General features: G+C 63.1%; 650 protein-coding genes, 12 tRNA genes, 6 rRNA genes, 7 pseudogenes and 5 riboswitches (1 of these 680 only partly in view). Of the genes and pseudogenes, 239 read left to right on the plus strand and 436 right to left on the minus strand.

Going from position 1 to position 743,127, the window contains the following annotated elements; genetic code table 11:
- Both L0U80_RS11985 and L0U80_RS11990 read right to left on the minus strand, forming a co-directional pair.
- Positions 1–292: the 5' portion of a DUF8737 domain-containing protein gene (locus tag L0U80_RS11985; protein ID WP_233864338.1), read on the minus strand. 212 nt of this gene lie to the left of the window's left edge; the window shows 292 of its 504 coding nt (coding positions 1–292); it begins with the start codon at positions 290–292; its stop codon lies off the left edge, out of view.
- A 50-nt stretch (positions 293–342) separates the two neighbouring features.
- Positions 343–1,269 (minus strand): DUF8737 domain-containing protein, encoded by a 927-nt coding sequence (locus tag L0U80_RS11990; protein WP_233864341.1) that lies wholly within the window; start codon positions 1,267–1,269, stop codon positions 343–345.
- An 83-nt stretch (positions 1,270–1,352) separates the two neighbouring features.
- On the opposite strand from L0U80_RS11990, the gene L0U80_RS11995 reads away from it, so the two are divergent.
- The 6 genes from L0U80_RS11995 (at position 1,353) to L0U80_RS12020 (ending at position 9,559) form a co-directional block, all read left to right on the plus strand.
- Positions 1,353–2,324 carry a LysR family transcriptional regulator gene (locus L0U80_RS11995; RefSeq protein WP_233864343.1) on the plus strand — a complete coding sequence of 324 codons (972 nt, stop codon included), beginning with the start codon at positions 1,353–1,355 and terminating at the stop codon, positions 2,322–2,324.
- A gap of 293 nt (positions 2,325–2,617) precedes the next feature.
- The gene (locus L0U80_RS12000; RefSeq protein ID WP_233864345.1) at positions 2,618–4,252 is read left to right on the plus strand and encodes an L-lactate permease; all 1,635 of its coding nucleotides are present in this window, start codon (positions 2,618–2,620) and stop codon (positions 4,250–4,252) included.
- Between the two features lie 10 nt (positions 4,253–4,262).
- Positions 4,263–4,481 (plus strand): EmrB/QacA subfamily drug resistance transporter, encoded by a 219-nt coding sequence (locus L0U80_RS12005; protein WP_233864347.1) that lies wholly within the window; start codon positions 4,263–4,265, stop codon positions 4,479–4,481.
- A 122-nt stretch (positions 4,482–4,603) separates the two neighbouring features.
- Positions 4,604–6,274 carry a gamma-glutamyltransferase gene (gene ggt, locus L0U80_RS12010; RefSeq protein ID WP_233864348.1) on the plus strand — a complete coding sequence of 557 codons (1,671 nt, stop codon included), beginning with the start codon at positions 4,604–4,606 and terminating at the stop codon, positions 6,272–6,274.
- A 135-nt stretch (positions 6,275–6,409) separates the two neighbouring features.
- Positions 6,410–8,218 carry an SLC13 family permease gene (locus tag L0U80_RS12015; RefSeq protein WP_233864350.1) on the plus strand — a complete coding sequence of 603 codons (1,809 nt, stop codon included), beginning with the start codon at positions 6,410–6,412 and terminating at the stop codon, positions 8,216–8,218.
- Between the two features lie 510 nt (positions 8,219–8,728).
- Positions 8,729–9,559: a hypothetical protein gene (locus L0U80_RS12020; RefSeq protein ID WP_233864352.1), complete on the plus strand. Its 831-nt coding sequence runs from the start codon at positions 8,729–8,731 to the stop codon at positions 9,557–9,559.
- 250 nt (positions 9,560–9,809) lie between these two features.
- On the opposite strand, the gene L0U80_RS12025 is transcribed toward L0U80_RS12020, so the two are convergent.
- Positions 9,810–10,718, minus strand: a complete 909-nt coding sequence (locus L0U80_RS12025; RefSeq protein ID WP_233864354.1) for a LysR family transcriptional regulator — start codon at positions 10,716–10,718, stop codon at positions 9,810–9,812.
- 129 nt (positions 10,719–10,847) lie between these two features.
- Between L0U80_RS12025 and metE the strand changes: the two genes are divergently transcribed.
- Positions 10,848–13,142, plus strand: a complete 2,295-nt coding sequence (gene metE / locus L0U80_RS12030; RefSeq protein ID WP_233864356.1) for a 5-methyltetrahydropteroyltriglutamate--homocysteine S-methyltransferase — start codon at positions 10,848–10,850, stop codon at positions 13,140–13,142.
- A gap of 739 nt (positions 13,143–13,881) precedes the next feature.
- On the opposite strand, the gene L0U80_RS12035 is transcribed toward metE, so the two are convergent.
- The 3 genes from L0U80_RS12035 to L0U80_RS12045 all read right to left on the minus strand — a co-directional run bounded on the left by L0U80_RS12035 (position 13,882) and on the right by L0U80_RS12045 (position 16,740).
- Positions 13,882–15,044, minus strand: a protein-coding gene (locus tag L0U80_RS12035; RefSeq protein WP_233862016.1) for an IS3 family transposase whose coding sequence is annotated in 2 segments (ribosomal slippage) — positions 13,882–14,789 and positions 14,789–15,044 — 1,164 coding nt in all. Because the reading frame shifts where the segments join, the coding sequence is not laid out codon by codon here.
- A 237-nt stretch (positions 15,045–15,281) separates the two neighbouring features.
- Positions 15,282–16,022 (minus strand): hypothetical protein, encoded by a 741-nt coding sequence (locus L0U80_RS12040; protein ID WP_233864359.1) that lies wholly within the window; start codon positions 16,020–16,022, stop codon positions 15,282–15,284.
- A gap of 289 nt (positions 16,023–16,311) precedes the next feature.
- Entirely contained in the window at positions 16,312–16,740 is a 429-nt protein-coding gene (locus L0U80_RS12045) for a ribonucleotide reductase subunit alpha (RefSeq protein ID WP_233865900.1), read from the minus strand.
- Between the two features lie 618 nt (positions 16,741–17,358).
- Here L0U80_RS12045 and L0U80_RS12050 point away from each other — a divergent pair.
- From L0U80_RS12050 to L0U80_RS12075, 6 genes are all read left to right on the plus strand, one after another.
- Positions 17,359–17,676, plus strand: coding sequence for a YnfA family protein (locus L0U80_RS12050; protein ID WP_233864362.1), 318 nt, complete (start codon positions 17,359–17,361; stop codon positions 17,674–17,676).
- 249 nt (positions 17,677–17,925) lie between these two features.
- Positions 17,926–18,306: a DUF2946 domain-containing protein gene (locus L0U80_RS12055; protein WP_233864363.1), complete on the plus strand. Its 381-nt coding sequence runs from the start codon at positions 17,926–17,928 to the stop codon at positions 18,304–18,306.
- Between the two features lie 105 nt (positions 18,307–18,411).
- Complete coding sequence (locus tag L0U80_RS12060; RefSeq protein ID WP_233864364.1) at positions 18,412–19,305, plus strand: hypothetical protein; 894 nt, start codon at positions 18,412–18,414, stop codon at positions 19,303–19,305.
- A 17-nt stretch (positions 19,306–19,322) separates the two neighbouring features.
- Entirely contained in the window at positions 19,323–19,688 is a 366-nt protein-coding gene (locus L0U80_RS12065; RefSeq protein ID WP_233864365.1) for a copper resistance CopC family protein, read from the plus strand.
- Between the two features lie 41 nt (positions 19,689–19,729).
- Entirely contained in the window at positions 19,730–20,596 is an 867-nt protein-coding gene (locus tag L0U80_RS12070; RefSeq protein ID WP_505879670.1) for a CopD family protein, read from the plus strand.
- Between the two features lie 123 nt (positions 20,597–20,719).
- Positions 20,720–21,166 (plus strand): copper chaperone PCu(A)C, encoded by a 447-nt coding sequence (locus L0U80_RS12075; RefSeq protein ID WP_233864367.1) that lies wholly within the window; start codon positions 20,720–20,722, stop codon positions 21,164–21,166.
- Between the two features lie 235 nt (positions 21,167–21,401).
- Here L0U80_RS12075 and L0U80_RS12080 read toward each other — a convergent pair whose 3' ends face one another.
- The 3 genes from L0U80_RS12080 to L0U80_RS12090 are packed head-to-tail and all read right to left on the minus strand — an operon-like array spanning position 21,402 to position 27,465.
- A complete protein-coding gene (locus L0U80_RS12080; protein WP_233864368.1) occupies positions 21,402–22,925 on the minus strand; it encodes an efflux transporter outer membrane subunit in 1,524 nt (507 codons plus the stop codon).
- Position 22,926: 1 nt separating this feature from the next.
- Positions 22,927–26,202, minus strand: a complete 3,276-nt coding sequence (locus L0U80_RS12085; protein ID WP_233864369.1) for an efflux RND transporter permease subunit — start codon at positions 26,200–26,202, stop codon at positions 22,927–22,929.
- Positions 26,203–26,217: 15 nt separating this feature from the next.
- Positions 26,218–27,465: an efflux RND transporter periplasmic adaptor subunit gene (locus L0U80_RS12090; protein WP_233864370.1), complete on the minus strand. Its 1,248-nt coding sequence runs from the start codon at positions 27,463–27,465 to the stop codon at positions 26,218–26,220.
- A gap of 430 nt (positions 27,466–27,895) precedes the next feature.
- Here L0U80_RS12090 and L0U80_RS12095 point away from each other — a divergent pair, with 430 nt between their 5' ends.
- A complete protein-coding gene (locus L0U80_RS12095; RefSeq protein WP_233864372.1) occupies positions 27,896–28,546 on the plus strand; it encodes a TetR family transcriptional regulator in 651 nt (216 codons plus the stop codon).
- A gap of 167 nt (positions 28,547–28,713) precedes the next feature.
- Here the strand turns inward: L0U80_RS12095 and L0U80_RS12100 are convergent, their stop codons facing one another.
- On the minus strand, positions 28,714–29,346 hold the full coding sequence (locus L0U80_RS12100) for a cysteine hydrolase family protein (RefSeq protein WP_233864375.1): 633 nt from the start codon (positions 29,344–29,346) through the stop codon (positions 28,714–28,716).
- 208 nt (positions 29,347–29,554) lie between these two features.
- Here L0U80_RS12100 and L0U80_RS12105 point away from each other — a divergent pair, with 208 nt between their 5' ends.
- On the plus strand, positions 29,555–30,553 hold the full coding sequence (locus L0U80_RS12105; protein WP_233864378.1) for a helix-turn-helix domain-containing protein: 999 nt from the start codon (positions 29,555–29,557) through the stop codon (positions 30,551–30,553).
- 189 nt (positions 30,554–30,742) lie between these two features.
- Here the strand turns inward: L0U80_RS12105 and L0U80_RS12110 are convergent, their stop codons facing one another.
- The 7 genes from L0U80_RS12110 to L0U80_RS12140 form a co-directional block, all read right to left on the minus strand.
- Positions 30,743–31,486 carry an SRPBCC family protein gene (locus tag L0U80_RS12110; RefSeq protein WP_233864381.1) on the minus strand — a complete coding sequence of 248 codons (744 nt, stop codon included), beginning with the start codon at positions 31,484–31,486 and terminating at the stop codon, positions 30,743–30,745.
- 36 nt (positions 31,487–31,522) lie between these two features.
- Positions 31,523–31,888, minus strand: coding sequence for a DUF427 domain-containing protein (locus L0U80_RS12115; protein ID WP_233864383.1), 366 nt, complete (start codon positions 31,886–31,888; stop codon positions 31,523–31,525).
- Positions 31,889–32,145: 257 nt separating this feature from the next.
- Positions 32,146–32,640 (minus strand): carboxypeptidase-like regulatory domain-containing protein, encoded by a 495-nt coding sequence (locus L0U80_RS12120; protein WP_233864385.1) that lies wholly within the window; start codon positions 32,638–32,640, stop codon positions 32,146–32,148.
- Between the two features lie 284 nt (positions 32,641–32,924).
- Positions 32,925–34,451, minus strand: coding sequence for a DegQ family serine endoprotease (locus L0U80_RS12125; RefSeq protein ID WP_233864387.1), 1,527 nt, complete (start codon positions 34,449–34,451; stop codon positions 32,925–32,927).
- Positions 34,452–34,561: 110 nt separating this feature from the next.
- Positions 34,562–35,863, minus strand: coding sequence for an ATP-binding protein (locus L0U80_RS12130; RefSeq protein WP_233864397.1), 1,302 nt, complete (start codon positions 35,861–35,863; stop codon positions 34,562–34,564).
- Between the two features lie 122 nt (positions 35,864–35,985).
- A complete protein-coding gene (locus tag L0U80_RS12135) occupies positions 35,986–36,648 on the minus strand; it encodes a response regulator (RefSeq protein WP_233864399.1) in 663 nt (220 codons plus the stop codon).
- A 347-nt stretch (positions 36,649–36,995) separates the two neighbouring features.
- Positions 36,996–37,205 carry a hypothetical protein gene (locus L0U80_RS12140; RefSeq protein ID WP_233864401.1) on the minus strand — a complete coding sequence of 70 codons (210 nt, stop codon included), beginning with the start codon at positions 37,203–37,205 and terminating at the stop codon, positions 36,996–36,998.
- On the opposite strand from L0U80_RS12140, the gene dacB reads away from it, so the two are divergent.
- Together dacB and L0U80_RS12150 are read left to right on the plus strand one after the other, a co-directional pair.
- Entirely contained in the window at positions 37,132–38,700 is a 1,569-nt protein-coding gene (dacB, locus tag L0U80_RS12145) for a D-alanyl-D-alanine carboxypeptidase/D-alanyl-D-alanine endopeptidase (protein WP_444544280.1), read from the plus strand. The genes L0U80_RS12140 and dacB overlap by 74 nt on opposite strands.
- Positions 38,701–38,919: 219 nt before the next feature.
- A complete protein-coding gene (locus L0U80_RS12150; RefSeq protein ID WP_233864405.1) occupies positions 38,920–39,834 on the plus strand; it encodes a sterol desaturase family protein in 915 nt (304 codons plus the stop codon).
- A gap of 182 nt (positions 39,835–40,016) precedes the next feature.
- Here L0U80_RS12150 and L0U80_RS12155 read toward each other — a convergent pair whose 3' ends face one another.
- The 7 genes from L0U80_RS12155 to L0U80_RS12185 all read right to left on the minus strand — a co-directional run bounded on the left by L0U80_RS12155 (position 40,017) and on the right by L0U80_RS12185 (position 48,605).
- On the minus strand, positions 40,017–41,051 hold the full coding sequence (locus tag L0U80_RS12155) for an L-threonylcarbamoyladenylate synthase (RefSeq protein WP_233865908.1): 1,035 nt from the start codon (positions 41,049–41,051) through the stop codon (positions 40,017–40,019).
- Between the two features lie 14 nt (positions 41,052–41,065).
- Positions 41,066–42,283: a 5-(carboxyamino)imidazole ribonucleotide synthase gene (locus L0U80_RS12160; RefSeq protein ID WP_233864406.1), complete on the minus strand. Its 1,218-nt coding sequence runs from the start codon at positions 42,281–42,283 to the stop codon at positions 41,066–41,068.
- A 101-nt stretch (positions 42,284–42,384) separates the two neighbouring features.
- Positions 42,385–42,903 carry a 5-(carboxyamino)imidazole ribonucleotide mutase gene (gene purE / locus L0U80_RS12165; protein ID WP_233864407.1) on the minus strand — a complete coding sequence of 173 codons (519 nt, stop codon included), beginning with the start codon at positions 42,901–42,903 and terminating at the stop codon, positions 42,385–42,387.
- A 105-nt stretch (positions 42,904–43,008) separates the two neighbouring features.
- Positions 43,009–43,899, minus strand: a complete 891-nt coding sequence (locus L0U80_RS12170; RefSeq protein ID WP_233864408.1) for a phosphoribosylaminoimidazolesuccinocarboxamide synthase — start codon at positions 43,897–43,899, stop codon at positions 43,009–43,011.
- Between the two features lie 208 nt (positions 43,900–44,107).
- The gene (gene fba, locus L0U80_RS12175) at positions 44,108–45,172 is read right to left on the minus strand and encodes a class II fructose-bisphosphate aldolase (RefSeq protein WP_233864410.1); all 1,065 of its coding nucleotides are present in this window, start codon (positions 45,170–45,172) and stop codon (positions 44,108–44,110) included.
- Positions 45,173–45,506: 334 nt separating this feature from the next.
- Complete coding sequence (pyk, locus tag L0U80_RS12180) at positions 45,507–46,943, minus strand: pyruvate kinase (RefSeq protein WP_233864413.1); 1,437 nt, start codon at positions 46,941–46,943, stop codon at positions 45,507–45,509.
- 462 nt (positions 46,944–47,405) lie between these two features.
- Positions 47,406–48,605 (minus strand): phosphoglycerate kinase, encoded by a 1,200-nt coding sequence (locus L0U80_RS12185; RefSeq protein ID WP_233864416.1) that lies wholly within the window; start codon positions 48,603–48,605, stop codon positions 47,406–47,408.
- Between the two features lie 576 nt (positions 48,606–49,181).
- Here L0U80_RS12185 and L0U80_RS12190 point away from each other — a divergent pair.
- The 5 genes from L0U80_RS12190 to L0U80_RS12210 all read left to right on the plus strand — a co-directional run bounded on the left by L0U80_RS12190 (position 49,182) and on the right by L0U80_RS12210 (position 53,171).
- Positions 49,182–49,376: a zinc-finger domain-containing protein gene (locus L0U80_RS12190; protein WP_124149412.1), complete on the plus strand. Its 195-nt coding sequence runs from the start codon at positions 49,182–49,184 to the stop codon at positions 49,374–49,376.
- A gap of 199 nt (positions 49,377–49,575) precedes the next feature.
- Positions 49,576–50,601 carry a lipopolysaccharide heptosyltransferase II gene (waaF, locus tag L0U80_RS12195; RefSeq protein ID WP_233864419.1) on the plus strand — a complete coding sequence of 342 codons (1,026 nt, stop codon included), beginning with the start codon at positions 49,576–49,578 and terminating at the stop codon, positions 50,599–50,601.
- 273 nt (positions 50,602–50,874) lie between these two features.
- Positions 50,875–51,321 (plus strand): nuclear transport factor 2 family protein, encoded by a 447-nt coding sequence (locus tag L0U80_RS12200; protein ID WP_233864421.1) that lies wholly within the window; start codon positions 50,875–50,877, stop codon positions 51,319–51,321.
- 178 nt (positions 51,322–51,499) lie between these two features.
- Positions 51,500–52,558 carry a YheT family hydrolase gene (locus tag L0U80_RS12205; protein ID WP_233864423.1) on the plus strand — a complete coding sequence of 353 codons (1,059 nt, stop codon included), beginning with the start codon at positions 51,500–51,502 and terminating at the stop codon, positions 52,556–52,558.
- The gene (locus L0U80_RS12210; protein WP_233864425.1) at positions 52,551–53,171 is read left to right on the plus strand and encodes a DUF2946 family protein; all 621 of its coding nucleotides are present in this window, start codon (positions 52,551–52,553) and stop codon (positions 53,169–53,171) included. The genes L0U80_RS12205 and L0U80_RS12210 overlap by 8 nt, the downstream gene beginning before the upstream one ends.
- Positions 53,172–53,180: 9 nt before the next feature.
- On the opposite strand, the gene L0U80_RS12215 is transcribed toward L0U80_RS12210, so the two are convergent.
- Positions 53,181–54,959, minus strand: coding sequence for a M48 family metalloprotease (locus tag L0U80_RS12215; RefSeq protein WP_233864427.1), 1,779 nt, complete (start codon positions 54,957–54,959; stop codon positions 53,181–53,183).
- Between the two features lie 160 nt (positions 54,960–55,119).
- On the opposite strand from L0U80_RS12215, the gene moaC reads away from it, so the two are divergent.
- Positions 55,120–55,608: a cyclic pyranopterin monophosphate synthase MoaC gene (moaC, locus tag L0U80_RS12220; RefSeq protein ID WP_233864429.1), complete on the plus strand. Its 489-nt coding sequence runs from the start codon at positions 55,120–55,122 to the stop codon at positions 55,606–55,608.
- Between the two features lie 168 nt (positions 55,609–55,776).
- Here moaC and L0U80_RS12225 read toward each other — a convergent pair whose 3' ends face one another.
- The 8 genes from L0U80_RS12225 to recA form a co-directional block, all read right to left on the minus strand.
- Positions 55,777–57,570, minus strand: a complete 1,794-nt coding sequence (locus tag L0U80_RS12225; protein ID WP_233864430.1) for a PglL family O-oligosaccharyltransferase — start codon at positions 57,568–57,570, stop codon at positions 55,777–55,779.
- 212 nt (positions 57,571–57,782) lie between these two features.
- Positions 57,783–58,427 carry a pilin gene (locus L0U80_RS12230; protein WP_308444855.1) on the minus strand — a complete coding sequence of 215 codons (645 nt, stop codon included), beginning with the start codon at positions 58,425–58,427 and terminating at the stop codon, positions 57,783–57,785.
- A 160-nt stretch (positions 58,428–58,587) separates the two neighbouring features.
- Positions 58,588–59,295 (minus strand): TerC family protein, encoded by a 708-nt coding sequence (locus L0U80_RS12235; protein ID WP_233864431.1) that lies wholly within the window; start codon positions 59,293–59,295, stop codon positions 58,588–58,590.
- A 283-nt stretch (positions 59,296–59,578) separates the two neighbouring features.
- The gene (sucD, locus tag L0U80_RS12240; RefSeq protein ID WP_233864443.1) at positions 59,579–60,460 is read right to left on the minus strand and encodes a succinate--CoA ligase subunit alpha; all 882 of its coding nucleotides are present in this window, start codon (positions 60,458–60,460) and stop codon (positions 59,579–59,581) included.
- Positions 60,461–60,591: 131 nt separating this feature from the next.
- On the minus strand, positions 60,592–61,758 hold the full coding sequence (gene sucC, locus L0U80_RS12245; RefSeq protein WP_233864445.1) for an ADP-forming succinate--CoA ligase subunit beta: 1,167 nt from the start codon (positions 61,756–61,758) through the stop codon (positions 60,592–60,594).
- 58 nt (positions 61,759–61,816) lie between these two features.
- Positions 61,817–62,512, minus strand: a complete 696-nt coding sequence (locus tag L0U80_RS12250) for a DUF2889 domain-containing protein (RefSeq protein ID WP_233864447.1) — start codon at positions 62,510–62,512, stop codon at positions 61,817–61,819.
- Positions 62,513–62,619: 107 nt separating this feature from the next.
- Complete coding sequence (recX, locus tag L0U80_RS31665) at positions 62,620–63,627, minus strand: recombination regulator RecX (RefSeq protein ID WP_233864451.1); 1,008 nt, start codon at positions 63,625–63,627, stop codon at positions 62,620–62,622.
- Between the two features lie 7 nt (positions 63,628–63,634).
- On the minus strand, positions 63,635–64,714 hold the full coding sequence (gene recA, locus L0U80_RS12260) for a recombinase RecA (RefSeq protein WP_233864453.1): 1,080 nt from the start codon (positions 64,712–64,714) through the stop codon (positions 63,635–63,637).
- A 266-nt stretch (positions 64,715–64,980) separates the two neighbouring features.
- Here recA and L0U80_RS12265 point away from each other — a divergent pair, with 266 nt between their 5' ends.
- The 4 genes from L0U80_RS12265 (at position 64,981) to L0U80_RS12280 (ending at position 69,502) form a co-directional block, all read left to right on the plus strand.
- Positions 64,981–65,745: a response regulator transcription factor gene (locus L0U80_RS12265; protein WP_233864455.1), complete on the plus strand. Its 765-nt coding sequence runs from the start codon at positions 64,981–64,983 to the stop codon at positions 65,743–65,745.
- A 12-nt stretch (positions 65,746–65,757) separates the two neighbouring features.
- On the plus strand, positions 65,758–67,368 hold the full coding sequence (locus tag L0U80_RS12270; RefSeq protein ID WP_233864457.1) for a sensor histidine kinase: 1,611 nt from the start codon (positions 65,758–65,760) through the stop codon (positions 67,366–67,368).
- A 283-nt stretch (positions 67,369–67,651) separates the two neighbouring features.
- Positions 67,652–69,310 carry an MFS transporter gene (locus tag L0U80_RS12275; protein WP_233864459.1) on the plus strand — a complete coding sequence of 553 codons (1,659 nt, stop codon included), beginning with the start codon at positions 67,652–67,654 and terminating at the stop codon, positions 69,308–69,310.
- 115 nt (positions 69,311–69,425) lie between these two features.
- Positions 69,426–69,502: transfer RNA gene (locus L0U80_RS12280), tRNA-Met, on the plus strand.
- Between the two features lie 259 nt (positions 69,503–69,761).
- On the opposite strand, the gene L0U80_RS12285 is transcribed toward L0U80_RS12280, so the two are convergent.
- The 3 genes from L0U80_RS12285 to L0U80_RS12295 all read right to left on the minus strand — a co-directional run bounded on the left by L0U80_RS12285 (position 69,762) and on the right by L0U80_RS12295 (position 72,182).
- The gene (locus L0U80_RS12285) at positions 69,762–70,433 is read right to left on the minus strand and encodes a SagB/ThcOx family dehydrogenase (RefSeq protein WP_233864469.1); all 672 of its coding nucleotides are present in this window, start codon (positions 70,431–70,433) and stop codon (positions 69,762–69,764) included.
- Between the two features lie 416 nt (positions 70,434–70,849).
- A complete protein-coding gene (locus tag L0U80_RS12290) occupies positions 70,850–71,146 on the minus strand; it encodes a cupredoxin domain-containing protein (RefSeq protein WP_233865912.1) in 297 nt (98 codons plus the stop codon).
- 91 nt (positions 71,147–71,237) lie between these two features.
- On the minus strand, positions 71,238–72,182 hold the full coding sequence (locus L0U80_RS12295; protein WP_233864471.1) for a metallophosphoesterase family protein: 945 nt from the start codon (positions 72,180–72,182) through the stop codon (positions 71,238–71,240).
- A gap of 672 nt (positions 72,183–72,854) precedes the next feature.
- Here L0U80_RS12295 and L0U80_RS12300 point away from each other — a divergent pair.
- On the plus strand, positions 72,855–73,154 hold the full coding sequence (locus L0U80_RS12300; RefSeq protein WP_233864473.1) for a hypothetical protein: 300 nt from the start codon (positions 72,855–72,857) through the stop codon (positions 73,152–73,154).
- Between the two features lie 33 nt (positions 73,155–73,187).
- Here the strand turns inward: L0U80_RS12300 and L0U80_RS12305 are convergent, their stop codons facing one another.
- Positions 73,188–74,114 carry a CopD family protein gene (locus tag L0U80_RS12305; protein WP_233864475.1) on the minus strand — a complete coding sequence of 309 codons (927 nt, stop codon included), beginning with the start codon at positions 74,112–74,114 and terminating at the stop codon, positions 73,188–73,190.
- A 554-nt stretch (positions 74,115–74,668) separates the two neighbouring features.
- Between L0U80_RS12305 and L0U80_RS12310 the strand changes: the two genes are divergently transcribed.
- From L0U80_RS12310 to L0U80_RS12325, 4 genes are all read left to right on the plus strand, one after another.
- Positions 74,669–75,349, plus strand: a complete 681-nt coding sequence (locus tag L0U80_RS12310) for a c-type cytochrome (protein ID WP_373322197.1) — start codon at positions 74,669–74,671, stop codon at positions 75,347–75,349.
- Positions 75,350–75,370: 21 nt separating this feature from the next.
- The gene (locus tag L0U80_RS12315) at positions 75,371–76,666 is read left to right on the plus strand and encodes a c-type cytochrome (protein ID WP_233864478.1); all 1,296 of its coding nucleotides are present in this window, start codon (positions 75,371–75,373) and stop codon (positions 76,664–76,666) included.
- Positions 76,667–76,944: 278 nt separating this feature from the next.
- Positions 76,945–77,565 carry a PAQR family membrane homeostasis protein TrhA gene (gene trhA / locus L0U80_RS12320; protein WP_233865916.1) on the plus strand — a complete coding sequence of 207 codons (621 nt, stop codon included), beginning with the start codon at positions 76,945–76,947 and terminating at the stop codon, positions 77,563–77,565.
- A 236-nt stretch (positions 77,566–77,801) separates the two neighbouring features.
- Complete coding sequence (locus L0U80_RS12325; protein WP_233864479.1) at positions 77,802–79,409, plus strand: DEAD/DEAH box helicase; 1,608 nt, start codon at positions 77,802–77,804, stop codon at positions 79,407–79,409.
- A 161-nt stretch (positions 79,410–79,570) separates the two neighbouring features.
- On the opposite strand, the gene L0U80_RS12330 is transcribed toward L0U80_RS12325, so the two are convergent.
- Both L0U80_RS12330 and L0U80_RS12335 read right to left on the minus strand, forming a co-directional pair.
- Positions 79,571–80,086 carry a hypothetical protein gene (locus tag L0U80_RS12330; protein WP_233864480.1) on the minus strand — a complete coding sequence of 172 codons (516 nt, stop codon included), beginning with the start codon at positions 80,084–80,086 and terminating at the stop codon, positions 79,571–79,573.
- Positions 80,087–80,179: 93 nt separating this feature from the next.
- On the minus strand, positions 80,180–81,013 hold the full coding sequence (locus L0U80_RS12335) for a ferritin-like domain-containing protein (RefSeq protein ID WP_233864481.1): 834 nt from the start codon (positions 81,011–81,013) through the stop codon (positions 80,180–80,182).
- Positions 81,014–81,792: 779 nt separating this feature from the next.
- Here L0U80_RS12335 and L0U80_RS12340 point away from each other — a divergent pair.
- Positions 81,793–81,990 (plus strand): hypothetical protein, encoded by a 198-nt coding sequence (locus L0U80_RS12340; RefSeq protein WP_124149436.1) that lies wholly within the window; start codon positions 81,793–81,795, stop codon positions 81,988–81,990.
- A gap of 267 nt (positions 81,991–82,257) precedes the next feature.
- Here the strand turns inward: L0U80_RS12340 and L0U80_RS12345 are convergent, their stop codons facing one another.
- A complete protein-coding gene (locus L0U80_RS12345; protein WP_233864482.1) occupies positions 82,258–82,635 on the minus strand; it encodes a hypothetical protein in 378 nt (125 codons plus the stop codon).
- 235 nt (positions 82,636–82,870) lie between these two features.
- Between L0U80_RS12345 and L0U80_RS12350 the strand changes: the two genes are divergently transcribed.
- Positions 82,871–83,557, plus strand: a complete 687-nt coding sequence (locus tag L0U80_RS12350) for an HAD family hydrolase (RefSeq protein ID WP_233864483.1) — start codon at positions 82,871–82,873, stop codon at positions 83,555–83,557.
- Between the two features lie 228 nt (positions 83,558–83,785).
- Here L0U80_RS12350 and ribB read toward each other — a convergent pair whose 3' ends face one another.
- Positions 83,786–84,535, minus strand: a complete 750-nt coding sequence (gene ribB, locus L0U80_RS12355; RefSeq protein ID WP_233864485.1) for a 3,4-dihydroxy-2-butanone-4-phosphate synthase — start codon at positions 84,533–84,535, stop codon at positions 83,786–83,788.
- A gap of 163 nt (positions 84,536–84,698) precedes the next feature.
- A riboswitch (FMN riboswitch) is annotated at positions 84,699–84,889 on the minus strand.
- A 443-nt stretch (positions 84,890–85,332) separates the two neighbouring features.
- Between ribB and miaB the strand changes: the two genes are divergently transcribed.
- The 11 genes from miaB to L0U80_RS12410 all read left to right on the plus strand — a co-directional run bounded on the left by miaB (position 85,333) and on the right by L0U80_RS12410 (position 98,004).
- Positions 85,333–86,682: a tRNA (N6-isopentenyl adenosine(37)-C2)-methylthiotransferase MiaB gene (gene miaB, locus L0U80_RS12360; protein WP_233864487.1), complete on the plus strand. Its 1,350-nt coding sequence runs from the start codon at positions 85,333–85,335 to the stop codon at positions 86,680–86,682.
- 39 nt (positions 86,683–86,721) lie between these two features.
- Positions 86,722–87,828, plus strand: a complete 1,107-nt coding sequence (locus L0U80_RS12365; protein ID WP_233864489.1) for a PhoH family protein — start codon at positions 86,722–86,724, stop codon at positions 87,826–87,828.
- Between the two features lie 25 nt (positions 87,829–87,853).
- A complete protein-coding gene (ybeY, locus tag L0U80_RS12370; protein ID WP_233864491.1) occupies positions 87,854–88,315 on the plus strand; it encodes an rRNA maturation RNase YbeY in 462 nt (153 codons plus the stop codon).
- 121 nt (positions 88,316–88,436) lie between these two features.
- Positions 88,437–89,063, plus strand: coding sequence for a gamma-glutamylcyclotransferase (locus L0U80_RS12375; RefSeq protein ID WP_233865918.1), 627 nt, complete (start codon positions 88,437–88,439; stop codon positions 89,061–89,063).
- 269 nt (positions 89,064–89,332) lie between these two features.
- On the plus strand, positions 89,333–90,226 hold the full coding sequence (locus L0U80_RS12380) for a CorC family transporter (RefSeq protein WP_233864493.1): 894 nt from the start codon (positions 89,333–89,335) through the stop codon (positions 90,224–90,226).
- A gap of 219 nt (positions 90,227–90,445) precedes the next feature.
- A complete protein-coding gene (gene lnt / locus L0U80_RS12385) occupies positions 90,446–92,173 on the plus strand; it encodes an apolipoprotein N-acyltransferase (RefSeq protein ID WP_233864495.1) in 1,728 nt (575 codons plus the stop codon).
- Positions 92,174–92,520: 347 nt separating this feature from the next.
- A complete protein-coding gene (gene glyQ / locus L0U80_RS12390; protein WP_233864497.1) occupies positions 92,521–93,528 on the plus strand; it encodes a glycine--tRNA ligase subunit alpha in 1,008 nt (335 codons plus the stop codon).
- Positions 93,529–93,545: 17 nt separating this feature from the next.
- Positions 93,546–95,645, plus strand: a complete 2,100-nt coding sequence (gene glyS / locus L0U80_RS12395; RefSeq protein ID WP_233864499.1) for a glycine--tRNA ligase subunit beta — start codon at positions 93,546–93,548, stop codon at positions 95,643–95,645.
- A gap of 28 nt (positions 95,646–95,673) precedes the next feature.
- Complete coding sequence (gene gmhB, locus L0U80_RS12400; RefSeq protein WP_233864501.1) at positions 95,674–96,237, plus strand: D-glycero-beta-D-manno-heptose 1,7-bisphosphate 7-phosphatase; 564 nt, start codon at positions 95,674–95,676, stop codon at positions 96,235–96,237.
- Positions 96,238–96,314: 77 nt separating this feature from the next.
- Positions 96,315–97,076: a lysophospholipid acyltransferase family protein gene (locus L0U80_RS12405; protein WP_233864503.1), complete on the plus strand. Its 762-nt coding sequence runs from the start codon at positions 96,315–96,317 to the stop codon at positions 97,074–97,076.
- A gap of 79 nt (positions 97,077–97,155) precedes the next feature.
- Complete coding sequence (locus L0U80_RS12410) at positions 97,156–98,004, plus strand: M48 family metallopeptidase (RefSeq protein WP_233864505.1); 849 nt, start codon at positions 97,156–97,158, stop codon at positions 98,002–98,004.
- An 87-nt stretch (positions 98,005–98,091) separates the two neighbouring features.
- Here L0U80_RS12410 and L0U80_RS12415 read toward each other — a convergent pair whose 3' ends face one another.
- The 13 genes from L0U80_RS12415 to gloA all read right to left on the minus strand — a co-directional run bounded on the left by L0U80_RS12415 (position 98,092) and on the right by gloA (position 113,526).
- Positions 98,092–98,841 carry a WecB/TagA/CpsF family glycosyltransferase gene (locus L0U80_RS12415; protein WP_233864507.1) on the minus strand — a complete coding sequence of 250 codons (750 nt, stop codon included), beginning with the start codon at positions 98,839–98,841 and terminating at the stop codon, positions 98,092–98,094.
- 248 nt (positions 98,842–99,089) lie between these two features.
- Complete coding sequence (locus L0U80_RS12420; protein WP_233864509.1) at positions 99,090–99,905, minus strand: heparin lyase I family protein; 816 nt, start codon at positions 99,903–99,905, stop codon at positions 99,090–99,092.
- A 131-nt stretch (positions 99,906–100,036) separates the two neighbouring features.
- A complete protein-coding gene (locus tag L0U80_RS12425; protein ID WP_233864511.1) occupies positions 100,037–101,131 on the minus strand; it encodes a glycosyltransferase family 4 protein in 1,095 nt (364 codons plus the stop codon).
- 19 nt (positions 101,132–101,150) lie between these two features.
- Positions 101,151–102,473 carry an O-antigen ligase family protein gene (locus L0U80_RS12430; RefSeq protein ID WP_233864513.1) on the minus strand — a complete coding sequence of 441 codons (1,323 nt, stop codon included), beginning with the start codon at positions 102,471–102,473 and terminating at the stop codon, positions 101,151–101,153.
- Entirely contained in the window at positions 102,466–103,293 is an 828-nt protein-coding gene (locus tag L0U80_RS12435; RefSeq protein ID WP_233864515.1) for a glycosyltransferase family 25 protein, read from the minus strand. The genes L0U80_RS12430 and L0U80_RS12435 overlap by 8 nt, the downstream gene beginning before the upstream one ends.
- Positions 103,294–104,601, minus strand: a complete 1,308-nt coding sequence (locus L0U80_RS12440; RefSeq protein WP_233864517.1) for a flippase — start codon at positions 104,599–104,601, stop codon at positions 103,294–103,296.
- Between the two features lie 38 nt (positions 104,602–104,639).
- Positions 104,640–105,878, minus strand: a complete 1,239-nt coding sequence (wecC, locus tag L0U80_RS12445) for a UDP-N-acetyl-D-mannosamine dehydrogenase (RefSeq protein ID WP_233864519.1) — start codon at positions 105,876–105,878, stop codon at positions 104,640–104,642.
- Between the two features lie 33 nt (positions 105,879–105,911).
- Positions 105,912–107,069 (minus strand): non-hydrolyzing UDP-N-acetylglucosamine 2-epimerase, encoded by a 1,158-nt coding sequence (gene wecB, locus L0U80_RS12450; RefSeq protein ID WP_233864521.1) that lies wholly within the window; start codon positions 107,067–107,069, stop codon positions 105,912–105,914.
- 5 nt (positions 107,070–107,074) lie between these two features.
- Positions 107,075–109,318: a polysaccharide biosynthesis tyrosine autokinase gene (locus tag L0U80_RS12455; RefSeq protein ID WP_233864523.1), complete on the minus strand. Its 2,244-nt coding sequence runs from the start codon at positions 109,316–109,318 to the stop codon at positions 107,075–107,077.
- Positions 109,319–109,321: 3 nt separating this feature from the next.
- On the minus strand, positions 109,322–109,762 hold the full coding sequence (locus L0U80_RS12460; RefSeq protein WP_233864525.1) for a low molecular weight protein-tyrosine-phosphatase: 441 nt from the start codon (positions 109,760–109,762) through the stop codon (positions 109,322–109,324).
- A complete protein-coding gene (locus L0U80_RS12465; RefSeq protein WP_233864533.1) occupies positions 109,759–111,030 on the minus strand; it encodes a polysaccharide biosynthesis/export family protein in 1,272 nt (423 codons plus the stop codon). Before L0U80_RS12465 ends, L0U80_RS12460 begins: the two co-directional genes overlap by 4 nt.
- A 17-nt stretch (positions 111,031–111,047) precedes the next feature.
- Positions 111,048–112,457 (minus strand): undecaprenyl-phosphate glucose phosphotransferase, encoded by a 1,410-nt coding sequence (locus L0U80_RS12470; RefSeq protein ID WP_233864535.1) that lies wholly within the window; start codon positions 112,455–112,457, stop codon positions 111,048–111,050.
- Between the two features lie 685 nt (positions 112,458–113,142).
- Complete coding sequence (gloA, locus tag L0U80_RS12475) at positions 113,143–113,526, minus strand: lactoylglutathione lyase (protein ID WP_233864537.1); 384 nt, start codon at positions 113,524–113,526, stop codon at positions 113,143–113,145.
- Positions 113,527–113,687: 161 nt separating this feature from the next.
- On the opposite strand from gloA, the gene panE reads away from it, so the two are divergent.
- Positions 113,688–114,641, plus strand: coding sequence for a 2-dehydropantoate 2-reductase (gene panE, locus L0U80_RS12480; protein ID WP_233864539.1), 954 nt, complete (start codon positions 113,688–113,690; stop codon positions 114,639–114,641).
- Positions 114,642–114,709: 68 nt separating this feature from the next.
- Entirely contained in the window at positions 114,710–115,648 is a 939-nt protein-coding gene (locus L0U80_RS12485; RefSeq protein ID WP_233864544.1) for a DMT family transporter, read from the plus strand.
- A 162-nt stretch (positions 115,649–115,810) separates the two neighbouring features.
- Here L0U80_RS12485 and rsmA read toward each other — a convergent pair whose 3' ends face one another.
- From rsmA to L0U80_RS12505, 4 genes are all read right to left on the minus strand, one after another.
- Positions 115,811–116,644 carry a 16S rRNA (adenine(1518)-N(6)/adenine(1519)-N(6))-dimethyltransferase RsmA gene (gene rsmA / locus L0U80_RS12490; protein WP_233864546.1) on the minus strand — a complete coding sequence of 278 codons (834 nt, stop codon included), beginning with the start codon at positions 116,642–116,644 and terminating at the stop codon, positions 115,811–115,813.
- Between the two features lie 11 nt (positions 116,645–116,655).
- Positions 116,656–117,702 carry a 4-hydroxythreonine-4-phosphate dehydrogenase PdxA gene (pdxA, locus tag L0U80_RS12495; RefSeq protein WP_233864548.1) on the minus strand — a complete coding sequence of 349 codons (1,047 nt, stop codon included), beginning with the start codon at positions 117,700–117,702 and terminating at the stop codon, positions 116,656–116,658.
- Positions 117,703–117,714: 12 nt separating this feature from the next.
- Positions 117,715–119,082, minus strand: coding sequence for a peptidylprolyl isomerase (locus L0U80_RS12500; protein WP_233864550.1), 1,368 nt, complete (start codon positions 119,080–119,082; stop codon positions 117,715–117,717).
- A 99-nt stretch (positions 119,083–119,181) separates the two neighbouring features.
- Positions 119,182–121,569 carry an LPS-assembly protein LptD gene (locus L0U80_RS12505; protein WP_233864552.1) on the minus strand — a complete coding sequence of 796 codons (2,388 nt, stop codon included), beginning with the start codon at positions 121,567–121,569 and terminating at the stop codon, positions 119,182–119,184.
- Between the two features lie 229 nt (positions 121,570–121,798).
- Between L0U80_RS12505 and L0U80_RS12510 the strand changes: the two genes are divergently transcribed.
- Both L0U80_RS12510 and murU read left to right on the plus strand, forming a co-directional pair.
- The gene (locus tag L0U80_RS12510) at positions 121,799–122,908 is read left to right on the plus strand and encodes an aminoglycoside phosphotransferase family protein (protein WP_505879432.1); all 1,110 of its coding nucleotides are present in this window, start codon (positions 121,799–121,801) and stop codon (positions 122,906–122,908) included.
- Between the two features lie 71 nt (positions 122,909–122,979).
- Positions 122,980–123,681 (plus strand): N-acetylmuramate alpha-1-phosphate uridylyltransferase MurU, encoded by a 702-nt coding sequence (gene murU, locus L0U80_RS12515; protein WP_373322199.1) that lies wholly within the window; start codon positions 122,980–122,982, stop codon positions 123,679–123,681.
- 108 nt (positions 123,682–123,789) lie between these two features.
- On the opposite strand, the gene L0U80_RS12520 is transcribed toward murU, so the two are convergent.
- Positions 123,790–125,673, minus strand: a complete 1,884-nt coding sequence (locus L0U80_RS12520) for an ABCB family ABC transporter ATP-binding protein/permease (RefSeq protein ID WP_233864556.1) — start codon at positions 125,671–125,673, stop codon at positions 123,790–123,792.
- Here L0U80_RS12520 and L0U80_RS12525 point away from each other — a divergent pair.
- Together L0U80_RS12525 and L0U80_RS12530 are read left to right on the plus strand one after the other, a co-directional pair.
- Entirely contained in the window at positions 125,672–125,893 is a 222-nt protein-coding gene (locus tag L0U80_RS12525; protein WP_233864558.1) for a hypothetical protein, read from the plus strand. The two genes, L0U80_RS12520 and L0U80_RS12525, sit on opposite strands and share 2 nt — an antisense overlap.
- Before the next feature lie 90 nt (positions 125,894–125,983).
- Positions 125,984–126,379 (plus strand): acyl-CoA thioesterase, encoded by a 396-nt coding sequence (locus L0U80_RS12530; protein ID WP_233864560.1) that lies wholly within the window; start codon positions 125,984–125,986, stop codon positions 126,377–126,379.
- A gap of 51 nt (positions 126,380–126,430) precedes the next feature.
- Here the strand turns inward: L0U80_RS12530 and L0U80_RS12535 are convergent, their stop codons facing one another.
- Entirely contained in the window at positions 126,431–129,712 is a 3,282-nt protein-coding gene (locus L0U80_RS12535) for a sensor domain-containing protein (protein ID WP_233864562.1), read from the minus strand.
- Positions 129,713–129,888: 176 nt separating this feature from the next.
- A complete protein-coding gene (locus tag L0U80_RS12540; protein ID WP_233864564.1) occupies positions 129,889–130,371 on the minus strand; it encodes a nitrate reductase associated protein in 483 nt (160 codons plus the stop codon).
- A gap of 110 nt (positions 130,372–130,481) precedes the next feature.
- On the opposite strand from L0U80_RS12540, the gene fdhD reads away from it, so the two are divergent.
- Positions 130,482–131,306, plus strand: a complete 825-nt coding sequence (gene fdhD / locus L0U80_RS12545; protein ID WP_233864566.1) for a formate dehydrogenase accessory sulfurtransferase FdhD — start codon at positions 130,482–130,484, stop codon at positions 131,304–131,306.
- A gap of 56 nt (positions 131,307–131,362) precedes the next feature.
- On the opposite strand, the pseudogene L0U80_RS12550 reads toward fdhD, so the two are convergent.
- The 18 genes and pseudogenes from L0U80_RS12550 to L0U80_RS12635 form a co-directional block, all read right to left on the minus strand.
- Positions 131,363–132,139 (minus strand): annotated as a pseudogene (locus L0U80_RS12550) (enoyl-CoA hydratase); the annotation flags it as partial.
- A gap of 96 nt (positions 132,140–132,235) precedes the next feature.
- On the minus strand, positions 132,236–133,435 hold the full coding sequence (locus L0U80_RS12555; RefSeq protein ID WP_233864568.1) for an acetyl-CoA C-acyltransferase: 1,200 nt from the start codon (positions 133,433–133,435) through the stop codon (positions 132,236–132,238).
- Positions 133,436–133,477: 42 nt separating this feature from the next.
- On the minus strand, positions 133,478–135,919 hold the full coding sequence (locus L0U80_RS12560) for a 3-hydroxyacyl-CoA dehydrogenase/enoyl-CoA hydratase family protein (protein WP_233864569.1): 2,442 nt from the start codon (positions 135,917–135,919) through the stop codon (positions 133,478–133,480).
- A 152-nt stretch (positions 135,920–136,071) separates the two neighbouring features.
- Positions 136,072–137,859, minus strand: coding sequence for an acyl-CoA dehydrogenase C-terminal domain-containing protein (locus L0U80_RS12565; RefSeq protein ID WP_233864570.1), 1,788 nt, complete (start codon positions 137,857–137,859; stop codon positions 136,072–136,074).
- An 81-nt stretch (positions 137,860–137,940) separates the two neighbouring features.
- Complete coding sequence (locus L0U80_RS12570) at positions 137,941–138,540, minus strand: TetR/AcrR family transcriptional regulator (protein ID WP_233864571.1); 600 nt, start codon at positions 138,538–138,540, stop codon at positions 137,941–137,943.
- Positions 138,541–138,746: 206 nt separating this feature from the next.
- Entirely contained in the window at positions 138,747–140,126 is a 1,380-nt protein-coding gene (gene clsB, locus L0U80_RS12575) for a cardiolipin synthase ClsB (RefSeq protein WP_233864572.1), read from the minus strand.
- Entirely contained in the window at positions 140,126–140,602 is a 477-nt protein-coding gene (gene nudB, locus L0U80_RS12580; protein ID WP_233864577.1) for a dihydroneopterin triphosphate diphosphatase, read from the minus strand. Before nudB ends, clsB begins: the two co-directional genes overlap by 1 nt.
- A 187-nt stretch (positions 140,603–140,789) precedes the next feature.
- Positions 140,790–142,595: an aspartate--tRNA ligase gene (gene aspS / locus L0U80_RS12585; protein ID WP_233864579.1), complete on the minus strand. Its 1,806-nt coding sequence runs from the start codon at positions 142,593–142,595 to the stop codon at positions 140,790–140,792.
- A 63-nt stretch (positions 142,596–142,658) separates the two neighbouring features.
- On the minus strand, positions 142,659–143,297 hold the full coding sequence (locus tag L0U80_RS12590) for a DUF502 domain-containing protein (RefSeq protein ID WP_233864581.1): 639 nt from the start codon (positions 143,295–143,297) through the stop codon (positions 142,659–142,661).
- 88 nt (positions 143,298–143,385) lie between these two features.
- A complete protein-coding gene (locus tag L0U80_RS12595) occupies positions 143,386–143,751 on the minus strand; it encodes an FmdB family zinc ribbon protein (protein WP_233864583.1) in 366 nt (121 codons plus the stop codon).
- A gap of 139 nt (positions 143,752–143,890) precedes the next feature.
- Positions 143,891–144,541, minus strand: a complete 651-nt coding sequence (locus L0U80_RS12600; protein ID WP_233864585.1) for a methyltransferase domain-containing protein — start codon at positions 144,539–144,541, stop codon at positions 143,891–143,893.
- A 36-nt stretch (positions 144,542–144,577) separates the two neighbouring features.
- Positions 144,578–146,155, minus strand: a complete 1,578-nt coding sequence (ubiB, locus tag L0U80_RS12605; RefSeq protein WP_233864586.1) for a ubiquinone biosynthesis regulatory protein kinase UbiB — start codon at positions 146,153–146,155, stop codon at positions 144,578–144,580.
- Positions 146,156–146,158: 3 nt separating this feature from the next.
- The gene (locus L0U80_RS12610; RefSeq protein ID WP_233864587.1) at positions 146,159–146,812 is read right to left on the minus strand and encodes a ubiquinone biosynthesis accessory factor UbiJ; all 654 of its coding nucleotides are present in this window, start codon (positions 146,810–146,812) and stop codon (positions 146,159–146,161) included.
- A 197-nt stretch (positions 146,813–147,009) separates the two neighbouring features.
- On the minus strand, positions 147,010–148,029 hold the full coding sequence (locus tag L0U80_RS12615; RefSeq protein ID WP_233864589.1) for a Tim44 domain-containing protein: 1,020 nt from the start codon (positions 148,027–148,029) through the stop codon (positions 147,010–147,012).
- Positions 148,030–148,065: 36 nt separating this feature from the next.
- A complete protein-coding gene (gene ubiE, locus L0U80_RS12620) occupies positions 148,066–148,797 on the minus strand; it encodes a bifunctional demethylmenaquinone methyltransferase/2-methoxy-6-polyprenyl-1,4-benzoquinol methylase UbiE (protein WP_233864590.1) in 732 nt (243 codons plus the stop codon).
- Between the two features lie 92 nt (positions 148,798–148,889).
- Positions 148,890–149,303 (minus strand): gamma-butyrobetaine hydroxylase family protein, encoded by a 414-nt coding sequence (locus L0U80_RS12625; RefSeq protein WP_233864591.1) that lies wholly within the window; start codon positions 149,301–149,303, stop codon positions 148,890–148,892.
- A gap of 75 nt (positions 149,304–149,378) precedes the next feature.
- A complete protein-coding gene (locus L0U80_RS12630; RefSeq protein WP_233864592.1) occupies positions 149,379–149,810 on the minus strand; it encodes an HIT family protein in 432 nt (143 codons plus the stop codon).
- 46 nt (positions 149,811–149,856) lie between these two features.
- Positions 149,857–153,903: a DUF3683 domain-containing protein gene (locus L0U80_RS12635; protein WP_233864593.1), complete on the minus strand. Its 4,047-nt coding sequence runs from the start codon at positions 153,901–153,903 to the stop codon at positions 149,857–149,859.
- 789 nt (positions 153,904–154,692) lie between these two features.
- On the opposite strand from L0U80_RS12635, the gene ilvA reads away from it, so the two are divergent.
- From ilvA to queF, 3 genes are read left to right on the plus strand one after another with little or no spacing between them, the layout of a single operon-like run.
- Positions 154,693–156,219, plus strand: coding sequence for a threonine ammonia-lyase, biosynthetic (gene ilvA, locus L0U80_RS12640; protein WP_233864595.1), 1,527 nt, complete (start codon positions 154,693–154,695; stop codon positions 156,217–156,219).
- A gap of 12 nt (positions 156,220–156,231) precedes the next feature.
- Positions 156,232–157,188 carry a 5'-nucleotidase gene (locus L0U80_RS12645; RefSeq protein ID WP_233864597.1) on the plus strand — a complete coding sequence of 319 codons (957 nt, stop codon included), beginning with the start codon at positions 156,232–156,234 and terminating at the stop codon, positions 157,186–157,188.
- Positions 157,185–158,009 (plus strand): NADPH-dependent 7-cyano-7-deazaguanine reductase QueF, encoded by an 825-nt coding sequence (gene queF / locus L0U80_RS12650; protein WP_233864599.1) that lies wholly within the window; start codon positions 157,185–157,187, stop codon positions 158,007–158,009. Before L0U80_RS12645 ends, queF begins: the two co-directional genes overlap by 4 nt.
- 59 nt (positions 158,010–158,068) lie before the next feature.
- Here the strand turns inward: queF and L0U80_RS12655 are convergent, their stop codons facing one another.
- From L0U80_RS12655 to mpl, 8 genes are all read right to left on the minus strand, one after another.
- Positions 158,069–159,289, minus strand: coding sequence for an ISL3 family transposase (locus tag L0U80_RS12655; protein ID WP_233865920.1), 1,221 nt, complete (start codon positions 159,287–159,289; stop codon positions 158,069–158,071).
- A gap of 243 nt (positions 159,290–159,532) precedes the next feature.
- Positions 159,533–160,729 (minus strand): MFS transporter, encoded by a 1,197-nt coding sequence (locus L0U80_RS12660; protein ID WP_233864601.1) that lies wholly within the window; start codon positions 160,727–160,729, stop codon positions 159,533–159,535.
- 123 nt (positions 160,730–160,852) lie between these two features.
- Positions 160,853–161,785 carry a LysR family transcriptional regulator gene (locus L0U80_RS12665; RefSeq protein ID WP_233864603.1) on the minus strand — a complete coding sequence of 311 codons (933 nt, stop codon included), beginning with the start codon at positions 161,783–161,785 and terminating at the stop codon, positions 160,853–160,855.
- Between the two features lie 165 nt (positions 161,786–161,950).
- Entirely contained in the window at positions 161,951–162,673 is a 723-nt protein-coding gene (gene mtgA / locus L0U80_RS12670) for a monofunctional biosynthetic peptidoglycan transglycosylase (protein WP_233864604.1), read from the minus strand.
- Between the two features lie 27 nt (positions 162,674–162,700).
- Complete coding sequence (gene aroE / locus L0U80_RS12675) at positions 162,701–163,570, minus strand: shikimate dehydrogenase (protein ID WP_233864605.1); 870 nt, start codon at positions 163,568–163,570, stop codon at positions 162,701–162,703.
- Entirely contained in the window at positions 163,567–165,699 is a 2,133-nt protein-coding gene (locus tag L0U80_RS12680; RefSeq protein ID WP_233864606.1) for a ribonuclease catalytic domain-containing protein, read from the minus strand. Before L0U80_RS12680 ends, aroE begins: the two co-directional genes overlap by 4 nt.
- Positions 165,700–165,817: 118 nt before the next feature.
- On the minus strand, positions 165,818–166,393 hold the full coding sequence (locus tag L0U80_RS12685; protein WP_233864608.1) for a YqiA/YcfP family alpha/beta fold hydrolase: 576 nt from the start codon (positions 166,391–166,393) through the stop codon (positions 165,818–165,820).
- The gene (gene mpl, locus L0U80_RS12690; protein ID WP_233864610.1) at positions 166,390–167,793 is read right to left on the minus strand and encodes a UDP-N-acetylmuramate:L-alanyl-gamma-D-glutamyl-meso-diaminopimelate ligase; all 1,404 of its coding nucleotides are present in this window, start codon (positions 167,791–167,793) and stop codon (positions 166,390–166,392) included. The genes L0U80_RS12685 and mpl overlap by 4 nt, the downstream gene beginning before the upstream one ends.
- 268 nt (positions 167,794–168,061) lie before the next feature.
- Between mpl and L0U80_RS12695 the strand changes: the two genes are divergently transcribed.
- From L0U80_RS12695 to L0U80_RS12740, 10 genes are all read left to right on the plus strand, one after another.
- A complete protein-coding gene (locus L0U80_RS12695; protein WP_233864612.1) occupies positions 168,062–168,745 on the plus strand; it encodes a UDP-N-acetylmuramate--alanine ligase in 684 nt (227 codons plus the stop codon).
- Between the two features lie 11 nt (positions 168,746–168,756).
- A complete protein-coding gene (locus L0U80_RS12700) occupies positions 168,757–169,305 on the plus strand; it encodes a TlpA family protein disulfide reductase (protein ID WP_233864614.1) in 549 nt (182 codons plus the stop codon).
- Positions 169,306–169,499: 194 nt separating this feature from the next.
- Positions 169,500–169,952, plus strand: a complete 453-nt coding sequence (aroQ, locus tag L0U80_RS12705; RefSeq protein WP_233864615.1) for a type II 3-dehydroquinate dehydratase — start codon at positions 169,500–169,502, stop codon at positions 169,950–169,952.
- A gap of 106 nt (positions 169,953–170,058) precedes the next feature.
- Positions 170,059–170,523 (plus strand): acetyl-CoA carboxylase biotin carboxyl carrier protein, encoded by a 465-nt coding sequence (accB, locus tag L0U80_RS12710; RefSeq protein WP_233864616.1) that lies wholly within the window; start codon positions 170,059–170,061, stop codon positions 170,521–170,523.
- Positions 170,524–170,694: 171 nt separating this feature from the next.
- Positions 170,695–172,062 (plus strand): acetyl-CoA carboxylase biotin carboxylase subunit, encoded by a 1,368-nt coding sequence (gene accC, locus L0U80_RS12715; protein WP_233864618.1) that lies wholly within the window; start codon positions 170,695–170,697, stop codon positions 172,060–172,062.
- Between the two features lie 3 nt (positions 172,063–172,065).
- Positions 172,066–172,962 carry a 50S ribosomal protein L11 methyltransferase gene (prmA, locus tag L0U80_RS12720; RefSeq protein WP_233864620.1) on the plus strand — a complete coding sequence of 299 codons (897 nt, stop codon included), beginning with the start codon at positions 172,066–172,068 and terminating at the stop codon, positions 172,960–172,962.
- 65 nt (positions 172,963–173,027) lie between these two features.
- Positions 173,028–174,188 (plus strand): zinc-ribbon and DUF3426 domain-containing protein, encoded by a 1,161-nt coding sequence (locus L0U80_RS12725; protein WP_233864621.1) that lies wholly within the window; start codon positions 173,028–173,030, stop codon positions 174,186–174,188.
- A 117-nt stretch (positions 174,189–174,305) separates the two neighbouring features.
- On the plus strand, positions 174,306–174,806 hold the full coding sequence (gene tpx, locus L0U80_RS12730; protein ID WP_233864622.1) for a thiol peroxidase: 501 nt from the start codon (positions 174,306–174,308) through the stop codon (positions 174,804–174,806).
- A gap of 79 nt (positions 174,807–174,885) precedes the next feature.
- Positions 174,886–175,827, plus strand: coding sequence for a carbohydrate kinase family protein (locus tag L0U80_RS12735; RefSeq protein ID WP_233864623.1), 942 nt, complete (start codon positions 174,886–174,888; stop codon positions 175,825–175,827).
- Between the two features lie 38 nt (positions 175,828–175,865).
- A complete protein-coding gene (locus L0U80_RS12740) occupies positions 175,866–176,342 on the plus strand; it encodes an outer membrane lipoprotein (protein WP_124153637.1) in 477 nt (158 codons plus the stop codon).
- Positions 176,343–176,599: 257 nt separating this feature from the next.
- Here L0U80_RS12740 and L0U80_RS12745 read toward each other — a convergent pair whose 3' ends face one another.
- The 7 genes from L0U80_RS12745 to L0U80_RS12775 all read right to left on the minus strand — a co-directional run bounded on the left by L0U80_RS12745 (position 176,600) and on the right by L0U80_RS12775 (position 184,895).
- Positions 176,600–177,193 (minus strand): histone H1-like DNA-binding protein, encoded by a 594-nt coding sequence (locus L0U80_RS12745; RefSeq protein WP_233864624.1) that lies wholly within the window; start codon positions 177,191–177,193, stop codon positions 176,600–176,602.
- A 28-nt stretch (positions 177,194–177,221) separates the two neighbouring features.
- Positions 177,222–177,539: a hypothetical protein gene (locus L0U80_RS12750; RefSeq protein WP_233864625.1), complete on the minus strand. Its 318-nt coding sequence runs from the start codon at positions 177,537–177,539 to the stop codon at positions 177,222–177,224.
- A gap of 90 nt (positions 177,540–177,629) precedes the next feature.
- On the minus strand, positions 177,630–178,853 hold the full coding sequence (locus L0U80_RS12755; protein ID WP_233864626.1) for a ribonucleotide-diphosphate reductase subunit beta: 1,224 nt from the start codon (positions 178,851–178,853) through the stop codon (positions 177,630–177,632).
- A 573-nt stretch (positions 178,854–179,426) separates the two neighbouring features.
- The gene (locus L0U80_RS12760; RefSeq protein ID WP_233864627.1) at positions 179,427–182,441 is read right to left on the minus strand and encodes a ribonucleoside-diphosphate reductase subunit alpha; all 3,015 of its coding nucleotides are present in this window, start codon (positions 182,439–182,441) and stop codon (positions 179,427–179,429) included.
- 505 nt (positions 182,442–182,946) lie between these two features.
- Positions 182,947–183,564, minus strand: a complete 618-nt coding sequence (gene ampD, locus L0U80_RS12765; protein ID WP_233864628.1) for a 1,6-anhydro-N-acetylmuramyl-L-alanine amidase AmpD — start codon at positions 183,562–183,564, stop codon at positions 182,947–182,949.
- Positions 183,561–183,932 (minus strand): PP0621 family protein, encoded by a 372-nt coding sequence (locus L0U80_RS12770; protein WP_233864630.1) that lies wholly within the window; start codon positions 183,930–183,932, stop codon positions 183,561–183,563. Before L0U80_RS12770 ends, ampD begins: the two co-directional genes overlap by 4 nt.
- A 24-nt stretch (positions 183,933–183,956) precedes the next feature.
- Positions 183,957–184,895: a cytochrome C assembly family protein gene (locus L0U80_RS12775; RefSeq protein WP_233864632.1), complete on the minus strand. Its 939-nt coding sequence runs from the start codon at positions 184,893–184,895 to the stop codon at positions 183,957–183,959.
- 83 nt (positions 184,896–184,978) lie between these two features.
- Here L0U80_RS12775 and ffh point away from each other — a divergent pair, with 83 nt between their 5' ends.
- Both ffh and L0U80_RS12785 read left to right on the plus strand, forming a co-directional pair.
- A complete protein-coding gene (gene ffh, locus L0U80_RS12780; RefSeq protein WP_233864634.1) occupies positions 184,979–186,346 on the plus strand; it encodes a signal recognition particle protein in 1,368 nt (455 codons plus the stop codon).
- Positions 186,347–186,503: 157 nt separating this feature from the next.
- On the plus strand, positions 186,504–187,055 hold the full coding sequence (locus tag L0U80_RS12785) for a hypoxanthine-guanine phosphoribosyltransferase (protein ID WP_233864636.1): 552 nt from the start codon (positions 186,504–186,506) through the stop codon (positions 187,053–187,055).
- Between the two features lie 86 nt (positions 187,056–187,141).
- On the opposite strand, the gene L0U80_RS12790 is transcribed toward L0U80_RS12785, so the two are convergent.
- Both L0U80_RS12790 and L0U80_RS12795 read right to left on the minus strand, forming a co-directional pair.
- Positions 187,142–187,741, minus strand: coding sequence for a MarC family protein (locus tag L0U80_RS12790; protein ID WP_233864638.1), 600 nt, complete (start codon positions 187,739–187,741; stop codon positions 187,142–187,144).
- 21 nt (positions 187,742–187,762) lie between these two features.
- Positions 187,763–189,502 (minus strand): proline--tRNA ligase, encoded by a 1,740-nt coding sequence (locus L0U80_RS12795; protein WP_233864639.1) that lies wholly within the window; start codon positions 189,500–189,502, stop codon positions 187,763–187,765.
- A 260-nt stretch (positions 189,503–189,762) separates the two neighbouring features.
- On the opposite strand from L0U80_RS12795, the gene L0U80_RS12800 reads away from it, so the two are divergent.
- A complete protein-coding gene (locus tag L0U80_RS12800; RefSeq protein ID WP_233864640.1) occupies positions 189,763–190,428 on the plus strand; it encodes an RNA pyrophosphohydrolase in 666 nt (221 codons plus the stop codon).
- 119 nt (positions 190,429–190,547) lie between these two features.
- Positions 190,548–191,111: a CNP1-like family protein gene (locus tag L0U80_RS12805; RefSeq protein ID WP_233864641.1), complete on the plus strand. Its 564-nt coding sequence runs from the start codon at positions 190,548–190,550 to the stop codon at positions 191,109–191,111.
- A 79-nt stretch (positions 191,112–191,190) separates the two neighbouring features.
- Here L0U80_RS12805 and proB read toward each other — a convergent pair whose 3' ends face one another.
- The 4 genes from proB to rplU form a co-directional block, all read right to left on the minus strand.
- The gene (gene proB, locus L0U80_RS12810; protein ID WP_233864642.1) at positions 191,191–192,309 is read right to left on the minus strand and encodes a glutamate 5-kinase; all 1,119 of its coding nucleotides are present in this window, start codon (positions 192,307–192,309) and stop codon (positions 191,191–191,193) included.
- Positions 192,310–192,384: 75 nt separating this feature from the next.
- Entirely contained in the window at positions 192,385–193,497 is a 1,113-nt protein-coding gene (gene cgtA, locus L0U80_RS12815) for an Obg family GTPase CgtA (RefSeq protein ID WP_233864643.1), read from the minus strand.
- A gap of 250 nt (positions 193,498–193,747) precedes the next feature.
- Positions 193,748–194,011, minus strand: a complete 264-nt coding sequence (rpmA, locus tag L0U80_RS12820; RefSeq protein ID WP_124153620.1) for a 50S ribosomal protein L27 — start codon at positions 194,009–194,011, stop codon at positions 193,748–193,750.
- A gap of 38 nt (positions 194,012–194,049) precedes the next feature.
- Positions 194,050–194,361, minus strand: coding sequence for a 50S ribosomal protein L21 (gene rplU, locus L0U80_RS12825; RefSeq protein WP_006025184.1), 312 nt, complete (start codon positions 194,359–194,361; stop codon positions 194,050–194,052).
- Positions 194,362–194,648: 287 nt separating this feature from the next.
- Here rplU and L0U80_RS12830 point away from each other — a divergent pair, with 287 nt between their 5' ends.
- The 13 genes and pseudogenes from L0U80_RS12830 (at position 194,649) to drmC (ending at position 216,836) form a co-directional block, all read left to right on the plus strand.
- Positions 194,649–195,641 (plus strand): polyprenyl synthetase family protein, encoded by a 993-nt coding sequence (locus L0U80_RS12830; RefSeq protein WP_233864644.1) that lies wholly within the window; start codon positions 194,649–194,651, stop codon positions 195,639–195,641.
- Positions 195,642–195,697: 56 nt separating this feature from the next.
- Positions 195,698–195,774, plus strand: a tRNA-Pro gene (locus tag L0U80_RS12835).
- Between the two features lie 175 nt (positions 195,775–195,949).
- Positions 195,950–197,542, plus strand: coding sequence for a site-specific integrase (locus L0U80_RS12840; protein ID WP_233864645.1), 1,593 nt, complete (start codon positions 195,950–195,952; stop codon positions 197,540–197,542).
- 324 nt (positions 197,543–197,866) lie between these two features.
- A protein-coding gene (locus L0U80_RS12845; RefSeq protein WP_233862016.1) for an IS3 family transposase occupies positions 197,867–199,029 on the plus strand; the annotation gives its coding sequence in 2 pieces (ribosomal slippage) (positions 197,867–198,122 and positions 198,122–199,029; 1,164 coding nt in all).
- A gap of 202 nt (positions 199,030–199,231) precedes the next feature.
- Positions 199,232–200,275 carry a DNA cytosine methyltransferase gene (locus tag L0U80_RS12850; protein WP_233864646.1) on the plus strand — a complete coding sequence of 348 codons (1,044 nt, stop codon included), beginning with the start codon at positions 199,232–199,234 and terminating at the stop codon, positions 200,273–200,275.
- Positions 200,276–200,341: 66 nt separating this feature from the next.
- On the plus strand, positions 200,342–200,764 hold the full coding sequence (locus L0U80_RS12855; protein ID WP_233865921.1) for a very short patch repair endonuclease: 423 nt from the start codon (positions 200,342–200,344) through the stop codon (positions 200,762–200,764).
- A gap of 7 nt (positions 200,765–200,771) precedes the next feature.
- A complete protein-coding gene (drmD, locus tag L0U80_RS12860; RefSeq protein ID WP_233864647.1) occupies positions 200,772–203,900 on the plus strand; it encodes a DISARM system SNF2-like helicase DrmD in 3,129 nt (1,042 codons plus the stop codon).
- Positions 203,897–207,304: pseudogene (locus L0U80_RS12865) on the plus strand (Eco57I restriction-modification methylase domain-containing protein); the annotation flags it as partial. The gene drmD and the pseudogene L0U80_RS12865, both read left to right, overlap by 4 nt.
- Positions 207,305–207,642: 338 nt before the next feature.
- Positions 207,643–208,233: pseudogene (locus L0U80_RS31920) on the plus strand (Eco57I restriction-modification methylase domain-containing protein); the annotation flags it as partial.
- The gene (locus L0U80_RS12875; RefSeq protein WP_233864650.1) at positions 208,230–210,197 is read left to right on the plus strand and encodes a BbrUII/HgiDII family restriction enzyme; all 1,968 of its coding nucleotides are present in this window, start codon (positions 208,230–208,232) and stop codon (positions 210,195–210,197) included. The pseudogene L0U80_RS31920 and the gene L0U80_RS12875, both read left to right, overlap by 4 nt.
- 12 nt (positions 210,198–210,209) lie before the next feature.
- Positions 210,210–214,175, plus strand: a complete 3,966-nt coding sequence (gene drmA, locus L0U80_RS12880; RefSeq protein WP_233864651.1) for a DISARM system helicase DrmA — start codon at positions 210,210–210,212, stop codon at positions 214,173–214,175.
- Between the two features lie 2 nt (positions 214,176–214,177).
- A complete protein-coding gene (drmB, locus tag L0U80_RS12885) occupies positions 214,178–216,049 on the plus strand; it encodes an MrfA Zn-binding domain-containing protein (protein ID WP_233864652.1) in 1,872 nt (623 codons plus the stop codon).
- 1 nt (position 216,050) lies between these two features.
- Entirely contained in the window at positions 216,051–216,836 is a 786-nt protein-coding gene (gene drmC, locus L0U80_RS12890; protein WP_233864654.1) for a DISARM system phospholipase D-like protein DrmC, read from the plus strand.
- A gap of 102 nt (positions 216,837–216,938) precedes the next feature.
- Here the strand turns inward: drmC and L0U80_RS12895 are convergent.
- A protein-coding gene (locus L0U80_RS12895) for an IS3 family transposase (protein ID WP_233864656.1) occupies positions 216,939–218,095 on the minus strand; the annotation gives its coding sequence in 2 pieces (ribosomal slippage) (positions 216,939–217,810 and positions 217,810–218,095; 1,158 coding nt in all).
- Positions 218,096–218,104: 9 nt separating this feature from the next.
- On the opposite strand from L0U80_RS12895, the gene L0U80_RS12900 reads away from it, so the two are divergent.
- A protein-coding gene (locus L0U80_RS12900) for an IS3 family transposase (protein ID WP_373322135.1) occupies positions 218,105–219,228 on the plus strand; the annotation gives its coding sequence in 2 pieces (ribosomal slippage) (positions 218,105–218,363 and positions 218,363–219,228; 1,125 coding nt in all).
- 268 nt (positions 219,229–219,496) lie between these two features.
- Here L0U80_RS12900 and L0U80_RS12905 read toward each other — a convergent pair.
- Together L0U80_RS12905 and L0U80_RS12910 are read right to left on the minus strand one after the other, a co-directional pair.
- Positions 219,497–220,357: a hypothetical protein gene (locus L0U80_RS12905; protein ID WP_233864659.1), complete on the minus strand. Its 861-nt coding sequence runs from the start codon at positions 220,355–220,357 to the stop codon at positions 219,497–219,499.
- Positions 220,358–220,537: 180 nt separating this feature from the next.
- Positions 220,538–222,208: a recombinase family protein gene (locus L0U80_RS12910; RefSeq protein ID WP_233864661.1), complete on the minus strand. Its 1,671-nt coding sequence runs from the start codon at positions 222,206–222,208 to the stop codon at positions 220,538–220,540.
- 202 nt (positions 222,209–222,410) lie between these two features.
- On the opposite strand from L0U80_RS12910, the gene L0U80_RS12915 reads away from it, so the two are divergent.
- From L0U80_RS12915 to L0U80_RS12925, 3 genes are all read left to right on the plus strand, one after another.
- Positions 222,411–223,019, plus strand: coding sequence for a hypothetical protein (locus tag L0U80_RS12915; protein ID WP_233864663.1), 609 nt, complete (start codon positions 222,411–222,413; stop codon positions 223,017–223,019).
- The gene (locus tag L0U80_RS12920; RefSeq protein ID WP_233864665.1) at positions 223,019–223,624 is read left to right on the plus strand and encodes a hypothetical protein; all 606 of its coding nucleotides are present in this window, start codon (positions 223,019–223,021) and stop codon (positions 223,622–223,624) included. Before L0U80_RS12915 ends, L0U80_RS12920 begins: the two co-directional genes overlap by 1 nt.
- Before the next feature lie 486 nt (positions 223,625–224,110).
- Positions 224,111–225,246 (plus strand): IS3 family transposase gene (locus tag L0U80_RS12925; RefSeq protein ID WP_373322092.1). Its coding sequence is split into 2 segments (ribosomal slippage): positions 224,111–224,366 and positions 224,366–225,246, totalling 1,137 coding nucleotides; the frame shifts between segments, so codons are not numbered across the junction.
- On the opposite strand, the gene L0U80_RS12930 is transcribed toward L0U80_RS12925, so the two are convergent.
- The 10 genes from L0U80_RS12930 to tnpA form a co-directional block, all read right to left on the minus strand.
- Positions 225,230–226,573: a hypothetical protein gene (locus tag L0U80_RS12930; RefSeq protein ID WP_233864667.1), complete on the minus strand. Its 1,344-nt coding sequence runs from the start codon at positions 226,571–226,573 to the stop codon at positions 225,230–225,232. The two genes, L0U80_RS12925 and L0U80_RS12930, sit on opposite strands and share 17 nt — an antisense overlap.
- Before the next feature lie 1,012 nt (positions 226,574–227,585).
- Positions 227,586–228,215, minus strand: coding sequence for a hypothetical protein (locus tag L0U80_RS12935; RefSeq protein WP_233864669.1), 630 nt, complete (start codon positions 228,213–228,215; stop codon positions 227,586–227,588).
- 331 nt (positions 228,216–228,546) lie between these two features.
- Positions 228,547–229,425: a plasmid replication initiator TrfA gene (gene trfA / locus L0U80_RS12940; protein WP_233864671.1), complete on the minus strand. Its 879-nt coding sequence runs from the start codon at positions 229,423–229,425 to the stop codon at positions 228,547–228,549.
- Positions 229,422–229,673 carry a hypothetical protein gene (locus L0U80_RS12945; protein ID WP_233864673.1) on the minus strand — a complete coding sequence of 84 codons (252 nt, stop codon included), beginning with the start codon at positions 229,671–229,673 and terminating at the stop codon, positions 229,422–229,424. The genes trfA and L0U80_RS12945 overlap by 4 nt, the downstream gene beginning before the upstream one ends.
- Positions 229,674–229,880: 207 nt before the next feature.
- Positions 229,881–230,522 carry a hypothetical protein gene (locus L0U80_RS12950; RefSeq protein ID WP_233864676.1) on the minus strand — a complete coding sequence of 214 codons (642 nt, stop codon included), beginning with the start codon at positions 230,520–230,522 and terminating at the stop codon, positions 229,881–229,883.
- Positions 230,523–230,602: 80 nt separating this feature from the next.
- Positions 230,603–231,472: a hypothetical protein gene (locus L0U80_RS12955; RefSeq protein WP_233864679.1), complete on the minus strand. Its 870-nt coding sequence runs from the start codon at positions 231,470–231,472 to the stop codon at positions 230,603–230,605.
- Between the two features lie 468 nt (positions 231,473–231,940).
- Positions 231,941–232,618 (minus strand): TonB family protein, encoded by a 678-nt coding sequence (locus L0U80_RS31805; RefSeq protein WP_373322154.1) that lies wholly within the window; start codon positions 232,616–232,618, stop codon positions 231,941–231,943.
- A 107-nt stretch (positions 232,619–232,725) separates the two neighbouring features.
- A complete protein-coding gene (gene tnpC, locus L0U80_RS12970) occupies positions 232,726–234,279 on the minus strand; it encodes an IS66 family transposase (protein ID WP_233864683.1) in 1,554 nt (517 codons plus the stop codon).
- 31 nt (positions 234,280–234,310) lie between these two features.
- Positions 234,311–234,661, minus strand: coding sequence for an IS66 family insertion sequence element accessory protein TnpB (gene tnpB, locus L0U80_RS12975; protein ID WP_233864686.1), 351 nt, complete (start codon positions 234,659–234,661; stop codon positions 234,311–234,313).
- Positions 234,648–235,139 carry an IS66-like element accessory protein TnpA gene (tnpA, locus tag L0U80_RS12980; RefSeq protein WP_233864689.1) on the minus strand — a complete coding sequence of 164 codons (492 nt, stop codon included), beginning with the start codon at positions 235,137–235,139 and terminating at the stop codon, positions 234,648–234,650. The genes tnpB and tnpA overlap by 14 nt, the downstream gene beginning before the upstream one ends.
- A 56-nt stretch (positions 235,140–235,195) precedes the next feature.
- On the opposite strand from tnpA, the gene L0U80_RS12985 reads away from it, so the two are divergent.
- Positions 235,196–236,562, plus strand: a protein-coding gene (locus L0U80_RS12985; RefSeq protein ID WP_373322155.1) for an IS3 family transposase whose coding sequence is annotated in 2 segments (ribosomal slippage) — positions 235,196–235,681 and positions 235,684–236,562 — 1,365 coding nt in all. Because the reading frame shifts where the segments join, the coding sequence is not laid out codon by codon here.
- Positions 236,563–236,670: 108 nt separating this feature from the next.
- On the opposite strand, the gene L0U80_RS12990 is transcribed toward L0U80_RS12985, so the two are convergent.
- The 5 genes from L0U80_RS12990 to L0U80_RS13010 form a co-directional block, all read right to left on the minus strand.
- Positions 236,671–237,525: a nucleotidyl transferase AbiEii/AbiGii toxin family protein gene (locus L0U80_RS12990; RefSeq protein WP_233864694.1), complete on the minus strand. Its 855-nt coding sequence runs from the start codon at positions 237,523–237,525 to the stop codon at positions 236,671–236,673.
- Positions 237,522–238,484 (minus strand): type IV toxin-antitoxin system AbiEi family antitoxin domain-containing protein, encoded by a 963-nt coding sequence (locus tag L0U80_RS12995; protein ID WP_233864696.1) that lies wholly within the window; start codon positions 238,482–238,484, stop codon positions 237,522–237,524. The genes L0U80_RS12990 and L0U80_RS12995 overlap by 4 nt, the downstream gene beginning before the upstream one ends.
- Positions 238,475–238,945, minus strand: a complete 471-nt coding sequence (locus L0U80_RS13000; protein WP_233864698.1) for a hypothetical protein — start codon at positions 238,943–238,945, stop codon at positions 238,475–238,477. The genes L0U80_RS12995 and L0U80_RS13000 overlap by 10 nt, the downstream gene beginning before the upstream one ends.
- Positions 238,946–238,989: 44 nt before the next feature.
- On the minus strand, positions 238,990–239,388 hold the full coding sequence (locus L0U80_RS13005; protein WP_233864700.1) for a helix-turn-helix transcriptional regulator: 399 nt from the start codon (positions 239,386–239,388) through the stop codon (positions 238,990–238,992).
- Between the two features lie 748 nt (positions 239,389–240,136).
- Positions 240,137–240,307, minus strand: coding sequence for a hypothetical protein (locus tag L0U80_RS13010; protein WP_233864702.1), 171 nt, complete (start codon positions 240,305–240,307; stop codon positions 240,137–240,139).
- A 177-nt stretch (positions 240,308–240,484) separates the two neighbouring features.
- On the opposite strand from L0U80_RS13010, the gene L0U80_RS13015 reads away from it, so the two are divergent.
- From L0U80_RS13015 to L0U80_RS13045, 7 genes are all read left to right on the plus strand, one after another.
- Complete coding sequence (locus L0U80_RS13015; protein ID WP_233864704.1) at positions 240,485–241,804, plus strand: HlyC/CorC family transporter; 1,320 nt, start codon at positions 240,485–240,487, stop codon at positions 241,802–241,804.
- A gap of 76 nt (positions 241,805–241,880) precedes the next feature.
- Positions 241,881–243,164 (plus strand): GspE/PulE family protein, encoded by a 1,284-nt coding sequence (locus L0U80_RS13020; RefSeq protein ID WP_267954693.1) that lies wholly within the window; start codon positions 241,881–241,883, stop codon positions 243,162–243,164.
- Positions 243,161–244,387: a type II secretion system F family protein gene (locus L0U80_RS13025; RefSeq protein WP_233864706.1), complete on the plus strand. Its 1,227-nt coding sequence runs from the start codon at positions 243,161–243,163 to the stop codon at positions 244,385–244,387. Before L0U80_RS13020 ends, L0U80_RS13025 begins: the two co-directional genes overlap by 4 nt.
- A 27-nt stretch (positions 244,388–244,414) precedes the next feature.
- The gene (locus L0U80_RS13030) at positions 244,415–245,320 is read left to right on the plus strand and encodes a prepilin peptidase (RefSeq protein WP_233864713.1); all 906 of its coding nucleotides are present in this window, start codon (positions 244,415–244,417) and stop codon (positions 245,318–245,320) included.
- 3 nt (positions 245,321–245,323) lie between these two features.
- On the plus strand, positions 245,324–245,947 hold the full coding sequence (coaE, locus tag L0U80_RS13035) for a dephospho-CoA kinase (protein ID WP_233864714.1): 624 nt from the start codon (positions 245,324–245,326) through the stop codon (positions 245,945–245,947).
- A gap of 200 nt (positions 245,948–246,147) precedes the next feature.
- On the plus strand, positions 246,148–246,903 hold the full coding sequence (gene zapD / locus L0U80_RS13040; protein WP_233864715.1) for a cell division protein ZapD: 756 nt from the start codon (positions 246,148–246,150) through the stop codon (positions 246,901–246,903).
- A gap of 55 nt (positions 246,904–246,958) precedes the next feature.
- Complete coding sequence (locus L0U80_RS13045; protein ID WP_233864716.1) at positions 246,959–247,153, plus strand: DNA gyrase inhibitor YacG; 195 nt, start codon at positions 246,959–246,961, stop codon at positions 247,151–247,153.
- 62 nt (positions 247,154–247,215) lie between these two features.
- Here L0U80_RS13045 and mutT read toward each other — a convergent pair whose 3' ends face one another.
- The 4 genes from mutT to secA all read right to left on the minus strand — a co-directional run bounded on the left by mutT (position 247,216) and on the right by secA (position 252,722).
- Positions 247,216–247,638: an 8-oxo-dGTP diphosphatase MutT gene (mutT, locus tag L0U80_RS13050; protein WP_233864717.1), complete on the minus strand. Its 423-nt coding sequence runs from the start codon at positions 247,636–247,638 to the stop codon at positions 247,216–247,218.
- Positions 247,635–248,507 (minus strand): ATP-binding protein, encoded by an 873-nt coding sequence (locus tag L0U80_RS13055; RefSeq protein WP_233864718.1) that lies wholly within the window; start codon positions 248,505–248,507, stop codon positions 247,635–247,637. Before L0U80_RS13055 ends, mutT begins: the two co-directional genes overlap by 4 nt.
- A 17-nt stretch (positions 248,508–248,524) precedes the next feature.
- Positions 248,525–249,754, minus strand: coding sequence for a bifunctional glutamate N-acetyltransferase/amino-acid acetyltransferase ArgJ (gene argJ, locus L0U80_RS13060; protein ID WP_233864719.1), 1,230 nt, complete (start codon positions 249,752–249,754; stop codon positions 248,525–248,527).
- A gap of 163 nt (positions 249,755–249,917) precedes the next feature.
- A complete protein-coding gene (secA, locus tag L0U80_RS13065) occupies positions 249,918–252,722 on the minus strand; it encodes a preprotein translocase subunit SecA (protein WP_233864720.1) in 2,805 nt (934 codons plus the stop codon).
- 370 nt (positions 252,723–253,092) lie between these two features.
- On the opposite strand from secA, the gene L0U80_RS13070 reads away from it, so the two are divergent.
- A complete protein-coding gene (locus L0U80_RS13070) occupies positions 253,093–253,566 on the plus strand; it encodes a DciA family protein (RefSeq protein ID WP_233865924.1) in 474 nt (157 codons plus the stop codon).
- Positions 253,567–253,675: 109 nt separating this feature from the next.
- On the opposite strand, the gene lpxC is transcribed toward L0U80_RS13070, so the two are convergent.
- From lpxC to coq7, 18 genes are all read right to left on the minus strand, one after another.
- Complete coding sequence (lpxC, locus tag L0U80_RS13075) at positions 253,676–254,593, minus strand: UDP-3-O-acyl-N-acetylglucosamine deacetylase (RefSeq protein ID WP_233864721.1); 918 nt, start codon at positions 254,591–254,593, stop codon at positions 253,676–253,678.
- Positions 254,594–254,850: 257 nt separating this feature from the next.
- Positions 254,851–255,360 (minus strand): peroxiredoxin, encoded by a 510-nt coding sequence (locus L0U80_RS13080; RefSeq protein ID WP_233864722.1) that lies wholly within the window; start codon positions 255,358–255,360, stop codon positions 254,851–254,853.
- A 326-nt stretch (positions 255,361–255,686) separates the two neighbouring features.
- Complete coding sequence (ftsZ, locus tag L0U80_RS13085; protein WP_233865933.1) at positions 255,687–256,886, minus strand: cell division protein FtsZ; 1,200 nt, start codon at positions 256,884–256,886, stop codon at positions 255,687–255,689.
- Between the two features lie 113 nt (positions 256,887–256,999).
- Positions 257,000–258,232 carry a cell division protein FtsA gene (gene ftsA, locus L0U80_RS13090; protein WP_124153602.1) on the minus strand — a complete coding sequence of 411 codons (1,233 nt, stop codon included), beginning with the start codon at positions 258,230–258,232 and terminating at the stop codon, positions 257,000–257,002.
- A gap of 27 nt (positions 258,233–258,259) precedes the next feature.
- Complete coding sequence (locus tag L0U80_RS13095) at positions 258,260–259,012, minus strand: cell division protein FtsQ/DivIB (RefSeq protein ID WP_233864723.1); 753 nt, start codon at positions 259,010–259,012, stop codon at positions 258,260–258,262.
- A 66-nt stretch (positions 259,013–259,078) separates the two neighbouring features.
- A complete protein-coding gene (locus L0U80_RS13100) occupies positions 259,079–260,023 on the minus strand; it encodes a D-alanine--D-alanine ligase (protein ID WP_233864724.1) in 945 nt (314 codons plus the stop codon).
- Between the two features lies 1 nt (position 260,024).
- The gene (gene murC / locus L0U80_RS13105; protein ID WP_233864725.1) at positions 260,025–261,419 is read right to left on the minus strand and encodes a UDP-N-acetylmuramate--L-alanine ligase; all 1,395 of its coding nucleotides are present in this window, start codon (positions 261,417–261,419) and stop codon (positions 260,025–260,027) included.
- Entirely contained in the window at positions 261,416–262,516 is a 1,101-nt protein-coding gene (gene murG / locus L0U80_RS13110) for an undecaprenyldiphospho-muramoylpentapeptide beta-N-acetylglucosaminyltransferase (RefSeq protein ID WP_233864726.1), read from the minus strand. Before murG ends, murC begins: the two co-directional genes overlap by 4 nt.
- Complete coding sequence (ftsW, locus tag L0U80_RS13115) at positions 262,513–263,775, minus strand: putative lipid II flippase FtsW (RefSeq protein ID WP_233864727.1); 1,263 nt, start codon at positions 263,773–263,775, stop codon at positions 262,513–262,515. Before ftsW ends, murG begins: the two co-directional genes overlap by 4 nt.
- Positions 263,772–265,286, minus strand: a complete 1,515-nt coding sequence (murD, locus tag L0U80_RS13120) for a UDP-N-acetylmuramoyl-L-alanine--D-glutamate ligase (RefSeq protein WP_233864729.1) — start codon at positions 265,284–265,286, stop codon at positions 263,772–263,774. The genes ftsW and murD overlap by 4 nt, the downstream gene beginning before the upstream one ends.
- A gap of 33 nt (positions 265,287–265,319) precedes the next feature.
- Positions 265,320–266,489 carry a phospho-N-acetylmuramoyl-pentapeptide-transferase gene (gene mraY, locus L0U80_RS13125; protein ID WP_233864731.1) on the minus strand — a complete coding sequence of 390 codons (1,170 nt, stop codon included), beginning with the start codon at positions 266,487–266,489 and terminating at the stop codon, positions 265,320–265,322.
- A gap of 20 nt (positions 266,490–266,509) precedes the next feature.
- Positions 266,510–267,922: a UDP-N-acetylmuramoyl-tripeptide--D-alanyl-D-alanine ligase gene (locus L0U80_RS13130; protein ID WP_233864733.1), complete on the minus strand. Its 1,413-nt coding sequence runs from the start codon at positions 267,920–267,922 to the stop codon at positions 266,510–266,512.
- Positions 267,919–269,478, minus strand: coding sequence for a UDP-N-acetylmuramoyl-L-alanyl-D-glutamate--2,6-diaminopimelate ligase (locus L0U80_RS13135; protein WP_233864735.1), 1,560 nt, complete (start codon positions 269,476–269,478; stop codon positions 267,919–267,921). The genes L0U80_RS13130 and L0U80_RS13135 overlap by 4 nt, the downstream gene beginning before the upstream one ends.
- On the minus strand, positions 269,475–271,367 hold the full coding sequence (locus tag L0U80_RS13140; RefSeq protein ID WP_233864737.1) for a peptidoglycan D,D-transpeptidase FtsI family protein: 1,893 nt from the start codon (positions 271,365–271,367) through the stop codon (positions 269,475–269,477). The genes L0U80_RS13135 and L0U80_RS13140 overlap by 4 nt, the downstream gene beginning before the upstream one ends.
- Positions 271,364–271,720 (minus strand): cell division protein FtsL, encoded by a 357-nt coding sequence (gene ftsL / locus L0U80_RS13145; protein ID WP_233864739.1) that lies wholly within the window; start codon positions 271,718–271,720, stop codon positions 271,364–271,366. Before ftsL ends, L0U80_RS13140 begins: the two co-directional genes overlap by 4 nt.
- On the minus strand, positions 271,717–272,670 hold the full coding sequence (gene rsmH / locus L0U80_RS13150) for a 16S rRNA (cytosine(1402)-N(4))-methyltransferase RsmH (RefSeq protein WP_233864741.1): 954 nt from the start codon (positions 272,668–272,670) through the stop codon (positions 271,717–271,719). The genes ftsL and rsmH overlap by 4 nt, the downstream gene beginning before the upstream one ends.
- 17 nt (positions 272,671–272,687) lie before the next feature.
- Positions 272,688–273,116: a division/cell wall cluster transcriptional repressor MraZ gene (gene mraZ / locus L0U80_RS13155; RefSeq protein WP_124153589.1), complete on the minus strand. Its 429-nt coding sequence runs from the start codon at positions 273,114–273,116 to the stop codon at positions 272,688–272,690.
- 389 nt (positions 273,117–273,505) lie between these two features.
- Positions 273,506–274,168 carry a 2-polyprenyl-3-methyl-6-methoxy-1,4-benzoquinone monooxygenase gene (gene coq7 / locus L0U80_RS13160; protein WP_233864743.1) on the minus strand — a complete coding sequence of 221 codons (663 nt, stop codon included), beginning with the start codon at positions 274,166–274,168 and terminating at the stop codon, positions 273,506–273,508.
- Between the two features lie 296 nt (positions 274,169–274,464).
- On the opposite strand from coq7, the gene L0U80_RS13165 reads away from it, so the two are divergent.
- The gene (locus L0U80_RS13165) at positions 274,465–275,652 is read left to right on the plus strand and encodes a porin (RefSeq protein WP_233864745.1); all 1,188 of its coding nucleotides are present in this window, start codon (positions 274,465–274,467) and stop codon (positions 275,650–275,652) included.
- Between the two features lie 231 nt (positions 275,653–275,883).
- On the opposite strand, the gene L0U80_RS13170 is transcribed toward L0U80_RS13165, so the two are convergent.
- Complete coding sequence (locus L0U80_RS13170; RefSeq protein WP_233864746.1) at positions 275,884–277,557, minus strand: long-chain fatty acid--CoA ligase; 1,674 nt, start codon at positions 277,555–277,557, stop codon at positions 275,884–275,886.
- A gap of 180 nt (positions 277,558–277,737) precedes the next feature.
- On the minus strand, positions 277,738–279,816 hold the full coding sequence (locus tag L0U80_RS13175; RefSeq protein ID WP_233864748.1) for a molybdopterin-containing oxidoreductase family protein: 2,079 nt from the start codon (positions 279,814–279,816) through the stop codon (positions 277,738–277,740).
- Positions 279,817–279,983: 167 nt separating this feature from the next.
- Here L0U80_RS13175 and L0U80_RS13180 point away from each other — a divergent pair, with 167 nt between their 5' ends.
- Positions 279,984–281,177: a M20 aminoacylase family protein gene (locus L0U80_RS13180; RefSeq protein ID WP_233864750.1), complete on the plus strand. Its 1,194-nt coding sequence runs from the start codon at positions 279,984–279,986 to the stop codon at positions 281,175–281,177.
- 235 nt (positions 281,178–281,412) lie between these two features.
- On the opposite strand, the gene rrf (L0U80_RS13185) is transcribed toward L0U80_RS13180, so the two are convergent.
- The 6 genes from rrf (L0U80_RS13185) to L0U80_RS13210 form a co-directional block, all read right to left on the minus strand.
- A 5S ribosomal RNA gene (rrf, locus tag L0U80_RS13185) occupies positions 281,413–281,526 on the minus strand.
- A 162-nt stretch (positions 281,527–281,688) separates the two neighbouring features.
- Positions 281,689–284,569, minus strand: a 23S ribosomal RNA gene (locus tag L0U80_RS13190).
- A gap of 302 nt (positions 284,570–284,871) precedes the next feature.
- Positions 284,872–284,947: transfer RNA gene (locus L0U80_RS13195), tRNA-Ala, on the minus strand.
- 46 nt (positions 284,948–284,993) lie between these two features.
- Positions 284,994–285,070: transfer RNA gene (locus tag L0U80_RS13200), tRNA-Ile, on the minus strand.
- Positions 285,071–285,136: 66 nt separating this feature from the next.
- Positions 285,137–286,667: ribosomal RNA gene (locus L0U80_RS13205) — 16S ribosomal RNA — on the minus strand.
- Together the 16S, 23S and 5S rRNA genes with 2 tRNA genes alongside form the textbook arrangement of a ribosomal RNA operon.
- A gap of 507 nt (positions 286,668–287,174) precedes the next feature.
- Positions 287,175–287,951: an enoyl-CoA hydratase gene (locus tag L0U80_RS13210; RefSeq protein ID WP_233865935.1), complete on the minus strand. Its 777-nt coding sequence runs from the start codon at positions 287,949–287,951 to the stop codon at positions 287,175–287,177.
- A gap of 143 nt (positions 287,952–288,094) precedes the next feature.
- Between L0U80_RS13210 and paaN the strand changes: the two genes are divergently transcribed.
- The 5 genes from paaN to paaK all read left to right on the plus strand — a co-directional run bounded on the left by paaN (position 288,095) and on the right by paaK (position 293,891).
- On the plus strand, positions 288,095–289,795 hold the full coding sequence (paaN, locus tag L0U80_RS13215; protein WP_233864752.1) for a phenylacetic acid degradation protein PaaN: 1,701 nt from the start codon (positions 288,095–288,097) through the stop codon (positions 289,793–289,795).
- 96 nt (positions 289,796–289,891) lie between these two features.
- On the plus strand, positions 289,892–291,094 hold the full coding sequence (gene pcaF, locus L0U80_RS13220; RefSeq protein WP_233864754.1) for a 3-oxoadipyl-CoA thiolase: 1,203 nt from the start codon (positions 289,892–289,894) through the stop codon (positions 291,092–291,094).
- Positions 291,095–291,263: 169 nt separating this feature from the next.
- Positions 291,264–292,055 carry a 2-(1,2-epoxy-1,2-dihydrophenyl)acetyl-CoA isomerase PaaG gene (paaG, locus tag L0U80_RS13225; RefSeq protein WP_233864756.1) on the plus strand — a complete coding sequence of 264 codons (792 nt, stop codon included), beginning with the start codon at positions 291,264–291,266 and terminating at the stop codon, positions 292,053–292,055.
- Position 292,056: 1 nt separating this feature from the next.
- Positions 292,057–292,530, plus strand: a complete 474-nt coding sequence (gene paaI, locus L0U80_RS13230; RefSeq protein WP_233864758.1) for a hydroxyphenylacetyl-CoA thioesterase PaaI — start codon at positions 292,057–292,059, stop codon at positions 292,528–292,530.
- A gap of 62 nt (positions 292,531–292,592) precedes the next feature.
- On the plus strand, positions 292,593–293,891 hold the full coding sequence (paaK, locus tag L0U80_RS13235) for a phenylacetate--CoA ligase PaaK (protein WP_233864760.1): 1,299 nt from the start codon (positions 292,593–292,595) through the stop codon (positions 293,889–293,891).
- 72 nt (positions 293,892–293,963) lie between these two features.
- Here the strand turns inward: paaK and mltA are convergent, their stop codons facing one another.
- Complete coding sequence (gene mltA / locus L0U80_RS13240) at positions 293,964–295,211, minus strand: murein transglycosylase A (RefSeq protein ID WP_505879479.1); 1,248 nt, start codon at positions 295,209–295,211, stop codon at positions 293,964–293,966.
- Between mltA and L0U80_RS31970 the strand changes: the two genes are divergently transcribed.
- On the plus strand, positions 295,177–295,317 hold the full coding sequence (locus tag L0U80_RS31970) for a hypothetical protein (protein ID WP_505879481.1): 141 nt from the start codon (positions 295,177–295,179) through the stop codon (positions 295,315–295,317). The genes mltA and L0U80_RS31970 overlap by 35 nt on opposite strands.
- Positions 295,318–295,341: 24 nt before the next feature.
- On the opposite strand, the gene apaG is transcribed toward L0U80_RS31970, so the two are convergent.
- Together apaG and L0U80_RS13250 are read right to left on the minus strand one after the other, a co-directional pair.
- A complete protein-coding gene (apaG, locus tag L0U80_RS13245) occupies positions 295,342–295,716 on the minus strand; it encodes a Co2+/Mg2+ efflux facilitator ApaG/CorD (RefSeq protein ID WP_233864765.1) in 375 nt (124 codons plus the stop codon).
- 102 nt (positions 295,717–295,818) lie between these two features.
- A complete protein-coding gene (locus L0U80_RS13250) occupies positions 295,819–296,010 on the minus strand; it encodes a hypothetical protein (protein ID WP_233864767.1) in 192 nt (63 codons plus the stop codon).
- Between L0U80_RS13250 and rpe the strand changes: the two genes are divergently transcribed.
- The 8 genes from rpe to L0U80_RS13290 all read left to right on the plus strand — a co-directional run bounded on the left by rpe (position 296,009) and on the right by L0U80_RS13290 (position 303,607).
- Positions 296,009–296,698, plus strand: a complete 690-nt coding sequence (gene rpe / locus L0U80_RS13255; RefSeq protein ID WP_233864769.1) for a ribulose-phosphate 3-epimerase — start codon at positions 296,009–296,011, stop codon at positions 296,696–296,698. The two genes, L0U80_RS13250 and rpe, sit on opposite strands and share 2 nt — an antisense overlap.
- Complete coding sequence (locus L0U80_RS13260; protein WP_233864771.1) at positions 296,695–297,402, plus strand: phosphoglycolate phosphatase; 708 nt, start codon at positions 296,695–296,697, stop codon at positions 297,400–297,402. Before rpe ends, L0U80_RS13260 begins: the two co-directional genes overlap by 4 nt.
- A 464-nt stretch (positions 297,403–297,866) precedes the next feature.
- Positions 297,867–299,360: an anthranilate synthase component I gene (gene trpE, locus L0U80_RS13265; protein ID WP_233864772.1), complete on the plus strand. Its 1,494-nt coding sequence runs from the start codon at positions 297,867–297,869 to the stop codon at positions 299,358–299,360.
- A 14-nt stretch (positions 299,361–299,374) separates the two neighbouring features.
- A complete protein-coding gene (locus L0U80_RS13270) occupies positions 299,375–299,968 on the plus strand; it encodes an aminodeoxychorismate/anthranilate synthase component II (protein WP_233864773.1) in 594 nt (197 codons plus the stop codon).
- 13 nt (positions 299,969–299,981) lie between these two features.
- Positions 299,982–301,013: an anthranilate phosphoribosyltransferase gene (trpD, locus tag L0U80_RS13275; protein ID WP_233865938.1), complete on the plus strand. Its 1,032-nt coding sequence runs from the start codon at positions 299,982–299,984 to the stop codon at positions 301,011–301,013.
- Between the two features lie 25 nt (positions 301,014–301,038).
- A complete protein-coding gene (trpC, locus tag L0U80_RS13280; protein WP_233864774.1) occupies positions 301,039–301,824 on the plus strand; it encodes an indole-3-glycerol phosphate synthase TrpC in 786 nt (261 codons plus the stop codon).
- 15 nt (positions 301,825–301,839) lie between these two features.
- Entirely contained in the window at positions 301,840–302,466 is a 627-nt protein-coding gene (locus tag L0U80_RS13285; RefSeq protein ID WP_233864775.1) for a CYTH domain-containing protein, read from the plus strand.
- Positions 302,467–302,857: 391 nt separating this feature from the next.
- Complete coding sequence (locus tag L0U80_RS13290) at positions 302,858–303,607, plus strand: uracil-DNA glycosylase (RefSeq protein WP_373322200.1); 750 nt, start codon at positions 302,858–302,860, stop codon at positions 303,605–303,607.
- Between the two features lie 137 nt (positions 303,608–303,744).
- On the opposite strand, the gene L0U80_RS13295 is transcribed toward L0U80_RS13290, so the two are convergent.
- The 4 genes from L0U80_RS13295 to L0U80_RS13310 all read right to left on the minus strand — a co-directional run bounded on the left by L0U80_RS13295 (position 303,745) and on the right by L0U80_RS13310 (position 308,695).
- The gene (locus L0U80_RS13295) at positions 303,745–304,341 is read right to left on the minus strand and encodes an FMN-dependent NADH-azoreductase (RefSeq protein ID WP_233864777.1); all 597 of its coding nucleotides are present in this window, start codon (positions 304,339–304,341) and stop codon (positions 303,745–303,747) included.
- Between the two features lie 195 nt (positions 304,342–304,536).
- Positions 304,537–306,327: a M61 family metallopeptidase gene (locus tag L0U80_RS13300; RefSeq protein ID WP_233864779.1), complete on the minus strand. Its 1,791-nt coding sequence runs from the start codon at positions 306,325–306,327 to the stop codon at positions 304,537–304,539.
- A gap of 231 nt (positions 306,328–306,558) precedes the next feature.
- Entirely contained in the window at positions 306,559–307,287 is a 729-nt protein-coding gene (locus L0U80_RS13305; RefSeq protein ID WP_233864781.1) for a DsbC family protein, read from the minus strand.
- Between the two features lie 235 nt (positions 307,288–307,522).
- Entirely contained in the window at positions 307,523–308,695 is a 1,173-nt protein-coding gene (locus L0U80_RS13310; protein WP_233864782.1) for a UbiH/UbiF family hydroxylase, read from the minus strand.
- Between the two features lie 196 nt (positions 308,696–308,891).
- On the opposite strand from L0U80_RS13310, the gene L0U80_RS13315 reads away from it, so the two are divergent.
- The 4 genes from L0U80_RS13315 (at position 308,892) to L0U80_RS13330 (ending at position 314,104) form a co-directional block, all read left to right on the plus strand.
- Positions 308,892–309,443 carry a hypothetical protein gene (locus L0U80_RS13315; protein WP_233864783.1) on the plus strand — a complete coding sequence of 184 codons (552 nt, stop codon included), beginning with the start codon at positions 308,892–308,894 and terminating at the stop codon, positions 309,441–309,443.
- 377 nt (positions 309,444–309,820) lie between these two features.
- A complete protein-coding gene (gene ychF / locus L0U80_RS13320) occupies positions 309,821–310,915 on the plus strand; it encodes a redox-regulated ATPase YchF (protein WP_233864784.1) in 1,095 nt (364 codons plus the stop codon).
- A 237-nt stretch (positions 310,916–311,152) separates the two neighbouring features.
- Entirely contained in the window at positions 311,153–312,817 is a 1,665-nt protein-coding gene (gene ettA, locus L0U80_RS13325; RefSeq protein ID WP_233864785.1) for an energy-dependent translational throttle protein EttA, read from the plus strand.
- 126 nt (positions 312,818–312,943) lie between these two features.
- The gene (locus tag L0U80_RS13330; RefSeq protein WP_233864786.1) at positions 312,944–314,104 is read left to right on the plus strand and encodes a DUF748 domain-containing protein; all 1,161 of its coding nucleotides are present in this window, start codon (positions 312,944–312,946) and stop codon (positions 314,102–314,104) included.
- A gap of 40 nt (positions 314,105–314,144) precedes the next feature.
- Here the strand turns inward: L0U80_RS13330 and L0U80_RS13335 are convergent, their stop codons facing one another.
- From L0U80_RS13335 to L0U80_RS13345, 3 genes are all read right to left on the minus strand, one after another.
- Positions 314,145–314,768, minus strand: coding sequence for an HAD family hydrolase (locus L0U80_RS13335; RefSeq protein WP_233864787.1), 624 nt, complete (start codon positions 314,766–314,768; stop codon positions 314,145–314,147).
- An 8-nt stretch (positions 314,769–314,776) separates the two neighbouring features.
- Positions 314,777–316,591 carry an aminopeptidase P family protein gene (locus tag L0U80_RS13340; RefSeq protein ID WP_233864790.1) on the minus strand — a complete coding sequence of 605 codons (1,815 nt, stop codon included), beginning with the start codon at positions 316,589–316,591 and terminating at the stop codon, positions 314,777–314,779.
- A gap of 67 nt (positions 316,592–316,658) precedes the next feature.
- A complete protein-coding gene (locus tag L0U80_RS13345) occupies positions 316,659–316,913 on the minus strand; it encodes a hypothetical protein (RefSeq protein WP_233864792.1) in 255 nt (84 codons plus the stop codon).
- A 190-nt stretch (positions 316,914–317,103) separates the two neighbouring features.
- Between L0U80_RS13345 and L0U80_RS13350 the strand changes: the two genes are divergently transcribed.
- The 7 genes and pseudogenes from L0U80_RS13350 (at position 317,104) to L0U80_RS13380 (ending at position 323,430) form a co-directional block, all read left to right on the plus strand.
- Positions 317,104–317,850: a response regulator transcription factor gene (locus L0U80_RS13350; protein ID WP_233864794.1), complete on the plus strand. Its 747-nt coding sequence runs from the start codon at positions 317,104–317,106 to the stop codon at positions 317,848–317,850.
- A 27-nt stretch (positions 317,851–317,877) separates the two neighbouring features.
- Positions 317,878–319,164 (plus strand): annotated as a pseudogene (gene hemA, locus L0U80_RS13355) (glutamyl-tRNA reductase); the annotation flags it as partial.
- 215 nt (positions 319,165–319,379) lie between these two features.
- Positions 319,380–320,462 carry a peptide chain release factor 1 gene (prfA, locus tag L0U80_RS13360; protein ID WP_233864796.1) on the plus strand — a complete coding sequence of 361 codons (1,083 nt, stop codon included), beginning with the start codon at positions 319,380–319,382 and terminating at the stop codon, positions 320,460–320,462.
- Positions 320,463–320,482: 20 nt separating this feature from the next.
- A complete protein-coding gene (gene prmC / locus L0U80_RS13365; RefSeq protein WP_233865940.1) occupies positions 320,483–321,325 on the plus strand; it encodes a peptide chain release factor N(5)-glutamine methyltransferase in 843 nt (280 codons plus the stop codon).
- A gap of 107 nt (positions 321,326–321,432) precedes the next feature.
- Complete coding sequence (gene grxD / locus L0U80_RS13370; RefSeq protein WP_124153073.1) at positions 321,433–321,744, plus strand: Grx4 family monothiol glutaredoxin; 312 nt, start codon at positions 321,433–321,435, stop codon at positions 321,742–321,744.
- Between the two features lie 98 nt (positions 321,745–321,842).
- On the plus strand, positions 321,843–322,445 hold the full coding sequence (locus L0U80_RS13375) for a UbiX family flavin prenyltransferase (RefSeq protein WP_233864798.1): 603 nt from the start codon (positions 321,843–321,845) through the stop codon (positions 322,443–322,445).
- A gap of 184 nt (positions 322,446–322,629) precedes the next feature.
- Entirely contained in the window at positions 322,630–323,430 is an 801-nt protein-coding gene (locus L0U80_RS13380; RefSeq protein WP_233864800.1) for a DODA-type extradiol aromatic ring-opening family dioxygenase, read from the plus strand.
- Positions 323,431–323,532: 102 nt separating this feature from the next.
- Here the strand turns inward: L0U80_RS13380 and L0U80_RS13385 are convergent, their stop codons facing one another.
- Positions 323,533–325,128, minus strand: a complete 1,596-nt coding sequence (locus tag L0U80_RS13385) for an APC family permease (protein WP_233864802.1) — start codon at positions 325,126–325,128, stop codon at positions 323,533–323,535.
- Positions 325,129–325,563: 435 nt separating this feature from the next.
- Between L0U80_RS13385 and L0U80_RS13390 the strand changes: the two genes are divergently transcribed.
- On the plus strand, positions 325,564–325,767 hold the full coding sequence (locus tag L0U80_RS13390) for a cold-shock protein (protein ID WP_124153069.1): 204 nt from the start codon (positions 325,564–325,566) through the stop codon (positions 325,765–325,767).
- A gap of 212 nt (positions 325,768–325,979) precedes the next feature.
- On the opposite strand, the gene L0U80_RS13395 is transcribed toward L0U80_RS13390, so the two are convergent.
- The 3 genes from L0U80_RS13395 to L0U80_RS13405 all read right to left on the minus strand — a co-directional run bounded on the left by L0U80_RS13395 (position 325,980) and on the right by L0U80_RS13405 (position 329,417).
- Complete coding sequence (locus L0U80_RS13395) at positions 325,980–327,242, minus strand: Hsp70 family protein (protein WP_233864804.1); 1,263 nt, start codon at positions 327,240–327,242, stop codon at positions 325,980–325,982.
- A gap of 184 nt (positions 327,243–327,426) precedes the next feature.
- The gene (locus L0U80_RS13400) at positions 327,427–328,029 is read right to left on the minus strand and encodes a nitroreductase family protein (protein ID WP_233864806.1); all 603 of its coding nucleotides are present in this window, start codon (positions 328,027–328,029) and stop codon (positions 327,427–327,429) included.
- A 104-nt stretch (positions 328,030–328,133) separates the two neighbouring features.
- Positions 328,134–329,417, minus strand: coding sequence for an MFS transporter (locus L0U80_RS13405; RefSeq protein ID WP_233864808.1), 1,284 nt, complete (start codon positions 329,415–329,417; stop codon positions 328,134–328,136).
- Between the two features lie 164 nt (positions 329,418–329,581).
- Between L0U80_RS13405 and L0U80_RS13410 the strand changes: the two genes are divergently transcribed.
- Both L0U80_RS13410 and L0U80_RS13415 read left to right on the plus strand, forming a co-directional pair.
- Positions 329,582–330,229 carry a TetR/AcrR family transcriptional regulator gene (locus L0U80_RS13410; protein ID WP_233864810.1) on the plus strand — a complete coding sequence of 216 codons (648 nt, stop codon included), beginning with the start codon at positions 329,582–329,584 and terminating at the stop codon, positions 330,227–330,229.
- A gap of 81 nt (positions 330,230–330,310) precedes the next feature.
- Positions 330,311–330,895, plus strand: coding sequence for a DUF1415 domain-containing protein (locus L0U80_RS13415; RefSeq protein WP_233864812.1), 585 nt, complete (start codon positions 330,311–330,313; stop codon positions 330,893–330,895).
- A 7-nt stretch (positions 330,896–330,902) separates the two neighbouring features.
- On the opposite strand, the gene L0U80_RS13420 is transcribed toward L0U80_RS13415, so the two are convergent.
- The gene (locus L0U80_RS13420; protein ID WP_233865942.1) at positions 330,903–331,769 is read right to left on the minus strand and encodes a class I SAM-dependent methyltransferase; all 867 of its coding nucleotides are present in this window, start codon (positions 331,767–331,769) and stop codon (positions 330,903–330,905) included.
- 380 nt (positions 331,770–332,149) lie between these two features.
- On the opposite strand from L0U80_RS13420, the gene L0U80_RS13425 reads away from it, so the two are divergent.
- Positions 332,150–332,470: a DNA-binding protein gene (locus L0U80_RS13425; protein WP_233864814.1), complete on the plus strand. Its 321-nt coding sequence runs from the start codon at positions 332,150–332,152 to the stop codon at positions 332,468–332,470.
- 157 nt (positions 332,471–332,627) lie between these two features.
- On the opposite strand, the gene L0U80_RS13430 is transcribed toward L0U80_RS13425, so the two are convergent.
- On the minus strand, positions 332,628–333,761 hold the full coding sequence (locus tag L0U80_RS13430) for a methyltransferase (protein WP_233864815.1): 1,134 nt from the start codon (positions 333,759–333,761) through the stop codon (positions 332,628–332,630).
- A gap of 227 nt (positions 333,762–333,988) precedes the next feature.
- Between L0U80_RS13430 and L0U80_RS13435 the strand changes: the two genes are divergently transcribed.
- Positions 333,989–336,769, plus strand: a complete 2,781-nt coding sequence (locus L0U80_RS13435; RefSeq protein ID WP_233864816.1) for a type IIG restriction enzyme/methyltransferase — start codon at positions 333,989–333,991, stop codon at positions 336,767–336,769.
- A gap of 257 nt (positions 336,770–337,026) precedes the next feature.
- Here the strand turns inward: L0U80_RS13435 and L0U80_RS13440 are convergent, their stop codons facing one another.
- Together L0U80_RS13440 and L0U80_RS13445 are read right to left on the minus strand one after the other, a co-directional pair.
- The gene (locus L0U80_RS13440; protein WP_233864817.1) at positions 337,027–337,293 is read right to left on the minus strand and encodes a hypothetical protein; all 267 of its coding nucleotides are present in this window, start codon (positions 337,291–337,293) and stop codon (positions 337,027–337,029) included.
- Positions 337,294–337,302: 9 nt separating this feature from the next.
- Positions 337,303–337,482, minus strand: coding sequence for a hypothetical protein (locus tag L0U80_RS13445; RefSeq protein WP_233864818.1), 180 nt, complete (start codon positions 337,480–337,482; stop codon positions 337,303–337,305).
- A 7-nt stretch (positions 337,483–337,489) separates the two neighbouring features.
- Between L0U80_RS13445 and L0U80_RS13450 the strand changes: the two genes are divergently transcribed.
- Positions 337,490–337,825 carry a hypothetical protein gene (locus L0U80_RS13450; protein WP_233864819.1) on the plus strand — a complete coding sequence of 112 codons (336 nt, stop codon included), beginning with the start codon at positions 337,490–337,492 and terminating at the stop codon, positions 337,823–337,825.
- A 136-nt stretch (positions 337,826–337,961) separates the two neighbouring features.
- Here L0U80_RS13450 and L0U80_RS13455 read toward each other — a convergent pair whose 3' ends face one another.
- The 9 genes from L0U80_RS13455 to L0U80_RS13495 all read right to left on the minus strand — a co-directional run bounded on the left by L0U80_RS13455 (position 337,962) and on the right by L0U80_RS13495 (position 345,493).
- A complete protein-coding gene (locus L0U80_RS13455) occupies positions 337,962–339,290 on the minus strand; it encodes an ATP-binding protein (protein WP_233864820.1) in 1,329 nt (442 codons plus the stop codon).
- Between the two features lie 49 nt (positions 339,291–339,339).
- On the minus strand, positions 339,340–340,077 hold the full coding sequence (locus L0U80_RS13460) for a response regulator (protein ID WP_233864826.1): 738 nt from the start codon (positions 340,075–340,077) through the stop codon (positions 339,340–339,342).
- A gap of 214 nt (positions 340,078–340,291) precedes the next feature.
- A tRNA-Thr gene (locus L0U80_RS13465) sits at positions 340,292–340,367 on the minus strand.
- 18 nt (positions 340,368–340,385) lie between these two features.
- On the minus strand, positions 340,386–340,877 hold the full coding sequence (locus tag L0U80_RS13470; RefSeq protein WP_233864828.1) for a ClpXP protease specificity-enhancing factor: 492 nt from the start codon (positions 340,875–340,877) through the stop codon (positions 340,386–340,388).
- Positions 340,878–340,971: 94 nt separating this feature from the next.
- On the minus strand, positions 340,972–341,583 hold the full coding sequence (locus L0U80_RS13475) for a glutathione S-transferase N-terminal domain-containing protein (RefSeq protein ID WP_027797364.1): 612 nt from the start codon (positions 341,581–341,583) through the stop codon (positions 340,972–340,974).
- Positions 341,584–341,679: 96 nt separating this feature from the next.
- Positions 341,680–342,465, minus strand: coding sequence for a cytochrome c1 (locus tag L0U80_RS13480; RefSeq protein ID WP_233864838.1), 786 nt, complete (start codon positions 342,463–342,465; stop codon positions 341,680–341,682).
- 25 nt (positions 342,466–342,490) lie between these two features.
- Positions 342,491–343,876: a cytochrome b gene (locus L0U80_RS13485; RefSeq protein WP_233864840.1), complete on the minus strand. Its 1,386-nt coding sequence runs from the start codon at positions 343,874–343,876 to the stop codon at positions 342,491–342,493.
- Entirely contained in the window at positions 343,876–344,496 is a 621-nt protein-coding gene (gene petA, locus L0U80_RS13490; RefSeq protein WP_233864842.1) for a ubiquinol-cytochrome c reductase iron-sulfur subunit, read from the minus strand. The genes L0U80_RS13485 and petA overlap by 1 nt, the downstream gene beginning before the upstream one ends.
- 250 nt (positions 344,497–344,746) lie before the next feature.
- On the minus strand, positions 344,747–345,493 hold the full coding sequence (locus L0U80_RS13495; protein WP_233864849.1) for a Nif3-like dinuclear metal center hexameric protein: 747 nt from the start codon (positions 345,491–345,493) through the stop codon (positions 344,747–344,749).
- 19 nt (positions 345,494–345,512) lie between these two features.
- On the opposite strand from L0U80_RS13495, the gene L0U80_RS13500 reads away from it, so the two are divergent.
- Entirely contained in the window at positions 345,513–346,733 is a 1,221-nt protein-coding gene (locus L0U80_RS13500; protein WP_233864851.1) for a Do family serine endopeptidase, read from the plus strand.
- A 164-nt stretch (positions 346,734–346,897) separates the two neighbouring features.
- Here L0U80_RS13500 and tatC read toward each other — a convergent pair whose 3' ends face one another.
- From tatC to L0U80_RS13640, 28 genes are all read right to left on the minus strand, one after another.
- Entirely contained in the window at positions 346,898–347,680 is a 783-nt protein-coding gene (tatC, locus tag L0U80_RS13505) for a twin-arginine translocase subunit TatC (RefSeq protein ID WP_233864853.1), read from the minus strand.
- A 42-nt stretch (positions 347,681–347,722) separates the two neighbouring features.
- Positions 347,723–348,286 (minus strand): Sec-independent protein translocase protein TatB, encoded by a 564-nt coding sequence (tatB, locus tag L0U80_RS13510; protein WP_233864855.1) that lies wholly within the window; start codon positions 348,284–348,286, stop codon positions 347,723–347,725.
- Between the two features lie 44 nt (positions 348,287–348,330).
- Positions 348,331–348,573 (minus strand): Sec-independent protein translocase subunit TatA, encoded by a 243-nt coding sequence (gene tatA, locus L0U80_RS13515; RefSeq protein WP_233864857.1) that lies wholly within the window; start codon positions 348,571–348,573, stop codon positions 348,331–348,333.
- Positions 348,574–348,718: 145 nt separating this feature from the next.
- Positions 348,719–349,087 (minus strand): histidine triad nucleotide-binding protein, encoded by a 369-nt coding sequence (locus L0U80_RS13520; protein ID WP_233864859.1) that lies wholly within the window; start codon positions 349,085–349,087, stop codon positions 348,719–348,721.
- Between the two features lie 101 nt (positions 349,088–349,188).
- Positions 349,189–349,581, minus strand: a complete 393-nt coding sequence (locus tag L0U80_RS13525; RefSeq protein WP_233864861.1) for a DUF4870 family protein — start codon at positions 349,579–349,581, stop codon at positions 349,189–349,191.
- A gap of 39 nt (positions 349,582–349,620) precedes the next feature.
- Complete coding sequence (locus L0U80_RS13530; RefSeq protein WP_124153045.1) at positions 349,621–349,989, minus strand: phosphoribosyl-ATP diphosphatase; 369 nt, start codon at positions 349,987–349,989, stop codon at positions 349,621–349,623.
- Positions 349,986–350,402 (minus strand): phosphoribosyl-AMP cyclohydrolase, encoded by a 417-nt coding sequence (hisI, locus tag L0U80_RS13535; protein ID WP_233864863.1) that lies wholly within the window; start codon positions 350,400–350,402, stop codon positions 349,986–349,988. The genes L0U80_RS13530 and hisI overlap by 4 nt, the downstream gene beginning before the upstream one ends.
- 2 nt (positions 350,403–350,404) lie before the next feature.
- Positions 350,405–351,178, minus strand: coding sequence for an imidazole glycerol phosphate synthase subunit HisF (gene hisF / locus L0U80_RS13540; protein ID WP_233864865.1), 774 nt, complete (start codon positions 351,176–351,178; stop codon positions 350,405–350,407).
- 353 nt (positions 351,179–351,531) lie between these two features.
- Positions 351,532–352,284, minus strand: a complete 753-nt coding sequence (gene hisA / locus L0U80_RS13545; RefSeq protein WP_233864867.1) for a 1-(5-phosphoribosyl)-5-[(5-phosphoribosylamino)methylideneamino]imidazole-4-carboxamide isomerase — start codon at positions 352,282–352,284, stop codon at positions 351,532–351,534.
- 181 nt (positions 352,285–352,465) lie between these two features.
- Positions 352,466–353,107, minus strand: coding sequence for an imidazole glycerol phosphate synthase subunit HisH (gene hisH / locus L0U80_RS13550; protein WP_233864868.1), 642 nt, complete (start codon positions 353,105–353,107; stop codon positions 352,466–352,468).
- 260 nt (positions 353,108–353,367) lie between these two features.
- On the minus strand, positions 353,368–353,955 hold the full coding sequence (gene hisB / locus L0U80_RS13555; protein WP_233864869.1) for an imidazoleglycerol-phosphate dehydratase HisB: 588 nt from the start codon (positions 353,953–353,955) through the stop codon (positions 353,368–353,370).
- A 57-nt stretch (positions 353,956–354,012) separates the two neighbouring features.
- Entirely contained in the window at positions 354,013–355,089 is a 1,077-nt protein-coding gene (hisC, locus tag L0U80_RS13560) for a histidinol-phosphate transaminase (RefSeq protein ID WP_233864870.1), read from the minus strand.
- A 195-nt stretch (positions 355,090–355,284) separates the two neighbouring features.
- Positions 355,285–356,598, minus strand: a complete 1,314-nt coding sequence (gene hisD / locus L0U80_RS13565; protein ID WP_233864872.1) for a histidinol dehydrogenase — start codon at positions 356,596–356,598, stop codon at positions 355,285–355,287.
- A gap of 121 nt (positions 356,599–356,719) precedes the next feature.
- Positions 356,720–357,406, minus strand: coding sequence for an ATP phosphoribosyltransferase (gene hisG, locus L0U80_RS13570; RefSeq protein WP_233864873.1), 687 nt, complete (start codon positions 357,404–357,406; stop codon positions 356,720–356,722).
- The gene (gene murA / locus L0U80_RS13575; protein ID WP_233864874.1) at positions 357,403–358,665 is read right to left on the minus strand and encodes a UDP-N-acetylglucosamine 1-carboxyvinyltransferase; all 1,263 of its coding nucleotides are present in this window, start codon (positions 358,663–358,665) and stop codon (positions 357,403–357,405) included. The genes hisG and murA overlap by 4 nt, the downstream gene beginning before the upstream one ends.
- Before the next feature lie 123 nt (positions 358,666–358,788).
- Positions 358,789–359,028 carry a BolA family protein gene (locus L0U80_RS13580; protein WP_124153036.1) on the minus strand — a complete coding sequence of 80 codons (240 nt, stop codon included), beginning with the start codon at positions 359,026–359,028 and terminating at the stop codon, positions 358,789–358,791.
- 26 nt (positions 359,029–359,054) lie between these two features.
- The gene (locus tag L0U80_RS13585; RefSeq protein WP_233864875.1) at positions 359,055–359,810 is read right to left on the minus strand and encodes an ABC transporter permease; all 756 of its coding nucleotides are present in this window, start codon (positions 359,808–359,810) and stop codon (positions 359,055–359,057) included.
- Positions 359,807–360,733 carry an ABC transporter ATP-binding protein gene (locus tag L0U80_RS13590; protein WP_233864876.1) on the minus strand — a complete coding sequence of 309 codons (927 nt, stop codon included), beginning with the start codon at positions 360,731–360,733 and terminating at the stop codon, positions 359,807–359,809. Before L0U80_RS13590 ends, L0U80_RS13585 begins: the two co-directional genes overlap by 4 nt.
- Positions 360,734–360,958: 225 nt before the next feature.
- Complete coding sequence (locus L0U80_RS13595; RefSeq protein ID WP_233864877.1) at positions 360,959–361,231, minus strand: STAS domain-containing protein; 273 nt, start codon at positions 361,229–361,231, stop codon at positions 360,959–360,961.
- A complete protein-coding gene (locus L0U80_RS13600) occupies positions 361,228–361,857 on the minus strand; it encodes an MlaC/ttg2D family ABC transporter substrate-binding protein (protein WP_233864878.1) in 630 nt (209 codons plus the stop codon). The genes L0U80_RS13595 and L0U80_RS13600 overlap by 4 nt, the downstream gene beginning before the upstream one ends.
- A 158-nt stretch (positions 361,858–362,015) precedes the next feature.
- The gene (locus tag L0U80_RS13605) at positions 362,016–363,041 is read right to left on the minus strand and encodes an MlaA family lipoprotein (RefSeq protein ID WP_233864879.1); all 1,026 of its coding nucleotides are present in this window, start codon (positions 363,039–363,041) and stop codon (positions 362,016–362,018) included.
- A gap of 11 nt (positions 363,042–363,052) precedes the next feature.
- Positions 363,053–363,598 (minus strand): outer membrane lipid asymmetry maintenance protein MlaD, encoded by a 546-nt coding sequence (gene mlaD, locus L0U80_RS13610; RefSeq protein ID WP_233864880.1) that lies wholly within the window; start codon positions 363,596–363,598, stop codon positions 363,053–363,055.
- A gap of 77 nt (positions 363,599–363,675) precedes the next feature.
- On the minus strand, positions 363,676–364,452 hold the full coding sequence (mlaE, locus tag L0U80_RS13615) for a lipid asymmetry maintenance ABC transporter permease subunit MlaE (protein ID WP_233864881.1): 777 nt from the start codon (positions 364,450–364,452) through the stop codon (positions 363,676–363,678).
- On the minus strand, positions 364,449–365,270 hold the full coding sequence (locus tag L0U80_RS13620) for an ABC transporter ATP-binding protein (protein WP_233864883.1): 822 nt from the start codon (positions 365,268–365,270) through the stop codon (positions 364,449–364,451). The genes mlaE and L0U80_RS13620 overlap by 4 nt, the downstream gene beginning before the upstream one ends.
- 172 nt (positions 365,271–365,442) lie before the next feature.
- Positions 365,443–366,555, minus strand: a complete 1,113-nt coding sequence (gene thiE, locus L0U80_RS13625) for a thiamine phosphate synthase (RefSeq protein WP_233864885.1) — start codon at positions 366,553–366,555, stop codon at positions 365,443–365,445.
- Complete coding sequence (locus tag L0U80_RS13630) at positions 366,555–367,367, minus strand: thiazole synthase (RefSeq protein WP_233864887.1); 813 nt, start codon at positions 367,365–367,367, stop codon at positions 366,555–366,557. The genes thiE and L0U80_RS13630 overlap by 1 nt, the downstream gene beginning before the upstream one ends.
- Positions 367,368–367,402: 35 nt before the next feature.
- Entirely contained in the window at positions 367,403–367,600 is a 198-nt protein-coding gene (gene thiS / locus L0U80_RS13635; RefSeq protein ID WP_233864889.1) for a sulfur carrier protein ThiS, read from the minus strand.
- Positions 367,601–367,637: 37 nt separating this feature from the next.
- Entirely contained in the window at positions 367,638–368,780 is a 1,143-nt protein-coding gene (locus L0U80_RS13640) for an FAD-dependent oxidoreductase (RefSeq protein ID WP_233864891.1), read from the minus strand.
- 235 nt (positions 368,781–369,015) lie between these two features.
- A riboswitch (TPP riboswitch) is annotated at positions 369,016–369,130 on the minus strand.
- Positions 369,131–369,374: 244 nt separating this feature from the next.
- Between L0U80_RS13640 and L0U80_RS13645 the strand changes: the two genes are divergently transcribed.
- Positions 369,375–371,126 carry an ABC transporter ATP-binding protein/permease gene (locus L0U80_RS13645; RefSeq protein WP_233864893.1) on the plus strand — a complete coding sequence of 584 codons (1,752 nt, stop codon included), beginning with the start codon at positions 369,375–369,377 and terminating at the stop codon, positions 371,124–371,126.
- Positions 371,127–371,572: 446 nt separating this feature from the next.
- Here L0U80_RS13645 and thpR read toward each other — a convergent pair whose 3' ends face one another.
- The 4 genes and pseudogenes from thpR to L0U80_RS13665 all read right to left on the minus strand — a co-directional run.
- The gene (thpR, locus tag L0U80_RS13650) at positions 371,573–372,127 is read right to left on the minus strand and encodes an RNA 2',3'-cyclic phosphodiesterase (RefSeq protein WP_233864895.1); all 555 of its coding nucleotides are present in this window, start codon (positions 372,125–372,127) and stop codon (positions 371,573–371,575) included.
- A gap of 227 nt (positions 372,128–372,354) precedes the next feature.
- On the minus strand, positions 372,355–373,821 hold the full coding sequence (locus L0U80_RS13655) for a glutamate synthase subunit beta (protein WP_233864897.1): 1,467 nt from the start codon (positions 373,819–373,821) through the stop codon (positions 372,355–372,357).
- A 118-nt stretch (positions 373,822–373,939) separates the two neighbouring features.
- The gene (locus L0U80_RS13660; RefSeq protein ID WP_233864899.1) at positions 373,940–378,640 is read right to left on the minus strand and encodes a glutamate synthase-related protein; all 4,701 of its coding nucleotides are present in this window, start codon (positions 378,638–378,640) and stop codon (positions 373,940–373,942) included.
- 577 nt (positions 378,641–379,217) lie between these two features.
- Positions 379,218–379,913 (minus strand): annotated as a pseudogene (locus L0U80_RS13665) (transposase); the annotation flags it as partial.
- A 183-nt stretch (positions 379,914–380,096) separates the two neighbouring features.
- Here L0U80_RS13665 and L0U80_RS13670 point away from each other — a divergent pair.
- Positions 380,097–380,885, plus strand: coding sequence for an OmpW/AlkL family protein (locus L0U80_RS13670; protein WP_233864901.1), 789 nt, complete (start codon positions 380,097–380,099; stop codon positions 380,883–380,885).
- 336 nt (positions 380,886–381,221) lie between these two features.
- Complete coding sequence (locus L0U80_RS13675; RefSeq protein WP_233864902.1) at positions 381,222–381,608, plus strand: ElaB/YgaM/YqjD family protein; 387 nt, start codon at positions 381,222–381,224, stop codon at positions 381,606–381,608.
- Positions 381,609–381,656: 48 nt separating this feature from the next.
- Here L0U80_RS13675 and ugpQ read toward each other — a convergent pair whose 3' ends face one another.
- The 8 genes from ugpQ to pilM all read right to left on the minus strand — a co-directional run bounded on the left by ugpQ (position 381,657) and on the right by pilM (position 389,543).
- Positions 381,657–382,403, minus strand: a complete 747-nt coding sequence (gene ugpQ, locus L0U80_RS13680) for a glycerophosphodiester phosphodiesterase (protein WP_233864904.1) — start codon at positions 382,401–382,403, stop codon at positions 381,657–381,659.
- 34 nt (positions 382,404–382,437) lie between these two features.
- Positions 382,438–383,598, minus strand: coding sequence for a deoxyguanosinetriphosphate triphosphohydrolase (locus tag L0U80_RS13685; RefSeq protein ID WP_233865944.1), 1,161 nt, complete (start codon positions 383,596–383,598; stop codon positions 382,438–382,440).
- Positions 383,599–383,669: 71 nt separating this feature from the next.
- Entirely contained in the window at positions 383,670–384,752 is a 1,083-nt protein-coding gene (gene aroB, locus L0U80_RS13690) for a 3-dehydroquinate synthase (protein ID WP_233865946.1), read from the minus strand.
- Positions 384,753–384,777: 25 nt separating this feature from the next.
- Positions 384,778–385,329 carry a shikimate kinase AroK gene (aroK, locus tag L0U80_RS13695; protein ID WP_233865959.1) on the minus strand — a complete coding sequence of 184 codons (552 nt, stop codon included), beginning with the start codon at positions 385,327–385,329 and terminating at the stop codon, positions 384,778–384,780.
- 77 nt (positions 385,330–385,406) lie between these two features.
- Entirely contained in the window at positions 385,407–386,987 is a 1,581-nt protein-coding gene (locus L0U80_RS13700; protein WP_233865960.1) for a type IV pilus secretin PilQ, read from the minus strand.
- 23 nt (positions 386,988–387,010) lie between these two features.
- Positions 387,011–387,874: a hypothetical protein gene (locus L0U80_RS13705; RefSeq protein ID WP_233864906.1), complete on the minus strand. Its 864-nt coding sequence runs from the start codon at positions 387,872–387,874 to the stop codon at positions 387,011–387,013.
- Entirely contained in the window at positions 387,871–388,521 is a 651-nt protein-coding gene (locus tag L0U80_RS13710) for a PilN family protein (RefSeq protein ID WP_233864908.1), read from the minus strand. The genes L0U80_RS13705 and L0U80_RS13710 overlap by 4 nt, the downstream gene beginning before the upstream one ends.
- A gap of 23 nt (positions 388,522–388,544) precedes the next feature.
- Entirely contained in the window at positions 388,545–389,543 is a 999-nt protein-coding gene (gene pilM, locus L0U80_RS13715) for a type IV pilus biogenesis protein PilM (RefSeq protein WP_233864919.1), read from the minus strand.
- A 247-nt stretch (positions 389,544–389,790) separates the two neighbouring features.
- Between pilM and L0U80_RS13720 the strand changes: the two genes are divergently transcribed.
- Complete coding sequence (locus L0U80_RS13720) at positions 389,791–392,235, plus strand: penicillin-binding protein 1A (RefSeq protein WP_233864921.1); 2,445 nt, start codon at positions 389,791–389,793, stop codon at positions 392,233–392,235.
- Between the two features lie 126 nt (positions 392,236–392,361).
- Here the strand turns inward: L0U80_RS13720 and cyaY are convergent, their stop codons facing one another.
- Positions 392,362–392,679: an iron donor protein CyaY gene (gene cyaY, locus L0U80_RS13725; protein WP_233864923.1), complete on the minus strand. Its 318-nt coding sequence runs from the start codon at positions 392,677–392,679 to the stop codon at positions 392,362–392,364.
- 53 nt (positions 392,680–392,732) lie between these two features.
- Here cyaY and lptM point away from each other — a divergent pair, with 53 nt between their 5' ends.
- Together lptM and lysA are read left to right on the plus strand one after the other, a co-directional pair.
- Positions 392,733–393,047, plus strand: a complete 315-nt coding sequence (gene lptM / locus L0U80_RS13730; protein WP_308444867.1) for an LPS translocon maturation chaperone LptM — start codon at positions 392,733–392,735, stop codon at positions 393,045–393,047.
- Positions 393,048–393,059: 12 nt separating this feature from the next.
- Complete coding sequence (gene lysA, locus L0U80_RS13735) at positions 393,060–394,328, plus strand: diaminopimelate decarboxylase (RefSeq protein WP_233864927.1); 1,269 nt, start codon at positions 393,060–393,062, stop codon at positions 394,326–394,328.
- A gap of 189 nt (positions 394,329–394,517) precedes the next feature.
- Here the strand turns inward: lysA and msrQ are convergent, their stop codons facing one another.
- The 5 genes from msrQ to L0U80_RS13760 all read right to left on the minus strand — a co-directional run bounded on the left by msrQ (position 394,518) and on the right by L0U80_RS13760 (position 400,748).
- A complete protein-coding gene (msrQ, locus tag L0U80_RS13740; RefSeq protein WP_233864929.1) occupies positions 394,518–395,243 on the minus strand; it encodes a protein-methionine-sulfoxide reductase heme-binding subunit MsrQ in 726 nt (241 codons plus the stop codon).
- A gap of 26 nt (positions 395,244–395,269) precedes the next feature.
- Positions 395,270–396,271 carry a protein-methionine-sulfoxide reductase catalytic subunit MsrP gene (gene msrP, locus L0U80_RS13745; RefSeq protein ID WP_233864931.1) on the minus strand — a complete coding sequence of 334 codons (1,002 nt, stop codon included), beginning with the start codon at positions 396,269–396,271 and terminating at the stop codon, positions 395,270–395,272.
- 207 nt (positions 396,272–396,478) lie between these two features.
- Positions 396,479–397,699, minus strand: coding sequence for a c-type cytochrome biogenesis protein CcsB (ccsB, locus tag L0U80_RS13750; RefSeq protein WP_233864933.1), 1,221 nt, complete (start codon positions 397,697–397,699; stop codon positions 396,479–396,481).
- Positions 397,700–397,703: 4 nt separating this feature from the next.
- Positions 397,704–399,953: a cytochrome c biogenesis protein ResB gene (locus tag L0U80_RS13755; protein ID WP_233864935.1), complete on the minus strand. Its 2,250-nt coding sequence runs from the start codon at positions 399,951–399,953 to the stop codon at positions 397,704–397,706.
- 144 nt (positions 399,954–400,097) lie between these two features.
- Positions 400,098–400,748, minus strand: a complete 651-nt coding sequence (locus tag L0U80_RS13760; protein ID WP_233864937.1) for a c-type cytochrome — start codon at positions 400,746–400,748, stop codon at positions 400,098–400,100.
- Between the two features lie 237 nt (positions 400,749–400,985).
- Between L0U80_RS13760 and yihA the strand changes: the two genes are divergently transcribed.
- On the plus strand, positions 400,986–401,657 hold the full coding sequence (gene yihA / locus L0U80_RS13765; protein WP_233864939.1) for a ribosome biogenesis GTP-binding protein YihA/YsxC: 672 nt from the start codon (positions 400,986–400,988) through the stop codon (positions 401,655–401,657).
- Positions 401,658–401,980: 323 nt separating this feature from the next.
- Positions 401,981–402,979, plus strand: coding sequence for a porphobilinogen synthase (gene hemB, locus L0U80_RS13770; protein ID WP_233864941.1), 999 nt, complete (start codon positions 401,981–401,983; stop codon positions 402,977–402,979).
- A gap of 92 nt (positions 402,980–403,071) precedes the next feature.
- Here hemB and dsbD read toward each other — a convergent pair whose 3' ends face one another.
- The 56 genes from dsbD to L0U80_RS14050 form a co-directional block, all read right to left on the minus strand.
- Positions 403,072–404,973, minus strand: coding sequence for a protein-disulfide reductase DsbD (dsbD, locus tag L0U80_RS13775; RefSeq protein ID WP_233864943.1), 1,902 nt, complete (start codon positions 404,971–404,973; stop codon positions 403,072–403,074).
- Positions 404,966–405,277, minus strand: coding sequence for a divalent-cation tolerance protein CutA (gene cutA, locus L0U80_RS13780; RefSeq protein ID WP_373322201.1), 312 nt, complete (start codon positions 405,275–405,277; stop codon positions 404,966–404,968). Before cutA ends, dsbD begins: the two co-directional genes overlap by 8 nt.
- Positions 405,278–405,492: 215 nt before the next feature.
- On the minus strand, positions 405,493–405,885 hold the full coding sequence (rplQ, locus tag L0U80_RS13785) for a 50S ribosomal protein L17 (protein ID WP_027797304.1): 393 nt from the start codon (positions 405,883–405,885) through the stop codon (positions 405,493–405,495).
- Positions 405,886–406,048: 163 nt separating this feature from the next.
- Positions 406,049–407,026: a DNA-directed RNA polymerase subunit alpha gene (locus tag L0U80_RS13790; RefSeq protein ID WP_233864947.1), complete on the minus strand. Its 978-nt coding sequence runs from the start codon at positions 407,024–407,026 to the stop codon at positions 406,049–406,051.
- A 125-nt stretch (positions 407,027–407,151) separates the two neighbouring features.
- A complete protein-coding gene (gene rpsD / locus L0U80_RS13795; protein WP_124152998.1) occupies positions 407,152–407,775 on the minus strand; it encodes a 30S ribosomal protein S4 in 624 nt (207 codons plus the stop codon).
- Positions 407,776–407,939: 164 nt separating this feature from the next.
- The gene (gene rpsK / locus L0U80_RS13800; RefSeq protein WP_017777173.1) at positions 407,940–408,344 is read right to left on the minus strand and encodes a 30S ribosomal protein S11; all 405 of its coding nucleotides are present in this window, start codon (positions 408,342–408,344) and stop codon (positions 407,940–407,942) included.
- 25 nt (positions 408,345–408,369) lie between these two features.
- On the minus strand, positions 408,370–408,735 hold the full coding sequence (gene rpsM / locus L0U80_RS13805) for a 30S ribosomal protein S13 (RefSeq protein ID WP_124152997.1): 366 nt from the start codon (positions 408,733–408,735) through the stop codon (positions 408,370–408,372).
- A gap of 35 nt (positions 408,736–408,770) precedes the next feature.
- Positions 408,771–408,887: a 50S ribosomal protein L36 gene (gene rpmJ, locus L0U80_RS13810; protein WP_027819338.1), complete on the minus strand. Its 117-nt coding sequence runs from the start codon at positions 408,885–408,887 to the stop codon at positions 408,771–408,773.
- A gap of 21 nt (positions 408,888–408,908) precedes the next feature.
- Positions 408,909–409,127, minus strand: coding sequence for a translation initiation factor IF-1 (infA, locus tag L0U80_RS13815; protein ID WP_004521905.1), 219 nt, complete (start codon positions 409,125–409,127; stop codon positions 408,909–408,911).
- Positions 409,128–409,135: 8 nt separating this feature from the next.
- Positions 409,136–410,482, minus strand: a complete 1,347-nt coding sequence (gene secY / locus L0U80_RS13820; RefSeq protein ID WP_233864949.1) for a preprotein translocase subunit SecY — start codon at positions 410,480–410,482, stop codon at positions 409,136–409,138.
- Between the two features lie 59 nt (positions 410,483–410,541).
- The gene (rplO, locus tag L0U80_RS13825; RefSeq protein WP_027797298.1) at positions 410,542–410,976 is read right to left on the minus strand and encodes a 50S ribosomal protein L15; all 435 of its coding nucleotides are present in this window, start codon (positions 410,974–410,976) and stop codon (positions 410,542–410,544) included.
- 30 nt (positions 410,977–411,006) lie between these two features.
- Positions 411,007–411,189: a 50S ribosomal protein L30 gene (gene rpmD, locus L0U80_RS13830; protein ID WP_006400644.1), complete on the minus strand. Its 183-nt coding sequence runs from the start codon at positions 411,187–411,189 to the stop codon at positions 411,007–411,009.
- 11 nt (positions 411,190–411,200) lie between these two features.
- The gene (gene rpsE / locus L0U80_RS13835) at positions 411,201–411,719 is read right to left on the minus strand and encodes a 30S ribosomal protein S5 (RefSeq protein WP_027797297.1); all 519 of its coding nucleotides are present in this window, start codon (positions 411,717–411,719) and stop codon (positions 411,201–411,203) included.
- A 15-nt stretch (positions 411,720–411,734) separates the two neighbouring features.
- A complete protein-coding gene (rplR, locus tag L0U80_RS13840) occupies positions 411,735–412,100 on the minus strand; it encodes a 50S ribosomal protein L18 (RefSeq protein ID WP_233864951.1) in 366 nt (121 codons plus the stop codon).
- A gap of 12 nt (positions 412,101–412,112) precedes the next feature.
- Positions 412,113–412,643: a 50S ribosomal protein L6 gene (rplF, locus tag L0U80_RS13845; protein ID WP_233864960.1), complete on the minus strand. Its 531-nt coding sequence runs from the start codon at positions 412,641–412,643 to the stop codon at positions 412,113–412,115.
- Between the two features lie 18 nt (positions 412,644–412,661).
- A complete protein-coding gene (gene rpsH, locus L0U80_RS13850; protein WP_111487243.1) occupies positions 412,662–413,057 on the minus strand; it encodes a 30S ribosomal protein S8 in 396 nt (131 codons plus the stop codon).
- 14 nt (positions 413,058–413,071) lie between these two features.
- Positions 413,072–413,377 carry a 30S ribosomal protein S14 gene (gene rpsN, locus L0U80_RS13855; protein WP_233864962.1) on the minus strand — a complete coding sequence of 102 codons (306 nt, stop codon included), beginning with the start codon at positions 413,375–413,377 and terminating at the stop codon, positions 413,072–413,074.
- A 7-nt stretch (positions 413,378–413,384) separates the two neighbouring features.
- A complete protein-coding gene (gene rplE / locus L0U80_RS13860) occupies positions 413,385–413,924 on the minus strand; it encodes a 50S ribosomal protein L5 (protein WP_028222621.1) in 540 nt (179 codons plus the stop codon).
- Between the two features lie 16 nt (positions 413,925–413,940).
- Positions 413,941–414,249: a 50S ribosomal protein L24 gene (gene rplX, locus L0U80_RS13865; protein ID WP_124152990.1), complete on the minus strand. Its 309-nt coding sequence runs from the start codon at positions 414,247–414,249 to the stop codon at positions 413,941–413,943.
- A gap of 9 nt (positions 414,250–414,258) precedes the next feature.
- Positions 414,259–414,627, minus strand: a complete 369-nt coding sequence (rplN, locus tag L0U80_RS13870; RefSeq protein ID WP_124152989.1) for a 50S ribosomal protein L14 — start codon at positions 414,625–414,627, stop codon at positions 414,259–414,261.
- A 422-nt stretch (positions 414,628–415,049) separates the two neighbouring features.
- A complete protein-coding gene (rpsQ, locus tag L0U80_RS13875; protein WP_027797289.1) occupies positions 415,050–415,322 on the minus strand; it encodes a 30S ribosomal protein S17 in 273 nt (90 codons plus the stop codon).
- The gene (gene rpmC / locus L0U80_RS13880; RefSeq protein ID WP_075159014.1) at positions 415,319–415,513 is read right to left on the minus strand and encodes a 50S ribosomal protein L29; all 195 of its coding nucleotides are present in this window, start codon (positions 415,511–415,513) and stop codon (positions 415,319–415,321) included. Before rpmC ends, rpsQ begins: the two co-directional genes overlap by 4 nt.
- 10 nt (positions 415,514–415,523) lie before the next feature.
- Positions 415,524–415,940 carry a 50S ribosomal protein L16 gene (gene rplP, locus L0U80_RS13885; protein ID WP_092002755.1) on the minus strand — a complete coding sequence of 139 codons (417 nt, stop codon included), beginning with the start codon at positions 415,938–415,940 and terminating at the stop codon, positions 415,524–415,526.
- 2 nt (positions 415,941–415,942) lie between these two features.
- The gene (rpsC, locus tag L0U80_RS13890; protein WP_028213348.1) at positions 415,943–416,737 is read right to left on the minus strand and encodes a 30S ribosomal protein S3; all 795 of its coding nucleotides are present in this window, start codon (positions 416,735–416,737) and stop codon (positions 415,943–415,945) included.
- Between the two features lie 11 nt (positions 416,738–416,748).
- On the minus strand, positions 416,749–417,078 hold the full coding sequence (gene rplV, locus L0U80_RS13895; protein WP_004199272.1) for a 50S ribosomal protein L22: 330 nt from the start codon (positions 417,076–417,078) through the stop codon (positions 416,749–416,751).
- Between the two features lie 12 nt (positions 417,079–417,090).
- A complete protein-coding gene (gene rpsS, locus L0U80_RS13900; RefSeq protein WP_027797286.1) occupies positions 417,091–417,366 on the minus strand; it encodes a 30S ribosomal protein S19 in 276 nt (91 codons plus the stop codon).
- 10 nt (positions 417,367–417,376) lie between these two features.
- A complete protein-coding gene (gene rplB, locus L0U80_RS13905) occupies positions 417,377–418,204 on the minus strand; it encodes a 50S ribosomal protein L2 (protein ID WP_233864964.1) in 828 nt (275 codons plus the stop codon).
- 2 nt (positions 418,205–418,206) lie between these two features.
- On the minus strand, positions 418,207–418,521 hold the full coding sequence (gene rplW / locus L0U80_RS13910) for a 50S ribosomal protein L23 (protein WP_124152986.1): 315 nt from the start codon (positions 418,519–418,521) through the stop codon (positions 418,207–418,209).
- A complete protein-coding gene (gene rplD / locus L0U80_RS13915; RefSeq protein ID WP_233864966.1) occupies positions 418,518–419,138 on the minus strand; it encodes a 50S ribosomal protein L4 in 621 nt (206 codons plus the stop codon). Before rplD ends, rplW begins: the two co-directional genes overlap by 4 nt.
- A complete protein-coding gene (gene rplC, locus L0U80_RS13920) occupies positions 419,138–419,797 on the minus strand; it encodes a 50S ribosomal protein L3 (RefSeq protein WP_233864968.1) in 660 nt (219 codons plus the stop codon). The genes rplD and rplC overlap by 1 nt, the downstream gene beginning before the upstream one ends.
- Before the next feature lie 233 nt (positions 419,798–420,030).
- Positions 420,031–420,342: a 30S ribosomal protein S10 gene (rpsJ, locus tag L0U80_RS13925; RefSeq protein ID WP_017777154.1), complete on the minus strand. Its 312-nt coding sequence runs from the start codon at positions 420,340–420,342 to the stop codon at positions 420,031–420,033.
- 134 nt (positions 420,343–420,476) lie between these two features.
- Positions 420,477–421,667, minus strand: coding sequence for an elongation factor Tu (gene tuf, locus L0U80_RS13930; RefSeq protein WP_028371383.1), 1,191 nt, complete (start codon positions 421,665–421,667; stop codon positions 420,477–420,479).
- Positions 421,668–421,751: 84 nt separating this feature from the next.
- The gene (gene fusA, locus L0U80_RS13935) at positions 421,752–423,854 is read right to left on the minus strand and encodes an elongation factor G (protein WP_233864971.1); all 2,103 of its coding nucleotides are present in this window, start codon (positions 423,852–423,854) and stop codon (positions 421,752–421,754) included.
- A 133-nt stretch (positions 423,855–423,987) separates the two neighbouring features.
- Positions 423,988–424,458, minus strand: a complete 471-nt coding sequence (gene rpsG / locus L0U80_RS13940; RefSeq protein WP_027797954.1) for a 30S ribosomal protein S7 — start codon at positions 424,456–424,458, stop codon at positions 423,988–423,990.
- Between the two features lie 207 nt (positions 424,459–424,665).
- Positions 424,666–425,046: a 30S ribosomal protein S12 gene (gene rpsL / locus L0U80_RS13945; protein WP_124154012.1), complete on the minus strand. Its 381-nt coding sequence runs from the start codon at positions 425,044–425,046 to the stop codon at positions 424,666–424,668.
- A 323-nt stretch (positions 425,047–425,369) separates the two neighbouring features.
- The gene (gene recQ / locus L0U80_RS13950; protein ID WP_233864973.1) at positions 425,370–427,217 is read right to left on the minus strand and encodes a DNA helicase RecQ; all 1,848 of its coding nucleotides are present in this window, start codon (positions 427,215–427,217) and stop codon (positions 425,370–425,372) included.
- A 144-nt stretch (positions 427,218–427,361) separates the two neighbouring features.
- Positions 427,362–427,646, minus strand: coding sequence for a hypothetical protein (locus L0U80_RS13955; RefSeq protein WP_233864975.1), 285 nt, complete (start codon positions 427,644–427,646; stop codon positions 427,362–427,364).
- A 233-nt stretch (positions 427,647–427,879) separates the two neighbouring features.
- Positions 427,880–432,133 (minus strand): DNA-directed RNA polymerase subunit beta', encoded by a 4,254-nt coding sequence (gene rpoC, locus L0U80_RS13960; RefSeq protein ID WP_233864977.1) that lies wholly within the window; start codon positions 432,131–432,133, stop codon positions 427,880–427,882.
- A 21-nt stretch (positions 432,134–432,154) separates the two neighbouring features.
- A complete protein-coding gene (rpoB, locus tag L0U80_RS13965; protein ID WP_233864979.1) occupies positions 432,155–436,261 on the minus strand; it encodes a DNA-directed RNA polymerase subunit beta in 4,107 nt (1,368 codons plus the stop codon).
- 352 nt (positions 436,262–436,613) lie between these two features.
- On the minus strand, positions 436,614–436,988 hold the full coding sequence (gene rplL / locus L0U80_RS13970) for a 50S ribosomal protein L7/L12 (protein WP_027821097.1): 375 nt from the start codon (positions 436,986–436,988) through the stop codon (positions 436,614–436,616).
- A gap of 84 nt (positions 436,989–437,072) precedes the next feature.
- Positions 437,073–437,570, minus strand: a complete 498-nt coding sequence (gene rplJ, locus L0U80_RS13975) for a 50S ribosomal protein L10 (RefSeq protein ID WP_124154018.1) — start codon at positions 437,568–437,570, stop codon at positions 437,073–437,075.
- Positions 437,571–437,880: 310 nt separating this feature from the next.
- Positions 437,881–438,576 carry a 50S ribosomal protein L1 gene (gene rplA, locus L0U80_RS13980; RefSeq protein WP_233864980.1) on the minus strand — a complete coding sequence of 232 codons (696 nt, stop codon included), beginning with the start codon at positions 438,574–438,576 and terminating at the stop codon, positions 437,881–437,883.
- On the minus strand, positions 438,577–439,008 hold the full coding sequence (gene rplK, locus L0U80_RS13985) for a 50S ribosomal protein L11 (RefSeq protein ID WP_233864981.1): 432 nt from the start codon (positions 439,006–439,008) through the stop codon (positions 438,577–438,579).
- A gap of 165 nt (positions 439,009–439,173) precedes the next feature.
- Positions 439,174–439,731 carry a transcription termination/antitermination protein NusG gene (gene nusG, locus L0U80_RS13990; RefSeq protein ID WP_028208939.1) on the minus strand — a complete coding sequence of 186 codons (558 nt, stop codon included), beginning with the start codon at positions 439,729–439,731 and terminating at the stop codon, positions 439,174–439,176.
- 1 nt (position 439,732) lies between these two features.
- Complete coding sequence (secE, locus tag L0U80_RS13995) at positions 439,733–440,113, minus strand: preprotein translocase subunit SecE (protein WP_233864982.1); 381 nt, start codon at positions 440,111–440,113, stop codon at positions 439,733–439,735.
- Between the two features lie 37 nt (positions 440,114–440,150).
- Positions 440,151–440,226 (minus strand) — tRNA-Trp (locus tag L0U80_RS14000).
- Positions 440,227–440,290: 64 nt separating this feature from the next.
- Positions 440,291–441,481, minus strand: a complete 1,191-nt coding sequence (gene tuf / locus L0U80_RS14005; protein WP_028371383.1) for an elongation factor Tu — start codon at positions 441,479–441,481, stop codon at positions 440,291–440,293.
- Between the two features lie 86 nt (positions 441,482–441,567).
- A tRNA-Thr gene (locus L0U80_RS14010) sits at positions 441,568–441,642 on the minus strand.
- A gap of 29 nt (positions 441,643–441,671) precedes the next feature.
- Positions 441,672–441,745, minus strand: a tRNA-Gly gene (locus L0U80_RS14015).
- A 50-nt stretch (positions 441,746–441,795) separates the two neighbouring features.
- Positions 441,796–441,881, minus strand: a tRNA-Tyr gene (locus L0U80_RS14020).
- Positions 441,882–442,023: 142 nt separating this feature from the next.
- Positions 442,024–442,137: ribosomal RNA gene (gene rrf / locus L0U80_RS14025) — 5S ribosomal RNA — on the minus strand.
- 162 nt (positions 442,138–442,299) lie between these two features.
- Positions 442,300–445,180: ribosomal RNA gene (locus tag L0U80_RS14030) — 23S ribosomal RNA — on the minus strand.
- Between the two features lie 302 nt (positions 445,181–445,482).
- Positions 445,483–445,558, minus strand: a tRNA-Ala gene (locus tag L0U80_RS14035).
- Between the two features lie 46 nt (positions 445,559–445,604).
- Positions 445,605–445,681: transfer RNA gene (locus tag L0U80_RS14040), tRNA-Ile, on the minus strand.
- A gap of 66 nt (positions 445,682–445,747) precedes the next feature.
- Positions 445,748–447,278 (minus strand): 16S ribosomal RNA (locus L0U80_RS14045).
- A 471-nt stretch (positions 447,279–447,749) separates the two neighbouring features.
- Positions 447,750–449,009, minus strand: coding sequence for an SGNH/GDSL hydrolase family protein (locus L0U80_RS14050; RefSeq protein ID WP_233864983.1), 1,260 nt, complete (start codon positions 449,007–449,009; stop codon positions 447,750–447,752).
- A 252-nt stretch (positions 449,010–449,261) separates the two neighbouring features.
- Between L0U80_RS14050 and paaA the strand changes: the two genes are divergently transcribed.
- From paaA to L0U80_RS14090, 8 genes are all read left to right on the plus strand, one after another.
- Positions 449,262–450,260, plus strand: a complete 999-nt coding sequence (paaA, locus tag L0U80_RS14055) for a 1,2-phenylacetyl-CoA epoxidase subunit PaaA (protein WP_233864985.1) — start codon at positions 449,262–449,264, stop codon at positions 450,258–450,260.
- A gap of 227 nt (positions 450,261–450,487) precedes the next feature.
- Complete coding sequence (paaB, locus tag L0U80_RS14060; RefSeq protein WP_027788585.1) at positions 450,488–450,772, plus strand: 1,2-phenylacetyl-CoA epoxidase subunit PaaB; 285 nt, start codon at positions 450,488–450,490, stop codon at positions 450,770–450,772.
- A 10-nt stretch (positions 450,773–450,782) separates the two neighbouring features.
- Positions 450,783–451,589, plus strand: a complete 807-nt coding sequence (paaC, locus tag L0U80_RS14065) for a 1,2-phenylacetyl-CoA epoxidase subunit PaaC (RefSeq protein WP_233864987.1) — start codon at positions 450,783–450,785, stop codon at positions 451,587–451,589.
- Positions 451,590–451,621: 32 nt separating this feature from the next.
- Positions 451,622–452,149 carry a 1,2-phenylacetyl-CoA epoxidase subunit PaaD gene (gene paaD, locus L0U80_RS14070; protein WP_233864990.1) on the plus strand — a complete coding sequence of 176 codons (528 nt, stop codon included), beginning with the start codon at positions 451,622–451,624 and terminating at the stop codon, positions 452,147–452,149.
- Position 452,150: 1 nt separating this feature from the next.
- The gene (gene paaE / locus L0U80_RS14075; protein WP_233864992.1) at positions 452,151–453,239 is read left to right on the plus strand and encodes a 1,2-phenylacetyl-CoA epoxidase subunit PaaE; all 1,089 of its coding nucleotides are present in this window, start codon (positions 452,151–452,153) and stop codon (positions 453,237–453,239) included.
- Between the two features lie 124 nt (positions 453,240–453,363).
- Positions 453,364–454,164: a DUF1835 domain-containing protein gene (locus L0U80_RS14080; RefSeq protein WP_233864994.1), complete on the plus strand. Its 801-nt coding sequence runs from the start codon at positions 453,364–453,366 to the stop codon at positions 454,162–454,164.
- A 4-nt stretch (positions 454,165–454,168) separates the two neighbouring features.
- Positions 454,169–454,771, plus strand: coding sequence for a TetR/AcrR family transcriptional regulator (locus tag L0U80_RS14085; RefSeq protein ID WP_233864996.1), 603 nt, complete (start codon positions 454,169–454,171; stop codon positions 454,769–454,771).
- Between the two features lie 261 nt (positions 454,772–455,032).
- Positions 455,033–455,680 carry a GNAT family N-acetyltransferase gene (locus L0U80_RS14090; protein WP_233864998.1) on the plus strand — a complete coding sequence of 216 codons (648 nt, stop codon included), beginning with the start codon at positions 455,033–455,035 and terminating at the stop codon, positions 455,678–455,680.
- Positions 455,681–455,751: 71 nt separating this feature from the next.
- On the opposite strand, the gene L0U80_RS14095 is transcribed toward L0U80_RS14090, so the two are convergent.
- The gene (locus L0U80_RS14095; protein WP_233865001.1) at positions 455,752–456,270 is read right to left on the minus strand and encodes an Lrp/AsnC family transcriptional regulator; all 519 of its coding nucleotides are present in this window, start codon (positions 456,268–456,270) and stop codon (positions 455,752–455,754) included.
- 298 nt (positions 456,271–456,568) lie between these two features.
- Here L0U80_RS14095 and hppD point away from each other — a divergent pair, with 298 nt between their 5' ends.
- Positions 456,569–457,666 (plus strand): 4-hydroxyphenylpyruvate dioxygenase, encoded by a 1,098-nt coding sequence (gene hppD, locus L0U80_RS14100; protein ID WP_233865003.1) that lies wholly within the window; start codon positions 456,569–456,571, stop codon positions 457,664–457,666.
- Between the two features lie 149 nt (positions 457,667–457,815).
- Here hppD and L0U80_RS14105 read toward each other — a convergent pair whose 3' ends face one another.
- A complete protein-coding gene (locus L0U80_RS14105) occupies positions 457,816–457,995 on the minus strand; it encodes a hypothetical protein (RefSeq protein ID WP_233865005.1) in 180 nt (59 codons plus the stop codon).
- 349 nt (positions 457,996–458,344) lie between these two features.
- Between L0U80_RS14105 and L0U80_RS14110 the strand changes: the two genes are divergently transcribed.
- Positions 458,345–461,947: an indolepyruvate ferredoxin oxidoreductase family protein gene (locus L0U80_RS14110; RefSeq protein WP_233865007.1), complete on the plus strand. Its 3,603-nt coding sequence runs from the start codon at positions 458,345–458,347 to the stop codon at positions 461,945–461,947.
- A 106-nt stretch (positions 461,948–462,053) separates the two neighbouring features.
- Here L0U80_RS14110 and L0U80_RS14115 read toward each other — a convergent pair whose 3' ends face one another.
- Entirely contained in the window at positions 462,054–464,339 is a 2,286-nt protein-coding gene (locus L0U80_RS14115; protein ID WP_233865009.1) for an NADP-dependent malic enzyme, read from the minus strand.
- A gap of 790 nt (positions 464,340–465,129) precedes the next feature.
- On the opposite strand from L0U80_RS14115, the gene L0U80_RS14120 reads away from it, so the two are divergent.
- Positions 465,130–465,816, plus strand: a complete 687-nt coding sequence (locus L0U80_RS14120) for an orotate phosphoribosyltransferase (RefSeq protein WP_233865011.1) — start codon at positions 465,130–465,132, stop codon at positions 465,814–465,816.
- Positions 465,817–465,915: 99 nt separating this feature from the next.
- Here the strand turns inward: L0U80_RS14120 and L0U80_RS14125 are convergent, their stop codons facing one another.
- Entirely contained in the window at positions 465,916–466,629 is a 714-nt protein-coding gene (locus L0U80_RS14125; RefSeq protein WP_233865013.1) for a response regulator, read from the minus strand.
- 274 nt (positions 466,630–466,903) lie between these two features.
- On the opposite strand from L0U80_RS14125, the gene L0U80_RS14130 reads away from it, so the two are divergent.
- Both L0U80_RS14130 and argC read left to right on the plus strand, forming a co-directional pair.
- Entirely contained in the window at positions 466,904–467,494 is a 591-nt protein-coding gene (locus L0U80_RS14130; protein WP_373322162.1) for a YbhB/YbcL family Raf kinase inhibitor-like protein, read from the plus strand.
- 298 nt (positions 467,495–467,792) lie between these two features.
- Positions 467,793–468,740: an N-acetyl-gamma-glutamyl-phosphate reductase gene (gene argC, locus L0U80_RS14135; RefSeq protein WP_233865015.1), complete on the plus strand. Its 948-nt coding sequence runs from the start codon at positions 467,793–467,795 to the stop codon at positions 468,738–468,740.
- A 263-nt stretch (positions 468,741–469,003) separates the two neighbouring features.
- On the opposite strand, the gene L0U80_RS14140 is transcribed toward argC, so the two are convergent.
- Together L0U80_RS14140 and L0U80_RS14145 are read right to left on the minus strand one after the other, a co-directional pair.
- Entirely contained in the window at positions 469,004–469,369 is a 366-nt protein-coding gene (locus tag L0U80_RS14140) for a response regulator (protein ID WP_233865017.1), read from the minus strand.
- A gap of 240 nt (positions 469,370–469,609) precedes the next feature.
- The gene (locus tag L0U80_RS14145; protein WP_308444868.1) at positions 469,610–470,518 is read right to left on the minus strand and encodes an NAD(P)-dependent oxidoreductase; all 909 of its coding nucleotides are present in this window, start codon (positions 470,516–470,518) and stop codon (positions 469,610–469,612) included.
- Between the two features lie 89 nt (positions 470,519–470,607).
- Between L0U80_RS14145 and L0U80_RS14150 the strand changes: the two genes are divergently transcribed.
- Both L0U80_RS14150 and L0U80_RS14155 read left to right on the plus strand, forming a co-directional pair.
- Positions 470,608–471,366 carry a Mut7-C RNAse domain-containing protein gene (locus L0U80_RS14150; protein ID WP_233865021.1) on the plus strand — a complete coding sequence of 253 codons (759 nt, stop codon included), beginning with the start codon at positions 470,608–470,610 and terminating at the stop codon, positions 471,364–471,366.
- Between the two features lie 90 nt (positions 471,367–471,456).
- Entirely contained in the window at positions 471,457–471,747 is a 291-nt protein-coding gene (locus L0U80_RS14155; RefSeq protein ID WP_233865023.1) for a hypothetical protein, read from the plus strand.
- A gap of 99 nt (positions 471,748–471,846) precedes the next feature.
- Here the strand turns inward: L0U80_RS14155 and L0U80_RS14160 are convergent, their stop codons facing one another.
- On the minus strand, positions 471,847–472,065 hold the full coding sequence (locus L0U80_RS14160; RefSeq protein ID WP_233865025.1) for a hypothetical protein: 219 nt from the start codon (positions 472,063–472,065) through the stop codon (positions 471,847–471,849).
- A 279-nt stretch (positions 472,066–472,344) separates the two neighbouring features.
- Here L0U80_RS14160 and L0U80_RS14165 point away from each other — a divergent pair, with 279 nt between their 5' ends.
- Positions 472,345–473,292: a DMT family transporter gene (locus L0U80_RS14165; RefSeq protein WP_233865027.1), complete on the plus strand. Its 948-nt coding sequence runs from the start codon at positions 472,345–472,347 to the stop codon at positions 473,290–473,292.
- A gap of 356 nt (positions 473,293–473,648) precedes the next feature.
- Here L0U80_RS14165 and L0U80_RS14170 read toward each other — a convergent pair whose 3' ends face one another.
- From L0U80_RS14170 to L0U80_RS14200, 7 genes are all read right to left on the minus strand, one after another.
- Positions 473,649–474,149, minus strand: a complete 501-nt coding sequence (locus L0U80_RS14170; protein WP_233865029.1) for a CinA family protein — start codon at positions 474,147–474,149, stop codon at positions 473,649–473,651.
- 12 nt (positions 474,150–474,161) lie between these two features.
- Positions 474,162–474,884: an SIR2 family NAD-dependent protein deacylase gene (locus L0U80_RS14175; protein ID WP_233865031.1), complete on the minus strand. Its 723-nt coding sequence runs from the start codon at positions 474,882–474,884 to the stop codon at positions 474,162–474,164.
- A gap of 310 nt (positions 474,885–475,194) precedes the next feature.
- A complete protein-coding gene (gene katG / locus L0U80_RS14180; protein ID WP_233865033.1) occupies positions 475,195–477,366 on the minus strand; it encodes a catalase/peroxidase HPI in 2,172 nt (723 codons plus the stop codon).
- A 369-nt stretch (positions 477,367–477,735) separates the two neighbouring features.
- Positions 477,736–479,520, minus strand: coding sequence for an anaerobic ribonucleoside-triphosphate reductase (gene nrdD / locus L0U80_RS14185; RefSeq protein WP_233865041.1), 1,785 nt, complete (start codon positions 479,518–479,520; stop codon positions 477,736–477,738).
- Positions 479,521–479,529: 9 nt separating this feature from the next.
- Complete coding sequence (locus tag L0U80_RS14190; protein ID WP_233865043.1) at positions 479,530–479,973, minus strand: 4Fe-4S cluster-binding domain-containing protein; 444 nt, start codon at positions 479,971–479,973, stop codon at positions 479,530–479,532.
- A 1,124-nt stretch (positions 479,974–481,097) separates the two neighbouring features.
- Positions 481,098–483,155, minus strand: coding sequence for a TonB-dependent copper receptor (locus tag L0U80_RS14195; RefSeq protein ID WP_233865045.1), 2,058 nt, complete (start codon positions 483,153–483,155; stop codon positions 481,098–481,100).
- Positions 483,156–483,247: 92 nt separating this feature from the next.
- Positions 483,248–483,637: a DUF2946 domain-containing protein gene (locus L0U80_RS14200; protein ID WP_233865047.1), complete on the minus strand. Its 390-nt coding sequence runs from the start codon at positions 483,635–483,637 to the stop codon at positions 483,248–483,250.
- A 1,193-nt stretch (positions 483,638–484,830) separates the two neighbouring features.
- On the opposite strand from L0U80_RS14200, the gene L0U80_RS14205 reads away from it, so the two are divergent.
- From L0U80_RS14205 to L0U80_RS14225, 5 genes are read left to right on the plus strand one after another with little or no spacing between them, the layout of a single operon-like run.
- The gene (locus L0U80_RS14205; protein ID WP_233865056.1) at positions 484,831–485,451 is read left to right on the plus strand and encodes a lipid-binding SYLF domain-containing protein; all 621 of its coding nucleotides are present in this window, start codon (positions 484,831–484,833) and stop codon (positions 485,449–485,451) included.
- An 11-nt stretch (positions 485,452–485,462) separates the two neighbouring features.
- Positions 485,463–485,795, plus strand: coding sequence for a hypothetical protein (locus L0U80_RS14210; protein ID WP_373322163.1), 333 nt, complete (start codon positions 485,463–485,465; stop codon positions 485,793–485,795).
- A complete protein-coding gene (locus tag L0U80_RS14215; RefSeq protein WP_233865058.1) occupies positions 485,792–487,051 on the plus strand; it encodes a paraquat-inducible protein A in 1,260 nt (419 codons plus the stop codon). The genes L0U80_RS14210 and L0U80_RS14215 overlap by 4 nt, the downstream gene beginning before the upstream one ends.
- A 4-nt stretch (positions 487,052–487,055) precedes the next feature.
- On the plus strand, positions 487,056–488,666 hold the full coding sequence (locus L0U80_RS14220; RefSeq protein WP_233865067.1) for a PqiB family protein: 1,611 nt from the start codon (positions 487,056–487,058) through the stop codon (positions 488,664–488,666).
- Complete coding sequence (locus L0U80_RS14225) at positions 488,663–489,253, plus strand: PqiC family protein (protein WP_233865069.1); 591 nt, start codon at positions 488,663–488,665, stop codon at positions 489,251–489,253. The genes L0U80_RS14220 and L0U80_RS14225 overlap by 4 nt, the downstream gene beginning before the upstream one ends.
- 417 nt (positions 489,254–489,670) lie before the next feature.
- Here L0U80_RS14225 and glmS read toward each other — a convergent pair whose 3' ends face one another.
- The 5 genes from glmS to L0U80_RS14250 form a co-directional block, all read right to left on the minus strand.
- Positions 489,671–491,488 (minus strand): glutamine--fructose-6-phosphate transaminase (isomerizing), encoded by a 1,818-nt coding sequence (glmS, locus tag L0U80_RS14230; protein ID WP_233865071.1) that lies wholly within the window; start codon positions 491,486–491,488, stop codon positions 489,671–489,673.
- Positions 491,489–491,550: 62 nt separating this feature from the next.
- Entirely contained in the window at positions 491,551–492,912 is a 1,362-nt protein-coding gene (glmU, locus tag L0U80_RS14235) for a bifunctional UDP-N-acetylglucosamine diphosphorylase/glucosamine-1-phosphate N-acetyltransferase GlmU (RefSeq protein ID WP_233865073.1), read from the minus strand.
- 155 nt (positions 492,913–493,067) lie between these two features.
- A complete protein-coding gene (gene ttcA, locus L0U80_RS14240; protein WP_233865075.1) occupies positions 493,068–494,051 on the minus strand; it encodes a tRNA 2-thiocytidine(32) synthetase TtcA in 984 nt (327 codons plus the stop codon).
- Between the two features lie 3 nt (positions 494,052–494,054).
- Positions 494,055–494,450, minus strand: a complete 396-nt coding sequence (locus L0U80_RS14245; RefSeq protein WP_233865077.1) for a dihydroneopterin aldolase — start codon at positions 494,448–494,450, stop codon at positions 494,055–494,057.
- A gap of 157 nt (positions 494,451–494,607) precedes the next feature.
- Positions 494,608–495,477, minus strand: a complete 870-nt coding sequence (locus L0U80_RS14250) for an SDR family oxidoreductase (RefSeq protein ID WP_233865079.1) — start codon at positions 495,475–495,477, stop codon at positions 494,608–494,610.
- Positions 495,478–495,490: 13 nt separating this feature from the next.
- Here L0U80_RS14250 and L0U80_RS14255 point away from each other — a divergent pair, with 13 nt between their 5' ends.
- Together L0U80_RS14255 and L0U80_RS14260 are read left to right on the plus strand one after the other, a co-directional pair.
- Positions 495,491–496,693, plus strand: a complete 1,203-nt coding sequence (locus L0U80_RS14255; protein ID WP_233865087.1) for a class I SAM-dependent methyltransferase — start codon at positions 495,491–495,493, stop codon at positions 496,691–496,693.
- Between the two features lie 5 nt (positions 496,694–496,698).
- Positions 496,699–496,893, plus strand: coding sequence for a DUF2905 domain-containing protein (locus tag L0U80_RS14260; protein ID WP_233865088.1), 195 nt, complete (start codon positions 496,699–496,701; stop codon positions 496,891–496,893).
- Positions 496,894–496,957: 64 nt separating this feature from the next.
- Here the strand turns inward: L0U80_RS14260 and L0U80_RS14265 are convergent, their stop codons facing one another.
- The 4 genes from L0U80_RS14265 to L0U80_RS14280 all read right to left on the minus strand — a co-directional run bounded on the left by L0U80_RS14265 (position 496,958) and on the right by L0U80_RS14280 (position 501,942).
- Positions 496,958–498,196, minus strand: a complete 1,239-nt coding sequence (locus tag L0U80_RS14265; protein ID WP_233865089.1) for a multifunctional CCA addition/repair protein — start codon at positions 498,194–498,196, stop codon at positions 496,958–496,960.
- Positions 498,193–498,840: a glutathione S-transferase family protein gene (locus L0U80_RS14270; RefSeq protein ID WP_233865090.1), complete on the minus strand. Its 648-nt coding sequence runs from the start codon at positions 498,838–498,840 to the stop codon at positions 498,193–498,195. Before L0U80_RS14270 ends, L0U80_RS14265 begins: the two co-directional genes overlap by 4 nt.
- Positions 498,841–498,872: 32 nt before the next feature.
- Positions 498,873–499,829 carry a complex I NDUFA9 subunit family protein gene (locus L0U80_RS14275; RefSeq protein WP_233865091.1) on the minus strand — a complete coding sequence of 319 codons (957 nt, stop codon included), beginning with the start codon at positions 499,827–499,829 and terminating at the stop codon, positions 498,873–498,875.
- A gap of 133 nt (positions 499,830–499,962) precedes the next feature.
- A complete protein-coding gene (locus tag L0U80_RS14280; RefSeq protein WP_233865962.1) occupies positions 499,963–501,942 on the minus strand; it encodes a lytic transglycosylase domain-containing protein in 1,980 nt (659 codons plus the stop codon).
- Positions 501,943–501,962: 20 nt separating this feature from the next.
- Between L0U80_RS14280 and L0U80_RS14285 the strand changes: the two genes are divergently transcribed.
- From L0U80_RS14285 to L0U80_RS14305, 5 genes are all read left to right on the plus strand, one after another.
- Positions 501,963–502,589 (plus strand): 5-formyltetrahydrofolate cyclo-ligase, encoded by a 627-nt coding sequence (locus L0U80_RS14285; protein ID WP_373322164.1) that lies wholly within the window; start codon positions 501,963–501,965, stop codon positions 502,587–502,589.
- 407 nt (positions 502,590–502,996) lie between these two features.
- A complete protein-coding gene (gene pxpB, locus L0U80_RS14290) occupies positions 502,997–503,656 on the plus strand; it encodes a 5-oxoprolinase subunit PxpB (RefSeq protein ID WP_233865092.1) in 660 nt (219 codons plus the stop codon).
- The gene (locus L0U80_RS14295; protein WP_233865100.1) at positions 503,653–504,714 is read left to right on the plus strand and encodes a 5-oxoprolinase subunit C family protein; all 1,062 of its coding nucleotides are present in this window, start codon (positions 503,653–503,655) and stop codon (positions 504,712–504,714) included. The genes pxpB and L0U80_RS14295 overlap by 4 nt, the downstream gene beginning before the upstream one ends.
- Before the next feature lie 40 nt (positions 504,715–504,754).
- Complete coding sequence (gene pxpA, locus L0U80_RS14300) at positions 504,755–505,510, plus strand: 5-oxoprolinase subunit PxpA (RefSeq protein WP_233865102.1); 756 nt, start codon at positions 504,755–504,757, stop codon at positions 505,508–505,510.
- 118 nt (positions 505,511–505,628) lie between these two features.
- Positions 505,629–507,686, plus strand: a complete 2,058-nt coding sequence (locus tag L0U80_RS14305) for a tetratricopeptide repeat protein (protein ID WP_233865104.1) — start codon at positions 505,629–505,631, stop codon at positions 507,684–507,686.
- On the opposite strand, the gene L0U80_RS14310 is transcribed toward L0U80_RS14305, so the two are convergent.
- From L0U80_RS14310 to L0U80_RS14365, 12 genes are all read right to left on the minus strand, one after another.
- Positions 507,667–508,941 (minus strand): TraB/GumN family protein, encoded by a 1,275-nt coding sequence (locus L0U80_RS14310; protein ID WP_233865106.1) that lies wholly within the window; start codon positions 508,939–508,941, stop codon positions 507,667–507,669. The genes L0U80_RS14305 and L0U80_RS14310 overlap by 20 nt on opposite strands.
- Positions 508,934–509,956 carry a peptide ABC transporter ATP-binding protein gene (locus L0U80_RS14315; protein ID WP_233865109.1) on the minus strand — a complete coding sequence of 341 codons (1,023 nt, stop codon included), beginning with the start codon at positions 509,954–509,956 and terminating at the stop codon, positions 508,934–508,936. Before L0U80_RS14315 ends, L0U80_RS14310 begins: the two co-directional genes overlap by 8 nt.
- Positions 509,953–511,014, minus strand: coding sequence for an ABC transporter ATP-binding protein (locus L0U80_RS14320; protein WP_233865111.1), 1,062 nt, complete (start codon positions 511,012–511,014; stop codon positions 509,953–509,955). Before L0U80_RS14320 ends, L0U80_RS14315 begins: the two co-directional genes overlap by 4 nt.
- 1 nt (position 511,015) lies before the next feature.
- The gene (locus L0U80_RS14325) at positions 511,016–511,933 is read right to left on the minus strand and encodes an ABC transporter permease subunit (protein ID WP_233865134.1); all 918 of its coding nucleotides are present in this window, start codon (positions 511,931–511,933) and stop codon (positions 511,016–511,018) included.
- 51 nt (positions 511,934–511,984) lie between these two features.
- Positions 511,985–512,998, minus strand: coding sequence for an ABC transporter permease subunit (locus tag L0U80_RS14330; protein WP_233865136.1), 1,014 nt, complete (start codon positions 512,996–512,998; stop codon positions 511,985–511,987).
- Positions 512,999–513,136: 138 nt separating this feature from the next.
- Complete coding sequence (locus tag L0U80_RS14335) at positions 513,137–514,771, minus strand: ABC transporter substrate-binding protein (RefSeq protein WP_233865138.1); 1,635 nt, start codon at positions 514,769–514,771, stop codon at positions 513,137–513,139.
- Between the two features lie 482 nt (positions 514,772–515,253).
- Positions 515,254–516,084 (minus strand): methylenetetrahydrofolate reductase [NAD(P)H], encoded by an 831-nt coding sequence (gene metF, locus L0U80_RS14340; protein WP_233865140.1) that lies wholly within the window; start codon positions 516,082–516,084, stop codon positions 515,254–515,256.
- A gap of 25 nt (positions 516,085–516,109) precedes the next feature.
- Positions 516,110–516,463: a phage holin family protein gene (locus tag L0U80_RS14345; protein WP_233865142.1), complete on the minus strand. Its 354-nt coding sequence runs from the start codon at positions 516,461–516,463 to the stop codon at positions 516,110–516,112.
- 267 nt (positions 516,464–516,730) lie between these two features.
- The gene (gene ahcY, locus L0U80_RS14350; RefSeq protein WP_233865144.1) at positions 516,731–518,149 is read right to left on the minus strand and encodes an adenosylhomocysteinase; all 1,419 of its coding nucleotides are present in this window, start codon (positions 518,147–518,149) and stop codon (positions 516,731–516,733) included.
- Between the two features lie 33 nt (positions 518,150–518,182).
- Positions 518,183–518,302, minus strand: a riboswitch (S-adenosyl-L-homocysteine riboswitch).
- Between the two features lie 138 nt (positions 518,303–518,440).
- Positions 518,441–519,295, minus strand: coding sequence for a glycosyltransferase family 2 protein (locus tag L0U80_RS14355; protein ID WP_233865147.1), 855 nt, complete (start codon positions 519,293–519,295; stop codon positions 518,441–518,443).
- Positions 519,296–519,492: 197 nt separating this feature from the next.
- Positions 519,493–520,215: an LrgB family protein gene (locus tag L0U80_RS14360; protein ID WP_233865149.1), complete on the minus strand. Its 723-nt coding sequence runs from the start codon at positions 520,213–520,215 to the stop codon at positions 519,493–519,495.
- Positions 520,216–520,275: 60 nt separating this feature from the next.
- Entirely contained in the window at positions 520,276–520,731 is a 456-nt protein-coding gene (locus L0U80_RS14365; RefSeq protein ID WP_233865151.1) for a CidA/LrgA family protein, read from the minus strand.
- Positions 520,732–520,842: 111 nt separating this feature from the next.
- On the opposite strand from L0U80_RS14365, the gene L0U80_RS14370 reads away from it, so the two are divergent.
- Positions 520,843–521,772, plus strand: coding sequence for a LysR family transcriptional regulator (locus L0U80_RS14370; RefSeq protein WP_233865153.1), 930 nt, complete (start codon positions 520,843–520,845; stop codon positions 521,770–521,772).
- A gap of 52 nt (positions 521,773–521,824) precedes the next feature.
- Here the strand turns inward: L0U80_RS14370 and L0U80_RS14375 are convergent, their stop codons facing one another.
- Complete coding sequence (locus L0U80_RS14375; RefSeq protein WP_233865154.1) at positions 521,825–523,453, minus strand: GMC family oxidoreductase; 1,629 nt, start codon at positions 523,451–523,453, stop codon at positions 521,825–521,827.
- Between the two features lie 361 nt (positions 523,454–523,814).
- Here L0U80_RS14375 and L0U80_RS14380 point away from each other — a divergent pair, with 361 nt between their 5' ends.
- Both L0U80_RS14380 and L0U80_RS14385 read left to right on the plus strand, forming a co-directional pair.
- A complete protein-coding gene (locus tag L0U80_RS14380) occupies positions 523,815–525,518 on the plus strand; it encodes an isovaleryl-CoA dehydrogenase (RefSeq protein ID WP_233865156.1) in 1,704 nt (567 codons plus the stop codon).
- 71 nt (positions 525,519–525,589) lie between these two features.
- On the plus strand, positions 525,590–527,011 hold the full coding sequence (locus L0U80_RS14385) for a coniferyl aldehyde dehydrogenase (protein ID WP_233865964.1): 1,422 nt from the start codon (positions 525,590–525,592) through the stop codon (positions 527,009–527,011).
- Here L0U80_RS14385 and L0U80_RS14390 read toward each other — a convergent pair.
- From L0U80_RS14390 to fliE, 5 genes are all read right to left on the minus strand, one after another.
- On the minus strand, positions 526,989–527,390 hold the full coding sequence (locus L0U80_RS14390; protein ID WP_233865158.1) for an EscU/YscU/HrcU family type III secretion system export apparatus switch protein: 402 nt from the start codon (positions 527,388–527,390) through the stop codon (positions 526,989–526,991). The genes L0U80_RS14385 and L0U80_RS14390 overlap by 23 nt on opposite strands.
- Positions 527,387–528,913 (minus strand): flagellar hook-length control protein FliK, encoded by a 1,527-nt coding sequence (gene fliK / locus L0U80_RS14395; protein ID WP_233865160.1) that lies wholly within the window; start codon positions 528,911–528,913, stop codon positions 527,387–527,389. The genes L0U80_RS14390 and fliK overlap by 4 nt, the downstream gene beginning before the upstream one ends.
- Before the next feature lie 70 nt (positions 528,914–528,983).
- Entirely contained in the window at positions 528,984–529,316 is a 333-nt protein-coding gene (locus L0U80_RS14400; RefSeq protein ID WP_233865162.1) for a flagellar protein FliT, read from the minus strand.
- Positions 529,313–529,759: a flagellar export chaperone FliS gene (fliS, locus tag L0U80_RS14405; protein WP_233865164.1), complete on the minus strand. Its 447-nt coding sequence runs from the start codon at positions 529,757–529,759 to the stop codon at positions 529,313–529,315. The genes L0U80_RS14400 and fliS overlap by 4 nt, the downstream gene beginning before the upstream one ends.
- Before the next feature lie 154 nt (positions 529,760–529,913).
- Entirely contained in the window at positions 529,914–530,249 is a 336-nt protein-coding gene (gene fliE / locus L0U80_RS14410) for a flagellar hook-basal body complex protein FliE (protein WP_233865166.1), read from the minus strand.
- A 344-nt stretch (positions 530,250–530,593) separates the two neighbouring features.
- Between fliE and fliF the strand changes: the two genes are divergently transcribed.
- From fliF to fliR, 13 genes are all read left to right on the plus strand, one after another.
- Positions 530,594–532,378 (plus strand): flagellar basal-body MS-ring/collar protein FliF, encoded by a 1,785-nt coding sequence (fliF, locus tag L0U80_RS14415; RefSeq protein WP_233865168.1) that lies wholly within the window; start codon positions 530,594–530,596, stop codon positions 532,376–532,378.
- Positions 532,368–533,363: a flagellar motor switch protein FliG gene (gene fliG / locus L0U80_RS14420; RefSeq protein ID WP_233865170.1), complete on the plus strand. Its 996-nt coding sequence runs from the start codon at positions 532,368–532,370 to the stop codon at positions 533,361–533,363. Before fliF ends, fliG begins: the two co-directional genes overlap by 11 nt.
- Positions 533,356–534,045, plus strand: a complete 690-nt coding sequence (gene fliH / locus L0U80_RS14425) for a flagellar assembly protein FliH (protein ID WP_233865172.1) — start codon at positions 533,356–533,358, stop codon at positions 534,043–534,045. The genes fliG and fliH overlap by 8 nt, the downstream gene beginning before the upstream one ends.
- A complete protein-coding gene (gene fliI, locus L0U80_RS14430; RefSeq protein ID WP_308444856.1) occupies positions 534,039–536,297 on the plus strand; it encodes a flagellar protein export ATPase FliI in 2,259 nt (752 codons plus the stop codon). Before fliH ends, fliI begins: the two co-directional genes overlap by 7 nt.
- Positions 536,298–536,315: 18 nt before the next feature.
- Positions 536,316–536,768: a flagellar export protein FliJ gene (gene fliJ, locus L0U80_RS14435; protein ID WP_233865174.1), complete on the plus strand. Its 453-nt coding sequence runs from the start codon at positions 536,316–536,318 to the stop codon at positions 536,766–536,768.
- Between the two features lie 32 nt (positions 536,769–536,800).
- On the plus strand, positions 536,801–538,363 hold the full coding sequence (locus tag L0U80_RS14440) for a flagellar hook-length control protein FliK (protein WP_233865177.1): 1,563 nt from the start codon (positions 536,801–536,803) through the stop codon (positions 538,361–538,363).
- 334 nt (positions 538,364–538,697) lie between these two features.
- The gene (fliL, locus tag L0U80_RS14445; protein ID WP_233865179.1) at positions 538,698–539,204 is read left to right on the plus strand and encodes a flagellar basal body-associated protein FliL; all 507 of its coding nucleotides are present in this window, start codon (positions 538,698–538,700) and stop codon (positions 539,202–539,204) included.
- Between the two features lie 97 nt (positions 539,205–539,301).
- On the plus strand, positions 539,302–540,300 hold the full coding sequence (gene fliM, locus L0U80_RS14450) for a flagellar motor switch protein FliM (RefSeq protein WP_233865966.1): 999 nt from the start codon (positions 539,302–539,304) through the stop codon (positions 540,298–540,300).
- The gene (gene fliN, locus L0U80_RS14455) at positions 540,293–540,772 is read left to right on the plus strand and encodes a flagellar motor switch protein FliN (RefSeq protein ID WP_233865181.1); all 480 of its coding nucleotides are present in this window, start codon (positions 540,293–540,295) and stop codon (positions 540,770–540,772) included. The genes fliM and fliN overlap by 8 nt, the downstream gene beginning before the upstream one ends.
- Complete coding sequence (gene fliO / locus L0U80_RS14460) at positions 540,769–541,398, plus strand: flagellar biosynthetic protein FliO (protein ID WP_373322165.1); 630 nt, start codon at positions 540,769–540,771, stop codon at positions 541,396–541,398. The genes fliN and fliO overlap by 4 nt, the downstream gene beginning before the upstream one ends.
- Positions 541,399–542,214 (plus strand): flagellar type III secretion system pore protein FliP, encoded by an 816-nt coding sequence (gene fliP, locus L0U80_RS14465; RefSeq protein WP_233865196.1) that lies wholly within the window; start codon positions 541,399–541,401, stop codon positions 542,212–542,214.
- A gap of 12 nt (positions 542,215–542,226) precedes the next feature.
- A complete protein-coding gene (gene fliQ, locus L0U80_RS14470; protein ID WP_124151397.1) occupies positions 542,227–542,496 on the plus strand; it encodes a flagellar biosynthesis protein FliQ in 270 nt (89 codons plus the stop codon).
- 40 nt (positions 542,497–542,536) lie between these two features.
- Positions 542,537–543,328: a flagellar biosynthetic protein FliR gene (gene fliR / locus L0U80_RS14475; RefSeq protein WP_233865198.1), complete on the plus strand. Its 792-nt coding sequence runs from the start codon at positions 542,537–542,539 to the stop codon at positions 543,326–543,328.
- Positions 543,329–543,454: 126 nt separating this feature from the next.
- Here fliR and flgL read toward each other — a convergent pair whose 3' ends face one another.
- From flgL to L0U80_RS14535, 12 genes are all read right to left on the minus strand, one after another.
- Entirely contained in the window at positions 543,455–544,960 is a 1,506-nt protein-coding gene (gene flgL, locus L0U80_RS14480) for a flagellar hook-associated protein FlgL (RefSeq protein WP_233865200.1), read from the minus strand.
- 11 nt (positions 544,961–544,971) lie between these two features.
- The gene (flgK, locus tag L0U80_RS14485; protein WP_233865202.1) at positions 544,972–546,990 is read right to left on the minus strand and encodes a flagellar hook-associated protein FlgK; all 2,019 of its coding nucleotides are present in this window, start codon (positions 546,988–546,990) and stop codon (positions 544,972–544,974) included.
- A 233-nt stretch (positions 546,991–547,223) separates the two neighbouring features.
- A complete protein-coding gene (locus L0U80_RS14490) occupies positions 547,224–547,979 on the minus strand; it encodes a flagellar brake protein (protein WP_233865204.1) in 756 nt (251 codons plus the stop codon).
- Positions 547,980–548,247: 268 nt separating this feature from the next.
- Entirely contained in the window at positions 548,248–549,246 is a 999-nt protein-coding gene (gene flgJ, locus L0U80_RS14495) for a flagellar assembly peptidoglycan hydrolase FlgJ (protein ID WP_233865208.1), read from the minus strand.
- 10 nt (positions 549,247–549,256) lie between these two features.
- On the minus strand, positions 549,257–550,456 hold the full coding sequence (locus tag L0U80_RS14500; protein ID WP_233865210.1) for a flagellar basal body P-ring protein FlgI: 1,200 nt from the start codon (positions 550,454–550,456) through the stop codon (positions 549,257–549,259).
- Positions 550,450–551,151, minus strand: coding sequence for a flagellar basal body L-ring protein FlgH (locus L0U80_RS14505; protein WP_373322166.1), 702 nt, complete (start codon positions 551,149–551,151; stop codon positions 550,450–550,452). The genes L0U80_RS14500 and L0U80_RS14505 overlap by 7 nt, the downstream gene beginning before the upstream one ends.
- Before the next feature lie 30 nt (positions 551,152–551,181).
- Positions 551,182–551,970 (minus strand): flagellar basal-body rod protein FlgG, encoded by a 789-nt coding sequence (gene flgG / locus L0U80_RS14510; RefSeq protein ID WP_124151405.1) that lies wholly within the window; start codon positions 551,968–551,970, stop codon positions 551,182–551,184.
- Positions 551,971–552,018: 48 nt separating this feature from the next.
- Complete coding sequence (gene flgF, locus L0U80_RS14515) at positions 552,019–552,777, minus strand: flagellar basal-body rod protein FlgF (protein ID WP_233865212.1); 759 nt, start codon at positions 552,775–552,777, stop codon at positions 552,019–552,021.
- A 35-nt stretch (positions 552,778–552,812) separates the two neighbouring features.
- Complete coding sequence (flgE, locus tag L0U80_RS14520; RefSeq protein ID WP_233865214.1) at positions 552,813–554,075, minus strand: flagellar hook protein FlgE; 1,263 nt, start codon at positions 554,073–554,075, stop codon at positions 552,813–552,815.
- Positions 554,076–554,108: 33 nt separating this feature from the next.
- Entirely contained in the window at positions 554,109–554,825 is a 717-nt protein-coding gene (locus tag L0U80_RS14525) for a flagellar hook assembly protein FlgD (RefSeq protein ID WP_233865216.1), read from the minus strand.
- Positions 554,826–554,922: 97 nt separating this feature from the next.
- Complete coding sequence (flgC, locus tag L0U80_RS14530; protein ID WP_233865218.1) at positions 554,923–555,348, minus strand: flagellar basal body rod protein FlgC; 426 nt, start codon at positions 555,346–555,348, stop codon at positions 554,923–554,925.
- A gap of 105 nt (positions 555,349–555,453) precedes the next feature.
- Positions 555,454–556,050 carry a flagellar basal body protein gene (locus tag L0U80_RS14535; RefSeq protein ID WP_233865220.1) on the minus strand — a complete coding sequence of 199 codons (597 nt, stop codon included), beginning with the start codon at positions 556,048–556,050 and terminating at the stop codon, positions 555,454–555,456.
- A gap of 203 nt (positions 556,051–556,253) precedes the next feature.
- Between L0U80_RS14535 and flgA the strand changes: the two genes are divergently transcribed.
- From flgA to L0U80_RS14550, 3 genes are all read left to right on the plus strand, one after another.
- A complete protein-coding gene (gene flgA / locus L0U80_RS14540) occupies positions 556,254–557,597 on the plus strand; it encodes a flagellar basal body P-ring formation chaperone FlgA (RefSeq protein ID WP_233865222.1) in 1,344 nt (447 codons plus the stop codon).
- Between the two features lie 104 nt (positions 557,598–557,701).
- Positions 557,702–558,046, plus strand: a complete 345-nt coding sequence (gene flgM, locus L0U80_RS14545) for a flagellar biosynthesis anti-sigma factor FlgM (RefSeq protein ID WP_233865230.1) — start codon at positions 557,702–557,704, stop codon at positions 558,044–558,046.
- A 34-nt stretch (positions 558,047–558,080) separates the two neighbouring features.
- Complete coding sequence (locus L0U80_RS14550; RefSeq protein ID WP_233865232.1) at positions 558,081–558,527, plus strand: flagella synthesis protein FlgN; 447 nt, start codon at positions 558,081–558,083, stop codon at positions 558,525–558,527.
- Positions 558,528–558,723: 196 nt separating this feature from the next.
- Here the strand turns inward: L0U80_RS14550 and L0U80_RS14555 are convergent, their stop codons facing one another.
- Positions 558,724–560,346, minus strand: a complete 1,623-nt coding sequence (locus tag L0U80_RS14555) for an NAD(P)/FAD-dependent oxidoreductase (protein WP_233865234.1) — start codon at positions 560,344–560,346, stop codon at positions 558,724–558,726.
- A 190-nt stretch (positions 560,347–560,536) separates the two neighbouring features.
- On the opposite strand from L0U80_RS14555, the gene L0U80_RS14560 reads away from it, so the two are divergent.
- Positions 560,537–560,932: a hypothetical protein gene (locus L0U80_RS14560; protein ID WP_233865237.1), complete on the plus strand. Its 396-nt coding sequence runs from the start codon at positions 560,537–560,539 to the stop codon at positions 560,930–560,932.
- A 200-nt stretch (positions 560,933–561,132) separates the two neighbouring features.
- Here the strand turns inward: L0U80_RS14560 and L0U80_RS14565 are convergent, their stop codons facing one another.
- The 5 genes and pseudogenes from L0U80_RS14565 to L0U80_RS14585 form a co-directional block, all read right to left on the minus strand.
- A complete protein-coding gene (locus L0U80_RS14565) occupies positions 561,133–561,759 on the minus strand; it encodes a hypothetical protein (protein ID WP_233865239.1) in 627 nt (208 codons plus the stop codon).
- 333 nt (positions 561,760–562,092) lie between these two features.
- Positions 562,093–562,557, minus strand: a pseudogene (locus tag L0U80_RS14570) (sigma-70 family RNA polymerase sigma factor); the annotation flags it as partial.
- 13 nt (positions 562,558–562,570) lie between these two features.
- On the minus strand, positions 562,571–563,044 hold the full coding sequence (locus L0U80_RS14575) for a hypothetical protein (RefSeq protein WP_233865241.1): 474 nt from the start codon (positions 563,042–563,044) through the stop codon (positions 562,571–562,573).
- Positions 563,045–563,047: 3 nt separating this feature from the next.
- Positions 563,048–563,434, minus strand: coding sequence for an aggregation-promoting factor C-terminal-like domain-containing protein (locus L0U80_RS14580; protein WP_233865243.1), 387 nt, complete (start codon positions 563,432–563,434; stop codon positions 563,048–563,050).
- 186 nt (positions 563,435–563,620) lie between these two features.
- Positions 563,621–564,047 (minus strand): annotated as a pseudogene (locus tag L0U80_RS14585) (sigma-70 family RNA polymerase sigma factor); the annotation flags it as partial.
- Positions 564,048–564,270: 223 nt separating this feature from the next.
- Here L0U80_RS14585 and L0U80_RS14590 point away from each other — a divergent pair.
- Positions 564,271–565,761 (plus strand): MltF family protein, encoded by a 1,491-nt coding sequence (locus tag L0U80_RS14590; RefSeq protein WP_233865245.1) that lies wholly within the window; start codon positions 564,271–564,273, stop codon positions 565,759–565,761.
- A gap of 180 nt (positions 565,762–565,941) precedes the next feature.
- On the opposite strand, the gene L0U80_RS14595 is transcribed toward L0U80_RS14590, so the two are convergent.
- The 20 genes from L0U80_RS14595 to flhD form a co-directional block, all read right to left on the minus strand.
- A complete protein-coding gene (locus L0U80_RS14595) occupies positions 565,942–566,679 on the minus strand; it encodes an RNA polymerase sigma factor FliA (RefSeq protein ID WP_233865971.1) in 738 nt (245 codons plus the stop codon).
- 45 nt (positions 566,680–566,724) lie between these two features.
- Positions 566,725–567,678, minus strand: coding sequence for a MinD/ParA family ATP-binding protein (locus L0U80_RS14600; protein WP_233865247.1), 954 nt, complete (start codon positions 567,676–567,678; stop codon positions 566,725–566,727).
- Positions 567,671–569,599, minus strand: a complete 1,929-nt coding sequence (flhF, locus tag L0U80_RS14605) for a flagellar biosynthesis GTPase FlhF (RefSeq protein ID WP_233865249.1) — start codon at positions 569,597–569,599, stop codon at positions 567,671–567,673. The genes L0U80_RS14600 and flhF overlap by 8 nt, the downstream gene beginning before the upstream one ends.
- A 376-nt stretch (positions 569,600–569,975) precedes the next feature.
- Complete coding sequence (gene flhA / locus L0U80_RS14610; protein WP_233865251.1) at positions 569,976–572,078, minus strand: flagellar biosynthesis protein FlhA; 2,103 nt, start codon at positions 572,076–572,078, stop codon at positions 569,976–569,978.
- Positions 572,075–573,418, minus strand: a complete 1,344-nt coding sequence (gene flhB, locus L0U80_RS14615; RefSeq protein ID WP_233865252.1) for a flagellar biosynthesis protein FlhB — start codon at positions 573,416–573,418, stop codon at positions 572,075–572,077. Before flhB ends, flhA begins: the two co-directional genes overlap by 4 nt.
- 351 nt (positions 573,419–573,769) lie before the next feature.
- Positions 573,770–575,062, minus strand: a complete 1,293-nt coding sequence (locus tag L0U80_RS14620) for a DUF3443 domain-containing protein (RefSeq protein ID WP_233865253.1) — start codon at positions 575,060–575,062, stop codon at positions 573,770–573,772.
- 17 nt (positions 575,063–575,079) lie between these two features.
- Positions 575,080–575,592: a DUF2844 domain-containing protein gene (locus tag L0U80_RS14625; RefSeq protein ID WP_233865973.1), complete on the minus strand. Its 513-nt coding sequence runs from the start codon at positions 575,590–575,592 to the stop codon at positions 575,080–575,082.
- A gap of 350 nt (positions 575,593–575,942) precedes the next feature.
- Positions 575,943–576,668 carry a protein phosphatase CheZ gene (gene cheZ / locus L0U80_RS14630; RefSeq protein ID WP_373322167.1) on the minus strand — a complete coding sequence of 242 codons (726 nt, stop codon included), beginning with the start codon at positions 576,666–576,668 and terminating at the stop codon, positions 575,943–575,945.
- Between the two features lies 1 nt (position 576,669).
- Complete coding sequence (gene cheY, locus L0U80_RS14635) at positions 576,670–577,065, minus strand: chemotaxis response regulator CheY (RefSeq protein WP_124151555.1); 396 nt, start codon at positions 577,063–577,065, stop codon at positions 576,670–576,672.
- A gap of 108 nt (positions 577,066–577,173) precedes the next feature.
- Positions 577,174–578,280: a protein-glutamate methylesterase/protein-glutamine glutaminase gene (locus L0U80_RS14640; protein ID WP_233865977.1), complete on the minus strand. Its 1,107-nt coding sequence runs from the start codon at positions 578,278–578,280 to the stop codon at positions 577,174–577,176.
- A gap of 5 nt (positions 578,281–578,285) precedes the next feature.
- Complete coding sequence (cheD, locus tag L0U80_RS14645) at positions 578,286–579,065, minus strand: chemoreceptor glutamine deamidase CheD (RefSeq protein WP_233865255.1); 780 nt, start codon at positions 579,063–579,065, stop codon at positions 578,286–578,288.
- Positions 579,062–580,060, minus strand: coding sequence for a CheR family methyltransferase (locus tag L0U80_RS14650; RefSeq protein WP_233865257.1), 999 nt, complete (start codon positions 580,058–580,060; stop codon positions 579,062–579,064). Before L0U80_RS14650 ends, cheD begins: the two co-directional genes overlap by 4 nt.
- 149 nt (positions 580,061–580,209) lie before the next feature.
- Positions 580,210–582,027, minus strand: coding sequence for a methyl-accepting chemotaxis protein (locus tag L0U80_RS14655; RefSeq protein WP_233865259.1), 1,818 nt, complete (start codon positions 582,025–582,027; stop codon positions 580,210–580,212).
- Between the two features lie 161 nt (positions 582,028–582,188).
- Entirely contained in the window at positions 582,189–582,722 is a 534-nt protein-coding gene (locus L0U80_RS14660; RefSeq protein WP_233865261.1) for a chemotaxis protein CheW, read from the minus strand.
- A 74-nt stretch (positions 582,723–582,796) separates the two neighbouring features.
- Positions 582,797–585,010: a chemotaxis protein CheA gene (gene cheA, locus L0U80_RS14665; protein ID WP_233865263.1), complete on the minus strand. Its 2,214-nt coding sequence runs from the start codon at positions 585,008–585,010 to the stop codon at positions 582,797–582,799.
- A 61-nt stretch (positions 585,011–585,071) separates the two neighbouring features.
- Positions 585,072–585,446, minus strand: a complete 375-nt coding sequence (locus tag L0U80_RS14670; RefSeq protein WP_233865265.1) for a response regulator — start codon at positions 585,444–585,446, stop codon at positions 585,072–585,074.
- A gap of 37 nt (positions 585,447–585,483) precedes the next feature.
- Positions 585,484–586,608 carry a flagellar motor protein MotB gene (gene motB, locus L0U80_RS14675; RefSeq protein WP_233865267.1) on the minus strand — a complete coding sequence of 375 codons (1,125 nt, stop codon included), beginning with the start codon at positions 586,606–586,608 and terminating at the stop codon, positions 585,484–585,486.
- Between the two features lie 33 nt (positions 586,609–586,641).
- Positions 586,642–587,502 carry a flagellar motor stator protein MotA gene (motA, locus tag L0U80_RS14680; RefSeq protein ID WP_233865275.1) on the minus strand — a complete coding sequence of 287 codons (861 nt, stop codon included), beginning with the start codon at positions 587,500–587,502 and terminating at the stop codon, positions 586,642–586,644.
- A gap of 179 nt (positions 587,503–587,681) precedes the next feature.
- Positions 587,682–588,224, minus strand: coding sequence for a flagellar transcriptional regulator FlhC (flhC, locus tag L0U80_RS14685; RefSeq protein WP_233865277.1), 543 nt, complete (start codon positions 588,222–588,224; stop codon positions 587,682–587,684).
- A gap of 107 nt (positions 588,225–588,331) precedes the next feature.
- Positions 588,332–588,649 (minus strand): flagellar transcriptional regulator FlhD, encoded by a 318-nt coding sequence (gene flhD, locus L0U80_RS14690; protein ID WP_233865279.1) that lies wholly within the window; start codon positions 588,647–588,649, stop codon positions 588,332–588,334.
- Between the two features lie 559 nt (positions 588,650–589,208).
- Between flhD and L0U80_RS14695 the strand changes: the two genes are divergently transcribed.
- Entirely contained in the window at positions 589,209–590,276 is a 1,068-nt protein-coding gene (locus L0U80_RS14695; RefSeq protein ID WP_233865281.1) for a glycosyltransferase family 4 protein, read from the plus strand.
- 186 nt (positions 590,277–590,462) lie between these two features.
- Here L0U80_RS14695 and L0U80_RS14700 read toward each other — a convergent pair whose 3' ends face one another.
- The gene (locus L0U80_RS14700) at positions 590,463–590,759 is read right to left on the minus strand and encodes an H-NS histone family protein (RefSeq protein WP_233865283.1); all 297 of its coding nucleotides are present in this window, start codon (positions 590,757–590,759) and stop codon (positions 590,463–590,465) included.
- 288 nt (positions 590,760–591,047) lie between these two features.
- Between L0U80_RS14700 and aqpZ the strand changes: the two genes are divergently transcribed.
- Positions 591,048–591,767 (plus strand): aquaporin Z, encoded by a 720-nt coding sequence (aqpZ, locus tag L0U80_RS14705; protein WP_233865285.1) that lies wholly within the window; start codon positions 591,048–591,050, stop codon positions 591,765–591,767.
- Between the two features lie 156 nt (positions 591,768–591,923).
- The gene (locus L0U80_RS14710) at positions 591,924–592,598 is read left to right on the plus strand and encodes a histidine phosphatase family protein (protein WP_233865287.1); all 675 of its coding nucleotides are present in this window, start codon (positions 591,924–591,926) and stop codon (positions 592,596–592,598) included.
- A 12-nt stretch (positions 592,599–592,610) separates the two neighbouring features.
- Here the strand turns inward: L0U80_RS14710 and L0U80_RS14715 are convergent, their stop codons facing one another.
- Together L0U80_RS14715 and L0U80_RS14720 are read right to left on the minus strand one after the other, a co-directional pair.
- The gene (locus tag L0U80_RS14715; RefSeq protein WP_233865289.1) at positions 592,611–593,435 is read right to left on the minus strand and encodes a Cof-type HAD-IIB family hydrolase; all 825 of its coding nucleotides are present in this window, start codon (positions 593,433–593,435) and stop codon (positions 592,611–592,613) included.
- 126 nt (positions 593,436–593,561) lie between these two features.
- On the minus strand, positions 593,562–594,446 hold the full coding sequence (locus tag L0U80_RS14720) for a glucosamine kinase nucleotide-binding domain-containing protein (RefSeq protein ID WP_233865291.1): 885 nt from the start codon (positions 594,444–594,446) through the stop codon (positions 593,562–593,564).
- A gap of 159 nt (positions 594,447–594,605) precedes the next feature.
- Between L0U80_RS14720 and L0U80_RS14725 the strand changes: the two genes are divergently transcribed.
- Positions 594,606–595,208: a DNA-3-methyladenine glycosylase I gene (locus L0U80_RS14725; protein ID WP_233865979.1), complete on the plus strand. Its 603-nt coding sequence runs from the start codon at positions 594,606–594,608 to the stop codon at positions 595,206–595,208.
- A 164-nt stretch (positions 595,209–595,372) separates the two neighbouring features.
- Here the strand turns inward: L0U80_RS14725 and rpsU are convergent, their stop codons facing one another.
- Positions 595,373–595,585: a 30S ribosomal protein S21 gene (gene rpsU / locus L0U80_RS14730; RefSeq protein ID WP_124151438.1), complete on the minus strand. Its 213-nt coding sequence runs from the start codon at positions 595,583–595,585 to the stop codon at positions 595,373–595,375.
- A gap of 409 nt (positions 595,586–595,994) precedes the next feature.
- A complete protein-coding gene (locus tag L0U80_RS14735; RefSeq protein ID WP_233865293.1) occupies positions 595,995–596,936 on the minus strand; it encodes an aldo/keto reductase in 942 nt (313 codons plus the stop codon).
- A 263-nt stretch (positions 596,937–597,199) separates the two neighbouring features.
- On the opposite strand from L0U80_RS14735, the gene L0U80_RS14740 reads away from it, so the two are divergent.
- The 6 genes from L0U80_RS14740 (at position 597,200) to L0U80_RS14765 (ending at position 607,747) form a co-directional block, all read left to right on the plus strand.
- Entirely contained in the window at positions 597,200–598,696 is a 1,497-nt protein-coding gene (locus L0U80_RS14740) for a flagellin N-terminal helical domain-containing protein (protein ID WP_233865295.1), read from the plus strand.
- A gap of 177 nt (positions 598,697–598,873) precedes the next feature.
- Entirely contained in the window at positions 598,874–600,766 is a 1,893-nt protein-coding gene (fliD, locus tag L0U80_RS14745) for a flagellar filament capping protein FliD (RefSeq protein WP_233865305.1), read from the plus strand.
- Positions 600,767–600,784: 18 nt separating this feature from the next.
- A complete protein-coding gene (locus tag L0U80_RS14750; RefSeq protein ID WP_233865307.1) occupies positions 600,785–601,084 on the plus strand; it encodes a flagellar protein FliT in 300 nt (99 codons plus the stop codon).
- A gap of 143 nt (positions 601,085–601,227) precedes the next feature.
- Entirely contained in the window at positions 601,228–603,813 is a 2,586-nt protein-coding gene (locus L0U80_RS14755; protein WP_233865309.1) for a tetratricopeptide repeat protein, read from the plus strand.
- Positions 603,810–606,893: an O-linked N-acetylglucosamine transferase family protein gene (locus L0U80_RS14760; protein ID WP_233865311.1), complete on the plus strand. Its 3,084-nt coding sequence runs from the start codon at positions 603,810–603,812 to the stop codon at positions 606,891–606,893. Before L0U80_RS14755 ends, L0U80_RS14760 begins: the two co-directional genes overlap by 4 nt.
- Entirely contained in the window at positions 606,890–607,747 is an 858-nt protein-coding gene (locus L0U80_RS14765; RefSeq protein WP_233865313.1) for a hypothetical protein, read from the plus strand. Before L0U80_RS14760 ends, L0U80_RS14765 begins: the two co-directional genes overlap by 4 nt.
- 108 nt (positions 607,748–607,855) lie before the next feature.
- Here the strand turns inward: L0U80_RS14765 and L0U80_RS14770 are convergent, their stop codons facing one another.
- The 10 genes from L0U80_RS14770 to L0U80_RS31510 form a co-directional block, all read right to left on the minus strand.
- Positions 607,856–608,782: a hypothetical protein gene (locus L0U80_RS14770; protein ID WP_233865315.1), complete on the minus strand. Its 927-nt coding sequence runs from the start codon at positions 608,780–608,782 to the stop codon at positions 607,856–607,858.
- A gap of 81 nt (positions 608,783–608,863) precedes the next feature.
- Positions 608,864–610,885 (minus strand): glycosyltransferase, encoded by a 2,022-nt coding sequence (locus L0U80_RS14775; RefSeq protein WP_233865317.1) that lies wholly within the window; start codon positions 610,883–610,885, stop codon positions 608,864–608,866.
- 1 nt (position 610,886) lies between these two features.
- On the minus strand, positions 610,887–611,813 hold the full coding sequence (locus L0U80_RS14780; protein WP_233865319.1) for an NAD-dependent epimerase/dehydratase family protein: 927 nt from the start codon (positions 611,811–611,813) through the stop codon (positions 610,887–610,889).
- Between the two features lie 6 nt (positions 611,814–611,819).
- A complete protein-coding gene (locus L0U80_RS14785) occupies positions 611,820–612,557 on the minus strand; it encodes a cephalosporin hydroxylase family protein (protein WP_233865321.1) in 738 nt (245 codons plus the stop codon).
- Positions 612,558–612,571: 14 nt separating this feature from the next.
- Entirely contained in the window at positions 612,572–613,135 is a 564-nt protein-coding gene (gene rfbC, locus L0U80_RS14790) for a dTDP-4-dehydrorhamnose 3,5-epimerase (protein WP_233865330.1), read from the minus strand.
- Positions 613,135–614,208: a CDP-glucose 4,6-dehydratase gene (gene rfbG, locus L0U80_RS14795; RefSeq protein WP_233865333.1), complete on the minus strand. Its 1,074-nt coding sequence runs from the start codon at positions 614,206–614,208 to the stop codon at positions 613,135–613,137. Before rfbG ends, rfbC begins: the two co-directional genes overlap by 1 nt.
- Positions 614,205–614,975, minus strand: coding sequence for a glucose-1-phosphate cytidylyltransferase (rfbF, locus tag L0U80_RS14800; protein WP_233865334.1), 771 nt, complete (start codon positions 614,973–614,975; stop codon positions 614,205–614,207). Before rfbF ends, rfbG begins: the two co-directional genes overlap by 4 nt.
- Positions 614,976–614,990: 15 nt before the next feature.
- Positions 614,991–615,224 carry a glycosyltransferase family protein gene (locus L0U80_RS14805; protein ID WP_233865335.1) on the minus strand — a complete coding sequence of 78 codons (234 nt, stop codon included), beginning with the start codon at positions 615,222–615,224 and terminating at the stop codon, positions 614,991–614,993.
- Between the two features lie 294 nt (positions 615,225–615,518).
- Positions 615,519–617,384, minus strand: coding sequence for a tetratricopeptide repeat protein (locus L0U80_RS14810; RefSeq protein WP_233865336.1), 1,866 nt, complete (start codon positions 617,382–617,384; stop codon positions 615,519–615,521).
- Positions 617,381–617,608: an adenylyl-sulfate kinase gene (locus L0U80_RS31510; protein WP_308444857.1), complete on the minus strand. Its 228-nt coding sequence runs from the start codon at positions 617,606–617,608 to the stop codon at positions 617,381–617,383. The genes L0U80_RS14810 and L0U80_RS31510 overlap by 4 nt, the downstream gene beginning before the upstream one ends.
- Positions 617,609–617,894: 286 nt before the next feature.
- Between L0U80_RS31510 and L0U80_RS14820 the strand changes: the two genes are divergently transcribed.
- Positions 617,895–618,818: a ketopantoate reductase family protein gene (locus L0U80_RS14820; RefSeq protein WP_233865337.1), complete on the plus strand. Its 924-nt coding sequence runs from the start codon at positions 617,895–617,897 to the stop codon at positions 618,816–618,818.
- 132 nt (positions 618,819–618,950) lie between these two features.
- Here the strand turns inward: L0U80_RS14820 and L0U80_RS14825 are convergent, their stop codons facing one another.
- Positions 618,951–620,513 carry a methyl-accepting chemotaxis protein gene (locus L0U80_RS14825; protein ID WP_233865338.1) on the minus strand — a complete coding sequence of 521 codons (1,563 nt, stop codon included), beginning with the start codon at positions 620,511–620,513 and terminating at the stop codon, positions 618,951–618,953.
- Between the two features lie 779 nt (positions 620,514–621,292).
- Between L0U80_RS14825 and L0U80_RS14830 the strand changes: the two genes are divergently transcribed.
- On the plus strand, positions 621,293–622,828 hold the full coding sequence (locus tag L0U80_RS14830) for a methyl-accepting chemotaxis protein (protein WP_233865981.1): 1,536 nt from the start codon (positions 621,293–621,295) through the stop codon (positions 622,826–622,828).
- 130 nt (positions 622,829–622,958) lie between these two features.
- Here the strand turns inward: L0U80_RS14830 and L0U80_RS14835 are convergent, their stop codons facing one another.
- The gene (locus L0U80_RS14835) at positions 622,959–623,882 is read right to left on the minus strand and encodes a LysR family transcriptional regulator (RefSeq protein ID WP_233865339.1); all 924 of its coding nucleotides are present in this window, start codon (positions 623,880–623,882) and stop codon (positions 622,959–622,961) included.
- 101 nt (positions 623,883–623,983) lie between these two features.
- Between L0U80_RS14835 and L0U80_RS14840 the strand changes: the two genes are divergently transcribed.
- Entirely contained in the window at positions 623,984–625,213 is a 1,230-nt protein-coding gene (locus tag L0U80_RS14840; RefSeq protein WP_233865340.1) for an MFS transporter, read from the plus strand.
- A gap of 33 nt (positions 625,214–625,246) precedes the next feature.
- Complete coding sequence (dkgB, locus tag L0U80_RS14845) at positions 625,247–626,053, plus strand: 2,5-didehydrogluconate reductase DkgB (RefSeq protein ID WP_233865341.1); 807 nt, start codon at positions 625,247–625,249, stop codon at positions 626,051–626,053.
- Positions 626,054–626,181: 128 nt separating this feature from the next.
- Here the strand turns inward: dkgB and L0U80_RS14850 are convergent, their stop codons facing one another.
- The 3 genes from L0U80_RS14850 to L0U80_RS14860 all read right to left on the minus strand — a co-directional run bounded on the left by L0U80_RS14850 (position 626,182) and on the right by L0U80_RS14860 (position 630,825).
- Positions 626,182–627,900, minus strand: a complete 1,719-nt coding sequence (locus tag L0U80_RS14850) for a methyl-accepting chemotaxis protein (RefSeq protein WP_233865343.1) — start codon at positions 627,898–627,900, stop codon at positions 626,182–626,184.
- Between the two features lie 530 nt (positions 627,901–628,430).
- Entirely contained in the window at positions 628,431–630,017 is a 1,587-nt protein-coding gene (locus L0U80_RS14855) for an isocitrate lyase (RefSeq protein ID WP_233865345.1), read from the minus strand.
- Positions 630,018–630,749: 732 nt separating this feature from the next.
- Positions 630,750–630,825, minus strand: a tRNA-Arg gene (locus L0U80_RS14860).
- 305 nt (positions 630,826–631,130) lie between these two features.
- On the opposite strand from L0U80_RS14860, the gene L0U80_RS14865 reads away from it, so the two are divergent.
- The 3 genes from L0U80_RS14865 to L0U80_RS14875 all read left to right on the plus strand — a co-directional run bounded on the left by L0U80_RS14865 (position 631,131) and on the right by L0U80_RS14875 (position 633,020).
- Positions 631,131–631,406, plus strand: a complete 276-nt coding sequence (locus L0U80_RS14865; RefSeq protein ID WP_233865347.1) for a glycosyltransferase family protein — start codon at positions 631,131–631,133, stop codon at positions 631,404–631,406.
- A 24-nt stretch (positions 631,407–631,430) separates the two neighbouring features.
- Positions 631,431–631,868, plus strand: a complete 438-nt coding sequence (locus L0U80_RS14870; protein ID WP_233865348.1) for a hypothetical protein — start codon at positions 631,431–631,433, stop codon at positions 631,866–631,868.
- A 243-nt stretch (positions 631,869–632,111) separates the two neighbouring features.
- The gene (locus L0U80_RS14875) at positions 632,112–633,020 is read left to right on the plus strand and encodes a c-type cytochrome (RefSeq protein WP_233865349.1); all 909 of its coding nucleotides are present in this window, start codon (positions 632,112–632,114) and stop codon (positions 633,018–633,020) included.
- Positions 633,021–633,138: 118 nt separating this feature from the next.
- Here the strand turns inward: L0U80_RS14875 and L0U80_RS14880 are convergent, their stop codons facing one another.
- Positions 633,139–635,229 carry a UvrD-helicase domain-containing protein gene (locus L0U80_RS14880; protein ID WP_233865350.1) on the minus strand — a complete coding sequence of 697 codons (2,091 nt, stop codon included), beginning with the start codon at positions 635,227–635,229 and terminating at the stop codon, positions 633,139–633,141.
- A gap of 414 nt (positions 635,230–635,643) precedes the next feature.
- Between L0U80_RS14880 and L0U80_RS14885 the strand changes: the two genes are divergently transcribed.
- The 8 genes from L0U80_RS14885 to L0U80_RS14920 all read left to right on the plus strand — a co-directional run bounded on the left by L0U80_RS14885 (position 635,644) and on the right by L0U80_RS14920 (position 647,158).
- Positions 635,644–636,708 carry an oxidoreductase gene (locus L0U80_RS14885; RefSeq protein WP_233865351.1) on the plus strand — a complete coding sequence of 355 codons (1,065 nt, stop codon included), beginning with the start codon at positions 635,644–635,646 and terminating at the stop codon, positions 636,706–636,708.
- Between the two features lie 248 nt (positions 636,709–636,956).
- The gene (locus L0U80_RS14890) at positions 636,957–637,328 is read left to right on the plus strand and encodes a hypothetical protein (protein ID WP_233865352.1); all 372 of its coding nucleotides are present in this window, start codon (positions 636,957–636,959) and stop codon (positions 637,326–637,328) included.
- Between the two features lie 193 nt (positions 637,329–637,521).
- A riboswitch (glycine riboswitch) is annotated at positions 637,522–637,632 on the plus strand.
- A gap of 55 nt (positions 637,633–637,687) precedes the next feature.
- Positions 637,688–637,827, plus strand: a riboswitch (glycine riboswitch).
- A gap of 78 nt (positions 637,828–637,905) precedes the next feature.
- On the plus strand, positions 637,906–639,024 hold the full coding sequence (gcvT, locus tag L0U80_RS14895; protein WP_233865353.1) for a glycine cleavage system aminomethyltransferase GcvT: 1,119 nt from the start codon (positions 637,906–637,908) through the stop codon (positions 639,022–639,024).
- Between the two features lie 87 nt (positions 639,025–639,111).
- Positions 639,112–639,492 (plus strand): glycine cleavage system protein GcvH, encoded by a 381-nt coding sequence (gene gcvH / locus L0U80_RS14900; protein WP_233865355.1) that lies wholly within the window; start codon positions 639,112–639,114, stop codon positions 639,490–639,492.
- A gap of 109 nt (positions 639,493–639,601) precedes the next feature.
- Positions 639,602–642,565, plus strand: a complete 2,964-nt coding sequence (gene gcvP / locus L0U80_RS14905) for an aminomethyl-transferring glycine dehydrogenase (RefSeq protein ID WP_233865357.1) — start codon at positions 639,602–639,604, stop codon at positions 642,563–642,565.
- A 348-nt stretch (positions 642,566–642,913) separates the two neighbouring features.
- Positions 642,914–643,915, plus strand: a complete 1,002-nt coding sequence (locus L0U80_RS14910; RefSeq protein ID WP_233865983.1) for an alginate lyase family protein — start codon at positions 642,914–642,916, stop codon at positions 643,913–643,915.
- A gap of 84 nt (positions 643,916–643,999) precedes the next feature.
- The gene (locus L0U80_RS14915) at positions 644,000–645,388 is read left to right on the plus strand and encodes an L-serine ammonia-lyase (protein WP_233865366.1); all 1,389 of its coding nucleotides are present in this window, start codon (positions 644,000–644,002) and stop codon (positions 645,386–645,388) included.
- 57 nt (positions 645,389–645,445) lie between these two features.
- Positions 645,446–647,158 (plus strand): thiamine pyrophosphate-binding protein, encoded by a 1,713-nt coding sequence (locus tag L0U80_RS14920; RefSeq protein ID WP_233865367.1) that lies wholly within the window; start codon positions 645,446–645,448, stop codon positions 647,156–647,158.
- A 170-nt stretch (positions 647,159–647,328) separates the two neighbouring features.
- Here the strand turns inward: L0U80_RS14920 and L0U80_RS14925 are convergent, their stop codons facing one another.
- Both L0U80_RS14925 and putA read right to left on the minus strand, forming a co-directional pair.
- Positions 647,329–648,477 carry a branched-chain amino acid ABC transporter substrate-binding protein gene (locus tag L0U80_RS14925; RefSeq protein WP_233865368.1) on the minus strand — a complete coding sequence of 383 codons (1,149 nt, stop codon included), beginning with the start codon at positions 648,475–648,477 and terminating at the stop codon, positions 647,329–647,331.
- 91 nt (positions 648,478–648,568) lie between these two features.
- Positions 648,569–652,534: a trifunctional transcriptional regulator/proline dehydrogenase/L-glutamate gamma-semialdehyde dehydrogenase gene (gene putA, locus L0U80_RS14930; protein WP_233865374.1), complete on the minus strand. Its 3,966-nt coding sequence runs from the start codon at positions 652,532–652,534 to the stop codon at positions 648,569–648,571.
- Positions 652,535–652,823: 289 nt separating this feature from the next.
- Between putA and L0U80_RS31515 the strand changes: the two genes are divergently transcribed.
- The gene (locus L0U80_RS31515) at positions 652,824–652,949 is read left to right on the plus strand and encodes a hypothetical protein (protein WP_267954701.1); all 126 of its coding nucleotides are present in this window, start codon (positions 652,824–652,826) and stop codon (positions 652,947–652,949) included.
- Positions 652,950–653,004: 55 nt separating this feature from the next.
- Here the strand turns inward: L0U80_RS31515 and L0U80_RS14935 are convergent, their stop codons facing one another.
- Both L0U80_RS14935 and hemE read right to left on the minus strand, forming a co-directional pair.
- Complete coding sequence (locus L0U80_RS14935; protein WP_233865376.1) at positions 653,005–655,257, minus strand: primosomal protein N'; 2,253 nt, start codon at positions 655,255–655,257, stop codon at positions 653,005–653,007.
- Positions 655,258–655,677: 420 nt separating this feature from the next.
- Complete coding sequence (gene hemE, locus L0U80_RS14940; protein ID WP_233865378.1) at positions 655,678–656,766, minus strand: uroporphyrinogen decarboxylase; 1,089 nt, start codon at positions 656,764–656,766, stop codon at positions 655,678–655,680.
- Positions 656,767–656,975: 209 nt separating this feature from the next.
- On the opposite strand from hemE, the gene L0U80_RS14945 reads away from it, so the two are divergent.
- Positions 656,976–657,773, plus strand: a complete 798-nt coding sequence (locus L0U80_RS14945; protein WP_233865380.1) for a transporter substrate-binding domain-containing protein — start codon at positions 656,976–656,978, stop codon at positions 657,771–657,773.
- A 699-nt stretch (positions 657,774–658,472) separates the two neighbouring features.
- On the opposite strand, the gene L0U80_RS14950 is transcribed toward L0U80_RS14945, so the two are convergent.
- The 27 genes from L0U80_RS14950 to L0U80_RS15080 all read right to left on the minus strand — a co-directional run bounded on the left by L0U80_RS14950 (position 658,473) and on the right by L0U80_RS15080 (position 690,110).
- Positions 658,473–660,215 carry an AMP-binding protein gene (locus L0U80_RS14950; RefSeq protein WP_233865382.1) on the minus strand — a complete coding sequence of 581 codons (1,743 nt, stop codon included), beginning with the start codon at positions 660,213–660,215 and terminating at the stop codon, positions 658,473–658,475.
- A 337-nt stretch (positions 660,216–660,552) separates the two neighbouring features.
- Complete coding sequence (locus L0U80_RS14955; protein WP_124151468.1) at positions 660,553–660,978, minus strand: F0F1 ATP synthase subunit epsilon; 426 nt, start codon at positions 660,976–660,978, stop codon at positions 660,553–660,555.
- A gap of 132 nt (positions 660,979–661,110) precedes the next feature.
- Positions 661,111–662,505, minus strand: a complete 1,395-nt coding sequence (atpD, locus tag L0U80_RS14960) for a F0F1 ATP synthase subunit beta (RefSeq protein ID WP_233865384.1) — start codon at positions 662,503–662,505, stop codon at positions 661,111–661,113.
- A gap of 80 nt (positions 662,506–662,585) precedes the next feature.
- Entirely contained in the window at positions 662,586–663,467 is an 882-nt protein-coding gene (gene atpG, locus L0U80_RS14965) for a F0F1 ATP synthase subunit gamma (RefSeq protein WP_233865386.1), read from the minus strand.
- A 123-nt stretch (positions 663,468–663,590) separates the two neighbouring features.
- On the minus strand, positions 663,591–665,132 hold the full coding sequence (atpA, locus tag L0U80_RS14970) for a F0F1 ATP synthase subunit alpha (RefSeq protein ID WP_233865388.1): 1,542 nt from the start codon (positions 665,130–665,132) through the stop codon (positions 663,591–663,593).
- A 57-nt stretch (positions 665,133–665,189) separates the two neighbouring features.
- Positions 665,190–665,729, minus strand: a complete 540-nt coding sequence (locus tag L0U80_RS14975; protein WP_233865389.1) for a F0F1 ATP synthase subunit delta — start codon at positions 665,727–665,729, stop codon at positions 665,190–665,192.
- A gap of 2 nt (positions 665,730–665,731) precedes the next feature.
- On the minus strand, positions 665,732–666,202 hold the full coding sequence (locus tag L0U80_RS14980; RefSeq protein ID WP_233865391.1) for a F0F1 ATP synthase subunit B: 471 nt from the start codon (positions 666,200–666,202) through the stop codon (positions 665,732–665,734).
- A gap of 140 nt (positions 666,203–666,342) precedes the next feature.
- Positions 666,343–666,612: a F0F1 ATP synthase subunit C gene (gene atpE, locus L0U80_RS14985; protein ID WP_028203308.1), complete on the minus strand. Its 270-nt coding sequence runs from the start codon at positions 666,610–666,612 to the stop codon at positions 666,343–666,345.
- 66 nt (positions 666,613–666,678) lie between these two features.
- A complete protein-coding gene (atpB, locus tag L0U80_RS14990; protein WP_233865393.1) occupies positions 666,679–667,530 on the minus strand; it encodes a F0F1 ATP synthase subunit A in 852 nt (283 codons plus the stop codon).
- 190 nt (positions 667,531–667,720) lie between these two features.
- The gene (locus L0U80_RS14995) at positions 667,721–668,296 is read right to left on the minus strand and encodes an ATP synthase subunit I (protein ID WP_233865395.1); all 576 of its coding nucleotides are present in this window, start codon (positions 668,294–668,296) and stop codon (positions 667,721–667,723) included.
- 284 nt (positions 668,297–668,580) lie between these two features.
- A complete protein-coding gene (locus tag L0U80_RS15000; RefSeq protein ID WP_233865985.1) occupies positions 668,581–669,711 on the minus strand; it encodes an SLC13 family permease in 1,131 nt (376 codons plus the stop codon).
- Between the two features lie 46 nt (positions 669,712–669,757).
- Positions 669,758–670,645, minus strand: coding sequence for a ParB/RepB/Spo0J family partition protein (locus L0U80_RS15005; RefSeq protein ID WP_233865397.1), 888 nt, complete (start codon positions 670,643–670,645; stop codon positions 669,758–669,760).
- Between the two features lie 33 nt (positions 670,646–670,678).
- Positions 670,679–671,449 (minus strand): ParA family protein, encoded by a 771-nt coding sequence (locus tag L0U80_RS15010; RefSeq protein WP_233865399.1) that lies wholly within the window; start codon positions 671,447–671,449, stop codon positions 670,679–670,681.
- 108 nt (positions 671,450–671,557) lie between these two features.
- Positions 671,558–672,253, minus strand: coding sequence for a 16S rRNA (guanine(527)-N(7))-methyltransferase RsmG (rsmG, locus tag L0U80_RS15015; RefSeq protein ID WP_233865407.1), 696 nt, complete (start codon positions 672,251–672,253; stop codon positions 671,558–671,560).
- The gene (gene mnmG, locus L0U80_RS15020; protein WP_233865409.1) at positions 672,250–674,208 is read right to left on the minus strand and encodes a tRNA uridine-5-carboxymethylaminomethyl(34) synthesis enzyme MnmG; all 1,959 of its coding nucleotides are present in this window, start codon (positions 674,206–674,208) and stop codon (positions 672,250–672,252) included. Before mnmG ends, rsmG begins: the two co-directional genes overlap by 4 nt.
- A 176-nt stretch (positions 674,209–674,384) precedes the next feature.
- Positions 674,385–675,140, minus strand: a complete 756-nt coding sequence (locus L0U80_RS15025; protein WP_373322202.1) for an ABC transporter ATP-binding protein — start codon at positions 675,138–675,140, stop codon at positions 674,385–674,387.
- The gene (locus L0U80_RS15030; RefSeq protein ID WP_233865413.1) at positions 675,140–676,927 is read right to left on the minus strand and encodes a branched-chain amino acid ABC transporter ATP-binding protein/permease; all 1,788 of its coding nucleotides are present in this window, start codon (positions 676,925–676,927) and stop codon (positions 675,140–675,142) included. Before L0U80_RS15030 ends, L0U80_RS15025 begins: the two co-directional genes overlap by 1 nt.
- Before the next feature lie 4 nt (positions 676,928–676,931).
- Complete coding sequence (locus L0U80_RS15035; protein ID WP_233865415.1) at positions 676,932–677,987, minus strand: branched-chain amino acid ABC transporter permease; 1,056 nt, start codon at positions 677,985–677,987, stop codon at positions 676,932–676,934.
- Positions 677,988–678,168: 181 nt separating this feature from the next.
- Positions 678,169–679,326, minus strand: coding sequence for an ABC transporter substrate-binding protein (locus tag L0U80_RS15040; protein WP_233865416.1), 1,158 nt, complete (start codon positions 679,324–679,326; stop codon positions 678,169–678,171).
- Positions 679,327–679,604: 278 nt separating this feature from the next.
- Positions 679,605–680,771 carry an ABC transporter substrate-binding protein gene (locus L0U80_RS15045; RefSeq protein WP_233865418.1) on the minus strand — a complete coding sequence of 389 codons (1,167 nt, stop codon included), beginning with the start codon at positions 680,769–680,771 and terminating at the stop codon, positions 679,605–679,607.
- A gap of 643 nt (positions 680,772–681,414) precedes the next feature.
- Entirely contained in the window at positions 681,415–682,386 is a 972-nt protein-coding gene (locus tag L0U80_RS15050) for a branched-chain amino acid ABC transporter permease (protein WP_233865420.1), read from the minus strand.
- Positions 682,386–683,270, minus strand: coding sequence for a branched-chain amino acid ABC transporter permease (locus L0U80_RS15055; RefSeq protein ID WP_233865987.1), 885 nt, complete (start codon positions 683,268–683,270; stop codon positions 682,386–682,388). Before L0U80_RS15055 ends, L0U80_RS15050 begins: the two co-directional genes overlap by 1 nt.
- Positions 683,271–683,364: 94 nt before the next feature.
- Complete coding sequence (locus tag L0U80_RS15060; RefSeq protein ID WP_233865422.1) at positions 683,365–684,579, minus strand: ABC transporter substrate-binding protein; 1,215 nt, start codon at positions 684,577–684,579, stop codon at positions 683,365–683,367.
- 114 nt (positions 684,580–684,693) lie between these two features.
- On the minus strand, positions 684,694–685,449 hold the full coding sequence (locus L0U80_RS15065) for an ABC transporter ATP-binding protein (protein WP_233865424.1): 756 nt from the start codon (positions 685,447–685,449) through the stop codon (positions 684,694–684,696).
- On the minus strand, positions 685,446–686,225 hold the full coding sequence (locus L0U80_RS15070; RefSeq protein ID WP_233865426.1) for an ABC transporter ATP-binding protein: 780 nt from the start codon (positions 686,223–686,225) through the stop codon (positions 685,446–685,448). Before L0U80_RS15070 ends, L0U80_RS15065 begins: the two co-directional genes overlap by 4 nt.
- A gap of 439 nt (positions 686,226–686,664) precedes the next feature.
- Positions 686,665–688,374: a GMC family oxidoreductase gene (locus L0U80_RS15075; RefSeq protein WP_233865428.1), complete on the minus strand. Its 1,710-nt coding sequence runs from the start codon at positions 688,372–688,374 to the stop codon at positions 686,665–686,667.
- A gap of 212 nt (positions 688,375–688,586) precedes the next feature.
- Positions 688,587–690,110, minus strand: a complete 1,524-nt coding sequence (locus L0U80_RS15080) for a CoA-acylating methylmalonate-semialdehyde dehydrogenase (RefSeq protein ID WP_233865430.1) — start codon at positions 690,108–690,110, stop codon at positions 688,587–688,589.
- 139 nt (positions 690,111–690,249) lie between these two features.
- Here L0U80_RS15080 and L0U80_RS15085 point away from each other — a divergent pair, with 139 nt between their 5' ends.
- On the plus strand, positions 690,250–691,137 hold the full coding sequence (locus L0U80_RS15085) for a LysR family transcriptional regulator (RefSeq protein WP_233865432.1): 888 nt from the start codon (positions 690,250–690,252) through the stop codon (positions 691,135–691,137).
- Between the two features lie 189 nt (positions 691,138–691,326).
- Positions 691,327–691,851, plus strand: coding sequence for a class IV adenylate cyclase (locus L0U80_RS15090; protein ID WP_233865434.1), 525 nt, complete (start codon positions 691,327–691,329; stop codon positions 691,849–691,851).
- Between the two features lie 20 nt (positions 691,852–691,871).
- Here the strand turns inward: L0U80_RS15090 and L0U80_RS15095 are convergent, their stop codons facing one another.
- Complete coding sequence (locus L0U80_RS15095; protein ID WP_233865436.1) at positions 691,872–692,363, minus strand: Lrp/AsnC family transcriptional regulator; 492 nt, start codon at positions 692,361–692,363, stop codon at positions 691,872–691,874.
- Positions 692,364–692,687: 324 nt separating this feature from the next.
- On the opposite strand from L0U80_RS15095, the gene L0U80_RS15100 reads away from it, so the two are divergent.
- Positions 692,688–692,993: a 4a-hydroxytetrahydrobiopterin dehydratase gene (locus L0U80_RS15100; protein WP_233865438.1), complete on the plus strand. Its 306-nt coding sequence runs from the start codon at positions 692,688–692,690 to the stop codon at positions 692,991–692,993.
- Between the two features lie 51 nt (positions 692,994–693,044).
- Here the strand turns inward: L0U80_RS15100 and L0U80_RS15105 are convergent, their stop codons facing one another.
- Complete coding sequence (locus tag L0U80_RS15105; RefSeq protein ID WP_233865440.1) at positions 693,045–693,275, minus strand: DUF3717 domain-containing protein; 231 nt, start codon at positions 693,273–693,275, stop codon at positions 693,045–693,047.
- A 127-nt stretch (positions 693,276–693,402) separates the two neighbouring features.
- Between L0U80_RS15105 and L0U80_RS15110 the strand changes: the two genes are divergently transcribed.
- Positions 693,403–694,089, plus strand: a complete 687-nt coding sequence (locus L0U80_RS15110) for a response regulator (RefSeq protein WP_091999860.1) — start codon at positions 693,403–693,405, stop codon at positions 694,087–694,089.
- Positions 694,090–694,373: 284 nt separating this feature from the next.
- Positions 694,374–695,879: a sensor histidine kinase gene (locus L0U80_RS15115; protein WP_233865442.1), complete on the plus strand. Its 1,506-nt coding sequence runs from the start codon at positions 694,374–694,376 to the stop codon at positions 695,877–695,879.
- A gap of 73 nt (positions 695,880–695,952) precedes the next feature.
- Here the strand turns inward: L0U80_RS15115 and L0U80_RS15120 are convergent, their stop codons facing one another.
- From L0U80_RS15120 to mnmC, 7 genes are all read right to left on the minus strand, one after another.
- On the minus strand, positions 695,953–696,471 hold the full coding sequence (locus tag L0U80_RS15120; RefSeq protein ID WP_233865452.1) for an SET domain-containing protein: 519 nt from the start codon (positions 696,469–696,471) through the stop codon (positions 695,953–695,955).
- 260 nt (positions 696,472–696,731) lie between these two features.
- Positions 696,732–697,844 carry an NADH:flavin oxidoreductase/NADH oxidase gene (locus L0U80_RS15125; RefSeq protein WP_233865454.1) on the minus strand — a complete coding sequence of 371 codons (1,113 nt, stop codon included), beginning with the start codon at positions 697,842–697,844 and terminating at the stop codon, positions 696,732–696,734.
- A 121-nt stretch (positions 697,845–697,965) separates the two neighbouring features.
- The gene (locus L0U80_RS15130) at positions 697,966–698,700 is read right to left on the minus strand and encodes a glutamine amidotransferase (protein ID WP_233865456.1); all 735 of its coding nucleotides are present in this window, start codon (positions 698,698–698,700) and stop codon (positions 697,966–697,968) included.
- Between the two features lie 106 nt (positions 698,701–698,806).
- Complete coding sequence (locus tag L0U80_RS15135; protein ID WP_233865458.1) at positions 698,807–699,445, minus strand: MarR family winged helix-turn-helix transcriptional regulator; 639 nt, start codon at positions 699,443–699,445, stop codon at positions 698,807–698,809.
- Positions 699,446–700,145: 700 nt separating this feature from the next.
- The gene (locus L0U80_RS15140) at positions 700,146–701,261 is read right to left on the minus strand and encodes a YbdK family carboxylate-amine ligase (RefSeq protein ID WP_233865460.1); all 1,116 of its coding nucleotides are present in this window, start codon (positions 701,259–701,261) and stop codon (positions 700,146–700,148) included.
- 101 nt (positions 701,262–701,362) lie between these two features.
- Positions 701,363–702,568, minus strand: coding sequence for a cation:proton antiporter (locus L0U80_RS15145; protein WP_233865462.1), 1,206 nt, complete (start codon positions 702,566–702,568; stop codon positions 701,363–701,365).
- Between the two features lie 813 nt (positions 702,569–703,381).
- Positions 703,382–705,343, minus strand: a complete 1,962-nt coding sequence (mnmC, locus tag L0U80_RS15150) for a bifunctional tRNA (5-methylaminomethyl-2-thiouridine)(34)-methyltransferase MnmC2/FAD-dependent 5-carboxymethylaminomethyl-2-thiouridine(34) oxidoreductase MnmC1 (RefSeq protein ID WP_233865464.1) — start codon at positions 705,341–705,343, stop codon at positions 703,382–703,384.
- 431 nt (positions 705,344–705,774) lie between these two features.
- On the opposite strand from mnmC, the gene L0U80_RS15155 reads away from it, so the two are divergent.
- Positions 705,775–706,068 (plus strand): HU family DNA-binding protein, encoded by a 294-nt coding sequence (locus L0U80_RS15155; protein WP_444544281.1) that lies wholly within the window; start codon positions 705,775–705,777, stop codon positions 706,066–706,068.
- Positions 706,069–706,211: 143 nt separating this feature from the next.
- Here the strand turns inward: L0U80_RS15155 and zigA are convergent, their stop codons facing one another.
- Positions 706,212–707,483 (minus strand): zinc metallochaperone GTPase ZigA, encoded by a 1,272-nt coding sequence (zigA, locus tag L0U80_RS15160; protein WP_233865474.1) that lies wholly within the window; start codon positions 707,481–707,483, stop codon positions 706,212–706,214.
- A gap of 161 nt (positions 707,484–707,644) precedes the next feature.
- The gene (locus tag L0U80_RS15165; protein ID WP_233865482.1) at positions 707,645–708,088 is read right to left on the minus strand and encodes a lytic transglycosylase domain-containing protein; all 444 of its coding nucleotides are present in this window, start codon (positions 708,086–708,088) and stop codon (positions 707,645–707,647) included.
- Positions 708,089–708,651: 563 nt separating this feature from the next.
- Between L0U80_RS15165 and gspD the strand changes: the two genes are divergently transcribed.
- Genes gspD through gspF form a run of 3 tightly spaced genes read left to right on the plus strand, consistent with a single transcriptional unit; the run spans position 708,652 to position 713,656 of the window.
- Positions 708,652–710,913 (plus strand): type II secretion system secretin GspD, encoded by a 2,262-nt coding sequence (gene gspD / locus L0U80_RS15170; RefSeq protein ID WP_233865490.1) that lies wholly within the window; start codon positions 708,652–708,654, stop codon positions 710,911–710,913.
- A complete protein-coding gene (gene gspE / locus L0U80_RS15175) occupies positions 710,910–712,406 on the plus strand; it encodes a type II secretion system ATPase GspE (protein ID WP_308444859.1) in 1,497 nt (498 codons plus the stop codon). Before gspD ends, gspE begins: the two co-directional genes overlap by 4 nt.
- A gap of 32 nt (positions 712,407–712,438) precedes the next feature.
- On the plus strand, positions 712,439–713,656 hold the full coding sequence (gene gspF, locus L0U80_RS15180; RefSeq protein ID WP_233865500.1) for a type II secretion system inner membrane protein GspF: 1,218 nt from the start codon (positions 712,439–712,441) through the stop codon (positions 713,654–713,656).
- A 27-nt stretch (positions 713,657–713,683) separates the two neighbouring features.
- Here the strand turns inward: gspF and L0U80_RS15185 are convergent, their stop codons facing one another.
- A complete protein-coding gene (locus tag L0U80_RS15185; protein WP_233865502.1) occupies positions 713,684–714,097 on the minus strand; it encodes a general secretion pathway protein GspC in 414 nt (137 codons plus the stop codon).
- 204 nt (positions 714,098–714,301) lie between these two features.
- On the opposite strand from L0U80_RS15185, the gene gspG reads away from it, so the two are divergent.
- From gspG to L0U80_RS15225, 8 genes are all read left to right on the plus strand, one after another.
- A complete protein-coding gene (gene gspG / locus L0U80_RS15190) occupies positions 714,302–714,775 on the plus strand; it encodes a type II secretion system major pseudopilin GspG (RefSeq protein ID WP_373322168.1) in 474 nt (157 codons plus the stop codon).
- 96 nt (positions 714,776–714,871) lie between these two features.
- Positions 714,872–715,411, plus strand: a complete 540-nt coding sequence (locus tag L0U80_RS15195; protein ID WP_233865504.1) for a GspH/FimT family pseudopilin — start codon at positions 714,872–714,874, stop codon at positions 715,409–715,411.
- A 2-nt stretch (positions 715,412–715,413) separates the two neighbouring features.
- Entirely contained in the window at positions 715,414–715,812 is a 399-nt protein-coding gene (gspI, locus tag L0U80_RS15200) for a type II secretion system minor pseudopilin GspI (RefSeq protein ID WP_233865506.1), read from the plus strand.
- On the plus strand, positions 715,790–716,512 hold the full coding sequence (locus L0U80_RS15205) for a PulJ/GspJ family protein (RefSeq protein ID WP_233865507.1): 723 nt from the start codon (positions 715,790–715,792) through the stop codon (positions 716,510–716,512). The genes gspI and L0U80_RS15205 overlap by 23 nt, the downstream gene beginning before the upstream one ends.
- Before the next feature lie 2 nt (positions 716,513–716,514).
- Entirely contained in the window at positions 716,515–717,723 is a 1,209-nt protein-coding gene (gene gspK / locus L0U80_RS15210; protein ID WP_233865508.1) for a type II secretion system minor pseudopilin GspK, read from the plus strand.
- 34 nt (positions 717,724–717,757) lie between these two features.
- Complete coding sequence (gspL, locus tag L0U80_RS15215) at positions 717,758–719,086, plus strand: type II secretion system protein GspL (protein ID WP_233865509.1); 1,329 nt, start codon at positions 717,758–717,760, stop codon at positions 719,084–719,086.
- Positions 719,062–719,589 carry a type II secretion system protein M gene (locus L0U80_RS15220; protein WP_233865511.1) on the plus strand — a complete coding sequence of 176 codons (528 nt, stop codon included), beginning with the start codon at positions 719,062–719,064 and terminating at the stop codon, positions 719,587–719,589. The genes gspL and L0U80_RS15220 overlap by 25 nt, the downstream gene beginning before the upstream one ends.
- Positions 719,590–719,626: 37 nt before the next feature.
- A complete protein-coding gene (locus L0U80_RS15225) occupies positions 719,627–720,406 on the plus strand; it encodes a type II secretion system protein N (RefSeq protein WP_233865513.1) in 780 nt (259 codons plus the stop codon).
- 60 nt (positions 720,407–720,466) lie between these two features.
- Here L0U80_RS15225 and L0U80_RS15230 read toward each other — a convergent pair whose 3' ends face one another.
- Positions 720,467–722,074: an efflux transporter outer membrane subunit gene (locus tag L0U80_RS15230; protein ID WP_233865993.1), complete on the minus strand. Its 1,608-nt coding sequence runs from the start codon at positions 722,072–722,074 to the stop codon at positions 720,467–720,469.
- Between the two features lie 213 nt (positions 722,075–722,287).
- Positions 722,288–722,644, minus strand: coding sequence for a hypothetical protein (locus L0U80_RS15235; RefSeq protein ID WP_233865514.1), 357 nt, complete (start codon positions 722,642–722,644; stop codon positions 722,288–722,290).
- 223 nt (positions 722,645–722,867) lie between these two features.
- On the opposite strand from L0U80_RS15235, the gene L0U80_RS15240 reads away from it, so the two are divergent.
- Together L0U80_RS15240 and L0U80_RS15245 are read left to right on the plus strand one after the other, a co-directional pair.
- A complete protein-coding gene (locus L0U80_RS15240; protein WP_233865515.1) occupies positions 722,868–723,392 on the plus strand; it encodes a MarR family winged helix-turn-helix transcriptional regulator in 525 nt (174 codons plus the stop codon).
- Between the two features lie 139 nt (positions 723,393–723,531).
- A complete protein-coding gene (locus L0U80_RS15245; protein ID WP_233865999.1) occupies positions 723,532–725,088 on the plus strand; it encodes a DHA2 family efflux MFS transporter permease subunit in 1,557 nt (518 codons plus the stop codon).
- 36 nt (positions 725,089–725,124) lie between these two features.
- Here L0U80_RS15245 and L0U80_RS15250 read toward each other — a convergent pair whose 3' ends face one another.
- The 5 genes from L0U80_RS15250 to ada all read right to left on the minus strand — a co-directional run bounded on the left by L0U80_RS15250 (position 725,125) and on the right by ada (position 730,677).
- Entirely contained in the window at positions 725,125–725,664 is a 540-nt protein-coding gene (locus L0U80_RS15250; protein ID WP_233865516.1) for an OmpA family protein, read from the minus strand.
- 342 nt (positions 725,665–726,006) lie between these two features.
- Entirely contained in the window at positions 726,007–726,462 is a 456-nt protein-coding gene (locus L0U80_RS15255; protein ID WP_233865517.1) for a hypothetical protein, read from the minus strand.
- A 168-nt stretch (positions 726,463–726,630) separates the two neighbouring features.
- Complete coding sequence (gene gshA, locus L0U80_RS15260; RefSeq protein ID WP_233865518.1) at positions 726,631–728,262, minus strand: glutamate--cysteine ligase; 1,632 nt, start codon at positions 728,260–728,262, stop codon at positions 726,631–726,633.
- A gap of 223 nt (positions 728,263–728,485) precedes the next feature.
- Positions 728,486–729,442: a DNA-3-methyladenine glycosylase family protein gene (locus L0U80_RS15265; RefSeq protein ID WP_233866000.1), complete on the minus strand. Its 957-nt coding sequence runs from the start codon at positions 729,440–729,442 to the stop codon at positions 728,486–728,488.
- Positions 729,443–729,516: 74 nt separating this feature from the next.
- Positions 729,517–730,677 (minus strand): bifunctional DNA-binding transcriptional regulator/O6-methylguanine-DNA methyltransferase Ada, encoded by a 1,161-nt coding sequence (ada, locus tag L0U80_RS15270; protein WP_233865519.1) that lies wholly within the window; start codon positions 730,675–730,677, stop codon positions 729,517–729,519.
- A 550-nt stretch (positions 730,678–731,227) separates the two neighbouring features.
- Between ada and L0U80_RS15275 the strand changes: the two genes are divergently transcribed.
- On the plus strand, positions 731,228–731,659 hold the full coding sequence (locus L0U80_RS15275) for a VOC family protein (protein ID WP_233865522.1): 432 nt from the start codon (positions 731,228–731,230) through the stop codon (positions 731,657–731,659).
- Positions 731,660–731,682: 23 nt separating this feature from the next.
- Here the strand turns inward: L0U80_RS15275 and L0U80_RS15280 are convergent, their stop codons facing one another.
- Both L0U80_RS15280 and sap1 read right to left on the minus strand, forming a co-directional pair.
- Entirely contained in the window at positions 731,683–732,237 is a 555-nt protein-coding gene (locus L0U80_RS15280) for a YaeQ family protein (protein WP_233865523.1), read from the minus strand.
- A gap of 264 nt (positions 732,238–732,501) precedes the next feature.
- Positions 732,502–732,843 carry a surface attachment protein Sap1 gene (gene sap1, locus L0U80_RS15285; protein ID WP_233865524.1) on the minus strand — a complete coding sequence of 114 codons (342 nt, stop codon included), beginning with the start codon at positions 732,841–732,843 and terminating at the stop codon, positions 732,502–732,504.
- Positions 732,844–733,485: 642 nt separating this feature from the next.
- Here sap1 and L0U80_RS15290 point away from each other — a divergent pair.
- The 3 genes from L0U80_RS15290 to L0U80_RS15300 all read left to right on the plus strand — a co-directional run bounded on the left by L0U80_RS15290 (position 733,486) and on the right by L0U80_RS15300 (position 734,323).
- Entirely contained in the window at positions 733,486–733,647 is a 162-nt protein-coding gene (locus tag L0U80_RS15290) for a hypothetical protein (RefSeq protein WP_233865526.1), read from the plus strand.
- A gap of 60 nt (positions 733,648–733,707) precedes the next feature.
- Positions 733,708–733,866, plus strand: coding sequence for a hypothetical protein (locus L0U80_RS15295; protein ID WP_233865527.1), 159 nt, complete (start codon positions 733,708–733,710; stop codon positions 733,864–733,866).
- Positions 733,867–733,966: 100 nt separating this feature from the next.
- Entirely contained in the window at positions 733,967–734,323 is a 357-nt protein-coding gene (locus L0U80_RS15300) for an ecotin precursor (protein WP_233865528.1), read from the plus strand.
- Between the two features lie 108 nt (positions 734,324–734,431).
- On the opposite strand, the gene L0U80_RS15305 is transcribed toward L0U80_RS15300, so the two are convergent.
- Positions 734,432–735,451: a S1C family serine protease gene (locus L0U80_RS15305; RefSeq protein ID WP_233865529.1), complete on the minus strand. Its 1,020-nt coding sequence runs from the start codon at positions 735,449–735,451 to the stop codon at positions 734,432–734,434.
- 380 nt (positions 735,452–735,831) lie between these two features.
- Entirely contained in the window at positions 735,832–736,044 is a 213-nt protein-coding gene (locus L0U80_RS15310) for a hypothetical protein (protein ID WP_233865530.1), read from the minus strand.
- 399 nt (positions 736,045–736,443) lie between these two features.
- Between L0U80_RS15310 and L0U80_RS15315 the strand changes: the two genes are divergently transcribed.
- On the plus strand, positions 736,444–736,644 hold the full coding sequence (locus L0U80_RS15315) for a DUF3562 domain-containing protein (RefSeq protein WP_233865531.1): 201 nt from the start codon (positions 736,444–736,446) through the stop codon (positions 736,642–736,644).
- Positions 736,645–736,911: 267 nt separating this feature from the next.
- Here L0U80_RS15315 and mnmE read toward each other — a convergent pair whose 3' ends face one another.
- On the minus strand, positions 736,912–738,312 hold the full coding sequence (gene mnmE, locus L0U80_RS15320) for a tRNA uridine-5-carboxymethylaminomethyl(34) synthesis GTPase MnmE (RefSeq protein WP_233865532.1): 1,401 nt from the start codon (positions 738,310–738,312) through the stop codon (positions 736,912–736,914).
- Positions 738,313–738,649: 337 nt separating this feature from the next.
- Between mnmE and L0U80_RS15325 the strand changes: the two genes are divergently transcribed.
- Positions 738,650–739,072 (plus strand): transcriptional regulator, encoded by a 423-nt coding sequence (locus L0U80_RS15325; RefSeq protein WP_233865534.1) that lies wholly within the window; start codon positions 738,650–738,652, stop codon positions 739,070–739,072.
- Positions 739,073–739,202: 130 nt separating this feature from the next.
- Here L0U80_RS15325 and yidC read toward each other — a convergent pair whose 3' ends face one another.
- From yidC to rpmH, 4 genes are all read right to left on the minus strand, one after another.
- Positions 739,203–740,885 carry a membrane protein insertase YidC gene (yidC, locus tag L0U80_RS15330; protein ID WP_233865536.1) on the minus strand — a complete coding sequence of 561 codons (1,683 nt, stop codon included), beginning with the start codon at positions 740,883–740,885 and terminating at the stop codon, positions 739,203–739,205.
- 30 nt (positions 740,886–740,915) lie between these two features.
- Positions 740,916–741,146 (minus strand): membrane protein insertion efficiency factor YidD, encoded by a 231-nt coding sequence (gene yidD / locus L0U80_RS15335; RefSeq protein ID WP_027793133.1) that lies wholly within the window; start codon positions 741,144–741,146, stop codon positions 740,916–740,918.
- Positions 741,147–741,235: 89 nt separating this feature from the next.
- Entirely contained in the window at positions 741,236–741,736 is a 501-nt protein-coding gene (gene rnpA / locus L0U80_RS15340; protein ID WP_233865537.1) for a ribonuclease P protein component, read from the minus strand.
- Between the two features lie 184 nt (positions 741,737–741,920).
- Positions 741,921–742,055 carry a 50S ribosomal protein L34 gene (gene rpmH / locus L0U80_RS15345; RefSeq protein ID WP_026120950.1) on the minus strand — a complete coding sequence of 45 codons (135 nt, stop codon included), beginning with the start codon at positions 742,053–742,055 and terminating at the stop codon, positions 741,921–741,923.
- Between the two features lie 433 nt (positions 742,056–742,488).
- Between rpmH and L0U80_RS15350 the strand changes: the two genes are divergently transcribed.
- Positions 742,489–743,127 (plus strand): DnaA N-terminal domain-containing protein (locus tag L0U80_RS15350; RefSeq protein WP_308444860.1); only part of this gene is annotated, 639 nt, incomplete at its 3' end.

Below are 743,127 nucleotides of genomic sequence, written 5' to 3' on the forward strand. Positions count from 1 at the left end.
AGAAGAGTGGGCGGATGCGCGCCGTGAGCAGCGCAAACATCGCCAGCACACCTGTAGCGAGGTCACCATACGCGGTGGGCACCGCGAAGCTGGCAGGCAGATGACTACCGACAACGCCCGGCAGGATGAACACGAGGCCAAAGAAGCGGAAGCTGTGCAAGGTCGCGATCACGCGTTGCGCTTCGAACTGGTCCATCGACTTGAGCCTGGGCCAGATGTATGTGCTAAAGCAGAGCAGCCAGGCGACATACCCCAAGGCGAGATGCAGCTGGAAAATGCGTTCCGGTGACATGGTGCCTCCTGGCAAGTAGTGTCCGGTGCAGCGACGAAAAGGAATGGCGATCAGCGAGCGCGTCGCCGCATCAACTGACGCAGCGACAACGCATGCAGCAGGATCGAACTTGGCACCACGAAAGCCGGAGTCAGCGCATACGGATAGGTGCCGGGGTTGATGCTCGGCATATCCGGCACGATCAACTGGAATCGGCCCGGCGCAGTCATCATTCCCAACGCAATCGCGATGGCGAAATCGACGAGGCCGAGGATGTTCCAGGCGATCGCCGCTCTGCGTCCTTGTGCGGTGCCGCTCGCCACGGCGATTGCCGCTGGTACGGCGAGCAGGCCCGTCAGCACATCGCCGAATCCGGCGGGCAACCCCACGACGCCCGCCAGTTCCCCATGCAGCCAGGCAGCGATAGCCCAACTGCCGAACACCCGGTAAAGCTGCAGCGCGATGAGCCACGCCGCAGGCATCGCATCGAGCACCTGTCCCACTCGCTTCGACCGCAGCAATATCGGCGCGCCGATGATCACCGGAAGGAAGATCGCCAACGGCAGAAACGGCGGCGCTAAAGGTGAAGCGTCGGTGCGAAAGATGCCACTGATCGCCGCGTTCCAGATGACCGCGAACCAGAGCGTGTCCGTGATGATGACCGCAAGCCAGGTCGCCAGACGTTGGCGCGGTGTCAGGTCCGTGCGTTCGAGGCCGAGCCACAAGCCGACCGCGATGAACGCACGAGCCGCAAGCTGGTGAGCCGTGGTCGAAAAACCGCTGGACGGAATAATCGGCTGCCAGTAGATCAATCCGATCCACAGGGCCGTCAACGGAGCGAGCCAGAACAGGCTGCGCCAGGCAGGTCGCGGCGCGACGAAAGCAGCGGGAACGTGAGCAGCGGTCATCGGCGGTTCTCCAGATGAATGCGTGGCTTCGTCATCGGTCAGGCGAGTCGCGCGATAGCGTTCACGCACGCCATTCCGTGCGTCAGTCATCGCGAAACGCCCCACTCCCGAGATGCACGTAAGGTGTACCATCGTTTCGCGCGAGCGACTATTCATCACAATGTTGACGGGCTATGAAGCAGAACTTCACAGTCAGGCAGGGTGCGCTCGATGGCGTGGAGACGTTCCTGAGCGTCGCCAGGCATCGCAGTTTTCGCAAGGCGGCCGCGGACCTCGGCGTAACGCCGTCGGCCGTCAGCCAGACGGTGCGCGTGCTCGAAGAGCGCGTTGGCGCCGCGCTCTTCGTACGCACCACGCGTAGCGTTGGCCTGACCGAGGCCGGCGAACGGTTTCTGTCGCGCGCAAAGCCTGCCTTCGAGGAACTCGTCGCCGCCAGCGAAGCTGCGCGCGGACTCGGCCAGCGACCGACCGGATTGTTGCGTCTTTCCGTACCGCGCGCGGTCGTCCCGATCATCCTCGAGCCACTGCTCGCCTCCTTCTGCGAGGCGTATCCCGAGATCGAGGTGGAGATCGCCGTCAGCAAGGAGCTGATCGATCTTGCAGCGGAAGGATTCGACGCCGGCATCCGGTTAGGCCAGTTCGTCGATGCCGATATGGTCGCCGTGCCTTTGACGCCACCGTTTCGTCTCGTCGTTGTCGGCAGCCCTGCCTATTTCGCAGCGCGCAGCCGGCCGAAACACACGGACGATCTGCGCCAGCACGCATGCTTGCGATGGCGGCAATCCAGCGGCGCGCTCGCGTTGTGGTCCTTCAACGACCACGGCCACGCGATCGAGATTGCCGTATCAGGCCCGCTCATCGCGAGCGACTTTCCCACCATGCTTGGCGCGGCGAAACAAGGCATAGGTCTTGCGCAACTGCCTGAGGTGATGGCCGCTGAAGGGTTGAAAACAGGAAAGCTCGTCCATGTGCTGGAGCCGTATGCGCCGATGGTGCCGGGGGTGTTTCTCTACTATCCTGGCCGCAGGCAGATGACGCCGAAGCTGCGCGCGTTTATCGATCATGTGAAGAACCATACGGCAGGTCGTGGCAAGACACGCGCACAGGATGACGCGATGCGCGCAGGAGCGCGCAAAAGGCGATGACTACCTGCGCCGCTTTCGTTATCCGCGTCGCGCACGCGTGCTTCGAAATGTGTCTGCGTCAATTCGAAACGTTACCGTCGTACGCCACGAATTCCACGTTAAATAACATCGAACCACTTCTGTGTAATACATCGAAACAGTCCGCATTAAATCGACCCAATCCCGAATCGCGCCCTTCAATTTCGAGGATTATTAACTTGCGGCTTAAAAAAAAGAGACTATTATCAGTTCGACTGATTTGCAAAACAGACCTCTCAGCATAAGACGCGATATCAACGGAACGAGGGAGCGTCATGGACGAGACAACCATTCCAGTCGACCTGCTTCACTGGATTCTGGCAACGCTTTCTATCGTTGCCCTGCTTGTCTTTCTCGTGCCGCTTCGCTGGCGAGCCCCCGAGGCGGGTCCTGGCGCGATGTTCGTTGCTGGCCTGCTCGCGTTTTTTGCATTCCGCACGCCGATCACGACCCTTGCGGTCGCAAGCGCAAAGGGCGTGTGGGACGCCATATTCATTCTGTATGTGATGTGGCCAGCGCTTCTGCTTTATCAAATCACCAAACAGGCCGGCGGATACGACGCCCTTCGACACGGAATTTCCCGTTTCAGTCGAAATGAATTATTCGTCATACTCGGGCTCGGCTGGGTGTTTTCATCGTTTCTTCAAGGCATTGCCGGTTTCGGTGCCCCGATCGCCGTCGTGGCCCCGCTCCTGCTCGCAATCGGCGTAAGGCCCGTCTACGCAGCCGCCATCTCGATCATTGCGCATGCATGGGCACGATTCTTCGGGACGCTCGGCGTCGGCTGGCTCGCGACGTTGCAGGTCGCCGATGTCCAGGATGTACCGCGGGCCGCGTTCGAATCTTCGCTATTGCTGCTCATTCCGACCTACTTCGGCGGCTTGCTAATCGTGTGGTTGTACGGGCGCTGGGCCGCGGTACGTCACGCGTGGCCGCTCGTGCTGATTCTCGGCACGATACTTGGATTCGGTCAGCTTGTGTTCGCGTTCCTGAGCCCGGAACTCTCGACGTTCCTCGCCGCTTGCATCGCGATGATCGCGCTGTATCCGCTCTCGCGCTGGCGTCGTTTCAGCGAGCCGGTTCCGCAGTCCGACGTACCGGATCGCCCCGCGATGGACGACACCGCAACGCACGCGCAAGCAGAATCGGATGAACCGGTGATGAGCATCGGCATGGCGTTTCTGCCCTATGCCGTGCTGACGGTCGTCACCCTGGGCGTTCAGCTTTTCGATCCACTGAATAATGCGCTGCGGCAATTCCGTATCGGCCTTCCGTTTCCGGAGGTGACCACGGGATTCGGCGTGACCAATGATGCCATCGAGCGTTACGCGCCGTTCTCGCCGCTGACCCACCCAGGAACGATGCTGATGATCGCTGCCATCGTCGTCTGGATCGTCTATCGCGCGAACGGCTACTACGCGGCATGGGGAGCGCGTCACGGCACGGAGAATCTCGGGCGCTCGCTGATCGTCGATGGCGTGCCTGCGTCGCTGCCGGTTATAGCATTCCTCGTGACGAGCCGCATCCTCGATCACAGTGGCCAGACCATCGTCCTCGCACACGGTATAGCGGATACAGCGCCTCCGCTGATCTACGCGGGCATTGCAAGCATGATCGGCGCTCTAGGTGCGTTCATGACGTCGAGCAGCACCGCATCGAATGTGCTGTTCGGCGGCCTGCAGAGCGACGTCGCGCAGTTGCATTCGCTGCCCGTGGAATCCATCGTCGCCGCGCAGGCAGCGGGCAGCGCCTACGGCAACGCAATCGGCCCCGCGAATATCGTGCTTGGAACCAGCATCAGCGGCATCAAGGGACAAGAAGGCGCGGTGATGAGGCTGGCCATTCCGTGGACGATCATCGTTGCCATCCTGACCGGGATAGGCACGATCGCCCTGGTCCTACTCGCGTGAGGCGAATCGCATGGACAAGCTCGTTTCGGAAACATTGGCGCTGATCCTGATGTTCGCGGCCTTTCCGCTCACCAGCAAGGGCGCGACCGACGACAACACGCTCTTGCTGAGCATCGGGTTTCTCTGCGTGATCGCCGGCGGCGTGTTGCCCATCATCACGCGGTTCATGGATCACTCCAATGACAAGGTGAGGGACGCGGGCGTCGAGTTCGACGATCGGGCTTCCTGATCGAGCCATCGCTTTCGCTCCTTTGGACCAGTCGTTTTTCCGCAGCACGTTCACCGCTTCCGGAATGCGGGAGAAACGAACGTGGTGGACCAACTAGCGGACCAACATCAGGAAAACGCATCATGAGTCATCCGAACGGACCTCGTACCGGCCGCCCACCTACCCGCGCGCCACATGGGATGGTGTCGACACCGCACTATCTCGCCAGCCAGGCCGGTGTCGAGATGCTTCAACGCGGTGGAACGGCAGTCGATGCCGCCATCGCGGCAAACGCCGTGCTGTGCGTCGCTTATCCGCACATGGCGGGGCTGGGCGGCGACGGATTCTGGCTGATCGCCGACGGCAAGAGCGATCAGGTCCACGCGATCAATGCGAGCGGGCCTGCGGCCGAAGGCGCGACGTTGGCGCGCTATCGGAGCGGCGGGAGCGGCGCGGCCAGCGACGAAATCGCGGCACGCGGCGCACAGGCCGCGCTAACGGTGCCGGGTGCCATCGATGGCTGGCGTCTCGCGCACGAGCGCTTTGGGCGCCTCGCGTGGGCAGAACTGTTCGCACCGGCGATCGGCTACGCACGCGACGGCGTGCCGGTCACCCGCTCGCTCGCGGACTGGACGGTGCACGATGTGCCGATCCTGACGCGGTATCCGGAAACGGCTGCGATCTTCATGCCGGGCGGTCGTGTGCCGGCGGACGGCGACCGTCTCGTGCAGGCAGCGTTGGCAAGGTCGCTGCAACATCTCGCCGATCACGGTGCGCGTGCAGGATTCTACGAAGGGGATCTCGCCGCGCGGATCTGCAGCGGAATCGGGCAAGCCGGATCGCCGCTGCAGCCGAGCGACTTTGCCGCGTATCAGGCCGAATGGGTGACGCCGATCAGTACGACGTACCGGGGCAATACGATTTACGAACTGCCGCCGAACACGCAAGGCTTCACGCCATTGCAGATCCTGAACCTGATCGAGGGTTACGACGTCGTCGCGTGGGGCGATGGCACGGCGGACTATTACCACCACATCGCCGAAGCGGTAAAGATCGCGTTCGCCGATCGCGAAGAGTGGTTGACGGACCCGCGCTTCGTCGCGATTCCGGTGGACGAACTGATCTCGAAGGCGTACTGCGACGAACGCCGCAAACTGCTGGACCCCAAACGCGCGATGGACATCGCGACGGTACCGGCTGGCATCGCGTATCAGTATCCGCACGACCGCCGCGCGCCCGACGGCGACACCTGCTACTTCTGCGCCGCGGACAAGAACGGGATGGTCGTGTCGCTGATCCAGTCGATTTATCACGACTTCGGCAGCGCGGTGATCGCGGGCGACACCGGCATCATCATGCAGAATCGCGGCGCGTTCTTCTCGCTGGACGAGCATCATCCCAACTGCCTGCAGCCGGGCAAGCGGACTTTCCATACGCTGATTCCGGCGCTGATGACACGCGATGGCAAACCGTGCCTCGCGTTCGGGTCGATGGGCGGCGAGGGGCAGCCGCAGACGCAAGCCGCGCTCGTGACGAGGATCGTGGACTTCGGCTACGACGTGCAGCAGGCCATCGAAGCGCCGCGCTGGCTGATGGGGCGCACGTGGGGCACCAAATCACGCAACATGTCGCTCGAGGGGCGGATATCCGACGAAGTCGTGCGCGAACTGAAGCGCCGGGGCCAGCCGGTTCAGATGGTCACCGACTGGAACGACAACATGGGCCACGCGCACGCGATCCGGATCGACGCGGAACAGGGCTTCTACGAAGGCGGCGCGGATCCGCGCGGGGATGGTGCCGCGCTCGGCTATTAGGTCCTGCAGGTCCTGTTAAGTCCTGCACGGGCCGGTTTGACGGAGGGCCACCGCGGTCGCGCGTGAGCACGGCATGAACGGCACGTGATCCGCCCGGCGGCGGCTCACGACAGCGCCATACGAAGGGTAGAACACATGAACCCCATGATCGTTACCTCGCTGATCCTCGCCGTAACGATGGTGCTGTTCATCTGGAACAAGTTGCCGGCAGCGGTCGTCGCCGTCATGTCGCTGCTCGCGCTGTACCTGACCGGCGTGCTGACGATGCGCGAAGCGTTGAGCGGATTCGGCGATCCGCTGATCGTGTTCATCGCCGCGCTGCTCGGCATCGGAATCGGCCTCGAAACGACGGGTGTCGGCACATGGGCGGGACAGTGGCTCATTCGCCATGCCGGCACGAGCCGCACGCGGCTGATCGCGTCGCTCCTGATCTTGTCCGCGATTTCCACGGCCCTGATCGGCATGAACGGCGCGGTGGTCGCCATGTTGCCGATCGCGGTCATCATCTGCGTGCGCACGCGGCTCGCGCCTTCCCAACTGATGATGCCGGTATCGATCGCATGCCTGACCGGCGCGAAACTCACACTGCTCGGCAGCCCTGTGAACGTGATTGCGTCGACGGCGGCCGACGCGGCAGGCGGACCGCCGATCCGCTTCTTCGAATGGTCGATCGTGGGCCTTCCGCTGTTCGGCGGTGCGCTCTTCATTATTCTGGTCCTGGGACCGCTGTTGTTGCCGAAGCGCAGTTCAGATTCGCTTCCAGCCGATTTCAGCCAGCACGCCCATACGCTCGTCGAGCAATACCGGATCGCGGACGGCGTGTACCGGCTACGTGTGCGTGCCGGGTCGCCGTTCATCGGCAAAGCGGCGAGCGGCATCGATCTGTCGCAATACCCGGGCGTCAGCGTGCTCGGTCTTTTTGATGATCAGGATGTCGAAGTATCCGGCGAGGGAGCGAAGGAAGGACACAACCTTCTGGTTCGTGGCGACGCAAAAGGCATCGCCCGGCTGGCGAACGACCAGCATCTGGCGATCCGCGAACCGCTCTCCGAATCGCAGGCGGTCACGAATGCCCTCTTCAACCGCTCGGCAGGTCTCGCCGAGGTCGTGATCCCGCCGCGTTCGGCGCTGATCGGTCAAACCGTTTTTCCGGGCATGGCGACGCACGAAGGCGATCTGATCGTGCTCGCCGTGCAGCGCGGCGGACAGGACGTCGCTGAGCCATCGACACAGTTGCTCGCCGGCGACCATCTGCTTTTCAGGGGAACATGGGAAGCGCTGGACAAGCATTTCTCCGACCCGCAGATCCTGATGGTCGATTCTCCGCAGATGGTCCGCCGTCAGACGGTCGCGCTCGGTCGCGGGGCTCGCGAGGCGCTCGTTATCCTCGCCTTGCTCGTTGTGCTGCTCTCGACCAATGTGGTGCCGGCCGCCGTCGCGACGCTGTTCTGCGTGACGCTGATGGTGCTCACACGCGTGATCAACCTGAACCAGCTGTACAGCATCGACTGGAACACCTGCATCCTGGTTGGAGGGCTCATACCGCTCGCTACTGCGATGTCGAATACGGGGCTCGCGTATCTACTCGGCGATTTCGTGATTCAGGCCGTTGGCGCGGGCGGCCCTCGCGCGGTGATGGCCGGGCTCTTTCTCGTGGCCGCTGCGCTGACCCAGGTGATCGCGAACAATTCGTCAGCACTCGTCATGGTGCCGATTGCGGTCGCCTCCGCGCAGGAGCTTGGCGTTTCCGCGACACCGTTCCTCATCGCCGTCGCACTGGGCGCGGGCGCGGCGCACATGACGCCGATGAGCACGCCAGTGAACCTCGTGACCTACGGGCCAGGCGCCTACGAGTTTCGCGACTACTGGAAGATCGGCTCGCTGATCGTGCTGTGGTCGTTGGCGGTTGTTGTGGTCATTGGTCCGTTGTACTGGCCGTTCTAGTGGTGGCGTGCGGATCGCTCGGGCACTGTCCGCGCGTTCGATGACAGGTCCACAGCGTAGCCTCGCCTTCGGGGGATGAAGCAGCGCGCCGTGCGTCGTATTCCGCATCAGCACCTCAGCGCCGAAACTCACGATCATCGTGAACGCAATGCACCCGCCGTGAGCTGCATGGCCTTTTTCATCTTTTAGCGGCACCACTCGCCTAGCTGCAGCGCGTTCGCAAAACGCCTATGCCGCTCAATCCGGTAACCGGCAATCGCCGCGACCCGCACCGTTTCACCCCTTCCAGAACCGACTGTCCAAACGCGAGCCAGCCTGGTCCGCCAAATCTCCATCCAGCCACGGATGCGAAATATCGACCATCCACTATACAAGTACGCCAACCTGACTCACTGATCGCAACACGAGCTAAAGAAATACGCCCGCGTGCCGATAAATTAAGGTTGAGCCGGGTTGTAGTTGGAGATCCTGCAGGTAAGAACTCTGGATACAAAGAAAAGGTAGCGGACAATGAAAAATCAGACGCGAAACACACTCACGCTTAAGTGCGCTCTCCTCGCGATCGCAGGGTCGCTTTCCGGATGCGTGCAATTTACGCCGGTAAAAGATATCGCAAAGGATAAACCCGCCTATCTCGCCGCGAACTTTACGATTGATTCTCTGCCCGCGTCGATCAAGGAGAAGCTGCCGGCTACCGGAACCCATCCCCTGCCCTTCAAAATCCTGACAATTTCGGGCGTCGTGTCCGGCCACGTCGGTGCGAACAACGTCGCGAGCGAATTCAAATCGACGCTGGTCAACGCAAAAGACACGGGACTCGTGCAGCAACTCCATGAGGTGTCGTCGAACGGGATACCCAGCGCGGCGACGTTCAGTCTTTCCTACCTCAATCTGTTTTACCTGAAGACCGAAACGACGTCCTATTTCCAGCCCGTCGCCCCGATGCCCATTGTGGCCCACTCCGTTGAGCAAAATCCGTTCGTCATGGGCAAACCGCAGGAAGACAGCACGTTCAGTACGACGTTCACGTCGGGCACTACGGCGCAACTCATCAACTTTCGCGTCATCGATTCGACGTGCCACGCAGCACACTATTACCCCGCATCGCGCGTGAGCGCGGGCCTTCAGGGGGACGCGATCGATCTGGATTGCGAGGACAGAAAAGACAGCATTCTCCTGACGACGAGTCGCCGAACGTACCTGACCGAGTATGGGATTTACGTGATGCGAACGTCCGCAACGGCAGCGGCAAAACTGGAGTGGAAATACAACGCGTTTGAAAAGGACGGTCAACATACGCAATCGGGGCCCAGCGGCGCCGGTCACGACAAACCGGCATGAGCGGGAGACGGGATGCGAGCGTCGTAAATGACCGCTCCCGTCCCGGTTGGCTGCATTTCCGGTGAGACGCGCGCACCGTTCGCGTAACTTGTGGAATCAAGCGGACGCTAAAAGAAGCCGCGCGTTTTTTTCAATGTCATTCCATGGCGGCACTGGCAAATCGAAGCGCCAGCCGATGTCTGGCACCACGCTGAACTATCACAACGCCGAGACCGGCGTCGCACCGAACATCACCCGCGATATACAGCGCTCAGCGCCTGACGCGCGCCCCTTTCCAGTTCGATTTACGCGCGAATTCGACGAACGATTGCAGATAGTCGAGCGACGCATCCGCCTCGCGCGTACCGAGAAAGATCTGCTTGGCGATCCCCGTCTTGCCGAGCTTCACGCTCACCACGGGCATACGATCCGCGTACTCCTCCGCTAGCCAGCGCGGCAGCGCCGCCACGCCACGCTTGCTCGCCACCATCTGCAGCATGATGTCGGTGGTCTCGATGGTTTTGTGGCGGCGCGGCGCGACGCCCGCAGGCCGCAGGAACTGGTTGTAGATATCGAGGCGATCGGTTTCGACCGGATAGGTAATCAAGGTCTCGTCGACAAGCTGTCCGGGCTCCACGTAGCGTGCCGTGGCCAGCCGATGGTCCTCCGCCACCACGAGCACCTGCTCGTAATCGAATACGGGATCGAAGCGCAGTCCGGGACGCTGAAGCGGGTCCGGTGTGACAAGCACGTCGACGTCATAGCCGAACAGCGCGCCAATGCCGCCGAACTGAAAGCGCTGCTTCACATCGACATCGACGTCGGGCCAGCGCGCGAGATAAGGCGACACCACCTTGAGCAGCCACTGATAGCAGGGATGGCATTCCATGCCGATGCGCAGCGTGCCGCGCTCGCCGTTCGCGTATTGCTTCATGCGCGCTTCGGCGTGCTCGAACTGCGGCAGCAGGCGTTCGGCGAGCGAGAGCAGATATTGACCCGCCTGGGTGAGCCGCAAGTTACGCCCGTCGCGTTCCCAAACCTGGGTGCCGAGTTGCGTCTCGAGCTTCTTGACCGTGTGACTCAGTGCCGACTGCGTCAGATGCAGCGCGCCTGCTGCCGCCGTAAGAGACCCCTGGCGATCGATTTCGCGGATCAGGGTGAGATGAAAGCGTTCGATCATGATGAGTCCGGCCCAGGATACGGCATGAAGAAAATTAATGGATGAATGAAATAATTCCATTTTTCTTCATGGATTGAAAACCCTATCATCGCTGCCAGTCCCTGTAAATTTCACCGGATGGCAGCTCCCATGGTCACGACACACAATCTCGGCTTCCCGCGCATCGGCGCAAAACGCGAACTCAAATTCGGCCTCGAACGCTACTGGAAAGGCGAATCGTCACGCGACGAACTGAAGGCGCTCGGCGCGCAACTACGCGAGCGTCACTGGAACGACCAGCGCGGCCTCGATCTCTCGCCCGTTGGCGATTTCGCGTTCTACGATCAGGTGCTCGACATGAGCTTCACGCTCGGCAACCTGCCGGCACGCGTGCATGGCTTTCACGGCGACGCGCTCGATAACTACTTCCGCGTCGCACGCGGCCGGTCCGCCTCCGGTGCAGAAGAACATGCGGCGTGCTGCGGCGGTGTTGCGGCGGGTGAAATGACGAAGTGGTTCGATACGAATTACCACTACATCGTCCCCGAGTTCACGGCCGACACGCAGTTCAACCTCGACACCTCGCGTCTCGTCGCACAATTGCGCGAGGCCCGGGCGCTCGGCGTACGAGCGAAGCCGGTGATCGTCGGTCCGGTCACCTATCTGTGGTTGGGCAAAACCAAGGACGATTCGGACAAGCTCACGCTGCTGCCGCGCATCATGGCCGCGTATCGTGCACTGCTCGACTATTTCAAGGTGATGGACGTCGAGTGGGTACAGATCGATGAACCCGTTCTCGTGACCGAACTCGACCCGGCGTGGCGCGAAGCGTTTGTGAGGGCCTATGAGGGCTTCGAAGTGCGCGGAGTCAAACTGCTGCTCACGACCTACTTTGGTCAGCTGCAGGAAAATCTCGACCTCGCGTGCGGTTTGCCCGTGGACGGTCTGCACATCGACGCCATCAACGCGCGTGATGAAATCGCGCTCGCGGCAGAGAAGCTGCCCGCGCAGAGTGTGCTTTCGGTCGGCGCGATCAACGGCCGCAACATCTGGAAGACGGACCTGAACGCCACGCTCGACTGCCTCGAACCCCTCGCGAAGCAACTGGGCGATCGCCTGTGGATCGCCCCGTCGTGCTCGCTGCTGCACGTGCCGGTCGATCTCGCAAGCGAAGAAAAGCTCGATGTGGAAATCCGTTCGTGGCTTGCGTTCGCGCTCCAGAAGCTCGACGAAGTGAAGCTGCTTGCCACGGCGCTCAACGAAGGCCGCAGCAAGGTCGCCGATGCACTCGCCACGAACGCCGCCGCGGTCACCGCGCACCGCAACTCGCCGCGCGTGAACAACCCGGCGGTGAAGGCCGCACTGGCGCGTATCGACGCGAAGCTCGGCAACCGTCAGCACGCTTACGCCGAGCGGGCAGCGAAGCAGGCCGCGATCCTCGAACTGCCCGCGTATCCGACCACGACGATCGGCTCATTCCCGCAGACCGCGGAAATCCGTTACGCGCGCAGCCAGTTCAAGAGCGGCTCGCTTGATCAGGCGGGCTACCAGGACGCGATGCGCAAGGAAATCGAGCGCAGCGTGCGCGAGCAGGAAGCGCTCGGGCTCGACGTGCTCGTACACGGCGAAGCCGAACGCAACGACATGGTCGAATACTTCGGCGAGCAACTGGACGGCTATGCATTCAGCCAGTTCGGCTGGGTGCAGTCGTACGGCTCGCGCTGCGTGAAGCCGCCTATCCTGTTCGGCGACATCAGCCGGCCCAAAGCGATGACTGTCGAATGGATTACCTACGCGCAGTCGCTCACGAACAAGCCGATGAAGGGCATGCTCACGGGCCCCGTGACGATCCTGAACTGGTCGTTCGTGCGCGACGACCAGCCGCGTTCGGTGTCGTGCTACCAGCTCGCGCTCGCGATCCGCGAAGAAGTGCTCGACCTGGAAAAGGCCGGGGTACGCGTGGTCCAGATCGACGAAGCGGCACTGCGCGAAGGGCTGCCGCTGCGCCGCGCGCAATGGGGCGAGTACCTGCGCTGGGCTGTGGAATCGTTCCGCATCACCGCAAACGGCGTTCGCGACGAGACGCAGATCCACACGCACATGTGCTACTCGGAGTTCAACGACATCATCGCGTCGATCGCCGATATGGACGCGGACGTCATCACGATCGAGACCTCGCGCTCCGATATGGAACTGCTCGACGCATTCGATAACTTCAGGTATCCGAATGAAATCGGACCGGGCGTCTATGACATTCACTCGCCGAACATTCCGACCGAGGAACACATTGTGCAGCTCATGCGGAAGGCGGCAGAACGTATTCCGGCGCGGCGTTTGTGGGTGAATCCGGACTGCGGGCTGAAGACGCGTCAGTGGGCCGAGGTCGTTCCGGCGCTCACGAACATGGTCGCGGCCGCGAAGACGCTGCGTAGCCAGCTTCAGTGAAGCCGGACGGTGCGGCCGTGTCGTGCAACGCGATACGGCCGCACGGGCATAAAAAAGGGGCTTCGCAGAATTCCGGGGAAGGGCTCTGTTCGACCCGCTAGCGACATTCGCCTCCTCAGGTTCGACGCCCGAATACGGTCATTGGCGCGGCCGTCTCGGATGACACGCATTGTAGAATTGGCCGCTGGGATGACGATGCACTTCGTCGACAGGAGAAGGCTCCAATGAGTCAAGCGGATCCTCAGTCAGGAACGTCAAGTCAGGCCGGATCTCAAGGCCACGCGGTCCGCAAATTAGAGCCGCGCCGCTTCGGTCAAATTCTTTGGGGCGCCGTGGTTGCCGTCATGTCGCTCTTCTGGCTTGTGATCTTCACCATTAGCCTGACGCACATGCCAGACGCTGGGGCTGTCGCCAAGGCGACAGAGATTGTCGTAACGGCAAGGTATCTGCCCAGCGGCAAGAGCCGGCTTGAGTTTGAAAAGCGGGACGGCGGCTTGCAGCGACAAAATTGCGATCCCGCCTCTCCACTATGCCTTTTCGTAATGCAGCACTCGCCAGTTGAGTTGACGGTGCGGCTAGCCGGCGCGGATTCCGGAATGTCAGATCAGGCTGTGCTATTCGCTCGCGCGGGCAATGAAGTTTTGGTTACCCCTGCCGAGGGAAACGCGAACCTTGCCTCCTTGAAAAGCACAATTCGTGGCGGACTCATCGCGTCCCTTGTGGGGTTGGTGTGTAGTGGTCAACTAATCCCGGACACTGCGTTAAGTTTTTCTTCCGCAACAGCCGGCGCCAGTCCGTCATTGAACTGATGCGGCCGTATCCAGTTGTAACGGTGCATCAGGTAGTGGCTGATATCCCGGTGTGCTTCCTGCGTCGACGTGTACCCCACTGACGGCAGCCATTCCGTCTTGAAGCTGCGGAACAGCCTTTCCATCGGGGAGTTGTCCCAGCAATTTCCACGACGGCTCATGCTCTGCTGAATCCGATAGCGCCACAGGCGCTGACGGAATTTCCGGCTTGCATACTGGCCGCCTTGATCCGAGTGGAACAGCAAGCCTTGCGGACGACCACGCTGCTCATAGGCCATCTCCAACGCCTGCACGACCAGATCGGCATCCGGGCGTGTCGAGAACGCCCAGCCAACAACCCGACGCGTGAACAGGTCGAGCACTACGGCCAGATAATGCCAACGGCCCTGCGCCCAGACATAGGTGATGTCACCACACCAGATCTGATTCGGCGTACCAACCTCGAATTCACGATTGAGATGATTCGGGATATCGATCCGCTCGACCGTGGCCTGCTTGTAGGCATGGCGACCCGGCTGCTTGCAGATAAGCCCGAGTTCTTCCATCAGGCGGCTGACCTTGAAGCGGCCAATCACCGTACCTTCTTCGCGCATCATGCCCATGATGCTGCGGCTGCCGGCAGAGCTTCGACTCTCGACGAACAGCTCGTGTACCCGGCTACGCAGTGCCATGCGCTCGGCGTCAACGCGCTGGGCGCGCTCCCGGTACGCATACAGGCAGGATCGCGATACGTCGAATACCGCGCAGATCAGTTCGACCGATTCGCTTGCGCCAATCTGATCAATTACTTCGTACGTTCGATGCCTTCCGACATCAAGAGCGCGGTAGCCTTTTTTAAAATGGCCTTCTCACGCTCGAGGCGTTCGATACGCGCCTCGAGTTCCTGAATACGCTGTTGATCCGGCGTGATTGCCTTGCCCTGCGGCGTGACGCCCTGGCGTTCCATCTGAAGTTGCTGCACCCAGCGACGCAGCACCGTCTCGCCGACACCGACCGAGCGGCTTGCCTCCATATGGCTATAGCCCTGGTCGAGCACCAGACAGGCGGCTTGCTGTTTGAACTCCGGGGAAAACGTACGTCGTTGCTTGCTCATCAGACACCTCTTCATGGCGACCATTCTCGCCTAAATCAGTGTCCGGATTCATTAGACCACTACAGTGCTCGGATGCATCGTGCTAAGTCGAATACGCACTTAGCCAACCCGAAAGCCGCCCCTTACGACTGTCTGCTCCTGGCCGACCTTCGACGGCCAGATAGAAAGGGAGCGACCGAGGTCGGCCAAACGCTGAGGTCGCCTGCATCCAGTGCATTGGTTCAACATTTGACCCCATTAGTCAGCCCGGCGCCACTGACCTGATTCGGGGCGTACGCCGACTCTTTCACCGTTCAGCCACACTTGCTCTTCATTGGTCATCATCGCGTTCGAAAGGTCACTGTCGAAGGTGACTTTGAGCGCCTGTCCGACAGCGGGGTCCTCGATAGGAAGCTCCCAGGTCAGAAATAGCTGGGTGCAATCTTGATCGGACGGGTAGTCGGCTACGTCAAAACCGTTGCTACCACGCTGGATCACCCCATGAGGCTGGCAGGTATCGAATATCAAGACCGTCCCCCGCTTCAGCGGGATTCGAAGATCAAGCGACGGAAAATGTACGTCTTGCCCCTTATCCTCGCTCAGGAAGAGATTGCAGAAGGCTGCACCGCCATACTGCTCTCCGTCATGGTGATACCTCGCGCCGCGGCAAGCCATGAGGGCCACGTCGCTCGAGGCAAGCACTCCAGGCAGTCCGCGCGAGCTCGTCCAATCGGACACCGCCCGCACGCAGCGCGAGTAGTCCGGCCAGCGGACGCGCGCTCGTGCCAGAGGCATGACCTCGACATCCCCCGGCTCCAGGATTATGCGGAACGCAATCTCCCTTGCCCAATCTGCGAGCAGCCGCGCAGGCGGCTCAGGCACGTCGACAGTGCCAGACAGCACTACGTCGCTCACGCGCCGGCTGCGAATGACGTCGCCACTCCAGAAGAAGGAGGTGAGGAGGTTCTGGGCGTGGGATTGTTGGGGGTTGTGGGTCATCTGTGGCAGTGCAATATGGCCGCCCTGGGTATTTTGCCATCGTGCAGCTAAAGGCTCTTGTCGACCCTGAACTGCCGTTCAAGCACGCCCCCAGCCAATGGCGGCTCCTGAAGACGCAACGGTCATTCGACTGACCGAGCGAAGCCATCCGCTGAATGTCTGGGCGACGCATCCGGTGAACGTCGCTGCATAGCCATGCTGCGTCTCCCTAAGCACGCAGCTGAATCAATCGTTTCGTTGCGTCCTGACCCGCTCTGTGGAGAACGCGTCATTGGCGAGACCATCACCGTCAATGAGAGATCTGTTCAGAGGAGGGACCAAATTGGACTGGATGACCGTGGGTATCGAACGGAATAAACATCCCGACAGAACCAGTCTTGATCGATTCCACCATCCTGTTCAACGGCGCTTCGGCATCCTCAGTTCGCGGCACACACCCGTTTTTACCCGAGAGTGCCGCGACGAAGACGATTGCCCAATCCTGGAGCACCTGTCGTGATTCCGCGAGCAGATCGCTAAACGTACCAAGTTCCTCAGGTGTTTTGTCCACGCACATCAGTGGTGTCAACGCGCCACCCTGACCCGCTTCGAAGCGGGTCAGCTGGTCTGGCGTGCAATCATCGGGCAACTCAACTGAGGTAAATACGAATAGCAGACGCTGTGGCTCCGGTTGTTGCCGTGCGACGCGAAGAAGTTCGTCAAAACTCGAAATACTTATCATCAATCGTCCGTGTGGTGTCGTGAAGGCAAGGCAGTACGTCGGCTGTGGAATCCGACACATAATCCGCTCGTCCTGCCTGGGGGAATTTAGCCGCCCACAAGTGGAGGAGTTTGAACTGCCCATCGGAGAACTTGGAGGAAAACTGGCCGGTCTCGTCAATGTGATGGGATTTGCTCTGGCGGCCTATATGTCCACTTTACCCTGAGAACTCTAACACCTCATGGCGCCACGACCAGTGGTGAACGGCCGCAAGGGAGGGAGTCGACTGTCCGCGTCGGGTTGCGGATTCAACCGGTGGATGCAATAGGTTTCTCGAATCGTTCGGCCGCTTCTTGGGGTGGAGCCGACGTCTCAATGTCCGGGCGTCGCCTCGGGCGAATGATACTTCCTGACCGCAAGCCGACTCGTGCAATTCGCATGATTCGAAACCCCCGTGTAACGCCGCGGCCGGCTGAGTACGACCCGTTTCTGTCATTCAGCGGAGCGATGCGCCAACGCCCGCATATGGTGGCATAGCGGTCGTTAGCACGGTTGCCGGTCAACTAGCTATGGCGTTCCGAGGTTCTCGGCTTTGTGGGGTAGCATTCTCCACGCCCCCGTCTCGTGACACCAAAAATGCGAACCATTTCTTTATATGTAGCTACGGCGATCGCGGAAATTGTTGGCTGCTATCTCCCTTACTTGTGGCTAAAGGAAGGCAAGAGCGCCGCACTATTGATTCCGGCTGCGCTGTCACTCGCGCTCTTTGCATGGCTTCTGACGTTGCATCCATCCGCTGCAGGGCGCGTCTATGCGGCCTACGGCGGTGTTTACATCTCCGTCGCGCTGATCTGGCTCTGGCTTGTCGACGGGATACAGCCCACAGCGTGGGACTGTGCGGGGGTGATAGCCTCGCTCGCCGGAATGGCGATTATCGCGTTTCAACCGCGCTGATCCAAAGGGACTTCCGCCGCCCGGGTGCCTGAACTACTGAGGCGACGAAGGTCACATCCTGGCCGATCAACGTCTGATGCCGTCAGCTGTAAATCCCTCTGAGTAAGCCGGGTCGGCGAGCGTCTCATCCTTGGGCGAATTGAGGTGTCGGATCGTGCGTCAAATTGCCGTGTGAGGGAACTGTCAACTACCCCGTGGCATAATTCTTCGCATTCTTCACCACCACTTTGATTTCGAAACGTCAGCCCGATGCTGAGCCGCTTCCGCCAGAAACTCGGTTGTTTTTTGGGATTGCTGGCAATCCTGATGGCGACGCTCGCGCCGACAGTCTCGCAGGCACTGCCGGGAACCCACGAGGCCGGGCTTCATCCTGGCTCGCACTGCTTTGCGCATTCGACGCCCGGCGTCACGCCGGACAATGGGGGCACTTCGCACGCCCTGGCTGGCCACTGGCAGGCTTGTGGCTACTGCAACCTGCTCGCGCACATGCCTGCACTGCCGAGTGTAGAACCCGCCTTTGCGGTCACGGTCTGGGCCATCCAGCATCGCGTTGCGACGCGGTTTGAAAGTGTGCGCCGCGTCGATCCACTCGCATCAGCCCAGCCACGCGCGCCTCCCGTTTCATTCTGAATTGAGCCCTGTTGGCGATGCCGTACACGAACGCATCGCCATGTGACGCCGCGCATCCTTGCAGACTCGCGGCGGCACGACGACGACCTCATTCGCTGGATGAACATGAATACCAAGACCTCTCGCCATGGCAAACCCTTCTTCGCCGCGGCGACCATCTCATTCGCTGCGACCGCGCTCCTGATTGCCTCATCGCCGGCCACTGCTCACGCCGTTGCAGGCGACCGCGTCTTTCCGTCAACGATGACTGTCGATGATCCAGGTGTCGGCGATGAAGCCAACTTCGAATACGGGCATCAGCGCGTTCCCGGCGACAACGGCGATCAAAGCATCAATACGTTCAGCTTCGAGTACGACAAGCTGATCACGTCGAGGCTTGCCCTGTCGGTCGATGGCGCTTACGTCATGCAGAACAATCCGACCGCTCGCGGGTTCGATAACTTTGGGGTCGGCCTGAAGTATCTGCTGTACGTGAATGCCCCGCACGAATTCATGACGTCAGTCGGGGTGCACGCTGAGCTTGGCGGAACCGGCAGCAAGGCGATTGCGAACAGCTTCTCGACCATCTCGCCGACAATCTTCGTCGGCAAGGGCATGGGCGATCTGCCTGACTCATTGGCTTATCTGCGCCCCGTTGCCATTACCGCCGAAGCCGGGCCTTCCTTGACGACCGGATCCGGTCAGCCCAACTCCTTCGATTATGGTTTCACGGTCCAGTACAGCCTGCCGTATCTGCAGCAGCAGGTGCACGATCTCGGACTGCCACAGCCGCTGTCGAATATTGTTCCTCTTGTCGAGTTTCCGCTGTCGAGAAGCCAGGGCCAAACCACCGGCACGATCAATCCCGGCTTCATCTGGATCAACCGCTATGGCCAGTTCGGTGTCGAAGCACAGATACCCATCAACAGCGCGAGCGGTTCGCACGTGGGCATCCTCGTACAGGCCCATCTTTTCTTCGATGATATTGCGCCGAAAACGCTCGGCAAACCGCTGTTCTGACTAGCGAGGACCGTCTCATGAAACTGCACACGACCGCGCGCGCCGCTGTGGCCGCGCTGATGATCGTCATTTGCCAGGTCGCGCTGGCGCACGCCCACCCGACCCACCAGGCGCCCGCGGCCGGAGCGACCGTCACGACCACGCAAACGGAAGTGGCGATCGACTTCGACGACGCGCTCGAACCCTCGTTCAGCTCGATCGCCGTTACCGACTCGAAAGGCAATACCGTTACGAGCGGCAAGGCTGTGGTTGATCCAGCGAACAAGAAGCACATGTCCGTGGGGCTCAATCCGCTGACACCAGGCCTTTATACGGTCGCGTGGATAGCCGTTGCTTCCGACGGGCACCGCACGCAGGGACACTACACGTTCACGGTGAAATAACGGTGGAGCCACTCGTCATCGCTCAGATCACACTGGCAGCGGTGCAAAACATATTGTTTGCCACAACAGCAGGCCTGGTTGCGTGCGGCGTAATGGGAGAGCGCAGCGGCGTGCTTGAGCAGGCTAGGCTGCGTCGCTGGCGTGCTGTCCTTACGACGGCGCTGTCCATCGCTGCATTCGCGTATCTCTGGCTCCAGGCGGCGGTGATGAGCGGTTCGGCACTCCCTGCCGCAGGTGCAGCATTGGGCGCCGTGCTGACAGAGTCTCACTTCGGCCTTGCATGGTCAGTCGGATTCTTCGGCGCACTGGTCGCGGCATTGAGTTGTTATTTCGGGCGGCGCGGCTTCCCGCTGTTCGTCATTGGCATGCTTGCCTATGCGGCGGGCAAGGCTGCGTTCAGCCATGCGGCGGACTCGGGCGATTTCTCGCTGAGAGAGGCCATCCACGTCGTGCACCTTGTCGCAACTGGCCTCTGGGCGGGCAGCGTGATCGTCGCGGCGATCCTGCTGTACCGGCTTTCACGCGAAGCGGGCAGTTCACCCGGCCCAAAGGCTGCCTTTTGCTCCGCGTTGTCTCATCTGGCGACGTTGGCACTTGTGGTTGTCCTCCTCACCGGTTTCTACAACGCAATGCAGGACACCGCACACGCGAGCGCGCCACTCTTCGGAACCGCCTGGGGCCGGTTGCTCGCCGCCAAGCTTGCATGCGTAGCCCTTGCAACCGCATTGGGTGGCTGGAACCGGATGGTGGTCCTGCCCGATCTGCACGCTCGCGCTGAACGACGCGATCCGGCTTATCCTGCTGCACAGCGCCGCTTCGACAGCCTCCTTGCTGTTGAAGCGCTTGCCATGCTGGCTATCCTCGTGCTGGCTGCAGTGTTGGGCCATACATCGCCGACAGGTGGCTAGCACGTGGATAATTCGGGTCGCGCGCGATATTGATGCGGCGAATGACCGTGACGCCTCGCACTGTCACATTCATCCCGCCAACGAATTGCATTTCCTGGTCAATACAGAATTGGAGAACACGTCATGCACCGTACCTTCCGCCACTTCGCTATCGCACTGCCGCTGGCGGCAGTCTCGTTTACCGCTTTTGCGGCTTCGTCCGATTCGATGATGGTCTCCGACTGCTGGATCCGCTCGATGCCGGGCGACACACCCTCGGGCGGCTACTTCAAACTCATGAACATGAGCGACAAGCCGATCAATCTCGAAAGTGTCGGCACGGATGCGTTCGGCATGTCCATGCTGCATCAGACGCAGATCAGCGGCAACACGTCGAAGATGGCCCCAATCGACAAAGCGACAGTCGCGGCCAACAGCACGCTTGCATTCGCTCCCGGTGGCTATCACGTGATGTTCGAGAAGGCGAAGAAGCCGCTTACGGTCGGCTCGACGATCCCGGTTACTTTCAACTTCAGCGACGGCGAGAAAATCGTAGCGCAATGCGCCGTGAAGAGCGCAGCAGGCAAGTAACGCCCGTGCACGGCTACATGGCCGTGTTGATACGCGACCCGCGCGGCCGCTTCCGGCTTCTCAAGGGACGGTCGAGCGTCATCGCCGGGGCTGACGCGAGCGTCCGCGCGTGGCCGACAACAGCCCGCCCGCAATCGATCTCCCCGAAAATCCACGAAGAACCATAAAAAAAACGCCACGGTCTCCCGTGGCGTTTTTCATTTGAAGCACCGCTAAACAGCGAACCGGCGCACCCTCACCCCGCCGTTGTCGCCGAAGCCGCCACCGGCGCACTGCCCGCACCGTAGTCGACAGGCGCATCGGCCGGCCGCGGCGTCTCGCCAGCGTGTTCGATCCAACCGCCGCCCAGCGCGCGATACAGATCGACGAGATTCGTCAGCCGTGCGAGGCGCGTCTGGATCAGCGTTTGCTGCGATGAATACAGATCGGTTTGTGCGAGCAGCACCGAAAGATAGCTGTCCACACCGTTCCTGTATCGCAGATCCGAAAGATCCAGACGACGCTGATTCGCGAACGTATTGCGCTCGAGCGCCGCGATCTGCTGATCGTAGGTACCGCGCGCGGCGAGCCCGTCCGCTACCTCGCGGAACGCCGACTGGATCGCTTTCTCGTAGTTCGCGATCTCGATGCGCTTCTCGACATTCGCGAGATTGAGATTCGCGACGTTCGCGCCGCCTTCGAAGATCGGCATCGTGACCTGCGGCACGAAGCTCCACGCCGCCGTGCCCGCTTTGAACAGGCCGCCGAGCGTCAGGCTCTCCGTTCCGAACGCTGCGGTCAGCGAGATCTTCGGGAAGAAGGCCGCACGCGCTGCACCGATGTTCGCGTTAGCCGCAAGCAACTGCTGCTCCGCTTCCATGATGTCCGGACGACGCGTGAGCAGATCGGACGGAAGGCCCTCGGGAATGTCGGTCAGCAGATTCTGCGCGTCGAGCGTCAGCCCCTGCGGCAAGTCCGTGGGCAGCGGTTCGCCAATCAGCAGCACCAGCGCGTTCTCGGACTGCGCCCGCGCGCGCGCCTGCGACTGCAGGTTCGCCTGCGCGGTCTCGACGACGGTCTGAGCCGAGCGCAGATCCAGTTCGCCGGCAGTGCCATTGTCGAACTGCACTTTCGTGATGTTGTACGAGTCCTGTGCGCTCTTCAGCGTGTTCTGCGTGACCTGGAGCAGATCCTCTTCGGCCAGCATCGTCAGGTACTGGTCCGCCACCTGCGAGACCAGCGAGATCTCCGCGGCCTTGCGCGCCTCGGCGGTCGCCAGATACTGCGCGAGCGCCTGGTCCTTCAGGCTGCGAATGCGCCCCCAGAAGTCGATTTCCCAAGACGCCTGCAATTCGACGTTATAGACGCTGAACGGATTGCTCGGCGACGTCACCAGCTTGGTCGGAACCCGCGTGCGCGATTCCGTGCCCACGGCACTGATCGACGGGAACAGTTCTGCGCGCGTGATCTGGTACTGCGCGCGCACGGCCTCGACATTCAGCACCGACACGCGCAGGTCGCGGTTGTTCTTCAGCGCGATCGCGACCAGCTCCTGCAGGCGCGCATCGACGAAGAAGTCGCGCCAGCCGATGTCGGTCGCCGCGGCGCCGTTGGCGCTGCGGCCGGTCACGGGGACGCCGGGCTGGCCCGGTTGCGTCGCGTAGACCCCGCCCTGCGGAAAGCTCTGCGAAACGGGGGCCTCGGGACGGTGATACCACGGCGCCATCGTGCAGCCGGCGAGCAGCGCAGCGGCCGCTGCAATTACGGATAGTTTAAGCATCTCAATGTCCTTCCTTGCCCGGGCCGCTCCCGCCATTTCCACCGCCACCACTGCCGCCACCGTTCGGGCCACCCTGCGGGCCGGCGTCGCCGCCGTGGTCCGCGTTGTCCTCATCGTTGTCGTGCGCGTGGTGCTCTTCGTAGTGCTGGAGCGCGACATCGGCGTCTTCCTTCTCGCCGGCGAACTTCGCGCGGATCACGACGAAGAACATCGGGATCATGAAGATCGCGAGGAACGTCGCCGTCAGCATCCCGCCGATCACGCCCGTGCCGATCGCGTGCTGGCTCGCCGAGCCCGCACCGTTACTGATCGCGAGCGGCAGCACGCCGAGGATGAACGCCAGCGACGTCATCAGGATCGGCCGCAACCGCAGACGTGACGCTTCGAGCGCCGCTTCGACCGGCCCCATCTTGCCGTCAGCCTGGAGGTCGCGAGCGAACTCCACGATCAGAATCGCGTTCTTCGCCGATAGACCGACGGTGGTCAACAGACCCACCTGGAAGAACACGTCGTTTTCCAGACCGCGCAGCGTGACCGCCAGCAGCGCGCCGAGCACGCCGAGCGGCACCACCATGATGACCGCGAACGGAATCGACCAGCTCTCGTACAGCGCCGCAAGACACAGGAACACGACGAGGATCGAGATGCCGTAAAGGATCGGCGCCTGCGAGCCCGACTGGCGCTCCTGGTACGAGAGGCCCGTCCATTCGTAGCCGATGCCCGCGGGCAGCTTCGCCGCGATCTGCTCCATGGCCGTCATCGCCTGGCCCGTCGACTTGCCCGGACCGGCCGCGCCCTGGATTTCCATCGCCGAGATGCCGTTGAAACGTTCGAGCTTCGGCGAGCCGTAAGTCCACGTGCCCGTGCCGAACGCGCTGAACGGCACCATCCCGCCCGCGCCGTTGCGCACGTACCAGATGTTCATGTCTTCCGGCGTCATACGGAACGGCGCGTCGGACATCACGTAGACCTTCTTGATCCGGCCGTCGGTGTCGAGGAAGTTGTTCACGAACTGCGACGCCCAGGCGATCGAGAACGTCTGGTCAATCGCCGAACTCGACACACCAAGAGCCTGTGCCTTCTCGCGATCGATGTTGACCTTGAACTGCGGGGTGTCGTTCAGGCCGTTCGGGCGCACCTGCGCGAGCGTCGGGTCCTTCGCCGCCATGCCGAGCAGCATGTTGCGCGCTTCCATCAGCTTGTCGTGGCCAACGCCACCGCGGTCCTGCAGCTCGAAGTCGAAGCCCGACGCCGTGCCGAGTTCAGGAATCGACGGCGGATTCACCGGAATCACCATCGCGTCCTTGTAGCCCTGGAAATGCCCGTACATGCGGCGCACGAGCGCCTGGACCTTCTGGTCGTCGCTCTGGCGCTGCTTGTAGTCCTTCATGCGGACAAACAGGAGACCCGAGTTCTGGCCACGGCCCGCAAAGCTGAAACCGTTCACCGAGAACACCGACTCGACGATCGACTTCTCGTCGTGGAGCAGGTAGTCCTCGACATTGGCGAGCGTGCGTGCGGTGGTTTCCTGCGTCGAACCCGACGGCGTCTGCACGAGCACGAACATCGTGCCCTGATCCTCATCCGGCAGGAACGACTTCGGCAGGCGCACGAACAGCATGCCGACCGCGACGATCACAGCGATATAGATGATGAGCCAGCGCGTCGAGCGCTTGATCACGTGGTACACGCCGCTGTGATACTTGTCGCGGCTCTTCTCGAAGGTCCGGTTGAACCAGCCGAAGAAGCCCTTCTTGGCTTCGTGGTGGCCCTTCGGGATCGGCTTGAGAATCGTCGCGCAGAGTGCGGGCGTGAGAATCAGCGCGACCAGCACCGAGAGCACCATCGCCGCCACGATCGTGAGCGAGAACTGCCGGTAAATCGCGCCGACCGAACCGCCCGAGAACGCCACCGGCACGAACACCGCGGAGAGCACGAGCGCCACGCCGACCAGTGCGCCGGTGATCTGGCCCATCGCCTTGCGGGTGGCTTCTTTGGGCGATAACCCCTCTTCGGCCATCACACGCTCGACGTTCTCCACGACCACGATTGCGTCGTCAACTAGCAGACCGATTGCCAGCACGAGGCCGAACATCGACAGCACGTTGATCGAGAAGCCCACCGCCGCCATGATCGCGAACGTGCCGAGCAGCACGACTGGCACCGCGATAGTCGGAATCAGCGTCGCGCGCAGGTTCTGCAGGAACAGATACATCACGAGGAACACAAGCACGATGCCTTCCAGCAGCGTCTTGATCACTTCCTCGATCGACAGGCGCACGAACGGCGTCGTGTCGTACGGATACTGCACGACGAGACCATGCGGGAAGTACGCCGAGAGCTGATCGATCTTCTGGCGCACGAGCCTTGCGGTCTGCAGCGCGTTCGCACCCGTTGCGAGCTGGATACCGAGACCTGCCGTCGGCGCGCCGTTGTACTTCGTGTCGAAGTTATACGTTTCGCCGCCGAGCGCGATGCGCGCCACGTCGCGCAAGCGCACCTGCGAGCCGTCCTGGTTCACCTTCAGCAGGATGTTGCCGAACTCTTCCGGCGTGCGCAGCAGCGTCGATTCGGTGATCGTCGCCTGGAACGCCTGGCCTGCCACCGCCGGCGTGCCGCCGAGCTGGCCGCCCGCGATCTGCACGTTCTGTGCGGTGATCGCGGTGGTGACGTCAACCGGCGTCAGGCCGAAGTTGGTCAGGCGGTTCGGGTCGAGCCAGATGCGCATCGCGTACTGCGAGCCGAACAGCGTGACCGTGCCCACGCCGTCGATCCGGCTGATCGGGTCCTGTACGTTCGACGCCACGTAGTTCGCGAGGTCGTACTTCGACATGCTGCCGTCCTGGGACACGAACGCGAGCACGAGCAGGAAGCTGCTGCTCGACTTCGTGACGCGGATACCGAGCTGCTGCACCACCTGCGGAAGGATCGGCGTGGCGAGCTGCAGCTTGTTCTGCACCTGCACCTGCGCGATGTCCGGGTTGGTGCCCGCGGCGAACGTCAGCGTGATCGTGGCCGTGCCCGAGTCATCACTCGTCGACGAGAGATACAGCAGGTGGTCGAGACCGCTCATCTGCTGCTCGATCACCTGCGTGACCGTGTTTTCCACCGTCTTCGCGGATGCGCCCGGGTAGGTCGCGCTGATCTGGATGGACGGCGGCGCGATGGTCGGATACTGCGCGACCGGCAGCGTGAACACCGACGCCACGCCCGCCAGCATCAGAATGATGGCGATCACCCACGCGAAAATCGGGCGATCGATAAAGAACTTTGCCATTAAGCAGGCTCCCGGTTAATGCGCGGCGGAGGCCGGTTTTGCGCTCGCAGCGGGGCTTGCGCCTGCCGGAGCCTGGGCGGGACCTGTCGTCATGTCAGCCGAAGGCGCTCCCGGCGCCGGCGGCGGCGGCAGTTCCGCCGCGACAGCCTTCACGCTCGCGCCCGGACGGACCTTCTCGGTGCCCTGCACGATCACGCGGTCGCCGGCATTCAGGCCGCTCTGGACGACCCAGTCCTGGCCCTGCGTGACCGAGGTCTGGATCGGCGTCAGCACGACCTTGTCGTCCTTGCCGACCACGAGCACCGTCGCCTGACCCTTCTGGTCGTGCTGGACACCCACCTGCGGCACGAGGAACGCGTGGTCATTCACGCCTTCTTCGATGCGCGCACGCACGAACATGCCCGGCAGCAACACGCGGTTCGGATTCGGGAAGACAGCGCGGACCGTCACTGAGCCGGTGGTCTGATCGACCGTCACGTCGGTGAACTTCAGCGTGCCCGTTTCCTTGTAGGCGCGGCCGTCTTCGAGCATGAGCGTCACCTTGGCGGCGTTCGGACCGCTCGTCCTGAGGCGCCCCTCCTGGATCTCCCGGCGCAGCCTGAGGCCTTCACTGCTCGACTGCGTGACGTCCACATACATCGGATCGAGTTGCTGCACGGTCGACAGCAGCGTGGCCTGGCTCGCCTGTACATAGGCGCCCGGCGTGACCTGCGAAATGCCGACCTGCCCAGAGATGGGCGACACGACGTCCGTATAGCCGAGGTTGATCTGCGCGGTATCGACGGCGGCCTTGCCTGCGTCGACATCGGCCTGCGCCTGGCCCTGGGCCGCGATGGCGTTGTCGTAGTCCTGCTTCGACACGGCATTCGCAGCGACCAGCACCTTGTAGCGCGCAGCAAGGGCGTTCTGCGTGGCGAGGTTGGCCTGCGCCTTCGCGAGCGCGGCCTTGGCATTGTTCAACGCGGCGTTGTACGGCGCCGGATCGATTTTGTAGAGCCGCTGGCCCGCTTTCACGTTGGTGCCTTCGGTGAACTCGCGCGTCAGCACAATGCCGTCAACACGGGAACGCACCTGCGCGACGAGGAAGGCACTGGTGCGGCCAGGCAATTCGGATACGACCGGCACAGCGGTTGGCTGGACCGTTACGACGCCCACCTGGGGCGTTTGCGGCGGCGGCGCCGACTGCTTTTGCCCGCACGCTGCGAGCACTACAGCAGCCGTCGCAAGACTAATTAGGCGGAATGGAACCCGTTCGACGCGCATGGAGCGACCTCTGTCTTTATCTGACAAAAAAGCATGCGGCGTCCCGCTTGAAACCAGGGGACGCATCGCACGCCAGCATCTGGTGTTACCTGACGGATGATGTTGACTTCTTTCTGGTACCAGTCCGGCCACCGCATCCGTACTCACGGGTCATCGGCCACGCGACTACGAGAGTATCGTGCGCTCGGGTTTCTACGGGCACCCGGGGCCAGTGACGGATATTAACCGGACATCACCACTTGAGGTACCTGAGTGGTGGGGTGCTATTATAGATACATTCGCGAATGCATGTAAAAGAACAAGCCATTGGGTTAGAAGGGTCTTTCAGGTGCAATCTGCGCGTTCCGCCGCCCCGGCGCGGCGGATGTGCGGCGCAAGCCGGCTAGCAGCCGCGCTTCGCCCTCTCGCAACCTATTACAAACGCTCAATCATGGTCCGACGCACAAAAGAGGAAGCGCTGGAGACGCGCAGCAAGATCCTCGATGCCGCCGAGCACGTCTTCTTCGAGCGAGGTGTCTCGCGCACGTCCCTTGCCCATATCGCCGAGGCCGCTGGTGTCACGCGCGGCGCGATCTACTGGCATTTCCAGAACAAAGGCGACCTGTTCACGGCGATGTTCGACCGCGTGGTGCTGCCGCTCGAAGAGATCAAGGCGGCGTCGGTCGCCCGCAGTGAGCCGGATCCGCTCGGACGCATTCGCGACCTGTGCGTGCTGTGTCTTCGCGACACGGCAACGGACGCACGGCGCCGCCGCGTGTTCGAAATCCTGTTCCTGAAGTGTGAGTTCGTGGAGGAAATGGGGCCGGTGATGGCGCGCCATCAGTCCGCGATGCGTGAGGGACTGGAGCGGATCGAGGAAGGTCTGCGCAATGCGATGTCCAAGGGGCAGTTGAGCGCCGACCTCGACGCCGCGTGCGCGGCGCGCGTGCTGCATTCGTTCATCACGGGCGCGCTGCGCGACATGGCTTCCCTGCCCGGTGTCTTCGATGTCGCAACAAACGCCGAGCGGCACGTCGAAGCGATGCTCGACACGCTGCGCTATAGCCCGGCATTGCGAATCGGGGCGGCGGCAAAGCCTTAGCCGGGCTGAGCGGCTTGCGCCGCGTTACAGCGGCGTACCGCGAAGGGGTCTTCAACCGCGCGCATGGGCGGCGACCTGCGTCTGCCATTTCACTAGCCGACGTGTGCCGCGCCCGAAAACGCCTTTAGGCGAGCACCCTTCCCCGCCTCACCGCTACGCGTTGCACGTTACGCAACGGCCTTCGCGCGCGCCCGCTGGTTCGACGCGTAGATGTTGTCGCGCGACAGCGGCATGCCGGCCTTCACGGCGGCGAGCCACGCATCGGTGGTCGCCACCGCGGCGAAGTTCGACTGCATCACGACGCTGAACACGTGATGAATGTCCTCGGCGCTCGCGAATCCCGCATCGTTCGCGTAGGGCAGCGAGCCCGTCGCATCTTGCAGAAACTCCACCTTAAGCCCCGCGTGCGTGGCTTCGAAAACCGTCGAGGCATCGCAGTTGTGGGTCATGTACCCGGCCACCGTGATCGTATCGATGTCGCGCGCCGCGAGCCATTGTGCGAGATCGGTACCCGCGAAAGCGCTCGCCATTGCTTTTTCGACGTAGTGATCGCGTTCGCGCGATGCGACCACCGAATGCAGCTCCGCGCCGACGCTGCCACGCGCGAAGATCGGCGCTCCAGCGGGCGCAAAGTGCTGCACGACGACGACCGGCACGCCGGCCGACCGCGCACCGTCGATCGCGCGGCCGATGTTTTCGAGCGACGTTTCGACGGGGGGAAATTCGATCGGCAGTTCGCCGGTGACGTACTCGTTCTGGACGTCGATCACGACAAGTGCGCGGCGCGGATTCGAAGACATGGCAGTGTTCCTTCTGGAAGCGTGGTTAGCGAGGTGGTCGGGTGCAGCATCGGATGGCCTTTCGACGGCATGGCTGCGATGGAGTCATTGTTGCGTTCAGCCCGAGCCCCTGACAGTGGCCCGAATGACAACTTTCGCTAAAATCGGGCCATTCGTCCAACGTTCAAACCGGAAGTCCGCCGTCCAGCCCAAATGCAGAAGGCTCGCCATGCCCGCCGTACCTCGCTCCACGGATAATCGCGCCGAAGCGCCCTCGCCGCACCGCATCGCAGTGATTGCGTTCGACCGCATGAGCCCATTCCACCTTTCGGTGCCGTGCGTCGTATTTGGCGAGGACGGGGCCGAATCGGACGTGCCAGCGTTCGAGCTGCGCGTCTGCGCATCAGAGCCTGGCCCGCTCACGACCACGGCAGGCTTTACGATCGGCACGACGCACGGACTCGATGCGCTATCCGACGCCGACGTGGTCATCGTCCCCAGCTGGCGCAACACCACGGAGCCGCCACCGGTCGCGCTAAGCGACGCGCTGCGCGAAGCCCATGCACGCGGCGCGATTCTCGTCGGGTTGTGCCTTGGCGCGTTCGTGCTTGCGGATACTGGCCTGCTCGACGGCCGCCCTGCGACGACGCACTGGCTTGCAGCCGATACGTTCGCGCAGCGCTTCCCGCACGTGCGCTTCGACCCGGATGTGCTCTATGTCGACGACGGTGACGTGCTGACCTCGGCGGGCACCGCAGCGGGACTCGACTGCTGCCTGCACCTGATGCGGCGGCTGTGCGGCACGGCCGCTGCGAACTACGTCGCGCGGCGGCTTGTTGTGCCGCCGCACCGGCAGGGCAACCAGGCTCAGTTCGTCCAGCAGCCGGTTGCACCGGAGGGGCGCCGCGACCGGCTCGCGGAACTGCTCGACTGGATCCGCGCGCATCTCGACGCGCCGCACACACTCGACTCGCTCGCGCAACGCGCGTTGATGAGCCGCCGGACGTTCACGCGTCAATTCCGGCTGACGACCGGCTCGACGGTGAGCGGCTGGCTGCTCGGCGAGCGGCTCGCACGCGCGCAGCAATTGCTGGAAACCACCGACCAGCCGATCGACGCCATCGCGCAGCGCGCGGGCTTCGGTTCTGCCGCGTCGCTGCGTCAGCATTTCGTGGAGGCGTTCAACACGACACCGTCATCGTGGCGGCGCGAATTCCGCGGCGCATGAGGCGAGGGAGTCAGGCTCAAAAGGAGGGATCGTCGCGGTCCGGATCGCTCGTGCGGTTCGCAGTGCTTGCGAGGTACGTTAGCGATATTCCGGACGCTGCGTGCTACCTGGCCGCCAACGGCGAACGTCGGCAGCACCAGAACCCCCGCCGCACTGCAGCACGCGAATAGTCCGCAAACAGTCCGCGCTTCAGCCGCCGGTGAAACGCCGCGCCACGTAGAACAACAGCGCGACGAAGAAAATCAACGCGGCCCACGCCCAGTTCGGCATGGCGTGCGGCGTGGTCTCGTGATGTAGCGTGCTCGCCGCGCGGCCGCTCAACGTGCCGCCGTAATGCTGCGGCAGCAGGTGCGCGCGCCGTGCCACGCCCGCGAGGCTGATCGGCCGCAGAAACACATGCGTGCGGCGCGGTTCCTTCCCCGACGCGCGGTTCGGCCCCTTGCCATGCTTCGCCTCGACGACGGCGCAGAACTCCGAGAAGAAGTCATCAGCGACTTCGTGCAGTGCATTTTCGAGCTGGCGCGGCGGCAGGTCGGCGAGCGGCCCCGTGAGCGTCGCCCAAACCGAGTAGTCGATACGCGTGCTCATGCAACTGCGGATGCCCGCCGGGCCGCCAGGGTGATCGTCGGCACGCAGCGCAACGTCGATCTGGCCGCGCAGCGATCCGATACCGTCGGCTCGCGCACGAAAGCTCAGCACGCGACGCGGCGCAAGCGGCACCACACCCGCATCGTTAGCGATGTGGGCGCGCACTTCATAGCGCGCGCGCAGTGGTCCGAGCGGTACGGTGAGCGTCAGCGCGTATTCGCCCGGCGCAAGACGACGGAACGACTCGCAATGTTCCACGCTCGCGCGCACCAGCGCGCTGTCCTGCAGCGCATCCCAGACAACGGACGGCGCAAGTGGAATGCGTAATGCGTCGTTCAGTTCCATGGCGGCTCCTCTGCCGGCGCGTTGCGCGACATCCGGTCAGGATGTCTGATCGATCCGGTCAACGCGCGAAGCGTAAAACGCCAGATAGCCCTTGATACTGCTCACACTGTCGAGCGGTGCCTCATACGTCCAGGCGACATCATCGACACGCCCATCTTCGGTGTGCAGATGGAAATACGACGCCTCGCCCTTGTACGGGCAGCGCGACGTGCGTGTCGAACGCTCGAGCCGCGCCATGTTCACGTCGCTGCGCGGAAAGTAGAAAACGTCGGAGTAACCGGTTTCGGAAAGCGTCAGCGCCGCGTGTGTGTCGGCAATGGTGATGCCCCCGTGAATCACGCGCACGCGATGACGGTTCGCGACAATATCGATTCGATGATCGGCGTCTGGATCGACCGCCATGTCCGGCTCCCTGACTGATCGTGGCAACGCCTCAAGGCGCCCCCGCCTGGGCCGGCTGGTCGTGCCACGCCCGGCCCGTGTTCGCGCCCCGCGCCTTGCGCACTGCGCTCCTCGTCGTGGGCATTCAGCGGCCCGCGCCGCAGTGTGCCCACGACTTCATTATCGACGAAACTTCGGCGGATTGCGCAAACTTCGGCGGCGCGCGTGGGCACCCGAACGAACCCACACACGCCGGCAGTTCCTCGGCCGCAGGGTTTTTACCAGGTGAATGCAGCGCGCGCGTTACCGCTCGCGGTCACCGTGACCGCGCTCGTCTTCGAAACGTCTGCATGGCTCACATGAACCGAATAGCGGCCCGGTGGCACCTTCACGAGCATGTAGGGCCCGCGCGATGTGGTGTCGAGGACGCTCGTGCCCTGGGCGTCGGTGATCGTGACGTGGACGTCGGCAAGAAACTCGCCGCCGGTTGCAGTGAAGCGCAGGGAAAGCGGCCAATCGCTCGCGGCACTGCGCAGCGCCTGTGACTCATCCAGGCCGACGCCGCCCGAGACGAACGACACACCGCCCTGTTGCTGGATCTGCGGCATGCCCGTGCCGTGGGTGTTGCCTGCGCTGGTGTTGTCGGTGGTCGAGCCGCCAACGACGCCGCTGGCGCTGTTTTGCTGCGCCGCCGCCGTGCCCGCCATCCCGAGCGCAGACGCCGCGGCGAGCAGCACCGTAGCGATGTGTCGCGAATTCAGGGATGTCTTCATCGTCATGCTCCTTTCGGATGTAACCAGACGACATAACTGCGCAAAACGCGTGCGCGACTCATCGGAATCGTGAACACGTTTCGGAGATCGAGGCTTCAAATGAGGGTCAGGCATGCGATGTCACGGCAAAAGCCTGTTCGCACTGCCAACAGGCCGAGGCCGTGGCAACAGCCGCCCAAAACGACACTGCCGCCGGGCCCAGGGCCAACGGCGGCAGCGTTTCGCTAGACGCGAAGAGCGGTCCGGCGCGTAGCCGGACCGTGGGGGACAGATAAGGGGCAGAATCAGCCGAGATCGACCGGTACGAAGATCTGCGCGTTATCGCGCTGGATCAGGAGTGCGATGCTGTTGCCGGCGTCCGCGATCATCTTCTTTAGCTGATCGGCGCTCGTCACCGGACGGCCGTTCACCGCGAGGATCACGTCGCCCTGCTGGATGCCGGCGTTCGCCGCCGCGCCGCCAGCCTGCTCGACGACGAGGCCGTGATCGACCGAGCCGCTGCTCTTCTCTTCCGGCGTGAGCGGACGCACCGCGACGCCGAGACGCCCTTGCGTCTGCGCTTCTGGCGTATCGGCCGAAGCGACCTTCTTGTCGCCGAGCGCGCCGATCGTCGCCGTCACATTCTTCGTCGACTTGTCGCGCCAGACCTGGAGGTCAGCCTTGGTGCCCGGCTTGATGCCCGCGATCACCGACGGCAGAACGGTCGAATCGTCGATCGCCTGGCCATTCACCGAAAGGATCACGTCACCCGGCTTCAGGCCGGCCTTCGCTGCCGGACCGTCCGCGTCGACCGAGCTGACGAGTGCGCCGTGCGGCTTGTCCATACCGAACGAATTGGCGAGCGTCTGGTTCATCGACTGCACCGCCACGCCGAGACGGCCACGGCTCACGTGTCCGGTCTTGACGAGGTCGTCCTTGACCTTGATCGCCTCGTCGATCGGGATCGCGAACGACAGGCCCTGGAAGCCGCCCGTACGCGAGTAGATCATCGAGTTGATGCCAATCACTTCGCCCTGCATATTGAAGAGCGGGCCACCCGAGTTGCCGGGGTTCACCGGCACGTCGGTCTGGATGAACGGCGTGTAGTTCTCGTCAGGCAGCGTGCGCGACTTCGCGCTGATGATGCCCGATGTCACGGTGTTGTCGAAGCCGTAAGGCGAGCCGATCGCCACGACCCACTGGCCGACCTTGCTCTGGCGCGGATCGCCGATCTTCACGGTCGGCAGATCCTTCGCGTCGATCTTGAGCACAGCGACATCCGACTGCTTGTCCGCGCCGACGACTTTCGCCTTGAATTCGCGCTTGTCGGTGAGCTTCACGGTCACGACGTTTGCGCCGTCCACGACGTGCGCATTCGTCAGGATGTAGCCATCGGCGCTGAGGACGAAGCCCGAGCCGAGGCTCGTGCTCGGCGTGTCGGCCTGGCCGCCGTCATCGCCACCGCCGTCGCCGCCATCACCGCCGTTGCCGCCGCCCTGGCCCGGCACGCCGCCGTAGAAACGCTTGAAGAACTGGTAGAACGGATCGGACGGATCGATCGGGAGTTGCCGCGCGCCGCTGTTGCGCATCGCGGTCCGCTTGACCTCGTGCTTGGCGCTGATGTTGACGACCGCGGGGCCGTAGGTTTCAACGAGGCCCGAGAAATCGGGAATGCCGGTCTTGGCGGCAGCTTCCGCGGGCATCATCGCTGCCTGCGCAGCCGTGATGACTTCAGGCGCGGGGACGTCGCGGTGTCCGGCCACGTAGCCCGCCGACAACGCGGCGGCAATGGCAATCGCCACGGCACTGCGAGTAAAGACTTTTGCGTTCATAGCAGGTTCCTTGAAGCGGGATACGGTGGATACGCCATGAAGACTACGTGGCATCACTTAAAGGAGACTTAAGCACGCGCCGTACCGCGCGAAGGCGTTTCCGGCCGGCATCAGAAACGCACGTCGACCTGCAGACCGCCCGCCGGCGAGTCGCCGAGCGTGATCGTCGCGTCGTGCTGATCCGCGATGCGGCGCACGATCGCGAGTCCAAGACCGGTTCCGGCGACGTCCGTACGCGCGCGCGACGCGCCCTCGCCGACGCGATAAAAACGATCGAACACCCGCGCGCGCTCCCCGACTGGAATGCCCGGACCGCTATCGGCGATGCGCACGAGCGGATGGCCGTCGTCCACGCGCAGGGCCACATCGACGCGGCCGCCGCCCGGCGTGTATTTCGTGGCGTTATCGAGCAGGTTGTTGAACATCACGCGCAGCGCGCCGGCGTCGCCGTGCACCGACGCCTGGGCGCTTTCTTCGATGCCCAGATCGACACCGCGCTGCTGCGCGACGCTCGCGTAAGCCGCGACGCAATCGCTGACGAGCGCATGCAGATCGACGTCCTGCATACGCCCGTGGCCATCGGGTTCGGAGCGCGCGAGCGCGAGCAGTTGTTCGGCGAGCCGCGTCGCGCGCATGATGCCCGCCTGCAAATCGGTGAGCGCTTCGCGGCGCGTTTCATCGTCCTTTGCGCGCGCAACCAGTTGCGCCTGGATCTGCACGGCGGCGAGCGGCGTGCGAAGTTCGTGTGCGGCATCCGCGACGAAAGCCTTTTGTGTATCGCGAGCCTTCGCGAGACGGTCGAGCAGCGCATTCAGCGCGTGCACGAGCGGGGTCACCTCGCGCGGCAGCCGTTGCTCCGGCAACGGATCGAGCGCTTCGGGATGGCGCGTGTCGAGCGCGCGTGCGACGCGCGAGAGCGGCGCGAGCCCGCGGCCCACCACGAGCCAGACGGCGAGTCCGAGAAACGGAAGCAGCACGATCAGCGGCCATAGCGTGCGCAGCGCGACGTTCGCCGCAAGACGGTTGCGCACCGAGATGGGCTGCGCGAGCTGCACGACATTGTCCCCGACGATCGCGCCATACACGCGCCAGTCGCCGCGGTCGGTGTGCTCGGTCGAGAAGCCGAGTTCCGCATGCGGCGCGAGCGGCGCCCGCGGATGCGAGTAGTACATCAGCACGCCATTGCGGTTCCAGATCTGCAGCACGATGCCTTCGTCGCCGGTGTCGTTCGAGCTGAGAATCGCGTTGAACGATCTGGAGGGCAGTGCCGCGGCGATCTCCTGCAGCTGGTAATCGAACAGTTCGTTGGCTTCTGCGAGCGCCTGGCGATAGATCAGCCAGCCCGCGAGCCCAACACCCGCGACCACGATCGCGAGCAGCCAGAACAGCAGTTGTCGTCGGATGGAACTCATCGGCGCGTGAATCTCCTGTCGATGGGACCTGGCGCTTTAGCGCCTGGTCCCATCCCATGCAAAGCTGTCGATCAGGGTTGGCGCTTCAGCGCTTGGTCCCATCCCATGCAGAGCGGCTCGCATCACGCGTCTTTCGCGATCATGTAGCCCAGTCCGCGCACATTGCGGATCAGGTCGGCGCCGAGCTTCTTGCGCAAGGCGTGGATATACACCTCGACGGTGTTGCTGCCGATCTCCTCGCCCCAGCCGTACATCTTCTCTTCGAGCTGGTTCTTCGAGAGCACCGCGCCCGGCCGTGCGAGCAGCGCTTCGAGCAGCGCGAACTCGCGCGCCGACAACGCAATAGGCACACCGTTCTGCGTCACCTGGTGGGACGCCGGATCTAGCGTGATGGAGCCGTAGCGAATCGTCGAGTCGCTGCGGCCCGACTGGCGGCGGATCAGCGCGCGCATGCGCGCGCCGAGTTCGTCGAGATCGAAGGGTTTGACGAGATAGTCGTCGGCGCCGGCATCGAGACCCTTCACGCGGTCGGCGATCGCGTCGCGTGCCGTGAGGATCAGTACCGGCAGCGAGAGGCCGCGCGCGCGCAGCATGCGCAGTACTTCGAGCCCATCCCGTTTGGGCAGGCCCAGATCGAGCAGCAGCAGATCGTAAGGCTCTCCGGTCACGGCGGAGAGCGCGGACTCGCCGTCCTGGACCCAGTCGACTGCGAATCCGTCGCCGCGCAGCGCCTTGCGCACGCCCTCGGCGATCATGCGGTCATCTTCGACTAGCAATATTCGCATCGTAATGAAATGGCAACGCGGTGCGCCGCCTCGCTCCGGAGTTCAGGCAATGCGTGCATTTTAGCGCGCGGGTCCCGCCACCGCGCCAACTGGCGTTCGCGGCGCCGGCTTTGTTGTCGCAATACGCGCGCGCGTCACGCCAGGTCTTTACAATGAGCCCTTTTGCGGCGCGCGGCGCGGCGCGGTGATGCGCGATAGCCTTGTGACATGCGTCTGGCGTCGCGCTGCGCGCCCGTTTTCGTGCACGCGCACGGCGGCGCCTCGCACCGTCGGTCGTGTCCCTGGGACGCCGCGCGCGAGCCAGGCGCCAGCCGCACCGCCCGCAACGCACCTATTCGTCAGACGCTCTACATGCTGCCCGCATCACTGTTCAGTTCACTGTCCGATTTGCTGCCGATCACGCGGCCCCTTTCGCTATCCCGACTTGGCGCTTTGCTCCGCCGCGCGACACCGAGCCACGAGCGCGCCACCGCGAGCGCTGCCGTGCCAGCCGCCACGCGCACCGCATTCGCGATCAGGATTGCCTGCGCGGCCGTCGCAACGGCCTGCGTCGCCATGCCCGCCGCGCAAGCGCAGCCCGCAGAAGCGCGCTTGCCTTCGGTCAACGTCAGCACCGTGCTGCCGCCCACGGTGATGGCAGGCCTCGAACGCGCCCATGTGCCGCTGTCGGCGGTGAGCGTGGTGATCGAAAAGATCGGCGACCGCCAGCCAAGCGTGGCCGTCAACGCGGGACAGCCGATGATGCCCGCCTCGACGATGAAGCTCGTCACGACCTGGACCGGCCTCGCGATGCTCGGGCCCGACTACCGCTGGAAAACGAGCGCGTTCACCGATGGCAGCGTGGATGCCGCCGGAACACTGCACGGCAATCTCTACATCAAGGGCACGGGCGATCCGAAGCTCGTGCCAGAAGAGCTGATCGATCTCGTACAGAAAATCCACGCGGCGGGCATCGCCCGTATCGACGGCACGCTCGTGCTCGACAAGAGCGAATTCGACGCTTCGACGCGCGATCTGCCACCCTTCGACGACGACGCCAGCGCCCCCTACAACGTCGGCCCCGACGCGTTGATGTATGCGTTCAAGGCGGTGTCGTTCACGTTCGCGCCGTCGAACGGAGGCGTCTCGATCGACGTCGTGCCGCCGGTTGCGCAATGGCAGATCGACAACCAGCTCCACGAACGCGGCGGCAAGTGCGGCGGCATGCTGCCGTCACCGCAGATCGCGCCAGGCGCGAACGGCCTCGTGACGGCGAGCTTCGGCGGCAGCTACGCGATGCGATGCGGCGAGCGCACGCTCAACATGGCTGCGCCCGTCGATCACAGTACGTTCTTCGCCGATGGTTTCCTCGCACTGTGGCAGCAGACGGGCGGCACCTTCAACGGCGCGGTCCACGACGGTGTCGTGCCACCGGGCGCACGCCTCATCGCGATTCATCAAAGCCCGCCACTCGCGGATGTCGTGCACGACATCAACAAGTTCAGCAACAACGTGATGGCGCGCAATCTGTTCCTCACGCTAGGTGCCGAGGCAGGCAAGCGACCCGCGACAACCGCGAAGGCCGCTGCTGCCGTCACGACGTTCCTGCGCAAGAGCGGCATCTCCGCGCCCGAACTCGTGCTCGACAACGGTTGTGGCCTTTCGCGCGACGAGCACATCAGCGCCCTCTCGCTTGCGAACCTGCTCCAGGCCGCGAACGCGAGCCCGGTCGCGCAGCCGTTCGTCGACTCGCTGCCGGTGGCAGGCGTCGACGGAACGATGCGCAATAGACTCACGAACGCGGACGTGCTCGGCAACGCGCACATCAAGACCGGTACGCTGCGCGACGTGCGCGCGATCGCGGGCTACGTTGCTTCTCAGACCGGCGAAACGTGGATCGTCGTGAGCATCATCAACGACCCGCGCGCGGAGGCCGCACGCGAGGCCCATGACGCGCTGCTCGAGTGGATCTATAAGGGCATGCCCGAAGAGTCTCCGGTGTACGTAGAGGCACATCCGAAGCGCGTCGCGAAGCACATCCGTAAAAACCCCCAGCGCCGCGGCGGCCATTGAAAGTGCGGATCGACTTCGTGCAGCAGACCGAAGTCTCCCTCTAGCAAAGCCCCGCCTCCGGCACGTATTAGACGTGTACCCTGATGGGCATCTTCCGGCGGCGCGCACGCGATGCGCCCCGGAACGCAAAAAGCGGCGCAGCCGCGCAACAACAGACAAGAGACAACAAGGGCGGTGCTTCACAGCACTGCCACCACCGGGACGAAGAGGAGGCCACACGTGCGGTTCGATGCCGAATTGCTGCTGCTTGCACTCGCCCCTGTCTTTCTCTCCTTCATCGCCTGGGAAGCCTGGTATCTCGCACGCACGCGACCCGGCGCCGCGCTCTATACCTGGGCAGACACGCTATGCAACGCTACGCTCGCCTTGATGCACCAGGGCGCCGACAAGCTCGCGTGGCTCGTGGCCATTCCCGTCTACGCTTACGTCTACCAGCACTGGCGCATCGTCTCGTGGCAGCCGGGGTGGGTCGCATGGCTCGTGCTGTTCGTCGCGCAGGACTTCCTCTACTACGTGTTTCATCGCGCGAGCCATCGCGTGCGCTGGCTCTGGGCCGCGCACGTCGTTCATCACTCGTCGGAGCGGCTCAACCTTTCCACGGCATTCCGGCAGAGCCTCATGTATCCCGTCGCGGGAATGTGGGTGTTCTGGATTCCGCTCGCCGTAATCGGCTTCACGCCGATGCAGATCGTCGCCATCGTGCTCGTCAATCTGGCGTTTCAGTTCTTTGTCCACACCGAAGTGGTCGGCAAGCTCGGCTGGCTCGAATACGTGCTCAACACACCGTCGATACATCGCGTGCACCACGCGCGTAACGACCGCTACATCGATCGGAATTACGCAGGAGTACTGGTGATATGGGACAGGCTATTCGGCAGCTACGTCGAAGAAGACGAGAACGACCCGCCTGAATACGGCATCGTCGAGCCGCTCCACAGTTACAACCCGCTGAAAGCGACGTTCCACGAATGGCTATCGATGGCGCACGACTTCGCGCAGATGCCCGACTGGCGCAGTCGCTTCGCCGCGTTGTTCGCGCCACCCGAATGGGCTGCGCGGTTGCATGCTGAACAACCCGCACCGGCCAGTTCGTGCGTAGACGCGAACGTGACCGAAAACAACATCAGGGGCTAACAGGAGCCAGGCAGCGCGCCGGGATTCCGGCGCATGCAGTCCGCGTCCGGCGCAACGCGCCGGGCGCGACTCAAATGCCCCGCTCGCCGTTCAGGCAGCGGGGCGTTTTCTTGTTTCAGCCAGAAAGATTGACGATGCCCGCCGCGTAATGCGACAGAAACGCGGCGGAACGCGGAATGCGATCAGTCCTGCTGCGCCTCAAACGCCGCGGCGGCGCGTCCGAGCCGGTCGTTCACGGCGATCCATTCGATCGTTTCGGGGAGCTTCTCGATCAGGATGCGCGCGACGTTTGCGCGATCGAGCGCGCGCAGCAAGCCATAAAGCTCGCGCGCATAGACTTGCGGATCCTCGGGCGCGGCGATGAAATGCACGTCCGGTGCACTCGCCCAGGCACCCGAACGCGAGGCGCGGGCCACGAGCGCCACCGACTCGCCGTTCGCACGCGCGGCAGTCAGCATGGGCTCCAGCGCCTCGAACGGCAGCAGCGCGAGCGGCGTGCGCGGCGCGTAGTGCGCCTTGAGCGTACCCGACGCGCGAGGCGCCGTGGCATCCGATCCGTCAGGCAGTCGCGGTGCTTCGCCGAGCACGCGCGCGATATCGTGCGGCGTGACATGCCCCGGCCGCAGGAGCGCCGGAAAACCACGCGAGAGATCGAGAATCGTCGATTCGATGCCGACGTCGCTCGCACCACCGTCCAGCACATACACGGACGAGCCGAACTCATCGCGAACGTGCTGCGCCGTGGTCGGGCTGACATGGCCGAAGCGGTTCGCCGAAGGCGCCGCGACGCCGCCGTGACCGCCGCGTCGTTGCGAAAACGCAGCGAGCAACTTCTGCGCGACCGGATGCGACGGGCAGCGCAGGCCGACCGAATCCTGACCGCCACTCACCGCGTCGGGGATGCGCGGATGGCGCTTGACGATCAGCGTGAGCGGGCCGGGCCAGAAGGCATCGACGAGCTTCTGTGCCGCTTCAGGCCACTCGGCGGCCCAGTACTGCGGATCGCCGCCCGGCGGCAGATGCACGATCACCGGATGATTCGCCGGCCGACCCTTGGCCGCGTAGATTCGCGCGACGGCGTCGGGGTTTGCCGCGTCGGCGCCGAGCCCGTACACGGTCTCCGTCGGGAACGCGACGAGTTCACCCGCATCGAGCAGCGCGGCGGCCTGTTCGATCACGGCATCGGTGACGTTGGTGGAATCGTGCTGCACGGTCATGGAGTCAGCCAACCTCAACTCGTGGCGATGTGCAGCAAACGTGCGCACTCGCGCGCGGCTGCGCGCGCTTCGTCGAGCGTCGGCGCCGTGAAATTCACGTGGCCCATCTTGCGGCCAACGCGCGCTTCTTCCTTGCCATACAGATGCAGACGTGCAGCCGGCATCGCGGCCACCTGGTCCCACGGCGGCGGAACGGGCGCGGCGCCTTTCTGCGGTTTCGCCTCACCGACAGCGCACGGGAACCACACGTCGCCGAGGATGTTCAGCATCACGGCCGGCGAGTGCTGGCGTGTGTCGCCGAGCGGCATGCCGGTCATCGCGCGCACCTGCTGCTCGAACTGGCCGGTCGCGCAGGCATCGACCGTGTAGTGACCCGAGTTGTGCGGACGCGGCGCCATTTCGTTGGCGACGAGCGAGCCGTCCTCGAGGATGAAGAATTCCACGCACAGCACGCCGACATAGCCGAGCTTCGCCGCGATCTGCATCGCCGCCTGCTGCGCCTGCTGGACGAGCGCGGGGCTCGCGTCGGGCGCGGGAACGATGGTGTGCGAAAGCACGCCGTTACGGTGCGTGTTCTGCGCGAGCGGATAGACGGCGCTCGCGCCGTTGATGCCGCGCGCGATCAGCGCCGACACCTCGAACTTCAGCGGCAGGCGCTTTTCCAGCACGCACGGCACGCCGCCGAGCGACGCATGCGCCTCGCGCACTTCGGCAGCGTTGCCGACGCGCACCTGGCCCTTGCCGTCATAGCCGAGCCGCGCGGTCTTGAGAATGCCCGGCAGCACGGCGGCGATCGCATCGTCGTCCATGGAGGCGAGCGCCTGCGACGACTCGATCACCACATGCGGTGCAACCGGCACGCCGGCGGCAACGATGAAGCGCTTCTCGGCGATGCGGTCCTGCGCCACGGCCACGCAGCGGCCCATGGGGCTCACGAAGGTCGATCGGGCGAGCGCGTCGAGGCTCGCGGCGGGCACGTTCTCGAACTCGGTCGAAACGGCCGCGCAAAGGCGCGAGAGTTCGGTCAGCGCGGCTTCGTCGTCGTAGGCGGCGCGCAGATGGCGGTCGGCCACGGTGCCAGCCGGGCTCGCCGGATCCGGATCGAGCACGGCGACGCGATAGCCCATCGCCTGGGCGGCAAAACAGAACATGCGGCCGAGCTGGCCGCCACCCACCATGCCAAGCCAGGCGCCGGGCAGGATCGGTGAAACCGGAGTGTTGTCAGGGGTCATTTCAGTGATCGGTCGCGGCTGCCAGGGCGCGAGAGAGCGCACGGGCGAGGCCGGGGTTTAACGTCGAAGCGGGGCGTCCTGCCCTGCCCCGACGATGGCGCTTACAGCGCCGGCAACACCATCGCGTGCGCGGCTTCGTTCTGGCGCACGCGGAAAGCAGCGAGCTTGTTCGCGTAGTCGCTGTCGGTCCCGCTCAGGATCGACACGGCGAAGAGCGCCGCATTGGCCGCGCCCGCCTCGCCGATGGCGAAAGTCGCGACCGGCACGCCCTTGGGCATCTGCACAATCGAATGGAGCGAATCGACGCCCTTCAGGTACTTGCTCGCGACAGGCACGCCCAGCACCGGCACGGTGGTCTTGGCGGCCAGCATGCCCGGCAGATGCGCCGCCCCGCCCGCGCCCGCGATGATCGCGCGCAGGCCGCGCTCGCGGGCCTTTTCGGCGTACTCGAACATCTCGTCGGGCATGCGGTGCGCCGAGACGACCTTCGCTTCATAAGCGACGCCGAACTCCTGCAGGATCGCGACCGCCTGCTTCATCGTTTCCCAGTCGGAGCTGGAACCCATCAGCACGCCGACGAGCGGCGCCGCGTGCTGGTGAGCCGTCTGTACTTCGCTCATTTCCTTCCTTTTCCCGCGATTGTCGCCGCGAATTTGCCGCGCTTTTTACTGCGCTTTTTGCAGTGATGCGCGGCAAGCGCGCATCGAACCCAGTCAAGCCAGAGATCAGACCAGCTTCTGGCCGGTGAGGCGCTCGAGCGCCTCCTGATACTTCGCGGACGTCTTCTCGATCACCTCGTCGGGCAGCTTCGGCGCGGGCGGCTCCTTCGCCCAGTTCTGGGTTTCGAGCCAGTCGCGCACGAACTGCTTGTCGAACGACGGCGGATTCGAGCCGACCTGATACTGGTCGGCGGGCCAGAAACGCGACGAGTCGGCGGTGAGCGCCTCGTCCATCAGATACAGCTGGCCGTGGTTGTCGAGACCGAATTCGAACTTCGTGTCGGCGATGATGATGCCGCGCGTGGCAGCGTAATCGGCCGCTTCCTTGTACAGCTTGATCGAGATTTCCTTGATCGTGCGCGAGAGTTCGGTGCCGATGCGGCGCTCCATCTCTTCGTACGTGATGTTCTCGTCGTGGTGGCCCATTTCGGCCTTCGCTGCCGGCGTGAAAATCGGCTCGGGCAGCTTCTGCGCGTTTTGCAGGCCCGGCGGCAGTTCGACGCCGCACACGGCGCCGGTCGCCTGGTAGTCCTTCCAGCCGCTGCCCGCCAGATAGCCGCGCACGACCGCCTCGACGAGGATCGGCTCGAGGCGCTTCACGACGACCGCGCGGCCCTTCACCTGTGCGACTTCATCGGCGGCGACGACCGTTTCCGGATCGACGCCCGTCAGATGGTTCGGCACGACGTGCTCGAGCTTTTCGAACCAGAAGTTCGCCATCTGGTTCAGCACCTGGCCCTTGCGCGGAATCGGCTCGCCCATGATGACGTCGAACGCCGACAGACGGTCGGTCGTGACGATCAGCAGCTTGTCGTTGCCAACGGCATAGTTGTCGCGGACCTTGCCGCGGCCGAGGAGCGGCAGCGAGCGAAGCGTGGATTCGTAAAGGGTAGACATCGTCGTGATTCGCTATAAAAACGTGGCGGGACCGGCGGAAATCCGGACCAAACGTGGACTGATAGGGTAAATCAAAAAGCCAGTCGCCGTTCCCCAGCCTGGCGGAGACGGCGACGATCCTGCAGCGCCTGATGCAAAACTTTGCACCCGCCGTGGCGCCCGTCCCGCCCTGCCGGACGGATGAGCAACACGGCGGTGGCGCGTCGCGTCAGCGAACGATCTGCGCGAGTTCGCCCGACTTGTACTTCTCGGCGATCTTGTCGAGCGAGACCGGCTTGATCTTGCCTGCCTGGCCTTCGCAGCCGAACGCCAGATAACGATCGACGCAGACCTTCTTCGCGGCTTCGCGGGCCGGCTTCAGGTAGTCGCGCGGGTCGAACTTCGACGGATTCTCGAACATGTAGCGACGGATCGCGCCCGTGATTGCGAGACGCAGGTCCGTGTCGATGTTGATTTTGCGCACGCCGTGACGGATGCCTTCCTGGATTTCCTCGACCGGCACGCCGTAGGTTTCCTTCATGTCGCCGCCGAATTCGCGGATTTCCGCGAGCAGTTCCTGCGGCACCGACGACGAACCGTGCATCACGAGGTGCGTGTTCGGAATGCGGGCGTGGATTTCCTTGATGCGCTGGATCGACAGGATGTCGCCCGTGGGCTTCTTCGAAAACTTGTACGCGCCGTGCGAGGTGCCGATCGCAATCGCCAGTGCATCGCACTGCGTGAGCTTCACGAAGTCGGCGGCCTGCTCCGGATCGGTCAGCAGTTGCTCGCGCGTCATCGTGCCGTCGGCGCCGTGACCGTCTTCCTTGTCGCCCTTCATCGTTTCCAGCGAACCGAGCACGCCCAGTTCCGCTTCGACCGTGATACCGATCGAGTGCGCCACTTCGATAACCTTCCTCGACACGTCCACGTTGTACTCATACGACGCCACGGTCTTGCCGTCTGCTTCGAGCGAGCCGTCCATCATCACGCTCGTGAAGCCGCTCTTGATCGCTGCCATGCAGACCGCCGGCGACTGGCCGTGGTCCTGGTGCATCACGACCGGAATATGCGGATACGACTCGACCGCCGCTTCGATCAGGTGGCGCAGGAACGCCTCGCCTGCATATTTGCGCGCGCCCGCCGACGCCTGCATGATCACCGGCGCGCCGACCTGGTCAGCCGCGGCCATGATGGCCTGGACCTGCTCCAGATTGTTCACGTTGAACGCCGGCAGACCGTAGCCGTTCTCGGCCGCGTGATCGAGCAGTTGTCGCATTGAAACGAGAGGCATTGTGCTACTCCTTTGATTTAAAACGAAATCCCGTGTGTCGCCGGCCATCTCGTGTAGCCGGTCGAGCGCGGCCTGGCGGCCGCTGCCCGCGTGGTCACCGCGGGCTCAATGGCGAGATTTTATCGCGAAGCCGCGCCCCTCCCTGGCCGAATCACGTAACCAGCATCAAATCGGCCTGTCCGCGCGTCATGGTGACCGGTCAACGTTGAAAGCGCGTTGACAGCAAGCTGACCGCCCGGTAGAGGGGCCGCACGGCCTCCCGATCATGCGAAATGCGGTGCGGACTGCGGCCCGGCTTGTTCCAGCGTTTGTGCCAGGAAGCCAGGCCGCACAGTTACAGCACGTCTCCGACACGCACGATCTTCAGCGTGTTCGTGCCGCCCGGCTGGCCCATCGGCTCGCCGACGGTCAGCACGACCACGTCACCACGCGACGCATAGCCCTTGCTCACCACCACCTCGATCGCCTGCTGGAGCGCCGTGTCGCGGTCGCTGCTGGTGTCGAGATGCAGCGGCGTGACGTTGCGGTAGAGCGCCATGGCGCGCTCGCTGCCCGTGCGCGGCGTGAGCGCGAAGATCGGCACATGGATCCAGTGACGCGACATCCACAGCGCGGTCGAACCCGAATCCGTGAGCGCCACGATCGCCTTCGCGCCGAGGTGGAACGCCGTGAACAGCGCGCCCATCGCGATCGACTGATCGATACGTCCAAAAGTCCGGTCAAGAAAGTCCTTGTCGAGCTCGGACTGCTCGGACTTCTCGGCTTCGAGACAGATCGCTGCCATCGCCTCGATGGTCTGCACCGGATACTTGCCCGCCGCCGACTCCGCCGAAAGCATCACGGCGTCGGTGCCGTCGAGCACCGCGTTTGCGACGTCCGACACCTCGGCGCGCGTCGGCACCGGTGCGTGGATCATCGACTCCATCATCTGCGTGGCGGTGATGACGAACTTGTTCGACTCGCGCGCCATGCGGATCATGCGCTTTTGCAGCGCGGGCACCGCGGCGTTGCCGACTTCGACCGCGAGATCGCCGCGCGCAACCATGATGCCGTCCGACGCATCGAGAATCTCCTGCAGCGCCGGAATGGCCTCGGCGCGCTCGATCTTCGCGATCATCTTCGGCTTGATGCCGTAGGGCGCGCCCGCGATGTTCGCGAGTTGGCGCGACATTTCCATGTCGGTGGCGTTCTTCGGGAACGACACGGCGACGTAGTCCGCACCGAGCGCGAGCGCCGTGCGGATGTCCTCCATGTCTTTCGCCGTCAGCGCTGGCGCCGTGAGGCCGCCGCCCTGCCGGTTGATGCCCTTGTTGTTCGACAGGTCGCCGCCGATTTTCACGACCGTATGGATCTCGCTGCCGATCACGCGCACGACGTCGAGCACGATGATGCCGTCATTGAGCAGCAGCACATCGCCGGGCCTCAGGTCGCGCGGCAGGTCCTTGTAGTCGAGGCCGACGCGATCGTCGTTACCGAGTTCGCAGTTGGCGTCGAGGATGAACGGCTTGCCGGGCTCGAGCGTGGTCTTGCCGTTCTCGAATTTACCGACACGAATCTTCGGGCCCTGCAGGTCGGCCATGATCCCGACCTCCCTACCGGCCTGACGGGCGCACTCCCGCACGGTTTCGGCACGCTGGCGGTGGTCGTCCGCTGTGCCGTGCGAGAAGTTGAGGCGCACCACGTCCAGTCCCGCGTGAATCATTTGCAGCAGGACGTCCGGCGTACTGGAAGCCGGACCGATGGTGGCGACAATCTTGGTGGCGCGATGCATGAGTCTCCTCGTCTGGAAAGGATCGCTGGAAGAAACGCCGCTGCGAGAAGGACAAGCCGGGTCAAGCGCACCTGCGCCATTGCCGGGACGCGCGCCGGTGAGATCCGGCGTCGCTTTGTGTGACGGCGCGAGAGACGCGGCGGCCGGATCGGACGATCTGGCCTCGCGCGCCTGCGCCATCTGTGCGGCGTGCTCGCGGTTTGTGCATGCGCTTTCTCGCGCTGCGTCCGCGGCCGCCGCCGGGAAACTTGCGTCCGCCAGCGCAGATGCCTGCGCTTCGGACGGCGCCGCATCAGCCGTGGCTGTCGCGGCGGTGGTAGATGTTGCAAGCGTGGCGGTCGACTCAGACGCGTTCAGCGCATGCACCGCCAGTGCCGAGGGTACTACGCGCCCCGCTGCTGCGGCCACCGTGCGCTGCTTGGCGCGCACTCGGGCCGGTTTCGCAGCGCGGCGCGGTGCCACTTAGCCAGCCGCCCGGGTTTCGAGCACCTCGACAGCCGGCAGCTTCTTGCCCTCGAGGAATTCGAGGAACGCGCCGCCACCGGTCGAAATATAGCTGACCTTGTCATGGATGCCGTACTTCGCAATGGCCGCAAGCGTGTCGCCGCCGCCAGCGATCGAGAACGCCGGCGACTTCGCGATGGCATCCGCAAGCGTCTTCGTGCCGTTGCCGAACTGGTCGAATTCGAACACGCCCACCGGACCGTTCCACACGATCGTGCCGGCCTGCGCCAGTTGCGAAGCGAGTGCCTTGGCGGTCTGCGGGCCGATGTCGAGGATCAGGTCGTCGTCGGCGACGTCGGCCACTGCCTTGATTTCGGCCTTGGCGGTCGGCGAGAACTCCTTCGCGGTCACGACGTCGCTCGGGATCGGTACGGACGCGCCGCGCGCACGCGCTGCGTCGATGATGGTCTTCGCTTCAGCGACCAGATCGGCTTCGGCGAGCGACTTGCCGATTTTCAGACCGGCCGCCAGCATGAACGTGTTGGCGATACCGCCGCCGACGATCAGCTGGTCCACCTTCTCCGCGAGCGACTTGAGGATGGTGAGCTTGGTCGAAACCTTCGAGCCCGCGACGATCGCCACGAGCGGACGCTTCGGCGCGCCGAGCGCCTTGCCGAGCGCGTCGAGTTCGGCGGCGAGCAGCGGGCCCGCGCAGGCGACGGGCGCGAACTTCGCGATGCCGTACGTGGTGGCTTCGGCGCGGTGCGCGGTGCCGAATGCGTCGTTCACGTAGACGTCGCAGAGCTTGGCCATTTTCTGCGAAAGCTCGTCGGAGTTCTTCTTCTCGCCCTTGTTGACGCGGCAGTTCTCGAGCAGAACGACATTGCCCGGCGCCACGTTGACGCCGTTCTCGACCCAGTTCGCGACGAGCGGCACGTCACGGCCGAGCAGTTCCGACAGACGCTTCGCGACCGGCGCGAGCGAGTCTTCCGGCTTGAATTCGCCTTCGGTCGGACGGCCGAGGTGCGACGTGACCATGACGGCGGCACCCGCGTCGAGCGCGGCCTTGATGGCCGGCACGGAGGCGCGCACGCGGGTGTCTTCGGTGATGTTGCCCTGATCGTCCTGCGGCACGTTCAGGTCGGCGCGGATGAACACACGCTTGGCCGTAAGCTTGCCTTCGGAGATCAGATCGGAGAGACGCAGAACCTTGTTCATGGGCTTGACTGTACGTGATGGTGGGAAGGCGGTGGCAACACGATGCGGATGGTGCGGATCGCCGCTGCGAAAAGCGGTTCGAACAGCGCAAGCGGCGCGACTGCACGGACGGCACGGTCACGGCGCGAGTATGGCGCGGGATCCGGATCTAACGCTACTCCGGGTCGCGGCTCGCTACCCAGCGACTGCCGGCAAACGCGAGCATCGTCATCGTAGTATTGCGAAGCCGGTATTTTAGCCGATTGCCAGGTCGATCTGAGACGTGCAACTGCGAATGTCCTGTATTTGGACGGCCACTGCGGCACCCGGACTTTTTTTAGCTTTTTTTCCTGCTTTTTTTCCTGCTTTTTTGCTGTTTATTGGCGCGCTGTTTTGCCAACTCGCTTCGCGTGCACGTCTCCCGCGCCTGCACGTCGCGTACGCGAGATACCCGACCGGCATATTGCGCCGCAACATAAACACCCGCGAATGCCCGTCCGGGCACCAAATAAGGCTAAAATAATCGTTTGCCCGCTGCGGACTCTGGAACTGCCGCAGCGTATGGGCTTAACAACGAGCATCACGAGAATTGTCCTCATGAGCGAAATCAAGGAAATGCCGCTGGTCGAACTGTCGGCCAAGGATCTGCCCGCGTATTGCCCGAATCCGTCGATGCCGCGCTGGAGCACGCATCCGCGCGTCTTCATCGACGTGACGCATGGCGAAGCGCGCTGCCCATACTGCGGCACACGTTACAAGCTGCGTGACGGCGAGGTCGTGCACGGCCATTGAGCCACACGGCGCTTGATGGGCGCGCCTGGCGCATGTCGGTTCGTTCGCTCTGCGCTGCCTTTGTGACGCCACAGGCGTCGCCCGCCGGCAATCAGCCGCGGGCGGCCCGACGACGCGCCCTGCGGCGCGTTCCCCACTAACCGCATTCCACGCGCCCAACGCGCGCGGAATCTTTGCCATTTCCGGACCCTGACACCCGATGCGTCGCGCGCTGGTAATCGCACCGAACTGGATCGGTGACGCACTGATGGCGCAGCCGCTCTTTGCGCGGCTCGTGAAACTGCACCCGCGCATCGTGATCGATGCTGTAGCGCCCACGTGGGTCGCGCCGGTGCTCGAACGCATGCCCGAAATTCGCGACGTCTACGCCACCGACCTCGCGCACGGCAAGCTGCAATGGCTGAGCCGCTGGCACCTCGCGGCCGACTTGCGCGATGTGCGCTATGACGCCGCCTACGTGCTGCCGAACTCGCTGAAGTCTGCGTTGATCCCGTGGCTTGCGAACGTGCCGCTGCGCATCGGCTATACGGGCGAGAGCCGCTACGGCCTCCTGAACGTGCGCCACGCGAATCCGCCGAAAGACGAGCGGCCGCCGATGGTCAAGCACTATGCCGCGCTCGCCTGGGCCCCCGGCGCAAACGTTCCCGACGACCTGCCGGCGCCGCGTCTCGAGTCGGATCCGAACGAGGCGTCGCGCGTCTCGGCGCGCTTTAACCTCGACACGCGCGTGCCGCTCCTCGTGCTCTGCCCCGGCGCCGAATATGGCCCCGCCAAGCGCTGGCCGCCCGAGCATTTCGCGGCACTCGCGCAGATGGTGAGCCAGTCGTTCCCGTACGCGCAGATCGTCGCGCTCGGCTCGCCGAAAGACGCACCGCTCGCGCAGGCCATCGCCGACCGCGCACCGAACGTGCGCAACCTGTGCGGCCAGACCGCGCTCGGCGAAGCGTGCGCGCTGATCTCGCGCGCAAACGCCGTGGTCACCAACGATTCAGGGTTGATGCACGTCGCCGCCGCGCTGCGCAGGCCGCTCGTCGCGCTATACGGGTCGACCGACCCGCGCCACACTCCGCCCTTGTCGGAACTCGCAAAGGTACAATGGCTGCACCTCGACTGCAGCCCGTGTTTCCAGCGCGAGTGCCCGCTGGGGCATCTGAACTGCCTGCGCGAACTGAGCCCTGAGCAGGTGTTCGGCGATCTTCGCGGCATGTTGCTCGGCCAGCGTTAGTCGCAAAGGGCTTTTGCACGAGGGCTGGAAATGGGCCAGGAAGCGGGCCCGGAAACCGGTTGAAAGCGCGGCGACGCGCTGGCGCATGCGGTGAGCGCCTGTCGGGCGGGAGATCGAGGCGCGCCGCGCAGGCATCCCGCGCTACCGCACACACCGGGACACGCGCGCGACGCCGAGCTTCACAGGCATGCCTCGCGATAGCGGCATGCGCGCAACAGCCGCATCAGGTGTCGATTCGCCAACCCGCGCCCCGGCGCACAAGACCAACGAGCCATGCCACGTTTTGCCCACATCTTCGAAGCCGCCGCGGACACCCTCAACGCGTATTACCAGGCCGTCGCGGAAGTCAATATCGACAGCTTGATGGGCCTGTGGATCGACGAGGAATTCGTGAGCTTCATCTGTGCGAACGGCGCCCATCTGCACGGTCTGTCGAACATCCGCGCGGGTCTCGCGACGCAGATCGAGGCGAACCCGGTTTCGATCGAGCCGCTCGACATCCGCGTCTACGACAGCCTCGGCACCGTGGTCTACGCAATCGTGGAAGCGCATCGCCCCGTGGATCCGGCCGCCGTGCCCGAGCTGGTCTTCACGACCTACGTGATGGTCCACGAGCGCGGCGAATGGCGCATCGCCCATATCCATGCGAGCCGCATGCCCGATGACGCGGCGGCCCAGTTTTCCGCGAAGCTGCGCCACGGCCAGGGCGCGTTGCACTGAACGCGCCGCTTTCCGGACGGGTTTTCGCGACCGTTCTCGCCACTGGTCTCGTAGCGTTTGCCGTACCGCTTTTCGGACAGCTTTTTGCTCCGGTTTTTGCCCGATCTGTCCTACCGTTACTCATACGGCCCTACACGCCGTTTTTCACACCGTTTTTGATCCAGCTTCACGCGCAGTCATGAGCACCACCGGGAACAGGCCAGCCACCAAGCGCTCCGCAATCACGGCGACCGGAACTTCGCCGGGAGCAGCGCAACGCGGCGCATACCTCGCGCCGTTCTGGCTGCCGGGCGCGCACGCGCAGACCATCGTGCCAGCCTTCTTCGCGCGCCTGCCGAACCCCGCCTACCGCCGCGAACGCTGGGACACGCCGGACGGCGATTTCATCGAACTCGACTGGGTCGAACCCGCGCCAGGTCAGCCGATCCCCGCGCCCGACGCCCCGCTCTTCGTGCTCTTTCACGGGCTCGAAGGGGGTTCCGGCTCACACTACGCCCGCACAATGTCGGCAGCCGCGGCCGCGCGCGGCTGGCATGCCGTGATCCCGCACTTTCGCAGCTGTAGCGGACCGATCAACCTGCTGCCGCGCTTTTATCATCTCGCCGACGCCAACGAAGTCGACTGGATGCTGCGCCGTTTCGCGACGCGTCATCGCGGGCCGGTCGTCGCCGCGGGTGTCTCGCTCGGCGCGAACGTGCTGCTTCACTGGCTTGCGGAGCGGCGCGAAGAAACGTCGATCGTGACCGCAGCCGCCGCGATCTCGGCGCCGCTCGACGTCCATGCGGGCGGTGAGATGCTTTCGCACGGGTTCGGCATGGTTTACACGCGCAATTTTCTGAGGTCGCTCAAGACGAAGGCGCTCCAGAAGCTCGAACAGTTTCCTGGCCTTTTCGAAGCGCAGGCCGTACTCGCGAGCCGCACGATGTACGAGTTCGACAATGTCGTCACCGCGCCGCTGCACGGCTTTCGCAACGCCCACGACTACTGGACCAAGGCGACGGTTCGCCCGAAGCTCAGCGAGATCGTCGTGCCGACGCTCGTGCTCAACGCACGCAACGATCCGTTCCTGCCGGACCGCGCGCTGCCCGCGCGCCACGAGGTGAGCGCGGCCGTTGAACTGGAGCAGCCCGCGCACGGTGGCCACGTAGGGTTCATGACAGGTCCGTTCCCCGGCCGCTCCGACTGGCTCGCGCAACGCGTGACCGGCTACCTCTCGCGCTTCGTTTCGCATGGATGAGATCGTCAGACAGGCGCTCGCGCGGTGGCCCGACGTACCGCATTGCACTGGCTGGCTGCTGCTCGACGCGCGCGGCCAGTGGCGTCTGCGCGACGAAGCCGACCAGGCCGCCGGCATAGCCGGCACGCCGGTCCGGCACGATGCCCTGATCGGCCTCATCAACCGGAATTACGGTTGCGACGAGCGCGGACAGTGGTACTTCCAGAACGGGCCGCAGCGAGTCTATGTCGAACTCGAATACACGCCGTTGATCGTACGGCTCGCGTGCGATGCGGCCGGCACGCTGACGCTCACGGACCAGACCGGTCAACCGTTCGTGCCGTCGGCGGCTTACGTGGATGACGCGGGCAGTGTGCTGTTCGCGAGTGCCGCCGAGGGTCGCGCGCCCGTGCGCGTCGCCCTGCTCCACGATCACGATCTCGATCTTTTCACCGACCACGCTTCGCTTGCAGAAGACGGACTGGACGGCACATTCGTGTGGCGCGCCGGGGTCTCGCTACCGCTTAAACCCGTACTTCGTGCACAGGTGCCCGCGCGTTTTGGATTCGTCGCGAGTCCGGCGCGCGAAGAAGCACTGGCGTTGGCAGGCGGCAAAGCAGTCCGCGCCGGCTGAGCACCCCGCTCAGCTGTTATCTCTTTCCTCTTTAAGCTCTTCCTTGTAGCGCGCCTCGAAGTCGTGCAGACGCGCGTTGATCGTCGAAAGATCGTAGTAGCCCACCGATTTCATGTCGCGCGCCTCCTTCAACTGACGGATCGCCGACGGCCACGCGCCGTCCAGCGCGAACTTTTCCGCGAGCGCGCGCCGCTGCTCCAGCCCATCGCCAATGCCCATGCTCGCCTGCGCGAGGTATTGCCACCACGCGGGCTGAAGTGGCTCGGACACCGTCTGCGCACGTGCAAGCGTCTGCGCTTCCTTGAAGCGCTTGGCGGCGATGAGCGCTCGCAACACGCTGTCGGTCGCGGCATGCGACGCCGGCCATGCCTTGCGCGCCGCCATCGCCAACTGCACGGCTTCGTCCCGGCGCCCCGCTCGCAGCGCTATTTCGGCCGCGAGCACGTCGAGACTCGGCGAGCTGCGTGTTTTGCTGCCATCGGCCGCCTCGACCGCGTCGAACGCCGCACGCGACTTCTCGAGCGACGCCGACGCGTCGTCGTAACGTTCAAGCAGCGTCTGCGCGAATGCAATGCCGTACCAGTTCGCCGCCACGTTCAACGCCGTGCGGTCTTCGATCTCCGAGCGCATCCGCGAAACCTCTTCCATCCAGTCGCCATGGGTGCGGTCCTGCAGCACACGCACGCGCGCGCGCACGAAGCCGTACTCGGACGCCTGGTGCGGCTGCCGATAGTCGGTTCGTCGCGCACGGTCCTGCATATCCGCGATGCGCTCCGTGTTGAGCGGGTGCGTGCGCGCGTAGGCCGGCACGCCCGCGTCGCCCATCGACGCGCGTTCGAGGCGCTCGAAGAACGCCACCATGCCGTAGGGGTCATAACCCGCGCCAGTGAGCAACCGGAAGCCGATGCGGTCCGCCTCGTGTTCGGCCGCGCGCGAGAAGCGCAACTGGGTGTCGACGGACCAGGCTCCGCTGCCCATCGCGATCGCACTGCCAAGGTCGCCGCTCCTCGCCAGCACGCCGGCGAGAATCCCGAACAGCACGCCCGCGAGCGTCACGATGCTCGTGCGCTCGTTCTGCGCAAGCATGCGCGCGATATGCCGCTGGAGGACGTGGCCCATCTCGTGGCCGAGCACGGACGCGAGCTCCGATTCGGTCTCCGTGGCGACGATCAGCCCGCTGTTCACGGCGATGAAACCGCCCGGCAACGAGAACGCGTTGATCTGGCCGTCGCGTATCGCAAAGAGGTCGAAGTCAGGCCGATAGCCGCCGATGAACTGCGCGCTCGCCGCGGCCGCGAGCCGCGCCGCGACGGAATTGAGGTAATCGCGAACGAGCCAGTCGCCGATGTAGTCGGGATCGCGTCGGATCTCGCGCATCACGCGTTCGCCGACCTTGCGCTCGGCCTGCGGCGTGAGGGCGCCGCCCGAACCGTCGCCGAGATCGGGCAGTTGCGGCATCCAGGTGCTCGAGAGCACACTCGTGTTGCTGCGCGCGCCGGATTTGCCGGAAAAGAGGCTTTGCGCGCCGCCATAGGTCCCGAACACGCCCTGGGCGACGGACGCGGGAATCGCCGGATCGGCATCGTCCTCGAGCGGGCCGGTGACAAGCGCGGGCGTATCAGGTGCGAGGGGCAGCGCGGCGCCGACATGCGCGCCGGCATGCGTATCGACGAGCGCGGAGGCGCCCGAAGCCGTCGCGCCAGAAACGGTGTTCGCCTGCGCATACGCCTGCGGGGGAACCGCGAGCGATACGCACAACCATGCAGCAAGCAGCTTTTTCAGATGCATTGTCGACGGGTTCAGGGGAGAAGGCGGAATTCCGGCGCGGCGACTCAAGCCGCCCCGATACCCACAAATTGTAGCCCGGCCCGCGCCCCCCAGCGACGCCATGCCGTCAACGCTTGCGCGCGGCGCTGCTATGATAGGCGCCCTCGATGGAGAGCCAGTCATGCCTGAACTCACACATTTCGACGCTGCCGGCGATGCCCATATGGTCGACGTCGGCGACAAGGCCGAAACGAAGCGCATCGCCGTGGCGCGCGGCACGATCCGCATGCTGCCCGCGACCTACGCGCTGATCCGCGACGGCGAGGCGAAAAAAGGCGACGTGATCGGCGTCGCGCGCATCGCCGCAATTCAGGGCGCAAAACACACTTCGGATCTGATTCCGCTCTGTCACCCGCTCGCGATCACGCGCGTCAAGGTGGATTTCGCGCTCGATGAAACGGTGCCTTGCGTGCATTGCACGGCGCAGGTGGAAACCTTCGGGCGCACGGGCGTCGAGATGGAAGCGCTAACGGCCGTGCAGGTCGGATTGCTGACCGTCTACGACATGTGTAAAGCCGTGGATCGCGGCATGACCATCACCGATGTGAAGGTGATGGAGAAGCATGGTGGGAAATCGGGGGATTGGGTCGCGGACGAAACCGTCCGCTGAGACACCGGGACGCTGACAGGTTCGCTGCGCGCTCGCGCAGCGGTGCATCCGTTCGCGCGGGTGACCTGCTTGATGATCGGGCGCACAGGCCCGCCATCATCGTCCCGGGGCGCGACGCGGCGCCTCGCTCGCGCCGCATGCCTCGGTTGTATCGCGCCGTTGCATCAATCAACTAGCAGAATCGTCGTCATCGTCTTCGATCTGCTTCGGCGGCACGCCGTACTTCTTCACCAGCGCCGCCCTGAACTCCTTGAGCGTCGGCTGGCCTTCGCTCAGACCGTAAATCGCCGCGAGTTGCGTCGGCCAGTCGTGCAGTTCCGTCGCGAAGATCTTGAGCCGCTGAACCGTATCGAGCGCACCCGCCATGTCGCCACTCAGCGCCTGCAGGACCGCATAACGCCGCAACACCGTCTCGCCCGGCAGCAGCGCAATCGCGCGCTCATGCGCCGCGAGCTTTGTCGAGAGATTCGCAGCATCGATCGGCATCAGCGTCGCCATGCCGTAGTCGCCCCACGCCTTGAACAGGAACGTCGGTGCCGCGGGGTACTCCTGTGCGGGATGTTCGCCGTAGTAGAGCACCTCGGCGCGGTTGTAGTCGCGCACCATCGGATAAAGCGAAGCAATCCCGCCCGCCACGATAAGCGTGAACACGCCGAGCGACACGCGCGACGGCACGAAGCGCAGCGGCCGCGTTTCAAGCAGTCCGAATACGAACATCGCAGGTAGCAGGAAGAACATGTACTGCTGCGGATATTCGACGAGCGCGTGCATGACGAGCACACCGATCAGCATGAAGCCGAACACGCGCTCGGGCGTATGCGGCACGCGCAATGCGCGCACGAACCACGCGACGAGGCCGAGCAGCGCGATACCGAGGCCTGCCACGCCGGTCTTGGCGAGCAGGTCGATGAAAATGTTGTGCGCGTTGTTCGCGATCTCGACGCCGCCGAGCGAGCGCACGAGCGCGTACTGGTGAATCGGGAAGTCGCCCCAGCCGACGCCGAGGAGCGGACTCGACTTGAACATCGTCCATCCGTAGCGCCAGAGTGCGAGGCGCGGCGCAATCTGTCCCGCGTCCTTGAAGCGGTCGGCAGCGGACACGTCGAGTTGCAGCTGATAGCGCACGTTGGCCCAGCGCACGAACGCATTCACGCCGATAAAGATCAGCAGCAGCACGACCGGCAGCAACCAGTTGCGCAGGCCCCCCTTCCGGACCGCCCGCACGCCGTCACGGGGCACACCCGCAAGCGCGATCCAGAAACCGGCGACGACAATTACCGCCATCTGCAGCCACGGCCCGCGCGACACGGTAAGCGCCAGGCCGCCCGCATAGATTACCGAAAGCACGGCCCAGAGCACGACGTGCAGTCTGCGGGTCTGCACGAGAAAGAGCGCCGCCGCCATCGCGAACGCAATATACGTTGCGAGGTGGTTGGCCTGCGCCATGTTGCCGAACGGACGACGATCGACCGTGATGTTGTACGCGACGACGAACGGCGTGAACTTCGCTTCGAGGTGGAACAACTGCACGATCTGCGTGAACACGGCGAACAGCCCACCGATCAGCAGTGCGGTGGCGGCCCAGACCATCGCGGTCTGTACCTGCCGCACGCGCGCGATGCCGTAACCCGCGTGGGTCGCCATGAACCCGGCGAGCAGATAACCGGCGCCCAGCCAGTTCATCGATGGCAGCGCAACGGGCAGCACGATGGTCTGGACGATCAGCAGCAGGCCGAACGCCAGCGGCACGAGCGCGACCGACGGCGAAGCAAACTCGACCATCGGCCGCGCCTCGTGCGCGAGCAGGACAACCGCGGCGCCAGCCAGCAACCAGAGCGTCAGCGATACGAATTCTGAATAGAAGGTCGGTATCGGGTAGGTGTGGAAGACGGTGGCATACGGTAACGTGAACGCTACAGCCAGCAAGAAGAACGTAAGAAAACGCGAAAAATTGGAAGACATGGGTAAGCGGGGGCGTCGGCAACCGGCGCACTATACAAAACTTTTCCCGCTCTGTGCGGACCGAGACTATCTCGGAAACGTAGAAGCGCGTTCCCGCGCCCTCATTGATTCAATCGTGCGCGGCCGTAGCCGGCAGCGCACGATTCGTTGCGCGCGCGCCTAACCGCACGCCCCTGACTGTCGCGTCACCTTCATCGCCGCGTCAGCGCTCATCAACTGCGGCACTCGGGCGGCGCGAGATTCGACGGCAGCGTCGCGGCCTCCACCGGCGTCGGTCCAGCGCCCGGTTCGCCCAGCGACGACGCGGTCTTGCCGACCGAGAAACACTCCCACGTAATGGTGCCGCCCTGCACACTGTCCTTCGTAAGCGCGACGCGGGCCGTGGGCTCGTCGGCGTTGTCCGGTACCGATGGGACGAGCACGAGCGTATTGCTTCCCGCAGGCGCGACCCGAGCGGTGAACGCAACGGTGATCTGTCCCGTCGCGTCGTCAATTTGCACCGATTGGACGTTACGCGTGGTCGGTGGCGCGGAGTAGCCGCCTGAAAACGCGTTGCCGCTCGCGGCGTTTTCCGCGACCGCAAGCCGTGCCGACGACGCGAGCGACAGCCCCTCGCCGACGCGGCTGCGCGCAAGATAGTCCTGATAGGCAGGTATGGCATAGGCGGCGATCACGCCGACGATGGCGAGAACGATCATCAGCTCGATCAGCGTGAAGCCGCTTGCGGCGACACGGTGCGCAGATCGCGCGAGCCGGGCCAGCCGTGCAAACGCGGCGGATATAAGCGACGAGTTCAGCCAATCCCGGCGCGGCGCAACACCGGGCGGGCTCGCAGAAAATACAGAGACGATCATCATCAGGGCTCCTGAAACAAGAAACGCCTGCTCACGGAAAGTGAGCAGGCGTCTTGATCGTATCGGCGGGGCCCACGGCGGGGCAGTCGGCCGAACGGCATAGGAGCCGCGAAGTTCGGAAAGCGGCGCGTTCAGCGCCGCTTCAACGCAAATTCATCTCGAATCAGCCGGCCGCGGCGCGCCGTGCGTTGCGGCGCTTCAGTGCGTGGCCGAGCGCCACGACAAACACCGCGCCCGCCACGCACATGCCGTACTCCGCGACCGGCGTATCGAGCAACGGCCAGCGATCGCCCGCCGGATCGTTAATGATGAGACCGCCCGCGATCCAGCCAAGCAGCCCAGCGCCCAGCGTGACGATGATCGGGTAACGGTCGAGCAGCCGCAGCACGATCTGGCTACCCCACACGATCAACGGAATGCTCACCATCAGGCCAAAGATCACGAGCGCGATGCGGTGCGACGGGTCAGCGGCTTCGGCGGCGCCTGCAATCGCCACGACATTGTCGAGACTCATCACCGCATCCGCGATGATGATCGTCTTGATCGCGCCGAGCAATTTCTCGGCGGGTTTCACGTCGGCATGCTCGAGATGCACCGGCGCGAGCAGCCGCACACCGATCCACAACAGCAGCAGGCCGCCCGCGAACTTCACGAAAGGCACGTTCAGCAACACGACAGCGAACGCGATCAGCACGACACGCAGTGCGATCGCCCCAGCCGTTCCCCACAGAATCCCGCGCAAACGCTGCTGTGACGGCAAATCGCGGCACGCCAGCGCAATCACGACGGCATTGTCGCCGCCGAGCAGGATGTCGATGACGATGATCTGAAAAACTGCGCCCCAATGGAGCGACGTGAAAAACTCGAGCATGAGCGCGGCGGCAGGGGCAAGGGGCGGTGAAGGTCAGCGCGAAAGCGCGGCAAGGCACACCAGAACACGACAACCCGCACGGCCAATAGCTCTGCATGGGGCCTGAGTAAGAGCTTTGCATGGGACCGGAGTAAGCGCTGAAGCGCTAACTCCTGCCGACAAAAAAAGCGAGGAGGCCATGACTGGCGTCCTCGCTTCTTGTGCGGGAACCTCGTGTAAGGCTTCCGCAAGCATACCAAAATCGCCGGCGTCCCGCGCAAGCGGGAGCCGGCAATCGGCAGTATTACAGCACCGCCTTCAACAGACGGCCCATTTCCGACGGGTTACGCGTCACCTTGATGCCGCAGCCGTCCATGATTTCCAGCTTCGCGTCGGCCGTATCCGCACCGCCCGAGATCAGCGCGCCGGCGTGGCCCATGCGCTTGCCCGGAGGCGCCGTGACGCCCGCGATGAAGCCGACGACCGGCTTCTTCATGTTGTCCTTGATCCAGTAAGCGGCGTTCGCTTCGTCCGGACCGCCGATCTCACCGATCATGATCACGGCGTCCGTATCCGGATCGTCGTTGAACATCTGCATGACGTCGATGTGCTTCAGACCGTTGATCGGGTCGCCGCCGATACCGACTGCCGACGACTGGCCGAGGCCGAGCGCGGTCAGCTGCGCAACAGCTTCATACGTCAGCGTGCCCGAACGCGACACGACGCCGATGCGGCCCTTGCGGTGGATGTGACCCGGCATGATGCCGATCTTCAGCTCGTCCGGCGTGATCGTGCCGGGGCAGTTCGGGCCGAGGAGCAGCGTCTTGCGGCCTTCACGGCGCATGCGGTCCTTCACTTCGATCATGTCGCGGACGGGGATGCCTTCCGTGATACAGATCGCGAGATCGAGATCGGCCTCGACGGCTTCCCAGATCGCAGCAGCAGCGCCTGCGGGCGGCACGTAGATCACCGACACGGTCGCGCCGGTCGCGTCCTTCGCTTCACGCACGTTCGCGTAGATGGGAATGCCCTCGAAGTCCTCGCCGGCCTTCTTCGGGTTCACGCCCGCGACGAATGCTTCGCGGCCGTTGGCGTATTCACGGCAGGCGCGCGTGTGGAACTGACCGGTCTTGCCGGTGATGCCCTGCGTGATGACCTTGGTGTCTTTGTTGATCAGAATCGACATGTATTGACCTCTTTTTGCCTGATGCTGCGCGTCGCGTCGGCCGCGTGAGTCCTGCTAACCTCGTTGCCGACATCACGCTGCTACTCGCGTCGCCTTCGCGCCGCCGCCGCACCATGCGTATCCGGTGAGAATTACTTGCCTTCGGCAGCCGCGACAACCTTCTGCGCAGCTTCTTCCATGCTGTCCGCCGAGATGATCGGCAGGCCCGAGTCGGCCAGCATCTTCTTGCCGAGGTCCTCGTTCGTGCCCTTCATGCGCACGACGAGCGGCACATTCAGGTTCACGGCCTTCGAACCAGCGATCACGCCTTCTGCGATCACGTCGCAGCGCATGATGCCGCCGAAGATGTTCACGAGGATCGCCTTCAGGCCCGGGTTCTTCAGCATCAGCTTGAACGCTTCCGTGACCTTCTCGGTCGTGGCGCCGCCGCCGACGTCGAGGAAGTTCGCCGGCTCGCCGCCGAACAGCTTGATGGTGTCCATCGTCGCCATTGCGAGGCCTGCGCCGTTCACGAGACAGCCGATGTTGCCGTCGAGCGAGATGTACGCGAGGTCGAACTTCGACGCTTCGATTTCAGCCGGATCTTCTTCATCCAGGTCGCGGTAAGCGACGATTTCCGGATGACGCGACAGCGCGTTCGAGTCGAAGTTGAACTTCGCGTCGAGCGCCGTGACCGTGCCATTGCTCGACACGTTCAGCGGGTTGATTTCGGCCAGCGATGCGTCGGTTTCCCAGAATGCCTTGTACAGGCCTTGCAGGATTGCGCGCGCTTGCGGAATCGAAGCAGCCGGCACGCCGATCTTCGCGGCGAGGTCGTCGGCCTGGGCGTCGGTCAGACCCGTCGACGGCTCGACGATGACCTTGTGGATCGCTTCGGGCGTCTTCGCGGCGACTTCTTCGATGTCCATGCCGCCTTCGCTCGATCCCATCAGGACGATCTTCTGCGTAACGCGGTCAACAACGAGGCTGACGTACAGTTCCTTGTTGATGTCAGCGCCTTCTTCGATCAGCAGGCGCTTGACCTTCTGGCCTTCCGGACCGGTCTGGTGCGTAACGAGCTGCATGCCGAGGATCTGGTTCGCGTATTCGCGAACTTGATCCAGCGACTTTGCAACCTTCACGCCGCCGCCCTTACCGCGGCCACCTGCGTGGATCTGAGCCTTGACGACCCAAACCGGGCCACCGAGCTCTTGAGCGGCCTTGACCGCGTCATCCACCGAAAACGCCGGAATGCCGCGCGGTACCGCGACACCGAATTTCCGCAGGATTTCCTTACCCTGGTACTCGTGAATCTTCATGCGTGATTCCCTTCAGTCGGAGAGTTGGATTGGACTTCTTGTTTTGTTAGCTGTGTTGTTATTCATGCGTGACGACGTCGACTCTGCCCTCTTGGCCCGTGTCAACGCCATCTCGCACGCCGGCCGCTTGCGCACCGCGCTCCATCGAGCGCGGCTCGCGACCGTACCAGCGTGGATAGAACTGCTTGACCGCCTCGCCGTCGAACCGCAGCGCATGGCAGCGGCCCAGCTGGAAGGGCGGTTCTTCGCCGTCGGCCTCAGGGCCGCCGGCGGTCTTGCCTGTTTCCGGTCCAAACGCATCGCCTGACGGCCCGCCCTCGATATCCCAGACCGCTCCGGCGAACGCCTGCACCGCGACGGTCGGCAGTATGCCCAGCATCTCGGTGAGATGCGTGCAGCCTGCCGTGCCGCCGAGACGGCGGCCCGCTTCGCGGCGGAAATTCTGGAGGAGATTGAGCCCAATGAGGGCCCGATAGGCGGGATTGGCACTCTGGCACGAACCGACGTAGGGCACCCAGTCGGACGACGCTTCGGCGTCGACGACGTTGAACCTGCGATCGAATGTGATGCGGAGCCAGAGTTCATGGATCGGCAGACCGTTTGGCCGCACGCCCGTGGCGAGCGACACGTCGCGCGGCTTGTGGTCCGTCAGGCACGCGTCGATGTCCCACAGGCCGTCTTCGCGCTCATAGGCTTCCGCCCGGATTGCACGCTGATGGCGCAACTGGCGTGATACGGGCGGGGAAAGCGGCATGCTAAGGCTAAGACCGGATTGGAAAACCGTTCAATTTTAGCATAGCGGATATTTCGGACTCTTCCGAACACGCAGGCACCGCGCGGAATTTGGGGACGTCGGCGGACCTAGTTTTCCGCCCAGTCGTCGTCGACGCCCTTGAGAATCTTGCCGATGATGGTCATCGAAAACCCGCGCGCGGCGAGAAAGCGGGCCTGACGCGCGCGTTCGGCCGGCGACGTGGGCAACTCGCCGTATTTTTTCCGCCAGACGGCGCGCGCGCGGGCAAGCTCGGTTTCGCGCAACTGCGCGTTGACCTCCTCGATGAGGGTGTCACCTACCGCGTGGCGCTTGAGTTCACTGACGATGCGGGTCGTACCGAGGCGCGCGGCACGGCGGTGGATCACGCTTTCGGCAAAGCGCGCGTCGGAGAGCCAGCCGTCGCGGACCAGCGCGTCGAGGAGGGCTTCGAGTGCGTCAGCGTCGTCGGTGAACGGTATCAGCTTGCGCGAAAGCTCCGCGCGGCTGTACTCGCGGCGCGAAAGGTAGGCAAGCGCGCGGCCCTTGAGCGAACGAGCGGGACGCTGCGATTCGGCGGCGGCAGTGGAACGCGCGCCTTCATCACGAAGCTCTGAACTGCGCTGGAAGCGGTCGGCGGATTCGCTTGTCGCGGGAACGCCGCGATTGGTGCGATCGGCACGATTGGCTCGATCGGTCCGGATTCCGGAACTGCGCTCGAAATGATCGTGGGCGCCGCGCTCGGTGCGCTCACCCGCGGAGCGAATGGCGCCAGGCGTGGAAGTGCGCTCGAAGCGGCCTGCGCGCTGGGCATCGGCGTTCGGCGTAGCGACGCCCGGCGCATCGGCGGAGGATTCGAACTCCCCGAACGAGGACTCGAATTCGTCGAACTGCTCGAAGGGTTCGAGCGGCCCTCCTTGAGGTGGACCAGGATCCCTGACACCCGAATCATGTTCGCGGTCATCGCGAGGATCGGAAGCATCGCGCCCCGAATGATCAAGGCCGCGATCGCCCTCGCGGACGTCGCGGCCGACCTGGTCACTTCGCGAACCTTCACGCGGGCGGCCCGTATTGTGCGGTGCCGTCGGCGCCGATGCGGACCTGCCCTTGCGAATCACGAGTGGATTACTCCTCTTCGTCCGCGATTTCCACTTCGCCGGAGTCGTTGGCATTCGCCGGCATCGCGCTCACGCCGAGCGATTCACGAATGCGGTTCTCGATCTCGCGTGCGATTTCCGGATTCTCGCGCAGGAATTCGCGCGCGTTGTCCTTGCCCTGACCGATGCGTTCGCTGTTATAGCTGTACCAGGCGCCGGCCTTGTCGACGATCTTGGCCTGCACGCCGAGGTCGATGATTTCGCCCTGACGCGAAATGCCCTCGCCGTACAGGATGTCGAACACGGCTTCACGAAACGGTGGCGCAACCTTGTTCTTCACGACCTTCACGCGCGTTTCGCTGCCGATCACTTCATCGTTCTTCTTGATCGAGCCGATACGGCGGATATCGAGACGTACCGAAGCGTAGAACTTCAGTGCGTTACCACCCGTGGTGGTTTCCGGGTTACCGAACATCACACCGATCTTCATGCGGATCTGGTTGATGAAGATAACCATGCAGTTCGTTTTCTTGATCGTGCCGGTGAGCTTGCGCAGCGCCTGCGACATCAGACGCGCCTGCAGACCCGGCAGCGAATCGCCCATTTCACCTTCGATTTCGGCCTTCGGCACGAGCGCCGCGACCGAGTCGATCACGATCATGTCGATCGAGCCCGAGCGCACCAGCGCGTCGGCGATTTCGAGCGCCTGTTCGCCCGTGTCTGGCTGCGAGATCAGCAGTTCGGGCACGTTCACGCCGAGCTTCGACGCGTATTGAACGTCGAGCGCGTGTTCTGCGTCGATGAACGCCGCCGTGCCGCCGATCTTCTGCATTTCGGCGATCACCTGCAGCGTGAGCGTGGTCTTGCCCGACGATTCCGGACCGTAGATTTCGACCACGCGGCCGCGCGGCAGACCGCCCACACCCAGTGCGACGTCGAGACCGAGCGAACCGGTGGAGACCACCTGGATGTCCTCGACCGCGTCACCGTCGCCGAGCCGCATGATCGACCCCTTGCCGAACTGCTTTTCGATCTGCGCGAGCGCAGCGGCAAGCGCCTTGCTCTTTTCCGCAGTCAGCCCAGCCGAGCCTTTCTTGCTATCTTCCATGAATCGTCCTTTGCTATGATGAACGGCGTCTCGTGACGGCGCGCGAGGTTGTTCGGCGAGTTTGTTCAACGAGTTGATCAAGCTAATACCGGAGTTCATGCGCGCGAACGCAGACACTGTATAAAAAAACAGTGGTTTTAGCAAGCCCCTCGGCTCACCAAAACCGCGAATTTTCGGGAGGCCACCCTGCGCCGCACGAGCCCAGGGCGGGTTTGGGGCTTCGGGCCTGGAGCCTGGAAACGCGGCATGTACGCACCGCACGCACCATGCGAATTCTCATTGCCGAAGATGACAGCATACTCGCGGACGGTCTCATCCGATCACTCCGCCAATCGGGCTATGCCGTTGATCACGTGAAGAGCGGCATCGACGCCGATACGGCGCTGTCGATGCAGACTTTCGACCTGCTGATCCTCGACCTGGGCCTGCCGAAAATGACGGGCCTCGAAGTGCTGCGCCGCCTGCGCGCGCGCAACTCCAATCTGCCGGTGCTGATCCTCACCGCCGCCGATAGCGTCGACGAGCGCGTGAAAGGCCTCGACCTCGGCGCGGACGACTACATGGCCAAGCCCTTCGCGCTCAACGAACTCGAAGCGCGCGTGCGCGCGCTCACGCGGCGCGGCGCGGGCGGCGGGCCGACCATGGTGCGCCATGGCGCGCTCTCGTTCGACCAGGTGGGGCGCGTGGCGAAGATCAACGACCACGTGCTCGATCTCTCGGCGCGCGAACTGGGCCTGCTCGAAGTGCTGCTGCAGCGTCTGGGACGCCTTGTCTCGAAGGAACAACTCGTCGATCACCTGTGCGAATGGGGCGAAGAGGTCAGCAACAACGCGATCGAGGTCTACGTCCACCGGCTGCGCAAGAAACTCGAAGCGGGCGGCGTGCGGATCGTGACCGTGCGCGGGCTCGGCTATTGCCTCGAAAAGGAGTCGGGGCCGGGCGCGAACACGGCGACTTCGTCCGTAACTACGGCAGAGAGCGCCGCCGACGCACCGCCCGCCATGCCGGCCAGTGACGATTACAACAAATAGCCAGGTCTGAAAATGCGCGAGCCCGCTCCCGCCGCGCGCGCAGCAAAGCCGCCCGCCTCCGCGCCCGACACGCTCGACGACGCAGCGCGCGACGCCCGCTACGCGAACCCGTTCGCCCCGCCCGACGAAACCGAGGCCGCCATGGAGGCGCGCCCGCGCTCGCTGTTCGGCGAGATTCTCGACTGGATGCTCGCGCCGCTCCTGCTGCTCTGGCCGATGAGCATCGCGGTGACGTACCTCGTCGCGAAGTCGATTGCCAACGGGCCATTCGATCGCGCGCTCGAAACCGACGCCTATGTGCTCGCGCGCCAGATCCATCCGGTGAACGGCGTGGCGGAACTGTCACTGCCCGGCTCCGCGCGCGACTTCCTGCGCGCCGACAACGTCGACAACGTGTTCTACCAGGTGCTCGGCAGCCGCGGCGAACTGCTCGGCGGCGATCGCGACATGCCGCTGCCGCATGAGGACGACCGTCCGCCCGCCGGCATCGTCGAGTTCCGCGACGACACGCTGCGCGGCATCGACATCCGCGTGGCTTATACGACCGTCGCGCCCGCCGACCTGCCGCAGACGGCCGGCGGGCAACCTGTGCTCGTCCAGGTGGCCGAGACGCTCGACAAACGCCGCCAGCTCGCCAACGACATCATCAAGGGCGTGATCCTGCCGCAGTTCGTGATCCTGCCGCTCGCGATCGTGCTCGTCTGGTTCGGACTCTCGCGCGGACTCGCACCGCTGCACGCGCTGCAGTGGAACCTCCGCATGCGGCGCCCGGATGACCTTTCGCCGCTCGAAGCCCGGCGCGCGCCGACCGAAATCGAGCCGCTCGTCACGTCGTTCAACGACCTGCTGACGCGTCTCGAACAGAACATGGAACTGCAGAAGCGCTTCATCGCCGACGCGGCGCACCAGATGAAGACCCCGCTCGCCGGACTTCGAACCCAGGCCGAACTCGCGATGCGCCAGGACGTGTCGCCCGAAGTGCAGCGCTCACTCGAACAGATCGCGACGAGTTCCGAACACGCGGCGCGGCTCGTCACGCAACTGCTCGCGCTCGCGCGTGCCGAAAACCGCATGTCGGGGCAGATTTTCACGCCGGTCGATGTCGGCGACGTCGCGCGCCACGCAGTGCGCGACTGGGTTCAGCCGGCGCTCGCGAAGCAGATGGACCTCGGCTATGAAGGACCGCCACCGCATGACGGTGATGGCGACGGTGACGGCGGTGACGACGGACACGCCGCACGTCTCGAAGTCGACGGCAATCCGGTGATGCTGCGCGAGATGCTCTCGAACCTGATCGACAACGCGATCCGCTATACCCCGGCCGGCGGGCGGATCACGGTGCGCGTGCGGCCGGAGCCGGCGGCAGGCGTCGTGCATCTGGAGGTCGAGGATACGGGAATGGGCATTCCGGCCGCCGAGCGCGGCCGCGTGATCGAACGCTTTTATCGCATTCTCGGACGCGAAGGCGACGGCAGCGGACTCGGCCTTGCGATCGTCCGCGAGATCGCGACGATGCATGGCGGCACGCTCGCTATCGAGGACAACGTCTATCAACAGTCGCCGCGGCTTGCGGGGACACTCGTACGCGTGACGCTGCGGCTGCGCGCCGCAGTGCACACATAACGGCAAACACGCGGCCCGAAGCTGACTTCGGCGCGTAAGGCGGAATGGGACTTACCCTTAGCCGCACCGCCATCAACGTCACCAGAAAAAGACGATAGGCGAATAAAGCTCACTGATTGGCAGAAATTATGCGAAATTGAGCGACGTTGAATGATGCAACCCCATTAACCAGCATATACCCGAAGTCGAACGAAACGTCAGAAACCCGTAAGTTTCCATTCCAATAATGCTCCAAGGACGCCGCTCTGGCGGACCCACACGCATATCAATATCGGAGACTTCTATGGCAACTGTAGGCGGACAAGTCGCACACGCGCCGATGACCAGTGACGAAAAACGCGTGATTTTCGCGTCGTCGCTCGGCACCGTGTTCGAGTGGTACGACTTCTACCTGGCCGGCTCGCTCGCGGCCTACATCAGCAAGAGCTTCTTCTCTGGCGTCAACCCGACTGCAGGCTTCATCTTCACGCTGCTCGGCTTCGCGGCGGGTTTCGCCGTGCGTCCGTTCGGTGCGATAGTGTTCGGCCGGCTTGGCGACCTCGTCGGCCGCAAGCACACGTTCCTCGTGACGATCGTGATCATGGGTCTCTCGACGTTCGTGGTCGGCTTCCTGCCTGGCTACGCGTCGATCGGCATTGCCTCACCCGTGATCTTCATCGCCATGCGGCTGTTGCAGGGCCTGGCCCTCGGCGGTGAGTACGGCGGCGCTGCGACCTACGTCGCGGAACACGCGCCTGCTGGACGACGCGGCTTCTACACGTCGTGGATCCAGACCACCGCGACGCTCGGCCTCTTCCTCTCGCTGCTCGTGATCCTCGGCGTCCGCACGTCGGTCGGCGAAGAACAGTTCGGCGCGTGGGCCTGGCGCATTCCGTTCGTCGCGTCGATCCTGCTGCTCGCCGTGTCCGTCTGGATCCGTCTGCAGCTCGACGAATCGCCGGCGTTCAAGCGCATCAAGGCAGAAGGCAAAGTGTCGAAGGCACCGCTCAAGGAAGCGTTCGGCCAGTGGAAGAACCTGAAGGTCGTGATCCTCGCGCTGTTCGGCCTGACGGCCGGCCAGGCTGTGGTGTGGTACACGGGCCAGTTCTACACGCTCTTCTTCCTCACGCAGACGCTCAAGGTGGACGGTGCTAGCGCGAACATCCTGATCGCGCTGGCCCTCCTGATCGGCACGCCGTTCTTCCTGTTCTTCGGCTCGCTGTCGGACAAGATCGGCCGCAAGCCGATCATCATGGCCGGCTGCCTGATCGCAGCGCTCACCTACTTCCCGCTGTTCAAGGCGCTCACGCACTACGCGAACCCGGCGCTGGAAGCCGCGACGCAACGTGCGCCGATCGTCGTGATCGCGAATCCGGACGAGTGCTCGTTCCAGTTCAACCCGGTCGGCACGGCGAAGTTCACGAGCTCGTGCGACATCGTGAAGAGCGCGCTGTCGAAGGCTGGCCTGAACTACTCGAACGTGGCAGCACCTGCTGGAACGATTGCGCAGATCAAGGTGGGCGACGTCGTGATCGACTCGTTCGACGGCAGGGCTGAAGGGGCCAAGGAGAAGGCAGCGGCGTTCGAGAAAACGCTCGCGGCAACGCTGAAGGCGGCAGGTTATCCGGCCAAGGCCGATCCGGCGCAACTGAACTGGCCGATGACCGTGGTGATCCTGACGATCCTCGTGATCTTCGTGACGATGGTCTACGGGCCGATCGCCGCCATGCTCGTTGAGATGTTCCCGACACGCATTCGCTATACGTCGATGTCGCTGCCGTATCACATCGGCAACGGCTGGTTCGGCGGGTTCCTGCCGGCCACCGCGTTCGCGATCGTGGCAGCGCGGGGTGATATCTACTCGGGCCTCTGGTATCCGATCGTCATCGCGCTCATGACGTTCGTGATCGGGACGCTGTTCGTCAAGGAAACCAAGGACTCGGATATTTACGCCAAGGATTGAGGTGGGTTCTGGTTTTATGCAGGGTTGTGCAGATTGCCGGGCCTGACGGCCCGGCGAAAAAATCAGTTGGGTGGGGTTGACAGCTCCCTCCCATGCCTGCATAATCTTCTTCTTCGGCGAATTAGCTCAGCCGGTTAGAGCGACGGAATCATAATCCGCAGGTCCGGGGTTCGAATCCCTGATTCGCCACCAAATGCGAAAGCCCGGTAGATCTTTGATCTACCGGGCTTTTTCAATTTGGGCTCTGCTGGTTATCCGCGAGCCCTTTTCTTTTACCGCGCCTCGCGCGGCGCAATTGTCGGAAGACGCGGGCTTACGCGCAACGCCGATGATTTGCGGCTCGCACCCGCCCTCCTCACCCGTGCGGGCGTGCTTCTCACCTTCGCGCTCCAGGAGCTGATCCCGCGCTCGCTCTGCTTCGAGCCATCACAGCCCGACCGCTCGCAGCCAATCAGGCCGGAAAACCCACGGGAATGAGATACACGACGGTCTGGCCGGGAGGCAAAGCGAGCGCCCGCGCCGCCCGAGGCCCGTCGACCGCACCAACAGTCACAGCGACAAGCCCGAGAACAACGGCCTGGAGCAGCATGTTCTCGGCGGCGTGCCCGACCTCATGGTCGGTATAGGCCTTGTCCCTTGCACCGTACCGCTGGGAGAGCCTACCGGGCTCGGCTGCCACCACGATCAGGGCCGGGGCCGCCCCGACAGACGCTTGCCCAACTGCTAGTTCTTTTAGTTGCGGGCGCAGATCGGGCGACACCCGCGTTTCGGCCCGGTGACCTTGAGGCAGGTAATGCATCACTTGCGTGGCGGTCACCACGTAGAGTTCAAGCGGGTACAAGGCACCGGCCGACGGAGCCGCGCGTTTGCCGTCCGGGCTGGTGACGCCCTGCCCGGCCCACAGCAGCTGGCCGATGGTGTCGACAGGCAGCGGGCCCGGTCCGAAGGTGCGTACGGACCTGCGCCGCTCGATGGCTTCCTCGAGGGAGACCGAACCGGCAACCTTAGGCTTCGGCAGCGCGATCTCATTGGTGTACCGCGCCTTGCCCTCCTGCGCCTCGCAGGCAGAACCCGCAACAATCGCACCTGCGGCCAGCCCAACCAGCAGTTCACGGCGTTTCATCGGGCGCCTCCTTGATCGAAGGCGCAGGCCAGTACGCGTAGCCCGCGGCCTGCGCGAGGCTCAGTATTTCACGTTTCCGGCCTTGTCTTCTCTGCGGACGCCCCGTCGTCGATGGGCCAGTGCCTGACCGTTTTGGGGTTTGCTTCGTGCGTCGTGAAAAGCGAAAACTTCGGCGCCTGGAAAGAAAAGCCTGCTCGCGGGCTGGCGCGATCTGGCCAACAACCAGATAACGCAGGCCAACGGGCAGGCTTCGTCATAGACGCCAGACACTCACGCGCGAAGGTGAGCGCGTTCAATCCGGATACATCCGGCCGTTCGATCAGCGCAGTTGTAGCCTCGCTCAATCCTCGTGAGCGAGGCTGCTCCGCTGCTTCGAAACACCCCGCACAACACCCTTCCAGCAGATGCCATTCCACCTACTGCACAGTGATGGTCGCCTTCATATACGGATGTATTGAGCAGAACACTTTGTACACCCCCGGCTTGTCGAACTTGAACTGGTACGTATCGTTCTGATCGAGCGCGGCGGAGCGGAACAAGCCCGCATCGTTGACGACCAGATGCGGCTCGCCATCCATATTCTTCCAGGTCACTGTAGTGCCAGCCTTGACGGTGAGAGCCATGGGCGAAAACATGAAATTCTTGATAACGACCTGATTGGCCTCCTGCGCCTGTGCGGCAGGCGACGCCGTAGCGAGTGCCGTCACGAGCATCCCGCTCGCGCAGCAGACAACGAACGCGCGACGAAAGTAAAAGTGAGTCGATTGCATGGTCTGGATCCTTGTTGAGCGAGCGCGACGTAGGTCAGGCAAGGGTTGTGTCGGAAAGCGTCGCCGCGAGGGGATGCCGCGAGATCTTGATACTCGTTACGCCAAGCATCTTCGGTAGCTGGTCGCTTGCCACCGTGAGCGGTCCGGGTCCTGGGCCATTGCCGGCTGTCGGCTGCGGATAGGCGGTCGAGCGTGCCGTGTGGAACGTGATATTCCCTTCCACCTTGGAAACGATCTGATGAATATGACCGTTCAGGACGGTGACCGAGCCGAACCGCTTCAGATACTCCATTGCCTGGCCCGCATCACCGGTGCCCCAACCCCATGGTTCGTAGATCGTCCACATTGGCATGTGCGTAAAGACGACGACCGGCGTGCTGGACGTTCGCCCCTTTAGATCCTTTTCCAGCCAGGCGAGCTGGTCTTCGCCCAAGTTTCCTAACCCGTTTGGCTTGAAATGCATCACATTGACGAGCCCGACAAAATGCACGCCAGCGTGGTCGAAGCTGTAGTAGCCCCTGTTGTCCGACTGCTGGCCGAAGCGTTTGAAATACTCGCCTTGCGGTCCGTCTATCACGTCGTGTTCGCCGGGCACGGTGTGCAAGTCAGTGATGGTCAGCGCGGACAATATCTGGGCTGCGTGATCGAACTCTTCCGGTTTGGACAGGTGAGTGATATCGCCGGTGTGAATTGCGAGGGCCGGCTTGACCGGCATGGCATTGACGTAATCAATCGTCTGTTTGAGCGTACCCGCGACATCGGGATTGGCTTCCTTGTTGAAGCCGATATGTGAATCGCTGATCTGCAGGAACAGCGGAACGCCCGAAGCCGCTGACTTGTCCTTGCTGCTCGCGGCAAGGGACAGCTCCACGGGCGTGAGTACGCCTCCGGCCAGAACGAACACGGTGCCTACGCCACCGAAGGCGAGACATTTCAAGGCGTTGCGGCGCGACGGCTGGGAAGGAAGATCCGACGACATAGTGTCCTCCGGCTGGATTCAGGAAGCAGACCGCCGGTTCGATCCGGGGAGGCCTCCGGGGTGGGTTTCACGTGGATTACCGCGAAGGAGTCCGGTTTATTCCCGGTCTTGAATCGCTCTGTCGGCAGTTGATGAGGCAGGCCGCTCAGGAATGTCGCGGCTACGTGCAAGCACACGCGGGCCCAGCACGTCGCTGTGCCTTCACGTGCATCTCGCGCTGGCTGGGGAGTCGCCGGTGCACGCCAGCGATATCGCAGGCGTGGATCACGGAATGGGTGATCGAACCTGGCATTGAAGTGAATGAGGAGAACGGACGCGAGATGGCAATGATCGGACATTTGCGGCGCGATCCGGTGTGACGTCACGCGAACGTCGGCATGGCCGCGAGCGGTGAGCCACCTCCTAAATCCGATCCGTCGCGCCCATCGCGCAACACCGTGCGCATCGCGTGTTTCAGCGCCGCAACGTTTGAGGCCGACTTGAACGACATTCGCCGCATGACGCCGCAAAGCGCTCGCGGCGAATGTCGTCATGCCCACATAAAAGGCTCGCGCGAAGTCGCGCCACATAAGCCCAGCGTCGCAAGACACGCGTCAAGGCCGCATCCGACGCCTCACTGGCCTGCTCCTTGCTGAATCTCCGCATGACCCATCACGCGCGGCAGGGATTCACATGGACGCAACGCTCCCCGACTATCTGATCCGCGAACAGGCCGCCGTCGGCGCGCTGGTCGTCTTCGGAATTCTGCGTGTGATCACTGCGGCAGTCGCCTGCGCGCGCGGGTGGCGCATTCTCGTCGTCGAGCAGGCCTTCATCGGCGTTGCGGTGCTGTGGTGCGCACCACAACTGTTTGAGTGGTTGTGGCATCCCACGTCGACGAACGCGTTAGCCGAGCTCGAAGGCAATGCAGTCGGTTGCGCCATCGCCCTGTTCTTCGCACCGATACTCAGTCACCGGCTCGGCTACGAGTAAGGCCGCGGCGCAGGAGCGCCACGATCCCGTGTATCAACCCTGCAACACAGAGCCCGGCGCGGTGTGTGCGAGCACGGCGGCCAGCGCCAGCACGCCGATCATCACGATCGCTTCCAGATGGATCACATTCACGAAGCGCCGCGCCGCCGCCGTCGAAGCCGCGCGGCGCAGCAGCGGCATGACCACAATCCGGTTATAGGCGCCCATTGCAAGCGCAATCACCACCAGTGCGGTCTTGATCAGCAGGACGTGGCCCCACGAGCTGCCCGTGAGCGCGGCGACGGAGCCACCCGTGCCGCGCACGGCGTTGAACACGCTGGTGGCAAGCACGAGACCCACCGCGAACATCGCCACGTTCGACACCTGCGTCGATGTGCGGATCAGGATGCCGCGCGCCGTCGATGCGCCGAGCGCAGGCAGCACCACCAGTCCGCCCGCAACGACGATGCCGCTCCATGCGCTCGAACTCAATATGTGCAGCGTATGCACACCGAGTGCGGCCGAGGCGAAGCCCGCATCGGCCGCATGGCCGAGCGCCGCGCGACCGAGTGCAGTCACGATAAGTGCGATCCAGAGCAAGCCATCGCGCACGGCGCCCTGCGCCGCGAACGCCAACGCGAGCAGCACGAGCGCGCCGCCGAAGGCCACGCTCCACGCGAGCCCGACGTGCGTCTGCGTGAGCACGGTCGACACGACATCGAACGCGGCTGGCAGCCGCTCGCCGCTGATGGACGCGCTCTCGTAGAGCAGCCACATCGCAAGCGCGATGACGAACACGATGGCCGCCGCGCGTAGCGAGCGTTGCGCGCGCAGCCATGCCGCGTAGGCGGGGGCGATGGGGGTGCGCCCGTCCTTTTCGAGCCATGCGCCGAAGAGAGCCGAGCCGAGAGCAAACGCATAGGCAACGTTGACGATGGTAGCCATCGCAACCTGCCCGAACCAGAGCCAGTCAGGTTTCATCGTGATGTCACCTCCCGACGGGCGCGGGACGACGGCACGTATGCCGGGCGGGTATGTCGTATCGGTAAGGAAAGTGCAATTGGAGTCATCGAGACCAGTGGCAAGGAAACAACATGAAAACACAACCGCCGGGGCGGACCGCGGAGTGCCTCGTACACCGAACCTGAGCAGCGCGGTTCGATGCGGGCAGAACGCGCAGGCACGCGCGGGAGCCAGACAGCGGCGGATCGAAGCTCGCACGGCGCCAGCCATACACGCGCCACGGCTCGACTCACGGGTGCAGAATGATAACGGCGATACGACGTCGTTTTGCCACTGGCGTGCAGATACCCCGCCGCACCGACATCATGCCGCATGCGTCAATTAGTCTCTATCCACCCGCGATGATAGAATCGCCCCGTCGCCGCGTCGCGCACGGTCTGCTGCTTTCATCGCGCGCAGCCTACAGCCGGGTCGCTCGAAGCCTGGTCAGGTCCACGATAAAGATGGAGTTACGCGTGTTCCCAAGACGTATCTTCCGACCGCTTATTCCGCTCGTCGCGCCGCTGGGGGCAATGCTGGTAGTTGGGGCGACCTGCGCTTTCAACGTCGCGCAGGCGGCTCAACCCGCGGCGCCCGACACGATCGAATCCCGCGTCCAGGGCTGCATCGCGTGCCACGGCACACACGGCCAGGGCAGCGACAACGACTACTTCCCGCGTCTCGCCGGCAAACCGGCCGAGTATCTGTTCAACCAGCTAATGAACTTCCGCGAGGGTCGCCGCAAGTACCCTCCGATGAATTATCTGGTCACCTATCTCTCCGACGAGTACCTGCACGAGATCGCGCTGTACTTCTCGCAGCAGCGACCGCCTTATCCGCCGCCCGCGAAGCCGACAGTCGGCAGCAGCACGCTCGCTCACGGCCAGGACCTCGTCCTGCACGGCGACGCAGCGAGAGAGATCCCCGCCTGCGTGGCCTGCCACGGCGCGAAGCTGACCGGCATGGAGCCGGCCATTCCGGGTCTCGTCGGGCTGCATCGGGACTACATCAGCGCACAGATCGGCGCATGGCGGTCGGGCTCGCGACGCGCGATCGCACCGGACTGCATGCATGAGATCGCCACGCGACTCACCGACGAAGACGTGAATGCGGTCGCTGTGTGGCTTTCCACGCAGCCTGCTCCGCCGAATCCCGTGCCGGCACCGGCGCGCTCGTTGAAGACGCCGCTCGCTTGCGGCAGCGAACCGCAATAAGGCGCCGGGGGAGACAGTCCTATGAACCGCAATTCGTTGTTGGGCCTCTGGGCAGTCATCATCGCCGCGACCGCGGCGCTCGTGCCAGTGCTGTGGGCCGCCACCGACTATCTGCACAACGGCACGGCCGTTGCGGCCACGCCGGCCGACCAGGCAGAGCTGATCAAGCGCGGCGAATACCTCGCCCGCGCCGGCGACTGCGTCGCCTGCCACACCGTGCGCGGCGGCAAGACCTTCGCGGGCGGCCTGCCGATGGCGACGCCGTTCGGCACGCTCTACACGCCGAACATCACGCCCGACGATCAGTACGGCATCGGCAAGTGGAGTGCCGACGACTTCTATCGCGCGATACACACGGGCCATTCGAAGGACGGCAGCCTGCTTTATCCGGCATTCCCGTTCGCGAGCTACTCGAGGGTCACGCGCGCCGACTCGGACGCGATCTTCGCGTTCCTGCGCTCGACGCCGCCCGTGAACGTGCCGAGCCGCCCGCACGAGTTGAAGTTCCCGTTCAACAACCGCAACCTGCTGATCGGCTGGCGCACGCTGTTCTTCCGTGAGGGCGAGTTCAAGCCCGATCCGACCAAGTCGGTCGAATGGAACCGCGGCGCGTATCTCGTCGAGGGCCTCGGCCACTGCAGCATGTGCCACACGTCGATCAACGTGGTGGGCGGCCCGGTCACGTCGGCGCAGTTCGCGGGCGGCCTGATCCCGCTGCAGAACTGGTACGCGCCATCGCTCACTGCGGCCGAAGGCGGCCTCGGCGACTGGGACGTCAACGACATCGCGAGCCTGCTCAAGACCGGCGTATCGCCGCGCGGCGCGGTGTTCGGCCCGATGGCCGACGTGGTCCACAACAGCCTGCAATACCTCTCGGACGAGGACATCCACGCGATCGCGACCTACCTGAAGACCATCCCGCAGAAGAAGGAAGCGCCCGAGACGATGCAGATGGAGACGTCGGAAGCCTACGGCGGCGAACTGCTGCAGCAAGGCCAGAAGATCTTCCACGACCAGTGCGCGAAATGCCACGCGGAAAACGGCCTCGGCATGCCGCCGAACTTCCCGCCGCTCGCGAACAACCAGTCGATCCAGATGCAATCGGCCGTGAACCCGATCCGCATGGTGCTCAACGGCGGCTATCCGCCGAGCACGGCCGGCAATCCGCGGCCTTACGGCATGCCGCCGTTCGCGCAGTCGCTGTCGAACCAGGAAGTCGCGGCGGTCGTGACGTACATCCGCAAGTCCTGGGGTAATAAGGGCACGGCCGTGTCACCGCAACAGGTGGCCAATCTGCGGTCCGCGCCGCTCGACTGAACCGGGCCCGCTCCGACCCCATAGCGCTTGCTGCTATAGTGGCGTCTGCCTGACAGGGCGCATCCTGCAAAACGTCGCAGGTTGCGCCCTTCGCTATTTCCATCCGGAATTTTGCGGTAGCCTTTTGGGTTTCACCTTTGTCGGCCTCGTGACGCGCCTTTCCGGCGCGCGGGCAGAGAAAGGCTGGCACCCGATTAATCCGTTCGCCGCCCGCGCAAACAATGCAAGCGAGGAAGCAAGCGCAAGGCGCCGCACAGGCAGAAGAAGAAGGAGTCGGTATGCACGTTGGCGAGCGCCTGAACAGCGTTACTCACCTCGTGGGCGCAATGTTGTCGTTAGTGGGTCTTGTTTCGCTCGTCGTGCTCGGCGCGCTCGATCACGACGCGTACAAGATCGTGGCCTTCAGCGTGTATGGCGCAATGCTTTGCGCCCTGTACACGATTTCGACGCTGTATCACGGTGTTCGCGGGCCACGTCTGAAAGCGATTCTTCAGAAGTGTGATCACGCTGCGATCTATCTGCTGATCGCGGGCAGCTATACTCCGTTCGCGCTCGTCAGTCTGCGTGGACCGTGGGGCTGGTCGCTGTTCGGCATAAGCTGGGGACTGGCCGTCCTCGGCATCGTGCAGGAACTGACCCTCGGCCGGCGCACGCGTGCGCTTTCGATGGTCCTGTATGTCGTAATGGGCTGGCTCGGCGTGGTCGCGCTCCGCCCGTTGTTCGAAGCGTTGTCGGCTGCCGGCACCGCGTGGCTAGTCGTCGGCGGCCTCATCTACAGCGCCGGCATTTACTTTTTCGTCAACGACGAACGCATCCGGCACGGACACGGTATCTGGCACCTGTTCGTACTCGCAGGAAGCGTCTGTCAATTCGTTAGCATCGCGCGCTACGTCGCGTGACGCGTCTTTGAGCGAAGCCATCGCGCGGCTGCCGCAGTGTCCGCAGCCCCGCGATGCAACTTAACGCCAGCCGGCGAGTCTTTTAGACCGTCGACCAAGCGGCGCGCGCACTGGCGCGCCGTCCTTTAACGCGAGAACACCGGAACCCGGGGTCCACCCTGCCTCCGCTGCCACGCTCCGCGCGCGCACGTGCGCCGCGCTTTGCCGCTCGCGCCACTGCAATACAACGAGTTTTTATGTCCTTTGATTCTCTCGGCTTGTCCGAACCGCTGGTCCGCGCTGTCAACGAACTAGGCTACACGACGCCCACTCCCATCCAGCTGCAAGCGATCCCCGCCGTGCTGAACGGCGGTGACCTGCTCGCCGGCGCCCAGACAGGCACCGGCAAGACGGCCGGCTTCACGCTGCCGATCCTCCAGCGCCTCACCAACATGCCGCCCGCAGCGGGCGGCAAACGCGTCGTACGCGCCCTCATTCTCACGCCGACGCGCGAACTCGCAGCGCAGGTGGAAGAAAGCGTGCGCGCTTACGGCAAATACCTGAAGCTCAAGTCGACGGTGATGTTCGGCGGTGTCGGCATCAATCCGCAGATCGACGCACTCAAGCGTGGCGTGGATATCGTCGTCGCGACGCCGGGCCGTCTGCTCGATCACATGCAGCAGAAGACCATCGACCTCTCGCAGCTCGAGATCCTCGTGCTCGATGAAGCGGACCGCATGCTCGACATGGGCTTCATCCACGACATCAAGCGTGTGCTCGCAAAGCTGCCGCCGAAGCGCCAGAACCTGCTGTTCTCGGCGACGTTCGCCGACGAAATCAAGGCACTCGCCGACAGCCTGCTCGATTCGCCGGCGCTCATCGAAGTCGCCCGCCGCAATACGACCGCCGAAACGGTTGCGCAGAAGATCCACCCCGTCGATCGCGACCGCAAGCGCGACTTGCTCACGCACCTGATCCGCCAGCACAACTGGTTCCAGGTGCTCGTGTTCACGCGCACGAAGCACGGCGCCAACCGGCTCGCCGAGCAACTGACGAAGGACGGCATCAGCGCGCTCGCGATTCACGGGAACAAGAGCCAGTCGGCGCGGACGCGCGCACTCTCCGAGTTCAAGGACGGCACGCTGCAGGTACTCTGTGCGACCGATATCGCCGCGCGCGGCATCGATATCGACCAGTTGCCGCACGTCGTCAACTTCGATCTGCCGAACGTGCCCGAGGACTACGTTCACCGGATCGGCCGCACTGGGCGTGCGGGCGCGACGGGTGAAGCGGTGTCGCTCGTCTGCGTCGACGAGCACCAACTGCTGAAGGACATCGAAAAGCTGATCAAGCGTGCGGTGCCGCAGGAAGTCATCGCCGGCTTCGAGCCGGACCCGAACGCGAAGCCCGAGCCGATCCTGCGACGCGGCCAGGGCGGCGGCGGCGCACGCGCGCCGCGTCAGGGCCAGGGGCAAGGGCAGGCGCGTGGCGCCGCTCCCCGCGGACAAGGTGGCAAGCCTGCTCAGACGCGCGACTCGCGCGGCGAATCGCGTACTGAGGCCCGTGGTGAATCGCGCAACGGCGGTGGACGCGGTGGCAATGGTGCCGGCAACGGCGCGCAACGAGCGGCCAAACCTGCTGCGGGTGGCGCTCGTCCGGTGAAGGCGCAAGGTCCGGGAGCAGGCGCCTCGCGCGCGGAGCACACACGGCGAGAAGGCAACGTCGATCGCGATCGCTCGCGTGGCGCAGCACACGACGGCGCAACCGGCCGCGCGCCGCGCAAGCCGCAGTCGAACCCTGGCGCACTGCTCGGCGGCCGTCCGGGCGGCGATGCGCGCCGCAACGGCGGCTCGCGCGACCGCTAATCAGGTTTGCGGGGGGACGGCATGAGCCGCCCCGCTCGCATTTCCTGACTGGAGCGAGTGCGGCTATTTCGATTGCCGCCTCTGGTTCTCGTTCCCGCCAGCGCTTCGTCTTTGCAAGGGCGCGGTCATACGACACCGCCCTCTCCACCGGCAGCGAGGCTTCACTCGCCCGCTGCTTTCAACCACACGATCTGCGCGCTCCATCGACGCAAAGTCGCCTCGCGCTCACGTTCGTCGAGCGTGAACACGATGCCCGCATCGAGCCTCGCGTACGGCACGCGCTGCAATTCAACCGACACGATCGTTGCTTCAAAGCAGGCAAACCCGTTCGCCTGCGCCTCGGCTGACCTGATCGGCGTCACACCGAGCTGGACCTGATAAAACGCGCCGTCGAACACGAATGTCAGCGCCGCACGCGCACCCGTTGCGAGCGCGCTCGCTGCCCTCGCTTGTGCCCACAGCACGAAGCGCAACGATCGCGGTCCGGACGCGTACAGCTCACCGATGCCAAGCAGCGACGTACCCAAACGGCCATCGTCGTGGTGAGTCACGAGCGACGCCGTGAACCCCGTCTTGTCCGCCAGTGAGCGGCCATCGAACCAGGACAACAATCCGCCCGGCCATACGTCGAACTGCAATCGGTCCGCGCGGTGGAGATCCGGTCCCGTATCGCTCATCTTCCTCGTCCTCTCGTCGTCGATGCGCAAAAAAAGGCGCGCAAAATAAAAGGCCCGCAACGTGACGGGCCTGTTGGCTATACGCGCGGTGCTTCAGCGCAAGAACACGTGCTGCGTGATCTTCGCGAGCGGATAGTGCACGCCAGGCTGAATCTTCGCCGGAATATCCAGCGGCTTGAGCAGCATCTTCACGAACATATCCGCCGAGAGATTGTGCCGCACGAGCCGGCTCACGCGCGAAGTCAGTTCGCGGTTCCAGACGGGATCGTTCACGCGGTCCGGATAGCGGATGGCGAACACATGGCGCAGTGCGATCTCCGAATCCTCGTTCTTGATCTCCATCACGCGACGAAGCAGTGCGCCGAGTACCGCCAGCCGGCCATGGCCTTCGACCTGGTTGTACTTCTTGAAGTAGTGGAAAAAGTGCTTGTAGTGGCGCACTTCGTCGGTGCGGATGTTTTCGGTGATCTCCTTGAGCACCGGCTCGTCCGAGGATTCACTGATCGCCCGGTAGAGCGTGGCTGTACCCGTCTCGACCACGCAACGCGCGACCATCTCGAGCGCACGCGTTTTTTCGAATTCCTCGTAGGAGCACGTCTTCGAATACTCCTCGAAGAAGTTGCGAAACGCCGTGTCCCAGTCGAATTCAGGCCACACGTAAAGAACGTAAGTCTTCAACGCACGACCATGCTGCAGTTCCTCAGGCTCCCACTCGGTATTGAGCCATTCGGAAACATCAGGGTCGCCGTTGAAGAACACACTCAGATTGCTGGTGTACAGGTCAGATCCGCTTTCGATGAACGAAGACGCGCACAACAGCAACAGCAGGTCTTCGTTCGCAGCGGCACGTTGACGATCTATTCGTGTGAGATCGATATCTTCGATTCGCCACGGCAGCGTACGGCCGGGCTCAATGACGTCACGCATTATTTTGTGCTCCGAATGCGGTATCGGTGCTCGCGCTGAGCGCGGCTTGCAGTTCAAGCCTGGCGCGCTTGCGTTGTGAGAGTTACCAGACATCGTTAATCAATCTTAGCTGTTGTTTCGCCAGGCTGCAGACAAAGAGCACAGACCGCTCCCGGCGCCCACAGTTCCGGAAATAGACGCCCTGAACAGGCCCCGCAGCAGAATCATGCGCCAGCCGTAATGCGGTCCACTGTTCACTGGACCGCACGCATATATGGCGAAAGTGGCGCCGCGAGTTGCGCTTCGGGTTGCGTAGGCAAACGAAAGAAATACGACGCGAACGGCCCCCGCGCTTGATCAGGCGACGTGCGTCGATGATCGGCAACCGCTGGTCGCGATACCTCGTCGAAAGGCCACCGCGCGCGTATTGCGCAGACGAACCATGCGTCGCGCATTGTCGCGCCGCAGCAGGCACCTGAAGTGAAATCAAGGATCTGGCCGCGGGCAGCACCCGCTGCCGGATCGCGCGGATGTCAAACGGAAAATTTTCCGTATGTGGTTTGTAGAACGCGGTGCTGTTGACTACACTCCAGTTCCCCGTCGCCGATCACGGGCCGGACAGCGTTTGGGCCTCTTTTGACGTCTTTGGGCCGTCAATCACGCCTGCCGGAACCGACCAGCATGTCCAGGGCGCGATCTGCACGGTTACAGGCTTTCGCTCACACCTACCGCATTTCTGTCGCCGGGCCGCCCTGTGGGCCGCTTACGGCGACCTCTGATGCGGCAACACGGAGAGAACGATGCTGAGTCCGCACGAATTCGCCACCCTGCTGCTAGTGAAGGACGCCCCCAACCAGATCGACATGGAACGGGAAGAACTGGACGCCCTCCTCGAACGACAGCTCGTCCAGCTGGAGCGGCTGGCTTCAGGCCTCCAGCAATGGCGACTCACCGAAATCGGGAACTCGGCGTTGCGAGCCATCAAACGGTGTTCATAGGCAGTCGAGGCTCTAGCCCCCTGCTTTCGTCAACTCTTTCGACGCGCGCGGACGCCGGGATACGTCCGCGCAATGGCTTCGTCGAGTCCATCCCCGATGCAGGCGCACGGCAGTAGACGTACGCGCCTGCAGTGCATGGTCACGCGGACCCGCGCGCTTCATGCCCGCGTGACCACTTTTTCGTCTGGGTGTTTGTCCGCGGCAGTTTCCTGCCCGCGCTGGCTTTTTGCCCTCGTTTGTTCCGGCTGACCGCGCCGCTTGCCTCGTTCAACCCGCCCGCAAGGTAGGGTCGGCCGCTGCGCGCCATGCGATAGCCTGCGCCCGCTGTACGTTGAGCCAGGTAACCCACTGGTTGCGCATCTGCGGGTCACTGCTCGTGCCGAACGTCTTGTAGTGCTGCGCAAGCGCGGCCTGGAACTCGCAGAACTGGTCCTGCGGCAGCCTCCCGCGACGATTCGCGACAAATGCATCGAATGTCGCGATATAAACGGGCTTTGCGTACGCACCGAAATCGACGGGCTGACGGCCGCACATCTGCTGCAAGGCGACGAACGACGGCGCCCGCCCACCGCCCTCGAGGTCCCCCGGCGTGCTCACACATCCAGCCAGCAGCGCTGCCGCGCCGATTATTGCCAGTCCACGCATGTTTGCCCCCGCCTTCACTTGAACGACTGATGACTGCCAGTTAGTGCAGCTATTCTCGCACTCCCCGTGGCGCGCAACATCCTGGCCATTCGGCCGGGTTTGCCTGGCGCGCCGTTGACATGCGAGCTTTCGGGAAGCGCGCGCAAAACACGTATCATGGCGGTTTCATCGTTGCTGCGCCCTGTAAAGGCGCTCCTCATCCGGCGCTTTGCCGCCCTGCCATTTCGTTTTACCCATGATCGACCACCTCATCTGCGACTGTGACGGCGTGCTCGTCGACAGCGAAGTCATCGCCGACCGCGTGCTGTTCGAGACGCTCACCCGGACCTTTCCCGATGTCGATTTCCGCGCCGTCGTGAAATCGGCGTTCGGTCAGCAGACGTCGCGTTTTCTCGACGACGTCGCGAAGCGCTTCAATCTCGCGATGCCCGACGACTTTCTCGAAACCATCGACCACAACGTCGACGCTGCGCTCGCGGCGTCGGTAAGCCCGATCAATGGTGTGCGCGACGCGCTGCGCCAGATCGCGCTGCCCGCAGCCGTTGTGTCGAACAGCCATTTCGCGCGTGTGAGCGCGTCGGTACGCCGTGCCGGGCTCGATACGATCTTCGGCGCGCGCGTATTCAGCGCCGAGCAGGTCGCGCGGCCCAAGCCTTATCCCGATGTCTATCTCTTCGCGGCGGAACAGCTCGGCGTGGAACCGTCACGCTGCATCGTCGTGGAGGACAGCGTCTCTGGCTTGAATGCCGCACGCGCGGCAGGCATGAAGACGATTGCGTTCGTCGGCGCGAGTCACATCCCTGGTGGCTACGCAGACGTGCTGCGTAACATGGGCATCAGCCGGATCATCGAACGGATGGAGCAGTTGCCCGCGCTCGTCGCAGCGGGTGTGCGCGGGGAATTCGGCGACGTGCAGTCGTAAGCGCGCAGCGCGACACGGGAGCGCATCGGCAGCCCATTGGCGGCCCTCACGGCGACTGCGGCCGCTCCAAAACGCGTCGCGCAGCGGCACGCCGCGCGGCGCACGCCCGCGGTACGCAGCACAGCGCATGCATACCGCGCGCCCCGATCACAACGGGCAACTCCAGCGCACGCAGCGCGCTTCGCCGCGTGTCGGCCCAGCGCCCCCGTGCCACCAAACTTAACCCGATCAGGCCGGTTCCGCGCAGCGCTCGCGCGCCGCTGCCAGCGCTTCACGGAACTCGACCAGTTCCGCGATCGTCAGCATCGGCAAGTCGTGCAGCTTCGCAAATCGATCGACCTGCTCACCGCGCGCCATCGTCCCATCCGGATTCATCAGCTCGCACAGCACGCCCGCTGGCGCGAGACCCGCGAGCACCGCCAGATCCACCGTGCCCTCCGTGTGGCCTCGGCGCGCCAGCACGCCGCCCTGCTGCGCGCGCAGCGGGAAAACATGGCCCGGGCGCACGATGTCGGCAGGCTTCGCGTTCGGCGCGATCGCCGCGCGAATCGTCGTCACACGATCGGCGGCCGAAACGCCCGTGCTCACGCCATCGCGCGCCTCGATCGAGACCGTGAATGCCGTGCGGTTGCGGCTTTCGTTGTGGGGCACCATCGGCGGCAGTTCGAGCGCGCGCACTTTCTCGTCGGAGAGGCACAGGCACACGATGCCGCTGCATTCGCGGATGAACAGCGCCATCGTCGCGGTCGTGAGGTGTTCGGCGGCGACGATCAGATCAGCCTCGTCCTCGCGGTCGTGGTCGTCCTGGAGCACGACCGGACGGCCTTCGCGCATGGCCTGCAGCGCGGCCGCAATGCGCGGCGGCACCGGTTCGGTGTCGAGCAGCGGAAGATCGTGAATGGCGTCGAGCGGCTGCCCGACTGAGGAAACGAGTGACGAAACGGCGGACGAAACAGCGGCGGTGCGGGTAAAGGACATGTGAAACGCTCCTCGCAAGAGTTGGGCGAAAAACGTTTCAGGGCATTGCAAACAGACAGGCCGCCCTGTCGCGCGCATTCAGGACGCACGCGCAACGCGCCAAAAAAAGGGCGCGTCCACACGTGGCCGCGAAGCCGCAACGGCTGGGCAGGCTAGACCATCTGCACATCTTCTTTCATCCGGACTCTGACCGTCGGCTCTGGCTTCGCACCAGATCTGCTGACCCCGCGCGCCGGTGGCTGACACCACAGGACTGAAACACTCGCGCGGGCGCTCGCGGGCTCGCTGGCCTTGCCTTGCGGCGCTGGCCGGCATACCGCCGGTGGGGAATTCCACCCCGCCCTGAAGACGTACTGATTGCCGGATCGACCGGCGGGCAAGAGGATACAACAGCCGCTGGCGTCGTGCATGCGTCTGGATGAATCACCCGACAAGCGTCGCGGGTTTTGTGCCCTCGTGGTGTGGTTGCGCCCGCAACGCCAGCGTTCATGGCGGCCGCCGCGTCGAAATGCGGCCATTCCAGGGCACGAGGGCGGGCGGCGCAAAAGGTATAATGCAACGTTGCGCTGAAGTCGGCGGGGATCGTCAAACAGGCGATCGAGATCGCGGTCAAAAAACGTGACGGAACCCCAGAATCCGTCGCAGAAAGCCGTGCGAAAAGCAGGCAACGTGCACGCGATGCGAACGGTCGTGGCCGCCCTACCACCCGGTTCAGCGAAGTTTTTATCACCGTAGTCCAGCGTTACAGAGCGACCGGACGACGCCCCCAGGTCAACCACTGCGAACGGCGAATCCCGATGAGCAAGAAAGTTTATGTAAAGACCTTTGGCTGCCAGATGAACGAGTACGACTCCGACAAAATGGTCGACGTACTCGGCGCCACTGAAGGCCTCGTGAAGACCGACACGCCCGAAGACGCGGACGTGATCCTGTTCAACACCTGCTCGGTGCGCGAAAAGGCCCAGGAAAAGGTCTTCTCCGACCTCGGCCGCGTGCGCGAGCTCAAGGAAGCGAACCCGAATCTGATTATCGGCGTGGGTGGCTGCGTGGCGAGCCAGGAAGGCGCGTCGATCGTCGCCCGCGCGCCGTATGTGGACCTCGTGTTCGGCCCGCAGACGCTGCACCGCCTGCCGCAGATGATCGATGCGCGCCGCGCGAGCGGTCGTCCGCAGGTCGACATCACGTTCCCCGAAATCGAGAAGTTCGACCACCTGCCGCCCGCGCGGGTCGAAGGCCCGAGCGCGTTCGTCTCGATCATGGAAGGCTGCAGCAAGTACTGCAGCTACTGCGTCGTGCCGTACACGCGCGGCGAGGAAGTGTCGCGTCCGCTCGACGACGTGCTGACCGAAGTCGCCGGACTCGCCGACCAGGGCGTGCGCGAAGTCACGCTGCTCGGCCAGAACGTGAACGCATACCGCGGCGCGTTGACGGCGGGCTCACACGACATCGCCGACTTCGCCACGCTGATCGAATACGTCGCCGACATTCCGGGCATCGAGCGCATCCGGTTCACGACTTCGCATCCGAAGGAGTTCACGCAGCGCCTGATCGACGCCTACGCGAAGGTGCCGAAGCTCGTGAGCCACCTGCACCTGCCGGTGCAGCACGGCTCCGACCGTGTGCTGATGGCGATGAAGCGCGGCTACACCGTGCTCGAATACAAGTCGGTGATCCGCAAGCTACGCGCGATCCGTCCGGACCTGTCGCTGTCCACCGACTTCATCATCGGCTTCCCGGGCGAAACCGAAGACGACTTCGAGAAGACGATGAAACTCGTCGAAGAGATGAGCTACGACACGAGCTTCTCGTTCATCTACAGCCAGCGTCCGGGGACGCCCGCCGCGAACCTCCACGACGACACGCCGCGCGAAGTGAAGCTGAAGCGCCTGCAACACCTGCAGGCGACCATCGAAGAGAACGTGCAGCGCATCAGCCAGTCGATGGTCGGGCGCGTCGAACGGATTCTCGTCGAAGGCCCGTCGCGCAAGGACCCGGGCGAGCTGTCCGGCCGCACCGAGAACAATCGTGTCGTCAACTTCCCGGCACCGCTCGCTTCGCACGCGCGCCTCATCGGCCAGATGATCGACGTGAAGATCAATCACGCGTATCCGCATTCGCTGCGCGGCGAGCTGATGCTCGCGCAATAACCGGCGCGCGCGAACCCTGAACCGGAGTTCATCGATACCTTGAAGAACCAACAGCAGCATCTGGAATTCAACGCGCCGCGCGACGACAATGCGCGGCTCGCGAATCTGTGTGGCCCGCTCGACGAGAACTTGCGGCAGATCGAACAAGCGCTCGACGTGACGCTGTCGCGTCGCGGCCACCGCATCGCGATCCGCGGACGCGGTGCGAAACTCGCGCTCGCCGCGCTCGAGAACTTCTACAACCAGGCGCGCGATCCGCTCTCCGTCGACGACATCCAGCTCGCGCTCGTCGAGGCCCGCCATCCCGCCAATTTCGGGCGCAATCAGGCAAGCGAATCGCGCAAGCCGGGAAATGGTGGAAGCAGTGGAAATGGCGAAGATCCGATCGACCCGCGTTTTCGCGGCGACCCCGATCATCCCTTCGACGAACCCGTGGACGAGAGCATCGACGCCGATGAGCTCGGCCCGAAGCTCTACACGCGACGCGCCGACCTGCGCGGCCGCACGCCTGCACAACGCGAGTACCTGAAGCAGATCATCTCGCACGACGTCACGTTCGGCGTCGGGCCTGCGGGCACCGGCAAGACCTATCTCGCGGTCGCGTGCGCCGTCGACGCGCTCGAACGCGATCAGGTCAAGCGCATCGTGCTCACGCGTCCGGCTGTCGAAGCGGGCGAGCGGCTCGGCTTCCTGCCGGGCGATCTCGCGCAGAAGGTCGATCCGTATCTGCGTCCGCTCTACGACGCGCTCTACGACCTGCTCGGCTTCGACAAGACCGCGAAGATGTTCGAGCGCCAGATGATCGAAATCGCGCCGCTCGCGTACATGCGCGGGCGCACGCTCAATCACGCGTTCATCATCCTCGACGAGGCGCAGAACACCACGCCCGAGCAGATGAAGATGTTCTTGACGCGCATCGGCTTCGGCTCGAAGGCGGTCGTGACGGGCGACACCACTCAGGTGGATCTGCCGCGCGGCCACAAGAGCGGCCTCATCGAAGCGCAGCAGGTACTCGCGAACGTGCGAGGCATCGCGCTCACGCGCTTCACGAGCGCGGACGTCGTGCGTCATCCGCTCGTTGCGCGTATCGTCGAGGCCTACGACGCCCACTCGAAGAAAGACGAAGGCAACGGCGACGCACGCTGAACGCCAGCTACACGTCGAGCGCTCTATGGCCCCCTCACCAAAACTCAAACTGACCGTGCAGTTCCCCGCCGCGAAGGCGTTTGCCCAACACAAGGCGATGTTGCCGCGCGCGACCGTCGCGGCGTGGGTCAAGGCCGCGCTGTTCGCGGACGCCGAGCTGACCGTGCGCTTCGTCGACGCCGACGAAGGCCGCACGCTCAACCGCACGTATCGCGGCAAGGACTACGCGACCAACGTGCTCACGTTCGCCTACGCCGAGAGCGAGGACGATCCGGTCACGGGCGACCTGATCCTGTGCTGCCCGGTCGTCGAGAAAGAGGCTGTGGAGCAGGGCAAGCCGCTCGCCGCGCACTACGCGCATCTGCTCGTGCACGGCGCGCTGCACGCGCAAGGGTACGATCACGAGAACGAGGCCGAAGCCGAGGAGATGGAGGGCATCGAAACGGAGATCCTCACGTCGCTCGGTTATCCGGATCCGTACAAGTAAGGCGACAACAAAGCGACCCTCGCACGCCCGACACGACATGAGCGCGAACGCATCCGACGAAATCCCCGTTCTGCAGCCCGATGGCGGGCAAAACCACGAACGAAGCGGTGAACAAGACGGCATGTCGGTTGCGCCCTGCGCCGGATATCCGCCGCTCCTCGGTGAATCGCGCCTTCTCAGCGAAGCCGAACTGCGCACGTCACTCGACTCCACGCTGGAAGACTGGGACCGCACGGGCGACCTGTGGCTCTTCGGTTATGGCTCGCTGATCTGGAACCCGGGGCTGCCGACCGTCGAGAACGTGCGCTCGCGCGTGTATGGCTACCACCGCGGACTCTACCTCTGGTCGCGTGTGAACCGCGGCACGCCCGAGCAGCCGGGTCTCGTGCTCGCGCTGGACCGTGGCGGCTCGTGCGCGGGCGTCGCGTTCAGGCTGGCAGCAGCGGGCGTGATGCCGCATCTCGAAGCGCTGTGGCGACGCGAAATGCCGATGGGGTCGTATCGTCCTGCGTGGGTGCCGTGCACGCTTGCGGACGGACGGCGCGTGGCCGCCCTCGCCTTCGTCATGCGCCGCGACGTGTCGGCCTACACCGGCAAGCTCTCCGATGAAACCGTGCGCACTGTGCTTGGCTGCGCATCGGGTCGGTACGGAACGACGCTGGACTATGTGCGCCGCACGGTGGATGCACTGCGTGAAAGCGGTATCCGCGATCGCGCGCTGGAGCAGTTGCTTTCACGGTGCGCGTGACGCCGGTTCCGATCGCTTGAATTGCTACCGTACTTCCGTTCCTCGAATAGGGATCACACAGCAGTGATCCGTCAAACCGGCCGACCAGGACGCCGTAAAGACTGCCCACTGCGAGCCGCCCCGCTCCATTCCCGTCGAGCGGGCAAGCAATATCTGCGTTAGCATGAACTGGCCGCCGCACCCCCGACACGGACGCGACACGCACATGATGTATCCTTAACTTTTAGCAACAACGCGCCTCGCCCGGGACGGGTTCAAGGCGCACCACCATGAACGACTCTTATCCCAGTCGACGACAAACCGACAAACCGCAGGAAAAGCGCTCCCTTCTCGAGCGGCTGACCGACTTGATCTCGCCCGAGCCCGACTCGCGCAGCGAGCTTCTAGAAATCCTCCAGGACGCGCACGAGCGCAATCTGATCGACGCCGATTCGCTGTCGATGATTGAAGGCGTGTTCCAGGTGTCCGAGCTGTGCGCGCGCGACATCATGGTTCCGCGAGCGCAGATGGACGCGATCAACATCGCCGATACTCCTGACGAATTCATTCCGTTTGTGCTGGAAAGGGCGCACTCGCGCTACCCCGTCTACGACGGCAATCGCGATAACGTGATCGGCGTGCTGCTCGCCAAGGACCTGCTGCGCTACTACGCCGAGGAAGAGTTCGACGTGCGCGGCATGCTGCGGCCGGCGGTGTTCATCCCCGAATCGAAGCGGCTGAACGTGCTGCTGCACGACTTCCGCATGAACCGCAACCACATTGCGATCGTCGTCGACGAGTACGGTGGCGTCGCGGGCCTCATTACGATCGAGGACGTGCTGGAGCAGATCGTCGGCGATATCGAGGACGAGTACGACTTCGACGAAGAAAGCGGCAACATCATCGCGTCGCCGGACGGACGCTTTCGCGTACGCGCGCTCACCGAGATCGCGCAGTTCAACGAGGTGTTCGGCACCCATTTCCCCGACGAGGAAGTCGATACCATCGGCGGTCTGGTCACGCATCACTTCGGGCGTGTGCCACATCGCGGCGAGAAGGTGCGCATGGGCGAGCTGATCTTCGAGGTGCAGCGCGCCGACGCCCGCCAGGTTCACATGCTGCTCGTGCGTCGCGACCCGATGGCCGGTCAGCGCGAGAGTGAACTGCAGCCGCAGGGGACCTGAGCGGCTCGCCGCAAACACGCAGGTCGTCCGCCGATCGCACGTTGCACGCTGGGGACCGCCGCGGCGCGGATCGAATGTCCGGGTGCCCGAATTCGGGCATCGAAATCCGACACATGAAAGTGCTATCTTTGCGCTCGCCAACCACGAGCGCGTCAGCCGCGCCGTTGGCGTCGCATCAGCATACGTCGAGTAACCGCGCGCAAAGCGCATCCCGATTCCATGGCCGAACCGATTGATTCCTCAGCGCGTGAAACCGCGCCCCGCAACGCCGCCAGCGGTGCGAGCGGCAGAAACGGCGCCGCGCGCCGCACACTGCCCGTCTGGCACTATCTCGGCGCCGCCGCGCTTGGCGCGCTGAATACGCTCTCGTTCGCACCGACGCCGCACGGCGGCTGGCTCGCCATCGCGATCTTCGCGGCCTTCTACCTGGCGCTCACACGCACGACCGGCTGGAAAAGCGCGCTCTTCACCGGCTGGGCATTCGGCTTCGGCAATTTCGTCACCGGCGTCTGGTGGCTTTACGTCAGCATGCACTTCTACGGCGGCATGCCCGCGCCGCTCGCCGGCGCGGCGCTCGTGTTGTTCTCGCTCTACCTCGGCCTGTATCCGGGGCTCGCGGCCAGCGTATGGTCGTTCTGCACAGGGCACGCGAGCAACAGCCGCACGGGCGATCGACCGTTCCCGCCCATCTGGCTCGGCACCTTCGCATTCGCGAGCGCGTGGGCGCTCGGCGAATGGGCACGCGGCTACGTGTTTACGGGCTTTCCGTGGCTCTCGATCGGTTACACGCAGGTGGACGGGCCGCTCGCCGGTTTCGCGCCCATTGCCGGTGTGTATGGGGTGGGCTGGGTGCTCGCTCTGGTCGCGGCGCTTGTCGTGGAGGCACTCGTGCGCGCGTGGGCGCTGAAGCGCCAGTCTTCCGGTCATCAACCCGACGCGACCGCACACCCGCGCACGCAACGTGTCGCGGTCGTCGCACCGGCAGTCGCGGCGCTCGCCTTGATCGCCGCCGGACTGCTGCTCGCCAACGTGTCTTGGACGCAACCCGCCAATGCGCCGCTCAACGTGCGGCTCCTGCAAGGCAACGTGAAGCAGGACATGAAGTTCTCGGAGGCCGGCATGTATGCCGCACTCGATGAGTTCCAGAAGCTGATCACCGAAAAGCCCGCCGATCTCGTCGTCACGCCGGAGACCGCCGTCCCGGTCCTGCTGCAGGAAATGCCCCAGCCGTTCGCGCGCGCCATCCGTCACTTCGCCGATTCGACGGGCACTGCAATCCTGTTCGGCGCGGTCGGCGGCACGGTGACACCGGATGGTCGCGTCGTCGATTTCACGAACAGCCTCTTTGGCATCACGCCAGGCCAGCCGGGCCTTTATCGCTACGACAAGCATCACCTCGTGCCCTTCGGCGAATTCATCCCGTTGGGCTTCCACTGGTTCGTTCAGCTCATGAACATCCCGCTCGGCGACTTCGCGCGCGGTGCGCCCGTGCAGCCGCCGTTTCTCGTCCACAACCAGCCGGTGGCCTTGAACATTTGCTATGAGGACATCTTCGGCGAGGAGGTCGCGCGCACGGTGCGCGAAAATCCGACCGCGCCGGGTGTGCTCATCAACTCGACGAACCTCGGATGGTTCGGCAACACCATCGCGCTCGACCAGCATCTGCAGATGGCCCGTATGCGCTCGCTCGAAACCGGCCGGCCGATGCTGCGCGCGACCAACACCGGCGTAACCGCCGCCATCGACGCCCGAGGCCGCGTGATCGCGCGCCTGCCCGTCTTCACGGTGGAGTCGCTCGATGTGCACATCGAAGGCACGACGGGCTTCACGCCCTTCATGAGAACCGGCAACAACTCGGTGATTGCGATTTCGCTGCTGACGCTTGCGTTCGGCTTCGCCTTCGGGCCAGGTCGGCTCGGGCGCGACAAGGCCGCGGACAAGCGCTAAGGCACGCGCGCCTGCGGCGCGGCGGTGTCTCGGCGTGCCCATGGCCGCCCTGCCACCGCCCGGCGCGCCAGCCAGAACAAGCGTTCACACGAACGGTGTTTGTGCCCCTTGCGGACCCGGAATACCGGTCCAGGTCTCAACGCCCCAGCAATCCGGTAAAATTCATCGTTTTAGCACCAGGCCGCCTCCCGGCCAGGGCCACCGGACAGCGCGGCGCGTAACCGCAGGCAACAGCGGCACGCAAGCGGAACGCGAAAGCGGCACGCAGCAGCACGCATCGTCCGTGCGCTGCCGGAGCCGCCCGCATCTGCACCCAAAGACTGCTCCAAAGACACTGCAGGCACTTCATGCTCACGTTTCAGCAAATCATCCTGACGCTCCAGTCTTACTGGGACAAGCAGGGCTGCGCGCTGCTCCAGCCGATCGACATGGAAGTCGGCGCCGGCACGTCGCACGTCCACACCTTCCTGCGCGCAATCGGCCCCGAGCCGTGGCGAGCCGCCTACGTGCAGCCGTCGCGCCGCCCGAAGGACGGCCGTTACGGCGAGAACCCGAACCGCCTGCAGCACTACTACCAGTACCAGGTCGTGCTCAAGCCCGCGCCGGAAAACATCCTCGACCTGTACCTCGGTTCGCTGGAAGCGCTCGGTTTCGACCTGAAGCAGAACGACGTGCGCTTCGTCGAAGACGACTGGGAGAACCCGACGCTCGGCGCCTGGGGTCTCGGCTGGGAAGTGTGGCTGAACGGCATGGAAGTCACGCAGTTCACGTACTTCCAGCAAGTGGGCGGTCTCGACTGCAAGCCGGTGCTCGGCGAAATCACCTACGGTCTCGAACGCCTCGCGATGTATCTGCAGAAGGTCGAAAACGTCTACGACCTCGTCTGGACCGAGTGGGAAGAGCAAGGCCCGAATGGCCCCGAACTGCGCCGCCTCACCTACGGCGACGTCTATCACCAGAACGAAGTCGAGCAATCGACCTATAACTTCGAGCACGCGAACGTCGACCTGCTGTTCACGTTCTTCAACGCGTACGAAGGCGAAGCGAAGCGGATGATGGAGCATCAGCTCGCCCTGCCCGCCTACGAACTCGTGCTCAAGGCCGCTCACACGTTCAACCTGCTCGACGCGCGCGGCGCGATCTCGGTCACGGAGCGCGCGGCGTATATCGGCCGCATCCGTGCGCTGTCGCGCAGCGTCGCGCAGGCGTACTTCGAATCGCGCGAAAAGCTCGGCTTCCCGATGCTCGGCAATCCGGTGCACGGCGTGCCTGGCCTCACCACCGACGAACAGGACGCCGCGATGCCCGCCTGGGTGCCGCCGCTGAAGGTCGAACGCAAGTTCGCCGAGGAATGACCGGATTTCGTACAACAATGACCCAAGCTCATCACGCCACTCTCCTCGTCGAACTGCTGACCGAGGAACTGCCGCCGAAAGCGCTCGCGCGCCTCGGTGACGCGTTCGCCGAAGGCATCGCGCAGCGCCTCGCCGCGCGCGACCTGATCGAAGGCGAACTCTCCTTCGAACGCTACGCCACGCCGCGCCGCCTCGCCGTGGCGATCAAGAACGTGCGCAGCGTCGCGCCGGAAAAGCAGGTGCGCGAAAAAGTGCTGCCGGTGTCGGTTGCGCTCGACGCCAACGGCCAGCCCACCGCGCCGCTCGCGAAGAAGCTCGCGGCACTCGGTTTCCCCGATTTCCCGGTGAGCGACCTCGAGCGTGCCTCCGATGGCAAGAACGAAGCGTTCTTCCTGCATTACGCGGCGCCGGGCGCGACGCTCGCCGACGGCCTGCAGGCCGTGCTCGACGAAGTGCTCACGAAGCTGCCGATTCCGAAGGTCATGACGTACCAGCGCCCGGACGGCAGCAACGTGCAGTTTGTGCGCCCGGTGCATCGCCTCACGGTGCTGCACGGCGATGCGGTCGTGCCCGTGACGGCGTTCGGCATCGACGCCGACGACACCACGCGCGGTCACCGCTTCCTCTCCGAAGGCCCGGTCGCCATCACGCGTGCCGACGACTACGCGCACACGCTGCAGCACAAAGGCTTCGTGATCGCGAGCTACGCGGACCGTCGCGAATCGATCCGCCTGCAACTGATCGCGCAGGCCGGCAGCGACAAGGTCGTGATGCCTGACGCGCTGCTCGACGAAGTGACGTCGCTCGTCGAATGGCCGGTGGTGTACGCATGCAAATTCGAGGACGAGTTCCTGCAGGTGCCGCAGGAATGCCTGATCCTCACGATGCAGACGAACCAGAAGTACTTCGCGCTCACCGACGCCGAAGGCCGCCTGCGCTCGCGCTTTCTGATCGTCTCGAACATCGCGACCGAAACGCCGGTTGAGATCGTCGAAGGCAATGAGCGCGTCGTTCGCCCGCGTCTCGCCGACGCCAAGTTCTTCTTCGAGCAGGACAAGAAGAAGCCGCTCGCCGCGCGTGTACCGCTGCTCGCGAACGTCGTCTATCACAACAAGCTCGGCTCGCAGTTGCAGCGCGTGGAGCGCCTCGAAGCACTCGCCGGTGAAATCGCACAGATGTGCGGCGCCGACGTCGCGCTCGCAAAGCGCGGCGCGCGCCTCGCGAAGGCCGACCTGCTGACCGACATGGTCGGCGAGTTCCCCGAGCTGCAAGGCACGATGGGCACCTACTATGCGCGTCACGACGGCGAAGCCGAAGATGTGGCGCTCGCGTGTTCGGAGCACTATCAGCCGCGCTTCTCCGGCGACGCACTGCCGACCACGCCCACGGGCACGATCGTCGCGCTCGCGGACAAGCTGGAGACGCTCGTCGGTATCTGGGGCATCGGCCTCGCGCCGACCGGCGAGAAGGACCCGTTCGCGCTGCGCCGCCACGCACTGGGCGTGCTGCGCATTCTCGTCGAAAAGCAGTTGCCGCTCGACCTCGTCACACTGCTGCGCGCCACTTACGCGCAATTCGCGAACATCGCGACGGTGACCGATTCGACCGACGCGATCTACGAGTTCTGCATGGACCGCCTGCGCGGTCTGCTGCGCGAACGCGGCCACGCACCCGCTGAAATCGACGCGGTGCTCGCGCTCAATCCCACGCACCTCGACGATGTCGTCGCACGCCTCGACGCCGTGCGCGAATTCGCGGCGCTCGCGGAAGCCGCGTCGCTTGCGGCGGCGAACAAGCGCATCTCGAACATCCTGAAGAAGTCCGAAGGTGTCGACGATGCGACCATCCAGATCGCGCTCTTCGTCGAAGCGGCCGAAAAGGCGCTGCACGCCCAGCTCGAACAAGTCGCGCCGCGTGTGCAAACGCAGCTCGCCGCACGAGAGTACACGGGCGCGCTCACCGCGCTTGCAGCACTGCGCGAAACCGTCGACACGTTCTTCAACGACGTGATGGTCAACGCCGAAGACCCGGCGCTGCGGGCCAACCGCCTCGCGCTGCTCAAGGCGCTGCATCGCCAGATGAACAGCGTCGCGGACATCTCGCGACTCGCCGCGTGATGCGGCACACACGTTACTGAGCGACGCCATGCCGACCAGTTCCAGCAGAAAGCTGGTGATCCTCGACCGCGACGGCGTGATCAACCTCGACTCCGACGCGTTCATCAAGTCGCCGGGCGAATGGGTCGCCATTCCCGGCAGCCTCGAAGCGATCGCTCGCCTGAACCAGGCGGGCTATCGCATCGCGGTGGCATCGAACCAGTCGGGCATCGGCCGCGGCCTCTTCGACACGGCCGCGCTCAACGCAATGCACGCGAAGATGCACCGCCAGCTCGCTGCCGTGGGTGGACGCATCGACGCGGTGTTCTTCTGCCCGCACACGGCGCTTGACCAGTGCGACTGCCGCAAGCCGAAGCCCGGCATGCTGAAGATGATCGCGGAACGCTTCGAAGTCGATCCTTCGGTTACGCCGGTCGTCGGCGACTCGCTGCGCGACCTGCAAGCCGGCGCCGCGCTCGGTTTTCCCGCGCACCTCGTGCGTACCGGCAAGGGCGAGAAGACGCTGGCCGGGGGCGACCTGCCCGAAGGCACGCAGATCCACGACGACCTGCGTGCGTTCGCTCTGGACCTCCTCGCGAAAGAGTCCGACTGACCCGACCCGACACTAACCCAACGGCCACGCGGCGCACCCAAACGACGCGCCGCACGCCCTACCTCCTGGCCCGATCGATGCGCTTTCTCCGATCCCTGCTGCTGTTCGTCTACTTCGTCGTGTACACGGTGCCATACGCCATGGCGTGCATCGTCGCATTCCCGTTCCTGAGCGCGAACCGCCGCTACTGGATGGCCGTGGGCTGGTGCCGCAGTACAGTCTTCGTGGCGCGCTGGCTCAACGGTATCCGCTATCGTGTCGAAGGCATGGAGAACCTGCCGGACGGCCCCGCGGTGGTCCTCTCGAAACACCAGTCGGCATGGGAGACGGTCGCACTCCCCGCACTGATGCCGCGGCCACTCTGCTACGTGTTCAAGCGCGAACTGCTCTATGTGCCGTTCTTCGGCTGGGCGCTCGGCCTGCTGAAGATGGTTCACATCAATCGCAAGGAAGGCAAGCAAGCGTTCAATTCGGTGACCCAGCAGGGCAAGCTTCGCATGGCCGAGGGCGCATGGGTCATCATGTTCCCGGAAGGCACGCGCACGCAGGTCGGCAAACAAGGGAAGTACAAGACCGGCGGAGCACGCTTTGCGGTGGAAACGGGCGCGCAGGTCATACCGGTCGCGCACAATGCGGGACACGTCTGGCCCCGCAACTCGTTCATCAAATATCCGGGTATAGTCACGGTGTCGATCGGCAAGCCGATCGACACGGCCGGACTCTCGCCCGATGAAGTGAATACGCGCGTCGAAAAATGGATCGAGACCGAAATGCGGCGCATCGATCCCGACGCGTATCGCGCAACGGCAAACGCGTCCGCTAACACGGCGCGGATCTGAAGCGCGCGGGCTGCCCGGCAACGTGCGCTTCATCGGCCTGTAAGCGCGTGCCACCCGCTCAAACGCACGAGACCTGACGATGCAGAAGTCCCCCACGCCGCGGCCCTCCGCGGCGCTCGACAACCGTCAACTCGATCTGCCGCTCTTCGCACAGCCGGCGTCCCCCGCTACACCCCTCACACCTCCCACTGCGCCGCTTGCACCGGACGGCACGAAGCTGCGCTCGGTCGTGCTGGGCGCGCGGACGCTGCACTATCGGCTCAAACGCTCGTCGCGGCGCTCGATCGGGTTTGCGATCGATGGCACTGGGCTCGCGATCACCGCGCCGCGCTGGGTCACGCTTGCGGATATCGAGAATGCCATCGCCGAGAAGCAACGCTGGATCTTCGCGAAGCTTGCCGAATGGCAGACACGCGTGGAGCAGCGCGCGCTGCCGCAGATCGAGTGGAGTGACGGCGCGGAAGTGCCCTATCTCGGCAAGCCGGTACGGGTGACGCTCGGCGCGCGGCATCTTGTCTTCGACGAAACGACGCGCGTGCTCGCGCTTCCGCTGCCGCCGCACGCTGATCCGCAACAGATCAAGGACCGCGTGCTCGGATGGTTGCAAGGGGAAGCCAGGCGGATTTTCGGCGAGCGGCTCGCAGTCTACGCCGAGCGGCTCGACGTGACGTTTCGCTCATATGCGCTTTCTTCGGCGGCGACGCGGTGGGGAAGCTGCTCAAGCGAAGGGCGGATCCGGCTGAACTGGCGACTCGTGCACTTTCCGCTGTCTATCGTCGATTATGTCGTCGCCCATGAGCTGGCTCATCTGCGGGAGATGAACCATAGCCCCAGGTTCTGGCAAACGGTCGAGTCTATTTTTCCTGAGTTTCGTGAGGCCAGGAAGGCGCTTAAGCAGCATCCGCCGGAGATGGTGCCGGGGGTTTGATGGACCGGAATCGACCGATCCGTCCTATGTGCGTCTATCGGGTGCGTGAGGCCGTGCAGGCCGGCCCGAAATGGTATTCGATTGCGGCTATCGCACCTGCTTTCGAGGCGCGCGAAGCATCGCCTTCAGCAACAGGAAGGCAAACTTTGTGTTGGTCGTCAGGTAACGCCGCCACATGCGACGCGGCTCCTGGATGACGCGGTACATCCACTCCAGACCCGCTCGCTGCATCCATACCGGAGCCCGCCGCACCTTGCCGGCAACAACGTCAAAGGTGCCGCCAACACCCATTACGAAATCGACACCAAGCTGCGCCTGCCAGCGGTTGATGAAGTTCTCCTTCTTCGGCGATGTAATCGCCACGAAAAGAAGCCGCGCCCCTGATCCATGGATCTTCTCGACGATCGCCCGCTCATCGTCCCAGAAGTAGCCGTGGTGATAGCCCGCGACGAGAAGCCCCGGATGCTTGCGCGCGACCACTTCCGCAGTGGTTCTGACCACCTCCTGCGTGGCGCCGAGCAGGAATATCGGGAATCCGCGCTGAGCTGCCATGGTCAGTAGCGCGTCGAACAGATCAACTCCCGCAACGCGTTCCGGGACATCAAAGCCCAGCATACGCGCGGCCCAGACAACACCCATGCCGTCAATGTTGACGATGTCACATGCACGAATCGACTCCGCCAGCGCGGGATCGCGCTGCATATGCACGATCTTGGCCACATTGACTACGACGTGCTGCGTGAATTCTCTCTCCTCGATTCGTTTGCTGATCAACTCGACCGTCTCACGCTCGCTCGCTATGTCCATTGGACACGAGAACAGTTCTATCCTTTTCATTCGACTCCTCGCTCCCGCCGAGTGACATCGGCGATGAAATAACGCAAAGCGCAAGACGCCCACGCCTGGGGCCAGCTCGTTTAGTCAATGTTGTATCGGGTGAGAAATCAATCGACAAAAACGCGTTGACATCGCTTGCGGTAACACCACGCCCGTCCACACCCCTAGGTGCAGACTGAGTCGCGCATTTTCACAGGCGCCGCTGTCGACTGAACACACCTGCCCCCTTGGACCGCGACTGGAGCACGCTATCGTTTGCGTATGGATACGGGTCCGTAGAGCATGGTTAAGGCATCTACATCCGATGGCTCTTTCGCCCAGGCAGATTTATACAATCCTATTTTCATGTAGGCATCCTGATCTCCCGGATACGCGTTGGGCGTATTTTCAGACCGGAATACCGATTTTCCGTCCTTCCAAAGTTGCGTTAGCGATCGCTTGCCGGAGTCATCCGGGACATAGCGGAGCGCCCAGCGAACCCACCTCCCCTTGTCGCTAACCGCACAGCATATTTTCGCTCCCGCAGACGTCTTCTGTACCTGCGTGCCACCGCGGGTCGAAATGTAATAGTTCGGCCCGAGCAGAGTCAGCGCGACGGTCGGCCCACCTGCCTTGAGCGACTGATGAATCTGCGAAATGATCACAAGTTGCTTGTTGTCGAATGCGAAATCGCGCGGAATGTAGGTACTCCAACTCACGAGATAGTCGGAGCGCTGATTGAACGTTGCGGGCTCGCGGAGTAGCACTTCGGCCCTGGGTGTGCCATTCACGACATTCGCAAAATTCTCGTGCCGCTCGATCTTCACCTTCAGCGCCCTCCTCGAAGCATCCTCCGGATCCGGCACGATAGCGATGTCGCCTGGGTTGGCCTGTACCGTCACCGCTTTCCCAAAACCGGCACCCCAATTCACGTTAGCCAGGCTAACCGAGGCTGAATCATCGGGTGGCCCAGACTGCGGCGCGCTACTCGCGAGTCCCGGCATGGTCAGAGCTGACAGGAGCAGCGCCACGCCCCGGGTACTCGAAAGCCATGATCGTGCTGAGTTTGCATGCGTGGTTTTCACTTCGTGATCCTCATCAAATCATTGTTGCATCTGAACCGCCCCGCGGCCGTTCCAACGACTAAGTTGCTCGCAACCGGCCATCATTCACCGTACAGCGAGCGGATGTTTTCGCGAAACAGGTTTCGGCGCAATCACGCGTACAGTTCGCGATAGCAACGAACGTAGTCGCTGCATACACTCTTGAACGAGTAATGTGCAAGAGCGTACTGACGCCCGGCCTCACCCATCTCCCAGGCAAGCCCCGGGTCGTCCATGACCTTTTCAATCGCGTCCGCGAGTTGTGCGGCGTCCCCCGGTGCGACCAGATATCCCGTCTCGCCCTCTTTGACGAGATCGAGAAATCCGCCTCGTCTCGTACCGACAACGGCCAGACCACAAAGCATCGCCTCCAGGGTCGCGATCCCAAACGGCTCCCTATGACTCGGCAGGCAGAACATCCGCGCGTTTCTGTAGAAGTCCATGAATTCGTCGCCACGTAGCCAGCCTGTGAAGGAAATGCAGTCCAGAATCTGGAGATCCTCAGCAAGCTTGACCCATCTGCCGGTATCGCCCGTCCCGGCGAGCTTCACGTGGACGTGCCGCCGCTTTTCCTTGAGGATCGCCACGGCGGCGAATAACTCAGCCATGCCTTTTTCGTCGACGAATCGACCCGAGAATGCAATGTAGGGTTCAAGTGCCCGCTGGTTGATGGCTTTTGCAGAACCGAGGGACGCAATACGCTCCGCGTTGAGCGCACAATTTCCGATCACGCGCACACCCGCCCCTTTCCTGAAAATCCGTATATCGGCCGCAATTTCCGTGGAAACGCCAATGGCATCATCGGCATTCGCGATGAAGTCCTCCAAACCTCGTTGGACTAGTCCCCTCGATTGCTCAACGCAATCGACGAGATTGTTCGAATGCCAATGGAAAATCACCTTCTTCCGCATAAACCGCGTGAGCCGGTAGAAAATCAACTTTCTAAACGCCGAACCACGCGGCGATACGTGGAAATGGATGATATCCACGCCGCTCAGCACGCGAAAAAAGAATCGTGGAAGATCAAGCGCGAAAAAGAGTAGTTTGTTCCCCGCCCCCTTGAATCCCCGCGTTTCGAAAAATTCAACCCGAATCGCGCTCTCCTCAAACAGCGACTTTGCAGTTTTCAGTTCGTTGAGGACCGATGCAACACCGCCTCGCTGGTTATAGCCCGGTCCGACGTGAAGTACGCGGATTTCTCTACTCATGACGTCGATACTCGCTTGCTCACTTCAGTTCTTTAGATCGTCTTCCGGCGATCGGCCGGCGTTCATCACCAGACCGCCGGCGAACGATTTCCGCGATCACGGCCAGATAGGGGGCTACGATTGCCGACGTCAAAACGTGACCGGCCGAACAAGCTATCAGCAGTAAAAGAAAGAAGAAATATCGTCCGTACTTTGCGACACTTCCATCACCGCGTCGAACATACAGCCTGAAAAGGCGCCGCAGATATAGCAGAAAAACCGGAATCCCCATGATCAATATGAGGTCGGGTCCATCCATTTCGATCGGGTAACGAACGGTCGGATAGCCACCTATGAGCAGTGGCAGAAAGTTTCGACTTGAAAGTTCGTTCCAGACGTTCGCGAACTTCACGTTGCGGCTGGACATCAGTACGGTCGCAATTTTGTTTCCATCGGCGCGATCGCTTTGATAACTGAAGTATTGAACGCTAAGATCAACCGCCTGCCGCACCGACGGAGAGACGAAATAAACTGTGACCGCCGCCACAAACACGAGGACGACAGCAGGTGCGAGTCGAACCGACGCTTTGAGTGCGCCGTACTTCGCGTAGGAATACACGGCGATGACACCCAACGCGGCGACGATTGCACCTTTCGTCCCAAGCAGGAACGCCGCTGCGATCAAGGTCGCAACGAAGATGACGCTTTTCGCTTTCCACCCCTCTCGAAGCACGCGCAAGTACGCCAACGCGAGACCCGTAAGCAGCAATGCGGACGCTTCGTTTTGCGCGTAAATAATGCCTTTGTAGCCGGCGCGAATCTGCGTATCGCCCCGGTAACTGCGGAACATATCGATGGAGAACACAGCCCCGGCGATAATCGCGAGCGCGTAGACCAGCAGCGCCATGCGCATTACCGCTTCTACTTTTTCCAGCTGGCGGTCCTTGAGTTGGACCATTGCGGCGATATAGACGAACAGTGAAAAGACCTTCGCGATTGCGATGAGCTCTTCGGCAAATTCCTGGCCGGTCATATCGTCGAAAGTGAGGGAAACGCACGACATGAACGCCGTAACCATCGCCAGACAACAGAGTCGCCAACTCGAAAGGCGCACGCGCCCTCCGAGCAGCATTGAAGCGATCAATGCGGCAACCGTGACGCTCCGGAGAAAAAGTGAATAACGAGCACCGACGTCGCCGCTTACCTGCCCTTTCAATGCGTAGACAGACAGAAAGTCGCTAAGTGGCGACAGTGCGATCCCACCGAGCAGAACTATCCATATCAACGTCCTCGTCGACTTGTCCCAGGCGCCGCTACCCGTGCCGGGACGTCCGACCGGCAGCCTTGCGCTCGTGTCAATCATGATTGACTGCCCGCCCATTGCCGACCGCCTCCGCAATGCGGATCCACGTCGCAACGATCCAACGCACAATCAACCGGCATACCCGCAAAGGCTTGAGATACCACTCGCGCCAAACAGCCCTGGCGGGTATGAGCCGGGCGCGGCCACCCTCCAGATCACTCGCCATCGATTCGAATGCCTCCCAAACGACGTAAGGGCGCAGCTCCTTGATCGTCATGCCGCCTTCATCGCGGTGCCACGGCCAATCGTCGAGCAACCCCCGCACCGGACCGCTTGTATGGGCTAGCGCGAGCGCGGCCCCACGCGGTGACATCCAGTAGCCCACAGCTCCCGAAGTCCATTGCTTGAACGGTGAACCAACCTTCATGCCATCGATGCGCTCGGCGCGTTTAAGCGGCTCGTACAGGTAAGCCAGTCGCGCCGATGACCTGCTCAATTTCGCGCGCCCCAGCAGCACCACATCGGCCATCCCGGCCAGCCTGTCCTCGGGCCACGACAGGACCTTCTCGAAAAATGCTAGGTCGAGTAAAGCATCGTCTTCGAGTACGACAACGCTGCGCCCGCGTTTCGCGATGTCTTCCCAAAGCCTGCGATGACTGAGAAAACAGGCGACCTCGCCACTGCTTAACGAGCGCCCGTAGCGCGAGCGCGCGGCCGTATCGTCGTACATGCGGTCCAACTCTTCGTTCCCAAGATTGCGCGCATCTACCGCGTCCACGAAGGTGAAGTCCACGCCGTACACAGACAGAGCGTCAGCGATCCGCTCCCGCCGCCCGGAACGAACGAGCGAGACGATTTTGACGGGAAATCTCGCAGCCATTCATACCCTCATGAGTTGCGTGAAGTGCCGCCGCATCGGCGAAGAACACGCGATAACCAAAACGAATGCGGCCAGAATCACCACCTCGGCGGCCAGGAACGCCCCCGCCGCACCACTCGCACCGAACCGCGGGATCAAGAAGAACGACAAGCCAATGTTCAGCAGGCCCGCGAGAAGCATGACGAACGATCTCAACTTGCCGTATGCGAACGGGACAAGCACCTGCAGTCCGAGCAGATAAGCAAGATTGCCAAAGACCGTGGCGAGACAGAGGGTCACCAGGACCGGCGCGGCGGCGCCGAACCCGCGGCCCAGGATCACGTTGGTCACGTAGCCGGAGAGCGTGGCGATGGCGACAACCCCTATGCCGGTGACAGCGAGCGTTGCAGCAGCTCCGAGCGCGGTGAGTCTCGCTGCGTCCTTCTGCTTGTTCAGCATTAGCGCGGATACGCGCGGATATAACACCGTATTGATCTGGGCTGGGACCATGTTTCCCACGGTCTTGATCCGGTCGGCGGCCGCATACAGACCGACCTGATACGGACCACTGAGCGCCGCGAGTATCACAGTATTGGTTGCACCGAAGAGGCTCACGGATATCGTCGATACGAACATGTCCGCGCCCTGTGCCAACCGTCGGATTGCGGAGCGCCAGGCGTTCCCGGGACACCCGAGAAGCCCAAGCTTGCGCACCATTAAAAGCGAAAAAAATCCCGTCAAACAAGGTGCCAAAGCCTGAATTGCCGCTGCTGCCGCGATATCGTCGGGGGTCTTCACGAAGACAAAAATCAGCGGAAGTGTCACAAACCGTCCCACCAGCGATACCGTTGCGAACAAAGAAAATCGCTCCAATCCCTGCAGCACCCAGTTCAAGGTGAACACGTTGCTGAATACAGCGATCCACGACATCAGCACGACCGGAATTGCGGCGTTGGTGAGCTTGCCGAAGTGCATGACGACACCGAGCGCAATCAGGGAAACAAGGCACAGAAGTGCCTTTGCCGAAATGACCGACCAGATCAACTCGTTGATGGCAGCCTTGTCACCGCGGCACTCGACAACGGCTCGCGGCCCGCTCAGGTTGAAGCCCCACTCAGTCCACAGCACACCATAAATAGCAATGGCGGACGCATATCCCAGGATGCCAAAATGGGCCGGCCCCAGTACCCGCGTCAGATAGGGAAATGTCGCGAGTGGAACGAGATAATTGCCGACCTGCCACGCGATCATCGCGAACAGGTTTCGACCAATACGGGGAACTTGAACCGTTCCTTCCGCGATCCGTTGCGGACGCGCTGACTTATCCACGTACAACTCTACTTATCGGGCAAGATTTCGATATCCGATCACGCGAGCACACCCCTGGTATCGATCACCACCTTTGCCTGCAGACGAATCGGATCGATGCTCTTGAACGGCGCGTGGTCGACCAGGATGACCACAATATCCGCCCGCGTCAAAGCGTCTTGAAGACGACCCAATTCCACGTGCCCTTGCAACTGCTCTGGCAAACAGTTGACATTCGGCTCCACCGCCACGACCTGCCCCGGAAACCGCTCCCCCAGCTCCCTCGCAATCTCCACCGCCGGACTTTCCCGCAGATCATCGATATTGGCCTTGAACGCAAGCCCCAGGCACGCGATCACTGGCGCCTTGAACCGCGTCGCTGCACGCTCGACCCGCTCGATCACCCAATGCGGCTTATCGTCGTTCACCGTTCGTGCCGTGCGAATCAAGCGTGCTTCGTCGGGCGCCGAGTCAACGATGAACCACGGATCGACGGCAATGCAGTGTCCGCCCACACCCGGCCCCGGTTGAAGAATGCTCACGCGCGGATGGCGGTTCGCGAGTCTGATCAATTCCCAGACGTTGATGTCGAGCCGGTCGCAGATCAACGAAAGCTCGTTCGCGAAAGCAATATTGACGTCGCGGAACGAGTTCTCAGTGAGCTTGCACATCTCCGCCGTCCGCTCGTCGGTCAAGATGCACTCGCCGCGCACGAACACCTTGTAGAGTTCGCTCGCCGCCTCGCTACACCGGCGCGTCATGCCGCCAATCACGCGATCGTTTTCCACCAGTTCGCGAATGACATGGCCCGGCAGCACGCGCTCCGGACAATGCGCGACACGCACATCCGACGACTCCCCCGCCTGCTGCGGAAAGGTAAGATCGGGGCGCAACTCCGCCATCCAGCCCGCCATCTTCGCCGTCGCGCCGACGGGCGAGGTCGACTCGAGCACGACCAGGTCCCCCTTCTTCAGCACCGGCGCGATCGCCCGGCTCGCTGCCTCGATGAACGTCAGATCCGGCCGGTGCCCATCCATGAACGGCGTCGGCACGGCAATCAGGAATGCGTCGGCGGGCTCCGGGATCGTCGTCGCCCGCAGATATCCTTGTGTCACCGCCGCCTGAACCAGCATGTCGAGTTCCGGCTCGACGATGTGAATGGCGCCACGATTAATCGTGTCGACAGCGTGCTGGTTGACGTCGACGCCAATCACCTTCTTGCGGCGAGCCGCAAATGCTGCAGCCGTCGGCAACCCGATATAGCCGAGGCCCATCACCGATATCGTTTCGAATTCCATTGTTTTCACGCTCTCGCTACTGTCTTTTTCAGGTCAGACCGGATGAATTTCGGCCGCTTCTGCGCGCCTTAGCGCCCGCGCGATGCGCTCGCACGCACGCCCGTCGCCATAGGGGTTTTCGCCGCGGCTCATCGACCGATACAGGTCGTCGTTTTCCAGCAGTTGCGTGACGCCCGATACGATCGCGTCGACATCCGTGCCGACGAGTCGCACCACGCCGGCATCGACAGCCTCCTGGCGCTCGGTCGTGTCGCGCATCACGAGCACCGGCTTGCCGAGCGACGGTGCCTCCTCCTGTACGCCACCCGAATCGGTGAGAATCAGGTACGCACGATCCATCAGGCTGACGAACGGCAGATAGTCGAGCGGCTCGATGAGGTGGACGTTCGCGATTCCCGTCAGAAGCCGGTTCACCGGTTCGCGCACGCTGGGATTCAGATGCACGGGATAAACGATGTCCACTTGCGGATACGCCTTCGCGAGCCGGGCGAGCGCGGTGCAGATGCGCTCGAAGCCTTCGCCGAAACTCTCCCTGCGATGGCCGGTCACGAGAATGAGCCGGCGCGCCGTGTCGAGCGCAGGCAACACGCGTTGTGCGTCGTACCTCAAGTCACCGTCCACGGCGAGGCGCTCACGCACGTGCAGCAGCGCATCGATTACCGTATTGCCAGTGACGACAATCTTTTCGTCCCGCACGCCCTCGGCGAGCAGGTTCTGCCGCGCCATGTCCGTCGGTGCGAAATGGAGCGACGCCAGGGCGCCTGTAAGCTTGCGGTTCGCCTCTTCTGGCCACGGAGAAAGCAGATTGCCCGTGCGCAATCCGGCCTCGACGTGTGCCACGGGAATGCGCCGATAGAACGATGCCAGTGTCGCGGCGAGCGTCGTAGTCGTGTCGCCGTGGACGAACACGATGTCGGGCTTGACGCGGTCGAGCACGTCGCGCATGCCGGACAATATGGTGGTCGTGATGTCGAACAGATCCTGACCGCGTTTCATCACGTTCAGGTCGTAGTCCGGTCGGATGTCGAACAGTTTCAGCACCTGGTCGAGCATCTCGCGGTGTTGTCCCGTCACGCAGACGAGGCACTCGACACCTGCGTCGCCCTGAAACCGCTTCACGAGCGGCGCCATCTTGATCGCCTCGGGCCGCGTGCCAAACGTCAGCAATACTTTTGTTTTGGGCCTTTCCATTTCGCTCAACGCGGATTCTTGTCGGTTTTCTTGCTGTAGTTGGAATACGCACCGTAGCTGGCACCCCGCTGCGGGACGTCGCTCAGCAACACGCCATTGACCGTCACGCCGCCGCTCGAAAGCTGACGTGCGGTCTCCCGGAGTTCGGCGCCCGAATGGCGTCCGTGGCGGACCACCATCAGCGTCGCACCGGCATGCTTGCCAATGAGAACCGGGTCGGTCACGGCGAGAACCGGTGGCGAATCTACGATCACCATGTCGTAGAGGGCGCCGAACTGCTTGAGCAATTGCCCGACGCGTTCTCCGAGTAGTAGTTCGGACGGACGCTCGGGGACCGAGCCCGCCATCAACACGTCGAGATTCGGAAGTAGCTGGCGATGAATAACGCCGTTGGGGTCGGTACCGGCGATCACATCCGATAAACCCGGGCTTCGCTGCAGCGAGAAGTACGAGTGAACATCGCCGCGGCGCATGTCCGCGTCGATCAGGAGGATCTTCTTGCCTGTCGCTGCGAGCAAGGTTGCGAGATTCACGGAGACGAACGATTTGCCCACGCCCGGGCGCGGGCCCGTCACCATGACGACGTTGTTGTTCTCTGGATCGAGTACGCCATTTGGCTTGAGCACGCCAAACTGCAGCGCAGTGCGCAGGCTGCGCAGGCCTTCGACAGCGATGTCGTCGGGGAACGCCGCCGCGAGCACTGCCGGCCGCGACGGATCGTGGCGTGCGGACTCCGTCAACACATGCTGCTTATCGCTGTGCGAGATGATCGCGTAGACCGGGACATCCACCGCCTGTTCGATTTCCGCCGGACTTTCAAGCCCGCGGTTGAACATGCGGCGGCCAAGCGCAACAACGCATCCGAGCAGCAACCCAATCGCCGCAGCAAGCGGAATCACGAGAATCTTCGTCGGCCGAACCGGCTTCTCGGGCACGACCGCGTAGTCGACCGTCCGCACATTGCCCTGTTGCCCCGCTTTGAGCACGCGCAGCTGCTGGGTGCTATCGAGCAGCTTCATATAGAGGTCGGCGTTGACCTTCATGTCGCGCATCAGGCGCAGCGCCTGCTGCTGCGTGCCGGGCAAGCCACTCACCTGCTGCTCGTACTCGCGCTGCTGGCTTTCGATTTCAGCGATGCGCGCATCCATGGCCACGACGGAAGGGTGCGATGCGGTGAAACGTTGCACGAGATCGGCGCGCTGCTGCTGCAGTTCGATCAGACGCGTCTTCGCTTCGACTACGGACTGCAGCAGCAGCTTGCCCTGTGAATCGAGATCGATCACGCCGGCCTTCACGCGAAAAGCGTTATAGCGCGCCTCCGATTTGTCCAGTTCCGCGCGCAGTTGCGGAAGCTGCTCGCCGAGAAACTGGAGCATCTGCTGCGCCTGCGCCGACTTGCGGTCGACGTTGTGCTGAACGTAGAGGCTCGCGATCGTGTTGATCGTTGCCGTGATGATGTCCGGGTCTGGACCGTCAAGCTTGACGCGAATGATCCCCGAGTTTTTCGTCTTTTCGGCGATGTCGAGCGCCTTCTGCAGGTCCGCGACGGTCTGCTGCGTCGACATTCGCTTGAGATCGAAACGCGTGCCGTCGCGCGCGAGCAGCGACGCGACGTTCAACTGCACCGGCCCTGCTGCCGTGTTTGCACTCGCCTGTTCGCCCACGCGTGCGCGCAGCACGGTGTTGCCGTCCGGGTCCTGCAACTCGTAGCGCTGTCCGTCCAGGTTGATCAGCGTGAACGTCTTGTCGATCAGACGCGGCGGAACATCGAACTGCGACACACCGATGCGCTCGCCGCCCCACGCATAGCTGGACAGACCGAGCACGGCATCGGCAACGCCATGGTCCGGCGCAAGGTAACGCGCGATCGCCGCGCCGATCAACGGGAAATGGTGAGGCTGCGCGTCGACGTCCAGATGCAGCCGCCGCACGGTCTCACCCACGACCGCACGCGAGCCGATCAGTTCGATTTCCGCGTCGGAAGTCGCCTGCGTCTGGAACAGCGACGCCAGATCGCCGAGCTTGTCGTTGATCGAGCCGAGGCCCGCGTCACTGTCCACCTGGATCATCGCGTCACCGCGATAGACAGGTGTGCCAAAGAATGCGTAGATCGTGCCGAGTGCGAGCACGACCGCTGCGACGATCGCAATAAGGGAAAGATTTTCGCGAAGTACGGCGACGACTTCCGACAGGTTGATTTCGTCCTCGGACGACGTGTCGTCCGAATGGCCTTGCTTGAGAAGATTCATGATTTAGTGAGTCAGTCCTGCCAGAACGCCGCGCCAGTGCGCCACGCCGTGTTCGATCTGGGCGAATGCCAGCTCGAATGCCGCCCGATGCCGACGGTATGGATCGACGACATCGACGCCCTCATGCTCGGTGAGGCGATACACCTTGCCGCGCGCAAACGGCCATGCCGTTTCGATCTGCTCGCGCTGCGCCTTCGTCATGGTGAGAATCAGATCGGCGTCGCGCACGCGCTCACCGGTGACCTGCGACGCAGTGTGCGCGGCGAGATCGACGCCGCGCGCGCTGGCTATCTCCGCGATGAGCGGATCAGCACCTTCACCCGTGCGCGCATGTGTGCCCGCCGAGGTGAACGCGATATCGGGCAACTCGCGCGTGAGCAGCGCACACGCGAGCGGACTGCGACAAATATTGCCTTCGCAAACCACCAGCACCCTGCTGATCATTTCGCCACCACTCCCGCTGTCAGGCCCGAGTTGATCGCCGGCAGCAGCAACGTGAGCACGCGGTTGAAGCGAACGAGGCCATTGCCGTCGACGTAAACGACATCCTTCGGCTGGAGATCGAACTCCTTGGCGACGAGCATCGCTACCGGCGAGCGTCCATCCAGATGGAACACCTCCGGCGTGCCGTTTAGCGCGCCGCGAATCACGAACATCTGCGAGGCGTCGGCCGTTGTTGCGTTGACGCTGCCGGCCTGCGAAAGCGCATCCGCGAGCGTGATGCGGCCTGTGCGGCGCGGAATGGCCGACAACGGCTTGTTCACTTCGCCCATGACGTAGACGTCGTTTTCGTCGCGGGCGACGACACGCAGGAGGTCGCCCGACATCAGAAAGAGGCGCGACGGGTTCAGCCCGCTCGCCACCATTTGCGTGAAATTCACCCGATGGGTAACGCCATCGCGCACGAGTACGACATCGCTCTGGTCGGCGGTATCGCTAAATCCTCCGGCACGCGCAACCGCTTCGTAGATCGACATGGGCACGTCGTTCACTGCGATGGCGCCCGGGTTGTGCACTTCGCCGTCGACGTAGACATCGTGTGCGCGATAGGAGGCCATGCGCACGGTAACCTGCGGCTTGACGAAGTACTGGGCGAGCTGTGCGCTGAGGCGCTTTTGCACCTCGTCAGTACGCAGACCCGCAACGTGCAGCGTGCCCGCATAGGGGAAGGTGAGATCGCCGGACTGATCGACCACAAAACCCGATGGCGGATCGCCAGGGCGCGAGGACTGCTGTGATTGCGAAGTGCCCTGGGCCTGCGCGAGTTCCGGGTGGTCCCACACCACGATCTGGAGCACGTCACCCGGGCCCATTGTGTAGGGTCGCGGGGTGGCCGAGAGCAGCTTCGCCAACTGCGTCTGCGCGCTCCGCCGCTCTTCCTGCAACTGCTTTACCAGCGCAATGTCGAGTTCCGTGATGGGCACTTCGGGTGTCGCCGCTGTGGCATCGGCTTTCGCTGGCGCACGCGAGGCCCCTCGCGCGGTCACAGGTACGAGTTCCGTACCGTCGTCACGAACACCGCCGGCGACCGCCGGTGTGGCATTGCCCAACACGACCCGGTCTGACGCGCTTGATACCGTCATGCGCATGCCTGGCGCCATCGCGCACGCGCCGAGCATGACGCACGCGCCAGATACAGCGGCCGCTCGCAAGCGGCTCGATACACTCTCCGGACCCGTCGCGCGCGACAGGTTCAATAATCTAATGAGCACGTCCAGATTCCAGCCGTTCAGTATGCGTTGCGATGAACCAGTCCCTTCACGAACGTCATAAGGACGATCCGCATGTCGAGTGCGAAGGACCAGTTGCTCAGGTAATACAAATCGTGTTCGACGCGCCCCTGCATCTTCTCGATAGAGTCGGTTTCGCCGCGAAAGCCGTTCACCTGTGCCCAGCCGGTGATGCCGGGCTTGATGCGATAGCGGTGGATATAGCCGTCGACGATGTTCTGATAGAGCGCGTCGTGTTCGATGGCGTGGGGTCTCGGTCCCACCACGGACATCTCGCCGCGCAGCACGTTGAAGAACTGCGGCAGTTCGTCGAGGCTCGTTCGCCTCAGGAATGCGCCGACACGCGTCACACGCGGGTCGCTGCGGGTCGCCTGACGGACCACGCCTTCGGTCTCGGCATGCACGCGCATGCTGCGAAACTTGTAGATGGAGAAAACCTTGCCGTTGGCTCCTTTGCGCCGCTGCTTGAAGAACACAGGCCCAGACGAAGACAGCTTGACAGCGCACGCGATGGCGAGCAGAACCGGCGACAGTGCCAATACGGCGGCGAAGGCAAACGCCCGATCGAAGATGTCCTTCTTCGCAAGCGCCTGCGACGACAACGGCGAGCCGACGAGATTGATTGCCGACGTACCGTCGAGATCGACCATCTCGCCTTCGAAAAGCGCCAGGCCGCTGACGTCGGGAATGAACCGGATGTCGATCAGATCGTTATGCAAAAGCTCGGTGAATTCGAGGATCGTCCGTTCCTGCGAAAGCGGCAGCGCGAGCCAGACCTCCGCAATCTGGTGACGGCGAAGGTAGTCCACGAATCGACTGCGGTCGCGGAACGCGGGTGGCCCGCCGAGGCTTGCCACACACGCAGCGCCGGTAGCGAATGTCACCGCTACGCGGTAGGGCGAGTCGTCCGCTTGATCGACCTTGCTGATCAGGTGACGGCAATGGTCGCCACTGCCGACGATGGCCACGGCGCGCGTGCGGGCGCCCCGCCTCGCACGGCGCAGGGCAATGCCACGACCTGCGAGCCGGCACGCGACGATCCCGAGCGACGAGACGAGCGCCCAGCGTCCAACCCATGCCGGCGCGGGGCGATACGTCGGATTGAGCGCAGCAACAAGAAGCACCGACGCCGCGTACACGAGGAGCCATGCCACGATGGGCAGGCATACGCAACGCAATAGCAGGTGCCGCCGCCCGACGCGGTACATGCCGAAGACCGGAAAGCAGATGAGCGCGAACAACAGCGCGAACGCGAGCACGGCGCTATCAAAGCCGTTCTGACTGTTGGTGCCCGCGAAACGCGTCGCCAGCAACGCGCCCGCGACGATAACGACCGCGTCGAATACACGAACCGGCATACCGAGCCGACGCAGGCTGGGACCTGAATCCGCATGAGCAGGCGAATGCATGGCGCGTGCTACGGATGAATGCCGGCCGGCGACGCGGTAGTCGCGTAGTCTTGCTGTACCTGCGGCCGCTGGGCCGGACAGGATGGGCGGCTCACTCCCGGAAAATTCTGATGCACCATGCATTGTCAGATAAGGCAAAGACCGGAATGGATACGAGAAATAAATCTCATGGAGCGGGTCCCCTGGAAATTCAGAGCACTTGCGCGCGCAACGTCCAGACATTGGCCGCATCGGATGGCACCGTGCGAACCGCGCAAACGTTCTCGCGGGATGGGTTTGGCGGCTAATGTCTGAGCCGCTGAGTTTCGTTTAGTCCGACTACCCCGCATATAGGATTCGTCCGAAATATCCTCAGAGCTTTTTAGGCATCAAAGGACAGGCACAGATGTCGGAACGAACGCACATGCCAGTATCAAACTGACGGATTGTTAAATTTCAGCCATTTAATTCGCAGTACAAATTGAAGCAAAAATAGATTCGCTAAGAGAAATCAATGGCGCTAACCGGGGAAAACGCGGGGTATGTATGCACCATGCGATGGACGCATGGCTGATCGACGACAGTGCTGCGCAGGCGCGAGAAACAGCGTCAGATGGCGAAGCGGCGATTTACTTTCTACCGACAGATCACCACCCGCGAGAGGGTACGGGCGCCGGTATGGTCCGGCGCCGCGCGAGAAACTTGCTTACTTTTTCTGAATAAATTCGATCTTGTACCCATCCGGATCGGTCACGAACGCGATCACGGTGGTGCCGTGTTTCATCGGCCCGGCCTCGCGCACGACGGTGCCACCTTGCGCCTTGATCTTCTCGCAGGCGGCGTAGGCGTCGTCCACTTCCACTGCCAGATGCCCGAAACCCGTTCCCAGGTCGTAGGACGGCGTATCCCAGTTGTGGGTCAGTTCGATCACGGCCCCGTCGCGCTCGTCGGTGTAGCCGACGAATGCCAGCGTGAATTTGCCCTCGGGGAAGTCGTCGCGGCGCAGCAGTTTCATGCCGAGCAGTTCGGTGTAGAACTTGATCGAGCGATCGAGGTCGCCGACCCGGATCATCGTGTGAAGCAGGCGCATCGTAAGCTCCGTTTTGCGGTCATCAAAAACCGGACTGTATCAAAATCTTGCCCGCCCTGCCGGCGTCGGCAAGCTCCGTCGATTTGCTCTAGCATGAACGCCATCCCGGAATTGCCGTTGGCGGCACGTCAAAATACCGCCGATCGATACAAGGAGCAGACATGCGGATTCTCGTTGTGGGCGCAGGCGCGACGGGCGGTTATTTCGGCGGACGCCTCGCGGCCGCCGGGCGCGATGTGACATTTCTCGTGCGGCCCGCGCGCGCCGCGCAATTGCGTGAAGACGGGCTCGTTATCCGCAGCCGCTTCGGCGACCTCACGCTGCGCGATGTCAGAACTGTCACGCAGGACGCACTGCAGGCGACTAGCGCGCAGCCATTCGATGTCGTGCTGCTCAGCTGCAAGTCCTACGATCTCGACAGTGCGATCGAGTCGTTCGCCGCGGGCGTCGGCGCCTCGACGGTGATCCTGCCGCTCCTGAACGGCATGCGCCATCTCGACGTGCTGCAAGCGCGGTTCGGCACGCAAGCCGTGCTGGGCGGCGTATGCCTGATCGCGTCGACGCTCAATGCGCAGCGGGAAATCGTGCATCTGAATGACCTCCACGCGATTGGCTTAGGCGAACTGGGCGGTGGGGTCTCGGCGCGCGCACAAGCCATCGCCGATACATTCTCCAACGCGGGTTTCAACGTCACGGCGAGCGACCGCATCCTCCAGGAGATGTGGGAAAAGTGGGTGTTCCTCGCGTCGCTCGCGGGCTCGACGTGTCTCTTTCGCGCGCCCATCGGCGCCATTCTCGCCACGCCCGATGGTGAAGCGATCGTCGAACGTCTGTTCGCAGAGTGTCGTGCGATCGCAGCCGGGAATGGCCACGCGGCGCGCGACAAGTTTGTCGAACGCTCGCGCGCGATGCTCTTCACGCCCGGTTCGCCGCTCACGGCATCGATGTTGCGCGACGTGCAGAACGGCTCGCGAATCGAAGCGGATCACGTGCTCGGTGACCTGATCCGGCGCGACAGCACAGCGCCGGCGGGCGGCGCGGTCTCGGTGCTGCGCATCGTCTATAGCCAGTTGAAGGCCTACGAGGCACTGCGCGCAGCGCCCTCAGCGCCATAGGGTGATCGTCGATTATTGCAGGTGGAGTTTGATATCGTAGTGCTCTTCCTACAGCCATCCACTCACAGATGAGCACGATCGCCGTACACGCACGCCGCGCCCCGGACAGCCAGGCTGTCATCCTGATGATCATGCTCTGCGCGATCTGGGGCCTTCAGCAAGTCGCCATCAAAAGCACCAACGTGGCGCTGCCGCCGGTCTTTCAGGCGGGGCTGCGCTCGGCGATCGCCGCTGTGCTCGTGTGGGGCTGGGCAAGCGCCCGCGGCACGCCGCTCTTTCGCAACGACGGCACGCTTGCCGCCGGCCTCCTCGCGGGCGTGCTGTTCGCCGGCGAGTTCGTCTGCATCTTCCTCGGCCTCTCGATGACGAGCGCTTCTCGGATGGCCGTGTTTCTCTACACCGCTCCGTGCTTCACCGCGCTCGGACTGCATTGGTTCACGCCCGGCGAGCACATGCGGCGCACGCAGTGGATCGGCGTGATGGTGGCGTTCGCGGGGATGGCGCTTGCGTTCGCCGATGGTTTCGCGCGCAACGGCACCGCCGATACGCACGCGATGCTCACCGGCCTTGCGGGTGACGCGCTCGGCGTGCTGGGTGGCGCGTTGTGGGCCGCTACGACGGTGGTCGTGCGCACGAGCACACTCGCGCGCGTGAGTGCCAGCAAGACGCTCTTCTACCAGTTGTCGGTCTCTGGCATCGTGCTGCTCGCGCTCGCGGCGGGCATCGGCCAGATCGAGGTCCGCACGGTCACGCCGCTTGCGCTCATGGCGCTCGGCTATCAGGCCGTGGTGGTTGCGTTCGCGAGCTATCTCGCGTGGTTCTGGCTGCTAACGCGCTATATGGCGTCACGGCTTTCCGTGTTCTCGTTCCTCACGCCGCTCTTCGGCGTGACGTTTGGCGTGCTGCTGCTCGGCGAGTCGTTCAGCTACCGCTTTCTCGCGGCTGCGCTGCTCGTGCTGAGCGGGATCGTGCTCGTCAACGCGCCGGCGAAGGCTAAGCAAAACTGAAACGCCGCGGGCGAGCGAGAGCGACGCAAGCACGTAAGGTCGACCCAACGTCGGATGGCTTTGGCGGCCTTGGAGCATCCCGAAACGACTGCGGGCGCTTTCGCGCCCGCATCGTCTGTCCGGCTTGTGGGTCATTAGCCCCGCGTTAGCCTCGCGCTACGCTCAAGCGCGCTCCGGCGACGCACCGTTCAACGCCTGAGCAATCCGCACGTACTCCTCCACCGGCACATCCTCTGCGCGGCGCGCGAGGTCGAAGCCGAGCCCCTCGAAATCCACCCGGTCGCGATAGTCGGACAGCGTGTTGCGCAGCATCTTTCGCCGCTGCGAGAACGCGGCCGTCACGAGCTCGCCGAGGATCGCCGCATCCACCACAGGCAGTTCATGCGGCGCGTACGGAATCATGCGGACGATCGCCGAATCGACCTTCGGCGGCGGCTGGAACGATTCGGGCGGCACGTCGATGAGTTTGTCGATGACGTAACGATACTGGAGCATGACCGTGAGCCGGCCGAACGCCTTGCTACCCGGCTCGGCGACCATACGCTCGACGACTTCGTTCTGCAGCATGAAGTGCTGGTCGATCACGCAATGCGCGAAGTTCGCGAGGTGAAAGAGCAACGGGCTCGAAATGTTGTACGGCAGGTTGCCGACGATGCGCAGCGACGGCTTTTCACCGGGCGCCGCGAGCGAGCCGAAGTCGAACGCGAGCGCGTCACCCGCGTGCAGCTCGAGCAGCGGGCCGAATTTCTTGGTGAGCCGCGCAATCAGGTCGCGATCGAGTTCGACCGCATGCAGCGGCGATTCGGGTGTGGCGAGCCGCTCGATCAGCGGCTCGGTGAGCGCGCCGAGCCCCGGCCCGATCTCGACCATACGTTCGCCGCGCTGTGGGCGAATCGTGTCGACGATCGAGTCGATCACGCCCGTATCGACGAGAAAATTTTGCCCGAAGCGCTTGCGCGCGAAGTGGCCTTGATGCTGTCTGCTGCTGTTGGACATCGTATGGAAAATCAATCAGAGGACGCGGCAACGGCGTGACGATAGCGCGCCATCGAAACGGCGGTATCGACGGCGGCGATCAGGCTGCCCGCGTCGGCGCGGCCCGTGCCCGCGAGATCGAGCGCGGTGCCGTGATCCACCGACGTGCGGATGATCGGCAGGCCGAGCGTCACGTTGATGCCCTCGCCGAACGTCGCGTATTTCAGGACCGGCAGGCCCTGATCATGAAACATCGCCAGCACGCAGTCGGCTTCGCTCAGGTAGCGCGGCTGAAACAGCGTGTCGGCAGGATATGGGCCGCGTGCGTCGATACCCTCAGCCTCGACGGCCTTGAGCGCCGGCGAGATCGTGTCGATCTCCTCGTGGCCCAGGTAGCCGTTCTCGCCCGCGTGCGGATTGAGCCCCGTCACGAGAATGCGCGGCTGCGGTACACCGAAATGCCGGCGCAAATCGTGGTCGATGATGCGCAGGGTCTCAACGAGGCCGTCTATCGTGAGCGCGGCTGAAACGTCCTTGAGCGGCAGATGCGTCGTGGCCAGCGCGACGCGCAGCGGCCGCGCGCCGGTGCCCGCGAGCATCATCACCACGCGCGGCGTATGCGTGCGCTCCGCGAGATATTCGGTGTGGCCGGTGAATGGAACGCCCGCATCGTTGATCGTGCTCTTCTGCAGCGGCGCGGTGACGATAGCGTCGAATTCGTGCGCCATGGCGCCGTCGATCGCACGGTCGAGCAGCGCGAGCACGTAACGTCCGTTGGCGGCGTTCAGCTTGCCCGCCTGCGCCGGTGCCGCGAGCGGCACGTGCTCGACGCGCACGCGCGGGTGTGCAGTGATGGCGGACCAGTCGACGCTGACGGCAGCGGCACGCGCCGCGAGCAGATCGCGGTCGCCGAGCACGACGAACTCCGCGTCAGGCCAGTGCGCCGCCGAACCGGCGAGCACGGCCGCGGTCAGCTCGGGGCCGACGCCCGCGGGTTCGCCGGCGGTGATGGCGATGCGGACCGGCCGCGGCCCCCGCGGAGCCGACGGAACCGACGACTGGGTTGCGGGGACGTTCACGGCACGATTCCTTTAGTTTTGCGGCGGAGCGATGCCGCTGATCTTGTAGTTCACGTAGGCGCTGTCACGCAGTTCGCGCAGCCAGTCGGCGTACGCCTGCTCGGCCTTGCGCTGGCCGATGGCCTGACGCGCGAGGTCCATCTGCTGCGCGACCGAGCCTTCCGCGTCGCGGCGGCCGAGCACCTGGATCAGGTGGTAACCGTATTCGGTACGGACCGGATCGCTGATCTGGCCATCCTGCAGCGTGTTCATCGCACGCTCGAATTCGGGCACGGTTTCGCCCGGGCTGATCCAGTTGAGGTCGCCGCCCTGCGACGCCGAGCCGTCCTGCGAGTACGTGCGCGCGAACTTGGCGAAGTCGCCGCCCGCCTGCACTTCACGCTTGATTTCGAGCAGCTTCTGACGCGCTTCCGGCTCCGACATGCCTTCGCCGACGCGCAGCAGGATGTGGCGCACGTGCGTCTGCACGAGCTTCGGCGCATCGCCGGCGGTGCCCTGACCCGGGCGGCGCTCGACCAGACGGATGATTTCGAAACCGTCATTCGTGCGGACGACCGACGGGTTCACCTGGCCCGGACGCAGCGTCGAGGCCGCGGTCACGAATTCCGCAGGGAGCTTCGACGGCGACAGGAAGCCCATATCGCCGCCCTTTTTCGCGTCAGGCGCCTGCGAGCTCGACTTGGCGAGACTCGAGAACTTGTCGCCCGCCAATGCCTGCTTGAGCAGCGCGTTGGCTTGTGCCTGCGCGGCTTCGATGTCCGTCTGCGATGCGTTGAGCGGCGCCTTGATCAGAATGCGCTCGAAATGCAGGTCGTTCTGCTGCCCGGCGTTCGGCCCGCGCTGGCTCGCGATGTAGTTCGCGACTTCCGCGTCCGACACCGAGATCTTGCTGTCCACTTCCTTCTCGCGCAGCTTCGAGAGCGTGAGTTCGGTGCGCGCGTCCTTCGTGAAGGTGGTCCAGGGCACGCCGGCCGCCTCGATGCGCGCGCGGTAGGTAGCAAGGTCAAGGCCGTTGGCCTGCGCGAGACGTTCGAGCGTGCGCTGCACCGTGGCGTCGTCGACGACGATGCCGTCTTCCTTCGCCCTCTGGAGCTGGATGCGTTCGAGCACCATCTGGTTGAGCACCTGCGCGCGCAACTGGTCGGCCGGGGGCAAGGGCGCGTTCTGCTGGTTCAGACGCCGCGTGATGAGCTCGGCCCGTTCGTCGAGTTCGCGCTGCGTGATCACGCCGTCGTTCACGACGGCGGCGATCGTGTCGGCCACCTGGCCGGATCTGGAGGACAGTCCTTGTGCTTGTGCCGACAGGGCCGGCATGAGGCCTGCGGCGGCGAAGAGCGTTGCAGTGAACGTTGCGAGGCGAAGCTTTTTCATGATTCCCACAGATACTCCAATGTTTGCGGGCAGCTTCGCCCGGCTCTTTGCAACCGACCCCGCATTGCCCCGCGCGTCCCGGTCAGGGAAAACGCGACGGATCACGCGTTATTGATAATCCGTGAAACGCGACGGCAACGGCGCCTGGCCCGGCGGCACCGTGTAGCCCGGCACGGCCGCGCGGAACGCGGCCACCAGCCCGTTATCGACGTTCGACAGCCCCTTGAGCGTCAACTGCGCGAGGAACCGCGTGGACGAGTTACTGCCGCCAGAGGTATTGACCCCGTTTGCGTAGCGCTGGAGGCCAATGCCGAGTGCCCAGCAGTCGGCGTCATACTGCATGCCGATCAGACCGTCGACGATCCGGTGACTGCCCAGATCGTAGTTGAAGCGACCGACGGCGTACACCCGGTGCGAAAACGGCCACTGTGACGAGATCAGAATCTGGTTGATTGGCTGGTTGTCGAGCGTCGTGTTGGCACGCGTATAGCGGTACGCGACGTTCAGCACGCGATTTGGCCCCGGGCTATAGCCGAAGCCAACGCTCGCCTTCACAAGCTGGTCGTTGTCGGCATTATATTGGAACGCCGTTTCCGAGGCGAAACCACCCCCGAGCTTCAGCGACGCACCTGCAATCAGGTCGGAGTGCGTCGATTGCGCCGGCGTCTGGCCGGGCTGCAGCGGCTGCAGGGTGACCCGCTGATCCTGGAAATAGTACTGCTGCGCCAGCACGAAGCGCGCACGCTCGTCGCCCGAAGCCGGGTCGATGAAGCGCGTGGTGATCGCGGCCGTGATGCGGTTGGCGTCGGCGATGCGGTCGTTACCGACGAACGTGTTCGGCGTGAAGATTTCCGCGAGCCCGAAGTCGGACTCGGCGGTGTCGAAGAGCGGCGCGAACTGCTGGTTGTGGAACGGCGTGTACACGTAGTACAGGCGCGGCTCCAGCGTCTGGATGTAGTCCTGGCCGAACAGGTGCACGTTGCGCTCGAACACGAGCCCCGTGTCGAAGCTGAAGGTCGGAATCGACTCAGTGAAATTCTTCGGCTGGCCCGCCGGCGAACCCGTGCCGATGTTGCTGAGGTCGTACGCCGCAAAGTGCCACTGCACCTTCGGCGTGACGAAGTAGCCTGGCCCCACCACCGAGTACGACAGGTACGGATTGAAGACGACGCGGTCGCCTTCGGTCGTGTCGGAACTCGTGATGCGAAAGCGCGAGTAGTCGGCTTCCGCGCCATAGTCGAAGCCGCCGACGTTGTACTTCGCGTACTTGACGTTGAGCTGAGGTTCGCGACCGTACGGCGGCGTGGAAGGCTCAAGCGTCTGCCAGTGCTGTACGCGCGCGAGCACCGACCACGGCCCGTTGTTGTACGTGAGGCCCGCTTCCTGCTGGTACAGCAGCTGCGTGCCGTTCAGGAACTGATTGGCCGCCGACGACAGGTCTTCCGGATAGGTGTTGTCCGAGACCTTGTTGAAGTAGACGTAGCCCGCGAACCCGTCGCCGAAATTCTGGTTGTGCTGAATGAACAGCGCGTAGCGATTCGTCTTCGTCAGCGCGTCGTCTGGCAGAAACGTACCGGTGATCGTGCCGCTGTAGTTCGTCGACAGATACCGGAAGTCGCCCCGCATGAACACGCCGCGCTTCGAGATCACCTCGGGCGTGAACGTGAAATCGCGGTTCGGCGCGATGTTGAAGTAATACGGCAGCGAGATCTCATAGCCGTTCGTCGAACTGATCGAGAACGTCGGCGGCAACAGGCCGCTGCGGCGGTCGCTCGAGAGCGGGAACGTGAGCCACGGGCTTGCCATGATCGGCACGTTCTGGAAGAACAGCACGCCGTTGTGCGCGACGCCTTCGTCCGCGCCGGTGTCAAACTGGAACTCGCTGCCCTTGATGTACCACGCCGGATTCGTCGAACACTGACACGCCGTATACGTGCCATTCGTCAGCACCGAACGTTCGCTGTCTAGCAGGTCCGCGCGCTCGGCGCTGCCCGAGCCGCCCGTCGCCGCAAAGTGATACGTGGGCGAGGGCATGAAGCCTTCGTTGGCCTCGACCCGCAGGTGCGCCTCAGGACCCGAGAACGTGGTGCCGGCCTGCGAGATCACGACCCGCCCGAACGCGGTGGCGGTGTCGGTGTCCTGGTCGTAATGAAGCGCGTCGCCCTTCACCACGTTGACGCCCTGGCGCAGTTCGGCTGCGCCCCGCAAGGCGATGTCGGTATTGACCGTGCCCGTGACCGAGTCGCCGAGCACGAAGGTCCCCGGACGCTGCCCAGGCACGAGCGGATGGTCTTCGAGTTGCGGTGCGAGGCGCAGGCTCAACGGGCCGTCCAGCGGCTCGGCCTGCGCGGTGGCGCCCGACAGCTGGGCATGCGCGAGCGCTGGCATCAAGCCCGGCGCGGCCACGAGTGCCGCGAGTGCCACGATGGGCCGCCGCTTGCCCGGCACGCCTTCGTCACTGCTGGAGATCGTCTGGAAATACTGTCTGGGCGGCATTATGGTTTTGGCGAATCGGCCCGGCCGCCTGCCCGGTCCATGACGGCCGTCCGCCTCCCGCGCGAAAGCGCGATGCAAGGCGAGGCCTGGGCGCACATCGGGCTAGCCTTCACCGAACGATGAAGGTGGCAAGCGAACCGTCATGCGGGCTTTGGCGCGAGTCGCGTCAAAAAAGTCGTGGGGTATTATATGGCAAGACGTTGTTCCATTGATTTTGCCTCAGGTTTTCATGACCTCAACCGCCGCACCCAATTCCGCCGACAGCGCTGCCAACGGCGCCCCCCACGTCGCGGCCAAAAGCGCCACCACCAGCACCCCCGATGCCCGGTATGACCTGCTTGCCGCCTGGCTCGCCAGGCACGCCGACCGTTACGCACTCAATCTCGCCACGCTCGCCCCGGCTTCGGCCGACGCGAGCTTCCGGCGCTACTTCCGCGTCGCGAGCGCGGGCGCGCACGGTGCGTCGCTGATTGCTGTGGACGCTCCGCCGCCCGAAAAGTCCCGCGAGTTCGCGCAGGTCGCCGAACTGCTCACCGCAGCGGGCGTGCATGTGCCGCGCGTGCTCGAAGTGGACTTCGACGCGGGCCTCATGCTCGTGACCGATCTCGGCACCGCGCCTTATCTGAAGGCGTTACAGGACGCCGGGCCCGGCCCGCGCTCGCGCGACCTCATGCGCGATGCGCTCGACGCGCTGATCCGCTGGCAGCTTTCGTCGCGCGAAGGCGTACTACCGTCGTTCGACGAAGCGTTCCTGCGCCGGGAAATGGATCTGATGCCGGAGTGGTATCTGCAGCGCCATCTGGGCCGCGAAATCGACGACGCCACGCGTGGCGTGCTCGATCGCACGTTCGCGCTGCTCGTCGCGAATGCGCGCACGCAGCCCCAGGTGTTCATGCTGCGCGATTTCATGCCGCGCAACCTGATGATCGCGACGCCGAATCCGGGCATGCTCGACTTCCAGGACGCCGTCTATGGCCCGATCACGTATGACGTCGTTTCGCTGCTGCGCGACGCGTTCATCACCTGGGACGAGGACTTCGAACTCGACTGCTTCGCCCACTACTGGGAGCGCGCGAAGAAGGCGGGCCTGCCCGTCGACGCCGATTTCGGCGAGTTCTACCGCCAGCTCGAATGGATGGGGCTGCAGCGCCATATCAAGGTGCTCGGCCTCTTTTGCCGCATCAACTATCGCGACGGCAAGCCTCACTACATGGCCGACCTGCCGCGCTTCCTCGGTTACGCAAGCAAGGTCGCACACCGCTACCGTCCGCTCGCGCCGTTCGCCCGGCTCATCGACGAGCTGCAGGGCACGAGCGTCGAAACCGGTTACACGTTTTGAACACGCCGACTCATGACGAAACAGAACCGATGGATTGCGCCATGAGCCGCGCCCATTTCGAGCGCACGGCAATGATCTTCGCCGCCGGGCGCGGCGAGCGCATGCGCCCGCTGACCGACACCTGTCCGAAACCGCTCTTGCCGGTGGGCGGCAAACCGCTGGTCGTCTGGCAGATCGAGCGGCTCGCTGCGGCCGGCTACACGAAAATCGTGATCAATCACGCGTGGCTTGGCGCGCAGATCGAAGCGGTACTCGGTGATGGCGCGCGCTTCGGCGTCACGCTGCATTACTCACCCGAACATGACGCGCTGGAGACGGCGGGCGGCATCGCCCAGGCGCTGCCGCTCCTCGAAACCGGCGGCGAGCCCGCGGTGTTTCTCGCAGTCGCTGGCGACGTCTACAGCGAATTCGACTTCGCGCATCTCGACGCTCGCGCCGAGGCACTCGCCTCGCAGACCGAGCCCGGCATGCACCTCGTGATGGTGCCGAATCCGACCTTCCATCCGGGCGGCGACTTCGCACTTGGCGCCGATGGCGTGCTCACCCTGGACGGTGCACCGCGCGACACATTCGGCAGCATCGGGCTCTACGACACGCGCATGTTCCGCGATCTGCCACGCGGTACGCGGCGCGCGCTCACGCCGTACTATCGCGAGACCATCGGGCAGCGGCGCGCAAGCGGCGAGCTTTACGAAGGAATTTGGGAAAACGTCGGCACAGCCGCACAACTAGCGGCACTCGACGAAGCATTGCGGGCGCAGCAACGCGGTTGAGCGCCGCAACCGCGGACCACGCCTGTGGCCCGCGCCGGGCGGCATGCCACGCCGCCGAACCAGCACACCTCAACAATCGCACGCCGGACGCCGCAAGCGCAGTTCACCTCACTGCTCGCCGGCCGATTCCTCCATCTGCCCAGCCTGCTCGCTCGACCTCTGCTGCTGAAGCGCCCACATCTGCGCGTAGTGGCCGCCTTCGCGCAGCAATTGCGCATGCGTGCCGCGCTCGACGATGCGCCCATGGTCCATCACGATGATCTGCTCGGCGTGCACCACCGTGGAGAGCCGGTGCGCGATCACGAGCGTCGTGCGATCGCGCGCGATCAGATCGAGTTCCTGCTGGATCGCGCGCTCCGAGCGCGAATCGAGCGCCGAGGTCGCCTCGTCGAACAGCAGGATCGGCGGATTCTTCAATAGCGTGCGAGCGATGGCGACACGCTGCTTCTCCCCGCCCGATAGCTTGAGCCCCCGCTCGCCGACCGGCGTGTCATAGCCCTTCGGCAGACTCTCGATGAACGCGTGAATGTGCGCTGCGCGTGCCGCCGCGATCACCTCGTCGCGGCTCGCGGTGGGCCGGCCGTAGGCGATGTTGTAGTAGATCGAATCGTTGAACAGCACCGTATCCTGCGGCACGATGCCAATCGACGCGCGCAGCGACTCCTGCGTGACATCGCGGATGTCCTGGCCATCGATCCTGATGTCGCCGCCCGTCGGCCGATCGAGATCGTAGAAGCGGAACAGCAGGCGCGCGAGCGTCGACTTGCCGGAACCGCTGTGGCCCACCACGGCGGTCGTCGTGCCCGCGGCAATGGTGAAGCTCACGTCGTGCAGGATCTGTCGCGACGGCTCATACGCGAAGCTCACATGCGAAAAACGCACCTCGCCGCCGCGCACATCAAGCGGCGGCGCGCCCGGCACATCGGCCACTTCGCGCGAGACCGTGAGCAGCGTGAACATGCGGTCCATGTCGGTGAGGCTCTGCTTGAGCTCGCGATACACCACGCCGAGAAAATTCAGCGGTATGTAGAGCTGAAGCATGAATGTGTTGATGAGCACGAGGTCGCCGAGCGTGAGCTTGCCCGCCATCACGCCCTGCGTCGCGCGCCAGAGAATGAACACGAGCCCCGTGCCGATGATCGCCTGCTGCCCGAAGTTCAGCGCCGAAAGCGAATGCTGCGACTTGATCGCGGCCGCGCGATAGCGGTGCAGGTTTTCGTCATAGCGCCGCGTCTCCCACTCTTCGTTGCCGAAGTACTTCACGGTCTCGTAGTTGAGCAGCGAGTCGATGGCGCGCGAGTTCGCGCGCGAATCGAGTTCGTTCATCGTGCGGCGAAAATGCGTGCGCCACTCGGTCACCTTCACCGTGAACACGATGTACGCGACGAGCGCCACAAGCGTGACGATCGCGTAATACGCCTCGTACTTCACGACGAAGAAACCGAGCACGAGCCCCACTTCGACGAGCGTCGGCAGGATGCTGTAGAGCGAGTACGAAATCAGTTGCGTGATGCCGCGCGTGCCGCGTTCGATGTCGCGCGTCATGCCGCCGGTCTGCCGGTCCAGATGAAATCGCAGCGACAGCCCGTGCAAATGGCGAAACACCTTGAGCGCGAGCTGGCGCACGGCGCTCTCGGTCACCTTCGAGAAAAGAATCTCGCGCAGTTCGGTGAAAAGCGACGTCGAGAGCCGCACGACCGCGTAAGCGACCACGAGCAGCCCGATCCCGCCGACGAGCACGATACCGGGCGCGTGCTCCGCGCGCCCGAGCGCTTCGAGATGGCGCACCGAGGCGAGGTTGTCGACGATGTGCTTCATCACGATCGGCACGCCGAGGTTCGCCACTTTCGCGCCGATCAGGCACGTGAGCGCGAACGCCACACGCCACTTGTACGCGGTGAGATACGGCAGCAGCGAGACGATGGTCTGCCAGTCGTTGCGCGGCCCGATGTTGGGCAGCGCGGGTTCGTTGGACGAAGAATGACTACGCATGAGCGAAAGCGGTGAGCGCGAGGGCGCGCGTTCTGAAAATCCGGTGATTCGGCGGGTCGTCAATTTGCAGACGACGGGTTTGGCGGATCGCACGGCGCACAGCGGGGCGTACAGCAGGGCTTACAACACGGCGCAGTGGCATGCGGCGGTGCGGCTCGCACCGCGCTGCCAGGCACCCGGGCCGGTCGGCCCGAAGCCCGCTTTCCCGTACAATTCCTGATCGCTGTATTGTCGCAGAAGGCTGCTTGCGCCGCTGGGGCTCGCCCCGCAATGGCGCACCGGCCTTTCCACCTTATTCATGGAACATCCGATGAACGACGCTCCCGCGCTCCCCCAACAACCGCCCACGTTGCGTGTCATGCCGCAACCGTCGGACTCGAACGTCCACGGCGATGTCTTCGGCGGCTGGATCATGTCGCAGGTCGACATCGCCGGCTCGATTCCCGCAAGCCGGCGCGCGAATGGCCGCGTCGCGACCATCGCGGTGAACTCCTTTCTGTTCAAGGAACCGGTGTTCGTGGGCGACCTGCTGAGCTTCTATGCCGAGGTCGTCAAGACGGGCAGGACGTCGGTGACCGTCGACGTCGCGGTGTACGCCCAGCGCATGTGTCACGCCGACAAGGTCGTCAAAGTCACCGAAGCGACCCTCACGTATGTCGCGACCGGCGACGATCGCCGTCCGCGTCCGCTTCCACCGCTCGCCTGAGCACGCGCCGGCCGGTCGCACTGATCCGGCCCGTCTGGCCTGGCGTGGCCGTTACGCCGTCCAGGCCACGCTGGTCCCTTCGCCATACTCGGCACTCGTACCGAGCAACGCCGCGATATCGTCTCCCGGCAACGGCGGCGAAAAGTAGTAACCCTGAAGTTCGTCGCAATCGCGTTCGCGCAGGAAGGCGAACTGTGACGACGTCTCGACGCCCTCCGCAATCACCTGCAACTGCAATTCGTGCGCCAGCGCGATGATCGCGGCCGTGATCGTCTCGTTGTCGTCGCTCGTGCCGATATCCGCCACGAACGACCGGTCGATCTTGAGCCGGTCCACGGGCAGCCGCTTCAGGTAGCTCAGGCTCGAATAGCCGGTACCGAAGTCGTCGACCGCAATGCCGATCCCAAGCTCATGCAGCTCGTTCAGCATGGAGACGGCCTCCTCCGTGTTGCGCATGAGCGTGCTCTCGGTGACTTCGAGCTCGAGGTAACAGGCGTCGAGACCGGTTTCGGCCAGCACTTCCGTGACCAGCTCGGCGATATTGCGCTGATGAAACACGCGCGCCGACAGGTTCACCGACACGCGCACCGGCGGCAGCCCGGCGCTCTGCCACTCGCGATTCTGCCGGCAGGCCTCGCGCAGCACCCAGTCCGAAAGCGGGCCGATCAGACCGCTCTCCTCCGCCACCGGAATGAACTGCGCGGGCGACACGAGCCCCGAGTCAGGGTCGTGCCAGCGCACGAGCGCCTCCATACCGACGATCCGCCCCGTCGCCAGCTCGACCTGGGGCTGGTAATGCAGCAGGAACTCGCCGTCGCGCAGGGCGCGGCGTAAGCGCCGCTCGAGGTTCATGCGCGCGCCGACGCTCGCGTTCATCTCCGGCTGGAAGAACTGGTACGTGTTGCGGCCCATGTCCTTGGCGCGGTACATGGCGACGTCGGCCTTCTTGAGCAGCGTTTCGGCATCGTCGCCGTCCTGGGGGAACACGCTCGCGCCCATGCTGCAACCCACGTACAGCTCCATGCCCTCGAGCCACACCGGCTCCGAGATCATCGCGCGGGCGCGCTCCATCCACGCGATCAGCGACTTTTCATCCGTGATGCCGGCCAGCACGACCACGAATTCGTCGCCGCCGTGACGCGCGACGGTGTCGTTCGTGCGCGCGCAGCGCGCGAGCCGCTCGGCGACCACACGCAGCAACTGGTCGCCGACACTGTGGCCGAGGCTGTCGTTGACGTTCTTGAAGCCGTCGAGGTCGAGGAACACCACGGTGACGCCACGCCCCTGCCGCCGCGCGGTCGTGAGCGCCTGCTGCAGACGCTCGCGCAACAGGTTGCGGTTGGGCAGCAGCGTGAGGCTGTCGTAGTTCGCCTGGAATTCGAGCTGTTCCTGATAGCGGATCAGCTCGGTGACGTCGTTGATGATGCCGATGTGATGCGTCGTGCGACCTTCGGGATCGGGCACCGGCGCGATCAGCAACTGGTTCCAGAAGAGCACGCCGTCCTTGCGGTAATTGCGCAGCACGGCGCTCACCTCGTGCCCCGCGACGAGTGCGTCGCGGATCTCGACCAGACCCTCCTGTTCGCGATCGTCGCGTTGCAGGAAGCGGCTGTCGAGTCCGATCACTTCCGCCGGATCGTAGCCCGTGATGCGCCCGAACGCCGGGTTCGCATACTCGATAAGGTTGCTGCCGCCCGGCCCCGGCGCCGTGATGAGAATCGCGTTCACGCAGGCGTCGAGCGCGCGGCTTTGCAGTCGCAGCGCGAGATCGGCGCGTTTGCGCGCGGTGGTGTCGGAGTACGAACCGAGCACGCCGATCACGCGACCCTCGCCGTCGAGCATCGGCAGCTTGCTCATGAGCGACGTCGTGTGCAGGCCGCCGATAATCAACTCGAGTTCGAAATTGATGTTTGGCAGGCCCGATTCAATCACTTCGCGATCCGTCGCACGAACGCGGTCAGCATAGGCTCGCCACGGCAGGTCGTCGTCGGTCTTGCCGACGATCAGCTCGGGATACGCGAGCCCCGCATCGCGCGCGAAGGCCATGTTGCAGCCGAGATAGCGCGAGTCGGCGTCCTTCCAGAAGATGCGCTGCGGGATGTTGTCGATCACCGATTCGAGCATCTGGTTCGAGCGCTGGGCTTCCGCTTCGGCCTTGATCTGGTCGGTAACGTCGTCGGCGAGCACGAAGACCGCTTCGCGGCCGAGGAAGTGCAGCGAATGGTGCGAGATGTCCGCGCTGATGACCGAGCCGTCCCGCCGCCTGTGATGCCAGATACCGGCCATCGTGCGCACGTTCGGCGTGAGCGTGTCCGAACGCGTGAGATGCTGTTCGAGCCGCCAGATGTCCTCGGGCGCGCGGATGTCTCGGATCGACATCGCCAGGAATTCTTCCTCACTGTAGCCGTACTGCTGGATGGCCGCCGCGTTGACGGCAAGAAAGCGCAGCGTCTCGCGGTCGAAGACGTACATCGGCACGGGATGCGCGTCGAAGAGGCCCTGGAAACGCTCGCCGCGCGAGCGCAGCCCGCGCATTACCTCACGGGAGGCGTTTTCGCGCGCACCGAACGTGTAGAGGAGCAGCGTCGCGCCTGCGAGCATCGTGACGATCAGGAGCACCGTCGCGTGGCTCGCCGATCGCGCCGATTCGCCGAGCGAAGCAGCCAGCGCAAGATCCTCCGCGCCGTGCAGCGCCGAAATCTCCGCGTCGATCTCGTCGATGCGCCTGTCGAGCGCGACGTACGCCCTCGCCGCCTGACCGATGGCGCTCGGCCTTTGCGGTCCGGACGGGTCGGTCAAAGGTGCGGGGCTGGCGCCGCTCATCTGGCTCATCTGGCCCGGATTGGGGGCAGCAGGGCCTCGCCCGTCGTGTGCCTCGCCCGCGTCCGCGCGGCCCGCGTCAGCCGCGCCTGCCGCCTGCGCCTCTTCGTCAGCGACACGTTGCTGAGCGAGCGAGAGCGTCTCGTCGATGTCGCGCGCCAGCGCGCGCGCGTTGCGAGCCAAAGCATCGAACCGGGCGGCAAGCTCCGGATCGTCCGCGAGTTCCGCGCGCGTGAAACGTGCGGTCTCGTCCAGGACCGCGGCGCGCCGGGTGCGCGCCTCATGCGTGTCGATCGCGCCCGAAGCGACGAAGCGGCCAAGCGCGCCCAGACCGGAATCCAGCGCCTCGCGGAAGCGGTCGAGATCGTGTCTCACGGACGAGGCCCGCTCGGCTCGCGAATCGATCTCGCGCTGCGCGCCGATCTGCGACCATGCGACAAACGCGTTGGCCCCGATGGCCGCGACGACGACCGCCAGATTGATGAGCTGGCGCCTTGGAAAAAGAGAGTTCATTGTGTGCCGAACGTCGTTCGTCCGCCGGGAAGTGTTCGCGGGACGAAGGAAAGCGACCTGAATGCGAAAGGCTGGCGTTTGTTGCGCCTAATCAGATAACGGCACGCTTTGTGAAGGCTTGAGAGAAAATGGGGGAGAAATCGGCGGTTTCTGGCGGATCACGCCGGGAACGGCGCTCAGACGGGCGCCGCAAGGCCGAATTCGCGCATCGCGGGCACGAAGTCGTGGTTGCTTTCCGGCTTGCGCGCGAGCTTGGCGAGCACGTAGCGCTGAAACGGCGCGAGCTGTGCCCACGCGTCGACGTCCGGGGTAGCCAGACTCGCCATCGCCGCCTGGTGCGCGATACCGCCCGGCACGACGCTGACGTCACGCCAGGCCGGTGCTTCGTCAGGTGCGAACCACTCCGGCTCGACGTTGGCATGCGTCCGCAACATCTCGAAGAGTGCGTGATCGAAGTTGGTCTCGGTCGAGACGTCCTCATCGACGGGGAAACGCGCCAGCAGCCGCCGGTCTTCCAGCGGCAATAGCTGCCACTGCGAGAGCGAAATGCGCAGCCCGAAACGGTCCAGATTGAAGCGCACGCACATCGGAATGTAGGTGAGATTCTCCGACGACTCGACCTCGAACCGGAACAGGAGCGGAGCTTCGTTCAATGCCATGGCAGTATCCTCGCGAAGCGGACGCGAGCGGGAGGCGTCCGCTTGAGGTATTTTAGAACCTTCCGCGTGGCGCGCGACCGCGCCTCGCCAGGCTTGATGGAGTAATACGCTTGAATCCACTTGAAACCGCCGGTCAGCCCGGAGTCATCGAACTGCGCGTGCACCGCCACGGGAGCGGCACGATCGATACACGCGCCGATCACGTCGGCCAGGAGTGGCCCGTCGCGCTCGTGTTCAACGGCATCTCGCACGCGGTGATGATGTGCACGCCGCGCGACCTCGAGGCGTTTGCCGTCGGCTTCGCGATTTCGGAAGGCATCGTCGGGCGCAACGCGGACATTCAGGACATCGAGGTCGTTTTCCGTGAGGACACGGACCTGCCCCACGCCGAAGTCCATCTCACGGTTGTCCAGCAGGCCTTTGCCGGACTCAAGGACAAGCGCCGCGCGCTGGCCGGACGCACCGGCTGCGGCGTGTGCGGAATCGAGAGCATCGATCTGCTCGATCTGCAGCCCGAGCGCGTACCCGACACGGGCTTCGTCCAGCGCCTCGCGCCCGACGCCATTGCGCGCGCCGCGCGAGAACTGCCGCAGCATCAGGCGCTCACGCAGCTCACAGGCGGCCTGCACGCGGCCGCGTGGTGCGACGCGCAGGGCGCGATCGTCTACGCGTTCGAAGACGTCGGCCGCCACAACGCGCTCGACAAGCTGATTGGCCAACTGGTGCTCGCGCGCGCCGACACGCAGCAAGGCTTCGTATTCCTGTCGAGCCGCGCGAGCTACGAACTGGTGCGCAAGGCGGCGCGTGTCGGCATCCCGATGCTGGCGACGATCTCCGCGCCCTCCTCGCTCGCCATCGCCATCGCCCAACGCGCCGGACTGCGGCTCGTGAGCTTCTGCCGCGAATCGGGCTACGTTGATTACGAAACGGCCTGAACGTCCGAAGGCCTGGACGCGTTCCCGATCACCCGTTCCGCACCATCCGGCGTGCCGTCGAATTGCCTGAAATCCGGTTTGCGCTTTTGCAGGAACGCCGTGAACGCTTCCTTCGCCTCGGGCATGCGCAACATCTCGCCAAACTGCACGGCCTCTGCGCTGATGCGCGCCTTGATCTCGTGCTGGCTCGCGCGTTTCATGAACGCTTTCGTCACGTGCAGCGACGAAGCAGGCAGCGCAACGAGCTTCGCCAGTTGCGCGGCGACGAACGCGTCGAGTTCGGCGGCTGGCAGTACGCGATTCACGAATCCCATGCGGTGCGCCTCGGCAGCATCGAACATCTCGCCTAACAGCAGCTTTTCCGCCGCGAGCTGATGGCCGGCGATACGCGGCAGCAGCAGCGACGACGCCGCTTCCGGGCACAGTCCGAGCTGCGCGAACGGCATGGCGAAGCTTGCCGAATCGGCGGCATAGACGATGTCGCAGTGCAACAGCAGCGTCGTGCCCACGCCGACCGCCGCACCCGCCACCGACGCGACGAGCGGTTTTTCGAAGCTCGAGATGGCGTCGAGAAAGCGCATCACGGGTGAATCGCCGCCTGTGGGCGGTGTCTTCAGGAAGTCTTCGATGTCGTTGCCGGCCGTGAAGATCCCGGCCTGGCCGCGCAGCAACGCGACGCGCACCGACGCGTCTTCGTGCGCCGACGCGAGGGCTTCAATCATCGCCTCATACATCGCCGGCGTGAGCGCGTTCTTGCGCTCCGGCCGGTTAATGGTGATCGTCAGCACGCCGTTTTCGCGCGTGATCCCGATTGCATGGGTCGGCTGAGTCATCCGGTTGTCTCCTGTCATGCTCCATCACCCAGATACGAAAAACGGTTCGCAAACCGTGAAGCCTGCGAACCGTGTCGACAATGTTGCCCGATACGTTTAGAGACGCTCGATGATGCCCGCCGCGCCCATGCCGGTGCCGACGCACATCGTCACCATGCCGTACTTCAGGTTGCGGCGACGCAGGCCGTGCACGACGGTCGCGGCACGGATCGCCCCGGTCGCGCCGAGCGGGTGACCCAGCGCAATCGCACCGCCGAGCGGGTTGATCTTCGACGGATCGAGACCGAGGTCCTGGATCACCGCCAGCGATTGCGCGGCGAATGCCTCGTTGAGTTCGATCCAGTCGATGTCGTCCTGCTTCAACCCTGCGGCCTTCAGCGCTGCCGGAATCGCTTCCTTCGGGCCGATGCCCATGATCTCCGGCGGCACGCCACGCACCGCGAAACTCACGAAGCGTGCGAGCGGCGTCAGGTTGAACTGCTTGAGCATCTTCTCAGAAACGACGATCAGCGCGCCCGCGCCATCCGACGTCTGCGAGCTGTTGCCCGCCGTCACCGAACCCTTGTTGGCGAACACGGCGCGCAGCTTCGCGAGCCCTTCCATCGACGTGTCCGCGCGCGGACCTTCGTCGAGCGCCATCACGCGCTCCTTCACCTTCACTTCGCCGGACGCGAGATCCGGGTAGCGTTCGGCGATCGTGTACGGCGCGATCTCGTCGTTGAACTCGCCGGCCTGCTGCGCGGCGAGCGCGCGGCGGTGCGACTCCACGGAGAACGCGTCCTGCGCCTCGCGGCTAACCTTCCAGCGCTCCGCGACCTTCTCGGCGGTCAGGCCCATACCGTAGGCGATGCCGATGTTCTCGTTCGAATCGAAGATGTGCGGCGACATCGACGGCTTGTTGCCCATCATCGGCACCATGCTCATCGATTCGCAGCCGCCCGCGATCATCGCATCGGCTTCACCGACGCGAATGCGATCAGCCGCCATCGCCAGCGCGGTGAGGCCCGACGCGCAAAACCGGTTGACGGTCACGCCGCCCACCGTGTTCGGCAGGCCCGCCAGCAGCGCGCCGATGCGCGCCACGTTGAGGCCTTGCTCGGCTTCGGGAATCGCGCAGCCGACGATCGCGTCTTCGATCACCTTCGTGTCGAGACCGGGCACCTGCGCCACGGCCGACTTGATCGCGTGGACGAGCAGCTCGTCCGGGCGGGTGTTCCTCAGCGCGCCGCGCGGCGCACGGCCGATGGGTGTGCGGCTCGCGGCGACGATGTATGCGTCCTGCAACTGTTTGCTCATCTGATACTCCAGTCCGTATCCAGTTCGTAGGGTGCGTGCCGCTTAGTTGCGTACCGGCTTGCCGGTCTGCAACATGCCCATGATGCGTTCCTGCGTCTTCTGCGTGCCGAGCAGCTCGACGAAAGCGCGGCGCTCAAGCATGAGCAACCATTCTTCATCGACGGTGCTGCCCGCTTCGACATCGCCACCGCACACGGCTTCGGCGATGCGGCTCGCGATCAGGAAGTCGTGGTCGCTGATGAAGCGGCCGTCGCGCATGCCGACCAGCGATGCCTTGATCGTCGCGATGACCGAGCGGCCGCCGACCGGAATCTGCGTCGCACGCAGCGGCGGACGGTAGCCCGCCTGGCTCATCGCGCGCGCTTCCTTCTTCGCCGCGTCGAGCAGCTCGAACACGTTGAAGACGATCGTGTCGGACGGCTTCAGATAGCCCATCGCACGCGCTTCGATCGCCGAGCCGGACACCTTCGCCATCGCGGCGTTTTCGAACGACTTCTGCAGGAATCGCAGCATGTCGCTCGGTGCGGCGCCGATTGCCTGCGCGGCATCCGCCGCACGCAGCGCGGCTTCCTTCAGGCCACCGCCCGAAGGCACGAGACCCACGCCGACTTCGACGAGACCGACATAAGTCTCGACGTGCGCCACGCGCTTCGCGCTATGGAGCATCAGCTCGCAACCGCCGCCGAGCGCGATGCCCGACACGGCTGCCACGACCGGCACGTTGGCGTACTTCACGCGCATCATGCTGTCCTGGAACTTCTTCACGAAAGGCTCGATGCCTTTCGCGCCGCCCATCATGAAGGCGGGCATGGCTTCTTCGAGGTTCGCCCCGGCCGAGAACGGTCCGCCCGGCGTGCCGAGCTTCAGCGACGTGGGCTGCCACACGACAACACCCTTGTAGCCGCCTTCCGCGATTTCGATCGCCTTCGTGAGGCCATCGAGCACGCCCGGGCCAATCGTGTTCATCTTCGACTTGAACGAGACGATGACGACATCGTCCTCGCCAGCGCGGTCATCGGTCCAGGCGCGCACATGCTCGTTTTCGAAGAGCGTCTTGCCGAACGTCTTCGGATCGCGTGCACCGGTTTCACCGAGAAGCGCTGCACGGAACACCTGGCGCTCGTACACCGGCAGATTCGAGCGCGGCACGAAGCGCGCTTCAGCCGGCGACCAGGAGCCCTCGGCGCCATGCACGCCGCCGTTCGTGGCGACCGGACCTTCGAAGACCCACGCGGGCAGCGGCACATTCGAGAGCGCCTTGCCGGCTTCGATATCTTCCTTCACCCACTGCGCAACCTGCGTCCAGCCGGCGGCCTGCCAGCCTTCGAACGGGCCTTCGTTCCAGCCGAAACCCCAGCGGATCGCGAGATCGACATCGCGCGCGTTTTCGGCGATCGACTGCAGATGCACGCCGATGTAATGGAACACGTCGCGGAAAATCGACCACAGGAACTGGGCCTGCGGGTGCTCCGACTCGCGCAGCAGCTTCAGGCGCTCTGCGGGCGGACGCTTGAGGATGCGACCCACGAGTTCGTCGGCCTTACCGCCGCCGTCGACGTACTCGCCCGTATTCGGGTCGAGCACCTTGATCGCCTTGCCTTCCTTGCGATAGAAACCGCCGCCCGTCTTCTGGCCGAGCGCGCCCTTCGCGACGAGACCCGCCAGCACGGCCGGCGTCTCGTAGACCGGATGGAACGGATCGTCCTTCAGGTTGTCCTGCATCGTCTTGATGACGTGCGCGAGCGTATCGAGGCCCACGACGTCGGCCGTGCGGAACGTCGCCGACTTCGCGCGGCCGAGGCGGCTACCCGTGAGATCGTCGACTTCATCGAATCGCAGACCGAACTTCTTCGCCTCAGCGACCACGGCCAGGATCGAGAACACACCGACGCGGTTCGCGATGAAGTTCGGCGTATCCTTCGCACGCACGACGCCCTTGCCGACCACGCTCGTCAGGAACGATTCGAGCTGGTCGAGAATTTCGGGCTTCGTCTGCGCGGTCGGGATCAGCTCGACCAGATGCATGTAGCGCGGCGGATTGAAGAAGTGCACGCCGCAAAAGCGTGCCTTCAGTTCAGCGTCGAAACCATGCGAGAGTTCGGTGATCGACAGGCCCGATGTATTCGTCGCGAAGATCGCATTCGGACCGATGTGCGGCGCGACCTTCTTGTAGAGGTCGTGCTTCCAGTCCATGCGTTCGGCGATCGCCTCGATCACCACGTCGCATTCCGCGAGCTTCGCGATGTCGTCTTCGTAGTTCGCGGGCGTGAGGTACTGCGCGTCGTCCTTCACGCCGAACGGCGCGGGCGAGAGCTTCTTGAGATTCTCGATCGCCTTGAGCGCGATGCCGTTCTTCGGACCTTCCTTCGCGGGCAGATCGAACAGCAGCACGGGCACGCGCGCGTTGATCAGGTGCGCCGCGATCTGCGCGCCCATCACGCCGGCGCCGAGCACAGCCACCTTGCGAATATTGAGATTGCTCACGTTGTTTCCTCCAGCGGATATGCAATGTCGAGCGGATTGGGAGTGTGCGCGGCGCTCTGTGTGCGTGACGCTTTACACGTCACTGCGGCGCCGCGTCTGGACATCGTGCGAGCGTGACGCGGTGAGAAACCGCGCCACACTTGCCAGGGCTTTTAGAACAGCGCTTCGTCGACTTCCATGAGGGTCTTCGAGCCCGCGCGCGCCTGGCGAATCGCGGTGGCCGTTTCCGGCAGCAGCTTCGCGAAGTAGAAGCGCGCCGTGGCGAGCTTCGACTTGTAGAACGGATCACCCGACGCTTCCTTGTCGAGCGCGATACGCGCCATGCGTGCCCAGAAATACGCGAACACGAGGTGACCCACCGTGCGCAGGTACGGCACCGCTGCCGCGCCCACTTCGTCCGGGTTCTGCATGGCCTTCATGCCGATTTCCATCGTGAGCTTCGTCACCTTGTCGCCGATGTCGGCGAGCGGGTTCACGAACTCCTGCATTTCGGGCTTGATGCCTTCGGCTTCGATGAACTCGGTCACGATCTTGCCGAACTTCTTGAGCTTCGCGCCCATATCGCCGAGCACCTTGCGGCCCAGCAGGTCGAGCGACTGGATCGTGTTCGTGCCTTCGTAGATCTGGTTGATGCGCGCATCCCGCACGTGCTGCTCCATGCCCCACTCGGAGATGAAGCCGTGGCCGCCGAACACCTGCATGCCGAGGTTGGTGCTCTCGAATGCGTTGTCGGTGAGGAATGCCTTGATGATCGGCGTGAGCAAGGCGACGAGGTCGGCGGCTTCCTTGCGTTCGGATTCGTCGCTGTGCGACAGCTCGCGGTCGATCTGCAACGCCGACCAGTACGTGAACGCGCGACCGCCTTCGGCCCAGGCCTTCTGCGTGAGCAGCATGCGGCGCACGTCCGGATGCACGATGATCGGATCGGCGGCCTTCTCCGGCGCCTTCGGGCCGGTCAGCGCGCGCATCTGCAGACGGTCCTTCGCATACGCGAGCGAGTTCTGGTAAGCGATTTCGGTGAGGCCCAGACCCTGCATGCCGACGCCAAGGCGCGCAGCATTCATCATCACGAACATGGCGTTCAAGCCCTTGTTCGGTTCGCCGACCAGCCAGCCCTTCGCACCGTCGAGATTCATCACGCAGGTTGCGTTGCCGTGGATGCCCATCTTGTGCTCGATCGAGCCGCACTTGATGCCATTGCGCGCACCCGGCTCGCCCGCTTCATTCGGCACGAACTTCGGCACGACGAAGAGCGAGATGCCCTTGGTTCCCGGCGGTGCGTCCGGCAGACGTGCGAGCACGAGGTGGACGATGTTGGCCGACATGTCATGCTCGCCGGCCGAGATGAAGATCTTCGTGCCGGAGATGGCATACGAGCCGTCCGCGTTCGGTTCGGCCTTCGTGCGCAGGAGGCCGAGGTCGGTGCCGCAGTGTGGTTCGGTCAGACACATCGTGCCGGTCCATTCGCCCGAGACGATTTTCGGCAGATAGATTTTCTGGAGTTCGGGTGTGCCGTGCGCGTGCAGGCACTCGTAGGCGCCGTGCGAGAGGCCCGGGTACATGCCCCATGCCTGGTTCGCCGAATTCAGCATCTCGTAGAGTGCGTTGTTCATGAACAACGGCAAGCCCTGACCGCCGAAGTCGGGATCGCAGGCGAGCGCGGGCCAGCCCGCCTCGATGAACTGCGCGTACGCCTCCTTGAAGCCGGTCGGCGTGGTAACGACGCCGTCACCGGCATACGTGCAGCCTTCGCGGTCGCCCACCTGGTTCAGCGGAAACAGCACCTCAGAGCAGAACTTGCCCGCTTCCTCGAGCACCTGGTTGATCGTGTCGGCGTCGATATCGGCGTGCTTCGGCATCTGCTTCACTTCGCCTTCCACGTTCAGCAGTTCGTGCAGCACGAACTGCATGTCGCGCAGCGGCGCGGTGTACTGTCCCATGTCCTATCTCCAAAGTTCGAATGTTGCCAGTCCGGTACTTCTAAAACGCACTTCGCGCCGCTCGCTGCAAGCCTGTAGCCGTTAGCGGCTTTCGGTCTGATACGAACGAATCAGTTTTTCCAGCGCGGCCCACGCATGATCGGCGGCGTCCGGCAGATGCAGGAAGCGGCCGTCGTGATGCAGACCGAGCGTCACGCTATACAGTTCGAAAAGCATCAGCGCGGGATCGGTGTCACGGCGCAGATGCCCTTCTTCGATCGCCTGCGAAATCGCCCGAAGCAGCGCGGTACGCCAGGTCGTGACGCTCGACACGAGCTGCTCGCGCACCTGGCTGTCCGCGCGATCGTCGTACTCGACCGCACCACTGATGTAGATGCAGCCCGTCGTGACTTCGTGAACGCGCTTCTCAAACCAGCGCGACAGCATCGCACGCAAGCGGGGCAAACCACGCGGCTCGTGCAGGCTCGGAAAGAAGACCTCTTCCTCGAATCGACGGTGATACTCGCGCACCACCTCGGTCTGCAGGTCGTCGCGCGATCCGAAATGCGCGAAGACGCCGCTCTTGCTCATCTGCATGCGCTCCGCAAGCAAACCGATCGTCAACCCTTCAAGTCCATCACGACTAGCCAGGTCGAGTGCTGCATCCAGAATCGCGGCTCGTGTCTGTTCGCCTTTTCGCATAGCTCTATTTACCGTAACGAGGTGGCCGGTTCTTAGGCCGGAATAAAAGCGAACGGCCGTACTATTATTATGGGCAGCCGTCCGCGCAACAAGGACTTTATTAGAAACCGGTTTCTAACCGGCCTGACAATTTTGTCGTGTTGGGCGCCAGGCACAAGCGGACCAACTCTCGATTGCACCCTTTATGTTTCTTATGGCAGGCGCGCCTAGTCGTAGCCGCCGATAGTTATCAGCTTCATGACCGCACGATAGGTCGTATAGGCAAGCCAGCTCACCGTCCGCTCGCGCATCGGGCGGGCATCGTAGTGAGCCCGGTCGATCTGCGTGGCATCGTCGAACGCAGCCAGGATCGCATCGCGCAGTTCCTGGATCTGCGGGTGCAGCACCATCAGCACGTTCGCCTCGTTGTTGAGCACGAGGCTCAGCGCGTCGAGGTTCGACGAGCCCACGGTCCCCCATTTCGAATCGACGACGGCCACCTTTCCGTGCAGCAAGGTCTTTTCGTATTCGGCGATCTGCACACCCGCGCAAAGGAGCGCGCGATAGAGGAACCGCACGCCGTAATCGAGGAGCTTGAACTCCTTTCGTCCGATCAATAAGCGCACCGTCACGCCCCGCCCCGCCGCTTCGATGAGCGCGCGCCGCAGCCGCCGCCCCGGCATGAAGTAGGGATTGGCGAGCAGCACTTCGTGGCGTGCCTGGCCGATTGCGTCGAGATAAACGCGCTCGATTGCGCGCCGGTTTACGACGTTGTCCCGCGCGACAAACGCCACACATGGCACGCGCGCGGTGCGTGGATCGCGAACGCTCGCGCGCAGGCGCGCACGCAGCCGCTCGACGATGCGCTCCGCACGGCTGAGCGGCTCGGCGGGCGCCAGTTCGCGCAGCGCGTCATCCGCGGTTGGCACGGTGCGGCCCGTGCCTTGCCCGGTGGGATGCGGCGCCATGAAGCTCACGTTCGCGGGCACGCCGGGAAATCGCGGCTGCGCCGACGGAGCCGGCAACGGCGGCCGGAAGCCGAGCCGGATGCGGCGCCACTGTAGTTCGATCGCCTCGCGCACGTCTACGACCACAGGGCCGCTCAGTTCAACGGCAAAATCCCATCGCGGGAACGGCAACGCCTTGTCGTCGTGCACGAGGTCATCGACCACGTTGATACCGCCGCAATAGGCGTATTGACTGTCGATCACCGCGAGCTTGCGGTGCGTCCGCGAAAAGCCAAAGCGGCCAAAGATATGCGGGTTGTAGACGCGATGCTCGACGCCTGCGGCCACCCAGTCGTCGAAGAGCGCGATGCGCGGGCTGCCGATGCCGTCGGTAATCACGCGCACTCGCACGCCGCGCGCAGCGGCGCGCAGGAGCGCCGCCGATACCGCGCGGCCGAGATCGTCGTCGTAGAAGATGTAGGTTTCGAGCGCGACGTCGCGCGTGGCCGCGTCGATCCGCTGGATCATCGCGTCGAAGAGTTGCGCCCCCGAGCGGAACAGGCGCACATCATTGCCGCTTGTGTAGCGGTAGCGCGACCGGTAGCGTCGACCCAGCAGCAAGTCCTGCAACCGGACGGCGCGCCGCGGATCGATATCCATCACGCACGCGCCTCGCGAAGACGACCGGGCAGTTGCAGGATGGCTTCGCGATTCGACGACGAAAAGCACTTCGCGGCCGCCTCTTCGTAGGGCAACCAGAGATACGCAACGTGCTCGCGCGGAGCGAGCGTAACCGGCGTGCCATGCGGCACTTCGAGGCTGAACCAGTGTTCCGTGTTGCGCGTTATGCCGGGCGCATAGCGATGCCGCCAGACCGGATAGATTTCGTACTCGATCTCGTGCCGCCAGTCGACAAGCGATGCGTCCGCCACACCGCCCGGCCCGACGACGATGCCGGTTTCCTCGGCCACCTCGCGCACGGCGGTATCGAGAAACGGCTCTTCCAGGTGGTCTTTGGAGCCTGTCACGGACTGCCAGAATCCGGGTCGGTCGGCGCGTTCGATGATCAGCACATCCAGCTGTGGTGTGTGAATGACGACGAGTACGGATTCCGGAATCTTCGGCGGCTTCGGCATGGCTACGGTGCGTGGGTGGATTCTCGCGGCACGCGTTGGCGCTCACACGGGCCGCTAACGAAAATGTATCGCAAAAAGCAAAAAAGGCGCTCGATGCGCCTTTTTTGTTTTCGCGTAGTTCTGTGCGGCGGCCCGCCTGGGAGCTCGCCGCCTGACGCGCTTATTACACGACTTACTGCGGCACGCCTTACTGCGCGACCTTCTGCTCGGGCTGACGCAGACGGATATGCAGTTCGCGCAGTTGCTTCTCGTCGACCGGGCTCGGCGCCTGCGTGAGCAGACACTGGGCGCGTTGCGTCTTCGGGAACGCGATCACGTCGCGGATCGAGTCGGCGCCGGCCATCATCGTGACGATGCGGTCGAGGCCGAATGCGATACCACCGTGCGGCGGCGCGCCGTACTGCAGCGCGTCGAGCAGGAAGCCGAACTTCGCGCGTGCTTCTTCCGCGTTGATCTTCAGCGCGCGGAACACCTTGCTCTGCACGTCCTCTTGATAGATACGCACCGAACCACCGCCGATTTCCCAGCCGTTCAGCACCATGTCGTAGGCCTTCGCGAGGCAGCGGCCCGGATCCGTTTCGAGGTATTCCAGGTGCTCGTCCTTCGGGCTCGTGAACGGGTGGTGCGCGGCCACGTAGCGATTCTCTTCCTCGTCGTACTCGAACATCGGGAAGTCGATGACCCACAGCGGGCGCCAGCCGGTCTCGACGAGGCCGTTAGCCTTGCCGAACTCCGAGTGACCGATCTTCAGACGCAGGGCGCCGAGGCTGTCGTTCACGATCTTCGCGCGGTCGGCCGCGAAGAAGATGATGTCGCCGTCCTGCGCGCCCGTGCGCTCGAGGATCGCGGCGATTGCGGCGTCGTGCAGGTTCTTGACGATCGGGCTTTGCAGACCGTCACGACCCTTCGCGACTTCGTTGACCTTGATCCACGCGAGACCCTTCGCGCCGTAGATGCGCACGAATTCCGTGTAGCCGTCGATGTCGCCGCGCGAGAGTTCGCCGCCCTTCGGCACGCGCAGCGCCGCGACGCGGCCATCCTTCGAGTTGGCCGGCGCGCTGAACACCTTGAAGTCGACGTCCTTCACGGCATCGGTCAGTTCGGTGAACTCAAGCTTCACGCGCAGGTCCGGCTTGTCCGAACCGAAGCGGCTCATGGCTTCCGAGTACGGCATCACCGGGAACTTCGCGTCGAGCTCGACGCCGATGGTTTCCTTGAACACGTGACGCGCCATGTCCTCGAACAGGTCGCGGATTTCCTGCTCGCCGAGGAACGACGTTTCGCAGTCGATCTGCGTGAATTCCGGTTGACGGTCGGCACGCAGGTCTTCGTCGCGGAAGCACTTGACGATCTGGTAGTAGCGATCGAAGTTCGCCACCATCAAGAGCTGCTTGAAGAGCTGCGGCGACTGCGGCAGCGCGAAAAACTGGCCCGCGTTCACACGCGACGGCACGAGGTAGTCACGCGCGCCTTCGGGCGTGCTCTTCGTGAGCATCGGCGTTTCGATGTCGATGAAGCCGAGCCCGTCGAGGTACTTGCGCACTTCCATCGCCACGCGATAGCGCAGACGCAGGTTGTGCTGCATCTGCGGACGGCGCAGGTCCAGCACGCGATGCGTGAGGCGCGTAGTTTCCGAGAGGTTGTCGTCGTCGAGCTGGAACGGCGGCGTCACCGACGCGTTCAGCACCACGAGCTCGTGGCACAGCACTTCGATCTTGCCGCTCGTGAGGTTCGCGTTGACCGTGCCTTCCGGACGGCCGCGCACGAGGCCCTTCACCTGAACGCAGAATTCGTTGCGCACGCCTTCGGCGACCTTGAACATTTCGGCACGATCCGGATCGCAGACGATCTGGACGAGGCCTTCGCGATCGCGCAGGTCGATGAAGATAACGCCGCCGTGGTCACGGCGACGCTGCACCCATCCGCACAGCGAAACGGTTTGGCCCAGAAGCTGTTCGGTCACCAGACCGCAGTATTCAGATCTCATCGACATGATGTTCGTCTTTCGTTATGCATGAATTGAACGAGCGGACCGCGCGCAGCGCGACGCCCGGTGTTACAGCGGAGGATCGATGGGGCGGCGCGAAGGCGCGGCCGGGGCGACGACGCCCATCGAAACAATATACTTGAGCGCGACGTCGACACTCATATCGAGCTCGATCACCTCGCTTTTCGGCACTATCAGGAAGAAACCCGACGTGGGATTCGGCGTAGTCGGCACATAAACGCTAACGTGCTCTCCCTGAAGATGGTTCACCACATCACCACCCGGGACACCAGTCAGGAACGCAATCGTCCACGAGCCGCGGCGCGGGTATTCGATCAGGAGCGCCTTGCGGAACGCGTTGCCGTTGCTCGAAAGCAGTGTATCGGATACCTGCTGGACGCTACTGTACAGCGGTCCCACGACCGGAATGCGCCGCACGAGTGCATTCCACCAGCTAACGAGCTTCTGACCGATGAAGTTCTGCGTGAACAGACCGACCACGAAGATGAACGCGAGCGTGAGCAGCGCGCCAAGACCCGGCAGACGCATGCCGAAATGTCGCGGCTGCCACGATTCGGGCAACAGAAGCAGCGTCTCATCCATCGTGCCGATGATGAGGTTCAACACCCACAGCGTAATGCCGAGCGGAACCAGCACCAGCAGGCCGGTCAGGAATACAGCTTTGAGGGTCGCTTTCTTCGTCGTCATCTCAACCGCCATGCGGGCCGCGCTGGGTCAGCGCAGCGTGCGTGCGGTCCGGCGTGCAACACGTGTGCAACAACCGGGCCGCGGGTTCTCAGGTAGCGCCTGCCGTGCTGGGCGTCGTGCTCGCGCCTGCTGAGGTGCTCGAAGCGGCGCTGTCGCCAGCCGGCTTGCTGGCTTCGGGCGATGACGCCGACGCCGAATCGCCTGCCGCCTTCGCGCCGGTCGCAGCCGCGCTCGTGCCGGCGCCGTTGCCACCACTGCCACCACCGCTATTGCCACCGCGGAAATCGGTCACATACCAACCCGACCCCTTCAACTGAAAACCAGCGGCGGTCACCTGCTTGCGGAAGGCGTCCGCGCCGCAACTCGGGCACTGCGTCAGGTGCGCATCGCTGATCTTTTGCAGCACGTCCTTCTCGAAGCCGCACGACTCGCAGCGATAAGCGTAGATCGGCATGATCTCTGTCCTGGTGAAAATCGGGTAAAAGCTTGCAAAGCCTTGAATTATAGCCGCAAACGATCCGTCGCCCTGGCATTTGCCGGGCGAGAACGGGTTGCGGCCGATTTTCCAGAGATTGGGGCGACCCGGCAGCCGATCAAGTGGCCGGCGTTGCCGCGTCGTTGCGACACCAGACCATCCAGCGCTCGCGGCCCTCGAACACCGGCAGCGAACCGATCCCGGGTTCCTCGACGAGCAAGGTGAAGTACGGTGTGAGCAGCGCGTCGAGTTCGTCGCGGGGCATCGGGAACGGCGGGCCCTTCTGCGGCTCGTCGATGAAAAAGTATCCGGCGAGCAGCGCACCGGGCTTCAACAGCGCCGCCATGCGTTGGGCGTAGCGTACGCGTTGCGCCGGAGGCAGCGCGCACAGGAACGCGCGCTCGAACACCCAGCCCGGCGCGAAAGGCGGCGCGTACGCAAAGAAGTCGGCCTGCTCGACCACTGCCGCGTGCTCGCCGAGCGCTGCACGCGCGCTCGCTACCGCCGCAGGCGAGAAATCGATCGCACGCACGGTGCGGTTGTGCCCGGCGAGCCAGCCCGCCTCCCACGCGTTACCGCAACCTGGAATCAGCACGGCGAGATCGGGGTGTGCGGTGGCGAACGCCTCGAACTGCGGCTGGACACCCGCCTGGTCCCACGGCGTAAAGCCCCGGGTAAAGCGCTCGTCCCAGAACGACGCCTCGGCCGGGTCGCGGGTTTCGAATTCGGGGACACCCGGCGGCTGCGTGGGACGCGTCGGTTCACTCATCTCTGTCTCCTCCTGTTCAGCCGCGGCGCTGAATACTCAACCGCCCGCCGCAAACGCGATCCACACCCGCGCCGCCATCATGCCGACGCCCACCGCGATGCCAAACACCAGCACACCTTGCAACAGGCGGTTCGTGCGCCGTTGTTCGGCGAGGATGGCGCGGATCGCCTCGTCATTGGCGAGATGTCCGCCGTCCTGCCGATGCATCAGCACCTGATGCACAAGGCGCGGCAGTTGCGGCAGCGTCTTGCTCCATTGGGGCGCTTCGATCTTGAAGCGCTCGTACCAGCCGCGCAGGCCGATCTGTTCGGTCATCCAGCGTTCGAGATACGGCTTTGCCGTTTTCCAGAGATCGAGTTCCGGATCGAGCGACCGGCCAAGCCCCTCGACGTTCAGCATCGTCTTCTGCAGGAGCACGAGTTGCGGCTGGATTTCGACGTTGAAGCGGCGCGAAGTCTGGAAAAGGCGCAGCAGCACCTGGCCAAGCGAGATGTCCTTGAGCGCGCGGTCGAAATACGGCTCGCAGACGGCGCGGATCGCGCTCTCAAGCTCTTCGACGCGCGTATTCGGCGGCACCCAGCCCGACTCGATGTGCAGCGTCGCGACGCGGTGATAGTCGCGCTTGAAAAACGCGAGGAAGTTCTGCGCGAGGTAGTTCTTGTCGAAGTCGGAGAGTGCCCCGACGATGCCGAAGTCGAGCGCGATATAGCGCCCGAAGTGCGCCGGATCCAGACTCACCTGGATATTGCCGGGATGCATGTCGGCGTGGAAAAAGCCGTCGCGGAACACCTGCGTGAAGAAAATCTCGACGCCCTCGCGCGCGAGCTTCGGGATATCGACGCCCGCCGCGCGCAGTTTGTCCACGCGGCTAATCGGGACGCCGACCATGCGCTCCATCACGAGCACATTGGACGTGCTGAACTCCCAATACATCTCCGGCACGAGCAACAGGTCGAGGCCCGCGAAGTTACGCCGCAACTGACTCGCATTCGCGGCCTCGCGCATGAGGTCGAGTTCGTCGTGCAGGTACTTGTCGAATTCGGCGACCACTTCGCGCGGCTTGAGGCGCTTGCCGTCCGCCCAGAGGCGCTCGGCCCACACGGCGAGGTCGCGCAGCAACGCGAGGTCGGAATCGATCACAGGACGCATGTTCGGCCGCAGCACCTTCACTGCGACCGGCTTGCCGACGTGCTGTCCCGACTTCACCTTGGCGAAGTGCACCTGGGCAATCGACGCGCTCGCCACAGGCACACGCTCGAAGTCGTCGAAAAGCGTATCCACGGGCGCACCTAGCGCCTTTTCGATGATGGCGATCGCCACACTCGATTCGAACGGCGGCACCTGGTCCTGCAATCGGGCGAGTTCGCTCGCAATGTCGGGCGGCAACAGATCGCTGCGCGTGGAGAGCACCTGGCCGAACTTCACGAAGATCGGACCGAGGCTTTCCAGCGCGAGGCGCAGCCGCACGCCGGGCGGCTGATCGAAGCGGCGGCCGATCGTGGTGATGCGCAAGAGCAACCGCACGCGCCGGTCATTGATCCGGCTCAGCATCATTTCGTCGAGGCCGAACCGGATAACCGTAAAGAAAATCTTCAGAAACCGCAGGATGCGCATGTTTTAGAGGCCTGTTGTCGGGCGCGGGCCACGCAGCGGCGTGACGGGCGTAACCCGGCTGCCGGAGGCCGTTTTTTGTTCGAGGCGCTCAATGCGCTTTTCCACACGCGCAAGCGCATCGCGCGCGCGGGAAAGTTCAGTGTTGAAGCCGTCCAGCTCGGCGTGCCGCACGAGTTGCGGATTCTCGTCGAGCAGATATTCGGTCACCGATCCGAGAAGGTTGCGGCCGGTGCGCCACGCGTGCTCATGCGCGGTGCGAGCGAGCGACGCGATGCGCGACGCGCCTGCGTCGCCGATCAGCTTCGCGAGGTCCTCCTCCGGCTCCCAGCGCAGATGCTCGGCGAGCTTGCCGATGATCTGCGCGAACTCCGCGTCACCCTCGATCTTGACGTGCTTCATCACCCCGGCCTGGCCGCCCTGCACGAACGACGAGAGCGCGCCCATGGGCAGCGAAAGCGCAACGTCCGCGTGCTGCGCGTCATGTTCGTCCACCGCGGTGAGATAGCCGTCGGGCTGGACGAGCAGTGTGAGCACCACGGGCGGGCTCGAAAGACGCGCAGTCTTGCCCGCATAAGGAGCGAGGCGTTCACGAGCCCACGATTCGCGGGCGAGCAGGTGGTTGACGGCGGCAGCGAAGGGCTTGGCGGCGAGAGTCATCGGGCATGGAATAAGAAAACCCGCGCGGGCAGAAGCGCGCGCGGGCTCCTATTGTAGCGTTCGCAAGGCCCGATCGCGGCACCAGCCGGCCTGGCCGAACGGCTAATAAAGCGACCGTCACTGTGATGGCCCCGTGTCATGACGCAGATCAACAGGGCCCCGGGTGCAATCCAGACCCGGTGCCGGACTCAGTGAACTCAGTGAGACTCGACCTGCTGGATACCCGCGAGCAACCAGCCCTCGCCAGTAAGGCGAGACTTCGAGAGATTCCAGATCTCCGCAAACGGCTCCGCTGCGGCGCCCGACGTCTCACGGATCAGGCCGTTGAAGCGCACGCTCGCGAGGTAGTCGTTGCCACGGTCAGCCACGTCGAGCAGATCGGCGTTGAGCTGCACGACATCGGTCTGGTTCGGTTCGGCGCCGCGGTCCGCGAGATCCATGCGAATTTCCGCGAACATTTCGGGCGTCGTGAATTCGCGGATATCGTCCATGTTGCCCGCGTCCCATGCGGCCTGCAGGCGCACGAAGTAGACCTTCGCGTTGCGCAGAAACGCTTCCGTGTCGAAGCCCGCGGGGATCGACGGTGCCGCGCCGATCAGCGGTGTGGAGAGCGGATTGGCTTCAGGCGCGAGGTACTGGCCGGTCGGCGGCGCGGTGAAGCGAGGCTCTTCCGGAAACCCGCCGACCTGGCGCAAGCCGCCCGACGGCGGCAGTCCACCGCCCGTCTGGTACACGGGCTCGACTGCACGCCGGCGGTTAGTAAACTTGCGGATGAGCCAGATGACGACGAACGCGATCAGCGCGATGACGATGACGTTCGCCAACATGCCTGCGAACGCTTCGCCAAGACCGAAGTGAGAAAGCAGCGCCGCGATGCCGAGACCGGCCGCGAGACCCGCGATCGGCGCGAGCCAGCGGTTGCGGTTGGGCGCGGCGGTCGCCGGCGTAGGCGTAGCAGGCCGGGCGGTCTGGGCCGGGGCTGCCTGCTGGGTGGAGTTCGGGGTGGCGTTCGGCTGCGCGGGCGGCGGGGTCGTGCTGCGCTGCGTGGCTGTCGACGACTGCCTGCCGATGCTGCGGCTACCGCCAAGGCGCCGGGCTTCTGCGTCGAGCGACATGAAGCTGCCAACGACCAGCGCACCGATCACTGCCAGCGTCCCAACTCGTCTGGCCCACTGCGTTGAAAGCTTTTTGCAAGTATTGACGCGGGGCTCAGACATGGGCGAATTTCCTTTAAAGACAGCCTGTTAGGCGCACTAATACTTTGTGCCGACATGCAAGGCTACCACGCCAGCTGACAAATTGTAATATTTGACAGCATCGAGGCCAACTTGCTCCATCATCGTCTTCAGGGTTTCCTGGTCCGGGTGCATCCGGATCGATTCGGCCAGATAGCGGTAGCTTTCGGCGTCGTCGGCAAAGCGCGCGCCGAGCCACGGCAGCACTTTGAACGAATAAACATCGTAGGCTTTTTTCAGGGGCTCCCACACCTTCGAGAACTCCAGCACCATCACGCGCCCGCCAGGCTTGACCACGCGCCGCATCTCGGCGAGCGCGGCGTCCTTGTGGGTCATGTTGCGCAACCCGAATGCCACGGTCACCACGTCGAAGTAGTTGTCCGGAAAGGGAATTTTCTCGGCGTCGCAGAGCAGCGCGGGGGTGATGACGCCGTGGTCGAGCAGCCGGTCGCGGCCCACGCGCAGCATCGACTCGTTGATGTCGGTGTGCCAGACCTCGCCCTTGGGCCCCGCCTTCTTCGCGAACGCCATGGAAAGGTCGCCGGTCCCACCCGCGATGTCGAGCACCTTCGCGCCCGGCCGCACGTTCGCCTGCGCGATCGTGAAAGCCTTCCAGGCGCGGTGCATCCCGCCTGACATCAGATCGTTCATCAGGTCGTAGTTGGAGGCAACCGAGTGGAACACGCCGGCCACCTTCTTCGCCTTGTCCTGTTCGTCAACTGTCTGATAGCCGAAGTGGGTTTTGCTCATCGCGCTGGTCCTTTCGCGGGGGGTCTTGTCTTGAGGATACTCGCCGCGGCGTTTTACGCGCTGGCGACGGGGCAGGATCGTAACAGGAAGCCTTAGTGGCAGTGGCCGTGCGCAGCAGGCGGCGGCGTCATAGGCGCATCGCGATCAACACCTGCTGCCTTCAATTGCTCGAAATACGCGGCCCACAGCTCATCCTGGCGCGTAGCGAGTTCGTAAAGCTGGTCCCAGGAGTAGATGCCGCTGTTGTGGCCGTCCGAGAAGGTCGGCTGCAACGCATAGTGGCCGACGCCCTCGAGCGCCGTGATGGTGACGTCGCGCTTGCCGGTCTGCAGGGTTTCCTGCCCGGGCCCGTGGCCGCGCACCTCCGCCGACGGCGAATACACGCGCATCAGCTCGAACGGGATGCGGTAGCTCTCGCCGTTCGCGTATTGCAGTTCCAGGACGCGCGAAAGCGCGTGCACCACGACGCCAGTCGGCACCGGGGTATCGGGTTTCAATCCAGTCATGATCGTCCTCGGGCTAGTGCGCCCGGTTGGCGAGCCGCGCGAGCCCCGCTTCGGGCGCCAGCCGGCTTGTTTCGCTCAGGCGAGAGCCTGCTCTATTTCGTGACGCACTGCGTCGCGCAGCAGCGTGGCCTGGGCGCGGCGCTGGCCTAGCATCGCCTCGGAGACCGTCCGCTGGCGCGGCGCCCACACGGGAAGCGGGAAGTGCGCGTCGTTCGTGAAGCGCGGAATGACATGCCAGTGCACGTGCGGCACCTGGTTGCCGAGGCTCGCCAGGTTCACCTTTGACGGCTGCATCACGCGTCGCACAGCGCGCTCGACCGCATAGACCGCCAGCATCAGGTGTTCCCGGTCGGAATCGGCCAGATCGGAGAACTCCGCGACGTGCGCATTCCAGATCACCCGGCAGAAGCCCGGATAATCGGCCTCCGACGGCGCCAGCACGACGCGCATGCGCGCGTCCTGCCACAGCACGTCGCCGCCATCCTCACCGCAGAATACGCATGCCATCGTCGTTCCCCCGAACTGGTATCACGAAAATCGTGTTGCGCCGCCATTAGACCAGCACACGCTCGATTCCGCCATTGTTCGCGTTCTGAACGTAGTCCGCCATCCAGTTTTCGCCAAGAATGTGGCGGGCCATTTCGATGACGATGTAGTCGGCGTCGATATTGGCGTCTTCGTTGTAGCGCTTCAGCCCCTGGAGACACGACGGGCAGCTCGTCAGGATCTTGACCTCCTGATCGGTGCCGACACCGCCCGCCTCTTCCCGCGTCGCGGGCTGCACGCCGTTCGCGCCATTGCCGACGAGCGGAATGCCGCGCAACTTCGCCGCACCCTTGCGGATTTCTTCTTCCTTACGGAAGCGCACCTGCGTCGAGATGTCCGGGCGCGTCACGGCCAGCGTGCCGGATTCGCCACAGCATCGATCGTTCTTCTCGATCCTGTAGCCGTCCTTTTCCGCGCCCATCAGTTCGTTGACGAGCTTCATCGAGTCCATCGTCTTGATCGGCGTGTGGCACGGGTCGTGGTACATGTAGCGCGTGCCCTTCACGCCGTCGAGCTTGATGCCCTTCTCCAGCAGGAACTCGTGGATGTCGATGATGCGGCACCCCGGGAAGATCTTGTCGAATTCGTAACCGGCGAGCTGGTCGTAGCACGTGCCGCACGACACCACCACGGTCTTGATGTCCAGGTAGTTCAGCGTGTTCGCGACACGGTGGAACAGCACACGGTTGTCCGTGACCATCTTCTCGGCCTTGTCGTACTGACCCGAGCCGCGCTGCGGATAACCGCAGCACAGGTAGCCCGGTGGCAGCACGGTCTGCACGCCCGCCTCCCACAGCATCGCCTGCGTCGCGAGGCCGACCTGCGAGAACAGGCGTTCGGAGCCGCAGCCGGGGAAGTAGAACACCGCTTCCGAATCGACGTTCGTCGTCTTCGGATTGCGGATGATCGGCACGATCTTGTTGTCTTCGATGTCGAGCAGCGCGCGCGCCGTCTTGTTCGGCAGGTTGCCCGGCATCTTCTTGTTGACGAAGTGGATCACCTGCTCGACCACGGGCGGCTTGCCCGTCGACGCGGGCGGACGCACCGTCTGCTTCTTCGCGACCTTCTTCAGCAGGTCGTTGCCGAGGCGCTGCGCCTTGTAGCCCACGCCCATCATCGCCGTGCGCACGAGATTGATGGTCTGCGGATTCGTCGCATTGAGGAAGAACATGCCCGCCGCGTTGCCCGGGTTGAACTTCTTCTTGCCCATCTTGCGCAGCAGATTGCGCATGTTCATCGTCACGTCGCCGAAGTCGATCTTGACCGGGCACGGCGTCACGCACTTGTGGCAGACCGTGCAGTGGTCGGCGACGTCGTTGAACTCGTCCCAGTGCTTGATCGACACGCCGCGGCGCGTCTGCTCTTCGTACAGGAACGCCTCGACGAGCAGCGAAGTCGCGAGGATCTTGTTGCGCGGGCTGTAGAGCAGGTTCGCTCGCGGCACGTGCGTCGCGCACACGGGCTTGCACTTGCCGCAGCGCAGGCAGTCCTTCACCGATTCAGCGATCGCGCCGATATCGGACTGCTGCATGATCAGCGATTCGTAGCCCATCAAACCGAACGACGGCGTGTAGGCGTTGCGCAGATCGGCGCCTTCGAGCAGCTTGCCCGCGTTGAAACGGCCCTGCGGATCGACGCGCTGCTTGTAGGCGCGGAAATCGGCCATCTCTTCTTCCGTGAGGAATTCGAGCTTCGTAATGCCGATGCCGTGCTCGCCCGAGATCACGCCGTCGAGCGAACGCGCGAGCTTCATGATGCGCGCGACCGCCGCGTGGGCGTCCTGCAGCATCTCGTAGTTGTCCGAGTTGACCGGGATGTTCGTGTGAACGTTGCCGTCGCCCGCGTGCATGTGGAGCGCGACGAACACGCGTCCGCGCAGCACTTTCTTGTGGATCGCCTGGGCTTCGTCGAGGATCGGCTTGAACTCGCCGCCATTGAAGATCTGGCGCAGTTCGGCGCGGATCTCCTGCTTCCACGACACGCGCACCGTGCGGTCCTGCGTGACATGGAATACGTTCGCGCCGGGTTGCGCGTCGGCACGGTCGGCGAATTTTTCCGCGAGCGCTTCGTAGCCGAGTTGCACGAGATAGTGCTGTGCCTCGCGCAACGGCAAGTCGAGCTTGTCGCGCAGGAACTCCCAACGCGCGCGCACGCGCTTGAGCAGTTCGAGCGCTTGCTGCACGCGGTCTTCGAGCAGTTCGGCGCTCGGAATTTCGCTGGCGTCATCGCTCTTGCCGAGCGGCAGATTCCCGCCCTTGAAGAACGCTTCGAGCGCGTCGACGAGTTGCAGCTTGTTCTTGATCGACAGCTCGATGTTAATGCGCTCAATGCCGTCCGTGTACTCGCCCATGCGGTTGAGCGGGATCACGACGTCTTCGTTGATCTTGAACGCGTTGGTGTGCTTCGCGATCGCGGCGGTGCGGCTGCGGTCGAGCCAGAAACGCTTGCGCGCCTCGGCGGAGATCGCGACGAAGCCTTCGCCGCTCTTGCCGTTGGCCATGCGGATCACTTCCGAGGTGGCCGCGGCCACAGCATCGGCATCGTCACCAACGATGTCGCCGATCAGCACCATCTTCGGGAACGAGTTGCGCTTGCTCTTGGTCGCATAGCCAACCGCGCGCAGATAGCGTTCGTCGAGATGTTCGAGGCCCGCGAGAATCGCGCCGCCCTTCTTCGACGTTTCGAACAGATAGTCCTTGATTTCGACGATGCTCGGAATCGCCTCGCGCGCCTGGCCGAAGAATTCGAGGCAGACGGTGCGCGTATTCGCGGGCATCTTGTGCAGCACCCAGCGCGCGGACGTGATGAGACCGTCGCAGCCTTCCTTCTGCACGCCGGGAAGGCCCGCGAGGAATTTGTCGGTGACGTCCTTGCCAAGGCCTTCCTTACGGAAACGCTTGCCCTCGATGTCGAGGTGTTCGGTGCGCAAGAGCTTTTCGCCCGGCGCATGCTCGCCGTCGAACCATTTCAGTTCGAAGCGCGCCACCGGAATGTCGTGGATCTTGCCGAGGTTATGGTCGAGGCGCGTGACTTCGAGCCAGTTGCCCTCCGGATCGACCATGCGCCACCAGGCGAGGTTGTCGAGCGCCGTGCCCCAGAGCACCGCCTTCTTGCCGCCCGCATTCATCGCGACGTTACCGCCGATGCACGACGCGTCGAGCGACGTGGGATCGACGGCGAACACGAAGCCCGCGGCTTCGGCAGCTTCGGTCACGCGGCGCGTGACGACGCCTGCGCCCGAGAAGATCGTCGGAACCTTGCGATCGACGCCCGGCAGGTCGGTCATCTCGACTGCGCCAAGCTGTTCGAGCTTTTCCGTGTTGATGACAGCCGAGAACGGTGTGAGCGGCACCGCGCCGCCCGTGTAGCCAGTGCCGCCCCCACGCGGGATCACCGTGAGACCGAGTTCGAAACAGGCCTTCACGAGGCCCGCGATCTCGGCTTCGGTGTCGGGCGTGAGCACGACGAACGGATACTCGACGCGCCAGTCGGTGGCGTCGGTGACGTGCGAGACGCGCGCGAGGCCGTCAAAGCGGATGTTGTCCTTCTGCGTGCGGCGGCCGAGCACCTTCGTCGCGCGGCGGCGCAGGTCGGCCATTTTCTCGAACTCGCCCGCGAACGCGTCGATCGCACGGCGCGCGGCAGCGACCAGCGTTTCGACGCGAGCAGCGCGATCCACGCCCGCATCGTCGCCGTGCGCGCTGAGGTCGGCGCGGCGACGCTTCTCGATTTCGGCGAGCCGGTGATTCAGTGCTTCGATCAGGAGCGCGCGGCGCTTCGGATTGTCGAGCAGGTCGTCTTGCAGGTACGGGTTGCGGCGCACGACCCAGATGTCGCCGAGCACTTCGTAGAGCATACGCGCCGAGCGGCCGGTCCGGCGCTCCGCCCGCAGTTCGGCGAGTGCCGTCCAGGCATCCTCGCCCAGCAGGCGGATGACAATTTCCCGATCCGAAAAGGACGTGTAGTTATAGGGAATCTCGCGCAGACGCGGTTCGATGTCGGCGGCCACGGCGGCGGCAGCGCCATTAGGATCGAAAACTTGAGGTGCGTTCATGGTTGGACGACTCTTTGGGTCAGTACCGCGCAGACGGCTGGGAGGCCGTCCGGCCGATGCCGACGGGGCGCGTGGGGCGCTATTCTGAAATCTTGTCCGCCTGCGACTGGTTGCGGACTCTGGGGATGGGGACAAGCGGCGGTAAGGCGGCAACACTTACGCCAACTCACGCCGACGGTTCCCCGGTACTCAGACTCCGCGACACGATCGTGCGTGGCGGGCGTGCCGCTGCGCCGCGGGGCGGGTCTCGCGCCGCACGGGCATCAAATGGGCTGTCCGAGGTTGCCAGAGCATCTTCCGATCCTGGTTATCAAAACCGGATTTTAACGCATGATCCGCCCGTGCGCTGGCGCTGCGCAGAGCGCGTAGGGTCATACGGAGGTCACTTTCGTGCAATGGTGAGGGCGCTGACGCGGGACTTCGACGTCGGGCGCAAAATCCGGACGCCTCCCCGTCGTCCCTGGGCGTTGCCAGGAGAACGCCGGGCGCCCGGCGCCTTGATTCGCCGTCCGAATGGTCGGGGAATTCGTACCGGCGGCGCAGCCTCGCGGATCGTGGTCGTCGCCTCCTGTCCCGGTATCAGCAGTCTTCTCGACGGGGCAGCCCTTTGCACCGCGCCCCGCTTCGTCGCCCACACTCGCCGCCCACACGCTTCGTTTTCGCGTCGCCCCGCCTCGCGCACAGCCCGCCAGCGCCAGCGTCCGTCCGGCCCTTACCCACGCCAGTGCCCGAGTCATTGGCGCTATGATTGACGTTTTCCCGTCACCAATTGCGCAAGCGCCTTCCCGCATGGCCTCCCACGACGATTACCTGAAGAAAATCCTCACCGCCCGCGTCTACGACGTCGCCCGCGAGACCGAGCTGGAGCGCGCGCCGAACCTCTCGGCGCGCCTTGGCAACGCCGTCTACCTGAAGCGCGAGGACAACCAGCCGGTGTTCTCCTTCAAGCTGCGCGGCGCCTACAACAAGATGGCGCACCTCACGCCCGCGCAGCTCGAGCGCGGCGTGATCACCGCCTCGGCGGGCAATCACGCCCAGGGCGTGGCGCTGTCGGCGGCGAAACTCGGCGTGCGCGCCGTGATCTGCGTGCCCGTGACGACGCCCCAGGTCAAGGTCGACGCCGTGCGCGCCCATGGCGGCCCGACCGTCGAGGTCGTGCAGGCGGGCGAATCCTACAGCGACGCCTACGCCCACGCCGTGCGCCTGCAGGAGGAGCGGGGCCTGACCTTCGTGCACCCGTTCGATGACCCCGAGGTGATCGCCGGCCAGGGCACGGTCGCGATGGAGATCCTGAGCCAGCATCAGGCCCCGATTCATGCGATCTTCGTGCCGATCGGCGGCGGCGGGCTGGCCGCGGGTATCGCTGCCTACGTGAAGGCGGTGCGCCCGGAGATCCGCGTGATCGGCGTGCAGACCGACGATTCGTGCGCGATGGCGCAGTCGATCGCGGCCGGGCGGCGCGTCGAACTGTCGGAGGTGGGCCTGTTCTCGGACGGCACGGCGGTCAAGCTCGTGGGCGAGGAGACGTTCCGGCTGTGCCACGCGTATCTGGACGAGGTCATCACGGTCGACACCGACGCGCTGTGCGCGGCGATCAAGGATGTGTTCCAGGACACGCGCAGCGTGCTGGAGCCGGCGGGGGCGCTGGCCGTGGCGGCGGCCAAGCGCTATGTGGAGCGCGAGGGCATCGCGAACCAGACGCTGGTGGCGGTGACCTCGGGCGCGAACATGAACTTCGACCGCATGCGCTTCGTGGCCGAGCGCGCGGAGGTGGGCGAGGCGCGCGAGGCGGTGTTCGCGGTGACGATCCCCGAGGAGCGCGGCAGCTTCAAGCGTTTCTGCGAACTGGTGGGCACGCGCAGCGTGACGGAGTTCAACTACCGCATCGCGGATGCCGAGCGCGCACACATTTTCGTGGGCGTGCAGATCCGCCACCGGGGCGAGTCGCAGCAGATCGCGCAGACGTTCGTCGAGCACGGCTTCCCGAGCGTGGACCTCACCGCCGATGAACTCTCGAAGCAGCACGTGCGCTACATGGTGGGCGGCCGCTCGCCGCTGGCGCATGACGAGCGGCTGTTCCGCTTCGAGTTTCCGGAGCGGCCGGGCGCGCTGATGCGGTTCCTGTCGTCGATGGCGCCGGACTGGAACATCAGCCTGTTCCACTACCGTAACCAGGGCGCGGACTATAGCTCGATCCTCGTGGGCATCCAGGTGCCCACCGCCGACGATGCCGAATTCCGCCGCTTTCTCGCCACGCTCGGCTATCCACACTGGGAAGAGACGCACAATCCGGCGTACCGGTTGTTTCTCTCATAAGAGGCCGCAATCGTGGGCGTTTCGCTCTCCGACAAACTCGTCGTCGCGATCTCGTCGCGCGCCCTCTTCGATTTCGAGGAGGAAAACCGCGTCTTCGAGACCGGCGACCTCGCAGCCTACCAGGCCCTGCAGCGCGAGCGCCTGAACGTGCCCGCGCAGCCCGGCGTCGCGTTCGCGCTGATCCGCAAGCTGCTCGCGCTCAACGACGCCGCGCATCACGTCGAAGTCGTGATCCTCTCGCGCAGCGATCCGATCAGTGGCCTGCGTGCGTTCAGTTCGTCCCGCGAGCATGCGCTGGATATCCAGCGCGGCGTGTTCACGCGAGGGGGTGAGCCGTGGCGATATTTGAAGCCGCTCAATGCGTCACTCTTTCTCTCTGCGAATCCCGATGACGTGCGCGGCGCGCTCGACGCGGGCTTTCCCGCCGCACGCGTCTTCCCACGCGTCGACGCAAATTCGGCGACAATGGCGGGACGCAATGCGGGCGAGATTCGCATCGCGTTCGACGGCGATGCGGTGCTGTTTTCCGACGAAGCCGAACAGATCTTCCAGAGTAAGGGCCTCGGCGCCTTCGTGAGCCACGAGCGCGACAACCGCGAGTTGCCGCTTGCGCAAGGCCCGCTCAAGCCGCTGCTCGAAGCGTTGCATCGCCTGCAGAAGCTCGCGGACGCCAACGCGCAGATGCGCATCCGCACCGCACTCGTCACCGCGCGCTCGGCGCCGGCGCACGAGCGCGCGATCCGCACGTTGATGGCATGGAACATCGAAATCGACGAAGCGATGTTCCTCGGCGGACTCGACAAAGGCCCGTTCCTGCGCGAGTTCGAACCCGACTTTTTCTTCGACGACCAGATCCGCCACTGCGAATCGGCCCGCTCGGTCACGGCGACCGGACACGTGGCCAGCGGCGTGGCGAATGCAAAAACACCGGCTAACGCCGCAGCAGCAACAGTAACCATCGCATCATGACTCCCGAACAATCTCCGCTCGGCAAGCCCGCCGCCTACACCGAACAGTACGACGCCTCGCTGCTGTTCCCGATCCCGCGCGCGGGGGCACGCGAAGCGATCGGCATCGGCGCGCAACTGCCTTTCTTCGGCACCGATATCTGGAACGCCTACGAGCTTTCGTGGCTGAACGCGCGCGGCAAGCCGCAGATCGCGATCGCGACGTTTTTCATCCCCGCCGACTCACCGAACATCGTCGAATCGAAATCGTTCAAGCTCTATCTGGGCTCGTTCGCGCAGACGAAGCTCGATTCCGCCGAAGTCGTCCGCGACACGCTCAAGCGCGATATCACGGCGGCCTGCGGTGCGCCGGTATCGGTGCGGCTCGAGCAGCCGGGCGGATTCGGCAAGATCCAGTTCGAGGAATTCGATGGCCTCTCGCTCGACCGTCTCGAACTGGAGGCCGAGGTCTATCATCCGGATCCGTCGCTGCTCACGGCTGCCTTCGACGAAGCGCCCGTCGAAGAAACGCTGTACTCGAATCTGCTGAAGTCGAACTGCCCGGTGACCGGCCAGCCCGACTGGGGCAGCGTGCAGATTCATTACGTGGGGCCGCAGATCGACCAGGCCGGGCTTCTGCGCTACATCATCTCGTATCGCAACCACACGGGCTTTCACGAGCAATGTGCGGAGCGCATGTTCGTGGACATCCTGAACGCGTGCAAACCGGACCGGCTCGCGATCTACGCGCGGTACACGCGCCGCGGCGGGCTCGATATCAATCCGTTCCGCACGAACTTCAACATGCCGATGCCGGATAACGCGCGGCTTGCGCGGCAGTAAGTCGACGCGACAAGCGCTGACCATGAAAAAAAGCGCCGTTGATGGCGCTTTTTTTTGGTTCATCGACGATTTCCGGGGAAGGCGGCGCGGATCTTCAGGAAGAAGTATTCCTCGTCGCGGTACCCGTAAGCTCGACGCTTGATGACCTTGATGGTGTTGTTGATGCCCTCGACCACACTGGTGTTCAGCGGGTGGCGACAGCGCGCCAGGATGCCGTGCCAGTAGCCCTGCAGCCGCTGGGCGAACAGCTGCAGGGCAGGGATTCCGCTTTGATTTGCCTGCTCGATCCACTGCTCCCAGGCCTTTTGGGCCCAGGCGGGTTTGCGGTAGAACCAGAGTCGTTTCAGTTCGTCGCGCAGCACGTACACGCATAACAACGGCTGATTGGCGGCCAGCAGTTCCTTCAGGTGCACCGACTGCTCAGGTTTCAGGTTATGGCGGTTGCGCGGCAGCAGCCAGCGGCTGGACTTCAGGACCTTGCGGGCGGGCCGGTCGTGGCGAAGCTGGTTGGCCTGATCGACGCGCACCCGATCGATGACCTCGCGCCCGTACTTGGCGACGACGTGAAACAGGTCGTAGACGATCTCGGCCTGCGGGCAATGCGCGTTGATCTCCAGCTCATAGGCTGTCGTCATGTCGATGGCGACCGCCTCAATGCGCCCGGCCACACCCGCTGGAAGCTGTTCGAAGAACGCCCGGGCTGTTTTGCGCGAGCGCCCCGGCCCGATCCAGAGCACCTGCCGGCCGATCGGATCGACCACCACTGTGGCGTAGCGATGGCCTTTGTGGAGCGCGAACTCGTCCATCGCCAGATAGCGGATCGTCGACCAGTCTGGTTCGGCCACGCGTGCGCGCAGGCGCATCTTGTCGATCGATTTGACCGTATGCCAACCCAGATCGTAGAAGGCGGCCACCGCCTGCACGCTGGCCGCCTGCAGCAGCTTCTCGCAGGCCTTGGCAAATCGCTCGGTCACCCGCTGGTAACGGCCCAGCCAGTCCAGCTTCTCCAGTCGCGGACCACCGCACTGTTCGCACCAGACCCGCCGGCGCGGCACGTGCAGCACGACCCGGTACTCGAACAACGGCAGATCACGTACGCGTCGAACCGACGTCTCATGAATCTGCGTGCAACGCGCCCCGCACTGCTCGCAGTACATGACCTTGCTCGCCGGCTTCAGATACAGCGAGAGCGTATGGCTGTCGCCTTGCGGCCATTCCACACGTTCGAGCCGATAACCCGTCCAGCAACCCAGCGCCTGAAGTGCCTTGCGATCGAGCAACTCCACCTCCTGACCTCCATAAAGTCAGGTCAGGGTACGCAATCGCTCCCTAAAGCTCCACGGTTTTCCTCGATGAACCTTTTTTTTGGGGGCTGTCCGCGGCTTGGCGGGCGATGCAGCTTCCCTACCAGAAGCTGCCCGGTGACTCACGCTCACGCACATCCAGTGGCCGTTTTGACCGGTAGAACGCCCGTGGGGTATCGAGGCGATTTCCGTGTCCCGCGAGCCTGAAACGATCATCGCTCACCCACGCTTGCGTTGATGCACGAGGAATGCCGCGACCGTAGCCAGAACCAGGCCACTACCGCCCAGCACAATGCCCGCCCAGCCCATCGCGCTATAGAGCGTGCTAGCCACCGCCGATCCCATGGCACCGCCAACAAAGATACTTGTCATGTACAGCGCATTCAGGCGGCCGCGGCTCGTAGCGTCGAGGGCATAAACGGCGCGCTGACCCAGCACCATGTTCATCTGAACCGCGAAATCCAGAGCGATGCCGGTCACACCCAACCACACAACACCGTGTGCGCCGCCAATCAGACCCGGGAGGAGACTTACCGCCGCGACGATCATGGCGAAAAGAGACGCTCCCCGCGTATAACCAGCATCGGCAAGCCGACCCGCAACGGGTGCTGCGGCCGCGCCCAACGCGCCCACCAGGGCGAACAGACCAACTTGCTCTTGCGTCAGGCCATAGTGCCGGGTCAGCTCAAGCGGTACGCTCGTCCAGAACAGGCTGAACGTGCCGAACAGCAGACCTTGGTACAGAGCGCGCTCGCGCAACACGGCAAATCGAGTAAAGAGATGCCACAGCGAGCCGAGGAGTTGACCGTAGCTGGACGTATGCTCAGGTACTCGACGAGGCAAAGTCGTTGCAATAACACCGACAGTACCCAGCGTCATGGCCGCCGCAAACATGAACACGGCACGCCAGCCGAAGTGCTGCGCCAGGAAACTCGACAAGGGGCGCGCCAGCAGAATGCCGAGCAACAACCCGCTCATGATGTTACCCACCACGCGTCCACGCGATTCCTCCGGTGCGAGATGGGCTGCGAGTGGAATCAGAATCTGTACCGTGACGGAACTCAGCCCGACGAGCAGGGACGTGAGAAGGAAGATTCCCGGTGTAGCGGAGAAAGCTGCGGCCAGCAGGCTCGCCGTAGCGGTCAGCGCCGTTACGATCAACAGTCGACGGTTTTCAAGCAGATCGGCCAAGGGAACCAGGAAGAACAAGCCAAGTGCATAGCCGATCTGCGTCAGCGAAACGATCAGGCTCGCGCCCTGCGACGACAGTCGAACTGCCGGCGCGATAAGTTCGATGATCGGTTGGGCGTAGTAGATGTTTGCGACGATCGCACCGGCGCTGACTGAAAACAGTCCCACCAACGTCGGTGACATCTCGGGACGGGCGCTTTGTGCGCTGGATGACACGGTGTTCATGGCTAAGTCCTCAGGGTTGAATGCATCTGGAAGAGATGCCCTGAAGCTTAGCCAGCCATTCAACCGTACAGAATAGGGTCGCACCGCAACACGGCTTTGCGGCCAACGCAAAGCCACGGCAGATCAGCCGGGCAAGCCGACCTGCGCCACCTGATGCGTCGGCCCGGGAATCTGGGCGAGAAAATCGAGGAATGCCGAGACTCGGCGAGACCCTCGTTGACTGGGCAAGTACAACGCGGTGACGGCCGAAGTCGCGCGATTGGGGTTGACCGTCCAATGGTCGAACAGCACGTTCAGCCGCCCCGCGTGAATATCCGCATCGACCAGCCAGTCCGGTAGCAAACCGATGCCGCTGCCTGACATGACGAGTTCGTACAGCATCTCCATGTTGTTGGCGCGCAGCCGCCCAGATACCGGCACCTGCAGTTCTTCCTCGCCGCGTTTGAACGTCCAGACCTGAGCGTTACTGCCAAAACTGAAACGCAGGCAAGCGTGCGCCGTCAGTTCCATCGGAGACTCAAGGTAGCCATGCTGCTGCAGGTAAGTCGGGCTCGCCACGACATACCGGCGAAACGTACCAATCTGCCGCGCGATCACATCGTCATAGGAGGCCGCGCTCCCCAGCCGGATAGAAACGTCGATTCGCTCGCCGAGGAGGTCGACGATCTCGTCCGTCATCGTGACGTCCAACTCGAGCTTGGGATGCATCGTCAGCAGACGACTGAGGTATGGCGCAATGCAGCGACTGCCGAATGCCACCGGCAGCGAAACACGCAATTGGCCGACCGGTGTATCGCCACGATCCGCGATCATGGCGTCGGCTTCGGAAACCGCATCAAGGATCTTGCGCGCACGTTGGTAATACGCCGCGCCTGCTTCCGATACCGTCACCTGACGAGTCGATCGATTTAGCAGAACCGCCCCGAGTTCCGTCTCCAGACCGTCGATCGTGCGCGTGACGGACGAGGTTGCCAGATCGAGTCGGCGTGCCGCGGCAGAAAACCCTTTGGCATCGACGGTTTCGACAAACGTTCTAAGTGCCAGCAGTTTGTCCATGCGCACGGTCTCCTGGGGGCTCGAAGTGGGTGATTGTCGTACAGCGCGTTTACTGTGGGAATCCGATGGAGCCCGCACAGCGGCAGATTCCCTGAGCGTTGACGCTCGACAAAACCGGGCCGCCCTGGTAATCCGCGACGGGCCTTTTCTTGCAGGAAGACAAACTCAATGCGGCAGTTCGGCTGCCCCCATGCGCCGCGCGATCACCGACGCGCGCTGCGCCAGATAAGCCGAATCGCGATGCTCATCGAAATACCTCGGACGCGGCAGCATCACCGCAAGCCGCGCCGCTTGCCAGGCCGTGAGCTTCGACGCGCTCGTGCGGAAGTAGTATTGCGCCGCCGCCTCGGCGCCATAGACGCCATTGCCCCACTCCACCGAATTCAGATAGATCTCGAAGATGCGCTCCTTGTCGAGCAGCGTCTCCAGCATCCACGTGATGATGAGTTCCTGGCCCTTGCGGATGTAGCTTTTCTCGCGCGAAAGGAACAGGTTGCGCGCGAGCTGCTGCGTGATCGTCGAACCGCCAGCCGCAATGTGGCCACGCCGCCGGTTCTTTTCCCACGCCTGCAGGATCGCGTCGGTTTCGTAGCCCTTGTTGTTGACGAAGTTCGCGTCCTCGGACGCGATGATCGCGCGCTTGAGGTTGCGCGATATCTGGTCGTAGGGCACCCAGCGATGCTGGATCGAGACACCGGGACGGTCTGCGCCAAGGCGCGCTTCGTCGGTGCGCATGAATGCCGTCGATTGCGGATCGACGAAATTCCAGGCCGCGATCTGCGCGAAGTAATAGGCCTGCAGCCCTACCCAGGCGATCACGAACACCGCGACCACATAGGCCAGCCAGCGCAAGGCGCCCGGACGTTTCACGCCTGAGTGCTTCGGCATCAGGGCCCCTGTGTGCGTGCGGCGCGCTTAAGCGTGCGCCGCCAGTTGCGCGCGCAGCGCGGCCAGTACCGGCGCGCTGTCGGGGCGCACGCCGCGCCAGACGTAGAACGATTCTGCTGCCTGCTCGACCAGCATGCCGAGCCCGTCCGCCGCGCGTGCACCGAGCGACTGCGCGTGGCGCATAAAGACCGTCGGCTGCGCGGCGTACATCATGTCGTAGGCCAGCGTGTGCGTGCCGAACGCGCGCTCGTCGCATTCGGGCAGTGCAGCGTCGAGGCTGCCTGCCGTCGCGTTGACGATCACGTCGTAGGGCGCCGGATCGACCGCGTGCGGCCCGCCGCCGTTGATGAGGCAGCCGGCCTCGGCCGCCGCGCCCGCGAACTGGCCAATCAGATCGTGTGCCTTCGCGGCCGTGCGGTTAACGATGGTGATCTCGCGCGGACCGCGTTCGAGCATCGGCAGCACGACGCCGCGCGCTGCCCCGCCCGCGCCGAGCAACAGCACGCGCGCTCCCTTGAGGGCGACGCCGAGATTCGCTTCGATGTCGCGCACGAGACCGAAGCCGTCGGTGTTGTCGCCGAAGATGCCGTCTGCGTCGAAGCGCAGCGTGTTCACCGCACCCGCCGCTGCCGCACGCGGCGAGAGCCGGTGCGCGAGCGCATGCGCTTCGAGCTTGAACGGGACGGTCACGTTCAGGCCGCGGCCGCCGGCCGCTTTGAATGCGTTCACTTCGGCGACGAAACCATCGAGCGGTGCGAACAGGCGTGTGTATTCGATGTGCTCGCCGGTTTGCTCGGCGAACCGCGCGTGAATGAACGGCGACTTGCTGTGCGCGACCGGGTTGCCGATCACGGCGTAGCGGTCAACGTGCAAGTCGCCTGTGCCGGCTGCGCTCATTCGCGTGTCTCCGCTGCATGCTGTGCTTGCTGCGCGTTCGATTCGGGGGCGTTTTCAGCGGCGTTTTCGTCCGCGTTTTCGTCCGCATTTTCGTCTGTAGTGCCTTCACTCGCATCCGACTCGGCGAGCGCTTCAGCCTCGCTTTGCGCCGATTCGTCCGCGGCTTCGATCAGTTCGTCGTCTTCGCCCGCTTCTTCAGCCTCCGCACCGCTCGTCACGACCGGCGCGTCGAGCACACGCAGCATGCGCACCGATGCCTCGATGGTCAGCTCGTCGATCGACATCACTTCGAGCAGCACGCGCGTACCGCGCGCATGCACGCCGAGCGCGGGCACGTGCATGATCAGAGGCACTTCCTCGAAGCGCACGAGATCGTCCTTGATGACGGTCGCGGCGAATTCGCGGCGGTTTTCCTGCTTGAGCCAGCGCAGACACCAGAAGTACTCCATGCGGCGCTGATAATCGGCGTAAGCGGTATAGGTCTCGTCGAAGCCCTGCACGACCGCGAAAAGATCGGCATCCTTCGGCTTGAACGGCGCAACGAGCTTCGCAGCAACACCGTGCTCGACGCACGCGAGAAGCTGCCACTGGTTCACGAGGTCAACGTAACGACGCAGCGGCGAGGTGCTCCACGCGTACTGCGCGACACCGAGGCCTTCGTGCGGCGCCGCCGAGGTCTGCATGCGCGTGCGCTTCGGACCGCTCGGCGCGCCAAACGCGCGTTGCGAGCGATAGATGCCCGGCACGCCGTGATCGTGCAGGAACGCACCCCACGTCGAATTCGCGAGAATTGCGAGCTCCGCGACGATCAGGTCGAGCGGCGAGCCACGGCGGCGCGGCGTGATCGTGACGTGTTCACCATCGACGTAGAAGTTGAAGTCGGTGTTGCGCTGGACTTCGCGGCGCAGGCCGTAGCCCGCACGCGCCTCCTGGCGCTTCTCGAAGAGCGATTGCGCGAACGGCCACAGCACCGCGATATCGTCCTTGTGCGGATAGTCGCCGGTGCCGGCCGCGAGCGTCTCTTCGGTGACGATTTCGTCGAGCGTGTTGTGGCGCAGGTTGTTCTTCACGAACACGCGCTCGGCGCGCGTTTCGGTCGCGACGATGTCTTGCGTTTCGCGGTTCACGATGCAGTAGAGCGACAGCGCCGGACGCAGCCCGCCTTCCTTGAGCGTGAACGCATCGACGAAATCGTCGGGCAGCATCGTGATCTTGTCGCCGGGCATGTAGACCGTCGAAAGACGCGTGCGCGCGATCGTGTCCGCCATGTCACCGCGCTGAATGCCGAGCGCAGGCGCCGCGATGTGGATGCCGATGCGCACGCGGCCATCGGCGAGCGGTTCGATCGAGAAGGCGTCGTCGATTTCGGTGGTCGTCACGTCGTCGATGGAGAACGCCTGGACGTGCGGCCCCGCCTCGGGCAGATCCTCGGGCAATGCGCCGACGTCCACGGTCGGGAAGCCCGTGCCGTGCGGGAAGAACTCCGCGAGGAAACGCGCCTCGTGCAACGCGCGCGGCGACGCGATGCCGCCGCATTCGAGCATCAGGCGCGGCATCGAGATGCCACGGTGAGCCGCGGCCGCTTCGAGCGCCTTGTACTCGATGGAATTCTTGTCGGGTTTCGTCAGGAGGCCCAGGGCCTTGCCGCGGAACGCTTCGGGCAGCTTGCCGGCCTTCAGGTCATCTTCATAACCAGCCTGCACGAGTGCCTGCTGACGCTTGCGCTCGAGCCCGGCAAGCGCCATCTTCAACTGCTCTTCGGGCGCGCGCTGGTACTGGCCGCGTCCCTTGCGGCGGAAATACACGGGCGAACCATGCAGGCACAGCACGAGCGCCGCGCGCTCGATCGCGCCATAGGTTTCGCCGAAGTACTCGGCGGCGAGCGTCGTGAACGCGAATTCTTCGGCGGGCGCGCATTCCCAAAGGAAGTCGAGATCGATCTCCTTCGCGGCGGCTTCCGCCTGCTCCATCAACTCAGCGGCGGCCGGCTTTTCGAACTCGATCAGCACATCCTTCGCGCGCACCTTCGCGCGGCGTCCGCCCGGCAACTCGACCTGAAATGCGTCGCCCTGGCGCGACAGCACACTGCCCGCCTTGAAACTGCCCGATTCCTCAAAGAAAACGTTCACTCAATACTCTCGTTCAGACTTGCTTAGACCGCCCGCGCGATGCGGCGAGGCGGTGCTGTATACATACAGATTGGCGTTCGCGACTGTGTCCCGCGCGACGCCTTCTATTGGCGATACGTCAGGGGGCGTCGCACCAGGCAATCACGTCGTCGACGTAATCGGCGAATTCGCTGATGCCGTGGTCGCTGCCCTCAATCAGCTTCATGTGCACGCCCGGATAGTGCGCGAGCATTTCCCGATAGTCGAGCACCTCGTCGCCGGTCGCGGCGATCAGATAGTAACGCTCGGGCTGCGTCACCGATTCGACCGCCTGCGCGCGCAATTCGTCCAGATGGCGCTGCTCGACGACGATACTGCCGCCACCGTGCCAGAGCGGCTGCTCGCCAAGGTACTTCGACAGATCGCGGTCCGGCACCACCGCCGGATTGAGCAGCACAGCACGCCAGCCGTGCTTTTCGGCGAGATGCGTCGCGAAATAACCGCCGAGCGAACTGCCGATGAGCGTCACGCGCTCGCCCGGCTTCACGCGCTCACCGATTTCCTGCTCCGCGAGCGCGATGGCATCGACGGGCGACACAGGCAGCGTCGGGCAGAGCCATTCGTCGGCGCGGCCCAGTTCAGCCAGGCGAGCGGCGAGGAGCTTCGCCTTGAACGACTGCGGCGACGACCGGAACCCATGCAGATAAACGATCACGACGTACCCCGTGCAGAAAGCGCATCGAGCAGCTTCTGATGCACGCCGCCGAAGCCGCCGTTGCTCATCACGAGGACCTGGTCGCCCGGGCGCGCGGCCGCGACCACCGCCTTCACGAGCGCGTCGAGGTCGTGGAATGCCTGCGCCTTGCTGCCGAGAGGAGCCAGCGCGCCAGCCAGATCCCAGCCGAGCGCGTCCTTGCCGCCTGGTGCGCCGTAGCCGAACACGAGGTCCGCGTCGGCGAGACTCACGGGCAGTTGCGCCTTCATCACCCCGAGCTTCATGGTGTTCGAGCGCGGTTCCAGAACAGCCAGAATGCGCGTGCGCTTACCATCGTCGCCGCTACCCACGCGCGTGCGCAGTCCGGCGATGGTCGTCTCGATCGCGGTGGGATGGTGCGCGAAGTCGTCGTAGACCGTCACGCCGTCCACGCTGCCGCGCACTTCCATGCGGCGCTTCACGTTACGGAACGTCGCGAGCGATTGGGCGGCCTGCGCGGGCGGCACGCCGACGCTGCGCGCCGCTGCAATCGCCGCGAGCGCGTTCAGCCGGTTGTGTTCGCCCTGGATTTGCCACTCGACGACACCCACGCGCTCACTGTTGTGATAAACGGCGAAGCGTTCATCGACGGGCATATCGCTCGCGGCGGGCAGCGCCTGCCAGCCACCGTCGACACCAAAGCGCTCCACGTCGCTCCACACGCCACGCGTGAGCACACGCTCGAGCGCATCCGAGCGGCCGTTCGTGACAACGCGGCCCACACCGGGAATCGTGCGCACGAGATGGTGAAACTGCGTCTCGATAGCGGCGAGGTCGGGGAAGATGTCGGCATGATCGTATTCGAGGTTGTTCAGCACCGCCGTGCGCGGACGGTAATGGACGAACTTTGAGCGCTTGTCGAAGAACGCGGTGTCGTACTCATCGGCTTCGATGACGAAGAAACTCGAATCGGTGAGCCGCGCGGACACGCCGAAATTGAGCGGCACCCCGCCGATCAGGAAGCCGGGATTCAGGCCCGCGTCCTCGAGCAGCCACGTGAGCATCGAGCTCGTCGTGGTCTTGCCGTGCGTGCCCGCGACGGCGAGCACCCACTTGTCGCGCAGCACATGGTCGCCGAGCCACTGCGGCCCCGACGTGTACGGCAAGCCGCGGTTCAGGATCTCCTCCATCAGCGGATTGCCGCGCGACACCACATTGCCGATCACGTAGAGGTCGGGCTTCAGATCGACCTGGCTTGCGTCGTAACCCTCGATCAGGCGGATGCCCTGCGCTTCGAGCTGCGTGCTCATCGGCGGATAGACCCCTGCGTCACAGCCGGTCACCGTGTGGCCCGCGCTGCGCGCGAGCACGGCGAGACCGCCCATGAACGTGCCGCAAATGCCGAGGATATGGATGTGCATAAGCCTGTCACGCCGCGCGGGCGTCGGGAAACGGGTTGTTGGGATGGGGTACGCGAAGACGGCGGCGTGCGCCGCCACAACGAAGGACGCTATTGTACCCGACGCTTCCCCGGCGGCGCGGGCCACGGAGCGCCTCCGCCGCGGGGCGCGGAACCGCTGTCAGGCGGGTTGCCGTGGACACCGGACGGGGACGACCCGGGGGACACCGTTGGGTGCGACCCGGGCACCAGTCGGGCGCCCAGGCATTCTCCAGTATCATTGAGGGATCATGATTCGCAGAGCACATTTCGATCCGCAACGCGTACGCGAGGAAATCGCGATCGCGGCAGCACGGATGATTGCCGAAGACGGCCTCGACTACGCGAGCGCCAAGCGCAAGGCGGCGCGGCAGGTCGTGGGGGACGCGCGCATCGAAGGCGCCTGGCTGCCCGACAACGACCTGATAGAAGAGGAAATCCGCGAATATCAGGCCCTGTTTCAGGGCGAGAGCCAGCCCGTGGTGCTGCGGCGGCTGCGCGAGATCGCGCTCGACTGGATGCGGCGACTCGATGCCTTCAACCCGTTTGTGACGGGTGCGGTGCTCAACGGCACGGCGGGCGAGCATTCGGATATCCATCTGCAGATCTTCTGCGACAACCCGAAGGACGTCGCCATCTGGCTCCTGAACGCGAATGTGCAATATGACGTATCGGAGACGCCCCACTTTGCTGCGCGCGCCTACGTGGAGACGCTGAGCTTCCTGTACCGGCCATCGCGCAACGAGGAGCCCGTGGGCATACACGTTGCGCTCTATGACACCGACGACCTGCGCGGCGCCGTGCGCGCCGACGCTCGCGGACGCCTGCCGCGCGCGAACGCCGAGGCGCTCAAGGCGCTGATCGACGAAAGCGGCGCGACATCCCCCGGCGTCCTGACGTCAACCTCACTCAATCAACACGATCAAACGGACTGAAAAGCGCACCGATGAACACGAAGCGGATTCTGGTCACCGTCGCGGTGGCGGCTCTGGCTGCCGGCGGCGGCATTCTGGCGGGACACTGGGCAAAGGGCGGCAACGCGGGCAAGGCTGACGCCGCCTCGGTCACGGACAAAAACGCGGTCGGCCAACTGTGGGCCGCCGCCGTCACGACACCGGACGGCAAACCGCAGTCGCTCGCCCCCTACAAGGGTCGCCCGATCGTCGTGAATTTCTGGGCCTCGTGGTGCGGTCCGTGCGTCGAAGAAATGCCGGAGCTGTCCGCGCTGCAGCGCGAGTACGCGAAGAAAGGCATCCAGTTCATCGGGGTCGGGGTCGACTCCACCGCGAACATCAAGGCTTTCCTCCAGAAAGTGCAGGTCGACTACCCCATCTATGTCGCCGGATTCGGCGGCGCCGATGTCGCTCGCGCGTTCGGCAATACGGCAGGCGGCTTGCCGTACACCGTCGTTATCGACGCGAACGGCAACGTACGCGCGACAAAATTAGGCCAAATCAAACCGGACGAACTTCGTCATACGCTGGACGCACTTTGACGCAGCGGAAGAATTGACCGGACCTTAGCCACCGTACGGCACTTTTTGCTCTGGAATTTACGCTTTTTGACAGAAGATCGTTGATTCTGACGGACGCCGGACGAACTAAGGGCCGCATCAGCCTTTCGGAAAACTAGACAAAATTCTCTAATCGGCGCTAAAGTTCGCGCAACTCCACGGAATAACAAGCGACCATGACGCGACTGCTGGTTCTGCACGGCCCCAACCTCAATCTTCTCGGCACACGAGAACCTGAGGTCTATGGGCGTGTGACGCTCCCGCAGATCGATCAGGCGCTCTTTGACCGTGCCGCAGACGCAGGCGTGACGCTCGCGACGTTCCAGAGCAATCACGAAGGGGCGCTTGTCGATCGCATTCAGGCGGCGCGCGTCGAAGAAACCGATTTCATCCTGATCAATCCGGCCGCCTACACGCACACGAGCGTGGCGATCCGGGACGCGCTGGCAGGCGTCGGCATTCCGTTCGTCGAGATTCACCTGTCGAACGTGCATCGCCGCGAGGCCTTCCGGCATCACTCGTATTTTTCCGACCAGGCCGAAGGCGTCATCTGCGGCCTCGGCTGGAAGGGTTACCTGTACGCGCTCGAATACGCGCTTGACCGGCTTGCCGCCGCCAAGAGCGCGTGATTCGCGGGTCGCGCTGTCCGCATTAGCCGACTCACTCTGACAGACAACACCAATCCTGTGCCGGCGCGCGTGCCCCGGCACCTCACGCATTCAAAGGGGCTGCACCATGGATCTACGTAAGCTGAAGACTCTGATCGACCTCGTTTCCGAGTCGGGCATCTCGGAACTCGAAGTCACCGAGGGTGAAGGCAAGGTGCGTATCGTCAAGAACGCTCCGCCGGTCTACGTCCAGCCGACGGCCGCCCAGTTCGCGGCACCCATGGCCGCGCCGCTCGCAGCGCCCGCCCACGCCGCCGAAGGCGCTGCCAGCGCCCCTGCCGCGCCGGCTCTGCCGCAAGGCCACGTCGTGACGTCGCCGATGGTCGGTACGTTCTACCGCGCGCCGTCGCCGGGCGCCGATCCGTTCGTCCAGGTCGGCGACACGGTCAAGGAAGGCCAGACGCTGTGCATCATCGAAGCAATGAAGCTGCTCAACGAAATCGAATCGGACGTGGCCGGCGTGGTCAAGGAAGTCCTCGTCGAGAACGGTCAGGCTGTGGAATACGGCCAGCCCCTCTTCGTAGTCGCGTAAAGCCGTTGGCGCGCTCGCGCTGCGGCGGTGCCGCGCGCGAGACGCATGAGTTGCCTGTGCTGCGTGCTGCCCGCCGAAACGAAGAGCGCTTGGCGACGCACGCGCGACCGATCCTCTCAGGTGTCCCGCCTGTACCTTGCGCGGCGCCCATTGAAGAGTCGAATACCCACCATGTTTGAAAAAATCCTCATTGCCAATCGTGGCGAAATCGCGCTCCGTATCCAGCGCGCGTGCCGCGAACTCGGCGTCAAGACCGTCGTTGTCTACTCGGAAGCCGATAAGGAAGCCAAGTACGTGAAGCTCGCCGACGAGGCGGTCTGCATCGGCCCGGCTCCGTCGAACCTCAGCTATCTGAACATGCCCGCGCTCATCAGCGCGGCGGAAGTCACCGACGCCGAAGCGATCCACCCCGGCTATGGCTTCCTTTCCGAGAACGCGGATTTCGCCGAGCGCGTCGAGCAATCGGGCTTCACGTTCATCGGCCCGCGTCCGGACACGATCCGCATGATGGGCGACAAGGTCACCGCGAAGCAGACGATGATCAAGACCGGCGTGCCGTGCGTGCCGGGCTCGGAAGGCGCATTGCCGGACGATCCGAAGGAGATCGTCAAGATCGCGCGCGCGATCGGCTATCCCGTCATCATCAAGGCGGCAGGCGGCGGCGGCGGACGCGGCATGCGCGTCGTGCACACGGAAGCTGCACTCGTCAACGCGGTCAACATGACGCGTGAAGAAGCGGGCCGTGCGTTCGGCAATCCGCAGGTCTACATGGAGAAGTTCCTCGAGAACCCGCGCCACATTGAAATCCAGGTGCTCGCGGACTCGTTCAAGAACGCCGTGTGGCTCGGCGAGCGCGACTGCTCGATGCAGCGCCGTCACCAGAAGGTGATCGAAGAAGCGCCGGCGCCGGGCATCGCGCGTCGTCTGCTCGATCGCATCGGCGACCGCTGCGCCGACGCCTGCAAGAAGATGGGCTATCTCGGCGCGGGCACGTTCGAATTCCTGTACGAAAACGGCGAGTTCTACTTCATCGAAATGAACACGCGCGTGCAGGTCGAGCACCCGGTCACCGAGTTGATCACCGGTGTCGACATCGTGCAGGAACAGATCCGCATCGCCGCCGGCGAGAAGCTCACGTTCCGCCAGCGCGACATCCAGCTCAAGGGCCACGCGATCGAGTGCCGTATCAACGCCGAAGATCCGTTCAAGTTCACGCCGTCGCCGGGACGTCTCACGTCGTGGCACATGCCGGGCGGCCCGGGCGTGCGCGTCGATTCGCACGCCTACAATGGCTACTTCGTTCCGCCGAACTATGATTCGATGATCGGCAAGCTGATCACCTATGGCGCGACGCGCGAGCAGGCGATCCAGCGCATGCGCATCGCGTTGTCGGAGATGGTGGTCGAAGGCATCCAGACGAACATCCCGCTGCACCGCGAGCTGATGCTCGATGCGAAGTTCGTCGAAGGCGGCACGAGCATTCACTACCTCGAAAACCGTCTGGCCGCGCGCCAGCAGGTCCAGAAGGAAGAAGCGTAATTCATGAGCTATCGGGAACTGATCGTCGAGCTGGATCGTGAACGCGCCGAGGAACTCTCCGACGCGCTGATCGAACTCGGCGCACTGTCGGTGTCGGTCGAAGACGCCGACGCCGACACGCCCGACGAGCAACCGCTCTTCGGCGAGCCCGGGCTCACGCCTGATCGCACCGCGTGGCAGCACTCGCGCGTAATCGCGCTGATCGGCGACGATCAGGATCCGGCCGTGTTGCTCGCGGCCGCGGCGAACGAACTCGGGCTTGCGGTACAGCCTGCGTTTAAGCTGCGTGAAGTCGAGGAGCAGGACTGGGTGCGGCTCACGCAATCGCAGTTCGAGCCGATCCAGATCGGCCAGCGCATCTGGGTCGTGCCGTCGTGGCACGACGCGCCCGACCCCGACGCGCTCGTCCTCGAACTCGATCCAGGCCTCGCGTTCGGCACCGGCAGCCATCCCACCACGCGCCTTTGCATGGAGTGGCTCGAACAGCACGTCAAGCCGGGCGACTCGCTTCTCGACTACGGCTGCGGCTCCGGCATCCTCGCGATTCTCGCGAAGAAGTGCGGCGCGAATCCTGTCATCGGCATCGACATCGACCCGCAAGCAGTCGAATCGGCGCGCCACAACAGCGCGCGCAATCACGCCGACGTCACCTACGGCCTCCCCGACGATTGCCCGCCGGGCGAGTTCGACATCGTCGTCGCCAACATCCTGTCGAATCCGCTGAAGCTCATGGCTTCGATGCTCTCGTCGCGCGTGAAACCCGGCGGACGCCTCGCGCTATCGGGCATCCTCGCGCGTCAGGCCGAGGAAGTGGCTCGCGTGTACGAACAGTGGATCGACATCGCCGTCTGGCGCGAACACGAAGGCTGGGTTTGCCTCGCAGGCACGCGGCGCGGCTAGCAACGGAATGCCAGTAGAATGGCGGGTATCGCTAACCCACCGGTCTACCCAGATCAACGGCCCACATGCTCCTGGCAACGCGCTGTCCCTTCTGCGAAACCGTCTTCCGTATCGTGCCCGCGCAGCTTGCCGTGCGTCGCGGCCTCGTGCGTTGCGGCCACTGTCAGGAAGCGTTTGACGCGTCGGGTAGCCTGTTCGAGGTGCCGGACGACGGCGAGTTCGCAAATGCCGTTCCCGTTGCCGCCGATGTTGCAGCGACCCTGACCGCACCGGCCACGACGCATCTCGTGGAAGGCAAGCGCGAGGCAGTCACCGCAGCCGGCGCACCCGATTTCGCGAATCCCGCGTGGGACCCGTGGGCACCGCCCGCTGACAGCCAGATCGACAACCAGCTGCGCTACACCGCCGAACACCTGCCGCAGCCCACGATCGCGCCGAGCGTCACACCGAAGTTCACGCCCCCGCCCGGCGAGCCGTCACTCACGCCCGAACCGGCGACACACGCAAGCGCTGCAGCGACGGCAGCACACTCGACCGCGTCGCACTGGCAGCACGTCGAACCGGGCCTCAACGAGCCCACACTGTCGGCGGACACATCAACGTCCGCCCGCACCGACGATCCCGAACCCGTACTGCCAGGCGCAGCAGCAGCAGCGACTGCGGCGTCTGCCTTCAGCACCCTGTCTCCAGATGCTGGTCCTGAACCGTTCGCCGTTACACGCGAAGCGCCTGCGCGCGCACCGCGCCGCACGGGCTTGCGCATCATCGGCTCGTTGTTCGCGCTTGTGCTGCTCGCGCTGCTCGCGGCCCAGCTCGCGTGGTGGCTGCGCGAGACGGTGATGGTCTACTGGCCCGCCTCGAAGCCGCTCTACGAGCAGGCATGCCAGCAGCTCGGCTGCCGCGTGCTGCCGCCGCGCGATATCGACGGCCTGCAGGTCCAGCCGTCCGATCTGCGCCAGGTCGACGATCCGCATCACCTCGAACTGAAGGTGCCGCTGCGCAATCACTTCAACGTGGCGCTCGCGTTTCCAGCCATCGAACTGACACTGCTCGACCACCAAAATAACGTGGTCGTGCGTCGCGTGCTTTGGCCGAAGGACTATGTGACGCCCGGCACGCCCATCGACGCCGGCTTGCCGGCACGCACCACGCAGACGATGATCGTGCGGCTCGACACCGGTAACGTCGTCGCTTCGAACTTCCGCATCGAGATCTTCTATCCCTGATGCACGCGTAGTTGTCAGTTTCGCCTGCGGGACCGCTTTCATGTGGCCCGCACATTCCCTGCGCCCGGTACGACCGGCGCGCTTTTCATCGGTACATGAACTCCCGGAGAGCACATCATGAGTCAAGTTACGCTGGGTGGTAACCCGATCGACGTCGCTGGCACGTTCCCGTCGGCCGGCCAGAATGCGCCGGCATTTTCGCTCGTCGGCCGCGATCTGAAGCCTGTCTCGCTCGCCGATTTCGGCGGCAAGCGCAAGGTGCTCAACATCGTCCCGAGCCTCGACACGCCCGTCTGCGCCACGTCGACGCGCAAGTTCAACGAAGCCGTGGGCAAGCTCGACAACACGGTCGTCGTCGTGATCTCGGGCGACCTGCCGTTCGCGGCGGGACGCTTTTGCACGACCGAAGGCATCGAGAACGTCGTGACGGCCTCGACCTTCCGCGGCCATGACTTCGCACAGGCCTACGGCGTCGATGTGACGAGCGGCCCGCTCGCCGGCCTGACGGCGCGCGCGGTCGTCGTGATCGACGCCAACGACAAGGTCATTTACTCGGAACGCGTCAGCGAAATCAAGAACGAACCGAACTACGACGCAGCGCTCGCAGCGCTAAAGTAATCCGGCATCTGTGCGCCGCAGCGCCTCGCGCGCAGCGCACGCCCGGATTCACCCTCCACGCCCTACAGGAACTCCAGCCTTGTCTACGTTGATTTGCGGCTCGCTCGCCTACGACAACATCATGACCTTCGAAGGTCGCTTTCGTGAGCACATCCTGCCCGAGCAGGTGCACATCCTTAACGTGAGCTTCCTCGTGCCGACGATGCGTCGCGAATTCGGCGGCTGCGCAGGCAACATCGCCTACTCGCTGCATCTGCTCGGCGGCGATGCGCGCATCATGGCGACGCTCGGCGGCGCCGACGCACAACCGTACCTCGATCGCCTCAACACGCTCGGCCTCTCGCAAGCGCATGTGCGCGTGCTGGCCGACACGTGGTCGGCGCAGGCGATGATCACGACCGATCTCGAAAATAACCAGATCACCGCGTTCCACCCGGGCGCGATGATGCAGTCGCACCTGAACCGCGCCGACGAAGCACCTGGCATCAAGCTCGGCATCGTCGCGCCGGACGGCTTCGACGGCATGGTCCAGCACGTCGAGCAATTCGCGAAAGCTGGCGTGCCGTTCATCTTCGATCCGGGTCAAGGATTGCCGCTCTTCGACGGACCGTCGCTGCAACGCGCGATTGAACTTGCGACGTATGTTGCGGTCAACGATTACGAAGCCAACCTTGTCAGCCACCGCACCGGCTGGTCGCTCGAAGAGATCGCCAGCAAGGTCGATGCGCTGATCGTCACGCGCGGGGAGCACGGGTCGCAGATCTACCACGACGGCGGCATCGAGGAGATTCCTCCGGTGCAGGCGGAACGTGTGCTGGATCCGACCGGTTGCGGCGACGCGTTCCGCGGCGGTCTGCTCTACGGCATCGAGAACGGCCTCGGCTGGGCAACAACCGGGCGTCTCGCGAGCCTCATGGGCGCGCTCAAGATCGAACATCAAGGTCCGCAGAACTATGCACCCACACGGGCGCAGATCAATGAACGGTTCAAGAAGGCGTTCGGATACGAACTGCCGAACTGAACGCAGGCCTCGCGCGGGGGCCTTCTGGAGTTATACGAATGAGAACAACAAGTTGTTTGCTGGTTGCTGTGCTGGTGGCGGGTTCGTTTGCGGTTTCGGGGTGTGCATATAACAGCAGTTCCGCCGACGTCTATACGGCGTCGCAGGCGCAGCGCGAGGCCATGGTCCGCATGGCCACGATCGAGAGCGTTCGTGCCGTGAAGATCAGCTCCAATGACGGACAGCCCACCGGTCTCGGCGCCATTGGCGGCGGTGCGCTCGGTGCGGTAGCAGGCAGCGCGATCGGCGGCGGGCGCGGCTCGATCGTGACGGGCATCATCGGCGGCATCGCGGGCGCTGTGGCCGGCAATGCGGTGGAGAACGGCGCTGCGTTGCGCGACGGCCTCGAGCTTACGGTGCGACTCGACAGTGGCGACCTGCGTGCCATCACGCAGACCTCCACCGGTGAAGTCTTCAATGCGGGTGACCGCGTGCGCCTGCTCTCGAGCGGCGGCGTGACCCGCGTCACCCACTAACAGCGGTTTCCCCTGTACCGCGGCGGCGCCCTTGCGCCTTACGCGGAACCTCAGGCGCATGCGCTCCCCTGTGCATGCGCCTTTTTTCATGCGTGCTCGCCGGCTCGCGATCGCACATGCAAGCGCGCGTGTACCACGGAACCGACAGGCGAAAAAAATCCCGTCGCGAGCAACGCTGGCGACGGGATCTTGATCGGGCCTTGAAGCCGCCCGAACCGCGAGACACACAAGATGCGTGTCTCGCCTGGTACTGCGTATTACGGACGGCTGCCGGTCGGGAACGGCCATGCAGCGGCCGGGTTCAGCGCGGTCTTCACCGCTGCTGCTGGCGCGGCCGGTTGCGCAGCAGGGGCAGCAGGCGCGGCAGCGGCAGCCTTCTTCGCAGGCGCCTTCTTGGCAGCCTTCTTCGCAGGCGCAGCCTTCTTCGCAGCAGCCTTCTTCGCAGGCGCAGCCTTCTTCGCAGCGGCCTTCTTCGCAGGCGCGGCCTTCTTCGCTGCAGCCTTCTTCGCCGGTGCTGCCTTCTTCGCAGCGGCCTTCTTCGCCGGTGCTGCCTTCTTCGCAGCAACCTTCTTCACTGCGGCCTTCTTTGCCGGTGCGGCCTTCTTCGCAGCGACCTTCTTCACGGCGACTTTCTTCGCTGCGACCTTCTTTGCAGCAGCCTTCTTCGCCGGTGCTGCCTTCTTCGCAGCAACCTTCTTCACGGCGACTTTCTTCGCTGCGACTTTCTTTGCTGCGACTTTCTTTGCTGCGACCTTCTTCGCAGCAGCCTTCTTCGCCGGAGCAGCCTTCTTCGCTGCAACCTTCTTCACTGCGGCCTTCTTTGCCGCCGGTTTCTTCTTGGCAGTTGCCATTTTCTTCTCCTTCAGGTTCAGATGAGAGTCAGTTCAAACATCGCCCTTCGTCAAAACCCGCTTCCCGCGAACGCTTATCAGGGCGCACGCTGCGAAGCGGGCTATTCATCGGCGTACGCTGATCCCGCGCGCTTACGCTAATGAATGCGGTAAGGCGCGCAGTGCCATCGGGCACTGCGCGCCATGTCAACCCGGCGTCGGATACCGACACCGGCCAACGTTCGTTGAAGACGCCAGCCATAGGGCTAACGCCGTTTTCCGGGGGGAAGTTTGCCCATCCCTCTGAAGGGTTCGCAAAGTGCCAGTCATATCGGTCAGCCACCAGGGCCCCGGGCACGCTTTGCATCAGGCGTTCCTGCTCCTAATCATCTCGCCGGCATGGCGCTCGCGTAGCGCCGCCGGCACCCCAAAGACTTGTTCAGCAGTGCGCCCCAGGTCACTCCCAAGACAATGCACCGCCCGTCTGATATTCGATCACGCGCGTCTCGAAGAAGTTGCGTTCCTTCTTCAGGTCGATCATCTCGCTCATCCACGGGAACGGGTTCTCTTCGTTCGGGAACAGCGGATCGAGACCGATCTGCTGGCAACGGCGGTTGGAGATGAAGCGCAGATAGCTCTTGAACATCGACGCGTTCAGACCGAGGACGCCACGCGGCATCGTGTCTTCCGCGTAGCGGTATTCGAGGTCGACCGCCTGCTTGAACAGATCAGCGATCTCTGCACGGAACGCGGGGGTCCACAGGTGCGGGTTCTCGAGCTTGATCTGATTGATGAGGTCGATGCCGAAGTTGCAGTGCATCGACTCGTCACGCAGGATGTACTGATATTGCTCCGCCGCGCCGGTCATCTTGTTCTGGCGGCCGAGCGCGAGGATCTGGGTGAAGCCGACATAGAAGAACAGGCCTTCCATGATGCAGGCGAACACGATCAGCGACCGGAGCAGTTTCTGGTCAGCTTCGAGCGTGCCCGTCTTGAACGACGGATCCGTGAGCGTATGGATGAACGGGATCAGGAACTCGTCCTTGTCGCGGATCGACTTGACCTCGTGGTACGCGTTGAAGATCTCACCTTCGTCCAGACCGAGCGATTCGACGATGTACTGATAGGCGTGCGTGTGGATCGCCTCTTCGAACGCCTGGCGCAGCAGGAACTGGCGGCATTCGGGCGCCGTGATGTGGCGGTAGGTGCCCAGCACGATGTTGTTCGCGGCGAGGGAGTCGGCGGTCACGAAGAAGCCGAGGTTGCGCTTGACGATCCGGCGCTCGTCCTCGGTCAGACCGTTCGGGTCCTTCCAGAGGGCGATGTCGCGGGACATGTTGATTTCCTGCGGCATCCAATGGTTCGCGCAGCCGGCCAGATACTTTTCCCAGGCCCACTTGTACTTGAACGGGACCAACTGGTTTACGTCGGTCTGACCGTTGATGATGCGCTTGTCGGCGACATTCACGCGCGCTTCGGACGACACCGCTGCCTCACGCGGCGGGGCGACTGCGAAGTCGCTGGCGAAAATGTTATCCGCCTTGGAAGCCTGAGGAGTGGAACGCAGACCGAACTGCACATCGGCAGCCGGGACAGCTTCACTCGCGAGGTTGCGCATCGCATTTTGTTGCGCACCGCTCGACGGAGTTACAGCCGTTTTCTCGTCATCCCAGTTGAGCATAAATGTCACCATCAATTTAGATCGGTTTGTACCATCTTTTCGTGAGCGGTAAAAGGGTTCGTGCACGAAAAGTCCAGTTTTCGTTTCGCGTTGCGACCTGCATACAACACTTTGTCATTGCATCGTGTCGATCAACATGCGAAGTGCGCTGCGATAACGATGTGTTCGAATGCCTTCGCGTGTTTCAAATGAGCCTTGAAACTCGCAAGTGTTCGCGACGCGCGAGTGCTCTTGATTGCAGTCGATCACTCTCGAATGCCTACGCTTGCGTCGGATTGCACGATGCACAGCGCGTCGTCACTGCCACGCGTGCAGACTTCGCCGCCTCGTCGCTGCCGGTCTTACAGCGTGTCCCGGGCGCATCGGTGAAAACTCCAGGGATTCCTGATGCCTTCGCTCGCCGACTTCTTTCGTGAGTCGCGGCATTCGTGCCGTGCGTGTCGGGAATGAGCCGCAAGCAGATGACGCGAGCGGCGAAAGCTTCGTCTTGCCAGGCGGCGCGCATCGCACGCGCCGCCCTTCTCTACTAGTTACTACTTTAGTGCTGCTTCAGTCACGAGGCGTTGCGCCGCGTCACTGGCAGGCCTCGCACTCTTCGAAGCCCGGGTCGCCCGGACGCATCATGCACACGGGGCCGTCGGCTTCGGGCGCTTCCGCGATCGGTTCGGCCTCGGCGACGCTCGCCGATTGCAGCACCGTCGAATCCACTCCGCCACCCGTCACGCCGAAACCAGCGCCACCGCCGAACGCGCCACCGGCACCGCTGGCACCACCTGCACCGCCGTCGCCGTGCGTCGGCACTGCGTTCAGCGCGCCGTGCGCGACCGTCGACTTCTCGACGTGCGTCGCCGCCATCGTACGCAGGTAGTAGGTCGTCTTGAGACCGCGCAACCACGCGAGCTTGTAGACCTCATCGAGCTTCTTGCCCGACGCACCTGCCATATAGATGTTCAGCGATTGCGCCTGGTCGATCCACTTCTGGCGGCGCGATGCTGCCTCGACGAGCCAGCTCGGATCGACTTCGAACGCCGTCGCGTAGATCGCGCGCAGGTCGGCCGGAACGCGGTCAATGCGCGAGAGCGTGCCGTCGAAGTACTTCAGGTCCGCGACCATCACCTCGTCCCACAGGCCGCGCTCCTTCAGATCGCGCACCAGGTAGTCGTTGACCACCGTGAACTCGCCCGAGAGGTTCGACTTCACATAGAGGTTCTGGAAGGTCGGCTCGATACACGCCGAGACGCCGATGATGTTCGAAATCGTTGCGGTCGGTGCGATGGCGACGCAGTTCGAGTTACGCATGCCGTGCGTCGCAATGCGCGAGCGCAGCGATTCCCAGTCCATCGTCTCGCTCGTGTCGACTTCGACGTAGCCGCCGCGTGCTTCGGTGAGCAGCTTCAGCGTGTCCTGCGGGAGGATGCCGCGATCCCACAGCGAGCCACGGTACGTCGAGTAGCGGCCGCGCTCCTGCGCCAGCTCGGTCGAAGCCCAGTAGGCGTAGTAGCAGACCGATTCCATCGAACGGTCGGCGAACTCGACGGCCTCCTGCGATGCGTACGGCGTGCGCAGCAGATGCAGGCAGTCCTGGAAGCCCATGATGCCCATGCCGACCGGACGGTGCTTCAGGTTCGAGTTACGCGCCTTCGAGACCGCGTAGTAGTTGATGTCGATGACGTTGTCGAGCATGCGCATCGCGACGCTGATCGTGCGCTTGAGCTTGTCCTGGTCGAGCGCGTAGCTGCCGTCGTCCTGCTTGACCATGTGCGCGACGAGGTTCACCGAGCCGAGGTTGCAAACAGCGATTTCGGCATCGCTCGTGTTCAGCGTGATTTCCGTGCACAGGTTAGACGAGTGGACGACGCCGACGTGCTGCTGCGGCGAGCGCACGTTGCAGGGATCCTTGAACGTGATCCACGGGTGGCCCGTCTCGAACAGCATGCCGAGCATCTTGCGCCACAGCTGGGCGGCCGGCATTTTCTTGAACAGCTTGATCTCGCCGCGCGCGGCCTTCTCTTCGTAAGCCGTGTAAGCCTGTTCGAACTCCGCGCCGAACTTGTCGTGCAGGTCCGGGCAGGTCGACGGCGAGAACAGCGTCCAGTCACCACCTTCCATCACGCGCTTCATGAACAGGTCGGGAATCCAGTTCGCCGTGTTCATGTCGTGCGTGCGGCGGCGATCGTCGCCGGTGTTCTTGCGCAGTTCCAGGAATTCTTCGATGTCGAGGTGCCACGACTCCAGGTACGCGCACACCGCGCCCTTGCGCTTGCCGCCCTGGTTCACGGCGACAGCCGTGTCGTTGACGACCTTCAGGAACGGCACGACGCCCTGCGACTTGCCGTTGGTACCCTTGATGTGCGAGCCGAGCGCACGCACGCGCGTCCAGTCGTTGCCGAGGCCGCCCGCGAATTTCGAGAGCAGCGCGTTGTCCTTGAGCGCTTCGTAGATGCCGTCGAGGTCGTCGGCAACCGTCGTCAGGTAGCACGACGACAACTGCGAGCGGTGCGTGCCCGAGTTGAACAGCGTCGGCGTGGACGACATGAAGTCGAACGTCGAGAGCACGTTGTAGAACTCGATCGCGCGCGCTTCACGGTCGATCTCGTTCAGCGACAGACCCATCGCGACGCGCATGAAGAACGCCTGCGGCATCTCGATGCGCGTGCCGTCGACGTGCAGGAAGTAGCGGTCGTACAACGTTTGCAGGCCGAGGTAGCCGAACTGCAGGTCGCGGTTCGCGTCGAGCGCCGATGCGAGGCGCTTCAGGTCGAACTGCTGCAGCTTGTCGTCGAGCAGGCCGGCTTCGACGCCGCGCTTCACGAACTGCGGGAAGTAGTCGGCATAGCGCTCGGCCATCTCCGCTTGCGTCACTTCCTCTTCGAGAATTTCGCGACGGATCGTGTGCAGCAGGATACGCGAAGTCACCTGGCTATATGCCGGATCCTTTTCGATCATCGTGCGCGCGGCGAGGATGGCCGAGTCATAGACTTGCGACATCGGCACGCCGTCGTAGAGGTTCTTCACCGTTTCCGCGACGATCGGATCGGCGTTCACGGCATCGCCCAGCCCCGCGCATGCCGACTCGATCAGCGCACGCAGCGCGTTCATGTCGAGCGGGCGCGTGACGCCGTTGTCGGTAACGTTCAGGCTCGCAGCGGCCGGTGCCTCTTCTTCCTGCGCGTGGCTGCGCTCCTGGTTGCGCTTCTCGCGATAGAGCACGTAAGCGCGCGCGACGTTGTGCTCGCCGCCGCGCATCAGCGCGAGTTCAACCTGGTCCTGGATGTCTTCGATATGGAACGTGCCGCCGTTCGGACGGCTGCGCACGAGCGCGCGCACGACGTTCTGCGTGAGCTGCTCGACGAGTTCGCGCACGCGTGCCGACGCCGCGCCCTGACCGCCATTGACTGCCAGATAGGCCTTCGTCATCGCGATTGCGATCTTCGACGGCTCGAACACCACCACGCTGCCGTTGCGGCGGATCACCTTGTGGTCGGCGAACTGTGACGCATTCGTCTGGCCGTCCTGCGGCTCACCACCCAGCGTGTGCGCAGCGTGTGCGCCTTCAAACCGGGTCGAGACGTTATCGGTCGTTTGCATGTGCAAAGCTCCTGGTCCTGGAAGTGTGCGAAGAGTTTTCGCGGATTAATACGAGCGCCGCGCCCCCGTGTGCGCGGTCGATTAGGCGGAGAAAAAAAGCCAGCCTGGCGTGGATGCCGGATGCGACAAAGCAGATGGGACAAACGAAATGCCGGTCTTCATCGTGTATGTCGCGATCATTGGCTGCACCCCTTTTCTCGATTACTGCCGGTGCGCCGGCTGTTCTGCCGATTTTTTACTTACTGCGCACCGCACATCGTTCTTTTTCCTATGTCGCTAAAGCGAGCGGCGCCGTGCTCGTGGAGCGAGGCGCCGCGGCGCAACACAACATATGGTGTGAAGCAGTGTTTCGGGAACAAAGTATAGTGGAGAATAAAAACCGGTCAAACGTTTTATTTGGGCCAGAAAGCTTGACATTTGTGAAGCCCCGGCGCGTCGGGGCCTCCACGCAAAGCAAGCCTCAATGCGACTTTTTCGTGACAGAGATCGAAGGCACGGCGGTGGTTCAAAGCGTCGCGTCTTGCGTGCCTTGCCCGCGGAAATAGGGGAAGTACCGATCGGCGAGTTGCGCGTCGCGCTGCAGACGCGCCCAGTCGAAATGCGGGCCGGGATCGGTCTTGCGACCCGGCGCGATATCAGAGTGACCGGCGAGCGCGTCGACCGGATAACGCGTAACGAGCGCCTTCACGAGCGTCGCCAGCGTCGCGTATTGCGCGGACTCGAACGTCGTCGTATCGCTGCCCTCGAGTTCGATGCCGATCGAAAAGTCGTTGCAACGCTCGCGGCCGAAGAAGCTCGACACGCCCGCGTGCCACGCGCGTTCGTCGCAGGAGACGAACTGTTCGAGCGCGCCGTCACGATGGATCACGAAATGGGCCGACACGCGCACGCCGCGCAGATGTTGATCGAAGTACGGATGTGCGTCGCAGTCGAGGCGATTGAGGAAAAGATTTGCGATCGAGGGCCCGCCGAAGGTGTCCGGCGGCAGGCTGATATTGTGCACGACGATGAGTGTCGGCAGCGCGTGCGCGGGACGCGCCTCGAAGTTCGGTGAGGGCAGGCGGCGCGCGGCGTCAACCCAGCCCTGCGCGTCCACCTCGAACGGATGCGATGCTGCGCTCATCGCGTGGCGCGGTCTTTGTCCGCTGCGCGTGCGACGTAGGCACGCGCATGCTCGGCGCTGCAGAACGAATGCGCGCCGGCGGTCACCGACTCGCTGCGCGGCGCGTGCACGCCGCACTCGGCGCAGCGGACCATCGGCTCCGGCAGCGCGCCCTGTCCATTCGAACGGCCAGCAGCACCCGCGCCGTTCGACGCGCGCCATGCGCCCTGTGCGCCGCGGCCGCCTTGCGTGTTTTGCCCTTGCTGCGCCTGCTGTCCTTGTTGCGCTTGCTGCCCTTGCGAACCCGAACGCATCTGCGCACGGCGCAGCGCCTTGACGAACCACTGGCCGAGGACGATCAGCAGGAACAGGAGAAAAATCTGTCTCATGGCATTGATGCGCTTCACGCGCACTCAGACGATGGGCCGGTGCAGCAGCACCTCGAAGACGAACCGGCTGCCGACATACGCGAGCAGCAACGCGACGAACGACGCGATCACCCAGCGCAGCGCGGCGCGGCCGCGCCAGCCCGAAATCTTGCGAGCCGTGAGGAGCGTTCCGAACATGGCCCACGAGAGGATCGCGAACACCGTCTTGTGATCGAGTGAAAGTGGCCGGTCAGTCAACTGTTCGTTGAACACGATGCCCGACGCGAGCGTGAGCGTGAGCAGCACAAAACCAGCGCCGATCAGGCGAAACAGCAGTTTCTCCATCGTGAGGAGCGGCGGCAGCGTGTCGATCCAGTTCGAAAGCCAGCCGCCGTTCGCGGGACCGTTGCGCTGGAAGCCGCCGCCGCGCAGCGAGTGCAGGCGGCGCTCGACGGCAAGCATCAGGATCGCGTGCAAGGCGGCGATGGCGAAGAGCCCGTAGGCAATATTCGCGATGACGAAGTGCGCCTTGAACATCGGTGCTGCGGCATACGGCAGCACACGCACGCCGCCGAACACGAGCGGCAAAAGCGCGGCCAGCGCGGCAAGCGGCAGTAACAACAGGCGCAGCCCGTCGAGCTGAAAGAAAAAGCTCTCGATCCAGTAGATGACCACGCCGAGCCAGAACATCGCCGACAACGCGAAGGCGAAGCCGAAGAACATCTCGTGGACGGGGAAGATCGTCATGTGCAGCAGTACGCCGTGCGCCGCGAGCGCAACGAGCAGCAGCGTGCGCGAGAGCGGTCCGAAGCTGCGCGTGCGCGCCGGGCCGCCGACGCCGGCAACGCTCACCGGTGCCGTCACGGACGCCGGAAGCACGCTGCCGGGAAGCGTCTCTACGCCGGCATGACGCAGCGCCCGCCAGTCGGCGGCGCATAGACCGGCGTAAAGGAGCGCGGTGAGGGCATACAGTACAATATCCATATTCGAAGTTTACTATAGGCCCCATGCCGGGAGGGACAGCATCCCTTTCGCGCGCGCCCGGGCCGCACTGCTCACCGCTCCCCATGCTCGACAATCTCACTCAACGGATGGCGCGCGTCGTCAAGACGCTGCGCGGCGAAGCCCGGCTGACCGAGGCCAATACGCAGGAAATGCTGCGCGAAGTGCGTCTCGCGCTGCTCGAGGCGGACGTCGCGCTGCCGGTCGTGCGCGAATTCATCGCCAAGGTGAAGGAGAAGGCGCTCGGCGAAGAAGTGATCAGCAGTCTGTCGCCGGGGCAGGCGCTCGTCGGCGTGGTGCAGCGCGAGCTGACCGCCGTGATCGGTGGCGATTACGAAGGTAAGGCCGCCGAACTCGATCTCGCGGTCACGCCCCCCGCCGTCATCCTCATGGCCGGTCTGCAAGGCGCGGGTAAAACGACCACCACCGGCAAGCTCGCCAAGCTCCTGCGCGAGAAGTACAAGAAGAAGGTGCTCACCGTTTCATGCGACGTCTATCGTCCGGCCGCTATCGCGCAGCTGAAGACGGTGACCGAACAGGTCGGCGCCGACTTCTTCCCGTCGCAGCCCGACCAGAAGCCGGTCGATATCGCCAACGCCGCCGTCGACTGGGCCAAGCGCCACTATCACGACGTGCTGCTCGTCGACACGGCCGGCCGCCTCGGTATCGACGAGGCGATGATGAACGAGATCACCGCACTGCATGCAGCGCTCAAGCCCGCTGAAACGCTTTTCGTCGTCGATGCGATGCTCGGCCAGGACGCCGTCAACACCGCGAAGGCGTTCAACGACGCCCTGCCGCTCACCGGTGTCGTCCTCACCAAGCTCGACGGCGATTCGCGTGGCGGCGCCGCGCTCTCCGTGCGCCACATCACGGGTAAGCCGATCAAGTTCGTCGGCGTCGCCGAAAAGCTCGATGGCCTCGAAGTTTTCTACCCGGACCGCATGGCGAACCGGATCCTCGGCATGGGCGACATTCTCGCGCTCGTCGAGGAAGCACAGCGCGGCGTGGACGTGCAAGCGGCGCAAAAGCTCGCCGACAAGGTCAAGAAAGGCGGCGACTTCGACCTCAACGACTTCAAGGCCCAGCTTTCGCAGATGAAGAAGATGGGCGGCCTCTCGACGCTCATGGACAAGCTGCCCGCGCAGTTCCAGCAGGCCGCCGCGGGTGCCGACATGGGCGTTGCCGAAAAGCAGATGCGCCGCATGGAGGGCATCATCAATTCGATGACGCCCGCCGAGCGCGCCAAGCCCGAACTCATCAAGGCCACGCGCAAGCGGCGCATCGCGGCAGGTGCGGGCGTGCAGGTCCAGGAAGTGAACCGCATGCTGAACCAGTATGACCAGATGCGCACCATGATGAAGAAGCTCAAGGGCGGCAACCTGCAGAAGATGATGCGCGGCATGAAGGGCATGATGCCCGGCATGCGCTGAAATTGCGGGCGACACGCGCGGCGGCCGGTTGCGTTCGGGCGTCGCGGGCCGTCGCCTGTCACGCGGCGCGCGAGCTCGACAGCACGGGTTTATGCTGTAGCGCGCACCAGCGTTATTTTCCACACTGAATTACTACCGCCACGACCCCGCCAGAGTCATGAATCGCGAAGAAGCCCTTCACATTTTCCGCCACTCCGAAGAGATCGTTTCGGAGGGCGAGGTCAATGCGTCGATCGGCCGGATGGCCGAAGCGATCCGCGCCGAAATCAGCGAAGACTTCCCGCTCGTGCTGTCGGTGATGGGCGGCGCTGCCGTGTTCACCGGCATGCTCCTGCCGCACCTCGACTTCCCGCTCGAATTCGACTACATCCACCTCACCCGCTATCGCAACGCGATCCAGGGTAGCGCCGAAATGCAGTGGCGCGTGGCGCCGCGCGAGTCGGTGAAGGACCGCGTGGTGCTGGTTCTCGACGATATCCTCGACGAAGGCGAGACCATGGCCGCCATCCGCGACCGCATCCTCGCGATGGGTGCGAAGCGGTTCATGTCGGCGGTGTTGTGCGAGAAGACCATCCCGAAGGCGAAGCCGCTGCATCCGGACTACTGCGGTTTCGCGGTCCCGGATCGCTACGTGTTCGGCTGCGGCATGGACGCGAAGGGTTACTGGCGCAACCTGCCGACCATCCGTGCGCTGACCGAAGGCGCCTGAGCAGGCAAGCTCACACGCACCATGAAAAAAAGCGGCCCGTGGGCCGCTTTTTTGTTGTGTGCGCGTGTCGCTGCGATGCTGCGTTTTCACAGGTGATGCACGAAGGTGCTGATCCCCGCGAGAATCATCTCGACCGAGATCGCGACCAGCACGAGTCCCATCAGCCGCTCGAACGCGGTCACCACGCGTTCGCCGAGCCACTGCTGGATGCGCTCCGCCAGCACGAGCACCGCGGCACAAACTACCATCGTCACCGTGAGCGCCGCGATCCACTCGTACAGCTTGCCAGGCGCCTGCGACGTGAGCAGCATCACCGTGGCAAGCGCCGAAGGCCCCGCCAGCGCGGGAATCGCGAGCGGCACGATGAGCGGCTCGCCGCCCTTGTCGCTGCCGCCGAACGGCCCGCCCGGATGCGGGAAGATCATGCGCAGCGCAATCAGGAACAACACGATGCCGCCACCGATGCGCAGCGACGTATCGGTGAGCCCCATCATCCGTAGGAATCCGTTGCCGGCCACCATGAAGATGAGCAGGATCACAAACGCGATTGCCACTTCCCGCAGAATCACGATCGCCCGGCGCCGCGGCGCCACATGGTGCAAACACCCGATGAAGAGCGGAATGTTGCCGAGCGGATCGGTGATGAGAAGCAGCAGGACCGTCGCGGACAGGAAGCTGTACTGCACGTTCGCGGCGCTCCCTGACGTTTAGCGCGCGAGCGCCGCGCGAATCTTCTGCGCGACGATCTGGGCGGCTTCGTCGGCTGCCAGCAGCGTCGCTTCGGTGTCGCGACGGCCCTGGTACTCGATCTTGCCTTCCTTGAGACCGCGCTCGCCGATCACGAGGCGATGCGGCACGCCGATCAGCTCCCAGTCCGCGAACATGACGCCCGGACGCTCGCCACGATCGTCGAGGATCACGTCGATGCCTGCCTTGACGAGTTCGTCGTAGACGCGCTCGGCGTGCTCGCGCACGAGTTCGCTGCGATCGAGGCCCATCGGGCACACGACCACTTCGAACGGCGCGATCGATTCCGGCCAGATGATCCCCTTCTCGTCGAAGTTCTGTTCGATCGCGGCACCGAGGATACGCGTGACGCCGATGCCGTAGCAGCCCATCTGCATCGGTTGCGGCTTGCCGTTTTCGCCGAGGAAGCTGGCGTTCATCGCTTCGGAATACTTGGTGCCGAGCTGGAACACGTGGCCCACTTCAATGCCGCGGCAGATGTCGAGCACGCCCTTGCCGTCCGGCGACGGATCGCCCTTCTTCACATTGCGAATGTCGGCGACGACCGGCTCCCGCAGATCGCGGCCCCAGTTCACGCCGGTCGTGTGGAAGTCCACTTCGTTGGCCCCGACGACGAAGTCGCTCATGTTCGCGACTGTCGAATCGGCGATCACCTTCACCGGCTTCTTCGTGCCGATCGGGCCGAGGTAGCCCGGCGGCGTGCCGAACCATTCGACGATCTCGGCCTCGGTCGCGAAGCGGAAATTGCCGAGGCCCTCGAGCTTGCCCGCCTTGATCTCATTCAGATCGTGGTCGCCGCGCAGAAGCAGCAGCCAGATCGTCGGTTCGGCGCCTTCACCGTTTTCGGTTGCGAGCACGATCGACTTCACCGTGCGCTCAAGCGGGATCCCGAGCAGCTCAGCGACCTGCTCGCACTTCGCCGCGCCCGGCGTGGCGGTCTTCGCGAGCGGCTCGGTGGCCGCGCCGCGTTGTGCGATGAGCGGCAGCGCATCGGCGGCCTCGACGTTCGCAGCGAAATCCGACGTCGGGCAGTAGGCGATGTCGTCCTCGCCGGTCTCGGCGATCACGTGGAATTCGTGCGAGCCGCTGCCGCCGATCGAGCCGTTGTCGGCCGCGACGGCACGGAACTCGAGACCGAGACGCGTGAAGATGCGCGTATAGGCGTCGAACATCTTCTGGTACGAGACCTTCAGGCCATCGACGTCCTTATCGAACGAGTACGCGTCCTTCATGATGAACTCGCGGCCACGCATCACGCCGAACCGGGGACGGATTTCGTCGCGGAACTTCGTCTGCACCTGGTAGAAGTTCACCGGCAACTGACGATAGCTCTTGATCTGGTTGCGCGCGATATCGGTGATGACTTCCTCGTGCGTCGGCCCCATCACGAAATCGCTCTGCTTGCGGTCCTTGAAGCGCAGCAGTTCCGGCCCGTATTGTTCCCAGCGCCCCGATTCCTGCCACAGCTCGGCCGGCTGCACCGATGGCATCAGCAGTTCGATCGCGCCCGCGCGGTTCATTTCCTCGCGCACGATCTGCTCGACCTTGCGGATCGAACGCAGCCCGATCGGCAAATAGTTATAGATGCCGCCCGCGACGCGACGGATCATGCCCGCGCGGACCATCAATTTGTGGCTGACGATCTCGGCGTCAGCCGGCGCTTCCTTCAGGGTGCCGATAAAGAAACGGGTGGCTTTCATTCAGATTTTCCAAAAGCGGCGGCCCGTGCAGACCGCCCGAAGAAGGTGAAACGGTGGGAACTCGCACAGCTCGCGTGGTATCGAGATGCCGGCGCACTACCCATGACACCGGCCAGCCGGCCAGGCGCCCCCCGCGAGGCATCGATTGCGCGCCCTGCCCGTACTCGCGGCAATTCGCTCCAATCTTCCGGCGCTCGGGTGCGTGAGGACCGTTATCTGTTTATAATCAAAGCAATTTTAAAGGATTCGAAGGTGGTTGTATGCTGGATCGTGAAGGCTTTCGCCCGAACGTCGGCATCATCCTCTTGAACGCGCACAACGAAGTGTTTTGGGGCAAACGGGTTCGTGAACATTCCTGGCAGTTTCCGCAAGGGGGCATCAAGTATGGTGAGACCCCCATGCAGGCAATGTATCGGGAGTTGCAAGAAGAAACCGGGCTGCTTCCTGAGCACGTCAAGATTGTCGGTCGCACGCGCGACTGGTTGCGTTATGAGGTGCCGGACAAGTTCATCAAGCGCGAAGTGCGCGGCCATTATCGCGGCCAGAAGCAGATATGGTTTCTGCTGCGCATGGTCGGGCGCGACTGCGATATCTGTCTGAGGGCGACAGAACATCCCGAGTTCGATGCGTGGCGCTGGAACGAATACTGGGTGCCGCTCGAAGCGGTCATCGAGTTCAAACGCGACGTCTATCAACTCGCGTTGACCGAGTTGTCGCGCTTTCTGCGGCGACCCGCCGCGCCGCGCCCGGAAAGGGGCGCCATGCACGGGCACGAAGTGCGCTACCCGCGCATCGTCACGTCGGCACACGCCAACGCCGTGCAGGCCTCGCCTTTTATGGCTGACGTGCCCGACGGCACGCCTGTCGAAAGCGACTGCGGACCGGGCGAGAGTATGATCGTGCCTGCGCCGGAGGAGCACGAGTAACCAACTACGGCGCACTGAGCGCCAGAACCGGCGACGCGAACCACGTTCGCATCGCCGCTCCTCTACGCGCTGCGCCGCCTTTGGCGCGCGACGCGCCGTTGCTTCGAAGGGAAACCAATTTGAAACGTATTGCTCTTGCTGCGGTGTGCACCGCGGCCGCAAATAGCGTCCTGCTGACCGGCTGCGGTAGCTCCGGCCCCACCAACAAGGATGACAGCGCGTTCGTCTATCTGCTGGACCGCAAATCCAACTGGCAGGAAAACAAGCTCGAAGGATTGCCGCCGCTGCCGCAGACCGGTGCGACGCTGCTGCCGTTCGACGTCTCGAACAACACTCCGCTCAAGTTCTCGATCGATCCCGCCTCATTGACGGTGGGCACCGACGGCGTCGTGCGCTATACGATCGTCATCACCAGCCCGACGGGTGCACGCAACGTGAACTACGAAGGGATTCGCTGCGATACGTACGAGTGGCGTCTCTACGCGAGCCTCGACGCCGATCACAACGGCTGGGATCAAACCGTGGCGAACGACTGGTCGCGCATCGAGAGCGGTACGCTGAATGCCTATCACTCGGCGCTCTACCAGGACTACTTCTGCGCGAACAAGTTGCCGGTGGCGAAAGCACCGGTCATCGTCCAGAACCTGCGCTACGGTCGCGTGCAGTCGTCACTCGTTCGCTGACGTCGCGGCCCCTGTATAAAAAAACCGCGCCGGCCTTGGGCCGTCGCGGTTTTTTCGTTGCATGACCGCCTGGCTGGAGTCAGACGAGGACGAGATTGTCGCGGTGGATCAGTTCGGGTTCGAGCATGTAGCCGAGGATGCCCTCGATCTCGCCGCTCGAATGACGCTGGATCAGCTTCGTTTCCGCGCTGCTGTAGTTGGTGAGCCCGCGTGCCACCTCGGTGCCGGCGCCATTCAGGCACGCAATCACTTCACCGCGCGCGAACGCGCCCTGTACCCCAGTCACGCCGATCGGCAGCAGACTCTTTCCCGCAGCGGTGACTTTCTGCACTGCGCCGTCGTCGATCACAACGTGACCGCGCACCTGCAGGTGGTCGGCCATCCACTGCTTACGTGCGGCCATGCGTGCGGTGCGTGCGATCAACTGCGTGCCGATCGCCTCGCCCGATGCGAGACGCACGAGAACCTCGGGCTCCCTGCCACTCGCAATGACGGTGTTTGCGCCGCTGTGCGCCGCGCGTTTCGCTGCGAGGATCTTGGTGAGCATGCCGCCGCGGCCGATGCTCGATCCGGCGCCGCCCGCCATCGCCTCCAGCTCCGGCGTGCCGGCGTCCGATTGCTGCACGAGTGTCGCCGACGGATCCTTGCGCGGATCCGCCGTGTAGAGACCACTCTGGTCGGTCAGGATGATGAGCGCATCGCCCTCGATCAGATTCGCGACGAGCGCGCCCAGCGTGTCGTTGTCGCCGAACTTGATTTCGTCTGTGACGACCGTGTCGTTCTCGTTGATGATCGGCACGACGCCCAGACGCAGCAGCGTGAGTAGCGTCGAGCGCGCGTTCAGATAGCGCTCGCGATCGGCAAGATCGGCATGCGTAAGGAGGATCTGCGCGGTGCGAACGTCGTGCTCGGCAAAACGACTCTCGTACACCTGCGCGAGCCCCATCTGGCCGACGGCCGCGGCCGCCTGCAGTTCGTCGATTTCGCGCGGTCGCTTCGACCATCCGAGCCGCTGCATGCCCTCGGCAATCGCACCCGAACTAACCAGCACCACTTCCTTTCCCTGCGCACGGAGCGCCGCGATCTGCGCGGCCCAACGACCGATGGCCTCGTGATCGAGTCCCCGCCCATCGTTCGTGACGAGGCTCGAACCGACTTTCACTACCAGACGCCGGGAATCGGCAATGACGGAACGCATACTGCGCGGTCTCCCCAAATGACTGATGACGCGTAAAGCCCCGGCGCTAACCGCGCGGCGGCACTGACGAGATGCTTACTCTTGCGGCTCTGGGGTGCTATCGCCGTCGGGACGCGGCGCGTCGCGAAAACGCACGTCCGATGCGAGGTCTTCCGCCTCTTCCGCGCGACGCGCGTCCGAATGAGCGGAAACGTAGTCGAACACCGCGTAGCACAGGTTTTCGCAGCCCTGACCGGTGAGCGCCGAAATCTCGAACACGGGACCGTCCCAGCCGAAGCGCTTCACGAAGTCGGCGATGCGTGCGGCGCGCTCATCTTCGGGCACCATGTCGAGCTTGTTCAGCACGAGCCAGCGCGGCTTCTCATGAAGCGTCTCGTCGTACTTGCGCAGCTCGCCGACGATGGCCTTCGCCTCCGCTACCGGATCGACCGATTCGTCGAACGGCGCAAGGTCGACGATATGCAGCAGCAGCCCCGTGCGCTGCAGGTGGCGCAGGAACTGGTGACCAAGGCCCGCGCCTTCGGCGGCACCTTCGATCAGACCCGGAATATCTGCGATCACGAAGCTCTTGCTCGGACCCACGCGCACCACGCCCAGATTCGGCGCAAGCGTCGTGAACGGGTAGTCGGCAACCTTCGGTCTGGCGTTCGACACCGCCGAAATGAACGTGGACTTGCCCGCGTTCGGCATGCCGAGCAGACCGACGTCCGCCAGCACCTTCAGTTCGAGCTTGAGCATGCGGCGCTCGCCGGGCTTGCCGTCGGTCTTCTGGCGCGGCGCACGATTCGTGGACGACTTGAAGTGCAGGTTGCCGAGGCCACCCGCGCCGCCGTTCGCCACTATCACGCGCTGGTCGTGCTCGGTGAGGTCGGCGATCAGCTCGCCCGTTTCGAGGTCGGTGATGACCGTGCCCACCGGCATGCGCAACGTGATATCGTCGCCGCCCTTACCGTAGCAGTCCGAGCCACGGCCGTTCTCGCCGTTGCGCGCCTGGTGCTTCTTCGTATAGCGGTAGTCAATCAGCGTGTTGATATTGCGGTCCGCGACCGCGTTGACGCTGCCGCCACGCCCGCCGTCGCCGCCGTCCGGTCCGCCGAACGGGACGAACTTCTCGCGCCGCATCGACGCGCTGCCATCGCCCCCATCGCCGGCGATGACTTCGATCTTCGCTTCGTCAATGAACTTCATGCGTTACTCCGTCCCGTGGATGTCGTTATTTTGCCGCGCAAGGACCTGCCTGACCAACATGGCCGAACAGCCAATGTCCAGGCGGGCAGTTTCACCGGCCTCGCGAAGCGTTCACGCCCCGCAAACACGGCCAGCGGCTTCGCACTGGGCCCGGTCAGGCGAGTGCGGCCGATCAGATTGCGGCCATAAACAAGAAGGCCCCGCAAACTTCGCGGGGCCTTCTTTGCGTCGATTGCGAACGGTCTGGAACTCAGACCGCTGCCGGGACGACGTTGACCGTGTGCTTGTTCGCTGCGCCCTTGGTCGTGAATGCGACGTGGCCATCGACCAGCGCGTACAGCGTGTGGTCCTTGCCGATGCCGACATTCAGGCCCGGGTGCATGCGCGTGCCACGCTGGCGAACGATGATGCCGCCTGCGAGGATCGCCTGGCCACCGAACACCTTCACGCCAAGTCGTTTCGACTCTGAGTCACGGCCGTTCCGCGAGGAACCGCCAGCCTTTTTGTGTGCCATTTGTTTGCTCCTTTACCTTCGTGCGCTGTGGCGTCGACTTACGCGTTGATCGCGTCGATGCGCAGTTCGGTGTAGTTCTGGCGGTGGCCGCCGTGCTTCTGGTAGTGCTTCCGGCGACGCATCTTGAAGATGGTCACTTTGGCGTGACGACCGTGGGAGACGACGGTAGCCTTGACGGAAGCCCCACTGACCAGCGGCGTACCGAACTTAATCGATTCGCCTTCGCCCACTGCGAGAACCTGGTCGAGCGTGATTTCTGCGTCAATGTCTGCCGGTATCTGTTCTACTTTAAGTTTTTCGCCAACGGCAACTTTGTACTGCTTGCCGCCGGTTTTTATGACCGCGTACATTGAGAACCTCACTCTGAGAATACTTTCCAGCTTGTTGACAAACTTACTCTAGGCGCTGGAAACCCTCGATTATACATAGAGTTAGCTGCGCAGTCAAAACTGATTGACGGGAGCGCCCGGGGGCCGCACGCAAGCCCGGAGGCAAGTCACGTGCGCGCGTCAAAGCGCCGCGCAGCGGGCGTTCCCCGCCGGCAGGCCCTGGCCGGATCGCAAGCCAGGCGACATGGCAGCGCTCGGGAGTCGCCGGATTCGCCTTATAATCCGCGGCACTATCCTTAAATGTCATCATGCCGTCCACCGTCACCCCCACCCCCAGCGCAGCTGCCCTGCTCGCCCCGATCGCCGCTGACATGGAGCAGGTCAACCGAGTCATCCGGAAAAGCCTGGCGTCCGAGGTGATGCTGATCAACCAGATCTCCGAGTACATCATCGGCGCGGGAGGCAAACGGCTGCGTCCGGCGCTCCTGCTGCTCGTGGCCGGCGCGCTCGGCGACCGTGGCACGCACCGGCACGAACTCGCTGCCGTCGTGGAATTCATCCACACGGCGACGCTGCTTCACGACGATGTGGTCGACGAATCCGACCTGCGGCGCGGCCGCCAGACGGCCAACGCCCTCTTCGGCAACGCGGCGAGCGTGCTGGTCGGCGACTACCTGTACTCGCGCTCGTTCGAAATGATGGTCGGCGTGGGCAAGATGCGCGTGATGGAGATCCTGTCGCAGGCGACGACGATCATTTCCGAAGGCGAGGTGCTTCAGCTCCTGAACATGCACGACGCCGACGTGGACGTGTCTCGCTACATGCAGGTGATCCGCTACAAGACGGCGAAGCTCTTCGAAGCGGCAGCTCAACTGGGCGCGGTGCTTTCGGGGTCGGATGCGCGGACCGAAGAAGCGGCTGCGGAGTTCGGCCGGCGTATCGGCACCGCGTTCCAGATCATGGACGACTGGCTCGATTACGCAGGCACCGCCGATGCGATGGGCAAGAATGCCGGCGACGACCTGCGCGAAGGCAAGCCCACGCTGCCGCTCATCTGGTTGATCGAGCACGGCACGCCGGAGCAAGCCGCTCTCGCGCGCGAAGCCATCGAGCAGGGTGGCACGACGCGCTTCGACGAAATCTTCGCGGCGATCACGCGCTCGGGTGCGCTTGATCACACGCTCGAGTGCGCGAAGGCCGAGGCACAAGCCGCAGCTGATGCGATTTCGTGGTTCCCCCCTTCCATTTACAAAGAGAGCCTGCTAGAATTATGTTCTTACTCGACGACGCGCCAGTCTTGAACAAGACGCAGCGAGCTGTTGAGTCTAGCTGGAGTCCAGTACTCAGTTAGTCAATTCGGGGTGTAGCTTAGCCTGGTAGAGCGCTACGTTCGGGACGTAGAGGCCGGAGGTTCGAATCCTCTCACCCCGACCAGAATTTTCCTTGTAAATCAAGGCCAAAACCGTCCACTTGCTGGACGGTTTTTTGTTTTCCGGGGTTGTTTTTGCTGTTCTGTCGCAAATCTGTCGCGCGGAACACAACTTTCGTCCCCTCTACGCGAAAGCTAAAACCGATTCCTAGACGGAACTCCCTTATTGGAGTTCTGACAATGGCATCGATCACTAATCGCAGTCGCTACACCGTTTCGGTCAAAAACAACAACTCGCTCTACCGCGAGTTCGCCTACGGCAATCGCCAAGCCGCCGTCGGCTACTCTGTGACGCTCGAGAAGGACGGCTATAAGCCGTCCCTCACCCAGCTTCAAGACACCTTCCTGGTTGTGATTCGCCAGAAGGGCGTCAAGACCTTCAATCACACCGCCGCCTCACTCGAAGAAGCCGAAAACATCGTCAAGAAAATCGAGGAAGAGCGCTCACGCGGACTGTTTATCGACTACACCAAGGCCCACCAGATCACATTCCTCGATTTGCTCATTCGCTATCGGGATGAAGAAGGCCCGAAACACAAGGGATGGGAGAAGGTCGAGAAGTACAAGATCAACGGCTGGCTGGAGGATGCAGAAGGCCTGCTCGTCAAACGCCATAAGCAGCGCGAAGCTGAGATCACGGCAACCGGCAAGGCCACCACACTACTCAACGCCATGCGCGCACCCGCACGCGGGCTTGACTGGATGAAGAAATCGTTCGCCCAAATCACGACCGAGGATATCGAGGGCTATATCCGTGATCGCCTGGAAGTGGTCGCCCCCAGCACGGTAGACCGCGAACTCGATACGCTCTCGGCCATCTTCACGGTGGCGATTTCGGTCTGGAAGTACCGCGTCGACGAAAACCCCATGGATGGGGTTCGTCGCCCGAAATACTTCAACGAGCGCGACCGCCGCCTGAAACCGAGTGAAGAAGCACGCCTGCTGGCGGCAGCTCGCGCTGAAGACCGGGAGCGTTGCATCACCCCTGCTGCCGAAGCCTTGATGGGTGAGGCACGCGCCCACGCAGCCACATTGCCGACGAAGTATCAACAGAAAGCCTATATCAAGCAGGCGCTCATCCACGCAAGACAGGCGGCTGAACCGGACTATGTCCACGTTCCGCTGTATGAGACATTCGTTCAGTTCCAGTTGATGACGGCAGCTCGCCGAGGAGAGACCTTGAACGTGCGGTGGGAGCACGTTGACCTGGAAGACCGGTCGATTTTTCTCCCGGAAACCAAGAATGGGCGTCCTCGTAAGCTGCCGCTGCGCCGCGACCTGATGGAGATGCTCGAAACCCTACCGCGCAATGACCCGTACGTGTTCCCGATCTCGACTGTTGTCCTAGGCGATGCCTGGAAGCGCATTCTCGCGCGCGCAGGTATCGAAGATCTGCATATTCACGACCTGCGCCATGAAGCAATTTCCCGGGCGGCCGAAACCGCTAAGTTCACACTGATTGACCTTCAACATTTCTCGGGCCACCGCGACGTACGCATGTTGCTTCGCTACTCTCACCTCTGCACGCGGAAGCTGGCCGAACGTCTGGATGAGGCCTTTGGGAGTGAAACGGCACAATCGGTCATGACGACGTCTCACCACGGGCGTGTCCGCCTGAAGAGCAGCGCAGGGATGTCGGTCGCGCAGATTCAGGCCGATTCGGAAGCGCATGTCCTGGACAGCATGCCGGTTTCCGCGCAGAAACTGCCAGCGGCCAGCCCGGCGTTGGCAGCTAACGTGATTGCGTTTCGCCGCCCGAGCGCTGCGGCGTAAGACAGGCGCATTAGCGGCCATCATCTGAGCCCCCGTAGGAGAGTCCGTCGGAAAACCTCAAAAACAAGTTGGCCGTCTAAATCTTGATTCTGAGATTTAGACGGCCAATCCTTTTAAATCAATAAGTTAATCCACCCATGGGCCAGCCCTCGGCCCCGTCCATCTCTTGAATCGAGGCAAGCCGCCCCTGCTCCCGCTTTCTTCCAGCCCTCCACTCTTCCACTTGTGATCGCGTTCGTCCGTAATGCCGCACCGATCACTGTAGTGGTCTAATGAATCCGGACACTGATTTAGGCGAGAATGGTCGCCATGAAGAGGTGTCTGATGAGCAAGCAACGACGTACGTTTTCCCCGGAGTTCAAACAGCAAGCCGCCTGTCTGGTGCTCGACCAGGGCTATAGCCATATGGAGGCAAGCCGCTCGGTCGGTGTCGGCGAGACGGTGCTGCGTCGCTGGGTGCAGCAACTTCAGATGGAACGCCAGGGCGTCACGCCGCAGGGCAAGGCAATCACGCCGGATCAACAGCGTATTCAGGAACTCGAGGCGCGTATCGAACGCCTCGAGCGTGAGAAGGCCATTTTAAAAAAGGCTACCGCGCTCTTGATGTCGGAAGGCATCGAACGTACGAAGTAATTGATCAGATTGGCGCAAGCGAATCGGTCGAACTGATCTGCGCGGTATTCGACGTATCGCGATCCTGCCTGTATGCGTACCGGGAGCGCGCCCAGCGCGTTGACGCCGAGCGCATGGCACTGCGTAGCCGGGTACACGAGCTGTTCGTCGAGAGTCGAAGCTCTGCCGGCAGCCGCAGCATCATGGGCATGATGCGCGAAGAAGGTACGGTGATTGGCCGCTTCAAGGTCAGCCGCCTGATGGAAGAACTCGGGCTTATCTGCAAGCAGCCGGGTCGCCATGCCTACAAGCAGGCCACGGTCGAGCGGATCGATATCCCGAATCATCTCAATCGTGAATTCGAGGTTGGTACGCCGAATCAGATCTGGTGTGGTGACATCACCTATGTCTGGGCGCAGGGCCGTTGGCATTATCTGGCCGTAGTGCTCGACCTGTTCACGCGTCGGGTTGTTGGCTGGGCGTTCTCGACACGCCCGGATGCCGATCTGGTCGTGCAGGCGTTGGAGATGGCCTATGAGCAGCGTGGTCGTCCGCAAGGCTTGCTGTTCCACTCGGATCAAGGCGGCCAGTATGCAAGCCGGAAATTCCGTCAGCGCCTGTGGCGCTATCGGATTCAGCAGAGCATGAGCCGTCGTGGAAATTGCTGGGACAACTCCCCGATGGAAAGGCTGTTCCGCAGCTTCAAGACGGAATGGCTGCCGTCAGTGGGGTACACGTCGACGCAGGAAGCACACCGGGATATCAGCCACTACCTGATGCACCGTTACAACTGGATACGGCCGCATCAGTTCAATGACGGACTGGCGCCGGCTGTTGCGGAAGAAAAACTTAACGCAGTGTCCGGGATTAGTTGACCACTACACACCGATGCCACATGGGACATGGCGAAGATGCCCCCAACCCTTCCTAGGTGCACGCATCCATGCGATCATCCCCAGAATCAGGGGTTCTGCAACTTCATGCTGTGTGAGCAGCAGTTATCGGCTACAGAAAATGCCGACGGCTTCGGCTGATTTTCGTCTCTGACAAGAGCCCAACCGGAAAAGAGGATTTGACGTGACAAAAATTGCTTGTGTCGATTTATTCTGCGGCGCGGGCGGACTGACGCATGGCTTCATTCTCGAAGGGATGCCTGTCGTCGCCGGTATTGATCTTGATCCGGCCTGCCGTTTCCCATACGAAACGAACAATGCTCAAGCCAAATTTATCGAGCGTGACATTAGCAAGGTTACAACGGACGAACTCAAAGGCCTGTTCGGCGATGCTGAGCTGACGATTCTCGCTGGTTGCGCACCTTGCCAGCCGTTCTCGACCTACGCTCAGCGCTATGAGCTGGACGGCAAAGATGGCAAGTGGGGACTGCTTTATCAGTTTGCCCGCCTTGCAGAGGGCTCAATGCCCGATGTCATCACGATGGAGAACGTGCCCTCCGTTGCCAAGCATGAGGTGTTTCGCGATTTCGTGCATACGCTGGAGCAACTCGGCTATGACGTATGGTTCGATGTTGTCGACAGCTCTCAATATGGCGTTCCACAGATGCGTCGGCGTATGGTTTTACTAGCCTCGAAGCACGGGCGCATCGAGATGATTGCCCCGACCCATTCGAAACCCAAAACCGTAAAGCAGGCCATCGGGCATTTGCGCCCTCTTTCAGCCGGTGAATCCGCACCTAGAGATAAGTTGCATGTCACGGCCACACTGTCCGAAAAAAATCTCAAGCGGATCAAGGCATCCAAGCCTGGCGGTACTTGGCGCGATTGGCCCAAACACCTGATTGCAAAATGCCACCGTGCCGAAAGTGGTCGTACCTATGCAGGGGTCTACGGCCGCATGGAGTGGGGCAAGCCCGCGCCCACAATGACGACTCAGTGCTATGGGTTCGGCAACGGCCGCTTTGGTCACCCTGAACAGGATCGAGCCATCTCTCTTCGGGAAGCGGCAATTCTGCAAAGCTTCCCTCTCGACTACGCCTTCATTCCACAGGATGGCGAAGTGAGTTTCACGGCCCTCGGCCGCCTCATTGGAAACGCAGTTCCCGTCGACCTCGGGCGCGCTATTGCACGCAGTATCAACCAGCACATCAAGTCAGTGGTCGCGTAATACTGGTTTGACGCGATTCGTGTCATGTCTCGACTCTTGCCTTCATCACCAGATACCAGTAGTCGTATGGCGAAGGTGCGGCAGAAGGGAACGGACGCCGAGGTGGCATTGCGGCGGGAGATGTATCGAATCGGCTTACGCTACCGGGTTGATTACGAGGTTCTGAAGAAACCTCGCCGCGTCGCCGATATTGTATTTCCCGGTCGCAAAATCGCGGTCTTCGTGGACGGCTGTTTTTGGCACGGCTGTCCAGAGCATGCTACATGGCCGAAGCGAAACGCTGAGTTCTGGCGTCAAAAAATTGAAGCTAACCGAACACGAGATGCGGACACGAATGATCGACTGCGTGCCCTGGGCTGGACGGTACTGAGGTTCTGGTCGCACGAATCCCCAGTCGAATCGGCTGAGATCATCGCTCGGGCGGTTGCAATTACAGACGAACGCAGGACCGGCCCACCCGATATGGGTCCCAGAATTAAAGGAAGATAGTCATCAGATGGGCGTCCAGAACGAACCGCAAACCCAGACGTATCGTGCTCGTCCCGAGCCTGGCCAACTCGTCGAGGTGCGCCGTCGGCAGTGGGTTGTCGCAGACGTCGATGCCGCCCAACTAGATACGGGAGTCCGGCAACATTGTGTGACTCTGTCGTCGATTGACGAGGACGGGCTTGGCGAGGAGCTGGAAGTCATCTGGGAGATCGAACCGGGTGCACAAGTCATAGAGCGCGCAGGCCTGCCTTCGATCACCGGACAGGATGATTCGCACACGCTCAACGCCTTTCTCGATGCTGTGCAGTGGGGCGCCGCCACCAATGCTGACAGGGGGTTTCTCCAAGCGCCATTCCGCAGCGGCGTCAGCATCGAGGATTTCCAGCTTGATCCCTTGGTACGCGCCATCGACATGGCTCGCGTCAATCTGCTCATTGCCGACGACGTCGGCCTTGGCAAGACCATCGAAGCCGGTCTGATAATTCAGGAGCTGCTGCTGCGGCATCGTGCCCGTACCATCCTGATCGTCTGCCCTGCGTCGCTTCAGGAAAAGTGGCGTGTCGAGATGCTGGAGAAGTTCGGCCTCGACTTCCGCGTGGTCGATACCGACTACATCAAACAGTTGCGGCGAGAGCGCGGAATTCACGCCAATCCGTGGACGTCACATCCGCGCCTCATAACGTCGATGGATTGGGCCAAGGGTGGAGAAGGTTTACGCGCCATGCGCGACGTGATTCCTTCTCACGTTGGCCATCCCCGCAAGTTCGACCTGCTGGTCGTGGACGAAGCACATAATGTCGCACCAGCAGCAGGTGCGCACTATGCGCTGGAAAGCCAGCGCACACGCTTCATCCGAACTATCGGCCCACATTTCCAACATCGTCTGTTCCTGACTGCGACGCCGCACAACGGTTACACCGAATCGTTCACCTCGCTGCTCGAACTGCTCGATGATCAGCGTTTCGCACGCAACATCCTGCCGGATGAAAAGCGTCTGAGCCAGGTGATGATCCGCCGCCTGAAGAGCGATCTAGTCGATGCAAACGGCAATCTGTTATATGCCCGACGCACCTTGCAGGCGCTCGAAGTCCCATACACGGCGGAAGAGCGCGAGGCTCATAGCAAGCTGGACGACTTCTGCGCCAGCCGCGAAAAAGATGCCAACAAGGCGGGCAATGCATTTGGCACGGCCTTCATCAGCCGTCTCCTCAAAAAGCGCCTGCTCTCATCGCCCGCCGCCTTCGCATCCACGCTCGAAAAACACGTCGCGTCGTTATCCGACGCGCGCCCCGTGAAACCAGATGCGATGGCCGAGCGTATCCTGCACAAAGCCATCCTGAAAGCGGACGAGGACTACGCCAACGACCGTGAATTCGAGAACGCCCAAGAGGAAGCCATTGAGGAAGCGACGCGACGCGCATCACCGTTGACTCCGGAGCAGCGGTCCGCACTCGACGAATTGCGGACGTGGGCGCAGAGCGCCCAGCATCAGGCCGACTCCAAGGCCCGGGCCATTCTCAACTGGCTCACAGTGAACCTCAAGCCCGATGGCCAGTGGAGCGATCATCGGGTGATTCTGTTTACCGAGTACCGTACGACGCATCAGTGGATGCATCAAATCCTTGCCAGCCACGGTTTCGGCGGTGAGCGTCTCGGTCTGCTTCACGGTGGTCTATCCCAAGAGGAGCGCGAACCGATCAAGGCGGCGTTCCAGGCATCTCCGAAGGATTCGCCTGTACGCATCCTGCTTGCCACCGACGCGGCGTCCGAGGGTATCGACTTGCAGAACCACTGCAATCGACTCATCCACTTGGAAATTCCCTACAACCCCAACGTGATGGAGCAGCGCAACGGGCGTATCGACCGGCACGGGCAGCGCGAGAAAGAAGTACTGATCTGGCATCCGGTCGATGGGGGTGATGCAAGCGGAGCATCGGTCGGAGGCCACGGCGAGGATATCCTGCGCGCTCTGCGGAAACTGGACTCAATGCGCGCTGACATGGGTAGCGTCAATCCGGTGATCGCACCACAGATGTCAGGCCTCATCGAGGGCTCTCTGAAGGATCTGGACACTCGTCTCGCGGAAGCCCGGATCGCTCGCGCCAAGAATTTCGTTCGCGCCGAGCGCGAGTTGAAGGAGCGCGTCGCCAAACTGCACGAACGTCTGCTCGCTACCCAACAGGATTTCCATCTCACGCCCGATCACGTTCTGATGGCGGTAAAGACCGGCCTCGCATTGGCGGGTCGCCCACCGCTGGAATCTGTAGAACTGGCGGGCGCGCCCTCAGGCAGCGTATTCCGGATGCCAGAGCTATCCGGCTCGTGGGCGCGCTGTCGGGAAGGGTTACGGCATCCGCACACCCAAAAGATGCGGCCCGTCACGTTCGACCACGCGGTCGCCAGTGGCCGTGACGACGTCGTGCTCGTCCACCTGAATCATCGCTTGGTGCAGATGTGTCTGCGCTTGCTGCGTGCCGAGGTCTGGGCGCAGGACGACGTGAAGAAGCTGCACCGCGTCACCGTCCGTACCGTACCAGACGCGCTTATCGATGGCCCGGTTGTAGTCATCGTCTCGCGGCTGGTCGTCACCGGCGGCAACCACCATCGGCTGCATGAAGAGCTAACAGTATCGGGCGGCTATCTGCGCGACCAATCCTTCCGCCGCGAGGAAGGGGTCACCCGTGTCCAGCAATGGCTGGACGATGCGCAGCCAATTCCAGCAGCCCCATCCCTGTTCGACGTGCTCCGCGTCCGTTTCGACCGCCAGCGAGAAGCCATCCTGAAAGCGGTGGACGCTCGCTCCAAGGAGCGCCTCCGCTTCCTGACCAACACGCTCCAGACCCGCAAGCAACAGGAGATTGACGATATCGGCACGGTGCTCGACGAACTGGGAAAGGCAATCCGGTCCGAATTGAACAAAGGGCAGCAGCCCGAACAGCTTTCGCTCTTCACTGAGGATGAGCACCTACAACTCAGACGCGACATTGCCGCACTGGAAGCTCGCCTCGCACGAATTCCCGATGAGCGCCAGATGGAGATCCACGCCATCGAATCACGCTACGCCGAACTTGACGACCGCACTTTCCCGGTAGCAGTGATCTTCGTTGTGCCCGAATCCGCCGGAGGCTCTGTATGAGCGCGCATCACGAATGGCTCTCGCTCGTCGAGATTTCCGGTCCGTTCCTCGCCGTTCCCGTTCTGAAGGAAACCTTCCCGCAAGGGCTGGAGGAACTTGATACGACCAAGCGCAAGCGACTGCGCCAAGCCTACGAAGAATGGTGCGATGCACTGGAAACCGGCGATCTCCGCTTCGTCGAACTACACGCAGCATGGATTGACGAGGTCTTGTCTCGCGGACTGGAACTCGATGAGGATGGTCGCGGTGATGTGCTCAGACGCAAGGGCTGGTGCGCTGCGCACCTGGCCGCCGCGCTGCCCGAACATGGCGTAAGTCTGTCACCAGACTTCGCCGTCGTCGGCAATGGTGATCAGCCACTGATGCTCGTCCACGCCTACGGGCAGGACGTTGATCTCGATGCCACCCAGAAGCTGGATGGCTGGGACAGTAGCCCGGTGGAACGCATGGTGACACTCTGCCGAGCGACGGGCTGCCGCCTCGGGCTGGTGACCAATGGCGAACGCTGGATGTTCGTCGATGCGCCGGTGGGTGCTGTCACTACCTTCGCCAGTTGGTATGCACGCATCTGGTCACAGGAACCTGTCACCCTGCAGGCCTTCGTTCACCTCCTAGGCATCCAGCGCTTCTTCGTCGATGAATCAGAACGGCTGCCCGCGCTGCTTGACCGTTCGCTGAAGTTTCAGGATGAGGTGACGGACGCATTGGGCGAGCAGGTACGGCGTGCAGTCGAAGTTCTGATCCAGTCGCTCGACAAATCCGACCAGGATCGGGACCGGGAATTACTGCGCGGCGTGAAGGAAGCCGAACTCTACGAAGCCGCTCTGACGGTGATGATGCGACTGGTCTTTCTGCTTTCTGCCGAGGAGCGCGACCTGCTGCTCTTGGGCGATGAGCGCTATGAAGCCAATTACGCGATCTCGACGCTGCGCATGCAATTGCGCGCCGAGCCTGACGAGATCCTTGAGCGCCGCTGGGATGCCTGGTCGCGCCTGCTTGCAGTCTTCCGCGCCGTGTACGGCGGCATCGAACACGAAAATCTGCGGCTGCCCGCGCTGGGCGGCTCACTATTCGATCCGGATCGATTTCCCTTCCTCGAAGGACGCACCCGTGGCTCGGATTGGCGTACCGACATTGCCAAGCCGCTACCAATCGACAACCGCACAGTCCTGCTACTGCTTGAAGCGATCCAGCAATTCCAGGGACGCACGCTGTCATATCGGTCGCTGGACGTCGAGCAGATCGGCTATGTCTACGAAGGCTTGCTGGAGCGTACAGTCAAGCGCACCGCCGAGGTTACGCTGGAACTCGACGCCACCAAGAGTGCTCAGTCGCCGTGGGTCACGATGGCTGAACTCGAATCGTCTCGGTTAGACGGTGCTGCGCGCTTGGCTGATCTGCTCCAGCAGCGCACCGGTAGTTCTGCCAGCCGCGTGCGCAACGATCTGGCACGTCCCGTGGACGATGCGCTTGCTGATCGCTTGTTGACCGCTTGCCACGGCAATACAGCGCTGCGCGACCGCATCAAGCCCTTCGGCCACCTGGTGCGTACCGATCCTTGGGGCTATCCGTTGGTCTATCCTGCAGGAGCATTCGTCGTCACCACCGGCTCCGACCGCCGCGAGACCGGCACCCACTACACGCCGAAGTCCCTCACCGAAGCCATCGTCGCAGAGACGCTCACGCCCATCGCCTACGTTGGCCCGGCACAAGGAGCACAGCGCGAGGGTTGGACGCTGAAATCGCCCGCCGAACTGCTTGAACTGAAGATCTGCGACCCCGCGATGGGTTCGGGCGCGTTCCTCGTGCAAGCCTGCCGATGGCTGGCCGACCGGCTGGTGGAGGCATGGGCGCAGGCCGAGGCACAGGGGTACGCGGTGGGCATTGATGGAGAGGTGGGGGATGCCGACGCCAACATCGAGACGCTGCCACGCGACACCGATGCGCGCGCCATCGTCGCCCGTCGCCTCATCGCCGAACGCTGCCTCTACGGCGTCGATCTGAACCCGCTGGCGGTCGAACTGGCCAAGCTCTCCATCTGGCTGGTAACGCTGGCCAAAGGGCGGCCCTTCGGTTTCCTTGATCACAACCTGCGCTGCGGCGACAGCCTGCTCGGCATCCATCGGCTGGATCAGCTCACCCAGCTATCGATGAACCCCACTGGGCAAGGGCAGTTGCGCCTGTTCGGACAAAACGTCGAGCAAGCCGTGCGCGACGCCATCGGACTGCGACAGCAGTTGCGCGAAGTGCCCATCCGCGACATCCGCGACGTGGAGGCGATGGCGCATCTGGACGCCGACGCGCGCCGCAGGCTCGAAGTTCCGGAATGCATCGCCGATGCGTTAATCGGGGAGGTGTTCGCATCGGGTGGAAGTGGTGTGACGTTGGAGAACGCACTGGTGTCGCTAACCGTCCACGCTGGAAAGGCCATCGACGGCGACCGTGACGTGCTCGCCTCGATGCTCCGGAGATCGGTCGCTGCGCTCTCGACCGATCTGCCCACCGACAAGCCCGCACGTCGGCCGTTTCATTGGCCGCTGGAGTTTCCGGAGGTGTTCGCGTCCGAGCGAGGCGGTTTCGACGGTATGGTCGGCAATCCGCCGTTTCTGGGAGGTCAACGCATCACGGGTGTCGCGGGCACTGCCTTCCGCGATTGGTTGGTCGCGCACATTGCCGAGGGGCGGCGCGGCTCGGCTGATTTGGTTGCCTATTTCTTCCTCCGAGCATGGGCCCTGCTGCGCGAGGGGGCGGCTTCGGGTTGCTCGCGGTCAACACCATCGCGGAAGGCGATACGCGACAAGTTGGTCTGGAAGCGATGCTCGGTGCAGGTGCCGTCATCCATGCTGCTTACCCAAACGAACCTTGGCCCGGCAAGGCTGCAGTTGTTACCAGCCGTGTCCATGTCCACAAGGGAAAATGGCTAGGAGATTGCCTACTCCTCGGGCAGTCAACTCGCTTCATATCGGCCTTCCTGTCCAATCGTGAGGAATGGAGTCCGAAGCGTTTGAAAGCCTCAGAGAATGCAACCTTCATAGGAACATACGTTCTTGGGTTGGGCTTTGCTCTTTGCCCGGATGAGGCAAAGCGGATGCTGGTCGCTGACCCCAAAAATGCCGAAGTCATTTTCCCCTACCTTGACGGTGACGATCTCAAATCTGTCCCGGAGCAGCTACCAACTCGATGGGTCATCAATTTCTGGGACTGGCCTGAGGATCGGGCTCGCGAATATACACTTCCGTATGCGTGGTTAGAAAATCATGTGAAAGCGGAACGGCTCGCCAAAAATGATAGGGGCGCGCGAGAAAAATGGTGGCTGCCTCTACGCGCCAGACCTGAGCTTTACCACGCCATTGGTCGAGGGCAATATTTTGAGCAGCATCCAGAAGGGTGGGACGCTCAGACTCGGTCTCTCGAATATGTCCTCGTGGCTGGTCGGGTTGGTAAGTATTTCAACCCATCCGTAGTGACGAATGATTCTATCTTCCATGAGAAGTGCGTTGTCTTCGCATTGGAAGACGTCTACGCCTATGCAGCTCTCTTCAATTCATCCCCGGTCGACGCATGGGTATGGAAGCATTCGTCGCGGATGAAGCTCGACCTGAACTTCTCACCTTCCGACGCGATTGAGACGTTCCCGTTTCTGAAGTCCTCCGATATCAATTGCTTAGACAAACTCGGACGCGAGTACCTACAAGCGCGGCGCGAGGTGATGATGGACTCTACCAACCCAATCGGTCTCACGAAGCTCTACAACCGTTTCCACAATGTGGGCGACGGCGACTCGCGCATCCATCGACTGCGTGAACTGCATCGAGAAATCGATGCGGCGGTCATGCGTGTTTACGGATGGAATGACCTGGACCTCGGACATGGTTACCATGAGCAGCAGCACCTCGCTGCAAACGACCGTGTGCGGTTTACCATTTCCGAATCCGCCCGCGTCGAAGTGCTACGTCGCTTTGCGGAGCTGAACCGCCACCGGTACGAGGAAGAAGTCGCCCAAGGCCTGCATGCTGACGCCATGCCCCGTGCTACCAAGCGTACGAACAGCGTCGCAACGGTTCAGCCATCGTTCGATTTTGAGACAGTGATCGCATCCGGCGTCAGCGGTTCTGCCCCAATCAGTTCGATCCTCGGTTTTCTTGGCACTCACGACGGCTGGCATGCCAAGGCTGATATCCTTGCCGCCACCGGCATCACGAACGGTCAGTGGAATGCCGTAATCACCGCCCTGATCAGCGACGGCAGGATCGAACGCCAGGGTGAGAGGCGCGGGGCGCGTTACCGCATCCAACCCAGTTACCGGGACGAACATCACAAGAGAGTGTCATGACTCGAACCCAAGCCACACCGACGTTCGAAATGACCGTCGATCTCAATGTCCTCGAGCATCTCGGCATCAATCTCTACAGCAACATCGCAGCCGTATTGACTGAAGCGGTGGCCAACGCATGGGACGCGGATGCGTCGAGCGTACAAATTCGAGTCGATCCGAATAGCGAATGGATCGAAATCGAGGATGACGGCATCGGTATGGCGGTCGATGACCTGAACGGCAAATATTTGCGTGTGGGGTACCGTCGCCGCGACGAGGACAGGGAGCACGGCTGCAAAACAGCAAAAGGCCGCCCTGTCATGGGCCGCAAGGGGCTGGGCAAGCTATCGTTGTTCTCCATTGCCAACGTAATCGAGGTTCAGTCCGCCAAGGACGGTCAAACGCACGGATTCCGCATGAGCGTTCCGGGCATCCATCAGGCCGTGCTGGAAAAGCGGACTTACCACCCTGAGCCGCTGGCGAGCGACGCACTTACGGTGACGCGGGGCACGAAGCTCGTATTGCGTGAGATCAAACGGCAGCGTCTCGGCAAGGGGGTAACCGCGTTGCGCAAGCGTCTGGCCCGTCGCTTCTCGATTATTGGTCAGGCCAACGGTTTCGAGATCAAGATTGATGGCCAACCCATCAACGCAGCGGATCGCGGCGATTTACCCAGAGTCCAGTTCCTCTGGACGTTTGAGGGTTATGACCCGGAGGCTAGCACTATCTCGCACGTCAAGGAGCGCGAGTCACTGCCCGCACGATTCGAGGTTTGGGATTCGGCGTGGCGCGTGAGCGGTTGGCTCGGCACTGCGCGCAAACCCAAAGACTTGGACGACGACGAGGCGGGCAATTTGAATGGCATTGTGGTCTTCGCCCGAGGCCGCCTGTTCCATGAAAATGTCCTTGATCGCTTGAACGATGGGCGACTTTATACCAAGTACCTGACCGGGCAGATCGAGGCGGACTTCCTTGATGCAGACGATCAGCCGGACATTGCCACCAGCGACCGCCAGCGGGTACAAGAGGATGACGAGCGTTACATTCAGTTGATCGCGTTCCTTGGATCACAGCTCAACAAGCTTGAAAGACGCTGGAACGAATGGCGCAGGAAGCACGAAGTAGAGAAGGCCAAGGAAGCGTCGCCAGCCCTCGCCGAATGGCTAGAGACACTTCCCGAAGGTTACCGGAAGAGCGCGGAGACGCTGATCGCCAAATTGAGTGCGTTGCCTGTCGACGACGAAGACGACCGCAAGCTCATGTACCGGCACGGCATCCTAGCTTTCGAGCGTATGAAATTACGCGGCTCGACAGAGGAGTTCGTGACAAACGTAGAAAGTGCAGACCGGCTACTGGCCGTGCTCGCCGACCGGGATTCATTGGAAGCATCTCTCTACCGCGACATAGTGAAGTCGCGTCTGGACGCGATCCGCGACTTTCAAACGATCATCGACGAAGACGCGAAGGAACGGGTGCTTCAAAAATATCTGTTCGACCATCTCTGGCTGCTTGATCCAGCTTGGGAACGTGCCACGGGCAGCCAGATCATGGAGTCACGCCTCACGACAGAGGGCGTGCTGGTCGAGGACTTGACCGACAAGGAACGCCTGGGTCGTGTGGACATCGCCTACCGCACTCAAGCAGGTAAGCATGTCATCGTCGAACTCAAGAAAGTCGGTCGCAAGATGAGTTTGCTCGAACTGGTAGAGCAAGGCCAGACCTACGTGGACAAGCTGAGAAAAATACTGCGCGAGCAGAACGTAACAGCACCAGACATTGAAGTGGTTTTCGTTCTCGGCAAGGCTGTCGATGAAGAGTCGACGAACCCGAGTCGGCTCAAATCATCGATGGAATCGATCTCGCCAGGTAGCCGCATTGTCCATTACGACACTCTCATCCGGGGAGCGCAAGAAGCCTATTCGGGCTATATCGATCAAACCAAGACTCTCGACAAGCTCGAAAACATCGTCAACAGGATTTAAGGCAAGCGAGATATGACAAAGACGCCTAACGCATGGATCGCCGTTGACCGCGAACTCGGTGCAGGTCGCGAGTTCGCATCCTATACCTTGGTTTTAAAAGGTGAGCGCACCCTGTATCAGGACATCGGCGAAGACAATTGGGTACTTGTGTTAAATCTTGCCGGGGAAATCGTCCGTGTCGGGCGCGTGCTGCGAGTTCGCTCCGATCTCGAAACCACCACTTTGTTCTTCGACCGAGTATCGGTCACCGATGCTCCGGTGCCGGTTGCCAGTGTCTTGATGGCCCCCCCATCATCCGGAAATGTCGGCCGCATTCAGTGGGAACAATTTGTCGCAACCTTGTCTGCGGCACTACATCAGACGGTGAACGGGGTGCCCCCGGTCAAGGATCAGACCTATATTCGTGAATTACTGCAGTTGGCAGTGGTGGACGACCTACTCGGCCCGGCGAGCGGTCCGCGTGAGCGCATCGTAGACATGGGTGTGCGTGATCGCTATTTGGTGGGAAAACTGGCACCACGCAAGGACCCACATCAAGATGCTCAAGGTGGCATCGAAGGGCTGGAGGGTCCGTTAGCAGAGGACGAGGTTGATGAGCCAACTGACTCAACGGTTCCCGGTCGGCACGAACCCGGTGCGGAGTTTGGAACGGCAACCGGGCAGGTAGAACCCGAATCAGACGTATCGGATGAGATCGATGCGGCCAGTAATCAGTCTCTGGTACCGAGCAGTTTCGGCATGACCTTCTGTGTCGATGGCGACGCAGAAGGTATTGAGATTGAGGCACGATGGGGCAGTTACGAGCGCGTACCCAACGATGAACACGAAGAGTTACGACCAAATGGCCAGAAGGCTAAGGTCTGGCAACGTGTCCCCTGTGGCGGAAAGCTGGACTTACCGCTTACTGAAGGCGTGATTTCCCATCGGGCACCAGACGCAAACCATCCTGCCGTCCGTATCCAGGGCGCCATTCGCTCAAAGAACGACAACGGCGACCGCTTGGTGACGCTATTCCTCATCAATACGCAAAAGGAGCTCGACAGTAATCGAGACGCGGCATGGCTGTTCCAGCCAGAACTGATCGTGCGCGCCAAATGCGATGCTCCCAATCGTGCCATCTTCCGCCGCCGCCCTGTACTGAATACTGATGGAAATGATCCGGAGCGCGAATCGCTAGAGATGCTCTACCGCAACCGTGTGGAATTCGCAGTCGGTCACGGTGTCGCCATACACGCCGAAACGGCAGACGACGTGACACTGGCCACCGAGGTGCGTACCACTGTGCTGCCTCAGTATGAAGTGCAGGTCACAGAGACGCCCGGGCGCGATCCCTCTGATCGCCCCGCGATGAAGGAGATGATGGCAAGCGGCCTCCTCGACATGCAGCGACTCGCTACACTGGACGTCACCGAGTTGGTCGATGCCCTGAATGTGTTGACGAAAGACTACGCGGCATGGATAGCGGAACAACGCCTGCGTATCGGCAATGACGTGATTGGCTATGACACACAGGCCATACAAGCGCTGGATCGGTGTCAGGAAATCCAGTCGCGTTTGCAGCAAGGCATCGACACACTGAAAAACGACGAAAAGGCACTGATGGCGTTCCGATTCGCCAACAAGGCGATGGCGATTCAGCGTGTTCGCAGCCAATATGCGCTGGAAGTGCGACGTGGTAGGGACGTCACGGTCGATCAGTTCAATCTGCGGGAAAACCAAAGCTGGCGCCCTTTCCAGCTGGCGTTCCTGCTGCTATCAATTCCCGCTCTGGCTGATCCCACTCATCCGGATCGCGTGCAACCGTTGGAAGCTCACGCCGATTTGCTGTGGTTCCCCACTGGCGGCGGCAAAACGGAAGCCTATCTTGGTGTCGCGGCATTCACTATGGCAATCCGCCGCCTGCAAGGCAAGCTTGGCGGCTATGACGGCTCGCGCGGTTTAGCCGTGATCATGCGCTACACGCTGCGCCTACTAACTTTGCAGCAGTTCCAGCGCGCCACCGCGCTGATCTGCGCGATGGAAGTGCTGAGGCACGGCGATCCCACATTGGGCCACGAACCGTTCACCATCGGACTCTGGGTGGGCAACAAGGTAACGCCTGGCACGACCGAGGACAGCCATCGTGCGATAGAAGATATTCGTAACCCCGGGAAATACCATGCTGGGGCAGCATCGCCTGTGCAACTTACCAGTTGCCCGTGGTGTGGCTCCGACATCGCGCCGGGGCGCGACGTTGAGGTCGACAAGAACCACGGTCGCACGCTTGTCTATTGCGGAGACAAAAAGGGACGTTGCGAGTTTTCTCGCGGCAAGTCTAGCAAGTCGCCGCACCCGGGTATTCCAGTGCTGACGGTGGACGAAGAAATCTACCATCGCCCGCCAACGATGATGATCGCTACTGTAGACAAGTTCGCCATGATGGCGTGGCGCGGTCAAGTGCGTACGTTGTTCGGTCGTGTGAACCAAGAATGCGAGCGTCACGGTCTGCTTTGGCCTGGCTGTGAATGCAACACGGGACACCGCGCGGCAAAGGGATTGCCTGCGGCATCTGTAAAGCCCGTCGGTGCGATTCGACCGCCCGATCTGATCATCCAAGATGAATTCCACCTGATCAGCGGCCCGCTGGGAACAATGGTGGGCTTGTACGAATCCGCTGTCGATGAACTGTGTGGGTGGACGCTTGGGGGCAACACGGTTAAGCCCAAGATCGTCGCATCCACGGCAACTGTGCGCAAAGCCAAGGAGCAGGTGAGCAATGTGTTCATGCGGCAGGTGTCAGTGTTCCCGCCGCACGGCCTGGACGTAGAAGACAACTATTTCTCGGTGCAGCGCCCAATCGAAGAGCGGCCTGGACGGCGTTATCTCGGCGTATGCTCGCCCGGCAGCTCGCGCCCAGCGATGCTGATCCGTGTCTATACGGCCTTCCTCACTGCGGCCCAAACCCTGTTCGACCGATTCGGCGAACCTGCCGACCCATACATGACGATGGTCGGCTATTTCAATTCACTGCGCGAATTAGGCGGGATGCGACGCTTAGCCGAGGACGACGTCCAGACTCGCTCCTACCGCGTGCAAATGAGCTTGGTCGACCGGCCTGCGCTTGCACAGCGCAGCGTCAAAAACATTAGCGAGCTGACGTCGCGCGTCTCCAGTCAAGACATTCCGAAGTACCTCGACGATCTGGAGGTCAAATTCAAGGCTGCCTTCGACCCCGCCACAGGGAAGTATGTGACGAAATGGAATGATGGGGATACTCGTGCGATTGATGTCGTCCTCGCAACCAACATGCTTTCGGTTGGCGTGGACGTGAATCGCCTGGGCCTAATGGCGGTCAACGGCCAGCCCAAGGGCACAGCGGAATACATTCAAGCCACTAGTCGAGTGGGCCGTTCCTTCCCCGGATTGGTTTGCACCGTGCTTACATGGGCACGTCCGCGCGATCTCTCGCACTACGAGACCTTCGAGCATTACCACGCGACCTTCTACAAGCATGTGGAAGCCCAGTCGGTGACCCCCTTCTCGCCACGGGCGATGGATCGCGGCCTGACCGGCACCCTCCTCTCTTTGATGCGTTTGGAAAACGACTCCTTCAGTCCGAACGTGGGTGCGGGCGAACTGGACAAGCCCAACAAACCGGAGATCCTTGATGCCATCGACGTGCTCGTGAAGCGGGCATGGAACGTCAGTGAGACGCCGACCATCAAGAATCTGGCCGAGCGCGAATTGAAAGAGCGTGCGGATGAATGGGCCAAGAAAGTCAGTGTTCCCGGACGCACATTGGCCTACGAAAAGCGCGGCGCGCAGGCTGCAACGATGGTGGGACTGATTAACTCACCAAGTATCCATGCGTGGGATAACTGGACGGTTCCGATGTCGATGCGAGAAGTAGAGCCGGGCGTGCGCCTGATCATGAACACGGGACATATCTCGGACGACCATGAGTGGAAGGTACGTCCGATGTCGAATGACGAAGACTGACCATGACAACCAATCGAACACCCGTAGGGGAAGTCCGCCCCAGTCAACTACTATGGACATACGGGCCTGGCGCGCTTATCGATTTGCCAAGCCTTTCGGTGGTGACGCTGGGCATCGATCAATGGGAGAAAGACAGATGTCAACCCGTGACCGAGCCGCGCCTGCTTACCGCTGTCCGTAAGGTTCTCGGACAGCAGGTGGATAGCCTACGCATGCCGCCGTTCCAGAAAAGCGAACATGTCGATCAATGGTCGGCTGAGGCGAACATAGGCGTCCCCGTTCGACCTTTTCCTCGCTGGATGCGATGTGTGAAATGTGGCCTGCTTTCACCGTTTGATACCGGTTTATTCGAAATCAAGGAGAACCGCTTCCGACCGGAGCGAACTCGCTTCGTCCATAAGGAATGTCGTGGCTCCAAGAATGACCAGCCCGCGAAGGATGCCGATGCCGTCCCTGCCCGTTTTCTCCTAGCCTGCCGTAACGGCCATCTCGACGACTTCCCCTGGCGCTATTTCGTCCATGGCGGGAATAGTTCGTGCAAAGGAAAGCTGCGTTTTTTCGAAAGCGGAGCGTCGCTGCAAACCGAAAATCTCTGGGTAAGATGCGACGGCGACAACGTACATTGCCGTGGTGTTTCACGCAGCCTCGCACAAGCCTTTGGCAAGGCCGGGAAAGAAAATCTTCCGGGCTGCCGAGGTCGGCATCCTCACCTTGATCATTTCGACGAGGAATGCGATGAGGAAGCTCGAGCCGTTCTGCTAGGCTCAACGAACAGTTGGTTCCCAATCACCCTTTCCGCGCTTGCGATCCCCCAAGCCAAAGATCCACTGGGCCAACTAGTTCAGGATGGTTGGGAGTTTTTCGACGATCTGGATTCGGAGACTGCCGTCGCGGTGACGGTAAAGGCGTTGAGAAAAACCGGAGCCTTGCCGGGCATCGATAAGTATTCTGCATCGGACATCTGGACGGCCATCGAATCACACCGGAATGGCGGCGGACAGGATGCCATCGGAGAGGCCGACATCAAGGGGCCAGAATGGGACGTGCTAACGGCAACCAATCCGCCGAGCGACTACCCACACTTCATGAGCAAGACGGTTACTACTCCGCCAGGCTTCGAAAAACACATCGGCCGAGTACTACTCCTGGAAAGGCTTCGCGAGGTGAACGCCTTGCTCGGTTTCACTCGAGTGGAAGCCCCCGAGGTAACGAGTGATCCGAGTGAGCGGCCACAGATGGCGAGTCTTGCACGACGCAAACCCGATTGGGTTCCCGCCAATCAGGTCCACGGCGAAGGTATCTTCGTTCAGTTTAATGAAGACGCAGTACAGGCGTGGGAAGCATATCAGGGTGTCAAGCACGTTGATCAAATGCTCAACAAAGGGCACCGTGGATGGAGAAATCGACGCAGCCTTGCCCCCGATGAGGGCTACCCCGGTATTCGGTATGCCATGTTACACACGCTCTCGCACCTATTGATTCGTGAGCTGGCACTGGAATGCGGATACAACGCGGCAAGCATCCGCGAACGGATCTATGCCAACACATCGGGGGAAAGCCATCAGGCTGGCATCCTCATCTACACGGCGGCGGCTGATTCCGATGGAACGCTGGGTGGCCTCGTCGATCTTGGCAAACCCGAGAACCTTGGCAGACTGCTTCGCCAAGCGCTGAACCGATCAAAGATTTGCTCATCCGATCCGCTCTGCTCAGAGCATGATCCCGGAGAAGACGGCTCGCTACATGCGGCAGCTTGCCATGCGTGTAGCTTGGTAGCAGAGACTTCCTGTGAGCAGGGCAACCGCTACCTTGATCGATCACTGTTGGTACAGACCCTCGACCGGGGGGATGCCGCATTTTTCGTAGGGTTGTGACATGGAAATCTTGCTGGATGCCGTCACAACGATAGCCCGCCTGATTTCCCCAGAGAAAGTGCGATTTCTGGCAGGTAGGGTTCGAAGGACGGAAAGCGGAAAGGCGAACATCGCACTATTGGGTGTCGTGGACAAACCAGAAGCCAAAGATGCCGTCGATAAACTCGTCGATGCTTGGCGAGCCACGTCAGTCAGTGCCCCTGAGCTGGCATCAATGTTGATTGCCGCGAGCCATGCGGTGGCGAGCGCGTCAAACATTCAGACGACTGAACTCGTATGGACGGGGCCTACGACGCCATTTGTCTCTACTCGTCGAACGGAGCAGGCGCTGTTACAGGTTATTGCTGCCGCTAGACAAAGCCTGTTCATCACCAGCTTTGTTGCCTACGATGTCTCGACCATTGTGAAGGCGTTGAACGACGCAAGTAAGCGCGGGGTACGCATTTCAATGCTGCTCGAATCATCCCAAAATCATGGCGGCAGCATTTCATTCGACGCAATCGGTAAGATGAAGACGCTGATGCCGTCCGCGCGACTCTTCTCTTGGCACGAAAGAACGGCCTCATTTTCTGATGGGCGCGTCCATGCCAAGGTCGCAGTAGCCGACGGTAGTATGTGCTTCGTTACGAGCGCCAATCTGACCGGCCATGCAATGGAGCAGAACATGGAAGCCGGGGTGCTAATTTCCGGCGGTGATATCCCCAAATTGTTGCACGAACATTTGGATGCGTTGGTCAATACGAAAATTGTGTCGTTGATCGAGGACTCGGCAAGTAGTGGCCCATGACGGATATAGGTTGGGCCGCGATTCGACAGTCACAGCCAGACAGAGGTGGCCTCACTCGTTCGGACAGTCATCTGAGATTTTTAAGTGGAACGTCCGAGGCAATCATGCTGCCGATTTGATCGCAGGCAGCGTCGCGAAGTATGCCTCATCCGGGGTCTGATCCGCCAGGCTCGAATGGGGCCGTTTCCGGTTGTACAGCTCGACGTATTCGCCGATGGAGCGCCGGGCATGGCTGACCGACTCGTACGCTTTCAGGTAGACCTCTTCGTACTTGATGCTGCGCCACACCCGTTCGACGAACACGTTGTCGCGCCAGGCCCCTTTGCCGTCCATCGACAGCCGCACGCCCCGGCTCAGCACCGCCTCGGTGAACGCGCCCGCCGTGAACTGGCTACCCTGATCGGTGTTCACGATGTCGGGCAGTCCGTAGCGGGCGAACGCCTCTTCCAGCGCCTCGACGGCGTGCGTGGCTTCCAGCGTGATGGCGACCCGGTACGCGAGAATCTTGCGGCTCGCCCAGTCCACCACTGCCGTCAGGTACACGAAGCCGCGCGCCATCGGAATGTACGTCGTGTCGAGGGCGAACACCTGATTGGCACGCTCGATCTTCATGCCGCGCAGCAGGTACGGCCAGATCTTGTGCTGCGCGTTGCGGCGGCTCGTGTTCGGCTTGCAGTACAGCGCCTCGACGCCCATGCGCTTCATCAGCGTGCGTACGCGACGGCGACCCACCTCATGGCCTTCCCGGCGCAACAGGCGCGCCAGCATCCGCGCCCCTGCAAATGGGAACTCCATGTGCAGTTCGTCGATTCGCCGCATCAGCAACTGATCGACCTCGCTGACCGGCTGCGCCCGGTAATATGCGCTCGATCTCGCGATGCCAACCAGTCGCGTCTGTCGCGAAACCGGCAGCGCATGCGTACAGTCAATCATCGCTTTGCGCTCAGCAGTCCGGCTTTGCCGAGCGCTCCTGACAAAAAATCGTTCTCCAGCGTCAACTGCCCGATCTTCGCGTGCAGCGTTTTCACGTCCACCGGCGGATCGCTCGACGGTGCACCTGTCGCACCAAACACGTCTGCCGCACGCTCCTGCAACTGCCGCTTCCATTCCGTGATCTGGTTCGGATGTACATCAAACTGCTGTGCCAGTTCGGCCAGCGTGCGCTCACCTTTGACCGCTGCCAGTGCCACTTTCGCTTTGAACGCCGTGACCTGCCCCCCGAGATTAGTACGCTGACGGTGTAGAGTCCGTTCCGACAAGGAGCGGTCATGAAGAAGCGATTCACCGAAGAACAGATTATTGGCGTGCTGAAGGAAGGCGAGGCGGGCCTGAAGCCAGCAGAGCTGTGCCGCAAGCACGGCATCTCGGAAGCGACCTACTACAACTGGAAGGCGAAATTCGGCGGCATGACGGTTTCCGATGCGCAGCGCCTGAAGGAGCTGGAGCAGGAGAACAGCAAGCTCAAGCGTCTGCTGGCCGAGTCGATGCTCGACAATTCTGCGTTGAAGGACCTTCTGTCGCGAAAATAGCAAGCCCGCAGGCCAAACGCGAAGCGGTCCAGATATTGATGACCGAACGCGCCATGGGTGTCACCCGGGCCTGCGGGCTGGTAGGGATTTCGCGCTCGCTGTTTCAGTATGAGTCGCGCCGCCGGGTCGACGACGAAGTGCTGACTGGCCGGATGATGGCCATCGCCGCGCAAAAGCGTCGCTACGGCTATCGCCGGATTCATGTTCTGTTGCAGCGCGAGGGCTGGCTGGCAAACCATAAACGCATCTGGCGGCTGTATAGCAAGGCTGGACTGAGCGTGCGCAAGCGGCGACGCAAGCGCATAGCCGCTGTCGAGCGCAAACCGCTGCCGGTGCCAACGGGGCCGAACCAGAGCTGGTCGATGGACTTCGTCAGCGACGGGCTGGCTTATGGTCGGCGCTTTCGCTGCCTGAACGTGGTCGACGATTACACGCGTGAGTGCCTGGCTATCGAGGTCGATACCTCATTGCCGGGTCAACGGGTCAAGCAGGTGCTTGAACGGTTAAGCGAGATGCGCGGCTTGCCCGGGTCCATCACGGTGGACAACGGCCCGGAGTTCGCTGGTAAGGTGCTGGATGCATGGGCTTACGAAGTGGGCGTAACGCTGTCGTTCATCCGGCCCGGCAGGCCGGTGGAAAACGCCTACATCGAGAGCTTCAACGGGCGATTCCGGGACGAATGCCTGAACGAGCACTGGTTCGTTTCCATGCGTCACGCCAGGCGGTTGATTGAAGATTGGCGTATCGAGTACAACACCGAGCGCCCTCACAGTTCGCTCGGGTATCTGGCGCCAGCGCAGTTCGCGCAGGCGCACGAAACGAAGGAATTATTAACCTCGGACTCTAACGGCGCTTCGTACTAATACCGGGGGCAGGTCAGCCGCTGAGTGCGTCCGTCGGGTTCTCTTCGTCATTTCCTCGGTTCCTTTGCCAGCATTATCGCTGGCTCAGGCCCCGGCCAAACCACTTATCCGACTGTCCGAATTTGCGCGGCCACCTCTGACTTCGTAGGACCTGGCTTTACCATTTTTTAGGTCATGAGCAACATCGGCCAGTTGCGAACTCTCACATCGCCGAGCGGTCACTCGACGCTTGACCCCATCAGTCGTTGACGATGAGACGCAACGAAGCTCACGCGTCGCTCGGGTACTCGACATCATGGAAGTGTTTGTTTGCAGAAGCCAGTGCTTCGGTGAGCCCCTCGTACCTAGTGTCAATATCGCTCAGTACCTTCGTGGGCGCACTACACGCACGAAGCAATGAGAACAGGCGTAGCTTGGCATAAGCGCACGTGTCCGAGACTACACGTGCTGAATGCCCAAGGCTGACAGCAGTCCGGCGAGCCTCATCCCTTCTTGAACGCTCCCAGATCATTCCAATGCTATCCGCATCTTTATGGATCAAGTGGCTGCTCATTGAGTAGCCGTGCGCAAGATATTGCCTTATAAATCGAAACACGGGATCTTCGGTTCGGGCAAAGAACCTGCACATTCCAGAAAATGACCATCTCTCTTCAATTTCCTGCCGAGCACGTTTGGAGTAACTTGCCCGGATTGAGCTAACCTCCTCGGGTTCGACGAGCAAATCTTTGAATGACTGCCACTCGGGTGCATTCGCATCCGGTACGGCGTCGAGAAATTGCCTCGCGTTTTCGCCGCGCCGGATGGCAAAAAAAAGCGGTAACACTTGCCAATACTCCTCAACTTTCAACTCAATCTCTGATATTGACCCGTACAACATGTACGCGAGCTTGACGGAGCCCTCCATGACGGAGCGGGAAATCAGATCGGCATCCCACTCTTTGCCCGATTGAATCAGGATAAGAGCGCTTTCACTGGAAAGGTGACAGTCGATGAATAGCTGCGCAGCAACGAATCGGACAAGAGGTGGCAGGCCTTTATATGCTTGGTCCAAGTACGGCTTAGCACAGTCGAAGCAGTCGGCAATCAAATGGCTTGCTCCGGATGCCCAGACGGCTGGTGATGCAGACATGATCGGCTCCTTGAAACCTAGCGTACTGTAGGTCGGTCGTACGCGAATGTTGTAATTTATCCGGGAATGCCATCGCGACACCTCGTTGGTATCAATAGGCTCCCCTAATGCGACGAAACGAGTGTCGGTAAAATGGTTACCCGGAGCACGAATAAAGCGGGGCATGACGCCCCGCGTGAATCATTCGCCGCCCTCTGGACTGGCCTCTTTCACCGTAACATGCCACGGTGCCGGTCGTGCCGCACTGGTCTCAACACAAACGATGTACTTAGTTTCACTCGCAATCACTTGCGACGTGCCGGACAGGCTCGACATCACGGCCCCTTCACAAACCTCCACATTCCAGACAGACACGAACCGCCGTGGCCGCGCGCTGAGCATAATCGTCGGAAAAACTCTGGATAGCACGGCTCTCGCCTGCTCAACACCGGTGCCCGGCCGGAACAGCGCCGGGATAATTTCTAGCGGATTAACGGCTAACTGTTTTTCGAGGCTTACTCTATCGAGCGATCCGGCGTATGCCTCAAGTTGAGCCAGTTCCTCAACGAGCCTTCGTTTTTCGTTACGTTGATCACGATAAGCCTGATCGAGAAAATCGTCGCCATCTGCCTCAAGCCGACGCATACGTTGAGCCAGGTTTTCCAGTTGCCGGTCGGCACGTGCCACCTCAAGACGAAGTTCGATGATTCGCTCTTCGTGACCACCCGTCAGCCGGGCGCGTAACTTGTCACGAAACACCTGCAACCGGGAGTTATCGAACATGGCGTTCAACAAATGTGTCAGCGCGTGCTCGAGTGATCGTACCGAAACATAATCAACCCGTTCCGGGCTGTCCGAACTAGCCACTCGACGCCGCTGGGCGCATGCCGCGCAGTACAACCCCGGCGAGCTCCCACCACCCGCGATACTCATCCGACTCCGGCACACTCCGCACGTCACGAGCCCGGTAAACAACCTCACCGCACCGCCACGAAACGCCTTCGATCCCGAACTGGTATTGCACGCGTACCAGATGCTGTCGTCGACAATCCGCAGTTCTGGTCGCGCGTACTCGATGGACTCGACTTCCTTCTTCTCTCGCTTGGCTTTGGCCTTCGTGAACGCACTACCTCTGTACACGAACACGCCCCGGTAAATCGTATTTCCAATGACTTGCCTGACCGTAGCCGGTCGCCAGTATCCAGCTCCGTCTTTCGGCGGCCGTGGGCACGGCACGCCTGCCCGGTTCAAATTCTCGGCAATGCCATTGAATGACGCTCCGGCATACCGCATCGCGAACATTTGCCTCACCCACTGCGCCGCGTCCTCGTCGACCTCCCAAATGGTACCGCCCTCGTTGTCGCGATCACCGACCCTTGCCGCCCGATATCCATAGGCCGCTTTCGCGATCATGAATCCCCGAATCAATTGGCCCTGCATTCCACGCTGCACCCGATGACTCGTCTCGCGCACGAAATGACTCGCGATCAGACCAGACATACCGAAGTGCAACTCCCAGCTAGGTAGTGACGTATCAATCCCATCGCAACTGACGAGCCGAACACGGGTACGTTCGATTCGCTGCTGCAGGTATGCGAATTCCATTGTGGATCGTGCGAGACGCGAAATCTCGTCGATCACGATGGCGTCAAATACGCCCTCTTCCCACGCGGCGATGAACCGCTCGTACCCGACACGTTTTTTCAGCCCCTTGTCCTGCCCGGTGATCGCGGCGTCAACGAATACGTGTTCGTCGTCGACGGTAAATCCGGATTGTTCGGCTTTCTGCCTTGCCCTGCGAATTTGATCATCGATTGAAGTGGCCCGCTGCTCGTCGTCCGAGTAACGCGCGTAGATAGCTGCTCGCTGCATACATCTCCCTGTTGAATGTGCGCTGCGGCGAGTTCGACCAGGAGGTCGATCAGCTCTGAAACTGGTCCTGTCATTTCCATCAATATGTCCTCGTTTTTGCCTCAGCAATGTGTATAGCAAGTGGGCGAATCACGGGGGAACGCACGGGTTGCTATACGTATTGAGCGAATCCGCTCACGGCCATATTTCTAAGGACACTACAATGGAAACGACGAACAGAGAAAAAACTGGACGCAGGCAAAAACATTGCCTCGATGCTGAGCAACTGCAATTACCAGGATCACGATTAATAGCAGCGCTCATTCAACGAGCCAACGCCAGTGGACATACGCTCAGCCAAATGGCCAGCGAGCTCGGATGTACGTTTGGTTATGTCTCTCAGCTGAGAACCGGTCTGCGGAAAACGAACAGGATTTCTCAGCAGTTTGCCGAAGCGAGCGCTCGGTATCTCGGGGTCATGCCCGTGATCGTCAAGATCCTGGCAGAACAGGTTCAGGCAACGGATTTCGTGCTGCCTAACGAGGCACTCGATCATCGCCTCAATCAAGCAATGGTGTTCATTCGAGATGATGGAAATTTCGGAGCATCGGTGCCGAACGATATTCTCACCGCCAGTCGAGAGATGAAACTATTCGTGATCGAATGCTACCGCGAAGCAACTGGGCTTGATCTGACGCCAGGGGCATTACCGACCAGAAGGTTCAGTGACATGATGCAGGCGACACTGGCGTTCGATGAGGAAGTCCGGCAGCCTCCACGATTGCCAAGGGACGAGGTGTCCGATTACCCGGCCTTGATGGTGGAGGCTTGATGAACGAACATCTGATACGCGGAGCTGGATTTCACCCCGGCGTCGTTATCCCGTCTGCTGTCTGGCGACACATCGAAGAGGGTTGTACGGAACATCCCTCGCCAGGCGGAGCGTTGATAGCTGAGGTACCTGACAAGATGCGGAAGGCCATCGAAGCACAAGGGTACGGATATTCCAAGGCAAATGTTCTCTATACCGCGAACGGACTGGCCTATCTGAATCTCACGCTTCGGATAGGGGCCGCAGCACTGTTGATTATCGCGAATCTGGCTGAACCCTGCGTCCGACAATTTCTGCAAGATGCGCGTACACATGGGTCCATGACCATCGTGCTACATCCCCAGAACGACAGTTGGGGAAAAACACTGCTGTTCACCGTCGACAACTCAAAATACGGGATACTGCTTGACTCAACCGTGGAGGCGCGTCTCCCGCTACCAGTCGAATTATTCCAGCACAAGATAGCGGTCTGCCTTGAGCTGGGAAACGATATACCAAGACAGTCTAACGGCGTTGCACCTGAGCACGTGGCCATTGTGCTAGTCGAGAATACGACCGCACTACAGGATCTCGACAGAACTCTCGGACAGGAAAATATCTGGTAATTCACGCGCGGGCCATGCCCGCGCTTTTTTTGTCTGGTCAGATGTATTGGCTGATACTTGAACTGGCCAATGACGTGAGAGCGTATGCCCCGACTCGTCCACAAAAGGACGCTCGCGAACATCATTGGACATCCATGAGACCGCTTCGCTCCGGCAACGGCCAATTCGACGGAACCTGACGACGAGCAGGTGCTCTGGATACCAACGAAATCTTGATCGTTACGACTAAGATGACTCACGTCGTATGCCGCTTGCCGTCAGGGTGGTCAATCTAATGGATTGTCTGAGTTGGATTCAGCAGCCGACTCTCGCGTTTGCTGTCTGTCAGCGCGACGTAGACCTTCCAATTCCTCCGTTGCGGCAGCCAAGGCCTGAAAATGGTCGTTCTTTGCGGTTTCCAGAGGTGGCCGCGCAAATTCGGACAGTCGGATAAGTGGTTTGGCCGGGGCCTGAGCCAGCGATAATGCTGGCAAAGGAACCGAGGAAATGACGAAGAGAACCCGACGGACGCACTCAGCGGCGTTCAAAGCGAAAGTGGCACTGGCAGCGGTCAAAGGTGAGCGCACGCTGGCCGAACTGGCACAGCAGTTTGATGTACATCCGAACCAGATCACGGAATGGAAGCGGCAGTTGCAGGAGCGTGCGGCAGACGTGTTTGGTGCGACAGGTGCACCGTCGAGCGATCCGCCGGTGGACGTGAAAACGCTGCACGCGAAGATCGGGCAGTTGACGCTGGAGAACGATTTTTTGTCAGGAGCGCTCGGCAAAGCCGGACTGCTGAGCGCAAAGCGATGATTGACTGTACGCATGCGCTGCCGGTTTCGCGACAGACGCGACTGGTTGGCATCGCGAGATCGAGCGCATATTACCGGGCGCAGCCGGTCAGCGAGGTCGATCAGTTGCTGATGCGGCGAATCGACGAACTGCACATGGAGTTCCCATTTGCAGGGGCGCGGATGCTGGCGCGCCTGTTGCGCCGGGAAGGCCATGAGGTGGGTCGCCGTCGCGTACGCACGCTGATGAAGCGCATGGGCGTCGAGGCGCTGTACTGCAAGCCGAACACGAGCCGCCGCAACGCGCAGCACAAGATCTGGCCGTACCTGCTGCGCGGCATGAAGATCGAGCGTGCCAATCAGGTGTTCGCCCTCGACACGACGTACATTCCGATGGCGCGCGGCTTCGTGTACCTGACGGCAGTGGTGGACTGGGCGAGCCGCAAGATTCTCGCGTACCGGGTCGCCATCACGCTGGAAGCCACGCACGCCGTCGAGGCGCTGGAAGAGGCGTTCGCCCGCTACGGACTGCCCGACATCGTGAACACCGATCAGGGTAGCCAGTTCACGGCGGGCGCGTTCACCGAGGCGGTGCTGAGCCGGGGCGTGCGGCTGTCGATGGACGGCAAAGGGGCCTGGCGCGACAACGTGTTCGTCGAACGGGTGTGGCGCAGCATCAAGTACGAAGAGGTCTACCTGAAAGCGTACGAGTCGGTCAGCCATGCCCGGCGCTCCATCGGCGAATACGTCGAGCTGTACAACCGGAAACGGCCCCATTCGAGCCTGGCGGATCAGACCCCGGATGAGGCATACTTCGCGACGCTGCCTGCGATCAAATCGGCAGCATGATTGCCTCGGACGTTCCACTTAAAAATCTCAGATGACTGTCCGAACGAGTGAGGCCACCTCTTTCCCGACAGCTTTGCCGCCATTGCTGAAAGCTGGTTTTCAGCGATACGACGTCCTTCTCAAGTGCATCAAGAAAACAGGGTATTTCGCGATTTGGCCAGTTCGGCTGTCTACCCAGCAACTGAGCTTCCAGCATAGCAAGGGGAGAATCCGGCGGAGACAACACCGCCGACGTATCAATGTCTTCGGACAGTACTTCGTTTGGTGTGGCTATCAGCGTGGTTCCAATAAAGGTCGACGCAAGTAGCTGTGGCGTCAGAGATTCGAACCGCTTTCGAGAGCGCAACCGATATGGCCAGTCCCCTGAGGGGCCATCCGGTACTTTGATCGATCCTCCGTCGTCTATCATGAATCCAATGTCACCGATCCCTCCCTTCGTGAACGTCTCACCCGAGACATGAAGGTCGAAGAGCGGGCTACGATTCTTGAGATCAATCGATTGCACCGCCAATCCCGGTAGAAACTCGAGGTAGCCGACAATCCACCCCGACGCATGCCAGCCAAGCGTGAGGAATACCTGTTCGACAGCGTGTACCTGGCCCCCTACTTCCACATTAGTATTGTGGACAGTGAGGCGGGCCGACGCACTTGAACGAATGATTGTGCATAGATAGACCGTCGGCCAGTATGAAGTGGAAACACCGATTGAGTCCTGCTCCCAGGTGTTGGGCTTAAAGATGTCCTCCCCGTAGACTGCGGAGACCGTGTAAGCATCCTGGAAGAACTGTTTCAACCGATAACGTTCAGCGATCACCGCAAGTTTCGCCTTTAGCAGCCGCCATACAGCTTGCGCAGGTGAGAAAAACTCTTCATCAATCGCGTCCTGAGCGCTGAAAGCATTTGACCCTTCTGTAAGCCGGATGATCGCGTCGTGAGGTGCCATCTCCATCAAATCGGCAGCCGCCAGCGCCAAGCGCAGGTACGGTAGCGGATGGGCACACAAGCGCGGCTCCTTCGTTCTCCTACTTTTTGATTTTGGCAAAAGACAGTACTCGCCCAGAGCGTTGACGGGGGCATCGGGATTGTGTCGAAGCCCAGACTTCACAACGACGTCACTTTTCCGGACACCTTGCTCTTTGGCCTGAACCAACAACTCGCCCAAATTCTGGGCGAGCGTTCTCTTCTCATACAGCGGCATCACGCCGCTGTACTCTTCGATCTTCTTTTCCGCAACTGCCGCGAGATACGCACTGTTTCGCATCAGCGATTCGGCAGAAGTCGACACGATTCCTTCCCGACCAAAAATTTCAACCTCGATAGGGCTCATGGGCACGGATATAACGCGCGCGGCTAGCACGTGCCCGAGAAACCTTGCCGCTCAACGGCGTCTGGACATGAAGCCACACTTCACCACTTCCGTCCCGCTCGAAACCGATGATTTTCCATACACACCCGAAATCGGTGCCTTTCAAATGAACCTTCATCCCAACTGTCATCGCGGGCAGTGGAATCGGAACACCTTCGTTTAGTCGCCTGCGCCACATCTGCTCCTCCTTAAGAAAAAATTGCGCTGCAGGAGGAAGTATGAGGAGAGGGCCGCAACTAATCTCTACGCAAGCACGAGATTTTTCATCAAATTATACGTAGATTCTATGTGAAAAATTACATAGATCGATCAAAGTCGTCGTTCACCCTGCTAGTTGCTCGGTACGAGTTAGGAAACTTCCACTTTTACGGCCCGCAACATCGGCCTGCACCTCATTTACGTATGGGCGGAATCTGTCGGCCATTGAGATCGGGAACATTGCATGCAGGAAAGATGCCCCTATCCGAGGCGGTGCGTAGCAGTGTGCTGACGCACTCCGTAAGACAGTCGCGACCGTGCCAAGCGTCTGAACGGCGCCTGTGGCCGGATTGCGGCCTGTCGCGCCGAGCGACACAGCGACTTATGGCCTGACATGACGCTGAACAGCGAATAAAGCCTCGACTTATTCAGGCAATACTGATAAAAACGGCTCCCCGAAGGAAGCCGCGAATCATGTGTCTGGATCTTCAATGCCTTGAACTGACCTGACACGCCGCCAACTCAGCTATCGCTGCCGACTGCATGGCCAGATAGTACGCCCGACCAAACGCAGGTGCCCCGGTTGGTATTGAGGACTCGGTATACAGATGGATCGTTACGTCGTCCGGCGCATCAACCATGTACCTCACCGCCTCAAAAAAGGCCACTGCTTCGTCCTGATCCTGAGCCTCCAGAAGCGCAACCGTAATCCCGCTTGGCTCATGTCTTACCGCGTAGAACCTACATTGTGCCGAGACAGGGGTTGGATACCTCGTCATAGTTGTACGTGCTTCACGTCAGCCAACTGGTGCGTGGCACAGTATTCGACAGGCATCACGATGCCAACGTGTACCGAGTGGACCTCAATGTCGTTGATCGGTGGTACGGCTGCCCGCTCACTCGTCGCATGCGCGGCCAGCGCAAGTTCGACCAATACGTCATCAGCCGAATGCTGGGAACCGAGCTGGCACAACGAATACATCGGCACGACCCCGCTCCACGGCAGGCGATCCGCCAGGGTAAACTGCTTTTCTGTTCCGCACACGCCCAGCACGCACACCAGCGAGTCATGTCTGAGCGAGCCGAACAGCCGTTGAATCGGTGGTTCGTACATCGGCAGCAGGAATCTGTGCTGATGCGTGCCTAGCTGATATGTGACGATACCGAAGTGGTTACCTAACGGCCCCACAAACGCCGTCAGGCGCAGGCCGACGGGCAAGCGTTGGTCGACCAGCGCATCAGATGCCTGCGTGCCTGTTTCGCCGAACAATCCCCATCTCTCGCGTGCATTGTGGTTCCACCCTACTACGTCATTGCCCTGCATCAAGTTGCTCAGTTCTCCCTGTGCCAGGATGCGTGCTTCAGAGATCACGGTACCGTTCAGCTCATATGTTGCGAAGGTCATTGCTGTTGTTGTCCTTTAAATGTGGCACACCGAGACTGGTGCACTTCGTATAGCAACGCCGTCAACTACGAACGGTCGAAGTGACGTAGCCGTCGTCATCGCGCAGTTGTCCCACCGGGGTAACTGTGGAACGCCTTCCGCAGAAACAGCGGGCGAAGCCCACTGGCCAACAAGGCGGAACCTCTGACGGAGGCTGCAACAGAAAAGCGCCCGCCTAGTTAATCGGTTATGTGGTTATTTGGTTACGTGCCAACGGCAACCCGGAAAACCGCACCAGGCGGGATTTCAGCTTTGGGAGCGGTGGGCCAACTGCGCGAATTCCGTGGGTCAATTACGCGATGGCGGCGGGACAATTGCGCGATCCAGGTGGGCTGACTGCGCGCCGACACTGCACTAACCCGTCGCAAATCATGAATGTGCTAAGAAAGCCGACCTTGACCAGTTGAGCGAGTGCCTGATCTAGCTTGCGCCGGAACTCCTTGCGTGGCGTTCCATCGCCGCACAGACTTTGCAGTCGGTCGAGCGGAAAATCGATGGGCTCACGATGTGACGAATAAAACCCGAGCATCCACGACGCAAGCGATGAGCCCCGCGTAAGTTGGTCTTCGTATTGCTTCAGAATGCGCGTGTACTGCCGGTCGCGAAATAATTCGGCAATCTCCCGGTCGAAATAGACCCTGATAGCTTTCGAACCGGGTACGAATTCCCATTTCGCAATGAGCGATACAGCTGCACCCTGCCGCGAGATACGCGGCACGAACATTTGCAGACTTGTAGCTTTGAGCCGGGTCAGCGTATCGATCAGTTTTTTGTACGCGGCATTCGATGTGCCCCATCCGATTTCGTCACAAAAACGGCGCGGGCGAAACGTCGCCGAGCCCGGCGTATCGCCCTCGAGATGCAGCGCATACATGAACACCCGCCGGTCATCCTGGCGAAGTTCCTCCCCGGTGTACTCGATATATCCGTTGCGTGCGGCCTGCACCATTAGCCGGTGGCGAAAAAACTGCCGTCGCAGAGAAGCCGGATCGGCAACGCGGAACAGAGCGCACCTCACAAACTCATTCGGAATGACCGGCGCATTATCTGGGCGTGCAGGCACAAGCAGGTGCGATTCCTGCCATAGCTGTGGCGTTGGTACAGAAGGTCGTGGCTGGACGCCCTCCTCGCGCTGCTGCTCGGCGACAAGCGCGTCGAGTATGTCGTTCATCGGATCAACTCGGACAGGACACAATCATCCAGTTGCTCCAGCGCCAGATCGAGACCGCGTTCAAGCGCTCGATCCAGAAATTCAACCCCTTCGAATCCCCCGACGCGCCACGCCTGCGTGATGTCATATGTCCAAGGTGAGCCATCTCGGTCACGCCGCTCTAGCAGGTAGCGCCTATGGAGCGTGGTGTTGGCATCGACGATGACATATATTTTCCGGTAGCCGGGCTTGCCGTAGCTTCTCTTCATGATGGTCCGTGGTCAAATTGAAACCACAAGTCCAGCGATCAGTTTTAGCCGTGGCGGCAAGACCGCCCCCCAAGCAAGCATGCATCCGACAAAAAAGGGCGGCCCGCTTACGCAGGCCACCCCGATCACAGCCTAAATCATCTGCTTCCGGCCACCCTCCACGCATGGCAGGAGTGCAGCCGGAGTGCGTATTGCCTTTCCCTTGGGTTAGTGCACCATCTCATCCACCTGTCTGTCCGAGGTCATCAATACCCGGTTGAATGCCTCCATCGGCATCATGACGGAAACGCTCAAATCGTCGACGCTACGGCCATCAACTAGGGATGGAAGCATGCTCAGATTACATACCTCGCCGACAACGTCCTTCCACGAGCTCAGCGTATCTCGGTCATCAATATCGACTCCCGATTGCAAAAGGTTCGCGACGGGCGCGTGCAATTTCTGCGGGAACGTGACTGATGTAATGGCCGCGTTATCACCACCGGCGTCACCCAGCGACAACTGAAGCGGCCCCTCCCGCAGCGACCGGATGAATTCGGCGACGGGTTGTTCGAACAGCGGCAGCAAAAATCGATGCTGGTACGAATCGAGTTGTATGGCCATGACCGCATAGTTACCAGCCAGGCCGCCCGTCATCATGCAGCACGTGAATCCCAACCGGGGTGTCCCGGCAAGTAGTCGCGAGAACATGGGCAGAGACACGTCTCCACACAGGAACCAACCACCTAGACCTGCTGACCTATCCTGCCTGTCCCCCACAACTGCCATCACTTCGTCCGGTGCCATTAATCTGGCAGGGTAAACAGTTGCGTCACCGTGTCGTCCCAGCACTCCCATTCCGTCAATCATCGTCGTGTCCTATATGAAGCGCCACATAGCGCAATTCGTATAGCAAACGTCGGACAGCACTAGCCATAGTATCGTCAGATTCAGCACAGGCCGTAGTTGTTGCGCCTGAAAACCTCGCGTGCTCCGAATGCATTGCCATATGTCGCCAGCGTTTTCAGCTCCTCATAATCCTCTTTGCTGATCTCTACGCTGTCTCGACCGATATAAAGTTTGTGGCCGTTAAATTTGATCTCATGCCCACCAAGTGCCACAGAAAAATAGATGTAGCGGCGCGACGGGGTTTTGTATTTTTCCAGAATTTCCCTTGCGTTCTCGACGCTCTCCGCTGCATAGCCCGACTCCCAGTTGTCCACTTGTTTTCCGTCGATCTCCAGCCACGACGAACCACAGCCGACATTCCCCCAACTTCTCTCCATCTCTGCTGCATGCTCGGCAAGCGTACGGGCCGCCACGCGGAGATTGCGCGGACCTGCAGAAAACTCATAATGAACCACGGGAACACCGGCGCCGAATGACTGCATTACGCCACGGTGGAGTTTGGTTACGACAGTAATTTTTGACATCTCTACGACTCCAATTAGTTGGGATTCTCTCATCGCCACATTGACTCGTATGGCTAACGATTTGTTCGTGGAAGAGCCAGCCCAAGACTGGATCTCTGCTCGCCGAGCGGAAACGCTTTTTGCTCTTTCCGGCGCATCTGTTACTCGTGAAGCCACGAGTTTTATCTCAGGATCAAAGCCTGCCTCCCGACTCACGCTGGACTTCGGAATGAGTTTTTCGGGAATAGCAGACGGCGCACGCGCAGCGGACAGATGTACAGAAAGACGCAGGCGAGAACTCATCCGCGCAAAGGTCAATGAGCCGGAAGCGGAAAAGCCGGAACGCACGCTGGCCTGCGCAGCAGGCGCATGAATAAAGCAGCACTGAGGAATGTATGGACGAGCCATAACGAACCCTTCTGAAGGATAAAAAACTCAGAAAGATCCGTTCGGCCTGTGGCGCTACACGGAGTTCGAATTTCCGGAAGCTGGGGGAACGAATGTCTTACATCTGCACCGGTCGCTACATCTCAATACAACGACAGTTACTTGGCCGTACCCTGGCGGGCTCGAACGGCGGGGGAACTGGAATTACGCCCATGATCGACCGGTGAAGATGCTTAAAAAATTAGCAGAACCTGTCCCTATTGTCAATGAATCCCTGCGGTTGGAGCGGCTTGCGCGGGCAGTCTCAACGGCCGCCCTTCAATGATCGGCTCATCATCAAGCGCAAGATCATACTGGCGCCTTTCAGGCAGGAAATCACGGCAGCACCCAATTGCGCGTCGCGATGCAATGTATGCGGTCCTTTAACGACGCCCCTCTGCGTTGACACGTCGCGGATTGGTTTCAGGGAGCCGGTAGACGCGTTCGCAGCTATCTCCTCTGATAGTACGTGATCGTGAAATGTGCTGGAGTTTTCCCATTTTCATCGGCCGGCATCGGGTCAGAATCCTGCACCGCTCTTAGCGCAGCATCGTCCCACGCAGAATTACCACTTGAATGAACGATAGTTGCCGAAAGGAGCTTGCCATCGGGTGAGCAATTCACCGCGACTACTGCCGGTAAAGTGACGTCTTCGCCATGCCACCTGAGGTTGGCACGGACCAGTCGCTGAATCTTCCGGGCGTACGGCTGTACGGCCGAGCCGGAAGCGACGGTTTTAGCTGGCGTCGCTACGAACCAGAAGGTGGTCTCGACAGGAATGCTCTTGCCGAAGAGCCCCAAAACGGGTTTGCAGGTAGCCAGTCTCGACTGACGTAGCGCAAGATTATCAAAGGCAGCGTCACCGGACGACCGCCAGAGTTCGGCGTCCTTGACCTGCCCCTGCTCGTCCAGAGACACGTGAACTGCAGCAGGCCCATTCGGCGTCGTCTTGCGTGGAGTGCCAGCCGCCAAGCCGTATTGGCAGGGTATTTGGTCGTCCGGGACAAACCGCGTGGTAGCCGGAGCAGCCTCAGACGCGGTGGTCAGCTTCGGGTCGGATTGCACGTCTGATTGGGCAAACGCGGTAGCCGTGCAAAGAGAAAGCAGTAATACGGCGAATCGCTTCATGGGTCGATATCCCTCGCTTGAATGGCGCGAATGGTTGCGCGGCCATCGTACAGCGCGAGGTCGACTTCGCGCATCACAAAACACGATATGGATCAATCGTGCGGAAGTCAGCGGACGTCTGCTGGCACGCCCCACGGGAGCAGTGCCGCGTAGTCGTCGGCGGTCTGCGCATGCGGCAGTCGCTGGAACAACCAGTGAAGGTAGCGGTATGGATCAATGCCACTGGCCTTGCACGTCTCGACGAGCGAGTACAGGTTGGCGCTGGCCTGCGCGCCGGCGACGGTGTCGGAGAACAGCCAGCCCTTGCGGCCGATGACGAACGGCCGGATTGCGTTTTCACACAGGTTGTTCGAGATTGGCCATATGCCGTTGTCGACGTAGCGGATCAGCTTGGGCCACTGGCCGTACAGGTACCGCAGCGCGCGGCCGAGCTGGCTCGACGGCACAACTGTGGGCAGATGTTCAACCAGCATCCGCTCAAGGATTGCGAGCACCCGCCCGCTGTACCGGGCACGCAATCGTTGTCGCCGCTGCGGCTCCCATCGCGCACCACGTGCTTCGGCTGCGAACAGCTTGCCGATCAGCATAACGAAGCGAGTCGCCAGCATGTCCGGCGAACGGGCGGCCTTCGGCACGGACTCTTCGGCCTTGATGAAGCCCCGGCGCACGTGCGCCCAGCATCCGAGATGGACGAGCTGGTGATCATGGGCGATGCCGTTATAGAGTTCGTACCCGTCCGTCATCAACGCCGTGCCGGGTAGCACGCCGGCATAGAGCCGCTGCGCGTGCTGCGCACCGCGTCCCGGTGAATACGAGAACATCCGCACGGGCGGCCCCGACCCGTTGACCTGTGCCCACAGATAACTCTTCGCCTGCGGTTTTCGTCCTGGCTCCTTGAGCACCTGGAAGGTCGTCTCATCGCCGTAAATCAGGTCCGAGTCGAGCAGCGCATCGCGCATCAGGTTGATCACCGGCTGCGTGGCCAGTCCTACGCGCACGACACTCGCTGCCAGCGTATTCGACGAGATGTCGCCGCCGAAGCGGCGCAGCAGAGTGGCCTGGCGATACAGCGGCATGCCGTACTGATACTTGCCGGTGATGATCCACGCGAGCGCCGACTCTGTGAGCAGCCCGCGCGCGATGATGCGCGCCGGCGCCGGCGTCACCTTGATGCCGAGATCGCAGCAGGGGCACGCGTACTTGACCCGCTGATGCTGGATGACGCGCACCTGCTCGGGAATCACGTCGAGCTGTTCGCTCGTCTCGACACCGATCTCCACGAGCACATGACCGTCGTTTGCACAGAACCGTTCGGACTCGGGCAGTTCGTGCCGCACGACCTCGCGTGGCAGGTTGGGATCGAGTGGCTTGCGCCCGCGCTTGCTGCGCAGGTGGGAGGCGACCGGCGTGCCAGGCACGTCTTCACGCGCGGGCGCGTCGGCGGACTGGGCCAGCGCTTCTGCCTCGTTGAACAGGCCGAGCTGGTCAGCATGGCGCGCCTCGCTCGATGCGCCGAACAGTTCGTGCCTGTAGGCGCGCAGCTTCTCTTCCGCAAGGTTCCGTTGGGCCGTCACGAGCCGGAGCTCACTGCGCAGGGCGTCGCATTCGGCGAGCAGTGCCTGGTATTCCTCAGCACTCGGCATGACGGGGTTGTTCGGCATGGCCAGTTAGACCGTGCCGTGTATCCGGTGTTCAGCTTATCCGCGCGTAATATCGCTGGGGATGCTTCTGGATCACGGCCAGGTCGATGCCGTCGAGCAGCCAGTGCAGTTGTTCGACGCTCAGCGTGAGCGTTTCGCGACCACCCGGCCAGACGAAGCGGTCGGCTTCGAGTCGCTTGAGCAGCAGCCAGAAGCCGTTGCCGCCCCAGCCGAGTATCTTGATGCGATCACGGCGGCGGTTGCCGAACACGAACAGCGCCGGGGTCATCGGGTTCAGGCGCATCGCCTGTTCGACCAGGATCGACAGCCCGTTAATGCCCATGCGGAAGTCGACCGGATCGCGATGCAGGTAGACCTTCAGCCCTTCGTCAAACCGGAACACGGCAGCTCCCGAGCATCTGGATCACTGCCGTCAGTTCTTCGAGGCTCGCTTCGCCGAGGTTGAATTCGATCCCGTTGGGCAGGCACACGTGCAGCGCGGCGGCAGGCGCGGGAACACTGCGCAGCGGCTCGCGTGCCAACACCGGCGGCTGCGATGGCACGGTCACAACGGGTACAAACGCCGGCGCAGGTGCGTTCGCAGGCTCGCGCACCGGCATGTCGATCGATACCCCATCGATCATCTCGACCGCGCGAGACTCCTGCGAGCCGGCCACCGCCGCCTCGCGTTGCATCAGGTACTTCGTGATCCATTTGCGCAGCAGGTTCGCGTTGATCCCATGCTCCTGCGCCAGTCGTGCAACCGACACGCCTGGGCGCAGTGCCATTTCGATCAGCGCGCGCTTGGCACCCTCGTCGTACCGGCGACGACCGTCCCGCGTCAGCCGGACTACTCCTAACTCTGCGTGTTTGTCAGTCATTGGTGTCCACCTATTTGAACTGAACCCCGAAGGTTGGACATCAACCCGAGGGGTTTATGGGAAAATATACGGAGCAAGCCAAGCTGGCTGCGGTGAGAGACTACCGTTCAGGCGAGGGCGGGCTGAAGGCTATCGCTCAGCGGCACAACGTCGACGTTTCATCGCTACGCCAATGGATCGCTGGTTATCGCACGCACGGTGAAGCCGGTGTTGTCGAGAAGAAGCGGGAGTTCTATGGCGTCGAATTGAAGCTTTCGGTATTGAAGCGAGTGCGTGAGGAGGGGCTGTCGCATCGACAGGCCGCCGCATTGTTCAATATCCGACGTTTCAACATCATTGGCCGCTGGGAGCAGCAATATAACGAAGGTGGACCGGAAGCCCTGTCGTGGGGTTCCAGGGGGCGTCGCAGGAAGATGACGAAGAACGCTGCGTTACAAAACAAAGCGCAACAAGCCGGTGATGCGAGAAGCCACCAGGAATTGCTGGACGAACTGCACCGTCTCCGTATGGAGAATGCATATCTAAAAAAGCTGAAGGCCTTGGTTCAAGCGAGCGAGCGGTCAGCGCGAGAGAGCGAACGAAAATCGTGCTTGAGCTAAGGCAACAATATCCGCTTGCAGGCCTTCTGAAGGTAGCGGGACTTGCGCGCAGCACTTTCTACTACCAGCAGAAGGCATTGCAGATGGTCGACAAGTATGCTGATCTAAAAGTGAAGATTCGCATGTTGTTCGATCAACACAAGGGACGGTATGGCTATCGGCGGATCACGGCCGTCATCCGGCGAGACGGGCACTTGGTCAATCATAAGACCGTCCGACGATTGATGGTTCAGCTGCAGTTGAAGTCCTGTGTTCGGGCGAAGAAGTATCGCGCCTACAGAGGGCAGCTCGGCCACGTAGCGCCGAATGTACTCGAGCGCAGGTTCGAGGCGAGACGTCCGAACGAAAAGTGGGTGACTGACGTCACGGAGTTCAACGTGGGCGGTCAGAAGCTGTATCTGTCGCCAATCATGGATCTCTACAACGGCGAAATCGTGTCGTATGAGATTGCCAGACGTCCCTTGTTCAATATGGTGAGCGCAATGCTAGGGAAGGCGTTCAACCGGCTGCAATCCGGTGATAAGCCAGTCCTGCATTCCGACCAAGGCTGGCAGTATCGGATGCCAGAATATCGACGTCGCCTCGAAGAGCGTGCAATTACCCAGAGCATGTCTCGCAGAGGAAACTGCCTCGACAACGCTGCCATAGAGAGCTTCTTCGGTACGCTAAAGTCGGAGTTCTACTATCTCAATGAGTTCCGAGACGTCGAGGAGTTACGAACTGGCATTGAGAGCTACATCAAGTACTACAATCACGACCGAATCAAGATCAAATTGCAGGGGTTCAGCCCGGTCGAGTACCGAGCTCAATTTGCGAAGGCATAGTCGTTCACAGTCCAACTTCTTGGGTTCAGTTCAATTTAGGTGGACACCTTTCTCTCACACTCCATCTGTCGGTGGCAGGGCGTGGTTTATTGATCGCTTACGATGCAATCACCGCAAATGCCGAAAGTAAGCTTCGCGCACCGTGGTGGCCGCGTCGTCAATACTGAAACTGGCGGCTCCCGGTCTCAGCAGCGTATCCATGTCATGCCGGAATGCCGATTTCCGCAGTCGGGCGTCGAGTTGTGCATTGGCCTCGTCAGCGTTGAAATGCGTTCCCTCCTTCTCCAGGTACCAAGTGAAGGCATCCATTGCCCGGATACCATCGACCACGTACGGCGTCGCACCCGCCGTGCTGCATCGCCAGGCGTGAAACAGGTCAAACAGGTCGCGCCCCTGCTCACGCTGCATGAGCGCCCGCGTCTTGGTACCCAGCATTTCGTTGATATCGTAGGAACGCGCGGTGGCGCGGACCACTTCCCCCTCCTCGTCAAGCGTATCCAGCCCGACATCTACCAGGGGGTAAAGCGAGGCGCTTTCATTCAGATTCACCTCGACCTTGATCGTCTCTTCACGTTGAAGGCCGAGCGGCACGAACTTGTACGACGTACGTAGGATTTTGGACGGTTTGAGCACGTTGCGGATGGCAAGCCACGCATCCGCAATCGCTGAATCACTGGGACGACCCAACACCGGCGTCAATACGCGGCGCAGGTGATTATCCAGGACATCGGTATCCATGGGTTTGACCAGCACCAGATCGATATCTTCCGAGTATCTCGCCGCCGGGGCGAGATGCCCTTTATGCAATACCGTGCCACCGCGCATAGCCACGCACTCGCGCAGCACGTCATCGTCGAAGATCGCAGCCACGCCACGGGACAGACGTAAGTCCTGCTCAACCTGGCTGCGTTTGGGCCATGGCGCATTGGCCTGCCATGCCGTCAAATGGAATTGTTGCATCATGTATTAGCTCCGGCGCGGTTGGCCAGCATTCGCACCTTGAAATCCGTGTTGATCGAGAAAGGCGCGTGCTCATCTGGATCGATGTCGCTTTCCAGTGATACAAGCCGCAAGGGTTTGCCGTGCAGCCAGTGTTGGACAGATGCGGTCAGCTCGGGCTGATTGTCCATGGCAAGGCATGCCCCCAGTCGTTGCGCAAGTGGTAAGGTTTGCACCGCATCCAGGGCCTGCGCAAATCCAGCAGGCGTGCAATGCACCCATAGCGCCCGCAATACCTGCTGAACACGGTCGATGCCCCCCACGATGACTTCACGCTGGATGAGATCGAGGGCAGTCAGCTCAGGCGTGCTGACACGAAATCGCCCATCAGCCGATTCATGCCAGCGGGTCGGCATCTGCTCAAGCCCTGCCCGGGTATGAAACACCACCTCATGGCGCCCAACGGTAATCGGGCGACGCTTATGCGGGACCATCACCTGGGTCACCATAACCGCATAGGGCGATGCCCCGTAGGTTTCGGCCGCGCTCAGTAGCCCAACGTAGTAGGGGGTTTCCAGCGTCTTGCGCAAGTAGTGATCCAGCCACGCCTCCAAAGGTGGCGCGCCCGCGATTGCATGCTGAAGCGGGACGATTAACCAATGCTCGGCACCACGGGAGAGCCGCACGATACGTCCGCGAGTCTGCTGGCGATAGAGTGCCTTGCGCAGCCCTTCAGGGCTGACACCGGGCATTGCGCCCCGGATCTCATCAGCCCGGACGTTGAGCTTGCCCGAACGCTCGAATGCATCCAGGACGCTGGCGAGGTGTGGGATCATCGGTGAGATCTCTGCGGTACATTCGCGCAATGTACCATTTAATGTCCCATAACGCGAACAAACAAGCACCATCGGGCAAATTATCGAGCCACCCAGCTTCTTTATCCAATCGGCGAAAACACCGCCGTCTGGTTCGATCAGTGGCAAGTTCGCGAGCAGTTCAGGAATGGCTGTCCGTCAATGGTCGCCTCGTCGTCGAGTGCAAGGTCGTACCAGCACCAAGCGAGTTCGCCGTAAGTTTCAGTGGCCCGCACGTCCACAAACGGGAGTAAGGCGGCACGGTACTTTTCCGGTATGGGTGTCGCAGAGAATTCTTCGATCAGCATTGTGCAAAAAAACAGGCACTGGGACTGACTCGCGAACAGCTGATACACGTAATTTTCGGCATCGAACTGGCCCCTGGATGCTGCCGCAACGAAACTGTCCATGACAAGCTCGCGCAGCTCAAGCCCCAGTTCATCGAATGCATTTTCTGCATGGATGCGGGTCAGGTTGCCCGCGTTAGGGTTCCATCCACCATGCCGCGACATCGCGTTCATCAACTGAGGATTGCCGACGTTCCAGTAGTAGGTCGGGACGATAATTTGGGACTTGTGGTTCATGATCACGTTTAAGGCTCCAGGTGGATTGTGATAACTGGTTTGCTCAATGCTCACTGGGCAGCGAATGCGGAGGACTGATGTTGTGCGCGGTGTGCGGCCAGATCCTTCGCAAGAAGGCCCGCCATGCGAACGTCTAGCGTTGATTGCCGTCGAGATTTTTCGTTACGCGTCTGGCGCTGGCTCTGCTTACCTGGCGAAGAGGCCCGAGCCCCGGGAAACTCTGACGTGCAGCATGTGACACCCTCATCGGGTGCAACACAGCCGCCGCCACGAAGGGCCTGATCCAGCCACGTATAGAAGATGTCTGGATGCCAAAAGGCGCGGGTACCAATATGGGCGGGCGCGGGCATTGACCCAGCCGCAACGTAGTTATCTATCGTGCGAATGCTGACGCCGAGAATCTCGGCGACATCTTCCTTGCCGAGTGGTCGAAAAGCTTCAACGGTCATGTTCTGTACTGTGGTCGAGTTGCAACCACGAGTGAAGCGAGCCGTTTTATCCCAACCGGGGTGTCTTTCCTGAACCTTTGTTACAAATGTTTACGGATCGCCCAGATCGCCCATTCGGCAGCCCCATCGTCGCCGAATTTTTAGCCGATGCAAGCTACGTTCGCTCGGCGCGACCTCTCAAACTTCTGTCGCATTTCTGTCGCACTTGGGGCGTTTTCCGCCACAACTTCGGCTGCGAGAAACCACACGCAACTACGCGCAACCGCGCGTAAGTTGTTGATAATTAAAGAGTGTGGTATGCTCCGCAACGTTCCGTTTAGGGACGTTTTTGGCGTTCGGGACGTAGAGGCCGGAGGTTCGAATCCTCTCACCCCGACCAGAATTCTTCCTTGTGAACCAAGGACATCAAGCCCAGCCGATGCTGGGCTTTTTTGTTTTTGCGCTCCGCTTTGCGGCAAGATCGCCGTACCTGTCCCACTAATTCCTGATCGGCGCATTTCCCCAGAGCGCGCAACGCGCAATCACCGGGGAGCCAACCCGCAGCCCGCGCAGTCTATCGCGCCATATCCGTCCACGACCTTGCACCTTCCGGGGTAACTGCTAAACCGATTGCTCGCACATGGCGTTAACCGCATGTCAGTCGCCATTGGTCGTGGCGTCCTCGCCGGACCAGGAACCCAAGTTCAATGTTTCCCTCTCTGGGGTAACCGGGTGATCCGACAGGAAAGCTGGCAGGCCGTTGTCGGCTTCACGTTCCAGATGCGACGCAGAGAAAAAGCCGCCACCCGTCGCTGCGCAGGCCGCTTGCCTCCAGATACTTCGCTCCGCGCAGGTCGGTAACGCGCTCCATATCACGACCGTAGGACAGCGATACGAGTTGCCCCGCCAGCGACGACACATTACCCAGTCCCAGGTCCATGCCAAATATCCTGGCGATGGTCGTTGATACCGAGATTGCGCACAAGCTGCTTGAGTGGGTCGTGGCCCGCCATGTCCGCGTTTTCGTGCGCCATCTCACCCGCAGCGAGGCCGCTGCGGTAGCGCGACACCCCTCTGCTATAGTCTCCTCATCCCCTTTTTCTGACTTTCGCGACGCGTGGACCAAATCCCGTTATGGGCGCAGATTAGCGCCGTTTTCGTCCTCCTGGTCTGCTCCAGCTTCTTCTCGATCTCCGAAACGGCGATGATGGCACTCAACCGCCATCGACTGAAACACCTCGCCAACCAGGGGGCACTCGGCGCGAAGACGACGCAAAAGCTCCTCGGACGAACCGATCTGCTGCTCACCGTCATCCTGATCGGCAACAACCTGTTCAACACGATCATCCCGGTCCTCACCACCTCGATCGCGCTGCACACGTTCGGCCATGACAATCTCGTGCTCTCGATCGCGACCGGTCTTGTCGCATTCCTGATCATCGTGTTCGCGGAGATCACGCCGAAGATCGTCGGCGCAACGTTTCCGGAAAAAATCGCCCTGCCCGCGAGCCTCCTGATCGCGCCGCTCATGCGCGTGACGAAGCCCGTCGTGTGGTTCGTGAACCAGTTCGCGAACGGCCTCCTGCGCCTGTTGCATATCAACACGAGCAAAGGGCGCGACCTGCGCCTCTCGACCGACGAACTGCGCACCATCGTGCTCGAATCGGGCAGCTTCATGCCGACCAAGCACCGCAGCATCCTGATGAACCTGTTCGACCTCGAGAACATCACCGTCGACGACGTCATGATCCCGCGCCGCCGCATCGAGGCGCTCGACTTCGAGGCACCGCTCGAAGATATCCTGCATCAGCTGGAAACCTGCTATCACAACAAGTTAATCGTCTATCAAGGCGACATCGACCGCGTGCTTGGCGTCCTGCACGTGCGCAAGACACTGTCCGCCCTGCACAACCAGGAACTGGAGCGCGAGACGCTGCGTGAACTGCTCGCCGAGCCGTACTTCGTGCCGACCGGCACGCCCGTGTTCCAGCAACTTCAGTACTTCCAGGAAAGCCGCCATCGCATCGCGCTCGTCGTGAACGAATACGGCGAGATGGAAGGTCTCGTCACGCCGGAAGACATCATCGAGGAACTGATCGGCGAATTCACGACGACGATGCCGCGCAGCGGTGCCGGCCGCGGCGGCTGGAACGAGGACGGCGAATGCATCGTGGCCGGCAGTATGCCGTTGCGAGAACTGAATCGCTGGTTGCACCTGACGCTCCCCACCGACGGGCCGAAGACACTCAACGGCCTGATCCTCGAAGTGCTCGAGGAGATTCCGGAAGGCGACGTGTGCCTGCAGATCGGCGACGTGAAGCTCGAAGTGCTGCGCAGCGACGATCAGGGCGTGCGCACCGTGAAACTTTTCAAGCCCGGCGCGAAGCCGCGCGCGAGCACGCTGAAAAAAGCCAGGAACCGCCTGCCGGGCCGTTAGCCATCCGGCCGAATAGCGCGCGAATCGCGTGTCGTTCGATGATGGAACCGTTTCTTCTTCGAGGCGGCTCCATCCGATGATTCCCCTTCCTTATCGCACGGCGTCGCGCCACCCGTGTGCCGCCGCACAAGCAGCGGCGAGTGGTGGTGGCGTGCCACGTCCCGCGTCGTTCGCAAAGCCCACCGCTGCGCCCGCCGACGACGCCCCCGCCGTGCGCCTGCTCACCGAAACGCTTGGCGAAGCAGCGCGCCGCAATGCGTCCGATCTCCACATCGAGCCACTCGAGCACGGCTGGCGCATCCGGCTACGGATCGATGGCGTGCTGCACGAGATGATGCGGCCGCCCGCCCATCTACGCGATGCGTTCATCACGCGCGTCAAGGTGCTCGCGCGCATGGATATCGCGGAGCGGCGCATTCCGCTCGACGGTCGCCTGCGGCTCGCACCGCCTCACCTCGGCCAGCCCGCCGAAGACTATCGCGTGAACTCGCTGCCTACGCTGTTTGGTGAAAAGCTCGTGCTGCGGCGGCTCGAAACACTGCCCGAAGACCTCACGCTCGCGGCGCTCGGACTCGACGAGGCGCAGCGGCAGACCGTCGCCGACGCGATTCGCGCGCCGCACGGTCTCGTCCTCGTGACAGGCCCGACGGGCAGCGGCAAGACGCTTTCGCTCTACTGCTTCCTGCAGATGCTCAACGAAGACTCGCGCAATCTTTGCTCGGTGGAAGATCCCGCCGAGATCCAGCTCGCGGGCATCAACCAGGTCAACGTGCGTGAGAAGGCCGGACTCACGTTCGCCGTCGCGCTGCGCGCACTGCTGCGTCAGGATCCGGACGTCATCATGATCGGGGAGATCCGCGACGAGGAAACCGCCAGCGTCGCGGTGCAAGCGGCGCAGACGGGACACCTCGTACTCTCGACTCTGCACACCAACGACGCACCTTCGGCGGCGGCGCGTCTGATCGACATTGGCGTTGAGCCTTATAACCTCGCGGGCGCGCTGCGGCTCGTCACCGCACAGCGACTCGTGCGCCGGCTGTGCCCGCTGTGTCGCGTGCCAGCCCGAGAACCCGCCGCGACGTTGCGCGCAGCTGGGCTCGACGGCAATCAGGAGACCTACGCTGCGGGTGGCTGCGAAGCATGTCACGGCATCGGGTATCGCGGGCGGGTCGGTATCCACGAGATCATGCCGGTGTCGGAGGCGATACGCGAACGGATCGTCGCCAAGCAAGGCGCACACGCCATCGCGCAGCAAGCGCGCGCGGACGGTGCAGCGACGCTGCGCGAAGCGGCGCTCGAGCGAGTTCGCGACGGCACGACGAGTCTTGCCGAAGCACTCTCGGCCACGGATTCGGCATGACACCCGCGGCCGTCAAACTGGATCGAGCGCCCCCCGAATGGCGCTTCGCCTGGCGAGGCGTCGACGCAACGGGCGCGCAAAAGCGCGGCACGCTGATCGCGATAGACGCCGCGTCCGCCCGGCAGGCGCTCAAGCGCGAACGCATCACCCTCACGACCCTCACACGGCAACGAGCGGCACCGGACCCGCGCGCCAGCCCCACCGATATCACCCGCTTCACGCGTCAACTATCGAGCCTCTTGCGCGCCGGCCTGCCGCTTGCACCCGCGCTCGACCTGCTCGCGCAGTCTCCCGGGCCGCAAGGCATGCCACGCATTGTGGGCATGCTCGCACGCGATATCACCGCGGGCATGCGGTTTTCCGATTCGCTCGCTCGTCACCCAGAACGCTTCGGCGCACTCTATTGCCAACTAGTCGCAGTCGGCGAGGCATCGGGCGCGCTGGCTGCCGTCCTCGCCCGCATCGCCGACGACCGCGAGCGCGCCGCCGCGCAGCGCTCCAAAGTTCGCGCCGCGCTCACCTATCCGGTCGCCGTACTGCTGCTTGCCGTCGCGATCACGGCGGCGTTACTGATCTGGGTCGTCCCGACGTTCAAGCAGATATTCGACGGATTCGGCGCCGCTCTGCCGGCACCCACGCAGTTCGTGCTGATGCTGTCCGCCGGAGCCGCACGCTGGAGCATGCCGGCGGCCGCCTGCTGCGCAATGGTCGTGTTCGCGACGCGCAGCGTGCTGCGCCATTTCGCACGCGCCCGCATCGCCTTTGGCCGCCTTCTGCTGAAATTGCCGCTCGCCGGCTCGCTGCTCACCGCGTTGTGCGCCGCGCGCTGGAGCCGGGCCCTTGGTACGCTGCTCACCGCGGGCACCCCACTCGCCGACGCGTTCGTTTCGCTCACCCACGCCAGCGGCAATGCATTTTTCGACCATGCGAGCGCGGGCATCAGCGCACGCCTGCGGCACGGCGAACGTCTCGCTGCCGCCATGCGCGCGGCCGGCTGCTTTCCCGCCGATGTGATCCAGCCGGTTGCCGTCGCTGAAGAATCCGGCGCGCTCGACACAATGCTGCTCGACGTCGCCTCGCTCGCCGACCGTCAGGTTGACGAAAAGATCGGGTTGCTTTCGAGTTTGTGCGAGCCGCTAGTAATTGTGGTGCTCGGCGCACTGGTTGGTGGGCTCGTCGTCGCGATGTATCTTCCCATCATTCAACTCGGCAACGTGGTGTAGCATCGCTGCCAGATTCCTATACTGCTTATGCCCGTTCATATTCCATCCACTGCGAGTCTCGCAACGCCCGACGCGCTCGGCATGCTGCCGCCCGCCCTGACGATGGGCTTTGCGATCGTCCTTGGGCTCATCGTCGGCAGTTTCCTGAACGTCGTGGTACATCGCCTGCCGCTCATGCTCGAGCGCGCGTGGCGCGCCGACGCCGCCGAGGCGAACGGCCAGCTCTTCACCGACGACGGCCTACCCGAGCGCTACAACCTGTGGCTCCCCCGCAGCGCCTGCCCGCACTGCGGCCACGTACTCAGGGCTTGGGAAAACATTCCTGTAATCAGCTGGCTCGCGTTGCGCGGGCGCTGTTCCCACTGCCACGCACGCGTGAGCGTGCGCTATCCGCTCATCGAACTCGCGGGCGCGATCTGTGCGGTAATCGCGCTGATCGTGTTCGGCCCTTCGGGCAAGGCGCTAGCCGCGTTCATACTGTGCGCGGCGCTCATTGCGGCCAGTGCGATCGATCTCGAACACCAGATGCTTTACGACGAAATCACGCAGCCGCTCCTCTGGGGTGGATTGATCGTGAATCTGTCCGGCACATTCGTCAGTCTGCACGAGGCCGTGATCGGTGCCGTCGCGGGTTATCTCGCGCTCTGGTGCGTCTACTGGCTGTTCCGGCTGTTGCGTGGCATCGAGGGCATGGGCCAGGGCGATTTCAAATTGCTCGCGGCGCTTGGCGCATGGCTCGGCTGGGGCGCGCTGCCGCAGATCGTCGTGATCGCCGCCGTCGCGGGCGCAGTGATCGGGCTCACGGCGACGCTGACCGGGCGCATGCGTTTCGAAGAGCCGCTGCCGTTCGGACCATATCTTGCCGCGGGCGCGCTCGTCACGCTCTTCGTCGGCACACCTTTCTCGCCGTCCTATGTAGCGTGGGGGAACTGATCGATGTTCCTGGTCGGACTCACAGGAGGCATAGGCAGCGGCAAGTCGACCGTGGCAGATCTGTTCGCCGCACGCGGCGTGCCTGTCGTCGATACCGACGTAATTGCCCATCAGATCACGGCGCCCCAAGGCGTTGCGATGCCAGAGATCCGCGAAAAATTCGGCTCCGAATTCGTCGCACCCGATGGCTCGATGGACCGCACCCGCATGCGCGCTCTGGTCTTCAGCGACGAATCCGCGCGCAAACGGCTGGAAGCGATCACGCACCCGCTGATACGGTCGGAAACCGAGCGGGCTTCGCGCGCCGCCCGCGGCCCCTACGTAATCGTCGTAGTGCCGCTTCTCGTGGAATCGGGTACGTGGAAGGCACGCGTCGACCGTGTGCTCGGTGTCGACTGCAGCGTCGAAACGCAGATCGCCCGCGTAATGAAACGCAACGGCTTCACGCGCGAGCAGGTGCTGGCCATCATCGCTCGCCAGGCCACGCGTGAAGCGCGTCTTGCCGCGGCCGACGACGTCGTCGTCAACGACGGCGCGTCTCTCGAATCACTCTCAAGCGATGTAGACACGCTGCATGCGCAGTACGTTGCTCTCGCGAAGGCGCAAGAGACAAACCCGCCCGGCTGAACACCGGCAAGCGCGACAGATAAGGTAGAACAGACAGGCAAAAGGCTCTCTTTTCGGACGACAGCGCTACGCAACAGGTACTACGTACGGTGTCGGCGCAAAATCCGACCGCTCTCACAAGCCCCTGCGATTGCGACTGTAGTCCCACAGCATTAGAATGTCCTGCAATCTTTCACCGACCACGCCAGAGGCGAGCGCGCTTGATTCTTTACGAGTATCCCTTCAACGAGCGAATCCGAACGCTGCTGCGCCTCGAAGATCTCTTCGAGCGCTTCACGTTTTTCCTGACGCAGGAGGATCCGAGGGAACATCATGTCGCGCTCACGACGCTTTTCGAAATTGCGGAAGTCGCGGGCCGCGCCGACCTCAAGTCGGACCTGATGAAGGAACTCGAAAGGCAGCGTCAGACGCTCGCACCGTTCCGGGGCAATCCTGGCATCGAACAAACTGCGCTCGAAGCCGTGCTAGGCGAGATCGAGCAGACGCTCGCGGGCCTCACGCAGATGCAGGGAAAGACCGGCCAGCATCTCGCCGAAAATGAGTGGCTTGCCAGTATCCGCAGCCGCGCGATCATTCCGGGCGGCACCTGCAAGTTCGACCTGCCGTCGTACTACGCGTGGCAACAATTGCATGCCGACCAGCGCCGCCAGGACATCGCGAAGTGGGTGATGCCGCTCCTGCCGCTGCGCGACGCTGCCGCGATCGTGTTGCGCCTCGCGCGCGAATCAGGTCAGGCGTCGAAAGTAATGGCGATGCAGGGCAGCTACCAGCAGATGCTTGCGGGTCGCGCCTGGCAGTTGATGCAGGTACGCGTGGCACCGGAATTGCGCGTGATTCCAGAAGCCAGCGCCAACAAGTACATGTTGTGGGTGCGCTTCACCGTGCAGGATGGCGATCTGCGGCCACGCGCGGTAGATGTCGATGTGCCGTTCCACTTGACGCTATGCAGCCTGTGACGCCTCGCGGGCTGATTTTCACCAACGCGTCGCGAACCGAATACCGTTCGATCGAATGATTACTGCTGTCAAATGTCCGACTTGTGGCAAAGAAGTCCGCTGGGTGCCTGAAAACCGGTTCCGGCCGTTCTGTTCCGAACGTTGCAAGCAGATGGACCTCGGCGCCTGGGCCGCCGAAAAGTACCGCATCGGCGGTAACGACGAAGAGACGCCGCCCGAGGACGCACCGCCCACGGATACGCGTCAGTAAGCGAAAAAACGAACGAGCAATAAAAAAACCGCTGCGCGATTCACGCAGCGGTTTTTTTCGCCTCACCCGGCGGCCAGCCACTCCAGGACCGGAATGGTGGCCGGCAGAAGCGGTTCGACGCTCGCCGGCAGCGACTGCCAGACGAACGCCTGTCCCTCGCGTCCGTGCGGTTCGCCGCTCCACTCAGTCACCTTGCAGAAGTAAAGGCGCACATAGGCATGCGGATAGTCGTGTTCGAGCGTGTGCCACAGGTGGCACGCCTTCACGTCGATGCCGAGTTCCTCGTGCAGTTCGCGCGCGAGCGCCGCCTCGATCGACTCGCCCACCTCCAGCTTGCCGCCCGGAAACTCCCAGTACCCGGCGTAGGGTTTGCCTTCCGGGCGTTGCGCCAGCAGATAGCGGCCGTCCGGCTGCACGATCACGCCGACCGCCACCTCGGTGACGGGCCGCATCTGCGCCGATCCAGCCTCGGAAGCCCCGCTCATGCGCTTTGCACCTTCTTGCCCGACCAGTCGCGCGCGAACTGCCACGCGACGCGGCCCGAGCGCGAACCGCGTTCCAGCGCCCAGACGAGCGCATCGCCGCGCGCGGCTTCGACTTCGGCGTCACCGCACCCGAAGTGGCGCAGCCAATGGCCGACGATCGTCAGATAGTCGTCCTGCTTGAACGGATAGAAGCTCACCCACAGGCCAAAGCGCTCGGACAGGGAGATCTTCTCCTCGACCACCTCGCCTGGATGGATTTCGCCGTCGGGCATGTGCCTGTACGACTCGTTGTCGCTCATGTACTCGGGCAGCAGATGACGGCGGTTCGACGTCGCATAGATCAGCACGTTGTCGCCCTGCGCGGCCACCGAGCCGTCCAGCGCCACCTTGAGCGCCTTGTAGCCCGATTCGCCCTCCTCGAACGAGAGGTCGTCGCAGAACACGATGAAGCGCTCGGGGCGGTCAGCGATCAGATCGACGATATCGCCGAGATCGTGCAGATCGTCCTTGTCGACTTCGATCAGACGCAGGCCATCCTTCGCGTAGGCATTCAGGCAAGCCTTGATCAGCGACGACTTGCCCGTGCCGCGCGCGCCCGTGAGCAGCACGTTGTTCGCAGGCTTCTTCTGCACGAACTGGCGCGTGTTGCGTTCGATGAGGTCTTTCTGGCGGTCGATGTTCTGCAGGTCGTCGAGCGAGATAGACGAAACCGCCGGCACCGGCTGCAGATAGCCACGGCCCTGGCGCTTGCGCCAGCGGAAGGCCACGGCCGCGTTCCAGTCGACGGTGGGTGCGGCCGGCGGCAGCACTGCTTCAAGGCGGCCGAGGAGCGCTTCGGCGCGCGTCAGAAACTGTTCGAGCTTATCCATGGGAATCGTGGCTTAAATCAGGAGCGGTAGTCGGCGTTGATGCTCACGTAGTCGTGCGAGAGGTCGCAGGTCCAGACTGTGGCCTGCGCGTTGCCGCGGCCGAGCAGCACGCGAATCAGGATCTCGCTCTTCTTCATCACGCGCTGGCCGTCCTCCTCGCGGTACGCCGGGTTGCGACCGCCGGCCTTCGCGACGAGCACGTCGTCGAGATAGAGATCGACCTTGTCGACATCGAGGTCGGTTACGCCCGCGTAGCCGATCGCGGCCAGGATGCGGCCCAGGTTGGGGTCCGACGCGTAGAAGGCCGTCTTGACGAGCGGCGAGTGGCCAATCGCGTAGGCGATCTGGCGGCACTCGGCAACGTCCTTGCCACCCTCGACCTGCACGGTCATGAACTTCGTCGCGCCTTCGCCGTCGCGCACGATCAGTTGCGAAAGCGTCTGCGCCACTTCGGTCACGGCATCGCGCAGCGCCGCGTACGCGGGCGAGTCCGTCGACGTGACGGCCGGCAGGCTCGACTTGCCCGACGCGATCAGGATGAACGAGTCGTTCGTCGAGGTATCGCCGTCGATGGTGATGCAGTTGAACGAGCGGTCTGCGACGTACTTCACGAGTTCGTCGAGCACGGGCTGCGCGACGTACGCATCGAACGCGAGGAAGCCCAGCATCGTCGCCATGTTCGGCTTGATCATGCCCGCGCCCTTGCTGATGCCCGTGAGCGTGACCGTATGCCCGTCGATCGCGACCTGGCGCGACGCGGCCTTCGGCAGTGTGTCGGTCGTCATGATCGCCTGCGCGGCGTCATACCAGTTCGCGGCCTGGCGGTTGGCGAGTGCGGCGGGCAGGCCGGCCTTGAGGCGATCGAGCGGCAGCGGCTCCAGAATCACCCCCGTCGAGAACGGCAGCACCTGCGAAGACTCGATACCCGCGAGTCGCGCAAGCTCGTCGCAGGTTGCGCGCGCGATCGCGAGGCCCGGCTCGCCCGTCCCGGCGTTCGCGTTACCCGTGTTGACGACGAGCGCACGAATCCCCTTACCGTTCGCGAGATGCTCGCGGCACACCGTCACCGGCGCGGCGCAAAAGCGGTTCAGCGTGAACACGCCCGCGACGCTCGCGCCTTCGTCGACGGAAATCACGAGCACGTCCTTGCGGTTCGGCTTGCGGATATTGGCCTCGGCCCAGCCGAGCGTCACACCGGCGACCGGGTGGAGTTGTGCGGGATCGATCGAGGGGAAATTGACAGCCATGGTAGCGACCTGTCTAAAAGGCAATGCCGGCCAAGGCGCGTAAGGCCTCACCGGCATTGGGAATCACGAAGGCCGTGCCCGGAAGCGAGGTCCGGGTCACGGAATCAACGGCAGAGCCGCGCGAAGCGAGTGGCGACGCGGTTCACGCGCACGCCGTCCGGCATCACGCAATCTTGCCGTGGCACTGCTTGTACTTCTTGCCGCTGCCGCACGGGCACGGATCATTGCGGCCAACCTTCGGCACACCCTGCCCGTCCGTCGCGTGCGCGTGGCCCATGGCCGCGCCGACCATCGCCGTAGCCGCATCGGCCGCGACCGGCGCCGCTGCCGGACCGGGCGCCGCCTCGGCTTCGGCGAATTCGGCGTGACGGAATTCGACATTCTCCAGATGGCTGCTGTGCTCTTCCATCTGCTCAGCGGCCTGTTCGAGTTGCTCCGGCGACTGGATCTGCACGTTCATCACGATGCGCGTGACTTCGAGCTTCACCGCTTCGAGCATCGCCGCGAACAGTTCGAACGCTTCGCGCTTGTATTCCTGCTTCGGATTCTTCTGCGCATAGCCGCGCAGATGGATGCCCTGACGCAGATGGTCAAGCGCGGCAAGGTGTTCGCGCCAGCTGCGGTCGAGCGTCTGCAGCATGACCGAACGCTCGAATGCGCTGAACGATTCGCGGCCGACGAGCGCGACCTTCTGCTCGTAGGCCTCGTCGGCGGCGGCGACCACGGCTTCGAGAATCTCGTCGGCGTCGATCGACGACGACTCGTTGATCATCTCCTGAATCGCAAGGTCGAGCTGCCATTCGTTGCGCAGCACTTCCTCCAGCTCGGGGACGGCCCACTGCTCCTCGATGCTGGCGTGCGGCACGAACTCGCGCACGATCTCCGTGATGACGCCATGACGCATCGCGCCGATCGTCTCGGTGATGTCGTGCGCTTCGAGCAGCTCGTTACGCTGCTGATAGATCACCTTGCGCTGATCGTTCGACACGTCGTCGTATTCGAGCAGCTGCTTGCGGATATCGAAGTTGCGCGCCTCGACCTTGCGCTGCGCCGACTCGATCGACCGGGTGACGATGCCCGCCTCGATCGCCTCGCCTTCGGGCATCTTCAGGCGGTCCATGATCGCGCGCACGCGGTCGCCGGCGAAGATGCGCAGGAGCGGGTCTTCGAGCGACAGATAGAAGCGCGACGAGCCCGGGTCGCCCTGACGGCCCGCACGGCCGCGCAGCTGGTTGTCGATACGGCGCGATTCGTGGCGCTCGGTGCCGATGATGTGCAGGCCGCCCGCGGCCTTCACCTGATCGTGCAGCGTCTGCCATTCGTCGTTGAGCTGCTGGATGCGGCGCGCTTTTTCGTCGGCGGGAATGGCTTCGTCGGCTTCGATGAACGACGCCTGCTTCTCGGCGTTGCCGCCGAGCACGATGTCGGTACCGCGGCCCGCCATGTTCGTGGCGATGGTGATGCGCTTCGGACGACCCGCTTCGGCGACGATCGCCGCTTCACGCGCGTGCTGCTTCGCGTTGAGGACTTCGTGCGGCAACCCTGCCTTCACGAGAAGATCCGCGAGCAGTTCCGAGTTCTCGATCGACGTCGTACCCACCAGCACCGGCTGGCCACGCTCGTAACAATCGCGGATGTCGCGAATCACGGCGTCGTAACGCTCGCGTGCGGTCTTGTAGATCTGGTCCTGCTTGTCGATGCGCTTCGGCGGCCGGTTCGTCGGGATCACGACGGTTTCGAGGCCGTAGATCTCGTTGAATTCGTACGCTTCGGTGTCGGCCGTGCCGGTCATGCCCGACAGCTTCGCGTACATGCGGAAGTAGTTCTGGAACGTGATCGATGCGAGCGTCTGGTTCTCGCTCTGGATCTTCACGTGCTCCTTCGCTTCGACAGCCTGGTGCAGGCCGTCCGACCAGCGGCGGCCAGCCATCAGACGGCCGGTAAACTCGTCGACGATGATGACTTCGCCGTTCTGCACCACGTAGTGCTGGTCCTTGAAGAACAGCGTGTGCGCGCGCAGGGCGGCATAAACGTGGTGCATCAGCGTGATGTTCTGCGGCGCGTAAAGGCTCTCGCCCTCGCCGATCAGGCCCCACTCGGCGAGCATGCGCTCGGCCTTCTCGTGACCCGATTCCGTGAGGAACACCTGACGCCCTTTCTCGTCGAGCGTGTAATCGCCCGGCTTTTCGACGCCCGTGCCGTCGGCCTTCTCTTCGCCGATCTGGCGTTCGAGCAGCGGCGGCAGCGCGTTCATGCGCACGTAGAGTTCGGTGTGGTCTTCGGCCTGACCCGAGATGATGAGCGGCGTGCGAGCCTCGTCGATCAGGATTGAGTCCACTTCGTCGACGACCGCGAAGTTCAGCGCCCGCTGCACACGCGCCTCGGTCTCGTAGACCATGTTGTCGCGCAGGTAGTCGAAGCCGAACTCGTTGTTCGTGCCGTACGTGATGTCCGCGCCATAAGCTTCCTGCTTCATGGCGTGGTCCATCTGCGACAGGTTGATGCCGACGGTCAGACCAAGGAAGTTGTAGAGGCGTGCCATCCACTCGGCATCGCGCTGCGCGAGGTAGTCGTTCACCGTCACGACGTGCACACCGCGGCCGGCGAGTGCATTCAGATACACGGGAAGCGTCGCGACGAGCGTCTTGCCTTCACCGGTGCGCATTTCAGCAATCTTGCCGTAATGCAGCACCATGCCGCCGATCAGCTGGACGTCGAAGTGGCGCATCTTGAGCACGCGCTTGCTGGCTTCGCGGCAAACCGCAAACGCCTCGGGCAACAGCTCGTCGAGCGAGGTGCCGTTCGCGACGCGCTCGCGGAATTCATCGGTCTTCGCGCGCAGTTGCTGGTCGGTGTATTGCTCGATCTGCGGTTCGAGCGCATTGATCGCCGCGACCGTCTTCTGATATTGCTTGACCAGGCGCTGATTGCGGCTGCCAAAGATTTTCTGTAAGAAACCGGTGCTCATCGGATCGGTGTCGGCGTCGGGGCTTCGACCAGGATTCCTCGCAGGTTTTCGGCGGGGTTTTTGCGCGCGCTCTCTGCGCTTACCCTGCTCAGCCTGCGGACGCACCCGGTTCGGAAAGACCTCGGCGACTTAAGCCCAAATTAGTGGATTTGAATCGCGCATTTTAGCACGCGCCCTCGTGGCCGCCTGTGTCAGTGGCAAGACGCCCTGAGCGCGTGAAATGCCCGCGCGGAAAGCCTCCCGGCCGCTCGCCCCCCATTTGCGGACAAGTCCTGGCCGAACGACTGGAAGGCGCGTGGGCGCTTGCCGCGCAAGCTACAATGACGACATCTGCATGCGGCGTCGCGTACGCGCCCTTCCTCCTCCTGACATGAGCCGTTTTTCGCCATTTTCAAGGCCGCCAGCGCCAGGCTTCGCCCGGCCGGTCGCCGAACTGTTGAGCCGCACCGAGGCGCTCGCGCCGCTGCGCGCGGGCGTCGAGCAGATGACGGCCATGCGGCGCGACCTGGAGGCGCTGCTGCCCGACTATCTCGCGACAAGTGTCGAGCCGGGCTTCATCAAGGACGGCAAGCTCGCGCTCTTCACGGCGCATAACGCGCTCGCGGCGAGGTTACGGCAACTGGAACCGCGCCTCGTTGCCGACTTGCAGGCGCGCGGCTGGCCGCTCGATTCAGTGCGCATTCGCGTGCGCCCACAATCGGTGAAGGAAGCGAAGCCGCCCAAAGAGGCACGCATGTCGCCCGCGGGTGCGGAGGCGCTGAGGGCGCTCAGCGAGGAGCTGCCACCTTCGCCGCTCCAGGCGGCACTCGCGAAGATGGCGGCGCGCCATTCGAACAAGCGTTAATTCACTTGTCGCGTCTCAAGGTGCCATACGCTGAATAGGCTGGATGCGCTGGAAATGAAAAAGGGCGGCATCAAGCCACCCTTTTTGCTGACACTGCCGAGCGCTCTGCTCAGGCGAATGCGGTTTGCGCTTCGTAGCCGAAGCCGAGCGGCGCCTTTTGCTTGTCGTCGAAGGTCACCAGTTCCCAGGCGTCTTCGTGCTTGAGCAATTCGCGCAGCAGCGCGTTGTTCAGGCCATGGCCCGACTTGTACGCCGTGTACGACGCGAGCAGCGGATGCCCCACCACATACAGGTCGCCGATCGCGTCGAGCATCTTGTGCTTCACGAACTCGTCGTCGTAGCGAAGGCCGTCGTTATTCAGGATGCGGTATTCGTCGAGCACGATCGCGTTGTCCATGCTGCCGCCGCGTGCGAGGCCCAACTCGCGCATCATTTCGACTTCGTGCGCGAAGCCGAACGTGCGGGCACGCGCGATCTCACGCACGTACGACGTATTCGCGAAATCGACTTCAAGCGCCTGGCCCGTCTTGTCGACGGCCGGATGGCGAAAATCGATCGTGAACTTCAACTTGAAGCCGAAATACGGATCGAGGCGTGCAAATTTGTCGCCCTCGCGGATTTCGACCGGTTTCTTGACCTTGATGAACTTCTTCGCCGCGTTCTGCTCTTCGATACCCGCCGACTGGATCAGGAACACGAACGAGGCCGCGCTGCCGTCCATGATGGGAATTTCTTCCGCAGTTACATCGACGTAGAGGTTGTCGATACCGAGGCCCGCGCACGCCGACATCAGATGCTCGACCGTCGAGACACGCGCGCCATCCTTCTGCAGCACCGAGGCGAGACGCGTGTCGCCGATCGACATCGCCGACGCGGGGATATCCACCGGGGTCGCCAAATCCACGCGCGAAAACACGATGCCCGTGTCCGGGGCCGCCGGACGGAGCGTCAGGTCGACCTTACGGCCCGAGTGCAGGCCGATGCCGACTGTCTTCACGATTGATTTGATGGTTCGCTGCTTCAACATGGTGTTCTGGTCATTGAAAATCCCAATCGGGATTTTTTAATTCATAGCCCCAATTATACTCCAGATACGCGGCGTTCGTTGTTCTCCGCAGCGCGATACTCTGTTTCCCGCTGTTACGCCAACGCAATCAAGCAGCACGGCCGATGCCCGAAACGGAGGCGTTTCCGGTCATCGGCCTGCCTTGTGCCACGTAATGGCCCGTCACAATTGCGCCGTCGGCTCGTTGCGCTGCGGCAACGTGTCGCCGGTCGGCGCCCTCAGGCGGGACCCAATGTGGCGAGGATGCTCGCCGCATCGCTGACTTCGAACTTGCCGGGTGCTTCGACGTGCAGCGTCTTGACCACACCCTCGTCGACCACCATCGCATAGCGCTGGGAACGAAGCCCCATGCCACGCGCCGACAAATCCTGCTCCAGACCAAGCGCCTGGGTGAATGCCGCGCTGCCGTCGCCCATCATGCGTACCTTGCCCGCGGTACGCAGTTCGCGCCCCCACGCACCCATCACGAACGCGTCGTTGACCGACACGCACCAGACCTCGTCGATGCCGGCCCCGGCAAGCGCCTCAGCCTTCTCGATGTAACCCGGAACGTGCTTCGCCGAACACGTGGGCGTAAACGCGCCTGGCAATCCGAAGATCACCACACGCTTACCCGCCGTCTGTTCGCGCACGTTGAAGCTGTTCGGCCCCAACGTGCAGCCTGCGCGGTCATCCTCGACATACTCGTAGAGGGTCGCGTCGGGCAGCAATTCACCCTGTTTGATCATGGCTCGTCCTTCGCGTCGATGCGCCAGCAAGTTACACGCGGTATCTCGCCGCGGTACTTCGCTGCAGTAGTTCGCCGCGGTTGTTCGCAATTATCGGTCATCAGTCTTTCAGGATCGTCAGGCGGCACGCCACCTTGCCGCTCCGCCCATGGCGCAGCCGGCAACCGTCCCTGCCGCACATCCTCGCGGACGCAGCCCTGCTGACCATCATTGCGACGCTTCGCGTGTGTCGACCGGAGTTGGCGCTTTAGCGCTTACTCAAGTCCCAGGTCCGTCCGCGGGCGAGCGCAAAAACTGCGCCGCGCCGCAGCCAGACATCCACACGCTCAGTCCGCCTGCTTGCGCAAGAACGCCGGGATGTCGTACGTGTCGACGCCCTTTTCCTGCAGCGCCTGAACGTGCGAAGCCGCGGTGTCGCGCGACGTGCGCCAGACGGCCGGCGTATCGAGCGCGCCGTAGTCGGCCGTCGAGCCCGCCTGCGTGTGCGTCGTGTACGTCTGCATCGTCGGGATTGGATGGTTGTCCGTGCCTGTGCGCAGCAGCGTCATCGGCGCAGCCGACTGCTGCTTCTTCGCCACGCGGCCAAGGCCCGTCGCGACCACCGTCACGCGCAGTGCGTCGCCCATCGCGTCGTCGTACACCGCACCGAAGATCACCGTGGCGTCTTCCGCCGCGTAGCTCTTGATGGTGTTCATCACTTCGCGGGTTTCCGACAGACGCAGCGAACGGCTCGACGTGATGTTGACCAGCACGCCACGCGCACCCGACAGATCGACACCTTCGAGCAGCGGGCTCGCCACGGCCTGTTCCGCCGCGAGGCGCGCGCGATCGACGCCGGCGACCGTCGCCGTGCCCATCATCGCCTTGCCCTGCTCGCCCATCACCGTCTTCACGTCTTCGAAGTCGACGTTCACGAGACCGTCAACGTTGATGATTTCGGCGATGCCTGCAACCGCGTTGTTCAGAACGTCGTCAGCGCACTGGAAGCACTTGTCCATTTCGGCGTCATCGCCCATCACGTCGAACAGCTTGTCGTTCAGGACGACAATCAGCGAGTCGACGTGATCCTCCAGTTGCTGCGCACCCGTTTCTGCCACGCGCATGCGCTTGCCGCCTTCGAATTCGAACGGCTTGCTCACGACGCCAACGGTCAGAATGCCCATTTCCTTGGCGATCTGTGCCACGACCGGTGCCGCGCCCGTGCCCGTGCCGCCACCCATGCCTGCGGTGATGAACACCATGTGCGCGCCACGCAGTCCGTCGGCGATACGCTCGCGTGCTTCTTCAGCCGCTGCGCGCCCCATCTCCGGCTTCGCACCTGCGCCCAGACCCGTGTTACCGAGCTGGATCACAGCCGACGCACGCGAACGCGAAAGCGCCTGCGCGTCCGTGTTCATGACGATGAAATCGACGCCTTGCACGCCGCGGTTGATCATGTGCTGAACGGCATTGCCGCCAGCGCCACCCACGCCCACCACCTTGATGATGGTGCCGTTGGTTTCGGTTTCCAGCATCTGGAATTCCATGTTGCCTCCGTCAAGAAAGAGATACCGCTCCTCGGCCGTTATCCGGTGGAAGATCGGGCAACCTTCCTCCGCGCGCCAGCCGCCGGCACCAGCGCGTATTCCCATCCAGTTCGTCAGAAGTTGCCGAGGAACCAGTCCTTCATCCGCGTGAAGACCTGCCCCATCGACCCCGACTGCACTGCAACCTTGCGACCGCGCATACGCTGCGAGCGGCCTTCCACGAGCAGGCCCATCGCCGTCGAGTAGCGCGGATTGCGCACCACGTCGGCCAGACCGCCCGCATACTCCGGCACGCCAATGCGCACCGGCTTGAGGAAAATGTCTTCGCCGAGTTCAACCATGCCCGGCATCATCGCGGCACCGCCCGTCAGCACGACACCTGAACTCAGCAACTCTTCGTAACCCGACTCGCGCACCACCTGCTGCACGAGCGAGAACAGCTCTTCGACGCGCGGCTCGATCACAGCCGCCAGCGCCTGGCGCGACAGCGTCCGCGGACCGCGTTCGCCAAGACCCGGCACTTCGATCATTTCGTCCGGGTCGGCGAGTGCCTGCTTCGCGATGCCGTAGCTGACCTTGATGTCTTCCGCGTCGGGCGTCGGCGTGCGAAGCGCCATCGCGATGTCGCTCGTCACCTGGTCGCCCGCGATCGGAATCACCGCGGTATGGCGAATCGCGCCTTCGCTGAAAATCGCAATGTCGGTCGTGCCACCGCCCACATCAACGAGCACGACGCCCAGTTCCTTCTCGTCCTCGGTCAGCACCGCCAGCGACGAAGCAAGCGGCTGCAGGATCAGGTCGTTCACTTCGAGGCCGCAGCGGCGCACGCACTTCACGATGTTCTGCGCCGCGCTGACCGCGCCCGTCACGATATGCACCTTCACTTCCAGACGGATGCCGCTCATGCCGATCGGTTCGCGCACATCCTCCTGACCGTCGATGATGAATTCCTGCGTGAGGATATGCAGCACCTGCTGGTCGGTCGGGATGTTGATCGCCTTCGCGGTCTCGATCACGCGCGCGACGTCGGCCTGCGTAACCTCTTTCTCCTTGATGGCGACCATCCCGCTCGAATTGAAACTGCGGATGTGACTGCCCGCGATACCGGTGAACACGTTGGTGATCTTGCAGTCGGCCATCAGCTCCGCTTCTTCCAGCGCACGCTGGATAGACTGCACTGTGGCCTCAATGTTCACCACGACGCCCTTTTTGAGCCCTTTCGATTCGCTCTGGCCGAGACCGATCACCTCGTAGTGGCCTTCGCCCTTCAACTCGGCGACGACAGCCACCACCTTCGACGTCCCGATGTCGAGGGCGACCAGCAGATCTTTATAGTCTTTACTCATAGCGTGCTCGTTGCGTGTGATGTGCTGTTACTTCTTGCCTGAGGCCGTGTCAGTGATAAAGCGCATGCCGGCCGCTCGAATCGCAAAACCATTCGGATAGCGCAAGTCCGCATATTCGATGTCCTTCCCCCAACGCTGCGTGACCGCTGTCCATGCCGCGATGAGTCGATGCGCGCGCTCCCCGAGTGTGTCCGCGTTGCGCTCGCGGCCAAGCTCCACCTGCGTGCCATTCGAAAGCTTCACGGTCCACGCGTAGCGCGGCGAAAGCGTCACTTCGTCCGGCGTGAGGCCGAGCGGCCCAAACCACTTCTCGAAGTCGTGGTAACGCGCAACCACTTCCTTCGCGCTGCCGTCCGGTCCTTCGAACGCGGGCAGGTCCGTGTCCAGCTCGCCCTGGTTCGCGGTGAAAAGCTCACCGTCCGTACTCACCAACTGATCGCTGCCCCACGTGCCGAGCGGCTTGTACTCCTCGAGGCTCACCGCGAGCGCGTTCGGCCAGACGCGGCGCACGCTCGCGCGGCGCACCCATGGCATCTGCTCGAATGCCTGGCGCGCGGCGTCGAGATCGACCGTGAAGAAGTTGCCTTTCAATCGGCCAACCACGCTTGCACGGACCGTCGGCGCGTTGATGTGGTCGGTGTCACCCCCGATGCGGATCTCGCGCAGCGCGAAATTCGGCCGCTGCACCAGCCAAAGACCGCCGGCCGCCAGCAATGCAAGCGCGAGCAGCGCATGCAACGCATTGGCGAGGAGGTTGAGCTGGCGTACGTTATTCCACATGTCGAGAACGAGATTGTTGCGTGAACTGGGTTAAATCAATTCGTCAGTAAAGGTCCGTTAGTGGCGTCATTCCGTCAGAGTAAGTGCCAGAACCTTCACGACCAGGTCCTGATACGCAATGCCGACCGCGCGCGCCGCCTTCGGCGGCAGCGAGTGATCGGTCATGCCGGGCGCCGTGTTCACTTCCAGGAAATACGGGTTGCCGTGACCGTCGATCATGAAATCCGCGCGGCCCCAATCGGTGCAGCCGAGCACGTCGAACGCGCGGCGCGCGAGCTTCTTCAAGCGCGTCTCTTCCTCCGGTGCGACACCACACGGAATCAGGTATTGCGTGGAGTCGAGGATGTACTTCGCGTCGTAGTCGTAGAACTCGCCGGCGGGCACGATCTTGATGAGCGGCAGGTCGAGGTCGCCCGCGATGCATGACGTGTACTCGCCGCCGCCCTCGATGCTCTTCTCCACCAGCACGATCTTGTCGAACTTCGCGGCCTCTTCGATTGCCGGCACGAGATCGGCTGCGGCCTTCACCTTGATGACCGCAACGCTCGAGCCTTCGCTCGCCGGCTTCACGAAGAGCGGCAAGCCGAGCTTCGCGACGATGGCCGGCGCCTTCGCGGCGTAGTCGTCGCCGCGCAGCACGGCTTCGAACGGCGGCGTGGGAATGCCCAGTTGCTGCCACACGAGCTTGCTGCGGAATTTGTCGAGGCCGAGCGCCGAGCCGAGCACGCCCGTGCCCGTATAGCGGATGCCGTAGAAGTCGAGCGCGCCCTGGATCTGGCCGTTTTCACCGTAGCCGCCATGCAGCGCATTGAACGCGCGCACGAAGCCTTCGTCCTTGAGCGCCGAAAGCGGTCGTTCAGACGGGTCGAAAAGATGCGCGTCGATGCCCGCGCTCCGCAGCGCTTCGCATACGAGCTGGCCGGACTTGAGCGAGACCGCGCGTTCGGCGGACACACCGCCGAACAGCACCGCGACCTTGCCGAATTGTTTGGGATCGATACTGCTCGTCATCTCACACCTTCTGTTCCTGAGCTGCGATCCGACCCGGCACGCCGCCGATCGAACCCGCGCCCATCGTAATCACCACGTCGCCGTCGCGCACCACTGCAGCGAGCGCGTCCGGCATCTCGTCCACCGTCTCGACGAACACCGGCTCGACCTTGCCGGCCACACGAAGCGCGCGCGAGATCGCGCGGCCATCGGCGGCGACGATCGGCGCTTCGCCGGCGGCGTAGACCTCAGTCAGCACGAGTGCGTCGACAGTCGACAGCACTCTCACGAAATCTTCGAAGCAGTCACGCGTGCGCGTATAGCGGTGCGGCTGAAACGCCAGCACAAGGCGGCGCTCGGGAAACGCGCCGCGCGCCGCCGCGATCGTCGCGGCCATCTCCACCGGGTGATGGCCATAGTCGTCGATCAACGTGTAAGTGCCGCCGCCGTTGACCGGGATTTCGCCGTAGCGCTGGAAGCGACGACCCACGCCGTTGAATTCGGCGAGCGCGCGCTGGATATCCGCGTCCTTCACTTCGAGTTCGGTCGCAATCGCAATCGCGGCCAGTGCGTTCTGGACATTGTGCGTACCCGGAAGGTTCAACACGATGTCGAGCGACGGCGCATCTTCGCGCATCGCTGTGAAGTACATCTTGCCGTCGCGCGCAACGACGTTCACCGCGCGCACCTGCGCATCGGACGCGAACCCGTATCGGATGATCGGCTTCGACACGAACGGCAGGATCTCCTTCACGTTCGGATCGTCGACGCACAGCACCGCGATGCCATAGAACGGCAGCCGGTGCGTGAATTCGATGAACGCCTGCTTCAGGCGCGCGAAGTCGTGCCCGTAGGTGTCCATGTGATCGGCGTCGATGTTCGTGATGACTTCGATCACCGGGAAGAGATTCAGGAACGAGGCGTCCGACTCATCGGCTTCCGCGACGATGAAGTCGCCCGTGCCAAGGCGTGCATTCGCGCCCGCGCTGATGAGACGCCCGCCGATCACGAAGGTCGGATCGAGTCCGCCCGCCGCCAGCACGCTCGCGACGAGCGAGGTCGTCGTGGTCTTGCCGTGCGTGCCCGCAATCGCGATGCCCTGTTTCAGGCGCATGAGTTCCGCGAGCATCACCGCGCGCGGCACGATCGGAATGCGACGATGGCGCGCCGCGAGCACTTCAGGGTTGTCGCTGCGCACCGCGGTCGAAACGACCACGGCGTTCGCGCCTTCGATGTTCTCAGCGTGGTGGCCGATCGAGATGCGCGCGCCGAGCGCGGCGAGCCGGTCGGTGACGGCGTTCTTCGTGAGGTCCGAGCCGCTCACCTGATAGCCGAGGTTGACGAGCACTTCGGCGATACCGCTCATGCCCGCCCCGCCGATGCCGACGAAATGGATCTGTTTAACGATGTGTTTCATTGCTTTCCTCCCGGACTTGCGCCCGCTACGGCCGCGCAAATGCTTGCGACCTGATCGGCGGCGTCGGGTTTTGCGAGCGCGCGTGCGCGCCCTGCCATTTCTGCCAGCGATTCTCTGGTTTGTTGCTGCAACCAGTCGGCGAGCGATTCCGCCGTCAGGTCGCGTTGTTGCACCACGCGCGCCGCGCCTTTGTCGGCGAGGAACGCAGCGTTGGTGGTCTGATGGTCATCCACGGCGAACGGGAACGGCACGAAGCACGCCGCCACACCGACCGCCGCAATCTCGGCCACGGTCATCGCACCCGAGCGGCAGATCACGAGATCTGCGTCGTGATAAGCGCGCGCCATGTCGTCGATGAACGGCACGAGCTGCGCGTTTTCGCCCGGCTCGATGCCGGCGTCGATGTAATTCGCCTTCAATGCGTCGATGTGCTTCGCGCCCGCCTGATGCACGACGAACGGACGATCACCCGGCGCGATAAGCGCAAGCGCACGCGGCACGACTTCGTTGAGCGCCGCCGCACCGAGGCTGCCGCCCACCACGAGCAGTCGCAACGGGCCGCTTCGCGACGCGTAGCGCGCATGAGGTTCGTCGACGTGTTCGAGTTCCTCGCGAATCGGGTTGCCGGTCCACTCGGCGTGCGGCAGCGCGCCCGGAAAGGCGACGAGCACGCGCTTCGCGAGCTTCGCGAGCACCTTGTTCGCGAGACCCGCAATCGAGTTCTGCTCGTGCAGCACGAGCGGTGCGCCCGAAACCGCACTCATCACGCCCGCCGGGAACGTAATGTAGCCGCCCATGCCAAGCACGACATCGGGCTTCACGCGAGCCAGCGCCGCGCGGCTCTGCGTGAACGCGCGCAGCAGGTTGAGCGGCAGCATGAGCTTCGTCTTGATGCCCTTGCCGCGCACGCCGCCGAAACGCACGAATTCCATTGGGATGCCGTGCTTCGCCACGAGCGTCGCTTCCATGCCCGCAGGATTGCCGAGCCACACCACACGCCAGCCCCACGACTGCATGCGATGCGCGACCGCGAGCCCCGGGAATACATGCCCGCCGGTGCCGCCGGCCATCACCATGAGTGTGCGCGGCGTGGTCATACCTTGCCTCCGCGCATCAACACCCGGTTTTCATAATCCACACGCAGCAGCAACGCCACCGCGACGCAGTTGAGCAAAATGCCCGAACCGCCGTAGCTCACGAGCGGCAGCGTGAGACCCTTGGTCGGCAGCAGACCGAGATTCACACCCATATTGATGAACGCCTGCGCGCCGAACCACACGCCAATACCCTTCGCGACGAGCCCCGCGAACGTGCGATCGAGCGCGAGCGCCTGGCGGCCGATCTCGAACGAACGACGCACGATCCAGTAGAACAGCAGGATCACGACCAGCACGCCCACAAAGCCGAGTTCCTCGCCGATCACGGCGAGGATGAAGTCGGTGTGCGCTTCGGGCAGATAACTGAGCTTTTCGACACTGCCACCGAGTCCCACGCCGAACCACTCGCCACGTCCGAACGCGATCAGCGAGTGCGTGAGCTGATAGGCCTTGCCCTGGGCGTAACGGTCATCCCACGGATCGAGATACGCGAAGATCCGTTCACGACGCCACGGCGATGCCCACACGAGCACCGTGAAGGTGCCGACCGCCGTCGCAACGAGCCCGCCAAACAGCTTGCCGTTCACGCCGCCGAGGAACAGCACGCCCATCGCGATCGCGGCGATCACCATGAACGCACCCATATCGGGTTCGAGCAGCAGAAGCGCACCCACGACGCCGACCGCGAACCCCATCGGCAGAAATCCCTTGGCGAAGCTGTGCATGTATTCCTGCTTGCGCACCGTGTAGTTCGCCGCGTAAATCGTCACGGCGAGCTTCATGATTTCCGACGGCTGCATGTTCGTGATGCCGAGCGGAATCCAGCGACGCGCACCATTCACGCCCTTGCCGATATGCGGAATCAGCACGATGACAAGCATCACGAGCGAGATGATGAACAGCTTCGGCGCATAGCGTTCCCACGTCGAAACGGGGATGCGGAATGCAATCAGGGCGGCAATCGCGGCAACCACGAGCGAAACGATGTGACGCGCGAGGAACGCGTAGTCGTGATACGAGGCGTACTTCGGCGAATCGGGCATGGCGATCGACGCCGAATACACCATCACGACACCCAGTCCGAGCAACGCAATCACAGCCCACAGGAGCGAGTGATCGTAGTCCAGCATGCGCGAGCGCGCGGGCCGCACGCCGTTGACGACGCTTGCGAGCCCGCCTGCGCGCGTCGAACCCTTCGACGAGGCGCCGCCTGCACCTTGCCCCGAAAGACGCGAACCGAACCGCTCGGACCAGCTCATATCATCGTCCCCCGCTCTGCGGCGATTTCCTCTACCGTGTCGCGAAACACGGCCGCGCGATGGGCGTAGCCCTTGAACATGTCGAAGCTTGCGCACGCCGGCGAGAGCAGCACGACGTCACCCGGCTGCGCGAGCGCCGTCGCGGCGCGCGTGGCGGCTTCGAGCGTCGGGTGATCGTCGATGACGATTCCGGTCGATTCGAGTGCGGTACGGATCTGCGGCGCGTCGCGGCCGATCAGCATCACCGCGCGGCACCAGCGCGCGACGGGCTCGGCGAGTGGTTCGAAGTCCTGACCCTTGCCGTCGCCGCCCGCGATCAGCACCGCGCGCTGCGCGAGGCCGTCGAGCGCTGCGACCGTCGCGCCGACGTTCGTGCCCTTGCTGTCGTCCACATAGTCGATGCCTTCGATCGACGCGATCAATTCCACGCGATGCGGCTCGCCACGGTACTCGCGCAGTCCGTGCAGCAGCGGCGCGGCAGGCAGGTCGATCGCGCGCGCGAGTGCGAAGGCCGCGAGCGCGTTCGCCGCATTGTGCAGGCCGCGGATACGCAGCGCGTCGGCGGGCATCAAGCGCTTGAGGCCGATGTTCACCGGCGCTGCGTCCTGCTGCTTGCGCCGGCGCGGCGAAACGGGTTCGTCAGAGGCGTCGCGGTCGTGCGCTTCCACGAGCCACAGCATGCCGCTTTCGCGCAAGAGGCCATAGTCGCCATCGCGCTGCGGTTCATCGAGACCGAACGTCACCGCGCGAGCAGCGCTATCGGCTGCGGGAGCGAGCTTCATCACGCGCTTGTCGTCGCGGTTGAGCACGCGCGTCGTCTGCGGCCCGAAGATGCGCCCTTTCGCGGCGGCATACGCATCGAGGCCGCCGTGCCAGTCCAGATGGTCCTGCGTGATGTTGAGGATCGCAGCCGCATCGGGTGCGAATGTTTGCGATGTCTCAAGCTGGAAACTCGACAGTTCGAGCACCCAGATATCAGGCAGAGCGGTGTTATCGATCGCCTCGGCGAGCTTGTCGAGCATCGCGGGGCTGATGTTGCCCGCGACGGCGACGCGCTTACCCGCACGCTCGCAGAGCATGCCGGTGAGACTCGTGGTCGTGGTCTTGCCGTTCGTGCCAGTGATCGCAAGCACCTTCGGCGCGTAGCCGTTTTCGCCGAGATGGCGCAGCGCCTGCGCGAAGAGTTCGAGTTCGCCCCAGACTTCGATGCCCCGCTCGCGCGCGGCTGCAATCAGCGGCACGAGGTCGGCGGCGAGCGGCGAGAGGCCCGGGCTGATCGCGACGAGTTCGACGCCGTCGAGCAGTGCGGTCGAAAACGGGCCGCCGATGAAATCGGCGTCGACGCCACGCGCCGCGAGCTCGGGCAAGTTCGGCGGCGCCTCGCGCGTGTCGGCGACGCGCAGGCGGCAACCATGCCGCGCGCACCAACGCGCCATCGCGAGGCCCGATTCACCGAGCCCCAGCACGAGCACCATCGGCTTTTGCCGATCCCGAAACTTCTCGCCAAACATCGCTTGTTTCCCTTTCTTACTCGATGGGACTGCTCAACGCAGCTTGAGAGTGGACAAACCAAACAGACACAGCATCAACGTGATGATCCAGAACCGCACGACCACCTGCGTTTCTTTCCAGCCGGACAACTCGAAATGGTGATGGAGCGGCGCCATCTTGAAGATGCGCCGGCCCTCGCCGTAACGCTTCTTCGTGTATTTGAACCATGTGACCTGCAGCATCACGGAGAGCGTCTCCGCGACGAAGATGCCGCCCATGATGAAGAGCACGATCTCCTGGCGCACGATCACGGCGATGGTGCCAAGGGCGCCGCCGAGCGCCAGCGCACCCACGTCGCCCATGAACACCTGCGCGGGATGCGTGTTGAACCAGAGGAACGCGAGCCCTGCCCCACCCATCGCCGCGCAGAAGATGAGCAATTCACCCGCACCGGGAATGTGCGGGAACAGCAGATATTTCGAATAAACCGAGCTGCCCATCACGTAGGCGAACACGCCGAGCGACCCACCCACGAGCACGACCGGCATGATGACGAGACCATCGAGACCGTCCGTGAGATTGACGGCATTGCTCGCGCCGACGATCACGAAATACGTGAGCGCGATGAAGCCCCACACGCCAAGCGGATACGTCATCGACTTGAGGAACGGCAGCAAGAGGTCAGCACGTGCGGGCAGGCCCATCGAGAAGCCACTGCGCAGCCACGCCATGAAGAGATCGAACACGCGCACGTTGTTCGCCTCGGATACGCTGAACGCGAGATACACCGCCGCGAAGAGACCGATCACCGATTGCCAGAAGTACTTCTCGCGCGACGACATACCGCGCGGGTCCTTGTAGACCACTTTGCGATAATCGTCGACCCAGCCGATCATGCCGAAGCCGAACGTCACCAGCATGACGATCCAGATGAAGCGGTTCGTGAGATCGCCCCAAAGCAGCGTCGAAACTGCGATGCCCATCAGGATCAGCACGCCGCCCATGGTCGGCGTGCCCGACTTCACGAGGTGCGTTTGCGGGCCGTCCGTGCGAACGGCCTGGCCGACCTTCATCGCGGTCAGCTTGCGAATGACCCACGGGCCGCAGAAGAGGCCGATCGCCATCGCGGTGATGGTCGCCATCACCGCACGGAACGTCAGATAACTGAACACGCGCAAGAAGCTTGCGTCATTCTGCAGCCATTGCGCCAGCGCCAGTAGCATGCCTTGTATTCCTTTGTATTTCAGTGCGCGCCGGACGCAGCGTCCGACGCAGGGTTATGCGGATTCGTGAGCGCCGCCACCACACGCTCCATCTGCATGAAGCGCGAGCCTTTCACGAGGATCGTTGCGTGGCTGCCGTAACCGGCTCCGGCCAGCGCGTTCACCAGTTCGCCGACATTGGCGGCATGCATCGCGTTCGCGCCGAATGCGGCCGACGTGTCGCGCGCTGCGTCGCCGAGCGTGTAGAGCGCGTCAATGCCACGCTCCTTCGCGTACGCGCCCACTTCCTGGTGAAACACAGGACCGTTGTCGCCAACTTCGCCCATGTCGCCGAGCACGAGCACACGCGGCGCGGCCTTCGCGGCAAGCACATCGATCGCCGCGCGCACGGAGTCCGGGTTTGCGTTGTAGGTGTCATCGATTACCGTGGCGCCCGCAAGTTCCCCGAGCGCCGCCTGTTTCACCTGCAGACGGCCCTTCACCGGCGAAAACGCCTCTAGCCCGCGGCGAATCGCATCGAGTGAAACGCCCGATGCCAGCGCAGCAGCAGCAGCAGCGAGCGCGTTGTGTGCGTTATGCGCGCCGAGCACCTGCAATTCGACTTCGAGATGACCGTCAGGCGTCGCGATCGCGAGGCGGTTGCCCGTGAGCTTGCCGGTCACCGCAGCCTCCACCGCGCGCTCTTCAGTATGGAGCGCGAAATCGAGCACCTTCGAGCCCGTCGCGGCGACGCGCCAGATACCCGCGTAGGCATCGTCGGCGGGAAACACCGCGACGCCTTCGGGCTTCAGCGCGTGGATCACGCTTGCGTGCTCGAGCGCGACGGCTTCCACCGTTGCCATGAATTCCTGGTGCTCGCGCTGCGCGTTGTTGACCACCGCGACGGTCGGCTCGGCGTACTGCGCGAGCACGCTCGTTTCGCCCGGATGATTCATTCCGAGTTCGACGACCGCGAGGCGATGCGCGCTCGACAAACGCAGCAGCGTGAGCGGCACGCCGATGTCGTTATTGAGGTTCCCGGCGGTCGCGAGCCGTTGTTCAACACCCACGGCCGCCGCGAAGATCGACGCGATCATTTCCTTGACCGTCGTCTTTCCGTTGCTGCCCGTCACCGCCACAAGCGGTAGCGCGAAACGCCGCCGCCAGCCGAGCGCGAGCGCACCGAGCGCCGTGCGCGTGTCGTCCACGCGCAGCGCCGGAATGCGCCAGTCCCCTGGACTGCGCGATACCAGCACCGCACTCACGTGCCGGTTCGCCACTTCGGGCAGGAAATCGTGCGCGTCGAAACGGTCGCCCTTGAGCGCCACGAAGAGATCGCCCGGACCGGTCGTGCGGCTGTCGGTTGAAATACGCTCGAACGTCGCGTTCTCATCGCCGAGCACACTCGCGCCCGGAATCAACGCCGCTGCATCGAGCAGGGAAAGCATCGTCATTCACCACCTCCGCGCCCGTGCGCGACACGGGCTGCGAGAGCAAGCCGTGCGTGGTCCTGATCGGAAAACGCCCGCTTCTTGCCCATGATTTCCTGAGTCGACTCGTGGCCCTTGCCGGCCAGCACGACGACGTCTTCACGCGACGCGCCTCGCACCGCCTGCAGGATCGCGCTCGCGCGGTCCTCGATACGGCGGATCTTCGCGCTCTCGTGCATACCTGCGGCGATCTGGTCGATGATCGCGGCGGGCGATTCGCTGCGCGGGTTGTCGCTCGTCACGACCACCTGATCGGCGAGCCGTTCCGCAATCGCGCCCATCAGCGGACGCTTGGTCGCGTCGCGATCGCCGCCGCAGCCGAACATGCAGACGAGCTGGCCGCCACGCGCCGCCGCGATCGGGCGCAGCGCCTCCAGCGTTTTTTCGAGCGCGTCGGGTGTGTGCGCGTAATCGATGACGACGAGCGGCTCGTCATGTTCGACTCGGCCACCCAGTCGCTCCATGCGGCCGTTCACCGGCTGCAGCTTCGCAAGTTCGCCGAGCGCTGCCACGAACGGCACATTCGCCGCGAGCAGCGCGCCGAGCACGCCGAGCAGATTGCTCACGTTGAAGAGGCCGAGCGTTTCTACCTCGACGTCGGCATCGCCCCAGTCCGACGTCGCGAGATGAAACGCCGTGCCCGTGGCCGTCGCGCGCACGTTCGTTGCGCGCAGCCAGGCATCCGCGTACACGCTATCGACCGGCGCATCGTCAGCGGGCGACTGGACACCGTAAGCGATCGTGCGCGCATGACCGCGCGTCGAGGCGATCAGGCGCTGGCCCGCTGCATCGTCGGCGTTGATCACTGCTGCACGTAGCCCCGGCCACGCGAAGAGCCGCGACTTCGCGGCCTCGTAAGCGTCGAAGGTGCGGTGATAGTCGAGGTGATCCTGCGTGAGATTCGTGAAGATCGCGATATCGAACAACGTGCCATTCACGCGCCCTTGATGCAGCGCGTGCGACGACACTTCCATCGCCACGGCCTGCGCACCGGATTCACGCAGATGTGCAAGGCTGCGCTGCAACTGCGACGCGTCGGGTGTCGTGAAGCCCGTATGAACGAGCTGCCCCGGAAAACCGCTACCGAGCGTACCGACGATGGCGCACTTCTGGCCGATCGACGTAAGCGCCGACGCGACCCACTGGCTGCACGACGTCTTGCCGTTGGTACCAGTCACACCGACCACAAGCATCGCGTCGCTCGGATCGCTGTACCAGCCGCTCGCGATCTCTCCCGCCAGCACGTCGAGCTGCGGCACGGCGAGCGAAATCGACGCGTCAACCCGCCCCGCGAAACCTTCCGGCTGATAGAGAACGGCGCTTGCGCCACGCTCGATGGCTTTGTCGATATGCCCGCGATTGTCCGCCCCCTCGACCGCATACGCGACGAACACGTCGCCCGCTTTGAGCGAACGCGTGTCGGCATGCAGGTCGGCCTGCGGCGAGACGCGCGCGCGCAGCCACGCGAGGGCGTCTGCGATCTGCCGGTGCGCGGGATGCTGGGTGCGCGTGGCGCTCATCGGACGACTCCGGGACGGTTTTTCACGTTATCGGCAACAGCCAGTTGACGGGTTGCCGCAGCGACCTTGGCCGTGGCGGCAGCGCGCTTGACCGGCGACGCGGCGGCGCCTGATGCGGGCGTGTTCGGCGGCGTCGCCTGTGCGCTGTCGTCGGAGACGACGAGCTGCTTGACAGGCATATCGGGCGGCACGTTCAGCGAGCGCAGCGTATCGCCGACGATGCTCGAGAACACCGGACCCGACACCTGACCGCCGAAGTGGCTGCCGGCGGTCGGCTCGTCGACCGATATGGCAACGACGATACGCGGATTCGGCATCGGCGCCATGCCGACGAACGACGCGCGGTACTTCGACTTGTCGTAACCGCGACCCACATGCTTGTACGCCGTACCTGATTTGCCGCCGACCCGGTAACCCGGCACCGCTGCATCCGGCGAGGTCCCCTGCGTCGACACCACGGACTCGAGCATCGTGCGCACTTCGCGCGCGGTGGTCGGCGCGAAGACCTGCGTGCCCGCGACCTGCTGGTCGTCGCCCGGATGCCGGAAGATCGTTACGGGAAGAATCTGGCCATCGTGCGCGATCGCGGTATAGGCGCGCGCAAGCTGGAACAACGACACCGAAAGGCCATAGCCGTATGACATCGTCGCCTGCTCGATACGACGCCAGCTTTTCCAGGGACGCAGACGTCCCGCCACCGCGCCGGGGAACCCGACCTTCGGCGCCTGGCCCAGTCCGATGCTCGTATACATGTTCCACATTTCTTCGGGCTTGAGCGTCATGGCGATCTTCGTCGCGCCGATGTTGCTCGACTTCTGGATCACGCCGCCCACAGTCAGGACGCCGAACGCACTGTCGTCGGTGATCTGCGCGCCGTCCAGCATGAAGCGGCCCGGGCCCGTATCCACCAGTGTAGTGGGCGAAACCCTGTGCAGATCGAGCGCGAGCGAGACCGTGAACGGCTTCATGATCGAGCCCGGCTCGAACACGTCGGTCAGGGCGCGGTTGCGCAGCTGCTCGCCGGTGAGGTGCGAGCGATCGTTCGGGTTGTAGGTCGGATAGTTAACGAGCGCGAGCACTTCGCCCGTTCGCACGTCCACCACCATGGCCGCGCCGGCCTTCGCCTTGAACTTCTCCACGGCGGCCTTCAGGTTCGAATAGGCGATGTACTGGATCTTGCTGTCAATCGACAGGCGCACGTCCTGTCCATCGTGCGGCACGACCTGCTCGTCGAGATCCTCGACCACGTGGCCCATGCGGTCCTTGATGACGTGACGGATGCCCGACACGCCTTCGAGAATCTTTTCGTTGCTGAGCTCGACGCCCTCCTGACCCTCGTCCTCGACATTCGTGAAGCCGATCAGGTGAGCCGTGACCTCGCCCTCGGGATAGAAGCGCTTGTATTCGTTACGCTGATAGATGCCCGGAATGTCGAGCGCCGCCACTTTGGCGGCGACGTCGAGCGGCACCTGGCGCTTCACGTAGACGAAGCTTTTGCCCTCGGATAGCTTCTTGCGCAGGTCGGTCGTCGGCACGCTGAGCAACTGGCCGAGCTGGGTCAGTTTGTCGGCGCCGAGATCGTCGGGCACGTCTTCAGGGATCGCCCAGATGGCGCGCACGGGCAGGCTAGTCGCGAGAACGAGCCCGTTGCGGTCGAGGATTTTGCCTCGCGTGGCGGGCAATTCGACCGTGCGCTGATAGCGGCTTTCGCCCTGCTTTTGATAGAACGCGTTGCCCGGGCCCTGGATCCAGAACGCGCGCGCGGCAAGCGCAGCAAACGCCATGAAAAGCAGAAACACGACGAGCTTCGAGCGCCACATCGGCAAGCGCACGGACAGGATCGGATTCGACGAAAAGGCGACGCTCTTGCGGCTATTGCCCTTTTTCATCGCGTGCCTCCGCGACGGCTGGAGGTAGCGGCCGGGGAGGAGGCCGGTGCCGGCACGGGCACCGGTGCGTCAGAGGCCGTGGCCGCCCCGGGCGCGAGGGTCAGATATTGCGTGCGTCCGGTCGCGACGGGCTGCATCTTGAGCGAGTCGGTGGCGAGTTGTTCGATGCGCGCCGACCTCGACAATGCGCTCTGCTGATACTGGAGCTGTGCGTAGTTCTGCTGCAGTTGACGCTCCTGCGACTGCGCGCGCTGCAACTGGATGAAGAACTGACGCTGCTGATTGGTGGCATTGACGACCGACAACGCACAACCCATCACGACGATCAGCAGGAAGATGTTCAGGCGGCTCATGGCGTAACGCGCTCCGCGATACGCATCACGGCCGAACGGGCGCGCGGGTTCGCCGCGACTTCGGCGTCGCTCGCGAACACACGGCCAAGCAGCTTGAGCGGCGGGCTCGGCAGATCGACGGCACGAATCGGCAGGCGGCGATCGACAGCAGGCGCACTCGCGTGCGCCTGCATGAACCGCTTGACGATGCGGTCTTCGAGCGAATGAAAGCTGATGACCACCAGCCGCCCCCCCCGCTCCAGCGACGTCAACGCCGCTTCTAGAACTACCTGCAACTCCGCAAGCTCTTGATTGACGTGAATCCGTATAGCCTGAAAGGTGCGGGTTGCCGGGTCCTTACCCTTCTCACGGGTTTTGACGACGTTAGCCACGATTTGGGCAAGCTCGCTCGTGCTGTCGAGAGGCCCGAGACGGTCGGATTCTGCCCGGCGAGCAACAAGCGCCTTTGCAATCTGAAAAGCAAACCGTTCTTCCCCATAATCCCGTATCACCTCCGTCAGTTCCTGCACCGTGGCCCGCGCGAGCCAGTCAGCGGCAGACTCGCCGCGCGTCGGGTCCATCCGCATGTCGAGCGGGCCGTCCGCGCGGAAACTGAAGCCGCGCTGCGGGTCGTCGAATTGGGGCGACGACACGCCAAGATCCAGCAGCACTCCCGACACACGCCCTACCCCACGCGACGCCAGAGCATCGCCCAGAGAAGCAAAGCTTTCGTGCACGATCGAGAAACGCGAGTCCTCGATCGTCGCGGCCGTTGCAATCGCCTGCGGGTCCTTGTCGAACGCAATCAGGCGCCCGGCTTCGGACAGCCTCGCGAGAACCGCGCGGCTGTGCCCGCCACGCCCGAACGTGCCGTCCACATAGACGCCGTCCGCACGCGTGACGAGTGCATCGACCGCTTCGTCGAGCAGCACCGTGCGATGCTGCAATCCTTGTCCCATCGCAGATGCCATAGCTCTTTAAACCGCGATCAGAACGTGAAATTTTTCAGGGCGTCGGGCATGCCCTGCGCCATCGCGGCCTGTTCCTTGGCCGCGTACGTCTGCGCATCCCACAACTCAAAATGACTACCCATGCCAAGCAGCATGACTTCCTTTTCCATTCCCGCTGCGAGACGCAATTCAGGTGAAACGAGTACGCGACCCGCACCGTCGAGGTCGACATCGGACGCATTGCCGAGAAAAATGCGGCGCCACCAGTGCGCATCCATTGGCAACCCGGCAACCTTCGCGCGGAATACTTCCCATTCGGGGCGAGGAAAGAGCAACAGGCAGCCGTCCGGGTGCTTGGTAATCGTCACCCGCCCTTCTGCCTGTTGTTGCAGCGCGTCCCGATAGCGCGACGGAATCGACATCCGTCCTTTCGCATCGAGTGTTAGCGCTGACGCCCCCTGGAACAATTTGCTCCCCCTCACCCGGGACCGCTCGTCGCCTGTCCCAATTTAAAAAAATTTACCCGAACTGACACTCGAAATCACACGAAAATACACTTTCTCACACTGTCTCCCACTTTAGAGTAACGCCCCACGAGGGTCAAGGGACGCGGGGTGTTTTTTAACGAGATTTGCCCTTTAGAACAAAGACTTAGCGGCACTTCTGAAAGTCGAATGAAAAAACAAAAACTGTTATTAATTAATGCACTAACGCAGGTTGTGAAGGTGATACGTGAAAAGCGGAGGGAAAACCGCGAGCAGAGTGGGATTCGGCGGGGACAAAAGCGCGGGACAAGCCAAACGGACTAGTGTGCTGAAAACCGGGGCGGCGCAGTGCGCCACCCCAATTGAATGCATTAAATGTAATACGCAGTACGGGTCATCACCTTCGATGCTGCACGCATCAGCGAACGCACCGGCAGCGGCAGCTCGGTGCCGCCTGCGTCCGTTGCCGCCTTCGCGTGAGCGATTTCGTCGACGCGCATCTGCTCGACGATCGCACGCGACTCGACGTCGGCGGCCGGCAGGCTTTCGAGGTGGCCGTCGAGATGATGCTCGACCTGCCGCTCGGTCTCAGCCATGAAACCGAGACTGACCTTGTCGCCGAAACGGCCGGCAGCGAGACCGATTGCGAGCGCCCCCGCATACCAGAGCGGATTGAGCAAACTGGGACGCGACTCGAGCGCCTGGAGGCGGCGTGCTGTCCACGCGAGGTGATCCTCCTCATCCAGCGCGGCCTGTCCAAAAGACGCCTTGAGCGTGGGCGAACGCGTGGCCAGCTTCTGCGCCTGATAGAGGGCCTGAGCGCAAACCTCGCCAACGTGATTCACGCGCATCAACCCGGCGGCATGCGCACGCTCAGCCTGCGTGAGTTCCGTGGCGGCCTGCGGGGCGCCTTCGGCGGATTCGCTCGCCGCCGGCAACGCGGACGGCATCGGCATAGGCCGCGTCATGCGGGAAACGCCAGTGATGGAGCGCAGGCCCCGGTCAAATTCGGTAATCAACTCATCAAGCGTCATCCAACCTCCCTTTCGATGCACAAGCGTCGGGCGAATAACAGGCTGTCTTTCGCCGATACAAGAACTTCCACAGCGCCGTCAATCAGGGGCAGCGCTGATATTAACCGCATATTTTAGACCATGTTGTGTAAACGAAACATGTACTTAGAAGCGGCCGGATTTCCCCTTTGTCCCAGTTAAGCGGTTTGTTACATTAGGGTGAACTTCTCGCGAAGTTAATTTACTTGCAGGGCCCCATATCCAACAAAAATCGGCCCTGATTAAAAAGATACGCAAATACTGGAGACACCTTCACAATGAAGAAGTCGCTTCTCGCACTCGCCGCACTGGGCACGTTCGCCGGTGTCGTTCACGCACAAAGCAGCGTCACCCTGTACGGCATCATCGACCAGGGCGTCAACCTCGTTACGAACGTCAAAACCGCTACTGGCAGCGCTCACCTGTACAACATGTCGAGCGGCGTCATGCAAGGCAGCCGCTGGGGCCTGCGCGGCGCCGAAGATCTCGGTGGTGGCCTGAAGGCAGTCTTCGTGCTCGAAAACGGCTTCGATCTGGGCACCGGCGCAATCGGCCTGGGCGGCCTGCTCTTCGGCCGCCAGGCGTATGTCGGCCTGAGCAGCTCGCAGTTCGGCTCGGTCACGCTGGGTCGTCAGTACGACTCCGTCGTCGACTACATCGGACCGCTGATCGCAGCTGACCAATGGAGCGGTTACATCGGCGCCAAGCCGGGTGACCTCGACAACTTCAACAACGCTTTCCGTACCAACAACGCCATCAAGTTCACGAGCGTGAACTACTCTGGTCTGCAGTTCGGTGGCATGTACAGCCTGGGTGGCCAGGCGGGCAACTTCACGCAGAACCAGACCTGGTCGTTGGGCGGCAGCTATAACAACGGTCCGCTGTCTCTTGCCGCTGCCTACCTGAATGCACGCACGCCGTCGAATGCCGGCGGCCTGATGGGTAACAACACCTCGACGTCGACGCCTGGCGCGATCAAGTCGCCGGTGTATTCGGGTTTCATCAACGCGAACACGTACCAGGTGATCGGCGTAGCCGGCAACTACACGTTCGGTGCTGCGACGTTTGGCCTGAACTACTCGAACGTCAGCTTCCGCAACCTCGGCGCGAACGGAACGACGAACTTTGAACGCGGCACGAACGCTACGTTCAACAACGCCGAAGTCAACTTCAAGTACCAGTTCACGCCGGCTCTGCTGGGCGGCCTCGCGTTCGACTACGTGGACCGCGGCAGCGTCGCGAACGCGAACGGAACGAGCACGGGCAGCGCGAAGTACTTCCAGTACCAGATCGGCACGGACTACTTCCTGTCGAAGCGCACGGACGTCTACGTCATCGGCATTTATCAGCACGCTACGGGCACGGACTCGACCGGAAACGCTGCGGTCGCTGCGATCAACAACCTGACGGCATCGAGCGGCCCGAACCAGTTCACGGCGCGTGTCGGCATCCGCCACAAGTTCTAACAAGAAGAGTCGTTTCACTCTCAAAGGCGCCTCCGGGCGCCTTTTTTCTTTGCCTTGGCGGCGCGCGGTGCCGGGCCTTCCGGATCGCACGCACTGACGAAACGTGGACGGGCAGCCTATGAGCGAAACGGCCCGATCGGCTTGCGCTGATCGGGCCGTTTCTGCGATGGCTGGAAATACGATGGTGGCCGGTCGCCGGCACCTCAAAAGGCGCGGCGCCGGGCGTGGCGCTCAAGCGTGGCTGTCGCGCAGTTGCCGACGCAGGATCTTGCCGACGTTACTCTTCGGCAACTCGCTACGGAACTCGACGATCTTCGGTCGCTTGTAACCCGTGAGCTCCTTCTTGCAGAAGTCGAGGACGTCCTTGTCGGTGAGCGCCGGGTCCTTCTTGACGACGAAAAGCTTCACCGCCTCACCCGAGTGCGCGTCGGGCACGCCCACCGCGGCCACCTCGAACACACCGGGCAGCTTCGCGACGACATCCTCGACTTCATTCGGATAGACGTTGAAGCCCGAGACGAGAATCATGTCCTTCTTGCGGTCGACGAGTTTCACGTAGCCGCGCGCGTCCACCACCCCAACGTCACCCGACTTGAAGAAGCCATCCGGCGTCATGACCTTTGCCGTTTCGTCCGGCCGCTGCCAGTAGCCCGCCATCACCTGCGGCCCGCAAATACAGATCTCGCCCGCTTCGCCGATCGGCAGTTCGTTGCCTGCATCGTCGCGGATGGAGATTTCGGTCGAGGGCATCGGCAAGCCGATCGTGCCGGTGTATTCGGTCACCGTCGCCGGATTGCACGCCACAATGGGTGACGTTTCAGAGAGACCGTATCCCTCGACGATCGGCGTATGGGTCTTCTCATACCAGCGCTTCGCAACGGCCTCCTGCACCGCCATGCCGCCGCCAATCGCGACCCGCAGCTTCGACAAGTCGAGCTTGCCGAAGTCCGGATGATCGAGCATCGCGTTGTAGAGCGTGTTGACCGCGGGGAACGTCGTAATCGCGTAGCGGTGCAGCTCCTTGATCATGCCCGCGATGTCGCGCGGGTTCGGAATCAAGATGGTGAGGGCGCCCGTGTGCATCGACAACAGGCCGCACACGGTCAGCGCAAACACGTGATAGAGCGGGAGCGCCGCCACCGTCACCATCTGTGCGCCGGCCGGCAGGTCCACCATGCCGGGTTCGGTCCACACAGCCGATTGCAGCACGTTCGCGATCAGATTGCGATGCAGCAGCGTCGCGCCCTTCGAGACGCCGGTCGTGCCGCCCGTGTATTGCAGAAACGCGACGTCGTCTCCCGTCTGATCGACAGGCTTGAATGCCGACGGGGCATTGGCAGCGATCGCATCCCTGAAGCGCACGTGGCCCGGCAGGGTCCACGCGGGCACCATCTTCTTGACGCGACGTACGACGAAATTGACGAGACAGCCCTTCGCACCGAGCAGATCGCCCATCGAGGCGACCACGATATGCTTGACGCTGGTGTTGGCGACGACCGCATCGAGCGTCGATGCAAAATTTTCGAGGATGACGATCGCCTCAGCGCCGCTGTCCTTCAGTTGATGTTCGAGCTCACGCGGTGTGTAGAGCGGATTCACGTTCACGACGACATAGCCCGCGCGCAAGATCGCAGCCAACGCGATCGGGTACTGCAGGACATTCGGCATCATGATCGCGATACGCGCGCCACGCGCGAGTCCTCGCGACTGGAACCAGGCCGCAAGCCGACGTGAAATGTCGTCAAGCTGGCCGTAAGTAATCTCCTTGCCCATGCACGCAAAGGCGGGCTTCGTCCTGTAAGTGCTGAAACTCTCCTCGAGCAGCGCCGTAATCGACGCATAGCGGCCCGGATCGATTTCCGATGGAACGCCGGGGGGATACGATTTCAGCCAGACTTTTTGCATGCCGGGTCGCCTCCAAAATTTTCGAATGGTCGTGCTAAAAAGTCGATCGTAGCACGGAAGCGTCCGGTTTTAGCCCGCAAATCAGCAAGTTAGAAACTCGGCTCGAACGGACGCCGCACGCGAAAAAAGGCGTACGGGTGCTGGCGCCGGGTTCGGCGTGTGTACTGGCCTCGGTCCGGATCAGACGCGTTCGACTTCGACAAGACAGTCGTAGAACGTCGCCGAGCCACCCAGGTCGGTCAACGCCTGGCTGGTGACCTCGTTGGCGTTGCGGCCGTCCGCGGACAACTTCTTCCACCAGATCGACAAGCCGACTACGAGGCCCTCGCGTGCGCGGTCGCTCACGCGTGCGCGCGCGCGCATCGAGCCGCGATCGTTGAAGACGCGTACTTCGTCGCCATCCGCGATGCCGCGGCTGACCGCGTCGGCGGGATTGAGGTCGACATGCGGCTCGCCTTCGGTCGCACGCAGGCTTTCGATATTCACGAACGTGCTGTTGAGGAAATTGCGCGCGGGCGGCGAGATCATCGCGAGCGGATAGCGGGCCGCGAGTTCGGGCGCGCCGTCCGCCGACTCATACGGCGGGATGTAATCAGGCAGTGGGTCAAGACCCATTTTCGCGAGCGCGTCGCTGTAAAACTCGCACTTGCCCGACGGCGTGCGAAAACCGCCATTGGCGAACGGGGCATCGGCAACGTTGAGCTTCGCCCAGCCATTCGCCTTCAGCGACGTCCAGTCGATGCCCTCGAACACCGGATCGTCCCAGTGGAACGCTTGCGCTGCCACGTCTTCGTCTGCCTCGAAGAGCGCAGGCTCGGTCAAACCCATCTTGCGCGCGATCGTCCGGAAGATTTCCGTGTTTGGGCGCGCCTCGCCCACCGGGGCGAGCGCGGGCAGATTCGCCATGACGTACGTATGGCCGTATGACTTGTGTACATCGAGGTGTTCGAGTTGCGTCGTCGCGGGCAGCAACAGATCGGCGTAGTCAGCCGTGTCGGTCTGAAACTGCTCGAGCACAACCGTAAAGAGATCCTCACGCGCGAAGCCCGCCGCAACCGTACGTGAATCAGGCGCGACCGCCACCGGATTCGAGTTGTAGACCACCATTGCCTCGATCTTCGGGCCGAACGCGGCATCGCCCGCATGCGTGAGCGCATTGCCAATCTGGTTCATGTTGATCACGCGCGGCAAGCGCTTCGGCCAGCCGGGGATCAGATCGGGACGCTGGAGTGCGTTTGCGTCGATGTTCGCCCATCCCGAGGACGAGAGCAGCACGCCCCCCGCGCGCTCGCGCCATGCACCGGTGAGCGCGGGCAAGCAGGCAATGGCGCGCACGGCGTTGCCGCCGCCGCGCACGCGCTGCAATCCGTAGTTCATGCGGATAGCCGCTTTGCGTGTGGAGCCATAGAGACGGGCAAGATCAACGACGACCTGCTCGTCAATACCGCAGATTTCGGCCACACGCGACGGCGTATAGGTGAGCGCACGCGCCTTGAGCGCCTCGTAGCCGTGCGTATGCGCAGCAAGGTAATCGTGATCGAGCCGGTTCTCGGTAATCAGCACATACATCATGCCGAGCGCGAGCGCACCATCCGTGCCGGGCTTTAACGCGATGTGCTGGTGACACTTCTCCGCAGTCAGCGAGCGGTACGGATCGATAGCGATCAGCTTTGCGCCGTTACGCTTTGCATCCTGAGCTCGCGTCCAGAAGTGCAGATTCGACGCAATCGGGTTACCCCCCCAAATCAGGATTACTTCGCTTTCGGCGAAATGCTCCATGTGCATGCCGACGCTGGATCCATACGTATAGCGCAGGCCGGCAGCCCCCGCTGCGGCGCAAATCGTGCGATCTAGCCGTGACGCGCCGAGCTTGTGGAAGAACCGCTGGGCAATACTGTCGCCCTGCACGAGCCCCATGGTGCCCGCGTAGCTGTACGGCAAAATCGCCTCGGACGCGCGTGCCGCGATTTCGCCGAGCCGCGACGCCGCGATTTCGGTCGCCTCTTCCCAGCTAATCGGCTCGAAACGCCCTTCTCCCTTGCGGCCTACGCGCTTCATCGGCTGGGTCAAACGCATTGGATGATGTACGCGCTCGGCATAGCGGCTCACCTTCGTGCAGAGCACGCCCTGCGTCGGCGGGTGATCGGGGTCACCCATAACCTTGATCGCGCGGCCGTCTTCGACGGTCACGCGCATCGCGCACGTATCGGGACAATCGTGAGGGCAAACCGCGCGTGCGAAATCGGCTGATGCGTTCATGGGGACTAGTTCAAATCAAAGAGGTGTTTCGGTGTTGCGATTTTAGTATGGTCGGGGCAGCGCTCTCGCGCGCCCATGCGGTCTCGCAAAAAAAAGGCGTGGGCGTAGAATGATTAGTCCCGACCCGGTTCGATCCCGGATGCTCAACTGCTAACGCACCGTCCGCCATGAAACTGATCCCGGAAATCCAGTCCGCCCACGGCGAAATCCAGACACTCCGACGAACGATTCACGCGCACCCCGAACTGCGTTATGAAGAGACCGGCACGTCCGAGCTCGTCGCGTCGAAGCTGACCGAATGGGGGATCGAGGTGCATCGCGGGATGGGTAAAACCGGCGTGGTCGGTGTACTCAAAAGGGGCAATGGCACGCGATCGGTTGGTCTGCGCGCCGACATGGATGCGCTGCCGATCCACGAACAGAATTCGTTTGAACATCGCTCGCAGAACGAGGGAAAGATGCATGCATGCGGGCACGATGGCCATATGGCGATGCTGCTCGGCGCCGCGAAGTATCTCGCGAAGCACGGTCAGTTCGATGGGACGGTGGTGTTTATCTTCCAGCCCGCAGAAGAGGGTGGCGCGGGCGCGAAAGCCATGATCGAAGATGGGCTCTTTGAGCGTTTTCCGGTCGGTGCCGTCTTCGGTATCCATAATTGGCCGGGAATGCCGGCTGGGCACTTCGGAGTGACCGAAGGCCCGATCATGGCGTCGAGCAACGAATTCCGGATTGTGATCAATGGCGTCGGATCGCATGCTGCGCTGCCGCATTATGGACGCGATCCTGTGTTCACTGCGGTTCAGATCGCCAATGGACTACAAAGCATCATCACGCGCAACAAGAAGCCGCTCGACACTGCGGTGCTGTCAATTACGCAGATTCACGCCGGCGATGCGATGAACGTCGTGCCGAATGAAGCGTGGTTAGCCGGAACGGTCCGCACCTTTACGACACAGACGCTGGATCTGATCGAATCGCGGTTGCGCAAAATCGCTGAAAGCACAGCCGAGGCCTATGAGTGCTCAGTCGAAGTGACCTTCCACCGCAACTATCCACCGACGGTGAACAGCAGCAAGGAAACGCAGTTTGCAGCGGAGGTGATGCGAGAGGTAGTTGGCGAGCAGCGCGTTAACGCCAACGTCGAACCGACTATGGGCTCCGAGGATTTCTCGTTCATGCTGCTCGAGAAGCCGGGTTGCTACGCGTTTCTGGGTAACGGGGACGGCGGTCATCGCGATGCGGGCCACGGCGCGGGGCCATGCATGTTGCACAACGCGAGTTACGACTTCAACGACCAACTGTTGCCGGTTGGCTCGTCATATTGGGTGCAACTGGCGACGAAATTTCTTGCACAGGGATAGTGTGTCCTGATTCCAGGAGCGAAAGCCGTCCTTCGGGACGGCTTTTTATTGCGGCTTCCGTTTCCGGTTTCACGGCGCGACCGGCAGGCCCAGCGTCCCGGGCTTGCGCCGCGGTACGTCCGCTACGGTCTTGCGCTTCAGCGTATCGCTCCGGAGTGGCTTCACCGGCGCATAAACGCCGAAACCCCGGCGCTCTTTCGGAGACACCGGGGTTTCGAACTTTACAGCATAAGGAGCCTGACGATTACCTACTTTCACACGGGCAATCCGCACTATCATCGGCGTGGAGTTGTTTCACGGTCCTGTTCGGGATGGGAAGGGGTGGGACCAACTCGCTATGGTCATCAGGCATGACGGGTTGCTGCGTCGCATTTATGGTGCGCCACAGCCAATCGGGAAGAAGCGTAAAGAGTGTGTGTTGCTGAATTGGGGTTGTGTTGTTTCAGGCACAACACGTGATCTCAACCTGTACGCGCTTCTCTCCATCGGGGGAGGGAGGCATACCTGTTATAGGATCAAGCCTTACGGGCAATTAGTATCAGTTAGCTTAACGCATTACTGCGCTTCCACACCTGACCTATCAACGTCCTGGTCTCGAACGACCCTTCAAGGGGATCAAGTCCCCGGGGAAGTCTCATCTTGAGGCGAGTTTCCCGCTTAGATGCTTTCAGCGGTTATCTCTTCCGAACATAGCTACCCGGCGATGCGACTGGCGTCACAACCGGTACACCAGAGGTTCGTCCACTCCGGTCCTCTCGTACTAGGAGCAGGCCCCCTCAAACTTCCAGCGCCCACGGCAGATAGGGACCAAACTGTCTCACGACGTTTTAAACCCAGCTCACGTACCTCTTTAAATGGCGAACAGCCATACCCTTGGGACCGGCTACAGCCCCAGGATGAGATGAGCCGACATCGAGGTGCCAAACACCGCCGTCGATATGAACTCTTGGGCGGTATCAGCCTGTTATCCCCAGAGTACCTTTTATCCGTTGAGCGATGGCCCTTCCATACAGAACCACCGGATCACTATGACCTGCTTTCGCACCTGCTCGACTTGTCAGTCTCGCAGTCAAGCACGCTTATGCCATTGCACTATCAGCACGATTTCCGACCGTACCTAGCGTACCTTCGTACTCCTCCGTTACCCTTTGGGAGGAGACCGCCCCAGTCAAACTGCCTACCATGCACTGTCCCCGATCCGGATCACGGACCAAGGTTAGAACCTCAAACAGATCAGGGTGGTATTTCAAGGACGGCTCCACGGAAACTAGCGTTCCCGCTTCACAGCCTCCCACCTATCCTACACAAACCGGTTCAAAGTCCAATGCAAAGCTACAGTAAAGGTTCATGGGGTCTTTCCGTCTAGCCGCGGGGAGATTGCATCATCACAAACACTTCAACTTCGCTGAGTCTCGGGAGGAGACAGTGTGGCCATCGTTACGCCATTCGTGCAGGTCGGAACTTACCCGACAAGGAATTTCGCTACCTTAGGACCGTTATAGTTACGGCCGCCGTTTACCGGGACTTCAATCAAGAGCTTGCACCCCATCATTTAATCTTCCGGCACCGGGCAGGCGTCACACCCTATACGTCCACTTTCGTGTTTGCAGAGTGCTGTGTTTTTATTAAACAGTCGCAGCCACCAGTTTATTGCAACCCCTTCACCCTTCTGGCGCAGGCCAGTCAAGCTACAGGGGCGTACCTTATCCCGAAGTTACGGTACCAATTTGCCGAGTTCCTTCTCCCGAGTTCTCTCAAGCGCCTTAGAATACTCATCTCGCCCACCTGTGTCGGTTTGCGGTACGGTCACTGTTGAACTGAAGCTTAGAGGCTTTTCTTGGAACCACTTCCAGTTGCTTCTCCACCTAAGTGGATGGCCTCACACCCTTGAATTCCGCGCCCGGATTTGCCAAAGCGCCTTCTCCAATGCAAGGACCGGGACTTCCAACACCCGGACAACCTTCCGCGATCCGTCCCCCCATCGCATTCAACAATGGTGCAGGAATATTGACCTGCTTCCCATCAGCTACGCATTTCTGCCTCGCCTTAGGGGCCGACTCACCCTACGCCGATGAACGTTGCGTAGGAAACCTTGGGCTTACGGCGAGGGGGCCTTTCACCCCCTTTATCGCTACTCATGTCAGCATTCGCACTTCCGATACCTCCAGCACACCTTACAGTGCACCTTCGCAGGCTTACGGAACGCTCTCCTACCATGCGAGACTAGCTCGCATCCGCAGCTTCGGTATATTGCTTAGCCCCGTTACATCTTCCGCGCAGGACGACTCGATCAGTGAGCTATTACGCTTTCTTTAAAGGGTGGCTGCTTCTAAGCCAACCTCCTGACTGTTTTAGCCTTCCCACTTCGTTTCCCACTTAGCAATATTTAGGGACCTTAGCTGGCGGTCTGGGTTGTTTCCCTCTTGACACCGGACGTTAGCACCCGATGTCTGTCTCCCGTGATTGCACTCTTCGGTATTCGGAGTTTGCTATGGCGAAGTAATCCGCAATGGACCCTTCAACCATGACAGTGCTCTACCCCCGAAGGTGATACACGAGGCACTACCTAAATAGTTTTCGGAGAGAACCAGCTATTTCCAGGTTTGTTTAGCCTTTCACCCCTATCCACAGCTCATCCCCTAACTTTTCAACGTTAGTGGGTTCGGTCCTCCAGCACGTGTTACCGTGCCTTCAACCTGGCCATGGATAGATCACCTGGTTTCGGGTCTACACCCAGCGACTGGACGCCCTGTTCGGACTCGCTTTCGCTACGCCTGCCCTATTCGGTTAAGCTCGCCACTGAATGTAAGTCGCTGACCCATTATACAAAAGGTACGCCGTCACCCCTTGCGAGGCTCCGACTGTTTGTATGCATGCGGTTTCAGGATCTATTTCACTCCCCTCCCGGGGTTCTTTTCGCCTTTCCCTCACGGTACTGGTTCACTATCGGTCGATCACGAGTATTTAGCCTTGGAGGATGGTCCCCCCATCTTCAGACAGGATTTCACGTGTCCCGCCCTACTTGTCGTACACCTAGTTCTTCCAATCTGTTTTCGCCTACGGGGCTATCACCCGCTATGGCCGCACTTTCCAGAGCGTTCGGCTAACAGTTCAGATAAAGAGTACAGGCTCTTCCCATTTCGCTCGCCACTACTTTGGGAATCTCGGTTGATTTCTTTTCCTGCGGTTACTTAGATGTTTCAGTTCACCGCGTTCGCTTCACGTAGCCTATGTATTCAGCTACGGATACTCCATAAGGAGTGGGTTTCCCCATTCGGACATCTCCGGATCAAAGCTTGTTTGCCAGCTCCCCGGAGCTTTTCGCAGGCTACCGCGTCCTTCATCGCCTGTGATCGCCAAGGCATCCACCACATGCACTTGTTCGCTTGACCCTATAACGGGTATGTCTCTTCGCAGTTTCCCGCGTTGATCACACTCGCTACAGGTTGAGTTTTAGCGTTGTGCCGTATTCCAAAGCCCTCTTTCGAGGAACTTAAAAATACATCGATACAATCACAACCCTGATTCACCTACTCCACACCCATCTCTAAGTGTGTTTTGGATGAATCTCTTTACTACTTCTTCCTGATTGTTAAAGAACGACAGCCGATATGGTTTTTACTCACATCGCCCTGACTGGCTCAATCGCCAATGCTAAATATCCGGTGTGTACCGGACACTGAGCATTGAGGATTGGTGGAGGATGACGGGATCGAACCGACGACCCCCTGCTTGCAAAGCAGGTGCTCTCCCAGCTGAGCTAATCCCCCAGTCATACATACTCGAGGGATCCGCTTTCGCCTTATGCAGACAAAGTGGTGGGTCTGGATGGATTCGAACCATCGACCCCCGCCTTATCAAGACGGTGCTCTAACCGACTGAGCTACAGACCCCTGAGTCTGTCTTCTTTACAGCCGACAAGTGTGAGCGCTTCAACGCGCTGAAGCGATGAGCTCTGGAAAGGAGGTGATCCAGCCGCACCTTCCGATACGGCTACCTTGTTACGACTTCACCCCAGTCATGAATCCTGCCGTGGTGACCGTCCTCCTTGCGGTTAGACTAGCCACTTCTGGCAAAACCCACTCCCATGGTGTGACGGGCGGTGTGTACAAGACCCGGGAACGTATTCACCGCGGCATGCTGATCCGCGATTACTAGCGATTCCAGCTTCACGCAGTCGAGTTGCAGACTGCGATCCGGACTACGATCGGTTTTCTGGGATTGGCTCCACCTCGCGGCTTGGCAACCCTCTGTTCCGACCATTGTATGACGTGTGAAGCCCTACCCATAAGGGCCATGAGGACTTGACGTCATCCCCACCTTCCTCCGGTTTGTCACCGGCAGTCTCCCTGGAGTGCTCTTGCGTAGCAACTAGGGACAAGGGTTGCGCTCGTTGCGGGACTTAACCCAACATCTCACGACACGAGCTGACGACAGCCATGCAGCACCTGTGTTACGGCTCCCTTTCGGGCACTCCCGCCTCTCAGCAGGATTCCGTACATGTCAAGGGTAGGTAAGGTTTTTCGCGTTGCATCGAATTAATCCACATCATCCACCGCTTGTGCGGGTCCCCGTCAATTCCTTTGAGTTTTAATCTTGCGACCGTACTCCCCAGGCGGTCAACTTCACGCGTTAGCTACGTTACCAAGCCAATGAAGGCCCGACAACCAGTTGACATCGTTTAGGGCGTGGACTACCAGGGTATCTAATCCTGTTTGCTCCCCACGCTTTCGTGCATGAGCGTCAGTATTGACCCAGGGGGCTGCCTTCGCCATCGGTATTCCTCCACATCTCTACGCATTTCACTGCTACACGTGGAATTCTACCCCCCTCTGCCATACTCGAGCGATGCAGTCACCAATGCAGTTCCCAGGTTAAGCCCGGGGATTTCACATCGGTCTTACATCACCGCCTGCGCACGCTTTACGCCCAGTAATTCCGATTAACGCTTGCACCCTACGTATTACCGCGGCTGCTGGCACGTAGTTAGCCGGTGCTTATTCTTCCGGTACCGTCATCCCCCCGAGGTATTAGCTCAGGGGATTTCTTCCCGGACAAAAGTGCTTTACAACCCGAAGGCCTTCTTCACACACGCGGCATTGCTGGATCAGGGTTGCCCCCATTGTCCAAAATTCCCCACTGCTGCCTCCCGTAGGAGTCTGGGCCGTGTCTCAGTCCCAGTGTGGCTGGTCGTCCTCTCAGACCAGCTACGGATCGTCGCCTTGGTAGGCCTTTACCCCACCAACTAGCTAATCCGCCATCGGCCACCCCAATAGCGCGAGGTCTTGCGATCCCCCGCTTTCATCCATAGATCGTATGCGGTATTAATCCGGCTTTCGCCGGGCTATCCCCCACTACTGGACATGTTCCGATGTATTACTCACCCGTTCGCCACTCGCCACCAGACCGAAGTCCGTGCTGCCGTTCGACTTGCATGTGTAAGGCATGCCGCCAGCGTTCAATCTGAGCCAGGATCAAACTCTTCAGTTCAATACCTGTTACTTGTTTCTGTCCCTCTCGGGACAGGTCGCTCACTCAAAGCTGACAGGTTCTGAATAAATTCAAAAACCTGACTTACTTTAGTGTGAGACTCTTGATACTTTCGCTACTCCCACCCCGCTCCGAAGAACCGGATGAGCCGCGTCAGCACATCAAGCGCCCACACTTATCGGCTGTAAATTTTTAAAGATCGTTCGCGAAAGCGCCGTTAAACCACTCACTACCCGGCGTTTCCTGCGTCGCTGCGTCAGCAGCAGAGAAACGAGATTATGAAGAATCTTTTTCGCTTCGTCAACAGTTTTTTTCGCGCTACCGCTGCTTCACCGTCGACTCCCGCGCCCGCCGGTTTCCGCGGCGGACCCCGCTGCCAGCACGCCTGAACCACTGCGGCTGAACTGCGAAGGGGGCGAATCTTACCGCCCCCACCCGCCACCGCGCAAGGGGGGGCAGAGAAAAATTTTCTGTCGGCCTCACCTGGCGGCGGCACTGCCTGCGGGCCTATTTATTCTTGAACGCCGGCTTGCGCTTCTCGACGAACGCCGCCATCCCTTCCTTCTGGTCTTCCGTCGCAAACAGCGAGTGGAACATGCGGCGCTCGAAATGCACTCCCTCGGCAAGCGTCGTCTCGTACGCGCGATTCACCGACTCCTTAGCCATCATCACGGCCGGAAGCGAATACTCGGAAATGGTCGTAGCCGCGGCGATGGCCTCATTCAGCAGATCGGCGGTCGGGATCACTCGTGACACCAGACCGGCGCGTTCGGCCTCGGCCGAATCCATCATGCGCGCTGTCAGGCACAGATCCATCGCCTTCGCCTTCGATACAGCACGCGGCAAACGCTGCGTCCCACCCGCGCCCGGAATCACACCAAGCTTGATTTCCGGCTGACCGAACTTTGCCGTGCCGGCCGCAAAAATCATGTCGCACATCATCGCCAGTTCACAACCACCGCCCAGTGCGAAGCCCGCGACTGCAGCGATGATCGGCTTGCGAATCGAACGAATCGTCTCCCAGTTGCGCGTGATGTACTCACCTTTATAGACATCCATGAAGGTGTAAGTCGCCATCATGCCGATGTCCGCACCAGCCGCGAACGCCTTCTCACTACCCGTGATAACAATTGCGCCGATCCCCTCGTCGGCGTCGAACGCTTTCAGCGCCGCGCCCAGTTCGTCCATCAGCGCGTCGTTGAGCGCATTCAGCGCCTTCGGCCGATTGAGCGTGATCAAACCGACCTTGCCGCGTGTCTCCACTAGAATGTTTTCGTATCCCATATGCCCTCCGTCTCTGTAAGAAAAGTCCCTAAAAAAATTTTCACACCAAACTTTGACTAATGCTAACATTAGCCAACCAACCGGTCGGTTAATTAATCGGTACGGGTTCCATCCAATTCTCTTCGTTGCATCTACGTTGCGCCATGACAAATCCGTTGTTCGCCAAGCACGAAGCCGTGCTGCAAAAGGCGGTTTCCGCCATTGAGACCCGCGGCTACTGGAGCCCGTTTTCCGAAATGCCGAGCCCAAAAGTGTACGGGGAAACGGCAAGTGCCGACGGTGAAGCAGCGTTCAATGCGCACCTGAACCGCACGTTCGAACTCGATCAGCCGACTACCGGCGAAACCGTCGGTAGCGAAGTGTCGCCGTTCGGCATTGCGCTCGACGTCCGCTATCCGAAGTCGACGCCGGACCAACTGATTGACGCGGCGAACAAGGCGCAACGCGCCTGGCGCGCAGCGGGTCCGCAAGCGTGGGTGGGCGTCAGCCTCGAAATCCTCGAGCGCCTGAACCGCGCGAGCTTCGAAATCGCCTACAGCGTGATGCACACCACTGGCCAGGCGTACATGATGGCGTTCCAGGCCGGTGGCCCGCACGCCCAGGATCGCGCGCTGGAAGCCGTCACCTACGCATGGGACCAGTTACGCCGCATCCCGGCCGACGCACATTGGGAAAAGCCGCAAGGAAAGAACCCGCCGCTCGCCATGCACAAGCGCTTCATGGTCGTGCCGCGTGGAACCGGTCTCGTGCTCGGCTGCTGCACGTTCCCGACCTGGAACGGCTACCCGGGCATCTTTGCCGATCTCGCGACCGGCAACACTGTCATCGTCAAGCCGCACCCTGGCGCAATCCTGCCGCTCGCGATCACCGTGCGCATCGCGCGCGATGTGCTGCGCGAAGCAGGCTTCGATCCGAACGTGGTCACGCTGCTCGCCACCGATCCAAATGACGGAGCGCTGGTCCAGGCGCTTGCCCAGCGTCCCGAAATCAAGCTGATCGACTTCACGGGAAGCACGCAGAACGGCAACTGGCTCGAACAGCACGCGCATCAAGCGCAGGTGTACACGGAGAAAGCGGGCGTCAACCAGATCGTCATCGACTCCGTGGACGACCTGAAGGCCGCCGCGCGCAACATCGCATTCTCGCTCTCGCTCTACTCGGGCCAGATGTGTACCGCGCCGCAGAACATTTACGTGCCGCGCGACGGCATTCGCACGGCTGAAGGCCACGTGAGCTTCGAGACGGTCGCGCAGGCCATTGCGGGCGCGGTCCAGAAGTTCGTGTCCGATCCGGCCCGCGCCGTTGAGGTGCTGGGTGCAATCCAGAACGCAAGCGTCACCACGCGCATCGACGAGGCGCGCAAACTGGGTCCCGTGCTGGCCGACAGCCAAACGCTCGGACATCCCCAGTTCGCCGGGGCTCGCGTGCGCACGCCGCTCGTGTTGTCACTCGACGCCGCTCGCGACGCTGCCTCGTTCACAAGCGAATGGTTCGGTCCGATCTCGTTTGTTATTGCCACCGATTCGACCGCGCAGTCGCTCGATCTCGCCGGCTCGATCGCCCGTGACCACGGCGCACTGACGCTCTCCGTGTACAGCACTGACGACGCCATCGTTGAAGCTGCCCACGAAGCCGCGATCACCGGCGGCGTGGCACTCTCGATCAACCTGACGGGTGGTGTGTTCGTCAACCAGTCTGCGGCGTTCTCCGACTTCCACGGCACCGGAGCGAACCCCGCCGCAAACGCAGCGCTGGCCGATGCCGCATTCGTGGCGAACCGCTTCCGTGTGGTTCAAAGCCGCGTTCATGTTGAACCGAAAGCGGCGCCGGTAGCAGCTGGCTGAACGGTGTATGCCGTTTAGCCGAATGGCGCCCGACTCCCCGTCCCCCTAGCATGAACGGCATGAGTGCGATTACGCGCTCATGCCCAGGAATTTGCCATGACCGAAGCCTATATCTGCGACGCGATTCGCACCCCGTTCGGCCGCTACGGCGGCGCACTGAAAGACGTCCGCGCGGACGACCTCGGCGCCGTGCCGATCCGCGCACTCATCGAGCGCAACCCGGGCGTGGACTGGCGAGCGCTTGACGACATCATTTATGGCTGCGCCAACCAGGCCGGCGAGGACAATCGCAACGTCGCACGCATGTCTGCACTGCTCGCAGGCCTGCCAACCGACGTACCTGGCGGCACGATCAACCGCCTGTGCGGCTCGGGCCTCGACGCAGTCGGCAGCGCCGCGCGCGCAATCAAGGCCGGCGAGGCACACCTCATGATCGCGGGTGGCGTGGAGAGCATGACGCGCGCGCCTTTCGTCATGGGCAAGGCTGCGTCCGCGTTCTCGCGCGACGCCAGCATCTACGACACGACCATCGGCTGGCGCTTCGTGAATCCGCTGATGAAGCGCGAGTACGGCATCGACTCGATGCCGGAAACGGCTGAGAACGTCGCGGACGAATTCGGCATCAACCGTGCCGATCAAGACGCATTCGCGCTGCGAAGCCAGCAGAAAGCGGCACGCGCGCAGAAGGACGGCACGCTTGCGCAGGAAATCGTGGCGGTGGAAATCGCCCAGAAGAAGGGCGATCCGATCCGCGTCACGCTCGACGAACACCCGCGCGAGACTTCGCTCGAAGCGCTCGGCAAGCTCAAGGGCGTTGTGCGTCCGGACGGTACGGTGACCGCGGGCAACGCGTCGGGCGTCAACGACGGCGCTTGCGCGCTCCTCATCGCGAGCGATGCGGCCGCCAGCCAGTACGGGCTGCGCCGTCGCGCCCGTGTGCTCGGCATGGCAACGGCCGGCGTTGCGCCGCGCATCATGGGCATCGGCCCTGCGCCCGCAACACAGAAGCTGCTCAAGCAACTTGGCATGACCCTCGACCAGTTCGACGTGATCGAACTGAACGAGGCATTCGCGTCGCAAGGGCTGGCAGTGTTGCGTCAACTCGGCCTCAAGGACGACGACGCTCGCGTCAACCCGAACGGCGGCGCAATTGCGCTGGGTCACCCGCTGGGCGCATCGGGCGCGCGGCTCGTGACGACGGCGCTCCACCAGCTTGAGCGCACCCAGGGACGTTACGCGCTGTGCACGATGTGTATCGGCGTTGGCCAGGGTATCGCCCTCGCCATCGAGCGCCTCTGACCCGGACGCGCCGTACGGACTAGCCGCCGGGCGTAGTGCTCGGCGGTAGCTGGAGACAGCGTTGCATGGCGTCCGGGGAAGCACAAAAACGCTAACCCGGACCGACCGCCGTGCATGGGATGGGACGAGGCGCAAAAGCGCCAGTCCCATCGACAAAAGGAGACAATCAATGCCCTACGATGCGATCCGAGTCGAGACCGACGCAGTCACGCGCGTCGCAACGATCACGCTGAACCGCCCGGACAAGCTCAACAGCTTCACGCGCGCCATGCACCGCGAACTTGCAGCGGCGCTCGACGAAGTCGTCGCCTCCGGTGCGCGTGCACTGGTGTTGACCGGTGCCGGCCGCGCCTTCTGCGCTGGTCAGGATCTTGCCGACCTCGACTTCACGCCCGGCGCGATGAGCGACCTCGGCGCGCTAATCGAAGAGCATTTCAATCCGTTGGTCAAGCGCCTGCAGGCGCTGCCCATGCCTGTCATCGCCGCAGTCAATGGCACCGCTGCCGGGGCAGGAGCCAATCTCGCATTTGCATGCGATATTGTGCTCGCCGCCCGCTCGGCCAGTTTCATTCAGGCGTTCGTGAAGATCGGCCTCGTGCCGGATTCGGGCGGAACGTGGTTCCTGCCCAAGCGTGTCGGCATGGCGCGTGCACTCGGACTCGCAATGACGGGCGAGCGCCTCCCGGCCGAGAAAGCGGAAAGCTGGGGCCTCGTCTGGCAAGTGACCGACGACGCCGAACTCGCGCAAACCGCCGCCGCACTCGCAGCCCAACTCGCGAAGCAACCTACGCGTGCCATCGTCGCCACGCGCGAGGCCATGCGCGCCTCGGTCACGCAAACGCTCGACCAGCAACTCGATCTCGAACGCGATTTGCAGCGCGAACTCGGCAACTCGTACGACTACGCCGAAGGGGTCCAGGCATTCATGGAAAAGCGCGCGCCGCGCTTCGAGGGCCGCTGATATGACCGCGCAACAGTCCGCTCAACGCATGCAGCCCGCCACGATGACACCAGACGAACTCGCCCGGGCAACCGCGCAAACGATGTACGAAGCAGATGCCTGCGCACGTGCGCTCGGCATCGAAGTGCTCGAAGTCCGCGCCGGCTACGCACGCCTTTCCATGGCCGTGCGGCCCGAGTTCCTTAACGGTCACCAGATCTGTCACGGCGGCCTGATTTTCACGCTCGCCGATACGGCGTTCGCGTACGCCTGCAATTCGTACAACGTGAACACGGTCGCGGCCGGCTGCTCAATCGAGTTCCTGCGCCCAGTCCAGCCCGACGAAGCACTGACGGCCACTGCCGTCGAGCAGATCCTTTCAGGACGCAACGGCGTCTACGACATTACCGTCACGAACCGCGCGGGCGAGACCGTCGCGCTGTTCAGAGGCAAGTCCGCACAGATTCGCGGAAACATCATTCCGCTTGCTGAGTGACCGGGTACCCCTCGAACACTCAAGCACAACCAATTCAGGCATCCAGGATCCAGGAGACATCGATGACCACCACGCTGCCCCTCGAGGCAATCGAAAAGGCGAGCCGCGACGAACTCGCGGCACTTCAGCTCGAGCGCCTGAAATGGTCGCTGAATCACGCATACGAGAATTCGCCGGTCTATCGCCGCAAGTTCGACGAGGCGGGCGTGCATCCGTCGCAGGTGCAGTCGCTCTCCGATCTCGCGCGCTTCCCGTTCACGACCAAGAAGGATCTGCGTGACAACTATCCGTTCGGGATGTTCGCCGTTCCGATGGAGCAGATCTCGCGCATTCACGCGTCGTCGGGCACGACCGGCAAACCGACCGTCGTGGCCTACACCGCACGCGACATCGACACGTGGGCCAACCTCGTCGCGCGCTCGGTGCGCGCATCGGGCGCCCGCCGCGGCGACAAGGTCCACGTGAGCTACGGCTACGGCCTGTTCACGGGCGGCCTCGGCGCGCACTACGGCGCCGAGCGCGCCGGTCTCACCGTGATCCCGTTCGGCGGCGGCCAGACCGAGAAGCAGGTTCAACTGATCCAGGACTTCCGTCCCGACATCATCATGGTGACGCCGAGCTACATGCTCTCGATCGCCGACGAAATGGAGCGTCAGGGCATGGATCCGGCCTCGAGCTCGCTGCGCATCGGTATCTTCGGCGCCGAGCCGTGGACGAACGACATGCGTGCGGCCATCGAGCAGCGTATGGGTATCACGGCCGTCGACATCTACGGCTTGTCGGAAGTCATGGGTCCGGGCGTCGCGTCAGAGTGCGCCGAAACCAAGGATGGCCCGACGATCTGGGAAGATCACTTCTACCCCGAGATCATCAACCCGGAGACCGGCGAAGTCCTGCCCGACGGCGAATTCGGTGAACTGGTGTTCACGTCGCTCACGAAGGAAGCACTGCCGATCATCCGTTACCGCACGCGTGACCTCACGCGTCTGTTGCCCGGCACCGCACGCACCATGCGTCGCATGGAGAAGATCACGGGCCGCTCGGACGACATGATGATCATTCGCGGCGTGAACGTGTTCCCGACGCAAATCGAGGAACTGCTGCTCAAGCAGCCCGTGCTCTCGCCGCACTACCAGATCATCCTGACGAAGGAAGGCCCTCTGGACGTGATGACGCTCAATCTCGAGCCGTCGCCCGAGAGCGCGACCGACGGCCACGCGCTCGAACTGGCGCGCAAGGCGCTTGCGTACGACATTAAGGCGCTGATCGGTGTGACGGCAATCGTCAACGTGCTGGATCTCAACAGCATCGAGCGATCGGTGGGCAAGGCGCGCCGCGTTATCGACAAGCGCAACAAATAAGCGCTACCGCGCAGCACACGTAATAAAAAAGCCGGCATTCGCCGGCTTTTTTATTGATCGAACTTCCGGCACTCAGGAATTCGGGAACAGCAGCCACATGCGGCCGCCCTGTTTCATCTTGCCGGCGAGATCGCCGGCATCGTCGCCGAGGCCCCAGAAGTAGTCCGCGCGCACACCACCCTTGATCGCCGAACCCGTGTCCTGCGCGAACACGAGGCGGTTAAGCGGTGTGTTCGTAAGCGGCCGCGTGGTCTGCAGGAAAACGGGCGTACCGAGCGGAATCGACGATGGGTCCACCGCAATCGATCGCTCCGCCGTAAGCGGCACACCAAGTGCGCCGACCGGACCATCTGCACCACCCTTCGGCGTCCCCTCGGACCCCGGCATTTCGCGGAAAAAGACGAAGCGCGGGTTCGTGTCTAGCAGTGCGTCCACGCGAGTCGGATTCGCGCGCGCCCAGGCCTTGATGCCCTGCATCGTTGCCTGCGCGGGTGTGAGTTCGCCACGATCGAGCAGCCATTTTCCGATCGACCGGTACGGCTGATTGTTGGTCCCGCCGAAGCCAACACGCATCACGCTGCCGTCTTCCTTCACGATGCGCCCGGAACCCTGCACCTGCAGGAAGAACGCTTCGATCGGATCGTCGACCCAGACGAGTTCATTGCCATTCAGCACACCCGAGCGCTCGAGTTGCGCGCGCGGCGGCAACGCAGCGCCCGCGCGCGATCCGGCAGGCCAGCGATAAAGCGCCGTCTGATAGATACCGTGGCGCGCGCGCGCGCCGCGCAGCAGCGGCTCGTAGTAGCCGGTCACGAGGCCGTCGAGCGTGCCATCGTTATTGGCGAACTGATACGGGGTGAAATAGGTCTCGAAGAAAGTGCGGGCGCTCGTGGCGTCGAGATCGTCGAGTTGCGAGGCCGCGGTGCATGCGCGCTGCCAGCGTGTGTCGCTGGCAAGTCGCGCGCAGTTTGCTCGCAGTGCACTGGTCACACCGATCAGCGAATCGTCCTGCCAGCCCGGCACCTGTTTCCAGGCGACCAGTGTGAGGCGTTGCGCGGCGATCTGCGACGGAATGGACGGCGCGCCGGTCGGTGGGGCATTGCGCACGTAGTTCGTGCCGCCACATGCGGCAAGCAATGCCGCCAGCGAAACGGCGCCGATCCATCCACCGACGCGGCCCCAACCCTGACCACGCAGCCACCCGGTGCACGGCCCCAGCGCATCGGGAGCACTGATAACATCCCCCGAAACGCGCCTACACTGTGTGCTCTCGATGGATGCCACCATGTCTGATCTGCTCGACGAATATCCGATGCTCATGTTTGGTCTGGAAGCGTTGCTCGCACTATTCCTGTTGGTTTTCATCGTTGTGTGGACCGCATCCGGCAGAAAGAAGCGCTCCACGCACGACCGGCGTCAGGACTAGCAGACTGCATCAGCGCGCTACGGTTCAATGCAGTGTGCGCGGCATGCGCAAGACGAACTCCGGAACAGGCGCCTCGAAGCGCTCGCCATCCTCCGCAACGCAGAAGTACTCGCCGCGCATCGTGCCGACGGGCGTCGCGATCACCGCCCAGCTCGTGTACTCGAACTGCTCGCCGGGCTTGAGCAACGGCTGATGCCCGACCACGCCAAGCCCCTTCACTTCCTGCACGTGGCTCTCGCTATCGGTGATGACCCAATGGCGCGCGATCAGTTGTGCGCTGACTTGTCCGGTATTGCGGATGGTCAGTGTGTAGGCAAACGCGTACTGCCGGCGGTCCGGCTCGGATTCTTCAGGCAGATAACGCACCTGCGACGTCACGCTGAACTGGTACTGGCTCATCCTGTTTCCGGTCGATAAAGCGGGAGGCTGCGCGCGCCGTGAAGTCCGCCGAGCCCCGCGCATCAAGGCCGTGCCGGCGTCGACGCGCATCGCAGCATATGGTTACGCATTCTGCTTGATGCGGCGGGTACCCGCAACCCGGCCAGCGAGGACCGTCAGGCAACGCCAGCCCGGCGGCAGGTCAGCTGCGGCCACCGCGTAGGAATGCGCTGGACCGGCATCGCACGGCGGCGCGGGGTTCGCACGCAGGTAACGGTAAAATAACGCTTTTCCGCCCGTTTCCGATTTCACCATGTCGCAATTCCGCATCGCTCCCAGCATCCTGTCCGCCGATTTCTCGCGCCTTGGCGAGGAAGTCCGCAACGTCGTCGCGGCGGGTGCCGACTGGATTCACTTCGACGTGATGGACAACCATTACGTGCCGAATCTCACCATTGGCCCGCTGGTGTGCGAGGCGATCCGCCCGCACGTCGACGTGCCGATCGACGTCCACCTGATGGTGCGCCCCGTCGACCGCATCGTGCCCGACTTCGCGAAGGCCGGCGCGAACGTGATCACCTTCCACCCGGAAGGCTCGGATCACGTCGACCGCACGCTCTCGCTGATCCGCGATCACGGCTGCAAGTCCGGCCTCGTGTTCAACCCGGCCACGCCGCTCAACTACCTCGATCACGTGATGGACAAGATCGACGTTGTGCTGCTCATGTCGGTGAACCCGGGCTTCGGCGGCCAGTCGTTCATTCCCGAGGCGCTCAACAAGCTGCGCGAAGCGCGCGCGAAGCTTGACGCCTACACGGCGCGGACCGGCCGGGAAATTCTTCTGGAGGTCGACGGCGGCGTGAAGGTCGACAACATCGCGGAAATCGCGGCAGCGGGTGCGGACACTTTCGTCGCCGGCTCGGCGATCTTTGGCAAGCCGGACTACAAGGCCGTGATCGACCAGATGCGCGCCCAACTCGCCACGGTAAGCGCCGCTAAATGAGCACGCCGATCGCGTTCACCTCGCCGCGTATCGACGCGGCGCTGATCGACCTGGACGGCACGATGGTCGACACCGCCGACGATTTCGCGGCAGGTCTGAACGGCATGCTCGCCCAGTTCGACGCCGAGGAAACGACGCGCGAGGAAGTGATGGGCTACGTGGGCAAAGGCTCGGAGCATCTGATCCGCAGCGTGCTCGCGCCGCGCTTTCCCGCCGACGACGCCCAGTCGCGCTTCGAGGAAGCCCTCGCGATCTACCAGGACGAGTACGCGAAGATCAACGGCCAGCACACGCGACTGTATCCGGACGTCGAAGCGGGCCTCGTGGCACTTCGCGACGCGGGCGTGAAGCTCGCGTGCGTGACGAACAAGCCGCACCGCTTCGCGGTCGAGTTGCTCGATCAGTACGGGCTCGCGCAGTACTTCGAGGTGGTGCTCGGCGGCGACAGCACACCCCGCAAGAAACCCGACCCGCTACCGATGCTCACGGCCTGCGCGCAACTCGGCGTGGCGCCGAATGCCGCAGTCGCGATCGGCGATTCGGAGAACGACGCGATCGCGGGCCGCGCGGCAGGCATGGCGACGCTCACCGTCCCCTATGGCTACAACCACGGCCAGCCTGTACAAAAAATTCAATCGGATGGTATAGTTGCCACGCTGCTCGACGCCGCCAAGGCAGTCGCAGCGCACAATCTACTGACTTAAGTTATTAACTGAACGTCACCTATCCTCATGTTTCTGAATAAAAAACGGAGTCTGAGCACCATCGACCGGGGAGCCTGGCCCTGGCGTCGCTCGTCGCGCTAACCTCTCTCGAGGTTCGCTGAAGCTGAGTTGCATTTCATCTTCAGCCCCGTTTTTTACTTCGTTGCGCACTCGCGCGTGTCTCGTTTCTAAACTGTTGCGGTAACTCACCGGTTGGCTCGCAGGCCGCTGGCGTTGCTTGTCCGTGCGTGCTGCTTCGTCTTACCCGGCGATGCTGGCAGTGCAAGGCTGGAACGTCGTGTCCGCTCTCACGGTCGAGTAACATCCGCACATCGGCGCCTTCGCGTTTGGGCGCCGGGAACGAGCGAGCGCATAGCAACGAGGCACCCCAAATAAGTCGCCACTGCTCACCGGCCGCGCCCTTCTGAACGGCGCCGGGCCGCACGTACAGGAAGGATCGGACCATGACCGAACTCGAATTCCAGTCCCTCGCCAACGAGGGTTACAACCGCATCCCGCTGATCGCCGAAGCGCTCGCCGATCTCGAAACGCCGCTCTCCCTCTACCTGAAGCTCGCACAGCCAGAACGCGGCGGCGCGAACTCGTTCCTGCTCGAATCGGTAGTGGGCGGCGAGCGCTTCGGGCGCTATTCGTTCATCGGCCTGCCCGCGCGCTCGCTGATCCGCGCGCGCAATGGCCTCTCCGAAGTCGTGCGCGACGGTCAGGTGACGGAAACGCACGAGGGCGATCCGCTCGAATTCATCGCGCAGTTCCAGGCGCGCTTCAAAGTGGCACAGCGACCGGGTCTACCGCGCTTCTGCGGCGGCCTCGCGGGCTACTTCGGCTACGACGCGGTGCGCTACATCGAGAAAAAGCTCGCCGATACGGCTCCCACCGACGACCTCGGCCTGCCCGACATCCAGTTGCTGCTCACCGAGGAAGTCGCCGTCATCGACAACCTGGCGGGCAAGCTCTACCTGATCGTCTACGCCGATCCGCAGACGTCCGAGGCCTACACGAAGGCGAAGCAGCGCCTGCGTGAGCTGAAACAGCGACTGCGCACGACGGTGCAGCCGCCGGTCACGTCCGCAAGCGTTCGCACCGAGACCTTCCGCGAATTCAAGAAGGACGATTACCTCGCCGCCGTGCGCAAAGCGAAGGAATACATCGCAGCGGGCGAACTGATGCAGGTGCAGGTCGGTCAGCGCATCTCTAAGCCGTATCGCGACAACCCGCTTTCGCTCTATCGCGCACTGCGTTCGCTGAATCCGTCGCCGTACATGTACTACTACAACTTCGGCGATTTCCACGTCGTGGGCGCATCGCCGGAAATTCTTGTGCGCCAGGAAAAGCGCGGCGAGGACCGTATCGTGACGATCCGTCCGCTCGCGGGCACGCGGCCGCGTGGCAACACGCCCGAGCGCGACGCCGAACTCGCGACCGAACTGCTCAACGATCCTAAAGAAATCGCAGAGCACGTCATGCTGATCGACCTCGCGCGCAACGATGTGGGCCGCATCGCGCAGATCGGCTCGGTCACCGTGACCGACAAGATGGTCATCGAAAAGTACTCACACGTTCAGCACATCGTCAGTTCAGTCGAGGGCAAGCTCAAGCCCGGCATGAACAACTTCGATGTGCTGCGCGCGACGTTCCCGGCCGGCACGCTCTCGGGCGCGCCGAAGGTACGCGCGATGGAAATCATCGACGAACTCGAACCCGTGAAGCGCGGCCTCTACGGCGGTGCAGTCGGCTATCTCTCGTTCAACGGCGAGATGGACCTCGCGATTGCGATCCGCACGGGCCTCATTCACAACGGCAATCTGTATGTGCAGGCCGCGGCGGGCATCGTCGCGGATTCGGTGCCCGAGTCCGAATGGCTGGAGACCGAGAACAAGGCGCGCGCCGTGCTGCGCGCCGCCGAGCAGGTGCAGGACGGCCTCGACAGCGACTTCTGAGCGGAGAGAAGACCATGTTGCTCATGATCGACAACTACGATTCGTTTACCTACAACATCGTCCAGTACTTCGGTGAACTCGGCGAAGACGTCCATACGTACCGCAACGACGAAATCACCATCGACGAGATCGCAAAGCTGAACCCCGAGCGCATCTGCCTCTCGCCGGGCCCGAGCAATCCGCAGCACGCGGGCATCACGCTCGACGTGCTGCGCGAATTCTCTGGCCACATTCCGATTCTCGGCGTGTGCCTCGGCCATCAGGCGATCGGTGAGGCGTTTGGTGGACGTGTCGTGCGCGCGAAGACCATCATGCACGGCAAGGTGAGCCAGATCGAAACCGACTGCAAAGGCGTGTTCGCGGATCTGCCGAAGCACTTCGACGTGACGCGCTATCACTCGCTCGCCATCGAGCGCGAATCGCTGCCCGATTGCCTCGAAATATCGGCGTGGACCGAGGACGGAGAGATCATGGGCGTGCGCCATCGCGAACTCGCTGTCGAGGGCGTGCAGTTCCATCCGGAATCGATTCTCTCCGAGCACGGTCACGCGCTCCTCGAGAACTTCCTGAAGCAATCGAGGCGCGCCGCCACGGCTCGCAGCGCATAAGAACGGAGCCGACATCATGATTACCCCGCAGGAAGCGCTGCAACGCACGATCGAGCACCGCGAGATCTTCCACGACGAGATGCTGCACCTCATGCGTCTCATCATGCGCGGCGAGCTTTCGCCCGTGCTTTCGGCCGCCATCATCACGGGCTTGCGCGTGAAGAAGGAAACCATCGGCGAGATCGCCGCCGCTGCGACGGTGATGCGCGAATTCGCGAATCACGTCGAGGTGAAGGACAACTCGAATTTCATCGACATCGTCGGCACCGGCGGCGACGGCTCGCATACGTTCAACATCTCCACGGCGTCGATGTTCGTCGTCGCCGGGGCGGGCGGCAAGGTCGCGAAGCATGGCAACCGCGGTGTGTCGAGCAAGTCGGGCAGCGCGGACGTGCTCGAAGCACTCGGCGTGAACATCGACCTGCAACCCGACCAGGTTGCCGCGTCGATCGCCGAAACGGGCATGGGCTTCATGTTCGCGCCGAACCATCATCCGGCGATGAAGAACATCGCGGCCGTGCGCCGCGAGCTCGGCGTGCGCACGATCTTCAACATCCTCGGACCGCTCACGAATCCGGCTGGCGCACCGAATCAGCTGATGGGCGTGTTCCACCCCGATCTCGTCGGCATCCAGGTGCGCGTCATGGAGCGCCTCGGCGCGAGGCACGTGCTCGTTGTGTACGGCAAGGACGGGATGGATGAGGTATCGCTCGGCGCGGCAACGCTCGTCGGCGAACTGAAGGATGGCATCGTGCGCGAGTACGAAATCCATCCCGAAGACTTCGGCCTGCAAATGGTGTCGAACCGGTCGCTCAAGGTCGAAAACGCCGAGGAATCGAAGACGATGCTGCTCGGCGCGCTGTCGAACCAGCCGGGCGTCGCGCGCGAGATCGTCGCGCTGAACGCGGGCACGGCGCTCTATTCGGCGAACGTGACGGCGTCGATCGCAGACGGTATCCAACTCGCACGCGAGACCCTCGCGAGCGGCCGCGCACGCGCCAAAGTCGATGAACTGGTACGCTTCACGCAACAGTTCAAGCGCTGATACAGACACGAATCACGGAAATACCATGAGCGACATCCTCGAAAAGATTATCGCGGTCAAGCGTGAAGAAGTACGCGCTGCCGAGCAAAGCGCACCGCTCGAAGCACTGCGCCTTGAAGCGTCGTCGCGCGATCTGCGCGACTTCGTCGGCGCGCTGCGCGCAAAGCATGCGAACGGTGAAGCTGCCGTGATCGCCGAAGTGAAAAAGGCCAGCCCGTCGAAGGGCGTGCTGCGCGAGCACTTCGACCCCGCCGCTATTGCCCGCTCGTACGCGCAGCACGGCGCGGCGTGCCTCTCCGTGCTCACCGACGTGCAGTTCTTCCAGGGCAGCGCCGCGTACCTCGAAGCCGCGCGCGCCGCGTGCACGCTGCCGGTGCTGCGCAAGGACTTCATCGTCGACGCGTACCAGATCCTCGAAGCACGCGCGATGGGCGCCGACGCAATCCTGCTGATCGCCGCGGCGCTCGAACCGGGCCAGATGCGTGACCTCGAAGCGTATGCGCATTCGCTCGGCCTCGCCGTGCTCGTCGAAGTGCACGACCGCGATGAACTCACGCACGCACTCACGTTGAAGACGCCGCTCATCGGCATCAACAACCGCAATCTGCGCACGTTCGAAACGACGCTGCAGACGACGATCGACATGCTCGACGATGTGCCGGAAGACCGCATCGTCGTGACCGAGTCGGGCATTCTTTCGCGCGCCGATGTCGAGAAGATGCGCGCGCTGGACGTTCATACGTTCCTGGTCGGCGAAGCGTTCATGCGCGCGGAGCACCCGGGCGCCGAACTCGCCCGCATGTTTTTCTGAGCGCAGGGCGTAGTCATGGCCATCGAGAGGGAAATCAAGCTCGCGCTGCCGCGTGACCAGGTGGACGCGGCGCAGCGGATCCTCGCGGCGCGGGCTGGCGCGCAAGGCCGCGCTGTGCGGCTGGAGAACATCTACTTCGACACGCCGTCGCTCAAGCTGGCGCGCGCAAAAAGCGCGCTGCGGCTGCGGCGCACGCCCGATGGCTGGCTGCAGACGTTCAAGACGGTCGGCGTTGCGCAAAACGGCCTGCACGCGCGACACGAGTGGGAAATGCCGGTGGCGGGCGAAGCGCTCGAAACCGCGCGGCTACTGCACGAGTGCGACGAAGCGGGCGTCGCGACGGCGCTGTCCGACGCGGCGCCGAATCTGATCGCCCTCTTTCGCACCGATTTCACGCGCACGCTGTGGATGCTCGAAGTCGACGGTTCGGAAATCGAGGCGGCCATCGATCAGGGCGAGATCACCGCGGAAGTGAATGGCGAGACGCGCCGCGCGCCGATCTGCGAGATCGAACTGGAACTGAAAGCTGGCGACGATGCGGCGTTGCATACGCTCGCAGCGCTTCTCGCAGCCGAACTGCCAGGGCTCGCGCCAGACGACATCAGCAAGGCGCAACGCGGATATCGGTTGCGCGAAGGTTGAACGTGGTGCCGCGGTTCGGCGGGAAGACTGTACCGCAGCCTCGTCGATAAAACGGCGCACACTGAAAATGCGGCTAATCGCGCGAACTCAACTACCCCGGTTTCGCAAGCCAATCTGCATCGCGACCGAAGCAAACGCCACCTCACATTTGGTGCCACATTGAATCGCCGCGCGTTTGCTGCGACACTTCCTGCCCATGACTTCCACGAAACGCTCCCGCGCGGTGGCGCCTGTGCAGATTTCGCTCTTCGACGAGCCGGTTCCCGAAACGGAGCAAGCCACGCTCGACGACTCGCAGGCACCCGAGGTTGATCCGCGCCAGATCTCGCTGTTCTCTCTCTTCGACGACGAGCCGCCCCCCGTCCCCTCCAGGGCGACCACGACGCAAGCCATGCCCGATATCCCCGCAGCGCCCGCGCCCGCTGAGCGCCTTGAAGATCAGTTCGACGCCCTGCCCACTGCGTGGCGCGATCTGCTGCAGCCGTTCCTCGCGAGCGACGCCTGCGCGCCGCTTTGTCGTTTCGTGGATGAAGAACGCGCCGCAGGCAAGACGGTCTACCCGGCCGATGTATTCCGCGCGCTGCGCCTCACCTCACCCGACGACGTGAAAGTCGTGATCCTCGGTCAGGATCCCTACCACGGTGAAGATCGCGGCACACCGCAAGCACACGGACTCGCGTTTTCGGTGCCGCCCGGTGTCCGGCCGCCGCCGTCGCTGCGCAATATCTTCAAGGAGATCGCAGCGAGCCTCGGCATCGAGGCGCCGGAGCACGGCTGTCTCGATGCGTGGGCGCGCCAGGGTGTTTTGCTGCTCAACACGGTGCTGACCGTCGAACGAGGGAACGCCGCGAGCCACGCAAAGCGCGGCTGGGAGCGCTGCACCGATACGCTGATCCGCGAACTCGCCGCCCGCAACGAGCATCTCGTGTTCATGCTTTGGGGCGCGCATGCGCAAGCCAAGCGCGTACTAGTCGAAGGCCGGACGCATTGTGTGCTGGAGGCGCCGCATCCGTCGCCGTTGTCGGCGCATCGCGGATTTCTCGGCTGCGGGCATTTCACGCAGGCCAACGTCTTTCTCGAATCGCACGGCCGCACGCCGATCGACTGGCGTCTGCCGGAGAAAGGTGAAGTGCTCGCCTGAGTCCGACGCAATACGGCACCACCGCCGCGTAGTGCCGAGAGCACAAACAAAAGCGCCACGAAACCAGTTTCGTGGCGCTTTTGCTTTCGAGGAGCGGGCGCGTGGACCGCGCACCGGATCGAGCGTGCGGGCGGAACTTACACCGCCGCGATTGCCTCGCGAGCACCTGCAAGCGCGGCGTTCGCGGCGTCCGGGCCCATGTTCAGGCCTTCGGCGTAGATGAAGTTCACGTCGGTCATGCCGAGGAAGCCGAGGAACGACTTCAGGTACGGCGTCTGGCTGTCGTGCGCGGTGCCTTGATACTTGCCGCCGCGCGCCGTAACCACGTACAACTTCTTGCCGTGCACGAGACCTTCCGGACCATTCGCGGTGTAGCGGAAGGTGACACCGGCGCGGGCAATCCAGTCGAAGTAGGTCTTGAGCTGCGACGAGATGCCGAAGTTGTACATCGGCGCACCGATCACGATGATGTCCGCTGCCTGCAGTTCCGCGATCAGCGCGTCGCTGCGCGCGGCAATGGCCTGCTGCTCGGGCGTGCGCTGCTCGGCCGGCGTGAAGAACGCACCGAGGACCGCGTCGTCGAGGTGCGGCAGCGGGTCGGCTTGCAGGTTGCGCGAGACGACGGTCGAACCGGCGTTCGATTGTTGCAGGCGGGCCGTCAATTCGGCAGCGAGCAGCGTCGACTGGGCGCCTTGCGAACGGGCGGCGGAATTGATTTGCAGGATCGTGGTCATGGTGGCTCCTTCGGGTCTCAGTTGCGCAAAGTTGCGCGAGTGAAGGCATTGTGGTTATTTGTCGCGACGCGAAAAAGTAGCCCGCCGATGACGGATTGTTGCAACAGTGGAACGATCGCAGGCACAAAAAAAAAGCGGCGTCGCACGCCGCTTTTGTCTGATTTTTAACCGGCGGACGCCGGTAAGCCCTCGGATTCAGCCTTTCAGCCAGTGCTCGCGCAATGAACGCGGCGCGACTCGCTTGTCCGAAATGGCGAGCTTGTGGCGAGCGACTTCCGGTGCATCGAGCGTGAGCCGCGTGACGCGCAGTTCGTCGCGGCGGAACGCATGAACCTCGACCTTCGCCCCTGGCTGATAGCGTCCGAGCAAGGCATCGAGATTCGCGCCCGTCACACGCAGGCCGTCGAGCGCCATCAGCACGTCACCCGCCGACAGGGCCGCCTTCTGCGCCGCGCCGCCCTCATAGACGACGGCCAGCGTCGCGTCCGCGCCGCCGCGCAAGCGCGCGCCGAGCGACGGCTTCGCGCCCTTCTCCGGCTCACCGTCGAGCGTCACGCCAAACGGTTCGAAGAGCGTCGCGAGCGGCAGGTCGCGCGTGCCGCTTACTGCATCGGTGAAGAGGCTGCCGAGCGTCACACCGGTCGCCTCGGCAATCAACGCCGCGACGTCGTCCTCACCGACACCCACAGGCTTGCCGCGATAGAAGTCGCGGCCATAGCGCTGCCACAGAAGACGCATCACATCGTCGAGCGACTTGCGGCCGTTCGTCTGCGCACGGATCGCGAGATCGAACGCGAGCGCAACGAGCGAGCCCTTCGTGTAGTAGCTGACGATCGCGTTCGACGCGTTTTCGTCCTGACGGTAGTACTTGACCCACGCGTCGAACGAGCTTTCCGCGACGCTCTGCTTCAAGCGCCCGGACCCGCGCAGCACACCGCCGATCGTCTTGCCAAGGAGACCGAAATAATCGTCAGTGGATATGAGACCGCTGCGCACGAGCATCAGGTCGTCATAGTACGAGGTGAAGCCCTCGAAAAGCCACAGGAGCGACGTGTAGTCCTCGCGCGTGAAGTTGTACGGCACGAACGCCGCCGGCTTGATGCGCTTCACGTTCCAGGTGTGGAAATACTCGTGGCTGCACAGGCCCAGATACGTGCGGTAGTTTTCGCTCATCTCCGGCTTTCCCTTCACGGGAAAGTCGGTACGGTTGCAGATGAGCGCGGTCGAGGCGCGGTGTTCGAGTCCGCCGTAGCCGTCGCTCACGGCCTGCGTCATGAACACATAGCGGTCCATCGGTGCGCGTTTCGTCCGCGGCTCGAAGAACGCGATCTGCGCTTCGCAGATCTTCCGCAGGTCCGTGGCGAGGCGCTCGATATCGAGCCCGGTCACGCGCCCCGCGATCACGATGTCGTGCGGCACGCCGTGTGCCTTGAAGCTCGCGAGCGTGAATTCGCCGAGCGTCACCGGATGGTCGACCAACTCGTCGTAGTCTGAAGCGACGTACTCGCCGAACCCGTAGCGCTTGGTGCCACGCGCCTCCGCCATCGCGGTCGCAACGCGCCAGTGGCGGTACGCGTGGCCATCGGGACGCTGAATATCGACGATGCACCGCGCGTCCTCATGCCCGACCACCGCAAGAAACACGCTCGTGCCGTTGAAGAACCCGACGGTGTCATCGAGATGCGCGGCGCGCACCGAGAGGTCCCATGCGTACACGTCGTAGCGCAGCGTCAGCGCGCCCTTCACGGGCGCGACCTGCCACGAATGCTTGTCGATCTTGCTCACGCGCACCTTGCGACCGGCGTCGTTGAACGCGCGCAGCGCGACGATGTTGCGCGCGAACTCGCGGACCATGTAGCTGCCCGGAATCCACACGGGCAGCATGAAGCGCTGGCCGTCCGGCGCGGGATCGTCGACAGTGAGCGTCACTTCGAACAGATGCGCGGCGGGGTCCTTCGGAACGATGGTGTATCGGATCGGCTTCATCGGCGGGATCGGTGACTCGGGTTCAGGGTGCGCTCGCCGCTTGTGCTGATGGTGCCGCCAGCGTAAGGCGCGGCTCAAGCAGCACAAGAAGCACAAGCGGCGAGCACATCAGGGACTGCGATGACCGCATGCGTTGCGCAGGTGGAGAAACCTGCAGACAAAATGCGGTTGATCGAATGACTGGGCAAAAAAAGCACCGGCCGCAGAAGCGGCCGGCGTATCGGACGAACTTCAGTGCGCTTCGTTCAACGCACGTTCGAGCCGGCTTGCGTCCACAGCGCCCGGCAGGCGGCGACCGTCGGCGAGGATCACAGTCGGCGTGCCGGTCACATTCATCTTCGCACCGAGCTCCAGGTTGCTGTCGAGCGCGGCGGTATTGCAGTTGGCGGCCGCCGAGGGCGCCTGGCGCTCGAGCATCCACGACTGCCACGCCTTCGCGCGATCCGGCGAGCACCAGATCTGCTTCGCCTTCGCCGTCGAATCAGGCGAGAGGACCGGGTAGAGGAACGTGTAAACCGTGACGTTATCGATCGACTTGAGCGTACTTTCGAGCTGATGGCAGTACGGGCAGTTCGGGTCCGAGAACACCGCGATCTTGCGGCTGCCGTTGCCCTTGACCACCTTCACAGCATTCGCGAACGGCAGGCTCGCGAAGTCGACGCGATTGAGATCCGAAAGGCGCGCTTCGGTGAGATTGTGGCGCGTCTTCGTATCGACGAGATCGCCGAGCAGAACGTAATCGCCGTTCGCATCGCTATAGATGATCTGCTGGCCGAGATTCACCTCGTAGAGGCCCTCGACCGGCGATTTCGTGATGCCCTTGATATTGGCGTCCGAGCCGAGGCGCGCTTGCAGCGTGGCCTTCAGCTTGTCGGTGGTCTGGTCGGCCTGCGCCTGGCAGCCGAGCACGCTGGCCGCCGCAGCCAAAACCAGCGTGGCGATCCGGATTCGCTTATTCATGACTTGCTTCCTGATTCGGTCGCGCGCGGGTTGCGCGACGGGGTCCTGTTTGAGTGTGTGGGGCGGCAGAGCGCGGTGTGGGGCCGGATGGCCGTTGCGTCTGCATCGTGCCGCTGCCCCTGGCGGCTTCAGGCATTCTGAAGCCAGCCGGGCAGCGGGGCAACCACTATTCCCGCCGCAGCGTCAGGCGGGAAGTGCGCGGGCGCCCAACCGTGCCGCGCTGCGCCGGCCACGTCTAGCCGAGCGCCGAAGCGACGAGCCAGCGCTTGATAAGCGGCTGCGCGCCAACGAACGCCATGCCCGTGTTACGCATTGCACGCGCAATCGTACCGGGAAACGAGAACAGGCGTTGGAGTCCATCGGTGGCTGCGACGAGTTTGCTGATGTCCTCACGGCGGCCCCGCTCGTAGCGGCGCAGGAGCACGGTGTCGCCGAGGTCGCGAAACGATTCTTTCCGCGCGATGACGTCCACGAGCGTCGCAACGTCGCGCAGGCCGAGATTCACGCCCTGGCCCGCGAGCGGGTGAACCAGGTGCGCCGCGTCGCCGACGAGCGCAACGCGCGGCGCGATCAGCCGGTCGACGGTTTGCAGGGCGAGCGGGAAGCCGCGCGCGGGCGTCACGCATTCGAGCGCGCCGACCTGCTGCTGCGTCACGCGCTCGACTTCGGCGGCGAGCTGCTCCGGATCGAGCTTGACCAGCGCCTCGGCGTGCGCGGTTTCCGCGGACCACACGAGGGACACATGCTGATCCGGCAGCGGAAGGAGCGCGATGATCTCGCCCTCACGGAACCATTGAAAAGCGGTCTCGCCGTGCGGTTTCGCCGCACGGAAATTCGCGACGACACCCGTCTGGCGATACTCGCGTCGCTCGACGCTCGAGCCGATCTGCGCGCGCACCCACGAATGCGCTCCATCGGCGCCCACTGCGAGATCGGCTTCGATGGTGCGGCCGTTGGCGAGGCCGATCACGGCGGCGTGCGGCTCTACATCGAATGTCTGCGCGCGCGAATCGATCCACGTGAGATTGGGCTGGAAGCGCAGCGCGGCGTCGAGTGCGCGCTCCACGACGGACGATTCCGCGATCCAGGCGAGTTGTGCCACGGACGCCTGGTACGCCGAGAAGTGCAGCTCGGCGGCCGCGTCGCCAAACACGCGCATGTCATAGACGGGCGTGAGCCGCGCGGGGTCGATGGCCTGCCAGACCCGCAGCCGCTCGAACAGCGACTGTGAACTGCGCGAGAACGCGTACACGCGCGCGTCGAAAACGGCGCCGGGCGGAAGTGGCGCACACGGCTGAGCGAGCAGCGCGACGCGCAGGCCGCCCTGGGTCAGCGCAAGCGCCGCCGACTTGCCGACGAGCCCGCCGCCGACAACGGCGACGTCGAAGGTCTGGTTGGTTGCTGTCATGCGCGCATTATAGCCGCGGGGCATAACGCAAAAGGGTCAGGCGGGCGGGGATTGAGCTACGGCAAGCCGCCAACCTAAAGACCGGGGCATCGCGGGCCGTTAAAAAAAGTACCTCTTGGGTCAGAGGCCATTTGCCTCGACAACGTCCTGGCAAGTATTTCCGGAAATCCTGTTAATAAGAAACCGACGATATCCCATGAAAAAAATGATTTCGGCAGTAGCAGTAAGCTCGGTGGCGCTGCTCCTTTCTGCGTGCGAGACAACCAATTCGGCCGTTCCGTACGAAGCCTCCACGGACAACGTAATCGCGATCCAGCAAGGGCTTAAGACGAAGAAGGTCAACGTGGCACCCGTCGCGCTCGGCACCGATGTCAGCGAGCACCTGATGTGCCGCCTGAACGGCGACGTGACTGTGGGGTCGGGCAAGACGCTGTCGCAATTCGTCAAGGAAGCGCTCCAGAAAGAACTGTTCACCGCCCAAACGTATGACCCGCACGGCCCGACCATTCGCGCGCGCATCGACAAGCTGACTTTCAGTTCGGTGTCGCCCGCCAACTGGCAGATTGCGCTGCACGTTGAATCGGACAATTCGCCTGGCTACACCGTCGAGGAAAAATATGAGTTCTCGACCAGCTGGACGGCCGCCGGTGCATGCAAAAACGTCGCCGACGCCTACTCGCCGGCTGTGCAGGACCTGATCAGCAAGGTTGTGAACAATCCCCGATTCGCGGAACTGGCGGGCAAGTAATTCCCATCCTCGGGGGGCGATCTACTCGCTTCCCGGCATTCCGGTCGTGGCCAGGTTCCCCCTGGCTCACGCGCCGGACTTCGGCGGCAAGTGCGGCTTGCCGCCATTCAGTTTCAACGCAGTCTCAACGCCCCTCAATGGCAGAACCCGTCCGGCGGGATATTCCCGAAGGACTGGTCACCGCCCTCCACCCCGAACCGGGTAAAATCCTGTCTTTCGCGGACAAACTGTGGGCAAAGCGGTCAAGCCAATGGCCCGATTCGCACCGGTTTCCCGCCACCCCAACAGTTGCGGCTCACGCCTGAATGGCGCGGGTCCGGCACTTCGACCACGCCGACATTCTGGCGGGTAGTGCACTGATTCCAAAGGATTTATTCATGAGCCTCCAATGCGGCATCGTCGGCTTGCCTAACGTCGGCAAGTCCACCCTGTTCAACGCCCTCACGAAGGCGGGCATCGCCGCCGAGAACTACCCGTTCTGCACGATCGAGCCGAATGTCGGCGTGGTCGAAGTGCCGGATCCGCGTCTGAGCCAGCTCGCCGAAATCGTCAAGCCCGAGCGCGTCCTGCCGGCCGTGGTCGAATTCGTGGACATCGCAGGCCTCGTCGCGGGCGCGAGCAAGGGTGAAGGGCTCGGCAACCAGTTCCTCGCCAACATCCGCGAAACGGATGCCATTACGCACGTCGTGCGCTGCTTCGAGGACGAGAACGTGATCCACGTCGCGGGCAAGATCGACCCGCTCAGCGACATCGAAGTCATCAACACCGAACTCGCGCTCGCCGACCTCGGCACCGTCGAGAAGTCGCTCACGCGCTACTCGAAGGCCGCGAAGTCGGGCAACGACAAGGAAGCGGCGAAGCTCGTCGCCGTGCTCGAGAAGGTGCGCGCGCAACTGGACCAGGCAAAGCCGGTCCGTGGGCTCGGCCTGAGCGACGACGAGCAGGCGCTTCTTAAGCCGTTCTGCCTCATCACCGCAAAGCCGACGATGTATGTGGCCAACGTGAAGGAAGACGGCTTCGAAAACAACCCGCACCTCGACGCCGTGCGCAAGTACGCCGAAGCCGAGAAGGCGCCGGTCGTCGCCGTGTGTGCGGCAATCGAAGCCGAAATCGCAGATCTCGAAGATGCGGACAAGGCCGAGTTCCTCGCCGACATGGGCATGAACGAACCGGGCCTCGACCGCGTGATCCGCGCAGGCTTCAAGCTGCTCGGCCTGCAGACGTACTTCACGGCGGGCGTGAAGGAAGTGCGCGCGTGGACCATCCATATCGGCGACACAGCGCCGCAAGCCGCCGGCGTGATCCACACCGATTTCGAGCGGGGCTTCATCCGCGCGCAGACGATCGCGTTCGACGACTACATCACGTACAAGGGTGAGCAAGGCGCGAAGGAAGCCGGCAAGATGCGCGCCGAAGGCAAGGAGTATGTGGTGCATGACGGCGACGTGCTGAACTTCCTGTTCAACGTCTGACGCTTTCGCCCAACGCCTCCCCGTGCGGCGTTCGTGCATGTCGCAAAGCCCGCACATCTGCGGGCTTTTTCATGCCCAGCCGGTTCAGCGGCCCTGGCCGGAAGACATAAGCCGGCACCTGCGTCATCCGCGCCACGTACAATAGCGCCTTGCGCAATGCCCCAATTCGCGGTCAAGACGCAGCGCGGCACCTCGCGCCTCGTCCCGCCCCATTTCCCCGTTTCCAAAGAACCCCTCATGGCCCAATACGTCTTCACCATGAACCGGGTCGGCAAAATTGTGCCGCCCAAGCGCCAGATCCTGAAAGACATCTCGCTGTCGTTCTTCCCCGGCGCGAAGATCGGCCTGCTCGGCCTGAACGGCTCGGGCAAATCCACGCTCATCAAGATCATGGCCGGCGTCGACAAGGACATCGAAGGCGAAGCCACGCCGATGCCCAACCTCAACATCGGTTATCTGCCGCAGGAACCGCAGCTCGACCCTGCAAAGACTGTGCGCGAAGCGGTCGAAGAGGGCTTGGGCGACGTGTTCAATGCGCAGAAGAAGCTCGACGAGATCTACGCCGCGTACGCCGAACCCGACGCGGACTTCGACGCGCTCGCCGCCGAACAGGCGAAGTACGAGGCGATTCTCGCCACGACGGATGGCAGCGCGGAACAGCAGATCGAAATCGCCGCCGACGCCCTGCGCCTGCCGGCATGGGACGCGAAGATCGGCAACCTCTCGGGCGGCGAGAAGCGCCGCGTCGCGCTGTGCAAGCTGCTGCTCGAAAAGCCCGACATGCTGCTGCTCGACGAGCCGACCAACCACCTCGACGCCGAATCCGTCGAATGGCTCGAGCAGTTCCTCACGCGCTTCCCGGGCACGGTCGTCGCCGTGACCCACGACCGCTACTTCCTCGACAACGCCGCCGAGTGGATTCTCGAACTCGACCGCGGCTACGGCATCCCCTGGAAGGGCAACTATTCGAGCTGGCTCGACCAGAAGGAAGAGCGCCTGAAACAGGAAGAATCGTCGGAATCGGCGCGCCAGAAGGCAATCAAGAAGGAACTGGAGTGGGTGCGCCAGAACCCGAAGGGTCGCCAGGCGAAGTCGAAGGCGCGTATCGCGCGCTTCGAGGAACTGTCGAGCCAGGAATACCAGAAGCGCAACGAAACGCAGGAGATCTTCATTCCGGCAGGCGAGCGTCTCGGTAACGAAGTCATCGAATTCAAGAATGTCAGCAAGTCGTACGGCGACCGCCTGCTCATCGATAACCTGAGTTTCAAGATCCCGGCGGGCGCGATCGTCGGCATCATCGGGCCGAACGGCGCCGGCAAATCGACGCTGTTCCGCATGCTTACGGGCAAGGAGCAGCCGGATTCGGGCGAGATCGTGCAAGGCCCGACCGTCAAGCTCGCGTACGTCGATCAGAGCCGCGACGCACTGGCTGCGGACAAGACCGTGTTCGAGGAAATCTCGGGCGGCGCGGACGTGCTCACGGTCGGCAAGTATGAAACGCCGTCACGTGCCTATATCGGCCGCTTCAACTTCAAGGGCGGCGATCAGCAGAAGATCGTCGGCAACCTGTCGGGCGGTGAGCGCGGCCGTCTGCACCTCGCGAAAACGCTGATCTCGGGCGGCAACGTGCTGCTGCTCGACGAACCGTCGAACGACCTCGACGTCGAAACGCTGCGTGCGCTCGAAGACGCGCTGCTCGAATTCGCGGGCTCGGTGATGGTGATCTCGCACGATCGCTGGTTCCTCGACCGTATCGCGACGCACATCCTCGCGTTCGAAGGCGACTCGCAAGTCACGTTCTTCGACGGCAACTACCAGGAATACGAGGCCGACAAGATCAAGCGCCTCGGCGAGGAAGCTGCGCGTCCGAAGCGTCTGCGTTACAAGCCGATCAGCCGCTGAGGCTGAATGCGTCCGCCGCCGCGCAGACGGCGGACGCCCGGCTTTGCGCGCGGCATGGCGGTTACTGACGAGCCGCCGTGACGCGCGTCCTGCGCGCCGCCGTTCCTCAATGATCAGGAACCCTGCATGGCGATGCCGATCCGCTCCCGCATAGGCCTCATCGTGGCAATCGTCGCCGCGGTGCTCGTGCTCGGCGCGCTCGGCGGTCTCTATGCAATCCAGGGCGAGATAAAGCAACGCGTGACCGAGGCGCTCGCGCCCATCGGAAGCGCCAGCCACATCGACATTTCGTTCTGGCTCACCTCAGTCGAACTCCGCGACGTCCACGTCAAAGCACCGCACGGTTGGCCCGCCGCCGATTCGTTGCGTTCCGACCGCATCACCTTCACCACCGATCCGCGCGCGTTTCTCCAGCATCGCATCTATATCCGCGACGTGACCGTTCACGACTTCGCGATGATCGTTCTGCGCAGTGCTGACGGCTCGATTCAGATCCTGCCGAATCTGCGCGACGCAATAGCGAGTGCGGCACCTGCGCCTGCGGCCGATACGTCATCGCGCCCGGAGGCGCCTCGCGAAAACGTCATCGACCGTGTCGCCTTCGAAAACGGCTCGTTCGAGTTCTACGACCGTTCTGTGAGCGATCCGCCCCACCGTGTGATATTGAGCGATGCGAACGCGACGGTCGGCCCGATCCATCTGCCCGCGCTCGCCGATCGGACGCAGGTCGCGGTAACCGGCGCGATCAAGGGGCCGCAGCACACGGGCGAGGTTTCGTTCGCCGGCTGGGTGAAGATCGCGAGCAAGGACTCGCAGACCACCACGACACTACGCGGCGTCGACGTCGTGACGCTTGCGCCTTACCTCATCAGGAAGCCCGGCTCAAGAACGCAGATCGCGGGCGGCACGCTCGATCTGGACCTCACCGCCACGGTGAGCGCCTCGCACGTGCATGCGCCGGGCACGATCACGCTGCGCCAGTTGCAGCTTGCGCGTCCAGCGCAGGGACACGAGGCGCTCGACACGTTCCTCGCAATCCCGACGCACATCGCCATCGACGCGCTCAAGGCCCACAACGGCGACATTACGCTGCATTTCGTACTGGACGGAGATTTGCACGATCCGAAGTTCAAGCTCGACGAAAGCCTCATGACCGAAGTGCGTGCGGGTTTTGCTAAGGCGCTCGGCGTGAGCGCGGAAGACGTGGTAAAGGGCGCGGGCGAGACCGCGAAGGGCATCGGCGAGGCCCTTCGCAGGCTGCTCGGCGGCGGTCAGCCGTCGCAATGAGCGCCAGGCTGTAACGCCGTAAACGCCCGAACGACCCGTATCAAACAGGCAGGCCCAGTTCGCGCAGGCGAGCATCAGTGGTGGCGTTGCTCGTGTGATGCACGCCGTGCCAGCCAAGCGCCGTGGCAGCCTCGGCGTTGTGGCGATTGTCGTCGATGAAAACGAGTTCTTCGGGCGCAACGCCCGGCAGTTGCACGTCGATGCGGCGGAACATTTCCTGGAAGATCGCCGGATCGGGCTTCACGAGCTTCACACGCCCCGACACCACGATATCGCGGCAGCGCCGCAGCACGTCAAAACGCTCCCACGCCCACGGAAACGTCTCCGCCGACCAGTTCGTGAGACCGAAGAGCGGCACGCCGGCCGCCTCCAGCCGGTCGAACGTCGCAATACCGCCTTCGAGCAACCCGCGGACCATCTCGGGCCATCGTTCGTAGAACGCGCGGATCAGCCCCTCGTGCTCCGGAAACTTCGCGACGAGTTCCGCCGTGCCCTCGGCGATCGGCTGGCCGCCGTCCTGGCGCAGCACCCAGTCCATCGTGCAGACGTGGGTGTAGAACCAGCGGCGCGCGTCGTCGTCCGGAATCAGCTTGCGATACAGGTACTCGGGGCTCCAGTCCACCAGCACACCGCCGAAATCGAACACCACCGCCTTGATCGCCATCGTGTGCCTCAGATGGGCTGCGTGCGTGCTTCGAGCCACGCAAGCGCAGCACCCGAAACGTGCGGCGATACACGCTGCCGGACGGTCCGGTGGTAGTCGTTGAGCCACGCGCGCTCGTCGTCGCGCAGCAGCGCGAGGTCGATGCAGCGCGTGTCGATCGGGCACAGCGTGAGGGTCTCGAACGAGAGGAAGTCGCCGAGTTCGGTCTTCTGCGCGCTCTGGTTCAGCACGAGATTCTCGATACGCACGCCCCATTTGCCCGGACGGTAGATGCCCGGTTCGATCGAGGTAATCATGCCCTCCTCCATCGCGGTCCACGGCTCGGGGCTCGCGTAGTGAGAGATCACCTGCGGGCCCTCGTGAACGTTCAGGAAATAGCCGACGCCGTGTCCGGTGCCGTGGCCGTAGTCGGCGCCCGCTTCCCAGATCGGCGCACGTGCGATGGCGTCGAGCATCGGCGAGCGGATGCCGCGCGGAAAGTGCGCACGCGAGAGCGCCATCGTGCCCTTGAGGACGATCGTGAAGTCGCGCTTTTGCTCGTCGCTCGGCGTGCCGATCGGAACGACGCGCGTGATGTCGGTCGTGCCGTCGAGATACTGCCCGCCCGAGTCGATCAGCAAGAGGCCGTTGCCTTCGATCACGCTGTGCGATTCAGGCGTAGCGCGATAGTGCGGCATCGCGCCGTTCGCGTTGAAGCCCGCGATCGTCGCGAACGACGGCGAAACGTAGCCCGGCCGACGTGCACGCGCGGCGGTCAGCTTTTCGTCGATCGTGAGTTCGGTAATGGTCTCGCGGCCGAGCGCAGCTTCGAACCACGCGAAGAATTCGGCGAGCGCCGCGCCGTCCTGCTCCATCGTCGCGCGGACATTCGCCGCTTCCGCGGCGCTCTTGCGCGATTTGAAGAAGGTACTCGGATTGACCGACTCGACGAGCTTCACCGCCGATGGCACCGCTTGCAGCAAACCGAACGTCACGCGCCGTGGATCGACGAGGAGCGTGGCGCCTGCGGGCAACGCGGCGAGCGCCTTCGCAGCCTGCGCGTAGGGCGCGATGGACACGTTATCGCGTGCGAGCGATTGCGCGAGCGCCTCGGGCACCTTGCCGTCGGCGACGAACACCGTCGCCTGATCCGGGCCGACCAGCGCGTGCGCAACGAACACCGGGTTGTAGCTCACGTCGGCACCGCGCAGGTTGAAGAGCCACGCGAGGTCGTCGAGCGTCGAGATGAAGTGCCACTGCGCGCCCTTCTCCTGCATCGCGCGGCGCACCTGGTCGAGCTTGGCGGCTCGGCCCGCGTCGGCATGCGGCGCCGTGTGCTCATAGACCGGTTCGAGCGGCAGGTCCGGACGCGCGGGCCAGACCACTTCGAGCAGGTCGAGGTCGGTCCGCAGCTTCACGCCGCGCGCGGCCAATGCCTCGGAAAGCGCACGCGCCGAGGCGACGCCGAGCACCGCGCCGTCCACCGTCAGCGTGCCGCCGGCGGGCACGTTCTGCGCGAGCCAGTCGATGTGAGGTGAAGTCTGCTGACCGCCGGTCATTTTCATCAACGCGATGCCGGTGCCCGTCAGCTGATGCTCGGCCTGCACCCAGTAGCGGCTGTCGACCCAGACGCCCGCAAAATCCTTCGTCACGACCAGTGTGCCCACAGAACCCGTGAAACCGGACAGCCACTGACGCCCCTGCCAGCGCGGCGGCAGATACTCGGAGAGATGCGGATCGGCGGACGGAACGAGAACGGCATCCACGCTCGCGCGCGTCATGGCGGCGCGCAGTGCGGCGATCCGTTCGGGGATCGAGGAGGTTTCGGGAAGTCGTGCGTTCATGAATACACCTGCGAGAAATGTTCGTGCGGGACAGCGGCCGGATACCGCGAGCGGGAGGTCGAGGCGTTCAGCGGCGTGCGCGCAGCGTGATGGCCGTGGCGACAAAGGCAAGCGCGAGCGCCGTGCACACAGGCCATTCGAGCAGTTCGCCGTCGTGGAAGAGCCCTGTGACGCGCCCAACGAGGCGCGCGAGCACGGCGCCAGACACGCCCGCGAGGGCCGCCAGCACGAGGCCGCCACGCGCGCGTGTGCGCATCGGGTGGAGCCACCGTCCCGCGACGCCGACCACGATACCGAGCACGACAATGCCAAACCAGCCCATCAGAGACTCGTCCTATGGCATTTCAGACTCATCCGATAGAACTGCCACACCGCTCGGACTAGCATTTTCGTCTCAATAACTGATTCTCACTGATAAACGGTCGACTCGGCACTTCCCGCGTAGCGCTTGAGTGTAGGGGGCAGGGTGTCGCAAGGCAAGCGCATCCGGCCCGCCGCGGCTGAAATCCGCTATGCGAATTGCACTTGTCGAACCGGACGCGCGCCAGGCTGAAGTCCTCCAGCACCTGCTGATTTCAGGGGCGCACGCGTGCCAGCCGTTTCGCGACGGCGCATCGCTGCTCGAAACGCTCGGGGATGATGCGTTCGATCTCATGATCACCGCCTGGTGGTGCGGCGACATCAGCGCGGACGAACTGATCCCGCGCGCGCGCCGTTTGCTGCCGGGTCTTCCGGTGATCGTGCTACTGGTGTCGCCGCACGTAAGCGAAATCGTGGCAGCGCTTCACGGGGGCGCCGACGACTGCATGACGAAGCCGGTAAGCGGCCCCGAGATGCTCGCACGCATCGACGCCCTGTTGCGTCGCGCAGGCGTGCGCCGGCCGCGTAACCGGGCGCACCACGGCTTCGGGGAGTACCTGTTCGATTCAGCACGCCATGGCGTTTCCTTCAGGGGCCAGACCGTCACGCTCACGCCCAAGGAATTCCGCTTCGCACTGCTGCTGTTCACAAACGCATCGCGCCCCGTTTCCCGGGCGCGCATTCTCGAAACGGTCTGGCAGCTGAGGCGCGACGTTCAGTCGCGGACGCTCGACACGCACGCCTCCCGGCTGCGTAACAAACTCCAGTTGTGGCCCGAACACGGCTGGCGCCTGACCACGTTGTACGGCGTCGGCTACCAGCTCGAGAGACTCTCAACGCCTGGCACGGAACCCCCGGCCACCGCTGACGGACATATAGGAAGCGAAGAAAAGTTATAATATTTGTCTAAATTTCGCCTCCACGGTATGCAGCTTCTAACGATCGGAATCAATCACCACACCGCGCCTGTCGCCTTGCGCGAGCGCGTGGCGTTTCCGCTCGAACAGATCAAGCCTGCGCTCGCCCTGTTCAAGGAGGCGTGGTCGGGCCGTCGTGCACTCAGCGCACCGGAAGCCGCCATCCTGTCCACCTGCAACCGCACCGAACTCTACTGCGCCACCGACGATCTCGCCTCGCGCGACGCCGCTGTCCACTGGCTCTCGCAGTACCACGGTATCCGTGAAGAGGAGCTCGCGCCGCACGTCTACGCGCTGCCGCAGTCCGAAGCGGTGCGCCACGCGTTCCGGGTGGCGTCGGGGCTCGACTCGATGGTGCTCGGCGAAACGCAGATCGTCGGCCAGATGAAAACCGCTGTGCGCACCGCCACCGAGGCCGGTGCGCTCGGCACCTATCTGAACCAGCTGTTCCAGCGCACCTTTGCCGTTGCGAAGGAAGTTCGCAGCACTACTGAAATCGGGGCTCAATCCGTTTCGATGGCCGCTGCCGCCGTGCGGCTCGCGCAGCGCATCTTCGAGAACATTTCCACCCAGCGCGTGCTGTTCATCGGCGCGGGCGAGATGATCGAACTGTGCGCCGCGCACTTCGCTGCGCACGTGCCGCGCGAGCTTGTCGTCGCGAACCGCACCGCCGAGCGCGGCCGCGAGGTCGCCGAGCGCTTCGGCGGCCATGCGATGCCACTGTCCGACCTGCCTGGGCGCATGCATGAATTCGACATCATCGTGTCGTGCACTGCGTCCACGCTGCCGATCATCGGACTTGGCGCCGTCGAGCGCGCCGTCAAGGCGCGCCGTCACCGCCCGATCTTCATGGTCGACCTCGCGGTGCCGCGCGACATCGAACCCGAAGTCGGCCAGCTCGAAGACGTGTTCCTCTATACCGTCGACGACCTCGGCACGATCGTGCGTGAAGGCAATGCCTCGCGCCAGGCCGCCGTCGCGCAGGCCGAGACGATCATCGAGACGCGCGTCGCGAATTTCATGCAGTGGCTCGACGCACGCAGCATCGTGCCGGTGATCCGCCACATGCACACCCAGGCCGATGCGCTGCGCCGCGCCGAACTCGAGCGCGCACGCAAGATGCTCTTGCGTGGCGACGATCCGGCGCTGGTGCTCGAAGCGCTCTCGCAATCGCTCACGAACAAGCTGATCCACGGTCCGACGCACGCGCTCAACAGCGCAAGCAGCGAGAACCGCGACTCGCTCATCGAAGTCATGAGCGGTTTCTACCGGCACGGCCAGTCGAGCCGCGAGTCGCGTGATACGCGTGACGCCCGCGATGAGCAGGCCGCGCCTGCCGCCTCGTCCGCGGCGGATACTCCTTCCGAATCGTCCGGTTCCTCGGACCGTTAGCGGCACGGACCGCTGATCGGCGCGTCCTTTTTTACGCTTACGCGCCCAACGACTGGGCACACCGCCCGCCCTCCTTCTCTCTCGCAGTCCTTTCCGGAAAGCCCGCTTCGAACCGCCCGATGAAAACGAGCATGCAATCGAAGCTCGACCAGCTGACTACACGCCTGGCCGAGCTGAACGACCTGTTGAGCCGTCCCGATGTGACGTCCAACCGCGACCAGTACCGCAAGCTCACGCGCGAGCACTCGGAACTGGAGCCCGTGGTCGAGCACTACGCGCAGTGGCGCCAGGCGAAAGAGGACGAATCGGCGGCGAAGGACCTGCTTTCGGACGCCTCGATGCGCGAGTTCGCCGAAGACGAGGTTAAAAGCGCACGCGATCGCATGGCGCAACTGCAGAACGACCTGCAGAAAATGCTGCTGCCGAAGGACCCCAACGACGAGCGCAACGTGTTCCTCGAAATCCGCGCGGGCACGGGCGGCGACGAATCGGCGCTGTTCGCGGGCGACCTCCTGCGCATGTACCTGCGCTATGCCGAACGCAATCGCTGGCAGATCGAAATGATGTCGGCGAGCGAATCGGACCTCGGCGGCTACAAGGAAGTCATCGTGCGAATCGCGGGCGAAGCCGCGTACTCGAAGCTCAAGTTCGAGTCGGGCGGCCATCGAGTGCAGCGCGTGCCGGCCACGGAAACGCAGGGCCGCATCCACACGTCGGCGTGCACGGTCGCGGTGATGCCCGAAGCCGACGAAATCGGCGAAGTCGCGATCAATCCCGCCGATCTGCGCATCGACACGTTTCGCGCCTCGGGCGCGGGCGGCCAGCACATCAACAAGACCGATTCGGCCGTGCGCGTGACGCACCTTCCGACCGGAATCGTCGTCGAGTGCCAGGACGATCGCTCGCAGCACAAGAACAAGGACCGCGCGCTCAAGGTGCTCGCGGCGCGCATCATGGACAAGCAACGCTCGGAGCAGCACGCGAAGGAAGCGGCGACGCGCAAGAGTCTCGTCGGCTCGGGCGACCGCTCGGAGCGCATCCGCACGTACAACTTCCCGCAAGGGCGACTCACCGATCACCGCATCAACCTCACACTCTATCGGCTCGAATCGATCATGGACGGTGAACTCGACGAACTGATCGGCGCGCTCCTCTCCGAGCATCAGGCCGAGCAGCTCGCCTCGCTCGGCGACGCGGACTGAGAGCCACCCCGCCCGTGAGTGTGAATCCCGTCACCGCCGACACCCTGCTGCGCGCCTCGCCGTTGCCGGCCCTGGAGGCTCGCGTGCTGCTCATGCACGTGCTCGGCTGGCGCCGCACCCAACTCATTACGCGCGGCGACGAAGCGCTCGACGCGGCGCAAATCGACGCCTGGCGCGCGCTCGAGGCTCGCCGTGTGGAAGGCGTTCCGGTCGCGCAACTCGTGGGTGCGCGCGAGTTCTACGGCCTCGATTTCGAAGTCACGTCCGATGTGCTGATTCCGCGGCCCGAAACCGAACTGCTCGTCGAAACGGCGCTCGCCGCCATCGAGGGCCACACCGCGCCGCGCGTGCTCGATCTCGGCACGGGCAGCGGTGCGATTGCGGTGGCGATCGCCTCGGCGCGGCCGGACGCGCGCGTGTGGGCTGTCGACCGCTCGGCGGCCGCGCTTGCGCTCGCCGCGCGCAACGCTACCCGCCTTCTCGACGCGAAACGCCCAGGCGGCGCGCTCACCTTCGTCGCGGGCAGCTGGTACGACGCACTCGATCCGTCGCTGCGCTTCGAGGTGATCGTGAGCAATCCGCCGTACATCGCGAGCGGCGACCCGCATCTCGACCAGGGCGACCTGCGCTTTGAGCCGCGCGGCGCGCTCACGGACGAAGCCGACGGCCTCACGGCCCTGCGGGCCATTGTCGCGGGTGCGCTCGGGCACCTCGCTCCGGCAGGCGTGCTGTGGATGGAACACGGCTACGACCAGGCGGCGGCCGTGCGCGCGCTGCTCGCCGCGGAAGGCTTCGCCGACGTGCACTCGCAGCAGGATCTCGCCGGTATCGAGCGCATCAGCGGGGGGCGGTCGCCGCGCTGAAACGCAGCGCGAATGTCCCCTCCGCCAACCATGTCGCACCCCGCCTCGCCAGGCGAAATCCGCTATCATTTCATTCTGTTCCGCATCAATACTTTGCAAGGTCACTCATGGAAACCCAACAACGCATCAAGCAGATCGTCGATGAAAACGCAGTCGTCCTGTTCATGAAGGGCAACGCGCAATTTCCGATGTGCGGTTTCTCGGGTCGCGCGGTGCAGATCCTCAAGGCATGCGGCGTCGATCAGTTCAAGACCGTCAACGTCCTCGAAGACGACGCGATCCGCCAGGGCATCAAGGAATTCTCGAACTGGCCGACCATCCCGCAGCTTTACGTGAAGGGCGAATTCATCGGCGGCTCGGACATCATGATGGAGATGTACGAGAACGGCGAACTGCAGCAGCTGTTCGCACAGGCGTAAGCGCCTCGCCGGGAGGTGGCCCGAACCTCGCCACCTCCCGGCCGTCCCGCCTGGGCAGCCGTTCGATCTCCCGCACGCCCTACGCGCCCCTTCCGTTCGTGAACGCTCCCCATATCGCTCCTCCGCGCAGGCTGATCGTTGCCATTACCGGCGCGACTGGCGCGATCTACGGTGTGCGCATCCTCGATATGCTGCGCCGCGTCGGCGGTGTCGAGAGCCATCTGCTGGTCTCTTCAGCCGGCTGGCTCAACATCCAGCACGAACTGCAACTCACCAAAGACGACGTCCACGCACGCGCTGACGTCGTGCATTCGGTGCGGGATGTGGGCGCGAGCATCGCGTCGGGTTCGTTTGCGACGGACGGCATGATCATCGCGCCATGCTCGATGAAGACGCTCGCGAGCGTCGCACACGGCCTCTCCGACAACCTCATCACCCGCGCCGCCGACGTCACGCTCAAGGAGCGCCGCCGCCTCGTGCTGCTCGTGCGGGAGACGCCGCTCAATCTCGCCCACCTGCGCAACATGACGTCAGTGACCGAAATGGGCGGCGTCATCTTTCCGCCCCTGCCCGCGTTCTACAACCAGCCTGCCTCGATCGACGAAATGGTCGATCACACGGTCGCGCGCGTGCTCGACCTGTTCGCGCTCGGGCCCGCGCTTTCGCCAGCGTGGCAAGGTCTGCGCGAAAGTGCGGACTAAAGCTTAAAGCGCCCCAGGCACTTTACGCTCGTCATCTGGCCCTGTGAGCCGCCGCAGCGGCGGGCTGAGATTATCAACACACGCGACACAATCAATTCTCTCGCAGGCCGTTTAATTCCCATCGGTAGGCATCTATATTCGTCACAACCGAACCTTCAGCGCCGCCTCGCCGCGGCCCGTGATCATGACGACAACCACCCGCATGCCGGCCGTGTTCCTTTCGCACGGCGCACCCACACTGCCGATCGACCCGTCTCTGCCCTCCGGCGCCTTCGCGACGCTATCCTCCGAGCTGCCGCGCCCGCAGTCCGTGCTGATGCTGTCCGCTCACTGGTGCACAGTGCAGCCCGTAGTCAGCACAGCGGCGCAGCCCGAAACGATCCACGACTTCTACGGCTTCCCGCGTGCGCTCTATGAAATCGAGTACCCCGCCCCGGGCGCGCCCGAGACCGCGCAGCGCGCCGCCGCGCTGCTGCGCGAGCGAGGTGTGCCGGTCGGCGAGGAAGCGCACGGCATCGACCACGGCGCCTGGGTGCCGATGCTGCTGATGTTCCCGCACGCCGACGTGCCTGTCGCCCAGCTCTCGATTCAGCCACGCGCCGACGCCGCGCATCACTTCGCGATTGGCCGCGCGCTGCGCGCGTTGCGCGACGAAGGCGTGATGGTGATCGGCTCCGGCCAGATCACACACAACCTGCGCGCGGCGGATTTTTCGGCGCGTCCGGAGGATGCGGACCCGCGCGTCGCCGAATTTACGGACTGGTTTGAAGACCGTCTTGCCGCGCGGGACATCGACACCTTGCTCGACTATCGTCACCGCGCGCCCCACGCACAGCTCATGCATCCGACGGATGAACATTTGTTGCCGGTCTTCGCGGCACTCGGCGCCGCCGACGATGACTACACGCTCGGTATCCAGTCGCTCGGTACGTACCAGCGCGCGCTCGCGATGACGAACTACGTCTTCGGCTCGGCGCAGCACTGACCACGATTCAGCCCCCGAAAACGAAAAAGCCCGCCTGAATTACTTCAGGCGGGCTTTTTCGCTACATCGATCGCAGCGTGTGCCGCGATCGACGTCCGGCGCTCAGTGCGCGCCGATGCCTTCGAGCACCTCGTCGTGCTCCGCACGCTCGCTGAGGTACGGCGTGCGGTAGCCAGAGTTGATGCCCCAGTAGTAGAAGACGAGCGCAACCAGTGCAACGACCAGCATGTCCCAGCCGTAGGGAAGCACGTTGGCACCGCCGAACTGCTTACTGCCGATCAGCGAGAGAAGCGCCATAACCGGAAGGTACCCGCACAGCCACCAGGCGGCCTTCAGGTCCGCGCCCCAGCCATCGAAGCCTTGCTTGGCCTGGAAGTAGAAGTAAACCGGCAGCGCGACGACCATCAGCAGGATGATTTCGCCAGTCAGCGGCCATTTCGCCCAGTACAGGATCAGCGATGCGCAGACGAACGCGAATGGTGCGATCACGTTCATGAACGGCACCGAGAGCGGCCGCTTGAGATCCGTTGCGGAGCGCTTGAGCGCCATCAGACTGATCGGGCCGGTGAGGTACGAGATGACCGTCGCCACCGAGATCACCGCCGCGAGCGCGCTCCAGCCGCGGAAGAAGAACATGAAGATGAACGAGATCAGCAGGTTGAACCACATCGCATTGCGCGGCACGCCGTAGAACGGGTGTACGCTGCCGAACATCTTCGGCATCGTGTTGTTGCGCTCCATCGCGTAGATCATGCGCGAGGTCGTCGCCATGTAGGTCGTACCGGTGCCGCTCGGGCTCACGAATGCGTCGACGTAAAGCAGGATCGCGAGCCAGTTCAGGTTCAGCGCGATTGCGAGTTCGGCGAACGGCGACTTGAAGTCGAACGTGTTCCAGCCGCCAGCGACGTGAGCGGGGTCCACCGCGCCGATGTAGGCGACCTGCAGCAGCACATAGATCACGAGTGCCAGCAGGATCGAGCCGATCACCGCAAACGGCACACTCTTCGCCGGGTTGCGCGCTTCACCCGCGAGGTTGATCGGGCTCTGGAAGCCGTTGAACGCAAACACGACGCCGCTCGTCGCGACTGCCGTGAACACCGCCGACCAGCCGTACGGCGCGAAGGTGGTCGTCGTGCCGAAGTTTTCGTGGTGGAAAGCGCCGGCCATCAATCCGATGATCGTCAGACCCGGAATGATGAACTTGAACAGCGTGATGGCGGTGTTGGCCCGCGCGAAGATCTTCACGCCCCAATAGTTGAGCATGAAGTACACGATCACGAGCAGCGCCGAGAGCACAAGCCCCGAATGTGTCAGCGATCCATCGACAAAGAGCGCGTGGGCCCAGGGATAGGGCCAGGTGCTCATGTACTGGATCGAAGCTTCGGCTTCGATCGGAATCACCGAAACGATGGCGATCCAGTTTGCCCATGCACTGATGAAGCCCACCAGCGCACCGTGCGAGTAGCGGGCATAACGCACCATGCCGCCCGACTCCGGGAACATCGCGCCGAGTTCGGCGTAAGTGAGTGCAATGGCCAGAATCACCACTGCGCCGATGATCCAGGCGCAGATGGCCGCCGGACCCGCAATCTTCGCAGCCTTCCACGCGCCGAACAGCCAGCCCGAACCGATGATCGAACCGAGACCCGTAAACATCAGCGCGAAGGGGCCGATGCTCCGTTGAATAGAACTTTTCACGTCTTCTCCTGTATCAAGAGCGGTTTGATGCCGAGGGTCCCGTCTGTTTTGCGGACAGGTATCCGGGCGGTCGCACCTCTCGCGCATTGAATTGGTTGCGCCCCTTGGGAGCAACCATTGCGCGGCGCGTAGTTTAACGGTTGCACCCCGAATTGGCTTTGAAAGTCCCCTGCTGGCTACAAAAAAATTTGCGCTCCCGACAAGGCTTGTGCGCTTTTGTTTCGACCCTGGCGTAAAAATCCTCGAGTTTTCCCTGGTCCCAGTTGACCTTACAGCGATTTCGCCGTATAAAGACCACGCAGGATTTCAAGCGGCGAGTGTGAATTGGTCTTTCGTAGTTCGCCCATCAACGGTACTCCGGCTGGTCCCATACCCCTTCCTTGATTTTCGTGCACCTCTCGGGCTTCGGCCTCAATTCATTTTTAGGAAAGTAATATGGAAACCGGTACCGTCAAGTGGTTCAATGACGCAAAGGGCTTTGGCTTCATCACGCCGGACGGCGGCGGCGAAGATCTGTTCGCGCACTTCTCGGAAATCAAGGTCGACGGCTTCAAGACCCTGCAAGAAAACCAGAAAGTGCAATTCGAAATTCGCACTGGCCCGAAGGGCAAGCAAGCTGCGAACATCAAGCCGGTCTAAGACTGCGTCTTGAGGTAATGTCCGCCAGGGTGCCTGCTACGGTGTCCTGCCCGACAAGCTTACCGAAAAACCCCACGCTTCCTCCGGAAGGTGGGGTTTTTTCTTGCCTGCTCCCGGCGAGGCGGCGCCAGGCGGGGCTGTAGCTTCGTTTTTCGCGATGGGAATGACGGTTTGCGGACGCCGCGTGTTGTGTCCCCGCGGCCTCTCCGGCTTCAGCCGAACAGGCGCTGCGCGTGAATGCCAAGGCCTGTTGCCACGCTCGCCAGCCGGTCGCCGAACACCGGCCGTGCCTGCGGGAATGCCTCCGAGAGCGCCTCGGTGAGGAACCGCAAGCCCGTCGAGCCGCCCGTGAAATACAGCGCGTCCACGTTGGCAGGCGCAACGCCGGCCGCCTGCACCGTATCGCGCGCGGCCTGTACGATGCGGCGCGTTTCCTCGCGGCCGGCTTCGACCAGTTGCGCGTCGCCGAAAGCGAGACGCAGATCCGCCTCAACCGTTTCCAGATCGATCATCGTCTCGCCACCCGCCGATACGCCGATCTTCGCCTCCTCGCCGCGCGCCGCCAGCGCGTGTCCCAGGCGCTGCTCGACCACGCGCATGAGCCGGTCGTGGTGGCGCGTCTCGCGATACAAGTGGCGCATCAGCTTCAGCTCGGTCGTGCGCTTCGGCGTGTAGACGGTGTTGATCAGGTGCCACGTCGCGAGATCGAAGTAGACGCGGTTCGGAATCTCCCGGCCTTCCGGATCGAGCGTCTGGTAGCCGAGTTCGCACAGGATCGTCGATAGCGAGACGCGACGGTCGTAGTCCGTGCCCGCGACGTGCACGCCGTGGTGCGCCAGCACGTCATCCTTGCGTTCGAGTCGCTGCATGCGCTGCGGGCCCACGCGCACGAGCGAAAAGTCCGATGTACCGCCGCCGATGTCGGCCACGAGCACGAGACCCTCTTGCGTCAGGCGCGATTCGTAGTCGAATGCGGCAGCAATGGGCTCGTACTGGAAATGGATCTCGCGAAACCCGACGGCACGCGCCGCGGCTTCGAGCTGATCCTGCGCGAGCTGGTCGGCGCGCGGATCGTCGTCGACGAAAAAGATCGGGCGGCCCAGCACCGCACGTTCGATCGGCGCATGCGCGCACGCTTCGGCACTGCGCTTCAGATGATCGACGAAGATCGCGATGATTTCCGTGTAGGGGATCGCGCTGCCGTCACCGAGATCCGTCGTGCTCTGGGCGAGCGGCGAGCCGAGGATGCTCTTCATCGACCGCATGAGGCGGCCGTCGAAGCCGTCGATGTACGACGTCAACGCCGCGCGGCCGAACTCGCGCGTGTGCTCATCGGCGTTGAAAAATACGGCGGTCGGCAACGTGACGTGGTCGCCCTCCACGGGCGCAAGCCGCATGGTGCCGCCGGACGCAGCATCGGGCAGCGCCACGGCCGAATTGGAGGTTCCGAAGTCGATCGCGCAGAACGTGGTCATGGCAGGAAGCGCGCCGCACGGGGCATGCACGCGTGAAAGGAAGGGCTGGGAGGGACGGGCTTTTTATCACGAAAGCCTGGCGCGCCGCAACCGCAACGCCATGATGCGTCCCCGCAAAGAAAAACGCGCGGTCAGGCCGCGCGTTTTTTCGTGTTGATCGTGTTAATCAAGCGTCGATCGTTCGTCAGCCCTTGAACGGCTGCTTCCACGCGTTCGCATACGCGATCTCACCCATCGCCGCGCGCGTGCGCTCCGCCTTTTCCCGATCGCGCAGGACCGGATCGAGCTTCTCGGCTTCGCCGTAGTGGCCAATCGAGATGATCGCGAGCGGTTCCACGCCGTTCGGCAGCGCGAACTCCTTGCGGAATGCGTTGACGTCGAAGCCGCTCATCTGGTGCGCCGCGAGGCCTAGCGCATGCGCCTGCAGCACCAGCGACATCGCTGCCGCGCCCGCGTCGTACTGCGCCGTGCGGTTCACTTCGCCCTTCGTGTTGAGCGTCTGGGCGGTCACCGCGATCAGCACCGGGGCCGGTGCGTTCCACTGCTGGTTGAACGGCACGAGCGTCGAAAACGCGCGCTTGAACGCGACTTCGTCAGCCGTGCGGTCGAAGACGATGAAACGCCACGGCTGCAGGTTGAAGCTCGACGGCGCCCAACGCGCCGCTTCGATCACCGCATGCAGCGCCTCGCGGCTCACCGGCTCGTTCGAATAGGCGCGCGGACTCCAGCGGCCGGCAATCAGTTCGTGGATGGGCACGGCTGTCGGTGCAGGTTTTTGCTTCGTCATGCCTTGTCTGTCCTTTACGTGAGGGCGGCTCGCCCCAGGGGACACTAGCATACCCGCGCCTTGTGAATCGCGCTGCAGCAATTCCGGGAGGGTAAACGCCCGCTTTATGCTGTTTGCACGGCCACTTCACGCGGACCCCGATTGATCCACAGTACGAGGAACGACGCAACGAGACACAGCCCGCCGGAAATCATCGACGCCACCGTGTAAGTGCCGAGGCTCGAGCGCAAAAGTCCCGCGCCGTAGGCCGCGAACGCCGCACCGAGTTGGTGTCCCGCCACCACCCAGCCGAAGACGATCGGCGCGCGCTCCTTGCCGTAAACGTCGGTGGTGAGACGCACCGTCGGCGGCACGGTCGCGATCCAGTCGAGTCCGTAGAACACGGCGAAGATCGGGAGCCCGAAGAACTCGATGCCGAACGCGTGCGGGAGATAGATCAGCGAAAGACCGCGCAGGCCGTAGTACCAGAAGAGCAACACGCGGCTGTTGAAGCGGTCCGAAAGCCAGCCCGACAGCGTCGTGCCGAAGAGGTCGAAGATGCCCATCGCCGCGAGCAGCGACGCGCCCTGAACCTCCGACAAGCCGTAGTCGCCGCACATCGCGATGAGGTGGGTGCCGACGTAGCCGTTCGTGCTCGCGCCGCAGATGAAAAAACTGAAGAAGAGCAGCCAGAAGTCACGCGTGCGGCTTGCCGATGTGAGCGCGCCGAACGCGATCTTCAGCGGATTGCCCTGCGGCTGTGGCGGCGCGGGCGGCATGTCGTGCCCTTCGCCATAAGGGCGCAGCTTCATGTCGGCGGGCCGCTCCGGCAACAGCAACGCGACGAGCGGAATCACCACCGCCGACGCCGCCGCGACCACCAGCACAACCGGCTGCCAGCCGTACTTCTGCGCGATTGCCGCGAGGAACGGCAGGAACACGAGCTGACCGGTGGCCGAGCTTGCGGTGAGGATGCCCATCGCCAGACCGCGATGCGTGGTGAACCAGCGCGTCACCACGGTTGCCGACAGCGACAGCGCCGCGACGCCCGTCGCACCGCCGACCATCACGCCCCAGATCAGCACCATCTGCCACGGGTGCGTCATCAGCGACGACAGCGCCACGCCACCGCCCATCGTGCCGAGCGCTGCGAGCAATGTCGGACGCACGCCAAAACGCTGCATCGCCGCCGCCGCGAACGGCCCCATGAGGCCGTAGAGCGCAATGTTCACGGAAATCGCGAGCGAAATCGTCGCTCGGCTCCAGCCGAACTGATGCTCGAGCGGAATCATCATCACGCTCGGTGTCGCCCGCGTGCCGGCGGCCGCCAGCAAGACGAGAAACACCACCGCCACGACGAACCATCCGTAGTGGAAACGCCCGCCGATCCATCTAGCTGCCCAGTTCATCCGTGCTCCTGTCGCCCTCGAGGAGCGGTCTCCTGCCTGATTTGGCCCGATTCGAAAACCGTGAACACATCGGCAACGGTTTGTTACCGATCGGTCACAAGTGTGTTGCGATCGTAGTGACCGCTCGGTAACATGTCAAGCGTATCCCTACCGGCGAGATTGCCATGACCGACCACCCACCCACCGCCACGGACCGTCGCGCAGGCAAACCGCGTCCGCACACGACGGGCGCTCGTGCGCACGAGCATCTGCTCAACGCGGCGGGCGAACTGTTCTACCGGGATGGCGTGCGCGCCGTGGGCATCGAAGCCGTGGTCGAGCGTGCGGGCGTGAACAAGATGAGCCTGTACCGGCAGTTCTCGTCGAAGGACGATCTGGTGGTCGCCTATCTGAAACGATGCGACGAACGATTCTTCGAACGCTTCGACGCGAGCCTCGCGAAACATCCGGGCGAGCCGGCCAGGCAGTTGCTCCAGTATTTCGACGACCTCGCGCGGCGCGCGTCAGTGCCCGGCTACCGCGGCTGTCCGTTCGTCAACGTTGCGGCGGAATTCCCGGATGCGTCGCATCCGGCGCGACGCGCGGTCGCCGACAACAAATCGAAACTGATCGCGCGGCTCACCGCGCTGGCGAAAGACGCGCGCGCAGCGGACCCCGAAGCGCTCGCCGACGCGCTCGCACTTCTGGTCGAGGGGGTCTACGCGGCGAGTCAGACATACGGAGCGGGTTGCGGCCCGATCCTTGCGGCACCGCGCATCGCAAAACTGCTGATCAATTCGGCGTGCCCGGCAGCGCCTGACGCGGCGGCTTGACCCGGTCAGGTGCCGATGCGCGACAGCGGCTGAGACGCCGCACCGCGCAAGACCCAAGCCACCGGCCGGTAAAATGACGGCATGACCGATAACGCCCCCCCGCCCACCGACGCCAATCCGGCCCACGCCGAGATCATCGCCGCGACCCGCCACTGGCTCACGCGCGCCGTGATCGGACTGAACCTGTGCCCGTTCGCGAAGAGCGTGCACGTGAAGAACCAGGTCCGCTATGCGATCAGCGAGGCGACCGATCTAGAGGGCGTTCTGGCCGATCTCGAGGCCGAGTTGAAGACGCTCGACGCGGCCGATCCCGAGCAGATCGACACGACGCTGCTGATCCTGCCCCATGCACTTACGGATTTCCTCGATTTCAATGACGCGACCTGGTTCGCGGATCGCCTGCTGAAACAGTTGGGGCTCGAAGGCACGCTGCAGGTCGCGAGCTTCCATCCGCAGTTCCAGTTCGAGGGCACCGAGCCCGACGACATAGAGAACTACACGAATCGCACGCCCTACCCCACGCTGCATTTGATACGCGAGGCGAGCATCGCCCGCGCGGTCGAGGCATTCCCCGACGCCTCCGACATCTATGAACGCAACATGGAAGTGCTGCGCCGCCTCGGCCATCAAGGCTGGCGCGACTGGATGAGCGAGTCCGGCGAATAACGCCCGCTCAGGCTTCCGTTGCCGCCACACCCGCCGCTTCTTCGCCTTCGTCGATGAAGAAGCGCTCCTTCAGTTCGGCAAGGCCAAACGTATCGAGGATTTCGGCGAGCCGCGCCGCGGGCTTGCGTCGCGGCAGATTCTTGTACTGGGCGATGATCAGCTCGTTTTTCATCGAGTGTTCCCAGCCGACCAGTTCCGTCACGCTCACCTGATAGCCGTGTGCCTCAAGCTGGAGGCAGCGCAGCACGTTCGTGATCTGGCTGCCGAACTCGCGAGTGTGCAGCGGGTGACGCCAGATCTCGGCGAGCGCCTGGCCGAGTGACTTGCCCTTGTTGCGTCGCAGCACCCCCGCCACCTCTGCCTGACAGCACGGCACGACGACGATGTAGCGCGCCTTTTTCTTCAGTGCGAAGCGCAGCGCATCATCGGTGGCGGTATCGCAGGCATGCAATCCCGTCACGATATCGACGGTGGTCGGCAGCTGGGTCGATGTAATGGAATCCGCAACCGACAGATTCAGAAACGACATGCCCCCAAAGCCCAGCCGCTCTGCCAGTTCGCGCGAGTGCTGCACGAGTTCGTCGCGCGTTTCGATGCCGAAAATGCGCGACTTGTCATGCAGTTCCTTGAAAAACAGGTCGTAGAGAATAAAACCGAGGTATGACTTGCCCGCGCCGTGGTCGACGAGCGTGATGTCCCGGCCATCCTGCTTCAGGTCCTTGAGAAGGGGCTCGATGAACTGGAACAGGTGATAGACCTGCTTGAGCTTGCGGCGGCTATCCTGGTTCATCTTGCCGTCGCGGGTCAGGATGTGAAGCTCTTTGAGGAGTTCGATCGACTGGTTCGGGCGGATTTCGTAGGTCTTGCTGGACATCGGAGCGGGCACAGAAGAAACGCCATTTGGCGGGAAACGTGCGACAGGTTACGGAAGGAATACGACTGACCTGCCATTTTACGGAAAAAGTGCAATGAGGCCGTCAATTCGCCTTCAGCGCCGGGAACGTTCACGCGCGACCGGATGCCAGAGATAGATTGGGTTGATCACAAGAGACACCGAGGGTATGTGTCCCCGATGTCCACAAATGAGCAGTCGGGAGTCGGGAGCGCGACTGGGCGGCAATAGTCTGGACAGCGGACTGGTCAGCGCGTTCGGGAGGTGGCGCCGGCACTGCCGGTACCGACAGAACAGGCACGTTGCGGCTCGCCGATGCGCACAGAGCGCTCGACCCTGGACGTCCTTGCATGGGGCATGTGATGAACACGATTCCAGACGGAAACGCCGAGCAGAAATTCCAGGAACTGCTCACCAAACTGCTCGCCGTTCCTGAGTGGACGGAAAAGCAGCAACTGGAACTCGAGATGGCGCGCGACATCTCGATGGAAATGCTGAGGATAGCTGAGGAAATGCGTGACGGCACCGCAGATCTCGAAACCTGCCTGATCCTGCTGAAATACGCGAAGGTGCTCGACTTCGTGATGTCGGCGCTCGCCGCGCGCCGCGATATCAAGCCGCAGACGCTGCGCGTGATTTTCAAGCTTGCGGGCCTGAAGGTCGACGAGGCGTATCCGGGCTGACGCGACTCTGAGCAGCGATCACCGAGCGGCCGAAGCGGGTGCCTGGCGCCAGCGCATCGGCCGCACCGCTCGTTGCGCCGCAGTCACACGTGCGACGTCGCGCGTTACCGCGTGCAGCCCTACTCCCGCAGTGCACCAGGGTATGCACGCCCGTGCGTCAAGCGCCCCGAACCTTCAATCGCCAGAGTGAAGTCACTTCCTTCGCGCGCGCTTCGTGGAGTGGATCGGTGCGGTCGGCGGCCTTCGGGTGACGCGCCCGGATATCCTCGCGGCCAATTACCTGGAGACCCGCGTTCGCAATCATCTCCACGAGTGCTTCGCGCGAGCGCAAGCCCAGATGTTCTGCGAAGTCCGAGAGGATCAGCCAACCTTCTCCACCTGGCTCCAGGTGGTCTTTCAGCCCGTCGAGGTAGCCGCGCAGCATGCGGCTGTCGGGATCGAACACCGCATACTCGACAGGCGACGCGGGCCGAGCCGGCACCCACGGCGGATTGCAGACGATGAGCGGCGCACGCCCGGCCGGAAACAGGTCCGCTTCCACCACCTGGACGCGCCCACCGTAACCGAGCCGCGCGAGGTTCTCGCGTGCGCAGGCCAGCGCGCGCGGGTCCTGATCGGTGGCGACGACCTGTTTCACGCCGCGCGCCGCCAGCACCGCCGAGAGCACACCGGTACCCGTGCCGATGTCAAAGGCCAGGTCGGTCGAGGGCAACGGCGTGCGCGCGACGAGATCGACATACTCGCCGCGCACCGGTGAAAAGACGCCGTAGTACGGATGAATGCGGGCGTTATCGAGCGCCGGGATTTCGACGCCCTTCTTGCGCCATTCGTGCGCGCCGATCAGCCCGAGGAGTTCGCGCAGCGACACCGCCGACGCATCGTCCGTCGCCGGTCCCCACGCCTCCTCGCAGGCGAGCCGCACGTCGGGTGCACGGCGCAGCGGGATTGTGTAGTCGCCTTCCAGCGGAATCAGCACCATCCCCAAAGTCCGCGCGCGTTGGGATTGAGCCTGCCGGTGCAGGTTGAACGCGTCGAGCAGCGAAGCCGGCGCCTTGCGTGGTTTGCGGTCGGTGCGGCGCGCCATGGCCTGCAGCAATTGGCGAGCATTCTGGTAGTCGCCGCGCCACAGGAGCGCCGTGCCTTCGCAAGCGAGCCGGTAAGCGGCGTCGGCCGTGGTGCGATCGTCCGCGAGGACAACGCGTTTCGGCGCCGGCACGCCGGCCTCCGAACGCCAGCGGACGGTGCGGGGGCCGTCCGTATCGGGCCAGCTGAGGGTGGGAAAATCGTTCATAGGTTACGTGTGCAAAACGGCACTGCCGGAGCGGCGCCATCATATAGCAGAGCGGGACAGAAAGCTTCGCCGACGAGGCTTGCCATGATCATCGCCCACCTGTCCGCGGGCGTCGACCCGTCCGAACGTCATAGGCGCCATGGCGGTGCGATTAAAATGGGCGGCGACCATCGACGCGGACCGACGCCAACCCACGCCCATCGACGCGCATCGACACCAGGCGAGCCATGCCCGAGACCAAACCGAAGAAACGCGCACGTTCGCGCCGCGCCGCGCTCGACGAAGCCTTCTACGCGGAGTTGCTGCACATCGCCGGCCTGTGCGAGACCGTCGCGAACGGGAAACCGGCCATCGTCCGCCAAAGCGTGCACGAACGGTTGCGCGGATCGCTGATCGAGAACGCGCTCGCGCGCATGGAGGCGCACACGATCGAACAGTTTGCGGACGCGGCGCCGTCGAGCCGCGAGGCGCAACGATTCGGCATCGCACTTCGGTTTTGCATCGCGTGGATCTGCCAGCTTGTGTTTCTGAAGCTGCTCGAAGCGCGGCTCCTCACGCTCCACGACAACGATCCCGCCTACGCGTTCCTGCGTTCAGACCGTATTCGCTCGTTCGCGGAACTCGACGCACGGTGCCGCGAAGTACTCGGCGGCGATGACACCGCGACGCGCGTGCGGCTTGAGCGGATCCCGCGCTTGCCCGGCGCCTTCTTCGATCCCCGCGATTCAGGAACCGCGCCGACGACGCTCGGCGCGCTCGACGACGATCCGCCGCTCCCGCTGTTCGCCCGCTCCGTGCTCATACAGGCCGATGGTGCGCCGCGAACCGGCGCGCGCGCTCCCGTCACGTATCTGCTCGATTTCCTCGACGCCTTCGATTTCAGCTCCAGGGCGCCGCACCACGACACCCCGCGCAAACGACGCATCGACGCAGCCACCCCGGGTCTGATCTTCGAAAAGCTCAACGGCTACCGCGACGGCGCCTGGTTCACGCCAGGCCGTGTCGCGACGCTTATGTGCCGCTCGGCGATCGAGTCGGCGGTGCTGCGACGCTTCAATCGCACCAAGGGCTGGCACTGCGAGACCATTGATAAGTTATGCGAATCTATCGACGACCTGGACGAGGCACGCAGTATCGTCGATTCGTTGTGCGTTTGTGATCCAGCCGTTGGATCGGGGCATCTGCTCGTTTCGGCGCTCAATGAGTGCGTAGCGCTCAAATCACGTCTGCGATTGCTGACCGGTCTCGACGGAAAACCCCTCACCGGTTACGACATCGAGGTCGTTGCGGACCGCCTGATCGTGAAGCGTGCCACCGGTGAGGCGCTCAACTCACGCGAAGAGACGCGACGCCTCGACGAAGTGCTGTTCCGCGAAAAATGCGCCATCGTCGAGAACGGGCTGTACGGCGTGGATCTCAACGCCGACGCTGTGCAAATGACACGGTTGCGCCTTTGGGCCGAACTGCTCGAACACGCTGGCTATGACGAGCACGGCTGCTTCTTCCGACTGCCCGACCTCACCGCGAACATCAAGTGCGGCAACGCGACGATCAGCCGGTTCGATATGGACGCGATATTGCGCGGCGCGCCCGTCGAGAAACGGCAGCCGATTACGTGCGATCGACAACCCGTGTCGCAACCACATAGGGCGTATGCCGCAAACCACATCGCTCAAGCACCCGACGCATTCAACGAGCGCCTGCGTCCACGTGCATCGGAAACGCGCGACCACGACGAGCGTGTTTTCGAAAACGCATTCGAATGGCGCATCGAATTTCCCGCGATGCTCGACAACGACGGCTCCTTCCGCGGCTTCGACGCCGTAATCGCCAACCCGCCCTATATCGACTCGGAGCGCATGGTCAACGAGGGCCAGCAAGACGTGCGCGCGTACCTCGCACAACGATGGCCAGCGGCGAAAGGAAACTGGGACCTGTACGTCGTATTCATGGAACTCGGCCTCTCGCTGCTCGCGCGCGACGGCGCAATGGCCTGTCTCACACCGGACAAGTGGCTCTCGAAACCGTTCGGCGACGCATTCCGCGCTCTGCACCTCAGCAGGATCGAACGCATCGTGACACTGGGCCGCGACGTGTTCGACGAAGCACTGGTCGATTCGATTGTGACCATCTACGCGAATTCGGGCACAGAAACCATTTCGACCGCACGGCTCGACGGCGACACGCTCACGCCGCTCGCGTCGGTACGCCAAGCGTCACTGTCTGCGCCGTGGCGGCTCGATGCGCTGCTCTCGCCGCATTACGCGTTCGCGCGGCGGATCGAGGCGTCACACCCGCGGCTCGGCTCGCTGCTTGCGTGCGAGAACGCCTGCGCGACATCGGACGCGTATCGGCTCAAGCCGCTTATCGAAGAAGCGAAAGGACGTTTCTCTCCGCGACGGCACTATCGCGTGGTCAACACCGGCACGCTCGACCGGTTCGTTTCACGCTGGGCCGCCAAGCCAATGACCTACCTCGGCGATCGCTACCACGAGCCGGTGGTGGAACGCACGCGCTTCGCCGCCGAATTCGCCAACGGCTACCGCGCGAAGGCCGACGCGAAGAAGGTCATCGTCAAGGGGCTCACGCGGCTGGATGCGACACTCGATCTGACCGGCGACGTGATTCCGGGCAAGACGACGCTGATGCTGCGTTCCGACGATGAGGACTTGCTGAAATTCGTCGCGGCGGTGATCAACAGTCCGTTGGCAGCGTTTTATTTGCGCGCGTGCTACCCGTCGTCGAGCTATAACGGCGGCATCGCATTCACGAAGGCGATGATCGATTCAGTGCCGGTGCCTGGGAGTGCTACGTTACGAACGAACGTGGTGCGGTTGGTTGATCGGTTAATCGAGCTAAGTGAGGTCGAACGCCATGCGGATCACGCAGCGATATCAGAAGCAATTGCACAGGAACTCGACGACGAACTGTACAAGGCGTTCGGTTTGTCGCTAGCAGAAATTGCGTGTGTTGAAGGCACGCTCGTAGCACGCAAGCTAACGCGGTGATCTGAATCCGCGTCAAAAACGCGCATCTGTGCGCACCGTCCCGGCGACGGTCGTGCTTGAGATCGAACTGGCCGCAACGCCAATTCTTACCTGAACCCTTTCCTCCAATTACAAACGCGCCACCCGGTGCAAGAGTCCGCATACGATTGCGCCGACGGAGGGACATGTCCAACCGTCACCGTCGGAAATCGACCATATCGCACATTCACCGAGGGGTTACACATGTCGATAAGCGCATTATCAAACTCTAATTCACTCTATACAGCCTGGATGACTTCCCTGGCGAACGGGCAAAACACCAGCAGCGACTCGACGTCCACAGACACGTCCATCGCTTCAAACGGTTCGTCCGGTTCGAACAGCGTCAACCCGCTTGCTGCGGCCATCGCTTCAGCGCTCGAGTCGCTGGGGTTGACGACGAGTAGCACTTCCAGCACATCCACGAGCACCGCCAGCACGGATTCGGCATCGAGCTCCACCGATTCGACGTCGAGCACGTCGTCCTCGTCGACCGACGCACTCACCGCCGCGCTTCAGCAGTTCCTCGGCGCACTGTTCCAGTCGGTGGCGCAGCAAACCGGTTTCGCCTCGACGGGCACGAGCGACGGCAGCACGGTCTCGTCGACAAGCTCGACGAATGCAGCCACCACGGCAGCAAGCTCCACCAATAGCGCTTCCTCCACGTCGAGCGACACGAGCAACACAAGCAGCACCTCGGCGATGATGCCCCCGCCGCCCCCGCCGCCTTCGTCCGGTGGTTACGGCAACGATCTGGCATCGGCGATCGAGAACCTCGCACAGTCGCTCTCGTCGACTTCGAGCAGCACGTCCTCCGATTCGAGCACGGCAAGCAGTTCGTCCAGCAGCGGGACCAGCTCGACGAACGAACTGACCTCGGACTTCCAGAATCTGTTGACGGCCATGGGTGCTTCGTCGAGCAGTTCGTCGAGCAACACGACGTCCGAACTCCAGCAGTTCCTCACGACGCTCGCCAGCAACCTGCAACAGCAGGGGGCCGGCGGTGCAAGCGGGCTGTTCGTGAGCACGTCCGCCTGAGCGATAGTCGCCGGCGGCGGCTGCGTTAAAGCACTGTCCCCTTTACGCGCCGGGCTGTGATGGCCCGGCGTGTTTTTTTCGCGGCTGTGTATCGGGCTGTGTATCGGGTGTATTGGGCTGTGAATCAGACCGTGTATCAGCGACGCGTTACCGGAAAGACCAGTTGCACGAGCAGGCCGCCATCGGGATGGTTCTCGACAATGCATTCGCCGCCGTTATCGCGCGCAAGCCGCGCCACGATGGAGAGCCCAAGGCCGCAGTGGCCTACGCCGCCCCGCGCCGGATTTAGCCGCACGAACGGCCGCATGGCGGCAGCGATCCGGTCCGGCTCGATACCCTCGCCGTGATCGCGTACGCGTATCACGCACGATCCGTTGTCGACTGACGTCGTGATCTCGACCGGCGGAGCGCCGTATTCGAGCGCATTTTCAACGAGGTTCGTCACGAGCCGGTCCAGCACCACTTGCGGCAACTTGAACTGCGAGCCAGCGCGCAGATCGAGCACGAACAGCGGGCCGGTTCCGCCTTCAACTTCGTCCGGGTTGCCGAAATGGCTTTGCAAAAAGCTATCGACTTCGGTCTGCTTGCCCGCATCGGGCACCTGTTGCGCGTACTCCAGAAACTGCTGAATGATGTGCGCGAGCGAATCGATATCGCCCAGCATGTCCTTACGTTCGCCCTCTTCGGCCATCAGGCTCGCACGCAGCTTGAGCCGCGTAAGCGGCGTTTTCAGATCGTGCGCGATGCCGCTCAGCATCATTACGCGGTCGTCTTCGGCCTCGTTCACACAACGCATCATGTCGTTGAACGACGCGCTCACCTCGCGTAGTTCGCGCGGCCCCTTGCCCATGAGCGGCGCGATGCGCTCGCCGGTGCCGAACCGGCGCGCCGCCTGCGCGAGGCTCGCGAGCGGCTTCTGAATCTGCCATGCCGCGAGGAACGAGAGCGTGAGCGCCACCATCAGCATCGAAACCGCTTCGGTGACGAAGTGCGGGGGCGGAGGAATATCGACCGGCACGACGACCCACGACGCGCTGCCTGGATAGAGGACCCATAGCTGCGGCGGGTGGGCGTCGTCGACGGCGAACTGGGTACCGGCCGGTGACTGTGTACGCAAATGGTGGATCAGCTCGACGAGCGGCCGGCGCGTCGGCTCATGCAGGTGAATGTCGCGCGGCATGTTCCACGTCGGCACACGGTGCACGCGCAACATGCCGCTCAGCTCACCGGCCTTCGCGGGGTCGAGCGACTCGCCGAGGCGCACGGCTGGGGGCACGCCCGCCTCATTGGCGTTTTCTTCGCTGGCAACGCGCAGCGCGAGAAGAACGCCGCGCGCGAAACCGTCCACATCATGGTGTGGAGCCTGCCTGGCGAGCAACAAAAACCAGCCGAGCTGCATCGCCAGCAAGACGGCCGCCGAGAGCAACGCCATGCGCCCGAACAGTGTGTTCAGCGGCCCCCGCATATCGCCCCTGCAAACGCCAGCGTGAGGGATAGTGCCCCGACGCCGGTCATCACTGAACAGGCGCGCCGTGCGCGCTTGCGTACGATGCCGGATCGGGCACGAAGACGTACCCCTTGCCGCGCACCGTCTGGATGTGGCGCGGATTCGACGGATCGGCTTCGATCACGCGGCGCAGCCGCCAGATCGGCACGTCGAGGCTGCGCTCGTGAAATTCGCGTTCGTCGCGATGCACGATGTCGTGGATCAGCGTGCGCGACATCACCTTGTAGGGGTGGGTGGCGAACACCTTCAAGAGCGCGAACTCACTTTCCCTCAATGCGATTTGCGTGTTCTGGCACGAAAGCGTGCGCATCGTGAAATCGAGTTCGAATTCGCCGAACCGGTAGCGTCCGAGCGCAACGGGCGCGCTCGCCGTGGATGGACCGCGCCGCCGCAGGATGTTCTGGATTCGCACGAGCAGTTCGTACGGATCGAACGGCTTGGGCAAATAATCGTCCGCGCCCAGCGAGAGCCCGCGTATGCGATCACTCACCCCGCCGCGCGCCGTGACGAAGATCACCGGAATGTCGTCGCCGGCCGCGCGCAATGCGGCGATGGCCTCTAGACCGTCGGTGTCGGGCATCATGATGTCCAGCACGACAATGGAAGGGCGTTCGCGTTCGAGCCGGCGCTGGAGGTGGGCGCCGCCGTGCAGCACGGCCGTATCGAAGTTATGGGAGCGCAGGAAGCGGCTCAGCAGATCGCGCACGACGGGATCGTCGTCGACGATGAGGACGCTAGGGTTCATGCGCGCATTTTAAAGCAGCGCGGAGGTTGGGAAGCCTTGCCAACTCTTACCGTTCCTTTCCTGGCCGCGTGCGGAGAACGGACGGAATCGCTGCGTGGTACCCGGTCGGCATGGAGGGCCGTTCGGTTGAACGTCGAGCGCATCGAACAGGCCTTTCCCAGCACCCAGAAAGCACAAGGGGTTACGTGAACTTCACGTAACCCCTTGATTTATTTGGTGCCGGCTGCAGGACTCGAACCCGCCACCTGATGATTACAAATCAACTGCTCTACCAGATGAGCTAAGCCGGCGTAGCCCGCAATTCTACTTCATTTCACGATCTTGAGGTGGCCCTTGCCGCCCTTCGCGCCATCGTCCGTGCTCTTTTCCGGCGCGGACACTGACGACTCGCCACTCGCTTCATCGGAGGACGAAGCCTCGGACGCAGCAGCAGGCTCTACATGCTCATCTTGCGCCGACGGCAGCACTTCGTCGGCGTCGCCAGCCGGCGTCTCGACCGGGAACGCCATCCCCTGCCCGTTCTCGCGCGCATAGATCGCGAGTACATTCGCCACCGGCACCTCGATCTTGTGGGACTTGCCGGAAAAACGAGCGTGAAACTCGATCATCTCGTTGCCCATCTGCAACGAGCTCGTCGCCTCGAAGCTGATGTTCAGGACGATCTCGCCATCGCGCACGAACTGGCGCGGCACGCGCGTCCGGTTATCGACCCGCACCGCGATATGCGGCGTGAAGCCGTTGTCGGTGCACCACTCGTACAGTGCGCGAAGCAGGTACGGCTTCGTGGAAATCTCTTGCATCAACGATCCTTTACCGGAACAGCGTGCGGCGCCCGCCCAACCCACTGCGCACTACGCGCCGCACGTCGTCCCTGATTGCCTTGCCCGCAGGCACTTAGCGGCGCATCACCTTTTCCGACGGCGTCAGCGCTTCGATATAGGCCGGGCGGCTGAAAATGCGCTCGGCGTACTTCATCAGCGGCGCGGCGTTCTTCGACAGTTCGATGCCGTAGTGGTCGAGGCGCCACAGGAGCGGCGCGATCGCGACGTCGAGCATCGAGAACTCTTCGCCCAGCATGTACTTGTTCTTCAGGAAGATCGGCGCGAGCTGCGTGAGGCGGTCGCGGATCGCGAGACGCGCCTTCTCGTGGTTCTTCTCGGCAGCCTTGCCCTTCTCGTTTTCGAGCGTGCTCACGTGCACGAACAGTTCCTTCTCGAAGTTGAGCAGGAACAGGCGCGCGCGGGCGCGCTGCACCGGGTCAGCCGGCATCAGCTGCGGGTGCGGGAAACGCTCGTCGATGTATTCGTTGATGATGTTCGATTCGTACAGAATCAGGTCGCGTTCGACCAGAATCGGCACCTGACCGTACGGATTCATCACGGCAATGTCTTCCGGCTTGTTGAACAGGTCGACGTCGCGGATTTCGAAGTCCATGCCCTTTTCGAACAACACCAGCCGGCAGCGCTGGGAGAACGGGCAGGTAGTGCCGGAGTACAGAACCATCATGATTTACATTTCCTCAATATACCCAAAAGGCCAGCGGGCGATTTAGCCGTTATGCGGTTTACTCGCGGCGCCAGCCCCACGTCGGTCAGGACGTGCCTATTTGATATCTTTCCAGTAGGCGGCGTTCAGTCGCCACGCAAAAAAGCTCAGGATGCCAAGAAACAGCATCACCCACACGCCAAGCTGCCTGCGGGTTTTCTGCTCCGGTTCGGACATCCAGCCAAGGTACGCCACCAGATCGGCCACGGCAGAATCATAATCCACCGGCGACAGCGTCCCCGGCGTGACCTGCTGGAACCCGGTAAAGCGGTGGACCTTTTGCCCGGTTTCCTCGTCCACTGCGTCTTCGAACTTCGCCGTGCGGATACCCTGCAACTGCCACAACACGTGCGGCATGCTCACGTTGTCGAACACCCGGTTGTTCCAGCCGGTCGGGCGTGTGTCGTCCCGGTAAAAGCTGCGCAGATACGTGTACAGCCAGTCGCGCCCGCGCGAGCGCGCTTCCACGGACAGGTCCGGCGGCGTCACGCCGAACCATGCCTTCGCATCATCCGGCCGCATTGCGATCGACATCGTGTTGCCGACCTTGTCGGTCGTGAACAGGAGATTCTGCTCGATCTGCTTTGGCGAAATACCTAGATCCTGCAACCGGCTGAAGCGCATCAGATTCGCACTGTGGCAGTTCAGACAATAGTTTACAAACAATTGCGCGCCGTGTTGCAGTGAAGCAAGATTTTCGCCGTTATCGGGTGCGCGGTCGAGCGGAATGTTCTCCTGGGCCTGCGCGGGCGCAACCACCAGTGCGCAGACGAGCGCCAGCGCGGCCACACCGAACCGGGCGCCCACGCGGCTGAGCGTCCCAAAGAGGGATTTTGTTGTCATGTTTTCCTCGTGCACGGGTCGGGGGTTAATGGGGCTTGAACCGCACACGCTCGGGCGGCTTCTTGAAGGTCCCAAGCGGCGTCCAGACCGGCATGCCGAGGAAAAACGCAAAGTAGATGAGCGCACAGATCTGCGCGATCAGCGTCCCCGCCGGTGAAGGTGGTTTCGTCCCCAAAAACGCCAGCGTCAGGAACGCTGCGACGAAAATCCCGAGGAAGACTTTGTGGAACAGCGGTCGGTAGCGGATCGACTTCACCGGCGCGCGGTCGAGCCACGGCAGGAAAAAGAGCGAAATCACCGCCGATCCCATCACCACGACGCCCCAGAACTTCGACTGGGTGAAATACATCGCGAGGACCACGAGGGCCGCCAGCACCGGCAGCCCCACTCGCCACTTGCCGCGCGCACGCACGAGCGCAATCACGCCGAGCACCGCGATCACGATCATCAGGACGATCTTGAACGGGTCGGTGGTGGCACGGAGCATCGCGTAGAAGGCCGTGAAATACCAGACCGGCGCGATTTCGGGTGGCGTCTGCAGCGGATTGGCGGGGATGAAGTTATTCGCTTCGAGGAAGTAACCGCCCATCTCCGGCGCGAAGAACACGATCGCCGCGAAGATCATCAGGAAAATGCACACGCCCATGAAGTCGTGCACCGAGTAATACGGGTGGAACGGAATGCCATCGAGCGGCTTGCCGTCCGCGTCCTTCTTTTCCTTGATCTCGATGCCGTCGGGGTTGCCCGAACCCACCTCGTGCAGCGCGACGATGTGCGCGAACACCAGCCCCAGCAGCACGAGCGGAATCGCGATCACATGCAGCGCGAAGAAGCGGTTCAGCGTGACATCGGAGACGACGTAATCGCCACGAATCCAGAGCGACAGATCGGGCCCGATGAACGGAATCGCCGAAAACAGGTTCACGATCACCTGGGCGCCCCAGAACGACATCTGGCCCCACGGAAGCAGATAGCCGAAGAACGCCTCGGCCATCAGGCACAGGAAAATCGCGCAGCCGAAGATCCACACGAGTTCGCGCGGCTTGCGGTAAGAGCCGTACATCAGCCCGCGGAACATGTGCAGATAGACGACCACGAAGAACATCGAGGCGCCCGTCGAGTGCATGTAGCGGATCAGCCAGCCCCACGGCACCTCGCGCATGATGTACTCGACCGACGCGAACGCGAGCGTCGAGTCGGGCTTGTAGTTCATGGTGAGGAAAATGCCGGTGACGATCTGGTTCACCAGCACGAGCAGCGCGAGCGAGCCGAAGAAGTACCAGAAGTTGAAGTTCTTCGGTGCGTAGTATTCGGAGAGATGTGCTTTCCACGTTGCCGTCAACGGGAAGCGTCTGTCGATCCAGCCGACGAGTCCCGTCGTCTCAACCTTGTGTTCGGTTCCCGTCGCCATCACGCTTCTCCTTGTTCGTCCCGGCCGATCACGATCTGCGTCGGGGACGCGAACATGAAGCGGGGGATGTCGAGATTCTGCGGCGCGGGCTTGTTCTTGAACACGCGCCCGGCGAGATCGTAGGTGGAGCCGTGGCACGGGCACAGGAAGCCGCCGGGCCAGTCGTTGGGAAGATTCGGTTGCGGGCCTGACTGGAATCGCGCCGTCGGCGTGCAGCCCAGATGCGTGCACACAGCGACCGCCACGAGGATGTTCTTGTGTTCGGCGCGCGAGCGGTACGGGTTGTTACAGTACTCCGGCAAGGGCATCGAGAACGGATCCTTCGAATCGGGATCTGCCAACCCGGGCGTGGCTTTGACGACATCGGCCATCATGGCGTCGGTGCGGTTCAGGATCCAGACGGGCTTGCCGCGCCAGGCGACGGTCGTCATGCTGCCCGGCTCGAGATTGCTGATGTCGACTTCGACGGGCGCCCCCGCCGCGCGGGCCTTCTCGGAAGGCGCAAACGACGCCACGAAGGGTACGACAGCGGCAGCGCCTCCGATGCCGCCGGCGACGGACGTCGCGATCAGCCAGGTACGTCGGCTGCCATCGACGTTGTCATTTTCTTTGTCTCGCATCACATCGCCCCACTTCTGAGTTGGATTTATCTGTCGCTCTGTGCTCACCCGCAGCACCGCCGACCGCTAGTTTGCTCGAACGGAGTTGGCATTTACAAGGGGCGACTTTTAAAAAGCGGGCGAAGTCATTGATATCCCTGGGTTTTCCAGCACGAAAAATTGCAAAATCGCCTTCGTCTTTTAAGCGTTTATAGAATAAAGGCCGCGCATTGAGCGCGACGCGAGGCGACCGGCAATCCACCCGGGCCAATCAGACCGGATTGTGGATATCGATGAAAAGATGCTCGACGTCGAAAACTTCCGAGAGATGCGCGCCAAGCGCCTGCACGCCGAAACGCTCGGTCGCGTGATGGCCCGCCGCAAGAAACGCCACGCCGCTCTCGGCCGCCGTGTGGGTCGTCTGCTCGGAGATCTCGCCGGTCAGGAAGACATCGGCGCCGGCGTCGATTGCGGCGTCGAAGAAACTTTGCGCCGCGCCCGTGCACCAGGCCACGCGACGCAGTTGCCAGTCGGGGTCGCCGAGCACGAGTGGCGCGCGTCCGAGCGTGTGCTCGACCTGCGCCGAGAAGTGCGCTAGCGTGATGGGCATGGGCAGCGTGGCCATCCAGCCGAGGTCCTGGTCGCCGAAACGCTGCTCGCCGATCCAGCCGAGCTTCGCGCCTAGTTGCGCGTTGTTGCCGAATTCGGGATGGCTGTCGAGCGGCAGATGATAGGCGAACAGGTTCAGGTCATTCGCGAGCAGCGTTCTCAGGCGCCGGTATTTGCGGCCCGTGATCTGCGGCGATTCGTTCTTCCAGAAGTAACCGTGGTGGACGAGCACGGCATCGGCGCCCCACTCCACCGCGGCCTCCAGAAACGCGAGCGACGCACTGACGCCCGTCGCGATTTTCTCCACGCGGCGGCGCCCTTCAACCTGCAGACCGTTGGGGCAATAGTCCTTGAAGCGCGCGGCCTCGAGAAGATTGTTCAGATACAATTCCAGTTCGATCCGATCCATATAATCCTCGACTCTTCAGATGCTTAGACGCTTTTGGCTGTTCTTCGCCCAGGCGGTGACGGTCCTGCTTGCGCTGATGTTCATCATCTCGACGCTCAAGCCGCAGTGGTTGCAGCATCAGGGGCAGTTCGGCAGGCAGCTCGCCGAACCGATCGTTGCCCTGCGAGAGGTCGCGCCCGGCATTGGCGGCGGCCATCACGCGGAGGATTCCTATGCGGACGCCGCCCAGAAGGCGATGCCCGCTGTGGTCAACGTGTTCTCGAGCAAAGACGGATCGCTCCCGCCGGACCCGCGCCAGAACGACCCGCTATTTCGCTACTTCTTCGGCGATCGCAACAAGAATGGCAAACAGCACCAGCAGCCTGCGGCGAACCTTGGTTCGGGCGTCATTGTCAGTCCGGACGGTTACATTCTAACGAACCAGCACGTGATCGACGGCGCGGATCAGATCGAAATCGCGCTCTCCGATGGCCGCACCACGAACGCGAAGGTAATCGGCGTCGACCCGGAAACCGATCTCGCGGTGCTCAAGATCAACATGCCGAACCTGCCCACCATCACGCTCGGGCGCATGGATCAGACGCGCGTGGGCGATGTCGTGCTCGCCATCGGCAACCCGTTCGGCGTGGGCCAGACGGTGACGATGGGCATCATCAGCGCGCTCGGGCGCAATCACCTCGGCATCAACACGTTTGAGAACTTCATCCAGACTGACGCGCCGATCAACCCCGGCAACTCCGGTGGCGCACTCGTCGACGTGAACGGCAACCTGCTCGGCATCAACACCGCCATCTACTCGCGATCGGGCGGCTCGCTTGGCATCGGGTTCGCCATTCCCGTATCCACGGCGCGCAGTGTGCTGGAAAGCATCATCACGACGGGCACGGTCACGCGCGGCTGGATCGGCGTGGAGCCACAGGATGTGACGCCCGAGATCGCCGACTCGTTCGGTCTGAAGCAGAAGTCCGGGGCGATCGTCGCGGGCGTGCTGCAGGGCGGGCCCGCCGATAAGGCCGGCATCAAGCCGGGCGACATTCTGCTTTCCGTGAACGGTGAGGAAATCACCGATACGACACGTCTTCTCAACGTGATCGCACAGATCAGGCCCGGCACCGACGCCAAGGTCCACCTCGAGCGCAAGAACAAGGACCTGGACCTCGACGTGCTGATCGGCAAGCGCCCTCCGCCGCCGAAGCAGCCGGAACAGGAAGACGGCGAAGGCGACGACAACGGCGGTTGAGCCGTTTGCCCTGCCGGTCACCGGAATGAAAAAAAGGCCGTGAACTCACCGTTCACGGCCTTTTTTCTGATGCGCCAGCTGTACGAAGCGGCGGTGGCCAGACTGCGGATTCGATGTCTCGGTCCGCGTGTTCGCGCGGCGTCGGCGGCCTGGCCGCTTGCCGCCTAGTTGCTCGCCGCCTCGCTCTCTTCGGCAGGCTTCTCGCCCGTGCCGATAAAGATCCGCGCGGCAATGATCCCGGCTTCGTAGAGCACGATCAGCGGCAACGCGAGAATTAGCTGCGAGAACACGTCCGGCGGGGTGACGACGGCCGCGACGATAAACGCGCCGACGATCACATAAGGCCGGATCTCCTTGAGCTTCTTGATCGTGACGAGGTTCATGCGAACGAGCAGCACGACCACGATCGGCACTTCGAACGTCACACCGAACGCGATGAACATGGTGAGCACGAAGCTCAGGTAGTTATCGATGTCGGTGTTCATCTCCGCGCCGAGCGGCGCGTTGTAGTGCGCCATCACACGGAAGATGGTCGGAAACACGACGAAGTACGCGAACGCCATACCGCACAGGAACAGCGTGTAGCTGCTCGCGACGAGCGGCGCGACGAGCTTCTTTTCGTGCTGATAGAGTCCCGGCGCGATGAACGCCCAGATCTGGTAGAGCACGAACGGCAGCGCAATCACGAACGCGACGACCATCGTCACCTTCATCGGCACGAAGAATGATCCGGTGACATCGGTGACGATCATCTTGCCGTCGCGCGGCAAGTTCTGCATGAGCGGACGCGCAAGCAGGTGGAAGATGTCCGGCGCCCAATAGACAAGCGCGACGAACACGACAATGACCGCGATGCCCGCGCGAATAATGCGGTCGCGCAGTTCTACGAGATGCGAGATGAAGGTCTCTTCGGTGCCTTCATCCGGTTTGTTTTGGGGGTCGCTCACACCGGCCCTTGCTTGATGATGTTCACGCCCGATAGGGGCATATCAGAAGAAACGCCGCTGACGGCGCAGGCTTTCTGGGGTGTGTTGCGCGACGCGCGCTGCACCCGACTGCACGCGCGTGCGTCGCAGCGAGACGCGCTTGTACCAGACAGGCGTCGCGGTCTGCTTCAGGCGCCAGTTCTTGCGTCGGACCTGCGGGGCGCCTGCGTTGCCGCTGCGCCACGACGACGCCAGATCGGCGCCTGCGCTGCTGTCCGCAATCGCGGCTGGATCCCCAACACCCGACTCCAGTCCGCCCGCCACGCTCGGCGATACCGAGGTACCCGAATTCCACGCGTCGTTCAGTTCGGCTTCGTGCTTGCGCAGGTGATCCTGGACGGTCTGCTCGACACTCTTCGCAGAGTTCTCGAATTCCGTCTTCATGCGGCGCAACTCGTCGAGTTCGATCTCGCGCGTGACTTCCGACTTGACGTCGTTGATGTAGCGCTGTGCACGGCCGAACAACGCCCCAGCGGTGCGCGCGACGCGCGGCAACCGCTCCGGCCCGAGCACCACGAGCGCGACGACGCCGATCAGCGCCATCTTGGTGAGACCCAGATCGAGCATGGATGGAAATTCCGGTCAGCCTGAGACGGGACGAATCCGCCGTTTTAGCGGAAGTCGTTCGAACGCGCGGTCTTGTCCTTGGCTTCGACATCGATCGTGTCGCCGCTCGCCGGCAATTCGCGCTTCTGCTGGTCGGCGGCACCCGCTTCGCCCTCGCGCATGCCATCCTTGAAACCCTTCACCGCACCGCCGAGGTCGCTGCCGATGTTACGCAGTTTCTTCGTCCCGAAGACGAGTGCCACGATCAGCAAAACGATCAGCCAATGCCAAATGCTCAACGAACCCATGATCCCTTCTCTCCTTAACCCCGTCGTCGCGGCTTGTGCCGCGAGTCCGTCAGTGCGCAATGATCGCGCCTGTTATTTGCGCCCCCAAACACGGAGCAGCGCGAACCGATAATAGTGCTGATGCAACGCCGCGTCGATGTGACGTTCAGCCCATGCGAAGCCAGGGCCGCGGCCCGGCGAGCAGATGCGCGTGCAGGTGATACACCTCCTGCCCACCGCCCGGCCCCGTATTCACGACCGTGCGAAACCCGCTCTCGCCGCCCGTGTACGCGACACCGAGCTCTTTCGCGAGGCGTGCGACCAATACGAACATTCTACCAAGCAGAGGAGCGTCGTTTTCGCCGCAATCTGACAGTGTGGAAATATGCCGCCGGGGGATGACGAGCACGTGTGTCTGCGCAGCAGGGCGAATGTCCCGGAAGGCAACAAATTCATCGTCCTCGTAGACGCGGGAACTCGGAATTTCGCCATCTGCGATCTTGCAGAAAAGACAGGTGCTGCGGTCGTGACTCATGGTGCTCCTGGTGAGCATGGCCTGCAATCGGTGAACAACGGCGGCGTGCAGCCCCGGTGTGCAGCCCGAAGGCCCTACCGGAAAACCTGCTCAGTCGGCCTTCAGACCCACCCGCGCGGGTTGGCTAGCGGCTTGTTGTCATACAAATACAACCAGCCTTTAATGATACGGTACAACGTCCAGATGGCGACAGCCCACAAAATAGGGATGCCGATAAGGACGAGGAAAAGCGCTATCCCGATCAGGTGCCCCGCGAGCCCCAGCCAGAACGTGCGAATCTGCCACGTGAAGTGCTGCTCGTAAGGCGTGCCGAGCGCCTCGTCGCGCTTGAGGTAATTCAGGATGATCGCAACCAGCACCGACACGCCGCCCGTGAGCCAGTAGACGGCGTAAAGCGCGTAGAGGACGTGCGTAATCGTGCGCAGGCTGCGCAGACGGTCCGCGTCGAGCGGATCTTGAATCGTTGGGGGCGGAAAGCCGCCTGGCATGGACATGCTGGTTGTCTCCGGGTCGATGGCGCCCCGACTCAGGGCTCAGTCGCCGTTCTGCTCGCGCTCGCGGCTCTTGCGCAGCGCCTTTTCCTCGAGCCCCGAAAGCCCTTCACGGCGTTCCAGTTCCGCCAGCACGTCAGCCGGACTCAGGTCGAAATGCGAAAGCGCGACGAGGCAGTGAAACCAAAGGTCGGCCACTTCGCCGACCAGCGCCGTCGGGGCGCCGCCCTGGCGCACGTCCTTTGCCGCGAGCACCACTTCGGTGGCCTCTTCGCCGATCTTCTTGAGCACCGCATCGTCGCCCTTGTGGAAGAGGCGCGCGACGTAGGAAGCGTCCGGGTCGCCGCCCTTGCGGCTGTCGATCACCGCCGCGAGGCGCAGCAGCGTGTCGTTCGTAGTGAGTTGCGTCATTTGTAGATGTGTTCGGGGTCTTTCAGCACGGGATCGACGGCGACCCACTGGCCATCGTCGACGGTGCCATCGAATTGCTGGAAAAAGCACGAGTGGCGGCCGGTGTGGCACGCGATGCCCGAGACCTGCGCGACCTTGAGCAACACGACGTCCTCGTCGCAGTCGAGGCGGATGTCGCGCACATGCTGCACGTGGCCCGACTCCTCGCCCTTGAACCACAGACGCTGACGCGAGCGCGAGAAGTACACGGCGCGGCCCGTTTCGACGGTCTTCGCCAGCGCCTCGCGATTCATCCACGCGAACATCAGCACGTCGCCGCTCGTCGCGTCCTGCGCGATCACGGGCACGAGGCCGTTGGCGTCCCAGTTGACCTTGTCGAGCCAGGCCGCGCCCGGCGTTGCATTTGTCGTCACGATCACAACCTCACCGAAATGCCCTGGTCGGCCATGAAGCGCTTGGCCTCGCCGACCGTGTGCTCGCCGTAGTGAAAAATGCTCGCCGCGAGCACGGCATCGGCGTGGCCCTTCACGATGCCATCCGCGAGATCCTGCAGGCCGCCCACGCCGCCCGAGGCGATCACGGGAATCGACACCGCGTCGGAGACCGCGCGCGTCAGGTCGAGGTCGAAGCCGCTCTTCGTGCCGTCACGGTCCATGCTCGTCAGCAGGATTTCACCCGCGCCGAGTTCGCCCATCTTGCGCGCCCATTCGACCGCGTCGATGCCCGTCGCCTTTCGGCCGCCATGCGTGAACACTTCCCAGCGCGCCGGTTCGCCCGGCGCCGACGCGCGCTTGGCGTCGATCGCAACGACGATGCACTGCGAGCCGTACTTGTCGGCGGAATCGCGCACGAGCTGCGGATTCGCCACCGCCGACGAGTTCATGCTGATCTTGTCCGCCCCCGCGTTCAACAGGCGGCGAACATCCGCCACGGCCCGCACGCCGCCGCCGACGGTCAGCGGAATGAAGACCTGCGAGGCCACCGCTTCGATGATCGGCAGAATCAGGTCGCGCTGGTCCGAAGTCGCTGTGATGTCGAGGAAGGTGAGTTCGTCTGCGCCCTGCTCGTCATAGCGGCGCGCGATTTCTACGGGATCGCCCGCGTCGCGCAGCTCGACGAAGTTGACGCCCTTGACGACCCGCCCGGCGGTCACGTCGAGACAGGGGATGATGCGTTTGGGTAGAGCCATGATCTTGCCGAAGTAGCCAGTCGATTGAACCAGTGGGAGGGCCTGCTCGCGGGTGGTCTGCCCCCGGATACGGCGTAGCGGCGCATCCGGGCGCGCCCCGCCTGCGCTTTCGCGCTCGCGCTTGTGCCATATTGCGCCGGACAGCGTCGGGTCATTGTCGCGCGCTTTGCTGCTCGTGGCGACCCGCGCGTACCGTCCGCCTCACGCTGCCGCTCTGTCGCGAAAATATCGCGCGCCTGGGTATGCGGTGAAGCCGCATCTCAGTCCACTCCACGCGGACAGGGCTGAAACCAGGGAAGCCTGCGCAGCACGCGTAGGCCCCTTCGCGAAACGCCAGCGGCGCCTAACGTGCCTTACGCGTCGTCCGATTCGCGCAGGCTGTCTGCGCGCGTCTGCGCGGCGGCAAAATCGAGATCGCCCGAGTAGATCGCGCGGCCACAGATCACGCCTTCGATGCCTTCGCCCTCGACCTCGCACAGCGCGTCGATGTCGGCGAGATTCGACAGACCGCCGCTCGCGATGACCGGAATCTTCACCGCGCGCGCAAGGCGCACTGTCGCGTCGATGTTGATGCCCTGAAGCATGCCGTCGCGCCCGATGTCGGTGTAGATGATCGATTCGACGCCGTAGTCCTCGAACTTGCGTGCGAGATCCACAACTTCGTGGCCCGTCAGCTTGCTCCAGCCGTCGGTGGCGACCTTGCCGTCCTTGGCGTCGAGACCGACGATGATGTGCCCCCCGAACGCGGTGCACGCTTCGTGCAGGAAGCCCGGGTTCTTCACCGCCGCCGTGCCGATGATGACGTACGAAAGGCCGTCGTTTAGATAGCGCTCGATGGTGTCGAGGTCGCGGATGCCGCCGCCCAACTGCACGGGGATCTCGTCGCCGACTTCCGCGATGATCTCGCGGATCGCGTCTTCGTTCTTCGGCTTGCCTGCGAACGCGCCGTTCAGATCGACGAGGTGCAGGCGGCGCGCGCCGCGCTCGACCCAATGTCGGGCCATTGCCGCCGGTTCCTCTGAGAAAATCGTCGCCTGGTCCATATCGCCTTGTTTAAGGCGCACGCAGTGACCGTCTTTGAGATCGATGGCCGGAATCAGCAGCATAGCTTCGGGTGATGTCTGGGAATGAGGTTGAATTAAACCGGCGCCGGTGGAAAAAAAGGCCCGATCCGGAGCCGTTTCGCTAGTTTAGTACAAGTCTTTCGGGGGTCTTGCTGATGTAAATCGGGTTGGCGGACGCTGTAGCGAGACCGCCGCAACCTGAACCTTCAGTACGCGCGCGAAATTACGGGTTCCAGTGGACGAAGTTGCGATAGACGCGCAAACCCGCCGCAGCGCTTTTTTCCGGGTGGAATTGAGTGGCGAAGATGTTATCCCGCGCCACCGCCGAGGTAAAGGCGGCACCGTACGGCGTTTCGCCCACAGTGTGCGCCGCGTTGTCAGGCACTACGTAATAACTGTGAACGAAGTAAAAATAGCTGTTGTCGGGCACGCCGTCCCACAGCGCGTGGGCGTGTGCCTGACGCACGACGTTCCAGCCCATCTGCGGAACCTTGAAGCGCGAACCGTCATCCTGAAGCTGGCCTTTCAGTTCGAAGCGCACGACCTTGCCGGGCAGCAGACCCAAACCCTTCGTGTCGCCCTCGGCGCTCCAGTCGAAGAGCATCTGCTCGCCGACGCACACGCCCATCAGCGGCTTCGTGCGCGCGGCTTCCAGCACGGCGTCCTGCAGGCCGGACTCGGCGAGACTGCGCATGCAGTCGGGCATCGCGCCCTGGCCGGGCAGCACGACGCGGTCGGCTGCGCGAATCGCCTCGGGACGCTCGACGATCGCCACGTCGGCTTCCGGCGCGGCCGTTCTCAGCGCCTGGGCAACCGAACGCAGGTTGCCCATCCCATAATCCACAATCGCAATTGAAGTTTTCATCTCGAATCAGGCCGTTCGGGCCTTGCCCTTGGCTTTACGTGGCGTTGGCAACGCGTACGCGTTCCGAAGCGCCGTCCAGACCCATTCCTTCCGAGCATCGCGATTCGCTTGCCGCGCGCCAGCGCTCACGCGGTAGCGTCGGCGGAGCACGCCGCGCGCCCGGTGCGACTTGCAGCCCGGTAACCGCAAAAGTGCGGCGCGGGGTGCACGTCCCGGTGCGCGTGTCCGTTCGCCCGGATCGGTTGATCGTACGTTAAACGTTAGAGGCTACCCTTCGTCGACGGGATCCTGCCCGCCGCGCGCTCGTCCAGTTCGGCGGCCTGACGCAACGCGCGGCCGAACGCCTTGAACACGGTTTCCATCTGATGGTGGGCATTCAGCCCGCGCAGGTTGTCGATGTGAAGCGTCACGCCCGCGTGGTTCACGAAGCCGCGAAAAAACTCGATCGACAGATCGACGTCGAACGTGCCGATGCGCGCGCGCGTGAACGGCACGTGAAATTCGAGGCCCGGACGGCCCGAGAAGTCGATGACGACGCGCGAGAGCGCTTCGTCAAGCGGCACGTAGGCATGGCCGTAGCGGCGGATGCCCTTCTTGTCGCCGATGGCCTGCGCCACCGCCTGCCCGAGCGTGATGCCGACGTCTTCCACCGTATGGTGGTCGTCGATATGCGTGTCGCCCTGCGCCTCGACCTCGAGATCGATCAAGCCGTGTCGTGCGATCTGGTCGAGCATGTGGTCGAGAAACGGCACACCGGTCGCGAGCTTCTGCTCGCCGGTGCCGTCCAGATTGATCTTGACGCGGATTTGCGTTTCGCTGGTGTTGCGAACGACTTGCGCGACGCGCATGGCAATTTCCTTCAATCAGCCCGTAACAGGAGGTTTAGAGGGGTTACAGAACGAAGCTCATTTAAGCACGAGCTTCAGGGCGGCGAGCAATTGTGCGTTTTCGTCGGGCGTCCCGACGGTCAAACGGACGCAATTCGCCAGCAATGGGTGCATTTTACCCACGTTTTTGATCAAAACCCTCGCGCCGAGAAGTGTATCGAACACCGCGTCGGCATCAGGCACGCGCACGAGCAGAAAATTGCCCGCGCTTTCGAAGACCTCGGCGCCCGGCAGTTTCGCTACAGCGGCGGCCAATTCCGCGCGTTCGGCGCGCAATTGCGCGGCCTGCGCGTCGAGCACGTCGATGTGGTCGAGCAGGAAACTCGCGGTTGCCTGCGTGAGCACGTTCACGTTGTACGGCGGGCGCACCTTGTCGAACTCATTGAGCCACGACGCCCGTCCCGCGAGATACCCGAGCCGGATTCCGGCGAGCCCGAGCTTCGACATCGTGCGCATCACAACCACGTTGTCGAATTCGCCCGCGCGCGGCATCCAGCTTTTCTGCGCGAACGGCTGATACGCTTCGTCGATGACGACGAGACCGTGCGCCGCCAACGCGACCGCGATGATGCGTTCGATTGCGGCGTCATCGAAAAGCGTGCCGGTCGGATTGTTCGGGTACGCCAGCCAGATCACGGACGGACGGTGTTCGGCGATCGCCGCGAGCATCGCTTCGGTGTCGAGCATGAAGTCGGCGGTGAGCGGCACGCCGACGAAATCGACGTGTGCGAACTTCGCCGAAATCGCGTACATGACGAAGCCCGGCACCGGCGCGAGCACCTTCGCGCCCGGCTTCGCGCACGCCATCGTGATCATGCTGATGATCTCGTCCGAACCGTTGCCGAGCAGTACTTCGCACTCTTCGGGAACGTGCATCGCGACCTTGAGCTTCGCGATGAGCGCCTCGGGGCGCGGCGCGGGATAGCGGTTCAGCGCAACGGCCGCCAGATGCTCGCCCAGCTTCGCTGCGAGCGCGGCGGGCAGCCCGAACGGGTTCTCCATGGCGTCGAGCTTCACGAAGCCGGTAGCGTCGGGCACGGGATAGCTCGTCATCGCGAGCACGTCGCGACGGATGATGTCTTGTGGCGTTGTCATATCGGACTGGCCCGGTCGGGCGGACTCGCCCTCGCGAGCGGGGCAAGCTTCTCACGAGCGGCTTCGAGACCGCTCAGGTTGTCGTAGGGCTTCTCGCTTACCAGACGTCTACTGGCAGGACTTCCAGGTTCGCACTTCGGGCGGGCGCTTACACAGTGCATCAGCGGCCGTGCGCACCTGCCCGAAGGCCCGGACTCACTTCATCCGGTATTCGGCGCTGCGCGCGTGAGCCTGCAGGCCCTCGCCGTAGGCCAGCTCCGCGGCGATCTCGCCGAGCGTCTGCGCGCCTTCCGCGCTGACCTCGATGAGACTCGACCGCTTGATGAAATCATAGACGCCGAGCGGCGACGAGAAACGTGCGGTACGCGACGTAGGCAGCACATGATTCGGCCCGGCGCAGTAGTCACCGAGGCTCTCGCTCGTGTAGCGGCCGAGGAAGATCGCGCCCGCGTGGCGGATTTCGGCACCCCACTTCTGCGGCTCGAGCGCCGAGATTTCGAGGTGCTCCGGTGCGATCTCGTTGGCGATCGCGCAGGCTTCCGCCATATCGCGCACCTTCACGAGCGCGCCGCGATTCGTGAGCGACGTGGCGATCACGTCGGCGCGCGGCATCGTCGGCAATAGTTCGTCGATCGCGTCTTCCACGCGCTTGATGAACGCCGCGTCCGGGCACAGCAGGATCGACTGGGCGAGTTCGTCGTGCTCGGCCTGCGAGAACAGGTCCATTGCCACCCAGCGCGGATCGGTCGTGCCGTCGCAGATCACGAGGATTTCCGACGGGCCGGCGATCATGTCGATACCGACCGTGCCGAACACGCGGCGCTTGGCCGACGCGACATAGGCGTTGCCGGGGCCGCAGATCTTGTCGACGGCGGGAACCGTGTCGGTGCCATACGCGAGCGCGGCGACAGCCTGCGCGCCGCCGATCGTGAACACGCGATCGACGCCGCCGATCAGCGCCGCCGCCAGCACGAGCGGGTTCTTCACGCCATCGGGCGTAGGTACGACCATGACGATCTCGCGCACGCCCGCGACGCGCGCCGGAATCGCGTTCATCAGCACCGACGAAGGATACGCAGCCTTGCCGCCAGGAACGTAGAGGCCCACGCGGTCGAGCGGCGTAACCTTCTGGCCGAGCACCGTGCCATCGGCTTCGGTGTACTGCCAGCTATGCGAGCCGCATTCGATGCGCTGCTTCTCGTGGTAGCCGCGCACGCGCGCCGCCGCCGCTTCGAGCGCGGCACGCCGCTTCGGTTCGAGGCTCTCCAGCGCCGCTTCGAGTTCGGCAAACGGCAGTTCGAGCGCCGCGACGCTGGTCGCGTTCAGGCGGTCGAAGCGGTTCGTGTACTCGAGCACGGCGGCATCGCCACGTGCTTTCACGTCAGCGAGGATCTGCGCCACCGAGCGCTCGATCGCCTCGTCCTCGCTCGCCTCGAACGCGAGCACCGCGTGCAGTGCCTTCTTGAAGCCGTCGGCGCTGGAATCGAGTTTGCGAATCGTGATAGCCATGCTGATATCCATCCGTATCGGTTAGTCGCCCGTCACGTTTGAACGCGTGACGAGCGGGCGGCGCTTGCGCTTTGTGCTGCCTTAAGCAACCACATGCAGCCTTAAGCAGCTTTAAGCACCCTCAAGCGCCGCGGTTCGAAGCGCGTTCGAACGCGTCGATGATCGGCCGCAGTGCAGCGCGCTTGAGCTTGAGCGCCGCCTGGTTCACAACGAGGCGCGACGAGATCGGCATGATCTCTTCGACCTCAACCAGGTTGTTCGCGCGCAGCGTGCCGCCTGAGCTGACCAGGTCGACGATCGCATCGGCGAGGCCGACGAGCGGTGCCAGTTCCATCGACCCGTACAGCTTGATGAGGTCGACGTGCACGCCCTTCGCCGCGAAGTGCTGCCGCGCGGTTTCCGTGTATTTCGTCGCGACGCGCAGACGCGCACCCTGGCGCACCGCACTCGCGTAATCAAAGCCCGCCGCGACGGCCACCGACATGCGGCAACGCGCGATGTCGAGGTCGACCGGCTGATATAGTCCGCTGCCGCCGTGTTCGAGCAGCACGTCCTTGCCCGCGACGCCAAAGTCCGCAGCGCCGTACTCCACGTACGTGGGCACGTCGCTCGCGCGCACGATGATGACGCGCAGGTTCGGATCGGTCGTCGGCAGGATCAGCTTGCGCGACGTCTCCGGATCTTCGGCCACCTGCACGCCTGCTGCGGCAAGGAGCGGCATCGTTTCTTCGAAGATGCGGCCCTTCGAGAGCGCAAGCGTAAGCGGCGCGCCTGCGGCGGCGGCGGGCGTCCGGGCAAGCGTGCTCATGCTGCACTCCCCTTGATCCGCTTAACGTTCGCGCCAACCGCGTTGAGCTTCACTTCCATGCGGTCGTAGCCGCGGTCGAGGTGGTAGATGCGGTCGATCAGCGTTTCGCCTTCGGCGCACAGGCCCGCGATCACGAGACTTGCCGAAGCGCGCAGGTCGGTCGCCATCACCTTGGCGCCCGAGAGCTTTTCGACGCCGGCCACCAGCGCGGTGTTGCCGTCGATCGTGATGCTCGCGCCGAGCCGGTTCAGCTCCTGCACGTGCATGAAGCGGTTCTCGAAGATCGTTTCGACGACCTGTGACGTACCGTCCGCAATCGCGTTGAGCGCCATGAACTGCGCCTGCATATCGGTCGGGAACGCGGGGTATTCGGAGGTGCGCAGGTTCACGGCGCGCGCGCGCGTGTTCATTCGTACACGCATCCAGTCGTCGCCTTCCTCGATCGACACGCCCGCTTCGCGCAGCTTGTCGGTGACGGCGTCGAGAATGCGCGGGCGAATGTTGCGCAGCGTGAGCTCGCCGCCAGCAGCCGCGACCGCGCACAGGAACGTGCCTGCTTCGATGCGGTCAGGAATGACCGTGTGCTTCGCACCGTGCAGCTTGTCGACGCCCTGAATCACGAGACGATCCGTGCCGATGCCGTCGATCTTCGCGCCCATCGCGACGAGCAGATGCGCGAGATCGCCCACCTCGGGTTCGCGCGCCGCGTTTTCGATCACCGTCTCGCCATCGGCTAGCACGGCGGCCATCAGCAGGTTTTCCGTGCCGGTGACCGTGATCATGTCGGTGACGATACGCGCGCCCTTCAGGCGCTTCGCGCGCGCCTCGATGAAGCCGTGCTCGATGGTGATCTCGGCGCCCATCGCCTGCAGGCCCTTGATGTGCTGATCGACGGGGCGCGCACCGATTGCGCAGCCGCCCGGCAGCGACACCTTCGCCTCGCCAAAGCGCGCGACGAGCGGCCCGAGCACGAGGATCGACGCGCGCATGGTCTTGACGAGCTCATACGGCGCCACGAGGTTGCTCACGTTTCCGGCATCGAGCTGCACGCGATGACCCGACTGCTCGGTGCGCACGCCCATCTGGCCAAGCAGCTTGAGCGTGGTGCGCACGTCCTGCAGGTCGGGCACGTTGTCCAGATGGACCGGTTCCGCGCTCAGGAGACCCGCGCAGAGAATCGGCAACGCCGCGTTCTTCGCGCCCGAAACGGTCACTTCCCCCGCGAGTTTCTGCCCGCCGACGATGACGAGTTTGTCCATGCCCGAAGTTTCCTGATTGGTTTGCTGACTACTGCGGCCAGCCTGCTGTGCCGCGTCATTCGCTTGAGCGGCGCCGCTGGCGACGCCTTCTTTATCCTGGGTGATTCGCACTGATATTCCGGATTATGCGTTCTGCCATTCTGCGGGCGTGAGCGTCTTCATGCTGAGCGCGTGGATTTCCTCGCGCATGCGCTCCCCGAGCGCCGCATAAACGATCTGATGGCGCTGGATCAGGCGCTTGCCTTCGAAGGCCGGCGAGACGATGGTCGCGAAGAAGTGCTGGCCGTCGCCTTCGACTTCGAGATGCTCGCACGCGAGCCCTGCCGCGATGTACTGCTTGATCTGTTCCGGAGTCGGCAACATGGTGAGAGATTCCTGGTCGTTGATGCTCAGTGGCGCAGCTTGTAGCCGCTCGCGATGAGACGCATCGCAAGCGCGGCGAGCGCCACGAAGAAGACGAAAACGATCGAGAGGCTGATGAACGGATTCACGTCGGACAAGCCGAAGAAACCGTAGCGAAAGCCGTCGATCATGTAGAAAAACGGATTGAGCCGCGACACTTCGCGCCACACCGGCGGCAGCGAATGCGTCGAGTAGAACACGCCCGAAAGGAACGTGAGCGGCATGATCAGAAAGTTCTGGAACGCGGCGAGCTGGTCGAATTTTTCGGCCCAGATGCCCGCAACGAGTCCCAGTGTGCCGAGAATCCCCGAACCGAGCACCGCGAACGCCAGAATATAGAACGGCGCGGCGAAGGTCATCGGAATGAACCAGATTGTCACGATGAACACGCCTGCGCCGACCACGAGCCCGCGCACGATCGACGCGAGGACGTAAGCGCCGAACATCTCCCATGCGGCGAGCGGCGGCAAGAGGACGAAGACGAGATTGCCGGTGATCTTGGACTGGATCAACGACGACGAGCTGTTCGCGAATGCGTTCTGCAGCACGCTCATCATCACGAGGCCGGGAATCAGGAAGGCCGTGTACTCGACGCCCGGATACACCTCTACATGGCCGCTCAGCGCGTGACCGAAGATCGTCAGATACAGCAGCGCGGTGATGACCGGCGCGAGCACGGTCTGGAAGGCGACCTTCCAGAAACGCAGCACTTCCTTGTAAAACAGCGTACGGAACCCGCTCATGCCAGCCCCTCGATGACTTCCGAACCGCTCATCACCTGCACGAAGACATCCTCCAGATCGGCCTTGCGGATTTCCATTTCTTCGAGCGTGCAACCGTTCGCGCGGCACAGCGCCAGAATACGCTCGACTTCAGCGTAGTCAGCAAGCCGCAGCAGATGGTGGCGCGCATTGACATTCGACGGATCGACTTCGAGTGCGCGCAGTTCGGCTGGCAGCACACCGTCCGAAAAACGCAGGTAGAGCTGCGTGCCGGCAAAGCGCTGCAAGAGCGCACTCGTGCGCTCGAGTGCGACGACCTCACCGCGGCGGAGCATCGCGATGCGGTCGCACAGTTCCTGAGCCTCTTCCAGATAGTGCGTAGTCAGCACGATCGTGTGACCTTCGCGGTTCAGGCGCGAGATGAATTTCCAGAGCGTCTGGCGCAGTTCGACGTCGACGCCGGCCGTCGGCTCGTCGAGCACGATCACAGGCGGACGGTGCACCAGCGCCTGCGCAACGAGCACGCGTCGCTTCATGCCGCCCGAGAGCGCACGCATGTTGACGTCGGCCTTTTCGGTGAGATCGAGATTCGCCATGATCTCGTCGATCCACGCGTCGTTATTGCGCAGACCAAAGTAGCCGGACTGGAGGCGCAGCGTCTCGCGGACGGTGAAGAAGGGGTCGAATACGAGTTCCTGCGGTACGACGCCGAGATTACGGCGCGCGTTGCGATAATCGTGGACCACGTCGTGACCGCGCACGGCAATCGAGCCTTCGTCCGCGCGAGCGAGGCCCGCGAGGATGCTGATGAGCGTCGTCTTGCCCGCGCCGTTCGGGCCAAGCAGCCCGAAGAACTCGCCCTCTTCGACCGTGAAGCTGACGCCTTTGAGCGCCTGGAGCGCCTTGAAGCGCTTCTTGACGTTACGAATTTCGATGGCTGGCATGACTCGAGCGCCGCCCGTCTGAACGCGGTGCGGCCGAAAAGTGCATCTATGCTGCGGGGAAGTCCGGAATTGGGGGCAGCTCGTGTCGCTGTCCGCGCCACCGGAAATCCGGCGGCAAAGCCCAAAAAACGGTTGATTATAGGGCAAAGTCGTGAGGCTCGACCTGGCCTGAGGGGGGATGAGCGGCGGCGGGCCCGTGCAAACCGTGGGGAAGGCCGCCGCGCGTCAATGTCGCTCGAAGAGGAGCGGATCGACGCCGTAAGCGTGCGCGAGACTCGCGAGCTTGGGAGGCAGATTGAGGACGTCGAGCTGGCCACCGCGTTCGCGGGCGGCGCGCTGCCAGGCGATCAGCACAGCAAGCGCCGACGAATCGAATTGCGCGAGCGGCGCGCAATCGACGGCAGTGGCGCCGGCCGCGATCCGCGCGAGACCCGCCGAGAGCACGCCATTCGCGCTCTCGTGAGTCAGTGTGGTTCCGGTGTCGAAGCTCGCGCTCACGAGGTCTTGCCCGACGCGAGTTGCTGGTTGCGTTGCGTGAGGAACTGGATCAGGCCATCCACGCCGCCCTGCTGGATCTTTTCCTGGAACTGCTGCTGGTACGCCTGGATCAGCCACGCGCCGAGCACGTTGATGTCATACACGCGCCAGCCTTGCGGCGTCTTGTACAGACGGTAGTCGAGTTCGATCGGCTGGCCGTTGTTCATCACGACCGAACGCACGACGACGTCGGTGTCGTCCGGGTTCGCGCGGAACGGCTTGTAGTCGATCTGCTGGTTGCGCACCTGGGCGAGCGCGCCCGAGTACGTGCGGATCAGAAGCGTCTTGAACTGCTCGATGACCTGCGTCTGCTGTTCGGGCGTCGCTGCGCGCCAGTTGCGACCCATCGCGAGTTGCGTCGTGCGGCGGAAGTCCGTGTACGGCAGGATCTTTTCATTCACGAGTTGCGTGATCCTGCTGATGTCGCCCGTCTGGATCGTCTTGTCGTTGCGAATCTGGTCCATCACCTGCTGCGTGACGGCCTTGATCAGCGCGTCCGGATTGCTCGTGTCCACCGACTGGGCCGACGCGACACCGGTCAGCGCAAAAAACATGGCGAAAAGCGGAAACAGAAAGAATTTTTTCATATCAAGTCCTGCAAGCTGGGAAGGAAGCACCCCGTTGGACGCCAACGATATCACGCGAGTTCAATCGGGCTCCACCCTTAAACTGCGACGATTCCGAGACAAGCGTTTCTGCTTGTTACTGCCAATACTTCGTCTGACAAATACGTCCGGTCATTGCCTCAGCGCAGACGCAGCGCCGGGTAGCCGAAACGCGCGGGCGGGACCATCTGGTCCGCCGGGACAGTCGTCGAGCCAGGGCCCGAGGCGCCCTGCGGCGCAGCGGCACCCGTCGCTCCGGTCGCACCAGCCGGACCGACGAGCGGTGCCGGCTCGCCTCCCGGATACGCAGGCGCCATGCCAGCCGCGCCCTGCGCAGCCGAGGCCGCGGCAGGGGCAGTGGCTGGAGCCGTGGCGGCCGCACCCGACGCAGCCGGTGCCGCGGCCGTGCCCTGCTCCACGTCTTCGTAGTTCGGCGGCGGCGCGCCTTCGCCGTAGTCCGGCAGATTCGACGTCGCACCGCTCCGCCCATCGGACAGCAGATAGCGGCGGCGCTGCAGATAGGCGTTGCGCACGAACGAATACTTGTCGATTGCGGCGCCTTCGAGCAGGTCGGTCGCACCGAGCAGGTTCGCGCGTGTGCTCGTCAGGTTCAGGCCGTACAGACCCCAACTGGCCGCTGCTGGATTCACGTAAGTGAGCGGATTGATGAAATAGTTGCCGCCCGTACCGATAGCGTCGCGCACCGTGCTCGGCCCGAAGAGCGGCAGCACGAGGAATGGACCGGCCGGCACACCGTAGTGACCGAGCGTCAGGCCCAGATCCTGATTGTGCTTCGGGAGATTCGCGAGCGTCGCCACGTCGAACAGGCCGCCGACACCGAAGACCGTGTTGATGACGATCCGCATGATGTCCTGCACGCCATCGGCGATCTTCAACTGCAGCAGGTTGTTCGCGACGTTGTAAACGTCGCCGATGTTCGAGAAGAAGTTCGTGATGCTGTCACGCACGGGCTGCGGCGTCACCTTCACATAGCCCTGCGCGACCGGCTTGATCGCGTATTGGTCGACCGTGTCGTTGAACTTGAAAACCGTGCGGTTGAAGCCTTCCCACGGATCTTCCTTCGACGGCGTCTGCACCGTCGCGCACCCCGCCATCGCAAACGCCGCGACCCCAATCGCGGCAGCGCGCATGCGCATTGTGGTCATCGTCGTTCTCCTTATTTGCCGGCCGCGCCCGAGGCTGCCGCCGGGCTCGCCGGCTCAGGCGCGGCGCCCTGGCCGTTCGCCGGTTTGGCCGCACCCGAATCGGCCGCCTTGCTATAGAGGAACTGGCCGATCAGGTTCTCGAGCACGATCGCCGACTGCGTCATCGCAATGGTGTCGCCCGCCTTGAGCACCTCGGTGTCGCCGCCGGGCTCGAGACCGATGTACTGCTCGCCGAGCAGCCCCGAGGTCAGGATCTTCGCCGAGGTGTCCTTCGGAAACTGGTATTGCTGGTCGATATTGATCGTCACCAGCGCCTGGAAGGTGTTGGTGTCGAAGCCGATCGACGCCACACGGCCCACCGTCACGCCCGCGCTCTTGACGGCCGCGCGCGGCTTGAGGCCACCGACGTTGTCGAACTTGAGCTTCACCGGATAGGTCGACTGGAACGACAGCGAGCTCATGTTGCCGGCCTTCAGCGCGAGAAACAGCAGCGCGATGAAGCCCAACACCACGAACAGGCCGACCCAGAAGTCGAGAGCAGTCTTTTTCATCGTCATCCCAATCAGAATTCTTCGCGGCGGCCATGCCACCGATAACGCCGGCCATGCGGCCGGACCTGGCGAAACGCCGGGCCCTAGCTAAACATCAGTGCGGTAAGCAGGAAGTCGAGGCCGAGCACCGCGAGCGACGCGTACACGACCGTCTTCGTCGTCGCGCGCGAGACCCCTTCCGGTGTCGGCTTGGCCTCGTAGCCCTGGTAGAGCGCGGTGAACGTCACGGCGAAACCGAACACGATGCTCTTGATCACACCGTTGCCCACGTCGGCCCAGACGTCCACGCCGCCTTGCATCTGCGACCAGAATGCGCCGGCATCGACACCGATCAGCAGCACGCCCACGACGTAGCCGCCGAGAATACCAACCGCGCTGAAGATAGCCGCGAGGATCGGCATGGCGATCACGCCGGCCCACATGCGCGGCGCGACCACGACGCGCACCGGATCGACGGCCATCATTTCCATCGCGGTGAGTTGCTCGCCAGCCTTCATGAGACCGATTTCGGCGGTGAGCGACGTGCCCGCGCGGCCCGCGAACAGGAGCGCGGTCACGACCGGCCCGAGTTCGCGCACGAGTGAAAGTGCGACGAGCAAACCGAGCGCCTGCTCGGAGCCGTAGCGGTTCAGCGTGTAATAGCCCTGCAGGCCGAGCACGAAACCGACGAAAAGCCCCGATACGGCAATGATCAGCAACGAATAATTACCGACGAAGTGGATCTGCTTCGTGACAAGCCGCGGGCGGCGCAGGAGCGGAAAAAATTCCAGCACGAGGCGCATGAAGAAACGTGCCGCGTGACCAGCGCGCGTGACCTGCTCGATCACGGCGCGCCCGAGCGAACTGATTGCGCCGATCATGAACGGCCTCCGCCCACGCCGAAGTCCGCGGCGAGCGGCACATTCGTCGGGTAGTGAAAGTGGAACGGACCGTCGGGCGCGCCGTCGATGAACTGGCGCACCGTCGGGTCCGTCGAGGCGCGCAGTTCGTCAGGCGTGCCCTGCGCGTGCACCTTCCCGTTAGCGAGGAAGTAGACGTAATCAGCGATCGCGAACGATTCGGGCACGTCGTGCGTAACGAGGATCGACGTTGCACCCAGCGCGTCGTTGAGCGTGCGAATGAGGTTCGCCGTGATGCCGAGCGAAATGGGATCGAGGCCTGCGAACGGCTCGTCGTACATCATGAGTTCGGGGTCGAGCGCGATGGCACGCGCGAGCGCGACGCGACGCGCCATGCCGCCCGAGACTTCCGACGGCGCGAGATCACGTGCACCGCGCAGCCCGACCGCATTGAGCTTCATGAGCACGAGGTCGCGGATCAGTTCTTCGGGGAGATCGGTGTGCTCGCGCAGCGCGAAAGCGACGTTCTCGAACACCGACATGTCGGTAAAGAGCGCGCCGAACTGGAACAGCATCCCCATCTTCCGGCGCAGCGCGTAGAGCCCCTCGCGCGTCTGTGCGCCGACATCCTTGCCCTGAAACAGCACCTCGCCGCGACGCGCACGCACGAGACCGCCGATCAGGCGCAGCACGGTCGTCTTGCCGCAGCCCGAACCGCCCATGACCGCCACCACCTGACCACGCGCAAAGCGCATGTTCAGGCCGGACAGGACGAGCCTGTCGCCGTAGCCGAAATCGACATCGCGCAGTTCCAGCAGGGTATCGGTGGATGATGGCACGTGATCTGACAGTCTATTTACACGAAGGCCGGATTATAGGGCCATCGTGAAAAAGCCGCCGTGATGCGCCCCGTCCCAATATGCTAGACGGCGGCATAGCGCCTGATGTAGCGCAAGCGGCCCCTCGACAGGACGGTTGCGCACGCGGTGCAACCGTCCGGCCTTGGGCCGATTATTGCGTAAACGCCTGCTGCAACGCAGCGACTGCTGCAGCCGGGTCGGCGGCCTCGGTGACCGCGCGCACCACCGCCGCGCAGCCCACCCCAGTCGCGAGCACCTGCGGCAAGACCGCCATGTCGATACCGCCGATCGCCACCATCGGCGCGACGCCGTCAAACAGCTTCACGTAGCGTGCGAGGCGCGCCAGACCTTGCGGCGCGGTCGGCATGGCCTTGGTCGTCGTCGGGAACACCGCGCCGAGCGCGACGTAGCTCGGACGGAAGTGCAGCGCCGTGAGCATTTCGAAGTAGCCGTGCGACGAAAGACCGAGTCGCATGCCCGCGGCCGCCAGCGCGTCGAGATCCGCCTCGCGCAGGTCCTCCTGGCCGAGATGCACGCCATAAGCGCCCGCCGCGAGCGCCTCGCGCCAGTGATCGTTGATGAACACGCGCGAGTCGGCATGCTGGCGTCCTGCCGCAACACAACGTTCTATTTCGCGCACCAGTGCGGGCGACTTCGGCTGCTTGCTGCGCAACTGCACCGTCTTCGCGCCGTAGTCGAGCACGCGTTCGACCCAGTCCGCCGTGGGCAACACCGGGTACAGGCCGAGCTTCGCGGGACACGGCGCGAACGGCTGCGCGGGCGCATCCGGCAAGCCGAGCACGCGCGGGAAGCGCGAGATGTCGACAGGCCAGGCGTCTTCGCGCGCTTCGTCACCATCGCGCCAGGCGAGCGCCAACACGAGTGCGTCGTGCGGGTCGAATCCGCAGTCGAGGAACGCCGCCAGCGCGGGGATCCAGTCTTCCGCCAGTTCGCCCTCGAGCGCGTAGCGCACGCCGCCGAGATGCAGCGTCGCGCGACCGTGCCCCGCGTCCATTGCCGCTTCGATCACGCCCGCGCCGTCGAGCATCCAGCGCGCGATGTTCGCGAGGTGCGGTGCGGCGTCGGTCACGATGATCAGGTCGCCGCCGTTCGGCGCATCGGGCGGCGTCAGGCAGATGCGCCACGGTGCGTGCGTCGGCGGCCAGTCGCCGAGGCGCGCGCGGATGCGTTCAGCCGCAGCGACGAGTTCATCGGCAGGCGGCCAGAAGAGTTCGCGGTCCTGCAATCGCAAGGTTTCGGTCATCAGCTGCCTCCGTCTTGATGCCAGAAGGGCATGCCCACGACCGGCGTGCTTGCCACCGCCGCATCGCGCTCGGTCATCGGCCCCGCGAGATACGCGGCCCGGCCCGCCTCGACGCCAAGCGCGAACGCGCGCGCCATCGCGTCAGGGTGTGTGGCCTGCGACACCGCTGTGTTGATCAGCACGCCGTCGAAGCCCCACTCCATCACCTGCGCCGCATGCGACGGCAAGCCGAGCCCCGCATCGACGATGAGCGGCACGTCGGGCAGACGCTCGCGCAGCACGCGCAGGCCGTACGGATTGATCACGCCCTTGCCGGTGCCGATGGGCGCGCCCCACGGCATCAACACCTCGCAGCCGGCGTCGAGCAGGCGACGGCCGATCACGAGGTCCTCAGTGCAATACGGCAGCACCTTGAAACCATCGCGCACGAGGCGCCCGGCGGCTTCGATCAGGCCAACCGGATCGGGTTGCAGCGTGTAGTCGTCGCCGATCAGTTCGAGCTTGATCCAGTCGGTTTCGAAGACCTCGCGTGCCATGTGCGCCGTGGTCACTGCTTCGTTGACGGTGAGGCAACCTGCTGTGTTCGGCAAGAGCGGCACGCCGTGGCGCTTGAGCAGTTCGAAGAAGCCCGCGGCGGCCGTGCCGTCGTTCATCTGGCGGCGTAGCGCGACGGTAATCATGCCGGGGCCCGCCGCTGCGATCGAGTCGGAAAGCGACTGCAGCGACGGGTAACGCGACGTGCCCAGCAGCACGCGGCTGGCGAAGGTTTCGCCGTAGAGCGTGAGCGCGTCGGCGGTCGAAGGAATAGTCATGGTAGTTAGATCCCTGGCAGGTGTGGGGCGACTGGTCAACCGCCCGCCACCGGACTCACGATATCGATGCGGTCGCCCGCCTGGAGTGCGCGCGCGCCTTGCTGGGCGCGCGCGACGAAATTGCCGTTCAACGCAACGGCGAAAGGCGGTCGCGCACCGTACGCGGTGAGCGCGTCGGCGACCGTTGCGCCATCGGGCAGCGTGAGCAGCTTCTGGTTGACGTGTATGTCCATGTCGATACTTGTTACGTGTGGCTGGTTACTCGCGCTTTCAGGCGTGCTCGCGCGTGCCCTGCAAATGAAGCATGTCGCTCCAGCGCGAATCGCGGCGTAGCGTCTCGAAGGCATCCGCATCGGTGACGCGGCCATCGAAGAGTGCCTGAGCGCAGCGCACCGCCTCATCGGCCACTTCGGGCGCAATCATGAAGCCGTGACGGTAGAGGCCGTTCAGGCGCAACGTCTGCGCGCCATCCCAGATCAGCGCGGGGCGATGATCGGGCAGCGTCGGACGGCAATTCGTCGCCAGTTCGAGGACGCGCGCCTCGCCGAACGCCGGATGCACCGCGAACAAGGCACTCATCAATTCGAGCGCGGAGCGCACGCTCACCGGCGACCTGTCCTCGCCTTCGATCTCGGTCGCGCCGATCACGAAGACATCGTCCTGTTTCGGCGCGACATAGAGCGGATACCTCGGATGCAGAATGCGCACGGGCCGCGTGATCCCGATACCGGGTGCATGCACGCGGGCGACCTCGCCGCGAATGCCACGCAGCGTGGGCAGCGCGGATTTCGCACCGAGTCCGCGGCAGTCGATCGTCACGCGTGCGCGCGGCAGATCGGCATCGTCGACGGTCGTATTCCAGTGCGTTTCGACGCCCCGCTGTGCGAGTCCGGCCGCCAGCGCGCGCAGTGCCTGACGGTTGTCGAGCTGGCCGTCGCCTTGCAGCAGCCAGCCGCGAGAGAAACGTCCTGCGAGCGCCGGCTCCGCTGCGTCGAGTTGCGCGCCCGCGAGCGGCACGAAGCCGTCGTCGGCGAGCCAGTGCGGTGCGTTCGCGCGCACGCGGCGCTCGAAAAGCGGCGCCTCCGTGCGGTCGGCCTGATGCCAGACCACGAGCGTGCCGTTGCGCTGGAAGTAGACCGGCTCGGGCAGCTCCGCGAGAATGCGCGGCCAGCTGTCGAGCGACGCGACGCCGAGTTCGGTGATGAGCAATTCGGCGACGGCAGCCTCGGCGAGCGGCGCGAGCATCGCGGCCGCGACCCAGGCCGCGGAGTTGGCTCCATCGGGTCCTCCGCTCTCGTAGAGCGCGACGCGATGGCCCGCGCCCGCGAGCCGCCAGGCGACGAGGCGCCCGCTCAAGCCCCCACCGAGGACGGCGAAATCGGGCGTTGTGGAGGTAGCGCGTGCGCCAGTCATGACGAGACTCCGACGCGAGCAGACGCAAGGACGCACGACGCGGTAAAGCACGCGCCGGACACTGGACGAACTGAATGAACTGAAGAATAGGCGGTCATCGTATCCTTTCCGTACGGTAGTTGCAGACGTACCTAAGGACGAAACCGGCCGGCATGGCCGGCTGGACAGTGCAATAAAGACAAACGGGACAGCGGTCCCATACACTTGCCCAGCGGGAAACTGAAGATAACTCCAGTAATGCTTTCCTGAAACTTCCCGCGCCGGTATTACCCGGATCGGGTGCAAAGGGTCTCTCTCAGCCTCGCCGCAACATGCACCGCATGTCGGGCGTAGCACCCCTGTTTCGTCAGCGGACATTAGACCACAAAAGCCGCTGGCGCCGCAAACCTCGGCGGGCGCTCACGCACGGTGTGCGGCGCGCGCCCCTGGCAAAATTCCTGGCAACGGCACCATGCATCGCGCCCCGCGCCAGTGAGACAATGGGCCGCGCGATTAAGCTGCACTTAAGCAGCCCGCGACAGAATCGGAGCGCCAGCGCTCCGCGCAGCACGCTCGCACCATCGGCCGATGGCCGGACCACACATCGGAACACACATGACGAACCTTTCTTCCCGCTCCACGCCGGACCAGCAGGAACGGATCTCGGCCTGGAGCCTGATCAAGCCCTATTGGGTTTCCGAAGAACGCTGGGTCGCCCTGGCGCTGCTCATCGCAATCGTTGCGATCAATCTGCTCATCGTGTGGATTAACGTGCGGCTCAACTTCTGGAACCGCGATTTTTTTAACGCGCTCCAGGGTAAGCAAGCGGCACAGTTCCAGCACTTGTTGCTGATCTTCACGGGCTACGCGTTCGCCTACATCTTCCTTGCGGTCTATGGGCGTTATCTGCGCCAGATGCTCGCATTCCGTTGGCGTCAGTGGCTCACCACACGCTTCCTCGGTGAGTGGCTGCGCGACGGCGCCTTTTATCGCATCGAGCGAGACCGTCTCGCCGACAACCCAGACCAGCGGATCAGCGACGACCTGCAATCGTTCGCAAACAGCACGCTCACGCTCACGCTTGATCTTTTGTCCACGGTCGTCACGCTGTTCTCGTTCATCACCATCCTGTGGACCGTCTCCGGCGCTCTGTCGTTTACATTGGCCGGGCACGCGATCAGCATTCCCGGCTACATGGTCTGGGTCGCCGCGCTGTACGCCATCTTCGGGTCATTCATCATTCACAAAGTGAATCACCCGCTTGTGTCGATCAACTATCAGCAACAGCGCGTCGAAGCCGATTTCCGCTTCGGCCTCATTCGCCTGCGCGAAAACGCAGAGCAAATCGCGCTTTACGACGGCATGGAAACCGAGCAAGCCAACGCGCGAGGTCTGTTCCAGCACATCCGCGATAACTGGACGCGCGTGATGAAGTACACACGGCGGCTCACCTTCGTGCAGAACTTCTACGGTCAGGTCGCCATCATCTTTCCGCTCGTGGTCGCAGCGCCGCGCTATTTCGCCGGTGCATTTACGTTCGGCGTGGTTACGCAGATCGCGGACGCATTCGGCACCGTCAGCGCTTCGTTCTCGTGGTTCATCGACAATTACGCGACGCTGGTCGAATGGCGCGCCACGGTCAACCGTCTGCGTGAATTCGAGCGCGTGGTCCACGCGCCGCGCCTGAAGGAAAGCGTCTCGCGCGCGACCGAACACGGCGGCATCAACCTGCATTTCGTCGATGCCAACGCGCTCTCGACCGAGCACCTGGTGCTCTCGCTGCCCAACGGCGAACCGCTCTCCGAAGTACGCGACATCGCCATCAAACCGGGTTCGCGCTGGCTCGTGCGCGGTCCCTCGGGCGCGGGCAAGAGCACGCTGATGCGTGCACTCGCGGGCCTGTGGCCTTTCGGCGAAGGTTCGATCGATGCGCCCGTCGATGCACGCATGATGTTCATCCCGCAGCAGAGCTATCTGCCGATCGGCACGCTCAAGGCGGCGCTCACGTATCCGTCCGCACCGGGCGAATACAGCGACGATGAGTGCCGTGAGGCGCTGCGCGCGTGCCGCCTCGAAGAGTACGCGGACCGGTTGGGCGAGTCGGCGCACTGGACGCGCGTACTCTCGCCGGGCGAGCAGCAGCGGCTTGCGGGCGCGCGCGTGCTGCTTCACAAGCCCGACTATCTGTTCCTCGACGAAGCGACTAGCGCCCTTGATCCTGACAATGAAAACCGGCTGTACAAGCTCTTCGACGACCGGCTGCCGAAGGCGGCGATCGTGAGCGTGGCGCATCGCGAGTCGCTTGCGGCTTTCCATGATGAGACGCTCGATATCGAGCGGATGCCGGAAGAGCGGATCGCGGCTTGAGCGCGGACGGCGGTCGTGTGTCGATCAGAGTTAGTGCTTGAGCTGTCGGCTGGAGTTGGCGCTTTAGCGCTTACTCCAGCCCCATGCAGAGCACTTACTCTGATCCCATGCAAAGCTGTCGATCAGAGTTAGCGCTTTAGCTGTCGGCTGGAGTTGGCGCTTTAGCGCTTACTCCAGCCCCATGCAGAGCACTTACTCTGGTCCCATGCAGAGTTGTCGATCAGAGTTAGTGCTTTAGCTTGTTGGCCGGAGTTGGCGTTTTAGCACTTACTCCGGCCGAATGCAGCGCGCTTACTCTGGTCCTATGCAAAGCTGTCGATAAGAGTTGGCGCTTTGGCGCTTACTCCGGCCCAATGCAGCGCACTTACTCTGGCTCCATGCAAAGCCGTCGATCGGAGTCGGTCTTCTAGCGCTGACGCTAGTCCCACGCAGCGTGCATTAACGATTCACGCTCCGTCCAGCGCCACACTCGCTAGCGCGTCGTAGCGCGCTCCCTGGCGAGCAAGCGTACTCGAATACAGCACGAGCGACGTAAAGCGCAGCGGCGGCAGCGTGTGCGGGTCACAGACAAGCGTCGCCGACGTCGCGTCGCGTGCGAATCGCGCAAGCGTGACGTGCGGACGAAACGCGCGTGCATCGAGCGGCAAACCCGCCTCAAACATCAGCGAACGCACTCGCCAATCAAGCGCGACGAAAGCGTCGGACATCTCCAGAGCAGCCACCATCAAGCGCGGATGCGCGCGGCCCGGCCAGCACTCGATCTTCGTGACCGGTGCAGGCGGGATCTGCACGGCGTGGTCCCGCAGGCGGCGCGCAAGCATTTCGCCGGCGTCGCCAGGCAGCACGCCAATGAACGCAACCGTCAGATGCAACTGTTCATACGGCACCCGCCGCGCGTTGGGCGGGATGTCGAGCGCTGCGAGCGCGTCGCGCGACGCCGCGTCGGGCGCTAGCGCGATGAAGCAGCGCTTCCACGAATCGAGATTCGGGGCTTCGGACATGATCGGAGCGGGATCGGTCGAACAGTTCGTGCCATGGTAACGCCTAAGGCGACAACTGCCCGCGAACCACGCAGCGACCCCGCGAAGCCGGACGAAAAAAACGGGCCACCCAAGGGTGACCCGTTTTTCTCTCGCAAACCGCAGTCTGCGGTGTGTCGGCTGGAGTTAGCGCTTTAGCTGTCGGCCGGAGTTAGAGCTTCCGCCCTTACTCCGGCGCTACCGCTAACTCAACGCGGCAGCTCCGAACTCCCCATCAGATACGCATCGACCGAACGCGCGCACTGACGCCCTTCGCGAATCGCCCAGACAACGAGCGACTGACCACGGCGCATGTCACCGGCGGTGAAGACCTTGTCGACGGACGTGTAGTAAGCCTTCTCGCCTTCAGTCGAAGCGCGCACGTTGCCGCGCGCATCCTTGTCGACGCCGAACGCTTCGAGCACCGGTGACACCGGCTGCGTGAAACCCATAGCGAGCAGCACGAGGTCGGCCTTCATTTCGAACTCCGAACCCGGCACTTCGACCATCTTGCCGTCCTTCCACTCGACGCGCGCGGCGATGAGCTTTTCGACCTTGCCGTTCTTGCCCTCAAAGCGCTTCGTCGCGACCGACCAGTCGCGCTCGCAGCCTTCTTCGTGCGACGACGAAGTGCGCAGCTTGATCGGCCAGTACGGCCACACGAGCGGCTTGTTCTCTTCCTCGGGCGGCTGCGGCAGCAGTTCGAACTGCGTGACGCTCTTCGCGCCGTGACGGTTCGAGGTGCCGACGCAGTCGGAACCCGTATCACCGCCGCCGATCACGATGACCTGCTTGCCCTTCGCGACGAGCTGGTCGGCAACCTTGTCACCCGCGTTGACCTTGTTTTGCTGCGGCAGGAAATCCATCGCGTAGTGGATGCCCTGCAGCTCGCGACCCGGCACCGGCAGATCGCGCGGCGTTTCCGAACCGCCTGCGATCACCACGGCGTCGAACTGTTCCTTCAGTTCTTCCGGCGTGACGGTTTCCTTGGCGGTGTTGCCGATGTACTCCGGCAGTTCGCCCTTGCCGACGAACACGTTGGCGCGGAACGTCACGCCCTCGGCTTCCATCTGGCGCATGCGGCGATCGATCAGCCACTTCTCCAGCTTGAAGTCGGGAATGCCGTAGCGCAGCAGGCCACCAATGCGGTCGTTCTTTTCGAACACCGTCACGTCGTGGCCGGCGCGCGCGAGTTGCTGCGCGGCAGCGAGGCCCGCGGGGCCCGAGCCCACGACGGCAACTTTCTTGCCCGTCTTCTGCTTCGCAACCTGCGGCGCGACCCAGCCTTCGGACCAGGCCTTGTCGATGATCGCGTGCTCGATCGACTTGATGCCGACCGGGTCGTTGTTGATGCCGAGCGTGCACGCCGCTTCGCACGGCGCCGGGCAGATGCGGCCCGTGAACTCGGGGAAGTTGTTCGTCGAGTGCAGCACCTCGATCGCCGACTTCCAGTCCTGGCGGAACACCAGATCGTTGAAGTCAGGAATGATGTTGTTGACCGGGCAGCCGTTGTTGCAGAACGGAATACCGCAGTCCATGCAACGCGCGCCCTGGAGCTTCGCGTCCGCGTCGGACAGCGCCGCCACGAACTCCTTGTAGTGCTTCACCCGCGTAAGCGGTGCTTCGTACGCCTCATGCTGGCGCTCGTACTCGAGAAAACCGGTTGCCTTACCCATATGGTTCCCGTCTATCCATTGACTCGTTCGGTGAGGGGATCGGCGGTCCGCCCTCGCGCTTCATGCGTCGCGCGGCGGACACGCCTTCGTCTATTCGTCTTCGCGGAAATCCGTCGAATCAGGCGGCCAGCACTTCCTGGCTTGCCTTCTTCGCGCCGATTTCGGTCAGTGCGCGCTTGTACTCCGTCGGGAATACCTTCACGAACTGGCGGCGCGACGCGTCCCAGTTTTCGAGCAGCGCCTTCGCACGCGTCGAGCCGGTGAACTGGAAGTGACGCTCGATGATGCCCTTGAGGAGCGCCTCGTCAGTCTCACCCGCGTGCCACAGCGCGCGGTCCACCGTGCGTTCCTGCTCGGCTTGCTGCAGCACCGGCTCCAGCGTGACCATCGAGCGGTTGCACTTGCCCGCGAACGTGCCGTCCGGGTCGTAGACGAACGCGATGCCGCCCGACATGCCGGCCGCGAAGTTACGGCCCGTCTCGCCGAGCACGACAACCGTGCCGCCCGTCATGTATTCGCAGCCGTGGTCGCCGGTACCTTCGACAACCGCCGTCGCGCCCGAGTTACGCACGCAGAAGCGCTCGCCCGCGACACCGCGCAGATAGGCTTCACCTTCGATCGCGCCGTACATCACCGTGTTTCCGCAGATGATGTTTTCTTCGGACTTACCGCGGAAGTCGTTCGTCGGACGGATGATGATGCGGCCGCCCGAGAGGCCCTTGCCAACGTAGTCGTTGCCGTCGCCGACGAGGTCCAGCGTGATGCCCTTCGCGAGGAACGCGCCGAAGCTCTGGCCCGCCGTGCCCTTCAACTGGATGTGGATCGCGTCGTCGTCGAGACCGTCGTGGCCGTACTTCTTCGCGACCACGCCCGACAGCATCGCGCCGACCGTGCGGTTCACATTGCGCACCGGCTGGATGAACGAGACGTGCTCACCGCTTTCGATTGCGGCCTTCGCCTTCTCGATCAGCGTGTGGTCGAGCGCGCGCTCGAGGCCGTGGTCCTGCGACTCGACGTGCAGACGCGCGACTTCGGCGCCCACTTCCGGCTGGTAGAACACCTTCGAGAAGTCGAGGCCCTTCGCCTTCCAGTGCTCGATGCCACGACGCGTGTCGAGCAGATCCGCGCGGCCGACGAGATCGTCGAACTTGCGGATGCCGAGTTGCGCCATGATTTCGCGCACTTCTTCAGCGACGAAGAAGAAGTAGTTGACGACGTGCTCGGGCTGGCCCGTGAACTTCGCACGCAGCACCGGATCTTGCGTCGCGACGCCGACCGGGCAGGTGTTCAGGTGGCACTTGCGCATCATGATGCAGCCTTCGACGACGAGCGGTGCCGTCGCGAAGCCGAACTCATCGGCGCCAAGCAACGCGCCGATCACGACGTCGCGGCCCGTCTTCATCTGGCCGTCGGCCTGCACGCGGATGCGGCCGCGCAGGCGGTTCAGCACGAGCGTCTGCTGCGTTTCGGCGAGGCCGAGTTCCCACGGCGTGCCAGCATGCTTGAGCGACGAGAGCGGCGACGCGCCCGTACCGCCGTCATGGCCGGCGATCACGACGTGATCGGCCTTCGCCTTCGCGACACCTGCTGCAACCGTACCGACGCCCGCTTCCGACACCAGCTTCACCGAAACCGACGACGACGGGTTCACGTTCTTCAGATCGTGAATCAGTTGTGCGAGGTCTTCGATCGAGTAGATGTCGTGGTGCGGCGGCGGCGAGATCAGGCCGACACCCGGCACCGAGCAACGCAGCTTGCCGATGTACTCGGACACCTTGTGACCCGGCAGCTGACCGCCTTCACCCGGCTTCGCGCCCTGCGCCATCTTGATCTGAATCTGGTCCGCCGACGCGAGGTACTCGGCCGTCACGCCAAAGCGGCCCGACGCGACCTGCTTGATCTTCGAGCGCAGCGAATCGCCATCCTTCAGCGGGATGTCCGTCACGACTTCACTGCCGATCACCGAGCGCAGCGTCTCGCCGTTCTTGATCGGAATGCCGCGCAGTTCGTTGCGGTAGCGCTTGTCGTCTTCGCCGCCTTCGCCCGTGTTCGACTTGCCGCCGATGCGGTTCATCGCGATGGCGAGCGTGGCGTGTGCCTCGGTCGAGATCGAGCCGAGCGACATCGCACCGGTCGCGAAACGCTTGACGATGTCCTTGGCCGGCTCGACGTCGTCGATCGAGATCGCGCGCGTCGGGTGGAGGCGGAACTCGAACAGGCCGCGGAACGTCATGTGACGCTTCGTCTGATCGTTGATCAGATGCGCGTATTCCTTGTACGTCTGGTACGAGTTGCTGCGAGTCGAGTGCTGGAGCTTGGCGATCGCATCCGGCGTCCACATGTGCTCTTCGCCGCGCACGCGCCAGGCGTACTCACCACCCGCGTCGAGCGCGTTCGCGAGAACCGGGTTGTCGCCGAACGCATCGCGGTGCAGACGGATCGCTTCTTCCGCGACCTCGAACAGACCGATGCCGCCGACCTTCGAACCGGTGCCCTTGAAGTACTTCTCGACGAGGTCTTCCCCGAGGCCGACCGCTTCGAAAATCTGCGCGCCCGTGTACGACATGTACGTCGAAATGCCCATCTTCGACATGACCTTCTGCAGGCCCTTGCCGACCGCCTTCGTGAAGTTGTAGACGGCCTTCTCAGCGGAGAGGTCGCCCTTCAGGCCGCTTGCCATCTGCGCGAGCGTTTCCATCGCGATGTACGGGTGAACGGCTTCGGCGCCGTAGCCCGCGAGCAGCGCGAAATGATGCGTCTCACGCGCCGAGCCCGTTTCCACGACGAGACCCGTGCTCGTGCGCAGGCCTTGCGACACGAGGTGCGAGTGAATCGCCGACGTGGCGAGCAGCGCCGGAATCGCGACGTTGTCTCGGTCCGCGCGGCGGTCCGAGACGATCAGGATGTTGTAGCCCGACTTGACCGCATCAACAGCTTCCGCGCACAGCGACGCGAGACGCGCCTCGATGCCTTCCTTGCCCCAGGCCACCGGATAGCAGATGTTCAGCTCGTAGGAGCTGAACTTGCCACCCGTGTACTGCTCGATCGCGCGGATCTTCGCGATGTCCTTGAAGTCGAGCACCGGCTGCGACACTTCGAGACGCATCGGCGGGTTGATGTTGTTGGTGTCGAGCAGGTTCGGCTTCGGGCCGATGAACGACACGAGCGACATCACCATGTTCTCGCGGATCGGGTCGATCGGCGGGTTCGTGACCTGCGCGAACAGCTGCTTGAAGTAGTTGTAGAGCGTCTTGTTCTTGTTGGACATGACCGCCAGCGGCGAGTCGTTGCCCATCGAACCGACGGCTTCTTCACCCGCCATCGCCATCGGCGCCATCAGGAACTTGAGGTCTTCCTGCGTATAGCCGAACGCCTGCTGACGGTCGAGCAGCGCTGCGGCTTCGGCGCGCGCGGCCGCGACGTCTTCCGCCTTCGGCTCGATTTCGTCGAGCTTGATGCGAACGGCGTCGATCCAGCTCTTGTACGGCTTGGCGTTGGCGAGGTTGTCCTTCAGTTCCTTGTCGTCGATGATGCGGCCGTGTTCCATGTCGATCAGGAACATCTTGCCCGGCTGCAGACGCCACTTCTTGACGATCTTGGACTCGGGGATCGGCAGCGTGCCCGCTTCCGACGCCATGATGACGAGGTCGTCGTCGGTGACGATGTAGCGCGCCGGACGCAGACCGTTACGGTCGAGCGTCGCGCCGATCTGGCGGCCGTCCGTGAACGCGATGGCCGCGGGACCGTCCCACGGCTCCATCATCGCCGCGTGATATTCGTAGAACGCCTTGCGGTTCTCGTCCATCAGCGTGTGCTGTTCCCACGCTTCCGGAATCATCATCATCACCGCGTGGACGAGCGGATAGCCCGCCATCACGAGCAGTTCGAGGCAGTTGTCGAACGAAGCCGTATCCGACTGGCCCGGATAGATCAGCGGCCAGAGCTTCGGCAGGTCGTCGCCGAGGACGTGCGAGGCGATAGCGCCGGTACGGGCGTTCAGCCAGTTCACGTTGCCCTTCACGGTGTTGATTTCACCGTTGTGGGCGATCATGCGGTACGGGTGAGCCAGTTCCCACGCCGGGAACGTGTTCGTCGAGAAACGCTGGTGCACGAGCGCCAGCGCGGAGACGACGCGCTCGTCTTGCAGGTCGCGGTAGTACACGCCGACCTGACCGGCCAGCAGCAGGCCCTTGTAGACGACCGTGCGCGCCGAGCACGACGGCACGAAGTATTCCTTGCCGTGCTTGAGCTTGAGCGCCTGGATGCGGTGGCTCGCGGTCTTGCGGATCACGTAAAGCTTGCGCTCGAGCGCGTCCGTCACCATCACGTCCTTGCCGCGACCGATGAAGATCTGGCGGATCAGCGGCTCGCTCTTCTTGACCGTGGGCGAGATCGGCATGGCGTGGTCGACCGGCACATCGCGCCAGCCGAGCACGACCTGGCCCTCGGCGCGCACCGTGCGCTCGAGTTCCTGTTCGCAGGCGAGACGCGAAGCGTGTTCCTTCGGCAGGAAGATCATGCCGACGCCGTATTCGCCGTTCGGCGGCAGCGTCACGCCTTGCTTGGCCATCTCTTCGCGATAGAACGCGTCCGGAATCTGGATCAGGATGCCCGCACCGTCGCCCATGAGCGGATCGGCGCCGACGGCGCCCCGGTGGTCGAGGTTCTCCAGAATCTTCAGGCCTTGCTGAATGATTTCGTGGCTCTTCTTACCCTTGATGTGGGCGACGAAGCCGACGCCACAGGCGTCGTGTTCGTTTTGCGGGTCATAGAGACCTTGCGCGGCGGGCACCGCGGCGCGCTGCTGGTGATCGTTCATGGGGACACCGTCCAAGAATGGCCAATGGGTGGCCGTTGATTCCGTCTTTTACTTTCCGCCGCTTGTGTGACCGCTGTACGGCGTTGTGCAGGCGATGCGAGCTTCCCGCGTCATGCGCCGAGGAGAGCCGAAAGGCGAATATACGCGACGAATCAAAGGCATGCAAATAAAACCGCATGATTGAACCCCATTTATCACGATGCTGCATTCGCATATATTTTTATTGGGGCCATATCAATTGCAGACTTAAAAAAGCGACATCCGGGGATGCCGCTTTTTCACCTAACCCATTGATGTTAAAAACCAATCAATGTGTGCCGGTGCCGGGTTTACGATCCTCGTGAGCCGGCGGCGAACCCGCTGCTGGACTGCTGTCGGGTCTTGTCGCTCCCGCAGTTGAACTGCCCGAACCGTCCGGATGTGCGCCTGAATGTCCTCCCGGATGCCCCCCTGCCTGACCTGCGGCATGTCCACCGGGTGCACTCGCACCAGAACCTGGCGAATCGGCCGGTTGATGAGACCCCATTTCATGACCGGACGCTGATGCTGCAGTGCCTGGCGTTGCACCGGCTGCCGCCGGCGCCTCGCGCACCTTGCGCGGCCGACCACGCGGCAGCGGCGACACACGCCGGTTCGCCGAGCGCGACGCCCAGTCCCGCCAGGTATCGCTGCCGAGCACCCAGCCCTTGAGGGTCGCCTGCATCAGTTGCGTGGTTTCGCGTTCGTCGAGCGGCTGCTCGCACAGTTCGCGATAGACGCGCTGACGCTCGAACGGCGTATTCCCAAGCGCCCAGTAAAGCTGGTGGTCCGTGATGAGACTGTCGACGGTGAGCCCGATGTGATGCCGGTAGCTCGACCAGCGATAGTCCTCGGGCGCCGCGACGAGATGGTTACGCACCGGCGCCATTTCGACGACGCGGCTCGCCAGCAGGAAAAAGCGCTCACCCTCGATGACCGTGGCGCGGTAGCGGCCCTCCCACAACGTGCCGCGCCTGGCGTACCGCCGGTTGAAGTGGGCCACGTAGCGCCGGCCGACCGCCTGCATTGCCTTGGGCAGGCTCGACTCGTCGGACGGAGTGGCGAGCAGTTGCACCGCGCCGGGCATCAATACCCACGCATGAACCGCCAGATGATGATCGCGCGCCGCAGCCTTCAGGCAATCGATGAAAAGCTCGTAATCCTGGTCATCGACGAACGCGGGCTGCTGGTCGAGCCCACGAAGGATCACGTGCTGCGGCTGATCAGGAACATAAAGACGTGCAAGCCGTGCCATGCTCGATTTTCCATTAGTCCGTTGGTGAATACCCGCAGACCCGCCAGGCCGCATCGGCGCTCAAGAAGCAGGGATGCGGCTCCGGCGGAAACCCGGCGGGGCTTAGGGAGAAGCCTCTAACCGTCCCATATAGTCTGATGGAAACGTTTTGTTCATAATGAGCGGGCCCTTAATGGAGGAGATATGAAACTAAAACAAGCGCTGGCAGGTATTGCCGCGCTGGCGAGTCTTTCGGCAGCACACGCACAATCAGCCAACACGTTCTACGTAACAACCGGGTGGTTCCACTTCGCACCGCAGGACTCCAGTGACCCGCTCAAGATTGACAGCGTAGCCGGCAGCCCGGTCGGCTTCCCCTTGGCGGGCACCGGCGCCGGCATTAGCACCGCCGACACGCTCGGATTGAGCCTCGGTTACTTCATCACCGACAACATCGCCGCGGAAGCCGAACTCGGCATTCCGCCGAAATTCGACCTCTCCAGCGCAGGCTCCGCGCTCGCCGGAGCTGGCGTAACCGGCAAGATTGGTGAAGCGCGCCTCTGGGCCCCTGCACTGTTGCTTAAGTACTACTTCAACAAGCCCGATTCGACGTTCCGACCATATGTCGGCATCGGCGCCACCTACGTCTGGTTCTCGGACGCCAAGATCACGAACCCCGCTCTAACCGGCGCGATCGGGAACATCGGTGGAACCATCGCAGGCGTCCCCTCCCCGGGCCTCGTAGGAACTCAAACTAGCGTTTCGACAACTAGTTCCTGGGCACCGGTGTTTAACGTAGGCTTCAACTACAACTTCACGAAGCATTGGTTTGCGGGGTTCTCGCTGTCGTACGTTCCGGTCAGCGTAACCGCCAAGCTCAGCACCTCCACCGTGAGCCTGGCTTCTGGTACCGCTGGCCCCAACGTCAAATCCGAGGCCAAGATCCACCTGAACCCGCTCGTGACCTACCTCAAGGCCGGTTACGCGTTCTAAGCACTGCTTCGGCAGCTGCTTGCTCCGCCAGCCCTTCGCCTCCGCTCTCGCGGCACCAGGCGGAGGGCGGCGTCTCCTACCTCCCGCTGGTTTTTCCTCGCAATCGCGCAGGCATTTACTGATTCTATGCCTCTGAGAAAAACCGTGCTGTCCCCGTAATCACTTCGTCACGCAAAACCCCGGAAAGCCCCGTCCTACAGGCACTGGCGGCGATGTGCCGTGAGCACGCAGGCGCGTTCGGTACCGGAATTGCGCAATACTGCGAATCCGGCCGTCCGTTTTTAGCCACGGACGACGCAAGCCTTTGACCTGGCGTTTTCAACGACGGAGAGAGTCATGAGCGCATTCCCTAATACGCGAGACGCTGTCGAAAAGTCATGGGGCACGACGGGCCGTCGCGCACGCCGCATCGCACGCCGCAGCCGCAATGCGGCGGCTGACATCGCCGACGAACTGCGCGACCTGATCGCCGAACTCCAGACAACCCTTGGCGACGGCACGCAGGCCGACGCCGACGCGTTACGCGAGGATATGCGCAAGCGCCTCGACGAGGCACGCGAGCGGCTGGATGCGGCACGCGCCGCAGCCTGCGGACGCGCGGACGAAGCCTTGGCGAGCGCCGACGACTACGTGCGTGAGAATCCGTGGCAGGCAATCGCCATCGTCGGTGGCTTGGCGTTGATCGCGGGCGCGCTGATAGCGCGCTACCGCCAGGGCGACTAGCGGCACGTCGCCATCGAGTGTCCAGCTGCCTCCCGGCCGCCCCACGATTTATACGTCGAGCGCGTCTGGCCCGATCAGGTCGATACGGTCGGTGCAGATCGTATCGACACCCCAGCGCACGAGACATCGCGCGCGTTCGAGGTCGTTCACCGTATACGCAAGGATGTGCAGACCCGCGGCCTTGATGCGCGCGACGAGCCCTTCGTCCAGATAACGATGGCTTGCGTGCAGAGAGACGCAACCGAGATCCGCGGTTTGTTCGCGCCAATCGCGAGGCACGCGCTCGAACAGCAGGCCGCGCGGCAGGTCGGGCGCAGCATCGTGCGCGGCCGCGAGTGCCTCGAAGGAAAACGACGACAAAAGCGGCAGCGGTGTCGCGTCCGACCACAGCCGTGCCGTCTCGCGCGCGACGAGGTGCCCCGTCTCAACGTCACGGTGCGGGCACGGCTTGATCTCCACATTCGCCGCCAGTCCAGCCTCGCGACAGCAGGCGGCCACCTGGGCCAGCGTCGGCATCTGCTCGCCGGCAAAGACAGCGTCGCGCCAGCCCCCGGCGTCAAGCGACGACATCTCGTCGTAGCGCAGGCGCGCCGCCGCGCCGTGCCCGTTCGACGTGCGATCAACCGTATCGTCGTGCAGGAGGAACGCAATGTTGTCCGCAGACAGCTTCGCGTCGAACTCGACCATCTTGTGCCCGAGGCGCGCCCCGGTACGCATCGCTGCAAGCGTGTTCTCCGGCGCGAGCGTGCCGCCACCACGGTGCGCGCAGACGCGCGGATACGGCCAGGACTTCATCGAATGGGCTCCAGGGCTCTCGAGTCGAACAGCGTCAGACCTCGTCTGCGACGACGAAGAGACGCCGATACTCTTTCAGTGCGTACCGGTCGGTCATACCGGCGATGTAATGCGCGATCAGGCGCGGCTGCGATTCGGCGTCGGGCGACTGGTAGTCGGGCGGCAGGAGGCGCGGGTCGTCTGAGAACGCGTCGAAGAGGCCTTTCACCACACGCTGTGCCTTGTTCGCCATTCGCATCACGCGATAGTGCCGGTACAGATTGGCGTACAGGAAGCGCTTGAGCGCCACCGCCTGCGCCGCAACGGGCTCGCTGTGCGCGACGATCTGCGGCGCGGCTCGTACCTCGTCGAGAGAGCGCGGCGCGTATCTGGCCAGGTTTCGGCTCGTCTCTTCGATGAGATCGACGATCAGCGTGTTGATGATGCGCCGCACGGTTTCGTGGATCAGGCGGCGCCCCTCGATCTGCGGAAATTCACCGCGCGCAGCGTCGTAGTGCGTCTTCCAGATTTCGACTTCCGCGAGTTGCTCGATCGTGAGCAGGCCCGAGCGCAGACCGTCGTCGACATCGTGATTGTTGTAGGCGATTTCATCGGCGATGTTGGCGATTTGCGCCTCGATCGACGGCTGGCGTCCCAGCAGGAAGCGCTCGCCGAGATCGCCCAGCCGCCGCGCGTTTTCGCGTGAACAGTGCTTGAGGATGCCCTCGCGCGTCTCGAAGCACAGGTTCAGCCCGTTGAACGCGCCGTAGTGCTCCTCCAGCTCGTCGACCACCGCGAGGCTTTGCAGGTTGTGCTCGAAACCGCCGTGGCCGCGCATGCATTCGTTTAGCGCGTCCTGTCCCGCATGGCCGAATGGGGTATGTCCGAGGTCGTGTGCGAGTGAAATCGCCTCGACGAGATCCTCGTTCACGCGCAGGTTGCGCGCGACCGAACGTGCGATCTGTGCGACTTCGATGCTGTGGGTGAGCCGCGTGCGAAACAGGTCGCCCTCGTGGTTCACGAACACCTGAGTTTTGTATTCGAGCCGACGAAACGCCGTGGAATGAACGATGCGATCGCGGTCGCGCTGGAACTCACTGCGCGCCGCGGGTGGCTGTTCGGGGTAGCGCCGCCCGCGCGAAAGCGACGCGTGCGCCGCATAGGGCGCGAGGCCCGCCTCCAGCATGGCGGTCCGCGACGCGCTCGCGTCGCCCATCGTGCCGGTTGAAGTGTCGTTGCGAGTGTCGCTCACCGGTGTCTCCGCGATGGTGTGTGGGTCGGCGGCGCTCAGCCCTTCGTCGTGGCGGCGAGTGTGGCAGCAACGGCCTCGTCCGGCGCACGGGTGATGAGCGTTTCACCGAACCGTTTCAGCAGGATGAACTTGATTGCACCACCCTCGGCCTTCTTGTCGACCTGCATCAATTCGACATAGCGTTCGGAACCAAGAGCGGGCCCGCAAACAGGCAGCTTCGCCGCTTCGATCACGCGCACGAGGCGCCCGCGCGATGCCTCGTCCAGATGACCGAGCCGCACCGACAGATCCGCCGCCATCACCATGCCGCAGCCGACGCCTTCACCATGCAGCCACTCGCCGTAGCCGAGGCCTGCCTCGATCGCGTGGCCGAACGTATGACCGAAATTGAGAATCGCGCGCAGACCGCCTTCGCGCTCGTCAGCAGCGACCACCGAGGCCTTGATCTCGCACGAGCGCTTGACCGCGTGGATGAGTGCCTGTGAATCGCAGTTGTTCAACGCGTCGATGTTGGCTTCGATCCAGTCGAAGAATTCCGCATCGGCGATTGCGCCAGTCTTGATCACTTCGGCAATGCCGGCCGCCAGCTCGCGCGCCGGAAGCGTGCGGAGTGTGGCGATATCGGCGATAACGGCTTGCGGCTGGTAAAACGCGCCGATCATGTTCTTGCCGAGCGGGTGATTGATCCCCGTCTTGCCGCCCACAGACGAATCCACCTGCGAAAGCAGCGTGGTCGGCACCTGGATGAATGGCACGCCGCGCATGTAGCAGGCGGCGGCGAACCCGGTCATGTCGCCTGTCACACCGCCGCCGAGGGCGATCAGCGTGGTCTTGCGGTCGGCACGGGAAGTAAGAAGCCCGTCGAAGATCTGGTTCAGCGTTTCCCAGTTCTTGTACACCTCGCCGTCCGGCAACACGACGGTGTGGACATCCTTGCCGAGCGGGGCGAGCGCGGTGCGCAGCGTGTCGCCGTAGAGCGGATCGACAACGGTATTCGTGACGATCGTCACCGACTTGCCGGCGATATGCGGCGCGTAAAGCACCGTCTGGCCGATCAGGCCGGCACCGATGTGGATGGGGTAGGCACGGTCGCCCAGTTCGACGTTGACGGTAATCATGCTAGCCATTATGTCTGACGCGCCTTCAGCGCGCGGGGGTTCGGACGACGCCGGCGACGTCGAGCTGCATCAGCACCATGTTGACGAGCCCGTTGACCGACGGACGGCCCGTCTCGACCACGAAGTCGGCAATCTCGCGATAGAGCGGATCGCGGATCTCGTAGAGCGATTCGAGACGCGCCTTCGGGTCTTCGGTCTGCAACAGTGGGCGATTCTTGTCGCGCCGCGTGCGCAGCCACAGATCATGCGGATTGGCGCGCAGGTAAACGACGAAACCGCGTTCCTTGAGCGCCGCACGGTTTTCGGGCCGCAGCACGGCGCCACCACCTGTCGCAAGAACGATACCCTCGCGGGTGGTCAGTTCGTCGATCACCTGGACTTCGCGCTCGCGGAAGCCCGATTCGCCTTCCAGTTCGAAAATCACGGGGATGCGTGCGCCCGTGCGCGCCTCGATCTCGTGATCAGAGTCGAAAAACGGACGCTCCAGCCGGCGCGCGACCGCCCGGCCCACGGTCGTCTTGCCGGCGCCCATGAGCCCTACGAAAAAAACATTGGCGTTAGCGTCCCGCACTTGCAGCGTTTCCTCGGTTTGGTTGGCGTAGCAGCTTACTGGCAAAGCGGTAGCGTTGTCGAGCCTGCCGCCGGTTATTGGGGTCAATTCGCACCAACGACACGCGGTGTAATGAACACCACCAGTTCGCTGCGATTGTCGCGACGCGCACGATGCGAAAAGAGCGCACCCAGGATCGGTATTTTGCCAAGGAGCGGCACACGCGTCACATCATCCCGGTCATCGGTGGCGTCGATACCACCGATCGACACCGTGCCGCCGTCCTCGATCTCGACCCGCGTCTGGACGTGTTTCGTGTTGATCGCCGGTCCACCGGCCGTCTGCTCGCCGACGCTGTCCTTGGCGACGTCGAGGTCGAGGATGACACGGCCGTCGGGCGTAATCTGCGGTTCGACTTCCAGTTTCAGGGTCGCGCGGCGGAACTGCACGCCCGAGACGCCCTGCTCGACCTTGGCCTGATAAGGCAGTTCAGTCCCCTGCTCGACCACGGCACGCGTGCGGTCGGCGGTCACGACACGCGGACTCGACACGATGCGTCCGCGCCCCTCCGCTTCAAGCGCACTCAACTGGATATCGAGCATGCGTGTGGCACGTGCTGCCAGCAGTGACAGGCCCATCTGCGCCGCGTCAAAACCCGAAAGCGCACCGGCGGAGAGGTCATAGATCGTACCCTCCTTTCCACCCTGTACGCCGCGTGCGGTGCCGTCCGTGTTGGTCGGCGTCACGCCGAGGCGCACTCCCAGTTCGCGCGACAAACCCTCATCGCCCTCGACAATGCGTGCTTCGATCAGCACCTGACGCGCCGGCGCGTCCAGCATCACGATCAGATCGGCGATCTGGTCCAGACGCGCGGGCAGGTCGGTGACGAACAGCAGGTTCGTGCGGGAGTCGGCGACCGCCGCGCCGCGCTTCGACAACGCCCGTTGCGTACCGGAACCGGTCAAGAGACGCCGGATATCTTCGGCGTGCGCGTAGTGCAGTTCGAACGCGCGGCTCGCCAGCGGCTCGAGTTCTGCGGCCCGGGCGTGAGCTTCGTAGCGCTGTCGATCTCGCGCGGCAAGCTCAGCGGCGGGCGCAACCCAGATCACCCTACCGGCACGCTCCATCGCGAGGCCGTTCACCTGCAGCAGCAGATCGAACGCCGTACGCCATGGCACGCGGTCGAGCCGCAACGTCACCTGACCGCGCACGCGCTCGCTCGCGACGATGTTCAGCTTCGTGAATGCCGCGAACGTGTGCAACACAGCGGAAAGCTCCGCGTGCTGGAAGTTAAGCGAGATTGGGCGGTCGGGCGGAAGCCCGTCAGTGTTCGACCTCGAATCGCTCAGCCGCTGCGGCGCGGGGAGTGGCACAGGCGGGCCCTCCAGCGGCTCTGCCGCGGAACCGGCGACGACGCCCGCATTCTGCGCCGTCGCGCGTGGTGTTTCTGGCGTTACTCCCGGCGCCTCACGTGTCTCGTCCGTCTGGGTGGCGGAGCGGTCGACGCCGCCGCCTTCCTGCGAAAACGGATTCGCCGTCCATCCGCCAGGAACGTCTGAATCGGTCGCCCCAGGCAACGGCGGGACCTCGTGGCGTGCGATCAATTGCGCATCCAGTCCCAGTGTCGGAAGCGGCGGTGGAACGGCGGACATCGCGTTGCCAGCGAAGCAAGCACCGTGGAGCATCAGTACGATCGTGCAAACAGTCTTCACTTCGTCTCCTCGGCCCAGGTCAAGATCTGACTTTTTCCACCCTCGGTGAAAACCACACGCGATGGCAGAACTTGCTCGACGCGCACGCCCCCGAACAACTGCCCGGCCCGCACCGCTTGAGTACCGGACGCCGATTCGACAAGCGCGACGATGCCCTTACTGTCGTGCAGCACACCGCTTAGCCGCAGCGCACCGTTGCCTGAGCCGTCGGCAGCGCTGCTTGTGAAGGGATCGGTCGCAACGCCATTCCGGTCACCGCTAGTGGCGTCGAGTTGTATCGGCGGCAGACCATCGAATACCTGCACGGTCGCCGCGATCGAAAGACCTCCACCATCACGCTTGATCGCGAGTTCGGCCGGCAGGACGAGTACTGGCTGCGTGGCAAATCCGGCGAGAAACGCGCGCAATTGCGCAAAGTTTCCTTGAGCGGCGAAGTTCATCGACCGGTAGGTTTCCGCTCCAGCGCCCCCCGGTGCCGAAGGCTCCAGCGTCACCAGGGCCAGCCCGGCAGCCGAAGTTAGTTCGGACACGAGCCGCACGTCATCGGCCGCCGTGCTTTCGCGCGAGCCTTGCGGCACTTCCGACGCCGCCAGCCTGAGCTCCGGCAAGCGGGCAACGACACGTTGCGCGTCGGCGAGCTTGTGTTCGGCGTCGTCCAGTTCTGTTCGTGCCGCCCGCACACCCAGAGGGTCCGTCTCAACCAAAACAGCGCCTGCGCTCAAAGCGGCGATCACAGCGATCGCCGCAGCGACACCCGAACGGCGCCGCACGCTCCACGCGTGCAAACTCATCCAGTCGCGCAGCGACCCGTTGCCCTGGCGTGCCGTCAAACCCTCGTGCATCATCAGCGCGTCGCTCATTCTGGATTCCTCACTTCCTCTTGCGACCCGCCATTTGCCGACGTCGCAGCAACCGGCGTGGCCTGCCAGACGAGTCGGGCGATCACACGGATAGGCTCGCTGACGCTGGCGCGATCCTTCGAATTCCCGCCCCGCACCGCACGCTTCAACTCACGTACGCTCACTGTCTCCACATCCGGCACCGCGCGCAGTCGTCCGAGCCATTCGGCCGTCGCCGTCTCATTGGCCACAGCGGCCTGCAGCTCGGTTTCGTTGCCGTGTTGCACGATCTGCTGCAACGCCACGCCTGAAGTTTTCGCGCTCGCCAGCCTGTCGAGCAGCGCAAGCGTGCGTGTCAGGGGCTTTCCGCGCTCCTGGGCCAGTTGTGCAGCACTGCGCTGCGCGGAATCTGCGGCAATCAGCCGTTGTGCTTCGGCGTACGGCATCCGCAACTGCGCCGCCGACGCCTCCACGGCGCGACGCTGCGCATCCACACGACCGCGCTCCCACGCCTCCCAGCCCGCCAGCGGCATTGCACAGACGCATCCCACCAGCGCAGCGGCGCCCCACTCGATCACGCGACGACGACGCTGCCGCTGCATCTCCCGAGGCCGCCACGGCAGCAGATTGAAGCCGTCCACCTTGTGCTGCCGCCGGTCTCGCTTCATCGCCCGCGCCGTTGTCTCGAGCCTCATTCGCTCACCCCACGCAACGCAAGGCCAAATGCCACCGCGCATGAAGGGTCGTGCGACAAAAGCAGCGGAAGCGGCCGGTCGGGGTCGGCAAGCGTGGCGCATTCGAACGGCAAGCCGGGGCAGCCGAGCGCGTCGCCGACGTCGGCAAGTGTGAAATGCACGCCGCGCAACATGCTGATGTCGCCAGCCACAAGTGCGCTGCCCGGCTGCTCGCCATGCACGAGATCACGCAGCGCTTCCACGAGGTCTGAATATTCCAGCGCTGGAAAGCGCATCTCACGCGCGATCGCGTCGTCGGACAAGGTCCACCCGCGGATGCCCTCCGCGCCGATCCAGAGAGCCACATACGGCTCGTGAGGTGACAATTCGAACGCAGCGGCATGGCGCATCGCCCGCAACGCTGCGTGTGCTTCGTCGTCCACGGCGCACAAGGTAATCCCCGCCATCGCCGCGCATTCGACGCGCGCTTCGAGATGCGCGCGCGCCGTGGCGGCGATCGTCACCTGCGTCGTGCCCTCGATCTGGCGGGGCGAAACGCAGCGCGGCGGCGTCACGCACCAGTCGACGGCAAGCTCTTGCCGCTCGATGCCCGCTACGCGCTCGGCTTCCGCCAGGACGAGGGGCTCGAGTTCGGCGTAAATCCGCGATTCGTCGATGCCGCACGCTGCCGGCGCGAGTCGCGCGAGCGGCAGCGTCGCCACGAGCGTCGCGCTCGTCGGCAGCGCCATCGCGCAGCGCATCGCCGCGGCTGCGCAGTCGCGCGGCAGCTCGCCGAACAGGCCGCGCAGCGACTCCACGACCGCCGCGCGGTCGATGATCTCCACGCCGGACACCGCCTCCCGTGGCATTGGCGCGCTCGCCAGCCACTCCACGCGCACGGGTGCAGCGCCGAACAGACGCCGGCTCAACACCGCCAGCGTGATTCCGCGCGCAGCCACATCGATACCAGCAGCAAAACGGCGCGCCCCCAACAACATCGGCTTCACGAGGCCCATTGGACTCCCTCTCTTGCATCGCGCGCCACGAACCATTCGGACGCCTGCGGTGAGAGGAATTGTGCAAATCCGCGGCTTGGGCGAATACTCGGCCAAATGGCTAATCTTCGAGTTGCCCGCTGTTCACGCGCGAAGGCGGCGACTAAAGTGCAGATAAGCGCCCACCGCGCCCCACCCGGCCACAGTAAGCATCTCGAAAGAAAACTAGCGAGATCGCTATAATGCGGGATCGTTTTCCGGTGTTCGTATGCAAGATAGCCCGTCTCCGTCGTCCGTTCCGCCCCCCGCCCCGCAAGCGCCCCAAAAGCGCCGGCGCCCGTGGTGGGCGCGGCTCATCATCGGCTTCACCGGCCTGCTCGTCGGAGGCGCAGTCTGTGGGGCGCTAGTGCTCGGCTACGCGCTGATTGTTGCGACACCTAATTTGCCGTCGCTTGAAGCGCTCACCGAATATCGGCCCAAGGTTCCGCTGCGCATCTACACGCGCGACCACGTCCTGATCGGTGAATTCGGCGAAGAGCGACGCAACGTCGTCCATCTCAAAGACATGCCGGACAACCTCAAGAACGCCGTGCTGGCGATCGAGGACGCACGTTTTTACGACCACGGCGGCGTGGACCTTGCCGGCATCGCGCGCGCGAGCCTCGTGGCGCTCACGAACGGCCACGCCACGCAGGGCGCGAGCACGATCACGATGCAGGTCGCGCGCAATTTCTTTCTGTCGAGCGAGAAGACCTACACACGCAAGGTCTACGAAATGCTGCTCGCCTACAAGATCGAGTCGAAGCTCTCGAAGGACCAGATCCTCGAGGTCTACATGAATCAGATCTACCTCGGGCAGCGCGCGTACGGCTTCGCGAGCGCGGCACGCGTCTATTTCGGCAAGGACGTGAAAGACCTCACGCTCGCCGAATGCGCAATGCTCGCCGGACTGCCCAAGGCACCGTCTGCGTATAACCCGGTGGTCAATCCGAAACGGGCGAAGGTGCGTCAGGAGTACATCCTCGAGCGCATGCGCGACCTCGGCTTCATTACGCAGTCACAGTACGACGCGGCCGTGAAGCAGCCGATCGTCGTGAAGGGCGTGGGCAAGGAATTCAGCGTCCACGCGGAATATGTCGCTGAAATCGTCCGGCAGATGATGTATGCGCAGTATCACGAAGAGGCCTACACGCGCGGGCTGAACGTCGTGACGACCATCGATTCGGCCGATCAGGACGTCGCATATCGTGCGCTGCGCAAAGGTCTGATGGATTACGAGCGGCGTCACGGCTATCGCGGTCCCGAAGCGTTCATCGAACTGCCCCCCGACGCCGACGAGCGCGAACAGGCCATCGACGACGCCCTGCTCGAACACCCCGACAACGGTGAACTCGTCGCGGCCGTCGTCACGTCCGCGAATCCGAAAGAGGTACAAGCTACGTTCATCGACGGCAACGTCGCAACCATTCGCGGCGACGGCCTGCGCTTCGCACAGTTTGCACTCGGAACGCGCGCTCAGCCGAACCAGCGTATCCGGCCAGGCGCGATCATCCGGCTAACGCGCGGCAATTCGGACGACTGGTCGATCACGCAGTTGCCGCAGATCGAAGGCGCGTTCGTTTCGGTCGTGCCGCAGGACGGGGCGATACGTGCGCTCGTGGGCGGCTTTGACTTCAACAAGAACAAGTTCAACCATGTCACGCAGGCGTGGCGTCAGCCGGGGTCGAGCTTCAAGCCGTTCATCTACTCGGCATCGCTCGACAAGGGACTCGGACCCGCCACTGTCATCAATGACGCACCGCTCTTCTTCAGCGCGGCCGAAACCGGTGGGCAGGCCTGGGAGCCGAAAAACTACGGCGGCGGATTCGACGGCCCGATGACCATGCGCACCGCGCTGCAAAAGTCAAAGAACCTCGTGTCGATCCGCATCCTGAACCACATCGGTACGAAGTACGCGCAGCAATACATCACGCGTTTCGGCTTCGACGCCGAGCGCCATCCGGCCTATCTGCCGATGGCGCTCGGCGCGGGGCAGGTCACGCCCCTGCAGATGGCGGCAGGCTATTCGGTCTTTGCCAACGGTGGCTATCGCATCAATCCGTATCTGATCGCCGAAGTCACCGACCAGCGCGGCGTCGTAGTCGCACAAGTGCAACCGCTGGTCGCGCAGCAGAATGCGCCGCGCGCAATTGATCCACGCAACGCGTACATCATGAACAGTCTCCTGCAGAGCGTCGCGCAGCACGGCACGGGCGCCAAGTCGAACGTCCTCAAGCGTACCGACCTCTCAGGCAAGACCGGCACGACCAACGATTCGCGTGACGCATGGTTCGCGGGCTACCAGCACACGCTCGTGGCAATCGCATGGATCGGCTATGACAATCCGCGCAGCCTCGGCGACAAGGAAACAGGCGGAGGGCTCGCGCTGCCGGTCTGGATCGACTACATGGCCCGCGCGCTCAACGGCGTGCCGGCATACCGGACGCCGGTGCCTGATGGCGTCACCACGCTCGGCGACGAGTTGTACTACGCCGATCTCACGCCGGGGCACGGGTTCGTGTCGACGGTGGGAATCAGTCAGGCTGCGATCGAGGCGGAGGCAAGCGGTGCGCAGGGTGAGGCCGGTGCCGACGACGCCACTGGGACGCCCGCGCCCGAGCACGTCAACGCGAAGGAGAAGGAAGACATCATGAACCTGTTCCGTGGACACTGAACAGGTTAAGGGCAGACGGGACGTGCGCGGCTCGCTCAGGGCTTAAGCGCGTCATCGGTGATGTATAGCCATCACCGATGACGCGCGCCGCAGCCCGAGCGTAAATCAGGGCTGATAAAGGGCCGATCAGGGCGCGAAGCGAACCGGCTCGCCCGCCTGCTCAGTCGCGTAGGCCGACAGCGCCGAAAAAAACTCCGTACCCGTTCGCGTATCGAGCCACTCGCCGCCCTTGAAACGGTAATGAAAACCGCCCGCCTTTGCCGCGATCCAGATCTCGCGCATCGGCGGCTGCAGGTTCACGATGATCTTCGTTCGGTTCTCGAATTCGAGTGTCAGAACATTGCCGCTACGTTCGAGTTCGATATCGGCGTCGGCCTCGTCTACGGCGCGCTCCACCGCGGCCAGCACGGCTTCCGCCCGGCTCAGGTAGTCACTGTCGGTCATGCTAAACTCCACCGGTTATTCATTCAGGGACAATTATGCGTGTCATTTTCAGGATGCGCGCAGCGGCGCCCGGCGCAATTCTAGCCGCTTCGGCGATGTTTGCTGCGGTAGCCCTTGCCGGCTGTGGGCAGCGTGGCCCGCTCTACATACCGACCGTGCCACCGCTCCCGGCCAAACCCAGTTTCGAAACGCAGGACACCGGAACATCCGCGCAAGCAGCGGCAAAGGGTGCATCCAGCGTGGAGGCGGGGTCGGTTCCCGACACGTCCGGCACACCGCTTTCGCTGTCTCCTGACACTGAACTCAGCACGACACCGACGGCGCCAGCGAGTCCACAACCGGCCTCCGGCGCCAAGCCAACCCCATAAGACGTTCGCCGTATGACTCAACCCGCCCAACCCGCTTTCCATCGCATCGACGGCACGCTGTACGCCGAAGACGTCAGTGCCGCCGATCTCGCCGCACAGTTCGGCACGCCGCTCTACGTGTATTCGCGTGCGGCGCTCACCGCTGCCTGGCACGCCTACGCTGACGCATGCGTCGGCCACCGCGCGTCGGTTCACGTCGCGGTCAAGGCGAACAGCAACCTCGCCGTGCTGAACCTGTTCGCACGCCTCGGCGCAGGGTTCGACATCGTGTCGGGTGGCGAACTCGCCCGCGTGCTCGCCGCGGGCGGTAAAGCGGAGGACGTCGTCTTCTCGGGCGTCGGCAAGACCGCCGACGAAATGCGCGTTGCGCTCGAAGCCGGCGTGAAGTGCTTCAACGTCGAGTCGATTCCTGAACTCGACCGCCTGAACGCCGTGGCGGGCGCGCTCGGCAAGAAGGCGCCGGTTTCGCTTCGCGTGAACCCCGATGTCGACGCAAAGACGCACCCGTACATCTCCACGGGCCTGAAGGCGAACAAGTTCGGCGTCGCATTCGACGACGCGCGCGCCACTTATCGCACTGCTGCGTCCATGCCGCATCTCGCGGTGGTCGGCATCGACTGCCATATCGGCTCGCAGATCACCGAAGTCGCGCCGTACCTCGACGCCATCGACAAACTGCTCGAACTCGTCGACCAGATCGAGTCGGACGGCGTGAAGATCCATCAGGTCGACGTCGGCGGCGGTCTTGGCATTCGTTACGACGACGAGACACCGCCCGAGATTGGCGCGTTCGTGCGCACGGTGCTCGACCGCATCGAGGCGCACGGCGGTCAGCGCGAAGTGTTTTTCGAACCGGGTCGCTCGCTCGTGGGCAATGCGGGCATGCTGCTCACGCAAGTCGAGTTCCTGAAGCCGGGTGCGGAAAAGAACTTCGCGATCGTCGACGCCGCGATGAACGACCTCGCGCGCCCCGCGATGTACGAGGCGTATCACGCGATCGAACCGGTGATTGAACGCACCACGCCTGCGCAGACTTACGATGTGGTCGGTCCGGTGTGCGAGAGCGGCGACTGGCTGGGCCGCGGTCGTGAACTCGCGATCGAGCCGGGCGACGTGCTGGCGATCCGCTCGGCAGGTGCGTATGGCTTCGTGATGAGCTCGAACTACAACACGCGTACGCGCGCGGCCGAGGTCATGGTCGATGGCACGCGCGTCCACGTCGCGCGCGCACGCGAGACCATCGCGCAGTTGCTGGCAGGCGAGCAAGTGCTGCCGGACTGAAGCGAGCATGCTTTGCATTGGGCCGGTGTAGGCGCCAAAGCGCTAACTCTGGTCGACCGCTTTGCATGGGACCGGAGTAAGCGCTAAAGCGCCAACTCCGGTCGACACACGACACAACAAAAAAGCGACACGTCGAAAGAAGTGTCGCTTTTTTCATTGCGTAACCGACCGTCGCGGAAAGAACGCGATCTACGTCGTGCGCGCCCCCGCACGCGCCTCGTACCGCGCAAGCAGCCACGTACCAACCCGCCAGCCCAGCAGCACGATCATGATCGCGGCGTAGAGCTTCGGCTGCGCGAGGTCGTGCTTACCGGCCCTCATCCACCAGAAGTGCACGATCGCGAGCACACCGATCGCATAAACGAGGCGATGCAGCGTCTGCCAACGGCGCCCGAGGCGGCGCGCCATCGCGCGCGTCGAGGTCACGGCGAGCGGGATCAACAACACGAACGCCGTAAATCCGATTGTGATGAACGGCCGCTTGCCGACATCTTTGAACATCGCCATGACGTCGAACCACTTGTCGAACCAGATGTAAGTGGTGAAGTGAAGCGTCGCGTAGAAGAACGCGTAAAGCCCGAGCATGCGGCGAAAGCGGATCAACGTGTTCCATCCGGTGAGCTTGCGCAGCGGCGTGACCGCGAGCGTGATGCACAGGAACACGAGCGTCCAGAGTCCGGTCGAGCGCGTGATGAATTCGATCGGATTCGCGCCAAGCTGCCCGGTCACGCCAAAAAGGATGAGGCGCCCGAGCGGATACAACGCCGCGACGAACACAGCGCCCTTCGCCCACGGCAGCCAGCGCGGCCCGGCCACCACCGCCTTCGCTGCGCCGCGGCTCTTCGCAGCACGTGCCGCACGCGCACCTGAACTCGCGGGGCGCGGCGTCGCGCCGGGTGTCGTGGTCGTTTCCATCGGTTGCTCCATCGCAGCCTCGCGCGCTAATAGTTTTTGCGCAGATCCATGCCCTGATACATCGACGCGACCAGTTCACCGTAGCCGTTGAACATCAGCGTCTTGCGCTTCGGCGTAAAAAAGCCGTCCTCGCCGATGCGCCGCTCCGTCGCCTGGCTCCAGCGCGGGTGATCGACGGTCGGGTTCACGTTCGAGTAAAACCCATATTCGTTCGACGCGTAGGTGTTCCAGCTCGTCGGCGGCTGCTTCTCGACGAAGCGGATCTTCACGATCGACTTCGCGCTCTTGAAGCCGTACTTCCAGGGCACGATCACGCGCACGGGCGCGCCGTTCTGGTTCGGCAACACCTGACCGTAGAGGCCCACCGTGAGCAGCGTCAGCGGATTCATCGCCTCGTCCATGCGCAGGCCTTCTGAGTACGGCCAGTCGAGGATCGGCTGCGCGAGACCCGGCATCTGCGATGGGTCGGCGAGCGTGATGAACTGCACGTAGCGCGCGTTGCCGGTGGGCTGCGCGCGGCGGATCAGTTCCGAGAGCGGAATGCCGATCCACGGCATCACCATAGACCACCCCTCCACGCAGCGGTGCCGGTAGACACGCTCTTCGAGCGGCGCGAGCTTGAGGATATCGTCGATATCGTAGACCTTCGGGTTCTTCACCTCGCCCTCGACACTCACCCGCCACGGACGAGGCCGCAGCGTATGCGCGTTCTCGGCGGGATCGCCCTTGTCGGTGCCGAATTCGTAGAAGTTGTTGTACGTGGTGATGTCCTTGAACGACGTCACCTTGTCGAGCGCGACGAACTTCGCGTCGGTTTTCGCACTGAGCCGCTGTGCCTTCGGATCCGGCGACGAATATTCCGCCAGCGCGCGCGTCGCGCCGAGCGTGCCGCCAATGCCGCCGAGCGCCAGCGCCCCCGCCGCCTGCAGCACGCGTCGGCGCTGCTCGAAGATACGCTGGGGCGTGATCTCGCTCGCGGGAATATCGTCACCGTTGATGAGAATCCGGCTGCTGCGTTTCGTCCACATGATGCTGCTCCGTTCCTGACCGATTCAACGCCGTTGATCGGAATACGAATTGGACCTGCTTCGGCTGCGCCGCGTTCGGGCGGCTTCCACGGTGACCCGGGGCCTTACCGGAACAAACACACTTGGCGCGGGAATCTTCCCTCGGAACGAAAAAAAACCGCCGGTGCGAAGCATCCGACGGTTAGTTCGTCCTGCGGGCCGAGAAAGTTACAGCTTTCCGTAACTATGCAGACCCGAAAGGAACATGTTCACGCCAAGGAAGGCGAAGGTCGTGACGAGCAGACCCGTGAGCGCCCACCACGCGGCGACGTTGCCGCGCAGCCCCTTCATGAGCCGCATGTGCAGCCAGGCTGCGTAGTTGAGCCAGACGATCAGCGCCCAGGTTTCCTTCGGGTCCCAGCTCCAGTAGCCGCCCCACGCCTGCGCGGCCCACAGCGCGCCGAGAATCGTCGCGATCGTGAAGAACGCGAAGCCGACGGCGATCGACTTGTACATGAGGTCGTCGAGCACATCGAGTGCAGGGAGGCGATCCGCCAGCATGCCGCGCTCTTTCATGATGTACGCGACGCCGACCATCGCCGACAGCGCAAAGCTGCCGTAGCCGATGAAGTTCGCCGGGACGTGGATCTTCATCCACCAGCTCTGCAGCGCGGGCACGAGCGGCTGGATCTGCTGGGCGTCGCGCGCAATCGAGTACCACATGAGGAAGCCGACCGCCGCGCTGATCACGAGCAGCACGAACGCACCGAGCTGACGCGTGTTGTAGTGCTTTTCGTAATACAGATAGAAGAGCGCGGTAATGAGGCTGAACAGCACGAACACTTCGTAAAGGTTCGAGATGGGAATGTGGCCAACATCCACGCCGATCAGATACGACTCATACCAGCGCACCATCAGGCCGACGAAGCCCATCAGCACCGCTGCCCACGTGAGCCGCGTGCCGATCATGCCGCCCGTCGCCGAACGCGAGAGCAGGCCGATCCAGTAGAAGAGCGTCGCGAGCACGAAGAGCGCGCTCATCCAGAGAATCGCGGACTGGCTCGACAGCAGGAACTTGAGGAAGAAAGCCGAATCAGCGCGCGCGAGGTCGCCCTGGTAGATCTGGATCGCGCCGACCGAAAACACCGCGATCGCGGCCATCAGGAGGCGCGCCGGCTTCCAGCGCCAGCCGAGCACGACGAGCGCCGGCACCGTGCCGCCCAGCACCAGCTTGTCGTAGTAGTTCATGTGCGCGTGATAGCGCGAGAACGCGAAGCCGGCACCCGCCACAAGCGCTAGCGCAAACAGCCAATCGACCAGCGTCAGGCGCCGCAGAAACGGCCGCTCATCGAAGAACGCGTCTGGATGAAGATCGTGTGCGCCGCTCGCATTTGCCGCGCTGCCCGTACGCCGGGCGTTCGCGGAAGAAGAGGCCTGAGTCAAGTCCATGAGCTTACTGGTGTTGATCGTGAGGTTCCGTGGAGCGCGGCGCGTGGTCCGACCCGCTTTCGTCGCTCGTGCGTCCGTCACCGCTGTGTTCTGCGGGGCGGGGTGCCACGCCTAGCGCGCGGCCTGCCGCGTCGCGGGTGCGGGCGAACTCCTTTTCGAAGTCGAGGGTCCGGCGCGCTGTCGACATCGCCATGATCACGTCCACGCCGTGACCATTCCTGTCCTTGATCCAGAACCACAGCCGCCGCTCGCGAACGTAGAACATCGAGAAGATGCCAAGCACGAGCAGCAGGCTGCCAAGATACACGACTTTCTTGCCCGGTGCGCGCGTCACCTGAAACACCGAGGCTTGCACCTGCTTGAACGAATCGAGTTGCAGATAGACAGGTGCGCCGTACAGGAAGCTGTCCGAAACAGCGTTGATCGAATCCTGCACGAAGCGCGCCGATGCGGCATCGGGGGGCAAATCCGGCTCACCCGCATGCTCGCGCGCGAGTTGCCAGAGATCCCACGTCGCACCTTCCAGCATGCGCAGAAGGAGGCCCCCGGCCTTCTCCTGCTGATCCTTCGGCACCGACTGGTCGATGAACGCCGCCACGGCCTGGAAGCCACCCGCGTCCTGCGCACCTGGGGCCTTCGTACCCTGGCGAATGTCGCCCGCAAAAAGCGTCATCACGCGCAGCGCGCTCTCTTCCAGATGCTGCTGCAGCTCCTTGTTCGACGCCGGAACCGAGCGCACCGCAAAGCGGCGCGCCGCCTCGGCGCGCAGCGCGGGGTCTGCGTAAGCCGCGCGCAGCATCATCCACTCTTTCATCGTGCCGCCGCTGTCGGCCGGAATGCGCACGTAGCGGAACGGCGCGCCGGGATCCTCGCGCATGCCTGCCAGGAACACCCGCGCACCGCCCACGTCGACCGGCAACATGTAGTTGTTGTACTCGCGCGCCTGGCCGTCCTTGTCGCGCACCTTGTACTGCACCGACGGCCCGACGTTATGCAGATCGAGCGGCTTCGAGCTCTTCGCCCCCGAGCCAAGGCGCTCGTCGAGCGCCTCCTTCAGCGAGTTATGCGCGACGCCACGCACGTCATTCGCGCCGCCGCCGTTCGAGATGTTCTCGACGTTGATTGCGCGGAAATCGGCGAATTCGATGGTCTGCCCATCGACGCCCGGCACCGACAGACCCACGGGAACCGCAAGCGGCGTGGCGTTACCGATCGTGCCACCGAACGGGAAGCTTTTCGCGCTCGCGCCGGCCATGGGCCAGGCGGTCATCTGCATCTGCGAGCCGCCGTCCTGGAAGCTCGACTGGTAGATCGACACGCCGTCGTACTCGAACGGCTCATTCACCTCGATGCGCGCCGGAATCCGCTGCCCCGTCTTGTGGTCGATCACGACGATGTCGCTCGCGAAGAGCTTGGGCATGCCGGTCGAGTAGTAATCGACGATGAACTTGTTCAGCTGGATCGAGAACGGCAGATCCTGGATCAGCGAGCCGTCTGGCTGATTCAGGATGGCCGTCGAGACAAATTGTCCCTCGGGCACCCACGCGTAGCCGCGGAACGTCGGATTCGACGTGGACAGGCGATGCCCAGGTCCAATGTCGTTAATGACGGCGTTGGTGCGGACCGGCGTCTTGTCGAAGAGCCACATCTGGAATTTGATCGGCAGATTGCTGTCGAGCAGCCCGCCGATGCAGATCACCACGATCGCCAGGTGCGCGAAGATGTAGCCGATCTTCGTGAGCGCGCCACGCTTCGCGGCGATCAGCGTCGCGCCATCGGACTCGCGCGTGACGAACCGGTAGCCGAGACGCCCGGCCAGTTTTCCGAGCGTCGCGACGGTGTCTGCCCGCGTGGCGCCATCAAGTGCGAATTCGCCCTTGTGGTGGAACGCGCGAAGGCTGCCTTCGCGGACCTTGTCCTTCCAGCTGCGCATGTCGGCGATCATCTTCGGCGCGTTCCGGATCACGCATAGCGAGATCGACACGACGAGAAAACCGAGGATCGTGATGAACCACCAGGCGCTGTAGACCGTATAGAGGCTCAGCGACCGGAAGATGTCGGCCCAGAACGGACCGAACTGGTTGACGTAGTTGGGATACGGGTCATCCTGCGTGAGCACGGTGCCGATGACGCTCGCGATCGCAAGCACGACGAGGAGCGCAATGGCAAAACGCATCGAACTGATCAGTTCGACGGCGCTCCTGACCGCCTTGCGGCGTACGCTCAAGTCCAGACCGGACGTGGTGACACTCATTCCAACTCCACTTCTAACTGCGATTCAATCTTCACCGGGCAGCAAAAAAGGGTGCCAGGCCACCGCTCACGCGCGGCGCCCTCACCCTTTTTGTGTTTTCGACCAGCGGCCAGCGCGCGAGTCGCGCGCCGAAACGTCAGTGCGTCAGTGCAAGCCAGCGGCGTAGTCGGCGACGGCTTTGATCTCGTCGTCCGCCATCCGGTGCGCGATCTGGCGCATCGGGTCGCTGTTGTTGCGTGTCCCCTGCTGGAAAGCGTTGAGCTGTGCAACGACGTATTCCGACCACTGGCCCGACAAACGCGGATACTGGATTGGAATGCCCTGACCGGCCGGCCCGTGGCACGCCGCGCAGGCCGGAACGCCCTTGTCGGCGATACCCCCGCGCCAGATGGTCTGGCCGAGCGCAACAGTCTTAACGTCGTGGGCAAAACCTGGCTTGGGTGTTTGCGAGGAGAACCACGCCGTGACGTTGATCATATCCTGGTCAGAAAGCACAGCGGCAAAGCCCGCCATAATGGGATTATTACGAAGTGGCGGCTTCCCACCCTGCGGTTTAAAGTCCCGGAGCTGTTTCACAAGATACTCGGCGTGCTGGCCGGCGAGCTTCGGATAGGCGCCCGCAGCGCTGTTGCCGTCCGCGCCGTGACACGCAGCGCACACCTGCGACGCAATGGCCTGCCCGCGGGCGAGGTCCGGTTTGGCCGGTTCCGCCGACGCCGCCATCGAAAGAGTTGCTGCAAGACCCGCCGCGACCGCAAATTCGAATACCTTCAACGACTTACACAGTCGATTCATTCGCGCACCTAGTTTTATCTTGTGGGTATCAGGTTCTGCAAAGTGACGACAGCAACCGATCTATCTCCAATGACCCGCGCTGGCCCTACAGGTATTCAGTAAACCGTCGCATTGTACAATAGCGCGGTGCGCGCGACCGCGCCTATCGGGCCTCGCCCCGATGTCTTCGAATTCCTCCCGGCCGCCTCCGGGTCTGCGGCGACGCCGCCAAGTTTGTCTCACATTGTGGTTTCCCAGATGGCATTGCTGCTGCATCAAGCCCGCTTTTTCACGACCGTCAACCACCTGCGCGATCTGCCCGCGACGGCACGCCCGGAAATTGCGTTCGCCGGCCGTTCGAACGCGGGCAAGTCAACTGCCATCAACCTGTTGTGCAACCAGAAGCGGCTCGCCTTCGCATCGAAGACGCCGGGGCGCACCCAGCACATCAACTATTTCTCGGTGGGCAAAGCCGACGACCCCGCCGGTTATCTGGTCGACCTGCCCGGTTACGGTTACGCCGAAGTGCCTGAGGCGTCGAAGCTGCACTGGGAAGTGCTCCTGTCGCAGTATCTGGCAACGCGTGCGCAACTGCGTGGCCTGATCCTGATGATGGATGCACGCCGTCCACTGACTGAACTCGATCGCCGCATGATCGAGTGGTTTGCGCCGACGGGCAAACCGATCCACGCGCTGCTGACGAAATGCGACAAATTGACGCGCCAAGAGTGCGTCCTCTCGCTGCGTACGGCCAAGAAGGGCTTTGACGAATACAAACAGCAGGGTTTCGAGGGCGAACTGAGTGCGCAGCTGTTCTCGGCGCTCAAGCGCGTGGGACTAGACGAAGCGCATGCGCGGATCGAGAGCTGGATCGTGCCGCCCACCGACGCCAGCGCCTCGGACGAAGCAGCCGAACGCCCCGCTCGATAACTGCGAACCTGGTGCTCGCAAACATGCGGCACCGCTATACCCCCCACCTTTACGACGCTGCGGCGACGATCTGATCCGCGTGCTAGATGACTCGCGACGCGCCATATTGGCGCACCGCGCTGAACATTTTCGCCGCGCATAAAAAAACCCGCCGTCAATGCCGGCGGGCTAAACAGCCTTATCGAAAAACGACAGGCACCCGCTCAGGGAGGAGAAGCGGGGAGTCTGGCGCAGGGCGCCTCGCTCGACCGTATGATATACCATTGTCCTGAAATGTCGCCGGGGCCCCCGGCGACGCAGTTCGATTCACGATATCCGCCGACATGAGCTTCTATCCGCATCATCGTCCGCGCCGCATGCGCCGTGACGATTTCTCGCGCCGCCTGATGCGCGAAAACCTCCTGACCACCAACGATCTGATCTACCCCGTGTTCGTCGTCGCGGGCAACAACGTGCGCGAATCCGTACCGTCGATGCCGGGTGTCGATCGCGTTTCGATCGACCTGCTGATGGGCGTCGCCGAGCAGTGCGTGGAACTCGGTGTGCCGGTGCTGTCGCTCTTCCCCGCGGTCGATCCGTCGCTGAAGACGCCCGATGGCATCGAAGCCACTAATCCCGACGGCACGATCCCGCGCGCCGTGCGCGAACTCAAGAAGCGCTTTCCGGAACTGGGCGTGCTCTGCGACGTCGCACTCGACCCGTACACGAGCCACGGTCAGGACGGCGTGCTCGACGAAAACGGCTACGTCATCAATGACGAGACCGTCGAGATTCTCGTTGCGCAGGCCCGCACGCAGGCCGAAGCGGGTGTCGATATCGTGGCGCCTTCGGACATGATGGACGGGCGCATCGGCGCGATCCGCGAGATGCTGGAAAGCGAGAGCCACATCCACACGAAGATCATGGCCTACTCGGCCAAATATGCTTCGGCGTTTTACGGACCATTCCGCGACGCAGTCGGTTCTGCTTCGAATCTGGGCAAGGGCAACAAGATGACCTACCAGATGGACCCGGCCAACAGCGACGAAGCGCTACGCGAAGTGCGCCTCGACATCGAGGAAGGTGCCGACATGGTGATGGTCAAGCCCGGCATGCCGTACCTCGATATCCTGCGCCGTGTGAAGGACGAATTCCGTTTCCCGACCTACGTGTACCAGGTGAGCGGTGAATACGCGATGCTCAAAGCAGCCGCGCAGAACGGCTGGCTCGATCACGACAAGGCGATGATGGAATCGCTGCTCGCGTTCAAGCGGGCGGGCGCGGACGGCATTCTCACGTACTTCGCGCTAGACGCCGCGCGTATCCTGCGCGCGCAGAAGTAACGCACGACGCGCTCCGAACGCCCAAGCGTCTTCGCCAACAAAAAGGCACGTCGAATCGACGTGCCTTTTTGTTTATTGCGTACGCTGAGTGTCTACGACTGCGGTGCGGGCGGCGTCGCCGGAGCGGCCAGCCGATCGAGACGCGCGAGGAAGCGATCCGCGTTCTCATATCCCACGACGCGCAGCACTTCGTGGCCCCTGTCGTCGAAGAAAATGATACCCGGCGGTCCAAACAGGCCAAAGCGCTTGAGCAGCGCCTGATCGTCCGTGTTGTTCGCGGTGACGTCCGCGCGCATCAGGTGAAGCTGCCTCAAACGCGCCTGCACGCGAGGGTCGCTAAACGTGAACTTCTCCATCTCCTTGCAGCTCACGCACCAGTCCGCGTAGAAGTCGAGCATCGACGGCTTGCCCGCCGTGCCTAGCACCGCATCGAGCTGCGCGGGCGAAGCCACCCGGGTGAAGGTCAGATCGCTCGCAACGGGGGTGTTTGCGGCCACCGTTGCGGTAGCGCTCGTGCTACCAACGCGCGCTGCGAGGACGCCGAGCGGGCGCAGCGGATCGGTCGAGCCCGCAGCAAGCCCGACGAGCAGCGTCGCCGCCCAGATCGCGAAAGCGGCGCCGACGCCACGTCCCAAGCGGCGCCAGACGTTCGGTGCGCCCGCGTTCGGCGTGAATAGCCCGAGCGCCGCGGCAGCGAGCAGCAGCCACAGTGCGGCAAGCAGCATCTGCGGAATGGCGCCAAGCACGGGCCACACGATCCACAGCGCAGCGGCGAGCAGCACGACGCCAAAGAACACTTTTACGCCGTCCATCCAGACACCGGCGCGCGGCAACAACGTACCGGCACCGAGTCCGATGATCATGAGCGGCACGCCAAGGCCAATACCCATGGCAAATAGCGCGGCACCGCCGAGCGCGGCGTTACCCGTATGGGCGATGAACGCGAGCACGGCGAAGAGCGGCGCGGTCATGCATGCTCCAACGACCAGGGCCGAGAGCGCGCCCATCACGGCGACAGCGGCGAACTTGCCGCCCGAACGCCCCTGCGAAGCCCGCGAGGCGCCATCCTGCCAGCGCTGCGGCAGGGCGATGTCGTAACCGGCAATCAGCGCAAGCGCGAACACCGTCAGCAGCAGTGCGAACACGCCGAGCACCCAAGGGTTCTGCAGCCACCCGCCGAGACTCTGTCCGACGAGCGCCGCCGCGACCCCCAGCACGGTGTAGACCAGTGCCATCCCGATCACGTAGGTGAACGAGAGCGCGAAGCCGCGCGCGCGGGTGACCCGCGCGCCTTCACCGATGATGATCGCCGAGAGGATCGGGATCATCGGATACGAGCACGGAAGCAGGCTCAGGACCACTCCCGCGACAAAGAACAGCCCCACCACGGCAAAGAAACCACCGCCCTGCAGCAGCGACTGTGCATAGTCGGCGCTGGTCGCACGCTCGTACCACGGTTCGCTATCGGCCGGCGCGGCTGGCACCGGCGAAAAGGCGGCAGTCTGAGCTGCACCCGCTACCGCGCCCTGCGTCGCTGATTGCAGCGCCGCACCACTCACGTGAAAGACATGCGTGGCCGGCGGATAGCAGATGCCCGCGTCGGCACAACCTTGTGATGTCACCGCGAGATCGAATGGACCGCTCGCGCTCTTCACGGGCACGCGGATCGTCACCTGACCGCGATACGTCTCGACGTTCTTCTGGAACGTCTGGTCGAACTTGACGTGGCCCGCAGGAATATCAGGCGTGCCGAGCGTGGCTGAACCATTGCGCGTCGCAAACGCGAAGCGCTCCCGGTACATGTAGTAGCCGTCGGCGATCTTGAAGTGAACGTCGATTGCGCCGGGCTGCTCGGAGGCACTGAACGTGAACGCCTGGTCGGGCGGCAGGAAATCGTCGTCGGCGTGCGCGATCGGTGCAAACGCGACAAGCGAAAGCACCGCAATCAGGAAGGAAAACGCGACGCGCAAGCGCCGTTCGAAACGATTAAACATGAATGGGTCGCTGGGTTTCGGCGTTGACCCACTGCCCGTAAGCGTTCGACGCCGTGACTTGCCACGAGAGGATCTCGGGCGTGTCGTAGGGGTGCTGGGTCTGGATGAACTGTTCGAGATCGTCTGCGCGGGCTACGCTCGTCTTGAAGATCAACTGGATTTCGTCGGCAGATTCGACTATGCCTTGCCAGTGATACTGCGAATGAACAGCGCCCATTCGTGTGACGCACGCGGCGAAACGCTGGGCGAGCGCATCCGCCGTCAGCCGATCGGCCGTTGCGGCGTCGGGCACCGTGGTCAACATCAGGGTCACATTGAGAGTCAAGGCGAACTCCGGCACGAGGCATCAAGCAGGACGTAATCGTACCACCGGCGGCGATCGCCTTCTGGCGCCGGCCCGAGCGACAAAGCGCCCCTACAGAGGGCTAACGCCCCCAGTGCGCGAATATTTCGCGTCCAAAACAAAAAAGCCAGGCTAGGCCTGGCTTTTTCTTATACGGCTGGAGCGCCGCAGGAAGCTTATTCAGCTTCTTGCACGTTCTCTTCCGCGACTTCCGGACGGTCGAGCAGTTCGACGAGCGCCATCGGTGCGTTATCGCCGACGCGGAAGCCGAACTTCAGGATGCGCAGGTAGCCGCCCGGACGGTTCGCGAAACGCGGACCGAGCACGTCGAACAGCTTCGTGACCGAGTCACGATCGCGCAGGCGGTTGAACGCCAGACGGCGGTTCGCGAGCGACGGCTTCTTGCCGAGCGTGATGAGGGGCTCGACAACCTTACGGAGTTCCTTCGCCTTCGGCAGCGTGGTCTTGATGACTTCGTGCTCGATCAGCGAGTTGGACATGTTACGGAGCATTGCCAGACGGTGGCTGCTCGTGCGGTTCAGTTTCCGCAGACCATGACGGTGACGCATTTCAATTTCCTTGAAACAGAGTTTTAGTCCAGCTCTTCTATCGCTTCGCGGGTCTTACAACCCAACCGAAGCACGGGCCGGTACGTGAAATAGGCAAGACGCGGATTCTACAGGAAAAATTCGGGAAAATCCGCGTCCGTGCCAGACTAGCTTACTTGTCGACTTATTTGTCCAACCCGGCCGGCGGCCAGTTTTCGAGCTTCATGCCGAGCGTGAGACCGCGCGAAGCGAGCACTTCCTTGATCTCGTTGAGCGACTTGCGACCCAGATTCGGGGTCTTGAGCAGCTCGTTCTCGGTGCGCTGGATCAGGTCGCCGATGTAGTAGATGTTCTCGGCCTTCAGGCAGTTCGCCGAGCGAACCGTGAGTTCGAGATCATCGACCGGACGCAGCAGGATCGGGTCGATCTGCGGTGCGCGCGACGGGGCTTCCGCCGCCGTTTCCGTGCCTTCCAGAGCAGCGAACACCGACAGCTGATCCACGAGGATGCGCGCCGATTGACGGATCGCTTCCTCCGGCGAGATCACGCCGTTGGTTTCGATGTTCATCACGAGCTTGTCGAGGTCGGTACGCTGTTCGACACGCGCGCTTTCCACGGCATAGCTCACGCGGCGAACCGGCGAGAACGACGCGTCCAGCACGATACGGCCGATGATCTTGGCCGAGTCGTCGCCGTAACGGCGCACGTTGCCCGGAACATAGCCGCGGCCCTTTTCAACCTTGATCTGAACGTCGAGCTTGCCGCCCTTCGTCAGATGCGCGATCACGTGATCGGGATTGATGACTTCGCAATCGTGCGACAGTTCGATGTCGCCCGCCGTCACGACGCCTTCGGCTTCCTTGCGCAGCGTAACCGTCACTTCGTCACGGTTATGCAGCTTGAAAACCACACCCTTCAGGTTCAGCAGCAGGTTGACCACGTCCTCTTGCACACCGTCGAGCGTCGAATACTCGTGCACGACGCCTGCGATCGTCACTTCGGTCGGCGCGTAGCCCACCATCGACGACAGCAGTACGCGCCGAAGCGCGTTACCCAAGGTGTGGCCATAACCGCGTTCGAACGGCTCCATAACCACTTTCGCGTGGTTGTCGCCGAGCGATTCCACAGCGATGATCTTGGGTTTCAGCAAACTGGTTTGCATAGGGTTTCCTTTTCAATACCCTCGGCTCGTTACACCGATAAGGCTGAGATGGCAACAACCTGAAAACGAACAGCCGAGGACGCCTCTTGCGCGAAGCACAGAGGCGCACTCGGCCGTCGATCCCATTAACGCGAATACAATTCGACGATCAGGCTTTCGTTGATGTCGCCAGCGATGTCGCTGCGTTCCGGCATGCCCTTGAACGTACCTTCGAACTTCTTCGCATCGACCGAAACCCACTGCGGCATGCCGCCTTGTTCAGCCAGCGACAGTGCTTCGACGATACGAGCCTGCTTCTTCGCCTTTTCGCGGATGGCGACGATGTCGCCCGCCTTCACTTGCATCGACGGCACGTTTGCGACGACGCCGTTCAGCGTGAGCGCCTTGTGGCTCACGAGCTGACGCGCTTCAGCGCGCGTCGAGGCGAAGCCCATGCGGTACACGACGTTGTCGAGACGCGACTCGAGCAGTTGCAGCAGGTTTTCACCGGTGTTGCCCTTGCGGCGGTCCGCTTCCGCGAAGTAGCGGCGGAACTGACGCTCGAGCACGCCGTAGATGCGCTTCACTTTTTGCTTTTCGCGCAGCTGCGTGCCGTAGTCCGACGTACGGGCACCCGAGGTGCGGCCGTGCTGACCCGGCTTGCTGTCCAGCTTGCACTTGTCAGCGAGCGAACGGCGGGCGCTCTTCAGGAAGAGGTCGGTGCCTTCACGGCGGGACAGCTTGGCCTTCGGGCCGATATAACGTGCCACGTTACTTTCCTTCGATAATTGATCACGCGAGGGCTAAGTCGGAAAACCCTGCCTTCGCGCTAGTCCGGCTCTTTGAACCGAACGGTGGGCTTAGTCAATTCATTAACGCCAAGCGCCCGCACACACCGTTTCCGGTGGCACAGGCACAAGGCAAAAGCGACGCCTTAGATACGACGGCGCTTCGGCGGACGGCAGCCGTTGTGCGGAACCGGCGTCACGTCGGAGATCGCGGTGATCTTGATGCCAAGACCATGCAGCGCGCGCACCGCCGATTCGCGGCCAGGACCGGGGCCCTTGATACGCACTTCGAGGTTCTTCACGCCGTATTCCATCGCCACGCGGCCAGCCGACTCGGCTGCGACCTGAGCTGCGAAGGGGGTCGACTTGCGCGAACCCTTGAAGCCCTGACCGCCCGAGGTTGCCCAGGCAAGCGCGTTGCCTTGACGGTCGGTGATCGTGATGATGGTGTTGTTGAACGACGCGTGAACGTGAACCACGCCCTCGGCGACGTTCTTCTTAACCTTCTTGCGAACGCGTTGCGCCGCGGTGTTGTTCGAAGCCTTAGCCATTACGTTTTCCTGTAACTAGTTCCGCTTACTTCTTCAGCGATTGCGCTGCGCGGCGCGGACCCTTGCGCGTGCGCGCATTGGTACGCGTACGCTGGCCGCGCAGGGGCAGGCCCTTGCGATGGCGCACGCCGCGGTAGCAGCCGAGGTCCATCAGGCGCTTGATGTTCATCGTCACTTCACGGCGCAGATCGCCTTCGACGACAAACTTGCCCACTTCCTCACGCAGCTTTTCAAGATCCGCGTCGTTCAGGTCCTTGACCTTCTTGTCAAACGGGACGCCAGCGGTCACGCAGATGTTGCGCGAACGCGTGCGGCCGATACCGAAAATTGCCGTCAGGCCGATTTCGGTGTGCTGGTGGTTCGGGATGTTAACCCCTGCGATACGAGCCATTGTTTTTCCTCAAACAAAAAGCGCAAGCGCGCTAATCAGCCTTGACGCTGCTTGTGGCGCGGGTCCGAGCTGCAGATCACGCGAACGACGCCGTTGCGCTTGATAATTTTGCAGTTGCGGCAAATGCGCTTTACCGATGCCATCACTTTCATGATATTACCCTTTTTCCTAAATCACTTCGCCCGGAACACGATCCGCGCACGCGACAGATCGTAAGGCGTCAATTCAACCGTCACCTTGTCGCCCGGGAGAATGCGAATGTAGTGCATCCGCATCTTTCCGGAAATATGTCCCAGAACGACATGGCCGTTTTCCAGCTTCACCCGGAAGGTCGCATTGGGGAGGTTTTCGATAACCTCGCCTTGCATCTGGATTACATCGTCTTTGGCCATAGGTCCTTTTAACGCATCGGGACGCCGCCGCCCTTGAAGTTAGCCTTCTTGAGCAGCGATTCATATTGTTGCGACATCACGTACGACTGCACCTGCGCCATGAAGTCCATTGTGACGACGACAATGATCAGCAGCGACGTTCCACCAAAATAAAACGGCACATTCCAGCGCAGCACCAGAAATTCCGGCAGCAGGCAAACGAACACGATATAGATCGCACCGGCCAGCGTCAGACGCGTGAGGATGCGGTCGATATAACGGGCCGTTTGATCGCCAGGGCGGATGCCAGGTACGAACGCGCCACTCTTTTTCAGGTTGTCGGCCGTTTCCCTGCTGTTGAACACCAGCGCGGTGTAGAAGAAGCAGAAGAAGACGATCGCCAACGCGTACAGCAACACGTACACGGGCTGGCCAGGCTTGAGGGCCTCGGCCACGTTGTGCAGCGTGTTCGCGAACCAGCTGGTTTGCGACCCTGAACTGAACCAGTTCAGGATGGTTGCCGGGAACAGGATGATCGACGATGCAAAGATCGGCGGAATCACGCCCGACATGTTCAACTTCAGCGGCAGGTGCGACGACTGCCCACCGTAAATCTTGTTACCGACCTGACGCTTCGCATAGTTCACGAGGATCTTGCGCTGGCCGCGTTCGATGAACACCACCAGATACGTCACAGCTGCGATCAACACGACCACGATGATTGCCGAGAACGGGCCCATCGAGCCAGTCTGCACCAGCGTGAACAACCCGCTGATCGCATTCGGGAAGCCCGCCGCGATACCGCCGAAGATGATGATCGAGATACCGTTGCCGAGGCCACGTTCCGTGATCTGCTCACCCAGCCACATCAGGAACATCGTACCCGTCACGAGCGTCACGACCGTCGTCAGGCGGAACACCATGCCCGGATCGATCACGAGCCCAGGTTGATTTTCCAGCGCGACGGCAATGCCGAACGCCTGAAACGTCGCCAGAACCACCGTGAAGATCCGCGTGTACTGCGTGATCTTGCGTTGTCCTGCCTGCCCTTCTTTCTTCAGCGCCTCCAGCTGGGGCGAAACAATCGCCATCAGCTGCAGGATGATCGACGCCGAGATATACGGCATCACACCCAGCGCGAAGATCGTGAACCGCGACAGCGCACCACCCGAGAACATGTTGAACATGCCAAGGATGCCGCCCGACTGGCTCTGGAAGAGCTTCGCGAGCTGGTCCGGGTCGATGCCCGGAACCGGGATGTGCGCGCCGACGCGATAAACGACGAGCGCCAGCAACAGGAACACTGCACGCCGACGCAGATCGCCGAACTTCGGTGCGCTGCGACCGGTTTTTGCGAGACTCGGGCTGTTAGCCAACTAGCTTCTCCGATGCAGATGTTAGTGACGGCGGGCAAGCCCGCACGCACCACTCACAATCACTCGGCAAAAGAACCGCCTGCTGCTTCGATCGCAGCACGCGCATTCTTCGTCGCACCCAGACCCTTCACGACGACCTTGCGCTTGATTTCGCCGGTGGCGATGATCTTTGCGCTCTTGGTCAGTTCGCCAACGAGGCCTGCCTGCTTGAGAGCCAGCAGATCGATTTCGTCGACCGGCAGCTTCTCAATGTCAGCGAGGCGCACTTCACCGACGAATTCCTTCGTCAGCGAGGTGAAGCCACGCTTCGGCAGACGACGCTGCAGCGGCATTTGACCGCCTTCGAAGCCGACCTTGTGGAAGCCGCCCGAACGCGATTTCTGACCCTTGTGACCACGGCCAGCGGTCTTGCCGAGGCCGGAGCCGATGCCGCGACCGACGCGACGCTTTGCGTGCTTCGCGCCTTCTGCCGGCTTCAGGTTATTCAATTCCATTTTCAACTCCTGGAGTCTTCTGGTGACCGCTTAGGCGATGACCTTAACGAGGTACGAGACCTTGTTGATCATGCCGCGCACAGCCGGCGTGTCCTGCAGCTCGGAGACCGAGTTCAGGCGACGCAGGCCGAGGCCGCGCACCGTGGCGCGGTGCGATTCGCGGGTCCCAATCAGGCTCTTGACGAGCTGAACCTTGACAGTTTTTTCAGACATGGTGCCCACCCTTAGCCCAGAATGTCTTCGACGGACTTGCCGCGCTTCGCCGCGATGTCAGCCGGCGTCGACTGCTTGCGCAGACCGTCCAGCGTGGCACGAACGAGGTTGTACGGGTTCGTCGAACCGTGGCTCTTGGCCACGACGTTCTGCACGCCCATCACGTCGAACACTGCGCGCATCGGGCCGCCGGCGATCACGCCGGTACCAGCCTTCGCCGGAGCGAGGAGGACCACCGATGCGCCGTGCTTGCCGTGCACTTCGTGTTGCAGGGTGCCGTTCTTCAGGGGCACCTTGAACATGTTGCGGCGAGCTTGTTCCATCGCCTTCTGGACAGCGACCGGCACTTCCTTTGCCTTGCCCTTGCCCATACCGACGCGGCCATCACCGTCGCCAACCACGGTCAGTGCGGCGAAGCCGAGAATACGGCCACCCTTCACGACCTTGGTCACGCGGTTGACCGAAATCATTTTTTCACGAAGGCCGTCGTCGCGTTCGTCAGCCTGAACTTTCGCTTGCATCTTTGCCATGACGAATTCCTTCCCTTAGAACTTGAGCCCGGCTTCACGCGCGGCCTCAGCCAGCGCCTTGACGCGGCCGTGGTAGCGGAAACCCGAGCGGTCAAAGGCGACGGATTCGATGCCGGCAGCCTTGGCCTTTTCTGCGATACGCTTGCCGATCAGCGTGGCAGCGGCGACGTTGCCGCCCTTGCCCGTCTGGTCTGCGAGTTGCGCACGCACTTCGGCTTCGAGCGTCGACGCGCTGGCGAGCACCTTGGTGCCGCAGGGCGAGAACACTTGTGCATAGATGTGCGTGTTCGTGCGATGCACGGCCAGGCGCGCGACTTGCAGCTCAGCGATCTTGAGACGCGTCTGACGAGCGCGGCGCAGGCGAGATTGAGTCTTATCCATGATTGCGCACCCTTACTTCTTCTTCGTTTCTTTGAGGATCACAACCTCGTCGGCGTAACGCACACCCTTGCCCTTATAGGGCTCAGGCGGGCGATAACCGCGCACTTCGGCTGCGGTTTGGCCGACTTTCTGCTTGTCGATCCCCTTGATCACGATTTCCGTTTGCGACGGGGTTTCAGCCTTGACGCCTTCCGGCATCATGTGCACCACGGGGTGCGAGAAACCCAGCGACAGGTTCAGCTTGTCGCCTTGCGCTTGAGCACGGTAACCGACGCCAACCAGCGTCAGCTTGCGCTCAAAACCCTTCGTCACGCCTTGCACCATGTTCGCGACGATCGCGCGCATCGTGCCCGACATCGCATTGGCTTCGCGGCTGTCGTCGGTCGGCTCGAATTTGAGCGTACCGTTGTCATTCACCACCTTCACGAGGCGGTTCGCTGCCTGCGAAATCGTACCCAGCGGGCCCTTGACGGTAATCTTCGCGTCGCTGAGCGTCGCCTCTGCGCCTTGCAGCGCGATCGGGCTCTTACCTACTCGAGACATGTTTCTTCTCCTTCGGCGTTAAGCGACGTAGCAGATGACTTCGCCGCCCACGCCAGTGGCGCGAGCCTTGCGGTCCGTCATCACACCCTTGGGCGTCGACACGATCGCAACGCCGAGGCCATTCATGACCTGCGGGATGTCGTTACGGCCGCGGTACACGCGCAGACCCGGCTTCGAGACGCGTTCGAGGCGCTCGATAACGGGACGGCCAGCGTAGTACTTCAACGCGATGTTCAATTCCGACTTCGCACCTTCGGTCTTCACCGCGAAGTCGTCGATATAACCTTCGTCCTTCAGGACCTGCGCGATCGCAATCTTGACTTTCGACGAGGGCATAGCAACCGAAACTTTCTCGACCATCTGCGCATTGCGGATGCGAGTCAGCATATCGGCGATAGGATCACTCATGCTCATTTATGTTTCTCCTATTACCAGCTCGCCTTGGTGACGCCAGGGATCTCACCACGGAACGCGATTTCACGAATCTTGTTACGTGCGAGACCAAATTTGCGGAACGTGCCACGCGGACGACCCGTGATCGCGCAGCGGTTACGCTTGCGGGTCGGGTTCGAGTTGCGCGGAAGTTGTTGCAGTTCCAGACGAGCTGCGTAGCGCTCTTCTTCCGACTTGCTTTGGTCGTCGATGATCGCCTTCAGCGCTTCGCGCTTCGGTGCGAACTTCGCTGCCAGACGGGCGCGCTTCTTTTCACGTTCGATCAGTGCCAGTTTAGCCACGGTAACCTCAGTTTCTGAACGGGAACTTGAAGCCGGCGAGCAGTGCCTTTGCTTCTTCGTCGGTCTTCGCAGTCGTCGTGATACTGATGTTCAGACCACGCAGCGTGTCGACCTTGTCGTAATCGATTTCGGGGAAAATGATCTGCTCTTTCACACCGATGTTGTAGTTACCACGGCCGTCGAACGCCTTGCCCGACACGCCACGGAAGTCGCGCACGCGGGGGAGCGCAACCGTCACGAAACGGTCCAGGAATTCGTACATAGCCTGGCCACGCAGCGTGACCATCGTGCCGATCGGGTAACCTTCGCGGATCTTGAAGCCAGCAATTGCCTTGCGCGACTTCGTGATCACCGGCTTCTGGCCAGCGATCTTCGTCAGATCGCCAACAGCGTGCTCGAGGACCTTCTTGTCAGCGACGGCTTCACCAACACCCATGTTCAGGGTGATCTTGGTGAGGCGCGGCACTTCCATGATCGACTTGTAACCGAACTTCTCGATCAGGCCCGGAACGACCTTCTCTTTATAAAATTCTTGCAAACGTGCCATTTTTTACTCCGCAGCGTCAGGCGCTCAGGACAGCACCGGTCGTCTTCAGGAAACGAACCTTCTTGTCCCCTTCGACCTTGATGCCGACACGCGAAGCCTTGCCATTCGCGTCGACGAGCGCGACGTTCGAAATGTGCAGCGGCATCGCCTTGGCTTCCACGCCACCAGTCGTGCCCTTCATCGGATTCGGCTTTACATGCTTCTTCACGATGTTGAGACCTTCGACGGTCACGCGCTCTTCACCAACGGCCAGCACGACACCGCGCTTGCCCTTGTCCTTGCCGGTCGTGACGATGACTTCGTCACCCTTGCGAATCTTGTTCATCGCGACTCCTTACAGCACTTCCGGCGCCAGCGAAACGATCTTCATGAATCGTTCGCTACGCAGCTCACGCGTCACCGGCCCGAAAATACGGGTGCCGATCGGCTCAAGCTTGGTATTCAAAAGCACGGCGGCGTTGCCATCGAACTTGATCAGCGAGCCGTCTTGACGGCGCACGCCCTTCGCGGTGCGAACTACAACAGCGTTGTAGATTTCGCCCTTCTTCACGCGCCCGCGCGGCGTTGCTTCCTTGACGGTCACCTTGATGATGTCGCCAATGCTGGCATAACGACGCTTCGAGCCGCCGAGCACCTTGATGCACATGACTTCACGCGCACCCGTGTTGTCGGCTACTTCAAGCCGAGATTCGGTCTGGATCATGGTTTATCTTTCCCAACTTAATCCGGTTGCACCACCATGGCACACCCGGTCAGTCTTGGTCCCGTCAGCCGCGCCGCCACTAGAACGACCGCTCAGCTGCTTGGGTAAGAACAGCAGCGACGGCAAACGAAACCGGCCATCGCATTCCGGTGAATCTTGCGAACCCGGGCTGGCGCCCAACTTCGCAACTTACAGTCTTTGCAGACTCCCCACCTACTTACGCCCACCGCTTTGCCAACAGCGAGCCCATAAAGAGGGAAGACCAAGATTGTAACTAGACAATCCTGGTCTTGCAAGCGAAATCTTTAGCGATTTCAACTACTTCTACTACTGCGCATCACGCCGGGGCTGACGAACGGACTAAGCCTAGGACTAAGCCCAAGCCAGGCCCCGGTGTGAGACGTCTTCCAGGGATGACTCCCTTAGATGACGCGGGCCGCTTCGATCAGCTTCGACACAGTCCAGGCCTTCGTCTTCGAAATCGGACGGGTTTCCTGGATTTCAACGAGGTCACCCTCGTTGTACGTGTTCGATTCGTCGTGAGCGTGGTACTTCTTCGACTGCACGACGTACTTACCGTAGATCGGGTGCTTGACGCGGCGCTCGACCAGGACGGTGACCGTCTTGTCCATCTTGTTGCTGACGACCTTGCCGACCAGCGTCCGCTTAAGCGAGGTTTTCACGCTTTCGTTCATTTCTGGTTCGCCTTCTCAGTCAGGACGGTCCGCACACGTGCGATGTCGCGACGAACCTTCTTCAGCTGGCTCGTGTTCGTGAGCTGCTGGGTCGCGAGTTGCATGCGCAGGCCGAATTGCGCCTTCAAGAGGTCCGACAGCTCTTTGTTGAGCGCGGCCTTGTCTTTCTGGTGAAGTTCGGATGCCTTCATCATTTACTCCTTAGGCGCCGAGCTGGCGAACCATGAAGACCGTCTTCAGCGGCAGCTTAGCTGCAGCCAGACGGAACGCTTCACGGGCCAGTTCTTCGGTCACACCGTCCATTTCATAGAGCATCTTGCCCGGCTGAATCTCGGCGACGTAGTACTCCGGGTTACCCTTACCGTTACCCATACGTACTTCAGCCGGCTTTTGCGAGATCGGCTTGTCCGGGAAAATGCGAATCCAGATGCGGCCACCGCGCTTGATGTGACGCGTCATTGCACGACGCGCCGCTTCAATTTGACGTGCGGTCAGGCGGCCGCGACCGATAGCCTTCAGACCGTATTCACCGAACGAAACTGCGTTGCCGCGGGTTGCGACGCCGGTGTTACGACCCTTCTGCTCTTTGCGATACTTCCTGCGTTTCGGTTGCAGCATCGTTATTCTCCACTCTTGCCGTCACCGCCGGCGGCGCCGCGGCGCGGTGCGCCACGACGGGCACCCGGTGCGCCTTCGCCATCACGACGCGGACGACGATCGCCCGGACGCGCGTTGCGGCGCGGACGCTTTTCTTCGGCGACTTCTTCCACCACCGGTGCGTCGTTGCGGCCGAGCGTGTCGCCCTTGTAGACCCAAACCTTCACGCCGATGATGCCGTACGTCGTCTTCGCTTCCGAGGTCGCGTAGTCGATGTCAGCACGCAGCGTGTGAAGCGGCACTCGACCTTCGCGGTACCACTCGGTACGCGCGATTTCGATACCGTTCAGACGGCCGGCGCTCATGATCTTGATGCCCTGGGCACCCAGACGCATCGCGTTCTGCATCGCGCGCTTCATCGCGCGGCGGAACATGATCCGGCGCTCGAGCTGCTGCGTGATCGAATCGGCGATCAGTTGAGCATCGGTTTCCGGCTTGCGGATTTCTTCGATGTTCACGTGAACCGGAACGCCCATGCGCTTCTGGAGTTCGGCCTTGAGGAGTTCGATGTCCTCGCCCTTCTTGCCGATCACCACACCCGGACGCGAGCTGTAAATCGTGATGCGAGCGTTCTTTGCCGGACGCTCGATCACAACACGGCCCACCGAAGCGTTCTTCAGCTTCTTCTTCAGGTATTCACGAACACCGATGTCTTCCTTCAACATCGCCGCGAAATTGTTGTTGTTCGCGTACCAGCGCGACGCCCAATTGCGGCTGACGGCCAAACGGAAGCCAGTCGGATGAATTTTCTGTCCCATCGTATGGCTCCTTAATTCCCGACCGTCACAGTGATGTGACAGGATTGCTTCTCGATGCGGTTACCGCGACCCTTTGCGCGTGCGGTGAAACGCTTCAGCGAAGCAGCCTTGTCGACGTAGATGCTCTTGATCTTGAGCTCGTCGATGTCGGCGCCTTCGTTGTGTTCAGCGTTTGCGATCGCCGAGAGCACAACCTTTTTCACGATGCCGGCCGCTTTCTTCGGCGAGAACGTCAGAACGTTCAGTGCCTTGTCAACCGGCAGACCGCGGATCTGGTCAGCCACAAGGCGCGTTTTCTGCGCCGAGATGCGGGCACCGCGATGAATTGCCTTCACTTCCATCTTGATTGCCCCTTATTTCTTGGCCTTCTTGTCGGCCGCGTGACCCTTGAACGTACGGGTCAGTGCGAACTCGCCAAGCTTGTGGCCGACCATGTTTTCCGTGACATACACGGGAACGTGTTGACGGCCGTTATGAACGGCGATCGTCAGGCCGATGAAGTCCGGCAGAATCGTCGAACGACGCGACCAGGTCTTGATCGGTTTCTTGTCACGCGTAGCTGCAGCCGCCTCAACCTTCTTCAGCAAATGGGCGTCGCAGAACGGACCTTTCTTAATAGAACGTGCCATTGCCTACTCCTTAGCGCTTGTGACGGCGCTGGACGATCATGCTCGTCGTGCGCTTGTTGCTGCGGGTGCGGTAGCCCTTCGTCGGCGTGCCCCACGGGCTCACCGGATCGCGACCTGCAGCCGTGCGGCCTTCACCACCACCGTGCGGGTGATCAACCGGGTTCATTGCAACGCCACGCACCGTCGGGCGGATACCGCGCCAGCGGTTCGCGCCAGCCTTACCGATTTGACGGAGGCTGTGCTCTTCGTTGCCAACTTCACCGATCGTTGCACGGCACTCGATATGCACGCGGCGGATTTCGCCCGAACGCAGACGAACCTGCGCGTAGACGCCTTCACGTGCCAGCAGCATCGCCGACGTACCAGCCGAACGCGCCATTTGCGCGCCCTTGCCCGGCAGCATTTCGATGCAGTGGATCGTCGTACCGACCGGAATGTTACGGATCGGCAGGGTGTTACCCGAGCGGATCGGCGCTTCCGAACCGGACATCAGTTGCTGACCCACCGTCGCGCCCTTCGGAGCGATGATGTAACGGCGCTCGCCGTCTGCGTACAGAACCAGCGCGATGTTCGCGCTACGGTTCGGGTCGTACTCGAGACGTTCGATCTTTGCCGGGATGCCGTCCTTGTTGCGACGGAAGTCGACAACACGATAGTGCTGCTTGTGACCGCCACCCTGGTGACGCGTCGTCACGCGACCATTGTTGTTACGACCAGCCTTCGAGGATTGCTTTTCGAGCAGCGGCGCGTGCGGCGCACCCTTATGCAGATCCTTGTTGACGATCTTAACCATCGCGCGGCGACCCGGCGAAGTCGGCTTAACTTTCACGATTGCCATGATTACTTGGCCTCCGCTTCAAAGTTGATTTCCTGGCCGGGCTTCAGGCAGACGTAGGCTTTCTTCACGTCCTTGCGCTTGCCGTTAAAGCGGCCAAAGCGCTTTTGCTTGCCCTTCTGGACCAGCACGTTGACGGAATCGACTTCCACCTTGAACATCAGCTCGACGGCAGCCTTGACTTCCTGCTTGGTCGCGTCCGGCGCGACTTCGAAGACGACTTGTTCGTTCTTCTCCGCCACCAGCGTCGCCTTTTCGGAGACTACCGGCGCGAGCAGGACCTGCATCAAACGATGATCGTTCTTGCGAATCTCGCTCATGACAGCAACTCCTCGATCTGGGCGACCGCAGCCTTCGTGATCAGAATCTTCTTGAAGAAGATCAGCGAGAGCGGGTCGGCGAAACGCGGCTCAACGACTGCCACGTGGGGCAGGTTGCGCGACGCGAGATACAGGTTCTCGTCGACCGTGTCGGTGATGACCAGCACGGAATCGAGACCCATGGCCTTGAACTTGTCGGCCAGCAGCTTCGTCTTCGGCGCTTCGAGGGAGAGATCCTCGACGACCGAGATGCGGCCTTCGCGGGCCAGCTGCGAGAAGATCGAGCAGAGGCCTGCGCGATGCATCTTCTTGTTGACCTTGTGCGAGAAGTTTTCTTCCGGCGAATTCGGGAAGATGCGACCACCGCCACGCCACAACGGGCTCGACGACATACCGGCACGAGCACGGCCCGTACCTTTCTGGCGCCACGGCTTCTTGGTGGTGTGCTTGACCTGCTCGCGATCCTTCTGCGCGCGGTTGCCGCTACGTGCGTTCGCCTGGTAGGCGACGACGATCTGGTGGATCAGTGCTTCGTTGTAGTCACGGCCGAACACGACGTCCGACGCGTTGACTGCAGCACCTTCCTGGCCATTAGCGTTCAGGAGCTTCAGTTCCATTATTCCGCTCCTTTCTTCACGCGAGCCTTAACCGCCGGCGTCACGAAAACCTTACCGCCCTTCGCGCCCGGAACAGCACCCTTGACGAGCAGCAGCTTGCGCTCTGCGTCGATACGTGCGATTTCGAGGTTCTGCACCGTCACGGTCTCATCACCCATGTGACCGGTCATGCGCTTACCCGGAAACACGCGACCCGGATCCTGCGCCATACCGATCGAGCCCGGCACGTTGTGCGAGCGCGAGTTACCGTGCGAAGCACGGCCGGATGCGAAGTTGTAACGCTTGATGGTACCGGCGTAGCCCTTACCGATCGAGGTGCCTTGCACGTCGACCAGCTGGCCTTCCGCGAAGAGATCCACATCGATCACAGCGCCAGCGGACAGCTCGGCAGCCTTGGCGGCGTCGATCTGGAATTCCTTGAGGATTTCACCGGCTTGAACGCCAGCTTTGGCGAGATGACCTGCGATCGGTTTCGTCACGCGCGATGCACGGCGCGTACCAAACGCAACCTGAACGGCCGTGTAGCCGTCGGTTTCAACAGTCTTGATCTGCGTCACGCGGTTGTCGGACACGTCCAGCACGGTGACGGGAATCGAGTCCCCATCAGCCGTGAAGATACGGGTCATGCCAACCTTGCGACCTACGAGTCCAAGGCTCATCGTTTTCTCCATTCCCGACTGCGATTGGTCGGGGCTAATTTACAAAGTGCCGGTGCTTTTTCGCCCCGTTTCACGCGCTTTTTCACGCTTTTTTCAGCAAAAAAGCTTGAAAGGGACACACCAGCTTTTTGCGCAAATGCGCGAAAAGACGTCAAGTATAACGTCCCTTCTCGTTTTCCGCAAGCAATCAAAGACTTAGCGCCACCGGGACATCCTGACAGCGCTTGAGAGCCTTACTGCAGCTTGATTTCGACGTCCACACCAGCCGGCAGGTCCAGCTTCATCAGTGCGTCGACGGTCTTGTCCGTCGGGTCGACGATGTCCATCAGACGCAGGTGGGTACGGATTTCCAGCTGGTCGCGCGACGTCTTGTTGACGTGCGGCGAACGCAGGATGTCGAAACGCTGGATGCGCGTCGGCAGCGGCACCGGGCCGCGGACGATTGCACCGGTCCGCTTCGCCGTGTCGACGATTTCAGCAGCCGACTGGTCGATCAGGCGATAGTCGAAAGCCTTCAGGCGAATACGGATTTTCTGGTTCTGCATGACGATTCCTTGAAAAGAGCGAGGCGGACTTGCGCCGCCAGACTTGGTAAAGAGCGCAGGACTGGCCTGCGGCGGAGAGCCGCCGACCAGTCCCAGATACATCAACTTCTACTGCTTACAGCAAACCAGCGATTTTACTCGATGATCTTGGCAACGACACCGGCGCCGACGGTACGGCCACCTTCGCGGATTGCGAAGCGCAGACCTTCTTCCATCGCGATCGGAGCGATCAGCTTCACCGTGATCGACACGTTGTCGCCCGGCATGACCATTTCCTTGTCCTTCGGCAGCTCGATCGAGCCCGTCACGTCCGTCGTACGGAAGTAGAACTGCGGACGGTAGTTGTTGAAGAACGGCGTGTGACGGCCGCCTTCGTCCTTGCTCAGCACGTACACTTCAGCCGTGAAGTGCGTGTGCGGCGTGATCGAACCCGGCTTGGCCAGAACCTGGCCACGCTCCACGTCTTCACGCTTCGTGCCGCGCAGCAGGATACCAACGTTGTCGCCTGCCTGACCCTGGTCGAGCAGCTTGCGGAACATTTCCACGCCCGTGCAGGTCGTCTTCACCGTCGGCTTGATACCGACGATTTCGATTTCCTCGCCGACCTTGACGATGCCACGCTCAACGCGCCCCGTCACCACCGTGCCACGACCCGAGATCGAGAACACGTCTTCCACCGGCATCAGGAACGCGCCGTCAACTGCACGCTCCGGCGTCGGGATGTACGTGTCGAGTGCGTCGGCCAGGTTCATGATCGCCACTTCGCCCAGCTCGCCCTTGTCGCCTTCGAGCGCCAGCTTGGCCGAACCCTTGATGATCGGGGTGTCGTCGCCCGGGAAGTCGTACTTCGACAGAAGTTCGCGCACTTCCATTTCGACGAGCTCGAGCAGCTCGGCGTCGTCCACCATGTCGCACTTGTTCAGGAACACGATGATGTACGGCACGCCAACCTGACGGGCCAGCAGGATGTGCTCACGCGTCTGCGGCATCGGGCCGTCAGCGGCCGAGCACACCAGGATTGCGCCGTCCATCTGTGCCGCGCCCGTGATCATGTTCTTCACGTAGTCAGCGTGGCCCGGGCAGTCGACGTGTGCGTAGTGGCGGTTAGCCGTTTCGTACTCGACGTGCGCGGTGTTGATGGTAATGCCACGTGCCTTTTCTTCCGGCGCTGCGTCGATCTGGTCGTACGCCTTCGCCTCGCCGCCGAACTTGGCGGTCAGAACCGTCGTGATCGCTGCCGTCAGCGTGGTCTTGCCGTGGTCAACGTGACCGATCGTGCCCACGTTCACGTGCGGCTTGGTCCGTTCGAATTTACCTTTTGCCATGTTTCTCTTCTTTCAAAAAAGTGGTGAACCGGTGTCTGTTCGTTGCGAACCGGGCTCCGATGCCCGGTTCGCTCCGGCCGATACTTACTTCGCCTTCGCGCTGATGATCGCGTCGGCCACGTTACGCGGTGCTTCTGCGTAGTGCTTGAATTCCATCGTGTACGTTGCACGACCTTGCGTCAGCGAGCGCAGCGACGTCGAGTAGCCGAACATTTCCGACAGCGGCACTTCAGCGCGAACGATCTTGCCGCCGCCAACCATGTCTTCCATGCCCTGGACGATACCGCGACGGCCCGACAGGTCGCCCATCACGTTGCCCATGTAGTCTTCCGGCGTTTCGACTTCGACAGCCATCATCGGTTCAAGGATGACCGGCTGCGCCTTGCGCATTGCTTCCTTGAACGCCATCGAACCGGCCATGCGGAACGCGTTTTCGTTCGAGTCAACGTCGTGGTACGAACCGAACGTCAGGTGAACCTTCACGTCGACGACCGGGAAGCCCGCCAGCACGCCAGCCTTCAGCGTTTCCTGGATACCCTTGTCCACCGCCGGGATGTATTCGCGCGGAATCACGCCGCCCTTGATTTCGTCCAGGAACTCGTAGCCCTTGCCCTGCTCATTCGGCTCAAGCGTGATGACCGCGTGACCGAACTGGCCGCGACCGCCCGACTGCTTGACGAACTTGCCTTCGACGTCCTTCGCCGTGGCGCGGATCGTTTCGCGGTACGCAACCTGCGGCTTGCCGACGGTTGCTTCCACGTTGAATTCGCGCTTCATGCGGTCGACCAGAATTTCGAGGTGGAGCTCGCCCATACCCGAAATGATGGTCTGGCCCGATTCCTCGTCCGTTTGAACGCGGAACGACGGGTCTTCCTGTGCCAGGCGGTTCAGGGCGAGGCCCATCTTTTCCTGGTCAGCCTTGGTCTTCGGCTCGACGGCCTGCGAAATCACCGGCTCCGGGAACACCATGCGCTCGAGAACGATCGGGTGTGCCGGGTCGCACAGCGTGTCGCCCGTGGTCGCATCCTTCAGGCCGACGGCAGCAGCGATGTCGCCTGCGCGAACTTCCTTGATTTCTTCGCGGTTGTTCGCGTGCATCTGCAGAATACGGCCGAGGCGTTCCTTCTTGCCCTTGGTCGAGTTCAGCACCGTATCGCCCGAGTTGACGACGCCCGAGTACGCACGGAAGAAGATCAGCTGGCCGACGAACGGGTCGGTCATGATCTTGAACGCGAGCGACGAGAACTTCTCGTCGTCCGCCGCACGACGCTCAGCCTTTTCACCGTTTTCGAGTTCGCCCGTGACCGGGGGAATGTCCACCGGCGACGGCAGGAAATCGATCACGGCGTCGAGCATGCGCTGCACGCCCTTGTTCTTGAACGCGGTACCGCACAGCATCGGCTGGATTTCGCACGCAATCGTACGATCACGCAGCGCCTTGACGACTTCCGCTTCGGACAGCTCTTCGCCGCCGAGGTACTTTTCCATCAGCTCTTCGCTGGCTTCAGCAGCCGACTCGATCATCTTTTCGCGCCACTCGTTGCACGTGTCAACGAGCTCAGCCGGGATATCGACGTAGTCGAACTTCGTGCCTTGCGAGGCCTCGTCCCAAATGATCGCTTTCATCTTCAGGAGGTCGACGACACCCTTGAAGTTTTCTTCCGCGCCGATCGGCACGACGACCGGAACCGGGTTCGCCTTCAGGCGGGTCTTCAGCTGGTCATAGACCTTGAAGAAGTTCGCGCCGGTACGGTCCATCTTGTTGATGAACGCGAGACGGGGAACCTTGTACTTGTTCGCCTGGCGCCACACCGTTTCCGACTGCGGCTGCACGCCGCCCACGGCGCAGTAGACCATGCACGCACCGTCGAGCACGCGCATCGAGCGCTCGACTTCAATCGTGAAGTCAACGTGGCCCGGGGTGTCGATGATGTTGATGCGGTGTTCCGGATAATTGCCGGCCATGCCTTTCCAGAAGGCGGTCGTAGCAGCGGAGGTAATCGTGATGCCACGCTCCTGTTCCTGCTCCATCCAGTCCATGGTGGCAGCGCCGTCGTGAACTTCACCAATCTTGTGGTTCACGCCGGTGTAGAACAGAATGCGCTCGGTCGTCGTCGTTTTGCCGGCGTCGATGTGAGCGCTAATACCGATGTTGCGGTAGCGCTCGATAGGAGTCTTGCGAGCCACTTTGATCCTCTATCAGGAGGGGCGCACCGGGATCAATCCCGACGCGCCTGAACACAAACGGGCGAGGCGCTGGATAAGCGCACCCGCCCGGATTTTTTTCCGCTTTAGAACAAACCCGGAGTAGGGTTTTCTCTTAGAAACGGAAGTGCGAGAACGCCTTGTTGGCTTCTGCCATCCGGTGAACTTCGTCGCGCTTCTTCATTGCGCCACCACGGCCTTCAGCCGCTTCGGTGAGTTCACCTGCCAGACGCAGAGCCATCGACTTCTCGCTGCGCTTCTTCGCGGCTTCACGCAGCCAACGCATCGCCAATGCCATACGACGCGACGGACGCACTTCGACCGGAACCTGATAGTTCGCACCACCAACGCGACGGCTCTTCACTTCGACGACCGGCTTAACGTTGTTGAGTGCAACAGTGAACACTTCCAGCGGGTCCTTGCCACCCTTGGTCTGGATCTGTTCGAAAGCGCCGTACACAATGCGCTCGGCAACCGACTTCTTGCCCGAGAGCATGAGCACGTTCATGAACTTGGCTACATCAACGTTGCCGAACTTCGGATCCGGCAACACTTCCCGCTTGGGAACTTCGCGACGACGCGGCATGTTTCTTCCTTTAACTTTTCAGTTGGAGTCGGGTTTTATCCCGGGTTTTACCCCTTACGACTCCGCGGCCACCAACTAACCCGATTCATCGATTACGACTTACCAGCCTGGTCGGGTGACCACTTACTCGACAGCACCGGCCAATCCGGCACCACCGCCTGTATCGCCTTGCGCCAATGAGAACCGGCACAGACGACGTTTTGACTCTTACTTCGCAGCCTTAGCGCGCTTTGCGCCGTACTTCGAACGAGCCTGCTTACGATCCTTGACGCCCTGGGTATCCAGCGAGCCACGAACCATGTGGTAACGCACACCCGGCAAGTCCTTCACACGGCCGCCGCGGATCAGCACAACCGAGTGTTCCTGCAGGTTGTGGCCTTCACCGCCGATGTACGAAATCACTTCGAAGCCGTTCGTCAGGCGAACCTTGGCGACCTTACGGAGTGCCGAGTTCGGCTTCTTCGGCGTCGTCGTGTACACGCGGGTGCACACGCCGCGACGCTGCGGGCAGTCCTGCAGGGCCGGGCTCTTGCTCTTCGAAGCTTCCGAAGCGCGGCCTTTGCGAACCAGTTGATTGATGGTTGGCATTGTTTATTCCTGAAATTGAACAAAATCGACGCATTTATTCCCGGGCAAAGCGGAAAACCATGCGTCTTGAACTCCGGAACGAGTAAAAGACGTGAGTCCAGACGTTTGCATTCACTCCACCGTTACCTCACGAGGCGCGAGCGCAAACATCCCAAGAACCGGAACCCAGCATGATATTCCGAAAATACCAAGCGAGTCAACGGCTTGCGAGCTTTTGGACTGCACGGGAAATGACAGCAACGTGACACTGCGTCCGTTCGCGGCGTCTCATTGAAGATGGATGAGAAAACTCACGGGCCCGCGGTGACGCGATACAGCCCGATTTACTCGTCTCCGACAACCTCGAGCAGTTCATCACCAAAGCGTTCGAGCTTGCGCACACCCATACCCGGAATATCACGCAGTTCGTCGATCGATTCGGGACCGTTGCGGGCGATTTCCGCCAGCGTCGCATCGTGGAAGATCACATAGGCGGGTACGCCGTCGCTCTTTGCGGTTTCGGTGCGCCACAGGCGCAGACGCTCCCAACGGGACCGCTGGCGTGGACTCATGCCGAGCGTCGGATCCGCACGCTCGTTCGTGCGGCCTGACGACTGGCGCGTGCGCTGCGGCTTTACGTAGCGCCGCATCGTCACCTTCAGGTCGCCCTTGAGGACAGGCTTGCTTTCCTCGGTGAGCACGAGCGATCCGAAACCGTCGTGATCGACAGTCAGATAGCCGAACGCGACCAGTTGCCGGAAGATCGCGCGCCATTCCGCTTCGGAAAGCGACGCGCCGATACCGAACGTGGAAATCTTCTCGTGTCCGCGCTGCAGGATTTTCTCGGTGCGGTTGCCGCGCAGAATGTCGATCAGATGGCCGGCGCCGAAGTTGAAACCACTCGCCCGCTGCGCGCGGAATACGCACGACAGCGCCATCTGCGCCTCACGTGTGGCGTCCCACGTGGCAGGCGGCTCGAGACACGTGTCGCAGTTGCCGCACGGCTTGCTCTCTTCGCCGAAATACGCGAGGAGGCGCACACGGCGGCACGATGCGGTCTCACACAGGCCGAGCAGCGCATCGAGCTTGCCGGTCTGCACACGCTTGTGGGCTTCGTCGGCTTCCGATTCGTCGATCATCTTGCGCTGCTGGACGACGTCGCCGAGCCCGTAGGCCATCCACGCGTTCGCCGCCAGCCCGTCGCGACCCGCGCGGCCCGTTTCCTGGTAGTAGCCTTCGACGCTCTTGGGCAGGTCCAGATGCGCGACGAAGCGCACGTCCGGCTTGTCGATGCCCATGCCGAACGCAATCGTCGCGCACATCACGACACCTTCCTCACGCTGGAAGATTTCCTGATGCTGCTGGCGCACCTCGAATTCCATGCCCGCGTGATAGGGCAGCGCGCGCACGCCCTGCCCCTTCAGCCATTCGGCGGTCTCTTCCACCTTCCGGCGCGAGAGGCAGTAGACAACGCCAGCGTCGGTCGTGCCGTCCGCGCGAGTGTGCTCCGCGCGAATGAAATCGAGCAGTTGCGTGCGCGCGTTGTCCTTTTCGACGATGCGATAGCGGATATTCGGCCGATCGAAGCTCGACACGAAAACGCGCGCGTCGTCGAGCGCGAGCCGGTGCACGATCTCGTCGCGCGTGATGGCGTCGGCGGTTGCGGTGAGCGCGATGCGCGGCACGTCCGGAAACCGCTCGTGCAGCACCGAGAGCTGGATGTACTCGGGCCGGAAATCATGCCCCCATTGCGACACGCAATGCGCCTCATCAATCGCGAAGAGGCCGATGCGCGCACGTTCGAGCAGATCGAGAAAACGCGGCGTCATGAGACGCTCGGGCGCGACGTAAAGCAGGTCGATGTCGCCCTCGCGCAGCGCGCGTTCGGTGGCGGCCGCCTCGGCGCCGGTGAGCGTCGAGTTGAGGTATGCGGCGCGTACGCCGACTTCGGTGAGCGCCGCCACCTGGTCCTGCATCAATGCGATCAGCGGCGACACGACGATGCCGGCGCCTCGTCCGGCTTCATTACGTACAAGCGCGGGAATCTGATAGCAAAGCGATTTGCCACCGCCGGTGGGCATGAGCACCAGCGAATCGCCACCCGCGGCAACATGCTCGACGATCTCGGCTTGCTGTCCCCTGAAAGCGGGATAACCGAAGACTTCGTTGAGGATTTCGAGCGAGCGGGACATGAAGAGGCGGATCGAGGCTAAGGCAGTGCACCGGATTCTACCAACCCGGGACGCCTCTGCCCGCCGCTACCACCAATGTTGGCCATTCGGCCGATGAAATGCGCGCTGTGTGATGCGCGCACGATGCCGCGGGAATCGTGAAGATCAGCGCACGACGTTGTCGCCGCGACGCGCGAACAGAATGCTGCCGATGATCGCAACAAGCCCCAACGGAATGAACACGAGCGAGCCGATGGTGATCAACACGGCGCCGCCCTTGCGCTTGCCGGCGATCTGCATGATGAAGCCGATGATGATGAACGACCAGACGACGAGAAAGGTCGCGAAGAACCACGCGGCTTCCTGCACTCCGACGTGATGAAGCAAGTACGAAAAGATGCCGACCGACGCCAGCAGATTCAGGAACAACCCGAGTCCAACGACCTTCATGGTTACCGCCTCCAGATTCAGATAGACGCCGTCTGCCGCGTGCGGTGCAGCACTTGGATGGCGTGGCGCGCGTACGTTAGCACGGTCATTGTGCCGTGCGCGCCGATGTCCTGCGACGCGACGCCGCACATCCGCCAGCACGCCGTGCTTAGCCAATAAAAAAGGCCGTCCGGTCGAAACCGGACGGCCTTGTGACTATTTCAGCACCGGGCGGCTCACACCGCCCCCAATGCTTACTCGTCAGTCGTATGCGACTGCTGCGGCTGCTCTTCGGCGGCCGGGGTTTCCGGCGTACCGAAGTCGAACGCTTCTTCCGCTGCGATCTGGTCGAAACGCTCGCGATCCGACGATTCCTTCGCCTTGCGTGCCTTGTGGAACGCGAGACCCGTACCGGCCGGAATCAGACGGCCGACGATCACGTTTTCCTTCAGGCCACGCAGATCGTCGCGCTTGCCCATGATCGCCGCTTCGGTCAGCACGCGCGTCGTTTCCTGGAACGATGCCGCCGAGATGAACGAGTCGGTCGAGAGCGATGCCTTCGTGATACCGAGCAGCACGTTCTCGTACGTCGCCGGACGCTTGTCGTCCGCGTTCATCTTGTCGTTTTCGTCCAGCATGTCCGAACGCTCGACCTGCTCGCCCGGAATGAAGCGCGTATCACCGTTGTCGGTGATCTGCACACGGCGCAGCATCTGACGCACGATCACTTCGATGTGCTTGTCGTTGATCTTCACGCCTTGCAGACGGTACACGTCCTGCACTTCGTCCACGATGTAGCGCGACAGCGCCTCGATACCCTGCAGACGCAGGATGTCGTGCGGATCGGCCGGGCCGTCCACGATCATTTCGCCCTTGTTGACGACCTGACCGTCGTGGACCAGCACCTGCTTTTCCTTCGCGATCAGGAACTCGTGCTGATTGCCTTCGAGGTCCGTGATAACGAGACGCTGCTTGCCCTTCGTGTCCTTACCGAACGACACCGTACCCGTGACTTCCGCCAGGATACCTGCGTCCTTCGGCGAACGTGCTTCGAACAGTTCCGCCACACGCGGCAGACCACCGGTAATGTCACGCGTCTTCTGCGATTCGGTCGGGATACGTGCGAGCACTTCACCGACCTGCACTTGCTGACCGTCCTTCACGGTGATCAGTGCGCCGACCTGGAAGCCGATCTGCACCGAGTGCTCCGTGCCCGGGATCTTCACTTCGTCGCCGTTCGCGTCGAGCAGCTTCACCTGCGGACGCACGCTCTTCGCCGCTTGCGAACCACGGCGCTTCACGTCGATCACGACGAGGGTCGACAGACCCGTGACGTCGTCGATCTGCTTGGCCACGGTCACGCCTTCTTCGACGTTCTCGAACTTCACCGTGCCACCGTACTCGGTGATGATCGGACGCGTAAGCGGATCCCACGTCGCGAGCTGCGTGCCAGCCTTGATCTGCGCACCGTCGAGCTGCAGCAGCGTCGCGCCGTACGGCACCTTGTGACGCTCGCGCTCACGGCCGTGATCATCGGCGATGATCGCTTCGCCCGAACGCGTGATGACGATCTGCTCGCCCTTCGCGTTCGTGACGTAACGCATCGTTGCCGTGAAGCGCACGGTACCGTTCGACTTGGCTTCCACCGACGAAGCAACTGCCGCACGCGATGCCGCACCACCGATGTGGAACGTACGCATCGTGAGCTGCGTGCCCGGTTCGCCGATCGACTGCGCCGCGATCACGCCGACTGCTTCGCCGACGTTCACGCGCGAACCGCGGCCGAGGTCGCGGCCGTAGCACGAAGCGCACAGGCCATAACGCGTTTCGCAAGTAAGCGGCGTACGCACGCGGACTTCGTCGATGCCAAGGCTCTCGATTTCTTCCACTGCCGTTTCGTCGAGCAGCGAGCCCGCTTCGTACAGCGTTTCCTGCGATTCCGGATTGACGACGTCCGCCACCGCGACGCGGCCGAGAATACGGTCGCGCAGCGCTTCGACAACTTCACCGCCTTCGACGAGTGCCTTCATCGCCACGCCATTCGACGTGCCGCAATCTTCTTCGACGACCACGAGATCCTGCGTCACGTCGACGAGACGACGCGTCAGGTAACCCGAGTTCGCGGTCTTCAGTGCCGTATCAGCCAGACCCTTACGTGCACCGTGGGTCGAGATGAAGTACTGCAACACGTTCAGACCTTCGCGGAAGTTCGCGGTAATCGGCGTTTCGATAATCGAGCCGTCCGGCTTCGCCATCAGGCCGCGCATACCCGCCAGCTGACGGATCTGGACTGCGGAACCCCGCGCGCCCGAGTCGGCCATCATGTAGATCGAGTTGAACGATTCCTGACGCGTCTGGTTACCGTCGCGATCGACCACCGGCTCCGTCGAGAGCTGCTCCATCATCGCCTTGCCGACCGCTTCCGACGTCGCCGACCAGATGTCGACCACGTTGTTGTAGCGCTCTTGCGCGGTGACGAGACCCGACATGTACTGGCGGTCGTATTCCTTCACCTTCTTCGCGGCGTCGCCGACGATCGTTTCCTTCTGCGGCGGCACGAGCATGTCGTCCACGCAGATCGAAATACCGGCGCGCGTTGCGAGGCGGAAGCCCGACTGCATCAGCTGGTCAGCAAACACGACCGTCGCACGCAGACCGCACTTGCGGAACGCGGTGTTGATCAGACGCGAGATTTCCTTCTTCTTCAGCGGCTTGTTCAGCACCGAGAACGGCAGGCCCGGCGGCAGAATTTCCGAAAGAATCGAACGGCCAACGGTGGTCGCGTACAGCGTGATCTTCGGCACGAATGCCGGTGCGCCTTCCGACTTGTCCTCGTTGTGGACCATTTCGGTGATACGCACGTTCACGCGCGAGGCCAGCTCGACTTCCTTGTTCTCGTACGCGCGGATCGCTTCCGACACGCCCGTGAACGTCATGCCTTCGCCCTTGCCGTTGATCGCTTCACGCGTGGCGTAGTACAGGCCCAGCACGATATCCTGCGACGGCACGATCGACGGATCGCCGTTCGCCGGGAACAGGACGTTGTTCGACGCGAGCATGAGCGTGCGCGCTTCCATCTGCGCTTCGAGCGACAGCGGAACGTGGACAGCCATCTGGTCGCCGTCGAAGTCGGCGTTGAACGCCGCGCAAACGAGCGGGTGCAGCTGGATTGCCTTACCTTCGATCAGCACCGGCTCGAACGCCTGGATACCGAGACGGTGCAGCGTCGGCGCACGGTTCAGCATGACCGGATGCTCGCGGATCACCTCTTCGAGGATGTCCCACACCACCGGCGTCTGGTTCTCGACTTCCTTCTTCGCGGCCTTGATCGTGGTCGCGACGCCCATCGTCTCCAGCTTGTTGAAGATGAACGGCTTGAAGAGTTCGAGCGCCATCAGCTTCGGCAGACCGCACTGGTGCAGCTTCAGCGTCGGGCCCACCACGATGACCGAACGGCCCGAATAGTCCACACGCTTACCGAGCAGGTTCTGACGGAAACGACCGCCCTTACCCTTGATCATGTCGGCGAGCGACTTCAGCGGACGCTTGTTCGCGCCCGTCATCGCCTTACCGCGACGACCGTTGTCGAGCAGCGAGTCGACGGCTTCCTGGAGCATCCGCTTTTCGTTGCGGACGATGATCTCCGGTGCCTTCAGTTCGAGCAGGCGCTTCAGACGGTTGTTACGGTTGATGACGCGGCGATACAGGTCGTTCAGGTCCGACGTCGCGAAACGGCCGCCGTCGAGCGGCACGAGCGGACGCAGTTCCGGCGGCAGCACCGGCAGCACTTCGAGCACCATCCATTCGGGCTTGATGCCCGAACGCTGGAACGCTTCGAGGACCTTCAGGCGCTTCGCGTACTTCTTGATCTTCGCTTCGGAGCCGGTGTTCTTCAGCTCCGTGCGGAGCGTCTCGACCTGCTCGTCGATGTTGATCGCGCGCAGCAGCTCGCGCACGCCTTCCGCGCCCATCTCGGCGCGGAATTCGTCACCGTATTCCTCGACCTTATTGTAGTAATCCTCTTCGGTCATGATCTGACGCGCCTTCAGCGGCGTCATGCCCGGATCGATCACCACATATGCTTCGAAGTACAGCACGCGCTCGATGTCGCGCAGCGTCATGTCGAGCACCATGCCCAGACGCGACGGCAGCGACTTCAGGAACCAGATGTGCGCGACAGGCGAGGCCAGCTCGATGTGGCCCATGCGTTCGCGACGCACCTTGGCGAGCGTGACTTCAACGCCGCACTTCTCGCAGATCACGCCACGGTGCTTCAGGCGCTTGTACTTGCCGCACAGGCACTCGTAGTCCTTGATCGGCCCGAAGATCTTCGCGCAGAACAGACCATCCCGCTCCGGCTTGAACGTGCGGTAGTTGATCGTCTCCGGCTTCTTCACTTCACCGAACGACCACGAGCGGATCTTGTCCGGCGAGGCCAGACCGATCTTGATCGCGTCAAAAACTTCTTCTTGTTGGACTTGCTTGAATAGATCGAGCAGAGCTTTCATTGCTTTCTCTCCGTAGTCCGATTAGTTGCGGTCGAGGTCGATGTCGATGCCGAGCGAGCGGATTTCCTTCACCAGCACATTGAAGGATTCCGGCATGCCTGCGTCGATAACGTGGTCGCCCTTGACGAGGTTCTCGTACACCTTCGTCCGGCCCGTCACATCGTCCGACTTCACCGTCAACATTTCCTGCAGCACATACGAAGCGCCATACGCTTCGAGCGCCCACACTTCCATTTCACCGAAGCGCTGGCCACCGAACTGCGCCTTACCACCCAGCGGCTGCTGCGTGACGAGCGAGTACGGACCCGTCGAACGCGCGTGCATCTTGTCGTCGACCAGGTGGTGCAGCTTCAGGTAGTGCATGTAGCCCACGGTGACCGTGCGTTCGAACATCTCGCCCGTGCGGCCGTCGAAGAGACGCACCTGGTTCTTCGAAGGCGTCATGCCGAGGTTCTGCGCGATGTCGTCCGGATAGGCGAGATCGAGCATCTTCGACATTTCTTCTTCGGTCGCACCGTCAAACACCGGCGTTGCGAACGGCACACCTTCACGCAGATTCTTCGCGAGTTCGAAGATTTCGTCGTCCGAGAAGCTGTCCAGATCTTCCGGGTGACCCGACTCGTTGTAGATCTTCGTGAGGAACGCGCGCAGTTCAGCAGCCTTCGTCTGACGCTGCAGCATTTCGCCGATACGCCAGCCGAGGCCCTTCGCGGCCCAGCCGAGGTGCACTTCGAGAACCTGACCCACGTTCATCCGTGACGGCACGCCGAGCGGGTTCAGCACGACGTCGGCCGGACGGCCGTCGGCCATGTACGGCATGTCTTCGATCGGAACGATCTTCGACACGACACCCTTGTTACCGTGACGGCCTGCCATCTTGTCGCCAGGCTGGAGACGGCGCTTCACCGCGAGGTACACCTTGACCATCTTCAGCACGCCCGGCGGCAGTTCGTCGCCTTGCGTGAGCTTCTTGCGCTTTTCTTCGAACGCGAGGTCGAACTGGTGACGCTTCTCTTCGATCGAGTTCTTGATCGCTTCGAGCTGGGCCGCTGCTTCTTCGTCCGCGAGGCGGATGTCGAACCAGTGGTAGTGGTCGAGGTCGGCCAGGTAAGCCTGTTCGATCTTCGTGCCCTTCACGAGCTTCTTCGGACCGCCGTTCGCAACCTTGCCTTCGAGCATACGTGCGAGACGCTGGAACGCGTCGCCTTCCACGATGCGCAGCTGGTCGTTCAGGTCGAGGCGATAACGCTTCAGTTCATCGTCGATGATCTGTTGCGCACGCTTGTCACGCGTGATGCCTTCGCGCGTGAACACTTGCACGTCGATGACCGTGCCGCTCATGCCCGACGGCACGCGCAGCGACGTGTCCTTCACGTCCGAAGCCTTCTCACCGAAGATCGCGCGCAGCAGCTTCTCTTCCGGCGTGAGCTGGGTTTCGCCCTTCGGCGTGACCTTGCCCACGAGCACGTCGCCCGCTTCGACTTCCGCGCCGATGTACACGATGCCCGACTCGTCGAGACGGCCAAGCTGCACTTCCGCGAGGTTCGAAATGTCGCGCGTGATTTCTTCCGGTCCGAGCTTCGTGTCGCGAGCAACAACGTTCAACTCTTCGATGTGGATCGACGTGTAACGATCGTCGGCCACGACTTTTTCCGAGATCAGGATCGAGTCTTCGAAGTTGTAGCCGTTCCACGGCATGAACGCGATCAGCATGTTCTGGCCGAGCGCGAGCTCGCCCAGATCGGTCGATGCGCCGTCAGCCAGCACGTCGCCACGCGCAACCTTGTCGCCCATCTTCACGATCGGACGCTGGTTGATGTTCGTGTTCTGGTTCGAACGCGTGTACTTGATCAGGTTGTAGATGTCGACACCGACTTCACCTGCGACCGCTTCGTCGTCGTTCACACGAATCACGATACGGCCCGCGTCGACGTAGTCCACCACGCCGCCACGCAGCGCCTGAACCGTCGTACCCGAGTCGACCGCCACCGTGCGCTCGATACCCGTACCGACGACCGGCTTTTCCGGACGCAGACACGGCACAGCCTGACGCTGCATGTTCGAGCCCATCAATGCGCGGTTTGCGTCGTCGTGCTCAAGGAACGGAATCAGCGAAGCTGCAACCGACACGATCTGCGACGGCGCCACGTCCATGTACTGGATGCGGTCCGGCGTGACCATCAGCGTTTCACCCGCTTCACGCGACGACACGAGTTCGTCGGTCAGCGTGCCGTCTTCGGCCACTGCCGCGTTCGCCTGAGCGATCACGTAACGGCCTTCTTCGATCGCCGACAGGTAGTCGATCTGGTCGGTCACCTTGCCGTCCGCAACCTTGCGGTACGGCGTTTCGAGGAAGCCGTACTCGTTCAGGTGCGCATACAGCGCGAGCGAGTTGATCAGACCAATGTTCGGACCTTCCGGCGTCTCAATCGGGCACACGCGACCGTAGTGGGTCGGGTGCACGTCGCGGACTTCGAAGCCTGCGCGCTCACGCGTCAGACCGCCCGGGCCCAGTGCGGAAACACGACGCTTGTGCGTGATTTCCGAGAGCGGGTTGGTCTGGTCCATGAACTGCGACAGCTGCGACGAACCGAAGAACTCGCGAATAGCCGACGAAATCGGCTTCGAGTTGATCAGGTCGTGCGGCATCAGGTTTTCGCTTTCGGCCTGGCCGAGGCGTTCCTTCACCGCGCGCTCGACACGCACGAGGCCTGCGCGGAACTGGTTTTCAGCCAGTTCACCCACGCAACGCACACGACGGTTGCCGAGGTGGTCGATGTCGTCCACTTCGCCCTTGCCGTTACGCAGCTCGACGAGGATCTTGATGGTCGCGAGGATGTCGTCGTCCTGCAGCGTCATCGGGCCGACGATTTCATCACGGCCGACGCGGCGATTGAACTTCATACGACCCACCTTCGAGAGGTCGTACGCTTCTTCGCTGTAGAAGAGACGATTGAACAGCGCCTCGACCGCTTCTTCGGTCGGCGGCTCGCCCGGACGCATCATGCGGTAGATCGCGATGCGTGCGGCCATCTTGTCGGCGGTTTCGTCGATACGCAGCGTCGAGGAGATGTACGGACCCTGGTCCAGATCGTTCGTGTAGAGCGTCTGGATATCCTTGATCTTCGACTCGCGCAGCTTTTCGAGCACCGTTTCGGTGATTTCGTCGTTCGCGTTCGCGATGACTTCACCGGTGTCGCCGTCGACAACGTTCTTCGCAAGCACGCGGCCGAGCAGATAATCTTCGGGAACCGAAATAAACGTCGTCTTCGCGGTTTCGAGATCGCGGATGTGCTTTGCGTTGATCCGCTTGTCCTTCTGGACGATCACCTTGCCATCGCGGTCCGAAATGTCGAAGCGCGCGACTTCACCACGCAGACGCTCCGGCACGAACTCCATCTGCGCGCCTTCCGGCATCAGCGAGAAGTTGTCGAACACGAAGAAATTCGCGAGGATCTGTTCCGGCGTGAGGCCGATTGCCTTCAGCAGAATCGTGACCGGCATCTTGCGGCGACGGTCGACGCGGAAATACAGCACGTCCTTCGGGTCGAATTCGAAGTCGAGCCACGAGCCGCGGTAAGGAATGATACGAGCCGAGAAGAGCAGCTTGCCCGAGCTGTGCGTCTTGCCCTTGTCGTGTTCGAAGAACACGCCAGGCGAGCGGTGCAGCTGCGAGACGATGACACGCTCCGTGCCGTTGATGACGAACGAGCCGGTCGGCGTCATGAGCGGAATTTCGCCCATGTACACTTCCTGCTCCTTCACTTCCTTGACGACCGGCTTGCTCGGCGACTCCTTGTCGAGCAGGACAAGACGCACCTTGGCGCGCAGCGCCGAGCAGTACGTCAGGCCGCGCTGCTGGCATTCCTTGATGTTGAATGCCGGCGACGACAGCATGTAGCTGACGAACTCGAGACGAGCAAAGCCGTTATGGGAAACAATGGGAAAAACCGACGTAAACGCAGCCTGCAGACCTTCCGGTTTGCGTTGCGCCGTCGCCGTTTCTGCTTGCAGAAACGTGCTGAATGATTCAAGCTGGGTAGCCAGCAGGAAAGGAACTTGGTGAACGATGGGGCGTTTCGCGAAACTCTTGCGAATACGCTTCTTCTCGGTGAAGGAATATTGCATACGATCTCCGAATCACGGCGGGTAGGACGACCCGAGTGTTCACCGACTGAGACCCGATGGCTTCGCGAGCCTTGGAAGCTTGGTGGTTGGCCTCTACCAACCGCTGGCTGACGGCAGCGGATTTGGGCTTGTCATAACTTGCCCGCTGCCCGACCAAACTTGCCTTCTGCAGTCGCATCAGAAGACAAAGAGAATCGCCGTTCGACAGTTGCGAAAGACGGTTTTCTTTGGCTTCTGGGTTCTGCATTCACGCCTCCGATCCTGAAAAATCGAGCATACAAACGCAGTTCCCACAAAGCACAAAAAGGCCGGCGGTGTAAAAACCGCCAGCCTTCGCACAGCGCGCTGAAACTTACTTGATTTCAGCCTTCGCGCCGGCTTCTTCCAGCTTCTTCTTGGCTTCTTCAGCAGCAGCCTTGGGCACAGCTTCCTTAACAGGCTTCGGTGCACCGTCGACCAGGTCCTTCGCTTCCTTCAGGCCGAGACCCGTCAGTTCGCGAACGGCCTTAATGACCGACACCTTGTTTGCGCCTGCTTCGAGCAGGTTGACCGTGAATTCGGTCTGCTCTTCAGCAGCAGCAGCAGCGCCGCCGCCTGCCGGGCCAGCGACTGCAACAGCAGCTGCCGACACGCCAAACTTCTCTTCGAACGCCTTGACCAGTTCGTTCAGTTCAAGAACCGACATCGAGCCAACGGCTTCGAGGATGTCTTCTTTTGCGATTGCCATTTGAAATTACTCCAGATTTGAATTCGGAAACAGCTAGCGATTCTTCCCGCTTGCCCGTTCGTCTGTCTGCGGCTTAGGCTGCGATTAAGCAGCTTCGGCTTGCTTCTTTTCCGCCAGCGCGGCCAGAGCGCGCGCCATACCGGAAACAGGAGCTTGCATAACGAACAGCAGCTTCGAGAGCAGTTCTTCGCGGCTCGGGATGCTGGCCAGCGCTTGCACGCCTGCCTTGTCCATCACCTTGCCTTCGTAGGAACCGGCCTTAATGACCAACTTGTCATTGCCCTTGGCGAAGTCATTGACGACCTTCGCGGCAGCAATGGCATCTTCCGAGATGCCGTAGATCAGGGGACCAGTCATCTGCTCTGCCAGCGAAGCAAACGGCGTACCTTCGACGGCGCGACGCGCCAGCGTGTTCTTCAACACGCGCAGATACACCTGTTGCTCCCGCGCTTTCGCGCGCAGCTTGGTCAGATCGCCAACCGCGATTCCACGATACTCGGCCAGCACCATGGTCTGAGCCGTCGCGACTTGCGCGGAGACTTCAGCCACGACGGCCTGCTTACCTTCTTTGTTCAGTGGCACGGTTAACCTCCAGATTCGACACCCAACGCTTTCACGCCAGATGCCGCGTTCAACAACGGCGACCGACCAGTCCGGAGTAACTCAGCTTGCGTTCGAGGACGTTGCCGCCCACTCCCGCTCACTACAGCACTTCAAAACCTTTTCGGGTTCGCCATCTGCGTTGGCTTTACATTAAGGAAGCACCCAACTGCTGCACTCCCGCCAACGGTCTTTGACAACCGGTCATGCAATGCAGACTGCCACCGCACGACCGCCCAAAGCCCTTTAAATCCGCGCTGCCACTGTTTCCAGTCTCAGCGCGGCAAAACTATTACGCTGCGAGCGACGTCTGGTCGACGCGTACGCCAACACCCATCGTGCTCGACACAGCGACCTTGCGCAGGTACACGCCCTTGCTCGTCGCCGGCTTCGCCTTCTGCAGCGCGTCGAGGAGCGCGTCGAGGTTGGAGCGCAGCGCGGTCGCCTCAAACGATGCACGGCCGATGGTCGCGTGGATGATACCAGCCTTGTCGACACGGAACTGCACCTGACCAGCCTTCGCGTTTTTGACCGCGGTGGCGACGTCCGGCGTCACGGTGCCGACCTTCGGGTTCGGCATCAGGCCGCGCGGGCCAAGAATCTGACCGAGCGTACCGACGACACGCATCGTGTCCGGCGAAGCGATCACGATGTCGAAATTCAGGTTGCCACCCTTGATCTGCTCGGCGAGGTCTTCCATGCCGACGATCTCAGCGCCAGCTGCCTTAGCCTGCTCAGCCTTTTCACCTTGCGCGAACACGGCAACGCGAACCGACTTGCCGGTACCTGCGGGCAGCACGACCGAACCACGAACGACCTGGTCCGACTTCTTCGCATCGATGCCGAGTTGGACAGCGACGTCGATCGACTCGTCGAACTTCGCCGTTGCGCATTCCTTCACGAGCGACAGTGCGTCGGCGATCGGGTACAGCTTCTGGCTGTCGACCTTGGCGGCCAGTGCCTTTTGACGCTTGGAAACCTTAGCCATTTACACGCCCTCCACGATGATGCCCATCGAACGGGCGCTACCAGCGATCGTGCGGACCGCTGCGTCCATATCCGCTGCCGTAAGGTCCGGCATCTTGGTCTTGGCGATTTCTTCAGCCTGAGCGCGCGTGATCGTGGCGACCTTGTCCGTGTGCGGCGTGGCCGAACCCTTGTCGACCTTCGCTGCCTTCTTGATCAGGACCGTAGCCGGCGGCGTCTTCAGGATGAACGTGAAGCTCTTGTCCGCGAATGCCGTAATGACCACCGGCACCGGCAGACCCGGTTCCATGGCTTGAGTCTGCGCGTTGAACGCCTTGCAGAACTCCATGATGTTCAGGCCGCGCTGGCCCAGTGCCGGACCGACCGGCGGCGACGGGTTGGCTTTACCTGCAGGAATCTGCAGCTTGATAAAGCCGATGATTTTCTTTGCCATGTTGAAAACCTCATTGGAACGCGTGAGCGTTCAGGTGAGTGGTAACGCGCGCTCGCCCGGCGTACTGCAGCTGCTGGACTACTGGCGCTCCTCTACGGCCATAACGCGGACCGTAAGCGCGAAAGAACGAACCGCGCCCGAGAGCGCGATTCGTTGGAATTCGATTTACAGCTTCTCGACCTGGCCGAATTCGAGTTCGACCGGGGTAGCACGACCGAAAATAGTGACGGAAACCCGGACGCGCGATTTTTCGTAGTTCACTTCTTCGACGCTGCCATTGAAGTCTGTAAACGGACCTTCCTTCACACGAACCATCTCGCCGACTTCGAACAGGGTCTTGGGACGCGGCTTCTCAACGCCTTCCTGCATCTGCGACATGATCTTTTCGACTTCGCGCGGCGAAATCGGGCTCGGCCGATTACGCGCACCGCCGACGAAACCGGTCACCTTCGCCGTGTTCTTCACGAGGTGCCACGTTTCGTCCGTCATTTCCATCTCAACCAGGACGTAGCCCGGGAAGAAACGACGTTCAGTCACTGATTTGTGACCACCCTTCACCTCGACGACTTCTTCAGTCGGGACGAGGATCTGGCCAAACTTATCCTGCATGCCAGCACGCTCGATGCGCTCCTGAAGCGCACGTTGCACGCTCTTCTCCATACCGGAGTAGGCGTGCACCACATACCAACGTTTTCCGCTCGGGGATGCCGGTGTATCGCTCATATCATTTCCAACCCAGAATCGCCGAGAAAATCACCCACTCAACGGATTTGTCGCAAACCCAGAGGAAGATGGCCATTACCAGCACAAAACCGAAGACCACCAGCGTCGTCTGCGTGGCCTCTTTACGAGTCGGCCAAACGACCTTGCGAACTTCCTTGTACGAGTCTTTGGCAAACGCGATGAAGCTCTTGCCGGGCGCCGAGAGAAGACCGACTACCACCCCCGCGATGACACCGACTGCAAGTGCCGCACCGCGGATATACCACTCCTGGCTACCGAGCCAGTAGAACCCTACGAAGCCGGCCACCACCAACAATACGCCACCCACAAGCATGAGCTTGTCGCTGGAAGTATTAACCGTTTCGACGGAAGGATTCGCCATAACACCTTAAAGAACAACGCGACTTAGCGCGATGAGTTGGCAGGGGCAGAGGGAATCGAACCCCCAACCTTCGGTTTTGGAGACCGACGCTCTGCCAGTTGAGCTATACCCCTAAACCATTTGGGGTTGGCGGCATCGCCAACCCCGAAAACTACAGATCAACGAGAACTAGCTGGCTTACTCGATGATCTTGGCAACGACACCGGCGCCGACGGTACGGCCACCTTCGCGGATTGCGAAGCGCAGACCTTCTTCCATCGCGATCGGAGCGATCAGCTTCACCGTGATCGACACGTTGTCGCCCGGCATGACCATTTCCTTGTCCTTCGGCAGCTCGATCGAGCCCGTCACGTCCGTCGTACGGAAGTAGAACTGCGGACGGTAGTTGTTGAAGAACGGCGTGTGACGGCCGCCTTCGTCCTTGCTCAGCACGTACACTTCAGCCGTGAAGTGCGTGTGCGGCGTGATCGAACCCGGCTTGGCCAGAACCTGGCCACGCTCCACGTCTTCACGCTTCGTGCCGCGCAGCAGGATACCAACGTTGTCGCCTGCCTGACCCTGGTCGAGCAGCTTGCGGAACATTTCCACGCCCGTGCAGGTCGTCTTCACCGTCGGCTTGATACCGACGATTTCGATTTCCTCGCCGACCTTGACGATGCCACGCTCAACGCGCCCCGTCACCACCGTGCCACGACCCGAGATCGAGAACACGTCTTCCACCGGCATCAGGAACGCGCCGTCAACTGCACGCTCCGGCGTCGGGATGTACGTGTCGAGTGCGTCGGCCAGGTTCATGATCGCCACTTCGCCCAGCTCGCCCTTGTCGCCTTCGAGCGCCAGCTTGGCCGAACCCTTGATGATCGGGGTGTCGTCGCCCGGGAAGTCGTACTTCGACAGAAGTTCGCGCACTTCCATTTCGACGAGCTCGAGCAGCTCGGCGTCGTCCACCATGTCGCACTTGTTCAGGAACACGATGATGTACGGCACGCCAACCTGACGGGCCAGCAGGATGTGCTCACGCGTCTGCGGCATCGGGCCGTCAGCGGCCGAGCACACCAGGATTGCGCCGTCCATCTGCGCCGCGCCCGTGATCATGTTCTTCACATAGTCAGCGTGGCCCGGGCAGTCGACGTGTGCGTAGTGGCGGTTAGCCGTTTCGTACTCGACGTGCGCGGTGTTGATGGTAATGCCACGTGCCTTTTCTTCCGGCGCTGCGTCGATCTGGTCGTACGCCTTCGCCTCGCCGCCGAACTTGGCGGTCAGAACCGTCGTGATCGCTGCCGTCAGCGTGGTCTTGCCGTGGTCAACGTGACCGATCGTGCCCACGTTCACGTGCGGCTTGGTCCGCTCAAACTTACCCTTGGCCATTTTCGACTCCTAAGAGGATTTATCCGTACGTTGCGCGGGGCGCGCAAACAATCACTGGTCTTGCTGGTACAGCTTCTGATACCAACTGGTGCCCATGGGCAGGATCGAACTGCCGACCTCTCCCTTACCAAGGGAGTGCTCTACCACTGAGCCACATGGGCATTTACTTCCGCACTTGCGTCTGCTTCGCTGGAGCGGGTGAAGGGAATCGAACCCTCGTCGTAAGCTTGGAAGGCTTCTGCTCTACCATTGAGCTACACCCGCAACGATTGCCGATTCCCAACAATTTCCGACGCTCAACTTCAGCTGAATTCTGGTGGAGGAGGTTGGATTCGAACCAACGTAGGCGTAAGCCAACAGATTTACAGTCTGCCCCCTTTAGCCACTCGGGCACCCCTCCGCAGAGAACTGATGATTATGGTAGAACATCCGGAAAGTGTCAAGCACTTTGCACGGAGCCGACCTTACAGCCCTCTCACTTATAGTGAAGCGGAAAAGCAAAAACCCCGGCTTTTTAGGGCCGGGGTTCTGCTTTGTAAGGAGCCTGACGATTACCTACTTTCACACGGGTAATCCGCACTATCATCGGCGTGGAGTTGTTTCACGGTCCTGTTCGGGATGGGAAGGGGTGGGACCAACTCGCTATGGTCATCAGGCATGACGGGTTGCTGCGTCGCATTTAGGGTGCGCCACAGCCAATCGGGAAGAAGCGTAAAGAGTGTGTGTTGCTGAATTGGGGTTGTGTTGTTTCAGGCACAACACGTGATCTCAACCTGTACGCGCTTCTCTCCATCGGGGGAGGGAGGCATACCTGTTATAGGATCAAGCCTTACGGGCAATTAGTATCAGTTAGCTTAACGCATTACTGCGCTTCCACACCTGACCTATCAACGTCCTGGTCTCGAACGACCCTTCAAGGGGATCAAGTCCCCGGGGAAGTCTCATCTTGAGGCGAGTTTCCCGCTTAGATGCTTTCAGCGGTTATCTCTTCCGAACATAGCTACCCGGCGATGCGACTGGCGTCACAACCGGTACACCAGAGGTTCGTCCACTCCGGTCCTCTCGTACTAGGAGCAGGCCCCCTCAAACTTCCAGCGCCCACGGCAGATAGGGACCAAACTGTCTCACGACGTTTTAAACCCAGCTCACGTACCTCTTTAAATGGCGAACAGCCATACCCTTGGGACCGGCTACAGCCCCAGGATGAGATGAGCCGACATCGAGGTGCCAAACACCGCCGTCGATATGAACTCTTGGGCGGTATCAGCCTGTTATCCCCAGAGTACCTTTTATCCGTTGAGCGATGGCCCTTCCATACAGAACCACCGGATCACTATGACCTGCTTTCGCACCTGCTCGACTTGTCAGTCTCGCAGTCAAGCACGCTTATGCCATTGCACTATCAGCACGATTTCCGACCGTACCTAGCGTACCTTCGTACTCCTCCGTTACCCTTTGGGAGGAGACCGCCCCAGTCAAACTGCCTACCATGCACTGTCCCCGATCCGGATCACGGACCAAGGTTAGAACCTCAAACAGATCAGGGTGGTATTTCAAGGACGGCTCCACGGAAACTAGCGTTCCCGCTTCACAGCCTCCCACCTATCCTACACAAACCGGTTCAAAGTCCAATGCAAAGCTACAGTAAAGGTTCATGGGGTCTTTCCGTCTAGCCGCGGGGAGATTGCATCATCACAAACACTTCAACTTCGCTGAGTCTCGGGAGGAGACAGTGTGGCCATCGTTACGCCATTCGTGCAGGTCGGAACTTACCCGACAAGGAATTTCGCTACCTTAGGACCGTTATAGTTACGGCCGCCGTTTACCGGGACTTCAATCAAGAGCTTGCACCCCATCATTTAATCTTCCGGCACCGGGCAGGCGTCACACCCTATACGTCCACTTTCGTGTTTGCAGAGTGCTGTGTTTTTATTAAACAGTCGCAGCCACCAGTTTATTGCAACCCCTTCACCCTTCTGGCGCAGGCCAGTCAAGCTACAGGGGCGTACCTTATCCCGAAGTTACGGTACCAATTTGCCGAGTTCCTTCTCCCGAGTTCTCTCAAGCGCCTTAGAATACTCATCTCGCCCACCTGTGTCGGTTTGCGGTACGGTCACTGTTGAACTGAAGCTTAGAGGCTTTTCTTGGAACCACTTCCAGTTGCTTCTCCACCTAAGTGGATGGCCTCACACCCTTGAATTCCGCGCCCGGATTTGCCAAAGCGCCTTCTCCAATGCAAGGACCGGGACTTCCAACACCCGGACAACCTTCCGCGATCCGTCCCCCCATCGCATTCAACAATGGTGCAGGAATATTGACCTGCTTCCCATCAGCTACGCATTTCTGCCTCGCCTTAGGGGCCGACTCACCCTACGCCGATGAACGTTGCGTAGGAAACCTTGGGCTTACGGCGAGGGGGCCTTTCACCCCCTTTATCGCTACTCATGTCAGCATTCGCACTTCCGATACCTCCAGCACACCTTACAGTGCACCTTCGCAGGCTTACGGAACGCTCTCCTACCATGCGAGACTAGCTCGCATCCGCAGCTTCGGTATATTGCTTAGCCCCGTTACATCTTCCGCGCAGGACGACTCGATCAGTGAGCTATTACGCTTTCTTTAAAGGGTGGCTGCTTCTAAGCCAACCTCCTGACTGTTTTAGCCTTCCCACTTCGTTTCCCACTTAGCAATATTTAGGGACCTTAGCTGGCGGTCTGGGTTGTTTCCCTCTTGACACCGGACGTTAGCACCCGATGTCTGTCTCCCGTGATTGCACTCTTCGGTATTCGGAGTTTGCTATGGCGAAGTAATCCGCAATGGACCCTTCAACCATGACAGTGCTCTACCCCCGAAGGTGATACACGAGGCACTACCTAAATAGTTTTCGGAGAGAACCAGCTATTTCCAGGTTTGTTTAGCCTTTCACCCCTATCCACAGCTCATCCCCTAACTTTTCAACGTTAGTGGGTTCGGTCCTCCAGCACGTGTTACCGTGCCTTCAACCTGGCCATGGATAGATCACCTGGTTTCGGGTCTACACCCAGCGACTGGACGCCCTGTTCGGACTCGCTTTCGCTACGCCTGCCCTATTCGGTTAAGCTCGCCACTGAATGTAAGTCGCTGACCCATTATACAAAAGGTACGCCGTCACCCCTTGCGAGGCTCCGACTGTTTGTATGCATGCGGTTTCAGGATCTATTTCACTCCCCTCCCGGGGTTCTTTTCGCCTTTCCCTCACGGTACTGGTTCACTATCGGTCGATCACGAGTATTTAGCCTTGGAGGATGGTCCCCCCATCTTCAGACAGGATTTCACGTGTCCCGCCCTACTTGTCGTACACCTAGTTCTTCCAATCTGTTTTCGCCTACGGGGCTATCACCCGCTATGGCCGCACTTTCCAGAGCGTTCGGCTAACAGTTCAGATAAAGAGTACAGGCTCTTCCCATTTCGCTCGCCACTACTTTGGGAATCTCGGTTGATTTCTTTTCCTGCGGTTACTTAGATGTTTCAGTTCACCGCGTTCGCTTCACGTAGCCTATGTATTCAGCTACGGATACTCCATAAGGAGTGGGTTTCCCCATTCGGACATCTCCGGATCAAAGCTTGTTTGCCAGCTCCCCGGAGCTTTTCGCAGGCTACCGCGTCCTTCATCGCCTGTGATCGCCAAGGCATCCACCACATGCACTTGTTCGCTTGACCCTATAACGGGTATGTCTCTTCGCAGTTTCCCGCGTTGATCACACTCGCTACAGGTTGAGTTTTAGCGTTGTGCCGTATTCCAAAGCCCTCTTTCGAGGAACTTAAAAATACATCGATACAATCACAACCCTGATTCACCTACTCCACACCCATCTCTAAGTGTGTTTTGGATGAATCTCTTTACTACTTCTTCCTGATTGTTAAAGAACGACAGCCGATATGGTTTTTACTCACATCGCCCTGACTGGCTCAATCGCCAATGCTAAATATCCGGTGTGTACCGGACACTGAGCATTGAGGATTGGTGGAGGATGACGGGATCGAACCGACGACCCCCTGCTTGCAAAGCAGGTGCTCTCCCAGCTGAGCTAATCCCCCAGTCATACATACTCGAGGGATCCGCTTTCGCCTTATGCAGACAAAGTGGTGGGTCTGGATGGATTCGAACCATCGACCCCCGCCTTATCAAGACGGTGCTCTAACCGACTGAGCTACAGACCCCTGAGTCTGTCTTCTTTACAGCCGACAAGTGTGAGCGCTTCAACGCGCTGAAGCGATGAGCTCTGGAAAGGAGGTGATCCAGCCGCACCTTCCGATACGGCTACCTTGTTACGACTTCACCCCAGTCATGAATCCTGCCGTGGTGACCGTCCTCCTTGCGGTTAGACTAGCCACTTCTGGCAAAACCCACTCCCATGGTGTGACGGGCGGTGTGTACAAGACCCGGGAACGTATTCACCGCGGCATGCTGATCCGCGATTACTAGCGATTCCAGCTTCACGCAGTCGAGTTGCAGACTGCGATCCGGACTACGATCGGTTTTCTGGGATTGGCTCCACCTCGCGGCTTGGCAACCCTCTGTTCCGACCATTGTATGACGTGTGAAGCCCTACCCATAAGGGCCATGAGGACTTGACGTCATCCCCACCTTCCTCCGGTTTGTCACCGGCAGTCTCCCTGGAGTGCTCTTGCGTAGCAACTAGGGACAAGGGTTGCGCTCGTTGCGGGACTTAACCCAACATCTCACGACACGAGCTGACGACAGCCATGCAGCACCTGTGTTACGGCTCCCTTTCGGGCACTCCCGCCTCTCAGCAGGATTCCGTACATGTCAAGGGTAGGTAAGGTTTTTCGCGTTGCATCGAATTAATCCACATCATCCACCGCTTGTGCGGGTCCCCGTCAATTCCTTTGAGTTTTAATCTTGCGACCGTACTCCCCAGGCGGTCAACTTCACGCGTTAGCTACGTTACCAAGCCAATGAAGGCCCGACAACCAGTTGACATCGTTTAGGGCGTGGACTACCAGGGTATCTAATCCTGTTTGCTCCCCACGCTTTCGTGCATGAGCGTCAGTATTGACCCAGGGGGCTGCCTTCGCCATCGGTATTCCTCCACATCTCTACGCATTTCACTGCTACACGTGGAATTCTACCCCCCTCTGCCATACTCGAGCGATGCAGTCACCAATGCAGTTCCCAGGTTAAGCCCGGGGATTTCACATCGGTCTTACATCACCGCCTGCGCACGCTTTACGCCCAGTAATTCCGATTAACGCTTGCACCCTACGTATTACCGCGGCTGCTGGCACGTAGTTAGCCGGTGCTTATTCTTCCGGTACCGTCATCCCCCCGAGGTATTAGCTCAGGGGATTTCTTCCCGGACAAAAGTGCTTTACAACCCGAAGGCCTTCTTCACACACGCGGCATTGCTGGATCAGGGTTGCCCCCATTGTCCAAAATTCCCCACTGCTGCCTCCCGTAGGAGTCTGGGCCGTGTCTCAGTCCCAGTGTGGCTGGTCGTCCTCTCAGACCAGCTACGGATCGTCGCCTTGGTAGGCCTTTACCCCACCAACTAGCTAATCCGCCATCGGCCACCCCAATAGCGCGAGGTCTTGCGATCCCCCGCTTTCATCCATAGATCGTATGCGGTATTAATCCGGCTTTCGCCGGGCTATCCCCCACTACTGGACATGTTCCGATGTATTACTCACCCGTTCGCCACTCGCCACCAGACCGAAGTCCGTGCTGCCGTTCGACTTGCATGTGTAAGGCATGCCGCCAGCGTTCAATCTGAGCCAGGATCAAACTCTTCAGTTCAATACCTGTTACTTGTTTCTGTCCCTCTCGGGACAGGTCGCTCACTCAAAGCTGACAGGTTCTGAATAAATTCAAAAACCTGACTTACTTTAGTGTGAGACTCTTGATACTTTCGCTACTCCCATCCCGCTCCGAAGAACCGGATGAGCCGCGTCAGCACATCAAGCGCCCACACTTATCGGCTGTAAATTTTTAAAGATCGTTCGCGAAAGCGCCGTTAAACCACTCACTACCCGGCGTTTCCTGCGTCGCTGCGTCAGCAGCAGAGAAACGAGATTATGAAGAATCTTTTTCGCTTCGTCAACAGTTTTTTTCGCGCTACCGCTGCGTCACCGTCGACTCCCGCGCCCGCCGGTTTCCGCGGCGGACCCCGCTGCCAGCACGCCTGAACCACTGCGGCTGAACTGCGAAGGGGGCGAATCTTACCGCCCCTACCCGCCACCGCGCAAGGGGGGTGCAGAGAAAAATTTTCTATTTACTTCCCGTAAGCGCCGACAGTGGCACAGCCTCCGCCATCGCCGCATACCCAGCATCGCTCGGATGGATGTGATCGCCGCTGTCGTACTCGCGGCGCAATCGCACCGGATCGGCGGAATCGCGCAGTGCCGCGTCGAAATCAGCGACATCGTCGAATGCCCGACTGGTCCGAATCCATTTATTGACCGCCTCACGGATTGCCTCGCGGTCCAGAGGCAACGACGCAGGAGTCAGCGTCGCCCCAACAATACGCACGCCGTCCGCATGCGCCAGCGCAATCACCCGCCGGTATCCCGCAATGAGGTCTTCGGCATCCACGCGCGTATGCGGCATGTCGCAGTCGAGTCCCGCTCGCGCCGGCATCGCCTGGAAATTGATGTCATTGATGCCGATCAGCAGCACAACGGTCTTCACGCCCGGGTGACGCAACGCGTCGCGCTCGAAGCGCCGCTCGAGCGCCGTACCGTAGCAGGGAGAGTCGCTCAGCAAGCGGTTGCCGCTAATTCCCAGATCGATCACCGCCAAGTCCTGCCGCTGCTCGCGCGCAAGGCGCCGCGCCAACGCATCCGGCCAGCGGCGGTTCTGATTGAGCGACGAACGCATTCCGTCAGTGATCGAATCGCCGATCGCAGCCACGGTCGATGCGTTCGAGGCATCGACCGCGAGTCCCGTCACCCAGGCATATTGCGTGAAACGCTGCGAAAAGGCCGTGGGTGAGGGATCGGCGACATGGTCGCCCGGTTGCGACACGAAATTGATCTGGCTCGCCACTCGATGCCAAACCGCCATCCTCTGTTCGCGCCCTATATAAGAACTGATCGAGTACGGCACACCGGCGCGCAGTTCGATCTCCACCGGATCGCTGTCCAGTTCCCCACCCGGCGGCACCGATACACCCGGTCTGCCACCGAACGTCACGCGCGCCACCGCAGCGCTCGTCGCAGCGCCGCCCGCTGACGGCGCGATCCCCATCGACTCGATGACAAGTGGCTCACGCCCGTATTCGTTGCTGACGCGAATCCTCACAATCCGCCCACCCAGCGTGGGATAGACAATCTGACGGACAGTCCGGCCCGCAATCTCGGGCGCACGGTAGAGCGGTGGCGGGTCGGCAAGTTGGGGAATGGATTGCAGCGCCGTCGCCCAACTCGTCACCCACGAATTCGGCCGCTGATCGGCATGGGCCGGTAAGCCAGCGCCGAGCGAAACCAGAAGCGCGGTGCCAGCCACAACGCTGGAAGGGGAGATTTTCATCCGGTAGGAGGTGCGGGAGCAAAGTACCCATTGTGCCCGATGCCAGTGCCCCTCCCGCCCGACGGCAGCACGTCAGAGCGCCGCCTCGAAGCCTCAGCCCTATACCACTGGCGATTTACTCACGATTAGCTAAAACTCAAAAAAACACTCGATCGCCTGCATCATTTTTTTGCGCAAGCGCAAAAATTCATTGACCGACCGGTCGGTTGATTTATACTCCGCACACACCCAACATCGACGAGAGCGTCCGCTATGTACACGCAATCCCTCGACATCCCCGGCAACGTCGCCCCGCTCGACGCCGATGCGGCATCGCCTGAGCAGGCGCAGTTCGACGCCGTTATGGCCGCCGACGGCAAGATCGAGCCGCAAGACTGGATGCCCGAAGCCTATCGCAAGACGCTCGTGCGTCAGATCTCGCAGCACGCGCATTCGGAAGTAGTCGGCATGCTGCCCGAAGGCAACTGGATCTCGCGCGCGCCCAGCCTCAAGCGCAAGGCGATCCTGCTCGCCAAAGTGCAGGACGAAGCCGGTCACGGCCTCTATCTCTATAGCGCAGTGGAAACGCTCGGCGTTTCGCGCGACCAGCTGATCGACGCCCTCCATGCCGGCAAGGCCAAGTATTCGAGCATCTTCAATTACCCGACGCCCACCTGGGCGGACGTCGGCGTGATCGGCTGGCTGGTCGACGGCGCGGCGATCATGAACCAGATCCCGCTGTGCCGCTGCACTTATGGTCCGTACGCGCGCGCCATGGTCCGCATCTGCAAGGAAGAGTCGTTCCACCAGCGCCAGGGCTTCGACGCTCTGCTCGCGATGATGCAAGGTACCGACGCCCAGCGCGAACTCGTACAGCAATCCGTGGACCGCTGGTGGTGGCCGGTGCTGATGATGTTCGGCCCGAGCGATGCCGATTCGGTCCACAGCAACCAGTCCGCCAAATGGGGGATCAAGCGCATCTCGAACGACGACCTGCGCCAGAAGTTCGTCGACGCAACCGTCGAACAGGCGAAGGTGCTGGGCGTCACGCTGCCCGATCCGGACCTGAAGTGGAATGAGGCTCGCGGTCACTACGATTACGGCACGATCGACTGGGAAGAATTCTGGCGCGTCGTGAACGGCGACGGCCCGTGCAACCGCGAGCGCCTTGGCACGCGCGTGAAGGCGCACAACGAAGGTGCCTGGGTGCGTGATGCCGCGCTCGCCCACGCGGAAAAGCAGCGTCAGCGTGCGCAGAAACACGCCGCGTAATTCAACAGCAACCCACTCGCGAGGGTCCGTGGCAAGGGCGATGTAACGCCGACCACGGTCGACAGCGGTGGATGTGGCCGGAGTACGCGCTAAAGCGCCAACGCCGGTCGACCGCGATGCATGGGACCGGACTAAGCGCTAAAGCGCCAACTCCGGTCGACCGCGATGCATGGGACCGGAGTAAGCGCTAAAGCGCCAACTCCGGTCGACACACGAAGGAGATATCGATGAACAAAGAATGGCCGATCTGGGAAGTGTTCGTGCGCAGCAAGCAGGGCCTCGACCACAAGCATTGCGGCAGCCTGCACGCCGCCGACGCATCGATGGCGCTGCGCATGGCGCGCGACGTCTACACGCGCCGCCAGGAAGGCGTGAGCATCTGGGTGGTGCCGTCGTCGGCGATCACGGCGTCGGATCCGAGCGAGAAGGCTGAGCTCTTCGAGCCGGCCGGCGACAAAATCTATCGCCATCCGACGTTCTACACGCTGCCCGACGAAGTCAACCACATGTAAGAGCACCAAGATGACGACGCCCACGCCCGAACATCTCGCGTACGTGCTGCGCCTCGCCGATACGGCGCTGATCCTTGGTCAGCGCAACTCGGAATGGTGCGGTCACGGTCCGGTCCTCGAAGAGGACATCGCCCTCGCCAACATGAGCCTCGATCTCATCGGCCAGGCGCGCCTCCTCTACACGCACGCCGCGGCGCTCGAAAAGGCGCTCAACGGCCGCGAGCGCACCGAAGACGACTACGCCTATTTCCGCGCCGAGCGCGAGTTCGCGAACTACACGCTCGCCGAACTGCCGCACTTTGGCCCGTTCGCCGGCACGACGCATTCGTCGATGGACTATGCCGTGACGATCGTGCGCAACTTCCTCTATGCGTCGCTGATGGCGCATCTGTGGACGGCCCTGCTGCGTTCCAGCGATCCGCAACTCGCTGCGATCGCCGAACGCTCGATCAAGGAAACGCGCTATCACGTGCATCACGCGCGTGAATGGCTGATCCGCTTCGGCGACGGTACGGACGAATCGCACCGCCGCGCGCAGGACGCACTCGACTGGCTGATGCCGTACACCCGCGAGTTCTTCAGCACCGATGCCGTGGAAACGAGCGTCGCAGAAGCAGGCATCGCGCCGCTCGTCGCGCAACTCGAAGCCGCGTGGCGCGCCGACGTGGAAGAAGCGCTCGGTGAAGCGACGCTGACGCTGCCGGCCCCGGTCAAGCACGTCACGACCGGCAAGCTCGGTGAGCATTCGGAACACATGGGCTTCGTGCTCGCCGAAATGCAGAGCCTCGCACGCCAGCATCCGGGCGCGCACTGGTAAGTCCGCGAGTCATGCTTCAAGAGGAAGTCACGATGCAAGCGATGGTAGACGAGGCGCTCGAGCGCGCCTGGGCGGTGCTGGAATCGGTGCCCGATCCGGAAATTCCGGTCGTGTCGATCCGCGAGCTCGGCATCCTGCGCGACGTGCGTCGCGCAGCCGACGGCCAGATCGAAGTGGTCATCACGCCCACGTATTCCGGCTGCCCGGCGATGTCGCAGATCGCGGAGGACGTCGCGCATGCGCTCGACGTCGCCCAACTCGCACCGTACCGCATCGCGACGACCCTCACGCCCGCCTGGACGACTGACTGGATCACCGACGAAGCGCGCGAAAAACTGCGCGCCTACGGCATCGCGCCGCCCACAGGCAACTGTGGCAGCGGCACGCATGCCGCGGTTCAGCCGGTCAACTTCATGCCAAAGCCGCTGCCCGCGCCTGCCTGCCCGCATTGCGGCTCGCAGCACACCGAACGCCTCGCGCAGTTCGGCTCGACCGCGTGCAAGGCGCTTTACCGCTGCATCGACTGCCGCGAACCCTTCGACTACTTCAAACCGTACTGATATGGCCACTCCGCAATTCCATTCGCTGCGCATCCGCGAAGTGCGGCCCGAAACCGTGGACTCGGTCTCCGTCGCGTTCGAGGTCCCGCCCGAGCTGCGCGACGCGTATCGCTTCACGCAGGGGCAATTCGTCACGCTCAAGACTCACATCGACGGCGAAGAAACGCGCCGTTCGTACTCGATCTGCGTCGGCGTGACCGACTACGACCGTGACGGCGAACTGCGCATCGGCATCAAGCGCGTGCGCGGCGGGCGCTTCTCGAACTTCGCATTCGAGCAGCTCGCGCCGGGGCACGAGATCGACGTGATGACGCCCGATGGCCGCTTCTTCACGCACCTGAACGCCGACCACGGAAAGCATTACGTCGCGTTCTCGGGCGGCTCGGGCATCACGCCGGTGCTCGCGATCATCAAGACGACGCTCGACACGGAGCCGCGCAGCGCGTTTTCGCTGGTCTACGGCAATCGCAGCGTCGATCAGATCATGTTCGCCGAAGAGCTCGAAGACCTGAAGAACCGGTACATGAACCGCTTCATGCTCTACCACGTGCTTTCGGACGACCTGCAGGACGTCGAGCTCTTCAACGGCGTACTCGATCAGGCGAAATGCGCAGCGTTCCTCGATACACTGCTGCCGCCCGACGAGATCGACGAAGCGTTCATCTGCGGCCCCGCGCCGATGATGGACGCCGCCGAAGCGGCGCTGAAGGCTGCGGGCGTACCGCAGGCGAAAGTGCATGTCGAGCGCTTCGGCTCGCCGCTGCCGCAGGCGGGCGCACCGGCCGTCGAAATCACCGAAAACACGCCAGCCGCTGAACTCGAAATCGTGCTCGACGGCAAGAAGCGCAAGCTGCGCCTGCCTTACGAGGGCGTGAGCCTGCTCGACGTGGGCCTGCACGCCGGCCTCGCGCTGCCCTACGCCTGCAAGGGCGGTGTGTGCTGCACGTGCCGCGCGAAGGTGCTCGAGGGCGAGGTGAAGATGGACAAGAACTACACGCTCGAAGAGCAGGAAGTCAGAGATGGTTTCGTGCTCACCTGTCAATGCCATCCTGTGAGTGACAAGGTCGTCGTAAGTTTCGACGAGCGCTAGAGCAACGGTTCGCTTTCGGCGCTCAAGCGATCCGCTTACACTAGGGGCCGCCCGCAACCGGAGCACCTCCGGCAAGCAGGCGGCCCTTTTTGTTTTGGCATTCCTGGAATGCAATGAGCTGTCGATGACCACGATCCATCTCACCCACGACGAGCCGGTTGCGGCGGCATTGCGCCTCGCGCTCGAGTCGGTCGGCCGCACCGACCGAGTGATCGCACTGCCCGACGACCTGACGGTCGGCCCGCTGCGCGATATCGATGCGCCCGGTAACCCTGCCGCTGCACAGCGAACCGCATTCTGGCTGCGCCTTGGCGGCGTGCCCGAGGTGCTGACGGCCCGCGACTGCGTGACGCTTGAATCGATCGAGGCTGACGACACCAACGTGGTGATCTGGCACACAAACGCCGCCGCCGATCAGTTGACGCTGCGACGCATCTGCTATCGCCTGCGCGACGTGCCGCAACGTCTGAACGAAGTGCGCCTCACCGCCGATGAAATCGCGGGAGTTGGAGCCGCGGCACACCTCGCGACGCGTCTGCCCGACGCAGCGCCGATATCGGTGCTGCGCATCACGCGCCTTGCGCTGGAATGGCAGGAAGCGAAGTTCGCGAATGGCGAGTCGCGCCGCTGGCGCGACAACACCTTCACGAGCGGTACGTGGGCGGACCTCGATCTGCTGATTCTCGAGATCGTGAGCGCGTCAGACACGCCGTGGCTCGCCCCAAATGCGATCGTGGCCGCGCTGCCGGGCTCCTGCGCCGGCGCGCCGTCGTACGAGCCGGTCGTGCTGTGGCGTCTGCGCGAGCTGGCCGCCGCCGGCGAACTTCGCCTGCGCGATGACATGTACGTTGCGCGCGCATCGATCGATCCCGCCCTGCTTCCGGCCGCGCAACTCGCGGCGACGCATTCTTCCCTCCACCGCTGACACTATGGCCCGTACCCGAGCGCCCGACCACGAGACGCAACGCGACCAGATTCTCGAACTCGCCGCCGCGAAGTTCGCGCAGACGAGCTACCCCAGCACGTCGATGTCCGATCTCGCAGCCGCAAGCGGGACCTCCAAGGCCCGCCTCTACCACTATTACGAAAGCAAGGAGGCGATCCTCTTCGATCTGCTCGACCGCTATACGAAGCGGCTGATGCTGATCATCGCGGAGGTGGAAGGCACAAGCCAGCGGCAAAGCCTGAACGAGCGCGAGGCGTTCGCCGAGCTGATCCGCGCGTTCCTCGCCGAATACGAAACGTCGCATAGCCGCCACGTCGCGCTGCTCAACGACGTGAAGTATCTCGTGGACGCCCAGCGCGAGATCATCCTGAACCGCCAGCGCGACGTAGTCGCTGCGTTTACGCGGCAACTGGCGCGTGCCTATCCCGGGCGCGTCACGGCAGAAAATCAGACGGCACTGACGATGATGGTGTTCGGCATGATCAACTGGACGTTCACGTGGCTGAAGCCAGGCGGACGAATGGGCTACCGCGACTTCGCCGAGCAGGTGATCAGCATGGTCGATCAGGGGCTGCAGACCGCTTGAACGCGACGCCGGGTGCTGGTTTCAGCGAGGCGAATTGTCGCGACGCAACATGATGCGTACTAACAACGCCGCACCCCGGAATCTCACCCTTAAAAATTAGTCATACAAAATCAATGATTTATCGAATGTTCGCTATAAATTAGGCATAACATTCAGATCCGTAATCCGGGTTTTCCCTATACCCATACCAGGGTTTCCGCTAGAATTCGTTTTGCAGCGCATCACGCTGCGGGCATCACGAACTCCAAGGAGAACCCACCCATGCATACGATTTCGACCCAAGCCGACGAGCCGTTGGTGTCGCCCGGTCATTCGCCTGTCATGGTGCGCGTCCTTACCTCGGCCGACCGTGAGCGCCTGCTCGGCCACTTCCTCTCACTTGAGAACGACGACCGCCTGTTGCGCTTCGGTCAGGCCGCACCGGACCATGTGATCGAAAACTACGTCCGCTCGCTGAACTTCGCGCGCGACACCGTGTTCGGCGTGTTCGACCACCAGCTGCAACTGGTCGGCGTCGGTCATCTTGCCTACCTGCCGGCTGACGGCAACGGTCGTACCGCCGAGTTCGGCGTCTCCGTGCTCGAAAGCGCACGCGGCCAGGGCATCGGGTCGAAGCTGTTCGAGCGCGCGGCAATCCGCAGCCGCAACACGCACGTTACGACGCTGTACATGCACTGCCTGTCGCGCAACGCGACGATGATGCACATCGCCAGAAAGTCGGGGATGAAGATCGAATACGCCTACGGTGAAGCCGACGCGTACCTGTCGCTCGAACCGGCCGACCAGAGCAGCATCATCACGGAAATGCTCGCTGAGCAAGCCGCCGCATTCGACTACGCACTCAAGCGCCAGGCGCGTCAGGCCACGAAGCTGATCGAGTCGATCCTGCCGCACTCCGTCGCGGTCTGAAAGCACCGGCAGCACCTCTATTAGCGAAAAAAGCGGCTTCGGCCGCTTTTTTGTTTCTGCGCCCTCTATCTCTAGCGAATCGGCAGCGCCGTCGTTTCCTTGAACGTGTCGAGCGAAAAGCTCGATTTCACGTCGATCACCGACGGATGGTGCAGCAACTGGTCCTGCACGAACCGCGAGAAATGCGCCATGTCTTCCACTTGCACGCGCAACAGAAAGTCCATGTCGCCGGTCATCGCGTGGCACGCCACGACCTCGGGCCAGGTCTGCACCGCGGCGCGAAACAGCTCGGCATGCGTCGCACCGGCGCGACCCGCGGGCCCTTCGCGCGCCGCGCTCACGGCGAGGCCGCCGCGCTTTTCCAGTCTCACGCTCACGTAGGCCAACAGGTCGAGCCCGAGCTTCTGCGCATCGAGCAGCGCCACATAGCCGCGAATCACCCCGCTCTCCTCCAGCCGCCGGATGCGGCGCAAGCAGGGGCTCGGCGACAGGTTCACGCGCTCCGCAATTTCCTGATTCGACAGCCGCCCGTTCTCCTGAAGAATCGCCAGGATCCGGCGGTCGATTGCGTCCAGCTCGATGCTCGCCATGTTCTGCCATCCGATATATTGATTCTGGAATTTTATAGCGCAGGCTCTCCGAATGACGCTTTATTTCGCATATTTTCGCCCTCGCCCGACGACTACACTGCCCACACGAGATTGATCGAGCGCAAGTATTTCGTGCGATCGCAGTGACGGCGTTCGGTCGCCTTTTAAGGCATGGGATTGGAGCAAGGCTAGAGCCCTTACTTCGGTCGTCACGCCCATTGGGCGTGGTGCCGGAGTGAATACCGAAGCGATAACCCGCGCCGACACGCCAACTCTCGCCGACACACAGGAGACAACCATGCAGGTCCCCATCTGGGATAACCCCGTCGGCACCGACGGTTTTGAGTTCATCGAGTACACCGCGCCAGACCCCAAGGCGCTCGGCAAGCTGTTCGAGCGGATGGGCTTCACCGCCATCGCGCGCCACCGCCACAAGAACGTGACGCTGTATCGCCAGGGCACGATCAACTTCATCGTCAATGCCGAACCCGATTCGTTCGCCCAGCGCTTCGCGCGTCTGCACGGTCCGTCGATCTGCGCAATCGCGTTTCGCGTGCAGGATGCGGCGAAAGCGTACAAACACGCGCTCGACCGCGGCGCCTGGGGCTTCGACAACAAGACTGGCCCGATGGAGCTGAACATCCCGGCGATCAAGGGGATCGGTGACTCGCTGATCTATTTCGTCGACCGCTGGCGCGGCAAGAATGGCGCGACGCCCGGCAGCATCGGCGATATCAGCATCTACGACGTCGATTTCGAACCGATCCCCGGCGCGGATCAGAATCCGGCAGGCAACGGCCTCACCTACATCGACCACCTCACGCACAACGTCCACCGCGGCCGCATGAACGAGTGGGCCGAATTCTATGAACGCCTCTTCAACTTCCGCGAAATCCGCTACTTCGACATCGAAGGCAAGGTGACTGGCGTGAAGTCGAAGGCGATGACGTCGCCATGCGGCAAGATCCGCATTCCGATCAACGAGGAAGGGTCGGAAACGGCTGGTCAGATTCAGGAGTATCTCGACGCGTATCACGGCGAAGGCATCCAGCACATCGCGCTCGGCACCAACGACATCTACCGGACCGTCGATGGCCTGCGCGCCTCGAACATCGCGCTGCTCGACACGATCGACACGTACTACGAGCTCGTGGATCGCCGAATTCCGGATCACGGCGAGCCGCTCGCCGAACTGAAGAAGCGCAAGATCCTGATCGACGGCGCGCCCGACGACCTGCTGCTGCAGATCTTCACCGAAAACCAGATCGGCCCGATCTTCTTCGAGATCATCCAGCGCAAGGGCAATCAGGGTTTCGGCGAGGGGAATTTCAAGGCGCTTTTCGAATCGATCGAACTCGACCAGATTCGTCGCGGCGTGGTGCAGGACAAGTCGTAACCGCCGTCAAACTACAAACAAAAAGGGCGAAAACCTCGCGATTTTCGCCCTTCTCGTCATTTGCGTCTTTTCGAAACCCGCTGCCGCACCCGGCCGCGGGATCTGGTACGTGGAATGTCGCGCGGATCAGCGCGGCATCGTGGAAATCATCAGGATTGCTGGCCGGCTTTTGACGCCGTCGTGGCGCCGACGTCGGCTCTCACGCACTGCGCGACACGGGCCGTTGGACCCGTTACGCCCTGGCTGCCCGCGTGCGCTTGCAGCGGGGCGTTCATCGCGAAGAATGCGGCCGAAACCGTCAGGAACGCCTGGATATTTCGATGGTTCATGCTGACTCCTTTTTCAAACTGCCTGTTGCGGTAGTACCCCATTTACCGCCTGGGGCGCTGCGCGAAACGCACAGGTGAGGTGATTAGACAGGAATATCAAGTCCAGTTCCCCGATAGGGCAGGATTTACACGCTGTTACGCGAAGTCGCATTCCGATACGCTATTTGTTACAAACGTCTGGCGGAATCCGAGTCCGAAGCGGCGATTTCTGACGCGAAGCGGCGGGTTTGCCCCAGTGCTACCATCGGTAAAAACACGCCAATATGGCGCCCCGGGCCGGAGCATTCACAAGATGCCGAGGTACGAAGATCTGTGGTGATCCCAAGACTATGGTGGAGGAGTACACATAATGAATGCCCCGCTCGACGCTGGTCAGCGTGCTTCGCTCGAAGCCGCGCTAGCTTCCGTCACGCTCGACGACAAATACACGCTCGATCGCGGCCGCGCGTACATGAGCGGCATCCAGGCGCTGGTCCGCCTGCCGATGCTGCAACGAGAACGCGACAGAGCCGCCAGTCTCAACACGGCGGGATTCATCTCCGGTTATCGCGGCTCTCCGCTCGGCAGTCTGGACCAGTCGCTCTGGAAGGCCAAACAGCATCTCGCCGACCACCAGATCGTCTTTCAACCCGGCATCAACGAAGACCTCGCCGCCACCGCCGTCTGGGGGTCGCAGCAGGTGAACCTGTACCCATCGGCGAAATACGACGGCGTTTTCTCGATGTGGTACGGCAAGGGCCCCGGCGTCGATCGCAGCGGCGACGTTCTCAAGCACGGCAACTCGGCTGGCTCGTCGCGTCACGGCGGCGTCCTCGTGCTCGCCGGCGACGACCACGCCGCCAAGTCCTCGACGCTCGCGCACCAGTCGGAGCACATCTTCAAGGCCTGCGGCCTGCCGGTGCTGTTCCCGTCGAACGTTCAGGAATACCTCGACTTCGGCCTGCACGGCTGGGCCATGAGCCGCTACTCCGGCCTCTGGGTCGCCATGAAGTGCGTGACCGATGTGGTTGAGTCGTCGGCTTCGGTCGAAATCGATCCGCATCGCACCAACATCATTCTGCCGACCGATTTCGTCTTGCCCGAAGGCGGTCTGAATATCCGCTGGCCCGATCCGCCGCTCGTGCAGGAAGCACGTCTGCTCGACTACAAGTGGTACGCGGGCCTCGCTTACGTCCGGGCCAACAAGCTCGACCGTGTCGAAATCGATTCGCCGCACGCGCGCTTCGGCATCATGACCGGCGGCAAGGCGTATCTGGATGTGCGCCAGGCGCTCACCGACCTCGGTCTCGACGACGAAACCTGCTCGCGCATCGGCGTGCGGCTCTATAAGGTCGGCTGCGTGTGGCCGCTCGAAGCGCAGGGCGCACAGGCGTTCGCGCGCGGGCTCGAAGAGATTCTCGTCGTCGAGGAAAAGCGCCAGATCCTCGAATACGCGATCAAGGAAGAGCTGTACAACTGGCCCGACGCGCAGCGTCCGCGCGTGTACGGCAAGTTCGACGAGAAGGACGGCGCCGGCGGCGAATGGTCAGTGCCGATGGGCAACTGGCTCCTGCCCGCGCACTACGAACTCTCGCCCGCGATCATCGCGAAGGCGATCGCCACGCGACTCGAAAAGTTCGAGCTTCCCTCCGACGTGCGCGCGCGCATCGCATCGCGCATCGCCGTGATCGAGGCCAAGGAGAAGGCGCTTGCGAAGCCGCGCGTGCAGGTCGAACGCAAGCCGTGGTTCTGCTCGGGCTGTCCGCACAATACGTCGACGAACGTGCCCGAAGGCTCGCGTGCGATGGCGGGCATCGGCTGCCACTACATGACCGTCTGGATGGACCGCAGCACCAGCACCTTCAGCCAGATGGGCGGCGAAGGCGTGGCGTGGGTCGGTCAGGCGCCGTTCACGAACGACAAGCACGTGTTCGCCAACCTCGGCGACGGCACCTATTTCCACTCCGGTCTGCTCGCGATTCGCGCGGCGATCGCGTCGAAGGCGAACATCACCTACAAGATTCTCTACAACGACGCCGTTGCCATGACGGGCGGCCAGCCCGTCGACGGCGTGCTCACGGTGCCGCAGATCACGCATCAACTCGCCGCGGAAGGCGCCGCGAAGATCGTGATCGTCACGGACGAACCGGAAAAGTACGACGGCGTGACGTCGCTCGCGCCGGGTGTCACGATCCATCACCGGGACCAGCTCGATGCGATTCAGCGCGAACTGCGCGAGGTCTCCGGCACGTCGATCCTGATCTACGACCAGACCTGCGCCACCGAGAAGCGCCGCCGCCGCAAGCGCGGCACGTATCCGGACCCGGCGAAGCGTGTCGTGATCAACGAAGCCGTCTGCGAAGGATGCGGCGACTGTTCGGTCCAGTCGAACTGCCTGTCGGTCGAGCCACTCGAAACTGAGTACGGCACGAAGCGCCAGATCAACCAGTCGACCTGCAACAAGGACTTCTCGTGCGTGAAGGGCTTCTGCCCGAGCTTCGTCACGGTCGAGGGTGGACAGTTGCGCAAGCCGAACGCGAGCAGCGCCGCGAAGGAGACGATGCCGTCCGTGCCGACGCCCGATATTCCCGCGCTCGCGCAACCGTATGGCGTGCTCGTGACGGGCGTGGGCGGCACCGGCGTCGTGACGATCGGCGCGCTGCTCGGCATGGCCGCGCACATCGAAAACAAGGGCGTGACCGTACTCGACGTGACCGGCCTCGCGCAGAAGGGCGGCGCGGTGATGAGCCACGTACAGATCGCAAGTCGGCCCGACGACATCCACGCGACGCGCATCGCCATGGGTGAGGCGAAGCTCGTGATTGGCTGCGATGCCATCGTGACCGCCAGCGACGAATGTGTCTCGCGCATGCAGGAAGGCCAGACGCGGGTCGTGCTCAACAGCGCGCCCACGCCGACCGCCGAGTTCATCAAGAATCCAAACTGGCAATTCCCCGGCTCGAACACCGAAGCCGATGTGCGCGCCGCGGCAGGTTCGGACTGCGTCGCAGCCGTTGATGCGAACCACTACGCGTTCACACTGCTCGGCGATGCGATCTACACGAACCCGTTCGTGCTCGGTTACGCGTGGCAACGCGGTTGGCTGCCGCTCACGCACGAGTCGCTCACGCGTGCGATCGAACTGAACGCTGTGCAGGTGGAGAAGAACCTCGCCGCGTTCGAATGGGGTCGCCGCGTGGCGCACGATCGAGCCGCCGTCGATGCGCTAGTGAAGAAGCCGTCGACGAAGCAGAACGCCCAGGCGATGGAGAGCGGCGCGAAGATCGTCTCGCTGCATACACCGAAGGCGCTCGACGCGCTGATCGACAAGCGCGTGCAATACCTAACGGCGTACCAGAACGACGCGTACGCATCGCGTTATCGCGCGCTGGTCGCGGACGTGCGCGCGGCGGAAAGCAAGCTCGAGCGCACGGATGGCCAGTTCGCGCTAACCGAAGCCGTCGCGAAGAACCTGCACAAGCTGATGGCGTACAAGGACGAATACGAAGTTGCGCGTCTGTATGCCGATCCGGCGTTCATCGAGAAGTTGAAAGCGAGCTTCGAAGGCGACTGGAAGCTCAATTTCCACCTCGCGCCGCCGACGTTCGCGAAGCACGACGACAAGGGCCATCTGCTGAAGAAGCAGTACGGCCCGCGCATGCTCACCGCGATGCGCGTGCTTGCGAAGCTGAAGTTCCTGCGCGGCACGGCGCTCGATCCGTTCGGCCGCACGGCGGAGCGGCGTCATGAACGCGCGCTGATTGTCGAGTATGAAGCGCTGGTCCGCGAACTGACGAGCGGGCTGAACGCAGGGAATATCGCGCTCGCGGTCGAACTGGCGAGCCTGCCCGACGGGATTCGCGGCTACGGCCACGTGAAGGAGAACAACCTCACGGCTGTGCGCGCGAAGTGGGCCGCACTCCTCGATAAGTGGCGCTCGCCGCAGGGTGGTGCCGCGCGTAACGCTGCCTGACGACGCATCAGCGGTACAGCAAAAACAAAGGGCGCTCCTGAAAACGGAGCGCCCTTTTCATTGAACGCCAGGATCAGACGCAGTCATTTGCGCCGACCCTCACGTATCACGATGCCGCCGACTTCCTCACCGCAGCGTTCGCCGACGCGACAGCCGTCATGTTGATGACGCGTCGCACGGTCGCCGCCGGCGTGAGGATGTGCACCGGCCTCGACGCGCCAAGCAGGAACGGCCCCACCGTCACGCCTTCACCGCCGATCACCTTCAGCAGGTTGTACGCGATGTTCGCCGCTTCCACGTTCGGCATGATGAGCAGGTTCGCTTCGCCCGTGAGCGTCGTGCCCGGGAACGACTGCTTGCGGATCAGTTCCGAAAGCGCCGCATCGCCGTGCATTTCGCCGTCCACTTCGAGCTGCGGTGCGCGCTGTGCGATCAGCTCGCGCGCCGCCTGCATGCGCTGCGACGTCGACGAACGCACGCTGCCGAAGTTCGAGCTGGAAACGAGCGCGACCTTCGGCGTGATGCCGAACTTCTCGATTTCACGCGCGGCGAGGATCGTCATGTCGGCGAGTTGCTCGGCACTCGGCACTTCGTTCACATACGTGTCGGAGATGAACAGATTGCGACCCGGCAGCATCAGCAGGTTCATGGCCGCGTAGTTCGCGGCGTCGACGGCCTTGCCCAGCACTTGCTCGATGAACTTCAAGTGGAAGTCGAAGCTGTTCACGAGACCGCAGATCATGCCGTCCGCGTCGCCGAGATGCACGAGCATCGCGCCGATCAGCGTATTGAACTTGCGCATCGCGGCCTTCGCCACCTCGGGCGTGACGCCCTGGCGCGCACCCAGGTGCTGATACGCCTGCCAGCTCTTCTGGAAGCGCGGATCGTCTTCCGGATCGACGATTTCGAAATCAGTGCCAGGACGCAGCCTCGAGCCCATCTTCTTCAGGCGCATTTCCACCACGGACGGACGGCCCACGAGGATCGGCTTCGCGATCTTTTCGTGGAGCACGAACTGGGCGGCGCGCAGCACGCGCTCGTCCTCGCCCTCGGCAAACACGATGCGTGCCTGGCTCGCTTTCGCAGCGGCGAACACCGGACGCATCACCATGCCCGAGCGATAGACGGTCGCGCCAAGTTGCTCGCGGTAAGCGTCCATGTCGGCGATCGGACGCGTCGCGACGCCCGAATCCATCGCGGCCTGCGCAACCGCCGGCGCGATCTTGATGATGAGACGTGGATCGAAGGGCTTCGGAATCAGGTACTCAGGACCGAATTCGAGCGTATGACCTTCATAGGCCTTCGCCACTTCGTCGCCCTGGTCGGCTTCTTCCGCGAGTTCGGCGATCGCGCGCACGCACGCGAGCTTCATCTCTTCGGTGATGGTCGTCGCGCCCACGTCGAGCGCGCCGCGGAAGATGAACGGGAAGCACAGCACGTTGTTGACCTGGTTCGGATAGTCCGAACGGCCTGTCGCGATGATCGCATCCGGGCGCACCTTCTTCGCCTCTTCCGGGCGGATTTCCGGCTCCGGATTCGCAAGCGCAAGGATCAGCGGCTTGTTGGCCATGTCCTTGACCATCTCGGGCTTGAGCACACCCGCGCCCGAACATCCGAGGAACACGTCGGCGGCCTTCGTGGCGTCACCGAGCGTGCGCGCCTCGGTGTTGGCCGCATAGCGCGCCTTCGACGGATCGAGATTGCCACGCCCTTCGTAGATCACGCCCTTCGAGTCGGCAACGAGGATGTTCTCTTTCTTCAGGCCGAGCTTCACAAGCAGGTCCAGACACGCGATCGCTGCCGCACCGGCGCCCGAACAGACGAGCTTCACATCGCCGAGATTCTTGCCCACGACCTTCAGGCCGTTGAGGATCGCCGCGGAGGCGATGATCGCCGTGCCGTGCTGGTCGTCGTGGAAGACGGGGATCTTCATGCGCTCGCGCAGCTTCTGCTCGATGTAGAAGCACTCGGGCGCCTTGATGTCTTCGAGATTGATGCCGCCGAGCGTCGGCTCGAGCATCGCGATGGCTTCGACGAGCTTGTCCGGGTCCGACTCGCTGAGTTCGATGTCGAAGACATCGATGCCCGCGAACTTCTTGAAGAGACAGCCCTTACCTTCCATCACCGGCTTCGCCGCGAGTGGACCGATGTTGCCGAGGCCGAGCACGGCCGTGCCATTCGTGATGACGCCGACGAGGTTGCCGCGCGACGTGTACTTTTGCGCGTCGAGCGGATCGGCGTGAATCGCTTCGCAGGCTGCGGCGACGCCCGGCGAATACGCGAGCGAAAGATCGAGCTGGTTCGAGAGCGGCTTCGTCGGCGTCACCGAAATCTTGCCGGGCTTGGGATTCTGGTGATAAGCGAGCGCGCTTTGTTTCAGTTGTTCATCCATTTTCAGGCCTGCCTGGACGTGAGAGACATGAATCGTCTAATACTCGTAGACCCGCCGCTTCGCTGGCTGTTCTCAAGGATTCGCCCGCACTGGCCCGCGCGCCGGACGTGTGCCGACGAGCAACCCTGGAACAGACCGCGATACGACGAGGGTGAATTGGCGGGGGCGATTAGTGTACACCCCGCGAAGGGGTAGGAACGTGGGTCTGGCACCCTTGCGCGGTATGGCGCCTCGACGCTTTTACCGACGCGCGCGGCAAGCGAATCGGCAGGGTCATCAAGCCCGGAAATGCGTGCTGGCGTGGCCGCGCTGACGGGTGGCAGACGCTGCAGGAGACGCGGCGGATGGAAAAACGCCATTCGCGAGTGCATCGCGTGGACGACCGGACGCTGGCCCCAAAAAACCGGCGTGAGTGTTATGACGAGCATGTGCGGTCACAACAGCGAGAGAAAAAACGTGCCACAACACGGGCTACACCGTCACGCGATGATTGCCCCCCAAAATACGACTGCCTTCCACTTCAACCACCGCCGCACGGTGCGCCCGACTCGTCGCTGCACGTCAAGTCAGGTAAAATGCTGGGCTACGCGCGCAAGAGAAGCCGCCCGGACCGAACGGATGAACCAACGCAACGGGCCGCCCCAGACGAAAGTCGGGCGACCAATGCCATCCGGGCCGCGCACCGCGGGTCCCGATGCCAGACATCCGGATTCACCGTGCCAGCGCCACCTGACGTAATGGGCCGCACAGCGCCCGCCCTGCCCTCGCTCTCATATCCAAGGATTCGCCCATGACAGGCTACGATCGCCAGACGATCTCGGACACGACCGCCAAAATGCTGCTCGAAGTGAAGGCCGTGCACTTCAACGCCGAAAAGCCCTTCATCTTCACCTCCGGCTGGGCGAGCCCGGTCTACATCGACTGCCGCAAGCTGATCTCGTATCCGCGCGTGCGCCGCGGCCTGATGGAAATGGCCGAAGCCACGATCCTGCGCGACGTCGGTTACGAGCAGATCGACGCCGTTGCCGGCGGCGAAACCGCAGGCATTCCGTTCGCCGCCTGGCTGTCGGACCGCCTGATGGTGCCGATGCAGTACGTGCGCAAGAAGCCGAAGGGCTTTGGCCGCAACGCGCAAATCGAGGGTCTCGTCACCGAAGGCCAGCGCGTGCTGCTCGTCGAAGACCTGACCACCGACAGCCGCAGCAAGATCAACTTCATCAATGCGCTGCGCACGGCCGGCGCGACGGTGAACCACTGCTTCGTGCTGTTCCACTACAACATCTTCAAGGAAAGCGTTTCGGTCCTGAAGGACATCGACGTCGACCTGCACGCACTCGCCACCTGGTGGGACGTGCTGCGCGTCGCGAAGGAATCGGGCTACTTCGAAACGAAGACGCTCGACGAAGTCGAGAAATTCCTGCATGCGCCTGCCGAATGGTCGGCAGCGCACGGCGGCGCGACTGCAGCACCGCAGTAACGCCACCGCTCGGCGCGCGACGACAAGCCGGCGCGCCATGCAAAACAAAAGCCCTCTGTCCTGCGACAGAGGGCTTTTTTTATGCGCAACAAATCGCGCTCAGTCGTCCATTGGGTCGGCGCCCAGCTCCGCCGTGCCCGATTCATCGACGACGTGCGAAGAAAGATTCAGGAGCCCGTTGCTTTGCGCGTACTGGAACAGTTCGGAATCGCGATCGAGCCCCAACTTGCGCAGCGCAGTGTTTTTCTGCGTGCTGATCGTCTTGATGCTGCGGTTCAGCTTCTCCGAAATCTCCTTGATGGTCAGGCCCGAAACGAAGAGCCGCACCACCTCGAGTTCGCGTTTGGAGAGAATCACTTCGTCGTTCTTGCCACCGCTGTTCAGGCGCAATGACTCCAGGGCCACTTTGACCTGCGGACTCAAATATTCGAGCTTGCGGCTCACATGCTGAATCGCGAGCCCGATGTGACTCAGGTCGTCCGATTTGTGTACAACGCCGATAGCACCCAGTTCGCGCAACCGCTTGAGCAGTGCAGGATTTTCGAGCATCGTCAGGACGACGATGGGGATGCCAGGAAAATTGCGGCGCAGATAGCCGACAAGCGGCAAGCCGTCGCCGTACTGCCCACCCGGCATGGCAAGGTCGGTGACGAGCACGTCGCACTGAGTCGTTTGCAGCACCTTGACCAGCTCGGTGGACTGGCGCGCACGCTCGACGACCTGAATACCCGGAAACTTGAGTAGCGCACTTTCCGCACCGAACAAGATGACCGGATGGTCGTCGGCAACCACGACCCTGATTTGCTGCTGCATTACCCCTCCGTGAAGGCTATCCGTCTCTCTTCCGATAAAGTCACCCTCGCACATTGAGCACGTGAAAGCCTGGCACAACAAGCTATCCAGATTGGCAACCAGGGGAGCACGCGACGATAGCGGAGTTCCGTCAGCGCGACATGATCAGTGAAACGAAACGTTTTTTCGAAATACCGCTATATTGGATCAACTCCGATCTGGAACACAATTCGAAATGCCCCGTCAGATGATCGTGTGCAGCGTTTGACGTCTATCCATGCAGGAGGGCTGATCAATGGTTCGTGTCCACACCAGCCAGCCGCGTTCACGCTGCCTTCAGCTCGTCTCGCGTTGTGCGGCGATGACGCTCATCGCTCATGCATATGGCATCGCTTACGCAGGCGAAATGTTTTCGCTTTCTAGCACGGCATTCCACGACGGCGGGCGTGTCAACACAGCGCAGGTCTTCAACGAGGCAGGTTGTGACGGAGGCAACCGCTCGCCGCAACTGACGTGGCGAAACGCGCCGGCGGGCACGCGCAGTTTCGCCGTCACGATGTTCGATCCCGACGCGCCCGGCCACGGCTGGTGGCACTGGGCGGTCGCAGACATTCCGGCGGGCGTGACGACACTGCCCGAGAACGCGAGTGCATCGGGCGCGGTGAAGTCGGTCGGTGCCGTCGAGGCGCGTAACGACTTCAGTACCGACGGCTACGGCGGCCCATGTCCGCCTGCCGGCAAGCCCCATCGCTACGTGGTCACCGTGTACGCACTCCGCATCGACCGGCTCGGACTCCCGCCAGGCCGCCCGGCCGCAATGTTCGACCACGAGATAACGGGGTCAGCACTCGGCAGCGCGCAAATCACGGTCACTTATGGACGCTGAACGGCTTCTTGCCTGCGAGCATTCGCGATTGCGTCACCGGTAGTCAGTCAATCGCCCGGTCCGATGCGCGTAGGAGCGGGCGCAGTAGAAACGGTCAGGATCGGCGACGCCGCGCGTTGCGTCGTCTGCGACCACGCTCGAATCAGCGCGCCAGCGCCCTTCCGTCCGGGAAACTCCCAATTTTTTCCGACACGGTCCGCACGTTCAAGCGTATCCAGTTTTAAAATACCGTTCCGGCGCCGGACGGGTCACCCCGTTGCGCCAGCGTCCCGTAATCCCCGCGTTCAGAGAGATTGAGATGAGCACGAAAGTTTTTGTCGACGGACAGGAAGGCACGACCGGCCTGAAGATTTTCGAATACCTGTCAGCGCGCGCCGACGTCGAGATCCTGCGTATCGACGATGCAAAGCGCAAGGACGTCGAGGAACGCCGTCGCCTCATCAACGCCTCGGACGTTACGTTCCTCTGCCTGCCCGATGTCGCATCGCGCGAATCGGCGTCGCTGGTCGATAACGATCGCACCGTGCTGATCGATGCAAGCACCGCGTTTCGCACGAGCGCCGACTGGGCCTACGGCCTGCCCGAACTCACCCGCGCGCAGCGTGAGCGCGTGCGCAATGCGAAGCGGATTGCCGTGCCGGGCTGCCACGCTTCGGCGTTCGTCCTCGCCATGCGCCCGCTCGTCGAGGCCGGTCTCGTCGCGCCCGATTTCGCCGCGCACGCCTACTCGCTGACCGGCTACAGCGGCGGCGGCAAGAAAATGATTGCGGAGTACGAAGCAGGCGACAACGCGAAGCTGATGAGCCCGCGCCCCTACGCGCTCGGACTCACGCACAAGCACCTGCCGGAGATGGCCGCGCACGGCGGTCTTTCGTCCGCGCCGGTGTTCACGCCGATCGTCGGTCCGTTCTACAAGGGCCTCGTGGTCACGACCTATTTCTCGCCGAAGCAGCTCACGCGGCGTGCGAAACCGCAGGACGTGCAGGCGCTCTTCGCTGAATACTATGCGGGCGAGCAGTTCGTGCGCGTGGCGCCATTCAACGCCGATGAAAATCTCGACAACGGTGCCTTCGACGTCCAGGCGAACAACGACACAAACCGCGTCGACCTGTTCGTGTTCGGCAACGATGAGCAATTCGTGACGCTCGCTCGCCTCGACAATCTGGGCAAGGGCGCTTCGGGCGCAGCGATCCAGTGCATGAACCTCGCCATCGGCGCGCCGGAAGAAACTGGCCTGAAGCGCTGATCGGCATTGCGTTTGGGGGTTTGCTCCAGGCGGTGCAAAGCAAAACCGGCTCTAAGAAGAGCCGGTTTTTTTATGCGCGCTGCCTTTAGGCGACGAAACGCGCGCGCAAAACCTACGGACGAAAAAAAGCCCGCCAAGTTGGCGGGCTGAATCCATATCAGAGGAGACATGGAGGAGACAGGAACAAGTATATCGACAAACGTGGTGCAACGCAACATGTAAAGTAGTACGGACCCGCATGTTGCTCTTTTGCAACACCGGCCCTACCGGCCGCTCATCGAGAGAATGAACGTGAGCTGATCGAGCCCCACGGGGCGGACCAGATGGACATCGAAGCCCGCCGCCAGCGCCTCGTCGCGGCTACGGATTTCGCCCCAGCCCGTCAGCGCAATGAGCAGCGGCAAGTGCGCACCGCAAGCGTCGCGCAGGCGGTGCACGATCGTTGCGGGGTCGTCCTCCAGCAACGACAGCGCGACGATCGCCACATCCGGTACGAAGCGCGCGGCAGCCAGCGCCGCGTCGTCGAGTGTTCGCGCCACGGCGATGGGGTAATCGAGGTCGGTGAGCAGCGTGCCGAGCCCCGTTAGTGATTGTTCGTCGTTGTCGGCGATCAGGATGCGCGTATCCACCCGCCCTCTCCTGCGATTGTGGTTGTCATTCGACCCATGCCCTGTTCCGTTCGCCCCGGCGAGCCGCAAGGCCGGATCCCTCCCGCCTCACGATGTCATCCAGCGAGATGTTTGGCATTGTGCCGCTCCACGACAGCCCACATAGTGCGACACCGAGCACTCCACTCATATGAGGATTGCGGTGCCGCCGAAGCATGTGTCAACAGTACGTCCGGCCAGACGATCCCAATTACCTCGCGCCTATGCGTCGCCCACCGTTTGCCCTGCGCGCCGTGCCGCAACCCGCCCGAGCACCGCGAAATCGCGGTCCCCGTCGCCGTGTGCGACCGCCTCGATCAGGCTGTCGCGCACGACGCTCGCCACGGGCATCGGCGCTGACACCTCGTCCGCCGCCGCGAGCGCGAGCCGCACGTCCTTGAGCCCGAGCCGCGCCTTGAAAAGCGCCGGTTCGTAGCGCCGTTCAGCGATCATCGCGCCGTAGCCCAAGTACACCGGCCCCGGGAAAGGCCCGCCCGTCACGACGTCGAGAAAATCGCGCATGCCAACGCCATGGCCCGCGAGCAGCGCCGCTGCCTCGCCGAGCGTCTCCACCGCCGACGCCAGCATGAAATTCGCCGCCAGCTTCATCACGTTTGCCTGCTGCGGCAGCGCGCCGATGCGCCAGGTCTTCTGCCCGACGACATCGAGGAGCGGCTGCACACGGTCGACAGCAACCGCCGCGCCCGCTGCGACGATCGTGAGTTTCGCGGCCCGCGCGGCGTCCGGGCGGCCAAGCACGGGTGCCGCCACATAGTGCAGGCCGCGTTCGGCATGCTCGCGCGTGAGCTGGGCCGCGAGCGCGACGGAGATCGTCGCCATGTTCACGTGAACGATGTCGCGCGGCGCCGCGTCGAGCAGGGCGGCATCGATGACGTCGCGCACCGCCGCGTCATCGGCCAGCATCGACAGGACAGCGTCGCCCGCGAACGCTTCGGCGGGCGTGGCGACCCACTGTGCACCGGCTGCGACGAGCGGCTGCGCGCGTTCTGGCGTCCGGTTCCAGACCCGCACCCGATGTCCCGCCTTCAGCAGATTCGCGGCAATCTCACTGCCCATATCGCCGAGGCCGATAAATCCGATATCCATCCCATGCTCCTTCGTGCTTCGTATTTCGTGTCGAGAACCGGAAGTAGATCACACGCTACGGCGGACTGCAGTGATCCGGCGCACCGCCGTCCCGTCAGTGCGATACTGGCCGCATGGTTACCGCCACTTTCCGCTTCTACGAGGAGCTGAACGACTTCCTTGCGCGGCCGCTGCGCCGTCGCGAATTCAGTTGCGCGTGCGCGCGCAATGCCACCGCGAAGCACATGATCGAAGCACTCGGCGTGCCGCACACCGAAGTGGAGCTGATTCTCGTGAACGGTGTGTCGGTGGGCTTCGATCATCTGCTCGCCGACGGGGACCGCGTCGCCGTCTATCCCACGTTCGAGGCGCTCGATATCCGGTCGCTGCTACGCGTGCGCGCAGCACCGCTGCGCGAGCTGCGCTTCGTCGCCGACGCCCATCTGGGCGGCCTCGCGCAGTTGCTGCGTCTCGCGGGTTTCGACACGCTCTACGACAACAACTACCCCGACGACGAAATCGAAGCGCTGGCGGCAGCGGAACATCGCATCGTGCTCACGCGCGATCGTGAACTGCTCAAACGTCGCACCATTACCCATGGCTGCTACGTGCGCGCGCTCAAACCACGCGCGCAACTGCACGAGATCTTCGAACGGCTCGATCTGGCTGCGAGCGCGCGGCCCTTCCGGCTCTGCCTTTCGTGCAACGCGCCACTGCGGTCGATCGAACGCTGCGAGGTGCGCGCACGTGTCCCGGAGGGCGTCTTCGAGCGTCAGACGCGCTTCGTCACCTGCGACGTCTGCCGACGCGTGTTCTGGGAGGGCTCCCACTGGCAGCGCATGCGCGCGCTGATGGACGTCCTCACGCAGGCCGCCCCGGCCGCTGGAACATGAAACGAAACCCACAGCAAAACGCGAGTGCGATGGACGCGCCCGGTCGAATGCGTACAATGCGCGCCAATGCCTAACACCGGAGCCGACAGCATGGCCATGAAGAAATTCGACCTTGAGAAAAACAAGGCGCTGAAACTGATGCAATCGACGAACCAGTCCGGGCCTGATCGCTTCGGCAAAGGCTCGGGGGCAACGCCCGCAGCGGTGGACCGCCGCGAGCGCCGCAAGCTCGATCAGGCGCAGGGGCTCGTGCCGTTCGCCTGCAAGCTCAACGCCGATCTGGTCGCTCAGTTGAAGTCGCGTGCCGAGAGCCATCCCGGCGGCCTGAATGGCCTCGTGACCGAGTTGATCGAAGCGGGCCTCGCGCGCGACGCGTCGTAACGCTCGCCGCGATAAAAAAAGCCAGAGCATCCGCTCTGGCTTTTTTCCGGATCCGCGGCGCCCGGCGTTGCGGCCACGCGCGGCGCGATCTCACGCGATTTAGTTCGGCTCACCCTTGTCAGCCGTGCCCGCCGCCGACGCGGCTTCCTCCACGGCAGCGCGCTTGCCGTGGTGCTTGAGTTGTTTGTGCGCCTTCCTGGCCTTCTCCGGAGTCGCAGCAGCCGGTGAGGCCGGTGCAGCTTCCGTCGCTTGAGCGAAGGCCTGAACCGAAATCAGCGCAACCGAAGCGGTAACGAGCGCCGCAATAATCTTCTTCATTCAATAATCCCCAAGACTGACAAATCGAGTCGGCGTGTGGTGAATCAAGACCGCGCGAAACGCCCGCTCGCCGACTCCCGCAGGCGTTCACGCGAGAAAAGTATTGCGTAGCGATGGGGCGTTTGTCATCCGCAAAAGGGGACGGTGTATTTACCGGAAGACACGCTGCTTTCAATTCGGATACGATCGAGATCCGTGTGCACCACGTCAGCGCCCAGGCGCTGACACCGTTGTCCAGAAATGGGTGCCGCGTCTGTCCTCGAAGAAAGAGAAATCCGCTTGAAATCCGCCTCCCGCCAACACCTGCGCGCCAATCTGCTCATGCTGGCCGCCGCCATGATCTGGGGCTCGGCCTTCGTCGCTCAACGACTGAGCCTCGATGCCATCGGTCCGTTCCTGTTCACCGGCCTGCGCTTCCTGCTCGGCGCAGCGGTCGTCTCCACGCTCGTGTTCGTGCGACGCCAGTCCGCGCGCTGCACCCAGAACGTCCCGCAACCGCCGCTCTTCGATGCCGCGCTCGTGCGCTCCGGCGTCCTGCTCGGCCTGCTGCTCGCTGTGGCGATTTCGCTGCAGCAGATCGGCCTCCGCTATACGAAGATCGCCAATGCGGGCTTCATCAGCTCGCTCTACGTGATTCTCGTGCCGCTGATCGGCGTGGTGCTGCGCCACCGTACCGGTCCCGGTACGTGGCTAGGCGCCGTGCTGGCCGTGATCGGGCTCTATCTGCTGAGCATCAACGAGCATTTCTCGATCATGTACGGCGACTGGTATCAGCTCGGCTGCGCGCTCGTGATCTCGGTCCAGGTGATGCTCGTGGGTCACTACGCGCCGCGCCATGATCCGCTCGTGCTATCCGTCATGCAGTTCGTCACGTGCGGAGTCGTCTGTCTCGCCATCGGCCTTGCGTGCGAGCCCGTGCAGCTTGCGAGCCTCCTGCGCGCCGCACCGACGATCCTCTATGGCGGCGCGCTTTCAGTGGGTGTCGGCTACACGATCCAGGTGGTCGCCCAGCGCGATGCGGCGCCCGCGCACGCGGCCGTGATCTTTAGCATGGAAGGGGTGTTCGCTGCGCTCGCGGGCTGGGCTGTGCTCGGCGAAACGCTCACGCCGCGCGCGCTCGTTGGCTGTGCGCTAATGCTGGCCGGCCTGCTCGCGTGCCAGTTGCTTCCCGCTGGGCTATTTCGCACCGAACGCGAAACACACCCGCAACCGGCCGAACCGGCCTGACGACATCTTTCTGGGTGGCCCGCTTCCGAAAACGGGCCGCGAGGATCGGCTACTGCCGCGCTCGACGTTGTCCACACGCACTTCTGGACAAGCTGGGGATGACTTGGCGAACGTGCTGTGGACCCTTTCTTGATAACTGGTCCACTTGCGCTGACGCGTCAAAAGTTATCCCCGAAGTCCGCCGTGGATTCAGGGTTTTCCCGCACGGCTATCCGTTTCGCATCGACCTGATCTGACAGGCATTTTCGGCGTTGTCCACAGCGAACGGTCACCCTTGTTAACTTCTACTACATATATATAGGTTGAATCTTATATAGAGATAAGGCGAGACCGTTCAGCAAACGTGAACGAATGTGTCAGTCCGCGCGAGACAACGTCGCATCGACGAAACGCGGAACGCCCAGCAACGCGCGTCGCGCGATAGAACGCAGGATCTCGCCTCGACGGCCGCACAAGCGCACCGTCTCTCCCGCCGAGTAAGTTTGTCCGCGATGCACACACGCCCACGCGAGGCACTGCACGACAGGCACAGACGCATCGTCCGGCGGCGCGGGTAAGCCAAGACTAACCACGACAACACCTGCATGCCCCGCTCGCTGCGCGAGCACGCCTTCGGCCAGTTCGCGCGCAACCGCCTCGCTGATGAGCCCACATTGTTCGGCGGTTGAGGCGCGCACGCCGGGCAGGTCCGCAGTCGCGCAAGGCGAATGCACAATGAGCCCGAAATCAAGACAATCCGTGGCGCCCGGCACGTCGGCAAGCATCGCGGCAATCCGCCCGGCCGTGCAGGTCTCCACGCTCGCCAGCACGAGCCCGCGCGACTTCAGATAGCCGACGATCTGCTTCGCGATATTCATGTCCGACGCAGACTAGGCGCCCGACATCAACAGGTCGACCGTGGAGGCGAGATTGCGCAAGCCGACCGTCGCCAGATTGGCCTCCACCACACCGAAGCACTCGATCCGGCGCGGCACCGGATCGACGATGAAATTGCGATTGTGCCGCCCGATGCGTTCGCGCGGCAGCAGCCGTTCGGGCGGTATCACCTCGAACGCGGTGCCGATGGCGATGAACAAATCGTCCGGCGTCATCGCCGATTGAATGCGCCACAGCGTCTCGTATTCAGGCGCGGCCTCGTTGAAAAACACCACGCCGGGCTTCACGCCATCCGCGTGCCCGCACGAGGGGCACGTCGCCTGCGGATCGAGTTTCTCGCCGCTCATCGGAAAACGGTGGTCGCAATCGGTACACAGAAGGGTGACCATGTCGCCGTGCAGATGCGTGACCTGACGCGCGCCCGCCTGCTCGAGCAAGTCGTCGATATTCTGCGTGACGAGATGCACGCGTTCCGTACCCCATGTCTCCTGCCATTCGGCCAGCAACCGGTGCGCGTCGTTGGGGCGAGCGTCCCCGTACTCGGCAAGACGCTCGTTGTAGAAGCGGAACACCGCCGGGCGGTTGCGGCGCCAGGTCAGGTAGTTGCATACCTCGTCGATGCTGTCGCGAGACCAGATGCCATCGCCCGTGCGGAACGTCGAAATTCCGCTCTCCGCCGAGAGGCCTGCCCCCGAAAACACGTACATACGGGGCATACGCCGTTGTTGCTGTTCGGCCAATTTCGTCTCCTTGTTTGCTCGGCGACATTATGACGCTGCATCACGCGTCGGGCAGCGAGGCGGACACCACGTTTGTCCTTGAGCATCGCGCCGGGAAATTTCTATTGGGGTGCGAATCGATTCGCGATGCTACGGCCTCTTACGCAACTAGAGGACGTCAGTCGATTCGATGAAAAGGTTGTGCCGAGCCGCTGCGATGCGTGGAGGCGAGGCGCGTCCGGCAGATGCAAAAAAAAGCCGGAGGCGCAAACCTCCGGCTTTTCCTGGCGAGTGCTGTAACGACGCGTCAGGCCAGATCGAAGCGGTCGAGGTTCATCACCTTGACCCACGCTGCCACGAAGTCACTGACGAAGCGCTCCTTGCCGTCTGCACTGGCGTACACCTCGGCCAGCGCGCGCAGGACCGAGTTCGAACCGAATACGAGGTCCGCACGGGTGCCGGTCCACCTGGCCTTGCCCGTCTGGCGGTCGTGGCCTTCGTAGACATCGCCGGCCGGCTTCCACTCCGTGCCCATGTCGAGCAGATTGACGAAGAAGTCGTTGGTCAGCGCGCCCGGGGTGTTCGTGAACACACCATGCTTGCTGCCATCGACATTGATGTTGATGGCGCGCAGGCCGCCAATCAGCACGGTCATCTCCGGAGCGGTCAGTGTCAGCTGTTGAGCCTTGTCGATCAGCTGGGCTTCGGCGGGAACCGGTTGCTGGCCCTTCTCGAAGTTGCGGAAGCCATCGGCGACCGGCTCGAGCACGGCCATTGCAACAGGGTCGGTCTGCTCGGCGGTGGCATCGACGCGGCCCGCCGCAAACGGCACCGTGACGGTGACGCCAGCGGCCTTCGCGGCCATCTCGACACCGACGCTGCCCGCCAGCACGATCACATCGGCGAGCGAGGCCTTGCCCGACGCCTTCTGGATTGCTTCCAGCTTCGCCAGCGTGCCCCGGACCGGCTGGTTGACTGCCCAGTCGTTCTGCGGCGCGAGGCGGATGCGCGCGCCGTTGGCGCCGCCGCGCTTGTCGGAACCGCGGAACGTCGACGCCGACGCCCAGGCTACGGCAACCAGCTCCGCAGCCGACAGGCCCGACGCGGCGATCTTCGCCTTCAGATCGGCGATATCTGCGTCACTTGGCTTGTGCGTCGCAGCGGGCAGCGGGTCCTGCCACAGCAGATCTTCACGCGGCACTTCGGGGCCCATGTAACGTGCCTTCGGGCCCATGTCGCGGTGGGTCAGCTTGTACCACGCGCGTGCAAACGCGTCGGCGAACGCCTGCGGATTGTTCAGGAAGCGGCGCGAGATCTTCTCGTAGGCCGGGTCGATGCGCAGCGACAGGTCGGTCGTGAGCACGGTCGGCTTGCGCTTGGGCGCATCGGGCGTCGGCCCCGGGACGACTGCCTCGGCGTCCTTGGCGACCCACTGGATTGCGCCGGCGGGGCTCTTCTCCTGCACCCATTCGTACTTGAACAGGTTTTCGAAGAAGTGGTTGCTCCACTGTGCGGGCGTCTGCGTCCACGTGACTTCGATGCCGCTGGTGATTGCGTCGATCCCCTTGCCCGAGCCGAAGGTGCTGGCCCAGCCGAGGCCCTGCGCTTCAAGCGGCGCGGCTTCGACAGCCTCTCCCACATTGCTTGCGGGACCGGCGCCGTGCGTTTTGCCGAACGTGTGACCGCCGGCGATCAGCGCAACCGTTTCTTCGTCGTCCATCGCCATGCGCGCGAAGGTCTCGCGGATGTCGACCGCCGCCGAGACCGGGTCGCCATTGCCGTCCGGACCTTCCGGATTCACGTAGATCAGGCCCATCTGCACGGCGGCGAGCGGGTTGTCGAGATCGCGCTCGCCCGAGTAGCGGCTGTCGGGATTGTTGGTCGGCGCGAGCCAGGTCTTCTCGGCGCCCCAGTAGACGTCCTGATCCGGTTCCCAGGTATCTTCGCGGCCGGCGCCGAAACCGAAGGTGCGGAACCCCATCGTTTCGAGCGCGACGTTGCCGGTCAGGATCATCAGGTCGCCCCACGAAATCTTCTGGCCGTACTTCTGCTTGATCGGCCACAGCAGGCGGCGCGCCTTGTCGAGGCTGACGTTGTCAGGCCAGGAGTTCAGCGGCGCGAAACGCTGCTGGCCCCGGCCGGCGCCGCCACGGCCGTCGCCCGTGCGGTAGGTGCCGGCAGCGTGCCAGGCCATGCGGATGAATAGCGGGCCGTAGTGGCCGAAATCAGCCGGCCACCATTCCTGCGAGTCGGTCATGAGCTTGCGCAGGTCGGCCTTGAGGGCTTCGTAGTCGAGCTTCTTGAATTCTTCGCGGTAGTTGAACTTGCGTCCCAGCGGGTCCGATTTTTCGGAGTGCTGGTTCAGCAGGTCAACGCGCAGTTGATTGGGCCACCAATGCTGGCTGGTCGTACCACTACCGGCGGCCTGACTGGCCGGCGAGGCGTGGCCGGTAAAAGGGCATTTGGATTCGGCTGACATCGTTTCCTCACTTCGTGGATGGTCACGGTGCCGCGCCAGCTAGATGCGACGCGTGCGGGCACGGGCAGTCAACAAAGAATAGCGGAACGCTGTCGTATGTATATTTGAAATGCGCTATGGCACTGATTGCCCCCCTTTGCCTCGCAGGCGCTGTCAGATGCCGATTGAACCGGTCGCCAGCGACAAGGTGCACGGCGCATGCCCAGTCGCCCCCGCATATCGGACTGCGCTCCGCGGTGGAGTGCCCGCTGGGTCCGAATGCAAATCAGAGGGAGCACACGACAGAAATCAGAAAGCCCCTTCCGCGCTATGGCGAAAGGGGCCTTCCTGATTGTGCAAAGCAGCGTGTTGTCGTGTGGAGCGAAGCCGTTACGCAGCTTTACGGTGGTAGTGCCGCAGCTTCTCTTCGAAGCGGCGCGGCTGGCTAAAACTGGACACCCGCTTCAGATAGCCGATGATGCGCGTCGCAAAGTCGACATTTCGGCTACCGCAGCACTCGCACTCGTGGCGTGTCTTCTTGTCGATATGACCGCAATCGTTGCAGATCGTGGTCTTGACGTTGACACACCAGTAGTTGCAGCCCGTACGAGCGGCGACGCCGAACAGTTTCAAATACCCCGCTTCGGTCAGTCGTTCATCCAGATTCAGGTGCAGCGCCGAACCGCCATCGAGGTACTGGATGACCTCCTTGCCATGCAACTGGAACTTGTCGAGCGCGTTGGTCTCAAGATCCTCGACCACATAGAAGTACGAGTTGTAGCAGTCTCGGGTCACCTTGTAGCCCGCCGCCCTATCCCATTTCGCGTTCTTCGGACCCAGATTTTCAGCCGGAACGAACTCGGTGTTGAAGCGGTGGCCAAACTCGGCATGCGCTGCGCGGTTCAGGTCGTAAATCACCTTGAGCTGTTTTTGCACAAAGCCGATGTACGCCTCATTGGGGCCGATTTCCAGACCGAGCGACTCAGCAGCTTCCACCATGCCATTGATGCCGATGGTCAGATACTGCTTGTCCATCGAAATGAAGCCGGCGTCGTAGACGGGCAGCATGCCCGCCGCCTGATACTTCTCCATCAGCTTGCGATGAGCCAGCTGATAACGCTGGATCTTGCGAATTTCGGTCGCGAGGTCGCGCTTGTCCTGCACCAGCCGGTTCATGTTCAGCGTGATGACGTTGAGCGACCCGGTGGAGACACCACCGGCACCCAGCGTGTAGCTGAATTCCGTATCCGTGAATTCGTTGCGCAGCCGGCAGCAACTGGCCAGGCTATCCGCCGATTCGCTCATGTAGACGAAGAAGCTATTGCCCTCGCTCATCGAACGCGCGCAGTCTCGTGCAAACGTTTGATCCACCGGTTGACCGTCTTTCACCAGCATGGCCGCTGTGACGACCGGGAACGTGAGCACAGCTTTCGTGCGTTCCTGATTGAACCAGTCCATGAAAAACCGTTGCAGGCCGCTGATGCTTTCCCATTGCGGCGCGCTCATGTCAGGGAAAACAAAGGTGCCGAACATGCTCTCGAAGTACGGCTGGTCGTACAGCGAGATGTTCCAGAACACACTCTGGTAACCGCGAGCGGCAGCCGGCTGGTTCAGCGCATAGACGACGTGCTGTAAGTGGTTTTCGACCCGCGAGCGATGCGTGTTCAGGTAGTCGTCGCCATAGTCCCTGCGGCAGAAGTAGTCGAAATAAAGGAGAAATTCGACGGTTGCGACTGCGCCCGCAAACTGCGCGCTCACCGCGAACACGAAATTGATGAAGGTGCCGCAGAACGATTCGATGTGTTTCGGCGCCTTCGACTCGCCACCCAGCTTGGTCAGACCATCGAGCAGCAGCGGATACATGCTCACGGACACGCAATACGGACGCAGCGATGTCTCGTCATGCACATATATTTCGTGGTCCGTAATTTGCCGGATGTACTCTTCGGCCAGCTCCTCGCCAAACATGGACGAGATCTCCTGGCTGATTAGGCGCCGGTTGATCTGGATATTGAAATCCTTGTGCAACTCGGCTTCCAGTGTCGCGATGTTCTTGTCCTGCACGTTGGCGTTGGCGTCCAGTGCTGCGCCATCGGCGGCCGTGGCCGCTTCCGCATAGTGCCGCAGGAAAGCCAGTTTTTGGTCCACCTGGGTGCTGGTCAGTTGTGTAAACATCGAGGCTCCTTAATCCCAAAACAAGGGGGTGAGGTCCGTGCCTGTCGGCACGTGTGTTAGTCGTTGATTCGTGGTTTTCTGGTTCAGACCGCCAAGCCTGGCAACATAAGGACCGGTCTTCAGATAGTCGAGCATCTGCTCGAGCGCAGGTGCCAGCCGCTCTTCGCCGGTGTACAACGCAACCTTGTAGCCGAGGCGCTTTGCCAGTGCGAGATACTCCGGCAACGCCGCCTCCCATTCGCCTCCCATGAACAGCACGCACGAAGCCAGGCCCTTATAGCGCTGGAGCCATGCGTCGAAAGCATCCAGGCTCAACGGGTCTCCAGCCGCGGCGTCCTGCAATACCTGGGAGTGGCACCCCGCGCATGCGAGCGGGCAACCCGTCATGAAAAATCCCAGGCAGATTTCGTCGGGTATCTCCTGAAACAGTACGTCGATAGCGACTTGGCGCATGGTTACGATCTTTATCGAGATGCCGAATCGTATACTAGATATAGTTGTTTTATTGATAGGCGGCACAACATATTGTGCAAAAATGACATAAGTCAAATCCACGGAAAAGCCCGTAATTTTTTTCGTCAGCCACCTGAAGTGCAGTCGAACACCACGCGTCATGGGTGAGGATGCAGCGATCCAATCCGGGTGCGACGGGGGCTCGTGGACGTCTCGGCCTCAGTTACAAGGTGACGAAGGCGGGAGCGTGTGGGCGAAGATTTGGGCTGCGGAGGTATTCCCTGCGACTAGTGCGGGATCGGCGGTGGGACCGCGACGGTCGGAAGCGTTGCATGAGTTGGCAGCACGTAGCAACAGCCGCAGGCGATCATCCCGACGCCATGATCATCCTGCGTATCGGCGGACGACGCGGTCATGTCGGTGGATGACATGCCGGCCATCGTTCACAGTGCGTCGACAGGTTCTTTGGCCGCGGCGACCCACTGAATGACGGCAGGCGCCAGCATGATGAGCTATGTGGCGATCATGCCTGGTAGCGCAGTTAGTTGACGGTGAGCGTGCAGATTTATTTATTTTTCAAAAACTGGCGCCGCAGCCTCGCATCCAACATCGTTTTTTACACGCGGCACGGAGCGTATCGATGCAGAGCGCACTTGCACAGAACCGCCCGCCGGGCCGTGGCCCGACGTTTGTGCGGAACCGCTGGTGCGACATCTCTGTTACCACCTGGGGTTACGGCGGACATTTCCGGTTTTTGAACAGGCCTCGCCGATCTACCGCTACCGAACTGCAATCGAAAAAACAAGTAGAGATTTAGAAAAATCGAAGTTCGGGGTGGATGCTCAGGCTCGCATGATGTCTGCCCTCGCGTCGAACAAGGTGCAGCGAGTCGACATCCAATTACTCCATAAACATACGCACTGCAAACAATAAGCGAGAACGCCCTATCCGTGCTGCGTTCGCCTGATGTTGATAACGCGGCGCGATAGCCGTTAGTTGGGCGCTGGCCTGAATCCTTGTCGCCAACAAACCTGGTTTCCGTTCTATATCAAGCGCAACGGCGAACCGCATCCGCTACAAGAAACGCGTCGCCGCGCGAGACGCGCCGACGCGTTCCTGCACCCTTACATCCTGAAGCTCAACCTGGCCCATGCCGTGCGCCCGGGCTCCATCACCGGCGTATTGGCGGGGAATCCAAACCCGGCGTTACCCGCGAGGTTCAGGTGCTCGCTGTATGCCTTGTTGAGCAGGTTGTCGACGCCGACTGTCAACTGCGTTCGTTTGTTGATGTCGTACTGCGCGTGCAGCGACACCACACCGAATCCTCCGCTTGGCCCGAAATCATATCCAACGACGTTACCCTGATTCAGCGCGTAGCGATGCTGCGACGACACCACACGCCACAGCGCGCCGGCCGACCACGCACCTAGCGTGTAATCGACCGTGAAGCGCGTGACGAGCGGTGGAATCTGCGGCAACGGTGCGCCCGAATCGGCGTTACGTCCCCATGCGTACGCAGATGAGACGCCGACTCGCCAGTGCCCGTCCGGCTTCCACGTTGCGCCGAATTCGCCGCCGAAGATCTCCGCGTTGACGTTGGTTGCCTGCGACGTGGCCTTGCCCATCGACGTGTTGTACGTGAACAGGATGAAATCATTGACGTAGCCGGCATAGGCCGACACCCATGCATCGACCGCTCCGCCGCGGTAATGTGCACCGATGTCGAGCTGGGTCGTCTTCTCCGGCTGGATGCCTGCAAACGCGTTGACGGAACCCGCCGGACCGCTGTTCGGTGAGAACAGCTCCCAGTAGTCCGGAAACCGTTCCGTGTGGCCGATGCCCGCATACCACGTCAGCGGCAACGCGCGCAGGTTCTGCTCGTAGCGGACGAACCCACTCGGCAACACACGCGTGCGTTGCTCATCAAACGTGGGATTCGGCATAGAGCTCATCATCCCGCTGATGCTTTGCCGGTCATCGGTCGCGGCCGCACGGTCGAAACGCAAACCCGCAATCACCTGCTGCACGTCACTTGCGAACCAGGTGAGTTCGCTGAACACGCCGTAGTTGGAGAGCGTCGCGCTCGGCGTCCATGGCATGTCCGACAGATTCTGTATGCCCATCACCGAGCGCGAAGCGAGCCAGTTCACCTGCCAGTCCGCGCCGGCGACCCACTCCACACGCTCAGACAGGTCGAACGTGGCGGCGATACGTCCGCCGACCGTGCGCCGACGGACGTCCGCCGCCATCGGCATGGAACCCGGTGGGGTTTCGCGCAGCGTGTAGTTGTCCATCCGGTGATCGGCCTCGTTATAAAAGACGCGAGCGTCGATGTCGCGCAGCACCTTCCCGATGTTCTGCTTTTCGAAGTGCAGGCCCACGCTGTCGCGCCGAAAGCGGACGCCGTCCATCCCGCGGCCGGCATAGCGTGCGTTGCCGTCCCCCGTGCCGGCGGTCAGTTCGAGCTTCGTGTCGGCATCGGGCGTCACGCCCAGCGCTACGTCGGTGTTCCACTTGTTCCAGGCAGACGGCACCGTGTTTCCATTGCCGTCACGATAGTCACCCTCGTGTGCCTTGTTCGCGGTCACCCGCGCATAGACATCTGGCGTACCGGCGGCAATATCAACGTTCTGGTCGTTGCGGCCGAACTGTCCGCCGACGAGACTGCCGCTGGCACGTACGCCAGCCTCGGTGAAGCGCGGCGTGTTTCGCTCGAACAGCACGGTGCCAGCCGACGCACCGGGGCCGTACAGCACCGTCTCCGGGCCCTTGACCACGACGACCTTGTCGTAGCTCTCCGGTGCGATATACGACGACGGCGCGTCCATGCGCGCCGGACATGCACCTTCAATCGGCGCACCGTTTGCGACGAGGCTCAGCCGGGAACCGGACATGCCACGCAACACCGGGTCTCCGTTAGTGCCGCCGCTGCGGATCGCAGCAAAACCGGGGACGGTCTTCAGGTAGTCCGCACCGTCGCTGGCCGGCAGCGGCTGGCGTGGTGCTTTCGGATCGGTAATGGAAAAGAGCGGGGTCGACGGCGGACTTGCGACGACCTCGACGGACGGCAACAGGAATTCCACTGCCGGTGCCGGTTGAGTCTGCGTTTCAGGGTTGTCTGCGAAAGCGAGTTGGGCAGTAAAGAACAACGCCGTCGCCGTGGCGATCTGGGTGAGTTTCATGCTTCCTGATTTTTCGAGTCGTGTTTAATCGCGCCGCGTAGATGCGCGGCGACGCCGCGACGCGCCGATTGGGCGTCGCCAGGTTCAAGGGCTTACGACAGCGAAAAGAGAGGCGGCGCTCGGGGTCTTCCGGATGGAAAGACGCCCAATGGCGTAAAACGGGTGGACAGGGCAGGCACAGGGGCACTCGTCACAAGCATGACGAGAACCGGCAGCGGGGCCGCAACGGTCGGAAGCGTTGCATGAGTTGCCAGCAGGTCGCAATAACCGCAGGCGATCATCCCGCTCCCATGAGCATCCTGTGTGTCGGCGGACGACGCGGTCATGTCGGTGAACGACATGCCGGCCATCGTGCACGTTGCTTTGACAGGTTCTCTGGCAGCAACGACCGACTGACTGACGGCAGGCACCAGCATGATCAGCCATATGGCGATCATGCCTAGCCAGGCAGTCAGTCGACGGTGGGTGCGCGGATTCATCATTGTTCAAGATACCGCGCAGGAATCTAGCACCCAGCGGCGCTTTTTAACATGCGACATGGAGTTCATCGATGCGACGCGCCGTTGCATGAAAATGGCCGCCAGGCTTTGGCCCGACGTTTGCATGCAACAGGTGGTGCAGCGTCTTCGTCACCAACCGTAGTTGCTGCGGGAATTCCCGGTTTCTGACCGGACTTCGCTGATCCGCCCGTGACCCGGGAAGTAGACAGCATGACAGGTTGGTATGCCGTCGCGCACACACGTTGCTAGCGCAACTATCGATCGGCCGCAGCGACAACCTTGGCCACGCCTGCATCTCAGAGACCTGGAGCCAGCATGTGATCCAGTGCGACATCGACATACTAATCAAAGTCATCGCGCGTCCATCACGGATCTGATGCCGCAAAATGCGGTTATACATGACATCGCATTCCAAAGATCGACGTCCGGCAACTTCCGCGGCAACTCGTCTGAGATTTCTGATGTGCCCGTGCCTGATGAGCGGGCCAGTCAAGTCCGCCATGTATCCCTTATCCGTGGCGGACCTGAATGCATCGGTCCCTTGCGTCGCTGGGGACAACAGTCGGTCAATGTCGAAAGGAATCCGCAGTTCTTCTGAATAGCCGACTGAAAACACATTGACCAGGCAGCAGCGGATCAGGCAGGGCCGGTATATGTTGTACGTTAGCAGGAAGCGGCGTCTTCAGGTCGTGCAAGGCCAGGTCCAACTGGACAAGATAAAGAAATCAGGCGGGTCAAGGTCATGCTGAAGCGATTGTAAGCAACCGCCCTTGCGATCCTGTTTGCCCGTCTCCCACGTGGGTGCCTGGTGCTGATTTCTACGGCAGAAAGGCACTGATTTGCGCGGCGATCGACGCACTTTTGCGATATCGGCGAAGTCTGCTACCAGACGATTCCGCCCACCCCGGGGGCCCGGATTTCGCACGCGTCAACGTCGCGAATGAGAGATGAAAGCCATTCCTCAGGATTCCCGCATAACCAAATAGCAACGCGTAGTTTCTTAACGAATCCACCAGCGCGGGCATAGTCACGCTGCGCGTCACCACTGGGTGATTAAGTCGAAGCGAAGAAGACAACCGATCGAATTTAAAACCGAACTAGACTATCTAATGGAGGAAAAGAGTTGCTGTGGAGTCGGTGTATTTGTGAGTTGTTAATTAAAATTGGAGTACATCATGTCAAGTAATGTTTTAGCGTTGACCGCGATTTCTGCATTAACGATTCTCGCGGCATGCACGACTGATGGTTCCATGAGCAACAGCGCCGCGCCGCCATCAACTGCGGCTCAATCGTCGGGAGCAGCGCCCCAGATGCAGGGCACAAGCGCGAAACATGTGCTTGAGGCGGACTCCCAGGCGGCAATGGCTAGCCTTGCATCAACCCATCCACAGATGGCCGACCTGGCACACAAGGCGAAGGCAATCCTGATATTTCCAAATGTGGTGCGGGCAGGCTTTCTCGCCGGCGTTTCGCATGGAAGCGGTGAATTAATCGAGAGCGGCAATGTCACGGGCTATTACGCCACGACGTCGGTGTCTTACGGCTTCCAGGCAGGCGCACAGCAATACGCATATGTGATGCTTTTTATGACTGATGCCGCGTTGAATAGCCTGAAGACAAGCAGCGACTTCGAGATCGGTGTTGGACCAACGGTAGTAGTAGTCGATGAGGGAACCGCAAAAAATCTAAATACCGAGACGGCGCGGTCGGACGTCTACGCATTGATTTTCAATCAACAGGGCTTGATGGCCGGATCAGCGCTACGAGGAACAGAGATCTCTCGTATCGGTACTTGACGAACGTGCGGGTGAAGAGGTCATCACGGCCGTTGGCGTCGCGTCAACGGAAGCGCAATTCGGCTGGTGAGGACCACGGAAAGGCACCTGAACTTACCCTTGAGTATGAAGGGGGCTATACGAGCTATCTGGAAGTGCTAGACGCCGCGCGAAACCTGTTCAGTGCCGAGCTTCATGACACGCAGACGCAGGCCGCGATGCTCACGAGCCTCATCAGCCTGTATCTGGCGATGGGAGGCGGCTGGTTTGTTCAGGCGAAGCAGATGACTGCGCCGGCGCCGACGAACGCACAGTCGCAACTACAGACCGCGGCTTCACAGCCGATTTTGCTGGTGCCGCAATGACGCGCGGGAAACTCATGGCCTGCCACGAATGCGATCTCCTGCAGCGTGAGGTGGCCGTGCCGGAGGGGGGCGCCTTGCGCTGCGCGCGCTGCCGGGCCCAGCTATACCGCGAGGTACCCAACAGCCTCGACCGCGCACTCGCGTTTTCTCTTGCCGCAGTTGTACTTTTCGCGGTGTCGAATGTGTACCCGATAGTCGGTCTGTCGGTGAACGGGACCGTCGTCGAGACGACGCTGCTGGGCTCGGTGAACGTGCTGTACCACGACGGAAAATGGCCGATTGCGGGGCTGGTGTTTGCGACCACGGTCCTGATGCCGATCTTGCAGACAGTGACCATGCTGTGGCTACTGATACCGTTGAAGTTTGACCGCGCACCGTGGGGCGGCCCAGCCATATTCCGGCTGTGCCACCTTTGCCAGCCGTGGGGAATGACCGAAGTGCTGATCCTCGGCTTGCTGGTCGCACTCGTGAAGTTGTCTGCGATCGCCGGCGTGGTATTGGGCCCAGCGCTGTGGTCGTTCGGAGCCCTGATGTTCGTACTGGCGGCGGCTGGTTCAGCTTTCGATACGCGCAGCCTGTGGTCGCGCGTATCCGTCGTCGAGCACGTGAACGCGGAGCCAGACCTGGACGAAGCGTCGCTGCAAGGGGCGGTTACTGCGGCACGATGTGGGCTCGCGCTCTGTCACGATTGCGGACTGCTCGCAAGCGTTCGGGCCGACGCTCACGCGCTCCATTGTCCGCGCTGTGGCGCTCTGATGCACCTGCGCAAGCCCGCAAGCCTGTCGCGCACATGGGCCTACCTGATCGCGGCGATGGTGATGTATATCCCGGCGAACGTACTGCCCGTGATGTACACGAATTCGCTCTTCGGGACCGAGAACGACACGATCCTCTCCGGTGTCGTCTACCTTTGGACATCGGGGTCGTGGCCGCTTGCTGTTGTCGTGTTCGTCGCGAGCATCGCCGTGCCGATGCTCAAGATCCTTGCGCTTGGCTACCTGACGATCTCCACGCAGCTGCACTCGCGCTGGTACGCCGCCGAGCGCACACGGATCTATCGGATGGTCGAGTTCGTGGGGCGCTGGTCGATGCTCGACATCTACGTAATCACAATGCTGGTCGCGCTCGTGCAGTTCCAGGCGCTTGCGACGATTCAGGCCGGAAACGCGGCGATCGCATTCGGTGCTGTCGTGGTGCTCACGATGTTTGCGGCGATGGCGTTCGATCCACGTCTGATCTGGGACGAAGTGGAGTGAGATCATGCCCGGGCCCGAGAAAAAACCTGATTTTCCCAATGCGGATTCGGTGCCGCGGTCCCGCTGGCGCCTGCAGGTCGTATGGCTCGTACCGATACTCGCGGTCCTGATTGGCGGCTGGCTTGCCGTCAAGGCGGTGATCGAAAAGGGCCCCACGATCACGATCAGCTTTATGACCGCCGATGGTCTCGAAGCGGGCAAAACGAAAATCAAGTTCAAGAACGTCGACATTGGGCTCATCAAAACCATTACGCTCACGCCAGACAACGAGCGCATCGTCGCGACCGCCGACATCAACAAGAATGCGACCAAGATGCTCGTCGACAGTACGCGCTTCTGGGTCGTGCGCCCTCGCATATCCGGCGGAACGGTGTCCGGAATCGGTACGCTCCTGTCCGGCTCTTACGTTGAAATGGACGTCGGGAAGTCGAAAAAAGAGCGTCGCGACTTCGTCGGTCTCGAGGTGCCACCGGTGATCTCAAGCGACGTGCCGGGGCGCGAATTCATTCTGAAAAGCACGAATATGGGCTCACTCGACGTCGGTACGCCGGTATTTTTCCGGCGGCTGCAGGTCGGACAGATATCCGCCTTCAAGCTCGACCCCGACGGACACGGTGTGACGCTTCGGGTCTTCATCAACGCGCCGTACGACAAGTTTGTTCTTGCGGACACGCGCTTCTGGCACGCGAGCGGTGTCGACGTGGCAGTCAGTTCGACCGGCATCCAGGTCAATGCGCAGTCGCTCGTGTCGATCATGATCGGCGGCGTGGCATTCGAGTCGCCGCCGAGCGCGCTAGAGGGGAGCGTCGCCGCTAGCGAATCGACCTTCACGCTGTTCACGGATCGGGTTGATGCGATGAAGGCGCACCATCATATCGTCGTCAAGTACGCTGCCGACTTCACTGAGTCGGTCAGGGGACTGACCGTGGGGGCGCCGGTAGACTTCCGCGGCATTGTGGTGGGTGAAGTGACAGCGATCTATACACGTTTTGATCCCAAGACCGCGAAAGCCACCATACCGGTGGAACTGGATCTCTATCCGGAACTGTTCACGTCCCGCTATGAGACGAACGGTGGGGGCCGCCTGAGCAACGATCCCCAGGCAATGGCGGATCGGCTCGTTGCGAAGGGAATGCGTCTTCAGCTTAGAACGGGCAATCTGCTGACCGGGCAGCTGTACCTGGCCATCGACTTCTTCCCGGACGCGCCAAAAGCCATCGTCGACTGGACGTCATCGCCACCGGCACTTCCGACGATCCCCGGTAACCTGCAGAGGTTGCAGGACAACATCACACAACTCCTGGCAAAGCTCAACACGATTCCGTTTGACGCAATTGGCAAGAATACGCGAGAGACGCTGGCGAGCGCGAAGACGCTGCTCAACGATCTCGACACCCAGATCGTCCCGCAGGCGCAGGGCACGCTCACGGCGGCACACACCGCGCTCGACTCGGCCAACAACGCATTGCAGCCGGACTCCGCCCTTCAGCAGAACGCGACCGACATGATTCAGCAGCTTTCGCGCACGGCTTCGGCCTTCCGCACGCTCGCCGATTATCTGGAGCGGCATCCGGAGGCGTTTATTCGCGGCAAGCAGCAGGAGCACCTGCCGTGACACGCGCACCGGCATCCCTTGTTGTCGCCCTGTTGGCCGTCTCGCTGGCCGGCTGCAGCAGTTCGCCGGCATCCAGCTTTTACCGTTTGAAGCCGGACGCGACACTCACCACCTTGGGCACTGCGGTGCCCCTTCATGTTGTGGTCAACCCGGTCACGATTCCGGCGCTGGTTGACCGCCCGCAGATCGTCGTCAGTCTGGCCGATAACCAGGTGTGGCCTGAAGAGTTTCAGCGCTGGGCGGAGCCGCTAAAAGGCGATATCCAGCGGACGATCGCTGCAGACCTCGCGGTGCTGCTTGGCTCTGAGCATGTGAGCACGTATGCGCTGGACGCGAGTGGCTTGCCTACGTGGCGAGTGCGTGTCGACATCATGCAGTTCGATTCGGTGCTTTCGAGCATGGCAACGGTCGACGCTCAGTGGACAATCTGGCCGCCTGGTAACGCGACACCGATCATCGGGCACACGCTTGCGCACGAGCCTGTGCAAGGGCAGGCTTACGACGCGCTTGTCGCTGCCCATGATCGTGCGTTGGGCTCAGTGAGCCGGGACGTTGCAGCGGCAATCCTGAAGAACCTGCCGCGATAACTGGCGCGAACGCGCCGCGCGCAGACACTACGCGCGCTGTCGTTCGGGAAAGGGATCATGTCCGCTTAAGGTACTGCCGGTGCCCTCAGTTTTTATGACACTCGTCCGCTTAGGGCGACGCTCGAGTAACTGGTTGATTTGATCTGAGCAACCTGACGGTGTCCGCGTGTCCTGAGTTACTGGGGTAACTCCAGGGGAGAAGAAGCGTTCAGTGACGGCTCCCCCTGCAATTGCTCTCAAAACCGGAGATCGCCAGAGTGCGTATTTTTTAAATACACGCGGCAAAATAAAAGCGTTCCGCGCGTCGGCCAGGAAGGCCTTGAGGGAATTTTGTCTCCCTCCGCGGAACGCTTCTACGAGTGGATGGGGAACGCGTTCATTTGCCGCGAACAAGCGACATCGCGAACCGCCCCACCCTCACTCCACCGTCACCGACTTCGCAAGATTACGGGGCTTATCCACATCCGTACCACGCGCACAAGCCGTGTGATACGCGAGCAATTGCAGCGGTACGACGTGCAGGATCGGCGAAAGCAGCCCATAGTGCTCAGGCATCCGGATGACGTGAATGCCGTCCTCGCTCGTGATGTGCGTATCGGCATCCGCGAAGACATACAGCTCTCCGCCGCGCGCGCGCACTTCCTGCATGTTCGACTTCAGCTTCTCGAGCAGCGCGTCATTCGGCGCAACCGTCACGACAGGCATCGCCTCAGTCACGAGCGCGAGCGGGCCGTGCTTGAGTTCGCCGGCCGGATAGGCCTCGGCGTGGATGTACGAGATTTCCTTGAGCTTGAGCGCGCCTTCCAGCGCGATCGGGTAGTGCAGCCCGCGGCCGAGGAAAAGCGCGTTCTCCTTGCGCGCGAACTCGTCCGCCCACGCGATGATCTGCGGCTCCAGCGCGAGCACGCCGTTGAGCGCGGCGGGCAAGTGGCGCAGCAGTTTCAGGTATTGCGCTTCCTGTTCCGCACTCACGTGACCGCGCAACTTCCCGAGCGTGACTGCGAGGATGAAGAGGCCAACGAGTTGCGTCGTGAACGCCTTCGTGGATGCCACACCAATCTCACGGCCCGCATGGGTGAGGAAATTGAACTCGGTGAGCCGGACCATTGCGCTCGTCGCAACGTTGCAGACCGCGAGCGTGTGCTCCATGCCAAGCGATTGCGCGTGCTTGAGCGCCGCGAGCGTGTCGGCGGTTTCGCCCGACTGCGAGATCGTGACGACGAGCGCGCGCGGATTCGGCACCGACTCGCGATAACGGTATTCGCTCGCGATCTCGACTTCAGTGCGGATCTTCGCCACCGTTTCGAGCCAGTACTTCGCGGTGAGACCCGCGTAGTAGCTCGTGCCGCACGCGAGAATCAGAATGCTGTCGATGCCCTTGAACACCTCGCGCGCATTCGCGCCGAACCGTTCGGGCTCGAACGTGTCCGCGGCGGGGATCGTGTCGCTGATCGCACGGGGCTGCTCGAAGATTTCCTTCTGCATGTAGTGACGATACGGACCGAGATCGACCGTGCCGCCGTAAGCCTGCACTTCGCGCGCTTCACGCTGGACTTCGCGGCCACTGCGCTCGGCAATGCGCACGCCTTCGAGCGTCAGTTCGCAGACGTCGCCCTCTTCCAGATAGACCACGTGGCTCGCACTGCCCGCGATGGCAAGCGCATCCGATGCAAGAAAATTCTCGCCGCTGCCGAGGCCGACCACGAGCGGCGAGCCGGCACGCGCGCCCACGACGGTGTGCGGCTGATCCTTGTGCACTACACCGATCGCATAGGCGCCCGAGAGCTGCTTCACGGCTTCGCGCACGGCGGAGAACAGATCGCCCTTATAGAGGCTGTGAATCAGGTGCGCGATGACTTCCGTGTCGGTCTGCGAAACGAACTCGTAGCCCTTCGCGCGCAGTGCCTCGCGCAGCGACTCGTAGTTTTCGATGATGCCGTTGTGGACGATCGCGAGCGCATTGCGCGAGAAGATCGGATGCGCGTTGTTCACCGTCGGTGCGCCGTGCGTGGCCCAGCGCGTGTGCGCGATGCCGGTGACGCCTTCGAAGTGCGTCTCGCGCGCCTGTTCGTCGAGCTCAGCCACGCGCGACACGCTACGCACGCGCGCGGGGCCTTCGTTCGTGACGACGGCGACGCCGCACGAATCGTAGCCGCGATATTCGAGGCGCCGAAGTCCTTCGATCAGAACGGGCACGATGTTACGTTGAGCTACTGCGCCGACGATGCCGCACATGGGTTTCTATCCTTTTCAGCAGGAAAATGAATGGCCGCGCACGAGGGCGACCGGTTGCTGCGTTATTTCTTCTTCTTGACCGGCCGCGCGTAGCCGGCCTTCGAGACCTGCGATTTTTCGTTGAGCACGAGCATGTCGTCGGCGACGTCCTTCCACACGGTCGTACCGGCCGCGATCGTCACGCCGCGGCCCACACGCACCGGCGCGACCAGTTGCGTATCCGAGCCGACGAACACGTTGTCCTCGATCACCGTGCGGTGCTTGTTCGCGCCATCGTAGTTGCAGGTGATGGTGCCCGCGCCGATGTTCACACCCGCGCCGACATCGGCGTCGCCGACGTAGCTCAGGTGATTCGCTTTCGACCCGTGACCGATATTCGCGTTCTTGACCTCGACGAAGTTGCCGACGTGCACTTCGTCAGCAAGCTTCGCGCCCGGGCGCAGACGCGCATAGGGTCCGAGCACGGCCTGCGCGCCGACGCTCGCGTCTTCGATGTGCGTGTAGGCGTCGATGCGCGTGCCCGCGCCGATCGCCGCATTCCGGATCACGCAGTTCGGGCCGACTGTGACGTTGTCCGCGAGCGTCACGTCGCCCTCGAACACGCAATTCACGTCGATGAACACATCGCGTCCGCACGTAAGCTTGCCGCGGACGTCGATGCGCGCCGGGTCCGCGAGCGTCACGCCCGCGACGAGGAGCGCCTGAGCGACGTTACGCTGGTACACACGCTCGAGTTCGGCGAGCTGCTGCTTGCTGTTGACGCCGAGCGTTTCCGCTTCATCGTCGGGCTGCGCCGTCACGACGGGATGGCCCGCGGCTTTCGCCTGCTCGACGACATCGGTGAGATAGAACTCGCCCTGCGCGTTGTCGTTCTTCAGCGCGGCGAGCCAGCCCGCCAGCGGCGCGGTGGGCGTCACGATGATGCCGGTATTGATCTCGGCGATCTCGCGCTCGGCAGCGCTTGCGTCTTTCTGCTCGACGATGCGCACGACGTTGCCCGCCGCGTCGCGCACGATGCGGCCGTAGCCAGTGGGATCGTCGAGCGTGACGGTCAGGATGCCGTAGCCATTGTGCCCAGCGGCGTCGGTCAGGCGCTTGAGCGTCGACGCACGCGTGAGCGGCACGTCGCCGTAGAGCACGAGCGTCGGCACATTCGGATCGATGAGCGGCAGTGCCTGCGCGAGCGCATGGCCGGTGCCGAGTTGCTGCTCCTGCACGGCGAACTGCACGTCGGGCGCGGCAACCGCTTCACGCACGGCGTCGGCGCCATGGCCGATCACCACGACGAGCCGAGTGGGATCGAGCGTGCGGGCGGTATCGAGAACGTGCGAGAGAAGCGGCCGGCCGGCCAGCGGATGGAGCACTTTCGGCAGCGCGGAATGCATGCGCTTGCCCATGCCCGCGGCAAGAATCACGATGTTCATTGCATCGGTGAATTGGGGAATTTGAAGGTGCCGATTTTAACATGCAGCCCACCTGCAGACGCCGTCCCCACGCGCTTTAAGCCCTGTCCTATAAGGTTTCCCGGGCTTACCTTGTAAGCCGGTGCCGGAATTCCGGCACCGGCCTTCAGCGACCCTCAAAGATCGTCGAATTTCGCGAACGAAATCGGGGTACCTTCGGCGGACGGCGACAGCGTGTCCGTCGAGCACGGATCCTCATCGAAGGCGATGTCGCCCTGCGGGTCCGGCTCGCCCGTTGCGCGCAGGCCCTTGAAGCCGAACAGCGATGCATCCATCAGATGCGACGGCACGACATTGCCGAGCGCGTTGAACATGTTCTCCACGCGGCCCGGGAAGCGCTTGTCCCACTCGCGGATCAACGCCTTCATCTCGGCGCGCTTGAGGTTCGGCTGGCTGCCACAGAGGTTGCACGGAATGATCGGGAATTCGCGCAGTTCCGCGTATTTCTCCAGATCCGTCTCCTTCACATATGCAAGGGGTCGGATGACGACATTCTTGCCGTCGTCGGACTGGAGCTTCGGCGGCATGCCCTTCAACTTGCCGCCGTAGAACAGGTTCAGGAGCAGCGTCTGGAGGATGTCGTCGCGATGGTGGCCGAGCGCGATCTTGGTCGCGCCCAGTTCGCCGGCCACGCGGTAAAGAATGCCGCGACGCAGACGCGAACACAGCGAGCACGTGGTCTTGCCCTCGGGCACGATGCGCTTGACGATGCTGTACGTGTCCTGATTCTCGATATGGAACGGCACGCCGATTTTCGTCAGATACTCGGGCAGCACGTGCTCCGGAAAGCCCGGCTGCTTCTGATCGAGGTTCACCGCGACGATATCGAAGTGGATCGGCGCGCGCTCGCGCAGGCGCAGGAGGACGTCGAGCAGCGCGTAGCTGTCCTTGCCGCCCGACAGGCAGACCATCACCTTGTCGCCGTCCTCGATCATGTTGTAGTCGCCGATCGCCTGACCGACCTGGCGCGCGAGCCGCTTGAACAGCTTGTTGTTCTCGTACGCTTCCTTCTGCTCGCGGCGCGTGAGCGCGCGGCGCCCGGACGACTCGGCTTCCTCGGTCACGTCCTGCTCGACGGGGAGGTTTTCGGGGGCGTTCATGAATCAGTCCTCTTTGATGCGAAAGACTTCGACGCCCACCGCGTCGCAGTCCGGATAAACGTCGGGCTTCTCGGTCGAGAGACGCACCGCGCGCACGAGCGGGTGCGCGAGCAGGGCCGTCGCGAGATCGTCGCAGAGCGTTTCCTGCAGATGGATATGGCCCTGGCTGACGCGCGCGGCTACGGTCGCACGCATGAAGTCGTAATCGACCACTTCGCGCAGTTTGTCCTCGTGCGGCGTCGTCTTGTCGAGCGGCACGAAAAGGTCGACGTTGATCACAACGCGCTGTTCGCCGCGTTTTTCGAAGTCATGCACGCCGATGTTGATGTTGACTTCGTAGTCGCGCAAAAAAAGCCGGCGGCAATCGGCGAGCCGGGGGTGCAACAAGACGGCGGACATAGTGGTTCCAGTCGATATAAAAGGTGCCTTAGCGGCACACGCGCGGGACGCCTCGCGTCCGGCGGGTCATACGGTATTCCATCGCTCGTGCGAGCCGCGGCGGCATTTTGGCGCTCATACGCACACGCGTTCTGACGCGCTTTTCCGGCGTCGCCGTTCAGCCGCCCGTCAAAAACATCACATCGCGCGGCAGCGGCACGAGGTGCTGGCCACCGTCGACGACCAGCGTCGTACCGGTCACACCCGATGCCCCCGCCAGATACAGCGCGGCCTCGACGAGATCGGCGGGCCGCGACGCACGGCCAAGCGGCGTCATCTTGTGCGCAGCCGCAAAGCCTTCCGGCGTCTGGTCGCCCGATTGCATCGTGAGGCCCGGCGCAAGTCCGACCACACGCACCTTCGGCGCGAGCGCCTGGGCGAGCGATACGGTCGCGTTCGCGAGCGCGGCCTTCGTCAGCGTGTACGAGACGTAGTCCGGATTCATGTTGTACAGCTTCTGGTCCAGCACGTTGATCACACAGGTGCGCAGCGATTCGTCGGTCACGGCGGCGTCGGGCGTCGCTTCGTACAGCGTGCGCGCCAGCACGAGCGGCGCGCCAACGTTGATCGCCGTGAGGCGCAGCAGCGTCTCGTAGCCGACATCCTGCGCCGTGTCTTCCTCGAACCGCGACGCGTTGTTCAGCACGCACGCGGGCCGGCCGAGCGCCGCCGTGCATGCGCTCACGAGCCGTGCGACATCCGCTTCGCTCGCGAGGTCGGCATGCAACGCCACCGCGCGCCGGCCCAGCGCCGCGATCCGCGCGACGACTTCGTCGGCCTCTTCACGCGAGTCGCCATAATGCACTGCCACGTCCCAGCCCCGCGCCGCAAAACCGAGCGACAACTCGCGCCCGATCCGGCGCGCGCCGCCCGTGACCAGCACCACGCGCGCCGATGCGACGGCCACCGAATCGGGGCCGGATGCGTCGGAGGCCCGGGTTGAACCGGCTGAACCGGAAGCCGGGCGGGTGCCGGGATTTGCGCTCATTTACAATGCCGGGATGAATCCGAAAGCTCACGAACCTGATAGTTTACCTGTTCCCGAGCCGATCGCGCTCGCGCAGTCCGATGCGCTCGCGGCGACGATCCGCGCCGAGATCGCAGCAGCAGACGGCTGGCTGCCGTTCGAGCGTTATATGGAGCGCGCGCTCTACGCGCCCGGACTCGGCTACTACACCGGCGGTGCGCGCAAGTTCGGCATTCTCGCCGACGACGGCAGCGACTTCGTCACCGCGCCCGAAATGTCGCCCCTCTTCGCTTCGACGCTCGCCCGCGCAGTCGCCGAAGCGCTCGCGGCAAGCAGCACGCGCGCGCTGATGGAGTTCGGCGCGGGCACGGGCAAACTCGCGGCAGGCATCCTGCTCGCGCTCGACGCACTCGGCGTGGAGGTCGATTCATACGCGATCGTCGATTTGTCGGGTGAATTGCGTGTGCGCCAGCGCGTGACGATCGAATCGCTCGCGCCGCATCTCGCGAGCCGCGTGACGTGGCTCGACGCGTTGCCCGAGCAGTTCGAGGGCGTGGTGATCGGCAACGAAGTGCTCGACGCAATGCCTGTGGGTCTCTTCGCGCGCAAGGACGCGGTGTGGCATGAACGCGGCGTGGCGGTGAACGCGGACGGCGCATTCGTCTTCTCCGACCGTCCGGCGATGAGCGGTCGCGACGCGAACTGGCCCGACGGCGTGCTCGCAGGCATAGAAGGCAGCGAGGACTACGTGGCCGAGACGCACGAGGCGGCGCTCGCGTTCACGCGCACCGTCTGCACGATGCTCGTGCGCGGTGCGGCGTTTTTCATCGACTACGGTTTTCCGCGTCACGAGTTCTATCACCCGCAACGTGTGCAGGGCACGCTGATGTGCCACTACCGCCATCGCGCGCACGATGACCCGTTCCTCTACCCCGGCCTGCAGGACATCACGGCGCACGTCGAATTCACGGGCATCGCGCAGGCAGGCGTCGAGGCGGGCGCGGACCTGCTCGGCTACACCTCGCAGGCGCGCTTCCTGATGAACGCGGGTATCACCGAAGTGCTTTCGGAACTCGATCCAGGCGACGTCGTGCGTTTCCTGCCCGCCGCGAATGCGGTGCAGAAACTCGTATCGGAATCGGAAATGGGCGAACTCTTCAAGGTGATCGCATTTTCGCGCGGCATCGACGGAACGCTGACCGCGTTCGCGCGCGGCGACCGCAGCCACACGCTCTGAACGCCATGATCCGCTGGTTCCTCACCACGTTCATCGCCGTCGCGATTCTCTCGGGCGCGCAGCCGTGGATGCGCAAGCTCGGCATCGGCAGGCTGCCCGGGGATGTCACTTTGCGCCTGTTCGGCCGCGAATATCCGCTGCCGTTCATGTCGACGCTCGTGCTTTCGATGGTGCTTTCGCTGATCGTGCGTTCGCTTTGAGCGAGGTGCGCGGCGCCGGATGAGGCCGCGTCGCGGCGTGTTCCGGCGCACGCGAATAGCGCACTTAGCGTGCCGCCAGCGCGTCCTCCACCGCCGTCACCCGCGCGCGGTGCACCGCTTCCTTGATCTGCTCGGCGCCGCCGCTGCAATCACGTGCAATCGCGCCCGCATCGACGCCACGAGCGGCCACCAGCGCCACACGCAGCCGCTCGGCCTGCGGATGCGGCGCTGTCTCAAAGCCCAGACGCCCGCGCAAATCCGCTTCGCAGGCCTGCAGCGCTTCAGCGAAACGCGCAGGTTTGCGCAGCGCGTCGCAGCGTTCGAGCATACGCACGACCGCTGCCGCGCCCATCTCGGTCACGCGATGCATGTTGCTGTGCTCGCGAGCGACCAGCACGGCCAGATCGCGGCAGTCGTTGGGCACACGCAAGCGCTCGCACAGCGGCCTGAGCAGATCGACACTCCGCCCTTCGTGGCCGATGTGGCGCGGCAGGACGTCCTCAGGCGTGTTCCCCTTGCCGAGATCGTGCGTGAGCGCCGCGAAGCGTACCGGCAACGCGTAGCCCTGCGCCGCCGCGTGGTCGATCACCATCATCACGTGCACGCCGGTGTCGACTTCAGGGTGATAGTCCGCGCGCTGCGGCACACCGAAGAGGCCATCCACTTCCGGCAGCACGCGCGCGAGCGCGCCGCATTCGCGCAGCACTTCGAACATACGCGACGGCTTGTTCTCCATGAGCCCACGCGCCACCTCTTGCCACACGCGTTCGGGCACGAGCGCATCGGCTTCGCCCGCTTCCACCATGCGCCGCATCAGCGCCATCGTTTCGGGCGCAACGGTGAAGTCGGAAAAGCGCGCGGCGAAACGCGCCACGCGCAGGATGCGCACGGGGTCTTCAAGAAACGCCTCGCCGACGTGGCGAAATACGCGCGCTTCGAGATCGGCCGCGCCATCGAACGGATCCACGACCGTCGCGCTCATCACGTCGCCCGGCAGCACTTCGCGCGCCATCGCGTTGATCGTGAGATCGCGGCGCGCCAGGTCCTCTTCGAGCGTCACGTCGGGCGCGTAGAAAAACTGGAAGCCGTGATAGCCGGCGGCCGTCTTGCGCTCGGTACGCGCAAGCGCGTACTCCTCCTGCGTCTGCGGATGCAGGAACACCGGAAAGTCCTTGCCCACCGGACGATACCCTTGGGCCGCCATCTGCTCGGGCGTGGCGCCGACCACGACATAGTCGCGGTCGCGCACGGGCAGCCCGAGCATCTCATCGCGGATCGCTCCGCCTACAACGTAGATTTTCATTCGTCGAGTTCGTCGTCGGCCACGATATGCGTTTCGCGGCGCGCCGCTTCGATCCAGGCGGCAACGGCCGGAAGCGCCGTAACGCGCTGCACGTACGCGGCGGCTTGTGCCGAGAGCTTCGGTTGATAGCTGTTAAAGCGCATCGCGACCGGCGCGTACATCGCGTCGGCGATGCTGAATTCGCCAAACAGGAACGGCCCGCCGCTCGCGGCAAGGCACTCGCACCAGATCGCGTCGATGCGAGCGATGTCGGAAAGCACGTCCGGCGTCGAGCCGACGCCGGGACGCGTGAAGCGGATGTTCATCGGCATTGCGCCGCGCATCGCGACGAAACCCGAATGCATTTCGGCGCTGACGCTGCGCGCGCGGGCGCGTGCGTTCGCGTCGCGCGGCCAGAGCGCGTGCTGCGGGAAGCGCTCGGCCAGCGTCTCCGCGATGGCGAGCGAATCCCACACGGCAAAGCCGTCATCGGCTACGAGACATGGCACCTTGCCCGATGCCGAGAACTTCAGGATCGCGGATTTCGTGCCGGGCTCGTCGAGTTCGATCAGTTCTTCGTCGAACGCAATGCCGAAATGCGTGAGCAGCACCCACGGGCGCATCGACCACGACGAGTAATTCTTGTCACCAATAGCGAGTTTCATCACGTCCCTGAAGTCAAGCGTTGAGAAAGCGGTCAGCGTCCCGCACTCGCGCGGAACTGGTTGAGCCGCGAGCGCTGCGACGCGTCGCCCAGATAGAGCGGTGCGATCGTTTCGATGCTGGACGGCTCGATGCCGAGTTCCGCCGCGAGCGGCCCGGAGAGCACACTGTCGACCTTCATCGAATCGAGATTGTCGCGCGTGAGCATCGGCTCGCCTGGCGTCATTTCGAACGAGAAGGCCTGAAGCCGCCCGAACGTGTTGGGCAGCCGCACGATGCGCGCATGACGGCCCAACACTTCGCCGCTATACGCGAGCAGTTGTTCGAGCGTATAGACGGTCGGCCCGCCGAGTTCGTAAGTGTGCCCGGTTGCGGCGTCGAGATCGAGCACATTGACGATCGCCTTTGACACGTCGCCCACATAGACGGGCTGGAATTTCGCGTCGGGCATCGCGAGCGGAATCACGGGGAAGAGTTTCTCAAGGATCGCGAAACGATTGAGGAAGGTGTCGCCGGGGCCGAACACCACCGATGGCCGGAAAATCGTCGAAGCAAGCGACGTCGACGCATGCACGGCTTTCTCACCATCGCCTTTCGAACGCAGATACATGCTCGGCGCGCGCGGATCGGCACCGATAGCGCTGATGTGGATGAGCCGGTGCACGCCCTTGCCTTCGCAGGCGGCGACGATCTTCGTCGGCAGTTCGACGTGCACCTTCGCGAAGCCTGGGCCATAGGGATCGCCGCGGCCGCCGTTGAGGGTACCGACGAGGTTGATGACGGCATCGGCGCCTTCGACAAAGCTCGCGAGCGCGACTGGATCGAACACGTCGGCTTCGACGACGTCGACGGGAAGCATCGTGAGATGGCGCGCGTTGTAGCGTCGACGTGTGGCGACGCGCACGTCCTTGCCCGCTTCGACGAGCGCGTTGACGAGATGGCTGCCGATGAACCCCGAACCGCCGACAACTGCGATGGCTTGATGTCGCATCTCCGACCTCCCTAGGTGGACAGGCGGCGCGCGCAGCCGGGAACCGGACTCGCCCGGCTGAGGCGCGCGAAGGCTGGGTGTTGCGCGCGCCGTCGTAACCGCCGGCGCCTTTAGAGGCGCGGCGGCCAGGCGCTCAGGGCGCGATGTAACCGAGACGCGCCTTCAGCGATTGCGGGCGACCCTCGAATAGCGCCGCATAGTAGACCGTGTTCGACAACACATTTTTCACGTAATCGCGGGTTTCCGCGAACGGAATGGTTTCCGCGAAGATGGCGCCCTCGACGGGCTGCTGCAACGTCTGCCGCCACGCGCGCGGGCGGCCCGGGCCGGCGTTATAGCCCGCGGTGGCGAGCACGGCCGATCCATCGAATTGATTGTAGATCATCGACAGATAGTTGGTGCCGAGCAGGATATTGGTGTTGAGGTCGTCGAGTTGGGCGCGCGAGAGCGGGCCGATACCGATCTTCTTCGCAACCATCTGCGCCGTGGCAGGCATGATCTGCATGAGACCGCTCGCGCCCACGCCTGAACGCGCGTTCAGGATGAAGCGCGACTCCTGACGAATCAGGCCGTAGGCCCATTCGACGTCGAGGCCGTTCGACTGCGCGTCACGCTCCACGACATCACGGAACGGCGCGATGAAGCGCAGCGAAAAGTCATGGTCGGTCTGGGTGCGATCCGCCGTGTTGACGGTGCGGTCGAGCAGCTGAATGCGCTTCGCGTATTCAGCGACGGCGAGCAACTGCCGGTCCGTCATGCCACGCAGCGGCCAGTTCCACTCGCGATTGCCTTCGAGTCGCAGATTCAGCGCGTAGAAACGCTGCGCAAGCGGGAAGCCCGGCGTCTGGCCGGCCTTGACGATCTCGGCTTCGGTGACGGTGGTCTTCGGCGGGAGCGTGATTTTCTGGCCAAGTTCTTCTAGCGCCAGTTGCCCGTAGAAGTTATAGCGCTGCGAGATCTGCGTGAACTCCTGGTTCGCTTGCGCGTTGTCACCGCCTTGCTTCAGTGCACGCGCGTGCCAGTAGATCCACGTGGGTTGCGTGCGCAGCGCGGCGGGCATCTGCTCGATCGACCAGCGCACCATGTTCCAGTCGCCGCCGAGGAGCGCGGCGCGCGTGCGCCATTCATAGGCGGGATTCGAGAGCGGCGCATTCGCCGAAAGCCGGTACCAGTCGACCGCGGCCGGCAGGCGCTTTTGCGCAGCCTGATAGCCGATCGTGCCCCAGCCGGCCGCGCGCTCGGGCGACGACAGCGACGGCGCAACAGCGGCGAAGGTCGCGGCGGCCGAAGCCGGATCGTTGCGCGCCATCACCGTGATGGCGAGCAACGCGAGCTGATGCGATTGCGGATCGGACGTCACACCGCTCGCGAGCGTGCGCGTCGGCGTGTTCGTGGCCTGGGCGAAGGCGGCCGCGTCGGGCTGCTGCACGAGCGCGCCGAGCAGCCGGTAGCCGGTGGTGGTCTGGTTCTGCTCGTAGGCGATGCGGATCTGCTGCCACACGTCGTCGCTCGTGAACTGGCCTTTCATCGCCAGCGCTGTCACGAGGTCGACGCAACCATCGCCGTAATAGCGCGGGTCGGTGAGCAGTGCGCGTGCGTCGTTCGCGACGTTCTCGCCGCGCGACGCGCGCGATTGGAGCGCGTAGCACTTCACCTGCGTGTCGTCGTCGAGCACGAAGCGCTGATATTGCTGATCGAAATTCGTCCAGTCGTGGCGCGCGCCGAGCACGAGGAGCCAGTCGTTGCGCAGACGGTCACCGATTGCCTCGCCGTCATGGCGTTGCAGAAATGAAAGCACGGGCGCGTCCGGCGCGTCGACGCGCGCGTGACCCTGCGCGTCGAACAACTGCGGCTTGAGCTGGAAATACTCCAGATACGACGGGGCCGGATAGTCCGGAATCATCGCAGCCAGTTGCGCTGCGCGCGCGGCATCGTTGTTGCGCGCGGCTTCGCGAAGCTGGATGAAGGTCTGATCGTCGGGAGAAAGCTGGGCACCTGGAGCCGGTGCGGTTACGGCGGGCCGCACGGCGGACGCCGTGCTACACGCGACGAGTGCCGCAGCGGCCAGCGCGAAGCCGACCGCGCGATATACTCGAAAAAGGCGATTGCACATCATTATTTCTGGAACTCAAGGTGGAGCCAAGGATAGCACGCATCCCTCGCGCTCAATCCAAAAAGGACTGGCGTTCGCGACTGTTAGCAACACGTCTTGAAGCCGCGTCAGATGTGGTACGCAGCGGTGCGCTCGAAGCGCGTCTTGCGGCGCTGGTCGAAGGGCTCGCGCCGCGTTCGATCGGATTTTACTGGCCCTTGCGCGGTGAGTTCGATGCGCGTGGCTGGATCGCGTCCTGGCTTGCCGCGGACACGTCGCGGCGCGCCGCGCTGCCTGTGATCGCCGAACGTCATACGCCGCTCACGTTCCACCTCTGGACACCCGATGCGCCGATGCGCGAAGGGCACCATGGCATCCCCGAACCCGCGTCGCAGGAACGCGTGACGCCTGATCTGCTGCTCGTGCCCTGTGTGGGTTTCGATGCCGACTGCTACCGGCTTGGCTACGGCGGTGGCTATTACGACCGCACGCTCGCCGCCTGGCCCGGCGACGCCCTGCCCGTCACGGTCGGGATCGCCTACGAGGCGTGCCGCATCGACGATGGCGTCCTCGAACGCGAGGCGCATGATCTGCCACTCGACGCCGTCGTAACCGACGCCGCCACGCACGTCACCGCCCGCTTCCCCATTAGCGACGAAACGCGCTGACGTCGGGCGTCGGGGCAACCACGCCGCGTCAATCAGGCGCAGCGTTCACAGCGAAGCCGCCTCGTGGGCAGCCGTGTCGTTCAGCCCCCACGTGTTGTGCATCCAATCGCGTCGCACCGCCGATCTGCGCGTTCGTGAAACCGCTTTCTTCCAACGTCGCGATGAAGCTGCTTTTCTCCTTTCACATTCGCTCTTGGAACGACCCTTTTCAGCGCGTGGGTCGCGACGCGGATGTCGTCGATGTCAGGCACGAAGCAAAAATCCCGAGCCACGCGGTAACGACCTCCCCCGAATTGCACCGCTAAAGCCGCGACAGCGCCCGGTGCCGTACCTTTGGCCGCCCCTTTTGCGCCCCCTTTTGCGCACGGCAAGGCACAATCCCGGTACGAACCGCCCCTGCAACAGCAATGCCACACCCAACTCCCCGCATTTTTCCGCTTGGTGACGAAGCGCTCGTCTGCGAAGCGCCTCCGCCTGCGACGCTAGACGTCCAGCGTCGCGTCTGGGCTGTCGCCGCGCTCGCGCGCGAGTGGACTGCCGTGTGCGAAGTCGTGCCCGGCATGAACAATCTCACGATCACTTTTGATCCGCTCGTTACTAGCGCCGCATCGCTGGCAGGCGCACTCGAAGCCGCCTGGCACGACGCCGACGCCGCACCGCACGCGGGCCGCGACATCGAAATCCCGGTGACCTACGGCGGCGACGACGGCCCGGACCTCGAAGTCGTCGCGCACCACACGAGACTCGCCCCGGCCGACGTCGCCGCGCGCCATGCCGCGGCTGTCTATACCGTGTTCTTCCTCGGCTTCCAGCCGGGGTTCGCCTATCTCGGTGGCCTCGACGCCGCGCTCCGCACACCGCGCCGCCGCGAGCCGCGCATCGCGGTGCCGGCCGGGTCGGTGGGCATCGGCGGCGAGCAGACGGGTATCTACCCCTCGCGGTCTCCGGGCGGGTGGCAACTGATCGGCCGCACCGCCCTCACGCTCTTTGACCCCGCGCGCAATCCGCCCACGCTGCTTCTGCCCGGCGACCGCGTGCGCTTCACCGTAGCGGAGCTGTGCATATGATCGAAGTCGTCCGCGCGGGCCCGCTTAGCACCGTGCAGGATCGTGGCCGGCCCGGCTACCGGCATCTCGGCATCGCGACGGGCGGCGCGCTCGATTCCCTCGCGCTGGAGGTCGGCAACCGGCTCGTCGGCAACCGGCCCGACGCCGCTGGCATCGAAGTGACACTCGGCCCCGTCGTACTGAGCTTCGCGCGTGCGACGCGCATCGCCATCACCGGCACCGACTACGGCGCGACGCTCGGCGGCCGCCCTGTGTGGTCATGGTGGAGCCTGCCCGTCGAGGCGGGCGAAGAACTCGTGCTGAACGGCCCGAAACGCGGCATGCGCGCCTATGTGTGCGTGGCAGGCGGCATCGACGTCTTGCCGATGCTCGGCTCGCGCAGCACCGATCTCGCGGGAGGCTTCGGCGGACTCGCGGGCCGCGCGCTCAGGGACGGCGACCACCTCGCCACTGGCGCGAGCGCCGCGCCCGGACGCGAGCGCGCGTCGCTCGCCCCCGATGCGCCGCCGTTCGGCGTGAAATCGCCCTCGCTGTGCGACTTCGCGAACGTCGACGAACCGCATCGGCGCGGACGTCACCCGGACGCTCTCGCGTGGGCAATGCCCATACGCGTGCTTCGCGGCCCCGAATACGACAGCTTCGCGCCCGACGCGCAGCGGGCGTTCTGGTCCGACGAATGGGTCGTCACGCCGAACAGCAACCGCATGGGCTATCGCCTCTCGGGTACGGCGCTCGAGCGCGATAGCGGCATGGACCTGCTCTCGCACGCCGTGCTGCCGGGCACGATCCAGGTACCGCCCAACGGTCAGCCGATCGTGCTGATGCGCGATGCGCAGACCACCGGCGGCTACCCGAAGATCGGCTCAGTGATCCGCGGCGATCTGTGGCGGCTCGCCCAGATGCGCCTGAACGGCGGCGTGCGCTTCGTGGAAACCACACCCGCGATTGCGCGCAGGGTGCTCGAAGAGGAACAGGCGTATCTGCGGCAGATCGATACCGCGATCGCCATGCACGACGAAGGCTACGCTAGCCGCCGCCAGGCGGCGCGGCGCGCATAGCGCGCAGTGGCACCCAACAGACTGCTTGCAGAGAAACATCATGACGACCATCGATCTGAACGCCGATCTCGGCGAAGGCTGCGGCTCCGACGAGGCCCTGCTCGACCTCGTCAGTTCCGCGAACATCGCGTGCGGCTGGCACGCGGGCGGTGCCAGCGCAATGCACGAGTGCGTGCGCTGGGCCGTTGAGAAAGGCGTGTCGATCGGCGCGCATCCCAGCTTCAACGACCCCGAAAACTTCGGTCGCAAGGAGATGGCCCTCCCCGCTGCGGAGATCTACGCGGGCGTGCTGTATCAACTGGGCGCACTTTCCGCGATCGCGCAGGCCGAAGGCGGGCGCATCGCGCACGTGAAACCGCACGGCGCGCTCTACAACCAGGCGGCGCGCGATGCGCAGATCGCGGACGCGATCGTCTCCGCCGTGCATGACTTCGATCCGTCGGTGGCCGTGTTCGCGCTCGCGGGAAGTGTTCTCGTGACGACCGCGCGCGACGCTGGACTGTTTGCTGTGGAAGAAGTGTTCGCCGACCGCGGCTATCGCGCGGACGGCTCGCTCGTGCCGCGCAGCGAGCCGGGCGCGTTGATCGACGACGAAGAGGCCGTGCTCGCGCGCACGCTCGCGATGATTCGTGAGCAGCGCGTGCAGGCCATCGACGGGACGTGGGTATCGCTCAACGCGCAAACCATCTGCCTGCACGGCGACGGGCCGCACGCTCTGGCGTTCGCGCGGCGCATCCGGGCGGCGCTCGATAGTGCGGGGATCGGGGTGCGGGCGGCGACGGTGGACGAACGGTAACAGTCATTTTGGGAACAGTCCCATCGCGCCACAGGAAAGAGCCCCGTACCATCGGTGATTTCGCCCAAGCGCTGGCCGTGTGCGTCCTCCGCCCACCGCCAGCCGCCTCACGATCTCCATGGTCTCGACCCCCAACAGCCCCCCCGCCCCCGCGACGCTAGCGGAACAGTTCACCACCGCGCTCGACGCCCACCGCGCAGGACGTCTCGACGAAGCGCAAGCCCTCTATCGCGACCTGCTCGCGCGCGACCCGGCCCACGCAGACGCGCTGCACTACTACGGCGTGGCGCTCCATCAACTCGGCGACCACGAAGGCGCACTTGCGCTGATGGACATCGCCCTGCAACTCGCCGCCGACAATGCAATCCTGTGGAGCAATCGCGGCCTCGCCATGCGCGCACTTGGCCACACCGACGAAGCGATCCGGAGCCTGCGCGAAGCACTGCGCCTCGACCCCGCCTTTGCCGACGCACACAACAATCTTGGCATCACGCTGCAGGACGCGGGCGCCGACGAAGAGGCGCTCGACCACTACCGCATGGCGCTCGCACTCGATCCCGCGTTTGTGAATGCGCGCGTGAACGCGGGCATCGCGCTGGTCAAGCTCGGCCGCCCCGACGAGGCGCTCCTGCACTACGGCGAAGCGCTCGCGCAGGCCCCCCACGACACCGACATCCAGTTCAACCTCGGGAACGCGTACCTCGCGCGCGGCGACTTCGACCTGGCCATCAAGCGCCTTCGCATCGTAGTCGGGCAGCGTCCCTCGCATGCGGATGCGTGGGCAAATCTCGGCACCGCGCTCGGCCGGACGGGCGACTTCCGGGGTGCGGAGGCGTATTTCCGCGAGGCGGTGGCGCTCAAGCCAAACGCGGCGAACCTCGTGTCGCTTGGCGCGTCGCTCGGTGCTCAGGGACGCAACGATGAGGAAGAACAGTACTACCAGCGCGCGCTCGAACTCGACCCTGAGCAGGCGGATGCCCGCCAGAACCTCGTCTGGCTCATGCTCAAGCGCGGCGAGTACCGCGAGGGCTGGGCGGAGTATGCGAAACGCTGGCGCGCGTGCGACTACTCGTCGTTCGACATCGAGGGCATCCGCGAGTGGCGCGGCGAATCGCTCGATGACAAGCGTGTACTGCTCATACACGAGCAGGGTTTCGGCGACCAGATCCAGTTCGTCCGCTATGCAACGATGCTGCATGCACGCGGCGCCACCGTGGACGTGTGCAGTACACCTCCCCTGCTGCGGCTGGCGCAGAGTGTGCGCGGCGTGCGGCGCGCGTGGTCGGGCAAGCCCGAAGGCGACTACGACTTCTGGGTCTACATGATGAGCATGCCGTCGTGCGCAGGCACCGAACTCGACACGATTCCCGCCGAGGTGCCCTACCTCTTCGCGCGCCCCGCAGACATCGAGGCGTGGCGGCCGCGCGTGCAGGCCGCGATGGCCGACGGGTTGGCGCGTGCCGCGGCATCCGTATCGTCCCACGCGGCGGAAACGGCGCGAGAGACATTGCCCACGCGCCAAGGCACGAAGCCGCGTAAGCCGACCGGCCACCGCAATGTGGGCCTCGTCTGGGCGGGCAATCCCGGCTTCTACAACGACCGTAACCGCTCGGTGGCGCTCGCGGACTTGCGTCCGATCCTCGAAGGCAAGCAGATCACGTGGTTCTCGCTGCAGAAGGGCGAGGCGGCGCGCGCGCAGATCGCGTCCCTCGGCGGCGAAATCGTCATCCACGACTTCAGCGCCGATCTGCACGACTTCGCGGATACCGCCGCGCTCATCATGAATCTCGATCTCGTGATTTCGGTCGATACGGCGGTCGCGCATCTGGCGGGTGCGCTCGGCAAGCCGGTGTGGATCCTCGTGCCCGTGAATGGCGAATGGCGCTGGCTTGAAAAGCGCGCGGACTCGCCGTGGTATCCGACGGCGCGACTCTTCCGTCAGCAGGCGCTCGGCGACTGGCGCGGCGCGATCGATTCGCTACGCGACGCGCTCGCCGAAAAGCCGAAGCGTGCGCCGAAAACCACTGGTGCGACGCGGACGTCGCGAACCAAAACGAAGGTGGAAAACAGCGCGACCGACGGTGCGCCGGGCACCGCTGCCAAACCAGCCACAGCCAGAAAACGCGCAGCCAAAACCACCACCTCGAAACCGCCTCTCACGCCGGATCGACAGTGAATCCACGCTGGCGCAGCAGCGCCAGCACGCCTTTCGGCCCGCCCAGGTGCAGCGAGCCGATCGCGACAAATAACGGCTTGTTCGGTGCGGCGATCGACAGCATACGCGTAACGAACCGGCGGTTTCGTTCATAGACGATGCGGTTATCGACCGAATCCGATACCCGCTTGTCCCGCGCGAGTTTTTCCGAACGCGCGCTCTCCCACGCGGCGATCGCATCGGCATCGCCCACGCGCCACAGATGCTGCAGCGTCTTCACGTCCGCAACGTTCTGGGCCTCGGGCTGCGCGAGATCCTGCGCCAGCATTTCGCGCTGCTGAGCAAGCGTGAGACTCGTGAACGCGCGCATCTGTTCGCCGAGCGTCTCCAGCCCGACTATGTGCCGCCCCTTGAGCCGCAGAAACACGTTCTGCAATTGCGCCTCGGTGCCGTATTCGGTCTGCAGCCCCGCGCTTAGCGAATCGTAGGTCTCGACGAGCAGCGAAGCGAGCCACGGACGCATCCGGCGGATTTCGGCGAGCGCATCGGGATTGCCGCGCATGCGCGCCTCGAGCTTCTGCCACAGGGAATCGGACAATAGTTGCGGCAAGCATGGCCGCGCACACACTCCGTACTTCGAAACGTCGTCCTGCGAGACGAGCAGGTCGTCGGGCGAGAGTTCGAGCGCGAGCGTCGGCGACGCGTTGAGCGCCGCCAGTACCGACGGGCGAAACGGCTGGTTAGGCGGATAGTCGACGGGGTCGCCCACGTGCAAAGTGCCGAGCAGGTAGATCGTGGTCGTGCCGTGCGTGGCGACGTAAAACGGCATGCGCGCCGGTTGCATGCGCACCGGACCGCCCGCGGTCGTGCCCGAGGCATAGCTCGGCGCGGCGGGTGGCGCGTGGAAGCCGGGCAGGCCGGCACCTGTTGGCGGACCGCCCGGCACCGGGACGGCCGGCCGGGCGCCCGGCGTGTTGGCAGCGGCGCCCGCCGCGAGCGCGGCGGATATGAAGGTACGCGATTGCGGCAACACGCCGCCGATGAAACGTAACGTTGGGAACGTCGAAGCGATGGCCGGCGAGGCGTTTCTGTCAGACGCAGGGCGCGCGGTGAGCGCGAGCCGCAGCGGCCGGTCGAGCGATGGCCCGAGAGCGACCGCCAGCGCGAGCAACGCGCCCACGGCTCCCCGCACCACGACACGCAAGTTCGAAACGGCGCGACGGCCGCCTTCACTCAGGCGGCGCGTAAAACGACGCGCCGCCGTCGCTTCAGGCATCCTGTTCCCCTACCTCCTCTGCACGATGGCAGGATACCTGACGGCCATCCACTTCGCGTAGTACCGGGACCTCTTTGCGGCACCGTTCGATCGCATACGGGCAGCGCTGATGGAACGTGCAACCAGACGGCGGATTGAGCGGCGAAGGCAGTTCGCCTTCGAGCTTGATCTTCACGCGGCGGTCCGACTCGAAGATCGCGGGCGTCGCCGACAGGAGCGACCGCGTGTACGGGTGGCGCGGCCGTTCGATCACCGTCTTCTTGTCACCGAGTTCAGCGACACCGCCGAGGTACATGACCATCACGTCGTCGGCGACGTGCTCGACCACCGCGAGGTTGTGCGAGATGAACACGTAGCTCGTGCGGAACTCGTCCTGCAGGTCCATGAAGAGATTCAGGATCTGCGCCTGGATCGACACGTCGAGCGCGGAAACCGGCTCGTCGGCGACGACGATCTGCGGATCGAGGATCATCGCGCGCGCAATCGCCACGCGCTGGCGCTGCCCGCCCGAGAACATGTGCGGATAGCGTTTCGCGTGCTCCGGCCGCAGGCCGACGATGCGCATCATGTGCGCGATGCGGTCCGCGCGCTCGGTGGCCGAGAGCTGCGTATTGATCGCGAGCGGTTCGCCGAGCGTCTGCTCCACCGTCTTGCGCGGATTGAGCGACGCGAACGGGTTCTGGAACACCATCTGCACGCGGCGGCGCAGTGCGGCGATCTTCTCCTTGCTCGCGTGCGCAACATCCTCGCCGTCGATGACGAGACGGCCCGCAGTGGGCGGCTCGATCATCGTGAGCTGGCGCGCGAGCGTGGACTTGCCGCAGCCCGATTCACCGACCACGGCCAGCGTGCGCCCGCGCGTGAGCGCGAACGACACGCCGTTGAGCGCCTTCACGGTGCCCGTGCCGAACATACCGCGCTTGACGGTGTAATGCTTCTTCAGATCCTCGGCGACGAGGACGCGATCTTCGTCGTGGCCTGCACTTTGAGGCGCGTGTTGCGGGACAGCGTTCATTGCGCGCCTCCATGTGTCGGGTTGGCCGCGCGATTTTGCGCATCGTGCGCACCGTGCCCATCGTGCGGATTGCGCACGTCGTGCAGATTGAGCGGCTTGATGCAGCGGACCTGCGTAACGACGTCGTAGCCCGGCACCTTGTCGAGCGCGGGACGTGCCTTCATGCAGTCGTCCGCCACATACTTGCAGCGCGGCGCGAAGAGACAGCCGCGCGGACGGTCGTCGCGCCCCGGCACCATGCCCGGCAGCGCGGCGAGCCGTACGGCGCCCCGGTTGTGCTCGGGGATGGCGGCAAGCAGCGCCTCGGTGTACGGGTGATGCGGCTTCGCGAAAATATCGGGCACGCGGTTCGTCTCGATGATTTCGCCCGCGTACATGACGGCCACGCGTTGCGCGACCTCGGACACCACAGCGAGATCGTGCGAGATCAGCACGAGCGCCATGCCGCGCTCCTTCTGCAGGCGCACGAGCAGTTCCATGATCTGCGCCTGGATCGTGACGTCGAGCGCCGTGGTGGGCTCGTCGGCGATCAGCAGCTTCGGGTTGCACGCCACGGCCATCGCGATCATGACGCGCTGGTTCATGCCGCCCGACATCTGGTGCGGGAAGTTGCCGATGCGGTTCTTCGCGTCGGGGATGCCCACTTGATCGAGCAGTTCGAGCGCGCGTCGCTCGAGTGCCGCGCCGCGCAGACCTTCATGCAGCTTCAGCACTTCCTTGATCTGATAGCCCACGGTGTAGCTCGGATTCAGGCTCGTGAGCGCATCCTGGAACACCATCGCGATCTCGTTGCCCACGATCTTGCGTCGCTCCCTGCCGCTCGCGTTGAGCAGGTCGCGGCCATCGAACGTGATCGAGTCAGCTGTCACCTTGCCGGGCGCGTCGATGAGGCCCATCAGCGCCATCATCGTCACGCTCTTGCCCGAGCCCGATTCGCCAACGATGCCGAGCACCTCGCCCGGCGCCACCGAGAGATTCACGCGGTCCACGGCGGGCAGGCCGCCGAAGTTGACCGACAGGTTGCGGATGGTCAGCAAGTCTTTTGTCTGATTGTTCATGTCAGGCCATCCTCTTCAGCTTGGGATCGAGCGCGTCGCGCAGCCCGTCGCCGAGCAGGTTGATCGCGAGCACCGAAATGAGGATGGACAGGCCAGGCATCGTGACGATCCACCAGGCGCTGTCGATGTAGTCGCGCGCCGAGGCGAGCATCGCGCCCCACTCGGCGCGGGGCGGCTGCACGCCGAGGCCGAGGAAGCCGAGCGCGGCAGCATCGAGAATCGCCGACGAGAAACCGAGCGTCGCCTGCACGATGAGCGGCGCCGTGCAGTTGGGCAGCACCTGCGAGAACATCAGACGCAGCGTGCCCGCACCGGCCACGCGTGACGCTGTTACGTACTCCTTGTGCAATTCGCCGATTGCCGAGCCGCGCGTGAGACGCACGTAGCCGGGCAGCGCGACGATGGCGATCGCGAGCATCGTATTGGTGAGACCGGGGCCGATGATCGCGACCACGGCCACCGCGAGCAACAGCGACGGCAGTGCGAGCAGCACGTCCATGAGACGCATGATCGGCGTGTCGGCCCATTTGTCGAAGAACGCGGCGACGAGGCCGAGCACGATGCCCGGAATCAGCGCGAGCACGACCGAGACGCAGCCGATCCACAATGACAGCCGCGCGCCGTACATCAGGCGCGAGAGGATATCGCGGCCCGCTTCGTCGGTACCGAGAATGAATTGCCAGTTGCCGCCGTCGAGCCAGGCGGGCGGGATTTTCACGTTGTCGCGATACTGCTCGATGGGGCTGTGCGGCGCGATCAAAGGCGCGAAGATCGCGACGAAGACCAGCGCGAGCACGATGGCGCCAGCGGCGACAGCGCCTTTGTTGCGCGAGAAGTTCGCCCAGAATTCGCGCAGCATGAGCGCACGGCCCGAGGGCGGCGTCACGGCCTGGGGCGCGGTGTTCTGAATGTCAGCCATCACGCCTCCGAATGTCGTGGGTTGTATTGTGAAAAGCGTTTCATGACGTGCTTACCTCGTGTGACGGATGCGTGGGTTAAGTACGCCATAGAGCAAATCGACGACCAGGTTCACGACGATCACGAGTGTCGCGATCATGAGAATGCCGCCCTGCACGACCGGATAATCGCGGCGGCTGATCGCATCGATCAGCCACTTGCCGACGCCGGGCCACGAGAACAGCGTTTCGGTGAGCACCGCGCCCGCGAGCAGCGTGCCGACCTGCAGGCCGATCACGGTGACGACGGGAATCAGCGCGTTGCGCAGCGCGTGCACGACGATCACTCGCACGGGCGAGAGGCCCTTCGCGCGCGCAGTGCGAATGTAGTCTTCGCGCAGCACTTCGAGCATCGACGAGCGCGTCATGCGCGCGATCACGGCGAGCGGAATCGTGCCGAGCACGATGGCGGGCAGGATCAGGTGGCTCAAAGCGGACCGGAACGAACCTTCGTCGGTGCCGGGCAACAGCGAGTCGATCAGCAGGAGGCCGGTCACGTGCGGAATGTCGTACTCGACGGCGATGCGCCCCGACACGGGCGTCCAGCCGAGCTTCGCCGAGAACACCATGATGAGGATGAGGCCCCACCAGAAGATCGGCATCGAGTAGCCGGTGAGCGCGGTGCCCATCACGCCGTGATCGACGATGGTGCCGCGCCTGAGCGCCGCGAACACGCCCGCGGGCAGCCCGATCACGAGCGCGAAGATCAGCGCGCAGATCGAGAGTTCGACGGTGGCGGGAAAGCGCGCGAGAAACTCGCCCATCACGCTCGTGTTGGTGATGATCGAGGTGCCGAGATTGCCGCGCAGCGCGTGGCTGACGTAATGGAGATATTGCATCGGCAGCGGTTCGTCGAGTCCGAGGCGATGCATCGCTTCAGCGTGCATCTGCGGGTCGACACCGCGCTCGCCCATCATCACTTCGATGGGGTCGCCAGGAATCAGGTGAATAAGCGCGAACGCAAGGACGGTGATGCCGATGAACGTCGGTATCACCATGCCGATGCGGCGCAATACGAAGCGGAACATGGTTTGTTCCCCGAAAGCATGAGAATGAAATGCAACCGGCGACGGGGGCTCGTGACCCCGGTCGCCGGACCTGATTCGGCCAGTCTTCTAGAATACGTCTAACTGAGCGAATGAACCGTACAGGTTACCCGATCAACATTACTGCATCCCAACGCCGTCGAAGCGCGCGTAGCCGAGCGGCTCGATACGCATGTCGGTCACCTTCTTGCTGACCGGCTGATAGACGGTCGAGTGGGCGATCGGCGAGAACGGCAGTTGCTGCGCGAAGATCTGCTGCGCTTGCACATAGAGCTTCGTGCGCTGCGCCGTATCGGACGTCGTGCGGCCCTTCTGGATCAGGTCGTCGAACGGCTTGTAGCACCACTTGCCGAAGTTGTTGCCGTTGATGGCCTCGCAACCAAGCAGCGTGCCGAGCCAGTTGTCGGGGTCGCCGTTGTCGCCCGTCCAGCCGATCAGCATCGCGTCGTCTTCACCCGCGTGGGCGCGCTTGATGTACTCGCCCCACTCATACGTCGTGATCTTCGCCTTCACACCGATCTTCGCCCAGTCGGCCTGAATCATCTCGGCCATCAGACGTGCATTCGGGTTGTACGGACGCTGCACGGGCATCGCCCAGAGCGTGATCTCGAAGCCGTTGGCCTGACCGGCCTTCGCGAGCAGCGCCTTAGCCTTTTCCGGATCGTAGGCGTTCGACTTCAGGTTCTTGTCGAAAGACCATTGCGTCGGCGGCATCGGGTTCGTCGCGAGCTGGCCTGCGCCCTGATACACCGAGTCGATGATCGCCTTCTTGTTGATCGCCATGTCGAGCGCGTGGCGCACATCGGCGTTATCGAGCGGCTTGTGCTGGACGTTGTACGACAGGTAGCCGAGGTTGAAGCCCGGCTGCGACGGCATCGCGATGTTCGGCTCAGCCTTCAGCGGGGCGATGTCCGCAGGGCGCGGATAGCTCATCACCTGGCACTCGTCGCGCTTGATCTTCTGCACGCGCACGCTTGCGTCCGGCGTGATCGAGAAAATCAGCTTCGAGAGCTTCACGACGCCCGGCTTCCAGTATTCGGGGTTGCCGTCGAAGCGGATCGTTGCGTCCTTCGTGTAGCTGCGGAAGATGAACGGACCCGTGCCGACCGGGAACTGATTGATGTCGGCGGGCTTGCCGGCCTTCAGCAGTTGATCCGCGTATTCAGCCGAGAGGATCGACGCGAATTCCATCGCCATGTTCTGGATGAACGGCGCGTTCGGCTCGTTCAGCGTGAACTTGACCGTGTACGCATCGACCTTCTCGACCTTCGCGAGCAGCTTGTCGAGGCCCATGTCGGTGAAGTACGGGAACGACACCGGATACGCCTTGCGGAACGGCTGGTTCGGATCCAGCATGCGCTGGAACGAGAAGATGACGTCGTCGGCGTTGAATTCGCGCGTCGGCTTGAAGAACGCCGTGGTCTGGAACTTCACGCCATGACGCAGGTGGAACGTGTAGGTCTTGCCGTCGGCGGAAACGTCCCACGACTGCGCGAGGCCCGGTTCGACCTTCGTGCCGCCGCGCTCGAATTCGACGAGGCGGTTATAGACGGTGAACGTGTTGGCGGTAAAGTCGGTGCCGGTCGTGTACTGCGACGGGTCGAAACCGGCGGGGCTGCCTTCCGAGCAATAGACGAGCGTCTTGTTCGGGATGCTGCTGGCCGCGTTTGCGAGGGAGGCTCCAACAAGCGTCGTTGCTGCGATGGCGGCGAGCGAGGTCAGCCGCGCTGCACGCAACATTTTGTTTTCTTTCATGTTCTCTCCAGTTCGGTGCCGGCCGGAGCCAGCGTAGCGCGATCTTACAAGAGCTAGGGGCGCCGTCACAAGCAAGCGGCGGGCGGCTGTCGCTCGTGGAAAACGCCTGGTTGACAGGTCCTCGGCGAGCCCCGTGGCCTCCCCCGGCGGGGTTTCCACGGATGCCTGATGCACTCCGGACCTACCTCCGAGTCCGGGCGCGGCACAAACTTAACGCGCCAAAACGTTTCGTGCAGCCCGGCGGGCTGGGTCGTGAGTCGATTTAGAGTCGCCGCGGCTCAACGCCGCACGCCCACTCAGAACGCGTTCAGGCTCGTGGTGCGGCGGTTATCGATGCAGGAGAACGCATCGGGCGCGATATCGACCTGCCGATACGTTTGAAGATAGTCGAGGCGCGGCGGGAATCCAGCGAAACGCGCACACGAAAGGAGGGAAAAGCCGGACGCGCTTCGCTGGAATCCAGCCGCGCCCGGCAGCGGGCGTCAGAAGCCCAGACGTTCGCAGATCGCCTTGGTCGCCGCACCGCCGTTGAGCGTGTAGAAGTGCAGGCCGGGCACGCCCGCATCGACGAGGCGGCGGCACAGGTCCGTCACCACGTCGAGGCCGAACGCGCGGATCGCCTCGCGGTCGTCGCCGAAGCTCTCGAGGCGCTTCGCGATCCAGCGAGGCACTTCCGCACCGCACATGTCGGAAAAGCGCATCAGCTGCGAGTAGTTCGTGATCGGCATGATGCCGGGCACGATCGGCACGTCCACGCCGAGCTTGCGGACGTCGTCAACGAAGCGGAAGTACGCGTCCGCGTTGAAGAAGTACTGCGTGATGGCCGAGTTGGCGCCGGCCTTCACCTTCTGCGCGAAGGCTTCGAGGTCGTGACGCGGCGAGCGCGCCTGCGGGTGGTACTCGGGATAGGCCGCCACTTCGATGTGGAACGCGTCGCCGGTTTCCTGGCGGATGAACGCGACCAGCTCCGACGCATAGCGCAGCTCGCCCACAGCCCCCATGCCGGAGGGCAGGTCGCCGCGCAGCGCGACGATGTGGCGAATGCCGTGCGACCGGTACTGCCCGAGGATGTCGCGCAGGCTCTCTTTCGACGAGCCGATGCACGAGAGGTGCGGCGCCGCGTCGATGCCTTCCTTCGCGATGTCGACGACGGTGTCGAGCGTGCCCTGTTGCGTCGAGCCGCCCGCGCCGAACGTGACCGAGACGAACTTCGGCTTGAGCGTCGCGAGCTGGGCGCGGGTGGCGCGCAGCTTGTCGACGCCGTCCTGCGTCTTCGGCGGGAAAAATTCGAATGAAAGTTCGATGGGTCTCATGATGGGATGGTCCTGGCGTCGCGCATCAGACGATGCTGCGGTTGCCAAAGATCAAGGCGGACAGGAGCCACGACACAATGCTGTACAGGATCGAGCCGAAGAACGCCGACCAGAACCCCGACACCTCGAAGCCTTTGAGCAGCGACGACGCGAGCCAGAAGCACAGCGCATTCACGACGAGGATGAAAAGGCCAAGCGTGAGGATCGTGACGGGCAGCGTGAGCAGGATCAGCAGCGGCCGCAGCACGGCGTTGATGAGCCCGAGCACGATGGCGACCATCAGGGCGGTGCCGAAGCTACGGATGTGAATCGACGGAACGAGCCAGGTGATGATCAGGAGGGCAAGCGCGTTGATCAGCCAGGTCAGCAGCACAGGCATGGTAGCTCCTTGTTTTTAGTGAGTGGGGCCGGAGGAAGCGCTGGAGCGCTGACTCCGGCCGACAACCCTGCATGGGGCCGGAGTAAAGGCTAAAGCTCTGACTCAGGCCGACAGCTCTGCATGGGGCCTGAGTAAGGGCTAAAGCGCTGACTCAGGCCGACAGCTCTGCATGGGGCCCGAGTAAGGGCTAAAGCTCTGACTCTGGCCGACAGCTTTGCATGGGGCCGGAGTAAGGGCTAAAGCCCTAACTCCGACCAACACACCTTTTTAGTAGCGGTAGTGATTCGGCTTGAACGGACCGTTCTTCTCGACGCCGATGTACGAAGCCTGCGCGTCGGACAGCACGGTCAGGTTCGCGCCGATGCGAGCCAGATGCAGGCGCGCGACCTTCTCGTCGAGATGCTTCGGCAGCACGTACACCTTGTTCTCGTAGTTCGCACCACGCGTGAACAGTTCGATCTGCGCGAGCGTCTGGTTCGTGAACGAGTTCGACATCACGAACGACGGGTGGCCCGTCGCGCAGCCGAGGTTCACGAGGCGGCCTTCAGCCAGCAGGATCACGCGCTTGCCGTCCGGGAAAATGATGTGGTCGACTTGCGGCTTGATGTTGTCCCACTGGTACTGACGGGTCGAAGCAACGTCGATTTCCGAATCGAAGTGACCGATGTTGCAGACGATCGCGTTGTGGCGCATCGCCTTCATGTGGTCGTGGCCGATCACGTGGTAGTTGCCGGTGGCCGTCACGAAGATGTCGGCCTTGTCGGCGGCGTATTCCATCGTCACGACGCGGTAGCCTTCCATCGCCGCCTGCAGCGCGCAGATCGGATCGATTTCGGTGACCCACACCGTCGCGCCGAGGCCGCGCAGCGACTGCGCGCAACCCTTGCCCACATCGCCGTAACCGGCGACGACCGCGATCTTGCCCGCGATCATCACGTCGGTGGCGCGCTTGATGCCGTCGACGAGCGACTCGCGGCAGCCGTACAGGTTGTCGAACTTCGACTTCGTGACCGAGTCGTTCACGTTGATTGCCGGGAACGGCAGACGGCCTTCCTTCTCCATCTGGTACAGGCGGTGCACGCCGGTCGTCGTTTCTTCGGTCACGCCCTTGATGTGCGAGAGGCGCTTCGAGTACCACGTCGGGTCGATGTCGAGGTGCGCTGCGATCGACTTGTACAGCGCGACTTCTTCTTCGTTCGTCGGCTTGGCGATGACCGAGCGGTCCTTTTCAGCCTTCGAGCCGAGGATCAGCAACAGCGTTGCGTCGCCGCCGTCGTCGAGGATCATGTTGGCGAACTCGCCGTTCGGCCATTCGAAGATGCGGTGGGAGAACTCCCAGTATTCGTCGAGCGATTCGCCCTTGAACGCGAACACCGGCGTGCCGCCCTGCGCGATTGCGGCAGCGGCGTGGTCCTGCGTCGAGAAGATGTTGCACGAGGCCCAGCGGACATCGGCGCCGAGCGCCTTCAGGGTCTCGATCAGCACGCCAGTCTGGATCGTCATGTGCAGCGAGCCGGCAACGCGCGCGCCCTTGAGCGGCTGCTGCGCCTTGTACTCGTCACGGATCTGCACGAGACCGGGCATTTCGGTTTCGGCGATGTCGAGTTCCTTGCGGCCCCAGCCGGCAAGCGCCATATCGGCGACGACGAAATCCTTGGCTTGATCTTGCGGAATTGCGGCGTTCATCACGCCCTCCTTTCTAAAAGTGACTAGAAATTAAAGACGTGAGCGCCGTTTTCGATGCGGTTGAGTCCGTGCGGATCAACCGTATTGAGCGGCTCCGAGCCTGGCGGGCTGTGTTCGCATTGTGCGAAGCCCGTCGCAACGCTCCTCGGAGACGAGGCGTGATTGTAGCAAATCGGGATGGCGGCGGCGGGAGAACCACCGCGCGCCGTGACGCCCCGCGTATCGATGAAGATTGATCGCGATTGGTCGCGATCGATCGAGCGTGCGAGGCATCAGGCGCGCATCGGGCACTCAGCCTGCGTCGTCGCTTATGGCGGGAATTACGATGTCCGTGACTGGCTCATACGCGGATTCACCCGCGGATAGACGCCCGGCCTGATCGAGGGCCGCGCCCACGTTGAGACCGCGTAGTTGCTTCACAACGCCAATCGCCTGATCGAGAAACTGGCGCGAGAACTGGATGACCGCTGCGTTGTCGCCCGGATCGGGCGTGTCGAGCCCCGTCTGGATACGGAAAAAGCGCTCGGCGTGAATGCCGGTGTGATAGTGCATGCGCACGCGCTTTGCATCGTCGAGCCGGTGCTGGCCGAACGTTTCGTGCAGCGCCCACGCGAGCGCGCCGTCCTCGCCGCCGTACTGGCGGAAGAAGTCGTCCATCGGAAAGCCGCCCAGCGCGAGAAACGCGCAACGGCGGATCACGAGCGAACTCGGCACCGTGTTGCTGAGCGCCGCCGCTTTCTGGGCGAAGTCGGGATGCGCGAGCACCGATTCAGGAAAGCCGAAGAACTCCACGTCGAGCCGGACCACTGCGTCGTGCGGGGATTTTTCGAGCCAGGCACTGGCGGCCGTAAGCGCGCCGGGGAGGTATTCGTCGTCGGCGTCGAGGAAGGCGACCACCGGCGCGGTTGCATGCAGCGCGCCCCAGTTGCGCGCGCTCGCGGCACCGCTGTTCGACGCCATCTGCAACAGATGCACACGTGCGTCGAGGCGGGCGTAACGGAACACGATTTCGGCCGTTTTGTCGGTCGAGCCGTCATCGACGACGAGGATCTGCGCCGCCTCGCGCTGTGCGATCGCGCTGTCGAGGGCACGCGGGAGCGTCGGCGCGCTGTTGTAGCAGGGGATGATGATCGAAATGGGCAGCATGGGCAGCTCGTGATCAGGCCGCGACGCAGGCGGCAACGGTGTCCATCATAGCCCGGCAGGCATCGCGTGCATGCCGGAATTGACGCGGCACGCAGCCGCTGGCCGGACCGCGCCGCGTGAGAATCCCGACGACTGTCGGCGTGCGCCCTGCACAGCGATAAGAAGCTCCCGCCTGGGCAAGCAGCAGTGCGTCGGAGTCAGATCGGCAGAACGCCCAGCGCCGGAGCGAGCAACACCATCACGACGCCCGCGATCATCATCGTGAGACTCGCAACGACGCCTTCCTCGCGGCCCAGTTCACGCGCCTTCGCGGTGCCCACGCCGTGCGCCGCGGCGCCGAACAACGCACCGCGCGCGAGCCGCGTGCGCAGCGGCACGAACGCGAGCACCAGCTCGCCGAAGAGCATCCCGCATACGCCCGTCGCGATCACGAAGAGTGCGGTGAGGTCGCGCGGCGCGTGGATCTTGTCGGAGACGGCAAGCGCGAACGGCGTCGATACCGAGCGCGTCATCAGGCTGCGCTGCAGGTCCGGCGAGAGATGCAGCAGCTTCGCGAGCGCAAGCGACCCGCCCACCGCAACGACGATACCCACCGTCACGCCCACCGTCAGCGAAATCCAGTGACGCTTGAGCAGATCGCGATACTCGTAGATCGGGACCGCGAACGCGACGGTCGCCGGACCGAGCAGCCACATGAGCCAGCGCGTGTCCTCGAAGTAGACGGGATACGGAATGTGCAGCAGCAGCACGATGGCGCCGAGCACGGCTGGCACGGCGACGAGCGGCGTGAGCCACGGCGAACGCAGGCGCGCATAAAGCGCCTTCGATGCGAAATAAAGTGCGACGGTGAGGATGAAGCAGCCCGCAGCGATCAGCCGGGAGGCATCGTCGGCGAACAGGGGCGCAAAAATCGTGTTCATGACGGGATCATCCTGAAAGTGGGTCGCTCAACCGGAGCGGTCGCTTACTGGCGCAGCCGGTCAGGCGCGCACGTGGTGGCGTGCGTACTGCACGCGACGCAGTGCGAGGCGGCGTTCGAGGCGCGCGGCCTGTTCGACCGCGAACGCCACCGAGACCATCACCATCAGCGTGCCGCCGACCACGACCAGCGCGAGGCGCCAGCCATCGGCACGGAAGAGGCCTCCGTACTGCACGGCCGCCACGGCAGCCGGGATGAAGAACAGCAGCATGTCCGAGAGCAGCCAGTCGGCGCCTGCCTTGACCCAGCGCGGCACCACGCCGCCGCTGAACAGCAGCGCGAGCAGCGCCGCGAGTCCGATCACGCCGCCCGGCACAGGCAGATGCGTCGCACGCGCGAGCGCATCGGCAACGAACCAGAGCCCGGCCAGCAGCGCCGCCTGCACCGCGATCCGGCCGGTGCGCGTCACGGAGCCCGCCAGTTGCGGGGCCTTCGTCGTAAAGAGGCGGGAGATCATGGGAAACCCTAAGTGACATCTGAATGAAGCTCAGTATAAGTTGCGCCACAGCATAAATATAATGACTTAAACTTATCCACTTCATTCCATATTGGAATCTGGAGTCACAACGTGGAACTGCGCGCGCTTCGCTATTTCATCGAGGTGGTGCGGCAGCAGAGCTTCACCGCCGCCGCCGACAAGATGCACGTCACGCAACCGACCATCAGCAAGATGGTGAAGTCGCTCGAAGATGAAGTCGGCACCCAGCTGCTCGTGCGCGACGCTCGCCAGATGGTGCTCACCGACGCGGGCCGCGTGCTCTGGCAGCGCGGTCAGGACGTGCTCGCGGCGCAGGCGCAATTGCAGGCCGAACTCGACGACCTCGCGACGCTCGGGCGCGGCGAACTCACGATCGGCGTTCCACCGATGGGCGGCTCGCTCTTCACGCCGGCCATCGCGACGTTCCGCCAGCGCTACCCGAAGATCGAGCTGAAGCTCTTCGAGCAGGGATCGCGCGCGATCGAGGCTGCGCTGATTTCGGGCGAGCTGGAACTGGGCGGCGTGCTGCAGCCCGTCGATCCGGCGACGATCGACGTGTTGCCGATCTCGCACGAACTGATGTGGCTCGTCGCGCCGAAGGGCTCACGGTGGGACGGCGAAGAGAGCGTGCCGCTGGTGGACCTCGCCGCCGAACCGTTCGTGTTTTACGGCGAGAGCCTGGCGCTGAACGACGTCGTGTCGTATGCGTGCCGCACGGCGGGCTTCGTGCCGCAGATCGTGGGACGCAGCGCGCATTGGGATGTGATGGCCGCGCTGGTGCTCGCGGGCGTCGGCATCGCGTTGCTGCCCGCGCCGTACTGTCGAAGGCTCGACGCCGCGCGCTTCACGTGCATGCCGGTCAGCGAACCGGCGATCAGGTGGGATATGGCGATCGGATGGAAACGCAACGGATACCTGTCGCACGCGGCGCGCGCGTGGCTCGAAGTTGCGAAGGAGGAGTTCGGGAAGCCGTCGTCGTTTCTCGATGACTTCGTGCGGCCGCCGGGCCTGGCTGGGTGATATCGCGTGATGCGCTATCCGCCCCGACTGCCGGGGCGGATGCCGTTGCGCTTCAGACTGCGACGCTCTCGGCGGCCAACTCGCCCACGCGGCGCGTTTGCGCGATGAAGTCGGCGGCACGCTCGCCGATCATCACCGTCGGCGCGTTCGTGTTGCCGCCGATCAGCGTCGGCATCACCGAAGCATCGGCGATGCGCAACCCGCTCACGCCGCGCACGCGCAATTGCGTGTCCACCACCGATCGGGTGTCGCCAGCCATGCGGCAGGTCGAGACCGGGTGGTAGATCGTGTCGGCGTGCGCGGCGATCGTCGCGCACAGTTCGGCTTCGGTCTGCCCCGCATGCGTGTAGAGTTCGCGCCCGCCCAGTTCGGCGAGCGGCGACGCGTCGAGGATGCGCCGCGCCAGACGCGCGCCCTCCACGAGCAGATCCCTGTCGCGCTCGTCCGAAAGAAAGCGCGGATCGATCAGGGGCGCGACACGCGCGTCGGCGCTCGCGAGTATCACCGTGCCGCGGCTCGCCGGACGCAACACGCAGACGTGCAGTGCGTAACCATGGCCCCAGTGCATGCGGCGGCTGTGATCGTCGACGAGGCCCGTGCAGAAGTGCAGTTGCAGATCGGGCCGGTCCAGATCGGGGCGGCTCTTGATGAAGCCGCCCGCCTCCGCCGCGTTGCTCGTGAACATCCCGGTCCGCGAACCGAAGTAGCGCGCGAGCCCCGGAACCATCTTCGCGAAACTGCGCACCGAATAGCCGATGGTTTCGCTCGAGCGTACACGCATGTTGTACGTGAAGTCGATATGGTCGGTCAGATTGCGGCCCACCTCGGGTGCATCGTGAAGCACGGGCACGCCGTGCGCGCGCAACTGATCCGCGGGACCAATGCCCGAGCACATCAGTAGTTGGGGGGTATTGAACGTGCCCGCGGCGAGAATCACTTCGCCGCGCGCGACGAGGGTTTCGACTTTGCCGCCGCGCGCCACCTGAACGCCGCTCGCGCGCGTGCCATCGAAGGTCACGCGCAGCACCGTCGCGTCGGCGATCAGGTGCAGGTTCGCGCGCTCGTGACCATATAGATACGCACGCGCAACCGTCCAGCGCTCGCCGCCGCGCTGCGTCACCTGGTAGAAGCCGACGCCTTCCTGATCGGGGCCGTTGAAGTCGTCGTTGGCCCGAAAACCCGCTTCGACCGCCGCGCGCACGAAGCGCCCGGCTACGGGATTGGGGTCGCGCAGGTCCGAGACGGAAAGCGGCCCGCCCGCGCCGTGCCAGTCGTTCGCGCCACGCGCGTTGTCCTCGGCGCGCAGGAAATACGGCAGCACGTCCTGCCACGCCCAGCCCGTGCAACCCAGCTGCGCCCATTCGTCGTAATCGAGCGGATGGCCGCGCGTGTAGATCATCGCGTTGATGGCACTCGAGCCGCCGAAACCGCGTCCGCGCGGCTGGTAACCGTACCGGCCCGCCAGCTCCGGCTGCGGCTCGGTTTCGTAGCCGTAGTTGTACTTCGTGCGCAGCGGCACGAGCGCGGCGATGCCGAGCGGCATGTTGACGAGCAGGCTGCGCGCCGTGTGCGGCCCGGCCTCGATAAGCGCGATCGTCGCGTCGGGACAGTTCGAAGCGAGCCGCCCGGCGAGCGATGCGCCGCCCGACCCGCCACCGACGATGATGTAGTCGTATTCCATCCGTCTCCTCTCTCGCCATCGGCGTTGCACCTGGGTCGCGCCAGGCGCACGATCGTTCGATAATGCGTTTTTGCGAATTGTAGGGAGCGAGTTGAGCGGACGGCGACTCTTATCTCAGAGCGATCCCTCTAATCGGCAAATGCGGCACGCGACTATGATGAAAAACGGTCCGGCCATCGACGTCAAGCGGTTCCGGCAGGCAGGATGCTGCGGGGGCATCCGGGGGCGACGAAGGCCTGGTCCGGCGTGAGGCGTGCCCGATGCCCTCTTGCGGCGACCCCGCACTCGCGAACGTCGCACGAAGCCGCGCCGATGCGCGCCCAAGGTCCAAAGAGATCCAAAGTCCAAAGGAGACAGGCAGATGGAAGCCGCGCATCGCCCCGGAACGACCCACGAGGTGACCAACCAGGCACCGCCGCTTGCGGACTACAACCTGTTCACCGCCGATGCCGCGCTTTCCGAAGCGCTCGAACGCGCGGGCGCCGGCTGGCATCGCGACTCGCTCGAACGCGACGGCGCGCAGCTCGGCACGGCCGAGGTGATCGCGCTGGCCGAACTCGCCAACCGCCACGAACCGGAACTCTTCACGCACAGCCCACGCGGCGAGCGGATCGACGCGCTCGAGTTCCATCCGGCGTGGCACCGTCTGCTCACGCTGCTGCGCGCCGAGGGCCTGCACGCACTGCCGTTCTCGGACCCACAGCCCGGCGCGATGGCCGCGCGCTGCGCCGGCTACTACCTGCACGCACAGCTCGAATCGGGCTCGCTCTGCCCGACGACGATGACCTTCGCAAGCATCCCCGTGCTGCGGCGCGAGCCCGCGCTCTTCGAAACGCTGCGTGAGCGGCTTTACTCACGCGAGCACGATCCGCGCGACCTGCCGTTGCCGCAAAAGACGTCGATGATGATCGGCATGGGCATGACGGAGAAGCAAGGCGGCTCCGATGTGCGCAGCAACCTCACCGAGGCGCATCCGCTGGGCGCGGCGACCGGACGCGGCGCGCAGTACCGGCTGACCGGCCACAAGTGGTTCTTCTCCGCGCCGCAGTGCGACGCGCATCTGGTCCTCGCGCGCACCGACGCCCACGAGAACCTTTCGTGCTTCTTCGTGCCGCGCTTCGCACCCGATGGCACGAAGAACGCCGTGAACGTACAACGACTGAAGGGCAAAGTCGGTAACCGCTCGAACGCGAGCAGCGAAGTCGAGTTATTCGACGCCTGCGGCGTGATGATCGGCGACGAAGGACGCGGCGTGCCGACCATCATCGAAATGGCGAACTACACGCGGCTCGACTGTGTGATCGGTAGCGCGGCGCTCATGCGCGCGGCGCTCGTCCAGGCGATCCATCATGCGCGCCACCGCAGCGCGTTCGGGCGCCTGCTCGCCGAACAGCCGCTCATGCAGAACGTGCTCGCGGATCTCGCGCTCGAATCCGAGGCCGCGACGGTGCTGTTCATGCATCTCGCGCACGCGTTCGAGGAGAGCGCTGATGCGTCCGGAACAAATGCTTACGAAGCGCCCGAAGCACGCGCATGGCGCCGCATCGTCACGCCTGCCGCCAAGTTCTGGATCTGCAAGCGCGCGCTCGCGTTCACGGGCGAAGCGATGGAGGTCTGGGGCGGCAACGGCTACGTCGAGGAAAGCCCTATGGCGCGTTTCTATCGCGAGGCTCCGGTCAACTCGATCTGGGAAGGCGCGGGCAACGTGATGTGCCTCGACGTGCTCCGCGCGCTGGAGCGCGAAGCCGACGCCGCGCAGGCACTCTTTCTCGCGTGGCGACGCGAAGCGCAAGCGCATCCGGTGCTCACGGCGGCGCTCGACCATCTATCCGCGCTGCTCAACGGCGCGCCCGGCACGCGCGAAGCGAACGCGCGCCGCATCGCCCAGCAGATCGTGTTGATCGCGCAGGCGATGCTGCTGCGCGCGGGACCGCAGGAAGTCGCCGATGCATTCATTGCCACGCGGCTCGACGAACACGACGCCGATTGCTCTCGCGTGTTCGGCACGCTGCCCTCACGCTTCGACCACGCGGCGCTCATCGCGCGCGCATTTCCGGCGACCTGAGGCACGGAGCTTGCGCTTCCGTCATGCCAGTCATAATCGATCAAAAGCTCAACCCCGAGGATCCACCGACCATGAAGCAGGACCTGCCCGAAGCCGTCTCGCGCGACTCACTCGATGCCCTGCTCGCCGCGCAGCGCGACGCTTTCCTGCGCGAGCCGTTCCCCACGTGGGAGACGCGTGCGCGTCATCTGAAGGCCTTGCGCGCGATGCTGCTCGACAACCGCGACGCCCTGGCCGAAGCGATGAACGCCGACTTCGGCCAGCGCTCGAAAGCCGAGGTCATGCTTGCCGAATTCGTCGTGCTTAAGCAGGAAATCGATGGCGCCCTCAAGCACGGCGCGCGCTGGATGAAGCCGCAGCGCCGCAGCGTCGGCAAATGGCTGATGCCGGGGCGCGCGAAAGTGGTGCCGCAGCCGCTCGGCGTGGCGGGCATCGTCGTGCCCTGGAACTATCCGCTGTTCCTCGGCGCGGGGCCGCTCGTCTGTGCGCTCGCCGCCGGCAACCGCGCGATGATCAAGATGTCGGAGCTGACGCCGCGCACTTCGGCGCTGTTCGAAACGCTGATCAGCAAGACCTTCGAGCGCGACCACGTCGCCGTGGTCAACGGCGACGCCTCGGTGGGCGCCGCGTTCACGGCGCTGCCGTTCGATCACCTGCTCTTCACGGGCTCGACGCGCGTCGGCCATGAGGTCATGCGTGCGGCGTCGGCCAATCTCACGCCCGTGACGCTGGAACTGGGCGGCAAGTCGCCAGCGTTGATCGGCGAAAACGCCCGCTTCGACTACGCCGTCGACAGCCTCCTGCTCGGCAAGACGCTCAACGCGGGGCAAACCTGCATCGCGCCCGATTACGTGCTGCTGCCGCGCGGCACGGAGGCGAGGTTCATCGAGCGCGCACGCACGCGCTTTTCACAACTCTATCCCGGCTTCACGAGCAACGGCGACTACACGTCGATCATCACGGCCCGCCATTTCGACCGGCTCGTGCGGCTCTCTGACGAAGCACAGGAATGCGGCGCGCAACTGCACCCACTCGGCGACCACGACGCGGCGGCGCGGCGCTTCGCGCCCGTCATCGTGACGAATGCCCCGGCGGATAGCGCGTTGATGCAGGAGGAAATCTTCGGGCCGCTGTTGCCGCTCGTGCCCTACGACACGCTCGACGAAGCGCTGCGCTACGTGAATTCGCGTGCACGCCCGCTCGCGCTCTACCTCTACGCCGACGACGCCCGCACGATCGAACGCGTGACGCACGAAACGGTGGCGGGCGGCATGTCGGTGAACGAGACGCTGATGCATATCGCCGCCGAGGGTCTGCCGTTTGGCGGCGTCGGTGCAAGCGGCATGGGTGCGTATCACGGCCACGACGGCTTCGTGACCTTCTCGAAGATGAAGCCCGTTTTCACGCAGTCGCGATTCAACGGACGCGGCTTGATCGCGCCGCCCTACGGCCGGTTATTCGACTTCCTGATCAATCTGATGATGAAGTTCTGAACGGCGGCGGCGGGAGCGCTCCGACGCGCCGCGCAATGCGCGGCACAGCGGCGCTTGGGGAGGTGTCGGTGGCCGGCGCGGGCTCGGCTGGCTGCGCGGCATCGGCCTTGTCGGCGGCTTCGAGCCCATGCAGCCACGCGAGCAGTTCCGCCACGGCCTGATACAGCTGCGGCGGAATCTTCGAATCGAGATCCACCTGCATCAGAAGCCTCACCATCTCCGGCGACTGGTGCACGTAGAGGCCTGCCTCCTTCGCGCGCTGGATGATCGTGTCCGCGACAATCCCGTAGCCCTTCGCGACGACGCGCGGCGCGCCATCCGTGGCCGCTGGCGTGTCGTACGCGAGTACGGCGGCGGTCTTGCGATGCATTCGGCTCATCGGGGGTCCCAGTCGAGATCGTCGGTGACCGGCGCGGTGGTGCTCGCGTGCGTCTCCGTTTTGCTGGCCTGCGCCTCCTGCGCGGCGGTGCGCGCATAGGCGTTCGCGGCTTTTGCGGCATCGGCGGGGCCGGCAGCGCCACCGCCAACCTCGCGGATCGAGAGTCCCGTGAGCGCAAGGCCAAGCGCTTCGAGGCGGCTTCTCAGCGCCGCGCCGCCCGCGGTGAGCCGCGCCGCGCTGTCCGTATTCGCCTGAACGCGCACGGCGAGTGCCGTGCCTGCGAGCGTCAGTTCGGCATCGACGGTGCCGAGCGACGGCAGCGCGAGCGTGAGTCGCGTGCGCCATGGCGCGTCGGCGGGATCGGCGCCGAACGCGCCGCGACGTGGATCGCGTGAATCAACGTGGTCCTGCTGAATGCTCCAGTCGAGCCGCACGCCATTCCAGGCCTCGCCGGTCCAGCGGAATTCACCGGTGGCGAGCAGATCGAGTTGTTGCCGCACGAGCGGAATCAAGGCGGAGTGCATGGCTGCGCCCGCTGCCTGCGGGTCCCGCGAAGCGGGCAGCAGCAGCGCCTCGGCGAGTTCGCTGTTCGTGTGCATGAGCCCCGCGTTCGACGCGAGCGTGCCCGCGCCGTTCGGTGTACCCGCGAAGCGCCCCGGCAGCGCGTTCGTGCCGCCCGCCTGCGGGTCGCGCGAACCCGACGTGAGCGTTTCGGCCCAGAGAACGTCGTCCGCTTCGTCCGAGGCGCGGCTCCAGTCGAGCGGTAGCTGCGCGCTGTTCTCGACGAGCCGGTTCTGCGGCTCTTCCGCGAGCCCTGCAAGCGTGCGCTGACCGACCAGCCATTGCGCCAGATGCGATTCGTAGAACAGGCCGCTGTCCGACACGGTCTGCGCAAGCGCCGCCGCGAGCGCGGCAACCGGGCCAGCTTGTGCGGATTGCGCGACTTGTGCAGCTTGTGCGGTTTGGGATGCGTTGGCAGCCTGGCCCGCGTTGGCGGTTTGCGCGGCTGAACTCGTGGATTGAGCGGCTGCACCGGAAGTGGCGGCGTCTGCCTGCGCGCCGGCTGTCGCGGCATTTGCACTACCTGCCGCGCCGGAACCTGTGAGATTGGCGGTGATGTCCGCCTGAGTCTGAGCCAGCGCGGCGGCGTCGCCGGCCAGCAGTTCTTCAACCACCGCAGCGGCGCCGGGCACGCCAGGTAGCTGCGGCGAGGACGCGCCAGCTTGCGTTGCGGCCTCGGGATTGCTCCAGACCGGCGCATCGCCGACCACGGCCGGCGTGGCATCCCCTCCAGAACGAATGATGGCGTCGAGCGCGAGCGCCACGGCGGAGAGCACCGTTTCCGTCGACGCCTGCTGCGGTGTGACGGTCAGCGGCGCGTCGGGCAGCGCGTCCGTCGTGCCCGTGACGAGCGCGGACACGCCCGCTTCAGCGGCGCCGGCACTGCCTCGCGAGCCAACCGGATCCAGCGAGCTCAAGCGATTCGCCAGCAGCGAAGCGGTTCCCGCATCGATTCCGTTCATGCACCACTCCCCGAAGCCGGCGGGGCGTCGAGAGCCGCCCTCGTATCAATATCGATGGTGCCCGGCGCGTCTAGCGCGCGCCGTACAGTTCCTGCAAGACCCGCGCGGGCCGCGCCGTGCCGACAAACAGCGCCGAAAGCCGCGCCATGCACGGGCTCGCCAGATCGCGGATCGCCGCATCGTCGGCGAGGATCTGGCGGATCAATTCGAACTTGCGTGCGCGTTCATCGGCCGTGAGTCGCACGCCGACGTCCGCGGCCTTGAGCGCATCGACGAGGAGGCGATATTCCCCCTCGAGATCGATCAGATCGCTCCAATGCGCATCACGCGCGGCCGAGAGCATGCGCTCCGACACGGCCGCGATCGCTTCATAGCGTGCAAAGTAATCTGCTTTCGGACTCATCTCGTCATTGGGCCGCCCCCCGGCCCGCCTTGAGCTCTGGTCAGCCGGTCCGCCTCCTCGGCGATCCCTGACCAGGCTTCTTCGAGCGTTGCAAGCAGACGGTCGACCTCGACCAGCTTGGCCTCGCTCTGTTCCATATTCGCTTCCAGCAACCGGCGCGTGATGTAACCGTACAGCGCGTTCAGGCGCTGCGCGATTTCCCCGCCCACCTCAAGATTCAACGACAGCTGGAGCCCGCTTTCGACAATATTGATCGCCTTGCCGATCGCTTCACAGCGCGGCGCGACATTGCCCATCTGCAGGTGCATGCGAGCCTGCGCCACCGCCTTTCGCGCGCCTTCGTACAGCATCGCGATGAGCTTGTGCGGACTCGCGGCCATGACCCCCGTGGCGACTCCCACGCTGGCGTACGCGTTGGCTCCGGATTGTGCTGGGGAAAACATGGGCGCTTCTCCTCGATACGTGCGGCTTCAAATACAGTACATCCGGCACGCTGCGCACCAAGGGCGCCGCGCCGGCCTTAGCCGGGTTATCGGAACGATGCTGGAGAAGCTTTAGGTGCAGATGCTGACCGGGTATGCCGGGCTGTGCCTGCGATCAAACCTGGATCTGCATGAGGTCCTGGTACGCGGCAACCAGTTTGTTGCGTACCTGCAGACCAAACTGGAAGCCGACGTTGGCCTTCTGCATGTCGACCATCACGTCGTTCAGCGACACATTGTTCGCGCCCAGTTCGAACGCCTGCGATTCGCCCACGGCTTTCTGCTGTTCATCGCTGATCTTGTCGAGCGATGCCTTCAGCGCCGACGCGAATCCGCCTGCCGTCGCCGCGCCCGAGGCGGTCTCGGCCGCGCTCGTGCCGCCGGCCGCCTGCGTCGCCATCGATTGCATCTGCGCGAGTGCGGACGTGAGCGGAGATACTGGCACAGTCATGATTGCTCCACGATAAAAAGGTGACGCGGGGGGCGGCGCGAAGCTTGTCTGCGCCGCCCCACCGCACGCGGCGCGCTGACAGAGCGCCGAGTCTGGTGGGAAGCATATCAGCGGGGCATCGCCGGGAGCGCCGAAACTAGGGGGGAAACCCGGCTCTATTCGCGCAATAGGCTTGCGCGCGGCCCCGCATAATCCTTAGACGTGAAAGTGTCTGCTGCCTCGCGCGCTGCGCCGGGCCGGAACCGTTCCGAAAGCGCATGGGCGCGAGGGCGGCGATGGTCAAACCGCCGCGCGAGCGGCGCCGGCGCCAGGACACTGAAAGGCCTCCCGGAGAAACCCGACGCATGGATTCGTCTGCCAACTCTTTGATCAACCCCGACGCCCGCGTGGGCCTCGCCACCGGCGGCGCCGCAGCGGGCGCCGCGGGCGCAGCCCAGCCGGGTGCCGCGGATGACCTCGGCGGCGGCGGCTTCGCGCAGCGCTTTAGCTCGCTGTCGTCGCTGCGCAGCGTGCGCGGCAACCCGCGCGCACCGCTGATCGTCGCGGCCGCCGTGCTGGTGGCCGTGGTGGCGGCGCTCGTGCTGTGGTCGCGCGCGCCCGACTATAAGGTGCTGTACAGCAACCTGTCGGACCGCGACGGCGGTGCGATCGTCACTGCCCTGCAAGCCGCAAACGTTCCCTACAAGCTCTCCGACAACGGCGGCGCGATTCTCGTGCCCTCCGACCAGGTCAACGAAATGCGCCTTCGGCTGGCCTCGCAGGGCCTGCCGAAGAACGGCTCGGTCGGCTTCGAGCTGATGGACAACCAGAAGTTCGGCATCAGCCAGTTCGCCGAGCAGGTGAACTATCAGCGCGCACTGGAAGGCGAGCTCGAGCAAACGATTGAATCGGTCGCGAGCGTCAAGTCGGCGCGCGTGCACCTGGCGATTCCGAAGCCGTCCGTCTTCGTGCGCGAACACGAGGCGCCCACGGCGTCGGTGCTCGTGAACCTCTACCCGGGCCGCATGCTCGACGAAGGCCAGGTTGTCGCGATTACGCACATGGTCGCCTCGGCCGTGCCCAATCTGACCGCGCACAACGTCACCGTGGCCGACCAGGACGGCAACCTGCTCACGCAGAACACGTCCAGCGCCGGTCTCGACGCCACCCAGCTCAAGTACGTGCGTCAGGTGGAACACGACACGCAGTCGCGCATCGACGCGATCCTCGCGCCGCTCTTCGGTTCCGGTAACGCGCGATCGCAGGTGAGCGCCGACGTCGACTTCTCCAAGCTCGAACAGACCTCGGAAGCCTACGGTCCGAACGGCAATCCGGCGAGCGCCGCCGTCCGCAGCCAGCAGCAGAGCATCGCGCAGGAATTGACGCAAGGCGGCGCCTCGGGCGTGCCGGGCGCGCTCTCGAACCAGCCGCCGCAGCCTGCCTCGGCGCCGGTCAACGCACCCGTCGCACAGAACGGACAGAGCACGACGACGCCGGTCTCGGATCACCGCGATACGACGACCAACTACGAAGTCGACAAGACCGTACGCCACTACCAGCAGGCGCCGGGCGACATCAAGCGCCTGTCGGTGGCGGTGATCGTCAACTATCAGCCGAAGGTCGATGCGAAGGGTCACGCGTCGATGCAGCCGCTCGACGCGAAGATGCAGGCGCAGGTCGAGCAGCTCGTGAAGGACGCGATGGGCTATGACCAGAAGCGCGGCGACTCGGTGAACGTTGTGAACGCCGCCTTCCAAAGCGACATCGACCCGAACGCCAACCTGCCGTGGTGGCGCCAGCCGGACATCGTCGCGCTCGCCAAGCAGATCGCGATGTGGCTCGGCATCGCCGCGGTGGCCGCAGCCCTGTACTTCATGATGGTGAAGCCGGCGCTGCGCCGCGCCTTCCCGCCGCCGGAGCCCGCCGCGCCGTTGCTCGCGGGCATCGACGACAGCGAGCCGCTGTTGCTGGACGGCATTCCGGTGGTCAGCGAGCTGAGCGAAGAGGAAGAAAGCGAAGCCGCGCTGCAAGCCTTCGAAACCAACAAACACAAATTCGACCGGAACCTGGACTACGCGCGCACGATCGCACGCCAGGAACCGAAGATTGTCGCAACAATCGTCAAGAGCTGGGTGAACGATGAGCGCTGAAGGGGCCGTCAAGAGTGCAATCCTGCTGATGTCGCTCGGTGAGGAGGAGGCCGCGGAGGTCTTCAAGTTCCTCGGACCGCGCGAAGTGCAGAAAATCGGCGCCGCCATGGCGGCGCTGAAGAACGTCAAACGCGAAGACATCGAAGAGGTGTTGCAGGAGTTCCTGAAGGAGGCCGAGCAGCACACGGCGCTTTCGCTCGACTCCAACGATTACATCCGCAACGTGCTGAACAAGGCGCTCGGCGAGGAAAAAGCCGGCGCGATCATCGACCGGATTCTCCAGGGCGGCGATACGAGCGGTATCGAAGGGCTCAAGTGGATGGACTCGAGCTCGGTGGCGGAACTCATCAAGAACGAGCACCCGCAGATCATCGCGACGATCCTCGTCCACCTCGACCGCGACCAGGCCGCCGAAATCGTGGCGTGCTTCACCGAGCGCCTTCGCAACGACGTGCTGCTGCGTATCGCGACGCTCGACGGCATCCAGCCGGCGGCGCTGCGCGAACTCGACGACGTGTTGTCTGCGCTGCTCTCGGGCAGCGACAACCTCAAGCGCAGCCCGATGGGCGGTATCCGTACGGCGGCCGAAATCCTCAACTTCGTTCCGAGCCAGTTCGAGGAAGGCGTGCTCGAGAACGTGCGCCAGTACGACGCCGAACTCGCGCAGAAGATCATCGACCAGATGTTCGTGTTCGAGAACCTGCTCGACCTCGAAGATCGCGCGATCCAGCTGCTGCTCAAGGAAATCGAGTCGGAATCGCTCATCATTTCGCTCAAGGGCGCACCGCCCGCGCTGCGCCAGAAGTTCCTCTCGAACATGTCGCAGCGCGCGGCCGAACTGCTCGCCGAAGACCTCGACGCACGCGGTCCGGTGCGCGTCTCGGAAGTCGAGTCGCAGCAGCGGCGCATCCTGCAGGTTGTGCGTACGCTGGCCGAGAGCGGCCAGATTGTGATCGGCGGCAAGGCGGAAGACGCGTATGTCTGACCAGCAGTCGACCCGGCGCCCAACCTCGGCGTACCAACGCTGGGAGATGGCGTCGTTCGACCCGCCACCTCCCCCGCCGCCGCCTCCGACACCCGACGAGCGGGCCGCGCTGGCCGCCGAACTGCAGCGGCTGCGCGAACACGCGCACTCGCAGGGTCACGCGCAGGGCCACGCGCTCGGTCACGTCGCGGGCCAGGCGCTCGGCTACCAGGCCGGTTACGAGCAAGGTCACAAGCAGGGTTTCGAACAGGGTCTCGTCGATGCGCACGCGCAGGCAAAGCAGCTCGCGGCCATCGCGCAGCGCTTCGGCGACGCGCTGACGACCGTGGAGGCCGGTGTGGCCGAGACGCTCGTCGAGCTCGCACTCGATATCGCGCATCAGGTCGTGCGTCAGCACGTCCAGCACGATCCGGAGGCACTCCTCGCCGCTGCGCGCGAGGTGCTGGCTGCCGAGCCTGCGCTCGTCGGTTCGCCGCAGCTCGTGGTGAGCCCGGCCGATCTGCCGGTGGTCGAAGCCTATCTCCAGGCTGAACTTGAGGCGCGCGGCTGGACCGTGCGCACCGATCCGGCGATCGAGCGCGGCGGTTGCCGCGCACAGGCCGCGACGGGCGAAGTGGACGCGACCGTGCCCACGCGTTGGGAACGCGTGGCGGCGGCGCTCGGCAGGATACGGAAATGGTGAGTTCCGGCGCGCACTACGCCGCCCAAGGTGGTTCTGGGCTCGTGTGGGATGACGAACCGGTGGAGCCGGTGGCGTCAGGCGTGCAGGCGCCGGAGCAGGAAGTGGTGGTTGCCGGTTCGAACGGGGACGCTTTCGATGATGAGGCGGTGATCGCTTCGGTCGTGGGCGCTTTCGACGATGAAGCGCAGGTTGCTTCGATCGGCGAATCTTCCGGCGATGAAGCGCTGATCGGTTCGACCGCAGACGCTTCCGGCGATGAAGCGCCGATCGCTTCGACTGGTGACGCTTTCGACGACGAAGCGCCGCTCACTTCGAACGCGGACGCTTCCGGTGATGAAGCTCCGATCGCGTCAACCGCGGACGCTTGCGGCGATGAAGCACAGTTCGCTTCAACCGCAGACTCTTTCGACGATGTAGCGCCGATCGCTTCGACCGCAGACGCTTCCGGCGATGAAGCACAGTTCGCTTCAACCGCAGACTCTTTCGACGATGTAGCGCCGATCGCTTCAACCGCGGACGCTTCCGGCGATGAAGCGCAGGTCGCTTCAACCGCAGCCGCTCCCGACGATGAACCCCTGATCGCTTCAACCGCCGACTTTTCGGACGAAGAAGCTGAAGCGCCGATCGCTTCGACCGCGCACTCACACGAACATGAAGCGCTGGCCACGCTGGCCGAGCAGTTCTCCGAGTACGAAGCACAGGTCGCCTCGGCCGACCACGAAGCACTGGCCGTCGATCCTGCCGCGCATGAAGCACCGCCCGCTTCTGCCAACCAGCCGGCCTCCCAAGACGACGCCGAACCCACGTCCTCCAGCACCACCGAACCCTCACCCTTCCCGCCCTACACCGCTCCGTCACACTACGACCCAGCGAACCCCCACCTGCAAAGCTGGAACCAGTTCCTGAAAGGCGTGCGCGAACAAAACGAACTCGCACTGCCGTTGCGCAAGTGCGGCCGTCTCACGCGCGCGGCGGGTCTCGTGCTTGAAGCAGTAGGCCTACGTCTTTCGGTGGGCGCCGAAGTGATGATCGAATTACCGCCGGGCAGCCACATTCCGATGGCCGAAGCCGAGGTCGTGGGCTTCGGCGGCGACAAGATGTTCCTGATGCCGACAACCGAAGTCGCCGGCCTGTTGTCCGGCGCGCGCGTATGGCCGCTCGAATCGGCGCCGATCGCCGATCCGATGGCCGGTGCGAAGCGCCTGCCCGTGGGCTGGGGCATGCTCGGCCGCGTGGTCGACGCATCGGGCAAGCCGCTCGACGGTCGCGGCGCACTCGCGACCGATATCGACGCGCCCCTCACCGCAGCCTCGGTCAACCCGCTGCATCGCGAGCCGATCAGCCATGTGCTCGACGTCGGCGTGCGGGCGATCAACTCGCTGCTCACGGTCGGACGCGGCCAGCGCATGGGCCTCTTCGCGGGCTCGGGCGTCGGCAAGTCGGTACTGCTCGGCACGATGGCGCGCGCGACGAGCGCCGAGGTCATCGTGATCGGCCTGATCGGTGAGCGGGGCCGCGAAGTGAAGGAATTCATCGAGCAGATCCTGGGCGAAGACGGCCTCGCGCGCTCGGTCGTGGTGGCCGCCCCCGCCGACGTCTCGCCGGTGCTACGCATGCAGGGCGCCGCCTACGCGACGACGCTCGCCGAATACTTCCGCGACCAGGGCAAGCACGTCCTCCTGCTGATGGACTCGCTCACGCGTTACGCGATGGCACAGCGCGAGATCGCGCTCGCGATTGGTGAGCCGCCCGCGACCAAGGGCTATCCGCCATCGGTGTTTGCGAAGCTGCCCGCGCTCGTCGAGCGCACCGGCAACGGCCCCGAAGGCGGCGGCTCGATCACGGCGTTCTACACCGTGCTCACCGAAGGCGACGACCAGCAGGACCCGATCGCCGACTCGGCACGCGCGATTCTCGACGGCCACATCGTGCTCTCGCGCGCGCTGGCCGAAGCGGGCCACTATCCGGCCATCGATATCGAAGCCTCGATCAGCCGCGCGATGACGGCGCTGATCGACGACCGCCACCTGAATCTCACGCGACAGCTCAAGCAGATGCTCTCGCGCTACCAGCGCAACCGCGACCTCATCAACGTCGGCGCTTATGTGACCGGGCGCGACGCGCTGCTCGACCGCGCGATCACGCTGTATCCGCGCATCGAGGCGTTCCTGCAGCAAGGTTTCCGCGAGACAGCGAACTACAAGGCGAGCCTCGACGCACTCGGCGTTCTGATTGGTCAGCCTGCAAGGTAATAGCCAAGGAGCCAGGAAATGACGCATCCCTCTCCGCTGCAAACCCTGATCGGCCTCGCGCAGGACGACGTCGACGCCGCCGCGCAGCGGCTCGGTCGCGTGCAGCGCGAGCGCAGCGAAGTCGAAACGCAGCTGGACGCGCTCATCACGTATCGCGACGAGTACCACACGCGCTTCACCGAATCGGCACGCCAGGGCATGGCCGCCGGCAGCGTGCGTAACTTCCAGGCGTTCATCGACACGCTGGATTCGGCGATCGAACAACAACGGCGCATGCTCGAACAGGCCACCGCGCGAGTCGAAGCCGCGAAGCCCGAGTGGCAGCGCTGCAAGCAGAAGCTCGGCTCGTTTGAAGTACTGCAGTCGCGCCAGGACGAAGTGGCCGCCCGCAAAGAGGCGCGCCGCGAACAACGCGACGCCGACGAGCACGCAGCGCGCATCCTGCGCATGCGCGCACCGCAACACCTATAAGACCAAACCGCACAGAATCCGGGACTGACAGCATGTCGTTACTTTCATCACTCAGTTCGTTGCTCGACGCCATCGGGGACACCTCGTCTGGTGCATCGACGTCGGCGACCTCCACGAGCCAGGGCAACACGTCCGGCGTGAACTTTGCGCAGACGCTGCAGCAGAACATCGACGCGCAGACGTCCACACCCCAGCCCGCGCAGACGAGCCAGCAAACGCAGACGTCGCAGGCGTCTCAATCGACGCAATCGTCGCAGTCGGCAACGTCCGCGCAGTCGAGCGCCTCGGCTCACACCAGCGCCAACGCAGCCGCGAGCACGAACGCGACCCAGCAGACGGCTAGCGCTTCGAGTGGAACGACGAAGTCGTCGGGATCGGCGTCCGGCTCGCAAGGCGCGCAGCACGCATCGACCAGCGGCCACCAGCAGAACAGCACGTCGAGCACCGATCAGAACCAGATCGACGCCGCCGGCGCACAGGCTGCTGCCGCGGCCCTTCAGGCACAAGTTCAGGCGCAGATGCAGGCCCAGAGCCAGGCCGCAACGACCACGACCGACGCGACCTCCAGCGCCCAGTCGAGCGCCGATGCCGCGCTGGCGAGCCTCGCAGCAACTGCCTCCGCCGCAGCGACGAATGCGACTGCCGCGGCCGGTTCGTCCAGCGGAAACGCAACGGACGGCAGCACATCGAGCGACCCGAAATCGGCAGCCGAGGCGCTGAAGGCAGCGCTTGCCGCGGCACGCGGGAGCGCGTCCGCCTTGCCCGCACAAGTGGCGTCTGAAGGCCAGACGGGGACCACGTCCAACGCCGCGACGGCACGCGCCGCTTCCGAATCGGGCAAGGTGAGCAGCTTCGCCGCGCAGTTCGCCACCCACACCACGGGCAAGGGCGCTGCCGACGCCAGCGACAAGACGGCAGCGGTGAACACCACCGCAAGCAGCAGCACAACCTCGGGCACAGGCGACAGCGCTGCAGCTGCAGCCGCAGCCGCCGCGCAACAGGCGGCGGCACAGACGGCCGCGGGCAGCGCAAGCCAGAACACGGTGGACGCACTTGCGGCGACGCAAGCCGCATCCGCTGCGGCCGCACAGGCTCAGGCAGTGGCACAGGCGCCGGCCGCAGCAGCATCGGCGGGAGCGAACGCAACGGCGATTTCGCAGCAGATCGGCACGTCCGACTGGGAAGACGCACTGAGCCAGAAGGTCGTGTTCCTCTCGAACGCGCATCAGTCGACGGCCGAACTCACGCTGAACCCGAAAGACCTCGGCCCGCTCCAGGTCGTGCTCCAGGTCGCCGAGAACCACGCGCACGCCCTCTTCGTCTCGCAGCACCAGCAGGTGCGCGAGGCCGTCGAGGCGGCGCTGCCGAAGCTGCGCGAAGCGATGGAGCAGAACGGCATCGGACTCGGCAGCGCCAGCGTGAGCGACGGCTTCGCGCGGCAGATGAACCAGCAGGCGCAGCAGGAAGCGCGCAACAGCGGTTCGGGCACGACGAGCGGCGACACGAATGGCGATGTGGCGGGCGATACCGCCGTCGTCGCCACCACCTCTGGCGCAACCCAACGCAGCGTCGGTCTGATCGACACGTTCGCCTGAGCGGCAAACCGCGCGAAACACGACGCACAAGGCGCGCAAATACGGCGCACGAAACACGATGCACGAAGCGGCCCGCCACGCGCACCGCTTCGTGCATAAGCGCCGCCGCGCGGCCTCGCGCACGCCCACGCACCCCGGAACGAAAGGCCGGAGCGCTGCGCGCACCAGCGAAGCCGCACTTCGCCTTACTCAAAGCTTTCGCGTGCTGCACCACAAAAGCACGAGATAGCCGGAAATCCCCCTTCTATTCCTCACATCGCTGCAAGGCAAAAGCCAGAACAATGCAAGCTACCGGCATTAACGGCCCCTATGCACGCACAGGCTAACAACCGACATGGCGACCACGACTGCAAATCAGCAACCCAATAGCGACAAATCCGGCCAGACGAAGCGGCTCCTTGTGATCGTCGCGATCGCAATCCTGGCCGCGGGCGCTGCCGCCGGCGGCATGTGGTTCTTCATGCAAGGCCGCGCCGCCAGCGCGCCCGCCGGCGCCGCTGCCGCGATGGCCGCACCCGCGCCTGCGCCCGTCTATTTCGCGCTCGAGCCGATGACGGTGAACCTGCAGGCCGACGACGGCGAAACGCACTACCTGCGTATCGGCCTCACGCTGAAGCTCCCGAACCAGGCGACGCAGGACTTGCTGCAGGAACACACGCCTGAGATCCGCAGCCGCGTGCTGCTCGCGCTCTCGAACAAGCATCCGGCCGATCTCTCGACGCTCGACGGCAAGCGCGCGCTCGCCACGGAACTCGAAGTGCTGATTGGCCAGCCGACCGAACCGCGCGGCATGCCCTTGCGCGTCGACGACGTGCTGTTCACCGAATTCGTCGTGCAGTGAGCATCAACCCGATGACCCAGCGCGCCTGTAAGTCACTCACGCCGCGGAAAACGCGCGCGTACCGCGTCCACTGCGGGGAGAGCCACGCATCATGAGCATGGGCCACAGCGAGTTCATGTCCCAGGAGGAGGTCGATGCCCTCCTCAAGGGCGTGACCGGTGAAGTCGACAGCGACTCGAACCAGGGCGACAGCAAGGGCGTCAGGCCCTACAACATAGCGACGCAGGAACGTATCGTTCGCGGCCGGATGCCCGGCCTCGAAATCATCAACGAACGTTTTGCGCGCCTGATGCGCGTCGGCATTTTCAATTTCATGCGCCGCACCGCCGAAATTTCGGTCGGGCCCGTGCGCGTGCAGAAGTACAGCGAGTTCACGCGCAACCTGCCGATCCCGACGAACCTGAACCTCGTTCAGGTCAAGCCGCTGCGCGGCACGTCGCTATTCGTGTTCGATCCGAACCTCGTGTTCTTCGTGGTCGACAACCTGTTCGGCGGCGACGGGCGCTTCCATACGCGCGTCGAAGGGCGTGACTTCACGCAGACCGAACAGCGCATCATCGGCAAGCTGCTCAATCTCGTGTTCGAGCACTACACGACCGCATGGAAGAGCGTGCGGCCGCTGAATTTCGAATACGTGCGCTCCGAAATGCACACGCAATTCGCAAACGTTGCCACGCCTAACGAAATTGTGATCGTCACGCAGTTCTCGATCGAGTTCGGCCCGACGGGCGGCACGCTGCATATCTGCATGCCGTACTCGATGATCGAACCGATGCGCGACGTGCTCGCCTCGCCGATCCAGGGCGACGTGCTCGACGTGGACCGCCGCTGGGTGCGCGTGCTCTCGCAGCAGGTGCAGGCCGCGGAGGTCGAACTCGTCGCCGATCTCGCGCACGTCCCGATCACGTTCGAGCAGATCCTCGACATGAGAAAGGGCGACGTGCTGCCGCTCAACATTCCCGAGCACATCGTCGCCAAGGTGGACGGCGTGCCGGTGATGGAATGCGGCTACGGAATTTTCAATGGTCAATACGCGTTGCGGGTCCAGCAGATGATCAGCGCAGCCGACACGATGAAGGAAACTGGAGATGAGTGACGTGAACGGTACGCCCGGCGACGAGCCGGTGCTGGAAGGCGCCGAAGCTGCCGCACAGGCAGCCGAAGCTGCACAACCCGGAGAGGAAGAGTCGCTCGACGACTGGGCTGCTGCGCTCGCCGAGCAGAACGGCAACGAATTGACGGCAGAGCCGGCCACGACTGCGGGCGTGTTCCAGCCGCTTTCGAAGGTGACGCCGACCACCACGCGCAACGACATCGACATGATCCTGGACATTCCTGTCCAGATGACCGTCGAACTCGGCCGCACCAAGATCGCGATCCGCAACCTGCTGCAGCTCGCACAGGGCTCGGTGGTGGAACTCGACGGCATGGCGGGTGAGCCGATGGACGTGCTCGTGAACGGCTGCCTCATCGCCCAGGGCGAAGTCGTGGTGGTCAACGACAAGTTCGGTATTCGTCTCACCGACATCATTACGCCAGCCGAGCGGATCCGGAAGCTCAACCGATGAATCTGCAGGAAGATCGCGGCGCGGCTCGCAGGCTTGCGCCGGTGATGCAATCGACGAAGGCATTCGCGTCGTCGGCCGCGATCGTTTCGATCGTTTCGATCGTCTCGTTTGTCGCGATCCTCGCCGCGACGCCGCTCGCCGCTCACGCAGCCGACCTCAACGCGATTAACCAGGCCGCCCTCGCGGCTTCCGGCGCGTCCGCCAGCGCGGTTGCGCTCGGCGCGGGCAGTGCCGTGCCGGCGCTCGGCTTCGGCGCTGTCATGCAAACCGTGTTCGGCCTCGCGATCGTGATCGGGCTGGTATTCGGCTGCGCGTGGCTCGCGCGCCGGCTCGGCTTGCAAGGCGGGCCGCGCAATGCGCTCGTGAAGACGATCGGCGGCGCGTCGCTCGGCGGCAAGGAGCGCGTGGCCGTGGTCGAGATCGGCGATACCTGGCTCGTACTCGGCGCGGCACCCGGCAACGTGCGGCTTCTGCACACCATGCCCGCGGGCACCGTGCCCGATGCGGCCCAGACCAGTGGCACCCCCGGCCCCGCCCTGCAGGGCAGCTTCGGACGACGCTTCCGTGACGCGCTGAAAGACGAAGCCGGTAAACGTTTCAGGCGTCACGACGGCGGAGCGCAGTAAATGCAGAGCAGTTCCCGCAGTACCTCCTCGGCAGAGCGCACCCGCCTCCCGTCACTGGCGAAATCGGCCCTGCCCCTTGCCCTGACCTTCGGCGCCGCCGCGTTCGCGCTCGCGGTGCCGCATCTCGCGCACGCGCAGTCCGCGGGCCTGCCCGCCTTCACAGCAAGCCCCGGCGCGGGCGGCAGCACGACCTACACGCTCAGCGTGCAGACGATGCTGCTGCTCACGATGCTGTCGTTCTTGCCGGCGATGATCCTGATGATGACGAGCTTCACGCGCATCATCATCGTGTTGTCGCTGCTGCGCCAGGCCATCGGCGCGACGACTTCGCCGCCGAACCAGGTGCTCGTGGGCCTCGCACTCTTTCTCACGCTGTTCGTGATGTCGCCGACGCTCGACAAGGCGTACAACGACGGCTACAAGCCCTTCGCCGCCGGCACGATGCCGATGGAAGAAGCGGTCTCGCGCGGCGTCGCGCCGTTCAAGACGTTCATGCTGCGCCAGACGCGCGAGTCGGATCTCGCACTCTTTGCGCGCATCTCGCACGCCGCGCCGATGCAAGGCCCGGAGGACGTGCCGCTCCCGCTGCTCGTGCCGTCGTTCATCACGAGCGAGCTGAAAACCGGCTTCCAGATCGGCTTCACGATCTTCATTCCGTTCGTCATCATCGACATGGTCGTCGCGAGCGTGCTGATGTCGATGGGTATGATGATGGTGTCGCCCATGACGATCTCGTTGCCGTTCAAGCTGATGCTGTTCGTGCTCGTCGACGGCTGGCAGCTCTTGCTCGGCTCGCTCGCGCAGAGCTTTGTCTAAGGAGAGACGCTGGTGACGCCCGAATCGGTCATGACGCTCGCCCACGAGGCGATGGTCGTCGCGCTGTTGCTCGCGGCACCGCTTCTGCTCGTGTCGCTCACCGTCGGTCTTGCGGTCAGCCTCTTCCAGGCGGCCACGCAGATCAACGAATCCACACTTTCGTTCATCCCGAAGCTCATCGCGATCGCCGTTACGCTCGTGATCGCCGGCCCGTGGATGCTCACGACGTTGCTCGACTACATGCACCGCATGTTCACGAGCATTCCGCAGATTGCGGGCTAGGCGGCGCACGCCGCCGCCCGCCTCCGCGTTTCCCACTGCGATGTTCACGGTCACCTACGCCCAGCTGAACGGCTGGCTCACCGCATTCCTGTGGCCATTCACGCGCATTCTCGCGCTCATCGCGGCCGCGCCCGTGCTCGGCCACCGCTCGCTGCCGACGCGCGTGAAGATCGGCCTCGCGGGGTTCACCACGCTGATCGTCGCGCCCACGCTCGGCGCCATGCCGCAGGTCACGGTGTTTTCCGCCGAGGGCGTCTGGATCCTCGCGAACCAGTTTCTGATCGGCATCGCGCTCGGTTTCGTCATGCAGGTGGTGTTCGCGATCGTGTCCACCGCGGGCGAGTTCATGGGGCTCGGCATGGGCCTCGGCTTCGCCACCTTCTTCGATCCGATGGCCGCGAGCAACCAGTCGGCGGTCTCGACCGTGATCAACATGTTCGCGATGCTCGCGTTCCTCGTCTTCGACGGCCATCTGCAGATGATCGCGGCGCTCGTCGCGTCGTTCCAGTCGGTGCCCGTTTCCGCCAATGTTCTCGCGGCGCCCGGCTGGCGCATGCTGGCCGGGTGGGGATCGGTGATCTTCGCTTCGGGCTTGCTGCTGGCGCTGCCGGTGGTGGTTGCGATGCTCATCACCAACCTCTCGCTCGGCATCCTGAATCGCGCGGCACCGCAGATTGGTATTTTCCAGGTCGGCTTCGCGGTCACGCTGCTCGCCGGTCTGCTGCTCACCATGCTGATGGTGCCAAACATGATTCCGTATTTCGCGCGGCTGTTCGACAGCGGGATCGAGGAAATGGGCCGCGTGGCGGACGCGCTAAGGCCACCGGGGTAAGCCGGGTCGAGAGCGGGGACGGGAAATAAGGCAGGAAATCAGGCGAGAAGCGTGCGCGGGAATCTGAAATGCCCGCGCACAGCAGACAGCGCAGCGCGCATGTCGCGCGCCACGCCCGGGTGAAGATCAGGGATTGAAGTACTGGAACAGCGACAGCGACTGGGTCTGCGCGAACACCTTCTGCGAGGCCGAAAGCGAGCTCTGAACCTGCGTGTACTGGCTGATCGCCTTCGTCATGTCGACGCTCGTGAGCGTCTGGAGGTTCGTCGTCACCTGCAGTGCATTCGTCGACGTCACGGTCTGCACCGCCTGCAGTTCCTGCTCGCGTCCGCCTACCGACGCATGGATCGTGACCACGTTGTCCAGCGAGTTGGTCATCTGGGCGAGTCCCGTCGACAGCGCGTTCTGCATCGTCGCCGTGGCCGTGGCGTTGTCCTGCGCCGGGTTGTTCAGCGCCGCAATCATCGTGTCGAGCGTGGCAAACACGTCGGTGTTCCCCGAGTTCGACGCCGGCGTTACCGTGAACGAATCGCCGGTCGCGGGCGTACCCGAAATCGTCGTGTTCATGCCGCTGCCGAGCGCGATCGTCCCGCCGTCGGTATAGAGATTGGTCACAGGCGCCACAGCCGGGTTCGACGTATCCGTGACGGTTGTGTACATGGAGCCGCCGGCCTGCGACGCGCTGAACGAATCCCCGGCGTTGGGCGCGCCCGTGATCGTCGTGGTCAGACCGGAACCGAGCGCAATCGCCGCGCCAGCGGTATAGGGGGTGGTCACCGGCGCCACGGACGAGTTCGAAGTGTCCGTGACGGTGTAGCTCAAGACACCAGCGACATTCGAGAACGAAACCTGGTAATTGTCGTTGTTCGTGGTCGCCGTCGAGTTCGTCACCGATATCGCGCCCAGCGTGCCGGTACCGGTGTTGGCAGGACTGGCAGGACCCGCCGTGAGCGCAATCGAGTAACTGTCGTTGTTCGTAGCCGCCGACTGGTTCGTGATCGTGACGCTGCCGATCACGCCATTGCCGGTGTTGGTCGATTTACCAGCCGGAACGGGCTGCGAGCCGAGCGACTGCACGCTCATGAACACCGACGCGCCCGTGTCGCTGACCGGAATATTGCGCGTGCCGGTCACCTGGACCGTGCGCTGGCCAGCGTCGCCGTTGTACGTGACGCCGCCGCCGGGGTTGTTCGTGAACACCTGAGTGGTGTTCTGGAAGCCCGAGAAAATCGAGTTGCCTTCGCCGTCGGTCGTGTTGGCGAGCGACATCAGCTCGTTGCGGTAGCCTGCCAGCTGCTTGGACAGGGCTGCGCGGTCGGTGTCGTTCAGCGTCCCGCCCATCGCTTCCTGAATCAGCGAGTTGATGCTCTGCATCGTGGTCGTGACGCTCGTGAGCGTGGTGTCCTCGGTCTGGAGCGACGAGAGGGCTGCGGTCTGGTTCGTCGAGTACTGCGTGAGCGTCGCGCTCGTGGCGGACAGCGTGACAGCCTGCGCCGCGCCGAGGGGGTCGTCGGCGGGATTGGAAATCGCCACGCCCGACGACACCTGCTGTTCGAGCTGGAGCATCTGGGACTGCTGGTTCTCCATCGTCGCGACGCTGGAGGAATAAAGCTCGGAAGTTGCGATACGCATGGGTCAGCGCCTCACTGGAAAATGCCGATCAGGGTCTGGAACAGCGAGGCCGCCGTCTGGATCACCTTGCTGTTTGCCTGATAGAGCTGCTGGTACTGCATCAGCTTCGCTGCTTCTTCGTCCAGGTTCACGCCCTGGACCGATTGCTGCTGCGAAGTGAGCTGCGTGACGAGCGACTGCTGCGACGTGCTCGATGCCTGAAGCAGCGTCGCCGTGTTGCCGATCGAGTTCACGTAGTTCGCGTAGGCGTTCGTCAACGTGGTCGTGCCGTTGAGCACGGTGCTCGACGTGAGGTTCGAGATTGCGAGCGCATTGCGGCCGTCCTGCGTGCCGCTGGTGTTCGCCGCGATCGTGAACGTGTCGTTGTTCGCCGGCGCGCCGCTCATCGTGAAGCTGACGTTGTTCAGGCCGGTGGTGCCGGTCGGATCGGCGATGCTAATGGTCCCGCCGGTGCTCGAATCGTAGTTCACGCTGGTCACCGGCGGACCGGCCGCGATCGTCGTCGAGGTCGCCGGCTGGCCCGGCACGGTGACCGTGACGACGGTGCCGACCGGGAAGCCCGAGAGCGTACCGATGGTGCCCGCAGCAGGCGCGGTATAGGTGAGCTTGAGCGGCGTGGTCGGGACCGCATAGCCGGCCGTGACCGTGCCCTGCGTGACGGTTCCCGTGCCCGCGTTCGCCGTGCCGGCCGACACGAGCACCGGCGAGGCCGCTGCGATGTCCGCCGGGTTGGTCGTTGCGACCGAGAAGCCGTTGAGCGCGCCCATCGTCGGTTCGATCGAGTACGCGTCGCCGTTGTTCATCGTGCCCGACGTCGTCGTGATCGAGAGGCCGCCCGCCACGAACGGCGTGGCCGCGCTCGGCGCAGTCGTGGTCGTGCCGGCAACCGTGTTCGTCGTAACGTCGGTCAGCGTGTATGTGCCGGCGTTATACGAGAGCGAGTAGTTGTCCGTGGTCGGCGTCGTCGGGTTGGTCAGCGTCGCCGTCACCACAGCGTTGCCGGTGTTGTTCGCGTAGCCCGAGACCAGCGCCGAATTCACGTTGAAGAGCGCAGTGCCGCTTGCGCCCGCGAGGTTGATGCCCAGTGCGTTCTGGCCGTTGACCTGTGCCGCGAAGCTCGTCGCGATCGCACCGAGCTGCGCTTCGGCCGGATCGAGCGTCTGCGTCAGGAACGAGGTGAGACCGCCGAGCGTACCGCCCTGAATCGCGGCCGAGCCAAGCTGCTGGGGCGCTGCCGTCGAACCGGGTTGGCCGGCCCACTCGACCTGCAGGTCGGCGGGATTGGTGTTCGACGGACCGGTCGTGAGGTTGTAGTTCTGCGTGCTGACCACGAGCGGTTGACCGTTGCCGAGGAACACGCTGTAGCCGCCGCTGTTCTGCACCACCTGCACACCGACCAGTTGCGCGAGGTTCGCCACGGCCTGGTCGCGCTGGTCTTCCAGCTGGAGCGGCTGCTGGCCCGACGAACTGGCGGCCGTGATCTGCGCGTTCAGTTGCGCGATCTGCTTCGAGTAGGTGTTGACCTGCGTGACCGCTTCGGTGATCTGCGTGTTCACGCTCGTACGCATTGCATCGTACTGCTGGCCGGCGGAATTGAGCTGGTCGGCGAGCGTCTGTGCATCGGAGAGCGCGGTCTGGCGCACTGCCGTATCGGCCGGCGCATTCGCGACATTCTGCAGTCCCGAGAAGAACCCCGAGATCGACGTGGCGATACCCGAAGTCGGGCTGCCGACGAGATTCGCGAGCTGCTGCGCGAGGGTTTGCGAAGCCGTCAGCGAGCTGTTCGTGGACGTCGCGTTGTTGAGCTGCGTCGTCAGATACTGGCTATAGGCACGCTGGATCGTCGTCGTGCTGACGCCGTTGCCGAGATAGCCCGAACCCATGTTCTGGCCGTTCGCCTCGGCGTAAACGGGCGATTCAACGGTATAGCCGGCAGTGGTCGAGTTGCTGATGTTCTCGCTCGACGTTGCGATGCCGAGATTCGCTGCCTGCAAACCGCTCAAACCGATCGAGAAAATATTCGTGGTCATGCGTGATCCTCGTAAACGTCCCTCCGCCCATGGCGGCCGCGTGGGTGCACTCTCCCGTATAACGGCAGAACGTCGCGAAAATTGAGTATCTGGTTAAGTGGAAAACGTTTGGCAGGGAGGGGGTGCGCTGCGCCGCCCGCACGGGGCAGCGCGAAGCAGAGCTCAAAGCAGAGTTCGATGCAGAGCGCGACACATCGCCCCGCCCTGCGGCACGGCGCAGGGGCGTGGCGGTGTCAGGCGCGCGCGAGCGCGCGACGCTTCATTTCGACCTGCGTGATATAGCGCTGCAGGCTGTTTTCGGTCGAGCCGGGCAACGATACGAAGCGCATGCCGAGGTGATAGCGACGCTCACCGTTGGGCAGATCGATGAAGCGCACGGCGGCCAGCGCGAGATCGACGCGCAGTTTGCCGTAAGTACGCAGATCGACTTCGACGTCATCCAGCACCGTACCTGCGGGGAGCGCTCCCGCACGCGGGTCAGTCGTGCGCAAGCCGAGGCCGCCGAGCGACACGTCGTGCACGTCGAACGCGAACGCCGAGCCGTCGGGCAGCGTACCGTGGGCGCGGCACGGATCGACCACGGGCGTGTCGACGCGAAAATACTCGCGGCGCTGGATGTAATAGAGCACCTCGGGGAACGACGCGACAAACGCGGGCCGCCCTTCGAAGTCGGTGCGGCGCGGCGTGCTCGTGCTGAACTCCACGCGCACGCCGTCCGGCGACGCGAGGAAGTGGCATTCCGGGCTTTCGAGCACGCGCTCGTTCTGCTCGGGGAGCGCGCCCCAGTCGAACACGAACGTATGCTCGCGCGTATTCACGGCGAGGATGCGGGTGACGATTTGTCCGCCGCGGTGCTGGAGCGTCAGGAAGTCGCCGCGGTTGACGAGGTTGCGCAGCTGCACGCCCACCTCGAGCGGATTGCGTCGGGCGTACTCGGGGGTATCTTCCCCTTCCGCCTGCTCCTGTTGATTCGTCTGAACGGTATTCATCGGCCTGCCGGTATTTCGTGGACGTGCCAGCGCGCGTGAGACGGACATAACGCGCGCCGTCCGGGCGGCACACGCCGCCCCTAGTACTTATCCATCTCGTCTGCATTAGCGGCAGAGCAGCGGGAAAGTTTAGGGGTTTGTCTTAAAAATATTCCGGGCGAGCGCCGGCCGCCGCTGCTGTGCGGCCGATGACATGGATGCTGTGGATTGTGCGGATGCTGCGGATTTCGCGGTTCAGTCGCGAACGGCGGTGTTGCGCGTGCCAGTCTCAGGTCATGCGCTGCATGATCGTCATGAGCTTCTTCGCGTAGTGCGGATCGGTGGCGTAGCCCGCCCGCTGCATGCCCTGCGCGAAACCTTCGGCGCTGTGCGAGCCGTTGATAACCGAGGCGTAACGCGGGTTGCTCTTGAGCAGGTTCGCGTAGTCGGTCATCGCGTCCTCGTACGAATCGTAGGCGCGGAACTTCTCCACCACGTGACGCGGCTCGCCGTTCACGTATTCGGTCGTGACAGTCGATACGGTCTTGCCCGTCCAGTCCTTCGATGCCTTGATGCCGAAGACGTTGTGGCTGGACGTGCCGTCCGCCTTGCGGATCTCGCGCTTGCCCCAGCCCGATTCGAGCGCGGCCTGACCGATGATGAAGCGCGCGGGGATGCCCGTGCTCGCGCTCGTCTGTTGCGCGGAGTTCGCGAGTTTATCGACGAACGCCTGCGCGTCGGCGTCGCCGTTGTTGCGCAGTGCGGGCATGAGCGCGCCGTTGGCGCCGTAGCCCTTGCCGTTCGTCAGCGAGCCGTTCGCGGATGCATTGCCGTACGCGCGGCCGAGCGCGCTCAGCATCGCCTGGTTGCCGGCGTTGCCGCTCGCGCCGGAGCCCGCAAGGCCCGATAGCGTGTTGGCGATGCCACCCGTGCCCTGGGCGCCGTCCGCGCCTTGTGCTGCATCGCCGCCCATGCTGCGCGTGAGCTGCTTGAGCATCGCGTTCGCGAGGCCGATGCCCTTGTTCGACATCTGCTGCGAAAGCTGCTGGTCGAGCATCGACTGGAACTGGTCGCCGTCGTGCGAGTCGAGCGGGCCGTCGTTGGGCGTCGCGTCGCGCATGCTCTTGAGCATCATCTGCGTGAACACCGCGTCGAACTGCTTGGCCGCCATCTTTACGCCCTGCTGCGGCGATGCATTTGCAGCAGCACGCATCGCGTCGAAACCCTGGACGTCGAGCGCAAAGCGGTTAGTGATGTCGAGGCTGTTGCCGATCTTCGAGTTGTCCATCGTGCGGTCCTTAGATGATTTCGAGGTCGGCGCGCAATGCGCCCGCCGCCTTCATCGCCTGCAGGATCGACATGAGATCTGCCGGCGTCGCGCCAAGCGCGTTAAGCGCCTTCACGACTTCGGCGAGATTGGCGCCCGCCGTCACGAGTTTCAGCGATCCGTTGTCCTGCTTCATCTGGATCTGCGACTGGCGCGCCGTCACAGTGTTGCCATTCGAGAACGCGCCCGGCTGGCTCACCACCGTCTGCGTGTTCACGACGACGGAGAGGTTGCCGTGCGCCACCGCGCAGCTTTGCAACGTCACCATCTGGTTCATCACGATCGAGCCCGTGCGCGCGTTGAGGATCACCTTCGCCGCCGCCTGTGCCGGGCGCACATCGAGGTTCTGGATCTGCGCGATGAAGCTGACCTGCGCCCCTGGATCGGAAGGGCCGTGGACCTGGATCGTACGGCCGTCGAGCGGTGTCGCCGTGCCGGGGCCGAACATGTTGTTGACCGCCGCCACGATGCGCTGCGTCGTGTCGTAGTCCATGTCATTGACTTCCATCTGCAGCATGCCGCTTTGCTGCGTTACCGTCGTCGGCACCGAGCGTTCGATGATCGCGCCGCCCGAGATACGCCCCGCGGCTAGCTGGTTCACCTGCACGCGGCTGCCGTTGGCCGACGCACCCGCGCCGCCCACCGCCACGTTGCCCTGCGCGAGCGCGTACACCTGGCCGTCCGCGCCCTTGAGCGGCGTGAGCAGCAGGGTGCCGCCGCGAATGCTCTTCGCGTTCGCGAGCGACGACACGGTGATATCGATCGCCTCGCCCGGCCGCGCGAACGGCGGCAGCGTCGCCGTCACCATCACGGCGGCGACGTTCTTGAGCTGCATGTTCGTGAGCGGCGACGTGGTGCTGTTCGCGCTCGACGTGTTGTTGATCGAGATGCCGAGGTTCGCGAGCATATTCGCGAGCGTCTGCGTCGTGAACGGCGCCTGGGTCGTCTGGTCGCCGGTGCCGTCGAGGCCCACGACGAGGCCGTAGCCGATGAGCGGGTTGTCGCGCACGCCCTGGAACGCGACGAGATCCTTCACGCGTTCGGCGCGCGCCGGGCTCGCGAACGTGAGCAGCGCTGCGCCCGCGAACAGGCAGCCGAGCACCACACCGAGCGCGGTGAGCACATCTTTCAGGCGCGTGCGGCGCGACTGCTTAAAGCGGATTTTCACCATGGCGCGATGTTCAGGAAAAAGCGTTGCAGCCAGCCCATGGTCTCGGCTTCGTTGATGACGCCCTTGGCCGAGTATTCGATACGCGCGTCGGCGACATCGGTGGACAGCACGGAGTTGTCTCCGGCAACGGTGTTCGGATTGACGACGCCCGAGAAACGCACGTACTCGTTACCCTGATTGATGAGCATCTGCTTCTCGCCGGACACGAGGAGATTGCCGTTGGGCAGCACGTTCGTCACGGTCACGGTGATCACGCCGTTGAACGTGTTCGAGGCGTTGGCGCCGCCCGTGGCGTCAAACTGGTTCGCGCCGTTCGCGGACAGATTCATGCGCGAAAAAAGGCCCGGCGCGAAGCTCGCAATCGGCACGGCAAAACTCGTGCTGCCGCCGCGCTTGGTGTTCGCGCCGGAGGACTTCTGCGCGTTGATGTTTTCGGCGATCACGATCGTCAGGATGTCGCCGGTGTTGCGCGGACGCTGGTCTTCGAACAGCGGGCGTCCTGCGTAGCCGGGATTGAAGATCGAGCCAGGCGAGCTGTTGATGGGCGGTGGCGGCGGCACAGCCGTCATCGGCTGCTGCGTAATCGGCTTATGTTCGGGGAAATACGCGCAGCCGCCGAGCGCGAGCATGCCGGCGAGCGCCGTCATGGCCACAAGGGCCACTGCGCGCGTGCGATGTTTGATTCGTCCGGCCATGCTGGTCACCGCCTCAATTCCGTGCCTGACTTAAACCTGCATCTGCGTGAGCGTCTGCAGCATCTGATCCGACGTATTGACGGCCTTGCTGTTGATTTCGTACGCGCGCTGGGTCTGGATCATGTTGACGAGCTCTTGCACGACGTTCACGTTCGACGCTTCGATGTAGCCCTGGTTGAGCGTGCCCGAGCCGTTCAGGCCCGGCGTCGTGATCGTGGGCGCACCCGACGAAGCCGTTTCCGACACCAGGTTCTCACCGTTCGACTGCAGGCCGGCCGGGTTGATGAACATCGCGAGCTGCAGCGAACCGATCGTCGTGGTGGCGCTCGATCCAGCCGTCGTGACCGTGACCACGCCGTCGCTGCCAACGGTCAGCGAGGTGGCGTTCGCGGGCACCGTGATCTGCGGGATCACCGGATAACCGCTCGCCGTCACAAGCTGGCCCTGAGCGTTGGTCTGGAACGAGCCGTCACGCGTGTACTGGGTCGTGCCGTCCGGCATCTGAACCTGGAAGAAGCCCGCGCCGTTGATGGCGAGGTCCTTCGAGTTGCCGGTCTGCTGCAGGTTGCCCTGCGTGTAGAGGCGTTCGGTCGCGATCTGCTGCACGCCGGTACCGATCTGGCTGCCCGAGGGCAGTTCGGTTTGCTGCGTGGAGTTCGCGCCCGGCTGACGCAGCGTCTGGTACATCAGGTCCTCGAACACGGCGCGCGAGCCCTTGAAGCCGGTGGTGCTCACGTTCGCGAGGTTGTTCGAGATCACGTCCATCTGCGCCTGCTGTGCGTTCATGCCGGTAGCGGCGATGTAGAGCGATCGGTTCATGGTGTTTCTCTCCCCGTTGGCCCGGCGCGTGGCGCGAGCCGTCTATTCTTAGGTGAACTGGAGCAGCTGGTTGGCGGTCTGGTCGTTCTGGTCAGCGGTCTGCAGAAGCTTCGTCTGCATCTGGAACTGACGCGCGTTCGTGATCATCGAGACCATCGCCGCGACCGGATTCACGTTGCTGCCTTCAATTGCTTCCGTGGCGATCTGAACGGTCGGGTCCGCATCGGCGGGGTTGCCGTCGGCGGTGCGGAACAGGCCGTCGTCGCTGCGCGTCAACGTGCCCGCGGGCGGATTGACGAACTTGATCTGGTCGATCATCGCGATCGCGTTCGGCTGGCTGCCCGGCGCGATAGCCGACACCGCGCCGTCCGAGCCGATCGTCACCGCCGAGCCAGGCGGCACCGCGATCGGACCGCCGCCGCCGATCACCTGGAGGTTGTTAGCCGTGACGAGTTGGCCGTTTTCATCGACGTGCAGGTTGCCCGCGCGCGTGTACGCCTCGTTGCCATCGGTACCCTGCACGGCGATGAAGCCCTGGCCTTGAATGGCGATGTCGAGCGGGTTACCGGTCTTCGAGATTGCGCCGGGCGTCATGTCCGAGCCGGGCGTCGCCGACAGTACAAACGTGCGCGTCGTGAGATCGTTAACCGTCGAGCCATCGCCGAACGACATCGGGACGTCGCGAAAGTTGGCGAGCTGTGCGCGAAAGCCCGTGGTCGAGACGTTCGCGAGATTGTTCGCGACGACGGCCTGCTGTTCGAGCGACTGCGTCGCGCCCGACATTGCGGTGTAGATCAAACGGTCCATGATTCGCCCGGAGTCTCAAGTGCCTGTTAGTTGGCTTACATCTGGAGCAGCGACTGGTCGACGGTCTGCTGCGTCTTGATCGTCTGCGCGTTTGCCTGGTAGTTGCGCTGCGCGGTGATCAGATCGACGAGCTGGTTCGTGAGGTCGACGTTCGACTGTTCCAGCGAACCGCCCTGCAGCGTGCCGTGGTTCGTGCTGCCCGGCGCGGAGATCTGCGCGACGCCCGACTGGATCGTCTGCTCGAACTGGTTGCCGCCGAGGTTCACGAGACCGTTCGGATTGTTGAACGTCGCGAGCACGATCTGGCCGAGCGCCATGGTCTGGCCGTTCGAGTAGTTGCCGGTGATCGTGCCGTCCGTACCGATCGAGAAGTTCGAGAGCGTGCCGCTCGCGTAACCGTTCTGCGCGAGGTTGTTCACGCCGCTCGCGCCGCCGTACTGGGTCGTGCCGCTGAAGTCGATGGTGACGACCTGATTGGTGGCGGCACCATCGGTCGGGTTCAACACCAGCTGGAAGCTGCCAACACCCGGCGCCGCGGCGCCTGCGGCGGTCGCCGCGGCGTTCGCCGCTGCGCTCTGGGTCGTGCCCGAGATCTGCCCAGACGAGCTGAACTGGATCTGGCCAAGGTCCGTCGTTGTGCCGTTCGCCGTGGCGTAGGCTTCGGTCTGCCCGACGGCATTCTGCACGAAGTACATGTTGACCTGCTGCGTGCCGCCGAGCGAATCGTAGGCCGTGATCGCGGTCGAGTAGTTGTAGCTGGTCGGATCAGCCGCGTTGAAGACCGGGTTGGTCGGCGCCGTGGCCTGCGCATTCAGGTTCAGCTGCGCGGTGACGCTTGACGTTTGCTGCGGCGCGATGTTGGTGGTCGGCACCTTCAGCGCCACCGTCTGCGCCGTGTTGATGATACCGCTCGCGCCCGCCGCGTAACCCATCAGCTCGTTACCGGCGGCATCGACGATGTAGCCATTCTTGTCGAGGTTGAACACGCCGTTACGCGTGTACGTGATCGTGCCGTTGTTCGACATCTGGTAGAAGCCGTTGCCGTTGATCGCCACGTCGAGCGCCTGGCCCGTCGTGTTGATCGTCCCCTGGGAGAAGTTCTGCTGAACCTCCGACAACGACGCACCGAGGCCGATCTGCATGTTGACCGCGGTCGCGACCGAGTTCGCATAAACGTCCGCGAACTGCGCCGTGCTCTCCTTGAAGCCCACGGTGTTCGCGTTCGCGATGTTGTTACCGATCACGTCGAGGTCGTTCGACGCTGCGGCGAGGCCGCTCAAACCTTGCTGGTAGCCCATGTCTGTCTGCTCCGCGAAATGTCTATGTCTTGATCAGAGAATGCCGGCCACGCTCGAAAGCGGGACGGTGTTGCCGTTCGCGAGCGAGAGACCCGCGCTGCCATTCGACTGCTGGATCACGGCCTGTACCTTGCTCGCGACGAGCGCCGTGCCCGTGCCGGCCTGGCCGTTGACCGTGGCCGAAACGCTGACCGAATAGGTGCCGTCGGGAAGCGCATTGCCCGACGAATCGACCGGACTCCAGGTGACCGGCACCGTGCCAGCCGACTGCGGGCCGAGGTCCATCGAACCGACGATCTTGCCCGACGAGTTGGTGATCTGAACCTTCACGTCCGAGGCCGCCGCGGCCATCTGCACGCCGAGTTGCGGCGCCGAACCGCTCGACACCGTCACGCTGTTGCCCGGGGCAAGCACGGTCGAACCGATCAGGAGCGCGGCCTGCGCGTTCTGTCCTGCGGAGAGCTGCGTCGAAAGCGACGTCAGCGACGTGTTGAGCTGGCTGATGCCCGACACCGTGTTGATCTGCGCCAGCTGCGAGGTCATCTGCGAGCTGTCCATCGGATTGGTCGGATCCTGGTTCTGCAACTGCGCGACGAGCAGCTGCAGGAACGTGGTCTGCAGGTCGGCCGCGCTCGTGCCGCTCGAACTGCTCGACGAACTGGACGAGCTGGAGCTCGTGCCGTTCATCGTGTCGAGCAGTTTCTGCGACATGGTGGCGGAGCTGCCGCCGATGGTGGTGTTCGTAGTCAACGCGTTCTCCTCGGATGCGTTTCTTGTGCCGCTGCGTCGTGTGGCGTGGCGTAACGTTTGCCTGGCCGCGCGGCCTTAAAGGCGCTCAGTGACCGGCTCAGGTGCCGATCGTCAGTGTCTTGAGCATCAGCGTCTTGGCGGTGTTCAGCGTCTCGACGTTGGCCTGGTACGAGCGCGACGCCGAGATCATGTTCACCATCTCCTGCACCGGATCGACGTTCGGCATCGTCACGTAGCCATCGGAGTTCGCCGCCGGGTTGGTCGGGTCGTAGGTCATCTTCATCGGCGTCGGGTCGTCGACGACGCCCGTCACCTTCACGCCGCCCACCTGCTGACCCGAGCTCGTGTGCGAGCCGCCGAGCGGATCGACCGCGAACACGACCTGCTTTGCCTTGTAGGGCTGGCCGTCCGGGCCCGTGGTCGAATCCGCGTTGGCGAGATTGGACGCCGTCACGTTCAGACGCTGCGACTCGGCCGTCATGGCGGAGCCCGCAACTCTGAAAATGTTCATCAGGTTTGGCATGGTTTCATTGACCTCACGGAATGCGAACTCGTCTTTCTGCCCGCTGCTTACTTCTGCTTGCTGCTGTCTGGTTACTGACTGCTTGCTCGTGTCGTGGTGCGGGTCTTAGGTCGAACCCGACGTGATCGCCGAGAGCATCGTCTTGATCTGTTGCGAAAGCACCGTCATGCCCGACTCGAAGTGCAGCGAGTTGTCGGCGAACTGCACACGCTCGGTGTCGAGATCGACCGTGTTGCCGTCCAGCGCGGGCTGCGTCGGGTTGCGATACATCAACGGGCTCTGGTACTGCTCGGTCGGGCCGCCCGTCGGCGTCAGCTTCGCGTTGCCCATCATGTGGCCGGATTCCGTGGCCGCCATCGTCATGCCGCTCGTCACGCCTGCCGGTGCCGACATCGCGAGCGGCACGCCGTTGCTGCCGCCCATCGACGCGGAACCGCCCGTGCCGGAACCGCCACCCGTGCCGCCTGCGGCTGCCATGCCGATCGTCGCCGATGAGCCGGTCACGCCGGAGACGCCCGCCGCGGTCGTCGCGCCGGCATGCCGAAGCGCGCCAGCCAGCGACGCCGAGAAGTCCACGTCGCGTGCCTTATAGCCCGGCGTATCGGCGTTCGCGATGTTCGCGGACAGCAGCGCCTGGCGAGTGGCGCGCACGTCGAGCGCTTCGCGGCCGAACGCGAATTCGGCGTCGAGTTTGTCCAGCATCGTGCGTTCTCCGTTACACGAAATGAGGTGCCCAGGGTGCGCAAAATATGCGCAGACCTTTTCGCATGGAGGGGAATATTAGGGGCGGCTGACAAGTTCCAATCGAACGAATAGCCGGGAAAGCGCCCCTCTATTCGACGTTACCGACCGGGGTCCGCCGCCTAGAATTCGATGCGTGTCAATGCATTAGATGGAGAACGACGATGCCGCAGACTGCCACTTCCCGCACGCCCGACAACGGCGCGGGTCGGCGCTCGCGCGGCGTTTTGTCCGGCCTCGCCGCCTCGCCCGTGAACGGTGACGCGAGCGCCTCGCGCAGCACGCGCTTCGCGGTGTGGCTCGGCGCTCCCTTGCTTGCGTTGTGCTGCGGCCTTGCAGGCAGCGGCGCGCTCGCGCAGACGCCGGGCAACCAGATCTATATTGCAGGCCCGGGCAGCCAGAACGGTGCCGAAGCGGCGCAGATGGGCTCGATGCTCGATGCCAAAGGCCACAACGCCGCAGTAGCCCCTGCCATTGCGGGCGCGACGCCGATTGCGCCGACACCCGCACCCGCGCGCGGCGACGATGAACAAAGCGGCATGATCACCATTCCCGGCCCGGGCGAACGCACGGCGGGTGCATCGCAAGCCGGCGCGCCCAACATCGTCACGATTCCCGCGCCCGGCACCCCGGCCACGCCTGCCGCCCTCGCCCGCAACGGCGCGCCCACGCTGCCGCACGTAAATGCCCGCACGAACGCGAGCCGCGTCGTGCCGGTTGTCGCTGGCTCGTCGCCCGCCGCCACGCCCAACACAGCCGCCGATAACGCCGCGCTCAGCGCCGCCAATGCGCGCGCGAATGTCATCCAGCGCTACGCCGCCGCAGCGGCAGCCAACGCGAAGGCGAACGCAATGCAGAACGGCGCTGCCGCGCAAGCACCGCAGGGCCAGCAGGACGGCGAGTCGGTCCATGCGGCCGCGCTCGCCTTCCTGCAGCAGCAGTCGGCCGGCCTGCCGGGCCACGTCACGGTCACCGTCTCGCCGGTATTCCCGCGCGGCCTCGCCGCCTGCACCCAGCTGGAAACGTTCATGCCGCCCGGCGCGCAGACGTGGGGCCGCACGACCGTCGGCGTGCGCTGTGTCGGCGCGAAGCCGTGGACGCTCTACGTCGCCGCGCGCGTCGCCGTCGAGATCACCTACTACACCGCCGCGCGCCAGATCGAACCCGGCCAGATGCTCTCCGCCGCCGATCTCGTGCCGCGCCAGGGCGACCTCGCGACCCTGCCGCGCACGGTCATCACCGATACGTCACAGGCCGCCGGCGGGCTCGCGCTGCTGCGCATCTCGGCGGGCCTGCCGCTGCGCACCGACATGCTGCGCAGCGCGTCGTCCGTGGTTTCGGGACAGACGGTCAAGGTGGTCGCCGAGGGCACCAACTTCACGATCTCCGCGGAAGGCAGCGCGCTCAACACCGCCGCGCCGGGACAGCAAGTACGCGTGCGCACGGAGGGGGGGCAGATCATCACGGGCATCGTGAAGGATGCGGGGACGGTGCAGGTGCAGATATAAGTGTGGGGCTGCGCACGTAACAGCATGTAACGTTTGAACTTTCGCGCTAAAGTTCGGGCCGGCATTTGCCGATATCACGATCAAATCGATCAGGAAGCCCCATCGTGAAAGTTGACTCCACCAGCCGCAACAGCTCGCGCTCGCTTCAGGCGGACGTGACGCGCACACAGCAAGGCGATTCCGCCGGCGCCGCGAGTGCCGGTGGCACGACTTCTTCAGCCGCATCCGCCTCGGGCAGCGCCGGCAGCGACGCCAACGTGAGCCTGTCTGCGCTCTCGTCGACGCTGCGCTCGCTCGCAGCCAGCGGCTCCGCCGACATCGACGTGGCCCACGTCGAGTCGATCAAGGACGCGATCCGCAACGGCACGCTGCAGATCGACACCGGCAAGATCGCGGACGGCGTGCTGGAAACGGCGCGCGGCCTGCTCAAAGCGCCCTCGGGGAACTGAAGGCGCGCCAGACACTGACTTTTTTCGCTGAACCATGAAAGACACCTTGCTAGCCACGCTGATCGACGAGCACGCTGCGGTTGAGGCGTTCGCCTCGCTGCTCGCCGTCGAACAGAAGGCGCTCACGAGCCTGGACGGCATGAACACCCTGCCGCAGATCGTCGAGCAGAAGTCGGTGCTCACGCAGCGTCTCGCGGGCCTGGAAAAAGCACGTGACGCGCAGCTCGCCGGGCTTGGCCTGCCGTCAGGTCGCAAGGGTATCGAGATGGCGTGCGAAAACGACGCGCGTCTCGCGGGCCAGTGGGAACTGCTCAAGGGTTCGACCGAACGCGCACGCCGCGCGAACATCACGGTCGGCATGATGATCCGCACGCGCATGGACCATAACCGCCGCTCGCTGTCGATACTGCGTGGCGACACTGGAAATGGCGGCCCGGCACTCTACGGACCGGATGGGCGGTTGCCAGCGTTCGGGCTTTAAAGCCGCGCTGTGCAAACAAAAAAGCCGAAGCGTTTTGCGCTTCGGCTTTTTTTGTTTTTCGCGGAATTCCGGGGAGACCGCTTGCGGACGGCGGTAGTCGGCTAACTGCGGTCGTACGATCCTGCGCCCCAACGGCCATTCGAAAGTCGGCTTCGCTCAGCTAACGGACGTTCGCGCGCCGATCCTGTCCGGCATATCAGGACGCGTGCGCCGACGTCAGATTGAGTGCTAACGCTTGCGCGACTTCGATGCCATCGATCGCTGCGGAGTAAATACCACCCGCATACCCCGCGCCTTCGCCGGCCGGATACAGACCTTCGACGTTCATGCTCTGGTAATTGTCCTTGCGTCGAACCCGGATGGGTGAAGAAGTGCGCGTCTCCACGCCGGTGAGCACGGCATCGTGCATCGCGAAGCCGGCGATCTTCCTGTCGATCTGGGGGAGCGCTTCACGGATTGCTTCGATCACGTAGTCGGGGAGCGCGGTGCTGAGATCGGTCGGGCGCACGCCCGGCTTGTACGACGGCACCACGGAGCCAAGCGACGTCGACGGGCGGCCGGCGATGAAATCACCGACCAGTTGACCCGGTGCATGGTAATCACCGCCGCCGAGTTCGAACGCGCGCTCTTCCCATTTGCGCTGGAACGCGATGCCCGCCAGCGGACCGCCGGGAAAGTCCTCCGGCGTGATGCCCACGACGATGCCTGCATTCGCGTTGCGCTCGGCTCGCGAATACTGGCTCATGCCATTGGTGACCACGCGCCCCGGCTCGGAGGTCGCCGCGACCACCGTGCCTCCGGGGCACATGCAAAAGCTGTAGACGGCCCGTCCATTGCTGGTGTGATGGACCACCTTGTAGTCGGCCGCGCCGAGTTGCTTATGGCCCGCGAACTTGCCGAAGCGCGCGCGATCGATCAGCCCCTGCGGATGTTCGATGCGAAAACCCAGCGAAAACGGCTTGGCTTCGATATAGACACCGCGATCGTGCAGCATCTGGAAGGTGTCGCGCGCGCTGTGGCCCACGGCCAGCACCACGTGGTCGCACCGCAGCGTTTCGCCGTTCGAGAGCTTGAGCGAGCGGACCTTGCCCTGATCGATTTCGATATCGTCGACCCGGGTTTCGAAGCGCACTTCGCCCCCCAGTTCCTCGATGCTGGCGCGCATTTTTTCCACCATGCTGACGAGGCGGAAAGTGCCGATGTGCGGCCGGCTCAGGTAGAGAATGTCTTCCGGAGCACCCGCCTTGACGAATTCGTCCAGCACCTTGCGGCCATAGTGGTTCGGATCCTTGATCTGGCTGTACAGCTTGCCGTCGGAAAACGTTCCAGCCCCGCCTTCGCCAAACTGCACGTTGGATTCAGGATTGAGTACGCTCTTTCGCCACAGACCGAAGGTGTCCTTGGTGCGCTCACGCACGGCTTTGCCACGTTCGAGGATGATCGGGCGGAATCCCATCTGCGCGAGGATAAGTCCCGCGAACAGGCCGCACGGCCCCATGCCGATGACGACCGGGCGCACGAAACTCGTATGCTCCGGGGCCTTCGCGACAAAGCGGTATTCCATGTCCGGCGTCACCCCGCAATGCGGGGTGCCAGCGAGCCGCTTGCGCGCGGCCGCTTCGTCCTTGACTTCGACATCGACGATATAGGTCAGCTTGATGTCTGAGCGCTTGCGTGCATCGTGCGCACGGCGGAACACCGTGTAATGGACGAGCCCGTCTGCCGGCACGCCGAGATCCGCGAGGCGCGCGCGTATCGCGGCGTCGAGATCGCTTTCGGCATGGTCGAGGGGGAGTTTGATTTCGCTAAGACGTAACATGAGTGCTGGGATGCGGTCACCGCGCAATCGTGGTGGTGTTGAAACAGGTGGAGGCTGACATGCCGGCGGCGACGTTGTTCGCTACGCGGGCATCCCGGATCCAGACCTTCCATCGGCGGAAAAAACTGCACGCGGGGCTGCAAACCGACCAGGTCGGGCAACTCACGCTACTTCAGGGTAAGAACAAGAAGTGAGCCTTGCGCGGGGAAGGCTCTTCCGCCCCGAAGCCGTCATCAAGCAAGCCCGCGAGCGCATCGTGCGGATTGAGCGAATCGGAAGACGCTCAATGCATCGAGCGGTCTCGCCCGAGCAAACCGCCGTCTGGCGCAGTGCCACTGCCAACCAGCGAACGGTGAAGAAGCCGATGCAAGCCTGGGAGGACGAAATCGAGGGCCTGAACGACGTAGCCGCCGTGAACGTCGAACTTTACCATCATCAGCGCACCACCATAAGCACCTCGATACAACCGCCCCGCACAAATGCAGCCGCCAGAGGGAAAAGAATCGTAGCGACGTTCTACGCGCGCAGTATCGCTTTCCGTGGTGCCCGCCGTACGTCGGCGCTTACCAGGGCGCAGCGATTGTGAAACTGCGTTGCCTGCGCTGCCGACCTGTATCGGCCCGATCCGCAACACAGGACTTCGACGGCAAGTGGCACTGGCGGCGGCTCCCAAATGCCGGCTCTCAGACAAGAACAACGGCCTGATGAATGACCGTCGACACTCGCCCTCTGCGCACCGTCGAGGATCAGGACGACATCGGCGGTCGGGGTTCGGCCATCAGGCCTCTACGGGGAGATGGTCACCGTCGTCTCGGATTCGTACGCGAGCCGCACGTGGCTATAGCGCTTTAGCGACCGCATAACCGTAACGAGATCCGGACGATTTACCCGAATGGAATGGGCAGTACCCGACTTGTACTCGAAGGTCAGGAGATTTAGCTTGAGGTTGATACCGGTTACTACCACGACGCCGCTGAAGGTTCGGAGTGCCTGAAAGCCCTCCTGATTTGCGCCAGGCGAATGCTGGGTCACCTTTGCCGTGCGATCAAGGAGTGTGAGCGCAGCGCCCTGAGCGGGCGTCAATTCGGTGACGTATGGCTCCAGGAAACTCGCCGTGAGCTTGTCGCCGACCTTGACTGCGTTGAGCACGTCGGGAAAATCTTTCGCACTGTAGCTCCGATCTTCGTGGCCTGGCACGGTCACGACGATGAGTGCGTTCTTTGTGTCGATCAGGCTGATGGTGCCGCTTTCAGTGTCGACCGACGCGCCGCGTGGCACGGCTTGCGCAGGCGCCGAGGCCGCCATGTCGTCCGCACGGCACTCGGGCGCCCAGCTTGTGGACAAGGCAATGAAGGCGACGAAGAGCGCGCTGCGACGCGCAACGGAAATGCATGCGTTCAATCGGAAGAGCATGGAAGCCCCCTCGGTGCAATCAGGCGTCACGCTCGCTGTGCCCGTCCGGAACCGAAGCGAGTTCTTTCGCAGCCTAGCACCACAAGACGTGCATACCATCGGACCTTGGTCTTACCTGGTCGCGATCGCGGGCGAAGCCGATTGCTTTTTCGTGAGTGGCCATACTGGGCGGCCGCGCGACTCCGATACCAGCCGCTGCAAGCAGGATGGCGCGACCGGCGGCAATGGGTCGAACGGAGTTCTTTCCCGGAAACCTGCAAAGAACCTTTTTCGGGCCTCGTTCGGGCCCGCAACAGTCTCAACGCGAGCCATCACCGGCTCACCACCACACCCTCAAGCCTGATTCTCCGTACTCGCCCACGCCATCTCACGCAACCGCGTACGCAGCCGCGCAACAGCCTGGCTGTGCAACTGGCACACGCGCGACTCGCTAACCTCCATCACCGCGCCGATCTCGCGCAGGTTCATACCGCGCTCGTAATAGAGCGACATTAGCAGCTTCTCACGCTCAGGCAGACGATCGATCGATTCGATCAGCGCGCCGCGCAGACTATCGTCGAGCAGCGCCGAAAGCGGGTCCGTGTGATCGACGCAATAACGGTCGAGGAACGGTTCATCCTCAGCGGAGCGGTCAAAGTCTTCGTAGTAGATGAGCTGGCTGCCGTGCAGGTCCTGCAGCATCGACTGATATTCGTCGAGCGGCATGTTCAGGTGACCCGCGACCTCAGTCTCACTCGCCGCACGCCCAAGTCGCTGCTCAACCTGATGCACGGCCATCTCCACTTCGCGCGCTGCTCGTTTCGCAACTGACTTAACGGCCCGATTCCGGGACCGCTGAGCGTAAGTGGAATGCCTTGCCGTTGAAGACGTACCAGTAGGTACCGTGCTCTTTGCTCTCGTTGCGGCTTCCCTGCACAGTCAACATGCAGCTATTCGCGCGGTACGCCAGCGGCTCCGTCACATCGAGCGGCCAGTCGGAAACGGTAAACGGCAACGAGGTTACGCGGCCGGTTTTCACATCGATTGCTGCCGCCATGACGCAACCGGCACCGCAGCCCCATTGCGCGAGTCGGTAGTGCCCTGCGAAGTTGACCGGCCCGCGCGAGACGTCCGCCACAGCACTGCGAAACGCGCGCGAGCCCGCATCGAATACGAGGCGCGGAGGTACGCGTCCTGCCTGAACCGTTGCCGGGCAATCCTCGAACGAGGCTGGCTGCTGCGCATGGGCGACGCCGGACACCGTAGCTAGAGCGGTCAGCACAACGAGTAGGGGCAATTTGCACATGGCTCAATACCAGTGGTGGCTTTTCCAGAATTCCCGGGCCCGAAATGACGAATGATAGCGCCCGTAAATGTAGCGGATGCCGCCCTGGCATTCTTCAACTGCGTTGCCAAAGGATGCTTCGCCGCGTGGGTTCAATCCGTACTGTGCGCGCAAGAGCTGGAACAGACCTCGCGCCGTTGAGGAGCCGTTCCGCGCATTCACAACGCCCGTCGACTCCTGAGCCAGTATCCATAACAGATCGTGAAAATCCGCTGACGACTTGCCTTCCTTCCGCATGGCATCGCGCAGAGCAAGTTGCACATTCAGCGGCACAACGCTAACGGGCTTTTCCTGCCATCCGCCTTTCGTTGCTCTTAAATGGTGGTGTGTGCGTGGATGCGTAGCTGCCATTGATTTGGCTCCCTGGTTTGAAGGAGCGGCCACGCTAGCACGAAAGAACGGCGAGCAATCTCGATTAGATGCACAGGCGGTCTGCCGGCCCGAACAAGGCCACGCGGTCCAGGAGAGGGTCCTGGATGGTCGCTGACAGCCCCTTAACGGCCCCCAACGGCCGGGCTGCATTTCACCACTCCACCGTCACGACTGATTCTCCGTACTCGCCCACGCCATCTCACGCAACCGCGTGCGCAACCTCGCAACGGCCTGACTGTGCAACTGGCACACGCGCGACTCGCTAACCTCCATCACCGCGCCGATCTCGCGCAGGTTCATCCCGCGCTCGTAATAGAGCGACATCAACAGCTTCTCGCGCTCGGGCAGACGGTCGATCGATTCGATCAGCGCGCCGCGCAGGCTATCGTCGAGCAGCGCCGAAAGCGGGTCCGTGTGATCAACGCAGTAACGATCGAGGAACGGCTCGTCCTCGGCGGAACGGTCGAAGTCTTCCTAGTAGATAAGCTGGCTGCCATGCAGGTCCTGCAGCATCGACTGATCCAAGTCGCTGCTCAACCTGATGCACGGCCATCTCCACTTTGCGCGACGTGCGGCGCAGGTTGCGCTGCAATGCGGTGCGTACTGAAAGGGTGATCGCGAACGTGCCATCCATGGTTGCTCGGCAGGTGACACACCCCCTGATCCAGATCAAGCCCATGGTCGCCGCACAGAGTTCTGCTGCTGTTAGCCGTACGTCGGCGCTTAGCCAGAAACGCGCGCATCATGGGAGATGTTCGTGGCTGCGCGCAGACATCTGGACGGTCGAGAGTGGCTGCGGGGCATAGGAGGACATCATGTCTTTCGCACCTATGTTCAGGCTCGTCGTCAGCCTTGCATACACAATCGCCCTGCTTGGAGAGGGATCGGCTGGAGCGCTGCAGCACCCCGCCCCGGCATCAGCGCTCCGGCCCGCGCCTGTGCATCGGCTCAGCGTGCCCACCACCCCGTCGCAGGGCGACTTCAATTCGATGCTCGAGCGGCGCCAGCTTCGCGTGCTCGTGCCCTACAGCCGCACGCTCTATTTCATCGACAAGGGGCACGAGCGCGGGCTGACCGCAGAGCTCATGCGTGACTTCGAACGCTATATCAACAAGACCTACGCGAACTGCCTCGGCAAGCGTCCACTCACGGTGTTCCTGATTCCGACGACGCGCGACCGGCTTCTGCCTAACCTGAACGCCGGGTTGGGCGATATCGCCGCGGGCAATCTCACGGTTACTGACGAACGGTTGAAACTGGCCGACTTTTTTGTGCCACCAAGCCGCAAACCGGTGCACGAACTGGTCGTGACGGGACCGCGGTCGCCCACGCTTGCAGCGCTGGACGACCTTGCCGGAAAGACAGTGCAGGTGCGGCGCTCGTCAAGCTACTATGAGAGCCTCACCACACTCGACAGGCAACTGCGCGCGAGCGGCAAGCCTCCCTTAAAGATCGTTCTTTTGCCTGATGCGCTCGAAGATGAAGACGCGCTTGAAATGCTCAATGCCGGTCTGCTGAATATTCTGGTCGTTGACGAATGGAAAGCCAGGCTGTGGGGTCAGGTATTACCGAACATCAAGGTTCACAACGATCTCGCTGTTCGAACTGAAGGCTATACAGGCTGGGCAATGCGCAAGAACAGTCCGCAGCTCCGCGACGCGATGGCGGATTTCTTTCTCAAGCATGTAAAGAAGCAGAGCATCGAAGAGTATCGCCTCGAGAGGTACATGCGGCACTTCAAGCAAATTCGTAACAACGATGAGGCTGATGAGCTTCAGCGCTTCGAGCAGACGATCGCGATTTTCCAGACGTACGGCCGGCAATATGGCTTCGATCCATTGATGCTTGCGGCTCAGGGCTTTCAGGAATCGCAGCTCAACCAGAGCGCCCGCAGCCGCGCTGGGGCAGTCGGCATCATGCAGATCACGCCTGCTACTGGCAGGCAGATGAATGTGGGCAACATCATGGTAACGGAGCCCAACATTCACGCTGGTGCGAAATATATGGATCAATTGATGACCCGCTATTTTCCGGACGCGCACTTTAGCGAGAATGACCGGTCGCTTTTTGCCTTCGCGAGTTACAACGCCGGTCCGTCAAGGATCGCCAGAATGCGCGACGAAGCACTGAAACTCCGGCTCGATCCGGACAGCTGGTTCAACAATGTCGAGATCGTCGTCGCCGGGAAGATCGGCATGGAGACTCCCACATACGTGCGCAACGTCTATAAGTATTACGTGTCTTATCGCTTGATTACCGAGGCCCAAGCCGTGCGCACCCAGGCGGTCGGGACTGTACGCAAGTAAGCAGGGCAGCGTCGATGACCGCTAGTGCCAGGTAACTGCCATCGAAGCACCGGGGGGGCGAGCGGCGACTGTGGGTCGAACAGAGCCGTTCCCCGGAAACCTGCGACGAACCTCTTTTCAGCCTTAGCTCAGCCCCAATACGCGCCCGATGCGACCAAGCCTCGGCTCACCACCACACCCTCAAGCCTGATTCTCCGTACTCGCCCACGCCATCTCACGCAACCGCGTGCGCAACCGCGCAACGGCCTGACTGTGCAACTGGCACACGCGCGACTCGCTAACCTCCATCACCGCGCCGATCTCGCGCAGGTTCATACCGCGCTCGTAATAGAGCGACATCAACAGCTTCTCACGCTCGGGCAAACGATCGATCGATTCGATCAGCGCGCCGCGCAAGCTATCGTCGAGGAGCGCCGAAAGCGGGTCCGTGTGATCGACGCAATAACGGTCGAGGAACGGCTCGTCCTCGGCGGAACGGTCGAAGTCTTCGTAGTAAATGAGCTGGCTACCGTGCAGGTCCTGCAGCATCGACTGATATTCATCGAGCGGCATGTTCAGGTGACCCGCGACCTCAGTCTCACTCGCAGCACGCCCAAGCCGCTGCTCAACCTGATGCACGGCCATCTCCACTTCGCGCGACGTGCGACGCAGGCTGCGCGGCAGCCAGTCGTTGCTGCGAAGCTCGTCGAGCATCGCCCCGCGAATCCGCTGGCTCGCGTAGGTTTCGAATTGCGCGCCCTGGTCTTCCTTGTAGCGGTTGGCCGCGTCGAGCAGGCCGATCATGCCGGCCTGGATCAAATCGTCGAGGTCGACGCTGGCAGGCATCTTGGCGACGAGCTGCAGTCCCAGACGCCGCACTAGCGGCGCGTATCTCGCCAGCACGTCGGCCTGCGAGATTTTTCCTTGAGCGTTGTACATCATGCTCTCCTGCTTCTCGTGTCCCCTGTGACCCCGATGCGCCGCTTACGCGTGCTGTGTCGAGGGCCGCTCTACGGGTAAGTCAGCCCGCCAGCCCGTATGGGCCGGCGCGCTTGCGGATTGGTCGCCTGTAACGGAGGAAACAAATGCGTTTGCGCGGTCCGCGTCGGTTTCGCCGGACACGCGTGAGACGCCCGGCAGTCGCGACGACAGCGACGGGCGCATCGGCCAGTGCGGCAGATCTGCGGCGAGGCGGCGGTAGTCGCGTGCCGAGGGCGCCGACGGAAACGCATCGACGACACAGCGCCCAAGCGTCTGCGCGCGCGCCGTGTGCGGTTCGGCGGCGATGCAGCCGGCCGATTCCAGCGAAACGTTCAGATAGCGACTCGCCACGCCGACGAGGTTCTCAAGCGCGGCCTCGGCATCGGCGGCGCTCGCCACATGGTTCGCGAGCACGCGGAACTGCCCGATCGCATGCGCGAAATGCAGGCGCTTCAGGCACGCATAGGTGTCGGTGATCGACTGCGCGGCGACGCGCATCACGACCAGCACGTCGTGCGCGTGCACGGCGAGCGATGACAGGGCGCCGTCGGCGTCGAGCTGAGTATCGATCAACACGACGTCGGCGGGCCCCGCCAGCAATTTCTGCAATTGCTCATCGGAGTACTGCGCACGGGTTTCGGCGGTGACGACAAGCACGCCGAAACCGAGTGCGTGCTGCCCTGCCGCGTCGGCAAGCTCCATCTCGCCGCGCATGAGGGCCGCGAAGTTGGCGGCGCCGCGCGCCGTACCGAGCATCGCGCACACCGACTGCGTGCCGGTACATTCGTCGATCACGAGCACGTCCTTGCCCTGTGCCGTGAGCGCGGCGGCAAGATTGACGACGGTGGTGGTGCGGCCTGGCGACCCTGGGCCGCCCGTCACGGCGACCACGCGCGAGCCTTCGCGCGCGAGCAGCCGCCGCAGTCCTTCGGCCTGGTCGATGACGAATTTATCCAAACCGGACCTCGGGGGCCTGCGACCCTGTGCGAGTCGACAGCGCCGAGAGCAGAGCCGGAATGTCGTCCTCGTGCGGCACGAACGGCGAATCTTCGCGCGGCACGCAGAACGCGCTGCGAACCAGGAAGCGGCGCTGGGCGACGTACAGGTTCTCGGGCACTTTCTGGCCCGTCGAAACGTAGTACACCGGCAGCTTGTAGCGCAGCACGGTGTCGAGCGCGCCGCCGAGGTTCGTCGCCTCGTCGAGCTTGGTGAGGACGCAACCGGCGAGCGGCGCCTTGTCCGGTGCGCTCTGGTAGGCCTGCACGACTTCGTTGAGCGTGTCGCCGTGGTTCGTCGCCGAGAGCACGAGCAGACGCTGCACCGGACGGCCCGCGCCGCACAGCATGGCGATCTGGTCGGTCACGGCGCGGTCGCGCTGGCTCATGCCGATCGTGTCGATCAGCACGATGTGCTTGTTCTTGAGTTCGTTCAACGCGAGCTGCAGGTCCGCGCCATCGCGCACCGCGTGCACCGAAACGCCGAGGATCTTGCCGAAGATGCGCAGTTGCTCGTGGCCGCCGATACGGTAGCTGTCGGTGGTGAGGAGCGCCACGCGGCTCGCGCCGAAACGCATCACGCAGCGCGCGGCGAGCTTCGCGGTGGTGGTCGTCTTGCCGACGCCCGTCGGCCCCATCAGCGCGAACACGCCGCCGCGCTCCATGAGGGCTTCTTCGTCGTCGAGGACCGGCACATTCGATTCGAGCACCGACTGGATCCACTCCATGCCGGCCTCTTCGGTTTCGACCGCTGGCAGCCGGTTGATCACCATCTTCACGAGCTGCGCCGAGAAACCGGCCGCGAACATCTGCTTCGTGAGCGAACCCTGGATCGGACTGCGGCGCTGGCGCTCGCCCCAGACGAGGCCCGCGAACTGCTCTTCCATCATCCCGCGTATCGATGCGAGTTCGTTCATCACCGTTTCGTTGACCACCTGCTCGACGCGAGCACGGATCGCTTCGCTCATGGTCTGCGGCGCGTCACCCGACACCGCGGCATCGGCGGAGAGACCGAGACGCTGCGCGGCGCGGCGGGCGGCCACGTCGGCGGCTTCGCGCGCCCATTCGGGCGTACTGGCTTCGACGTCGGGCGACAGCACGGGATCGGCGGGCTTGCCGAAACCCCTCGCCATGGCCGCCGACGGCGTGAGGCCCGCAAAGCGCGAGGCTTCCTGTTCACCGACGATGCGGCGCGCGTGATCGATCAGCCAGGGATTCGATTCGGCCATCGTGCGCGGCGACTGCGCGCCGGACGGCTCGGTGTACGACGGCCGTGCCGCCTGTTCGAGCATCGCAGCGGCTTCGCGCGGCGACATCGGATTCGGCACGTCACGCGACGACAGCGGCGCGAGCGGAGCCAGCGGCGGTTTCATCATCGACGGCTGCGCTGCGCCGTTCATTGCGTTGTTCATCGCACCGTTCGCGGCGCTGCCTGACGAAGTCGACGCGCTGCGCGGTGCGGCCGGCGGGGCCGAAGCGAGGGAGACCGAGACATCGGCGTCGTCGTTATCGCCGAAATCGCTGGCGATTCCCGGTGCATCCGCATAGGCGGACGGAGCGCCCGGTGTACCGCCCACCTCAGGGCTCGCGCCGAACACCGACGAGAACAGATCCGGCATGCCGCTCGCGTAAGGGTTTGCAGCGGAGCCAGCGCCGGCAGCCTTCGGGCGTGCGCGCGTCTGCGCTTCCGCGGGAAGGCCTGCGGAAGCGGCGGCCTCGGCGGGTGTGATCGCAGCGAGGTCGCGGTCAGCGAGCGCAACGATTTCGACGCTGCCGTCATCAAGCGTGCGATTCGACAGCACGACCGCGTCTGCACCCAATGCTTCGCGCACAAGGCGCAGCGCGTCGCGGCTGTTGCCGCCGATGAATTTCCGAATGTTCAAGCTGACCCTCCCGATGAGGTAAGCGGCATGCGCGCCGTCGTCTTTGTGCTGCTGGCCGTGCGATCCGGGCGGTGCGCCAAGGTTGTCGCGGCACCGCGCTGGGTTTTTCCGATGCTTGAATTATTTCGAACGCGACGGTGTCACGATCGGTGGATCAGGGAGGGGAAATGCGGGCTATTCGCCCAATGGCGAGCGTCTGTCAGAGCGGGTTGGGGACCGCGTGGGACCCGCCGGTTCGATGGTCCGCGATGGCTCCGTCATCCGTTGCGCATGGGGAAGCGCCATGCGCCAAGGTCGCGTTTTTTGACCGGAACCAAGGCAAAAGCCCGCCTTCGGCGGGCTTTTTTCGTCTTCGCGGCGTCAGCGCGTCGCGCCGTCAGCCCGCCCCGACCACGTTCGACACCTTCACGTTGCGCGTATCCGGCACCTCCGCATAGGAGAGCACCTTCAACTGCGGCAGGCTGCGGCGCAGGAAGCGCGAGAGCATCGGCCGCAGCGCATGCTGCACGAGCAGCACCGGCGCCAGGCCAAAACTCTGCTGACGCGCCATCGCCTGCTCGGTCTGCGTGAGCAGCGTGTGCGCGAGGCCCGGCTCGAGCCCGGGGTTCGGGCCGGCGGTGAGCGTCTGCGAGAGCACGCGTTCGAGGTTCGCGTCGAGCCCCATCACCTGCATGTCGCCGCTGCCCGGGAACCATTGCTGCGTGATCGCGCGGCCAAGCGAGATGCGGACCGCGGCCGTGAGGTCGTGCGCGTCGGTGTTGCGCGACGCGTGCTCCGCAAGCGACTCCAGGATCGTGCGCATGTCGCGGATCGGCACGCCCTCGTCGAGCAGGTTCTGCAGCACCTTCTGCAGCGTCGTGACGGGCAGCACCTTCGGCACCAGATCCTCGACGAGCGACGGCGTGTCCTTCTGCACGCGTTCGATGAGCGCCTGCACCTCTTTGCGGCCAAGCAGTTCCGACGCATGCATCACGACGAGGTGGTTCAGGTGCGTCGCGACCACCGTGCTCGAATCGACGACCGTGTAGCCGAACACCTGCGCCTGTTCGCGCATGTTCGTGTCGATCCAGACGGCGGGCAGGCCGAACGCCGGATCGGTCGTCGGCGTGCCAGGCAGCGCGGCGCTGACCTGACCCGGGTTGATCGCGAGCCACTGGCCCGGGTAGGCCTCGCCCGCGCCCACCTCGACGCCCTTGAGCGTGATGCGATAGGCGTTCGGGCGCAGCTCCAGGTTGTCGCGGATATGGATGACCGGCGGCAGGAAGCCGATTTCCTGCGCGAACTTCTTGCGGATGCTCTTGATGCGCTTGAGCAGATCGCCGTCGGTGTTCTTGTCGACGAGCGGAATCAGGCGGTAGCCCACTTCGAGGCCCAGCGTGTCGATGAGCGCGACGTCGTCCCAGCTCGCCTCGGCGGTCTCGGCCGGCGCGAGCGTGGTGGGCGCAGAAGAATCGACCAGCACGGCGCTCGCCTTCTTCGCCTCGGCGCTCTTCTTCAGTGTGCGGCCGAGCTGGATCGCGCCGCCGCCGAGCACGAGAAACGCGAAGTGCGGCATGCCCGGGATCAGGCCCATGATGCCGATGATCGAGCCGGTGATCATCAGCACGCGCGGGTTCGTGAAGAGCTGGCTCGTGAGCTGGGTGCCGATGTCTTCGTTGGTCGCGACGCGCGAGACGATCACGCCCGCTGCGGTCGAAATCACGAGCGACGGAATCTGCGCGACGAGGCCGTCACCGATGGTGAGCAGCGTGTAGGTCTCGCCCGCCGACGCGAAGTCCATGCCGTGCTGCACGACACCGACAATCAGCCCGCCCACGATATTGATGACCATGATCAACAGGCCCGCGATCGCGTCGCCGCGCACGAACTTGCTCGCACCGTCCATCGAACCGTAGAACTCGGCTTCCTGGGCGACTTCGCCGCGGCGCTTGCGCGCGGCTTCCTCGTTGATGAGACCGGCGTTCAGGTCGGCGTCGATGGCCATCTGCTTGCCGGGCATCGCGTCGAGGGTGAAGCGCGCGGCCACTTCGGCGATACGGCCCGCGCCCTTCGTGATCACCATGAAGTTGATGACCATGAGGATGACGAACACGACGATACCGACCGCGAAATTACCGCCGACGAGGAAGTGGCCGAACGATTCGATCACCCGTCCCGCCGCAGCCGGACCCGTGTGGCCTTCGAGCAGCACGATCCGCGTAGACGCGACGTTCAGCGAGAGCCGCAAGAGCGTCGAGAACAGCAGCACGCTCGGGAACGCGGCGAAGTCGAGCGGCTTCATCGTGTACATCGCGACGAGCAGCACCATCACGGACAGCGCGATGTTGAACGTGAACAGCAGATCGAGCAGGAACGCCGGCAACGGCAGGATCATCATGCCGAGGATCATGACGATCAGGATCGGTCCCGCCAGCGCGCGCAGGTTCGTGCCTTGCAGCACGTCCGGGCGGCGCGCGAAAAATCCGGTGCGGGCGTTCATTCAGATACTCCTTCGTTGTCGCTGCGCGGCGTGTCTCGCCTGTCGGCGTCGCCACTCGTTGCGGGGCCGGCGGGGTCTGCTGCAGCGCCTGCCGCGGGGTCAGCCCGTCCACCGGCCTGTCTTGCGTTTCGTCCGCCCGCCGCACTGGCTGCGGGCCTTGTCTTGCCGAGGGCGTCGTCGGCCTCTTCGTCGGCCTCGTCGTCCTGCACCGCGCCCTTGTCGAGTTCGGGCGGCACTTCGAGATCGGTCGGCTCCATCGGCACGTCGCCACCGTGCTCGCGGAAGCGCTTGAGCTGATACACCCACGCGAGCACCTGTGCGACCGCGTTATAAAGCGGACCGGGAATTTCGCGGTTCAGATCGACGTTGTGATAAAGCGCACGGGCGAGCGGCGGCGCTTCGAGAAGCGGCACGTTGTTCTCGGCGGCGATTTCGCGGATCCGCGCCGCCACGAGATTCACGCCCTTCGCGATCACCTTCGGCGCGCGCATCTCGCCGTCCGTGTACTGCAGCGCGACGGCGAAGTGCGTCGGGTTGGTCACGACCACGTCGGCTTTCGGCACCTGCGACATCATCCGGCGGCGCGCCATCGCGCGCTGCTGCTGGCGAATGCGGCCTTTGACGTGCGGATCGCCTTCGTTTTCGCGGCTCTCGCGCTTGACCTCTTCCTTCGTCATGCGCAGCTTGCGGTAGAACGACCAGAGCTGGTACGGCACGTCGAGCGCAGCGATCAGGAACATCCCCGCGACCGTCGTGCCGCAGCAGACGGCGACGAGGTGAAACGCATCGGCGAATGCGCGCTGCGGGGGCTGCATGACGAGGCCCAGAATTTCATCGCGCCGGTGCCACACCGCCATGCCGCCGATCAGGCCGACCAGGAGCGTCTTCGCGAGCGACATGCCGAGCTGGATTGGCCCGTTCCACGAAAAGATTCGCCCCAGGCCCTCCATGGGATTGAGGCGGCTGAACTTCATTTCGAGCGACTTCGTGCTGAAGAGCCAGCCGCCGAGCGCCATCGGCGCGAGCAGGGCCGCGACACCCGTCATCGCGAGCACGGGCAGGACCGCGTACAGGCCTTCGCGCGCGGCGACACCGGCGCCGCTCAGCATGCGGTTGGTATCGAAGACCACCGCGTGGTTGAACGTGAACGCGCCACGCAGCATGGTTTCCAGATGTTCGCCGATGGTGCCCGAGAGCATCCACACGCCGAAAAATCCCGCCGACAGCAACGCGAATGTCGAAAGCTCCCGCGAACGCGCAACCTGCCCCTCCTCCCGCGCCTTTTGTATGCGCCGGGGGGTGGCAGATTCGGTTTTTTCGAGGTCGCTGTCCTCAGCCACGGATGCTCCGGTCGGTGGCGCGTGGGTTGTTGCGGCCGCACACGCCCTTTTTCAGTGACAGCAATTATTGCCGCGGCGCACCAGCCCCGATTGGCGGAGTAAGCCGGAGAAACGGGGGTATTTCGGGGAATGGGGCGGGCCGGCGGGGCGGTGGGTGTGGGGTTGGCGGGGTTGGCGGGGTTGGTGGAGTTCGCTCGGTCGCGCGACGCGCGACGGTCGCCCGAGTCACAGGCCGGCGGCACATCGGCGACAGTGCAACTGCCCCGGCCGGGCGACTCGCCGGCGCGAGCGGATGAACCGCGAAGGTGGCGCGGCGGCCGATCCACCTCCGCCGCACCGTGCCCGACATTCTCAGAACGCGACGAAAGGCGGCTTTGTACCGCCGGTCGCAGTCATGTCTTGGCCGACATAAACATACCGGCCATAGAAGAATGGCAAACCCAGATCGAGAGTCGAGGCCGAACCAAATTGCCCGGCGAGATCGTTGAAGGCGAAATTGCCGTTGTTGCCGTTCGCGCCGAACAGCGCCGCGGCGCTGACCACGCTGAAGGTCGCGCTGCCGCTCGATCCGTCCACGCCCGTTAGCGCCGCGGTGAACGACTGCGGGGACAACGGGCAGTAGAACGTACCGAGCGAGCCGCCGCACTGGGGCAACGTATTTAAAGTGAAAAACAGCGCGTTCGACCCCGAATCGAGGAACGTGCCGACCAGGCGATTATTAAACGTGGCGCTGAAGTCGCCGACCGAGGTGGTCTGGAAGCGCTGCGCAGCGTTCAGCGCGTTGTTCGACTGTGTGTTGATGCCGAATACGAGCGTGCCTGTGGCCGACGACGCGCCGTTGTACGAAAGCGGCTGCATCTGCAGGATGACGCCGTTGTTATCGACAGGAAAGTGCGGCACCGGATTGGCCACCTGCTGGCCAGTCCCGACGGCCGTGTTGATGCAGTTCGTGCCGCCCGGGCACGAGTAGTAGTTGCTCGACGCGGCGCTGTTCACGCAGGTCGCGCCGCAGTCCCACGGCGCGACGCCGATGCCGAGGATGCCGTTCGCCCCGAGGTCGCTAGCCGTGCTCTGCGCGGGGCCTTTGTTCGAGCAGTTCGCCGGCACGGTGGAGGCGGAAAGGTCGCCGATCACCTGGATCGGAATGGCGCTTGCGGTCTCACCGCTGATCTTCACGTCGACGTTGCGCACGGTGCCCCAGGTGAAGCCGTCCGCAAACGCAGCGCATTCGGCGAGCGCGCCGCCATCCGTAGCGGCGTTCACGGGCAGCCCGCTCAGGATCGACGACAGCGCCGACGAAACGATGCGAATCCCGAACGATGCCGTATCGACCTGCATGTTATTGACCACCGTACAGGGACCGTTGTTGGGAACGCACACGGTCACGCTGACGGTCGGGATATTGGGCACGTTTGCGACGCCCGCCCCCACCGAGACCGCCACGGTGTTCGCTGCCCCGGGCGCGATCGGTTGCTGGCTCGGTGCGGGCGGCAGCGAGGACGTGTCGCCGGCACTGCTGTTATTGCTGCTGCTGCCCCCGCCACCGCCGCAGGCCGCGACGCTAACGGCAAGCGCAGCCACCAGCAGGAATGCGCCGCGACGCAGGCAGTGCAGGAAGCTCGTGTGGATTCGTTGTGTGAACACGCGTGCCTCCCGTGCGGTTATTGGATATCCGCGGGGCTTACGCCCGTTGGCAGATCCTGCGGCAGCCACGCCTGGCCCGTGAACGCACCCATGTGGCCACCCGAATGGACGATGAGCCCTGGCTGCTCGACGATGCCGGACCCACGCACGACACCCGCCGCATGGCTCGCCTTCACGCCGGCGACGTACTGCGGAAAGTAGCTGCCGAGCAGCGCCGAAAGATCGGGGGGCTGCGGGCCGGTCCAGCCGACGCCGAACACGGTGCCCGCCTGCGAGACGTATTCTCGTACGACGGTGCCTCCCTCGAGCGTGGTCTGGCGAACCGTGTAGGCCGCTGTAGCTGAGGGAGATGACGCGGCGCTGGCCTGGGCGGCCTGCTGGGTGGCCGCGCTGGCCGCCGCGACAGCGTGCATCTGGGCGGCGCTGAGTGTGCTGACGGTCGCGCCATTGGGCGTCGCCATGGGCGCGCCGCCGAGCGCGGCGCGAGCCGGTTGCGCGCACACCATCGCGACAGCGAGCACGAGCGCCATCGGTACGAAGTGCCCGGCAAGGCGCGCGGCAATGTCTGACGAAACACGCGACGACGGACGTGACGAAGCCCGCCCAATCAGTGCGTTCCGACAGTCGATGGATGGAATATTCGGATGAAAGACGGCCATACCCCTCCCAAAAAGGGTAGAGCGCTCCGCGAGAGCGGCTGCCGGATATGGCGCACTGAGGTGGCGCACTTCGGCAACGCGGGGAGCGGCTCAACGCGTCGCAAGACCGCGACGGGAGCCGCGGCCTTTTCAGCGACGCATTGGCACTAGTATGCCTGTCTCAGCGTACAGGGTGCATCCTGGCCGAGCGACATGTCGCCGGGCCTCCCGTACGTGTGGGTCTAGAAGCCGAGGCTCGCGAGCAGGTCGTCGACCTGCCCCTGGTCCTGCACGATGTCGGTCTTGCCGTCGGGATTGATCTGCGGGCCGTTCAGCAGGGATTCGGGGCTGCCCGTCGGCGAGATGACGAGTTGAGCCGCCGTCGCCGCGAACTGCTCGCGCCGCTCCGGCGCGATGTTCTCGACCAGCACGCCGAGCAGTTGCTGCTCGATCAGATACACCACGTCCATGATCTTCTTGATCACCTGGCCCGTGAGGTCCTGGAAATCCTGCGCGAGCATGATCTCCAGCAGTTGCTGGTTCGTCGCGGTCGTGGTCTTCGGCACACCGTCGAGAAACGCGCGCGTTTCGTCCATCAGAACGCGCACTTCTTCGCGGCCGATCGGTGCGTCGTACCAGGACGCCCAGCGCTCGGAGAGCGCGCGCGCATCGCGTTCGAGCTGCTCCTGCATCGGCTTGGTGTACTCGATGGCCGCGAGCACGCGCTCAGCAGCCTGCTCGGTCATGGTTGCGACATAGCGCAACCGGTCGCGTGCGTCCGGCACGGCTTCGACCGCACGCTCGACATGCTTGTCGAGGCCAAGCTCGCGCATCGAGTCGCGCAGCGTACGCGTCACGTGACCGATGCGCGCGAGGATGCGGTCGCTCGCGAATTCGGCCGGATCTGCCTGCGCGCCCCCTGCCTCGTCCTGCAGGCCGTTGGCCTGCGCGCTGCTGGGCTCGTTCACATCAGCTCCCGGTTTTTGCCATCTTCTCGAGAATCTTGTTCAGCTTCTCGTCGAGCGTTGCCGCCGTGAACGGCTTCACCACGTAACCGCTCGCACCGGCTTGCGCCGCCGCGATGATGTTTTCCTTCTTCGACTCAGCCGTCACCATCAGCACCGGCAGATGCTTGAGGGCGGCGTCCGCGCGAATTTCCTTGAGCATCGCGAGGCCGTCGAGGTTCGGCATGTTCCAGTCGGAGATCACGAACTCATAGGCGCCGCTGCGCAGACGTGCCAGGCCGGCCGCGCCGTCTTCAGCTTCGTCGACGTTCGAGTAGCCGAGTTCCTTGAGCAGGTTGCGGACAATCCGGCGCATCGTCGGAAAATCGTCCACGACCAGAAATTTCATTCCCTTATCAATCACAGTTCCATTCCTCCAGGCTGAACCTGGGCAATTATCCAGATTCGCGTGACACGAGGCCACTCAAATTAATCGTTCGTCGTACCGCTAATACATTGCGCTAGCGCATCATACGCGCTGAACGCGGTCACCCATCAGTGCGAGACGTGCCATCACGCGGCGGCTCATGTCGGAGAGCGGCGCGACATCGTCCGCGGCACCCATCGCAATCGCCTCGCGCGGCATGCCGAACACGATGCAGCTCGCCTCGTCCTGCGCGAACGTGTACGCACCCGCGCGACGCATGTCGAGCAGTCCCGCTGCGCCATCGCGGCCCATGCCCGTGAGAATCACGCCGATCGCGTTCTTGCCCGCGTGCTGCGCCGCCGAGCGGAACAGCACGTCGACCGACGGACGATGCCGGTTCACCGGCGGGTCGTCGGAAAGATTAGCAATGTAGTTCGCACCGCTTCGCGCGAGCAAGAGGTGCGCGTGGCCCGGTGCGATGTACGCGTGGCCAGGCAGCACGCGCTCGCCGTGCTCCGCTTCCTTCACGGTGATACGGCACAGGGTGTTCAGGCGCTGCGCGAATGACTTCGTGAAACCGGGCGGCATGTGCTGCGCGATCATCACGGCAGGCGCGTCAGGCGGCAACGGCGTGAGCACTTCGCGAATCGCTTCGGTGCCGCCCGTCGATGCGCCGACAATGATCAGCTTCTCGGTACTGAGCAGCGGGTTGTTGAGCATCGGCGCGGGAGCCGCGGCCGGGTGCACGCCGTGCGCGGCAGCCGGCGCACCGGCCGCTGCCGCCGGCGCGGCATGGCGTGCCTGCACGCGCGCACGCGCGGCGGCGCGAATCTTGTCGGCGAGCTTTTCGGCGTATTCGAGCATGCCGTCGCGGATGCCGACCTTCGGCTTCGTCACGAAATCGACGGCACCCAGTTCGAGCGCGCGCAGCGTGATTTCGTTGCCGCGCTCGGTCAGCGACGACACCATCACGACCGGCATCGGCCGCAGACGCATCAGCTTCTCGAGGAAGTCGAGGCCGTCCATGCGCGGCATTTCCACGTCGAGCGTCAGGACGTCCGGGTTGTGCTGCTTGATCAGCTCGCGCGCGACGAGCGGATCCGGCGCCGTGGCGACGACTGTCATGTCCGGCTGATCGTTGATGATCTCCGTCATCAGGCTGCGGATGAGCGCCGAATCATCGACGCAGAGAACCTTGATTTTTTGCACAGCGTTCACGCCTCCTCTACTGTCCTGGCGTTATTGTCTTGACTGGGGAGCCGCGGCGACGTGGATGCGCTCGCGCCGAACAATTCGACGCGGGCACGCCCAGGCTGCGGCTGTAATGAAGCGGGCAACTGCACGGACGGACCTGCGCGCGATCCTGCGAGTCCGAACAGCTCGACGCGCTGACGCGCTCTTGCGAGCCGTTCGGCGCGTGCCGCCGGAGTTTGATGCGCGAGCGCCTCTTCGCGTGCGGCGACATCCGGATCCTGCGCGATACGAAGCTTTTTCACCATCACCCGGCCCGAGCGCGGCTGGAACGCCACCTTGCGCGGATGCTTGCCCTGCAGATCTTCAGCCGCGATGCGAATGCCTTCGGTCGCGAGATAGCGGCGCACGAACTCCGCGTTGCGGTCGCCGATGTTCATCGTCGTCATGCCCGCGAGCACCGCCGCGCCGCCGAACACCTTCGCCTCGAACCGCTCGCGCCGTCCGCCCATCTTGATGAGTTCGTTGACGAGCACTTCCATCGCGTAGGCGCCATAGCGCATCGAATCAGAGGCTGCCGTCTGCATGGTGTCCACACCGTCGTCGGGCAGCATGAAATGGTTCATGCCGCCGATGCCTGCCGCCGGGTCGCGAATGCACGCGGCCACGCACGAGCCGAGCACCGTCACGAGCACCATGTCTTCGGCGGTCGTGTAGAACTCGTTCGGCAGCAGTTTCACGCCGGGAAGGTGGAACTGGGTGTCGAAGTAGTGATTGGTCGCGATCGGTAACGAAGCACTCATGCGGTAGTTCCGATCGTATCAACGGTGCGGCGCGCGCCCGTTACAGTACTTGAAGCACTTGCAGCGCGGGCGGCCTCTGGGCGCGCGAGTTCGTACACCGTCTGGCCGCGCAGCCGGAACGCATGCGTGACGTATGTGAAGTTCTCCGAATGACCTGCGAAAAGCAGGCCGTCCGTTTTCATCAGCGGTTCGAAGCGCGACAGCACCTGGGCCTGCGTCGGCTTGTCGAAGTAGATCATCACGTTGCGGCAGAAGATTGCGTCGAAGGTCTGGCGCAAGCCGTAGTCCGCGTCGGTGAGGTTGAGCTGCTCGAAGCGGATCATCTGGCGCAGTTCCGGGCGCACCTTCACTTGTCCCGCGTGCGCGCCGGTGCCCTTCAGGAAAAATCGCTTGAGCCGCTCGGGGCTCAGGTGCTTCACCTGATCGTAGGCGTAGACGCCCGCATCGGCCTTCGCGAGCACCTGGGTGTCGAGGTCGGTGGCGAGCACTTTCGCTTCGCGCGCTGCGCGGTCGCCAAGAGCCTCGATCAGCGTCATGGCGATTGAATACGGCTCTTCACCCGTCGATGCCGCCGAACACCACACGGAAACCGGTTGCGCCCGCCGCTTCACGAACTCCGCGAGAATCGGAAAGTGATGCGCTTCGCGGAAGAACGCGGTGAGGTTCGTGGTCAGCGCGTTGGTGAACGCCTCCCACTCGACGGCGTCGTTACCTGATTCGAGCTGGTCGAGATAGTCGCGGAAACTGTCCATGCCGAGCGCACGCAGACGCCGCGCGAGACGGCTGTACGCCATGTCGCGCTTGTGGTCCGAAAGCGAAATGCCCGCGCGGCGGTGGATCAGCGCACGGATGCGCTCGAAATCCGCCGAGGTGAAATCGAAGTCGCGGTTGCTCTCGACGGACGGGACGATCAAGCCGCCAGCGCCAGCCGTTGCACCCGCAGCGCCCGACGTGCGCCCGGCGCGGTCTTCGCGCGAAAAACCCGGACCCTTCATCGTCGTACGCTCCCGTATCGCCCGGCCGTGCGCATGCCGGTTTGCAATGCGTGCAGGGCGTCATGCGCGGCGGCCGTTTCGTGGACGGCGGCGCGGTACGACTCACTCTGGCCGTGGACGCTCATATGCATTGCGATGACTCGTTAGAACTAGAACGTTTCCCAGTCGCCGTCGCCCGATGCGGCCGGCGCGGCATGCGCGACTGGTTCGCTGCGAACGGCAGCCCTCGGCGCCGGTTTCGCGGCGGCGGGCTCGGTGGCTGCGGCGACAGGCTTTGGCGACACAGCGGGTGCGGACGCAGCGCGTTTCGCAGCCGGCGCTGCTGGCACACTCTGCGCAACTGACGACGCGACGGACCTCGCAGCAGGCGACGGCGTTGCCACACGCGCAGGCGCGGAAGTCGTCCGCATGGCGGCACCGCCGACACGCCAGCCGCCGAGCACCGATTGCAGTTGGCGCGTCTGCTCTTCGAGCGACGCAGCAGCCGCCGCAGCCTGTTCGACGAGCGCCGCGTTCTGTTGCGTGACCGTATCCATCTGCGTGACGGCGCGGTTCACCTGCTCGATGCCGCTCGATTGTTCCTCGGACGCGGCGCTGATCTCGCCCATGATGTCGGTGACGCGGCGCACGGCCTGGAGGATCTCTTCCATCGTCGTGCCCGCGCGGCCCACGAGCTGCGAGCCGCTTTGCACCTTCGTCGCGGAATCGTTGATCAGCTCCTTGATTTCCTTCGCCGCGCTCGCGCTGCGCTGCGCGAGGCTGCGCACTTCGCCCGCCACCACCGCGAAGCCGCGGCCCTGCTCGCCCGCACGCGCGGCTTCGACCGCGGCGTTCAGCGCCAGGATGTTGGTCTGGAACGCGATGCCTTCGATCACGCTGATGATGTCGACGACCTTCGTCGAGCTCGCCGCGATGTCCTGCATCGTGTGAACCACTTCGCCGACGACTTCACCGCCGCGCGTCGCGATATCCGACGCGTTGACGGCGAGCTGGCTCGCCTGGCGCGCGTTCTCGGCGTTCTGCTTCACCGTGCCGGTGAGCTGCTCCATGCTCGACGCGGTTTCTTGCAACGACGCTGCTTGCTGTTCGGTGCGCTGCGAAAGATCGGTGTTGCCCATCGCAATCTCGCGCGCGCCGACGTCGATCGAACCCGCGCCCGAGCTAATCGCGCTCACGAGCGTGACGAGACTGTCCTGCATGCGCTTGACGACTACGAAGAGGCGGCCGATTTCGTTGTCGCTCGTGGCGTGGATGGGCTGCGAGAGATCGCCCTTCGCCATGCGCTCGAAGCAATCGACGAGCGCCTTGAGCGGCTCGACGATGAGCCCGCGCAACGAGAAGCGGATCACCACCACGACGACAAGCGCGACAGCGGTCGCCGCGATGATCAGCGTGCGCATGAGCGAGATCTGCTCGCTCGTGCTTACCACGCGCGCCTGCGCACCGTCCTGCATCGCCTGGGAGAGCTGCCCTGCAGCGTTGTCGTAGTCGACGAATGCCGGGCCAATCTTCGTATCCGCCACCGCGTGATACGCCACTTGATCGTTTGCGCGCTGAGCCGCGAATTCGGCCTGTACGCCGTCTTGCACCGCTGCGTGTTTTTGCGCCAGCGCGTCTAGCGCGGCGGCGTCGAGTCCGTTCTTCGGCGCGGCCTGGAAGGCCTTCCACGCATCGTTACTCCTGGCGAGGATGGTGTCGGCGAAGTCGAGCGTCTTCTTCAACTCGTCGGCCTGCCCGCTCGACGAGAGGGCGCTAGCGCGCTGGAGCAGGATATGCGACCGGATCAGCAACGCCGATGCATCGTTGAGCGAACGCATCGCGACGACGTCGCCGCGCGCAATCTTGTCGAGCGAGTCGCCCGCATTTCCGAGCGCGACGAGCCCAAGCGCGCCGACGACGAAAGTCAGCAGGATCTGAATGACCCCGACGCCCGTAAGCGTTGCGCGGATCGACCACTTTTGCAGCATCTCTATTGCTCCTTTGCCCGGCGATTAGCCCGGTGACCGTTGTGCAACACGCTTTCGTCAGCGCGGGAATATCGGCGGTTTGCCGCTCTTGATGGCGGCTTCCGCTCTCCTCGCGCCGGCCCACAACGACGTGGGCACCCCCCGATAACCGTGTGCGGCGCTTACTGGCTGAGCGCCTCGATCAGAGCCATTTCGCGGCTCGTCATCAGCTTTTCGATGTCCATCAGGATCAGCATGCGGCCGTCCACCGTGCCGAGACCCGTGAGGAACTCGGTGGTGAGCGTCGCGCCGAATTCCGGTGCGGGCATGATCTGGTCGGTCTGCAGCGTGAGCACGTCGGACACGCCGTCCACCACCATGCCCACCACGCGATGCGCGACGTTCAGGATGATCACGACCGTCTGGTGGTCATATTCGACGCGGCCCAGATGGAACTTGATGCGCATGTCCACGATCGGGACGATGATGCCGCGCAGGTTGATGACGCCCTTGATGAAATCGGGTGCGTTGGCGATGCGCGTCACGCTGTCGTAGCCGCGGATTTCCTGCACCTTGAGGATGTCGATGCCGTACTCTTCCGCGCCGAGCGTGAAGACGAGGAATTCCTGACCGCCTGCTTCCGCTTGCTCTGCATCGCGACGGTGCGCGAGGGCGCCGCCTGCGCCGTTGCCTTGATTGGTTTGGACTTCTGCCACGTTAGCCCCTGAGCGTTTTTAAATGATTGGGAAAGTGCCGTTCGCGTTTAAACGTAAATGCGGCGTTCATGCGGTCATGCAAATTCGGCGAACGCACCGGCAGACTGGCTCACGCCGTGGGTCGCCCGCGTTTCGCGGTTCAGTGCGGCCACGTCGACGATCAGCGCGACGCTGCCGTCGCCGAGAATGGTTGCCGCCGAAATGCCGTGCACCTTGCGATAGTTCGTTTCGAGGTTCTTCACCACCACCTGCTGCTGACCGACGAGTTCGTCGATCAGCATGGCGAAACGACGTCCTTCGGTTTCCATGATGGTGACGATGCCCTGCGTCGGCTCCGTGCGCGCGCCTTCGACGTTGAACACCTCGTGAAGCGCGACGAGCGGCAGATATTCGCCGCGCACGCGCACGACGCGGTCACCGTTCGTCACCGTGTAAATGTCTTCGTTGCGCGGCTGCAGCGACTCCATCACGAAGTTCAGCGGCAGGATGAAAATCTCGTTGCCGACCTTCACCGACATGCCGTCGAGAATCGCCAGCGTGAGCGGCAGAATGATGCGCGTCGTGGTGCCCTTGCCCGCGTGCGAGCTGATTTCAACGTGGCCGCCCATCGACTGGATGTTTCGCTTGACCACGTCCATGCCCACGCCGCGGCCCGAGACGTCGGTGACCTGCTCGGCCGTCGAGAAGCCCGGCGCGAAGATGAGGTTCCAGACTTCTTCGTCGGGCATCGTTTCGCTGGCCGACATGCCCTGCTTGATCGCCTTGGCGAGAATCTTGTCGCGGCGCAGGCCCGCGCCGTCGTCGCTCACCTCGATCACGATGTTGCCGCCATGGTGCGCGGCGGACAGCACGAGCTGGCCGGTGCCATCCTTGCCGGCGGCGCGGCGCGCTTCCACCGTTTCGATGCCGTGGTCGAGCGAATTGCGCACGAGGTGCGTGAGCGGATCGATGATGCGCTCGATCAGGCTCTTGTCGAGTTCGGTCGCCTGACCGAACGTCACGAGCTCAACGTCCTTGCCGAGCTTGGCCGCGAGGTCGCGCACGAGACGCGGGAAGCGGCTGAACACGTAGTCCATCGGCATCATGCGGATCGACATCACCGCTTCTTGCAGGTCGCGCGCGTTGCGCTCGAGCTGCGCCATGCCGTTGAAGAGGCGGTCGTGCAGTGCCGGGTCGAACGCGGTCGACGTTTCGGCGAGCATTGCCTGGGTGATCACCAGTTCGCCGACGAGGTTGATCAGCTGGTCGACCTTCTCCACACCGACGCGGATCGAGCTGCCCTCGGCGCCCGCTGCCGCTGCGGCCGGGCGGTGCTTGCGTTCGGCGTCCGCGCCATGCGCTGCGGCTTGCGGGCGTGCGGCTTCGTGTTCGGGTTGAGGTGCAGCGGCGGGTGCCGGTGCCGGAGCTGCTGCCGCGGGCGCGGCGGCGGGTGCAGCCGCCGGTGCCGCGACCGGCGTGGGCTCATGCTCGATCTCCGCCTCAGCGGCTGCGGGCGCAGCGTCCCCTTGCGGGGCCGCGCCACGTCCGATCGAAATCTGGCTTTCGTCGATCACGAAGCAGCACACGGCAACGATGTCGTCGGAAGTCACTTCGGTTTCGAGCCACAGCGTGATGTCATCGCCGGTCTTCACCTGGGCGACGATGCGGCCGAGGTTACCGAGTTCTTCGGCGAGCAGCTCCTGGTCCTTCGCGTCAACCTTGCGCAAGGTGATGCGCAGATGCGGGCCTTCGGCAGCACCGCCAGCCGGCGCCGTTGCCGCCGTCGCTTCGTCGACGACATGGTCGGGCGCGCCGTTCGCGGCACCTGCGCTTGCACTTGCTGCGACCGGTGCAGCCACCGGTGCGGCAGCAGGCTGCGCAGCGGGCGCAGGTGCAGCAGCAGGCGCCGGAACGCCACGGCTTTCCGCATAGAGGCGTTCAAGCTTCGCGCGCACGGCAGCAGCCGCTGCCGGGTCCGGCTCGGCGCTTGCACGGTAGTCCTGCAGTTGCCCCGAAAGCACGTCCTTCGTTTCGAGGAACGTGTCGATCATGTCCTTGCGCAGCACGAGTTCGTTATTGCGCGCGCGGTCGAGCAGCGATTCGAGAATGTGCGTCGTTTCGGTGAGCGCAGTGAAGCCGAATGTCGCCGCGCCGCCCTTGATCGAGTGCGCCGCGCGAAAGATCGCCGCGAGGTCCTCGGGGTCGGGCTGGCCGATGTCCAGGTTCAGCAACAGCTGCTCCATCTGTGCAAGCAGCTCGTCGGCCTCGTCGAAGAACGTCTGATAAAACTGAGTGATGTCGAGTGTCATGCCACTTTCACCGCAATAAGTGCCTGTGTGGGAGTCGGTGCTGCTATTTGGCGCGCGGCGTTCATCTGCACGTCTCGCCAAGCGCGCTCGCCAGATCGACGAGCACCTCCGGGTCCACCGGTTTTTCCATCCAGCCCGTCGCGCCAGCGTCGCGCAGGGCCACCTTGAACGATTCGTCCGACTCCGTCGTCAGCACGAGAATCGGCGTTTCGAGATACGAAGGATTCGCGCGCAACTGGCGGATCAGTTCGAGTCCACTCATGCGCGGCATGTGCAGATCCGTGAGCACGAGGTCGAAGTGCTGCGCGAGCGCGTGCTCCAGCCCTTCGTCGCCGTCTGTCGCCAGCGTTATGTCGTAACCCGCCTGGCTCAGCGCCGACTGCAGGATCTCCCGCATGGACGCCGAATCGTCGATCGCCAGAATGTTTCTGATCATCGGTTTCTCGCTCGCGCTGGTTCGCTGTCCGTATGCGTCACTGCGCCGCGCCTGCGGCGGCCGCTGGCGCAGGCGCAGTCTCCGCGTTCCCCGCGTTCGGCGTCGCCGGCGCGACCCGCACGGGCGCGGGAGCAACGGCGGGCGCGACTGCGGGTGCAACTGCAGGCGCTACGGGTGCAGCCTTCGCGCGCGCCGCACCGGGCGTGAACAAGGACAGGGGCGGCTTGCCGGTGCCGGCGGCATCGTCGGACAGCGTCGTCGTGGTTGCGTCGTCGCGCATCAGCGCGTCTTCCGACTTCTTGTTCAACACGATGATGCTGATGCGGCGGTTCTCCGGATCGAGCGGATCAGCCTTGTTCAGGTTCTGCGACGAAGCGAGGCCGATCACACGCAGCACCTTCCCGTCGTCCATCCCGCCCGCGACCAGTTCGCGGCGCGATGCGTTGGCGCGGTCCGCCGAAAGCTCCCAGTTGCTATAGCCCTTCTCGCCGCCCGCGTAGGGGACGGCGTCCGTATGGCCTTGCACGATGATGCGGTTCGGCACGTCGTTGAGCGTCTTGCCGATCGCCTGCAGGATGTCGCGCATGTACGGTTCGACGACGTCGCGAGCGGTCGCGAACATCGGCCGCTTCTGCGAATCGACGATCTCGATGCGCAGGCCCGTCAGTGTCGAGTCGATGCGAATCTGCTGTTTGTACTGGCGCAGCGTCGGGTTCGCCTCGATCGCCGCCATCAGCTTGACCTGCAGGTCGTGCAGGCGCACCTGCTCGCGACGTTCCAGCGAACCTTGCTGTTGCTTCGTGGCTTCGTCGTCGTTGGCATGTGTCTGGCTGCGCTCAGCCTGGGCCATCGAGCCGTCGCTGCGGCGCGTGACGCCCTGGCGGTCGGTCGAAACGTCCTTGCCGCCGCCCTTCAGGATGCTCGAATCTTCCGCGCTGCGATCGCCGCCCCAGAGCGCGACCTTGAGCGGCTGCTGGAAGTATTCGGCGATGCCGCGCAACTGCACCGTGGTCGCCGAACTCAGCAGCCACATCAGCAGGAAGAACGCCATCATCGCGGTCATGAAGTCCGCATAGGCGAGCTTCCAGGCGCCGCCGTGATGCGGGTTGTGCGCCTTCGCGGCACGCTTCACGACGATCGTGTGGCCTTTGTCCTTGCTCATCGGGCGCTCCCTTGCTTCTCCATCACGTCCGCCTTACTTTGCCTTCACGCGGCGCACGTGCTCTTCGAGCTCCGAGAACGACGGACGCTCGGTCGAGAACAAGACCTTGCGACCGAACTCCACGGCGATGGCGGGTGCGTAGCCGTTCAGGCTCGCGAGGATCGTCACCTTGATGCACTGGAACATCTTGGTCGATTCGGTCACGCGCTGCTCAGCGAGGCTGGCAAGCGGCCCGATCAGACCATACGAAAGCAGAATGCCGAGGAAGGTGCCGACGAGCGCTTGCGCGATCATCTCGCCGAGCACTGCGGGCGGCCGGTCGGCGGACGCCATCGTGTGCACGACGCCCATCACCGCGGCGACGATACCGAACGCGGGCATCGCGTCACCGACCTTGGCGAGCGCGTTAGCGGGCGCGGCGCCTTCGGCGTGGTGCGTTTCGATTTCCTCGTCCATGAGGCTTTCGATTTCGAAAGCGTTCATGTTGCCGCCCACCATCAGGCGCAGGTAGTCGGTGAGGAATTCGACGATGCGCGGGTCGGCAACGATCCTCGGATACTGCGTGAAGATCGGGCTCTTCATCGGTTCGTCGATATCGGCTTCAAGCGTCAGCGTGCCTTCCTTGCGGGCCTTGGCGAGCAGGACGTAGAGCAGCGCGAGCAGCTCCATGTAGACGTCCTTGTTGTACTTCGAGCCCTTGAAAAGCGCCGGAATGACGCGAATCGTCGACTTGATCGTCTTGACCCCATTACCCAGGATGAACGCGCCGACTCCCGCTCCAGCGATCATCAGCACTTCAACGGGCTGGAGTAGCGCCGCCAGGTGGCCGCCCGCCAGCGCATAGCCGCCGAAGACGGACAAGATCGTCACGAGTGTTCCCACGAAAATCAGCACAGCCGGGTCCTCACTTGAGAATGTGCCGCGAACCGCCATCGGCCCACGTCCTTAGCTGGTTTACGGCATCGTTGGGAAAAACTTTGGGATTGGTCGACGGGCTTTTGCGGCACGCCGGAATAGATATGGGGCCAGATTGCAGAAGCAGGCGCGCAAACGTTGCGGCGCGCTGCCGACGATCAGGTTATGGCGGGTGCCGGCTGACTCGCGCGGCGCGTGCGGCCCGCCCGCGAGGGCGGCTGACACAGGCCGCAGACGTAGCCGCGCTGCGGATCGTGCGCGTGCGCGACGAAATGCCCGCCGCAACGGCTGCACTGGGTCGTCTGCAGGAGCCCCGAAGCGAAGTAGCGCACGAGCGTCCACGCGCGTGTGAGGCTGAGCGCCGGCTCTTCGCCGAGGAGCCGCGTGTGTTCGAGATAGAGCCGGTAGCTTTTCACGATCGCGTGGATCGGCTCACAGCGCGCCTCGCGGCTCATGAACTGGAACGTGCTGTAGAACAGCGACGAATGGACGTTGGGTTGCCACGTCATGAACCAGTCGGTCGAAAACGGCAGCATGCCCTTGGGTGGTGACTCACCCTTCACCTCTTTATAGAGGCGGATAAGCCGGTCGCGCGAAAGCGAAGTTTCCGCTTCGAGCAACTGCAGCCGCGCGCCGAGTTCGATCAGTTCAATCGCCAGGGCGACTTCCTTGACCTCGAGTACCACGCTCCTGGTCGCCATAGATCCCCGACGATTTCCGGAAATGAAGCAGCACCCGGCGGCGGGCCGGATGCAACGAAGCGCCGCGCCGCGCCTTTCGCGGGCGGCGCTGCAGGACTGCGGCAGAATCAGGCGAGCTGTGCCACGGGCTGGCTGGCCATCAGGATGGCCGCGTGGGTCTGTACGGACTTGCCCTTGTCGGCGAGCGAACTGAGGATGGCGTGATCGTCGAACCGGAAGCGGCAAAGCACCTGGTTCGAGGCGGCGAGCCGAACCGCTTGCGCCAGTGTGAGATTGACGAGGACATCAGCGAGCTGCTCCGAGATCCCCATGCGAAACATGCCGGTCGGCCTGTCTTCGCGCAACAGGCGTTGCGCCAGCAACAGATACGACAGGTTGACTTCCCTGATCTCGCTGAGCATGTCGCTCTGCGTCGTCGCGCTCATTGATTCCCCCGAATTTGAATCTTGGCAGCTGGTCAAGCTGGTTGCGAAAACGTTTGCTCGTTCGCGCCTAGTAAAACCCTGGCGAGCGGCCCGCTTTTGGTCGTCCATGCATTGTGGTGACACCGGACCCAATTGGAAATTGGGGGGACACCGCGACGATTTGCGAGAAATTGCTGCGCTGTCGCGTAAGAATTTTTCTGACAAAAACTGTTAAATGGGGGCGAGACAGGCACGCGCTCATGCGAGGTACATAAGCGGCATCGGGGGCGCGGATTATAGAGCTTTTTCGTTATCCCGTAACACGAGTGTGGTCATGAGTCGGCACGCGGCTTGCTGCATGCGCCGGCCCTTCCACGGCACAAGCGCCGCGAAATGCCCTTAACGCGCCTGTTTCCCGCTGTAACAACTTTAAGCGATTGAAAAAGGACTCGTCTCGATGACGCAACTGCCCATAATCGTGCTCAGGGATAACCCGATAGCGCAGCGTACTCGATGCTCGCACGCGGGGCAGTGACCAGAAGAGACACTCCCCCGGCCCGTCAACAAGGAGAACATGCCCATGCGAATCGCACAGATTGCGCCGCTCTACGAAGCCGTTCCGCCGAAGCTTTACGGCGGCACCGAGCGCGTCGTGTCCTACCTGACTGAAGCGCTCGTCGATCTCGGCCATGACGTGACGTTGTTCGCCAGCGGCGATTCGGTCACATCGGCGAAACTCGAAGCGGCGTGGCCGCGTGCGCTGCGACTCGACCCGACGATCCGCGACGCGATCGCGCCGCACATGGTGCTGCTCGAACGCGTGCACCGCGTCGCCCACGAGTTCGACGTGCTGCACTTCCACCTCGATTACCTGCCGTTCCCGCTCTTCTCCACGCTCGATACACCGTTCGTCACCACTCTGCACGGCCGTCTCGATCTGCCCGAGCTGCAGCCGGTGTTCGACACGTTCACAGACGCACCGGTGATATCGATTTCAGATTCGCAGCGCCAGCCGCTGCTTCAGGCCAACTGGCAAAGCACGATCTACCATGGCCTGCCCGGCGGCCTGCTCACACCGCAGACGGACCGCGAACCGGAGTACCTGGCCTTTCTCGGCCGCATCTGCCCGGAAAAGCGGGTGGACACGGCCATCCGGATCGCGGCGCAAAGCGGCCTGCCGCTGAAGATCGCGGCGAAAGTCGACAAGGTGGACCGCGATTACTTCAAGGCCGAGATCGAACCGCTGCTGTCGCTGGCGCACGTCGAGTTCGTCGGCGAGATCGACGAAACGCAAAAGCCCGCGTTCCTGTCCGGCGCGAAAGCCCTGCTGTTCCCGATCGACTGGTCCGAGCCATTCGGCCTCGTCATGATCGAAGCGATGGCCTGCGGCACCCCCGTTATCGCATTCAATCGCGGCTCGGTGCCTGAAGTGATCGATCCGGGCGTGACGGGTTTTATCGTCGAGGATGTGCAAGGCGCGGTCGCCGCAGTCCAGAATCTCCATTCGCTTTCGCGCATTGCGATTCGCGAGCAGTTCGAACGCCGTTTCACGTCACATACCATGGCCCGCAATTATGTCGACACTTATAGCGCGCTCATCGAAGCCGAACGCCGGCCAATGCTGCGCCGTGTCGCCGCTGGGGGATGAATGGCGCGCCGCACGTAACGTTGAGATAACCCCGACGAATACGCCACTTGAATCGTTTGCGTACAACTTTATTCGCGTAATTACGGTGTTTGCGTAAAAGAAAAAGCCGCATGTCACCATGCGGCTTTTTTATCGCATAAGTCCTGCTGCACGCACTGCCGGCGCACAGAAGGAATGTCTGCGCGTTTAACCGATCAGATAGCGTTCACGATTCTTGCCCGCAATCCATTTTGGCGGTTTGCCACGCCCGCTCCAGGTCGCCCCGGTCTTCGGATCCTGATAGCGCGGCGGCAGCGGCGCCTTTTTGGGCGGCCGCCCGCGCCGGGCCGCCGCGGCGAACCCCAGATCCTGGGCGCTCAGTCCGTATTCGGCGATTTTTTCGCGGATCATCGTGATCACATCCGCAATTTCGGTACGCCGCGCCTCTTCGGCCTGCGCCTGGAGCCTGGCGATCTGGGCTTTGAGTTCTGAATATTGCGACATTCCACTCCCCCTTTTTCATTAAGAAGCTAGCCGACTCGAACGGAGATTAGTCGTAAATACGGGAATTCGCAATCACGATTAATACGGTTTTATCAGCCTGTTTCCCGATTTAACGATTGATCGCCCGAAGTGAAATCCGGCAACCGTCTAACGCAAATATGCGATCAATAGGTTCGGAATTGACAATGCTTGACACCCGTCGATCAGTTGACTGCCTAGAATCGGTCACTGGCTTGAGCCGGGCTTTTTTACCGGCCTTTTCAATTCGACTTTTTGAGGTGTCACACGATGCACTTATCCAAACGACTCGCAGCCGAAATGTTCGGCACTTTCTGGCTCGTACTCGGCGGCTGCGGTAGCGCCGTGCTCGCCGCCAGCTTCGCTGGCCCCGTTCATGGCCTCGGAATCGGATTCGTGGGCGTCGCGCTGGCGTTCGGGCTTACCGTGATGACCATGGCGTTCGCCATCGGCCACATTTCCGGTTGCCACCTGAATCCGGCGGTAAGCGTCGGCCTCATGGTCGCCGGCCGGTTCCCCGCGCGCGACCTCGTGCCGTACATCGTCGCGCAGGTGATCGGCGCGGTGATTGGCGCGGCCGTCCTCGCGTGCATCGCCTCCGGCAAGCCCGGCTTCGACCTCGTGGCGAGCGGCTTCGCGACGAACGGCTATGGCGAGCACTCGCCGGGCGGCTATTCGCTGATGGCCGCGTTCCTGTGCGAAGTCGTCATGACGGCCTTCTTCCTGTTCGTGATCCTCGGTGCCACCGACAAACGCGCGCCCGCCGGCTTCGCGCCCATCGCGATCGGCCTGTGCCTCACGCTGATCCACCTGATCTCGATCCCCGTCACGAACACGTCGGTGAACCCGGCGCGCTCGATCGGTCCGGCGCTGTTCGTCGGCGGCGAGGCGATCTCGCAACTCTGGCTCTTCGTGATTGCGCCGGTCGTCGGCGCGGTGATCGCGGGTGTGATCTATCCGGCGATTGCAGGCCGCCGCGAGGCAGTCTGACCGGTTCGCAGCGGGCAGCCCTGCCGAGCGGGGCCGCCCTCTCAAGCAAACGGGCGCGATGTGAACCATCGCGCCCGTTTTCGTATCCGCGGCAGTGCCTACGGACGCGCTGCTAGAATCGGGCGACTCACCGGCTTCCCCCTCACGGCCCGCACCATGGCGCACTCCCCCGCATCGCTTCTCCGCATCGTCCTGGCCCTCGTTGTGACGGCGAGCGCTTGCGCACATGCGGCAGACGCCCCCCAAGCCCCCGACACACCCGGCGCGACGGGAAACATCGAAACACTCGTGTTCGTGCGCCACGCCGAAAAACCACCCGCGGGCCTTGGCCAGTTGAGTTGCAAGGGGCTGAACCGCTCGCTGGCGCTCCCGGCCGTGATCGCCGCGAAATACGGCAAGCCCGACGCGATCTACGCGCCGGATCCGGGCGAGCGCAAAGACGACAGCGGCCAGCCGTACTACTACGTGCGCCCGCTCGCGACAATCGAACCGACTGCGATCCAGTTCGGTCTGCCCGTGCAGACGCCGTACGGTTTTTCTCAGACAGCGGCGCTTAATGACGCGCTCGTGAATCCGAAGTGGCGCAACCGGACCGTGCTAGTGGCCTGGGAGCATCGCGAAATCGAAAATCTGGTGCGACAGATCGTGGGCGCGCACGGCGGCGAGTCGCACGATGTGCCCGAATGGAAGAGCGCCGATTTCGACAGCATCTACGTCGTGCGGATCGACTGGAGCAGCGGCACGCCGCGCGCGCGTTTCTCGCACGAGCGCGAAGACCTCGATGGCCGCGCCGACGACTGCCCCTGCGCCGCCCTGTCCCCCGCGCAGTAGCGCTCCGTCCCGTTACAACGACGCGCGTTCGTCACCGAGCGCGAAAAGCTTGCGCAGATGACGGGCGACGCCCGCCTCGAAGTTGTTGCCGATGCGCGGAACCATGGGCAGGCGCGCGATGAGATCGGGATTCGCGTTGTTCATCATGAACGGATGCCCGGCTGTTTCGAGCAGGTCGATGTCGTTCATGTTGTCGCCGAACGCGATGCAACGGGCGGCCGCAATGCCGATCCGATCGAGCACGACGCGCAGCGCGCGCCCCTTCGAGACCCCCTGGGTCATCACTTCGAGGCAGTCCGGCAGCGAGTAGGTGACGTAAAGCGATTCGCCGAACTCGTGCGCGAGCCGTTGCTCGATCTGCGCGAGATCGGCCGGGTCCCCGACATAGAGCGCCTTGCCGATGCCCACGCCATCGTGCGCGCGCAAGTCCGTCACATGCCAGGCGAAGCCCGATTCCTGGTGGAAAGTGAGCATTTCGGGCGCCTCGCGGTTGATGAGCCAGGCGTCGTCGGAAAAGAGGCTCACGATTACGCGGTCGTGCGTGCCGGCCACGTCCGGCGCTACGAGGCGCCGAATCGTCGATTCAGGCAGGTTCGCGGCGTGGATCAGCGTGTCGTCCGGCGCATGGACGCGCGCACCATTCGATGTGATCAGATACGGCCGGATGCCCAGCCGGTCGCGGATACCGGCGACGTCGCAGTAGTGGCGCCCCGTGGCGATGATGAACTGCAGACCTTGTTCGTCGAGCGTCTTGAGGGTGGCAACCGTAAATGAATCGAGCTGGTGATCGGAATTGAGCAGCGTTCCGTCGAGATCGGTTGCAATGACCTTGTACATGGGAGTTGGGCAGCAGGCGTGAAGCATTTGATCCTAACATCGGCGGGCTAATGTTGCGCCGCGGGCACCGGCCCGCCTTCCCGATGCCACGCTCCCCGATGGCGCCCTTCCCGCCCGCTTTGTCCCCTAAGCCCCAGCCAGCCGCGCAGCTTCGCGTTGCGCAAGCCTGAGTGCGCCGCTGGTGGAATCGGCGAGGGGCGGGCGCAGCCGGTCACGCACCACCTGCGGCACCCATTCGCGCAACGGCTGGCCAAGCCCGCCAGACAACGCGGCAGGCAACGCGGCCGTGGGATCGAGCGCGCCGATCAGTTGCGCAATGGCTTCGCCCGCCTCGGCCAGCAGCTTAGCGACGAACGGGTGCTCGCGGTGCGCGAGAACCACGGGTGCAAGGCTCGCATAGGCGGTCTGGTTAGCCGCGCACAACCACACGATGAGGCTGTCGCGGTCGGACGAACGGGTATGGGCGAGCAAGGCCTGCGCGAAGGCGTCTAGCGGTGCGCGGCCGTCGAGTGCCTGTTGCGCCCAGACTATCGCGCGCAGCCCGAACCAGGCTCCGCTCGCCTCGTCGCCCGCGGGAAAGCCGAAGCCGCCCGCGATGCGGCACGCGCCCGCGGCGTCGAGCGCTGCCGCGATGCTGCCGGTGCCGAGCGCCACCACTACACCCGGTTCGCCGCCGTGAGCGCCGAGCAAGGTCGTGTACGCGTCGCTTTCAACGGCGAGGCCCGCGACGGGCGGTGCCTGATCGCGAAACGCGGCCTGCCAGTCCGGATTGTTCACGCCCGCGAGACCGCAGCCGAGCACGCAGCGCGACCAGTCCAGCGTGAGCCCCGCGTTGGCAAACGCGGCGCGGCAACCCGCCTCGATGGATTCCCACGCGCGTGCGATGCCGAGCCCGAGGCCCGATGGCCCGGCGGCAGCGCGCGCCAGTTCCACACCGTTTGCGTCGCCGAGCGCGACGCGCGTGCCGGTGCCGCCGCCGTCCACGCCGATCAGCCAGGTATAGGTCTGCATGACAATGAGTACCGTGTCCGTTGCGTTATGAGTCGTGCCGCAGAGACTAACGGCTCTGCGACTTTCACACAATCGGCCGGATGGCCAGGGTGGTGAGGCGATCGCGATCCGCTATGCTGGCGTGGCCAGAACGAACCGTAGCAAGGAGAAATCGACGTGATTGACGTAACACAGCGCTGCAACTGGGCGACGACTGAAGCGCTCGCGCACTATCACGATACCGAATGGGGCGTGCCGTCGCGCGACGACCAGCACCTGTACGAAATGCTCGTGCTGGAGGGCGCGCAGGCAGGTCTCTCGTGGTCCACGATCCTGAACAAGCGCGAAGGATACCGCCGCGCGTTCGCGGGCTTCGACATAGAGAAGGTTGCGCGCTTCACGCCGAAACACGTCGAAACGCTCATGCAGGATGCCTCCATCGTGCGCAACCGCGCCAAGATCGAGGCAACCATCCTCAACGCGCGTGCGGTCCAGCAGATCCAGGCCGAGCATGGCTCGCTCGCGAAATTTATCTGGTCGTTCGTGAACGACACGCCGATACAGAACGACTGGCGCTCGTACCGAGACGCGCCGGCATCCACCGAAATATCGGATGCACTCAGCAAGGCGCTCAAGAAATACGGCTGCAAATTCGTCGGCACGACGATCTGCTATGCGTTCATGCAGGCAGTGGGCATGGTGAACGACCATCAGCACGACTGCATCTGCCGCACGAGCTGCGCGGCACAAGGCAAGAAACGCCGCGCGGCGGGGAAAACCTGATCGGTGGGCACAATGCGCGTCGCAAGCAACGGCGCGTGTGAATCGGAACGTAAGGCCGGAACCAAGGGCCGGCCCCAAACCGCCGCTCCAAAAGCAAACGGCGGCGCAGCTTCGAACGAAGCATGCGCCGCCGTCTGGCGGAACGCTAGAAAGCGCGAAAAAGCTTAGTGGAGCTTCTTCGGCAGCTGTTGGCTGCGCAGGCGCTTGTGCAGGCGCTTAACAGCCGCTGCCTTCTTGCGCTTGCGAACGGCCGTCGGCTTTTCGTACGACTGGCGCTCGCGCAGTTCGGCGATCAGGCCGTTCTTTTCGATTGCACGGCGGAAGCGGCGGATCGCAACTTCGAACGGCTCGTTTTCTTTCAGAAGAATCGTCGTCATGTTTGGCTACTAGCTAAATAAGTTAAATGGGCACACTCCATACCGGAGCGGCTACCGGGAACACCTCCGGCGCAGCATCGGCGTGCGCGCCCGGATGATATTTCCCTGTTTTCTACTTTCCCTGCCTGAGGTACCCGCACTAACTGCCTGTGGTACCTGTGGTTCACCGCGGCAAGAATCACCCCCTAGGACCGCGCCGAACCAGAAAATTGGTTGAATCCGCGACTATACCAGAAAATCTTCGAGCCAAAAAGAATTTTCTCAATCCTGCCAAAGACTTACTCGTGCGGAGCCTCCATGGCCACCTGGTTTGGGCTTGCCAGCCGTGTACCACCAGCGGGCCAACCTCGTACCAAACTACCAAACCACGAAACTACCAAAGCGACCGCACCCCCGCCCCACGCACGCCTCAGGCGCTTGCGTCATTGAGCGCCTGGATATCGGCGGGAGCGAGCCTCAGGCTCACCGCGGCCACCAGACTCTGGAGCTGGTCGAGTGAAGTCGCGCTCGCGATCGGCGCCGTGATGCTCGGCCGCGCAATCATCCACGCCAGCGCCACAGCGGCCAGCGTCGCACCGTGCCGCTCTCCGACGTAGTCGAGCGCCGCAAGAATGCGGATACCACGATGATCCAGATATTTCTCGACGCGCGAGCCGCGCGCGCTCTTCGCCAGATCTTCGCGCGACCGGTACTTGCCCGACAGGAAGCCGCTCGCGAGACTGTAATAGGGCACGACCGCCAGCTTCTGCGCGAGTGCGACCGGTTCGATATCGGCTTCGTAGTGCGCGCGGTCGTACAGGTTGTATTCAGGCTGAATAATCTGATAGGCGGGCAGTCCCGTTTTCCGCGACACGGTCAGCGCCTCCTCGATGCGCGCGCCGCTGAAGTTCGATGCGCCGATCACGCGAACCTTGCCTGCGTCGATGAGCCGCTGATACGCCCCCAGCGTCTCCTCCAGCGGCACCTTCGGGTCGTCCTCGTGGGAAAAGTAGACGTCGATGTAATCAGTCTGCAGCCGCCGCAACGAGTCCTCGACGGCCGCCGCGATGTTGGCCGCCGACAAGCCCGGGCGCCGCGCGGACTTCGCCACCTTCGTTGCAATCACCACCTTGTCGCGCTTGCCGCTCTTCGCGAGCCACTGACCGATGATCGTCTCCGACTCGCCGCCCTGATTGCCCGGCACCCAGGCCGAATAGACGTCGGCGGTATCGATGAAGTTGAGGCCGGCGTCCGTGAAGGCGTCGAGGATCGAGTGCGAGGTGGCGACGTCGGCGGTCCAGCCGAAGACGTTACCGCCGAACATCAGTGGCGCAACCTGCAAGGCGGAAGTGCCGATCCGGCGCTGTTCCATAGGTGATGTCTCCGTGATTGCCGGGCCTGCGGGCGAGCCCGATTCGTCGAGTAAAGCCGAGCATACGCCGGCTCCGGGCGGGCTGCAGCGAGGCGGCGCAAGCGCCATGCGCGGCGCATTCGACCCGCAAATGTTTGCATCCGCCCCTCAAGTTTTGTTTACGGGGGCCGTCATCCTTCACTGAGGCGGCCAGCAATGAAGTGTGCTTCCGCCGATTGCAACGTGGCTCAAGTTCACAGACTAAAGCCTCAACGGAGAATTCCATGCTCTCGATTAATACCAACGTATCGTCGCTGATCGCACAGAACAACGTGACGAACACGGGCAGCGCGCTTACGCAAGCTATCACGCGCCTCTCGTCGGGCAAGCGCATCAACAGCGCAGCTGACGATCCCGCAGGCATCGCGATTGCCAGCACGCTGCAAACGTCGATCAACGGCCTGAACCAGGGTGTTTCGAACGCGAACAACGCGGTTTCGATGGTTCAAACCGCTGGTTCGGCACTGATGCAGATCCAGAACGCACTGCAGTCGATCTACCAGGCTGCCGACGACGCACTGGGACCGGATAACACGTCGGCCAACATGGCGTCGTACCAGAAGACGGTTTCGCAGCAAATCGCTGAAGTGAACCGTATCGCTTCGCAAACCACGTTCAACGGCCTGAACCTGCTGAACGGCACGGCTGGCATCCTGCACGTGCAAGTTGGCGTGGCTGTCGGCCAGACCGTTTCGCTCGACCTGAGCCAAAGCCTCTCGGCTGCCAACCTCGGCGGCGGCTATGTCCAGGCTGGCAACACGCTCGGCCAACTGACCGGTGTGAACCTGAACTCGGACGGCTCGGAAAACACCTCGGGCAATCCGGGCTCGATCACGTCGATCAACGTGATGTCCAACGGTTCGGGCGGCTTCATCTTCACCGACCAGAACAACCAGGTCATCTCGTCGGGCGCTTCGGCAAACCTGTTCAAGAGCGTGACGACCAGCGGTGTGACGACGCTCCAACTGAACGCCGGCGGTACCAGCGGCCTGGTGCAGAGCAAGGCCGTCACGGCGATCAACGCGGCGTTCACCGCCACGGGCGCTTCGGCTCTTTCGGGCACGGTGTTCGGCACGATCTCGGGCCTCAACGTCGATCCGTCGACGGGCAAGACCGAAACGACGCCGGGCACGGCTGGCGTGATCACGTCGGTTTCGGTCCAATCCAACGGCAACGGCGGCGAACTGTTCTACGACCAGAACGGCAACCAGCTCTCCAACAGCGCGGTTAACGGTCTGTTCGGTGCCACCAGTGGCGCTACCCTGGCGCTGCAAGGTAACATCGAAAACACGTTCGACGGCGAAAGCGTCGCAACGGGTACGGACGTCGGCGGTGTCGCAACCTCGGCTGCCGACGTTTCGGGTGTGTTCTCGACCCTCGGTCAGATCAACACGAACAACACGCCGACCAACGTTGCAAGCATCAACGTCAGCACGACGGCTGGCGCGAACCTCGGCCTCGAAGTCGTCAACAACGCACTGGCAACGATCGCCAACCAGCTCGCAACGCTCGGCTCGGTGCAGACCCGCTTCACCGGCCTGGCAACGGCTCAGCAATCGGCTTCGACGAACATGTCGAGCGCACAGTCGACGATCCAGGACGCGGACTTCGCGTCGGAATCGGCAGCCATGAGCAAGGCACAGGTTCTGCAGCAAGCTGGTATCTCGGTGCTGGCACAGGCTAACTCGCAGCCGCAGCAGATCCTCAAGCTGCTCCAGTAAGGCCGCATGCAGTAAGCTCTCGCCTCTCTCACGAGAGGCGAGCACGGACAAGCGGCCGGGTTCGCCCAGCGCTTGTCCGTTTCGCTTTGTTTCGGGGCGCGTGCAGATTCGCGCGCACCCCTTCCCGAATTTTCGGTCCAGACCGCGCATTGGTCGGGACCAGACGAGGAGTCAGCTGTGTCGACCATTTCCGGAACTTCGAGCACATCCACCAGCGTGTCATCGGCCCAGTCGGCCGCACAGACAGCGTCGGCAGCCGCGCAGCAGGCGCTGCTCGAAGCAGGGCAATCGCTGATCAGCGGCTCCACCGGCAATACCTCGATCGATCCGCAGACCATGGTCACCGCGCTCGTCAATGCGAAGGTGGCCGGGCAGCAGGCTTCGCTGCAGATCGAAGCGGCGAACGATAACCTGCAAATCTCCAATATCGGCCAGTTGTCCGCTTCGCTGGCGATGTTGCAGGGTGCGCTCACGCCGCTCCAGAACGGCTCGCTGATGAGCGCGTTCACGGCGACCACGAGCGGCAGCGGTATCACCGCGACCGCCGGTTCGGGCGCCTCGGCCAGTTCGTATTCCGTGTATGTCGGGCAGATCGCCCAGACGCAGAGCATCACGTCTGCGCCCATTTCAGTCGCCAATACCGCGGCGATGGGCACCGGCACGATGACGCTCTCGGTCGGCAGCCAGTCCATGACGATCAACATCGGCTCGAGCAATAACAGCCTGAGCCAGATCGTATCGGCCATCAATTCGTCGACCAGCAACCCGGGCATTTCGGCGTCGATCGTTACCGGCTCGGACGGCTCGCACCTTGTGCTGAGCTCGACGCTGACGGGCGAGGCGAACACGATCAACGTGTCGGTCAACGCCGATTCGTCCACAAGCGCGCTGGCCAAGCTCGGCGGCGTGCAGACGATCCAGGGCGGCACCTATGCGTCGGCGGGCATTGCTAGCGCCACGACGGCGAGCGGCGACGGCTCCACGCTGACCATCAGCGCCGGCAGCAGCTCGTTTACAGTCACGCCGGCGGCCGGCGATACGCTGGCGAACATCGCATCCGAAATCAACACGGCCGGTGCCGGCTTGAACGTAACGGCCAGCGTTGTCACGGACAGCAGCGGCCAGCAACACCTCGTGGTTGCCCAGCAGGGCGCTAACTCGTCCTCGCCGGTGAAGGTCACGGCGAATGCCTCCTCGTCCGGCTCGACGGATTCGACGCTCACGGCAATCGCCACGGCGCTGCCGGCCTCGACCGCCGCGCCGACCACCGGCACGGCAGTCGGCGCATCGTCGATCATCTCGCTCTCCGGCGCCGGCTGGAGCCAGACGACGGCCGCACAAAGCGCCCAGCTCACGATCAACGGCACGCAGGTCACGAGCGCGCTGAACACCGTCAACGCGCTGTCCGGCGCGACGCTGAGCCTCTCGTCGGCTGCAGTGGGCACGAACCAGACGCTGACCATCGCGCAGGACACGACCACGATGGCGAGCGAGATCAGCAGCTTCGTATCCGACTACAACACGGTGATCAGCACGATCGCCTCGCTGACGAAGTTCGACTCCAGCAACCCGACCGGATCCGGCACGATGCTCGGCGACTCGATGATCAACGCGATCACGTCGAGCTTCGGCACGATCATCGGCAGTCGCGTCAAGGGCTCCGGCGTGACGGCCACGCTCGCCGACCTTGGCATCACGCTGAACTCGGACGGCACGCTGTCGCTCAACTCGACGACGCTCAACAACGCTTTGCAGAACAATTCGTCGAAGGTTGCGGCGATTTTCAATTCGACCAACGGCATCGCCGAGCAGCTCAACGCGAAGCTCAAGACGTTTACGCAGGACAACGGCGTCATCGCCCAGCGCGAGACGGCGTTGAGCAACGACCTGAACAGCGTCACGAAACAGACGACCCAGTTGCAGACGTATATCGCCCAGCTGACGTCGATGTATCAGAGCCAGTTCACGATGCTGAACGACATCATGTCGAAGACCAACAACGAGACCGAGTATCTGACGCAGCTGTTCGGCGGCGCCAACAACACCGGCACGTTGAACAAGAGCTCGTAAAGCAGGGCAAGCCATAGCATGAACATGCCCGATCTGCTCCGGCGGGTGCTCGATCTGACGCTTCAGATGGAGCACGCCGCCCAACTGGACGACTGGGAAAGCGCCGCGCGTCTCACGCGCGAGCGCAACCCGCTTCTCATGTCCCTCGGCAAGCCAAAGTCGCCCGAAGCCCTCGCCGCCATCGAGCGGATCCGGAACGTTACGGTCGCCATCAACCAGCAAGCCGAGACGGCCTGCTCGGAGCTTTCCGCCGAGTATCGTGCGGCGATGAGCAAGACTACCGGCGTTGCCGCCTATCAGCGCGGAGCCGGGTTCTAGACCTGCCTTATCCGGCCCCGGGCCGCAAACCGGGGCCGCATATTCCCCGTCCGAATTGCCGGACAATCCCGCCCCTCCTTGGTCAATTGCCGCGCAGAGCCCGCGGCTACACTGGGCAGCCATGCTTCTTAGCCTGCCCTGTCATGACCGCCACGCCGACTGCTCTCACCGATTCGGGTAACGCCGAAGCCGCTTCCCTTACGGCCACGCTGTCGGCCGATCAGCGCGCCACGCTCGTGCGCGACTTCGTCGCCACGATCGACAAACTCACCGCGATCGAGCAGCACGACGACGCTTGCGCCATCGCGCGCCAGATGACGCAATTTCTGCCGGATGAGGGCTATGGCTGGAAGACGCTGGCCTACGACCGGCTGCGTCGCGGGGATCTGCCCGGGTCACGCGATCTGCTGCGCCGGGCCGCACCGTTGCTGCCGCAGGACGCGCAGCTTGTCACCCACCTGACGGCCGCCGAGGCGCTGCACGCAGCCGCAGCGGCAAGCAGCAAGGGGCAACATGAAGAAGCTGCCCGCCAGTATGAGACCGTACTGGCCGTCTATCCCCACTATCCGGACGCGAATCACGGGCTCGCGCTTGCCCTGCTCGCACTTGGCCGGCCACACGATGCACTGCCGCGACTCGAAACGGCGATCGGAATCAACCCGAACAATGGCCAATACTGGGCGAACTATGTCGATGCGCTGATCCACGCCCAACGGCTAAAGGCCGCGTGGGTCGCCCTCGAACTCGGGCAGCGTCACGGCTTGCAGGGGCCTGTGGTGGATGGACTGATCAACCTGATGAGCGTTCTGTCGAACCAAGGCAACTACGCAATCCAACGCCCCCTCTCCCCTGCTTCGCCGGAAGGCTTGACACAGCAACTGCAAACCCAGCCAGACACGGAAACCACTCGGCGCAACATCAAGAAGCAGGAACCGACGCGCAAACAGCTCGAGTCAATCGCATTGCCGTACAACGCTCGACGCTTTGACGTGGCCGAAAAAAATGCGCGTGTATTTCTCAAGCAATTTCCCGATCACGCGCTGGGAACAAAGGTGCTTGGAGTCGCGCTGTATTCCCTCGGAAAGATGGATGCCGCGCGAGAGGCGCTGGAAGTTGCGTACGCGTTGAATCCGGAGGACGCCGACGTACTGCAATCCTACGCGGCCACGCTTGAAGCGCGAGCCATGCACAACGATGCATTGGTGGTTGCCCAAAGACTGGAGGAATGTCACCCGGACCACTCCGAAGGCGCCCGGCTGAAGGCCATCATCCTGACCTCGCTCGGGCGTCTCGACGAAGCCGAGCGAAGCATCGCACGTGCATGGGAGGTTACGACCGAGCCAGCGCTCGTCGCCACCACTCAGGGTGCGGTCTACCTCAAGCAGGGGCGCCTCGACGACGCAGCCGAGGTCTTCCGGCTGGCGCTACAGCATGTGCCCGACGACAAAATCAACTGGAGTAACCTGCTGTTTACGTTGATGCACAACGAAGCCGTCAGCGCAACGCAGTTATTCGCCGAGCACCGCCGCTTCGGCGAGCATTTTGAACCGAGATTGCGAACGCAGTGGCACGAGCATCCAAATACGCGCGACCCGGGCCGCAAACTGCGCATTGGCATCATCTCAAACGACCTGCGCAATCATGCGGTCGCGAGTTTCCTGTTGCCAGTACTGCCCGGTCTGGCGAACGACTCCAGTCTTGAGCTCTACACGTATTCCAACACGCCCGGAAGCGATCACATCACCGAAAAACTGCGTGTGCATTTCGCGCATTGGCGCAATATCAGCAGGGTGCCCGACGCTGAGGTCGTCCAGCAGATTCGAGCCGACCGCATCGATATTCTGATCGATCTGGGCGGGCACACGGCGGAGAACCGCCTGCTTGTGCTGGCGCGCAAGGCCGCACCGCTTCAGGCGTGCTGGATCGGCTATCCCGGCACCACGGGATTGAGCGCCGTCGACTATTTTCTCGGGGACCGCTTCTGGGTGCCAAATGATGCGTTTCGTGCGCGCTTCACCGAAAAAATCGCCTATCTGCCCGCTGTCGCCCCCTTCCATCCGGAAGAAAACGCACCGCCAATCAATTTACTGCCGGCCTTGTCCAACGGCTATCTGACCTTCGGAAGCTTCAACCGGCTAGAAAAACTACGGCGCCGCACGATCGCCTTGTGGGCGCATTTGCTACGCGAGCTCCCCACCGCGCGCATGCAAATCGGCGCGATGCCGAGTGATGGAACCGGCGCAGACGAATTGCTGGCGTGGTTTGACGAGGAGGGTATCGCCCGCGAGCGGCTCGACTTCCGCTCGCGTAGCACGATTGCGGTGTTCCTGCAGCAGCATTACACGGTTGACGTGTGTCTCGATACGATCCCTTTCGGCGGCCTGACCACGGCACTTCAATCGTTGTGGATGGGTGTGCCGACACTGACCCTCGCTGGCGAAACCGTCCCGGGACGCAGCGGCGCGGCGGCAATGAGCCACGCTGGTCTGGAGCGCTTCGTCGCCTCCGGCTCCGAAGATTTCGTGCAACGCGGCGTAGCGCTGGCCCATGACATCCCGATGCTGGCCGAACTGCGCGCCACCATGCGCGAGCGCTGCCTCGCCTCGCCAATGTTCCAGCCGGACGTCATCGCTCAAAGCGTGAGCCGCGCGTTGCGCACGATGTGGCAACGATGGTGCGCTGGACTCCCCGCGGAAACCTTCGACGTATCCGCACAGGACACGCAATGACAACCGTCGGTCATTCGCTTGCCGAGTCCACCGCGCTGGCACAGCAATTTCAGGCGACCATCGAAATGCTGATCGCCCGCGAGGAATTCGATCAGGCCGAGGCGCTCTCGCGCCAGATGACGCAACTTTTGCCCGACGCCGGCTACGGCTGGAAGGCGCTGGCGTTCCTGCGTCTTCGCGACGGCGACCTGATCGGCGCGTACGAGCCGATGCGCCGAAGCATGGCGCTCCTGCCCGCGGACACTGATCTTCATCCGCACTGGGCCGCCGTCTGCGCCGCGCACGAGCAAGCCACACAGCCAGCGCCGCTCGCCGGCACGAACCACGCGGCCGCCCTCCCGACGCGAGCACAAGGGGAAGCGGCAATCGCGTTGTTCGACACCGGCCGGTTCGAAGAAGCCGACTCTGCGGCACGTTCTCTGATCGAACAGTTCCCTGCACACCCGCTCGGCTGGAAAATACGTGCGCTCACCTTGTATCGACTGGGCCAGCATCAGGCTTACGAACCTTATCTGCGGCGCGCTCACGAACTCATCCCTGAAGACCCGGATGTATTGCAGCTCTACGCAGCACTACTCGAAGTCAAAGGGAACCACGAGGAAGCGGAGAGCATCTGCCGCAAGCTGCTCGAAGTCGCACCCGGACATGCAGAGGGCACGCGCCTGCTCGGCGTCGTTCTGATGACCACCGGACGCATGGGCGAGGCGGAGCCGCTCCTGCATCAAGCCACGAAACTGGCGCCCGAATCGGCGCTCGCGTGGAACTCGCTCGGCTCGTTCTACCAGCGTCTCGGTCGCGTCGACGCCGCCGCCGAACAGTTCCTGCGCGCGCTCGACCATGAACCCGGCGGCGCCGGCACCTGGAGCAATTTGCTGTTCTGTCTCACGCATGGCGAAGGCATCGACCCCGACGCGCTGTTTGCCGCGCATTGCGGCTTCGGCGAACAGTTCGAAGCGCCGTTCAAGCCGCATTGGCCGCGCCATGCGAATTCACGCGAGCCCGAACGCGCGCTGCGCGTCGGCTTCGTTTCCGCAGATCTGCGCCGTCACGCGGTCACCAACTTCCTCGAACCGGTCTTGCCGTATCTCGCACGCGACCCCGGCCTGCGCCTCTACGCATACTCCAACACGGTAGGCCGCGACGAAGTCACCGAGCGGCTACGCAGTTATTTCGCCGAATGGCGCGACGTCAGCGATAAGGACGACGCGGCCTTTGTGCAACTCGTCGAAGCCGACGGAATCGACATCCTGATCGATCTGTCCGGACACACCGGCTACAACCGGCTGCCAGCGCTCGCGCGCAAACCCGCCCCCGTGCAGGCAAGCTGGATCGGCTACCCCGGCACGACCGGCCTGACTGCGATCGATTACTTTCTCGCGGATCGATTCTGGACACCGATCGCGCAATTCGAAGCCCTGTTCACAGAGAAAATCGTCTGTCTGCCAGCAGTGGCACCGTTCCGGCCGGAACAGGAAGCGCCGCCCTTGAATACGCTGCCGGCCCTGCGCAACGGCTACGTGACCTTCGGCAGCTTTAACCGCATCAACAAACTGCAGCGCGATGTGGTCACGCTCTGGGCTCACCTGTTGCGCGCCGTGCCGACCGCCCGCCTGAAGATCGCCGCGATGCCTGTGGACGGCAATCTCGAAACGCAATTGGCCGCCTGGTTCATGGAGGAAGGTATTACACGTGAACGGCTCGATTTTCAGCCGCGCGTATCCGTGGCCGAGTTTCTGCAACTGCATCACGAAGTCGACATCGCGCTCGACACGCTTCCGTTTGGCGGCCTGACCACGGCACTGCAGTCGCTGTGGATGGGTGTTCCAACGCTGACGCTTCCCGGCAGGACCGTACCGGGACGCAGCGGAGCGACCGTGATGGGGCACGCCGGACTCGAACAATTCGTGGCGACAAGCGCGCAGGACTTCGTGCTGCGCGGAGCGGCACTCGCCGCCGATCTGCCCGCGCTGGCCGAACTTCGCGCGGGCATGCGCGAACGCTGTACCGCGTCACCGATGTTTCAACCCGAAGCGCTCGCACGCGGCGTTATCCGGGCACTGCGTACGATGTGGCGGCACTGGTGCGAAGGGCAAATGCCACGGTCTTTCGAAGTGCCTGGCGAATCCCCCCTTGAACTACCTGCTGGCGCCACTGCAGCCAAAACGGGTGAGCCGCCGATGGATCGCGCCATTGGTAACACGCACGATCACTCGCGGGGCATCAGGACGAAGAATTTCATCCACCAGATCTACTACTCGCCAGAAACCCGCGCGGCGCTCGATCCGGGCTTTATTCCGCTCGATAACACAGGGCAGCGGCCGGACTGGTACGAATACTGGCCAATTCGCCGTTTTCTGCGTGAAAACGCGCTCGATCCGAATGCGCGCTACGGATTTTTTTCGCCGAAGTTTCAGGAGAAGACCCAGCTCACATCGGCGCAGGTTGCTGAGTTTCTCTCGAGCACGCCCGACGACGTGGACATCGTTACGTTCTCGCCGAACTTCTGGCAGGCGGCCTTTTTCAAGAACGTCTTCGAGCAGGCCGAGTCCTGGCACAAGGGTATCCGCCCAGCGCTAACCGGTACGATCTCGCTGCTTATGCCGGGCACGAACGCCGAAGACTTTCTGAACAACCTGGTCATGAGTTCGGCGCAGACGGTCTACTGTAATTATTTCGTCGCCAAACCGCGCTTCTGGCAGCGCTGGCTCGCGCTGTGCGAGTTGATTTTCAATGCGGCTGAGGTGGAAAACAACACCGAACTTGGCCGCCAATTGAACACCCCAGTATCCTACCGGCCCGAGATGCCCGCCCGGATATTCGTGATCGAACGGATCGTCTCGCTCATTCTGAGCGTCGAGCAGACCGCGTGGAAGGTACGAAATTTTGACTCCACCAAACTGCCTGGCCATACGATCACAGGTGCCCATTTCGGCAAATTTCTCGAACTGGACGCGTTGAAAATGGCTGCGATCAAGACAGGCATTCGCCGGCACCACGATAAATACCTCGAGTTGCGCGACGACCTCATCAAGTGTGAATTGGCTCGCGCCGCCGACGGCGGTAAGCAGAAGGTTTCATGAAGAACCACATCTACCAGATCTTTTATTCCGACCAGACTCGCGGCATGATCGAGCCGGGCTTCATTCCGCTCGACAACACAGGACAACGGCCGGACTGGTACGAATACTGGCCAATCCGTCGCTTCCTGATCGAAAACGCACTCGATCCCGAAGCCCGCTATGGCTTCTTTTCGCCGAAATTCAGGCAAAAGGCGGGGCTGAGTTCTGCGCAGGTCGAGCAGTTTCTGGCCGGTACGCCCGACGACGTGGACGTCGTGACGTTTTCTCCCTACTTCAGCAATATCGCGTTTTTCAAAAACGTGTTCGAACAGGCTGAATACTGGCATCCGGGTATTTCGCCGACACTCGCCGGTGTGATGGCCTTGATCGCACCTCATCGAGACAGCGCAACGTTGATGAACGGCCTGGTGATGAGCACCGCGACGACGGTGTACTGCAATTATTTCGTCGCTAAACCGCGCTTCTGGCAGCGGTGGCTCACGCTGTGCGAAAAGATTTTCGCGGTTGCCGAGGCGGGGAATACAGAACTTGCGCAGCAACTGAACAGCGACCGCCATTACGTGCTGCCGACACCGGCCAAGGTATTCGTGATCGAACGCATCGTATCGATCATCCTGAGCACCGAGTCCGTCGAATGGAAAGTCCGGAATTACGATTCGACAGCGCTGCTCGCGGACAACGGCCTGCTGGATGGTAAATACCGCGAGGAAATGGTCACCCTCGATGCCCTGAAATACGCGGCTGCCGCGACGGGCATTCGCGCGTATTACGACCGATTCGTCGAGGTGCGAGAACGGCTGATAGCACGGTATCGTGAGGAGGCTGCGGCGGTCAGCCCCGTCCGCGCAAACTGAACGGGTCGAGCCAGGTAATCGCGCTATGTGCCCAGGTGCCGCACGCCATGCCGACCGACCGTCTGACAAGCTACACAACGCCCGCAGACGGCGCCGCTGCCTCCCGTTTCACATTATTGGTCGTCCTTCGTTGCGACCATACGTCACGTAGTGCTGATACCCAGATTTAATCCGACCTGTGGCAATCGCTTCGACAATGTCGGGATTGGCCGCTAGATATGCCTGTTCGTCCCACGCATCAGTAGAGGTAGCCACGGATTCGTTGTCGGATTTCCCCATAGTGCCGTAGGGTTTATGTTGGGTTGCCTTGACGGGCATGCCTCCCGGAACATATTTCTGCGTGTCGCCAACGGTGTGCATGTAGCCGAAATATTGTGCAGGAATTTCTTGTACTGAACTGAACAATACCCGCTTGAGCAAAAAGCTCCCCAGCCTTTCGTTACAAAAGTCGAGCGAGCGACGGTTGTAAGGGTCAAACGAGCTGGGCATATGTGAGCGCAGAAAGGTGACGCAAACCCGCTCAAGTTTTTCGATGATGGTCAGAAAAACCTCGGTTGGGAAAATCCCGCATTCAACGCCACAGGGAATTAGAGTGTCATCTGCGAAAAACAATGACGACTCCTCCGGTGTCAATACGCCAAGCTCCACCGCAATCGCCACATAACGCAAAAGATCAGAAATTTTGTGCACCGCGGCGAATTGTCGATACAGATTGCCCACTCTAACCGGTTGGGCAAGCAGATACGGTGTCTGGACGTTGGCCGCGAGTGCGGTGAAGTCAATCTGCGCGGCGGCGGCGGCATCCAGCACAAACATGCCGGGATAATTGGAAGCCGGGTTGCCAAACGCTTGGGGAGCAATAAATTTCCGATGAAGCATGAGGCAGATACGACCATCTGAAACATTGTTTTTTTTCAGTATTCGCGCAATAGCGAACGCGCCTGACGCGCCAGCAAGAAAAGGATGCAGGGCATCCAGTTCGTCAGCAATTTCGCTCACATGGTAGCCCGCTGGAAAATCCCGATATTCACCCATGCCGATAAAGCATGTGTCTTTGGGGAGCGGGAAAACGGGTGGCAAATGGCAAAGGCAAAAGATACGCATGATTTTTATGGGTCAGCGGCGGCCTGCTTGCGCCAGAAGATTGTTGGTAATGCCCTCTAGGTGCCGCCTGGATAAACCTCTCATGGACTGCAACTTTTCAAGCAACACCGTTAATCCTGGAAACCAGGCATTAGCATTTTCGAATGCATTGTTCCCATGTTGAATATGGCAAGCAACATAATTATCGACATACATCACAGGACAAAACGCAGCGACGCGCAGCATGAAATCCAGATCTGCCACATAATGCGCCTGCACGTCGAACCCGCCAACGTCAAGAAACGCAGCGGTTCGCGTTAATGCGCCGTTTGAGGCGGGATGCTGCCGATACGTCATTTCCACCGCCCCTTCTCCCGCACTGTAACGCCCCGGTTTCATCACTGCAGGTGCGTTAGCCATATGTCTGCCAACGGCATCCAAAATATAGGTCGTGCCAAAACACATGCCCAATTCGGGGTCGTTCTCAAGATGAGGGAGTATTGTTGCGAAAAACTCAGGGAGCAACTGGTCGTCGTCACTCAAGACCACAAAGTATTTTGTGTCAATGCGCTTGATGAGCGATTCCCAGTTGCCCAGCATCCCGATGTTTTCTTTATGGCGAAAATACTGAATGCGGCTATCCTGCGCGATCAATTCAGTCATGACTTCGCGGGTATGGTCGGTAGAGGCGTTGTCCGAAACAATTAGTTGCCAATCCGCGAAGGTTTGCCCCAATACCGAGCCTACGGCGGCTTTCAGCATCTCCGCGCGGTTAAAGGTGGGAATCAGCACCGTCACCAATGGTTGCTTTTTCTCCTGGTCAGTCAATTTCACGTCCAATTCCACATCTTTTGGCCGCTGACCAATCAAACGCGCAGGCACCCCTCCCCATATCTCGAACGCGCCTACCTCACCCCTGACCACGCTGCCCGCCGCAATGATGGCACCTTGTCCGATATGCGTGCCATCAAGAATAGTCGAGTTAGCGCCAATCCACACATCATCCTCAATCACCACGCCCCCTTTGCTGGGCATGAATCCTTGATGCCGCATGACCTCCTGCCGGGACAAATAAGCGTGATTAGTCGGCGCGATAACGCAGCCCGGGGCGATCAACACGTAATTGCCGAGCGAAATGCCGTTGCCCGAGAAAAGCGTGCAATGGGCATTGATGTAGCAATGCTCCCCGATTTTTACGTCGCCCGAGCCACCAACGGCCTTGATGACGACGAAGTCATAGATTTGCGTTTGCGCGCCGATGGTAAACAACGAGCCCTTTACCGAAGGCTGGATCACCGCATTTTCACTGACATAGGCGGTTGGATGAATCGCCAGACCATTATGCGGAACACTGATGTTGCTGCTCGTGGCCTCCGCCTTCATCAACACGCCTTGTCCGGTGGGCAGGCTCAGCACGGACAATCCGCGCTTTGCAGCAAACGCATCAAAAGCATCACGCTGATCCCTGCACACCTCCCATCCATAATCATCAAGTAGCATGACCCCGCCATCAACCATCAGCGGCCAAAGGTACTCGGCGGCAGCCATTTCAGACTTTACGTTGTTCATGTCGATATGAACAAAGCAGAATTTTTTTGATTCAACCTGTCTAAAGGTGTCTGGAACAAGACCGCGTATCGGATAAACATTGGGAAACGCGTTGAATGTCTGAACAACTGCCTGATAGCATTCGCTGTAATAATTTTTTAACGGCTGAAAATGCGCGCGCTCACGTTCGGACAAGACCGAATTCGGAATCCCTTCATAAGTGTCGAGCAGGTAAAAGCGCTTTGCGCCAATTTGCTCCGAGCAATACGAAAGAATGGAGCGGGCGATACCGCCACGATTAACACCGCACTCGATCAAGTCACCTTCGCGCTGCATCGCGCGTTCCGCAAACCAGCACGCAACGTGCACACGCCAATGAATAGCCGCACCGCTCCAAGAACCTGTTGCTTCGCCCGCCGCATAAGCCGTGGCGAAACGCGGGTCGCTCATCCACCCTGTATTGTGGTTAGTGGATAAGCCATCCTGGTTGTATGAATATTCACGCATGTTAAAAGTTCTCCTTGTGCCGCTCCATCAGCCAGCCAGAGTCTTGTGTAAATTGAAGCATGAGTTGATCGAGGTGCTCATCCGGGCTGATGGTTTCCTGAACCTGCGAGAACTTACTGGCATAGCAAAGGGGCTTCGGCTTATTTGTTGGCGAATCGACCGAAGGACGCACAACTGCGCAATGCCGTCCGCTTATTCTAAAAAGACTGTCAGCCGAACGCTCGGCGTATTGGTAGACGGATTCGGTTATGTTCCCCAACACATTGATGATGGCTGGCATCTTGGAGGGGGTGTCCAGTATGCGGCAAATCGTCTCTGCGATAGAGCGGCTGCTCACGAAGTTGCGCCTTTGTTCACCGCTGCTACGGAGCGTGATTTGACCACGCATATAAGCCTCAAGAGGAAACGAGAAAGGAATCAAGCTCCATCGCCGAAAACGGCGAAAGTCCGGCAATGCCCCGTATACGGCATTGGGGCGCAGAACGACCACTTGGCAATCTTCGTCCGAAAATACTTTTCTGAAAATCTGCTCCGTGCAGAAGTGCGCTATTGCGTAGTAGGACAATGGATTAGGTGGCCGACTTTCATCTATCGTGCCTTCTTGTTTTCCATAGACGTGGGAGCTGGAAACATAAATGGCAATCTTGGCACCCGCTTTTTTGGCGCGTTGGGCAAGCCCCTCGGCGCCAGCAAGGATTTTCGTCAAATTGCTGATGGCACCGTCGGCAAAATCTTCGTCAACAACGCCAGCGCAATGCACCAGCGCATCACAGGCTGGGAAGATTTGGCAGTTCGCCAGGTCTGATAGATCGCAAAGGCAATCGGCTTTGGATAAATCTCGCCCTAACCGAAAACACTCGTGTGTTTTGAGACTGGCATAGACAGCAGAGCCAATTAATCCCGATGCGCCGGTCAACAAGATACGCATAGCAGATTACCGGACGCGCCTCAAATAGCCATCAAACGCCTCTGTAATCATCAACTTGTCACAGAGCTGTCGATCTATCTCAAATTCGTTATTGCCCTTCATGAAATCTCGCATAGCCGTCATTGGGTTATCGCCAACATCCCAAGGGCGGTTCGCGGAGTAATAGCCCTTCGGGAAATACTCAATAAAGGTATCGGGCAGCACAAGGTATGAACCGATACTGACTAAGGGCGCGTAAAGCTCAAGTTCAGCCGCGACGTGAGCGTGGCTGTGCAGCGAATCGAGAAATACCATCACGCGCTTACGCCCACGGGCAATCTCTCGCACCTGCGCCATCGTCTCGGCGGATACGGACGAGCCCTCAATCATCTGGATGCGTTTTGCCATCGGATGATTAAGAATTTCTTTACGATTGTGCTCGCGAATGTCGATGTCAATGCCCAGCACCAGGCCATCGCCGCCATTCATCTCAAGCATAGATGCCGACAACATCAGGCTTCCGCCATGCGCGATGCCGGTTTCGATAATTAAATCTGGTTTGACTGCCCAAATAATCTCTTGAGTGGCCACGATGTCGCTTGGGTACTTGATGATTGGACGGCCAAGCCATGTGTAGTTGTATGAGTATTTATATTTATCGGAAGCGATCATCCAGTCGAGTGACATCCTTTTTAGGCGCTCGTCATCCGCCATGCGCTTAATATCATCGGCTCGCTCGTCCTTGAATTGTTGAATAGGATCCATGTCACTTCCCTCTATTAAAAATCAAACTTATTGAAAATATCCCGCTGCTGGGAAAATGTGGGGAGATTCCTGTCTTTGTCGGAAATCTCGGCTGGCACTGTGGTCGGCCAGCCTATTTTCAATTCAGGATCATTCCAGAAAATTCCTGAATCGTGCTCCGCTGAATAGGGTTCATCTACCTTGTAACTCAAAACCGCGCCATCCGACAGGGAGCAAAAGCCATGTGCGATTCCTTTGGGAAGAAAAAGCCAAGCAGGCTCGTCGCCATTCAAGACAATTTTGTCGTGCATTCCAAACGTGGGGGAATTGGGGCGGCAGTCGACGAACACATCAAGCAAGGCGCCAACCAGCACTCGAACCAGCTTGGTTTCGGTGAAGGGTGCTTTCTGGAAATGCAGGCCGCGAACGGTGTCTTTCTTGAGTGTGCCGGACTGGTTTTCTTGAACCCAGTTTTTGTGCAGGCCCGCTTGTTCAAATACGCCTGAGTCATAGGCCCTCATGAAATAACCACGAGAATCACGGCGCGGGGCAAGCACAATTTTTTTCACCCCATGAATCTTTAGATCGAATATATCCACTACCACTCCTGCGTTTTCTGCAGAACCGCCGCATATTGGTCTATTTGCATCAGCGAAAATACTTGCATATCCCGCCCCTCGCGCCAGGCCAAATGCCAGTCAACGGTATGCACCAACGCTTCATCAAGCGTCCAGCGCGGATGCCAATTCAGGCGTTGTTTGGCTTTGTTGCTATTCAGTTTGAGAATCCCGGCCTCGTGCTGTTGCGGCGCTTTTTCCTGGTGCCAGTTAGCGCCGGGAATGAGTGCACAGAGGCGATCTGCAATCCATTCAACCGGGCGAGCATCAGCGTCTTCCGAACCAAAATTCCAGGCCTCGGCATACGCGTTGTTTTCGGTATAGAGCTTTTCCGCCAGTTGCAGATAACCCGATAAGGGTTCGAGCACATGCTGCCACGGGCGAACTGCGTGAGGGTAACGAACGACAAGCGGCTGACCGGCATCGATGGCGCGCAAAAAATCTGGCACAAGACGATCGAGCGACCAGTCGCCACCGCCGATGACATTGCCAGCGCGAGCGCTAGCTACTGCGACACTTTGCGCCGCAAAAAAAGAGCGGCGATAAGCGGATGTCACGAGTTCCGAACAGGCTTTGCTGCTTGAATATGGGTCGTATCCGCCTAGTGTTTCGTCCTCTGCGTAGGGTTCGTTTTTCTCCCGATTCTCATAGCATTTGTCGGTGGTGATATTCAGCACCGCACGAACTGTGGGCGTTTGACGCACGGCCTCAAAGAGATTCACCACGCCCATCACATTGACTGCGTAAGTTTCAGCGGGTTCTGCGTAGGAATAGCGCACGAGCGGCTGGGCGGCGAGATGCAAAACAATTTCGGGCGATGCCGCCTGCAACGCAAGGCGCAAAGCGTGGGCATCACGAATGTCGGCAATCGTGCTGCTGGCTAAGCGGTCAGCCAGCTTGGTCACTTCGTAAAAACTTGGTGTGGTGGCGGGGGCTAGCGCATAGCCATGAACCTCTGCGCCCATTTCGCTTAGCCACAACGCCAGCCAGCCGCCTTTAAAGCCGGTATGTCCGGTTAAAAAAACGCGGCGGCCAGACCAGAAAGACTGATTCATGACCATATTTTCCATGGCGCTTTGCCCGATGCCCACAAATCTTCGAGCATGTTTTTTTCTCTCAGCGTGTCCATCGGCTGCCAGAATCCTTGATGTTCAAACGCCATCAACTCCCCTTCTGCGGCAAGCCTTGTTAATGGCTCACCTTCCCAACTGGAGGCATCATTTTCAATGTAGTCGATGCTGCGCGGCGATAAGATAAAAAAGCCGCCGTTAATGAGGCCGCCATCGCCGCGAGGTTTTTCGCGAAAACCAGCCACGCACTCGCCTTCCATTGCCAATGCCCCATATCGCCCCGGCGGCTGCACGGCGGCGATGGTCGCCAGTTTGCCGTGTTGCTGGTGAAAGGCAATTTCCTGGGTGATGTCGATGTCAGCAACACCGTCACCATAGGTAAAGCAAAAATCGCCGTCCTGTACGTAGTCGCGTACTCGCTTGAGGCGTCCGCCGGTCATGGTGTCTTCGCCGGTATCGACCAGCGTCACTCGCCAGGGTTCGGCATGGCGATGGTGCACTTGCATGGCGTTGTTGCCCATGTCAAAAGTGACATCAGACATATGCAAAAAGTAGTTGGCGAAATACTCTTTGATCATGTAACCCCGGTAGCCGCAGCAGATCACAAAGTCGTGAATGCCGTGGCTGGAGTAGACCTTCATGATGTGCCACAACATCGGCTTGCCGCCGATCTCGATCATGGGCTTGGGGCGAAGATTGGTTTCTTCGGAAATCCGTGTACCCAATCCACCTGCGAGGATGACTGCTTTCATAACGATGAGATTTGTTCAAGCCTTGTTGAGGAACGCCTGCGCGTTGCGTCGTGCGTCGAGCAAACCGTAGCGGAAGTAACGCACGCGCGAATCGCCTGCGACCGCGACGATCGGCGCCAGCAAGGCATCGCGCGTGTGGTCGCCGGCGAGAATTTCAAAGTCCCCGAAAATTTGGCGTTGCGCGCTGATCAGTGCGCGGCCAGGATAGTCGGCTCTGCGCGTCGGGATCAGGATGCTGACAGTTGGCATTGAAGCGGTCCTTCCGTGGGAGTAGGCGGCGCCTTGCGGCGTTCGCGCCCAGGGGAAGGCGAGTCGGCCGGCGCAACGCGGCGCGGTCTTGGCGATGTTGGAAGGTTAGCGGCGGGCGGTGCCATTCAATCCGGCAAGCAGACTGGGGTTTCGGCGCTATTTTGAATTCGGCGCCGAGCGGGGGGATCCTTCGCGCAGTGCTTGCAATTCAGGCGTTCTTGACAGGCTGTGTACGCATGTCATGGTCACCCGCGAAAATCGTGCGCAAACACTTTCCGCCCGGCATATCTGCGCTCACGCTAACGCTGCCCAGCCCTCGCATGCTCGCCGCACCCGCTGGACCAATTCCGGCCAGAGGCTACTCGTGCTGCGTCTGAACAACCTCACCCCCGGATACCACGGCGAATCCTCGCGCCCATGCATCCACCTCCAGTCGATATCCTGGGCGGGCAGCAGCACCCAGCACGGCGTGCCGACCGATCCGGCCACGTGAGCAATTGCCGTATCAACGCAAATCACTAGATCAAGCAGCGCGACAATCGCGACGCTATCGGCCAGATCGACAATCTCCGAACCTAAATGCAGCAGCGACTGCCCCTCGGGCGGCGTTGCGGCTTCATCCTCGCCCTGCCCTTTCTGCAAACTTACGAACTGAACCCCAGGCACCTGCCACAAAGGTTCAAGCGCGGCGAGCGACGGCAACGACCGATTCGCATCGTTGTGATGCTTCGGATTGCCCTTCCACACAAGACCAACGCGCAGCCCGGGCGGCAGCACATCGAGACGCGCACGCCACCGCTCGACCAGGACGGGATCGGGCTTCAGATACACCGCTGGCGAAAGCGCCTCGTCCTGCACATGATCGACCATACCCAGACGCAGCGGCACGCTCATCAGGCTGGTCCAGCAGTCGAACGTTCCCGCACGCGCCTGAGCATCGGCGTGATCGACGACCTCATCGACGCCCTCAACCGAACGCAACAACCGATGCAGCGGCGGCAAACACGCGACCGTCAAGCACGAAACCCCGAGCGACTTCAAACGCGTCAGATAACGGCCGAACTGCACCATATCGCCGAGCCCGTCCTCCTGCCACACCAGCAGCGAACGGCCTTGCAACGACTCCCCGCGCCAACGTGGACAGGGCTGTAGCACCACCTCGGACTTGCGATGAACGAAACGCTCCGGTTCGTAACGCGACTCGTATTCCGCCCACGCTTCTTCATACCGCCCAAAACTCAGCAATAACGTCGCCAGCCCGAAACGCGCATCGGCATACGCCGGATCAATCGCAAGCGCGGCACGATACTCGGCTTCGGCTTCGGCGAAGCAATCCAGACTCTTGAGCACCGTCCCGAGGTTGTAGTGAGCAACGCTTAGCCCGGGGCGCAGCGCCAGCGCCTGACGATAGAGCGCGGCCGCCTGTTCAGGCAGCCCGCGAGCCTGTAGCAGACCGCCAAGATTATTCAGAACTTCGATGCTGTCCGGACGAAGTGCGAGTGCCTCGCGATAACTCGCCTCTGCCGTATCGAGACGACCCAGCGTCTGCAATACGTTCCCGAGGTTGTAATGGCTCTCGACGAGATCCGGACGAATGGCAATTGCCTGGCGATAGGCCGTTTCGGCTTCGGGCAAACGCCCCAGTTTTTCCAGAATCGTGCCGTGCGTGATGAGCGCATCAGCGTAGCGCGGCTGCAATTCGAGCGCGCAGCGACACGCGAGTTCGGCCTCGATATAACGCTCGCGCAGCTTCAATACGCTCGCGAGATTGTTCAGCGCAAGCGGATATTGCGGACGAATTTCGATCGCCCGCCGATACGCCACCTCCGCCTCCTGCAAACGCCCGAGTGTCTTCAGTACGTTGCCGAGATTGTGATGCGACTCGGCATGGCCGGGTTGAATCGTCAACGCATGGCGATATGCTGCTTCGGCGTCCCGTGGACGATCGGCAGCCTGCAACACGAGCGCGAGGTTGTAGCAGGTCTCGAGATAGTCGGGGCGCAATGCGAGCGCCTGACGAAACGCGTCCTCTGCCTCCTGCAGACGGGCCACGCGTAGGAGCATCACGCCGTGATTGTTGTGGGCTTCGGGGACATCGGGGTGTTGGTCGCGAACCTGCCGATAGAGCCTCTCCGCGTCCACAGGTGACAGGTCGCTCACTGTCGCGCTCCCATCAACCGCAGCACGCGCACCACCTGCTCGTCGACCGACTCCCCGTCGCCTACCCTCGACGCCGGCGCGAGCGGCGCCTCATACGGACGGTTAATTCCAGTCATGTTCGGTATGTCACCCCTGCGTGGCTGCTTGTAGAGTCCCTTCGGATCGCGCGCCTCGCACACATCGAGTGGCGTGCTCACATTCATCGCGTGCGTAAAGCGATCCACGAGAATGAATCCGCCGATCCAGAGTTCGCGCCATGATGACGCCGGCTCGCACCGTTCAAATCCGCAAACTGCGACAGATTCTGGCCGCTAATCGCCTCTCGGCATGACGATAAAGTCCGCGCCCCATCGCACTGCATTCGCTCCGATCGCAACAATCAGGCGCGCGACGGCGAAATCAGCGCGGTTGGCAAGCCGGGCGGCCCGAGCGCCTGAACCGCTATCCGCAGCGCCGGTGGTGATTGGGCTCCTGATGCCCCGCAAGAGATAGCGGGTAAAGTAACGGCCCATGGAAATCAAACGCGTTCACTTCATCGGCCTTGGGGCCATCGGTCTGAAATATGCGGCAAGGATCCACGACGCGGATCCGTCCCTCGTCCGCATCATCGCCAACGACGCTCGCATCGCACGGTTCCGGGCGACGCCGCCGACTGTGAATGGCAACCCCTACGATTTCGAGTTCGTCCGACCGGACCACCCCGGCGAGCCTGCCGATGTCATCTTCGTCGCCGTGAAATGGCGACACCTGGAACAGGCGCTCGCCGACATGCGCGGCTTCGTGGGCGAACGGACCTCCATCATTTCGCTCATGAACGGCATTGCGAGTGAGGAGGTCATCGCGCGCGAATTCGGCCGCGAGCGAGTCATCTACGCCAATGTCTATATGGATGCCGTGCGCAGCGGCAATGCGGTCACCTGGCGGGATATTGGCCGGATCGTCTTCGGCGAAGAAAACAACGCGGTCGTTTCAGCACGCGTGAAATCCATCGAGACGTTGTTCGATAAGGCTCACATTCCGTCGAATGTACCCGCCGACATGCTGCGCGCACATTGGGCCAAATTCATGCTCAACGTCGGGATCAATCAGGCATCGGCGGTGCTGCGAGCGCCGTACGGCACATTCCAGACCAACCGGTACGCGCGCGAGCTGATGCTTTCGGCCGCGCAGGAAGTGGTCGAGATCTCGCAGTGCGTCGGGGTCGGCCTCGACCAGAGCGACATCGACCGATTCCTCGCCATCATCGATTCACTCGACCCGGCCGGAAAGACGTCGATGCTTCAAGACGTCGAGGGCAATCGCGAAACGGAGGTCGACATCTTCGCTGGAAAGGTCGTCGATCTGGGCGAGCGATATGGCGTGCCGACGCCGGTCAATCGCACGCTGCTCACGATCATTCGCGCGATAGACGCGGATAACCGACCGGACAGATAAAGCCGTCGAAACGAGCCAGGCAGTTCACCAAGCCGAAACGCGAGCCCGAAAGAAAATTGCCCGCCTGATGGCGGGCACATGTAGAACGCGACGGTCTAACTCGCCTGAGTGCAGCGAGAGCCCGCCCCCGCGTCATCCCACAGCGCCAACCCGAAACGCGCCCATCGCCGACTGCAGGCGCTTCGCCTGCTCGGTGAGCGACTGTGCCGCCGCCGTCGCCTCTTCGACGAGCGCAGCGTTCTGCTGCGTAATGGCATCCATCTGCGTGACGGCGTGATTGACCTGTTCGATTCCCGAGCTCTGCTCTGCCGCAGCAGCGGCGATTTCCTGAACGATCTGCGCGACGCGCGCGATCTCGTTACGCGCTTCATCGAACGAGCCACCCGTGCGTTCGACGAGCCCGGCACCGCTGCCAACACGTTCCACCGCGCGGCTGATCAGCTCGCGAATTTCCTTCGCGGCGTTGCCGCTGCGTTGAGCCAACGATCGGACTTCGCCCGCCACCACCGCGAAGCCGCGCCCCTCGTCGCCGGCGCGCGCAGCTTCCACAGCAGCGTTGAGCGCGAGAATGTTGGTCTGGAACGCGATCCCTTCGATGACCCCGATGATCTCCACCATCTTGTGCGACTCGGCTGAAATCTCGCGCATCGTCGAAACCGCCTGCGCCGCAGTCTTGCCGCCACGCTCGACCACCTCGGTCGCGCTCACCGCCAGCTCCGTCGCGCTCCTCGCGTTCTCGGCGGTCTGACGCACCATCGACGTCATCTCCTCCATGCTCGCCGCCGTCTCTTCCAGCGAAGCCGCCTGATTTTCAGTGCGCGCCGACAGATCCAGATTGCCATGCGCGATCTCTTGCGCCCCGTTCGCCACGTTGTCGGCGGCATCCTTGATCTGGCGAATGGTGCCCGTCAGCGCGTCGCGCATGCGCTGAATCACGTGAACGAGGCTCGATGAATCGTTGCCATGCAGGTCGATCGCGACGGCAAGATTGCCCGATGCGATGGCGTCCGCGACCTGCGCCGCGTAGCGCGGGTCCCCGCCGATCGTGCGCTGGATGCTCCGGTTGATGAACGTCACGAGCGTGCCCAGCGCGAGCGCCAACGCCACGAATACAGCGCCCACCAGGTAGAGCGAGTCGAAGAACGCCGCGTCGATATCGTCGACGTAGGCACCGGTTGCGATGATCCAGTCCCACGCGGGATAGCGAACCACGTAGCCGATCTTGCCCACCGCCTTCGCCGATGCGACGTTCGAATGCGGAAACACGTAATCGACGAATCCGCCATCAGGCGCCTGCGCGGCGGACGCGAATGTCACGTAGTGATGCCGGCCATCGGCATCGGCTGTGCCGGCGAGGTCCTTGCCCTCGAGTGCGGGCTTGATCGGATGCATGATCATGCGCGGCTTCGAATCGATGACCAGAAAATAGCCGTCTTCGCCGTAGCGTATGCCGCGCAGCCGCGCCAGCGCTTCCTTGCGCGCCTGCTCGTCGGTCAATGCGCCGCTTTGGGCGAGCGCCGCATACTCGCTAACGATTGCGAGGCCGACGTGAGCAATGTTGACGAGGTCGTGCTTGCGCTCCTCGATGCGCGTCGCGCGCGTGAGCCAGGCTGCCGATACCGACACCAGCAGCAAAGCGATCAGGCTGATCACCAGCGGCAACCAGAGTTTTTGAGTGAAACTCAGTCTGTTCATGCGCTTTCCAGGACGTAACCGACATGCCCGGCACCCTTTTCGCGAGGACGCCCGTTCAGGCAGCTTGCACGCATGGCCGGCGACTGCCCTACGTGGGCGCAAAACCAGCCGTGCATCGACGAACAGGTCCGTCGCGCCACGGCGCGACAGCCTTCTCTGGGTTATCGGATGGGCACGGAGAAAATATCTAGAGTAAAACCCTGTGAAAGCGCATCGCAAGGCAGGGTCGAGCACGTATGCGGCCGGGCCGGTTCGAGTGTGCCGACCTCGGCGCGGGTAGCCTTCTGGTTCGGGGTTGTGGCCGGCTCCTGGCACTCCTGGCTATGCGCGACACACGCCGTCACGTGCCACAACGTGCCATCGCGCGCTGCGCCGCACTTCGCTGCGAGCGCATCTCACGACTCGAATCGCCAGACGCGACATCGAACGCAGCAACGCCCGTCGGCGCTAACACCAGTTCACCAAACGCACGCATTGCTGGTTTCAGCCTTTCTGCGGACTCAGGCTTAACTAACGAACGCCACGCCGGGACCTTCAGGGGTGCACTGAATCGATACCCAAACGCCCCCCTCCAGAAGCGTTAGTCCTTAAGGCTGACGATTTGATTCAAATCAATATTGGCGGAATACGATAATAATTATTGCTGCTACCGGCATAAAGTCGAAACGTTTGCGTTCGTTATCCGGGTAAACCAGCAAAAGGTTTCAGGGGCCTTTTACAACCTTTCCGCCCGCGAGACCAACGCGGCCTATCACCAAAAACAAATTGAACAGAAAAAGATGCATCTCTCAGATATGAAAATCGGGACCAGGCTCGGGGCGGGGTTTGCAGTCGTGCTACTGCTGTCGACCTTGATGGTTGGCGCAGGTATTACGATGCTTGGACGCCTGAACGCTCAGGCCGCAGCCGTCGCCGAGGTCAACTTTCCACGAATGCGGAATGCTAACGCTACCACCGAGGACGTGGATATGGTGGCGATCCGGGTCCGGAATCTGTTGTTGAACGACGATCCGGAATTCCAGAAGGACACGAAAGAAAAAATCAGCGTGGCCCGCCAGGAAGTGCTGGATGAAGTCGCGGCACTCGCGAAGACGCTGGCCCGCCCCGCGGTTCGCGAGAAGCTGGTGCAGCAGAGCGCGGACTACGATCAACACCTCGGCAAGCTTCTGGACATGCAGGCCGCTGGCCGACATGCCGACGCCGTCGAGGCGCTCAACAAGGACCTGCTGCCGATTTTCGTCGGCTACCGGGCCACGCTCGATGACATCATGCAGTTCCAGGTATCGCAGACGCAAAAAGCCACAACCGCGATCGCCGATATCTACCGGAACGGCTACCTCACGTTGGGAAGCCTCGGTACGGTGGCGGTGATCCTGGGCCTCGGTTTCGGCTGGTTCATCACACGCAGCATTACCCGCCCGATTGGCCATGCCGTACGGATTGCGGCGACGGTTGCCAAGGGCGACCTGACGCAGCGCATCGAAGCCAGCAGCAAAGACGAGACCGGCCAGTTGCTAGGCACCCTCAAGACGATGAACGACAGCCTGCTGAAAATCGTCAGTGACGTGCGCGAGGGATCGGACATGATCGCGACGGCATCCAGCCAGATCGCGGCAGGCAACACGGATCTGAGCTCGCGTACCGAACAGCAGGCGGCGTCGCTCGGGGAGACCGCATCGAGCATGGAACAACTGGCGGCCACGGTCCGCCAGAACGCCGAGAGCGCGAAGCAGGGCAACCAGCTCGCCGCGAATGCATCCGACGTGGCCGCCCGCAGCGGCGAAGCAGTGGGACGCGTGGTGCACACGATGCGCGAAATTGCGGAGAGCTCCACCAAGGTCGCGGAGATTACCAGCACGATCGAAGGCATCGCGTTCCAGACCAACATTCTTGCGTTGAACGCGGCAGTCGAGGCGGCCCGCGCCGGCGAACAAGGCCGCGGTTTCGCGGTGGTGGCCGGCGAAGTGCGCAGTCTGGCTCAGCGCGCGGGTGTCGCGGCCAAAGAGATCAAGGACCTGATCGTCGAGTCGGTGGATCGGGTGAAGGTTGGGTCGAATCAGGTCGACGAGGCTGGCCGCACGATCGGCGAGGTCGTGCAAGCGGTGCGGCACGTCACGGATCTGATGGGCGAAATTGCTGCCGCATCGCACGAGCAGCATCAAGGCATCGAGCAGGTGAACCAGGCGGTCACGCAAATGGACCAGGTCACTCAGCAGAACGCGGCATTGGTCGAAGAAGCCGCCGCAGCGGCCAGTTCGTTGCACAGCCATGCCGGAACGCTGGTGCAGCAGGTGTCGGTGTTCAAGGTGGCTTGAGTCGGACTGCGCGGCCGCTCGGAAAACCTCCCGCTCGTCATCGTCAGTGGCGAGTGCGGCGGGCGCGAGACTAGCTGCTCGTGATCATTCGCGCGATGGAGGCCGAAGTCCGCACGCGAGATTGAAAGACCTAAGTTCCGCTGCGCGCCGGCGTCCCGCCAAACTCCGTCGCGCGCACGGCCTCCACGAGATAGTCGACAAACGACACGATGCGCGCCGATATCGCCGTGTTGCGGTAATAGACCGCGTGGATCGGCTGCCGGATATCCTGGGTCTGCCGCGCCAGCACCTGAACGAGACTTCCGTTCGCACGGTCTTGCGCCGTCATAAAGTTCGAGAGGCACGCGATGCCCGCGCCCGCCAGCGCGAGTTGCCGCAAGGTCTCGCCGCTCGACGACCAGACATCGGGTTCGATACGGTACGGCTCTCCATCGCCGCCCGTTAGCGGCCAGACGTTGAGCGATTCGGGCTGATTGAAGCCCAGCAGCGTGTGCTTCTCCAGATCGCTCACGCGCGCTGGCCGCCCGTGCGCGGCCAGGTATGCCGGACTCGCGAGCACCCGCAAGCGGCTATTGCCGATCAACCGGCTGTGCAGCGTGGAATCCTTGAGCCGGCCGATGCGAATTGCGACATCAGTGCGCCGTTCAAGCAGGTCGATGATGCCCTCATTGCTGTTCAGCTCGAGTTCCACCTGCGGGTAACGCTCGCAATAGCCCTGCACGAGCGGCACGATCACGTGAAGCATGAACGGCGTGGCCGCATCCACGCGCAGACGCCCCGCTGGCGTCTCGCGCCGCGCGAGCATCTGCTCTTGCGCGCTTTCCACCGATTCGATGATGGCGCGCGCGTTATGCAGAAACACCTTGCCCTCTTCGGTGAGTTCGAGCCGCCGCGTGGTCCTACGCAACAGGGTCGTGTTGAGCTTTTCCTCGAGCCGCGCGAGCGAGCGGCTCGTCGCCGACACGGTGATACCCAGTTGCTCGGCGGCCGCCGTGATCGACCCGCAGTCGACCACGGTGGCAAAGGCCTGCAGTTCGTCCAGAGTGATCTTCATTCTTGATTTGAAATCAAAACACTTTGGTTTATAGACGAGTTTTTAGTCAAAAGTAAATCGCGCACAATTCGGCGGTCACAAATTGCAGTCACACGACCACCATGTCCGATAACGATCTCAGTCTGCCCGCCACGGCGCGCCCCTTGAACCCGCCCGCGAACGCAAAGAGCGCCACGCTGCCGCTGTTGGCGCTCGCCGTCGGCGCATTCGGCATCGGCACGACGGAATTCTCGCCGATGGGCCTCCTGCCCGTGATCGCCGAAGGCGTGCATGTATCGATTCCCACCGCGGGCATGCTGATCAGCGCCTATGCGATCGGCGTCATGGTCGGCGCGCCGCTCATGACGCTCGCCCTCGCTCGCTGGCCCCGACGCGTTGCGCTGATGGTGCTGATGGGCATCTTCACGCTCGGCAACGTGCTTTCCGCGCTCTCGCCCGACTACTCCACGCTGCTGTTCGCGCGCCTCGTGACGAGCTTGAACCACGGTGCGTTCTTCGGTATCGGATCGGTGGTCGCCGCCAGCTTTGTGCCGCGCGAACGCCAGGCCAGCGCCGTCGCGGCGATGTTCATGGGGCTCACCATCGCGAACATCGGCGGTGTGCCCGCCGCGACGTGGCTCGGCGAGACGATCGGCTGGCGCATGTCGTTCGCCGCGACCGCCGGGCTCGGCGCACTCGCCATCGCGGGCCTGTGGGCTGCGCTGCCCAAAGGCGAGTCGGGCGCCATGCCTGATCTGCGCGCCGAACTCAGCGTGCTCACGCGCCCGACCGTGCTCCACGCGCTCGCAACCACGGTGCTTGGCTCCGGCGCGATGTTCTCGCTCTACACGTTCGTCACGCCGACGCTCACTCACCTCACCGGCGCCTCACCCGCATTCGTGACCGCGATGCTCGTGCTGATCGGCATCGGATTCTCGATCGGTAACGTGGCGGGCGGACGCCTCGCCGATCGTTCACTCGACGGCACCCTGCTCGGATTTCTCGCGCTGATCGTCGCCGTGATGCTCGCGTTTCCGGTGCTCGCTACCACGCACATCGGCGCAGCGCTCGCGTTGTTCGTCTGGGGCATCGGCACCTTCGCGGTCGTCCCGCCGCTGCAAATGCGCGTGATGCGCGCGGCCCACGATGCGCCGGGGCTCGCTTCGTCGGTCAACGTCGGCGCGTTCAACCTCGGCAACGCGCTGGGCGCTGCGGCGGGTAGCGCCGTGCTCTCGGCGGGTCTCGGCTACGGCGCGGTGCCGATCGTCGGTGCCGTCATCGCGCTCGCCGGTATCGTGCTCGTCGTCGCGCCGATCGTCTATCGCCGTCGTTCGGGCATCGCCGCCAACTAATAAGGTAACCGAATTAATTTACTGGAGCGATTCATGAGCAAGATTCCCGCATTCGGCCTCGGCACGTTTCGCCTGCAAGGCCAGGTCGTCATCGATTCGGTTCGCAACGGCCTCGAAGTCGGCTACCGCGCCATCGACACTGCCCAGATCTACGGCAACGAAGCCGAGGTGGGCGAAGCAATCGCCGCTTCGGGCGTTGCGCGCAGCGATATTTTTCTCACCACGAAAATCTGGGTCGACAACTACGCCCGCGGAAAGCTGATTCCGAGCCTCAAGGAAAGCCTCACGAAGCTGCGCACCGACGCCGTAGACCTTACGCTCATTCACTGGCCTGCGCCGGACAACGGCGTGCCGCTAGCGGAATTCATGAGCGCGCTCGCCGAGGCGAAGACGCAAGGGCTGACGAAGCAGATCGGTGTGTCCAATTTCAATATCGAATTGACGAAGAAGGCCATCGCGGCAGTGGGCAAGGAAAACATCGCGACCAACCAGATCGAGTTGAGCCCTTACCTGCAAAACCGCAAGCTCGTCAATTTCTTGAAGCAAGAAGGCATTCACGTGACGTCGTACATGACGCTTGCCTATGGCAAAGTGCTCGGCGATCCGGTCATTAGTGAAATCGCGCGGGCGCGTCATGCAACGCCGGCGCAAGTGGTGCTCGCGTGGGCGTTGCGGCTCGGTTACTCCGTGATCCCCTCATCCACGAAGCGCGAGAACCTCGCGAGCAATCTGCTCGCCCAGACGCTCGAATTGAGCGACGAGGACATGACACGCATCGCCGCGCTGGAGCGAAATGGCCGTGAAGTGAGTCCGGGTGGGCTCGCACCGCTGTGGGACTGAGCGGCTTTTGGTGCACGCGGGGAAAAAGCCCGGTTTGATATTCACAGGACTTTTTACCCCTGACCTGAAAGCTCACGCGACCTCATGTATCGGTATTCAAGGTGGCCTGAGTCAGACTGCGACGCCGATCAGAAAACCTCCCATTCGTCATCGTCAGTGGCGAGAGCGGTGGACGCGACACTAGCCGCGGGAACCGCTACTTTCGGGGCCCGAGTGGGCTTAACCGGTTGAGCGGCCATTCGCGTCTCTTGCACAACCGGGCGGCTCGGTGCCGGTTGCGGCGGAGCAGACCGCGGCTTCGACGACGACTCATCTCCAAGCCGGAAGAACGTCATGTCGGTCTTCATTTTCGTCGCCTGATCCTGCAGCGACGCAGCTGCCGCCGCAGCCTCTTCGACCAGTGCGGCATTCTGCTGTGTCACCTCGTCGATCTGGGTGATCGCCTGATGCACCTGTTCGATGCCCTTGCTCTGCTCCTCGGAGGCAGCCGAGATCTCGCCCACGATATCGGACACGCGGCCAATCGCGAGGATCACCTTGCCCATGCTCTCGCCGATATCGCCGGCCTGCCGGGCGCCATGCCGCACCTTGCCGGACGACGAGTCGATCAGCTCCTTGATCTCCTTGGCCGCCACCGACGCGCGTTGCGCTAGCGCGCGCACCTCGCCCGCGACCACCGCAAAACCGCGTCCATGTTCGCCGGCACGCGCAGCCTCGACGGCCGCGTTCAGGGCCAGGATGTTGGTCTGGAAAGCGATGCCCTCGATCATGCCGGTGATATCCGCGATCCTGGCGGAGTCCGCGCTGATCTCCTGCATGGTCGCGGCCATCGCGCCTACTGCCGCGTTACCCACGTCGGTCATCTCGCGCGCGTTGGTTGCGAGCGAATTGGCCTGGCGGGCGTTGTCGGCGTTCTGCTTCACGGTTTCGCTCAACTCAGTCATGCTCGCGGCGGTCTGCTCGAGCGACGCCGCCTGCTCTTCAGTGCGCGCCGAAAGGTCCTGATTGCCTGCTGCAATCTGCACCGAGGCGACCGTCACCGATTCGCTGCCATCGCGAATGCCGCGAATGGTGGCAGCCAGTTGCTGGCTCATGGACTTCATGGCTTCGAGCAGTTGCCCGAACTCGCCTGTCACATCCACCGCGATCTGGCCATCGAGCCGGCCGTTTGCGATATCACTGGCGATGCTCACCGTTTTGCTCAACGGCCGCGTAATCGCGCGGATCAGATAGAGTGCCGCGCCGATCGACAACAGGGCTCCCGCAATCAGCACTGCGATTGAAGCCCACGTCAGCCACGCCGACTTTGCTGCACCTTCGACATCGCTGCCTCGCGCCTGATCGGCCTTGATCTGCACTTCCTGTTTGAGCAACGTCGAAACGCCATCGCCTAGCGGAAGAACGTTGGCCACCTGCCAGGCCAGCGCACCATCGAAATCCCCCTGCTCGATGAGTGCCAGTTCCTTTTCCACCGCCGCGCGGTACTGCGTGATCAGACCGTCGATCTTGCCTGCGATTGCGCGCTCGTCGCTGGTCGTTACGCCGCTCGGGTAGTAGCTTTTCCAGTCGGTGTCCGTCTGCGCCAGAAAATCGCGCGTCTTCGGAATGAGCGCTTTGTCTTTCTGAGCAACCATCCGCCAGAGCGAGAGACGCGAATTGAGCGTGTCGGACTGCGTCGCGCTCAAATGACCCGTGGGAATGACGATGCTCGCGTAGGTGTCGTGCAGCGAACGGCTCATGGCGAGGACGCCGGTCAGGCCGAAGCCACCGACGATCAGCGTAATCGCCGTGCTCGCGACGAGCACCAGAATGATTTTGGATTTGACCGTTGAAAATAACTGGTTCACCGGGACCCCTTCGAGAAATTTGGTCTGAAAGGCAAGCGCCGGGCCAAACTGACTCAACAGGAACGTAGCGCCGTGGCAGCTTTACCGCCCACGGCGACACGACAGTCGGGTCATGACTCTGCAATGGCGCGTGATTCTTGGCCCGAACTCGGGCGTATTCGTTTTAATCGTGAATGTGCTTCGGCTTTCCAAAAGAATCCTTTAGGTGTTTCCGCACTCCGTTGATCCGATGTCAAAGAAAGGGCGGTGAAAGGCGTGTTTGCGAGCGAAGTGGCGAACGTGCTGACTAGTGTCCGGGCGCATTCGCAAGTGCGCCACCAGTTCGCTAGATGGCACATAAAGCGGGAGTTGTGAGGGCACAGAAAAGAGAAAAGGCCCTCGGCGTTTCGCCGTAGGGCCTTGCGTGATCGGGGCTAGAGGAGCCCCATGTCGTGCCTGATCTGGTCCGCCCGCATGGGATCGGACCAGAAACGGTCTCAGACGGCACACCTGGAAACCATCTTCCACGTGCGCCGAATGAGGAGCAGCGATTAAGAGAACTGGTTCATCGTGTTGTCTTTACCTGCCGCCTTCAGAGCCGCGTCGCCGCTGAAGTACTCCTTGTGATCGTCGCCGATGTCCGAGCCCGACATGTTCTGGTGCTTGACGCAGGCGATGCCCTGGCGGATTTCCTTACGCTGCACGCCAGCCACATAACCCAGCATGCCCTGATCGCCGAAGTATTCCTTCGCGAGGTTGTCGGTCGACAGCGCAGCCGTGTGGTACGTCGGCAGCGTGATCAGGTGGTGGAAGACGCCAGCTTCGCGCGCCGCGTCGGCCTGGAACGTGCGGATCTTTTCGTCGGCGGCCTTCGCCAGTTCGGTCTGATCGTATTCCGCGCTCATCAGCTGGCCACGTTCGTAGGCCGACACATCCTTGCCTGCTGCCTTCATCGCGTCGTACACCTGCTGACGGAAGTTCAGGGTCCAGTTGAACGACGGGCTGTTGTTGTACACCAGCTTGGCATTCGGGATGACCTTGCGAATCTCGTTGACCATCGCGCCGATCTGGCCGATGTGCGGCTTTTCGGTTTCGATCCACAGCAGGTCAGCACCGTTTTGCAGCGAGGTGATGGAATCCAGGACGCAGCGCGCTTCGCCCGTGCCGGAGCGGAACTGGAACAGGTTGCTAGGCAGACGCTTCGGACGCAGCAGCTTTCCATCGCGCTTGATGATGACGTCACCATTGCCCAGTGCATCGGCGGCGATTTCGTCGCAATCGAGGAACGAATTGTATTGGTCGCCGAGGTCGCCCGGCGTGTGGGTCACGGCGATCTGCTTGGTCAGGCCGGCGCCCAGCGAGTCGGTACGGGCAACGATGATGCCGTCGTCCACGCCCAGTTCCAGGAACGCGTAGCGGATCGCGCGGATCTTGGCCAGGAAGTCTTCGTGAGGCACGGTGACCTTGCCGTCCTGGTGGCCGCACTGCTTCTCGTCGGACACCTGGTTTTCAATCTGGATGCAGCATGCGCCTGCTTCGATGAACTGCTTGGCCAGCAGATAGGTTGCTTCGGCGTTGCCGAAACCCGCATCGATGTCGGCGATGATAGGCACGACGTGGGTGACGTGGTTGTCGATCTTGTTCTGAATGGCGGCCTTTGCGGCAGCGTCCTTGGCGGCGTCCAGTTCGCGGAACAAACCGCCCAGTTCACGGGCGTCGGCCTGGCGCAGGAACGTGTACAGCTCGCGGATCAGCGCGGTGACCGAGGTCTTTTCGTGCATCGACTGGTCCGGCAGCGGGCCGAACTCCGAGCGCAGTGCGGCGACCATCCAGCCCGACAGGTAGAGGTAGCGGCGGTCGGTGCTGTTGAAGTGCTTCTTGATGGAGATCATCTTCTGCTGGCCGATGAAGCCGTGCCAGCAACCCAGCGACTGGGTGTATTTGGACGAGTCGGCATCGTAGGCGGCCATGTCAGCGCGCATGATCTTCGCGGTGTATCTGGCGATGTCCAGGCCCGTCTTGAACTTGTTCTGCGCACGCATGCGGGCGGCGTACTCGGGATTGATGGCATTCCACGCGCTGCCTTGTTTCTCTTTCAAACCGGCAACTGCCTTGATGTCGTCTTGATATTGGGTCATACGAACCTCTCGAGAATAAATCGTGTTTGAAAATTCGTTGCGTCTGCCGCTACGTGCGTCGAAGCAAACTGCATGACTAAATTGTAGCGCTGCCTCGATGCGCTGCGATGAAGTCTTATATAAGACATAAGACTTAATTTCTCATTATTTTTCAATGACATACGCGACAATTTTTGCAATGCAAAACACGTTTTCAGAGGACGGAAGCGTGATTCCGGGAAATCCAAAATAGATCCCGTAATGTGAAATGTGTTTTCGCGTGGCCGGAGGCTGGGCAATCGCTGGGGGCTTAAGCAACGAAAACGGGGGGTGATTTTGCAAACGCCTGTTTCGATGGACCGACGTTATGACGCGCGATCAAATGCGCCGCGCATGTCGCCAGGCTGACCCGCAGGGACATCGCACGACTTTCACCCGTCGTTGGCAACGCATCTAAACGGAATCGGGACCCGGCATCTGGGCGCTGCAATAACAGCCAAGGCAGGGCGAAGTAGCCGATGCGCCAAATTCAGCGCTCGCCAGTAGCTGACTCGTTGCGAGATCCTGGCCATTACTGCTCCAGACTAGAGTGTTTGTTGTTGCGTCTGTGCTATTCCGGGCCCTGCAACTTTTCTGCGAGCCAGCGCATGAAACGCGGTTTCTGGCGGTACAGAAAAGACAAAAGGCCCCGGGGCTTTCGCCATAGGGCCTTCATTGGGTGGGGTTCTATGAACCCAGGATCACATCTAATTCTGGCGCGCCCGGCTGGGATCGAACCAGCAACCCCTGCCTTCGGAGGGCAGTACTCTATCCATTGAGCTACGGGCGCATTTGTGCAAAAGCGCCGCCATCAGGCCGAAGAACACGGGGGATAGCAGCGCCGAAGTGAGACCGAGAGGATACCCGGTTTCGCCTGGGCCGTCCACCGTGCGGGGCTGTCCGGGCTGGCCGCGAGTCTGAACGCGGCCGCGAAGGAACCGCAGTCGCGAAACACGCCGCACAAAATCGGGGCCGCATTACATCGGAATGCAATGCTCGTGTGCGTGCACGACGGCGTCAAGATCGATCAGTGACTGGCGGCGGTACAATCCCCAGTCACCCAATAACCCAGTTGTTATCTCCACGATGCAGCCCATGCTGTTGCACCGCATCGATAAAACGCTTTCGCAACTCAAGGTCGCGGTCGTGACGCCCACGTATAACCGCGAGCGTTTTCTCGCACAGTCGCACCGCTATTTCGGTGCGCAGATCAATCCGTTTGCCGCATTGCGCTGGTTCGTACTGGACGACAGTCCGCAGCGCAGCGAGCACGGGTTCTTTTCGGATGATCCCGCGGTCGATTACGAATGGGCAAACGAGCGTCTGCCGCTCGGGGAGAAGCGTAACAGGCTCAATCGAAAGGCGAAATAGTGGGGTGCGGACATCGTCTGTAGCATGGACGACGACGACTGGTATGGCCCGGACTACGTGTCCGACATGGCGACGCTGCTGCTGCAAAGCGATGCGTGCTTTGCCGGGTCGGGCGACGACTACTATTACGATCCCCACGGGCAACATGTGTTGTTCATTCCGGCGCCACGCCAGAGCATGACCTGCAACGGCGTGCTCTGCTACAAGACGTTCGTGCTGGAATCGCGTGGCTACAGTCCGGAGGCCAGATCCGGCGAGGAACCGGCGTTCATTCAGCGCGACCCGGTCTTGCAGCATCCGGACGTCAGGCGTATCCATCTTGCGCTGGCGTCAGGCCTCAATACGGTGTCGAAACGCGGCTATCTAATAAACGTGACGCTGCGATCGACATTGACACTGGACGATTTTCCGATGACCGATACCGACCAGCGGTTCTATCGGCAGCGGATGTGGCTGGAGTGAGGACGCACTGGTCTCCCGCACTGGGAGAAAACCAGGACTTTTTTGCCAACACGGCTTCCAGCATCTAAACCCGGCTCGCCCGCATCCCGCCGCTCCGGGTAAACGCCCGCCGAAGCACAGCCGCGCACTTACACTCGTATCAAAACCTTCCGTCTATAATCTTTGCGATATTTGAGCCATAGCAACGCCGCAGCCGTCCTGCAGTACCGCTCACGACAATACCAAAGGAAGACGGAGACAAGCATGAGCGAAGCGCCCCACGGAAACCCGATCAAAACGCCCGGCCAGTTGATCGCCGCCGTTGTCGCCGGATTTGCGGTCCCGGTCGTCATCATCATCCTGCTCGCCTACTACGTCGACAACACGACGCGCACAGGCGCCGGCACCAACGAACTCGCCCCCGACGAAGTTGCCCACCGCATCGCGCCCATCGCGCAGGTGTCCGTGCAGGACGCCAACGCGCCGCGCGCCTACAAGACCGGCGAGCAGGTCTTCCAGGCCGTCTGCTCCGCGTGTCACACCAGCGGTGCGGCGGGCGCGCCGAAGTTCGGCAACTCGGGCGACTGGGCGCCACGCATCGCGCAGGGCTTCGACACGCTCTGGCACACCGCCCTCGCCGGCAAGGGCGCCATGCCGCCGCGCGGCGGCACCAGTCCCGCCGACTACAGCGATTACGAAATCGGCCTCGCGGTGGCCTACATGGCGAACCACGGCGGCGCGAACTTCCAGGATCCGCCGAAGCCTGCCGCCAACGCAGCACAGAGCGCGTCCGGGGCGGCAGCCGCGAACGCACCAGCTGCCTCGGGTGCCGATACGAACGCCCAGGCCACTGCGGCCATGGCGGCGATCGCCACTATTCCGCAAGCGGCGGCCGCTCCGTCCGGGGGTGCCGCCGGGCAAAGCGCGGATGCGTCGCAGGCCGGCAAGGCGCTCTATCAGCAGGTCTGCCAGGCCTGTCACGCCGCGGGTATTCTGGGCGCGCCCAAGTTCGGCAGCAAGGACGACTGGGCGCTGCGACTGAAAGACCCGATGGACACCGTCTACAACTACGCGCTGCACGGCAAGGGCCAGATGCCGCCAAAGGGCGGCTCCACCGCGTCCGATGCCGATGTGAAGGCCGCCGTCGACTACATGGTGAGCGCTGCGAAGTAAGCGCACGCTCACGTCGCCGGCGCGTTCGGCAACGAACAAAAAAGGGCTGCATCTTGCGATGCAGCCCTTTTCGTTTTCGACGTCACCGCCGCCATCCCGGAAACCTCAGAAGGACACCTCAGCCCTTTTGCAGCAGTGCCTTCAGGCTGGCAAGCCGGTCCTTCGGCGACATCGGCGCTTCTTCGGCAGTAGGCGGCGGCGCTTCATCCAGCGCCATCTCCGGGATGAATCGCGACGCCTCGCACACCACCGTTTCTCTCGCCCGCTTGCGCTTCTTGCACCAGTTCAGATGCAGGCTGCGCTGCGCGCGCGTGATCGCGACGTACATCAGCCGACGCTCTTCCTCGATGCGCGCGTCGTCGATCGGTTCGTCGTCGGCGCCGCCGCGGTGGGGCATGATCCCCTCCTCCACGCCGACCAGAAACACGTGCGGATACTCCAGCCCCTTCGATGCGTGCACCGTCGATAGCCGCACCGCGTCCGGGTCATCTTCCTTGCCTTCGAGCATCGACATCAGCGCCACGGTCTGGATCAGGCCGAGCAGGTTCTTGCCGGTATCCGCGAGGCCGTCGGCGTTGTCGTAACCGGTGGCCTCCGCGTCTTCGCCGATTTCCTGCTCCGGCTTCGTGCCCTTGCGCTTGAGCCATTCGAGGAATTCGAGCACGTTCTGCCACTTCGACTGCGCCTGGCGCTCGTCGAAGGCATCGTAGAGATACGCCTCGTAGTGGATCGCTTCCATGAGGTCATCGAGCACGACCGTCGCGGGGTCCTTCTCCGCGCGCTCGGCGAGGCGTTGCATGAAGTCGCAGAACACGCGCATCGGCTCGACCTGACGCGCCGAGAGCCGCGCCTCGATGCCGCCCATATACACCGCCTCGAACAGCGACACCTTCGCCTGGCCCGCGAACGCGCCGAGCGCTTCGAGCGTCGTGTTGCCGACACCGCGTCGCGGCGTGGTAATCGCGCGGATGAACGCGGGATCGTCGTCGTGGTTCGCGATCAGGCGCAGGTAGGCGCAGATGTCCTTGATCTCGGCTTTATCGAAGAACGACTGCCCGCCCGAGAGCACGTACGGAATGCGCTCGCGCCTCAACACCTGCTCGAAGATGCGCGCCTGGAAGTTGCCGCGATACAGGATCGCGTAGTCGCGAAACTGTGCACGCCGCTCGAACTTGTGCGCGGAGAGCCGGAACACAACCGATTCGGCCTCGTGTTCTTCGTCATTGCAGGGCGTGACGGTGATCGTGTCGCCCATGCCGTGCTCGGACCACAGCTTCTTTTCGAAGAGCTTCGGATTGTTCGCGATGACGTTGTTCGCCGCCGTGAGGATGCGCACCGTCGAGCGGTAGTTCTGTTCCAGCTTGATGACGTGCAGCTTCGGAAAATCCTTGCCGAGTTGCGCGAGGTTTTCGAGCGTCGCGCCGCGCCAGCCGTAAATGGCCTGATCGTCGTCGCCCACGGCCGTGAACGCTGCGCGCGGGCCCGCCAGCAGCTTGACCAGCTCGTACTGGCAGGTGTTGGTGTCCTGGTACTCGTCGATCAGCAGATAGCGCAGCTTGTTCTGCCAGCGATCGCGCACCTGTTCATTCTTCGCGAAGAGTTCGGTGGGCAGGCGGATCAAGTCGTCGAAATCGACGGCCTGGTACGCATGCAGCGTCGCCACGTAGTTGCGATAGACGATCGCCGCCTGGTGCTCGTCTTCGTTCGACGCCGTGGCGAGCGCCTCTTCGGGCATCACGAGACCGTTCTTCCAGAGCGAGATGATCGACTGGATCTTGCGGATGAAGCCCTTGTCGGTCGAGCCCACCTGCTCCTGGATCAGGGAGAAGCAGTCGTCGGAGTCCATGATCGAAAACTGGGGCTTGAGACCCAGATGCTCGGCTTCCTGACGCAGGATCTGCACGCCGAGCGAGTGGAACGTACATACGGTGAGCTGGTTCACCGGCACCTTGCGGCCTTCCTTGCCAGGCGTGGTGAGCGTCTTGCCTTCGAGCAGCTTGCTCACGCGCTCGCGCATTTCGGCGGCGGCCTTGTTGGTGAAGGTGACGGCTGCGATATGGCGCGGCTCGAAGCCTTTCGCTTCGATGAGGTGCGCGATCTTCTGCGTGATCACGCGCGTCTTGCCGCTGCCCGCGCCGGCGAGCACAAGACAGGGACCGTCGAGATAGCGCACCGCTTCGCTTTGGGCGGGATTCAGGCCTGCGGACATCGTTGCTGGATTGGAAAAACGGTTGGAACGGCTGGAACGCGTGCGGCACGGTTGACCGTGCGCGCGGCTGACGCGCTGTGAACACCGGCGGATACCGGCACGTGCGCTGTTACTGCGCGAGGCGCGCGGCATGCCCGAATGGCTTCCGGACAGCCTCACGTGGGGCGAGTCCGGCACGCAGGACGTGCGATGTTAACACGACCAACGCACGACAACCGGATCACCCGGACGCACGATTGCGGTCGGAGCGAACCGGGCGAAGGCCTCGCCTCGTGCGTGGCCCCACGCAACCGATACGCCCCCGCGAGCGGCGCTCGCTTGCGCCCCACCGGCCGCCCGCTGCGTGCCACAATAACGCGCTCCTGCCCACCGCCGATGTGGCTCGTACCGCGCCGCCCCTGGAGGAATTACCCCATGACTTCACCGCTGAAAATCGGCCTGATGGGCTACGGCTTTGCCGGCCAGACGTTCCACGCACCCGTGATCGCGCATTGTCCGGGTGCCACGCTCGCCGCCATCGCCACGGGACAGCCCGAACGTGCGCGCGCCGACTTTCCGGATGCCGCGATAGTCCCCGATCTCGACGCGCTGCTCGCCCTTGACGACATCGAATGCGTCGTCATCGCGACGCCGAACGACACGCACTTCGACCTCGCGCGCCGCGTCCTGACGCGCGGCAAGCATGTTCTGGTCGACAAGCCCGTCACCTTGAGCGCCGCGCAAGCGCGCGAACTGGCCGCGCTCGCCGCCGACCGGGGGCTTGTGTTCGCACCGTTCCATAACCGCCGCTGGGACGGCGATTTCCTCACCGTGCGCGCGTTGCTCGCCAGCGGCGACCTGGGCCGCGTGACGCACTTTGAATCACATTTCGACCGCTTCCGCCCGCAGGTGCGCCAGCGCTGGCGCGAGGACGCTGCGCGCGGCGGCGGCCTGCTTTATGACCTCGGGCCGCATCTGATCGACCAGGCGCTCGCGCTTTTCGGCGCGCCGGAGACCGTCACCGCGTTCGTGCGCACATCCCGCGACGACGCGACTGCACCCGACTACGTGCATCTGGTGCTCGGCTATGCGAACCACGATGCCGTGCTGCACGCGAGTGCGCTCGCCGCGTTCTCGCCGCGGTTCGTGATCAACGGCACGCGCGGGAGCTATCTGAAGAACGGTCTCGACACGCAGGAGGACCAGTTGAGGGCCGGGCTGCGCCCTGGCCAGCCGGGGTTCGGCGCGGGCAACGAGGCTGGCCGACTGCATGTGCTGAACGATGCTCCCTCGGGGAGCGACGGTGGCGAAACAGAACGCACGCTTCCGACCGCCGCTGGCGATTACGCGGACCTCTATCGTGCGCTGGCCTCGTCGATCCGCGAAGGCAAGCCATTCCCGGTAAGCCCGCAGGATGCCATCGACGTAATGACGGTAATCGAGTTAGCCATGCAAAGCGCCGCCGAAGGCCGCACGCTCCCGTTCGTGCGCACGGCCTGAACCGGGCCGATGCATACAGTCTGAATGGCCGCGGCGCGGGGCAAGCTTCGCGCCGTTCTGGCCCCCTCCGACAATGCTGGCGCCAGACGAAGGATTTCCGGCCCCCTGGCGGCGCAACAGAACCAGCTAAGGAAACATACGAACGGTTACCGGAGCATTTGCATGGTCGGTCATCGTGCGGCGAGCGCAACACGTTGTGCGCTAAGACCACGCCGCAAAGAGCGACAACGACCAAAAAGGAGTCTCACATGTCCCGCATCCTGCGCACGCTAGCAGCCAGCATGCTCATCTCGACGCTGGCCGCGTGCGTCATCACGCGGCCACCGCCCCCGCCGCGCCCCGCTGCCGGTCCTGCTGCCGGCCCGAATCCGCACGACGCCGCTGTCGACCGCCTGCGTCAGGTGGATGGCCGCATCGACACCCTGGGCCGCCGACTCGACACGCGCGTGAGCCAGGGCTACTACCCGCTGCCGCAGGGTAACGCGCTGCATCACCGTCTCGACGAAATCCGCAACGAAGCGCACGACATGGCTCGCCAGCACGGCGGCGGTATCTCGCCCGACGAGCAGCGCGTGCTGAACGAGGAACTCGACACCGCCGCGCGCGCGATCGGCGAGTAATGCCCGTGACGCACTTTCTGTGCGTCACAAATTGGCGAGCGATCATCGACGACCCGGCTCTCACGGCAAATTCTTCGCAGCGCGAGCGCACCACCCGCTTATCCACGCTCGCCGTCGCAACCGGCGAGCGCCGTCTGCTCCCGCCCCGAAAATATTCCGCATTGACACGTCCCGTGCGCGTCAACGACAATCGCTGCGCGCGCCGGGAGAGCGTGCCGATTGCACCGTGACTCTATTCACGACGCAACCGGCGCCGCCGAAGGGGCAACCCACAAACTCTCAGGCAAAAGGACCGTGCGCGCCGGACCGCCTGTCTGCAAGCCTGTGCGCGAGACGCACGGCAAACGGACAGGCACCAGGGTCCGCACTCTGGAGAGCGGCAGCAGAACAGCGGCAAGACAGGCCGTGTTCAGACTGCCCACCGAAGGGGCGCGCGCCGCCAGCACTGCACACCGCAGCGCGGCGCAATCTCTCAGGTACCGAGGACAGAGGGGCCATGCACGAAACGTCCACAGGCACAGCGCCTGCGGCGGCTCATGCATGGCCCTTTTCGTTTCCGAACGTGCCGAGACCGCCCATGACCGAACTGAAACACACCCCGCTCCACGCCACGCACCGCGCGCTCAATGCCCGTATGGTTGATTTCGGCGGCTGGGACATGCCCGTCAACTACGGCTCGCAGATCGACGAGCACCACGCCGTGCGCACCGATGCCGGCATGTTCGACGTCTCGCATATGTGCGTCGTCGATTTCGCGGGCCCGAAGGCGCGTGAGTTCTTCTCGCATGCGCTCGCCAACAACGTCGCGAAACTCACCACGGCGGGCCGCGCGCTCTACTCGTGCATGCTGAACCCGCAGGGCGGCGTGATCGACGACCTCATCGTCTACTTCTTCGCCGACGATCAATTCCGCACCGTCGTCAACGCGGGCACCGCCGAAAAAGACATCGCCTGGTTCGAGAAGCTCAACGCCGAAGGCGGCTTTGGCCTCACGATCACGCCGCGCCGCGATCTGGCGATCGTCGCCGTGCAGGGCCCGAATGCGCGCGACAAAGTCTGGCAGGTCGCGCCTTCTACGCGCACCGCCACCGAAACCCTCAAGCCCTTCAACGCCGCGAAGATCGAAGCGTCGCCGTTCGGCGAAATGATGATCGCGCGCACCGGCTACACCGGCGAGGACGGCTTCGAAGTCGTGCTGCCGGCCGTCGCCGTCTGCGAGTTCTGGGACGCGCTTGTCAGCCAGGGCGTGAAGCCCTGCGGCCTCGGCGCACGCGACACGCTGCGCCTGGAAGCGGGCATGAACCTCTACGGCCAGGACATGGACGACAACGTCTCGCCGCTCGACGCGGGCCTCGCGTGGACCGTCGACATGAAAGAGCCGCGCGACTTCGTCGGCCGTGCCGTGCTCGAAGCGAACGGCGCACGCATGGCGTTCGTCGGCCTCATCCTGCAGAAGGAAAACGGCAAGGCCGGCGGCGTGCTGCGCGCACACCAGAAAGTCGTCACGCCGCAAGGCGAAGGCGAGATCACGAGCGGCACCTTCTCGCCGACGATGCAGGAATCCATCGCCTTCGCGCGCGTGCCCCAGGGCGTGCAGCCGGGCGACGTCGTGCAGGTGCTGATCCGCGACAAGGCGCTTCCCGCAAGCGTGGTAAAACTGCCGTTCGTGCGCAACGGTAAGGTGCTCGTCGCCTGATCCGTGCGCTTTGCGTTCCGCGCACGCCCCCTCTTTTCAAGCTTTAACTAGTTAGCAAACACTGCGAACCACGCACTGGAGCATCCAATGAGCATCCCGGCCGATCTGAAATACACCGAATCGCACGAATGGGTCCGCACCGAAGCCGACGGCACGCTGACCGTCGGTATCACTGACCACGCGCAAGAAGCACTCGGCGACATCGTGTTCCTCGAACTGCCCGCAGCAGGCCGCACTGTCGCCGCGGGCGACGCAGTCGCGGTGATCGAGTCGGTCAAGGCCGCCTCGGACATCTACGCGCCGGTCGCAGGCGAGATCATCGAATCGAACAGCGCACTCGCCGACACGCCCGATCAGGTAAACGGCGCGCCGTACGACTCGTGGCTCTTCAAGATCAAGCCGGCCGCGGGCGCTTCGCTCGACAAGCTGATCGACGCCGCCGGCTACGAAAAAGCCATCGGCGCTTAAACCTCACCGCTCAAGACGCGGCGGCCCGAGCCCGGCTACCGCGTCTGGCTGTGCATGGGACCAGAGTACGGGCTTTCGCCCTGACTCTGGTCGACACAGGACACACCCCATGAAGCTCGAACACCCGGATCGTCTGATGAACACCTCTTACTCGCTAGCTGCGCTTGAAGCGCACGACGCCTTCGCTGGCCGCCACATCGGCCCCGACACGGCCGACCAGCAGGCGATGCTCGACACGCTCGGCTTCGCCTCGCGCGCTGCGCTTATCGATGCGGTGATTCCCGCGAAGATCCGCCGCAAGGAAACGCTGCCGCTCGGCCCCTTCGCGCTGCCGCGCACGGAAGCCGAAGCGCTCGCGGGCCTGCGCGCGATCGCGGACAAGAACGAGGTGTTCCGCTCATACATCGGGCAGGGCTACTACGACACGCACACGCCAGCGGTCATCCTGCGCAACGTGCTGGAGAACCCGGCGTGGTACACCGCGTACACGCCGTACCAGCCGGAAATCTCGCAGGGCCGCCTTGAAGCGCTGCTGAACTTCCAGCAGATGATCACCGACCTCACGGGTCTCGCGATCTCGAACGCTTCGCTGCTCGACGAAGCCACCGCCGCCGCCGAAGCGATGACGCTCGTGCAGCGCACCGGCAAGTCGAAGTCGAATGTGTTCTTCGTCGCCGACGACGTGCTGCCGCAAACGCTCGAAGTCGTGAAGACGCGCGCGAAGCCGATCGGCATCGAGGTGAAGGTCGGTCCGGTTTCTGAAGCCGCACAGGCGGGCGCCTTCGGCGTGCTGCTGCAATATCCGGGCACCAACGGCGACGTGCGCGATTACCGCGAACTCGCTAATGCTGTCCACGCGACGGGTGGCGCGGTCATCGCCGCCGCCGACCTGCTCGCGCTCACGGTGCTCACGCCGCCCGGCGAATGGGGCGCGGACGTGGCCCTCGGCAACTCGCAGCGCTTCGGCGTACCGATGGGCTTCGGCGGCCCGCACGCAGCCTACCTCGCCGTGCGCGACGAATTCAAGCGGCAGATGCCGGGCCGTCTCGTCGGCGTGACCGTCGATGCGCAAGGCAACCCCGCACTGCGTCTCGCGCTGCAAACGCGCGAACAGCACATCCGCCGCGAGAAGGCGACGTCGAACGTCTGCACGGCGCAGGCGCTGCTCGCGATCATGGCGAGCATGTACGCCGTCTATCACGGCCCGCACGGACTCAAGACGATCGCGCAACGCGTGAACCGCATCGCGGCGATCCTCGCGGCAGGCGCGCAGCAACTCGGCTACACGCGCATCAACGGCACCTTCTTCGACACGCTCACGTTCGAAACCGGCCCGCGTACGCAGGCGCTCATCGACGCGGCGCTCGCACGCGGCATGAACTTCCGCCACGTGAGCGAAACGCGCGTGGGTGTGTCCGTCGACGAAACGACCACGCGTGCCGATCTCGCCGACCTGCTCTCCGTGTTCGCGCAAGCCGCGTTCGCGGGCGAAACGCCGTCGGTCGATGCACTCGACGCTGCGCTCGTTAAGTCCAACGCGGCCACGTTCCCGGCGACGCTCGTGCGCGAAAGCGCGTACCTCACGCATCCGGTGTTCAACCGCCACCATTCGGAAACGGAAATGCTGCGTTATCTGCGCAGCCTCTCCGACAAGGATCTCGCGCTCGACCGTTCGATGATCCCGCTCGGCTCGTGCACGATGAAGCTCAACGCGACGTCGGAAATGCTGCCGGTCACGTGGCCCGAGTTCGGCCGCATTCACCCGTTCGCGCCCTCCGAACAGACCGTCGGCTATCGCGAGATGGTCGATCAGCTCGAACAGATGCTCGTGGCCGCGACCGGTTACGCCGCTGTTTCACTGCAGCCGAACGCGGGCTCGCAGGGCGAGTACGCAGGTCTGCTCATCATTCACGCGTACCATGCCTCGCGCGGTGAAGGGCATCGCAACGTCTGCCTGATTCCGGCATCGGCGCACGGCACGAACCCGGCGTCGGCGCAGATGGCGGGCATGCAGGTCGTCGTCGTAGCTTGCGACGCCCAAGGCAACATCGATATCGCCGACCTCAAGGCCAAGGCCGAACAACACGCGGCCACGCTCGCCGCGATCATGATCACGTATCCGTCGACGCACGGCGTGTTCGAAGAGAACGTGCGCGAAGTCTGCGAGATCGTGCACGCGCACGGCGGCCAGGTCTATGTGGACGGCGCGAACATGAACGCGATGGTCGGCCTCGCGGCCCCGGGCCAGTTCGGCGGCGACGTCTCGCACCTGAACCTGCACAAGACCTTCTGCATTCCGCACGGCGGCGGCGGACCGGGCGTCGGTCCGGTCGCGGTCGGCGCGCATCTCGCGCAGTTCCTGCCGAACCAGTTGTCGAGCGGCTACAAGCGCGACGACAACGGCATCGGTGCAGTGAGCGCGGCGGCTTATGGCTCGGCGTCGATCCTGCCGATCTCGTGGATGTACATCGCCATGATGGGCGCGGCCAACCTCACCGCCGCCACCGAAGCCGCGATCCTCAACGCGAACTACGTCGCGAAGAAACTCGCGCCGCACTTCCCGGTGCTCTACAGCGGCCCCGGCGGGCTCGTCGCGCACGAGTGCATTCTCGACCTGCGCCCGATCAAGGACGCAAGCGGCATCACCGTGGACGACGTCGCCAAGCGCCTGATGGACTACGGCTTCCACGCACCGACGATGAGCTTCCCGGTACCGGGCACGTTGATGGTCGAGCCGACCGAATCGGAATCGAAGGATGAACTCGACCGCTTCATCGACGCGATGATCGCGATCCGCGAGGAAATCCGCGCCGTGGAAGAAGGCCGTGCCGACAAGGAAGACAACCCGCTGAAGCACGCGCCGCACACGGCAGCCGTGGTCGTCGCGGACGACTGGAAGCACGCGTACTCGCGCGAACAGGCCGCGTACCCGGTGCGCTCGCTCGTGGCGCAGAAGTACTGGCCGCCGGTTGGCCGTGCCGATAACGCTTATGGCGACCGCAATCTGTTCTGCTCGTGCGTGCCGATCGCGGAATACGACGACGCACACGCTGCAGAGGCGCAGCAGGGCTGACGCGGCGCCCTGCACGCCGCCGCGCGCCGACTGAAGTTGGCGCGCGGCGTCAAACATCACGCCTCACATTTGCCGTCGCAAACCGCTAACATCACACACCTGTCAGCCTTGAATCAGGGAGCCTGCATGGCGCGGAAGGTGCGAACGGTCTCAACCCGGGCGTCGACCCGGCAGGCGCGCGGCGGCGCGCGCTCCCCGGATGCGGTCAATCGGGCCTGTGCGCCCGGTGCCGACCGGCCGGAAAAACGCGTCGCGACGCATCCTCACGCGAAACCCATTGCGAAATTCGCCCGCGCGCTGGCCACGACCTGCGCCGCGCTTGCCTTGTCGAGCGCAGCACACGCGGCGATGAACTTCTGCGCGGCGCCCGGCTTGCAGACGAGCGAGCGCACCAACGCGGACCCGGGCGTGAAGGCACTCGTCGCGCAAGTCGAGTCGCGCATCTTCGACACGCCGCACCCGCTTGCCACGCTTCACACCGAAGGCACGCTGCCGCACGAGGGCATCTACGACCAGAGCGTCGAGGCCGCGAAGGAACTCGACCTCATGCGCGACGCCGCGCTCGCGTGGCGAGCAACGAGCGACGAGCGGTTTCTGAAGCTCGTCGACCGCTTCCTCGCGGCGTGGGTCGCCACGTATCAGCCGAGCTTCAATCCGATCGACGAAACGCGCTTCGAAGGACTGATCCTCGCCTACGACATGACCGCGAGCGCGCTGCCCGTGAAGACGCGCAACGCGACCATGGCGTTCCTGAACCGCTTCGCGAGCGGCTACATCGCCCAGGTGGAGGCGCAGCCGCGGCCGCTCAAGGGTACCTTCGCCAACAACTGGCAGAGTCACCGCGTGAAGCTGATCGCGATGATCGCGTTCACGCTCGACAACCGGAAGATGATCGCGACGGCGCAGAGCCTCTTCGTCGAGCATATCGGCGATAACGTCGCGCCCGATGGTTCGACGCTCGATTTCACCGAACGCGATGCGCTGCACTATGTGGCATTCGATTTGCAGCCACTGGTGACGGCGGCACTCGCTGCGCGCCGCCACAACCGCAACTGGCTCACCGAGCGCGCGACGAACGGCGCAACGCTCGCGAAGGCGCTCGACTGGCTCACGCCTTATGCGACGGGCGAAAAGACCCACGAAGAGTTCGTGCGCTCGACGGTACCTTTCGACGTGCGGCGTCGCGAAGCGGGCTTGCCCGGTTTCACCGGCGCATGGGACCCGAAAAACGCCGCCGAGCTTTTCCACCTGGCCGCCCGACTGGACGGCCGCTTTTTACCGGTCGCGCTCAAGCTTGCGCCGACCCCGCCCGCGTGGCTCGCCGTGTGCCTGCCGCTACCCGCGCGCTAGCAGCGCGGGAGCGACCAGGCAGGCACGGCGAATAAGCGCGATCATTGCAACAGACGTCAGTTTTTCGTAGCAGGAGCAGTACCGATGGCAGTCAGCGTTTTCGATCTCTTCAAAATCGGCATTGGACCCTCCAGCTCGCACACAGTCGGGCCGATGCGCGCCGCGCTGATGTTCGCCGAGGGCCTCGACCGTGACGGCCTGCTCGCCGCCACGGCGACAGTCAAAGTCGAGCTGTATGGCTCGCTCGGCGCGACCGGCAAAGGCCACGGCACCGACCGCGGCGTGATGCTCGGCCTGATGGGCGACGCGCCCGACACCGTGAACCCCGACACCATCGCAGCGCGCCTCGAAGCCGTGCGCGCATCGCGCGTCCTCGCGCTGCTCGGCCGTCACGAGATTCCATTCGTGCTGAAGGAGCACATCGCGTTCTATCGCCAGGCGCTGCCCGAGCACCCGAACGGCATGAAGCTGTACGCGTTCGATGCCAACGGCGCCACGCTGCGCGAGAGCACGTATCTCTCCGTGGGCGGCGGCTTCGTCGTGACAGCCGGCGCGCCGAACACGAAGGTGCTGGGCGCCGCCGCTCAGATGCCGCATCCGTTCCGCACCGGTGCCGAAATGCTCGCGCTGTGCAACTCGACGGGCAAGAGCATCGCTCAGTTGATGCTCGAAAACGAACGCGTCTGGCACAGCGATGACGCCATCCGCAGCGGCCTCCTGCGCATCTGGGACGTGATGCAGTCGTGTGTCGCGCGCGGCTGCGGGATCGGCAATCCAGACGCCGACGGCACGCTGCCCGGTCCCTTGAAGGTCAAGCGTCGCGCTCCGGAGTTGTATCGCGCGCTCACCGGCAACCCCGAGCGTTCGCTGCAGGACCCGCTCTCGATGATCGACTGGATCAACCTCTACGCGATCGCCGTCAACGAAGAAAACGCCGCGGGCAGCCGCGTCGTCACCGCGCCGACCAATGGCGCCGCCGGCATCATCCCCGCCGTGCTCCACTACTACGTGCGCTTCACGCCTGGCGCGAGTGATGACGGCGTGATCGACTTCCTGCTCACTGCCGCCGCGATCGGCATTCTCTACAAGCTCAACGCGTCGATCTCGGGCGCCGAAGTGGGCTGCCAGGGCGAAGTGGGCGTCGCGTGCTCGATGGCGGCGGGCGCGCTTGCCGCCGTGCTCGGCGGCAGCCCGCAGCAAGTCGAGAACGCCGCCGAGATCGGCATGGAGCACAACCTCGGGCTCACCTGCGACCCCGTCGGCGGCATGGTTCAGATTCCGTGCATCGAGCGCAATGCGATGGCATCCGTGAAGGCCGTGAACGCCGCACGTATGGCGCTGCGCGGCAACGGCGCGCATTACGTCTCGCTCGACTCGGTCATCAAGACCATGCGCGAGACCGGCGCCGACATGAAAACGAAGTACAAGGAGACGTCGCGCGGCGGCCTCGCGGTGAATATCGTCGAGTGCTGACGCGAAGCGCGCGTCGTCCTGTTCGTTCGAATGCATAACTGGAGGAGACATAGAAACATGACCGCGATGACACCGCCGACCGATTCACCGACCACCACAGGCGCACGCCTTCTCGTCGATGCGCTGAACGCGAACGGCGTGACGCGCGTGTTCTGCGTGCCGGGCGAGAGCTACCTCGCGGTGCTCGACGCGCTTCACGATGTCACGGACCGCATCGAGACGATCGTTTGCCGCCACGAAGCGGCAGCGGCCAACATGGCCGAAGCGGTCGGCAAACTCACCAGCAAGCCCGGCATCGCGCTCGTCACGCGCGGGCCGGGCGCGACGCATGCGTCGATCGGCGTGCACACGGCGTTCCAGGATTCGTCGCCGATGATCCTGCTGATCGGGCAGGTCGCGCGCGATCAGATGGACCGTGAGGCTTTCCAGGAGATCGATTACCGCCGCATGTTCGGGCAAATGGCGAAGTGGGTCGCGCAGATCGACGACGCCCGTCGCGTGCCCGAGTACCTGAGCCACGCGTTCCACATCGCGACGTCGGGGCGTCCTGGACCCGTCGTGCTCGCGCTGCCCGAGGACATGCTGAGCAATCCGTTTCCAGCCGCCGATGCGCAGGCCGTCGCCCCCGCCGCGCAGCGCGTGCAGGCCTCGCCGTCCGCCACGCAGATCGAGCAGTTGCGCACGCTGCTCGCTAACGCGAAAAAGCCGTTCGTGCTCGTGGGCGGTCACGGCTGGACGAGCGCCGCCTGCGCTGACCTGCAGCGTTTCGTCGAACGCTGGCGTCTGCCCATCGGGCTCGCGTTCCGCTTCCAGGACACACTGAACAACGATCACCCGAACTACGCAGGCGATGTGGGCCTCGGCGTGAATCCGGCGCTTGGAGCAAGCATCCGCGATGCCGATGTGCTGCTCGCGCTCGGACCGCGCCTCGGCGAAGCAACGACGGGCGGCTACGCACTCCTCGACATCCCGAAGACGAAGCAGACGCTGATCCACGTCCATCAGGGCACGGAAGAACTCGGACGCGTGTATGCCGCCGATCTGCCGATCGTCTCGGGCCTGCCCGAAATCGCGTCGATGCTCGCGGCGCTCGAAGCGCCCACCACGTGCGCGTGGGATGGCTCGGCCGAAGAAGCGCATCGCGCGTATCTCGCATGGCGCGAGCCGCGTCCCATGCCCGGCGATGTTCAGTTGGGCGAAGTAATTCAGCAGTTGCGCGCACGCCTGCCCGACGATGCCATCGTCACGAACGGCGCGGGCAACTACGCGACATGGCTTCATCGTCATTTCGCGTATCGGCATTTCCGCTCGCAGCTTGCGCCCACCAGCGGCGCGATGGGCTACGGCGTGCCGGCCGCGATCGCCGCGAAGTCGCTCTATCCGGAACGCACCGTGGTCGCGCTCGCGGGCGATGGGTGTTTCATGATGTCGGCACCGGAGATCGCCACGGCGATGCAGTACGGGCTCGCCGTCGTATTCATCGTCGTGAACAACGAACACTACGGCACGATCCGCATGCATCAGGAACGCCACTACCCGGGGCGCGTCCATGGCACGCAGTTGACGAATCCGGATTTCGCGGCGTTCGCGCATGCGTTCGGGGCGCATGGCGAAGTCGTCGAATCCACCGCGGCGTTCCTGCCGGCACTCGATCGCGCGCTAGAAGCAGGACGGCCTGCGGTGATCGAAATCCGCATCCCGAAGGACGCGAGCACGCCCGCCGCAACGCTCACGCAGATTCGCGACGCGGCGCTCAAGTCGGGCGCGTAAGCGCGTTTAAGCGCGACAACGAAGCGGCGGCGAAGGACGCGCCGCTGCGTCCGCCTCCGCAAAAGAAAAAGCCCTGCAGGAAAGTCTTCCTGCAGGGCTTTGCACATCTGACTTGGCGGCGCGCGGCAGCGGACATCACGTCCGCCGCTCACCTCACGCCGCAAGGCGCATTACTTGCCGCCCACGCTTTGCAGCGTCGTCCACTTGCCGTCGACAACCTTGTACAGCGTGATGCCGCCGTTCTTCAGGTCGCCACGCTCGTCATACGCGAGAGCCTTCGACGTCACAGCCGGCATGTTGGTCTTCGCGAGGTACGACAGGTACTTCGCCGGATCCGTCGAGTTCGCCGCCTTCATCGCTGCGAACATCGCCATCGCGCCGTCGTACGCATACGGCGAGTACGTCTGGACGTCTTCACCGAAGCGCTGCTTGTACTTGGCCACGTAGTCCTTGCCGCCAGGCATTTCTTCCAGCGGCAGGCCCGCCAGCGATGCCACCGTGCCGTTCGCCGCGTCACCTGCGATCTGCAGGAACGTCGGCGTGTGGACCATTTCGCCGCCCATCAGCGGAGCCTTGATGCCGAGCGACTTCATCTGCTTGACCATCGGGCCAGCTTGCGAATCCGCGCCGCCGTAGTAAATGAGGTCCGGATTCTGCGCCTTCAGCTTGGTCAGGATCGACTTGAAGTCCACGGCCTTGTCGTTCGTGTATTCGCGATCGATGATCGTGCCGCCTGCTGCCTTCGCGGCCTTCGCGAACTGGTCGGCGAGACCCTGGCCGTAGGCCGTGCGATCGTCAACCACGGCAATCTTCTTCATGCCGAGCGACTTCACTGCGAACGTGCCGGCCACCGAACCTTGCTGCGTGTCCGAGGTCATCATGCGGAACGTCGTCTTGAAGCCTTGCTGCGTGTACTCCGGCGCCGTCGCCATGGCGATCTGCGGGATGCCAGCGTTCGAGTAGATGCGCGATGCCGGGATGGTCGTACCCGAATTGAAGTGGCCGAGCATGCCCTTGATGCCGTCGTCCACCAGCTTCTGCGCGACGGTCGTGCCCGTGCGCGGGTCGGCCTGGTCGTCCTGCGCGTCGAGGACGAAGCGAACCTGCTTGCCGCCGATCGTCGGCTTGGTTGCGTTCTCCTGCTCGACGGCAAGCGTGATGCCGTTCTGGAAGTCCTTGCCGTAGTGCGCTTGCGCGCCCGTCATCGGACCGGCAAAACCGATCTTCACTTCCTCCACTTGCTGCGCGTGTGCGGTCCCCGCCAGCGACATGGCGGCAACGATCGTTGCGCCTGCCAGCTGCTTCATCGTGTGTTGCATGGCTTCTCCTAGTTCCCAGGTGATTGGAGCGGCTTCGGCGCGTAGCTTTGCCGCTTCGTTGTCAAGAGACGACCGACAGTATGGCTGTTGCTTAGCCAATCGTCATCAAGTTAGCGTTACCGCCCGCGGCGGCTGTGTTCACGCTCACCGAACGCTCCGTGAGGAGACGTTCGAGTGCGTAATCTTCATCGCCGTTCGCGAGCGCATGGGCCGCGACGCCCTGCACCGATACGATCGGCCCCGGACGCTTCGCCACTTCCTTCACGAGCGCGAGCAGTTCGTCGCTGTCGCCTTCGAAGAGCACCGCGTCGTATTGCGACGAATCGCCGCCCTTATGCATCGTCGCGTGCGCCTTCAGCGACGCCGGCAACGCGTTCACAAGGGCTTCGCCCGCCGCGCCAGAAAAGAGTGCGCGATTGCCCGTCGCGAGTGCGGCGGCGAACTGCGCGCGAGCGCCGGTCGCCGTCGACGGCACACACAGCACCGTGCCGCGCGCCGAGAGCGTATAGGTGTTGCGTTCGCCCGTCGGGCCCGGCAGCACGGCCGTTGCGCCCGCGAGCACGTACTCGAGGTAGCCGTCGCAGCGGGCCGCGAGGGCCGGATCGCGTTCGGCGATCAGCCAGTCGCGCAGCGTCGTGAGAGCGGCTTGCGCCGAAAGCGGTGCCGACTGCGGACGCTCCGTGTTCTCACCCTGCGGCGCGTCGACCACCAGCGCGTTCGAAAGCGACTTCGGCAAACCGGAAGGACGCTTCGCCAGCAGGCGCGACAGATACAGCGCGCCGCCTGCCTTCGGACCCGTGCCCGAGAGCCCTTCGCCGCCGAACGGCTGCACGCCCACCACCGCGCCGACCACGTTGCGGTTCACGTAGATGTTGCCCACGTGCGCGCGGCCGACCACATGCGCGATGGTCTCGTCGATACGCGTGTGAATACCGAGCGTGAGACCGTAGCCGGTCGAACGGATCTGTTCGAGCAGTTTGTCGAGCTGGCTGCGGCGATAGCGGATCACGTGCAGAACCGGGCCGAATACTTCGCGCTTGAGCTCGTCGATGCTGTCCAGTTCGATGAGCGTCGGCGGCACGAACGTACCCTGAACCGAGCCTTCCGGCATCGCCAGTTGCACGACGTTGCGACCCTTTTCGCGCATCGTCGCGACGTGCGCATCGATGCCGCGCTTCGCGTCGACGTCGATCACAGGGCCGACGTCGGTCGAAAGACGATCAGGATTGCCGATCGCCAGTTCCTTCATCGCGCCCGAGAGCATTTCGAGCGTGCGCTCCGCCACGTCCTCTTGCAGACACAGCACACGCAGCGCCGAGCAGCGCTGGCCCGCCGAATCGAATGCCGATTGCAGCACGTCCGCGACAACCTGCTCCGCGAGCGCCGACGAATCGACGATCATCGCGTTCTGGCCGCCAGTTTCGGCGATCAGCGGAATCGGACGGCCTTCGGCATCGAGGCGCTCCGAAAGCGTCTTGTTGATGAGGCGCGCGACTTCGGTCGAACCGGTGAACATCACGGCGCGCGTGCGCGGGTCGGCGACGAGCGCCGCGCCCACGGTTTCGCCGTCGCCCGGCAGCAGTTGCACGGCGCCGGCCGGCACGCCCGCTTCGCGCAGGATGCGCACGGCCTGGGCCGCGATCAGCGGCGTTTGCTCAGCGGGCTTCGCGAGCACGGTGTTGCCCGCGGCGAGCGCGGCGGCCACCTGGCCCATGAAGATCGCGAGCGGGAAATTCCACGGGCTGATACAGACCACGGGGCCGAGCGGACGATGCGTGTCGTTCGAGAATTCCTCGCGGATCTGCGCCGAGTAGTAACGCAGGAAGTCGATCGCTTCACGGATCTCGGCGACGGCGTTCGGCAACGACTTGCCCGCCTCGCGCACGATCAGCCCCATCAGCGTGTGCATCTGCGCTTCGAGCAGGTCGGCGGCGCGTGCGAGGCAATCGGCGCGCGCGTCGACTGGCGTCGCCTGCCAGATCGGCGCGGCGGCTACGGCGTGCGCGAGCGCGGCGCTCACGTGTTCCGCTGACGCTTCGACCACGGTGCCCACGACATCGCGATGATCGGCCGGGTTACGCACGTCGCGCGCGACGCCGGACGCGATTGCATCCTGGTTGTCCTCGAGCATCGGCATGGCGCGCCACGGATGGTGCGCGCTCGCAAGCAGCGCCGACGAGAGCGACGCGAGACGATGTTCGTTCGAGAGGTCGAGGCCCATCGAATTGAGACGCTCGCTGCCGTAGAGATCGCGCGGCAGCGGAATCTTCGCGTGCGGCGCGCCGGTCGGGACGACCTTCGCGGCTTCGTCGATGGGGTTCGCGACCAGTTCGCTCACCGGCACCGTTTCGTCGGCGATGCGGTTGACGAACGACGTGTTGGCGCCGTTTTCGAGCAGACGCCGCACGAGGTACGCAAGCAGCGTCTCATGCGTGCCGACCGGCGCGTAGACGCGGCACGGGCGGTTGAGTTTGCCCGCTGCGAGCGGCCCAGTGACTTCTTCGTACAGCGGTTCGCCCATGCCGTGCAGGCACTGGAACTCGTACTGGCCGGGATAGTAGTTCTGCCCCGCGAGGTGATAGATCGCCGAGAGCGTGTACGCGTTGTGCGTCGCGAACTGCGGGTACACAGCGTCGGGTGCGCCGAGCAGCCGCTTCGCGCAGGCGAGGTACGAAACGTCGGTGTAGATCTTGCGCGTGTAGACCGGATAGCCTTCGAGGCCGTCGACCTGGGCGCGCTTGATTTCGGTATCCCAGTACGCGCCCTTCACGAGGCGGACCATGATGCGGTGACGGCTGCGGCGGGCGAGATCGACGATGTAGTCGATCACGAACGGGCAGCGCTTCTGGTACGCCTGCACCACGAAGCCGATACCGTTCCAGCCCTGCAGTTCCGGATCGAAGCACAGCGCTTCGAGCAGGTCGAGCGAGAGTTCGAGGCGATCGGCTTCTTCAGCGTCGATGTTCAGGCCGATGTCATAGCGGCGAGCGAGCACGGCGAGCGCACGCACGCGCGGCAGCAGTTCGCTCATCGTGCGCTCCTGCTGCGCGCGCGAATAACGCGCATGCAGTGCGGAGAGCTTGATCGAGATACCCGGGCCCTCGTAGATGCCGCGGCCACCGGCGGCCTTGCCGATCGCGTGGATCGCCTGCTCGTAGGAGGCGTAGTAGCGCAGCGCATCGGCTTCGGTCGTGGCCGCTTCGCCGAGCATGTCGTACGAGTAGCGGAAGCCGCGTGCTTCGAACTTGCGGCTGTTCGCGAGCGCTTCGGAAATGTTTTCGCCCGTGACGAACTGCTCGCCCATCAGGCGCATCGCCATGTCGACGCCCTTGCGGATCAGCGGCTCGCCGCCCTTGCCGATCATGCGCGTGAGCGCCGACGAAAGCCCCGTCTCGCTGTTCGTCGTGACGAGCTTGCCCGTGATCATCAGGCCCCACGTGGCGGCGTTCACGAACAACGAAGGCGCATGGCCGACGTGCGATTTCCAGTCGCCCTTGCTGATCTTGTCGCGAATCAGCGCGTCGCGCGTGGCGCGGTCGGGAATGCGCAGGAGCGCCTCGGCGAGGCACATCAGCGCAACACCTTCCTGGCTCGACAGCGAGAACTCGTGAATCAGCCCCTCGACGCCGCCGCCCGAACGCTTGGCGCGCAGCGTCTCGACGAGACGCGTCGCGAGCTTCGACACGTCGCCCGTCAGGTTCGTGGGCAGGCGCGCTTCGCCAATCAGGAACGGCACGCACTCCGGCTCGGGACGGCGGTACGCGGCCGTGATTGCCGCGCGCAACACCGACTGCGGTTGCACGTTTTGCGCGAATTCGAGGAACGGGTGCGACGCGGCTTCGTCCTCGGCTTCGGCGTTGGTGCCGTCCACGAGATCCGTGGCGCCCGCGTGGCCCGTCAGTTCAGGGGGCAACTGGCCATGCTCGATCTTTTCGAGATAAGCAAATATTGCCTGCTTGATGAGCCAATGCGGGGTGCGTTCGAGGCGTGCGGCGGCATCTTTCAGCCGGGAGCGGAGGAGGTCGTCGACTTTGACGCCAAGGGTGGTGCTGGCCATGATTCCTTCGTATGCCGGTCGACACGCACCGGCGAAAGACTAAAAGTTGGCCGAATCCTAACCTTTCAAATAAAAAGGTGCAACCACTCCGTCGAATTGGTTGCACCCCGAGAGAACCCTTATGGTGCGGGGATTTGCAGCCGATGCCCGTCAGCCGGGCTTGACGGGTTGCGCTCAGTATTTTCCCTGGCCAGGACTTATTCTGATCACCCTCAGTGAATCCACTTCCGCGCCGATATAGCTGGTATATCAAGATGAAACGATTGCGACAGCAATACGGGAGGGCGAAATGGAACAGTTCATCGTGGTGATCGGAATCTGGAGCATGTGCGCGATGTGTGCCGTGCTGTTCATACGCGGCGCGGCGGCGCCTGCGGTGCGGCGGGTGAAGCTTGTGGAAAGAGCGCACCGCTAGGCCATCGACTGCATGCGGCATCGCGCGGCGACGGCCTCGTCGCCCACGCGAAGCTCTAAATATCGAGCGGATCGACTTCGAGGTTCCAGCGCAGCACGCCGCGCAGCGCGCGCAGCGCCGGCTGCCACGCACGCAATGTGGCCTGCAGCGCCGCACGAGACTGGCTTTCCACGAGCAGTTGCGCACGGTGGACGTTCATCACCTTGACGATCGTCAGCGGCACTGCGTCGTAGACCGTCACCCGCTCGGCCGCAGGAATCGCCGTCAGGGCGTGTGCCGCCTGCGAGAGGAACTCGAGCGCCGCCTCCAGCGTGCGCCCCTCGGCGCGCAGCAGCGCCTGGTAGACGAACGGCGGCAGATGCGCGTCGCGGCGCTCCGCCAACTGCGCATTAGCAAACCCCACATAGTCATGGCGCGCCAGTGCGTGATAAAGCGCATGTCGTGGATAACGCGTCTGCACCAGCACCTCGCCGGGTAGTCCGGCGCGGCCCGCGCGGCCGCTTACCTGCATCAACTGGGCGAACAGCCGCTCGCTCGCGCGAAAGTCGTGCGAAAACAGCGCGTTGTCGGCGTTGAGCACGCCCACGAGCGACACGCGCTGGAAATCGTGACCTTTCGCGATCATCTGCGTGCCGACCAGAATATCGACGTCGCCCGCATGCACATCCGAGAACAACGCTTGCGCACTGCCCTTGCGGCGCGTGCTGTCGGCGTCGATGCGCAGCACGCGGGCGCCGGGCACCGCGCTCGCAAGCGCTTCCTCGATACGCTGCGTACCGCGTCCCATCGGGGCGATATCGACGTTGCCACACTCGGGGCACGAACGCGGGATGCGTGATTCCCAGCCGCAGTGGTGGCAGCGCAGCGCCCGCTCGGGCTTGTGCAGCACGACGTAGGCGCTGCAGCGAGGGCAGCCCGCCACCCAGCCACAGGCGTCGCACGCGAGCGTCGGCGCGTAGCCGCGCCGGTTCAGGAACACGAGACTTTGCTCGCCCCGCTCGAGGCGCGCCTTCATCGCGGCAACCAGCGGCCCCGACAGGCCCTCGAACGACGCACGGCCGCGCCGCCGCTCCTCTTCCAGATCGATCAGCCTGATCGCGGGCAGCACGGCGTCGGCGATGGCGCGACGCGAAAGCGTGAGGCGCGTGTAGCGGCCCTGCTCGGCCTGCCACCAGCTTTCGAGCGACGGCGTCGCCGAGCCGAGCACCACCGGGACGCCGAGTTGCTTCGCCCGCCACACAGCGAGATCGCGCGCGGAATAGCGCAGCCCTTCCTGCTGCTTGTAGGCGGGATCGTGCTCCTCGTCGACGACGATCATCGCGAGACGCGGCAGTGAAGCCAATACGGCCAGACGCGTGCCGAGCACGATGCGCGCGCGGCCCGTATGAGCCGCGAGCCAGTTGCGCGCACGCTCGCCTTCGGCGAGCCCGCTGTGGAGTGTGACGATCGCATCGTCGGGGAGCGTGGCCGCGAAGCGCGTGCGGAACGCCGCTTCGAACTGCGGCGTTAGATTGATTTCGGGAACGAGGACGAGCGCCTGGGCATCGGGCTCGCGTTCCAGCAGCGCGGCCAGCGCGCGCAGATAGACCTCCGTCTTGCCGCTGCCGGTCACGCCGTGCAGCAGGAACGGCGCGAAGCTGCGGGCGGCCTGGATCGCGTCGACGGCGGCGGTCTGCTCGTCGCTCAGCGTCGGGCCCTGCACGGTTTCTGCGCTTGCGCACTTCGCGGCCACGGACCCTGCGCCGAATTCGACTCGCTCGTATTCGACCCAACCCGCCTCGCGCCAGCTTTCCAGCGTGGGTGCGGCCTTTGGGTGCAGCGTTTTGGCGTCGGCGAGATCGAGTTCGCCGGTTTCCGCCAACGCCTCTGCCAGCCGGCGCAGTGCCTGCGCGCGCGCGGGCAACGCTTCTGGAAGCGCCTCACGGCCCGCCGGCAGCAGGCGGTAGCGCTCTTCGGGCGCGAGCAGCCGGCCCCATCGCGACGGGTCGCGCAGCGCCTGCGGCAGCGCGGGCAGCGCCACTTCGCCGAGGCCGCGCTGATAGTAGTCGGCAGCGAAAGCAGCAAGCTCGAGCCATTGCGCGGAAAGCGGCGGGCACGCAGCGCAGACGGCGCTCACGTCGCGAAGCTTGGCGGCGGGAACGTCGCTGTGCGAATCCACTTCGCATACGAGTCCCACCACGTCGCGCCGCCCGAACGGCACGCGCACCAGCATGCCGGGCTGCGGGGCGGGCGCGCTGGCCGGGTAGCGATAGTCGTATAGCGCCGGCAGCGGGTGGTCTAGCGCGACGCGCACGAATCCCGCCGTCAAGGGTATCTCCTGGTCCGTGTCTGTGTCCTGGCGCACACACTCACCAACTTAAAGTAAAGCTTTATATTTCGCGCTAAGTTTTGGATTCCGCAGAACAATCGAGCACCCGATCCTGCCCCTGTGGATAACTTTGTTGAGAACTCGCAAGCCACCGGGCGCACGCGCCGCCGCACCGCCGTTGTGTTGGACGGCGCACAAAACGCCATGGAGCGCCGAAAGCCTTGCCTGTCAAGGGCCCGATTGATCGTTAGCGGACATGGGCACCCCGTTGCGGCAATTTTTCCCTCTTGCGCGCCGCAACGAGGCAAGTGTGTATAAGTCAAGTCTTGACTTCTCCGGAAGTGCCTCTGGCTGGCCGTTTCGGCACGCCCATCTACGGGCGTCCGGAGTACGACGCATTGCGTCGCAACAAAACGATCGTCAGGCGCCGGCGTGAATCGCCCGGCTGTGACTGTGAACTTCGTCTACCAGTTCCGCCACGCTCTCCGGCGGCGTGAACTGCGAAATTCCGTGCCCCAGATTGAACACATGGCCGAGATGCGCCCCGAAGCTGTCGAGCACCGCGCGCGCTTCGGCGCGAATCGCTGCAGGCGACGCGAACAACACCGACGGGTCCAGATTGCCCTGCAGCGCCACGCGCTCGCCCACGCGCTCACGCGCGCGTCCGAGGTTCACCGTCCAGTCGAGGCCGACCGCGTCGACGCCAATCGCCGCGATTTCGTCGAGCCATAGCCCGCCGCCCTTCGTGAACGTGATGACCGGCACGCGTCGGCCTTCGTGCTCGCGCTTGAGGGCCGCTACGACCTGCGCGATGTACTGGAGCGAGAAGCGTTGATAGGCGCCGTCCGCCAGCGCGCCACCCCAGGTGTCGAAGATCATGACGGCCTGCGCGCCCGCTTCGATCTGCGCGTTCAGATAAGCAGCGACGGCTTGCGCGTTCACATCGAGGATGCGCTGCATCAGGTCCGGTCGTGCGTACAGCATCGACTTCACCGTGCGGAAGTCGTCCGAACCGCCACCCTCGACCATGTAGCACGCGAGCGTCCACGGGCTGCCCGAAAAGCCGATCAGCGGCACACGCTGACAGCCTTGCGCATCGGTCAGCGCGCGGCGGATTTCGCGCACGGCGTCCGTCACGTAGCCGAGCGTCGCGCCGATGTCCGGCACCGCAAGCTTCGCGACATCGGCTTCGGTGCGCACCGGATGCGCGAACTTCGGCCCCTCGCCCGCCTGGAAGTCGAGGCCGAGGCCCATGGCATCAGGAATGGTGAGGATGTCCGAGAACAGGATGGCGGCGTCGAGCGGATAACGGTCGAGCGGCTGCAGCGTGACTTCGGTCGCGTAGTCGGGGTTCTTCGCAAGACCGAGGAAGCTGCCGGCGCGGCTGCGCGTGGCGTTGTACTCCGGCAGATAACGGCCTGCCTGGCGCATCAGCCAGATCGGCGTGTATTCGGTCGGCTGGCGCAGCAGCGCGCGCAGGAAAGTGTCGTTCAGAAGAGTGTGAGCCACGAGCAGGGTACGCCGGGAGGCGCTTCAGGATTGACGAGCAAGCCGCCATTTTACCGGAGCGGACGCCCGCCGACGCCGTCGCGAGCGGCAGAACCAGCGACCGAACGCCACCGGGTCAGCCGCTGCTTAACTGGTGTGTGCATGTTGGCTATCATCGGTAGCCTTTCCTGACGATTACACCAATGCGACCACAAACTGGAGGAGACACCATGACAAAAGCGGCGATCGTCCGCCTCATCACCGCGGGTGCTGTGCTGGGCGCAGCCGCATTTGTGCAACCCGCGTTTGCACAGAGCACGGCGACGCCCTCGCGGCTCGACGAAGTGATCGCACGCGGCACGCTGCGCATCTGCACGACGGGCGATTACAAGCCCTACTCGTTCCGCCGTGCGGACGACACATTCGAGGGTATCGACATCGACATGAGCGCGTCGCTTGCGAAATCGCTCGGTGTGAAGACGGAGTTCGTGAAGACGACGTGGTCGAACCTGATGACCGATTTCCTCGCGAAATGCGATATCGCGGTGGGTGGTGTGTCGACGTTGCTCGAACGCCAGAAGCGCGCATTCTTCACCGAGGCATATCAAGTGGATGGCAAGACGCCGATCGTGCGTTGCACCGACGTCGCCAAATACCAGACGCTCACGCAAATCGACCAGCCGACGACTCGCGTCATCGTAAATCCGGGCGGTACGAACGAACGCTTTGCGCGGCAGTTCCTCACGCACGCAAACCTCACCGTGTACCCGGACAACGTAACCGTGTTCAAACAGATCCTCGATGGCAAGGCCGACGTGATGATCACCGATGCCTCCGAGACGCTGCTTCAGCAAAAGCTCAATCCCGGCCTGTGCTCGGTGCATCCCGACAAGCCGTTCCAGTACGGCGAGAAGGCGTGGATGGTCCCGCGCGGCGACGTCGTGTTCCAGCAGTACGTGAATCAGTGGCTCCATCTGCTTCAGGCAAGCGGCGAGTATCAGTCGATCTCGGACAAGTGGCTCAAGTGAGCCTTCGCTTTGGCTTGCACTGTGTGCGTTGAACCACTCACGGAGTTGCAACCGTGAATTCGAATGCGCGAAAAAGTGAGGACTTCGTTGGATGGACCGCGAACGGTATCGATGCCGTCCGCAAAACTGCAAAGCATGCGCGTTTTGCCTCTACGAATGCACTCGAATGCCCGCGCACCGGGCATTGGTTCATGCCCGACGAATTGCCTGCTGGCGAACGGACTATCCGGCTATCTGTAAGCCACCGAACATACCGGTAAGAATGACTCAGGCATAACGTTCAGGATGGCAAAAAATCCCGCAAAGCCTTATCTGGCGGGCGTTACAACCTGAAACACTTTGTTACCGTCAAGGTTCATTAATTCGCCCACAATACCTTCAACGGTTTCAACACGGATGTGGTCGGGTGTGACTGTGTGTACACGAATCACCGACCTGTCGGCATCATGCCGAAGCTCTCTCAAGGGGCATCTTTGCTGGAGCCGTGACCGGCGCGTGCAGCACGTCCTACTGCCGGCTCCTCCTTTGGTCTCCTCGCGCTAACCCCGTAGCGTGTGGTTTTTAGCGGGCTCCAGGCCCGCTTTTTTTTCGTCTGCGTTTTGGGATTATTCGTCCCGTCTGCGTCACAATCCTTCGCTTTCCAAAGTATCGCGGTGCATCGCCCGCGGCGCACTTGCGTGTCACTGCGGGCTGTCTCGGTCACGCCGTCTTCTGCTCGCCGATCTTCAGTTCGTCCATCATGCGCGCGCGCATTACGAACTTTTGCACCTTGCCCGTTACGGTCATCGGGAGTTCGTTCACGAACCGGATGTATTTCGGAATCTTGTAGTGGGCAATCTGCCCCTGGCAGAACGCCTGGATCTCCTCCGCACTCGCCTCTTCGCCAGGCTGCAGCACGATCCACGCGCAGACCTCTTCGCCGTATTTCGCATCGGGCACGCCGAACACCTGCACGGACTGCACCTTCGGATGCCTGAACAAGAATTCTTCGATCTCGCGCGGATAGATGTTCTCGCCACCGCGGATCAACATGTCTTTAATGCGGCCGACGATGTTGCAGTAACCGTCCGCGTCGATCGTCGCGAGATCGCCCGTGTGCATCCAGCCGTCCACGATCGCTTCCGCCGTTCTGGCGTCATCGCCCCAGTAGCCGCGCATCACCGAATAGCCCTTCGTGCAAAGCTCCCCGGTAACGCCCACCGGCACGGTATTGCCAAGCGGATCGACGATCTTCACTTCCAGATGCGGCTGGATGCGTCCGACCGTGGTCGTGCGCTTGTCGAGCGGATCGGTCGTCGAACTCTGGAACGACACCGGGCTCGTCTCCGTCATGCCGTACGCAATCGTGATTTCCGCGAGATGCATCTTCGACACGACGCGTTTCATCGTCTCGATCGGACACGGCGAGCCAGCCATGATGCCGGTGCGCAGACGCCTCAGATCGAAGCTCGCGAAGTCGGGGTGATCGAGTTCGGCGATGAACATGGTCGGCACGCCGTGCAGCGCGGTACATCCCTCTTCTGATACCGCTTCGAGCGTTGCGCGCGGATCGAACGCCTCGCCGGGGAACACCATGTTCGCGCCCACCGACACGCAAGCCAGCACCGCGAGCACCATGCCGAAGCAGTGATAGAGCGGCACCGGGATGCAAAGCGAATCCTCTTCGGTGAGCCGCATCGCCATCGCAATGAAACGCCCGTTATTGAGGACGTTGCGGTGCGTAAGCGTGGCGCCCTTCGGGTTGCCCGTCGTGCCGCTTGTGAACTGGATGTTGATCGGATCGTCGGCGGAAAGCGTCGTGCCGATCGCGTCCAGTTCCGCCTTGCCCGTCCGCTCGAGCCGCTCGCGACCCATCTCCACCAGCTCGCTGAAATTGAGCATGCCAGGCGTTTCGGTGTCGCACATGCGGATCACTGCGCGCAGGTCCGGCAAGCGCGCCGCATGCAGATCGCCAGGCGTGGCATTCGCCAGTTCGGGAGCTAGCGTCTGCAGCATTTCGAGGTACTTCGTGGTCTTGAAGCTCTCGGCCGTGACAATCGCCTTGCAGCCAACCTTGTTCAGCGCGTATTCGAGTTCAGCAAGGCGGTAGGCGGGATTGATGTTGACCAGCACCGCACCGATGCGGGCCGTGGCGAACTGCGTAAGCAGCCACTCGACGCGATTCGGCGACCAGATACCGACGCGGTCGCCCGGCACGATGCCAAGCGCGAGAAAACCTGCGGCGAGCACGTCGACTTCATCGGCGAACTCGCGCCAGGTCCATCGGATGCCCTGTTCGCGAAACACAACTGCCGGCCGCTCGGGAAACCGTTGAACGGTTTCGAGGAGGAATGCGCCGATGGTCGCGTCGCTGAGTGGCGTCGCGGTCGTGCCGCGCACGTAGGAAAGCCCGTCTTTCGGCGCGATGAGCGCTTCGCGCGCACCTGCTGCGTCGATTGCCATGGTGCCTGTCTCCTCCAGGAGTCTCGCTCCCGAATGAAAAGTATTTGAAAAACATTCTGCCACCGGCGCCAGGCGCGACGGCATCAAGTTTTACCCGCAACGTCTGGGCTGCGGTCAAGGCCGCCTAAGACGTCATCGACGGACACGAAGGAGTGATTTCGCCTTACCTTTCCGTAAACGTCAAGTGTATCTCTCAACTTTCGCTATCGAAGCGTGGACTGCAGCGGCGGCGCGTCCCGCCGCCCACCAATCGGACGCACAAAAAAGAAAAGGGCTCCCATCGGGAGCCCTTTTCCGTTCGCGCTCTGCGACGCGCGAGCGCCGCATGCGCACCAGATCAATGCTGGTTCATCTTGCGCAGGCGCTGGATCGCCGCGAGTTGCGCGACTGCGTAGGCGAGTTCCGCCTGCGCCGTTGCGTACTCGAGGTTCGAGCCTGCGTTCTGCAGCGCCTCTTCAGCGCGCTTGCGTGCGTCTGCGGCCTTCGCTTCGTCGAGATCCTTGCCGCGAATCGCGGTGTCGGCGAGCACCGTTACGGCGCCCGGCTGCACTTCGAGAATGCCACCGGCGACGAACACGAACTCTTCCTCACCTTCTGCCGAGACAATACGCACCGCACCCGGACGAATCCGCGTGATCAGCGGCGTGTGACCCGGCAGGATGCCCAGCTCGCCCGCCTCGCCCGGAAGCGCGACGAACTTCGCCTGGCCGTCGAAGATGCTCTCTTCGGCGCTGACGACGTCTACCTTGATGGTTGCTGCCATATGTGTCGACTCCTGTGTCGATCGGAGTTAGTGCTTGAGCGCTTACTCCGATCCCATGCACAGCACGGGTTGAGTAGTTGCGACGGCGCTTCACCCACGAAGCGCTACGCCGCAATGCCTGCAACTCAACCGTTACTGGATCTTCTTGGCCTTTTCGAAGGCTTCGTCAATCGTGCCGACCATGTAGAACGCCTGCTCCGGCAGGTGATCGCACTCGCCATCGACGATCATCTTGAAGCCACGGATCGTTTCCTTCAGCGGCACGTACTTGCCCGGCGAGCCCGTGAAGACTTCCGCGACGTGGAACGGCTGCGACAGGAAACGCTGGATCTTGCGTGCGCGGGCGACCGACAGCTTGTCTTCCGGCGACAGTTCGTCCATGCCCAGAATCGCGATAATGTCGCGCAGTTCCTTGTAGCGCTGCAGCGTTTGCTGCACGGCACGCGTGATCGTGTAGTGCTCTTCGCCGATGACGTTCGGGTCGATCTGACGCGAGGTCGAGTCGAGCGGGTCAACTGCGGGGTAGATACCCAGCGAGGCGATGTCACGCGACAGCACGACGGTTGCGTCAAGGTGGCCGAAGGTCGTAGCCGGCGACGGGTCGGTCAAGTCGTCCGCAGGGACGTACACGGCCTGAACCGACGTGATCGAGCCGGTCTTGGTCGACGTAATACGCTCTTGCAGCTTGCCCATTTCTTCAGCCAGCGTCGGCTGATAGCCCACTGCCGACGGCATACGGCCGAGCAGTGCCGACACTTCGGTACCGGCCAGCGTGAAACGGTAGATGTTATCGACGAAGAACAGCACGTCGAGGCCTTCGTCACGGAAGTGCTCGGCCATCGTCAGGCCGGTCAGCGCGACGCGCAGACGGTTGCCCGGCGGCTCGTTCATCTGGCCGTACACCAGCGCGACCTTGTCGAGAACGTTCGAGTCCTTCATTTCGTGGTAGAAGTCGTTGCCCTCACGGGTACGCTCGCCCACGCCCGCGAACACGGAGAAACCGCCGTGCGCCTTCGCGATGTTGTTGATGAGCTCCATCATGTTGACGGTCTTGCCCACGCCAGCACCGCCGAACAGGCCAACCTTACCGCCCTTTGCGAACGGGCAGATCAAGTCGATAACCTTGATGCCCGTTTCGAGCAGTTCGGACGACGGCGACAGTTCGTCGAACGACGGCGCCTTCTGGTGGATCGAGCGCTTGTGTTCGCTCTCGATCGGGCCGGCTTCGTCGATCGGGCGACCGAGCACGTCCATGATGCGGCCGAGGGTCGGCTTGCCGACCGGCACGCTGATGGGGTTGCCCGTGTTCTTGACCACGACACCGCGGCGCAGACCGTCCGACGCACCCAGACAGATCGTACGGACCACGCCGTCACCGAGCTGCTGCTGCACTTCGAGGGTCAGTTCCGTCCCTTCGAGAATCAGCGCGTCGTAAATCTTCGGCATGTGCTCACGCGGGAATTCCACGTCGATCACCGCGCCGATGCACTGTACGATCTTGCCTTCTACCAAAGCAGTTGTACTCATCGATTTTCCTTTAGATACCTGAATTCTTCACTCGCCCACCGATGCACGGCGGCGCGGTTTCGCACTCGGCTTGCGCCCGGTCAGACCGCTGCTGCACCGCCGACGATTTCCGAAAGTTCCTTCGTAATCGCGGCCTGGCGGCTCTTGTTGTACGAGAGCTGCAGTTCGTTGATGACCGTCTTCGCGTTGTCCGACGCGGCCTTCATCGCCACCATCCGTGCCGACTGCTCCGACGCCATGTTCTCAGCAACGGCCTGATAGACCAGTGCTTCGACATAGCGGACCAGCAGTTCGTCCACGACGGTCTGCGCGTCCGGCTCGTAGATGTAGTCCCACGCGGACTTCGGCGTCGTGCCGTCGTCGTTGCTTTCGAGGCGTTCGCTCGACAGCGGCAGCAACTGCTCGATCACCGGCTCCTGCTTCATCGTATTGACGAAGCGCGTGTACGCAAGATACACGGCCGAGAGCTTGCCCTCGGCGTACTGGTCGAGCTGCACCTTCACCGCGCCGATCAGCTTCTCGAGGTGCGGCGTATCGCCCAGCTGCACGACGTTCGAAACAACTTTCGCACGCAGACGGTTCAGGAAGCCGAGGCCCCTGCTGCCGATACCCGTCGCTTCGACGGTCTTGCCTTCGGCTTCGAGTTCCTTGAACTTCTGCAACGTCGCACGCAGCACGTTGGTGTTCATGCCGCCGCACAGACCCTTGTCGGTCGTGACGAGAATGACGCCAGCCACCTTCGCATCGTTGTTCTCCGTCATGAACGGATGACGATACTCGGGATTCGCACGGCTCATGTGCGCAGCGATGTCGCGGACCCGGTCGGCATACGGGCGGGCGGCGCGCATGCGCTCCTGGGCGCGGCGCATCTTCGATGCCGCGACCATTTCCATCGCCTTGGTGATCTTGCGCGTGTTTTGCACGCTCTTGATCTTGCCGCGAATTTCCTTCATTCCAGCCATTGCTTGCTCCTTTGTCGACCCGACTTAGCGTGTCGACCAGAGTTAGCGCTTTAGCGCTTACTCTGGTCCCATAGCGCTTACTCGGGTCCCAGTCCGTTTATCGTTGGATGATTCCCGGACGGATCAATATGCGCCGGACTTCTTGAAGTCCTTGAGAGCCGCGTGGAGCGCGTTCTCGTCGTCCTTCGACAGGTCCTTCGAAGCCTCGATGCGGTTCACGAGGTCGGCGTGGCTCGTCTTCAGGAATTCACGCATGCCCTTCTCGAACGGCAGGACGTCCTTCACGTCGAGGTCGTCGAGGTAGCCGTTGTTCGCCGCGAACAGCGCGACGGCCAGTTCCCAGACTTGCAGCGGCTGGTACTGCGGCTGCTTGAGCAGTTCCGTCACGCGGCGGCCGCGCTCGAGCTGCTTGCGGGTCGCTTCGTCGAGGTCCGATGCGAACTGCGCGAATGCTGCGAGTTCACGGTACTGCGCGAGGTCGGTACGGATACCGCCCGACAGCTTCTTCACAACCTTGGTCTGAGCCGCACCACCCACACGCGACACCGACACGCCGGCGTTAATAGCCGGACGGATACCCGCGTTGAAGAGGTCGGTTTCCAGGAAGATCTGGCCGTCGGTAATCGAGATCACGTTCGTCGGAACGAACGCGGTCACGTCACCAGCTTGCGTTTCGATGATCGGCAGTGCCGTCAGCGAACCCGTCTTGCCCTTCACTTCGCCGTTCGTGAACTTCTCGACGTAGTCGGCCGAAACGCGCGCGGCGCGCTCGAGCAGACGCGAGTGCAGGTAGAACACGTCGCCCGGATAAGCTTCACGGCCCGGCGGACGGCGCAGCAGCAGCGAGATCTGACGATATGCCCAGGCTTGCTTGGTCAAGTCGTCATAAATGATCAGCGCGTCTTGACCGCGGTCGCGGAAGTATTCGCCCATCGTGCAACCGGCGTACGGTGCCAGGTACTGCAGAGCAGCCGATTCCGAAGCCGAAGCGGCAACGACGATCGTGTAGGCCATCGCGCCCGTTTCTTCGAGCTTGCGCACCACGTTCTGGATCGACGAAGCCTTCTGGCCGATCGCGACGTAGATACAGATGAGGTCCTTGCCCTTCTGGTTGATGATCGTGTCGACTGCCACGGCGGTCTTGCCGCACTGACGGTCGCCGATGATCAGCTCACGCTGGCCACGGCCGATCGGCACCATCGAGTCGATCGACTTCAGGCCGGTCTGCATCGGCTGGGACACGCCTTCACGCCAGATCACGCCGGGGGCAATCTTTTCGATTGCGTCGGTCATCTTGGCGTTGACCGGGCCCTTGCCGTCGATCGGGTTGCCGAGCGGATCGACCACGCGGCCGATCAGTTCCGGGCCGACCGGAACTTCGAGAATGCGGCCCGTCGTCTTGACGATGTCGCCTTCCGAGATGTGCTCGTACTCACCCAGAATCACCGCGCCGACCGAGTCGCGCTCGAGGTTCAGCGCGAGGCCAAAGGTGTTGCCCGGGAATTCGAGCATTTCGCCCTGCATCACGTCCGACAGGCCGTGGATACGCACGATACCGTCGGTCACGGAGATCACGGTGCCCTGATTGCGAACGTCTGCGCTCGCTTCAAGGCCCTGGATCCGGCTCTTGATCAGCTCGCTGATCTCAGAGGGATTGAGTTGCATTATTCGCTCCTGATGTTCAATTCTGTTGCGTGCCAGCTGCCGCGCCGATCAAGGCGCTCAGGCAGTCAAAGCCACCTGCATGCTGGCGAGCCGCGCGCGGACCGAGGTATCGAGCACTTCGTCGCCAACCGTGACGCGCACGCCGCCGATCAGCGACTTGTCGACTTCAACGGTGGGCTTCAGCTTGCGTTTGAACTTGTGTTCGAGACTGGCGACGAGGTCGTTCAACTGGGCGCCTTCGAGCGGAAACGCGCTGACGATCAATGCATCGGCTGCGCCTTCTTTCGCGTTCTTGAGCGCTTCGAACTGTTCGCGGATTTCCGGCAGCAGTTCGAGGCGACGGTTCGCGATCAGCATCTGCACGAGGTTCTTCGCTTCTGCGCTGTTCTTCAGCGGCGATTGCACCGCCGAAAACAGCAGATCGACGACCTGTTCATGGCTGACTTTCGGGCTCGACGAGACCGACAGCACGTCCGGCAAGGCCGCAACCTGCGCCAGCTCCGCGACGAGCGTGGACCAGGCGGCGACGTCACCAGCTTCGGCCACGCCAAACAGCGCTTCTGCGTACGGGCGGGCGATGGTTGCAAGTTCGGCCATGATCAGAGCTCGGCTTTCAGTTGATTCAGCAGGTCAGCATGTGCTGCCTGGTCGACTTCGCGCTTCAGGATCTGCTCGGCGCCCTGGACGGCGAGAGCGGCGACCTGGCCACGCAGTGCTTCGCGTGCCTTGACGACCTGCTGGTCGGCGTCGGCCTTCGCCTGGGCGACGATGCGCGCCGCTTCCGCGTGCGCCTGAGCCTTGATTTCTTCGGCGACTGCCATGGCGCGCTTTTCGGCGTCGGCGATACGGCTTTGGCCCTCGTTGCGGGCCTGCGCCAGTTCTTCACCTACGCGCTTGTGCGCCGCTTCGAGTTCCGTCTTGCCCTTTTCGGCGGCTGCGAGGCCGTCAGCGATCTTCTTCGAGCGCTCGTCGAGGGCGTTGATCAACGGCGGCCACACGAACTTCATCGTGAACCACGCGAGGATCAGGAACACGACCATTTGCGCAAACAGGGTTGCGTTGAGATTCACGGTGTTTCCTTAATCGTTGCTATTCCGGGGAATTGAAACGGCAAGGCGCTCATCGGTTGTGAAACTCGATCAGCGCCTCGTCACCCGTTCCGCCATGCGCCTGTCGTTAGTTATAGGTCAGGCGCAATCTTCCAGGGAACTTAGCCCGCGAGCTTCGAGAGCAGCGGGTTGGCGAACGCGAACAGCATTGCAACACCCACGCCAATCAGGAACGCCGCGTCGATCAGACCAGCCAGCAGGAACATCTTCGTTTGCAGCGGGTTCATCAGCTCAGGCTGACGTGCGCAGGCTTCGATGTACTTGCCACCCATCAGGCCGATACCGATACAGGCGCCGATAGCACCCAGGCCGATGATGATGCCGATACCGATCGCGGTGAAACCCTGGATGTTGGCGATGAAAGCTTGCATGATTACTCCTTTGTGAGATTTTCTGGAACTGGGGATTTAAAACTGCAATTCGTGTCGACAGCCTGCTTAGTGGCTGTCGTGTGCCTGGCCGATATACACCAGCGTCAGCATCATGAAAATGAATGCCTGCAGCAGAACGATCAGGATGTGGAAGATCGCCCAGACGCTGCCCGCAATCACGTGGCCGATGAAGCCAAGCACCGTCGCGTCCGCACCGAAGCTCCACAGACTGCCCAGAAGGGCGATCAGCAGGAACAGGAGTTCACCCGCATACATGTTGCCGAACAACCGCAGGGCGAGCGAAACCGTCTTCGCGACGAACTCGATGATGTTGAGTGCAAGGTTCGGGATCCACAGCAGCGGGTGTGCGCCGAACGGAGCGGAGAGCAGTTCGTGAACGAAGCCGCCTGCGCCCTTGATTTTGAAGTTGTAGTACATCATCAGTACGAACACGCCGAGCGCGATGCCGAACGTGCCGTTGAGGTCGGCGGTCGGAACGATACGCTGGTGCGGAAGTACTTCAGACAGGCCGAGCCAGCCGATCACGCGACCCGGCAGGTCGACGGGGATGAAGTCGAGGGAGTTCATCAGCCCGACCCAGACGAAGACGGTCAGCGCGAGCGGCGCGATGAATTTGCGGTTACCGTGGATGATGGACTTCGACTGGTCTTCGACCATCTCGACCAGCATCTCAATCGCGCACTGGAAGCGGCCGGGAACACCCGACGTCGCCTTGCGCGCGGCGAGGCGCAACAAGAAGATGGTTACGAGGCCGCACAGAATCGACCAGAACAGCGTGTCGATGTTCCAGACGCTGAAATCGACGATCGACGTCTGGTGCGAGGTGGAAAAGTTCTGCAAGTGGTGCGCGATGTACTCGGACGGATCCAGAGTGCGCGTGCCTTCGCTAGCTGCCATATCGTTAAAGCCACCCAAATTGTCGAAAATCGTTTTAGGCCGTTCCCGCCGCAATACTTTATTGCGGGAACGCGCCGCCGCAGGATCGAGTCAAACTAGCACGTCTGCTGTCCGCTTGCCCCTCTGCTGCGCTTTGCTGTTTCGGCGTCCGCAGTGCGGCGCCGCAGTTCAAAGCACAGTCAGTGGCCGGTCAGCGCCATGCAAGCGCGATCCAGTAAGTCTTGAGTGCGATCAGGTAAGTGACGAGCAGCGGAATCCACTGCACTTCGCGATACCAGACCGCAACGGCGACGAACATCGCAATCGTCGCCCCCATCTTGAAAGCCTCGCCGAGCATCCAGTTCATCACGGTGCCGGCACCGCTGAGCTGCTTGAGGCGCGCGGCGAACAGCGCACCCGGCAACCAGCAGATCGCTCCGCCCAGAAACGCCGATAGCGCAGCAGCACCTGGCGGCTTGTAGAACAGCCACCACACCAGCGTCGCAACAAGGGACAAAACCAATTGCGCTGCCACGACCCGAAAAGGCGTGACGCGCGATGGGCGACTCACTTGCGGACCGAAGAGCTTCTCGGCTTCAGTCCGGGTGAGCGGAACGATGTCGTTATTATCTTGCTGCTGGTCGGCGTCCCACTGCGCGTTGTGATCCTCACGCGAAGCGGCAATTCGTGATGCACCCCGTTCGCTGCCGCGAACACCTGCCCCGTGTTGCGATCCGTCGGACTCTTCTTGCGCCTTCGGCGCGCCACTTGTCCTCAGATCCACCATCGCAGCAATTCCGGATGTTCGCTTCTCGTTCGCGACTATGCGTTTATTACAACGCTCTTACGGCGCGCCCAACCAAATAAATCCGGGCGATTGTAAGCGATAGTTGCAGCCAATTCAAGACTTTAGGGCGCTCAATAAACCCGTGAAATGGCAGTTCATGATATGGAAAACGCGCCTTCTTCCAGGCCATAACGAAAGCTGTAAGGTGGCGAAAAGTGTGGCAGTGCGTTGAGCCTGACGGCGTCGATTTTCTCGCCTGGAGCGACAAATCGGCCCTGCCACTGTCAGAGAAAATGCAGCAGGAATGCGCCGCCGAAGAGCGCAATTAACCAGAACGGTAGCGAAATCAGATGGAACGGCAGCCATACGCCCCGCTCGTTCGAAAGGCGCACGGCGATGAGGTTTGCGAGCGAACCAATCGCGACGCCAAAGCCACCGACACTCACCCCAAACGCAACTGCGCGCCAGTCGTGCGTGAAGCCCGACAGAACGATCGCTGCTGGTACGTTGCTGATGACCTGAGAGAGCACGGCGGCTGCGACATACGACCGCATTGGCGTTTGCAGCGAGAGGTCTCCGATCAGCTGGTGAATCCACGGTAGCGCGGCAGCACTACGCAAGACAATGAACATCAGCACGAAAATCAGCAGGAGCAACCAGTCGATTTTCAACACGATGCGCGTGCGCCAGATCAGGAATCCGGCGGCGACGCCAGCGAGCGCGATTCCAGCGCGATGTGCATCCGCAAGCAACACGAACGCGACGAAGAGCAGCAGCGCAACCCCCGCGAGCGCGCGGTCGACCGGATGCGGTTCGATGTCCGTCGATAGATCGAGCGGTCGCGGCTTGAAAAGACACACGACCAGCGCAAATAACATGACCATCAAAAGCGCGCAGAGCGGCGCAAGCACCACGACGAAGCGGGTAAATGCAACGCCGCTGAGTTGCCAGAGAAACAGGTTCTGCGGATTGCCGAGGGGCGTCAGTACCGATCCCGCATTGACTGCAAGGGCGATCACAATCACGAGACGCTTGAGCGGCAACGGCGTCAACTTGTGCAGCGATAGCACGAGCGGCACGACGACAAATAGTGCCACGTCGTTCGTCACCACCGTCGCGAGCGCAGCGGCCATCGCGACCAGCAAAAACGCCAGCGCACGCTCGGAATGGATGTGATGCACGAGACGATGCGCAGCCCACGTCAGCAGTCCTGAATATTCGATGGCCTTCGTGAGAATCAGCAGGCCCGCGAGCGTCATCACCGTCTGCCAGTCGACGAGCGCCGGCAACGATGTCCACGCGCGGGGCGCGAAAAGCTGGAGCAGCACGAGCGCCGCGACGAGGATGGCCAGCACCGGTTCGCCGGCTGCGAACGCCAGAACCCTGCGCAGGTGTCCCTGCGTAGCCGCTTGAATTTGCCTCACCGGTGGTGGACCGACGCGTGTATGGGAAGTCGCCGCATCAGGTGGCGGTTTCGCCACGCAGACGCAGAAGAATGCCGTCGAGTGCGTCGAGGTCGCCGAAATCGACCGTCAACTGTCCGCGCCCCCGCCTGCCCAACTTGATCTTTACCGTGGCGGCCAGCAGGTCGGACAACTCTTCTTCGAGGCGCCGTGTGTCGCGGCCGCCGTCGTGTGCCGCCCTCGCCTTCACCGCGGGCGCGGCCTTCGTCGTGCTCAACACCAGCTTTTCGGTCTCGCGCACCGACATGCGCTTGTTGACGACCTGGTTCGCGAGCGTGATCTGCGTCGCGGAATCGACGGCGAGCAGCGCGCGCGCATGGCCCATGTCGAGATCACCCGCGAGCAGCATGGTCTGCACGGGTGCTGCGAGATTCAAGAGACGCAGCAAGTTCGACACCGCAGGACGCGAGCGACCGACCGACTCCGCGGCCTGTTCGTGTGTGAAATGGAATTCGTCGAGCAGGCGCTGAATGCCCTGCGCCTCTTCGAGCGGATTGAGATCCTCGCGCTGGATATTCTCGATCAGCGCCATGGCGGCGGCGGCCTGGTCGGGCACGTCCTTCACGAGGACCGGTACTTCCTTTAGTCCCGCGAGATGCGCCGCGCGGAAACGCCGCTCGCCCGCAATGATCTCGTAGCGATCCGTGTCGACCGGCCGGACCAGGATCGGCTGCATGAGCCCCTGCGCCCGGATGCTCGCGGCCAGTTCCTGCAACGCGCCCTCGTCCATTCGGGTACGCGGCTGGTACTTGCCCGCCTGCATCTTCGTGAGCGGCAGCGTGTTGGGCGCGCCGTCGATCTTCACCGCCTCGGTAATGTCCGCACTGCCGCCAAGCAGCGCTTCCAGCCCGCGGCCCAACCCCTTCTTCCGTGCTACTGCGTTCATCGTGCTTCCTCTATCCGTTGGCCGCCGCGAGCGTCAGAGCGCGCGCACCCGCTCGATCATTTCTGCCCCGAACTGTACGTAGGCCTGCGCGCCGCGCGACGCACGGTCGAACACCACGCCAGGCAGCCCGTAGCTGGGCGCCTCGGCGAGGCGCACATTGCGCGGAATCACAGCGTCGAAAACCTTGTCGCCGAAGTGCTCCTTCAACTGGTCCGACACCTGCTGCTGCAGCGTGATGCGCGGATCGAACATCACGCGCAGCAAGCCGATCACCTTCAGCTCGCGATTCATGTTCGCGTGAACCTGCTTGATCGTGTTGACGAGATCGGAGAGTCCTTCGAGCGCGAAGTACTCGCACTGCATTGGAATCACCACGCCGTGCGCGGCGCACAAGCCGTTGAGCGTGAGCAGCGACAACGCGGGCGGACAGTCGATCAGGACAAAGTCGTAATCGGCGTCGACTTCGGCCAGCGCGTTTTTGAGGCGGCGCTCGCGCTGCTCCACCGACACCAGTTCCACTTCGGCGCCAGCCAGTTCGCGATTCGCGGGGAGTACGTCGTAGCCCACCGCCTCCGGGCGCGTGCGCGCGTCCGGCACAGTGACGCCGTCGACCAGCACTTCGTATACGGTGTTCTCGCACGCGGCCTTGTCGATGCCGCTGCCCATCGTGGCGTTGCCTTGCGGGTCGAGATCGATGAGAAGGACACGCTGTCCCTGCGATGCGAGGCTCGCGGCGAGATTGACCGTAGTCGTCGTCTTGCCGACGCCGCCCTTCTGGTTCGCAACGCAGAAGATTTTTGCCATCTTTCGGGTGTCCCTTTTACTGCCTTAGAAAGTTTGCTTACGTTATAGCTTGCGCATCGCATCTCTGGGAGGTCGTCCGTTCGGCCGACTCTCTGTGCGGACGGTAAATCATGCCGTCGCCGGCTCGACTGCTACTTCGGTCAGGTGCCGCTCCGCGTCGAGCATCGGCACATCCAGCCGGATCGTCCGAAGTGCCCGCGCGCCCGCCGGCAGTCGCTCGATCTCGCCGTCCGGCCGCACGCCCTTCATCGCCCAGATCGCACCGCCGTCGGCGACCAGATGCCGGGCCAGTGTAACGAAATCGGCGAGTTCCGCGAATGCCCGCGAGACGATCAAATCAAATTTTTTCGGGACCTCGATCCCAGGACGCAGCGATTCGACACGCCCCGTCACGACCGACAGATTCGTCAGGCCCAGTTCAGCCTTCACCTGAGATTGAAACGCGGTCTTCTTGTGCACGATGTCGTTCAGCGTCACCTGCCAGTCCGGCCGCGCGATGGCGAGCACGATACCCGGCAGCCCGCCGCCCGAACCGACATCGAGCACCGCGGCGCCATTTCGCGCCGGAAGGTGCGGCAGAATCGCAAGCGAATCGAGGATGTGCTGAATCATCATCTGGCGCGCATCGCGAATCGCGGTCAGGTTATAGACCGCGTTCCATTTCGCCAGCAGCGCGACGTAGTCGAGCAGTTGCGCCTGCTGCCGGTCGTTCAACTCGACGCCGAGCGCCTGCGTACCCTCTTCCAGCATTCGCGCCAAGGCGTCACGATCACCGACGCCAGGTTGTCGTGCGCGCCCCGTCATTTCGCCACCGACGTGGTATCGGTGCCGGAATCGCCCGAACTCTGGCGCCGGCGGCCGAGGCCACGCTTCAAATGAACCATGAGCAGCGAAATCGCGGCCGGCGTGATGCCAGAAATGCGCGATGCCTGGCCGATCGTTTCCGGGCGAAACTGATTGAGCTTCTGGCGTGCTTCGAACGACAAACCGCGCACCTCGGCGTAGTCGATACCTTCCGGCAACCGCGTATTTTCGTGGCCGCTGTTACGCTTGATCTCGTCGGCCTGACGATCGATATAGCCCTGATATTTGACGCCGATCTCGATCTGCTCCTTGATCTGCGCAAGCAGGATCTCGTCGTCGGCGAGCGGTGTTTCGGGGGCGCAAGCACCCTCGCGCAGACCGCAGACGCCGTCATAGTTGACACCCGGGCGGCGCAGCAGATCCGCCAGGTTGTATTCACGGTCGATCGGCTTACCGAGCAAGGCGGTTGCCTCGTCAGAAGAAAGCGTCTTCGGATTCACCCATGTCGACTTCAGTCGCTCTGTTTCACGTGAAACAGCATCGCGCTTACGGCAGAATGCGGCCCAACGAATGTCATCGACCACGCCCAGTTCCCGGCCGATCTCCGTGAGGCGCATGTCTGCATTGTCTTCGCGCAGGCTCAGGCGGTACTCGGCGCGGCTCGTGAACATACGGTACGGCTCCGAGACACCGCGAGTCACCAGGTCGTCGACAAGCACACCGAGATACGCTTCGTCCCGGCGCGGGCACCATGCATCCTTGCCCTGCACTTGCAAACCAGCGTTGATACCGGCCAGCAGGCCTTGCGCAGCGGCTTCTTCGTAGCCGGTCGTGCCATTGATCTGGCCCGCAAAGAACAACCCATTGATCGACTTCGTTTCCAGCGAGGACTTCAGAGCACGCGGATCGAAATAGTCGTACTCGATCGCATAGCCGGGACGCAAGATATGCGCATGCTCCAGGCCGCGCATCGAATGCACAAGCTCAAGCTGGACGTCGAATGGCAGGCTCGTCGAGATCCCGTTCGGGTAGAACTCGTTAGTCGTCAGCCCTTCCGGCTCCAGGAAGATCTGATGCGATTCCTTCGACGCGAAACGGTGAATCTTGTCTTCGATCGACGGGCAATAGCGCGGCCCCACGCCTTCGATCACCCCGGTGTACATCGGCGAGCGATCAAGACCGCCACGGATGATGTCGTGCGTGCGCGTATTCGTATGCGTCACCCAGCACGGAATCTGGCGCGGATGCTGCTCAGCTCGGCCAAGGAACGAGAACACCGGCACCGGGTCCAGATCGCCCGGCTGCTCTTCGAGCACCGAAAAGTCGATCGTGCGGCCATCGATACGCGGAGGTGTTCCTGTCTTCAGGCGCCCTTGCGGCAGCTTCAGCTCCTTCAGGCGTGCCGACAGCGTCACCGCCGCCGGGTCGCCAGCGCGGCCGCCCGTGTAGTTGTTCAGGCCAACGTGGATCTTGCCGTCTAGGAACGTCCCAGCCGTCAGAACGACTGCACGGCTGCGGAACCGGATGCCGACTTGCGTCACCGCACCGACCACCCGATCGCCTTCGACCATCAAATCCTCGACGGCCTGCTGGAACAGCCAGAGATTTTGCTGATTTTCCAGGCGACGGCGGATCGCGGCCTTATAGAGAATACGGTCGGCTTGGGCGCGAGTCGCGCGCACCGCCGGGCCTTTTGAGGAGTTCAGGATGCGGAACTGGATGCCACCCTCATCGGTGGCCGCAGCCATTGCGCCCCCAAGGGCGTCAACTTCCTTGACCAGATGCCCCTTACCAATACCGCCGATCGACGGATTGCAGCTCATCTGGCCGAGCGTCTCGATGTTGTGCGTGAGCAGGAGCGTCTTGACGCCCATGCGAGCGGCAGCAAGCGCGGCCTCGGTGCCGGCGTGACCGCCGCCTACGACGATTACGTCAAACTCTGTGGGATAAAGCATAGCCGGACCTCACGCACGGCGAACCGCGTGAGCCTTCTCAGAAAAGTGTGGGATGCGCGAATTATAACGGTTTCGTGATTTGGGCCGCTCGCACCCGAATTTCGTTCCACGCGCAGACGAAAAAAACGGCGTGTTTCACGTGAAACACGCCGTTTCGTGAACAACATACAGAGCAGTCAGGCGGTCTTCTTCGCGAGCCCCAGATAGGTTTCGATCACGCGCGGGTTCTGTGCCAGTTCGGCAGCGGGGCCTTCGAGCGCCAGATCGCCGGTTTCCAGCACGTAGCCGTAGTCGGAAATCTGAAGTGCAGCGCGCGCGTTCTGCTCGATCAGCAGCGTGGCCACGCCCGTCTGACGCAGCGCGCTAATGATGTGGAATATTTCCTTCACGATCAGCGGCGCCAGACCGAGGCTCGGTTCGTCGAGCATCAGCAGATCCGGCTTGCCCATCAGCGCCCGGCCGACCGCGAGCATTTGCCGCTCGCCACCGGAAAGCGTGCCGGCCGCCTGCGTGCGACGCTCCTTCAGACGGGGAAACAACTCGAACACATGATCGAGCTGATCGAGGAAGTTACGCTCGCCCGCCCGCTTGCGCCGATATGCGCCGAGCACGAGATTGTCCTCGACGGTCATCGACGCAAACAGCTCGCGCTTTTCCGGCACGAGGCACATACCGCGCGCGACGCGACCCTCGATCGGTAATGCGCTCACCTCTTCGCCGAGGTAGGAAACGTGCCCACTCGCGCGCCCAGTGTGAGGCAACGCCCCCATGATGGCGTTGAGCAGTGTGGATTTGCCCGCGCCGTTCGGTCCGATCACGGAAACGATCTGCCCTGCCCCCACCTTGATTGCCGCATGGTGGAGCGCCTCGATCTTCCCGTACCGAACCGCGAGGTTCGAAACCTCAAGCACGGTGTTAGCGGATGTCGTCATCATTCCACCCCGCCGAGATACGCTTCGAGCACAGCGGGATCCTGCTGCACGTCCTCCGGCAAGCCTTCCGCGATCCGCGTGCCGAACTCCATTACGACGAGTCGATCCGTGAGATTCATCACGAAGTCCATGTCGTGTTCGACCAGCAGCACGCTCATCCCCTCCTCCTTCAGCCTGCGCAGCAATGCAGCCAGCTGTTGTTTTTCCTGATACCGCAAACCCGCGGCCGGCTCATCCAGAAGCAGCAAGGTTGGATCGCAGCACAGCGCACGTGCAATCTCAAGAATGCGCTGCTGACCGAGCGCGAGGCTGCCTGCTTCTTCGTACATGTACTGCTCAAGCCCAACGCGTCGCAGTTGCTTCGCCGCCTCGCTCATCAGGCGCCCTTCTTCGGCCGCGTTGAACTTCGCGACGCTGCGCAGCACGCCCGCGCGCCCTCGCAGATGCGCGCCGATGGCGACGTTCTCGAGCACCGTCATGGTCGGCAGCAACTTGACGTGCTGGAACGTCCGGCCGATCCCACGCGCGACGATCTGACGTGAAGTGAGCCGATCGATGCGCTCGCCGCGGAACGTGATCTGTCCGCTCGTCGGCTGCAGCACACCGGTGACGAGGTTGAACGTCGTCGACTTGCCAGCGCCGTTTGGTCCGATCAGACCAATGATCTGACCCGCGCGCACCTCGAAGCTAACGTCATTTACCGCGACGAGTCCGCCAAACTGCTTGCGCGCCTTGTCGACCGTCAGCAGCATTTCGCCAGTGGCGGGTTTGCTGCGCTGCGGCAACGGCTCTGCATTCTCGGGAACCTGTGCCTGCGAGCCGCGCGGGAAAAATCGTGCGACGAACGGCCAGACACCGCGTCGCGCGTACTGCAGCAGCAGCACCATCAGAATGCCGAACACGATGATTTCAAAGTTGCCGTTCTCGCCGAGCAGTTTCGGCAGCAGTGTTTGCAGCCAGTCCTGCAGCACAGTCAGGATCGCCGCACCGAGTACCGCGCCCCAGACGTGCGCGACGCCACCCACTACGGCCATGAACAGATACTCGATGCCATGATTCAGGCCGAACGGCGTCGGATTCACGGCACGCTGCAAATGCGCGTAGAGGAAACCGGAGACAGCCGCAAGCACCGCCGCGTAGACGAAGATCACGACGCGCATCCACGCCGTATTCACGCCCATTGCCTCGGCCATCATCCCGCCGCCCCGCAGTGCGCGGATCGCGCGTCCGGCCCGACTATTAAGCAGATTCTGAACAGAGACGACAGCCAGCAGCACGACGACCCAGATCAGGTAGTAAATGTGGCGCCCCGACTCGAGATCGATACCGAGCACGTTCAGCACCGGAATGCCATTGATGCCGTCGTACTTGCCGAGCGCATCGAGGTTACCGAACAGGAAGTACAGCGCGAGGCCCCAGGCGATCGTGCCAAGCGGCAGAAAGTGGCCCGAGAGCCGCATCGTGACGAGCCCGAGCACGAGCGCCACGAGCCCCGTGACCACGACACCGACGATCAGCGCGAACCACGGCGACACGCCGTACTGCGTCGTCAGAAACGCAGTCGCATAAGCCCCGAGGCCGACGAACGCGGCCTGACCGAAACTCGTCATGCCACCGATGCCGGTGAGCAGCACGAGTCCGATAGCGACGATCGAATAGAGGCCGATGTAGTTCAGCAGCGTGACCCAGTACTCGGGCACGTGCACCGGATGCGGCAGCACCGGCAACGCGAACATGACGATGAGAAACAGCCAGAAAAAGCGGTTACGCATGATGATCCGTTTCATCGCATCACTCCTCTTCTTCTTCGGTGTGGGGCGTCGAGAGACTGCGCCACAGCAGCACCGGGATGATGAGCGTGAACACGATCACTTCCTTATAGGAACTCGCCCAGAACGACGAATACGACTCCAGCAGACCGACCAGCACCGAGCCCGCCGCTGCCACCGGATAGCTCAACAGTCCGCCGATGATTGCGCCCACGAAGCCCTTCAGGCCGATCAGGAAACCCGAGTCGTAGTAGATGGTCGTTAGCGGTGCGACGAGAATTCCGCACAACGCGCCGAGCCCCGCGGCGAGCGTGAACGCGAGCCGCCCGGCCTGCGTCGTACCGATTCCAACGAGTCGCGCACCGAGCCGGTTCACGGCAGTCGCACGCAGCGCCTTGCCCGGGATCGTGCGGTCGAAATAGAGGTACAGGCCGACGATCATCACAGCGGCCGTGCCGATCACCCACAGGGTCTGCCCCGAAACCGAGAGGTTGCCGACGTTGAACGTGGCGTCGGTGAACGCGTTCGTACGCGAGCCTTCGGCGCCGAACATCACGAGTCCAAGTCCCACCATCGCGAAGTGCACGGCCACTGCGACGATCAGGAGCAGCAGCGTCGCCGATTCGGCAATGGGCTGAAATGCAAGGCGGTAAATGAACGGCCCCATCGGCACGACGATTGCGAGCGTCAGTGCGATCTGCGCGAGCATCGGCAGAGGTTGCGCCGCCATTTCGCGGGTCAGCGCATACAACGCAATCGGAAACAGCAGATACCTGCCAGCGAGCGACACAAGCATGCGCGCTGCGTGCCGGCGCCGTTCGGCGTGGCGCACGAGGCCCAATGTTTCCGCGACGAAGCACGCCACGCCAAGTGCGACGAGCAACCCGCAAGTCGCCGGAAACTTCTGCGATTGCAGCGCGGCGAGGGTGAGTGCGCCGTACGAGACGAACTCGCCTTGCGGAATGAAGATAACCCGCGTGACGGAAAACACGAGCACGAGCGCAAGCGCGAGCAGCGCGTAGATCGCGCCTGTCGTGATGCCGTCCTGCGCGAGGATCGCGGCAATCGATAAATCCATACAGCCCTCTTACTGAAACACTGGAGACCCGGGAACCCTGGGAACTACGAAAAACAGCAAATGAAAGACAAGTCCGGCGCACAGTGCCGCGGAGATTGTCGATGAGCGTAACGACACGGAAACGTCCCTGCGTTTCACGAGGAACCGTCCGCGCGGACGGTCCTTCAAGCGCGAAGCGGTATCACTGGCTTTGCAGCTTCCACTTGCTGTCGACGATTTCCACGATCACGCGCGCACGGTCGTCGAGACCTGCGTGATCGGTCGCGCTCATGTTGAAAACACCATGTGCGCCCGCCACGTCGCGCATGTTTTCGAGCGCGTTACGCAACGCTACGCGGAACGCTTCGGTGCCGGGTTGAGCCGTCTTCAGCGCGACGGGAATCGCGTGCGCCAGCATCTGCCCCGCGTCCCACGCATGGCCGCCGAACGTCGAAACGGAACCGGCACCGTAGGCCTTCTCATAGGCCACTTTGTAGGTGAGCGCCGACTTCTTTACCGGATTCGAATCGGCCAACTGGTCAGCGACGAGGATCGGGCCTGCGGGCAGCAGTTCACCTTCGCAGTTTTTACCGCAGACGCGCAGGAAGTCATTATTCGCGACACCGTGCGTCTGATAAATCTTGCCCTTGTAGCCGCGGTCCTTCAGCGTGGTGGCCGGAAGCGCCGACGGCGTGCCCGACGCGCCGATCAACACTGCATCCGGATTCACCGACATCAGCTTGAGCGTCTGGCCCGTCACCGACGAATCGGTGCGGTTATAACGCTCGCTCGCGACGATCTTCAGATTGTGCTTCGCCGCTGCTGCCGTGAACTCCTTGAGCCAGCTGTCGCCATAGGCATCCGTAAAGCCGATGAAACCCACGGTCTTGACGCCGTGCTTCTCCATGTAGCTCGCGAGTGCGTCGGCCATCAGGCTATCGTTCTGCGGCGTCTTGAACGCCCACTGACGCTTGCCGTCCACCGGCTGCACGATCGCGGCCGACGCTGCCATCGAGATCATTGGCGTCTTGCTCTGCGCGACCACGTCGAGCATCGCGAGCGAGTTCGGCGTGACCGTCGAGCCGACGATCGCGTCGACGTGATCTTCATCGATCAGCTTGTGGGTGTTCTGCACGGCCCTGCTCGTATCCGAGGCGTCATCGAGCACGATGTACTCCACGCTCTTGCCCGCGATCTCTTTCGGCAGGAGTGCGATCGTATTCTTTTCCGGAATGCCGAGCGACGCGGCGGGCCCCGTCGCCGAAAGCGTCACACCGATCTTCACCTGTGCGGCCACCACGCCGGTTGTGCCCATCAATGCCGCTGCGAGTCCGGCACCCACCCACTTCATCGTTTTCATGGCGCGTCTCCAAACGCTTTGTCTATACGTCGATTGCTCCGGCGTCGGGATTGTTGGCCTGGCGTCGGGCCTTTGAGTGTAGATAGCAGAACCGCGCATGTGATGCATGGTTTTCCCTGCTTGATGCCCGGTCCGGTTTATCGACTCGCCGACGATTACGCCGTGCTGCGCTTGCCCTGCCCTACCCGCACGAAAGTTGCGCTGGCAACAAAAAGGGCACGTCGGATAACCGCCGTGCCCTTGTCTGATGCTTCGTTATGCCTGGTTTCCGACGACGCTCAGTCGCCCGCAAGCTTCCACTTGCCACCGACAATCTCCACCATCACGCGCGCGCGCTGATCGAGACCCGCATGATCGGTCGCGCTCATGTTGAAGATGCCGTGCGCGCCCGCGAGGTCATGTGTGTTTTCGAGCGCCGTGCGCAAAGCATCGCGGAATGCCTTCGTTCCCGGCTGGCCCGCTTTCAGTGCAGCGGGGATCGCGTGCTGCAGCAACAGGCCCGCGTCCCAGGCGTGGCCGCCGAACGTCGAGATCGAGCCCACGCCGTAGGCCTTTTCATATGCACTCTTGTACGCGAGCGCCGACTGTTTCGCGGCATTCGAATCGGGCAACTGATCAGCGACGAGGAGCGGACCCGCCGGCAGATACGTGGCCTCGCAATCCTTGCCGCAGACGCGCAGGAAGTCGTTGTTGGCCACGCCGTGCGTCTGATAGTACTTGCCTGCATAGCCGCGCTCCTTGAGCGTCTTCTGCGGCAGCGCGGCCGGCGTGCCTGCACCGGCGATCAACACGGCATCCGGATGCTGCGACATCATCTTGAGCGCCTGCCCCGTGACCGACGCGTCATTACGCGCGAAGCGCTCGTTCGCGACGACCTTGATGTTCTGCTTCGCGGCCGCGGCGCTGAATTCCTTGTACCAGCTCTCGCCGTAGGCGTCCGAGAAGCCGATGAACGCCACTGTCTTCACGCCGTGCGCGGCCATGTGCTGCGCGATCGCGCCAGCCATCAACTGATCGTTCTGCGGTGTCTTAAAGACCGACGCGCGTTTCGCGTCCATCGGTTCGACGATCGAGGCGGCGGCGGCCATCGAGATCATCGGCGTGGAGGTTTCGGCGGCGACGTCGATCATCGCGAGCGAATTCGGCACGACGGTCGAGCCAATCAGCGCGTCCACGTGATCTTCGCTCGTGAGCTTGCGCGCATTTTTGACGGCCTGGGTGGAGTCGGTCGCGTCGTCGAGCACGATGTACTCGATCTTCTGACCCGCGATTTCCTTCGGCAGGAGCGCGATCGTATTCTTCTCGGGAATGCCCAGCGACGCGGCCGGACCGGTGGCTGACAGCGTCACGCCTATTTTCACGTCAGCGAACGCCGCACCGGACGTCACCGCAAAGATCCCCGACACGACGCAAGCCGCATTCACCCAACGCAAGGCCAACCGCATCTCCACTCCTTTTGATAATCGCTTTATAAATCGCGCCGGATTTTCAGAGGCTCCGGTTTCGATAGTTGTATTAATCCGCCAGACTCTGCCAGCGCATTATTCCGACCCTCTCATCGGAGAATGCCGAGTGTAGCGGACCGGAAGTTGCGCTCGCAAGCGCTTTCCATAGGCTTACACACGGTCTGATAGCGGCAACACAATGGGGTATAAGCAAGACCGGGACCAAAACCAGACACGACGGACAATTCGCCGCATCACGTCACGATTTGTGTAAAACCAGAGGCGTATTCGCTCGCGTGCAAGAAAAATCACGCGCGAAACAGAAAGGAAGGGAAAAGATAATCGGCGGAAAATCGCCGGCTAAAATGAAAAGCGCTGTTGGACGTTCATCCAACAGCGCTTCCGTGTCCGGGCACTTTGTGCCTCAGTTGTCTCCTCGTTCTCCACCTGCAAATTCGGTGCATCAGAACTAGGTGAGACTTTAAGCCTCGCCCCCCGCTGTCACAACTAGCATTTACCCTAGTGGTGCAGTGCGGCACCGTTATGGGGCGCGCTGACACATGCCTGTCGCACAGCGAAGTCGCTAGGGTACACGCAAATAGCCGCGACTTGCAGCGCCGCGCGCATCACGGCGTGGAAAGCCTCAGGCGCGCAAACTCCGCACGCGCGCGACGATCTCTCCCACGATGCCGCGCCGGAACGCCAGCACGCACGCGATGAAGATGATGCCGGTGACGATCGTTGCGGACTCACCCAATGCGTTGAACCAGTCCAACCCTGTGACGGATGCGAGTGTCGTGCCGATATCGCCGAGCCGGTCTTCAAGCGAGACGATCAGCGCCGCGCCGACGATGGGTCCGAAAAGCGTCCCCATGCCGCCCACGAGCGTCATCAGGATCACAAGGCCGGACAGCGTCCAGTACGCGTCGCCGAGCGTCTCGAAGCCAAGCACGAGCACCTTCATCGACCCGGCGAGTCCGGCCAGTCCCGCCGAAAGCACGAAGGCGAGCAGCTTGAAACGGTCCGTGTCGTAGCCGAGTGAAACCGCGCGCGGCTCGTTCTCCTTGATCGCACCGAGCACCTGCCCGAACGGCGAATGCACGATGCGCACGATCAGCAGGAACGCGAGCACCATCACGAGGAGCACGATGTAATAGAGCACCAGATCCGACGAGAGCGAGAGCACGCCGAACAGCTTGCCGCGCGGCACGCCCTGCAGGCCGTCCTCGCCATGTGTGAACGGCGCCTGCAGATAGATGAAGTAGACCATCTGCGCGAGCGCGAGCGTCACCATCGCAAAGTAGATGCCCTGGCGACGGATGGCGAAGATACCGGTCACGGCGCCGAGAAGTGTCGCCGCCGCGGTGCCGATCAGCACGCCGAGCTCGGGCGTGACGTTCAGCGTCTGCATCGTGTAGCCGGTGAGGTAGCCTGCGGACGCGAGAAACATCGCATGCCCGAACGAAAGCAGGCCCGTATAGCCGATCAGCAGGTTGAAGGCGGCGGCGAAGAGCGCGAAACACAGCACCTTCATGACGAAGAGCGGATACACGCCCGCAAACGGCGCAACGATCAGGCCGATCAGCAGCAGTCCATAAAGCGCTTTTCTTTGCATCACCGTTCCTTGCCGAAGAGGCCTGCCGGGCGAATCAACAGCACGATCGCCATGATCACGAACACCACGGTTGCCGAGGCCTCGGGCCAGAACACGCGCGTGAAGCCCTCGATCACGCCGAGCATCAGGCCCGTGAGGATCGATCCCATGATCGATCCCATCCCGCCGATCACGACCACAGCGAACACGGTGATGATCATCGGCTGGCCCATCAGCGGGGATACCTGAATCACAGGGGCGGCCAGCACACCCGCGAATGCAGCAAGTGCGACGCCGAAGCCATAGGTGAGCGTGATCATGAGCGGCACGTTGATGCCGAACGCCTCGACGAGCTTCGGGTTTTCAGTGCCGGCGCGCAGATAGGCGCCAAGACGCGTCTTCTCGATCACGAACCACGTCGCGAAGCACACGACCAGTGATGCGACGACGACCCACGCCCGATAGTTCGGCAAGTACATGAAGCCGAGATTGGTGGCGCCGGTGAGCACCTCGGGCACGTCGTAAGGCAGGCCCGAAGAGCCGTAGATCGAGCGAAACACGCCCTCCACGACGAGCGTCAAGCCAAAAGTCAGCAGGAGTCCGTACAGATGATCGAGCCGGTAAATCCAGCGCAGCATCGAGCGCTCGATCGCCATGCCGAGCGCGCCAACCAGAAGCGGCGCAACGACGATCATCACCCAGTACGGAAGATTGAAGTACGCGAGCCCCATCCACGTGAGCATCGCGCCCAGCATGAACAACGCGCCATGCGCAAAGTTGATCACGTTGAGCATGCCGAAGATCACCGCGAGGCCGAGACTCAGGATCGCGTAGAACGACCCGTTCACGAGTCCGAGCAGCAGTTGGCTCAGCATTGCCGGAAGCGGAATGCCAAAGATCGTCATGAAAGCCGCCATCTCATCAAGATCGTCCACAGGCGACGCACGGCGCGTCGTACCGACCGCGCCGTGCCCGCGTGCATGAAAGACATCCTTGCGCTTACTTCCACAACGCGCAGCGCGTCTCCTGCTTCGTCGTGAACGCCTGGTCGCCCGGGATCGTCGTGACGATCTTCAAGAGATCCCACGGATCCTTCGACTCAGCCGGCGTCTTCACCTGCATCAGGTACATGTCGTGGATCATGCTGCCATCCTCGCGGATGTAGCCCTTCGCGTAGAAGTCGTCGATCTTCGTCTTGCGCAGTTGCGCCATCACCTTGTCCGGGTCGGTCGTGCCCACCGCCTGCACGGCCTTCAGGTAGTTCGTCATCGCCGAATAGTCCGCGGCCTGCAGGCTCGTCGGCATCTTCTTCGTCTTGTCGAAGAAGCGTTGCGCCCACTTGCGCGTGTCCGCGTTCTGGTTCCAGTACCAGCTGTCGGTCAGCACGAGGCCCTGCGTGGTTTCGAGGCCGAGACTGTGGACGTCCGAGATGAACATCAGCAGTGCCGCGGTCTTCATCGTCTTCGGGATGCCGAATTCCTTCGCCGCCTTGATCGAGTTGATCGTGTCGCCGCCCGCGTTCGCGAGGCCGAGAACCTGCGCCTTCGAGGTCTGCGCCTGAAGCAGGAACGACGAGAAGTCCGATGCCGAGAGCGGATGCTTCACTTCGCCCAACACCTGGCCGCCGCTGGCCTTCACGACGTCGGCAGTGGCTTTTTCAAGCGCGTGGCCAAACGCGTAGTCGGCGGTCAGGAAGTACCACGTCTTGCCGCCCTGCTTCGTCACAGCCGAACCCGTGCCCTTCGCGAGCGCAACGGTGTCGTAGGCATAGTGGATCGTGTACGGCGTGCACTGCTCGTTCGTCAGCGTGTCGGCGCCCGCGCCCACGTTGATATAGATCTTGTGCTTCTGGCCGGCCACCTGGCTCGTCGACAACGCCGTCGCCGAGTTCGTGCCGCCGATCACCATCTGCACGCCGTCACGGTCGAACCATTCACGCGCGCGCGATGCGGCGATATCGGCCTTGTTCTGGTGGTCCGCGTAGACCAGGTCGATCGGCTTGCCGAGCACCTTGCCGCCGAAATCCGCGATCGCCATGCGGATCGCTTCGAGGCCGCCCGGGCCGTCGATGTCCGCGTAGAGTCCTGACAAGTCGGTGATGTAACCGATCTTCACCGTGTCGTCTGCGGCCAGTGCACTCCCGGCACCGAACGCCATCAAGGCCGCCGCAGCGGCGGCACGGGCTGCGAGCTGCCCGAACGTCGTTTTCTTCATTGCAGTCTCCAACTCTGGTTGCATTGTTTTGAAAGCAAGAAAATCAATCAGCGATTTGCGGCAAAACTGTTGCATGCGGCATGTCGCGCCGCAGGCAACGTGAGACTTGGAACGCTAGACACCTAGCAGGTCGTGCAGCACGGGCATCTTGCTGTCGAGTTCGGCGACGCCGAAATGCTCGACGATACGGCCATGCTCCATCACGTAAAACCGGTCAGCGAGCGGGGCCGCGAAACGGAAGTTCTGCTCGACCATCACGACCGTATAGCCGCGTGACTTCAGCGTGACGATCATGCGCGCGAGTGCCTGCACGATCACGGGCGCGAGGCCTTCGGAAATCTCGTCGAGCAGCAGCAGATTCGCGCCCGTGCGCAGGATACGCGCGACGGCCAGCATCTGCTGCTCGCCGCCCGACAACCGCGTGCCCTGGCTGTGACGGCGCTCCGCCAGATTCGGAAACATCGCGTAGATCTCGTCGAGAGACATCGCCTTCGCATTGGCGTTCACGAGCGGCGGCAGGAGCAGGTTTTCCTCGCAGGAGAGGCTCGCGAAAATGCCGCGCTCCTCCGGGCAATAGCCAACGCCGCAATGTGCGATGCGATGAGTGGGCATGCCGATCGTCTCGCGTCCGCCGATGCGGATCGACCCCGTGCGACGCCCCGCCAGCCCCATGATCGCGCGCAACGTGGTTGTGCGCCCCGCGCCGTTTCGTCCGAGCAGCGTGACGACTTCGCCGCGCGCAACCGAAAGATCGACGCCATGCAGAATGTGCGATTCGCCGTACCACGTTTGCAGGCCCGCGATCTCGAGCGCAGGCTCGTGTTCCTCTGCGGCGGTATCGATGCGTTCGTTCTCTGCCACCGTACTCATGCGTGGGCTCCGGCGAGCGTTGCGTCCGCGCTGCCCATGTAGGCCTCGGCGACAAGCGGGTTCTTCGACACTTCGGCATAGCTGCCTTCGGCCAGCACCTCGCCGCGCTGCAGAACCGTGATCGTGTCGGAGATACCCGCAATGACGTTCATGTTGTGCTCGACCATCAGGATCGTGCGCCCGCTCGATACCTTCTTGATGAGTGCCGTCACGCGATCCACGTCCTCGTGACCCATGCCCTGCGTCGGCTCGTCGAGCAGCATCAGTTCCGGCTCCATGGCGAGCGTCGTTGCGATTTCGAGCGCACGCTTGCGGCCGTAGGCGAGTTCGACGGTCGGCACATCGGCGAAATCGGTCAGGCCGACCTGTGTGAGCAGGTCCATCGCGCGGTCGTTGAGTTCGGCGAGAGAGCGCTCGCTCTTCCAGAAGTGATACGACGTGCCGAGCGAACGCTGCAGCCCGACGCGCACGTTCTGCAGCGCGCTGAGGTGCGGAAACACAGCCGAGATCTGGAACGACCGGATGATGCCGCGCCGCGCGATCTGCGCGGGCCGCTCATGCGTGATGTCGATGCCGTTGAACACGATGCGCCCTGCGCTCGGTTCCAGGAATTTGGTGAGGAGATTGAAGCAGGTGGTCTTGCCCGCGCCGTTCGGTCCAATCAATGCGTGGATCGTGCCGCGGCACACGCGCAGGTTCACACCGTTCACGGCCGTGAAGCCCTTGAACTGCTTGGTGAGGCCGTGCGTCTCCAGAATCGTGTCGCCGAGAATCATGTTCCCTTCCACGCGAAATAAACCGTAACGCTGCAGCTGGTTCGCGCGAATCGCCGCGCGAATGCCAGCGGCCCCGGAGTCGTCGCGTGCCGCACTGCAACGCGCAGTGCAACGTTGTGATACGTCCGGAACCAATGATGTCAAGCCGATGAAACCGCTGCACTACGCGCCGTTTGCACGACGCGCAAGGATGGCGCGCTGCGCGCTGTCCGTTTCCGCGCATTGTCTCGCCAATGATGCACCGCAATCATTGGGATTTGCACTTAGGGGGCCAGCGCATGGCCGCCCGTGGCGGGCCAGGCGCGATACGGACGCGATCAGCTCGCGCCCGTCAAACCATCGCGATGCCCGCAAAAGCAGTCAATGCGCGGGGGAATACGCGGATTGCATGGACCGCAAACACAAGGCGTGTCACCCCGTCCGCAAACTTCGCGCCCGTTCAGATCACCGGCAACGGCGGGGAAGCATCAACACGCGCATGTGCGCCTTCGCGGCGGTCGGCGAGCAGCATGGCAGCGGCGCGCTCGGCGATCATCAACGTGGGCGAATTCGTGTTGCCCGACGTGATCAACGGCATCACCGACGCATCGACCACACGCAAGCCGTCCACACCGCGCACGCGCAGACGCGAATCGACCACGGCGTCGCTATCGTCGGCACGTCCCATACGGCAGGTGCCGACTGGATGAAAGATCGTCGTGCCGACGTTGCCCGCCGCTTCGACCAGTTGCGCTTCGGTCTGGAATGCCGCGCCGGGAAGAATTTCCTCCGGCTTGTAGCGCGCGAGCGCGGGTGAAGCGGCGATGCGCCGTGTGAGACGCAAGGCATTGGCGGCCACGCGCCGGTCGTGATCGGTAGAAAGGTAATTCGGCGCGATGGCCGGCGCCGTCCTCGGATCGGCGGAAACGATGTGGATACTGCCGCGCGACGTCGGCCGCAAATTGCATACCGACGCCGTGAACGCGTTGAACGGGTGCAGTGGCTCGCCGAAACGGTCGAGAGAGAGCGGCTGCACGTGATATTCGAGGTCGGGACGCGTGACCGCGGGATCGTCGGGATCGGACTTCGCGAACGCACCGAGTTGCGAAGGCGACATCGACATTGGTCCGCTCTGGAACAGCGCGTATTGCAGACCGATTTTCAGCTTGCCCCACCAGTGTGCAGACGCCGTGTTGAGCGTACGCACGCCGTTCACGCGATACGCCATGCGCAATTGCAGATGGTCCTGCAGGTTCTCGCCCACGCCGCGCAGATCCTGCACGACGTCGATGCCGAGCGCCTTGAGTCGCTGTGCATCGCCGATACCGGAGAGTTCGAGCAGTTGCGGCGAGTTCACCGCGCCCGCACTCAGGATCACTTCGCCGCGCGCACGCGCGACGTAATCGACGTCGCCGCGAAACTCGACACCGACGCACCGTCGCCCTTCGAATATCAGGCGTTCAGTGAGCGCACCGGTGATGACGGTGAGATTCGGGCGCTTCATCGTTTCGCGCAGAAACGCTTTCGACGCGTTCCAGCGCACGCCGCGTTTCTGGTTCACATCGAAGTAGCCGACGCCGCTGTTGTCACCGCGATTGAAATCATCGGTGGCCGCGATGCCCTGCTCCTGCGCCGCCTGCGCGAACGTTTCGAGAATCTTCCACTTGAGCCGCTGCTTCTCGACACGCCATTCACCGCCCGCACCGTGATATTCGCTTGCGCCGCCGTGATAGTCCTCGCTTTTGCGGAACACAGGCAGCACCGAATCCCACGACCACGATGCGTCGCCGGTCGCACGCGCCCATGCATCGTAGTCCTCACGCTGGCCGCGCATGTAGATCATGCCGTTGATCGACGACGACCCGCCGAGCACACGCCCGCGCGGATAGGACAGCGTTCGGCCGTTCAGGCCAGCTTCGGCCACGGTCTTGTAGAGCCAGTCTGTGCGTGGATTACCGATGCAGTAGAGATAGCCGACCGGAATGTGAATCCAGTGGTAATCGTCCTGGCCGCCCGCTTCGAGCAGCAGCACGGAGACGTTGGGGTCTTCGGAAAGCCGCTTGGCGAGCACACAGCCAGCCGTCCCGGCGCCGACGATCACATAGTCGAATTCGCCTTCGAGGCGACGCGAGGACGACTGTCGTCCAGGAGGTTCGTTCGGTGTGGGCATTTTTGTCTCCTGTCGACCGGAGTTAGTGCTTTAGCACTTACTCCGGTCCCATGCACAGCGGTCGACCCGAGTGAGCGCTTCAGCGCGTATTCGGGTCTCACGCAATCTCGCTACCGCCTGGGCCGGCTGAATTGTGTGCCGGTTCTATTTTCGTGCGAACGGCGGCAAGCGCTACCGCCTCCGCCGGATTACCACGTGTGCAATGCGTCGGCTTACTTCGCGACAGGCATCGTAAATTCCGCGCCCTTCGCAATGCTGTCCGGCCAGCGCTGCATGATGCTCTTGTATCGCGTATAGAAACGCACGCCCTCTTCGCCGTAGGCATGATGATCGCCGAACAGCGAGCGCTTCCAGCCGCCGAACGAATGCCACGCCATCGGCACCGGAATCGGCACATTGATACCGACCATACCCACCAGAATCTGCCGCGAGAACGCACGCGCAACGCCGCCATCCGATGTGAAAAGCGACACGCCATTCGCAAACTCGTGACGGTTGATCAGCTCGACGGCGCTCGCAAAGTCAGGCACGCGAACCACGGCAAGCACAGGACCGAAGATCTCTTCCTTGTAGATCTTCATATCCGTCTTCACGTCATCGAACAACGTGCCGCCGACGAAGAAACCGTCCTCGTGACCCTGGACTGTGTGCGCGCGACCATCGACCACGAGCTTCGCGCCCGCAGCCACGCCCGAGTCGATATAGCCCTTAACCTTCTCGCGATGCGCGGCCGTAACGAGCGGCCCCATCTCCGACGCAGCATCCATGCCGCTACCGATCTTGAGCGACTTCACGCGCGGCGTGAGACGCTCGATCAGTTCATCGGCGATATGCCCCACGGCCACCGCCACCGAAATCGCCATGCAACGCTCACCCGCCGAACCGTAGGCCGCGCCGATCAGTGCATCGACGGCCTGATCGAGATCGGCATCGGGCATCACGACGAGGTGATTCTTCGCGCCGCCTAGCGCCTGAACGCGCTTGCCGTGCTTCGTGCCCTCGGTGTAGATGTACTCGGCGATCGGCGTCGAGCCGACGAACGAAAGCGCCGTGACGTCCGGATGCGCGAGCAGCGCATCGACGGCCACCTTGTCGCCGTGAACGACGTTGAACACGCCGTCGGGCAGGCCCGCTTCCTTGAGCAGTTCAGCAATACGCACCGACGCCGAAGGATCGCGTTCCGATGGCTTCAGCACGAACGTGTTGCCGCATGCGAGCGCGACCGGGAACATCCAGCACGGCACCATCATCGGGAAATTGAACGGCGTGATGCCGGCGACAACGCCCAGCGGCTGGCGCAGGTTCCAGTTATCGATGCCGCCACCGATCTGGTCGGTGAAATCGGTCTTGAGCAGATTCGGAATGCCGCATGCGAACTCGACGACCTCGATGCCGCGCATCACCTCGCCCTTCGCATCCGAAAACACCTTGCCGTGCTCGCGCGTGATCAGTTCGGCGAGTTCGTCATGGTGCTGGTCGAGCAGATCCTTGAACTTGAAGAGGATGCGCGCGCGCTTGAGTGGCGGCATCTCGCTCCATGCGGGGAACGCCGCAGCGGCGGCAGCGACGGCCGCGTCCACTTCGGCCACACTGGCGAGCGGCACGCGCGCGCTCACGCTGCCCTGCGCCGGATTGAAGACGTCACCGAAACGCTCGCTAACGCCATCGAACGGCCTGCCGTTGATGTAATGCGTCAGCGTCCGAACGCCGGTCTCCCTCAGATGTGTCTCGCCCATTTCTGCCTCACTGGTTGGATGAATGCGCGCAACGCACTTCATTGCCTCGCACTTTATTGACTCAAGCGTAATCGGCAACACACAGTGCGATCCAATGAATAATGCTCAACAGCGATATAAGGCGAGTTAATATCAGCGGATGGACCTGACCTTGCTCCGAGCGTTTGTCACGGTCGCGCGCGAGGGCAACCTCACGCGCGCGGCCGCTCACCTGCATCTGACTCAGCCCGCCGTAAGCCTGCAGATCAAGCATCTGCAGGAAGGGCTCGGCGTGACGCTCTTCACGCGCACTTCGCACGGCCTTGCGCTCACGCGCGACGGCCAGGCGCTCCTTCCACACGCCGAGCGCGCGCTCACGGCCGCGAGCGACGTGCAGCGCGCCGCTGCTGCACTGCGTCACGAGGTGCGCGGCAGGCTGCGTATCGGCACGATCCTCGATCCAGCGTTTCTGCGCCTCGGCGGCTTCCTGCGGCAGCTGGTAGAAACCTGGCCGCAGATCGAAACCGCCCTGCGCCACGGCATGTCGGGCTGGGTGCTAGACCAGGTGCGCTCGCGCGAACTCGACGTCGGCTATTACATCGGCCAACCCGGCCCGGATGCCGATACGTTCCACGCCATTACCCTCACGCACTTCCAGTACCGGGTGCTCGCACCCGCCGGCTGGAAAGACCGGGTGAAGGACGCGCGCGACTGGGGCGCGCTCGCCGCGCTGCCGTGGATCTGGACGCCGCCCGCGTCCGCGCACAACCGGCTGCTCACGCAGATCTTCGACGCCGTGAACGCAAAGCCCGTCAAGGTCGCGGAAGTCGATCAGGAACCGTCGATGCTCGACCTCGTGAAATCGGGCGTCGGACTCACGCTGGCGCGCGATTCGATCGCCATCGCCGAGGCGCACGCGCACGCACTGACGATCGTCGAAGGCGTGACGGTGCCGACCGAACTCACCTTCATCACGCTCGCCTCACGCCGCGAGGAGCCCACGATCGCTGCCGCGCTCAAGGCCATCGAAACCCAGTGGGCGATATGAGCCGCGCTCATGAGGCTGCGGCCAGGAATGACCGCTGAATTGACCGCTGAAGCGCGCGCAGTGTAACGGCGCTGTCACGCAAGTTTTGCTAGATTCAGTTCTCGCCCGCGCGAACCACCAGGCGATGCGAGTCACGCGCGGCGTGTCCCGACCCTCACTCATCGTCCCCTCGTTCGACAGGAGCCATGCATGGCCCGCAACATCGAAATCAAGGCGCGCGCCCGCGAATTTGACGCGCTACGCGAGCGCGCCGCCCAGCTTGCAACCGACCCACCGCTGATCTTTCGCCAGCAGGACTCCTTCTACGACGTGCCGCGTGGCCGCCTGAAGCTGCGCCAGTTCGACGACGGCACGCCGCCCGAGCTGATCTTCTACCAGCGCGACGACCGCGACGGCCCGAAAGTCTCGTACTACACGCGCAGCCCCGTGACCAACGCGGAGGCGATGCACTCGCTGCTCGCCACGGCGCTGACCACGCGCGGGATCGTTTCAAAGGAACGCCACGTCTATCTGGCGGGCCGCACGCGCATCCATCTGGATCGCGTTGACGGCCTCGGTGATTTCATCGAACTGGAGGTGGTGCTAGCTCCCGATGACGACGAGCAAAGCGGCGAAGCCGAGGCGCACGCGATGTTCGCAAAGCTCGGCGTCGACGAAAACGACCTCGTGGCGGTGGCCTACGTCGATCTGCTCAATACCGCGGTTCCGGCATAAAACAGCGGACTGCGCAGGCGTCAGGACGCTGACGCGCCTGGCTCCAGATGCCCGAGCGGCAGCGGTCCGTTGCGCTTGAACGTGGTCAACACGATGTTCGAGCGCACGCTGTCGACTCCGGGCACATGCATCAGCTTCTTCATCACGAACGACGACAGCGCGTTCAGATCCGGCGCCACGATTCGCAGCAGATAGTCGGCGTCGCCGACAACGGCATGGCATTCCAGCACTTCGGGCAGCGCGTCGATCTGCTGCTGGAACTGCTCGATGACCGAATCTCCATGGTGCTTGAGCTTCAGGCTCGTGAACGCCGTGACGCCGAGTCCGAGCTTTTCAGGGCGCAGCACGACGCGATACCCGTCGATCACCCCCGACGCCTCGAGCCGCTGCAATCTCCTGCCGATCTGCGATGGTGAAAGCGGCACCTGCTCGCCCAGTTGCTGGTGTGTGGCGCGGCCGAAGCGCTGCAGCACGTCAAGCAGCGCGAGGTCGAAGTGATCGAGTTCCAACATGAATTAATTTCGCATCAAGCACGTTAAAGATGCGGGATTATTGCATATTAGATAGGCAAATCACCTGATAAGCGCGTGTTCAGACGCACTGGGCGCGGGTGACGTACTCGACGTCGACACGGTCATCATGCGTTGCATGGACGAAGGCGGGCTCGTGCACCGGAGCCTCTCGACCTCGCTGCCTGCGCACCAACCGGAGTGAAGATCGCGATATCCGGATAGCTCGCACCCTGCCGCCATCCGTGGAAAAATGGTTGATCGATCGCATAGCCCGCGCCGCCGCGCAAAATGCGCGCCGCGCCTCCCTACCTGACAGGTGCAGAGATGATCAACCGACTCACATCCGAAGAGCGCACCACGGAACTCGCCGAACTCCACGGCTGGCAGGCCGTCGCGGGCCGCGACGCCATCCAGCGCACCTTCCGTTTCGCCGATTTCAACGAAGCCTTTGGCTTCATGACGCGCGTCGCGATCAAAGCGCAGGAGATGAACCACCATCCCGAGTGGTTCAACGTCTACAGTCGTGTGGAAATCACGCTCTCGACGCATGAGGCAAACGGCCTCACTTCACGCGATATTGCGCTGGCACGCTTCATTGATTCGATCGCGCCGGGACCGCTCAGCGTGTAAGCGAAAACCCTCAGATGAAAGCTTGATGAAGGGCCTCAGGCGCCCAACCCTTCAAGGTTGAAGGCCATTATTGAGGGATACGTAAGACTCCCGCGCGGCCCGTGCGTCGGGGTCAAAACGATCAAGTGAGATAACGTTCCGACGCTGTACAATCAGCAACGCATACGGCTTGGAGAGCGCGCTAGCCTCTTTGCACAACGCGAGTTCGTCGCCGCTCGAGGGCGAACGGTTGCGCCAGAAGTTGATCGCGGCTTCGAGTTCGGTGATCGAAATATCGGACATGTTGGTCGTGACTCGCGCAACCCCTGCATTCAGCGCCGACTGGTCGCTGAGCAGATCCGGAACATCAGGTTGCGCTTCGCGAGCGGTGTGCCTGTAACGCTAAACCCATTGTACTTGAGCGAATCTCATGCGACTCCTTCTGATCGAAGACGACCGCCCCATTGCACGCGGTATCCAGTCCAGCCTCGAACAAGCCGGCTTCACGGTCGACATGGTCCACGACGGAATCTTCGCCGAACAGGCTCTCACGCAGAATCGCCACGAGCTCGTGATCCTCGACCTCGGCCTGCCCGGCATCGACGGCATGACGTTGCTGTCGCGGTTCCGTCAAAGCAACCGGCACACGCCCGTGATCGTGCTCACTGCACGCGATGAGTTGAATGACCGCGTCCAGGGCCTGAATTCGGGCGCGGACGACTACATGCTCAAACCGTTCGAGCCCGCGGAACTCGAAGCGCGCATCCGCGCAGTGATGCGCCGCAGCGGCCCGCACGGCGACGTGCCGCGCCCCGAAGTCTCGCTCGGCGGCGTGCGCCTCTCGGGTGTCGACCGCCGCATCTTCAACGACGACAAGCCGCTCGAACTCTCGCCGCGCGAATTCGCGGTGCTCGAAATGCTGCTGCTGCGTCACGGCCGCGTCGTCAGCAAGGCGCAGCTCCAGGACCACCTGACGCACTTCGGCGGCGATCTCGGTGACACCGCGATCGAAGTCTATGTGCACCGCGTGCGCAAGAAGCTCGAAAGCTGCCGCGTCGAAATCGTTACGGTGCGCGGCTTCGGCTACCTGCTGCAGGAAATTCGCCAGGCGGCCTGACACAGCTTTCCTGATTGCCGGTCCGGCGCAACGTCGGACCGGTTGCTGCGTCGCCGCGTAAATCGGGCAAACGGCACGGGTCGCCTACCTCGACCGGCGGCTTAACACGTTTGCGCGCAGTGCGCCCTCCGCACGACGCCGCGGTTGCGGTGTGCACGCCCTGCCGCGGCAGTAATTGCCCGCGTACAATGAACGAATTCAGGGTCACGCGACACGCCCAACGCGGCGCCCTATCTGCAACACGCTGCCAGACGCACCCCGTTCATCTCTGGTTAGAACCCATCATGCCCTATCCGGCCGCAAACAGTCTGCGCCGAACGCTGCTGCGCCGCCTCGCTGCACCGCTTTCGCTGCTCGCTTTGATGAGCGGCCTGATCGCCTACTGGCTCGCGTGGCAGTACACGCAGCACGTGGTCGACCGCTCGCTCGTCGACCTCGCCACGGCGATCTCGAAGCAGATCCAGATCGCCGGTCCCGACGCGCCCGTCACCGTGCCGCCGCTCGCGCAGGCCATGTTCTCCGATCCGGTCGAGCATCTCGTCTATCGCATCAGCGACGGCGAAACTGAAATCGCCGGCGATCAGACGCTCCCGCTGCGGGGGACGAACGTGCGCCGCATGCACTACGCGTACGTGTTCGAGACGGAGCACAACGGCGTGAACGTACGCGTCGCGCAGGTGCGCGCTGACCAGCCGAGGGGCAATCCGATCGTGGTCGAGGTCGGCCAGCCCGTGCATCAGCGCTCGCAAATCGCCGCCGAGTTCCTCATCGCGATCATGATGCCGCTGCTGCTGCTGCTGCTCGCCGGCTGGGCGATCGTGTGGCGCGTCGTGAACCAGCAGCTTAACCCGCTCACCGACCTCGCCGACTCGCTGAACCGGCAGACGCACATGTCGCTCGAACCGGTCGACGAAACCTTTGTGCCCGTCGAGATACGTCCGCTCACCGGCGCACTGAACGCGCTGCTCGGGCGCCTGAAAACCGCGCTCGACGCTCAGCGCAAATTCATCGCGGACGCCGCGCATCAACTGCGCACGCCGCTGACTGCCGTTAAGCTCCACGCGGAGCAAGCCGCGAACGCGCGCGATCCGCAGCAGGTGAGCACCGCCGTGCACGAGCTGCGCGCCGCGGCCAACCGCGCGGTGCGTCTGTCGAACCAGCTGCTTTCGCTCGCACGCGCCGAACCGACCGAACAGGCGGCGCGTTTCGTCGATATCGACATGGCCACGCTCGCGTTCGAAACCGGTGCGGAATGGGTGCCCCGCGCGCTCGCGAGCCACGTTGATCTCGGCTTCCAGCGCCTCGACGCGCCCGAGAATGACGAGCCGCTCATGGTGCGCGGCAACCCCGTGCTGCTGCACGAGGTGATTGCAAACCTGCTCGATAACGCGCTGAAGTATGTGCCGCCCGCGCGCCTCGACGGCGCACGCATTACGGTAACCGTCACGCAAAACATCGTCGAGAACGTGCCGATGGCCGAGATCGTCGTCGAGGACAACGGACGCGGTGTGCCGCTCGCGCAGCAGGCCGATCTCTTCAAGCGCTTTTTCCGCGGCGACGGTCAGAGCGAAAGCGGGGTGGAAACCGGTGCCGGTCTTGGCCTCGCCATCGTTCACGACATCATGTCGCTCCATCGCGGCAGCGTGCATTACGAAGATGCGCCGGAGGGCGGCGCGCGCTTCATCGTGCGCGTTCCCCTCGCGCGTCGCAAACCGGTCGATGCGAGCGATACTGCGCCGGCCGACAAGCATCACCAGAAAACGACAAGTCAGGCGCCAGTCGATCCCTGAAGCCGACCGAAAACAACAAGGGCCGCTTGAAGCGGCCCTTTTGCATTCATCGCTCACTACGCAATCGCAGCGGTCACTTCTTCTTTTTGCTCTTCCCTGACTTGCCCGCCTTCGCGCCCTTCTCCTTGCTCTTTTCTTTTTCCTTCTCGGGCGGTGCAAGCATGGTGCCCCGGCACTTGCGCGCGCCGCAACGGCATTCGTACTCGCGCTTGAGCTTGCGTGTCTGCTTCGCGTCGATCACGAGACCGTAGTCGTAGAACAGCTCTTCATCCGCCGCGATTTCGCGCAGCGCATGAATGTACACGTGACCTTCGATCTCTTCCGCTTCGCAGTTCGGCGCGCACGAGTGATTGATCCAGCGTGCGCTGTTGCCCTTCACCTTGCCGTCGATGACGTCGCCGTCCTCGAGCGCGAAGTAAAACGTGTGATTCGGTTCGTCCGGATTGTGGGGATGACGCCGCAACGCTTCCTTCCAGGAGATGCGCTCTCCTTTGTATTCGATCAGGCGCGCGCCCGCTTCGATCGGCCCCGTCGCGAACACGCCCTTACCGTGCACGCCTGACTGGCGCACGACGATCCTGCGTACACTCATTGAATGAATCCTTGTGAAGTACTGGGGAGACTACCCCTGGTGCAACGAACGGCGCGAACGCGGCAACGCCCGCATTGAATGTTCGCTCTGGCCCCGCGCGCATCACCGCGCGTCCGCGTCCATCCCCGCGCGTCTCTCTACGCAAACGCGGCGCCTATCAGGCGCCGCGCTCGTGCAGCGCCCGGGCGCGACACAACCGGCATCGTACACGCTCGCGTGGTCTTCGTTCAACCCGTGCAGTTACGCGAGCGGCGCGCGCCTTAGCGCTGCCCGATCGTCGTCTCGCCAAAGAGCTTTTTCTGATCGCGCGGCTGCGAACGCCAGTACTGCGGCGGCGCATTCACACTCGCGCCGAGCTGAGCCGCAGCGTGCCAGGGCCAGCGCGGATCGTAGAGCATCGCGCGCGCCATGGCGATCATGTCGGCATCGCCATCCGCGATCACCTGATGCGCCTGCAGCGGATCGGTGATGAGACCGACGGCGATCGTCGTCATGCCGGTGGCCTGTTTCACTTCGCGTGCGAACGGCACTTGATAGCCCGGCTCGAGCGGTATCTTCTGCAACGGCGAAACACCACCCGACGACACATCGATCCAGTCCGCGCCACGACCCTTCAGCGCTTGCGCAAATGCGACGGTGTCCTCAGGGGTCCAGCCCCCATCGACCCAGTCGGTCGCCGACACACGCACGCCAACCGGACGATCGGCGGGAAATTCGGCGCGCACTGCGTCGAACACTTCTAGTGGAAAACGCATGCGGTTCTCGCGCGAGCCGCCATATTCGTCGCTACGCTGGTTCGCGATCGGCGAGAGGAACTGATGCAACAGATAACCGTGCGCCGCGTGCACTTCGATCGCGTCGATGCCGAGCCGCGCGGCACGCCGCGCCGTGGCGCGAAACGCGTCGCGCACACGATTCAGGCCCGCGACATCGAGCGCGAGCGGCGGCGGCTCATCGTCCTTGTGTGGTAGCGCCGACGGGGCATGCGGAATCCACCCGCCGTCGCCCACTGAGATCAACTGACCGCCCTCCCAGGGTACGTGGCTCGACGCCTTGCGGCCCGCGTGCGCAATCTGCATCGCGACGCGTATCGGCGAATGACGACGGATCGCGGCGAGCACCGGCACTAGCGCGGCTTCCGTCGCGTCGTCCCACAAGCCGAGATCGCCTGGCGTGATGCGTCCGTCCGGTTCGACCGCGGTGGCTTCGATGCACAGCATGCCCGCACCCGAGAGCGCGAGATGACCGAGATGAATCAGATGCCAGTCGTTGGCCTCTCCGCGCTCGGCGGAGTACTGGCACATCGGCGATACGACAATGCGATTGGCGAGCGTCACGCCACGCATTGAGAGCGGAGTGAAGAGTGGGCTCATGGGAGGAAAGGTGAACGGGGAAAAGGAGCGTTTGAGAATATCACGCAGCCTTTTTTCGTTGCAGGAACCGAGCCAGTCAGCCGGGTGGGAGACGAGAACACGCGCCGCCCCGAACGCAACCTCAGGGCCGGTTCATCGCGCTGACGGCAGCCGCATCGACGCCATCGAGCCACTCACCGAACATGCGGCTCGCTTGCCGTTCCAGACGGGGACCGTACTTCGCCGTGGCGTCGCGCAGCGCGTTGACGTCGATACCAGCATGATCGATTTCAGCAGCATGGCCGATCAACCAGGGCTCGAAGCGATCGGCACGCACTTCGGGATGACACTGCAGGGCGAGCACATGATTGCCCCACGAGAACGCCTGGTTCTCGCAGAGCGGCGTCGAGGCAAGGCGTGCGGCGCCCTCCGGCAGGTCGAACGTATCGCCGTGCCAGTGCAGCATCGACGTCACGTGGCCGTCGAGGTGACGCAGCGGCGACGTGCGGCCAGCCTCGGTCAGCGTGAGCGGCGTCCAGCCGATTTCAGCTTCACCCGCTGCATAGACGCGTGCGCCGAGGACGCGCGCGATCAATTGCGCGCCGAGGCAAATGCCTAGCGTCGGAAGCCCAGCGTTGATGCGCTTTTCGACGAGCGTCGCGAGCGAACTGAGAGTGGGATAGCGCGCGTCGTCGCACGCGTTGATCGGGCCGCCGAGGATCACCATCAGCGAGGCCGACAAGGGATTGAGCGCGCCAATCCGCGCAAAACCGACGTCTAGATAGCGGACGAGGTGCCCGCGTTCGCCCAGCACGCGCTCCAGGGAGCCGAGATCCTCGAAATAGACATGGCGGACGGCCAATACTTCGCGATTCATCGGCTGATTCCCGGGTCAGCGGCACGTCACGGGCACATCAGCGGCCCGGCGCTGCCGCCTCGCGGCTGTGCCCGCGAAGCGGGCGGACAGCCGCAATATGCAGACGTTACACCGCGAAGATCTTCCAGTTCTTCTTCTGCGTCGTCGAGTCAGCCTGTTCGTACACCGAGCAATCCAGTCGAAGATCGGTGTCGGTCATGTCGATGCCGAGCAGTGCGCAATGATGCGCCGTCTTCTTCGGATTCTTGCTGACTTCGAGGTGCGAGCAGGTGAGGCACATCCGGTGCTGCGGGATGGCTTCCTGAACTTCGAGTTGATAGACGGTCTTCAGGAGCGTGCGATAGAACGCCGCTTGCTCGTCGCCGCGCAACGTGCCGACAGCCTTCGACAGGAAGTCGGGCCATTGGGCCGCTTTCTTCGCCGCCGTGCGGCCTCGCGTCGTGAGGCGCACCGCGAGCGCGCGACCGTCGTCGAGCGCGCGTCGCTTTTCGACGAGGCCCTTCGTTTCGAGCGTGCTCACCGCATCGCTGGTCGTCGCTGCGGTCAGCGCCGTTTCCCGGGCGATCTCGCCGAGACGCATCGGCCCTTTGCGCTGCATCAACAGAACGAGAATCTCGCCCTGGGTCGGCGTCAGTCCTGCTCCTTCTGCCCAGTCCCACGCCTGGCTCCGCATCGCCGTGCTGAGTCGCAACAGGCTATGGGTCACCCGCCCGGCTGCCTGCTCTCCGTATACGCCTTCGCTCATAGTCTTTCGCTGGTTATTGGCAGCTCGCGCTGCATCGTCAGCCGCCACACAGGACGACTGTCATGTGGGAATAAACTGCGACCGATAATCCGGATCGCATACCAATCTCAAAATTTTGCTTCAATAGCCCTCGTCGCCAACCGGCTCGCGGGCTTCACTTCGCACAACCGTTCTTTCTCGCCGCAGCAGCTCAAGCGTCATCCTCGCTCTGGTGCCACCACGACAAAGCGACATTCTATGCGAGAGTGGCGAATCGCACAGCTAAGTTATTCAACCCGCATTGTGGATAACCCGTTGATAACAACGCCAATCGTTAGTCGGCGAATCCTTGATCACAAGCAATCGCCACACTTGACGTTTCCAGGTTATCTCGTATTTCGAGCTCGAACGCAACAGATATCTACGCGACCGTGGCTTGCGCAATACCTTGAGTTATCGGGAATTTTTACGGTTACCCACAGGCGAAGAGTCACTCGTTCGCGACCATTGTGTCTATAAATGTAAATATTAGAACAGGCAAAACCCTAGAGGACCTCGAAATGACTTAGGAACGCTACGACACAAATAATTCGTCGTAGACGCGCCACTGCGTCACTTGGTCTCTCCCGTGTCAAAAAACACGAAGGCAGCCCGCAGGCTGCCCCCGTAATGTGCCAGGCGCCGATATCAGCCCCTATCCGAACCCCCTCAGCGTGCCCCCTCAGGCGCGCCAGCGCAGGCACTGCTGACGAACTGCCTCATGCAGCGACTTCTCTTCGGCGACCACGCCGCGCAGCCAGGTGGCGTCGTTGGTCTGGGCGCGGGCGATCGTGCCGATCCCGGTCAATGCCCGCGTGGCCCCAAGTGCCTCGCCGTGTGGTGCGATCCGCTCGAGCGTATCGATGATGTCTTCCGAAATCGTGCGCCGCTCGCCCGTCTGCGGATTCACGCAGGTGCCGGCCAGCCCGAAACGGCACGCCTGGAAACGATTGAACGTGTAAACGAGGTAATCGTCTTCACGCGGCATGATCGGCCGGTCCGTAAGTAAATGGCGCGCAAGCGTCTGGATGTAGCAGGCGATGGCCGCTGCCCGTTCGACGGACAGCGGCGTGTCCATCACGCGCACCTCGATCGTGCCGAAGCCGGGTTTCGGGCGAATGTCCCAGTAGAAGTCTTTCATGCTGTTGACAACGCCCGTGTGAACCATCTTCGAGAAATATTCTTCGAACTCCTCCCATGTGAGCACGAACGGCGCACGGCCCGACAGCGGGAACGCGAACACGGAATTCAGTCGTGCCGAGTGAAATCCGGTATCGACACCCTGCACATACGGCGACGACGCCGAAAGCGCGATGAAGTGCGGGATGAAACGTGAAAGCGAATGCAGCAGGTAGAGCGCGCTATCGGCATCGGGACAGCCGATGTGGACGTGCTGCCCAAACACCGTGAACTGCTTCGCGAGATATCCGTAGAGTTCCGAAAGATACTGAAAACGCGGCGTATCGACGATGCGACGGTCGCTCCACTGCTGGAACGCATGCGTACCACCGCCGCACAGGCCGACATTCAGACGATCCGCCGCGGCGACGAGCGTGTCGCGGATCTTGCGAAGCTCGGACAGCGCCTGGTCGTGCGTCGTGCAAATGCCGGTGGACAGCTCGATCATGCTCTCGGTGATCTCCGGCGTGATGTTGCCCGGGATCTCCTGGTCTTTGACGAGACGCATCAGGTCGCTACCGGCCTTCGTCAGATCGTAGTCGTGTGTGTTGACGATCTGCATTTCGAGTTCGACACCGAACGTGAACGGCTTCGAATCGACAAATGATTCCAGTGACATGGCACCCCCTGTTGCTAACGTGCCGCGCATTTTCTGCATCACAGGCGGCACGCCGTGTTACATGGCTCGCGGCGCCCGGCGGCTAGCCGGGGCCACGTCGTTCACTTTTCGCCCCGTTCGCCTGTGAGTGCAAGCGCGCGATAGACGAGCCACGGTCCCAGAAGCTGCAGCACCGCGATCGCGCACATCATGATCGCGCGCATCCGGGGATCGAAGTTTGGATAAAGATCGTAGGTGTCCTGCACGAGCATCAACGCGAGCGCTGACATGGGCGTTAGCGCGAGACCCAGCGCGATGCCCTGCTTCCACTCGAGTCCGCTCGGCCGGGCAAAGATCAGCACGCCCACCAGTTTTGCGACGAGCCGCGCGACGATCAGTCCGGCCGCCGCCACGCCGCCGACCACGATGTCGTGCCATTGGAACGTCGTGAGCGTGACCACGAAAAGGATCACGGTGAGCAGCCATCCCGCCGTGCCGAAATGCTGCGGCCACAGTTGCGGACGCACTTCGCGGTTCTTCACGATGATGCCGGCAACGAGGAGGCTCAGAATCGTCGACAGTTTGAAGACGTGCGCGGCTGCGATCGCGAGCAGCACGATGCCGAAGAGCGCAACGAACGAATGCTCGTCCTGCGGACTGAGCCGTCGATAGAACAACGTGCATGCGCGCGCGAGCACGTACGCAATGATCAGCGATCCGACGAGCAGATAGAGCGGCTGCAAGATCGTCGCGAGCGCGTTGCCGTAAAACTCCTGATGCAGCCACCCCGAGACGAGCTTCACGGCGACCACCGCATAGATACTGTTCAAGGCCGTGAGCGTGAGCAGGCGCTGTGTGACCTGACCCTCGGCGCGCAATTCGGTTTTGAGCTGGATCACCATTGCGGGCGAGGTCGCCATCGCGATGGAAGCGACGATGAGCGCGATCATGATCGGCACATCGAGGAAGAGCAGCACGACGAGCACGAGCACGAAGCTGAGTGTCGCTTCGGCAAGGCTCGACAGGATCAGCCATGGATTGCGGCGGATCCAGCGCAGGTCGAGGCGGCTGCCGAGTTCGAACAGCAGCAGCCCGAGAGCGACGTCGAGCAGCGGGCGCGCGTCGCTGGCGAGATCGGCGTCGATCACGCCGAAGCCGGCCGACCCGGCAACCAGGCCGATGACCGCGTAACCGGAGATGCGAGGCAGCCGCCAGGCGCGATAGCACAACTCGCCGCACAGACCGGCGGCGAGCAAGGCGAGCCCGACCCAGAAAATGCCATCGAGGTGCAACGGCCAGGCGGGAAAGAACGAAAACGCCGATTTCATCGTGGTGGCTTCTCCTTGGCAGAAGACAGTCCGGCTGTCCGACGTCAATCGACAACGACTCACACGCGGGCAAGCCGCGTACCACACAGCTTGATTGCGGTCATCCGGCGGGCGGCCCGCAAAGCGGACGACTTGCAGCCGGCACACGTGGGACCGTCTGGAACTCGACTGCGCGACTGCGGGAAAGCACTACGCCGGCGTGCCGCGTGCGGCAGACAGCCGGTGCGGGCGCTCAGCGTGTGGTGAGGGGCGCCCGCCATGGATGAACGAACGCGGCCGGTTCTCCTGAGCACTCAGATTCAGGACAAGCTACATCCGTTCCTTGGATGCGTCAGCCGTCTGTTGCGGCTCCTGACGCAGGAAGAAGGCCGATTGTGCCACAGCTTTTCTGCAATCGTTCCCATCATCCCAGGACGGACGCCGTTACGGCAAATGCGGCCGTCTTGCAGCGTAAAACGAAATTCGGACCTCTGCGCGTAAAGCGCTACAGCGAAGTCGACTCTCGATAGCGATGGCGTCAGCTTCGGGTTTACTGTTTACCGTATGTATACGTAGTAACAGTTAACAAAGGGGCCACTTTCCTGTGGATAACCCAGGATAAGTCTGGAAAATCAGTTGCTTGTAGATCGCACAACCGATTGCAAAGCATGTGAGGTGCAAGCCTGGACCCATGAGCAACTTTTTGGGCTTTTGCGCGGTGCCGCGAGTTACCCCGTTTACGTCCACATCGATTCCACAGACGGTTCACCTGCAATCCGCCCGGTTATCCACAGATTGGGGTGGATAACCGGGCGTCGCCGAGGGCGTGGCATGTCAGAGGTTGCGCTGACGGAGTGCGCGCTGCAGAAAACGCGCGGGATCGACGTGCTCGGCGAGTTCACGCTCGAGCGGCAGCGGCTCGCCTTCGAGTTGTGACGCGATCAGTTCGGCACCGAGCGCCGCCCACACGAGGCCCCGCGATCCGTATGCAAAGGCGCCGTAAAGGCCCTCGATACGCGGCAGGTCGAGCGGCCAGGCGCCAGAGAGCTGCTGCGCGTCGCGGCGCGCGGCGGATTCGTCGCCGAGCTGGCCGATCATCGGCAAACGGTCGCTCGTGACGCACCGGAACGCGACGCGTCCCGTGCAGTCGTCCGCATGAGAAGCGTCGGGTGTTGCATTGAGGTCCGGCAGCATTTGCGCGACGCGCTGGAGGTTTTCGGCGTGGCCGGCCGGGCGCAGGGTGTTGTCGGGATCGTCGAGTTCGTAGGTCGCGCCGGTCAGCGTGACGCTGTCGGGAAGCGGAACGGCATATCCATCGCCGATCACGGGCACGCGCAGGTTCGCAACCGGGCTGTGGGCCACGATCGTCAACTGCCCGCGCACGATCCGGGTAGGCGCGTAATCGAGCGACGCCGCGCGCGTGGCGTCGTGCGCATTCGCGAAGATCATCACCGGTGCCCCTGCGATGAGCGCGCCGTTGCCGTCGAACGCGCGCCATTCGTCGCCGGCGCGTTCGATGCGCGAGACGCTTACGCCGAAACGCGCGTCGAGTTGCGCGCCGGCCGCCGCGCATTGTGCGCGACACAACAGCGCCGGACTGATCGCCCCGGCCAGGGGATAGAACCAGCCGCCCTGCGCCACGGAAACGCCTGCAATCTCCTCAGCGCGTTCACGCGAAACGGCGAAGGCGTATTCGTCGGGATACCCGAATGATACGAGTGCCGCGGCGACGGCGCGCGATTCATCGTCGGTGGCAAGTTGCAGCAGCCCTTTGCGCGTGCGTGTGAGCTCGTGGCCGGCAGCTTCCAGCGCTGTCCAGCGTCGCAACGCATATAGAAATGCGGCGCGTGTGATGCGCGACGCGCTGCTGTCGTCGCGCGAAATCAGCGGGTGAAAGACGCCCGCCGGATTGCCCGACGCTTCACATGCAGGCTCCGCGTGCCGTTCGATCAGCGTCACGCGCCAACCGCGCGCCGCGAGCCGTTCGACGAGCGCGCAGCCGGCCATTCCAGCGCCAACGACGATTGCATGCCGCTCGCGCGCAGCGACGGGCTGTGGTGGTTCGTAGCGCCTCACTCGCCAGCGCGGCGCGAAGCGGCCGACGAGCATCGCGCGTTTCGAGCCAAAGCCAGCGATCTTGCGGTACTCGAAGCCGCTCGCCTCGAGTGCCCGTTTGACCTCGCCAGCACTGCTCCACGTCGCGAACGTGGCGTTTTCGCCGGCCACGCGCGCGAGTGCCTTGAATATCCCCGGCGACCAGAGGTCGTGATTTTTCGCGGGTGCGAATCCGTCGAGATAGAACGCGTCCGCTCGCAACCACATTTTGGGAAGCTCTTCGGCTGCATCGCCGAAAACGAGCGTGAGCGTGACGAGTCCGCCGTCGAATTCGAGGCGGTGTACGCCGGGCACGAGCATCGGCCAGGCATCGGCGAGTTCGTGCGCTCGCTCGGTGAGTGGTGTATTCGCAACCAATGCGCTGAGCGCGATGCGCAGGTCGTCGCGGTTAAATGGGTGCTTTTCGACCGAAACGAAATTCAGCCGCTCACAGCGAGACGGGTCGTCGCGCCACGCCTGCCAGGTCGTCAGGAAGTTCACGCCGATGCCAAACCCAGTCTCCAGCACAGTGAAAACCCGGCGGTCGCGCCATCGCTCCGGCAGTTCGTTGCCTTGCAGAAAGACGCTGTGCGACTGTGCGAGTGCGCCGGAAGCGCTGTGGTAAACATCGCCATAAACAGGCGAAAACGGCGTGCCGTCCTCGCGAAAGGCGAGCATGGCGGGAGTCAGGATGGCGGTCATAGGGAACGCGAACGGGCAAAACGGTGCGATGAAAGCGCTGCGAACCAGCTAACCGGCGTGGCAAACGCAGCTTGAATCGCCCGCCCAGCGGGGCTTTGCGGGCGCCGAGCGTTGGTTGGACGCAACGCTCGAATGTCAGGGATTGTGAGGCAGGCGGCACTTTCGACGGATTGCGACGCAAAAGCGCACACATAACCCTGATCCGGGCGAATACCAGTGCAAATCTTCGAAACCCTTGTCGTTATTGGGTTTGCGCTGCGCTATCATAGCAAGCGCCGCCCAGGGAAGCGGCAGCACGGCCGTCGAGGCGCAGCGGGGGAATTTGCGCCGCGACGCGAATCGCCGGGGAGCTCCGGAACCGTCGCTGCTCGACGGCGCGGCACGCGACCGTATAATCGGCGCGTTCGCGCTGTTCGTGTCAACCTAAACTGATAAGGAACTTCTCAATGAATAAACAGGAACTGATCGACGCCGTCGCAGGACAGACGGGCGCAAGCAAAGCGCAAACCGGCGAAACGCTGGACACGCTCCTCGAAGTGATCAAGAAGGCTGTGTCGAAGGGTGACGCGGTGCAGCTGATCGGTTTTGGCAGCTTCGGTTCGGGCAAGCGTGCGGCACGCACGGGCCGTAACCCGAAGACGGGCGAAACCATCAAGATTCCGGCAGCCAAGACGGTCAAGTTCACCGCTGGCAAGGCGTTCAAGGACGCCGTCAACAAGCGCTAAGACATTACCGCTTTGAGTTGACACCCGCCCCTGGCGGGTTTTTTTTCGTCCGCACGCTGTGTCTGCTGCTCTTTGCGGAGGTCACGCCCGGACTCCAGACGTGCTGCAATGAGCGGCACGTCTGGTCATTCTGAACGGCAGGTTCAACCCGGGCGATGAACGATCTCGCCCTCGCCGCTATCGTGGTCGTGATCGTGGTCGTCGTCGACGTCCCACGACGGGAACGGATCTGCGTACTTGCGCCAGGCGTCGGGGCCCGCTGCATATTCGGCATCGGTCAACAGGCACGCATCGAGCCTGGACTGCCATGCTGCACGATCCAGATTCACGCCGATCATCACCAGTTCCTGGCGACGGTCGCCAATGCGCACATCGTCCGGATCGCCGCACCAGTCGCGCGCGATTTCACTTTCCAGTTCTGCGTCCAGCGGCCAGCTTTCGCGCGGCTGCGCCGCCCACCACGTGCCAGCCGGACCGTGACGGCAAGCGCCACCCGCCTGCGAAAGCGAACCGGCAAGATCGTTGCGCGTCGCAAGCCAGAAAAAGCCCTTTGTCCGCAGCACACCCTTCCACTCTTCGTGCAGCAGCGACCACAGCCGCTCCGGATGAAAGGGGCGCCGGGCGCGATACACAAAATTGCCGATGCCGAATTCGTCGGCTTCGCCGTGGTGATCGTGGTCGTTGAGCGATGCGAGCCAGCCGGGCGCGCTCGATGCGGCGTCGAAATCGAATCGCCCCGTATTGAGCACTTCATTCAGCGGTACCACGCCGAAGCGGCTCACCACCTGCTCGGCGCGTGGATTGATGCGGGCAAGGATGCGCTGCAGGTGCGCGAGCTCGTCGTTACTGACGAGGTCGGCCTTGTTCACGACCAGCACGTCGCAGAATTCGATCTGTTCGATCAGCAATTCGACGAGTTGGCGATCGTCTTCCTCCGTGGCCGCGAGACCGCGTTCCGCGAGCGCGTCGGCAGAGGCATAGTCGCGAAGGAAGTTGAACGCGTCCACCACGGTCACCATCGTGTCGAGCCGGGCGACGTCGGTGAGCGACGTGCCGTCGTCATCGACGAAGGTGAAGGTTTCGGCGATCGGCATCGGCTCGGCGATGCCCGTCGATTCGATCAGGATCGCGTCGAAGCGTTTTTCGTCCGCGAGCCGGCGGATTTCGGTCAGCAGGTCGTCGCGTAGCGTGCAGCAGATGCAGCCGTTCGACATCTCGACGAGCTTCTCTTCGATATGCGAAAGCGCGGACGCATCGCGCACGAGTGCCGCGTCGATATTGACGGCGGCGAGATCGTTGACGATCACGGCGACGCGCAGGCCGGCGCGATTCGCGAGGATATGGTTGAGCAGCGTGGTCTTGCCCGCGCCAAGAAAACCGGCGAGCACGGTGACGGGCAGTGGCGGCTGGTTCATTGCAGTAAGGGAATTCAGAAATACGGGGATGTGCCGCGCGAGCGGCGCGAGCCACCATTGTGCACCATGCGGGCGCGGTGCGCTGACGGAGCAGGCCGGGAGCGGGCTGGTGGCGGGACTAAAGCGAGCTAAAAATAGATTAAAAGTGGTCTAAAAGCGGACTACTGCAGGAAATTCCATCGGCGCAGGATCCCGGCGATGTCTTGCGCATAGCGGTCGCGCAGCGACGGCGATTCCGAGTGATAGGCCCCGACGGCGGCCCACGTGTTGCCGTATTTGTTCATCTTCTGGCGCAGATGCCAGGCGGCGATGTACACGTTTTTGCACGGTTCCATGAGCGTGCTCTGCGAAATGCCGTACTGCGAGAGCGTGGGCAGATGGACGGAATTGATCTGCATTACTCCGTAATCAGTCGAACCATTCGCATTCCTGTGCACTGCGTCGGGCCGGTTGTGCGACTCCTGCCAAGCGATAGCGCGCAGGATCAACGGATTCACCTTTTGGTACCGCGCGGCTTCATCGAAACAGTCGGCGTGCGCGAGCGGGCTTGCGACGGCAAGCGCGAGCGTGGCAGCGACGGTAATCGAATGGAACCGGTTCTTCATCGGCGTGGAAAACGTAGCGGGAATCAACCAGTACGATACCCGCTACGTCGCTGGTGTGGGGCGTAGCCGGGTATCGGGAGATCGTGCACGCCCGGGGAATTCCGGGCATTACAGGGCACTACATGGAACCAGCGGGCGGAACGCGCGGATCGCTCTCGGGAAAACCCGGGCATATGTGCGCACCGCCATAGATCGCCCGTATGATACCGGCAGACAATGACGCGTCAACGAAACCACGCCTTTGGACGAGTCGGAATAAGCATTCCCTGATCGGTGTGCCGATCAGATCCGAAGGGAAACCGGACAATCGACGTCAGATAGCTTTCAAGCAGCTTCTTTAAAGTTGGCCGGATTGTAAAAGAAATCAACGGCTACTCCTGTCTTGTGACAATTCCGACATGAAAAGCCGCTAACATTGCTTCTTTTGTGAAGCATCGGAGATCGTGGGGACGGTTTTCCGGAGCGATCGACACTAGAAGGTCGGCCGGGCCTGGCGACAATTCAGCCCGTTCATTCTGCACGAATAGCCAGTGGTGTCCGTCATTGGCTTCGATATGAGATCCATGAGAAGAAATCGTATGGCCTTGCGTCGTGTCGTCACGGCGTTGCTCTTTAGCGGACTCCTCTCGGCGCAGCTGGTGCACGCCCAGGTGACGCTGAATTTCGTCAACGCCGATATCGACCAGGTGGCCAAGGCCATTGGTGCGGCGACCGGCAAAACGATCATCGTTGATCCGCGCGTGAAGGGGCAGCTCAACCTCGTTTCGGAGAATCCCGTTCCCGAGGACCAGGCGCTCAAGACGCTACAGGCGGCACTGCGCATGCAGGGCTTTTCGCTCGTGCAGGATCACGGCGTGCTGAAGGTCGTGCCCGAAGCCGACGCCAAGCTCCAGGGCGTGCCGACCTACGTCGGCAACGCGCCGGTGGCCCGTGGCGACCAGGTGGTGACGCAGGTATTCGTGCTGAAGCACGAATCGGCGAATAACCTGCTACCGGTGCTGCGCCCGCTCATTTCGCCGAACAACACGATCGCCGCGTACCCGGGCAATAACACGCTTGTCGTCACCGACTACGCCGACAACGTGCGCCGTATCGGCGCGATCATCGATGGCGTGGATACCGCAGCCGGGCAGCAGGTAACGGTCGTTCCGCTGCGCAACGCCAACGCCCTCGATATTGCGCCGCAGATCGCCAAGATGCTCGACCCGGGTGCGATCGGTAGCACGGACCCAACGCTGAAGGTCTCGGTGGTTGCTGATCCGCGCACGAACGCGTTGATGCTGCGCGCATCGAATACGCAGCGTCTTGCCGCCGCGAAACAACTGGCGACACAACTCGACGCGCCCACGAGCCAGCCCGGCAACATGCACGTCGTTCCTCTGCGCAACGCCGATGCCGTGGCGCTCGCCAAGACACTGCGCGGCATGCTGGGCAAAGGCGGCAGCGACTCGTCGACCTCCGGCGGCGGGGCGAACTCGTTCAATCAGACTTCGGGTAGCAGCACGTCGACGGGCACCGCCGGCACGCCGCCGCTGCCAAATTCGCTTACTGGCAGTTCGTCGTCGTCGTCGAGCAACCCGATGTCGGGTGGCTCCTCGGCCGGCAGTGGTGACGCGCAGTTCTTCGGGGCAGACAAGGACAAGGGCGACGAAAATACGCCAGGCGGCATGATTCAGGCCGATTCGGCGACCAACTCGCTCATCATCACGGCGCCAGACGCGGTGTACCGTAACCTGCGGGCCGTGATCGACCAGCTCGACCGGCGGCGCGCCCAGGTCTATATCGAAGCGCTGCTCGTCGAGTTGAACTCGGACACTAACGCCAATCTCGGCATCCAGTGGCAGATCGGCACCAACCAGCTGTTCGCCGGTACCAATCTCACGAGCGGCCAAAGCAACAGCATCGTCAATCTGACGGCAGGCGCGGCAGGCACGGGAGGTCTTGGAGCCGCGCTCGCAGGCCAGAGTCTCCAGCAAGGCTTGAATGTCGGCTGGATCCGCGACATCTTTGGTGTAAAGGGCCTCGGCGCGTTGCTGCAGGCACTGTCGCAGACGAGCGATGCCAATGTGCTGTCCACGCCTAACCTCGTCACGCTCGACAACCAGGAGGCGAAGATCGTCGTCGGTACGAACGTGCCGATTCAGACGGGCCAGTATTCGAACCTCACGAGCGGCACGGCGAGCGCGGCGTTCAACACGTTCGACCGCGTCGACGTCGGTCTGACGCTGCACATCAAGCCGCAGATTATCGACGGCGGCCTCCTGAAGCTCCAGCTGTACACGGAGGACTCGGCGATCGTGAACGGCACGACCAACATCACGACAAATCCGGCCGGTCCCAACTTCACCAAGCGTTCGATCCAGTCGACGGTGCTCGCCGACAACGGCGAGATCATCGTGCTCGGCGGCCTGATGCAGGACAACTACCAGGTCAGTAACAGCAAGGTGCCGCTCCTTGGCGACATCCCGTGGATCGGCCAGCTGTTCCGCTCGGAAAACAAGACGCGCTCGAAGACGAACCTGATGGTGTTCCTGCGTCCGGTGATCATGACGGACGGCGACACGGCGCGAGCGGTGACGTCAAATCGCTACGACTACGTTCAGGGCGTGACGGGCGCGTTCCGGTCCGATAACAACCTGATGAGGGATAAGGACGATCCGGTAGTGCCGCCGATGCCGGTCGGCCCGAGTCAAGGTGGATCCGCGCTGAACCTGTTCGATCTCGACAAAATGAGGCGTCAGCAGGCGACCGGGATGCTGCCTGCAGAGCCCGCTGCCCCGAGCGGCACGGGGGCGAACGTCGAATCGCCGGGAGCGCACCCGTGACCACGCTCGCGCAGGCACCGGCTCCCGCTGGTGGCGAGCGCGAGGCGCCCTCGCCGCTCGCGGCGCGCCTTGTGCCTTACGGCTTCGCGAAGAGCGGTCAGATTCTTGTCGCCCAGCAGCGTGCGGATGGTCTCGAAGTGTGGGTCAGCGAACGCACGGCCCCTGCTGCGATCGCCGAGGTTGCGCGCAATTTCGGCGCGATCCGTTTTGTGCGCATCTCCGCCGACGAACTCGCCCACGCGATCAACCAGGCGTACGCGCGTCAGGATGGCAGCGCGGCGCAGGTGGTCGGCGAGGTGGAGGGCGAAGTCGATCTGTCGCGGCTGATGCAGGACATTCCCGAAGTGGAAGACCTGCTTGAGTCGGAAGACGACGCGCCGATCATCCGCATGATCAACGCGCTGCTCACGCAAGCCGCGCGCGAGCAGGCGTCCGATATTCATATCGAGCCGTTTGAAAATGCATCGGTGGTGCGCTTTCGCGTCGATGGAACGCTGCGCGACGTGGTGCGCCCGAAGAAGGCGCTGCACGGTGCACTGATTTCGCGTATCAAGATCATGGCGCAGCTCGATATCGCCGAAAAGCGTCTGCCGCAGGATGGCCGCATCACGCTGCGCGTGGGCGGCCGCCCGGTGGACGTGCGGGTTTCGACACTGCCCACCGGGCACGGCGAGCGCGCCGTACTGCGTCTTCTGGAAAAGGACGCGCAGCGCCTGAATCTCGAAGCGCTCGGCATGGCCGGCGACACGCTCAAGCAGTTCGACCAGCTCATTGCGAAGCCGCACGGCATCGTGCTGGTCACCGGTCCAACGGGCTCGGGCAAGACGACCACGCTCTACGCGTCGATGTCGCGGCTCGAGACGGCGACCACGAACATCATGACCGTCGAGGACCCGATCGAGTACGACCTCTCGGGCATCGGCCAAACGCAGGTGAACGAGCGCATCGGCATGACGTTCGCGCGCGCGCTTCGCTCGATCCTGCGTCAGGATCCGGACATCATCATGATCGGCGAAATCCGCGACCTCGAAACCGCGCAGATCGCCGTGCAGGCTTCGCTCACGGGTCACCTCGTGCTCGCGACGCTCCACACGAACGACGCCGCATCGGCGGTCACGCGTCTTACCGACATGGGTGTCGAGCCGTATCTGCTCGCGTCATCGCTGCTCGGTGTGCTCGCGCAGCGGCTCGTGCGGCAACTGTGTCCGGCCTGCAAGGAAGAGCGCACCGAAGACGACGGTCGCAAGCGCTGGCATCCGGTTGGGTGCGATCGCTGCGGACATTCGGGCTATGCGGGGCGCCGCGGCGTGTATGAACTGCTGCTCATCGACGAGCCGATCCGCGCACTGATCCACCGCAACGGGGCCGACGCCGAAATCCTCGAGGCCGGGCGCGCGCAAGGCATGCGCACGCTGCGCGAGGACGGTGAGCGCTGGCTCGACGCGGGCACGACTTCGCTCGAAGAAGTGCTGCGCGTCACGGGCGGCGCGTGATGGATTGCCGACAAGCGGGAGCGTAGACGAACATGCCGGCATTCCGTTTCGAAGCGATCGACGCGACGGGCAAGGGGCAAAAAGGCGTCCTCGACGCCGACAGCGCCCGCAGCGCCCGATCGCAGTTGCGCGGCCAGGGGCTGACGCCGCTCGTCGTCGAGCCGGCTGCGAGCCGCACGCGCGGCGCGCGCCAGCAACGGCTCGCGCTCGGGCGGCGTCTGTCGCAGCGCGAACAGGCGATCCTCACGCGTCAGCTCGCGAGCCTGCTCGTCGCGGGGCTGCCGCTTGGCGAAGCGCTCGCGGTGCTTACCGAACAGGCCGAGCGCGACTACATCCGCGAATTGATGGCCGCGATCCGCGCCGAGGTGCTCGGCGGTCATTCGCTCGCGAACGCGCTCGCCCAGCATCCGCGCGACTTTCCGGACATCTATCGCGCGCTCGTCGCGGCGGGCGAGCACACCGGCAAGCTCGGCATCGTGCTCTCGCGCCTTGCCGACTACATCGAGCAGCGCAACGCGCTCAAGCAGAAGATCGTGCTGGCGTTCACGTACCCGACGATCGTCACGATCATCGCGTTCGGCATCGTCACGTTCCTGTTGAGCTATGTCGTGCCGCAGGTCGTCAACGTGTTCGCGAGCACGAAGCAGCAATTGCCGTTTCTCACCATCGTGATGATGGCGCTCTCGGATTTCGTGCGGCACTGGTGGTGGGCCGTGTTGATCTTCGTGGCGCTCGCGGCTTGGATCGTGCGCTCGATCCTGCGCCGGCCGGGCCCGCGTCTCGCTTTCGACCGCTGGGTGCTCACCGCGCCGCTCGCGGGCAAGCTCGTGCGGGGCTACAACACGGTGCGTTTCGCGAGCACGCTCGGCATCCTGAGCGCCGCGGGCGTCCCGATCCTGCGCGCGTTGCAGGCGGCCGGCGAAACGCTGTCGAACAGGGCAATGCGCGCGAACGTCGATGAGGCGATCGTGCGCGTGCGCGAAGGCACGTCGCTTTCGCGCGCGTTGGGCAATACGAAGACGTTTCCGCCGGTGCTCGTCCACCTGATCCGGTCGGGTGAGGCGACTGGCGATGTGACGACGATGCTCGACCGCGCGGCCGAGGGCGAGGCGCGCGAGCTGGAGCGCCGCACGATGTTCCTCACGAGCCTGCTCGAACCGCTCCTGATTCTGGCGATGGGCGGCGTGGTGCTCGTGATCGTGCTCGCGGTGATGCTGCCGATCATCGAGCTGAACAATCTCGTGCAGTAGCGGCGCGCCGCCGTTGGAGATGTGGCGTCAGCGCACGTAGATGGTGGGGCCGGAGACGTTGGCCGGCAGGAAGATTTCGGAGTGCACACCGTGGCGGTCGATGACGATCGAGCGCGCGCGCACTTCGGCTAGCGTGGTGTCCTGGTTGAGCGGGCCGCCGAGTGAGATCGCTTTGGCGGCTTCGGTGCCGACGCTGACGATGGCAGCGGCGCCTTGCTGCAACGCCAGGATGCCGAAGAGGTGGATATCCTGGGCGGGCTGCCTGTCGAGCTTCCCGCCGAAGAGCGTGGCGGCCTCGTCGAGCGAGACTGGCGGCCTGGCGGCGGCGGCCTCTACCGGAGCCGCGCGGCTCGTAGCGAGCGTGATGGCCCACGACGTCGCCGTCGCGCAGAACACCGCGAACGCGGCTAGGGACAGGAGGCGGATTTGCAGTGCGTTCATGCGCTCCATTGTACGGAGTATTGTGAATTTTTCGACGTTATAGGCGTAAGTGCGCGGGTATGTCCGAAAGTCGTCACCGCGTGACATTACAATGACCCGCCACGTGCCTTACGGCACATGAGCGAATACGCGGCGCCGGAAGTCGGGCCGCTACGATTAACCGGCAAGGAAATGCCAGGAATACCGTCAGGAGGAAAGCAAGCCATGTCCATGTGGGCAAAACGCCACAACGCTACCGAGGCAATCGACGGCCTGCGTGCGCGCCGCCAGCGCGGCTTCACGTTGATCGAAATCATGGTCGTGATTGCGATCCTTGGCATTCTCGCCGCGCTGATCGTACCGAAGATCATGAGTCGTCCCGACGAAGCGCGCCGTGTCGCCGCGCGCCAGGACATCGGCACGATCATGCAGGCGCTCAAGCTGTATCGCCTCGATAACGGCCGCTATCCGACCCAGGAGCAAGGCCTCCAGTCATTGATCCAGAAGCCAGCCACCGATCCTGTTCCCAACAACTGGAAGGACGGCGGTTATCTCGAACGCCTGCCGAACGATCCCTGGGGCAACACGTACCAGTATCTGAATCCGGGCGTGCACGGCGAGATCGACGTGTTCAGCTACGGCGCCGATGGTAAGCCCGGAGGCGAAGGCAACGACGCCGACGTCGGGTCCTGGCAGTAGCGCCGCGTCGCAGGCGAGGCGCGTTGGCAACACGCCCGTGACCGCCCAGCGCGCCTGTCCTGCAGGACTCGTCTCCGCCGTATTGAGCCACGCATCATGCGCCAGAGCCAACCGAGCCAACCTCGTCGCCGTTACGTCTACGCCAGCTCACGCGCTTTCACGCGCGCGGGTGTGCGTGCGCGCGCCGGAGGGTTCACGCTGATCGAAATGCTGGTCGTGCTGCTCATCGCGGGCATCCTGATCTCAATCGCGTCGCTGACGCTCTCGCGCAATCCGCGCACCGATCTCAACGAAGAGGCCCAGCGAGTCGCCCTCCTGTTCGAATCGGCGGGCGACGAAGCCCAGGTGCGCGCGCGACCCATCGCGTGGCAACCCATCGAAGGCGGATTTCGCTTCGATGTGCGAACGGAAGACGGCTGGCGTCCGCTGCGCGACGATCTGCTCGGCCCGCGTCACTGGGAGGGCGGCGTGACCGGCGTGGAGATCGCCTATCCGGGCAGCGGCAACGACACACAGGCCAACCGCATCGTGTTCGGCACCGAGGCCGTTGATGTGCCCGTGGAAGTCACGCTTTTTTCGAGCGTCGGGCGCGTGACCATCGTCGGCACCGGCAACGGCCGGTATGAGGTGCGCTAGCGATGCGGACCACCCAATCCTTTTATCGCGCGGCGCGCGGCTTCACGATGATCGAAGTGCTCGTCGCGCTTGCTATCGTCGCGATTGCGCTCGCGGCGTCGCTGCGAGCCGTGGGCAGCCTCGCCGCAAGCGAAGCCGATCTCCACAATCGCCTGCTCGCGGGCTGGAGCGCTGATAACGCGCTCGCCCAACTGCGTCTCACACATGCGTGGCCCGAACTCGGCGTGCGGAGCTTCGACTGCTCGCAGGCCAATCTGCCGCTCGTCTGCACGCAAACGGTGACGGCGACGCCCAATCCGGTATTTCGCCGCGTGGAGGTGTCGGTGACGACGCCTGGTCGCGATGGCAACCTCGCGCAACTCGTCACGGTGCTCGGCAATGAAACAACCCGTTCGCTGTGACCGCGCGCGTGCCGAACGCGACGAAGGCGCGAGGTGCACCCTCCGCGCGAGACGCGCACGCGGCTTCACGCTGATCGAACTGCTCGTCGCCATCGCGATTCTCGCCGTCGTCGCGATCCTTTCGTGGCGCGGGCTTGACCAGATCATGCGCGGCCGCGAGACGATTTCGCGTTCGATGGCCGACGAACGGGTGTTCGCGCAAATGTTCGACCAGATGCGCATCGACTGCCGCCTCGCCGCGTCCGATGACGAAGCGGGCGCCTCTGCAATCTCGCTCGATGGTGGTGCCCTGCAGATCGTGCGCGCGTTCGCGGTGCCGCCTGGCTCGGCGCCTCGGCTGCAGGTCGTGCGCTATCGCGTGGTCGAGGGCCGCGTCGTGCGCTATGCGTCGCCGCCGCTCGCGAATCTCGGCGATTTGCGGCGCGCCATGCGCGGCGGCGAAAGCGGCGACTGGAATGCGCTGCCGATGATGAGCGGCGTCGGCTCGATCAACGCGCGGTTCTATGTGCCGAAGGTAGGCTGGACCTCGAACATGGCGGACGTGAGTTCGCAGCTCACCGCCAACGCCAACGCCAACGGCCTCAGGGTGCCGCAGCTTGGCGTTGCACCACTGCCGCGCTCGGTGACAGGGCTCGAGGTGCGGGTGAGCGCGCAGTCGTTGCAGTGGCCTGTCACCCGCGTGTTTCTCATGGGGGAATGACGATGCGCGCGCCGACTTCCCTCGCCTCCCGCGTGCACGTGCGTCGTGCCGTGACGCATGAAGGTGCCGCACGTCTTCGCGCGGACGTTCACGCCTGCAGCGTTGCCGGTCCGTGTGCGCCGCGTTGTTCGCGCCGTGTCCGCCGTGCATCGCAACGCGGTGCGGCGATCATCACCGCCCTCCTCGTCGTCGCCCTTTCCGCGATTCTGGTTTCGGGCATGCTCTGGCGTCAGCAGGTGCAGTTGCGACGCATCGAGAACCAGCGGCTCGTCGCGCAGGCCCAGTGGATTTCGCGCGGTGCGCTCGACTGGACGCGCCTCGTGCTGCGCTCGGAAGGCGATACGTCGGCGGGCGTCACCTGGCTCGGCGGCGCATGGGGCATGCCTGTCGCGAAGACGCGACTGTCCGACTTTCTCGGCCAGATCGGCGACGTGCGCGCCGAACAAGGCGCTGCCACGTATCTATCGGGTTCGATCGAGGATGCCCAGGCGCGCTTCAATCTGCGCAACCTCGTGGCAAGCTCCGCGCCTGGCACTCTGCAGCTCAACGTCACGCAGATCGAGGCGTTCGCGCGACTTCTGCAGATGCTCGGCATCAATGGCCAGCTCGCGAAGAATACGGCCGTGTATGTGCGCTCGGGACTGGCGTATTCGATGACGCGCTTCCAGACGTCCTCCACGACGGCCACGTCGACATCGACCTCGACGCAGCAGCTCGCGGCTGGCGCGACGGGCGGCGCGACCTACACCGACAATCCGGGCCTGAGCGACGCCGACAGCGACAGCGCGGTCGCCCCGCTCCTGATGACGAGTGTCGATTCGCTGCTCGACGTGCCGGGCTTCACGCCCGATGCGCTTGCGCGGCTGCGGCCTTTCGTGACGGTCCTGCCGGCCACGACGCCGGTGAACATGAACACGGCGAGCGCCGAGGTGGTCGCGGCGATCATACCGGGCATGAACCTGTCGAGTGCGCAGGCATTCGTGGCGCGGCGGCAGAATGTGTTTTTCCGCAATCTGAGCGACGTTCAACTGGCGCTTCAGGGCGCGGGCGTGCAGGCGGCGTCCGTCGACACAACGCTGTGTGACGTCAACACGAGTTATTTTCTCGTTCATGGCCGCGTGGACCACGAACGCGCCGAGGTAGACCGCACGACGCTCGTCTGGCGCGATCCGCTCACCCACATGACGCGCATCGTCCGCGACGAACCATGAATCCGACTGAGTCCAACATCGAAAAGAGGTGCGTTTGAGCACGCTGATCGTCTTGATCCCGCCGCGTGACCCGGCGGTCCACTCGCAGGAATGGCAGCTGCCGGAGTTGCCGTTCCTGCTGCTCGACAAGGCGGGCAACACACAGCGCTCGGGTTGCTCGGCGCTCGCGCTCCTGCCGCGCGCTACGTCGACCGTGCTCCTGATCGCCGCGCGTGATCTGCTGACGGTGGCCGCCGCTGTGCCGCCGCTCAAGGGGCCGCGGCTGCGCCAGGCACTGCCGAACGTCGTAGAGGATCATCTGATCCAGGACCCGCAGACCTGCCATCTCGCGCTCGATCCGCAGGCGCTCTCCGATGGCCGGCATAAGGTCGTGGCGATCGATCGCGGCTGGTTCCGTTTTCTGATCGAGGGCTTTACGGCAGCCGGCCATCGCGGCCTGCGCGCCGTGCCCGTCGCGCGCTGTCTGCCGCAGCCTGTGGCCAGCGAGCAGGATGAAGCGGCGTCCTCGCCGCAGGAGACTGTCGAGCCGGTGATCGCCTGTGCGCTCGGCCCGGTTGTGTCGACTGCGCCTGCGCTGTTGGCCGGCAGCCGGTCCGATCAGGCGCTCGCGGTGCCCGGTGAGGCGCTTGAACTTGTGATCGTGCGCGGCGCAATGGAGCAAGGTCTGGCCGTGCCCGCGCAGAGCGCGTCGGCCACGATCGCGGCGCTGGCCGGCGATGCGCCCGTCACGCTCTACAGGCTGACAGGTCTGCCCGGCGAACCATCGGGCGCGGCGTCGAAGTCGCCCGCCGCGCAACTGCCCGGTGCCCAGTCGCTCACGTTCGAAACCCTCGCGCGTCGCGCGCTCTCCTGTCGGTTCGACCTCTGCCAGTTCGAATTCGCCGCGCAGCCATGGCAGCTCGATCGCGCTACGCTGCGCCGCCTGCGCGTGCCGCTCGCCCTCGTGGCTGCGTCGCTCGTGGTTGCGATCGTCGGGGCAAACGTGCAATGGCTGATGCTTGTGCGTCAGCGCGACGCCATCAACGCCGAGATGACCGAACTGCTGCTCAACGCGTTTCCGAAGACGACCGTCGTGCTCGATCCGGCCGGCCAGATGGCGCGTCAGCTACAACAGCTGCGCCTGGCTGCGGGCCAGCCCTCGCCCGAGGACTTCCTCGCGCTCGCCGACGGTCTCGCTCGCTCGCTCGGTCCCGTTCCCGCGAACGCCATCGCGGCGCTCGACTACCACGACCGCCGCCTGGAGGTGACCTTCAAGCAGGGCGTCAACGTCGATGCGGACCTCACGGCACGCCTTGCGCGCAACGGTCTGACCGGCACGGCGGACAGCAGCACCGGCAAATGGACGATCAGGAGCGCATCGTGAAGACAACGGCTTTGAGCGGCGCATGGGCTGAATTCTGGGGCGCACGCAACGAGCGCGAAAAACTGCTGCTGACGTGGGGTAGCGCGGTGCTGGCCGTGGCGATCGGCTGGTCGGTGCTATGGGCGCCCGCCTCCGACGGCCGCGCGCAGTTGCGCGCGAGCCTGCCGGGCTTGCAGCGTCAGCTCGCGGAGATGACGGCGCAGGCCAATGAGGCGCGTGCCCTTGCGGGTGCGGCGGCCAGCGTCGCGCCGGGCGGCCAGGCGCTCAAGGACGCGCTGACGGCGTCGCTGACCGAGCACGGCCTCGCGGGCGGACAAGTGCAACTGATCGGCACGACGGTGCAGGTGCAGTTGAAGAACGCATCGTTTCCGGCCTGGACGGGTTGGCTCGACGATGTGCGCAAGCAGTTCAAGGTGCAGGTGGTCGAGGCGCACGTAACGGCGCTGAAGGCCGACGGCCAGGTGGACCTGACCGCATCGCTGCAGCCTGCGAACGCGCACTGAACGCCGTCGGGCATTGCATGGGACCGGAGATCAAAGCATGACGTACTGGATGCGGCGCGTACGCGCCGCGTTGCCGTGGCTCGTGGTGGGCGTGCTGTCGAGCGCAGCGGTCCTGCTCGCGCGGATGCCCGCCGCCTGGATCGCGCCACAGTTCGCGCGCATGACGCACGGCCACGTGAATCTCGTCGATCCCGCGGGATCGCTGTGGCAGGGATCCGCGACGCTGATGCTCGCGGCCGGTCAAGACCCGGCGGGCGCGACGGTGCTGCCGGGCCGAATCGAATGGAAGACAGCCTTTTGGCCGCTATTCACGGGGCGTGTGCGCATGCAGATGCGCCAGACGGAGGCGATGCCCGATCCTGTCACCGTCGAGGCGACGCCGCGCAGCGCCACGGTGACAGCGGGTTCGATCGACGTGCCAGCATCGCTGCTCGCGGGGCTCGGCGCGCCCTTTAACACGCTCGATTTCGACGGCAAGGTGCGGCTCGCATGGAGCCCGTGGCGCACGTTCGGCACGGATGCGTTCGGACGCGTCAACATCTCGCTCACCGACATGAGTGCTCGCGTGTCGCTCGTGAAGCCGCTTGGATCGTACGAGGTGGTGGTGCAGTCGCAGGGCGCATCGTCGACGATCGATCTCTCGACTCAGAAAGGGCCGCTGCAACTCGACGGACACGGGACGATGTCGCGCGCGTCGGCGTCGTTCGAGGGCACCGCGAGCGCGACGCCCGAACAGCGCGAAAACCTTGCGGGTTTGCTCAATCTGCTCGGTCGCCCGTCCGGGCCGGGGACCGTCGCGCTGATTTTCGCCCGCTGAACCAGCGAGATGCGCCGCCGCACGAACCGTTCGCGGTTCATGCGGCGGTTGCGTTGTGGGTCACTCAGGCTGCACGGATTGTGCGCGAGTGGAAACCGTTGCGGCCGCATCGGTCGCGAACGTCGAGGCCTTGTCCGTGGCGCCCGCCCCACTCTGCCCCGTCTGCGCGCCCGGACGTGGCAAAGGCGCAGGCGCGGCCATGTCGCCGGTCTCGCGCCCCATCTGCGTGACATCCCATCCGCCGCCGAGCGCCTTCACGAGTCCCACCGACGACACCATCCGCTGCCCGTCAATGCTCGCGAGCTTCTGCTGCGCGACGAACGCCGTGGTCTGCGCGACGAGCACGTTCAGGAAACTGGTCGTGCCGGCCTTGTATTCGTTGGTGACGATTTCGACCGCATGCTCCGCCGACTCCACCGCCTGCCGCTGCACGACGACTTCCTGCGCGAGGATGCGCTGCGACGCGAGGTTGTCCTCGACGTCCTGGAACGCAGCCAGCACTGACAGCCGATAGGCGGCAACTTGCTGGTCATAGGCGGCGCGCGCGGCTTCGGTCTGGGCGCTGCGCAATCCGGCGTCGAAGATCGTCCCCGCGAGCGACGGACCGAGCGTCCAGAAGCGCGACGGCATCGAGAGCAGTTGCGAAAACACGGAACTCTCGAAGCCGCCCGAGGCGGAGATCGTCAGCGACGGAAAGAACGCCGACATTGCCACGCCGATCTGCTCGTTCGCAGCGGCCGCCTTGCGTTCCGCCGAGGCAATATCGGGGCGGCGTTCGAGAAGCGCCGAAGGCATCGAGAGCGGCACGACGGGCGGCGTGGCGGTCAGCGGCAACGGCGGGATCGAGAACGTCGAGGCCGGCTGGCCGATCAGCACCGCGATGGCATGCTCGTCCTGGGCGCGCGCGACGCCGTTATCGATCGCCGCCGCTTGCGCCGACTGCAACTGCGTCTGCGCCTGGATCACGTCGGCGCGGCCCACGACGCCTTGCGCGTACTGGTTCTGCGTGAGCTGCAGCGACCTTTGGTACGCGGCGACCGTGTCGTCGAGCAGCTTTTGCTGCGCGTCCAGCGAGCGCAGCGCGAAGTACGTCTGCGCAAGCGTGGCCTGCGCGGACAGGCGCGCGTTGGCGAGATCGGCTGCGGCGCCCTGCTGCCCGGCTTCCTGCGCGCCTACCGTGCGACTCACCTTGCCCCACAGGTCCGGCTCCCAGGTCGCATCGAGGCCGATATTGAAGTTATTCGAGATGGTGCCGTTCCCGAAGTTGCCGCTCGAAGTGCTTACGTGCGTTGGCGTGCGCGAACGCGTGGCGCTCGCCGACGCACCGATCACCGGAAAGTACGCAGCCCGCGCCTCACCGACGAGCGCGCGCGCCTGCCGGTAGGCAGCGGCGAACTGGGCGACGGTCTGATTTTGCGCATTGAGCTGATCCTGGAGCGCGTTCAGTTGCGCGTCGTCGTAGATGGTCCACCAGGCGCCGCGATCGGTTTGATCGGACGGCTGCGCGACTTTCCAGCCTTCGGGCGCTTCCTTGAACGAAGCCGGAACGGCGGCGGACGGCCGCTGATAGTTCGGGCCGACGGCACAGCCGCTGAGCTGGAACGTCAGCGCGGCCGCGGCACAGACGAGCGTGAGCGCGCGTGCGCGGCGCGGGAAGAGTTCGGGCAAACGGACGATACGGCGAGGCATGCAAGCAATCCTTCGATGCGGCGGGCGAGAAACGGCGCGGGCTTTATTACCGGACGCGCGGCGCGGTGCGCGATGATGCGCAGCGGGGTTGTAGTGTCGCGGCAATGGTAGCGCACGCGCCGTGCGGCGCGCGGAATCTGCAAGAGTAATGCTCAGACGGCTTGCGGTGTGTTACGGCGGAGACCGGGCAGGTTACGCGTCGTTACGGCGCCAGCGTCGCAGCGCGCGAAGCGCGTGGCCACCCGTGTGGGTGCGCGGCGCGTGGGTCTTGTGCTGCGGCGGACAAGCAGCGCGGCATGCGAGCGCGTTGCCGCAACAGGCGGCAGAGCCCGCGCCGGCGTCTGCCTCGCGACGGGCGCGGCGGCGTTCCGCCCACATGTGCAGCAGAACCGCGAGCGAGCCGCCCGGCAACGCGAACACCGCTGCGTAGACCGCGAACTTTCGCCAGCTCGTCGCCCGCCGGACCGCGTTGGCTCGCGCGAACGCGAGCCGGGCCGTGTCGGCGAAGGTGCGACCGAGGCCGCCGAGCGTGTTTTTCAGATACGGCATGACGCGGTCTGAGGGCGAAAGGGAAATGAAGTGATTGCCTGTCATAATATTGACTAAGCAAGTAAAAGTCCAAATTTATTTGCGCTGCACCAATGACGGTGTTGTTTTTTGCCCCAGCGGAGACGCTATCAGCCCCACAGGCACGCGTTTATTTATCTGCCTAAGCAGACAAATAAACGGCTAGAATCTGCGTCTGGCCCGACAAAGTGGAATTTGTCCCGACATGAACGAAGCGCCCGTCCCACCCGAAAGGAACAAGATCGAGTCGAGTCTCGGCTATTTCCTCTCGACCGCGCGCAACGTGCTGGCCGCCCGGATGGACCGGGCTGTGGAGCCGCTAGGCCTCACGTCGTCGCAGATCGGTGTGATTCTGCTGCTGTGGTACGAGCGTGCACGCACGCCAAACGAGATGTCGCGTGTGCTGTCGTACGACACCGGATCGATGACGCGCATGCTCGACCGGCTCGAAAAGAAAGGCTTCCTGGTGCGCCAACGAAGCCACGCCGACCGGCGCGTTGTGGAGCTGGATCTGACCCCGATAGGCCGTGATGCGGCGCAGCAACTTCCGGATCTGATCGCGGCCGTGTTGAGTGAGCAATTGCGCGGCTTTTCCGCCGACGAGGTTGCGACGCTCCTGCAACTCCTGCAGCGCTTCATCGCCAACGACGCGGCGACCGAGGTCGTCTGCGGCGGCCAGAGCGGCTGCCCGGCCGACGGCGGCACGCAGGAGCCGAGCGGAAACCCATAACAGGCGGCGCAATAAGCGCTTCTTTTTTCACGTTGATAACTGTCTGGGCAGAGAATGCCGAGGCACTGAAATGCAGACCGGCGATGACCCGCAGATTCACGCAGCGGGCCACGGTTTGATCTACAAGGATTCAGGACCGATGAACGCTTCAACCGCGGCGATCTCAGCCGCCGAGCCTAAGCAGTTGACCGGCGGCACGCTTGCGCTCCTCACCGTAGGCCTTGCGCTCGGCACGTTCATGGAGGTGCTCGACACGTCGATCGCGAACGTCGCCGTGCCGACCATCTCCGGCAACCTCGGCGTCGCGACTACCGAAGGCACGTGGGTCATCTCGTCGTACTCGGTGGCGTCGGCGATCGCGGTGCCGCTTACCGGCTGGCTCGCACGGCGCGTGGGTGAAGTGCGGCTCTTCACGATATCGGTGCTGCTGTTCACGATTGCCTCGGCGGCATGCGGGCTCGCGACGAACTTCGAAACGCTGATCGCGTTCCGCCTCGTTCAGGGTCTCGTGTCCGGCCCCATGGTGCCGCTGTCACAAACGATCCTGATGCGCTCGTATCCAGTCGCCAAACGAGGCCTCGCGCTCGGCCTCTGGGCGATGACGGTGATCGTCGCACCGATTTTCGGTCCCGTGATGGGCGGCTGGATCACCGATAACTACACGTGGCCGTGGATCTTCTACATCAACGTGCCGATCGGGCTTTTTTCGGGCGCGTGCGCCTGGATGCTGTTGCGCGGTCGCGAGACGAAGACAACGAAGCAGCGCATCGACGCCGTGGGCCTTGCGCTGCTAGTGATCGGCGTGTCGTGCCTGCAGATGATGCTCGACCTTGGCAAGGACCGCGACTGGTTCAACTCCACGTTCATCGTCACGCTGGCGATCATCGCTGTGGTGTCGCTTGCGTTCATGCTCGCGTGGGAGTTCACGGAAAAAGAGCCAGTCGTCGATCTTTCTCTGTTCCGTGACCGCAATTTCGCACTGGGCGCGCTGATCGTCTCATTCGGCTTCATGGCGTTTTTCGGCTCGGTGGTGATTTTCCCACTCTGGCTGCAGACGGTGATGGGCTACACGGCCGGCATCGCGGGCCTCGCGACGGCGCCCGTCGGCCTGCTGGCTCTCGTGCTTTCGCCGCTGATCGGGCGCAACATGCACAAGCTCGACCTGCGCATGGTCGCAAGTTTCGCATTCCTTGTTTTTGCGTTTGTTTCGATCTGGAATTCGACGTTCACGCTCGACGTGCCGTTCAATCACGTCATCCTGCCGCGTCTCGTACAGGGCATCGGCGTGGCGTGCTTCTTCGTGCCGATGACCACCATCACGCTCTCGAGCATCCCGGACGAACGTCTAGCCAGCGCATCGGGGCTATCGAACTTTATGCGTACGCTGTCGGGTGCGATCGGAACGGCAGTGAGCACGACGTTCTGGGAAAACGATGCGATCTATCACCACGCCGTGCTCTCCGAATCGGTGAGCACGTATTCGCAGAGCACGAACGCTTATAGCGACGCGCTGTCGAGCCTTGGTCTTGCGGGGCACAGTGTGACGGCGCAACTCAACGAGATCGTTACGCAGCAGGGCTACATGATGGCCACGAACGATTTCTTTCGTATTTCGGCTGTGGTGTTTATCGTGCTGGCCGGGCTTGTATGGATTACGAAGCCGAGAAAAGGCGCGGGACCGTCAATGGGTCACTGACGGTCCCGCGGCTGACAGCTGATCGCCTGTGGGCGATCACTGCATTGTGACACCGCTCGTCTGAACCTCGACGCGGCGGTTGCGCGCACGGCCTTCGGCCGTGGCATTCGAGTCGATTGGTTTCGAGTAGCCGTAACCCTGGACGTCGAACTGGCTCGCGTGCAGGCCCTTCGACGCGAGATAGCTGCGCACGGTCTGCGCCCGGCGCAGCGAGAGGCGATCGTTATAGGCCTTGGAGCCCACCGAATCGGTATGGCCGCCGATGACCACCGTGCCGATGTTCACGCCGTCGCTGTCCCTGATGAATGCGTCGAGCTTCTGCTTGCCGGACGGGAGCAGATCGGCCTTGTCGAAGGCGAAATTCGTATCGGCTTCGAGCGTGATGGTGCGCGGCGGGGGCGGCGCTTGTACGACCGGTGGCGGCGGGGGCGGAGCCTCGACGACCGGCTGTGGTGCCTGGCAGATGAAGACGATTTCGCGCGGATCGCCCTTGGCTGCATAGTCGGCCACGGTGCGGTCCACCGAGGAGACCCGCAGCGGCTGTTTGTCGCCGCAGATTTCGTTGACCTTTTTCATACAGGTCGCCGAACTTTCAAGCAGGCCGTAGCATTGCACACGGTGGGCCTGGGTGCCGTTCGCAAGCGTCACGACGTCAAGATTGTGCATGGGCCCAGACGCGGTCGTACAACCAGTGGCGACGACGGTGAGGGCAGCCAGCGCACTGGCTGACAAAACTCGCAGTTTCATTGTCGATTAGATTCAAAGATGAGGGGTTAGCTGTCCGGCATTCGCCGAATCAGACCCACAATACGGGTCCCGCACTCATCTTCTCAATCGGAGAAAGCTTAAAACTGCGAATCAACGCGGATGATCGGGTATGCGGGCGAGCCGTTCGACGTCCGCATTTCCCTCGCGATCTCAGTGAGGGGCGGACGGATCCGCGTCGCTCGCTGGCGTTGCCGATTCGTCTGCGCCGGCGACCGGCGCGTCGACGCCCGTGCGCACGAACTGCTTGAATGCCGCGCCCGCTGTCCATGGATCCGGCTTGCAGCCCAACGAGCTGTCGCAGTGCGCTGCGAAGCCGATCGTCGCCGTACCGTCGTTGTTGACGGCCTTCGTGATTTCGTACGCAAGCAGGCGCTTGCCGCCGCCCGGGCCCGAGGTCTGGATCAGCGTATCGGTGGCGGTCTGCACTTCGTACTTCGAATGATTGCGCACCCAGTCCTGTGCACGTTGCCACCAAAGCGTACATTGCGTCTTGTCCTGGCACGTGAGCGGAGCGGTCGCGGCCTGCATGACGTCCGGATTGACCTGTCCGCCCGTCGAGCAGGCCACAGCGGTCGCGCAGAGCAGGATCGGCAGAATTCGTTTCATCGTTTTATGTCCTCCCCGAAAGCGCCACGCACTACGCGCCGCGCGTTCGTCCGCCCGCGCGGGAAAGCGCGCAGGCATGTCGATTGATATTCATTGGACCGCGCGGGCGTGGCTTTCGTTGCGAGGTTTCGAGCAAGTGCGCAAGTGCAATACCCGGCGGTGATCCGGTCACGCACCGTAACTGTCGAGTGTGTAGGCGCCATAGGCGGCGATGAACGCATCGAACGAGCCGGCTTGATCGCGTTCGAGCGTTGCCTGATCGTCGAGTGATTCGCGCGCGAGCCTTTCGAAATGAGCCGTCGACGCGGCGTCCAGCGGACGCGAGAGGAAGTGTGACGCGTGCCGTTCGCTCTGCGCGAGCGCGAATTCCAGGAACGTCTGCTTCTCGTCGAGCATGGTCTGAAGCACGCGTGCCGATGGCGTAAGCGATGCATCCGCGAGCTTCGCGCGTTGTGCAGCCGCGGCGCGCGCATGTTCGTCTGTGCCGCGCAGCGCGTCGAGCGTTGCCGCGGCACGTTCGATCTTCGCGAAGAGTTCGGAGGCCCAGTCCTGCATCGGCACGGACGTGCCGTCGCGCTTGAGTTCGAGCCCCGGGCGGCGGCCTTCCTTCGTGACCAGCCCGAAATTATCGTTGGCCTCGGTGTACGCGGGGGCGGGCAGGAGCGGGCTGTCATCGAGCGCGCACGCGAGCAGATAGGCGTCCAGAAAGCGTGCCGTCTCAAGCGCTATGCCCGTGGGCTCGAATGGATCGATATCCATGCAGCGCACTTCGACGTACTGCACGCCGCGCTCAGCGAGGGCATGCAACGGGCGCTCGCCCGAATACGTCACGCGCTTCGGACGGATCGTCGAGTAGAACTCGTTTTCGATCTGCAACACGTTCGTGTTGATCTGCACCCACTCGCCATCGCGCTGCGTGCCGATCGCCTCATACGGCGGATACGGCTGGCTCACTGCCTGCGCAAGCGCTTCGAGATAGCCGGGCAGGGTGTCGTAGTCGGCGTGCAGCGCCGACTGGCCCGTCGTGTTCGAGTAGCCGAGGTCGCTCATGCGCAGGCTGGTCGCGTACGGGAGGTAGAGCGTCTCGTTGTCGAGCGCGTCGAGTCCGTGCTTGTTGCCGCGCAGGAAGCCTGCGTCGAGTGCAGGCGACGCGCCGAACAGATACATCAGCAGCCAGTTCGTGCGACGGAAGTTGCGGATGAGCGCGAGATAGCGGGCCGACTGGAAATCCGTCAACGTTTCCGCGGACTTCTCGTGCGCGTGGAGCGCCACCCACACTTCTTCGTCGAGCGAATAGTTGTAGTGGATGCCCGCGATGCATTGCATCGTGCGCCCGTAGCGCAGAGCGAGACCCATGCGATAAACGCGCTTCAACCGGCCGATGTTCGACGTGCCGTATTCGGCGAGCGGGATGCCGTCGTCGGTGGCGGGCAGGAGGCCCGGCATCGATTCGTTCCAGAGGATTTCGCCATCGCGCGCGAGCACTGCATAGACGTAGCGATGCAGTTCGTCGAGCCTTTCAAGTGTGACCGACGGATCGTGCTCGGCAGGCGTAATGATTTCGAGCAGCGCTTCGGAATAGTCCGTCGTCAGTGACGGATGCGTAAGCGCCGAACCGAGCGCCGCCGGATGCGGCGTCATCGCGAGGCGGCTGTCGCGCGTTACCCGCAGGCTCTCCTTTTCGATGCCGCGCAGACCGCGCGCGAGCGCATCGCGGTGAGGCCCGGCGCTCAGCACGGAAAGTCGCTGTGCGAGAACGTCGTTCGTGCCGCTGGTACGTGAGGAGGTCGTGTCTGGCATTGAGGCTGGTCGGGCGGGGGCCGGCAGCGTGATATCTCCCGCACGCGCGCCGACGTAAAGTTTTCGTTAGCGGGCACTTTAACATCTCGCCGGAAGACCTGCTCATGGCCGTCTTGCGCGCATCAGGACGCCTTGTACCGCGTCGATTTCACGCGGTTGGCGCGCTTTTCGTCCGCGATCTTGCATGCATCTGCGATGCGCCTGCCTCCTTGTTTCGCACGCGTCAGCCGCCGCGCGCTGCACTCGCGCGATCGGCAAGTTCATTCCACAGATGCATCGCGGCATACGCGCGCCACGGCTGCCACGCGTCGCTGCGCGCGCGCTGCTGTGCCGGGCGCAAGAGCGCTGGGTCGCGCGCGGTGATCGCCTGCATCAGCACGAGATCGGTCGCGGGCCATGCGTTCGCGTCACGCCACGCGCGCATCGCAACGTATTCGACGGTCCACGGACCGATCCCCGGCAGCGCGAGCAGTGAAGCGCGCATGGCGTTGAGATCGCTGGTGGTATCCGCTGAAGTAAGCGAGTCGCTGTGACTGCGGCGTTCGATCGCGACTGCGCCGCTCGCGACCGCATCGGCAAAGCCCTGCAGCGCGGCGACGCGCTTGCCCGGCATGCCGATGCCGGCGAGGTCCGCGGCGGCAAGCGCGGCCGGCGTCGGGAAGCGCCAGGCCGTGTGCTCGTGCGGATGCGATTCGATGCGTTGGCCGACGCGCTGCACGAGGCGGCCGATGATCGTCGTCGCCGCTTTCACGCTGACCTGCTGGCCGACGATCGCGCGGACCACCAGCTCGAAGCCCGACCACGCGCCAGGCACGCGCAAACCGGGCGCGGCGGCCACGAGCGGCGCGAGCCACGGATCGTCGGCGAAATGCGCCGCGACGGCCGCCGGGTCCGCCTGCGTATCGAACATGCGGGCTAGCGGGGCGGCGAGGGCGGCCGCATGGGCGCTCACCGGGCCGTCGATCTGCACGACAAGGCAGCGCTTGCGCGCGTGGCGGCGGACGGTGAGGGTGCCGCTTGCGTCCCGGAAGTCGATGGCGCGCCGCCAGGCGCCGTCCTCGACGGTCTCGACGCCCGGCGTTGCGCGGCCCGCGAAGAAGCGCAGCACGCGCGGCCAGTCGTAGGGGGCGCGAAACGGCAACTCGAGTGTGGCGCTGTCGGTTGGCGCGGGTGCTTCGATCTGCGACTGCGGTTTCGAGGTTGGTACGGGCGCCTCGATCTGCGACTGCGGTTTCGATTCGGGCAGCGCGGTGCTCAAGTCGTCGTCTCCGGCCGGGTCACGCGGGCGTCAACATCGTTCCTGCGACGAGGCGCCGCGCCGGGCGCGTTCTCCGCGTGGCCTTTCGCTTCGGCATCGAGGAGGGCGGCCTTGCGCTCGATCCCCCAACGGTAGCCCGCGAGCGAGCCGCTCTTCTGCACGACGCGGTGGCACGGAATCGCGAGCGCCACCGGATTCGACGCGCACGCGCTCGCCACAGCCCGCACAGCGCGCGGCGCGCCGAGCGTTTCGGCGATCTCCGTGTAGCTGCGAGTCTCGCCATAAGGAATCCGCTGCAGCGCCTCCCAGACACGCTGCTGGAATGCCGTCGGCGCAATGTCGAGCGGCAGGTCGAATCGCTCGCGCCGGCCGTGCAGATAGGCGTCGATCTGCGCGATGAACGGCGCAACCGCACCGCTGTCTTCGATGCGGTCGGCATTGGCGAAATCGGCGTGAAGGAAGCCGGCGAGCGACGCTTCATCGTCGCCGAATGCGATCCGGCAGATGCCTTTGTCCGTGGATGCGACAAGGACGAGGCCGAGCGGTGTCGGCGCGGTGCCGTAGCGGATCGTCAGGCCAGCGCCCTTGCGGCGATACGCGGACGGGGCCATGCCAAGCTCGGCTGGCACGCTTTCATAGAGCCGCGACGACGAGCCAAAGCCCGCATCGACGCTCGCCCGGGTCACGCCCGCGCCCTGCGTGAGCGCGTCGCGCAGGACGGCGCCACGGCGGGCCGCCTGATACTGGCGCGGCGAGACACCGAGCACGCGCTTGAACAGGCGTTGCAGGTGGAACGGGCTCAGATGCACGGCGTCGCTCAGTTCGGCGAGCGTCAGGCGCGCCTGCGGATCGGCGTCTAGCGCCGCACATGCCCGGCGCACGATTTCGAGTTCGCGCGGCAAGCCGCCTGGGCGGCAGCGCTTGCATTCGCGGAAGCCAGCGGCGCGGGCGGCGTCGGCGTCGTCGAAGAAGGCGACGTTTTCGCGACGGGGCAGCCGCGACGCACACGACGGGCGGCAAAACACGCCGGTCGTGCGCACGCCGTAGAAGAAGGCGCCATCGGCGTGGGCGTCGCGCGTGGAGACGGCGTCCCAGCGATCGGCGTCGGTGGCCCAGGTTTCAGGCCGGGCGGGTAGTGGGGTCGGAGTGGCGGTCATGGCGTGACTCCCTGAAAGAGCGGTTTCGACGATGCCCACTGTAGCCGCTGGCCTGTGCGTCGACGCGCCGGATCTTGCGCTGTTATCCAGACTTTCATCTGCTTTGCGACGTAATGATCTGGCGCTTTCACGCGGCCTCGGGCGTCGGTGCGACAAAGCGGCCGGATTCCGGGTTTTCCCTTAAAAAGTTGTTGCGTCGCGTCAGGTGGCTGTGTATAGTTGTCCCTGTCTCCTCCATGTCTCCTCCTGATATGGATTAAGCCCGCTCAAAGCAGCGGGCTTTTTTTCGTCCAGCGCTTTTAAGCGCGATCTGCCGATGAGCGTGCTCACCTCCGCGGTGCCCACGACGGCGCGAACGCCCGTTCATTTCCCGACGCTTCAATTTTCCGCTTCTTTCCCGGATTGCGCTGGCCGTGGCCTGGTCGGTTAGTGCATGCCGACGATGATAAGGGCACCGATCGGCGCGGCATGACGCACGCAGCCGGTGTCGATCCGATGGCTTGCCATGTGGTTCAAGATGGTGGCTCGTGCGGCGCATCGAGGAAATGCCATGCAGATTCAGATCCGCGAAATCGATCACGTCGTCATTCGCGCCGCCGATCCTGACGCGATGACGCGCTTCTATTGCGACGCATTGGGCTGTCATGTCGAACGCGAGCAGCACGAGCTCGGGCTTATCCAGTTGCGGGCCGGGCGTTCGTTGATCGATCTGGTCGCGATCGGAGGTCCGCTCGACCGTAACGGCGCGAAAGGTGCTAGCGGCGGCGAAAGCGGCAGTGCGGCCGGGCGGAACATGGATCACCTGTGTCTGCGCGTCGAGCCCTTCGACGGTGACGCCCTCAAGGCGCATCTCGCACCGTTCGGTGCGCAGCCCGGCGAAGTGGTGGAGCGCTACGGCGCCGAAGGATATGGCCCTTCGCTCTATCTGTTCGATCCCGAGGGAAACATGGTGGAACTAAAGGGGCCGCCTACCTCGCGCTAATGCCGTCGCGCCCGCAAGGGCGGTCAGACCTTCTCCGGCGCCTTGAGCACGGTCCACGTGACGGCTACGGGCTCGTCGTTCCCGTTGCCGATCCATGCCGCACCGTCCTGAACCGTGCATTGCAAACGCATGGTGCGTTCGGTGAGCTTGCCGAGCGCTTCAGCGACGCCATCGGCAAGCGACCACACGGTCACGTTGCGCAGCCGTTCGACCTTGCTGCGCACGCCCTGCCACCAGATTTCCGAGGTGCGGCCACCGTAGGCGATCACGATTACTTCGTCCGAACGCCCGCTCGCCTTGGATATACGGCGCTCGTCCGGCTGACCGACTTCGATCCACGTCTCGATTGCATCGGTGTAGTCCTTGCGCCAGAGATCGGGTTCGTCGGTGTCGGAGAGGCCTTTGCAGAACTCGAGCCGGTCGCTCGCGAAAAGTGCGAATGCGGCGATGCGGACCATCATCCGGTCGTTCGTTTCGGACGGATGGCAGGCGATCGTCAGCGCATGGTCGGCGTAGTAGTGCCGGTCCATGTCAGCGATCTGGAGTTCTGCCTTGTAGATGGTCGATTTAAGTGCCATGCCAAATCCCGGGCCATGCAAAACCGCACATGATAGCGAAGTTTGCTGCAAGTCACGTGCCACGCACGCGCGCGCAGCGTGTCGCGCAATGCGAATGGTCGGTTGGAAAAATGACGGTGGTTTGACAGTGCCGCATGCGCGCGCGAGGTGCGCATGGCCCAGGTTGCAGGATCGCGAGGCAACGGCTGAACGCGCTCGCGAAGAGCCGCGTGGGTGACGGTGAGGGCGGGCCGGCGCGGTTCGTGCGCCGGAATTGGCTCGGCGCTATTGCTTGATGAAGCGGTCGCTGGTCCAGAGACCTTCGTCGTCAGTGTTGGCGGCGTTCACGAATTCCACGTCGTGACCGACTACCCGCACCACGCGGAACGACTGGTTGTCCGGCGTGGAGAGGCACTGGAAGGCCGTGAAATATTCCTCCATCTGCTGACGCTCACCAGCCTGGTCGTGCATGGACACCGCGTCGAGTTTGTCCTTCGACACGCAGCCATACGAGCCCGGTTTGAGCTGGACCGTTTGCTGCGGCTTGACGACGACGTCCTGAGCGACGGCAGACGCGGCACAGACCAAACCGGCTACGGCGATCGCCATGGCGGATAGCATTTTCATTTCTGCACTCCTGCAGGTAATGACTCAGGTTAGCTATGCACTTAACTTCCCGTTCCGATCCAATTGCGCAATTTAGAGGACGGGGCGCAGACTTCAAGCGCATCTTGTGTGCGCCTGCAGCAGAGGCAGACGCCTGCAGTGCGCGCGTGGTGTGCTGTGGCAAGGGATACGGGGCGCGAACAGGCGCATTCCGCCACGATCGATAGCATTGCGAAGCAGTTGAACCGGCTCATCGGTCTTGTCGGGCAAGGCCGATGCGAATCATGCGGCTCGAACGGCCCGGCAGGTTTCGCGGAGCCAGGTGCATCAATGCATCGCCCACGAGATGTGACGCAGTGCACATAAAAAGCGCGCGAAGACCTATCCGGGAGCAATCGATTAATGGAGCGCTTTTGGAATGAAAACGATTGCAGCCTCACAACGCGCGAGCGACGCCGTTCTGCCTGATCTCACGGATAAGCGCGGCTTCCCCTTCCAGATGAAAAAATCCGCGCCTTGCGCTTCCAGGCGTGTCGCAGCGCTGCTAGCCGGATAAGCGAAGCCGCCGGGCGTCTCACTAAGTGAGTAAGTGGTTCCCCGCGTGCAATCTGTCGCGTGATGACTACAATAGAAACGCAACCGCTTGACAACCTGGAGTTTATCGTGATCGAACACGTAATACTGGGCGCGTTTCTGCTAATCCCTCTTGTCATAGTCGTTTTTCTGTTTTCCGACGAAATTCTCGAGGAGCACAGGCAGCGCGCAGAAGCGGGAGCGCATCATATCGACTGGCGTCATCCTCTGCGCAGCATCCTGCGCCACTAAGCAGTGCGGCACCGGGCGAACGCGACGCACCAGGGGACGCGATGATCAAAGGAGGCGCTCGTGGATTTCGAGTTCTCCTGGATGACGTACTTCGTGTCGCTGTTCGTGCTGGTGGTGTTATCCATCGCACTGAGCCTGCTTTGTCCATTGGGTGGACGGCGTAGCCCCACCTTCCGCGATGGCGCCGAGCGGCGTCCCGACAACGAACGCCCGCGTTGAGCGCGATCGCGTAATTCCGCGTTACCTCATGTAGCACCTGTATCGGATATTCAGGTCCACAATCTGCCGCATGTATTCAAACGTTCTCGGGGAGAGCGACATGCGGAAGATGGTGGCAGTACTGGCACTGGCGGGTTCCATGGCTGTCGCGGGGCCGGCAAGTGCGCACGGTCATGACGGCGGCGATGTGGTTGGCGCACTGCTTGGCGGCGCGCTGATCGGAGCGGTGGTTGGTGCAGCGATCAACGGCGCACCGGCCGTGGCATACCAGGCGCCACCGGTTTATGCGGCTGCGCCGGTCTATGCGCCTGCGCCGCCCGCGCCCGTCTATGCGGCTGCACCGTCGGGCGGCTATTGCTACGACCAGTACTCCCGCAACTACGTGCCTTGCGCGCCCGCGCAGCCTGCGCCGCCGCCGCCCCCGTATGGCGCGTATCCGCAGCAGCCAGCGTGGTAATTCCATTGCTTCGCAATGCGAATAAAAAACGGCCGATTTAACGGCACGCGCGGCGGCTCGTCGTCTACGGACGCCGCGCGCAAAAACTCAAAGAAACGGCCGGTCGCATCAGCCCATATGCTCCACAGGCCGCACGCGCAGCGTGAGCTTGTGCGTCAGCCGGATGACCGTGATCTCCACCTCACGGTCGATTCGCGAGAAGTCGAGCACACGCTGTAACGCGTCAATGCCGTTGACCGGCAATCCGTCGATGGTGACGATCGTGTCGTCGACGCGCAGCCCGCCCAGCGCCGCGGGGCTCTCTTTCGCGACTTCCATCACGCGCACGCCGCTCGTCGAGGTGAGTTCGAAATAGCGCTGCACCTTGCGCGCGATCGGCACATTGGTCCCTGCGATGCCGATGTGCGCACGCCGCACACGTCCGTGCGCAAAGATCTGCGTAATGACCCACTTGGCCGTGTCGATGGCGGTCGCGAAGCAGATGGCTTGCGCGCCGGGAATGATCGCAGTGTTAACGCCGATCACCTGCCCCGCCGAGTTGACGAGCGGCCCGCCTGAATTGCCGGGGTTAAGCGCTGCGTCGGTCTGGATCACGTCGTAGATCATGCGGCCCGAGTTGGAGCGCAATGAGCGCCCGAGCGCCGACACCACGCCCGTCGTCACCGTTTGCGCGAGTCCGAGCGGGCTGCCCACCGCGATCGCGATTTGCCCCGCGCGCAATCGCGCGGACTCACCGAGCTCGGCGTGCGGTAGCGCTTCGGCGGCGCCGATACGCAGCACGGCGAGATCGGTGCTCGGGTCGTCGCCTACGAGGTCGGCTTCGTACGTGGCGCCGTCGGCGAGCGTTACGCGCACGCTGCTCGCGCCGTGCACGACGTGGCTGTTCGTCAGAAGATAGCCATCCGGCGTGAAGAGAAAACCCGAACCGCTGCCGCCGCGCGCGGCGGCGCCGGCCTTCGCGCGGTGCTCGACGGCGATGAAAGCAACAGCAGGTTGAACGCGCTCAAGCGCGTCGACCACGGTGCGCGAGTAAGCGTCGAGCAAGGCGTCGTCGTCGCGGGCAGGCGGACGGGAGCCGTCGGCAGCGACGCGAGCCAGGTCGTCGATGAAGAAAGGACGGCTGCCCACGATGGAAATGCTCCGATAAAGGGAGGGCACTACATGCAGGGGGCTCGCTGCATTTTCAAGATGCCGGCGTGGCTGTGTGTCACCTGAGAAACACGAATCGCCCGATGCTCTATCCAAAGGGCATTGCGCCCACAAATAGCGCACATTTCAGCGGCCATAACATCTGAGGAAGACGAATCAACGGTTAACAATTGTCAAAAGGGCCGCCGAACCGTTGATGCTCGTTAAACGAGCCGTGAGAATGAGATCGCGGCGGTGTCCCCTCACGCCGCAAAGTAGTGGCAAGCTCTTTTCGCCGCGGCACTGCCGCGGTTTTTTTTGCGTCTGGGTGCTCACACGATGCATTCGCGGCTCGTGCATTCTTTCCCGCGCGGCCGGACTTATCCAACGCACGTCAAAGCTGGCACGCGCGACCCGCCGAACGGCCCGCCGCCGAATTCGCGAAACTGGCGTTTTACCGTCGACACGCAGAGCACGCCGATCATCACGAGGCAAACGATGATGAAGCCCGCCATTGCCAGTTCGAGACGCTGGCCGGTCGGGCACGCGTGTTCATACTCCGACTGTGCGTCGGCTAGCCCCACTTTGCGCAACTCAGCGTCCGGCGCCTTTACCGTTTTCGAAACCCCGTCGATCGCCTGAGCCTGAGAGCAAATTGCTGCGCCGCGGCAGAGCGCCTTTAGCGACGGAATCGGTGAATCATTTAATGAATCTTTTGTGACGCGGCGAGGCGGTAGTCACTTTTGCTCGATTAGCCAACGCGTTGGACGTCCGGCTGGAATACCAGGCCGGGCCGGCGTAAGCGCGAATCGCGAAGCTGTACGCCTGCGGGCTCAAGACAGGAAAAGTAACGTTGGTCTATGCGGCAATTAGCGCTTTGTCGACCGGTTCGCTCGAGAAGATAGTGTTATTTAATTAGCGGGCAATCAGTGGATCTTGTGTAATGACTTCCCGCACGTGCAACTCGAAACTCCGACTGCCAGGAGTCCGGCATGAAAACGCCCAATGTTGATGATGCTGTCGTCAAGTCGATTGCCAGTGACGCCAATGTCCCTGTGGAAATGGTTTTAAGGATGTACGAAGAAACGTGGGCCGAGTACAGCGAAGGCGCGCGAATCGTGGATTACCTGCCTGTGCTGGTGGCCCGTCGAGTACGGGACAATCTGCGGCACTGGGGGCAAGAATTACATTGACGCGTTTAACACGGCGTATCTGAGCATTGGATGCGCTTTTGTTAATCAGCAACGCGCACAGATTTTCACCGACGCGTTAAATAGCGCGGCTGGAACGACGCATGCAGGCGTTTCATCAGCGCGCGAGAGCGAGCCTGAAGCGCCTGGTCGAATCCACGCAACCAGCGCGCAGCCACCCAAGGCAGCGTGCCGCTGATCGATAACCGAATACGGGCACGCGGGGTGATGAGTGTAGCCAGACGACCCGAGAGAACCGTGGGCGCCCCACTACTTGCCAATACAAAACCGGCTAAAGATCACCCCAAGCAAATCATCGGACGTGAACTCGCCCGTGATTGAATTGAGCGCCTCCTGCGCGAGCCGTAACTCCTCGGCGAAAAGGTCGAGCGCCTGCGCGTTCTGGTCAGCATGTGCGGCCGCCTGCGCGAGATGCTCTCCCGCTTCACGCAGCGCAATCAGATGCCGCTCGCGCGCCAGATAGACGCTTTGCGCATCGGCCTGCCAGCCGGCGATGCGCAGCAGTTCGGCTCGCAGGAGCCCGATGCCGTCCCCTTGTTTTGCCGACAGCCGAACTTCGCTCAACTCACCACCACCGGGTAGCGCAAGCGTCGAGCTCGCGCTTGCCACGCCCGTCAAATCCGTCTTGTTGAGCACACGCACCACCGGCACACCGGCGGGAAAGCGCGCCGCGATCGCATCGTCCTCTGCGGTCATTCCCGTGCGCGCGTCGAGCAGATGCAGCACCACATCGGCGCGACTGATCTCGTTCCATGTACGCTCGATGCCAATCTTCTCGACTTCATCTTCCGTGTCGCGCAGGCCCGCCGTGTCGATCACGTGCAGCGGAATGCCTTCGATCTGGATCGTCTGCGAGATCTTGTCGCGTGTCGTACCGGCCACTGCCGTGACGATCGCGAGTTCGGCGCCTGCCAGTGCGTTCAGCAGCGACGACTTACCGACATTCGGCTGCCCGGCGAGCACCACCGAGAGACCCTCGCGCAACAGCGCACCCTGTTTCGCCTCCGAAAGCACATGGTCGAGCTGCGCGCGAATGTGGGCTAGCTTGCCGCGTGCGTCGGCGGCTTCCAGAAAGTCGATTTCCTCTTCGGGAAAATCGAGCGTTGCTTCGACAAGCATGCGCAGCGTGACCACATCGTCGACGAGTTCGTGAATGTCACGCGAGAACGCGCCTTCGAGCGAACGCCCCGCCGAGCGCACGGCGGCTTCGGTACTGGCTTCGATCAGGTCGGCGACGGCCTCGGCCTGCGCGAGGTCGAGCTTGTCGTTGAGGAACGCGCGGCGCGTGAATTCGCCGGGCTCGGCGAGCCGCAGCCCGAACTGGCGGCCCGCGTCGATGCAGCGCTGGAGAACGAGCTGGAGCACGATCGGGCCGCCGTGGCCCTGCAGTTCGACGACGTGCTCGCCCGTGTACGAGTGCGGCGCCGGAAAGTAGAGCGCGATACCGCGGTCGAGTGCCTCGCCGTTGCCGTCGAGGAACGGCACGTAGCTCGCGTGACGCGCCGCGAGCGTCTGGCCCGTGAGCGCCTGCATCAGCGCTTCGGCGACTGCCGCGCCCGCGCGGCCCGCCGACACACGCACGACGCCGATTCCACCGCGTCCGGGCGCAGTGGCAATGGCGACGATGGGATCGGAATCGGTGGCGAGCATGGCGTGCGGATGAGTCGATTGCGGGAGAGACGCGCTATGGCAGCGAGCGCGGAGTGCGTGGCATTGTAACGCGGCGACGCGCGCTTCTTTTCGCGCCGCACGAGATTGGGACGAATCCATATTTATCTTGTATTAGATAATATTTATCTCATCGTTCGCGGCCAGATTTAGGAAATCCCCGGCACAAAATCTGTCAGAATGACTATGCGTAAAGCATTTTCCTCTGAAGACGAGGTGCCGCCGCATCAGCTGGAATGGGCGATTTGTTGCGTAATTGAGCTAAATATAACTCGTTTGGTTGCCATCTTCGCTGAAATGGGGCGGCACAATCTGGGCCATGCCGACTATCGAAGAAAAAGCCGCCTTTTCCGAACGTCTCAAGTTCGCAATGAAGCGCGCGCCCGAAAAACTGCGTGGCAGTACTGACCTGGCATTGCACTTCAACCTGCGCCATCACGGCGACCATCCGGTGTTCCCGCAGACCGCCCACAAGTGGTTGAGCGGCCGCACCATTCCCACCGACGACAAGCTGCGCACTCTCGCCGACTGGTTCAAGGTCGATGTCCACTGGCTCCATTACGGTCCGTCGCCTGGTGGTATGACTTCGGCGGTGCCCAAGCCCATTCGGCGCGACGAGAAATATCCGCTTTCGCCGGAGACGATCGAACTCGCTTCGAAAATCGAGGCGCTGAGCCCACATCACCGGTATCTGGTGCAGGAGCTGATCACCGAGTTTTACGGCGATACCGAGCACCGCTGACGCCTGACTGAATCGCGTCGCGCCCCACCCATAAAGAAAAAGCCGCCCGGCGCAAACCGGGCGGCTTCATTTTTTGCGGCTCGAGCGTGGAGCCTGACCGGGTGGCGGCGTCGCCACCCGCTCACAAGGATCAGCTGGCTTTAGCCGGCTTGTTCGCTTTGCCCATCATGCGCGTGATGTAGTACTGCTGTGCGATCGACAGCACGTTGTTCACGACGTAGTACAGCACGAGGCCAGCCGGGAAGAAGAAGAACATGACCGAGAAAGCGATCGGCATGAACATCATCATCTTGGCCTGGACGGGGTCCGGCGGCGTCGGGTTCAGGCGGGTCTGCAGGAACATCGAGACGGCCATCAGCACCGGCAGGATGAAGAACGGATCCTGCTGCGAGAGGTCGTGAATCCAGAGAATCCACGGCGCGCCGCGCATTTCCACCGACGAGAGCAGCACCCAGTACAGCGAGATGAACACCGGAATCTGGATCACGACCGGCAGACAGCCGCCGAACGGATTGACCTTCTCGGTCTTGTACAGCTCCATGAGCGCGGCGTTCATCTTCTGCGGATCGCTCTTGAAGCGTTCACGCAGCGCCTGCATGCGCGGCGTGATTTCCTTCATGCGCGCCATCGACTTGTAGCTTGCTGCCGACAGCGGGAAGAACACGGCCTTGATGAGCACCGTGAGCAGCACGATCGACCAGCCCCAGTTGCCCACATAGCTGTGGATCTTCTCGAGCAGCCAGAAGAGCGGCTTCGCGATGATCGTGACCCAGCCGTAGTCCTTCACGAGTTCGAGGCCCGGTGCGACGCTTTCGAGCATGCGCTCTTCCGACGGGCCGGCGAACAGGCGCGCCTCGACGTTGGTCGTCGCGCCCGGTGCGATCGTGCCGAGCGGTTGCTTCAGGCCCACGCGGTAGAGCGCGTTGTCGAACTTCTCGACGTAGATATTGCGCTTCACGCCCTGTGCCGGAATCCACGCGGTCGCGAAGTAGTGCTGCACCATGGCGATCCAGCCGTTATCGACCTGGTTGACGAAGTCAGCCTTGTTTTTGTCGATATCGCTGAAGGTCATTTTCTGGAAGTGGTGCTCGTTCGAGTACACAGCCGGTCCGATGAACGTGTGCGAGAAACGCGGCGTTTCTACCGGCTCGCTGTCGCGCACGAGTTCCATATACAGCGTGGGCGAGACCGGCGCCGTGCCGGTGTTTTGCACCTTCCAGTCGACGCCGATCACGTAGCTGCCGCGCGTGAACGTGTAGGTCTTCGTGACCTTCACGCCGCCTCGTACCGGCGACTCGAAGCTGATCTGGAACGAGTTGGCGTCGCCCGTCAGTTCGCGCGGACCGGACACCGGCGTGAACACGTCGGTGTGGTTCGGGAAGTCGCCGCCGAGCAGGCCCGTACGCGCGAGGTACGTATGGTCGCCCGTGTGGTCGAACAGCGTCATGTACTGGTTCGGCTCGTTGCCGCTCGCTTCCTTCACGAGCGAGAGCTTCGTGAGGGTGCCGCCGCGCGTGTCGATGACACCGTCGTAGACGTCAGTGCGGAAATGTATGAGTTGGGCCGCGCCTTCAGCAGGCTGCGCCGCGGTTGTCGGGGCCGCGGGCGGCGCGCCAGCGTTGGTCGCCGACGGCAGGTCGGACGCGTTCGCCTGTGCGCCCGACTCAGGCTTCGCGCCGGTGGTGGCGGTCTGCGTCTGGGTGGCGCTCGGGAAGAACATCGACTGTCGTCCGTGGTCGCGCTGCCAGTTGTCGTACAGCATGACCGCTGACATGAAGAAAATGACCCATAGGACGGTGCGTTTAATATCCATGCGTTGTCTCAGTGTCGATGGAATGGCGCGTCAGCGCTTGTTCGGGGTGACAGGTGGAACCGGATCGAAGCCGCCCGCCGAAAACGGGTGGCAGCGGCACAGCCGCCGCGCAGCGAGATAAGTCCCACGCGCGGCGCCATGATACTGGATTGCCTCGCGTGCGTAATCCGAACAGGAAGGATAAAAACGGCACCGGCTGCCGAGCAGGGGACTCACGGCCAGCTTGTAGAAACGCAGTAATGCGATCAGTACCGTTTGCATGGCGTTGCGGCTGGACTGCGCCGCTCCGAAGAACGAATGTCGGTCCGCGCGCGCGGGCGCGGTGGGTGCGCCGGACTCGCGCGTGCGACTCATGATGCAGCCTTGACTCCCGTCGCGGATGGCGGGCTGCCATCCGGATCCGGCTTGACCGCATCAGTTGTTGTGGCGATTGCCTGTGATGCAACCTGCGGTGTGGCACGACGACGCGCGACTTCGCGCGCGGCTTTGCCGAGCAGCATCGCAATCTCGTCGCGGCACAACGCCTTGAGCGGCGGCGACGACGCACCCGGCAGCGCCTTGCGGTCGAACTTCGTATGCAGGCGCAACAGCAGGTCGAAACCGTCGAACTGCGCACGGTTCGTGCGAAATGCCTCGCGCGCGATGCGGCGCACGAGATTGCGCGTGACCGCACGCGGTGCGAACTTCTTGCCGATCACGAGCCCAAGGCGCGCCGCGCCATCCGTCTGCCGACCGTACACGACGAAGTGTGCGGAGCGGCGCCACGGGCGCAAACGAAAAACGGATGAGAACTCATCCGTTTTCAGTAGCCTTGCGGCTTTCGGGAAAGCGGTCTGCGTTCGCGACGGCATGATGTCCGCATCGTCCGCTATGTCTGCCTTCGCTGCGTGCGCTTGCGGTGCGCTACTACGGGTGGAATCGCCAGTGGCGATGCTGCCCGACGTAGTTTCGTGCACCGTTTTGTGCATAGTTTCCCGCGCAGTTGTCTGCGCAATCGCCGGCACAGTTACCAGCGCAATAGCCTTAATCGTCTGCTTAGACGGCGAGACGCTTGCGACCCTTCGCACGGCGTGCGTTGATCACTTTGCGGCCACCTGCAGTCTTCATGCGGACGCGGAAGCCGTGGGTGCGCTTACGGCGCGTAACGGAAGGCTGGAAAGTACGTTTCATGTTGCTCTCACTTGTTGAGAATTGACCGCGGCGAGCATCGCGGAAAAAAGCAATGGCCGGTGGTACAGGGATTGGTTTTCGCGGAACCCGCTATTTAAGCCGGTTTTTTGTTAGCCGTCAATAGGTTAGGTTGTAGACGTATGGAGAATGCCGGGTGGGCGCTGGGGTCAGGGCATCGCGCGGTGGTAGCGCAGTGCGTTGATCGGTCCCTGTGGATAACTTCCTGGCCGGGGGATTTCGGCGTTAGAATCTCGCCTATCCCAAGAATCCTGCACGCCGCTCCGGCCTGCCTGCCAGCCGCAAATCCCTTGCCGCGCAGGCGTCCGGAGCAATTGCCGTCGCCCGTCAGGGCGTCGTCGCGCGAGGGGTGATCCCCACGCGGCGAGAACGGTGCGGGGGCAATGCGTGCAGACAAAACCAACACAGCAACTCGATGAACGATTTCTGGCAACACTGTTCCGCACTGCTGGAGCGTGAGCTGACGCCCCAGCAGTACGTGACGTGGATTAAACCGTTGGCCCCGGTTGCCTTCGATGCTGCTGCGAACACGCTGCAGATCGCCGCTCCCAACCGTTTCAAGCTCGACTGGGTCAAGAGTCAGTTTTCGGGTCGCATCGCCGATATGGCCCGAGATTTCTGGCAGACCCCGGTCGATGTTCAATTCGTCCTCGATCCGAAAGCGGGCGTGCGCACCCCGGTTGCGGCTGCGCCGCGCGCGCCGCTCGCAGGCAGCACGGGTGCATCCGCTGCGCCGGCGATGCAGGCTGGCGGCCCCGCGGCGAGCTTTTCCGCCATGACACATGCGACGTCGGCGCCTGTCGCGCCGTCGGGCAGGGGCGCGCACGCGGGTTTGGTGGCCGAAGACGCCGCCGATCTCGACCTGCCGAGCCTCGACGCGAACGAAGCCGCCGCTGGCCGTCGCACATGGCGCCCGGGCCAGGGCGCGGGCGCCGGCGCGTCGAGCGGCGAGACCGACCCGACCTACGAGCGCTCGAAGCTGAACCCGGTGCTCACGTTCGACAACTTCGTCACCGGCAAGGCGAACCAGCTTGCGCGCGCGGCGGCGATCCAG

Origin of the sequence: Paraburkholderia adhaesiva, assembly GCF_021390575.1 — a bacterium.
Lineage (GTDB): Bacteria > Pseudomonadota > Gammaproteobacteria > Burkholderiales > Burkholderiaceae > Paraburkholderia > Paraburkholderia adhaesiva.

Coding starts and splice junctions, on each gene's coding strand:
- L0U80_RS11990 (WP_233864341.1), bottom strand. CDS start 1,269: ATGACTGACGCACGGAATGGCGTGCGTGAACGCTATCGCGCGACTCGC.
- L0U80_RS11995 (WP_233864343.1), top strand. CDS start 1,353: ATGAAGCAGAACTTCACAGTCAGGCAGGGTGCGCTCGATGGCGTGGAG.
- L0U80_RS12000 (WP_233864345.1), top strand. CDS start 2,618: ATGGACGAGACAACCATTCCAGTCGACCTGCTTCACTGGATTCTGGCA.
- L0U80_RS12005 (WP_233864347.1), top strand. CDS start 4,263: ATGGACAAGCTCGTTTCGGAAACATTGGCGCTGATCCTGATGTTCGCG.
- ggt (WP_233864348.1), top strand. CDS start 4,604: ATGAGTCATCCGAACGGACCTCGTACCGGCCGCCCACCTACCCGCGCG.
- L0U80_RS12015 (WP_233864350.1), top strand. CDS start 6,410: ATGAACCCCATGATCGTTACCTCGCTGATCCTCGCCGTAACGATGGTG.
- L0U80_RS12020 (WP_233864352.1), top strand. CDS start 8,729: ATGAAAAATCAGACGCGAAACACACTCACGCTTAAGTGCGCTCTCCTC.
- L0U80_RS12025 (WP_233864354.1), bottom strand. CDS start 10,718: ATGATCGAACGCTTTCATCTCACCCTGATCCGCGAAATCGATCGCCAG.
- metE (WP_233864356.1), top strand. CDS start 10,848: ATGGTCACGACACACAATCTCGGCTTCCCGCGCATCGGCGCAAAACGC.
- L0U80_RS12040 (WP_233864359.1), bottom strand. CDS start 16,022: ATGACCCACAACCCCCAACAATCCCACGCCCAGAACCTCCTCACCTCC.
- L0U80_RS12050 (WP_233864362.1), top strand. CDS start 17,359: ATGCGAACCATTTCTTTATATGTAGCTACGGCGATCGCGGAAATTGTT.
- L0U80_RS12055 (WP_233864363.1), top strand. CDS start 17,926: ATGCTGAGCCGCTTCCGCCAGAAACTCGGTTGTTTTTTGGGATTGCTG.
- L0U80_RS12060 (WP_233864364.1), top strand. CDS start 18,412: ATGAATACCAAGACCTCTCGCCATGGCAAACCCTTCTTCGCCGCGGCG.
- L0U80_RS12065 (WP_233864365.1), top strand. CDS start 19,323: ATGAAACTGCACACGACCGCGCGCGCCGCTGTGGCCGCGCTGATGATC.
- L0U80_RS12075 (WP_233864367.1), top strand. CDS start 20,720: ATGCACCGTACCTTCCGCCACTTCGCTATCGCACTGCCGCTGGCGGCA.
- L0U80_RS12080 (WP_233864368.1), bottom strand. CDS start 22,925: ATGCTTAAACTATCCGTAATTGCAGCGGCCGCTGCGCTGCTCGCCGGC.
- L0U80_RS12085 (WP_233864369.1), bottom strand. CDS start 26,202: ATGGCAAAGTTCTTTATCGATCGCCCGATTTTCGCGTGGGTGATCGCC.
- L0U80_RS12090 (WP_233864370.1), bottom strand. CDS start 27,465: ATGCGCGTCGAACGGGTTCCATTCCGCCTAATTAGTCTTGCGACGGCT.
- L0U80_RS12095 (WP_233864372.1), top strand. CDS start 27,896: ATGGTCCGACGCACAAAAGAGGAAGCGCTGGAGACGCGCAGCAAGATC.
- L0U80_RS12100 (WP_233864375.1), bottom strand. CDS start 29,346: ATGTCTTCGAATCCGCGCCGCGCACTTGTCGTGATCGACGTCCAGAAC.
- L0U80_RS12105 (WP_233864378.1), top strand. CDS start 29,555: ATGCCCGCCGTACCTCGCTCCACGGATAATCGCGCCGAAGCGCCCTCG.
- L0U80_RS12110 (WP_233864381.1), bottom strand. CDS start 31,486: ATGGAACTGAACGACGCATTACGCATTCCACTTGCGCCGTCCGTTGTC.
- L0U80_RS12115 (WP_233864383.1), bottom strand. CDS start 31,888: ATGGCGGTCGATCCAGACGCCGATCATCGAATCGATATTGTCGCGAAC.
- L0U80_RS12120 (WP_233864385.1), bottom strand. CDS start 32,640: ATGAAGACATCCCTGAATTCGCGACACATCGCTACGGTGCTGCTCGCC.
- L0U80_RS12125 (WP_233864387.1), bottom strand. CDS start 34,451: ATGAACGCAAAAGTCTTTACTCGCAGTGCCGTGGCGATTGCCATTGCC.
- L0U80_RS12130 (WP_233864397.1), bottom strand. CDS start 35,863: ATGAGTTCCATCCGACGACAACTGCTGTTCTGGCTGCTCGCGATCGTG.
- L0U80_RS12135 (WP_233864399.1), bottom strand. CDS start 36,648: ATGCGAATATTGCTAGTCGAAGATGACCGCATGATCGCCGAGGGCGTG.
- L0U80_RS12140 (WP_233864401.1), bottom strand. CDS start 37,205: ATGGCGACGCAGGCCGTTGCGACGGCCGCGCAGGCAATCCTGATCGCG.
- L0U80_RS12155 (WP_233865908.1), bottom strand. CDS start 41,051: ATGACCGTGCAGCACGATTCCACCAACGTCACCGATGCCGTGATCGAA.
- L0U80_RS12160 (WP_233864406.1), bottom strand. CDS start 42,283: ATGACCCCTGACAACACTCCGGTTTCACCGATCCTGCCCGGCGCCTGG.
- purE (WP_233864407.1), bottom strand. CDS start 42,903: ATGAGCGAAGTACAGACGGCTCACCAGCACGCGGCGCCGCTCGTCGGC.
- L0U80_RS12170 (WP_233864408.1), bottom strand. CDS start 43,899: ATGTCTACCCTTTACGAATCCACGCTTCGCTCGCTGCCGCTCCTCGGC.
- fba (WP_233864410.1), bottom strand. CDS start 45,172: ATGCCTCTCGTTTCAATGCGACAACTGCTCGATCACGCGGCCGAGAAC.
- pyk (WP_233864413.1), bottom strand. CDS start 46,943: ATGCATCGCGCCACCAAGATTGTCGCCACCATCGGTCCGGCTTCCAGT.
- L0U80_RS12185 (WP_233864416.1), bottom strand. CDS start 48,605: ATGAACAAGGTTCTGCGTCTCTCCGATCTGATCTCCGAAGGCAAGCTT.
- L0U80_RS12190 (WP_124149412.1), top strand. CDS start 49,182: ATGAGCGAAATCAAGGAAATGCCGCTGGTCGAACTGTCGGCCAAGGAT.
- waaF (WP_233864419.1), top strand. CDS start 49,576: ATGCGTCGCGCGCTGGTAATCGCACCGAACTGGATCGGTGACGCACTG.
- L0U80_RS12200 (WP_233864421.1), top strand. CDS start 50,875: ATGCCACGTTTTGCCCACATCTTCGAAGCCGCCGCGGACACCCTCAAC.
- L0U80_RS12205 (WP_233864423.1), top strand. CDS start 51,500: ATGAGCACCACCGGGAACAGGCCAGCCACCAAGCGCTCCGCAATCACG.
- L0U80_RS12210 (WP_233864425.1), top strand. CDS start 52,551: ATGGATGAGATCGTCAGACAGGCGCTCGCGCGGTGGCCCGACGTACCG.
- L0U80_RS12215 (WP_233864427.1), bottom strand. CDS start 54,959: ATGCATCTGAAAAAGCTGCTTGCTGCATGGTTGTGCGTATCGCTCGCG.
- moaC (WP_233864429.1), top strand. CDS start 55,120: ATGCCTGAACTCACACATTTCGACGCTGCCGGCGATGCCCATATGGTC.
- L0U80_RS12225 (WP_233864430.1), bottom strand. CDS start 57,570: ATGTCTTCCAATTTTTCGCGTTTTCTTACGTTCTTCTTGCTGGCTGTA.
- L0U80_RS12230 (WP_308444855.1), bottom strand. CDS start 58,427: ATGATGATCGTCTCTGTATTTTCTGCGAGCCCGCCCGGTGTTGCGCCG.
- L0U80_RS12235 (WP_233864431.1), bottom strand. CDS start 59,295: ATGCTCGAGTTTTTCACGTCGCTCCATTGGGGCGCAGTTTTTCAGATC.
- sucD (WP_233864443.1), bottom strand. CDS start 60,460: ATGTCGATTCTGATCAACAAAGACACCAAGGTCATCACGCAGGGCATC.
- sucC (WP_233864445.1), bottom strand. CDS start 61,758: ATGAAGATTCACGAGTACCAGGGTAAGGAAATCCTGCGGAAATTCGGT.
- L0U80_RS12250 (WP_233864447.1), bottom strand. CDS start 62,512: ATGCCGCTTTCCCCGCCCGTATCACGCCAGTTGCGCCATCAGCGTGCA.
- recA (WP_233864453.1), bottom strand. CDS start 64,714: ATGGAAGATAGCAAGAAAGGCTCGGCTGGGCTGACTGCGGAAAAGAGC.
- L0U80_RS12265 (WP_233864455.1), top strand. CDS start 64,981: ATGCGAATTCTCATTGCCGAAGATGACAGCATACTCGCGGACGGTCTC.
- L0U80_RS12270 (WP_233864457.1), top strand. CDS start 65,758: ATGCGCGAGCCCGCTCCCGCCGCGCGCGCAGCAAAGCCGCCCGCCTCC.
- L0U80_RS12275 (WP_233864459.1), top strand. CDS start 67,652: ATGGCAACTGTAGGCGGACAAGTCGCACACGCGCCGATGACCAGTGAC.
- L0U80_RS12285 (WP_233864469.1), bottom strand. CDS start 70,433: ATGAAACGCCGTGAACTGCTGGTTGGGCTGGCCGCAGGTGCGATTGTT.
- L0U80_RS12290 (WP_233865912.1), bottom strand. CDS start 71,146: ATGCTCGTGACGGCACTCGCTACGGCGTCGCCTGCCGCACAGGCGCAG.
- L0U80_RS12295 (WP_233864471.1), bottom strand. CDS start 72,182: ATGTCGTCGGATCTTCCTTCCCAGCCGTCGCGCCGCAACGCCTTGAAA.
- L0U80_RS12300 (WP_233864473.1), top strand. CDS start 72,855: ATGGACGCAACGCTCCCCGACTATCTGATCCGCGAACAGGCCGCCGTC.
- L0U80_RS12305 (WP_233864475.1), bottom strand. CDS start 74,114: ATGAAACCTGACTGGCTCTGGTTCGGGCAGGTTGCGATGGCTACCATC.
- L0U80_RS12310 (WP_373322197.1), top strand. CDS start 74,669: ATGCTGGTAGTTGGGGCGACCTGCGCTTTCAACGTCGCGCAGGCGGCT.
- L0U80_RS12315 (WP_233864478.1), top strand. CDS start 75,371: ATGAACCGCAATTCGTTGTTGGGCCTCTGGGCAGTCATCATCGCCGCG.
- trhA (WP_233865916.1), top strand. CDS start 76,945: ATGCACGTTGGCGAGCGCCTGAACAGCGTTACTCACCTCGTGGGCGCA.
- L0U80_RS12325 (WP_233864479.1), top strand. CDS start 77,802: ATGTCCTTTGATTCTCTCGGCTTGTCCGAACCGCTGGTCCGCGCTGTC.
- L0U80_RS12330 (WP_233864480.1), bottom strand. CDS start 80,086: ATGAGCGATACGGGACCGGATCTCCACCGCGCGGACCGATTGCAGTTC.
- L0U80_RS12335 (WP_233864481.1), bottom strand. CDS start 81,013: ATGCGTGACGTCATTGAGCCCGGCCGTACGCTGCCGTGGCGAATCGAA.
- L0U80_RS12340 (WP_124149436.1), top strand. CDS start 81,793: ATGCTGAGTCCGCACGAATTCGCCACCCTGCTGCTAGTGAAGGACGCC.
- L0U80_RS12345 (WP_233864482.1), bottom strand. CDS start 82,635: ATGCGTGGACTGGCAATAATCGGCGCGGCAGCGCTGCTGGCTGGATGT.
- L0U80_RS12350 (WP_233864483.1), top strand. CDS start 82,871: ATGATCGACCACCTCATCTGCGACTGTGACGGCGTGCTCGTCGACAGC.
- ribB (WP_233864485.1), bottom strand. CDS start 84,535: ATGTCCTTTACCCGCACCGCCGCTGTTTCGTCCGCCGTTTCGTCACTC.
- miaB (WP_233864487.1), top strand. CDS start 85,333: ATGAGCAAGAAAGTTTATGTAAAGACCTTTGGCTGCCAGATGAACGAG.
- ybeY (WP_233864491.1), top strand. CDS start 87,854: ATGGCCCCCTCACCAAAACTCAAACTGACCGTGCAGTTCCCCGCCGCG.
- L0U80_RS12375 (WP_233865918.1), top strand. CDS start 88,437: ATGTCGGTTGCGCCCTGCGCCGGATATCCGCCGCTCCTCGGTGAATCG.
- L0U80_RS12380 (WP_233864493.1), top strand. CDS start 89,333: ATGAACGACTCTTATCCCAGTCGACGACAAACCGACAAACCGCAGGAA.
- lnt (WP_233864495.1), top strand. CDS start 90,446: ATGGCCGAACCGATTGATTCCTCAGCGCGTGAAACCGCGCCCCGCAAC.
- glyQ (WP_233864497.1), top strand. CDS start 92,521: ATGCTCACGTTTCAGCAAATCATCCTGACGCTCCAGTCTTACTGGGAC.
- glyS (WP_233864499.1), top strand. CDS start 93,546: ATGACCCAAGCTCATCACGCCACTCTCCTCGTCGAACTGCTGACCGAG.
- gmhB (WP_233864501.1), top strand. CDS start 95,674: ATGCCGACCAGTTCCAGCAGAAAGCTGGTGATCCTCGACCGCGACGGC.
- L0U80_RS12405 (WP_233864503.1), top strand. CDS start 96,315: ATGCGCTTTCTCCGATCCCTGCTGCTGTTCGTCTACTTCGTCGTGTAC.
- L0U80_RS12410 (WP_233864505.1), top strand. CDS start 97,156: ATGCAGAAGTCCCCCACGCCGCGGCCCTCCGCGGCGCTCGACAACCGT.
- L0U80_RS12415 (WP_233864507.1), bottom strand. CDS start 98,841: ATGAAAAGGATAGAACTGTTCTCGTGTCCAATGGACATAGCGAGCGAG.
- L0U80_RS12425 (WP_233864511.1), bottom strand. CDS start 101,131: ATGAGTAGAGAAATCCGCGTACTTCACGTCGGACCGGGCTATAACCAG.
- L0U80_RS12430 (WP_233864513.1), bottom strand. CDS start 102,473: ATGATTGACACGAGCGCAAGGCTGCCGGTCGGACGTCCCGGCACGGGT.
- L0U80_RS12435 (WP_233864515.1), bottom strand. CDS start 103,293: ATGGCTGCGAGATTTCCCGTCAAAATCGTCTCGCTCGTTCGTTCCGGG.
- wecC (WP_233864519.1), bottom strand. CDS start 105,878: ATGGAATTCGAAACGATATCGGTGATGGGCCTCGGCTATATCGGGTTG.
- wecB (WP_233864521.1), bottom strand. CDS start 107,069: ATGGAAAGGCCCAAAACAAAAGTATTGCTGACGTTTGGCACGCGGCCC.
- L0U80_RS12455 (WP_233864523.1), bottom strand. CDS start 109,318: ATGAATCTTCTCAAGCAAGGCCATTCGGACGACACGTCGTCCGAGGAC.
- L0U80_RS12460 (WP_233864525.1), bottom strand. CDS start 109,762: ATGATCAGCAGGGTGCTGGTGGTTTGCGAAGGCAATATTTGTCGCAGT.
- L0U80_RS12470 (WP_233864535.1), bottom strand. CDS start 112,457: ATGCATTCGCCTGCTCATGCGGATTCAGGTCCCAGCCTGCGTCGGCTC.
- gloA (WP_233864537.1), bottom strand. CDS start 113,526: ATGCGCCTGCTTCACACGATGATCCGGGTCGGCGACCTCGATCGCTCG.
- panE (WP_233864539.1), top strand. CDS start 113,688: ATGCGGATTCTCGTTGTGGGCGCAGGCGCGACGGGCGGTTATTTCGGC.
- L0U80_RS12485 (WP_233864544.1), top strand. CDS start 114,710: ATGAGCACGATCGCCGTACACGCACGCCGCGCCCCGGACAGCCAGGCT.
- rsmA (WP_233864546.1), bottom strand. CDS start 116,644: ATGTCCAACAGCAGCAGACAGCATCAAGGCCACTTCGCGCGCAAGCGC.
- L0U80_RS12505 (WP_233864552.1), bottom strand. CDS start 121,569: ATGCCGCCCAGACAGTATTTCCAGACGATCTCCAGCAGTGACGAAGGC.
- L0U80_RS12510 (WP_505879432.1), top strand. CDS start 121,799: ATGACCTCAACCGCCGCACCCAATTCCGCCGACAGCGCTGCCAACGGC.
- murU (WP_373322199.1), top strand. CDS start 122,980: ATGATCTTCGCCGCCGGGCGCGGCGAGCGCATGCGCCCGCTGACCGAC.
- L0U80_RS12525 (WP_233864558.1), top strand. CDS start 125,672: ATGAGCGAAAGCGGTGAGCGCGAGGGCGCGCGTTCTGAAAATCCGGTG.
- L0U80_RS12520 (WP_233864556.1), bottom strand. CDS start 125,673: ATGCGTAGTCATTCTTCGTCCAACGAACCCGCGCTGCCCAACATCGGG.
- L0U80_RS12530 (WP_233864560.1), top strand. CDS start 125,984: ATGAACGACGCTCCCGCGCTCCCCCAACAACCGCCCACGTTGCGTGTC.
- L0U80_RS12535 (WP_233864562.1), bottom strand. CDS start 129,712: ATGAACTCTCTTTTTCCAAGGCGCCAGCTCATCAATCTGGCGGTCGTC.
- L0U80_RS12540 (WP_233864564.1), bottom strand. CDS start 130,371: ATGGCATTGAACGAAGCTCCGCTCCTGTTCCGGTTCGAGGTCGAGTCG.
- L0U80_RS12555 (WP_233864568.1), bottom strand. CDS start 133,435: ATGAGCAAACAGTTGCAGGACGCATACATCGTCGCCGCGAGCCGCACA.
- L0U80_RS12565 (WP_233864570.1), bottom strand. CDS start 137,859: ATGGGACAGTACACCGCGCCGCTGCGCGACATGCAGTTCGTGCTGCAC.
- L0U80_RS12570 (WP_233864571.1), bottom strand. CDS start 138,540: ATGCGAAAAGGCGAACAGACACGAGCCGCGATTCTGGATGCAGCACTC.
- clsB (WP_233864572.1), bottom strand. CDS start 140,126: ATGGATATCGATCCGCGGCGCGCCGTCCGGTTGCAGGACTTGCTGCTG.
- nudB (WP_233864577.1), bottom strand. CDS start 140,602: ATGCCGAAGCCGCCGAAGATTCCGGAATCCGTACTCGTCGTCATTCAC.
- aspS (WP_233864579.1), bottom strand. CDS start 142,595: ATGTCGATGAGATCTGAATACTGCGGTCTGGTGACCGAACAGCTTCTG.
- L0U80_RS12590 (WP_233864581.1), bottom strand. CDS start 143,297: ATGACGACGAAGAAAGCGACCCTCAAAGCTGTATTCCTGACCGGCCTG.
- L0U80_RS12595 (WP_233864583.1), bottom strand. CDS start 143,751: ATGCCGATCTACGCTTATCGCTGCGAGTCGTGCGGCTTCGAGAAGGAC.
- L0U80_RS12600 (WP_233864585.1), bottom strand. CDS start 144,541: ATGAGTGAACCGACGCGTCCCACGCAGCCGCCGGGTGTCCCCGAATTC.
- ubiB (WP_233864586.1), bottom strand. CDS start 146,155: ATGCGCATCCTGCGGTTTCTGAAGATTTTCTTTACGGTTATCCGGTTC.
- L0U80_RS12610 (WP_233864587.1), bottom strand. CDS start 146,812: ATGACTCTCGCCGCCAAGCCCTTCGCTGCCGCCGTCAACCACCTGCTC.
- L0U80_RS12615 (WP_233864589.1), bottom strand. CDS start 148,029: ATGTCTGAGCCCCGCGTCAATACTTGCAAAAAGCTTTCAACGCAGTGG.
- ubiE (WP_233864590.1), bottom strand. CDS start 148,797: ATGAGCAAAACCCACTTCGGCTATCAGACAGTTGACGAACAGGACAAG.
- L0U80_RS12625 (WP_233864591.1), bottom strand. CDS start 149,303: ATGACTGGATTGAAACCCGATACCCCGGTGCCGACTGGCGTCGTGGTG.
- L0U80_RS12630 (WP_233864592.1), bottom strand. CDS start 149,810: ATGGCATGCGTATTCTGCGGTGAGGATGGCGGCGACGTGCTGTGGCAG.
- L0U80_RS12635 (WP_233864593.1), bottom strand. CDS start 153,903: ATGAACGCACCTCAAGTTTTCGATCCTAATGGCGCTGCCGCCGCCGTG.
- ilvA (WP_233864595.1), top strand. CDS start 154,693: ATGGCCTCCCACGACGATTACCTGAAGAAAATCCTCACCGCCCGCGTC.
- queF (WP_233864599.1), top strand. CDS start 157,185: ATGACTCCCGAACAATCTCCGCTCGGCAAGCCCGCCGCCTACACCGAA.
- L0U80_RS12660 (WP_233864601.1), bottom strand. CDS start 160,729: ATGAACACCGTGTCATCCAGCGCACAAAGCGCCCGTCCCGAGATGTCA.
- L0U80_RS12665 (WP_233864603.1), bottom strand. CDS start 161,785: ATGGACAAACTGCTGGCACTTAGAACGTTTGTCGAAACCGTCGATGCC.
- mtgA (WP_233864604.1), bottom strand. CDS start 162,673: ATGCCGAAGCACTCAGGCGTGAAACGTCCGGGCGCCTTGCGCTGGCTG.
- aroE (WP_233864605.1), bottom strand. CDS start 163,570: ATGAGCGCAGCCGGCACAGGCGACTTGCACGTTGACCGCTACGCCGTG.
- mpl (WP_233864610.1), bottom strand. CDS start 167,793: ATGCACATCCATATCCTCGGCATTTGCGGCACGTTCATGGGCGGTCTC.
- L0U80_RS12695 (WP_233864612.1), top strand. CDS start 168,062: ATGATTCGCAGAGCACATTTCGATCCGCAACGCGTACGCGAGGAAATC.
- L0U80_RS12700 (WP_233864614.1), top strand. CDS start 168,757: ATGAACACGAAGCGGATTCTGGTCACCGTCGCGGTGGCGGCTCTGGCT.
- aroQ (WP_233864615.1), top strand. CDS start 169,500: ATGACGCGACTGCTGGTTCTGCACGGCCCCAACCTCAATCTTCTCGGC.
- accB (WP_233864616.1), top strand. CDS start 170,059: ATGGATCTACGTAAGCTGAAGACTCTGATCGACCTCGTTTCCGAGTCG.
- accC (WP_233864618.1), top strand. CDS start 170,695: ATGTTTGAAAAAATCCTCATTGCCAATCGTGGCGAAATCGCGCTCCGT.
- prmA (WP_233864620.1), top strand. CDS start 172,066: ATGAGCTATCGGGAACTGATCGTCGAGCTGGATCGTGAACGCGCCGAG.
- L0U80_RS12725 (WP_233864621.1), top strand. CDS start 173,028: ATGCTCCTGGCAACGCGCTGTCCCTTCTGCGAAACCGTCTTCCGTATC.
- tpx (WP_233864622.1), top strand. CDS start 174,306: ATGAGTCAAGTTACGCTGGGTGGTAACCCGATCGACGTCGCTGGCACG.
- L0U80_RS12740 (WP_124153637.1), top strand. CDS start 175,866: ATGAGAACAACAAGTTGTTTGCTGGTTGCTGTGCTGGTGGCGGGTTCG.
- L0U80_RS12745 (WP_233864624.1), bottom strand. CDS start 177,193: ATGGCAACTGCCAAGAAGAAACCGGCGGCAAAGAAGGCCGCAGTGAAG.
- L0U80_RS12750 (WP_233864625.1), bottom strand. CDS start 177,539: ATGCAAAGCGTGCCCGGGGCCCTGGTGGCTGACCGATATGACTGGCAC.
- L0U80_RS12755 (WP_233864626.1), bottom strand. CDS start 178,853: ATGCTCAACTGGGATGACGAGAAAACGGCTGTAACTCCGTCGAGCGGT.
- L0U80_RS12760 (WP_233864627.1), bottom strand. CDS start 182,441: ATGCAAACGACCGATAACGTCTCGACCCGGTTTGAAGGCGCACACGCT.
- ampD (WP_233864628.1), bottom strand. CDS start 183,564: ATGAGCGCAGCATCGCATCCGTTCGAGGTGGACGCGCAGGGCTGGGTT.
- L0U80_RS12770 (WP_233864630.1), bottom strand. CDS start 183,932: ATGAGACAGATTTTTCTCCTGTTCCTGCTGATCGTCCTCGGCCAGTGG.
- L0U80_RS12775 (WP_233864632.1), bottom strand. CDS start 184,895: ATGGATATTGTACTGTATGCCCTCACCGCGCTCCTTTACGCCGGTCTA.
- ffh (WP_233864634.1), top strand. CDS start 184,979: ATGCTCGACAATCTCACTCAACGGATGGCGCGCGTCGTCAAGACGCTG.
- L0U80_RS12785 (WP_233864636.1), top strand. CDS start 186,504: ATGAATCGCGAAGAAGCCCTTCACATTTTCCGCCACTCCGAAGAGATC.
- L0U80_RS12795 (WP_233864639.1), bottom strand. CDS start 189,502: ATGAAAGCCACCCGTTTCTTTATCGGCACCCTGAAGGAAGCGCCGGCT.
- L0U80_RS12800 (WP_233864640.1), top strand. CDS start 189,763: ATGCTGGATCGTGAAGGCTTTCGCCCGAACGTCGGCATCATCCTCTTG.
- proB (WP_233864642.1), bottom strand. CDS start 192,309: ATGCGTTCCGTCATTGCCGATTCCCGGCGTCTGGTAGTGAAAGTCGGT.
- cgtA (WP_233864643.1), bottom strand. CDS start 193,497: ATGAAGTTCATTGACGAAGCGAAGATCGAAGTCATCGCCGGCGATGGG.
- rpmA (WP_124153620.1), bottom strand. CDS start 194,011: ATGGCACACAAAAAGGCTGGCGGTTCCTCGCGGAACGGCCGTGACTCA.
- rplU (WP_006025184.1), bottom strand. CDS start 194,361: ATGTACGCGGTCATAAAAACCGGCGGCAAGCAGTACAAAGTTGCCGTT.
- L0U80_RS12830 (WP_233864644.1), top strand. CDS start 194,649: ATGCCGTCCACCGTCACCCCCACCCCCAGCGCAGCTGCCCTGCTCGCC.
- L0U80_RS12840 (WP_233864645.1), top strand. CDS start 195,950: ATGGCATCGATCACTAATCGCAGTCGCTACACCGTTTCGGTCAAAAAC.
- L0U80_RS12855 (WP_233865921.1), top strand. CDS start 200,342: ATGGCGAAGGTGCGGCAGAAGGGAACGGACGCCGAGGTGGCATTGCGG.
- drmD (WP_233864647.1), top strand. CDS start 200,772: ATGGGCGTCCAGAACGAACCGCAAACCCAGACGTATCGTGCTCGTCCC.
- L0U80_RS12875 (WP_233864650.1), top strand. CDS start 208,230: ATGACTCGAACCCAAGCCACACCGACGTTCGAAATGACCGTCGATCTC.
- drmA (WP_233864651.1), top strand. CDS start 210,210: ATGACAAAGACGCCTAACGCATGGATCGCCGTTGACCGCGAACTCGGT.
- drmB (WP_233864652.1), top strand. CDS start 214,178: ATGACAACCAATCGAACACCCGTAGGGGAAGTCCGCCCCAGTCAACTA.
- drmC (WP_233864654.1), top strand. CDS start 216,051: ATGGAAATCTTGCTGGATGCCGTCACAACGATAGCCCGCCTGATTTCC.
- L0U80_RS12905 (WP_233864659.1), bottom strand. CDS start 220,357: ATGTCTGCATCACCAGCCGTCTGGGCATCCGGAGCAAGCCATTTGATT.
- L0U80_RS12910 (WP_233864661.1), bottom strand. CDS start 222,208: ATGCAGCGAGCAGCTATCTACGCGCGTTACTCGGACGACGAGCAGCGG.
- L0U80_RS12915 (WP_233864663.1), top strand. CDS start 222,411: ATGGAAACGACGAACAGAGAAAAAACTGGACGCAGGCAAAAACATTGC.
- L0U80_RS12920 (WP_233864665.1), top strand. CDS start 223,019: ATGAACGAACATCTGATACGCGGAGCTGGATTTCACCCCGGCGTCGTT.
- L0U80_RS12930 (WP_233864667.1), bottom strand. CDS start 226,573: ATGAGCCCTATCGAGGTTGAAATTTTTGGTCGGGAAGGAATCGTGTCG.
- L0U80_RS12935 (WP_233864669.1), bottom strand. CDS start 228,215: ATGACCTTCGCAACATATGAGCTGAACGGTACCGTGATCTCTGAAGCA.
- trfA (WP_233864671.1), bottom strand. CDS start 229,425: ATGAACGACATACTCGACGCGCTTGTCGCCGAGCAGCAGCGCGAGGAG.
- L0U80_RS12945 (WP_233864673.1), bottom strand. CDS start 229,673: ATGAAGAGAAGCTACGGCAAGCCCGGCTACCGGAAAATATATGTCATC.
- L0U80_RS12950 (WP_233864676.1), bottom strand. CDS start 230,522: ATGATTGACGGAATGGGAGTGCTGGGACGACACGGTGACGCAACTGTT.
- L0U80_RS12955 (WP_233864679.1), bottom strand. CDS start 231,472: ATGGCTCGTCCATACATTCCTCAGTGCTGCTTTATTCATGCGCCTGCT.
- L0U80_RS31805 (WP_373322154.1), bottom strand. CDS start 232,618: ATGAAGCGATTCGCCGTATTACTGCTTTCTCTTTGCACGGCTACCGCG.
- tnpC (WP_233864683.1), bottom strand. CDS start 234,279: ATGCCGAACAACCCCGTCATGCCGAGTGCTGAGGAATACCAGGCACTG.
- tnpA (WP_233864689.1), bottom strand. CDS start 235,139: ATGACTGACAAACACGCAGAGTTAGGAGTAGTCCGGCTGACGCGGGAC.
- L0U80_RS12990 (WP_233864694.1), bottom strand. CDS start 237,525: ATGATGCAACAATTCCATTTGACGGCATGGCAGGCCAATGCGCCATGG.
- L0U80_RS13005 (WP_233864700.1), bottom strand. CDS start 239,388: ATGACCGTTGAAGCTTTTCGACCACTCGGCAAGGAAGATGTCGCCGAG.
- L0U80_RS13010 (WP_233864702.1), bottom strand. CDS start 240,307: ATGGACCTGGGACTGGGTAATGTGTCGTCGCTGGCGGGGCAACTCGTA.
- L0U80_RS13020 (WP_267954693.1), top strand. CDS start 241,881: ATGATTCCCCTTCCTTATCGCACGGCGTCGCGCCACCCGTGTGCCGCC.
- L0U80_RS13025 (WP_233864706.1), top strand. CDS start 243,161: ATGACACCCGCGGCCGTCAAACTGGATCGAGCGCCCCCCGAATGGCGC.
- L0U80_RS13030 (WP_233864713.1), top strand. CDS start 244,415: ATGCCCGTTCATATTCCATCCACTGCGAGTCTCGCAACGCCCGACGCG.
- coaE (WP_233864714.1), top strand. CDS start 245,324: ATGTTCCTGGTCGGACTCACAGGAGGCATAGGCAGCGGCAAGTCGACC.
- L0U80_RS13045 (WP_233864716.1), top strand. CDS start 246,959: ATGATTACTGCTGTCAAATGTCCGACTTGTGGCAAAGAAGTCCGCTGG.
- mutT (WP_233864717.1), bottom strand. CDS start 247,638: ATGAGCGGGGCTTCCGAGGCTGGATCGGCGCAGATGCGGCCCGTCACC.
- L0U80_RS13055 (WP_233864718.1), bottom strand. CDS start 248,507: ATGGATAAGCTCGAACAGTTTCTGACGCGCGCCGAAGCGCTCCTCGGC.
- argJ (WP_233864719.1), bottom strand. CDS start 249,754: ATGGCTGTCAATTTCCCCTCGATCGATCCCGCACAACTCCACCCGGTC.
- secA (WP_233864720.1), bottom strand. CDS start 252,722: ATGAGCACCGGTTTCTTACAGAAAATCTTTGGCAGCCGCAATCAGCGC.
- L0U80_RS13070 (WP_233865924.1), top strand. CDS start 253,093: ATGAGCCGTTTTTCGCCATTTTCAAGGCCGCCAGCGCCAGGCTTCGCC.
- lpxC (WP_233864721.1), bottom strand. CDS start 254,593: ATGTTGAAGCAGCGAACCATCAAATCAATCGTGAAGACAGTCGGCATC.
- L0U80_RS13080 (WP_233864722.1), bottom strand. CDS start 255,360: ATGATCAAACAGGGTGAATTGCTGCCCGACGCGACCCTCTACGAGTAT.
- ftsZ (WP_233865933.1), bottom strand. CDS start 256,886: ATGGAATTCCAGATGCTGGAAACCGAAACCAACGGCACCATCATCAAG.
- ftsA (WP_124153602.1), bottom strand. CDS start 258,232: ATGAGTAAAGACTATAAAGATCTGCTGGTCGCCCTCGACATCGGGACG.
- L0U80_RS13095 (WP_233864723.1), bottom strand. CDS start 259,012: ATGTGGAATAACGTACGCCAGCTCAACCTCCTCGCCAATGCGTTGCAT.
- L0U80_RS13100 (WP_233864724.1), bottom strand. CDS start 260,023: ATGACGAGCAGTATCGATCCCAAACAATTCGGCAAGGTCGCGGTGCTG.
- murC (WP_233864725.1), bottom strand. CDS start 261,419: ATGAAACACATCGTTAAACAGATCCATTTCGTCGGCATCGGCGGGGCG.
- murG (WP_233864726.1), bottom strand. CDS start 262,516: ATGACCACGCCGCGCACACTCATGGTGATGGCCGGCGGCACCGGCGGG.
- ftsW (WP_233864727.1), bottom strand. CDS start 263,775: ATGAGCTGGTCCGAGCGGTTCGGTTCGCGTCTTTCGGGGCAAGGTGCA.
- murD (WP_233864729.1), bottom strand. CDS start 265,286: ATGTTTGGCGAGAAGTTTCGGGATCGGCAAAAGCCGATGGTGCTCGTG.
- mraY (WP_233864731.1), bottom strand. CDS start 266,489: ATGCTACTGGCGCTGGCGCAATGGCTGCAGAATGACGCAAGCTTCTTG.
- L0U80_RS13130 (WP_233864733.1), bottom strand. CDS start 267,922: ATGACGATGCTTTCCCTGCTCGATGCAGCGGCGTTGATTCCGGGCGCG.
- L0U80_RS13135 (WP_233864735.1), bottom strand. CDS start 269,478: ATGAGCGCCACGCGCACCCAGCATCCCGCGCACCGGCAGATCGCAGAC.
- L0U80_RS13140 (WP_233864737.1), bottom strand. CDS start 271,367: ATGAAAAAGGGCAATAGCCGCAAGAGCGTCGCCTTTTCGTCGAATCCG.
- ftsL (WP_233864739.1), bottom strand. CDS start 271,720: ATGAGCCGCCTGAACATCTTCCTGCTGATCGTCGTGATGGGTTGTGCG.
- rsmH (WP_233864741.1), bottom strand. CDS start 272,670: ATGGCATCTGCGATGGGACAAGGATTGCAGCATCGCACGGTGCTGCTC.
- coq7 (WP_233864743.1), bottom strand. CDS start 274,168: ATGACGCTTGATGAGTTGATTACCGAATTTGACCGGGGCCTGCGCTCC.
- L0U80_RS13165 (WP_233864745.1), top strand. CDS start 274,465: ATGAAGAAGTCGCTTCTCGCACTCGCCGCACTGGGCACGTTCGCCGGT.
- L0U80_RS13170 (WP_233864746.1), bottom strand. CDS start 277,557: ATGCAAAAAGTCTGGCTGAAATCGTATCCCCCCGGCGTTCCATCGGAA.
- L0U80_RS13175 (WP_233864748.1), bottom strand. CDS start 279,816: ATGAACGCATCAGCCGATTTCGCACGCGCGGTTTGCCCTCACGATTGT.
- L0U80_RS13180 (WP_233864750.1), top strand. CDS start 279,984: ATGAAACTGATCCCGGAAATCCAGTCCGCCCACGGCGAAATCCAGACA.
- L0U80_RS13210 (WP_233865935.1), bottom strand. CDS start 287,951: ATGGGATACGAAAACATTCTAGTGGAGACACGCGGCAAGGTCGGTTTG.
- paaN (WP_233864752.1), top strand. CDS start 288,095: ATGACAAATCCGTTGTTCGCCAAGCACGAAGCCGTGCTGCAAAAGGCG.
- pcaF (WP_233864754.1), top strand. CDS start 289,892: ATGACCGAAGCCTATATCTGCGACGCGATTCGCACCCCGTTCGGCCGC.
- paaG (WP_233864756.1), top strand. CDS start 291,264: ATGCCCTACGATGCGATCCGAGTCGAGACCGACGCAGTCACGCGCGTC.
- paaI (WP_233864758.1), top strand. CDS start 292,057: ATGACCGCGCAACAGTCCGCTCAACGCATGCAGCCCGCCACGATGACA.
- paaK (WP_233864760.1), top strand. CDS start 292,593: ATGACCACCACGCTGCCCCTCGAGGCAATCGAAAAGGCGAGCCGCGAC.
- L0U80_RS31970 (WP_505879481.1), top strand. CDS start 295,177: ATGTCTGATCTGCTCGACGAATATCCGATGCTCATGTTTGGTCTGGAA.
- mltA (WP_505879479.1), bottom strand. CDS start 295,211: ATGAGCATCGGATATTCGTCGAGCAGATCAGACATGGTGGCATCCATC.
- apaG (WP_233864765.1), bottom strand. CDS start 295,716: ATGAGCCAGTACCAGTTCAGCGTGACGTCGCAGGTGCGTTATCTGCCT.
- rpe (WP_233864769.1), top strand. CDS start 296,009: ATGTCGCAATTCCGCATCGCTCCCAGCATCCTGTCCGCCGATTTCTCG.
- L0U80_RS13250 (WP_233864767.1), bottom strand. CDS start 296,010: ATGGTGAAATCGGAAACGGGCGGAAAAGCGTTATTTTACCGTTACCTG.
- L0U80_RS13260 (WP_233864771.1), top strand. CDS start 296,695: ATGAGCACGCCGATCGCGTTCACCTCGCCGCGTATCGACGCGGCGCTG.
- trpE (WP_233864772.1), top strand. CDS start 297,867: ATGACCGAACTCGAATTCCAGTCCCTCGCCAACGAGGGTTACAACCGC.
- L0U80_RS13270 (WP_233864773.1), top strand. CDS start 299,375: ATGTTGCTCATGATCGACAACTACGATTCGTTTACCTACAACATCGTC.
- trpC (WP_233864774.1), top strand. CDS start 301,039: ATGAGCGACATCCTCGAAAAGATTATCGCGGTCAAGCGTGAAGAAGTA.
- L0U80_RS13285 (WP_233864775.1), top strand. CDS start 301,840: ATGGCCATCGAGAGGGAAATCAAGCTCGCGCTGCCGCGTGACCAGGTG.
- L0U80_RS13290 (WP_373322200.1), top strand. CDS start 302,858: ATGCCCGATATCCCCGCAGCGCCCGCGCCCGCTGAGCGCCTTGAAGAT.
- L0U80_RS13295 (WP_233864777.1), bottom strand. CDS start 304,341: ATGACCACGATCCTGCAAATCAATTCCGCCGCCCGTTCGCAAGGCGCC.
- L0U80_RS13300 (WP_233864779.1), bottom strand. CDS start 306,327: ATGAAGCCGATCCGATACACCATCGTTCCGAAGGACCCCGCCGCGCAT.
- L0U80_RS13305 (WP_233864781.1), bottom strand. CDS start 307,287: ATGAATAAGCGAATCCGGATCGCCACGCTGGTTTTGGCTGCGGCGGCC.
- L0U80_RS13310 (WP_233864782.1), bottom strand. CDS start 308,695: ATGACAGCAACCAACCAGACCTTCGACGTCGCCGTTGTCGGCGGCGGG.
- L0U80_RS13315 (WP_233864783.1), top strand. CDS start 308,892: ATGAAAAAAATGATTTCGGCAGTAGCAGTAAGCTCGGTGGCGCTGCTC.
- ychF (WP_233864784.1), top strand. CDS start 309,821: ATGAGCCTCCAATGCGGCATCGTCGGCTTGCCTAACGTCGGCAAGTCC.
- ettA (WP_233864785.1), top strand. CDS start 311,153: ATGGCCCAATACGTCTTCACCATGAACCGGGTCGGCAAAATTGTGCCG.
- L0U80_RS13330 (WP_233864786.1), top strand. CDS start 312,944: ATGGCGATGCCGATCCGCTCCCGCATAGGCCTCATCGTGGCAATCGTC.
- L0U80_RS13335 (WP_233864787.1), bottom strand. CDS start 314,768: ATGGCGATCAAGGCGGTGGTGTTCGATTTCGGCGGTGTGCTGGTGGAC.
- L0U80_RS13340 (WP_233864790.1), bottom strand. CDS start 316,591: ATGAACGCACGACTTCCCGAAACCTCCTCGATCCCCGAACGGATCGCC.
- L0U80_RS13345 (WP_233864792.1), bottom strand. CDS start 316,913: ATGGGCTGGTTTGGCATTGTCGTGCTCGGTATCGTGGTCGGCGTCGCG.
- L0U80_RS13350 (WP_233864794.1), top strand. CDS start 317,104: ATGCGAATTGCACTTGTCGAACCGGACGCGCGCCAGGCTGAAGTCCTC.
- prfA (WP_233864796.1), top strand. CDS start 319,380: ATGAAAACGAGCATGCAATCGAAGCTCGACCAGCTGACTACACGCCTG.
- grxD (WP_124153073.1), top strand. CDS start 321,433: ATGGAAACCCAACAACGCATCAAGCAGATCGTCGATGAAAACGCAGTC.
- L0U80_RS13380 (WP_233864800.1), top strand. CDS start 322,630: ATGACGACAACCACCCGCATGCCGGCCGTGTTCCTTTCGCACGGCGCA.
- L0U80_RS13390 (WP_124153069.1), top strand. CDS start 325,564: ATGGAAACCGGTACCGTCAAGTGGTTCAATGACGCAAAGGGCTTTGGC.
- L0U80_RS13395 (WP_233864804.1), bottom strand. CDS start 327,242: ATGACCACGTTCTGCGCGATCGACTTCGGAACCTCCAATTCGGCCGTG.
- L0U80_RS13400 (WP_233864806.1), bottom strand. CDS start 328,029: ATGACGAAGCAAAAACCTGCACCGACAGCCGTGCCCATCCACGAACTG.
- L0U80_RS13405 (WP_233864808.1), bottom strand. CDS start 329,417: ATGAACTGGGCAGCTAGATGGATCGGCGGGCGTTTCCACTACGGATGG.
- L0U80_RS13410 (WP_233864810.1), top strand. CDS start 329,582: ATGACCGACCACCCACCCACCGCCACGGACCGTCGCGCAGGCAAACCG.
- L0U80_RS13415 (WP_233864812.1), top strand. CDS start 330,311: ATGACCGATAACGCCCCCCCGCCCACCGACGCCAATCCGGCCCACGCC.
- L0U80_RS13420 (WP_233865942.1), bottom strand. CDS start 331,769: ATGTCCAGCAAGACCTACGAAATCCGCCCGAACCAGTCGATCGAACTC.
- L0U80_RS13425 (WP_233864814.1), top strand. CDS start 332,150: ATGAACACGATTCCAGACGGAAACGCCGAGCAGAAATTCCAGGAACTG.
- L0U80_RS13430 (WP_233864815.1), bottom strand. CDS start 333,761: ATGAACGATTTTCCCACCCTCAGCTGGCCCGATACGGACGGCCCCCGC.
- L0U80_RS13435 (WP_233864816.1), top strand. CDS start 333,989: ATGCCCGAGACCAAACCGAAGAAACGCGCACGTTCGCGCCGCGCCGCG.
- L0U80_RS13450 (WP_233864819.1), top strand. CDS start 337,490: ATGATGCCCCCGCCGCCCCCGCCGCCTTCGTCCGGTGGTTACGGCAAC.
- L0U80_RS13455 (WP_233864820.1), bottom strand. CDS start 339,290: ATGCGGGGGCCGCTGAACACACTGTTCGGGCGCATGGCGTTGCTCTCG.
- L0U80_RS13460 (WP_233864826.1), bottom strand. CDS start 340,077: ATGAACCCTAGCGTCCTCATCGTCGACGACGATCCCGTCGTGCGCGAT.
- L0U80_RS13470 (WP_233864828.1), bottom strand. CDS start 340,877: ATGCAAGAGATTTCCACGAAGCCGTACCTGCTTCGCGCACTGTACGAG.
- L0U80_RS13475 (WP_027797364.1), bottom strand. CDS start 341,583: ATGATGGTTCTGTACTCCGGCACTACCTGCCCGTTCTCCCAGCGCTGC.
- L0U80_RS13480 (WP_233864838.1), bottom strand. CDS start 342,465: ATGACAACAAAATCCCTCTTTGGGACGCTCAGCCGCGTGGGCGCCCGG.
- L0U80_RS13485 (WP_233864840.1), bottom strand. CDS start 343,876: ATGGCGACGGGAACCGAACACAAGGTTGAGACGACGGGACTCGTCGGC.
- petA (WP_233864842.1), bottom strand. CDS start 344,496: ATGCGAGACAAAGAAAATGACAACGTCGATGGCAGCCGACGTACCTGG.
- L0U80_RS13495 (WP_233864849.1), bottom strand. CDS start 345,493: ATGGATCGGATCGAACTGGAATTGTATCTGAACAATCTTCTCGAGGCC.
- L0U80_RS13500 (WP_233864851.1), top strand. CDS start 345,513: ATGCTTAGACGCTTTTGGCTGTTCTTCGCCCAGGCGGTGACGGTCCTG.
- tatB (WP_233864855.1), bottom strand. CDS start 348,286: ATGCTCGATCTGGGTCTCACCAAGATGGCGCTGATCGGCGTCGTCGCG.
- tatA (WP_233864857.1), bottom strand. CDS start 348,573: ATGGGTTCGTTGAGCATTTGGCATTGGCTGATCGTTTTGCTGATCGTG.
- L0U80_RS13520 (WP_233864859.1), bottom strand. CDS start 349,087: ATGAGTCACGACCGCAGCACCTGTCTTTTCTGCAAGATCGCAGATGGC.
- L0U80_RS13525 (WP_233864861.1), bottom strand. CDS start 349,581: ATGTCCATGCCAGGCGGCTTTCCGCCCCCAACGATTCAAGATCCGCTC.
- L0U80_RS13530 (WP_124153045.1), bottom strand. CDS start 349,989: ATGACGCAACTCACTACGAACGACACGCTGCTGCGCCTCGCGGCGGTG.
- hisF (WP_233864865.1), bottom strand. CDS start 351,178: ATGGCTCTACCCAAACGCATCATCCCCTGTCTCGACGTGACCGCCGGG.
- hisA (WP_233864867.1), bottom strand. CDS start 352,284: ATGCTGCTGATTCCGGCCATCGATCTCAAAGACGGTCACTGCGTGCGC.
- hisH (WP_233864868.1), bottom strand. CDS start 353,107: ATGAAAACTTCAATTGCGATTGTGGATTATGGGATGGGCAACCTGCGT.
- hisB (WP_233864869.1), bottom strand. CDS start 353,955: ATGCGCGTCGCGCAAGTCGTTCGCAACACCAGCGAAACGCAAATCCGC.
- hisC (WP_233864870.1), bottom strand. CDS start 355,089: ATGACAACGCCACAAGACATCATCCGTCGCGACGTGCTCGCGATGACG.
- hisD (WP_233864872.1), bottom strand. CDS start 356,598: ATGGCTATCACGATTCGCAAACTCGATTCCAGCGCCGACGGCTTCAAG.
- hisG (WP_233864873.1), bottom strand. CDS start 357,406: ATGAGCACGCTTGCCCGGACGCCCGCCGCCGCCGCAGGCGCGCCGCTT.
- murA (WP_233864874.1), bottom strand. CDS start 358,665: ATGGACAAACTCGTCATCGTCGGCGGGCAGAAACTCGCGGGGGAAGTG.
- L0U80_RS13580 (WP_124153036.1), bottom strand. CDS start 359,028: ATGTTGCCGACTCCGGAACAGATCAAGCAGTACATCGCGGCAGGGCTC.
- L0U80_RS13585 (WP_233864875.1), bottom strand. CDS start 359,810: ATGAGCGGGTTCCGTACGCTGTTTTACAAGGAAGTGCTGCGTTTCTGG.
- L0U80_RS13590 (WP_233864876.1), bottom strand. CDS start 360,733: ATGCCAGCCATCGAAATTCGTAACGTCAAGAAGCGCTTCAAGGCGCTC.
- L0U80_RS13600 (WP_233864878.1), bottom strand. CDS start 361,857: ATGAAAAAATTCTTTCTGTTTCCGCTTTTCGCCATGTTTTTTGCGCTG.
- L0U80_RS13605 (WP_233864879.1), bottom strand. CDS start 363,041: ATGACCACAATGCGCATGCGCGCTGCCGCGATTGGGGTCGCGGCGTTT.
- mlaD (WP_233864880.1), bottom strand. CDS start 363,598: ATGACGATGAAAAAGACTGCTCTCGACTTCTGGGTCGGCCTGTTCGTG.
- mlaE (WP_233864881.1), bottom strand. CDS start 364,452: ATGATCGGCGCAATCAGTTCGCTCGGGCGCGCCGTGATCGAGCAGGTC.
- thiE (WP_233864885.1), bottom strand. CDS start 366,555: ATGACCGAAACCTTGCGATTGCAGGACCGCGAACTCTTCTGGCCGCCT.
- L0U80_RS13630 (WP_233864887.1), bottom strand. CDS start 367,367: ATGACTATTCCTTCGACCGCCGACGCGCTCACGCTCTACGGCGAAACC.
- thiS (WP_233864889.1), bottom strand. CDS start 367,600: ATGGACATACACGTCAACCAGAAGCTGCTCACGCTGCCCGATGGCGCA.
- L0U80_RS13640 (WP_233864891.1), bottom strand. CDS start 368,780: ATGACTGGCGCACGCGCTACCTCCACAACGCCCGATTTCGCCGTCCTC.
- L0U80_RS13645 (WP_233864893.1), top strand. CDS start 369,375: ATGACGAACCTTTCTTCCCGCTCCACGCCGGACCAGCAGGAACGGATC.
- thpR (WP_233864895.1), bottom strand. CDS start 372,127: ATGTCCGAAGCCCCGAATCTCGATTCGTGGAAGCGCTGCTTCATCGCG.
- L0U80_RS13655 (WP_233864897.1), bottom strand. CDS start 373,821: ATGGGTAAGGCAACCGGTTTTCTCGAGTACGAGCGCCAGCATGAGGCG.
- L0U80_RS13660 (WP_233864899.1), bottom strand. CDS start 378,640: ATGAACGATCACCAGCAGCGCGCCGCGGTGCCCGCCGCGCAAGGTCTC.
- L0U80_RS13670 (WP_233864901.1), top strand. CDS start 380,097: ATGAAACTAAAACAAGCGCTGGCAGGTATTGCCGCGCTGGCGAGTCTT.
- L0U80_RS13675 (WP_233864902.1), top strand. CDS start 381,222: ATGAGCGCATTCCCTAATACGCGAGACGCTGTCGAAAAGTCATGGGGC.
- ugpQ (WP_233864904.1), bottom strand. CDS start 382,403: ATGAAGTCCTGGCCGTATCCGCGCGTCTGCGCGCACCGTGGTGGCGGC.
- L0U80_RS13685 (WP_233865944.1), bottom strand. CDS start 383,598: ATGGGCGACGCGAGCGCGTCGCGGACCGCCATGCTGGAGGCGGGCCTC.
- aroB (WP_233865946.1), bottom strand. CDS start 384,752: ATGATTACCGTCAACGTCGAACTGGGCGACCGTGCCTACCCCATCCAC.
- L0U80_RS13700 (WP_233865960.1), bottom strand. CDS start 386,987: ATGCTCCACGGTGCTTGCTTCGCTGGCAACGCGATGTCCGCCGTTCCA.
- L0U80_RS13705 (WP_233864906.1), bottom strand. CDS start 387,874: ATGAGCGACGCGCTGATGATGCACGAGGGTTTGACGGCACGCCAGGGC.
- L0U80_RS13710 (WP_233864908.1), bottom strand. CDS start 388,521: ATGAAGCGAGACCGGCGGCAGCACAAGGTGGACGGCTTCAATCTGCTG.
- pilM (WP_233864919.1), bottom strand. CDS start 389,543: ATGGGCCTCGTGAAGCCGATGTTGTTGGGGGCGCGCCGTTTTGCTGCT.
- L0U80_RS13720 (WP_233864921.1), top strand. CDS start 389,791: ATGCAAGATAGCCCGTCTCCGTCGTCCGTTCCGCCCCCCGCCCCGCAA.
- cyaY (WP_233864923.1), bottom strand. CDS start 392,679: ATGACCGACAGTGACTACCTGAGCCGGGCGGAAGCCGTGCTGGCCGCG.
- lptM (WP_308444867.1), top strand. CDS start 392,733: ATGCGCGCAGCGGCGCCCGGCGCAATTCTAGCCGCTTCGGCGATGTTT.
- lysA (WP_233864927.1), top strand. CDS start 393,060: ATGACTCAACCCGCCCAACCCGCTTTCCATCGCATCGACGGCACGCTG.
- msrQ (WP_233864929.1), bottom strand. CDS start 395,243: ATGGAAACGACCACGACACCCGGCGCGACGCCGCGCCCCGCGAGTTCA.
- msrP (WP_233864931.1), bottom strand. CDS start 396,271: ATGTGGACGAAACGCAGCAGCCGGATTCTCATCAACGGTGACGATATT.
- ccsB (WP_233864933.1), bottom strand. CDS start 397,699: ATGGACTTGACTCAGGCCTCTTCTTCCGCGAACGCCCGGCGTACGGGC.
- L0U80_RS13755 (WP_233864935.1), bottom strand. CDS start 399,953: ATGAGTGTCACCACGTCCGGTCTGGACTTGAGCGTACGCCGCAAGGCG.
- L0U80_RS13760 (WP_233864937.1), bottom strand. CDS start 400,748: ATGAATCGACTGTGTAAGTCGTTGAAGGTATTCGAATTTGCGGTCGCG.
- yihA (WP_233864939.1), top strand. CDS start 400,986: ATGGCATTGCTGCTGCATCAAGCCCGCTTTTTCACGACCGTCAACCAC.
- hemB (WP_233864941.1), top strand. CDS start 401,981: ATGAGCTTCTATCCGCATCATCGTCCGCGCCGCATGCGCCGTGACGAT.
- dsbD (WP_233864943.1), bottom strand. CDS start 404,973: ATGTTTAATCGTTTCGAACGGCGCTTGCGCGTCGCGTTTTCCTTCCTG.
- cutA (WP_373322201.1), bottom strand. CDS start 405,277: ATGTTGACCACGGTGCCCGACGCCGCAACGGCCGATCGGCTGACGGCG.
- rplQ (WP_027797304.1), bottom strand. CDS start 405,885: ATGCGTCACCGTCATGGTCTGCGGAAACTGAACCGCACGAGCAGCCAC.
- L0U80_RS13790 (WP_233864947.1), bottom strand. CDS start 407,026: ATGCAAACCAGTTTGCTGAAACCCAAGATCATCGCTGTGGAATCGCTC.
- rpsK (WP_017777173.1), bottom strand. CDS start 408,344: ATGGCTAAGGCTTCGAACAACACCGCGGCGCAACGCGTTCGCAAGAAG.
- rpsM (WP_124152997.1), bottom strand. CDS start 408,735: ATGGCTCGTATCGCAGGGGTTAACATCCCGAACCACCAGCACACCGAA.
- rpmJ (WP_027819338.1), bottom strand. CDS start 408,887: ATGAAAGTGATGGCATCGGTAAAGCGCATTTGCCGCAACTGCAAAATT.
- infA (WP_004521905.1), bottom strand. CDS start 409,127: ATGGCCAAAGACGATGTAATCCAGATGCAAGGCGAGGTTATCGAAAAC.
- rplO (WP_027797298.1), bottom strand. CDS start 410,976: ATGGAATTGAATAACCTGAAGCCGGCAGAAGGCGCGAAGCACGCAAAG.
- rpmD (WP_006400644.1), bottom strand. CDS start 411,189: ATGTCTGAAAAAACTGTCAAGGTTCAGCTCGTCAAGAGCCTGATTGGG.
- rpsE (WP_027797297.1), bottom strand. CDS start 411,719: ATGGCAAAGATGCAAGCGAAAGTTCAGGCTGACGAACGCGACGACGGC.
- rplR (WP_233864951.1), bottom strand. CDS start 412,100: ATGGATAAGACTCAATCTCGCCTGCGCCGCGCTCGTCAGACGCGTCTC.
- rplF (WP_233864960.1), bottom strand. CDS start 412,643: ATGTCTCGAGTAGGTAAGAGCCCGATCGCGCTGCAAGGCGCAGAGGCG.
- rpsH (WP_111487243.1), bottom strand. CDS start 413,057: ATGAGCATGAGTGATCCTATCGCCGATATGCTGACTCGCATCCGCAAT.
- rplE (WP_028222621.1), bottom strand. CDS start 413,924: ATGGCACGTTTGCAAGAATTTTATAAAGAGAAGGTCGTTCCGGGCCTG.
- rplX (WP_124152990.1), bottom strand. CDS start 414,249: ATGAACAAGATTCGCAAGGGTGACGAAGTCATCGTCACGACCGGCAAG.
- rplN (WP_124152989.1), bottom strand. CDS start 414,627: ATGATCCAGACCGAATCTCGGCTTGAAGTAGCCGACAACACGGGTGCG.
- rpsQ (WP_027797289.1), bottom strand. CDS start 415,322: ATGAACGAAAGCGTGAAAACCTCGCTTAAGCGGACGCTGGTCGGCAAG.
- rpmC (WP_075159014.1), bottom strand. CDS start 415,513: ATGAAGGCATCCGAACTTCACCAGAAAGACAAGGCCGCGCTCAACAAA.
- rplP (WP_092002755.1), bottom strand. CDS start 415,940: ATGCTGCAACCGAAACGCAGGAAGTATCGCAAAGAGCAGAAGGGTCGT.
- rpsC (WP_028213348.1), bottom strand. CDS start 416,737: ATGGGACAGAAAATTCATCCGACTGGCTTCCGTTTGGCCGTCAGCCGC.
- rplV (WP_004199272.1), bottom strand. CDS start 417,078: ATGGAAGTGAAGGCAATTCATCGCGGTGCCCGCATCTCGGCGCAGAAA.
- rpsS (WP_027797286.1), bottom strand. CDS start 417,366: ATGGCACGTTCTATTAAGAAAGGTCCGTTCTGCGACGCCCATTTGCTG.
- rplB (WP_233864964.1), bottom strand. CDS start 418,204: ATGGCAATCGTGAAAGTTAAGCCGACTTCGCCGGGTCGCCGCGCGATG.
- rplW (WP_124152986.1), bottom strand. CDS start 418,521: ATGAGCGAGATTCGCAAGAACGATCATCGTTTGATGCAGGTCCTGCTC.
- rplD (WP_233864966.1), bottom strand. CDS start 419,138: ATGGAACTGAAGCTCCTGAACGCTAATGGCCAGGAAGGTGCTGCAGTC.
- rplC (WP_233864968.1), bottom strand. CDS start 419,797: ATGAGCCTTGGACTCGTAGGTCGCAAGGTTGGCATGACCCGTATCTTC.
- rpsJ (WP_017777154.1), bottom strand. CDS start 420,342: ATGCAGAACCAGAAAATCCGTATTCGCCTGAAGGCTTTCGACTATCGC.
- tuf (WP_028371383.1), bottom strand. CDS start 421,667: ATGGCAAAAGGTAAATTCGAACGGACCAAGCCGCACGTGAACGTGGGC.
- rpsG (WP_027797954.1), bottom strand. CDS start 424,458: ATGCCGCGTCGTCGCGAAGTTCCCAAGCGGGAAGTGTTGCCGGATCCG.
- rpsL (WP_124154012.1), bottom strand. CDS start 425,046: ATGCCAACCATCAATCAACTGGTTCGCAAAGGCCGCGCTTCGGAAGCT.
- recQ (WP_233864973.1), bottom strand. CDS start 427,217: ATGTCCCGCTCGCTCGAAATCCTCAACGAAGTCTTCGGTTATCCCGCT.
- L0U80_RS13955 (WP_233864975.1), bottom strand. CDS start 427,646: ATGAAGGTCGTTGGACTCGGGTTGTTCCTGAATCTGCTGGCGTCGGTC.
- rpoC (WP_233864977.1), bottom strand. CDS start 432,133: ATGAAAGCTCTGCTCGATCTATTCAAGCAAGTCCAACAAGAAGAAGTT.
- rpoB (WP_233864979.1), bottom strand. CDS start 436,261: ATGCAATATTCCTTCACCGAGAAGAAGCGTATTCGCAAGAGTTTCGCG.
- rplL (WP_027821097.1), bottom strand. CDS start 436,988: ATGGCAATCGCAAAAGAAGACATCCTCGAAGCCGTTGGCTCGATGTCG.
- rplA (WP_233864980.1), bottom strand. CDS start 438,576: ATGGCTAAGGTTTCCAAGCGTCAAAAGGCACTGGCCGCCAAGGTCGAC.
- rplK (WP_233864981.1), bottom strand. CDS start 439,008: ATGGCAAAGAAAATCATCGGCTTTATCAAGCTGCAGATTCCTGCAGGT.
- nusG (WP_028208939.1), bottom strand. CDS start 439,731: ATGAGCGATACACCGGCATCCCCGAGCGGAAAACGTTGGTATGTGGTG.
- secE (WP_233864982.1), bottom strand. CDS start 440,113: ATGGCGAATCCTTCCGTCGAAACGGTTAATACTTCCAGCGACAAGCTC.
- tuf (WP_028371383.1), bottom strand. CDS start 441,481: ATGGCCAAGGGTAAGTTTGAGCGGACCAAGCCGCACGTGAACGTGGGC.
- L0U80_RS14050 (WP_233864983.1), bottom strand. CDS start 449,009: ATGAAAATCTCCCCTTCCAGCGTTGTGGCTGGCACCGCGCTTCTGGTT.
- paaA (WP_233864985.1), top strand. CDS start 449,262: ATGTACACGCAATCCCTCGACATCCCCGGCAACGTCGCCCCGCTCGAC.
- paaB (WP_027788585.1), top strand. CDS start 450,488: ATGAACAAAGAATGGCCGATCTGGGAAGTGTTCGTGCGCAGCAAGCAG.
- paaC (WP_233864987.1), top strand. CDS start 450,783: ATGACGACGCCCACGCCCGAACATCTCGCGTACGTGCTGCGCCTCGCC.
- paaD (WP_233864990.1), top strand. CDS start 451,622: ATGCAAGCGATGGTAGACGAGGCGCTCGAGCGCGCCTGGGCGGTGCTG.
- paaE (WP_233864992.1), top strand. CDS start 452,151: ATGGCCACTCCGCAATTCCATTCGCTGCGCATCCGCGAAGTGCGGCCC.
- L0U80_RS14080 (WP_233864994.1), top strand. CDS start 453,364: ATGACCACGATCCATCTCACCCACGACGAGCCGGTTGCGGCGGCATTG.
- L0U80_RS14085 (WP_233864996.1), top strand. CDS start 454,169: ATGGCCCGTACCCGAGCGCCCGACCACGAGACGCAACGCGACCAGATT.
- L0U80_RS14090 (WP_233864998.1), top strand. CDS start 455,033: ATGCATACGATTTCGACCCAAGCCGACGAGCCGTTGGTGTCGCCCGGT.
- L0U80_RS14095 (WP_233865001.1), bottom strand. CDS start 456,270: ATGGCGAGCATCGAGCTGGACGCAATCGACCGCCGGATCCTGGCGATT.
- hppD (WP_233865003.1), top strand. CDS start 456,569: ATGCAGGTCCCCATCTGGGATAACCCCGTCGGCACCGACGGTTTTGAG.
- L0U80_RS14105 (WP_233865005.1), bottom strand. CDS start 457,995: ATGAACCATCGAAATATCCAGGCGTTCCTGACGGTTTCGGCCGCATTC.
- L0U80_RS14110 (WP_233865007.1), top strand. CDS start 458,345: ATGAATGCCCCGCTCGACGCTGGTCAGCGTGCTTCGCTCGAAGCCGCG.
- L0U80_RS14115 (WP_233865009.1), bottom strand. CDS start 464,339: ATGGATGAACAACTGAAACAAAGCGCGCTCGCTTATCACCAGAATCCC.
- L0U80_RS14120 (WP_233865011.1), top strand. CDS start 465,130: ATGACAGGCTACGATCGCCAGACGATCTCGGACACGACCGCCAAAATG.
- L0U80_RS14125 (WP_233865013.1), bottom strand. CDS start 466,629: ATGCAGCAGCAAATCAGGGTCGTGGTTGCCGACGACCATCCGGTCATC.
- L0U80_RS14130 (WP_373322162.1), top strand. CDS start 466,904: ATGGTTCGTGTCCACACCAGCCAGCCGCGTTCACGCTGCCTTCAGCTC.
- argC (WP_233865015.1), top strand. CDS start 467,793: ATGAGCACGAAAGTTTTTGTCGACGGACAGGAAGGCACGACCGGCCTG.
- L0U80_RS14150 (WP_233865021.1), top strand. CDS start 470,608: ATGGTTACCGCCACTTTCCGCTTCTACGAGGAGCTGAACGACTTCCTT.
- L0U80_RS14155 (WP_233865023.1), top strand. CDS start 471,457: ATGGCCATGAAGAAATTCGACCTTGAGAAAAACAAGGCGCTGAAACTG.
- L0U80_RS14160 (WP_233865025.1), bottom strand. CDS start 472,065: ATGAAGAAGATTATTGCGGCGCTCGTTACCGCTTCGGTTGCGCTGATT.
- L0U80_RS14170 (WP_233865029.1), bottom strand. CDS start 474,149: ATGAATATCGCGAAGCAGATCGTCGGCTATCTGAAGTCGCGCGGGCTC.
- L0U80_RS14175 (WP_233865031.1), bottom strand. CDS start 474,884: ATGCCCCGTATGTACGTGTTTTCGGGGGCAGGCCTCTCGGCGGAGAGC.
- katG (WP_233865033.1), bottom strand. CDS start 477,366: ATGTCAGCCGAATCCAAATGCCCTTTTACCGGCCACGCCTCGCCGGCC.
- nrdD (WP_233865041.1), bottom strand. CDS start 479,520: ATGTTTACACAACTGACCAGCACCCAGGTGGACCAAAAACTGGCTTTC.
- L0U80_RS14190 (WP_233865043.1), bottom strand. CDS start 479,973: ATGCGCCAAGTCGCTATCGACGTACTGTTTCAGGAGATACCCGACGAA.
- L0U80_RS14195 (WP_233865045.1), bottom strand. CDS start 483,155: ATGAAACTCACCCAGATCGCCACGGCGACGGCGTTGTTCTTTACTGCC.
- L0U80_RS14200 (WP_233865047.1), bottom strand. CDS start 483,637: ATGATGAATCCGCGCACCCACCGTCGACTGACTGCCTGGCTAGGCATG.
- L0U80_RS14205 (WP_233865056.1), top strand. CDS start 484,831: ATGTCAAGTAATGTTTTAGCGTTGACCGCGATTTCTGCATTAACGATT.
- L0U80_RS14215 (WP_233865058.1), top strand. CDS start 485,792: ATGACGCGCGGGAAACTCATGGCCTGCCACGAATGCGATCTCCTGCAG.
- L0U80_RS14220 (WP_233865067.1), top strand. CDS start 487,056: ATGCCCGGGCCCGAGAAAAAACCTGATTTTCCCAATGCGGATTCGGTG.
- glmS (WP_233865071.1), bottom strand. CDS start 491,488: ATGTGCGGCATCGTCGGCGCAGTAGCTCAACGTAACATCGTGCCCGTT.
- glmU (WP_233865073.1), bottom strand. CDS start 492,912: ATGAACATCGTGATTCTTGCCGCGGGCATGGGCAAGCGCATGCATTCC.
- ttcA (WP_233865075.1), bottom strand. CDS start 494,051: ATGAACGCCCCCGAAAACCTCCCCGTCGAGCAGGACGTGACCGAGGAA.
- L0U80_RS14245 (WP_233865077.1), bottom strand. CDS start 494,450: ATGTCCGCCGTCTTGTTGCACCCCCGGCTCGCCGATTGCCGCCGGCTT.
- L0U80_RS14250 (WP_233865079.1), bottom strand. CDS start 495,477: ATGAGCGCAAATCCCGGCACCCGCCCGGCTTCCGGTTCAGCCGGTTCA.
- L0U80_RS14255 (WP_233865087.1), top strand. CDS start 495,491: ATGAATCCGAAAGCTCACGAACCTGATAGTTTACCTGTTCCCGAGCCG.
- L0U80_RS14260 (WP_233865088.1), top strand. CDS start 496,699: ATGATCCGCTGGTTCCTCACCACGTTCATCGCCGTCGCGATTCTCTCG.
- L0U80_RS14265 (WP_233865089.1), bottom strand. CDS start 498,196: ATGAAAATCTACGTTGTAGGCGGAGCGATCCGCGATGAGATGCTCGGG.
- L0U80_RS14270 (WP_233865090.1), bottom strand. CDS start 498,840: ATGAAACTCGCTATTGGTGACAAGAATTACTCGTCGTGGTCGATGCGC.
- L0U80_RS14275 (WP_233865091.1), bottom strand. CDS start 499,829: ATGCGACATCAAGCCATCGCAGTTGTCGGCGGTTCGGGGTTCATCGGC.
- L0U80_RS14280 (WP_233865962.1), bottom strand. CDS start 501,942: ATGTGCAATCGCCTTTTTCGAGTATATCGCGCGGTCGGCTTCGCGCTG.
- pxpB (WP_233865092.1), top strand. CDS start 502,997: ATGCCACACCCAACTCCCCGCATTTTTCCGCTTGGTGACGAAGCGCTC.
- L0U80_RS14295 (WP_233865100.1), top strand. CDS start 503,653: ATGATCGAAGTCGTCCGCGCGGGCCCGCTTAGCACCGTGCAGGATCGT.
- pxpA (WP_233865102.1), top strand. CDS start 504,755: ATGACGACCATCGATCTGAACGCCGATCTCGGCGAAGGCTGCGGCTCC.
- L0U80_RS14305 (WP_233865104.1), top strand. CDS start 505,629: ATGGTCTCGACCCCCAACAGCCCCCCCGCCCCCGCGACGCTAGCGGAA.
- L0U80_RS14310 (WP_233865106.1), bottom strand. CDS start 508,941: ATGCCTGAAGCGACGGCGGCGCGTCGTTTTACGCGCCGCCTGAGTGAA.
- L0U80_RS14315 (WP_233865109.1), bottom strand. CDS start 509,956: ATGAACGCTGTCCCGCAACACGCGCCTCAAAGTGCAGGCCACGACGAA.
- L0U80_RS14320 (WP_233865111.1), bottom strand. CDS start 511,014: ATGAACAATCAGACAAAAGACTTGCTGACCATCCGCAACCTGTCGGTC.
- L0U80_RS14325 (WP_233865134.1), bottom strand. CDS start 511,933: ATGGCTGACATTCAGAACACCGCGCCCCAGGCCGTGACGCCGCCCTCG.
- L0U80_RS14330 (WP_233865136.1), bottom strand. CDS start 512,998: ATGTTCCGCTTCGTATTGCGCCGCATCGGCATGGTGATACCGACGTTC.
- L0U80_RS14335 (WP_233865138.1), bottom strand. CDS start 514,771: ATGAAAGAAAACAAAATGTTGCGTGCAGCGCGGCTGACCTCGCTCGCC.
- metF (WP_233865140.1), bottom strand. CDS start 516,084: ATGAGACCCATCGAACTTTCATTCGAATTTTTCCCGCCGAAGACGCAG.
- L0U80_RS14345 (WP_233865142.1), bottom strand. CDS start 516,463: ATGCCTGTGCTGCTGACCTGGCTGATCAACGCGCTTGCCCTCCTGATC.
- ahcY (WP_233865144.1), bottom strand. CDS start 518,149: ATGAACGCCGCAATTCCGCAAGATCAAGCCAAGGATTTCGTCGTCGCC.
- L0U80_RS14355 (WP_233865147.1), bottom strand. CDS start 519,295: ATGCTGCCCATTTCGATCATCATCCCCTGCTACAACAGCGCGCCGACG.
- L0U80_RS14360 (WP_233865149.1), bottom strand. CDS start 520,215: ATGAACACGATTTTTGCGCCCCTGTTCGCCGACGATGCCTCCCGGCTG.
- L0U80_RS14365 (WP_233865151.1), bottom strand. CDS start 520,731: ATGATCTCCCGCCTCTTTACGACGAAGGCCCCGCAACTGGCGGGCTCC.
- L0U80_RS14375 (WP_233865154.1), bottom strand. CDS start 523,453: ATGGAATACGACTACATCATCGTCGGTGGCGGGTCGGGCGGCGCATCG.
- L0U80_RS14380 (WP_233865156.1), top strand. CDS start 523,815: ATGGAAGCCGCGCATCGCCCCGGAACGACCCACGAGGTGACCAACCAG.
- L0U80_RS14385 (WP_233865964.1), top strand. CDS start 525,590: ATGAAGCAGGACCTGCCCGAAGCCGTCTCGCGCGACTCACTCGATGCC.
- L0U80_RS14390 (WP_233865158.1), bottom strand. CDS start 527,390: ATGAGCCGAATGCATCGCAAGACCGCCGCCGTACTCGCGTACGACACG.
- fliK (WP_233865160.1), bottom strand. CDS start 528,913: ATGAACGGAATCGATGCGGGAACCGCTTCGCTGCTGGCGAATCGCTTG.
- L0U80_RS14400 (WP_233865162.1), bottom strand. CDS start 529,316: ATGAGTCCGAAAGCAGATTACTTTGCACGCTATGAAGCGATCGCGGCC.
- fliS (WP_233865164.1), bottom strand. CDS start 529,759: ATGTTTTCCCCAGCACAATCCGGAGCCAACGCGTACGCCAGCGTGGGA.
- fliE (WP_233865166.1), bottom strand. CDS start 530,249: ATGACTGTGCCAGTATCTCCGCTCACGTCCGCACTCGCGCAGATGCAA.
- fliF (WP_233865168.1), top strand. CDS start 530,594: ATGGATTCGTCTGCCAACTCTTTGATCAACCCCGACGCCCGCGTGGGC.
- fliG (WP_233865170.1), top strand. CDS start 532,368: ATGAGCGCTGAAGGGGCCGTCAAGAGTGCAATCCTGCTGATGTCGCTC.
- fliH (WP_233865172.1), top strand. CDS start 533,356: ATGTCTGACCAGCAGTCGACCCGGCGCCCAACCTCGGCGTACCAACGC.
- fliI (WP_308444856.1), top strand. CDS start 534,039: ATGGTGAGTTCCGGCGCGCACTACGCCGCCCAAGGTGGTTCTGGGCTC.
- fliJ (WP_233865174.1), top strand. CDS start 536,316: ATGACGCATCCCTCTCCGCTGCAAACCCTGATCGGCCTCGCGCAGGAC.
- L0U80_RS14440 (WP_233865177.1), top strand. CDS start 536,801: ATGTCGTTACTTTCATCACTCAGTTCGTTGCTCGACGCCATCGGGGAC.
- fliL (WP_233865179.1), top strand. CDS start 538,698: ATGGCGACCACGACTGCAAATCAGCAACCCAATAGCGACAAATCCGGC.
- fliM (WP_233865966.1), top strand. CDS start 539,302: ATGGGCCACAGCGAGTTCATGTCCCAGGAGGAGGTCGATGCCCTCCTC.
- fliN (WP_233865181.1), top strand. CDS start 540,293: ATGAGTGACGTGAACGGTACGCCCGGCGACGAGCCGGTGCTGGAAGGC.
- fliO (WP_373322165.1), top strand. CDS start 540,769: ATGAATCTGCAGGAAGATCGCGGCGCGGCTCGCAGGCTTGCGCCGGTG.
- fliP (WP_233865196.1), top strand. CDS start 541,399: ATGCAGAGCAGTTCCCGCAGTACCTCCTCGGCAGAGCGCACCCGCCTC.
- fliR (WP_233865198.1), top strand. CDS start 542,537: ATGTTCACGGTCACCTACGCCCAGCTGAACGGCTGGCTCACCGCATTC.
- flgL (WP_233865200.1), bottom strand. CDS start 544,960: ATGCGTATCGCAACTTCCGAGCTTTATTCCTCCAGCGTCGCGACGATG.
- flgK (WP_233865202.1), bottom strand. CDS start 546,990: ATGACCACGAATATTTTCTCGATCGGTTTGAGCGGTTTGCAGGCAGCG.
- L0U80_RS14490 (WP_233865204.1), bottom strand. CDS start 547,979: ATGAATACCGTTCAGACGAATCAACAGGAGCAGGCGGAAGGGGAAGAT.
- flgJ (WP_233865208.1), bottom strand. CDS start 549,246: ATGGACAACTCGAAGATCGGCAACAGCCTCGACATCACTAACCGCTTT.
- L0U80_RS14500 (WP_233865210.1), bottom strand. CDS start 550,456: ATGGTGAAAATCCGCTTTAAGCAGTCGCGCCGCACGCGCCTGAAAGAT.
- L0U80_RS14505 (WP_373322166.1), bottom strand. CDS start 551,151: ATGGCCGGACGAATCAAACATCGCACGCGCGCAGTGGCCCTTGTGGCC.
- flgG (WP_124151405.1), bottom strand. CDS start 551,970: ATGAACCGATCGCTCTACATCGCCGCTACCGGCATGAACGCACAGCAG.
- flgF (WP_233865212.1), bottom strand. CDS start 552,777: ATGGACCGTTTGATCTACACCGCAATGTCGGGCGCGACGCAGTCGCTC.
- flgE (WP_233865214.1), bottom strand. CDS start 554,075: ATGGGCTACCAGCAAGGTTTGAGCGGCCTCGCCGCAGCGTCGAACGAC.
- flgC (WP_233865218.1), bottom strand. CDS start 555,348: ATGCCAAACCTGATGAACATTTTCAGAGTTGCGGGCTCCGCCATGACG.
- L0U80_RS14535 (WP_233865220.1), bottom strand. CDS start 556,050: ATGCTGGACAAACTCGACGCCGAATTCGCGTTCGGCCGCGAAGCGCTC.
- flgA (WP_233865222.1), top strand. CDS start 556,254: ATGCCGCAGACTGCCACTTCCCGCACGCCCGACAACGGCGCGGGTCGG.
- L0U80_RS14550 (WP_233865232.1), top strand. CDS start 558,081: ATGAAAGACACCTTGCTAGCCACGCTGATCGACGAGCACGCTGCGGTT.
- L0U80_RS14555 (WP_233865234.1), bottom strand. CDS start 560,346: ATGTTACGTCTTAGCGAAATCAAACTCCCCCTCGACCATGCCGAAAGC.
- L0U80_RS14565 (WP_233865239.1), bottom strand. CDS start 561,759: ATGCTCTTCCGATTGAACGCATGCATTTCCGTTGCGCGTCGCAGCGCG.
- L0U80_RS14575 (WP_233865241.1), bottom strand. CDS start 563,044: ATGTGCAAATTGCCCCTACTCGTTGTGCTGACCGCTCTAGCTACGGTG.
- L0U80_RS14580 (WP_233865243.1), bottom strand. CDS start 563,434: ATGGCAGCTACGCATCCACGCACACACCACCATTTAAGAGCAACGAAA.
- L0U80_RS14590 (WP_233865245.1), top strand. CDS start 564,271: ATGTCTTTCGCACCTATGTTCAGGCTCGTCGTCAGCCTTGCATACACA.
- L0U80_RS14595 (WP_233865971.1), bottom strand. CDS start 566,679: ATGTACAACGCTCAAGGAAAAATCTCGCAGGCCGACGTGCTGGCGAGA.
- flhA (WP_233865251.1), bottom strand. CDS start 572,078: ATGAACGCCCGCACCGGATTTTTCGCGCGCCGCCCGGACGTGCTGCAA.
- L0U80_RS14625 (WP_233865973.1), bottom strand. CDS start 575,592: ATGGCGCTCGTGCTCGCTGTCGCGATGGTGTGCGCGCAACCGGCTCGC.
- cheD (WP_233865255.1), bottom strand. CDS start 579,065: ATGAGTGCTTCGTTACCGATCGCGACCAATCACTACTTCGACACCCAG.
- L0U80_RS14650 (WP_233865257.1), bottom strand. CDS start 580,060: ATGAAGGGTCCGGGTTTTTCGCGCGAAGACCGCGCCGGGCGCACGTCG.
- L0U80_RS14655 (WP_233865259.1), bottom strand. CDS start 582,027: ATGCTGCAAAAGTGGTCGATCCGCGCAACGCTTACGGGCGTCGGGGTC.
- cheA (WP_233865263.1), bottom strand. CDS start 585,010: ATGACACTCGACATCACTCAGTTTTATCAGACGTTCTTCGACGAGGCC.
- L0U80_RS14670 (WP_233865265.1), bottom strand. CDS start 585,446: ATGATCAGAAACATTCTGGCGATCGACGATTCGGCGTCCATGCGGGAG.
- motB (WP_233865267.1), bottom strand. CDS start 586,608: ATGAGCAAGGACAAAGGCCACACGATCGTCGTGAAGCGTGCCGCGAAG.
- flhC (WP_233865277.1), bottom strand. CDS start 588,224: ATGGCGACCAGGAGCGTGGTACTCGAGGTCAAGGAAGTCGCCCTGGCG.
- flhD (WP_233865279.1), bottom strand. CDS start 588,649: ATGAGCGCGACGACGCAGAGCGACATGCTCAGCGAGATCAGGGAAGTC.
- L0U80_RS14695 (WP_233865281.1), top strand. CDS start 589,209: ATGCGAATCGCACAGATTGCGCCGCTCTACGAAGCCGTTCCGCCGAAG.
- L0U80_RS14700 (WP_233865283.1), bottom strand. CDS start 590,759: ATGTCGCAATATTCAGAACTCAAAGCCCAGATCGCCAGGCTCCAGGCG.
- aqpZ (WP_233865285.1), top strand. CDS start 591,048: ATGCACTTATCCAAACGACTCGCAGCCGAAATGTTCGGCACTTTCTGG.
- L0U80_RS14710 (WP_233865287.1), top strand. CDS start 591,924: ATGGCGCACTCCCCCGCATCGCTTCTCCGCATCGTCCTGGCCCTCGTT.
- L0U80_RS14715 (WP_233865289.1), bottom strand. CDS start 593,435: ATGTACAAGGTCATTGCAACCGATCTCGACGGAACGCTGCTCAATTCC.
- L0U80_RS14720 (WP_233865291.1), bottom strand. CDS start 594,446: ATGCAGACCTATACCTGGCTGATCGGCGTGGACGGCGGCGGCACCGGC.
- rpsU (WP_124151438.1), bottom strand. CDS start 595,585: ATGACGACGATTCTTCTGAAAGAAAACGAGCCGTTCGAAGTTGCGATC.
- L0U80_RS14735 (WP_233865293.1), bottom strand. CDS start 596,936: ATGGAACAGCGCCGGATCGGCACTTCCGCCTTGCAGGTTGCGCCACTG.
- L0U80_RS14740 (WP_233865295.1), top strand. CDS start 597,200: ATGCTCTCGATTAATACCAACGTATCGTCGCTGATCGCACAGAACAAC.
- L0U80_RS14750 (WP_233865307.1), top strand. CDS start 600,785: ATGAACATGCCCGATCTGCTCCGGCGGGTGCTCGATCTGACGCTTCAG.
- L0U80_RS14755 (WP_233865309.1), top strand. CDS start 601,228: ATGACCGCCACGCCGACTGCTCTCACCGATTCGGGTAACGCCGAAGCC.
- L0U80_RS14760 (WP_233865311.1), top strand. CDS start 603,810: ATGACAACCGTCGGTCATTCGCTTGCCGAGTCCACCGCGCTGGCACAG.
- L0U80_RS14765 (WP_233865313.1), top strand. CDS start 606,890: ATGAAGAACCACATCTACCAGATCTTTTATTCCGACCAGACTCGCGGC.
- L0U80_RS14770 (WP_233865315.1), bottom strand. CDS start 608,782: ATGGGTGAATATCGGGATTTTCCAGCGGGCTACCATGTGAGCGAAATT.
- L0U80_RS14775 (WP_233865317.1), bottom strand. CDS start 610,885: ATGCGTGAATATTCATACAACCAGGATGGCTTATCCACTAACCACAAT.
- L0U80_RS14780 (WP_233865319.1), bottom strand. CDS start 611,813: ATGCGTATCTTGTTGACCGGCGCATCGGGATTAATTGGCTCTGCTGTC.
- L0U80_RS14785 (WP_233865321.1), bottom strand. CDS start 612,557: ATGGATCCTATTCAACAATTCAAGGACGAGCGAGCCGATGATATTAAG.
- rfbG (WP_233865333.1), bottom strand. CDS start 614,208: ATGAATCAGTCTTTCTGGTCTGGCCGCCGCGTTTTTTTAACCGGACAT.
- rfbF (WP_233865334.1), bottom strand. CDS start 614,975: ATGAAAGCAGTCATCCTCGCAGGTGGATTGGGTACACGGATTTCCGAA.
- L0U80_RS14805 (WP_233865335.1), bottom strand. CDS start 615,224: ATGCCAACTGTCAGCATCCTGATCCCGACGCGCAGAGCCGACTATCCT.
- L0U80_RS14820 (WP_233865337.1), top strand. CDS start 617,895: ATGGAAATCAAACGCGTTCACTTCATCGGCCTTGGGGCCATCGGTCTG.
- L0U80_RS14825 (WP_233865338.1), bottom strand. CDS start 620,513: ATGAACAGACTGAGTTTCACTCAAAAACTCTGGTTGCCGCTGGTGATC.
- L0U80_RS14830 (WP_233865981.1), top strand. CDS start 621,293: ATGCATCTCTCAGATATGAAAATCGGGACCAGGCTCGGGGCGGGGTTT.
- L0U80_RS14835 (WP_233865339.1), bottom strand. CDS start 623,882: ATGAAGATCACTCTGGACGAACTGCAGGCCTTTGCCACCGTGGTCGAC.
- L0U80_RS14840 (WP_233865340.1), top strand. CDS start 623,984: ATGTCCGATAACGATCTCAGTCTGCCCGCCACGGCGCGCCCCTTGAAC.
- dkgB (WP_233865341.1), top strand. CDS start 625,247: ATGAGCAAGATTCCCGCATTCGGCCTCGGCACGTTTCGCCTGCAAGGC.
- L0U80_RS14855 (WP_233865345.1), bottom strand. CDS start 630,017: ATGACCCAATATCAAGACGACATCAAGGCAGTTGCCGGTTTGAAAGAG.
- L0U80_RS14865 (WP_233865347.1), top strand. CDS start 631,131: ATGCTGTTGCACCGCATCGATAAAACGCTTTCGCAACTCAAGGTCGCG.
- L0U80_RS14870 (WP_233865348.1), top strand. CDS start 631,431: ATGGACGACGACGACTGGTATGGCCCGGACTACGTGTCCGACATGGCG.
- L0U80_RS14875 (WP_233865349.1), top strand. CDS start 632,112: ATGAGCGAAGCGCCCCACGGAAACCCGATCAAAACGCCCGGCCAGTTG.
- L0U80_RS14880 (WP_233865350.1), bottom strand. CDS start 635,229: ATGTCCGCAGGCCTGAATCCCGCCCAAAGCGAAGCGGTGCGCTATCTC.
- L0U80_RS14885 (WP_233865351.1), top strand. CDS start 635,644: ATGACTTCACCGCTGAAAATCGGCCTGATGGGCTACGGCTTTGCCGGC.
- L0U80_RS14890 (WP_233865352.1), top strand. CDS start 636,957: ATGTCCCGCATCCTGCGCACGCTAGCAGCCAGCATGCTCATCTCGACG.
- gcvT (WP_233865353.1), top strand. CDS start 637,906: ATGACCGAACTGAAACACACCCCGCTCCACGCCACGCACCGCGCGCTC.
- gcvH (WP_233865355.1), top strand. CDS start 639,112: ATGAGCATCCCGGCCGATCTGAAATACACCGAATCGCACGAATGGGTC.
- gcvP (WP_233865357.1), top strand. CDS start 639,602: ATGAAGCTCGAACACCCGGATCGTCTGATGAACACCTCTTACTCGCTA.
- L0U80_RS14910 (WP_233865983.1), top strand. CDS start 642,914: ATGAACTTCTGCGCGGCGCCCGGCTTGCAGACGAGCGAGCGCACCAAC.
- L0U80_RS14915 (WP_233865366.1), top strand. CDS start 644,000: ATGGCAGTCAGCGTTTTCGATCTCTTCAAAATCGGCATTGGACCCTCC.
- L0U80_RS14920 (WP_233865367.1), top strand. CDS start 645,446: ATGACCGCGATGACACCGCCGACCGATTCACCGACCACCACAGGCGCA.
- L0U80_RS14925 (WP_233865368.1), bottom strand. CDS start 648,477: ATGCAACACACGATGAAGCAGCTGGCAGGCGCAACGATCGTTGCCGCC.
- putA (WP_233865374.1), bottom strand. CDS start 652,534: ATGGCCAGCACCACCCTTGGCGTCAAAGTCGACGACCTCCTCCGCTCC.
- L0U80_RS31515 (WP_267954701.1), top strand. CDS start 652,824: ATGGAACAGTTCATCGTGGTGATCGGAATCTGGAGCATGTGCGCGATG.
- L0U80_RS14945 (WP_233865380.1), top strand. CDS start 656,976: ATGACAAAAGCGGCGATCGTCCGCCTCATCACCGCGGGTGCTGTGCTG.
- L0U80_RS14950 (WP_233865382.1), bottom strand. CDS start 660,215: ATGGCAATCGACGCAGCAGGTGCGCGCGAAGCGCTCATCGCGCCGAAA.
- L0U80_RS14955 (WP_124151468.1), bottom strand. CDS start 660,978: ATGGCAGCAACCATCAAGGTAGACGTCGTCAGCGCCGAAGAGAGCATC.
- atpD (WP_233865384.1), bottom strand. CDS start 662,505: ATGAGTACAACTGCTTTGGTAGAAGGCAAGATCGTACAGTGCATCGGC.
- atpG (WP_233865386.1), bottom strand. CDS start 663,467: ATGGCTGGAATGAAGGAAATTCGCGGCAAGATCAAGAGCGTGCAAAAC.
- atpA (WP_233865388.1), bottom strand. CDS start 665,132: ATGCAACTCAATCCCTCTGAGATCAGCGAGCTGATCAAGAGCCGGATC.
- L0U80_RS14975 (WP_233865389.1), bottom strand. CDS start 665,729: ATGGCCGAACTTGCAACCATCGCCCGCCCGTACGCAGAAGCGCTGTTT.
- atpE (WP_028203308.1), bottom strand. CDS start 666,612: ATGCAAGCTTTCATCGCCAACATCCAGGGTTTCACCGCGATCGGTATC.
- atpB (WP_233865393.1), bottom strand. CDS start 667,530: ATGGCAGCTAGCGAAGGCACGCGCACTCTGGATCCGTCCGAGTACATC.
- L0U80_RS14995 (WP_233865395.1), bottom strand. CDS start 668,296: ATGGTGGATCTGAGGACAAGTGGCGCGCCGAAGGCGCAAGAAGAGTCC.
- L0U80_RS15005 (WP_233865397.1), bottom strand. CDS start 670,645: ATGAACGCAGTAGCACGGAAGAAGGGGTTGGGCCGCGGGCTGGAAGCG.
- L0U80_RS15010 (WP_233865399.1), bottom strand. CDS start 671,449: ATGGCAAAAATCTTCTGCGTTGCGAACCAGAAGGGCGGCGTCGGCAAG.
- rsmG (WP_233865407.1), bottom strand. CDS start 672,253: ATGACGGGGCGCGCACGACAACCTGGCGTCGGTGATCGTGACGCCTTG.
- mnmG (WP_233865409.1), bottom strand. CDS start 674,208: ATGCTTTATCCCACAGAGTTTGACGTAATCGTCGTAGGCGGCGGTCAC.
- L0U80_RS15025 (WP_373322202.1), bottom strand. CDS start 675,140: ATGACGACATCCGCTAACACCGTGCTTGAGGTTTCGAACCTCGCGGTT.
- L0U80_RS15030 (WP_233865413.1), bottom strand. CDS start 676,927: ATGAAACGGATCATCATGCGTAACCGCTTTTTCTGGCTGTTTCTCATC.
- L0U80_RS15035 (WP_233865415.1), bottom strand. CDS start 677,987: ATGGATTTATCGATTGCCGCGATCCTCGCGCAGGACGGCATCACGACA.
- L0U80_RS15040 (WP_233865416.1), bottom strand. CDS start 679,326: ATGAAAACGATGAAGTGGGTGGGTGCCGGACTCGCAGCGGCATTGATG.
- L0U80_RS15045 (WP_233865418.1), bottom strand. CDS start 680,771: ATGCGGTTGGCCTTGCGTTGGGTGAATGCGGCTTGCGTCGTGTCGGGG.
- L0U80_RS15050 (WP_233865420.1), bottom strand. CDS start 682,386: ATGCAAAGAAAAGCGCTTTATGGACTGCTGCTGATCGGCCTGATCGTT.
- L0U80_RS15055 (WP_233865987.1), bottom strand. CDS start 683,270: ATGACGATCTTTGGCATTCCGCTTCCGGCAATGCTGAGCCAACTGCTG.
- L0U80_RS15060 (WP_233865422.1), bottom strand. CDS start 684,579: ATGAAGAAAACGACGTTCGGGCAGCTCGCAGCCCGTGCCGCCGCTGCG.
- L0U80_RS15065 (WP_233865424.1), bottom strand. CDS start 685,449: ATGAGTACGGTGGCAGAGAACGAACGCATCGATACCGCCGCAGAGGAA.
- L0U80_RS15070 (WP_233865426.1), bottom strand. CDS start 686,225: ATGATTCTCGGCGACACGATTCTGGAGACGCACGGCCTCACCAAGCAG.
- L0U80_RS15075 (WP_233865428.1), bottom strand. CDS start 688,374: ATGCCCACACCGAACGAACCTCCTGGACGACAGTCGTCCTCGCGTCGC.
- L0U80_RS15080 (WP_233865430.1), bottom strand. CDS start 690,110: ATGGGCGAGACACATCTGAGGGAGACCGGCGTTCGGACGCTGACGCAT.
- L0U80_RS15085 (WP_233865432.1), top strand. CDS start 690,250: ATGGACCTGACCTTGCTCCGAGCGTTTGTCACGGTCGCGCGCGAGGGC.
- L0U80_RS15090 (WP_233865434.1), top strand. CDS start 691,327: ATGGCCCGCAACATCGAAATCAAGGCGCGCGCCCGCGAATTTGACGCG.
- L0U80_RS15095 (WP_233865436.1), bottom strand. CDS start 692,363: ATGTTGGAACTCGATCACTTCGACCTCGCGCTGCTTGACGTGCTGCAG.
- L0U80_RS15100 (WP_233865438.1), top strand. CDS start 692,688: ATGATCAACCGACTCACATCCGAAGAGCGCACCACGGAACTCGCCGAA.
- L0U80_RS15105 (WP_233865440.1), bottom strand. CDS start 693,275: ATGTCCGATATTTCGATCACCGAACTCGAAGCCGCGATCAACTTCTGG.
- L0U80_RS15110 (WP_091999860.1), top strand. CDS start 693,403: ATGCGACTCCTTCTGATCGAAGACGACCGCCCCATTGCACGCGGTATC.
- L0U80_RS15115 (WP_233865442.1), top strand. CDS start 694,374: ATGCCCTATCCGGCCGCAAACAGTCTGCGCCGAACGCTGCTGCGCCGC.
- L0U80_RS15120 (WP_233865452.1), bottom strand. CDS start 696,471: ATGAGTGTACGCAGGATCGTCGTGCGCCAGTCAGGCGTGCACGGTAAG.
- L0U80_RS15125 (WP_233865454.1), bottom strand. CDS start 697,844: ATGAGCCCACTCTTCACTCCGCTCTCAATGCGTGGCGTGACGCTCGCC.
- L0U80_RS15130 (WP_233865456.1), bottom strand. CDS start 698,700: ATGAATCGCGAAGTATTGGCCGTCCGCCATGTCTATTTCGAGGATCTC.
- L0U80_RS15135 (WP_233865458.1), bottom strand. CDS start 699,445: ATGAGCGAAGGCGTATACGGAGAGCAGGCAGCCGGGCGGGTGACCCAT.
- L0U80_RS15140 (WP_233865460.1), bottom strand. CDS start 701,261: ATGTCACTGGAATCATTTGTCGATTCGAAGCCGTTCACGTTCGGTGTC.
- L0U80_RS15145 (WP_233865462.1), bottom strand. CDS start 702,568: ATGAAATCGGCGTTTTCGTTCTTTCCCGCCTGGCCGTTGCACCTCGAT.
- mnmC (WP_233865464.1), bottom strand. CDS start 705,343: ATGACCGCCATCCTGACTCCCGCCATGCTCGCCTTTCGCGAGGACGGC.
- zigA (WP_233865474.1), bottom strand. CDS start 707,483: ATGAACCAGCCGCCACTGCCCGTCACCGTGCTCGCCGGTTTTCTTGGC.
- L0U80_RS15165 (WP_233865482.1), bottom strand. CDS start 708,088: ATGAAGAACCGGTTCCATTCGATTACCGTCGCTGCCACGCTCGCGCTT.
- gspD (WP_233865490.1), top strand. CDS start 708,652: ATGAGAAGAAATCGTATGGCCTTGCGTCGTGTCGTCACGGCGTTGCTC.
- gspF (WP_233865500.1), top strand. CDS start 712,439: ATGCCGGCATTCCGTTTCGAAGCGATCGACGCGACGGGCAAGGGGCAA.
- L0U80_RS15185 (WP_233865502.1), bottom strand. CDS start 714,097: ATGAACGCACTGCAAATCCGCCTCCTGTCCCTAGCCGCGTTCGCGGTG.
- gspG (WP_373322168.1), top strand. CDS start 714,302: ATGTCCATGTGGGCAAAACGCCACAACGCTACCGAGGCAATCGACGGC.
- L0U80_RS15195 (WP_233865504.1), top strand. CDS start 714,872: ATGCGCCAGAGCCAACCGAGCCAACCTCGTCGCCGTTACGTCTACGCC.
- gspI (WP_233865506.1), top strand. CDS start 715,414: ATGCGGACCACCCAATCCTTTTATCGCGCGGCGCGCGGCTTCACGATG.
- L0U80_RS15205 (WP_233865507.1), top strand. CDS start 715,790: ATGAAACAACCCGTTCGCTGTGACCGCGCGCGTGCCGAACGCGACGAA.
- gspK (WP_233865508.1), top strand. CDS start 716,515: ATGCGCGCGCCGACTTCCCTCGCCTCCCGCGTGCACGTGCGTCGTGCC.
- L0U80_RS15220 (WP_233865511.1), top strand. CDS start 719,062: ATGGACGATCAGGAGCGCATCGTGAAGACAACGGCTTTGAGCGGCGCA.
- L0U80_RS15225 (WP_233865513.1), top strand. CDS start 719,627: ATGACGTACTGGATGCGGCGCGTACGCGCCGCGTTGCCGTGGCTCGTG.
- L0U80_RS15235 (WP_233865514.1), bottom strand. CDS start 722,644: ATGCCGTATCTGAAAAACACGCTCGGCGGCCTCGGTCGCACCTTCGCC.
- L0U80_RS15240 (WP_233865515.1), top strand. CDS start 722,868: ATGAACGAAGCGCCCGTCCCACCCGAAAGGAACAAGATCGAGTCGAGT.
- L0U80_RS15245 (WP_233865999.1), top strand. CDS start 723,532: ATGAACGCTTCAACCGCGGCGATCTCAGCCGCCGAGCCTAAGCAGTTG.
- L0U80_RS15250 (WP_233865516.1), bottom strand. CDS start 725,664: ATGAAAAAGGTCAACGAAATCTGCGGCGACAAACAGCCGCTGCGGGTC.
- L0U80_RS15255 (WP_233865517.1), bottom strand. CDS start 726,462: ATGAAACGAATTCTGCCGATCCTGCTCTGCGCGACCGCTGTGGCCTGC.
- gshA (WP_233865518.1), bottom strand. CDS start 728,262: ATGCCAGACACGACCTCCTCACGTACCAGCGGCACGAACGACGTTCTC.
- ada (WP_233865519.1), bottom strand. CDS start 730,677: ATGACCGCCACTCCGACCCCACTACCCGCCCGGCCTGAAACCTGGGCC.
- L0U80_RS15275 (WP_233865522.1), top strand. CDS start 731,228: ATGCAGATTCAGATCCGCGAAATCGATCACGTCGTCATTCGCGCCGCC.
- L0U80_RS15280 (WP_233865523.1), bottom strand. CDS start 732,237: ATGGCACTTAAATCGACCATCTACAAGGCAGAACTCCAGATCGCTGAC.
- sap1 (WP_233865524.1), bottom strand. CDS start 732,843: ATGAAAATGCTATCCGCCATGGCGATCGCCGTAGCCGGTTTGGTCTGT.
- L0U80_RS15300 (WP_233865528.1), top strand. CDS start 733,967: ATGCGGAAGATGGTGGCAGTACTGGCACTGGCGGGTTCCATGGCTGTC.
- L0U80_RS15315 (WP_233865531.1), top strand. CDS start 736,444: ATGAAAACGCCCAATGTTGATGATGCTGTCGTCAAGTCGATTGCCAGT.
- mnmE (WP_233865532.1), bottom strand. CDS start 738,312: ATGCTCGCCACCGATTCCGATCCCATCGTCGCCATTGCCACTGCGCCC.
- L0U80_RS15325 (WP_233865534.1), top strand. CDS start 738,650: ATGCCGACTATCGAAGAAAAAGCCGCCTTTTCCGAACGTCTCAAGTTC.
- yidC (WP_233865536.1), bottom strand. CDS start 740,885: ATGGATATTAAACGCACCGTCCTATGGGTCATTTTCTTCATGTCAGCG.
- yidD (WP_027793133.1), bottom strand. CDS start 741,146: ATGCAAACGGTACTGATCGCATTACTGCGTTTCTACAAGCTGGCCGTG.
- rnpA (WP_233865537.1), bottom strand. CDS start 741,736: ATGCCGTCGCGAACGCAGACCGCTTTCCCGAAAGCCGCAAGGCTACTG.
- rpmH (WP_026120950.1), bottom strand. CDS start 742,055: ATGAAACGTACTTTCCAGCCTTCCGTTACGCGCCGTAAGCGCACCCAC.